696 protein-coding genes, 5 tRNA genes, 2 other RNA genes, 4 pseudogenes and 1 riboswitch (2 of these 708 running past the window's edge) are annotated in these 754,498 nt (G+C 65.2%); of the genes and pseudogenes, 351 read left to right on the top strand and 356 right to left on the bottom strand.

The features are described 5' to 3' along the window. From QGV54_RS19690 to QGV54_RS19675, 4 genes are all read left to right on the top strand, one after another. Nucleotides 1-1,248 carry the 3' portion of a peptidoglycan DD-metalloendopeptidase family protein gene (locus QGV54_RS19690; RefSeq protein ID WP_281018951.1) on the top strand. It extends 210 nt beyond the left edge of the window, so the window shows 1,248 of its 1,458 coding nt (coding positions 211-1,458); the start codon falls outside the window, past its left edge; its stop codon occupies nt 1,246-1,248. A 59-nt stretch (nt 1,249-1,307) separates the two neighbouring features. Further along, nucleotides 1,308-2,120 (top strand): phytanoyl-CoA dioxygenase family protein, encoded by an 813-nt coding sequence (locus QGV54_RS19685; RefSeq protein ID WP_281018952.1) that lies wholly within the window; start codon nt 1,308-1,310, stop codon nt 2,118-2,120. Continuing rightward, nucleotides 2,117-2,779 carry a thiaminase II gene (gene tenA / locus QGV54_RS19680; RefSeq protein ID WP_281018953.1) on the top strand — a complete coding sequence of 221 codons (663 nt, stop codon included), beginning with the start codon at nt 2,117-2,119 and terminating at the stop codon, nt 2,777-2,779. Before QGV54_RS19685 ends, tenA begins: the two co-directional genes overlap by 4 nt. Nucleotides 2,780-2,997: 218 nt before the next feature. Then, nucleotides 2,998-4,584 carry a lysine--tRNA ligase gene (locus QGV54_RS19675; protein WP_281018954.1) on the top strand — a complete coding sequence of 529 codons (1,587 nt, stop codon included), beginning with the start codon at nt 2,998-3,000 and terminating at the stop codon, nt 4,582-4,584. A 358-nt stretch (nt 4,585-4,942) separates the two neighbouring features. On the opposite strand, the gene QGV54_RS19670 is transcribed toward QGV54_RS19675, so the two are convergent. From QGV54_RS19670 to QGV54_RS19645, 6 genes are all read right to left on the bottom strand, one after another. Further along, nucleotides 4,943-5,365, bottom strand: a complete 423-nt coding sequence (locus QGV54_RS19670) for a F0F1 ATP synthase subunit epsilon (protein WP_281018955.1) — start codon at nt 5,363-5,365, stop codon at nt 4,943-4,945. A 50-nt stretch (nt 5,366-5,415) separates the two neighbouring features. Further along, nucleotides 5,416-6,840: a F0F1 ATP synthase subunit beta gene (atpD, locus tag QGV54_RS19665; protein WP_281018956.1), complete on the bottom strand. Its 1,425-nt coding sequence runs from the start codon at nt 6,838-6,840 to the stop codon at nt 5,416-5,418. Nucleotides 6,841-6,894: 54 nt separating this feature from the next. Continuing rightward, nucleotides 6,895-7,776 (bottom strand): F0F1 ATP synthase subunit gamma, encoded by an 882-nt coding sequence (locus QGV54_RS19660; RefSeq protein ID WP_281018957.1) that lies wholly within the window; start codon nt 7,774-7,776, stop codon nt 6,895-6,897. A gap of 31 nt (nt 7,777-7,807) precedes the next feature. Beyond that, nucleotides 7,808-9,337: a F0F1 ATP synthase subunit alpha gene (gene atpA, locus QGV54_RS19655; RefSeq protein WP_348637667.1), complete on the bottom strand. Its 1,530-nt coding sequence runs from the start codon at nt 9,335-9,337 to the stop codon at nt 7,808-7,810. Next, a complete protein-coding gene (locus tag QGV54_RS19650; protein WP_281018959.1) occupies nt 9,337-9,897 on the bottom strand; it encodes a F0F1 ATP synthase subunit delta in 561 nt (186 codons plus the stop codon). Before QGV54_RS19650 ends, atpA begins: the two co-directional genes overlap by 1 nt. A 260-nt stretch (nt 9,898-10,157) precedes the next feature. Then, a complete protein-coding gene (locus QGV54_RS19645) occupies nt 10,158-12,341 on the bottom strand; it encodes a primosomal protein N' (protein ID WP_281018960.1) in 2,184 nt (727 codons plus the stop codon). Between the two features lie 137 nt (nt 12,342-12,478). On the opposite strand from QGV54_RS19645, the gene fsa reads away from it, so the two are divergent. From fsa to QGV54_RS19625, 4 genes are all read left to right on the top strand, one after another. Beyond that, nucleotides 12,479-13,153, top strand: a complete 675-nt coding sequence (fsa, locus tag QGV54_RS19640; protein ID WP_281018961.1) for a fructose-6-phosphate aldolase — start codon at nt 12,479-12,481, stop codon at nt 13,151-13,153. 3 nt (nt 13,154-13,156) lie between these two features. Further along, entirely contained in the window at nt 13,157-13,882 is a 726-nt protein-coding gene (locus QGV54_RS19635) for a DUF484 family protein (RefSeq protein ID WP_281018962.1), read from the top strand. A gap of 124 nt (nt 13,883-14,006) precedes the next feature. Then, complete coding sequence (locus tag QGV54_RS19630; RefSeq protein WP_281020024.1) at nt 14,007-14,924, top strand: tyrosine recombinase XerC; 918 nt, start codon at nt 14,007-14,009, stop codon at nt 14,922-14,924. Between the two features lie 95 nt (nt 14,925-15,019). Continuing rightward, nucleotides 15,020-15,107, top strand: a tRNA-Ser gene (locus QGV54_RS19625). Nucleotides 15,108-15,284: 177 nt separating this feature from the next. Here the strand turns inward: QGV54_RS19625 and QGV54_RS19620 are convergent. From QGV54_RS19620 to QGV54_RS19875, 6 genes and pseudogenes are all read right to left on the bottom strand, one after another. Beyond that, complete coding sequence (locus tag QGV54_RS19620; RefSeq protein ID WP_281020023.1) at nt 15,285-18,458, bottom strand: type ISP restriction/modification enzyme; 3,174 nt, start codon at nt 18,456-18,458, stop codon at nt 15,285-15,287. Nucleotides 18,459-18,846: 388 nt separating this feature from the next. Continuing rightward, nucleotides 18,847-19,476 carry a hypothetical protein gene (locus QGV54_RS19615; RefSeq protein ID WP_281020022.1) on the bottom strand — a complete coding sequence of 210 codons (630 nt, stop codon included), beginning with the start codon at nt 19,474-19,476 and terminating at the stop codon, nt 18,847-18,849. Nucleotides 19,477-19,516: 40 nt separating this feature from the next. Further along, nucleotides 19,517-20,221, bottom strand: coding sequence for a hypothetical protein (locus QGV54_RS19610; protein ID WP_281020021.1), 705 nt, complete (start codon nt 20,219-20,221; stop codon nt 19,517-19,519). Nucleotides 20,222-20,501: 280 nt separating this feature from the next. After that, nucleotides 20,502-20,699: an AlpA family phage regulatory protein gene (locus QGV54_RS19605; protein ID WP_281020020.1), complete on the bottom strand. Its 198-nt coding sequence runs from the start codon at nt 20,697-20,699 to the stop codon at nt 20,502-20,504. Nucleotides 20,700-20,908: 209 nt separating this feature from the next. Continuing rightward, nucleotides 20,909-22,138 (bottom strand): site-specific integrase, encoded by a 1,230-nt coding sequence (locus QGV54_RS19600; RefSeq protein WP_281020019.1) that lies wholly within the window; start codon nt 22,136-22,138, stop codon nt 20,909-20,911. A gap of 412 nt (nt 22,139-22,550) precedes the next feature. Further along, nucleotides 22,551-22,673, bottom strand: a pseudogene (locus tag QGV54_RS19875) (3'-5' exonuclease); the annotation flags it as partial. Between the two features lie 86 nt (nt 22,674-22,759). On the opposite strand from QGV54_RS19875, the gene QGV54_RS19595 reads away from it, so the two are divergent. The 3 genes from QGV54_RS19595 to QGV54_RS19585 all read left to right on the top strand — a co-directional run bounded on the left by QGV54_RS19595 (nt 22,760) and on the right by QGV54_RS19585 (nt 24,956). Next, nucleotides 22,760-23,898 (top strand): IS3 family transposase gene (locus QGV54_RS19595; protein ID WP_281015974.1). Its coding sequence is split into 2 segments (ribosomal slippage): nt 22,760-23,024 and nt 23,024-23,898, totalling 1,140 coding nucleotides; the frame shifts between segments, so codons are not numbered across the junction. After that, a complete protein-coding gene (locus QGV54_RS19590; protein ID WP_281020151.1) occupies nt 23,825-24,661 on the top strand; it encodes an ATPase domain-containing protein in 837 nt (278 codons plus the stop codon). Before QGV54_RS19595 ends, QGV54_RS19590 begins: the two co-directional genes overlap by 74 nt. Before the next feature lie 19 nt (nt 24,662-24,680). Then, a complete protein-coding gene (locus tag QGV54_RS19585) occupies nt 24,681-24,956 on the top strand; it encodes a circadian clock KaiB family protein (protein WP_281020018.1) in 276 nt (91 codons plus the stop codon). Between the two features lie 64 nt (nt 24,957-25,020). Here the strand turns inward: QGV54_RS19585 and QGV54_RS19580 are convergent, their stop codons facing one another. Then, nucleotides 25,021-25,395: a response regulator gene (locus tag QGV54_RS19580; RefSeq protein ID WP_281020017.1), complete on the bottom strand. Its 375-nt coding sequence runs from the start codon at nt 25,393-25,395 to the stop codon at nt 25,021-25,023. After that, nucleotides 25,385-28,366, bottom strand: coding sequence for a PAS domain S-box protein (locus tag QGV54_RS19575; protein WP_281020016.1), 2,982 nt, complete (start codon nt 28,364-28,366; stop codon nt 25,385-25,387). The genes QGV54_RS19580 and QGV54_RS19575 overlap by 11 nt, the downstream gene beginning before the upstream one ends. 136 nt (nt 28,367-28,502) lie before the next feature. On the opposite strand from QGV54_RS19575, the gene QGV54_RS19570 reads away from it, so the two are divergent. The 4 genes from QGV54_RS19570 to QGV54_RS19555 are packed head-to-tail and all read left to right on the top strand — an operon-like array spanning nt 28,503 to nt 32,165. Then, nucleotides 28,503-30,128, top strand: a complete 1,626-nt coding sequence (locus QGV54_RS19570) for an ATP-binding protein (protein ID WP_281018966.1) — start codon at nt 28,503-28,505, stop codon at nt 30,126-30,128. Beyond that, the gene (locus tag QGV54_RS19565; protein ID WP_281018967.1) at nt 30,125-30,526 is read left to right on the top strand and encodes a response regulator; all 402 of its coding nucleotides are present in this window, start codon (nt 30,125-30,127) and stop codon (nt 30,524-30,526) included. The genes QGV54_RS19570 and QGV54_RS19565 overlap by 4 nt, the downstream gene beginning before the upstream one ends. Continuing rightward, nucleotides 30,523-31,458, top strand: a complete 936-nt coding sequence (locus tag QGV54_RS19560; protein ID WP_281018968.1) for an alpha/beta hydrolase — start codon at nt 30,523-30,525, stop codon at nt 31,456-31,458. Before QGV54_RS19565 ends, QGV54_RS19560 begins: the two co-directional genes overlap by 4 nt. Beyond that, a complete protein-coding gene (locus tag QGV54_RS19555; RefSeq protein WP_281018969.1) occupies nt 31,455-32,165 on the top strand; it encodes a response regulator in 711 nt (236 codons plus the stop codon). Before QGV54_RS19560 ends, QGV54_RS19555 begins: the two co-directional genes overlap by 4 nt. A 57-nt stretch (nt 32,166-32,222) precedes the next feature. On the opposite strand, the gene QGV54_RS19550 is transcribed toward QGV54_RS19555, so the two are convergent. The 4 genes from QGV54_RS19550 to QGV54_RS19535 all read right to left on the bottom strand — a co-directional run bounded on the left by QGV54_RS19550 (nt 32,223) and on the right by QGV54_RS19535 (nt 37,261). Further along, entirely contained in the window at nt 32,223-34,925 is a 2,703-nt protein-coding gene (locus QGV54_RS19550; RefSeq protein ID WP_281018970.1) for an ATP-binding protein, read from the bottom strand. Further along, complete coding sequence (locus QGV54_RS19545; protein WP_281018971.1) at nt 34,912-35,181, bottom strand: hypothetical protein; 270 nt, start codon at nt 35,179-35,181, stop codon at nt 34,912-34,914. The genes QGV54_RS19550 and QGV54_RS19545 overlap by 14 nt, the downstream gene beginning before the upstream one ends. Next, nucleotides 35,181-35,588 carry a response regulator gene (locus QGV54_RS19540; RefSeq protein ID WP_281018972.1) on the bottom strand — a complete coding sequence of 136 codons (408 nt, stop codon included), beginning with the start codon at nt 35,586-35,588 and terminating at the stop codon, nt 35,181-35,183. Before QGV54_RS19540 ends, QGV54_RS19545 begins: the two co-directional genes overlap by 1 nt. Before the next feature lie 98 nt (nt 35,589-35,686). Further along, nucleotides 35,687-37,261, bottom strand: a complete 1,575-nt coding sequence (locus QGV54_RS19535; protein WP_281018973.1) for a short-chain fatty acyl-CoA regulator family protein — start codon at nt 37,259-37,261, stop codon at nt 35,687-35,689. 203 nt (nt 37,262-37,464) lie between these two features. Between QGV54_RS19535 and QGV54_RS19530 the strand changes: the two genes are divergently transcribed. From QGV54_RS19530 to QGV54_RS19510, 5 genes are all read left to right on the top strand, one after another. Beyond that, nucleotides 37,465-38,814 carry a substrate-binding protein gene (locus QGV54_RS19530; protein WP_281018974.1) on the top strand — a complete coding sequence of 450 codons (1,350 nt, stop codon included), beginning with the start codon at nt 37,465-37,467 and terminating at the stop codon, nt 38,812-38,814. Between the two features lie 154 nt (nt 38,815-38,968). Next, a complete protein-coding gene (locus QGV54_RS19525; RefSeq protein WP_281018975.1) occupies nt 38,969-39,985 on the top strand; it encodes a branched-chain amino acid ABC transporter permease in 1,017 nt (338 codons plus the stop codon). Nucleotides 39,986-39,987: 2 nt separating this feature from the next. Further along, nucleotides 39,988-41,130 carry a branched-chain amino acid ABC transporter permease gene (locus QGV54_RS19520; RefSeq protein WP_348637668.1) on the top strand — a complete coding sequence of 381 codons (1,143 nt, stop codon included), beginning with the start codon at nt 39,988-39,990 and terminating at the stop codon, nt 41,128-41,130. 10 nt (nt 41,131-41,140) lie between these two features. Then, the gene (locus QGV54_RS19515) at nt 41,141-41,893 is read left to right on the top strand and encodes an ABC transporter ATP-binding protein (protein ID WP_281018977.1); all 753 of its coding nucleotides are present in this window, start codon (nt 41,141-41,143) and stop codon (nt 41,891-41,893) included. Next, entirely contained in the window at nt 41,890-42,645 is a 756-nt protein-coding gene (locus tag QGV54_RS19510) for an ABC transporter ATP-binding protein (protein ID WP_281018978.1), read from the top strand. Before QGV54_RS19515 ends, QGV54_RS19510 begins: the two co-directional genes overlap by 4 nt. Nucleotides 42,646-42,695: 50 nt before the next feature. Here QGV54_RS19510 and QGV54_RS19505 read toward each other — a convergent pair whose 3' ends face one another. Further along, nucleotides 42,696-43,286, bottom strand: coding sequence for a TetR/AcrR family transcriptional regulator (locus QGV54_RS19505; RefSeq protein ID WP_281018979.1), 591 nt, complete (start codon nt 43,284-43,286; stop codon nt 42,696-42,698). 90 nt (nt 43,287-43,376) lie between these two features. Between QGV54_RS19505 and QGV54_RS19500 the strand changes: the two genes are divergently transcribed. Together QGV54_RS19500 and QGV54_RS19495 are read left to right on the top strand one after the other, a co-directional pair. Further along, nucleotides 43,377-43,802, top strand: a complete 426-nt coding sequence (locus QGV54_RS19500; RefSeq protein ID WP_281018980.1) for a tautomerase family protein — start codon at nt 43,377-43,379, stop codon at nt 43,800-43,802. A 119-nt stretch (nt 43,803-43,921) separates the two neighbouring features. Continuing rightward, a complete protein-coding gene (locus tag QGV54_RS19495; RefSeq protein ID WP_281018981.1) occupies nt 43,922-45,151 on the top strand; it encodes an NADH:flavin oxidoreductase/NADH oxidase family protein in 1,230 nt (409 codons plus the stop codon). 106 nt (nt 45,152-45,257) lie between these two features. On the opposite strand, the gene QGV54_RS19490 is transcribed toward QGV54_RS19495, so the two are convergent. The 3 genes from QGV54_RS19490 to QGV54_RS19480 are packed head-to-tail and all read right to left on the bottom strand — an operon-like array spanning nt 45,258 to nt 50,167. Then, nucleotides 45,258-46,877, bottom strand: a complete 1,620-nt coding sequence (locus QGV54_RS19490) for an AMP-binding protein (RefSeq protein ID WP_281018982.1) — start codon at nt 46,875-46,877, stop codon at nt 45,258-45,260. Between the two features lie 51 nt (nt 46,878-46,928). After that, nucleotides 46,929-49,457, bottom strand: coding sequence for an FtsX-like permease family protein (locus QGV54_RS19485; RefSeq protein ID WP_281018983.1), 2,529 nt, complete (start codon nt 49,455-49,457; stop codon nt 46,929-46,931). 5 nt (nt 49,458-49,462) lie between these two features. Beyond that, nucleotides 49,463-50,167 (bottom strand): ATP-binding cassette domain-containing protein, encoded by a 705-nt coding sequence (locus QGV54_RS19480; protein ID WP_281018984.1) that lies wholly within the window; start codon nt 50,165-50,167, stop codon nt 49,463-49,465. 169 nt (nt 50,168-50,336) lie between these two features. Between QGV54_RS19480 and QGV54_RS19475 the strand changes: the two genes are divergently transcribed. Genes QGV54_RS19475 through thpR form a run of 3 tightly spaced genes read left to right on the top strand, consistent with a single transcriptional unit; the run spans nt 50,337 to nt 51,876 of the window. Next, complete coding sequence (locus QGV54_RS19475) at nt 50,337-50,882, top strand: arylesterase (RefSeq protein WP_281018985.1); 546 nt, start codon at nt 50,337-50,339, stop codon at nt 50,880-50,882. Nucleotides 50,883-50,935: 53 nt separating this feature from the next. Further along, nucleotides 50,936-51,283 carry an arsenate reductase (glutaredoxin) gene (arsC, locus tag QGV54_RS19470; protein ID WP_281018986.1) on the top strand — a complete coding sequence of 116 codons (348 nt, stop codon included), beginning with the start codon at nt 50,936-50,938 and terminating at the stop codon, nt 51,281-51,283. A 29-nt stretch (nt 51,284-51,312) separates the two neighbouring features. Further along, the gene (thpR, locus tag QGV54_RS19465) at nt 51,313-51,876 is read left to right on the top strand and encodes an RNA 2',3'-cyclic phosphodiesterase (RefSeq protein WP_281018987.1); all 564 of its coding nucleotides are present in this window, start codon (nt 51,313-51,315) and stop codon (nt 51,874-51,876) included. Here the strand turns inward: thpR and QGV54_RS19460 are convergent. Both QGV54_RS19460 and QGV54_RS19455 read right to left on the bottom strand, forming a co-directional pair. Then, the gene (locus QGV54_RS19460) at nt 51,849-52,538 is read right to left on the bottom strand and encodes a SprT family zinc-dependent metalloprotease (protein ID WP_281018988.1); all 690 of its coding nucleotides are present in this window, start codon (nt 52,536-52,538) and stop codon (nt 51,849-51,851) included. The genes thpR and QGV54_RS19460 overlap by 28 nt on opposite strands. Before the next feature lie 45 nt (nt 52,539-52,583). After that, the gene (locus QGV54_RS19455; protein ID WP_281018989.1) at nt 52,584-53,690 is read right to left on the bottom strand and encodes a TauD/TfdA family dioxygenase; all 1,107 of its coding nucleotides are present in this window, start codon (nt 53,688-53,690) and stop codon (nt 52,584-52,586) included. 366 nt (nt 53,691-54,056) lie between these two features. Here QGV54_RS19455 and QGV54_RS19450 point away from each other — a divergent pair, with 366 nt between their 5' ends. Together QGV54_RS19450 and QGV54_RS19445 are read left to right on the top strand one after the other, a co-directional pair. Next, entirely contained in the window at nt 54,057-54,548 is a 492-nt protein-coding gene (locus QGV54_RS19450) for a peptidylprolyl isomerase (protein ID WP_281018990.1), read from the top strand. A 25-nt stretch (nt 54,549-54,573) separates the two neighbouring features. Then, entirely contained in the window at nt 54,574-55,449 is an 876-nt protein-coding gene (locus QGV54_RS19445; protein ID WP_281018991.1) for a methyltransferase domain-containing protein, read from the top strand. A gap of 18 nt (nt 55,450-55,467) precedes the next feature. Here the strand turns inward: QGV54_RS19445 and ligA are convergent, their stop codons facing one another. Genes ligA through QGV54_RS19430 form a run of 3 tightly spaced genes read right to left on the bottom strand, consistent with a single transcriptional unit; the run spans nt 55,468 to nt 60,084 of the window. Then, complete coding sequence (gene ligA, locus QGV54_RS19440; protein ID WP_281018992.1) at nt 55,468-57,555, bottom strand: NAD-dependent DNA ligase LigA; 2,088 nt, start codon at nt 57,553-57,555, stop codon at nt 55,468-55,470. Continuing rightward, complete coding sequence (gene recN / locus QGV54_RS19435; RefSeq protein ID WP_281018993.1) at nt 57,552-59,225, bottom strand: DNA repair protein RecN; 1,674 nt, start codon at nt 59,223-59,225, stop codon at nt 57,552-57,554. The genes ligA and recN overlap by 4 nt, the downstream gene beginning before the upstream one ends. Nucleotides 59,226-59,235: 10 nt before the next feature. Further along, the gene (locus tag QGV54_RS19430) at nt 59,236-60,084 is read right to left on the bottom strand and encodes an outer membrane protein assembly factor BamD (RefSeq protein ID WP_281018994.1); all 849 of its coding nucleotides are present in this window, start codon (nt 60,082-60,084) and stop codon (nt 59,236-59,238) included. A 151-nt stretch (nt 60,085-60,235) separates the two neighbouring features. Between QGV54_RS19430 and QGV54_RS19425 the strand changes: the two genes are divergently transcribed. Next, nucleotides 60,236-60,682 (top strand): helix-turn-helix transcriptional regulator, encoded by a 447-nt coding sequence (locus QGV54_RS19425; protein WP_281018995.1) that lies wholly within the window; start codon nt 60,236-60,238, stop codon nt 60,680-60,682. Between the two features lie 99 nt (nt 60,683-60,781). Here QGV54_RS19425 and QGV54_RS19420 read toward each other — a convergent pair whose 3' ends face one another. The 4 genes from QGV54_RS19420 to QGV54_RS19405 form a co-directional block, all read right to left on the bottom strand. Next, nucleotides 60,782-62,551, bottom strand: coding sequence for a HAMP domain-containing sensor histidine kinase (locus QGV54_RS19420; protein ID WP_281020015.1), 1,770 nt, complete (start codon nt 62,549-62,551; stop codon nt 60,782-60,784). Nucleotides 62,552-62,564: 13 nt separating this feature from the next. After that, nucleotides 62,565-63,098, bottom strand: coding sequence for a hypothetical protein (locus QGV54_RS19415; protein ID WP_281020014.1), 534 nt, complete (start codon nt 63,096-63,098; stop codon nt 62,565-62,567). Next, nucleotides 63,095-63,856, bottom strand: a complete 762-nt coding sequence (locus QGV54_RS19410) for a response regulator (RefSeq protein ID WP_281018998.1) — start codon at nt 63,854-63,856, stop codon at nt 63,095-63,097. Before QGV54_RS19410 ends, QGV54_RS19415 begins: the two co-directional genes overlap by 4 nt. 772 nt (nt 63,857-64,628) lie before the next feature. Next, a complete protein-coding gene (locus QGV54_RS19405) occupies nt 64,629-65,030 on the bottom strand; it encodes a response regulator (RefSeq protein ID WP_281018999.1) in 402 nt (133 codons plus the stop codon). 744 nt (nt 65,031-65,774) lie between these two features. On the opposite strand from QGV54_RS19405, the gene QGV54_RS19400 reads away from it, so the two are divergent. After that, entirely contained in the window at nt 65,775-66,851 is a 1,077-nt protein-coding gene (locus tag QGV54_RS19400) for a heparan-alpha-glucosaminide N-acetyltransferase domain-containing protein (protein ID WP_281019000.1), read from the top strand. A gap of 187 nt (nt 66,852-67,038) precedes the next feature. Here QGV54_RS19400 and QGV54_RS19395 read toward each other — a convergent pair whose 3' ends face one another. From QGV54_RS19395 to QGV54_RS19365, 7 genes are all read right to left on the bottom strand, one after another. After that, the gene (locus QGV54_RS19395) at nt 67,039-67,650 is read right to left on the bottom strand and encodes a flavin reductase family protein (RefSeq protein ID WP_281019001.1); all 612 of its coding nucleotides are present in this window, start codon (nt 67,648-67,650) and stop codon (nt 67,039-67,041) included. Nucleotides 67,651-67,778: 128 nt separating this feature from the next. Next, nucleotides 67,779-68,654 (bottom strand): cytochrome c, encoded by an 876-nt coding sequence (locus QGV54_RS19390; protein ID WP_281019002.1) that lies wholly within the window; start codon nt 68,652-68,654, stop codon nt 67,779-67,781. Nucleotides 68,655-68,689: 35 nt separating this feature from the next. Next, nucleotides 68,690-69,130, bottom strand: coding sequence for a cytochrome c (locus tag QGV54_RS19385; RefSeq protein WP_281019003.1), 441 nt, complete (start codon nt 69,128-69,130; stop codon nt 68,690-68,692). Between the two features lie 213 nt (nt 69,131-69,343). Next, nucleotides 69,344-69,649 (bottom strand): AzlD domain-containing protein, encoded by a 306-nt coding sequence (locus QGV54_RS19380; RefSeq protein ID WP_281019004.1) that lies wholly within the window; start codon nt 69,647-69,649, stop codon nt 69,344-69,346. Next, nucleotides 69,642-70,343 (bottom strand): AzlC family ABC transporter permease, encoded by a 702-nt coding sequence (locus tag QGV54_RS19375; RefSeq protein WP_281019005.1) that lies wholly within the window; start codon nt 70,341-70,343, stop codon nt 69,642-69,644. The genes QGV54_RS19380 and QGV54_RS19375 overlap by 8 nt, the downstream gene beginning before the upstream one ends. Before the next feature lie 85 nt (nt 70,344-70,428). Further along, nucleotides 70,429-75,663 carry a hypothetical protein gene (locus QGV54_RS19370; protein WP_281019006.1) on the bottom strand — a complete coding sequence of 1,745 codons (5,235 nt, stop codon included), beginning with the start codon at nt 75,661-75,663 and terminating at the stop codon, nt 70,429-70,431. A 108-nt stretch (nt 75,664-75,771) separates the two neighbouring features. Further along, entirely contained in the window at nt 75,772-78,822 is a 3,051-nt protein-coding gene (locus QGV54_RS19365; protein ID WP_281019007.1) for a response regulator, read from the bottom strand. A gap of 210 nt (nt 78,823-79,032) precedes the next feature. Between QGV54_RS19365 and QGV54_RS19360 the strand changes: the two genes are divergently transcribed. Further along, complete coding sequence (locus tag QGV54_RS19360; RefSeq protein ID WP_281019008.1) at nt 79,033-80,505, top strand: sigma-54 dependent transcriptional regulator; 1,473 nt, start codon at nt 79,033-79,035, stop codon at nt 80,503-80,505. Between the two features lie 25 nt (nt 80,506-80,530). Here the strand turns inward: QGV54_RS19360 and pdeM are convergent, their stop codons facing one another. From pdeM to QGV54_RS19345, 3 genes are read right to left on the bottom strand one after another with little or no spacing between them, the layout of a single operon-like run. Then, nucleotides 80,531-81,211 (bottom strand): ligase-associated DNA damage response endonuclease PdeM, encoded by a 681-nt coding sequence (gene pdeM, locus QGV54_RS19355; protein ID WP_281019009.1) that lies wholly within the window; start codon nt 81,209-81,211, stop codon nt 80,531-80,533. Nucleotides 81,212-81,222: 11 nt separating this feature from the next. Continuing rightward, nucleotides 81,223-83,649 (bottom strand): ligase-associated DNA damage response DEXH box helicase, encoded by a 2,427-nt coding sequence (locus QGV54_RS19350; protein WP_281019010.1) that lies wholly within the window; start codon nt 83,647-83,649, stop codon nt 81,223-81,225. Between the two features lie 38 nt (nt 83,650-83,687). Beyond that, nucleotides 83,688-84,335 carry a MarR family transcriptional regulator gene (locus tag QGV54_RS19345; protein ID WP_281019011.1) on the bottom strand — a complete coding sequence of 216 codons (648 nt, stop codon included), beginning with the start codon at nt 84,333-84,335 and terminating at the stop codon, nt 83,688-83,690. Between the two features lie 165 nt (nt 84,336-84,500). Here QGV54_RS19345 and QGV54_RS19340 point away from each other — a divergent pair, with 165 nt between their 5' ends. From QGV54_RS19340 to QGV54_RS19315, 6 genes are all read left to right on the top strand, one after another. Next, nucleotides 84,501-85,421 carry an RNA polymerase factor sigma-32 gene (locus QGV54_RS19340; protein WP_281019849.1) on the top strand — a complete coding sequence of 307 codons (921 nt, stop codon included), beginning with the start codon at nt 84,501-84,503 and terminating at the stop codon, nt 85,419-85,421. A gap of 35 nt (nt 85,422-85,456) precedes the next feature. After that, nucleotides 85,457-85,966 carry a redoxin domain-containing protein gene (locus QGV54_RS19335; protein WP_281019012.1) on the top strand — a complete coding sequence of 170 codons (510 nt, stop codon included), beginning with the start codon at nt 85,457-85,459 and terminating at the stop codon, nt 85,964-85,966. A 115-nt stretch (nt 85,967-86,081) separates the two neighbouring features. After that, entirely contained in the window at nt 86,082-86,474 is a 393-nt protein-coding gene (locus QGV54_RS19330; RefSeq protein ID WP_281019013.1) for an acyl-CoA thioesterase, read from the top strand. Next, the gene (locus tag QGV54_RS19325; RefSeq protein WP_281019014.1) at nt 86,471-87,223 is read left to right on the top strand and encodes an enoyl-CoA hydratase/isomerase family protein; all 753 of its coding nucleotides are present in this window, start codon (nt 86,471-86,473) and stop codon (nt 87,221-87,223) included. Before QGV54_RS19330 ends, QGV54_RS19325 begins: the two co-directional genes overlap by 4 nt. A gap of 359 nt (nt 87,224-87,582) precedes the next feature. Continuing rightward, nucleotides 87,583-88,014, top strand: coding sequence for a CBS domain-containing protein (locus QGV54_RS19320; RefSeq protein ID WP_281019015.1), 432 nt, complete (start codon nt 87,583-87,585; stop codon nt 88,012-88,014). A gap of 152 nt (nt 88,015-88,166) precedes the next feature. Next, nucleotides 88,167-88,697 carry a hypothetical protein gene (locus tag QGV54_RS19315; protein ID WP_281019016.1) on the top strand — a complete coding sequence of 177 codons (531 nt, stop codon included), beginning with the start codon at nt 88,167-88,169 and terminating at the stop codon, nt 88,695-88,697. A 46-nt stretch (nt 88,698-88,743) separates the two neighbouring features. Here QGV54_RS19315 and QGV54_RS19310 read toward each other — a convergent pair whose 3' ends face one another. From QGV54_RS19310 to QGV54_RS19285, 6 genes are all read right to left on the bottom strand, one after another. Next, nucleotides 88,744-89,892 (bottom strand): acyl-CoA dehydrogenase family protein, encoded by a 1,149-nt coding sequence (locus QGV54_RS19310; RefSeq protein WP_281019017.1) that lies wholly within the window; start codon nt 89,890-89,892, stop codon nt 88,744-88,746. Then, the gene (locus tag QGV54_RS19305) at nt 89,889-90,938 is read right to left on the bottom strand and encodes an NADP-dependent oxidoreductase (protein WP_281019018.1); all 1,050 of its coding nucleotides are present in this window, start codon (nt 90,936-90,938) and stop codon (nt 89,889-89,891) included. Before QGV54_RS19305 ends, QGV54_RS19310 begins: the two co-directional genes overlap by 4 nt. Beyond that, nucleotides 90,935-92,437 carry a glycerol kinase GlpK gene (gene glpK / locus QGV54_RS19300; protein ID WP_281019019.1) on the bottom strand — a complete coding sequence of 501 codons (1,503 nt, stop codon included), beginning with the start codon at nt 92,435-92,437 and terminating at the stop codon, nt 90,935-90,937. The genes QGV54_RS19305 and glpK overlap by 4 nt, the downstream gene beginning before the upstream one ends. Before the next feature lie 3 nt (nt 92,438-92,440). Then, on the bottom strand, nt 92,441-93,541 hold the full coding sequence (locus QGV54_RS19295) for a carbohydrate kinase family protein (protein ID WP_281019020.1): 1,101 nt from the start codon (nt 93,539-93,541) through the stop codon (nt 92,441-92,443). A gap of 72 nt (nt 93,542-93,613) precedes the next feature. Continuing rightward, a complete protein-coding gene (locus tag QGV54_RS19290; RefSeq protein WP_281019021.1) occupies nt 93,614-96,379 on the bottom strand; it encodes a calcium-binding protein in 2,766 nt (921 codons plus the stop codon). A 203-nt stretch (nt 96,380-96,582) separates the two neighbouring features. Further along, the gene (locus tag QGV54_RS19285; RefSeq protein ID WP_281019022.1) at nt 96,583-97,560 is read right to left on the bottom strand and encodes an NADPH:quinone oxidoreductase family protein; all 978 of its coding nucleotides are present in this window, start codon (nt 97,558-97,560) and stop codon (nt 96,583-96,585) included. A gap of 147 nt (nt 97,561-97,707) precedes the next feature. On the opposite strand from QGV54_RS19285, the gene QGV54_RS19280 reads away from it, so the two are divergent. Beyond that, nucleotides 97,708-98,448, top strand: coding sequence for a cytochrome c biogenesis protein CcdA (locus QGV54_RS19280; protein ID WP_281019023.1), 741 nt, complete (start codon nt 97,708-97,710; stop codon nt 98,446-98,448). A 51-nt stretch (nt 98,449-98,499) separates the two neighbouring features. Further along, nucleotides 98,500-99,234, top strand: a complete 735-nt coding sequence (locus tag QGV54_RS19275; RefSeq protein WP_281019024.1) for a dienelactone hydrolase family protein — start codon at nt 98,500-98,502, stop codon at nt 99,232-99,234. A 9-nt stretch (nt 99,235-99,243) separates the two neighbouring features. On the opposite strand, the gene QGV54_RS19270 is transcribed toward QGV54_RS19275, so the two are convergent. The 5 genes from QGV54_RS19270 to QGV54_RS19250 form a co-directional block, all read right to left on the bottom strand. Further along, on the bottom strand, nt 99,244-99,795 hold the full coding sequence (locus QGV54_RS19270) for a carboxymuconolactone decarboxylase family protein (protein ID WP_281019025.1): 552 nt from the start codon (nt 99,793-99,795) through the stop codon (nt 99,244-99,246). A gap of 60 nt (nt 99,796-99,855) precedes the next feature. Then, complete coding sequence (locus QGV54_RS19265; RefSeq protein WP_281019026.1) at nt 99,856-100,290, bottom strand: DUF2147 domain-containing protein; 435 nt, start codon at nt 100,288-100,290, stop codon at nt 99,856-99,858. 106 nt (nt 100,291-100,396) lie between these two features. Then, entirely contained in the window at nt 100,397-101,092 is a 696-nt protein-coding gene (locus QGV54_RS19260; RefSeq protein WP_281019027.1) for a DnaA/Hda family protein, read from the bottom strand. After that, the gene (locus tag QGV54_RS19255; RefSeq protein ID WP_281019028.1) at nt 101,089-102,195 is read right to left on the bottom strand and encodes an AI-2E family transporter; all 1,107 of its coding nucleotides are present in this window, start codon (nt 102,193-102,195) and stop codon (nt 101,089-101,091) included. Before QGV54_RS19255 ends, QGV54_RS19260 begins: the two co-directional genes overlap by 4 nt. Continuing rightward, nucleotides 102,192-103,349: a DUF2066 domain-containing protein gene (locus tag QGV54_RS19250; RefSeq protein WP_281019029.1), complete on the bottom strand. Its 1,158-nt coding sequence runs from the start codon at nt 103,347-103,349 to the stop codon at nt 102,192-102,194. Before QGV54_RS19250 ends, QGV54_RS19255 begins: the two co-directional genes overlap by 4 nt. A 15-nt stretch (nt 103,350-103,364) precedes the next feature. Between QGV54_RS19250 and purM the strand changes: the two genes are divergently transcribed. After that, nucleotides 103,365-104,468, top strand: a complete 1,104-nt coding sequence (gene purM, locus QGV54_RS19245; RefSeq protein WP_281019030.1) for a phosphoribosylformylglycinamidine cyclo-ligase — start codon at nt 103,365-103,367, stop codon at nt 104,466-104,468. Further along, nucleotides 104,456-105,112 (top strand): phosphoribosylglycinamide formyltransferase, encoded by a 657-nt coding sequence (gene purN, locus QGV54_RS19240; protein ID WP_281019031.1) that lies wholly within the window; start codon nt 104,456-104,458, stop codon nt 105,110-105,112. The genes purM and purN overlap by 13 nt, the downstream gene beginning before the upstream one ends. A 38-nt stretch (nt 105,113-105,150) precedes the next feature. Here purN and QGV54_RS19235 read toward each other — a convergent pair whose 3' ends face one another. Both QGV54_RS19235 and mtnA read right to left on the bottom strand, forming a co-directional pair. Continuing rightward, the gene (locus QGV54_RS19235; protein ID WP_281019032.1) at nt 105,151-105,810 is read right to left on the bottom strand and encodes a class II aldolase/adducin family protein; all 660 of its coding nucleotides are present in this window, start codon (nt 105,808-105,810) and stop codon (nt 105,151-105,153) included. Then, entirely contained in the window at nt 105,800-106,900 is a 1,101-nt protein-coding gene (mtnA, locus tag QGV54_RS19230) for an S-methyl-5-thioribose-1-phosphate isomerase (protein WP_281019033.1), read from the bottom strand. Before mtnA ends, QGV54_RS19235 begins: the two co-directional genes overlap by 11 nt. 451 nt (nt 106,901-107,351) lie before the next feature. On the opposite strand from mtnA, the gene QGV54_RS19225 reads away from it, so the two are divergent. The 6 genes from QGV54_RS19225 to QGV54_RS19200 all read left to right on the top strand — a co-directional run bounded on the left by QGV54_RS19225 (nt 107,352) and on the right by QGV54_RS19200 (nt 111,474). Then, the gene (locus QGV54_RS19225) at nt 107,352-107,816 is read left to right on the top strand and encodes a YHS domain-containing (seleno)protein (protein ID WP_348637669.1); all 465 of its coding nucleotides are present in this window, start codon (nt 107,352-107,354) and stop codon (nt 107,814-107,816) included. 199 nt (nt 107,817-108,015) lie between these two features. After that, nucleotides 108,016-108,312 (top strand): DUF2282 domain-containing protein, encoded by a 297-nt coding sequence (locus QGV54_RS19220; protein WP_281019035.1) that lies wholly within the window; start codon nt 108,016-108,018, stop codon nt 108,310-108,312. A gap of 72 nt (nt 108,313-108,384) precedes the next feature. Further along, the gene (locus QGV54_RS19215) at nt 108,385-109,260 is read left to right on the top strand and encodes a DUF692 domain-containing protein (protein WP_281019036.1); all 876 of its coding nucleotides are present in this window, start codon (nt 108,385-108,387) and stop codon (nt 109,258-109,260) included. Continuing rightward, nucleotides 109,257-110,027 carry a DNA-binding domain-containing protein gene (locus QGV54_RS19210; RefSeq protein ID WP_281019037.1) on the top strand — a complete coding sequence of 257 codons (771 nt, stop codon included), beginning with the start codon at nt 109,257-109,259 and terminating at the stop codon, nt 110,025-110,027. The genes QGV54_RS19215 and QGV54_RS19210 overlap by 4 nt, the downstream gene beginning before the upstream one ends. A 13-nt stretch (nt 110,028-110,040) precedes the next feature. Then, nucleotides 110,041-110,514 carry a DoxX family protein gene (locus tag QGV54_RS19205; RefSeq protein ID WP_281019038.1) on the top strand — a complete coding sequence of 158 codons (474 nt, stop codon included), beginning with the start codon at nt 110,041-110,043 and terminating at the stop codon, nt 110,512-110,514. 96 nt (nt 110,515-110,610) lie between these two features. Next, nucleotides 110,611-111,474, top strand: a complete 864-nt coding sequence (locus tag QGV54_RS19200; RefSeq protein ID WP_281019039.1) for an LLM class F420-dependent oxidoreductase — start codon at nt 110,611-110,613, stop codon at nt 111,472-111,474. A gap of 16 nt (nt 111,475-111,490) precedes the next feature. Here QGV54_RS19200 and soxZ (QGV54_RS19195) read toward each other — a convergent pair whose 3' ends face one another. Genes soxZ (QGV54_RS19195) through soxX (QGV54_RS19185) form a run of 3 tightly spaced genes read right to left on the bottom strand, consistent with a single transcriptional unit; the run spans nt 111,491 to nt 112,860 of the window. After that, nucleotides 111,491-111,832 (bottom strand): thiosulfate oxidation carrier complex protein SoxZ, encoded by a 342-nt coding sequence (gene soxZ / locus QGV54_RS19195; RefSeq protein WP_281019040.1) that lies wholly within the window; start codon nt 111,830-111,832, stop codon nt 111,491-111,493. 3 nt (nt 111,833-111,835) lie between these two features. Continuing rightward, nucleotides 111,836-112,354 carry a thiosulfate oxidation carrier protein SoxY gene (locus QGV54_RS19190; RefSeq protein WP_281019041.1) on the bottom strand — a complete coding sequence of 173 codons (519 nt, stop codon included), beginning with the start codon at nt 112,352-112,354 and terminating at the stop codon, nt 111,836-111,838. Beyond that, nucleotides 112,351-112,860 (bottom strand): sulfur oxidation c-type cytochrome SoxX, encoded by a 510-nt coding sequence (gene soxX, locus QGV54_RS19185; protein WP_281019042.1) that lies wholly within the window; start codon nt 112,858-112,860, stop codon nt 112,351-112,353. Before soxX (QGV54_RS19185) ends, QGV54_RS19190 begins: the two co-directional genes overlap by 4 nt. A gap of 108 nt (nt 112,861-112,968) precedes the next feature. On the opposite strand from soxX (QGV54_RS19185), the gene QGV54_RS19180 reads away from it, so the two are divergent. The 10 genes from QGV54_RS19180 (at nt 112,969) to gshB (ending at nt 124,562) form a co-directional block, all read left to right on the top strand. Continuing rightward, complete coding sequence (locus tag QGV54_RS19180; RefSeq protein WP_281019043.1) at nt 112,969-113,424, top strand: (2Fe-2S)-binding protein; 456 nt, start codon at nt 112,969-112,971, stop codon at nt 113,422-113,424. A gap of 11 nt (nt 113,425-113,435) precedes the next feature. Further along, nucleotides 113,436-115,733 carry a molybdopterin cofactor-binding domain-containing protein gene (locus QGV54_RS19175; protein WP_281019044.1) on the top strand — a complete coding sequence of 766 codons (2,298 nt, stop codon included), beginning with the start codon at nt 113,436-113,438 and terminating at the stop codon, nt 115,731-115,733. A 135-nt stretch (nt 115,734-115,868) separates the two neighbouring features. After that, on the top strand, nt 115,869-116,645 hold the full coding sequence (locus QGV54_RS19170) for a VOC family protein (RefSeq protein ID WP_281019045.1): 777 nt from the start codon (nt 115,869-115,871) through the stop codon (nt 116,643-116,645). A gap of 131 nt (nt 116,646-116,776) precedes the next feature. After that, nucleotides 116,777-117,571 carry an enoyl-CoA hydratase gene (locus QGV54_RS19165; RefSeq protein WP_281019046.1) on the top strand — a complete coding sequence of 265 codons (795 nt, stop codon included), beginning with the start codon at nt 116,777-116,779 and terminating at the stop codon, nt 117,569-117,571. A 3-nt stretch (nt 117,572-117,574) separates the two neighbouring features. Further along, nucleotides 117,575-118,726, top strand: coding sequence for an acyl-CoA dehydrogenase family protein (locus QGV54_RS19160; protein WP_281019047.1), 1,152 nt, complete (start codon nt 117,575-117,577; stop codon nt 118,724-118,726). 150 nt (nt 118,727-118,876) lie between these two features. Next, the gene (locus QGV54_RS19155) at nt 118,877-119,944 is read left to right on the top strand and encodes a putative zinc-binding metallopeptidase (protein WP_281019048.1); all 1,068 of its coding nucleotides are present in this window, start codon (nt 118,877-118,879) and stop codon (nt 119,942-119,944) included. A gap of 35 nt (nt 119,945-119,979) precedes the next feature. Continuing rightward, on the top strand, nt 119,980-121,128 hold the full coding sequence (locus QGV54_RS19150) for an MFS transporter (RefSeq protein WP_281019049.1): 1,149 nt from the start codon (nt 119,980-119,982) through the stop codon (nt 121,126-121,128). A gap of 193 nt (nt 121,129-121,321) precedes the next feature. After that, nucleotides 121,322-123,421, top strand: coding sequence for a 3-hydroxyacyl-CoA dehydrogenase NAD-binding domain-containing protein (locus QGV54_RS19145; RefSeq protein WP_281019050.1), 2,100 nt, complete (start codon nt 121,322-121,324; stop codon nt 123,419-123,421). Nucleotides 123,422-123,447: 26 nt separating this feature from the next. Then, nucleotides 123,448-123,582 (top strand): hypothetical protein, encoded by a 135-nt coding sequence (locus tag QGV54_RS19140; protein ID WP_281019051.1) that lies wholly within the window; start codon nt 123,448-123,450, stop codon nt 123,580-123,582. Between the two features lie 38 nt (nt 123,583-123,620). Beyond that, nucleotides 123,621-124,562, top strand: a complete 942-nt coding sequence (gene gshB, locus QGV54_RS19135; protein WP_281019052.1) for a glutathione synthase — start codon at nt 123,621-123,623, stop codon at nt 124,560-124,562. 202 nt (nt 124,563-124,764) lie between these two features. Here gshB and QGV54_RS19130 read toward each other — a convergent pair whose 3' ends face one another. Beyond that, nucleotides 124,765-125,793: a hydroxyacid dehydrogenase gene (locus tag QGV54_RS19130; RefSeq protein ID WP_281019053.1), complete on the bottom strand. Its 1,029-nt coding sequence runs from the start codon at nt 125,791-125,793 to the stop codon at nt 124,765-124,767. A gap of 178 nt (nt 125,794-125,971) precedes the next feature. On the opposite strand from QGV54_RS19130, the gene QGV54_RS19125 reads away from it, so the two are divergent. Then, nucleotides 125,972-126,382, top strand: coding sequence for a hypothetical protein (locus tag QGV54_RS19125; RefSeq protein ID WP_281019054.1), 411 nt, complete (start codon nt 125,972-125,974; stop codon nt 126,380-126,382). Nucleotides 126,383-126,437: 55 nt separating this feature from the next. On the opposite strand, the gene QGV54_RS19120 is transcribed toward QGV54_RS19125, so the two are convergent. Next, nucleotides 126,438-126,977, bottom strand: a complete 540-nt coding sequence (locus tag QGV54_RS19120; protein ID WP_281020013.1) for a TlpA disulfide reductase family protein — start codon at nt 126,975-126,977, stop codon at nt 126,438-126,440. Between the two features lie 40 nt (nt 126,978-127,017). Here QGV54_RS19120 and argH point away from each other — a divergent pair, with 40 nt between their 5' ends. From argH to QGV54_RS19100, 4 genes are read left to right on the top strand one after another with little or no spacing between them, the layout of a single operon-like run. Next, on the top strand, nt 127,018-128,412 hold the full coding sequence (argH, locus tag QGV54_RS19115; RefSeq protein ID WP_281019056.1) for an argininosuccinate lyase: 1,395 nt from the start codon (nt 127,018-127,020) through the stop codon (nt 128,410-128,412). Continuing rightward, nucleotides 128,409-128,555, top strand: a complete 147-nt coding sequence (locus QGV54_RS19110; RefSeq protein WP_281019057.1) for a hypothetical protein — start codon at nt 128,409-128,411, stop codon at nt 128,553-128,555. The genes argH and QGV54_RS19110 overlap by 4 nt, the downstream gene beginning before the upstream one ends. Next, on the top strand, nt 128,552-129,835 hold the full coding sequence (gene lysA / locus QGV54_RS19105) for a diaminopimelate decarboxylase (protein WP_281020012.1): 1,284 nt from the start codon (nt 128,552-128,554) through the stop codon (nt 129,833-129,835). Before QGV54_RS19110 ends, lysA begins: the two co-directional genes overlap by 4 nt. 16 nt (nt 129,836-129,851) lie before the next feature. Further along, nucleotides 129,852-132,404, top strand: a complete 2,553-nt coding sequence (locus tag QGV54_RS19100) for a TIGR02302 family protein (RefSeq protein ID WP_281019059.1) — start codon at nt 129,852-129,854, stop codon at nt 132,402-132,404. A 17-nt stretch (nt 132,405-132,421) separates the two neighbouring features. Here the strand turns inward: QGV54_RS19100 and QGV54_RS19095 are convergent, their stop codons facing one another. Continuing rightward, nucleotides 132,422-133,057, bottom strand: a complete 636-nt coding sequence (locus tag QGV54_RS19095; protein WP_281019060.1) for a VOC family protein — start codon at nt 133,055-133,057, stop codon at nt 132,422-132,424. A gap of 201 nt (nt 133,058-133,258) precedes the next feature. Between QGV54_RS19095 and QGV54_RS19090 the strand changes: the two genes are divergently transcribed. Then, nucleotides 133,259-134,248, top strand: coding sequence for an NADPH:quinone oxidoreductase family protein (locus QGV54_RS19090; protein ID WP_281019061.1), 990 nt, complete (start codon nt 133,259-133,261; stop codon nt 134,246-134,248). Nucleotides 134,249-134,281: 33 nt separating this feature from the next. Beyond that, a complete protein-coding gene (locus QGV54_RS19085; RefSeq protein WP_281019062.1) occupies nt 134,282-135,520 on the top strand; it encodes an acyl-CoA dehydrogenase family protein in 1,239 nt (412 codons plus the stop codon). Nucleotides 135,521-135,547: 27 nt separating this feature from the next. Here the strand turns inward: QGV54_RS19085 and QGV54_RS19080 are convergent, their stop codons facing one another. From QGV54_RS19080 to QGV54_RS19070, 3 genes are all read right to left on the bottom strand, one after another. Beyond that, the gene (locus tag QGV54_RS19080; RefSeq protein ID WP_281019063.1) at nt 135,548-136,387 is read right to left on the bottom strand and encodes an ABC transporter permease; all 840 of its coding nucleotides are present in this window, start codon (nt 136,385-136,387) and stop codon (nt 135,548-135,550) included. Continuing rightward, nucleotides 136,384-137,097: an ABC transporter permease gene (locus QGV54_RS19075; protein ID WP_281019064.1), complete on the bottom strand. Its 714-nt coding sequence runs from the start codon at nt 137,095-137,097 to the stop codon at nt 136,384-136,386. Before QGV54_RS19075 ends, QGV54_RS19080 begins: the two co-directional genes overlap by 4 nt. Nucleotides 137,098-137,223: 126 nt before the next feature. Then, entirely contained in the window at nt 137,224-138,006 is a 783-nt protein-coding gene (locus QGV54_RS19070; RefSeq protein WP_281019065.1) for an ABC transporter substrate-binding protein, read from the bottom strand. Between the two features lie 209 nt (nt 138,007-138,215). Between QGV54_RS19070 and QGV54_RS19065 the strand changes: the two genes are divergently transcribed. Further along, nucleotides 138,216-139,196, top strand: coding sequence for an NADPH:quinone oxidoreductase family protein (locus QGV54_RS19065; protein WP_281020011.1), 981 nt, complete (start codon nt 138,216-138,218; stop codon nt 139,194-139,196). A 44-nt stretch (nt 139,197-139,240) separates the two neighbouring features. On the opposite strand, the gene QGV54_RS19060 is transcribed toward QGV54_RS19065, so the two are convergent. Then, on the bottom strand, nt 139,241-140,470 hold the full coding sequence (locus QGV54_RS19060) for a CoA transferase (RefSeq protein ID WP_281019067.1): 1,230 nt from the start codon (nt 140,468-140,470) through the stop codon (nt 139,241-139,243). A gap of 71 nt (nt 140,471-140,541) precedes the next feature. Here QGV54_RS19060 and lspA point away from each other — a divergent pair, with 71 nt between their 5' ends. From lspA to QGV54_RS19035, 5 genes are all read left to right on the top strand, one after another. Next, entirely contained in the window at nt 140,542-141,102 is a 561-nt protein-coding gene (lspA, locus tag QGV54_RS19055; protein ID WP_281019068.1) for a signal peptidase II, read from the top strand. Beyond that, nucleotides 141,086-141,595: a DUF3035 domain-containing protein gene (locus QGV54_RS19050; RefSeq protein ID WP_281019069.1), complete on the top strand. Its 510-nt coding sequence runs from the start codon at nt 141,086-141,088 to the stop codon at nt 141,593-141,595. The genes lspA and QGV54_RS19050 overlap by 17 nt, the downstream gene beginning before the upstream one ends. A 61-nt stretch (nt 141,596-141,656) precedes the next feature. Then, nucleotides 141,657-142,136: a TerB family tellurite resistance protein gene (locus tag QGV54_RS19045; protein ID WP_281019070.1), complete on the top strand. Its 480-nt coding sequence runs from the start codon at nt 141,657-141,659 to the stop codon at nt 142,134-142,136. Between the two features lie 67 nt (nt 142,137-142,203). Continuing rightward, a complete protein-coding gene (gene fdxA, locus QGV54_RS19040; protein WP_281019071.1) occupies nt 142,204-142,542 on the top strand; it encodes a ferredoxin FdxA in 339 nt (112 codons plus the stop codon). Between the two features lie 512 nt (nt 142,543-143,054). Next, complete coding sequence (locus QGV54_RS19035; protein ID WP_348637670.1) at nt 143,055-143,486, top strand: CarD family transcriptional regulator; 432 nt, start codon at nt 143,055-143,057, stop codon at nt 143,484-143,486. A gap of 93 nt (nt 143,487-143,579) precedes the next feature. Here the strand turns inward: QGV54_RS19035 and QGV54_RS19030 are convergent, their stop codons facing one another. Next, entirely contained in the window at nt 143,580-144,908 is a 1,329-nt protein-coding gene (locus QGV54_RS19030; RefSeq protein ID WP_281020010.1) for an MATE family efflux transporter, read from the bottom strand. Here QGV54_RS19030 and QGV54_RS19025 point away from each other — a divergent pair. Both QGV54_RS19025 and QGV54_RS19020 read left to right on the top strand, forming a co-directional pair. Next, a complete protein-coding gene (locus QGV54_RS19025; RefSeq protein WP_281020009.1) occupies nt 144,880-145,059 on the top strand; it encodes a hypothetical protein in 180 nt (59 codons plus the stop codon). The genes QGV54_RS19030 and QGV54_RS19025 overlap by 29 nt on opposite strands. Before the next feature lie 139 nt (nt 145,060-145,198). After that, nucleotides 145,199-145,663 carry a helix-turn-helix domain-containing protein gene (locus QGV54_RS19020; RefSeq protein ID WP_281019074.1) on the top strand — a complete coding sequence of 155 codons (465 nt, stop codon included), beginning with the start codon at nt 145,199-145,201 and terminating at the stop codon, nt 145,661-145,663. Nucleotides 145,664-145,701: 38 nt separating this feature from the next. On the opposite strand, the gene QGV54_RS19015 is transcribed toward QGV54_RS19020, so the two are convergent. Both QGV54_RS19015 and QGV54_RS19010 read right to left on the bottom strand, forming a co-directional pair. Then, complete coding sequence (locus QGV54_RS19015; RefSeq protein ID WP_281019075.1) at nt 145,702-147,171, bottom strand: amidase; 1,470 nt, start codon at nt 147,169-147,171, stop codon at nt 145,702-145,704. After that, entirely contained in the window at nt 147,168-148,718 is a 1,551-nt protein-coding gene (locus QGV54_RS19010; RefSeq protein WP_281019076.1) for a malonyl-CoA synthase, read from the bottom strand. Before QGV54_RS19010 ends, QGV54_RS19015 begins: the two co-directional genes overlap by 4 nt. A 164-nt stretch (nt 148,719-148,882) precedes the next feature. On the opposite strand from QGV54_RS19010, the gene QGV54_RS19005 reads away from it, so the two are divergent. Further along, nucleotides 148,883-149,995: a hypothetical protein gene (locus QGV54_RS19005; RefSeq protein ID WP_281019077.1), complete on the top strand. Its 1,113-nt coding sequence runs from the start codon at nt 148,883-148,885 to the stop codon at nt 149,993-149,995. A 106-nt stretch (nt 149,996-150,101) separates the two neighbouring features. Further along, nucleotides 150,102-150,947 carry an SDR family NAD(P)-dependent oxidoreductase gene (locus QGV54_RS19000; RefSeq protein WP_281019078.1) on the top strand — a complete coding sequence of 282 codons (846 nt, stop codon included), beginning with the start codon at nt 150,102-150,104 and terminating at the stop codon, nt 150,945-150,947. Between the two features lie 44 nt (nt 150,948-150,991). Here the strand turns inward: QGV54_RS19000 and QGV54_RS18995 are convergent, their stop codons facing one another. From QGV54_RS18995 to dctP, 5 genes are all read right to left on the bottom strand, one after another. Then, nucleotides 150,992-151,756, bottom strand: a complete 765-nt coding sequence (locus tag QGV54_RS18995; RefSeq protein ID WP_281019079.1) for an SDR family NAD(P)-dependent oxidoreductase — start codon at nt 151,754-151,756, stop codon at nt 150,992-150,994. Nucleotides 151,757-151,869: 113 nt separating this feature from the next. After that, nucleotides 151,870-153,102, bottom strand: coding sequence for an acetyl-CoA C-acetyltransferase (locus QGV54_RS18990; RefSeq protein WP_281019080.1), 1,233 nt, complete (start codon nt 153,100-153,102; stop codon nt 151,870-151,872). A 139-nt stretch (nt 153,103-153,241) separates the two neighbouring features. Then, a complete protein-coding gene (locus tag QGV54_RS18985) occupies nt 153,242-154,552 on the bottom strand; it encodes a TRAP transporter large permease subunit (protein ID WP_281019081.1) in 1,311 nt (436 codons plus the stop codon). Nucleotides 154,553-154,554: 2 nt separating this feature from the next. Continuing rightward, a complete protein-coding gene (locus QGV54_RS18980) occupies nt 154,555-155,082 on the bottom strand; it encodes a TRAP transporter small permease (protein ID WP_281019082.1) in 528 nt (175 codons plus the stop codon). A gap of 55 nt (nt 155,083-155,137) precedes the next feature. Continuing rightward, nucleotides 155,138-156,112, bottom strand: a complete 975-nt coding sequence (gene dctP, locus QGV54_RS18975; protein WP_281019083.1) for a TRAP transporter substrate-binding protein DctP — start codon at nt 156,110-156,112, stop codon at nt 155,138-155,140. A 258-nt stretch (nt 156,113-156,370) separates the two neighbouring features. Here dctP and QGV54_RS18970 point away from each other — a divergent pair, with 258 nt between their 5' ends. Then, nucleotides 156,371-157,621: an amidase gene (locus tag QGV54_RS18970; RefSeq protein ID WP_281019084.1), complete on the top strand. Its 1,251-nt coding sequence runs from the start codon at nt 156,371-156,373 to the stop codon at nt 157,619-157,621. A gap of 8 nt (nt 157,622-157,629) precedes the next feature. On the opposite strand, the gene QGV54_RS18965 is transcribed toward QGV54_RS18970, so the two are convergent. Further along, nucleotides 157,630-158,277 (bottom strand): TetR family transcriptional regulator, encoded by a 648-nt coding sequence (locus QGV54_RS18965; protein WP_281019085.1) that lies wholly within the window; start codon nt 158,275-158,277, stop codon nt 157,630-157,632. A 196-nt stretch (nt 158,278-158,473) separates the two neighbouring features. Between QGV54_RS18965 and QGV54_RS18960 the strand changes: the two genes are divergently transcribed. Next, nucleotides 158,474-159,586: a nitronate monooxygenase family protein gene (locus QGV54_RS18960; protein ID WP_281019086.1), complete on the top strand. Its 1,113-nt coding sequence runs from the start codon at nt 158,474-158,476 to the stop codon at nt 159,584-159,586. 57 nt (nt 159,587-159,643) lie between these two features. Here QGV54_RS18960 and QGV54_RS18955 read toward each other — a convergent pair whose 3' ends face one another. The 3 genes from QGV54_RS18955 to QGV54_RS18945 all read right to left on the bottom strand — a co-directional run bounded on the left by QGV54_RS18955 (nt 159,644) and on the right by QGV54_RS18945 (nt 164,825). Further along, a complete protein-coding gene (locus QGV54_RS18955; RefSeq protein ID WP_281019087.1) occupies nt 159,644-160,807 on the bottom strand; it encodes a phytanoyl-CoA dioxygenase family protein in 1,164 nt (387 codons plus the stop codon). Between the two features lie 170 nt (nt 160,808-160,977). Beyond that, complete coding sequence (locus QGV54_RS18950; RefSeq protein ID WP_281019088.1) at nt 160,978-162,426, bottom strand: M81 family metallopeptidase; 1,449 nt, start codon at nt 162,424-162,426, stop codon at nt 160,978-160,980. Between the two features lie 200 nt (nt 162,427-162,626). Further along, entirely contained in the window at nt 162,627-164,825 is a 2,199-nt protein-coding gene (locus QGV54_RS18945) for an NADP-dependent isocitrate dehydrogenase (protein WP_281023626.1), read from the bottom strand. Nucleotides 164,826-165,158: 333 nt separating this feature from the next. Here QGV54_RS18945 and QGV54_RS18940 point away from each other — a divergent pair, with 333 nt between their 5' ends. Continuing rightward, complete coding sequence (locus QGV54_RS18940; RefSeq protein WP_281019090.1) at nt 165,159-166,076, top strand: glucosaminidase domain-containing protein; 918 nt, start codon at nt 165,159-165,161, stop codon at nt 166,074-166,076. Nucleotides 166,077-166,323: 247 nt separating this feature from the next. On the opposite strand, the gene QGV54_RS18935 is transcribed toward QGV54_RS18940, so the two are convergent. After that, nucleotides 166,324-166,400, bottom strand: a tRNA-Ile gene (locus QGV54_RS18935). A gap of 256 nt (nt 166,401-166,656) precedes the next feature. Here QGV54_RS18935 and QGV54_RS18930 point away from each other — a divergent pair. The 6 genes from QGV54_RS18930 (at nt 166,657) to QGV54_RS18905 (ending at nt 173,286) form a co-directional block, all read left to right on the top strand. Continuing rightward, nucleotides 166,657-168,066: a circularly permuted type 2 ATP-grasp protein gene (locus QGV54_RS18930; protein WP_281019091.1), complete on the top strand. Its 1,410-nt coding sequence runs from the start codon at nt 166,657-166,659 to the stop codon at nt 168,064-168,066. 2 nt (nt 168,067-168,068) lie between these two features. Then, the gene (locus tag QGV54_RS18925) at nt 168,069-169,079 is read left to right on the top strand and encodes an alpha-E domain-containing protein (protein ID WP_281019092.1); all 1,011 of its coding nucleotides are present in this window, start codon (nt 168,069-168,071) and stop codon (nt 169,077-169,079) included. Between the two features lie 83 nt (nt 169,080-169,162). Beyond that, on the top strand, nt 169,163-169,909 hold the full coding sequence (locus tag QGV54_RS18920; RefSeq protein ID WP_281019093.1) for a hypothetical protein: 747 nt from the start codon (nt 169,163-169,165) through the stop codon (nt 169,907-169,909). Then, nucleotides 169,906-170,661, top strand: coding sequence for a molybdopterin-synthase adenylyltransferase MoeB (gene moeB, locus QGV54_RS18915; protein WP_281019094.1), 756 nt, complete (start codon nt 169,906-169,908; stop codon nt 170,659-170,661). Before QGV54_RS18920 ends, moeB begins: the two co-directional genes overlap by 4 nt. 45 nt (nt 170,662-170,706) lie before the next feature. Then, entirely contained in the window at nt 170,707-171,504 is a 798-nt protein-coding gene (locus QGV54_RS18910; RefSeq protein WP_281019095.1) for an enoyl-CoA hydratase, read from the top strand. Nucleotides 171,505-171,561: 57 nt separating this feature from the next. Further along, nucleotides 171,562-173,286, top strand: coding sequence for a thiamine pyrophosphate-binding protein (locus QGV54_RS18905; RefSeq protein ID WP_281019096.1), 1,725 nt, complete (start codon nt 171,562-171,564; stop codon nt 173,284-173,286). Nucleotides 173,287-173,340: 54 nt separating this feature from the next. Here the strand turns inward: QGV54_RS18905 and QGV54_RS18900 are convergent, their stop codons facing one another. Then, nucleotides 173,341-174,252 carry a transcriptional regulator GcvA gene (locus QGV54_RS18900; protein ID WP_281019097.1) on the bottom strand — a complete coding sequence of 304 codons (912 nt, stop codon included), beginning with the start codon at nt 174,250-174,252 and terminating at the stop codon, nt 173,341-173,343. A gap of 191 nt (nt 174,253-174,443) precedes the next feature. Between QGV54_RS18900 and QGV54_RS18895 the strand changes: the two genes are divergently transcribed. Continuing rightward, entirely contained in the window at nt 174,444-174,635 is a 192-nt protein-coding gene (locus tag QGV54_RS18895) for a hypothetical protein (protein WP_281019098.1), read from the top strand. A gap of 289 nt (nt 174,636-174,924) precedes the next feature. Beyond that, a complete protein-coding gene (locus QGV54_RS18890; RefSeq protein ID WP_281019099.1) occupies nt 174,925-175,116 on the top strand; it encodes a hypothetical protein in 192 nt (63 codons plus the stop codon). Between the two features lie 40 nt (nt 175,117-175,156). On the opposite strand, the gene QGV54_RS18885 is transcribed toward QGV54_RS18890, so the two are convergent. Further along, nucleotides 175,157-175,873: an N-acetylmuramoyl-L-alanine amidase gene (locus QGV54_RS18885; RefSeq protein ID WP_281019100.1), complete on the bottom strand. Its 717-nt coding sequence runs from the start codon at nt 175,871-175,873 to the stop codon at nt 175,157-175,159. A 74-nt stretch (nt 175,874-175,947) separates the two neighbouring features. Then, nucleotides 175,948-176,715 (bottom strand): TerB family tellurite resistance protein, encoded by a 768-nt coding sequence (locus QGV54_RS18880; RefSeq protein ID WP_281019101.1) that lies wholly within the window; start codon nt 176,713-176,715, stop codon nt 175,948-175,950. A 148-nt stretch (nt 176,716-176,863) separates the two neighbouring features. On the opposite strand from QGV54_RS18880, the gene QGV54_RS18875 reads away from it, so the two are divergent. Genes QGV54_RS18875 through QGV54_RS18865 form a run of 3 tightly spaced genes read left to right on the top strand, consistent with a single transcriptional unit; the run spans nt 176,864 to nt 179,341 of the window. Further along, the gene (locus QGV54_RS18875; protein WP_281019102.1) at nt 176,864-177,523 is read left to right on the top strand and encodes a carbonic anhydrase; all 660 of its coding nucleotides are present in this window, start codon (nt 176,864-176,866) and stop codon (nt 177,521-177,523) included. Next, nucleotides 177,520-178,902: an SLC13 family permease gene (locus QGV54_RS18870; RefSeq protein ID WP_281019103.1), complete on the top strand. Its 1,383-nt coding sequence runs from the start codon at nt 177,520-177,522 to the stop codon at nt 178,900-178,902. The genes QGV54_RS18875 and QGV54_RS18870 overlap by 4 nt, the downstream gene beginning before the upstream one ends. Next, nucleotides 178,895-179,341 (top strand): DUF1489 domain-containing protein, encoded by a 447-nt coding sequence (locus QGV54_RS18865; RefSeq protein WP_281019104.1) that lies wholly within the window; start codon nt 178,895-178,897, stop codon nt 179,339-179,341. The genes QGV54_RS18870 and QGV54_RS18865 overlap by 8 nt, the downstream gene beginning before the upstream one ends. A gap of 1 nt (nt 179,342) precedes the next feature. Here QGV54_RS18865 and QGV54_RS18860 read toward each other — a convergent pair whose 3' ends face one another. Next, the gene (locus QGV54_RS18860) at nt 179,343-179,927 is read right to left on the bottom strand and encodes a PAS domain-containing protein (protein ID WP_281019105.1); all 585 of its coding nucleotides are present in this window, start codon (nt 179,925-179,927) and stop codon (nt 179,343-179,345) included. Nucleotides 179,928-180,150: 223 nt separating this feature from the next. Here QGV54_RS18860 and QGV54_RS18855 point away from each other — a divergent pair, with 223 nt between their 5' ends. Together QGV54_RS18855 and QGV54_RS18850 are read left to right on the top strand one after the other, a co-directional pair. Continuing rightward, the gene (locus QGV54_RS18855) at nt 180,151-180,903 is read left to right on the top strand and encodes a VCBS repeat-containing protein (protein ID WP_281019106.1); all 753 of its coding nucleotides are present in this window, start codon (nt 180,151-180,153) and stop codon (nt 180,901-180,903) included. Between the two features lie 726 nt (nt 180,904-181,629). Next, a pseudogene (locus QGV54_RS18850) lies at nt 181,630-182,324 on the top strand (transposase). On the opposite strand, the gene QGV54_RS18845 reads toward QGV54_RS18850, so the two are convergent. The 5 genes from QGV54_RS18845 to QGV54_RS18825 form a co-directional block, all read right to left on the bottom strand. Further along, nucleotides 182,296-182,487 carry a hypothetical protein gene (locus QGV54_RS18845; protein WP_281020008.1) on the bottom strand — a complete coding sequence of 64 codons (192 nt, stop codon included), beginning with the start codon at nt 182,485-182,487 and terminating at the stop codon, nt 182,296-182,298. The pseudogene QGV54_RS18850 and the gene QGV54_RS18845 sit on opposite strands and share 29 nt — an antisense overlap. A 280-nt stretch (nt 182,488-182,767) precedes the next feature. Next, entirely contained in the window at nt 182,768-183,700 is a 933-nt protein-coding gene (locus tag QGV54_RS18840) for a sulfotransferase (RefSeq protein WP_281020007.1), read from the bottom strand. 225 nt (nt 183,701-183,925) lie between these two features. Continuing rightward, nucleotides 183,926-185,064, bottom strand: a protein-coding gene (locus tag QGV54_RS18835) for an IS3 family transposase (protein WP_281015974.1) whose coding sequence is annotated in 2 segments (ribosomal slippage) — nt 183,926-184,800 and nt 184,800-185,064 — 1,140 coding nt in all. Because the reading frame shifts where the segments join, the coding sequence is not laid out codon by codon here. A 576-nt stretch (nt 185,065-185,640) separates the two neighbouring features. Beyond that, nucleotides 185,641-186,087 carry a PaaI family thioesterase gene (locus QGV54_RS18830; RefSeq protein ID WP_281019107.1) on the bottom strand — a complete coding sequence of 149 codons (447 nt, stop codon included), beginning with the start codon at nt 186,085-186,087 and terminating at the stop codon, nt 185,641-185,643. A gap of 77 nt (nt 186,088-186,164) precedes the next feature. Continuing rightward, nucleotides 186,165-187,025, bottom strand: coding sequence for a DMT family transporter (locus tag QGV54_RS18825; protein WP_281019108.1), 861 nt, complete (start codon nt 187,023-187,025; stop codon nt 186,165-186,167). A 181-nt stretch (nt 187,026-187,206) separates the two neighbouring features. Between QGV54_RS18825 and QGV54_RS18820 the strand changes: the two genes are divergently transcribed. Beyond that, complete coding sequence (locus tag QGV54_RS18820; RefSeq protein ID WP_348637671.1) at nt 187,207-188,601, top strand: PLP-dependent aminotransferase family protein; 1,395 nt, start codon at nt 187,207-187,209, stop codon at nt 188,599-188,601. 94 nt (nt 188,602-188,695) lie between these two features. Then, a complete protein-coding gene (locus QGV54_RS18815; RefSeq protein ID WP_281019110.1) occupies nt 188,696-189,460 on the top strand; it encodes an enoyl-CoA hydratase/isomerase family protein in 765 nt (254 codons plus the stop codon). Nucleotides 189,461-189,679: 219 nt separating this feature from the next. Here QGV54_RS18815 and QGV54_RS18810 read toward each other — a convergent pair whose 3' ends face one another. Together QGV54_RS18810 and QGV54_RS18805 are read right to left on the bottom strand one after the other, a co-directional pair. Beyond that, entirely contained in the window at nt 189,680-190,051 is a 372-nt protein-coding gene (locus QGV54_RS18810) for a PaaI family thioesterase (RefSeq protein WP_281019111.1), read from the bottom strand. Nucleotides 190,052-190,123: 72 nt separating this feature from the next. Continuing rightward, the gene (locus tag QGV54_RS18805) at nt 190,124-190,747 is read right to left on the bottom strand and encodes a pyridoxamine 5'-phosphate oxidase family protein (protein WP_281019112.1); all 624 of its coding nucleotides are present in this window, start codon (nt 190,745-190,747) and stop codon (nt 190,124-190,126) included. A 147-nt stretch (nt 190,748-190,894) separates the two neighbouring features. Between QGV54_RS18805 and QGV54_RS18800 the strand changes: the two genes are divergently transcribed. Then, nucleotides 190,895-191,368 (top strand): DUF2867 domain-containing protein, encoded by a 474-nt coding sequence (locus tag QGV54_RS18800; protein WP_281019113.1) that lies wholly within the window; start codon nt 190,895-190,897, stop codon nt 191,366-191,368. Nucleotides 191,369-191,390: 22 nt separating this feature from the next. Next, nucleotides 191,391-192,125, top strand: a complete 735-nt coding sequence (locus QGV54_RS18795) for a class I SAM-dependent methyltransferase (protein ID WP_281020006.1) — start codon at nt 191,391-191,393, stop codon at nt 192,123-192,125. 159 nt (nt 192,126-192,284) lie between these two features. Here QGV54_RS18795 and QGV54_RS19870 read toward each other — a convergent pair whose 3' ends face one another. Beyond that, a complete protein-coding gene (locus QGV54_RS19870; protein ID WP_348638768.1) occupies nt 192,285-192,701 on the bottom strand; it encodes an AAA family ATPase in 417 nt (138 codons plus the stop codon). 120 nt (nt 192,702-192,821) lie between these two features. On the opposite strand from QGV54_RS19870, the gene QGV54_RS18785 reads away from it, so the two are divergent. Further along, nucleotides 192,822-193,960, top strand: a protein-coding gene (locus tag QGV54_RS18785; protein ID WP_281015974.1) for an IS3 family transposase whose coding sequence is annotated in 2 segments (ribosomal slippage) — nt 192,822-193,086 and nt 193,086-193,960 — 1,140 coding nt in all. Because the reading frame shifts where the segments join, the coding sequence is not laid out codon by codon here. A gap of 165 nt (nt 193,961-194,125) precedes the next feature. Here the strand turns inward: QGV54_RS18785 and QGV54_RS19865 are convergent. After that, nucleotides 194,126-194,350 (bottom strand): hypothetical protein, encoded by a 225-nt coding sequence (locus QGV54_RS19865; protein ID WP_348638767.1) that lies wholly within the window; start codon nt 194,348-194,350, stop codon nt 194,126-194,128. 466 nt (nt 194,351-194,816) lie between these two features. Further along, a complete protein-coding gene (locus QGV54_RS18775) occupies nt 194,817-195,440 on the bottom strand; it encodes a TetR/AcrR family transcriptional regulator (protein ID WP_281019117.1) in 624 nt (207 codons plus the stop codon). A 213-nt stretch (nt 195,441-195,653) separates the two neighbouring features. On the opposite strand from QGV54_RS18775, the gene QGV54_RS18770 reads away from it, so the two are divergent. Then, nucleotides 195,654-196,076, top strand: a complete 423-nt coding sequence (locus QGV54_RS18770) for a cupin domain-containing protein (protein ID WP_281019118.1) — start codon at nt 195,654-195,656, stop codon at nt 196,074-196,076. 101 nt (nt 196,077-196,177) lie between these two features. Here the strand turns inward: QGV54_RS18770 and QGV54_RS18765 are convergent, their stop codons facing one another. Together QGV54_RS18765 and QGV54_RS18760 are read right to left on the bottom strand one after the other, a co-directional pair. Further along, complete coding sequence (locus QGV54_RS18765) at nt 196,178-196,369, bottom strand: type II toxin-antitoxin system RelE/ParE family toxin (protein ID WP_281019119.1); 192 nt, start codon at nt 196,367-196,369, stop codon at nt 196,178-196,180. Between the two features lie 80 nt (nt 196,370-196,449). Continuing rightward, nucleotides 196,450-197,913 (bottom strand): amidase, encoded by a 1,464-nt coding sequence (locus tag QGV54_RS18760; RefSeq protein WP_281019120.1) that lies wholly within the window; start codon nt 197,911-197,913, stop codon nt 196,450-196,452. Nucleotides 197,914-198,231: 318 nt separating this feature from the next. Here QGV54_RS18760 and QGV54_RS18755 point away from each other — a divergent pair, with 318 nt between their 5' ends. Continuing rightward, nucleotides 198,232-199,434: an acetyl-CoA acetyltransferase gene (locus tag QGV54_RS18755; RefSeq protein WP_281019121.1), complete on the top strand. Its 1,203-nt coding sequence runs from the start codon at nt 198,232-198,234 to the stop codon at nt 199,432-199,434. A 304-nt stretch (nt 199,435-199,738) separates the two neighbouring features. On the opposite strand, the gene QGV54_RS18750 is transcribed toward QGV54_RS18755, so the two are convergent. From QGV54_RS18750 to QGV54_RS18735, 4 genes are all read right to left on the bottom strand, one after another. Continuing rightward, complete coding sequence (locus QGV54_RS18750; RefSeq protein WP_281019122.1) at nt 199,739-200,239, bottom strand: GNAT family N-acetyltransferase; 501 nt, start codon at nt 200,237-200,239, stop codon at nt 199,739-199,741. Nucleotides 200,240-200,280: 41 nt separating this feature from the next. After that, complete coding sequence (locus QGV54_RS18745; RefSeq protein ID WP_281019123.1) at nt 200,281-201,477, bottom strand: acyl-CoA dehydrogenase family protein; 1,197 nt, start codon at nt 201,475-201,477, stop codon at nt 200,281-200,283. 15 nt (nt 201,478-201,492) lie between these two features. Further along, nucleotides 201,493-202,317 carry an enoyl-CoA hydratase-related protein gene (locus tag QGV54_RS18740; protein ID WP_281019124.1) on the bottom strand — a complete coding sequence of 275 codons (825 nt, stop codon included), beginning with the start codon at nt 202,315-202,317 and terminating at the stop codon, nt 201,493-201,495. 285 nt (nt 202,318-202,602) lie between these two features. Further along, entirely contained in the window at nt 202,603-203,352 is a 750-nt protein-coding gene (locus tag QGV54_RS18735; protein ID WP_281019125.1) for a hypothetical protein, read from the bottom strand. 408 nt (nt 203,353-203,760) lie between these two features. Here QGV54_RS18735 and dprA point away from each other — a divergent pair, with 408 nt between their 5' ends. From dprA to QGV54_RS18700, 7 genes are all read left to right on the top strand, one after another. Further along, complete coding sequence (dprA, locus tag QGV54_RS18730) at nt 203,761-204,945, top strand: DNA-processing protein DprA (protein ID WP_281019126.1); 1,185 nt, start codon at nt 203,761-203,763, stop codon at nt 204,943-204,945. Between the two features lie 143 nt (nt 204,946-205,088). After that, entirely contained in the window at nt 205,089-207,707 is a 2,619-nt protein-coding gene (topA, locus tag QGV54_RS18725) for a type I DNA topoisomerase (RefSeq protein ID WP_281019127.1), read from the top strand. A 31-nt stretch (nt 207,708-207,738) separates the two neighbouring features. Then, complete coding sequence (rnr, locus tag QGV54_RS18720; RefSeq protein WP_281019128.1) at nt 207,739-210,045, top strand: ribonuclease R; 2,307 nt, start codon at nt 207,739-207,741, stop codon at nt 210,043-210,045. A gap of 144 nt (nt 210,046-210,189) precedes the next feature. Beyond that, nucleotides 210,190-211,776, top strand: coding sequence for an ABC transporter substrate-binding protein (locus tag QGV54_RS18715; RefSeq protein ID WP_281019129.1), 1,587 nt, complete (start codon nt 210,190-210,192; stop codon nt 211,774-211,776). Between the two features lie 16 nt (nt 211,777-211,792). Next, on the top strand, nt 211,793-212,752 hold the full coding sequence (locus tag QGV54_RS18710) for an ABC transporter permease (RefSeq protein ID WP_348637644.1): 960 nt from the start codon (nt 211,793-211,795) through the stop codon (nt 212,750-212,752). 11 nt (nt 212,753-212,763) lie between these two features. Further along, nucleotides 212,764-213,594: an ABC transporter permease gene (locus QGV54_RS18705; protein ID WP_281019131.1), complete on the top strand. Its 831-nt coding sequence runs from the start codon at nt 212,764-212,766 to the stop codon at nt 213,592-213,594. Then, nucleotides 213,587-215,236 (top strand): ABC transporter ATP-binding protein, encoded by a 1,650-nt coding sequence (locus tag QGV54_RS18700; protein ID WP_281019132.1) that lies wholly within the window; start codon nt 213,587-213,589, stop codon nt 215,234-215,236. The genes QGV54_RS18705 and QGV54_RS18700 overlap by 8 nt, the downstream gene beginning before the upstream one ends. Nucleotides 215,237-215,242: 6 nt before the next feature. Here QGV54_RS18700 and QGV54_RS18695 read toward each other — a convergent pair whose 3' ends face one another. After that, nucleotides 215,243-216,019: an SDR family oxidoreductase gene (locus QGV54_RS18695; protein ID WP_281019133.1), complete on the bottom strand. Its 777-nt coding sequence runs from the start codon at nt 216,017-216,019 to the stop codon at nt 215,243-215,245. Between the two features lie 123 nt (nt 216,020-216,142). On the opposite strand from QGV54_RS18695, the gene QGV54_RS18690 reads away from it, so the two are divergent. Further along, the gene (locus tag QGV54_RS18690; protein ID WP_281019134.1) at nt 216,143-217,048 is read left to right on the top strand and encodes a LysR family transcriptional regulator; all 906 of its coding nucleotides are present in this window, start codon (nt 216,143-216,145) and stop codon (nt 217,046-217,048) included. Here the strand turns inward: QGV54_RS18690 and QGV54_RS18685 are convergent. The 4 genes from QGV54_RS18685 to QGV54_RS18670 form a co-directional block, all read right to left on the bottom strand. After that, nucleotides 217,042-217,989 (bottom strand): D-2-hydroxyacid dehydrogenase, encoded by a 948-nt coding sequence (locus QGV54_RS18685; protein ID WP_281019135.1) that lies wholly within the window; start codon nt 217,987-217,989, stop codon nt 217,042-217,044. The genes QGV54_RS18690 and QGV54_RS18685 overlap by 7 nt on opposite strands. Then, a complete protein-coding gene (locus QGV54_RS18680) occupies nt 217,989-219,734 on the bottom strand; it encodes an amidohydrolase family protein (protein WP_281019136.1) in 1,746 nt (581 codons plus the stop codon). The genes QGV54_RS18685 and QGV54_RS18680 overlap by 1 nt, the downstream gene beginning before the upstream one ends. A 95-nt stretch (nt 219,735-219,829) precedes the next feature. Further along, nucleotides 219,830-220,333: a YbjN domain-containing protein gene (locus QGV54_RS18675; RefSeq protein WP_281019137.1), complete on the bottom strand. Its 504-nt coding sequence runs from the start codon at nt 220,331-220,333 to the stop codon at nt 219,830-219,832. A gap of 132 nt (nt 220,334-220,465) precedes the next feature. Further along, nucleotides 220,466-220,783, bottom strand: a complete 318-nt coding sequence (locus QGV54_RS18670) for an accessory factor UbiK family protein (RefSeq protein ID WP_281019138.1) — start codon at nt 220,781-220,783, stop codon at nt 220,466-220,468. Between the two features lie 218 nt (nt 220,784-221,001). Between QGV54_RS18670 and QGV54_RS18665 the strand changes: the two genes are divergently transcribed. After that, nucleotides 221,002-221,469: a DUF2306 domain-containing protein gene (locus QGV54_RS18665; RefSeq protein ID WP_281019139.1), complete on the top strand. Its 468-nt coding sequence runs from the start codon at nt 221,002-221,004 to the stop codon at nt 221,467-221,469. Here the strand turns inward: QGV54_RS18665 and QGV54_RS18660 are convergent. The 3 genes from QGV54_RS18660 to QGV54_RS18650 are packed head-to-tail and all read right to left on the bottom strand — an operon-like array spanning nt 221,456 to nt 224,100. Beyond that, on the bottom strand, nt 221,456-222,517 hold the full coding sequence (locus QGV54_RS18660) for an AbrB family transcriptional regulator (protein ID WP_281019140.1): 1,062 nt from the start codon (nt 222,515-222,517) through the stop codon (nt 221,456-221,458). The genes QGV54_RS18665 and QGV54_RS18660 overlap by 14 nt on opposite strands. 7 nt (nt 222,518-222,524) lie before the next feature. Beyond that, nucleotides 222,525-223,511, bottom strand: a complete 987-nt coding sequence (locus QGV54_RS18655) for a succinylglutamate desuccinylase/aspartoacylase family protein (RefSeq protein ID WP_281019141.1) — start codon at nt 223,509-223,511, stop codon at nt 222,525-222,527. 40 nt (nt 223,512-223,551) lie between these two features. Continuing rightward, nucleotides 223,552-224,100, bottom strand: coding sequence for a class I SAM-dependent methyltransferase (locus QGV54_RS18650; RefSeq protein WP_281019142.1), 549 nt, complete (start codon nt 224,098-224,100; stop codon nt 223,552-223,554). Nucleotides 224,101-224,185: 85 nt separating this feature from the next. On the opposite strand from QGV54_RS18650, the gene QGV54_RS18645 reads away from it, so the two are divergent. Next, complete coding sequence (locus tag QGV54_RS18645; protein WP_281019143.1) at nt 224,186-224,662, top strand: DUF1178 family protein; 477 nt, start codon at nt 224,186-224,188, stop codon at nt 224,660-224,662. 37 nt (nt 224,663-224,699) lie between these two features. Here the strand turns inward: QGV54_RS18645 and QGV54_RS18640 are convergent, their stop codons facing one another. Beyond that, nucleotides 224,700-225,089, bottom strand: a complete 390-nt coding sequence (locus tag QGV54_RS18640; RefSeq protein ID WP_281019144.1) for a DoxX family protein — start codon at nt 225,087-225,089, stop codon at nt 224,700-224,702. A 210-nt stretch (nt 225,090-225,299) separates the two neighbouring features. Continuing rightward, a complete protein-coding gene (locus tag QGV54_RS18635) occupies nt 225,300-226,325 on the bottom strand; it encodes an ABC transporter substrate-binding protein (protein WP_281019145.1) in 1,026 nt (341 codons plus the stop codon). Between the two features lie 280 nt (nt 226,326-226,605). Between QGV54_RS18635 and QGV54_RS18630 the strand changes: the two genes are divergently transcribed. From QGV54_RS18630 to QGV54_RS18615, 4 genes are read left to right on the top strand one after another with little or no spacing between them, the layout of a single operon-like run. Further along, nucleotides 226,606-227,751, top strand: coding sequence for a TAXI family TRAP transporter solute-binding subunit (locus QGV54_RS18630; RefSeq protein WP_281019146.1), 1,146 nt, complete (start codon nt 226,606-226,608; stop codon nt 227,749-227,751). Nucleotides 227,752-227,764: 13 nt separating this feature from the next. Beyond that, the gene (locus QGV54_RS18625; protein ID WP_281019147.1) at nt 227,765-229,816 is read left to right on the top strand and encodes a TRAP transporter fused permease subunit; all 2,052 of its coding nucleotides are present in this window, start codon (nt 227,765-227,767) and stop codon (nt 229,814-229,816) included. Continuing rightward, entirely contained in the window at nt 229,813-231,456 is a 1,644-nt protein-coding gene (locus QGV54_RS18620; protein ID WP_281019148.1) for a thiamine pyrophosphate-dependent enzyme, read from the top strand. Before QGV54_RS18625 ends, QGV54_RS18620 begins: the two co-directional genes overlap by 4 nt. A gap of 16 nt (nt 231,457-231,472) precedes the next feature. Beyond that, nucleotides 231,473-232,732 carry a Xaa-Pro peptidase family protein gene (locus QGV54_RS18615; RefSeq protein ID WP_281019149.1) on the top strand — a complete coding sequence of 420 codons (1,260 nt, stop codon included), beginning with the start codon at nt 231,473-231,475 and terminating at the stop codon, nt 232,730-232,732. Nucleotides 232,733-232,947: 215 nt separating this feature from the next. Here QGV54_RS18615 and QGV54_RS18610 read toward each other — a convergent pair whose 3' ends face one another. The 4 genes from QGV54_RS18610 to QGV54_RS18595 all read right to left on the bottom strand — a co-directional run bounded on the left by QGV54_RS18610 (nt 232,948) and on the right by QGV54_RS18595 (nt 236,789). Then, on the bottom strand, nt 232,948-234,030 hold the full coding sequence (locus tag QGV54_RS18610) for a site-specific DNA-methyltransferase (protein WP_281019150.1): 1,083 nt from the start codon (nt 234,028-234,030) through the stop codon (nt 232,948-232,950). Nucleotides 234,031-234,151: 121 nt separating this feature from the next. After that, nucleotides 234,152-234,778, bottom strand: coding sequence for a ribonuclease HII (locus tag QGV54_RS18605; protein ID WP_281019151.1), 627 nt, complete (start codon nt 234,776-234,778; stop codon nt 234,152-234,154). Next, entirely contained in the window at nt 234,759-236,282 is a 1,524-nt protein-coding gene (locus tag QGV54_RS18600; RefSeq protein ID WP_281019152.1) for a cation:proton antiporter, read from the bottom strand. Before QGV54_RS18600 ends, QGV54_RS18605 begins: the two co-directional genes overlap by 20 nt. A gap of 45 nt (nt 236,283-236,327) precedes the next feature. Further along, nucleotides 236,328-236,789 (bottom strand): Lrp/AsnC family transcriptional regulator, encoded by a 462-nt coding sequence (locus QGV54_RS18595; protein ID WP_281019153.1) that lies wholly within the window; start codon nt 236,787-236,789, stop codon nt 236,328-236,330. A gap of 140 nt (nt 236,790-236,929) precedes the next feature. Here QGV54_RS18595 and ald point away from each other — a divergent pair, with 140 nt between their 5' ends. From ald to QGV54_RS18575, 4 genes are all read left to right on the top strand, one after another. Then, entirely contained in the window at nt 236,930-238,048 is a 1,119-nt protein-coding gene (gene ald / locus QGV54_RS18590) for an alanine dehydrogenase (protein ID WP_281019154.1), read from the top strand. A gap of 111 nt (nt 238,049-238,159) precedes the next feature. Further along, on the top strand, nt 238,160-238,801 hold the full coding sequence (locus QGV54_RS18585; protein ID WP_281019155.1) for a hypothetical protein: 642 nt from the start codon (nt 238,160-238,162) through the stop codon (nt 238,799-238,801). Nucleotides 238,802-238,907: 106 nt separating this feature from the next. Further along, nucleotides 238,908-240,083 (top strand): hypothetical protein, encoded by a 1,176-nt coding sequence (locus tag QGV54_RS18580; protein ID WP_281019156.1) that lies wholly within the window; start codon nt 238,908-238,910, stop codon nt 240,081-240,083. Beyond that, the gene (locus QGV54_RS18575; RefSeq protein ID WP_281019157.1) at nt 240,083-240,502 is read left to right on the top strand and encodes an OB-fold domain-containing protein; all 420 of its coding nucleotides are present in this window, start codon (nt 240,083-240,085) and stop codon (nt 240,500-240,502) included. The genes QGV54_RS18580 and QGV54_RS18575 overlap by 1 nt, the downstream gene beginning before the upstream one ends. Nucleotides 240,503-240,581: 79 nt before the next feature. On the opposite strand, the gene QGV54_RS18570 is transcribed toward QGV54_RS18575, so the two are convergent. The 4 genes from QGV54_RS18570 to QGV54_RS19860 form a co-directional block, all read right to left on the bottom strand. After that, the gene (locus QGV54_RS18570; RefSeq protein ID WP_281019158.1) at nt 240,582-243,236 is read right to left on the bottom strand and encodes a TRAP transporter large permease subunit; all 2,655 of its coding nucleotides are present in this window, start codon (nt 243,234-243,236) and stop codon (nt 240,582-240,584) included. A 9-nt stretch (nt 243,237-243,245) separates the two neighbouring features. After that, a complete protein-coding gene (locus QGV54_RS18565) occupies nt 243,246-244,256 on the bottom strand; it encodes a TRAP transporter small permease subunit (protein ID WP_281019159.1) in 1,011 nt (336 codons plus the stop codon). 139 nt (nt 244,257-244,395) lie between these two features. After that, a complete protein-coding gene (locus tag QGV54_RS18560) occupies nt 244,396-245,484 on the bottom strand; it encodes a TRAP transporter substrate-binding protein (protein WP_281019160.1) in 1,089 nt (362 codons plus the stop codon). A 152-nt stretch (nt 245,485-245,636) separates the two neighbouring features. Next, on the bottom strand, nt 245,637-245,888 hold the full coding sequence (locus QGV54_RS19860; RefSeq protein WP_348637645.1) for a DUF1272 domain-containing protein: 252 nt from the start codon (nt 245,886-245,888) through the stop codon (nt 245,637-245,639). A gap of 112 nt (nt 245,889-246,000) precedes the next feature. On the opposite strand from QGV54_RS19860, the gene QGV54_RS18555 reads away from it, so the two are divergent. Continuing rightward, on the top strand, nt 246,001-247,080 hold the full coding sequence (locus QGV54_RS18555) for an SDR family oxidoreductase (RefSeq protein ID WP_281019161.1): 1,080 nt from the start codon (nt 246,001-246,003) through the stop codon (nt 247,078-247,080). Nucleotides 247,081-247,233: 153 nt separating this feature from the next. On the opposite strand, the gene QGV54_RS18550 is transcribed toward QGV54_RS18555, so the two are convergent. From QGV54_RS18550 to paaX, 4 genes are all read right to left on the bottom strand, one after another. Beyond that, complete coding sequence (locus QGV54_RS18550; RefSeq protein ID WP_281019162.1) at nt 247,234-247,992, bottom strand: SDR family oxidoreductase; 759 nt, start codon at nt 247,990-247,992, stop codon at nt 247,234-247,236. Between the two features lie 93 nt (nt 247,993-248,085). After that, entirely contained in the window at nt 248,086-248,889 is an 804-nt protein-coding gene (locus tag QGV54_RS18545) for a phosphodiesterase (protein WP_281019163.1), read from the bottom strand. A gap of 24 nt (nt 248,890-248,913) precedes the next feature. Then, a complete protein-coding gene (locus QGV54_RS18540) occupies nt 248,914-250,218 on the bottom strand; it encodes an FAD-dependent oxidoreductase (protein WP_281019164.1) in 1,305 nt (434 codons plus the stop codon). A gap of 45 nt (nt 250,219-250,263) precedes the next feature. Then, a complete protein-coding gene (paaX, locus tag QGV54_RS18535; protein ID WP_281019165.1) occupies nt 250,264-251,232 on the bottom strand; it encodes a phenylacetic acid degradation operon negative regulatory protein PaaX in 969 nt (322 codons plus the stop codon). Between the two features lie 127 nt (nt 251,233-251,359). Here paaX and QGV54_RS18530 point away from each other — a divergent pair, with 127 nt between their 5' ends. Beyond that, nucleotides 251,360-252,310 carry an MBL fold metallo-hydrolase gene (locus QGV54_RS18530; protein WP_281019166.1) on the top strand — a complete coding sequence of 317 codons (951 nt, stop codon included), beginning with the start codon at nt 251,360-251,362 and terminating at the stop codon, nt 252,308-252,310. Nucleotides 252,311-252,328: 18 nt separating this feature from the next. On the opposite strand, the gene QGV54_RS18525 is transcribed toward QGV54_RS18530, so the two are convergent. Further along, a complete protein-coding gene (locus QGV54_RS18525; RefSeq protein WP_281019167.1) occupies nt 252,329-253,423 on the bottom strand; it encodes an FIST C-terminal domain-containing protein in 1,095 nt (364 codons plus the stop codon). Nucleotides 253,424-253,516: 93 nt separating this feature from the next. Between QGV54_RS18525 and QGV54_RS18520 the strand changes: the two genes are divergently transcribed. After that, a complete protein-coding gene (locus QGV54_RS18520) occupies nt 253,517-253,648 on the top strand; it encodes a hypothetical protein (RefSeq protein WP_281019168.1) in 132 nt (43 codons plus the stop codon). Nucleotides 253,649-253,692: 44 nt separating this feature from the next. After that, a complete protein-coding gene (locus QGV54_RS18515) occupies nt 253,693-254,130 on the top strand; it encodes a BLUF domain-containing protein (RefSeq protein WP_281019169.1) in 438 nt (145 codons plus the stop codon). A gap of 32 nt (nt 254,131-254,162) precedes the next feature. Here the strand turns inward: QGV54_RS18515 and QGV54_RS18510 are convergent, their stop codons facing one another. Together QGV54_RS18510 and QGV54_RS18505 are read right to left on the bottom strand one after the other, a co-directional pair. Beyond that, nucleotides 254,163-256,169, bottom strand: coding sequence for a TRAP transporter fused permease subunit (locus QGV54_RS18510; protein WP_281019170.1), 2,007 nt, complete (start codon nt 256,167-256,169; stop codon nt 254,163-254,165). 157 nt (nt 256,170-256,326) lie between these two features. Beyond that, nucleotides 256,327-257,490 (bottom strand): TAXI family TRAP transporter solute-binding subunit, encoded by a 1,164-nt coding sequence (locus QGV54_RS18505; protein WP_281019171.1) that lies wholly within the window; start codon nt 257,488-257,490, stop codon nt 256,327-256,329. Nucleotides 257,491-257,679: 189 nt separating this feature from the next. On the opposite strand from QGV54_RS18505, the gene QGV54_RS18500 reads away from it, so the two are divergent. The 3 genes from QGV54_RS18500 (at nt 257,680) to QGV54_RS18490 (ending at nt 261,413) form a co-directional block, all read left to right on the top strand. Continuing rightward, on the top strand, nt 257,680-258,597 hold the full coding sequence (locus QGV54_RS18500; RefSeq protein ID WP_348638766.1) for an NAD(P)-dependent oxidoreductase: 918 nt from the start codon (nt 257,680-257,682) through the stop codon (nt 258,595-258,597). 90 nt (nt 258,598-258,687) lie between these two features. Then, entirely contained in the window at nt 258,688-259,998 is a 1,311-nt protein-coding gene (locus QGV54_RS18495) for an aromatic ring-hydroxylating dioxygenase subunit alpha (RefSeq protein ID WP_281019172.1), read from the top strand. A gap of 2 nt (nt 259,999-260,000) precedes the next feature. Next, nucleotides 260,001-261,413: a glutamine synthetase family protein gene (locus QGV54_RS18490; RefSeq protein WP_281019173.1), complete on the top strand. Its 1,413-nt coding sequence runs from the start codon at nt 260,001-260,003 to the stop codon at nt 261,411-261,413. A gap of 139 nt (nt 261,414-261,552) precedes the next feature. Here QGV54_RS18490 and QGV54_RS18485 read toward each other — a convergent pair whose 3' ends face one another. Further along, nucleotides 261,553-262,695 (bottom strand): iron-containing alcohol dehydrogenase, encoded by a 1,143-nt coding sequence (locus QGV54_RS18485; protein WP_281019174.1) that lies wholly within the window; start codon nt 262,693-262,695, stop codon nt 261,553-261,555. Between the two features lie 157 nt (nt 262,696-262,852). Between QGV54_RS18485 and QGV54_RS18480 the strand changes: the two genes are divergently transcribed. After that, nucleotides 262,853-264,247: a 4-hydroxyphenylacetate 3-hydroxylase N-terminal domain-containing protein gene (locus QGV54_RS18480; protein ID WP_281019175.1), complete on the top strand. Its 1,395-nt coding sequence runs from the start codon at nt 262,853-262,855 to the stop codon at nt 264,245-264,247. A 74-nt stretch (nt 264,248-264,321) separates the two neighbouring features. Next, nucleotides 264,322-264,716, top strand: an RNA gene (gene rnpB / locus QGV54_RS18475) — RNase P RNA component class A. Between the two features lie 408 nt (nt 264,717-265,124). On the opposite strand, the gene QGV54_RS18470 is transcribed toward rnpB, so the two are convergent. Continuing rightward, nucleotides 265,125-267,200, bottom strand: a complete 2,076-nt coding sequence (locus tag QGV54_RS18470) for a hydantoinase/oxoprolinase family protein (RefSeq protein WP_281019176.1) — start codon at nt 267,198-267,200, stop codon at nt 265,125-265,127. Nucleotides 267,201-267,414: 214 nt separating this feature from the next. Between QGV54_RS18470 and QGV54_RS18465 the strand changes: the two genes are divergently transcribed. From QGV54_RS18465 to QGV54_RS18455, 3 genes are all read left to right on the top strand, one after another. Continuing rightward, nucleotides 267,415-268,314, top strand: a complete 900-nt coding sequence (locus QGV54_RS18465; RefSeq protein WP_281019177.1) for a DMT family transporter — start codon at nt 267,415-267,417, stop codon at nt 268,312-268,314. A 158-nt stretch (nt 268,315-268,472) separates the two neighbouring features. Continuing rightward, nucleotides 268,473-269,675: an acyl-CoA dehydrogenase family protein gene (locus tag QGV54_RS18460; RefSeq protein ID WP_281019178.1), complete on the top strand. Its 1,203-nt coding sequence runs from the start codon at nt 268,473-268,475 to the stop codon at nt 269,673-269,675. Between the two features lie 328 nt (nt 269,676-270,003). Beyond that, nucleotides 270,004-271,449, top strand: coding sequence for a TrkH family potassium uptake protein (locus tag QGV54_RS18455; protein WP_281019179.1), 1,446 nt, complete (start codon nt 270,004-270,006; stop codon nt 271,447-271,449). A 29-nt stretch (nt 271,450-271,478) separates the two neighbouring features. Here QGV54_RS18455 and folD read toward each other — a convergent pair whose 3' ends face one another. From folD to QGV54_RS18435, 4 genes are all read right to left on the bottom strand, one after another. Next, nucleotides 271,479-272,405, bottom strand: coding sequence for a bifunctional methylenetetrahydrofolate dehydrogenase/methenyltetrahydrofolate cyclohydrolase FolD (folD, locus tag QGV54_RS18450; RefSeq protein WP_281019180.1), 927 nt, complete (start codon nt 272,403-272,405; stop codon nt 271,479-271,481). Between the two features lie 15 nt (nt 272,406-272,420). Beyond that, on the bottom strand, nt 272,421-272,666 hold the full coding sequence (locus tag QGV54_RS18445; RefSeq protein WP_348638765.1) for a DUF167 domain-containing protein: 246 nt from the start codon (nt 272,664-272,666) through the stop codon (nt 272,421-272,423). A gap of 58 nt (nt 272,667-272,724) precedes the next feature. Next, nucleotides 272,725-273,027 carry a YggT family protein gene (locus QGV54_RS18440; protein ID WP_281019181.1) on the bottom strand — a complete coding sequence of 101 codons (303 nt, stop codon included), beginning with the start codon at nt 273,025-273,027 and terminating at the stop codon, nt 272,725-272,727. A gap of 392 nt (nt 273,028-273,419) precedes the next feature. Then, on the bottom strand, nt 273,420-273,647 hold the full coding sequence (locus QGV54_RS18435; RefSeq protein ID WP_281019182.1) for a hypothetical protein: 228 nt from the start codon (nt 273,645-273,647) through the stop codon (nt 273,420-273,422). Between the two features lie 359 nt (nt 273,648-274,006). On the opposite strand from QGV54_RS18435, the gene nudC reads away from it, so the two are divergent. Further along, complete coding sequence (gene nudC / locus QGV54_RS18430) at nt 274,007-274,939, top strand: NAD(+) diphosphatase (RefSeq protein ID WP_281019183.1); 933 nt, start codon at nt 274,007-274,009, stop codon at nt 274,937-274,939. Between the two features lie 388 nt (nt 274,940-275,327). Here the strand turns inward: nudC and QGV54_RS18425 are convergent, their stop codons facing one another. From QGV54_RS18425 to QGV54_RS18390, 8 genes are all read right to left on the bottom strand, one after another. Continuing rightward, nucleotides 275,328-276,041, bottom strand: coding sequence for an ABC transporter ATP-binding protein (locus QGV54_RS18425; RefSeq protein ID WP_281019184.1), 714 nt, complete (start codon nt 276,039-276,041; stop codon nt 275,328-275,330). Next, nucleotides 276,034-276,810: an ABC transporter ATP-binding protein gene (locus QGV54_RS18420; RefSeq protein ID WP_281020005.1), complete on the bottom strand. Its 777-nt coding sequence runs from the start codon at nt 276,808-276,810 to the stop codon at nt 276,034-276,036. Before QGV54_RS18420 ends, QGV54_RS18425 begins: the two co-directional genes overlap by 8 nt. Beyond that, a complete protein-coding gene (locus tag QGV54_RS18415; protein ID WP_281019186.1) occupies nt 276,807-278,630 on the bottom strand; it encodes an ABC transporter permease in 1,824 nt (607 codons plus the stop codon). Before QGV54_RS18415 ends, QGV54_RS18420 begins: the two co-directional genes overlap by 4 nt. A 285-nt stretch (nt 278,631-278,915) precedes the next feature. Further along, the gene (rodA, locus tag QGV54_RS18410) at nt 278,916-280,049 is read right to left on the bottom strand and encodes a rod shape-determining protein RodA (RefSeq protein ID WP_281019852.1); all 1,134 of its coding nucleotides are present in this window, start codon (nt 280,047-280,049) and stop codon (nt 278,916-278,918) included. A 9-nt stretch (nt 280,050-280,058) separates the two neighbouring features. Continuing rightward, nucleotides 280,059-281,924, bottom strand: a complete 1,866-nt coding sequence (gene mrdA / locus QGV54_RS18405) for a penicillin-binding protein 2 (protein WP_281019187.1) — start codon at nt 281,922-281,924, stop codon at nt 280,059-280,061. Between the two features lie 37 nt (nt 281,925-281,961). After that, on the bottom strand, nt 281,962-282,525 hold the full coding sequence (gene mreD, locus QGV54_RS18400; protein ID WP_281019188.1) for a rod shape-determining protein MreD: 564 nt from the start codon (nt 282,523-282,525) through the stop codon (nt 281,962-281,964). Continuing rightward, complete coding sequence (gene mreC / locus QGV54_RS18395; RefSeq protein ID WP_281019189.1) at nt 282,522-283,385, bottom strand: rod shape-determining protein MreC; 864 nt, start codon at nt 283,383-283,385, stop codon at nt 282,522-282,524. The genes mreD and mreC overlap by 4 nt, the downstream gene beginning before the upstream one ends. 267 nt (nt 283,386-283,652) lie before the next feature. Beyond that, nucleotides 283,653-284,351: an alpha/beta fold hydrolase gene (locus QGV54_RS18390; RefSeq protein ID WP_281019190.1), complete on the bottom strand. Its 699-nt coding sequence runs from the start codon at nt 284,349-284,351 to the stop codon at nt 283,653-283,655. A 282-nt stretch (nt 284,352-284,633) separates the two neighbouring features. Between QGV54_RS18390 and QGV54_RS18385 the strand changes: the two genes are divergently transcribed. After that, nucleotides 284,634-286,289 (top strand): DEAD/DEAH box helicase, encoded by a 1,656-nt coding sequence (locus tag QGV54_RS18385; protein ID WP_281019191.1) that lies wholly within the window; start codon nt 284,634-284,636, stop codon nt 286,287-286,289. 76 nt (nt 286,290-286,365) lie between these two features. Here the strand turns inward: QGV54_RS18385 and QGV54_RS18380 are convergent, their stop codons facing one another. From QGV54_RS18380 to QGV54_RS18360, 5 genes are all read right to left on the bottom strand, one after another. Next, nucleotides 286,366-288,672, bottom strand: coding sequence for a xanthine dehydrogenase family protein molybdopterin-binding subunit (locus QGV54_RS18380; RefSeq protein ID WP_281019192.1), 2,307 nt, complete (start codon nt 288,670-288,672; stop codon nt 286,366-286,368). A 32-nt stretch (nt 288,673-288,704) separates the two neighbouring features. Further along, on the bottom strand, nt 288,705-289,298 hold the full coding sequence (locus QGV54_RS18375) for a TIGR04282 family arsenosugar biosynthesis glycosyltransferase (protein ID WP_281019193.1): 594 nt from the start codon (nt 289,296-289,298) through the stop codon (nt 288,705-288,707). Next, a complete protein-coding gene (locus QGV54_RS18370) occupies nt 289,295-289,969 on the bottom strand; it encodes a TIGR04283 family arsenosugar biosynthesis glycosyltransferase (protein WP_281019194.1) in 675 nt (224 codons plus the stop codon). Before QGV54_RS18370 ends, QGV54_RS18375 begins: the two co-directional genes overlap by 4 nt. 8 nt (nt 289,970-289,977) lie before the next feature. Further along, nucleotides 289,978-290,826 (bottom strand): sterol desaturase family protein, encoded by an 849-nt coding sequence (locus QGV54_RS18365; RefSeq protein ID WP_281019195.1) that lies wholly within the window; start codon nt 290,824-290,826, stop codon nt 289,978-289,980. A 69-nt stretch (nt 290,827-290,895) separates the two neighbouring features. Beyond that, nucleotides 290,896-291,849, bottom strand: a complete 954-nt coding sequence (locus tag QGV54_RS18360; protein WP_281019196.1) for a threonine/serine dehydratase — start codon at nt 291,847-291,849, stop codon at nt 290,896-290,898. A 501-nt stretch (nt 291,850-292,350) separates the two neighbouring features. Between QGV54_RS18360 and QGV54_RS18355 the strand changes: the two genes are divergently transcribed. The 5 genes from QGV54_RS18355 (at nt 292,351) to QGV54_RS18335 (ending at nt 301,061) form a co-directional block, all read left to right on the top strand. Next, the gene (locus tag QGV54_RS18355; RefSeq protein ID WP_281019197.1) at nt 292,351-293,913 is read left to right on the top strand and encodes a trimethylamine methyltransferase family protein; all 1,563 of its coding nucleotides are present in this window, start codon (nt 292,351-292,353) and stop codon (nt 293,911-293,913) included. 42 nt (nt 293,914-293,955) lie between these two features. Further along, the gene (locus QGV54_RS18350; protein WP_281019198.1) at nt 293,956-296,388 is read left to right on the top strand and encodes an FAD-dependent oxidoreductase; all 2,433 of its coding nucleotides are present in this window, start codon (nt 293,956-293,958) and stop codon (nt 296,386-296,388) included. Between the two features lie 335 nt (nt 296,389-296,723). Further along, nucleotides 296,724-297,608 carry an OmpA family protein gene (locus QGV54_RS18345; RefSeq protein WP_281019199.1) on the top strand — a complete coding sequence of 295 codons (885 nt, stop codon included), beginning with the start codon at nt 296,724-296,726 and terminating at the stop codon, nt 297,606-297,608. A gap of 269 nt (nt 297,609-297,877) precedes the next feature. Continuing rightward, on the top strand, nt 297,878-298,738 hold the full coding sequence (locus tag QGV54_RS18340; RefSeq protein WP_281019200.1) for an OmpA family protein: 861 nt from the start codon (nt 297,878-297,880) through the stop codon (nt 298,736-298,738). A 220-nt stretch (nt 298,739-298,958) separates the two neighbouring features. Continuing rightward, on the top strand, nt 298,959-301,061 hold the full coding sequence (locus tag QGV54_RS18335; RefSeq protein WP_281019201.1) for a hypothetical protein: 2,103 nt from the start codon (nt 298,959-298,961) through the stop codon (nt 301,059-301,061). 86 nt (nt 301,062-301,147) lie between these two features. On the opposite strand, the gene phbB is transcribed toward QGV54_RS18335, so the two are convergent. The 3 genes from phbB to QGV54_RS18320 form a co-directional block, all read right to left on the bottom strand. After that, nucleotides 301,148-301,870: an acetoacetyl-CoA reductase gene (phbB, locus tag QGV54_RS18330; RefSeq protein ID WP_281019202.1), complete on the bottom strand. Its 723-nt coding sequence runs from the start codon at nt 301,868-301,870 to the stop codon at nt 301,148-301,150. 112 nt (nt 301,871-301,982) lie between these two features. After that, a complete protein-coding gene (locus tag QGV54_RS18325) occupies nt 301,983-303,158 on the bottom strand; it encodes an acetyl-CoA C-acetyltransferase (protein ID WP_281019203.1) in 1,176 nt (391 codons plus the stop codon). A gap of 212 nt (nt 303,159-303,370) precedes the next feature. Continuing rightward, nucleotides 303,371-304,651: an alpha/beta fold hydrolase gene (locus QGV54_RS18320; RefSeq protein ID WP_281019204.1), complete on the bottom strand. Its 1,281-nt coding sequence runs from the start codon at nt 304,649-304,651 to the stop codon at nt 303,371-303,373. 306 nt (nt 304,652-304,957) lie between these two features. Here QGV54_RS18320 and phaR point away from each other — a divergent pair, with 306 nt between their 5' ends. The 3 genes from phaR (at nt 304,958) to QGV54_RS18305 (ending at nt 307,453) form a co-directional block, all read left to right on the top strand. After that, nucleotides 304,958-305,584, top strand: a complete 627-nt coding sequence (gene phaR / locus QGV54_RS18315) for a polyhydroxyalkanoate synthesis repressor PhaR (protein ID WP_281019205.1) — start codon at nt 304,958-304,960, stop codon at nt 305,582-305,584. A gap of 188 nt (nt 305,585-305,772) precedes the next feature. Beyond that, nucleotides 305,773-306,120: a hypothetical protein gene (locus QGV54_RS18310; protein ID WP_281019206.1), complete on the top strand. Its 348-nt coding sequence runs from the start codon at nt 305,773-305,775 to the stop codon at nt 306,118-306,120. Nucleotides 306,121-306,355: 235 nt separating this feature from the next. Continuing rightward, nucleotides 306,356-307,453 carry an LLM class flavin-dependent oxidoreductase gene (locus tag QGV54_RS18305; protein ID WP_281019207.1) on the top strand — a complete coding sequence of 366 codons (1,098 nt, stop codon included), beginning with the start codon at nt 306,356-306,358 and terminating at the stop codon, nt 307,451-307,453. A gap of 199 nt (nt 307,454-307,652) precedes the next feature. On the opposite strand, the gene QGV54_RS18300 is transcribed toward QGV54_RS18305, so the two are convergent. The 4 genes from QGV54_RS18300 to QGV54_RS18285 form a co-directional block, all read right to left on the bottom strand. Further along, entirely contained in the window at nt 307,653-308,444 is a 792-nt protein-coding gene (locus QGV54_RS18300) for an amino acid ABC transporter ATP-binding protein (protein ID WP_281019208.1), read from the bottom strand. Between the two features lie 24 nt (nt 308,445-308,468). Further along, nucleotides 308,469-309,782 carry an amino acid ABC transporter permease gene (locus tag QGV54_RS18295; protein WP_281019209.1) on the bottom strand — a complete coding sequence of 438 codons (1,314 nt, stop codon included), beginning with the start codon at nt 309,780-309,782 and terminating at the stop codon, nt 308,469-308,471. Nucleotide 309,783: 1 nt separating this feature from the next. Then, the gene (locus tag QGV54_RS18290) at nt 309,784-311,001 is read right to left on the bottom strand and encodes an ABC transporter permease subunit (protein ID WP_281019210.1); all 1,218 of its coding nucleotides are present in this window, start codon (nt 310,999-311,001) and stop codon (nt 309,784-309,786) included. Between the two features lie 114 nt (nt 311,002-311,115). After that, a complete protein-coding gene (locus QGV54_RS18285; protein ID WP_281019211.1) occupies nt 311,116-312,135 on the bottom strand; it encodes an amino acid ABC transporter substrate-binding protein in 1,020 nt (339 codons plus the stop codon). Nucleotides 312,136-312,447: 312 nt separating this feature from the next. On the opposite strand from QGV54_RS18285, the gene metC reads away from it, so the two are divergent. After that, a complete protein-coding gene (gene metC / locus QGV54_RS18280; RefSeq protein ID WP_281019212.1) occupies nt 312,448-313,620 on the top strand; it encodes a cystathionine beta-lyase in 1,173 nt (390 codons plus the stop codon). 117 nt (nt 313,621-313,737) lie between these two features. Here the strand turns inward: metC and QGV54_RS18275 are convergent, their stop codons facing one another. Further along, entirely contained in the window at nt 313,738-314,517 is a 780-nt protein-coding gene (locus QGV54_RS18275; RefSeq protein WP_281019213.1) for a phasin family protein, read from the bottom strand. Between the two features lie 136 nt (nt 314,518-314,653). Beyond that, nucleotides 314,654-315,352, bottom strand: coding sequence for an orotate phosphoribosyltransferase (locus tag QGV54_RS18270; RefSeq protein WP_348637673.1), 699 nt, complete (start codon nt 315,350-315,352; stop codon nt 314,654-314,656). Nucleotides 315,353-315,531: 179 nt separating this feature from the next. On the opposite strand from QGV54_RS18270, the gene QGV54_RS18265 reads away from it, so the two are divergent. From QGV54_RS18265 to QGV54_RS18245, 5 genes are all read left to right on the top strand, one after another. Beyond that, nucleotides 315,532-316,320: an SDR family NAD(P)-dependent oxidoreductase gene (locus QGV54_RS18265; RefSeq protein ID WP_281019215.1), complete on the top strand. Its 789-nt coding sequence runs from the start codon at nt 315,532-315,534 to the stop codon at nt 316,318-316,320. 201 nt (nt 316,321-316,521) lie between these two features. Then, nucleotides 316,522-317,082 carry a tetratricopeptide repeat protein gene (locus QGV54_RS18260; protein WP_281019216.1) on the top strand — a complete coding sequence of 187 codons (561 nt, stop codon included), beginning with the start codon at nt 316,522-316,524 and terminating at the stop codon, nt 317,080-317,082. Between the two features lie 4 nt (nt 317,083-317,086). Next, nucleotides 317,087-317,923, top strand: coding sequence for a TauD/TfdA family dioxygenase (locus tag QGV54_RS18255; protein WP_281019217.1), 837 nt, complete (start codon nt 317,087-317,089; stop codon nt 317,921-317,923). A gap of 155 nt (nt 317,924-318,078) precedes the next feature. Continuing rightward, complete coding sequence (locus QGV54_RS18250) at nt 318,079-318,984, top strand: DMT family transporter (RefSeq protein WP_281019218.1); 906 nt, start codon at nt 318,079-318,081, stop codon at nt 318,982-318,984. 63 nt (nt 318,985-319,047) lie between these two features. Next, entirely contained in the window at nt 319,048-320,238 is a 1,191-nt protein-coding gene (locus tag QGV54_RS18245) for a CoA transferase (protein ID WP_281019219.1), read from the top strand. Nucleotides 320,239-320,263: 25 nt separating this feature from the next. Here the strand turns inward: QGV54_RS18245 and QGV54_RS18240 are convergent, their stop codons facing one another. The 3 genes from QGV54_RS18240 to ndk form a co-directional block, all read right to left on the bottom strand. Continuing rightward, nucleotides 320,264-321,292 carry an LLM class flavin-dependent oxidoreductase gene (locus QGV54_RS18240; RefSeq protein WP_281019220.1) on the bottom strand — a complete coding sequence of 343 codons (1,029 nt, stop codon included), beginning with the start codon at nt 321,290-321,292 and terminating at the stop codon, nt 320,264-320,266. 248 nt (nt 321,293-321,540) lie between these two features. Continuing rightward, on the bottom strand, nt 321,541-321,930 hold the full coding sequence (locus QGV54_RS18235; RefSeq protein WP_281019221.1) for a carboxymuconolactone decarboxylase family protein: 390 nt from the start codon (nt 321,928-321,930) through the stop codon (nt 321,541-321,543). A 125-nt stretch (nt 321,931-322,055) separates the two neighbouring features. Further along, a complete protein-coding gene (gene ndk, locus QGV54_RS18230) occupies nt 322,056-322,478 on the bottom strand; it encodes a nucleoside-diphosphate kinase (RefSeq protein ID WP_281019222.1) in 423 nt (140 codons plus the stop codon). A gap of 324 nt (nt 322,479-322,802) precedes the next feature. Here ndk and QGV54_RS18225 point away from each other — a divergent pair, with 324 nt between their 5' ends. Together QGV54_RS18225 and QGV54_RS18220 are read left to right on the top strand one after the other, a co-directional pair. Next, on the top strand, nt 322,803-324,710 hold the full coding sequence (locus QGV54_RS18225) for an ABC-F family ATP-binding cassette domain-containing protein (protein WP_281019223.1): 1,908 nt from the start codon (nt 322,803-322,805) through the stop codon (nt 324,708-324,710). A gap of 14 nt (nt 324,711-324,724) precedes the next feature. Beyond that, complete coding sequence (locus tag QGV54_RS18220; protein ID WP_281019224.1) at nt 324,725-325,210, top strand: GNAT family N-acetyltransferase; 486 nt, start codon at nt 324,725-324,727, stop codon at nt 325,208-325,210. 24 nt (nt 325,211-325,234) lie between these two features. Here QGV54_RS18220 and hspQ read toward each other — a convergent pair whose 3' ends face one another. Further along, nucleotides 325,235-325,558, bottom strand: coding sequence for a heat shock protein HspQ (hspQ, locus tag QGV54_RS18215; RefSeq protein WP_348637674.1), 324 nt, complete (start codon nt 325,556-325,558; stop codon nt 325,235-325,237). 370 nt (nt 325,559-325,928) lie between these two features. After that, nucleotides 325,929-326,363 carry an NUDIX hydrolase gene (locus QGV54_RS18210; protein ID WP_281019226.1) on the bottom strand — a complete coding sequence of 145 codons (435 nt, stop codon included), beginning with the start codon at nt 326,361-326,363 and terminating at the stop codon, nt 325,929-325,931. A gap of 132 nt (nt 326,364-326,495) precedes the next feature. On the opposite strand from QGV54_RS18210, the gene QGV54_RS18205 reads away from it, so the two are divergent. The 3 genes from QGV54_RS18205 to QGV54_RS18195 all read left to right on the top strand — a co-directional run bounded on the left by QGV54_RS18205 (nt 326,496) and on the right by QGV54_RS18195 (nt 329,530). Next, nucleotides 326,496-327,722, top strand: a complete 1,227-nt coding sequence (locus tag QGV54_RS18205; RefSeq protein WP_281019227.1) for a cytochrome P450 — start codon at nt 326,496-326,498, stop codon at nt 327,720-327,722. Between the two features lie 195 nt (nt 327,723-327,917). Then, nucleotides 327,918-328,886 carry a transposase gene (locus tag QGV54_RS18200; protein ID WP_281019853.1) on the top strand — a complete coding sequence of 323 codons (969 nt, stop codon included), beginning with the start codon at nt 327,918-327,920 and terminating at the stop codon, nt 328,884-328,886. Further along, nucleotides 328,883-329,530, top strand: a complete 648-nt coding sequence (locus tag QGV54_RS18195) for an MAPEG family protein (RefSeq protein ID WP_281019228.1) — start codon at nt 328,883-328,885, stop codon at nt 329,528-329,530. The genes QGV54_RS18200 and QGV54_RS18195 overlap by 4 nt, the downstream gene beginning before the upstream one ends. 313 nt (nt 329,531-329,843) lie before the next feature. Here the strand turns inward: QGV54_RS18195 and QGV54_RS18190 are convergent, their stop codons facing one another. Further along, the gene (locus QGV54_RS18190; protein ID WP_281019229.1) at nt 329,844-330,407 is read right to left on the bottom strand and encodes a TetR/AcrR family transcriptional regulator; all 564 of its coding nucleotides are present in this window, start codon (nt 330,405-330,407) and stop codon (nt 329,844-329,846) included. A gap of 186 nt (nt 330,408-330,593) precedes the next feature. Here QGV54_RS18190 and QGV54_RS18185 point away from each other — a divergent pair, with 186 nt between their 5' ends. Continuing rightward, nucleotides 330,594-331,763 (top strand): MFS transporter, encoded by a 1,170-nt coding sequence (locus QGV54_RS18185; RefSeq protein ID WP_281019230.1) that lies wholly within the window; start codon nt 330,594-330,596, stop codon nt 331,761-331,763. A 422-nt stretch (nt 331,764-332,185) separates the two neighbouring features. Here QGV54_RS18185 and QGV54_RS18180 read toward each other — a convergent pair. Then, nucleotides 332,186-332,254 (bottom strand) — tRNA-Phe (locus tag QGV54_RS18180). A 199-nt stretch (nt 332,255-332,453) separates the two neighbouring features. On the opposite strand from QGV54_RS18180, the gene QGV54_RS19855 reads away from it, so the two are divergent. Further along, nucleotides 332,454-332,738: a glutathione S-transferase family protein gene (locus QGV54_RS19855; RefSeq protein WP_348638795.1), complete on the top strand. Its 285-nt coding sequence runs from the start codon at nt 332,454-332,456 to the stop codon at nt 332,736-332,738. Between the two features lie 187 nt (nt 332,739-332,925). Here the strand turns inward: QGV54_RS19855 and rho are convergent, their stop codons facing one another. From rho to QGV54_RS18145, 6 genes are all read right to left on the bottom strand, one after another. Beyond that, nucleotides 332,926-334,182, bottom strand: coding sequence for a transcription termination factor Rho (gene rho / locus QGV54_RS18170; protein WP_281019231.1), 1,257 nt, complete (start codon nt 334,180-334,182; stop codon nt 332,926-332,928). Nucleotides 334,183-334,427: 245 nt separating this feature from the next. After that, nucleotides 334,428-335,102, bottom strand: a complete 675-nt coding sequence (dnaQ, locus tag QGV54_RS18165; protein WP_281019232.1) for a DNA polymerase III subunit epsilon — start codon at nt 335,100-335,102, stop codon at nt 334,428-334,430. A 61-nt stretch (nt 335,103-335,163) separates the two neighbouring features. Continuing rightward, nucleotides 335,164-335,772, bottom strand: coding sequence for a dephospho-CoA kinase (gene coaE / locus QGV54_RS18160; RefSeq protein WP_281019233.1), 609 nt, complete (start codon nt 335,770-335,772; stop codon nt 335,164-335,166). Then, nucleotides 335,772-336,626: a shikimate dehydrogenase gene (locus tag QGV54_RS18155; protein ID WP_281019234.1), complete on the bottom strand. Its 855-nt coding sequence runs from the start codon at nt 336,624-336,626 to the stop codon at nt 335,772-335,774. The genes coaE and QGV54_RS18155 overlap by 1 nt, the downstream gene beginning before the upstream one ends. 3 nt (nt 336,627-336,629) lie before the next feature. After that, on the bottom strand, nt 336,630-337,217 hold the full coding sequence (locus QGV54_RS18150; protein ID WP_348638764.1) for a Maf family protein: 588 nt from the start codon (nt 337,215-337,217) through the stop codon (nt 336,630-336,632). Between the two features lie 41 nt (nt 337,218-337,258). Next, nucleotides 337,259-338,080, bottom strand: a complete 822-nt coding sequence (locus QGV54_RS18145) for a pyruvate, water dikinase regulatory protein (RefSeq protein ID WP_281019236.1) — start codon at nt 338,078-338,080, stop codon at nt 337,259-337,261. Nucleotides 338,081-338,522: 442 nt separating this feature from the next. Here QGV54_RS18145 and QGV54_RS18140 point away from each other — a divergent pair, with 442 nt between their 5' ends. The 5 genes from QGV54_RS18140 (at nt 338,523) to QGV54_RS18120 (ending at nt 343,191) form a co-directional block, all read left to right on the top strand. Then, nucleotides 338,523-339,590, top strand: a complete 1,068-nt coding sequence (locus QGV54_RS18140) for a TauD/TfdA family dioxygenase (RefSeq protein ID WP_281019237.1) — start codon at nt 338,523-338,525, stop codon at nt 339,588-339,590. Nucleotides 339,591-339,661: 71 nt separating this feature from the next. Beyond that, complete coding sequence (gene hemE / locus QGV54_RS18135; protein WP_281019238.1) at nt 339,662-340,690, top strand: uroporphyrinogen decarboxylase; 1,029 nt, start codon at nt 339,662-339,664, stop codon at nt 340,688-340,690. A 49-nt stretch (nt 340,691-340,739) separates the two neighbouring features. Then, nucleotides 340,740-341,186, top strand: a complete 447-nt coding sequence (gene hemJ, locus QGV54_RS18130; protein ID WP_281019239.1) for a protoporphyrinogen oxidase HemJ — start codon at nt 340,740-340,742, stop codon at nt 341,184-341,186. A gap of 71 nt (nt 341,187-341,257) precedes the next feature. Further along, nucleotides 341,258-342,877: an AMP-binding protein gene (locus tag QGV54_RS18125; RefSeq protein WP_281019240.1), complete on the top strand. Its 1,620-nt coding sequence runs from the start codon at nt 341,258-341,260 to the stop codon at nt 342,875-342,877. A gap of 23 nt (nt 342,878-342,900) precedes the next feature. Next, nucleotides 342,901-343,191 carry a DUF1330 domain-containing protein gene (locus QGV54_RS18120; protein ID WP_281019241.1) on the top strand — a complete coding sequence of 97 codons (291 nt, stop codon included), beginning with the start codon at nt 342,901-342,903 and terminating at the stop codon, nt 343,189-343,191. 52 nt (nt 343,192-343,243) lie between these two features. Here the strand turns inward: QGV54_RS18120 and QGV54_RS18115 are convergent, their stop codons facing one another. The 8 genes from QGV54_RS18115 to QGV54_RS18080 all read right to left on the bottom strand — a co-directional run bounded on the left by QGV54_RS18115 (nt 343,244) and on the right by QGV54_RS18080 (nt 352,213). Next, nucleotides 343,244-343,597, bottom strand: coding sequence for a VOC family protein (locus QGV54_RS18115; protein WP_281019242.1), 354 nt, complete (start codon nt 343,595-343,597; stop codon nt 343,244-343,246). Between the two features lie 20 nt (nt 343,598-343,617). Further along, complete coding sequence (locus tag QGV54_RS18110) at nt 343,618-344,622, bottom strand: sulfotransferase (protein ID WP_281019243.1); 1,005 nt, start codon at nt 344,620-344,622, stop codon at nt 343,618-343,620. Between the two features lie 141 nt (nt 344,623-344,763). Next, entirely contained in the window at nt 344,764-345,741 is a 978-nt protein-coding gene (locus QGV54_RS18105) for a quinone oxidoreductase (RefSeq protein ID WP_281019244.1), read from the bottom strand. A 638-nt stretch (nt 345,742-346,379) separates the two neighbouring features. After that, a complete protein-coding gene (locus QGV54_RS18100) occupies nt 346,380-347,078 on the bottom strand; it encodes a dienelactone hydrolase family protein (RefSeq protein WP_281019245.1) in 699 nt (232 codons plus the stop codon). 193 nt (nt 347,079-347,271) lie between these two features. Continuing rightward, nucleotides 347,272-347,976, bottom strand: coding sequence for a hypothetical protein (locus QGV54_RS18095; RefSeq protein ID WP_281019246.1), 705 nt, complete (start codon nt 347,974-347,976; stop codon nt 347,272-347,274). Further along, nucleotides 347,973-349,610, bottom strand: coding sequence for an RNA-directed DNA polymerase (locus tag QGV54_RS18090; RefSeq protein ID WP_281019247.1), 1,638 nt, complete (start codon nt 349,608-349,610; stop codon nt 347,973-347,975). The genes QGV54_RS18095 and QGV54_RS18090 overlap by 4 nt, the downstream gene beginning before the upstream one ends. Before the next feature lie 49 nt (nt 349,611-349,659). After that, entirely contained in the window at nt 349,660-350,136 is a 477-nt protein-coding gene (locus QGV54_RS18085; protein WP_281019248.1) for a methylated-DNA--[protein]-cysteine S-methyltransferase, read from the bottom strand. Between the two features lie 31 nt (nt 350,137-350,167). Beyond that, nucleotides 350,168-352,213, bottom strand: coding sequence for a thioredoxin domain-containing protein (locus QGV54_RS18080; RefSeq protein ID WP_281019249.1), 2,046 nt, complete (start codon nt 352,211-352,213; stop codon nt 350,168-350,170). Nucleotides 352,214-352,315: 102 nt separating this feature from the next. Here QGV54_RS18080 and QGV54_RS18075 point away from each other — a divergent pair, with 102 nt between their 5' ends. The 6 genes from QGV54_RS18075 (at nt 352,316) to QGV54_RS18050 (ending at nt 358,472) form a co-directional block, all read left to right on the top strand. Further along, nucleotides 352,316-352,564, top strand: a complete 249-nt coding sequence (locus QGV54_RS18075; RefSeq protein WP_281019250.1) for a DUF6489 family protein — start codon at nt 352,316-352,318, stop codon at nt 352,562-352,564. 54 nt (nt 352,565-352,618) lie between these two features. Next, a complete protein-coding gene (mnmE, locus tag QGV54_RS18070; RefSeq protein ID WP_348637675.1) occupies nt 352,619-353,974 on the top strand; it encodes a tRNA uridine-5-carboxymethylaminomethyl(34) synthesis GTPase MnmE in 1,356 nt (451 codons plus the stop codon). 97 nt (nt 353,975-354,071) lie between these two features. After that, a complete protein-coding gene (mnmG, locus tag QGV54_RS18065; protein ID WP_281019251.1) occupies nt 354,072-355,970 on the top strand; it encodes a tRNA uridine-5-carboxymethylaminomethyl(34) synthesis enzyme MnmG in 1,899 nt (632 codons plus the stop codon). A gap of 4 nt (nt 355,971-355,974) precedes the next feature. Continuing rightward, nucleotides 355,975-356,595 (top strand): 16S rRNA (guanine(527)-N(7))-methyltransferase RsmG, encoded by a 621-nt coding sequence (gene rsmG, locus QGV54_RS18060; RefSeq protein WP_281019252.1) that lies wholly within the window; start codon nt 355,975-355,977, stop codon nt 356,593-356,595. Next, nucleotides 356,576-357,379: an AAA family ATPase gene (locus QGV54_RS18055; protein ID WP_348637646.1), complete on the top strand. Its 804-nt coding sequence runs from the start codon at nt 356,576-356,578 to the stop codon at nt 357,377-357,379. Before rsmG ends, QGV54_RS18055 begins: the two co-directional genes overlap by 20 nt. A 160-nt stretch (nt 357,380-357,539) precedes the next feature. Further along, nucleotides 357,540-358,472, top strand: coding sequence for a ParB/RepB/Spo0J family partition protein (locus QGV54_RS18050; RefSeq protein ID WP_281019253.1), 933 nt, complete (start codon nt 357,540-357,542; stop codon nt 358,470-358,472). A 72-nt stretch (nt 358,473-358,544) separates the two neighbouring features. Here the strand turns inward: QGV54_RS18050 and holA are convergent, their stop codons facing one another. The 4 genes from holA to QGV54_RS18030 form a co-directional block, all read right to left on the bottom strand. Beyond that, nucleotides 358,545-359,594 carry a DNA polymerase III subunit delta gene (holA, locus tag QGV54_RS18045; RefSeq protein ID WP_281019254.1) on the bottom strand — a complete coding sequence of 350 codons (1,050 nt, stop codon included), beginning with the start codon at nt 359,592-359,594 and terminating at the stop codon, nt 358,545-358,547. Nucleotides 359,595-359,598: 4 nt separating this feature from the next. Then, nucleotides 359,599-360,162 (bottom strand): hypothetical protein, encoded by a 564-nt coding sequence (locus tag QGV54_RS18040; RefSeq protein WP_281019255.1) that lies wholly within the window; start codon nt 360,160-360,162, stop codon nt 359,599-359,601. Then, nucleotides 360,162-362,768, bottom strand: coding sequence for a leucine--tRNA ligase (leuS, locus tag QGV54_RS18035; protein WP_281019256.1), 2,607 nt, complete (start codon nt 362,766-362,768; stop codon nt 360,162-360,164). The genes QGV54_RS18040 and leuS overlap by 1 nt, the downstream gene beginning before the upstream one ends. Nucleotides 362,769-362,911: 143 nt before the next feature. Further along, nucleotides 362,912-363,394: a DUF3576 domain-containing protein gene (locus tag QGV54_RS18030; protein ID WP_281019257.1), complete on the bottom strand. Its 483-nt coding sequence runs from the start codon at nt 363,392-363,394 to the stop codon at nt 362,912-362,914. 169 nt (nt 363,395-363,563) lie between these two features. Between QGV54_RS18030 and QGV54_RS18025 the strand changes: the two genes are divergently transcribed. The 3 genes from QGV54_RS18025 to cysC all read left to right on the top strand — a co-directional run bounded on the left by QGV54_RS18025 (nt 363,564) and on the right by cysC (nt 367,225). Continuing rightward, nucleotides 363,564-364,394: a hypothetical protein gene (locus QGV54_RS18025; RefSeq protein ID WP_281019258.1), complete on the top strand. Its 831-nt coding sequence runs from the start codon at nt 363,564-363,566 to the stop codon at nt 364,392-364,394. A gap of 161 nt (nt 364,395-364,555) precedes the next feature. Next, the gene (gene cysD, locus QGV54_RS18020; protein WP_281019259.1) at nt 364,556-365,350 is read left to right on the top strand and encodes a sulfate adenylyltransferase subunit CysD; all 795 of its coding nucleotides are present in this window, start codon (nt 364,556-364,558) and stop codon (nt 365,348-365,350) included. Nucleotides 365,351-365,362: 12 nt separating this feature from the next. Then, nucleotides 365,363-367,225, top strand: coding sequence for an adenylyl-sulfate kinase (gene cysC, locus QGV54_RS18015; RefSeq protein ID WP_281019260.1), 1,863 nt, complete (start codon nt 365,363-365,365; stop codon nt 367,223-367,225). A 327-nt stretch (nt 367,226-367,552) separates the two neighbouring features. Here cysC and QGV54_RS19850 read toward each other — a convergent pair whose 3' ends face one another. The 8 genes and pseudogenes from QGV54_RS19850 to QGV54_RS17980 form a co-directional block, all read right to left on the bottom strand. Beyond that, nucleotides 367,553-367,675: a hypothetical protein gene (locus tag QGV54_RS19850; RefSeq protein WP_348638763.1), complete on the bottom strand. Its 123-nt coding sequence runs from the start codon at nt 367,673-367,675 to the stop codon at nt 367,553-367,555. Next, a pseudogene (locus QGV54_RS19845) lies at nt 367,676-367,789 on the bottom strand (GIY-YIG nuclease family protein); the annotation flags it as partial. Nucleotides 367,790-368,265: 476 nt separating this feature from the next. Then, the gene (locus QGV54_RS18005) at nt 368,266-368,736 is read right to left on the bottom strand and encodes a GNAT family N-acetyltransferase (protein WP_281019261.1); all 471 of its coding nucleotides are present in this window, start codon (nt 368,734-368,736) and stop codon (nt 368,266-368,268) included. After that, nucleotides 368,733-369,158, bottom strand: coding sequence for a GcrA family cell cycle regulator (locus tag QGV54_RS18000; protein WP_281019262.1), 426 nt, complete (start codon nt 369,156-369,158; stop codon nt 368,733-368,735). The genes QGV54_RS18005 and QGV54_RS18000 overlap by 4 nt, the downstream gene beginning before the upstream one ends. Nucleotides 369,159-369,408: 250 nt before the next feature. Beyond that, nucleotides 369,409-371,205 carry an acyl-CoA dehydrogenase C-terminal domain-containing protein gene (locus tag QGV54_RS17995; RefSeq protein ID WP_281019263.1) on the bottom strand — a complete coding sequence of 599 codons (1,797 nt, stop codon included), beginning with the start codon at nt 371,203-371,205 and terminating at the stop codon, nt 369,409-369,411. Between the two features lie 134 nt (nt 371,206-371,339). Continuing rightward, nucleotides 371,340-373,676: a 3-hydroxyacyl-CoA dehydrogenase/enoyl-CoA hydratase family protein gene (locus QGV54_RS17990; protein WP_281019264.1), complete on the bottom strand. Its 2,337-nt coding sequence runs from the start codon at nt 373,674-373,676 to the stop codon at nt 371,340-371,342. Between the two features lies 1 nt (nt 373,677). After that, a complete protein-coding gene (locus QGV54_RS17985) occupies nt 373,678-374,814 on the bottom strand; it encodes a thiolase family protein (RefSeq protein ID WP_281019265.1) in 1,137 nt (378 codons plus the stop codon). Nucleotides 374,815-374,962: 148 nt separating this feature from the next. Next, nucleotides 374,963-375,367: a MerR family DNA-binding transcriptional regulator gene (locus QGV54_RS17980; RefSeq protein WP_281019266.1), complete on the bottom strand. Its 405-nt coding sequence runs from the start codon at nt 375,365-375,367 to the stop codon at nt 374,963-374,965. Nucleotides 375,368-375,501: 134 nt separating this feature from the next. Here QGV54_RS17980 and QGV54_RS17975 point away from each other — a divergent pair, with 134 nt between their 5' ends. Beyond that, entirely contained in the window at nt 375,502-375,876 is a 375-nt protein-coding gene (locus QGV54_RS17975; RefSeq protein WP_281019267.1) for a DUF962 domain-containing protein, read from the top strand. A 242-nt stretch (nt 375,877-376,118) separates the two neighbouring features. On the opposite strand, the gene cobT is transcribed toward QGV54_RS17975, so the two are convergent. The 3 genes from cobT to QGV54_RS17960 form a co-directional block, all read right to left on the bottom strand. Then, nucleotides 376,119-377,903: a cobaltochelatase subunit CobT gene (gene cobT, locus QGV54_RS17970; RefSeq protein ID WP_348638794.1), complete on the bottom strand. Its 1,785-nt coding sequence runs from the start codon at nt 377,901-377,903 to the stop codon at nt 376,119-376,121. Nucleotides 377,904-378,087: 184 nt separating this feature from the next. Then, nucleotides 378,088-379,089: a cobaltochelatase subunit CobS gene (cobS, locus tag QGV54_RS17965; protein WP_281019269.1), complete on the bottom strand. Its 1,002-nt coding sequence runs from the start codon at nt 379,087-379,089 to the stop codon at nt 378,088-378,090. Nucleotides 379,090-379,158: 69 nt separating this feature from the next. Beyond that, nucleotides 379,159-379,749, bottom strand: coding sequence for a J domain-containing protein (locus tag QGV54_RS17960; protein ID WP_281019270.1), 591 nt, complete (start codon nt 379,747-379,749; stop codon nt 379,159-379,161). A 111-nt stretch (nt 379,750-379,860) separates the two neighbouring features. Between QGV54_RS17960 and QGV54_RS17955 the strand changes: the two genes are divergently transcribed. After that, nucleotides 379,861-380,136 (top strand): BolA family protein, encoded by a 276-nt coding sequence (locus tag QGV54_RS17955; RefSeq protein ID WP_281019271.1) that lies wholly within the window; start codon nt 379,861-379,863, stop codon nt 380,134-380,136. Between the two features lie 24 nt (nt 380,137-380,160). On the opposite strand, the gene QGV54_RS17950 is transcribed toward QGV54_RS17955, so the two are convergent. Both QGV54_RS17950 and QGV54_RS17945 read right to left on the bottom strand, forming a co-directional pair. Beyond that, nucleotides 380,161-380,742, bottom strand: a complete 582-nt coding sequence (locus QGV54_RS17950) for a nucleoside 2-deoxyribosyltransferase (RefSeq protein ID WP_281020004.1) — start codon at nt 380,740-380,742, stop codon at nt 380,161-380,163. A gap of 21 nt (nt 380,743-380,763) precedes the next feature. Continuing rightward, on the bottom strand, nt 380,764-381,186 hold the full coding sequence (locus tag QGV54_RS17945) for a DUF4399 domain-containing protein (RefSeq protein ID WP_281019273.1): 423 nt from the start codon (nt 381,184-381,186) through the stop codon (nt 380,764-380,766). A 136-nt stretch (nt 381,187-381,322) separates the two neighbouring features. Between QGV54_RS17945 and QGV54_RS17940 the strand changes: the two genes are divergently transcribed. Together QGV54_RS17940 and QGV54_RS17935 are read left to right on the top strand one after the other, a co-directional pair. Beyond that, entirely contained in the window at nt 381,323-382,120 is a 798-nt protein-coding gene (locus QGV54_RS17940; protein ID WP_281019274.1) for a phytanoyl-CoA dioxygenase family protein, read from the top strand. Then, nucleotides 382,117-383,271, top strand: coding sequence for an amidase (locus tag QGV54_RS17935; RefSeq protein ID WP_281019275.1), 1,155 nt, complete (start codon nt 382,117-382,119; stop codon nt 383,269-383,271). Before QGV54_RS17940 ends, QGV54_RS17935 begins: the two co-directional genes overlap by 4 nt. 38 nt (nt 383,272-383,309) lie before the next feature. Here QGV54_RS17935 and QGV54_RS17930 read toward each other — a convergent pair whose 3' ends face one another. The 4 genes from QGV54_RS17930 to QGV54_RS17915 all read right to left on the bottom strand — a co-directional run bounded on the left by QGV54_RS17930 (nt 383,310) and on the right by QGV54_RS17915 (nt 386,135). Then, nucleotides 383,310-385,073, bottom strand: coding sequence for a monovalent cation:proton antiporter-2 (CPA2) family protein (locus QGV54_RS17930; RefSeq protein WP_281019276.1), 1,764 nt, complete (start codon nt 385,071-385,073; stop codon nt 383,310-383,312). A 134-nt stretch (nt 385,074-385,207) separates the two neighbouring features. After that, nucleotides 385,208-385,366, bottom strand: a non-coding RNA gene (ssrS, locus tag QGV54_RS17925) — 6S RNA. A gap of 109 nt (nt 385,367-385,475) precedes the next feature. Then, nucleotides 385,476-385,823, bottom strand: a complete 348-nt coding sequence (locus QGV54_RS17920) for a cell division protein ZapA (RefSeq protein WP_281019277.1) — start codon at nt 385,821-385,823, stop codon at nt 385,476-385,478. A gap of 6 nt (nt 385,824-385,829) precedes the next feature. Next, nucleotides 385,830-386,135 carry a hypothetical protein gene (locus tag QGV54_RS17915; protein ID WP_281019278.1) on the bottom strand — a complete coding sequence of 102 codons (306 nt, stop codon included), beginning with the start codon at nt 386,133-386,135 and terminating at the stop codon, nt 385,830-385,832. Between the two features lie 259 nt (nt 386,136-386,394). Between QGV54_RS17915 and tkt the strand changes: the two genes are divergently transcribed. The 4 genes from tkt (at nt 386,395) to QGV54_RS17895 (ending at nt 391,724) form a co-directional block, all read left to right on the top strand. Next, nucleotides 386,395-388,374, top strand: a complete 1,980-nt coding sequence (gene tkt, locus QGV54_RS17910; RefSeq protein ID WP_281019279.1) for a transketolase — start codon at nt 386,395-386,397, stop codon at nt 388,372-388,374. A 14-nt stretch (nt 388,375-388,388) separates the two neighbouring features. Next, nucleotides 388,389-389,396 carry a type I glyceraldehyde-3-phosphate dehydrogenase gene (gene gap / locus QGV54_RS17905; RefSeq protein WP_281019280.1) on the top strand — a complete coding sequence of 336 codons (1,008 nt, stop codon included), beginning with the start codon at nt 388,389-388,391 and terminating at the stop codon, nt 389,394-389,396. A gap of 38 nt (nt 389,397-389,434) precedes the next feature. Continuing rightward, complete coding sequence (locus QGV54_RS17900) at nt 389,435-390,637, top strand: phosphoglycerate kinase (RefSeq protein WP_348637677.1); 1,203 nt, start codon at nt 389,435-389,437, stop codon at nt 390,635-390,637. A gap of 67 nt (nt 390,638-390,704) precedes the next feature. Next, on the top strand, nt 390,705-391,724 hold the full coding sequence (locus QGV54_RS17895; protein ID WP_281019282.1) for a class I fructose-bisphosphate aldolase: 1,020 nt from the start codon (nt 390,705-390,707) through the stop codon (nt 391,722-391,724). A 70-nt stretch (nt 391,725-391,794) separates the two neighbouring features. Here the strand turns inward: QGV54_RS17895 and QGV54_RS17890 are convergent, their stop codons facing one another. From QGV54_RS17890 to QGV54_RS17870, 5 genes are all read right to left on the bottom strand, one after another. After that, on the bottom strand, nt 391,795-392,280 hold the full coding sequence (locus tag QGV54_RS17890; RefSeq protein WP_281019283.1) for a hypothetical protein: 486 nt from the start codon (nt 392,278-392,280) through the stop codon (nt 391,795-391,797). A gap of 3 nt (nt 392,281-392,283) precedes the next feature. After that, nucleotides 392,284-393,510, bottom strand: coding sequence for an agmatinase family protein (locus QGV54_RS17885; RefSeq protein WP_348637678.1), 1,227 nt, complete (start codon nt 393,508-393,510; stop codon nt 392,284-392,286). Next, nucleotides 393,467-394,303 (bottom strand): ABC transporter ATP-binding protein, encoded by an 837-nt coding sequence (locus QGV54_RS17880; RefSeq protein WP_281019285.1) that lies wholly within the window; start codon nt 394,301-394,303, stop codon nt 393,467-393,469. The genes QGV54_RS17885 and QGV54_RS17880 overlap by 44 nt, the downstream gene beginning before the upstream one ends. Next, nucleotides 394,300-395,121: an ABC transporter permease gene (locus QGV54_RS17875; protein ID WP_281019286.1), complete on the bottom strand. Its 822-nt coding sequence runs from the start codon at nt 395,119-395,121 to the stop codon at nt 394,300-394,302. Before QGV54_RS17875 ends, QGV54_RS17880 begins: the two co-directional genes overlap by 4 nt. Nucleotides 395,122-395,212: 91 nt before the next feature. After that, the gene (locus QGV54_RS17870) at nt 395,213-396,277 is read right to left on the bottom strand and encodes a putative urea ABC transporter substrate-binding protein (RefSeq protein ID WP_281019287.1); all 1,065 of its coding nucleotides are present in this window, start codon (nt 396,275-396,277) and stop codon (nt 395,213-395,215) included. An 89-nt stretch (nt 396,278-396,366) separates the two neighbouring features. Beyond that, a riboswitch (guanidine-I (ykkC/yxkD leader) is annotated at nt 396,367-396,477 on the bottom strand. A 178-nt stretch (nt 396,478-396,655) separates the two neighbouring features. On the opposite strand from QGV54_RS17870, the gene QGV54_RS17865 reads away from it, so the two are divergent. From QGV54_RS17865 to QGV54_RS17820, 10 genes are all read left to right on the top strand, one after another. Then, entirely contained in the window at nt 396,656-397,468 is an 813-nt protein-coding gene (locus QGV54_RS17865; protein WP_348638762.1) for an arginyltransferase, read from the top strand. 73 nt (nt 397,469-397,541) lie between these two features. After that, nucleotides 397,542-398,027, top strand: a complete 486-nt coding sequence (locus tag QGV54_RS17860) for a hypothetical protein (protein ID WP_281019289.1) — start codon at nt 397,542-397,544, stop codon at nt 398,025-398,027. Between the two features lie 161 nt (nt 398,028-398,188). Continuing rightward, complete coding sequence (locus tag QGV54_RS17855; protein ID WP_281019290.1) at nt 398,189-399,700, top strand: replicative DNA helicase; 1,512 nt, start codon at nt 398,189-398,191, stop codon at nt 399,698-399,700. Nucleotides 399,701-399,895: 195 nt separating this feature from the next. Then, the gene (gene alr, locus QGV54_RS17850; protein WP_281019291.1) at nt 399,896-400,993 is read left to right on the top strand and encodes an alanine racemase; all 1,098 of its coding nucleotides are present in this window, start codon (nt 399,896-399,898) and stop codon (nt 400,991-400,993) included. Nucleotides 400,994-400,996: 3 nt separating this feature from the next. Continuing rightward, nucleotides 400,997-401,776 (top strand): ABC transporter permease, encoded by a 780-nt coding sequence (locus tag QGV54_RS17845; RefSeq protein ID WP_281019292.1) that lies wholly within the window; start codon nt 400,997-400,999, stop codon nt 401,774-401,776. After that, nucleotides 401,773-402,567, top strand: coding sequence for an ATP-binding cassette domain-containing protein (locus QGV54_RS17840; RefSeq protein WP_281019293.1), 795 nt, complete (start codon nt 401,773-401,775; stop codon nt 402,565-402,567). The genes QGV54_RS17845 and QGV54_RS17840 overlap by 4 nt, the downstream gene beginning before the upstream one ends. 104 nt (nt 402,568-402,671) lie before the next feature. After that, complete coding sequence (gene radA / locus QGV54_RS17835; RefSeq protein ID WP_281019294.1) at nt 402,672-404,039, top strand: DNA repair protein RadA; 1,368 nt, start codon at nt 402,672-402,674, stop codon at nt 404,037-404,039. Between the two features lies 1 nt (nt 404,040). After that, complete coding sequence (locus QGV54_RS17830) at nt 404,041-404,745, top strand: CvpA family protein (RefSeq protein WP_281019295.1); 705 nt, start codon at nt 404,041-404,043, stop codon at nt 404,743-404,745. After that, nucleotides 404,742-406,241, top strand: coding sequence for an amidophosphoribosyltransferase (purF, locus tag QGV54_RS17825; RefSeq protein WP_281019296.1), 1,500 nt, complete (start codon nt 404,742-404,744; stop codon nt 406,239-406,241). Before QGV54_RS17830 ends, purF begins: the two co-directional genes overlap by 4 nt. Continuing rightward, the gene (locus QGV54_RS17820) at nt 406,238-406,978 is read left to right on the top strand and encodes an SDR family NAD(P)-dependent oxidoreductase (protein WP_281019297.1); all 741 of its coding nucleotides are present in this window, start codon (nt 406,238-406,240) and stop codon (nt 406,976-406,978) included. The genes purF and QGV54_RS17820 overlap by 4 nt, the downstream gene beginning before the upstream one ends. 18 nt (nt 406,979-406,996) lie before the next feature. Here the strand turns inward: QGV54_RS17820 and QGV54_RS17815 are convergent, their stop codons facing one another. Next, the gene (locus QGV54_RS17815) at nt 406,997-407,905 is read right to left on the bottom strand and encodes an EamA family transporter (protein WP_281019298.1); all 909 of its coding nucleotides are present in this window, start codon (nt 407,903-407,905) and stop codon (nt 406,997-406,999) included. A gap of 197 nt (nt 407,906-408,102) precedes the next feature. On the opposite strand from QGV54_RS17815, the gene QGV54_RS17810 reads away from it, so the two are divergent. After that, nucleotides 408,103-409,122 carry an NADP-dependent oxidoreductase gene (locus QGV54_RS17810; protein ID WP_281019299.1) on the top strand — a complete coding sequence of 340 codons (1,020 nt, stop codon included), beginning with the start codon at nt 408,103-408,105 and terminating at the stop codon, nt 409,120-409,122. An 80-nt stretch (nt 409,123-409,202) separates the two neighbouring features. On the opposite strand, the gene QGV54_RS17805 is transcribed toward QGV54_RS17810, so the two are convergent. Further along, nucleotides 409,203-410,093, bottom strand: coding sequence for a hypothetical protein (locus QGV54_RS17805; protein WP_281019300.1), 891 nt, complete (start codon nt 410,091-410,093; stop codon nt 409,203-409,205). After that, complete coding sequence (locus tag QGV54_RS17800; RefSeq protein WP_281020003.1) at nt 410,093-410,635, bottom strand: RNA polymerase sigma factor; 543 nt, start codon at nt 410,633-410,635, stop codon at nt 410,093-410,095. Before QGV54_RS17800 ends, QGV54_RS17805 begins: the two co-directional genes overlap by 1 nt. Nucleotides 410,636-411,316: 681 nt before the next feature. On the opposite strand from QGV54_RS17800, the gene QGV54_RS17795 reads away from it, so the two are divergent. The 6 genes from QGV54_RS17795 (at nt 411,317) to QGV54_RS17770 (ending at nt 416,631) form a co-directional block, all read left to right on the top strand. Next, a complete protein-coding gene (locus tag QGV54_RS17795) occupies nt 411,317-412,213 on the top strand; it encodes a TauD/TfdA family dioxygenase (protein WP_281019302.1) in 897 nt (298 codons plus the stop codon). 69 nt (nt 412,214-412,282) lie between these two features. After that, nucleotides 412,283-413,737: an amidase gene (locus tag QGV54_RS17790; protein WP_281019303.1), complete on the top strand. Its 1,455-nt coding sequence runs from the start codon at nt 412,283-412,285 to the stop codon at nt 413,735-413,737. Between the two features lie 143 nt (nt 413,738-413,880). Continuing rightward, nucleotides 413,881-414,318: a PaaI family thioesterase gene (locus QGV54_RS17785; RefSeq protein ID WP_281019304.1), complete on the top strand. Its 438-nt coding sequence runs from the start codon at nt 413,881-413,883 to the stop codon at nt 414,316-414,318. A 100-nt stretch (nt 414,319-414,418) separates the two neighbouring features. Then, entirely contained in the window at nt 414,419-414,823 is a 405-nt protein-coding gene (locus QGV54_RS17780) for a DUF2946 family protein (RefSeq protein ID WP_281019305.1), read from the top strand. Nucleotides 414,824-414,924: 101 nt separating this feature from the next. Continuing rightward, entirely contained in the window at nt 414,925-416,100 is a 1,176-nt protein-coding gene (locus QGV54_RS17775; protein ID WP_281019306.1) for a transporter, read from the top strand. A gap of 87 nt (nt 416,101-416,187) precedes the next feature. Beyond that, a complete protein-coding gene (locus QGV54_RS17770; protein WP_281020002.1) occupies nt 416,188-416,631 on the top strand; it encodes a copper chaperone PCu(A)C in 444 nt (147 codons plus the stop codon). A gap of 24 nt (nt 416,632-416,655) precedes the next feature. On the opposite strand, the gene QGV54_RS17765 is transcribed toward QGV54_RS17770, so the two are convergent. The 3 genes from QGV54_RS17765 to QGV54_RS17755 all read right to left on the bottom strand — a co-directional run bounded on the left by QGV54_RS17765 (nt 416,656) and on the right by QGV54_RS17755 (nt 419,955). Next, on the bottom strand, nt 416,656-417,807 hold the full coding sequence (locus tag QGV54_RS17765) for an acyl-CoA dehydrogenase family protein (RefSeq protein ID WP_281019308.1): 1,152 nt from the start codon (nt 417,805-417,807) through the stop codon (nt 416,656-416,658). 112 nt (nt 417,808-417,919) lie between these two features. After that, nucleotides 417,920-418,723: a gamma-glutamyl-gamma-aminobutyrate hydrolase family protein gene (locus QGV54_RS17760; protein ID WP_281019309.1), complete on the bottom strand. Its 804-nt coding sequence runs from the start codon at nt 418,721-418,723 to the stop codon at nt 417,920-417,922. A gap of 248 nt (nt 418,724-418,971) precedes the next feature. Then, nucleotides 418,972-419,955 carry a zinc-dependent alcohol dehydrogenase family protein gene (locus QGV54_RS17755; RefSeq protein WP_281019310.1) on the bottom strand — a complete coding sequence of 328 codons (984 nt, stop codon included), beginning with the start codon at nt 419,953-419,955 and terminating at the stop codon, nt 418,972-418,974. 246 nt (nt 419,956-420,201) lie between these two features. On the opposite strand from QGV54_RS17755, the gene QGV54_RS17750 reads away from it, so the two are divergent. Next, a complete protein-coding gene (locus QGV54_RS17750; RefSeq protein ID WP_281019311.1) occupies nt 420,202-420,966 on the top strand; it encodes a class II aldolase/adducin family protein in 765 nt (254 codons plus the stop codon). A 152-nt stretch (nt 420,967-421,118) separates the two neighbouring features. Here QGV54_RS17750 and QGV54_RS17745 read toward each other — a convergent pair whose 3' ends face one another. Next, nucleotides 421,119-424,394 (bottom strand): AsmA family protein, encoded by a 3,276-nt coding sequence (locus QGV54_RS17745; protein ID WP_281019312.1) that lies wholly within the window; start codon nt 424,392-424,394, stop codon nt 421,119-421,121. A 339-nt stretch (nt 424,395-424,733) separates the two neighbouring features. On the opposite strand from QGV54_RS17745, the gene QGV54_RS17740 reads away from it, so the two are divergent. The 4 genes from QGV54_RS17740 (at nt 424,734) to infC (ending at nt 429,475) form a co-directional block, all read left to right on the top strand. After that, on the top strand, nt 424,734-424,934 hold the full coding sequence (locus tag QGV54_RS17740; protein ID WP_281019313.1) for a DUF4169 family protein: 201 nt from the start codon (nt 424,734-424,736) through the stop codon (nt 424,932-424,934). 61 nt (nt 424,935-424,995) lie between these two features. After that, nucleotides 424,996-426,660: an acetolactate synthase large subunit gene (locus tag QGV54_RS17735; protein ID WP_281019314.1), complete on the top strand. Its 1,665-nt coding sequence runs from the start codon at nt 424,996-424,998 to the stop codon at nt 426,658-426,660. Between the two features lie 242 nt (nt 426,661-426,902). Next, nucleotides 426,903-428,849 carry a threonine--tRNA ligase gene (gene thrS / locus QGV54_RS17730; RefSeq protein WP_281019315.1) on the top strand — a complete coding sequence of 649 codons (1,947 nt, stop codon included), beginning with the start codon at nt 426,903-426,905 and terminating at the stop codon, nt 428,847-428,849. Nucleotides 428,850-428,953: 104 nt separating this feature from the next. Then, nucleotides 428,954-429,475: a translation initiation factor IF-3 gene (infC, locus tag QGV54_RS17725; RefSeq protein ID WP_281019316.1), complete on the top strand. Its 522-nt coding sequence runs from the start codon at nt 428,954-428,956 to the stop codon at nt 429,473-429,475. Between the two features lie 100 nt (nt 429,476-429,575). Here infC and QGV54_RS17720 read toward each other — a convergent pair whose 3' ends face one another. From QGV54_RS17720 to sdhC, 5 genes are all read right to left on the bottom strand, one after another. Then, nucleotides 429,576-430,334 carry a LuxR C-terminal-related transcriptional regulator gene (locus QGV54_RS17720; RefSeq protein ID WP_281019317.1) on the bottom strand — a complete coding sequence of 253 codons (759 nt, stop codon included), beginning with the start codon at nt 430,332-430,334 and terminating at the stop codon, nt 429,576-429,578. 394 nt (nt 430,335-430,728) lie between these two features. Further along, the gene (locus tag QGV54_RS17715) at nt 430,729-431,514 is read right to left on the bottom strand and encodes a succinate dehydrogenase iron-sulfur subunit (protein WP_281019318.1); all 786 of its coding nucleotides are present in this window, start codon (nt 431,512-431,514) and stop codon (nt 430,729-430,731) included. 59 nt (nt 431,515-431,573) lie between these two features. Beyond that, complete coding sequence (sdhA, locus tag QGV54_RS17710) at nt 431,574-433,367, bottom strand: succinate dehydrogenase flavoprotein subunit (RefSeq protein WP_281019319.1); 1,794 nt, start codon at nt 433,365-433,367, stop codon at nt 431,574-431,576. Nucleotides 433,368-433,372: 5 nt separating this feature from the next. After that, nucleotides 433,373-433,762: a succinate dehydrogenase, hydrophobic membrane anchor protein gene (gene sdhD, locus QGV54_RS17705; protein ID WP_281019320.1), complete on the bottom strand. Its 390-nt coding sequence runs from the start codon at nt 433,760-433,762 to the stop codon at nt 433,373-433,375. A 2-nt stretch (nt 433,763-433,764) separates the two neighbouring features. Further along, entirely contained in the window at nt 433,765-434,154 is a 390-nt protein-coding gene (gene sdhC, locus QGV54_RS17700) for a succinate dehydrogenase, cytochrome b556 subunit (RefSeq protein WP_281019321.1), read from the bottom strand. A gap of 360 nt (nt 434,155-434,514) precedes the next feature. Between sdhC and coaBC the strand changes: the two genes are divergently transcribed. From coaBC to QGV54_RS17655, 9 genes are all read left to right on the top strand, one after another. Next, complete coding sequence (gene coaBC / locus QGV54_RS17695) at nt 434,515-435,741, top strand: bifunctional phosphopantothenoylcysteine decarboxylase/phosphopantothenate--cysteine ligase CoaBC (protein WP_281019322.1); 1,227 nt, start codon at nt 434,515-434,517, stop codon at nt 435,739-435,741. After that, the gene (gene dut / locus QGV54_RS17690; RefSeq protein WP_281019323.1) at nt 435,738-436,205 is read left to right on the top strand and encodes a dUTP diphosphatase; all 468 of its coding nucleotides are present in this window, start codon (nt 435,738-435,740) and stop codon (nt 436,203-436,205) included. The genes coaBC and dut overlap by 4 nt, the downstream gene beginning before the upstream one ends. Then, nucleotides 436,202-436,654, top strand: coding sequence for an Rrf2 family transcriptional regulator (locus tag QGV54_RS17685; protein WP_281019324.1), 453 nt, complete (start codon nt 436,202-436,204; stop codon nt 436,652-436,654). Before dut ends, QGV54_RS17685 begins: the two co-directional genes overlap by 4 nt. 61 nt (nt 436,655-436,715) lie before the next feature. Next, nucleotides 436,716-437,681: a cysteine synthase A gene (cysK, locus tag QGV54_RS17680; RefSeq protein WP_281019325.1), complete on the top strand. Its 966-nt coding sequence runs from the start codon at nt 436,716-436,718 to the stop codon at nt 437,679-437,681. A 25-nt stretch (nt 437,682-437,706) separates the two neighbouring features. Continuing rightward, nucleotides 437,707-438,576: a 50S ribosomal protein L11 methyltransferase gene (locus QGV54_RS17675; protein WP_281019326.1), complete on the top strand. Its 870-nt coding sequence runs from the start codon at nt 437,707-437,709 to the stop codon at nt 438,574-438,576. Between the two features lie 63 nt (nt 438,577-438,639). Continuing rightward, a complete protein-coding gene (locus QGV54_RS17670; RefSeq protein ID WP_281019327.1) occupies nt 438,640-440,415 on the top strand; it encodes an aminopeptidase P family protein in 1,776 nt (591 codons plus the stop codon). Then, on the top strand, nt 440,412-441,584 hold the full coding sequence (gene hemW / locus QGV54_RS17665; protein WP_281019328.1) for a radical SAM family heme chaperone HemW: 1,173 nt from the start codon (nt 440,412-440,414) through the stop codon (nt 441,582-441,584). Before QGV54_RS17670 ends, hemW begins: the two co-directional genes overlap by 4 nt. A gap of 88 nt (nt 441,585-441,672) precedes the next feature. Beyond that, nucleotides 441,673-441,924 carry a type II toxin-antitoxin system VapB family antitoxin gene (locus tag QGV54_RS17660; protein ID WP_281019329.1) on the top strand — a complete coding sequence of 84 codons (252 nt, stop codon included), beginning with the start codon at nt 441,673-441,675 and terminating at the stop codon, nt 441,922-441,924. Next, the gene (locus tag QGV54_RS17655; RefSeq protein ID WP_281019330.1) at nt 441,921-442,334 is read left to right on the top strand and encodes a type II toxin-antitoxin system VapC family toxin; all 414 of its coding nucleotides are present in this window, start codon (nt 441,921-441,923) and stop codon (nt 442,332-442,334) included. Before QGV54_RS17660 ends, QGV54_RS17655 begins: the two co-directional genes overlap by 4 nt. On the opposite strand, the gene QGV54_RS17650 is transcribed toward QGV54_RS17655, so the two are convergent. From QGV54_RS17650 to QGV54_RS17625, 6 genes are all read right to left on the bottom strand, one after another. Next, nucleotides 442,306-443,829 carry a long-chain fatty acid--CoA ligase gene (locus tag QGV54_RS17650; protein WP_281019331.1) on the bottom strand — a complete coding sequence of 508 codons (1,524 nt, stop codon included), beginning with the start codon at nt 443,827-443,829 and terminating at the stop codon, nt 442,306-442,308. The genes QGV54_RS17655 and QGV54_RS17650 overlap by 29 nt on opposite strands. Before the next feature lie 9 nt (nt 443,830-443,838). Continuing rightward, complete coding sequence (locus QGV54_RS17645) at nt 443,839-444,579, bottom strand: SDR family oxidoreductase (protein ID WP_281019332.1); 741 nt, start codon at nt 444,577-444,579, stop codon at nt 443,839-443,841. Nucleotides 444,580-444,621: 42 nt separating this feature from the next. Further along, nucleotides 444,622-445,638, bottom strand: coding sequence for an agmatine deiminase family protein (locus QGV54_RS17640; RefSeq protein WP_281019333.1), 1,017 nt, complete (start codon nt 445,636-445,638; stop codon nt 444,622-444,624). Nucleotides 445,639-445,792: 154 nt separating this feature from the next. Then, on the bottom strand, nt 445,793-446,713 hold the full coding sequence (locus QGV54_RS17635) for an ABC transporter permease (RefSeq protein WP_281019334.1): 921 nt from the start codon (nt 446,711-446,713) through the stop codon (nt 445,793-445,795). Continuing rightward, on the bottom strand, nt 446,713-447,786 hold the full coding sequence (locus QGV54_RS17630; RefSeq protein WP_281019335.1) for an ABC transporter permease: 1,074 nt from the start codon (nt 447,784-447,786) through the stop codon (nt 446,713-446,715). The genes QGV54_RS17635 and QGV54_RS17630 overlap by 1 nt, the downstream gene beginning before the upstream one ends. Continuing rightward, nucleotides 447,783-449,309: an ABC transporter ATP-binding protein gene (locus tag QGV54_RS17625; RefSeq protein ID WP_281019336.1), complete on the bottom strand. Its 1,527-nt coding sequence runs from the start codon at nt 449,307-449,309 to the stop codon at nt 447,783-447,785. Before QGV54_RS17625 ends, QGV54_RS17630 begins: the two co-directional genes overlap by 4 nt. A gap of 107 nt (nt 449,310-449,416) precedes the next feature. On the opposite strand from QGV54_RS17625, the gene QGV54_RS17620 reads away from it, so the two are divergent. Beyond that, nucleotides 449,417-450,442 carry an alpha/beta hydrolase gene (locus QGV54_RS17620; RefSeq protein ID WP_281019337.1) on the top strand — a complete coding sequence of 342 codons (1,026 nt, stop codon included), beginning with the start codon at nt 449,417-449,419 and terminating at the stop codon, nt 450,440-450,442. 14 nt (nt 450,443-450,456) lie between these two features. Here the strand turns inward: QGV54_RS17620 and QGV54_RS17615 are convergent, their stop codons facing one another. Together QGV54_RS17615 and QGV54_RS17610 are read right to left on the bottom strand one after the other, a co-directional pair. Then, the gene (locus tag QGV54_RS17615; protein ID WP_281019338.1) at nt 450,457-451,971 is read right to left on the bottom strand and encodes an AMP-binding protein; all 1,515 of its coding nucleotides are present in this window, start codon (nt 451,969-451,971) and stop codon (nt 450,457-450,459) included. Between the two features lie 5 nt (nt 451,972-451,976). Continuing rightward, the gene (locus tag QGV54_RS17610) at nt 451,977-453,251 is read right to left on the bottom strand and encodes a beta-ketoacyl-[acyl-carrier-protein] synthase family protein (protein WP_281019339.1); all 1,275 of its coding nucleotides are present in this window, start codon (nt 453,249-453,251) and stop codon (nt 451,977-451,979) included. Between the two features lie 95 nt (nt 453,252-453,346). On the opposite strand from QGV54_RS17610, the gene QGV54_RS17605 reads away from it, so the two are divergent. Continuing rightward, a complete protein-coding gene (locus QGV54_RS17605; protein WP_281019340.1) occupies nt 453,347-454,012 on the top strand; it encodes a glutathione S-transferase family protein in 666 nt (221 codons plus the stop codon). Nucleotides 454,013-454,062: 50 nt separating this feature from the next. Here QGV54_RS17605 and QGV54_RS17600 read toward each other — a convergent pair whose 3' ends face one another. From QGV54_RS17600 to mutM, 3 genes are read right to left on the bottom strand one after another with little or no spacing between them, the layout of a single operon-like run. Then, nucleotides 454,063-454,839: an enoyl-CoA hydratase gene (locus QGV54_RS17600; protein WP_281019341.1), complete on the bottom strand. Its 777-nt coding sequence runs from the start codon at nt 454,837-454,839 to the stop codon at nt 454,063-454,065. A gap of 45 nt (nt 454,840-454,884) precedes the next feature. After that, nucleotides 454,885-455,232, bottom strand: coding sequence for a hypothetical protein (locus tag QGV54_RS17595; protein WP_281019342.1), 348 nt, complete (start codon nt 455,230-455,232; stop codon nt 454,885-454,887). After that, nucleotides 455,229-456,059 (bottom strand): bifunctional DNA-formamidopyrimidine glycosylase/DNA-(apurinic or apyrimidinic site) lyase, encoded by an 831-nt coding sequence (gene mutM / locus QGV54_RS17590; protein ID WP_281019343.1) that lies wholly within the window; start codon nt 456,057-456,059, stop codon nt 455,229-455,231. Before mutM ends, QGV54_RS17595 begins: the two co-directional genes overlap by 4 nt. A gap of 47 nt (nt 456,060-456,106) precedes the next feature. Here mutM and ubiE point away from each other — a divergent pair, with 47 nt between their 5' ends. Next, the gene (ubiE, locus tag QGV54_RS17585; RefSeq protein ID WP_281019344.1) at nt 456,107-456,874 is read left to right on the top strand and encodes a bifunctional demethylmenaquinone methyltransferase/2-methoxy-6-polyprenyl-1,4-benzoquinol methylase UbiE; all 768 of its coding nucleotides are present in this window, start codon (nt 456,107-456,109) and stop codon (nt 456,872-456,874) included. A 3-nt stretch (nt 456,875-456,877) separates the two neighbouring features. Further along, entirely contained in the window at nt 456,878-458,428 is a 1,551-nt protein-coding gene (ubiB, locus tag QGV54_RS17580) for a 2-polyprenylphenol 6-hydroxylase (RefSeq protein WP_281019345.1), read from the top strand. On the opposite strand, the gene QGV54_RS17575 is transcribed toward ubiB, so the two are convergent. The 5 genes from QGV54_RS17575 to QGV54_RS17555 all read right to left on the bottom strand — a co-directional run bounded on the left by QGV54_RS17575 (nt 458,418) and on the right by QGV54_RS17555 (nt 462,943). Then, on the bottom strand, nt 458,418-459,665 hold the full coding sequence (locus tag QGV54_RS17575; RefSeq protein ID WP_281019346.1) for an MFS transporter: 1,248 nt from the start codon (nt 459,663-459,665) through the stop codon (nt 458,418-458,420). The genes ubiB and QGV54_RS17575 overlap by 11 nt on opposite strands. Before the next feature lie 20 nt (nt 459,666-459,685). Beyond that, the gene (locus tag QGV54_RS17570) at nt 459,686-460,540 is read right to left on the bottom strand and encodes an SDR family oxidoreductase (protein WP_281019347.1); all 855 of its coding nucleotides are present in this window, start codon (nt 460,538-460,540) and stop codon (nt 459,686-459,688) included. Nucleotides 460,541-460,646: 106 nt separating this feature from the next. Then, complete coding sequence (locus tag QGV54_RS17565) at nt 460,647-461,660, bottom strand: asparaginase (protein WP_281020001.1); 1,014 nt, start codon at nt 461,658-461,660, stop codon at nt 460,647-460,649. Between the two features lie 17 nt (nt 461,661-461,677). Then, nucleotides 461,678-462,139 (bottom strand): PAS domain-containing protein, encoded by a 462-nt coding sequence (locus tag QGV54_RS17560; protein ID WP_281019349.1) that lies wholly within the window; start codon nt 462,137-462,139, stop codon nt 461,678-461,680. Between the two features lie 141 nt (nt 462,140-462,280). Beyond that, nucleotides 462,281-462,943 (bottom strand): pyridoxamine 5'-phosphate oxidase family protein, encoded by a 663-nt coding sequence (locus tag QGV54_RS17555; RefSeq protein ID WP_281019350.1) that lies wholly within the window; start codon nt 462,941-462,943, stop codon nt 462,281-462,283. Nucleotides 462,944-463,042: 99 nt separating this feature from the next. Here QGV54_RS17555 and QGV54_RS17550 point away from each other — a divergent pair, with 99 nt between their 5' ends. The 3 genes from QGV54_RS17550 to QGV54_RS17540 all read left to right on the top strand — a co-directional run bounded on the left by QGV54_RS17550 (nt 463,043) and on the right by QGV54_RS17540 (nt 466,553). After that, nucleotides 463,043-464,503 (top strand): PLP-dependent aminotransferase family protein, encoded by a 1,461-nt coding sequence (locus tag QGV54_RS17550; protein ID WP_281019351.1) that lies wholly within the window; start codon nt 463,043-463,045, stop codon nt 464,501-464,503. A 101-nt stretch (nt 464,504-464,604) separates the two neighbouring features. Beyond that, the gene (locus tag QGV54_RS17545) at nt 464,605-465,807 is read left to right on the top strand and encodes an acyl-CoA dehydrogenase family protein (RefSeq protein WP_281019352.1); all 1,203 of its coding nucleotides are present in this window, start codon (nt 464,605-464,607) and stop codon (nt 465,805-465,807) included. After that, the gene (locus tag QGV54_RS17540; protein WP_281019353.1) at nt 465,804-466,553 is read left to right on the top strand and encodes a hypothetical protein; all 750 of its coding nucleotides are present in this window, start codon (nt 465,804-465,806) and stop codon (nt 466,551-466,553) included. Before QGV54_RS17545 ends, QGV54_RS17540 begins: the two co-directional genes overlap by 4 nt. A gap of 17 nt (nt 466,554-466,570) precedes the next feature. Here the strand turns inward: QGV54_RS17540 and QGV54_RS17535 are convergent, their stop codons facing one another. Both QGV54_RS17535 and QGV54_RS17530 read right to left on the bottom strand, forming a co-directional pair. Next, nucleotides 466,571-468,451: a sensor histidine kinase gene (locus QGV54_RS17535; RefSeq protein ID WP_281020000.1), complete on the bottom strand. Its 1,881-nt coding sequence runs from the start codon at nt 468,449-468,451 to the stop codon at nt 466,571-466,573. A 123-nt stretch (nt 468,452-468,574) separates the two neighbouring features. Continuing rightward, on the bottom strand, nt 468,575-469,138 hold the full coding sequence (locus QGV54_RS17530; protein WP_281019355.1) for a hypothetical protein: 564 nt from the start codon (nt 469,136-469,138) through the stop codon (nt 468,575-468,577). A gap of 277 nt (nt 469,139-469,415) precedes the next feature. Between QGV54_RS17530 and QGV54_RS17525 the strand changes: the two genes are divergently transcribed. Next, nucleotides 469,416-470,843 carry an aldehyde dehydrogenase family protein gene (locus QGV54_RS17525; protein ID WP_281019356.1) on the top strand — a complete coding sequence of 476 codons (1,428 nt, stop codon included), beginning with the start codon at nt 469,416-469,418 and terminating at the stop codon, nt 470,841-470,843. 540 nt (nt 470,844-471,383) lie between these two features. Here the strand turns inward: QGV54_RS17525 and denD are convergent. Both denD and araD read right to left on the bottom strand, forming a co-directional pair. Then, entirely contained in the window at nt 471,384-472,382 is a 999-nt protein-coding gene (gene denD / locus QGV54_RS17520; protein WP_281019357.1) for a D-erythronate dehydrogenase, read from the bottom strand. Between the two features lies 1 nt (nt 472,383). Continuing rightward, nucleotides 472,384-474,114 carry an L-arabinonate dehydratase gene (gene araD, locus QGV54_RS17515; RefSeq protein WP_281019358.1) on the bottom strand — a complete coding sequence of 577 codons (1,731 nt, stop codon included), beginning with the start codon at nt 474,112-474,114 and terminating at the stop codon, nt 472,384-472,386. Nucleotides 474,115-474,338: 224 nt separating this feature from the next. Here araD and QGV54_RS17510 point away from each other — a divergent pair, with 224 nt between their 5' ends. Together QGV54_RS17510 and QGV54_RS17505 are read left to right on the top strand one after the other, a co-directional pair. Further along, entirely contained in the window at nt 474,339-475,139 is an 801-nt protein-coding gene (locus QGV54_RS17510; RefSeq protein WP_281019359.1) for a crotonase/enoyl-CoA hydratase family protein, read from the top strand. A 13-nt stretch (nt 475,140-475,152) separates the two neighbouring features. Next, nucleotides 475,153-476,667, top strand: coding sequence for a putative 2OG-Fe(II) oxygenase (locus QGV54_RS17505; protein WP_281019360.1), 1,515 nt, complete (start codon nt 475,153-475,155; stop codon nt 476,665-476,667). A 328-nt stretch (nt 476,668-476,995) separates the two neighbouring features. Here QGV54_RS17505 and QGV54_RS17500 read toward each other — a convergent pair whose 3' ends face one another. Both QGV54_RS17500 and QGV54_RS17495 read right to left on the bottom strand, forming a co-directional pair. Beyond that, nucleotides 476,996-478,117: a porin gene (locus QGV54_RS17500; RefSeq protein ID WP_281019361.1), complete on the bottom strand. Its 1,122-nt coding sequence runs from the start codon at nt 478,115-478,117 to the stop codon at nt 476,996-476,998. 302 nt (nt 478,118-478,419) lie between these two features. Further along, on the bottom strand, nt 478,420-478,743 hold the full coding sequence (locus tag QGV54_RS17495; RefSeq protein ID WP_281019362.1) for a tetratricopeptide repeat protein: 324 nt from the start codon (nt 478,741-478,743) through the stop codon (nt 478,420-478,422). Nucleotides 478,744-478,959: 216 nt separating this feature from the next. Here QGV54_RS17495 and QGV54_RS17490 point away from each other — a divergent pair, with 216 nt between their 5' ends. The 8 genes from QGV54_RS17490 to QGV54_RS17455 all read left to right on the top strand — a co-directional run bounded on the left by QGV54_RS17490 (nt 478,960) and on the right by QGV54_RS17455 (nt 490,103). After that, nucleotides 478,960-479,937 carry a multiheme c-type cytochrome gene (locus QGV54_RS17490; protein ID WP_281019363.1) on the top strand — a complete coding sequence of 326 codons (978 nt, stop codon included), beginning with the start codon at nt 478,960-478,962 and terminating at the stop codon, nt 479,935-479,937. A gap of 199 nt (nt 479,938-480,136) precedes the next feature. Then, nucleotides 480,137-481,813 (top strand): cyclic nucleotide-binding domain-containing protein, encoded by a 1,677-nt coding sequence (locus tag QGV54_RS17485; RefSeq protein WP_281019364.1) that lies wholly within the window; start codon nt 480,137-480,139, stop codon nt 481,811-481,813. Further along, the gene (locus QGV54_RS17480) at nt 481,810-482,628 is read left to right on the top strand and encodes a hypothetical protein (protein WP_281019365.1); all 819 of its coding nucleotides are present in this window, start codon (nt 481,810-481,812) and stop codon (nt 482,626-482,628) included. The genes QGV54_RS17485 and QGV54_RS17480 overlap by 4 nt, the downstream gene beginning before the upstream one ends. Beyond that, nucleotides 482,625-484,649 (top strand): hypothetical protein, encoded by a 2,025-nt coding sequence (locus tag QGV54_RS17475; protein WP_281019366.1) that lies wholly within the window; start codon nt 482,625-482,627, stop codon nt 484,647-484,649. The genes QGV54_RS17480 and QGV54_RS17475 overlap by 4 nt, the downstream gene beginning before the upstream one ends. 2 nt (nt 484,650-484,651) lie before the next feature. Further along, complete coding sequence (locus QGV54_RS17470) at nt 484,652-486,427, top strand: multiheme c-type cytochrome (RefSeq protein WP_281019999.1); 1,776 nt, start codon at nt 484,652-484,654, stop codon at nt 486,425-486,427. Nucleotides 486,428-486,524: 97 nt separating this feature from the next. Further along, the gene (locus QGV54_RS17465; protein ID WP_281019368.1) at nt 486,525-488,036 is read left to right on the top strand and encodes a hypothetical protein; all 1,512 of its coding nucleotides are present in this window, start codon (nt 486,525-486,527) and stop codon (nt 488,034-488,036) included. Nucleotides 488,037-488,120: 84 nt separating this feature from the next. Further along, nucleotides 488,121-489,401 carry a 2Fe-2S iron-sulfur cluster-binding protein gene (locus QGV54_RS17460; RefSeq protein WP_281019369.1) on the top strand — a complete coding sequence of 427 codons (1,281 nt, stop codon included), beginning with the start codon at nt 488,121-488,123 and terminating at the stop codon, nt 489,399-489,401. Between the two features lie 114 nt (nt 489,402-489,515). Next, nucleotides 489,516-490,103: a uracil-DNA glycosylase family protein gene (locus QGV54_RS17455; protein WP_281019370.1), complete on the top strand. Its 588-nt coding sequence runs from the start codon at nt 489,516-489,518 to the stop codon at nt 490,101-490,103. 13 nt (nt 490,104-490,116) lie between these two features. Here the strand turns inward: QGV54_RS17455 and QGV54_RS17450 are convergent, their stop codons facing one another. After that, nucleotides 490,117-490,533, bottom strand: a complete 417-nt coding sequence (locus QGV54_RS17450) for a nuclear transport factor 2 family protein (protein ID WP_281019371.1) — start codon at nt 490,531-490,533, stop codon at nt 490,117-490,119. Between the two features lie 18 nt (nt 490,534-490,551). Between QGV54_RS17450 and QGV54_RS17445 the strand changes: the two genes are divergently transcribed. Beyond that, nucleotides 490,552-491,610, top strand: coding sequence for an alpha/beta hydrolase (locus tag QGV54_RS17445; protein ID WP_281019998.1), 1,059 nt, complete (start codon nt 490,552-490,554; stop codon nt 491,608-491,610). 45 nt (nt 491,611-491,655) lie between these two features. Here QGV54_RS17445 and QGV54_RS17440 read toward each other — a convergent pair whose 3' ends face one another. Continuing rightward, a complete protein-coding gene (locus QGV54_RS17440) occupies nt 491,656-493,293 on the bottom strand; it encodes an NAD(P)/FAD-dependent oxidoreductase (protein ID WP_281019373.1) in 1,638 nt (545 codons plus the stop codon). Between the two features lie 247 nt (nt 493,294-493,540). On the opposite strand from QGV54_RS17440, the gene rpmB reads away from it, so the two are divergent. Next, complete coding sequence (gene rpmB / locus QGV54_RS17435) at nt 493,541-493,855, top strand: 50S ribosomal protein L28 (protein ID WP_281019374.1); 315 nt, start codon at nt 493,541-493,543, stop codon at nt 493,853-493,855. Between the two features lie 99 nt (nt 493,856-493,954). On the opposite strand, the gene QGV54_RS17430 is transcribed toward rpmB, so the two are convergent. Beyond that, the gene (locus QGV54_RS17430; RefSeq protein ID WP_281019375.1) at nt 493,955-494,674 is read right to left on the bottom strand and encodes a glutathione S-transferase family protein; all 720 of its coding nucleotides are present in this window, start codon (nt 494,672-494,674) and stop codon (nt 493,955-493,957) included. Then, complete coding sequence (locus QGV54_RS17425; protein WP_281019376.1) at nt 494,671-495,432, bottom strand: dienelactone hydrolase family protein; 762 nt, start codon at nt 495,430-495,432, stop codon at nt 494,671-494,673. The genes QGV54_RS17430 and QGV54_RS17425 overlap by 4 nt, the downstream gene beginning before the upstream one ends. 217 nt (nt 495,433-495,649) lie before the next feature. Here QGV54_RS17425 and phaZ point away from each other — a divergent pair, with 217 nt between their 5' ends. From phaZ to QGV54_RS17405, 4 genes are read left to right on the top strand one after another with little or no spacing between them, the layout of a single operon-like run. Beyond that, nucleotides 495,650-496,894, top strand: coding sequence for a polyhydroxyalkanoate depolymerase (gene phaZ, locus QGV54_RS17420; RefSeq protein ID WP_281019377.1), 1,245 nt, complete (start codon nt 495,650-495,652; stop codon nt 496,892-496,894). 3 nt (nt 496,895-496,897) lie between these two features. Continuing rightward, nucleotides 496,898-498,004, top strand: a complete 1,107-nt coding sequence (locus QGV54_RS17415; RefSeq protein ID WP_281019378.1) for a hypothetical protein — start codon at nt 496,898-496,900, stop codon at nt 498,002-498,004. 59 nt (nt 498,005-498,063) lie between these two features. After that, nucleotides 498,064-499,581, top strand: a complete 1,518-nt coding sequence (locus QGV54_RS17410; protein ID WP_281019379.1) for an acyl--CoA ligase — start codon at nt 498,064-498,066, stop codon at nt 499,579-499,581. 4 nt (nt 499,582-499,585) lie between these two features. Then, entirely contained in the window at nt 499,586-500,152 is a 567-nt protein-coding gene (locus tag QGV54_RS17405) for an AAA family ATPase (protein WP_281019380.1), read from the top strand. A 2-nt stretch (nt 500,153-500,154) separates the two neighbouring features. Here the strand turns inward: QGV54_RS17405 and QGV54_RS17400 are convergent, their stop codons facing one another. Then, entirely contained in the window at nt 500,155-500,748 is a 594-nt protein-coding gene (locus tag QGV54_RS17400; RefSeq protein ID WP_281019381.1) for a TetR/AcrR family transcriptional regulator, read from the bottom strand. A gap of 43 nt (nt 500,749-500,791) precedes the next feature. Further along, on the bottom strand, nt 500,792-502,126 hold the full coding sequence (locus QGV54_RS17395; protein ID WP_281019382.1) for an AMP-binding protein: 1,335 nt from the start codon (nt 502,124-502,126) through the stop codon (nt 500,792-500,794). Nucleotides 502,127-502,264: 138 nt separating this feature from the next. Here QGV54_RS17395 and QGV54_RS17390 point away from each other — a divergent pair, with 138 nt between their 5' ends. The 3 genes from QGV54_RS17390 (at nt 502,265) to QGV54_RS17380 (ending at nt 505,015) form a co-directional block, all read left to right on the top strand. Continuing rightward, nucleotides 502,265-503,530 (top strand): aromatic ring-hydroxylating dioxygenase subunit alpha, encoded by a 1,266-nt coding sequence (locus QGV54_RS17390; RefSeq protein WP_281019383.1) that lies wholly within the window; start codon nt 502,265-502,267, stop codon nt 503,528-503,530. Further along, a complete protein-coding gene (locus QGV54_RS17385; protein ID WP_281019384.1) occupies nt 503,530-504,021 on the top strand; it encodes an aromatic-ring-hydroxylating dioxygenase subunit beta in 492 nt (163 codons plus the stop codon). Before QGV54_RS17390 ends, QGV54_RS17385 begins: the two co-directional genes overlap by 1 nt. Nucleotides 504,022-504,202: 181 nt before the next feature. Next, a complete protein-coding gene (locus QGV54_RS17380) occupies nt 504,203-505,015 on the top strand; it encodes an enoyl-CoA hydratase-related protein (RefSeq protein WP_281019385.1) in 813 nt (270 codons plus the stop codon). 3 nt (nt 505,016-505,018) lie between these two features. On the opposite strand, the pseudogene QGV54_RS17375 reads toward QGV54_RS17380, so the two are convergent. The 3 genes and pseudogenes from QGV54_RS17375 to QGV54_RS17365 form a co-directional block, all read right to left on the bottom strand. After that, nucleotides 505,019-506,776, bottom strand: a pseudogene (locus QGV54_RS17375) (glutathionylspermidine synthase family protein). Nucleotides 506,777-507,057: 281 nt separating this feature from the next. Continuing rightward, nucleotides 507,058-507,867: an enoyl-CoA hydratase-related protein gene (locus QGV54_RS17370; RefSeq protein ID WP_281019386.1), complete on the bottom strand. Its 810-nt coding sequence runs from the start codon at nt 507,865-507,867 to the stop codon at nt 507,058-507,060. A gap of 154 nt (nt 507,868-508,021) precedes the next feature. Beyond that, on the bottom strand, nt 508,022-509,185 hold the full coding sequence (locus QGV54_RS17365) for an acyl-CoA dehydrogenase family protein (RefSeq protein WP_281019387.1): 1,164 nt from the start codon (nt 509,183-509,185) through the stop codon (nt 508,022-508,024). Nucleotides 509,186-509,363: 178 nt separating this feature from the next. On the opposite strand from QGV54_RS17365, the gene rpiB reads away from it, so the two are divergent. The 3 genes from rpiB to nrdR all read left to right on the top strand — a co-directional run bounded on the left by rpiB (nt 509,364) and on the right by nrdR (nt 511,757). Beyond that, nucleotides 509,364-509,792 (top strand): ribose 5-phosphate isomerase B, encoded by a 429-nt coding sequence (gene rpiB / locus QGV54_RS17360; protein ID WP_281019388.1) that lies wholly within the window; start codon nt 509,364-509,366, stop codon nt 509,790-509,792. 107 nt (nt 509,793-509,899) lie between these two features. Further along, entirely contained in the window at nt 509,900-511,156 is a 1,257-nt protein-coding gene (gene glyA / locus QGV54_RS17355; RefSeq protein ID WP_281019857.1) for a serine hydroxymethyltransferase, read from the top strand. A 136-nt stretch (nt 511,157-511,292) separates the two neighbouring features. Beyond that, on the top strand, nt 511,293-511,757 hold the full coding sequence (gene nrdR / locus QGV54_RS17350; protein ID WP_281019389.1) for a transcriptional regulator NrdR: 465 nt from the start codon (nt 511,293-511,295) through the stop codon (nt 511,755-511,757). A gap of 259 nt (nt 511,758-512,016) precedes the next feature. Here the strand turns inward: nrdR and QGV54_RS17345 are convergent, their stop codons facing one another. Genes QGV54_RS17345 through fabA form a run of 3 tightly spaced genes read right to left on the bottom strand, consistent with a single transcriptional unit; the run spans nt 512,017 to nt 514,576 of the window. After that, nucleotides 512,017-512,820, bottom strand: a complete 804-nt coding sequence (locus QGV54_RS17345) for an SDR family oxidoreductase (protein WP_281019390.1) — start codon at nt 512,818-512,820, stop codon at nt 512,017-512,019. A gap of 4 nt (nt 512,821-512,824) precedes the next feature. Then, complete coding sequence (fabB, locus tag QGV54_RS17340; protein WP_281019391.1) at nt 512,825-514,048, bottom strand: beta-ketoacyl-ACP synthase I; 1,224 nt, start codon at nt 514,046-514,048, stop codon at nt 512,825-512,827. Between the two features lie 18 nt (nt 514,049-514,066). After that, nucleotides 514,067-514,576: a 3-hydroxyacyl-[acyl-carrier-protein] dehydratase FabA gene (gene fabA / locus QGV54_RS17335; protein WP_281019392.1), complete on the bottom strand. Its 510-nt coding sequence runs from the start codon at nt 514,574-514,576 to the stop codon at nt 514,067-514,069. A 183-nt stretch (nt 514,577-514,759) separates the two neighbouring features. Between fabA and irrA the strand changes: the two genes are divergently transcribed. The 5 genes from irrA (at nt 514,760) to QGV54_RS17310 (ending at nt 518,445) form a co-directional block, all read left to right on the top strand. Beyond that, nucleotides 514,760-515,173: an iron response transcriptional regulator IrrA gene (gene irrA / locus QGV54_RS17330; RefSeq protein WP_281019393.1), complete on the top strand. Its 414-nt coding sequence runs from the start codon at nt 514,760-514,762 to the stop codon at nt 515,171-515,173. A gap of 147 nt (nt 515,174-515,320) precedes the next feature. Further along, a complete protein-coding gene (locus QGV54_RS17325; protein ID WP_281019394.1) occupies nt 515,321-515,737 on the top strand; it encodes a rubrerythrin family protein in 417 nt (138 codons plus the stop codon). Nucleotides 515,738-515,930: 193 nt separating this feature from the next. Next, nucleotides 515,931-517,280 (top strand): heterodisulfide reductase-related iron-sulfur binding cluster, encoded by a 1,350-nt coding sequence (locus tag QGV54_RS17320; RefSeq protein ID WP_281019395.1) that lies wholly within the window; start codon nt 515,931-515,933, stop codon nt 517,278-517,280. Nucleotides 517,281-517,340: 60 nt separating this feature from the next. Then, entirely contained in the window at nt 517,341-517,934 is a 594-nt protein-coding gene (locus QGV54_RS17315; RefSeq protein ID WP_281019396.1) for a DUF3501 family protein, read from the top strand. Between the two features lie 31 nt (nt 517,935-517,965). Then, nucleotides 517,966-518,445 (top strand): MaoC family dehydratase, encoded by a 480-nt coding sequence (locus QGV54_RS17310; RefSeq protein WP_281019397.1) that lies wholly within the window; start codon nt 517,966-517,968, stop codon nt 518,443-518,445. A gap of 90 nt (nt 518,446-518,535) precedes the next feature. On the opposite strand, the gene QGV54_RS17305 is transcribed toward QGV54_RS17310, so the two are convergent. From QGV54_RS17305 to QGV54_RS17270, 8 genes are all read right to left on the bottom strand, one after another. Then, nucleotides 518,536-519,501: a biotin-dependent carboxyltransferase family protein gene (locus QGV54_RS17305; protein ID WP_281019398.1), complete on the bottom strand. Its 966-nt coding sequence runs from the start codon at nt 519,499-519,501 to the stop codon at nt 518,536-518,538. After that, on the bottom strand, nt 519,498-520,367 hold the full coding sequence (locus tag QGV54_RS17300; RefSeq protein ID WP_281019399.1) for an allophanate hydrolase subunit 1: 870 nt from the start codon (nt 520,365-520,367) through the stop codon (nt 519,498-519,500). The genes QGV54_RS17305 and QGV54_RS17300 overlap by 4 nt, the downstream gene beginning before the upstream one ends. Before the next feature lie 26 nt (nt 520,368-520,393). Beyond that, nucleotides 520,394-521,755 (bottom strand): acetyl-CoA carboxylase biotin carboxylase subunit, encoded by a 1,362-nt coding sequence (locus QGV54_RS17295; RefSeq protein WP_281019400.1) that lies wholly within the window; start codon nt 521,753-521,755, stop codon nt 520,394-520,396. A gap of 10 nt (nt 521,756-521,765) precedes the next feature. Continuing rightward, the gene (locus tag QGV54_RS17290; RefSeq protein ID WP_281019401.1) at nt 521,766-522,002 is read right to left on the bottom strand and encodes an acetyl-CoA carboxylase; all 237 of its coding nucleotides are present in this window, start codon (nt 522,000-522,002) and stop codon (nt 521,766-521,768) included. 26 nt (nt 522,003-522,028) lie between these two features. Beyond that, complete coding sequence (gene pxpA / locus QGV54_RS17285; protein ID WP_281019402.1) at nt 522,029-522,766, bottom strand: 5-oxoprolinase subunit PxpA; 738 nt, start codon at nt 522,764-522,766, stop codon at nt 522,029-522,031. A 22-nt stretch (nt 522,767-522,788) separates the two neighbouring features. After that, complete coding sequence (locus QGV54_RS17280) at nt 522,789-522,926, bottom strand: hypothetical protein (RefSeq protein ID WP_281019403.1); 138 nt, start codon at nt 522,924-522,926, stop codon at nt 522,789-522,791. A 126-nt stretch (nt 522,927-523,052) separates the two neighbouring features. Then, nucleotides 523,053-523,712: an isochorismatase family cysteine hydrolase gene (locus QGV54_RS17275; RefSeq protein WP_281019404.1), complete on the bottom strand. Its 660-nt coding sequence runs from the start codon at nt 523,710-523,712 to the stop codon at nt 523,053-523,055. Next, complete coding sequence (locus tag QGV54_RS17270) at nt 523,709-524,455, bottom strand: N-formylglutamate amidohydrolase (RefSeq protein WP_281019405.1); 747 nt, start codon at nt 524,453-524,455, stop codon at nt 523,709-523,711. Before QGV54_RS17270 ends, QGV54_RS17275 begins: the two co-directional genes overlap by 4 nt. A gap of 196 nt (nt 524,456-524,651) precedes the next feature. Here QGV54_RS17270 and QGV54_RS17265 point away from each other — a divergent pair, with 196 nt between their 5' ends. Further along, nucleotides 524,652-525,971: a glutamine synthetase family protein gene (locus tag QGV54_RS17265; RefSeq protein WP_348638761.1), complete on the top strand. Its 1,320-nt coding sequence runs from the start codon at nt 524,652-524,654 to the stop codon at nt 525,969-525,971. 30 nt (nt 525,972-526,001) lie between these two features. Here the strand turns inward: QGV54_RS17265 and QGV54_RS17260 are convergent, their stop codons facing one another. The 9 genes from QGV54_RS17260 to QGV54_RS17220 form a co-directional block, all read right to left on the bottom strand. Continuing rightward, nucleotides 526,002-526,448: a flagellar basal body-associated FliL family protein gene (locus QGV54_RS17260; RefSeq protein ID WP_281019407.1), complete on the bottom strand. Its 447-nt coding sequence runs from the start codon at nt 526,446-526,448 to the stop codon at nt 526,002-526,004. A gap of 91 nt (nt 526,449-526,539) precedes the next feature. Then, nucleotides 526,540-527,514, bottom strand: a complete 975-nt coding sequence (thiL, locus tag QGV54_RS17255; protein ID WP_281019408.1) for a thiamine-phosphate kinase — start codon at nt 527,512-527,514, stop codon at nt 526,540-526,542. Between the two features lie 283 nt (nt 527,515-527,797). Then, entirely contained in the window at nt 527,798-528,310 is a 513-nt protein-coding gene (nusB, locus tag QGV54_RS17250) for a transcription antitermination factor NusB (protein WP_281019409.1), read from the bottom strand. Continuing rightward, nucleotides 528,307-528,759, bottom strand: coding sequence for a 6,7-dimethyl-8-ribityllumazine synthase (gene ribH, locus QGV54_RS17245; RefSeq protein ID WP_281019410.1), 453 nt, complete (start codon nt 528,757-528,759; stop codon nt 528,307-528,309). The genes nusB and ribH overlap by 4 nt, the downstream gene beginning before the upstream one ends. Before the next feature lie 2 nt (nt 528,760-528,761). After that, nucleotides 528,762-529,877: a 3,4-dihydroxy-2-butanone-4-phosphate synthase gene (gene ribB / locus QGV54_RS17240; RefSeq protein ID WP_281019411.1), complete on the bottom strand. Its 1,116-nt coding sequence runs from the start codon at nt 529,875-529,877 to the stop codon at nt 528,762-528,764. 34 nt (nt 529,878-529,911) lie between these two features. After that, the gene (locus tag QGV54_RS17235; protein WP_281019412.1) at nt 529,912-530,505 is read right to left on the bottom strand and encodes a riboflavin synthase; all 594 of its coding nucleotides are present in this window, start codon (nt 530,503-530,505) and stop codon (nt 529,912-529,914) included. Nucleotides 530,506-530,579: 74 nt separating this feature from the next. After that, nucleotides 530,580-531,695, bottom strand: coding sequence for a bifunctional diaminohydroxyphosphoribosylaminopyrimidine deaminase/5-amino-6-(5-phosphoribosylamino)uracil reductase RibD (gene ribD, locus QGV54_RS17230; protein WP_281019413.1), 1,116 nt, complete (start codon nt 531,693-531,695; stop codon nt 530,580-530,582). A 125-nt stretch (nt 531,696-531,820) separates the two neighbouring features. Then, nucleotides 531,821-532,204 (bottom strand): response regulator, encoded by a 384-nt coding sequence (locus QGV54_RS17225; protein WP_281019414.1) that lies wholly within the window; start codon nt 532,202-532,204, stop codon nt 531,821-531,823. Then, a complete protein-coding gene (locus QGV54_RS17220) occupies nt 532,197-534,482 on the bottom strand; it encodes an ATP-binding protein (protein ID WP_281019415.1) in 2,286 nt (761 codons plus the stop codon). The genes QGV54_RS17225 and QGV54_RS17220 overlap by 8 nt, the downstream gene beginning before the upstream one ends. 166 nt (nt 534,483-534,648) lie before the next feature. On the opposite strand from QGV54_RS17220, the gene QGV54_RS17215 reads away from it, so the two are divergent. The 5 genes from QGV54_RS17215 (at nt 534,649) to QGV54_RS17195 (ending at nt 539,125) form a co-directional block, all read left to right on the top strand. Then, nucleotides 534,649-535,455: a TIGR03084 family metal-binding protein gene (locus tag QGV54_RS17215; RefSeq protein WP_281019416.1), complete on the top strand. Its 807-nt coding sequence runs from the start codon at nt 534,649-534,651 to the stop codon at nt 535,453-535,455. An 83-nt stretch (nt 535,456-535,538) separates the two neighbouring features. Next, nucleotides 535,539-535,901, top strand: coding sequence for a hypothetical protein (locus QGV54_RS17210; RefSeq protein WP_281019417.1), 363 nt, complete (start codon nt 535,539-535,541; stop codon nt 535,899-535,901). 59 nt (nt 535,902-535,960) lie between these two features. Further along, nucleotides 535,961-536,512: a plastocyanin/azurin family copper-binding protein gene (locus QGV54_RS17205; protein ID WP_281019418.1), complete on the top strand. Its 552-nt coding sequence runs from the start codon at nt 535,961-535,963 to the stop codon at nt 536,510-536,512. Between the two features lie 62 nt (nt 536,513-536,574). Beyond that, a complete protein-coding gene (locus QGV54_RS17200; RefSeq protein ID WP_348638793.1) occupies nt 536,575-538,419 on the top strand; it encodes a copper resistance system multicopper oxidase in 1,845 nt (614 codons plus the stop codon). 4 nt (nt 538,420-538,423) lie between these two features. Further along, nucleotides 538,424-539,125, top strand: coding sequence for a copper resistance protein B (locus tag QGV54_RS17195; RefSeq protein WP_281019420.1), 702 nt, complete (start codon nt 538,424-538,426; stop codon nt 539,123-539,125). Nucleotides 539,126-539,177: 52 nt separating this feature from the next. On the opposite strand, the gene QGV54_RS17190 is transcribed toward QGV54_RS17195, so the two are convergent. Further along, the gene (locus tag QGV54_RS17190) at nt 539,178-539,771 is read right to left on the bottom strand and encodes an exopolysaccharide biosynthesis protein (protein WP_281019421.1); all 594 of its coding nucleotides are present in this window, start codon (nt 539,769-539,771) and stop codon (nt 539,178-539,180) included. Nucleotides 539,772-539,919: 148 nt separating this feature from the next. On the opposite strand from QGV54_RS17190, the gene QGV54_RS17185 reads away from it, so the two are divergent. Then, nucleotides 539,920-541,086, top strand: coding sequence for an acyl-CoA dehydrogenase family protein (locus QGV54_RS17185; protein ID WP_281019422.1), 1,167 nt, complete (start codon nt 539,920-539,922; stop codon nt 541,084-541,086). 524 nt (nt 541,087-541,610) lie between these two features. Here QGV54_RS17185 and QGV54_RS17180 read toward each other — a convergent pair. Both QGV54_RS17180 and trxB read right to left on the bottom strand, forming a co-directional pair. Beyond that, nucleotides 541,611-542,501: a LysR family transcriptional regulator gene (locus QGV54_RS17180; RefSeq protein WP_281019996.1), complete on the bottom strand. Its 891-nt coding sequence runs from the start codon at nt 542,499-542,501 to the stop codon at nt 541,611-541,613. A gap of 75 nt (nt 542,502-542,576) precedes the next feature. Then, on the bottom strand, nt 542,577-543,539 hold the full coding sequence (gene trxB / locus QGV54_RS17175; RefSeq protein WP_281019424.1) for a thioredoxin-disulfide reductase: 963 nt from the start codon (nt 543,537-543,539) through the stop codon (nt 542,577-542,579). Nucleotides 543,540-543,641: 102 nt separating this feature from the next. On the opposite strand from trxB, the gene QGV54_RS17170 reads away from it, so the two are divergent. Then, on the top strand, nt 543,642-545,063 hold the full coding sequence (locus tag QGV54_RS17170) for a pyridoxal-dependent decarboxylase (RefSeq protein WP_281019425.1): 1,422 nt from the start codon (nt 543,642-543,644) through the stop codon (nt 545,061-545,063). 333 nt (nt 545,064-545,396) lie between these two features. Here QGV54_RS17170 and QGV54_RS17165 read toward each other — a convergent pair whose 3' ends face one another. Then, nucleotides 545,397-546,188, bottom strand: a complete 792-nt coding sequence (locus QGV54_RS17165; protein WP_281019426.1) for an SDR family oxidoreductase — start codon at nt 546,186-546,188, stop codon at nt 545,397-545,399. A 2-nt stretch (nt 546,189-546,190) separates the two neighbouring features. Further along, nucleotides 546,191-547,168, bottom strand: coding sequence for a calcium/sodium antiporter (locus tag QGV54_RS17160; RefSeq protein ID WP_281019858.1), 978 nt, complete (start codon nt 547,166-547,168; stop codon nt 546,191-546,193). A 211-nt stretch (nt 547,169-547,379) separates the two neighbouring features. Here QGV54_RS17160 and QGV54_RS17155 point away from each other — a divergent pair, with 211 nt between their 5' ends. The 3 genes from QGV54_RS17155 (at nt 547,380) to QGV54_RS17145 (ending at nt 549,530) form a co-directional block, all read left to right on the top strand. Then, nucleotides 547,380-547,655 (top strand): hypothetical protein, encoded by a 276-nt coding sequence (locus tag QGV54_RS17155; RefSeq protein ID WP_281019427.1) that lies wholly within the window; start codon nt 547,380-547,382, stop codon nt 547,653-547,655. Nucleotides 547,656-547,741: 86 nt separating this feature from the next. After that, complete coding sequence (locus QGV54_RS17150; RefSeq protein WP_281019428.1) at nt 547,742-548,221, top strand: SH3 domain-containing protein; 480 nt, start codon at nt 547,742-547,744, stop codon at nt 548,219-548,221. Between the two features lie 37 nt (nt 548,222-548,258). Then, entirely contained in the window at nt 548,259-549,530 is a 1,272-nt protein-coding gene (locus QGV54_RS17145) for a flavin-dependent oxidoreductase (RefSeq protein WP_281019429.1), read from the top strand. On the opposite strand, the gene QGV54_RS17140 is transcribed toward QGV54_RS17145, so the two are convergent. From QGV54_RS17140 to QGV54_RS17130, 3 genes are all read right to left on the bottom strand, one after another. Continuing rightward, complete coding sequence (locus QGV54_RS17140; protein ID WP_281019430.1) at nt 549,531-550,880, bottom strand: O-antigen ligase family protein; 1,350 nt, start codon at nt 550,878-550,880, stop codon at nt 549,531-549,533. Then, on the bottom strand, nt 550,877-551,602 hold the full coding sequence (locus QGV54_RS17135; RefSeq protein ID WP_281019431.1) for a hypothetical protein: 726 nt from the start codon (nt 551,600-551,602) through the stop codon (nt 550,877-550,879). Before QGV54_RS17135 ends, QGV54_RS17140 begins: the two co-directional genes overlap by 4 nt. Nucleotides 551,603-551,805: 203 nt before the next feature. Further along, complete coding sequence (locus QGV54_RS17130) at nt 551,806-552,585, bottom strand: YdcF family protein (RefSeq protein WP_281019432.1); 780 nt, start codon at nt 552,583-552,585, stop codon at nt 551,806-551,808. A 170-nt stretch (nt 552,586-552,755) separates the two neighbouring features. On the opposite strand from QGV54_RS17130, the gene QGV54_RS17125 reads away from it, so the two are divergent. Together QGV54_RS17125 and QGV54_RS17120 are read left to right on the top strand one after the other, a co-directional pair. After that, nucleotides 552,756-555,035: a polysaccharide biosynthesis tyrosine autokinase gene (locus QGV54_RS17125; protein WP_281019433.1), complete on the top strand. Its 2,280-nt coding sequence runs from the start codon at nt 552,756-552,758 to the stop codon at nt 555,033-555,035. A 48-nt stretch (nt 555,036-555,083) separates the two neighbouring features. After that, nucleotides 555,084-555,383, top strand: a complete 300-nt coding sequence (locus QGV54_RS17120) for a putative quinol monooxygenase (protein ID WP_281019434.1) — start codon at nt 555,084-555,086, stop codon at nt 555,381-555,383. Between the two features lie 90 nt (nt 555,384-555,473). Here QGV54_RS17120 and QGV54_RS17115 read toward each other — a convergent pair whose 3' ends face one another. From QGV54_RS17115 to QGV54_RS17100, 4 genes are all read right to left on the bottom strand, one after another. Further along, a complete protein-coding gene (locus QGV54_RS17115) occupies nt 555,474-555,842 on the bottom strand; it encodes a PilZ domain-containing protein (RefSeq protein WP_281019435.1) in 369 nt (122 codons plus the stop codon). Between the two features lie 277 nt (nt 555,843-556,119). Next, nucleotides 556,120-556,974, bottom strand: coding sequence for a MaoC family dehydratase (locus QGV54_RS17110; RefSeq protein WP_281019436.1), 855 nt, complete (start codon nt 556,972-556,974; stop codon nt 556,120-556,122). A gap of 82 nt (nt 556,975-557,056) precedes the next feature. Beyond that, on the bottom strand, nt 557,057-557,971 hold the full coding sequence (locus QGV54_RS17105; RefSeq protein ID WP_281019437.1) for an SDR family NAD(P)-dependent oxidoreductase: 915 nt from the start codon (nt 557,969-557,971) through the stop codon (nt 557,057-557,059). A 65-nt stretch (nt 557,972-558,036) separates the two neighbouring features. After that, nucleotides 558,037-559,089 carry an alcohol dehydrogenase gene (locus tag QGV54_RS17100; RefSeq protein WP_281019438.1) on the bottom strand — a complete coding sequence of 351 codons (1,053 nt, stop codon included), beginning with the start codon at nt 559,087-559,089 and terminating at the stop codon, nt 558,037-558,039. Nucleotides 559,090-559,371: 282 nt separating this feature from the next. Here QGV54_RS17100 and QGV54_RS17095 point away from each other — a divergent pair, with 282 nt between their 5' ends. The 6 genes from QGV54_RS17095 (at nt 559,372) to QGV54_RS17070 (ending at nt 564,974) form a co-directional block, all read left to right on the top strand. Beyond that, entirely contained in the window at nt 559,372-560,142 is a 771-nt protein-coding gene (locus QGV54_RS17095; protein ID WP_281019439.1) for an ABC transporter ATP-binding protein, read from the top strand. Then, nucleotides 560,139-560,852 (top strand): ABC transporter ATP-binding protein, encoded by a 714-nt coding sequence (locus QGV54_RS17090; protein WP_348637680.1) that lies wholly within the window; start codon nt 560,139-560,141, stop codon nt 560,850-560,852. The genes QGV54_RS17095 and QGV54_RS17090 overlap by 4 nt, the downstream gene beginning before the upstream one ends. 16 nt (nt 560,853-560,868) lie before the next feature. Continuing rightward, on the top strand, nt 560,869-561,747 hold the full coding sequence (locus QGV54_RS17085) for a branched-chain amino acid ABC transporter permease (RefSeq protein WP_281019441.1): 879 nt from the start codon (nt 560,869-560,871) through the stop codon (nt 561,745-561,747). A gap of 2 nt (nt 561,748-561,749) precedes the next feature. Beyond that, nucleotides 561,750-562,847, top strand: a complete 1,098-nt coding sequence (locus QGV54_RS17080; RefSeq protein ID WP_281019442.1) for a branched-chain amino acid ABC transporter permease — start codon at nt 561,750-561,752, stop codon at nt 562,845-562,847. Between the two features lie 87 nt (nt 562,848-562,934). Then, the gene (locus QGV54_RS17075) at nt 562,935-564,152 is read left to right on the top strand and encodes an ABC transporter substrate-binding protein (RefSeq protein ID WP_281019443.1); all 1,218 of its coding nucleotides are present in this window, start codon (nt 562,935-562,937) and stop codon (nt 564,150-564,152) included. Nucleotides 564,153-564,263: 111 nt separating this feature from the next. After that, on the top strand, nt 564,264-564,974 hold the full coding sequence (locus tag QGV54_RS17070; protein WP_281019444.1) for a class I SAM-dependent methyltransferase: 711 nt from the start codon (nt 564,264-564,266) through the stop codon (nt 564,972-564,974). 28 nt (nt 564,975-565,002) lie between these two features. Here QGV54_RS17070 and QGV54_RS17065 read toward each other — a convergent pair whose 3' ends face one another. Further along, the gene (locus tag QGV54_RS17065; protein ID WP_281019445.1) at nt 565,003-566,391 is read right to left on the bottom strand and encodes a tetratricopeptide repeat protein; all 1,389 of its coding nucleotides are present in this window, start codon (nt 566,389-566,391) and stop codon (nt 565,003-565,005) included. Between the two features lie 68 nt (nt 566,392-566,459). Continuing rightward, nucleotides 566,460-567,245: a DUF427 domain-containing protein gene (locus QGV54_RS17060; protein ID WP_281019446.1), complete on the bottom strand. Its 786-nt coding sequence runs from the start codon at nt 567,243-567,245 to the stop codon at nt 566,460-566,462. A 129-nt stretch (nt 567,246-567,374) separates the two neighbouring features. Between QGV54_RS17060 and QGV54_RS17055 the strand changes: the two genes are divergently transcribed. Then, nucleotides 567,375-568,967, top strand: coding sequence for an AMP-binding protein (locus tag QGV54_RS17055; RefSeq protein ID WP_281019447.1), 1,593 nt, complete (start codon nt 567,375-567,377; stop codon nt 568,965-568,967). 60 nt (nt 568,968-569,027) lie between these two features. Then, a complete protein-coding gene (locus QGV54_RS17050) occupies nt 569,028-569,885 on the top strand; it encodes a TIGR01459 family HAD-type hydrolase (RefSeq protein WP_281019448.1) in 858 nt (285 codons plus the stop codon). A gap of 123 nt (nt 569,886-570,008) precedes the next feature. On the opposite strand, the gene rpmG is transcribed toward QGV54_RS17050, so the two are convergent. Both rpmG and ggt (QGV54_RS17040) read right to left on the bottom strand, forming a co-directional pair. Then, a complete protein-coding gene (rpmG, locus tag QGV54_RS17045; protein ID WP_281019449.1) occupies nt 570,009-570,176 on the bottom strand; it encodes a 50S ribosomal protein L33 in 168 nt (55 codons plus the stop codon). Nucleotides 570,177-570,320: 144 nt separating this feature from the next. Further along, nucleotides 570,321-572,081: a gamma-glutamyltransferase gene (gene ggt, locus QGV54_RS17040; protein ID WP_281019450.1), complete on the bottom strand. Its 1,761-nt coding sequence runs from the start codon at nt 572,079-572,081 to the stop codon at nt 570,321-570,323. Between the two features lie 37 nt (nt 572,082-572,118). Here ggt (QGV54_RS17040) and QGV54_RS17035 point away from each other — a divergent pair, with 37 nt between their 5' ends. Both QGV54_RS17035 and QGV54_RS17030 read left to right on the top strand, forming a co-directional pair. Continuing rightward, nucleotides 572,119-573,099, top strand: a complete 981-nt coding sequence (locus QGV54_RS17035) for a P1 family peptidase (protein WP_281019451.1) — start codon at nt 572,119-572,121, stop codon at nt 573,097-573,099. Continuing rightward, nucleotides 573,096-574,361, top strand: a complete 1,266-nt coding sequence (locus tag QGV54_RS17030; protein ID WP_281019452.1) for an MFS transporter — start codon at nt 573,096-573,098, stop codon at nt 574,359-574,361. The genes QGV54_RS17035 and QGV54_RS17030 overlap by 4 nt, the downstream gene beginning before the upstream one ends. An 8-nt stretch (nt 574,362-574,369) precedes the next feature. Here the strand turns inward: QGV54_RS17030 and QGV54_RS17025 are convergent, their stop codons facing one another. Beyond that, on the bottom strand, nt 574,370-575,065 hold the full coding sequence (locus tag QGV54_RS17025) for a hypothetical protein (protein ID WP_281019453.1): 696 nt from the start codon (nt 575,063-575,065) through the stop codon (nt 574,370-574,372). A 20-nt stretch (nt 575,066-575,085) separates the two neighbouring features. Next, on the bottom strand, nt 575,086-575,937 hold the full coding sequence (locus QGV54_RS17020; protein WP_281019454.1) for an FkbM family methyltransferase: 852 nt from the start codon (nt 575,935-575,937) through the stop codon (nt 575,086-575,088). 96 nt (nt 575,938-576,033) lie between these two features. Between QGV54_RS17020 and QGV54_RS17015 the strand changes: the two genes are divergently transcribed. From QGV54_RS17015 to QGV54_RS16990, 6 genes are all read left to right on the top strand, one after another. Beyond that, nucleotides 576,034-577,254, top strand: coding sequence for a serine hydrolase domain-containing protein (locus QGV54_RS17015; RefSeq protein WP_281019455.1), 1,221 nt, complete (start codon nt 576,034-576,036; stop codon nt 577,252-577,254). 95 nt (nt 577,255-577,349) lie between these two features. Next, complete coding sequence (locus QGV54_RS17010; protein WP_281019456.1) at nt 577,350-577,985, top strand: hypothetical protein; 636 nt, start codon at nt 577,350-577,352, stop codon at nt 577,983-577,985. Between the two features lie 107 nt (nt 577,986-578,092). After that, entirely contained in the window at nt 578,093-579,094 is a 1,002-nt protein-coding gene (gene trpS / locus QGV54_RS17005; RefSeq protein ID WP_281019457.1) for a tryptophan--tRNA ligase, read from the top strand. Between the two features lie 106 nt (nt 579,095-579,200). Next, nucleotides 579,201-580,205 (top strand): DUF2333 family protein, encoded by a 1,005-nt coding sequence (locus tag QGV54_RS17000; RefSeq protein ID WP_281019458.1) that lies wholly within the window; start codon nt 579,201-579,203, stop codon nt 580,203-580,205. 291 nt (nt 580,206-580,496) lie between these two features. Beyond that, complete coding sequence (locus tag QGV54_RS16995; protein WP_281019459.1) at nt 580,497-580,985, top strand: universal stress protein; 489 nt, start codon at nt 580,497-580,499, stop codon at nt 580,983-580,985. 92 nt (nt 580,986-581,077) lie between these two features. Next, nucleotides 581,078-583,723: a hypothetical protein gene (locus QGV54_RS16990; RefSeq protein WP_281019460.1), complete on the top strand. Its 2,646-nt coding sequence runs from the start codon at nt 581,078-581,080 to the stop codon at nt 583,721-583,723. A gap of 85 nt (nt 583,724-583,808) precedes the next feature. Here QGV54_RS16990 and QGV54_RS16985 read toward each other — a convergent pair whose 3' ends face one another. Then, on the bottom strand, nt 583,809-584,120 hold the full coding sequence (locus QGV54_RS16985) for a hypothetical protein (RefSeq protein WP_281019461.1): 312 nt from the start codon (nt 584,118-584,120) through the stop codon (nt 583,809-583,811). Nucleotides 584,121-584,225: 105 nt separating this feature from the next. On the opposite strand from QGV54_RS16985, the gene QGV54_RS16980 reads away from it, so the two are divergent. The 5 genes from QGV54_RS16980 (at nt 584,226) to QGV54_RS16960 (ending at nt 586,764) form a co-directional block, all read left to right on the top strand. Next, nucleotides 584,226-584,690, top strand: coding sequence for a MaoC family dehydratase (locus QGV54_RS16980; protein WP_281019462.1), 465 nt, complete (start codon nt 584,226-584,228; stop codon nt 584,688-584,690). Further along, nucleotides 584,687-585,145, top strand: coding sequence for a MaoC family dehydratase (locus QGV54_RS16975; protein WP_281019463.1), 459 nt, complete (start codon nt 584,687-584,689; stop codon nt 585,143-585,145). Before QGV54_RS16980 ends, QGV54_RS16975 begins: the two co-directional genes overlap by 4 nt. A 46-nt stretch (nt 585,146-585,191) precedes the next feature. Continuing rightward, the gene (locus QGV54_RS16970) at nt 585,192-585,869 is read left to right on the top strand and encodes a dienelactone hydrolase family protein (protein ID WP_281019464.1); all 678 of its coding nucleotides are present in this window, start codon (nt 585,192-585,194) and stop codon (nt 585,867-585,869) included. Between the two features lie 132 nt (nt 585,870-586,001). Beyond that, complete coding sequence (locus tag QGV54_RS16965; RefSeq protein WP_281019465.1) at nt 586,002-586,226, top strand: DUF4170 domain-containing protein; 225 nt, start codon at nt 586,002-586,004, stop codon at nt 586,224-586,226. A 22-nt stretch (nt 586,227-586,248) separates the two neighbouring features. Beyond that, a complete protein-coding gene (locus tag QGV54_RS16960; protein WP_281019466.1) occupies nt 586,249-586,764 on the top strand; it encodes an O-acetyl-ADP-ribose deacetylase in 516 nt (171 codons plus the stop codon). A gap of 10 nt (nt 586,765-586,774) precedes the next feature. Here QGV54_RS16960 and glcF read toward each other — a convergent pair whose 3' ends face one another. From glcF to purE, 13 genes are all read right to left on the bottom strand, one after another. Then, nucleotides 586,775-588,091, bottom strand: coding sequence for a glycolate oxidase subunit GlcF (gene glcF / locus QGV54_RS16955; protein WP_281019467.1), 1,317 nt, complete (start codon nt 588,089-588,091; stop codon nt 586,775-586,777). 3 nt (nt 588,092-588,094) lie between these two features. Further along, on the bottom strand, nt 588,095-589,342 hold the full coding sequence (gene glcE / locus QGV54_RS16950; protein WP_281019468.1) for a glycolate oxidase subunit GlcE: 1,248 nt from the start codon (nt 589,340-589,342) through the stop codon (nt 588,095-588,097). 268 nt (nt 589,343-589,610) lie between these two features. Further along, nucleotides 589,611-591,098 carry an FAD-linked oxidase C-terminal domain-containing protein gene (locus QGV54_RS16945; RefSeq protein ID WP_281019469.1) on the bottom strand — a complete coding sequence of 496 codons (1,488 nt, stop codon included), beginning with the start codon at nt 591,096-591,098 and terminating at the stop codon, nt 589,611-589,613. An 86-nt stretch (nt 591,099-591,184) separates the two neighbouring features. Continuing rightward, complete coding sequence (locus QGV54_RS16940) at nt 591,185-591,811, bottom strand: HAD family phosphatase (RefSeq protein WP_281019470.1); 627 nt, start codon at nt 591,809-591,811, stop codon at nt 591,185-591,187. A gap of 43 nt (nt 591,812-591,854) precedes the next feature. Continuing rightward, entirely contained in the window at nt 591,855-591,980 is a 126-nt protein-coding gene (gene ykgO / locus QGV54_RS16935) for a type B 50S ribosomal protein L36 (protein WP_281019471.1), read from the bottom strand. A 183-nt stretch (nt 591,981-592,163) separates the two neighbouring features. After that, nucleotides 592,164-594,086, bottom strand: a complete 1,923-nt coding sequence (locus QGV54_RS16930; RefSeq protein WP_281019472.1) for a PBP1A family penicillin-binding protein — start codon at nt 594,084-594,086, stop codon at nt 592,164-592,166. A 45-nt stretch (nt 594,087-594,131) separates the two neighbouring features. After that, nucleotides 594,132-596,567 (bottom strand): DNA topoisomerase (ATP-hydrolyzing) subunit B, encoded by a 2,436-nt coding sequence (gene gyrB / locus QGV54_RS16925; RefSeq protein ID WP_281019473.1) that lies wholly within the window; start codon nt 596,565-596,567, stop codon nt 594,132-594,134. Nucleotides 596,568-596,591: 24 nt separating this feature from the next. After that, complete coding sequence (gene recF, locus QGV54_RS16920) at nt 596,592-597,680, bottom strand: DNA replication/repair protein RecF (protein ID WP_281019474.1); 1,089 nt, start codon at nt 597,678-597,680, stop codon at nt 596,592-596,594. A gap of 65 nt (nt 597,681-597,745) precedes the next feature. After that, nucleotides 597,746-598,858, bottom strand: a complete 1,113-nt coding sequence (gene dnaN, locus QGV54_RS16915) for a DNA polymerase III subunit beta (protein ID WP_281019475.1) — start codon at nt 598,856-598,858, stop codon at nt 597,746-597,748. Nucleotides 598,859-599,190: 332 nt separating this feature from the next. After that, nucleotides 599,191-600,606 (bottom strand): chromosomal replication initiator protein DnaA, encoded by a 1,416-nt coding sequence (gene dnaA / locus QGV54_RS16910; RefSeq protein WP_281019476.1) that lies wholly within the window; start codon nt 600,604-600,606, stop codon nt 599,191-599,193. A gap of 546 nt (nt 600,607-601,152) precedes the next feature. Next, nucleotides 601,153-601,422 (bottom strand): 30S ribosomal protein S20, encoded by a 270-nt coding sequence (gene rpsT, locus QGV54_RS16905; RefSeq protein ID WP_281019477.1) that lies wholly within the window; start codon nt 601,420-601,422, stop codon nt 601,153-601,155. Nucleotides 601,423-601,547: 125 nt separating this feature from the next. After that, nucleotides 601,548-602,675 (bottom strand): 5-(carboxyamino)imidazole ribonucleotide synthase, encoded by a 1,128-nt coding sequence (locus QGV54_RS16900; RefSeq protein WP_281019478.1) that lies wholly within the window; start codon nt 602,673-602,675, stop codon nt 601,548-601,550. Further along, complete coding sequence (gene purE / locus QGV54_RS16895; protein ID WP_348638792.1) at nt 602,672-603,130, bottom strand: 5-(carboxyamino)imidazole ribonucleotide mutase; 459 nt, start codon at nt 603,128-603,130, stop codon at nt 602,672-602,674. Before purE ends, QGV54_RS16900 begins: the two co-directional genes overlap by 4 nt. A gap of 213 nt (nt 603,131-603,343) precedes the next feature. On the opposite strand from purE, the gene QGV54_RS16890 reads away from it, so the two are divergent. The 6 genes from QGV54_RS16890 to QGV54_RS16865 all read left to right on the top strand — a co-directional run bounded on the left by QGV54_RS16890 (nt 603,344) and on the right by QGV54_RS16865 (nt 607,908). Next, nucleotides 603,344-604,120 carry a GGDEF domain-containing protein gene (locus QGV54_RS16890; RefSeq protein ID WP_281019480.1) on the top strand — a complete coding sequence of 259 codons (777 nt, stop codon included), beginning with the start codon at nt 603,344-603,346 and terminating at the stop codon, nt 604,118-604,120. A gap of 165 nt (nt 604,121-604,285) precedes the next feature. After that, a complete protein-coding gene (locus QGV54_RS16885) occupies nt 604,286-605,134 on the top strand; it encodes an alpha/beta hydrolase (RefSeq protein ID WP_281019481.1) in 849 nt (282 codons plus the stop codon). A gap of 83 nt (nt 605,135-605,217) precedes the next feature. Next, the gene (locus QGV54_RS16880) at nt 605,218-605,967 is read left to right on the top strand and encodes a molybdopterin-binding protein (RefSeq protein ID WP_281019482.1); all 750 of its coding nucleotides are present in this window, start codon (nt 605,218-605,220) and stop codon (nt 605,965-605,967) included. Between the two features lie 2 nt (nt 605,968-605,969). Next, entirely contained in the window at nt 605,970-606,602 is a 633-nt protein-coding gene (locus QGV54_RS16875) for a septation protein A (protein ID WP_281019483.1), read from the top strand. Beyond that, entirely contained in the window at nt 606,580-607,491 is a 912-nt protein-coding gene (locus QGV54_RS16870) for a DUF3445 domain-containing protein (protein WP_281019484.1), read from the top strand. The genes QGV54_RS16875 and QGV54_RS16870 overlap by 23 nt, the downstream gene beginning before the upstream one ends. A gap of 213 nt (nt 607,492-607,704) precedes the next feature. Then, a complete protein-coding gene (locus QGV54_RS16865) occupies nt 607,705-607,908 on the top strand; it encodes a cold-shock protein (protein ID WP_281019485.1) in 204 nt (67 codons plus the stop codon). Nucleotides 607,909-608,096: 188 nt separating this feature from the next. Here the strand turns inward: QGV54_RS16865 and folE are convergent, their stop codons facing one another. Then, complete coding sequence (gene folE / locus QGV54_RS16860; protein WP_281019486.1) at nt 608,097-608,735, bottom strand: GTP cyclohydrolase I FolE; 639 nt, start codon at nt 608,733-608,735, stop codon at nt 608,097-608,099. Between the two features lie 272 nt (nt 608,736-609,007). Between folE and cysS the strand changes: the two genes are divergently transcribed. Together cysS and QGV54_RS16850 are read left to right on the top strand one after the other, a co-directional pair. Continuing rightward, nucleotides 609,008-610,429, top strand: coding sequence for a cysteine--tRNA ligase (gene cysS / locus QGV54_RS16855; RefSeq protein WP_281019487.1), 1,422 nt, complete (start codon nt 609,008-609,010; stop codon nt 610,427-610,429). After that, a complete protein-coding gene (locus QGV54_RS16850) occupies nt 610,426-611,622 on the top strand; it encodes an MFS transporter (protein WP_281019488.1) in 1,197 nt (398 codons plus the stop codon). Before cysS ends, QGV54_RS16850 begins: the two co-directional genes overlap by 4 nt. A 448-nt stretch (nt 611,623-612,070) precedes the next feature. Here the strand turns inward: QGV54_RS16850 and rsmD are convergent, their stop codons facing one another. Genes rsmD through QGV54_RS16810 form a run of 8 tightly spaced genes read right to left on the bottom strand, consistent with a single transcriptional unit; the run spans nt 612,071 to nt 617,431 of the window. Beyond that, complete coding sequence (gene rsmD, locus QGV54_RS16845; RefSeq protein WP_281019489.1) at nt 612,071-612,640, bottom strand: 16S rRNA (guanine(966)-N(2))-methyltransferase RsmD; 570 nt, start codon at nt 612,638-612,640, stop codon at nt 612,071-612,073. A gap of 6 nt (nt 612,641-612,646) precedes the next feature. Then, entirely contained in the window at nt 612,647-613,402 is a 756-nt protein-coding gene (locus tag QGV54_RS16840) for a pseudouridine synthase (RefSeq protein ID WP_281019490.1), read from the bottom strand. Further along, nucleotides 613,399-613,848, bottom strand: coding sequence for a molybdenum cofactor biosynthesis protein MoaE (locus QGV54_RS16835; protein WP_281019491.1), 450 nt, complete (start codon nt 613,846-613,848; stop codon nt 613,399-613,401). Before QGV54_RS16835 ends, QGV54_RS16840 begins: the two co-directional genes overlap by 4 nt. Before the next feature lie 3 nt (nt 613,849-613,851). Continuing rightward, nucleotides 613,852-614,103, bottom strand: coding sequence for a molybdopterin converting factor subunit 1 (moaD, locus tag QGV54_RS16830; RefSeq protein WP_281019492.1), 252 nt, complete (start codon nt 614,101-614,103; stop codon nt 613,852-613,854). Further along, nucleotides 614,100-615,356: a gephyrin-like molybdotransferase Glp gene (glp, locus tag QGV54_RS16825; RefSeq protein WP_281019493.1), complete on the bottom strand. Its 1,257-nt coding sequence runs from the start codon at nt 615,354-615,356 to the stop codon at nt 614,100-614,102. Before glp ends, moaD begins: the two co-directional genes overlap by 4 nt. Then, nucleotides 615,353-615,856 carry a molybdopterin-guanine dinucleotide biosynthesis protein B gene (gene mobB, locus QGV54_RS16820; protein ID WP_281019494.1) on the bottom strand — a complete coding sequence of 168 codons (504 nt, stop codon included), beginning with the start codon at nt 615,854-615,856 and terminating at the stop codon, nt 615,353-615,355. Before mobB ends, glp begins: the two co-directional genes overlap by 4 nt. Beyond that, on the bottom strand, nt 615,853-616,431 hold the full coding sequence (gene pgsA, locus QGV54_RS16815) for a CDP-diacylglycerol--glycerol-3-phosphate 3-phosphatidyltransferase (protein WP_281019495.1): 579 nt from the start codon (nt 616,429-616,431) through the stop codon (nt 615,853-615,855). The genes mobB and pgsA overlap by 4 nt, the downstream gene beginning before the upstream one ends. A 37-nt stretch (nt 616,432-616,468) precedes the next feature. Further along, a complete protein-coding gene (locus QGV54_RS16810; RefSeq protein WP_281019995.1) occupies nt 616,469-617,431 on the bottom strand; it encodes a fatty acid desaturase family protein in 963 nt (320 codons plus the stop codon). Nucleotides 617,432-617,565: 134 nt separating this feature from the next. Here QGV54_RS16810 and QGV54_RS16805 point away from each other — a divergent pair, with 134 nt between their 5' ends. Continuing rightward, nucleotides 617,566-619,389, top strand: coding sequence for an adenylate/guanylate cyclase domain-containing protein (locus QGV54_RS16805; protein ID WP_281019497.1), 1,824 nt, complete (start codon nt 617,566-617,568; stop codon nt 619,387-619,389). Nucleotides 619,390-619,411: 22 nt separating this feature from the next. Here the strand turns inward: QGV54_RS16805 and QGV54_RS16800 are convergent, their stop codons facing one another. After that, nucleotides 619,412-620,869 carry a D-aminoacylase gene (locus QGV54_RS16800; RefSeq protein WP_281019498.1) on the bottom strand — a complete coding sequence of 486 codons (1,458 nt, stop codon included), beginning with the start codon at nt 620,867-620,869 and terminating at the stop codon, nt 619,412-619,414. Between the two features lie 142 nt (nt 620,870-621,011). Between QGV54_RS16800 and QGV54_RS16795 the strand changes: the two genes are divergently transcribed. Together QGV54_RS16795 and QGV54_RS16790 are read left to right on the top strand one after the other, a co-directional pair. Then, nucleotides 621,012-622,085 carry an adenylate/guanylate cyclase domain-containing protein gene (locus tag QGV54_RS16795; protein WP_281019499.1) on the top strand — a complete coding sequence of 358 codons (1,074 nt, stop codon included), beginning with the start codon at nt 621,012-621,014 and terminating at the stop codon, nt 622,083-622,085. 80 nt (nt 622,086-622,165) lie between these two features. Beyond that, nucleotides 622,166-622,241, top strand: a tRNA-Thr gene (locus tag QGV54_RS16790). A gap of 834 nt (nt 622,242-623,075) precedes the next feature. On the opposite strand, the gene QGV54_RS16785 is transcribed toward QGV54_RS16790, so the two are convergent. Beyond that, nucleotides 623,076-623,288 (bottom strand): hypothetical protein, encoded by a 213-nt coding sequence (locus QGV54_RS16785; protein WP_281019500.1) that lies wholly within the window; start codon nt 623,286-623,288, stop codon nt 623,076-623,078. An 801-nt stretch (nt 623,289-624,089) separates the two neighbouring features. Then, nucleotides 624,090-624,647: a polymer-forming cytoskeletal protein gene (locus QGV54_RS16780; protein ID WP_281019501.1), complete on the bottom strand. Its 558-nt coding sequence runs from the start codon at nt 624,645-624,647 to the stop codon at nt 624,090-624,092. 169 nt (nt 624,648-624,816) lie between these two features. On the opposite strand from QGV54_RS16780, the gene QGV54_RS16775 reads away from it, so the two are divergent. Then, the gene (locus QGV54_RS16775; protein ID WP_281019502.1) at nt 624,817-626,076 is read left to right on the top strand and encodes a thiolase family protein; all 1,260 of its coding nucleotides are present in this window, start codon (nt 624,817-624,819) and stop codon (nt 626,074-626,076) included. A 173-nt stretch (nt 626,077-626,249) separates the two neighbouring features. Beyond that, nucleotides 626,250-627,188 carry an LLM class flavin-dependent oxidoreductase gene (locus QGV54_RS16770; protein WP_281019503.1) on the top strand — a complete coding sequence of 313 codons (939 nt, stop codon included), beginning with the start codon at nt 626,250-626,252 and terminating at the stop codon, nt 627,186-627,188. 228 nt (nt 627,189-627,416) lie between these two features. Here the strand turns inward: QGV54_RS16770 and QGV54_RS16765 are convergent, their stop codons facing one another. Further along, the gene (locus tag QGV54_RS16765) at nt 627,417-628,781 is read right to left on the bottom strand and encodes a glutamine synthetase family protein (protein ID WP_281019504.1); all 1,365 of its coding nucleotides are present in this window, start codon (nt 628,779-628,781) and stop codon (nt 627,417-627,419) included. A 111-nt stretch (nt 628,782-628,892) separates the two neighbouring features. Here QGV54_RS16765 and QGV54_RS16760 point away from each other — a divergent pair, with 111 nt between their 5' ends. The 6 genes from QGV54_RS16760 (at nt 628,893) to QGV54_RS16735 (ending at nt 634,602) form a co-directional block, all read left to right on the top strand. Beyond that, nucleotides 628,893-629,930, top strand: a complete 1,038-nt coding sequence (locus QGV54_RS16760; RefSeq protein ID WP_281019505.1) for a hypothetical protein — start codon at nt 628,893-628,895, stop codon at nt 629,928-629,930. A 7-nt stretch (nt 629,931-629,937) separates the two neighbouring features. Next, nucleotides 629,938-630,393: a YaiI/YqxD family protein gene (locus tag QGV54_RS16755; protein WP_281019506.1), complete on the top strand. Its 456-nt coding sequence runs from the start codon at nt 629,938-629,940 to the stop codon at nt 630,391-630,393. Nucleotides 630,394-630,622: 229 nt separating this feature from the next. After that, on the top strand, nt 630,623-631,090 hold the full coding sequence (locus QGV54_RS16750) for a YtoQ family protein (protein WP_281019507.1): 468 nt from the start codon (nt 630,623-630,625) through the stop codon (nt 631,088-631,090). Nucleotides 631,091-631,204: 114 nt separating this feature from the next. Beyond that, complete coding sequence (gene thrC, locus QGV54_RS16745; RefSeq protein ID WP_281019508.1) at nt 631,205-632,614, top strand: threonine synthase; 1,410 nt, start codon at nt 631,205-631,207, stop codon at nt 632,612-632,614. Beyond that, on the top strand, nt 632,611-633,876 hold the full coding sequence (locus QGV54_RS16740; RefSeq protein WP_281019509.1) for a pitrilysin family protein: 1,266 nt from the start codon (nt 632,611-632,613) through the stop codon (nt 633,874-633,876). Before thrC ends, QGV54_RS16740 begins: the two co-directional genes overlap by 4 nt. 135 nt (nt 633,877-634,011) lie before the next feature. Next, a complete protein-coding gene (locus QGV54_RS16735; RefSeq protein WP_281019510.1) occupies nt 634,012-634,602 on the top strand; it encodes a GNAT family protein in 591 nt (196 codons plus the stop codon). A 197-nt stretch (nt 634,603-634,799) separates the two neighbouring features. On the opposite strand, the gene QGV54_RS16730 is transcribed toward QGV54_RS16735, so the two are convergent. Continuing rightward, the gene (locus QGV54_RS16730) at nt 634,800-635,312 is read right to left on the bottom strand and encodes a hypothetical protein (protein ID WP_281019511.1); all 513 of its coding nucleotides are present in this window, start codon (nt 635,310-635,312) and stop codon (nt 634,800-634,802) included. A 345-nt stretch (nt 635,313-635,657) separates the two neighbouring features. Between QGV54_RS16730 and QGV54_RS16725 the strand changes: the two genes are divergently transcribed. From QGV54_RS16725 to QGV54_RS16710, 4 genes are all read left to right on the top strand, one after another. Continuing rightward, the gene (locus QGV54_RS16725; RefSeq protein ID WP_281019512.1) at nt 635,658-635,828 is read left to right on the top strand and encodes a hypothetical protein; all 171 of its coding nucleotides are present in this window, start codon (nt 635,658-635,660) and stop codon (nt 635,826-635,828) included. 87 nt (nt 635,829-635,915) lie between these two features. Continuing rightward, entirely contained in the window at nt 635,916-637,913 is a 1,998-nt protein-coding gene (locus QGV54_RS16720) for a sensor domain-containing phosphodiesterase (protein ID WP_348638760.1), read from the top strand. A 45-nt stretch (nt 637,914-637,958) separates the two neighbouring features. After that, nucleotides 637,959-639,566: a carboxyl transferase domain-containing protein gene (locus tag QGV54_RS16715; RefSeq protein WP_281019513.1), complete on the top strand. Its 1,608-nt coding sequence runs from the start codon at nt 637,959-637,961 to the stop codon at nt 639,564-639,566. 16 nt (nt 639,567-639,582) lie between these two features. Next, on the top strand, nt 639,583-641,610 hold the full coding sequence (locus QGV54_RS16710; protein ID WP_348637681.1) for an acetyl/propionyl/methylcrotonyl-CoA carboxylase subunit alpha: 2,028 nt from the start codon (nt 639,583-639,585) through the stop codon (nt 641,608-641,610). A 48-nt stretch (nt 641,611-641,658) separates the two neighbouring features. On the opposite strand, the gene QGV54_RS16705 is transcribed toward QGV54_RS16710, so the two are convergent. The 5 genes from QGV54_RS16705 to hflK all read right to left on the bottom strand — a co-directional run bounded on the left by QGV54_RS16705 (nt 641,659) and on the right by hflK (nt 646,287). After that, nucleotides 641,659-642,801 carry an SRPBCC family protein gene (locus tag QGV54_RS16705; RefSeq protein ID WP_281019515.1) on the bottom strand — a complete coding sequence of 381 codons (1,143 nt, stop codon included), beginning with the start codon at nt 642,799-642,801 and terminating at the stop codon, nt 641,659-641,661. 10 nt (nt 642,802-642,811) lie between these two features. Continuing rightward, nucleotides 642,812-643,969, bottom strand: coding sequence for an aromatic ring-hydroxylating dioxygenase subunit alpha (locus tag QGV54_RS16700; RefSeq protein ID WP_281019516.1), 1,158 nt, complete (start codon nt 643,967-643,969; stop codon nt 642,812-642,814). 84 nt (nt 643,970-644,053) lie between these two features. Beyond that, a complete protein-coding gene (locus QGV54_RS16695; protein WP_281019517.1) occupies nt 644,054-644,239 on the bottom strand; it encodes a DUF2065 domain-containing protein in 186 nt (61 codons plus the stop codon). 21 nt (nt 644,240-644,260) lie between these two features. Next, on the bottom strand, nt 644,261-645,145 hold the full coding sequence (locus QGV54_RS16690; RefSeq protein ID WP_281019518.1) for a protease modulator HflC: 885 nt from the start codon (nt 645,143-645,145) through the stop codon (nt 644,261-644,263). After that, the gene (gene hflK, locus QGV54_RS16685) at nt 645,145-646,287 is read right to left on the bottom strand and encodes an FtsH protease activity modulator HflK (RefSeq protein WP_281019519.1); all 1,143 of its coding nucleotides are present in this window, start codon (nt 646,285-646,287) and stop codon (nt 645,145-645,147) included. Before hflK ends, QGV54_RS16690 begins: the two co-directional genes overlap by 1 nt. Before the next feature lie 169 nt (nt 646,288-646,456). On the opposite strand from hflK, the gene apbC reads away from it, so the two are divergent. Next, nucleotides 646,457-647,599: an iron-sulfur cluster carrier protein ApbC gene (gene apbC, locus QGV54_RS16680; protein ID WP_281019520.1), complete on the top strand. Its 1,143-nt coding sequence runs from the start codon at nt 646,457-646,459 to the stop codon at nt 647,597-647,599. A gap of 50 nt (nt 647,600-647,649) precedes the next feature. Here apbC and QGV54_RS16675 read toward each other — a convergent pair whose 3' ends face one another. After that, nucleotides 647,650-648,624: a UDP-glucuronic acid decarboxylase family protein gene (locus tag QGV54_RS16675; protein ID WP_281019521.1), complete on the bottom strand. Its 975-nt coding sequence runs from the start codon at nt 648,622-648,624 to the stop codon at nt 647,650-647,652. A 237-nt stretch (nt 648,625-648,861) separates the two neighbouring features. On the opposite strand from QGV54_RS16675, the gene QGV54_RS16670 reads away from it, so the two are divergent. After that, complete coding sequence (locus tag QGV54_RS16670) at nt 648,862-649,542, top strand: hypothetical protein (protein WP_281019522.1); 681 nt, start codon at nt 648,862-648,864, stop codon at nt 649,540-649,542. A 41-nt stretch (nt 649,543-649,583) separates the two neighbouring features. On the opposite strand, the gene QGV54_RS16665 is transcribed toward QGV54_RS16670, so the two are convergent. Next, nucleotides 649,584-651,233: a hydantoinase B/oxoprolinase family protein gene (locus QGV54_RS16665; protein ID WP_281019523.1), complete on the bottom strand. Its 1,650-nt coding sequence runs from the start codon at nt 651,231-651,233 to the stop codon at nt 649,584-649,586. After that, nucleotides 651,226-653,271, bottom strand: coding sequence for a hydantoinase/oxoprolinase family protein (locus tag QGV54_RS16660; RefSeq protein WP_281019524.1), 2,046 nt, complete (start codon nt 653,269-653,271; stop codon nt 651,226-651,228). The genes QGV54_RS16665 and QGV54_RS16660 overlap by 8 nt, the downstream gene beginning before the upstream one ends. A gap of 95 nt (nt 653,272-653,366) precedes the next feature. On the opposite strand from QGV54_RS16660, the gene QGV54_RS16655 reads away from it, so the two are divergent. Beyond that, on the top strand, nt 653,367-654,557 hold the full coding sequence (locus QGV54_RS16655) for an MFS transporter (protein ID WP_281019525.1): 1,191 nt from the start codon (nt 653,367-653,369) through the stop codon (nt 654,555-654,557). Nucleotides 654,558-654,593: 36 nt separating this feature from the next. On the opposite strand, the gene rocF is transcribed toward QGV54_RS16655, so the two are convergent. Then, entirely contained in the window at nt 654,594-655,535 is a 942-nt protein-coding gene (gene rocF / locus QGV54_RS16650; protein ID WP_281019526.1) for an arginase, read from the bottom strand. Nucleotides 655,536-655,611: 76 nt separating this feature from the next. After that, on the bottom strand, nt 655,612-656,574 hold the full coding sequence (locus QGV54_RS16645) for a cyclase family protein (RefSeq protein WP_281019527.1): 963 nt from the start codon (nt 656,572-656,574) through the stop codon (nt 655,612-655,614). 303 nt (nt 656,575-656,877) lie between these two features. Here QGV54_RS16645 and hemB point away from each other — a divergent pair, with 303 nt between their 5' ends. From hemB to choV, 4 genes are read left to right on the top strand one after another with little or no spacing between them, the layout of a single operon-like run. After that, nucleotides 656,878-657,846: a porphobilinogen synthase gene (gene hemB / locus QGV54_RS16640; RefSeq protein WP_348637682.1), complete on the top strand. Its 969-nt coding sequence runs from the start codon at nt 656,878-656,880 to the stop codon at nt 657,844-657,846. A gap of 3 nt (nt 657,847-657,849) precedes the next feature. Continuing rightward, a complete protein-coding gene (locus tag QGV54_RS16635) occupies nt 657,850-659,034 on the top strand; it encodes a CoA transferase (RefSeq protein ID WP_281019994.1) in 1,185 nt (394 codons plus the stop codon). A gap of 11 nt (nt 659,035-659,045) precedes the next feature. Next, nucleotides 659,046-659,897 carry a choline ABC transporter permease subunit gene (gene choW, locus QGV54_RS16630; protein WP_281019530.1) on the top strand — a complete coding sequence of 284 codons (852 nt, stop codon included), beginning with the start codon at nt 659,046-659,048 and terminating at the stop codon, nt 659,895-659,897. Continuing rightward, entirely contained in the window at nt 659,894-661,099 is a 1,206-nt protein-coding gene (gene choV, locus QGV54_RS16625) for a choline ABC transporter ATP-binding protein (protein ID WP_281019531.1), read from the top strand. The genes choW and choV overlap by 4 nt, the downstream gene beginning before the upstream one ends. Before the next feature lie 407 nt (nt 661,100-661,506). On the opposite strand, the gene QGV54_RS16620 is transcribed toward choV, so the two are convergent. Genes QGV54_RS16620 through QGV54_RS16610 form a run of 3 tightly spaced genes read right to left on the bottom strand, consistent with a single transcriptional unit; the run spans nt 661,507 to nt 663,731 of the window. Beyond that, complete coding sequence (locus QGV54_RS16620; protein WP_281019532.1) at nt 661,507-662,676, bottom strand: amidohydrolase family protein; 1,170 nt, start codon at nt 662,674-662,676, stop codon at nt 661,507-661,509. Nucleotides 662,677-662,718: 42 nt separating this feature from the next. Beyond that, entirely contained in the window at nt 662,719-663,384 is a 666-nt protein-coding gene (locus QGV54_RS16615) for an HAD-IA family hydrolase (protein WP_281019533.1), read from the bottom strand. Further along, nucleotides 663,381-663,731 (bottom strand): DUF1491 family protein, encoded by a 351-nt coding sequence (locus QGV54_RS16610; protein ID WP_281019534.1) that lies wholly within the window; start codon nt 663,729-663,731, stop codon nt 663,381-663,383. Before QGV54_RS16610 ends, QGV54_RS16615 begins: the two co-directional genes overlap by 4 nt. 180 nt (nt 663,732-663,911) lie before the next feature. Between QGV54_RS16610 and QGV54_RS16605 the strand changes: the two genes are divergently transcribed. From QGV54_RS16605 to QGV54_RS16595, 3 genes are read left to right on the top strand one after another with little or no spacing between them, the layout of a single operon-like run. Next, nucleotides 663,912-665,366 carry an amidase gene (locus QGV54_RS16605; protein ID WP_281019535.1) on the top strand — a complete coding sequence of 485 codons (1,455 nt, stop codon included), beginning with the start codon at nt 663,912-663,914 and terminating at the stop codon, nt 665,364-665,366. Continuing rightward, on the top strand, nt 665,363-666,445 hold the full coding sequence (locus QGV54_RS16600; protein WP_281019536.1) for an NAD/NADP-dependent octopine/nopaline dehydrogenase family protein: 1,083 nt from the start codon (nt 665,363-665,365) through the stop codon (nt 666,443-666,445). The genes QGV54_RS16605 and QGV54_RS16600 overlap by 4 nt, the downstream gene beginning before the upstream one ends. After that, nucleotides 666,445-667,419: a 3-hydroxybutyryl-CoA dehydrogenase gene (locus tag QGV54_RS16595; protein ID WP_281019537.1), complete on the top strand. Its 975-nt coding sequence runs from the start codon at nt 666,445-666,447 to the stop codon at nt 667,417-667,419. The genes QGV54_RS16600 and QGV54_RS16595 overlap by 1 nt, the downstream gene beginning before the upstream one ends. Before the next feature lie 368 nt (nt 667,420-667,787). On the opposite strand, the gene QGV54_RS16590 is transcribed toward QGV54_RS16595, so the two are convergent. Then, nucleotides 667,788-668,795 carry an NAD(P)-dependent alcohol dehydrogenase gene (locus QGV54_RS16590; protein ID WP_281019538.1) on the bottom strand — a complete coding sequence of 336 codons (1,008 nt, stop codon included), beginning with the start codon at nt 668,793-668,795 and terminating at the stop codon, nt 667,788-667,790. Between the two features lie 182 nt (nt 668,796-668,977). After that, complete coding sequence (locus tag QGV54_RS16585) at nt 668,978-669,415, bottom strand: MucR family transcriptional regulator (protein ID WP_281019539.1); 438 nt, start codon at nt 669,413-669,415, stop codon at nt 668,978-668,980. Between the two features lie 319 nt (nt 669,416-669,734). Between QGV54_RS16585 and QGV54_RS16580 the strand changes: the two genes are divergently transcribed. From QGV54_RS16580 to QGV54_RS16570, 3 genes are read left to right on the top strand one after another with little or no spacing between them, the layout of a single operon-like run. After that, on the top strand, nt 669,735-670,514 hold the full coding sequence (locus tag QGV54_RS16580) for a class II aldolase/adducin family protein (protein ID WP_281019540.1): 780 nt from the start codon (nt 669,735-669,737) through the stop codon (nt 670,512-670,514). 33 nt (nt 670,515-670,547) lie between these two features. Further along, nucleotides 670,548-671,879, top strand: coding sequence for an FAD-binding oxidoreductase (locus QGV54_RS16575; protein WP_281019541.1), 1,332 nt, complete (start codon nt 670,548-670,550; stop codon nt 671,877-671,879). Next, the gene (locus tag QGV54_RS16570) at nt 671,876-673,207 is read left to right on the top strand and encodes an MATE family efflux transporter (protein ID WP_281019542.1); all 1,332 of its coding nucleotides are present in this window, start codon (nt 671,876-671,878) and stop codon (nt 673,205-673,207) included. Before QGV54_RS16575 ends, QGV54_RS16570 begins: the two co-directional genes overlap by 4 nt. Nucleotides 673,208-673,361: 154 nt before the next feature. Here QGV54_RS16570 and QGV54_RS16565 read toward each other — a convergent pair whose 3' ends face one another. The 5 genes from QGV54_RS16565 to ccrA all read right to left on the bottom strand — a co-directional run bounded on the left by QGV54_RS16565 (nt 673,362) and on the right by ccrA (nt 680,094). After that, complete coding sequence (locus QGV54_RS16565; RefSeq protein ID WP_281019543.1) at nt 673,362-675,794, bottom strand: FAD-dependent oxidoreductase; 2,433 nt, start codon at nt 675,792-675,794, stop codon at nt 673,362-673,364. A 159-nt stretch (nt 675,795-675,953) separates the two neighbouring features. Beyond that, complete coding sequence (locus QGV54_RS16560; RefSeq protein WP_281019544.1) at nt 675,954-676,244, bottom strand: antibiotic biosynthesis monooxygenase; 291 nt, start codon at nt 676,242-676,244, stop codon at nt 675,954-675,956. 107 nt (nt 676,245-676,351) lie between these two features. Further along, nucleotides 676,352-676,651, bottom strand: coding sequence for a cytochrome c (locus QGV54_RS16555; protein ID WP_281019545.1), 300 nt, complete (start codon nt 676,649-676,651; stop codon nt 676,352-676,354). A gap of 234 nt (nt 676,652-676,885) precedes the next feature. Then, nucleotides 676,886-678,586 carry an acyl-CoA dehydrogenase family protein gene (locus QGV54_RS16550; protein WP_281019546.1) on the bottom strand — a complete coding sequence of 567 codons (1,701 nt, stop codon included), beginning with the start codon at nt 678,584-678,586 and terminating at the stop codon, nt 676,886-676,888. Nucleotides 678,587-678,795: 209 nt separating this feature from the next. Then, on the bottom strand, nt 678,796-680,094 hold the full coding sequence (gene ccrA, locus QGV54_RS16545; protein ID WP_281019547.1) for a crotonyl-CoA carboxylase/reductase: 1,299 nt from the start codon (nt 680,092-680,094) through the stop codon (nt 678,796-678,798). 206 nt (nt 680,095-680,300) lie between these two features. Here ccrA and QGV54_RS16540 point away from each other — a divergent pair, with 206 nt between their 5' ends. After that, nucleotides 680,301-682,307, top strand: coding sequence for a protein meaA (locus QGV54_RS16540; protein WP_281019548.1), 2,007 nt, complete (start codon nt 680,301-680,303; stop codon nt 682,305-682,307). 18 nt (nt 682,308-682,325) lie between these two features. Here the strand turns inward: QGV54_RS16540 and QGV54_RS16535 are convergent, their stop codons facing one another. From QGV54_RS16535 to QGV54_RS16525, 3 genes are all read right to left on the bottom strand, one after another. Continuing rightward, nucleotides 682,326-683,531, bottom strand: a complete 1,206-nt coding sequence (locus QGV54_RS16535) for a CoA transferase (RefSeq protein WP_281019549.1) — start codon at nt 683,529-683,531, stop codon at nt 682,326-682,328. After that, complete coding sequence (locus QGV54_RS16530; RefSeq protein ID WP_281019550.1) at nt 683,528-684,397, bottom strand: enoyl-CoA hydratase/isomerase family protein; 870 nt, start codon at nt 684,395-684,397, stop codon at nt 683,528-683,530. The genes QGV54_RS16535 and QGV54_RS16530 overlap by 4 nt, the downstream gene beginning before the upstream one ends. A gap of 110 nt (nt 684,398-684,507) precedes the next feature. Next, nucleotides 684,508-685,086: an NAD(P)H-dependent oxidoreductase gene (locus tag QGV54_RS16525; protein ID WP_281019551.1), complete on the bottom strand. Its 579-nt coding sequence runs from the start codon at nt 685,084-685,086 to the stop codon at nt 684,508-684,510. A gap of 179 nt (nt 685,087-685,265) precedes the next feature. On the opposite strand from QGV54_RS16525, the gene QGV54_RS16520 reads away from it, so the two are divergent. After that, nucleotides 685,266-685,667 carry an MAPEG family protein gene (locus QGV54_RS16520; protein ID WP_281019552.1) on the top strand — a complete coding sequence of 134 codons (402 nt, stop codon included), beginning with the start codon at nt 685,266-685,268 and terminating at the stop codon, nt 685,665-685,667. Between the two features lie 13 nt (nt 685,668-685,680). Here QGV54_RS16520 and QGV54_RS16515 read toward each other — a convergent pair whose 3' ends face one another. Both QGV54_RS16515 and cobA read right to left on the bottom strand, forming a co-directional pair. Further along, the gene (locus QGV54_RS16515) at nt 685,681-686,994 is read right to left on the bottom strand and encodes a cobyrinate a,c-diamide synthase (RefSeq protein ID WP_281019553.1); all 1,314 of its coding nucleotides are present in this window, start codon (nt 686,992-686,994) and stop codon (nt 685,681-685,683) included. Next, nucleotides 686,991-687,851, bottom strand: coding sequence for a uroporphyrinogen-III C-methyltransferase (gene cobA, locus QGV54_RS16510; RefSeq protein WP_281019554.1), 861 nt, complete (start codon nt 687,849-687,851; stop codon nt 686,991-686,993). Before cobA ends, QGV54_RS16515 begins: the two co-directional genes overlap by 4 nt. A 164-nt stretch (nt 687,852-688,015) precedes the next feature. On the opposite strand from cobA, the gene QGV54_RS16505 reads away from it, so the two are divergent. Both QGV54_RS16505 and QGV54_RS16500 read left to right on the top strand, forming a co-directional pair. Beyond that, nucleotides 688,016-688,921 (top strand): NAD(P)-binding domain-containing protein, encoded by a 906-nt coding sequence (locus tag QGV54_RS16505; protein WP_281019555.1) that lies wholly within the window; start codon nt 688,016-688,018, stop codon nt 688,919-688,921. Further along, nucleotides 688,918-690,507 carry a thiamine pyrophosphate-binding protein gene (locus QGV54_RS16500; protein ID WP_281019556.1) on the top strand — a complete coding sequence of 530 codons (1,590 nt, stop codon included), beginning with the start codon at nt 688,918-688,920 and terminating at the stop codon, nt 690,505-690,507. The genes QGV54_RS16505 and QGV54_RS16500 overlap by 4 nt, the downstream gene beginning before the upstream one ends. A 19-nt stretch (nt 690,508-690,526) precedes the next feature. On the opposite strand, the gene QGV54_RS16495 is transcribed toward QGV54_RS16500, so the two are convergent. After that, nucleotides 690,527-691,621, bottom strand: a complete 1,095-nt coding sequence (locus QGV54_RS16495; protein WP_281019557.1) for a zinc-binding alcohol dehydrogenase family protein — start codon at nt 691,619-691,621, stop codon at nt 690,527-690,529. Between the two features lie 111 nt (nt 691,622-691,732). Between QGV54_RS16495 and QGV54_RS16490 the strand changes: the two genes are divergently transcribed. The 4 genes from QGV54_RS16490 (at nt 691,733) to QGV54_RS16475 (ending at nt 695,685) form a co-directional block, all read left to right on the top strand. Then, nucleotides 691,733-692,518, top strand: a complete 786-nt coding sequence (locus QGV54_RS16490) for a helix-turn-helix transcriptional regulator (protein ID WP_281019558.1) — start codon at nt 691,733-691,735, stop codon at nt 692,516-692,518. Nucleotides 692,519-692,645: 127 nt separating this feature from the next. Continuing rightward, nucleotides 692,646-694,235, top strand: a complete 1,590-nt coding sequence (ggt, locus tag QGV54_RS16485; RefSeq protein ID WP_281019559.1) for a gamma-glutamyltransferase — start codon at nt 692,646-692,648, stop codon at nt 694,233-694,235. A 205-nt stretch (nt 694,236-694,440) separates the two neighbouring features. Continuing rightward, nucleotides 694,441-695,436: a 2-hydroxyacid dehydrogenase gene (locus QGV54_RS16480; protein ID WP_281019560.1), complete on the top strand. Its 996-nt coding sequence runs from the start codon at nt 694,441-694,443 to the stop codon at nt 695,434-695,436. A 159-nt stretch (nt 695,437-695,595) separates the two neighbouring features. After that, nucleotides 695,596-695,685: transfer RNA gene (locus tag QGV54_RS16475), tRNA-Ser, on the top strand. Between the two features lie 816 nt (nt 695,686-696,501). Here the strand turns inward: QGV54_RS16475 and QGV54_RS16470 are convergent. Next, nucleotides 696,502-696,750: a toxin-activating lysine-acyltransferase gene (locus QGV54_RS16470; protein ID WP_348638759.1), complete on the bottom strand. Its 249-nt coding sequence runs from the start codon at nt 696,748-696,750 to the stop codon at nt 696,502-696,504. A gap of 598 nt (nt 696,751-697,348) precedes the next feature. On the opposite strand from QGV54_RS16470, the gene QGV54_RS16465 reads away from it, so the two are divergent. Both QGV54_RS16465 and QGV54_RS16460 read left to right on the top strand, forming a co-directional pair. After that, nucleotides 697,349-697,807, top strand: coding sequence for an NUDIX hydrolase (locus QGV54_RS16465; protein ID WP_281019613.1), 459 nt, complete (start codon nt 697,349-697,351; stop codon nt 697,805-697,807). 78 nt (nt 697,808-697,885) lie between these two features. Next, nucleotides 697,886-699,370: an inorganic phosphate transporter gene (locus tag QGV54_RS16460; protein ID WP_281019614.1), complete on the top strand. Its 1,485-nt coding sequence runs from the start codon at nt 697,886-697,888 to the stop codon at nt 699,368-699,370. Between the two features lie 29 nt (nt 699,371-699,399). Here QGV54_RS16460 and QGV54_RS16455 read toward each other — a convergent pair whose 3' ends face one another. Continuing rightward, nucleotides 699,400-700,206: a transglutaminase family protein gene (locus tag QGV54_RS16455; RefSeq protein WP_281019615.1), complete on the bottom strand. Its 807-nt coding sequence runs from the start codon at nt 700,204-700,206 to the stop codon at nt 699,400-699,402. Between the two features lie 397 nt (nt 700,207-700,603). On the opposite strand from QGV54_RS16455, the gene QGV54_RS16450 reads away from it, so the two are divergent. Then, a complete protein-coding gene (locus QGV54_RS16450) occupies nt 700,604-701,821 on the top strand; it encodes a PLP-dependent aminotransferase family protein (protein WP_281019616.1) in 1,218 nt (405 codons plus the stop codon). 21 nt (nt 701,822-701,842) lie between these two features. Here the strand turns inward: QGV54_RS16450 and QGV54_RS16445 are convergent, their stop codons facing one another. Then, on the bottom strand, nt 701,843-702,880 hold the full coding sequence (locus QGV54_RS16445; RefSeq protein ID WP_281019617.1) for a hypothetical protein: 1,038 nt from the start codon (nt 702,878-702,880) through the stop codon (nt 701,843-701,845). Between the two features lie 278 nt (nt 702,881-703,158). Between QGV54_RS16445 and QGV54_RS16440 the strand changes: the two genes are divergently transcribed. From QGV54_RS16440 to QGV54_RS16320, 25 genes are all read left to right on the top strand, one after another. After that, nucleotides 703,159-703,611 (top strand): (2Fe-2S)-binding protein, encoded by a 453-nt coding sequence (locus tag QGV54_RS16440; RefSeq protein ID WP_281019618.1) that lies wholly within the window; start codon nt 703,159-703,161, stop codon nt 703,609-703,611. A 3-nt stretch (nt 703,612-703,614) separates the two neighbouring features. Then, entirely contained in the window at nt 703,615-705,930 is a 2,316-nt protein-coding gene (locus QGV54_RS16435; RefSeq protein ID WP_281019619.1) for a molybdopterin cofactor-binding domain-containing protein, read from the top strand. A gap of 152 nt (nt 705,931-706,082) precedes the next feature. Then, entirely contained in the window at nt 706,083-706,772 is a 690-nt protein-coding gene (locus QGV54_RS16430) for a GntR family transcriptional regulator (RefSeq protein ID WP_281019620.1), read from the top strand. After that, nucleotides 706,762-707,775: an AAA family ATPase gene (locus tag QGV54_RS16425; protein ID WP_281019621.1), complete on the top strand. Its 1,014-nt coding sequence runs from the start codon at nt 706,762-706,764 to the stop codon at nt 707,773-707,775. The genes QGV54_RS16430 and QGV54_RS16425 overlap by 11 nt, the downstream gene beginning before the upstream one ends. Beyond that, nucleotides 707,759-708,646 (top strand): DUF58 domain-containing protein, encoded by an 888-nt coding sequence (locus QGV54_RS16420; protein ID WP_281019993.1) that lies wholly within the window; start codon nt 707,759-707,761, stop codon nt 708,644-708,646. The genes QGV54_RS16425 and QGV54_RS16420 overlap by 17 nt, the downstream gene beginning before the upstream one ends. Beyond that, nucleotides 708,636-709,007, top strand: coding sequence for a hypothetical protein (locus QGV54_RS16415; RefSeq protein ID WP_281019623.1), 372 nt, complete (start codon nt 708,636-708,638; stop codon nt 709,005-709,007). The genes QGV54_RS16420 and QGV54_RS16415 overlap by 11 nt, the downstream gene beginning before the upstream one ends. After that, a complete protein-coding gene (locus tag QGV54_RS16410) occupies nt 709,004-709,924 on the top strand; it encodes a VWA domain-containing protein (protein ID WP_281019624.1) in 921 nt (306 codons plus the stop codon). Before QGV54_RS16415 ends, QGV54_RS16410 begins: the two co-directional genes overlap by 4 nt. Continuing rightward, on the top strand, nt 709,921-710,787 hold the full coding sequence (locus QGV54_RS16405; protein WP_281019625.1) for a hypothetical protein: 867 nt from the start codon (nt 709,921-709,923) through the stop codon (nt 710,785-710,787). The genes QGV54_RS16410 and QGV54_RS16405 overlap by 4 nt, the downstream gene beginning before the upstream one ends. Next, a complete protein-coding gene (locus QGV54_RS16400) occupies nt 710,784-711,599 on the top strand; it encodes a tetratricopeptide repeat protein (protein ID WP_281019626.1) in 816 nt (271 codons plus the stop codon). The genes QGV54_RS16405 and QGV54_RS16400 overlap by 4 nt, the downstream gene beginning before the upstream one ends. Next, nucleotides 711,596-712,882: a hypothetical protein gene (locus QGV54_RS16395; RefSeq protein ID WP_281019627.1), complete on the top strand. Its 1,287-nt coding sequence runs from the start codon at nt 711,596-711,598 to the stop codon at nt 712,880-712,882. Before QGV54_RS16400 ends, QGV54_RS16395 begins: the two co-directional genes overlap by 4 nt. Nucleotides 712,883-712,989: 107 nt before the next feature. Beyond that, on the top strand, nt 712,990-713,643 hold the full coding sequence (locus tag QGV54_RS16390) for a Rieske (2Fe-2S) protein (RefSeq protein ID WP_281019628.1): 654 nt from the start codon (nt 712,990-712,992) through the stop codon (nt 713,641-713,643). A 53-nt stretch (nt 713,644-713,696) separates the two neighbouring features. Then, nucleotides 713,697-715,436 carry a PQQ-dependent dehydrogenase, methanol/ethanol family gene (locus QGV54_RS16385; protein WP_281019629.1) on the top strand — a complete coding sequence of 580 codons (1,740 nt, stop codon included), beginning with the start codon at nt 713,697-713,699 and terminating at the stop codon, nt 715,434-715,436. Continuing rightward, complete coding sequence (locus tag QGV54_RS16380; RefSeq protein ID WP_281019630.1) at nt 715,417-715,947, top strand: hypothetical protein; 531 nt, start codon at nt 715,417-715,419, stop codon at nt 715,945-715,947. The genes QGV54_RS16385 and QGV54_RS16380 overlap by 20 nt, the downstream gene beginning before the upstream one ends. A 42-nt stretch (nt 715,948-715,989) precedes the next feature. Further along, on the top strand, nt 715,990-717,138 hold the full coding sequence (locus QGV54_RS16375; RefSeq protein WP_281019631.1) for a hypothetical protein: 1,149 nt from the start codon (nt 715,990-715,992) through the stop codon (nt 717,136-717,138). A 155-nt stretch (nt 717,139-717,293) separates the two neighbouring features. Continuing rightward, nucleotides 717,294-717,992, top strand: a complete 699-nt coding sequence (locus QGV54_RS16370) for a GntR family transcriptional regulator (protein WP_281019632.1) — start codon at nt 717,294-717,296, stop codon at nt 717,990-717,992. Between the two features lie 31 nt (nt 717,993-718,023). Further along, on the top strand, nt 718,024-719,589 hold the full coding sequence (locus QGV54_RS16365) for an AMP-binding protein (protein ID WP_281019633.1): 1,566 nt from the start codon (nt 718,024-718,026) through the stop codon (nt 719,587-719,589). Between the two features lie 42 nt (nt 719,590-719,631). Continuing rightward, nucleotides 719,632-721,365 (top strand): thiamine pyrophosphate-binding protein, encoded by a 1,734-nt coding sequence (locus tag QGV54_RS16360; RefSeq protein WP_281019634.1) that lies wholly within the window; start codon nt 719,632-719,634, stop codon nt 721,363-721,365. A gap of 50 nt (nt 721,366-721,415) precedes the next feature. Further along, nucleotides 721,416-722,228, top strand: a complete 813-nt coding sequence (locus QGV54_RS16355) for a class II aldolase/adducin family protein (protein ID WP_281019635.1) — start codon at nt 721,416-721,418, stop codon at nt 722,226-722,228. Nucleotides 722,229-722,616: 388 nt separating this feature from the next. Beyond that, on the top strand, nt 722,617-722,934 hold the full coding sequence (locus QGV54_RS16350; protein WP_281019636.1) for a hypothetical protein: 318 nt from the start codon (nt 722,617-722,619) through the stop codon (nt 722,932-722,934). A gap of 24 nt (nt 722,935-722,958) precedes the next feature. Then, the gene (locus tag QGV54_RS16345; protein WP_281019637.1) at nt 722,959-724,230 is read left to right on the top strand and encodes an NAD(P)/FAD-dependent oxidoreductase; all 1,272 of its coding nucleotides are present in this window, start codon (nt 722,959-722,961) and stop codon (nt 724,228-724,230) included. A gap of 75 nt (nt 724,231-724,305) precedes the next feature. Then, entirely contained in the window at nt 724,306-724,677 is a 372-nt protein-coding gene (locus QGV54_RS16340) for a YeeE/YedE thiosulfate transporter family protein (protein WP_348638791.1), read from the top strand. Then, on the top strand, nt 724,677-725,114 hold the full coding sequence (locus QGV54_RS16335) for a DUF6691 family protein (protein ID WP_348637683.1): 438 nt from the start codon (nt 724,677-724,679) through the stop codon (nt 725,112-725,114). Before QGV54_RS16340 ends, QGV54_RS16335 begins: the two co-directional genes overlap by 1 nt. Before the next feature lie 17 nt (nt 725,115-725,131). Further along, entirely contained in the window at nt 725,132-725,743 is a 612-nt protein-coding gene (locus QGV54_RS16330; RefSeq protein WP_281019640.1) for a thioredoxin family protein, read from the top strand. Between the two features lie 14 nt (nt 725,744-725,757). Beyond that, nucleotides 725,758-726,843, top strand: coding sequence for a YeeE/YedE family protein (locus tag QGV54_RS16325; RefSeq protein WP_281019641.1), 1,086 nt, complete (start codon nt 725,758-725,760; stop codon nt 726,841-726,843). Beyond that, nucleotides 726,844-727,791 carry an MBL fold metallo-hydrolase gene (locus QGV54_RS16320; protein WP_281019642.1) on the top strand — a complete coding sequence of 316 codons (948 nt, stop codon included), beginning with the start codon at nt 726,844-726,846 and terminating at the stop codon, nt 727,789-727,791. Nucleotides 727,792-727,795: 4 nt separating this feature from the next. Here the strand turns inward: QGV54_RS16320 and QGV54_RS16315 are convergent, their stop codons facing one another. From QGV54_RS16315 to QGV54_RS16275, 9 genes are all read right to left on the bottom strand, one after another. Next, nucleotides 727,796-728,692: an alpha/beta hydrolase gene (locus QGV54_RS16315; RefSeq protein WP_281019643.1), complete on the bottom strand. Its 897-nt coding sequence runs from the start codon at nt 728,690-728,692 to the stop codon at nt 727,796-727,798. Beyond that, nucleotides 728,679-729,314: a cytochrome c gene (locus tag QGV54_RS16310; protein WP_281019644.1), complete on the bottom strand. Its 636-nt coding sequence runs from the start codon at nt 729,312-729,314 to the stop codon at nt 728,679-728,681. Before QGV54_RS16310 ends, QGV54_RS16315 begins: the two co-directional genes overlap by 14 nt. Then, nucleotides 729,295-730,575 carry a sulfite dehydrogenase gene (soxC, locus tag QGV54_RS16305; RefSeq protein WP_281019645.1) on the bottom strand — a complete coding sequence of 427 codons (1,281 nt, stop codon included), beginning with the start codon at nt 730,573-730,575 and terminating at the stop codon, nt 729,295-729,297. Before soxC ends, QGV54_RS16310 begins: the two co-directional genes overlap by 20 nt. 67 nt (nt 730,576-730,642) lie before the next feature. Continuing rightward, nucleotides 730,643-732,331 (bottom strand): thiosulfohydrolase SoxB, encoded by a 1,689-nt coding sequence (soxB, locus tag QGV54_RS16300; protein ID WP_281019646.1) that lies wholly within the window; start codon nt 732,329-732,331, stop codon nt 730,643-730,645. Between the two features lie 112 nt (nt 732,332-732,443). After that, complete coding sequence (soxA, locus tag QGV54_RS16295; RefSeq protein ID WP_281019647.1) at nt 732,444-733,268, bottom strand: sulfur oxidation c-type cytochrome SoxA; 825 nt, start codon at nt 733,266-733,268, stop codon at nt 732,444-732,446. Between the two features lie 33 nt (nt 733,269-733,301). Further along, entirely contained in the window at nt 733,302-733,628 is a 327-nt protein-coding gene (gene soxZ / locus QGV54_RS16290) for a thiosulfate oxidation carrier complex protein SoxZ (RefSeq protein WP_281019648.1), read from the bottom strand. Between the two features lie 18 nt (nt 733,629-733,646). After that, the gene (soxY, locus tag QGV54_RS16285; protein ID WP_281019649.1) at nt 733,647-734,096 is read right to left on the bottom strand and encodes a thiosulfate oxidation carrier protein SoxY; all 450 of its coding nucleotides are present in this window, start codon (nt 734,094-734,096) and stop codon (nt 733,647-733,649) included. Nucleotides 734,097-734,121: 25 nt separating this feature from the next. After that, nucleotides 734,122-734,589, bottom strand: a complete 468-nt coding sequence (soxX, locus tag QGV54_RS16280) for a sulfur oxidation c-type cytochrome SoxX (protein ID WP_281019650.1) — start codon at nt 734,587-734,589, stop codon at nt 734,122-734,124. A 140-nt stretch (nt 734,590-734,729) separates the two neighbouring features. After that, complete coding sequence (locus QGV54_RS16275; RefSeq protein ID WP_281019651.1) at nt 734,730-735,464, bottom strand: cytochrome c biogenesis protein CcdA; 735 nt, start codon at nt 735,462-735,464, stop codon at nt 734,730-734,732. A 43-nt stretch (nt 735,465-735,507) separates the two neighbouring features. Here QGV54_RS16275 and QGV54_RS16270 point away from each other — a divergent pair, with 43 nt between their 5' ends. The 4 genes from QGV54_RS16270 (at nt 735,508) to QGV54_RS16255 (ending at nt 738,770) form a co-directional block, all read left to right on the top strand. After that, nucleotides 735,508-735,879, top strand: coding sequence for a hypothetical protein (locus QGV54_RS16270; RefSeq protein WP_281019652.1), 372 nt, complete (start codon nt 735,508-735,510; stop codon nt 735,877-735,879). Nucleotides 735,880-735,890: 11 nt separating this feature from the next. Then, a complete protein-coding gene (locus QGV54_RS16265) occupies nt 735,891-736,217 on the top strand; it encodes a metalloregulator ArsR/SmtB family transcription factor (RefSeq protein WP_281019653.1) in 327 nt (108 codons plus the stop codon). Between the two features lie 77 nt (nt 736,218-736,294). Beyond that, on the top strand, nt 736,295-736,723 hold the full coding sequence (locus QGV54_RS16260; RefSeq protein ID WP_281019654.1) for a VOC family protein: 429 nt from the start codon (nt 736,295-736,297) through the stop codon (nt 736,721-736,723). 148 nt (nt 736,724-736,871) lie between these two features. Continuing rightward, complete coding sequence (locus QGV54_RS16255) at nt 736,872-738,770, top strand: asparagine synthetase B family protein (RefSeq protein WP_281019655.1); 1,899 nt, start codon at nt 736,872-736,874, stop codon at nt 738,768-738,770. Nucleotides 738,771-738,782: 12 nt separating this feature from the next. Here the strand turns inward: QGV54_RS16255 and QGV54_RS16250 are convergent, their stop codons facing one another. The 3 genes from QGV54_RS16250 to QGV54_RS16240 form a co-directional block, all read right to left on the bottom strand. Next, nucleotides 738,783-739,637, bottom strand: a complete 855-nt coding sequence (locus tag QGV54_RS16250) for a sulfotransferase domain-containing protein (protein ID WP_281019656.1) — start codon at nt 739,635-739,637, stop codon at nt 738,783-738,785. A gap of 1 nt (nt 739,638) precedes the next feature. Further along, the gene (locus QGV54_RS16245) at nt 739,639-740,541 is read right to left on the bottom strand and encodes a hypothetical protein (RefSeq protein ID WP_281019657.1); all 903 of its coding nucleotides are present in this window, start codon (nt 740,539-740,541) and stop codon (nt 739,639-739,641) included. A gap of 185 nt (nt 740,542-740,726) precedes the next feature. Further along, entirely contained in the window at nt 740,727-741,971 is a 1,245-nt protein-coding gene (locus QGV54_RS16240) for a nucleotidyltransferase family protein (protein WP_281019658.1), read from the bottom strand. Between the two features lie 458 nt (nt 741,972-742,429). Between QGV54_RS16240 and QGV54_RS16235 the strand changes: the two genes are divergently transcribed. After that, nucleotides 742,430-742,582, top strand: coding sequence for a hypothetical protein (locus QGV54_RS16235; protein WP_281019659.1), 153 nt, complete (start codon nt 742,430-742,432; stop codon nt 742,580-742,582). Nucleotides 742,583-742,746: 164 nt separating this feature from the next. Here QGV54_RS16235 and QGV54_RS16230 read toward each other — a convergent pair whose 3' ends face one another. From QGV54_RS16230 to QGV54_RS16220, 3 genes are read right to left on the bottom strand one after another with little or no spacing between them, the layout of a single operon-like run. Then, nucleotides 742,747-744,447: an ABC transporter ATP-binding protein gene (locus tag QGV54_RS16230; protein ID WP_281019660.1), complete on the bottom strand. Its 1,701-nt coding sequence runs from the start codon at nt 744,445-744,447 to the stop codon at nt 742,747-742,749. Then, complete coding sequence (locus tag QGV54_RS16225) at nt 744,444-744,899, bottom strand: lasso peptide biosynthesis B2 protein (RefSeq protein ID WP_281019661.1); 456 nt, start codon at nt 744,897-744,899, stop codon at nt 744,444-744,446. The genes QGV54_RS16230 and QGV54_RS16225 overlap by 4 nt, the downstream gene beginning before the upstream one ends. Before the next feature lie 37 nt (nt 744,900-744,936). Further along, nucleotides 744,937-745,206: a PqqD family peptide modification chaperone gene (locus tag QGV54_RS16220; protein WP_281019662.1), complete on the bottom strand. Its 270-nt coding sequence runs from the start codon at nt 745,204-745,206 to the stop codon at nt 744,937-744,939. Between the two features lie 254 nt (nt 745,207-745,460). On the opposite strand from QGV54_RS16220, the gene QGV54_RS16215 reads away from it, so the two are divergent. Further along, nucleotides 745,461-746,054 carry an isoprenylcysteine carboxylmethyltransferase family protein gene (locus QGV54_RS16215; protein WP_281019663.1) on the top strand — a complete coding sequence of 198 codons (594 nt, stop codon included), beginning with the start codon at nt 745,461-745,463 and terminating at the stop codon, nt 746,052-746,054. On the opposite strand, the gene QGV54_RS16210 is transcribed toward QGV54_RS16215, so the two are convergent. Genes QGV54_RS16210 through pdxY form a run of 4 tightly spaced genes read right to left on the bottom strand, consistent with a single transcriptional unit; the run spans nt 746,026 to nt 748,623 of the window. After that, entirely contained in the window at nt 746,026-746,457 is a 432-nt protein-coding gene (locus QGV54_RS16210) for a thioredoxin family protein (protein WP_281019664.1), read from the bottom strand. The genes QGV54_RS16215 and QGV54_RS16210 overlap by 29 nt on opposite strands. 10 nt (nt 746,458-746,467) lie before the next feature. Beyond that, entirely contained in the window at nt 746,468-747,334 is an 867-nt protein-coding gene (locus tag QGV54_RS16205) for a sulfurtransferase (protein WP_281019665.1), read from the bottom strand. A gap of 48 nt (nt 747,335-747,382) precedes the next feature. Then, the gene (gene cueR / locus QGV54_RS16200) at nt 747,383-747,775 is read right to left on the bottom strand and encodes a Cu(I)-responsive transcriptional regulator (RefSeq protein WP_281019666.1); all 393 of its coding nucleotides are present in this window, start codon (nt 747,773-747,775) and stop codon (nt 747,383-747,385) included. After that, complete coding sequence (gene pdxY, locus QGV54_RS16195; RefSeq protein ID WP_281019667.1) at nt 747,772-748,623, bottom strand: pyridoxal kinase; 852 nt, start codon at nt 748,621-748,623, stop codon at nt 747,772-747,774. Before pdxY ends, cueR begins: the two co-directional genes overlap by 4 nt. 97 nt (nt 748,624-748,720) lie before the next feature. Between pdxY and QGV54_RS16190 the strand changes: the two genes are divergently transcribed. Continuing rightward, nucleotides 748,721-749,593, top strand: coding sequence for a CoA ester lyase (locus tag QGV54_RS16190; protein WP_281019668.1), 873 nt, complete (start codon nt 748,721-748,723; stop codon nt 749,591-749,593). A 153-nt stretch (nt 749,594-749,746) separates the two neighbouring features. Here QGV54_RS16190 and QGV54_RS16185 read toward each other — a convergent pair whose 3' ends face one another. Then, nucleotides 749,747-750,952: an acyl-CoA dehydrogenase family protein gene (locus QGV54_RS16185; RefSeq protein WP_281019992.1), complete on the bottom strand. Its 1,206-nt coding sequence runs from the start codon at nt 750,950-750,952 to the stop codon at nt 749,747-749,749. 205 nt (nt 750,953-751,157) lie between these two features. Here QGV54_RS16185 and QGV54_RS16180 point away from each other — a divergent pair, with 205 nt between their 5' ends. Further along, nucleotides 751,158-751,811 (top strand): LysR family transcriptional regulator, encoded by a 654-nt coding sequence (locus tag QGV54_RS16180; RefSeq protein WP_281019670.1) that lies wholly within the window; start codon nt 751,158-751,160, stop codon nt 751,809-751,811. Nucleotides 751,812-752,255: 444 nt separating this feature from the next. Here the strand turns inward: QGV54_RS16180 and parC are convergent, their stop codons facing one another. After that, nucleotides 752,256-754,498, bottom strand: partial view of a DNA topoisomerase IV subunit A gene (gene parC / locus QGV54_RS16175; protein ID WP_281019671.1) — the 3' portion only. It continues 43 nt past the right edge of the window; 2,243 of the gene's 2,286 nt are visible here — the last part of the coding sequence; its start codon lies beyond the right edge, outside the window; its stop codon occupies nt 752,256-752,258.

Raw genomic sequence — 754,498 nt, 5'->3', positions numbered from 1 at the left:
TTCGAGCGTCTGCAGCGGCAACGCGAATCCTTCGGCCTGGAGAACGACGGCGTTTCGGAGAGCGACACCCCGGCCATCGCGCGCCGGGTCGATGCCGTGATCCAGAGTGGTGACACGCTCGCCTCCGCGCTGGCCAAGGCCGGCGCCGACAATGTCAGTGCGCACAATGCCTCCCGCGCCCTGGCCAAGCTGACCGACCTCCGGCGCCTGCGGCCCGGGCAGCATCTGACCATCCTGTTCGACGGCAACAACGACCTGCTGGCGGAGGTGCGCATTCAGGAGAATGTCGAGCGCACCGTCATCGCGCATCGCGACATCGAGGGGCTGGACAGCGAGGAAGCGGCCAAGGCTGCCTTTGACGGCCGGGAGGACCTGCGGGAGTTCGAGCAGGAACTGGTCCGCGGTCGCGGCGTGATCGAGGATTCGCTGTTCCTTGCCGCAGACCGGGCCGGCCTGGAACATGAGGTGCTGATCGAGCTCATTCGCATCTTCAGCTTCGACGTCGATTTCCAGCGCGAGATCAGGACCGGCGATTCGTTCGAACTGGTCTATGAGCGTTTCGTTGACGAGAACGGCAACGTCGCCAAGACAGGTCAGGTGCTCGCTGCCTCGCTGACTCTCTCCGGCAAGCCCCTCACCTACTACCACTTCCATCCGAAGGGTGAGCCGCGCGCCGACTACTTCAACGCCAAGGGCCAGAGCGTGCGCAAGACTCTGATGCGGACGCCGATCGACGGGGCCCGGCTGTCATCGGGCTTCGGCAAGCGCAAGCATCCGATTCTCGGCTATACCCGGATGCACAAGGGTACCGACTTCGCCGCCCCGCGCGGTACGCCGATCAAGGCCGCCGGTGACGGTGTCATCGACTACATCGGGACCAAGGGCAGCTACGGCCGCTACATCCGCATCCGCCACAATGGTGAATATTCCACCGCCTACGCGCACATGCGCGGCTATCGCCGCGGGCTGAAGAAGAACAGCCGCGTCACGCAGGGCCAGATCATCGGCTACGTCGGGACCAGCGGGCGCTCCACCGGTCCGCATCTGCATTATGAAGTGCTCAAGAACGGGCAGCAGGTGAACCCGCTGTCGATCAAGCTGCCCACCGGCATCAAGCTGGCGGGCGCCAACCTGAAAGCCTTCCTGGCCTACCGGGAGGAGATGGACACCAGGGCAGCCACCCTGCCCTGGCTGGACGAGATCGCCGCGCGGGAACTGCCGGTCGGGGAAACGGTCGCTACCAAGTAGCAACCCGCCGCCGGACACCGCATTCCCGTGACGAACCGCTGATGAAGGGAACCACAGCCATGCTGGACACTGAAACCATCGAGGCGTTCCGGCGCGACGGCGTGGTGGTGCTGAAGGGGGCCGCCGACGCGCACTGGCTGGCACGGCTGCGCGAGGCGGTGGAGCAGAACATCGCCAGCCCCGGACCGTTCGGCAAGGTCTACACGCCGGAGGGAGCGGACGGCTTCTACTTCGGTGACTACTGCAACTGGGACCGGATCGACGGCTATCGCGCCTTCGTGCGGGAGAGCGGCATCGCGGAGAAGGTCGCGGCCCTGTTCGGCAGCAGGAAGGTGAACCTGTTCCACGAGCATGTGCTGGTGAAGGACCCGGGCACCCAGACCGCCACCCCCTGGCATCATGACCAGCCGTACTGGACCGTTGACGGCGACCAGGTGGGATCGACCTGGGTGGCGCTGGACCCGGTACCGGCAGACGTGACCATGACCTTCGTCGCCGGTTCGCACCTTTCAGGCGTCCACTATCGCCCGCGCTATTTCCTGAACCAGCGCGATTACGAGGATCATGACGGCCCGTCCGTGCCGGACATCGATGCCCATCCGGAAGACTATCGCATTCTCAGCTTCGCGGTGGAGCCGGGGGACGCCATCGCCTTCCACGCCCGCACCCTGCATGGCGCACCCGGCAATCGCGGACAGCATCGCCGCCGCGCCGTGGCCTTCCGCTGGACCGGCGACGATGCCCGTTTCGCCCGCCGCAAGGGCCAGATGTCACCGCCCTTTCCCGACGTGGGGCTGGAACCCGGCGACCCGATGGATTGCCCGACCTTCCCCGTGGTCTGGCCGCCCGAGCAGCAGACCATCCCCGCATGAGCCTGTTCGAACGGCTGAAGGCGGACACGGCGGCGGACTGGCAGGCCTATACCCATCACCCCTTCGTCGCCGGAATGGCGGACGGCAGCCTGCCCCAGGCGGCATTCCGGCACTATCTGGTGCAGGACTACCTGTTCCTGATCCAGTTCGCGCGTGCCTATGCACTTGCCGTCTACAAGTCCGGCAGCCTGGCCGACATGCGCGCCGCGGCGGAGACCATGAACGGCATCCTGAACACGGAGATGCAGCTCCACATCGGCTATTGCGCCGGGTACGGCATCGCGGAGCACGAGATGGAGCAGGCCGCCGAGGCCCCCGAATGCACCGCCTATACCCGCTTCGTGCTGGAGGCCGGGATGGCCGGCGACATCCTGGACCTGCATGTCGCCCTGTCCCCCTGTGTCATCGGCTATGGCGAGATCGGGGCGCGACTGGCCGCCGACCCGGCAACGAAACGGGCGGACAACCCCTATCTGAGCTGGATCGAGATGTATTCCGGCGACGACTATGCCGGTGTCATAACCGGTGCCGCCGCCCACCTGGACAGGCTGGGCAGGGAGCGGCTGACAGAGGCGCGCTATCCGAAACTGGCGCAGCTGTTCGCCACCGCCACCCGGCTGGAAGCGGACTTCTGGTCCATGGGCCTGCGCGCGGTCTGAGCGCGCTGGCGCGGGGGGATTCATCCGCTGACCGTGCCTGCCCTCTCCCCCTCCCGCCCCCCCCACGGGATCATCTTCATGGGGTGTCGGGAGGGGGAGAGGGCAGGCACGGTCCACAGACAACCCGACCACACGTGACATTCGCACGCGTGACAAGCCTGTCATGGCGCTGTAATCCCCACGTTCCAACCGATCCTACGTGCAACAAGGCCATCACCATGTCGTCGCTCAGAGAACTCGCGGAAGAATCCAACGCCTGGCCGTTCCAGGAAGCGCGGAAACTGCTGCAGCGCTACGAGAACCGCGCCAACGACAAGGGCCATATCCTGTTCGAGACCGGATACGGCCCCTCCGGCCTGCCGCACATCGGCACCTTCGGGGAGGTGGCGCGCACCACCATGGTGCGCCATGCCTTCTCCTGCCTGTCGGACGTGCCGACCCGGCTGATTGCCTTTTCCGACGACATGGACGGGCTGCGCAAGGTGCCGGGCAATGTGCCGAACCGGGAGATGATGGAACAGCACATCGGCAAGCCGCTGACCGAGGTTCCGGACCCTTTCGGCACGCACGAGAGCTTCGGTCATCACAACAATGCGCGGCTGCGGGCCTTCCTGGATGCCTTCGGGTTCGACTACGAGTTCCGGTCCGCCACCGACTGCTATCGCGCCGGTGAATTCGACGAGGTGGCGACGCTGTTCCTGCAGCATCACGAGGAGATCGTGAACGTCATCCTGCCGACACTGGGGCCGGAGCGGCGGGCGACCTACAGCCCCTTCCTGCCCATCGACCCGGACACGCGCCAGGTGCTGATGGTACCGATCCGGGAAGTGCATCCGGAGCGCGGCACCATCGTCTATGAGCGCGCCGACGGAAAGATGGTGGAGACCGGCGTCACCGGCGGCCAGGTGAAGATGCAGTGGAAGGCCGACTGGGCCATGCGCTGGCGCGCGCTGGGCGTGGACTACGAGATGGCGGGCAAGGACCTGATCGACTCCGTGCGCCTGTCAGGCCGCATCTGCCGCATCCTGGGCGGCACCCCGCCGGAGGGCTTCAATTACGAGCTGTTCCTGGACGAGGAAGGCAAGAAGATCTCCAAGACCACCGGCAATGGCCTGACCATTGACGAATGGCTGACCTACGCCAGCCCGGAGAGCCTGTCGCTGTTCATGTTCCAGCAGCCGCGCCGGGCCAAGCGGCTGCACTTCGATGTCATCCCGAAGACCGTCGACGACTATCTGACCCACAAGGCGAAGTTCCCCGAAGAGGATCCGGCGAAGCAGATCCAGAACCCGGTCTGGCACATTCACGAGGGCAAGCCACCGAGTGACGCCGCGCCGGTGGGCTTCGGCATGCTGCTGAATCTGGCCAGCGTCTGCAATACGGAGGACAAGGCGGTGCTCTGGGGCTTCATCACCCGCTACGCCCCCGATGCCACGCCGGAAACCAACCCGATGCTGGACAGCCTTGTCGGCTATGCCCTGAACTACTTCCGCGACTTCGTGAAGCCGGAGAAGCAGTTCCGCGATCCGACAGCGCAGGAACGCGCGGCGCTGCAGGACCTGGCCAACCGGTTCCGTGACCTGCCGGCCGAGAGCGATGCGACCGAGATCCAGAATCTGGTCTATACGGTCGGCAAGGACCACGGTTTCGAGAACCTGCGCGACTGGTTCGGCACCCTCTACGAGGTCCTGTTCGGCCAGAGCCAGGGTCCCCGCTTCGGCAGTTTCGTCGCCCTCTATGGCCTGCCCGAAAGCATCACCCTGATCGAGGACGCCCTGGCCCGCGAGACGGCCCAGGGGCGGTAGCGGCAGCACGTCCCGACGGGCTGCTGTATCCCTCTCGAACGCGGAAGGCTGGATGCCCGGGTCAAGCCCGGGCAAGGCCTCTGTAGGGTGGTTTGTCCGGTCGAACTCTCCCCCCACCACGCCGCTCGCGGGCTTGATCCGCGAGCCCAGGTCTCGGCAAGGCATCGAACCAGCCTGCACGATCCCCGGACTGTGGCTATGAGCCGACCCCGGAGCGACACGCTGGGTACCCGGGTCAAGCCCGGGTACGACGTCTGTGGGGTGAGGGGGTGAGTTCCAATGGCACACGGCCAAAAAACAAGGGGCGCGGCAGTTTGTGCTGCCGCGCCCCCGATATTCGATCAGTGCTGTCGCCGGATCAGACTTTGGTGAACTCCGCGAGGCTGTTCAGCATGTCTTCGAGCTGGCTGAGGCGTTCCTCGGAGGCCTGGCGGTCCTCGTCGGAGCGGGCATCCTCGATGTCCTCACGCGTGTCGGCGATTTCCTGCTCCAGGTGACTGCGGTCCAGATCGGCCATCGGGATCGCCGTCTCGGCCAGCACCGTGAAGGTGTCCAGCGCGACCTCGGCAAAACCACCGGCGACGAAGAAGCGTTCCGAGGGCTTGTCCGTATTGTCGACATAGACGTCCACCGCGCCGGGGCGCAGGGTGGAGACCACCGGCATGTGACCGGGCAGGACGGCGAAATCGCCTTCCGTCCCCGGCACCACGATCATGTCGACCTCCATGGAGGTCAGCAATCGCGCGGGCGATACCAGTTCGAACTGGATTCTGTCGGCCAAGGCTGTGGCTCCCGTTTGCTAATCTTCTACGCGGCTCGGAAAACGTCCGGTCAGGCCGCTTCCGCTGCCAGCTTCTTCGCCTTCTCGATGGCTTCGTCGATCGTGCCCACCATGTAGAAGGCATTCTCGGGCAGGTCATCGTGCTTGCCGGCCAGGATCTCGCTGAAGCCGCGAATGGTTTCCTCAAGCTGCACGAACACACCCGGGGAGCCGGTGAAGACTTCCGCGACGTGGAACGGCTGCGACAGGAACCGCTGGATCTTGCGAGCGCGGGCGACGGACAGCTTGTCCTCTTCCGACAGTTCGTCCATGCCCAGAATGGCGATGATGTCCTGCAGTGCCTTGTAGCGCTGCAGCACTTCCTGCACCTGGCGGGCGGTCTCGTAATGCTCGTCACCCACAACGCGCGGGTCGAGAATGCGCGAGGTCGAGTCGAGCGGATCCACCGCCGGGTAGATGCCCAGTTCCGCAATCTGGCGCGACAGCACCGTGGTGGCGTCCAGATGGGCGAAGGAGGTGGCAGGCGCCGGGTCGGTCAGATCGTCGGCAGGCACGTAAATGGCCTGCACGGACGTGATCGAGCCCTTGTTGGTCGAGGTGATGCGTTCCTGCAGCCCGCCCATGTCGGTGGCCAGCGTCGGCTGATAACCCACGGCGGACGGAATGCGGCCCAGCAGCGCGGACACTTCCGAACCGGCCTGGGTGAAACGGAAGATGTTGTCCACGAAGAACAGCACGTCCTGGCCTTCCTGGTCACGGAAATATTCCGCCAGCGTCAGGCCGGTCAGGGCAACCCGCGAACGCGCGCCCGGCGGCTCGTTCATCTGGCCGTACACCAGTGCCGCCTTGGAGTTGCCGCCTTCCAGGTCGATAACGCCGGACTCGATCATCTCGTGATAGAGGTCGTTACCCTCACGGGTGCGCTCGCCCACACCGGCGAAGACCGAATAGCCGCCGTGGCCCTTCGCGACGTTGTTGATCAGTTCCATGATCAGCACGGTCTTGCCCACGCCGGCACCGCCGAACAGGCCGACCTTGCCGCCCTTGGAGTAGGGAGCCAGCAGGTCGACGACCTTGATGCCCGTGACCAGCACTTCGGTTTCCGTCGCCTGGTCAGCGAAGCTCGGCGCCTCCGCATGGATCGGCGCGGTCTGCTTGGTGTTGACCTCACCGCGTTCGTCGATGGGCTCACCGACGACATTGATGATGCGGCCCAGCGTCTCCGGTCCGACAGGCACCTGGATCGCGGAGCCCGTGTCCGTGACTTCCTGGCCACGCACCATGCCCTCGGTCGCGTCCATCGCGATGGTGCGGACGGTACGCTCACCCAGATGCTGGGCAACCTCCAGCACCAGGCGCTTGCCATTCAGTTCCGTATGCAGGGCGTTCAGGATCGCGGGCAGATGCTCGCCGAACTGTACGTCCACGACAGCGCCGATAACCTGGGTCACCTTGCCGACAACATTGGTAGCCATTTTTTTCCGCTCCCGATTTCCCGAAGGGAAAGTCCTTGATTCGTTGCGTCTCGCCTAGAGCGCTTCCGCACCCGAGATGATCTCGATCAGTTCCGTGGTGATCGCCGCCTGGCGCTGCCTGTTGTAGATCAGCGTCAGCTTGTCGATCATGTCCCCCGCATTGCGGGTTGCATTGTCCATCGCCGTCATCCGCGCACCCTGTTCGGAGGCGCTGTTTTCCAGCAATGCCTTGAAGATCTGCACCGCGACGTTGCGTGGCAGCAGCGCGCGCAGGATGTCTTCCTCGTCCGGCTCGTAGGTATAGACCGCGCCGTCCAGATCAGGCTCCTCGACATCTGCCGCGACCTGGGCCGGGATCAGCTGCGCCACCGTCGGCACCTGGGCCAGAACGGATTCGAACCTGGAATAGGCGAGGTGGCAGACGTCAAAGGCGCCATCCTCGTACATGGCCAGCACCTTCTGCGCGACGGGCTGGGCATGTTCGAAGCCCAGGCTGCGCACACCGGCAAACTCGATCGTCTCGATGATCAGGCTGCCATGCTGGCGACGCAGCGCATCGCGCCCCTTGCGTCCGACGCAGAGGATCTGGACGTCCTTGCCGGCCTGCTGCAGCTCGGCGATCTTCGCCCGTGCCGCCTTGACGATGTTGGTGTTGAAACCACCACATAGGCCGCGTTCGGCGGTCGCGACAATGATCAGATGCTTCTGGTCACTGCCCGTGCCGGCCAGCAGCGCAGGCGCATCGTCACGGCCCGCCATGCCGGACGCCAGCGTGCCGATGACACGCTCCATCCGCACTGCATATGGCCTGGACGCCTCAACGGCGTCCTGCGCGCGGCGCAGCTTCGCCGCGGCGACCATGTTCATGGCCTTGGTGATCTTCTGCGTCGACTTGACCGAAGAGATCCGGCCACGCAGGGCTTTGAGATTTGCCATTGGCTATCTTCTCCGACCCGGTCCGGTTTCCTCAGGCAAACGTCTTGGCGAAATCGCCGAGAATGGTCTTCAGTTTCTCTGCCGTCTCGTCGGACAGGGCACCTGAATTCTCGATATCATCCAGCACGGCCTGATGCTTTGCATGCATCTCGTCGATCAGCGACGCCTCGAAGTCCGTCACCTTGGCGGTGTCGATGCCGTCGAGGAAGCCGTTCACACCGGCGAAGATCGAAACCACCTGCTCCGACACGCTCATCGGCGAGAACTGGGCCTGCTTCAGCAGTTCCGTCAGACGCGCGCCACGATTCAGCAGACGCTGGGTGGAGGCATCAAGGTCGGAACCGAACTGGGCGAACGCGGCCATCTCACGATACTGCGCCAGTTCCAGCTTGATCGAGCCGGAAACCTTCTTCATCGCCTTGGTCTGCGCGGCGGAACCCACACGGCTGACCGACAGGCCGACGTTGATGGCCGGACGGACGCCCTGGTAGAACAGGTCCGTCTCCAGGAAGATCTGGCCGTCGGTGATGGAAATGACGTTCGTCGGAATGAAGGCCGACACGTCACCGCCCTGGGTCTCGATGACCGGCAGTGCCGTCAGGGAGCCGTTACCGGCATCATCACCCATCTTCGCCGCACGCTCCAGCAGGCGGCTATGGAGGTAGAAGACGTCACCCGGGTAGGCTTCACGTCCCGGCGGGCGGCGAAGCAGCAGCGACATCTGGCGATAGGCAACAGCCTGCTTCGACAGATCATCATAGACGATCACGGCATGCATGCCGTTGTCGCGGAAGAACTCACCCATGGTGCAGCCGGTGTAGGGCGCCAGGAACTGCAGCGGGGCAGGCTCCGACGCCGTCGCGGCGACCACGATGGAATATTCCATGGCACCGGCTTCTTCCAGCGCCTTCACCACCTGCGCGACAGTCGAGCGCTTCTGCCCGATCGCAACGTAGATGCAGTAGAGCTTCTTCGATTCGTCGTCGCCGGCGTTGATGCCCTTCTGATTGATGAAGGTATCGATGGCAACGGCGGTCTTGCCGGTCTGGCGGTCACCAATGATCAGCTCGCGCTGGCCACGGCCGACAGGCACCAGGGCGTCCAGCGCCTTCAGGCCGGTCTGCATCGGCTCATGCACCGACTTGCGCGGGATGATGCCGGGCGCCTTCACCTCGACGCGGCTGCGCGTGACATCCTCCAGCGGGCCCTTGCCGTCGATCGGATTGCCGAGACCGTCAACCACACGACCCAGCAGACCGCGCCCGACGGGCACGTCCACGATGGTGCCGAGGCGCTTGACCGTATCGCCTTCCTTGATCTGCTGGTCGGACCCGAAGATCACGACGCCGACGTTGTCGCTTTCCAGGTTCAGGGCCATGCCCTTGATCCCGTTGGGGAACTCGACCATCTCACCGGCCTGGACGTTGTCCAGTCCATAGACGCGGGCGATACCGTCGCCGACGGCAAGCACCTGGCCGACTTCGGAAACGTCGGCCTCAGTGCCGAAGTTCGCAATCTGGCCCTTGAGAATGTCGGAAATTTCGGCGGCGCGGATGTCCATCATCCAACCCCTTTCATCGCAAGTCGGAGACCCTGGAGTTTCGTCGCCAGGCTGAAGTCGATCATGCGGGAGCCGATGCGTACGACCATCCCGCCAATCAATGCTTCATCTACCCTGGTTTCGATGTTGATATCGCGGCCCATGGCGCTCTTCAGCGTTGCCGCAATCTTGTCCTGCTGTGCGTCGGTCAGGGCTGTGGCAGCGGTGACTTCGGCCACCACCTCGCCCCGGAAATCCGCCAGCAGCGCATTGTAGGTTCGTATCATCGGCGACAGGGCAAACAGTCGCCTGTTCTGCGCCACCACACCGATGAAATTGCGCACCAGCGCACTGATGCCTGCGGCATCCAGTACCGCCAGCATCGCCTTGCCCTGTTGAGTCCGGTCAAGAACGGGAGAGAGCACGACCCTGCGCAGGTCCTCACTCTCATCCAGAAGAGCCTGCACCTGCGCGAGATCATCCCGCACCTGGTCCAATGCCTTCTGCTCGTTCGCCATTTCGAACAGGGCTTTCGCGTATCGTCCGGCTATGCCGGTTGCAACAGACGTATCGCCAGCCAAGAAACGGTCCTCGAAGGTTCAGGGGCGTCAGGCCGTACCGACCCCCTCGGTCAATACAAAAGCCCGCAGGCCCGCGGTTCCCAGACATGAGCGCACGGCCGACGGAGACCATCGACCCAACGAACGGGCGGTTCCTACCATGGTGTCTTGAAACCCGGCAACGACGAATCTTTGCGGCATTCTGTCCCAAAATCGCAACAAGGGGCCGCGCAGGGCGCAGAACCGGGCTTCCGGGGCGGTTTCCTCTCCCCGGAAATAGGTCAAAGAAAAGACTGCGGGTCCACGTCGATGGCCAGTCGGGCCTTGCCGGGCAGGCGAAAACCGTCGAGCCAGCGCGTCAGGAATCGCTGCAGGGGCTGCCCGTGCCGGCTGACGATCAGGAACCGGAACCGGTGCCGTCCGCGTACGACGGCAATCGGTGCGGGGGCCGGTCCCAGCACGCGGATGCCGCTTTCGACACTTGTGGCCGGGATACGCCGCGCCAGCGCCGTGGCCAGATCCTGCGCCTGCGGCCTTTCCGGCGCGGAGAGGATCAGCGCCGCCAGCCGCCCGAACGGCGGCATGCCCGCCGCCTGCCGCGCGGCCATCTCCGCCGCCACGAATCCCGCCGAGTCATGCGCCGCCAGCGCCTTGAAGACCGGCGCATCCGGCTGGTGGGTCTGGATCAGCGCCCGACCGGGCCGTTCCTCCCGACCGGCACGACCGGAAACCTGATGCAGCAACTGCCAGGTCCGCTCCCCCGCCCTGAGGTCGCCGCCCGCCAGCCCCAGGTCCGCGTCAACCACGCCGACCAGGGTCAGATGCGGGAAATGGTGGCCCTTGGCGACGATCTGGGTGCCGATCAGCAGATCGACCTCCCGCCGCGCCATGGCACCGATGATCTCCGCCGCCGCCGCTGGCCCGGTGACGAGGTCGCTGGTCATCAGGGCGACGCGGGCATCGGGGAAGACGGTCTTCGCCTCCTCCGCCAGGCGTTCCACGCCCGGGCCGCAGGCCTTCAGGCTGTCCGTGTCCCCGCACTTGGGACAGACCGCAGGGCGCCGCACCTCGTGGCCGCAGTGATGGCACTGCAACCGCCCGAGATAGCGATGCTCGACCAGCCAGGCCGTGCAGTGCGGGCACTGGATACGGTGCCCGCAGGTATTGCACAGCGTCAGCGGCGCGTAGCCCCGCCGGTTCAGGAACAGCAGGGCCTGCTCCCCGGCGGCCAGGGTTTCCTGCACCGCCTGTTCCAGCCTGCCCCCGATCCAGCGGCCGCTCGGCGGGCGGTCATGGCACATGTCCACGATCTCAACCGTCGGCAGTTCGGCGGCACCATAGCGTCGCGCCAGCTTCTGGTGGCCGTAACGGCCGGCCTGGACATTGGCCAGCGTCTCCAGGGAAGGCGTGGCGGACGAGAGAATGACCGGCAACGCCCCTATGGAGCCACGCAGCACCGCCATGTCGCGGGCGTGGTAGTGCAGCCCGTCCTCCTGCTTGAAGGAGCCGTCATGCTCTTCATCGACGATGATCAGACCGAGATCACGGCAGGGCAGGAACAGGGCGGAGCGGGCGCCGACGATGATCCGCGCCCGCCCCGAGACCACATCACGCATGGCGCTGCGCCGGTCCCGGTCTGACAGGCCGGAATGCCAGGCCGTGGGGGCAGCGCCGAATCGGTCGGCGAAACGGCTCAGTATCTGCTGTGTCAGCGCGATCTCCGGCAGCAGCACCAGCACCTGCCGGCCCTGTCGCAGGGCCTCCGCCACCGCCTCACAATAGACTTCGGTCTTGCCCGCGCCGGTCACACCTTCCAGCAGGGTGGCGGTGAAGCCCTGCCCCACGGCCTGCCTCAGCGCATCGGCAGCACGCGCCTGATCGGCGGCCAGTTCGGGAACGGAAAAATCCGGATCCGGCTGCGCCAGGTCAGCCGGCGCCACCTGTTCGAAGGCCTGCAGCGCCCCCTTCTCCACCAGCCCGCGCACGACGGAGATGCCGACCCCGGCAATCTCCGCCAGGTCCCTTGCGGTTCGGGGCGGCCCCTCCGCCGCCAGTTCAAGCACCCGGCGGCGCGCCGGGGTCATGCGGTCCGGTTCGGCGTCGGTCAGCCGATGCACGATGCGGGGCCGCGGCGGACGCAGCAGGCTGAAGCGGCGCAGGACAATGGACATCACATCCCCCGGCGGGCGCAGGTAGTAGCGGGCGACCCAATCGACGAAGCGGCGCATGTGGGCATCCAGCGCGGGGAGTTCGGGAACGGTTTCCAGAACCGGCTTCAGCCGCGCCGTGTCGGTGACCGCATCACCGGTCTCCGGGTCCGGGTCCCAGACCACCCCCACCATCTCCCGCGGGCCCAGCGGCACCCGGACCAGCGTGCCGGGCAGCGGTGCCTGCATGCCCGGCGGCACCAGATAGTCGTAGGGCGCACCCAGCGGCAAGGGCAGCAGGACGCGGACCCGCGGCAAGTGCGAATCCGGGGTTTCCGATGCTGTCTCCGGCTGCCGGGCGGGGGGTTTCATATTCTGCCAACTCAGGGATAATCAGCGAATCAGGGCCGAATCGCGTCGGGCCTCACGTGCGATATCGCAAGGTAGCAGGAATCATGAAGTTTTTTGTCGACAGCGCCGACATTGATGCCATTCGGGAACTGAACGACACCGGACTGGTCGATGGCGTCACCACCAATCCGTCCCTGATCGCCAAGAGCGGACGGGATTTCGTTCAGGTGGTGACGGAGATCGCGGCACTGGTCGATGGCCCCGTATCCGCCGAAGTCACCGCCACCGATGCGCCGACAATGATCGCCGAAGGCCGCAAGCTGGCGAAGATCGCGGACAATATCGCGGTCAAGGTGCCGCTGACCATGGACGGCCTGAAGACCTGCAAGGTGCTGACGGGGGAAGGCACCATGGTGAATGTCACCCTGTGCTTTTCCGCCAACCAGGCGCTGCTGGCCGCCAAGGCCGGCGCAACCTTCATCTCCCCCTTCGTCGGGCGGCTGGATGATCTGGGTCAGGATGGCATGCAGCTGATCGCGGACATCATCGAGATCTACGACAACTACACCTTCGAGACGGAAGTGCTGGTCGCCTCCGTGCGCCACCCCGTGCACGTTCTTGAATCGGCCCGCCTTGGTGCGGATGTGGTCACCCTGCCGCCGGACGTTCTGAAGAAGCTCGCCGACCATCCGCTGACCGACAAGGGACTGGCGGCGTTCCTGGCCGACTGGCAGGGCACCGGCCAGTCGATCCTGGGTCCCGAGACCAAGGCGGTCTGAGGCATGGCCCGTTCCAGCGGCAAGACCAGTGGCGAAGACACCCTGACTGACGCCACGGTCGTGGCTCACCTGCAGCAGAATCCGGATTTCCTGCTGCGCCATCCGGAGCTGGTCCGGCTGCTGACCCCGCCGTCCCGCTTCGATGCGGCAGGGGAATCCGACAGCGTCGTCGACATGCAGGGGTTCATGGTCAGCCGTCTGCAGTCCGATCTCGCGCGGGTCCGCGACAATCACGATGCGCTGATCAGTTCCGCGCGCTCCAACCTGTCCAGCCAGGATCAGGTGCACCGTTCGGTACTGGCGGTGCTGGATGCGCGCGACTTCGCGCACTTCATCAATATCGTCACCAACGAACTGCCGCTGATCCTGGATGTCGACACGGTGACACTCTGTGTCGAGAGCGATGGCCACGACGGGCCCAGCGCGACACCTGGTGTACGTGCCATGCCCCGGGGCGCGGTCGACCGCCTGCTGGGCGACGACACCCGAATCCTGCTGCGAGACCGGGTCAGTGACGCCGAGGTCGTGCATGGCCCTGCCGCCGGGCTGGTTGCCTCCGACGCGCTGGCCCGCCTGGCGGTGAGCACGAAGGCACCGCTGGCCCTGCTGGCCATCGGCTGTCGCCAGCCGGACCGGTTTCACAGCGGCCAGGGAACGGAGCTGCTCGGCTTCCTGGCCGGCGTACTGGAACGCTGCCTCGGACGCTGGCTCGACCTGCCAGCGGGGTAAGGGAGTTTTCTTGCCGACCCCCGCCTGCCCTCTCCCCCTCCCGACCACCCGTTCAGGATAATCCCGTGGGTGGTCGGGAGGGGGAGAGGGCAGGCCGGGACCCACAAACGACTCAGGACAGATCATGTTTCATGCGGCGCGACAGGACTGGATCCGGTGGCTGACCGATGAGCGGCGCGCGGCACCCAACACGATCAAGGCCTATGAGAGCGATCTGGATGACTTCGCCGACTTCATGGGAACGCACCTGGGCGAAAGGCTGGATGCGGCGGCGCTGGCCGGTCTGCGCCATTCGGACTTCCGCGCCTGGATCGCCGCCCGGCGGCGACGGGGCCTCGGTGCCGCGACCAATGCCCGTGCCATTTCGGCCATCCGCAGCTTCTTCCGGCGGCTGGACAGGCAGGGCCTGGTTCACAATGCGACCGCCCTGTCCCTGCAGGCCCCGAAGAAGCCTCACCGGACCCCCAGGGCCATCACACCCGAACAGGCACTCGACCTGGTCGCGGCACCGGTCAGCGCGGGCGGCGCCACCGACTGGCAGGCAGCGCGGGACCATGCCGTGCTCTGCCTGCTCTACGGGGCGGGCCTGCGCATTTCGGAGGTACTGGCATTGCGGGTAAGCGATGCCCCCCTGCCGCGCACCCTTCGCATCACCGGCAAGGGCAACAAGACCCGTGTCGTACCGATCCTCTCCACCCTGCGCGATGCGGTCGAGACCGCGCGTCAGGCCTGCCCCCACGCCGAAAGACCTGACCGCAGCCTGTTCGTCGGTGCACGCGGCGGCCCATTGCGGCCGGAGACCGTACAGACCGCAATCCGCCGATTGCGGGGCAGCCTCGGCCTGCCTGATTCCGTGACGCCGCATGCCCTGCGCCACAGCTTCGCCACGCACCTGCTGGGGGCGGGCGCGGACCTGCGCAGCATCCAGGAACTGCTGGGCCACGCCTCCCTCTCCACCACGCAGATCTACACGGAAGTGGATACGGAAAGCCTCTACAGCACCTACAGCCGGGCCAGGAAGGCCGCGGCAAGCAGCACCTGAACGGCAGCCATCGCCACCTGTGCCACATTTTTTGCCGCAGTCAGCCCTGCCACGCATTGCCAACCCGACCTCAATGGCTATAGTCCGCCGCCGCAGGAGGGATGGCCGAGCGGTTTAAGGCGCACGCCTGGAAAGCGTGTTGGGTGCAAGCCCTCGGGGGTTCGAATCCCCCTCCCTCCGCCATTTTGCCTATCTAAACATTTGATATTAAACAATAATTGAATTTTATTTTGGGACATAACCACAAATCTGCGCACAAATAAGCTTCCGGCATAGCTTCAGCCCGGTCCAAGACCCGACCGCCCCTTGCGTCTTGATGCCGTGCGGATGATGCGTCTGGTATAATGGCCTGTCACATAGCTATTCGGCAGGTTGCAGCTTCATGGTGATTGTCTTCATGATCCGGTCCGTTTCGGACAGGATTTTCAGGATGCGCTGGTAGTGCTTCACGTCATCGAAACTTAGGGCGTGGCCCTTGCGATCCTTCAGCCATTTCTGGGCGGGCTGGTAGCCCCCGATGTAGAAACCCCATGAGACTTCGGGCGCGGCGTCGAAATACTGGGTGGCGTTGATCCAGACGCGGCCATCCTCGAACCTGGGCCGGTCCACCACGTTGTCGCCGCTACCGGTGAAGGCGAACGGCGTCGGGCCGATGGTGGCCGGGTCCATCAGGTGCAGCTTGCGCAGCGCGGTGCCCTTGGCCGACACGGCCCAGAACTCGTCCGGGCTTGTGGGCCATGGAATGCGGGGGAAGTCGGTCTTCAGGAACTCGGCATAGGTCTCGCGGTAGGCGGGACAGTGCAGGACGCCATAGATGTAATCGAAGACGGCTATCTCGTCCGGAGTGCCCTTGTCAGGGTGTGCAGCCATCTCTTGCAGGCGTTTGTAGAGCTTGCGGTCGAAGTTCACCAAGCGTGTCTGGTCGAGGTCTTGATTGTCGGGATGGAGGTAGAGGGGAAGGAGATATCCTCTTTCCTTTGTTCTATTCGAAACGTAGCTGTCATCGACGATTCCGCAAGTGATGAACGCATGTTCCCAACTTGGGACCGCACTTTGGCGGCAGATCACCAAGCCGAGGTTTAGGCCCGTCTGCATGTGACGCATATGCTCGAACCGCCCCCAATCCACCATGTCCTGGCGGTAGAGAATCGCGCGGGTGTCGAAGGGGCGGTAGGCGGTTGATGTGATATCCGAGGCCCAGTCCGCGCTTTGAAGCGCAGTGCGAGCGGCAGGGAGCTTCCATCCGCGAGAGTCGCCGGGCGGGTATTTTCCAGCTTTCTTGTTCGGAAAAAACTCTGCACGAACCTGATCGTCGGTTTTGGCAGGATCGGCGAAGCGTGTGATCCTATCCTTGAGACCTTGCTTGGTGAAGTCGATCACAAGGCCATCCTTGGCCGTCACAATGCCGGTAACATTGGCGGGCATGAATTCGGCTATTCCGAAGCCCTTACAGTAGACTGCGTTCAGGGTGTGATCGCGTGGCACAAGAGCGTATTGGGGGGCTTTACAGTCGATCCGCTCGGTGACGGGCGTTCCAATCCGGCCAGCTTCCAGGCTGGCATATTTCCCCGCGCGTGTGCCCCAGAGATCGCCGTGCCAGACCTCGGCCAATCCCTTTTTCTTCTGACCTGTCTTGACTGCAATGATGATCGCCACGCCTTGCTGGATGTCGAAGACGTTCCTGTCGGGCTTGCCTTCGGGCGTGACCTCTTTCTTCTTGGCGTTGCCATGCAGGTCAAGGACGTGAATGCGGTCGAAGGTGTTCAGCAGATGCCAGCGCATTCCACGGAAGGTTGGATTGTCGAGGTAGCCATGGTTGGAGATGAAGCCAAGGATGCCCTCTCCGTTCCTCTCGATCAGGCTCTCTGACAGGCGGATGAACTTCACATAGTCGTCTTGCAGCCAGTGCTTGCGCTCGCCGAAGTGAACCCCATCGACGTATTTGTAGTCCTCGATCAGGCTGGTGATCCAATCGCCCATGTTTTGCGAGATGCCCGAATAAGGCGGATTCCCGATCACGCACATGATGGGCATGTCGCGCTTGATGCTGTTGGCTCCCTTGGCCTCCCGTGAGAGCCATTGTGTGAAGGGAAGCGTCTGGTTGGCCGGTTCGCCTTCCTCAAGGCTGTTGGTCAAATAGACTGAGAGGCGCGGCGGGGTGTTTGTCGGCTTGTAGCCCAGTTCGGTCAGGATCATGTCCAGCTTCATGTGGCACATGGCATAAGACGCCATCAGCAGCTCGAAACCGTGCAGGCGCGGGATCAGGTCGTTTTCAATGTAGCTGGACCACATACCGGGTGCGACACCCTGAATCTTGGGGGCGATCTGCTTGATGACCTCGGCCAGAAATGTGCCTGTTCCGGTTGCGGGATCGAGGATCTGGACGCGATGCACTTCGCGCTTTTCTATGGCCTTCTTGCCATCCTTCCTGAGCTTCCCCGCCTTTGTCATGGCCGTTTGGCCAGTATCCCAGTCAATTGTCACCTTGGACGTATCGGCCAGGCCATCCGTCAGGCCAAATTCGGTTTGCAGCACTTCATCGACCGCTCGAACGATGAAATTGACCACAGGTTCGGGGGTGTACCAGACACCGCGCGCCTTGCGTTTGGCCGGGTTGTAGGCAGCAAGGAAGGTTTCGTAGAAGTGCAGGAACGGGTCGTTCTGGCCTGTCAGTTTGCCAAAACCTTGCATGATCTTCGCGACGTCACACGCCTGAAAGACGCGGGCCAGATCGTCGATGATCCAGGCAATCCGGTCGTCGAGGTCATGACCTGCAACGTAGCCGAAGAGCGAGCGCAGGAATGGATTTGATTTCGGCAGAAGCTCCAGCGCTTCCTGACGACTGAAGGTGTCGAGCGTTTTATCGTGAAGCCGAGCCGCAAACATACCGTAGGCAATGGTCTCAGCGTAGATATCGGCGAAATCTTCAGCAGTGATGTCGTGTATCAGATTTTCCTTGAATGCCCGATACTGCGCGGCAAGCTCGGTCCGGAAGTCTGTATCTTCGCGGAGGGTGTTGCTCAGAACGTCTTTGATCAGGTTGGCCTTGCCAGCCATTCTTTCCGCAAGGTCCTTTGGAGATGTTATGGTCTGCGGCTTCTGCGCGATGAAATCGCGAAGCAAGTTTTCAAGGGCGGGAAACTGATCGGGCCTCGCTACGATGCCCGTGACGAGATCGGCAATGGTGACCGATGCCAGAAGCTCACCGTCGCGGTAGAAGTCCCAGTCTAGTCCATTCGAATAGATCAGGTTCGGAAGCGCCGCGCGATACCTTTCCTGTTGTGCCTTGTTGGCGTCTTTCATGCCCCGGATAGGGATGTGAAGGTCCTTGGCTTCCAGATGACCTATGACGATCTCGCCCTGCGAGACAATGAAATCAGGCGCGCCACATTTGACGCGTTTCGGCTCATTCAATCCCGTTGCGTCCAAGTCGGCAAACAGGCGCTCGAAGGCTGAACGATAGGAATGTTCCGTTGCCTGACCAGTCGCATGGATGGTCTCTATCCGGGTAATGAAGTCAGATACGATTGTCATCCGGCAAAGCCCCAAAGTTCGTTTTCTCAGTGTTGCAAGGCGAGGCCACGCTGCAAGTTCGTCGTGTTCGTGGCTTTGGTGGATCGCAAACAAACGACAACAGCCAAAGGATGCAAAGTAGAATCGAAGCGCGCCTGGCCGTTGTCCAGTTCATCGAGGGCTGGTGCAATCCACTCCACGCGACATTCCGCCCTCGGCTACCAGTCACCCGTCAGCTACGAAAGGAACAGCCAAACGAGGCTGGTGGCTGCAACCATAGCTAGGCATCAAGGCTCGTCGGCCCCACGACGGGCGCTTCTCAGGTTTCTTCAGGTCCGGCCATCCGTGATCCCGTAAAGGCCATGCAGTGTGTGGAGAACAAGGTGGTCCGGCCCAAGCAGGCCCACCGCTACCGATGGCGTGCGTCGTAGGCAGCCAGCCTTGCCGAGAGCCGCCTCGCCCCCACCTCGATCAGATCTTCCACTTCGCAGAAGCCATCAATGATCTGGTCCGTTATCCGGTCATACGTGCGCGTGTGCATGCCCTTGGGCCGTGTTCGGAAGGCGTGCCAACCCAACTGGTCATCAGGCACCCTGAGACGCCGCTGGAGCCGGTGTACGCGCCTCCAGGCCCTGCCGATGGCGTCATCGGACTGGCTGGCGTAGGCAAGGCCCAGACAGTCACGACAGGCGATCCTGTCCCGTGACAGGTACAGCACCGCGCAACGCCGGTTGCAGTGGCAAGTGAACCAATGGCGATGGCCACCGAAATTGCATGGCGTCGTCTCAGTGGCGACCGCAATCTGGACAGGGTGCCAATCCCCGCCATTGGGCATTTGCCAACGATACCGGAAATGCACGAACGGGCCTTGGGAACGAACTCCCATGCGCCCTGTCGCCTTGCCGTCAACCGACCAGACGATCTCGCTTGATGCACCGTCACGAAGCAGACCCCAGCGCTTCAGCTTCCGGATATCGACCGCATGCAGGTGCTCGCACTTCCGTCGCCAGCCACTGCGCCCGCTCAGTAAGCCACCCATGGTCCGCCTCCGTATTTTCCGAAATCATCAGGGAAGTTGCTCATGGCTGCGCTGGGGCGGTTACGGGCCGTCGTGCTGCAACCGCTGGCCGATTGCGCGCCTGTGGCCGCTCAGAGGCCCCCACAACGCCGTTCTCGCGCCACCGGGCTGTTGCACCCAGCGACTGCGAGAAGCCGCAACGCTTGCCCTCTATCGCCCCCTCATTGGTTCGGATGACACAGAAGTCTTTGGCTGCCTCGGCATCGCATCCTTTGAGCATGTACCGAACAATGCCCGCCCTGGCCTTGCGGGTATCAGCGACAACCTTGGTCTTCACCACGCCCTTGCCCCACCGGGTGCCGGTTCGGGCGATCCAGCCGCGTTGCAGTTCGCTGAAGCGCTTCGTCAGATCAGGGGGAAGGTGGATCAGCAAGTGCACATGCTCATCCTTGTGCGCCGGGTTCTCGATCACCCAGATACAGGCCAGTGGGACGCCATGACAGTTGAGCCAGTCCGACGCGGCTTTGAGATACAGGCCCAGCGCTTCAACGGTTCGCATCGGGCAGTTGTTGGCGGCGAAAGCGATGGTCACGAACCGATTGAGTTGCCGTCCGATACTTGCAGCATGGGCCTCAGCCAAGATCAGCGGTTCGGCCTTCGCAATCGCGATCTCTGAGGATTCGACAAGTCGGCTGGCCTGGCGGCGTTCGATCCTGCCGAACCTGCCCCGCTTTTGTCCACGGGGCATTCGGACAACGGCGCTCATGGAAACACCGCCCGGAAGGTGTCTGCGAAGGCCAACGGCAGAATGATGGTTGCCGGGTCCAGTGTGCAGAGGATGGAGCCTCTTACTATAGAGAGAGAGGTTCGCCAGCGCCGGGGCTTGGTTCCCGTGGCCCGCCGTGGCTGTGAGGCCCGGCTTTCAAGGGGTTCGCGGGCATGGCGATTGCCTGGCGCTGGTTTGGGCAATCGCAAGTTTGCAGAACGATGCGCGGGCCATGAATCCGCAACGGTTCTCGACCTGCCTTGCAGGTGAAGCACGGCGCTCATTCGGACGCCGCCTGATCGCGTTCCGCGATGCGCTGTTCAATCCATTCGTTCACTTCGTCACCGCACCAGCGCTTGCCGCGCAGTCCGATGGGAACGGGCTTGGGGAAGGTGCCGTCAGCAACCTTCGCGTAGATGGTGGAGCGAGCGAGGCCGGTTCGGACCTCGACTTCCCCTCGGCGGATCAAACTTCTCAAGACGCAGACTCCTTTGCCCGTGGGCTTTCCTCATCACCAATCCCTCCCATTGATGAAGCTGTCAGGCACGTCCTGACACCGGCGACTTTCTGCATCGCCTCTATCTTGTCGGCGATTCGCGCGTTTCGCCCCAATTGGAAATCCCCGGACTCTGGAACTGCCCTGTGGAAAACTCCCCGACAGACAAAGAGTGGTGGCGGGCATCATCGTTAACCTCGGATCGCGATGACGGTCGCGTCGGCCTTCGGTATGGCGCAATAGTCCGCCCAATCGGTCATCAGGCGCTTGCGCTTGTCGAACATGTTGCCGCGCCGGTAAGCGGCCTCCACCTTGTTCGCCACCGTGTGCGCCAGCGCCATCTCGGCAACGTCATGGGCATATGCGGTCTGTTCCGCTACCCAATCCCGGAAGGTAGAGCGGAAGCCATGTGCAGTGATATCGGCACGATTCATCCGACGCAGGATCATGGCGAAGGCCATGCCGCTCAGCGGACGCTCCGGCTTCTGTCCGGGGAAGACGAAGCCCTCTTTGCCGAAGTCTTCCCCCATCTGCTTGATGATCTGGACGGCGCGCGCCGACAGGGGAACATGGTGCTCGGTTCCGGCCTTCATACGATCAGCCGGGATCGTCCAGACGCCCTCATCCAGATCGAACTCGCTCCATGAGGCATTCAGCACTTCGCCAGACCGGGCTGCTGTGAGAATGGCGAACTCCAGCGCCCGCGCCGCAACCGCTTCCCGCGCCCTCAGATCGACCATGAAAGCCGCGATCTCCTGATAAGGCAGCGCCGCATGGTGCTTGACCTTCCGGACCTTGCTGCGCGCTGGCAGCGACTTCTCCAGATGCCCTCTCCACCGCGCCGGGTTGTCGCCCTGCCGGTAGCCGCGCACCGTCGCCCAGTCGAGAATGTTCTCGATCCGGGACCGGACACGGGTCGCGGTCTCGGTCTTGCTCTGCCAGATCGGTTCAACAATCTTCAACACCAGCCCGGTATCAATTGCGGCGATGCTGAGATTGCCGATCACCGGATAGGCGTAGGTCTCCAGCGTCGAAGTCCACTGCGCCGCATGTTTGGCATTCTTCCAGCCGGACCTGTGCGCGGCGATGTACTGCTCCGCCGCTTTCCGGAAGGTGATCGCCTTGGCTTCTGCCAGCGCCCGTTCCTGCTTCTGCGCCTGCCGTGCCTCGATAGGGTCCATGCCCTCACGGATGGTCCGTTGCGCCTCCAGCGCCTTCTCACGGGCCATGGCAAGGGGAACTACGGCCACCGGACCCAGCCCCATCGCCCGCGCCTTGCCATCGCGCATGTAGCGCACCAGCCACGACTTGCTGCCGCCCGCCGCGATCTGGAGGTAGAGGCCGTTGCCATCGGCGTACTTGCCCGGCTTGGTCATGGTCTCGACCTGCCGCACCGTCAGCTTGTTCGCCGTCCTGGCCATGTCCGCGCTCCCGTGACTCACAATTTCGCCCACAAATATGGACCGGATTGCGCCGGATTACAATAGACCTCGCTGGACTCTGTAGAGGGGAAAAACACCATATTTCAGCGCATTATGAGGACAACGCCAGACGCCGCTGGACCTTGATTTGGCGGACCCTCCCTCCGCCAATATCTTTTTCTATGATTCTGTATTTATTGCGCTTTTTTTTGATGCAATTGATCCGGTCCCACACTTGGACCCACACTTCGTGCCTGGTTGAATTGGTGTCATGATCTAGCGGTCAGGCGATTGATGCGACCTGCGCGCGGTGAAGCAGCAACGCAATCCTGTCGAAGGATGGGGGCACCCCACCCTCACGATCTGCAATGGGTCCCATCCGAGACCAATAGTGTCTTGAACTATCTCTCGCTCAGTCGGTTTCGCCGAAGTCCGCAAAGAAGTCCGAGACAGGCTCGACGCCGGAGACCATCAGGCGGTCGCGGGCGCGGGTGCAGGCGACATAGAACAGACGGCGTTCGGTGTCGAAGATCTCAGAGGTGGCCCGACAAATCTGGACAGTTGAGTTAGGTGGATTTTCTGCTCCCAATCCGGCAGCGTTGCCGGGACGAAGGAGCGAAGATGACAAGACGACCCAGGCGGAACCACAGCCCTGCCTTCAAAGCGAAAGTCGCATTGGCGGCGCTGAAGGGCGACAGGACGATGAGCGAGCTGGCGACGCAGTTCGACCTGCATCCCAATCAGATCAAGCAGTGGAAGGATCAGCTGCTTGAGGGCGTAACGGGTGTCTTCGATGACACGCCAAAGGCCGCGAAAGAGCCGCAGATCGACGTAAAGTCCCTGCACGCGAAGATTGGCCAGCTGGCGCTGGAAAACGATTTTTTAGAGGGCGCGCTCGACAAGGCCGGTCTGTTGCCGAGCGCAAGGAAATGACGGGCCCGGACCACAGGCTGAGCCTGACACGGCAAGCCCGGCTTCTCGGGATCAGCCGGGGCAGCCTGTATTACGCGCCGCGCCCGACCAGTGCGGCGGACCTCAAGCTTATGCGCAGAATTGACGAGTTGCACATGGACTACCCGTTCGCGGGCAGCCGTATGATGAAAGGGTTGCTGCGGCAGGAAGGCTTCACGGCCGGGCGGCTGCACGTGGCAACCTGCATGAAAACGATGGGCATTGAGGCGCTCTATCGCAGACCGAACACCAGCAAGCCTGCGCCCGGTCACAGGATCTATCCCTACCTGCTGCGCAAGCTGGCCGTGACGCAGCCCAATCAGGTCTGGGCCATGGATATTACCTACATTCCCATGGCCCGAGGGTTCGTCTATCTGGTCGCCGTTCTGGACTGGTTCAGCCGCAAGGTTCTGGCCTGGCGGCTGTCGGTGACGCTGGAAACAGCGCCGTGTCTGGAGGCCTTGAATGATGCCCTGCGCAGATATGGCAAGCCGGAGATCATGAACTCGGACCAAGGATCACAGTTCACGTCCATTGACTTCATCAAGGCGCTGAAGGACGCCGACATCCAGATCAGCATGGATGGCAAGGGCGCTTGGCGCGATAACGTGTTTGTCGAACGGCTCTGGCGCAGCGTCAAATACGAGGAGGTCTATCTGCACGCCTATGAAAGCGTGTCAGCCGCCCGACAGGGCATCGACCGATACCTGGCCTTCTACAACACAAGGAGACCGCATTCATCGCTGGAAGGGCAAACGCCCGATCAGGCATATCACATCAAGTTGCAACCAATCCCGGTGGCGGCATAACCAAGCGGAAAATCCACCTAAGAAACGGCTCGAAACTGTTCAAACGAACCGAACCACCTCTCTGATACTCTTTGATGAATTCCCCGAACGGGTCGTGGGTCACCTTCGATCAGTCGGGATCGACCTCCAGCCCCATGTGGACTCAGGTCTGCTGCGCATCGAATATGCGATTGGCGGCAGCCTCAGCCCCGATCATCATGGTGCCAGCATTCGCGAATGGATCATCGATCAACGGCCCGATGTCATTGCCATCGATCCATTGTCGTCGCTCATGAAGCCTTTCGGCCGGGCCGCGATCTGGCCGGCCGTCGAATTTCTGCTTCACGCCATCAGGATCAGCGGGACCACCGCCTTGCTCACCTCCGTGACAACCGGGACGGAGGAGGAAAGCAGCCTGCTTCATGTATCGACAATCGCCGACAACTGGGTCCATCTTGCCTATGGCATTCGCGGCGCAGAGCGGAATCGCGTACTGACAATTGTAAAGGCACGCGGAGTTGCGCATTCTAACGACCTGCGTGAAATGATACTGGGATCGGATGGGGTGTCGCTTACCGAAGTTTACCCGATAGACGGCGGCATGCTGACCGGCACCACCCGCGTGGCGCGCATGCGCGCGGACAAGGCAAGGCATGATCTGGAAGCAAACCCGGTCAGGAATGATGCCGGGCGGCTGACACGAACACGCATGCAGTTGCTGGACGACATGGCACAACTCAGCGATCAGCTTCGCAGGATGGATGCGAGCGATCATGCAGAATAGGCGAGCATGGAAGACTGACATGGATGCGGGAGCCAGACTTTGCCTCTTCGTCACTTCCACGAGTCCCGCGTCCGAAGCCGCGCGGAAGAATCTGGAGTGCATCCTCGGAGAAACGATGGGCGAAATTGACGATGTCAGGATCGTCGATGTGCTGGAAGATCCCGGTTCAGCACTTGAAGCCGGCGTCATGGTGACACCAACGCTGGCAATCATGCACAACGACAAGCGGTTGTTGATTGCAGGGCGCCTCGCGGACATCGGTCAGGTCGCCGCCCGCATCAACAGTTTCTGCTAGACCCGACCATCGTACCGGCACGCACCGAAAGGGAACGTGTTCCGCAACTGCGGCAGGGCAGGTCTCAGGCCAGGACGGCGCGCAGGTCGGCGAGGGAGACCGGTTTCTGCAGAACGGTCACCCCGGCGATTCCCTTCAGATCGGCCAGGGTATGGGCAGCGCGGGCATAGTTCGGATTGTAGCCGCTGACCAGCACCAGCTTTCCGCGATAGCCCGCATCTGCCAGCCAGCCGACAAGCTCCAGCCCGTCGATGTTGGGCATCACGATATCCAAGACGACAACATCCGGTGCACCGGCTTCATAGGTTCCGGCAAAGTCCTCGGGCCTGCAGACCTCGACCGGCTCCATGCCCATGCCCTTGACCACATCGACGACGATGGCGCGGAAATCAGGTTCGTCATCGCAGATCATGACGCGACGCTTGCGCTCACCGGACATTGCGACTTCCCTCCGCTGCGGAACCGAACCTGCTCAAGAGGTCACTTGTCGAGAACGGCTTTGGCATCCGCGTTGTCCAATGTCCGTCCAGGGGCGCCTTGTCTGCGCCATTGGTTTCCTGCGGGGTCAGCAGCACTGTCCTGACTTCCGGCCGGTTCAGCGCCACCCAGTCCCGCAATTCCTTGCCTGCCGCCGTTGCCGCGAGTTCGTCGGCGAGGACAAGATAGTCCACGTTCCAGGTGAGTTTCAGGAATCCGAGACCCCTTTCGGCTTCCTTGAACGACATGACCTCATGTCCCATGTCCTGCAGGGCATGTGTCAGCACCTTGCGCACATCGGGATCCGGGTCAATCACCAGAATGGTCGCCGGTTCGACACCCTCGCGCATGGTCAAGGCCGCACTGGGGCCCTCCGCGCGCTGGCCATCCACACAGGGCAGATGCATCTCGACCCGGGTTCCGGCCTTCTCCCCGTTCCTGATGGCGGCCCGTCCGCCGGATTGCTGCGCAAAGCCATAGACCATCGCCAGGCCAAGCCCGCTGCCCTTGCCGACCCCCTTCGTCGTGAAGAAGGGTTCGAAGGCTCGGGCACGCACATCATCGGGCATGCCCGCCCCGCTGTCGGTGACTGAAATCACGACCTCGCCGGCTTTCGCCGCCGGGTGCACGGCAATCCGGATATCGCCGCCCTCCGGCATGGCATCCCGGGCATTGAGGGCCAGGTTCAGGATCGCCGTCTCGAACTGTGCCGGGTCGGAGCGGACGAACAGCCCGGCCTCACCCTCCAGATGCAGACGGATTCCCTGCCCGATGGCGCGGGTGATCATGCTGAGGGCCGCGGTGGCGCAGGCGTAGGGGTCGAAGACTTCCATCGTCACGGGACGCTGGCGTGCGAAACTGAGCAGCCGTGCCGTCAGATCCCGGCCCCGGTCCGATGCACGGCGGGCGGACTGGATGAGCTGTTCCTGTCGCGCATCCAGACCGGGCGATTCCCCGAGCAGTTCCAGATTGCCCGAGATGACGGCAATCAGGTTGTTGAAATCATGGGCAATGCCGCCGGTAAGCTGGCCCACCGCCTCCATCTTCTGGGCCTGGCGCAACTGCTGTTCTGCGGCGCGCAGTTCCGAGAGGTCACGCATGGTGCCGATGTACTTTCGTGCACCGTCAACGATCGCCTCGCCCACACAGACCTCTGCGAGGAAGGAGGTGCCATCCTTGCGTACCGCCCTGAACTCGATGTTGCGGCCGAGAAAGTGGCGTTCGCCGCCGATCAAGGCATCACGCACGGCCCGTCGATGGGGCAGGGCTTCCTCCGCGTCCAGCAACATGAAGGAATCCTTGCCGATCACCTCGTCCGCCGTATAGCCGAAGGCTTCCTCCGCTGCCGGATTGAAGGATTCGATGATTCCGCGCTCGTCGGTGCGCACGATGGCCAGGCGTGCCGCATCAAGCGTTGCCGCCATCAGCTCCTGGTAGGTATGGGCCTGTGTCTGGTCCAGACCAATATTGCAGACACCGGCCAGGACACCCTGCCGCGCGAACACCGGGAACCGGATGGCCCGGATGGGCACGGTGCGTCCACCGGCAGCCTCCAGCATGATGTCCTCATCGAAGGTCCCCTGTTCCTCGAAGACGAGTTCATCGATCTGCCGTGTCCGGTCAGAAGGCCTGTAGTTGGGCAGTTCCTCCAGTTGCCTGTCCATCGCTTCCGCCTCGGAATGACCGATCCAGTCTTCCGCGATGGGGTTGAGCATCTTCACGCGACGGTCACTGTCGCGGTAGGTGATGGCAATCGGGGCATGATCGACAATCGCGCGCAGCATCTGCGCCGTTTGCCTGGCCTCCGCCTCCGCCACCTTCAGCGCTTCCTGCGCCTGCCACTCGGCGGTGATGTCGAGGGTGAAGTTCGCAACGCCGAGCAGGGATCGTGACTTGTCGCGCACGGGAAACCTGATCGACCTGATCCGACGGGCACCGGACTTCGGGTCGAAGGCAAAGGTGGCCTGGCGCTCGACCTTGCCCACACGAATGGCCTCGTCATCCATGATCTGGCACCATTGTGCCGCTTCCGGTGCCGCGAAATCCGCCGCACGACGCCCGACGATCTTCTCGACAGGCTGCTGCCACTGGGTGGCGTTCTCCCTGTTGATCAGTTCGAACCGCCCGTCCGGGTCGCGAAAGGCAAAGCCAAGCGGGGCATGTTCCATGACGGCCGTCAGCAAGGCCTCGGTCCGTTGCGACCGCGCTTCGTGCGCCAGCCTTTCGCTCTGATCGATGACTGTCGCGAAGAAGGCTTCCTTGCCCTGGAACGTCGTCTTGACGGAATAGACACTGGTCGGGATGACGACGCCATCCCATCGCCGCAGTGGAACGTCCATGCCGTTGAGCAGTCCGGTTTCGCGCATGGTGCCCAGGGCACGGGCGCGGTCGGCCGGGTCCTGATAGAGAGCGTCGGCCTTCATGCCGACGAGGTCCCGGCCTTTCGGCTGGAACAGGTCACGGGCCCGCAGGTTCGCGAACGTGTACCGCCCCCCAATGATCATCAGGATCGGCAGGGGCGCGTGCTCCAGAAACCTTTGCAGCAACTGTTCGGTCTCGTCACGCTCGGTGATGGCCTGATTGCGGTCGGACACGTCATTCACCGAGAATGCCACCGCAGGCGCACCATCCCATTCGACGGTGAAACCGACCATCTCGACATCGATCTCGCTGCCATCCCGACGGAGACCGCGAAAGCTCAGCCGCTCCGGAATGCGCTCACCCAGCAACCGGCGCTGCGCAAGCTTCTTCGCCCGTTCGCGTTCGCCAGGGACCAGCAGGTCAAAGGGATCCATGCCGATCATGGTGCCGGAGTCATGGCCATAGATACGTTCTGCAGCCACATTCGCGAACATGACCGCAGAGTTCTGGTGAACAATGATACCATCGAGGGTCTGCTCCACGATGGTACGGAAACTGATACTGTTCGGCATGGTCCACACTTCTCAAGCCACTGGCTGCACGAGCCCAACCCGCAAAGTCCATTGATGAGGATTGCACATCCATCATTAACTTTGGGTTCGTCTTTACCGTGTCATGAATTCGTGGCGGAGGATTGGTGGTACAGACATGACAGCAACTGAACCAGTTTCAGGTGATGAGGATCGGACTTCCCGGTTCCTGACCGCAGCGGATCCGTTGCGCGGACTGATCGTGCCCATGGTGCTGCTGCTCAGCATCGCGGTCGTCGTCATCATCGCGATATCCTGGTTCGCGGCGGAGCGGCTGGACCACGAAACCGAGAACAGGGACGTCGCGCTGGCCCGGACCGCATTGGCTACGGAGGCGGAAAGACTCGGGTTTCTGGCCAAGGACCTGAGTTTCTGGGACGAAGCGATCGAGCGACTGGTGATACTCGGCGACGAGGAATGGGCGGACGACAATGTGGGCAGCTATGCCTATGAGACTTCCCGCGTGGGCCTTGTGATCGTTGTGACCGCACTGGGTCAGACGCGTCTTCTCTTCAGGGACGGCAAACCATACAGGGGCAAGGCGCAGGAATTCCTGTCGCCCGACATGCTCGAGTTTCTGACACGCCGTGCGAACGCGGCACCGATGGAGGAGCCGGAACCCGTCGTGAGCTATGCCGTCATCGGCGGCCAGGTGCACACCCTCGCCGCCAGTGCCTTCACACCGGAGTCAGGTGTGGAGGTCGTGACACAACGTCGGACCCGCCCCATCCTGATCCTCGCCTCCGCCCTGGACACGGCGTTTCTGGAGCAGATATCGGACGCCTTCCTGCTGGAGGACCTGGCGGTCAGTCTCGCGCTGCCTGACGAGGCCCGGGTCTACGCCCCGATCTCGGCCCGGGACGAATGGGCGACGGCCTATCTGACCTGGGATCCGAGCAGGCCGGGGACACGGCTCCGGCAGGACCTGCTGGTCCCGGTCGTGATCAGCCTGCTCGCCATTGCCCTGCTGGGACTGCTGTACGCCCGGCGTCTGGCAAGGGCGCGTCGCGAGTCCGAGGCAATCAGCATGGCCCTGGAGCGCGAGCGCGAACTGCGCGATCTGAAATCACGCTTCATCTCCACCGTCAGCCACGAGATGCGCACCCCGCTGGCGACCATCCAGGCCGCCACCGACCTGCTGGACCATTTCGGCAACCGGATGACGGCGGAGGAACGCCAGAAGGAGATGGACACGATCCGAGGTCGGGTTGCCGCGATCGACGACCTGCTGGGCGAAGCCCTGCTGCTGGAAAAGGGCGAGACCCGGCAGTCCGTTCCGGAGGATCTGGATCTGGCCGCGCTGATCCGCGCGCAGTGGCAGAACAACCTGCCGAGCGAGGGGCGGGCGCTTGAACTGACCGACGAACGGACGAACCCAGCGACAGTGAGGTTCGACCGGCGGACACTGAACCAGATCATCGGCAACCTGCTGCAGAATGCCCTGAAGTATTCGTCAGCGGAAACGACAGTCGCCGTGCGCCTGGCAGAGACCGTTGACCGGTTGGTGATCGCGGTGACAGATCACGGCATCGGGATTCCGCAGAAGGATCTGGCGCATGTACGCGAGCCTTTCAGCCGGGGCGGCAATGTTGCCGACGTCGGCGGGGTTGGCTTTGGCCTGAGTATCGTGGATCGTGCCATCGCCCTGCTTGGTGGTTCGTTCAGTATCGAGAGCAGGGAGGGAGAGGGGACCACCGTTACCGTCCTTCTGCCCCTGTCCGCAAGGAAGGAGCCGTCACGTTGAACGTACCGCCACGAAAGGTGCTTGTGATCGAGGATGAGGCGGATATTCGCGAGCGTCTGGTCAGGGGACTCGGATTTGCAGGATATGAGGCGTCCGGCGCGAGCAACGGCGCGGAAGGCATCGCCTCCCTGATGCAGACCCCGGTGGATGTCATCATCTGTGACATGATGATGCCCTCGCTGAACGGTTTCGGCACGCTGACGGTGCTGTCCGACCACCCCGACCTGGCCGATATCCCCGTGATCGTGCTGACCGCGCTGGGTGAGAAGACCACGCGGGATTTCGCGTTCGGCAAGGGCGTCCGGGGATACCTGACCAAGCCGTTCCAGTTCAGCGAACTGGTGGAGACGATCGAAGGCGTGTTCGAAGGCACGCACAGGGGAGAAGGCGACCGATGACTGCGGCTGACTGGTGCTTTCAGTCCGACGGCACGACACTGCACGGGCTGCGCTGGGATATCGAACAGCCTGCGGCCCTGGTCTATCTGGTGCATGGACTGGCCGAACATGTCGCCCGCTATGACGGCTTTGCCACGGCTCTGAACCAGGCCGGATTCATGGTGGCAGGCCACGACCAGCGCGGCCACGGGCGCACGGCACAGGCGGGCGGCATCCTGGGTCACTTCGGCGATCAGGGGGGATGGACATCCATGGTCGGCGATGCCGCCGCGGGGGTCTCGGCCTGGCGTGCGGAACGGCCGAAGCTGCCGCTGATCCTGTTCGGTCATTCAATGGGGTCGTTCGTGGTGCAGCAGGCACTCTGGTCGTGGCCTGAGAAGTTCGATGGTGCGGTTCTGTCCGGCTCGAACGGTCCGCCGCCGCCGCTGGCCGCACTCGGGCGTGTGATCGCCCGCATCGAGAGACTCCGCCTCGGCCCACGGGGGCGCAGCAGGCTGATCCATGCGCTCGGGTTCGACGGCATGAACAAGGCCTTCCAGCCCGCGCGCACCGACATGGACTGGCTCAGCCGCGACCCGGAAATGGTCGACCGCTATATCGCCGATCCGGAATGCGGTTTCATTGCCTCGACCGCAAGCTGGATCGGGCTGCTCGACGCCCTGTCGTCGCTGGCCTCGAAACGGAATCTGCAGCGCGTTCCCGCGTCCATGCCCATTCACCTTGCAGCAGGCCAGCGCGATCCCGTCGGGGATTTCGGAAAGGGGGTCCGGCGGCTGCACGACCTCTACCGCGATGCCGGGGTGACGGACCTGACCATGACCCTCTATGACGGCGCGCGCCACGAGATCCTGAACGAGTCCAACCGCGCCGAAGTCACCGCCGACATCATTGCCCGCATGCGGCAGATGATCGGGGTTCCGGCATCACCATGACGGGCGGGTCCCTGCATATCCTGCTGGCTGACGACAATCCGGCGGCGCGGTCCCAGATTGCCCGACTGCTGGGCGAACTCGGGCACGAGACCACGGTTGTCGAGGACGGTCCGGCTGCTGTTTCGGCCCTGGCTGCCGTGGTGGTCGATCTGGCGATCCTCGACTTCGACATGCCTCCACCAACCGGACCCGAGATCGCGGCGATGCAGGGCACGGGCGGGGTGCCCATGGTCGGCCTCTCACCTGCCCATGGCGCACGTGCGGACTGGGGCGAGGCGCCGATCCGGGCATGGCTGACTAAGCCGGTCGGACTGGAGGCGCTGGCAGCCGCCATCGATACGGCTCTGGGTCCCGCCTCCGTATCGGTCAACGACGCGGTCGATCTGGCGCATCTGGCCACATATACCGCCGGTGACACCGCGCTGGAGAGGGAGCTTGCCGGACTGTTTCGCATATCGACCGACCGCTACCTGACACAGATGAGCACCGAGATGGATGGCCCGGGCTGGAAGGATGCGGCCCACGGGCTGAAAGGTGCCGCGCGCGGGATCGGCGCGAACGAGGTCGCGCGACTGGCCGCCTATGCGGAGAAGCTGCAGGGCAGCGCCGTCCATGCCAGACGGGAGTCGGTGCTGCCGGAAATCGTGCAGGCGGTAGACGAGGCACATGCCTGCCTGGCGAACCATCTGGCGCAGACAGCCGATTGATCGCTGCGCCTGTCGGGCGGGGAGCGCACCGGCAGTGCGATCCGGCGGTGGGCCAGTCTATTGCGTGACCGGCAGGGTCAGGGTGAAGCAACTGCCCTGCTCCGAGCTTTCGGTCAGGGACAGGTCGCCGCCGTGGCGGCGGGCAATCTCGGCGCTGATGGCCAGGCCGAGCCCGGTACCGGACCGGCCCTTGGCGATCTGCCGCCAGCCCCGCGCGAACTTGGAGAAGAGCTGATCCGGGGCCACATCGCCCGCACCGGGTCCATTGTCGCGCACGTCGACCCGCCAGCGCCCCGCCTCCACCCGCGACTCGATCCGGACCCAGGGTTCCGGTGAATCATTGTACTTGATGGCATTGGAAATCAGGTTGATCAGGATCTGGCTCAACCGGTCCCGGTTGCCCCGGATCGCGGCGGTCGTGTCGGCGGGGACATGATCGACCCGCACGCCGGTTTCCGCGGCCAGCCCCTCACAGGCCGCGATGGCACTGATCGCCGCCGTTTCCGGGTCAAGGCGCTCCACCTGCCAGCGCACCTCGCCGCTTTCAAGGTGGCTCAGGTCCAGGATGTCATCCAGCAGGCTGGTCAGGCGCAGGCTCTCGTCATGGATGATCCGCATGAAGCGCCGCGCCTGATCCGGCGGCATCTCGTCAGCCTTCAGCAGCGCCTCGGCGAAGGAGCGGATGGAGGTCATGGGGGTGCGCAGTTCGTGGCTGACCTGGCTGAGGAAATCATCCTTTTCCGTGTCCAGCCGCATCAGGCGCTGGTTGGCCTGGCGCAATTGTGCGGCGGTCTGTTCCAGGGTCCGGGAATTGGCCTCCAGCGCCTGGCTGTATTCGATCACCTGCTGGGTCTCGTCGACCATGCGGATGATCTCGTCGAGGCTGATCGTCTCCCCCGACACCACTTCCGAGATCATGACACGGGCGGAGGCGGCGCCGACATTGCCACCGATCTGGCGCTCCAGATGGGTGATGAAGGCCGTGTCCGCGACCGGCACGCCATCATCGCGCCCCTGCCGCAGGGCAAAGTCGCGGAACTGGCGGTCGGCGGCATCCGCGCCAAGGATACGGCGCGACAGCAGGCGCAGGTCGTCGATGGCGGCGGAACGCACCAGCGCACGGGATTCATCGCCGGGCGTGTTGCGGAAGACATCGACGAACAGGGCACTCTGCAGACGCTCCAGCGGTGCCTGCTCGCTGAACAGGGAACCCGCGATCAGCAGGGCTGTATTGGCCGTCATGCTCCAGACGATGGCATGCACCAGCGGATCGAAGCCGGTCATGCCGAACAGCGCCTCCGGCCGCAGCATCTCCCAGCCGAAGAGGCCGTTGCTGACGATCTGACCGAAGACCGTGCCCTCCTCCGCCAGGCTGGGCAGCAGCAGGGTATAGACCCACAGGACGACGCCGCCCATGAGCCCGAGCTTTGCGCCCCGTGCGGTTGCCTGACGCCAGTAGAGTCCGGCCAGCAGGCTCGGCAGGAACTGCGCCACCCCGGCAAAGGCGATCAGGCCCATGGAGGCCAGGGCCTCCGTCTGCGCGCTCAGCCGATAGTAGACCAGGCCCAGGAACAGGATCAGCAGGATGGAGAAGCGACGGCTGAACAGCACGAGGGTCTTCAGGTCGGCGCTGTCGTAGAGCCGCAGCCAGCGCAGGCGCAGCACCACCGGCATGACGATGTGGTTCGAGATCATGATCGACAGCGCGATGCAGGCGACGATCACCATCGAGGTGGCTGAAGAGAATCCGCCGATGAAGGCGAACAGGGCCAGCATCTCCTGGTTCGCGGCCATCGGCACGGTCAGCACGAACATGTCCGGGTTCGCGCCTTCCGGCAGCCGGGTCAGGCCGGCGGCGGCGATGGGCAGGATGAACAGGCAGATCAGCAGCAGATAGGCCGGAAACAGCCAGCCGGCGGTGCGCAGATGTGACTCCCGCGCGTTCTCCACCACCGTCACCTGGAACTCCCTCGGCAGGCAGATGATCGCCGTCGCCGAAAGGAAGGTCAGGACCGCCCAGCGCCCGCCGAAGACGTTTTCCCGCTCCAGCAGGCGACGGCTCATCTCCTCGGGGAACAGGTTCTCCAGGCCGCCGAAGGAAAAGACCACGAACAGGCCGACCATCAGCAGCGCCAGCAGTTTCACCAGCGCCTCGAACGCGATGGCCGCGACGACGCCCGGATGCTGCTCGTTGGCATCGAGATTGCGCGTGCCGAACAGGATCGTGAACAGGGCCATGCCCACCGCGACCAGCAGGGCGGGATCAATCCCGCTGTTGTCGCCGGAGAGGTTGCCCAGCAGGTCCCCGCTGCCGCCGCTGACGACATCGAAACTGGTGGTGACGGCCTTCAGTTGCAGCGCGATGTAGGGGGTGGTGCCGATCACCGCCATCAGCGTCACCATGACCGCGAGTGTGTTGCTCTTGCCGTAGCGTGACGAGATCAGGTCGGCGATCGAGGATATGCGGTTCACCTGTCCGATGCGCACCAGCTTCCGCAGCAGGTACCACCAGCCCAGAAACACCAGCGTCGGCCCCAGGTAGATGGTGATGAACTCCAGCCCGTTGCGCGCGGCGGACCCGACCGCACCGTAGAATGTCCAGGACGTGCAGTAGACGGAGATCGACAGCGTGTAGATCAGCGGCGAGTTGCTGATCCAGCGGCTGCCCTTGCGGCTCCAGCGATCACTCAGGAAGGCGAGCAGGAAGAGCAGTCCGACATAGCCCAGCGCGATGGCAACAACGACATCAGCCGTCAGCATCGCGCTGTTCCGGCGGCAGGGGATGCAGGGTCGGCGGACGCGGCTCCGCCGTGTCGGAATCGGTCACCAGGCGCCGCGACAGGATCCAGCCGAGGATGATCAGCCCCGTCCAGGCACAGAAGATATAGAGCAGGATGACGGGAATGCCGCCAAGCAGCCGGGCGCTGAAGAAGATGTCGACGAAGGGCGGCATGATCAGGATCAGACCGAAGAACGGCAGGATGAAGGCTGCGTCACGCAGCTTCTGCCGCGGCATCAGCGTGCAGGGGCGCCGGCCCCGGCCAGCGCCAGAACCTGGTCGACCACATCCTGGTTCGAGAAGGGTTTGGTGATGAAGGCGTTGACGCCCAGCGACTCGGCCACCTTGCGGTCCCTTTCCTGCCCTTTCGCAGTCAGCATGACCACGGGCAGTTCCGCATTGTCGGCACTGCCGCGCACGGCCTTCAGCACCGCATAGCCGTCATGTTTCGGCAGCATCAGGTCGAGCAACAGCACGTCCGGTGCCTCACGACGGATCTCGGCGATTGCCGCTTCGCCGTCGGTGACCGCACGCGTGACACAGCCTGCGCGCTCCAGAATGAAGGTCAGCAGTTCCACGATGTTCGGCTCATCCTCCGCAATGAGGATCTGTTTCGCGCTTCTGTCCGCCCCTGAGTCCGTCACGGCGGCATCCTCCCCTGATCGCCCGGGCGTCATTGGATGCGCCCGGATCGTTCCCGGCATGCAGTGTAGAACAGAACCGGGGCCTGCGGGTACATCGATCAGCGCGAATAGAGGATCGAGTCCTCTCCGCGGTGCAGGCAATCGCTGCGCGAACACAGTCGGCAGTTGGGTCCGACGGGCGTCGCCATGTGTCGCGCAGCAAAGTCCAGACCGTCGGCATAAACGGTCTGATCGGCATGCACCACGTCACAGGCAAGCATGACCGCGTGCAGGAACGGCGCCTCGTGAAACAGGGCCGGTTCGTGGCGCACGGTGCGCCCGATGAACAGGTACCGGCTGCCGTTCGGAAATTCCGCAAGCTGCCGGATCACCCGGTCCGGAGTCTGGAAGGCCCCGTACAGCGGCCACAGGGGGCAGCCATTGCCACTGCGCGGCACCGGCAGGCCGGCAATGGGAAAGCGCTTGCTGATGTGGCCCGAGGGATCGGCCCGCAGGAACCCGAAGGGTATCCCCTCCGCCCCCGGCTTGCGCAGGGAGACCAGTCGCTGGCAGATCTGCTCCACACTGGCCGAGAAGCGCTGGCGCAGCAGTTCCACATCGTAGCGGTGGCGGACAGCGTCCTCCAGAAAGGTCTCGTAGGGGAACAGCGCCGCCGCGGCGAGCCAGCTCGCCAGCGCCCCGCGGGCGCGGGTCCGTGCCTCGTCGCTGGTCAGCAGTTCATCCCGGGCCACCGCGTCGATCAGGTCCGGTGCTGTCAGCTGGCAGGCCAGTCGCGCGAGCTGGAACTGACGTGTCGAGGGCGGCGCATTGTCGAGAAACAGCAGCACCCGGTTGGCTTCGTCATAGTGGCAATGGTTACGGAACCGGCTCAGGTCCGCATCCACCGGGGAGCGGTTGAAGACCGAGATATCGAACCGCTGCACCAGAAACGCTGTCAGCGCGCCCTCGATCGTCTGGCCGAAGGACCGGATCTCGCGGCGCAGGTCGCGGGCGGCATCCTCCAGCGGCGGGAAATAGCTCTGGTTCTGGATCAGGAAGTCATCCACCTCCTCCGCCGGGGAGAGGGAGCGGTTGCGGGTGTTGCCGACACTGAACAGGGCGACCAGGCGTTCGGCGGTGCCGGAAAGCTCGCCGCTCTGTGACAGCACGATATCGACGAACCTTGCCCGCTGCTCCGTCGGCAGGTCCTCCACCGACGACAGGATCTCCATTGTGGAGCGCACGGCGGCGGCATTGTTCAGCACCTGATGCACCGCCTCCATCAGGGCCGGATCCTGGTCGAGCCGGTCGGTCAGTGCCGTGATCTGCTGATCCGCGTCGCGGACAGCGCGCGACAGGCTGAGCATGGCTGCGGCCCAGTCGGGATGGCGGCTGACCAGCGCGCTCGCGGTCCCCGGATCGATGCGGTGCTGCAGGATCGACGGGTCGGCCGCCAGTTCGCCCAGCCGCTCCACCAGCCGCCGCTCCTGATCCCCGCTCAGATCCGCCAGTTCCAGCCCGAGCTGTTCGGCGATCCGCTGCAACAGGCTGCCGCCGACCGCGCGACGGTCGGACTCGATCAGGTTCAGGTAGGACGCGGAAATGCCGACCTTCTGCGCCAGTGCCTTCTGCGTCAGCCCCCGGGCCTTGCGCCTTGTCCTGACCTTCATCCCGATGGGTGCGGCAACGGCCATCCCGGCGCTCCTGTCATTGCCAAATGGTAAAGAATTTACAGTATCGACTTAAGCTAATTACAGAATTTTACAGAATTTTCCAATTCTTTCAATGCCAGATTGCCATGATTTACAGCACCGCGTAGCCTTGGCAGCAACCAATGGCCCACCAGCCATGGGCAAAGGGATCGTTTCCAAGAAACCCGTCCGGGAGGGAAATTCAAATGACCAAGATCAATGATCGTGGCGTGTCACGCCGCAGCATCCTGAAGGCCGGCACGGCCCTGGGTGCCGGTGCGGTGATCGCACCGACCTTCTTCGTGCGCAATGCCTGGGCCGAGGAGTTCCGCAACAACCCGGGCAATGCCTCCAGCGTGAAGTTCGGCTTCAACGTACCGCAGACCGGTGCCTACGCCGACGAGGGTGCGGACGAGCTGCGCGCCTATGAACTGGCCGTGAAGCACATCAATGGCGAAGGTGACGGCGGCATGCTGAACACCATGCAGCCGCTGTCGCTGAAGGGTGATGGCGTGCTGGGCAAGAAGGTCGAGTATGTCACGGGTGACACGCAGACCAAGTCCGATGCCGCCCGCGCGTCCGCCAAGCGGATGATCGAGAAGGATGGCGTCATCATGTTCTCCGGCGGTTCGTCGTCGGGCGTGGCCGTCGCGGTGCAGAGCCTGGCGCAGGAGATGGGCGTCGTCTTCATGTGCGGCCTGACCCATTCCAACGACACCACCGGCAAGGACAAGCGGCGCTATGGCTTCCGCCATTTCTTCAACGCCTACATGTCCGGTGCCGCGCTGGGTCCGGTGCTGAAGGAAACCATGGGCACGGAGCGTCGCGCCTATCACCTGACCGCCGACTACACCTGGGGCTGGACGCAGGAAGAGTCGATCAAGAACACCACGGAAGCCCTGGGCTGGCAGACGGTCAATGCCGTGCGTACGCCGCTGGGCGCGGGTGACTTCTCGCAGTACATCACGCCGGTGCTGAATTCCGGTGCCGACGTTCTGGTCCTGAACCATTACGGCAAGGACATGATCAACTCCCTGACCCAGGCGGTGCAGTTCGGCCTGCGCGACAAGCAGGTCAACGGCAAGGACTTCCAGATCGTCGTGCCGCTGTACTCGCGCCTGATGGCACAGGGTGCCGGCGCGAACATCAAGGGGATCTACGGCACGACCAACTGGAACTGGTCGCTGCAGGATGCCGGTTCGCAGGCATTCGTGAAGTCCTTCGGCCAGGAATACGGCTTCCCGCCGTCGCAGGCCGCCCATACCTGCTATGTGCAGGCTCTCCTGTATGCCGATGCCTGCGCCCGCGCCGGCACCTTCTACCCGCCGGAGGTCATCAAGGCGCTGGAAGACTTCGAATTCGATGGCATGGGCAATGGCCCGACCCTGTATCGCGGGGCGGATCACCAGTGCTTCAAGGACGTGCTGGTGGTGCGTGGCAACGAGAACGCGACCAGCCAGTTCGACCTCCTCGAGGTCGTGAAGGAAGTCCCGGCGTCGCAGGTCACCTACGACCCGAGCATCTTCGGTGGCGAACTGGGCCCCTATAAGGTCTGAACCACGGAAGTTTCCGGGGCCGCTGCTGGCGACCCCGGAAATTCGGACTGGTCCGGTCACCCCACCTCCCCGGGATGGCCGGACCATCTTCGTTTCGGACCTGCGACTGGTTAGGGTTGTCCGAACGGTGAACTGACTCCGGACGGGTGGGATCATGGACGTTATTCTGCTTCAGCTTCTCAACGGTCTCGACAAGGGCGGTGCCTATGCGCTGATTGCCCTGGGCCTGACCATCATCTTCGGCACCCTGGGCGTCGTGAACTTCGCCCATGGCGCGCTGTTCATGCTGGGGGCGTTCTGCGCCGTGTCGGTGCAGGCCCTGCTGACCATCTCGAAGAAGGTGAAGGACGAGAGCATCAAGTTCTTCGATGCCTACAAGGAAATCCCGTACCTGGAGGCCTGGTGGGGCGATACCGGCGCAATGATCATCGACTACGCCGTGCCCATATCCATACTCATCGCCATCCCGCTGATGCTGCTGATCGGCCTCGGGATGGAACGCGGACTGATCCGCTATTTCTACAAGCGCCCGCACGCCGAACAGATCCTGGTGACCTTCGGCCTGGCCATTGTCGTGCAGGAGCTGATCAAGGCGCAGTTCGGCGCAAACCCGATTCCGACCCCTGCGCCGGAAGTGATCGCGGGCAGCGCCAATGTCGGCCTCTGGGTCGGCCTCGGGGAATCGGTGGTCTATCCTTGGTGGCGGCTGATCTATCTCGCCTTCGCCGGTGTGGTGATCGCCCTGGCCTTTGCGTTCCTGAACCTGACAACCTACGGCATGGTGGTGCGCGCAGGCATGGCCGACCGGGAGACCGTCGGCCTGCTGGGCATCAATATCCAGCGCCGTTTCACCATTGTCTTCGGCATGGCTGCCGTGATCGCCGGTCTGGCGGGTGTCATGTACACGCCGATCCTGCCGCCCGACTATCACATGGGCATGGACTTCCTGGTGCTGTCCTTCGTCGTGGTGGTCGTCGGCGGCATGGGGTCGCTTGGCGGCGCGGTGCTGGCCGGTTTCATGCTGGGCATCCTGCAGTCGTTCGCATCCATGAACGAGGTGAAGTCGATCCTGCCCGGCATCGACCAGATCATCATCTACCTGATCGCGGTCGTCATTCTGCTGGTGCGTCCCCGTGGCCTGCTGGGCCGCAAGGGTGTGATGGAGTCCTGATGATGTTTGGCGATCTGACACGCAACGACAAGCTTCTGTTCCTGGGCTTCACCATTGCCGCCCTGGCCATGCCCTTGCTGGCCTGGCCGGTCGGGGCGAACTATCCCGACCTGCTCCAGAAGTTCGCGATCTATGGCATCTTCGCCATCGGCTTCAACATCCTGTTCGGCCTGACGGGCTATCTGTCCTTCGGGCACGCCGCGTTCCTGGGCGTCGGGTCCTATGCGGCCGTCTGGATGTTCAAGGGGGTGACCATGAACGTCATCCCGGCGGTGATCTTCGGGGTCATGGTTTCAGGCCTGTTCGCGGCCCTGATCGGCTTCGTCAGCCTGCGGCGGTCCGGCATCTATTTCTCGATCCTTACGCTGGCCTTCGCGCAGATGTCCTACAATCTCGCCTACTCCGTGCTGACGCCGATCACGAATGGCGAGACGGGCCTGCAGTTGCGCCAGGACGACGCGCGCATTCTCGACCGGATGTTCGTGGAGCAGACTGAGGGACTGCCCTCCACCAACCTGTTCGGGCTGGAGATGAGCGGCTATCCCGGCTTCTATTTCTGCTGCGTGCTGCTGATCGTTGCCTTCTTCATCGCACTGCGGATCCAGCGTTCGCCGTTCGGGATGATGCTGCGGGCCATCAAGACCAACCAGGTGCGCATGAACTACACCGGCTTCAATACCCGGCCCTATGCCCTTACGGCCTTCATCATCTCCGGCATGTATGCCGGTCTCGCCGGTTCGCTGCTGGCGGTCACCGACCCGCTGGCGGGGGCGGAGCGGATGCAATGGACGGCATCGGGCGAGGTCGTGCTGATGACCATCCTCGGCGGCGCCGGAACGCTGGTTGGTCCGATCCTGGGCGCCGGGCTGATCAAGTACTTCGAGAACATCTTCTCCTCCTACAATGACAGCCTGCTGGCGGAGAGCTTCTCCTTCCTGCCGGATTTCCTGAACGACGCACTGGTGTTCGTCATTGGCCCGTTCGTGGGTGAGGGCTGGAGCCTGCTGCTGGGTATCGTCTTCATGGCGATCGTCATCTTCCTGCCTGGCGGCCTCATGGAGGGGCTGGCGCGGATCCATGGCTGGTATCGCGGACGGGGTCAGGGCGATGCCGGGCGCAATGTCGCGAAACAGGCTGCCGAGTAGGAACACGGACATGGCAATTCTCGAAGTCAAAGACGTGAACAAGGCCTTCGGTGGCCTGAAGGCACTGAATGCGGTGAACCTCTCGGTCGAGGAAGGCACGGTACATGCCATCATCGGTCCCAACGGCGCGGGCAAGTCGACCCTGTTGAACTGCTTCGTCGGCAGGCTGATTCCGGACACCGGCAGCGTCATTTTCAATGGCCGGTCGCTGCTGGGGATCAAGCCGCATGAGATCAACCAGACCGGGGTGGCCCGCGTGTTCCAGACGCCCGAGATCTTCACGGATCTCAGCATTCTGGAGAACGTGATGATCCCCGCCTTCGCCAAGGTCGACGGGTCTTTCCGCATCAATGCCTGGAAGACCGTCGGTACGCGCGGTGAGGTACGGGACATGGCGGAGAAGGTGCTGGAGGAAGTTGGCCTGCAGGAGAAGCGGGACATCATCGCCTCCAGCCTGTCACGCGGTGACAAGCGGCGGCTGGAAATGGCGATGTGCCTGGTCCAGGACCCGAAGCTGCTGCTGCTGGATGAACCGACCGCGGGCATGTCGCGGGCCGACACCAACAATACGGTCGACCTGCTGCAGCGTGTCGGTACGCACATCACCAAGATCGTGATCGAACATGACATGCACGTCGTGTTCAGCCTGGCCGATCACATCAGCGTTCTGGCCCAGGGCACCGTGATCGCCGGCGGCAAGCCGGAGGACATCAAGGGCAATCCAAAGGTGCAGGAAGCCTATCTGGGGGGGGCGCACGCATGAATGTCGCAACGGCGAAACAGGCCGGAACGGCTCCGGTGCAGTCCGGGGACGCCTATTTCTCCTGCCAGGGGCTGCAGAGCTATTACGGCGAGAGCTATATCGTTCAGGACGTCAGCTTCGATGTGAAGCAGGGCGAGATCCTGGCATTGCTGGGCCGGAACGGCGCCGGCAAGACGTCGACGCTGCGTACCATCGCGCGCATGGACGATCCGCAACTGCATGAGGGTGAGATCTGGCTGGAGGGTCAGCCGCTGCACACCATGGCAGACTGGCAGGCGGCCCAGCTGGGCGTCGGTCTGGTGCCGGAGGACCGGCGGATCATCCAGGGCCTGACCGTGGAAGAGAACCTGAAGCTGGCACAGATCGAGAAGCCGCTCGGCTGGTCGATCGAGCGCATCTACGACCACTTTCCCCGCCTGGCAGAGCGGCGCAGGCAGGAGGCCGTCACCATGTCCGGCGGCGAGCAGCAGATGCTGGCCGTGGCGCGGGCGCTGGCGCGGGATCTGAAACTGCTGCTGCTGGATGAACCCTACGAAGGGCTGGCCCCCGTGATCGTGCAGGAGATCGAGAAGATCGTGGCGGAGATCAAGGAGCTCGGCATCACCACCATCATCGTGGAGCAGAATGCCGTTGCCGCGCTGGAGCTGGCCGACCGCGCCCTGATCCTCGACATGGGGCAGATCGTGTTCCGCGGGTCCGCCCGTGAAGTGCTCGACAATGCCGATCTGCGGCACGAGTACCTGGCAATCTGACGTTCGGTCCGGGCCACCGGATGATGGGTTCTGAGCCGGGGCCGGGCCTTCTAGAGGTCCCGTTCCGACGCAGCGTCCCATGTCCGCGCGTCTGACAGCGCCGACTGCAATGCGGCCTGCAGTATCTCCTCTGCCATCGGACTGTCGTCTGGCACGGCGCGGGACAGCATCAGCGCGCCGACCATCCGGTTGACCAGATCGACAGCGCGGGTCCGCGTGATCGCGGAATCCGGCTGCGGCAGGAGTGCGGCAACGGATCGGATCATTTCCTCCAGCCCCTCGGCGAAGGTGGCCCGCACAGCGTCCGACTGACGGCCGACATCACCACCAAGTGCCGCGGCAGGGCAGTTCAGGCCAGGCGCATCCCGCGCCGCCCGGGAGAGATAGCCAGAGAGCAGTTGCTCCAGATTGCGCGCCCGGGCGCGCTGGGCCGCCATCTCCTGCCAGGCGTGGTCGAGCGCCTCCGCCGCCAGCGCGTCCTTGGAGGGGAAGTGATTGTAGAAGCCGCCATGGGTGAAGCCGGCAGCCTTCATCAGATCACCGACACCGATACCGTCAAAGCCGCGCACCCGGAACTGTGTCGACGCCGTCTCGAGTACCCGCGCCCGGTTCCGTTGCGCCTGTTCCCTGCTGATCCGCATTTCGTTCACCCAACTTGACAATCGTGTTCCGGCACTCAATTTAATAATGACGATCATCATTATTATCAAGCCCGGACATGGAGTGCACCGATGCCCCTCTGGAAAGTCTATCACCCCGCCGACGCCTTTTCCGCTGACGACAAGCAGCAGCTTTCACAGCGGATCACGGCGCTGTACCGCAATCTGCCGAAGTTCTATGTCGGCGTCGTGTTTCAGGAGGTGGCCGCGGACAGCTTCTATGTCGGTGGCGAACCGAACGGCAATTTCGTGCGCATTTGGATCGACCATATCGCCAGAACCCTGCCAACCCCGGAGATGCGCACCTGGTGGATCGGCCAGTGTGACGAGGCACTGGCCCCCTTCATCAGGGACCGCGGTCTGGACTGGGAGTTTCATATCGACGAGACGGCCTTCGACCTGTGGTCGATCCAGAGCTATCGCCCGCCCCTGCCGGACTCGGAAGACGAGAAGCGCTGGCGCCGCGAGAACCGGCCCAGTCCGCCCACCGGACAATAGGCCGACCCGGCACTTCCGGTTTCAGGCGACCCTGCCCTGACGGGAACGCAATTGACCGTTCCCGACGGGCGGGGCTGTATGGCAGAGGAAACGTCTGAAACATTCGAAGGTCGCCCGTCATGTCCGTCACACTCGCCAGCCCCCTCACCCTGCCCTGTGGTGCCATCGTCAAGAACCGCTTCGGCAAGGCGCCGCTGACGGAGGGGCTGGCTGACGGGATGAACCGGGCCACAGCGCGCCACGCCAGCCTGTATGGCCGCTGGGCCAAGGGCGGGGCCGGTGTCGTTGTCACCGGCAATGTGCAGGTTGACCGGCGCTATCTGGAACGTCCGGGCAATGTCGTGATCGATGGCCCCCAGGACGAGACGGCGCTGGCCGGACTGCGCGCCTATGCGGCGGCAGGCACCGCCAACCGGACGCACCTGTGGATGCAGATCAATCACCCGGGCCGACAGACCCCGCGCCGGGTGTGCGAGGCGCCTGTCGCCCCGTCCGCCGTGCCGCTGGCGTTGCCCGAATCGGCCTTCGCCCATCCGCGCGCCATGACCGCTGCCGAAGTCAGCGAGGTGATCGAGCGTTTCACCCATACGGCAAAGGTCGCGCAGGACACCGGTTTCACCGGGGTGCAGGTCCATGCCGCCCACGGCTACCTGCTCAGTCAGTTCCTGACGCCGCTGGTCAACAAGCGCGACGATGAATGGGGCGGCAGCCTTGAGAACCGGGCGCGCCTGCTGCTGTCGGTGGTGCGCTCGATCCGCCAGGCCTGCGGCCCCATGTTCCCGATCTCGGTCAAGCTGAACTCCTCCGATTTCCAGAACGGTGGCTTCAGCAGCGAGGACTGCCTGAAGGTCGTGCAGTGGCTGGAGGAAGCAGGCATCGACCACCTGGAGATCTCGGGCGGCAACTACGAAGAACCGAGCATGATGGGATCGAAGAATACCGAGGGCACGGCAGTTGCCGACAGCACGGTACGGCGGGAAGCCTATTTCCTGACCTATGCGGAGGAGATGCGGAAGGTCACCAGTCTGCCCCTGATGGTGACGGGCGGTTTCCGCAGCCGCAAGGGCATGGAGGAGGCGCTGGCCAGCGGCGCACTGGACATGATCGGGCTGGGCCGTCCGATGTGCGTCGAGACAGATGCCCCCAACAAGCTGCTTGCCGGTGCCGAATCCTGCGGCGCATGGGAGAAGCAGATCCGCCCCGCCAAGGCCGGCATGGGCTGGTTCGCACTGGCCCTGATCAGCCACGGCGATGGCCAGGACCCGAACACCGCGATGACCGGCGAGGAGGCGATGAAGGCCTATGTCGCCAACGAGGAAGCCACGGCAAGCGCACTTGTCGGGCGCTGAACTCGGACCCGCTGGCTGAGCGGGCACGCACCACGTCCAGTCACGTCCAACCTGGGCCTGCCCTCTGCCTTCCCCCGCAAGGGGGGAGGAGGGGCGTGCAAGGCGGCTACCGGCTGACCTTGTAGCCGACCTTCTCGCGGTCCCAGGTGCGCTCGCTCAGGCCGCGATCACGCAGCTTGTTCTTCTGGATCTTCGATGAGGGCGTCTTCGGGATCTCGTCGATGAACTCGATGAAGCGCGGCACCGCGAAATAGGGCATGCGCGGGGTACAGAAATCCAGCAGCTCCGTCGGCTCCGGCGCGGGCACGTCAGGGTTCAGCACGATGCAGGCCAGCACCTCGTCCTCGCCACCCAGTTCCGCCTTCACGGCAACGGCAGCCACTTCGGCCACGGCTTCATGCTCCAGCAGCACGGCCTCCACCTCGTAGGACGAGATGTTCTCGCCCCGGCGGCGGATCGTGTCCTTGATGCGGTCGATGTACCAGAGATAGCCACGTTCATCGAAGCGACCGGCATCACCCGTGTGGAACCAGAAGTTCCGCCAGGTCTCGACCGTCCTGTCAGGCATGCCGTTATACCCCTGCATGAAGCAGAACGGCTCCTTCGGGCGGACCAGGATCTCGCCCACCTCCCCGACCGGCATTTCCTCGTCGGTATCCGGGTGGGCCACGATGACCTCGAAATACTCGTCCCAGACCTTGCCCGAACAGCCGGCCTCGTTGGGCGCATCGAAGGGCCGCCAGACCGGCAGGTTGCATTCCGTCATGCCGAACAGTTCGGTGAACTTGTTCACGCCGAACCGTTTCGACAGGTTGTTCATGGTATCCGTGGTGACCGGCAGGGCGCACATGATGCGCAGGTCATTGTCCGCATCATCGGCGCGCGGCGGCTGACTGAGGACAAAGTCGTTCATGGCGCCCAGCAGGTTCGTCGCCGTCGCCTTGTACTTGCGCACATCATCGATCCAGGTGCGCGCACTGAATGACCGCATCAGCACGGCGCTGCCACCGGCCTGCATGGTTCCGTAGGTCTGCATCAGGATGCCCTGCGCATGAAACAGCGGCATGCAGATGTAGTACCGGTCATCCGGCCCGAGTTGCATGGATTCCTTCATCGACAGACCGATCAGGTACAGATGCCCGTTGGGCATCAGCACCCCCTTCGACGGACCCGTGGTGCCTGACGTGAACATGATCATGCCGATGTCGCTGTAGGTGACCTCGACATCGATGTCATCCTCGGGGCCGTTCAGCAGTTCATCCAGTGACCGCACATCGATCCGGCTGAACTCCGGCCACGGCACGTCGGCACCGTCGCTGGGCACATAGACGGTCTTCAGATCCGGTACCGTATCCTCGATCTCCGCCAGCCAGGGCAGGAACTCCGGCTCCACCACCGCGATACCCGCGCGACAGTTGGTCAGAACATGGGTCAGGAACCGGCCCTTGTAGGCCGTATTCACCGCGACGGCGACGGCGCCGATACGGCTCAACCCGATCCAGGACCAGAGATACTCCAGCCGGTTGTGCAGCATCAGCACGACATGGTCGCCGAACCCGACACCGATCTGCGCATAGGCATTGCCATAGCTGTTGGCGGTCCGGTGTGCCTGCGCATAGGTGTAGGGTTCATTGTCCTCGAACTGGATGAAACGTGCGTCAGGGCGCTCCTGCGCCTGACGTGCCAGTGTCTTGCCGACTACCCATTCGGACTTGTCCGTCGCCATTGTATCCTCCCCCAAGGTCAAGCGGGAGGATGCTACACCCGTTAGGCGCTGTCACTCCACCCTGAGTTCGGCGGCAGGCTTGCGTCCGAGCGCACGCCAGGCACCCGCCAGACCCAGCAGGGTCGTCAGGATGATCGCACCGAGGATGACCACCGCAAGCCGGGCGGGCAGGATGGTGAACTCGCCCTGCATGACGAAGGTGATCACCCCCCATCCGGCGGCGGACCCGGCAATGGCGGCAACGATCGCGGTGATGCTGCCCAGCACGGCGAACTCGGCGGCATTGATCCGCAGGATCTGGCCACGGGTCGCACCGATGACCTTCAGCACCACGGATTCCCGCACCCGACGCCTGTGTCCCGCCGCGATGGCCCCTGCCAGCACCAGCATCCCCGCGAACAGGGTCACGCCGGAGGCCGCGCGGATGGCCGTCGCGACCTGGCCCAGGATCTGGTCGAACAGGGTCATGGCCTCCTTCACCCGGATGGCGCTGACGTTGGCGAACCGGTCGGTCACGGCGCGGTAGAGCTGCTGTTCGGCCGCCCCCTCCGCATGGGCGGTGGCCAGATGGGTATGCGGCGCGCCGGCCAGGGTCGCGGGATCGAAGATGAACAGGTAGTTGATCGCGAAGGTGCCCCAGTCGATGTCGCGCAGGCTGGCGATGCGGGCGGTGATGTCCCGGCCCAGCACATTGATCGTGATGGTGTCACCGATCCCCACACCCAGCCCGACAGCGGCTTCCTTCTCGAAGCTGATCAGCGGTTCGCCGCGATAGTCGGCGGGCCACCATTCACCTTCCACGATCGGACTGTTCTCCGGCGGGTTGGCGGCGTAGGTCAGGCCACGGTCGCCGCGCAGCACCCAGGCCTCGCCGGGGTCGACCTTGCTCTCGTCCGGCACCGCACCGTTCAGGCGCGTGATGCGGCCCCGCAGGGTCGGCACCGTCTGCACGTTGCTGACACCGTCGATACCTTTGGCGATGGCCAGGAACGGATCAAGCTGATGCGGCTGGATGTCGATGAAGAAGAAGGCCGGGGCTTCCTCCGCCACCCGGCGATCGACCTGGCCCTTCACATTGCCCTCGATCAGGGCCACGGCGGCCAGCAGCGTGACCCCCAGACCGAGCGAGATCATCACCGAGACCGTGGGCGCACCCGGTCGGTGCAGGTTGGCCAGCGCCATGCGGAAGGTCGAACTGCGCGGACCCTTCACCCGCGCGGCGGCACGCATGACCCCCTGTGCCGCAAGCCACAGCACGGCGAAGCAACCCGCGGCCCCCAGCACGAAATATGCCGCGAACACCGGCTGGTCCGAACTGGCGAGGGTCAGCCCGGCAAGGCCCGCCAGCGACAGCACGGTGCCGATGATGAAACTGCGCGGCGGGCGTTCGCCGCCATCGCCCAGCATGGCCCGGAACAGGCTTGCGGCACTGGTCCGGCGGGCAGAACCCAGCGGCCAGAGCGCGAAGGTCAGGATGATGAGAATGCCGTAGAGCGTGGCCAGCAGCAGGGGCATCACGAACAGGTTCGCCTCCGGCGCCACGGGCAGCACCTGCGCCAGCAGGCTGCCGACGATGAAGGGCACCAGACCACCGACAATCAGACCGGCGACAATGCCGACCGTGCCAAGCACCAGGATCTGGATCATGAAGATGCGCGTGATGTCACCGCCGGTCGCCCCGAGGCACTTCAGGATGGCGATGGAGCGCCGCTTGGTATCCAGATGCGCCTTGACTGCATTGCCGACCCCGACCCCGCCAACCAGCAGGGCGGTCAGTCCGACAAGGATCAGAAACACGCGCAGCCGTTCGATGAAACTCTCGACGCCCGGGGCGCCACGACGGCTGTCACGCACCCTCCAGCCCTCATCGGGGAAGCGGTCCTGCAATGTCGAAACGAAATCGGCCAGATCCGCACCGGGGGGCAGCTTCAGCCGATAGTGGCGGAAGATCATGCTGCCCGGCTGGATCAGATCGGTGGCCGGCAGGGCATCCGCGGAGATCATCAGACGCGGGCCCAGCAGGACAGCCCCGCTGGATGCCCGATCCGGTTCATCGGCAATGATCCCGCGCAGCTCCACCTCCGCGTCACCCACGCGCAGGATCTCGCCGATGCGCACGTCCAGCCGGTCGGCGAGTTCCGGTGCGGCAACGACACCGTAGCGGCCATTGGCCAGACCCAGGGCCACGGTCGGATCGCCGCCACCTTCCAGCCTGAACTGGCCGTAGAGGGGATAGAGATCGTCCACCGCCTTGAGTTCCGAGAGGGTACGCGCGTCCGAAGAGGTGGCGCGCACGATGGTGCGCATCGTCAGGCTCTGCGATACCGCCTCACTGTTGGCGGCAAGCCAGTCCTGAGCGGGCTGCGACGGCTCCCGATGGATCAGGCGCAGGTCGACGTCGGCGCCCAGGATCTGCTGCCCGTTCGCCTGCAGCCCGGACAGGATCGATGACGTGAGCGAGCCGACACCGGCAATGGCGGCAACGCCAAGGCCCAGCGAGAACAGGAAGATCCGGAAACCGGCCACGCCACCGCGCAGGTCACGCAGCGCCATGCGCCAGGCTGTCTGGAGATTGTGCATGGGTATCAGGCCGCCGCCGTGGCGTGGCTGTTCAGTGTGTCATCGGCGATCAGCCCGTCCCGGATGCGCACGATGCGGTCGCAGCGCGTGGCCAGATCCTCGTCATGTGTCACCAGCAGCAGGGTGGTCCCCCGTTCCCGCTGCGCCTCGAACAGCAGTTCGGTGATCTTCTCGCCGGTCTCGCCATCCAGATTTCCGGTTGGTTCATCGGCCAGGATCAGCGCCGGATCAGCCGCCAGCGCGCGCGCCAGGGCAACGCGCTGCTGCTCGCCGCCGGACATCTGGCTCGGATAATGACCGGCGCGGTCCTGCAGACCGACCGCGGCGAGTTCCCTTTCCGCGCGGGTGAAGGGATCGGCTTTCCCGGCCAGTTCCAGGGGCGCTGCGACATTTTCCAGTGCCGTCATGGTCGGCAACAGGTGGAATGACTGGAACACGATCCCTACATGGTGGCGACGGAACAGGGCCAGCCCATCCTCGTCCAGCCGGGTCAGGTCACTATTCGCGACCGTCAGCTTGCCGCTGGTCACACCCTCAAGCCCGCCGACCGCGGCGAGCAGGGTGGACTTGCCGGATCCGGAGGGGCCAAGCACTGCCACGGAGGTACCGGCGGCCACGTCGAGGCTGATGCCCTTGAGTATCTTGACCGCGCCTGCAGCGCCGTCGAGAGTGATGTGAACGTCTTCCAGACGAATGAGGCTGTCGCCCATGTCAGTGTTTTCTCCTCGGCTTCAGACCCTGCGGTTCGCGCATCCCGCCGCGTGCGCACCCTCCCCCCGATATGGCCGCGCCTGCCGGGGGATCAACGGACTGTTGCTTTTCGTCACAATGGTCATGTTTGTGTCCATTGTTTGTCCGCAAGCGGTGAATGCTTCGTCAATGCGGGTGGTGATGTTCGGTGATTCGATCACCGCCGGGTACGGCCTGCCGCCCTCCGCCGCGCTGCCGCGCCTGCTGGGGGAGAAACTGCAGGCCGATGGGCTGGATGTGGTGGTGGAGAATGCGGGCGTATCCGGCGACACGACGGCAGGTGGCCTGTCACGGCTGGACTGGGCCGTGCAGGGCCAGCCCGATCTGGTGATCGTGGCTCTGGGTGGCAACGACGGCCTGCGCGGCATTGATCCGGCGGAGACCCGACGCAACCTGGTGGCGATCATCGAGAACCTGACATCGAAAGACATTCCGGTCCTGGTCGCGGGCATGCTGGCCCCGCCGAACCTCGGGAATGAATATGCCGCGAAGTTCAATCCGCTGTTCGCCGAGGTCGCGGCGGACGCTGAGGTGGCCTTCTATCCCTTCCTGCTGGACGGTGTGGCGGCTGAGCCATCGCTGAACCAGTCGGATGGCATCCACCCCAATGCGGAGGGTGCCGCCATCATCGCCGCGCGCATGTCCGGCCCGGTTGCCGAACTGCTGCGTCCCTGACCCCTGGCGCAAGCTGCCGCCTGAGTCCGCGTTTCATGTCCGGAGAGAGTCGAATGTCTGTCACCATCTATCACAACCCCCGTTGCTCCAAGTCCCGCGAGACGCTGAAACTGCTGGAGGACAAGGGCGTCACGCCGACGGTGATCGAATATCTGAAGACCCCGCCCACCGCCGCCGAACTCAGCGACATCCTGGGAAAGCTGGGTATTGCGCCCCGCGACCTGATGCGTCGGAAGGAAGCGGAATACAAGGCCGGCGGCCTGGATGAACCCGGCCTCTCGGACGGCGAACTGATTGCGGCAATGATCGCGACGCCGAAGCTGATCGAACGGCCCATCGTGCTGGCCAATGGCAAGGCCGCGCTTGGCCGCCCGCCGGAGTCGGTTCTCGCCATCCTCTGAATGTCACAATCCTTGTCCAGGGTGTCACCATGCGCCTGTTCATTGCACTTGATCTGCCCGCGCGCTTCCGCGACCGCCTGACGATGGTACAGGGCGGTCTGCCCGGGGCGCGCTGGGTTGCGCCGGAGAGCCTGCATCTGACCCTGCGCTTTGTCGGCGACGCCTCGCGCGACATGGCCGAGGATCTGGTGGCCGCCCTGTCACGGGTCCGCGCCGACGCCTTTGACCTGACACTGGCGGGCATGGGCATCTTCGGGGACCGCCGCCGCGCCCGCATGCTGTGGGTGGGGGCGGAACCGTCGGCGCCACTGCGCCATCTGCAGGCAAAGATCGAGCAGGCGGCACAGTCCGCCGGGCTGGGGGCGGAACATCGCAAGTTTCATCCCCACGTCACCATTGCCCGGCTGAAGGACGCGCCGAAGGGGCGGCTGGAAGGCTTTGTTGCCGACCATGGCGGACTGTATCTGCCGCCTTTCACCGTCGATGGTTTCACCCTGTTCCGCAGCCATCTCGGGTCGGAGGGTGCGCGTTACGAACCGCTGGTGGAGTTCGAACTGGACCCGGTTCAGGAACCCGTCGCCACCATGCCGTAGCGACGGAGCTGCTGGCCGTTGCGGCTCAGCCAGCGATCCCCCTGACGCGGATCTTCCAGCAATGTCGCCAGCAGCGCGTGAAATCGCGGGCCATGGTTCATTTCCCGCAGATGCGCGACCTCATGCGCGGCGACATGGTCCAGCACATGATCCGGGGCCAGGATCAGCCGCCAGTTGAATGACAGCACCCCCCGACCCGAACAGCTGCCCCAGCGGCTTGACTGATCGGCCACCCGGACCCGGCTGATGGTTTCACCGATCCTGTCCGCATGGACCAGGGACCGCTGTTTCAGCCGTTCCCGCGCCCGCACCTTCAGCCAGTCGGTGACCCGCCGGTTGCAATGTGTTTCATCGCCGCCCACCAGCAGGCAATCCGCCTTCAGGCGCGTGTTGCCGCGGCCGTCCGGTGTCCGCACGATCAGCAGTTCCCGATCCCCGAACGGGATGCGCGTGCCGGGCAGGAACGGGATGGGATCAGGCCGTTCCGCCCGCCGGTCGCGGATCCAGTCGAGATTTTCCTGCACGAAAGCCAGCCCTGTCCGCTCCGGCACCCCCTTCGGCAGGGTCAGCACCGGAAACCCCTCCCGCCGGTCGAGCCGCAGCCGCAGACGTCGCGCACGCGGGTTGCGGATGATCTTCAGGTCTGCGGGCAGGTCGTCCATGCGGTCGGGGTGATCGTTTCGCCAGTGTTCAGGATCTGATTCGGATCATTCCATCATGCGCGAAAGCACCCGGATTCGGCTATCCAGTTCGCCGTGATCGACATAGAAGCCCCGGAAATGGCGATCCCCGGTCGACGGATCGAAACCGGTGCGGCCATGCAGTACCCGGCGATTGTCGAAGATCACCATCTCACCGGGCTGAAGGTGGCAGGTCACCAGCCGGTCAGGGTCGGCCAGCAACTGTTTCAGGCAACGCATCCCCGCATACCACCGGTGCGCCAGCTCCGGCTCCAGGTCGATGACATCCATGATGTGGCTGTTGATCGACAGGCGGGAGGGAAATCCCATCGGATCCAGGTCAAAGACACTGCGGCGGCTGCGAATGTCCGCCTCCCCGTCATGGAACCGGAACGGTACCTGGGTGTGCAGCAGCACATCGAACGCATCCGGGTATTGGCTGCGCAGGTCCCGCAACAGGTTCAGCCCGTCGACATAGACCGAATCGCCGCCCACGGCCCCGTTGACCAGGCAGTGCAGGAACTGGATTCCCGGCTGAAGCTCCTGATTCGGCAGGTCGGTATGCAACGGCAATGGCCCGGCGGTATAGGCGAGATTGTTCGGGTTCGGCTTCGACCTGACATCGAAGGTCAGCCCGAAATTCGTCGGGCGCAGGAACCCGACCCGCTGCGCCAGCCGCACGCCGCTGTCCGGGTCGTCGGCAAGACCGGTGACGATGGTCAGGCCACGGCGTTTCAGATCCCGCAACTGAACCAGCAGCCCGGCATCGGTGTCGAATGCTGACGCGGGCACATACGTCGGCGCGAAGCCTTCCGGCCAGGGTTCGGGCGCAATCATGGCCGGGTCGTTCCGGACCTGGCCCGGCTGATATGCCCGCAGCCAGTCCAGTTGCAGCCGTCGCGGCTCCGCCACATCCGGCCACTGCAGCAGCAGGTCCGTGCCTTCAATGGCCGCCGTTGCCGGGCGGGTGTCGTCGGCGACACTCAGCAGTTCGAACATGCGCTCCTGCGTGTCGGGGTGCAGTTCGGCCGGGTCATTGTCACGCAGCCAGATATAGGGGAAACGGCTGCTTGCGCCATCGGGCCACTGCAGCACGAGATCACGCTGTTCCAGCGCGACATTGATTGTGTTCATGAGACGATTCCGGGACTTGGGACAGGACGGGCACGCCGCGCGATGCGGGCGCGATGATCAGTTCGCGAATGCGGTCGGCTGCCCCGGCGGCCACCACTGTTCCTGTTTCACGCGCTGGATGCAGGCACGTCGTGCGCCGCCCCGTCCGCAGCCCGGCATGATCACATTTGCGTTCCAGCATTTCATGGTCGAACATGTTCCCGCTGTGTCTGTGACAATGATGCCCTGTTTTCGTCGCTTCGGGGTGGGTTTTCTTCATGGTCGAGCATTGCTACAAACGGCGCCAGACGGGTCGCGATCACGACCAGACCGCCTTGGGAGCATGTGATGCGTCGAATTCTTGTAATTTTCTGGAGTCTCATACTGATGTCGGCAGCAAATGCGGCAGATGCCCGCGATCTGGAGAACACGCTCTACATCGAGCTCGAGCACGGTCGCGTCGTGGTCGAGTTGATGCCCGATGTGGCCCCCGCACATGTGGCGCGCATCAAGGAACTGGCCCGCGAGGGATATTACGACGGCATCATCTTCCACCGTGTCATTCCGGGCTTCATGGCCCAGACGGGTGACCCGACCGGCACCGGCACAAGCGGCAGCGGCAAGAAGCTGCGGGCCGAATTCTCCAACGTGCCGTTCGACCGGGGTGTGATCGGCATGGCCCGGACGTCGGATCCGAATTCCGCTGACAGCCAGTTCTTCATCACCTTCCAGCGGGCCTACCACCTCAATGGCCAGTACACGGTCTGGGGCAAGGTCGTCGATGGCATGGACTATGTCGACGCGATCGCGCCGGGTGAGCCGCCGCGCTATCCCGACAAGATGATCAGCGTGAAGGTCGCCGCGGACGTCGACGGCTGATGCACCGGCGCGGGGCCGCAGGATCATGAACTACTATCTTGCGGCCACCGCGCTGCGCGCCTTCTCCGCCACCGGTCCGACCAAGGCCCTCTACCGCTGGCTTGGCAACCGCAAGGGCGAACGCAAGCTGTCGGAAGAACGGGCTGGCTGGGTGCTGGAGCGGCTGGCCGAGGCTCCCATGACCGACCCCGCGCGGTTCCTGGAGCTTGGCACCGGCTGGATGCACGCCTACAGCCTCTATCCCGCGCTGATCTATGATGCGGAAGTCCATTGTTTCGACGTCTGGGACAACCGGTCCTACGACGCCTTCCGCAACGCCCTGCCACAGGTCCGCAATGGCCTTGCCGCGATGGACCTCGATCCGGCACGGCGGGAGAAAGCACTGGAGCGTCTGGGCAGGGTGGAGGCGGCATCGGACTTCGCGTCTGCCTATGCGCCGCTGGACCTGCACTACGCCATCGATCACAACGGTGCGCTGCCCTATCCGGACGCGCATTTCGACATGCTCTATTCCGTCGACGTGCTGGAGCATGTGGTGGCCAGCGGTTTCGATTCAAACGCCGCTGACTGGTTCCGCGTGACCAAGCCCGGCGGGCGTCTGGTGGCACAGGTCGGGCTGGACGACCATCTGGCCCACTACGACCCCAGCCGCTCCAAGAAACATTACCTGCGGCACTCGGACAGCCTGTTCCGCAACTGGCTGGAAAACGACGTGCAGTACATCAATCGTCTTCCGGCGGAGCAGATCATCGCCAAACTGGAGACGGCCGGTTTCCGCATCCTGGACGCCGAACGCTTCCGCATCGACAGCCGCCCGCCGGTGCATCCCGACTATGCCGGGCAGAGCGATGACGACATCCTCACCTGGCGCCTGCACCTGACCGCCGAACGCCCGGCGTGAGGCGCGGGGGAACGGCCATCAGGCTGTCCCGGAAATCAGATCCAGCCACTCCTGCTCCGTCAGCGTCCTGATACCCAGTTCGGCGGCCTTCTTCGCCTTTGATCCGGCACCGGGTCCGGCGACCAGGATGTCGGTCTTCTTCGAGACACTGCCGGAGACGCGGGCGCCGAGGGATTCGGCGCGGGCCTTGGCCTCGTCACGGGTCATTGTTTCCAGTGATCCGGTGAAGACCACCACCTTGCCTGCGACGGGGCTGTCCTGCGCCGGGGCCTCGAAGGGTTCGACCTCCAACAACGCGCTCCGCAGGTCATCCAGAACGGTGCGGTTGTGTTCCTCCGCCATGAACTCCAGCAGTTCACGCACCACGGTCGGGCCGATGCCGTCAATGCCTTCCAGGTCGGCATGGGCCTCGCCCTCCGGATCCGCCATCGCCGCCTTCAGGGCTTCCAGCAGGGCGTCCAGCGTCAGGTAGCTCGCGGCCAGGGTGCGCGCAGTGGTCTGGCCGACATGGCGGATGCCAAGGGCGAACAGGAACCGGTCGAGCGGGATCCTGCGGCGTTCCTCGATCGCCGCGAACAGCTTCTTCACCGAGGTTTCGCCGAAGCCGTCGCGCTCCTCCAGCTTCAGGTCGCCGTTGCGGGCCTCCAGCGTGAAGATCTCGGCAGGCGTCGTGATCTCGCCGGCGGCGAAGAACATCTCGATCTGCTTCGCGCCCAGCCCCTCGATATCGAAGGCATTGCGGGACACGAAGTGCTTCAGCCGCTCCATCGCCTGGGCGGTGCAGATCAGCCCGCCGCTGCAGCGGCGCACCACGTCCAGTTCGCCGGAGGCGCGCACGTCCCGCACCGCATGGCTGCCGCAGACGGGGCAGGTCTCGGGGAACGCATAAGGCTCTGTCCCCGCCGGCCTCCGGTCCGCCACCACACCGACGATCTGCGGGATCACGTCCCCGGCGCGCTGCAGGGTCACCGTATCGCCGATGCGCACGTCCTTGCGGCGGATCTCGTCCTCGTTGTGCAGGGTGGCATTGGAGACCACGACGCCGCCGACCGTCACCGGCTCCAGCCGCGCCACGGGGGTCAGGGCGCCGGTGCGCCCGACCTGGATGTCGATGCCGCGCAGGATGGTGCTGGCCTGTTCCGCGGGGAACTTGTGGGCGATGGCAAAACGCGGGCTGCGGCTGACGTAGCCGAGCCTGTCCTGCCAGTCGAGCCGGTCGACCTTGTAGACCACCCCGTCGATGTCATGGTCCAGCGCCCCGCGACGGGTTTCCACGTCACGGTAGAAGGCCATGATCTCGTCCAGGCGGGTGCAGGTCCGGGTCAGCGGATTGACTGTGAAACCCCAGGCTTCCAGCACCTTCAGCACACCGGACTGGGTGGAGGCAGGCAGCGACTCCACCTCCCCCCAGGAATAGGCAAAGAAGTTCAGCCGACGCCGAGCGGTGATCGCCGGATCAAGCTGGCGGAGCGACCCGGACGCCGCATTGCGCGGATTGGCGTAGGCGGGCTTTCCCGCCTCCAGCTGGCTGTCGTTCAGGGCCTGGAACGCGGGCTTGGACATGTAGACCTCCCCACGCACCTCGAACACCGCAGGCGCATCGCCCTTCAGGGTCTCGGGAATATCGTCCAGCGTCAGCAGGTTGCGGGTGATGTCCTCCCCCTCCTGCCCGTCGCCACGGGTGGCCCCCTGCACCAGCCTGCCGTTCTCGTAGCGCAGGCTGGCGGACAGGCCGTCGATCTTCGGCTCCGCGCAGATCGCGAGTTCCGTCTCGTCATCCAGACTGAGGAAGCGGCGGATACGTTTCAGGAACTCGGCCACGTCCTCCTCGGAGAAGGCATTGCCGAGCGACAGCATGGGCCGGGCGTGGCGCACCTTGGCGAACCCGGCGGCAGGTGCGGCACCAACCCGCTGGCTGGGACTGTCCGGGGTCAGCAGTTCCGGATGCTCCGCCTCCAGCGCCTGCAGTTCCCGGAACTCGGCGTCGTAGGCCGCATCGGTCATCAGCGGCTTGCTGGCCGTGTAATAGGCCTTGTTTGCAGCGTTGATCCGCGCTGCCAGCGTGCGGTGACGCGCACGGGCCTGTTCCGTGTCCACCTCGCTCATCCGTTTCTCTCTCCCAGCAGGCGATCCGCGGCGGCCCGTGCCTCCACTGTCACCTCCGCGCCGGACAGCATCCGCGCGATCTCCTCCCGGCGGGCATCCCCGCGCAATGGATCGACCCGGGTGCGGGCGGTCTCGTCGATGCTCTTGGCGATCAACCATTGCCGGTCGGCGCGGGCCGCGACCTGCGGTGAATGGGTGACGACCAGCACCTGAAAGGTTTCCGCCAGCCGCGCCAGCCGTTCGCCGACCGCGTCCGCCGTGGCCCCGCCGACACCGCGATCCACCTCGTCGAAGATCATGGTCGGCGCGTCGCCGGTGGCCGCCAGCACGACTTTCAGCGCCAGCATGAAACGCGAGAGCTCGCCCCCCGACGCGATCTTCGCGATCGGTCCGGGACGGGCGCCGGGGTTCGTGGCCACCATGAAGGAGACCCGGTCCATTCCCTCCGGCCCCCAGTGCCCCTCCGGCTGGGGTGTCACCTCCGTGATGAAGCGTGCCCCGCCCATGCGCAGCGGCTCCAGTTCCGCCTCCACGGCCCTGTTCAGCGCGGTGGCCGCCGTCTGGCGTCTGGCACTCAGGGCCTCCGCCGCCGCCTGCCAGGCCTTGGCCAGCGCCGCTGTTTCCGTTTCCAGCGCCTGCAGGTCGCGGTCACCGCGTTCCAGGGAGGCGAGTTCGTCCATCCTGGCCTGCAGCAGGGCCGGCAGGGCATCCGGATCGATCTGATACTTGCGCCCTGCGGCGCGCAGTGCGAACAGGCGCTCCTCCACCGCATCGACATCCGCCGGGTCAGCGTCCAGATCGGCACTGACGGACATGATGGCATTGACGGCCTCATCCAGTTCGACACCGGCACGGGCCAGGGCCTCCATCGCCGGGCCAAGCCGCTCCCCTGCCTGTTCCCGCACGCGGTCCAGGGCGCGCTCCGCCGTGCGCAGCTTGGCCGCCACGCCGCCGTCCTTCTCCAGCGCCGCCGTCGCGTCGCTGACCGCTTCCGCGATCTTCTCCACCTGCATCATGAAACCACGCCGTTCGGCAAGCTGGTCGGCTTCGCCCTCCATCGGCGCGAGTTCAGTCAGTTCCTCGACCGTGTGGCGCAGCAGGTCCTCTTCTGCCCGTGCCTGCTCCAGCGCCGCTTTCGCCTCCGCCAGCCGGGCCGCACTCTGCTGCCAGCTATCCCACTGACGACGCAGTGCCGCAACCTCCGCCTCATGTCCGGCAAAGGCGTCCAGGATCGGGCGATGACTGGCCGCGTCCAGCAGACCGACCTCCGCCGCCTGGCCATGAATCTCGACAAGCCGCGCCCCGATGGCGGCGAGCAGGCTGATGCTGACGGGATGATCGTTGATCCAGGCCCGGCTGCGCCCGTCCGCACCGACCGAGCGCCGCAGGAAAAGCTCCTCCCCTTCCGCATCGGGCAGATCGTTCTCCGACAGGAAGGCGCGGACGGGATGATCGGCGGGCAGTTCGAAGATGGCCGTTACGCCGCCCCGCTCCGCCCCGGTCCGCACCAGGCGTCCCTCTGACCGCGCGCCCAGGGCGAGGCCGAGCGAATCAAGCAGGATCGACTTGCCCGCACCCGTTTCACCGGTCAGCGCACACAGCCCCGGCGCGAGGCTGAGGTCCAGTCGGTCGAAGACAACGATGTCGCGTATCGCGAGCGATCTCAGCATGGTGTGACCGTCAGAAGACGGCGTTCCAGATGCTGGATATCCATGATTCGTCGTCGGCTTCCGGCGCGAGTTGCTGGCCTGACAGAAGCGCGTAGGAATCGCGGTACCAGACACTGTTGGGGAAGTTGTGGCCCAGAACCGCGGCCGTTGCCTGCGCCTCGTCCGTGACGCCCAGCAGAAGATAGGACTCGGTGAGGCGATGCAGTGCCTCCGGCGTGTGACTGGTGGTCTGGTAGTCGCGGACGACATTGCGGAACCGGTTGATGGCGGCGACATAGTGCTGCCGCTGCAGGTAGTAGCGCCCGATCTCCATTTCCTTGCCTGCCAGATGGTCCTGCGTCAGGGCCAGCTTGGCCTGCGCATCCTGGGCATAGGCCGAGGTCGGGAACCGTCGGATCACTTCCTCAAGCGATTCGAGCGCCTTCACGGTACGGCCCTGGTCCCGCCCGACATCCGTGATCTGTTCGTAGTGGCTGACGGCGATCATGTAGTGGGCATAGGCCGAATCCGCGCTGCCCGGATGCAGCCGGATGAACCGGTCGGCGGCACCGATGGCAAGGTCATAGTCGTTGGTCATGTAGTAGGAAAAGACCGCCATCAACTGCGCCTTGGTGGCCCAGACCGAATAGGGGTACTGCCGCTCCACCAGATCGAACGTCAGCGCAGCTTCCTGGTAGTCCCCGGCGGTGACCTCATCCAGGCCCTGATTGTAGATGACCTCCACCGGGGTGTCTTCGGGCGCCTCCGCAACAGGCTTCTTGTCGCCGGAGTCGTCGGAGCACGCCGCAGCAAGCACCATCACCATGCCCAACAGCATGATGCGCCCAGCAGAAAACCAGTCCTGAACCGCGTGTTTCATGAAATCTATGTCTCACGCGGTCCTGTCGAAATCAAGCTATGCGCGAAGACCGGCACGGCTTTTGATGCACATGAAGGAGATTTCGTGAAAGCGGTGCCGGTTGGTCCGGCGATTCGCAATTCGTGTCACAATGCAGGACTGAGGTCACAGAATGCACCAACTTCGCCATATCGACCGCCACGTCGGGGAACGCATCCGCAGCCGCCGGGCAGAACTGGGCATGACGCAGCATGACCTCGCCAGCCTGCTGGGGATTTCCTATCAGCAGGTCCAGAAATACGAGACCGGTGCGAACCGCGTCAGCGCAGGCCGGCTCTACGAGGTGGCGCGGCAGCTCGGCTCGCCCGTCGGTTTCTTCTTCGAAGGACTGGAAGGCGAGACCGCCCGTTCGGTCTCCGACCTGGCACATGGCGGCACCAACCGCACCACCATCGACCTGGCGCGCAATTTCGGGCGGCTGGACAATGCCTCGATCCGTGGCGCGATCTCCACGCTGGTCCGCGCACTGGCCGACGAACATGCGGATGATGGGGAGCCGGTCAATGGCGGCGGGCCGAATAGCGACCAGGTTCGCAGTCTGGCCCAGCCGGCCGAATAGTCAGCCGCAACACACCAACCGCCAAGTGAGGTAGCCGATGCAGTTGCATCAATCCGACAGCGATAAGGATGTGTGACCAGGAACCCGCCGGCAGGCTTCTCAGCCCGCCTCATGACTCCACACAGACAGAGAGGCTTGACCATCGACACGCATACTCCGCGGCAGGTCGATCGTGAAGATTGATCCATTCTTGCGCCGACGAAAGCTCAGTTCGCCGTCCGCTTGCCTTATGAACTTGCGCGCAACGGTGAGCCCAAGACCAGTCCCGCCGTGGTTATGCTTTGTGGAAACGAATGGCTCAAATATTCGCCTCTCCAACCCTTGTTGAACCCCACCTGCGTTGTCCCAAATTTCTATCCGCACATGATCACCATGCGGCGCGCAACATATCAGAACGACTGGATACGAAGGCGGGTGACGGTCCAATTGATCCAGAGCGTTGTCAACCAAATTGGAAAGTACTTCACTCAATATAATACTGTTGAAGTCGATCAAACATTCTTCCCGACAGCACCTAACGATCATTCTTACACCCTGCAGATTGCGGTGCCGATATCCATTTCGCCAATTTTCCATTATGATACGAACGTCTATTTGTTCAATATCCCGCAGTTGGCCGGATGAAAGACTCTGAAGCGCGCCAATAATCTTGCGACAACGATCAATTTGTGACTCAATTTTTTTGAGCCTCACTGACGGCGCGTCCAAATTACTCAAGCTCGCTCGCAGATTCGATGTCAGGAGACCAATATTATTTATGGGCTGGCTTATCTCATGAGCCAAACTGCCCGCCAATTCACCCATAGAGAGCAATGATTCTCTCTTCTGGTGATTCATGCGCTCGATTTCATATGTCGTGACATCAATTATCATGCAAATATATCGAAATTTTCCATAGGTCGGTTCAGAAATTTTTATCATGAAGAATTCGTCTGGTCGGGCCTCGGATGATCGAGTGATCCTCAATGTTCCGATCCAGCTCTTTTGCCTTTGGACGCTGTCACTGATTAGGGCCGGATCAACATCGAATTCATCTCCTGAGTCGATCTGGACACCCATGATATGCGGCCCCTCGAGCTCGGTGTAAGACAAAGACCTGACGAGAGATCCTTCTATATCGTCGATATACACTACTTTTACTGGTGTATTGTATATAAAACCCGAAATAAGCTCACCAATTTGACTATTTGACATTTTTTTCAGGTACTTCTCCGGCTCTGCACTGATCTCTTTCAGGATACCCTGATGAATAGAGTGAAAAACACTGAATAGAAGAATCAAAATCGATAGCCCGGATACAATAAAAACGCCCGCAAACGTCATTCCTATACTTCTCTGTTCATCTCTCAATCTCGCCTCCTGAACAGCAGAATATGAGGAAAACTGGCGACACAATCTGAGAAAATTTTCAAATGCTATGCGTCGATTGTCGATATCAGCACCGTTTGACCGGTCAATATAATAGGTATTATTATATCTCAATTCTATTTTACTCAGACTTTCCGAAATTTTGCGAATGAATTCTTCTGCTCTTGGAAATTTGCTGAACTTCTTTCGGATCAGCCCCTTGCTGGAAGCATCGAGGCGTGATCTGATCGACTGGAAATAAAATGACACCTCGCGCTCTTGTTCCGGTGTTGCTCGACTCCGGGTTCTCTGGCTCAGGTCCGCAATTTTCAGGGCATCATACTCGATTTGTGTTGCATGCCAGACTGCGCTCTCCTCGTTCGCAGAAAAAAACCCCCTTACTTCATAGATATAGAACAATATATTTACACTAATAATTCCAAAAATCACAAAAATAGACAGGTTTATGACAATTTTGCATTTCGCATAGGCATTCAAGATGAGCAAATAATAGCTTTTCACGGAGATATCTCTTTCATCTGATATGGATAGAATTCACATGCCAGACCGCAAGAGAGGTGAAAATATCCTCTCTGAGAGACCCGTTCTGAGACCAGGGAAAGATGACAACAATTGGGCCTTTGTTATGTACGGAAATGGGAGCATCATTCATGAGCCATACCAACATGGCACCTGCGTTCACGAATGTTCTGATGTCTGAATCCACTGTATAGCCATTCATCGCGCTTATGGATATTTCCGAGAATTCGCCACCTTCATATTGATCCAAAAAATTTTGAATAAGAATGCCGGTATATTTGGCAATATCATCATGCCAGGGAGTATTTGTACTGATAGATTCGACATATTTTTCATCTATATCATCAATATATAACATATATTTCTCTTGATTTTGAATTTGTAGAGAAAATTCTAATCTATTATCAGACTTTAATGAATTATTTTCGATAAAAATAGTAAATATCGCAAATATAACGAACGTAATCAGCTTGAATTTTCTGTTACTACCAATATTTTTACACACATTACTGAATATTGCATGCATCATGATACACCTCCCATTAATCTGACCGTCAATTCCGTTCCCAGTTTGGTAAGCTGGACAATCTGTCGACGGGAATCTGCCGGATCCGGCCGACGCTCTATGAGCCCAGCATCGCAAAGATCGTTGACTTTCCGCAGACCGGTAGTCAGTGACATGTTTGTTACATAGGCAGCGCTGCCGACGCTCAGTCCGAAGAAATGACCCGATATCTCGTCCTCATGAAGGGCCGCCAGGATGCGGAAGTGCGCATCACTGGCGCATTTTGGAGGAAGCACATCGTCAAGACGACTTGGTGTGCCGGGGATTCTCTCGTATTTTCTTTGGTACACTCCGTCTTGAGCCAGGTTGTTTGAGTTTTCCTCGAGTCTCCTGGACAATTTTTCGACACCGAGTGCTACAGCATCCAGCAAGTCATTTGTATCAATCGGCTTGGAGAGATAGTCCACACCACCGAACCGTAGTGCTTTTCTGACATCGCTATATTCATTTTTTGAAGAAACAATGATTGTCTCAGTCATCCTTTTATGATCATCAAATTTTTCAATAAAGGAAAGAACACCCCACCCGGAAATATTTGGCATATTTATGTCAAGAACAAGTATTATTGGAGCAGATTCCTGCGCATACCAAGCCATGAATGCCGATGGATCAGTGAATGGCAATGCGTCATATCCCGATTCCGCCAGAAGATCGCAAATTTCGCTCGTGGCTAACTCCTCATCGTCCAGTACTATTACGTGGAAATTATCGCTACTAGACATTTCCGCTCTCAAGACAACACTGTTTGCCAAAAGTCGCGCTACAAGCTACAAAATTGACCGAATATGGCTTTATGTCTTGCATGAAATGACCCATTTTGAGGCGCTATTGGTACGTATTGTTGTCATTTGCGATTGTCCATACAGTTTTAAAGCTTCATATTCAATATGGTGGGGGAAGAGAGACTTAATTTTCATTTTTTCAAATTCAGCTGCTAAATATCGGTTCAAATCATTAACCTGGGGTTAAAAGGCCATTCTCCTGACGTATCGCTTGCCAACCCAAGCCTGACTCACCCCATATCTGGCACGACGCATCAGGCACCGCATGCATCGATTGCGGCGCCGATCCACTGGTAGGGAGCCCTGATGTACCACAATCTCTCTCCGTGTGACAGTCACGAAACCTGAGTCTGGATCGCAGCTCGCTCCGGCTAACGTTCACGATCTCTAGATCTTCGTTCAGAAGTCTCCGGAAAGTGGCTCGGGACATCGGCATGGCCATTTCCCTGATGTCGTATGGAAGCCGATAGTCCAGCGAAGCGAGCGAAGATTCGAAGAGGTCAGAAAGTGCATCCCATTCCATCCGGGATGTGATTTGGTTAGTTTCCCTGGGCCAGACCACATCAACGAGCAACTTTGCGACTGTCACCCGCTGATGTCTCTTCCAGGAAAGGACAGTCGCCTGTGGGAGCCGCGATTTTCTGAGCGTTTTTCGCATCTTATGAAGGACAGATACCTGCATGATCGCGAGCCACTTAGCGGAACTGAAGCACTATGCGTACACACGTTCGTCAGGCATCATTTGCATGCCGCAAACACCTCGTTCCGCACGAGCGATGAGATTGCGCATGTCACTCAGCGTCGCGGGTTTCTGCATGTATTCCTCGAACAGGATTCCCGAATCCGGAACATCAGATTTCGAAAGGGCCGTCCATGCGACAGCCTGCGTGTTGCGATTGGGGAACCCGTTGTTCCGGACCCTTCGCATGACGTCGGAACCTGACAAGCCAGGCATCGAGATGTCCATCAGTATCAGGTCGTACTTCTTCGCAGCCAGAAGACTGAGGCCTTCATACCCATCAGATGCTTCGTCGATCTCGTGGCCCAGACGGGTTACCACGGCCCTCGCGAGAGCCCTGTTGATCTCGTTGTCGTCAACTACCAACACCCGCATCTGAGTAACTCCTCATTAAATGCCTGAACCGACTACATGTCAGTGCACCACCGAGGGGGTCGCGGGAGAAAGCTCAACTGGAACCATGAACTGGCATTTTGCGCCGGGAATGCTGGCGCAATGGTTGGAAATGGTTGGAAATGGTTGGAAATCTCCAACGGCCGCCGGGCCGAGGCCACACATGGCAGGTGATCCGGATTGCGCCCGCTCCTCTACGTGGGCCTATAGTCCTGTGATCGATCCCGTCGAGCATCATTTGGCAATGCTGGAATATCGGCTTCGGAGGCTACTGCCGAGAACCCGCAGCGCCCTGTGCGACGCCACCGCAAACACTTTCGGCAACTTCAATGCGAAGGGATGTGCTGGTCAACGCGAGCTTCCCGGACACTGCCGGGACTGACAACCTGATGAGAACCGACATCTAGTCAGGACGATCCATGGAGAAGGTCTCTTCGACGACCGGGTAGTCCACCTGGCCCTGGCGGGGCAGCGCCGCGTTCTGACGGCAGCAGCGTCAGACCAGCCTGCTCCAAAGCACTGACAGTCCGACCGACTTGCGCCGAGGAAGCGCTCATCTGAACCTTCCGTTCCGCCGGGACCATGTCGACCACAAGCGCGCCGGTATCGCGCAAGGTCGTCGTCGTATCCTTGCTATCGCCTTCCGAATGCGGCCCATTGCAGCCGAACGGCGCGGTCCACGGAAAACCCGTGATCGCGTTGAAGTAACCGAAGGGTCCGAGGTTCATGGCAACAGATCGTTCAACGACGACGCGGAAAGGCCCTGAGCACGCTCGGCTCGAGGGGCTCGACCTGGCCCGCTACTTCGCGTTCGTCGGCATGGTGATCGTCAATTTCAAGATCGCCATGGGCGCCGGAGGGGACGACGGCATCCTGAACACTCTGACCTCCGCACTGGAAGGGCGCGCCGCCGCCACCTTTGTGGTCCTGGCCGGGATCGGGCTTGGGCTGGCTGGTGGCAGGGGTCTGGACCAGACCATTGCCGTCACGCTCAAACGGGCCCTGTTTCTGCTGGTCATCGGCCTGCTCAACATGACGATCTTTGACGCCGACATACTGCACTATTACGCCATCTATTTCCTGTTCGGAGTGCTCCTGCTTTCGCTGGGCACCCGGGCACTCTTGGGGATCATCGGCGGACTGAACATCGCCTTCGTGATCATGATCCTCGCACTGGACTACGATGCGGGATGGAACTGGGATACATACACCTATTCCGATTTCTGGACCCCGACCGGATTTGTCCGCAACCTGTTCTTCAATGGCTGGCACCCGGTCATTCCATGGCTCGGGTTCCTGGTGTTCGGTATCGTCCTCAGTCGAACTTCACTGGCGAACAGGGCCACGCAGATGAAACTGATCATCTCCGGCGCAATCGCACTTGGCCTTGCCGAAGGCACCAGCGCCTTGCTCGCCAACCAACTTGCACCTGTCAGCCTGGAGCTTGGCGCACTCGTCACGACCGATCCGGTTCCCCCGATGCCGCTCTATACGCTGGCGGGCCTTGGCGCTGCGAGCCTGGTCGTCGGGGTTTGCCTCCTGCTCTCGAACCGGCTGAGAGCGATCGGTGTTGTGCGCCTGTTGGTGCCTGCCGGGCGCCAAACCCTCACGCTCTATCTCGCGCACGTGTTGATCGGGATGGGAATGCTCGAAGCGCTCGGGTTGCTTGGCGGACAGACGGTTGGTCAGGCAGTAGGCGCTGCGGCCCTGTTCTGCATCTTCGCGACTCTCTATTCGCTGATCTGGACACGGTGGTTCAAGCGAGGACCAATAGAGGCATTCATGCGAAAGGTTGTCGGCTAGCAAGCCCTCCGGCGCGCAGCTGCTGCCTTGCACTAGCTTGCGGTCCTGAGGTCAAACCCATCCAGCAACTCTGCGCGAGGCGCGCGCGAACAGCGGCATCGCAGCAGGCTCGCCGCAGATGTTTCCGAAGTTGCGGCTCAGAACCTTCCGGTCATCAACTCCGGGAATCCTGTTCTCGGGGCATGATCTAGTCGGGGCGATCCATGGAGAAGGTCTCTTCGACGATCGTGTAGTCCATGTAGCCCAGACGGGCGAGCGGGCGGTAGACCGACATGTCGATCATGCCGTCCTTGATGATCCGCTCATCGATATGGATTCCGACCACTTCGCCGATGACCATGTTGTTGACGATCTTCGGTGAGGAGGAGCGCAACTGGATGATCTGGACCAGCCTGCATTCCAGATTGACCGGCGACTCCTTGACCCGCGGGGCAGCGACGAGTTCCGACGGCAGCGGGGTCAGACCAGCCTGCTCGAATTCGCTGACAGTCCGGCCGACATGTGCCGAAGAGACATTCATCTGATCCTTCAGCTCCGCCGTCACCATGTTGACCACGAACTCGCCCGTGTCGCGCACGTTCGCCGCCGTATCCTTGATGTCACCTTCCGGATGCGGCCCATTGCAGCCGAACAGCACGGTCGGCGGAAAATCCGTGATCGCGTTGAAGTAGCTGAAGGGCGCGAGGTTCATGGTCCCGTCGCTGCCGAGGGTCGAGACCCAGCCGATGGGACGCGGCGAAACCAGCGCCTTGAAGGGGTTGTGCTTGAGGCCATGTGGCTGGTCGGCGCGATAGAACATGATTTCTGATCCCCTGTTTGCGCATTGCCGGACCGGACCGCTGCCGCCGGTGAACTGCGCAATGATCTAGCGCATCGGCGGCCAAAAGGGAATCAGCGCCTGACACCGCAGCACTGTTGGCGGGACGGTTACTTGTTGCGGACGACCTTGTTGTCGATTGCGGGCACGCTGTAGATGTAGGTCTCGATGGCCTGCAGGTCCGCGTCGGTCAGGAATTTCAGACCGTCTTCGATGGCCTCTTCCATCGACCCCTGCACATTGTCGAAGTCGGGTTTCATGCCGCTCTTCATCAGTTCGACAAGATCGCCCTTGCCCCAGTCGCCGGTGCCCGTGGCGTGCGGCGTGATGTTGGGGACAAGCTGCCCCTCCGGCCCATCCGGCGTTCCGGCCAGATAATCGCCGCGTTTCAGACCACCGAACATGTTGCGGGGCGTGTGGCATTCGCCGCAATGGGTCAGGGCCTCCACCAGATAGGCCCCGCGGTTCCAGTCCGCCGACTGCGCCGGATCCGGCTCGAAACGTCCCTCGTCGAAGAACAGCATCCGCCAGCCGCGCTGCATGAACCGCCAGGAGAAGGGAAAGCTGACGTCATGTTCCCGGTTCGGCTGTGCCACCGGGTCGAGGGAAAACAGATAGGCCTTGATGGCCAGCGCGTCTTCCCGCGTCATCTTCGTGTAGCTGCCGTAGGGAAACACCGGGAAATAGCGTCCGCCGTCCGGCCCGACACCTTCGTGCATGGCCCGGACGAAATCCTCATCCGACCAGCCACCGATGCCATGTTGCGGGTCCGGCGTGATGTTGGGGCTGTAGAAGGTGCCGAACGGCGTATCCAGCCCCAGTCCGCCCGCGAACCGGGTACCGCCATCCTTTGCCGTGTGACAGGCGATGCAGCCACCGGCATGCACCAGGTACGCACCCTTCTCCACCATTGTCTCGGCACTGACGGTCTGGACCGTCATGGAGAACAGCAGCGCAAGGCCGGACAGGAGTCCGGCCTTGCGCATGCCCGTCAGAATTCGGCCAGGAAAGGTCACGATGCTCAGCTGGGCTTCGGACCGCGATAGTCGTCGTGGCAACCGCCGCAGGTCTTGCCGGTGGCACCCAGAGCCGCACCGATCTTGCCCGCGTCCATGCTCTCGGTCGCGGTGACCAGATCGGCGGAGGCGGCGATCAGACGGTCATTGGCCGCCTTGAACCCAGCCCAGTCGCTCCAGATGCTGGCCTTGGCGCGATACTCCATGCTGCCTTCCGGGAACAGCTCGATGGTGGTCTGCGCCAGCATGTTCAGCTTCTTCGCCGCGGCAACCGTATCGGCACTCGGGGCGGCATTGCCCTTGGCGACATCGGAGATCGCCTTCATCGCGCCACCCATTTCCTTCATCGCGGCAACGCGCTTGTCGGACATGCTGCCGTGCGCGCCCGCCAGTGCGGCACCCGCGAACACGGTCGCGGCAAAGCCAGCCAGAATGATCTTCTTCATCAGCTTCCTCCTCAGGATTTCCGACCGTCCGGACAACGGCCCACCGACCTCTCGGCAGCCTTCACGACGGCGCTCCATCATCCCGCACCTGTCGTGACGTTAACAAGCAAGTGCGTGCATTTATTCGTCGCCCGGATCATCACACCCTCGTGATGAGCTGTCCATTCCCCGCCACGCGGGCGCACTGGCCGGCGATCGTGCCCCGCCTCGCGCTCAGAATCCCAGATGCGCCCCCGCGATCAGCATGCCAAGGCCGAGCAGCAGTCCGACCGCCACCTGACCCGTGAACCAGAGCGCCAGGCCGGAAAGCGCCAGAGCGGCCATCTGGAACGGACCCATCATCGCGATCTGCGGTGCGACGACGGCGGCGATGGCACAGCCGGGCAGGACGCTCAGCAGACGCCGCAGGCGCCCCTGTTCCGGCACCCGCGCCCCGAGTGCATAGCCCAGATAGCGGGAGGCGAAGACCACGACAGTCAGCATCCCGATGGCAATCCAGGGCGACCAGGGGTCAGTCATTCCTCTTCTCCGGCAGGATCATTCCCGCTGCCGCGCCAGCGCCCACACCGATCAGCAGGGTATAGTGGGGGTCCAGCCAGCGGTGGGCCGCAACCGAGGCGGCGGCGGCAATCACCCAGGGCAGGGCCGGACCGATACGGCTGCGTGTCACCATCACCAGGATCAGGAACAGGAAGATCATCCCGCCCTGGCCCAGTGCCTTCAGGGTCAGGGCGTCAAGTGCACCCGGCAGGCTGACCCCGACACTGACACCCGACATCCAGGCAACCAGCAGGACAAGGGAGCATGTCATGTAGAGCTTCGTCACGTCCGCGCGCCTGCGTTCCTGCATGGCCAGCGCCCAGCTGGCATCGACCAGCAGCCAGATGCCGGTGAAACGCTGCAGCGGCGGCATGCTGCGCAGCATCGGCGCAAGCGTGAGCCCCATCAGGATATTGCGGGATGATACCAGGCCCGCCGACAGGGCAATGGCGAGAAGGGGAAGCGGGTCGGTCCAGAAGGGCAGGACCGCGAACTGGGCCGCCCCGGCAAAGGCGGTGAGGCTGAGCACCAGCGTCTGGGCGTCCGTCATGCCCTGCACATGTGCCGCCGAGCCATAGACGGTTCCGAACGTGAAGGCCCCCAGGGCAAAGCCGAAACTCATCCGCAGGCCATCCGCCACGCTGCGGCCCACACCAAGGTGCCCGTTGTTCATGCTGTCGCCTGTTCATGAGAATGCCGGGACGCCCGGCGCGGGCAAACCTATGCCAATGCCGTTTCAGGTCAAGCGATGGCCGACACTACTGAATCTCGAAATCCGTGGCCTGCACGGTACCGGAGGTCAGTCGCGCGATCTCGAAGCTGTTGGCACTGTTGCCGCCATCCGGGTCGAAGTGCAGGCGGCTGTCGCTCTCATCGAAGAAGAAGGTGGCCTCGCTGGTGCCGAGATCGACACCACCCGGATTGTTGGTCAGGTCGAAGGCCTGGCTGACGAAATTCTGCCCGTCGGTCAGGGTCGCAGCCCCGCCACCGACATTGGCGAAGCCGCCGCTTTCGATCAGGAACTTGTCACTGCCGGTGGTGAAGTCGGTGATGATGTCGCCTGCTTCCGCCTGCGTGTCATAGCGGAAGCGGTCATTGCCGGCATTGCCGGTCAGTTCGTCCGACCCGATGCCGCCGAAGATCTCGTCGATATTGTCACCCCCCGCGACCGTGTCGTCACCTGCGCCGCCCTGCAGGGTGTTCTGCCCCGAAAGCGCGGTCACGAAGTCATTGCCGTCCCCGCCGCGCACGGTGTCGTTGCCCGCATCGCCGCTCAGGCTGTCGGCACCGAGGCCGCCATCGATCAGGTCGGCACCGGAACCGCCGGAGATGGTGTCGTCGCCATCATCGCCGGAGACGGTGTCATCATCCTGCTCGCTCTGGATGAAGTCATTGCCGTTGTCGCCGTTGATCGAATCCTGGCCAAATCCGCCGCGCAGGCTGTCCGCACCATCACCGCCCGTCAGGGTGTCATTGCCGTCCTCGCCCAGGATATCGTCAATCCCGGCGCCGCCATCAATGAAGTCATCGCCCGCGCGTCCCTCGATCCGACTGTCTGCGCCATCGCCGAAGATATTGTCCGACTGGGCCGTGCCGATCACGTTCTCGACCCCGACCAGCGTATCGTCACTGATGCCTGTCACCGTTGCCGTCCCGGCAGTCAGATCGACCGTGACACCGCCAGCCGTGATGGTCGAATAGTCGATGGTGTCGCTGCCATCCCCGGCATCGAGGGAGTCGTTGCCGGTGCTGCCGATGATGGTGTCATTGCCGCCGGCAGTGCTGATGGTGTCGTCGCCGGCCCCGCCGTTCATGCGGTTGGTGTTGCCGTCACCGGTCAGCGAATCATTGCCCGCGCCGCCGAAGATCCCTTCGATGGATGTCAGTGTGTCCGTGCCGAAGGCGGCCGTCGTCAGCGTGGCGTCCGTGACCGTGAAGGTGATGTTCTCGGCCCCGATGGCGGAGAAATCGACCACATCGATACCGTCACCGCCGTTCAGCACGTCGTTGCCGGCTTCTCCCGCCAGCGTGTCATCACCGGCACCGCCGGTCAGGCTGTCGTTGCCCGCATTGCCGACGAGGCGGTTGTTGCTCGCGTCACCGGTGATCGTGTCATTGCCCTGACCACCGATAACGGTCTCCAGACGATCCAGCGTGTCCGTGCCGGACTGGGCGCTGGTCGAGAACCGGTTGCTCAGATCGGCGAGCAGGTCAGTTGTCAGATGGTCATAGCTGACAACGTCGCCGGATCCGGACCCGCTGTTCTGATTGCCGCCGTCCAGGGTGTCATTGCCGGCACCACCACGCAGAGTGTCGTCACCTCCCAGACCGCGCACGCGCATGCCGGCAGTCGCATCACGGCCGTCGAAACTGTCGTCACCGTCCTGCAGGTCGGCACTGAGATTCCGGTTGCCGATTCCCGTCCCGGAAAGATCACCGACCGTCAACGTGTCATTGCCGGAGGATCCGGAGATGCCGAGACGCTCCACCGCGACATCGCCTGTGATCGTCTGGACCGTCGCGCCGGTCGTTGTCTGGATCGTCACGTCGGTACCGGAAGCCGCGACAGTGACCGCGGTGCCCGCCGCGTCATCGAGCAGCAGATTGATCTCGTCATCCGCGCCATCGCCACCGGCTACCACATTGGTGCCGCTGTCACTGGCATCGAAACGGAACCGGTCGTCGCCCGCGCCGCCGCTCAGGGTGTCGTCACCGGCATTGCCCGCCAGCGTGTCATTGCCGGCCCCGCCGCTCAGGCTGTCGTCACCCGCGTCGCCGCGCAGGAAGTCCGTGCCGTCACCGCCATCCAGGGTGTCATTTCCGCCGCGCCCGACGATCAGATCATTGGTCGCCTGCGCCGCAGCGGCATCGTCCGTGTCGTCCAGCAGCTGAACGGAGAACAGCACGTCATCGAAGGATGCTTCCTCGACATCCGCGAACAGGGTGTCGATTTCGCCGGAGCCCACCTGGGTGACACTGATGCCGGAGCCGTCACCAAGTGGCGAGACCTCGATCGTCCGCGCCAGGTCACCGGGATTGCTGAGCACGCTGTCGGCGATCACGGCGCGGTCGGTACCGCCGCCACCCGCCAGGCTGTCATTGCCCGTACCGCCCACCAGGGTGTCATCACCGGCATCGCCGGAAAGCAGGTCCGCACCGGCACCACCGCTCAGGCTGTCGGTCCCGGCGCCGCCGAACAGCAGGTCCGCCGCAGTGCCCCCGGTCACCGTGTCGGTTCCGCCGCCGCCGAAGAGGATGCTGCGCACATTGTTCGCCGTCAGCGCTTCATCGCCCGCGTTGCCGGTGGTGAGCACAAAGGCCTCACCGGAAAACTGTGCTTCCTCGAAAGTGCCATCGAGCTGGTCCGTGCCTTCGTCGACATCGCCGGTCACCGTGTCGGTGATCGTGATCGCGCTGCCGTCGTCATTGGCGGAGAAGGTGAAGTCGCCGACCGCCCCGGCATAGACCACCCGGTCTGCCGCACCATCGCCGCCCGACAGGACGTCATTGCCGACACCACCGGTCAGGGTGTCATTGCCGGATTCACCCAGCAGCGTGTCCTGACCTGCATTGCCGGAGACATCATCATTACCGTCGCCCGCCAGTACCGCATCCCGACCCGCGCCGGCGCTGATGGTGTCATTGCCGCCGAGTGCCGCGTGAATGTCATTGCCGTCGCCCAGTGTCTGGTTCTCGGCATTGTCAGTGGCTATGGAGAGGTCGAAGGTTTCCGCCGCGAAGGTCACCCGTTCCACATCACTGTTGATGGTGTCCGTACCCTCGGCCGCCGTCACGATTGTGAAGCCGGAACCGTCGGCGTTCGCCTGACCGACCACATCCTCGATCGCGGTCGCGAAGATCGCCAGGTCTGCCCCGCTGCCGCCGGAGAAGACATCGTCGCCGCTGCCGCCGGTCAGGGTGTCATCGCCTTCTTCGCCGAGCAGCGTGTCACCACCCGCGCCACCGGAGAGGCTGTCCTGACCCGCGCCGCCGAACTGCACATCGCTGCCGTCACCGCCGATGATGGTGTCATTGCCGTCACCACCGACCGCCACCGCACCGCCATTGTCCTGCGTCAGGGCATCATTGCCGCCGGTGCCGAATGTCGTGTTGAGGCCGGTGCCGCCGAAATCCAGGATCTCGATATCCGTCGACAGGGTGTCCGTGCCTTCCGATCCCACCGTATCCTGCAGCACGACCGTCAGGCCATCGGCGGAGACATTGGCGATGAAGCCGGGGGCAACGCCGCTGAAGATCGCCGTATCGATGCCACTGCCGCCGGTCAGGAAGTCATTGCCATCACCGCCGGAAAGCGTGTCATCACCGCCCCGTCCGGCCAGGAAATTGTTGTTGGCATCGCCGGTCAGCGCGTTGTCCGCCGCGTCACCCAGGGCAATGTCGAACAGGGTGCCGTTGAAATCGATCTCGTCAATCTCCGCGGTCAGGGTGTCGGTGCCTTCCGCGCCAACCGTGTCGGCCAGCGTGATCTCGCCGCTGGTGTCATCGACGGTCTGCCTGAACCCGCTCTGGTCGCCGACATAGACCGCGCGATCAATGCCGACGCCACCGACAATCCGGTCGTCGCCTGCACCCCCGGAAAGCGTGTTGGCACCCGTGCCCGCATCAAGCAGATCGGCAGACGTTCCGCCGGTCAGGGTGTCGTCACCGGCACCACCGAACAGCTCCAGCGCGATTCCCGCGTTCGAACCATCGACGAGGTCACCACCGTCACCGGCACGCACCACGATCGTATTGTCCAGAATGCCGGAGCCCGTCAGGTTACCAAGGACCACCTGGTCGCCGTTCAGGCCGAGATCGACCTCCAGCTCCTCGACATCCTGCAGCGTGACCTGTGTCTCCCTGCCTTCGACATTGAAATTGAGCACGGCCTGGCCGTCCACGGTTTCGCCGGTCAGGACATTCGTCTGGTCCGCGTCGGCAAGAATGGTCAACGTGTCGATGCCCGCACCACCGATCAGGGTGGCGTCACCATCTGCGATATTGAAGGTCTGGGCACCGTCGAATGCGATGACGCCATTGTCGCCGTCATCATCATTCTCGATCTGCTCGTCGTCGTCGTTGCGGTCGTCCAGATCATCATCACCGATGCTGCCGATGACCTCTTCCTCGGCGGCGGCATCACCGATCTCCTCGCCTGCGGCGACTTCGACATCATCGTCGTCCAGGCCGAGGGCGGCGCGCAACTGCGTCAGCACGCCGGTATCCTCCACTTCAGGCGCGTCCGGCAGTTCACCCAGATCGGCGTAGGCCAGGACACCCGGGGCAAAGGCTGCCAGCAGCGTGTCCACATCCACATCACTGAGCGGTGTCGGCTGGCGGAACATGGAAAGCACTTCCATGCCCTGGAGCGGCTGGTCCAGGACCAGCACGGCACCGGCAGTTGCCACCGCCACGGAACCCGCCGCAAGGCCACTGACGCTGGGCAACAGCACGAAGGTATTGGCCTGCGCCTCGGGCGCGGCCTTGCCGATGACCCGCGCGCCCCGCACCGTCAGGTTGGCCACTGGCGTGCGGACAAACAGAACCTCCGCACCGCCAGCAGTCGCGGCGGTAGTATCGATCGCGAACTGGCCCTGAATGACAAAGAACTGCGGTTCGCTGGAACCTGATTCCTCCGGTGCCTCCAGCAGGATGCGGCTGTCGCTGTCAAAGAATGCGGCGGCACCGTCTGACGTCACCAGCTCGACCGCGCCGTCTCCCCGGGTCAGGATGATGTCACCGGGACCGACGCGTTCGCCCGTCTGCAAAGGCCCCTGGCGGCCATCGACATGCACCACGAAGACATCACCGACCACGGTCCGCACCGACAGGGTGCCACCGACAGGGGAGCCGTTCAACTGCACGGTTTCCAAGGGGTTGGCGCGATCGACCGCCCCCTCCACCTGACTGGCCGGGAGCACGAAACCGGAAACATCGGTCGATTCGTCAGAGACGGTGGTCTCTGCACTGTTTCGTCCCGAGATCTGGTCCATTCTGTTCGTCCTCAACCGCACCAGCGACACCGACATGGTGTCACATTCCGTGATTCAGCAGAAATCAAGCAAGCCTGATGCCATTCCCACGATCGCGGGCGCGACGAATCATGCGGCCCGCGCGGCCAGCATCTTGCCATAGGCGGCCACGGTACGCTCGGCGATCGGGGCCAGACGCGCCACGGCGGCCCCGGCCGCCTCCAGTTCATTCTCCTCGAACAGCTCCTCGGCTTCCCGCGCGGCCTCGAACAGCAGCATGCCACCAACCGTTCCGGCACTGCCCTTCAGGCTGTGCGCCTCCCGGCCCAGTGATTCACGGTTTGACGCATCCGGAGTCTGCTGCAGGGTCTGCAGACGCTGCAGGGTATCCTCGATGAAGGCCGTGATGAGTTCCGGCAGGATGTCCTCGCCCACATCCTCCGCGAACTGATCCAGGATGGCCTGATCGATCAGGGCGGCGCCTTCCGCTTCAGGCTCTGCCGGCTCTCCCGCATGCGGCAGGCCTTCGTCCGTGGCCGGATCATCGGTGGTCGCGGAGTTCGCGACAGCCGGCGAGGAGGGCCCATCGGCCATTGCATCCGGTTCGGCAACCCGGTCCGGGCCCCCGGTGGCGCGGGCACCGATCAGCGCCCAGCGGGACACGAGCTGCAGCAGCTCGACCTTGTCGAACGGCTTGGCAATGAAATCGTCCATGCCCTTCGACAGACATTCCTCCCGATGTTCCGGCATGGCATTGGCGGTGACCGCAACGATGGGAACCGCGGCCCGGTTGCCGCCAAGGGCCCGGATCCGTGCCGTCGCCTCGAACCCGTCCATGTCCGGCATCTGCACGTCCATCAGCACCAGTTCGAAGGGCTTCTCCGCCACGGCGGCCAGGGCGGCGGCACCATCCTCGGCCGTGTCCACGACATACCCCGCCTTCTCGAGCATCACGCGGGCGACCTGCAGGTTGATGCGATTGTCATCGGTCACCAGCACGCGGCTGCCACGGGCAGCGACGTCGCCGACCTGTTCCGTTTCCGAGGCCACACTGGCGTCATGCTCCAGATCCCGCCCGGTCAGCGCCCGGGCCAGCGGCAGCAACCGGACAGGACGGGTAACGAAGCCGTCGAAGCCACGGGCCAGCAATTCGTCCACCCGACCGCGCTGTGCGGGCGTGATGGCAATCAGCATCTGGCCGCTGACCATCCGGCGCAGGGCGCGGATCGCCGACACTTCCGAAGATTCCGCCAGTTCCCCGGCAATGATCGCATGATCCACGGTCTCCACGGGCGGTTGCATGTCCGGCGCCAGATGGGCCACCGACAGCCCCAGACCGCGTGCCCGGGCGGCCAGCCCCTCGCGCAGCACCACATTTGCCGAATGGACAGCGACGGAGCGTCCGTCGGTCATGCGCAGCAGGCTGGCCAGAGGGTCGCTGGCTGGCTTCTCCGCCCGTTTCAGCGATGCCTCGAACCAGAAGGTACTGCCCTCGCCCTCGATACTCTCCAGACCGATCCGGCCGTCCATCAGGCCCACCAGACGCTTGCAGATCGCCAGCCCCAGCCCCGTCCCGCCATAGCGCCTGGCCGTCGAGGCATCCACCTGGGTGAACTCCTGGAACAGGGCGTCCTGGCGATCCTTCGGGATGCCGATGCCGGTATCGCGCACATCGAAGCGGATGGTCGGCGTTCCCTCGGTGCCACCGGAAAGGGACACATCGATCATGACGCCGCCCGTCTCCGTGAACTTGATCGCATTGCCGGCGAAGTTGAGCAGCACCTGCCGGATGCGGGTCGGATCGCCCATGAGCGTCTTCGGGATTGCCGGGTCGAGGATCACAACCGCCTCGATCCCGCCCTCGAATGCGCGGGCCGAGAGCAGGTCGGTGACGCCATCGACCAGATCGGACAGGTCGAACGCCACATCTTCCAGCTCCAGCCGGCCGGCCTCCAGCTTCGAGAAGTCGAGAATGTCGTTGATGATGGTCAGCAGCGCCTCGCCCGAAGCCCGAACGGTCTCGGCGTACTGGCGCTGCTCCCCGCTGAGCGGCGTTTCCATCAGAAGGTTGGTCATGCCGAGGACGCCGTTCATCGGCGTGCGGATCTCGTGACTCATCATTGCCAGGAACCGCGACTTGGCGACATTGGCATCTTCCGCGCGTTCCTTGGCTTCGGTCAGGGCGCTCTCGTTCTCCTTCTGCGTGGTGATGTCGGTGTGAACACTGACCCGCCCGCCTTCTTCGGTCACGAACTCGCCCACCAGCAGCCAGCGGCCATCGGCAAGTTCCGTTTCAACCGGTCCTGTCGGGTTGCGATGCCGCGCCAGACGCTCCGCCACCCAGACGTCCGGACTCTGGCCGCCGGTCATGACGCGATTCGTTACCGACTTGCGGATGATGTCCTCGAAACGCTCCCCCTCGACGATGTGATCATCATTGGTGGCGTAATATTCACGGTACTTGGCATTGAACAGGATGACCCGGTCATCCGCGTCGAACAGCGCGAAACCGTCCGTCATGGCATCGATCGCTTCCAGCAGCTGGGTGCGGGCGGCACTCTCGCGCGCCTCTGCCCGCGCGACCTTTCTGTAGAGCCGTCGTGTTCTCCTGATCTCCCGGATCAGGAAACCGACAAGGGTCCCCGCGCCCAGCAGGGTGCCGACGGCGGACAGCAGCAGTTCGAAGTAGATTGGCTCCAGCCGGTCCACCCGTGACTGAGTGACCGTCAGTTCCGAGGAGTTCGTCAGTTGCTGCAGCGACTGGAACAGCGCAACGAGATCCTTGCGAACGGCGCTGTAGTTCCGGAAGTCGCCCGTCTGCAGCGACATCAGCCGCGCGTCATTGACCTCGAACGTGCGGGCAATGCTGGCCGCGATGGAGCCCGCACCGAGTGAATCACCCTTGTCACTCTGCATCGCTGCCAGGAACGTCGGCAGCCGCTGCTTCATGTAGCCGAAGCGCTGCTGGAACTCGGCCTGGGACATGCCCGCAGTGCCGAGCACGTAATTGTCCAGCGTGCTGAGAAACAGGGAAAGCTCACTACGCGTGTGGGTTGCGCCCCAGACCACGCTGTCATAGCGGCTGGAACTGGAATTGTACTCCTGGCGGAGTGTCAGGATGGAAAAGACCGTCGTCGCCATCAGCACGGCGATGGCCAGACCGAGCAGCCCGAAACGCACTGCTCCCCATCGACCGGAAAGGCTGTCCTCTCCGGCTCCGGCAGCAGAACCATTGTTAAGAATATTGACCGAACGCATTTGACGACGCAATTTAGCAGTGTCAACGCAGTATGTCGCGTCTGTCTCGCTGCGAAAAATGGACGACAAGCCAGATACGCAATCCGGTAAGCCACTGTTCCTGCGCGGCAGACTTATGGAAAGTTGCAGAACATGAGCAGAAATGGAGCCAGCAGAATCCTGCTGGTCGAAGATACGCCCACGCTCGCCCGCAGCTACATCCAGTTTCTGCGGAATGACCCCTATGAAGTGCATCACGAGGAACTGGGCCGACCTGCGCTGGAATATATCGAACACCACCGACCGGATGCGATCCTGCTGGACCTGAAACTTCCGGACATGGACGGCATGGATATCCTGCGGCACGTGCAGGAGGTTGATCCGGACCTGCCGGTGATCGTGATTACCGCCCATGGGTCGGTACAGACCGCCGTCACTGCGATGCAGGCGGGGGCCGCCGACTTCATCGTCAAGCCGTTCAACGCCGATCGCCTGAAGGTGACGCTGAAGAACGCGCTGGAACGCACGGAACTGCTGGATATCGTCAATACCTACCGTGACGAGATCGACAAGGACGGGTTCGAGGGGTTTGTCGGCGGCGCGCTGGTAATGCAGACGGTCTACCGCATTGTCGAGGCTGCGGCCCCGTCCAAGGCAACGGTCTTCATCACGGGCGAGAGCGGTACCGGCAAGGAAGTCTGCGCGGAAGCGATCAAGAACCGCAGCCCACGCCGCAATGGTCCCTTCATCGCCATCAACTGCGCCGCCATTCCGCACGATCTGATGGAGAGCGAGATCTTCGGTCATGTGAAGGGCGCCTTCACCGGCGCACTGGGGGAGCGTGAAGGCGCGGCATCCATGGCCAACGGCGGCACCCTGTTCCTGGACGAGGTCTGCGAGATGGATCTCGACCTGCAGGCGAAGCTGCTGCGGTTCATCCAGACCGAGACCTATCGCAAGGTCGGGGCCTCGGTGACGGAAAAGGTCGATGTGCGCCTGATCTGCGCCACCAACAAGGATCCGATGGCGGAGGTCAAGGCAGGCCGGTTCCGGGAAGACCTCTACTATCGCCTGCACGTGATCCCGCTGCACCTGCCGCCGCTCCGGGATCGGGATGACGACATCGTGAAGATCGCCCGCGTCTTTCTGGCCAACTTTGCCGAGCAGGAAAAGCGGAAGTTCCGCGACTTCGACCCGGCGACAGCCGCCGTGCTGATGTCCTATGAGTGGCCCGGCAATGTGCGGGAACTGCAGAACGTCATCCACAACACGGTCGTGTTGCACGATGGTGAACTCGTCTCGCCGGACATGCTGCCGCCACCGCTGTCGCTGGTCACACCCAGTGTGCCCGTGTCGAAGGTGCCGCCAGCGGCGGAACCCGCCACCGCAACCGCCCCTGCGCCGGTCCCTTCCGGCCCGCGACCGTCGGACGTCAAGTCCCTGTCGGCGGAGATTCGCCCGCTCGCGGCGGTGGAGCGGGAATATATCGAGGGCGCGATCGCGCGCTGCGACGGCAATATCCGCACCGCGGCGGCCCTGCTCGGCATCGCGCCCCAGACGATCTACCGCAAGCGCTCGGCCTGGGAGGAAGAAGACGCGGCGGCAGCAGCAGCCGGGGCCGACTGACAGCTTCCGCCGCGCCTGAACCGTTTCAGGCGTCCATTGGCGTTCCGGCCAGCCGCGAGGAGCGCACCGGATGCACCTGGTCGCGCAGCAGCATCCAGGCATGAAAGGCGCCGGGGAACAGCGGCCGAAACGCGGCATCCATGACATCCAGACCACCGGTATAGGCCCCGAAGGCCGGCACGATCAGGCGCAAGCCATCGGTAACGAAGCAGCGGGCACGGACACTGCGGCCACGTCCGCGCACCTGCGCCTTCGGGTGCAGATGCCCGGCGACTTCCCCCGTGGCCCGTCCCGGCTGCGGCTCATGACGGAACAGCAGCGGACCACACCTGTATTCGGCCAGGACCCGCCCCCCGACATGCGCGGGCGGTTCGGGGTCATGGTTGCCGCTGATCCAGATCATTTCCTGCCGCCGGGAAAGTGCCGTCAGCCGATCCGTTTCATCGCGGCTCAGGCGGGCGAAGGCTTCACCATCGTGAAAGCTGTCGCCCAGCGCCAGCAGCCGGGCCGGACGGTATTTCGCCACCAGCCCCTCCAGCAGGGTCAGCGTCGCGGCGCTGTCATAGGGCGGCAACAGCCCGTGGCCCCGGCGCGCCATGGCCGATCCCTTCTCGAAGTGCAGGTCGGAGACAATCAGCATCCGCTCGGCGGGCCACCAGAGTGCCGCTGTCGGATCGGGGTGCAGCCGGGCACCATTCACCACCATCGCCCCATCCGTCACAGCAGCACCGAAGCTTCTGCCATCAGGTCGTCGGCGGCCTCCGCCAGGATATCCTCCATGGCCATGCCGAGCACCGGTTCCTTCCCGATCTCCAGCATGACCGGGACAGCCAGCGGGGAAATGCGCTCCAGCCTGCGGGTGACGATGCGGCCCTGCACCCGGACCAGCATGTCCCCCAGCCGCCGCACGTCCAGCAGCCCGGTCGCCGCATCCTCCCATGTCGCGCGCAGCAGGATGTGGTCGGGTTCATGGTCGCGCAGCACGTCGTAGATCAGGTCCGAGGAGATGGTCATCTGTCGCCCGGACTTCTCCTGCCCCGGAAAGCGCCGCTCGATCAGGCCGGCGATGGTGGCGACATTGCGGAAGGTCCGTTTCATCAGGATGGATTCATTCAGCCAGGCATCCAGATCGTCCCCCAGCATGTCCGGCGCCAGCAGCGCATCCACGTCCGTCACCGGGCGCAGCGACCAGACCGCCATGGCGTAGTCATTGGCGACGAAACCCATCGGGCGCAGGCCCAGCCGTTCCATCCGCCGGGTCAGCAGCATGCCCAGGGTCTGGTGCGCCAGCCGCCCCTCGAACGGGTAAGCCACCAGATAATGCTTCCTGGCGCGCGGGAACATTTCCACCAGCAGTTCGTCCGGGCGCGGCAGGATGGAGCGCCAGCTCTGCAGGCCCAGCCAGTCGCGGGTCTGCGGCGACAGGCCCGGATGCTGCCCCGGATCGGCCAGGATGGCGCGCACCTTGTCGGCCAGAAAGGTGGAGAGCGGGAACTTGCCGCCCTGGTAGCTGGGAACACTGGCCTCCTCCCCCGGCGCACGCACGACGATGGCCGTGGTTTCCTGCACCGACTGGAAGCGCACGATCTCACCCGCGAAGACGAAGGTGTCACCGGGTTTCAGTTGCTCGATGAAATATTCCTCGATCTCGCCGAGGTTCCGCCCGCCACGCAGCCGCACCTTCAGCATCGGCGCCTCGACGATGGTGCCGACATTCATGCGGTACTGCTGCGCCACGCGCGGGTTCGCCACGCGCCACAGGCCCTCCACGGTCTGCCGCAGCCGGTGATAGCGCTCGTAGCGTTTCAGCGAATAGCCGCCGGTGGCGACGAAATCGATCACCCGGTCGAAGGTCTCCCGGTCCAGCGTGCGATAGGGTTCGGTGGAGGTGACTTCGGTGAAGAGGTCATCGGCATCGAAGGGCGCGCCACAGGCGACCCCCAGCACATGCTGCGCCAGCACATCCAGCGCGCCGTCACGGGCAGGCGGCGCATCCACCTGCCCCTCCGCCAGCGCCTCCAGTGCCGCCAGACATTCCAGTTCCTCGAACCGGTTCGCCGGGGCGAACATGGCCCTGCTGGGTTCGTCGAGGCGGTGGTTCGCGCGCCCGATGCGCTGCAGGGTCCGGGCCGCCCCCTTCGGCGCACCGATCTGGACCACCAGATCCACGTCGCCCCAGTCGATGCCGAGGTCCAGCGTGGAGGTGCAGACCACGGCCCGGAGTGCCCCGCGCGCCATGGCGGTTTCCACCTTGCGCCGGCGTTCCACATCCAGACTGCCGTGATGCAGCGCGATGGGGAGCACGTAATCGTTCACCCGCCAGAGCTCCTGAAACACCAGTTCCGCCTGGCTGCGGGTATTGACGAAGACGAGAACGGTACGGTGGTCGCGGATCGCCTGATAGACCTCCGGAATGACATGCCGTGCGGTGTGACCGGACCATGGGATCCTCCCCTCGGCCCGCAGGATGGTTACCTCCGGCTTCGGCCCGGGCGAACCGCGGACGATGGTGGCCGGTTCCTGTCCCAGCCCGACGAAACGGGCCAGCCGTTCCGGTTCCGCCACCGTCGCCGAAAGCCCGACCCGCCGATGGCCGGGCGAGATCGCCCTGAGCCGCGCCAGATCCAGCGCCAGCAGATCTCCGCGCCGCGTATCGGCGAAGGCATGAAGCTCATCGATGATGACGGCGCCAAGGTGCTGAAACATCTGCTTCGCCTCCCGCGCAGCCAGCAGCAGCGCGAGCTGTTCAGGCGTGGTCAGCAGGATGTTCGGCGGCGTCTTCTTCTGCCGCTGCCGCTTGGACTGCGGCGTATCGCCGGTGCGTGTCTCAAGCGTCACCGGCAGCGCCATCTCCCGGACAGGCGCATCGAGGTTCTGCGCGATGTCGTAGGTCAGCGCCTTCAGCGGTGAAACATAGAGCGTGTGGAGTCCTGGTCGGGGGGTGGCGGCCAGGTCGATCAGGCTGGGCAGGAAACCCGCCAGGGTCTTGCCGCCGCCCGTGGGCGCGATCAGCAGCGCATCATCGCCGCGCGCCGCGATCTCCGCCAGCCGCACCTGGTGCGGCCGCGCCTGCCAGCCCCGGCGGGCAAACCAGTCGTTGAAATGTCCGGGCAGGACATGCGTGGGCAGGGACGCGTCGTTCATCCGCCGATCCTAGCGCGGTCGGTGCGGATGTTCTGCTTTTATTCGGCAGCGTCACCGAGATAGTTGACGCAGATTCGCTGGGGCGCATCACCCTTCAGCGGCTCCCCGGTCATGCCGCACTTGGGCAAGGCCTCCGACTTCTTGCAGCCTGTTTCCGGCGCCAGATGGCGACAGCAGGCGACACAGACGCCAAAGGGCTTGGAGCCCAGTTCGATCTGCAGGCTGGCCATCAGACGGCCCAGGCCATCGACCATCAGCGCGGCAGTCCTGTCGTCCATGCTGCCGACAATGGTCTCGATGCAACGGACGGGATCGCGGGCAATCATCCGCTCCCCCTCCGCCGTCAGGTCGATCAGGCAGACGCGCTTGTCCCGGTCGCTCGGGGTGCGTGCGATCAGCCCCTTTGATTCGAGCGCAGAAACAGTCTGGGAGATCGTCCCCTTCGTCGCGCCGAGGAAATCGGCAACACCACCCGGCGTGCGCGAATAGCGGTTGGCCCGGTTCAGATACCGCAAGGCCTCCCACTGCGCCGGGTTGAGGCCGTCCACGTACTGCAGTTCCCGGGTCATGCGCCCCAGCCGGTCGATCAGTTCAGCGACGCGCGCCGCGTGATCAGGCGTCTCGCCCGTCATCGGATCGTCATTCTTCGCTGTTTCGCTGGAGCTCTGGCCGTCGTTCACGGTCATTTGGTTTCGACTCGAAAATTAATGCTTGTGGCTATCGAACACGCTGCATAAAGTATCGAGGCGAAACCAATTTGCCAAGAGGCAGTTCGGTCGCAGGCATGGCCTGCCCGGGGGACCAGGTTCTGGCGGACCTGGCGGGTGGGGCCGGAAAGACGGGTGACGACGATGATCCATGACAATTCAATGCAGTCGGTTCGGCAGGAACAGCAGTTCATTTCCACGGCGATGTCCGCGCCGCTGCTGTCGTTCGAGCATGAGCAGGATCTGGCGCTGCGCTGGCGCGACGAGGGCGACGAGCGCGCCCTGCACGAGCTGGTTTCCGCCTACATGCGCCTGGTGGTCTCGGTTGCGGGCCGCTTCCGCGCCTACGGACTGCCGCGCGCCGATCTGGTGCAGGAAGGCTGCGTCGGCCTGATGCAGGCTGCCGCGCGGTTCGAGCCGGAACGGGGCGTGCGCTTCTCCACCTACTCCACCTGGTGGATCCGTTCCTCCATGCAGGAATATGTCCTGCGCAACTGGTCCATCGTGCGGTCCGGCACCAGTGCGGCCCAGAAGGCACTGTTCTTCAACCTGCGGCGGCTGCGGGCACAGATCGACGGTGCCGGCGCGGTGAACCTGACCGAGGAAGCCCGCGACCAGATCTCCGAGAAGCTGAAGGTCTCGACGCGGGAAGTCGTGGCCATGGCCAACCGCCTGTCGGCCAAGGACCAGTCCCTCAACGCCCCGGCGGGTGAGGAAGGCTCCGACGAATGGGGCGACTTCCTGGTGGACGACCGCCCCTCGCCGGAAGAGGTGACCGTGACCGTGCGGGACAATGCCACCCGTGGCGTCTGGCTGAAGGAAGCGCTCTCCGACCTGAGCGACCGGGAGCAGCTCATCGTGCGGGAGCGGAAGCTGAACGACGAGAAGGTGACACTGGAGGAACTGGGCGTACAGCTCGGCGTGACCAAGGAACGTGTGCGCCAGATCGAGCACAAGGCACTGCAGAAGCTGTCGGATGGTGTGCTGCGGCGCGCCCGTGACGCAGCGGATGCAGGGCGTGGCGGCGATCAGCTCATCACGCTTTCAGATGAAATGGCCGCCTGAGACAGCGCGGCCTGACCCGAAGACCGGAGCAGAACATGAGTGAGAAGATCAGTGCCGGCAGCGCGATGCCGGCGATCAGCGTGCCGAAACTCGGCGGCGGAGAGCTTGATCTCGGCGGCAACGGTGCATGGCGCATGGTGATCGTGTATCGCGGCAAGCATTGCCCGATCTGCAAGCGCTATCTCAGTGGTATCGAGGCCCTGCAGGGCGAGATCGACGATCTGGGCCTGGAAGTGGTCGCGGTGTCCGGCGATTCGGAGGAACAGGCCCAGGCCGTGGCTGACGAGACCGGGGTGAAGATTCCGCTCGGCTATGGCCTGACCAAGGCACAGATGCAGCAGCTCGGCCTCTATGTCTCGACCCCGCGCCCGAACGAGACCGACCACGAATTTCCCGAACCCGGCATGTTCGTGGTCAACGATCAGGGTCAGGTGCAGATCGTCGACATCTCCAACGCGCCCTTCGCGCGGCCGGAGATCGCCAGCATCCTGCGTGGGATCAGGTTCATCCAGGAAAAGGGCTATCCCATTCGCGGGACCGCCTGACACGCGTTATCAGACTCGTGGACGACCGACAGGGGGCGGACAACGCCCCCTGTTTTCGTTTGCGCGGAAAGACCCGGCCCCCGATGCTGACCCGACCGATACAGGAGACTGAAGAATGACCAGCAGAGAACCAACCCTGCGTCCAGCCCCCATGCCCTCCGACTGCAACGCCAACGGCGACATCTTCGGTGGCTGGGTGCTGTCGCAGATGGACATGGCCGGCGGCATCGCCGCCTCCCGCCATCTGAACAGCCGCTGCGTCACCCGCGCGATCGAGGCCATGACGTTCGAGGCCCCGATCCGGGTCGGCGACGTGGTCTCGCTGTTCACCGACATCAAGCGGGTGGGACGGACCTCCGTCACCGTGCATATCGAGACCATCGTGCATCGCAAGTTCGGCACGGAGACCGTCAAGGTGACCGAAGGCGATTTCGTCTTTGTCGCCATCGATGACGAGGGCCACCCGACCGAACATGGTGTCGCGCCGGAACAGGGCCCGGCCCGATGATCCGCATCGAGCATGAGGGGGCGGTCGCCAGCATCGTCCTCGACCGGGCGGAGAGCCGCAATGCCATGACCGCCGGCATGATGGCCGACATCGCCCGGGCCGTTGACGACATTTCCCGTGACACTCAGGTCCGCTGCCTCGCCGTCCGCGGGGAGGGGGAGCATTTCTGCGCCGGGCGCGACCTGACCCAGGGGGAGGACCGCAATCTCGGTCCCGCCGTGGAACGCTACGAGGCCTGGACGGAAGTCTTCCGCCGCCTCGATCGGCTCGCCATCCCCTCCGTCGCCGTGGTCCAGGGGTATGCGGTGGCCGGTGGTTTCACGCTGGCCATGGGCTGTGATTTCGTGATTGCCGAGCGCTCGGCGCAGTTCGGCGTGCTGGAGATGCGCTCCGGCTTTCCCGCCGCCGTCAACACGCCGCTGCTGGCGCAGCTTGTCGGCTCCCGCCTGGGGCTGGAGATGCTGCTGTTCGGAGAGATGATCGACGCGGCACGGCTGTATGAGATGGGTCTGGTGAACCGCCTTGCCGACGGGCCGGAAGAGCTGGAGCGGGTGGCGGCGCGCTTCATTGCCCGGGCGGCGGCGCTCAACCCGGAAGGTGTCAAGCTGACCAAGGCCCTGCATCGCGCCGCGCGGGCCATGCCCAGGGACGATGCACTGGCCATGGGCACCCAGTTGAACGCCCTGATCGCAACGTCCGGCACCTTCGACGCGGCGGCAGAGAAATTCCGCAAGCGCGAGACCGGTTGACGTAGGGGAATATGCAGCTACCGGACAGTAAGTCTGTTGCATTACATATCAACAGGAAAATGCTCCAAGGCTGTATCAAATAATGACTGGCGGATTCACCAATGAAATCCACAAGGTAACGACGCCTTTCCCTCAAGGACAACAATACTGACCCGAATTAATTGCTTGATTTGAGCACTCATGATTGTCCGCGAGGTATGCCTGAACTACAATCATCCGTGAATAGTCTTGATCAACCTGGCCCGCATGGAGGGCCGCTCTGCACGTATCCGGCCCTGGACAGGAAACCGCTGCCACGATCTCAATGGCCTGACCGACAGAACAGCGCTCCAGCGGACCCCATTGAGGAGGTTCATGGAATGCTTGTTTCAACCCTGCTGCATGCCAAGGGTGGTGATGTTGCCACCGTGCGTCCCGACGCTTCCGTCGAGAGTGTTGTCGGGCGCCTGAAGACCGAGCGCGTGGGTGCCCTGGTGGTGTCCGACGATGGTCACCGCATCAACGGCATCGTCTCCGAACGCGACGTGGTCCGCGCCCTTGCCACGCATGGCTGCGACGCGCTGGAGCGTACCGCCGCGGACATCATGACCGGTGACGTGATCACCTGCGATCAGTCCGACGCCGTGGCCGACCTGATGCGGATGATGACGGAACACCGCATCCGCCATCTGCCGGTCGTGGAGGCGAACGTGCTCTGTGGCATCATCTCCATCGGCGACATCGTCAAGAACCGGGTCGACGAGTTGCAGCATGAAGCGGACGCGATGCGGGAGTACATCCGTACCGGCTGAAGTCGCGGCCCGCGTTCCGCCGCTGAAAATGTCCGTCAGGACCGGACGGCGGGCACGGGTGACACAGCTTTGCCGCAATGCCACCTTGTGCTCGCCTGACTCGCCCGCCGATAATGAGCGCTGACATTCAACGCAGTGCAGGTGATGGTCTGATGAGAATGCTGATGAATCTTGCGGCGGCAACTGCCGTGTCGGCCATGGTGCTTGCCGGGCCGGCGGCGGCCCAGAAATCGGCAGACCCGGCGCAGGACGCTGAAGTTATCAAGGTCTATGACGCGGGCACCCTGAAGCCTGCCGACATTCGCGCCTGCCTGCGCCAGGACCAGCGCCTGGGTGACCTGGAGAAGCGCCTCACCGACTACCAGGCCAGCATGACCGCGCACCGCAGCCGCATTACCGCGCTGGAAAAGGAGCTCGACCGCCGTCGCAAGCAGATCGACGGCACCGACCCCGCCGCCGTGAAGGAATACAACGCCCGGGTGGAGCGGCACCGGACCATGATCGACACCTACAACGAAGAGATGCTGCCGACCCTGGACCGTCGCCGCGATCAGCTGAACCAGCTGGTCAAGGACTACAACGCCGCCTGCGCCGACAAGAGCTACTTCGAGGACGACTGGCAGGCCGCGCTCGCCGAACTCGGCATGAAGGACCCGCGCCCGTCAAAGAGCGGCGGCAAGTAGCCCGAACCGGCTGCGGATGGACTGAACCCCCGACCCGGAAAGCCCCTCAGATGAAGGTCGCGTCGGTCGGCAGGCCGAAGAGCACCCGACCGGTCAGTTCATAGGTCGAGCCATTGACCATCATGTGCTGCGTCATGGTGTGTGCATCCCGGAAACGACGCTGCAGCGGCGACGACAGGAAGACCGAGTCGCCACCGGCAATGTCGTACATCGATCGCGCCACATCGGCGGAGGTCCGGGTCGCGTGGGTCGCCGCCAGCCGCAGCCCGGCGCGGGTCTCCGTGCCGAGATCATTGCCTGCCTCGGCCTCGGCCCATGCCTTTCCGACCACATCCTCGACGAAGGCCAGCGCACCGCTGAGGCTTGCGGTGGCGCGTGCCAGGTCGGCCTGCGCCATGCCGCGTTCGGCCAGTGTGCGCCGTCCGCCCGTCGGCTTCTTCGTCGCGGCCAGCGCCACCAGGTCATCCACGGCTGCCGCCGCATTGCCCAGCGCCACCGCCGCGATGCCAAGCGCCAGCAGGCCGAAGGTGGGAAAGCGGTAGAGCGGGCCATCCGCCGTCGCCGTATCGTGCATCAGCGATACCGAATGGCTGGCGGGGACGAACAGATCCGTCACCTGCATGTCACCCGACCCGGTCCCCGCCAGTCCGGTGGAATGCCAGGTGTCGAGCAGTTCCGCCTCCGCCGCCGGAAAGATCACCATGCGTGAATCGGGCATGCCGTTGTCCAGCAGCATCGGCTTGCCGTCCGCCATGATCACGGCACCGCCTGCCAGCCAGGTACAGTTGGCGGAACCGGAGGCCCAGGCCCAGCGCCCGTTGACGCGATAGCCGTCACCCTCCACGACCGCGCGGCCCATGGGGGCGAAGACACCGCCGAAGATGCCGTCTCGCGCGCCATAGATGTGCTGCGCCACGGACGGTTCCAGGAACCCTGCCTTGTAGGCGGAGGTGGCGGCAATCATCGTGCACCAGCCTGCGGCAGCGTCGGCGGCCCCGACCTGGCGCATCATCGACAGTGCCGTGGCCGCATCGCATTCCAGACCACCGATGGCCCGGGGCACCATCATGTGGAACAGGCCCGCGCGGGCCATCTTCGCCGCCAGATCGGCGGGCAGACGGCGCGCCTTCTCGGTCTCCGGCGCCCGTGTGGCAATCTCCGGCAGCAGTGCCGCAACGTCGGTTTGCAGGGTCATGACGTGTCCTTCGGAAAATCATCGGGATCCGGGGCAAGCCGGACGAGCCGCCGACCGGTATTCTCCCCGCGAAACAGGCCGGCAAAGGCCTCCGGTGTCGCCTCAAGCCCGCCGGGCAGCACTTCCCAGCGGCCTGCCAGTTCGCCGCGCACCATGTGGTCGGCCATGGCCGTCTCCGCCGCGCCCCAGTTGGGCAGGTCATCGAAGACAACCAGACCCTGCATCATCAGCCGGTGGGTGATGAAGGCGCGGGTATTGCGAATGCCCGCCACCGCCGATTCGTCACTGTTGTAGGCATCCACCTGCCCGGACACGACGATGCGCCCGTTCTGCCGCATCAGCGGAATGACCTGGTCGATCATCGCATTGCCGACATTGTCGAACAGGACATCGACGCCCTTCGGTGCGGCAGCGGCGATGGCCGCAGACAGATCGCCGGTCGCCTTGTAGTCGATGGCGGCATCGAACTGCGCCACACCGGTCATCCAGTCACACTTGGCCTGTCCTCCGGCGACCCCGATCACGGTGCAGCCATGCAGGCGCGCAAGCTGCCCCGCTGCGGAACCGACGGCCCCGGCGGCCGAGGTCACCACCACGGTCTCCCCCGCCTTCAGGCTGGCGACCCGGTGCAGACCGAACCATGCGGTCATGCCGGAAACCCCCAGTACGCCAAGCCAGGTAGCCAGTGGCAGGCGGCGGTCTGTGATGCGCCGCACGAAGCCGCGCGGATCGCCGATCACATGCTCGGCCCAGCCGTCGGCGAGCGAGACGATCTCCCCCGGCGCGAAGTCCGGGTGACGGCTCTCGATGATCTCGCCGATCGAGAATGCCCCGACGGTGGCCCCGAGCTTCAGCGGCGGGATGTAGCTGGGCTTGCCCGACAGGCGGGAACGGGTGCCGGGATCGACCGAGATCAGGATATTGCGCACCAGGAACTGGCCCGCGCGCGGTTCCGGCATTGGCGCTTCCTCGATGCGGAAGTCTTCGGCGACGGGCGGCCCGTCGCAGAAGCGGGCGAGCACGATACGGCGGGTCGTGGCGGTCATGATGCTGCCCCCGTCAGAGTGCGACGCACCGCATCCTGCCAGCCGCGATAGCGGGCGTCGCGCACCGCCGCCGCCTGTTTCGGTGCAAAGCGGCGGTCCAGTTTCCAGGTCTCGGCGAACCGGTCAGGCTCCGGATAGAAACCGGCATCGAGCCCGGCCAGATAGGCGGCACCCAGTGCCGTGGTCTCCAGCACCGTCGGGCGGTCCACCTCCACCCCCAGCGTGTCGGCAAGGCACTGCATGGTCCAGTCGGAGGCCACCATGCCGCCATCGACCCGCAGCACCGTGTCCGCCTCCTCGCTGGCCGGCCAGTCCTTGCGCATTGCCTCCAGCAGATCACGGGTCTGGTAGCAGACGGATTCCAGTGCCGCGCGCGCCAGCTCCGCCGGGCCGGTATTGCGGGTCATGCCATAGAGGGCACCGCGCGCGTCCGCATCCCAGTGCGGTGCGCCGAGGCCGGTGAAGGCAGGCACCAGATAGACGGCCTGCGCCGGGTCCGCCTTCTCCGCCAGCACGCCGCTCTCCGACGCCTTGCCGATGATGCCCAGACCGTCGCGCAGCCATTGCACCGCCGCCCCGGCCACGAAGATCGAGCCTTCGAGAGCGTAGGTCCTCTGCCCCCCAAGCTGATAGGCCACCGTGGTCAGCAGCCGGTTCCTCGAAGCCACCGGCGCGTCACCGGTATTGAGCAGGGCGAAGCAGCCGGTGCCATAGGTCGATTTCATCATGCCGGGCTGAAAACATCCCTGCCCCACCGTTGCGGCCTGCTGGTCCCCCGCGATACCGCGCACGGGAATGGCGCGCCCGAACAGGTCCGGATCGGTCTCGCCGAAGAGACCCGACGAATCCTTCACATCCGGCAGCATCGCGGCAGGCACCCGGATCAGGTCGAGCAGTTCACGGGCAAAGGCCCCTTCGTGAATGTCGTAGAGCAGGGTGCGGGAGGCATTGGTGGCGTCGGTCGCATGGATCCGCCCGCCGGTCAGCCGCCAGAGGATGAAGCTGTCGACCGTCCCGAAGGCAAGCTCGCCCGCCTCCGCCCGCTGCCGCGCGCCCTCCACGTGATCCAGGATCCACGCCACCTTGGTGCCGGAGAAATAGGGGTCGAGCAGCAGGCCGGTACGGGCCGCGACCGTCGCCTCATGCCCCGCCGCCTTCAGTTCCGCACAGCGGTCTGCCGTGCGCCGGTCCTGCCAGACGATGGCCCTGTGGATCGCCCTGCCCGTCGCCCGGTCCCAGACGACGGTGGTCTCCCGCTGGTTGGTGATGCCGATCGCGGCAACATCCGCAGCCTCCACCCCCGCCAGTTTCAGAGCCTTGCGACAGGTCTCCAGGGTGGTGGACCAGAGATCCTCCGCCTCATGCTCGACCCAGCCGGAAGCCGGAAAATGCTGCGGGAACTCGGACTGCGCCAGGGCGACAACGCTCATGTCCCGGTCGAACAGGATGGCACGACTGGATGTCGTCCCCTGATCGATGGCCAGAATGTACGTCCCCATCCGCTATTCCCCCCACGCCCAGAACCGGATCGGCAGAGTGTCCTTCAGTTGCGCCACCCGGTCCAGCAGGGCATCCCGCGTCAGCAGGCCGGTCTGGGTATCGATGTGGCCGACGACGGAGGCGGCATTGATGGCGGCCGCGCGCAGGGCATCCTCCACGGGCAGGCCCTGGCAGGTAAGCGCGGCAAAAGTCGAACCGAAGGCGTCACCTGCACCTGCGGTGCCCGCCACCTCGACCTCCAGCACAGGACAGTGATGCAAACCGGCGCTGTCAGCCAGGTAGGATCCATCCCGCCCGGCGGTGACCAGCACCCTGCCAGGCCCCTTCGACAGGATGGCCTGGAAGAAGGCGCGGGCCGACATCTGGAACCCGCCCGAGGCAAAGCCGCGCCCGACCAGTGAATAGGGTGGCTCGCCCGCGTCGAGCGGCAGCGCAGGCCCCCCCTCCCCGAACTCGGCGATCAGGGACGGGACCAGCGCATCCCCTTCCGCACGGTTGATGGAGAGGATGCCGACACCGTCGAGGCAGCCGTAGAATGCGTCCTGTCGCGCCGTGAGCTGACGCAGGCCGGGATTGGTCGCCACCATGGCCCCGGCGGCACCCGCCCGGCGCACCAGATCGCCGAAACAGGCGGCAGACTCGTTAGAAAGGCCGGAGATATAGACCAGGTCCATCGCGAAGGCATCATCGCGCAGGTCCGCCGTCTGCAGCAGGGTATTGGCCCCGCGAAACGTGAAGATCGCGGCATTGCGGTCATGCGCCGCGACCATGACCGATGCGCCCGTAGGCAGGCGTCCGTCCCGCACGGCGAAGCGGGTGGAAACCCCCTCGTCCGCAAGCCGCGCCAGAATCTGGTCTGCCCTGGCATCCTTGCCCAGCTTCACCAGGGTCGCCGTATCAAGCCCCAGACGCGCCATGGAGACCGCAGCATTCACCGCGCCGCCGCCACAATGGGCGGAGATGTCCCGCGCCTCCGTCTTGCGGCCTTCCTCCAGCAGCAGGAAGCCGGTGTCGGCATTGGCAAGACCCATGCGCTCGATTCGGTCACTGTCGATCAGCGCGATGGTGTCGATCATCGCGCCGCCAACGGTCAGTGCCTTCATTGCTGCTGCCCTCCCGACCGGCGAATCCGGCAACTGTCACCTTGCCAAACGGCAGGACAGGGCGGCAAGCGATCAGACCAGACTGATATCAGCCAGAACCGGAACGGCACCGGAGAGGTCGGCAATGGCGACATAGCCCGCCTGATCCACGTCCGGATCGAAGATCAGGTGGGTCCCGTCGAAGACCAGGGTTGCGCCCGCGGCGACACCGATGGCATTGGTGCCGTCGTAGGCACCGACGGTCTGCGCCAGTCCGGGATTGCCAAATGCGGCACTGGCGAACTCGAGCAGATCGACACCGGTCCCGAAGTCACTGATGACATCCACAGCCGCACCGACGTTCGCGATCGTGTCGTTCACCGCGACCTCGGTCCCGTCGGTCAGCGCCTGAAAGACAAACCGGTCACTGCCCGTGCCACCATTCATGGTATCGACACCCGCACCGCCGATCAGGCTGTCACTGCCTGCCGCGCCTCTGAGGTCGTCATTGTCGGCATTGCCGATCAGCGTGTCGGAACCTGCCTCACCGCGCAGGCTGTCGTTGCCTGCGCCGCCCTCGACGCTGTCGTTGCCATCGCCGGTGAAGGCAAGGTCGGCGCCATCACCGCCAAACACGATATCCACCACATTGATTCCCGCCGGGGTGTCGAAGCGGTCGTCTCCCGCGCCCAGGGTGAAGGTCATGTCCACGGATCCACCACCCACCGAGTCAGCGAAATCCGAGCCGATGAAGGCCTCGATACTTGCGAAGCTGTCGCCGTTGGCGTCGCCCGCCAGCCCACCGGCTGCCGTGTTGCTGAAATCGCCCGCTATGCCCGGCCCGTCCGTGTTCGCGAAGGCGAAGGCCACACCTGCGCCAGCCCCGGCGAAGGAGGCCGTGTCGGTCCCCGCACCACCCTGAAGCTGATCGGCACCGGCACCGCCCTCCAGCACGTCGTCACCGGAATCGCCGGTAAGCTGGTCCGCTCCGGCACCTCCGCTGAGGCTGTCGCGACCGCCATCACCCGACAGTTGGTCCGCGCCGTCACCGCCGAACAGGCTGTCCGCGCCATCACCGCCGACAAGCGTGTCGGTCCCTCCGGCCCCGGTCAGCGTGTCATCCCCGTCCTCGCCGTGCAGCACGTTGGCGTTCCCGTCACCGGTGAGGGAATCATCATTGCTGGAGCCGAAGACGTTCTCGATATTGGCAAAGGTATCGCCATCGGCGTCACCTCCGGTGCCCGTGCCGGCAGTCAGATCGACGCTCACGCCGGCCGCCGAGCCCTGGAAACTGGCCGCATCCGTGCCCGCGCCGCCGTCCAGCGTATCGGAATCCTCGCCTCCGCGCAGGGTGTCGTCACCCGCGCCACCGGACAGCGCATTCTCGTCATCGTCGCCGATCAGGTCGTCATTGCCGGAGCCGCCGACGACATTCTCGATCTCGTTGAGGTCATCATTTCCGATCTCCGCGCCCGTGGCACGCCTTGCGCTCAGGTCCACCGTCACGGACTGGGTCGCACTGTCATAGCGGACCACGTCAGTACCGTCGCCGCCGTCAAGCGTGTCGTCGCCGCCGCCGGTACCGCCGACTAGCGTGTCATCACCATCGCGCCCGGCGAGGCGATTGTCGCCGTTGTCGCCCGTGATGCTGTCCCCGAAATCCGAGCCCAGCACGTTCTCGATACCGTTCAGCGCATCCGTCGCGCCATTCAGGTCGGTCGCGACACCCGTGAGCAGGCTGACCGTGACACCGACCGAATTGTCCTCGAAGGATATCGAGTCGTCGCCGGCACCCCCGATCACCTGATCATCACCATCGCCGGGTGCCAGCAGGTCGTTGCCGTTGCCACCATCCAGCGTGTCGCTGCCGTCGCGGCCATCCAGGCGGTTGCCGCCGTCATCCCCGGTCAGGGTGTCATTGAAGTCGCTGCCGATCACGTTCTCTATGCCCTGCAGCGTATCCGACGCCGCATCGCCGCCGGCCGTCGCTCCGGTTGCGAGATCAACGGACACCGCCTCACCGGAGCCGCCATAGTCGGCGACATCGATGCCGGGACCACCCTCCAGCCGGTCAGCGCCGGGACCGCCGATCAGCCGGTCATCGCCGTCACCGCCCTGAAGCAGATCCGTGCCGGGTCCGCCATCGAGCGTGTCATCGCCCGGGCCTGCCGCGATGGTGTCCTTGCCGATTCCGCCGGAAAAGTTCTCGCCGCCGTTGCCACCATTGATGAGCTCGTCATCGTCGTCAGCGGGAAACGGGTCGTCGTCATCCCCCGGCCGGTCGTCATCATCCCGCCGTGGCCGGGAACGCCGCCCCCGGGGGGAGGCACGATCCAGCAACGCGAGGACGTCACCGAAAAGGTCCTCATCATCATCGTCGCGCACCCTGTCCCGCGGTGGCGGGGGGGGATTCTCTTCAGCAGGTTCCCCCGTCTCCTCGGCAATCTCCTCCTCGACCTCTTCCGCGTCGTCGTCGTCATCATCGAGTTCGGCACGCTTCGCCGGTGTGGATTCCTCAACCGTTTCCTGTTCCGGGATCGCGCCCCTGGCGACATTGCCGATCTCTGGCACCTGCCCCCCGCGATCATCGGTATTCCTGTCCGGCGCCAGTCTGAACATCTGCTTCAGATGACCGGGATCCCCGAAACCCGACTGTTGCTGGAAGGCCAGCAGGGCCGCAAACCTTTCCGCGATGCTCGCCACGGGCTGTACCTGAGGGGCGAGGGGGTTCGCGCCCGTGGCCACGCTGGTGCCATCAAAGGCCCGTTCCAGCAGCACGGACCCCTGAGCGCCGGTCACCGCGACCTTGCCGACCCTGCCATCCTCTTCCGGCAAAAGAACAATTTCAGTATCGGCCATGGTGAGTCACATCCCGCGAGTGCATTCCGGGGCCCCACAACCTGGAAATGAACAGATCATCTGAGCCCCGACCAGTGATAATGCAGGTTCCGCGCCAGTGTTTGAAGAGGAAACCGGCGCGGGTTACGTCACGTTACATTTCGAAACCGCGGCCAGCGGCGCTCGCCCGCCCCGATCCACCGCAGGAAACGCCCGTCCCGGTCTCAGTCGACCGTCAGGATCATCTTGCCGATCACGCCGCGGCTGGAGATGACATCCAGGGCGGCAACGGCCTCTGTCAGCGGCATGGTCTGGTGAACGGTAGGGCGCAGCTTGCCCTCCGCCGCGAGGGCCAGCATGGCCTTGATCATCCGGGCGCTTGCCGCCGGATCACGGCGGGCATATTCCCCGGCACGGACACCGATCAGGGAGCAGCTCTTCAGCAGGGCATAGTTCGCCGGGACATCGGGAATGGTGCCGGAGGCAAAACCGATCACCAGCAGCCGCCCACCCCAGGCAATGCACCGCATCGACTGGAACAGCACATCACCACCGACCGGGTCATAGACGACATCGACCCCCTGCCCGTCCGTGATCTCCAGAACCCTGTCACGGAAGGTCTCATGGCGGTGGTCGATGACATGTGCCGCCCCCTTTTCCGCCACGGCGGCAGCCTTTTCGTCACTGCCGACGACGGCGATGACTTCGGCACCCAGCGCCACGCCCAGCTCGACCGCGGCCAGGCCGACCCCACCGGCGGCCCCATGGACCAGCAGGGTCTCGCCGGCCTGCAGGCCGCCGCGTTCGACCAGCGCGACCCAGGCGGTGCAGTAGGCCGACCAGAACGCTGCCCCCTCCGCGAAGTTCCATGCCTGCGGCAACCTGATCGCCCAGGCGGCGGGCAGCGTGGTTTCCTCGGCATACATGCCGTTCTTGGCGTGGATGACGACCCGGTCGCCGGGGCTGAACTGCGTCACGTCCGACCCGACCTCCAGCACCTCGCCCGCGCCTTCCATGCCCGGGATGAAGGGCAGCGGCGGCTTGTGCTGGTACTTGCCCGCGATCATCAGGATATCCGGGAAATTGAGACCGGCGGCGCGGATGCGCACGCGGATCTCCTCCGGTCCCGGCGGAACAGAGGGCTTCTCTTCCATCCGCATGATGTCCGGCGTACCCAGTTCGTTGACGACAAGTGCGCGCATTGCGGTTCCCTCCCCAGGGGGTCGGCAGCGACAGGCTGTCGCCACTGACGGTCAGTTGATTGGCCTTGTGTCCCACAGGCCCTAAACAGATGTATATCGGCTGGGTCACGGGCCCACGATAGCAACAGGTCGGGAAGCAGGCGAGATATGGCAGCAGAGATCAGCTTTGCATGGGCTGCAGTTGGCGGGTTCGTGTCGTTCCTCAGCCCCTGTGTGCTGCCCCTTGTCCCCGCCTACCTGAGCTACATGGCCGGGACCAACTTCGACGAGATGAACGAGAAGGCAGGCAAGGACCCGGCCCTGACGCGCCGCGTGGTGCTGATGGCCGTCTTCTTCGTGCTCGGCTTTACCACTGTCTTCGTGGCTCTCGGCGCCTCCGCCAGCGCGATCAACGAACTGATACGCCCCTGGATGGACGTGCTGGCCAAGGTCGCGGGCGTGGTCATCGTGCTGTTCGGCCTGCACATGATCGGTCTGCTGCGGATCGGCCTGTTCTATCGGGAAGCCCGCTTCGCCGCCGGCACGAAGAACCTGAAGGCTCCCGGCGCCTATCTGCTCGGCATGGCCTTCGGCTTCGGCTGGACCCCCTGCATCGGTCCGATCCTCGCCACCATCCTTGCCCTGGCGGCGAGTGAGCAGAATGTCGCCACCGGCGCGGCGCTGCTGGCGGTCTATGCCCTGGGGCTCGGCATCCCGTTCCTGCTGGCGGCGCTGGCGGTCCGCGCCTTCATGGGCTTCCTGGTCCGCTTTCGCCGCCATCTGCACAAGGTGGAGGTCGGCACCGGCCTGCTGCTGATCGTGACCGGTGTGCTGATCTTCACCAACCAGTTGCAGATCCTCGCGATCTGGCTGCTGGAGCTGTTTCCGGGACTGGCGACGATCGGCTGAGGCTGTAGGATGCGGCCCGGTACAGAAACCTGAAACACGAAGGCCCACGCCATGCCCAGCCCCCTCGACGGTCCCCGTCACCCGCAGGCGCGCGGTGACCGGCCGAAACAGCTTGTCGTGCTGCTGCATGGCTATGGCGCGGACGGTCAGGACCTGATCGGGCTGGCCCCCTATCTGGCGCGCAGCCTGCCCGATGCGGCCTTCGTCGCCCCCAATGCCCCGGAGCCCTGTGACATGTCCCCCATGGGCCGTCAGTGGTTCGCCATCGATCTCGATGACCCTGCCCGCGCCAGTGGCGACCCGAAGCAGATGGTCGAGCGCTATGGCGCCATGGGCAGCCGCGCCGACCAGGTCGCGCCGATGCTGCACGCATTCCTGGATCAGGAGCGGGACAGTCATGGACTGCAGGACCGGGACGTGGCCCTGATCGGTTTCAGCCAGGGCACGATGCTGTCATTGCATGTCGGCCTGCGCCGGGCGGCGCCCCTGGCGGGTATCGTCGGTTTCTCCGGTGCCCTGCTGGGCGGCGAGACGCTGGCGCAGGAGATCACCTCCGCCGCACCGGTCCAGCTGATCCACGGCGATCACGACGACATGGTTCCGGCCCTGGCGATGTTTCATGCGGCCGGCGCACTGGGCCACGCGGGCCTGCCGGTCGGGTTTCACGTCAGCGCCGGCACCGGTCACGGCATCGCCCCGGACGGGATCGAGGTCGCCACCTCGTTCCTGACCAGTGTCTTCAGTGGCAGGCTGACAGCAACCGCAGGCATCTCCACCGCGCTCTGAGGCGCGCTGTCAGTTCGCGGGCAGCGGCCAGCGGTCGATGAACTGCTGCACATCCGGCTCCAGCTCGACCTGCAGGGTCTTCAGCACCCGCACGATGGCGCAGTAAAAGGCGATGGCGGCCGTCAGCTCGATCATCTTCTCCTTGCCGAACACCGGGAACAGGGCATCCCAGGTGGCGTCGGTCATGGCACCGTCCTGCGTCACCTCCCGCGCGGCGGCGATCACCTGCTTCGCGACCGGCTCCAGATCCGTCTCCGCGCCCTCCAGCTCCGCGATCAGCCGCTCGATATCCGCGTCGGTGACACCGAACTGATAGCCCAGTTCGATGTGATGTGCCCATTCGTAGGCCGCACGCTCCACATAGCCCACCGTCAGGATCGCGAGCTCCCTGAGGCGGGTATCCAGTGCCGAATCGAAGCGCAGCCAGAGGCCCATCTGACTGAACCCCCGCGCCGCGCCCGGCACATGGCCCAGGGCATAGTAGATATTGACGTCACGCTGCAGCACATCGCGATTGCTGTCGTTTGCGTCTGCGGCGGTCAGCAGCGGGATTCGGGCCATGGTCGGGATGCTCCGTCAGTCAGGTAAAGAATATTTCGGCAGGCAGGGATGCAGGGCGGACTACTTGATGCGGGTCCAGGTCTGCTCCTGACAGAGGAACAGCACGCAGCCCTCGACTTCCAGCGTGTTGGCGTCCTTCGACAGCATGTTGGAATCATAGGTTTTGCCGCTTTCCGGATCGTAGATCTCGCCATCTTCCCAGACGCCGGGCGCCTCCTTCTCGAAGCCCCGGATCATCTGCAGGCCGATGATCGGATTGTCGTGGTTGGCCTCGTCGGGATTGTTGATGTCACGTTTCGGCGTACCGTCCTTGCGGTTCGGTTCCTTCAGCCAGATGATCGTGCCGCACATGGAATTCTCGCAGGGTGCGATCTCGATGTGGGCGCCGCCATTCTCTGTCAGCCAGACACCTTCCACAGGATCGGACGCGGCAAGGGCCGACGCCGAGTAGAGCGATAGAGCCGAAAGTGCGAAAAGCATCTTCAAGGTGCGCATCGAATTCTCCGTTGCTGGGCGAATGCCGGGGACAGGTCGCCAGACATGTCCCGCGTTCTGCTGTGCAGGGGTCAATATAGTCGTGACACCACAGCGGCTGAAAGCATCAACCTTCATCGACGCCGCCGTTGACACCATCGTCCCCGGCCAGGACCGCGATGACGAGATCACGACTGACATGACGCTTCTGCTGACCCAGCGCTGCGCGATCCAGTCGGGCAACGATTGCCTGCACGCCGGCAAAGGATCGATCCATGCGCGGCAGCAGGTAGGCATAGGCGGACGGGGTCAGATCAAGCTGGCGATCACTGGCATACTTCAGCAGCAGCGCGGAAAGCAGGCTGTCGTCAGGCTGGCGGATCTCCACTGCCGGGGCCGTGGCAAGCCGGGACGAAAGGTCCGGCAGGCCATGTGTCCAGTTTGCCGGCGGTGTGCGTGCGGCGAACAGCAGATGCGCCCCCGCCTCCCGCTGCATGTTGTAGAGATGCAGGAACGGCTCCGGCTGCACCATGGCATCGGCGCGGTCGATGGCGACCGGCGTGCCGGCCAGGTCGTGCGCCGCCTCCAGCGTCAGGTCGGGACCCTGCAGCAGCACGCCCTCGCTCGCCGCCACCCAGATGTGCAGCAGGTGCGTCTTGCCCGCCCCTGCGGGGCCATGCAGCGCAAGTGCCGGACCGGGCCAGTCAGGCCAGTTGCTGATCCATGACAGGGCATCGGCGTTGCACGGCGCGGGCATGAAGTCCTCGCGCCCGTATCGCGGGGCCAGTTCAAGGGCGAGCGGTTGCTGGGTCGGGCGCTTCATGTCTCCGGCGTCTTGCCGCCCTCTTCCGCGTTCGCAGGGTCATAGAAGTGACTGCGCAGGTACTGGTCGAGGCCGAAGCGGACGAGCACACCGATCACGGCACTGACCGGCAGCGCCAGCAGCATCCCGACGAAACCGAACAGCACCCCGCCAGCCAGCACACCGAACATGACCCAGACCGGATGCAGGCCGATGCGGTCACCAACCAGTTTCGGCGTCAGGACATAGCCTTCCGCCACCTGTCCGATGACATAGATGGCCAGCACGATGGCCACCCGCGCCATGTCATCGGGCCAGAACTGCAGGATCGCCAGACCGATGGAGGTGATGGCACCAAAGATCGCGCCGACGAAGGGAATGAACGACAGCGCACCGGAAAGCAGGCCGATCAGGAAGCCGAAGCTGAGCCCGGAAAGGCTGAGGGTGGTCGAATAATAGATCATCAGCACGAGGCAGACCGTGCCCTGGCCCCGCACGAAACCGGCCAGGGTCCGGTCGATGTCCTGCACCAGCTTGCGGATCGTGGTGGCATAGCGGCGCGGCAGCCAGCCATTGATCTTCTCGACGATATTGTCCCATTCGTACAGCAGGTAGAAGGTGACGATGGGCGTGATCACCAGCAGGGACAGGAAATTCAGCAGGGCCGCCCCGCCGCGCACCAGGTTTCCGGCGAGTTCGGTGAAGAACTTCACGGCCTGACTGGCATATTCCTTCAATGCCTGGGCGCCGTCATCGCGGCTGACATCGACGCCGCGGTCGGAGGCCGCCTCCAGCATGTTCATGACATAGGGCTGCAGCAGTTTCGTCGCCTGCTCGACATAACCGGGCAGTTGCAGCAGCAGTTCACCGGCCTGACGCACCACCAGCGGCACCAGGATCAGCAGACCCAGCAGCAGGATGATGATGAAGCCCGCCGTGATGATGATGGTGGCCTGATTGCGGCTGAGGCGCATCCGCTCCAGCCAGTCGGCCAGCGGGTCGCTCAGGTAGGCCACGGCCATGCCCACCACGAAGGGCAGCAGCATGTCGCGCAGCGCAAAGACCATGAAGCCCAGAACAGCGACGAAGATCAGCCAGAACAGTGTCTGCCGCAGCGGACTCACTGCTGCACACCCGCGACGTCGCCCGCGCGGCGGATGGTCCAGTACCCATCCTTCTCGGCCAGGATCAGGTTCTGTTGCGCCAGCGCCCGGCGCAGCAGCGCATCGTCACCCAGGTGGTGCAGCACCACGATCGCGTCCCGCACCGAGATCTGGGTCAGTTCCAGTTGCCGGACGACGGATGTCGAGCTGATCGTGCGTTCCAGATCCTGCCAGTCGGCCAGGCCCCGAATCGGTACCAGCGCGCTCAGCAGGCGCAGGTCGCCGAAGTTCTCGATGGTGCGCTGCTTCCACAGATCCTCGATCTCCACCACCATCAGGTCGACCGCGGCATTCATGAACTGGACGACATCGGCATCAGGGGTGCTCTCGAAACTGCGGATCACGGACGGGTAGGGATCGGGACCGAAGCTGTGCAGCAGGATATCGATGCGGGCCACGCCCTGTTCCGTATCCACGGTCAGGGAGGCATCGGCAACGAGCACGCTTTCGGCGCGGTACCGTTCGGCCATGGCTTCGAGCGGGCCCGGCTGTCCGGTCACCGCCTGTTCGGCAGAGATCGCGAGCACGTCATCAACGTCGCCGAAGGGGGCAATGATCGGCACCAGCCGGTCACGGCCATCGAAACGCGCCCAGGCCGCCAGCCAGGGATTCGGGTCCGCCCAGAGCGCCATGTCTCCCCCGGCGCGCAGCACCGGCAGGATGACAGCGGGCAGGGCCCGGGTTTCCGTGAACGGTATCCCGGCGCTGTTCAGCAGGCCCCGCACCACGTCCGGCTGAAAACTGAAGGTCAGATCCGCGATATAGCGGTCAGGTGCTGTCTTCTCGTTCGCCACCTGGAAGGATGCGACCATGCCGGACAGGGTTCCGTCATCGGGGACCGGCAGCCGGGACCAGTCGGCTTTCCGTGTCAGACGCTGCATCAGGGTCACCGCGGCCTGCTGCCGGGCGCTGGCGACCGCCTGCTGCTTGGCCAGATCAGCGCTTTCCGACACCACGTCCACGGGAATCGCCGACACCGTGTACAGGTCATCGACAGCCGCGCGCGCCTGCGGCGCGCCGACCGCGCAGAGCAGGATCACGAGAAACAGGGCAGGCATCATGCCCCGCCGCATCAGCGACAGGCGCGACAGATGGCGCAAGACGTGGCCAGGCATTGCAATCGGACTCCGTTGGCGGCATCGTCTGCCCTCACTTTAGCCGAGCGGGCGGAGGGCGTCATCACGAACGGGCTCACATACCGCGATGCGGGCGTCGATGTCGATGCCGGCAACGCACTGGTCGACCGGATCAAGGCCGATACAGCCTCCACCAACCGCCCCGGTTCCATCGGCGGCATTGGCGGATTCGGCGGCCTGTTCGACCCCAAGGCCGCAGGCTACACCGATCCGCTGCTGGTCGCCGCGACCGATGGTGTCGGCACCAAGCTGACCCTGGCGGGCGATGTGGGGCGTCATGACACGGTGGGGCAGGACCTGGTTGCCATGTGCGTCAACGATCTGATCGTGCAGGGCGCGGAGCCGCTTTTCTTCCTCGACTACTTCGCCACCGGGGCACTGTCCGTGGATCAGGCCGCCGATGTGGTTGCTGGCATCGCGGAAGGCTGCCGCCTCTCCGGCTGCGCCCTGATCGGCGGTGAAACAGCGGAGATGCCCGGCCTCTATCGGCCGGGCGAGTACGATCTGGCCGGATTCAGCGTCGGCGCGGTGGAGCGCGACAGCCTGCTGCCCCGTACGGACGCCATCCAGCCCGGTGACCGCATCCTGGGGCTGGCCTCGTCCGGCATTCACTCCAACGGTTTCTCGCTGGTGCGCCGGATCGTGGAGCGCAGTGGCGCCGATCTGGCTGCCCCGGCACCCTATGACCCGGACATCGCGCTGGGCCAGAGTCTGCTGACGCCGACCCGCATCTACGTGACGAATCTGCTGGCCGCGATCCGGCTGGGCGGCATCACCGCGCTGGCGCACATCACCGGTGGCGGGCTGACCGAGAATATCCCGCGCGTGCTGCCGAAGGAGCTGGGCGTCCGGCTGGACACCGCCTGCTGGGAACTGCCGCCGGTCTTTGGCTGGCTGATGCGGGAGGGCGGCGTGGCGCCGGCGGAGATGGCCCGCACCTTCAACTGCGGCATCGGCATGATCGCCGTCGTCCCGGCGGCGGAGGCCGAGAAGCTGATCGCCTTCCTGACCTACAAGGGCGAGCGGGTGCATGACATCGGCACCGTCGTATCCGGTGAAGGTGTCGAGATTGCAGGGCTTGATCGTTGGCACGTCTGAAACTCGGAGTCCTGATCTCCGGTCGCGGCAGTAACCTGCAGGCCCTGATCGACGCAGCGGCGGACCCGGCCTTCCCGGCAGAGATCACGGTCGTGATCTCCAACATCGCCGGTGTCCAGGGGCTGCAACGGGCGGCGGATGCCGGAATCGAGACCTGTGTCATCGACCACAAGGCACATGACGGCCGCGCCGCGTTCGAGAGCGCCCTGACCGAGGCGCTGGAGGCACATCAGGTGCGCCTGGTCTGCCTGGCCGGTTTCATGCGGCTGCTGACCAAGGGCTTCGTCGACCACTGGCGTGACCGGATCATCAACATCCACCCCTCCCTGCTGCCGGCATTCAAGGGTCTGAACACCCATGAACGGGTGCTGGACTACGGGGTGAAGTTCACCGGCTGCACGGTGCATTTCGTCAGGGCGGAGATGGATGAGGGGCCGATCATCGTCCAGGGGGTCGTGCCGGTCATTTCCAGCGACACTCCGGACCGTCTCGCCGCGCGGGTGCTGCAGGTGGAACACCGGATCTACCCCCTTGCGGTGCGCCTGGTGGCGGAGGGGCGTGCCCGCGTCGTCGGCGATGCCGTCAATATCGACGTGAAGGATCAAGAGGCGGAAGGCGTCATCCTGGTCAACCCACAGGCCTGACCGATTTCAGCCCTGACCGCTTTCAGGGCTGACGGCGTTCAGGTTCGGGCGGGTTGCTGGCCGTAGGTCCGGAACTTCTCCAGCACCGTTTCCATCTCCCGCGCGGAGAGGATGGCCGGGCCACCGATCTGGCGCGACAGGATAAATTGCTGCGCCAGCACCTCGACTTCCTGCGCCAGATTCAGGGCCTTCTCGACCGTCGGACCGAGCGCGATCACCCCGTGGTTGGCCAGCAGGCAGGCCCGCCGACCGTCCAGCGCGGTCAGCGCCACATCCGACAGGTCCTGCGTACCGAAGGTCCGATAGGGGGCGCAGCGAATGTCCGCGCCACCCGCGGCCGCGACCATGTAGTGGAACGCCGGGATGCCTTCCCCCCGGCAGGCCAGCGCCGTGGCATGCAGGGAATGGGTGTGGCAGATGCCACCGGCGTCAGGCCGCGCCCTGTAGACATCCAGATGAAAGCGCCACTCGCTGGACGGTTTCAGAGGGCCGGACCATTTCCCCTTCATGTCCATGTGGACCATCATCTCCGCGTCCAGCCTGTCGTAGGGCACACCGGACGGCGTGATCCAGAATCCCGCACCATCACGAATGCTCAGGTTGCCGGACGTCCCGGGCGAAAGCCGGACCGCGAACATGGCCTGCGCCGCGGCAAGCAGCTGCCCCCGCGCATCCGTCTTCTGACCGTCAGCCGCCATCCTGCATCTCCGGATAGAGCGAGAGCAGTCCCGCCTCCGTCGCCGGACACAGGCCGCGCTCCGTGATCAGGCCGGTGATCAGGCGTGCAGGCGTGACATCGAAGGCCGGATTGGCCGCGCCCGCGCCCAGCGGCAGGATCTCAACCTCCGTGACCGTGCCATCCGGCAGGCGCCCGGCGATGCGACCGACTTCCTCCGCGCCGCGTGCCTCGATCGGGATCTCGCGCACGCCGTCCCGCACCTTCCAGTCGATGGTCGGTCCCGGCAGGGCGACATGGAACGGCACACCATTGTCATGCGCCGCCAGCGCCTTCAGATAGGTCCCGATCTTGTTGCAGACATCCCCGGTCCGGGTGGTGCGGTCCGTACCGACGATGCAGAGATCCACCTGCCCATGCTGCATCAGGTGCCCGCCGGCATTGTCGACGATGACCGTCGCCGGAACCCCGTGCGCACCCAGCTCCCAGGCCGTCAGCGATGCCCCCTGGTTGCGGGGCCGGGTCTCGTCGACCCAGACATGAACGTCGATCCCCCGGTCATGCGCCTTGTAGATCGGGCTGAGCGCCGTACCCCAGTCCACCGTCCCCAGCCAGCCCGCATTGCAGTGGGTCAGCACATTGACGGGACCGGAGGGGCGGGCCTCCGCCGCCGCCTCGATCAGCTTCAGCCCATTGTCGCCGATCGCCGAGTTGATCGCGACATCCTCCTCCGCGATCTCGCCGGCAGTCTGCCAGGCCAGTCCGGCCCGGGCGGAGGGTGCCTGGTTGTGCAGCGCGACCCGCATCCGTTCCAGTGCCCAGAACAGGTTCACCGCTGTCGGTCGCGTCTCGCGCAGGGTCTCGATGGTGCGGGCCAGACCGTCGTCACTCGGATCATCGCGCATCGCCAGCGCAACGCCATAGGCCGCCGTGGCACCGATCAGCGGTGCGCCGCGCACCAGCATCGCCCGGATGGCATGTGCAACCTCCGGCAGGCGCTTCAGGGTCACGGTTTCGAACCGGTGCGGCAGCCTGGTCTGATCGATTATCAGAACCGAACTTCCGTCCTCACCCGCCTCGATGGGGCGTCGGGGTGTGCCGTCCACCTTCACGTCAGAACCTCCTGTTCACGCACTCCGCCGCACGATAGTCCCTGACAGTCACCAGACAATCGGTTTCACCGCGACAATCCGGTGCCGCATCGGGGCATCACCACGCCTGATGTACGCCCGCTAACGCATCAACTCAACGTGAGAGACATGCTATCCGAGACCGTCATGGTTCCGGCTGCAGCATTCAATTTATTGTTTTCATTATATTTTCCAGGTCTCCCCGTCCTCAAGCCGCTCACGAAGCCTGGCCCGCACACCCATCGATCACAGGATTTCACGCAATCGCGTGTAACCAAACCGCGCGCCCCATCGTCATATGGGCAACAGCGCGGAACGGGAACCGCGTTTCGGGACAGAGAGCTTCAAGGGAGCAAGAACCATGATCAGACATCTGAAGGCAGGCGCGTTCGGTGCCGTCCTGCTGACCGGCGGCCTGCTGGCCGGGACGGCGATGGCCGGGGAGCAGTTTGTCGATGGCACCGGCTTCGCAGCCAGCGGCTATGACGTCGTCGCCTACCGCAGCCTCACCCAGGCACCGGTGGGTGGCAAGCAGCCGGCCCCCGTGCCCGGCAAGGCGTCCATCACCGCCGAATACAATGGCGCGACCTGGGCCTTCGCCAGCGAGGCGAACCGGGACACCTTCCTCGCTGACCCGGCGAAATATGCACCCGCCTACGATGGTCACTGCGCCTATGGCATCGCCCAGGGCGGCAAGGTGCCGGCGAACCCGGAGCTCTGGCGCATTGTCGACGGCAAGCTCTACCTCAACATCACCCCCACCGTGGTCGGTTTCTGGGAGGCCGACATTCAGGGCAACCTCAAGCAGTCGGAAGTGAACTGGGCCAGCCTGGAGAAGAAGCATTCGCCCGACGGCCCGGTGCCCCAGTTCGACGCCAGCCACGCGCCGGTGAACTGAGCCGGCATCCGGCTCACCAGTTACTGTCGTCGGACGGCGGCAGTAGGGGGTTCCGAAGACCCGCGGTACGCGATCACATTCACGCCAGAACAGCGTCTGGGCGATTGGCCCCGGCGAAACGGCGGATAGACTGGATCGCAGCGGGTTGCAGGGGTCCCGCCAACCCAACCGAGTAGATCAGAACCTGAAGGAGAACATCATGAAGAACACATCAATCAAGAGCCTTTCCGTTGCCGCTGCCCTGATGGGTGCCGTTGGCATGGCCGCTGCCCTGGCCCCGGTCGACGCCGTCGCCGCCGACAAGGTGAAGTGCTACGGCATTTCCAAGGCTGGCCAGAACGATTGCGCCAACAAGGCAGGCACCCACTCCTGCGCCGGCCAGTCGACGGTCGACTATGACGGCGGCGAGTGGAAGCTGGCGACGGCTGCCGAATGCGAGGCGAAGGGTGGTCAGCAGACCGCCTTTGATGGCGTCAACGAGAAAGCCAAGGGCTGATCCGCGTCATCTTCGGAACCGGGGCGCTGGTCCAGCCAGCGCCCCGACCCCGAGTGCCGGGCATGCATTGCAATGAAAGGGACCAACACCAGTTTGCCGCCGACGGCCGGGTTCGGATTGCGCCATCCACATGTGCTGGATGTCATCAGCCGACCGCCCGCGATCGACTGGGTCGAGGTTCATACCGAGAACTACATGGTGCCGGGCGGGCCGCGCCTGCGCCAGCTTGACGCGATCCGGGAAAGGTTCGACCTCAGTTTCCACGGTGTCGGGCTTTCGCTGGGATCGGTTGACGAGCCGGATCGGGAACATCTCACCCGCATCCGTGACCTGGTGCGGCGCTATCGACCGGCCGCCCTGTCCGACCACATTGCCTGGGTCCGTGCCCCGGCACAGGTGGGCGGCGCCAGCCTGAACGACCTGCTGCCCCTGCCCTGCACGGAGGAGGCGGTCAATGTCCTTGCCCGCAACATCGGCATCTTCCAGGACGCGACCGGCTGTCAGGTCATGGTCGAGAATCCGTCCATGTACGCCGCATTCGCCGGGGCGGAGCTGGATCATGCGGACTTTGTCAAAGAGACCGTGCGACGCGCCGGATGCGGGCTGCTGCTGGACGTGAACAACATCCATGTCAGCGCCCACAACCTCGGCTTCGACGCCGCGGACTACCTCGCCCGGATGCCCTTCGACGCGGTGGGGGAGATCCATCTGGCCGGACATGCGGAACGGGCCGACGCCGGGGGCACCCTGCTGATCGACGATCACGGCAGCCAGGTCCGTGACAGCGTCTGGACCCTCTACGATCAGGCGATCGCGGCCACAGGTGCCGTTCCGACGCTTGTCGAATGGGATACCGAGATTCCCGAACTGGAGGTGCTGCTGGCAGAGGTCCGGACCGCACAGTCCCGGCTGGATGCGCTGCCAACGGGCGCGGGGACCGCATCATGAGCACCCTGCTGGAAATCCAGAGCCGCTTCGCCGCAGGCGTGTTCCAGGGATCGGACGGGATCCTGTCCGATCTGGAGGACGATGGCCGTCAGGCGGCGCGGTTCGAGGTCTATCGCAACAATACCCATGCATCGATCCTCGAAGTGCTGGCCGACGCGTTTCCCACCATACGGACGCTGTTGGGGGAAGGCCTGTTCACCCGCCTGGTAACGGCCTTCATCCGTCACGCGCCCTCGCGGGCCAACCACCTGCTCGACTATGGCGCGGAGCTGCCTGACTTCATCGCCCTGTCGGAGCCCCTGGCCGACCGGCCCTGGCTGGTGGACATCGCCCGGCTCGACTGGGCCCGCAATGCGGCCTATGGCGCAGGGGAAGCCGCGCCGATGGGCGCAGATGCACTGCAGGGGCTGGCGGCGGACGTGCTGCTGGCGCTGCGACCGGCGCTTGTCCCCTCCGCGACGCTGCTGCACTCCGACTGGCCGATCCACGCGATCTGGATGAATGCCGACGCGATGGCGGAGAGCAGCATCGCCCCCCGGTCGGAAGCGGTGCTGGTCGCCCGACCGGCAATGCAGGTGCAGACCAGCCTGCTGCATCCGGCAGAACACGCCCTGCTGCGAACCCTGCAGGACGGTGGAACACTCGGCGAGGCGGCTGTCGCGGCCCAGCAGACCGACCCCGGCTTCGATCTGATGACGGCCTTCGCCGGACACCTGTCTGCCGGCAACTTCACCCACCGACGCAACGAAGAAACCGAAGAAGAATAAAGGGAACCCCACCATGGCCAACACGCAAGACACCACGCCCGGCGGCATCGCCGGTCTCGTCGCCGCTGTCACCCGTCCGCTGGACACCTGGGGCGGTCCCGCCGCCGTGCTGTTCCTGCGCATCGTGATCTTCCTGACCTTCTGGCGGGCCGGCATGACCAAGCTGGACGACTGGGACAACACGCTGCTGCTGTTCGAATATGAATACATGGTGCCGATCCTGCCGGTCGCCGTTGCGGCGTTCCTCGGCACCTTCTTCGAGCTGGTGATGTCGGCACTGATCCTGGTCGGCGCCTTCACCCGGCTGGCTGCCATCCCGCTGCTGGTGATGTCGCTGGTCATCCAGTTCGTGCTCGGCGCCCGCGCCGCCGCCTATGACAATTTCGAGCATTTCTTCTGGATGGCGATCCTCTGCTACCTGATTGCCCGCGGTGCCGGTGCCCTGTCGCTGGATCACCTGGCGGCGAAGCGTTTCGGCCTGAAATAGCCACGCCCTGGACGGGAGGCCGATTACATCCGGGCAGCAAACGGTCTACCCTTCCCCGGCGCGGCGGATGCCGCATGATCCGGGGAGGGACCAGCCATGAAATTCGGACTGCGCTATTGCAACACCGGCCCCTATGTCGATCCGGACCCCGCGCTGGAGCTGCTGCAGGCCGCTGAGGAAGCCGGGTTCGACAGTGCCTGGACAGTGGAACATACGGTCGTGCCTGCGGGCTACGGTTCCGCCTATCCCTATGCGCAGAACGGCAAGATGGCCGGCGGGGTGGAGGATCTGCCCCTGCCCGATCCGCTGATCTGGATGGCCTATGTCGCCGCCGGGACCAGCCGGATCAGGCTGGGCACCGGCATCCTGATCCTGCCGCAGCACAGTCCGGTGCATGTCGCGAAACAGGTGGCCACGCTGGACCATCTCTGCGGCGGACGGACCCTGCTGGGCATCGGCGTCGGCTGGCTGGCGGAGGAGTTCGCGGCGCTGGGACAGCCGTTCGGGACACGCGGGCCGCGCACCGATGAATGCGTCGCCGCCCTGCGGGCACTCTGGGGCGAACAGCCGGCCTCTTTTCAGGGTGAGCATGTCAGCTTCGCGCCGATGTACTGCGTGCCCCGGCCTGTCGCTGGCGCGGTGCCGATCATTGTCGGCGGCCATTCGAAGGCCGCGGCGCGACGCGCAGGACGGCTGGGGGATGGTTTCTTTCCGGCACGGGAAGCCCCGCAGGACCTGATCCAGCTCGCCCGCGACACGGCGGAGCAGAACGGGCGCAACCCGGCGGCGCTGGAGATCACCGTCAGCATGCCGGAAGACCGTGCGCTGCTGGAGGACTATGCCCGGATGGGTATCGACCGGGTTCTCGTCCCCGTCTCCGACATGGCCGGCCTGGCCACTGCCATCCGCACGCCGGAGGAGACCCGGGACTGGAGCGGACTGATCAGCCAGTACGCCTGACACAGCGCCATGGCGATCAGGGGTCCGGCGCCACCACCTCGATCATCGTGCTGGCCGAGGTATGCACATTGTAGTCGGAGATCCAGACAACGCGGACCTCGCCGCTCTCGACGGCCTTCACCCGAAAGCTGAGATAGGGGTTGGAGGAAACGGAGCTGAACCACTCGGCCCGAAACACCAGGCGGTCGTTGTAGAAGGCCTTCACCTCCTGAAGGATATGGCGGGGAATGACGACGATGTTGTCGGTGGAGAAACGGACACCGGACTCCATCGGATGCCGTGCCAGCGTCCTGACCTCGAAAACCTCCCCCCGCTTTACCGAACGGGGGACATGGATACGGCGAAGCGGTGCGGCCATGGTTCAGCCGCCGCAGGCGCCGAGCAGAACCTCGACGTTCTGCCGTGCCGTTGCCGCGCGCCCGTCCACCATCTCCGCCACCAGCACCACATCAGAGGTCTGCAGCATGCGGAACCGCATCTCGGTCAGGGCGCTGCCATTCCAGGGGCCGTAGTGATAGCGCGCCACCTCCGGAAACGGATTGCCGAGCACGAAGACATGAACGGTCTTCGGCCAGTCGTTGCCTTCGAAGCTGCAGCGGATATCAAAGGTCAGCGGAATCGAATCACCATTCTCCGCCAGCACCGGCAGCTTCAGATCGATCAGGTCAGGCTCGGGCGTGCGGCCGCGCAGGACGATGTCCACCAGCACCTCCGCATCGGCCACGTCCGGCTGGACGGGGAAGGTCCGGCGGAACATCGACACGCGATTGCGGATCCCCTCCGCCCAGGCGGGCAGCACGGGCAGGCCCAGAAGGGCCAGAGCGCCCGTGACGACACCCCGTCGGGAAACGCCACGCGTGCTGGGTGAGTGTTGGTTCATTCCTGGGCCTGGTCCTGTTTCAGCGTCAGCAGGTAGGCTATCACGTCCTCCACCTCCATTGCGCTCAACAGCGGTTGACCGACCCGATCACGACGCACCCCGGTCAGGCCCGCCACCCGGTGAAACGGTGGCATCACGGTCTCTTCATTGATGCGGGTGGCGTCCACGACCTGCAGCCTCAGTTCCGCTTCGCTCAGGCGTCCCGCCACGCCATGCAGCGGCGGACCGATGTCACCGTGAAACGCCTGTTCCGGAATCGGCGCGGCGTGGCAGGCGAGGCAGTTGCCCTGCCGTCCGGCCACGATCACGCGGCCACGCGCGGCATCACCCGCCCGACCGCAAAGCGGCCTGTCGATGCCGCCTTCGCGTACGACAAACTGCGCGACCAGGTCGGAACATTGCTGCGCACGGGCCGGAACCAGGGTGCAGCAGGCCCCAATGACCGCCAGCAGAAGAGCCGCAACATGATTTGACAGGATGACGCACTCCGCACAGTATTTCCGCATCGGGGAAGGGGATGATGACGCACAAGAGGTCGTCAGGCCAACCCGCACAAATGACAAGAAGCAAGAAAGCGTCGCATCAGACGACGTTGCAACACTCTGGGAGGATACATGGCAACCCTCAAGATCAACGGGGCAACCAAGACGGTTGATGTCCCTGCGGATACCCCTCTGCTCTGGGTAATTCGCGAGCATCTTCGGATGACGGGCACCAAGTTCGGCTGCGGCAAGGGACTTTGCGGCGCCTGCACGGTGCATATTGACGGCGTTGCAACACGTACCTGCATCACGCCGGTCGATGCGGCGGAAGGCGTCGAGATCACCACGATCGAAGGACTGGGCGGCGACCATCCGGTGCAGAAGGCATGGATTGCCGAACAGGCACCGCAGTGCGGCTATTGCCAGTCCGGCCAGATCATGACCGCCGCGGCGTTCCTGTCGGAGAATCCGAATCCGTCTGACGACGAAATTGTCGGTGCGATGACCGGCAATCTCTGCCGTTGCATGGCCTACAAGCGCATCAAGGCTGCCGTCGCACGCGCAGCCAGTGACATGCAGAAAGGCTGAGGAGGCAGATCATGACAAGGATTGAAAAGATCGGCCGCACCGGGAGCAAGAGCGTGAGCGATGTTTCGCGACGCGGTTTCCTGGTCGGATCCCTGGCCGTCGGCACCCTGACCATGGGCTACGGGCTGCTGCCCGCCGTGGGTGGTCTGGCGGAGGCCAAGGCTGCAGGCAACTTCGCGCCCAACATCTGGTTCACGATGGACGAGGCCGGCAAGGTCGTCGTCAACATCACCAAGGCCGAGATGGGCCAGCATGTCGGCACCCCGCTGTCGCAGGCCCTTGCCGAGGAGTTGGAAGTGCCTTGGGAGGATGTCTCCATCGCCTATGTCTCGACCGCGCCGGAATACGGCCTGTTCGTGACCGGTGGTTCCTGGTCGGTGAACTGGACCTTCGACCAGATGTCCCGTGCCGGTGCCGCCGGCCGCATCGCGCTGATGGAAGCCGCCGTGAAGCACTGGGGCGTTGCCCTGTCGGAGCTGCAGGCGGAACAGGGCATGGTCAGCCATGCCAAGTCCGGCCGCAAGATCTCCTACGGCGATCTGGTGAAGGCCGGGGCAACCGCCCGCGCCTTCTCGGAAGACGAGCTGAAGGCGATCACGCTGAAGGATCCGTCGAAGCGGCGCTATGTCGGCAAGCCGATGCCCGCACTGGACATTCCGGCCAAGACCGACGGCACGGCGACCTTCGGCCTCGACGTCTTCGTCGATGGCATGGTCTACGCCACGCCGAAGGTGCCGCCGGTCCGCTATGGCGCCAAGGTGACGGCAGTCGATGAATCCGCCGCGAAGCAGGTGCCGGGCTATCAGGGCCACGTGGTGATCAATGATGTCACCGGCACCACCACCGGCTGGGTCTCGGTGCTGGCGGATTCCTATCCGCAGGCAATCAAGGCCCGTGACGCGCTGAAGGTGACCTATGACATCGGTCCGAACGCCAAGGTGTCCTCCGCAGATATCCTGGCCGATGCGGAGAAGCTGCAGTCCTCCGGTGAGGGCGCGCAGCTGTTCGTGAAGGACGGTGATTCGGTTACCGCCATCAAGGGGGCGAAGGCAACGCATGAGGCGGTCTACACGACGCAGCTGAACGTGCATGCCCCGCTGGAGCCGATGAACGCGGTCGTGGAAGTGAAGGACGACGTCTATCACATCCATACCGGCAACCAGTTCCAGACCCTCGCGGTGGGCCTGGTACCGGCGGCGCTGGAGCTGGACCCGAGCCAGGTGGTGGTTCACCAGTATCATCTGGGCGGCGGTTTCGGCCGCAGGCTTGAATCCGACTACATCCTGGTCGCGGCGCTGACCGCGAAGGGCGCGGGCAAGCCGGTGAAGCTGATCTACAGCCGCGAAGCCGACACCCTGATGGACTTCACCCGCACGATCACGCACCAGAAGCTGACCGGTGGCGGTGACGGATCCAAGCTGGTCGGGCTGGAGCAGCAGGTGGTCTCCGCCTGGGCGACGGCACGGCAGGCCCCGGCCTTCCTGGCCGATTCGGTGGACAAGCAGGGCAAGGTCGATCCGTTCTCGATCAATGGCTCCGACCACTGGTACTCGATCCCGAACCAGACCGTGCGCACCATCAAGTCGGAACTGGCACAGTCGGCAACGCCGTCCGGCCAGCTTCGGTCGGTGGCACCGGGCTGGACCTTCTGGGCGGTGGAATGCTTCATCGACGAGATGGCGCACAAGATGGGCGTCGATCCGCTGAAGATGCGTCTCGCCATGCTGGACGCGACCGGCAAGAACGCCGGTTCCGCCCCGATGGCCGTCGGCGGTGCGAACCGCCTGGCCAACGTGCTGCAGATGGCGGCGGACAAGGCCGGCTACGGCAAGAAGATGGCGGCCAACACCGGCATCGGCATTGCCTGCGTCTCCGCCCAGGAACGGGCAACCCCGACATGGACGGCCTGCGCCTCCCAGGTGCACGTCGATCCGAAGACCGGTGAGTTCAAGGTCGAGAAGATGACCCTGGTCATCGACGTCGGTACCGCGGTGAACCCCGATGGTGTCCGTGCGCAGGTCGAGGGCGGTGCCCTCTGGGGTCTCAGCCTCGCGACCAAGGAGTTCGCGACCATGGAGAATGGCGCGATCCAGCAGGACAACTTCGACACCTACACGCCGGTCCGCATGGAAGACATGCCGGACATCGACGTGACCGTGGTGTCGCCGGGTCACTATCCGGTGGGTGCGGGCGAACCCGGCGTGACCGTGGTCGCACCGACCATCGCCAACGGCATCTTCGCCGCCTCCGGCGCCCGCGTCCGCGACCTGCCGATCACGGCAGCCGCGGTCAAGGCCGCCATGGGCTGACGATCGAAGCACTGAACATCAGGCCCCTCTCCGGGGCCTGAACCGGAACGGCGTCGGCGGGAAACCACCGGCGCCGTTTCCGTTTGTGGCCGGCCTGTGCGAAAAGGGGAGCAGACTTCAAGGGGAGGACGATTGATGAAACTGCGCCAGATCGCGTTTGCTGCGGAAAAGCTGGAACCGGCGGAAGAGGTTCTGCTGGATGTACTGGGACTGGAGGTCGGGTTTCGCGATCCCGGTGTCGGCCACTTCGGGCTGCACAATGGTGTCATCCCGGTGGGCGACAACTTCCTGGAGATCGTGGCGCCGGAGCCCGGGCAGACCGACACGGCGGCGGGGCGCTTCATGGCCCGGCGCGGCGGCGACGCCGGTTACATGGTGCTGCTGCATGCCGCCGATGCGGCCCCGACACGGGCGCGGGCGGAGAAGCTGGGCATTCGCGCCGTCTGGAACAGTGACGACGATGGCGCGGTCGCGACCCATTTCCACCCGGTTGATCTGGGCGGGGTCATCCTGTCGGTCGATTCCTTCGCCGAGTCGCCGGACCCGTCGGAGGAATGGAGCTACTGGCGCTGGGGCGGGCCGGACTGGCTCAGCCATGTGCGCGCGGGCCTGACCGAGGCCATGGTCGGCATGGAACTGGTCAATCCCGATCCTGCACGGCAGGCATCGACCTGGTCATCGCTGCTGGACATTCCCTGCCTGGCGGTCGAGGGCGGCTTCGACATGCCGCTGCCCGACGGGGGCATCATCCGTTTCCGCGCCACGGGCGCGGACGAACTGCCCGGAATCTCGGCCATCGATTTCCGCATGGCGGACAAGGCCGAGTCCCTCAGCCGTGCAAAGGCGCGTGGCCTGCCAAACGATGCCGACGGCTTCACCATGATGCAGGTGCGCTGTAACCTGATCCAGTAATTCGGGTTTGGTCTGTTCCATCCCTCTCCCCCACCCGGCCACCCACGTGAGTATCCTTGTTGGGTGGCCGGGTGGGGGAGAGGGATGGAACAGGCAGCAAACGAGCCACACTTCCGGGGAGGAATGAGGAAATGACCGATCACCTGTTGGTCGAGGAAAGGGATGGCGTTGCCGTCCTGACAATGAACCGGCCGGACCGGCTGAACGCGCTGAGCGGGGAAATGCTTGAGGCGCTGGTGGAGAACTGCCAGCGGCTGTCCATGGACCGCTCCATCGGCTGCGTCGTGATCACGGGCGCGGGCCGCGGCTTCTGCGCCGGGGGCGACGTGAAGTCGATGGCCGAAGGGCGGGAGTTCGCCGACAACACGCTGGAGGCCAAGGTGCTGAAGCTGCGCGGCGGCATGGAGGTTTCCCGCCTGCTGCACGAGATGGCGAAGCCGACAATTGCAATGGTGCGTGGTCCGGTCGCCGGGGCGGGCATGTCCATCGCCCTGTCATGCGACATGCGGGTGGCCTCCGACACGCTGAAGTTCACCACCGCGTTCGCCAACGTGGGCTATTCGGGTGACTTCGGCGGCAGCTATTTCCTCACCCATCTGGTCGGCACTGCCAAGGCCCGGGAGCTTTACTATACCGCCGACAAGCTGAACGCTGCAGAGGCGCACGCGCTGGGCATCGTCAACCGCGTTGTCGCCGACGCCGACCTGGAGGCGGAGACCATGGCGCTGGCGCAGAAGATCGCCAACGGGCCGAAGATCGCCCTGTCCTACATGAAGCGCAACATGAACGCGGCCATGACCGAGTCCCTGGCCCGCTGCTTCGACATGGAGGCGATGCACCACACCCGCAGCGGCGAGACCGAGGACCACAAGGAGGCCGCGAAGGCCTTCGTCGAGAAACGCACACCGACATTCAGGGGGGTCTGAGCCATGATTCCACGCACGATCTTCAATGAAGACCATCAGATTTTCCGCGATTCCTGCCGCCGTTTCATGGAGACGGAGGTGGAGCCCCACCATCGCCAGTGGGAGAAGGACGGCCAGGTCTCCCGCGAGGTCTGGCTGAAGGCGGGCGAGGCCGGCCTGCTCTGCTGTGACATTCCCGAGGAAATGGGCGGCATCGGCGCCGACTTCATGTTCTCCGCCATCGTGCTGGAGGAACTGGCCAGGGTCGGTGCAACGGGGCCGAACTTCCCGCTGCATTCCGACATCATCGCCCCCTACATCCGCCACTATGGATCGGCGGAACAGCAGAAGAAGTGGCTGCCGAAGATGACCACAGGGGAAGTCATCGGCGCCATCGCCATGACGGAACCCGGTGCCGGATCGGACCTGCAGGGCATCCGCACCACCGCGAAACGCGAAGGCGACGAGTACGTCATCAACGGCTCCAAGATCTACATCTCCAACGGCCAGCTCGCCGACCTGGTGGTGGTGGCCTGCAAGACCGACCCGAACGAGGGCTGGCGCGGCATCAGCCTGATCCTGGTGGAGGGTGATCGCGCAGGCTTCGAGCGCGGGCGCAATCTCGAGAAGATCGGCATGCACGCGCAGGACACGTCGGAGCTGTTCTTCAGCGACGTGCGGGTACCGGTGTCCAACCTGCTGGGACCGGATGAGGGCAAGGGCTTCATCCAGCTGGTCAGCCAGTTGCCGCAGGAACGGCTGATCCAGGCGGTCAAGGGCGCGGAGACCGTGCAGTCGGCCATCGACTGGACCGTGACCTATACCAAGGACCGTCAGGCCTTCGGACGCAGCATCGCGCAGTTCCAGAACACCCAGTTCAAGCTGGCGGAGCTGCAGTCGCATGCAACCATGCTGCGGGTCTTCGTCGATCGCTGCCTGGAACAGCACCTGAAGGGGGAACTGAGCGAGATCGATGCCGCGATGGCAAAGATGAACGCCACCGACATGCAGTGCAGGGTGCTGGACGAATGCCTGCAACTCCACGGCGGCGCGGGCTACATGTGGGAATATCCCATCGCCAGGGCCTGGGCCGACAGCCGCATGTCACGCATCGCAGGCGGCAGCGCGGAGATCATGAAGCAGATCATTGCACGCGACATGATGGGCCGGAACTGACAGGATCGCACCGGCCTGCCCGCACCTCCGGTCCGACATTGCAGTTCGGCTTCCGAAGGGCGACATGCAGGCAGGTCGGTGCCGTTTCCCGAACGCCGGAACGGACATGGGCCACATCCAAGTTCTTGAACCATTCCGGGAATCCATGACGTGAAGATCTTTACCTGTGGCAGTTGCAGTGCGGCTGTCTACTTCGAGAACACGACATGCATGTCCTGCGGCGCGGACCTCGGGTTCGTGCCGGATACGTCACAGATGGTGGCCCTGGATGCGGACGGCAGCGCGACACTGGTCGGCGGCGGCACATCGACCCGCTACGTCAAGTGCAGCCACCACGCCCAGGACAATGGCTGCAACTGGATGATCCGGGACGGTGACGCGGATCCCTTCTGCGTGTCGTGCAGGCTCAACAACACCATCCCGGACCTGGATGTGCCCGGCCACCGCGAACTCTGGCACCGGCTGGAAGCGGAGAAGCGGCGGCTGGTCTTCACCTGCATGCGACTGGGGCTGGATGTCAGTCCGAAGTCGGTGCGCGCGGATGGGCTGGCCTTCGACTTCCTGGCTGACGAGGACCCGACCTTCAGCGAACGCGGCCGGGTACTGACCGGCCATGATGCCGGACTGATCACCATCAACATCGCGGAGGCCGATCCGGCGGCGCGGATCCGCATGCGCGAGCAGATGGCCGAGCCCTATCGCACAATCCTGGGCCACTTCCGCCACGAGTCCGGGCATTTCTACTGGGATCGCCTGATCGCGCCGACCGCATGGCTGGAGCCGTGCCGCCAGCTCTTCGGGGATGAACGGCAGGACTATGGCGAGGCGCTGGAGACGCATTACCAGAACGGCCCGCGCAGCGACTGGCGCGACCACTACATCAGCGCCTATGCCGCCAGTCACCCGTGGGAGGACTGGGCCGAGAGCTGGAGCCATTACCTGCTGATCATCGACACGCTCAACACGGCCTGGAACTTCGGGCTGCAGACCGATCCGCTGCAGGTCCGGGCCGACGGGGTGGAGATCGCTCAGCGATCCAACCCCTATGACGAGACCGATTTCGAGCGTCTGATGTCGCAATGGATGCCGCTGACCGTGGCGATGAACAGCCTCAATCGCAGTGTCGGCCAGGAGGATGCCTATCCCTTCGCGCTCGCCGCGCCGGTGGTCGAGAAGCTGGGCTTCGTGCACCGGGTGGTGCGGGGCCTGCCGCTCTGAGCGGGACGGTCGCAGAACCCCCTGCCGACAATGGCATGGGCTGGGCGATCCGGCTGTCGCTGTTCTATGCCGCGATCTTTGCCGTGGCCGGGGTGCTGATGCCCTGGTGGCCGGCCTGGCTGAGCGCGCGCGGGCTGAGTGCGGACGAGATCGGCATCGTGCTGGCCGCCGGATTCTGGATCAAGCCGCTGACCAGCCCGCTCGGCACCCGCTGGGCCGACAGTCTGGGGCTGCGGCGACGCCCGCTGGTGCTGCTGCTGGTGGGCACCACCATCGGCTATGCGCTGTTCCACTTCGCCGACGGGTTCTGGATGTTCCTGGGCTTCACGATCCTGGCGCAGGCCATCTATGCCCCGGTGCTGCCGCTGGGTGACAACCTGACCATGACCGCGGCGGCGCAGAAGGATCTGGACTACGGACGGATGCGCCTCTGGGGCTCGGTCAGCTTCATCGGCGCGGTCTATGGCGCGGGCTGGCTGCTGGAGGGGGGGAACCCGGACATCACGCACTGGCTGGTGGTGGGCGGTCTGGCGCTGACCACCATCGTGGCCCTGTTCGTGCCCGATATCCGCTTTCCGGTCGCGAAGGACCGCAAGAGAGGCGCCCTGCGCCTGCTCGCCCACCCGGTCTACCGGCTGTTCCTGCTGGCGGTCGGCCTGAATGCGGCGGCCCATGCGGTGCTCTATGGCTTCGGCACGCTCGACTGGCAGGCGCGGGGTCTCAGCGATGTGGAGATTGGTCTGCTCTGGGCCGAGGGCGTGGTGGCGGAGATCATCCTGTTCGCCTTCGCCCGGCAGGTGATTGCCCGCATCGGCCCGATGATCCTGATGATCGTCGGCTGTGCCGCCGGCATCCTGCGCTGGTCCGTGGTCGGCTTCGTCGACACCTTCACCGCGCTGGCCCTGCTGCAGGTGCTGCACGGCCTCACCTTCGGCGCGACCCACCTGGGGGCCATGCACTTCATCCAGCGCGCCGCGCCACCCGACATGTCGGCCAGCGCCCAGGGGCTGTTCGCCGCCTTCGGCATGGGCATCTTCATGGGCCTCGGCGCCCTGCTCGCGGGCCGTCTCTACGGCGACTTCGGCGCACACGCCTATGTCGCGATGGCGGGCCTGTCGGTCGGCGCGACAGTGGCGGCACTGCTGCTGAATCGCCGGTTCGACGGCAAGTATCTGGCGCTGTAGCGCGAACAGTCTTTGACGCTCCTGACAGCCTGAGCTAACTCATTGGTACGAGTTTCTTGCCGTGGCCTGTTCCATCCCTCTCCCCCTCCCGGCCACCCATTAGGGATACTCCCGTGGGTGGCCGGGAGGGGGAGAGGGATGGAACAGGCTGTCGCACGGACACACAAACATTCCGATTGGGGAGGAGAGAGCCATGTCATCACCTGTGGTGCTTGAGAAACGCGGCGCGGTTGGCGTCATTCTGGTGCAGAACCCGCCTGTGAATGCGCTCAGCCAGGCTGTGCGGCAGGGGCTGCGGGACCGGCTGGCGGAGGCGCTGGCCGACGACAGCATCACGGCGGTGGTGCTGGCCGGTGACGGGCGCACCTTCATCGCCGGTGCCGACATCCGCGAATTCGGCAAGCCCATGACGGCCCCGGGTCTGAACGAGGTCATCCAGGACTACGAGAACGCGACCAAGCCGGTTGTTGCCGCGATCCATGGCACGGCGCTGGGCGGTGGTCTGGAGACGGCTTTCGCGGCGCATTACCGCGTTGCCGTGGCCAAGGGCTTCGTCGGCCTGCCGGAAGTGAAGCTGGGCCTGCTGCCGGGTGCCGGTGGCACGCAGCGGCTGCCGCGCGTGGCCGGTGTCGAGACGGCACTGAAGATGATCACCTCCGGCGACATGCTGCCCGCGCCGCTGGCCCAGAAGGCCGGTATCGTCGATGCCATTGTCGATGAGCTGATTCCGGGGGCCTGCGCCTTCGCCGAGAAGCTGGTGGCCGACGGCGCGCCGCTGAAGGTGATCTCGCGCAGCCGCGGCAAGCTGGACGAAGCCGACAAGGGCATCTTCGACAAGTTCCGCGCCGACCTGGCGAAGAAGGCGCGCGGCGTGCTGGCACCGCAGAACTGCATCGCCGCGGTCGAGGCATCCGTCACGTCGGACAGCTTCGAGGCCGGTCTGAAGCGCGAGGGCGAGCTGTTCATGGAACTGATGCAGAGCCCGCAGCGGGCGGCCCAGATCCATGCCTTCTTCGGCGAGCGCGAAGTGGCGAAGATCCCCGACATCCCGAAGGGCACACCGACCCGCGAGATCAACAGCTGCGCCATCCTGGGCTGCGGCACCATGGGCGGCGGCATCGCCATGAACTTCCTGAATGCCGGCATTCCGGTGACCATCCTGGAACTGGAGCAGGCGGCACTGGACCGTGGCATCGGCATCATCCGCCGCAACTACGAGAACAGCGCCAAGCGTGGCCGCTTCACGATGGAAGAGGTCGAGAAGCGCATGGGTCTGCTGACACCGACCACGTCCTATGACGACATCGGCCAGGCGGACATCGTCATCGAGGCGGTGTTCGAGGACATGGAGATCAAGAAGCAGGTCTTCGCCAAGCTGGACGCGGTCATGAAGCCGGGCGCGATCCTGGCGTCGAACACCTCCACCCTGGACATCGACGAGATCGCCTCCGTCACCAAGCGGCCGGAAGACGTCATCGGCACCCATTTCTTCAGCCCGGCCAACGTCATGAAGCTGCTGGAGAACGTGCGCGGCGCCAAGTCCAGCCCGAACACGATCCAGACCGTGATGGACCTGGGCAAGCGCATCGGCAAGATCTGCGTGCTCGCGGGCAACTGCCACGGCTTCATCGGCAACCGGATGCTGCATCCCTATGGCCGACAGGCGAGCTTCCTGGTGGAAGAAGGCGCCCAGCCGGAGGATGTGGATCGCGTGCTCTATGACTTCGGTCTCGCCATGGGGCCGTTCGCCATGGGCGATCTGGCCGGTCTGGACGTCGGCTATCGCGTGCGCCAGCACCAGTTGAAGACCTGGCCGCAGGGCCGCCGCTATTCCTCGCTGGCCGACAAGGTCGTGGAACTGGGCCGTCACGGTCAGAAGACCGGCGCGGGCTGGTACCGCTACGAGGAAGGCAGCCGTGTGCCGCTGCCCGATCCCGTGGTGAAGGAGCTGATCGAGAAGAACTCGGCGGAGGCCGGGATCAAGCGGCGCGAGATCTCGGATGACGAGATCCTGGAACGCTGCATGTACGCGCTGGTGAACGAGGGCGCGAAGATCCTGGAGGAAGGCATCGCCATCCGCTCCGTCGACATCGACATCACCTACATGAACGGCTACGGCTTCCCGAAACACCGGGGCGGGCCGATGCACTACGCCGATTACGTGGGCCTCGACAAGGTGCTGGAGCGGATCCGCCACTACTACGAACAGTCGGGCGAGGATGACTGGAAGCCTGCGGCACTGATCGAGAAGCTGGTCGCCGAGGGCAAGAGCTTCGCCGACTTCCAGCGCTGATGCGCTGAACCGGGGAAAGGGCCGCCATGCCGGGTGCAGGAGTGCTCTGCATGGTGGACCATCCTGCCGCCGCGCCTGTCGCGGCACCTGACCACTGCCTGCCAGTCCGGATTACCGGCGTGCGGTTTGCCCGCGCCCGCGTCCGCCCTATCATCGGGTGACCGCTGCCGGTTCGGGCAGCCACGAACGGGAAAAGCTCATGACACTCAAGGTCGCCGTCCAGATGGACTCGATTGCCGGGATCGACATCAAGGGGGATTCCACCTTCGCGCTGATGCTGGAGGCACAGGCGCGCGGCCACGAACTGAGCTGGTACCTGCCCGACGAGCTGGCCTGGCAGGACGGCAAGGTCATGGCCCGGCTGCGCGACGTCACCGTGCAGCGGGAAGTCGGCAACCATTTCAGCCAGGGTGAGGACCGCATCATCGACCTGTCGGAGGTCGATGTGGTGCTGCTGCGCCAGGACCCGCCCTACGACATGGCCTATCTGACGACGACCTACCTGCTGGAACGCATCCATCCGAAGACACTGGTGGTGAATGACCCGATGGAGGTGCGCAACGCGCCGGAGAAGCTGTTCGTCACCAACTTCGTCGATCTGATGCCGCCGACGCTGATCACCCGCAACACGGACATGATCCGGGCCTTCCAGGCCGAGCATCAGGACATCATCATCAAGCCGCTCTACGGCAATGGCGGCGCCGGGGTGTTCCACCTACGGCCCGGCGACGACAACCTGAGTTCCCTGATGGAAACCTACGCGGTGATGTACCGCGAACCGATCATCGCGCAGAAGTTCCTGCCCGACGTGCGCAAGGGCGACAAGCGCATCATCCTGGTGGACGGGGAACCGGTGGGCGCGATCAACCGCGTCCCGGCAGAGGGCGAGAGCCGGTCCAACATGCATGTCGGCGGACAGGCCGTCCGCTCCACCCTGACCGCGCGGGAGCGGGAGATCTGCGACCGCATCGGCCCGGAGCTGAAGGCGCGCGGCATGATCTTCGTCGGCATCGACGTCATCGGCGACTGGATGACGGAGATCAACGTCACCAGCCCCACCGGCATCCAGGAAATCGACCGCTTCGACGGCTCCAACCTCTCCGGCCTGATCTGGGACGCCATCGAAGCCAAGCGCGCCTGAGTCGGGTCACGTCCCTCCAGCGCCTCAAGCTGGGCTCGCGGATCAAGTCCGCGAGCGTCGTGGGTGGGTCTTGTTGAGATGACCAACTTCCGGCTCCACCTTCCACCACGCCGTGCCCGGGCTTGACCCGGGTACCCATGGTGCCGCGCAGGCGTCGGAGACCAGGCTCGCGGCGGGTCAAGCCCGTGAACGATGACGGGGGCTACCCCTTCAGGAACCCTTGCACCCTCTTCTGCCAGACAGGCAGCACGGCTGTGTTCACCGGGCGCACCGGGGCCTTGCCGTCGAAGATGTCGATCAGTTGCGTCGCGGCGTAGCGGGCCATGCGTTCGCGGCTGTCGCGGGTGACGCCTGCGGTGTGGGGGCTGGTGATGACGTTGTCGAGGGAGAGCAGCGGGTGGTCGGCGGTGGGGGGCTCGGCATCCCAGACGTCGAGACCGGCACCGGCCAGATGACCGGACTTCAGCGCCTGATACAGCGCGTCCTCGTCATGGATGAAGCCGCGCGCGGTGGCAATCAGGCGGGCGCCGGGCTTCATCATGCCGATGGCCGCCGCGTCGAACATCCTCCGGGTCTCGGCGCTCAGCGGGCAATGGATGCTGACCACGTCGGAGCCCGACAGCACCTCCTCGAAGCCGACCTTCCGCGCGTCACGGCGGGCCATCTCATCGGCATCCAGATAGGGGTCGTATGCCAGAACCTCGCAGTCGAAGGCGTGGCGGCAGATGCTGGCCAGCCTGCGCCCGATGTGACCGAGGCCGATGATGCCGACCGTCTTGCCCAACAGGTCCGCGCCCCGGAAATCGGTACGCGCGCCATTCCAGCCCCGGCGCAGGGCGCGGTCCGCCTCCGGCACCCGCTTCATCAGCAGCAGCATCATGCCGAGCGCATGTTCCGCCACCGCCTCCGCATTGCCGCCCGCCTGATTGACCACCAGCACCCCTGCCGCCGTGCAGGCGTCGAGGTCGAAGGTATCGACACCCGAGCCGCCGGAGGACACCACCAGCAGTTCCGGCGCCCGGGCCAGGAAGGCGGCATCGACGCGCAGCGGTTCCGGCACCTCGTCCCGTGCCGGAACGCACTGGAACGCGTGCGCGGAGGCCAGCGTGGCGAAACTCTCGGCAAACGGCGCGTGGCGGTCGATGCGGATCACTTCATGTTCCGGCCGTTCAGCCAGAATGGGCAGGGCATTCTCCGCCGGAAACGCATCGAGATAGACAATCCGCGCCATGAAACGCTCTCCCCAGAATCCTCATCCATGACTGCACGGAAGGCGCGGCGTCGTCCCTGTTCCCCGCCCGGCCACCCATTCAGGATGATCCCGTGGGTGGCCGGGTGGGGGAGAGGGACGGAACAGGCAGCAAACTTCCGGCAACCAATCATCAAGCTATCGTGGCCAGAATGAACTGATGCGCAATCCCCTACCCCTGCTGCTCCTGCTGACGATACTTCCCGGACTGCTGACAGCGGCCCCGAAGACATATCCGGCAGAACCGGACCCGGAGGAGACCTGCCGTCTGGTGGAGATCCACAGACCGGACGCCGATGTGGCCTATCGGCCCGGTGTCGACGCAAATGGCAATGCGGTGGCACCCGCCGATCTTCCCGGTTCAGGCGGCATTACCCTGCCCAACGAGATCACCATCGACCTGCGGGTGCCGCTGGCCGAACTTCTCGGAGCCGACACACCGCCCTTCCTGAACGATGCCGGGATCGATGCGGGGCAGGTCACCGTCAACCGGCAGACCGGTGCACTGTTCCATAACGGCCAGCGCCTCGATGCGCCCTACGCGGTGCTCTGCGAGCCAAAGGAAGACTGAGCGGGAGGTTTACCTCTTCTGGAAGCTGCGCCGGCCCTCCTGAAGAAATATCCTCTCAGGACGCGCCGTCCGCGATCAGCGCATCGATCAGGGCCAGTGCTTCCGGGCTGTCCCATTCCGCCGGACCGACCAGTCGCGCCACTTCCTCCCCCTGCCGGTTCAGCAGGATCGTGATCGGCAGGCCATAGGCCCCCAGCGCGCGACCGATCCGGGTGGTCGGATCGACGTAGAGCGGCAGGTTGTCGGCATCCACTTCCTGCAGGAAGGTCAGCGACTTCTCGGCACCGCCCCGGTCGACCGAGATCGCGGCGACCAGGAAATCATCGCCCCCGCGCGCAGTCTGAAGGCGGCTGATCGATGGCATCTCGTGGCGACAGGGGGCACACCAGGTGGCCCAGAGATTGACCAGCACCACCTTGCCGCGGAAGGCATCGAAACCGATCTCAGCGCCGCTGCCGTCCCGGAAGCTCGCATCGGCAAGCGGCTTCGGCGTGTCATGAACCGCGAGATTCTGTAACTGACCCGTGGCATATTGCGCCAGCGGGGGTTCCGCTCCGGCGCCTGCCGGACTAAGGATCGCCATCAGCAGGGCCAACAGGCCGATCCGGTGCAACATTCCAGGCCACAGAGATTTCATGTCAGACAAACCCACCAGCAATGAGATGTGGGGCGGCCGTTTCGCCGGCGGCCCCGCGAAGGTGATGGAGAAGATCAACGCCTCCATCGATTTCGACCAGCGCTTCCATGCCCAGGACATCCGGGGATCGAAGGCGCATGCCGACATGTTGGCCGCACAGGGTATCCTGACAAGGGATGACGTTGCCGCAATCAATGACGGTCTGGACGCAATTCTGCGTGAGATCGATGAGGGCAGGTTCGAATTCTCGGCCGCGCTGGAAGACATCCACATGAATGTGGAGAACCGGCTGCGGGAACTGATCGGCCCCACGGCGGGCCGCCTGCACACGGGGCGCAGCCGCAACGACCAGGTGGCAACGGACTTCCGCCTGTGGGTGCGCGACACCATCGACCGCCTCGACCTGGCGTTCCGCGACCTGATCACGGCCCTGCTCGACCAGGCCGATGCCCATGCGGAGGCGGTGATGCCCGGCTTCACCCACATGCAGGTGGCGCAGCCGGTGACCTTCGGCCACCACATGATGGCCTATGTCGAGATGTTCGGGCGCGACCGGGACCGGCTGGCGGAGACGCGGCGGCGGCTGAATGAATCGCCGCTGGGGTCGGCGGCGCTGGCCGGCACCTCGTTTCCCATCGACCGGGATGCGACCACGGCGGCGCTCGGCTTCGACCGCCCCACCGCCAACAGCCTGGACGCGGTGTCGGACCGTGATTTCTGCCTCGATTTCCTGCACACCGCCAATGTCGCCGCGATGCATCTTTCGCGACTGGCGGAGGAACTGGTGATCTGGTCCTCGGCGCAGTTCCGCTTCGTCACCCTGTCGGATGCCTTCTCCACCGGCTCCTCGATCATGCCGCAGAAGCGCAATCCGGACGCGGCGGAGCTGATCAAGGGCAAGATCGGGCGGGTCAGCGGGGCCTATGTGGCACTGACCATGGTCATGAAGGGCCTGCCCATGGCCTATGGCAAGGACATGCAGGAAGACAAGGAAGCCCTGTTCGACGCCGCCGACACCATTGAACTCTGCGTCACCGCCATGGCGGGGATGATTGCCGACATGGTGCCGAACCGCGACGCCCTGCGCAGCGCCGCCACCTCCGGCTTCGCCACCGCGACCGATTTCGCCGACTGGCTGGTGCAGGCCCTCGACATGCCGTTCCGGGAGGCACATCACGCCACGGGTGCCGCAGTGAAGGCAGCCGAGGATCGCGGCTGTGATCTGGCCGATCTGCCGCTGGAGGTGCTGCAGCAGATCGAACCGAAGATCACCGATGCGGTCTACAGGGTGCTGGACGCGGAAAGCGCCGTGCATGCACGCAAGTCCTATGGCGGCACCGCACCGGATCAGGTGCGGGCACAGATCCGCCGCTGGCGGGAGAAGCTGGCATGATGCGGCCGCTGATCCTGGTGCTGCTGGTGCTGGCCGTCGGAGTCAGCGCCTGCGGCAAGAAGGGCGAGCCCCTGACCCCGTCCGAAAGTGCCCGGCAGCAGGCCGAGCAGGAGAAGAAGCAGCAGCGAAAGAACGCCGAATGACCGACCAGTTCCAGTACCGCGATGGCCATCTGCATGTCGAGGATGTGGCCATTGCCGAAATCGCGGACCGGGTGGGTACCCCGGTCTATGTCTATTCCTCCGCCATGCTGCGCCGCCAGTACCGCGTCTTCGCCATGGCGCTGGCCAGTGCCTGTCCTGCGGTGGAGAGCCTGATCTGCTATTCGGTGAAGGCCAACAGCAACCTGGCCATCATCCGCACGCTGGCCCGCATGGGTGCCGGTGTCGATGTGGTGTCGGAGGGGGAGCTGCGCCGTGGCCTCGCCGCCGGGGTACCGCCGGAGAAGATCGTCTTCTCCGGTGTCGGCAAGACCCGGATGGAGATGACCTTCGCGCTGCAGGCCGGTATCCGCCAGTTCAATGTCGAATCGGAGCCGGAACTGGAAGCCCTGTCGGAGACCGCCGCCGGTCTGGGGCTGACCGCCGCCATCACCATCCGCGTCAATCCGGACGTGGATGCGCTGACCCATGCCAAGATCTCCACCGGCAAGGCGGAGAACAAGTTCGGCATCCCGATCGGCCGGGCGCGCGAGGTCTATGCCCGCGCCGCGAAGCTGCCGGGCATCCGCGTCATCGGTGTCGATCTGCATATCGGATCACAGCTGACCGACCTCAGCCCCTTCGAGAAGGCCTTCGCCAGGGCCGCGGACCTGGTCGCGGCGCTGCGCGATGACGGGCACGGGATCAATACCATCGACCTGGGTGGCGGACTGGGCATTCCCTACAGCCCCGACGCCGTCCCGCCCTCCCCCGATGCCTATGCCGATATCGTCAGCCGCACGGTCGGCCATCTCGGCGCGACGCTGATCTTCGAACCGGGTCGCATGATCGTCGGCAATGCCGGGGCGCTGCTGTCACGGGTGATCTACGTGAAGGACGGTGATGGCCGGACCTTCGTCATCCTCGATTCGGCGATGAACGATCTGGTGCGCCCGGCCATGTACGATGCGGTGCACGAGGTCCGCACGGAGCGTGAGCCGCAGGGCCGGATGATCCGCGCCGACCTCGTCGGCCCGATCTGCGAGAGCACCGACACCTTCGCAAGGGATTGTGACATGCCTTCCGTCGCAGCCGGTGATACGCTGTGCTTCATGGGTGCCGGTGCCTATGGTGCGGTGATGGCGTCAACGTACAATACCCGCCTGCTGGTGCCCGAGGTTCTGGTGGACGGCGACCGTTTCGCGGTTGTCCGGGCACGCCAGACCTTCGATGATCTTCTGGGTCTCGACGCCATACCCTCGTGGCTCGAACAGGACGGTTGAGTATTCAGGGAGCCTGATGGCAGACGAACGCGACGAGACGCTGGACAGCATTCTTGACCCGCAGCAGCGCGCGGCGCTGGGGCGGAAACTGTGGGCGACGCGTCTGATCCTGGGCTGGGAACGTCTGGTTCCCCTGCTCTGGCCAGGCTTCGCCGCGGTGCTGCTGCTGGTTTCCGTCACACTGCTCGGCATCTGGCAGTTGCTCCCACCCGTGCTGCATCTGGTGGGTCTGGCGGCTGGCGTCCTCGGTTGCCTTTTCCTGCTGCTGCGCGGCCTGCTTGCCTGGCAGGCCCCCTCCGCAGAGGAAGTGGTGCAGCGGCTGGAGCGTTCCGGTGGCGCCCACAGGCCCCTCACCAGCGTGCAGGACCAGATCGCCGTTGGCCGTGACGATTCCGCCGCCCTGTCGCTCTGGCAGGCGCACCGGCGCCAGATGGCGGCACGTATCGGGGCATTGCGCCTGCCTGTCGCCGACACCCGGATGCCCGCGCGCGATCCCATGGCCCTGCGCCTGCTGGTGCTGATGATCTTCTGCCTCAGCCTGGCCGCCGCAGGTGGTCGCTCGGGGGAGCGGCTGGTCGCCGCGCTGGACACTGGCACGGCAACCGACGCCCTGGCCGACGACACGGTGCTGGAGGCCTGGGTGACGCCGCCCGCCCATACCGGCATGCCGCCGGTCTTCATCAGTGCGTTGACCCCGTCGCAGGATGATGCCGGCGCGGCGGCGCCCCTCGCGGTGCCGACCGGCAGCCGCTTTCTGGCCCGCTATCATGGCGCGGCCGAACCGGCTCTGGCCGTGGCAGACACGCTTGAGGCCTTCGAGCGCGTGGGCGAGAAGGATCTGCAGATCGAACGGCTGATCACGGCAGGTGACCGGCTGAGCATCCGCGACGGAGAGCGCGAGATCGCCGGTTGGCCGATCAGCATCATTCCCGACCACCAGCCGACTATCGAACTGACGGAGCCGCCAAAGGGCACCCTGCGCGGCGCGCTGCGGCTTGCCTACCGCGCCACCGATGACTATGGCGTTGCCGGTGTTGCCGTCCGGATCACGCGCGACGGGCATGACGGCGAGATCATTCTGGACCTGCCGCTGTCGAGCCGCCGGCCGATGGAGGCCATCGATACCGTGTTCCGCGATCTGGCCGACCATCCCTGGGCCGGCAGGCAGGTGGTTCTTGTCATGGAGGCGCGGGACGATGCGGATCAGATCGGTCGCTCCGAACCACTGACCTTCGACCTGCCGGCACGCACCTTCAGGCAGCCCGCCGCCCGCGCCGCCATCGAACTGCGGCAGCGGCTGTTCGACGATGCGGCGGGGCAGCGGGAATGGGTGGTTCGCGCGCTGCATGCCCTGATGATCAACCCGAAGCGCTATCACAGCGATTTCGCGGTGCATATCGGCCTGAGCATGCTGGCCTCCGACCTCGCGGCAAGCGGTGATGCGGAGACCATCGCCGCCAGCCAGCAGATGCTCTGGCAGACCGCGCTGAGGATCGAGGACGGGAACATTTCCGTTGCCCAGTCCCGTCTGCGCGACATTCAGGAACGGCTGTCGGAGGCCCTGGCCAATGGCGCCTCTGAGGCCGAGATCCAGGCCCTGATGGACGAACTGCAGGAAGCCATGGACGAATATCTGCGCGCCATGCAGCAGGACGCCCAGCGCCGCATGGAGGCGGGCGAGGATCTGCCGGAGATGGACGGCGCGGAGAGTGTCGAGCGTCAGAGCCTGGCCGACATGCTGGACAAGGCGCGGGAGCTTTCGCGCTCCGGCGCGCGGGACCAGGCGCGCCAGATGCTGTCCCAACTGCAGAACATGCTGGAGAACCTGCAGATGGGGAACCAGGGCGGACGGGCGCAGTCGGAGCAGCAGGCGGAACGGCTGGCGGACCAGCTCGGGCAGATGATGGAACAGCAGCAGCAGCTCATGGACCGCACCTTCGAGCGGCGTCAGCAGCAGGCCGAACCGGATTCGAAGCTGCCGTCCCAGACCAATCCCTTCAACTCCCCGGGCCGCAGCCGCTTCGGCCGCTCGCAGACATTCGATCAGAACAAGGGTGCGCGCGGCGGCACGCCGTCCCAGCAGAGCGAGCAGGATCTTGCCGACGCGCAGGGCCAGTTGCGACGCCGTCTGGGCGAACTGATGCAGCAACTGGGCGAGAGCATGGGCAGCATACCGGGGGAACTGGGAGAGGCCGAACAGGCCATGCGTTCCGCCCAGTCATCGCTGGGTGCGGGGCAATCCGACCAGGCGATGGATGAACAGGCCCAGGCACTGGACCGGCTGCGGCGTGGCGCTGAATCAGTGTTGCAGGATCTGGCTGATCAGGGCCAGGGCCAGGCACAGAACCAGGACGCCCCGGGGCAGGACGGGCGCAACGGCGAACCGACGGACCCGCTGGGCCGCTCCCCCACCGACAGCTGGGGCGAAGGCACCGGCGACATGGTGCCCGCGCAGAGCGCGCTCCAGCGCTCCCGCGAAATCCTCGACGAACTCCGCCGCCGCTCAGGCCAGCGCAGCCGTTCGGCGGACGAACTCGACTACATCATGCGGCTGCTGCGCCAGTTCTGAACCGCGAGCGGGCGACTTCAGTCCTCGCCAATCTGTTCGAGCGCAACCCGGCCAGCCGCTGTCAGCCTGCCGCGCCCGCTGGCCAGCAGTTCCTTGCGCAGGGCATAGGCGTTCCCCGTCTTCGCGGGCTTCATGTCCTCCGGCGCGGTCCGCTGCGTGACCGCCGGCCAGTGGCCCGGTTGCGGGCGCGATCCTTCATGCACGATGGCCGGGATGTCGTCGTCGACCACGGCAGGCGCTTCCGCGACTTCCATCAGGTTCCACGCGATCTCCAGCGGGATATTGTTGTTGTCGAAGAAGTACAGAGACCAGAAGACACCATGGTCGATCGGTCCGGTGACCTCGATTCCCGCCGCCTCCAGCCGGTCCTTCCACTCGAAGAACTCCTCCCGCGTTTCCACGGTGAAGGCCACATGATCGAAACCGATCGGGTCGGATGTGCGGTTGCCGTGGAATTTCTTCGTCATGGCCGACGCGCCGTCATAGGCGAAGAAGGCGATGTAATTGGCGCCCGCGCTGAAGAAGTAGTGGCGGAAACCGTCGTGACCGATACCCAGCGACAGGTCCATGCCCAGCAGGTCACGGTAGAAGCGGATGGTACCGGTCAGATCCGGCGTGATGAAGGCCAGATGGTCAATGCGGTCGAGGGCCATGTCGTTTCTCCCGGCTTGTCATTTCGTTCGGTGTCGCCTGTCCTGCAGGCCGTTGCAGGGCATCGCACGACACCAAAGTCTATACCCGAGATGAGCGCATCCCTGCCCTGCCGCAAGGTCGTGCAAGGGAAACGCTGCGTTTCCATCGGGAAGCTTCTATAGTTGCTGCAGGCGACGGCACGGGGTTCAGGGGAGGACAGGGTGCGGGCGATCATCTGCGAGAAGATCGGATCCATCGAGGATCTGAAGGTCGGCGAATTGCCGACGCCGGAACCGGGTGCGGGAGAGATTCGGGTGCGGGTGCACGCGGTGTCTCTGAACTTTCCCGACCTGCTGATGCCGCAGGGCAAGTACCAGTACAGTGGGCAACCGCCGTTTGCGCCGGGGATGGAAGCCGCTGGCACCATCGACGCGCTTGGTGAGGGAGTCACCGGGCTGGAGATTGGTCAGCGGGTTGCCGTGCATCCCTGGATCGGTTGCCTGGCCGAGTTCGTCGTCTGCCCGACGGACTGGGTCTTTCCGCTGCCTGACGCCATGGACTTCGACACTGCCGCAGCCTTCTGCCTGACCTATGGCACCATTCATCATGCGCTGAAGGATCGCGGTCGCCTGCAGGCCGGGGAAACCCTGCTGGTGCTGGGCGCATCGGGTGGCACCGGTCTGGCCGCTGTCGAGGCCGGCAAGGCATGGGGCGCGCGGGTCATTGCCGCCGCCAGCTCGGACGAGAAGCTCGCCGCCTGCCGGGCACGCGGTGCCGATGATCTGGTGAACTATGCGGAGGGCGACGAACTGCGCCACCAGATCAAGGCGCTGACCGATGGTCGCGGTGCGGACGTGATCTTCGATTCCGTCGGCGGCGACTACAGCCATCAGGCGATACGGTCGATCAACTGGGGCGGCCGGATGCTGGTCATCGGCTTCGCCGCCGGTGACATCGCGCAGCTGCCCGCCAATCACATCCTGATCAAGCAGATCGAACTGATCGGCGTTGCCTACCAGGGCTTCGCCCGCCGGTTCCCCGACCGCTGCCGGGCCAACATCGCGGCCATGATGGAACTCTGGTCGGATGGCAAGCTGCGCCCGCACATCGGCGGCACCTACAGCCTGGACAATGGCATCGACGCCTTCCGCGCCATGCGCGACCGCAAGGCAGTGGGCAAGCTGGTGGTGAGGCTGGACCAGACAGTCTGACGCAAACGAAACAGAACCCTGGGGAGGGTGACCATGGACTTCACGATCCCGCGCGAGATCAGCGACTACATCGGCGTGCTCGATGCCTTCATCGAGAAGGAGATCAAGCCGCTGGAGGAGGAGAACATCAGGTTCTTCGACCATCGGCGCGAATATGAACGCACCGACTGGGACAATGGCGGCCGCCCGAAGGAGGAGTGGGAGGAACTGCTGGCGGAGATGAAGCGCCGCGCCGACAAGGCCGGTCATCTGCGCTGGGCCCTGCCCACGGATATCGGCGGCTCGGCCGGCTCCAACCTGGGCATGGCGATCATCCGCGAACATCTGGCCCACCGGGGCCTGGGACTGCACAACGACCTGCAGAACGAAAGCTCCATCGTCGGCAACTTTCCCGTGGTCATGATCTTCCACGCCGTCGCCAGCCCGGAGCAGAAGAAGGAATTCATCGAGGACATGATCACGGGTCGCAAGCGTGTCGCCTTCGGCGTCACGGAACCCAATCATGGCTCCGACGCCACCTACATGGAAACGACGGCGGTGCAGAAGGATGGCGGCTGGCTGATCAATGGCACCAAGCGCTGGAACTCGGGCATGTCCAACGCGTCCCACGACGTGGTCTTCGCCCGCACCTCCGGCGACGTGGGCCGCCCGAAAGGCATCACCGCCTTCATCGTTCCGGTGGAGACACCGGGGGTCGACATTGCCTACATGCACTGGACCTTCAACATGCCCTCCGACCATGCGGAGGTGCATTTCCGCGATGTCTGGGTACCCGACAGCGCCATCCTGCACGAGGAAGGCCGCGGTCTGGAATGTGCCCAGGCGTTCTTCCACGAGAACCGCATCCGGCAGGCGGCATCCAGCCTCGGGGCCGGACAGTACTGCGTCGACGAGGCCGTGAAATGGGCCAACAAGCGCGTCACCTGGGGCAAGCCGCTCAGCACCAACCAGGCCATCCAGTGGCCGCTGGCCGAGCTGAATACCGAGGCCGAGATGCTGCGCAACCTGGTCTACAAGAGCGCCTGGCACCTGGACCAGGCGCACCACATGGAGGTGACGCACTGGGTCGCCATGGCCAACTACCGCGCCAACCGCTTCGTCTGCGAGGCGGCGGACCGGGCCATGCAGGTGCACGGCGGCATGGGCTACACCCGCTACAAGCCCTTCGAGCACATCTATCGCCACCACCGCCGCTATCGCATCACCGAAGGCACCGAGGAGATCCAGATCCGCAAGGTCGCCCACGACCTGTTCAAGAAGTTCAGGGACTGATCACCGGGCCGCTTACGTCAGACAGTCTCACCCGTCGCGGCGCAGGTGGCGGGTGAGGCGTTTCTCCAGCCGTTCCCAGATGTTGCGGATGGTCTCCACCATCAGTAGGTAGACGACGGCTGCCCAGAGGTAGGTCTGGAAATCGAAGCTGCGGGAATAGGCGCGCCGCGTCTCCCCCATCAGGTCCAGCACGGTGATGATGGCGACAATGGCCGATCCCTTCAGCATCAGGATGATCTCGTTGCCATAGGGGCGCAGCGCCACGATCAGGGCCTGCGGCAGGATGATCTTGCGGAACGCCTGCAGGCGGGTGAGGCCCAGCGCCTCCGCCGCCTCCCATTGGCCCTTCGCGACCGACTGGATCGCGCCGCGCAGGATCTCCGCCTGATAGGCCGCCGTGTTCAGGGCAAAGGCGAAGACGGCGCAGTTCCAGGGATCGCGGAAGAATGCCCAGAGTCCCACAGACTGCAGTTCTGGCCGGAACTCGCCGGCGCCGTAATAGACCAGGAACACCTGCGCCAGCAGTGGCGTACCGCGAAACAGGTAGACGTAGCCATAGGCCAGCGCGCCGACAGCCCGGTTCGGCGACAGGCGCCCGACGGCGACGGGCAGTGACATGGCCGCACCGAAGACCAGCGACGTGGCCACCAGCCCCAGCGTGATCTGCAGGCCCTTCCAGTACTTCGGCGCATATTTCGCGACCAGTTCGCTGTCCCAGGCCAGGATCAGATAGAGGCTCAGGCCCCCCAGCAGGCCGATCATTGCCGCCAGCGCGATCCAGCCGGTGGTGCGGGTGCCGCTCCAGCGCCGTCGCACGGGCGGTGGTGGCAGGGCGGGCTGGATATGTTCGTTGACGATGGCTGTCATCGGGGGGCATCCCCCCTGGCGGCCCAGTGATTGATCGCGCCAATGGCGATGGACGAGAGGATCGCCAGCGCCAGATAGAGCAGACAGGCGACACCGAAGAACAGGAAGGCTTCCTTGGTCACCCGTGCGGCGATGCCGGTCTGGCGGATGATGTCGGACAGGCCGATGACGCTGACCAGCGCCGTATCCTTCAGCAGGATCATCCAGAGGTTGCTCAGTCCGGGCAGCGCGATGCGGATCAGCTGCGGCAGGATGATCAGGCGCATGGTCTGGAACCGCGACAGGCCGATGGCATGACCGCCCTCGTACTGTCCGCGCGGGATGGCGCGGAAGGCGGACAGGAAGACCTCGCTGGAGAAGGAGGAAAAGACCAGCCCCAGCGCCACCATGCCGGCGAGGAAGCTGTTGATCTCTATCGTCGTCTCGCTGCCCATCGCCAGCAGCAGCTGGCGGATGCCGATCTGGGCGCCGAAATAGACCAGGAACAGGGTCAGCAGTTCCGGCAGTCCGCGAAAGACAGTCGTGTAGATATTGCCCGCCAGCCGCAGCGTCGGTTCCTCCGACTGCTTGGCCAGCGCCACGAAGAAACCGATCAGCAGGCCCAGCGGCAGGGTGGCCAGCGCCAGCGAGATGGTGACGCCCACACCGGAGGCGATCTCGTCGCCCCAGCCGGTATCGCTGAGGCTCAGCAGGGCGAGTATCTCATCCATGCTGGCACCGCCGCACGGCAGACGGACCAGGCCTCACCCGACGCCCGGTCAGGCGTGGGGCGAGGCTGGTCACAGGCGCGGTGGCCTGCATCATGCTGTGCCCGCCATCAGGCACATCCGGTCCGTTCAGCCTCCGTAGGCGTCGAACGTGAAGTACTTGTCGTTGATCGACTTGTAGACACCATTGGCGCGGATCGCCTTGATCGCGGCATTGAACTTCTGCGCCAGTTCGGTCTCGCCCTTGCGGATGGCGATACCGGCACCCTCACCATGGATGGTCGGGTCCGGCGTGATCGTGCCCAGCAGCTTGCAGCAGGCACCATCCGCACTGTCGAGCCATTCCTGCAGCACGGTGACATCATCCATCACCGCGTCCAGGCGACCGCTGTCGATGTCCAGCTTGTACTCGTCAGCCGTCGGATAGCCGCGGATCGTGCTGTCGGTGTATTTCGCCTCGGCGAAGTTGGAATGGGTGGTGGAACCCTGCACCCCGATGGCGGCATCGGCCAGATCGGCGGGGCTGGTGCCCTTCAGCGCCGAATCCTTCGGCACCGCGATGGCCGGGGGCGTGTTGTAGTACTTCTCGGTGAAATCGACCTTCTTCTTGCGCTCGTCCGTGATCGACATGGAGGCGATGATCGCGTCGTACTTGCCCGCCTGCAGGGCCGGGATGATGCCGTCCCAGTCCTGGGTGACGAAGGTGCATTCGGCCTTCATCTCGGCACAGAGCGCCTTGGCAATATCGATGTCGAAGCCCTCCAGCTTTCCGTCCGCGGTCAGATTGTTGAACGGAGGATATGCGCCCTCCGTGCCGATCTTCAGCTTCATGCCGTCGGCCTGGGCGGAGGAAAGGGCTGCAGCCGTGGCCAGCGCCGCAGCGGTGAGGGTCAGATGTTTCAGGAACCGCATTCTCTGGATCTCCCTGTTATCTCGGGTTCTGCTTCGCCCTGCATCCCAAAGCGAATTGGCCGGGTGTTCAACCGGAATCGCCCGAATCAGGGGATTTTCGGTGAAACAACGGGATTTTACGCAGGGGAACCTGCCCACCACCTTGCCGTGACCGGACGTGCGGGCTACGTCATCGGGCAGCAGATGCAAACGCAAGGGGAGAAGACGCGATGAAGGCGATGCTGTGTCACGAATGGTGCGGACCCGATGATCTGAAGCTGGAGGATGTGGCTTCGCCGGAGCCGGGTGCCGGGGAGGTCCAGATTGATGTGCATTGCGCCGGGGTGAACTTCCCCGACCTGCTGATGATTGCCGGCAAGTACCAGTTCAAGCCGGCGTTCCCCTTTTCCCCCGGCATGGAAGTCGGCGGCGTCATCTCGGCTGTCGGTGAGGGCGTGAGCGGTTTCAAGCCCGGCGACCGGGTGATGGCGATGACCAGCATGGGCGGCGGCTATGCCGAGCAGGCGATCGCGACAGCAGCGAAGACATTCCTGCTGCCCGATGGCGTGACCTTCGAACAGGCGGCCGGTTTCCCGGTCACCTATGGCACGACCTATCACGCGCTGAAGGACCGGGGCGAACTGAAGCCGGGCGAGGTGCTGCTGGTCCATGGTGCCTCCGGCGGTGTCGGTCTGAACGCCGTGGAACTGGGCAAGCGCATGGGCGCGACGGTGATCGGCACGGTCGGTTCGGACGCGAAGATGGACATCGTGAAGGAATATGGCGCCGATCACGTCTTCAACTATTCCGAACATTCGATCCGCGACAAGGTCAAGGAACTGACCGGCGGCCAGGGCGCGGACGTGATCTACGATCCGGTCGGCGGTGACGCCTTCGACGAATCACTGCGCTGCATCAACTGGGGCGGCCGTCTGCTGGTGATCGGGTTCGCATCAGGACGCATTCCGGAGGCGAAGGCGAACCTGGTGCTGCTGAAGCAGTGCCAGATCGTCGGCGTGTTCTGGGGTGCCTGGACGGAGCGGAATCCAGAGGAATGCCGCAGCCAGTTCGGCACGCTGCTGGACTGGTGCGCGGAGGGCAAGCTGCGCCCGCATGTCTCCATGACCTTCCCGCTGGAGCAGGCACCGGACGCCATGAAGGCCCTCGCCGCCCGCAAGGCCACCGGCAAGGTGATCGTCAACGTCCGCTGAACCGGAACGGGTATGCTTCCCCCCAACCCGGGGAAGCGTACCCGCTACCGCCGTTCGGCGTGCAGCACCCCGCTGGTCTGTAGCCGCGCGACATCTGCCGCCGACATGCCCAGGTCACCCTCCAGGACCGCAGCATTGTGCTCGCCCAGAAAGGGCGCCGTCAGGTCAAGGGGTTCGGGGAAGTCCGAATAGCGCAGCGGATTGCCGGTGATGGCCATCGGCCCGACGCCCCTGTCGTCGATCTGGCGTACCGTGCCGCGCTCGATCAGGTGCGGGAGGCGCATGGCGTCGGCGACGCTCAGGACCGGGGCGCAGGGCACTCTCTGCGCCTGCAGCGCCTCGATTCCGGCCTCATCGGATTCCAGGCTGCCCAGCCACCCCTCGATCACGGCGATCAGTTCAGCCTGATTCGCCATTCGCGCCGGTCCATCGACGAATCGCGGGTCCTCGATCAGGTCCTCGCGTCCCATGGCCCTGCACACCCGGCCCCACTGGTCCCCCAGCGCCACCACCACCAGATAGCCTGTCCTTGCCCGGAAGATGCCGATGGGAGCCACCATCGCGTGATGGCTGCCGGTGCGGTGCGGCTGGACCTCGCCACCGCTCAGGGAATGTACCTCCACATTGATCTCGTGGCAGTGGAAGTAGAAATCCAGCAGGGAAATATCGAGATGCTGGCCCTTGCCCGGCCCGTCACCCCGTGACCGTTCCCGATGGAACAGCGCCCCGTTGATGGCCGCCAGCGAGGTGATCGCCGTGCCCATGTCCCCGATGGCCAGCCCGACGATCGGCGGCGGCCCGTCCGGGTCCCCGATCATGGAGGTCACACCGGCATAGGCCTGGGCGATATAGTCGAAGCCGACCAGCTGATGCAGCGGCCCGCTTTGCCCGAAGGCGGAGATCGAGCACATGATGGCGGAGGGATTGATGGCGTGAACCTGCGCCCAGCCGAATCCCATCCGGTCGATCACGCCGGGCGAGAAATTCTCCACCACCACGTCTGCCCAGGCGATCAGGTCGCGGATGATCGCCTTGCCCTCGGCCGAACGCATGTCGAGGCAGACCGAACGCTTGCCCTGGTTGTGCTGCACGAAGTAGCCCGACCGGCCGTTCTTGATCACCGGCAGCACGCGGCAGAGATCGCCCCCCGGCGCATGCTCCAGCTTGACCACGTCCGCGCCCATCTCCGCCATCAGGCGGGTGCAGGCCGGGCCGGCAATGAACTGTGTGAAATCGAGTACGCGAATGCCGTCCAGCACATGGGCGTGAGCCAAGTCCGATCCTCCCCAGGGTCGTTCAATCACAGACCGCATGATGGACTCTGCCGCCACGAAGGAGAAGGGGCTTGACCGGACGCCTTGCCGGGGCCAACTGTCAGCAGCAGCTTGCCCTGTCTTCTGGATCCGCAATGATCGCTCGCGCGCTGGTATTCTCGGCCATTCTGATCGTTCTCGATCAGGCCACGAAGGCGTGGCTGATCGACGTCATGGCCGCACGGAACTTTGCCACGCTGACCCTGACCCCGTTCTTCAATCTGGTGATGGTCTGGAACCCGGGGGTCAGCTTCGGCCTGTTCGGGGGCGACCCGACGGAAACACGCTGGATCCTCGCAGGTGTGAACGTGGTGGTTTCCGTCTTCCTGTTCTTCTGGATGCGCCGGGCAGAAGGACCCTGGCAGCGCCTGGCGCTCGCAGCCGTGATCGGCGGGGCCATCGGAAATGCCATCGATCGGGTCAATTACGGACAGGTCGCGGACTTCTTCGACTTTCATGTCGCGGGCTGGCACTGGCCCGCTTTCAACGTGGCGGATATCGCAATTTCGTGCGGAGTGACTATCCTGCTGCTGGATTCCTTGTTCGGACGCCGTCTTGGCGCTAGAAACGGCAGCCATGAAAAGCAGTCTTGAGAATCGCCTGACCCGTTTGCTGCCCGTGCTGGCCCTGGTGCTGGTTGTCGGCGGCTGTGACACGGTGAAGGACACGCTGGGTCTGAGCAAGTCGTCACCGGACGAAAGCCGGGTGACCGTGTTCTCCCCCCTTGTTGTGCCGCCTGACTTCAACCTGCGCCCGCCGGGACCTGGCGGGGTGCAGCAGACCGCCGCGCCGCGCACGGGCAAGCGCGTCACGTCCGTCGCCATCGGGCAGGATGGCCGCATCGTCACATCGGTCACAGGGACCGGGCCGGAAGGCGCGACCAGCGGCGAACTGGCGCTGCTGCGGTCTGCCGGGGCCATGTCCCCGCCGGAGGGCATCCGCGATCTCGCCGCCGCGCAGGAGCAGAGCCTGGCGAAGGTCAACACCCTGCTGACCGATCTGGTGCTGTTCAACAAGCGCGACGCGGACCAGCGCCCGCTCGACCCGCGCGAACTCTCGAAGATCGACACGCTTGGCCTTTTCTGAACAGGCAATATGTCGTCCGTGCACATGACTGGCTGAACACAGGACTCAGGAACATTTCCGAATGGCCTCAACGAACCGCGTGACACGATGGCTCGAAAGCCTGCGTGGAGGAAGCGATGCCGATGCGGCCAGCACCGCGCCCGACGACCTGCAGCTTGCGGCGGCGATCCTGCTGATCGAGGCCGCGCACCTGGACGGTGAGTTCGATGCGCAGGAGCAAAGGACGGTGCGCCGCGTGCTGGCGGAGAAATTCAAGCTGACGGCCGACGAAACCACGTCGCTGATCGAAGTGGCCGAGAAGCGCCAGCAGAATGCCGTCGAGATCAGCACCTTCACCCGCGCCATCAAGGAAGGCTATCCATCCGAACGCCGCGTGGAGGTGATCGAGATGCTTTGGGAGGTCGTGCTTGCGGACGGCGAATTGCACGCCTATGAAGCCAACCTGTTGCGCCGCATCGGAGGCCTCATCTATGTTTCCGACAGGGAAAATGGTGAGGCGCGGCAGCGCGTCGCCGGACGGCTTCAGGGCGGTTCGGATTGAGTGATACCTGAGAGCCGGTGAAAGGGTCACCGGTGCATCAGGGGAAAACCAAGGGGAGTGAAGGCAGATGCCTTATGTCGTCGCGGAGAACTGCATCAAGTGCAAGTTCCAGGATTGTGTGGAAGTCTGTCCGGTGGATTGCTTCTACGAGGGCGAGAACATGCTGGTGATCCACCCCGACGAATGCATCGATTGCGGCGTCTGCGAGCCCGAGTGCCCGATCGAGGCCATCCTGCCCGATACCGATCCGGAAGCCGACAAGTGGCTGGAACTGAACCGGGAATATTCGGAGAAGTGGCCGAACATCACCCGCAAGGGCGAAAGCCCTGCTGATGCGGACGACTGGCGCGAGACGCCGGACAAGTTCGAGAAGCATTTCAGCGCCAACCCCGGCGCCGGCGACTGACACCTGCTACGAACGTCCCCTGCCGACGCGGGGGCGGACACGATCTCCCGGCCATGTGAACGCGCATGGCCGGTCATGCGGATTTGTGTTCACTGAATGCGAGTCCGCACTGTGAGATCTGTCATTTTTGTGTTATATAACTTCTCGGTCAGGGAGCTGCGGGCGCGCATCTGTGTGACCTGATACCCGGCGGGCGGCTGATGGCGGCCCGTTTTTTCGTGTCGGCACCAGTTTTGGACCGCGCGCCCGGCGGAAGACCTGGCCTTGCATGTTCCGCTTGTCTCGAAGGAACCGCCATTTCCGGGGGTTCAGGCAGGGTCTTGCCGTTTCGGGATACCGGAACAGGAACCGCTTCGAACCGTCAGGGTGTCCGAAGCGGCAGAAAGAGAAGGACTGATATGACTGAAGCAAGTTCTACCGAGGTCCGGGCCAAGGCTGCGCCGCGCAAGAAGAAGGCGAAGCTGGAATTTCAGGCCAATGACTATGTTGTCTATCCCTCCCACGGCGTCGGCATGATCACGGCTGTCGAGGATCAGGAAATTTCCGGTTTCAAGCTGCAGCTCTTTGTCATCGATTTCCCGCACGAGAAGATGACCCTGCGTGTTCCCGTGACCAAGGCGACGGCCACCGGCATGCGCGCCCTCGCCTCCACCAAGCTGATGAAGCAGGCGATGGATACGCTGAAGGGACGCGCGCGCGTCAAGCGCACCATGTGGTCGCGCCGCGCGCAGGAATACGAGGCGAAGATCAACTCGGGCGATCCGGTCTCCATCGCGGAGGTCGTGCGCGACCTGCACCGCAACGAGGACCAGCCGGACCAGTCCTATTCGGAGCGCCAGATCTACGAGGCCGCCAAGGAACGGCTGACGCGGGAACTGGCCGCCGTGGAAAAGATCGCCCACGAGAACGCCGAAGAGAAACTGAACCGCTTCCTCGCCACCTGACGCTCAGGCTGACAGCGATGTGACGGACAGGGCCGGGGCAGATATGCCCCGGCCTTTTCTTTGCGCGGATCAATGCGAGCGCCGATACCGACCTCAACGCCAGCGGGTCAGGCGTACCGACAGGGCGGTGAGGATGCCGTAGACCAGCATGCCGGCCGCGACACCGCTGAACACGCCCGCCACGCCCATCCCCATTGACCGGGTCAGGAACAGGGCCGTACCGAGCGCGGTGACGATGCGGAAGATGCTGGCGATCATGGGCCAGACCATGCGGCTTGCCCCCTGGCTGGCGAAGAACAGCGCCAGGCCCAGGGCGTAGAAGAAGTAGAACGGCGCGACGGTCCGGAAATAGCTGCGCCCCGCCTCCAGCGCCGCCGTGTCCGATGCATCCAGGAAGATGCGCAGCCAGAGATCGGGCTGGAGCGAGAGCACCGCGCCGATGCTGCCGACGATCACTGCCGCCGCGAAGGAACCGGTCCAGGCCACCCGCAGGGCACGGGGCCTGTTGCCTGCCCCGATATTGGCCCCGACCATGGCCGTCATGGCCGCGCCGATCCCGAAGACAACCGGGATCATCAGGAACTCGAGGCGCGCGCCCAGACCGTATCCGGCCAGCGCCGCCTGCCCGTGCAGACCGGCCAGGCCGACCATCAGCACGGTCGTGAGCACGGTCTGGATGGTGCTGAGGGAGGCAATCAGGCCGACGCTGAGAATGTCGCGGTACAGGTCCCGGCGCAGGCCCTGCAGCCGCCCCTTGATCAGGAATCCGACCCGTCCGGAGCCGACGAAGGTGAGCGCGACTATCGCACCGATGCCATAGGCCAGCACATGCCCGGCCGCCAGACCCTGCATCCCCAGCGCCGGGAACGGTCCCCAGCCGAGCGCCAGTGTCCCGGCGATGGGGATGGAGCCGAGGGAAGTCAGGAAGAGCACCATCGACGGGATGCCCATGTTGCCGGACCCGCGAATGACGCTGAGGGAGGAATGGCACAGCCAGATGGTGATGCAGCCGGGGAAGAAGACACCGGCATAGGCCAGCGCCGCGTCGACCGTTTCGGGGCCTCCCCCCAGCAGCTCGAAGACATCCCGGCCGAACAGGCCCATCAGGACCGCCGAGAGGACGGCAATCGACACGGCAATGCTCCAGGCAGCCCAGGTCAGGCTGCCCGCCCGTTCCGGGTCGTTGTTCCCCAGTGCCCGCGCGATGGCCCCCGAGATGGCCCCGCCCATGGCCCCGGCGGAGAGCATCTGGGTCAGCATGACCAATGGGAAGACCAGCGCCAGTCCGGCCAGCGCGGTGATTCCCAGCACTCCGGCAAAGAACCCCTCCGCGATGCTGACCGCCGCCATGACGAACATGGCGACCACATTCGGTGCCGCGAGCCGCAGCAGGGTGCGACCGATCGGGGCGGTCAGCAGCATCTGCGTCCGCGCCGTGCGGGCCATTGCCGATGCCGACGGTGCCGATGCCGACGGTGCCGATGCCGACGGTGCCGATGCCGACGGTGCCGATGCCGACGGTGCCGGTGTGGCGGCGATGGTACTGGTTTCGGTCGTCATACGCAGATCCTAGGGTCAGGGGCCGCGCGTCGCAGGTCGTGGGGCACGGATCCAGTCAGTTCCTTTTTGGAATGCATATACTGCGTTCCCTTTTGGAACCTGTCAATCTGTGCTATTCATCCAACTGCACCCTGGCGGAAAGCGAGTGACCCATGCGCTGGAATGACCTGAGAGAAGAAGCCTGCCCTGTCGCGCGGGGCCTCTCGGTCGTGGGGGACCGCTGGACCATGCTGATCCTGCGCGACTGCTTCCAGGGCATCCGGCGCTTCGAACAGATGCAGGAACGTCTGGGCATCACCCGCCATGTCCTGTCGGACCGGCTGAAGAAGCTGGAAAGCGCGGGTGTACTGCGTCGGGTGCCCTATCAGCAGCGCCCGCCCCGCCACGAGTACCGGCTGACGGAGACTGGCACGGCGCTCTATCCGGTGCTCGCCACGCTGATCGACTGGGCCAACACACACGTTCCGGCCCCGACCGGTACCGCAGTCACGCTTGTGGACCGGGAGACGGGCGTGCCTGTGTCGCCGAAGCTGCTGGACACCAATACGGGCCGGGAGATCACCCACCGCTCCGTCGGCGCACGGATGCAGGCACCGGCGGACGACACCGGAGCCTGAGGCCCGTCCGGGCCGTCGCGAAGCGGACGCCTCTCGCCCTAGACCGCCCCTTGCGGACGCATCGACAGCCAGTCGGTCGCTTCCTCGTAGCGCGCGGCCATCCGCAGCAGCTGCTGCTCACCGCGCGGGCGGCCGATGAGCTGGAAGCCCGTGGGGCGACCGGTGGCGTCGAACCCGGCGGGCAGATTGATCGCCGGGCAGCCGCTCAGGGTTCCGGCAATGACGACTTCCATCCAGCGGTGGTAGGTGTCCATGGCCCGCGCCCCGATCCGGTCGGGCCAGGAAATCTCGGCATCGAACGGGAATACCTGCGCGGTGGGCATGGCGATGGCGTCATAGCGGCTGAACAGGTCATCGATGCAGCGGTACCAGTCACTGCGCAGCACACTGGCCCGGTGCACGTCCTGCGCCGACAGCTTCAGTCCCTGCTCGATCTCCCAGACGAGCTCCGGCTTCAGCAGATCACGGGTCGCGGGATCAGCGTGATAGGGGGCATAGGTGCCGGTGACCGCCCAGTTGCGCAGCACAATCCAGGCCTGCCAGAGCTGTTCCGGAGCAAAGTCCGGGACCAGCGGCTCGACCACGGCCCCCAGTGCTGCGAACTGCTCCACTGCCGCAGTGCAGAGGTCGAGGATGCCTGCCTCGCAGGTGTAGTAGCCGTTCCAGTCGCCGATCCAGCCGATTCGCAGACCGGTGACATCACCCTCAAGTCCCGCGGCAAAGGGGGCCTCCGGGTCCGCCAGGCTGAGCGGCGCGGACGGATCGTAGCCCGACTGGATATCCAGCAGGTGCGCCAGGTCACGCACGCTGGTGGCCATGGGACCGTCGGTGGACAGCTGATGCACGAAGGATTCCGGCTTCGGCGCGTTCGGCACCCGACCGAAGGACGGGCGCAGACCCAGCACATTGTTGAAGGCACCGGGGTTGCGCAGCGAGCCCATCATGTCACTGCCGTCGGCGACCGGCTGCATGCCGAGCGCGAGGGAAACGGCGGTGCCGCCGCTGGACCCGCCCGCCGACAGGGCCGGATTCCAGGCATTGCGGGTGATTCCGTGCAATGGATTGTAGGTATGGGAACCGAGCCCGAATTCCGGCGTGTTGGTCTTGCCGATGATGATGGCCCCGGCGGCGCGCATGCGCGATACCATCAGACAATCCTGGTCCGGTACATTGTCGGCGAACAGCGGGGAGCCGAAGGTGGTCGGAATCCCGGCAGTGGCGGCCAGATCCTTCACCGCCAGCGGAAAGCCATGCATCCATCCGCGATGACGGCCCGCGGCCAGGTCGGCATCCGCATCCGCGGCTTCGGCCAGCAGCACATCCTCGTCCCGCATGGAAATGATGGCATTGTGGACCGGGTTGAAACGCCGGATGCGGTCCAGATAGGTCCGCATGACCTCGACGCAGGAGATCTGGCGTGCCGCAATGGCCCGGGACAATGCGGTCGCATCGGTGAAGATCATGTCGTCCGCGGCCGCCTGCGCACTGCCACCACTGATTCCGCTCATTGCTTCCGATCCCCTTCCGTCGCGGCCCCGTCGCTCTTGTAGAGCCCGGCGTGGGTATCGCGTAGTACGTTCTTCTGCACCTTGCCCATGACATTTCGGGGCAAGGCGTCGGTGAACAGCACACGTTTCGGCTGCTTGTAGCGCGCCAGTCCGTCGGAGATCGCCGCAATGACGGCGGCCTCATCCAGCGTTGCCCCTGCTTCAGCAACGACGACAGCCGTCACCGCCTCCCCGAAATCCGGATGCGGCAGGCCGACGACCGCCGATTCGACCACGCCCGGCACCTCGTCGATCAGTTGCTCGATCTCCTTGGGATAGACGTTGTAGCCACCGGAGATCACCAGATCCTTGTCGCGCCCGACGATGTGCAGATAGCCCTCTGCATCGAAGCGCCCGAGATCGCCGGTGATGAAGAAACCATCGTCGGTGAATTCGGACGCGGTCTTCTCCGGCAGGCGCCAGTAACCGCCGAAGACATTCGGCCCCTTCACCTGGATGGCACCGGTCTCGCCCCGTGCCAGGACTGTCCCGTCCTCCCGATCCGCGATCCGCACGTCCACGTCCTGCAGGGGAAAGCCGACTGTCCCTGCCCGGCGGTCGCCGTCATAGGGGTTGGACGTGATCATGCAGGTTTCCGTCATGCCGTAGCGTTCCAGGATGGCGTGACCCGTCGCCGCCCGGAAGGCCAGGTGAACGTCGGCAAGCAATGGTGCCGAGCCGGAGACGAACAGGCGCATGTTCGACACCCTGTCCGCCGTCAGCCGATCCGACTGCACAAGACGGCTGTAGAACGTCGGCACGCCCATCAGCACGGTCGCATCCGGCATCAGATCAAGCACCGTGTCGGCGTCGAACCTGTCCAGGAAGATCATGGTCGCGCCCGCGGTCAGGCACATGTTCGCCGCGACGAAGAGGCCATGGGTATGGAAGATCGGCAGGGCATGGATCAGCCGGTCCTGATCGGTGAAACGCCAGGCCGACAGCAGCGCGTCGCAGTTGGTGGCCAGATTGCCGTGGGACAGCATCGCCCCCTTGGGCCGCCCCGTCGTGCCGGAGGTGTACAGGATTGCCGCAAGGTCATCATGGCTCACCGCCGTTGTCCGGGTCACCGGCGGCAGGGTCGCCGCCAGATCCATCAGGGTGCCGTCCGCCAGTGCCCCCATGCTCTCGACGGCCACCGTCCCCGGCATGTCGGCGCGCAGCTTCGCCAGATCCTTCGGACGACAGACGAACAGGCGCGGTTCCGCATCCCCGACGAAATAGTCGATCTCGCTGGCCGTATACCCGGTATTGAGCGGCAGAAAGACCGCCCCGATCCGCTGGCAGGCCAGGCAGAGCAACAGCGCCTCGACACTCTTGTCGACCTGCACCGCCACCCTGTCGCCCTTGACCACCCCTCGGGCCACCAGCGCCGCCGCCAGGCTGCCGACCCCGGCCATCCCCTCCGCGAAGCTCATGTCGGCCTGTCCCGGGCGCTCCGCCAGCGTCTTGTCCGGCGCGGCCTCCACACGCTGGCAGAAGGCATCGTGAATGGTATGTATCGTCATGGTTCCCTGTCCCCCCGGCCGACGCGCCAGCGCCTCATTTTCCCCTGTACGGCACATGCACCGGTCCCGCTTCTCCATCAGACACCGTACCATGGAGCGTCCGCAGTCTCGCCCGACGGGAAAGATTCGGGTATCATTCTACCGACATGGATCAGGAGGCCAGTATGCGCCGAGGAATGATGTACCGGGGACTGATAGCCGGGGCAATGCTGCTGCTTCTCGGCGGCTGCGAGGCCCTGAAGAACTTCGAGTCGCCAACCATCAGCGATACTTCAGACCAGTGGTTCACCGGAGACCCCCGCGTCCTGACAGCCGAGGTCGATGTGCCTGCGGGTTACCAGACCGTGGCAGTCTATGCGCGCTACACCCGCCACCACTGGCCCGGCGCGGCGGCGGCGCATGAGGTCGTGGCCCAGCCGGTCGCCGGCGGCACGACCTGGCGCGCGACCCCGCCGCTGGCCCAGGCGGCGCTCCGGGCCGATCACCTGTTCTACGAATGGTTCATCGATTACCGCCTGCCGGGCGGCAGCGAGATCGCCACGGTCCGGAGCGGAAGGAAGGATTTCGTCATCGGGTGCAGCGACGCGAACGTCGAAGCCTCCATCACCACCCTCGGCGTGTTCCTGCGCGCGTTCGACGACATCGAGAACGGGTTGGGCATGGCCGGAGCCGGTTTCTTCGCCGTACCCCACGGCAACGCCAGCCTGGCGCAGATCGGCATCACCTTCGCCGGGGCGAGCAGCATCTTCTCCAACGGCGATGTGCAGATCGGGCCACCCGGCCTGCTGTTCGTTGCCCCCCGCGCGCAGCGGGCGGACGAGAGTGACAGTGCCTATCAGGCGCTGGTCGCCGACCCCAATGGCGACACCACCCCCTATCGCGTGATCGGCGGTGCCTGGGGCAAGGTGATGGACAGCGCCAAACGTCGTCCGACCATGGGCTGTATCCCGTCAAGCGAATGGTTCCTGCATGAGGCGGGCTATCACCTGAACAGCGGCGTCATGGCGCTGCGGCCCCCGACCGAGTCCGTCAGGGGCGAGACCGTGGTCGACAGCCTGTCGCCGGACCCCGCCATCGAGGCACCGACCCCGAACAACGTGCTGATGTGGCATCCGCGAATCTGGGACCTGCATGTCTGGCTGCCGGAGAGCGGCAATGGCCCGCCAACCGTCTCCATCTACACCCCGTTCGACGTGCCGGGCGCGCGCGCCTGCCGGGACATGCCTGACCCGGAATGCACCGCCGCCGTCTTCTTCAAGCCGGAGACGTTCGAATAGCCATCCCGACAGGCTGGCGTCGCCGCCGGTAAAGATGGGATGCTGTCGGGGAACGGCAGTCCCCGTCGGGGGGTCCTGCCCGCAACCCGAGGAACAGGGGAACAGCATGGATCGCGGCAGCATCTTCGAACCCGGCAAGGTGGCCGTGGTCACCGGCGCAGCACTCGGGATCGGCAAGGCACTGGCCCTGCGGCTGGCGGGAAAGGGCATGTCCGTCGTGATGGCCGATCTGCCGGGACCTGACCTGGATGCAGCCTTGGCGGAGGTACGGGCAGCGGCAACGGCGGGGCCGGAGACGGTGCTGGGCCATGCCACGGACGTATCGAAGCCGGATCAGATCGAAAGCCTGAAGAAGGCGACGCTGGCGGCCTTCGGTCAGGTGGACCTGCTGGTCAACAATGCGGTGACCCGCACCGGACGGGGCTTCGATGCCGATCCGGAAAGCTGGCGGCAGGCGATGGAGGTCAACCTCTGGGGACCTGTCACGGCGGTACAGGCCTTCCTGCCCGACCTGCTGGCGAACCCTGCGCCGACAGCCATCGTCAACACCGGCTCCAAGCAGGGGATCACCAATCCGCCCGGTCATCCGATCTACAACATGACCAAATCGGCGCTGAAGACCTATACGGAGGCGCTGGAGCATGACCTGCGCAACAGGCCCGACAACCAGGGTGCGGCGCGGCTGAGCGCGCACCTGCTGGTGCCCGGATGGACCACCACCGGCAAGGCCGAGCACAAGCCCGGCGCATGGCTGCCCGACCGTGTGGTCGACATGCTGCTGGATGGTGTGGCGGGCGCGCAGTTCTACATCATCTGCCCTGACGACGAGGTCACGGCGGAGATGGATGCAAGGCGCATCCTCTGGGCCGCGCAGGACATCACGGAGAACCGGCCACCCCTGTCCCGCTGGCACCCGGATTTCGCGGAGGTCGCGCGGAAAGCCTGCTCCTGAGAGCGGCTCTCCGCCACGACTCCTCGATCAAGCCGATGACCCGCTCAGCGCGGCGGCATGCGGATGCCACCGTCCAGGCGGATCGTCTCGCCATTCAGGATCTGGTTCTCCAGCATGTGGATGGCCATGGCGGCGAACTCGTCGGGACGACCCAGGCGCGCCGGATGTGGCACGCTGGCGCCCAGGTTCTGGCGGATCTCCTCCGGCAGGCGGCCCAGCAGCGGCGTGTCGAAGATGCCCGGCGCGATGGTGTTCACGCGGATCAGCTTCGACGCCAGGTCGCGGGCGGCAACAATGGTCATGCCGACCACACCGGCCTTTGACGCGGCATAGGGAATCTGCCCGATCTGCCCCTCGAAGGCGGCAACGGATGCCGTCATCACGCAGGCCCCCCGGTCACCGTCCAGCGGATCGTTCTTCGCCATGCTGGCAGCAGCCAGCCGCAGCACGTTGAACGAACCGATCAGGTTGGTGTTGATCACCCGGGTATAGGCTTCCAGCGATCCCGGCGTGCCGTCGCGATTGACCAGCCGCACCGCGCCACCGTGTCCGGCACAATGCAGGACGGCACGCAGCGGGCCATTGGCCTCCGCCGCGGCCACGGCGGCCTCCATTTCCTCGCCACTGGTGACATCGGCGGCGACGAAGGAGGCCCTGTCGCCCAGTTCCGCCGCGACATCGGCCCCGGCCGACGTAGGCAGATCGACGATGACGACCGATGCGCCCTTCGCGACCAGTGCCCTGGCACAGGCAAGCCCCAGACCCGACGCGCCGCCGGTGACGAGCGCGGAGGTGTTTTCGAGATTCATGATTTCACTCCGATGGATGTGTCGCGGACATCGTTGCCGCGCCTCTTCGAAATTACCGGGATGGCGGTACCGGCTTGCCTGCCGGTACCGCGCGACCCCTGGACAGCGGTTGCCTAGATCCGTTCGATGATCACGGCGGGGGCCATGCCACCCGCGGCGCACATGGTCACCAGACCACGCTGCAGGTCGCGGCGTTCCAGCTCGTCCAGCACCGTGCCGATCAGGATGGAACCGGTGGCGCCGATGGGATGACCCAGCGCGATGGAGCCGCCGTTGACGTTCACCTTCTCCCGGTCCAGGTCCAGATCACGGATGAACTTCTCCGCCACGACGGCAAAGGCCTCGTTGATCTCGATCAGGTCGATGTCGTCCATGGTCATACCGGCGCGCTGCAGTACCTTGCGGGCCGCAGGAACCGGGGCGTTGAGCATCAGCGTCGGGCAGTCGCCCATGTTCGCTGTGGCCACAATCCGCGCCCGTGGCTTCAGACCGTGCGCCTTCGCGTAGTCGGGGGACGCGAGCAGGATTGCCGCCGCGCCATCCACCACGCCCGACGAATTGCCGGCGTGATGCACGAACTTGATGTCCAGGTCCGGGAACTTCTGCAGCACCAGGCTGCGGTAGGTGGTGCCGTCATCATCCACCGGCTGATCCGCCATGGCGGCGAATGCGGGCTTCAGGTTGGCCAGGTCCGCCAGGGTCGTCTGCGGCCGCGGATATTCCTCCCGATCCAGGGCCAGGGTCCCGTCCTCCCGATGGACCGGCACCAGGCTCCTGTCGAAACGGCCTTCCGCGATGGCCTGCGCGGCGCGCTGCTGGCTGTGATAGCCGAGTTCGTCCAGTGCCTCGCGGCTGATGCCTTCCAGCGTCGCGATGGCATCGGCGCAGATGCCCTGATGGGTCTGCGGGTGATGCTCCCGGAGCCGCTTGTTGCCCCGGTCCATCGTCGCCGGTCCGTCACCGCGCCGACCCGGCATCGACATCATCTCCGTGCCGCCCGCGACCACCAGGTCCTCCATGCCGGACATGATGGTGGCTGCGGCCATGTTGACCGTGGTGATGCCGGAGCCGCAGAAACGGTCCAGGGTCACGCCGCTGGACTTCATGCTGTACCCCGCATCCAGCGCCGCCATCCGCCCCAGGTCACCGCTCTGGGTGTTGACCTGGGCGCTGGTGCCCCAGACGATATCGTCCACTTCCTCGGTATTGATCCCGGTGCGCTCGGCCAGCGCCCGCAGCACGGTCGCGCCCAGCTGCTGCGGATGAATTTCCGACAGCGCGCCCTTGCCATACTTGCCGACACCGCGCGGTGTCCGGCAGGCGTCGATGATCCATGCTTCACTCATGCTCTTGCTCCCCGGCAAATGGAATTCCGTCTGGGGCCACATTAGCGCGCGGGTGCAACCGGTACACCACGGGATTGCGCATGGGCGGTGGCCGGGGCGGAGGCAAGGGCAGGTGCTGCCCATCATCCGATGAACCGATCTAGAGCATCTCCGGCAGGAACGTGGCGATGGCGGGTATCCAGTAGACGATCACCATCGCCAGGATGAACAGGCCGACAATCGGAAAGCTTGCCCGGAAGATGTCGCGCAGATCCACGTCCGGCACCACCCCCTTGAAGGCGAACATGGCATAGCCGAACGGGGGCGTGATCCCGCCGATGACCACGTTCAGCAGCATCAGCAGCCAGAACCAGATCGGATCGAACTGCAGGGCCTCGACCACAGGCAGGTAGATCGGGATCACGACCAGCATCAGCGCGACCTGGTCGATGAACATGCAGAACACGAAGACGATGGCCATCATCAGGATCAGGATCAGGGCGGGGGACAGCTGGGAATCGAGCACCATCGACGCCAGTTGGCCTGTCGCGCCGCTGAAGGCCAGCAACTGCGAGAACATGGTCGATGTCGCCATGATGATCAGGATCATGCTGGCGATGCTCGCGGCCTGGCCGAGACTTTCCCAGATCATCCGCAAGGACAGCTTGCGGAAGATCGCCGCCGTGACGAGCGAGCCGACGACACCCGTCGCGGCCGATTCGGACGGGGTCGCGACACCGGTCAGGATGAAGCCCATGACGGATGCGATGATGATCAGGAACGGTGTGCATTTCAGGATCTGGCGCAGGGCGCTTTCCGCCGGCGCGCCGGTGCCGTCATCCCGGCTGGCACTGGGTGCCAGCGACGGGTTGAAGGCGCAGCGAATCAGGGCATAGCCAAGGCAGAGGATGGAGATCATCAGGCCCGGCAGCAGGCCCGCGACCAGCAAGCCGGCCACCGAGACATTGGCCAGCGTCGCGATGATGATGGCGAGCACGCTCGGCGGAATGATCGGTGCCAGGCTGGAACCGGCGAGGATGACCCCGATGGAGAGCTTGGAATCATAGCCCCGCGCCGCCATGACCGGATAGACGGTGCGCCCCATCATTGCCGCCACCGCCATGTTGGACCCGGACAGCGCTCCGAAGATCGTCGCCAGCGACATGGCAAGGACGTACTGCCGCCCCCGCACCCTGCCGATCAGGCTGTCGACCGCATCGAACAGCACGGCGGTCGATCCGGAGCGGAACAGGATTTCCCCCATCAGCACGAACAGCGGGATCGCCGTCAGCGTGGCGGTCGTCGTCGTGTCGAACACCGAGTTGACGATCATGCTGAAGGCGTTCGGCCCGAGGAACGCGATCACACCGCCGACGTTGATGATGAGGAAGGCCAGAAAGATCGGTACGCCGGAGAAGAAGAGGCCGAGCAGGACTGCGCCTGCGATCAGCAATGTGACCCACCATTCCATCTCTATATCTCCGCCGGAGGGACCGAGGACCGGTCGGGGGCCGCGTCCCGGCTGCATGCGAGACGCAGGTATTCCAGCGACGAGAGCCCGAAACCGATGCCGATCCAGACCGAAACCCACCATTTCGGAATCGGGTGGATGGCCAGCATCTGGATCTCGCGAACGATCTGCCGCATCGTTTCACCGCCCGCGAACCAGGCCATCGCGGCGCAGGCGAGAAACCCGAGCAGGTAGATCAGGCGCATCATGGTCTGTCTGTAGCGATCCGGCAGCGCGTCGACCATGACGGTGACAGCGACCTGGCTGCCGCTGGCGGTGACGTGCGGCATCATCGTGAAGACAACGACGCACAGCAGGTAGGAAACCAGGTCGGAAGACCAGGACGTGGGGGCGTTGAACAGGTAACGGCTGACCACTTCCAGGGCGAAGGCAACAACGATGCCCGCCAGGGCCAGCCTGGAAACATTGTAGCCGACGGCGCGCAGGAACCAGAGGCCCCAACGCGCCGCCGACCACAGATGCTGTAGCAATTGCCTCATCGCCGTGCGCAACCCCCTGGCTGCAGAAGATCACACAGGCTGGCCATCACTCCGTCAATCCGGCCTTGAGCGCGATCGCCCGCAGCTCTGACGCCGCGTCGCCGCAGCAGCCGTTGCCAAGTTCCCAGATGCTGGAGATGAAGGCGCTCTGCACCTTCTCCGCCATCGCCGGGCTCAGCTGCTCGACCTTGACGCCCAGTTCGTCGAGCTTCGCATCCTCTTCCTCCTGGATCCGGTTGCCGATCCAGGGCATCTGCAGTTCGGTCAGCTCACCGGCTTCGAGCAGTACGGACTTCTCCTCGTCCGTCAGGCTGTTCCACTTGTCCAGATTGATGAAGACCGGCTGGGTCGCCGCGCCGAAAGTCGGACGGAGACGGTAGTTCGCGACTTCATAGTGCTTCATCGAGACCATGCCGGCGGCGGGCCACCCGGCACCTTCGACGATCCCCTTCTGCAGCGCGGAGTAGATCTGGGATCCGGGCAGGACCACCGGCTCGGCACCCAGGGCGCGGATCACACCATGGTAGGTCGGGGTTCCCCGCACCTTGCGTCCGCTCAGATCACCGGCATCGGACAGCGGCTCCTTGGTGAAGAGGTGATAGCCGTACATGCTGACGGACATCATCGCCACCATCTTCAGACCGTGCTTCTTCTGGTAGAACTCATCAACGTAGCTCCACACACCCGACTCCCGCCGCGCGATGGGATCGACGTCGATGGCATCGACCGTCAGCGCCAGACCGCCTTCACCGGCGTGAAACACCGGGTGGGTATAGAGCGCGTCGAACACCCCGGACGACACCGGCTGCAGCTGTTCGAAGATCGGTACGACTTCCGGGCCACTGATCCTGAAGGTGACCGTGTCACCGCCAATCGCCCCGACATTCTTGATGTACTGTTCCAGCACGGCATATGTCGGCTTCTGCGTCGAGTTGAAGCTCGACAGGATCTTCAGTTCAGCAGCGTTCACCGGCTGCAGCGCGGCAAGACCGGTAACGGCGGCAACGGCCAGCGCGCGCACCCTGTTCGATCCCGCGAGATCCGCACATCTGCCGAGTGACGTCTCCAGTAGATTCCGTGCAACGTGAAGCATTCAACCCTCCTTGCTTGCATCATATGCCCAAATTACGGGCACTCGATTTTCCCTTGGTCATTTTTTGAGCATTATTGCCCAGAAAATGCTTGTGTCGGGCCTTTTAGTAAGTAACTTATTACTTACTCGCGAGAAGCGTGCCAGTTTCCGGCACGGCCACAATTGACCAGAGGCGTTGGATCATCGATGTCAGAAGCACCGGACGGTTTCGATCTGAGCAGGTATCTCGCCGCAGCAGCACGCTGGGAACCTGCGCTGGATGCCTGGGCGCACAGGGAAGCGCCCGCGGACCTGCAGCAGGGCGGTCATGCCGACGGCCCACTCGCGGGCGTGCCTTTCGGTGTCAAGGATGTCATCGACGTCAGGGGACAGCCAACGCGGTTCGGCAGCAATGCCTTTGCCGATGCGGAACCGGCAGTCGCCGACGCGCCCGTCGTCAGGGCCTTGCGCGCCAGCGGTGCCGTGCCGGTCGGCAAGACACGAAGCACGGAATTCGCTTTCATCGACCCGACCACGACCCGAAACCCCTTTGATCCGGAAAGGAGTCCCGGCGGGTCGAGCAGCGGCTCCGGTGCGGTGGTCGGCGCGCGTGTCGTGCCTTTCGCCCTCGGCACGCAGACGGCCGGCTCGCTCTGCCGTCCGGCAACATACTGTGGCGCGCTCTCCTACAAGCCGGGCCTGGGTGTGCTGCCGCAGACCGGTATGGCCCCGCTGTCGCACAGTTTCGATGCCATTGGTGTCATCGCCGCCACCCCCGGCTGGCTTCGCAGGGTGTTCAGCGTGCTTGCCGCGGACTTCGCCATTCCCACGGCCCCCGCGACCGACCGGCCCCTGAGCATCGGATTGCTGAATGTGCCGGAGCAGTCACCCGGCCCCGGGATGCGCCAGGTCATGTCCGACGTCGCGCGCGTGCTCGGCGAACAGGGGCATGGGGTCACGCGGGTGGAATGCCCGGTGTCCTTTCCCGACATGATCGACAGGCACCGGACCGTGATGCTGCACGAGATGGCGCGGAACCTCACGCACGTGGTGCAGGGGAAGGAAGAATTCCTGCAACCCCGTTTCAGGAACGCCCTCGCCGATGGTGCCCTGATCTGCGACAGTGTGCGCGACGAGGCCATGAACTGGATCGCGCAGGCACGGGCGGCATTCTGGCCGACACTGTCCGGCTTCGACGTCCTGCTGTCCTGTCCGGTGCCGGATGCGGCGCCGAGGGGGCTCGCCACCACCGGCGACCAATCCTACCTGACGCCCTGGACCGCACTGGGGGGACCGCTGGTCTCCCTGCCGGCCGGGCTGGATGCCGACGGCATGCCACTGGGAATCCTGCTGTCTGCTGCACCTGGCCAGGACGGATTCCTGGTCAGTGCCGCGCTCAGGATCTCGGCAGCCCTTCCCGCCATGGCTGCACCAACCTGCCTGCCCCTGCGGTCCTGACCGCAGACTCAGGATATGCCGTCACCATCCACGCCCAGCATGCGCAGCACCATCACCTCCACATGCTTGCGCCGTTCGGCGATCCAGTCGGGACTGCTCAGGTCGGTCTGGAACACGGCGGAGAGCGTATGGACGTTGCCCATATGGTGCGCGCTCAACGCCACGATCGAGATATAGAGCTGCAGGGCATCGACATCATGGCGGAACACCTTGCTCTCCCGCCCCCGGGCGATGACATCGGCGATCTGGCGGATCAGCGGAGATGACATTTCACTGATCGTCTTCGACTGGCTGATGAAGCGGCCGCCGACCAGGTTCTCGTTGCGACCGATGTCGATGAACAGCCGGTTGGTGGAGATATGGTCCCAGGTGAACCGCGTCAGCCGCCTGATGGCACTGAGGGGTGGCAGCGATTCGAGATCCAGCCCCTGTTCACGCTGCCGGATGTCGCTGTAGACCCCCTCCAGCACCTCCAGGTACAGGTTCTCCTTGCTCTGGAAGTAGTGGTACAGCATCCGCATGTTGCACCCGGCGGCCTTGACGATCCGCTCGACACGCGCGCCATCGAAGCCGTACTGCGCGAACTCGTTCGCCGCCGCCTCCAGCAACGCACTCCGCGTCTGTTCGGGATTGCGTGCCCGGGTTGCCCTTGCCACCTCTGATGTCTCCCCTGCGATCCTGTGGCCGCGATAATGCGGCGAGACCGGCGGGGCGTCCATGATGCAGCTTCACGCATGTGCCGGCCCCCTGGCGTTTGACCCGGCCGGGCACACGGGCGAATCTGGGTCACGCGCCGCAGACCGGCTGTTCCGGACTTTCGCGCGGACGTTCTGAAACCGGGGAGGGATTCGGATGAACAACAGTCTCTGTGAGATGTTCGGGATCGATGTGCCGATCTTCGCCTTTTCCCACTGCCGCGACGTCGTCGTGGAAGTGTCGAAAGCGGGGGGCATGGGCATTCTGGGTCTGGCGCGCCAGAATCCGGAACGTCTGGAGGCGGAACTCGACTGGATCGACAGCCACATCGACGGGCGCCCCTATGGCGTGGATGTCCTGATGCCCGCCCGCCTCGACGATACGGGTGGCAGCAAGCTCGATCTGGATGACCTGCTGCCGCAGGACCATGTCGAGTTCGTTCGCGACATGCTCGACAAGGCCGGGGTGCCAAGACTGCCCGAGGCCGACGAGATGGCCATCAAGCGGGAGATCCTCCAGGGCATCAATTTCACACCGCGGGAGGGACTGGAGCTTCTGGAGGTCGCCATGCGGCATCCGATCAAGGTGATCGTCAATGCCCTCGGTTCACCCCCGCCTGAGCTGGTGGCGCAGGCGAAGTCCAGGGGCATCAGGCTTGGCGCACTGGCAGGCAAGCCGCGTCATGCGCTGAAGCACAAGGACGCCGGGTGCGATTTCGTCGTCGCCGTGGGCAACGAAGCGGGCGGCCACACCGGCGACGTGACCTCCATGATCCTCTGGCCGAGCATCGTCGATGCCGTGGCGCCGCTGCCCGTGCTTGGCGCCGGGGGCGTGGGCCGGGGACGCCAGGTTGCCGCCGCGCTGGCGCTGGGCTGTGAAGGTGTCTGGACAGGCTCTGTCTGGCTCAAGACCGTACAGAGCGAGGTCACGCCCGAGATCAAGCAGAAGATGTTCGATGCGGAAGCAAGCGATTCCGTCTGGACACGGACTGTCACCGGTAAGCCCTGCCGGACCCTGAACAATGCCTTCACCCGCGCCTATGACGCGGATTCGGCACCGCCCCCCCTGCCCGCGCCGCTGCAGAACTATCTCTGGTGGCAGGAAGGCCGCACCCGTGTGGAGCGGGTCCGTGCGCACGACTTCCTGACCTACCCGGTGGGCCAGCTTGTCGGCGACATGCAGGAGGAGACGACCGTGAAACAGGTGGTCTACGAGATGATCGACGAACTGCTGGACGCCCGCGACCGCATGAACCGGATGCTGGGCTGACCGGACGAAGGGATGCCGCGGAGCGCGGCCGGTGCCGAAACCGAACAGCAGACCTTTCTAGATGTACATGTCGCGCAGATTGTAGTCCCGGACGACGGTCCTGCGGGCCTCCTCGCTCCAGCGGTTCCGGTCTTCCTGACCGATGCCGGGGCGATAGACGTAGGACGTCTCATCCGGAAAGCGCTGCCGTCGCGCATCGATGCCGACGGAGATCATGCGGCTGCGCTCCCTGACGCGTTCCTCGTCGAAGGTGACTTCCTCGCCGGACAAGAGCTCCGTTGTCACCCCCAGCACCCGCGCGCGGGCGAAGAAGCCGGCATTCACCGTCACCCGCCTGTCCGGTGACGAGTTCGCGAAGGACCCGTGCACGAGCTGGCGGTTGGTCATGATGACATCGCCGCTGTCACAGACCAGCGGCACGGCCCCGTCGATCCGCTCGGAGCCGCTTTCCGCAACCAGCCCCGCGATGTCGACCCGGCCCAGCCTGTGGCTGCCGGGCAGCACCCACACGCCATTGCCCGGCGTGCTGGGGTAGAGCTGCGCCATGAAGTTGAAGCCATGCGCATCCATGTCCCAGTCCGGCGCATCCCAGTGGGTGGTGCCATCCTGATGCCAGGCCACGGACGGACCCAGGCCCGGTTCCTTGATGAAGACGACCTCGTTGTAGGGCACGAAGTCCGCGCCCAGCACCGCCTCGCAGGCGGCGAGCAGTCCCGGATGGCCATAGAGGCGCAGGCAGGAATCCATCAGCTGCAGGTTGCCGTGCAGCAGCTCGATGGTCCATTCGGGGGCACCGTCTGCGGGGGTCGGTTCCGCCACCTTCACCGGATGTCGCCCCTTGTTGCGGCTGGTGCCGCCAAGGGGGTCGCTGAGCGGACGGGCGAAACGATAGGGCGAGCGGGCGAAGTCCTGGCCGAGCGCGGGATTGCCGTCCCTGTCCTGGTCACTGTCCGGCGCCACCGGCGCCCGGGCCAGCGTCCGCTCCATGTCGCCACGCAGATCCGCAAGCTCCTCCGGCCCGATGGCATCCTGGAAGACATAGAAGCCATGCTCCCGGTAAGCCGCCAGGATGTCCGGATGCAGCCCGCCCGAACTGTCCAGCCTGATCGGCCCGCGATTTCCCAGCGCCAGCGCCCGGCGTTCCCCTGCCGTGATATAGGCCGCCATACCCGACGCATGTTCCTCGGCCGTCAGCGGGGCAGCGGTATCGGGCGCATTCATGGTCACATCACCTTGTCCGGTTCACGGGCTCCTCGGCCCCGACCAAGGCTACCGCAAGGGCGCGGGCCGCGCATCATGCGAAGAGCAGAGGGCGGACTGATCAGGACGAAAGGAGAGCCGGGCAACCTGCAGACGTGAATTCCAGGGCGCGCAGGTCAATGTGATCGCCGTCAGGTGAACGGGTCCTCGACCTTGGGCCAGAAATTCCCGTCGCGCTTGGTGAAGGGGATGATGGTCATGTCCGGCGTCACGGTGCCGGGCGTGCGCACATGGATCACCTGTGGGCTGATACGTTCGAAGTTCTGATAGAAGTGGTTCGTGGATTTCGGGATCAGGGCACGCATCCGGGTGATGTCGATCCCGAGATCGGTGTAGACCGAGGGTGAGAAGTTCTGGGTCCGGATCGACGAGACGATCAGGTGCACGCCGTCGGCGTCCAGCCAGACGCCTGTCCCCATTGGCATGTCGGCATCGCCCAGTTTCTGGGTCATGTTCTCCCTGATGCCGCGCACGGTCACTTCAAGGTCCACCGCTTCACCGGACTCCTTGCATATCTTCCCGCCCAGCCGCACGTGCATCCGCGCGCCGACACCGGCATCCTGACACATGGTCACCAGCACCGGATCCCAGAAGATGCCATGCGCGATGTCCTTCATGCCGCGCTTGAGGATTTCCTGGAGGAAGAATGTCGCATCCGAGGGCGCGCCGCCCCCGGCATTGTCACCCATGTCGGCCAAGGCTATCGGCCCATGGTTGGCGGCGGCAACGATGTCCAGCGCCTTCTGGATATCGGGGTAGTCCATCCGCAGCCCCTCGCGGATATCCCAGAGTCTGTCGGCAAACGACTTCGCCGTGCGCGCTGCCTTGTCGGCGTCACCGTCGGCAATGACCAGTGTCCTGGTGCCGACGTCGGCGACATCGGCCCAGGGGAAGCCATGGGTCAATGACACGGACAGGATTCCGTCCTTCCCCTCGGCGTCCTTCATTTCCTGGACATAGTCCCTTGCCGCGCCCTTCATGGTCTCGATGATGGTCAGCATCCGGCAATCATGGGCCCGCATCACCGGTCGTGTCCTGCCCTCGGCGGCGTCGGCGGCCATGATGAACAGTTCGCGCGCGCGCTCGGGCGCGTCGACGTGAGGATATTCCTTGTAGCTGATGATGAGCGAGGCGTTGTCGAGCATCGCCTGGGTGAGATGGTTGTGCGGGTCGAGTTCGATCCCGATCACCCTGTCCGGCCCCATGATGGCACGAGCGCGGGCCAGCATGTCGCCTTCGCAATCGTCGTAGCCGTCGGCGACCATGGCGCCATGCATCGACAACAACAGGACGTCCGGCCGGTGCCTTTCGATATCGGCGAGGATCTCGTCACGAAAAGCCTCATAGACCGCCCGGACGGTGATGCCTGCAGGCTGTGCCGCCGCGCAGAGGCTTTCGGCCACTTCCCAGCCCTTCTCCTCACCCATGCGGCGCCATTCATGAAGCGGCGCGCTGAACAGCATCGCGGGCTCACTCGTTGCTTCCCGGCTGACCATCCCCGCCTCAAAGGCGAGTCGTCCCGTGAGCATCGGCGAGAACGTGTTCGTCTCCGTGGCGAGACAGGCGACAAGCAGTTTCATGGGCTCTTTCCTCGGTCGTCTCCTGGAATGGGGCAGGCGAGAGAGCGCGTGCGACACCTCATCCGAAGACCGGAATGGCGGGCCTGTAGCAGGAGTGGGAACCGGGTGATTGTCGCCCACAGCCCCACAGACGCCAGAATGGCCAACGGGGCCTGATCACTGGACCGTGCGCCACAGACTGGCGCACGGTCCGGGGTGGATCAGGCGGGATTGCCGATGATGGCGTTCAGCGTCTCGGAGGGGCGCATGACGGCGGCGGTTCTTGCCGCGTCGGGGTGATAGTAGCCCCCAAGCTCCGCCGGGCGTCCCTGGACAGCGGCGAGTTCGGAAAGAATCTTCGCCTCACCCGACGCAAGGGCATCCGCGATCGGGGCGAAGTGGGCCGCGAGCTCGGCATCGTCTGTCTGGCCGGCCAGGGCCTCCGCCCAGTAGCGGGCAAACCAGTAATGGCTGTCGCGGTTGTCCGGCTCGCCGACCTTGCGGGAGGGGGAGCGGTCATGGTCGAGAATGCCCTGCGTCGCCTTCTCGACTGCATTGCCAAGGACGCGCGCCTTCTCGTTGCCCTTGGCGTCGGCGAGGAAGATCAGGCTTTCGCCAAGCGCGCAGAACTCACCGAGACTGTCCCAACGCAGGTGGTTCTGCTCATTGAGCTGCTGGACATGCTTCGGCGCGGAACCGCCCGCACCGGTCTCGAACAGTCCACCGCCGTTCATCAGCTTCACGATCGACAGCATCTTGGCGGACGTTGCCAGTTCGAGAATCGGAAACAGGTCCGTCAGATAGTCGCGCAACACGTTGCCGGTCACGGCGATGGAATTCTCACCCCTGGTGATGGTTTCGAGCGATGCGCGTGTGGCTTCCCGCGGGGCCATGATCCTGAACCTGTCCGCCACGCCGCGCGCTTCAAGGATCGGCTTCACGTAGGCGATCAGTTCAGCGTCATGCGCCCGCGCCGCATCCAGCCAGAAGATCGCTTCGCAGCCTTCGGCTTTCTGACGCGAGATCGCCAGATTGACCCAATCCTCGATCGGCGCCTGCCGTACTGACGAGGAGCGCCAGATATCGCCCGCTTCGACGGCGTGCTGGTGCAGGACGGTGCCGTCATCGAGGATCATCTTGACCGTGCCGGCCTCGGCGATCTCGAACGTCGTCGGGTGAGAGCCGTATTCCTCGGCCTTCTGCGCCATCAGGCCGACATTCTGGACCGTTCCGGCAGTGGCCGGGTTCAGCTTGCCGTTCTCCTTGAAGAAGGTGATCGTCTCATCATAGACCGTCGCATAGGACTGGTCCGGGATCACGCAATTGGCGTCCGCTTCCTTGCCGTCAGGGCCCCAGCCCTTGCCGCCTGCACGAATCAGGGCAGGCATCGAGGCATCGATGATCACGTCTGACGAGACGTGCAGGTTGGTGATGCCCTTGTCGGAATCGACCATGTACATCGGCGGGCGCGCGGCCATGCAGGCGTCGATGTCGGCCATGATTTCCGCGTTGTCCCTGACCCGCGCCAACAGGTCACCAAGACCGGAATTGGGATTCACGCCCAGTGCGGCCATCGCATCCCCATGCTTGTCGAAGACCGGTGCAAGGAAGGCGCGGACCGCGTGGCCGAAAAGAATGGGGTCGGACACCTTCATCATCGTCGCCTTCAGGTGCAGCGAGAAGAGGATGCCCTGTTCCTTCGTCTTGTCGATCTCGGCGGCAAGGAAATCCTTCAGCGCGGCAACGCTCATGAAGGTCGCGTCAACGACCGTGCCTGCGGGATACTCGAGCCCCTCCTTGAGAACCGTCTCGCCCGAGGCGGTCTCCAGCACGATCCTGGCACCGGTTGCGGCACCCAGCGTTGCCGAGGTCTCGTTCGAGAAGAAGTCATTCCCCGACATGGATGACACGTGAGTCAGACTGTCGGCTGACCAGTCGCCCATGCTGTGCGGATTGGCTTTCGCGAAGTTCTTCACGGCTCTCGCAGCGCGGCGATCGGAATTGCCTTCGCGCAGAACCGGGTTGACCGCCGAGCCCTTGATCGCGTCGTACCTGGCCCGGGCGGCTTTCTCATCGTCCGTACCGGGGTTTTCCGGATAGTCGGGAATGGCATAGCCCTGCGACTGAAGCTCCTTGATCGCGCTGACAAGCTGGGGCACGGATGCGGAGATGTTCGGCAGCTTGATCACGTTCGCCTCGGCCGTCGTCACCAGACGGCCCAGTTCCGCCAGATCATCGGACTGCCGCTGGTCCTCGTTCAGATGTTCGGGAAAGGCTGCCAGAATGCGCCCGGCGAGGCTGATATCCTTCGTCCCAACGCTGACGTCGGCGGCTGCGGCAAATTTCTGAATGATCGGCAACAGTGAAGCGGAGGCCAGCTCCGGTGCTTCGTCAACCTTGGTGTAGATGATATTGGGCATGGCGTGTTCCAACTTGCAGCATTTGAAGATCTGATATCCTGAACGGTATAGAACGTCAGCGTTCGACAGTCGAATGCGGTGTGACGTCGCCGACGTGATTCCGCTCCCTGCCTCGGTCCGGGAAACCCCGGCGGAACGTGACGGCTTCAGGCGGGGCGGTTTCAGGGGAGCAGAGAACTGGAGGCGCGCAGCGTCATGTTCCTGCCAGGCTGAATATCGGCATGTCCCGTCGCGGAACCCCCGATCACCTTGAGTCCAGTCCCTGATCAATTGCGCCTGTGCGCGACGCATGCGATCAATGCGGTATCAAGATACGACAATGTGGATTGCAGAATGAAGTCTCGCTTCCTTGCTGGCCTCGCCCTCACGTTGTTGCTCTCTCCGATGAGTCTCGCCGACACACGGCCACCATGGCTGCCGATCCATCTAACTTCCCCTTTTTCGCCGGGGCAGAAATGGGCGCGGATCAAGGATGGACGGGAACTTGCCGAAACCTTCGACCAGCTTGGCTATTCGCTGACGACTGTCAGGGAACGCAAGACGCTGCCGCCGGTCTACACATTGTCCGTTCCCTCCGGGTTATCCGAACTGCTGACCCGTCAGAAGACAGACACATTTATCCGGCTGGTGCTGCCGCATGCCCAGAAGGTCAATGCGGACATACTGAAGGTTCGATATCACCTTCAGGCTCTGGGCAGATTGGGACACGCGGGCGCCATCGAACGGAACTGGCTCGACGGGCTGGGGCGGGAGTACGGGATCGGGCGGGGACCGGACGTCAACGCGCTGCTGCACCGGGTCGATGCGGTTCCGATATCGCTGATCCTGGCGCAAGCCATTGTCGAGAGTGGCTGGGGAACCTCACGCTTTGCACGTCAGGGCAATGCCCTCTTCGGCGAGCACGGTCCGTCGCCGGTTGATGGCGATTTCATGCTATCCAGGAACAACAATGTGAAGGTGGCCCGTTTCGACAACATCTACCACGCCGTCGCTGGCTATGTTCACACGATCAACGCGGGCCGGGCCTACGAACGCATCCGAAAGCTGCGCTCGGAAGCCAGAGCCACGACACGAGAGGTCGACGGGCACGAACTGGCCGGCGGTCTTGGAGACTACTCGGAAATCGGCGACCAGTACGTCAAGCGTCTGCGTAACCTGATGGCCCATTATCGCCTGGCGGACTACGATCCGGTGCGACTGGACACAACCATGCCTCCACTCCTGCTACGGGTCGGCGGCGCCACGGATTGAGTGGCCCGGTGACGGTTTGTGGAATCGATATTTCCGCGAGAACTTTCAGAGTCGTGCCCCCTGTTCCGCAGAATGATGGTCTGGACGCCGAACCCAGCCTCGGGAGATTCTTGGGCAATGAACTCTGTTCAGGTGCGTATCCACGGTCTCTGGATGACGCGCGACACTCGCCGAACACCCGCAAAGGCGAAGGACAAACGGATTCCACGCCCCACGCACTCTGGATACCGGTTCGCGTTGGAAGAAGTGGTGGGCCCGGCAGGACTCGAACCTGCAACCAGACCGTTATGAGCGGTCGGCTCTAACCAATTGAGCTACAGGCCCAGCAGGGGCGATTTATACTGGCGCGGGGTTGGCCCGCAAGTCCGTTTCGACAAGTGCGGCACTGTTCGGAACCTGCCACGGAATGCAAAGAAAAGATCAAAAACTGGTCAGATGCCCAAGAAATATTCGTGGGCGGCGGACTTCGCGAAACATCCCGAAACCCAATGCGGCCTATTTACTCATCCCTGTTGCGAGCGGCGGATGCGCGTGCTCCACTTGAGGCCAATCTTGAATGTTTGAGGGGCGCCAGGACGCAATGACACCCTATGACGAAATGACGGCCAATGACGGCTCGGTGCGCGAAGCCTATCGCGAACTGGAGCACTGGCTGACCACCACCACTGTCGAGACATTCCAGAACAAGCGCAAGGAAGCCGACCTGCTGTTCCGCAGGCTGGGCATCACCTTCGCGGTCTATGGCGAGGGCGGAGATCCGGAGCGGCTGATCCCCTATGACGTTGTCCCCCGGGTCATCACCGGCGCCGAATGGAGCGCGATGGAAAAGGGGATGGAGCAGCGGGTGAAGGCGATCAATGCCTTCCTGAACGATGTCTATGGCGACCAGCAGATCTTCCGCGCCGGACACATTCCGCGCGACATCATCGAAGCCAACGACGCCTTCGTGCCATCCATGATGGGCGTGACGCCGCCCGCCGGAATCTACGCCCATATCGCGGGTGTCGACATGGTGAAGGCCGACGGCGAGTTCTACGTGCTGGAGGACAATGTCCGCACCCCGTCCGGCGTGTCCTACATGATGGGCAACCGGGAAGCGGAAATGCGCCTGTTCCCCGGCCTGTTCCGACAGCACCGGGTGAGGCCGGTGGACCATTACGCCGACTTCCTGCGCGACACGCTGCGCTCCGTCGCGCCCTACAAGGACCGGGAACCGAAGGTGGTCGTGATGACCCCGGGCCGGTTCAATTCCGCCTATTTCGAGCATGCCTTCCTGGCCGATCGCATGGGCATCGAGCTGGTGGAGGGCGCGGACCTGTTCGTGCGCGACGAGGTGGTCTACATGCGCACCACGCGGGGGCCGCAGCGCGTCGACGTGATGTACCGCCGCCTGGATGACGAGTTCCTGGACCCGCAGGCGTTCCGCAAGGATTCGCTGCTGGGTGTGCCGGGCCTCGTCTCAGCCTATCGCGCCGGCAACATCGCCATCGCCAATGCCATCGGCAACGGCGTCGCCGACGACAAGGCGATCTATGTCTATGTGCCGGAGATGATCCGCTTCTACCTGGGTGAGGAGCCGATCCTGAACAACGTCCCCACCTACATGGGCCGCAGGGACGACGAGCTGAAATACATCCTGGAACACCTGGACGAGCTGGTCGTGAAGGAAGTTCACGGCTCCGGCGGCTACGGCATGCTGGTGGGACCGGCCTCGACCAAGGCGGAGCAGGAGGCCTATGCCGAGCGCATCAAGGCGGACCCGACGGGCTTCATCGCCCAGCCGACCCTGGCACTGTCCACCTGCCCAACCTTCGTGGGGTCCGGGGTGGCACCCCGGCATGTGGACCTGAGGCCCTTCGTGCTGAGCGGCGCGGACCGGGTGCGTATCGTGCCCGGCGGCCTGACACGTGTTGCCCTGAAGGAGGGTTCGCTGGTCGTGAACTCCAGCCAGGGCGGCGGAACCAAGGACACCTGGGTGCTGGAGGACTGATCATGCTTAGTCGTACAGCCGACGACCTTTTCTGGATGAGCCGCTATGTGGAGCGCGCGGAGAATGTCGCGCGCCTGCTGGAGGTGGCCGATCGCATGGCCCTGATGCCGCAGGATGCGGGCGGGACCGATGAATGGACCGCGGTGCTGATCGCCGGCGGCGTGGCACCGCTCTACACGGAGCTTGTCGGCAAGGTGGAGGCCGATCCGACCCTGCGCTTCATGGCGCTCAGCAAGGAGAATCCGTCCAGCATCTACAATTGCTTCTCCGTCGCCCGTGAGAACGCGCGGGCCCAACGCCACACGATCACGCGCGAACTGTGGGAAGCCATCAACGACACCTGGCACGGAATCCGGGACATGACCCCGGAAAAGGTGGAGGGCATGGGCCACACCGCCTTCTTCGAATGGGTCAAGTCGCGGTCGCATCTGGTCCGGGGGGCACTGGCCGGTACCATGATCCGCGACGATGCCTACAGCTTCACGCGCCTGGGCACCTTCATCGAACGGGCGGATTCCACGTCCCGTATCCTGGACGTGAAATACCACCTGATCCTGCCGACCGAGGAGGTCGTGGGCGGCGCACCCGACTATTACCAGTGGGCTGCGTTGCTGCAGTCCGTGTCGGCACAGGGCAGCTATCGCCGCATGTTCGGCGACCAGATCCGCTATACCAACGTGGCGGAACTGCTGGTCCTGCGGCCGGAGATGCCCCGGTCGGTGCGCAGTTGCTACGACAACATCATGGAGAATCTGCAGAACCTGACCGAGAGCTACGAGAGTCCGCCCCGCTGCCTCAGGATGGCCGGCAAGCTGCGGGCGCGGCTGGTCTACGGCGAGGTGGCGGAGTTTACCGGCCAGGAATCCGGCCTGCATGAATTCCTGACGGAAGTCGTGGATACCAACCTGCAGATCGCTGCCCAGATCGGGAAGGATTTCCTGCTGACCGCGGAAGCTGACGACAGCCCGCTGGCGATCCCGGAAAATGCTCGACAGGAACAGACGATGGGGTAAGAACGGTTCCTGCGGATGGCACCTGCCATCCCGCTTGAGGCAGTCCATCAGATGATGGAATCGCACCGGGGGGAGCCTGAGCCGTGACCTATTGCGTCGGAATGCTGACTGCCGAAGGCCTGATGATGCTGGCCGATACCCGAACCAATGCGGGCATCGACAGCATATCCACCTTTCGCAAGACCACTGTCTGGCACCGGCCTGGCGAACGGCTTGTCACGCTGCTGTCTGCGGGCAACCTGGCGGTCACCCAGGCGGTCGTCGGCCACCTGCAGGAACTGATCGCCAGTCCGAACGCTGACCCGTCCCAGACGATCCTCGGCGCACCGAGCATGTTCTCCATTGCCCGCCTGGTGGGCGATGCGGTGCGGCAGGTGCGCATGCTCGACGGTCCCTCGCTGGATCAGGGCGCCGGGGGCTTCAATGCCTCCTTCCTGCTGGGCGGCCAGATCGCGGGGCGGGAACTGCGGCTCTACCAGGTCTATGCGGAAGGCAACTTCATCGAGGCATCCGAGGACACGCCCTTCTTCCAGATCGGGGAGACCAAGTACGGCAAGCCGATTCTCGACCGGGTGATGAACTTCCAGATGCCACTGGTGGAGGCGGTGAAGGTCGGCCTGATCTCGATGGATTCGACCCTGCGGTCGAACATGTCGGTGGGCCTGCCGGTGGATCTGCTGCTCTATCGTCGCGACCATCCCGGAACCTGGCTGGAGCGTCGGTTCGAGGAGGGCGACCCCTACTTCGAGGACATCCGCAACCGCTGGTCCGATGCCTTGCGCGCCGCCTATCGCGAGATCCCCGATCTGGAACTGGATTTCTCTGCATGAGCGGTCTGACCGACAGCCAGATCGACCGCTATGCCCGCCACATCGTCCTGAAGGAAGTCGGCGGCGCCGGCCAGCAGAAGCTGCTGCGGGCGCGGGTCCTGGTGGTCGGTGCCGGCGGGCTCGGTTCCCCGCTGATCATGTATCTGGCCGCAGCCGGGGTCGGGACCATCGGCGTGGTGGATGACGATATCGTCTCCCGCTCCAACCTGCAGCGCCAGGTCCTGCATGGCGGCGACATGCTCGATCGCCCGAAGACAGACAGCGCGATCACTTCGGTCGCCCGTCTGAACGATGATGTCACCGTGGAGGCGCATCAGACCCGGATCAGCGCCGAGAACGCCGACGAACTGGTCTCCGGCTATGATCTCGTCTGCGACGGATCGGACAATTTCGCCACCCGTTTCGCCGTACATGACGCCTGTTTCAGGAACCGCAAGCCGCTCGTCTCCGCCGCGATCCTGCGCTTTGACGGTCAGTTGGCCACCTGGCGTGGCTATGAGGACGGGCTGCCCTGCTATCGCTGCCTGTACCCGGAGATCCCGCCGGAGGAGCAGACCTGCGCCCAGGACGGCGTGCTTGGCGCCATCGCCGGGGTCATGGGGTCGATGCAGGCGGTGGAGGTGATCAAGGAATTGCTCGGGCTGGGCGAAAGCATGGCCGGGCAGTTGCTGATCCATGATGCGCTGGGCGCGACGTTCCGCAAGGTACGGGTCAGGCCGGACCCGGAATGTCCACTCTGTGGCGGTGTCTGAAAGGCTCCGCTATCGTCACGAGATTCTTTTTGGGGAGAGAGAGAAATGGCTGATCTGGAAGTAGGCATCGCCGACGGTATCGCCACCGTCACCATGAACCGTCCCGAGGCACGCAACGCGCTGTCGATGGAGATGCGGGCGCTGATGCGCGAAGCCATGCACGAGCTGGAATATGACGACGCGGTGCGCTGCGTCGTGCTGACCGGCGCCGGTGATCACTTCATGGCCGGTGGCGATGTGAAGGGCATGCACGAATACCTCGGCACGGCCTCCGAGAGCGAGATCCAGGCCTATTTCGTCAACCGCATCCATGACCTGCACCCGATCATGTATTCCATGCGCCGGATGCCGAAGCCGATCATCGCCAAGGTCCGCGGTGCCGCCGCCGGTGCCGGTGTCTCCATGGCCGCGGCCTGTGACATGGTGATCTCCGCCGAGAGCGCCTTCTATACCCTGGCCTATGTCCACATCGGCACGACGCCGGATGCATCCTCCAGCTTTCACCTGCCCCGCGCCGTCGGCATCAAGAAGGCCATCGAGATGACCATGCTGGGCGACCGCCACACCGCGCAGCAGATGGCCGACGCCGGTCTGGTCAACTTCGTCGTGCCGGACGCCGATCTGGATGCGGAGACCGACAAGCTGGCCACGCGGCTGGCGAATGGTCCGACCTTCGTGCTGGGACAGGGCAAGCGGCTGATGTACCGCAGCCTGGAGAACGAATTCGAGAGCCAGCTGCAGTTCGAGGCGGAGTGCTTCGCGGAATGCGCGAAGCGCGAGGACTATCGCGAGGGCGTCAATGCCTTCGTCGAGAAGCGCAAGGCGAAGTTCACCGGGAAGTAGGCCTCTCGGCAGCAGTGACCGGCCAGAACGGGAAGTAAGAAAGAGGCGGAGAAGCCCATGTCCAGCAACGAGATGACGGGCGGCGAGGCCCTGGCACGCATGTTCCAGGCCTATGGCGTCGGACCGATGTTCGGCATGGGTGGATTCCAGCTGCTTCCCTTCTACGACGCGGTGCGCCGGCTGGGGCTTGGCCATAACCTGGTGAATGACGAGCGTTTCGGTGCGTTCGCCGCCGATGCCTACGCCAAGGTGTCGGGTCGGGTCGGCGTCATCGACGCGACGCTGGGTCCAGGGGCCACCAACCTTGTCACCGGTCTGGTGGAATCGCTGAACAGCGGTACCCCGATCGTTGCCCTGGTGGGTGACAGCCACCGCGCCCATTCCTGGAAGAACATGACCCAGGAATCGCGCCAGACCGAGATCCTGGCCCCCGCCGCCAAGGAAATGATCCGGGTGGAACGGATCGAGCGCATTCCCGAACTGATGACGCGGGCCTTCGCCGTCGCCACATCGGGCAGGCCGGGGCCGGTCGTGGTCGACGTGCCGGAGGACATTGCCCACGACACCTTCCCCTTCGACCCCGCCGAGTTCGAGGTTGATCCCGCCTACCAGTCCGCCCCGTCGATCCGCTCACGCCCCGCCCGCGCCGACGTGGAACGCGCGGCGGCACTGATCGCGAGGGCGCGGAAACCGATGATCCTGGCCGGGGGCGGGGTTCACATCTCCCGGGCCTGGGACGCGCTGCAGGCGCTGGCCACCGCCGCGGCCCTGCCGGTGGCGCACACCATGACCGGCAAGGGTGCCATTGCCTGCACCGATCCGTTGAGTGCCGGGCTGTTCGGGCGCTATGACCGGATTGCCAACAGCATGATCGAAGAGGCGGACGTGCTGCTGGTCATCGGCTGCAAGCTGGGGGAGATCGCCACCAAGCGCTATGTGCTGCCGGGCGCGGGCAAGACCATCATCCATCTGGACATCCTGGCGGAGGAGTTCGATCGGACCACTGCCGCCGATGTCCGGCTCTGGGGCGATGCACGTGAAGGCTGCCTGGATCTGGCCGAGGCCCTGTCCGATTCCCGCCCCGATGCGGACCGGCGTGCCTGGGCGGACAGCGTGCCGCAGCGGATGGCGACATGGCGGGCGTCGGTGCAGGACCGTCTCACCTCCGCCGAGGTGCCGGTCAACATGGCGCGGATGCTCAATGAACTGAACGGCATGCTGCCCGATGACGCCCTGCTGGTGGCCGATGGCGGCTTTGCGGCGCATTGGGGCGGGTTGCTCTATGACCAGCCGCGCGCCGGCCGGGGTTTCGTGCCGGATCGGGGCTTCGCCTCCATCGGCTATGGCCTGCCGGGCGCAGCGGGGGCAAAACTGGCCGCGCCGGAACGGACCACCTTCGCGATCACCGGCGACGGTGGCTTCAACATGATGATCGGTGAGCTGGAGACCGCGCGCCGCCTCGGGATCGGCTTTGCGCTGATGGTGGTGAACAATGCCGCCTCCGGCTACGTCAAGGCGCTGCAGCACCTGATGTATGGCACCGATGCCTACCAGTCATCGGACCTGAAGGAAGTGAACTACGCGAAGGTGGCGGAGGCCATGGGCTGCCGCGGCATTCGCGTCGAGCACCCCGACCAGTTGCAGGCCGCCATCGCGGCCGGGATCGAGACCACGGACGGCCCCTGTGTCATCGACGTCGTCGTGACCCGTGATCCGGCCAGGATGCTGCCTGCTGTCGACAACAGGACCGTGCAGGCCAAGAAGGGTGATCGCGTCGCCTGACCTGCCACACGGGGCCGGGGCCGGAGCTGGAGCCGGACGGGACCGTGCCGGCCTTCAGGACTGCTGCAGCCGCTCCTCCGCCTCCGCCGTGACCTCCATCAGCCAGGTCTCGAAAGCCTTCAGGCGGGGCCTGCTCTCGCGGCCTTCCGGATAGACCAGGTAATAGCCCCCCTTCACCGCCAGGTGGAAATCGAGCGGTTCGATCAGCGTGCCCGCCTCAAGCTCCGGGCGGACCAGATTCGGGTTCACGGGCACGATGCCCAGTCCCTGGATGGCGCCCTGGACTGCCAGGTTGGTGGTGTCCAGCTTCAGGCCCCGATCAGGATCGACACCGGTCTCCCCCACGGCGGTCAGCCACTGCCGCCAGGTATCGGGGCGGTTGACGTCATGCAGCAGCGGGTAATGCACCAGATCCGCCGGTGTCCTCAGCTTCGGTCGGCCTTCCAGCAGCGCCGGGCTGCAGACAGGCACGATCTCCTCCCGCAGCAGCAGCTTGGCCGTCAGTCCCTTCCAGCCGCCGACGCCATAGCGGATGGCCGCATCGGCCTCCACACGGCTGAAGTCGATGGCTTCCACGTTCGTGGTCATCCGCACCTCGATCTCCGGGTGGCGCTTCTGGAAGGCGGAGAGCTGCGGCACCAGCCAGCGCATGGCGAAGGTCGGCAGCACGTTGACCGTTAGCGAACCTGAACTGTCTTCCGCCTTCAGGGCTTCCGTCGCCTCGTTCATCTGGTCGAATGCCTGGCGCAGCGCCGGATAGTAGCGGCCGCCGGCAGCGGTCAGCAGCACCTTGCGCTGGCGACGCTCGAACAGTTTCACACCCAGCAGGTCCTCCAGTCCCTTGATCTGATGGCTGATGGCGGACGGCGTCAGATTCAACTCCTCCGCCGCGCGCGTGAAACTGAGCTGGCGCGCCGCGGCCTCGAACACGCGCAGGGCATTCAGCGGGGGCAATCTTCTGGGCACGTCGGACCCTCCAGGAAGGCGTGCGGCGCATGTTGCAACGCAACATTTGCCTGATCAATGAATTGAATTCATCAATGTGATGAGAAATGATCCTTTGTCAAGCGTCAGCACTGTTGACATATTCCAATCAGTCAGACGTTGAGCGGGGGACGCCTGACCCAACAGACCCTCGCTGAGCAAGGAGTATCGTGATGCAGTACCAGCAGATCAACCTGAATGATTTCAATGAACTGAAGCAGTCAAGCCCCGTCGATGGCGAGACTGGAGCTCTCGGTTTTCTCGACCTGGACGCGATCGAGCAGCGGGCGCATGCCGCACGCGCCGCCGCGACCCTGAAGGGCATCAACGGCATGCGCAAGGCGATGCTGCGCCTGTTTGCCTGACCTGATATCAACCTTTCGTTAAGCGTTTCGAACGCCGTCGCACCGAAATGCGGCGGCGTTCGGCATTTATGATGCAGCGCAATATAGCATTGCGCGGAATGCATGGCTCCGGGCATGCCGGCCGCGAAGCAGCAGGGCATCTACGGTACTTATTGATGAATTTGATTCATCTTCTCGGTGAGAGATGATCTTTTGTCATTCGCGCTGTCCGGCAACATATTGGTTTCAGTCAGACGTTGAGCGAGGGGCGCCTGACCCGACAGACCCTCGCTGAAGATGGAGAGTTCAAATGCAATACCAGCAACTCAACCTCAATGAATTCAATGCGATGAACCGCACTCCGGGCACAGAAGTGCACCTGCGGGAGAATGGCTCGATTGACATGGACTACTATCTGGCGCGCGCACAGAAGGCGCGGGCAGAAGAATCAGCCAAGAGCCTGCTGGCGATCAGGAAGGCCTTCACCGCACTTTTTGCCTGAAATGAAATCAACTGAGTGACGCGAAATCCGGCGCTGCCGGTCAGACGTTCATCAGACTGTCCACGACGCCGATGCGGGAAACCGTGTCGGCGTCTGCCGTTCCGGAGATCCGATCCGGCCGGAAATGCCGCTGAAACGCCGTGATGACGGAACGCGTCTCTTCGCCTGCCCGGCCATCGACCTGCACCCCGTAGCCGATCCGGGCCAGGGCCGCCTGCACCTGCCGTGTCCCCGCCACGGGCGGAGCATCTGAAGGGCCAGGCCCCGGCCAGAGCCCGATTCCGGCTTCGGCCAGCCGCGACCAGGGGAAATGCGCACCGGGATCCTGCTTGCGCATCGGGGCCACATCCGAATGCCCGAGGATGCGCCGGTCCGGAATGTCGTGGCGGCGGCGTATGTCGCGGACCAGGTGGATCAGGGCCGCGATCTGGGTGTCCGGGTAAGGCTCGGGGCCATCTGGCCCGGCGCAGGAGTGACCCCGGTTCTGCAACTCGATCCCGATGGAGCAGGCATTGATGTCCGTGACACCGCGCCATGAGGCAACGCCCGCATGCCAGGCGCGACGGTCCTCCGCCACCAGCGCATGGACGCGCCCATCGGTATCGACGAGATAGTGTGCCGAGACCTTCGTGGCAGGATCCGTCAGCAGATCCAGTGCCGTCGCCGCATCGGGCGTGTCCGTATAGTGCAGCACGAGCATGTCCACCGCCGTGCCCTTGCGGTCGTCATGATTGGGGGACGGGCGGTTCCTGCTCATCGTGTGGCCCTGATCATCGCGAGGCCCCCATCATTGCGGGGCCCTGATGCATCGGCTCGGCGGGACCGGCGTCATCAGCCGAACCCGCGTTCCTTCGAGATCCGGTCATAGGCCGCGTTGATCTTGGCCAGCTTCTCGTTGGCCACGGCGACGAATTCCTCCGGCAGGCCCTGCGCGATCACCCGGTCCGGATGGTTGGCCTTGATCAGCTTGCGGTAGGTCGCCTTCACCTCCGCATCCCCGGCGTCGGTCGCGATGCCGAGCACGGCATAGGGATCTTCCTCATCCAGCCCCAGATAGGTGGCATGCAGGCGGCTGTAGGCGGCATGGCCGATCCCGAAGATCTCGGCGACAGCCTTCAGGAACGTCACCTCGTTGGGGTGAATCACATTGTCGGCACGGGCGATGTGCATCAGGCCGGCCAGCAGATCCTCCAGCACTTCCGGGTTACCCTGGAACATCCCGGCGATCTGCTCGGCATAGGGCTCGAAGCCCGTCGCCTCCCGCTTCGCCTGATTGAAGACCCGCGCGACATTGCGCATCTCGTCCGGCGGAACCTGAAACACTTCCCGGAAGGCCAGGATCTCGTCCCTGGTCACGACGCCATCGGCCTTGGCCATCTTCGCGCCAAGCACGATGACCGCGATGGTGAAGGCGACCTTCTTGGTTGCGGCGGGGCGTCCCCCCTCCACACCATCCTGCAACAGCGCGTCTGCCGCATCCTCATCGGATTCGCGGATCCGGTCGACAGCATGGCCGGCCAGTCCGCCCACGATCGCCCCGATCGGCCCGCCGACGGCAAAGCCCAGTCCGCCACCGATCAGTTTCCCCCAAACGCTCATCTGCTCGCCAATCCCGTCACCTGCCGCAGGCCGTCCACCGTCGAAGTGCGACGCCAAATCCAGTCTGCTGAAAGCCTAGCCACCTTGCATGACAACGCAAAGCGTCCGATTGTCTCCCCGACCCTTGCCCTGACCCGGAGAATCGTTTGTGTCCCTGAACCAGCTTCTGGATGGATATCACGCCTTCATCGAGGATGGCTTCGCGGCAAATGCGGACCGCTATCGGCAGCTCGAGGCGCTGGGCCAGTCGCCCAGCACCATGATCATTGCCTGCGCCGACAGCCGCGTCGATCCGGCGACCATATTCAATGCCGGTCCGGGGGAGCTGTTCGTCATCCGCAATGTGGCGAACGTGGTGCCGAGCTATGCCCCCGACGGGCGCGCACATGGCGTCAGCGCGGCGCTGGAGTTCGCGGTCAAGGTGCTGAGGGTCAGCGATATCGTGGTGCTGGGCCATGCCCAGTGCGGCGGCGTCAAGGCGCTGCTGATGGATGAGAACAACACGGACGGGATCGGCGAGTTCGTGGCTCCCTGGATGGCCAGTTCGCGCGGCATCCTTGACCGGGTGATGGGGCATTCGGCCGGGCACGATGTCGAAACGATCCTCGGCCGGATGGAGGAGGAGAACATCCGCCTCGGCCTGTCCAACCTGATGACCTTCCCCTGGATATCGGAACCCGTGAGAGCCGGCAGGATCGCCCTGCACGGCATGCATTTCGGCATTGCCGAGGGACGGCTGGCACGCCTGGACCCGGAAACCGACACCTTCGTGACCGTCGGGACGGGTGCCGGGGCGTTGCAGGCGTGAGACTGCGGCTCGGCCCATCGGTCGCCGCCCTGTTCCTGCTGGCGGGTGCGGCGCTGCTGCTGATCCCGATCGAGGGCCTCTCGCATGAGGCCGCCCTGGGCGGGGCGCTGGCACTGGCGGCCATCGGGCTCTGGGCAACCAACGCCATTCCCGAACATCTGACGGCGCTGCTGTTCTTCCTGGTCGCCATGGTGGCCGGTGTCGCCACGGCACCGGTCGTCTTCTCGGGCTTTGCATCCTCCGCATTCTGGCTGCTGTTCGGCGGCATGATCGTCGGCGCCGCCGTGCGTGATACGGGTCTCGGCGCGCGGGTCGCCGGTGTTCTGGCCCGCCGCATGGGGGTCAGCTATCTCGGAATCCTGAGCGGCGTGATGTGCGTGGCACTGGGCCTGGCCTTCGTCATGCCGTCATCGACAGGACGTGTCGTGCTGCTGATGCCCGTGGCGTTGGGTCTGGCCGATGTCTTCGGTTTCGAGGAGGGTTCGCGTGGCCGGATCGGCATCGCGATGACCGCCGGGCTGGGCGCTTTCCTGCCCGGATTCGGCGTCATGCCCGCCAACGTGCCGAATCTGGTGATGATCGGCGCGGCTGATACGCTCTACGGGCTGAAGCCGGTCTACGGGGACTACCTGCTGCTGCATTTTCCGGTCCTGGGCCTGCTGAAGGCGATCACGGTCGTTGCCGTGATCCGGATCCTGTTTCCCGACAGTATCCGTGCCGATGCCCGAACCACCTCCACACCGGGGCCGCTGTCATCAGAGGAGCGGCGACTGGCCGTGATCCTGGTGGTGGCGCTGGCACTGTGGGCGACGGACTTCATTCACGGCGTCTCGCCGGCCTGGGTGGCGCTGGGGGCCGGTGTCGCCTGCATGCTGCCGCCGTTCCGGCTCATCGACCCGGCGAAGATGACCGATGCGGTGCAGTTCCGTCCACTGCTCTACATCTCCGGCGTGCTTTCCCTGGGCGCGGTGGTCGCGACCACAGGCATTGCCGACCACATGGCCAGCGGTTTCCTGCGGCTGGCGGAGCTGGAGCCGGGCAAGGATGCCTGGAACTTCGCTGCCGTCGTGGGCGCGTCGATCGGTGTCAGCCTGCTCGGCACCGCGCCGACCGTGCCTGCGGTGCTGACACCGCTGGCGGACCAGCTCTCCGTTGCCATGGGGCTGCCGCTGGCCACGACCCTGATGATGCAGGTGCCGGCCTATTCGACGGTCCTGTTTCCGTTCCAGGGGCCACCGATGGTGGTTGCCATGCAGCTCGGCAAGGTGCCGATGCGTGACGGCATCCGGGCCACCCTGATGGTCGCGATCATCACCATCGTGATCCTCTTGCCGCTCGACTATCTGTGGTGGCAGGTACTCGGACGGTTCGATGGCTGACCGGAAGACAGACCGCGATGCGCCGAAGGTGGTGCATCTGCTGAAGATCTGCGTCGGCGTCGATCAGGTGGAGCAGCTGGAACTCTGGCAGGGCCAGCGCGTGGCGCGCGGCGAGCCGTTGCGTCATGTCACCCGCAGCCGGCCACGGCGGGACGCGGAGGTGCTGGCCGGGGGATCACTCTACTGGATCATCGCAGGCGCGATCCGGGTGCGGCAGCGGATCGTCGGGCTGGACCGGGTGGAGACCGACACGGGCATCAAGTGCGGCCTGGTACTGGACCCGGAACTGGTCCGTACGGAACCGTGGCTGCGTCGCCCGCATCAGGGCTGGCGCTACCTGGAGGCGAAGGATGCGCCGCCGGACCTTTCCGGCCGTGCCGACGCGGAAGGGTTGCCGCCGGAGCTGCAGGTGGCCTTGCGCGACATCGGCGTCTATTGAGTCAGGGATGGTCGCCTGCGGGTGCCTGGGGCGGCAGGTGCGCCGTACGGGTGCTGGAATGGACCAGGCGCAGGCCTGTCGGAATCCCGGTGCGCCAGTGCCACCGCCAGTAACCGATCAGGAAGTCAACGCGATCACCGCTGCCCAGGAACGGCGTCAGCACCCGCTCGTAGGACTGGGGCTCGAGAGTCGTCATCCGCCCGCGACGATGCCAGTAGTGCGGCCGGCCCTGACGAATGACATCCTCGTAGACCGGTTGAATGGCCGCCATTTCCGCCTCGGGCAGGGTTTCATCCATGAATTTGCCACTGTGGGAAGCGCCATTGACATGGTCATGGTTGGTGCCCAGGAACCTGTAGCGGAAACGGTTGGCGCGGCCTTCCTTGCGGGCGACCTCGATCACCGCGATACCGCGCCACAGACGCGCGACGTCAAGCGGATCGAACTCGCTCTTGCGCGGGGTGCGACCGTGCTTCCTCTCCAGGGACATCCAGTAGTCGAGGAACGACTGCAGGCCGCTTTCGAGTGCTTCCGGATACCCATCGGAGGACCCGACCTCTGCCCATAGCAACGATTCTGTCGACATCAGTCCCTCTACCCCAAGCCCCCCGGCTCCGTTTCCCATACGACAGCTACCAAAGCTTGTGGACTCCAAAAACGGGTAGATGAAGTATGTGGACACCAAAAAGGGAACAATTTTGCTCATGTTTCGCCCGATTCCCGATTTCGTACAGAAATGCCTCTTTGTTGGGCTCATTCTCATCCTCCTGACACCCCCGGCGACGGCCGAACAAGGGGTTCAGGACCTGTTGCCCGATTCGACGGTCGCAAGGGGAACAGGACTGATCGCGGAGGCCTGGCTGGGGCAGCCGGTAGGGCGCTACGGACATGGTGTCCTCGGCGACCGGACAGAGGCTGGAACCCTCTATGCGCGCCTGGCCAATGGCCGGGTTGTCGGGCACCGGCTGGACAGTCGCTCCGTGTTCGAGGATCTGACCGTGCGCCTTGCCGACCTGAACGGCAACGGACAGGACGAACTGGTCGTGGTGCAGTCGAGCCTGGAGCAGGGTTCGGCCCTGGCGGTGCTCGGCCTGCGTGCCGGACGCCTGCAGGCCATCGCACGCACGCCCTGGATCGGCACCCGCAACCGGTGGCTCAATCCGGCGGGCATCGCCGACTACGATGGTGACGGCGTGATGGAGATCGCCCTGGTCCGGACCCCCCATATCGGCGGGACCCTGCAGTTCTGGCAGCTTGCCGGTGGTGAGCTGATCGCCAGGGGCGAACTGTACGGGTTCTCCAATCACCGGATCGGCAGCCGGATACAGGACCTGAGCGCCACGCTCGACTGGGACGGCGACGGCATCGCGGATCTGCTGCTGCCGGAGGTCGGGCGACGCTCGCTGGCCGTTGTGACGCTCTCTGGCGGGACCACGCGGGTCCTCACCACGCTGCCGCTACCGGCCGAGGTGAAAGGCCCGCTGACCCTGAATGCCGGGGGCCGATCCGTGCGGGTGCCGCTCGAGAATGGCGAGACGGTCAGCATCGGCCCGGACACCTGATCGGCGCGGCGGCGTGCCTGCCGGCCGGCGATTTCGGTATTTTTGATGATTTACCGCATACTTCCGGGCGGCAATGTCAGGGAATAGTCGCCGGGCAGCTCACAGCAGCTGTTGCACATGCGGTGATGGGCACCCAGACTCATGATTTCATTGCCACATTCCTGGTAGTTCAGGCATTTCCTGCGCGTCCGGCCCGACCGTGGGCCGAGAATGGTGCGACGGCGTTCATCGCGATAGGGACCTCGGGTGTAGGGAGACACTTGAAACTGCAGTAACCGGGACTGGGCGGGATTTGCCGGGACATAGTGGGACGGGGCCGCGGAATCCGCGGATTTGTGGTGGGGTGGCAAGCGCGAAGGATGCGGGTGGTCAAAATTGCAGTCGGGCGGGTGTGCCGGAAAATTTTGACCGATTTGTCATTTGATTCTGCAGTAACGGCGCGGCATTCGGATGGCGTTCAAACAGCGTTCAAATGAATTCTCTGCACTCTGCGATTTCCGAGCGGAATCTTCCTAGTGGATAGAATCAGACGGATAGTACCCCTTGGTGGGCAAGCCATTTTGCCGAATGACTGCCGTAATTCCGTGCGATACGGATTATCCATGCGGGACTCATCTGTTTCGCTTTAACCCGCATTCCCCAGATGGATGCCATTTCCACCGCCGTCTGAAGCGTGATAACCTCGCCTCTACAATAGGTTAAACGTGATTGGGGGCGGATTTGGCGGTGGACGCGACGGGTGAAGCGGGATCGGGGCCTCTGCGGCTGCAATTTGACCGCTCGGTGAAGGTGGGGTTTCGGGGTTCCTCTATCAGTTCCGACGGCGGGCTGCTGCTCCATCGCGAACTTGATGACGCCCTCGGTCTGACCGTCCTGGCGGCGGAGTTGGTCGCCGATCCACGCACAGGCAGAAACGGGCGGCATCGCCTCGACGGCCTCCTGCGCCAGTCCGTCTTCTCTCGACTCGCCGGGTACGAGGACGTCAACGATGCCGACCGGCTTTGCCGCGATCCAGTGATGCGCCAGCTTGTCGGTGGGCGGGCGTTCAGGAAGGCGCTGTCTGGAACGGCCACTTCCAGAAGAAGTGCCTGCACCCGCTGTTTGTGTTCAACCAGTTCGGCGATCTGGAGCGGTGCGCTCTGAGGCCGGGCAATGTCCACAGCGCCGATGGCTGGGAAGATGTGCTCAAGCCTGTGCTGGTGCGATATTCGGCGGAGGCGCGGCCGTCGATCACGCGCCGGCGGTTCCGGGCCGACGCCGCCTTCGCTATTCCGGCGCTGTTCGAGCTGCTGGAGGCCGAGGGCTGGGACACTGAACCGGCATGCCAAGTGCGCAGAGCTATTTCTGCAAGACATGCCGGTCTCCAGCGTCGGAAAGCTTGTCGCAGAACCGTCAGGCGGTGCCGCGTGCGGCGTCGGTGAAGGTGCGCCATTTCTCGACCGAGTCGCCCTCCGGCACCGGATAGTAGTAGGCGATGCGGTCCACGACCCCGGTATAGCGTTCCCGCACGATCCGGCCCGCGTCCTTCAGGTTGCCGACGACGGCGACCTGTTCGACGATGCGGTCCGGGATCTTCGCCGCCATCTGGTCCATCTGGCATCATATTCGTCCGTGACATGGAGAAGGTCACCTCCAGGGTGAATTCCGCTCCGCGCTATCGAACTATTGCCGCAGATATTTGAACAGATTCGCCAAGTTTCCGATCAATATGAAATATGCATCTTTAACCACCAGCTCGCTGATCCTCTGTTTTCGGCACCTCGAACGTGGACGCTGAGGCCTTCGATGTCAGGCTTGAATGCGTGATGCCGGTGCGGCGACATTCGCGCGGGCGCTGGATACCGAACTCAGATGCAGAATCGGCCTATCCCAGTATTTTCTTAAAGTCGGAAATGCGTCCGATCCTGGAGATGTCCACCCAATCTCCAGACCATGCGGCAGGCATTTGACCTGGCGGTATAGACACGAACTTGTCGTCCGCAGCATCGTCTTGCCCACCGGAAAAATCCGTATCCCATTGAAAATCAGGACCGAGCAACGAGATCAGTGCTGCATTGTAAGGAGCGAAAAGCTCATTCAGAGACTGTACAGTATCAGCCGAAATTCCAGGACGACGACTGGCTATGATCGGCATGAAATTCTGCTTCATGCACGGCTGAATTCCCATGAATTCACACATTCTTACATGTGTCGGAAAAAAATTCTCCTTATAGTTTTCAAAACGAATAAATAGACAATTTTTCTCACCATATATATCAAGAAATTTTTGCACAAATGGAGCATATAAGCTCATTCTTAATGCCGATTCCCCATTAAATTCCGGAAATTGTAATATTTTTTCTTTATTCACTTTGTAGAAATGGGAGTATTTTCTTATATGATCATCGAATGTCCCTTGGTAATTTCCACTCTTCCTGCCATTCATGAATCCTGAATAGGCTCTTTCTATTGGATTTCTCATGGTGAAAATTATCTTCGCATCCGGATATCTTTTTTTGAGAAGGTCGATCCCTTTTTCTGACGCAAAAAGCCCCGGAGTGGTCTCGAAAGAGATCACACGCTTGCCACTTATCTGCGCGAGGAGCCAAGCCAGTGGGCGCAGGGGAAACAGAGCCCGATAGCGAAACCAGTCCAAACCATCACCAGAAAATCCGGGGCGGTCGAACGAATTGGCTTCTTTTACAAAGCATGAAAGTATTTGAGGGTGGGCCTGCAAGTTCCAATACATCGCGCTTGTTCCGGATTTTTCCGCACCCACAATAAAAACTGTAGGATTCATTCTTGCGGGGGCAGTCACCAAGCGGCTCTTGAATTTCCAATGTCGCTTCAGATTTGTATACATATGGCCTGTTACTCTTTTTCGTCAGCCGCCGACCATGCTAGACCTGCATCCTCATTTGCTAACTCAACGCCCGAGAATGCGCAAGACTGAATCACCGCGTTAGCCGCCCGGGCCTCGACAGAGGTGGTTCGGTTCGTTTGAACAGTTTCGAGCCGTTTCTTAGGTGGATTTTCCGCTTGGTTATGCCGCCACCGGGATTGGTTGCAACTTGATGTGATATGCCTGATCGGGCGTTTGCCCTTCCAGCGATGAATGCGGTCTCCTTGTGTTGTAGAAGGCCAGGTATCGGTCGATGCCCTGTCGGGCGGCTGACACGCTTTCATAGGCGTGCAGATAGACCTCCTCGTATTTGACGCTGCGCCAGAGCCGTTCGACAAACACGTTATCGCGCCAAGCGCCCTTGCCATCCATGCTGATCTGGATGTCGGCGTCCTTCAGCGCCTTGATGAAGTCAATGGACGTGAACTGTGATCCTTGGTCCGAGTTCATGATCTCCGGCTTGCCATATCTGCGCAGGGCATCATTCAAGGCCTCCAGACACGGCGCTGTTTCCAGCGTCACCGACAGCCGCCAGGCCAGAACCTTGCGGCTGAACCAGTCCAGAACGGCGACCAGATAGACGAACCCTCGGGCCATGGGAATGTAGGTAATATCCATGGCCCAGACCTGATTGGGCTGCGTCACGGCCAGCTTGCGCAGCAGGTAGGGATAGATCCTGTGACCGGGCGCAGGCTTGCTGGTGTTCGGTCTGCGATAGAGCGCCTCAATGCCCATCGTTTTCATGCAGGTTGCCACGTGCAGCCGCCCGGCCGTGAAGCCTTCCTGCCGCAGCAACCCTTTCATCATACGGCTGCCCGCGAACGGGTAGTCCATGTGCAACTCGTCAATTCTGCGCATAAGCTTGAGGTCCGCCGCACTGGTCGGGCGCGGCGCGTAATACAGGCTGCCCCGGCTGATCCCGAGAAGCCGGGCTTGCCGTGTCAGGCTCAGCCTGTGGTCCGGGCCCGTCATTTCCTTGCGCTCGGCAACAGACCGGCCTTGTCGAGCGCGCCCTCTAAAAAATCGTTTTCCAGCGCCAGCTGGCCAATCTTCGCGTGCAGGGACTTTACGTCGATCTGCGGCTCTTTCGCGGCCTTTGGCGTGTCATCGAAGACACCCGTTACGCCCTCAAGCAGCTGATCCTTCCACTGCTTGATCTGATTGGGATGCAGGTCGAACTGCGTCGCCAGCTCGCTCATCGTCCTGTCGCCCTTCAGCGCCGCCAATGCGACTTTCGCTTTGAAGGCAGGGCTGTGGTTCCGCCTGGGTCGTCTTGTCATCTTCGCTCCTTCGTCCCGGCAACGCTGCCGGATTGGGAGCAGAAAATCCACCTAACTCAACTGTCCAGATTTGTCGGGCCACCTCTGACTGACGATGTGAAGGCTGAGATCGCCGACATCCGACAAAAGATCAAGGCAGTAGGCCGTTGGCTCGATGGTTGGCTATGGTCGGGGGTGATATCGGCATTGCTGTCAGCTGCCCTGTTCCTAAGCGGTGTGCGTCTGATGTTTGTGGCGTTGTAGGATCGGCCAGGTTGGGTGCCTCAAAGAGAGGACGACATCCTGCAGCGTTGCAAAGGGCAAATGGACCAGATCCGACGATCTGATCATATCCAACGGCTGAATGAGGTTTGGAGACCGTTCAAGCGGCTATTGGGTGGGGTTAGAACGGAACCGTTTTGACGCTCGATGGGAGTTGGTTAGCGGTAAAATTGAGTGCTGCAGTTTCATGTGGCAGCCACTGCAAATTCAATTGTCGCGCTACATCGGGGCTTGCCCATGCGTCATTCCTCCGGTTGTGATACCGGAACAATATACAGGTATTTATACCGTTACAAGGTCTTCTGCGGTATTTTTCTACTTTCGTTTCGGTATTACCGCATAGACCAGCGTCGCCTGGGCGGCCGGTTTCGCCTGCTGACCGTCCGCATAGAGGGTGCAGTCGCCGAACATCATGCTGCGCCCTTCCTTGGTGACCTGCGCCTCGCAGATCAGGTCCGTATCGGCAACGGCGCGGAAGAAGCTGGTGGATTGCTGTACGGTCGCGATGTCGGCCTCCCCCCGCAGCGCCGAGCGGACGGCGAAGACCATCGCGGTATCGGCCACCGCCATCATGGCCTGGCCCGACAGGATGCCGCCGACCCGGTTCAGCCGCCCATTGTTCGGCAGCCGGACCCGCACGAAGCCCGGCCGGATTTCCTCCACCTCGAGCCCCAGGTCCTTCACCCAGGGCGCGAACCATGTCTCCGCAGCCTCGCGCGCCTGCGCCAGCGTGAATCCCGCATCCTGCGCCTGTTCCGTCATGATCGTGCCTCCCCTCTGATCGCTGTCGCATCTTTGACCAAAGGGCCCCCCGGCGACAATCCCGTCAGCGGCGGGCCTCACGCGAAACGGCGCGCCCCGACGACACAGGCCACCACGGCCAGACAGACAAGGCCCAGGGCCGGACTGACGTCCTCGCCCAGCAGTCCCGCCGCCAGCATCAGCCCCATGAAGGGCTGCAGCAACTGCAGTTGCCCCACCGCCGCAATGCCGCCCTGCGCCAGACCGCGGTACCAGAACACGAACCCGATCAGCATGCTGAAAAGGGAGACATAGCCGAGCGCAAGCCAGGCCGGAGGCGCGATCCCGGCGTAGCTGTCCGGCTGCGCCAGCAGCGCCAGCGGCAGCATCACCGGCAGTGCCAGTACCAGCGCCCAGCTGATCACCTGCCAGCCCCCCAGGGCGCGGGAGAGCTTCGCCCCCTCCGCATAGCCGAGCCCGCAGACCAGAATCGCCGCAAGCATCAGCAGGTCACCGCTCCAGGAGGCGGAGAGATCCTCCGTCAGGGCAAATCCGGCAACCAGCACCGCCCCGATGACGGAGAACAGCCAGAATGCCGGGCGTGGCCGGTCCCCGGCCCGCACCACGGCAAAGATGGCGGTGGCCAGCGGCAGCAGTCCGATGAAGAGCATGGAATGCGCCGACGTGATCCGCTGCAGCGCCAGGGCGGTCAGCAGGGGGAACCCGATGACCACACCCAGCGTCGTGATCAGCAGGGACAGCATGTCACCGCGACCCGGACGGTCCTGCCGCAGCAACAGCAGACAGGCACCGCCGACGAGACCGGCAATCGCCGCGCGCACCAGCGTCAGGAACACCGGATCGAAATCCGCGACGGCCACCCGCGTGGCCGGCAGGCTGCCGCTGAATATGGCGACACCGGCGAACCCGTAGATCCATGCTGCTGACCGACTGTCCATCCGGGACTTCCCCCTTGTCTCGCCCGGACATTGGGTCGGGGGAGATGGTCACGCCAGATACAGTCCAGTACAATCAGGACATACTGTACTGGAACAAATGGCAATACAGATGACCTTCGAACGTGACGCTCAGGGGGCGACGGATTCCCCGGCCGGACCGATCTCCCTTGTCGGGCAGGTGATGCAGACGGTCCGACAGCAGATCGCCAGCCGCCAGATGACACCGGGCATGCGGCTGCCCTCGATCAGGGGTCAGGCCGACCGGATGGGGGTGTCCCGCTCCACCGTCGTCGATGCCTATGACCGGCTGGTGGCGGAGGGCGTGATCCGGTCCCGCCGGGGTTCGGGCTTCTATGTCGCCGGGCACCCGCCCCCCTTCTCCATCGCCGACACCGCGCCGGAGCTGGAGCGGGATGTCGATCCGCTCTGGATCGCGCGGCAATCGCTGGACGCGGACGAAGCCACACCGAAACCGGGTTGCGGCTGGCTGCCCCCATCCTGGATGCCGGAGGCGGAGATCCGCCGTGCCCTGCGCCGGGTCGCGCGCGCTGCCGATTTCCGCCTGACGGACTACAGCACTCCGCTGGGCCTTCCGGGGCTGAGGCAGGTGCTTTCGCGACGGCTGGCGGAACGGGGCGTGGCAGCGGCACCCGGCCAGATCATGCTGACCGAGTCGGGCACCCAGGCCATCGACCTGCTCTGCCGGTTCCTGCTGCAGCCAGGCGATACCGTTCTGGTGGACGACCCCTGCTACTTCAACTTCCACGCCATGCTGCGTGCGCATCAGGTGAAGGTTGCCGGTGTGCCCTATACCCCGGACGGCCCTGACCTGGTCCGGTTCGAACAGGCCCTGAAACATCATGCGCCGCGTCTCTACATCACCAACTCGGCGCTGCAGAATCCGACCGGCGCGACCCTGTCACCCGTCGTCGCCCACCGGGTTCTGAAACAGGCGGAAACCCATGATCTGATCATCATCGAGGATGACATCTTCGCCGACTTCGAGCATGAACCGGCGCCCCGGCTGGCCGCCTTCGACGGGCTGGCGCGGGTCATTCACATCGGCAGCTTCTCCAAGTCCCTGTCGGCGGCGGTGCGCACCGGTTTCATTGCCGCGCGGCAGGACTGGATCAGCGAACTGGTGGACCTGCGGATCGCGACCTCCTTCGGCGGCGCGGCCCTGTCGGCTGAACTGGTGCTGGCCGTGCTGCAGGACGGGGCCTGGCGCAGGCACACCGGCGGCCTGCGCACCCGCCTGGCGACGGCGATGGAGACGGTCAGCAGGCGGCTCCGCCCGCTGGGCCTGAAGCCATGGATCGAACCGGGGGCCGGAATGTTCCTCTGGTGCCGCCTGCCCGACGGGCTGGATGCCGCCGATGTTGCCCGCGCGGCCCTGCGGGAGCATGTCGTGCTGGCACCGGGCAATGCCTTCAGCCCCGGTGACGCGGCCAGCGGTTTCATGCGTTTCAACGTGGCGCAGACCCTGGACCCGGCCATCATTCCCATCCTCGAACGCGCGATGGAAAGGGCCGGAAACTCCGGGTCGCGGGGAAGCACTGGTCCGGGTCGGCGATGACGTTCGCGGATATCGGCTTCCACCCGGTGTCACATTGCATCCCGCCCTGTGCGGCGCAAGGATGGCGCGCGCCATGCCGAAGGGGAGAACACGCATGAACAACGCCGTCACGACCGAAATGCGGGGGGAGATCGCCCTGCTGATCCTGAACCGGCCCGACGCCCTGAATGCCATCAGCGCCGATCTGGCGCGGGGGCTTGCCGCGGCCCTGATCCGGCTGGATGCCGACCCGGCGGTGAAGGGAATCGTGCTGACCGGCGCCGGGGACCGGTCGTTCTGCGCCGGTGTCGACCTGCAGGAAGCCCGCGACGTGCAGGTGCATGAGGTGGAGGAATGGTTCGGGCGGGTCTGCAACTGCTATCGGCAGATCCTGATGACGGAGAAGCCGGTCATCGCCGCCCTGAACGGGGTTGCCACCGGCGGCGGGTTCCAGTTGAGCCTGGTCTCCGACCTGCGCGTCGCCCATCCCGGCGTCCGCCTCGGCCAGCCGGAGATCAATGCCGGGATTCCCAGTGTCATGGGTTCCTACTGGATGAGCCTGCATCTCGGCTGGTCGATGAACCAGGAGCTGTCGATGACCGGACGGCTGATGGACGCGGGGGAGGCGGAACGGCTTGGCCTGCTGAACCGTGTCGTCGCGCCGGAGGACGTCGTCCCCACCGCCTGCGACCTCGCCGGCCAGCTCGCGGCCAAGCTGCCCACCGCCTGGGCGCGCACCAAGCTGCGGTTCCGGGAAGTGGCGCTGAAGGGTTTCGACGAAGCCTTCCGCGCCGCCGTGCTGGGGCAGCAGGAAGCCTTCGCGAAGGGCGAACCGCAGGGTTTCATCGACGCCTTCTTCGCGGCCAAGGCGAAGGGCTGAGGCGCTTCGGGTGGTCTGTTCCATCCCTCTCCCTCAGCCGGGTATCCGGGAGCGCCGCGCAGATGTGGAGGACTGGGCCCGCGGATCAAGTCCGCGGGCGTCCTGATGGGGTGGATAGGGAGAGACGACTTGACCACACCCAACCACGTCGTGCCCGGGCTTGACCCGGGTACCCAGGCGTGCCGCTCAGGTGCCGATGGCCGGACCGCAATAACCGCCCTACCGGCGCTGGAAGATGGAGAACTGGCCGTGTGCGGTGGCGGCGAGCTTGCCGTCGTTCCAGATCTCGGAGTCCAGCGTGGCGACGCTGCGCCCCTTGTTGGTGACCTTCGTGGTGCAGGTCAGCGTTCCGCCGGTCACGCCCCGGAAATAGCTGATGGCGCAATTGATGGTGGCGCAGCTCTCGCCTTTCTCCAGCAAACCGTACAGCGCGGCGCCCATGCCGGTATCCGCCAGCGAATAGAGCGCCGCGCCATGCACGACGCCGTGCGGGTTCATCAGGTCCTCGCGCACCTCCAGTTCCATGGTGCTGGTGCCCTGCCCCTGCGCCGTGAAACGAAAGCCGATCAGATCTCCGTATGGATGCTGCATGTCCGTGTCTCCTCCCCCCAAGGTGCCCGTACCTTTACCTGTGCCTGGCCCGTGCACCGATTGCCCGTGCGGTCAGTCGTCGTCAAGCATGTCGCGGTGCGGATCATCGCGGGGCAGGCTGTCGCGGAATTCGGGCATCTTCTTCCAGCTCGGCACCGGCGGTGTGCCCTGCCCCGGACGCGGGACGTGCCGCGCGGGCGTGCCCTGTTCGAAATCCGGGATGTAGCGGGTGCAGTTGGGATAGATCTCGCAGTCAACGCGCACCACGAACCGCGCCCCGTGATGGCGCGACAGGCTCTCGGCATCCTGCAGGATCGTGGCGCGGCCCTTGATCCGCATCCGCAGGGTCCGCCCGTCGAACTTCACGAACAGCAGGCCTATGTTCGGGTTCTGCCGGATGTTCCCCAGGGTGCGGTACATCGAATTGCCGTCATATTCGGGATATTCGAGCACGCCCGGCCCGACGATCTTCACGAAGCCCGGGTCACCGGACTTCATGCTGCAGTCCACATGCTCCTTCCAGGCGCTGGCGATGAAGACGCAGGGGGCCTCCGTGATCAGCTTCCGGTCGGCCTCCGAGAACTCGAAATGGCGCGCCGCCGCCACGATGGCATCCGCCGTCCGCCGCCCGTCCATCTGGTCCTGCAGGGCGCGCATGCCTTCGTGAAAGAAGGGCCGCTCATCGGTTTCATCCATGCCTTGTCACTCCCCGCCCTGTCGCCGCGAACCGGATCACGTGCTCCCTGTCCCGCTGCGTTGTTATGGCGCTGAAACGGGAAATGCAATCGGCGGGCATCCGGCCCATAGTCACACGGAGTATCAGGCAATGCCGGAGTTCCGCAGATGAACCGCCGCCCTGACGTGACCGCGACACCCCTGCCGGCGCAGAGCCTGTTGCACCAACGGACCGCCCCCGCGGATTTCCTGGACTGCTATGCCGTGGCCTCCGACCTGGCGCCCCGCCAGGCGGCGGAGATCATCACCAGCTTTCCCGGCTGGGTGCAGTTCCTGATGCGCCTGCGCGGGATGCTGACCGCACCTTTCGGTCTGGCAAGCGAAGGCCCCAGGACGCGGGACAGCATCGGCATCTTCCCCGTCGAGACGGAATCGGCGGAGGAGATCATCGCCGGCTTCAACGACCGGCACCTGAACTTCCGGGTCTCCGTGCAGTCGCGGGAGGGGCGGGTGTTTCTCGCCACCTGGGTACATCCGCACAATCTGGGCGGCCGTCTCTACCTGCGCGCGATCATGCCGTTTCACATCCTGATCTCGCGCAATGCACTGGCGCGGGTGGCGACCAGATCGGCCGTGACCTGACCGGAGACGGGAGACCGGCGACATGCCTGCGGCCTATGACACCATCGGCATCAATTACGCCAACCTGCGCCAGCCGGACCCGCGGATCGGGGCGGCGATCGGCGCCGCGCTGGGTGACGCGGCCACGGTGCTGAACGTCGGCGCCGGGACGGGGTCCTACGAGCCGACACACCGCACCGTCACCGCCCTGGAACCCTCCATCGCCATGATCCGCCAGCGCCCCGCCGGCGCCGCCCCCGTGATCCGGGGCTTTGCGGAGGATCTGCCGTTCGCAGACAAGGCCTTCGACGCCGTGATGGCGGTGCTGACCGTGCACCACTGGTCCGACCAGCCGAAGGGCCTGGCGGAACTGCGCCGGGTGTCACGCGGCCCCACCGTGATCCTGACCTTCGACCCCACCCACCGGGGCTTCTGGCTGACCGACTACCTGCCGGAGCTCATCACCATCGACGCCGCCCAGATGCCGCCCATGAGCGCCTATGCCGCCGCCCTCGGCCCGGTACGGATCACCCCGGTCCCGATCCCGCACGACTGCGCCGACGGCTTCCTCGCCGCCTACTGGCGCCGCCCCACCGCCTACCTCGACCCCCGCATCCGCGCCGCCATTTCGTGTTTCTGGGCAATAGAGAGTTTGGAGGCGAAACTGGAGCGGCTGGCGCGCGACCTGGAGACGGGGGCGTGGGGGGAGAAGTACGGGCATTTGCTGGAGTTGGAGAGTTGCGATCTGGGGTATCGGTTGGTGGTGGGGAGGGGGTGAGCGCAGGAAGTGGGGTTCCGGGGAACGAAGGCTTTACGGGATGCACTCTGATCGCTGCCATTCACCTACGGCAACCAGCAATCATGACATTTTCAAGCGACAACTCAGCGGGCCACCAAGGTCTGCTGCGCGGACGAAGCGACCGGTTGGCGTTCGCGGTCAAGCCCGTGCAAGCTCATTCTGGTCAGGAGCTTCCCAGATTGTCTCGATGTAATCAAACATCGGCCGGGACACCTTCAGCGATCCGTCTCTATCTGGGCTTGCGTTACGTCGCTCGACGCGACCCCAACGAACAGCGACCGGAAAGTCGAGCACGTGAAGCTTGACCGCAAGGCCGTGTTCTCCGGCGAACGTATAGTAGCTGATTCGATGGTCCTTCCGCTGAAACCCGAGATCGAGAATCGACGGGACATTCAAGTCCGCAAGTCTGATAATCTGCGACCTGATATGCTCCTCGCAACGCTCGACTCTTGGCATGAACCACGCCGGAGTAAGCTCTTCGGGAGTATCATCGCCAAACAACGTAATCATCCACTTATCGATCGAGAAAACGAACCCATCGACTTCGTTCGCCAAAGCTTGAGCGTACGTCGTTTTGCCAGCGCCAGTGAGAGGTGGCCCGACAAATCTGGACAGTTGAGTTAGGTGGATTTTCTGCTCCCAATCCGGCAGCGTTGCCGGGACGAAGGAGCGAAGATGACAAGACGACCCAGGCGGAACCACAGCCCTGCCTTCAAAGCGAAAGTCGCATTGGCGGCGCTGAAGGGCGACAGGACGATGAGCGAGCTGGCGACGCAGTTCGACCTGCATCCCAATCAGATCAAGCAGTGGAAGGATCAGCTGCTTGAGGGCGTAACGGGTGTCTTCGATGACACGCCAAAGGCCGCGAAAGAGCCGCAGATCGACGTAAAGTCCCTGCACGCGAAGATTGGCCAGCTGGCGCTGGAAAACGATTTTTTAGAGGGCGCGCTCGACAAGGCCGGTCTGTTGCCGAGCGCAAGGAAATGACGGGCCCGGACCACAGGCTGAGCCTGACACGGCAAGCCCGGCTTCTCGGGATCAGCCGGGGCAGCCTGTATTACGCGCCGCGCCCGACCAGTGCGGCGGACCTCAAGCTTATGCGCAGAATTGACGAGTTGCACATGGACTACCCGTTCGCGGGCAGCCGTATGATGAAAGGGTTGCTGCGGCAGGAAGGCTTCACGGCCGGGCGGCTGCACGTGGCAACCTGCATGAAAACGATGGGCATTGAGGCGCTCTATCGCAGACCGAACACCAGCAAGCCTGCGCCCGGTCACAGGATCTATCCCTACCTGCTGCGCAAGCTGGCCGTGACGCAGCCCAATCAGGTCTGGGCCATGGATATTACCTACATTCCCATGGCCCGAGGGTTCGTCTATCTGGTCGCCGTTCTGGACTGGTTCAGCCGCAAGGTTCTGGCCTGGCGGCTGTCGGTGACGCTGGAAACAGCGCCGTGTCTGGAGGCCTTGAATGATGCCCTGCGCAGATATGGCAAGCCGGAGATCATGAACTCGGACCAAGGATCACAGTTCACGTCCATTGACTTCATCAAGGCGCTGAAGGACGCCGACATCCAGATCAGCATGGATGGCAAGGGCGCTTGGCGCGATAACGTGTTTGTCGAACGGCTCTGGCGCAGCGTCAAATACGAGGAGGTCTATCTGCACGCCTATGAAAGCGTGTCAGCCGCCCGACAGGGCATCGACCGATACCTGGCCTTCTACAACACAAGGAGACCGCATTCATCGCTGGAAGGGCAAACGCCCGATCAGGCATATCACATCAAGTTGCAACCAATCCCGGTGGCGGCATAACCAAGCGGAAAATCCACCTAAGAAACGGCTCGAAACTGTTCAAACGAACCGAACCACCTCTGTGGAACCGCTAATCAAGTGTATCAAGGGTATTATCCGTTCAGAGATGATGGGCTCATCGCCACCTTTGCGGTTTCGATCCTCACGATCTTCGACCGCGTATGGTCAGGTGAGATTGCTTACCGAACCTGATACGAGACGATGCAACTCGGTTGAAGACTGGTTGAGAGTAGCCTCATCCCAACGTTCGTCAAACAGGTAGCCTGCTTGCTTGGCGAAGGTCGCGCGGGCCTCGGACAGCTTCTCTCTTCCCGCATGCGTAATGACCATGAAGGCCAGTCTCGCGTCGCGTTCGTCCGTGTGGCGTTCGATCAGACCGGGCTTCTCCATCGGTGCCGCCATTCTCGTGATAGTCGAGGCGCTGATGTGCATGCGCTTGGCGAACTCGACCCCCGCATCCGCGCCGCCATCTCGTGTTTCTGGGCAATAGAGGATGTGGACGCGAAACTGGCACCGCTGGCGCACGATCTGGAGACGGGGGCGTGGGAGGCGAGATACGGGGATCTGCTGGGGATGGAGAGTTGCGATCTGGGGTATCGGTTGGTGGTGGGGAGGGGGTGAATATGAGTGGGGGGCCAAAGACGAAGGCTCCGCAGAACAAGGTGGATGGCAACCTCACTCCTGGAGAAGTGAATGCTGCAGAATCAACCAACGACTGTCTCGCGACGTGTTTCATTTAGCGTCGCGCAAGTCGCAGCATTCCGGTCAACGACGATATCGGCCTCGAACCAGCGTGGCCGAACGCCAGTGCTCAGGTAACCGAACCAGAAAGCCAGCACCGCCGTATGCTGCCGCATCAATCCGGTGTTTCGGTGGGCTGCTGCCGCAAGACCGAGAGCGCCAGTCCCAGCATGTTCCGGATGTTATCCGGATCCACGCCCGAGCCCCGCTGTGTGAATGCAAGTGCGATCTGCTCGCTCAGGTATTGTGCGCCCGCCTCTACTGATATCGGCCCGGCCCACTCACCTGCATCGCGGCGGGCCTGCAGAAAATCAGCGTAGCCTGCCAACGCAGCTGCGCCGATCTCGTCGACTCTCGCACGTGTGTCCGGCCCCAAACGGTGCTTGCCCGCGCGCATCTTGTTGAAGAGGCAGCCCGTTTCCATGCGCGGGTCAGCGCAGGCAAAGTCGACAAGCGCATCAAGCACCGTCGGCATGTCTGCACCGCTTTGCAGGATCGCGAATACGTCTGACAGCACTTGTTCTGCATATCGCGCCAGCGCTGCAGATGTCAGCCCGTCTTCGCTGCCGAAAGTCCGATAGATCGACGGTTTGGACACATCCGCCATCTGGCAGATCGCGTTCACGGACACATCGACCGGATCGTTATCCCAGTACGCATTCATCGCAACGTCGAGCACGGCGTCGCTGCTCATCTTGCGTGGGCGACCACGGGCCGGCTTCTGATCGGGGTCACTCATTTGTTACCGCATGGTATTTATTTATTGACGCAGCCCTGTCTATATTGATACCAATCGGTAACAAAAAACTCAAGCCACCGGAAGAAGGACCAGTACAGCACCAGGATCAGATGCCGCCTGACAGCGCGCCGCACTCGATCTGACGGAGCGCCATGTCGGCAAGGACGCCCGCGAAACTACCAACACACTGACCACCAGAACAGGAGAAACCCGATGATGAAACCGATCTTGTGCGCCACAGTGGTGGCCCTCATTGCGACAGCAGCCGTTGCAGACGACACCCACAGTACGAAGCACCATGTTGCGCTCGACAATGTTGAATGGTTCGAAGCCCCGATCCCCGGCGTGCAGCTTGCCCATCTCTGGGGCGACGACGAAACCGGTGCACGTTGGTTCTTCAAGATGGGCCCTGGCGTGGCGCTGCCGATGCACACGCACACCAGTGATTATCGAGGCATGACCATTCAGGGCAACTGGGTGCACATCGAGGCCGATGGCACCGAAGTCGCGACTGGGGCAGGAGATTACTCGCTCGTGAGAGGCGGAGTACCCCACGCCGACCGTTGCGACAGCGACGTCCCGTGCATCGGTCTGCTCGACTTCGCCGGACCCCGCGACGTGGCGCTGGCCAAGTAAGCCGACCCTTCAGCGTTCCGGCCTGGCGTCCCTGCTGCAAAGTCTGACCAAAAGGGGCTGCCGTGCAAACCACGGCAGCCACGCCCGAATTCCTGACAGGTTCAGCAGTGCAGGTTCGCCCGGATGGAGCCGTAGTCGGACCCGACAGTGTGGTGCTCGGCCACGAACATGATCCTTGCATTCAGCGTCTCTGAATACCGCTCCGCCATAGCCGGACCGAACTGTTCCGCGCTGTAGAGATAGATACCGATCAGGTCGCGTTCCGCGTCAGCGGTGAGGTCAACCCGCGTCACGCAGCAGGCCTTTCTGCCGCGCCTCCCGGCGTGCGGTTTCGAGCACTTCAGGAAGCGTCAGTCGGGAAGAGGCTGCCCCCTCACTCGAACCCCGGCGGTACGTGGCAGCCGCCGAAGGCTTCCTCGATCAGGCCGGCGAAGCGGATGGTGGTGAGGTCGCCCATCCAGGGGCCGATGATCTGGACGCCGACGGGCAGGCCCGTGGTGCCGCCCGGGCCCAGCGGGGCGACGGTGCCGGGCAGATAGACGGAACCCGAGATACCGGCCCAGAAGAGCTGGTCGTTATATTCGACCTCATGGCCGTTGACGGTGATCATGCGGTGCTCGCGCGGGATGCCCTCCTCCCGCGGGAAGGCGGCGGAGGCGGCGGCGGGGCAAAGCAGCAGGTCGTAGTCCCGGAAGAAGCCGTTCCACTGGTCGCGGTAGCCATAGCGGCGGCGGTCGGCAGCGGCCCATTCGTAGTAGGACTCGGTCGCCGCCTTGATGTTCATGCCGTTGTAGCTGCGGTCGTCGTCGGCGATGCCGGGACGCTGCGCCAGCCAGCCGTCGAAGACTTCCTTCGGCAGGCGGCTGTGGGTGACGGGGCGGAACAGGCGGAAATAGTCCTCGTGATACTGCAGCCAGTCGACCTCGAACGGGTCACGCTCGTCCACCGTGACGCCTGCCTTGCGCAGCTGGTCGGCCAGGGTGAGCAGCTTTGTCTTCACCTCCTCGTCCACCTCCGAGGCCGGGGAGTCGAGCATCAGCGCCACGCGGAAATCACCCAGATCGTCCTTCTTCGGCTGCGGCAGGGTCAGGTGCCAGCCCTCCCCATAGACCGGGTCGGCCCCGGCGACGGCCAGCAGTGCCGCCTCCAGATCCGCGGCGGAACGGGCCAGCGGGCCGCAGACGGCCACGTCGCTCGGCTGGTTCGACACCACCTTGCCATGGCCGCGCGGAGGCACGATGCCCCAGGTCGGCTTGTGCCCGAAGACACCGCAGTAATGCGCCGGGTTGCGGATGGAGGCCCCGATGTCGGAGCCGAATTCCAGCCCCGTCAGTCCCGCCGCCAGCGCCGCCGCCGAACCGCCCGACGATCCGCCCGGCGTGCGCTCCGGGTTCCAGGGGTTGCCGGTGCTGCCATAGACATCATTGTAGGACTGCCAGTCGGTCAGGTTCAGCGGTACGTTGGTCTTGCCGAAGACCACCGCGCCCTGGCGCTTGATCCGCTCCACCACGACCGCGTCGGCGGTGGCAACATTGCCGATGTAGCCGGTGTCGCCCCAGGTGGTCTGCAGCCCGGTCACATTGTAGCTTTCCTTCACCGTCATCGGCACGCCGTGGAAGGGGCCGAGGCGATAGCCGCGCCGGTTGAGCTGGTCCAGCCCCGCCGCCGCCTCCCGCGCCGCCGCATAGTCCGTGGCGATGACCGCGTTGATCGCCGGGTTCAGCCGCTCCGTCCGGTCGATGAAGACCTCCAGCATCTCCGCCGCGCTGGTCTCGCCATCGCGGATGGCGGCAGCAATCTGCAACGCCGATGCGTGGTGCAAGGCTCTGGTCCCCATGGTCTTCATCCCTCCCGGATTGTCGTGGTCGCTTCTTGCGGCACCGGCCCGCTCCCCCACCCGGCCACCCACGGCAGTATCCTCAATGGGTGGCCGGGTGGGGGAGCGGGCAGGCGCCGCTGTGCCGAACGGCACTCGGGACGATCATAGGACCGTTTGCGGGCGGAGGGTATGCGGGACGTACCGGTGACCGTTGCGCAAACATGACGTTTGCCTATGGCAGCCCTGCATCTGTCTTGTCTTTGGCCCGGCAGAAATCATGTTACAGTGCGCGCAAGTGTGTTCTGAACATGATGTATCGACCGGGAGGATTTGACGATGGCGTCAGGAATTCGTGACAAGGTAGCCATTCTGGGGATGGGCTGCTCCAAGTTCGGTGAGCGCTGGGACTGCGACGCCGAAGACCTGATCATGGAAGCCTATGAGGAATGCGTGAAGGACGCGGGGATCGAGACCTCGCAGATCGACGCCGCATGGTTCTCCACGGCGATCGAGGAAGTGCATGTCGGCAAGTCCGCCGTGCCGCTGTCCGTCGCGCTGCGCCTGCCCTACATCCCGGTGACCCGTGTCGAGAACATGTGCGCCTCCGGCACCGAAGCCTTCCGCGGCGCGGTCTATGCCGTGGCCTCCGGTGCCGCCGACATCGCCCTGGCGGTCGGCGTCGAGAAGCTGAAGGACACCGGCTACGGCGGCCTGCCGCAGCGTGGCCGTGGCCCCCTGAACGACATGATCAACCCGAACGCCTCCGCGCCGGGCAACTTCGCCCAGCTCGCCACCGCCTACCAGAAGAAGCATGGCGTGCAGGCGATGGACCTGAAGCGCGGCATTGCCCAGGTCTCGGTGAAGAGCCATGACAATGGTGCCAAGAACCCGAAGGCGCATCTGCAGAAGGCCGTGACCATGGACACGGTGCTGAACGCGCCGATGATCGCGGAGCCGCTGGGCCTGTTCGACTGCTGTGGCGTGTCCGACGGTTCCGCCGCCGCCATCGTCACCACGCCGGAGATCGCGCGCAAGCTTGGCAAGAAGGATCTGGTGACCGTGAAGGCCCTGCAGCTCGCCGTGTCGAATGGCACCGAGTCGGCCCACAGCTCCTGGGACGGGTCGTACTTCATGACCACCCGCCAGGCCGCCCAGCGCGCCTACAAGGAAGCCGACATCACCAACCCGCGTGAGCAGGTCTCGATGTTCGAGTGTCATGACTGCTTCTCCATCACCGAACTGGTGACGGCGGAAGACCTCTACATCTCCAAGGAAGGCGAAGCCTGGAAGGACTTCCTCGACGGCTTCTACAATGCCGACGGCAAGGTCCCGGCCCAGATCGACGGCGGCCTGAAGTGCTTCGGTCATCCGATCGGCGCCTCCGGCCTCAGGATGCTCTACGAGATGTACCTGCAGCTGCATGGCCGCGCCGGCGCCCGCCAGCTCTCGAACCCGAGCATCGGCATGACCCACAACCTGGGCGGCGCCCCGCACCAGAACGTCTCCTCCATCGCCATCGTCGGCCTCTACAACGGCTGACCCGCGACGACAGTGACGTGACGAACGAAGCCCGGCGGATGCAAGTTCGCCGGGCTTTTTCTATGGCTGACCGGTCCGGTGTCCGATGGCGACTGTTTGGTCCCTGAGCCGAACGCGGGAAGGCTGGGCACCCTGATCAAGTCAGGGTGCGGCGTGGGTCAGGCGGCTGGCTGCACTGACTTCCCTGCCGCCTGCTCTCTCAGGACGACGTACCCGCACTTGATGCGGGTACCCGGCGTGCCGCCCGAACGCCGAGCGGCGGGACACCCTGATCAGCAAATGGACGGAGACGGGCCTGCGCCCCTCACAGCACCTTCTGCATCGTCATCACATCCAGCCAGCGGTCGAACTTGAAGCCGATCTGGCGGGCGGTACCGATGGGTTCGAAGCCGAGGGCGCGGTGCAGGGCGACGGAGCCCTGGTTGGTCTGCGGGTCGCCGACGATGCCGATCATGTTGCGGCAACCCAGCCCACGGCAGGTCTCGATCAGGGCACCGAGCAGCGGGCGGCCGATGCCGGTGCCGACGGCATCGGGGGCGACGTAGATCGAATCCTCCAGCGTGAAACGATAGGCCGGGCGGGGGCGGTAGAGACCGGCGTAGGCATAGCCGACCAGCGCGCCCTCCCGCGTCGCGGCGAGCCAGGGCAGGTCCTTCTGCTTCAGGGCGGCGAAGCGCGCCTGCATCTCCGCCTCATCCGGAGCCTCAAGCTCGAACGATGACGTGCCGTTCTCGACCCAGTGGCCATAGATGGCGGTGATCGCCGGAATGTCGTCGGCGGTCGCGGGCCTGATGTCCAGTGCCATGCGCGCAGTCTCCCCGGGGCTGTTCGTTCCGCGCGGGAGTATCAGAGACCCAGAACCGCCTTGGCAAGAATGCCGCGCTGCACCTCCGACGTGCCGCCGGCGATGGTATAGCCGCGATGGTGCAACTGGCCCGACGTGATGCCGACCGCGTGGTCCGGACCCACGGGCAGCTGGTTGCCGCCCCGGAACAGGAAGTCGGAATGGTCCGGCGCGCCGTAGTAACCGATGGCCTGGTACAGCACCACGTCCAGGTCCTGCACCATGTGGCTGCCCAGCAGCTTGGTCATCGACGGCTCGGCGCCGATGCGCCCGCCTTCCGTGGCGCGGGACAGGATGCGCAGGCTGGTCATCTCCAGCGCGTTCAGCCGTGCCTCCAGGTCCGCGATCTTCATGGCGAAGTCCGGGTCACGGATCAGCGGCGCGCCATCGGCGCTTTCCGTGGCCGCGACTTCCTTGACGATACTGAGGACGCGGGCGTTCTCCGAGACGCGGGAGACGAACAGCCGCTCATCCCCCAGCAGCTTCTTGGCCACGGTCCAGCCTTCGTTCTCACGCCCCAGCACGTTCTCTACCGGCACGCGGACATCATCGAAATGCACCGTGTTCCACAGCCGCCGCCCGTTCAGCGCGATCAGCGGCCGGACCTCCAGCCCCGGCGTATCCATCTCGATCAGCAGGAAGGTGATCCCCTCCTGCTTCTTGGCGGTCGGGTCGGTACGCACCAGGCAGAAGATGTGGTTGGCCTCCTCCGCCGCGCTGGTCCAGATCTTGGAGCCGTTGACGACATAATGGTCGCCGTCGCGCACCGCCCGCGTCTGGACCCCGGCGAGGTCGGAACCTGCCCCCGGCTCCGAATAGCCCTGGCACCACCAGTGCTCGTCGGAGAGGATCTTCGGCAGGTAATGTTCCTTCTGCTCCGGTCGCCCGAAGGCAATCAGTGCCGGGCCGATCATGTTGAAGTTGAAGGCGATCAGCGGCGGCGCATGGGCCAGACGGCATTCCATGTCGAAGATATGGCGCTGCATGATGGTCCAGCCCGGACCCCCGGCGGATTTCGGCCAGCTTGCCGCCAGCCAGCCCCGCGCCCGCAGCGGTTCATGCCAGCGCAGCATGTCCTGCCGCCCCACAGGCAGGCCCCGCTTCACCCTGTCGGCAATGTCGGCAGGCAGCTCGGCCTTCAGGAAATCACGGACTTCCGTCTGGAAGGCCTGTTCATCGGCACTCAGTGCGAGTTCCATGTCCCAATCCTCCCGTCAGCGGCCCGTGAAGGCGGGTGCCCGCTTTTCCTGCCAGGCGGCGATGCCTTCCCGGAAATCCTCCGACTTCAGGGCAGCCGCCAGTTCCTCGGCGGCCTGGTCCTGCGCGGCATCCATGGACTGCTCCATCGCCCGCAGCACCAGATCCTTCATGATGCGGGTGGAGCGCGGCGAGACGTTGGCCGCAATGTCGCGCGCATAATCCTGTACGGTCTGCAGCACGTCGGCGGCGGGCACGGTCCGGTCCACCAGTCCCATGCGCTGCGCCTCGTCACCCTGGATGATCCGTGCCGAATAGAGCAGGTCGAGAGCGCGCGACGGTCCGATCAGGCGCGGCAGCAGCCAGGCCAGACCATATTCCGCCACCATGCCGCGCTTGGCGAAGGCCGTGCCCATCTTGGCCTCGGTCGCCGCGATGCGCACGTCACAGAACAGCGCCAGAACCAGCCCGACCCCGACGGCTGCGCCATTCATGGCGGCAATCAGCGGCTTCGGCACCGTGGTGAGATAGGCATATTTGGCGTGAAACCCCTCCGGCAGGTCCAGCCCGCCCGCGATCGCGCCGTGGTTGGGCAGCGGTTCCTGCTCCTTGCCGCCGCTGGCCGTGTTGGACAGCCGTGCCGCATCGGCACCGGCGCAGAAGCCGCGACCGGCGCCTGTCAGCACGATGGCCCGCACCGCAGCGTCATCGGAGGCGGCCTGCATGGCATGCCGGATCTCCCCGCCCATCTGCAGGGTCATGGCGTTCATCCGGTCCGGACGGTTCATGGTGATCGTGGCGACACCGTCCGACACCTCGTAGAGAATCTGCTCGTAGTCCACGTCCGGCCCTCCCCGACCCTGAAGCTCTGCGCATTCTTATGCCGGGGAAGTCGAATTGAGACAAGTGCATTAGGGCTGCCTGCCCATCCGACAGGCAGAATGCAGGGAAAGGGTAGGGGAAGCCCGGTTCGGTCGGGGGGACCCGGGCTTCCCCGCCAGATGGATGCCGTCTGGGAAAGGAGGGGGCGACAGCATCATCTGGTCCGTTGGCACGCCGACGGTGGGACCAGCCGGTGCGGCACAACGAACCTGTTGACGGTCAGGGGCCTCTGGGGCCTGACCGGGTCAGTGGATTATCGCAGTCGGCGGCGTCAGCCGGGACCGGTCCAGCAGGGTCAGGGCCGCGCCTTCGATGGCATAGAGCACGTCACTGGCCAGAATCCGGTCGCACGGGCCGGTATCGGACATCAGCAGGGCCAGGCGATAGCCGTCGGGCCGCTTGCTGTCATGCTGGCGCACCTGTTCCCGCCGGAATGCGGGATCCGTGACCAGGGAGTCGAGGCCGTGAATGATGTCCAGCGTCGCCTCCAGCAGGCTGTTGTGCCGCGCCCGGCTGATCCCGCCTGCGGCGCGGACCGCATCCAGACCCAGGCCATAGGGCACGGTCAGCGTCTCCGGATAGGGATTGCTCGCCCTGCCGCCCGCGAGGTCGCTGCCCCAGTCGGTCACGGCTGCGGCCAGTCCGATCAGCAGCGACGGGGGCAGATCCGACGGCACGGCGGGCGCCTCCACGCCAGCCTGTGCCCGGGCCACCGCGTCAAGCACACAGACGATCTCGTTGGCGCGCAGCACGATGGGCAGCATGATGGTCACGAAGGCCTGCTGCCGTTCGGTCATGCGGCGGCTGCGGGAAATGTCTGTCGGCAGGGCGTCCGCAAAGCGGCGCGGTATCCGCAAGCCGGCACGGGTCGCATGATAGGGGTCATAGTCGAGTTCCTGCAGCGCCCGGCGGGTGGTTACGGGGCTGTAGGTCGCACCCCCGACCGAGACACCGAACTGGCCCAGGGGATGATCCTGCAAAGCTGTGAAGTACATGTCGTGTCCTTCCAAGAGACCTGCGTCCGAACCAGTCCCGTTCGTCTGCCGGCCGGGGGGCAGATCGACTGCCCGTCGCTGTCCATTGATCTGGGGGGCCGCACGTGACCGGTCAGCGTCGCGGCTGTGGCCGATCTGTGACCGATGGTCATCGGCGGCCTTTCCACCGGATCGGCCTGCCTGATGCGGCGCACGACGGGCTTCGGCACCCGTAACCGTTGCAAGGTCCCGGGTCGCGATCATTCGCTGTTCGATCTGATGCGGCTTCTCCATGTCCCCATGGTCGCCGATTGACCGTGGCATCGGTGTGAAACAGAAGAGGCAATATCAGGGCGGAGGAGCCGGTTTCGGCACCGCAGGCCGACAGGGGGGCTGGCACCGGCCCGGGGCGTCTGGCAGGATCACAGGATGAGCACGGCACCTGACATGCAACCAGGGGACGAGGCCACCGCGTTGCCGGAGGCGGAGCGGCTGGCGCGGCTGCGGCTGATCCGCAGCGAGAACATCGGCCCCGCCACCTTCCATGGCCTGCTGGCCCGCTACGGGTCCGCGATCCGGGCGCTGGAGGCCCTGCCGGAGATCGCGGCACGGGCGGGCCGGCGAAAGCTGCGGATCGCGCCCGCAGCCGATGCGGAGCGGGAATGGCAGGCATTGCGGCGGCTGGGCGGCAGTTTCCTGATCATCGGCGATCCGGACTATCCCGCCCCCCTTGCCGCCATCAGCCAGGCGCCACCGGTGCTGGCCACGGTCGGCAGGCGGGAACTTCTGGCGCGACCGATGCTGGGCGTGGTCGGCGCCCGCAATGCCTCCGCCAACGGAAGGACAATCTGCCGCCAGATCGTCGCGGCAGTGGGGGACGCCGGGATCGCGGTCGTCTCGGGACTGGCCCGCGGCATCGACGGGGAGGCGCATCGCGCCAGTCTGGCCACCGGAACCGTCGCGGTCGTCGCGGGCGGGATCGACATCTTCTACCCGCCGGAGAATCGCGAGCTCCAGGCCGCCATCGGGCAGCAGGGTCTGGTCATCGCGGAGGCACCGCTGGGCGCGGAGCCGATGGCGCGGCATTTTCCCCGGCGCAACCGGATCATCTCCGGCCTTTCGCTCGGCGTTCTGGTGATCGAGGCGCAGGTGCGCTCCGGCACCCTGATCACGGCCCGGCTGGCGGGGGAGCAGGGTCGGGAAGTGTTCGCGGTTCCCGGATTTCCCCTCGACCCCCGCGCCCGTGGTGCCAACCGGCTGCTGCGGGAGGGGGCGACCCTGGTCGAGACGGCGGATGACATCATCGAGCCACTGCTCACTGCGCACAGCCTCTCGGGCGCACGCGCCCCGGGCATGCCGGAGGGGCCGTCCCTCCGCTTCGCCCCCCATGGCGACGCGACAGACGGGATCGCCGGGGCCGACGATGTGTCAGACGGGATGGATCATGCCCGCGACAGCCTGCTGGCCGCCCTGTCCGCGGAGCCGTCGCCTGCGGATCACCTGATGCGCGCGGCTGACATCGCGGCCCCCGTCTTCCATGCCGCCATGCTGGAGTTGGAGATCGCCGGACGGGTCACCCGGCATGCGGGAAACAGGTTCTCCCTGGTTCTGTAAGTGGTCGTCATGAGTCACGTCAGGAGCGGGACGGACCCGATCCCGTGACCGCGGCCCCGTTGACAGGCTGAAACGCTTTGCCCATGTTCCAGCCGCCCGGGGTGACAGGCATTGCGCGTCACCCGAAGCCAAGCAGAGGTTCCATGGACGTCGTCGTCGTCGAGTCGCCTGCCAAGGCGAAAACCATCGGTAAGTATCTTGGCCCGGGCTATACCGTCCTGGCTTCGTTCGGCCATGTGCGTGACCTGCCGTCGAAGGACGGGTCGGTGCTGCCGGATGAGGATTTCGCCATGACCTATCAGGCGGACCCGAAGTCCGCCAAGCACCTTAAGGCCATCGCGGATGCCATGAAGGGTGCGGATCGCCTGATCCTGGCCACGGACCCGGACCGCGAGGGCGAGGCCATTTCCTGGCACGTGCTGGAGGCCCTGCGGGCCAAGCGCGCGGTGAAGAAGGACGTGGGTGTCGAGCGGGTGGTGTTCAACGAGATCACCAAGCGCGCCATCCTGGCCGCGATGAAGCAGCCGCGCGACATCGACATGGATCTGGTGAATGCGCAGCAGGCCCGCCGCGCCCTGGACTATCTGGTGGGTTTCACGCTCAGCCCCGTGCTCTGGCGCAAGCTGCCCGGTGCCCGTTCCGCCGGTCGCGTGCAGTCGGTTGCCCTGCGCCTGATCGTCGAGCGCGAGCTGGAGATCGAGAAGTTCGTGCCGCGCGAATACTGGTCCATCCGCGCCGTGTTCCGCACTGCGGACGGCGAGGAAGTCAGTGCCCGCCTGACCCAGATCGACGGCAGGAAGCTGGACAAGTTCGATATCGCCAACGAGAGCCAGGCGACCGAACTGGCCGCGCGCGCCGCGCAGGGCAGTTTCAGTGTTGCCGGGATCGAGACGCGTCAGACCCAGCGCCGCCCGCAGCCGCCCTTCATCACCTCGACCCTGCAGCAGGAAGCCGCCCGGAAGCTGGGATTCAGCGCCAAGCAGACCATGCAGGTGGCCCAGCGCCTCTACGAAGGCGCGGACATCGGCGGCGAGACGGTTGGCCTGATCACCTACATGCGGACCGACGGCGTGCAGCTTGCGGCAGAGGCGGTGAGCGCGATCCGCGACACGGTGCAGTCGACCTTCGGCAATGCCTTCCTGCCCGGCAGGCCCCGCGAATGGTCGACCAAGGCCAAGAACGCGCAGGAAGCGCATGAGGCCATTCGCCCGACCGATATCAGCCGCACCCCCGACGAGATGAAACGCGTGCTCTCGGCGGAGCAGCACCGGCTCTACGACCTGATCTGGAAGCGCACGGTCGCCAGCCAGATGGAAAATGCCCGTCTGGCCCAGACCGGCGTGGACATCACGGCGGAGAACGGACTGACGTTCCGCGCCAATGGCACGGTGGTCGAATTCCCCGGCTTCCTGAAACTCTACGAGGAAGGCCAGGACGACCGGTCCGACGATGATGATGAGAGCCGTCTGCCGAAGATGACGGAAGGCCAGCCGCTGGACCGGGAGAAGATCGAGCCGAAGCAGCACTTCACCGAGCCACCGCCGCGATTCTCCGAGGCCAGCCTGGTGAAGAAGCTGGAGGAACTGGGCATCGGCCGCCCGTCCACCTATGCCTCCATCCTGTCGGTGCTGCAGGAACGCGACTATGTCCGGCTGGACAAGAAACGCTTCATTCCCGACGACAAGGGTCGGCTGGTGACGGCGTTCCTGATCAATTTCTTCGAGCGCTACGTGCAGTTCGACTTCACGGCGACGCTGGAGGAGGAACTGGACGACATTTCCGCCGCCAAGATCGACTGGAAGGAAGTGCTGCGCCGGTTCTGGACCAATTTCCACGCCGCGGTCGAGGAGACCAAGGACCTGCGCATCGGCGAGGTTCTGGACGCCCTGAACGAATTCCTGGCGCCGTCGCTGTTCCCGCCGAAGGAAGACGGCAGCAATCCGCGCACCTGCCCGAAATGTGCCATCGGCGAGCTCAGCCTGCGGCTGGGCAAGTTCGGCGCGTTCCTCGGCTGCTCCAACTATCCCGACTGCAAGTTCACCCGCAAGCTCGGCGGCGACCCGTCGGATGTCGAGGCGCAGGCCGGTGAGGACCGGGAGATGGGCATCGACCCGGCGACGGGGGAGATGATCTGGCTGAAGCACGGTCCCTACGGTCCCTACCTGCAACTGGGCGAGCCGGTGGAGAAGGGGCAGAAGCCGAAACGTGTTTCCCTGCCGAAGGGACTGGAGCCGGATGCGGTCGACCTGCCGCTGGCGATCCAGCTGATCTCCCTGCCCCGCGAGGTCGGCAAGCATCCGGAGACCGGCAACCCGATCAATGCCGGACTGGGACGCTATGGCCCCTATGTGGAGCACGAGAAGAAGTACGGTCGGCTCAGCGACTGGCGCGAGGCGCTGGAGGTCGGTCTGAACCGGGCGGTGACGGTGCTGGCGGAAGCGAAGAACCGGGGCGGGCGCACCGCGGCAAAGCCGCTGAAGGTGCTGGGCGAGCACCCGGACGGCGGTGGCGAGGTCCAGGTGCTGGACGGGCGCTATGGCCCCTACGTCAAGCACGGCAAGATCAATGCGACGATCACCAAGGGGATCGAACCGACCGAGATCACCATGGATCAGGCCGTGCAGCTGATCGCCGAACGCGCCGCGAAGTCCGGCAAGAAGGCCCCGGCGAAGAAGAAGCCGGCGGCGAAGAAGCCTGCCGCGAAGAAGGCACCGGCAAGGAAGAAGGCCGCGCCGAAGAAGAAGGCGGAAGGAGACTCGTGATTTCTCCTCAGGCCGCTGGCCATGGGAACCCATGGTAAAGTCCGTTCCCCCGCATCTGCCCTCGAAGCAGGAAATCCGGCGTTTCATCGACGAATCCGGCGGCAGGGCAGGCAAGCGCGAGGTCGGCAAGGCCTTCGGCATCAAGGGCCAGGACCGGATCTGGCTGAAACGGCTGCTGAAGGAGATCACCGCCGACCGCGATGCGGAGGGTCTGCCGGGCCGCAAGGACCATCCCCCGCGGGAGCGGCGGGAGTCCGGCGGCAGGCAGCAGCGACTGCCCCCGGTCGGCGTCATCGAGGTCACGGAAGTCGATGACGACGGCGACCTGCTGTGCCGCCCGCTGAAGTGGGAATCCGATGCGCCGCCGCCACGGATCGAACTGGTGGAGAAGACGGTGCGCGGACCGGCGGCAAAGCCCGGCGACCAGTTCCTCGCCAGGCTGGGTCGTGACGGTCAGATCTACCAGGCGCGGGTGCTGCATCGGCTGGAGGTCACCGCACGGAAGATCTTCGGCGTGTTCCAGCAGGCCATGCCGCCGGGACGGGGCGGGCGGGTCCAGCCGACCGACCGGAAGCTGCGCCAGGAAATGATCATCGAGCCGGGCAATGACGGCGGCGCCACCAGTGGTGATCTGGTGATGGTCGAAACGCTGCCCGGACGCGCGCTCGGTCCCCGGCTCGGAAAGGTGGTGGAGGTTGTCGGCAGCTTCGACGACCCACGCGCCATTTCGCTGCTGGCGCTGCAGACCCACGAGATCCCGCGCGAGTTCTCGCCCGAGGCGCTGGGTGCGGCGGCGGAGGCCATGCCGGTCACCGACCTTGGCAAGCGGACGGACCTGCGGGAGACCCCGCTGGTCACCATCGACCCGCCTGACGCCCGCGACCATGATGATGCGATCCACGCGGTCGCCGACGACGACCCGGACAATCCCGGCGGCTATCGCCTGACCGTCGCCATTGCCGATGTCGCCTGGTACGTGCGTCCCGAGAGTGCGATCGACCGCGATGCACAGGCGCGCGGCGTCTCCGTCTATTTCCCCGATCGGGTCGCGCCGATGCTGCCGGAGCGGCTGTCGGCCGACCTCTGCTCCCTGATGCCGGGGGAAGACCGTCCGGTGATGGCGGTGGAGATGGTGATCGACGCCACGGGCCGGAAACGCCGCCACCGCTTCTTCCGCGCCATGATGCGCTCCGCCGCCAACATCGCCTATGCCGATGCGCAGGCGGCCATCGACGGTGACCCGCGCCCGGAGCTGGACGGCCTGCTGGACCCGGTGCTGAAACCGCTGTTCGCGGCATGGGCACTGCTGGACCAGGCGCGGCGGCGTCGGGGACCGCTGGAGCTCGACCTGCCGGAGCGCAAGGTGCTGCTGGGCGACGACGGCTACATCGCCGGGATCGTGCCGCAGGAACGGCTGGATGCGCACCGGGTGGTCGAGGAGTTCATGGTGCTGGCCAATGTCTGCGCGGCGGAAACGCTGGAGCGGCGCGGCAAGCCCTGCGTCTATCGCGTCCACGAACCCCCTGATCCGGAGCGGCTGCGCGGCCTGAAGGACTTCCTCGGCACGCTGGGGCTGTCGTTCAATGCCGGCGATGTGGTGAAGCCCGCCATGTTCAACCGCGCCCTGTCGAAGGTTGCGGGCCGGGAAACCGCACCCATGGTCAGCGAGGCGGTGCTGCGCGCCCAGACCGCCGCCTATTACGACACGGACAACCAGGGCCATTTCGGCCTGGCCCTGCGCCGCTACGCCCATTTCACCTCCCCCATCCGGCGCTATGCCGACCTGCTGGTGCACCGCGCGCTGATCGATGCCATGGGCGCAGGCGCGGGCGGGCTGGGCGACACCGATCCGGATACGGTGCAGCGGCTGGCGGAGCAGACGTCCACGTTCGAGCGCCGGGCGATGCTGGCGGAACGTGATGCGCTGGACCGCTTCACCGCCATCTTCCTGCAGGACCAGGTGGGGGGACAGTTCGCGGCCCGGATCAGCGGCATCACCCGTTTCGGCATGTTCGTGGCCCTGGCCGAGACCGGAGCATCCGGCATCATCCCCATGCGCAGCCTCAGCAGTGACTTCTTCGACTTCGACGAGGCGGCGATGCAGCTCGTCGGACGCCGCACAGGCAAGGTCTGGCAGTTGGGTGAGCGCGTCACCGTGCGCCTGAAGGAGGCCTCGCCCGTCACCGGCGGTCTCGCGTTCGAGATCATCGATCCGAAGGGGGACAGCGCCAGCGGCGGTGGTGGCAAGGGCAGCCTGAAGGGGCCTGGTCGCGGCAACCTGAAGCCGCATCGGCCACCCCCGGGCCAGAAGCGCGGCAAGCCCAAGAAGCGGCGCTGAACCCCAGAACCGTCAGAAATCTGTCCAGAAGCGTCACTATGAACGGGAGGGCGGCAACAAGGTTGCCCCCTGAAACATCGCGCCGCATGATGCAGCCACAGGGAATTCGACAGCACCAACGTGCGTCAACGAGGGAGAACTGGCATGTCAGACGAACTGAAGTATCTGAGCGATCGCGTGGTGCGTGGCCTCATGGACCGTCGCGCCTTCATGGGACGCGCCGCGGCACTGGGTGCCGGCGCGACGCTCGCGGGCTCCATGCTGTCCAGCGCGGCCTTTGCCGCCGGACCGCAGAAAGGCGGCATCCTGAAGGCCGGCATGGTCGGCGGCGAGTCCACCAACAGCCTCGACCCCGCGACCTTTGCCAGCCAGGTGCCCTTCGCATTCGGTCACTCCTGGGGTGACACGCTGGTCGAGACCTCGCCCACCGGTGGTGTCGTCAATCGTCTGGCGGAGGAGATCAGCGCGACGGCAGACGCACGGGTCTGGACGTTCAAGATCCGCTCCGGCGTGACCTTCCACAACGGCAAGACCCTGACCGCCGCCGACGTGGTCGCGACCCTGCAGCGCCATTCGGGTGAGGAAACCAAGTCCGGCGCGCTGGGCATCATGCGCGGCATCGAGACCATCAGCCAGGACGGCAACAACGTCGTCGTGGCCCTGAAGAACCCGAACGCCGACCTGCCCTATCTGATGGCCGACTATCATCTGATCATCCAGCCGAACGGCGGCATGGATGCACCGGATGCCGGCATCGGCACCGGCCCCTACAAGGTCGTGGTGAACGAGCCCGGCGTGCGTTACGTCGGTGAGCGCTTCGCGGACTACTGGGATGCGCCGAACCGCGGCCATGCGGATCAGATCGAGATCATCGTCATCAATGACGCCACGGCCCGCACAGCGGCGCTGCAGGGCGGCCAGGTGCACATAATCAACCGCGTCGAACCGAAGATCGTCGATCTGGTGAAGCGGGTGCCGGGCGTCACGATCCAGAACGTCGGCGGTCGCGGCCACTATGTCTTCATCATGCATTGCAACACCGCGCCGTTCGACAACAACGACCTGCGGCTGGCGCTGAAGTACGCCATGGACCGGGGGCAGATGGTCGACAAGATCCTGCGCGGCTATGGCTCCATCGGCAACGACATGCCGATCAATGCCGCCTATCCGCTGTTCGACGAAGGGATCGAGCAGCGCACCTATGACCCGGACAAGGCGAAGTTCCACTTCAAGAAGTCCGGCCATGACGGACCGGTGCTGCTGCGCACGTCCGACGTGGCCTTCCCCGGTGCGGTGGATGCCTCCCAGCTGTTCCAGGAAAGCTGCCAGAAGGCCGGTATCACGCTGGAAATCAAGCGGGAGCCGGGTGACGGCTACTGGTCGGAAGTCTGGAACAAGCAGCCGTTCTGCACGTCCTACTGGGGCGGCCGTCCGACGCAGGACCAGATGTATTCCACCGCCTATCTGTCGAGCGCGGACTGGAACGACACCCGCTTCTTCAACGAACGCTTCGACAAGCTGCTGCTGGAAGCGCGGGCCGAGCTGGATCTGGCGAAGCGCAAGGAGCTCTATTCGGCCATGGGCACGATCGTCCGTGACGAGGGCGGCCTGATCACGCCGATGTTCAACGACTTCATCGACGCGGTTTCCGACAAGGTCGGTGGCTACAAGGTGGATCCGGGTGCGGAGCTGATGAACGGCATGGCGCTGTCCAAGACCTGGTTGGCCTGATCGGACGGGCAGTCCGGTGAGTCCCGCCATCGTGAAGTTGATTGCCCAGCGCCTGGCGCTGGGCATTCTCCTGCTTCTCGCGGTTTCGGTCCTGATCTTCGTTGGAACGGAACTGCTGCCCGGCGACGTGGCACAGGCGATCCTGGGCCAGACGGCCACACCGGAGGCCCTGGCCAACCTGCGGGCGGAACTGGGGCTGAACGATCCGTCCTATGTCCGTTACTTCGACTGGCTCGGTGGCGTTCTGACCGGCGATCTGGGTACAGCCCTGTCGAACGGCCAGAACATTTCCGAGGCACTGGGCAAGCGGCTGTCCAACACGCTGTTCCTGGCCATGTGGGCGGCCATCATCTCCGTCCCCATCGCCATCCTGCTGGGACTGGTGGCGGTGCAGCACCGCAACGGCTTCATCGACAAGCTGATCTCGGCGACGACGCTGACCTCCATCTCCCTGCCCGAATTCTTCATCGGCTACCTGCTGGTCTATTTCATCGCCGTGGAACTGCAGTGGTTCCCCAGCGTCTCCACCGTCTATGACGGCATGGGATTCGCCGACCGCATGTCGGCGATTGCCCTGCCCTGCGCGACGCTGACCCTGGTGGTGCTGGCGCACATGATGCGCATGACCCGCGCAGCGATCCTGAACGTCATGCAGTCGGCCTACATCGAGACAGCGGAACTGAAGGGGCTGAGTCCGTTCCGGATCATCCTCCGCCACGCCTTCCCCAATGCCATCGCGCCCATCGTCAACGTGGTGATGCTCAACCTCGCCTTCCTGGTGGTCGGCGTCGTGGTGGTGGAGGTGATCTTCGTCTATCCCGGCATGGGCCAGTATCTGGTGGATCACGTGTCGAAGCGTGACATCCCGGTGGTGCAGGCCTGCGGCATGATCTTCGCCGCCGTCTATATCTCGCTCAACATCGTCGCAGACATTGTCGCCATCATCGCCAATCCGCGCCTGCGACATCCGAAGTAGGGGCGGGACGCATGCTTGAACTCAGAACCATACCCTGGAGCGCCCGCATCGGACTGGTGCTGACCTTCACCTTCGTCTTCGTCGCGGTATTCGCGGACCTTGTGGCCCCCTATTCCAATACCGAGGTGGTGGGCGATGTCTGGGAGCCGGTGTTCGGCGAACACATCCTCGGCACGGACAATCTGGGGCGAGATCTGCTGTCGCGCATGATCTACGGCGCGCGCACCACCATCTTCGTGGCCGCCATGGCGACGGCACTGTCCTTCTCGCTCGGCTCCATCCTGGGATTCACCGCCGCCGTCATCGGCGGCATCGTCGATCAGGCCATGTCCCGTGCGGTGGATCTGCTGATGGCGATCCCGACGCTGATCTTCGCGCTGGTGGTGCTCTCGGTGCTGCCCGGCACCCTGATCGTGCTGATCCTGGTCATGGGTATACTGGACTCGACCCGCGTCTATCGTCTGGCGCGCGCCGTGGCTGTGGACATCACGGTCATGGACTTCGTCGAGGCCGCGCGGCTGCGTGGGGAGGGGCGGATCTGGATCATTTTCCGGGAGATCCTGCCCAATGCCCTGTCGCCGCTTGTGGCCGAACTCGGCCTGCGTTTCATCTTCGCGGTGCTGTTCCTGTCGGCCCTGTCATTCCTCGGCCTTGGCGTGCAGCCACCGGACGCGGACTGGGGCGGCATGGTGAAGGAGAACAAGGAAGGCATTGTCTTCGGCATTCCGGCAGCCCTGATCCCCGCCGCCGCCATCGCCGCACTCGCCATCTCCGTCAATCTGGTGGCCGACTGGGTGCTGAACCGCACCACGGACCTGAAGGGGGGCCGCGGCAATGGCTGATCCGGCTGACGAGACCCTGCTCGACATCCGCAACCTGCGGATCGAGGCGACAGTCTACCCGCCGGGCGAGGACCCGCATGACATCACCATCGTCGATGATGTCTCACTGACCCTGGGACGCGGTCGCGTGCTGGGCCTGATCGGGGAGTCCGGGGCCGGCAAGTCCACCATCGGCCTCTCCTCCATGGGCTATGGCCGGGGCGGCGTGCGCATCACCGGCGGTCAGGTGCTGCTGAACGGGCGAGACATTCTGAAGGGCGGCATGGCCGGACTGCGCGGCGTACGCGGGCGGGAGGTCTGCTATGTGGCCCAGTCCGCCGCCGCCGCCTTCAACCCGGCCCACAGGCTGATGGACCAGGTGACGGAGGCGGCGCTGAAACATGGCAGCGCCGACCGCCAGACTGTCCAGGCCCGCGCCATCGACCTGTTCGGACAGCTCGGCCTGCCGGACCCGGAGAACATCGGGCAGCGCTATCCGCACCAGGTCTCGGGCGGGCAGTTGCAGCGCGTGATGACGGCCATGGCGCTCGCCTCCGGACCCGACCTGATCGTGTTCGACGAACCCACCACCGCACTGGACGTGACCACCCAGATCGACGTTCTCGCCGCGATCAAGCTGGCGATCCGCAAGACCGGCGTCGCCGCGCTCTACATCTCCCATGATCTGGCCGTTGTCGCCCAGGTCTCCGACGAGATGATGGTGCTGCAGGGCGGCAAGCTGGTGGAGCATGGGGAGACCCGGCAGGTGATCGAGGCCCCGCGGGAGGAATATACCCGGGCACTGGTCTCCGTCCGCTCCATCCGGCACGAGGAAAAGCCGCCGTCGCCCGAACCGGTGCTGACCATCCGGGGCGTCACGGCGGCCTATCCGGGCACCGGTGTGGACGTGCTGCGCGACATCAATGTCGAGGTACATCCGGGCCAGACCCTGGCCGTGGTCGGCGAATCAGGTTCCGGCAAGTCAACGCTGGCGCGGGTCATCACCGGCCTGTTGCCGCCGCGGGCGGGCGAGGTGCAGTTCGCCGGACGCACCCTGTCGGCAGCGATGGAGAAGCGCAGCCGCGACGACCTGCGGGAACTGCAGATGATCTACCAGATGGCCGACGTGGCGATGAACCCGCGCCAGACCGTCCGCACCATCATCGGTCGCCCGCTGGAGTTCTACTTCGGCCTGCGCGGCAAGGAGAAGGAGCGCCGCATCGCGGAGCTGCTGGACGAGATCGAGATGGGCGAAGGCTTCATCGACCGCTATCCGGCGGAACTGTCGGGCGGCCAGAAGCAGCGCGTCTGCATCGCCCGCGCGCTGGCGGCCAAGCCCAACCTGATCATCTGCGACGAGGTGACGAGCGCCCTCGACCCACTGGTAGCCGACGGCATCCTGAAACTGCTGTTGAAGCTGCAGGCGGAAGAGCATGTGGCGTTCCTGTTCATCACCCACGATCTGGCCACCGTCCGCGCCATCGCCGATTCCATCGCCGTGATGTACCAGGGCGAGGTCGTGCGCTACGGCCCGAAGTCGGAGGTGCTCTCACCCCCCTTCGACGCCTATACCGACCTGCTGCTGTCGTCCGTGCCGGAAATGAAGCTCGGCTGGCTGGAAGAGGTCATCGAACACCGCCGCATGGAGAGCGCGGGCAACTGACCGTCCCTAGCTGCCGCCATCCAGCGGCAGGCCCAGCGCCTTGCGGGCGGCATCATCGCGCAGCCTGAAATCGGTTCCTTCCCATGCCGAGCCGCCGTCGCCACAGAGATGGACAGCGGCCCGGGCCACCCACTCGGGTGGAATGTGCACGTTCGGGTCGAGCTGGCTGACCGGATTGACACCGGAGGCCTTGATGGCGACCTGCATCTCCGTCGCCACGGTGCCGGGGCTGAGCCCGACCACGCGGATACCCTGCGGGCCAAATTCCTTCGCGGCACAGGCCGTCAGCGACAGCACCCCCGCCTTGCTGGCGCAATAGTGGCTCCAGCCCTCCAGCGCGCTGGTGGCGGCGCCGGAACTGATGTTGATCACCGTGCCCCCGCCGGCGGCGAGCATGGCGGGGATCGCCGCGCGCAGGCCGTGATAGGCACCCTTCAGATTGATATCGATGGCCTGGCCCCATGCCGCCGGATCGCTGTCGGCCAGCCGGGCGATGGGTTCGATGACCCCGGCATTGTTGATCAGCGCATCCAGCGCGCCGAATCGCGCCACGGCCTGCGAGACGGCACCCTCCACGTCCGCCCAGACGCTGACGTCACCACCGATCGCCAGCGCCTGACCGCCATCTGCCTCGATCTCCGCCGCAAGCGCCTCCAGCGACGTCGCGCTGCGCGCCAGCAGGACCACGCTCGCCCCCTCCGCCGCAAAGCCGCGGGCCATCGCGGCACCGATGCCACGGCTCGCGCCTGTGATCAGGACGGTCCTGTTCTTCATGCTGGTCATCATGGTTTCTCCGATCTGTGGGCAGGTGCAGTCTGACATGACCTGGTTCCCGAGCTTGATATTTGATGATCATCCGGGGATAAAGAGCTTGCTACACACATGAATGATGCGAATTCTGCATCAATGGACACACGACTGCTGACTGCTTTCCTGCAGGTCGTGCGCAGCGGCAGCTTCACGGCGGCTGCGCGCGAACTGGATCAGGACCCGTCTTCGGTATCGCGCTCGGTTGCCGCGCTGGAGGCAGAGATCGGGACAAGGCTGTTTCAGCGCAGCACGCGCCGCATCGCCCTGACGGATGCCGGACGCCGCTACGCCGACCGGGTCGAGCCGGTCCTCGCGGAGCTGGCCCAGGCGCGGGAGGAAGCCGCCACCGGCAACGCCGAACCGGAGGGGCCGCTGCGTCTCGGGGCCTCGGTCGCATTCGGGCAAGCCTGTATCGTTCCCCTGTTGCCGGAAATCAGGGCACGGTTTCCGGGGATCGAGCTTGACCTGAGCCTGACGGACAGCAACAGCGATCTCGTCGCCGAGCAGATCGATCTGGCGGTCCGGCTCGCCCCCGAGGTCAGGGGCGACATGGTCGTCACGCGGCTGATGCCAACCCGGTATCATGCCTGCGCCAGCCCGGACCACCTGCGCCGTCTGCCGGTCCCGGCCCGACCGGAGGGGCTGACCGAACATCCCTGCCTCTGTTTCGACCTGCCGGACTATCGCGCCACCTGGCGGTTCCGCAGCCCGGGCGGCGAGGAGGCGCAGGTGACGATCCAGCCCGCCATGACCATCTCCAGCGCGCTGGCGCTGCATGCGGCGACCCGGCTGGGGCTCGGGGTGGCGCTGCTGCCCGACTGGCTGATCGGCGACGATCTGGCGACTGGCCGGCTGACCGACCTGTGGCCGGACCGCCTGGCCACGGCCACCAGCTTCGACACGGCTGCCTGGCTGGTCTATCCCAGCCGCAGCTTCCTGCCCCGGCGCACGCGGGTCATGATCGACTTCCTGAAGGAGCGGCTGGGACGAGCGGATCAGTAGCCCCGGCCGGGATCCCTGACGTGGGTCTTCATCGGTTCCCCGGCCTCGAAGGCCCGGACGTTCTCCGCGAACAGGCGACTGATGCCGCCCATGTAGTCGGGGAAGCCGCCCGCGACATGCGGGGTGATGATCAGGTTCGGCGCGGTCCAGAGCGGGTTGTCGGACGGCAGCGGTTCCTGCTCGAACACATCCAGCGCGGCACCGGACAGGTGCCCCTCCTCCAGCAGGCGGATCAGGGCGGGTTCATCCACCAGACCGCCGCGACCGAGATTGATCAGGCTGGCACCGGGTTTCATGCGGCGCATCATCGGCTCGTCCAGCACATAGCGGGTCTCTTCGGTCAGCGGCAGGATGCAGACGACCACATCCGACTCGGCCACGATCTCCGCCGTGCGGTCCGCGCCGACCACTTTGTCGACGCCCGGTACGTCGCGCGGCTGGCGCTGCGTGCCGATCACCCGCATCCCCAGCGCCCCGGCCTTTTGCGCGAAGGATTCGCCGATCCGGCCCAGCCCCAGGATGCCGATGGTGGACCCCGCCGCCGTACCGGGCATGAACTGACGCCAGGTCGATGCGCGGTGGCCCGTGTTGGCCCAGTCCAGGCGCTTGATCAGCATCAGGGTCAGGGTCAGGGCGAATTCCCCCATTGTCCCCGCCGCCAGCCCCGCCGCGTTGCAGACAACGGTTTCCTTGCGCAACCCGTCCAGCGGCATCAGGTGGTCGATCCCGGCCCCGAAGCTCTGCAGCAGGCGCAGCTTGCCCGCCTTCGCCCAGTGGCCGCGCGGCGGTTTCAGCGCCATCAGGAACTCCGCCTCCGGCAGACCGGCGACGAAGGCGGCATCATCGTCCAGACGGATGATCTCGGCGCCGGGGAAGTTCTCCGCCAGCGGTCCGACGACCCGGTCGTTGAACTTGGAGAAGACGTGGATCCGATCCGGCATCAGGAGGCTACCTTCAGGTCGGAGGGCTTGGCCGTGCCACCGCGCAACAACCTGCCCGGAAGGGCATCCGTCGCATTGCCTTCGCGGCGGATGATCTGGCCGGAGACGATGGTGGCGTCATAGCCGCTGGCGCGCTGCATCAGCCGCCGCCCGCCCGCGGGCAGGTCGTAGAGCACTTCCGGCGCGTGCAGGGTCAGGTTGGCATAGTCGATGACGTTGAGATCGGCCTTCATGCCCGGCGCCACCAGCCCGCGGTCGAACAGGCCCACGGCCTCCGCCGTGTCGCGGCACTGGGCCTTCACCACCCATTCCAGCGGCAGCTTCGGCCCCCGCGTGCGGTCGCGGGTCCAGAGCGTCAGCATCGAGGTCGGGAAGCTGCCGTCGCAGATCAGCCCGACATGCGCGCCGCCATCCCCCAGTCCGGGAATGGTATGGGCATCGGTCAGCATCCGGTAGCTCGGGTCCAGGTCATATCCGGCATAGTTCAGGAACGGCACATAGACCATGCCCCGACCGTCCTTGGCCGAAAGGGCCTCCCAGACCAGCAACTGCGGCGGCACACCGCGCGCACGGGCGCGGGCACCCAGGCTGTCGCCCACCTCCGGTTCGTAGTTCGGCGCGTCGCCCAGCACGAACATGTTGTCGAAATCGGCCAGCACGTGGCGGGCGAAACCCTTCGCCGCCTCCGGCCCCTCCGCCAGCAGCCGGTCGCGCATCGCCGGGTCGGTGGCGGCCTTCAGCCGCTCCGCCACCGGCAGATCGGCAATCGCCTTCCAGGACGGATAGTCGGAGAAGGGGTTCATGGTCAGCTCGAAGCCCAGCAGGATCCCGACCGGGCGGCCACAGACCTGGGCGCGCATGGGCAGCCCCTCCTGCTCCGCCGCGCGACCGATCAGGTCCAGCGTGTCACGCCAGGCATTGGGCCAGCGCGGGTTCTGGGCGACGGAGATCGACATGGGGCGGCCCGATTCCCGCACCATGCGCCTGAAGATGGCGAACTCCTCCTCCTGGTGCTTCAGGTCGGAGACCATCTGCAGCACACCGCGTCCCGCCGCGCCGAGCCCGTTGGCGATGCCGACCAGCTCGTCGGCTTCGGCATTCACGGTCGGCGTCGGCTGGCCGTCACTGGTGCGGTGGTTCAGGGTACGGGAGGTGGAGAACCCCAGCGCCCCGGCCTCGACCCCCTGCCGCGCCAGTCGCGCCATCTCGGCGATATCCTCGGCCGTTGCCGGTTCCCGGTTGGCGCCGCGCTCGCCCATCACATAGACCCGCAGCGCGCCATGCGGCACCTGGGCGCCGAAATCAATGTCGTGCGGCACGGCTTCGAGGGCGTTCAGATAGTCGGGAAAGCTCTCCCAGTTCCAGTCCAGCCCCTCCGCCAGCACCGCGCCGGGAATGTCCTCGACGCCTTCCATCAGCCGGATCAGCCGGTCGTGGTCCTCCACCCGGCAGGGCGCGAAACCGACACCGCAATTGCCCATCAGCACGGTGGTGACGCCATGCAGGGAGGATGGGGTCAGATGCTGGTCCCAGCTCGCCTGACCATCATAGTGGGTGTGAATGTCGACGAAGCCCGGGGTGACGATACGGTCACGGGCGTCGATCTCTTCCCGACCGGAACCGGTGACGGTGCCGACCTGGGTAATGCGTCCGTCGCTGACGGCCACATCGGCCTGCCGTGGTTCGCTGCCGGTGCCGTCAACCAGAGTGCCGCCGCGCAGCACCAGATCATGTTCGTTCGCCATGTCGCTCGCCTCCCCGAAATGCCGGACCATTGATCCGTGCCGGGGGACGCTGCGTCAAGTGCCGAGGGTGCAGGCCAGAGACCCGATCAACCCGATCAGGCTTCGCCGACGCACTCCATCAGGGCTGCATCCACGGCCTCCTGCGCGCTCTTGCCCCCCCAGAGGACAAGCTGCACTGCCGGGTAGAAGCGTTCGCACTCGGAGAAGGCGATCTCGAACAGCATCTCCAGCGGGTCCAGCTCCAGATCGGCGTCGCGGCCCAGCAGCAGGGTATGGCGGAACAGCAGCAACTGCTCGTCCGCCCACAGGTCGAAATGGCCGACACTCATCTTCTCGTTGGCCAGCACCAGCAGGGCATGCAGCTCCGCATGCTTGCCCGCGGGGAACTTGTTGCCGAAGACGCAGGCGAAATGCAGCCCGCCGATCTCCGGCCGCCAGGAAACCCAGACGTTGAAGTCACACCACTTGCCGGTCACGACCACCGCAAGCTCGTCCTCGCCGGTGCGTTCCGATGCCCATTCGTTGGCATCGATGAACGCTTCGACGAAATCGAGCGGATTGGTGACAGTGGGGTCGGCGAGTTCGATCATCATGCCCATGGCGACCGTCCTCCGATCCGTGACCGGGATGAGCCCGTCATCCAACGGTCACATGTTGTGCGCGCAGCGAATCAACGCGCTAGATAGAGGCTACGGAGTGCCAGGAGTCCCCGTCAAGCGGGGAAAGCCGGATCAGGCTTCGGGGGCGGACTTTTTTGCGGCGGCGGGTGACTTGCGGCGCGGCGCGGGCTTTGCCTTCTTCAGGGCGGCGAGTTCCGTCTTCAGATCAGCCAGCTCTGCCGCCAGCCGCTCGTTCTCCAGCCGGGCCTCTGCCGCCATCTCGCGCACGGTCTCGAAGCTTTCCCGGTCCACCAGGTCCATGTCGGCCAGGATCCGCTCCAGCCGTGTGCGGACAAGCCCCTCCATCTCGTCGCGCGCGCCCTGGAAGGTGCCGGCGGCGGATGTCATCAGGCGGGACAGGTCGTCGAACAGCGGATTGCGGGTCTGCATCGGTGCCTCCTGTGGTTACCGAACCCCAGACATGGCATCGACCCGCGCCCTGAACCAGTGAGCGGATTGTCGCCCTTCCCCTCCGTGCACCATCCGCGTTGCGTGAAATGCACCGGCGCATTTCACGCATTCAGCAGGCCGTTCCACGCAAGGCAACTTTCCCTGACCGTCCTTCGCGCCAGGGTGTCGGCAGTTGGTTTCAGAAAAGGGAGAGACACATGGAACAACTGCATGTCACGGTCGCCATCATCGCCATCCTGATCGGCGTGATCCAGATTGTCCGGCGCAAGCGGGGCCGCGCCCACCGTCTGCTGGGCCGTGCCTGGGTGGCCGCGATGGCGGTGGCGGCGCTCAGTTCCTTCTTCCTGCGGGACATGACAGGGGGCTTCAATTATCTGCACGGGCTGGCCGTCTTCATGCTGGTCAATCTGGCGCTGGGTGTCTGGCGCGCACGCCAGGGGCGCCATACCGAACACGCGCTGTTCATGATCAACACATGGGGTGGACTGGTCACGGCCGGATGGATGGCCGCCGCACGGCACGGACTGGATCTGCCTTCCGGTGTCCATGCGTCGATCCTCGCCGCCTTCTGGACCATCCTGATCGTGGCGACCATCCCGCTGCACCGCCAGGCCGTCCGCAACCGGGGACGACGGCAGACATTGGTAAGGTCTAGCCGCGCCTGAAGATGCGGTAGAGGCTGGGGGCCAGGATCACGACAATGGCGATGCGGAAGACATGCATGGTGCTGACGAAGGCGGTGTCGATGCCCAGCGCCAGGGCGATCAGAGACATTTCCGCCAGACCGCCCGGTGACAAGACAAGTGCCATGGCTTCCGGCTGCACCCCGATCATGTCGCTGAACAGCAGCATGGCGATGATGGCGAGCCCCAGCAGCATCAGGGTCGTCACGAAGGCGGTGCGCACGGTCTGCCAGACCAGCGAGAGGGCCGTGCCGGCGAACCGGCACCCCACGGAGGCCCCCAGCACAAGCTGCCCGGCGGCAACGGCAATCGGGGGTGGTGTGACATAGGTCAGGCCCAGCAGATGCGCGACGGCGGACACCACCATCGGTCCGACCAGCGCCGCCGCGGGAATGCGGCACAGCCTTGCCAGCGGCCATCCGATCACGGCGCAGGCCACAAGGATCAGCCAGTCCTGGACCTGTGGCACCACCCCTGCCTTCGGCGGCATCATGGCCGGGACATCGACATCCATCACCAGCCGGAACCAGAAGGGAATGATCAGCACGATCAGCAGCACGCGCGTTGTGTGTACCAGCGACACCCGGCGCGGATCGCCGCCCAGTGCCTCACTGGCCAGCACCATCTCGCTCAGGCCGCCGGGGGTGGAGGCGAAATAGCTGGTGACCGGATCGAACTTCGCCACCCGGCGCAGGTAGATGTAGACGATGCCGCTGCCGATCACGATGTAGACGAACAGCACCAGCAGGGCCTGCGCCCACTGGACGGCGCGGTCGATGACTTCGGGCGAGAAGGCACTGCCCAGGAACACCCCCAGGATGGCGACCATCACGCCACGGAACCGCTTCTCCACCACGGGTGTCTGACCGGAAAGGGCCAGGATGGAGACGAACACCATCGAGCCCATCATCCAGGCCAGCGGCATGGCAAGCGCGAAGAACAGGCCGCCGCCCAGGGCACCGACCCCCAGGGCCATCGCCTGATCGCGCAGGCTGGCCTTGGGCACGGGTTCGGTTGTCGTCCCGGTCACGGAGCGGTCATTCCACGGACGGCCGTGCGTCATGACCGACAATGCGACCAAGCCGGACAGCCGTCTGTCCCGCCACCAGCCTTCGCGACGGCATGATCAGGACGCAGTTGTCATGGGGGGTGCGGATCGGCTTTCCCGCCTCCTCCGCGATCACGGTTCCGGCACGGGGAATGGTGGCAAGGCTCTCGTAGGCCTCGACGAAGCGGAAGCCGTCGCGCCCGGTCCGGGTGACCGTGATGCGCTCCGTCACCTCGATCACCTTCGACGGCGCGTGCCGGCGGAACGGCGCGATGCGCGCCGCCGTGTCCCGGTCAATGCTGCCGACGGCCAGCAGGAAGCGGGCCGCGATCTCGATCGCGTTCTCCGCCGCCGCCGGACTCTGGTGCTGGCCGCACTCTGCCAGCAGGGCGATCTCCGTCGCCGCCGGATCGGCAAAGGCGCCATGATCGCGCAGCCGCCGTCCCGACGCGTGGCCGCTGTCGGCGATGACCAGGCGGGGAAAGCCCATCCCGATGGCCAGATGCTGCCCGCGCCGGGTCATGCCGCTGAGCATCAGCGACTCGCCGCCCGACTGCATGGAATGGATGTCCAGCAGACGGGTGGCGCCTGTCACCAGTGGACGGATGGCCCGTGCGCGCGCCAGTTCCACACTGTTGCGCGGCCCGTCCAGCGTGGTGTGATCCCAGACGCGGTTCATGTCCTCGTCCACGAACCTGGCCCGTGTGGGTACCTTGGTGTCGTAGGTCGCATAGGCCGCAACATTGGCGAAACAGAACGTCAGGGATCCCTTACGCGGCCTGATCCCCAGATCGAGCAGCCGCTTCAGGGCATGGGCGCCACAAAGCTCGTTGCCATGTACCAGCCCCAGCACGACCACATCCTCACCCGCACGACCGCTTTCGAAGCGATGGGCATGACTGACACCCAGGTTGCCCCGGGCATAGGCCGAGATATCGACGGGCTGGAGCAGGTCCAGGCCCTGGGGGCTGTTCATGTGATGCGATCCGATGGTGCGCGGGCGACAGGGTTACCTATCACCCGGGCTGGTTTGCGTCCACGGGTCCCCTGCGCCGGGCAACAATTCGCTGCCGCACCGCCGGGGTTGGCTCGGCCTCCGACACATCCTCGAAAGCCACCACATCCAGTTCCGGGCGCACATGGTCGATCAGTTCGTTTCGCCGCAGCAGGAAATCCGGATTGCGGGGGCGGCCCAGCACCTCGTTCCCCCGCGCGAAGGTCTCGTAGAGCAACAGGCCGCCGGGCGCGACGCAGCGGACCAGCGCGGGAAACAGCGGTCGCCACAGGTAGTTGGTCACCACCACCCGGTCGAAGCGCCGGTCCGCCAGTGGCCAGTCCCCACCTTCCAGGTCGGCCTGCAGGACTGAAACGCCTGCCTGACCGGCCAGATCGGCAAGCGGTTCGATGTCGATATCGACCGCGGTCACGGAATAGCCCAGCGCCAGCCCCAGCCGCGCATGCCGCCCGCGTCCCGCAGCCAGATCCAGCAGGGTCTCGCCTGCCGACGCACGCGGCAGATGGCGCACGATCCAGGGGGACGGGGGCGAGGTCTCGGGACCATGCATGTCACTCAATTCCCTTGCGGCATGGCGTGTCTGCCGCCATGTAACTGCGATACAGCAAAACATCTCCGGCAGGATTTGCACGACCATGATCCGCTTTGACCTGAAATGCACGGACAACCACGTCTTCGAAGGCTGGTTCGGGTCAAGTGCGGATTACGAGTCCCAGAAGGAGCGCGGGTTGCTGGAGTGCCCGATCTGCGGCGACGGGCGGATCGGGAAGGCCCCGATGGCGCCCAACGTCGCCTCCCGCAAGGATTTCGGCAACCCTGCGCCGGTCCCGATTCCGACCGGTTCGCCGCCGGAACCGGTCACGGCAGGCGAGAGCGATGTGGAGATCACACCGGCCAGGATGGTCGCCATGCTGCGTACCCTGCGCCGCCATGTGGAACAGAATGCCGACCATGTGGGACCTAAGTTCGCCGAGGAAGCCCGCAAGATCCACTATGGCGAGGCGGAAGAACGCGGCATCTACGGCGAAGCGACGCCGGACGAGGTCGAGGAACTGCGGGACGAGGGCATAGAGATCGGCTCCATCCCCTGGCTGCCTGACAACGACCACTGATCTGCTGACCCTCCGCGCAGGCGGAGGACCGGGGACATCATCTCCGGCGCAGGCCGTCGATGGACAGCGAGCCGGCGCCATTGGCAAAGACAATGCCCAGCCCGCCGGCTATCGCCAGGTTCTTCAGGAACATGATCACCTGCATCGGGTCACCGAACTTCGCGTGGACCAGCAGTGCCGTCAGCAGGGTGAATCCCCCCAGCAGAAACGCCATAAGACGCGTCAGAAAGCCGAGCAGCAGCAGCGATCCGCAGCCCACTTCGGTAATGATCACGACAATCGCCAGCTCGCCGGGAATTCCCTCGGCCTCGATGTAGCGCGCCGCGCCCTCCATGTCGCTGAGCCCGTGAATCCCCGACAGGATGAACATGGCGGACAGCAGGATGCGACCGATCAGATCGGCCAGCGGAGAGAGAACAGTGATCACGACAGGATCCCTTCAGGCGTTTCCGCGCCAAGCCTACAGCAGACCATGGCCGGAGGGAATCAGGCCGCCCCGGGCGTCATCAGCCAGAGTCATCCACTGCCTGATCGCATCACCGGCCTGCTCCCCCACCCGGCCGCCCACGAGAGTATCCTTAGGGGTGGCCGGGTGGGGGAGTGGGCCGGTGCCGATTCCATCAATTGTTGGATCGATCTACCCGAGTGCCGCCAGCACCCGCGCCGCCACGGCCTCCGGCACCCATCCGGACCAGACCCCGACCTGTCGGCGCAGGAACCAGTCCGCTGTCCCGGCCGCTGTCAGGCCGTAGAGCCGCTGATGCGCCAGCACCTCGGATACCAGCGCGCTGCTGGTGTGATAGCGCCGGAGGAAGGCCACCAGCGAAGGTGCTTCCGCCATCAGCCCGGCCTGCACACCCACACTGACATGCGACTGCGGATAGGCCGTCGCCTGCGCCGGCCGGCGGCTCGACATCATCGCCTGCCATATCTCCGGATCGTGCGCCGGTTCCTCCAGCCGGACCAGGTCATAGGTGCCCAATACCCAGGTCGGTGCCCAGTAATAGGCGAGAAAGGGGCGCTTGCGCCGGTAGTTCTCGCCGATGGCCTCAGCCAGGGCATCCCCGTTCGCGGGCCGGAAATTGGTGAAGGCATCGGCCAGACCATAGGCGTGCAGCTTGCGGGTGTTCACCGCCTCGCAGGCCCAGCCGAGACTGCAGTTGTAGAACCGCCCCTTGTGGCGCTGCTCGGGATCGCTGAACAGATCCTTGTGGCGGGGCAGGTCCGATACGGCCTTCAGGTCCGACGCCGGGGCATCCGGCCCCTGCACCAGCCAGGCCGGCACGTACCAGCCCTGGCTCGCATCATCGAAGTTGATGCCCAGTTCCACGACCTTGCCCGTCTGCACTGCATCCGCCCACTGGTCCGGGAAGTTGGCCTTCCAGACCTCCATGGTCACATCCAGCCTGCCGGCCTTCATCGCATTGAAGAGGGGCAGCGTGGCCCCGGTGAGAACGTCGGTGGTACAGCCGAACCCGGTCTCGACGATGCGCCGGACGACCGCCACGTGAAAGGCATTCGACGCCCAGGGCAGGTCCGCCATGACCAGCGGCCGGTCCAGTTCGCAGACCGGATCGGGCTGTGCCAAGGCCTGTCGCGGCACCGTCACGAGCAGCGCAAGCACGGCAACGGCCTGCGCAAGTCGCCATATGGGGCGCACCATCGCGCCTGCTGTTCCCACAATCCGCTCCTGTCATCAGTACCGTGTGGCAGGATCCGCCACGTCGCAGCCGGAACATACCAGCCATAAAACGACATTGCACAGCCCCACGTCCTCGCCTGATCCCGAATGACGGGTGACGCGGCCTTCACAACCCCCTTCAGGTTGTACAAGCCATTGCGATCAGGGCTTTTCATTGCGGGCGGCAGTCGTCAATATGCGCCGCAGGTTGGCCGGTCCAGAAAAATGGAAATCCGGACTGGCCGTTACAGGGAGGAACTTGATGAAAACCTATGTGAAAGCAGCGGCCTTCGCCGGTGCGATGAGCCTCGCCGCTTCCGCCGCAATGGCTGACGGTCTGCCGGAGAAGATGACCTGGACCGCCTATGGCACCACCGCCTCCGGCTATGCCCAGTCGGTCGCCATCGGCAATGCGCTGAGCGAAGCCTATGGCACCAAGATGCGCGTCATTCCGGGCAAGAACGACGTGTCCCGCATGGCGCCGCTGCGTGATGGCAAGGCCGACTACTGCGCCTGTGGTATCGCCGCGTTCTTCGGCCAGGAAGGCACCTTCCTGTTCGCGTCCGGCGAATGGGGCCCGCAGCCGCTGCGTGTCGTCCTGACCGCCGTCGGTGAGAACAATCTCAGTCTGGCGACAGCAAAGGATGCCGGCATCGCGACCATGGCCGACCTGAAGGGCAAGCGCGTGTCCTATGTCGTCGGCGGTGATGCACTGAACTGGAATGCCGCGGCCAACATGGCCTTCGCCGGCCTGACCTGGGATGACGTGCAGAAGGTCGAGGTCTCGGGTTTCAAGGCGTCGATCGATGCGATCATCAATGGCCAGTCCGATGCGGCCTTCATGTCCACCATCACCCCGCATGCACAGCGGCTCGCCGCCAGCCCGCGTGGCATTCACTGGCCGCCGCTGCCGGCGGATGACAAGGCTGGCTGGGAACGTCTGAACAAGGCGCATCCGGTGGCCCTGCAGCATGTCGCGACCCGCGGTGCGGACATCTCTGCCGAGAAGCCGCATGCCGGTTACGTCTATCCGTACCCGATCCTGGTCACGAACAGCGACCGCGATGCCGATGAGGTCTATGCGCTGACCAAGGCCATCGTGGACCAGTTCGACAAGTACAAGGACGCAGCACCGGGTGGTGCCGGCTGGGCCCTGGCCAACCAGACCCTGGTCTGGGGCATGCCGTATCATGAGGGCACCATCCGTTACTTCAAGGAAGCGGGTATCTGGACCGACGAGGCACAGGCCAACAACGACATGCTGATCAAGCGCCAGCAGATCATCATGGACGCCTGGAAGTCCCTGGGCGACGTGTCCGGCATGAGCCCGGAAGACATCTCGGCCAAGTGGCTGCCGATCCGTGCCAAGGCGCTGTCCGGTGCCGGCATGCCTGTTGTCTTCGAGTGACGGCTGACGAATCGTGAACCAGACCGCTGGTGATGTACCGGCGGGACCCGGAAAGGGTCCCGCCGGCTCCGACGGTCAGACGATGCAGGTGGCCGATACCGAGTTCCGGTATCGGCCACTTTCGCCGTTCTGGCGTGCACTGCTTGTGATCATCACGGTGCTGACCGTGGCCATGTCGATCTACAAGCTCTTCAACCTCGGCCACACGTTCGGCTACGTGCCGATCGATACACAGTATTTCTTCGCACTGCTGGCGCTGCTGCTGCCGCTGTGCCTGCTTGTCTTCCCACTCCGGCCGACGCGTCCCGGCTCCGAGACCGCCACGGACCGCGCGCTGTTCGGGTTCGACATCCTGCTGATTCTCGCCTCCATCGGGGTGAACGCCTACCTGTTCTACTATGCCCGGGACATCGTGAACCTGGGCTGGGAGTATGGCGCGCCGGGCCATATCCAGATTGCCGGTGGCATTCTCTGGGTGCTGGTGCTCGAGGCCACGCGCCGGTCCGCCGGCCCCGTCGTTGCCCTCATTGTCCTGATATTCTCGCTGTACCCGACCTATGGCGAATTCCTGCCGGAACCGTTCGAGACCTTCGAGAACGAGCCCTTCGGCAACACGTTCGGCTATCACGCCATCTCGTCCGAATCGATCCTCGGCATCCCGTTCCGCGCCTTCGCGAATCTGGTCATCGGCTTCCTGATGTTCGGCGTGGCGCTGCAGCACACCGGCGGCGGCAAGTTCTTCCTGAACCTCGCCTTTGCCCTGCTCGGCCATGTGCGCGGCGGTCCTGCGAAGGTCGCGATCTTCTCGTCGGGCCTGATGGGCTCCATGAGCGGCAGCGTCATCACCAACGTGATGACCACCGGCGCCCTGTCGATCCCGGCCATGAAGCGGACCGGATTCAAGCCGCACTATGCGGCGGGTGTCGAGGCCTGTGCCTCTACCGGTGGCGTGCTGATGCCGCCGATCATGGGTGCGACCGCCTTCATCATGGCGATCTACCTGAACGTGCCCTATTCGGAGATCATCATCGCGGCGACGATTCCGTCGTTCCTGTACTTCTTCGGCCTGTTCATGCAGATCGACTCCTACGCGGCCCGTACCGGCCTGCAGGGTCTGCCCAAGGAAGAGATGCCCCGGGTCAGCGACACACTGCGGGAGGGCTGGCACTATGTCTTCGTCTTCGCGCTGCTGGTCTTCATGCTGCTGTACCTGCAGCGGGAGGCACTGGCCCCCTACTACGCCACCGCGCTGCTGATCGCGATCAACCAGATCAATGCCGGTACCCGCTGGAAGATGGCCAATGTCGGTACCTTCATCATCGGTGTCGGCCGGCTGTTTGCGGAACTGGCGGCGATCCTGGCCGGTATCGGCATGATCGTCGGTGCCCTGTCGCTCACCGGCAAGGTCTCCACCCTGGCGAGCGAATTGCTCGCCCTGGCGGACGGCAACGTGATCCTGCTGCTGGTCATGGGGGCGCTGGCCAGCTTCATCATGGGCATCGGTGTCACGGTCACGGTCGCCTACATCATCCTGGCGATCACTCTGGCTCCGGCGCTGACCCAGTCGGGCCTGAACCCGATGGCGGTGCACATGTTCATGCTCTACTGGGGCATGCTCTCCTTCATCACGCCTCCGGTGGCCCTGGGGGCCTTCGCGGCGGCCAGTCTGGCCGGGTCGAACCCGATGCGAACGGGCTTCGAGGCCATGCGCCTCGGATCGGTGATCTACTTCATCCCGTTCTTCTTCGTACTGAATCCGGGGCTGATCATGCAGGGGACCGTGACCCAGGTGCTGACCGTGACGATCACCGCGATCGTCGGCGTCATCCTGATGGCCTCGTCGCTGCAGGGGTACCTGATCGGTGTCGGGCGGCTGACCAACGGCGGCACATTGCAATGGCCGGTCCGGGCAGCAGTTGGCGTTGCGGCCATCCTGTTCCTGGCGCCCGGGGGCAAGCTGACCGGCTTCACCCATGTGGAGCTGGTGATTGCCGCCCTGGTGCTGCTGGTGCCTGCGGTGCTGATCGCGCTGATGCTGAATCGGCGCAAGGCAGCGTCGGCATGACCAGTGCGGCGGAACTGCTGGTCGCCTGCCTGGAACGGCAGGGGGCGGACCGGGTGTTCTGCGTGCCGGGGGAGAGCTATCTGGCGACCCTCGATGCGCTGGCCCGGCAGAACCGGATCGATCTGGTCCAGACCCGCCATGAATCCGGGGCCGGATTCATGGCGGTCGCCGACGCCAAGCTGACTGGCCGCCCCGGCGTGGCCTTCGTCAGCCGGGGGCCTGGTGCCACCAACGCCTCCATCGCCGTGCACACGGCGGAGCAGGATGCGGTGCCGATGGTGCTGTTCATCGGTCAGGTCGCCCGTGACGAGATCGGGCGCGGCGCGTTCCAGGAAGTCGATTACTCCCGCATGTTCGGCGGCATGGCAAAGGCCGTCTGGACCATCATGGACGGGGAGCGGATTCCGGAGATCGTGGCACGGGCCTGGCAGATCGCCAGCTCCGGCACCCCCGGCCCCGTGGTCATCGTGCTGCCGGAAGACATGCAGTTCGATCAGGTCACGAACGCACCGCTGGATCCGATGCCGGTGCCGCAGACACGGGCCGCCGAAGCCGATGTCGCACGGGTCGCGGAGATGCTGGGCAAGGCGGAGCGACCGATTGTCATCGCCGGCGGCCAGGTCGATGGCGAACGCGGGCGGGCGGCCATGCTGCGTGCCGCGAATGCCCTGCAGATCCCGGTCGTCACCAGCTTCAAGCGCCAGGATATCTTCCCCAACGACAACCCGCTCTATGCCGGCTATCTGGGCTTCAACATCCCGAAACCGCAGGTGGATCTGCTGTCGGAGGCGGATCTGATTCTCGCCATCGGCACCCGCCTCGGGGATACCACGACGCAGGGATATGTCTTCCCCTCGATTCCGCCGAAGCAGCCGCTGGTGCATGTCTACCCGGACGCCAATGTGGTGGGCCGTGTCTTCGCGGCGGATGTCGGGCTGACCGTCGATCCGGCGGCCTTCCTGGATGCCCTGGTCGACGCGGCACCGCCCGCACGCGACCGCTCCGACTGGCTCGGACGGCTGAAGGCCTATGTCGACCGCCTGATGGGCGGCGCGCCGGAACCGGCGGAGGACGGGGTCAATTTCGGCATGGTGATCGAGGCGCTGAAGCCGCACCTTGCCGACGACGCGATCCTGGTCACGGACGCGGGCAACTTCTCCAGCTGGGTGCACCGCCACCTGCGCCTGAACGGGCGGCAGATCATGGTCGGCGCGGTCTCCGGTGCCATGGGCATGGGTGTCCCGGCAGCGGCGGCGGCGGGCCTGCGGGAACCGGACCGCCAGATCGTCACCTTCCTGGGCGACGGCGGCGCGATGATGACGGGCAACGAGATCGCCACGGCCATCTCGCGGCGGGTACCGATCAAGATCTTCGTCTCCAACAATGGCGCCTATGGCACCATCCGCCTGCATCAGGAGAAGTTCTTCCCCGGCACCGTGGCGGGGACCGATCTGGTCAATCCGGACTTCGCCGCCTGGGGCGCAGCCTTCGGTGCCAAGGGGCTGAAGATCCGCGACGACAATGACGTGGAGCGCGTGGTGGCGGAAGCCATGAACCATGACGGTCCCGTGGTGGTCGAGGTCCGCTCCAGCCTGGAACGCATCTCCGCCTATGTCTCCATGGCCGATCTGAAGGGCTGAAACGCGGGAAGCCTGCATGGCGCAGCTTGACTGGCATCAGGGCCGCACGGGCCTGAACGATCTGGCCTTGCTGGATGCCGCGCCGGAATCGGACGGGATCGACCTGCACGCGGTGCGCCATTACCGGCGCGGGCGGGTTCGCGAACAGATGCGTCTGGCTGGGATCGACGCCGTGATCCTGTCGGACGCGGTGAACATCCGCTATGCCACCGGCACCCGGAACATGCAGGTGTTCAGTGCCCGCAATGCCGCCTCCCGCTACCTGCTGCTGACCCAGGACCGGTCGATCCTGTACGAGTTCACCGGCTGCATGCACCTGGCGGACGGCTTCGACACCGTTGACGAGGTGCGCCCCGCCCTGACCGCCAGCTTTGTCGCCGCCGGGCCAGACATCGCGGCGCGGGAGCGGCTGTGGGCGGCGGAGATGGCCGACACGCTGCGCCAGGAGGTCGGTGCGGGCGCGACCGTGGGTCTGGAGCGGATGAATGCAGGCTCGGCCATCGCGCTGGCAGCAGAAGGGTTCGTCATCCGGGACGCGCAGCACCCGGTGGAACTGGCCCGCGCCATCAAGTCCGCCGAGGAAGTGAAATGCGTCCGTGCCTCCCTCGCCCTGACCGGTCGTGCGGTCGGCGTGATGCGGGGCGCGATCCGGCCCGGCATCTCGGAGAATGAACTCTGGTCGGTGCTGCAGCAGGCGGTGGTGGCGGGCAATGGCGACTATTGCGAGACCCGGCTGCTGAACTCCGGTCCGCGCACCAATCCATGGTTCCAGGAGACCGGACCCCGCATCATCCAGGCCAATGAACTGATCGCCTTCGACACCGATGTGCTGGGCTGCCACGGCTACTATTCCGACTTCTCCCGCACCTTCCATTCCGGACCCGACGCACCGACCGCGACCCAGCGGGAGCTTTACCGCGTGGCGCATGAGCAGGTGCACCACAACATGGCCCTGATCCGCCCCGGCCTGAGCTTCCGCGACTATGCGGAGGGGGCCTGGGACATCCCGGAGAAGTATGCCGCCCACCGCTACTACCTCTCCGCCCATGGCTGCGGCATGACCGGGGAGTATCCGTATCTCTACCACCGCGCCGATTTCGCCGATGCGGGCTACGACGGGGAGATCCTGCCCGGCATGACCCTCTGCGTCGAAAGCTTCATCGGTGCCAATGACGGCGGCGAGGGGGTGAAGCTGGAACAGCAGATCCTGGTCACCGAAACCGGCACCGAACTGCTGTCGGATTTCCCTTTCGAGGACGCGCTGCTCGCCATCTAGCCATGGGGTGGGCGTCGAGAAGGTCGGGATCGTGGATCAGGTCTGCGAGCGCCGTGATGGGAGTTGTGCAGGCGACTCACTGGCGGCCACACCATCCCCATGCCGTACCCGGGCTCGACCCGGGTACCCAGTGTGCCGCGCAGGTGTCGGAGACTGGGCGCGCAGGACACGCCTGCGACCTCTAGGAGGGGTTACGAGGGAGAACGGTCGGGGCGCTACTCCGCCCCCAGCTCTGCCCTGATCTGGTCGCGGAAGATGTCGATGGGGCGCAGCTTGCCCTCCACCTCGATGTGCCACCAGGTCCAGCCGTTGCAGCTTGGTGCGCCCTGCACGTGGGCGCCGATCTTGTGGATCGAGCCGGTGGCGTCGGCGCAGATCAGGCTGCCGTCGGCGCGGACCCGGGCGACATGCTTGCCCGTAGGGCCGAAGACATAGGTCCCCGGTTCGATCAGGCCCCGTTCCACCACCGCGCCGAAGGGCACACGCACCGCCTGCCGCTTCGGCGGCGTGATGGCGCGATCTTCCTTCGGCAGGGTACGGATGCGACCGATGCGGTTCTGCGCCAGGCGGCAGTATTTCTCTTCCCGGTCGATGCCGATGAAGCGCCGCCCCAGCCGCTTGGCCACGGCCCCGGTGGTGCCGGTACCGAAGAAGGGGTCGAGCACGATGTCATTGTCGCGGGTGGCGGTCACCAGGATGCGGTGCAGCAGCGATTCCGGCTTCTGCGTCGAATGCGCCTTCTGCCCGTCCTCCTTGAGCCGCTCATTGCCCGAACAGATCGGCAGCAGCCAGTCGGAGCGCATCTGAACGTCGTCATTCAGCACCTTCAGCGCCTCGTAGTTGAAGGTATAGCCCTTGTTCTTCTCCCCCTTCGCGCACCAGATCATGGTCTCGTGCGCGTTGGTCAGGCGGCGGCCACGGAAGTTTGGCATCGGGTTCGACTTGCGCCAGACCACATCGTTCAGGATCCAGAACCCCAGGTCCTGCAGGATCGCCCCGATGCGGTAGATGTTGTGATAGCTGCCGATGACCCACAGCGTGCCGGTGTCCTTCAGCGCCCGGTGGGCGGCCTGCAGCCAGGCACGGGTGAAGGCGTCATAGGCTTCCAGGCTGGAGAACTGGTCCCATGCGTCATCCACGGCATCGACCAGACTCTCGTCCGGCCGCCGCAGTTCGCCCTTCAGCTGCAGATTGTACGGCGGGTCCGCGAAGATCATGTCCACCGACCCTGCCGGCAGTCCCTCCATGATCTGGACGCAGTCGCCCTGAATGATCCTGTTAACCGGCAAATCCTGCATGGCGCCGCGCTGTCCTGTCTGATGTCCCACCCTGATCGCGCTGAAAACCCCTCGAATCAACAGCGCGTTGGCATAGTCACTTGAACCAGAATCTCAGGTCAACCGCTTTTAGTGCGTTGAGTCAGTGATTTATCGTATCTTCTTGAATGATCAAATCACGAACAGGCTGGAAGGAACGGCGGTGCGCGGGGCAGGGTCCAAGGGCCGCAAGCGCTTGGCGATGCTGGCGTGTCGGGTATCCGGCGTGCCGTTCGAAGCCGTATCCGGGATAGGTTTCCGCCAGGTCCGACATCAGTGCGTCACGATGCACTTTTGCAACAATCGACGCCGCCGCAATGGCCGCGACCTTCGCGTCCCCCTTCACCACCGCCTCCCCCGGCATGGCGAGACCGGGCGGCATGCGGTTGCCGTCGATCAGAACCGCAGCGGCAGGCGTGGACAGGGCGTCAATGGCGCGCGCCATGGCCAGCATGGCGGCGTGCAGGATGTTGAGCCGGTCGATCTCCTCCACGGTGGCCTCGGCGATGGAGACCAGCGCGTCCTGATGCAGGACCGCCGCGATCTCCTGCCGACGGCGGGCGGAGAGCGCCTTTGAATCTGCCAGCCCCCCGATGATGCGGTCGTAGGGCAGGATCACCGCGGCGGCGACAACCGGACCGGCAAGCGGGCCACGCCCGACCTCGTCAACACCCGCGACCGGACCGCCGACCCGGGCGCGCCAGGCCTGTTCAAGTAGCCGGTCGGCCATTGGTTCCGGATTCTTCGGACGGGGCAGCCGGGGCCTCGCTGGCCGGGGCTCCGCTGGCCTGTGTTTCGCTGGCCGGTGTTTCGCTGGCCGGGGCTTCGCTGGCCGGGGCTTCGCTGGCAGGACGCTCTTCCTCCGGCATCGCATCATCCCGCTCATCGGCTTCGGGCGAGGCGGCGCGTTTCGGCTGGAGGCGGCTCACGATGCGGTCCAGCTCGCTGCGGCCATAGTCGCCGACGCTCAGGGTCACGCGACCGACACCGCGGGCCGCACGCCCCGACCCCTCGGTGAACGCACCGACGTTCCGGCCGTAGATCGCGCGGGTGAAGTCACTGAAGGAGTGCACGCGACGCCATTCCACATGGTCCATCCGCCGTGCCGTGAACAGGAAGAACGGACTCGCCACCAGACTGAGGGCAATCACCGCCGTCATGAGCTTGGAGCCGAAGGGATCGATCACCCCGGCGGCCAGACCCGCGGCGACGAGGACAAAGGAAAACTCGCCGATCTGCCCGATGACGGTCCCTGCCAGCCAGGCCTTCGGCCAGGGCTCCCCCAGCATGCGCAGGATGATGATGTTGGTTGCCGTCTTGGCGAAGGAGATGGCGAGCAGCAGCCCGATCACCAGCAGGATATTGTCCCAGATGAAGCCCAGGTCGAGCAGCAGGCCGATGGAGAGGAAGAAGACCATCAGCAGTACCGACTGGATCGGCTCCACCGCCGCGATCATCTTGCCACGCTCGATCGTGTTGCCCGCCACCAGCCCGCCGATGAAGGCACCATAGGCAGGCGAGAGCCCCACCAGGCCGCTGATCGCGGCGAAGACGAAACACATGGCCAGGCCGGACATGGCGGCAAGGTCGTGGTTGTCGCTGATCCAGTGGGCGAACGGCAGATGCTCCCGCTTGCGGCGGCTGAGCAGGAAGACGATGCCGGCCAGGATCGAGACGGCGATGATGACCGGAACCAGGGCGCTGGTCGGGCTTGATCCCTCGACACCCATCTCGCTGACGATCAGCAGCATCGGCACCACGGCCAGGTCCTGCGCCACCAGGATTCCGACCGCCAGCCGTCCGACCTCCGTCCGCAGCTCACCAATGTCTTCCAGAATCTTGATGGCCACGGCGGTCGAACTGAGGCCCAGGCCAAAGCCGACGATCAGCGACAGCTCCGGTCCCCAGCCGAAGGCCTTGCCGCAGACCCAGGCAAAGGCGAGACCAAGGGCGATCTGCAGCCCCGCGATGGTCATGGCCATGCGCCAGATGCGGCGGAAATTGCGCAGCGACAGTTCCATGCCGATCAGGAACAGCAGCATCAGCACGCCCAGCTCCGCCACCAGCTGCAGCTCTTCCCCGTCGCCGACAAGCTCCAGCACCGACGGACCCAGCACGACCCCGGCGATGATGTAACCGACCACCACCGGCTGCTTGATGCGGCTGAGCAGCAGCCCGCACAACAGCGCCGCACCGGCAACGATGGCCAGATTGATCAGTTCTTCTTCATGCATGCTCGACCGGTGCTCCGCCGTCAGGTGGATTTCACGAGGGTCAGGTTACGTCACATCCACCGGATACGCACCACCCTCCCGGACACTGCGCAGCACGAAGCCCGACTGCATGCTGGCGACACCGGGCAGCCGGGACAGTCGGTTGCGGTGAATCCGTTCGAAGTCCGCCACGTCGCGCGCCGCAACCCGCAGCATGTAGTCCGCACTGCCGGTCATCAGGTGGCATTCGAGGATCTCGTCCGTACGGATCACCGCTTCCTCGAAGGCTGCCAGCGATTCCTCGCTCTGCGATGTCAGGCTGATCTCCACGAATGCCTGGATGGTCAGCCCCAGCGCCATCCGGTCCAGCCTTGCCGAGTAGCCTGAGATGACACCCGATTTCTCCAGCAGCTTGACCCGCCGGTGACAGGCGGAGGGCGACAATCCGACCGCCTCGGCCAGGTCGTTCAGTGACAGGGAGGAATCCCGTTGCAGACGCTGCAGGATGCGCGCATCCGTCCGATCCATCAAATTTTCTCCGAGTTTTATAGCTAATTCTCAAATTTCTTACCATAATTCCCGGAATTCGGGCAAGGATTCGAAGCACTTTCCGGCGGCAGCGCGCGATACTGGGAGATCAGACATTTCGCACGGTTCAGGAGGCTGTCATGCGCGTCGGTACCCCCAGGGAAATCAAGAACCATGAATATCGGGTCGGCCTGACGCCGGAGAGCGTGGCCGAGCTGAAGCTGAACGGCCACGAGGTTCTGGTGGAAACCGGTGCCGGCATGGGCATCGGCGCGACGGACGAGGCCTATGTGCTGGCCGGTGCCGAGATCGCAGCCGACGCGGCGGAAGTCTTCGCCCGTTCCGACATGATCGTGAAGGTGAAGGAGCCGCAGGCGAACGAGCGCGCCATGCTGCGCCCGGACCAGATCCTCTATACCTACCTGCATCTGGCCCCCGATCCCGACCAGACCCGCGACCTGGTGAACAGCGGTGCCGTCTGCATTGCCTATGAGACCGTGACCGACCCGACCGGCGGACTGCCGCTGCTGAAGCCGATGAGCCAGGTGGCCGGGCGCATGTCGATCCAGGCCGGCGCCTCGGCGCTGGAGAAGGCCCACGGCGGGCTGGGTGTGCTGCTGGGCGGCGTGCCGGGCGTGGCGCCGGGCAAGGTCGTCATCCTGGGGGGCGGTGTCGTTGGTTTCAACGCCGCGCAGATGGCCGTGGGCCTGCATGCCGATGTGACCATCATGGACCGCAATCCGGTGGTGCTGGAGAAGCTGGAGAACCATTTCGAGGCTTCCGCCACCGTGCTCTATTCCACCCGTACAGCGGTCGAGGAACAGGTCGCGGCCGCCGATCTGGTGATCGGTGCCGTGCTGGTGCCCGGTGCCGCCGCGCCGAAGCTGGTGACGCATCACATGCTGTCGACCATGAAGGACGGCGCCGTGCTGGTCGATGTCGCCATCGATCAGGGTGGCTGTTTCGAGACCTCCCGCGCCACCACCCATGCGGAACCGACCTATGTGGTCGAGGGCGTTGTCCACTATTGCGTTGCCAACATGCCGGGCGGTGTCGCGCGCACGTCCACCTATGCCCTGAACAACGTCACCCTGCAGCATGCCATCGCCATCGCCAACAAGGGCTGGAAGGGCGCCCTGGCCGCCAACCCGCACCTGCGGAATGGCCTGAACGTCTGGAACGGCAAGGTGACCTACGAGGCCGTGGCACAGGACCTGGGGTATGACTACGTGCCGGCGGAGGAAGCCCTGAAGGGCTGATCGACCGGCGGAAACCCGCAGCGTCCCGCGACTTGCGACAAACTTCCCTGTTCATCCCTGCGCCTGAGTCCCCATCTAATGGAGACTGACAGGCGCAGGAGGACAGAGGTCATGCCCCGCAAGAAGGATCCCGTCGGCCCCATCATCGACGCCACCATGCAACTCGCCGCGCTGGGGGGCTGGCGCAATGTCACGCTCTACGACATTGCGCGGGAGTCCGGTCTGGACGTCGCCGAAGTCGTTGCGGCAGTGGGCAGCCGCACTGGCGTCATCAGTCAGATTGCCGCCCGCGCCGACGCAGCCATGCTTTCGGCGGTGGATGACGACTGGCCCGACGAGGCCATTCGCGACCGCCTGTTCACACTGCTGATCGCCCGGTTCGACAGTCTGAAACCCCATCGCGAGGGGCTGCGCGCGGTGCTCGCCAGCCTGCCGGGTGACCCCATGGGCGCGCTGGCGCTGATGGCCGGACCGGGGCAGCGCACGATGCGTCTGGCGCTGGAGTCTGCGGGTGTTGCGACCGGTGGGATTGCCGGTGCATTGCGCATGAAGGCCCTGGGGCTGGCCTATGCCCGCACCTTCCGCACCTTCCTGAACGACGACAGTGCCGACCTGTCGAAGACCATGGCGGCGCTGGACAAGTCCCTCTCCGGCCTTGACCGCCTGGCCGGGCGCTTCCGCCGCGGCCGCTCCCCCTTCTCCGACAGCGGCGACACGCATCCGGTACCGGAGGCCGAACCTGCCGCAGGCTGACCGGGCATCTTTACCGCGCCTCTGATCTGCATTCAGCACAATACTCCTGTGTGGGTAGAATATGTGATGCTGCCACTATCCAATGGAGGCAGGAGAACGGTCGGGCATGGGGACGTCAGCACGCGCGCCGCATATCGTGGGCATCGGTCAGAGCGCCTATACGCGCTGGGGTGGAATCCAGGATCGCAGCCAGTTCCAGATCACGGCGGAGGCCATTGTTGCCGCCGCCCGCGACGCAGGGCTGCCGGTCAGCGCCATTGACGGGCTGACATCCTTTTCCAACGACAGCAATGAAGGCCCGGTGATGCAGGCCGCGCTGGGCATCCCGGAACTGCGCTGGTCAGCCATGGTCTGGGGCGGCGGCGGCGGCGGGTCCTGCGGTGCGGTCTCCCTGGCCTGCGCGGCCATCGAATCCGGACAGGCGGAGGTCGTCGTCGCCTATCGTGGCCTCTGTCAGGGGCAGGGTCGCCGCTATGGCCGCGCCGCGCCCACACGCACACATGGCAATTTCATCGCCCCCTATGGCCTGTTTGCACCACCGCAGATGCTGGCATTGATGGTGCAGCGGTTCATGCACCTCTACCCGATCACCGAGGATCATCTGGCAGAGATCGCGCTGTCGTTCCGTGCCAATGCCAACCGCAATCCGCTGGCCGTGATGGGGGACCGGACCCTGACGAAGGAACAGTATCTCGCCTCCCGCTGGATCGCCGAGCCGCTGCGGCTCTACGACTGCTGCCTGGAGACCGACGGCGCCGCCGCGGTCCTGATCACCACGGCCGAGCGCGCCCGCGATCTGGTGCAGCAGCGGGTGGAAGTCCTGGCCAGCGCCCACGGCAGCGGCGCGGGCTGGAGCACCGGCCCGCTGGGCAGCCAGAACATGCCCAACGATACCTATGCCAGCACCAACAACCGCCGCCTGGCGAAGGAACTGTTCGCCCGGGCGGGCCTGACCCCGGATGACATCGACGTTGCCCAGATCTACGACCATTTCTCCGGCATGGTCCTGATGGCGCTGGAGGATTTCGGCTTCTGCGGACCGGGCGAGAGCGGCGATTTCGTGGCCGAGGGCAACATCCGCCATGACGGCGGGAAGCTGCCGCTGAACACGTCCGGCGGTCAGCTGTCCGAGGCCTATGTCCATGGTGTGAACCTGATCATCGAAGGTGTGCGCCAGTTGCGCGGTACCTCGACGGCGCAGGTCGCGGATGCGCGCACCTGCCTGGTGACCGGCGGACTTGGTGTCGCGCCGACCAGCGCCATTCTGCTGGGGAGGAACTGATGGCCCTGTTTCCCGAGACCATGCCACGTCCGGAGCCCGACATGGACGACGCGCCATTCTGGGAGGCCTGCGCGGAGAGGCAGCTACGCTTCCAGTCCTGTGCCGTGTGCGGCATGCTGCGCCACCCCCCCGCCCCGATCTGCGGTGGATGCCATTCGACCGAGACGGTCTGGACAGCGGCGCCGACGGAGGCGGAGGTCTTCTCCTTCACCGTCATCCACCATGCCAGCCATCCGGCAGTGGCGGACGACCTGCCCTATGTCGTCGGTCTGGTGACCTTCCCCGGACTGCCGGGCGTGAAGCTGGTCACCAACATCACCGATATCCCGCCATCGGAGGTCAGGATCGGCATGCCGCTCACCCTCTGGTGGGACGACATCGGCGACGGCATGCACCTGCCCCGCTTCCGTCCCGCCTGACGCTGAGGCGCCGGACGGGTCAGAGGCCGGACAGATACCGCTGCCACCGGACGCAACGCCCGGTCGATATGGGGGCGGATCAGAAGTTCAGCGAGATATCCCGATGGCTGGAGCTGCAGGCGGCGACGAACAGCGCCTGATCGCGGGAGAGCCTCGGCTGCATGCGGGCACCCAAGGTTTCCCTGATCGCGGCCAGATAGGTCTCGATCTCCTGTTTCAGCGCCGTTGCCGCCTGGCCACGCCAGGCCTGCTGCGCCTCGAACTCGGCGATCGCGTCCTCATATTCCTCCAGCGGTTTCGTCCTGTCGGTCTCGGCCTTCTTCAGGGCACGTCGGGCCTTGGCCAGTGCCTTCTGCACGTCGCCCGCACCCTCGACATCCCGGAAAGCGCGTTCGACTTCCTGAACGGTCTCGGCAGCCTGCTTGCCCGGCGCGGTCTCGATCGCCTGCCGCAAGCCACGCAGATCGCTTTCCAGCGCGGCAAAGGCGGCATTGCCATTCAGGACAGCCAGAACCTCCGCCGGACCCTCCCATGAGCCATCGGCGGCACGCTGGTAGGTCGTGCGCGCCTTCGACTCCGCCTTGGTCAGGGTGCTGAAGGTCTTGTAGGTATCAGCCCAGCTCGCCGGAATCTGGGAGCGCAGTTCCTCGGCCCTGGCCAGATGGTGCTGCATCTCCGCCTCGAGTTCCGGCTTCCGATCCAGCTCCGATTCCTGCAGGCGGCTGATCCGTGTCTTCAGCGCGTCGGCCTCCTCCTGCTCCTTGCGGATGTCCTTCTCCAGACGACGGACCACGCGCAGCTGCGGCCGGTAGTCACCGGAGGCTGCATCGACCCTGTCACCCGCCGCAGACGTGTCGGCCAGGGCGGCAATGGCGGTCTCGGCATTCTCGAAGCCCTTGCCGAGATCACGCGCCAGGTCCTTCGGCAGGGCCGACAGGTCAAGTCCCTGCGCTCGTGTGATTGCCGCCGTGATCGCGGTACCCTCCGTGGCCAGCCGATCCTCGACAAATTCCTCGAGGCAGAACTGCAGCTTCGGATTGCGCGGGGGCGGAGAGGTGTCGGACAGGAAGCTGACCCGGTTCGGCAGATAGTTCACCAGTTCCGGTACGGCACCCATGATACCAAGTGCCACCAGCTGCAGGCTGATGAAGGCGACCACGCCCCGGTACATCTGCACGGTCCGTACTGCCGCCGGGGCAACGCCACGCAGGTAGAACAGCGCGAAGCCGAATGGTGGTGTCAGGAACGAGGTCTGGATGTTCAGGCCGATCATGACACCGAGCCACACCGCCGTGATGTTGGCCGACGGATCGGCCAGCAGGATCGGCGCGACGATGGGCACGACGACAACCGCGATCTCGATGAAGTCCAGGAAGAAGCCCAGGATGAAGATGACCAGCATGACGATGATGAACTGGGTCCAGAAACCGCCGGGCAGAGAATTCAGGAACTCGCGCACCAGTTCCTCGCCGCCGAATGCGCGGAAGGCAGCGGTCAGCATCGCCGCACCGAGCAGGATGATGAACACCAGCGAGGTGGTCTTCGCGGTCTCCAGCATCACATCCTGCAGGGTGCGGTCGATCTTCAGCACCCGCCAGCCGCTCCAGCCCAGGGCAATGACCAGCAGCACGGCGGCGACCGCGCCGATGGCGATGCCGATCTCGTCCTCGGCGCTGTCGATCGACTTGATGTTCATGTCGAAGGTCGCCAGCGCGAAACCGATCATCAACAGGGCCACGATTGAAATGATGGCCGGAATGTAGGTCGTGGCACGGCCTTCCGTCAGGCGGTAACCGCCCATGATCAGGGCACCGGCGGCACCAATGGCACCTGCCTGATTCACCGTGGCAATACCCGCGATGATCGAACCCAGCACCAGGAAGATCAGCGCCAGCGGCGGCACCAGTGTCAGGACGACATTGCGCCAGAACACGGCGTCGAACTTGCCCTCGAACCGCACAGCGGGCGCGGCACTTGGCCTGATCGTGGCGTAGATCAGGATGTAGAGCATGTAGAGCCCGACCAGGACCATGCCCGGAATGAAGGCCCCGAGGAACATCTCGCCCGCACTGGTGGAGGCCACGTCGAAGATCGACGGCATGCTCAGTTCGCCGGTGGCTTCCTTGTAGAGCGCCTTGCGCGCCGTGCCGGCCTGATCGGTGGCGGAGGCGAGCTGGTCGGCCAGGATGATCAGCACGATGGAGGGCGGAATGATCTGGCCCAGCGTTCCGGACGCCGCGATGGTACCGGTGGCAAGCGAGGGCGAGTAATTGTTGCGCAGCATGGCGGGCAGCGAGATCAGGCCCATGGCCACGACCGTTGCGCCGACGATGCCTGTGGTCGCGGCGAGCAGCGCGCCCACGAAGACAACGGAAATGCCGAGGCCACCCGGCACCGGGCCGAAGAGCTGCGCCATGGTCACCAGCAGGTCCTCGGCAATCTTCGAACGCTGCAGCATGATGCCCATGAAGATGAACAGCGGGATCGCGATCAGGGTATCGCGCTCGACCTCCCAGTAGACCCCTCGAAGATTGGTGACGCCCGCAGACAGCCACTGCGACGGACCACCGGTGTGGAAATAGGCGTCAGGATTGTCCGCGAACAGGTAGCCCGAACCGGCGGCCAGCCCGATGGAGATGATCGCGGCACCAGGCAAGGCAAAGGCAACCGGATAGCCGGACCCCAGTGCAAACGCCATGATCAGGACCAGCAGTGCGAGAAAGAAAAGCTCCATGACCCGACCTCAATGCGCGACGGGCTGATGTTCGCGATGCCCGGGTTCATCCCGGATATCGGCGATAGCCTCGAAGAAGTAACTCACGAACTGGATCAGCATCGTGATGGCGAAAATACCGATGAACCCGGCCATCTGATACTTGATGAACATGCCGACGGTACCGGTCTGCGAAATCTCGAAATTGGCGATCGGGCCATTGATGATCGACTGCTGGCCGTCGAAGCCGATGTAGATGATGACCCACATGGTCGACGTGCCCAGCAGGATCGAACCGAGGGCATTGACGTAGCCGCGGGTACGCCGACCGAAGCCGGCATACAGCACATCGACGCGGACATGCCCCTCGTCGAACAACGTGAAGGCGGAAGCGAACAGGAACAGCGCTGCGTACCAGTACCGCACCAGGTCGCCCATCAGCGCCTGCTCGTAGGAGAAGATGAAGCGGGTGATGACGATCAGCAGCTCCGCCCCCACGATCAGCAGTGCCAGCCAGGTGAAGCCGAGTGTCCGGGTGAAGGCGGCGATGATGAAGGCGATCGCGATCAGCGGCATGTGAATCCAGGGGCCGACGAAATGCGCCCGGCTCAGCGCCCGGACCGAGTCCTCACCCATGAAGTCCTGCAGCAGGTTCTCGACCCGCATGAACGCGATCACGGAATCGGCGACACCGACCAGGACCACCATCCAGAAGAAGCCGCGAATGAGGAAGAGATTGAAATGATGGATACGGTGCGAGTCCCAGCGCAGCGCGCAATCCGACGTGCGCTGCACGAAGAGGACACTCGCGGCGATCGCGGCGGCATAGAGCAGCACCTGCACCCAGGCGAGACCGCCGCCATCCTCCGAGAACGCCGCCGAAAAGCCCGGGAAACCGAAACTGACGATCAGCACGTTCTCCGCAATGAACGCGACGAGCAACGACAGCATGGACCAGCCCGCTATGCGGACCAGCGGTGCGGGCCGACCGTAAGGCGGAATCTCCGCCTGCATACCTGCTGTCACGTTGCTGTCAGTCATCTGCAATCCTGTTGAATGGATGGAGCCGGGCGCGCAGATGGACGGCATGAGGGCGTCATCGCGCACCGAGTGGGCCACAATGGAAAAAAGGGCGGTGCCATTCGAGGCACCGCCCTGATTCCTGTCAGTCAGCCTTCGGTCAGGTCAGACCCAGCACACGGTTGCGCTGGTTGACGAAGGTGCCTTCGAACTTGGCCATCGTCCCGCCGATCTCGCGCAGGTTGGCCTGGAAGGAGTCGTCGACTTCGGTAGCCAGCGGGGAATGGTCACGGGTTTCCGCGAAGACTTCCGCCGCCGCGTCACCGAACGCGTCCCAGACATCGTCGTTGAACGCGCGGACCTGGACACCGTGGTCGTTGACCAGCTTGGTCATGTACTCGCCGTTCTTGGCCATGTTCTCTTCGAACGCCGCGCCATGCTCCTCGTAGCAGGCCGCCTCGATCACCGCCTTCTCCCAGTCGGTCAGGCTGCCCCAGAAGCTGGCGTTCATGCCGAAGGCCAGTCCGCCACCCGGCTCATGCATGCCACCGGTGTAGTAGTACTTCGCGGCCTCGTAGAACTTCATGAAGTAGTCATTGTAGGGACCGACCCACTCCGTTGCCTCGATAGCGCCGGAAACCAGGTTTTCATAGATCTGGCCACCCGGCAGGGACACGGTGGAGACGCCGAGCTTCGACATCACGGAACCGCCCAGGCCCGGAATACGCATCTTCAGACCCTTCAGGTCATCAGCGGATTCGATTTCCTTGTTGAACCAGCCGCCGGCCTGGGTGCCGGTCGCGCCGCACATCAGCGGCTTCAGGCCGAATTCGCCGGAGACCTTGTTCCACAGTTCCTGACCGCCCTTGAACTTGATCCAGGCGTTCCATTCCACGGTGGTCATGCCGAACGGCACGGCGGTGAAATAGGCCAGGGCCGGATGCTTGCCGGTCCAGTAGTAGTCCGCACCGATATAGGCCTGCGAGTTGCCGGAAGCCACTTCGTCAAAGACGTCGAACGCGCCCACGCGTTCACCGGCGGCGAAATATTCAACGTTCAGCGCACCATCGGACAGCTGCGCGATACGCGCGGCCAGACGCTGTGCGGAGATGCCCAGTCCCGGGAAGTCCCGCGGCCAGGTCGACACGATGGTCATGGTCTTGCCGCCCTGGGCAATGGCGGGCGCGGCCAGCGCTGCGGTACCGACGCCAGCCAGCGCGGCACCCTTCAGAAATTTACGACGTTCCATAGACTTGAAGTCCTCCGTTGTATCGATTCGTTATCGTGCAGCACGGTTCCATACGTTGTTACGTACACCACAAGAGCTGCGCTGCGCTAATTGGCGGAATTCCTGAGTGGATTGCAACCGGTTTCAGTTGATTGTGGTACAAGAACACCCCATCACGCCACTTTCGTGCATCCGGGATGATCCTTCAGAACCCTGTCGGTGGACGCGGGGAAACGCGACAGCAGACCGGCCGGCCGGATCGGGCGGGGCACCAGTCCGCCGCCGCAGTTCGGACAGGTGTGATCGAATGTCTCCGCCGCGCAGTCCCGGCAGAAGGTGCATTCGAACGAGCAGATCATGGCCCGGTCCGAGTCCGGGGGCAGGTCGGCATCACAACATTCGCAACAGGGCCTCAGGGCAAGCATGGGCGTCTCCTCATTCCGGTGGATGAACCACGCCCCGGAAAGGCTAGTATGATCAGGTTGGGCGTCAACAATGCAGTGAGACGGACAGACAGATCATGACAGCAGGCCGAACATGACGGAACAGAGGGGCACAACACTGGTGGCCGGTGCCATGGGCATCGTCGGCCGGGCGGTACTCGAGCAGCTGGCGGCGGAGGGGCGACCCGCCATCGGCCTGTCGCGGCGCTCACCGGACTTCGACAGCGACGCCCGCTTCATCGCGCTCGACCTGCTGGACCGCGATGCCTGCGCGGCCACGCTGACCGGGCTGGAGGATGTCACCCATCTGGTCTATGCCGCCGTCAACGAACAGCCGGAGATCGCGCGGGGCTGGACCGACCCGGGCCATGTCGCCACCAATCTCGCCATGCTAACCAACCTGGTCGAGGTTGTTGAGGCACGGGCGCCGAAGCTGCGCCACATCACCCTGATGCAGGGCACCAAGGCCTACGGTATCCACATGGGGCCGTTCCGGCTGCCCGCGCGCGAGGATGATCCGCGCTACATGACACCGAACTTCTACTACGACCAGCAGGATTGGCTGACCGCCCGGCAGCAGGGCAGGGACTGGCACTGGACGGTGATGCGGCCGCAACTGGTCTGCGGCTATGCGCTGGGCAGCCCGATGAACATCATCGCCGGGGTCGGGGCCTATGCCGCGATCTGCCGCGAGCTTGGCCTGCCACTGCGTTTTCCGGGCGGGGAGCCGCGCACCATCGAACTGACCGACGGGGCACTGCTGGCCCGCGCCATCAGCTGGGCCGGTGAGTCAGCCAATGCGCGGAACACCATCTTCAATGTCACCAATGGCGATGTCTTCGTCTTCGCGCATTTCTGGCGCCGGATCGCGGCCCATTTCGCCATGCCAACGGATGTGCCGCACCCGCACAGCCTCGCCCGCTCCATGGTGGACAAGGAAGCCGTCTGGCAGCGCATCGTCGAACGGCACGGGTTGAAGCCGACGACCCTGGCGGAACTGGTGCCCTCCTGGTCCTTCATCGACTATTCGATGGGGTACGGCAGCCGTCCGAACGATGTCATCCTGTCCACCATCCGCATCCGCCAGGCCGGCTTTGCCGATTGCCTGGATTCGGAGGAAATGTTCCTCGGCTGGCTCACCCGCCTGCAGTCGGAGGGTGTGTTGCCGCGATAGGGGGGAACCGCGCCGGACTTGTCTGTGGACCCCTCCCGGGTCTTGTCTGTGGACCGTTCCGCCCCTCTCCCCCTCCCGGCCACCCATTTCAGGATACTTGCGTGGGTAGCCGGGAGGGGGAGAGGGGCGGAACGGTCAGAGGTCAGACTCCGCTCAGAGGAACACCGTGCCGCCGTCGACGGCAATGGTCTGGCCCGTGACCATGGCGGAGGCGTCGGAGGCCAGCCAGATCGCCGTGCCGACCAGATCCTCGCTGTCCAGGTTGCGCTGGATCGACTGGCCGGAGGCGATGACATCCAGCGCCTTCTCGTACTTCTCGCCCATGAACTCGATCGTGCCTTCGGTCAGCACGGCGGAGGGTGCGATGGCGTTGACGCGGATGCGGTCGCGGCCCAGTTCCCGCGCCAGTCCCCGGGTCAGGCCGATCACGGCCGCCTTGGACACCGTATAGTGCAGCGCATAGGCGAGGCCGTAGGTCGCGGCCAGCGAGGAGATATTGATGATGGAGCCGCCGCCCAGCTCGCGCATCTGGGGCACGAAGGCCTTGGCCGCATTCCACAGCCCCTTCACGTTGACCGCCATGGCGGCGTCCCAGCTTTCCTCCGTCAGCTTGTCGAAGCGTCCGCCACCCAGCGTGCCGTAGAGCGCGGCATTGTTGATCAGCACGGCGGCAGGGCCGAACCGTTCCGCCGTCTTCGCCGCGAGTTCCGTCATCTGGTCCATCTTCGAGATGTCGCAGGCATGGGCCATGGCCGTCCCGCCGGAGGCCGTGATCTCCTCGACCACCGCGTCGCAGTCGGAAATGTCGGTGGCCACCACATTGGCCCCCAGCCCGGCGAATCCCTTTGCGTAGGCCTTGCCGATGCCGCGTGCGGCGCCGGTGACGACAACCGTCGTGTTGATGAAACTCATGATCTGTCCCTCCCCAGGGTTTGCAGTTGTTCGGTATCGCAGATGTGTGTCATCCGCCGACCGTGCCTGCACGGTCCGCAGACAAGACCGACCCTACTTCATGCTGACATCCGCCAGCACAGGATAGTCGTCCAGATAGACATGATGCGTCACCAGCGGCGCACCTGGCTGGCGGGTGTGCATCAGGCAGGCCGGTGGCTCGGCGACGATGCTGACACCATCCGTGCGCAGCAGGTCGAGGCCGAGCTGATGCGCGGTACTGGGGCAGGTATGCGCCGGCACACCTGCGATGGAGGTCATGATCGGGCGATGCACATGGCCCGCCGAGATGCCGAGCACCTGACGGTGCGCACCGACGATCCGCGCCAGTTCCTCCCGCCCCTCGACAAGTCCGTTGGCGTCCATGCGGTCGATGCCGCTGGGGAACGGCGGATGATGCACGAAGATCATGGTCGGCCGGTCGGGCTGTTCCTCCAGACGATCCTCCAGCCAGCCCAGCCGCTCCGCGCAGAGCCGACCCGCCGTCTCGCCGGGGATCTGGCTGTCCAGGGCGATCAGGCGCACGGAAAGATCCTCCACCGTGTACTGCACGAAGCCCCCGGTGCCGAGATAGGCATGATCGTCGAAGACCAGACGCAGGTCGTCGCGGGCGTCATGGTTGCCGACCATCAGCCAGATCGGGACCTGAAGGGGCGCGAGGGTCTGACGCAGCCGCTCGTACTCGCTGGTCCGGCATTCGTTCACCAGATCGCCGGTGACGATGACCCCGTCGGGCCGGGGCTGCATGGCATTGATCCGCGCCACCGCGATCGCCAGCCGCTCGGTCGTCCGGGCGAGCCTGTCCACCGGCTCACCGGGGTCCGTTATGTGCAGGTCACTGATCTGGATCAGGATCATGGCGCGCCGCCGCCTCCGCTTGCGTCAGGACTCGTCAACGACGGACAGCATATCCGGAATCGTGATGAATTTCCGCCTTGGCGCTTCCGGGTCGGCACGATCCTGCTCCGCCTGATCGATCACCAGCCAGTCGTTGTAGCTGACGTGGCGGACACCGCGCTGGATCAGCAGCGCATCCAGTCCCGCGCCACCCTGCTTGCCCGCGCCGTCGCTCATGTCTTCAAGCAGCAGCGTGACAACATCCTGCGCGTCCGGGCGGTTGGTGCCGATGGTACCGCTGGGGCCGCGCTTGGCCCAGCCGACGACATAGACGCCGGGCGCGACGCGCCCCCGGTCATTGACGACCTTGCCATACTCCATGGGCAGCCCGTCGATGGGGCGGCTGACATAGCCGATGCAGCTGATGACCATGCCGCAGGGAATGTCGAAGATCTCCCCGGTACCGACCGCACGGCCATCCTCCAGCTTCGTCCGCTCCACACGGATGCCCGTGACCCTGTCGTCGCCGAGCACTTCGACGGGGCGCAGGAAGAACTCGAAATGTACCGCCACCGGGGCCTGGTCGCGGGTATTGCCGCGGAACGACTGCAGCACCTCCAGCACCGCCTTGCGACCGCGCGCCTCCTTCGGATCCATGCCGTGCGGCAGCGCCTCCGGAATCTGGTCATCGTGCACCAGGGAGATGCCGCGCTGCAGCTCCCCCATCTCCCGCATCTCGGCGATGGAGAAGCTCGCCTCCACCGGACCACGGCGTCCGATCAGATGCACATCGGTCACGGCGCTGTTGAACAGCACCTCTCCGGCCTCATCGGTCAGGTCGGATGCCTTCATCTCGTCCTCGGTGCGCGCCAGCAGACGGGCGCAGTCGAGCGCTACGTTGCCGTTGCCGATGACGGCGACGTCGCTGACATCCAGGTCGATGTCCAGATCGACGAAATCCGGATGGCCATTGTACCAGCCGACGAAGGCGAAGGAGCCGAGCACCCCCTCCTTGTCCTCCCCCGGAATGCCCATGGGGCGATCCCCCTCCGCGCCGAAGGCGATGATGACCGCGTCATAGAGATCGCGCAGTTCATCCATCGTCACATCCCGGCCCAGGGTGACATTGCCGACGTAGCGCACGTTCTCCCGCGATGCGGTCTGGTCGTATTTCTTCGTGACGCGCTTGGTGGTCTGGTGATCAGGGGCGACGCCTGACCGGATCAGGCCATGGGGCGTCGGCAGCCGGTCGATCAGATCGACCATGACCCCCTCCCCCTTCGTGGCCAGGGCCTCCGCCGCATAGAATCCGGCCGGGCCCGCGCCGATGATTGCCACATGCATGGTCATTTGCTTCCTCCCCGTTTCATCACCTGTTGGCCCGACCGCATCCCCTCAGTCCAGGCCACCATACCGATCATAGTATCCCCTGCGCGGCGGGGGCAGTCCCCCATCCGCAGTTTCCAGATGGCGCATCGCATGCGCCGTCGCCTGCGCGTGAATCGCGCGATACAGACTGGCGGAAAGCTGTCGCGCTGTCTCGCCCGGCCAGTCCTTGCCGAGCACGGCCTGCGGCAGCAGCGGATCACGCAGGGTGACACGCCGGAATTCGTGAATCAGCAGCGTCCGTACCACGAAGGCGTCCCGGTCCGGCAGGGAGCCGTGCTGCGTCACATGTTCCATCACCGGTGTGAACAGCCGCAGGAAATCACTGTATCCGCCCTCCAGGGAGGCGAGGTCCCAGGCTTCCCGCGCCAGATGCCGCAGGGCCGCTGGTTCCGAACCGGCCTCGGCCCTGGCGCGCAGCACGACGACCTGGTCCTCCATGCCCTGGTCATGCAGCAGCGCGCGCACGGCCTGCTCCGACATGTCAGGGTGCAGGAAGACGCCCGGCGCAGGTGAGCCAAACCCCATCCAGGCCAGATCACGCCGGAGCTGATCCGCGCGGCGCATGGCGTCGGACGTGGCCATCAGGGTGAGCCAGCAGCCATCCCATTCGCCACGGGCGGAGCGGTAGATGGTCCGGTGGGCGGCGTCGGAGCGGCGGCGGCCGGACGCGGCGAGGTCATAGAAGCTGCGCCGTCCCGCCTGTCGGCCCCGCAGCCAGTTGTCCTTCTGCAGACGGAAGACGGCTGTCCGCACCACCCGCTCGTTGAGTCCGAAATCGGCCAGAAGACGGATCAGGCTGCCCAGCCATACCGGGCAATCATGCGCGGAGATGGTGTCGCCCCAGACGGTGACGATCAGCGATGGCGCCCGCACGGGTACCTGGTCCAGCAGGTGGCGCACGACGGGAACCAGGGCGGTTCCGCCGCGGTCGCCGGAGCCGTCCGGTGTCCGGCGATCTTGCATGGTCGTGGCCATGGGTGCCGATGTTACCGGCAAATCACGGTCATTCAATCCCGCAGGGCTTGCGGTACAGGGTTGCGTGCTCTTATCTGAACGCAACGGGACCGGTCGACAGCCGGCATGAACCAGGGGAGACGGCGGCATGGCGCGCGCATTCGCATCGACACAGGATCTGGGGCCGAAGGAAATCACGTTCGAGCAACTGACGGAGAATACCTGGGTCTATGTGGAGGAGGGTGATCCCACATCCGGCGTGATCATCGGCGACGACGGCGTCATGGTGATCGATACCCGCGCCACACCCATTGCGGCGGATGACCTGATCCGCCGGGTGCGGGAAGTGACCGACAAGCCGTTCCGCTATGTCGTGCTGACCCATTATCACGCTGTCCGGGTGCTGGGGGCCGCCGCCTATGGCGCGGAGCACATCATTGCCTCCGAGCCGACGATGGAGATGATCCGCGAGCGCGGCGACGCCGACTACAAGTCGGAGGCAGATCGCTTCCCGCGCCTGTTCCAGGGCATCGAGAGCATTCCCGGCCTGACCTGGCCGACCATGACCTTCTCCGACCGGATGACCATCATGATGGGTGATCTGGAGGTGCAGGTCATGCATCCCGGCCGCGGCCACACCCGCGGCGACACCATCGTCTGGGTGCCGTCACAGAAGGTGCTGTTCTCCGGCGATCTGGTGGAGAATGGCGCCACCCCCTACACGGGCGACGCACATCTGCGCGACTGGCCCGGCACCCTGGACAAGCTGCGCGCCCTGAAACCGGATTTCCTGATTCCCGGCCGTGGCCCCGCCATGAAGACGCCGGAAGCCTGCGAGGAAGCCATCGCCGGCACGGAAAGCTTCATCCGTGCGCTCTACGACGGTGTCGCCCGCGAGGTCGCCGCCAACCATTCGCTCAAGGAAGCCTACGACACGGTGGTTCCGGCGCTGGAAGGCAAGTACGGCCACTGGTCGATCTTCGCCCACTGCATGCCCTTCGACATCTCCCGCGCCTATGACGAGGCCAGCGGCATCGACCACCCCCGCATCTGGACCGCCGAACGCGACAAGGACATGTGGCAGCAGCTGGAGCAGTAGGGGTCCGGTCGCCCGGGCTTAGAGGAACAGCGACAGCACACCCGTGTAGGCATAGAGGCGGCTGTTTGCGATCTCGCCATTGCCGAAGAAGCCGATCAGCGGCAGGTCGGGGAAGCGTTCCCGGATCATCGCGGCCTCGGTGCGCTGGTCATCGAACAGGTTCGGGCCGCGGCCAAGGCAACTGAAGTAGAGGCCGCCGCGCGGCGTGGCCCCGCCCGTGCGCTGTTCCAGCGTGTCCAGCATCCGTTCCATGTCCGCCACGGCTGCTGCACCGTCGCGGCGGCAGAACATGAGCCGCTGCCCGACCGTGACCTCCTCCGCCACCGCCACCAGGCCGTGCTGCGGATCGACGCCCGCGATCTCCCGCACCAGATAGTCGCCGCTGTCCTGACCCGCCGGAGCAAGTCCGGCAAAGATGAAGCCGGGTATCCGGTCCAGGTTGCGCGACAGGATCTCGCCGATGTCCTGCCGGAAGAGCTCGAATGCCGGACGGCCATCCAGCTCGATGGCGATGTTGCGTTCCGCCCGCGTGATCTCCCGCGCCGGACCGATCGGGGTGCATCCCTGGGTGAGGGCCGTGACGACGGGAACCTGATCGGAGAAGACGATACCTGCCGGTCCCCCGGTCGTCAGGGTCTTCGCCATCACCGGGTTCGGACCCCGGGAGGCGGCAAGACCGCCAACCCAGTAGCCTCCCGGCTGCTGCTCCAGCACCCGCAGGCTCTCCCGCAGCTCGGGCTGGCCCGGATCCGCATGGGCCACGCCGAACCATGGCATGAAGGGGGGCGGCGAAACACCGTCCGGGCGCAGCAGATGTGAAGCCCCCTCCGCGACCGACGTCAGCATCACGGCGATGGCGGGGTGATCGAAGAACTGCTGGTCATTTGCCAGAATGCCGATCCCCGCCGTACCCACCCAGTCGCCGATGCCGGTGCGGCCCCGCAGCACGGTGAGGATACCCTGGGCGTCGCCGGAGAAATGGTCGGACAGATAGACGAAGCCGGGACCACTGTGCGCCAGGTCCGTGTCGATCATGTCGAGACACTGTCCCAGCGCAGTGCGCCAGTCGGCGTCCGCGCCCCATCCCGTCTGAAAGCGATCCGTCATGTCCATGGGTGCATTTCTGGACGTGACAGTCGCCGCACACAAGGGAAGTTCACGCTGATGCGCATTTTCTTAAGACCCGAGAAGCGATAGTTTCGCGAAATGAAGCGCACAGGTGTCATCTGCGTCCTGCTGATCGGCCTCGCCCTGCTGACAGGTTGCGAAGCCCTGCGTGTGAAGCTGGACGGCGGCAGCCAGTCCGGCGTGGACTGGGCGGTTGGCGTCAGATTCTGACGCCTTGTGCCGGATGCACTGCCAATCCGACGGTCTGGGGACAAATGAACCGGAAGACAATACGTCGTCTGATCTACTTCTCGTCAGCGACAAAGACGATGAGCACCTCCGAACTGGACAGCCTGCTTGGCCAGAGTCGCCACAACAATCTGCGCGACGGTCTGACGGGTCTGCTGCTCTATGGCGACGGTTCCTTCATGCAGATTCTGGAAGGGCCGGAGGAGGCGGTTGACTGCACCTACCAGCGTCTTCTGGATGATCCGCGCCACCGTCGGCTGATGAAGGTGGACGATGTCCAGTGCGACGCGCGTCTCTTCGGCAACTGGTCGATGGCCTTCCGGAGGCTAGATCCCGGAGAGAGCCTCGAAGGCTTCGTGCAGTTGCGGCGGTCCGTGCTGGAGGACAGCGGCTGCCGCAGCTCAGGCGGCATGCCCGAGTACATGGTGCGCAACTTCCTCGCCTCGATCCCCGAGACGCGCTGATCCCCCCGACTGATGGTTTCGTCAGGCGCTCATCACCCCATGGCGGCCGCCTTGCGCCCGCCCAGGAACGCCACGGCAACCCCGGGTGCGGCGACCACCAGCGCGATCAGGCTGAGTTCGGTGTGGCTGAACCCGATCATCTCCCCGCCCGGCGCGGCAAAGATCAGTCCGCCGACGAACAGGCTGGCGCGCCCGATGACCCCAAGCAGACCGCCGCCCAGCCGTCCGACGCCGAACAGGTAGCCCTGCAGCGCCGCCGCGACCATCAGGATACCGATCACCGCGGTGACGCAGACGACGATGACTTCCAGCGTCCCGGCATTGCCCAGCAGGGCCGGATTGAAGACGAAGAAGAACGGGATGAAATAGATGATGGAACCGATCCGCATGGCCTCGAAACCGGTCTGCATCGGTTCCGACCTGGCGACGGAGGCGGCGGCAAAGGCGGCCAGCGCCACCGGCGGCGTGATGAAGGAAAGCATGCCCCAGTAGAGCAGGAACATGTGCACGCTCATCGGATCCAGGCCCGCCGTGATCAGCGCCGGGGCCAGGATGATGGCCAGGAAGATGTACGCCGCGGTCACGGTCATGCCGATACCCAGGATGAAACTCGTCACCGCACCCATCAGCAGCAGCACAAGCGGATGTCCGCCCGCCAGGTAGACCAGATCATTGGTCAGCGTGCCGGTCATGCCGGTCGCCTGCAGCGCGCCGACGATCAGGCCGACGGCAGCCAGCAGACTGGCCAGTTCCGCCAGCAGGCAGCCGGTGGCATAGACGAACTGCTTCAGCTTCAGCCAGGTCAGGCGGTGCTTCGGGTTGAACTGGTTGATGATCAGCAGCAGCGCGGTGGCGTAGAACGGGGCCTGCGCCTCCCGCTTCATGTAGATCAGCATGAAGATCAGCAGGGCGAAGACAAACAGGTAATACCACCCCTCGATCATCACCCTGCGGACGGAGGGCAGCTCGGCGCGTGGCAGACCCTTCAGCTGCTTCTCCGCCGCATAGGCGTCGATCTGCATGAACAGGCCGAGATAGTAGAGCAGCGACGGGATGGCGGCAGCCAGCGCCACGTCGATGTAGCGGACCTGCAGGAAGTCTGCCATCACGAAGGCCGTCGCCCCCATGATCGGCGGCATCATCACGCCACCGGTGGAGGCACAGGCCTCGATCGCGCCCGCGGTCTTCGACCGGATACCGATGCGTTTCATCGCCGGAATGGTGAGCGATCCTGTCGTCAGGACATTGGTCACCGGCCCGCCGGACATGGAACCGAAGAGGCCGGAGGAGAAGATCGCCACCTTCGCCGGGCCGCCGCGCACATGGCCCAGCAGGGCAAAGGCAAAGCTGATGAAGAACTGTCCGGCACCGGTATAGATCAGCGCCACGCCGAACAGCAGGAAGCCGAAGACCAGCAGCGCGAAGGCCTTCATCGGAATACCGAGGTAACTCTCCTCGGAGAACATGTGGAACGCCGCCGTGTCCAGGAACGGGCGGCTCAGACCGGACACCACCTGCGGCACCTGGTCGGCATAGATGGGATAGAGCGAGATCACCAGAACGATGAAGAAGACGGCGGGACCGCCGGCACGGCGCCCGGCCTCCATGATCACCGCCCACATGACCACACTGACCCACATGCCGTGCAGGGGGGCCGCATATTCCCAGGCTTCCAGCAGGATCGCCTCGGCATACCAGACGTAATAGCAGGTCAGGCCGAGGGTCAGGATCATCAGGGCAATGTCGTAGAGCGGCACCTTCGACCTGGAGGACCGCTTGAAGCCCGGCAGCACGATGAAGACCATCGAGATCATGATGCCGCCGACCAGATAGAGGTAGCGGTTGTCGACCAGCGCCTTGCCGATCAGGGTCTGCAGCACCTCCAGCGCGAACATGCGGTCGATGGCGATCAGCATGGCGATGCTGGTCATGGCGGAGATGATGCCCAGCCAGACCGGACCCAGCGTGCGGTAGCGGCTGGCCTCGCGATCATCGATCTCTTCGGGCTGCGTGGACGGATTCGTGGCGCTGTCGGACATGGGAACCCCCAAAACGATCTGGCCCAAAATGATCTGGGCAGGACGGGCAGCAGGGTCAGGTAGAGGAAGGGCCGGCGCGGCGGATGCGATGCCGGCCGGCCCCTGCTGGTCTCATGCCGGCACCAGCGGTGCCGGGTCGTCGTCTCAGGCGATCAGATCACCAGGTCTCAAAGATCGTGATCATGCCCGCGGCCTCCAGCGCATCGAAACGCGCCTTCATCCAGCCGGTATTGAACGCGTCGTCATCCGACGGGGCATTCGCGGTATAGGCGGCCCAGGCATCCTGCAGCACCTTCTGCCGGGCCATGTTCTTGTCCTGGTTGGCCTGAGCGCCGTCGGTCCACTTGCCGATTTCCTTGTAGTACTTGATGGCACCGGGGTGGAACGGCAGGAACACATGCTCCAGCTTCTGACGCTCCCAGGCCCAGCCGTTCGCGCCCGGCGCGGAGGCCTTGTAGTCGTCATAATGCTCGTACATCGCCTTGGTCATGTTGTAGGCGAGATCGTCGCTGGCCTGCGTCGTGCCGACCAGGATCGGATAGGCCGTGCCGACACCTTCATAGCCTTCGGCGGGAACGGCGGCACCCTGCATGCACTTGTGCGGGAAGTACCACGGCACCACCGCATTCAGCCGCTTCCAGCCTTCGGTGTCGGCATGGGGCTGCGGCGGGTGGACCAGGCCACGCGGGCTGGCCTCCAGCTTGACCATGGAGGTGGAGAAGGTCGCACCCTCGGCGGCGTCATTGTCGCCGTTGATGATGCTGTCGATGGAAGCGCCGTAGCCGCCGACTTCCACCTTCTGCACGTCATCCCAGGTCATGCCGGCATGGGCCAGCATGGCCTCGACAGCCTTGTTCAGCGCCGGGGCACCCTGCACCCAGGAAACCCGCTTGCCCTTCAGGTCGGCCATGGTCTTGACGCCGGTATCGGCGGCCACGGCCATGGAAACGGCACAGCCGTCAGCCACATTGTGCAGCAGCAGGCGGATCGGCTGCGGTCCCCAGTTGCGGTTGCCGAAGGTATAGACGGCTTCCTGCGCGTAGACGCTGTCCGACCCGGTGGCGGAGAACTGGGCAACGCCCTTCACCAGCGGAGTCAGGCGGGACACGTCGTTCTTGCCCGGCAGCACCCGCAGGTTCACGCCGTAGGTGTTCTTCAGCACCGAGCCGATGCCCACCGCCTGATTGTAACCGGACGTACCCGTGTTGTAGGCGGTCCAGACAAGCGTCTTCGGCAGGTTGATCTCAGCCGTCGCGGCCTGTGCCGCAAGGGCCACGGCCGCAGCAGCGGCAGCAGGCGCAATTCTCTTCCAGATTGACATGATTGGTTTCTCCCCGTTCCGGTTTCTTTCCGCCCCTGCAGGAGACGGCTTTTTCTTTACCTAGGGAAAAGGTTATGCGACCTCCACAAGATTGAACAGACCAGAATTCCATCATCAATAGTTCGGACTGCCGATGGTCTCCGGTGCCGATTCCATCCGGCTACGGAACGGGTTAGGTTCGGAAACCTGTTGGGGGGGGAGAGAAACGCGATGCCGCAGACTGACATCAGCCATATCGGATTCATCGGACTCGGCGTGATGGGGGAGGCCATGTGCCGGAACCTCGTGCGCAAGGGTCCCTGGAAGGTCACCGCCTTCGACCTGGATCCCGAACCCCTGGAGCGGCTGGGCGAAGACGGTGCCGCGACCGCCCGGTCCGTGGCGGAGCTGATGGCGGCGGCCGATGTGGTCATCACCTGTCTTCCGGGCGGCGAGCAGGTCCGCAAGCTGGTGCTCGGGGCCGACGGCCTGGTCAGCCTGGTCCGTGCCGGGCAGATCCTGATCGACATGTCGACGTCCCAGCCGACGCTGATGCGGGAGATCGCGACGGCGGTGGCCGAGCAGGGTGCACGTTTCGCCGACGCCCCGATCGCCCGCACCCGTCAGGCCGCCGCCGACGGCACGCTGGCGATCATGGTCGGTGCCGCGGATGACCTGTTTCAGACGATCCGGCCGGTCCTGGCCACCATGGGCTCCGACATCGAGCATTGCGGCGAGGTCGGCTCCGGCCAGGTCATCAAGATCATGAACAACATGGTGCTGTTTCAGACCGTCCTGGCACTCGGTCAGGCCGTCGCCATCGCCGAGAAGGCGGGGGTTTCCGGCAAGGTGCTGCTGGATACGATGATGAAGGGCTCCGGCGACAGTTTCGCGCTGCGCAATCACGGGGTGAAGGCCATCCTGGCCGATACCTATCCGGAGAAATCCTTCTCCGTCCGCTATGCCGCGAAGGACCTGTCCTACGCGCTGGAAATGGCGGAGGAATTCGGCGTCCGCGCGCCGGGGGGCGAGACGGTGGCCCGGATGTTCGACGAAGCCATCGCCAATGGTGACGGCGACCGCTACTTCCCCGTGATGCGCCGCATCCTGGATGTCACCGACACCTGAAACCGGTCTGATCCGGGCAGCGTCGCCATCGACAGCGGGGCACCGATGCTGGCAGTCTGACGTCACAGAGATGTTTCATGAGTGTCCGCCATGATGAGTCAGAAGAACAATGACCTGATCACCCGCATCGGGCCGGGGACTGCGGCTGGGGCCTTGCTGCGCCAGTACTGGCAACCGGTGGCGCTGGCGGACGAACTGATGAGCGCGCGCCCCGTGGTGCCGGTGACGGTGCTGGGGGAGCGGCTGGTGCTGTTCCGCGACGCGGACGGCACCCTGGGGCTGATCGGGCGGCACTGTCCGCATCGCGGGGCCGACCTGGCCTATGGACGGCTGGAGGATGGCGGCCTGCGCTGTCCCTTCCACGGCTGGCTGTTCGACTGCACCGGCCAGTGCCTGGAACAGCCCGCCGAGCCCGACGACAGCATCATGCACCGGCATGTGCGGGCCGTGAACTACCCGGTGGTGGCGCTGAACGGAGCCATCTTCGCCTGGATGGGGGGTGGTGAACCGCCCGCCCTGCCGGCGCTGGACTGCTTCGGCGCGCCGGACAGTCATGTCTTTGCCTTCAAGGGTCTGTGGGACTGCAACTGGCTGCAGGCGCTGGAGGTCGGGATCGACCCGGCGCACGCGTCGTTCCTGCACCGGTTCCTGGAGGACGAGGACCCGGCGGAGGGCTATGGCAAGCAGTTCCGGGACTCGGTCGCGGACAGCGAGATCCCGATGACCCGGCTGCTGCGCGACTATCCGCGCCCCGAACTGAGGATCGAGGACACGGATCACGGCATGCGGCTGACGGCGCTGCGCCACATGGAGGACGGGCGGACCCATGTGCGGGTCACCAACCAGATCTTCCCGCAGGCCATCGTCATCCCGATGTCGAACGAGATGACGATCACCCAGTGGCATGTGCCGGTGGATGACGTGAGCTGTTACTGGTTCTCCATGTTCACCAGCTTCGCCCGGCCCGTGGACAAGGCGGTGATGCGGGAACAGCGCATGAAACAGCATCGCCTGCCGGACTATCGCCCGATCACCGGTGCGGGCAGCAACTATGGCTTCGATGCCGACGAACAGGTGCGGGAGACCTACACCGGCATGGGCCACGACATCAACGTGCACGACCAGTGGGCGGTGGAATCGATGGGCCGCATACAGGACCGGCGGCAGGAGCATCTGGGCAAGTCCGATGTCGGGATCGTGCGCTATCGCCGCCTGCTGCGCGATGCGATCCGCAAGGTGGAGGCCGGTGAGGAGGTGCCGTTCCGGGAAAGCCAGACCCGCCGGAGCGGCCCCGTCGCCGTCGACAGCATCTGCGCCACCGAAAGCTGGGAACGGCAATGGCGTGACTTCGACACCACCCGGCGGGCAGCCTGCCCCTGGCCCGCGACACTTGGGGCCTGAGCGTGAACGACGTGGCGCTGCCGGAAGGCGCGGAGGCCGTTCTGGCGGAGGTCCGGGAAAAGGGTGTGGAGACCGTCCGCATCAGCTTCACCGACCAGCACGGCATCCTGCGCGGCAAGGCCCTGCCCGCCAGCGCCCTGGAGAGCGCCTTTCGCAGCGGCGTCACCATGACCTCGACCCTGCTGCTGAAGGACACGTCCCACCGCACGGTCTTCCCCGTCTGGGGTGATGATGCGGGGTTTGGCGCGGGCGTCCTGACCGGCGCGGGCGATGTCATCATGCGGCCCGACCCGGAGAGCTTCCGGGCGCTGCCTTGGTCGCCGCACTCCGCCTGGATGCTGGCGGACATTCACCTGGCCGACGGTGACCCGTTCCCCTTCAGTCCCCGGCACCTGCTGCAGGCGGCCGTACAGCGGCTGGCAGACCGGAACATGCGCCTCGTCACCGGGCTGGAACTGGAGTTTCACGTCTTCCGCATCACCGGTCCCCGCCTCGCCCATACGGATACCGGGATGCCCCCGGCGGCGCCGGAGACGGAGCTTCTGGCGCACGGCTACCAGTACCTGACAGAGGACCGTTACGCCCAGCTGGAGCCGGTGATGGACATGCTGCGTCGCGCGGCGGAGGGTCTGAAGCTGCCGGTCCGGTCCATGGAGGTGGAGTTCGGGCCGGGACAGTTCGAGTTCACCTTCGATCCCGCCGACGCGCTCACCCATGCCGACAACATGATCCTGTTCCGCGCCATGGCGAAGCAGGTCTGTCGGCAGCAGGGGCTGCATGCCACCTTCATGACCCGGCCCCAGCTGGCCAACGGCATGGCCAGTGGCTGGCACCTGCACCAGTCGCTGGTGGACCGGTTGAGCGGCCAGAACCTGTTCATGACCCGCCCGGACGGATCAATGTCAGCCATCGCCAGCGCCTGGATCGCCGGGCTGCTGGATCATGCGGCGGCGACCTGCCTGCTCTCCACCCCGACCGTGAATGGCTACAAGCGCTATCAGAATGCGTTTCAGCTTGCCCCGGACCGGATCGCCTGGGGACGCGACAACAAGGGCACCATGCTGCGGACACTGATGGGCACCAATGACACCGCGAGCCGGGTGGAGAACCGCGTGGCCGAGGCGGCGGCGAACCCCTATCTGCACATGGCCTCGCAGATCCTCGCCGGACTGGACGGGGTGGAACGCGGGCTGGAAGCCGGTCCGCCCGTCACCCGTCCCTACGAGAGCGATGCCCCTGCCCTGCCCCGGAACCTGGGTGCCGCGCTGGAGACCTTTCAGGCCAGTCCCTTCATCGACGCGGCCTTCGGTGACGGTTTCAACCGCTATTTCAGCACCATCAAGCGTGCCGAATGGGACCGCTTCCTCGCCACCGTCACGGACTGGGAACAGCGCGAGTACTTCTCGATCTTCTGAGGCTTTCAGGGGCGCGAGTCCGTAGCGGCGGCGGGCTGGACGACCCGGCCAACCCCAGCCCGGTGCCCGGGTTTGCGGCACCAGCGGTGGTTACTGGAGACGGCGGGCTGGCCGACCCGGCCAACCCCAGCCTGCCTGCTCAGGAGTCCCCCATTGCATCCCGATAGAGTTCGGCGAAGCCGGCTTCGTCGACCGGGCGGGCGTTGGTGGCGCGGGTGGGGTCGTCCAGGGCGTGTTCGATCATGCCGGGCACCATCTCGTCGGTGATGCCCATCTCGCGCAGGTTGGCGGGCAGGCCGATGCGGGCGTTCAGTTCCTCGATGGCCTTGTCCAGCGGCGCGCCGTCGGGCAGGCCCATGGCCTTGCGCATCCGCTCTTCCTTGTCGCCCAGCACCGGCTGGTTGTAGCGCAGGCAGGCGGGCAGGCAGACAGCGTTCAGGGTGCCGTGATGCAGGTTCAGCTCCCGGATGCGGCCCGCTGCATGGCTCATGGCATGGACAGCACCCAGGCCCTTGGTGAAGGCCAGCGCGCCCTCCGCAGCCGCGATCATCATCTGCTTGCGGCCTTCCCGGTCCTCCCCGTTGGCAACCACGCTCTCCAGGTGTCCCTGGCCCACGGCGCGCCACAGGCCGTCGATGCCGATGGCTTCCGCCGCCGGGTTCTCCGTCGGACTCATCACCGCTTCCATCAGATGGGTGACGGCATCCATGCCGGTGGCGGCGGTCAGGCGGGGCGGCAGGCCGACCGTCAGTTCCGGATCGCACAGGGCCACCTTCGCAAGCATGTTCGGGCTGCTGAAGATCAGCTTGCGCCCGTCTTCCGTGATGATCACCGCGCCGCGGCTGACCTCCGACCCGGTGCCGGAGGTGGTGGGGATCGCGATCATCGGGGCGCAGGCACCGATCTTCGCCATCCCTCCGGTCATGACATTGTAGTCGATCAGCGGCTCCGGATGCGTCGCCAGCAGGGCGACGCCCTTCGACAGGTCCATGGATGACCCCCCGCCGAGCGCGATGATGCCGTCGCAGTCATTCTCCCGGTACAGCGCCAGCGCATCCTTCACCGCCGTCTCGGTCGGATTTTCCGGCGTGCCGTCATACAGCGTCACCTGCACATCGTTGGGGATCCGCCCCCTGATCCGGTCCGCGATACCCAGATCCACCAGACCCTTGTCGGTGCAGATCAGCGGCCGCCGGATCCCGAGGGTCGCCAGCGTCTCCGCCAGCATGTCGATGGCCCCGTGCTCGATGTGACACTGGTTGAAGAATGTGATGATGGCCAAGTGAAAATCCTCCCCTGCGGTGATGCGGGGAGTGTGCACCGCCAGTCAGCCCCCCCGCAACGGCAATCCTGCCATCGCCCAGCCCGTCTTGACGCAACGGCACCGGCTGTCACGATAGGCGCCATGCAACGCAATGATCGGGGAGGATCTCGCAGCCATGATGACGGGTGAGGAATACAAGGCATCGCTGAACGACGGTCGGGCGACCTATTTCGAGGGGCGCCGGGTCGATGACATCATGGCCGACAAGCTGATGGCGGAATCGGCGGAGGTCATCGCGAAGGGCTATGACCTGCTCTACCAGCCGGGTGCCGACGCGAAGAGTCCGCTCATGGACATCCCGCGTTCGGCGGAGGAACTGAAGGCACGGCTGCCGCTGCTGAGTTCCGTCGATATCGTGGCCAATACCACCAACCAGTCGATCATGACCCTGATGACCGCAGCCGGGCGCATCGGCGGGGAGCATCCGGAATATGCGGAGCGCATCCAGGCCTGGGTCGAGGACGCACAGGCCCGCGACATCCGCATCACCGAATGCATTACCGACGGCAAGGGCGACCGGTCGCTCAGCCCCGGAAAGCAGCCGGATCCGGACGCCTATACCCGCGTGGTGGAGCGCCGCAGTGACGGCGTGGTCATTCGTGGCGCCAAGCTGCACATCACCGGTGCCTCTCTGGGGCATGAGACCATGGTGATCCCGACCAAGGCGATGAAGCCCGGCGAGGAAGACTATGCCATCGCCTGCGCCGTGCCGGTCAACGCGCCGGGGGTGAAGATCGTCAATACCTCCTATGCGCCGCGGCACGAGGATGACCGGGTGTTTCCGGTCAGCCGCCAGAACCACATGCCGGAAGGCTTCGTCATCTTCGATGATGTCTTCGTGCCGACAGAGCGGATCTTCCTGAACGGCGAGGTCAAGCACGCCGGGCAGTTCGCCCATTCACTGGGCCTGTGGGAACGGCTGGGCGGCCTGACCTTCATGTCCAACGAGGCGGATGAGCTGGTCGGTTTCGCGCAGCTGATCGCGGAGGCCAACGGGCTGGAGAAGGTCGGGCACGTGCGCGAGAAGATCTCGGAGATGATCATCCATGCCACGCTGATCCGCGCCTCGCTGGAAGCGGCCATCGCCAACTGCACCATCGGTGACAATGGCGCGGCGTTCCCGTCGGAACTGTTCACCAATGCCGGCAAGTACCAGGCGGCGACCCAGTACAACCTGATGTGCCGTCACCTGCATGACATCTCCGGCGGCTCGGTGCTGACCGCGCCCGGGATCTCGGACCTGGAGAACAACGAGGTCGGGCCGCTGATCCGCAAGTACATGTCGGCCAGCCCCAACGTCGATGGCGAGACCCGCATCAAGCTGTTCCACGCCATCCGCGACCTGACCGCCGATGCCATGGGCGGCTGGCGCTATGTCACCAACATCCAGGCCGGTGGCGGTCTCTACGCCCAGCGCATCGTGACGCGGAAGCACTACGACATGGAGGGCGCCAAGCGGAAGGCCCTGCATGCCGCCAAGATGCTGCCGGAGGGCGAGGCGGCGGAATAGGGCGACCTCTACCTACCGTACCGGAAAGCCAGATTGATTGACCCCGCCTGCCCGGCGGGGTTAAGTCCCGCGCGTCAGGTGGCTGGATGACCGCTGTCGTGCCGCAAGGCGCGGTGGAGGAAAGTCCGGGCTCCACGGAGAATCGGTGCCGGGTAACGCCCGGCGGGGGCGACCCCAGGGAAAGTGCCACAGAGAACAGACCGCCCGTGGCGACACGGGCAAGGGTGAAACGGTGCGGTAAGAGCGCACCGCGGCGGCGGCAACGTCGCTGGCAGGGTAAACCCCACCGGGAGCAAGACCGAATAGGGATGGCTGGATGTCATGCCGCAAGGCAGAGGCAGCAGGGCGCTCCGGCCCGCCGTCCGGGTTGGTTGCACGAGGCATCCGGCGACGGGTGTCCCAGATGAATGGTCATCCAGTTCCCGGCAACGGGAACGGACAGAACCCGGCTTACAGGCCACCTGACGTTCTTCTTCCCGCGCATCTGGATCACTGTCAGACGCCGACGCGGCACAGTGGGTACCCGGGTCAGGCCCGGGCACGGCGTCTGTGGGGTGGGAGATTTCAGTTAGATCGCTCACCCCTCCCCCACGCCGCTCGCGGACTTGATCCGCGAGCCCGGTCTCCCAGGCTTGCCCAGCGCTGCTGGGTACCCGGGTCAAGCCCGGGTACGGCGTGGGGAAGATGGCATTGCCAGTGGGTCACCTGACCAACACCCATCACGGCACCCGCGGACTTGATCCGCGGGTCCAGCTCTCGGCAAGGCATTGAACCAGGTTGCGCGGAGGCAGCCGCGCCTGCTCACCAACGTCAGCGCGGTACACCGGGTACCCGGGTCGAACCCGGGTATGGCGTCAGCGGAGTGGTGGCGGCTGGATCAGTCCTGGCCGCCCGGGACGATGGCGAGGCTGCCGGAGGGGCGGCGGCTGACGGTGGCGTCGGGGCCGACGACGACCGTGGTGAAGGAATTCTCCACGATCACGGGACCCGCCACCGGCTCATCGACCTTCAGCGAATCGAAGCTGCGGATCGCCGTGTCCAGCCAGCCGCCTGCACCGAACCAGGCCTTGCGGCTGGGCTGTTCGCCGGTTCCCGCCGCCGTGTCGGACAGGCTGGCGATACCGCCTTCGCGGAGCGTGCAGCTGACACGGGCCGACCAGCCAATGACCTCGATCTCCGATTCCGCGTCCTTGATGGCGAAGACTTCCTCATGCGCGGCATGGAAGTCCTCCACCAGCTGCCGCACATCGGCCTCGGAGCCGAAGCTGTCACCGCGCAGCGGCACCTCGATCTCCCAGACCTGGTGCGGATAGCGCGCCTCCGCCATGTAGGTGATCTCCGTCCGGACGGCCCCGGCCCCCGCACCGCTGGCGAAGGCCTCGCAACGGGCCTTCAGATCCGCCAGCACCGCATTGACACCGTCGCGGTCGAAGTCGGCGGAGGTGGTGAACAGGGTGGCCCGCGCGTCCGACATCAGGTCGGACATCAGCGCGCCGCCCGCCGAAAGGGCGGCACCCACGTCCGGGATCAGCACCATGGGACAGCCGAGGCGGGCGCCGATCCGCTCCGAGTTCAGGCCCGCCGCACCACCGCCGCCGATCAGCACAGCCTTGGCGGGGTCGATGCCCTGGTTGATGGTGATGTCCATGATCGCCTGCACCATGTTCTCCGTGGCGATGCGGACGATGGCCAGCGCCGCATCCTCCACCGACAGGTTCAGCCGACCCGCGAGACGGCTTTCGATGGCGGTGCGGGCAGCGGCGGCATCCAGCTTCATGCTGCCGCCCAGGAAGAAGTCGGGATCGACGTAACCCAGCACGACACAGGCGTCGGTCAGCGTCGGTTCGGTGCCGCCATTGCCATAGGCGGCCGGACCCGGCACTGCGGAGGCCGACTGCGGCCCCACATGCAGCAGGCCGCCGTCATCGACCCAGGCGATGGAGCCGCCGCCCGCCCCGATGGAGCGCACGTCGACGGAGGGAAAGCCGGTCATGTGGCCACGATATTCGCCGCCGATCCAGGTCTCCCGCGTCCACGGAATCCGTCCACGGCGCACCAGGCTGAGGTCGTAGGTGGTGCCGCCGGTATCGGCAACGATGGCGGTCTCCGCCTGCGCATCCACGTCGGTGAAATGCCGGCCCGCGACCGGAGCCATGGACGGCCCGGAATTGATCAGATGCACCGGCGTCTCCGCCGCGTCCGCCGCGTCGATGACACCCGCGCCACTGGTCACGATCAGCACCCGGCCGTCGAACCCGGCTTCCTTCAGCCGCTGCGACAGGTTGCGCATGTAGGCCCCCATCAGGGGCTTCAGCGAGGCGTCGATGGCGGTGGAGGAGGCCCGGCGGTATTCGCGCAGCGACGGATTGAGCCGGTGCGACAGGGTGAAGGGAACGCCGGGCATGTGCTCCTCCAGCAGCTCCCCGATCCGCTTCTCGTGCGCGCCATTGACGATGGACCAGAGCAGGCAGACGGCCACGGCCTCCACACCCGCCGCCTTCATTTCCTGGATGATGGAGATGACCTGCGCCTCATCGAGGGGCGTCAGCACCTCTGCATCGGTATTGATGCGTTCATCGACTTCCCAGGTCAGGGACCGGGGCACATAGGGTTCCGGATAGGGGACGGTGAAGTTGAAGACGTCGGAACGCCCCCCTTCCCGCAGCACCAGGATGTCCGGGTGGCCGGTGGTGGTCAGGAAAGCGGTCTTCGCGGTATTGCCGGTGATGATGGCGTTGATCGCGCGGGTGGTGCCATGGATGAACAGGCTGCCCTGCGCCAGCAGTTCGCCCAGCGGCAGCCCCATGCCGTCGGCGGCAACCTGCAGGCTGTCGATGACGCCGCGAATCGGGTCATCCGGCGTCGTCGCGGCCTTGAACATGCGCAGGGTGCCGTCATCCTCCTCCACCAGCAGATCCGTGAAGGTTCCCCCCGTATCGACCGCAAATCGCATCGTTCCCGCTCTCCCGCGCTCCATCGCTTCGGGAATCGTCCCGAAACTACCGGACCAGACGGGAGCATCGGACGGCAGCGCTGACAAGATGGCACGATGGGCAATGCGCGCTGATACTGCAAAAGGTGCGCTGCCCGCACAGGTCAGCCGCCCCCGTCCCTGTCACACTGTCGAAAGGGGAAATGCATCAGGTTGCCGTGGGAGGGACCGGGAGATGAGCGAACTGAAGGTGAAGACACTTGCACCGCTGCCGATCGCCATGCTGGTCGCGGCGGCGCTGATCTACGGCCTGGTGTTTCCGTTCAACCAGCTGGCGTCGGAGGCCGGAGGGACATTCTTCGGCCATGCCTTCTGGCAGGTCTTCCTGGCGGGCATCGCCCTGTTCGTCATCGCCAATCTGCGGGGGCAGAGGGTACGTTTCGGCTGGCCCTGGTTCCGCGTCTATGTCGTCGTCGGGGCCTTCGGCTTCGGGCTGCCGATGGCACTGCTGACCTTCGTCGGCCCCAATCTGCCGACGGCCATCGTCTCGCTGGTGCTGGCGCTGTCGCCGACCTGCACCTATCTGGCCAGCATCCTGTTCCGCATCGACCGCCTGTCCGCCTTCGGCATTGTCGGCATCCTGCTCGGTTTCGCCGGGGTGGCGGTGGTGCTGGCCCCGGACAGCGCCATGCCCGGCACCGACGCGGTGACCTGGTTCCTGCTGGCGCTGATCGTGCCGGTGTTCCTGGCCATCGCCAACATCTCGGCCGCACTGCTGCGCCCGCCGGAAGCCACCTCGACGGCGATGGGTGCCGGGTTCCTGCTGGGCGCGGCGCTGTCGCTGCTGCCGCTGATGCTGCTGTTCAACCAGACCTATCTGCCGCTGAACACGGCCATCCTGCTCCCGACACTCGGTTCGGCAGCGGTGAACGCGGTCTTCATCATCCTGTTCGCGGAACTGGTACGGCGCTGGGGACCGACCTTCTTCGCCCAGTTCAACTATCTGGCCGTGGTCGCCGCCATCGGCTGGGCCGCGATCTTCTTCGGCGAACAGCCCGGCATCCACTCCCTGATTGCCCTGGCCCTGATGGCCACAGGCGTGATGATCTCGGAACTGCGCCACCGGAAGAAGTAGGCGGGAACCACACGAAGACTCCCGGCATCCCCAGCCATGCGAGACAAGCGTGGCCGGAATGGCCGTAGGGGCTGTGACATCGGAGCGAAGCCGTTTATGCTCCGCCGAACTTTGACGATGTTTCAACTTGAACAAGGGGGAGGATACCTATGGTCGCGATGTTCGAACAATCAGACCTGTCACGTGATCTGGCCGAACGCATCGAAGCGTTCATGGACGAGCACATCTATCCGAACGAGCAGCTCATGGATGACCAGCTCGCCGAGGGCGACCGCTGGCAGCCGATCCCGAAGTCGGAGGAGCTGAAGGCCATCGCCAAGGAGCAGGGCCTGTGGAACCTGTTCCTGCCGGAGAATCCCTATGGTTTCTCCATGTCCAACCTGGACTATGCGCCGCTGTGCGAGATCATGGGCCGTTCGCGTTACGCCTCGGAGATCTTCAACTGCTCCGCACCCGACACCGGCAACATGGAAGTGCTGGCCCGTTACGGCACCAAGGAGCATCAGGAGAAGTGGCTGAAGCCGCTGCTGGAAGGCGAGATCCGCTCCGCCTTCGCGATGACGGAGCCGGAGGTTGCCTCCTCCGACGCCACCAACATCGCCTGCCGCATCGAGCGTGATGGCGATGAATATGTCATCAACGGCCGCAAGTGGTGGACCTCTGGAATCGGCGATCCGCGCTGCAAGGTGCTGATCCTGATGGGCAAGACCGACCCGGACAACCCGGACCGCCACAAGCAGCAGTCCATGATCCTGGTGCCGCGCGATGCCAAGGGCGTGACCGTGAAGCGGATGCTGCCGGTGTTCGGCTATGACGACGCGCCGCACGGCCATGGCGAGGTGCTGTTCGAGAACGTGCGCGTTCCCGCCTCCGACATCCTGCTGGGTGAGGGCCGCGGCTTCGAGATCGCCCAGGGGCGGCTTGGCCCGGGACGTATCCATCACTGCATGCGCTCCATCGGCGTCGCCGAGCGTGCGCTGGAACTCACCATCAAGCGCCTGAAGTCCCGCGTGGCCTTCGGCAAGCCGGTGATCGAGCAGTCGGTCTGGCGGGAGCGGATCGCGGAGGCGCGGATCATGATCGATCAGTGCCGCCTGCATGTGCTCTACACCGCCTGGAAGATGGATACGGTCGGCAACAAGGAAGCCCGCAAGGAAATCGCGGGCATCAAGGTCTCCGTGCCGAACATGGCCTGCAAGATCACCGACTGGGCCATCCAGGCCCATGGCGCCGGTGGTGTCACCACCGACTTCGGTACGGCGAACATGTACGCCCACCAGCGCACCCTGCGTCTGGCGGACGGCCCGGATGAGGTGCATCGCGACCAGCTCGCCCGCCTCGAGATCCGTCGCTGGAACTGACCTGACGAACCCGCGCTGTCCCCGGGGGCAGCGCGGTCTTCGACAGCCGGAATGAAGAGGGCCAGGTTCCTGACGGAGCGTGGCCCTTTTCGTTGGAATGCATGCGGGTGACGCTGCCCGAAAACCCGGAAACGGAAGGGATCGCCCGCCGTCCCCTCACCGGCCATGCAATGTTTGCCTCGCCCCTGAATTGGGCGTATTGCGGGTTCAGGGGCCCCTCGTCAGGGTCCCGTTCAGAGTCAACAAGGTGGCTGAGAGATGCATAGCCCCGGTGGCGGCCAGACGTCGCATCGGTTTTCCCTGACAGGGCCTGGGCAGGAGCGGTCGGTTGCTTGACGTCCGGCCGGTCTTTCAGATCCTCGGCTGGGTGGTCTGCTGGATCGGCATCACGCTGCTGGTGCCGACCGCCACGGATCTGGCCGATGACAATGTGGACTGGCAGGCGTTCCTGCTCGCGGCCGGTATCGCCCTGTTCGCGGGTGGGCTGCTGGTGGCCGGGACCTGGCGCGAGAGCGGCGTCCGGCTGGACCTTCGCCAGTCGTTCATCGTCGTCATTCTCGGCTGGGTGTTCGTCGCCGGCTTCGGGGCGATCCCTTTTCTGGGCATCGGCATCAGTTTCACCGACGCGGTATTCGAATCCATGTCCGGTCTGACGACAACCGGCTCGACCGTGCTGACCGGCCTCGACGGGCTGCCACGGGGCGTGCTGCTGTGGCGCGCGATGCTCCAGTGGGTCGGCGGCATCGGGATCATCGCGATCGCGGCACTGATACTTCCGCTTCTCCGGGTCGGCGGCATGCAGCTCTTCAAGATCGAAAGCTCCGGGTCCGACGAGGACAAGGCGGCGGCCGACAGTCGCCTTCTGATCCTGCTGTTCAGCATCTACACGGGTCTGACCCTGCTCTGCGCGCTGGTCTTCTCCCTGCTGGGGATGGAGCCGTTCGATGCCATCACCCATGCCATGACCACGCTGTCCACCGGCGGCTATTCCACGCATGACGCCTCCTTTGGATACTTCGCTGACTGGCGGCTGCACTGGGCCGGCACGTTCTTCATGATCTGCGGCGCGATCCCGTTCTTTCTCTACGTGCGCACGACCATGGGAAACTGGCGCGTTCTGGTCTCCGACGCGCAGGTGAGGGGATTTCTCGGCTTTCTGGCCGTCAGCACCGCCCTGATGACGCTTTGGCTGCATGCGGAAAGGGACATCGGCATCTTCGAGGCCCTGACGCTGGTGTCCTTCAACATCACCTCCGTCGTCACGACGACCGGGTTCGCGACGGCGGACTATACCGCCTGGGGTCCTGGCGCCGTCGGCATGTTCCTGATGCTGATGTTCGTGGGCGGCTGCTCCGGTTCCACCTCGGGCGCGATCAAGATCTACCGCTACCAGGTGCTGTGGATCTTCGTGCGGGCCCATGTGACGCGGCTGTTCTCGCCGAACCGGGTGATCGCGCTGTCCTACAATGGCCAGAGACTGGATTCGGATGTTCCGACATCGATTCTGGCCTTCCTCGCCGTCTTCATCGCGACGATCGGCATCGTGACGGTTCTTCTTGCCCTCTGCGGACTGGATATCGTGACCGCCTATTCGGCCAGTCTCACGGCCATCACGAACGTCGGGCCGGGAATGGGCGAGATCATCGGCCCCGCCGGCAATTTCCAGCCCCTGCCGGACATCGCCAAGTGGATCCTGACAAGCGCCATGCTGGCCGGTCGTCTGGAGGTGCTGGTGCTGCTGGTCATCTTCGACCGGGACTTCTGGATCGACTGAGCGGGGTCAGCCCTGGCCGTCCGCTGCCATCACACCTCCGGTTCGTCGATCCCGGCAGCGCGGCAGGCGGCGGTGATGGTGTTGGCGAGCAGGCAGGCGATGGTCATGGGGCCGACGCCGCCGGGGACCGGGGTGATGGCACCGGCATGGCCGATGGCGGCGGCATAGTCCACGTCGCCGACCAGACGGGTCTTGCCGTCTTCCTTCGGGACGCGGTTGATGCCGACGTCGATGACGGTGGCACCCGGCGCGATCCAGTCACCCTGCACGAAGTGCGGACGACCCACGGCGGCAACCACGATATCGGCGCTGCGGCAGAGTTCGGGCAGGTTGCGGGTGCGGCTGTGGGCGATGGTGACGGTGCAGTTGGCCTGCAGCAGCAGCATGGCCATGGGCTTGCCGACGATGTTGGAGCGTCCGACGACCACGGCGTTGAGGCCCGAGAGGTCGCCCAGCCGGTCCTCCAGCATCATCATGCAGCCGCGCGGGGTGCAGGGCACCAGGGCGGGCAGACCGACCTGCAACCGCCCGGTATTGATGACATGGAAACCGTCCACGTCCTTCGCGGGGTCGATGCGGTCCAGCACGGCGGTCTCGTCGATCTGGTCCGGCAGGGGCAGCTGCACCAGGATGCCGTGGATGCCCGGATCGGCGTTCAGCCGGTCGACGATGGCCAGGACCTCTTCCTGGCTGGCGGTGTCGGGCAGGCGGATCTCGTCGGAACGCATGCCCGCCTCATTGGTCTGCTTCGCCTTGTTGCGGACGTAGACCTGGCTGGCCGGATCCTCCCCCACCAGCACCACGGCGAGACCGGGCTTCAGCCCGTGATCGCGGATCAGGATCTCCGTCTGGGCGGTGACCCGTTCCCGCACACGGGCCGCGAAGGCCTTGCCGTCGATGCGGTTGTCGGGCTGGCTGGCGGCTGTGCTGGAGGCGGACTCTGCGGCTGCGGTCATGATCCTGATCCCTGTCTACTGGGCGCCGGAGGGCGGCTGGGGTGGCAGAAGGCGGCGGAGCTCAGCTTCCGCGCCTGCAATCTGAACTGTCTTGGCGCGGCTGATCTCTCCACGCACGACCTCAATATCCCTCGGCGCGACGTTCAGCACGTCGGCGAGCAGTCTGATCACGGCGCGGTTGGCCTTGCCCTTCTCCGGCGGGGCGGCAACCCGGACCCTGAGCCGTTGCGTGCCGTCCGGGTCCGTGCGCCAGTCCTCCACGCGGGAACGGCTGGCGCCGGGCGAGACATGCAGGTGCAGCAGCAGCGCGCCGTACCGGTCAGCTTGTGTAACCGACGCAGAATCCCATCACGTCGCAGATGACGAAGGTCCGTGCGACCATCAGACCAATGATCAGTACAACCGGTGAAAGGTCGATTCCCCCCAGGTCCGGCAGGATCCGACGGATCGGCGCCAGCGCCGGTTCGGTGATGCGATAGAGGAACTGGCCGATGGTGCGCGCGATGTTGTTGTGCGGGTTCAGCACGTTGAACGCGACCAGCCAGCTCATGATCGCCGACGCGATCAGGCAGAAGATGTAGAAATCGACGACGAAGTCGATCAGTTGCGCAATGGCGGCCATGCCGATGGCTCCTGCAATCCGGTGTATGCGATTGTCGCGACGTTTAACGCAGAACGGCCCGCAAGGGAATTGCCCTCGGGCGAGTTGTTTGCGGACCGCGTCGCGGTTGTTGCGTGGACCCGGTCTTGTTTGCTGACCGCACCTCCCCTCTCCCCCTCCCGGCCACCCATTACAGGATACTTGCGTGGGTGACCGGGAGGGGGAGAGGGGAGGCACGGTCAGCGAATGAAATCCCCAAAAAAAAATGCGGGCACCAGAGAGGGGGTTCTGGTGCCCGCAGGGTGGAAACCGGTCGGGAGGGGGGTGACCGGTCTCAGGGGTCTCGCGGGGATGATCGGGGAAGGGCCCCGTCAGCTGTCATCCCGGTTGGTGCACAGGGCCCGTGTCGGCCCTCAATAGGTGCCGACAGCAATGCTTCGGCGGTAGGTGGTGAACTCTCCGGTATGGTCCTGGTAGAGCGAGATGCCACCGCGCGGCACGCCAACGGTCTGTTGCGTGGCGCTGGCCTGCTCGTTCGCGCTGTGGTGCTTGCCCGGCATCGCCGAGCTGACGCCGAGACTCGCCAGCAGGGCGGCGGTCACGATCCAGACCCCCAGGTGCTGTCGAACAATGCGGCTCATCATGGTCTTTCCTCAAGTCTGTCGGGCCACCCGTGTGGTGGCGGCTTTGGCGGTGGAGGGCTCTCCGTGCCGCCGATGACAGGGAGATGGGGTGCCCGAATAGCAAATCAACATATATCGATTCGATATATGTGCTTTTTTCGAAAGTTGTCCGGAAGGGACGCGCCCCGGCCCCTTGCGGCGGGCGGAATGTCCTGCGGGATTCCCCGCCTTGCCGAAATGGGGTAGACAGGACCCCTGTCCGATGGCGGCACCGGCCGAACTGCCGAACAGGGCCGGAAACCGCGGGGACAGTGACGACAAGGGGGAGGATTCAGGATGAGCACGACACGGACCACCTGCGCGCGGGCTGCTGCGGCATGAGCATGACCTATGACGACCCGATCACGTTTTCCGGCGCACCGCTGAACCGTGTCTCCGAACATCGCAAGGATGGCGACTGGCTGGCCGACCGGATGATGGACCGCGCCAGCCGTTTCATGCCGGTGTCACGCCTGCGGGCCTTCATCGATGTCAGCGCGGAGCCGGAGATTGCCTGGTGCTCGCCACTGGAGGTGCTCGACCTGCTGGAGGAAAACCGCCCGCTGCTGCTGGGTACCCGCGACGGCATCGCCCATTTCGCCATCGAGGCCGATCCCCGCCGCGCACCGCGTGACGCGGTCTGGCCCGACAGGGGCAAGTTCATCGATGTCCGCTCCATCGCCCCGGCCCTGCCGGTGGGGGAGGCGGCGATCCTGGCCCAGGCCCGGTCCATGCTGGACTGGCACCAGCGCCATCGCTTCTGTGCCGTCTGCGGCGCGCCGTCGGAAATGCGGGAGGCGGGTTACATGCGCGCCTGCACCGATGACGGCTGCAAGGCACAGCATTTCCCGCGCACCGACCCGGTGACGATCATGCTGGTCTTTGACGGCGACCGCTGCCTGCTGGGCCGTCAGCCCCGGTTCCCCGATGGCTCCTATTCCGCGCTGGCCGGCTTCATGGAACCGGGTGAATCCATCGAGGAATGCGTGCGCCGCGAAATCTGGGAGGAAGCGGGGCTGAAGGTCGGCACGGTCCGCTACATCGCTTCCCAGCCCTGGCCGTTCCCCTCCAGCCTGATGATCGGCTGCTTCGCGGAGGCGGAAACGACCGAGATCACCCTGGACCCGGAGGAACTGGAAGACGCCCAGTGGTTCAGCCGCGATCAGGTGATCGAGATGCTGGAACGCTCGGAGGAAGGTGAGGGCCTGCGCATGCCGCCCCGCCTCTCCCTCGCCCACCAGCTCGCCCGCCGCTGGATCGCCGGGGTCTGATTCTCTCCTTGCCGGTACGGGTGGTGACGAACAGGCCCGGAGGCCTCAGCGCGATCTGATCTGATTCAGTATCGAGAGCTGGGCTCGCGGATCAAGTCCGCGAGCGACGTGGGCGTGGTGGGACATTGCCACCCCACGGACGCCGTACCCGGGCCTGACCCGGGTACCCAGCGTGCCGCGCCGACGTCAGCGGACTGGCGCGGAGGCCTCAGTGCGAACTGATTTGATTCAGTGCCGAGAGCTGGGCTCGCGGATCAAGTCCGCGAGCGGCGTGGGGGAGGGCGGGACATTGGTGCTCACCGCCACCAACACCCCACTGACGCCGTGCCCGGGCTTGACCCGGGTACCCAGTGTGCCGCGCCGATGTTGGCGGACTGGTCCGGAGGCCTCAGACGGACAGCAACCGGTCGCGCAGGGCGCTGTCGGCGGCGAGTTCGGCCATGTCGCCGGTATGGGCGATCTGGCCGCTTTCCAGCACGACGCAGCGGCTGGCGACTTCCGCCGCGAAACCGAGACTCTGTTCGGCGATCAGCAGGGTCAGCCCCTCCGCCCGCAGCGTGGCGACCGTGTCGGCAATGCGGTCCAGCACCACCGGCGCCAGCCCCTCCGCCGGTTCGTCCAGCAACAGGATGCGCGGATTTCCGGCCAGCGTGCGGGCGATGGTCAGCATCTGCTGCTCCCCGCCTGACATGCGGCCCGCGCGGCGGTCGCGCATGGCGTGGAGTTCGGGGAAAAGGTCATAGAGCCGCTGTTCCGGCCATTCGGGCGCATCGGAACGGGTCGGACGGCGCCCGACCTCCAGATTCTCCGCCACCGTCAGTTCGGCGAAGATGCGCCGTTCCTCCGGCACATAGCCGACGCCCAGCCGCGCGATCTTCTGCGGCGGCAGGCTGCCGATGGCCTGGCCGTCGAAGCTCAATGTGGCGGCGCCGCGGCGGACCAGGCCCATGATCGCCTTGATCGTGGTGGACTTGCCCGCACCGTTACGCCCCAGCAAGGCCAGTGAATCCCCCTGCGCCAGGCTGAAGGAGATCCCGTGCAGCACGGTCGCCGGTCCGTAACCGGCACTCAGACCCTCGATCCGCAGCATGGCCTCAGACATGGGTTTCAGGCATGGCTTCGGCCTCCCCCGTCTCGGCGCGGCCGAGGTAGACCCGGCGCACTTCCGGGTCGCGGCGGATCTCATCCACCGTGCCCTCCGCGATCAGCTGCCCGCGTGCCATGACGATGACCCGGTCGGCGTGGCCGAAGACCGCCTCCATGTCATGCTCCGTGAACAGCACCGCCAGACCGGAGGCGGCGACGATGGCGCTGACCTGATCCATCAGCAGGGCACGGTCGGCGGCGGCCATGCCCGCCGTCGGCTCGTCCATGAACAGCAGGCGCGGTGACGATGACAGCGCCATGGCCAGGTCCAGCCGCTTGACGTCGCCATAGGGCAGCTCCGTCACCGGCCGGTCCGCCTGGTCCTGCAATCCCACCTGCCCCAGCAGCTCCGCGATGCGGAAACTGGCGTCAGGGGCGCGGCGGAAGGACAGCGTGTGACGGGTCGCGGCATCCAGCGCGGTCTCGACAGCCTCCGCCACCGTCATGCTGAGGAAGGAGCGGGCGATCTGGAACGTGCGCCCGATGCCCAGCCGCACGATCTGGCGCGGCTTGCGCCCGGTGATGTTCTTGCCATCCAGAACGACACTGCCCCGGTCGGCCCGCAACTGTCCGTTCAGCAGGTTGAAACAGGTGGTCTTGCCCGCACCGTTGGGGCCGATCAGGGCCAGCCGCTCCCCGGCGCCGACCTGGAAGCTGACACCATCGACAGCAGCAACACCGCCGAAGGATTTCGCCAGATCACTGACCTGCAGCACCGCGCTCATGCCGGTTTCCGCCGCCGTATCATGCTGCCGAGACCGGCCATGCCGCCGGGTGCCAGCATGGCGATCAGCAGGATCACGCCGCCCAGCATCGACCGCCAGGCCTCGAACTGGTTGAACACATCCTCCAGCACCACGAAGGTGGAGGCCCCGATCAGCGCGCCCGCCAGCACATCGACACCGCCCAGCAGCACCATGATCAGGGCATCGACCGACTGCGGGATGGCCAGCACATCGGGAAAGACGCTGCCCTTCTTGAACACGTAGAGACCACCGGCAAGACCCGCGACGGTCCCGGCCAGGGTGAAGGCCATCCATTGCTGGTTCTGCACGTTGATGCCCAGCGCCTCCGCCCGCAGCGGCGCGTCCCGTGCGGCGGTAAGCGCCCGTCCGAACGGGCTGCGGGTCGCCTGCCGCAGCACCAGAACGGCGATCACCGCGAAGGCCAGCGCCAGGTAGTAGAAGGCCAGGTCATCGCCGAAGAGCTTCGCCGGCCAGATTCCGGTCAGGCCGTCATCGCCGCCGGTGAAGTCCTGCATCTGCACCGCGGCGGCCCAGACGATCTGGGCGGCAGCCAGCGTCAGCATGGCGAGATAGACCCCGGACAGGCGGACACAGAACCAGCCGAAGAACAGCGCCGCGGCGGCGGCGGCCACCGGGGCCACGGCCAGCGCCCAGCCCATGTCCGCCTCCAGATGCCGCACCAGCAGCGCCGCGCCATAGGCGCCGACACCGAAGTAGGCGGCGTGGCCGAAGCTGACCATGCCCCCCGGCCCCATCAGGAACTGCAGCGACATGGCGAACATGCCCAGGATCATGATGTCGATGATCAGCACGGTCATGAACTGGTCCACCACCAGCGGCAGCAGCGCCATGACCAGAAACAGCCCGCCCCAGGCCATGGCCGGCAGCCGCAGGGTGCCCATGCCCGGACCGGGCGGCGTCTCCGGGGCCGACGGCGGACGGCCCAGCAGCCCGTAGGGGCGGATCACCAGCACCACCGCCATGGCGGCGAAGGCCACGATCAGGGTGATCTCCGGCAGGATCAGGATGCCGAAGGCGTTCAGTTCGGAGATCAGGATGGCAGCCAGATAGGCCCCGGGGATGGAGCCCATGCCGCCAACCACGGTGATGACGAAGACCTCCGCGATGATCTCCAGATCCATGGTCAGGGTGACGGCATCGCGGGGCACCTGCATCGCACCGCCCAGCCCCGCCAGTCCGGCCCCGAGGCAGAAGACAGCCGTGAACAGCTTGGCCTGATCCACACCCAGCGCCGCCGCCATCTCCCTGTCCTGTGTCGCGGCGCGGACCAGCACACCGAAACGGGTGCGGGCGAACAGCAGCCAGAGCAGGAACAGCGTGATCGGTCCCATGGCGATCAGGAACAGGTCGTACTCCGGTATGCGCTCACCGAATATGGTGACGACGCCGGACAGGCCCGGCGCGCGGGGGCCGAAGCGGTCGGCAACGCCCCAGATCCATTCCGCCACATCCTGCGCGATCAGCACGATGGCGAAGGTGGCGACAAGCTGGAACATCTCCGGCGCGCGATAGATGCGGCGCAGCACGGTGACCTCGATCAGCCCGCCGACGGCGGCAGAGACCAGGGCGGCGATGGGCAGTGCCAGCCAGAACCCCGGCACCTTGCCGAACAGCCCGATGACATCCATCGCGACATAGGCACCGATCATGTAGAGCGAGCCATGGGCGAAATTGACCACCCGCGTGACGCCGAAGATCAGGCTGAGCCCGGCAGCAACCAGAAACAGCGACGACGCGCTGGCGAGCCCCGTCAGGGCCTGTGCGAAGTAGAATCCCATGCCCCGGAGTTGGCGGGATCACGCCTGATCCGTCAAGTAGTTGTGATGGGATTGGCGGTGGTCAGGAGCAGTCGATCGCAGGCGCACCCTCCTTCCCCCTCGACGGGGGAAGGTCGGGATGGGGGTGAATCGGCGCAGCCGAACAGTCATGACTTCGCCACTGTGCAACAGCCTGCGGCTTCACCCCCCATCGACCGCTGCGCGGCCACTTCCCCCTCAAGGGGGGAAGACGAAGAAGCACCCACAGGGGCGCCAGGATCAGCGAACGCCCCCTGACAGATCCACCTATCCCCGGCTGCGCGGGATCTCCACGTCGCGGTGGATGGAGACCGACAGGATCAGGCCGAAGCCGATCAGCAGGGTCAGCATCGCGGTTCCGCCGTAGGAAATCAGCGGCAGCGGCACGCCGACAACGGGCAGGATGCCGGTCACCATGCCGATATTGATGAAGATGTAGAGGAAGAAGGTCGTGGCGATGCCGACCGCGACCAGCCGCCCGAACTGGTGCCGCGACCGGAAGCCGATGGCATAGGCATAGATCAGGATCAGGATGTAAAGGCCCATCAGTGCCAGTCCGCCGACCATGCCGAACTCCTCCGCCAGCATGGTGAAGATGAAGTCGGTACGCATCTCGGGCAGGAAGTTCAGGTGGCTCTGCGTCCCCTCCAGGAAGCCCTTGCCGGAGATGCCGCCCGACCCCAGCGCGATCTTCGACTGCATGATGTGATAGCCCGCGCCCAGCGGGTCGCTCTCCGGGTTCAGGAAGGTCATGATGCGACCCTTCTGGTACTCGTGCAGCTGCGACCAGGCGATGGGCATGGCCGCCAGCGCGGCACCCAGCGCCAGGGCGAACTTCCACAGCCGTACCCCGGCCAGGAACAGCACGATGGACCCGCCCGCCGCCAGCAGCAGGGCCGTGCCGAGGTCCGGCTGCTTCAGCACCAGCAAGGTCGGCATGCCGATCAGGGCCAGCGGCGGCAGCAGGTAGGTGATGCGCCCCGTATCCTCCAGCGACAGACCGTGGAAATAGCGGGCCAGCGCCAGCACCAGCGCGATCTTCATGACTTCGGACGGCTGCAGGTTGAAGAACCCGAGGCTGACCCAGCGGGTCGCCCCCATGCCGGTGGTACCGACGAACTCGACCGCCAGCAGCAGCACCAGCGCCACGGCATAGATCAAATAGGCCCAGCGCATCCAGAAGCGGATATCGATCAGCGCGATCACCAGCATCAGGAACGCGCCCCCGCCGAAGCGGATGATCTGCCGGATCGCCCAGGGCTGCACATCGCCTCCGGCGGCGGAATAGAGCATGGCGAAGCCGACAGATGCGGTCATCGCGATCAGCAGCACCAGCCCCCAGTTCAGGCTGAGCAGTTTCCTGCCGAAACGCAGGTCCGGCCCGTCATCGCGATAGCCCATGGTCACGGCTCAGCCCTCCCGTTCCGGGTTGGCGGCGACGCGCTGCTTGCGGTTGCTGGCGGGATCAAGCTCCAGCGTCGCCTCCATGATCGTCCGGGCGACGGGCGCGGCGGCGGCGGAGCCACTGCCGCCATGCTCCACGACCACGGAGAGGGCATAGCGCGGCTTGTCCACCGGGGCGTAGGCGACGAACAGGGCGTGGTCACGGCTGCGCCACTCGAGATCCTCGTTCTTCAGCACGCCGGACTCACGTTCGGCGCGGCTGATGCGGCGGACCTGGGACGTGCCGGTCTTGCCCGCCATCTCCCAGCCTTCCTGGGTGATCCGATGGGCGCGGGCGGTGCCGTGCTTGCCGTTCACCACGTCGTTCATGCCCTGGCGCACATGGCGCAGGGCATCCTTCGACAGGCCCAGCGGCGGGGCCTCCACGTCCGGTTCGTCACGAAACACCAGCCGGGGCGAGATTGCACGCTCCCCGTTCGCCAGCCGCGCCGCCATGGTCGCGAGCTGCAGCGGCGTGGCCAGCAGATAACCCTGGCCGATGCCCATGATCAGGGTCTCCCCGCCCTGCCAGGCTTCCCCGATCGCGCCTTCCTTCCAGGCCGGGTTCGGCACCAGTCCGGCACTCTCCCCCGGCAGCTCCGGCAGCAGGGTCTGGCCGAGGCCGAGGCGTTCCGCCATCACGGCGATCTTCTCCACCCCGACCCGGCGGGCGATATCGTAGAAGTAGACATCACAGCTCTGCGCCAGGGCGTCGTTCAGGTCCATCCAGCCATGGCCCCAGCGCTTCCAGCAATGGAAGGTGTGATTGCCCAGCACATGCTTGCCGTTGCAGAACACCCGGTGCGCAGCGCCGGCCACATTGGCCTCCATCGCCGCCAGCGCCACGGCCATCTTGAAGGTGGATCCCGGCGGATAGCGCCCGGCGATGGTCTTGTCGGTCAGGGGCTTGCGGCTGTTGCGCAGCAGCGTCTGCCACTCGGTGTTGCCGATGCCGACGTTGAAGGCATTGGGGTCGAACCCGGGCGTCGAGGCCATGGCGAGCACATCGCCATTGTGAATGTCCATCACCACGGCGGCCCCGCTTTCGGGCCGCAGTGCCTGGGTGGCGATGCGCTGCAGCCGCGCATCGATGGTCAGCTGAATGTCGGAACCGGGGCGGCCCTCCGTGCGGGACAGCTCCCGGATGACCCGGCCAAAGGCATTCACCTCCACCCGCTGGTTGCCCGCGGCACCGCGCAGGGTGCCCTCGAAGCTGCGTTCCAGACCCCGCCGCCCGGTGCGGAAGCCCGGCAGTTCCAGCAGGGGGTCACCGTCGCCTTCCTTCAGGTCCTTCTCGCTGACCGGGCCGACATAGCCCACCGTGTGGCCCAGATAGACCCCCAGCGGATAGTCGCGGGTCTGGCCGACATCAAGCTGGATGCCAGGCAGGTCGGGGCTGCGGACATTGATGCGGGCGAACTCCTCCCACGTCAGATTGTCGACGACGGAGATCGGCACGAACCGGCGCTTGCGGCTGACATCGCGCAGCACCCGTGCCCGTGTCTGGTCGCTGACCGGCACGATCTGGTTCAGCCGATCCAGCGTCTCCCCCACCGACTTCGTCTGTTCCGGCACGATCAGGACGCGGAAGTTCTGGCGGTTCGTCGCCACCGGCACACCGCGCCGGTCCAGGATGCGCCCGCGCGGCGGTGCCAGCAGGGCGAGATTGATACGGTTCTCGTCGGCCAGCATCTTGTACTGGTCACCCTCGATCACCTGCAGGTAGTACATGCGGGCGCCCAGCGCCGCGAACAGCGCCGCCTTCATGCCCCCCAGCATCAGCGCGCGGCGCGTGAACACAGGATAGCGGGCCTTTTCGACGCGTCCCCTCATGCGCCCGCCCGTCCGGTCATGCGCCCATCCTGTCCGGTCATGCGAAGGCCTGTCCGGTCATGCGATGGCTGAGCAGCAGCAGCGGGGCCGCGACCAGCGGGAACAGGGTGACCGTCACCGCCACCTGCAGCAGGGCTGCCACCGGATTGACGAGATCGAGGAAGTAGACGCAGGCGATCAGCCACGAAACGCCCGCGGCCGCCAGTGCCACAGCGACGAAGGCGGCCCAGCCGAGCACGAACGGGCGGCCGATCAGCACCCGGCGCTGGCTGGCCGACAGGGCCTGGACGCCGAGGAAGACCAGCGCCGTCAGGCCAAGCGGCCCGCCGGACAGCAGATCGGTGACAAGGCCGAGACCGAACGCCAGCCAGTGGGGCATCAGGTCGGGCCGCTGCAGCGCGAAGACATGCACCGCGATCAGACCGAAAGCCGGCAGCACCGGACCCAGGAACGGCACCCCGATCGGCAGGCTGCCCATCAGAACCAGAACCAGCGACACCAGACCGGGGATCGCCAGTCCAAGTCGCCAGAATCCGAGTTGTGGCAGGCCGGGGCCATCGCCGATGCGGCTGCTGGCGGACTTGCGGCGGCGCGGCTTCATGGCCCGTTCCGGTCATTCACCAGCGACGGACGGCGATAGCGCAGCACGTTCACCCGCTCCAGCCGCGCCAGATCGACGAAGGGGCGCAGGCGGACCTGGTTCTCGGTGACCGAGGCAACGACGCCAACCACCAGACCCGGGGGCAGCATGCCGCCATGGCCACTGGTGACCACCCGGTCACCGGGCTGCACCTCGGCCTCCGCCTCAAGGAAAGCAAGCAGCGGACGGCCGGAGTTGTCGCCCGACAGGATGGCGCGGCGGCGACTGCCCTCCAGCATCACCGGAATGCGGCTGTTCAGGTCGGTGATCAGCAGGATGCGCGCGGCGTTGCGCCCGGCCTCCGTGATCCGGCCCACCAGCCCGAGTTCACTGACCACGGCCTGGTCGGGCTCGACACCATCGCGTTCCCCGGCAGCAAGCAGCAGGGTCTTGACGAAAGGGCCCCCGGACTCACCCACGACACGGGCGGTGATGTAGGTGACATCGGAGCGGGCACGGACATTCAGCAGGCGGCGGTACTGTGCGTTATCGCGTTCCAGCGCCCGCGCCACCGCCTGCCAGTGCAGCAGACGGGCATTTTCCTGCCGCAGGCGGTCGTTCTCCTCATAGACGCGGGAGAGCTGCTCGATCTCCGTCGCCAGATCGTTGATCGCGGAGACCGGACGGGAAATGACATCCAGCACCGGGGCCAGCACATCCAGCAGCCCGGTACGCACCTGCTCCACCGGGCCGATGCCGGAACGGCCCGCCACCAGCAGCGTCAGGCCGAGCGCCAGCAGGAACGCGAAAGCGAACCGGTTGAACAGCAGCCCCATCGGGCTGACCATTCGCGACGCCAGTGGTTTGTTCGAACGACGCACGTCGTTACTGCTCCGGGCAGGTCCGAATCGCCGCTATCGGCGACATGTCAGTGAAGGCGGTTTTCTAGCGCCGATCAAGGCGCGATGGCCACCGGAATCTGTCTGTTCGTGGACCATGCCTCCCCTTTCGGGACTCATTTGCTGACCGCTCCACCCCTCTCCCCCTCCCGGCCACCCACGCAAGTATCCTGAAATGGGTGGCCGGGAGGGGGAGAGGGGTGGAGCGGTCAGCGCAAGGAGTCAGGTGCGGTCCACAGAAAGACCGCCTCAGCCCTGCAGCCAGTCCCGCAGTTCGCGATTGACCGCTTCCGGCTGCTCCAGCGTCGACAGGTGACCACAGTCCTCGATCACCGACAGCCGGGCGCCGGGAATCAGATCCGCCATCTCCTCATGCATCGCCAGCGGCGTCAGCGCATCCTGCCGACCGCACAGCACCAGCGCGGGCACATTGATGCTGCGGCAGACATCGTGGGCGGCGCTGCGGGCCATCAGCGCACGGGTCTGGCGCACGAAGCCATCCTTGCCGATATCCTCCGCCATCTGCCGGATGGTGTTCAGCAGCGGTTCATCCTGCAGCCGGTCGGGATGCACGAACAGGGGCATCAGCCGGTCATGCACCCCGGTGAAACGGCCCTTCTCCACCAGCGCCAGCAGTTCGCGGCGCCGGACCAGTTCGGCCTCCGAATCCGTGCTGGCGCGGGTATCCAGCAGGGCGATGCGCGTGACCCGTTCCGGGGCCTGCCGCCAGATCTCGAAGGCGATGTAGCCGCCCATCGACAGACCGGCCAGCGCAAAGGTCGGCGGCGCCCCGGCCAGAATGCGTTCCGCGATGGCGGGGATGGTCAGGTCCTGCGCATGGTCACCGACATGGATGTCGGCCAGCTCGGACAGGGCCGCCACCTGTGGCGCCCAGAGCTGTTCGGTACAGAGAAGACCGGGGATCAGAAGCAGGGCAGGTCGGGTCATGAAATACTCCACACGTGCGCAGACGCCACACCCCGAACACTGTGTTCGTGATTGACAGGGCACTCCACCTTCAGTACTTCCCCCAAAGCCGTGCGACAAGCGCCTGACCTGTCATGTTACTGTCGTCACTGCGAAGTAAACTGTTCAGGGCCGGTATCCGACAACGAAAAGGGCGGAATTTCCGGAAGGGTTGCAGACCGTATCAAGGCCGGTCGCTCATCCGACCCCTGCAGTCCATCACCTGAAAGAAACATCCCAACGGGGAGCACCCACATTAGCGCAATGACATTTCCGGACCTCGGTCTGAGTGACGAGGTCTGCAAGGCAATTTCGGAGGCGGGATACGAAACCGCCACCCCCATCCAGCAGAAGTCCATCCCGCATGTCCTGATGGGCAAGGATCTGCTTGGCACGGCGCAGACCGGCACCGGCAAGACCGCCGCCTTCCTGCTGCCGATGATCGACGTCATGGCCCAGGGCCGGTCGAAGCCGCGGATGCCGCGCGCCCTCGTCCTGGAACCGACACGCGAACTGGCCGCCCAGGTGGCGGACAGCTTCGACATGTACACCAAGTACCAGAAGCTTTCCCGCGCGCTGCTGATCGGCGGGCTGGGCATGAAGGAACAGGAAGCGGAGCTGGACGGCACCTGCGATATCATCATCGCGACGCCCGGCCGCCTGCTGGACCTGTTCGACCGTGGCCGCATGATGCTGAGCCAGATCCAGTTCTTCGTCATCGACGAGGCGGACCGGATGATGGACATGGGCTTCATGCCGGATGTGGAGCGCATCGTCTCCTGCCTGCCGCCGCGTCGCCAGACCCTGTTCTTCTCCGCCACCATGCCGCCGTCGATCCGCAAGCTGGCCGACAAGTTCCTGGTGGAACCGCGCGAGGTGGAGGTGGCTCCGCCCGCATCCCCCGCCGCGACCGTCGAACAGCACCTGACGATGCTGGACGAACGCGACAAGCGTGATGCGCTGCGTGCCCTGATCAATCAGGAAAACATCCGCAACGCGCTGATCTTCTGCAACCGCAAGTCGGACGTGAAGATGCTGCACAAGTCGATGCAGAAACATGGCTACGACGCCGTGGCGCTGCATGGCGACATGGACCAGCTCGATCGCATGGCGACGCTGGAGAAGTTCAAGACCGATCAGGCGAAGATCATGGTCTGCTCCGACGTTGCCGCCCGCGGTATCGACATCCAGGGCCTCAGCCACGTCTTCAACTTCGATGTGCCGTTCCATGCGGAGGATTACATTCACCGCATCGGTCGTACCGGTCGCGCCGGGATGAAGGGTCGCGCCTTCATGCTCGCCACCGCGAAGGAATCCAAGGCGCTGGACGCGATCCAGAAGCTGATCGGCGGCAACATCAAGCCGATGGTGATCGACGGTTTCGGCAAGAAGGGTGCTGCTGCTCCGGCGCCTGCCGCTGCGGAAGCCGCCGATGGCGATGAGGCACCGGCACCGAAGCGTGCCCGCCGTCCGCGCCGGACGAAACCGAAGGACGAGACCGTGGAGGCCGTCGCCGATTCGACTGCACCCGAGGAAACCGTGACGGAACCCGTCGAGGCCGGAGCACCTGCAGAGGACACCACAGCGTCCGAAGCCGCGCCCGCCAAGCCCGCCCGGACCCGCCGCGCCCCGCGCCGCAAGACCGCGGAAGCACCTGTCGAGGCCGCGTCGGAAGCAGCGACGGAAGAGCCCAAGGCCGAGAGTCGTGAATCAGGCCGTGAGCCGGGTCGGGTACCCCATGGTGACGGACCGGATGCCGGTCGCCAGGCAGGCCGCAGCCGCCCCTCCCCGAACCGGTCCGGCGGTCGCAACCGTCGCGACGACAACGACAACACGCCGGTGGGCCTGGGCGATCACGTCCCCGCCTTCCTGCTCCGCCCCCTGCGCATCCCCGACGAGTCGTCCAGCGACGCGGCCTGACCGCAGGATCGGATCTGCCCGTTCCCCTTCCCCTGTTGCGGGGGAAGGAGATGTCGGATTTCCCGAACCGACCCGACTATTGCTGCATCAGCCGCCAGATCTTCTCCGGCGTGTAGGGCATGTCGATGTGCTTCAGGCCCAGCGCGTTGCAGATGGCGCTGGCGATGGCCGGGGGACCGGCGATGGTGCCGGCCTCGCCGCAGCCCTTGGCCCCGATGGGTGACGTCTTGGTCGGCGCATCCTCGAAGAAGGCGATATCGGTTTCCGGCAGGTCCAGCGCGCGCGGCATGCAGTAGTCCATGAAGGAACCGCTGAGCAACTGCCCGCTTTCCGGGTCGTAGACCGTGTGTTCCAGCACCGCCTGCCCGACCCCCTGCATGATCCCGCCCATGACCTGACCCGCCACCACCATCGGATTGATGATCTGTCCGAAGTCATCCAGCGCGGTATAGCGCGCAACGGTCAGCACCCCGGTCGCCGGATCGATCTCGATCTCCGCGATGTGGCAGCCGTTGGGATAGGCGGTGCCGTCCTTGGTGTAGGTATCCTCGTCCGACAGGCCGCGTTCCGCCGCCGGGCGGCTGCTGTCGAAGGCTGCCGCCGCCAGGTCGGCCCAGTTCACCGACCGGTCGGTGCCGACAACGCGGAAGGTGCCGTCGGCGAAGTCGATATCGTCGGTCGCCGTCTCCAGCATCTCCGCCGCCTGCGCCTTCGCCTTCTCCACCAGCTTGGTTGCCGCATTCAGGATGGCGCTGCCGGCCAGTTGCAGTGACCGCGATCCGCCATGCCCGTTGCCCATGGGCGTGGCGTCCGTGTCGGACTGGCGGAACCGCACCTGCTCGAAGGGCACACCAAGCTTCTCCGCCACGATCTGCGGGAAGGTGGTCTCGTGGCTCTGGCCGTTCGACTGGGTGCCGACGGCGACGGTGACGATGCCGTCCCGGTCGAATTCCAGCCGCGCATATTCGGTCGGCACACCCAGCGTCGCCTCCAGATAGCTGGCGACGCCCAGTCCGCGCACCTTGCCCTGCGCCTCGCTCTGCGCCGCGCGGACCGCGAAGCCCGCCACGTCGGCCTGTTCCAGCGCCCGGTCGAGCAGCGCGCGGAAGTCACCGGAGTCGATGGTGTGTCCCAGCGATGCGCGGTAGGGCATGGCGGTGGGCGGGATGTAGTTCCGCCGCCGCAGCTCCATCGCGTCGATGCCAAGGTCGGCGGCGGCCACATCCACCGCGCGCTCCAGCAGGAAGCAGGCCTCCGGCCGCCCCGCGCCGCGATAGGCATCGGTGGGGACCGTGTTGGTGAAGGCGCCGTGGACGATGTTGTAGACATGGGGAATGTCATAGGGCCCGCCCATGACGGAGGTCGTGGCCCCCGTCGGCACGCCGGTGCCGTTGGTCGAGACATAGGCACCGAGATCGACCGTCGTCTCCACATGCAGCGCGGTGAAGCGGTGGTCCGCATCCAGCGCCAGCCGCACGCGGGTCTGCTGGTCGCGGCCCTGCCCGTCGGTCAGGAAGCCTTCTGTCCGGTCGGCGACCCATTTCACCGGGCGCTTCAGTTCGCGGGCGGCGAAGACGGTCAGCAGATGTTCCGGCTGCACCTGATTCTTGCCGCCGAAGCCGCCACCCACGTCATAGGCGACGACCCGCATGCGCTCGACCGGGATGCCGAAGACCTTCTCCGCCAGCATGGTGCGGTACATGAAGACGTTCTGGATCGAGCCGGAGACGGTGTAGAAATCCTGCTCTGCGTCGTAGATGCACAGGATGCCCCGGGTCTCCATCGGGTTGATGACGATGCGGTTGTTGTGCAGGCGCACCTCGGCCACATGGGCGGCGGTGGCCAGGGCGTCCTCCGCCGGGGCGCGTTCGCCCTTCTCCCAGGTGAAGCTGCGGTTGTCGGGGGCTTCCTCGTGCAGGGCGGCGGGGGCGTCCGGCGACAGGGCGGCAACGGAATCGATGACCGCCGGCAGTTCCTCCAGATCAAACGAGACCAGTTCAGCGGCGTCCCGGGCCACGGCTCGGCTGGTGGCGACAACGAAGGCAATGCCGTCACCGACATGGCGGACCCGCCCCCGCGCCAGCGGCCAGCGGGCAGGGTTGCAGATGGGGGACCCGTCCATGTTGGTGATGGCGGGGCGTGTCGGCACGGGTCCGAGTCCCGCCGCCTGCCAGTCCCGGTCGGTATAGACGGCCACGACACCGGGCAGGTCGCGCGCGGCAGTGGTGTCGATGTCGCGCACCCGCGCATGGGCGGCGGGGGACCGCACCATGATGCCGTGCAGGCAGCCGGACGGGGTGATGTCATCCAGATAGCGTCCGTTGCCGGTCAGGAACCGCTTGTCCTCGACCCGCGTGGCGGACTGTCCGATGCCATATCGCATGATGTGCTCTCCCCCCGGAACGGCCTCTCTGCTCAGGGCCGATTCATCTGCCGCCGATAGTCCCCCAGATCGTCCACGTCATTCAAGCGGCTGGCCGTGCCGATCCGCCATGCGCCGGGCAGGCCGCGCAGGCTGTCGGCCAGGGTTTCCGGGTGCGACCAGCGCACATCACGGAACAGGGCGGGGGACCGGATGCCGCGCCGCAAGCCGACGAGCCAGAAGCCGCCGTCCGTTGCCGGGCCGAACGTGACGTGGTTGCGCCGCACGACGGCCAGCGCCTGCCGCAGGTGGTGCGGTCGGATATCAGGGATGTCACAGCCGATCAGAAGGCGGTCGCGGTCCCGGAACCTGTCCAGCGCCCGCGCCATGCGTTGCCCCAGATCACCGCTGCCCTGTGGTACCCGCCGCCGCCCGGCAGGCCAGTCCCGGGCGCGCACCGCGCTGTCCGGCGTCACGCAGAGGACGACTTCGGCCTGCGGCAGTTGCCCCGCGGTGCGGAGTGTCGCCCACAGGGTGGCGCGATAGAACCGCAGCGCCTGCGCCGGGCCGATGTCGCGCGCCAGGCGGGTCTTCACCGTACCGAGGCGCGGCACCCGGCAGAACAGGATCACAACCGGCGGCCTCATCCATACAGCCGCAGCAGGATGCGGGGCGGAACCCCCAGGAAATGCAGGGTCAGCAGCGCCGCGTTGCGCAGCGGGCGCGCCCACCAGCCGTCACGCTCATAGCGGGCGGCGGAGGTGACGGCATCGGCATCGAGCATGGTCAGCCGCCCGCGCCCGATCCGGCGCGCCAGTGTCACATCCTCCATCAGCGGCATCTCCGGGTACCCGCCGATCGTGGCCAGCAGATCCGCGTGTATCAGCAGGCCCTGATCCCCCCAGGGCAGGCCAAGCGCGCGGCAGCGCCAGGCCACCAGCCGCTCCACCCGCCGGGCCGCGTGCCGGTCGCTGTCGAGGCGCAGCCGGAACGCGGCCGCGCGGGCCTGACTGGCCGGATCATCCATGAAGGCGCGGGCGGCCTGTCGCCAGGCCGGGTCCAGGCGGGTGTCCGCATGCAGGAACAGCAGCCAGGGGCCAGCCGCCGCCGCCGCGCCCTCACGCATCTGATGACCGCGCCCGCGTGCCGTCGCGATGACCCGCGCCCCATGGTCCGCCGCAACCGCCCGGCTGGCGTCGGTGGAGCCGCCATCGATCACCAGGGTCTCGCTGACCGGCGCGCCCTGCACCGTGTCGAGCACCGGCCCAAGCGTCTGCGCCGCATCGAGGCAGGGGATGATGACACTCAGACCGGGCACGGTCCGGCTCAGGACCGGCGGAAGGGCAGGGCAAGCATCCAGCCAAGCCCCTGCCGCCGGCCCTCACGATAGTCGGCGAGGCCGATTTCCATGCCGTCATGCCCGGCGCGCGGCTGCGGTGTCAGGGTGCCGAACAGCCGGTCCCAGAGCGTCAGGTTGAAGCCATAGTTGGAGTCGGTCTCCGACGGGATCACCGAATGATGCACCCGGTGGAAATCCGGCGTGACGATGATCCGGCGCATCAGCCTGTCCAGCCATCCGGGCAGACGCAGGTTGGCGTGGTTGAACATGGCAGCCCCGTTCAGCACCACCTCGAAGAGCAGCACCGCCACCGCCGCCGGACCCAGCAGGGCAATGACGGCGAACTTGAAGACCATCGACAGGATGATCTCGACCGGGTGAAACCGGAGGCCGGTGGTCACGTCGATATCCATGTCGGCATGGTGCACCCGATGCAGCCGCCAGAACAGCGGCACCTTGTGGAAGGCCACATGCTGCGCCCAGATGGCGAGGTCGAGCAGCAGCACCGCCGCCACGATCTCCAGCACCGGCGGCAGATCCACCAGGTTGAACAGGCCGATCCCCCGCTCCGCCATCAGGAAGGCGAACCCGACCGCCAGCGTCGGCAGGAAGAAGAAGCTCAGCCGCAGCACCAGGGTGTTCAGCACGACGACGGACAGGTTCCTGAACCAGCGCCCGACCAGCCCCTGGGTCAGCCGGCGACGGGGCGCCAGCCGCTCGGCCGCGATCATCGCCAGCAGCATGCCGCCGAAGACGCCAAGCCTCAGCGTCGCCTCGTTATCCAGAAGAAACTGATCCATGGCACAGAGATAGGCCGAACCGGAACGGCGCGCCATGCCCGCGTGCTGACATGTGCGCGAGGAGAAGGTGACCCGGAAGGTTCACCGCCGGGCCCCGGGCGCTGCTCAGTCCCTGGTGCCGAAGCCGTCGACGCCCGCGCCGCAGATCACGACACAGACCTTCTCGTCTGCCCGCACGGGGAAGCGGCCATTGAACAGGGCGGCCATCCCCGCGGCGGCGGCGAGTTCCGTACCGATCCCGAGCTCGTCCCAGAGCCAGGCGGCGGCGGCATACATTTCCGGGTCACTGACCAGCACGATGTCATCGACGGTGCGCTGGATGATCTCCAGATTGATCTCGGCCGACCGGCGTGGCGCCAGGGTCGGCGCCCTGGTCGAGATGCGTTCCAGCGTCACCAGTTCACCTGCATCGACCGAGCGGCGGAGCGTCGGTGCCCCCTCCGGCTCCACACCGATGATGCGGATATCGGGGCGCCGGGCCTTCAGCGCTGTCGCGACGCCGGAAATCAGGCCGCCGCCGCCGATCGCCAGCACCACGGTCTCCACATCCGGCATGTCCTCCAGGATCTCCAGACCGACGGTGCCCTGGCCCGCGATGACGCTTGGCTGTGCGAAGGGATGTACATAAACGCGGCCTTCCGCCTCGACCCGGGCCAGTGCCAACTGATTCGCATCGTCCCAGGCTTCGCCTTCCACCACGACTTCTGCGCCAAAACGACGCATCCTGGCTACCTTGTCGGGTGCTGCGGTGACCGGAACATGGATGCTGGCAGGCACCCCCGCCGCCTTCGCAGCCGCAGCAACGCCGAGCCCGTGGTTGCCGCCGGAGGCCGTGATGACACCGTGCTGCAACTGTTCCCGCGTCAGCGAAAGCGCCGTATTGGCCGCGCCCCGTGCCTTGAAGGAGCCGGCGAGTTGCAGGTTCTCCAGCTTCAGCACCAGGTCACAGGGCAGCGAAAGCCCGACCGCCGGGGCCACGCGCAGCATGGGCGTGCGCCGCACGGAGCCCTGCATGCGCGCCTGCGCTGCCTCGATATCCTGGATCGTGACCGCCGTCATGTTTCTGCCCTCCTGCTGCCGGTGCAGGCAATAATCCTCTGCGAACCGGAAAGCCACCCTTGACATTCGGGGTCATGGGGCGGATATACGTTGCAGTGCAGCAAAAACTGTTGCACTGCATCAATGAAGCCTGAACAGGCGCTCGTGGGATCTGCCCATTGTTTGTTCAGTTGTTGCTCCCCAGCAACGCCGCTTTGATGTATATGGAATTGAAGATTCGAGCCACCGGGTTGCGTCTCCTCCCCAAATAGCGCCCGGCTCGATGTACGGAAAGGGCGACCCACTCCTCCCCGGGTCGCCCTTTCTATTTCTGCCCCCTCCCGCGTGAATGCCTTTCTCTGGCCGCATCGATGTCTTTCTCTGGACGGTCGCGCCGTGCTGCCGTTTTTGGAACATGAACCGCCGGAATTGGTCCTCTTTGCTTCAACCACTCCTGTGACAGTCTCTCTCCGGGCCGGATGCCATTCAGGCGAAGTGACGGCTCGCCGGGGGAGTCCAGCCATGACAGGGACCGGAGATACGGGACGGGGGGGTGGCCGCAGGCGGCGCGGCAGGCGCGGCGGCGGCGACGAGACCCCCGTGCTGGAGCAGCAGCCCTTTCGCCAGCCGCGCATGATCTATGCGCCGATGCGCGCGGTCTCCGACGATCAGGTCGAACAGATCCATCAGGCCTCTCTGGACGTGCTGCAGGAAATCGGGATGGATTTCCTGCATCCGGAGGCGAAGGCATTGCTGAAGGACGCTGGCGCGGATGTCGATCCGGGCAGTGACCGCGTCCGCTTCGACCGGCAACTGGTCGAGAGCGTCATCGGTCTGGCGCCGTCACAGTTCACCCTGCATGCCCGCAATCCGGCCCACGACCTGACCTTCGGCGGCGACCATATCGTCTATTGCGCCGCGGCCAGCGCACCCAACTGCGCCGACCGGGCAGGCGGGCGGCGGCCCGGCAATCTGGAGGACTACCGGCGGTTCCTGAAGCTCGGCCAGATGCTGAACGCCGTCCACATGTGGGGCGGCTATACCGTGGAGCCGACCGACGTTCACGCCTCCGTCCGGCATCTGGTGGCGCTGCAGGACATGCTGACGCTGTCGGACAAGGCGATCCATGCCTACAGCCTGGGGACGGAGCGGATCCAGGACGGCATCGAGATGGCGCGGATCGCGCGCGGCATCGACGATGCGACGCTGGACCGCGAACCCTCCGTGATCTCCATCATCAACACCTCCTCCCCCCTGCGCTTCGACACGCCGATGCTGGACGGGGTGATGCAGCTTGCCCGGCGCGGGCAGGCGATCTGCCTGACCCCCTTCACGCTGGCCGGAGCCATGGCACCGGTGACCCTTGCCGGGGCGCTGGTGCAGCAGAACGCGGAGGCGCTGGCCGGGCTGGTCATCAGCCAGACCACCAGGCCCGGCGCGCCCTTCGTCTATGGCGGCTTCACCTCCAACGTGGACATGAAGTCCGGGGCGCCTGCCTTCGGCACGCCGGAGGCGATGCGCACCGCCCTGATCGGCGGCCAGCTGGCGCGGCGCTATGGCCTGCCCTATCGGTCCTCCAACGTGAACGCCGCCAATACCCTGGACGCGCAGGCAGCCTATGAGACCGTCTTCTCCCTCTGGGGCGCGGTGATGGGCGGCGTCAACATGCTGAAGCATGGCCTCGGCTGGATGGAGGGGGGACTGCATACCTCCTTCGAGAAATTCGTCATGGATGCCGACATCCTGCAGATGGTGGCGGAGTTCCTGACACCGGTGGAGGTCAACCGCGATTCCCTGGCACTGGACGCGATGCGGGAGGTCGGGCCGGGAGGCCACTTCTTCGGCTGCGCCCACACCCAGGAACGCTATCGCACCGCCTTCTACCCGCCGATGGTCTCCGACTGGCGCAACTACGAGAGCTGGGAGGAAGCGGACAGCCCCACCGCCTATGACCGGACCGAGATCCTGTACCGGCAGATCCTGGAGTCCTACGAGGCCCCGCCGATGGACCCGGCTGCGGCGGAGGAACTGCAGGCCTATGTTGACCGCCGCACCGAAGCGGGCGGCGCCCCGACGGATTTCTGAGCCCGCGGGAGAGAGTTGGAACAGTCCACGGAAAGGCAGACGATGAAGACGAATGTGAAGGTCGCGGTGATCGGTGGCGGTGTGGTCGGATGCAGTGTGCTGTATCACCTGACCCGTGCAGGCTGGACCGACGTGGTGCTGATCGAGCGCTCCGAACTGACCTCCGGCTCGACCTGGCATGCGGCGGGCGGCATGCACACGCTGAACGGTGATCCCAACGTCTCCAAGCTGCAGGCCTACACGATCAGTCTCTACAAGGAGATCCAGGAACAGTCGGGACAGGACTGCGGCATGCATGTCACCGGCGGCGTCATGCTGGCCGACACGGAAGAGCGCATGCAGTGGCTGAAGATGGCCCATGCGCGCGGCCGCTACCTCGGCATGGACACGGAACTGATCTCGGTCAGCGAGGCGAAGGAGCTGTTTCCCCTGCTGGAGGAGAAGTACTTCGTCGGCGCGATGTACGACGCGGTCGACGGCCATGTGGACCCGTCCGGTGTCACCCAGGCCTATGCCCGCGCGGCGCGGCTGAACGGGGCCGAGGTCTATCGCCACAACCGGGTCGTCGAACTGAACCAGCGCCCGGACATGACCTGGGACGTGGTGACGGAGCAGGGCACCATCAACGCCGAACATGTGGTCAATGCCGGTGGTCTCTGGGCGCGGGAAGTGGGGCGCATGGTCGGGCTGGAGCTGCCCGTCCTGGCCATGGAGCACATGTACCTGCTGACGGAGGAAATGCCGGAGGTCGTGGCCTTCAACGAGTCCAGCGGCAAGGAGATGATCCACGCCATCGACTTCGGCGGCGAGATCTACACCCGTCAGGAAGGCAAGGGCATGCTGATGGGCACCTACGAGAAGGCCTGTCGACCCTGGAGCCCGAAGAACACGCCCTGGGACTTCGGCCACGAACTGCTGCAGCCCGACATCGACCGCATCGCGCCGTCACTGGAACTGGGGTTCGAGCATTTTCCGGCCTACGGGCGGGCCGGCATCAAGCAGATCATCAACGGCCCCTTCACCTTCGCCCCGGACGGCAACCCGCTGGTCGGGCCAGTGAAGGGCCTGCCGAACTACTGGTGCGCCTGTGCGGTGATGGCCGGTTTCAGCCAGGGCGGCGGCGTCGGGCTGGCGCTGGCCAACTGGATCATCGACGGCGACCCGGGTTTCGATATCTGGGCCATGGATGTCAGCCGTTTCGGCGACTACGCCAACATGGCCTATACCAATGCGCGGGTGCGGGAGAACTATTCCCGCCGCTTCTCCATCACCTTCCCCAACGAGGAGCTGCAGGCGGCCCGCCCGGCGCGCACCACCGCCATCCATGACGCGCTGAAGGCGGAGAACGCGGTCTTCGGTGCCTCCTTCGGCCTGGAACATGCGCTCTGGTTCCAGAAACCGGGCGAGGACCCGGTGGAGGATGTGACCTTCAAGCGTTCCAACGCCCATGATGTGGTGGCCGCCGAATGCCGGGCGGTGCGCAGCGGCGTCGGCATGATCGAGATCTCGAACTTCGCCAAGTACGAGGTCACGGGCCGGGGGGCGGATGTCTGGCTCAGCCGCATCCTGGCCAACCGGCTGCCCCGGCAGGGGCGCATCGTCCTGTCGCCGATGCTGAACCGCCAGGGCGGGCTGATCGGTGACTTCACCGTCGCGCGGGCCGCCGAGGACCGCTTCTATGTCTTTGGCTCCGGCGTCGCGGAGAACTACCACATGCGCTGGTTCGGAGCGCAGTTGCCGGATGATGGCAGCGTGTCCGTGCGCCCGCTCGGCCTTGGCCTGACCGGCCTTTCGCTGGCAGGACCACAGGCCCGTGCGGTGCTGGAAAAGGTGACGGAGGAGGATGTGTCGCCGGAAGCCTTCCGCTTCATGGATTTCCGGGAGATGGACCTGGGTCTGGTACCGGCCCGGGTCGGCCGCATCACCTTCACAGGTGATCTGGGATTCGAGATCTGGGTGGCGCATGAATATCTGCTGACGCTCTATCGCATGCTGCGGCAGGCGGGTGAGGCGCATGGCCTGACCCTGTTCGGCGGGCGGGCGCTGAACGGGCTGCGGCTGGAGAAGAGCTTCGGCACCTGGGCGCGGGAGTTTCGCCCGATCTATGGCCCCTATGCGGCCGGGCTGGATCGCTTCGTGGCACCATCGAAGAACGACTTCATCGGTCGCGACGCGATGCTGCGTGAACGCGATGAGGGGCCGAAGCTGCGTCTGGTGACGCTGAAGGTCGCGGCAGGCGACGCCGATGTGATCGGGGACGAGCCGATCTGGATCGACGGTCAGGTGCAGGGCTGGGTGACCTCGGGCGGCTACGCGCACCACAGCGGTGCGTCGGTAGCGCAGGGCTATGTCCCGGCGGGCTTCGCCGACATGGCGGACGCACCGTTCGAGGTGGAGATCATCGGCGAACGCCGATCTGCCAGCCTGTGTCCGGAACCCCTGTTCGATCCCGCCGGCACCAGGATGCGCGTCTGACCGTTGCCACAATCTGACACCATTGCCGACTGCACGGGGCCGGACGGCCGTCCCCGATCGCGAGCCATACTGTCACGGGACTGCTGCAATTCGGGCTGCCGCAGCCCATATGACTGAAACTGAGGGTCGAGTGCGGCTGCGCCTATTGCACGGCAAGTGTAACCCCGCAGCAACGTCTGACACACGTTGGCCACAGGGCCGTCACTGACGTGACATGGTGATGGTCCCAGATGGCAATCAAGCCGGACAGAGCAGTCCGGCAACGCATCGGCGGCTCGGGTTTGCTGCCAACGCGTTCCAACGGGACCCACCTTTCAGAGAAAAGGCGAGACAACATGATCAACGTGACATCGAAATTCGCAGGCGGCGCTGTTGCGACCGCCATGGCCCTGTCGCTCGGCATGTCCGGCGCATTTGCGGCAACCCATTCCGCCAAGCCCGCCATGTCCGAGCACACGAACTTCACCAGCGCCCTGGCGTCCCGCTATGCCTCCATGGCTGCCGAGGAGAAGCTGGAGCTTGACGCGGCCGACGAGGCGCATTTCGCCAACAAGGCCGCCCAGGCTGCGCAGGGTCTGGTGGTCCTGCCCGACGCCCCGAACAGCCGTCCGATCGAGGATGCGGATCAGCGTGCCTTTGCCGGATCCGCGCATGGCCAGCTGATGGCCGCGCTGGGTGGCGAGGCCCCGGAGAAGCATCCGCTGGTCCTGGCCGACGCACAGACGAGCTATGACTGCTACCTGCAGGAGGCCCAGGAGGGTTATCAGCTGCTGCATATCCAGCGCTGCCGCCAGGGTTTCGAGACGGCGATGGCCACCATCAACCGTCCGATGCAGGTGAGCGCGCCGAAGCCGGAAGTGAAGGCCGAGGCGAAGGCGATCGAGAACATCAGCTTCACCGTCTACTTCGGCTTTGACAGTGCCGCACTGACGCAGGAGGCCCAGCCGGTCCTGCAGCAGGCCGTGGCCGAGTTCCGCCGCCGTTCCAATGCCCGGATCGACGTTGCCGGTCACACGGACCGTGCCGGTTCGGTCGAGTACAACCGTGCCCTGTCCAAGCGTCGCGCCGATGCGGTCCGGGATGCGCTGGCCGCGAGTGGCGTCACCGCCGGTCGGATCGATGAGGCTGCCCTGGGCGAGCTCGTCACCGACGTCGAGACCGCCGACGGTGTGCGCGAGCCGCTGAACCGTCGCGTCGAGATCGTGGTTTCCAGCCAGTAACAGGCCGGTCAATCACAGAATGTGACCTGAAGAGGGGCGTCCGGATCAATCCGGGCGCCCCTTTCTCGTTTTCGTGTCGCCTGAAGTACCAGCATGCGCGGAAACGCTGTTGTATGCAGGCCGTGTACTGGTATGTAATGTGCTATTGAACATTTCATCACGACTGTAGTGCCCGGCATGGGAATTGCGGTCTGAAAGGATGCAGTCACCGGATCCTGCAATGTGCAGGGCCGCAGCTGCTGAGGGACAGAAACGAAAGGGAGCAAGGCATGAATGCATTGCTGAAGTTGGGGGGAGTCGGTCTGGCTGCCCTGATTCTGGCCGCATGTGCGTCCGACGCACCGTCGGATCCGAATGCAGGCAAGGTCGCCACGAAGTATCCGGCGCTGAATTCGCAGTTGGCACCGATGTACGCGGTATTGTCCGCCAATGAGGCGGAAGAGGGCGACTCTGCGGATGCGGCCTATTACTCCGCCAAGTCCGCCGATGCGGCGGCAGGCTTTGAAGTGCTGCCCGACACCGTGGCTTCCCGCGCGCTGGACGCCGGCAAGGTTTCGGAGTTGAGCGAGGCCCGTGTCCGCCTGATGCAGAAGTATGCGGAAGGCTATGCCGAGTCGCAGCCTGCCGATCTGGCCATGGCCCAGACCCAGTGGGATTGCTGGATCCAGGAACAGGAAGAAGGCTGGCAGCTGCTGCACATCTTCCGTTGCCGCGATGGTTTCGAGGCCGCAATGGCCAAGATGAAGCCGGCCCCGGCACCTGCCGCGGCACCGAAGCCGGTCGCCAAGATGTCTGACCTGACACAGGTGATCTACTTCCGGTTTGATCAGGCCAATCTGACCAACCTGTCCAAGGGTCGGCTGCAGAGCGTCATCGGCAACCTTGGCAAGCGCAAGGCCGGAGCTGTTTCCGTCACCGCACACACGGATACCAGCGGTTCTGACCAGTACAATCTGGCGCTGTCCAACCAGCGTGCACGTCAGGTCGTCGAGTTCCTGGTGAGCAACGGTGTTGCAGCCTCTGCCATCACCGCATCCGGCGTCGGCGAGAGCCAGCCTGCCGTGAAGACGGGTGACGGCGTGAAGAACGCCAAGAACCGTCGTGCGGTTCTGGTGGTCAGCGGCCAGTAAGCGGCTGACCCGCTTCCGGCGCTGACCCGCAGGGGTCCGGGCGTCGGGAACGACCGAAGATCAGGGCGTCTGCCAGCGATGGCAGGCGCCCTTTTTTCGTTGCGATCCGAAGTCCGCTCCTCTCCAATGACCGTCGATAGCGGGGTCGCGTGCCACGGTCCGGGCCATGGGCCGCCGTGATGCTGCCGTGATCGTTTCGTCCCCTTGCTGGAGCTGCCCGATGAACCGCACGAAAGTCGCGATTGGCCTTTTCCTCATTGCGGTACTGGGGCTGCTTGGTGGTCGTTTCGGCCTGCCCCTGCTGGTCGAGCGACAGGTCGCCGCCGCGCTGGATGCGCATGTCGCGGGCCTGCCGGATGCCACCGGGGCCGGATATGCGGGGCTGTCGCTCGACTACTGGAACGATCAGGTGCGGCTGCAGGAACTGCGGCTGCCGGTCGATCTGACCCGGCCCGACGGTCGACCGTTCACGGCGCTGGTGACGGTGCGGGACATCCTGGTCGATGGATATGACTGGCCGGCCCTGGAGGCCGCCTTCCAGGCCGGGTCCGCCTCCGCCGGTGCGTCACCGCTGGTGCGCCAGGTGACCTGGGGCGGCGTCGCGCTGAAGGGGCAGGCGAACGGCGAGCCGCTGGGTACGGTCGGCGCCGGAACGCTGGACGGGCTGAACGCCGTCGCCTTCAGTCCGGAGGACGGCGCCGTGACCTCCCTCGGCTTCGATGCACTGAGCCTGCGGGACATGATCATGACCCCGACACCTGCCTATCTGGGTGCGGTGGAGAATACCGGGCAGGGCGCGGAGATCCGGGTGGCACTGCCTTCGGTGGTGGTCACCGGCTGGGGCGATGAGGGCGCGGACAGCATCATGCTGGCCGGGCTCGCAGCCACGGCGGTCGCCGACTCCGGCGGCGTCGTCGAACTTGGCTTCGAGGAACTCTCGCTCACCGACTGGCGGAAGGGGGAACCCGGCAAGGTGGGCAGGGTCAGTGTGACCGGCCTGTCCGAGATGCTCCAGCTTCCCGCCAGCGTGATCGCGGCACAGGACCCCGAAGTCGCCCGCATGGCGGGGCTGCAGGGTCCGGTCCGGATCTCTGTGGAACGCTATGAGTTGTCTGACCTGCGCTACGACCCGCAGTTGCTGTCCCTCTGGCAGTCGCTGATGCAGGTTCTGGAGGCGCAGGATGAGGACGGGAAGCCGGATCTCGGCATTCTTGTGGGCTTTCTTGAGGACTATCTGGTCATCTTGGAGCGGGCGCGTGACCTGGGGACAGGGATCGGCAGTGCCGAGCTGACCGGCATGCAGGTCAGTTTCGGCGACGCCTCGTCCATGACACTGGAGCGGCTGGAGATCAGCGACATGTTTGGCCTGAAGAGCGGCAGCTTCGAGGTCTCCGGCATCACCCAGAAGGTCGCGGGCAATGTCAGCGGCGGCATCGAACGCTATCGCGGGGAAATCGGCGACCTGTCGGCGCTGCCGGAGTGGCTGCGTACGGTCTTCGGCAGGCCCCTGGCGGCGGACAGTCTGGCGAAGGCCCGGGCCTGGGCGGAGGGCAAGAGCCTGGCGGAACTGGTACCCATGGTCGATCTCGGCACGTTCAGCATGGAGGGATTGAACGCCGTTGGTCCGGACGGGAAGCCGGTGCGGATGGATCTCTTCGCCATCGACAGCATGCGGATCGGGGAGGATGCATCGGTGGAGCTGGCCTTCCGCCTGGAGGGTATCTCGGCACCGCTGGACAGCGCCGCCGGCAGACAGCCCCAGGCGGCCATGCTGCTGCAGATGCTGAAGGCGAACGGAGTGGAGGACCTGGTGCTTGGCGGCGCCATTGCGCTGAGGGCCGGGCTGGCCGACAACACCGGCGCGCTGGCCGTCGGGATTTCCGGTGCCGATCTGGCCGAGTCACGGGTGGAGATCGACCTGACGGCGCTCGATTTCGAGAAGCTGCGCCAGACACCGGGGCCACAGCGCAACATGATCGCCCTGTCATCCCGGCTTGCCCGCGCGCAGCTCACGGTCGTCGATCAGGGACTGCGCATGTTGTTCCTGGAGTCACAGGCCGCCGAACGCCCCGGTGCGACCGCGGAGATGATCGGTACCCAGTTCAGCGCAATGGCGGAGCAGATGGGCGCAAGCATGGGCACGGATGCCAGCCGCGCCATCGGGCAGCAGCTTGCGGCCTTCATCACGCAGGGCGGCATGCTTGAGGTTTCGACCGACCTTCAGACCCCGCTGCCGATCATCCAGCTCATGGGCCTGCAACGCCAGCCGCCCGCCAGCATCATTGAAGCCCTGGGCATCTCGGCGCGCCATACCGCGCCCTGATCCCGGCGCCGCGAACAGAAAGGGCGGCATCCGCATCCCGGATACCGCCCCCTGCATGAAACAGTGTCTGAACGCCGGTCGGGCCGTCAGTACATGTGCTGGCCACCGTTGATGGACATTGTGGAACCGGTGACGAAGGTCGCGTCGTCGGAAACCAGGAACAGGACGCCGCGTGCGATCTCGTCGGCGTGACCCAGGCGACCGATCGGAATCTTGGCCACGATCTTCTCCAGCACGTTGGCGGGAACCGCAGCAACCATGTCGGTGTCGATGTAGCCCGGTGCGATGGCATTGACGGTGATGTTGAATCGCGCGCCTTCCTGCGCCAGCGCCTTGGTGAAGCCGTGAATGCCGGACTTGGCAGCCGCATAGTTCACCTGACCGTACTGGCCGGCCTGACCGTTGATGGAGCCGATGTTGACGATGCGGCCGAAGCTGCGGGACTTCATGCCGTCGAAGGTCGCCTTGGCCAGGTTGAAGCAACCGCCCAGATTGGTGTCGAGCACCGCCTGCCAGTCTTCCTTGCTCATGCGCGCCAGGGTGCCGTCGCGGGTGATGCCGGCATTGTTGACCACGATGTCGATGTCGCCGACTTCCGCGGTGATCTTCGCCACGGCAGCATGCACCGCATCGAAATCGGAGACGTCGAACTTGTAGGCGGGGATGCCGGTCTCGGCCGTGAAGGCCTTGGCGGCCGCGTCATTGCCGGCGTAGTTCGCGGCAACGCTGATCCCGGCATCACGCAGGGTGGTGGAAATGGCCGCGCCGATACCGCGCGTACCACCGGTGACGAGTGCAACTCGTGCCATCTGATTGGACTCCATGGTTTCTTCTTCTTGGGGGAGGTTGGTGCGACGGTCGTCCCTGACCCGCGGCGCCGGGGCCGCGTCGCGGGTCGGAACGGTTCGTCAGGCGTTCGGATCAGTCGCGCTCGACGCACATGGCGATACCCATGCCGCCGCCGATGCACAGGGTGGCCAGACCCTTCTTGGCATCACGCTTCTGCATCTCGAACAGCAGGGTATTGAGGACGCGGGTACCGGAGGCACCGATCGGATGGCCGATGGCGATCGCGCCGCCATTGACGTTCAGCTTCTCCGGGTCGATGCCCAGTTCCTTGCCGACGGCACAGGCCTGCGCGGCAAAGGCCTCATTGGCCTCGATGAGGTCCAGATCATCGACGGTCCAGCCGGCCTTCTCCAGCGCGCTGCGGGTCGCCGGGACCGGGCCGATGCCCATGATCGCAGGGTCGACACCGGCCTGGGCCCAGGAAACGATGCGGGCCATCGGGGTGATGCCGCGCTTCGCCGCCTCGTCGGCGGTCATCAGCACGACCGCACCGGCACCATCGTTGATGCCGGAAGCATTGCCGGCGGTCACGGAACCATCCTTGGTGAAGGCGGGACGCAGCTTCGTCATCATGTCCATCGTCGCGCCATGGCGGATGTACTCGTCCTCCGAAACCACCGTGTCGCCCTTGCGGCCCTTGATGGTGACGGGCACGATCTCGTCGCTGAACCGGCCGGCCTTCTGCGCCGCCTCGGCCTTGTTCTGGGAGGCGAGAGCGAACTCGTCCTGCTGCTCCCGCGTGATCTGCCACTGCTGGGCGATGTTCTCCGCCGTGTTGCCCATGTGATAGCCGTTGAAGGCATCCCAGAGTCCGTCGCGGATCATCGTGTCGATGAACTTCATGTCGCCCATGCGGGCACCGGCACGCAGATGCTGCGCGTGCGGGGCCATGGACATGCTTTCCTGGCCACCGGCGACGACGATCTTGCTGTCGCCGTTGCGGATCGCCTGCCAGCCGAGCGCGACCGTGCGCAGGCCGGAGCCGCACAGCATGTTCACGCCCCAGGCCGGGCTTTCCTGCGGCACACCCGCATTGATCGAGGCCTGGCGGGCGGGGTTCTGGCCCTGACCGGCAGTCAGGATCTGACCCATGATGACTTCCGAGACTTCGGCGGCGTCCACCCCGGCACGCTCCAGCGCGCCCTTGATGGCGACCGTGCCGAGATCATGTGCGGGAACGGACCCGAACGCGCCGTTGAAGGAGCCGACCGGCGTACGGGCGGCGGATGCGATGACGATATCGGACATTCAGGATTTCCTCCTTGGTGGTTTCTCGGACAGCGTATCATGCCTCACGTCGCGTCATACAGACGATGCTGCGACGCAGCATAAGATTGCTGCATTGCGAAAAGAGTGCCGGTTCCTCATGGTTCCGGCAACTGTGGATTGGTTAATGTGTCGGTATGTCGCGACCGCCATGGCGCATTCTTGCTGCGGCGCAACATGAAGCAGCCAGTGTCTCATGTCACCTTCCCCAGCCATGTGGCGAGCGGCTCCCAGAGGCTGCGCCGGGCGCGGGAGCCGACGACCATGCCGATGTGCCCCGCTGCCGGCTCGATCACGGTTGCATCCGGCAGGTCAGCCACCGCGCCACGGGCGGATGCGGGCGGGACGATCCTGTCCTGTGCCGGAATGGCGGCGAACACCGGCATCGGCAGATCACCGGGACGTATAGCCGTATCGCCGATCCGCCAGCGGCCCGTGCCCGGCAGGTTCTCGTTGTACCAGCCGACAAGGCAGTCATGCGCGACCCTGGGCGGCAGGGCCGGTCCGTCGTTCAGCCAGTCCTCCAGCGCGACGAACTGCCGGGCCTTCTCACTGTCCGGATCCATGCCGGCAAAGCGGGCGAACTTGCGTTGCGCCAGGTTGGGATCCAGCGCGGCGAAGAAGGCCTGGATCAGGTCTATCGGCATCTCGCCGAAGGCCGCCAGCACCGGCTGCCACATGGGCAGGGACGCGGCGAATGCTTCCGCCTGGGGGCTCAGGTCCGCATGAAAGTCCCAGGGGGAGGCGAGCAGCGCCAGGGCGGACACGGCATCGCTGCGCAACAGGCCAAGGGCGACGGAAAGGGTGCCGCCCATGCAATAGCCGACGACGGGGGCCGGCCGGCCGCCATTCAGGCTGACCGCTGCATCCAGCGCCGACGACAGGGGACCGCCAAGGTAGGCGGCAACATCATAGCGGCGTTCCGGCTTCCCCGGCGTACCCCAGTCAAGCAGCAGGGGGCGCAGCCCGGCTTCCGCCGCCAGCCAGCGCAGCATGCTGTTGCCGGGCAACAGGTCCAGCACCCAGGCGCGGTTGATCTGCGACGGCACGAACATCACCACCGGGGCGTCCGGCCGGTCGGGCAGGCCATAGTCGAGCAGCCGCACCGCACCCTGCCGCCAGACCGCGGGCGGGTCATCGGCGATCCTGTGCCAGGGATGGGTCTGGTACTGTTCGATGCCCGCCAGGGTGGCCTGCATCCTTCGGGCGCATTCGGCGGCGATCGCGCCCCCCAGCCTGGTAGCGTCCTCGGCGGCCATTGCGGCCAGCAGGTCGGTGGCCCTGTCCCTGATGTCAGGGTGCCAGGGTATCCCGCCCGCCTGCGCCAGTGGCAGTGCCGCCATCGCCCCGGTCAGCGTCGCCCCCGCTGTCGCCAGATGCAGCGCCAGCGGTCGCGGTCCGATGCGTCGGCGCGGTGTCGTTCCCGGGTCCCTGCGGGTCGGTCCCGGGTCCTTGCTGTTCGGCGTTGCGGTCATGCAGGAATCCGCTCAAGGCTTTCCAGCTCTCCCTCAGCCGGGGATCGGCGGAGGCCCGGGCAGCCTGCTCCTGCCAGAGGTCGACGAACTGTCGGGCGAGGCGGTCAAGGTCAGAGGGATCAGATGCTGGCGCTGTCATCACGTCCAATCTACAGCATTTCCCGTGAACGGGAAATCGCGGAGCCCGATCCGACTTCGCTGCAAGAGCGAATACGCCTTGCGCAATGCAGCATGAAACGGCGATAGTTCAAGGTCCACGCGTCCTGACCTGTCAGGGTGGCGCGCAAACCTGGTCGGAGTTGCTGAATGTCCCGTCGAGACAAGGCCGGAGAGGGTCCGGTAACCATCAAGAAGTATGCGAACCGGCGGCTCTACAATACCTCAACCTCTTCCTACGTGACGCTGGACCATCTGGCCGAGATGGTGCGCGACGATATCGATTTCGTGGTGTTCGATGCCAAGTCGGGGGAGGACATCACCCGTTCCGTCCTGACGCAGATCATCTTCGAGGCGGAAGGCAAGGGGCAGAACGTGCTGCCGGTGAACTTCCTCCGCCAGCTCATCAGCTTCTATGGCGACAGTCTGCAGGGCCTGCTGCCCAGCTATCTCGACATGTCGATGGATGCCTTCTCGAAGAACCAGGACGAGATGCGTACCCGCTTTGGCGGCAGTCTGGGCTCGCCCCTGCTGCATTTCGAGGAGGCCACGAAGCGCAACATGGCGCTGTTCGACCAGGCCATGAGCATGTTCAACCCCTTTGCCGTGCTGCAGGACGGGGCACCCTCCGCCGGCGAAGCACCCACGCCCAGGCCGGCAGCGGCGGAGCCCGAGAAGCCAAAGGCCGCCAGTACCCCGGGGGATATCGAGCAGATGAAGGATCAGCTCGATGCCATGCAGCGGCAACTTGAGAAGATGATGAAGCCAAAGGGCTGATGGCCGCTGTTTGAATAAAATTGTAAACAAATTCGACAGAAATTAACCAAGATTTCTGATTAACTATTTGTAAAGATTTCCCCATCGCCGTATATTTGGGGAATGCGACAGTTTTTCACGGTTCCGACATGCGTGTGAACGGGGTCAGCGCCAGTACCGGGTTGGTCCCGCGCGCGATGGCTGCGGGCGTGTCGCCGAGGGACCGTGGCAGTGCCGCCGACCGACCCGTCACCCCGACCGAACGGATCAGTGATACCCGTGGGCAGCAGGATGCACCGCCCAATCCGCTTTCGGGTCGCGATGCAACGCACTCCGTATCAGGGACCGCGGCCCACTGGCCGGTACCGACCCTTTCCGGTCTCGTCGGACATCGCCTGCTCTATGAAGTCCAGCGCCAGGCGCAGACGGACGGCGGACAGGCGGCAACGGCGGATCGCGCTTCGGACGCCGTGATCGCCTATCGCGCGGCGGGTGACCTGTCCGCCATGGTCCTGCGCCCCGACGGTGGCGGTCTGCGCCAGCCCTTCCGGGTCTGAACATCACGCGACGGCCAGTCCCCTCCGCCTGACCGGCCCGTCAGCCCGACCGGCCCGTCAGCCCCTTCAGCAGCAATTCCCCGGTCACTGCCATCCCGAACTGCCGGATAACTGGGCTCCTGCACGCCCCTGTGCCGAAAATCTCGTCATTTTCGACTGCGACCACTTGACCCAATCGGATGTTTCCGGCACAAGGATACCCGCGAGTAGCACTACGACACGAAGGAGTAGGCCAATGCATGTCGGTATGGGCGTGATCTTCCAGAACCCGGGCAAGGAACGCACGGACCGGGAGGTCTATGAGGCTGACATGGCCCTGGCGGAGGCGGCGGAGCCCCTGGGTTTCGACAGTGTCTGGACGGTCGAACATCACTTCACCGACTACACCATGTGCCCTGACCCGCTGATGTTCCTCAGCTACATGGCCGGGCGCTCGAAGACCATCCAGATCGGTTCCATGGTGGTGGTGCTGCCCTGGCATGACCCGCTGCGGGCGGCCGAACAGATCTCCATGCTCGACAACATGTCGGGCGGTCGTTTCATCCTCGGTATCGGTCGCGGTGCGGGGAAGGTCGAGTTCGACGGCTTCCGTCTGGACATGGGGGAAAGCCGGGAACGTTTCGTCGAGGCCGCGACCATGGTGCTCGACAGCCTGGAGACGGGCTACGCCGAGTTCGACGGGGAACACTACAGGCAGCCCCGCGTCGAGATCCGCCCGAACCCGCGCGGCAGTTTCCGCGGGCGCACCTATGCCGCCGCGGTCAGCCCCGAGTCTGCCCGCATCATGGCGCGGCTGGGGGTCGGCATCCTGATCATTCCGCAGAAACCCTGGGCCGCGGTGCGCAAGGAACTGGACGAATACCGCACGATCTACCGGGAAGTGAACAATGCCGAAGCCCCTGCCCCGATCGCCGGCGGCTGGGTGTTCTGTGACGAGAACCGCGACCGCGCCTACGAGATGGCGCTGAAGTACATCGGTGGCTACTGGAAGACGGTCATGGACCACTACCAGTTCGACGGCGAGCACATGCAGAACATGAAGGGCTATGAATATTACGCCCAGTTCCGTGACAACCTGCTGAAGAACGGTCCCGACGCGGCAACGGAATTCTTCATGAACCTGCAGGTCTGGGGCACGCCGGAGATGTGCCTCGAGAAGATCATGAAGACCGCTGACACCATCGGCGCCGATGGCTTCAACGGTGTCTTCTCCTACGCCGGGATGCCGCACGACGAATCGATGCGCAACGCCGAACTGTTCGCGCGCGAGGTCATGCCGGAGCTGAAGAAGGCCGCACCTGCCGCCGAGCGTCTGGCAAGGTCCGCCGCCTGACAGCAGCGAATACCAGCTTTTCCGCCGGGCCTACTGGGGAGGAGGCCGGGAAGGGGAGGATGGCGCGGCCGGAGCAATCCGGCCGCGTCATTATTTTGGGGTGATCCGTCAGACGACCGCACCGGCTACCGGACCAGGTCCGGCAACGAACACCGCGAGGGAACAGACCGCCGGCAGGGACGACCGCGCCGGATCAGTATCAGTGGCTGAGGATCTGGCTCAGGAACAGCTTGGTCCGGTCGCTCTGCGGATTGTTGAAGAACTCTTCCGGCTCGTTCTGCTCGATGATCTGGCCCTGGTCCATGAAGATGACCCGGTTCGCCACCTGACGGGCAAAGCCCATTTCATGGGTGACGCAGATCATGGTCATGCCGGTCTCCGCCAGGTCGACCATGACGTCCAGCACTTCCTTGATCATTTCCGGATCGAGGGCCGATGTCGGCTCATCGAACAGCATGATGCGCGGGTTCATGCAGAGCGAGCGTGCGATGGCCACACGCTGCTGCTGACCACCGGAAAGCTGGCCGGGGAACTTCTGCGCCTGATCGGCGATCTTCACCCGCTCCAGGTAGTGCATGGCGCGGTCTTCCGCTTCCTTGCGCGGTTCCTTGCGGACCCAGATCGGCGCCAGGGTGCAGTTGTCCAGCACGGACAGGTGCGGGAACAGGTTGAAGTGCTGAAAGCACATGCCGACTTCGGACCGGATCTTGTCGATGTTCTTCAGATCCGACGACAGCTCGATCCCGTCCACGACGATCGTGCCCTTCTGGTGTTCCTCCAGCCGGTTGATGCAGCGGATCAGGGTGGACTTGCCGGAACCGGACGGGCCGCAGACCACGATCCGCTCCCCCCGGTTCACGGTCAGGCTGATGTCACGCAGCACGTGGAAGTCACCGTACCACTTGTTCATCGCGGTGATCTCGATGGCCACTTCGTCGGACACCGAAAGCTTGGAACGATCGACTTCGCGATCAATTGCCACTTCGCTCATGGGTAAGACCTTTCCTTTACGCGATCAACGGTGCCCGGTCTGAAGCTTGCGCTCCAGATACATCGAATAGCGGGACATGCCGAAGCAGAAGATGAAGAAGAAGATGGCGATGAAGCCATACAGCTCCCAGACAATGCCGTTCCAGTTCTGGTCGGCGCGGATCGGGTTGAGGATACCCACCGGATCCAGCAGACCGATCACCGACACGAGCGTCGTGTCCTTGAACAGACCGATGAAGGTATTGACGATGCCCGGAATGGAGATCTTCAGCGCCTGAGGCAGGATGATCAGGCGCATGGACTTCCAGTAGTCCAGGCCCAGCGCATCGGCTGCCTCGTACTGTCCCTTCGGCAGGGCCGCCAGACCGCCCCGGATCACCTCCGCCATGTAGGCCGCGGCGAAGAGCGTCACCATGATCACCACCCGCAGGATGATGTCGAAGCTGGTACCCGGCGGCAGGAAGTAGTTCAGCAGGGTGGAGGCCACGAACAGCAGGGTGATGAGCGGCACGCCACGGACGAACTCGATGAACCCCGTGCTCATCGCCTTGATGAAGAGCAGGTTGGAGCGTCGTCCGAGCGCGAGCGCAATGCCCAGCGGGAACGATCCTGCAATGCCGCTGACGCCGATGATGAGCGAGAGCAGGAAGCCGCCGATCTTGCTGGATTCAACAACCGGCAGCCCGATGAAGACGACGCTGCTCAGGATACCGTCGAAGACCTCGACGCCGAACAGCCACCACAGGACGAGCACGAGACCCGCAAGCAGAATGGCGAGGATACCGGCTATCCCCTCCTCCATCGACGTGCCGCGCAGCACGGGATTCAGTATCCGGTAGGCAATGATCGCGATGACCGGGCCAAGCATGACACCGACCGGTCCCCAGATCGTGCCGCCCCAGATCAGCCAGTAGGCGACGGCCGGGTAGAGGGCAGAGACATACAGCATCTTGCGTGGCGCCCCGGCGAACAGCACCGGCCAGACGGCAACGATCATCAGCACGAAGGCCACGATCGAACGCCAGCGTTCCTCTTCCGGATAGAAGCCATAGATGAACTGCAGGTAGCGTTCCTTGATGACCGCGAGGCAGGCACCCTCGTCGATCTCCCGGCAGTTGCCCAGAGAGGTGGCGTTCCAGACAGAATCCAGGAACAGCCAAGGAATGACCGATGCCAGCAGGCTGTAGATGATGAAGGCCCCGACCAGGGTCATGATTGCATTGGGAATGCTGGAGAACAGGTTCTCCCGCATCCATGCGACAGGACCGACCACGCTGGAGGGCGGCGGAGACGGCGGAATGTCGCCCGCCGCGACGAACGGCTTGTGGCTGTCGTTCATCTTACCTCTCCCTCAGCTTGACGCGTTCATTGTACCAGTTCATCACCACCGAGATGCTGAGCGAGGTCACCAGATAGAAGCCCATCAGCAGCATCAGACACTCCATTTCGCGCCCCGTCTGGTTCAGCGTGATGCCGCCCAGCGTGCCGGTGGCGTCCATGTAGCCAACGGCAATGGCGAGGGAGGAGTTCTTGGTCAGGTTCAGGTACTGGCTGATCAGCGGCGGCACGATCACCCGCAGCGCCTGCGGCAGGATCACCAGGTTCATGGTCCGTCCGGGCCGCAGGCCGAGAGCGAACGCCGCTTCGGACTGGCCCTTGCTGACGGCCAGGATGCCGGAGCGGACAATTTCCGCCGTGAAGGCACCGGTATAGAGCGACAGCGCCAGCCAGAGGCCGATCAGACTGTCGCGCATGAAGACGCCGCCCCTGAAGTTGAAACCCTTCAGTTCCGGGTACTCGAGCGTTATCGGCATCCCGAGAAGGAAGAAGACCAGTATCGTCGGCAGGAACAGGATCGCCAGCGAGATCGGGAACATCGGCAGGATCTCGCCCGTCGCTTCCTGGCGCTTCTTCGCCCAGCGTCGGAAACCGATCATCACGCCGATGGAGAGCAGGAAGACGATGACCACGGCCATCGACATGTCGCCCATGACCGGCGCGGGAATGTAGAAACCGCGGTTGGTCAGGACCAGCATGCCACCAAGCAGTGGTGAGGCATCGGGGTCCGCGCCGCGGAACTGGTTCGGTGCCGGCAGGGTCTCGTTGATCACCGCGACGGTGATCAGGATCCAGATCAGCACCGGGATGTTGCGGAAACCTTCGACATAGATCGTCATCAGGCGGGCGATCAGCCAGTTGTTCGACAGGCGAAGCACGCCCGCGATCACGCCGACGACGGTGGCCGTGATACAGCCCAGAATGGCGACGAGCAGCGTGTTCAGAATGCCGACAACGGCCGCCCGTGCATGTGTCGAGGTCGACGAATAGTCGATGAGGCGCTGGTTGATGTCGTAGGAAGCGGTTTCGCCGAGAAAGCTGAACCCGAATGTCTTGCCCAGATCTGCCAGGTTCTGGATCACGTTGTTCAGCAGCCATGCGGCAGCCAGCATGAAAACGATCAAAGCAATAATCTGGATGGTGTAGGACCGGTAACGGGTGTCGTAGATCAACATCCCGATACGGAAATTCGTGTCTCCGGAAGTGGAGATCGTGGCCATGGCACAGAGCCCCCTCGTACTACGGCGCCGGACAGAATAACAGTCCGGCCAGTCGCCTCCCCGTCAGAAAGAAGTCGGGCGCGTCACCCTGGGATGACGCGCCCGATATTCAGATCAACGGAACGGCGGTGCGTAGAGGATGCCGCCCTTGCTCCAGAGCTGGTTCAGGCCACGGGCCAGACCAATCGCGGTGCTTTCGCCCACATTGCGCTCGAAGATCTCGCCGTAGTTGCCACCGGCGGAAATCGCATGCACGGCCCAGTCGGCAGGCAGGCCCAGCATTTCGCCGTAGCTGCCTTCCTTGCCCAGCAGGCGGTTGACTTCCGGATCAGCGGAACCATCCGCAGCCAGCTTGGCGACGTTGGCCTTGGTCACGCCCTTTTCCTCGGCGATGATCAGGGCATTCAGCACCCAGGCGCTGATGTCCGCCCACTGGTCGTCACCCTGGCGAACCAGCGGACCCAGCGGTTCCTTGGAGATGATCTCCGGCAGCAGCACATGCTCGCCCGGCTTCTCGAAGGTTGCGCGCGTCGCGGCCAGACCGGAAGCGTCCGTGGTGTACACGTCACAGGCGTTGGACAGGTACTTCTGCTGCGCCTCGGCATTGGTCTCGATCGGAACCGGCTCGTAGCTCATGCCATTGGCACGGAAGAAGTCGGCCAGGTTCAGCTCGGTCGTGGTGCCGGTCTGGATGCAGACGGTGGCGCCGTCGAGTTCCTTGGCAGACTTCACGCCCAGGCTCTTGCGGACCATGAAGCCCTGACCGTCGTAGTAGTTCACACCGGTGAAGGTGAAACCCAGGTCGACGTCGCGGCTCAGCGTCCAGGTGGTGTTGCGATACAGGATATCGACCTCACCGGAAGCCAGCGCCGTGAAACGGGTCTTGCCCGTGGTCGGCGTGAACTTGATGGCATTCGCGTCACCGAAGATGGCCGCAGCCGTCGCGCGGCAGAAGGTGACATCAAAGCCGTCCCAGACGCCATTGGCATCCGTGAAGGCAAAACCGGCAAGACCGGTCGACACACCACACTGGACGAAGCCCTTGGCTTTGACGTCGTCGAGCGTGGCCGCGTTCGCCGCTGTCGACACTGCCATCACGGCAGCGGCAGCAATGATTGCGCCTTTAACTTTCATATTGGAAAACTCCCTGTTTCATCCGATCCCCGGATATTTGCAGTGCCGTCCTGTATGTGGCCAGCAGGGTCGATGCCCCACCGGTCCGGAAGCACCACTTGTGTCCGAGGTGCGTTTAACCCGCGCAGCCTATGCCCGGGTTTCCGACAACACAACAGGGTTTCTGCATTGCAAGGTGGCGCTTGCCGCAATGCAGCACTTGGCCTGACCGTCAAAGCTCTGTCAGTATCGTTGTCAGTATTCGGTCAGCATCTTGCGCGAGACCGGCCGCATTCGGGAATGCGGACGCAATCAGGGGAAAGCCAGACAACCATGAAGCAGGACACCACCATCGTCACCGCCGGGCGCGACCCGGAAAGCAATCTCGGCGTGGTGAACCCGCCCGTCTATCACACCTCCACCATCCTCAACCCGTCGATGGCGACGATGAAGGCCAACGGCGCGCGGCGCGAGAAGGGCGAGACCGTCACCATGTACGGGCGCATCGGTCACCCGACATCGCTGGCCTTCGAGGAGGCGATGGCGCAGGTGGAGGGCGGCTACAGCGCCTTTGCCTTCCCCTCGGGCCTCGCGGCCATCGCGGCGGCGCTCACGTCCTATGTCGCCGCCGGTGACCACATCCTGGTCAGCGATTCCGCCTACCGCCCCACCCGCAGCTATTGCGACGGGGTGCTGAAGCGGTTCGGGGTGGAGACGACCTACTACGATCCCCTGATCGGCGCCGGCATCGCCGACCTGATCCGTCCGAACACGAAGATCGTCTATGTGGAGGCCCCCGGCTCCCACACCTTCGAGATGCAGGACATTCCTGCCATCGCGGCGGAGGCGAAGAAGGCCGGGGCCATGGTGCTGATGGACAATACCTGGGCCAGCCCGCTGTTCTTCCGCCCCTTCGAGCATGGCGTCGATGTCTCGATCCACGCCGCCACCAAGTACATCGTCGGCCATTCGGACGCGATGCTGGGGGTGGTCGTGACCAATGAAGCCGCCTGGCAGCCGTTGCGCCAGACCGCGCAGGCGATGGGCCAGTGCGTCGGGCCGGACGACGTCTATCTCGGCCTGCGGGGGCTGCGCACCCTGGCCGTGCGGCTGCGCCAGCACATGGTCAATGCGCTGGACGTCGCCGCCTGGCTGGAGACCCGGCCGGAGGTCGATCGCGTGCTGCACCCCGGCCTGCCAAGCCACCCGGGCCACGCCATCTGGAAGCGCGATTTCCTCGGATCGTCCGGCCTGTTCTCCATCATCCTCCGCGACGGCTACAGCGACGACGATCTGGCCCGCATGATCGACGGGCTCAAGCTCTTCGGCCTCGGCGCGTCATGGGGCGGCTACGAAAGCCTCGTCATTCACCAGAAACCGGAACAGTTCCGTACCGCCACCCCCTGGAGCGGCCCCGGCCTGCTGGTGCGGCTGCACATCGGGCTGGAGGACACGGACGACCTGAAGGCCGATCTGCAGGCGGGACTGGAGCGTCTGGCGGGCTGAGCCGGGACGCCGAAGCCTTCCGGAACACAAAAGGGGGCCACCGCGACGGTGACCCCCTTCTTGATCGGGAACGCTACATGACCCGAAGGCCTCTCCCGAGATCGGAATGTTCCGGTATCAGAACCAGCGTGCCTCGCGGACCTGCTCCGAGGCGGCATTGACGCGCTGGGTGGCCAGTTCGACACCGCGTGCCAGGACGTCCTGATAGGTCGTGCTGACCACACCGAAGTGGGTCGTCCAGGCTTCGAAGGCCGACTCGGCATATTCACGCTGCAGATCCGCAATCTCGGTCAGGCCCTCGGCGCTGCCCATGCGATCCACGACCGCGGCGCTCGCGGCCAGACGGCTCTGCACGAAGCTGGTGGTGGTCTCCTGCAGCTCCATGGCCGACTCGACGGCGGTACGGTTGGTCTCGACAACCATCTCGATGCTCTCCTGCAGCGCGGCGAACATGTCCGGCTGGAAGGTACCTGCCACGGCTTCGGCGGTCGCAGCGACCTTCTTCGCGGCCGCCTTCGGGGCGGCTGCGGGCTTGCTGGCGGTCGCTGCCTTGACCGTGGTCCTTGCAGGCGCGGCCTTCTTCGCGGCCGGCTTGGCCGCTGCCTTCGCAGGCGCAGCCTTCCGGGCCGGGGTCTTCTTCGCCGGGGCGGCCTTGGTCGTCGTTGCCTTGGTCGCTGCAGCCTTGGGGGTCGCAGCCTTTGCCGGGGCCTTGGCCGGAGCCTTCTTCGCTGCCGTCGCCCTGCGCGCTGCTGCCTTCGCAGGCGCAGCCGCTTCCGCGACCGGGGCCGCCTTGGCTTCAGTCTCTGCAGGGGCCGCAGCCTCGGTCTTCGGGGCGGCTTCCGCCTTCGGTGCCGCTTCGGCGACCTTCGGCGTTTCGTCCGTCTTGTTGTCTGTCATCTGAATTCTCCGTATTCACGCGCGTCAGCAGACGCTCTGGAACCTGAAGCACAGATAACAACTCATGTTGCATTGCACAATAGCTTGTGTGCGGTGCGGCGAAATGTTGCTGGCTGCGGCCTGCGGGCCACACGCCTCATTCCGGAATGTCGGAACGCCCGCCGTGTTCGCCGGACCAGGTCACCGGATCGTCCAGGAACTTCTCCACCTCGTCCAGGGTCGCGGATTCGAAGTACCCGCTCTCCCGCGCGGCAACCAGCACATCCCGCCATGTGGCCAGGTAATGCAGTTCGATCGCCGCCCGGGCGAAGTTCGCCGGGGCATGGGGGAAGATGTCGTAATAGAAGACGACGAAGGCATGATCGACATGGGCACCGGCGGCGCGGATGGCATCGCAGAAGTTGATCTTCGAGCCGCCGTCGGAGGTCAGGTCCTCCACCAGCAGCACGCGCTCGCCTTCCTGCAGATTGCCCTCGATCTGCGCCATGCGACCGAAGCCCTTGGGCTTCTTGCGCACGTACTGCATCGGCAGCATCAGCTTGTCAGCGATCCATGCGGCGTAGGGAATGCCCGCCGTCTCGCCGCCCGCGACACTGTCAAAGGCCTCGAACCCCACTTCGCGGCCCAGCATGTCGGCGGCCAGTTCGGTGATCTTCATGCGGACCCGCGGGAAGGCGATCAGCTTGCGGCAGTCGATATAGACCGGGCTGGCCCAGCCGGCGGTGAAGATGAACGGTGTCTCCGCATTGAAACGCACCGCCTCCGTCTCGATCAGCATCCGGCTGACAAGGCGCGCGGCCTCCTGTGATTCCGGATGGTTCCTGTTGACCGCCATGTGACCCAGCCCCTGATTTCCGTCGAACATGCGCGCCTTATATAGCAGTCCATCGCCTGATGGAATCGCACCGGATCTCCCGGGCCTCCGTGAAATCCGCGCCATGCGGTCGCAAGCCGATGCAAACCGCGCCGGAATGGGCTATCAAAACCGCCTGAAACACCCTGGGGAGGATTTCCATGACCTACAAACCCTTCGATCTGAGCGGCAAGGTTGCCCTCGTCACCGGCGGCAATGGCGGCATCGGCCTGGGCTTTGGCGAGGCCATCGCCATGGCGGGCGGCGATGTCTGCATCTGGGGCCGCAGCGCGGAGAAGAACGCCGAGGCGCTGGCGCGGCTGAAGGAAGTCGGCGACGGCGGTACCTACACGTCCTTCCTCTGCGATGTCAGCAACGAGGCAGAGGTCGACAGGCGCTTCGCCGAGACGCTGGAGGCGCATGGCCGGGTCGACGGCTGCTTCGCCAATGCCGGCATGTCGGCGCGCGGCACCTCCTTCACCGACATGACGCTGGATGAATGGCACAAGGTCATGTCGGTCAATCTCGACGGCGCCTTCCTGACCTTCCGCGCCGCCGCCCGGCACATGGTGGAGCGCGCGAAGAACGGTGACCCCTTCGGGCGTCTGGTCGGCACCGCGTCCCTGGCCGCGATCTCCGGCCCCGCCCGCAACGAGCACTATGCCGCGTCCAAGGGCGGCCTGATCTCCATGACCAACGCCATGGCCATCGAGTTCGCGCGCTATGGCATCACCGCCAACTCCATCCTGCCCGGCTGGATCGAGACCGAGATGACCGAAAGCGCCTTCGCCGATCCGCGTTTCCACGGCAATGTCATGCCGCGCATGCCGATGCGCCGCTGGGGCAAGCCGGAGGATTTCGGCGGTGTCGCGGTCTATCTGATGAGCGAGGCCTCCAGCTTCCACACCGCACAGAGCTTCCTGATCGACGGCGGATACTGGGTCTTCTAGGGCGGGAAACTGCTTGCCGACCGTGCGGCGCTGAAGTCTTTGCTTTGTGGGCCGTTCCTCCCCTCTCCCCCTCCCGACCACCCACGCGAGTATCCTGATGGGTGGTCGGGAGGGGGAGAGGGGTGGCACGGTCCACAGATGATACGGGCTTGTGAACCGACGGGTCTTCTGATCGGGGGCGGATCGTGGCAAAATATCTTCATGTTCCGAATTCAGAGCCTGCTCACCTGCCTGATCATCGCTTTCGGCCTCGCCCTGGGGGCGGGGGTGAAGGCCGATCAGCGCGATCCGGTGCTGGACAGTCTGTTTGCCGATCTTCAGGCCGCACAGGGCAAGTCGGCGATGCTGGTGCAGAACCGGATCTGGGAGGTCTGGTTCGAGTCCGGCAGCGACATGGTGGACCTGCTGCTTGTGGATTCCCGCGAAGCCATGCAGATGGGTCTCTATGGCCAGGCGGAGGAACAGCTTGATGCCGCGGTCGAACTGGCGCCGGAGTTCGCGGAGGGCTGGAACCGCCGGGCCACCCTGCGGTTCATGCGCAAGAACTACGTCGGCTCCATCGAGGATATCCAGAAGGTGCTGGATCTGGAGCCGCGCCATTTCGGTGCCCTTTCCGGCCTGGGCATGATCTATGATCGGATCGAACAGCCGGAGGCGGCGCTGCAGGCCTTCCGCGAGGCCCTGCTGATCAACCCGCACATGGCGGAGGTCCGCAAGCGTGCCGAGGAAATCGAGAAGGCACTGAAGGACAGGGAAATCTGAACCAATGAGTGAACCCCTTGTGGTCCGGCGGGTTGCCGGAGCCCTCGGCGCGGAAATTTCCGGCGTCGACCTTTCGCGCGACCTCGCCACCGACACCATCGCGGCGTTGCGACAGGCCCTGCTGGATCATCTGGTGATCTTCCTGCGGGACCAGCCGATCGAACCGGCGCGCTTTCTGGCCTTTGCCAGGGCCTTCGGCGACCCGGTCGAATATCCCTTCGTGAAGGGGCTGGACGCATTCCCGCAGATCATCGAGGTGGCGAAGCTGGAGGGGGAGACCACCAACTTCGGCGGCATCTGGCATTCCGACACGGTCTATCTGGACGAACCTCCGATGGGCAGCATGCTGCTCGCCCGCGAGATCCCGCCCCAGGGCGGCGACACCCTGTTCGCCAACCAGTATCTGGCCTACGAGGCGCTCAGTCCGACCTTCCAGGGTCTGTTGGACGGGCTGACGGCCATTCACAGCTCCGCCAAGGCAGATGTTTCAAAGACGCGGGAGGACCGCATCAGGTCCGGCGGCACGGCGGAGGCGGGCAAGGATTACCTGTCCTGCCATCCGGCAGTCCGGACCCATCCCGAAACCGGTCGCAAGGCGCTGTTCGTCAATGTCGCCCACACGGTGCGTTTCGACGGCATGACGGAGGCCGAGAGCAAGCCGATCCTGGACTATCTGTTCCAGCACCAGATCCGGCCCGAATTCACCTGCCGCTTCACCTGGTCGCCCGGGGCCATCGCCTTCTGGGACAACCGCTGCGCCCAGCACAATCCGGTCAACGACTATCACGGCTACCGCCGCATCATGCATCGCATCACCCTGGCCGGAGACCGCCCGGCCTGAGGGGTCCGAGGCGACGGTGGCGGCCGGGCCGGCGCGGGTGATCGCTGAACCGGGTGTTTCAGTGGGGGCCAGCCCTGCGCTGTTGCCCCTTCTGCCCTGCGCCGTTTCGGACTAATACATCTGTCTGAACTGCCTCCCCCTTCAGGAACATCAGCTTGAACCAGTCCAATACCCTTGCCGGTGCCGGCTTCATGTTGTTCTCGACACTGTGCTTCAGTGTCATGCACGCCATGATCCAGTACCTGGGCAACACCGGAATGCACGGGTTCGAGATCGCATTCTTCCGCAATTTCTTCGGCTTCTTCGCCCTGCTGCCGATCCTGATGCGGCACGGGCTGGCACCGTTCCGCACCACGCGGCTGCCGCTGCACGGGCTGCGCGCTGTCGTGAATTCGGTGGCGATGCTGCTGTTCTTCTATGGCATCACCACCGGGATCGCGCTGGGGCTGGTGCAGGCGCTGACCTTCACGGCACCCCTGTTCGTCTCCGTGCTGGCCGTGCTGTTCCTGGGGGAGCGGTTCCGGGTGCACCGCACCACCGCCCTGGTCATCGGCTTCGTCGGCGCCCTGATCATCCTGCGCCCGGGCGTGGCCGAAATCCCCACCGGCGCGATCTACATTCTCTGCTCCGCCATGGTCTGGGGCGTGGCCATGATCATCATCAAGCGTCTGACAGCCACGGATTCCGCCGTCACGGTGGCGCTCTACATGGTGCTGATGATGGGGCCGATCTCCGGCATCGCCGCCGCCTTCGTCTGGACCTGGCCGACGCCGGAGCAATGGCCGTGGCTTGTCGCCATCGGCATTGTCGGTACCGTCGCACAGCTCAGCTTCACCCAGGCCTTCCGGCTGGCCGATGCCACGGCCGTGCTGCCGTTCGATTTCGGCAAGCTGATCTTCTCCGCCCTGCTGGGCTATTTCCTGTTCGCACAGGTGCTGGACATCTGGGTCTGGGTCGGCGGCGCCCTGATCTTCTTCGGCGGCTTCTACATCACCTGGCGGGAGCGCAAGGTGAAGGGGGTCGTCGAGACCGTACAACCGGACCCGGCCCGGCCTGCCTGAGGGTGGGGCCGGATAGAGGCCCGAGACAGAACAAGCAATGATCCGCACGCGGGGGGAAGAACCATGAACACCGAACAGACGCCCGACTACGCCACACCGTTCCGGGGCCTGAAGGTCCTGGACCTGTCGCAGGGGGTCGCGGCCCCGCACTGCGGCATGCTGCTGGCGCTCTATGGAGCGGAGGTGGTGAAGGTGGAGCCCTTTGCCGGGGACTGGATCCGCCCCATCGGCGTGCACAGGGGGGAGCACTCGGCCCACAGCGTCTACTACAGCCGCGGCAAGCGCTCCATCGCGCTGGACCTGAAGCACGCCGACGGGCTGGCCATCGTGCACAGGCTGGCGGCGGAGGCCGATGTGATGCTGGAGAGCTTTCGCCCCGGAGTCGCCGACCGGCTGGGCGTCGGCTATGCCGCGATGCGGGACCTGAACCCCGGCCTGCTCTATGCCTCGATCTCCGGTTTCGGCCAGACCGGCCCCTTTCGGGAGCGCGCCTGCACCGACACCGTGGCGCAGGCCTTCTCCGGCCTGATGAGCCTGAACACCGCGCCGGACGGCTCCCCGGTGAAGGTCGGCGCGGTCATCATCGACACGCTGACCGGGCTGTTCGCCTATCAGGCCGTGGCCACCGCGATCTACGCCCGCCGCAACGGCGGCGCGGGACGGCATCTGGACATCAGCCTGATGGGCGGTGCCGCCGCGCTGCTGGCCCCGAAGGTGCTGGAGGCCGCGATCGCCGGGGAGACGCCGAAGGCCTTCAACCCGCCCGCCGGCAACTATCAGACGTCGGACGGCTGGATCGCCGTCACCCTGGTGCGCGATGCCGAGTTCCCGATCATCTGCGACGCCGTCGGCCTGCCGGAGATCGGCGCCGACCCGCGCCTGAAGACCTTCGCCGAACGGGGACAGCATCTGGACGTCATCCGTGACAGCTTCCTGCCCCGCTTCCGGGAGAAGACCTCCGCCGAATGGCTGGAGATCCTGAAGGCCCGCAACATCCTCTGCGATCCCGTGATGGACCTGCCCGGCTGGCTGGCCCACCCGCATGTGCAGGCCACCGATACCGCCCCGGTCGCCGACCAGCCCGGCTTCGGCCCAAGCCCCCTGGTCCGCGTCCCCGGCGCCCCGCAGTCCCCCGCCGACATCTCCGACGCCCCGGAGATCGGCGAACAGGGCGCGGAGATCCTGGCAGGGCTGGGCTACGGCGAGGCGGAGATCGCGGCGCTGGCGGAAGCGGGAGCGGTGAAGCTGCCCTGACGCCAGTCCGCCATCCTGTCACCCCTTACCGGAACGCCGGCATCACTTCCTTCGCGAACAGGCGGAGCGACTGTTCCAGGGCGTCCGTCGGGATGCCGGGGAGTTGCATGCGGAGCACGATCTCGGTGGGGGCGAGGCGGTCGATGAGTTCCTGGATGTCGCGGCGCATGACCTCCGGGTCGCCAACCATGTAGCGGGAGGCGAAGTTCTGGAACTTCACGGCGGAGGCTTCGGTCACCAGATCGCCATTGTCGTTGCGCAGGCCGCGCTCCCCCTCCGCCGACTTGCGGGCATAGAGGCTGAACATCTGCTCCAGCGCCGGACCGGCCAGCCGTTCGGCCTCGGCGACCGTCGGCGCAACGAAGGCCTCCCGGATCACGGGACGCTCCTCCGGCACATAGCCGACTTCCGCCGCCACCTGTTCATAGCGCGCGAAATGCTCCACCAGTTCCCCCAGCGCATGACGCGGGGAGGCCGTGACCGGCACCCGGCGGCGGGCGGCGCGGGCCAGCAGTTTCGGACCCGAAACGCCGTACCAGATCGGCAGTTCCCGCTGCACCGGGGTCGGCATCAGGGCCACCGGCGGGACCTGGAACAGCTTGCCGTCGAAGCCGACATCCGACGGATTGGCCCAGCCCTGCTGCAGGAAGTCGATGATCTCCTCATGCAGGCGGAACCGGTCCTCGTAGGTGACCCCATAGGCGGAGAATTCCTCCGACACATAGCCCGGCGAGGTGCCCAGCGTGACCCGCCCGCCGGAGAGATTGTCCAGCGTCAGCAGATCCTCCAGCAGGCGCAGCGGCTGGCATAGGGTGACCACCATGATGTTGGTGGCCAGCCGCATCCGTGTCGTCAGACCGGCGGCCTTGGCCAGCACCAGCAGCGGGTTGGGCGCCCAGCCGTTGTTCTGGAAATGATGCTCGGTGGTGTGGAAGGCGTGAAAGCCGAGCTGTTCCGCCAGCGGCAGCAGCCGGTCCATCTCCCGGAAGGTCTCCAGGTGACTCATCGGCCCGCCCGGCTCCACCACGAAGCTGTACATCAGCGAGAATTTCATGGCGATCCCTCCAGCGTGGCGTCTGATCAGACGATCATGGCAGAGGGAGCGGGGCGGGGTAAGACGGCAGCTTGCGCGTCAGACGCCAAAAGCGGGTGCGCAGGCGCACGGTGGGAGGGTTCAGTGGGGCACAAACAGGATTGTCTGTGGGCCGGACCTCCCCTCTCCCCCTCCCGACCACCCACGGGATTATCCTTATGGGTGGTCGGGAGGGGGAGAGGGGAGGTCCGGTCAACAAATAAGACGCCTCAACCCTCGAACTGCGGGTCCACGGGGACGCGCAGGCCGACGGCGAGGGCGTTGGTGCGGGAGGCCATGGCGACGATGCGGCGCATCTCGTTCAGCATGTCCGGTGTCGCGCCCTTGGCCGCGGCGACGGCGGAGTGGCTGGCGACGCAATAGTCGCAGCCGTTGGCGATGGAGACGGCGACGTAGATCAGCTCCTTCACCTCCGGGCTGAGCGCACCATCGGCCATCACATCGCGCAGCGTGTCCCAGACGGAGCGCAGCTCCACCGGGTCATGCGCCAGGTATTTCCAGAAGTTGTTGACGTCCTGGACGCCACGGGCGGCCATGATCTCGTCGAACACGGCGCGGACCTCAGCATTGGCGTCCGCATATTCGATGGGTTTGACCATGGTTGCCTCCCGGCTGATCTGTCGACCGTTCCGCCCCTCTCCCCCTCCCGACCACCCAATAGGATAATCCCGTGGGTGGTCGGGAGGGGGAGAGGGGCGGAACGGTCAGTCAGACAAACGCCTCATCAGCCAACGATGTCGAGGGCCGAGAAGAAGTAGGCGATCTCGATGGCGGCGTTCTCCGGGCTGTCGGAGCCGTGCGCGGAGTTGGCCTCGATGGACTCGGCGAATTCCTTGCGGATGGTACCGGCGTCGGCATTCTCCGGGTTGGTTGCGCCCATGACTTCGCGGTACTTCGCAATGGCATTCTCGCCTTCCAGAACCTGCACGACGACGGGGCCGGAGGTCATGAATTCGCACAGCGAACCGAAGAACGGACGCTCGGCATGGACGGCGTAGAAGCCTTCCGCCTGGGCGCGGGTGAGCTGCATGCGGCGCTGGGCGACGATGCGCAGGCCGGCATCCTCGATCAGGGCATTGATCTTGCCGGTCAGGTTGCGGCGGGTCGCGTCGGGCTTGATGATCGAGAAGGTGCGTTCCAGAGCCATTGTGCTGGTCCTTGCGTCTGATGGGTGAAGGCGCAGGACGCGCCGTTCCGAAGATTCGCCGCTGCATAGCTTGGCCCCGGGGATACTGCAACCATCCTGCAGGGTCCCCCTGTGACACCCATTGTCGCGGAGCGCCTTGCACAGCAGGCCTGAGCCCTTATAACGCGAGGCACTATCGGTGGAGTCCGGCTGTGGACCGTTCCACACCTCTTCCCCTCCCGGCCCCCCACGCAAGTATCCTGAAATGGGTGGCCGGGAGGGGAAGAGGGGTGGAACGGCCCGCGAGCGACTCCCACACACACACCCGATCCCGAGAGCCCCTTCATGCTGATCCTGGACGACATCACCATCCGTATTGCCGGGCGCACCCTGCTGCAGAATGCCAGCGTGCGGCTGCCCACCGGGCATCGGGTCGGGCTGGTCGGACCCAACGGCACCGGCAAGACCACCCTGCTGCGCGCGATACTGGGGGAGATCGGGCTGGAAGGTGGCGCGATCGAGGTGCCGCGCGGGTCGCGCATCGGGGCTGTGGCGCAGGAGGCACCGGGCGGCAACCTGCCGGCCATCGATGCGGTGCTGGCCGCCGATACCGAGCGCCATACCCTGCTGCAGGAAGCGGAAACGGCAACGGACGGTCACCGGATCGCGGAGATCCAGACCCGGCTGGCCGACATCGGTGCCTATGCCGCCCCGGCCAAGGCAGCAACGATCCTGGCCGGTCTCGGCATCCTGGAGGATCGCCAGAACCTGCCCTGCAATTCCTTCTCCGGCGGCTGGCGGATGCGTGTCGCGCTGGCGGCAGCCCTGTTCTCGGAGCCGGAAATCCTGCTGCTGGACGAACCGACGAACCATCTGGATCTGGAGGCGGCGCTGTGGCTGGAGGGGTTCCTGGCGAGCTATCCCCACACCATCGTCATCGTCAGCCATGACCGTGACCTGCTGAACCGCGCCGTCACCGACATCCTGCACCTGGACGATCAGAAGCTGACCCTCTATCCCGGCGGCTATGACACCTTCGAGGAACGCCGCCGCATGGCGCAGCGCCATCAGGTGGCGCTGGCCAACCGCCAGTCGGCGGAGCGCGAGCGCATCCAGGCCTTCGTCGACCGCTTCCGCTACAAGGCCTCCAAGGCGCGGCAGGCACAGAGCCGCCTGAAGATGCTGGCCAAGATGCAGCCGGTGGCCGCCATGATGGAGAACCGCGCACCGCGTTTTCCCTTCGCGGAACCGACGAAACTGTCGCCGCCGGTGGTGCATATGGACGGGGCCGCGGTCGGCTATGAGCCCGGCAAGCCCGTACTGCGCCGTCTGGGTCTCAGGATCGACGAGGATGACCGCATCGGTCTGCTGGGGGCCAATGGCAACGGCAAGTCCACCCTGTCGAAGCTGATCGCCGGACGGCTGCAGGCGGAATCGGGAGAGGTGCGCCGGTCGTCGAAACTGAAGATCGGCTTCTTCGCCCAGCATCAGATCGAGGATCTGTCGCCCGACCGCTCCGCCCTGGCGCACATGCGCGACGTGCGGCCCCACGACCCCGAGCAGCGGCTGCGCACCCGGCTGGACAGCTTCGGGCTGGACGCCAAGCGGGTGGATACCCCGGCGGGGGAACTCTCGGGCGGCGAGAAGTCCCGGCTGGCGCTTTGCCTGATGGCGCAGAGCGAACCGCACATGCTGATCCTCGACGAGCCGACCAACCATCTGGATATCGACAGCCGGGAGGCGCTGGTCCAGTCGCTGAACGACTTTCCCGGCGCGGTGATCCTGGTCAGCCATGACGCGCATCTGGTGGAGGCGGTGGCCGACCGGCTCTGGCTGGTGGATGGCGGCACCGTCACCGCGTTCGACGGCGACATGAGCGACTATCGCCGCAAGGCGCTGGGCGACGCGGCGGAGGAGCGGAAATCCCGCAAGGGGACCGAGGCCGCCCCGACCGAATCCAAGTCGGACCGCAAGGAAGCCCGCAAGGCCGCGGCGGACGCCCGCAAGCGGCTGGTGCCCTATCGCAAGGCGGTCAAGGCGGCGGAGCAGGAGATGGAGAAGATCTCCGCCATGCTGGCCCGCGTCGAGGTGCGGCTGCGCGATCCGGAAATCTATGCCGGACCGCAGGAAGAGGTCGCCCGCCTGACCCGCGCCAAGGCCGATGGCGAACGTGCCCTGGCCAATGCCGAAGCCGCCTGGATGATGGCGGAGGAAGCACTGGAACAGGCGCAGCAGGAAGCCGACGCGGCCTGAGAGAGGTGAGGCAGATGGCTGACATCAGCCTGACCCGACTTTCCGACATCGACGAAGATGCCATCATCGACCTGATGAACGACCCGGCGGTGGGGCGGCACATGCCCCTGCTGGCTGCCGGGTTCTCGGCGCCGGACTGCCGGGCCTTCCGTGCCGCGAAGCAGGCCATGTGGGATCGTCACGGGTTCGGCCCCCACGCCATCCTGATCGACGGCCGGTTCGCGGGCTGGGGCGGGTTGCAGCCGCAGGACGGGGAAGCGGACTTCGCGCTGGTGCTGCACCCGGATCACTGGGGCGCGGGCCTGCGCATCTTCCGGCTGTTTCGTGACGCGGCCTTCGGATCCATGGGTCTCGACAGCATCACCGCCCTGCTGCCCCCGGACCGGTCGAACCGGAGAGCGATCCTGCGCCTGGGCTTCGTCGAGGAAGGGTTGGTCGCGATCGACGGCGCAGCCTTCGTCCGCTTCCGGCTGCATGGCCGCAGCCCGGGAAGGCGCTGACCCGGCGGTGCTGGCCGCGTCGGTTCAGTTGGCGCGGGAGCTGAAGGGGACGTAGCGTCCGTCTTCAATGCTGTCGAAGAACTCGTTCACCTGCGGATGTTCCACCGGGTCGCCGGATTCATCCCAGAGCAGGTTCTGTTCCGAGACATAGGCGATGTAGGTGGTCTCGTCGTTCTCCGCCAGCAGATGATAGAACGGCTGGTCCTTGCGCGGCCGCACGTCGGCCGGAATGGATTCCCACCATTCCTCCGTATTGTTGAACTGGGGATCAACGTCGTAGATCACGCCCCGGAACGGAAAGAGGCGGTGACGCACGATGTCGCCAATCCTGAACTTCGCCTCGGGCAACTGGATCAAGTGAACGCTCCGCCATCTGTGCTGGTTGGTTTCGGCCATCATTGATGCGAATTTCAGGCCATCAGGTCAATGCCGGAGATGGGCGGCGCACACGAAAACGCCGCCGGGGAGGGACCGGCGGCGTCCTGTTCGTCTCAGGCGGAGGAGTGCGTCTTTCCTGTAATGCCTGTGTGTCTGATAGATGGGGTGTTGGTCCCGGAACCCAAGTGACACGGATCACAACCGGGTTCCCGGTGGGTGGCACCGGTCTGTCGATCGACCGGACCTCCCCTCTCCCCCTCCCGACCACCCATTCAGGATACTCCCGTGGGTGGTCGGGAGGGGGAGAGGGGTGGTGCGGCCCACAAACATCTCGACGCACTCAGCGCGTCAGACCTCCTCCGGCCCGCAGATCCTGCGCCATGGCAATGATTCGGCTGGTCTCCGGCCAGAGATTCAGCGTTGCCACGTCGCTCAGCGGCATGAAGCAGGCCGCCATGGCGTCACTGGCCGCGACCGCCTCGCCGGCCTGCCATTCGCCCCACATGTCGATCAGGGTGTAGTGATAGATCAGTGACCCGTCCTCATGGCGGCTGATCCCGTCCACCACGTCGATCAGTCCGGCGATGCGGCAAGTGACGCCGGTTTCCTCCAGCACCTCCCGCATGGCCCCTTCCGCCACCGTCTCGCCGAGCTCCTGACGCCCGCCCGGAATCGCCCATTCGCCCTTGCGTGGCGCCTTGCCGCGCCGGATCATCAACACCTCGTTACCGCGAAAGATCACGGCGCCGATACCGATTTCGGGTTTCTTCATCATGCCCGCCCGTTGCCTCCGTCCCGCGCCAGGCCGCGCGCCCTGCCGTTCCTGTACTGGCACAAACGGCGGAATTTCGGTAGAGCTTGGTGAGGCAGGCAGCCGGGGAGGGTTGCCAGGCCGGGGAGGACCATCATGAGCATCATCTTCGATCCAAACGCACCCGAGTCCATCGTCGATCCCTATCCGGGGCTTGCCGGCCTGCGGGCGCAGGAACCACTGCACTGGAGCCCGGTCAGCCGGGCCTGGTACATCACCCGCTACGGCGACGTCCGGGACGGGTTCCGCGACAAGCGCATGTCGGCGGACCGCATCCGCCCCTTTGTCGAGGCAATGCGCAACGGCCCGGACGGGGAGGAGATCGGCTTTCTCGGCGATCACATCGGCCATTGGGCCGTGTTCAACGATCCGCCGCGCCACGGCCATCTGCGCGGCCTGATGAACAAGGCCTTCACCAGCCGCCGGGTCGAGAGCCTGCGCGGACAGGTGGCGGAGATGGTGGAGGGGCTGATCGCCGACTGGAAGGACGGGGAGGAAATCGACTTCCACCAGGCCTTCGCCTATCCCCTGCCCGCGACCGTGATCGCGCTGTTGCTCGGCGTGCCGCAACCGGATGTGGAGCACCTGAAACGCTGGTCCGACGCCCTGGCGCAGTTCGTCCTGACGTCGAAGACCAACCCGGACAAGTACAAGGTCGCGGCGGCGGCGCTGGCGGAGATGAACAGCTATTTCGAGGGCTTCCTGGACGACCGCCGCGCCAACCCCGGTGAGCTGGTGACCGACGGCATGATCGACGCCAGCGATGAAGGCGACCGGCTGACGGCGGACGAACTGGTGGCCAGTTGCATCCTGCTGCTGTTCGCCGGGCATGAAACCACGACACAGTTGCTGGCCAACGGGCTGCATTCCCTGCTGCACCATCCCGACCAGTTGGCCGATTTCCGCGCCAATGGCGGCGATATCGGCTTCACCCGCAACGCTGTGGAGGAACTGCTGCGCTTCGACGGGCCCAGCCTGACATCCCCGCGCATCGCTGCAGAGGACGTGGAACTGCACGGCCAGACGATCCGCAAGGGACAGCGGATCTGGCTGTGGAACTGCGCCGCCAATCGCGACGAGACCGTTTTCCCTGATCCCGACCGGCTGGACCTGCGCCGCAGCAACGCCGATCGGCATGTCACCTTCGGCTTCGGCATCCACTTCTGCATCGGGGCGCCGCTGGCAAAGCTGGAAGCGGAAGTCGCCTTCCCCATCCTGCTGAACCGCTTCAGCCGGATCGAGGCGGTGAAACCGGTACAGACCTGGTCGGATTCCTACGTCTCGCGCGGCATGACCACCTTCCCCGTGCGGGTCTGGCGCTGAGGGGACTTGTTCGCTGACCGTGCCACCCCTCTCGGGAATTGTTTGCGGTCCCCGGCCACCCCTCTCCCCCTCCCGACCACCCACGGGATTATCCTTATCCCGCATTCCCCAGATGGATGCCATTTCCACCGCCGTCTGAAGCGTGATAACCTCGCCTCTACAATAGGTTAAACGTGATTGGGGGCGGATTTGGCGGTGGACGCGACGGGTGAAGCGGGATCGGGGCCTCTGCGGCTGCAATTTGACCGCTCGGTGAAGGTGGGGTTTCGGAGTTCCTCTATCAGTTCCGACGGCGGGCTGCTGCTCCATCGCGAACTTGATGACGCCCTCGGTCTGACCGTCCTGGCGGCGGAGTTGGTCGCCGATCCACGCACAGGCAGAAACGGGCGGCATCGCCTCGACGGCCTCCTGCGCCAGTCCGTCTTCTCTCGACTCGCCGGGTACGAGGACGTCAACGATGCCGACCGGCTTTGCCGCGATCCAGTGATGCGCCAGCTTGTCGGTGGGCGGGCGGTCAAGCGCGGTGCGGCGTCGGCCAGCGCCATGGGCCGGTTCGAGACGGAGATGCTGACGCGGCCGGAGAACCTCGCCAGCCTGGTCGACTTGCCGGGGCGCTGGATCGACGCGGTGCATGAACGGCGGCCACTGAAGAGCATCACCCTCGACATGGACAGTTCCGAAAGCCCTGCGCATGGCGATCAGGAAGGCGCTGTCTGGAACGGCCACTTCCAGAAGAAGTGCCTGCACCCGCTGTTTGTGTTCAACCAGTTCGGCGATCTGGAGCGGTGCGCTCTGAGGCCGGGCAATGTCCACAGCGCCGATGGCTGGGAAGATGTGCTCAAGCCTGTGCTGGTGCGATATTCGGCGGAGGCGCGGCTCTCTTGCATGCGTTTCGCGGCCAACGCCGTCAGGCTGCAGCTTCACGCGCTGGCCTACAACCTCGCCAACTTCCTGCGCACGCTGGCGACACCCGATGAGATTGGAGCTTGGTCTCTGACCTCGCTGCGCGAGAGACTGATCAAGACCGGCGCCCGTCTCGTGAGCCACGCCCGCTATGCCGTGTTCCAGTTTGCCGAGGCGGCGCTGCCTCGGGCAACTTTTGCGGGCATCCTCTGCCTGATCAACGGCCTGCGCGACCCGCCGGTCGCAACGGTGTCAGTATGATCGGCGGCGACCTCAGAACCGCAAGTCGCTTCGGTGGCGGCGGGATAGGTATGCCCGAAACCGGGCGGAACGAAGCCTCAAGCGATTGGATCGACCTGCTCAGCCGCTCTTCGCGGCCGGCACGCCGCATCCCACGAGGGCCAGAGGAGAAAATTGCTTGGAAAGTTGCATTCAGTGGCCTTACCGTAGCGGAAGGCAAACCATATGGGGAATGTCGGTTAACAATAGCAAAGACCTACCGTTTGGAGGACGAACATATGCAAGACTTTGTGCTCTATCTGGCAATTTACGGGTTGATTGTCGTTATTGTAATCTTGGCCCAAGTCTTGGTAGCGGCCCAGCAGGTCGGGCTATCGACGCTTGCCGGCAATCGAGAAAATCTCGTTCTGACAGGCCTTGCTGGGCGAATGGAACGCGCCGCGAATAACTCGCTGCTTGCGCTCGCTTTGGTAGCACCTGCAGTTTTGATGACCCACCTGTCCGATGCCGCCAACAATTTGGCTGATCAACTGATGCTGACGTTTCTGCTCGCTCGAATTGCATATGTTGCACTCTACGCGCTCGGGATCGTTTGGTTCCGAACCGCTGCTTGGGTAACGGCCTTCGTATGCACCGCTCTGCTCTATGTGGGCTTGGTTCTTTGACTTGTCGAGAAGTTGTGGCGCCTCACTCTCTTAATGAAATCCAATAATTAAACCAACAGATTATTCGCATGGAGACTGGAGCCACTCCACTTACTTAATTTGATTGATACGATGAAGTCAATGAATGTCAGTGCTACCCCTATAAAGGGGTAGTACGCATTTTTAATAAAATTCCAAATATTTTCAGACAGCCTGAGATGTAATTTCTATTTGTGAACGAAACCGTCATTCTTCGCCCGCGCACCAATGGCAAGTTCGCCAGACTGGTTCGAGAAATCAATACAGCTATGGCCGAGAATAGGGGTGCCATTTTTCAGGAAAATACTGACAGGGCAAGTTTGAAGACATGCTCTAATTCATCCTGAGCCGCGCCCTGTTTCTGTAGCTCCATCGCACTAGCGATCTGAGCATCAATATAAAGGGCTGCCGTCCTTGAGGGTATGTTTGAGGCGAACTGTCCTTTTGACTTCGCCCTTTCGATCCACTGTTCAAGGCCACACAAGGTCTGTTCCCGGAACTTGTCGGCACTTTGCCGCGCGAGCATTCCAAGATCATCTTTGCTGCGGCACATTGTAACCTGAAGGCAGCCATCCGGCAAACCGTGCGCCTTGTGGTCCAAAAGGACGAAATCAGTGAGCGCTTGCAAGGCTTGACCAAAGGGAACATCATCCGTGAGAACATCTACCAATGGCGCCAGGATGGTCGCCTGATATGCTATCAGGGCGGCCTGTTTCAGCCCATCTTCGTTACCGAACTCCCGATAAATGCCAGGCTTGGACACACCAGCGCGGCGGCTAATCTCGTTTATCGAAACGCCCGTCGGCCCATCTGCCCAATAGCTTTCCACCGCGATTTTAAGCACATGATCCCGGCTCATGGTTTTCGGGCGCCCGCGGGCGGGTTTGTTTCCTTTTGTGTTCATAAATAAATACCCGTTAGTATTTTAAGCTTGCATGGGCATTAAAATACGCTATAGTATAAAATTAGCAACAACGTGCAGCGACTTTCGGCAAGAGAAAACTAGACTTCAGCATGCGCGTAGCGATCGAAGGGATCAAAAACTATGGGACGTGCTTGGCCAATTCTCATCCTGCTCGGGTTCTGTCAGTTCTGCGCAAGCTGGGGCTCGCTTGCCATTATCGCGGTACAGGTTGAGATGCGATCCGGCCTGGGGGTATCGGCAGAGGATGTCGCCGCGCTGGTATGGGCCTTTTCATTCTCGCTTGCGGTTGGGGCCTTGGTCGCGCAGGTTCTGATCGGCCATTGGGAGCGCCGCGCAGTGCTATTTGTCTCACTTGTCTTGCTAGGTTGCGGCGGCATGGCACTTGGATTTGCGCAAAACTGGGAGCAGGCAATGGCAGCTCGGGTAGCTATGGCCCTAGGTGCCGCTTCAGTGATGCCCACGGCCTCAGTCATTGCGGCATCACTGGTGACAGAGGCGCAGCGCCCGGCCGCTATGTCTGTGGTTTTTGGCGGGCTCACAACATCATTAGTGGTGGCCCTGCCAATCTCCAGTGCTGTGGCCGAGGCAGCTGGCTGGCGCGCTGCCTGGTTCGTGGCAGGAGGTGCAGCTTTTGTTGCCGCATTTGGCGTGGTGATTGGCGTTTCTGGTGGCGTACGCGGCACTCGAGCCTCATTTACGGCTATGCTTGCGGTCCTGGCTGACCGTGCCACATCACTGACCATCGCCACCACGCTTTTGTTGATCTGCGGCGGCTTCATCACCTACGCAATGATCGCATTCTGGCTTATCGAGGTGGGGGAGGCACCACGCACAGCGCTGACAACGGCCCTATTGGCAGCCGGTATCGCTTCAGTGATTGGCAATGCCTTTTCCTCCCATTTGGTGCGTTTGCTTGGGCGCGATGGTACAATCCTTGGTGGCCTCGCTTTCACGGCAGTTTGTTTTCAGATCCTCTGGGCGGCACCCCACTTCTACTGGCTGTCATACCCGGCGTTTATTTTCTTTGGTGTCGGCTGGGCCCTTTGCTTGGCTCCGTTGCAGGCGCGGCTGATGGAGACAGCGGGCGCACGTGCCCAACTGGCCCTAGCTCTCAACGCATCTGCGTTTTTCGGAGGTCAGGGGCTGGGCGCAGCGGGCGGTGGCGCTGTTTACGAAGCTTATGGCCCGGTTGCTTTGCCAATTGCCTCGGTTGCTGTGCTTGCGTTAGCAACACTCCTGTTCTTCATATCTAAGCAGATAAATCCGCCTTCCAAGGCGAAGACTACGTGAAAGCGGGCATTTGTTCTGAATGAAGTGGAGCGCCAGGCAAGATACCAGCTATTAGCTGCATCTAGATCCGTAGAAAATTTGGGCTTTAAGCTGATCTTAGCCGCATCGGCGGCGAATACCCGCTATGTGCCAAAAGTCGTCAATCAACTTATAAATGTCCACAATCCTGTCCGCCCAAAACTCCGCCAACACAGTGTTTGAACCACAAACTGCGAACACAGTGTTGGTAACATAGCGGGCAACACAGTGTTCCAAGTTTTTGCGACAACACAGCACAGAGCAGCTTCACAGTGTCCAACAGAGCGAGTCCGCAGTCAAAATAGTCAGCAACACGGCAAAAAGTGTGTTTAACGTGTGTTTTTGAATTACACAACTTTAGCGCGCATTGCGCTCGGCTAAGCCATCGATTTTATTGTTAAAAGTGGTGCCCAGGGGCGGAATCGAACCACCGACACGAGGATTTTCAATCCGCTGGGCCGCATCCCTGCTCTGATCCTCGACGATGGCGAGACCATCGTGGAAAGCAGCACGATCATCGACTGTCTCGACGATCTCGCGGGTCCGGAGCGGGCGCTGACACCGCCTTCGGGAGCGGAACGGCGCAGGGTGCTGAACCTTCTGGCCGTTGCGTCCGGTGCCACCGACAAGCTGGTCTCATCCCTCTACGAACATCACCTGCGTCCGCCGGAAATGGTGCATCGGCCCTGGGCGAAGATGTGCGACCGGCAGACCGTGGACGGCTTCCGGTGGCTGGAGCAGCAGTTGCAGGGGGACTGGTTCATGGGGAACCGCATGACCCAGGCAGACCTGACAGTCGCCGTGTTCTGGCAGTTCGGGGTCGAGAAGCGCCCCAACTTCTTTGCCCGCATGGACTGCCCGAAACTGACCGCCCTCTCGGACCGGCTGGCCGCAACTGAACCTTTCCAGGCAACCCCGCAGGGCGAAGGTCTGCCCAAGGGTATCGCTCTGGGATAGGGCAACACGGGCCTGAACCCCTTCCCCCTGGACGGGGGAAGGCCGGGATGGGGGTGAATCAGCGAAGCCGAACCGCCATGATCTCACCGCGGTGCAACAGCCTTCGGCTCCACCCCCCATCGACCGCTACGCGGCCACTTCCCCCGCAAGGGGGGAAGCAAGAGAAGACCGGAACCGGACGTTACCGTCAGGTGTTCATGGAATCGAAGAAATCCGCGTTGTTCTTGCTGTCCTTCAGCTTCGACAGCAGGAATTCCATCGCATCGGTGGTGCCCATGGGGGCGAGGATGCGGCGCAGGACCCACATCTTTGTCAGGGCCGCCTTGTCCACCAGCAGCTCTTCCTTGCGGGTGCCGGACTTGGTGATGTCGATGGCGGGGAAGGTGCGCTTGTCGGCCAGCTTGCGGTCCAGGATCAGCTCCGAGTTGCCGGTGCCCTTGAACTCCTCGAAGATGACCTCGTCCATGCGGCTGCCGGTATCGATCAGCGCCGTGGCGACGATGGTCAGGGAGCCGCCTTCCTCGATGTTGCGGGCGGCACCGAAGAAACGCTTCGGGCGCTGCAGGGCGTTGGCATCGACACCACCGGTCAGCACCTTGCCCGAGGACGGCACCACGGTGTTGTAGGCACGGGCCAGGCGGGTGATGGAATCCAGCAGGATGACCACGTCACGCTTGTGCTCGACCAGGCGCTTGGCCTTTTCGATGACCATCTCGGCGACCTGCACATGGCGCTGCGCCGGTTCGTCGAAGGTGGAGCTGACCACCTCACCGTTCACCGACCGCTGCATGTCGGTCACTTCCTCCGGCCGCTCGTCGATCAGCAGCACGATCAGGTAGCAGTCGGGGTGATTGGCGGAGATGGCATGGGCGATGTTCTGCAGCAGCACCGTCTTGCCGGTACGCGGCGGCGCGACGATCAGACCGCGCTGGCCCTTGCCGATGGGGGCAACCAGGTCGATGACGCGGGAGGAACGATCCTTCTTGGTCGGATCATCATGCTCCATGTGCAGCCGCTCGTCCGGGTAGAGCGGGGTCAGATTGTCGAAGGCAACCTTGTGGCGGGCGGCTTCCAGATCCTCGAAATTGATCAGGGAGACCTTCATCAGCGCGAAATAGCGCTCCCCGTCCTTCGGCGCGCGGATCTCGCCCTCGACCGTGTCACCGGTGCGCAGCGAGAAACGGCGGATCTGCGTAGGGCTGACATAGATGTCGTCGGAACCGGGCAGGTAATTGGCCTCCGGCGAGCGGAGGAAGCCGAAACCGTCGGAAAGGATCTCCAGCACGCCCACACCGGTGATTTCCTCACCGTCCTCGGCAAGCTGTTTCAGGATCGCGAACAGCATGTCCTGCTTGCGCATGGTGGACGCGTTCTCGATCTCCAGCTCTTCGGCCATGGAGAGCAGTTCCGTGGGAGTCTTGGCCTTCAGTACACCTAGATTCATTGCAACCATCAAATCTGGAAGGGGTCAGGGTCCGGGACCGCATTCGGGCCCGGTATCTGTTCATCAGCGGATGTCGGAAGTCCGGGATCGCCTGGCAAAGGGCCGGCGCGTGTCGGGTTCCGGAAAGGGATGGTGTCACGGCAGGGCCGTAACTGCCTTTTCCATACACCGTTCGGGCAGGGCTGCAAACGGAAAATGACGCGGGCGAGGCCCTTGCGCGGGCCGTTCCGGCGCGGACAGCGGTCTCAGCGCTGCCAGATCGGCTCCTTGACCGCCGCATGCAGAAAGGCCCGGTGCGCTTCCTCCTCCGCCGGCGGCAGGGGCGGGTGAGGCCGCGGTTCCCGTGCAATGCGGCGCACGGTGCCGCCCTCGCTGTCGGAACCCGAAGAGCCGAAGGTCAGCCCGGCCTGGGTGGCGCTGACCAGGTGATAATAGACGTCGGCGAGCAGGCGGGAGTCGATCAGCGCCCCATGCAGGTTACGCGACGAGGTATCGACGTCGAAGCGGCGACAGAGGGCGTCGAGGCTGGCGGGGGAGCCGGGGAACTTCCTGCGCGCAATGGCCAGCGTGTCGATGGCCTGGTCCATCGGCAGCACCTTGTGCCCGGCGGCCTTCAGTTCCCAGTTCAGGAACTTCATGTCGAAGGCCGCATTGTGGATGACCAGCGGATCATCACCGATGAAGCGGATGAAACCCTCAGCAATGTCGGCAAAGACCGGCTTGTCCTGCAGCATCTCGTCGGAGATGCCGTGCACCTTGAATGCGCCCTCGTCCATCATCCGTTCGGGATTGATGTACTGGTGGTAGGTCGCGCCGCTCCAGACCCGGTCGATCAGTTCCAGACAGCCGATCTCGACGATGCGGTGACCGTCCTTCGGATCCAGTCCCGTGGTTTCCGTATCCAGAACGATCTCACGCATCAGGGGACCCCATCATCTGGTGTTCAACAGCGCGGAACCTACCATATCGGCGCGACTTCTGTCAGCCCTGCGCAGCCAGCTTCGCACGCATCTCAGCCACCAGCGCCCGGACCTGCGCCTCCGTTTCCGCCAGGCTGACGCTGGTGTCGACCACGTGGTCGGCACGGGCGCGCTTCTCCGCATCCGGTGTCTGGCGGGCCAGGATCGCCTCGAACTTGGCCACTGACATGCCCGGTCGTGCCAGCACCCGCTCGCGCTGCTGTTCGGCAGAGGCGCTGACGACCACAACCGCATCCACCTTCTTCTCGCCGCCGGTCTCGAACAGCAGCGGTACATCGACCACGACAATGTCGGCGCCATCGGCATCCGCCTGCGCCCGGAAGGCCGCCCGGTGTTCGCCCACCAGCGGGTGCACGATCTTCTCCAGGTCACGGATGGCGGCATCGTTGCCCACGACCTCCGCGCTCAGCCGCTCGCGATCAACGGCACCGTCCACGACCGCATCGGGAAAGCGCGCCCGCACCGGCTCCACCGCCGGGCCGCCCTTCGCGTAGATCTCGTGCACCGCCGCATCGGCATCCCACACGGGCACCCCGGCCGCGCGAAACATTTCCGCCGTCGCGGATTTCCCCATGCCGATGGACCCGGTCAGAGCCACAACATATGCCATCACTTCCCCCCCAGAACATGCGCCCGCAGGCTGTCCGTCACCGCGACGTCACGCCCGAAGAAGGCGCGGAACGCCGGTACGGCCTGATGCAACAGCATGCCCAGCCCGTCAACCGTTCTCAGACCCCGCTGACGCGCAGACCGCAACAAGGGGGTTTCCAGCGGCACATAGACGATATCATGCACCCAGGCTGTCTCCGCCAGACCGGCCAGATCCACATCAAGTACGCCCTTGCCCGCCATACCAAGGCTGGTGGTATTGCCGAGCAATACAATGTCATCAGGCAGTTTTTTCAGACAGTTGAAGGGCAAGACCGCAATTCGGTCATCAGCCATACTCTCGGCCAGGGCATACCCGGTGGCCTCGGTCCGGTTGGTCAGATAGATTCGCGGGCAACCGGCCACCAGCAGGGCATGGACAGCGGCACGCGCGGCCCCGCCGGCCCCGATCACCAGCCCCGGACCTACTTTCGGATCCACTCCGGCCTGCTGCAGGTTGGCCATGAAGCCATAGGCATCCGTGTTGCGTCCCAGGATCCGCCCGTCGGGCTGAAACACCAGCGTGTTCACCGCACCGATGGCCCGGGCGGCATCATCCACATCATCCGCCAGCCGCAGCGCCGCCAGCTTGTGCGGCACCGTCACATTGGCGCCCCGGAACCCCGCGGCGGCCAGCCCATGTACTGCCGTCCCGAAATTCTCGGGCGTCACAGGCAGACCGAGGTAGGTTCCCGCAATTCCCTGCTCCCGCAACCAGAACCCGTGCAGGCGCGGCGACAGGCTGTGTGCCACAGGCCAGCCAAGCACTGCCGCGACGGCTTCCGGCACGGTCGTCCGCATGTGATCGTCAGACATGTCTCATTCCGTCTCCCCGCCTCCCCCGCGCCATGCGATACCGGCCTGGCGCAGTGCCGCCAGCACGGGCAGCAGAGGCAGGCCCAGGATCGAGGACCAGTCGCCTGTCATGCGCTGAAACAGGTGTATCCCCTCCGCCTCGATCCTGTAACCGCCAACCGACGACATGACCGCATCCGGTGCGTTTGATACATAGAGGGCCTGTTCGTCCGCCGACAGGGGCCGCATTTCCATTTCGCACCGGTCGGAGTAGGACCACATGACCGAGCCCGCACGCATCAGGATGACGCCATTGATCAGAAAATGAACCCGGCCACTCAGCAGTGTAATATGGGATTTCAACCCCTCCCGCCCTACTGGTTTGTCCAGCAGGCTGTCCCCTGCCACCAGAACCTGATCCGCCGCCAGGACAAGCTGTTCCGGATGCAGAGTATTGATCACATTCGCTTTTTCGCGTGCAAGGGCCCGGGCGATCAGGTCCGGCGACTGGCCCTCCCGCTGCGCGGCCACCTTGATCGAGGCCTCGTCAACATCCGCCGGGATGACCTGGAACGCAAGCCCCGTTCCGGCGAGCAGGCGGCGCCGGGTCATACTTCCCGACGCCAGAACAAGCCCGGTAGGTCCCGTTGAAGTCATACCGCCTGTTCTTTCATGCGGCGGTGATACAGCGACAGGATCGCCGCGGCGGATTCCTCGATCGACTTGCGGGTCACATCGATCGTGGGCCAGCGATTGCGCGCAAAGACACGCTTGGCCTCCGCCAGTTCATCGGCGACGACCTCCGGGTCGGAATAGTCGCTGTCACCGGATTCCCGCAGGCTGAGCAGGCGGTTGCGCCGGATCTGGCTCAACCGTTCGGAGGATGTGGTCAGGCCCACGACCAGGGGCTTGCGCAGTTTCAGCAGCTGCTCGGGCAGGGGAACGGACGGCACGAAGGGGACATTGGCCGCCTTCAGCCCGCGATTTGCCAGGTACATGCAGGTCGGGGTCTTCGATGTGCGGGAAACGCCGACCAGGACAACGTCCGCACGATCCAGATCCTCCACATGCTGGCCGTCGTCATGGATCAGGGTGAAGTGCATCGCCTCGATCCGGTCGAAATATTCGTTGTTCATCTCGTGCTGGATGCCGGGACGGCCGCGCGTTTCCCCGCCGAGGAAGCTGCCCAGCGCCGTCATGACCGGGTCCAGCGCCGCCACACTGCGCACGCCAAGCCGACGGCAGGCCTCTTCCAGCAACAGGCGCAGGTCGGGATCGACCACGGTGAAGATCACGATGCCCGGGGATTCCTGGATGCTGCGAATCACCAGCTCCATCTGCGCCCGGTTGCGGATCATCGGCCAGAGGTGTTTCACCGCATTGGCATCGGCAAACTGCACCAGCGCGGCATTGAGGATTCCGGTCAGGGTCTCACCTGTGGAATCGGAGACCAGATGCAGGTGAAAGCTGTTCATGGTGCTGGCGTCCGTTGCTGGAATAGGGGCGGGAGGGGCGATCTGCCGTCCGCCGGATCAGATGATCCACAGGGGAATGTACAGTCGGGGGGAATCGGATGCGAGGGAAGAGAAGGGCAGTTTCGCAAACGCACCGCCTGTTTGCCCCCACAGGAAACGGGCAACGGGTCAGGGAAGCAGTGGACGGGGTGAACAACGGGTGAAACCATGAAGGTTCCCGACCGGCCTGTGGACATCTGCTGACAACGGCCGGGAATCCGGGAGCCGGCATTCCGGGCAATACGGGGATGAAACCGAAGATCCGGCAACAGCCTGTGCGCAACCGCGGGAGACAAAACAATCCCCGCTATCCAGCGACCAGCTACAACCTCCAGATTCTTATCTATAAGATAAGAGTAAGAGAGAGGACCCTGTGCGTGGATTCCATCACCGAGAGAAGACCATGAACGAGACAGCGACCCTGGCCCTGCCGGAACCGATCACGGGCGCATCCGCCTGGCGTGGCGCGGACCTGCAACCGCATCCCGAAAGCTGGATCGATCTGCTGGACAAGCCCTTCATCACGGCACTTTCGGAGAGGGTCGATGATTTTCTGGCAAGCGGAAAGCCACTGGCAGGGATGGAGCGGAGTGATCTGGACCACCCGGTGCTGACCGCCAGGACCAGTGACTGGTGCGACACCCTTTTGTCTGGAAGGGGGTTCGTGCTGGCGCGGGGACTGCCGATCCATGACTGGGACATGCAGAAGACAGCGGCGGTGTGGTACGGGCTTGGCCTGCTGATGGGCGTGCCCCGCAGTCAGAATGCGCAGGGGCACCTGCTGGGTCACGTCAGGGACCTGGGGCTGTCGACGGACGATCCGAAGGTCAGGATCTACCAGACCACGGAGCGTCAGACGTTCCATACGGATTCCTGTGACGTGGTGGGGCTGCTCTGTCTCAGGACATCCAGGACAGGCGGAGAGTCGGCGATCGTCAGCTCGATGCAGATCTACAATGAAATGCACCGGGACTGCCCGGAACTGCTTCGGGCCTTGTTCAGCAGCTTTCCGACCGACCGGCGGGGCGAGATTCCCCCGGGCAAGAAGGCCTGGTTCGACATTCCCGTGTTCAATCATCACGCAGGCTATCTGTCGGTGATCTATGCCCGGCGCTACATCACCTCCTCCGCCCGGCTGGAGGGGCCGCGCCGCCTTTTGGACCTGGAGGTCGCGGCGCTGGACCGCTTCGACGCGCTTGCCAATGATCCGGCGATGCATCTGAAGATGGAGTTCCGGCCCGGCGACATCCAGTTCGTGCACAATCACACCATCCTGCACGATCGGCTGGCCTATGAGGACTGGCCGGAGCCGGAGCGCAAGCGGCACCTGTTGCGGCTCTGGCTGGCAATTCCGGGGGCACGTCCCTTGCCAGATGTCTATGCGGAGCGCTATGGCTCCACCATGATCGGCGACCGGGGCGGAATCCTGGTTGACGGAACACGGCTGACGGTGCCTCTGGAACCTGTCTGAGCGGGTTGGCGGCTTTTTCGGCGGACCGTGCTGGCCGGGGTCAGCAACAAGCATCACCACCAGGAGATCTGATGACTGAGAAGCGGTTTCTTGCGGCACTGAACGGCAAACCCGTTGATCGGCCGCCCTTCTGGTTCATGCGCCAGGCCGGACGCTATCTGCCGGAATACCGGGCCACGCGGGCGGAGGCCGGGGACTTTCTGGACCTGTGCTATCGGCCGGATCTGGCTGAGGAAGTCACCCTGCAGCCGATCCGGCGCTTCGGCATGGATGCGGCGATCCTGTTCGCGGACATCCTGCTGCTGCCCCAGGCGCTGGGCCAGCATCTGGAGTTCAGGGTCGGTGAGGGTCCGGTGCTGGAACCGATCCGACGGACGGCGGACATTCCCGCCCTGGACATGGACCGCCTGCACGAGGGCCTGGGACCGGTCTATGAGACCGTCAGCCGTCTCAGCCGCTCCCTGCCTGCCGAGACCGCGCTGATCGGCTTTGCCGGTGCGCCCTGGACTGTCGCAACCTACATGGTGGAGGGATCGGGCAGCCGCGATCATCCGACCATCAAGCAATGGGCCTTCAGCGACCCGGAGGGGTTCGGGAAGCTGATGGATCTGCTGGTGCAGGGCACGGCGGCCTATCTGAAGGCGCAGATCGCGGCCGGGGCGGAGGCCGTGCAGCTTTTCGATACCTGGGCGGGTGCCTTGCCGCATGCATACCTGGAACCGCTGGTGTTCCAGCCGCTGCAGCAGATCGCGGCACTGATCCATGCCGACTATCCGGATATTCCGGTGATCGGCTTTCCGCGGGGTGTCGGTACCTCGCTGGCCCACGCGGCGCGGATTCCGGGGATCGCCGGACTGAGCGTGGACTGGAGCATGGACCCGCAATGGGTTGCGGCCAACGTGCAGCCGCACCGGGTGGTGCAGGGCAACCTGGACCCGCGTCTGGTGATGGTCGGCGGCGAGCCGATGCGCCAGGCCACCCGGCACATCCTGGACTGCTTCGGTCACCGCAACTTCATCTTCAACCTGGGCCACGGGTTCGTGCCGGAAACACCGCCGGAACATGTGGCCGAGCTGTCGGAGATGCTGAAGGCAGTCTGAGGGCGACCCATCGACTGACCGTTCCATTGGGATCATCGGAGCCAGACGGATGAGTGAATATTACGACCTGTTCAAGGCGCTGCACATCATCAGCGTCATCTCCTGGATGGTGGGCATGCTCTATCTGCCGCGGCTGTTCGTCTATCACGTGGATGCGGCGCCGGGTTCCGACACCTCGGAGACCTTCAAGGTCATGGAACGGCGGCTGATGAAGGCGATCATCAACCCGGCGATGATCGCCAGTTTCATCTTCGGCGGGCTGATGCTGTGGATCGGCTTCGACCTGGGGATCTTCACCATGGCGGACGGCTGGCTGCATACCAAGCTGCTGGCTGTGGTCCTGCTGGCGGGGGCGCACGGGGTGCTGAGCAAGCGACGCCGGGAGTTCGAGGCGGACCAGAATACGCGCTCGACGCGCTATTTCCGCATCCTGAACGAGGTTCCGACGCTGCTGATGATCATCATCGTCTTCATGGTGATCCTGAAACCCTTCTGACGCACTGGTGATCCCTGGCGGGAATGGGATAGGCTTCGGCAGGTTTCACGCCCTGGGGAGGGATCACGACAATGCATCAGACCGTCCATGCCCTGTTTCAGGAGGCTGCGGCGGATTCGCCGGACAATGCCTTTCTCGCCTGTCCGGCCTATCCGGGGCGCGCCTATCATCCTGACGGCGTCGAGTTCACCTATGGTCAGGTCCGGGATGCGGTCGCACGGCTGACGGCGCTCTACCGGGATGCGGGCTATGGCCTGGGTCACCGGGTGGCGCTGCTGATGGAGAACCGGCCGGAGCATTTCTTTCACCTGCTGGCGCTGAACGCGGTCGGCGCATCCTGCGTGCCGGTGAACCCGGACTATACCCACGATGAAACCCTTTATCAGATGCAGCATTCGGATGCGGATCTGGCGGTGGTGATCGCAGATCGGGTGGAACGGATGCAGGCGGTTGCCGCCGACCGGCCGGAGAAGGTGCTGCATGTGGTCAATGCCGACGACCTGCCGGCGGCCCTGCCCGGGCCCACCACCAGCGCGGCGCCGGGCGAACCGGGCCCGGAGACGGAGGTGGCGCTGTTCTATACCTCCGGCACCACGGGGCGCCCCAAGGGCTGCGTCATCACCAATTTCTACTTCCTGAACGCCGGGGAGTGGTACTGGAACATGGGTGGCCACTTCACGATGGAGCGGGGGGTGGAGCGGCTCTACAACCCGCTGCCGGTCTTCCACATGAACTGCGGCGCGGTGACCTTCGTCTGCATGATGCTGGGCCGCAACTGCCTGATGGTGCCGGACCGGTTTCATCCGACCCGCTGGTGGAAGGACCTGGTGGACCTGCGGGCCACGGCCTTCCATTACCTGGGCATCGTCGCGCCGGTGCTGCTGAAGCAGCCGGAGTGCCCGGAGGAGAAGCAGCACAATTGCCGCTTTGCCCTGGGGGCGGGGATGGAACCGGAGATGCATCCCCTGTTCGAGGAACGGTTCGGCACCAGGCTGGTGGAAGTCTGGGGCATGACCGAGACGGGCCGGATCTTCGGCGATTGCCATGATCCACGGCAGATCACCACCCGCGCCTTCGGGCGGCCCTTTGGCGGGCTGGAGGCGAAGGTCGTCGATGATGACGACAATGAAGTTCCGCGCGGCGCGGAAGGCGAACTGCTGGTGCGCTGGGGCGGGCCGGAAGGGCCACGGCACGGGTTCTTCTCCGGCTACCTGAAGAATCCGGAGGCGACGGCGGAGGCCTGGAAGGGCGGCTGGTTCCACACCGGCGATGCGGTGCGCCAGGACGAGAGCGGCATGCTGTTCTTCGTCGATCGCAAGAAGAACATCATCCGCCGCTCGGGCGAGAACATCGCCGCCGCCGAGATCGAGGCAACGATTCAGGCCATGGACAAGGTGGCCCAGGTGGCCGTCATGCCCGTGACCGACGAGATGCGTGACGAGGAGGTGATGGCCTGCGTCGTGCCCATGGCCGGGATCGCGCCAACTGCTGAATTCGCAAGGGAAATCCAGGAATGGTGCCTGGAGAAGATCGCCTATTACAAGGCGCCTGGCTGGCTGTATTTCCTCGATGCGCTGCCGGTCACCGGCACCCAGAAGGTGCAGAAGCAGGAGATCTTCCCCAAGGATACGGATCCCCGTGCGGCGGAGGGTGTGCACGACCTGCGCGACACCAAGAAGCGCCGCCGCTGAAGCTCGACGGAGACCCTGCACCCATGAGCGCCTATCTGGTTCTCGACTTCGCCATCCATGACCTGCGTGGCTTCATGGAATATGCCGACAATGTCCCCGCCTTCCTGGCGAAACACGGCGGGCGCTACATCGTGAAGGGTGTCGTGCCGAAGGTGATGGAGGGGGACTGGTCACCGGAGCGCATGGTGATCCTGGAGTTTCCCAGTAGTCGGCATGCGGAGGATTTTCTGGCCGATCCGGAGTTCCGGACCCTTAAGGACGTGCGCCTGCGCACCACCGACAGCAAGCTGGTGCTGGTGGAGGGCTGTGACTGAGGGCTTTGACTGCGCTGCCGCAGCCGTCAGAAGCGGGGCCAGCGCCGGACCCTCAACTGAAATAAGGATCTTCCGCGTCCTTGAGCTGGCACAGGTTGCCGTCCGGGTCGCGGAACCGGGCGGTGATGCCCCAGTCGTGGGTCTGGACCTCGACGGCGATGCCCTTCGCCTCCAGCTCCCGCGCGCGCTCCGGCACGTTCATGACGTTGAAGCGCAGCATGATGCCGCGCGTCTGCCCGACCTGGCCGTCGCGTTCGACCATCAGGTAGCTGTCACCGAAGCGGAAACAGGTCAGCGTCGGCTTCTCGTACCAGACCGGCAGTTCCAGCAGATCGCGGTAGAAGCGGACGCAGCCTTCATAGTCGGCGCAGAACAGCACCACGCCGTGATTGATGACATCTCTCATGCGCCCATCATGACACGGGATCAGGCGGCGGCGGTTGCGTTTTCTGTCACGGTTTCGGCCCGTTCCTCGCCATGGCCGATGATCGCCATGGTTTCCTCCAGCGAATAGAAGACGTCGGCGATGTCGGTGTTCTTCTGGTACAGCGCCGTACGCTCCACCGCCGGGTGCTTCTGGATGGAGCGGAAATAGCGTTCCGCCGTCAGGCTCTTGCCTACATATTTGGCGAAGACAGCGGATTCATGGCTGGTGTCGGGCGCCGCACCTGGCTCCATCACGCCCAGGAATTCGGCGATGGAGGCCAGGACCGGCTGGCGGTTGTCGATCAGATCCTCGAACTTCACGAACAGGGTGCGGTTGACCACGTCCGGATCATCGAAGGGATAGAGCTCGAACGGCTTGCGGTACTGGTTGATGGCGCGCGGAATATCGCCGTAGCGCTCCAGCAGGGAGGCAATGCCGGTGATCGGGTGCCGCACCATGAAGATGATCTTGGCCGCCGGGTACATCTTCAGGATCGCGTCGATGCGCATGGCGTTGTCGGGCGTCTGCTCGCCGTAGATGTGTCCCTTCGCTCCAACGGAATGCACGAACTCGGCATAGAGCGCGGTGATCGTGTTGGCCCAGGTCGGGTTCTCCGGGTCATAGCGCGCCATGTAGCGGTCGAACTGCATGTTCTGCAGGTAGGTCTTGTGTGCGAAACGGTCCTTGGTGACGTCGGAGCGGGCCGAGTTCACCATGTTCTCGTAATAGGTCGCGTGATAGATCGACTTGTGCAGGAATGGCGTCACCTTCGCCTTGGTCACGAAGTCCACCAGGGTCTCGCATTCCTCCAGCTTCAGCCCGTCCACATCGCCGTCCTGGCTGACCACATGGCGCATCAGGTCCTGGAAGTTGGCCAGCCGCGTGAGGATCGTGGTCCCCTGCATGGCACAGATCTCGGGGTACTGGTCCAGCATGGCGCAGGTCACCGTGGTGCCGCTGCGCTCCGAGCCTGCGATGAAGAAATCAATCCGTTCCGGCGCCATCGGGTGCCTCCTCTCACGACTGTTCATGCCGAGGAGAGTGAACCGGTGGGGTAAACATGGGGTTAACCATGTCTGGCAGCGCAAGGGAGAAGGGGAGACGGCGCGCCGGTGGCCGCAGACGCGCCAGTCTCCGTGCCCCTGCTACGGGAGAAGCACCGTGCTGCCGCTGGTCCGGCGTCCCTCCAGGTCCGCATGGGCCTGTGCCGCATCGGAGAGGGCGTAGCGCTGGTTGATCTCGATGCTCACCTTGCCGGATCCCACCATGTCGAACAGGCGGCTGGAGGACAGCTCCAGGTCGGCGCGGGTGGCGGTATAGGTCATCAGCGTCGGGCGGGTCATGTAGAGCGAGCCCTTGCCCGAGAGAATCCCCGGCGCGAACGGTGGCACGGGGCCGGAGGCATTGCCGAAATTGACGTAGAGACCGCGCGGTTGCAGGCAGTCCAGCGACTTCTCCCACACCGTGGCCCCCACCGAGTCATAGACCACCGGCACGCCCTTGCCGTCGGTCAGCTCCATCAGGCGGGCCTGGAAGTCCTCCGCATTGTAGTCGATGACCTCGTCATAGCCGTACTGCTTCGCCTGGGCGCATTTCTCCGGCCCGCCGGCGGTGCCGATGGCCCGGACCCCCAGCGCCTTCAGCCACTGGCCCGCGATCAGGCCGACGCCCCCGGCGGCGGCATGGAACAGCACCGTGTCGCCGGAGCGGCATTCGTAGGTGCGATGCACCAGATATTCGGTGGTCATGCCCTTCAGCATCATGGCCGCGGCCTGCTCGTCGCTGACCGTGTCCGGCACCTTCACCGCCTTGTCCGCCGGGAACAGCCGCACCTCCGCATAGGACCCGATCGGACCCCCGGCATAGGCCACCCGGTCCCCGGCGGCCAGGTGCGTCACGCCTTCGCCCACGGCCTCCACGATCCCGGCGGCCTCCATGCCGATCCCCATGGGCATCGACGGGGCCGGATAGAGCCCGGTGCGGAAGTAGACATCGATGTAGTTCAGCCCGATGACCGTATGCCGGATGCGGATCTCGCCCGGGCCGGGATCGCCGACCTCGACATCCTCGAAACGCATCTGCTCGGGACCGCCCACCTCGTGAACGCGGATTGCCTTGACCATTTTCTCTGTGTCCTTTGGTTCTTTACGTCATGAGCGCCCGGAGAGCGCAGGCATCACTCCTTCCCCCTCGATGGGGGAAGGTCGGGAAGGGGGTGAGTGGGCGCAGCCGAACGACCGTTGACCCATCGTGCCGCAGCCTAGCCGCATGGCCCGCTGCTCGCCACCGCCAACCGCACCGTGCCCGGGCTCAGTTCGGGGACGCATCAGTGCCGCGCGAACGCCGGGGAGAGGACTCGCGGATCAAGTCCGCGAGAGCCGTGGTGAGGGGGCGTTGCCGGTGGTTTACATGCCGCCCCACCCCAACCCGCCGTGCCCGGGCTTGCCCCGGATACTCTGCAATGCTGCGCGGACGCTGGAGACTGGGCTCGCGGATCAAGTCCGCGAGCATCGTGAAGGGGGGAAGTTGGGAACCACCGCTCCACCCCAACCCACGCCGTACCCGGGCTTGACCCGGATACCCAGCAGTGCCGTGCGGACGCTGGAGACTGGGCTCGCGGATCAAGTCCGCGAGCTTCGTGAAAGGGGGGAAGTTGGGAACCACCGCCCCACCCCAACCCGACGTGCCCGGGCTTGACCCGGGTACCCAGCAGTGCCGCACAAATGCCGACGAGCGGGCTGACGTACCGAACCCGCTCCCCTCAGCCGAGCGCCTTGCGGAACAGGTCCAGCGTGCGGCTGTTGGCCAGATCGGCGGAGGCCTGGTCGAAATGCTCGCCGCCCTGGCGGGCGAAGGCGTGATCCTGGCCCTCGTAGTCGTAGAGCGTCACATGGTCATGCCCGTCCAGCGCCGAGTGCATCGCCTGCTGCTGCTCCGGCGGCACGAATCCGTCCGCTGTCGGCACATGCAGGATCAGCGGCCCGGTGATGCTCTGCGCCTCGTCCAGCATGTCGGCGATGCCGACGCCGTAATAGCCCGACGCCGCGTCCGCATCCGTCCGCGTCATGGTGAGGTACGCCAGCAGCCCGCCCAGGCAGTAGCCGGTGGCGCCGACCTTGCCGGTGCAGCCGTCCACCTTGCGCAGCGCGTCGATGGTGGCCTGCACGTCCTCCATGCCCTTGGGCACGTCGAAGGCCTTGAAGCACTCGAAGGCGCGGCCCCAGTCGGCCTCCGTCTTGTCGGTCAGTTCGATCCCCGGCTCGATGCGCCAGAACAGGTCGGGGCAGAGCGCCACGAACCCTTCCGAGGCCAGCCAGTCGGCGGTTGCCCGCATGACGTCATTGACGCCAAAGATCTCCTGGATGACCACAACCCCCGGCCCGGTACCGGACGCCGGCATCGCCAGATAACCCCCGAATTCCTCACCCGCCTTCGTGGTGATCGTCGTATTGAGCCCCATGATGCTCTCCTCCCGCCTGTTTCACGTGAAACGAGGTCCACGCCTGAAATGTGTGACGGGATGGTAGGCAGGGGGCGGGGTCTGGGCAAGGGGAGGAAAGGTTGGTGATGTCAGGGTCCGATAACTATCGGTGCATGAAATCTTATTGAGCGTTGTGTACAGAATGTGATTGCCAAACGGCGCTTTGATCAAACTAACGTGACAGTTCACCGCTTGAGAAAACCTGAATAATTAGGGCAAACAGATCCTGTGCTGTGCGTCCAGAAATATCACTACAAAGCTCACCAACTGGTATCTCAAACGATACCCCTCTCCTTGGATTTACCAAGCCCATCATTGGTATTTCAACTTCACCAGCCGCAGCATTCAGCGCGGCATATGTTAAGAGTTGTCTAAGATCTGCACTTCGAAATGATCGATCGACTGTCTTAACTTCAAACAGCGTGGTCCTTGTCAAAATATCGCCTTCGGAAGCATCTACGAAACCGCAACCTTTGAACAAAGGGCGGGTTCTGACCGGTAAATTTGCTCCATTGAAAAAATCCATAAGTCTCTTTTCAATTTCAAGAACTTCATTCTTCTCGTCTTTCTGCAGGGGAAGCTCCAGGTCAACTCCGCGCCCGACGAATGGGCGAAGTCTACGAGTGGCCTCATTCCACGATTCTGCAAAAAGATGGCTCCTACCCCTTCTTCTTCCCTTACTCTGGTGTCTCTCCACCATCAAAGAGAATGCGAGTTCTGCTATGAGAGCCTTTCGACCCTCTTTATCCGAAGCCATAGGAACATCAAACCTTTCAATATACTCCAAATTGAGCCTACGCGTGAAATGCTCCAACATCGGAGCAACCTCAGCCCAAAAGGCGTTATAGGATGATGAGAAAGTTGCAGCGTCAATCACAATGGGACGCTCCATTCTTGTTGTAAACCTTTCTTTTCACTTGCCCATTGAAGAATGAATTCCTCAAATGGATCAAATTCCTTTTTCATATGATCTCGCCAATGTTTTCCCTCATCTCTCAGGATGAAGGAAGAGGCAATAAAGGCGCGCCTCTCTGGCGCGCTTAATTCTCTGTATCGGTTTTTGAGGTCAGACAGCCAATACCATTCGCCCCACCTGGCCATGACCAAAATTATGTCTCTACGAACGAGTTCTGATGGCCGTGTATCAAAAAGTTTCTGGAGAAGCAGTTGAGTTTCTGAAGTGTTCCTGTGAGATAGGACACGAATCGCAAAACTTAGATGTATGTCTACGCGAAAAACGTGCGAATCTTGGTTGATAAGCTGCTGAATCCTATCTATTACCGAAGTTTGAGTGTCAATTTCTAGATCATCAAATTGGTCATCGATCATCATCAATACGGATGAAAATATGGGATAGAGAACATCACAATTTTCCAAAACAGACAAGACTGCATCTTGCTTTGTACTTCCTTCAAGAAATTTGATTGCAGATATAATTTTGCGAGCGAGAGAAGTATGAACCCGGCTCTTGGCCAGTTCTTGCTTTAGCAAACCAATTATATCAAATTTTTTAACTTCTGCCTTTAGCGCTTCGTAGTCGTCATCGGCTGTCGGCGAGTATGGGTCGAACCTAAGTGAAAAGCGCATCAAGGTGTTGCGAGTATGGTCTGCTGGCGGATCGACGATCTGATTGCCCCCAGTTTCTTGCTCACCTTTGATTGGATTCGTAGCTTTGAATTCAGCAGAACTCATAATTCTAGTTTTTGATTTTTGTAGAGTTAGTCCTTGGTTTATAAACAATTTCTCCGATAAATAAATTAAAAACCTATATGCGTCTTCCTTGGACTGTGAAAAAAGATGGTAGTCATCCGCAAATCTTGTGAACACAATACCCTTAGAATTTAGCAACTTGTCTACTTGATTTATCGTGATTTCGGACAAGAGGCGAGCAGCAGGTCCTCCGATAGGCAAACCAAAAGAGTTGGTGTTTGAAAAATTGGAAAGAAAGCTCATAATTTTTTTCGGATATGGAGTATCGCCAGCGACTTGTCTAAGCGCATTCTCGAGCCGGTGATGACCAAGTCTAGGATAGAATTCCGATATGTCACATATAACTGTGAATGGATGAATCTCTGCAAGCTTTAGAGACCTCCTCATAAATTGTAACCAGCCGGTATCGCGATCAAAAATGTCGCCAGTTTCTTTGTTAGGATTAAAACGATATGAAAAAATTGTCTCATGATCTTGGCCAATTCTCGCTTCTTCAATTTTAGTGCCAATACTTATAACTGACGCAAGGAAATGCATGTTCCAAATAGGGTCGATCTGCGTAGCCCAACGAAAGCCAGAATAGGTTGCCGGTGTCAATGAACTGACGTTCTTGGGGGGATATTGGATCAAATATTCTTCGAAATTTTCATCATATTTCTTGATCAATGATATTAATTCTGGTTGCTTGTCGAAGAATGCGTGGTTCTCGAACGGAAAAGGGAATATGTCCGTGTCGCCATGTCGAATGACGTTCTGAACTGATAATTCGGCTGCGGATGCAAATTCTGTTTTCTTTACCATTATTTATGTTCCTCAATTGAACAGACGATCTTTGGCGATTTCGTCTTTCCTACAACAACGCCCCCTCATGCCTCAGCAGCCACACCTTGTCCTCCACCCCACCGGCTGCCGAGAAACCGCCCATCTTGCCGTTGGCGGCGACGATGCGGTGGCAGGGGATGATGATGGGGATGGGGTTGTGGCCGCAGGCGGTGCCGACGGCGCGGGCGGAGGCGCCGAGTTCCTCGGCGACGCCGCCATAGGTGCGGACGTGGCCCTTCGGGATGCGTTGCATGATGTGCCAGACCAGGCGCTGGAAGGTGGTGCCTTCCGGGCGGACGGACAGGTCGAAGGCGTCCAGCTCGCCCGCGAAATAGGCGCGGAGCTGCCGGTCGGTCTCCGCGATCAGCGGGTGTTTCAGGGCGATCTCGGTGGGAGTGACCTCATCGTCGGGCTCCTCCACCTTCCAGCGCAGTTCGGTGATGGCGTCATCATCGATGCGCAGCCGGATCGGCCCCAGCGGGCTGTCCAGGATGGTTGTCAGCATCGGCCTGTCTCCCCCGTCCCTGCGGCTCCCGTCAGCTTGCCTCCGTCAGGGCCTGCGCCAGCTGTTCCGGGTCCGTGATGGGCAGGCCGCAGACCATCTGCCGACAAAGATACGCGGTTGGCGTGCCCTGCGCCATGGTCTTGCCACTTGCGGGGTGGTGATCGGGCAGGCTGGCGTCCGGAGCAATGCGGGACAGCAGGCGGTCCGGCCCGGCGCTGGTCGCCACGGCGCGCAGCAGGGCATCGGTCTCCATGCTGTCCGGCGGGCCGACCACCACCACATCCTGCGCCGCCATGTCGAAGGCGACCGCGTTCAGGGCGGTGGCGATGGGGAAGAAGTTCCGCGTCACCTGATCGGCCACCACGTCGGTCAGGGCCTGCAGCCGCTGCCGCCAGGCGGGCTTGCCGGTCAGGCGCCAGAGCCGCGACAGGTTCCCGATCATCACGCCATTGCCGTTGGGGGTGGCATTGTCGCCCAGGCCCAGGCTGCGCACGATCAGCGCCTCCGCATCGTCGGCGGTGAAGTGATAGGCACCGCTGCCCGGCTCCAGGAAATGCCGCTCCAGGGTTTCGGTCCAGGTGGTGGCGAGATCCAGATAGCGCGCATCGCCGGAGACCTCGTGCAGCGCCAGCGCGCCGCAGATCATGCCGGCATGATCGTCCAGCATGCCGGAGATCCGCGCCTCCCCCTTGCGAAAGCTGTGGTGCAGGCGGCCCTCACCGTCGCTCATATCGCGGACCACGGCGTCGAAGGCCTGGCGCGCGGCGTCGATCCAGGTCGGCTCGGCGAAGGTGGTGCCGGCCTCCACCAGCGCCGCGATCATCATGCCGTTCCAGTCGGCCAGCACCTTGTCGTCCCAGCCCGGCCGGACCCGCCCGGCGCGGTGGGCCAGCAGTCGGGTGCGGCAGTCGGCCAGCATGGCCTCCGTCTCCGCATCCATCAGGTCCGGCTGCAGGCGGCGGTTGAGGATGTTGTGGCCTTCGAAATTGCCGTCGGGGGTGACGTCGTAATGGCTCTTGAACAGGGCCGCATCGACGCCCAGGACGGCATCCACCTCGGCCTCGTCCCAGACGTAGAACTTGCCCTCGACGCCCTCCGAATCCGCGTCCAGGGTGGCGGCGAAGGCCCCGTTCTCCGCCACCATCTCGCGCAGCACCCACTCCGCCGTCTCCCGGATGCGCTGTTCCAGCAGGGGATGGCGCTCCCGCCGCCAGACCTGGGTCATCAGCATCAGCAGGGCGGAATTGTCGTAGAGCATCTTCTCGAAATGCGGCGCCAGCCACTCCGCATCGACCGAATAGCGCGCGAACCCGCCGCCCAGATGGTCATAGATGCCGCCCTGCGCCATGCGGATCAGGGTGTTCATCACCGCGTGGCGCATCTGCGGGTTGGCGGTGCGCAGGTGGGCGCGCCAGACCATCTCCAGAATCGGCACCTGCGGGAACTTCGGGGCCTGGCCGATGCCGCCATGGGTCGGATCGAACTCCTGCAGCAGCCGCTCCGCCGCGCGATCCAGTACATCCACCGTGATCTGCGGGCGGCTTTCCGCATCCGGCAGCTTCGCGTTCTGCTGCAGGCCGTTGGTCAGGGCCTCGACATTCTTCACGATGGTGTCGCGGTCGGTCTCATAGACCTCCCGCACCCGCTCCAGCACCGCGGGGAAGCCGGGGCGGCCATAGCGTGTCTCTGGCGGGAAATAGGTGCCGCCCCAGAACGGCTTGCCCTCCGGCGTCAGGAACATGGTCAGCGGCCAGCCGCCCTGTTCCCCCAGCATGGCCAGCGCCGTCTGGTAGATGGTGTCGATGTCCGGTCGCTCCTCCCGATCCACCTTGATGTTCACGAACAGCTCGTTCATCAGCGCCGCGACCGCCGGGTTCTCGAAGCTTTCGTGCGCCATGACGTGGCACCAGTGGCAGGCCGCATAGCCGACGGAGAGCAGCACGGGCTTGCCAGTGCGCGCCGCCTCGTCCAGTGCCGCCTGGGACCAGCCCTGCCAGTGCACCGGATTGTCCGCGTGCTGCACCAGATAGGGGCTGGTTTCCCGGTCGAGGTTGTTGCGGGCGAAATCGAGGGTCATGCGCTGGCTGCTCCCGGAACCTGTTGGCGATGGCCACCATTGCCGCGAGGGGGCGGAATGGGGTCATATGGTCTGTCTCTTCCTGACCATAGGACGGCCATCATGAAAGTCACCATCGACATAGACTGCACGCCTGAGGAAGCCAGGACCTTCATGGGCCTGCCCGATGTGCAGCCGATGCAGCAGCGTCTGCTGACCGAACTGGAGGAGCGGCTGCGCCAGAACGTGCGGGACATGGAACCGGAGGCGCTGATGAACAAGTGGCTGCCGCTGGGCATGCAGGGCATGGAGAACATCCAGAAGGCCATGTGGTCCACCATGATGAACGCGGGCAAGAAGCCGACGGAATGACCGCCCGGAATTCCCGGACCCCGCCCGCAACCTGACCTTTCGGGGGATCGCGCCATCAGCTCCGCCGATACCATCCATGCGCTGTCCAGTGCGCCGGGCCCCGCCGGTGTTGCAGTCGTGCGCCTGTCCGGGCCGGCAACCCGTGCCGCGCTGATCGCGTTTGCCGGGGATCTGCCGTCTCCCCGCCGTGCCGCGCTGCGGACGCTGAATGATCCCGCGACGGGGGAGGTGCTGGACCGGGGGCTGGTGCTGTGGTTCCCGGCGCCCAACAGCTACACGGGGGAGGATCTGGCCGAGCTGCACGTGCATGGTGGACGGGCGGTGCTGGACGGCCTTTTCCGGGCGCTGGCGGCACAGCCCGGCCTGCGCACGGCGGAGGCGGGGGAGTTCACCCGCCGCGCGGTGGCAAACGGCAAGCTCGACCTGACGGCGGCGGAGGGCATCGGTGACCTGATTGCCGCCGAAACCGCGGCGCAGCGGCGGCAGGCCCTGCGGCAGGCGGATGGTCACCTGGCCGACCTCTACCAGGGCTGGAGCGCCGATCTGGTGGCCGTCCTGGCCTGGATGGAGGCCTGGCTGGATTTCCCCGACGAGGATCTGCCGGACAGTCTGGTGCCCGAAACCACGGCCCGGCTGGCGGCGCTGCGCGGCCATATTGCCGGACACCTGGCGGAGGCGCGGCAGGGGGAAAGGGTGCGGACAGGGCTTCAGGTCGCCATTGTCGGCGCGCCGAACGCGGGAAAGTCGACTCTGCTGAACGCCCTGGCACAACGGGACGTCGCCATCGTCACGGCGGAGCCGGGCACGACGCGGGACGTGCTGGAGGTGCAGCTCGACCTCGGCGGCCACGCCGTCACCCTGCTGGATACGGCGGGTCTCAGGGAAACGGAGAATGCCGTCGAGCGGGAGGGGATCCGACGGGCGCGGGAACGGGCCGGTAGTGCGGATGTGGTGGTCCATCTGGTGGCGGCCGGGACTCATTCCGCACCGCTGGAACTGGCTCGCGCTGCACCGGGTGAGCCTGCGCCGCCGGTCATTTCCGTGCGCAGCAAGGTGGACCTCCCACACGATCCGGAACCCCAAGATATGGTGTCATCATCTGTCATCGACCTCTCGGTCATGAGCGGTGAGGGCCTACCGGTCCTGCTGCGCCGACTGACGGACATGGCACGTGACCTGACTGAAACCGGGGGCTCGGTGCCCCCGACACGCTGGCGCCATCGCGAAAGCCTGGCCCACACGGTGGCGGCGCTGGACCGCGCGCAGGAGGGCCTGAGCAACGGGCTGCCGCTGGAGCTGGTGGGGGAGGATCTGCGCATGGCGATCCGCGCGCTCGGCCGGATCACGGGCAAGGTGGATGTGGAGGATCTGCTGGATGTGATCTTCCGGGATTTCTGCATCGGCAAGTGACCGGCGCACACCTGTTTCACGTGAAACAGCACATCCGCGACCCTTGTCAGGCCCGCACCGCATTGACTCGCGCGGCATCAGGAGTAGAAGCAGGCCCATGAACAGCGACAACGGCACATTCTGGGATGTCATCGTCATCGGTGGTGGCCACGCGGGCTGTGAAGCCGCAGCGGCGGCGGCCCGCACCGGCGCACGGACGCTGCTGCTGACCCACCGCCTGGACACCATTGGCGAGATGTCCTGCAACCCGGCCATCGGCGGACTGGGCAAGGGCCATCTGGTGAGGGAGATCGATGCGCTGGACGGGGTGATGGGGCGCGTCGCCGATGCGGCCGGAATCCAGTTCCGTCTGCTCAACCGGTCCCGCGGCCCTGCCGTTCGCGGGCCACGGGCGCAGTCCGACCGCAAGCTCTATCGCACTGCCATGCAGGCCATACTGGCGGAACAGGGTGGTCTGACCCTGAAGGGTGCCGCCGCCGAAGACCTGGTCATTGACCGGTCGGGGGACCACCCGCGTGTGACCGGTGTGGTCACCTCCGATGGTGAAGTCCTACCCGCCGGTCGGGTGGTCCTGACCACCGGCACCTTCCTGCGCGGCCTGATCCATATCGGTGAAAAACGCATCCCGGCCGGGCGGGCAGGGGAAGCTCCGGCGACCGGCCTGGCCCTGACCCTGGAACGTGCCGGCTTTGCTCTCGGACGTCTGAAGACGGGAACGCCGCCGCGACTGGATGGCCGCACCATCGACTGGTCGGCCCTCGACGAACAGAAGGGTGATGAACCACCCGTGCCGTTTTCCTTTCTGACGAAGGCAATCACCACGCCGCAGATCTCCTGCCACATCACGGAGACCAACCCGGCGGTGCATGACATCATCCGGGCCAATCTCTCCCGCTCGCCCATGTACTCGGGCCAGATCGAATCCACCGGGCCGCGCTATTGCCCCTCCATCGAGGACAAGGTGGTGCGGTTCGCGGACCGGACACGGCATCAGGTGTTCCTGGAACCGGAGGGGCTCGACGACGACACGGTCTATCCCAACGGGATCTCCACCAGCCTCCCGGAAGACGTGCAGCACGACCTGCTGCGCCACATGCCTGGTCTGACCAACGCCCGTATCATCCGTCCCGGCTACGCCATTGAATATGACTACGTCGATCCGCGAGAGCTGCATCACAGTCTGGAGACGCGGCGGATCGGTGGTCTCTATCTCGCGGGTCAGATCAATGGAACCACCGGATACGAGGAGGCTGCGGCCCAGGGTCTGGTCGCCGGCCTGAATGCGGCCCGCGATGCAGGGGGTCTGACACCCTGTATTCTCGATCGGGCCGAAGCCTATATCGGGGTCATGATCGATGATCTCGTCACCCGGGGTACGGCGGAGCCCTATCGCATGTTTACCTCCCGCGCAGAGTACCGCCTGTCGCTGCGGGCCGACAATGCGGACCAGCGTCTGACAGCCCGTGGTGTGGCGATGGGCTGTGTCGGACAGGCGCGGGCGCGTGACTACAATGCCAAGGCTGAGACCTTGGCGGCCGCCCGTGACATGGTGGCCGGACTGAACCTGACGCCCCAGGAAGCCCGCCGCCACGGCCTGCAGGTCAACCTGGATGGCGCCCGTCGTACAGCCGCCGACCTGTTGCGCTACCCCGGGATCGACCTGTCTGACCTGATCCGCGTCTGGCCGCAGTTGTCCGCCTATGATGCCGACGTGCGGGAACAGTTGGAGATCGACGCGGTCTACGCCGGCTATCTGGAACGGCAGCAGGCGGACATCGTCGCCTTCCGCAAGGATGAGTCGCTGGTATTGCCGGCCGACCTCGATTTCTCTGTGATCAGTGGCCTGTCCAACGAGATGGTTGAGAAGCTGCAGCGCGCGCGCCCGGCCACGCTTGGCCAGGCCGGACGGATCCCGGGTGTTACTCCGGCTGCATTGACCCTGTTGCTGGCCCATGTGCGGCGTGGCGTCGGTGTTGCCCGTACACCCGCAGGCTGACGCCATGGATGCGGAGGGGTTCAGGAAGCGGAGTGGTGTTTCACGTGAAACAGTGACCCGCCTGCAGGCTCTCGAAACCCTCCTGAACCGCTGGAACCCGCGCATCAATCTGGTCGCACGCTCCACCCTGAACCAGTTCTGGTCCCGCCATGTCCTAGATTCCTGGCAGCTCGTGCCGCTGGTTCCGGCTGCGGCCCGAAGCTGGATCGATCTGGGCAGCGGGGGCGGATTTCCCGGACTTGTGGTGGCTGCAACCCATTCCGCGCATGTGACCCTGATCGAGTCCGATGCCCGCAAGTGTGCCTTCCTGCGGGAAGCCGCGCGGACCATGGGCCTCGACATCACCGTGGTCACAAGCCGGATCGAAACGGTGACGGATCTCAGGGCCGATGTGGTCAGTGCCCGTGCCCTGGCGCCCCTGCCGAAGCTGTTCGAATGGATCGAACCCTTCATGCAGACGGACAGCGTTGGTGCCTTTCTGAAGGGTCAAGATATTGAGAGTGAGTTGACCGCGGCCACGAAATGTTGGAAATTCTCCTGGGAGCGTCATCAGAGCCTCAGTGACGGGGCTGGCTCCGTACTCCTGGTTCGGGGGCTTGAACACCATGGAAATGCCAACCGGTAGCAGACTCGCCCGCAAACTGGCCGTCGTGAACCAGAAGGGCGGCGTCGGCAAGACGACCACCGCGATCAATCTCGGAACCGCCCTGGCGGCGGTCGGACGCAAGGTGCTGCTGGTCGATCTGGACGCGCAGGGCAACGCCTCCACCGGACTGGGGATCGACCGGGCGAAACGCGACCGCACTTCCTACCATCTGTTGGTCCGGGCCTCGACGGTAGGGGCGACCATCGTACCGTCCGCCATACCCAATCTGGACATCATTCCGGCCTCGGTAGAACTGTCCGGTGCGGAGCTGGAACTGGTAGAACTGAACCCGCCGCAGCGCCAGCTTGATGAAGCCCTGCGACCGGTGATGCGCGATTATGACTTCATCCTGATCGACTGCCCGCCCTCCCTGAATCTGGTGACGGTCAACGCCATGGTCGCGGCGGATGCGGTGCTGGTGCCCCTGCAGTGCGAGTTCTTTGCGCTGGAGGGCCTGTCGCAACTGCTCTCCACCGTCGATCGGGTCCGGCGCACCCTGAATCCGAAGCTGGAAGTGCAGGGGATCGTGCTGACCATGTTCGACCGGCGCAACCGGCTGTCGGAACAGGTGGCCGATGATGTCCGCGCCCATCTGGGCGCCAAGGTCTATGACACGATCATTCCGCGCAATGTCCGGGTATCGGAAGCGCCCTCGCATGGACGCCCCGCCCTGTTGTATGATCACCGCTGTGCCGGCAGCCAGGCCTATATCCAGCTTGCCGGTGAGATGCTGCGACGGGAGCGGCAGCGGACGGCGGCCTGACGGGCGACATGTCTGGTGGCTCCGCAGGCGGTCAGGCGGGTATCGCCGGGGTGGACCCCCGCCAGGCCGATTTCCGTCCTGTTTCAAGGAGTTGTCCGCCCGGGCGCGGGCAGGACCGGTCGATAGGACCGACGATGCGGTTCAGGGAGCCAGCAGAGAAATGACCTTCAACGACGATTCCGGTGATCAGCAGCGACCCAGGCCGGATGCGGTGAACAGCGGTCGCAACCCGTCCTCCCGCGGTCTCGGTCGCGGCCTTTCCGCCCTGCTGGGGGAGGAGGTCGGCGAGAATGATCGGGTCCTCGACCGCGCCCGTGGCCTGAAACAGGTTCCCGTGGCCTACCTGCGCCCCGGCAAGTTCCAGCCCCGCCAGGCCTTCGACGAGGACGAGCTTGCGACCCTGGTGCAGTCGATCAACCGCCAGGGCATTCTGCAGCCGCTCATCGTCCGGCGTCTGCCGGGGGAAGAGGAGAACTACGAGATCGTCGCGGGTGAGCGGCGCTGGCGCGCGGCACAGATCGCACAGCTGCACGAAGTTCCGGTGATCATCCGCGAACTGAGCGACACGGAGACGCTGCAGATCGCGCTGATCGAGAACATCCAGCGCCAGGATCTGAACCCGATGGAAGAGGCGGAGGGCTACCAGCGGCTGATGCGGGAGTTCGGCCATTCCGCTGCGGACATTGCCGAAGCGGTCGGCAAGAGCCGCAGTCACGTGGCCAACGCAGTGCGTCTGCTGTCCCTACCGGATGACGTCAAGTCCTACGTCCGGTCGGGCGAACTGACGGCAGGTGCGGCGCGGGCGGTGATCACCGCCGACGACCCGGCGAGCCTTGCGCGGGAAGTGGTGGAGCGTGGTCTGAACGTTCGCGACGTCGAGGCGATCCGGCGTCAGTTCAAGCAGGGAAGCGAGAGCAGGCCGAAGCCTGAGTCCCGCAAGGACGCGGATACCGCGGCTCTTGAGCAGAGCCTGGCCGATGCCCTGGGGCTGAAGGTGGAGATCCGGCACAAGGGCACGAAGGGTGAAGTGCGCATTGCCTATCGCACACTGGAGCAGCTGGACGAGGTCTGCCAGCGGCTCACACGGACCTGACCGGTTGGAATCGAAGGCGTAGTGCCTGTCACCGGTAGGACCCTCTATCCGGGCCGGGTTCGGTATGCCTGACTAGAACCTGCGACTGCGCTTTGCCATACCCTGGGCTGCGGTACCGAGCCGGAGCAGCAGATCCCGATAGACCAGATTCTCCGAAAGCTGACCGGATCGTCCACGGATGTCCGCCTCCACGATCAGACGTCGGGCCGTGGCCCTACGGTCGGAGGGCCAGTAGTCCGCCATGCGCCGGAACGCGTCCTGGCGGGAGTGGGGAAAGATCCGCAGGCCCTTCAGGGCGGTATCGACCGGCCTGCCGGCCTGGCGTGCGGCATCGAGCGCATCGAAACGGTCGAACTGGGTCAGCAGGGATGTGATGGTGATGATCGGGTGGGTCTTCTCGGCCATGCTCTTGTCGAACAGGCGCAGGGCCTGCGCCGTGTCCCCGCCGAGGCAGGCAAAGGCAATGGTCTCGAAGCCGACGGCTGAACTGTCCCCCAGTGCCGCCTCCACATCGGCCACCGTGATTTCCTGCTTCGGGTCGCCGACGTAGAGGGTCAGCATGCGGATGGTCTCGCGATTCATGCGCCGATCCGGCCCCAGACGGGCCAGAAGAGCCTGTCTGGCGTCGCCGAGAATGCGAAAATCCTCCTCACGCAGGATTTCGTCGACGAGACGGTCCATCGTACCGGCGTCATCGGGGTAGCAACCAATGGCTACTGCGTTGATAACCTTGGCAGAAGCGACCCGACTGCGCAGTTTCTGGTTAGGGCGCACATCGCCCAGTTCGACCGTCACAAGGGAGCCCACTGGATTGTCCAGCCAGGACTCCACCGCACGGGAGGCCCCGGCCCCGCTGGCGTTGACCACGCGGATGACGCGCTCCCCGCCAAACATGCTGACCTGGGCCGCCTCGTCCGAAAGCCGTGCGGGATCCTCCGCCAGGGTATCGCCTTCGATCCGCAGGATGTCGTCGGCCCCGGCGCGCTCGCCCAGACGCATGCGCGCCACCGCCATGGCCCGTTCGGCGGCGAGACCCGTATCCGGTCCGTAGAAGAGATAGAGGCGAATGTCGGGATGGATGCGGCCCAGCTTGCTGTCGGCGTCCCGTCCCTTCCACTCCATAGGACTATCTGTCCCGCAGTGCCAGAAGCAGCCGCGTGCGGATGGCCTCGCCCACCTGTTTCCCGGCCAGCCGTTCGGCATCGCGCTGGCCGACCAGCGTTGCGAAGGTATCGGCGACGACATTGTAGGCCACGGTGCGCCGGACCTGGCCGGTCTCGTAGGTGGTCAGGCCGGCGGCATCCTGCAGCTGCCAGCTCACATTGACGATGACATTCACCCGCGCGGCTGACTCGTCAGCCTGAATGGCAACCCGTTCGGTATCGGTCCTCATCTGGGACCGCAGCCGGTACTTCGGCTGGATGCCGCTCTGTCGGTCGCCGATACCGTACAGTATCGCCAGCCGCATGGCCTGGCCGATCCGGCCCGGGGGCTGGTCCACACTGACCGTGCGCAGGCTGTCGGCGACAGATCCGCCGCCCGGGGCATAGACCGGTTCGAACCCGCAGGCGGCGCACACCAGCACCAGACCCAGGAGGCCCGTGCGCAGCAGCGCGGAGAGACCTCCGGCACCGGCACGCGCGCGGCCTGCCTGTCGTCCGATTCCCCATGTGCGTTCGCTATCCGGCATCAGACCACAATATTGACGATCCGGTTGGGCACAACGATGACCTTGCGCACGGGCTTGCCGTCAATGGCGCGCACGACGTTCGGTGCCTCCAGCGCGGCGGCGCGCACGGTCGCCTCATCGCTGTCCTTCGCGATCTCGATCACCGCCCGCTTCTTGCCGAGTACCTGGACGGCGATGCTGACCACATCCTCCGCCACCAGCGCCGGATCGGCCTCCGGCCACGGCGCATCGACCAGCAGGCCGGAACCGTCCAGCATCTCCCAGGCTTCCTCCGCCATGTGCGGGGTCAGCGGTGCCATCAGGCGGACCAGGGTCTCGACGGCGAAGCGCCGGACGGACCTGTCAGCCGCGGAATCGCCACGCAGCTTCTCGATGGCATTGGTCAGCTGATGCAGCCGCGCCACCGCCTTGTTGAAGTGGAACCGCTCCAGATCATCGGTGAACCCGGCAATGGTGCGATGGGCGGTGCGCAGAAGCTCATCCGCGGCGGAGCCTGCCTCGGGCGCGGCTGCGCCATCGGCTGCCGCACCGTCCTGCACTGTCTGGCGCACGGCGCGCCAGGCCCGCTGCAGGAACCGCCAGGCCCCGTTGACGCCCTCGTCCGACCACTCCAGATCGCGCTCCGGCGGGCTGTCGGAGAGCATGAACCAGCGCGCGGTATCCGCGCCGTACTTGCCGATGATCGCGCCGGGATCGACGGTATTGTTCTTCGACTTGCTCATCTTCTCCAGCGGCCCCTCGACCACTGCGGCACCGGTGCCGGCCTGGATCAGGCTGCCGTCGGCGGCCTTCTCGACCTCCTGTGGATAGACCCAGATGTCGCCGCCGTTGGCATCGCGGCCGGCGTGATAGGTCCGGTGGGTCACCATGCCCTGGGTGAACAGCCCGTCGAACGGTTCGTCCAGCGCGCCGTATCCGCTCTGCCTCATCGCCCGCATGAAGAAGCGGGAATAGAGCAGGTGCAGGATCGCATGCTCGATGCCGCCGATGTACTGATCGACCGGCAGCCAGTAGTCGAACTCCTCCGGCCGTACCGGCGCATCCGCCGCGTCGGCGCTGGCGAAGCGCGCGAAATACCAGGATGAATCGACGAAGGTATCCATCGTGTCGGTCTCGCGCCGGGCATCGGCACCGCATTTCGGGCATGCCACGTCGCGCCAGGTCGGATGATGGTCCAGCGCGTTGCCGGGCCTGTCGAAGGTCACGTCCATCGGCAGGGCCACCGGCAGATCGGCGGCCGGAACCGGTACCACACCGCAGCTGTCGCAATGTATGACCGGGATCGGACAGCCCCAGTAGCGCTGACGGCTGAGGCCCCAGTCGCGCAGCCGGAAGTTCACGGTGCGCTCCCCGGTCTTCGCACTCTCGATCCGGTCGATGATCTCCGCCTTCGCATCCGGCACGGTCATACCGTCGAGGAAGCGCGAGTTGATCAGCAGCCCGTCGCCCGTGTACGCGGTGTCGCCGACTGTAAACGACGCCGCATCGCTGTCCGACGGGCAGACGACAGGGGTCACGTCCAGCCCGTACTTGCGGGCGAAGTCCAGGTCGCGCTGGTCGTGCGCCGGGCAGCCGAAGATGGCACCCGTGCCGTATTCCATCAGCACGAAGTTGGCGATGTAGACGGGCAGGGTGATGCTGTCATCCAGGGGATGACGCACGCGCAGTCCGGTGTCGAAACCCTTCTTTTCCGCGCGCTCCAGCGCCTCCTCCGAGGTGCCCATCTGGCGGCACTCCTCGACGAAGGCCTGCGCGCCGGGATTGTCGGCAGCGATCTGCTGGGCCAGCGGATGCTCCGCGGAGATGGCCATGAAACTGGCACCGAACAGGGTGTCGGGCCGGGTGGTATAGATGGTCAGACCGTCCTCGTGCCCCGGCACCGTGCCGTCGAAGGCGAAGGTCATGCGCAGACCCTCGGACCGGCCGATCCACTGGGTCTGCATGGCGCGCACCCGGTCGGGCCAGCGATCCATGGTGCCGAGGGATGACAGCAGTTCGTCGGAGAAGGCCGTGATGCGGAAGAACCACTGGGTCAGCTTGCGCTTCTCCACCACCGCGCCGGAACGCCAGCCACGCCCGTCGATGACCTGTTCGTTGGCCAGCACGGTATGGTCCACCGGATCCCAGTTCACCCAGCTCTCCCGGCGGTAGACCAGGTCCTGTTCCAGCATGTCGAGGAACAGGCGCTGCTGATGCTGGTAGTAGCTGACATCGCAGGTCGCGAACTCGCGCGACCAGTCGAGGCTGAGTCCCATGGACTTCAGCTCGGCCCGCATGTTGTCGATGTTGGCCCAGGTCCATTCCGCCGGATGCACCTTCTTGTCGCGCGCCGCATTCTCCGCGGGCAGGCCGAAGGCATCCCAGCCCATCGGGTGCAGCACGTTGAAGCCGCGGGCGCGCTTGTAGCGGGCGACCACGTCCCCCAGCGTGTAGTTGCGCACGTGACCCATGTGGATGCGTCCCGACGGATAGGGGAACATCTCCAGCACATAGTATTTCTCGCGGCCGGGTTCGGCCTCGGCGCGGAAGCTCTGGCGTTCGTCCCAGACCGCCTGCCACTTCGGCTCGGTCTCGGCGGGGTTGTAGCGTTCGTTCATGTCGGTCATGGCGGCTGTCATCTGTCGGCGATGGGAAATCGGATCATGGCGGGGCCCGGTCAGCCGATTCGCGCGCGGCGGCCTGGCGTGCGGGTCAGTCCTTGGGCGGGGGGCGCGTCACGGCAGCCGGATGGCGCGTGACCCGTCCCCGATCATAGCAGGCCGGATTCCTGGCGGAGCTGCAGGGCGCGGAACAGGATCGTCTCCTCCAGGTTCGTGCGCACCTTCTCGGTGGCGGGCAGATCGATCCACTGGCCGGTGCCACGCAGCTCCTGTCGGACAAGACCAACAGAGAAGGCATCCGGTGACAGGGACCGTGAGGTAAATGTCACATTCACACGGAAACGCTCCGTCGGTGCGGCGGCGGGGACATACCATTCGGTCCGGATCCGGCCTTCGCTTTCCGAAGCCTCTGTGATGGGCAGGAAGCCGAGTGTCTCCAGCGATGCCGTCCACAGGAACGGGTTGACGACAGAGCGTGCGGATACGGCCTGCTGCTGCTCACGTGCCGCAACGCGCTGACTCTCAACGGATTCCCCATCGCTGTCGCTGAAGGGATTGAGCGACGCGCACGCGCCAAGGGTCAGCGTGGCGAGGATCAGGAGCACCCTGGCCCCGCCGAAACGTGCTTTCATGTCTGCAATTCCGATGTTCTGAACATGCTCGTTCCGGTTCTATCCGACGTTCCGCGAGACCACAACAGGCGCTGTCACCGCGCGCGGCGGGATTGATTCACGGCAGGTGAGTGTGTAGTTCACTTTTCGAGTAACCGCGTCTTCATAGTTTGCTGAAATCGTGCGCCCCATGCCCAGTGCAGTTGCATCGACAGGTCCTGATCGCGAATGGCTCCGCCGTCTGTGCGGCACCATTGCCGTGCTTGTCACGCTTGGGGGCGGCAGCGCGCTTGCCGGCCCGGATCTGAAGGCTGGCGGTACGCTTCAGCTCGTGACCCCTTCCGAACAGTCGGTTCCCTCGGTCGGGCGCATCCGCGGCTCCGTCGCGCCTGCACTGGTTGATCTGCTGACCCTGACCCCGCGGGATGGCAGGCAGATCGGCGGTGGCCTGAACCTTTCGGTCGAACCTTCGGAAACGCAGACAGGGACCCCCCGCGTGGGCGTCGACTTCACCGACAGGGCCCTTGGTGTCGATTTCACCCTGTTCGGCAGCGTCGGCGACACGGCGCAGCGCTATGGCGTCTCCTCTCTGGCCCCGGCCGAGCCGGTGGCCCGTTTCGCGCTTTCGGCCGCATCGGTCGATCCGACCTTCGACCCGGAGCGTGGCAACGCCTGGCAGGTCGGTGGCCGCATTGGCTATGACGGCTTTTCCTTCGGGGCCGACCTGGCGCAGGGCGATGACCTGAAGCTCGGTCGCCTGCTGACCGACTACCGCCTGGGCATGAGCTATGCCGGGACCAACTGGCAGGTCGGCCTGAAATATGTCCGCAGCCTGTCGGAGCGCGAACAGCAGATCCCCGATACAGCCGACGCGCTGGAGATCGGCGGCGCCTGGCAGCTCAACGGCTCCATCGGCCTGGTGGGCGGCATCCAGTTCTGGGATCAGGGCTCGTCCGCCGGTCTGGACAGCGAGGCCAACCGCGACGCGCTGATCTTCCTGGGCACCCGCATCCAGTTCTGACGCCCGGGCGTCAGGCATCACGCTGCACATGAATGGACACGCGAAACGTGACTGTTGAGACGGTTGCGCTTATCCGTCCCTTGCCCCCCGGCTTATCCTCGCATAGTTGATGACCGGATGCGCCTGCGCGCCGCAGTAACAGATTGACACGGAAGTCTGCCATGGATCATCTCGACCGGCTGGAAAGCCAGAGCGTCTATATCTTCAGGGAGGCGTTCAACCGCCTCGGTCGTGTCGGCATGCTCTGGTCGCTGGGCAAGGATTCCAACGTCATGATCTGGCTGGCGCGCAAGGCCTTCCTGGGCCATGTGCCGTTCCCCGTGATGCATGTCGATACGGAGAAGAAGTTCCCGGAGATGTACGAGTTCCGGGACCGCTACATCAAGGAATGGAACCTGAACTTCCTCAGCGGCAAATGCCCGCCGATCGAGGAGATGGATCCCAGCCTGCCGCCCGCCGCACGCTCCGCCGCCCGCAAGACCGAGGGGCTGAAGAACTTCCTGGCCGCCAATCCCTTTGACGGCATCTTCGCCGGCATCCGCCGCGACGAGCAGGCGACCCGCGCCAAGGAACGGGTGTTCAGCCCGCGCGGGGCCACCGGTGCCTGGAACTTCCGCGATCAGCCACCCGAGTTCTGGGACCAGTTCAATACCGATTTTCCCCCCGGTACCCATGTGCGCATCCACCCGCTGCTGCACTGGACCGAGATGGACATCTGGCTCTACACGAAGCGGGAGAAGATTCCCGTCATCGACCTCTATTTCGCCAAGAACGGGAAGCGGTACCGCTCCCTGGGGGACAAGGACATCACCAACCCGGTGGACTCCAACGCCGAGACACTGGACGAGATCATCGAGGAGCTGCGGACCACCAGGGTCTCCGAACGGTCCGGCCGGGCCATGGATCACGAGGCCGAGGACGCGTTCGAGCGTCTGCGTGCCGACGGCTACATGTAAGGGGTCCGGACCATGAGCAACCATCGCGAATCCCTGAAGACCGTCTTCGTCGGCCATGTGGACCACGGCAAGTCCACCCTGGTCGGGCGCCTGTTCCATGACACCGACTCGCTGCCCGACGGCCGGGTGGAGGAAATCCGCAAGATGTGCGAGCGGCGCGGCATGCCGTTCGAATATGCCTTCCTGATGGACGCGCTGCAGGCGGAGCGGGACCAGGGCATCACCATCGACACCTCGCAGATCTGGTTCAAGACGGCCAAGCGCGACTACGTCATCATCGACGCGCCGGGCCACAAGGAATTCCTGAAGAACATGATCACCGGCGCGGCGGCGGCGGACGCCGCCATCCTGGTGATCGACGCCAACGAGGGCGTGCAGGAACAGTCCCGCCGCCACGGCTATCTGCTGCATCTGATGGGCATCGGCCAGGTCACGGTCTGCGTCAACAAGATGGACCTGGTGGACTATTCCCAGAGCCGCTTCGAGGCGATCGAGCAGGAATTCCGCGCCTATCTGACCAGCATCGGTGTGGCGCCCAACCACGTCATTCCGGTTTCGGGGCGTGAGGGCGACCTGATCACCGGCCCGTCGAAGCGCATGCCCTGGTACCTGGGGCCCAGCCTCACCGAGGCGCTGGACGGGTTCCGCGTGCCGCTGCCGGCCACGGACCAGCCACTGCGGTTTCCGGTGCAGGACGTCTACAAGTTCGATGAGCGCCGCATCATTGCCGGCCGGATCGAAAGCGGCACCATCCGGGTCGGCGACACGCTGCTGTTCTCGCCCATCAACAAGACCGCGAAGGTCCGCACCATCGAGGCCTGGAACGTCGATCAGCTGCCCATGAAGGCCTCTGCCGGACAGTCGGTGGGCATCACGCTGGACGAGCAGCTGTTCATCGAGCGTGGCCATATCGCCAGTCACGAGAACCAGCCGCCGGTCGAGACCGATGTCTTTCGCGCCCATGTCTTCTGGCTGGGCGACGACGCGCTGGTCACCGGCAAGACCTACAAGATGAAGCTGGCGAATGCGGAGGCGCGGGTGACCGTGCAGTCCATCGACCGGGTCATCGATACCGGCGACCTGAGCCATGTACAGTCCGATCGGGTGGAGCGGAACGCGGTGGCGGAGGTCACCATCCGCTCCCGCCAGATGCTGGCGCTGGATGAATTCCGCAACAACCAGAAGACCGGGCGTTTCGTGCTGGTGGATGGTTTCGACATTGCGGGCGGCGGCATCATCTCCATGGAAGGCTATGCCGACCAGCGCAGCCTGATCACCGTCCGCGCCACCAACGTGACCAAGGTCGAGGCCGCCATCGGGCCGGAGGAGCGTCACAAGCGCAATGGCCACAAGGGCGGCGTGCTCTGGTTCACCGGCCTGTCCGGCGCCGGCAAGTCGACCATTGCCGTGGCGACGGAGCGGCGGCTGTTCGACAAGGGCTACCAGGTCTTCGTGCTGGACGGCGACAACGTGCGCTTTGGCCTCAACGCCGACCTGGGCTTCAGCCCGGAGGACCGGGCGGAGAACATCCGCCGTGTGGGCGAGGTCGCGGCCCTGATGGCCAAGGCCGGTTTCATTGTCGTCACCGCCTTCATCTCCCCCTACCGCTCCGACCGTGACCGGGCGCGGGCGGCGGCGGGAGAGGATTTCCACGAGATCCACATCGACGCCGACGTGGCCACCTGCGAGAGCCGCGATCCGAAGGGCCTCTACAAGAAGGCGCGGGCGGGCGAGATCAAGGACTTCACCGGCATCTCGGCCCCCTATGAGGCGCCGGAGGCTGCGGAACTGACCGTCGATACCTCGGACCTGTCCGTCGAGGAAAGCGTCGCCCGCGTCTCCGCCTACGTTGACCGCACCTTCACCCAGACCTGAGGATCGCAGCTCGGGCAAGCCGGGTACGGCGGCAGTGGGGGGTGGCGGTGAGTTCCGGTAGCCCAACCCCCATCCCCACGCCGCTCGCGGACCTGATCCGCGAGCCCAGGTCCCCACACTGCGTCACCCGGCGCGTACCGATCCACCCTGGAGTGTCATCGTAGATGTCGGCGCGGCACGCTGGGTACCCGGGTCAAGCCCGGGTACGACGTTTTTTGGGGTCCGGGCGGTGAGCAGCAATTCCTTCCCTCCCACCACGTTGCTCGCGGACTCGATCCGCGAGCCCAGGTCTCGGCACTGCGTTGATCCATCTGTCACCAACCGTCCTCAATCGAACGGGATCTCCCCTGCGAGATCGCGCCAGTCGGGGTTCCGCGCCTCGATCAGTTGAAGTTTCCAGTCCCGTTTCCAGTGCTTCAGCGTCCGTTCGCGCTGTCGGGCGATGACCACGCTCTCGTGGGTTTCGAACCAGACCAGCCGGTGGATCTGGTAGCGGTCGGTGAACTGTGACCATCCCGTCCGATGCTCACCGAGACGCCGCCGCAGGTCACGGCTGACACCAATGTAGAGAGTGCCATTGCGCCTGCTGGCGAGGATATAGACGTAGTAGCGGGAGATGGCCGGTGACCGGGCTGTTGACGATCAGGAGCTCACGGTGCGGCACGCTGGGTACCCGGGTCAAGCCCGGGCACGGCGTCGGTGGGGTGGGAGCGATGAGCACAAACCGTTTCACCCCTTCCACCGCGTTGCTCGCGGACTTGATCCGCGAGCCCAGGTCTCGGCACTGCGTCACCCGGCTCGCACCGACGCGCAACTGAAGGTCATCGCCGATGCCGGTGCGGCACGCTGGGTACCCGGGTCAAGCCCGGGTACGACGTCGGTGGGGTGGGAGCGATGAGCACCAAACGCTTCACCTCTCTCCCACGTAGCTCGCGGACTTGATCCGCGAGCCCAGGTCTCGGCACGGCATCCCCGGGATCGCCACGATGCGCGACCGAAGGTCATCGCCGATGCCGGTGCGGCACGCTGGGTACCCGGGGTCAGGTGTCCAGTGACAGTTTCATGCCGAAGTGGCTGTTGGTGAAGCCAAGCTTCTCGTAGAAGCGGACGGCGTCTTCGCGGCTCTGGTGGGTGCTGAGCTGGACGAGGCCGCAGCCGCGTTCGCGGCAGACGCCGACCGCCCAGGTGATCATCTGCTGACCCAGGCCGCTGCCGCGCATGCTGCTGTGGATGCGGACGCTCTCGATCTGGCCGCGCCAGGTGCCGATGAAGGACAGGCCGGGGATGAAACTGAGCTGCAGGCAGCCGACAACCTGGCCCTCCAGATCGGCCACGACCTGCATCTGGTTCGGATCGCGGTCGATGGCATCGAAGGCCCGGATGTAGCGTTCGTCGAGGGGCAGGGAGGCGTCTTCCCGCGCGGCACCGAGCTGGTCATCGGCCAGCAGGCCGACGATGGCGGCAACGTCAGCGGCAGTCGCGGGCCGGAAGCTGGGAACGGGCCCGCTCACGCAACCTTCTGGCGATAGGCGATGGAGCAGTGATAGTCGCAGTACGGCTTGCCGGTCAGCGTCTCGTGATCGCAGAAGTGGAAGTCGCTCTCCCCCGGATGTCCGACGGGGAACTGGCAACGGCGATGCTGCGGCAGGGCGCCCGGCGGCGGCGGCGCGACGGCGGGTGCCTGGGGAATGACTTCCTCCGGCTCCGGCTTCGGGGCCGGGCGGGTGAAACGGGGGCGCTGCTGCTGCGCTGCGGGCCGGGCCTTGGCGACACGGGGACGGCCGGGCTTCGACAGGCCAAGCCGGTTCGCCTTGCCGATCACGGCGTTGCGCGTGACATTGCCAAGCTGTTCCGCGATCTGGGCAGCGGTCATGCCCGTACCCCAGAGCTCCTTGAGTCGTGAAACCCGCTCTTCCGTCCAGCCTGCCGACATGATCCGTCTCCCGCGCTATATCTGGTTAATACCAGCTCAGGGCTAACAAGATACGGGATCAGGGAATCCAGACCAAGCAGGAATGGCCTGATTCGTCCAATATATTGTGGATAACCGGTCTGACAGCCACCAGCCGGGGCGCAAAGCGACTGATTCCTGTGGATATTCCCGAAACGAAACCGCCCGCCGGACCGGGTCCGGGCGGGCGGCTGACAGGTTTGGCGGTCGTGACCGCGCGGTCAGTTCAGGCTCAGAAGGCGTCCTCCGACAGGGCCATCAGGGTGGCCCCGCCGGACATGGCCTTGGCGGCATGGGCATGCATGTCAGGCAGCATGCGTTCCATGAAGAAACGCGCCGTGGCCAGCTTGGTCTCGTAGAAGGCACTCTCGCCCTCACCGGCGGCCAGCTTCGCCTGTGCCTTTTCTGCGATCTGCGCCCACATGAAACCGATGGCGACCAGCGCCACGCAGCGCAGGTAATCGGTAGAGGCGGCACCCGCCTCGTCCGGGTTGGCCATCATCTTCGGGCCGATGTCGGCGGTCACGGACTGCAGCCGGGCAAAGGCCTTGGCCAGCGGCATGACGAAATCCTTCATCTCCGGCTTCGTCATGTTGGCCTGAATGAAGGCATCCACCGGGTGGTAGAACCGGCGCATCAGCCGGCCCATGCCGTCGGGCAGTTTCCGTCCCACCAGGTCCAGCGCCTGGATGCCGTTCGCGCCCTCGTAGATCATGGTGATGCGGGCGTCGCGGACGTACTGCTCCATGCCCCACTCGTGGATGAACCCATGGCCGCCATAGACCTGCATGGCATCGACGGTGCATTCGAAGCCCATGTCAGTCAGATAGGCCTTCACGACCGGGGTGATGAAGGCGGCGAAGTCGTCGGCCTGCTGCCGCTCGTCCGGGTCCGGGTGCTTGGAGGCGAAGTCGATCATCAGGCCGGTCCAGAGCGCCAGCGCCCGCGCGCCCTCCACGAAGGCCTTCTGCTTCATCAGCATGCGGCGCACGTCCGGGTGCACGATGATCGGGTCGGCGGGCCTGTCCTTGGCCTTCACACCGGTCAGGGAGCGGCCCTGCACGCGGTCCTTGGCGTAGGTCACGGCGTTCTGGTAGGCGGCGGAGGCCTGGCTGAGACCCTGGATGCCGACGCCCAGGCGGGCGGCGTTCATCATGGTGAACATGGCCCGCATGCCCTTGTGCGGCGCGCCCAGCAGCCAGCCCTTCGCCCCGTCATAGTTCATGACGCAGGTGGAATTGCCGTGGATGCCCATCTTGTGCTCGATGGCACCGCACTGCAGGCTGTTGCGCTCCCCCGGTTCGCCGTTCTCGTCCAGGATGAACTTCGGCACCACGAACAGGCTGACACCCTTGATGCCCTCCGGCCCGCCGGGGATCTTGGCCAGCACCAGATGGATGATGTTCTCGGACATGTCGTGCTCACCGGCGGAGATGAAGATCTTCTGCCCGGTGACCAGATAGCTGCCGTCGTCCTGCGGCTCGGCCTTCGTGCGCATGAGGCCCAGGTCGGTACCGCAATGCGGCTCCGTCAGGTTCATGGTACCGGTCCATTCGCCGGTGACCATCTTCGGCAGGTACGCCTGCTTCTGCGCATCGTCACCCCAGTGGTGGATCGCCTCATAGGCGCCATGGGTCAGGCCCGGATACATGGCGAAGGCCATGTTGGCCGACGATGCCATCTCCGAGACCGCGAAACCCAGCACATGCGGCAGGCCCTGCCCGCCATATTCGGGGTCTGCGGTCAGACCGCCCCAGCCGCCCTCGATATAGGACTGGTAGGCTTCCTTGAAACCGGTCGGTGTGGTGACGCTGCCGTCATCATGGCGGGTGCAGCCTTCGGTGTCGCCGACGGCGTTCAGCGGCGCCAGCTCGTTCTCGAAGAACTTCGCGCCCTCCTCCAGGATCGCGTCCACCAGATCGGGGGTCGCATCGGCAAAGCCGGGCAGGTTGGAATAGCGCTGCAGGTCGATGAACTCGTGCAGCAGGAACTTGAAGTCCTGTACAGGGGCCTGATAGGTCGCGGGCATTCGCGTTTCTCCTGTGGGTTTTTCGTGGCCTGTCCCGTCCCTCTCCCCCTACCGGCCACCCCTTTCAGGATACTTGCGTGGGTGGCCGGTAGGGGGAGAGGGACGGAGCAGCCCTCAGACAATCCAGTGCAGCGTCAGTTACGCAGCGGGCGGCCCTTGGTCAGCATGTGTTCGATCCGCTGCAGCGTCTTTTCCTGTCGGATCAGATGCATGAAGCCTTCGAGTTCCAGCGCCAGCAGCTGCTTCTCCGTCACCACTTCCGTGATGTCGGTGTCGCCGCCGGAAAGCACGCGTCCCACCTGGGCCGCCACTTCCACGTCATAGGCCGTGGCCTTGCCCTGCAGGGCGAAGCCTTCCACTGCCATCCGGAACGCGGTGGCCGCGGTCGGACCCGGCAGGTTGACCTCGATCGGTTCCGGCCTGGCGTAGCCTTCCACCATCGACAGCGCCTTCTTCTTGGCATCGGCCAGCACCCGGCGGCGGTTCATGGAGATGCCGTCGCCTTCGCGCAGGATCTGCATGTCGCGCGCTTCCTGCGCACTGGTCGCCACCTTGGCCGTCGAAATCGCCTCGAACGCCGCCGACAGGGCCGGCATCGGGCCCTGCGGGCGCCGCTTGTTGGCCAGGTTGCGGATCGTCAGTTCCTTGCAGCCACCCCAGCCGGGCAGCAGGCCGACACCGACCTCCACCAGACCCATGTAGCTTTCGGCGTGGGCCTGGATGGCGTTGGAATGCAGGCAGACCTCGCAGCCGCCGCCCAGCGCCATGCCGGCGGGTGCCGCGACGACGGGGAACGGGCTGTTCTTCAGGCCCTGCATGGCCTTCTGGCCGGTCGCGACGCCATTCTCGATCACCGGCCACATGGCGGCATTGGCCCCGAACAGGGCCACGCCGACATTGGCACCGACGGAGAAATTGTCCGCGTCGGAGCCGATGATCAGCGCCTTGAAGCCCAGCTTGTCGATCTTCGACGCGGCCACGATCATGGCAATGGAATTCTCGTCCAGACTGTTCATCTTGGAATGGAATTCCAGGCAGGCGACACCGTCACCCACGTCCCACAGCGAGGCGGAGGCATTGGACCTGATCGGCTGCTTGCCGCGCTTCTTGTCGGCCAGGGTCCAGGCGTCCTCCGACACCGCGATCTCGGCATAGTCGCCCGCAGTGGTCAGGATATAGGCCTTCTCGCCCTCTTCCTTGTAGAAGGTCTTGCCCCGCGCCGTTTCCAGCAGGGCCGGGACCGGGCGGCCTTCCGCCGCCAGCCTGTCGGCCAGCCAGTCGGCACCCAGCATGTCGATCATCTCGAACGGGCCCCACTTCCAGGCGTAACCCGTCTTCATGGCCAGATCGACACCGCGGATATCGTCGGAGATCTCAGGCACCAGGTCAGCGGAATAGCTCAGCACGTGGCTCAGCACGGTCCAGGCGTACTGGCCGCCCTTGTCCTCATGCGTCACCAAGGCGCGCAGCCCCTTCTTCGCGGCGCGGGCACTGGCCAGCGTGGAACGCTGCTCGGCACGATATTGGCCGGTCTTCAGGTCGATGGCCTGCTTGACCGTCTTGCCGTCGATCTTGGTGCGGCGATAGAAGCCGCCCTTGCCCTTCCGGCCGGTGTAGCCGTCGGCGATCATCTTCTGCGTCAGCTTCGTCAGCGGGTGATCGGGATCGACGAAATCGCGCAGCGGATCGTCCGCCGGGACAAGGTCGATCATCGAGGCAATGACGTGCGGGCCGAGGTCGATACCGGTCAGGTCGCCGAGGCCGAAGATGCCGGTCTTCGGCACACCCGTGGGCTTGCCGACGATGGAATCCGCTTCCTCGACCGTCAGGCCCAGGTCATAGGCGGACCGGGTGGCGACGGTGGACCAGAAGATGCCGATGCGGTTGCCGATGAAGCCCGGCGTGTCCTTGCAGTCGACCACTTCCTTGCCCAGCTTCACGTCACCGAACTGCTTCAGCGCCTGGAAGGCATCGTCGCGGGTCTTCTGCCCCTTCACCACTTCCAGCAGCCGCATGTAGCGCGGCGGATTGAAGAAATGCGTGATGGCGAAATCGCCCGCGAAATCCTCCCCCAGCCCTTCCGTCAGCACGTTCAGCGGAATGGTGGAGGTATTGGAGGTGACGATGGAGCCGGGCTTGCGGACCTCGTTCAGGCGCTTGTAGAGGTCGCGCTTGATCTGCGGGTTCTCGATGATCGCCTCGCAGATCCAGTCGCAATCGGACAGCGCGCCCAGATCGTCTTCCAGGTTCCCGGTCTCGATCAGCTTCGCATTGCGCTTGTGCATGAACGGGGCGGGGTTGGTCTTCAGCATCTTGGCGACCGCGCCCTTTGCGATGGTGGAGCGGTCGTTCGCGCCTTTCGGCACGATGTCGAGCAGCACCACCGGGACACCGGCATTGGCGATGTGGGCGGCAATGCCGGCCCCCATCACGCCTGCGCCGATGACCGCTACCTTCCTGATCTCGGCCATATCAGCAGGCCTCCAGGACCGTGGCGATGCCCTGACCGCCACCGATGCACTGGGTGGCCAGCGCCAGACCCTTGCCCTCACGCTTCAGCAGCGCCGCGGCCTTGCCGGTGATCCGGGCGCCGGTGGCCCCCAGCGGATGACCCAGCGCCAGCGCGCCGCCGTCGATGTTGGTATTGTCGAAGCTGATGCCGGTTTCCTTCATCACCGACAGGGCCTGGGCCGCAAAGGCCTCGTTCAGCTCGATGATGTCCAGGTCGGCGACCGTGATTCCGGCCCGCGCCAGTGCCTTCTCCGTGGCCGGGACCGGGCCGATGCCCATGATCTCCGGCGCGCAGCCTGCAACGGCGGTGGAGCGGATGCGGGCCAGCTTCTCCAGCCCGTGCGCATCGGCATATTCCTCGGAGCAGACCAGCACCGCGGAGGCACCGTCGGTCAGCGGGGAGGAGGTACCGGCCGTCACCGAACCGTTCTGGTCGAAGGCCGGCTTCAGGCCGGAAAGGTCCGCGGCGGTGGTGCCGGGGCGGATGCAGCCGTCTTCCTCGACGCGGATGTTGCCGTCGACGATGGCGACGATCTCGTCGGCCAGCTTGCCCTCGGCCTGCGCCTTCGCGGCACGGGCATGGCTCTCCACGGCGACCGCTTCCTGGTCGGCGCGGGGGATGTCGTACTTCTTCGCCAGGTTCTCGGCGGTGACACCCATGCCGACATAGGCCTCCGGATAGCGCTGGTACAGCGCCGGATGCGGGGCGGGGTTGAAGCCGGCCATCGGCACGCGGCTCATGCTCTCGATACCGGCACAGATGAAGGCCTGGCCCGCACCCATGGAAATCGCACCGGCCGCCATGTGGATGGAGGTCATGGAGGACCCGCAGAAACGGTTCACCGTGGTACCGGCGATGGTCAGCGGCAGGTCGGCCAGGAAGGCGATCAGGCGGGCGACATTCAGGCCCTGCTCGCCCTCGGGAAAGGCGCAGCCGACGATCAGGTCTTCCAGATCCGCCGTCTCGACGCCGGTCTTCTCGACCAGGGCCCGGACCACCTGGGCGGTGATCTCGTCGGGGCGAACCTTCGCCAGCGCGCCCTTGTGGGCAAAGGTGAAGGGTGAGCGCTGGTATCCAGCGATTACCACGTTGGTCATGTCGGGGGTGCTCCCTCGCAGGTGTAGCGTGCTTGTTTGTGGACCGTTCCTCCCCTCTCCCCCTCCAGGCCGCCCGTTTCAGGATACTTGCGTGCGTGGCCGGGAGGGGGAGAGGGGAGGAACGGTCGGTCAGACAGTCAGACTCGGATCAGTCGGCGGCTTCGGCGGCGAGGCCCTGTGCGTCCAGCCAGCCTTCCACCTGGCGCATCTGCGCCTTCAGTTCCTCGATGGTCTCATCCAGTTCGACGCGCTGCTGCAGCAGGCTCGCCATGCGGTCCTCCGAGGCGTCGAGCAGCATGCGGGCCTGGGCAACCTGGCCGTCGCGCAGTTCGTAGAGCTCCAGCCAGTCGCGGATCTCCGCCAGGCTGAAGCCGAGACGCTTGCCGCGCAGGATCAGCGCCAGACGCCCCTTGTCGCGGCGGTCATAGATGCGCTGGGTACCCTTGCGCAGCGGGCTCAACAGGCCCTTGTCCTCGTAGAAACGCAGCGTGCGCGGGGTGATGTCGTACTCCAGCGACAGGTCACGGATCGAGTAGGTTTTCGTTTCGCTCATGATGTTGTATTCTCTGGCCGTCCGATGGATGACGCAGGTGCTGCGCCGGTTACCAGCGTAGTTAGGTTACGTTGACGTAAACGTCAAGTGGCGGGCCGTCTCTTTTCCCGCAATAGCGATAGCGGAAGCCGTGCATGTCCAGCCAGCCCACGAATTTCCGTCAGTTCTGGCCCTATTACCTGCGCGAGCATTCCCGCATCCTGACCCGGCGCATCCACTATTTCGGCACCGGCCTTGCGATCATCGGCATCATCATGGCCGTGGCCAACTGGGATGCCTGGTACCTGCTGGGTGCCGCCGTCTGCGGCTACGCCCCGGCCTGGTTCGCGCATTTCTTCGTGGAGAAGAACCGCCCCGCCACCTTCCGCTATCCCTTCTGGTCCCTGATCAGCGACTTCCGCATGTTCTTCATGTGGCTCGCCGACCGCCTGCAACCCGAACTGAAACGCGCCGGATGCCTGGCCGAGATCGACCTGGAAGAACCGGACACCCACGCCAGGGCGGGGTGAGAGCGGCGGCAGGAGCACACCTGTCCACTTGCTGAAATCGCTGCGGCACGCTGGGTACCCGGGTCAAGCCCGGGCACAGCGTCAGTGGGGTGGGGAGCGATGAGCAGCAATGCTTCCCCCTCCCACCACGCCGCTCGCGGACCTGATCCGCGAGCCCAGCTCTCGGCATTGCGTCAAACCGGATGCTGTCGAACTGGGCCTGTCGGATGGAGTCTCCCTGCCGGGATCCGCGCGACCCGTCCTCAGTGCCGCTTCGCGCCCGGATCGTCGTCGAAGAGTTCGGCGAGCTTGTCCATCATGACACCGCCGAGCTGTTCCGCGTCGACGATGGTGACGGCGCGGCGATAGTAGCGGGTGACGTCATGGCCGATGCCGATGGCGATCAGCTCCACGGGGCTGCGGGTCTCGATATGCTCGATGACTTCGCGCAGGTGGCGGTCCAGGTAGTTGCCGGTGTTCACCGACAGGGTCGAATCATCCACCGGTGCCCCGTCGGAGATGACCATCAGAATACGGCGTTGCTCGGGGCGGCCGATCACGCGGTCGTGGGCCCAGAGCAGGGCCTCGCCGTCGATGTTCTCCTTCAGCAGCCCTTCGCGCAGCATCAGGCCGAGGTTCTTGCGCGCCCGGCGCCAGGGCATGTCCGCCGGCTTGTAGACGATGTGGCGCAGGTCGTTCAGACGGCCGGGATTGAGCGGCTTGCCGGCCGCCAGCCAGCGTTCGCGCGACTGCCCGCCCTTCCAGGCGCGGGTCGTGAAGCCCAGGATCTCCACCTTCACCGCACAACGCTCCAGCGTGCGGGCCAGGATGTCGCCGCACATGGCCGCGACGGTGATGGGCCGACCGCGCATGGAGCCTGAATTGTCCACCAGCAGGGTGACGACCGTGTCGCGGAAATCGGTGTCGCGCTCCATCTTGTAGGACAGCGGCAGCGACGGATTGGCGACGACGCGGGCCAGCCGGGCGGTATCCAGATAGCCGTCTTCCAGGTCGAAGTCCCAGGACCGGTTCTGCTTCGCCATCAGGCGGCGCTGCAGCCGGTTGGCCAGCTTGCTGACGACGGACTGCATGTGATGCAGCTGCTGGTCGAGCTGTCCGCGCAGACGGGTCAGCTCCTCGTTGTCGCAGAGATCGCCGGCCTCCACGACCTCGTCGAAGTCGGTGGTGAAGGGGCGATAGGCCGGGCGCGGCGGCTCGTTGGAGAAGTCGTCCGGATAGAGCGGGCGGCGGCCCTTGCCGGCCTCGTCACCCTCCCCTTCCATCTCGTCCTCGCCGGAGGACTGGACCTGCTCGCCCTGCTGGTCGGCGGCATCCTCCCCGTCACCGGCTTCGGCCGATTGCGGTTCGGCGGCATCCTGGCTGCCGTCCTGGCCCTCTTCCTCGCCCTGCTGCTGCTGCTCGCTGCTCTCCTCGGACTCCTCGTCCTCATCCTCGTCGCCGTCGGTCTGCTCGTCTTCCATGTAGCCGAGGTCGCGGATGAGCTGCCGTGCGGCCCTGGCAAAGGCGGCCTGGTCGTCAAGGTTGGACAGCAGGCTGTCCAGATCGCCGCCCGCCTTCTCCACCAGGTCGTCGCGCCAGAGGTTCAGCAGGTTGCGCCCGTCCTCCGGCAGTTCCCGGTCGGACAGGGCCTCCCGCATCAGCATGCCCACTGCCTCCGACAGCGGGGCCTCCGACTGGTCGCGCAGGCGGCCATAGCCACGCACGCGGCAGCGTTCCTCCAGCGCCGCATGCAGATTGTCGGAAACACCCTGCATCCGGCGGGAGCCGATGGCCTCCACCCGCGCCTGCTCGATGGATTCGAAGATCGCCCGGGCGGTGCCGCCCTGGGGCATGTTGCGCAGGTGGACGCCGCGATCGTGATGCTTCAGCCGCAGCGCGAAGGCGTCGGAGGTGCCGCGTACCTGTGCCAGCTCCGCCTTGTCCATGGCACGTCCGGGCACCGGCAGGCGCGCGCGCTTGCCACGCAGGGTCGGAGTCTCGGGGCCATAGCTGACCTCCAGATCCTTCTCCCCCGACATGGCCCGCATCGCTGCCGCAACGGCGCGCTTGAACGGTTCTGTCGGTCCCTCCGCACCCTTGCTCACGTCGGCGGTATCCTCTTGTTGTGGACCGCTCCACCCCTCTCCCCCTCCCGGTCACCCACGCAAGTATCCTGAAATGGGTAGCCGGGAGGGGGAGAGGGGTGGAGCGGTCAGACGACCAATCGTGCCCCTAGTTCACCGTCACGCTGGCGGCGGACTCGGGCAGATCCATGCCCAGGCTGCGCTGGAAATACTCGGCAACGATGCTGCGTTCGGTCTCGTCACACTTGTTCAGGAAGGTGACGCGGAACGCGAAGCCGACATCGCCGAAGATCTCCGTGTTCTCCGCCCAGGTGATCACGGTACGCGGCGACATGACGGTGGAGATATCGCCGGAGACGAAACCGGCGCGGGTCAGGTCGGCGACATTGACCATGGCGCTGAGCAGCTTCTTGCCTTCCGGCGTGTCATAGGACGGGGCCTTGGCCAGCACGATCCCGGCCTCCGCATCATGGTCCAGATAGTTCAGCGTGGTGACGATGTTCCAGCGGTCCATCTGGCCCTGGTTGATCTGCTGCGTGCCGTGATAGAGGCCCGTCGTGTCACCCAGACCGATGGTGTTGGTGGTGGAGAACAGACGGAAGCACGCATGCGGATGCAGCACGCGGTTCTGGTCCAGCAGGGTCAGCTTGCCGTCATGCTCCAGCACGCGCTGGATCACGAACATCACGTCCGGGCGACCGGCGTCATATTCGTCGAACACCATGGCGACCGGGTTCTGCAGCGCCCAGGGCAGGATGCCGTCCTTGAATTCCGTCACCTGCTGGCCGTCGCGCAGGACGATGGCGTCCTTGCCGACCAGGTCGATACGGCTGATGTGGCTGTCCAGGTTGACGCGCACGCAGGGCCAGTTCAGCCGCGCGGCGATCTGTTCGACATGGGTCGACTTGCCGGTGCCGTGGAAGCCCTGGATCATGACGCGGCGGTTGTGCTTGAACCCGGCAAGGATGGCCAGCGTGGTCTCCTTGTCGAACAGGTACGCCGGATCGGTCGGCGGCACGCGGTCCGTCGATTCCGAAAAGGCGGGCACTTCCATGTCGCTGTCGATCCCGAAGACCTTGCGCACCGAAAGCATCATGTCCGGTGCGCCGGACGGCAGGCTCGGCAGATCGTCATAATCCGAGTGAGACATTCGTTTCCCCTGAATGGTGTAAGGGACCGCTGACCGCATCCGGGGAACACGCCCCGACCGCGAGGGTCGTCAGGAAAGACCGGCGTTGAGCACGCTGAAGGCCTGGTTGATGTTCTTCAGCCGGTCCTCGGCGCGGCGATCGCCGCCATTGGCATCCGGATGAAACCTTTTGACCAGTTGCTTATAGTGTCTCTTGAGCGCGTGCAAGTCATCGGTCGGGTCTATGTCCAGTGTTCGGAACGCATCCCTCTGCTCGGGCGTGTACTGACGCCTCTGGCGGCGTTTCTCGGCTTCCTTCGCGGCCTGCCGTTCCGCCCGCTCATCGGCGAAACCGAAGGGGTCGGTGAAGCTGGCATTGGCCCGCATGGTGGCGGTGCGATGGCCCATCGGCCAGGTCTGGCGGTGGCCATAGGCGGCGGAGTGCTGGAACGAGGCCGCTTCCTCCGCCGGCATGTCGGCGAAATAATTGTAGGCCTTGTTGTACTCCCGCACATGCTCCAGGCAGAACAGGTGATAGCCGTCGGCCCCGTCGCGGGATTTCGGCGCACGGAACTCCCCCAGCTCCAGACAGCCTGCCTTCTCGCAGGGCCTGGCGTTGGCTTCCTCGAAATGGATGCGGCCCCCGTAGCGGGTCCGGCGTTTCTGCTGCGTCCTTGCCATGCGCGGGATTATGGTGAGGCGGACTGGCACGGGCAAGCTTGACAGGCGCGACAATAGAGTCTCACGGTCGGGCCGCTGAAAGGCCCATCAACCAACCCTGCGGGAACCAGAATGACCTATGCCGAACGCATCCAGCAACGCCTGACGGAGGCCCTGTCACCGGAAACGCTGGAGATCGAGGACCAGTCCCACCTGCACAAGGGCCATGTCGGTGCCCGGCCGGAGGGGGAGACCCATTTCCACGTCCGTATCGTCTCGGCGGCCTTCGCCGGTCAGAGCCGCGTCAATCGCCAGCGGAACGTCTACAAGCTGCTGAGGGCGGAGATGGATGAACGTGTCCATGCCCTGGCCCTCGAAACCCTGACGCCGGAGGAAGCGGCAGGCTGAGGGCGCTGCCCCTTCGCTGACGTCTCACGGATCATCGCGGAACCGCTGCTGTTCCTGAAACAGCCGTACCGCCGCCTTCACGGCGCGGCGGAATGCGGCCATCGGGGCGTCATCGGGGGACTGCACGAAGACCTTGCCGCCGTTCTGCTCCGCCCCCGCCACCAGCATCAGGTTCACCGGCCAGCCGAAATCCTCCACCCACCAGCCATCCGCATCGACCGCGCGGCCCTGTGCATCCGTTGCCCCGGCAAGGGCGCTGCGTGCGGTCAGCGGGCGCGGGTCGCCGACATGGCCGAAGACCGGCTTGCCCGCGGCGATCATCCAGCCCAGCTCGAACGCCGTGCCGTCGTCGGCATTGGGTCCGCGAAAGGGCGACAGGTTGGCGACACAGCCGTCGGCACCGTGCATCAGCGCGATATTCGCCCGGTAGATGTGATGCGCCATTCGGGCCGGATCCAGGTCGGGCGGCGGCGGGTCATTGTCCAGCGGGAACAGGCCGACGGCCCCCAGCCCGGCACAGATCTCCCGCATCCGTGCACCGCACGCCAGCGCGTCCGGCGCGAACACATCCGGCCCGGCGAGATAGAGGCGGGGACCAGCACTCATGACTGCAGGCGGGCCGCGCGCCTATTCAACGGTGATCGTGACGACTTCGGAGGCCACGGGCGGCACATGCGGCACGTGATTGTGGTCGCCGAGCAGCATCTGCAGGGTGTGCCGGCCCTTCGGCAGCTCCAGGGTCACCTCCGTCTGGCCGCCACCGAAGTGGCGCAGGCCGTCCTCCGCGGGCAGGGAGAACTCCAGGTCCTCCCCCGTCGGCAGCGGGCGGTCGATCAGCAGGTGATGGTGACCGGTATTGGCCTTGTCGATGCCGGCGGGTGCGACACCCATGCCGGAGAGGCCGAACCGCACGGTGACCGGAGAGGTGACGGTGGCACCATCGGCAGGGCTGATGATGTAGGCCCGTGCGCCGTCCGGCGCAGGAGACTGGGCCAGGGCGGTGCCGCCCAGAAGGAACAGGGACGCGGCGAACAGGGATAGGATACGCATCGGAAACCCTCCGTTCAGGTGAAGCTGGGCGGACAGGATAGGCTGCGACGGCATTTATGTCTCCGCCGGATCGGGTCTATAGTGACCGCCGACAGAACGCAGCAAGCGTCCGGCGGACGCCAGGGGAGGACAGGCCATGAAACTGACAGCGGAACAGCTGCAACAGTTCGACGAACTGGGATACGTGATGCTGCAGGATGTCTTCGACCCTGCGGAGGTCGGCGTCCTGCAGGAGGAACTGCCGCGCATCTACGCCATGGACCGGCCGGAGGTCTGGCGGGAAAGCACGGGCGTGGTGCGGACCGCCTTCGCCGCCCACCGCTACAGCGAACCATTCCGCTGCATCGGCGCGCATCCGCGCCTGATCGGCCCGGTGCAGCAGCTGCTGGACGGGGACGTCTACATCCACCAGTACAAGATCAACGCCAAGGCCGCCTTCGACGGCGATGTCTGGCAGTGGCATCAGGACTATGGCACCTGGGCGCGCGACGACCAGATGCCGGAACCCCGGGCCATGAACATCGCCCTGTTCATCGACGACGTGACGGAATTCAACGGCCCGCTCTGGGTCATTCCGGGCAGTCACAAGCAGGGCGTGCTGGAGGCCGGGCACGATCTGGCCACCACCTCCTACCCGCTCTGGACCCTGGACAAGGCCAGCGTCGCCGAGCTGGCGAACCGGCACGGCATGTTCTCCGCCAAGGGCAAGGCCGGGTCGGTGCTGATGTTCCACTCCAACCTGGTGCACGCCAGTTCGCCCAACATCGGGCCGTGGGGGCGGACCATCGTCTATCTGTCGCTCTGCCACGTGGACAACCACATCCGCCAGTTCAAGCGGGAGGAATGGATCGCCCACCGCGACTTCACCCCCATCGAACCGCTGGATGACGACTGCCTGCGCGACCTGGCCCGGGCACGGGCGGCCGCAGAGTGAGTGCCGCGCCGGTCGAAGGGTTCATCGAGCGGCTGGACCGTGCGCCGACAGGTTCCGGTCCGCTGGACGACCTCGGCTTCGGGCTGAAGGATCTCTATGACGTGGCCGGACGCGTCGCCGGCTGCGGCAACCCGGACTGGCAACGCACCCATCCTGCGGCGGAATCCGACTGTTCGGTGCTGGCCCGCCTGCTGGACGCCGGTGCGCGGCTGACCGGCATCACCCACACCGACGAGCTGGCCTACAGCCTGAACGGGGAGAACGCGCACTACGGCACGCCGGTCAATCCGGCGGCACCGGGCCGGATTCCCGGCGGCTCCTCCTCCGGCTCCGCCAGTGTCACGGCGGCGGGTCTGGTGGATTTCGCCATCGGTTCCGACACCGGCGGCTCCGTCCGCATTCCGGCGACCTACTGTGGTCTCTACGGCATCCGCACGACCTTCGGGGCCATTCCGCTGGACCGCTGCATGCCGCTGGCCCCCAGCTTCGACACCTGCGGCTGGTTCGCGCGGGATGCGGAGACCTTCGCGAAGGTCGGCACGGTGCTGCTCGACCGGCCTGTGACACCATCGCGGCCAAAGCGGCTGGTGACCGATCCGGCGCTGTTCGCCCTGTGCGACCCGGCCACCGCCGGAACCCTGAACCGGGCGGTGGATGCCCTGGGCATGCCGGTTGAAAGCGTCGACATCGGCTTCGATGCGGAACGCTTCAAGGAGGCCTTCCGCATCCTGCAGGCGCGGGAGATCTGGGAGGTGCATGGCGACTGGGTGACAGAGGTGCAGCCCGTTTTCGGCCCCGGTGTCGTGGACCGGTTCCGCATGGCGGCGGCAATCACGGATGCGGAGGTGGCGGAGATGCAGCCGGTACGAAACGCGCTGCGCCAGCGTCTGACGGATCTGCTGGCCGACGGCACCGTGCTGGTCATGCCCACCGCGCCCGGTCCCGCGCCGGTGATGAACTGGGACCCGGCACTGCTCGACGCCTTCCGCTACCGCATCATCGCGCTGACCTGTCTGGCCGGTCACGCCGGTCTGCCACAGGTCAGCATGCCTGCGGGCCTGTCGGATGGCGCGCCGGTCGGTCTGTCACTGATGGGCGGTGCAGGCACTGACGCCGCGCTGGTCGGCGCCGCCCGGGCCTTCGCGGCCTGAGGGGTCGTCGAAGCAGGGTCGATAGAGGATCGACCGCCTCAGGCAGGATTCTGGTGGCTCGCCTTGTCGAGGCGTTCCTGCAGGTCGGCCTGTGCAAGCTGGCGGCGGGCCTCGACGGCCTGGCGGGCGGCGGTCTGGGGCATGCCGATGTCGATCAGCAGACCTTCCGCCAGATGCAGCCCGGCCTCCAGCGCCTCCGGCACCACGCGATCCGCGCCGCGGGTGGTCAGGCGCGTGGCGTGGGCATTGTCACGGGCGCGGGCATGGATGACCAGGTCCGGCCAGTTGTGTGAGGCAACCTCGACGATCCGTTCGGCATCCGTCTGCCGGTCCAGGGTCACGACCAGCGCCAGGGCCCTGCCCGCCCCCAGCCGTTTCAGCATCTCCGGATGGCTGGCATCGCCGAAGACCACGCCCCGGCCTTCCCGGCGATAGCGGGCGACGCGGGCGGCATCGATATCGATGCTGATGTGGTCGATCTCCTGCGAGGACAGGGTACCGGCGACCGAGCGCCCGACCCGGCCGTAGCCGACGACGATGACATGATCCGTCAGATCATCGGTGGATTCCATGCCCGTCACGCCGCGCTTGGCCGAGCGGTCCTCCAGCTCCAGTGCCAGCCGCATTCCCAGATTGGCCAGCAGGGGTGTGACCATCATGCTCAGGCTGGCGACGATCAGCATGAACTGCGCCGTCTCCTCGGGCATCAGGCCGACGTCCAGCGCCATGGCCACGACCAGGAAGGCGAATTCACCGCCCTGGAACAGCAGGATGCCGGTCTCCACCGCCACCGGCAGCGGCTGGCCGAAGGCGCGGGCGAGCACCAGGATGATCGGGGCCTTGATGATCACCAGCCCCAGGACGGAGGCGAGCAGCCATTCGGGCCGGTTGGCCAGGCTGGCGATGTCGATGCTCATGCCGACGGAGACGAAGAACAGGCCCAGCAACAGGCCCTTGAAGGGTTCGATATCCACCTCGATCTGATGCCTGTAGTCGGTCTCCGCCATCAGCAGCCCGGCCAGGAAGGCCCCGAGGGCCATGGAAAGCCCGGCCATTTCCGTTGCCACCGCGATGCCGATGATCAGCAGCAGCACCAGTGCCAGGAACATCTCCGGCCCGGCTTCCCGCCCCAGCACCCGGAACACGGGCCGGATGACGAACCGCCCGACGACCAGAATGACAACGACCGCAACCAGCGCCTGCCCCATGGCGAGCGCGAAGGCCAGCACGGGGGAACCGTCACCCTGCGCCGCCAGCGCCACCACCAGGAACAGGATCGGCAGCACGGCCAGGTCCTGAAACAGCAGGATCGCGAAGCCGGTACGACCGGTGGGGGACGCCATGCGCCCGCCCTCCGACAGCAACTGCATCACCACGGCGGTGGAGGAGAGCGCGAAGGCGGCACCCAGCACGATGGAGGTGGCCGGGCTGTTGCCGAACCAGGACGCGATCAGGCCGATCACCGTGCCGGTGACCAGCACCTGCGCGCCACCCAGTCCGAAGACCAGCCGCCGCATCGCCCGCAGCCGCTCCAGCGAGAGCTCCAGCCCGATCATGAACAGCAGGAAGACCACGCCCAGTTCCGCGATGGAGCGCACGGATTCCGGATCACCGATGGAGACATGGTGCAGCCAGGGCGCGGATTCGGAGAAACGGGCCAGCCCGAACGGCCCGACGATGATGCCGACGATCAGGAAGCCGAGGACGGGGCTGACGCGCAGCCGCTGCAGGATCGGCACGACCACACCGGCGGCCGCCAGGAACACCAGCACCTCACGAAGAAGGTCAGAACCTTCATGCATGGCCTTCCCTCGCCCCCGCACGCATTTGCCGACAGATCAACAGGATAGCCGATTTCCGACGCGGGTTGCCATCTGTTCGCGCGATGCGGGGGGGAGGCATTCGCCAGGCGTGACTCTTTGGGGGGGCTGGCTCGGGCGGGACCATTCAGGCCGGTGGCTTGAAAGCGCCTCTTGGACCTGGGTTACCAGGTGGGTGCCGTGTCATCGGAACCAGGGTTCCAGCGAGGGACAGCTCCCGAGAGAGCGATATTGGCCCAGGGGCTATGCGTGCCTGTCGTACCCTACAGAACCCGCCCGAGCGACGTATATAGCGATGCGCGGCCCATAAGGAAATGATGTGTCGGACATGGCTGTCCACGCGCGCCTGTCAGGGGGCAGGTCTGCGGGGGCTGGCGAGGCGTCTCAGTCGGACTCCAGCCGGTCGGCATAGGCTTCCAGCCGCTCCGCGATGCTGGCCAGACGGGCGCGGTCCACCGGCGGTGCGGCGGCCGGTGCGGTCCCGGCAGTCTCCGCCGCCGCCTGCTCGCGGGCCCGGTCGACATCATCCAGGGCATTGGCCAGGTCGTCGGCAATCATCAGCGCGGTCATCAGCAGCAGCCGGTTGTAGGACGGCTGTGCACCGCTGGCGGTCAGTTCGGCGGCGCGTGAATCCAGATATTCGGCAAGCTCGGTGACCCGCGCTTCCTCCCCCGGGCCGCAGCCGATGGTGTGGTTCTGTCCGCCGACGGAAACCGTGACTGTTGTCGCCATGACCGGTCAGCCTTTCAGGACGGTGTCGAGATTGCCGATGGCACGATCCACCCGCGCGGTGACGTCACTGATGGTCGCGCGGCGGGAGGCTTCCCGACCTTCCAGCATCTCCAGCCGCTGTTTCAGGTCGGCGTTCTCCGCCTGCAAGCCCATGGAATCACTGCCATTTGCATCAGCCTCTGCGGCTGTTCGCCGCAAGGCTTCGGCGTCCGTCAACCGGTCGAGCCGGTCCAGCGCCGCCTCGATCCGGGCGAGCAGTTTTCCGTCCTCGTCATCTTCAGAAACCGGAGTCAAAAGCTGGTTGCCTGTCATGCAGTTAGATCACGTCGTTGACGGGTAACTATAGAAACAGCGCGGGCGAAGCGTCAACAACACCGAAGGGGCCAAATTCGGTGCCCGCCCTCACCCCCTGCCCGATTTGCCGGTGAACCCGTGGGCAGTGTGGCGAATATTTGCGCCCGCGACAGGAAAGCAGTACACCACGCCGCGACACGGTCGGGCTTCGGTCCGGCGGTGTCCTAACGTCAGCCCGCCCGACGCATCCGGCATCCAGAATATCCAGAGGCCCGTCATGAAAGTTGATCACAGCGCCATGGCCAATGCCATCCGCGCCCTGTCGATGGATGCTGTCCAGCAGGCAAACTCGGGTCATCCCGGCATGCCGATGGGCATGGCCGATGTGGCGACCGTGCTGTTCTCGAAGTTCCTGCACTTCGATCCCCGCCGCCCCGACTGGGCCAACCGCGACCGCTTCGTGCTGAGCGCGGGCCACGGGTCTATGCTGCTCTATTCGCTGCTGCATCTGACGGGCTATCCCGACATGACGATGGACGAGCTGCGGAATTTCCGCCAGCTGGGCGCGAAGACGGCCGGCCATCCGGAGTTCGGCCACGCCAGCGGGATCGAGACCACCACCGGGCCGCTGGGTCAGGGCATTGCCAATGCCGTCGGTTTCGCGCTTGCGGAGCGCATCCTGTCCGCCCGCTTCGGGCAGAAGGTCATCGACCATTACACCTATTGCATCGCCGGTGACGGCTGCCTGATGGAAGGCATCAGCCACGAGGCGGCGAGCCTGGCCGGGCACCTGAAGCTGGGCAAGCTGGTGGTGCTGTTCGACGACAATCACATCTCCATCGACGGGCCGACCGACCTGTCCGTGTCCGACGACCAGCTCGCGCGCTTCGCCGCCTCCGGCTGGCATGTTCTGGACTGCGACGGTCATGACCCGAAGGCGATTGAGGAGGCCATCGGGGCCGCGCGCAATGACCCGCGCCCGTCGCTGGTCGCCTGCCGCACCACCATCGGCTACGGCTCCCCCAACAAGGAAGGCACTGCGGCCACCCATGGCGCACCGCTGGGCGCCGACGAGATCGCGGCCACCCGCACGCGCCTGGGCTGGAACGCCGAGCCCTTCGTGATTCCGGATGCGGTGCTGGACGCCTGGCGTCTGGTCGGTGCCCGTGGCGGTGCCCGTTCCGCCGCCTGGGAAGAGACCGTGGCCGGCATGGATCGCGACCGTCGCGACGAACTGATGCGCGTGCTGGCGGGCAAGCTGCCGGAAGGCTGGGACAAGGCCCTGATCACGCATCTGGAGCATCTGGTGGCGGAGAAGCCGAAGGTTGCCACGCGCAAGGCCTCCCAGGACGCGATCGCCGCGATCCAGCCGCACCTGCCGGAGATGGTCGGCGGTTCCGCCGACCTGACCGGGTCGAACCTGACCCGCACCGGCGGCATGACCCCGGTGGAGGCATCGGACTTCGGCGGATCCTATGTCTTCTATGGCGTGCGCGAGCATGGCATGGCCGCGATCATGAACGGCATGGCGCTGCATGGCGGCATCCTGCCCTTCGGCGGCACCTTCATGGTCTTCACCGACTATTGCCGCCCGTCGATCCGCCTGTCCGCCCTGATGGGGCAGCAGGTGATCTATGTCATGACCCATGATTCGATCGGTCTCGGCGAAGACGGCCCGACGCATCAGCCGGTGGAGCATCTGGCCTCGCTGCGCGCCATGCCCGGCCTGCGGGTCTTCCGCCCCGCCGACGCGGTGGAGACCTCGGAGGCCTGGAAGCTGGCGGTGGAGCATCGCGACGGTCCGTCCCTGCTGGCGCTGTCGCGTCAGGGCACGCCGACGCTGCGCACCCGGGTGAACGAGAATCTGACCGCGCGCGGCGGCTACATCATGGAAGAGGCCACCGGCGGGGCCGCGCAGGTGACCATCATCGGCACCGGCACCGAGGTGCAGACCGCGCTGGACGCCCGCAAGCTGCTGCAGGCCGAGTCCATTCCGACCCGCGTCGTGTCCATGCCCTGCACGGAGCTGTTCGACGCCCAGGGCCGCGACTATCGCGACGAGATCCTGGGCACCGACACGCTGAAGGTCGCGGTCGAGGCCGCCGCAGCCTGGGGCTGGGAGCGTTATGTCGGCACGGATGGCGTCATCATCGCCATGGACAGCTTCGGTGCCTCCGCCCCGGCACCTGAACTCTACGAACATTTCGGTATCACGGCAGCCCACGTTGCGGCCGCCGTAAAGGACAGCCTTTCCTGAGGGAGACGAGAACCATGACAGTACGTGTTGCAATCAACGGGTTTGGACGTATCGGTCGGCTGGTGCTGCGCGCCATTGCCGAGTCGGGTCGTGACGACATCGAGATCGTGGCGATCAACGACCTCGGCTCGGTCGAGGCCAATGCCCACCTGCTGCAGTACGATACCGTCCATGGCCGGTTTCCGACGAAGATCACCACCACCGCCGACAGCATGAACTATGGCGCGGGCGATGTGCGGGTGACGTCGGAGCGTGACCCGGCGAAGCTGCCCTGGGGCGAGCTGGGCGTCGATATCGCCTTCGAATGCACCGGCATCTTCGCCAGCCGCGACAAGGCCGCGATGCATCTGGACGCGGGTGCCAAGCGCGTCCTGGTTTCGGCCCCGGCCAGCAATGCCGACCTGACCGTGGTCTATGGCGTCAACCATGACCAGCTCACGGCTGACCACACCGTTGTCTCCAACGCGTCCTGCACCACCAACTGCCTGGCCCCCGTGGCGCAGGTGCTGAACGACCTGGTGGGTATCCAGCAGGGCTTCATGACCACCATCCACGCCTATACCGGCGACCAGCGCACCGTCGACACCCTGCACAGCGACATGCGTCGCGCCCGTGCCGCGGCGTCGTCGCTGATCCCGACCACCACCGGTGCCGCGAAGGCCGTCGGCCTGGTGCTGCCGGAACTGGCGGGCAAGCTGGACGGCACCTCCGTCCGCGTCCCGACCAACAATGTCTCCCTGATCGACCTGACCTTCAACGCCGGTCGCGAGACCACGGCGGAGGAGATCAACGAGGCCATGATCAAGGCCGCCGAGGGTCGCCTGAAGGGTGTGCTGGACGTGAATGACGCGCCGCTGGTCTCCATCGACTTCAACCATTGCCCGGCCAGCTCCACCTTCGACCTGACCCAGACCCAGGTCATCGACGGTACCTTCGTGCGGGTGCTGAGCTGGTACGACAATGAATGGGGCTTCTCCAACCGCATGGGCGACACCGCCCGCGCCATGGCCGCGCTGATCTGACCGGCGCAGGGTTGGGCGAAAGCATGGGCCAGAAGGCGATGTCCGCGTTCCAGACCATCGATGACCTGGAGGTCGCGGGTCGGCGCGTGCTGGTACGGGTCGATCTGAACGTACCGGTGAAGGATGGTGCCGTCGGCGACACGACGCGGATCGAGCGGGTTCTGCCCACGATCCGCGACCTGTCGGAACGGGGTGCGAAGGTTGTGCTGCTGGCCCATTTCGACCGGCCCAAGGGCAAGGTCGTGCCGGAGATGACGCTGCGCCCGGTCGCCGCCGCGCTGCAGCGGCTGCTGGGCCAGGATGTCGGATTCGGCGAGGATTGCATCGGTGCGAAGGCGGAAACCGCGATCTCCGCCATGGACAATGGCGATGTCGTGCTGCTGGAGAACACCCGCTTCCATTCGGGTGAGGAGAAGAACGACAAGGGCTTCGCCGACCGGCTGGCGGCCATGGGCGACCTGTTCGTCGCCGATGCCTTCTCCTGCGCCCATCGCGCCCATGCCTCGACGGAGGGGCTGGCGCGGCGGCTGCCGAGTGCTGCCGGGCGCTGCATGCAGGCGGAGCTGGAGGCACTGCAGGCGGCACTGAGCGATCCGGAGCGGCCCGCGGCGGCGCTGGTCGGCGGTGCCAAGGTTTCGACCAAGCTGGACGTGCTGACCAACCTGACGGCGAAGGTCGATCTGCTGATCATCGGCGGGGCCATGGCCAATACCTTCCTGCTGGCGCAGGGGAAGGATGTGGGTGCCTCGCTGGCGGAACCGGATCTGGTGGACGTCGCGGCGAAGATCCTGAAGCAGGCGCAGGCCAATGGCTGCGATGTGCTGCTGCCGGTCGATGCCGTGGTGGCAGCGAAGCTGGAGAAGGGCGCGGCGACGGAGACCGTGTCCATCGACAGTGTCAGCGCCGACCGGATGATCCTGGATGTCGGCCCGGAAAGCGCGGCGGAGGCGGTGCGGCGCATCGGCGAATGCCGCACGCTGATGTGGAACGGCCCCATGGGCGCGTTCGAGTTTCCGCCCTTCGATGCGGCGACCGTGACCGTTGCCCAGGCGGCGGCGAAGCAGACCCGCGCCGGAAAGCTGCGCTCGGTGGCAGGTGGCGGGGATACCGTTGCGGCGCTGAACCATGCCGGTGTGGCAGACGATTTTTCCTATGTATCGACAGCGGGTGGCGCATTCCTGGAATGGATCGAGGGCAAGGAACTGCCCGGCGTTGCCGTGCTGATGCACCAGGACGACTGAACCGGATTGGCGACCGGCGCGTACGGCGCGGTCGCAGGAACGTATGTGAGTGAGTGTGGAGGAACCGATGTCTGACCGTGACCTGAATGCCATTGCCCGTGGGATCGTCGAGAATGGGAAGGGTGTGCTTGCCGCCGACGAATCGACCGGCACCATCAAGAAGCGCTTCGATTCCATCGGGGTCGAGAACACTGAAGAGAACCGCCGCGACTATCGTGAGCTGATGTTCCGCACGGCGGGTCACGGCAAGCATGTCGGCGGTGTCATCCTGTATGACGAGACCCTGCGCCAGAAGGCGGCCGACGGTACCACCCTGGTGGACCTGATCCGGTCGGAGAACGTGGCACCGGGCATCAAGGTGGACATGGGCGCCAAGCCGCTGGCCGGTGCCGAGGGCGAGACCGTGACCGAGGGTCTGGACGGCCTGCGCGAACGCTTCGCCGAGTACCGCGAGCTGGGTGCCGACTTCGCCAAGTGGCGCGCGGTCATCAAGATCACGAACGACATTCCCTCCGCCTATTGCATCGACACCAATGCCCATGCGCTGGCCCGCTACGCGAAGCTGTCGCAGGAAGCCGGCATCGTGCCGATCGTGGAGCCCGAGGTGCTGATGGACGGTGACCACGACCTGGCCCGCTGCCAGAAGGTCACCGAGGATACGCTGGATGCGGTCTTCAACGAGCTCTACGCCCAGCGTGTGGAGCTGGAAGGCATCCTGCTGAAGCCGAACATGGTGATTTCCGGTCAGGACGCCGCCGATCGTGCCGATGTGCAGGCCGTCGCCGCCGCCACCGTCGCCACCCTGAAGCGCTGCGTGCCCTCCGCCGTTCCGGGCATCGTCTTCCTTTCGGGTGGCCAGACCGAGGTCGAGGCGACCGCCCATCTGGACGCGATGAACCGCATGGGGCCGCTGCCCTGGGCGCTGAGCTTTTCCTACGGCCGCGCGCTGCAGCAGTCGGCCCTGAAGGCGTGGGTCGGCCAGACCGGCAATGTCGACGCCGCCCAGGCCGCCTACCTGCACCGCGCCCGCATGAACTGGCTGGCCGCACGGGGTGAATGGGAAGCCGCGATGGAAGACGCCGCCTGAGAGACACGACCCTGAGAGACACGGCCCTGAGGGACCGGTCCCTGAGGGACAGGCCCCCGGGCGCGGCGATCTACATTGTCGACCGTTTCTGCTGCATGAATTCCCGCAGGTCGAGATCGCGGCGTTCCTGCTTCGAGACATAGACCAGGGCGCAGTTGGTGCGCTCGCGGATCATCGTGCCGGGGAACGGCAGGTAGGACAGTTCGGCGCTGCCGAAGGCAGGGGAGGCTGCGCCGACCTGCCAGGCGGTCTCCACCTTCACGTCCACCAGTTTCAGTGACGGGTCGCCGGCGGTGCCGGGCATCTCGAAGGCGACACCGGCGAGACGCAGGAAGGTGGCCTTGTCGGTGGCGTCGCGGAAGCCCTCGATGAACTGCTCGCAGAGCATGCCGATCTCGGTGGCCGCGTCCTCCTCCTCCATGTGCGAGTGCAGGTGCATGGGGGCATCCGCCGCGTGGTTGTGGCCGGTGCCGTGCGGGTGCCCGTGGGTGTGGCCGTGCCCGTGACCGGGACCATGACTGTGGCCATGCGTGTGGGAATGATGGTCATGCGGCATGGCTCAGGCTCCCTTCGGCTTGTTCGACCAGCGGTGGCCGTCGCGGGCGGCGTCATAATCGCCCATCGGCACGGTCACGGGCTTGTCGATATGGCCCTTGTGCGCGCCAAGCTTGCCCGCCGCCACCATGGAGCCAAGCACATCCACGATCACCCGCGTGCCGAACAGGGCGGTGATGTCGGAGGTGTCGTAGGGCGGTGATACCTCCACGATCTCCATGCCGCACAGTCCCTCCGCCGCGACGCGGGAGACCAGATGCAGCACCTCGCGCGGCAGGAAGCCGCCGGGCTCCGGCCAGCCGGTGCCGGGCACGAAGCCGCAGTCGACGCAGTCGATGTCGAAGGACAGGTAGACCATGTCCGCGCCATCCCAGGCCATCTCCAGCGCCATGTCGGCAACCCGGTCGAGGCCGAGCTGTTCCACGTCGGACATGGTGATGATGTTGGTATTGCGCTCCCGCGCCACGGCCACCGCCTCACGCGGGACCTGCCAGCCGCCGATGCCGATCTGCACCAGGTTCTTCGCCGGGACATTCGGCAGGTTGGTGGCATGGAACCAGGGCGTGGTGTGCATGCGCTCGTCCAGGTCCTTCTCCTGAATGTCGGCATGGCGGTCGAAATGGATGATGCCGATGGTCTTGGAGGTACATTCGGCGATGCCGCGCACGGTGGGAAAACCGATGGAATGGTCACCGCCCAGGATGATCGGCATGGAGCCGCTGGAGAAGACGTGGGAGCAGGCCCGCGAGATCTGGTCGAAGGTCTTCTCGATATTCGCCGGAATCGTGAAGATGTCGCCTGCGTCACACAGGGTCATCTGTTCGCGCAGGTCGACGCCCAGCTCGTAGTTGTAGGGGGTGTAGAGCGCGGAGATCTTGCGGATGCCCTGCGGCCCGAAGCGGGTGCCGGGGCGGTAGGTGGTGCCGCCGTCGAACGGCGCGCCCAGCACCGTGGCGTCGAAATGGCCGACGTCGGTCACGTCCTCCGCATAGGGTGCCTTCAGGAAGGTATTGATGCCGGCATAATGGGGCAGTTCGCCCCGCGCGAAGGTCGGGATGGAGCGGTCCTGCACGCTGTCGGCGGCGGTCAGGCCCATGCGCAGCGCCCACTGGCGTTCCTTGTCCCATTCGCCGGAGGGCAGTTCCGCCTCCGCCCGCGCCGCCTTCCAGCCGAGCAGCTTGGTCAGGTCAGGATGGTGGTGCCGCCGGGTTTCCGCCGGGCCTTGCCGCATCGGCATCACGGATTGCCGCTGCTGCCGTCTCTCGGTCGGAGTCATGGGTCGGGTCATTGGAAGTCTCCCCCTTCTTGTCGCCAAGTCTGAAGTCATGAGTGATGGTCGCGCCGTAGCGGCTGGGGTCCTGGGGGTCCCAGCGCGGCTTGTCGAAGACGACGACGCGGGTGCCGAGCTTGAAGGCCTCCGACAGGTCGTGGCTGACCATGAAGATGGTCATGCCGCTTTCCCGCCAGAGGTCGAGCAGGAAGTCATGCATGGACAGCCGCGTGCCGGGGTCCAGCGCGCCGAAGGGCTCGTCCAGCAGCAGCACGCGCGGGCGGCGTACCAGCGCCTGGGCAATGGCCAGCCGCTGCTGCATGCCGCCGGAGAGCTGGCTTGGCCAGGCATCGGCGACATGGGCCAGGCCGACCCGTTCCAGCGTCGCGTTCGCCTCCGCCTCGGCCTTGCGGAGGGCGGAGCCGAACAGGCGTCCCAGGATCGGCGCATCGCGGAAGGACACCGGCAGGATCAGGTTGTCGCGCACGCTGAGGTGCGGAAAGACGGAGTAACGCTGGAACACCACGCCCCGGTCGGGGCCGGGTTCACGGGCGGGCCGCGCGTCACCGATGTGGATGCGGCCCCGGGTCGGCAGTTCCTGCGCCAGCAGCATGCGCAGGAACGTGGACTTGCCGCAGCCGGATGCGCCGACGATGGCGCAGAAGTCGCCGTCCGCCACCTCCAGGTTCACCCGCTCCAGCACCGGGGCGTCACCATAGGTCTTGAAGACATCACGGACGGTCACGGTACTCACAGGCTTTCCCCCTCCACATGCGCCCAGCGGAAGGCGCGGCGCGAGGTCAGGCGCAGCGACCAGTCGATCAGGAAGGCCAGTACCGTGATCCAGAGGACGTAGGGGATGATGATGTCCATGGCGAGGTAGCGGCGGACCAGAAAGATGCGGTAGCCGAGACCGGCCTGCGCGGCGATGGCCTCCGACGCGATCAGGAACAGCCAGGCCGGACCCAGCGACAGCCGCACCGCCTGGATCAGGCGCGGGGCAAGCTGGGGCAGGGCCACACGGGTCATGATCTGCCAGGACGAGGCCCCGAGCGTCTGCGCCTTCACCAGTTGCTCAAGCGGGATCTCCAGCACCCGCTGGCCCAGGTCGCGGATCAGGAACGGGGTGATGCCGACAGCGATCAGCACGATCTTCGCCGTCTCCCCCAGTCCGAAGACCAGGAACAGGACCGGCAGCAGCGCCAGCGGCGGGATCAGCGACAGCACGGCGATGTAGGAGGCCAATGTCGATCGTGCCAGTGGGAACAGCCCGATCAGCAGCCCGAAAGCCACGCCGATGAGCGCGGCACAGGTGACCCCGATGGCCAGCCGCTGGAGGCTCGCCGCCGTGTCCTGCCACAGCAGGATCTCCCCCGACCGGCGGTCCGGCTCGGTCGCCAGGGCCTGGGCGCGGTCGATCACCTTCTCCAGCGCCGGCAGCAGCTTGTCGTTCGGGTTGGCCGCACGGCGGATGTCGGAACCGACGACATAGGCCAGCAGGGTCAGCACGAACGGCAGGGCGGCCAGCACGAACAGCAGGGGGCGTCCGGGGCGTCTGTTGATCCAGCGCATGACAGATTGTTCCGTTCAGGCCACGGCCCGGACCGCGCGCCACGCCGGATGCGGTTCACCCAGCGTGGCGGTTGCGGTCAGGCCTGCCCGGTCAGAGGGCGCCGTCGGCGGCCATCTGCATGTAGGTCGGGTCGAAGCGGAAGGTGATGTTGCCCTTGTCACCCAGGCTCTTGCCGCCGGGAAAGGCGATACCGATGTCATCCACCGACTGCGCGCCCTCGCCCAGGATGCCATGCTCGAACAGGAACTTGCGGACGAAATCCATGGTCTGGATCAGCTTCGCATCCTGCGTGAAGGCCACGGCGGCGGCAGGCTGGTAGAACATCTGCGTGGTGGCCAGCTGGGCGTCATAGCCTGCCAGATCGGTGCCCGATGCGGCGGCCATGCTCTCGCGCGCCGCGATACCGGCAGGCGTGTCGGAGGACATGACCTGCATGGCCTCGTACCAGGCACCCACCAGCGCCTTGCCGAAGGCCGGGTTGTCGGCCAGCGTTTCGGTATTCACCACCATCAGGTCGATGATCTCGCCCGGAATGTCGGCACTGTCGTAGATCTTCGAGACACCCGGCATCTCCATGATGGTGGAGACCAGCGGGTTCCAGGTCACGGCGGCCTGCACGTCCGGTGTGGCGAAGGCGGCGACCATGTCGGCGTCGGAAGTGTTCACGACGCTGATATCAGCCTCCGACATGCCCGCACTCTCCAGCCCGCGGGCCAGCAGGTAATGCGAAACGGACAGTTCCACCAGATTGATCGGCTTGCCGGCCAGCGCCTTGAAGCCGCCGTCGCCCTTCACCAGCACCGCGTCATTGCCGTTGGAGAAGTCGCCGACGATCAGCGCGGTGGTGTCGATGCCGCCACCGGACGGAATGGACAGCGTGTCCATGTTGGTGGCGGAAACGCCGTCGAAGGCCCCCGCAGTGTACTGGTTGATCGATTCGATATAGTCGTTGATCTGCACGATCTCGACGTCGATGCCGTACTTGTCGGCCCACTTCTTCATGATGCCGGAATCGGACATGTAGCCCCAGGGCATCCAGCCGACATAGATCGACCAGGCCACGCGGAAGCTGTCCTTCTTCGCGGCCTCCGCCGGGGAAAGGGAGACCGCGCCCAGCAGCGCCAGTCCCGTCATCAATGCAGCAATTCGTTTCATCACACCCTCCTCAATCGTCACTGTCTGGCTCTGGTCACCGGACTTCGGAGGTCGGGAAAGACCGCGTCCGGCATGCATCGCCGCGCAAGATCTCCCGGGATTTTGGCCCGCCGTGTGTCCCGCCGTGTCATCGGCGGGATGGCAACTCTCGGACCAGACACGTGCCCTTGCGGCCCGCCGGAACCCTAGTCGCCTGTTGTCCTGACACAGCGCAAACCATGTGCCAGTAAGTGCCTTGCGGATTCATCATTGGAATCAGCCGCTTGCCGAGGCGCCGAATCAGCGGGCACGGAAAAATGCCCGAATGTTGGGCAATGCCGCATTTTTCGCCCCTTGTTCAGGCATATCGGCAAATGGTCGAAAATCGGCTGCAAGAATATGCTGCACGGCGCGTTCGGCTGGATTACGCTTTCGGCCATGAAGCGCGTTCAGATCCCGTTGCGGCACTTCTTTGCCACGCCGCCAACCCCCTGCCCGTACCTGCCTGGTCGCATGGAGCGGAAGGTCGTGACCCTGTTGTCGGGGGAGGAACCGGACCAGCTGCACAGCGCGCTGTCGGCCGCCGGTTTCCGGCGCAGCCAGGATCTCGCCTACCGCCCGGCCTGTGACAATTGCAACGCCTGCATTCCCGTGCGCGTGCCGGTGGCGCGGTTCAGGCCGAACCGCACCCAGCGGCGCAACTGGCGGCGCAACCAGGATCTGAGTGCCCGCATCGTGCCCGCACTGGCGACGCGGGAGCATTACATGCTGTTCCGCCAGTATCTCACCACCCGCCATGCGGAGGGCGGGATGGCCGACATGCGCTTCGGTGACTATCGCGCCATGGTGGAGGATACGCCGGTCGATACCTTCCTGGTGGAGTTCCGGGATGCCGACCTGAAACTGCACGCGGTCTGTCTGACGGACCGGATGCAGGACGGATTCTCCCTCGTCTACAGCTTCTTCGATACGGAGGACGAACGGCGCAGTCTCGGCGTCTATGTCCTGCAGTGGCATGTCTGGCATGCCCTGTCGGAGGAACTGACAAACGTCTACCTCGGCTACTGGATCCCGGGCAGCCGCAAGATGGCCTACAAGTCCGCCTTCCGCCCGCTGGAACAGCTGACGCCCGACGGCTGGACGGACCTGACGGCGGAGAGCGGCGAAGACCAGGGCCTGCCGGCGGAGGCCGGCGAAGACCAGAGAACGTGACGGCTGCAGGGTTGTGGTGACCGGCCCGGCTCACCACACTTGGGGCAACGACAGTTTCCCTGGAGTACCGAGAATGCTTCGACCCGCACTTGTCACCGGCCTCGCGCTGCTTGCTTCAGCATTCGTGGCCATGTTCGCCGTCGCGACCTCTGCGCCGGCAGAGGCAAAGACCGCCGTGACGGATGAGTTCCTGCAAGGCCGCATCATCGTCGATCGCCGGGTCCGGCTGCCGCAGGGTGGCGCGGCCGCCCGCATACCGGTGAACCTCGAACTCACGAACACGGGCCCGGAGCCCCTGGAGATCAAGGCCCCCAGCATCTGCGACGTGCACAACTATCATATCGTCTATCCCAACAATGACCTGATCGCGACCCGGGGCGACACCGACTGCGAGCCGAGCGAATCCGTGCTGAAGCTGGCACCGGGGGAGACGATCTACGCCACCAACAGCCTGCTGCTGCACCGCAGCCTGCTGGAGACCGGTCGGCGCTATTACGTGATCTACGAGTTCTGGGGGGTGCGGATGCGTGCGCCCTTCGTCATCCAGGAGCATGAATAGGCCACAGGCTGACGCGACGCCAAACCGCCACGAAACAGCCGGATTTTCAGGCTATCCCCGCTTCTCGCTGCCCTGTGGATAAATATGTCCACAGGAAAGTGGGACAGGTCCGGCGTGCGACGCCTGCGGTGCCGCCCCCGGAATGATAGGTTCTGCGGATCATGGCTGACATCATAGACGCACGCTTGATCGACCGGGACGAGACCTCCGCGCAGGAGGACGCGCCAAGGGAACTGCCGCACAATCTGGAGGCGGAGCAGCAACTGCTCGGCGCCCTGCTCTACAACAATGACGCGGCGGCGCGGCTGCTGGATTTCCTGCGGGCGGAGCATTTCTTCCAGCCGCTGCACGGGCGCATCTATGACGCGATCCTGACCCTGGTCGATCGCGGCGAACTGGCCAACCCGGTGACCCTGAAGACCCGGTTCGAGCAGGATGCGGCGATGCGGGAACTGGGTGGCGCGGGCTATCTGGTGGACCTGAGCGCGCGGGCGGTGAACGCCATCCGGGCCGAGGAATATGCCCGTATCCTCTATGACCTCTATCTGCGTCGCCAGATCATCCTGCTGTCGGACGAGATGTCGGAGCGCAGCCACAGCGCCGACCTTTCCGATACGGCGGAAAAGCAGATCGAGGCGGCGGAAGCCAGCCTCTATTCACTGGCCGAGGCCGGGGAGGCGCAGAACGACCTGCGCCCGTTCCGCCAGGCGGTGACCGAAAGCCTGGAAAGCATCGAGGCCGCCTATCGCCGGGTGGGGCAGCTCGTCGGCGTCACCACCGGACTGCGCGACCTGGACAACTGGCTGGGCGGGCTGCACCGCACCGACATGCTGGTGCTGGCGGCCCGACCGGGCATGGGCAAGACCTCGCTGGCGGTCACCATCGGGCTCAATGCCGCACGCGCCTACCGCCAGATCCGCGACGATACGGGCAATGTGGTGGATACGGAGGGGGCGGTCGTCGGTTTCTTCAGCCTGGAAATGTCGCGCGAGCAGCTCGCCACGCGCGTGGTTTCCGAACAGACCCGCATCCGCTCCAACGATCTGCGCAAGGGCACCATCGACCGGGAGACCTATCTCAACACCGTGGTTCCGGCGACGCAGCAACTGGTGGACCTGCCCTTCTACATCGATGACACGCCCGCGATCTCGATCTCCCAGCTCCGTTCCCGCGCACGGCGGCTGAAGCGCCAGCATGGTCTGGGCATGATCATCGTCGACTACATCCAGCTCATGCGGCCCTCCGGTGCAAAGCGGACCGAGAACCGGGTGCAGGAGATCACGGAGATCACCCAGGGCCTGAAGGCGGTGGCCAAGGAACTGGCAGTTCCGGTGCTGGCCCTGTCGCAGCTCTCCCGCGCGGTGGAGCAGCGCGACGACAAGCGCCCGCAGCTTTCCGACCTGCGTGAATCCGGCTCCATCGAGCAGGACGCGGATGTGGTCATGTTCATCTATCGCGAGGCCTATTACGAGCAGAAGAACAAGCCCGACGAGACCGACCAGGTGGCGATGGAGGAGTGGCAGGAAAAGATGGGCCGCATCTACAACAAGACCGAGGTCATCATCGGCAAGCAGCGCCATGGCCCGACCGGCACGATCGAACTGTTCTTCGAACCCGAATACACGACCTTCAAGGACTATGACCGCATCCACGACCCCCGCGATGTGCACTGAGGCTTCCAGTTGCACCGCATCGTCCTTCCTCCCCCCTGGCGGGGGAGGATCGAGGTGGGGGGGAGGCCCGGTGTTTCAGGTCCATCACATGAACCGGCAACAACCGCCGCGCACCCCCTTCCCGACCTTCCCCCGTCGAGGGGGAAGGAGTGCAGACGGCATCGCATCGTCCCTGTCCCCGGACGTCCGGCTGGCATGACGGCGGCGGCGAGCCTTCACATTGATCTGGACGCGCTGGCGGCCAACTGGCGCACGCTGGCGGCACTGGCACCGGCGGCGGAGACGGCCGCGGTGGTGAAGGCCAATGCCTATGGTATCGGACTGGAACCGGCGGTGCGGGCCTTCGCGGCGTCCGGGTGCCGGACCTTCTTCACCGCCACCATCGACGAGGCCCTGCGGCTGCGGCGCGCGGACGGCCAGGCGCGCATCTTCGTGCTGAACGGTCTGCTGCCGGGCAGCGAGGCCAGCTTCACCGGCCATGACCTGATTCCGGTGCTGAATGATCTGGCGGACATCGAACGCTGGCAGGCCTGGGCGGCACGGCAGGAAACCGTGCTGCCCGCCGCGATCCAGCTTGATACGGGCATGACCCGGCTGGGCCTGCGCGGGCCGGATACGGAGCGGCTGGCGGCGGAGCTGACCCGGTTGCAGGGGCTGCAGGTGGTGCTCTGGCTGACCCATCCGGCCTGTGCCGACCTGCCCGATCACCCGCTGAACCGGACCCAGCTTGAGCGGTTCCGGGCGCGGCTGGCCCTGCTGCCGCCCGCACCCGCATCGTTCTGCAATTCGCCCGCCCTGCACATGGGGCCGGACCGGCATTTCGACCTGATCCGGCCCGGCGTGGCCCTCTATGGCGCCAACCCCTCACCCGTCGCGACCGTCAGAATGCGGGAAGTGGTTCATTTGAAAGCAAAAATCCTGCAAACCCATCGCGTTGACACCCCCCGGACCGTTGGCTACGGTGCGACCCATCCGGTGGCCGGGCCTGCCAGGATCGCGACCGTTGGTGTCGGCTATGCGGACGGGTATCCCCGTTCACTCAGTGGTCAGGCAGTCGGTCGGATCGGCGACCATGTGGTGCCTTTGGTGGGGCGCGTTTCGATGGATCTTTCGACATTTGATGTCTCGGGCGTGCCGGAGGAGCTTTCCTGTCCGGGTGCGGAGATTTCCCTGATTGGCGGCGGCGTCGATGTCGATGCGCTGGCCGAGGCCGGCGGCACCATCGCCTATGAGCTTCTGGCCGGACTGGGTCCGCGTTATGCCCGGATCTACAGCGGCCAGGGGGCGGTCTGAGCCATGCGCTGGAATTTCCTTGCCCTGATCGGCAGCGTCATCCTCCAGTTCTTCGGCGCGGTCGGTCGCCTGGCGATCTTCACCGGCAAGGGGCTGCTGCACTGTGTGACGCCACCGTTCTATCCGCGCATCCTGCTGCGCCAGATGCTGCAGATCGGCTATTACTCGCTGCCCGTGATCGGTCTCACGGCCTTCTTCACCGGCGCAGTGCTGGCGCTGCAGATCTACATCGGCGGCGCGCGCTTCAACGCGGAAAGCCTGGTGTCCTCCATCGTCGTGCTCGGCATCACCCGCGAACTGGGGCCGGTGATCGGCGGCCTGATGGTCGCCGGGCGGGTCTCGGCGGCCATGGCGGCGGAGATCGGCACCATGCGGGTGACCGAACAGATCGACGCCCTGACCACGCTGTCCACCAATCCCTTCAAGTATCTGGTGGCGCCGCGGCTGATCGCGGGTGCCACCATGCTGCCGCTGCTGGTGTTGGTGGCTGATGTCATCGGGGTCTTCGGCGGCTTCGTCGTCGGCACGGAGAAGCTCGGCTTCAACGTCGGCATCTACCTGCAGAACACCATCGACTTCCTGCATGTGGATGACGTCGTCTCCGGCCTGGTGAAGGCCTCCATCTTCGGGTTCCTGATCTCCCTGATGGGCTGCTACCACGGCTTCATGAGCCGGGGCGGGGCGCAGGGCGTCGGGCGCGCCACTACCAACGCCGTGGTTTCCGCCTCCATCATGATCCTGACCGCCAATTACATCATCACCGAACTGTTCTTCGCCCAATGAGCACCGCAGCCCCCAGCACCGGACATCCGAAGATCAGCCTGAAGGGCGTGACCAAGCATTTCGGGCCGAAACAGGTCCTGCGCGGCATCGATCTGGAGGTGCAGCGCGGCCAGTCGCTGGTCATCATCGGCGGGTCCGGGACCGGCAAGTCGGTGATGCTGAAATGTATCCTTGGCCTGCTGCATCCGACGGGCGGCAGCATCCATATCGACGGCCAGGACGTGACCCACCTGAAGGGGCGGGAGCAGGAACAGGTCATGGCCCGGATGGGCATGCTGTTCCAGGGCGGGGCGCTGTTCGACAGCCTGAAGGTCTGGGAGAACGTCGCCTTCGGCCTGATCCAGGGCAAGGGCATGCAGCGCGACAAGGCCCGCGACATTGCCATGGCCAAGCTGGCCCAGGTCGGCCTGAGCGCGGACGTGGGCGAGCTGTCGCCGGCCGAACTGTCCGGCGGCATGCAGAAACGTGTCGGTCTGGCCCGCGCCATCGCCACGGATCCGGAAATCATCTTCTTCGATGAACCGACCACGGGCCTGGACCCGATCATGGCCGACGTGATCAACGACCTGATCGTGAAATGCGTCAGGGAGCTGGGGGCGACGACCATGTCGATCACCCATGACATGGCTTCCGCCCGCAAGATCGCCGACCGTGTGGCGATGATATACGAGGGGCGGATCATCTGGCATGGCATGGCGGGGGATGTGGATCACTCCGGCAATGACCATGTGGACCAGTTCATCAATGGCCGCGCCGAGGGGCCGATCCAGATGCAGGTCCGGAAATTGTGATTCCGTCTGCCGCCCCGGCGTGGCATGGCTTGTAGGCAGAAACTGATTCCCGGTGCTGAGCGCACCAGACCCGCCCATCCGACACAGGGCTTGAACCGGAAACGATGGCCAAGGCGAGCATCCGATATGTCTGCCGCGATTGCGGTGCCAGCTACCCCAAGTGGCGTGGCATCTGCGACGCGTGCGGCGCGTCCTCGGTGGAGGAGGAGACGGTGACGCCCCGGCCCCGCGCCTTCGGCGTCGTCGGCGGCAGCCGCAGCCGTCCCGCCCCCCTGACCGACCTGTCCGTGCAGACGCTGGACGAACCCCGGCGCGGCACCGGGATCGGGGAGCTGGACCGGGTGCTGGGCGGCGGACTGGTTCGCGGCTCCGCCATCCTGATCGGTGGCGACCCGGGCATCGGCAAGTCGACGCTGCTGCTGCAGACCGCGACCGCCATGGCCGCGACCGGCGCCAGGATCATCTATGTCTCGGGGGAGGAGGCGACGACCCAGATCGCCATGCGCGCGCGCCGGCTGGGTGTCGATGGCGCCCCGGTGCAGGTCACGAATGCCAACGGACTGGGGGAGATCCTCGCCACCCTGCAGGAACATGCCGATACCGACCTGGTGATCATCGACTCGATCCAGACCGTGTTTTCCGAGGCACTGGAAAGCGCGCCGGGCACGGTCGCCCAGGTGCGCGCCACCGCCCACGAGCTGATCCAGCATGCCAAGAAGTCCGGCACCGCCGTGGTGCTGGTCGGCCATGTGACGAAGGACGGCCAGATCGCCGGGCCGCGGGTGCTGGAGCACATGGTGGACACGGTGCTCTATTTCGAGGGCGACCGCAGCCATCAGTTCCGCATCCTGCGCGCGGTGAAGAACCGCTTCGGGGCCGCCGACGAGATCGGGGTCTTCGAGATGGCGGAGGCCGGGCTGATCGAGACCCCGAACCCGTCCGCCCTGTTCCTGGGGGAACGGGAGGAGCCGGTGGCCGGGGCCGCTGTCTTCGCCGGGATGGAGGGCAGCCGCCCGATCCTGGTGGAGATACAGGCGCTGGTGGCGCCGTCACCGCTGGCCACGCCGCGCCGCGCCGTGGTGGGATGGGACGCCGGACGGCTGGCCATGATCCTGGCCGTGCTGGATACCCGGCTGGGCCTGTCGCTGGGCCAGAACGAGGTCTATCTGAATGTTGCCGGTGGCCTGCGCATCAACGAACCTGCCGCCGATCTGGCCGTGGCGGCGGCGCTGCTCTCCTCGCTGTCCGATGATCCGGTACGCGCTGCGACGGTCGTCTTCGGAGAGATCGGCCTGTCGGGGGAGGTCCGCCGGGTTGCCCGCGCCGAGGCGCGGATGAAGGAAGCCTCCAAGCTCGGGTTCCGTCATGCCATCGCCCCGGCGGGGTCGGAGGGGCGCGACCTGCTGCGGGTGACGGAAATCGACCGCCTCGACGCGCTGGCGGCGCTGTTCCCGCTGGATGAGGGGCGTTGAGATGGCTCTGACCTTTGCCGACCTGATCGTCCTGGGGATCATCACGCTCTCCGCCGTCTTCGGCCTGATGCGCGGGTTCACGCGCGAGGTGCTGTCGCTGGGAAGCTGGATCGGCGCCGGAGTCGCGGCCTGGTACGGCCAGCCGCTGCTGCGGCCCTTCGCGCTGGAACAGATTGGCGACCCCACCGCCGCCGACATTGTCTCCGCCCTGGTCATCTTCCTCGGCGCGCTGATCGTGCTGATCCTGATCACCCACAGGATTGCCAGCCGGGTACGCGACAGCCGCGCCATCGGCACCCTGGACCGGTCGCTGGGCATCCTGTTCGGTATCGGGCGCGGGGCGCTGGTGATCATCGCCGCCTGGCTGGTGATCGATTACCTGATGCCGGACAACCCGCCGAAGACGGTACGGGAGTCGCGGTCGCTGCCCTATGTCATCATGGCGACGGACTATGTCACCTCCGTCATTCCACGCCGGGTGCGGGAACAGACGCGCGGATCCGCGGATGATGCGCGGGGCGCGGCGGAGGATGCGAACCGGGCGGCGCGCATCCTGCGGCCGCTGCTGGACCGGCAGGACGACAGTGACGGCACGAATGACAGCCGCGACGGGGAAGCACAGGACGCGGAGCCCGAGAAGGGCTATACGAAGCAGCAGAAACGAGACCTCGAACGCCTGATGGATTCCGTGACGGAGCGCCAATGAGCACCATCTCTTCCGGGACGACCCTCCCTTTCGACGATGACCATTTCCACGAGGAATGCGCCGTCTTTGGCGTCTGGGGTGCCGACGGCGCCGCCGGACTGACGGCCCTCGGCCTGCATGCCCTGCAGCATCGCGGGCAGGAAGCCTGCGGTATCGTCGCCTTCGACAGCGGCCATTTCAACGTGCATCGCGCGCTGGGACTTGTCGGCGACGTGTTCGGCAAGGGCTCGGCGGACAGCGACAGCAACAGTCCGATCGCGCGGCTGACCGGGCGGGCCGCCATCGGCCACACCCGCTATGCCACGTCGGGGCGGACCATGATCCGCAACATCCAGCCGCTCTGGACCGATCTGGACGAATCCGGCGGCTTCGCGCTGGCCCACAACGGCAACCTGACCAATGCCCGGCAGATCAAGAAGGAACTGCGGGCGGAGGGGCGGCGGTTCCAGTCGACCACCGATACGGAGGTGATCCTGGATCTGGTGGCGCGCAGCGACGAACGCCAGCTCGTCAAGCGGCTGGTCAGCGCCATGAAGCGCATCGTCGGTGCCTATTCGCTGGTCGCCCTGTCGAAGAAGAAGCTGATTGCCGCCCGTGATCCCGCCGGGGTACGCCCGCTGGTGCTGGGGCGGCTGGACGAAGCCTGGGTGGTGTCGTCGGAGACCTGTGGTCTCGACATCATCGGTGCCGACTTCGTGCGCGACGTGAAGCCGGGGGAGATGATCGTCATCGACGAGAGCGGGATGGAAAGTCATTTCCCGCTGGCGGAGGAGCCGCGGCATTTCTGCATCTTCGAATATGTCTATTTCTCGCGCCCGGATTCCCGGGTGAACGGCAAGGACGTCTATTCCATCCGCCGCAACATCGGGCGCGAACTGGCGCGGGAGGAAGTGGTCTCCGCCGACATGGTGGTGCCGGTGCCGGACTCCGGCACGCCGTCGGCGCTGGGCTATGCGGAGGTCCTGGACATTCCCTTCGAGCTGGCGATCACCCGCAATCACTACGTCGGGCGCAGCTTCATCGAGCCGGACCAGCAGCATCGCGATCTCGCGGTGCTGCGGAAACTCAATGCCAACCGGGGCCTGCTGCGCGGCAAGCGGGTCGTGCTGGTGGATGATTCGATCGTGCGCGGCACCACCTCGAAACGCATCGTGGAGATGGTGCGCGATGCCGGCGCGACGGAGGTGCATCTGCGCATTGCCAGCCCGCCGACCGTCAGCCCCTGCTTCTATGGTGTCGATACGCCCTCCAAGTCGGAGCTGATCTACAACCAGTTCGAATCGCTGGATCAGGTCCGCCGTGCCATCAAGGTCGACAGCCTGGCCTATCTTTCCATCGACGGCCTGTACCGCGCGGTGGGCGAAGCCAGACGCAGCATGGAGGCCGGATACTGCGATGCCTGCTTCAGCGGCGACTATGCCATTCCGCTGCTGGACGAGAACGACAAGGGCGTCGAGGCCGATCAGGGCAGCCTGTTCCGCGAGGGTCAGCGATGAGCCTGAAACGTCTGGAAGGCCGCATCGCCCTGGTCACCGGGGCATCGAAGGGGATCGGGCGTGCCATCGCCATGGCCTATGCGGCAGAGGGTGCGCACATCATCGCCCTTGCCCGTGACACCGCCGGGCTGGAAAGCCTGGACGATGCGATCAACGGTCTTGGCGGCACCGCCACACTGGTGCCGATGGACCTGACCGAATGGGCTGCCATCGACGGGCTCGCCGCACCGCTGCTGGAGCGCTATGGCCACCTCGACGTGCTGGTCGGCAATGCCGCGATGCTGGGCCAGCTTTCGCCCATGGGGCACTTTCCGCCGGATGTGTGGGAAAAGACCTTCAAGCTGAATGTCCATGCCAACTGGCGGCTGATCCGGGCGCTGGACCCGCTGCTGCGGGCCTCCGACGCCGGGCGGGTGCTGTTCGTCACCAGCGGCATCACCCGTGTCGCCTCCCCCTTCTGGGGCCTCTATGGCGCGACCAAGGCGGCGCTGGAGAAGATGGCGGAGACCTACGCGACCGAGATGAAACAGACGAAGGTGCGGGTCAATGTCATCAATCCCGGCCCCACCCGCACCGCCCTGCGCGCGGGCGCCTTCCCCGGTGAGGACCCGATGACCCTGCCGGCGCCGGAGGAGATCATGGAAGGCTTCATCCAGGCCGTGATGCCCCAGTTCGACGGCAACGGCCTCTGGATCGCCGCCGACGAGATCGCCAGGGCATCCCGCACGGTGAACTGAGTCCGCTCCCCGCGCCCCTCAGGGTGTCGTGATCGGTGGCGGCTTGCGCCGCTTGCCCGACAGGGCGTTGCCGACAATCGCGCCCAGCAGGACCGCGCCGCCGATCAGCGTGTTGACGGTCGCCGTCTCCCCCAGCAGCAGCCAGACCCAGAGCGGTGCCAGCAACACCTCCGCCAGCGAGAGCAGGGCGAGTTCGGCCGCCGGCAGGCTTCTGGACCCCAGCGTGTAGAGGATCAGCCCGGCACCGACCTGGAAGACCCCCATTGCCGTCGCGATGCCGCCGGTGCGGGGGGACAGGACGAGGGGAAGCCCCTGGATCAGGCAGATCGCCGCCATGATGACGATGGCGAACAGGCCCGACATGAATACGGCCGGCAGCATCTCCCCCGACCGTCCCCAGCGCAGGGCCACGGTGAAGATCGCGAAGCCGAACGCCGAACCGAGCGCGGCAAGGCTGCCTGCCAGAGCGACGCTGCCCGTCCGGTCGGCGACCATGATGCCGATCCCGGCGATGGCGACGGCGATCGCCAGCCAGGTTGCCGACCGCACCGGTTCCCGCAGCACGATCCAGCCGAGCACGGCTGTCATGAAAGGCGCAGTGGCGAACAGCAGCATCGCGCTGGCGACCGAGGTGACCTGGATCGCATAGATGCCGCCGGCATAGGCGGCCGTCAGCGCCAGCCCGGCGATCACGGCGGGAAGACCGGCACGGCTGACCTGGTGGATCGGGCTCTCGCCGGACCGGATGCGGATCACGAGGTAGAGGAACAGCGAGAGACTGACCGAGCGGTAGAGCAGGATCTGCCAGACCGTCGCATCATCCATCAGCCGGATGCCGAGTCCGACCGTCGACCAGAGGACACCGGCCCCGAGGACCAGCAGGATACCGTTGCGGCGTCCATCCGCCGCGGCTGAAACCTGGCTCATGATTGTTTCCGGGAGATCCGTTGGAACCGTCTTTGCGCCAGACTGGCAGGACCGGGAGCGCAATGGCCGCCTGAATGCGACATCCCCGTTCGGGCGGATGCTGCGTCGCGCCCCTTCCCGGCTTCGGATTTTCCGTTCCAATCGGCGCGCGTTGCCTTATCTACAGGCCAACAGAAAATTCAGAGGGAACGACCGCCATGACCGACACCAACCGCCGCGTGATCTTTGCCAGACGGCCCGAGGGCTGGGTGACGCCGGACTGCTTCCGGATCGAGGATGCACCGATTCCGGAACTTGCCGACGGCGATGTGCTGACCCGCAACATCGTCATGTCCGTCGATCCCTACATGCGCGGCCGCATGTCGGACCGGAAGTCCTATGCCGCCGGTTTCGAGCTGGGCAAGGTGATGAATGCCGGTGCGGTGGGGGAGGTCATTGCCTCGAAGAACGACAATGTCCCCGTGGGCACGGTGGTCAACGGGATGCTCGGGTGGGAAACCCACTCCCTGGTGAAGGGCGGGGCCGGCCTGATGCCGGTGGATGCCAAGGCGGCACCGCTGTCCTACTACCTCGGCATTCTCGGCATGCCGGGCTTCACCGGTTACTACGGCCTGCTGAAGATCGGTGAGCCGAAGCCGGGCGAGACCGTCTATGTCTCGGCAGCGTCCGGTGCCGTCGGCCAGGTCGTGGGCCAGGTGGCGAAGATCAAGGGGTGTCGGGTGGTCGGTTCCGCCGGGGATGACGAGAAATGCGCCTGGGCCATGGAAGCCTGCGGCTACGACGTCTGTTTCAACTACAAGAAGGTCGATTCCTACACCGAGGCGCTGCGGGAGCACTGCCCGGACGGCATCGACATCTACTTCGAGAATGTCGGCGGTGCCATGCTGGACGCGGTGCTGGCCAACATCAATCCCTACGCGCGCATCGCGCTGTGCGGCATGATCAGCCAGTACAACCTGACCCAGCCGGAGGGGATCAACAATCTCCAGTCGCTGCTGATCAACCGCGCCATGATCCGCGGTTTCATCATCTCGGAGCATTTCGACGGGCTGCCCGGCTTCATCGCCGACATGACCGGCTGGATGCGTGCCGGCAAGCTGAAGTACCGCGAGACCATCGCGGAAGGCATCGACAATGCCCCCGCTGCCTTCATCGGTATGCTGAAGGGCGAGAATTTCGGCAAGCAGATCATCCGCCTCGGCCCCGATCCGGCCTGACACCCACCGGCGGCGGTGACCTTTCCGGTTGCCGCCACGGGCCGGGCCGTGGGGCCGCGCCCACCCGGTAGGATCAGCGATTACAGGTCGATGCTCTTGCGCAGTTCGCTGGCGATGCGGCTCAGGCGGTCCTCCGGCAGGTCGCCGATCACCATCAGGCCGTAGCCGCCGATGATCCAGTGCACGATCCCCAGCCCATTGCGGACCTCATACTGCGTATCCGCCTCCGGCTTGTTGGAGGCGATGATGCAGAAGGCAACAGGCACGCCGTCGTCGCCCAGATAGGCAAGCTGAACCAGGGGTTTGCCGTTGAAGGCGAGCAACTGCGCGCGGCGGAATTCCAGCCCGGTCGCGGCCCGGGTCGCCGGATCCAGCGGCAGTCCGACCCGTTCCGAGGCCAGCGCCAGGGCGGCATTACCACCCTGGTCCGGCGTCAGGGAGTCGGTGGTGAACAGCATCTGGTAGTCGGCCACCGCCTGGCGCCAGCCCTTCGCGGCGACGACCGGTGCCGCATCGGCTGCGGCCTCGGCTTCCTCCAGCTCCGCCTCCATCTCGTCCAGTTCCGCCAGCAGGGCGATTTCCCGCTGCCCGGCCCGGTCCGCACTGGTGCCGAAACCGACGGCAAAGCCGATACCCAGCGTCAGCAGCAACATGGCCGCGACACCGATCGAGTGCCAGTCGTTCGCCGGACGCGGCGGCGGTGCCTGGGTGGTGGAAATGACCGAGGCAGTCAATGTCGGTTCCGGCAATGCCGCCAGCAGCCGGTCCATCGGGGCCTGGTCAAGCAGTGTGTCGAATGCCGCGCGGAAGGGCCGGTCGCCCTGCCGCAACAGTTCCAGCCTCTGCCGCAGTTCGGCGGAATCCGAAAGAGCCCGGTCGATCAGCTGCCGGTCGGAAAGCGACAGCTCCCCGTCCAGGTAGGCCACCAGGTCCTCGTCTCTCGGATGATCTGCCTTGCCGGCGGATGACATCAGTTTTCCTCGACCTCACCATCGCGGGTTCTTCGCGCACAAGTTGCGCTGGGATCAAGCCCGGCCAGTTTGCCCCGCGCGGCAGACAGCCTGCTCATGATAGTACCGATTGGAACATCCAGAATGTGAGCCGCCTCACGATAGGTAAACTCTTCCACGTAAACGAGCATCACAGCCTGTCGCTGCGCTTCCGGCAGTTCCGACACCTCACTCAACACGCGTTGAAACAAATTATTCGTTTCCATGCTGGCGGATCCGTCGAACACCAGTTCCGTCTCCGGGTCGGCAAAGCCGCCACCGGTACGGACCTTCTCTGCCCGCAGATTATTCTTCCAGATTGATGAGAGAATGGTGAACAACCACGCGCGCAGGTTGGTGCCCTGACGGAATTGTGCCTGTCTTTCAAGGGCCCGCACGCAGGTGGACTGCACCAGATCCTCCGCCACGGACGGGTTGCGGCTGAGGGAAAGGCCATACCGCCAGAGGCGCGGCAGATGGGCTTCCAACCCATCTCTCACAGTTTCGTGATCGACATCCGTCATGACGATATGAATAAGCACCCGGTCCGGTGTGTTGTTCGGGCAAGTCTAGCGAAGACCGCTCAGGGGCACGAACGAAATTACCAGTTGCGCGGCATTATGATACCGCACCATCTCGGAGAGTTCGCGAATACCCCCTGACTCCGGTTGATGAAATTGCCGGCTCCGGCATCCCTTCCCGGGATTTCTGAAATCCCGGCCGGAACCGGAAAAGAGATCGCCCAGCCGCGTCCTCCTGCGCGGCGCGGCGAACGAGGCGCCGCCACCTGGTGGGGTCGGGGGCGTTCGGACACGGACATGGCAGCCCTGAGCCATGGCGTGTCCGGATTCTGCGGACGGGCCGTCAATCGGCCGGGCCAAGCCTAGTGCCCGTTCTGCGGTCGGGGGGTCACGAACACGGTTCCGCGTGACCCCCTGATTGCCGCAGGCTCTGGATTCGGTGGCTGACCGTTCCTCCCCTCTCCCCCTCCCGACCACCCACGGGATTATCCTTATGGGTGGTCGGGAGGGGGAGAGGGGAGGAACGGTCCACAAACGAACCTCCCGAGGGGTGGAACGGTCGGGGCAAGGTTTCCCCAACTCATCCCCAGACGCGCGGCAGCCCTGCGCTGGATCGCTTGGCAGGTGGTTCGGGAGACGGCACAATTGCGACAGTTGATGCGCGTGCATTTGTGGGAGGATGACATGAGCGGCATGACCTTCGAGCCCCTGGACGATGTCTGTTTCGGCGCACGGGTCTCCGGCGTGACGCTGGCGGACATGGATGCCGACAGCTTCCGGACGTTCTATGACCGGTGGCTGGAGTACGGGCTGCTGATCGTTGGCGGGCAGTTCCTCGACAGGGGACAGCAGGTGGCCTTCGCGAAGCGTTTCGGCGATCTGGAGTTCGACATTGCCGAGATCGGCAACATGCGCAAGGACGGCAGCCTGCGTCCCGACGATGGCTCCGACGACATGATGAAGATCAATCGCGGCAACATGGGCTGGCACCATGACAGCACCTACATGCCGGTGCAGGCCAAGGGTGCGGTCTTCACGGCGGATATCGTGCCGCAGGAAGGCGGGCAGACCGGCTTCGCCGACATGCGCCACGCCTACGACGCCCTCGACGCCGCCATGAAGGCCCGGCTCGAGGGGCTGCGGTGCCACCATTCACTCTATCATTCGCAGGCCAAGGTCGGGCATCAGGCGGCGCCTGTGAAGGATTCGAGCGTCAATACGGACGATGATTCCGGCAAGACCTATGGCGGTTACGGCTTTCACGAAGGTCCCGTCTCGATCCGCCCGCTGGTGAAGGTGCATCCGGAGACCGGAAGGCCGAACCTGCTGGTGGGGCGGCACGCCTATGACATCATCGGCATGGCGCCTGAGGAGTCCGAGAAGCTGCTGCAGGAACTGGTGGATTTCGCCTGCCAGCCGCCGCGGGTCTATCACCATGACTGGGAACCCGGCGACGTGGTGATCTGGGACAACCGTCGTCTGATGCATCAGGCGACGCCCTGGCCCTTCACCCAGGCGCGCCGCATGTGGCACAGCCGGATTGCCGGCAGCCCGGAAACCGAAGCCGCGCTGGCTGCCTGATCCCGACGTTGCCGCCGGGCGATTTGGCGTTATCCTCCCTGTGCAATGTCTGTTGGGGGAGGGAGTGTCATGTCTGAACTTGCCTGGAAATCGGCAACCGAGCTTGCCGGTCTGATCCGCGCGCGCCGCCTTGGCTCCCGCGAACTGCTGGATCACATGATCGAACGGATCGAGCGCTACGACAATCAGGTCAATGCCGTCGTCGTGCGCGATTTCGACCGTGCCCGGGCCGCCGCCGATGAGGCGGATGCCGCGACACGGCGCGGCGTGTCGCATGGCCCGCTGCACGGTGTGCCGATGACGGTGAAGGAAAGCTTCGACCTCGCCGGGCTGCCGACCACCTGGGGCGTGCCGGAAATGAAGGACAATATCGCGGCCCGCGACGGCGTGGTGCCGCAGCGGCTGAAGGATGCCGGTGCGGTGATCTTCGGCAAGACCAACGTGCCGCTGATGCTGGCCGACTTCCAGAGCTACAACGCCGTCTATGGCACCACGCACAATCCGCATCGTCAGGGCCATACGCCAGGCGGGTCGTCGGGCGGTGGCGCGGCGGCGCTGGCAGCCGGGTTCACGGCGCTGGAATATGGCTCCGACATCGGCGGTTCCATCCGCAACCCGGCGCATTATTCCGGTGTCTGCGGGCACAAGCCCACCTGGGGCATCGTGCCGATGCGCGGCCATGCGCTGACCGGCGCCCTGACGCCCACCGACATCTCCGTCGTGGGTCCGCTGGCACGCAGCATCGATGATCTGGAACTGGCGCTGGAACTGACCGCAGGCTCCGACCGGCTGCACGAACCGGGCTGGAAGCTGGACCTGGCGCCGTCCGAGGTGGAGGGGGCGGAGGGCCTCCGGGTCGCGCTCTGGTGCGATGACCCCATTGCGGCTGTCGATGACAGCGTGCAGGCGGTCCTGCGCAATGCCGCCGAGGCCCTGTCCGAGGCAGGTGCCATCGTCGATGACCAGGCCCGGCCCGACTTCACGCCGCAGCACTGCATGGATACCTACCGGACGCTGCTGTTCTCCGCCATGGCGGCCCGGCAGCCGCAGGCGCTGTTCGAGCAGAACATCCGGCGGCTGGAGAGTCTTTCGCCGGACGACATGTCCGACGGGGCGCAGGTCCTGCGGGCCCAGACGATCCGCCACCGGGACTGGGCCACCGCCAACGAGGCGCGGACCCGCATGCGCTATGCCTGGGCGGATTTCTTCGAGAACTATGACGTGCTGCTCTGTCCCGTGGCCTCCGTGCCGGCCTTCCCGCATGACGAATCGGAGGACATGAATGCCCGCACCCTGACGGTGAACGGCAAGACCGTGTCCTATTTCGACCAGCTGTTCTGGGCCGGCATGACCGGCGTCAGCTACCTGCCCGGCACGGTGGTGCCCGGCGGCATGACCGAGGGACGGCTGCCGATCGGCATCCAGGTCGTCGGGCCGGAAATGGGGGATCGCCGCACCCTGGCCGTGGCCCGCGTGATCGAAAGCCTGACCGGGGGCTTCCAGGCTCCGGAAGGGTTTGACTGAGGAGAGTCGATAACGGTCTTTTCCCCTCTCTCGGCCTCCCAACAAGTATGCTTCCGCGGGTGCCCGGGAGAGGGACGGAACAGGCCGGCAAATGACTCCCGTGGCAGGGCACCGGGCACCTGACGCTCTTGAAGGAGACCATCTTGGACAGGGATACCGACTATTTCGCCGCGAAGCGCAATCCCGGCGACCGCTACAAGGTCTTCGATCCGAAGGACCCGCACGAGACCAATACCGGTCCGTTCTTCTGGCGCAAGCGCGACGGTCGCCTGCGCTTTGCCTTCGAGGCGGAGGAGAAGCACTGCAATTCCGGCGGCATCGTCCACGGCGGCCTGCTGATGACCTTCGCGGATCTGATGATGTGCGCCACGGGGACCGAGGGCACGGAAGACAATGGCGTCTTCACCGTCTCCTTCAATGCCGAGTTCATGGCCAGCGGCAACCGGGGCGAGGTCATCAAGGCAAGGGCCGAGGTAGTGCGGCGCACCGGCCAGATGGTCTTCGTCCGTGGCGAGATCTACACCGACGAGCGCGTCATCCTGACCTGTTCCTCCGTCCTGCGGCGCATGCGCAAGTCCTGATCTGCAGGCGCGCGGCCCGCGATGCCATTCCGCCGCATCCCGTTCCGATGGCGGGGCGGTCTATCCTGCCCCACCCGTTGACGGAACCGAATGCCGCCCGATGCATGCCCGAATGTACATGATCCAGCCTGTCGTCTGCGCCATCGCCGTGGTGGCGCTGGCGTTTCACGCCTGGTTCTGGGTGGCCTGTGCCGTGCAGACGACGCACCAGGCGACGGGCTCATCGACGGCGGATCTCAGCATCCTGATCTGTACGCCGCAGGGGCTGCAGCCGACGGTGCTGCCTGACGGCACGACAAAGGCACCTTCCACCGAGACCTGCCCGGATTGCAGCCAGATGTGCGGCGGCGGTCTGGCCGCCCCTTCCGCGCAGTCGCTGCATCCGACCACTGTCGCGGAACTTGTGCTGGCAGAGCGGCTCGCCGCCGAACCGGCCCGCCCGTCCTTCATCCTCGCCCGGTCGCGCCCGCGCGCGCCACCGGTTTCCGGCATCGACATCACCTGATTTCGACAGTTGGAAACTGTCAGCAGCGGCACGTCTGACGTTCGCCGACCCCGCCGGGGCCGGAAACGCAGTGCGTGATCGCGCTGAACGCGAGGATATTCATGCGAACAACACTATTCGCGGCGAGCCACATGCTCGCTGCCCTGGGGGTGGCCATGCTGGCGCTCTCCAGTCCCACGGAAGCCCACGAGAAGAAGGCAGGGCAACCGCCTGCAGCTTCTCCGGCAAACCACGACACCGATCATGCAACGGTCAGCATCAGCGGCGCGCCGCACAGTGCAATCCGCGCGGATTCCCACGCCCCCATCGGGGTCATGGGCGATCACATGCATCACGCGGGGGAGTGGATGGTCTCCTACCGCTACATGGCGATGCTGATGCGGGGCAATCTGGATGGTGACAGCCAGATCTCGGCCGAAACCATCGCCACCACCGTGCCCAACCGCTTCTTCGGCCAGCCGGGCCAGCCGCCGACCCTGCGCGTGGTGCCGACCGACATGGAAATGCAGATGCACATGTTCGGTGCCATGTATGCGCCGACCGATGACCTGACCCTGATGGTCATGGGCAACTACGTCGAGAAGAGCATGGGCCATATCACCTTCGCCGGTGGGGCGGGGGCAACCCGACTGGCCAAGTTCGACGTGAACACCAGCGGCCTGGGTGACACCAGCGTCGCCGGTCTGGTGCGCCTGTTCGACGACGACATGCATCACCTGCATCTCAATCTCGGCCTCAGCATCCCGACCGGTTCCATCGAGGAGGAAGCGGCCATCGTGGCGCCGAACAATGCCCGACCGGTGCTGCGGGTGCCCTATGCCATGCAGCTTGGCACCGGCACCTTCGACCTGATGCCGGGCATCACCTATACCGGTACGGATGGCGATCTGGGCTGGGGCGGACAGCTCGCTGCCCGTATCCATCCCTACCGCAACAGCCAGGGTTACGCCTATGGTGACCGGCTGCGGCTGGATGTCTGGGCCTCCAGGCAGTGGGCACCCTGGGCCAGCACATCGCTGCGGATCGGGGCCCAGTCGGAGGGGCAGATCGAGGGGATCGACAACCGCATCGCGGTGCCGAACCAGACTGCCGACCCGGACAATTACGGGGGCGAGCGGCTGGATGTCTCCCTCGGCGTCAACCTGGTGGCGCAGCGCGGTGACCTGCGCGGGCTGCGGCTCGCCATGGAAGCGACCGTGCCCGTCTACCAGAACCTCAACGGTCCGCAGATGGACACGGACCTGATCCTGACACTGGGCCTGCAATACGCCTGGTGAACCTGCAACCCGCCACGCCCGGAGATCGAGACATCGGCACGGGCGTGGCAAATCCGGAAACAAAGGAAAGACACGATGTACAGACACATGACACGCATCATTCCCATGCTGGCGATCCTGCTCGGCCTGGGACTGCAGAACGCATCGGCACATGAATACCAGAAGGGTGATCTGAGCATCCTTCACCCCTACGCCTACGCCACCATCGGTGCGGCGCGCGCCGGGGCGGTCTTCGTCACCCTGCGCAATGACGGTGCGAAGGATGACGCGCTGCTGGGTGTTGAATCAGGGGACGCCGCACGGGCGGAACTGCATACCCACATCCACGAGAACGGGCGCATGATGATGCGCCCGGTGGAACAGATTGCGATCCCCGCGGGCGGCGAGGCAAAGCTGCAGCCGGGCGGCGACCACATCATGCTGATGGGCCTGAAGGCAGGGCTGCAGGCAGACTATTCCCATGATCTGGTGCTGATCTTCCGCGATGCCGGGCGTGTGCCGATCGAGTTCGTGGTCGAAACGCGCGACTGACGCCCGGTCGACCGCACGGACCGGCTAGAGCCGCTTCGCCACTTCCTCCAGCATGACCTCTGTCGCGCCGCCCCCGATCGACATGACGCGGGCGTCGCGATAGAGGCGTTCCACCGGGTTCTCCCGCATGAAACCCATGCCGCCGAAGAACTGGGTGCAGTCGTAGAGCACCTTGTTCACCATTTCCCCGGTCAGGGCCTTGACCATGGAGACCTCGCGCACGCAGTCCTGACCCTGTGAATCCAGCCAGGCGGCATGCCAGAGCAACTGGCGCGATGCCTCAACCTCCGCCGCCGCCATGGACAGGCGCTGGCGGATCGCGCCGATGTCCCAGAGGGTCTTGCTGAAGGCCTGACGCTGTTTCACCCAGTCCAGCGTCAGCTCGATCCCGGCCATGGCCATGCCGACGGCCATGGCGCCTAGGGTCAGCCGCTCGTTCTGGAAATTGTCCATGATGGCGTAGAAACCGCGGTTCTCCTCCCCCAGCAGGGCGTCAGCGGGCAGATACGCGTCCTCGAATACCAGTTCCGCCGTGTCTGACGACCGCCAGCCGGTCTTGTCCAGGGTGCGGGCCACGCTGAAACCCGGCGTGTCGCGCGGCACGATGAATATGGAGATGCCGCGGCTGCCCTTGACGTCGGTATCGGTCTTGGCCCCGACGAACAGCACATCCGCCGTGGCCCCGTTGGTGATGAACACCTTCGATCCGTTCAGCCGCCAACCGTTGCCGTCGCGCACCGCCTTTGTCGTGATGCCGGCCACGTCCGATCCGGCGCCGGGCTCGGTCACGGCAACCGCCGTCAGGATGTCACCGGAAACGATACCGGGCATCAGCCGGTCCTTCTGCTCATCGGTGCCATAGCGGGCCAGGTGCGGGGAGGCCATGTCGGTATGCACCGCCACCATGGCGTTGAAGCCGCCGAAGGTGGCGCGGCCCAGTTCCTCATGCAGGGTCACCGTGGCCCGCGTGTCCAGGGCGGAGCCCCCGTAGCTTTCCGGGTAGCGCACGCCCAGCAGGCCGAGATCGCCCATCTGTTTCAGCACCGATTTCGGGCTGCGGCCCTCCGCCTCCCACGCGTCACCATGCGGTGTCACGGCCTCCGCCACGAAGCGCTGCACGGTATCGCGCAGCATCCCCAGTTCCTCGGTCATCTGTGAAGGATCACGAAAGATCATCTGCTGGGGCCCTCCCCGACCCGCAAGATTCGCGGGCCCGCGAATCGATTCGTTTTCAGTGTCCGGATTATCCGACTTTGTTCGCGTCTGTTCCGGTAAACAGAGTCAAGTTTCAGGCACCTGCGGCCGCTGTTGCATCGCCTGCGATCCCGTTCCGTTCATGGTCATGCCCCGAAAGCTGATCCGGGTCGCGCCGGTCCAGGGCGAGCCAGCCGCGCAGGAATCCATCCACCCAGCCATCCACATGCGGATCGTGCTGGCGGCGGCCTGCCATGTGCTCGTCCGGCTGCTGCGCACCGGGACAGACCAGCCGGGCGGCGCCGCCGATCAGCCAGCGCCGGTTCATCTGCTCCGTCACCTCCGGATGAAACTGGATCGCCAGGGCGTTGCCGTTCATGGCGAAGGCCTGCTCCGGAAAGCAGTCGCCGGTGGCCAGCAGGGTGCCGCTTTCCGGGGTCGTGAAACCTTCGCGATGCCACTGGAAGATCCGCATCTCGTCGGGAAAGAACGCCTTTCCCGCCTCGGTCGCGCGCACGGGGTAATAGCCGATCTCCACCCGTCCCTCCGGATGCTCGGCGACCGTGCCGCCCGCCGCGCGGGCCAGCAACTGGGCACCCAGGCAGATGCCGAGGAACGGCGTGCCGCTCTCCACCACCTTTGGAATCCAGTCGATCTCGTTGCGGATGTAGTCCTCGTGCACGTCGTTGGCACTCATCGGCCCGCCGAAGACCGCGACCCCGGCGTAACGGTCGAGGTTCTCCGGCAGCGGCTCGCCGCAGGCATGACGGCAGATGTCGACGCGATAGCCCATGGTGCGCAGGCGCAGGCCGACCCGACCGGGGTCGGAATGGCGCTGATGCACGACCAGCAGGACCGTGTCGGGTGACGAAGCGGGAGGCTGTTCCTTGTCAGGCATGCGCAATGTTCGCGCGTGCAGCAATCAAGCGCAAGATGCTTCGGTGCGGTAGCGATTCATTCGTGGTCCCCGGCCTGCCCTCTCGGGAATTGTTTGCGGTCCCCGGCCAGCCCACTCCCCCTCCCGACCACCCACGGGATTATCCTTATGGGTGGTCGGGAGGGGGAGTGGGCTGGCACGGTCCACGGAGAATCCGGGACAGGGCTGGCCGGGGTCAGCAAACGATTCAGACGCGGGGTCGGCGCAACCTATTCCATCGTGATGATGATCTTGCCGTCGCGGCCTTCCTTCGCGGCGTGGCGCAGGGCGTCGGCGACCTTGCTGAGGTCGTAGGTGGCTTCCACCGGCACGAACAGGTCGCCGCTTGCGACCTTCTCCGACAGGAAGCGGTAGGTTTCGCCGATCTCCTGCGGGGTCGCCTCTGCGAACCAGGGGGCCAGCCAGAAGCCGCGCACGGTGATGTCGCGGAACACGGTCTCCCGCGCGTCGATCATCAGCGGATCGCCCGACAGCAGGCCATAGTTGACCACGGTACCCTTGTCGGCGGTGGCCTGTGCCAGCCGCTGCACCGCGCTGCCGCCGATGGCATCGATGGCCAGCTTCGGCAGGTTGCCGCCGGTTGCCTCTGCCACCCGGTCAGCCAGATCCGGGCCGTCCACCAGCACCACGTCGGCACCCAGTTCGGTCAGTTCCGCCACCAGCTCGGGCCGCCGCACGACATTGACCGACTTCCAGCCGGACGCCCGCGCCAGCCGGATCAGATGGCGGCCCACGGCGGAGTTGGCGGCGTTCTGGATCACGTAGTCCCCGGCCTCCAGCGTCACGTATTTCGTCAGCATCAGCCAGGCGGTGGCCGGGTTGGCGCGCAGCATGGCGAGCTGCAGCATGTCGGCCTCCGCCGGCAGCGGCACCAGCCCCCGCGCCGGACCCTGCACCTGCTCCCGCCAGAGTCCGCGCGCCGGTGGCGTCACCAGATCACCGACCTTCACATTGTCGACGCCTTCGCCCACTGCCGTGACACGACCGACACCCTCCGCCCCCTGCGTCATCGGCAGGGTCGGCAGCTCGGCGCCATAGCGGCCTTCCATGTTCAGCAGGTCGGCCGGATTGATCGGGCTGGCCAGCACCTGGACATTGACCCGGCCCGGTCCCGGCGCACCCGGCGCATCGACCTCGACAAGCTCGACAACCTCGTGCGGCACGCCAAAGCGCGAGAACTGCATGACCTTCATGATGAAACCCCTCCCCGGATTGATCGGGTGACGATACAGCAGGGCGGCGCCGGAGGGAATCGCGCCGGTGCATGTGTTCTCCGGGCCCGGGATTGCGGCAGGCGAAGGGTCACCGTGCAGCATCTGTACTTGTGTGTGGGCTTTCCTTGCGTCAGTTTGCAGGAAATGGCCCCGGTCCAGGGGGCAAACGACCGTCGGCGATGATCGGCGGAACATCAGGAAACTCAGCGAAACCGGGAGGAAATGATGCCGGATACCGCACCAATCGTGAAGTCAGTCCGCAACAAGGTCTCAGAAGAGGAATGGGCGGTCCGTGTCGACCTGGCCGCATTCTATCGCCTGGTGGCCCTGAACGGCTGGGATGACCTGACCGCCACCCACATCTCCGCCCGCGTGCCGGGAGAAGATGCCTTCCTGCTGAACCCGCATGGCCTTTTCTTCGACGAGATCACCGCCTCCAGCCTGATCAAGCTGGACTATGACGGCAATGTGCTGATGCAGGGTGACTTCGGGGCCAACCCGGCCGGTTACACCATTCATTCCGCCGTGCTGTCCGGTCGTCCCGACGTGTTCTCCGTCGCCCATACCCACACCCGTGCCGGCATGGCGATCTCGGCGCAGAAGGACGGCCTGCTGCCGCTGAACCAGACGGCCCTGCGCTTCTACAAGCGTCTGTCGTATCACCCCTACGAGGGCGTGGCGCTGGACCATTCGGAGCGGGACCGCCTGATCAGCCACCTGGGTACCAACAAGGCCATGATCCTGCGCAACCACGGTCTGCTGTCCGTGGGCGAGACGGTGCCGGAGGCGTTCAACGTGCTGGCCTATCTGGAGAAGGCCTGCCAGTCGCAGATCGATGCCCTGTCCGGTGGTGTCGAACTGGAACTGCCGAGCGAGGAAGTCTGCGAGCACACCGCAAAGCAGTTCGAGAAGTTTTCACCCCTTGGCCATCGCGACTGGCCCGGCCTGCTGCGCAAGCTGGACCGCATCGACCCGAGCTTCCGCGACTGATGTAGTCGTTCGGGGACCGTTCCGCCCCTCTCCCCCTCCCGGCCACCCATTTCAGGATACTTGCGTGGGTGGCCGGGAGGGGGAGAGGGGCGGAACGGTCAACCGATAGACCGGGAGCGGTCAGCAAACCACTCCGACGCCAGACGGATGCATCACGGCTGCGGCGCAATCCGCAGCCGTGGCTGATTCAGCGGACCCGTGAATGACAGGACCGTCCCCCGGTCGCTGGCCTCGGGCGTCTCCAGCAGGGCCTCCAGATCCAGCGTCCAGTCGGCGATGTCGGCATTGCCGCGCCAGGTGGTGCGTGCCGCGCCTGCCGCGATGCTGATCGGCGCGACGGGTGAGATGATGCCTGCCCGTATGTTCAGGCCGGAGCGGAACCCGGCGAGTTCGGTCCGGCCGCCGCGCAGGGCCGCCTCGGAAGCGTCGGCGCTCGTGACCTGCAGCCACGCCGGAACATCGATGCCCTGAACCACGGTCGGCTGCATCGCAAGGTGCACGTCTCCCTCCGCCGCCCGGACCATGTCGAAGGGCGCGACACCACGGGCACGCAGGTCGAGATCCAGGTCCCCGCGCCCGGCAATCACGCTGGTCGCCGTGGCCAGGGTGATCAGCGCACCGACATCGGCATCCCGCCAGGTGAGGTCCAGGTCCAGTTCCGGTCGGGTGCCGCCGGTCAGGCGCAGCGTGCCCCGCACATCGCCATCCGCCATCCGCGCCCTCAGATCGGAGAGCGCCAGCGACCCGGCCTCCAGGCTGGCCGATGCGGCGAGATCGTGCAGGATCAGGCCACGTACTTCCAGCCGGTCCAGCCGCAGGTCCATCGCGCCCTGCATGCGTGTCATCCAGAGCAGGTCGAGCGGCGCCCGCGACCAGCGCCTTGCCGTATCGGACTGCAGCGCGGCCAGGGCGGCGCCACTGTCGGCCGCCGGCAACAGGGGGTCGAGTGCGATGCTGCCCGCCGCCACTGCGCCGGTCAGCCGCTGCGCCCCGCTGTCCCAGCGCAGGTCGCCCCGCAGGTTGAGCGGTGCGGACCCGAGGTCCATGCCGCTGATCTCCAGCCCTCCCGGCGTGATCGTCAGGGTGCCCAGTACTTCCACCGGCCCGGTGTTGGCCACGGTCGGTGACAGGTCAGGAAACAGGGCCACGGCCAGTGCCGAGAGATTCTGGTGCCGCAGCGCCACGCCCCCCCGGAAGCGCCGCTGTTCCGGCGGCCCGCTGATGCTGCCGTCCAGTTCCATCCGGGCCGACAGGGCATCGACATGACCCAGCAGGCGATAGTCGGCGACCGTACCGTCGAGCCGCAGGTCGGCGACCATCGTGTCGTCCAGATGGTCGGGCCAGCGCAGGTCGGGGAACAGCAGATCCAGCCCCGACAGCAGCCGCGCGTTGTCCACCGCCACCGTCAGGTCGAAGCGCGGATCGGTCAGCCAGCCGGTCGCGCCGCCCTCTACCGACAGCCGGGCAGCGGAAAGCTCGATCCGGCTGGTCAGTTGCACGGCGTCAAGGGAACCCTCCAGGCTGAACCCGGTCTCGAATGCCCCGAACCGCGCGGCGACACTGTCCAGCGGCAGGCCGAAGGCCAGCAGCACCGCGCGCAGGTCATCGCCCGAGCCCGTCCCGTTGAGGGCAAACCGGGGGTCCTCCGGATTGTCCAGCGACCCGTCCAGCGTCAGGCGTGCCCCGCCGGGCAGGTAGAGCTGCAGGCCGTTGAGGGAAAGCTGGCCGCCGATCAGGCTGGCGTCCAGCGTGAGGTCGCTGTAGGTGCGCCCGTTCAGCCAGAGCTGATCCACGGCAAGCCTGCTGTTGGTATCCAGGCCGCTGAGGAAGCTCACATCCGGCGGCCCATCGACGCCGCTGATGCGGCGCACATGCCCGTCCAGTCCCAGCGCCTGCAGGTAGGCATCGGCGTTGAGCTGGTCGACGCGCAGGTCGAGACTGAAGGAGGGGCGATCGCGCACCGCCACGGCGAATCCGCCACTGACCCGCGACCGGTCCAGCCGCATGTCCAGCCCATAGGCCTGTATCACGTCGTCGGTGGCGCTGATGGTGGCGGTGATGCTGGCGTTGCGCAGCCGGTCCGCCGCCCGGTCCGTGACCGTCAGCCCGCTCCAGTCCAGCAGCGCGCGCAGGTTGTCGGTCGCGGCTTCCAGGGTGCCGTCCAGGCGCGGGTGCCCGGTCGGGGTCCGCAGCTTGCCGGTGAAGGCGAGATCGGACCCGCCCGGCAGCAGCGTGCTGAGCCGGCCGATCGTCAGGTCCCCCCGTGACAGGGCCGCGTCAAAGGCGAGCTGGCGCAGCTGGCTGCCGCCGAGCGAGACCACGCCCACATCCAGGCGCAGCGCCGCCGTGATCCCGGTCGGCAGGGTCGGCCCGGGGGGGCCGTCACCGGACAGCAGGGGCCTGGCGCGGCGCAGCAGGTCATCGCCGTTCAGTTGCTCGAACCCGATGCTGATATCCAGGACCGGCGCATCCCCTGCGCCCGGCCCGGTGGGCAGGGTGGCGGTGACCCGGCCCCGGCCCTCGATCCCCGCGATGTCGAAGGTCATCTTCTCCATCACCGCGCCTTCGTCGGTGAAGGTCATGTCGCCAATGATGTTGCCCGGCACGGGATCGGGAATCCGGTCATCGGTCAGGTCGATGCCGAGCAGGCGCAGGCTGGCGAGCAGGTCCGGTGTTTCTGCCGTCAGGGATCCGCGCATCCGCCCCGGTGCCTCGGGCGTGACCTTCCCCCGGAATGTCGCCGTGCCGCCGGTTTCATCGTTCAGCACCACCGACAGGCGGGTGCCGCTGGCCGGGGCGGTCGCATTGACCTCCACCGCCAGCGGCAGCCCGACCATGCGCCCGGCCATGCGCAGGGTTGGCGGTCTGCCCTCCCGTTCCGCCTCCAGCGTCCCGGCCATTTCCGTCAGGGTGACATCGACACCGGTCCTGGCGTTCTTCAGGTCGATCAGCCCATCGACGAAATCCACGTGCCGGATCGGTGCATCGGCGGCGGCACCAACGGCGCCTTCGCCCCCCGGCTGGCCCAGCATGTCGGTCAGATGCCCGATCCCCGCATGATTGCGCCGCCCGTTCGCCAGGGTCACCAGATTGAGCTGCGGACGGATCAGGGTGACCCGGTTCGCCACCACATCGCCCAGCAGCAGGCTGGAGATCGACAGGCGGATATCGACGGCGCGGGCCAGCAGCACCGGCGGCAGGTCGGACTCCACCGCCTGCACGGCCACAGCCTCAGCCCGCAACCGCGGGGTGGGCAGCAGGCGGAACCCGATGGGGCCGTCCAGCGTCACGGGCTGTCCCAGCAGGGCGCGGGCCTGCCGGGCAATCGTGTCGCGATGGCTTTCCGCATCGATCAGGAAGGGCGCGGCGAAAAGGCCGGCAACAACCAGCACGGCAAGCCCGGCAAGCGCGGCGATCAGACCTCTCATGCCCGGTGACTCATGACCGGTGCCTCATGCCTGTTTCACCCTGTTGCCGACCACCCGGTCGCTTCCGTACGCCATTCAGCCAGTCCGCTCCTGTTCCTCTCGGCACCGGAGACCTTGTCTCCCCGACGCGCCATTGATGGTGATGACCGACACCATGCCGGTTGCAGACCTTGCGTCAACGGGACTTTCAGCTAAGCTTTTTTCTGAATGACAGGGGGTTGGCATTCAGACTGCGCGTAACGTGTGTTTCAACGCATCGATGCCCGGACCACGGGTCTGGTCCGGTGCCGAGTGGATCTGCATCGAACCCAGGCCGGAACGGTCACAGGGAGTGGAGCCATGGCAGAGCTGATCAATCTCCGTCGAGAGAGAAAGAACCGTGACCGCAAGGCCAAGGCCGTGCGGGCTGCGGAGAACAGGGTACTTTTCGGACGAACGGATGCCGAGCGGCGGCGTCAGGAAACCGAAAGCAACAGGCGTCAGGACTTGCTGGACGGCAAGCAACTGGCGAAAGGGGAAACGGAACAGGACGGGGGATGACCTTGCCCGTTCCGGGTCTTGGGGTTTCGCGGTACGGGATGCCGCATTGGAGGGTTGAACAATGAAAGCTTCGGATCTTTTTGTACGCTGTCTGGAAGAAGAGGGTGTCGAGCGCATCTTCGGTGTGCCGGGTGAGGAAAACGCGGACACCATGATCTCGCTGCTCGACAGCAAGATCGATTTCATCCTGTGTCGGCATGAGCAGGCCGCGGCCTTCATGGCCGACGTCTATGGCCGCCTGACGGGCAAGGCGGGTGTCTGCCTTGCCACGCTGGGCCCGGGCGCGACCAACCTGGTCACCGGTATTGCCGATGCCAACATGGACCGTGCGCCGCTGGTTGGCATCATTGGCCAGGCCGGTACCTACCGCCTGCACAAGGAAAGCCACCAGAACATGGACTCCATCGCCATGTTCCGTCCGATCACCAAGTGGGCGCAGACCGTGTCCAACGCCGGTGCGATCCCCGAGATCGTGCGCAAGGCGTTCAAGGTCGCCGAGCAGGAGAAGCCGGGTGCGGTGCTGATCGAGCTGCCCGAGGATCTGGCCAAGAACGATGTGCCGGAAGCCGCCGCCAAGCCGATGAAGCCGGTGCGGACCCGCCGTCCGGGTGCCGACCACAAGGCGATCAAGGAAGCCGTCGACGTCATCCTGGCGGCGAAGAACCCGATGATCCTGGCCGGCAACGGCGCCATCCGGAAGCGCGCCGCGGCGCAGCTCGCCATCATGGCGGAGAAGCTGGGCATCGGTGTGATCAATACCTTCATGGGCAAGGGCGCGGTGCCGCGTTCGTCCGAGTACTGCCTGTTCACCATGGGCCTGCAGGGCAAGGACCATGCGAACGTCGCCATTGATGCCTGCGACACCATCATCTCGGTCGGCTATGACCTGGTCGAATACAGCCCGAGCCACTGGAACAAGACCAAGGGCAAGAAGATCGTGCATATCGACTTCTGGCCGGCGGAGGTCGACACCGACTATGACGCCACCGTCGACGTGCAGGGCGACATCGCCGATGCCCTCTGGCAGGTGAACAAGGAACTGGATGACCGGGGCGTTTCCAAGCCGCCGTTCGACATTGCCAAGGTGCAGCCGCTGCGCCAGCGCATCCTGGACGACTTCGCCATGGAGAAGGACTCCGACGCCTTCCCGATGAAGCCGCAGAAGGTTCTCTGGGACGTGCGTGAGGTGATGGGCGAGGAAGACATCCTGCTGTCCGACGTGGGTGCCCACAAGATGTGGATCAGCCGCTACTACCAGTGCGATACGCCGAACACCTGCCTGATCTCCAACGGCTTCTGCACCATGGGCTTTGCCATGCCGGGCTCCATCGGCGCCAAGTTCGCCAAGCCCGAAAGCCGGGTGCTGGCGATCAACGGCGATGCCGGCTTCATGATGAACGTGCAGGACATCGAAACCGCGGCCCGGCTGAAGCTGAACGTGGTCTGGATGGTCTGGTGCGACAGCGAGTACGGCCTGATCAAGTGGAAGCAGCAGAACCAGTTCGACGGCAAGCATTCGGAGCTGAAGTTCACCAATCCGGACTTCGCCATGATGGCGAAGAGCTTCGGCATCTGGGGCCGTAACCTGACGTCGGCCGCCGAACTCAAGCCTGCCCTGGAAGAAGCCTTCCAGCAGGATGGTCCGGCGCTGATCGCCCTGCCGATCGACTACGCCGAGAACGTGAAGATGACCAAGCGTCTGGGCGAGATCGACGCCGTCATCTGATCCGGCACGTGTCGGGGCGGTGCCGCTGGCATTGCCCCCTGCACGACAGGAATGAAGAGCCGGTCGCGACCTCTGTCGCGGCCGGTTTTTTCTGCTTCTTTCCTGGCGCGCCATGTGTGTCCGGGCAGCGGCGATTGACGCAATTCACCTGCGTCTTCCCGCTGTTCGCTTGACCTTTCACGGCTCCACTCTAAAAGAGCGCAGGTAACTCCGAACCGCTCTTTGACTGAAGGAGAGAGCCGATGACCACCCAGGCCCAGGCCGCGATCAACGTCACCTTGCCCGACGGCAATGCCCTGACGTTCGAGCGGACGCCGACCGGTCTGGATGTGGCGGCAGCCATCGGTCCGGGCCTGGCCAAGGCCGCGCTGGCGGTGAAGATCGACGGTGAGCTGCGCGACCTGAAGCGACCCATCGAGCAGGATGCGCAGATCGAGATCGTGACCGCGAAGTCGCCCGACGACGTGGTGCTGCCCCTGCTGCGCCACGACGCGGCGCATGTGCTGGCGCAGGCGGCGCAGGAACTGTTCCCCGACACCCAGGTCACCATCGGTCCGTCGATCGAGAACGGCTTCTACTACGACTTTGCCCGCGACGAGCCCTTCACGCCGGAAGACGTCGAGGCGATGGAGCAGCGGATGCACGAGATCGTGGACCGCGACCTGCCCATCGAGCGCTCGGTCTGGGCGCGCGACGACGCCATTCGCCACTTCCGCGACCAGGGCGAGCACTACAAGGCGGAGATCATCGAGGATCTGCCGGAGGACGAGCCGATCTCCATCTATGCCCAGGGCGACTGGATGGACCTCTGCATCGGCCCGCATCTGGCCTCCACCGCGCGGCTGGGTCATGCCTTCAAGCTGACCAAGCTGGCCGGGGCCTACTGGCGCGGCGATTCCCGCAACCCGATGCTGCAGCGGGTCTATGGCACCTGCTGGCGCACGGACAAGGAGCTGAAGGCCTACCTCACCATGCTGGAGGAGGCGGAGAAGCGCGATCACCGCCGCCTGGGACGCGAGATGTCGCTGTTCCACATGCAGGAGGAAGCGCCGGGCATGGCCTTCTGGCACCCGAAGGGCTGGACCTTCTATCTGGCGCTGGAACGCTACATGCGTCAGCGGCTGGATGCGGCCGGCTATCGGGAAGTGAAGACTCCGCAGCTTGTCGACAGGAAACTCTGGGAGGCCTCCGGCCACTGGGAGAAGTTCCGCGAGCACATGTTCACCTCCGACGCGGACGAGCGGAACTATGCGCTGAAGCCCATGAACTGCCCGGGCCACGTGCAGATCTTCCGCCAGGGGCTGAAGAGCTATCGCGACCTGCCGATGCGCATGGCGGAATTCGGCTGCTGCCACCGCTATGAGCCGTCGGGGGCTCTGCATGGCCTGATGCGGGTGCGCAACTTCACCCAGGATGACGCCCACATCTTCTGCGCCGAGGACCAGATCAACAGCGAGAGCGCGATCTTCTGCGACCTGCTGACCACGATCTACAGGGACTTCGGGTTCGAGGACGTGCGGGTGAAATTCTCCGACCGGCCACCGGTGCGTGCCGGGTCCGACGAGACCTGGGACAAGGCGGAGGCGGCGCTGCGCGAAGCCATCGAGGAAGTGGGCCTGCCCTACGAGATGAACCCCGGCGAAGGCGCCTTCTATGGTCCGAAGCTGGAGTTCGTGCTGCGGGATGCCATCGGTCGCGACTGGCAGTGCGGCACGCTGCAGGTGGATTTCGTGCTGCCGGAGCGGCTGGATGCCAGTTACATCGGGGAGGATGGCGAGCGCCATCGCCCGGTCATGCTGCACCGGGCCATCCTGGGCTCGTTCGAGCGCTTTGCCGGAATCCTGATCGAGAATTTCGCCGGCAAGTTCCCGCTCTGGCTCTCACCGGTGCAGGCCATGGTCGCGACGATCACCCAGGACGCGGACGTCTATGCGGCCGAAGTCGTGGCCGCCGCGAAGAAGGCCGGTCTCAGGGTTGAAAGCGATCTGCGGAACGAGAAGATCAACTACAAGGTCCGGGAGCACAGTCTCGCCAAGGTGCCGGTCATGCTGGTGGTGGGCAAGAACGAGGCGGAGCAGGGCACCGTGTCCGTCCGCCGACTTGGCGACAAGCGCCAACAAGTTCTTGCCCTTGAAGACGCGCTTGCTATCCTTAAGGAGGAGGCGGTAATGCCCGGCAGTATGGTATAACTGCCGCGTTGCCTCGGGCCGTGCTCTATTCGGCCCGAAGCCACCTTCCGACCTGTAACCTGTTGATCACTGACTGAAAGGGGAAACCCATAGCCCGTCCGCCAATGAATGCCGCGCCCGTCCGGGACGGACCGCGCGCCAACGAACGTATCGAAGTCCGGGAAATCCGCCTGATCGATCACGAGGGGAACAATCACGGGGTCGTCGCGACGGTCGACGCGCTGAAGGCTGCGCGCACCATCGGACTGGACCTTGTCGAGGTTTCCCCGAACATGCGCCCGCCGGTCTGCAAGCTGATGGACCTCGGCAAGTTCAAGTATGAAGCGCAGAAGAAAGCCAACGCCGCCCGCAAGAAGCAGAAGACGCAGGAGGTGAAGGAAATCAAGATGCGCCCGAACATCGATGACCACGACTACGAGACCAAGATGAAGAAGGTCGTGGAATTCATTGAAGAAGGCGACAAGGTCAAGGTGACCATGCGGTTCCGTGGCCGCGAGATGGCGCATCAGAATCTCGGCCTGGACGTGATGATCCGCGTGCAGGAAGAGATGAAGGAAACCGCCAAGGTCGAGCAGCACCCCAAGACCGAAGGCCGCCAGATGGTCATGGTGATCGCACCCCGCTGATCCCCCCGGCCCTGCCGAAAACCACCACCAACTCCTGTCCTCCCCCTGATGGGGGAGGAGCAGAAGCGTGCGGGGTGGTCCTTTGTCCGTTCCCGCAGGGTCAGTTCGTCAGCCAGCCGGAGCGGGCGGCGATGGCGATGGCTTCGGTGCGGTTGGCGGCGTTGAGTTTCTTCATCAGGTTGGCGACGTGAAACTTCACCGTGCGCTCGCTGATCCCCAGGATCTCGCCGATCTCCGCATTGCTGCGGCCCTTCGACATCCAGAGCAGGCATTCCTGTTCCCGGCGGGAGAAGACCATGTCCGCCAGTTCGTTCTCCCCGCCCAGCACCAGATAGTCGGCGATGCTGACCGTGAAGCGCAGCGCCAGCCGGTGCAACTCGTCGGTGGTCGCCTCAATGGTCTCCGCCGCCCCCGCCGGATCGCCCAGCATGAACAGATAGAGCGCCTGGGTCCTGAGCGGCGTGTTCATGGGGATGAACAGATCGTACTTGATGCCGAACCGCTTCTCCAGTGCCCAGATCCAGCGCTGCCGCCGGGTCAGCGCCATCTGTGAGCGCTCGGCCAGGGTGGTGAAGGGGGCATGCCGTTCCGACACCAGTTGCAGCATCGGATCGAAACGGAACATGCGGCGGCTGTAGTAGATCGCCTCGAACGCCTTCAGGAACGCCGGGCCGCGGGACAGGACGAAGGCCTCCCCCGCCGCGACCTCGTCCAGTGGCATGCGCCTGTGGGTGTAATAGACGAATCCCGCGTAGCCCATGGCCCGCACGCGATATTCCAGCGCGTCGCCCAGGTCATCCAGCGAGATGGCATCGGCCATCTGGCGCTCGAACTCCAGATCCGGTCCCTGTCCTGTCATCCGGTTCCCTCCGTCAGTCCCATCCTGATGCAGCCGGAGCCGGAACTGTACCTGTCCGAACGGTCAGGTGTCAGCGTTTCGGTGGGGTGGCGGGGCTGGTGGGCCGCCGGATCAAGTCCGGCGGCGGCGTCAGTGGGGGGATGGCGCAGATGCTACGATACCTCCACAACACCACGTCGCTCTCGGGCTTGACCCGAGAGCCCGGTCTCAGAGGTCTGTGCGGCACTGCCGGGTACCCGGGTCAAGCCCGGGTACGGCGTGAGTCTTGGGGTGGCTGGTGACACATGCAGCCAAGAGAGGGCCGGAACGAGGAACGGCGCATCCGGGAGGATCCGGATGCGCCGTTCAGCGTGGATATCGAAACGCGGGGCGGCCCGTCAGGGGGCCACAGCGCTCAGAGCTTGCGCTCCACCATCATCTTCTTCAGTTCCGCGATGGCCCGGCCGGGATTCAGGCCCTTCGGACAGGTCCTGGCGCAGTTCATGATGGTGTGGCAGCGATAGAGCTTGAACGGATCTTCCAGCTTGTCCAGCCGGTCGCCCGTTGCCTCGTCGCGGCTGTCGATGACCCAGCGATAGGCCTGCAACAGCACGGCGGGGCCGAGATAGCGGTCGCCGTTCCACCAGTAGCTGGGGCAGGACGTGGCGCAGCAGGCGCACAGGATGCACTCGTACAGGCCGTCGATCTTCACGCGGTCATCGCGATCCTGCAGCCGCTCCCGATCCGGCGGGGCCGGCGTCTTGGTCTGCATCCAGGGCTCGATGGAGGCATACTGGGCGTAGAAATGGGTCAGGTCGCCGACCAGATCCTTGATCACCTCCAGATGCGGCAGGGGATAGATCTTCACATCTCCCTTCACCTCCTGGATGCCCTTGGTGCAGGCCAGGGTGTTGGTGCCGTCGATGTTCATGGCACAGGAACCGCAGATCCCCTCCCGGCAGGAGCGGCGGAAGGTCAGGGTCGGATCGACCTCGTCCTTGATGCGGATCAGTGCGTCCAGGATCATCGGGCCGCAGTCGTCGAGATCGACCTCATAGGTATCGACCCGGGGATTCTCGCCCGAGTCCGGGTCATAGCGGTAGATCTTGAACTTCTTCGTGTTGCTGCCGTCCCCGACCTTCGGCCAGGTCTTGCCGTTGGACTTGATCCGGGAATTAGCCGGTAGATTGAATTCGACCATGTCGTGTCCCCCAATCCGGGGCCGGAGAAACTATCCGGCCCGGGAATTCCGGTGCTCGATCAGTAAACGCGCGCCTTCGGCTTCACATACTCCATCTCGTTGGAGAGGGTGTAGGTGTGCACCGGGCGGTAGTCGATGGTGACCTTGCCGTCCTCATCGAACCAGCTCAGCGTATGCTTCATCCAGTTCTCGTCGTCGCGGTCGGAGAAGTCCTCGTGCGCGTGGGCGCCGCGGCTCTCCTTGCGGTTCTCGGCGGAATGCATGGTCACGACCGCCTGACGGATCAGGTTGTCGAGTTCCAGCGCCTCCACCAGGTCGGAGTTCCAGACCAGGCTGCGGTCCTGAACGCCGATCGACGGCATCTGGGTATAGACCTCGTCGATCAGCCCCTTGCCCTCCGCCAGCACCTCGGAGGTGCGGAAGACGGCGCAGTTGTTCTGCATCACGCGCTGCATGTTGTTGCGGATGCGGGACGTCGGCATGTCGCCCTTGGCGTGGCGCATCCTGTCGAAGCGGTCCAGCGCCTTGTTGAGCGATTCCTTGTTGGTGTCCTTGTGCTGGGCACCAGGTTCCAGGATCTCCGAGCAGCGCTTGGCACAGGCCCGCCCGAACACCACCAGATCGATCAGGGAGTTGGAGCCGAGCCGGTTGGCACCATGGACTGAGACGCAGGCAGCCTCGCCGGCGGCCATCAGGCCCGGCACCACCGCGTCCGGATCACCGTCACGCAGCGTCAGCACCTCGCCTTTGTAGTTCGTCTGGATACCGCCCATGTTGTAGTGCACGGTCGGCAGCACGGGGATCGGTTCCTTGTTCACATCGACACCGGCGAAGATGTGCGCCGATTCCGAGATGCCCGGCAGGCGCTCGGCGATGATGTCCTTGTCCAGGTGATCCAGGTGCAGGAAGATGTGGTCGCCGTCCTTGCCGACGCCACGGCCCTCCCGGATCTCCATGGTCATGGCGCGGGAGACGACGTCACGGCTGGCCAAGTCCTTGGCGGAGGGGGCATAGCGCTCCATGAAGCGCTCACCCTCCGAATTGACCAGATAGCCGCCCTCGCCACGGACGCCCTCGGTGATCAGGCAGCCCGCACCGTAGATGCCGGTGGGATGGAACTGCACGAACTCCAGATCCTGCAGCGGCAGGCCCGCGCGCAGCACCATGCCGCCACCGTCGCCGGTGCAGGTATGGGCCGAGGTGCAGGAGAAGTAGGCGCGGCCATAGCCGCCGGTGGCCAGGATGACCATCTGCGCCCGGAACAGGTGCAGGGAGCCGTCGGACAGGTCCCAGCAGAGCACGCCGGTGCAGGCGCCTTCCTCGTCCATGATCAGGTCGATGGCGAAATACTCGATGAAGAAATGCGTGTCGTTCTTCAGCGACTGGCCATAGAGCGTGTGCAGCATGGCGTGACCGGTACGGTCGGCGGCGGCACAGGTCCGCTGCGCGGCCGGGCCCTCACCGAACTCCGTGGTCATGCCGCCGAAGGCGCGCTGGTATATCCGCCCCTCGTCGGTACGGCTGAAGGGCACACCGAAGTGCTCCAGTTCCAGCACCGCGTTGACGGCATCGCGCACCATGTACTCGATGGCGTCCTGGTCACCCAGCCAGTCCGACCCCTTGACGGTGTCGTACATGTGCCAGCGCCAGTTGTCGGGGCCCATGTTGCCCAGCGAGGCGGAGATGCCGCCCTGCGCTGCAACCGTGTGCGACCGCGTCGGGAACACCTTGGTGACGCAGGCCGTGTTCAGCCCGGCCTCCGCACAGCCCATGGCGGCGCGTAGTCCGGCACCGCCGGCACCAACCACCACCACATCGAACTTGTGCTCTGTAATCTCGTAAGCATCTGACATCGTGCTCAACCCCCGAAGGCAATCTTGAGGACGGCAAGCGCGCAGATCAGGGCACCGATCCAGCAGCCGAACGTATTGACGAACATGAGGAACAGCTTCGGCGCATGGCCGTGCACGTAATCCTCGATCACCACCTGCAAGCCCAGCTTCAGGTGCCAGAAGACGGCGACGATCAGCAGCAGCAGCACACCGGCAACCACCGGGTGGCCGACGACGCCATCGGCAGTCAGATAGTCAGCCTTGGTCAGGCGGATCGCCAGCACGACGAAGGCAAAGACCAGCGGCAACAGCGCGATAGCCGTTACCCGCTGCATCCACCAGTGCTCGGTCCCGTCGCGGGCCGAGCCCAGGCCACGGACGTTCTTCAGCGGTGTATTCAGACGCGACTTCTGCATGATCAGCCTCCCCATCCGTAAGCGGCAATCCATGCAAGTACGGTCAGGACCGTTGCCCCGATCACCACCATGTAGCCACTGCGATATACGGACGCGATCTCGAAGCCCCAGCCCGCATCCCAGTAGAGATGGCGCAGGCCGTTGCAGAGGTGGAAGAACAGCGCCCAGGTGAAGCCCAGCATGACCAGCCGGCCGATGATGCTGCCCGCGATCCCCATGACATAATCGTAATATTCCGGTCCGCTCGCCAATGCGACCAGCCACCAGAGCATCAGGATGAGGCCACCGGCCAGCGCAACACCCGTACCGCGATGCAGGATCGACAGCATGGACGTGAGCTGGGGACGATAGACCTGTAGATGCGGTGACAACGGGCGATTCGTGTTCGCCATGTCTGACCCCCTGCTTGCCTGCCACGGGCTCCGGACAGTGCATGTCCAAGGAAGACCACGTGGGAAAATGATGGCGCGCCGTCCGACCCTCGAACGTGCCGTGCCATCCCCCAATCCTCAGCGTGATCGGCGGGAATCAGATTGATGTTTCCGGCCCCCCGACCGCGCAGGAGATCAGTTTGCGGTTACAGGGGCAGTCCTGTCAAACGAAGCTTCGGCCAACCAAGCACTTGTTGATGGTCATCAATCCTTGATCTTTGACGTCGGGGCGGCGGTACGGGACGGCTTCCGGTTGCCGGTGCGGCGCATTCGGGTTTATATGCGATCCACACGCGCATTTCGTGAATTGGACATTTGCCCATGACGGTCCCGATTGGTGCCTCGCCGCTTGCCGGTCGCCGCGTCCTGCTGATCGTCGGCGGTGGCATTGCCGCCGTGAAGGCGCCGGATCTGATCCGGCGGCTGCGCGAAAGGGGGGCCGCCGTGCGCTGCGTGCTGACCCGGGCAGGCCACGAGTTCACGACCCCGCTGGCGCTGTCGTCGCTGTCGGAGGACCGGGTCTTCACGGACCTGTTCGACCTGACCGATGAATCGGAGATGGGGCATATCCAGCTCTCGCGCCAGGCCGACATCGTTCTCGTCGCCCCGGCGACCGCCAATCTGATGGGCCGCATGGCTGCCGGAATGGCGCCCGATCTGGCGGCGACGCTGCTGCTGGCCACCGACAAGCCGGTCATGCTGGCCCCGGCCATGAACGTGCGCATGTGGCTGCATCCGGCAACGCAGCGCAATCTGGCGGTCCTGCAGGGGGATGGGGTGATGGTGGTCGGCCCGAACGAGGGCAACATGGCCTGCGGCGAGTTCGGACCGGGCCGCATGGCGGAACCGCTGGAGATCGTCGCGGCGCTGGAGGCGCATTTCGGACCGCGCCCGCTTCAGGGCCTGCGTGCCCTGGTCACCTCCGGCCCGACGCATGAACCCATCGATCCCGTCCGCTATATCGCCAACCGATCCTCCGGCAAGCAGGGCCATGCCATTGCCGCGGCCCTGGCAGCGGCGGGGGCGGAGACGGTGCTGGTCAGCGGCCCGACGCACCAGCCTGATCCGGCCGGTGTGGAGATCCGCAGGGTCGAGACCGCGCGGCAGATGCTGGACGCCTGCGAGGCGGCCCTGCCTGCGGACATTGCTGTCTGCGCCGCCGCCGTGGCCGACTGGCGGGTCGCGACGGAGGCGGGGGAGAAACTGAAGAAGGAGAAGGGCAGCGGCCCGCCCAGCCTGGCCTTCGCGGAGAATCCGGACATTCTCGCCACGCTGTCGGGACGGGCGAAGGACCGGCCCGGTCTTGTCATCGGCTTTGCCGCCGAGACCGAGAAGGTCATCGAACATGCGGTCGCCAAGCGGCAGCGCAAGGGCTGTGACTGGATCCTGGCCAATGACGTCAGTCCCGCCACCGGCACCTTCGGCGGTGACAACAACAGCGTCACCCTGATCTCGGGTGGGGAGCCGGATGTCTGGCCGCCCCTCAGCAAGCAGCAGGTGGCGGAACGGCTGGCCCGGCGCATCGCCCGGCATCTGGGGCGCGCATGATCCAGGATGTCTCCATCGAGATCCGGCGGCTGGCGCATGGTGCCGACCTGCCCCTGCCGGCCTATGAAACCGATGGCGCGGCGGGCATGGACCTGCGGGCGGCGCTGACGGACGGCAGTCTGACCCTGGACGCACGGGGCGGGCGGGCGCTGGTGCCGACCGGGATCGCCATCGCGCTGCCTGCGGGGTACGAGGCGCAGGTCCGGCCCCGTTCCGGCATGGCACTGAAGCACGGCGTGACGGTGCTGAACACGCCCGGCACGGTGGATGCGGACTATCGGGGCGAGGTGGGTGTCATCCTGATCAATCACGGGGACGCGCCGTTTCGGATCAGCCATGGCGACAGGATCGCGCAGATGGTGGTGGCCAAGGTCGCGCGCGGCAACTGGCAGGAACGCGACGCGCTGGCGGACACGCAACGCGGTGCGGGCGGCTTTGGTTCGACGGGGGGACGATCCGCATGAGGGATGCACTGCGGCTGCCGAAGAAGACCCTCTATGCCCTGGATGCGGTGGTGGACATTGCCTACAACGCCCGGCCCGACCCGGTGCAGTCGAAGGACATCACCGACCGGCAGGGCATCCCGCCCCGCTATCTGGAGCAGGCGATGCAGCAACTGGTGCGCGCCGGTATCCTGAAGGGGGTGCGCGGGCCGCGCGGCGGCTATACCCTGGCGCGGGAACGGCGGCGCATCAGCGTGGCGGAGATCATCCGCATCATCGCCGCAGAGGATGAGGAACAGGACCAGGGCGGTTCGCCGCTGGGTCAGGAGATCATCCGTCCGTTCTGGAGCGAGATTCAGGACGAGATCATGGAGCGTCTGGAGACCGTGACGCTGGAGGATCTCTGCCGTCGCGCCCAGGACGCGGGCGTTGCGCGCGCCAGCCGTGCATCACGGGACTTCACGATCTGACGGTCAGCCTTATCTGATCAACTGAACAGAAGAGCAATCAACTCCGGGGGAGCAGTACATCATGAGTACGGACCAACGTTTCACCGCCCCGCGCGGTCGCATCTACGAATCCATCACCGACACCATCGGCTCGACCCCGCTGGTCCGCCTGAACCGGATCACCGCTGGCGTCGCCGAGGGCGCGCAGGTGCTCGCCAAGCTGGAGTTCTTCAATCCGCTGTCGTCTGTGAAGGACCGGATCGGCGTCGCCATGATCGAGGCGATGGAGGCCGATGGCACCCTGAAGCCGGGCGGTCAGATCATCGAGCCGACGTCGGGCAATACCGGTATCGCGCTGGCCTTCGTCGCCGCCGCCAAGGGCTATCCGCTGACCCTGGTGATGCCGGAGAGCATGTCGGTCGAGCGTCGGCGGATGCTGAAGCTGCTGGGCGCGACCCTGGAACTCACCCCGCCGGAGAAGGGCATGCCCGGAGCCATTGCCAAGGCCAAGGAGATGGTGGAGGCAACGCCCGGCGCGGTGATGCCGCAGCAGTTCGCCAACCCGGCCAATCCCGCGATCCATGTCGCCACGACGGCGGAGGAGATCTGGGCCGACACAGCGGGCAATGTGGACGTGGTGATTTCCGGCGTCGGGACCGGCGGCACGGCCACCGGCATCGGTCGCGTGCTGAAGCAGCGCAATCCGGCCATGAAGCTGGTGGTGGTGGAGCCGGAGGACAGCCCGGTACTGTCCGGCGGCAATCCCGGCCCGCACAAGATCCAGGGTATCGGCGCCGGTTTCGTGCCGGAGAACCTCGATACCGCGCTGGTGGACGAGGTGCTGACCATCGGCAATGAAACCGCGTTCGAGACCGCCCGCCGTCTGGCGCGGGAGGAAGGCATTCCCGTCGGCATCTCCTCCGGTGCCGCCGTCGCGGCGGCGCTGGAAGTGGCGCAGCGGGCCGACATGGCGGGCAAGGTGATTGTCGTGATCCTGCCGTCCTTCGCCGAGCGCTATCTCTCGACAGCACTGTTCGACGGGCTGTGAGATTGCGCAACCGGACGGCAACGGCATGAACGCCACGAACGACAGCGCGGAAGATGCCTACTGGCAGGTCATCACCCTGACCGACCTGCCGACGATGCAGGCGGTGGAGGCGGCGCTGGGCGACCTGCCGCTCTCCACTTCCGTCTTCAAGTCAGAGGACGGACGCTGGCGGGTGACCGCGATCGTCGATCATGAACCCGACCTCGCCCACTGGCCCGTGCCGGGGGAGAGCGAGGTCGCACCGCTGGAGATGCGCGACTGGGTGGCCGAGTCGCAGGCGGCGCTGCCCGCGCTCGACATCGGTCGGTTCCGGGTCCGTGGCGGCTGGGACACCCCGGCCATCACCGGGCGCATCGATCTGGTGATCGAGGCCGGACAGGCCTTTGGCACCGGACGGCACGAGAGCACCGAAGGCTGCATGATCCTGCTGCAGCAGCTCGCCCGGCAACGGCGCATCCGCCGCGTCCTGGATGTGGGCACGGGGGCCGGAATCCTGGCCATCGCCGCGGCCCGGCTGACCGGGGCGCAGGGCGTCGGCACCGACATTGATGCGGTCTCGGTGACCGTTGCCATCGAGAATGCGGAGCTGAATGATGCGAAGCATCTGACGCGGTTCGCCGTTGCCGACGGCACCCGTCACCGGCTGGTGCGTGACGGCGGTCCCTACGATCTGGTCTTCGCCAATATCCTCGCCCGGCCCCTGGCCAGCATGTCGCGCATGATCGCGGGCCATGTGGCACCGGGGGGTGATCTGATCCTGGCGGGTATCCTGACCCGGCAGGTGCCGATGGTGCTGACGCGCTATTGTCGGCTCGGCCTGAAACTGGTGACGCATCACAGGCAGAACGAATGGTCGGTGCTGCGGTTGCGGCGGCCCTCGGGTCGGGTAGGGTAGCAGGCAGATTTCCGATGTGACGGCTGCACCGGCCGACGCCCTTGCCATAGCTGGAGTACAGACGTGTCTGATCGCGTGAACCGCCTGCGGGCGGAGATGCAGGCCACCGGGATCCATGGGTTCCTGGTCCCGCGCAATGACGAGCATTTTGGCGAGTGGGTGCCCGCGAATGCGGAGCGGCTGGCCTGGCTGACCGGCTTCACCGGGTCCGCCGGCCTGGCCATCGTGCTGGCAGAACGCGCCGCCATGTTCGTGGACGGCCGGTACACGCTGGCTGTTCGCGACCAGGTGGATCTGGACATCTTCGATATCCGCCATGTCACCGAGGAGCCGGCAAGCGACTGGCTGCGGGACGTGCTGAAGCCCGGGCAGCGACTGGGTTTCGACCCCTGGCTGCATACGGCGGCGGGCCTGGCGGCAATCGGCAAGGCCGTGGATGCGGCGGGCGCGGAGCTGGTGCCGGTCGCCCGCAATCCCGTCGATCTGATCTGGCAGGACCGGCCCGCGCCGCCGATGGCACCGGTCGTGCCGCATGATCTGGAACGCGCAGGCGAGACGGCGGAGGCCAAGCGCCAGCGCATCGCGGAGATCGTGAAGCAGCAGGGCGCGGACGCCGCCGTGCTCACCCTGCCGGAGTCCATTGCCTGGCTGCTGAACATCCGGGGTGGCGACGTACCCCGCACGCCGCTGCCGCTGGGCTTTGCGGTGCTGCATGGCGATGCGCGCGTCAACCTGTTCATGGACCCGCAGAAGATCACCGACGCGGCCCGCACGCACATGGGCAATGCCGTTTCCATCGCCCCGAAGGCCGCCTTTGCCGATGGTCTGACGGCGTTGGCGGGCAAGCATGTGCTGGTGGACCGGCCCAGCGCCGTGAAGGCGGTGACGGAGCGATTGCGCGACGTGGGCGCGGAGGTGGTGCTGGGCGAGGACCCGACCATGCTGCCCAAGGCCTGCAAGAATCCGGTGGAGGTGCAGGGCAGCCGCGACGCCCATGTCCGTGACGGGGCGGCGGTCGTGCGTTTCCTCGCCTGGCTGGACGCCCATGCAGGCGACGGGTCGGTGGACGAGATCACGGCAGCGGAAACGCTGGAGGGCTTTCGCCGCCGGAATGACCTGATCCGCGACCTGTCCTTCGACACCATTTCCGGCTCCGGACCCAACGGGGCTATCGTGCATTACCGCGTGACACCGGAGACCAACCGGCAGCTTCAGCCGGGGGAGCTGTTCCTGGTGGATTCCGGGGCGCAGTATCTCGACGGCACCACCGACATCACCCGCACCATCGCCATCGGCGATCCCAGCCCGGAGATGCGGGACCGTTTCACCCGCGTGCTGCAGGGCCATGTGGCGCTGGCCATGGCACGGTTTCCGGCGGGCACGACGGGCAGCCAGCTTGATCCCATGGCCCGCGCGCCGCTGTGGCAGGCGGGGCTGGACTTCGACCATGGTACCGGCCACGGCGTCGGCAGCTACCTGAGTGTGCATGAGGGGCCGCATCGGATTTCCAAGGTCCACAGTGCGGTGGCCCTGCAGCCCGGCATGATCGTCTCCAACGAGCCCGGCTACTACAAGGCCGGGGCCTATGGCATCCGCATCGAGAATCTGGTGACCGTCGTGGCGACGGTGATCGAGGGCGGGGAGCGGCCGACACTGGAATTCGAGACCCTGACACTGGCCCCCATCGACCGCCGTCTGATCGTCACCGGGATGCTGACGGCGGCGGAACGGGGCTGGATCGACCGCTATCACGCCCGTGTGGCAGAAACCCTGACGCCGCTGCTGGATGCGGAGACGGCGGGCTGGCTGGCGGCGGCGACGCAGCCCCTGCCGGGATGAAACATGTCGCTGCACCGGCCTTCGGGGTCTATGTCCACTGGCCGTTCTGTGTCTCCAAATGCCCCTATTGCGACTTCAACAGCCATGTCCGTGAAACCGTCGATCAGGACCGCTGGCGTGCGGCGCTGCTGGCGGAGATCCGGGCCTGGGCGGAGCGTGTCCCGAAACAGGCCGTGGACACGGTCTTCCTGGGGGGCGGCACCCCGTCGCTGATGCCGCCTGCCACCGTCGCCGCCGTGCTGGCGCAGATCGATGACAGCTTCGGCCTCGCGGCGGATGTCGAGATCACGCTGGAGGCCAATCCGTCCTCCATCGAGGTCGGGCGGTTCCGGGATTTCCGCAGCGCGGGCGTCAACCGGGTCAGCCTGGGGGTGCAGAGCCTTGACGACAGGGCGCTTCGGTTTCTGGGGCGCGCGCATGATGCGGAGGCCGCGAAACGCGGTATCGCCGTGGCGGCTTCCGCCTTCGACCGTTTCTCCTTCGACCTGATCTATGCCCTGCCCGACCAGACGGAGGCCGAGTGGCGGGCGATGCTGGCCGCGGCGCTGGATCTGGCCGGGGATCACCTGTCGCTCTACCAGTTGACCATCGAGCCCAATACCGGCTTCGCGGGGCAGGTGAAGCGCGGTGTCTTCGATCCGATGGACGACGACCGGGCGGCGGACCTGTTCGAGCTGACGGCCGGGATCACGGCGGATGCCGGTCTGCCCGCCTACGAAACATCGAACCACGCCCGCCCCGGCGGGGAATGCCGCCACAATCTGCTCTACTGGCAATATGGCTCCTGGATCGGTGTCGGCCCCGGCGCGCACGGGCGACCGGTGTCTCAGGATGGCCAGCGCCATGCGACCGCCAACCACCGCAAGCCGGAGGCCTGGCTGGAAGCGGTGGAGGCAGGTGGCACCGCCCTCGCGGAGGCGCGCGCCCTCCCGACGGAGGAACAGGCCGAGGAAGCCCTGATGATGGGCCTGCGGCTGGCGGACGGCATTGCCGGCGACATGTTTCAGGCCCGCACCGGCGGCCAGTCCCTCGACCGCCTGCTGGACCCGACCGCCGCGCACCGGCTGACCGAGGACGGCCTGATCGAAACCATCAATGGCACGCTGCGCGTCCACCCCCGGGGCCGCCTGCTGCTGAACAGCATCACCGGCGCCCTGCTGGGCGGGTGATGTTCCGGAAGCCGCCTACATTGCAATTGCCTTGCCAGGGACCAGATTGGTAGAATTCTGTTCTGGATGGTAGAAACGGGCCTGGACCATGCTGAATATCAAGAACGAGGAAGTCTTCCGACTGGCAACGGAACTGTCCGCACTTACAGGTGACAGCAAGACCCGCGTCGTGCTTGACGCCTTGCGTCAAAGGCTTCGCGAGGTTCGAAGAACACAGGACAGGCAGGCCCTGTCCAACGCTCTGATGCAGATCGGAGCGGAGTGCGCCGGACACGTCCGCGGGCATGCCGTATCCGGCGATCACGACGAGCTTTATGGCGAGGACGGCCTGCCGGAATGATCGTCGATGCCTCCGCCATTCTTGCGATCCTGTTCCAGGAACCGGAAGCACAACTGTTTGCCGATGCAATAGCCGGAACGGCTGAAGTCGGCATATCGGCCGTGAACCACGTCGAGGCAGCGGTGCGGATCGACAATGTCGGCGATGAGTTGGCGGTGCGAAGCTTCGACCGTTTCATTGAACTGGCCCAGATCGACATCATGCCAGTGACTGCGGTCCAGGCACAGATGGCACGCGAAGCCTATCGCCGTTTCGGTCGCGGCAACCATCGGGCCAGCCTCAATTTCGGCGACTGTCTTGCCTATGCCCTGGCGGTCGATACGGGCCGGGCTCTGCTGTTCAAGGGCAATGACTTCATCCACACCGACGTGGAGTCAGCTGTCACCCTGCCTTCGCCAACATCGCCCTGAGTTCGTATTTCAGCACCTTGCCCAGCGCGTTGCGGGGCAGGGCGTCGATGGGGATGACGTCCTTCGGGTGCTTGTAGCGGGCGAGGCGGTTGTGGAACAGGGCGAGCAGGGCCGGGGCATCAAGGGTCTGCCCCTCCCGCGGGACGGCGAAGATCACGGGGACTTCGCCCCAGCGCGGATCGGGGCGGCCCACGACGGCGAACTCGGCCAGGTCGGCGTGTGCCGCCAGCACCTGTTCCAGTTCGGCGGGGTAGATATTCTCCCCACCCGAAATCACCACGTCCTTGGCCCGGTCCTCGATGCGGTAGAAGCCGTCCGTATCGCGGCGGCCGATGTCGCCCATGCGGAACCAGCCGCCCTCGACGAAGGCCTCCGCCGTCGCGTCCGGGTTCTGCCAGTAGCCGGAGAAGACGCTGGGGCCGCGCACCAGGATCTCCCCGGCATCTCCCTCCGCCACGTCGCGCCCGTCATTGTCCACGACGCGCACCTGCACATGCACTGCCGGTCGCCCGCAGGAGCCGACATGGTCCAGCGCATCCTGTCCGCGCAGCACGATGGCCAGCGGTGAGGTCTCGGTGGAGCCGTAGATCTGGCCAATCGGCACCCCGCGCGCGTGAAACCGCTCGATCAGTGCCGTGGGCACCGTGGTCGATCCGGCCATCACCAGTCGCAGCGATGACAGGTCGGTGGTGGCCCAGCCCGGGTGATCGGTCAGGGCCTGCATCATCGCGGGCACGGCCAGCGCCAGTGTCGGGCGCAGCCGGTCGATGGCGCCCAGCGTCATCGCAGGGTCGAAACGCGGCTGCAGATAGACCGTCGCCCCGGCATGAAACGCGGGCGTGGTCTGGTTGTTCAGCCCGCCGACGTGGAACAGCGGCAGGTTGGTCAGGACCAGATCGCTGCTGACCATGTCATGCGCATGGGTCGCGTTGACCGCGTTCCAGAAGACATTGCCCTGGGTCAGCACCGCGCCCTTCGGGCGGCCCGTGGTGCCGGAGGTATAGACCAGCAGCACCGGTGTTTCATGGCTGGCCTCCGGCGCGATGGCGGCACCCGATGCGGCCGCCGCCAGATGGTCACTCCAGGCACTCCACCGCCCCTCCGCCGGGCCGAGGGAAACATGTTTCAGGCCGGGCAATGTGTCGGGAATGGCGTCGGCGTGGGGAATGAAACCGGGATCGGCGAACAGCACGCCGGCACCGCTGTCGGCAAGCTGAAACCCGTGTTCGGGCGGGGCCAGCCGCCAGTTCAGCGTGACCAGGCTGACACCCGCCCGGGCGCAGGCGAAGAACAGCACCAGTTCCGCGACGGAGTTCTCGCCCAGATGCGCCACACGGTCCCCGGCCCTGACCCCCAGTTCGTGCCGCAACGCCCGCGCCGCCCGGTCGATGGCCGCGGCGAAGCCGGCATAGGTCAGTGTCTCATCGTCGGTGATGATGGCGGGCTTGTCCGGTGCCTGTCCGGCCCAGCCCTCGATCCAGTGCGCCAGATCCATTTGATCGCCCTACAGGTGCATACCGCCGTCGATCACCATGGCCTGTCCGGTGACGTACTGGCTCTCGTCGGCGGCCAGATAGGTGGCCAGTGACGCGATCTCGTCGGCGCGGGCGAGGCGACCCATCTTCTGGCGCGACACGAAGTCCTTGCGCGCCTGGACGGGGTCATCGAACGCATTGATGCGGTCATCCAGCGACGGGGTCTGCACGGTGGCCGGGCAGATGGCGTTGCAGCGGATGCCGTCACCGATGTAGTCCGCCGCCACCGACTTGGTGAAACCGATCACCGCGCCCTTGGTGGCGCCATAGGCGCAGCGGTTGACCACCCCCATCTCCGAACTGACGACGGAGGCCATGTTGATGATGGAGCCGCCGCCGTTCGCCAGCATCGCCGGCATGAAGGCCTGGGTCACCACGAACAGCGACCGGCAGTTCAGCTCGAAACTGAAGTCCCAACCCTTCATCGTGGTGTCCAGCAGGGATCCGTGATCGACATAGCCGGCGCAGTTGAACAGCACGTCCACCGCCCCGACCTTCGCCGCCATAGCCGCCACGGCGGCCTGGTCGGTGACGTCCAGCGGGTGGGTCTCGACCCCGGGCAGGCCATCGAGTTCCGCCAGCTTCTCCGCGTTCAGATCCGTCGCGATGATGGTCGCGCCCTCGGCCGACCAGGCCTCCACCGTTGCCCGGCCGATACCCTGTGCCGCTGCGGTGACGAAGCACTTCTTGCCCTGCAGACGTCCAGCCATTCCGTTTCCCCCGTTTCGTTTCGCTTGTTCTTCCCTGGCCGTTCAGGTGGCCAGGTGGTCTCCCACCGGCTCACCCAGAGCCAGATGATGTATCGCACCGCCCACCACTTCGCCATCGACCGGCACGGCTTTCCGGTCGGGGAAACAGCCTGCGATCAGGTCAAAGGCCTCCGCATCGCGCGGGTCATCGAAGCGGGGGATCAGCACCGCCCCATTGGCGAGATAGAAGCCGCAATAGGTCATGGACGCGGGGCCGATGGCCTCCGGCACCGGCACTTCCAGCATCTCGATGGGCCGGTCGAAGGGATCCGTGGCCGCGCGCAGCCGCTGCACATTGTCCTGCATGGCGCGGAAATCGGGATGCTCCGGGTCGGCGGGCGAATGCAGCAGGACCTTGCCGGGCGCAATGAAGCGGCAGAAGCGGCCGACGTGGCCGCCGCCGCCGACCAGGCCGCTGATGCCTTCGCCGAGCCAGATCACGCGGACGATGCCGAAGAAGTTCATCAGGATCTCTTCGATGTCGCGCCGCCCCACCAGCGGATTGCGGTTCGGGCTCATCAGGGTCTGCTCGCTGACCAGCGCCGTTCCCAGACCGTCGGTCTGCACGGCACCGCCCTCCAGAACGATGGGGCCGCGGTAATAGGGTACCTGCATCAGACGCACCAGTTCCTCGGCAAAGCCGTGGTCTTCCTCATGCACGATGTGGCGCCCGCCCCAGCCATTGAACTTCCACGCCACGCCCTTGGTCCGCGCCTGCTCGTTCACCAGGAACGTCGGTGCCAGATCCCTTATCCAGCCGTGGGCGACGTCATGCGGCACCAGTTCGACCTTCGGGCCGAGGGTCAGGGCGGTTTCCTTCATGTCCGGCTCCGGCACGATCATCCGCACCGGCTCGAAGGCGGCAATCGTGCGGGCGATCTGGGCGAAGGCGACGCGGCTTTCCAGCAGCCCGGCCGGCATCTCCGTCGGGTCTGTCGGCCAGGCCATCCAGGTACGCGTATGTGCCGCCCAGTCGGGGACCGGGAAGTAGCCTTCGAAGGAGGGGTTTTCTTCATCCATGGCCGAAGCCTATTGCATTTTCACCGGAAGGAAAGCCGGGAGTCCGGAGTCTGTTCTCCCCGTTCCTCTCCCCTACCCGGTCCCCCACGGTAGTATCCTTGATGGGTGGCCGGGTGGGGGAGAGGGACGGAAAAGGCAGCAAACAGACTCCTCCTCAGCCCTGGGCGTGGAAGGTCCTGCCCAGGCTGCCCGGCGCGCGCAGCATGGCCCGTGTCGGGCTGGCGGAGATGGCGACCAGTACCGCGATGGTCACCAGATAGGGCAGCATCGACAGGTACTGCGACGGGATCGCGATCCCCAGACCCTGCACGTGCAGCTGCAGGATGGTGACGCCGCCGAACAGGTAGGCCCCCAGCAGTGCCCGGTTCGTCCGCCAGCCCGCGAAGACCACGATGGCCAGCGCGATCCAGCCGCGGCCCGCCGTCATCTCCTCCGACCACAGCGGTGTCCGCGCGATGGAGAGATAGGCACCGCCCAGTCCGGCCAGCGCACCCCCCCAGGCCAGCGCAAGCAGCCGGATCAGCACCACCGGATGCCCGATGGCGTGGGCGGCGTCATGGTTCTCCCCCACCGCCTTCAGGATCAGTCCGGCGCGTGTGCGGGTCAGGAACCAGCCGGTCAGCACCAGCAGCAGGATGGACAGGTAGAACATGGGCTCATGACGGAACAGCAATGGTCCGAAGAAGGGAATGTCGGTCAGCACCGGGATCTCGATGCGGGCCAGCGCGGGTATGGAGAGTCCCGAATAGCCACTGCCGAGCAATGCCGACAGGCCCAGCCCGAAGATGGTCAGCGCCAGGCCGGAGGCGACCTGATTTGCCAGCAGGACCTGCGTCATCAGCCCGAACAGCAGCGCCATGGCCGCGCCGGCAATCGCCGCACCCACGATACCGGCCAGATGCGATCCGCTCTCCGCGGTGACGATGAATCCGGCGACGGCGCCGATCACCATCATCCCCTCCACACCGAGGTTCAGCACCCCCGCACGCTCCACCACCAGTTCCCCCGTGGCGGCGAACAGCAGCGGTGTCGCGGCGAGCATCATGCCGAGGATGATGTTGATGGCCAGTTCCATCAGGCGACCTCCCGCACCCGCCTGCGCAGGCGAAAGCGATAGGTGGACAGGACATCCATGCCGAGCAGGAAGAACAGCAGTAGTCCCTGGAACACGGCGGTGACGGCGTTGGGCAGTTGCATGGTGATCTCTGCGGCCTCGCCCCCCAGATAGGTCACCGCCATGACGAATCCGGCGATGATGATACCCAGCGGATTGAGACGCCCCAGGAAGGCAACGATGATCGCGGTGAAGCCATAGCCGACCGGCAGGCTGGGAACCAGTTGTCCCACCGGCCCCGTTGCCTCGAACAGTCCGGCCAGTCCGGCCAGCCCGCCGGAGACCAGCAGGCAGAACCAGATCACCCGCGCCTCGACAAATCCGGCGAAGCGGGCGGCGCGCGGGGCCTCCCCCAGCAGCCGGATCTGGAAGCCGACGACATGGCGACCCAGCAGCAGCCAGGCCACGAACGCGGCCACCAGCGCCGCGAAGAAGCCGATGTGCGCCCGCGTGCCCTCCATCAGCAGCGGCATGGCGGCGGAGCCTTCGAACAGGCGGCTTTCGGGGAAGTTGAAACCGTCCGGATCCCTCAGCGGTCCGGTGACCAGCGCCGAGAGCAGCAGGGTCGCGACATAGACCAGCATCAGGCTGACCAGGATCTCGTTGGCCCCGAAGCGGGTGCGCAGGAAGGCCGGAATGGCGGCCCAGGCCATGCCGGCGGCACAGCCGGTGATCCACATCAGCGGCATCAGCCAGAGGCCGTCGGTGCCGTGAAAGGCCAGACCGACCGCGCCCCCCGCCAGCGCGCCGATGGTGAACTGCCCCTCCGCGCCGATGTTCCAGATTCCGGCACGGAACCCGAGCGAGAGACCGATGGCGATCAGGATCAGCGGCGTCGCCTTCACCAGCAGTTCGGAAAGGTTGTAGAGGTCGGAGAAGGGGCTGACGAAGATCACTGCCACGGTCTGCAGCGGGTCCTTGCCGAGCATCGCGAACAGCACCATGCCGACCAGGATCGTCAGGACCAGGGCCAGCACCGGCGTCAGCCAGAGCATGATGCGGGACGTCTCGGGCCGCCGCTCCAGCCGGATCATGCGGCGTCGTCCTGCTGTTCGCGCGCCGCGCCGCCCATCAGGATGCCGATCTCTGCCACTGTCACGTCGGCGCTGGCGCGGGGGGCGGAAAGGGTGCCGCCGGCCAGGACGGCAAAGCGGTCACAGATCGACAGCAACTCGTCCAGGTCCTGGCTGATGATCAGGATGGCGGCTCCGGCGCGGGCAAGCTGGTCCAGGGCCGTGTGGATCTCGGCCGCCGATTTCGCATCGACACCCCAGGTCGGTTGCGCGGCGATCAGCACGGTCGGTCCCTGCAGGATCTCCCGTCCGATGACGAACTTCTGCAGGTTGCCGCCGGACAGGCTGCCGGCCTGGCGGGTCACTGCCGTGGTGGCAACGTTGAAGGCACTCACGATCTCCGCCGCGAAACGCTTCGCGGCACCGAAGTCCAGGACGCCCCGGCGCTCCAGGTTGCGTCGTCCCCGGGCCGAAATCAGGGTGTTCTCGGTCAGGCTCATGGCGGCGGCGGCCCCGTGACCCAGCCGTTCCTCCGGCACGAAGGCCATGCCCATGGCGCGGCGACGTGTCGGGCCCAGGGTGCCGACCGGCGCGCCATCCAGGCTGACCGCATCCGGGGTCGCGCTGCGCCGTTCCCCGATCAGCGCGGCCATCAGTTCGTCCTGGCCGTTGCCCGCCACCCCGGCGATGCCGATGATCTCCCCCGCCCGCACGTCCAGCGAGATGTCCTTCAGGTCCACACCGAACTCTGTCGCTGCCGGCAGGGTCAGGTGATCGATCGACAGCCGTACCGCCCCCGGTTCCTGCACCTTGCGGATATGGCGGCGGACCGCGTTGCCGATCATCATCTCGGCCAGCGATTCAGGTGTCTCCGCCCCCGGGTCGCAGGTGCCGACCACCCTGCCGCGCCGCAGGATCGTGGCGTGGCTGCAGAGATTCCGGATCTCCCGCAGCTTGTGGGAGATGTAGAGGATGGAACGGCCCTCGTCGCGCAGCTTGCGCAGGACCGTGAACAGCCGCCCGACCTCCCCCGGGGTCAGGACCGACGTCGGCTCGTCCATGATGATCAGCCGCGGCGACTGCAGCAGGCAGCGCACGATCTCCACCCGCTGGCGTTCCCCGACCGACAGCTGGTCCACCCGGCTGAAGGGGTCGAGCACCAGACCGTAGGAGGCCGAGACATCGCGGATCCGGTCCGGCAGATCCGACCCGGCCAGATCGGCAGGCAGGGCGACGGCGATGTTCTCCGCCACCGTCATCGCTTCGAACAGGGAGAAATGCTGGAACACCATGCCGACACCGGTGGCCCGCGCCGCAGCCGGGTTGGCGGGGGCATAGGGTCGACCGTCGAACCGCATGCGCCCGCTGTCGGGGCGCAGCGCGCCATAGATCATCTTCACCAGCGTCGACTTGCCCGCACCATTCTCCCCCAGCAGGGCGTGAATCGTGCCCGGCCCGACGGTCAGGTCGATCCTGTTGTTGGCCACGATCCCGGGAAATGAACGGGTCAGGCTGTCGAGTTGCAGAAGCGGGGTCGTGGTCATGGGTTCCAAGCAATACACGCGGATCGGAACCGATGCCATACCGGTGCTGCCAAACCGGATCGAATGCCGGTATGCTCCCGCCCGGTTTGCACATGGGGAGCACTGACATGACCGACACACCCGCCTTCGAACTGCAGCACTGCCTGATGCCGGCTGAACAGATCCTGCCGATGCTGGAGGGCAAGCGGGAACGCAGCAAGGGCCGTGTCATGGACCCCAAGGCGCAGGTGGTGGCGGAATTCTCCCGCTCCGTCCGCGTGCCCGGCTATTTCCCGCCGCTGCCGGAACTGCGCCAGCAGATCCGCACGCTGGTGCAGCTGCTCGACACGCCCGCGCCGGAACTGAAGCGGATCGAGGACATTCAGGTGCCGGGGGCCGAGGGGCCGGTGAATGCGCGCGTCTATGCCGACAGGGACGGGCCGCTGCCGGTGCTGGCCTTCTTCCATGGCGGCGGCTGGGTCCAGGGTGACCTGGAATCGCACCATGGTCTCTGTGCCCATTTCGCCAGATGGTCCGGGGCGATGGTGGTGGCCATCGACTACCGGCTGGCGCCGGAGACGAAGTTTCCCGGTGGCCTGAACGACTGCATCGCCGCATATGGCTGGCTGCGCGAGCATGCGGCGGAGATCGGTGGCGATCCGGCACGGGTGGCTGTCGGCGGTGACTCGGCGGGGGGCAATCTCTCGATTGCGGTCAGCCAGCAGGCCGCAGCCGCGGGACAGCCGGTGCCGGACTTCCAGTGGCTGATCTATCCGGCCACCGATTTTGCCATGACCGCCGCCTCCCATGATGAATTCGTCGAGGGCGCGATCATCCCGCGCGACCGGGTGATCTGGTACCGCGACCAGTATCTGACGCAGGAATCGGACGGGAAGGACGTGCGCGCCTCCCCCCTGCTGGCCGACAGTCTGGAAGGCCAGCCGCCGGCACTGATCCAGACCGCCGGGTTCGATCCGCTGCGCGACGAGGCGCTGGACTACGCCAACCGCCTGCGCGATGCCGGGGTCCATACCACGCACCACGAATATCCGGGCCAGATCCATGGCTTCATGATGCTGACCAAGGCGATCCCGGAGGGGCTGGAAGCCATCCGCGAAGGTGCGGACTACGCCCGGCGTCACTGGGGCCTCTGAACAGGCGACCGGTCTCAGGTGCCCGTGAGTGCCTCGATGATGCGGAACTTCTGCACCTTGCCCATGGGGTTGCGGGGCAGTTCAGCCGTCACGATGACCCGGCGCGGCACCTTGTAGCCCGCCAGCCGTTCGCGGCAGAACTTCTCCACCGCGTCCGGCTGCAGCTCCGGGTCGCGGCTGACGATCATGGCGGTGACCAGTTCGCCCCAGCGGTCATCGGGCAGGCCGACCACCGCCGCCTCGATGATGTCGGGGTGTTCGTGCAGGATGCGCTCCACCTCCGCGGTATAGATGTTCTCCCCGCCGGAGATGATCATGTCCTTCTTCCGGTCCACGATGCAGAGCCGCCCGTCCGGCTGCCAGATGCCGACATCGCCGGACATGACATAGCCCTGCGCGTGGCCCTCCGGGCGGTGCCATGCGGCCTCCGTCGCGTCGTCGCGTCCGAGGTAGCCGGAGAAATGGGTCAGCGCCTTGACGCCGACTTCCCCCGGTTCGCCCACCGGGCAGGGTTGTCCCGCCTCGTCGAATACCGCGACCTCGTTGCCGAAGGTGGGCCAGCCGACCGAATGGGCCAGCAGGGTCTCCCGGTCCTTGACCTCGAAGGTGACCCAGCCCCCCTCCGTCCAGCCATAGGCCTCCGCGATCTGGGCGTTGGGGAACATCTCCAGGCACTGCTTTGTCAGGGACAGCGGTCCCGGCGCGCCGGAGGAGATCATGAAGCGGAAGGCACTGATCGGCGGACAGTCCTGCCTGCGCCATTCCTCCGCGATCATCGTGGTCATGGAGGGGACGAGGAAGGCGAAGGTGCTCCGCTTCGCCAGCTCTTCCATGGCCAGCGGCGCCTCGAAGCTCTGCATGATGCGGATGCGGGCACCGATGGCCAGCGCCGCGAAGGACAGCCCGGCATAGGACAGGTGAAACAGCGGCCCCGGCACCAGCATCACGTCGCGGGCGGTCAGGCCGAACTCCCAGCCCCAGCGCATGCAGGATGTCAGGTAGTGGTCGTTGGAATAGAGCGCACCCTTCGGGAAACCCGTGGTGCCGGAGGTATAGCCGACCACCGCATGTTCCGCGCCGCGCCCTGATTCGCCGAACACCAGCGGACCGGACCGGTCCGGCGTATCGATGCTGTCGGCATCGATCACGGTGGCACCGGTGGCAGCCGCGAGGGTCCGCGCCGCCTCCATGTAGGGTTCGGCGGCAAGGATCAGCTTGGCGTCCGAATCCTCGATCACGAACTGCATCTCCGGCGGGGCCATGCGGCTGTTCACCGGCACCGCCCCGGCCTCGGCCCACTGACAGGCCATGTAGGCCAGCACGTGATCCGACGCGTTGGGCAGCAGGATGCCGACCATCCGGCCGTGCCGTCCGGCGCCCACCCCGGCGATCGCGTCGGCCAGCGCCAGGATGCGGTCCCGGACCTGGCCGTAGGTGAGCGTCGGGCCGCCCTGCAGCACCTCGATGGCGATGCGGTCGGGGTGATTGATGCAGCGGTTGAGGATGGTCTCGGCAAGGGTCAGGCGCATGGCGATCAGCTCCGTGTCACGATCATGGAGGCATTCTGCCCCCCGAAGCCGAAGGAATTGACCTGCACCACATCGAAATCCAGGTCCTTCGGACGGCCCGTGACGATCTCGAACTCGGCGGCAGGATCGGGGTCCGTGGTATTGGCGGTATGGGCGAAGCGGCCATCGGCCATGCCCAGCAGCCCCTCGATCAGGGCCATGCCGCCCGATGAGGCCCCGGAATGGCCGGTGTGGCCCTTCAGCCCGGTGACCGGCAGCGGTGCCGCCCGACCGGAGGCCTTGCCGTGCACCAGGTTGATCGCATTGATCTCCGCCGTGTCGCCCTTCGGTGTGGCCGTCGCATGGGCGAACAGGCCACCGACATCGGTCGGGCCGATTCCGGCGCTGCGCAGGGCCTTCTGCATGGCGCGGGCCTCCCATTCCCCGCTCGGGTCGGGGGAGGAGGGGTGATAGCTGTCGGCCAGCGAGCCATAGCCGCGCAGGTAGCCAAGTATCCTGGCACCTCGGGCCTTCGCATGGCTTTCCCGTTCCAGCACGATCATTGCCGAGCCTTCGCCGACCACGATGCCGGAGCGGTTGACGTCGAAGGGCAGCATGGCACGCTTCGGGTCCTCGATCGGTCCCTCCATGCCATAGGCGCCGCCGGCGTAGTACATGGCCGGCACGAAATCGCCGTCCTGGGTGCCGTCGGACAGGGCCAGCCCGCCCTCCGTGCCGCCCGCGACGATCACATCGGCCTCGCCTGCGCGGATCAGGTTCGCCGCCGTGCCGATGGCATCCAGCGAACTGGCGCAGGCGGTGGTCACGGTCAGATTGGGGCCGTGCAGCCTGTAATGCAGCGCCACCTGCGCCGCCGCCATGTTGGCCCAGACCTGAAGCTGGGTCTTGCGCGGCACCGCCGTCGGTCCCTGGGTATCCAGCATGTACTGCGCCTTCTGGAACGCACGGACGCCACCGCCGGAGGTGCCATGGACGACACCCGTCCGTTCCGCGTCGAAGCCGCCGCCATCCAGTCCCGCCTGCTGCATTGCCTGGCGTGCGGCGGCTATGGCGAACTGGGCGAACATGTCGGAGCCTTCGGCGACCTTCGGCGACATCCAGTCGTCCGGGTCGAAGTCGGTGACCACGCCCCAGAAGATCTTGCGCGGATCCCGCGCCGGATCATACCAGGGGGCCACGCCGATACCCGTAGCCCCGGCCATGACGTTGGTGTGGAACTTCGGCACATTGCTGCCGAGGGACGAGACGACACCGGTGCCGGTGATCGCGATTGCTTCCATGGTAGTCCTCCCCTTGAGCCAATGCTAAACCGCAACCGGACGCGCGTGAACCGGCAGATGGAGACGCGCATGGCTCATGTGCAGGAGAGTTCGGGATGGCCACCCTGGTGCTTGGCAATCGGATCTATTCGTCCTGGTCATTGCGCGGCTGGCTGCTGGTCCGCCAGGCGGGACTGGCTGTGGAGGAGATCGTCATCCCCCTGCGCACACCTGACACGGCTGCCGCGATCGGGAAGCATTCACCCTCCGGCAAGGTGCCGACGCTGGTGGTGGACGGTCTGACCGTCTGGGACAGTCTGGCGATTGCGGAATATTGCGCGGAGCAGGCACCGGATGCCGGTCTCTGGCCCGCCGATGCGGCGGCCCGCGCGGTGGCGCGGTCGGTTTCGGCGGAAATGCATGCCGGATTCCAGGCCCTGCGCGGGGCCTGGCCGATGAACCTGAAACGCAAGGGGCCGGCACTGGCGCCTGACGCCGCCGTCGCCGCGGACATCGCCCGGATCAGCGCCATCTGGGCCGACTGCCGGGCGCGTTTCGGCGCGAAAGGGTCCGGGGACGACGGACCGTTCCTGTTCGGTGACTGGTGCGCTGCGGACGCCATGTATGCGCCCGTGGTCAGCCGCTTCGTCAGCTATGGCGCACCGCTGGATCCGCAGGCGACAGCCTATTGCGCCGCCGTGATGAACCATCCGCTGATGCGTGAATGGTCCGAACGCGCGGCCAGCGAGACCTGGGCGATCAGCGACATCGACGCGCTCTGACGCGAGTGGGGTGGGGTGCCGCACATCCGGCGGCACCCGTTCCCTGCAGCCTACTTGTGGGTGAACTTCGGCTTCCGCTTCTCGGCGAAGGCGGCCATGCCCTCGCTCTGGTCGTCGGTGGCGAAGAGGGAGTGGAACAGGCGACGTTCGAACATCACGCCTTCGCGCATCATGCTCTCGTAGGCCTTGTTCACCGCTTCCTTGGCCATCATGACGGACGGGCGGGACAGTTCGGCGATGCGGGTGGCGACCTTCAGCGCCTCCTCCACCAGATCGTCGGAGGGGATGATGCGGCTCACCAGGCCGGAACGCTCGGCCTCCTCGGCGTCCATCATGCGCGCGGTCAGCACCATCTCCATGGCCTTCGACTTGCCGACGAAGCGGGTCAGGCGCTGGGTGCCGCCGGAGCCGGGGATGACACCCAGGTTGATCTCCGGCTGGCCGAACTTGGCACCGTCGCCGGCCAGGATGAAGTCGCACATCATCGCCAGTTCGCAGCCGCCGCCGAGTGCGTAGCCGTTCACTGCCGCGATGACCGGCTTGCGGCAGCGGGTGACACGCTCCCAGTTCGCGGTGATGAAGTCTTCCTTGTAGGCATCCATGTAGGACTTGGGCTGCATCTCCTTGATGTCGGCGCCCGCGGCGAAGGCCTTGACCGAGCCGGTGATGACCACGCAGCCGATGGCGTCATCCGCCTCGTAGCCGTCCAGCGCCTGGGACAGTTCGTCCATCAGCTGCTTGTTCAGCGCATTCAGCGCGTCCGGCCGGTTCAGCGTGATCAGGCCGACGGGACCGCGCGTGTCGGTCAGGATGCATCCATAGCTCATCTTCAGGTCTCCCCATGGTCGTGTCAGTTGACTGTTCGGTCTGGCTCAGCCCTCGGGCGAAAGCCGGAAAATCACAAGTGTCTCCCCGTCGCTGGCCGTGACGGCAAGGGTCAGCGCCTCGCCATCGCGCAGGAACCGGTTTGCCCCGATGGCGCGCCAGCCAAGCTCCGGCAGCACCCGCACGTAGTACTGCTCCACTGTCGCCGCCGCAACATCGCCGCGCGCCTCCACCACCACGACGCGGCCCGTGGCGGTCTCGAAGACCGTACCCGCCGCGTCATCCTCCACCAGCCCTTCCGCCAGCGGAATCTCGAGCTGGTCCAGCCAGGGTTCGCCAAGGGCGCTGCCCGCGAACAGGATCAGGGACAGAAGGATCAGCGGGACCTGTTTCATCGCTGGCACACCGGACAGTGGAAGGTCGAACGCCCCGACTGGACGATCCGGGCAATGGTGCCACGGCACTTCGGCTTGCGACAGGGCTTCCCCTCCTGCCCGTAGGCGCGGAAGTCATGCTGGAAGTATCCAAGCTCGCCGGAGGCCTGAACATAGTCGCGCAGCGTCGATCCGCCGGCCGCGATGGCCTCCGTCAGCACATCCTTGATCTCCGGCACCAGGCGCGCGGCGCGGCGGCCGGACACGGTCATGGCCAGCCGGGTGGGGGAGATACCGGCGCGGAACAGCGCCTCGCAGACATAGATGTTGCCCAGCCCGGCGACCACGCGCTGGTCCAGCAGGGCCGACTTGATGGGGGTGCGCTTCGTGGCGATGGCGGCGGACAGGCTGGCGCCGGAGAAGGCGTCGCCCAGCGGTTCCGGTCCCAGATCGCGGAAGAAGCGGTGATCGTCCAGCGCGGCGGTCGGGCAGAGATCGAAATAGCCGAAGCGGCGATGGTCCTGGAAGATCACCACCGTGCCGTCATCGACGGTGAAGACGATATGCTCGTGCGGCTGCTGACTGTTGGGGCGGGCATCATGGATATGCATCCGCCCCGACATGCCCAGGTGGCCGATCAGGGTCTCGCCATTGTCCAGATCATACAGCAGGTACTTGGCGCGGCGGCGCATGGCCTCCACCCGGCGGCCCGTCAGGCGTACGCCCAGATCGGGGGGCAGCGGGAAGCGCAGGTCCGGCCGGTTCACGGCCACATGGGTCAGGCGCCGCCCTGTCAGGCGACGGTCCAGCCCGCGACGAACGGTCTCTACTTCGGGAAGCTCCGGCATGGGGGGCACTGTAGCGTGGCCCCGGCGGCTCCGCTATGGTGCGCCGCATGGTCGAGACACGAAACAGCGATGGTGAATCCATGGCCTCCTTCGGCTTCCGGGAGGTGCCGGAGGCGGAGAAGGCCGGGCTCGTGGGGCAGGTCTTTCATTCCGTAGCGGCACGCTACGACGTGATGAACGATGTCCTGTCGCTGGGGGTGCATCGCATCTGGAAGGACCGGTTCGTCACCGCTCTGCGTCCCAGGGCGGGGGAGAAGGTGCTGGACCTGGCAGGCGGCACCGGCGACATCGCGCGGCTGATCCACCGCCGCACCGATGGCGCGGCCCATGTGACGCTGTGCGACATCAACCCTTCCATGGTGCAGGTCGGGCGCGACCGGCTGCTGGATCAGGGCCTGTTCCGGGGCATCGACTGGACCGTGGGTGACGCCGAGGCGCTGCCGTTCGGCGATGCGCAGTTCGACGCGGTCACCATCGCCTTCGGTATCCGCAACGTGACCCGCATCGACCTGGCGCTGCGGGAGATCCGCCGCGTGCTGCGGCCCGGCGGGCGTTTCTTCTGCCTCGAATTCTCCACCGTCTCGGCGGCGGCGCTGAAGCCATTCTATGACGCATGGTCGTTCCAGGCCATGCCGCGCATCGGCAAGATGATCGCCGACGACCCGGACGCCTATCAGTATCTGGCGGAGAGCATCCGCCGCTTTCCGGCACCGGATGACTTTGCGGCCATGATCAGCGACGCGGGACTGCGACGGGTCGGTTTCGATGCCCTGACGGGGGGAATCGCCGCCATCCATCGCGGCTGGCGAATCTAGCGGATGATCAGACGCCTGACCTATGTCGCGCGGCTGGTCTTCATTGCGCGGACCCTGCAGAAGCATGACGCCCTGTTCCCGCTGGAGCGGCTGGACGCCCCCCCGCTGGTGCTGCGTCTGGCGCGGCTGTTCGCGGGACGGTCGCGGCGCAATCGCGACCGGCGACCGGGGGAGCGGCTGGCCGCGGCGCTGGAGGATCTGGGGCCATCCTTCATCAAGCTGGGGCAGGCGCTCTCCGTCCGCGCCGATCTTCTGGGCGAAGGCATTGCCGATGACCTGGGGCGGCTGCGGGACCGGCTGCCCGAATTCAGCTTCGATGAGGCCCGCCAGACCATCGAAAGCGAACTGGAACACCCGCTGGAGGATCTTTTCGTCGATTTCGGGCGCAAGCCCGTCGCCGCCGCCTCCATCGCCCAGGTCCACTTCGCGACCGTCGCCACCCCGGAAGGCCCCGCGAAGGTCGCCGTCAAGGTGCTGCGCCCCGGCATCGAGGAGAAGCTGCAGCAGGACATGGACCTGTTCTTCTGGCTCGCCCGGATCGCGGAGCGCGCCGACCCGAAACTGAAACGGCTGCGTCCCGTGGACATTGTCCGCACCCTGCAGCAGTCCGTGGCGCTGGAGATGGATCTGAGGCTGGAGGCCGCCGCCGCCGACGAGATGGGGGAGGTCTTCCAGCAGGACCCGGACTTCCGCACGCCGCTGATCGACTGGGAACGCACGGCAGGCCGTGTCATGACCATGGAACGGATCGAGTCCGTGCCCATCGGCGACAATGCGGCGCTGGATGCCGCCGGGATTGACCGTCCGGCGCTGGCGGAACGCGTCATTCGCATCTTCCTGCGCCAGAGCCTGGCGCATGGCTTCTTTCACGCCGACATGCACCAGGGGAACCTGTTCGTCGATCCGGACGGCACGGTGGTGGCCGTCGATTACGGCATCATGGGGCGTCTGGACCACCGTACCCGACTGTTCATGGCGGAGATGCTGGGGTCCTTCATCGCCGGGGACTATCGCCGTGCGGCTGAGGTGCATATCGCCGCCGGTTACGTGCCGCCGGAGACTTCCGTCGATCTTTTCGCGCAGGCCTGCCGCTCCATCGGTGCGCCGATCCGTGGCAAGCCGGTCAGCGAGATCTCCATCGGGCGGCTGATGGCGCAGCTGTTCCGGGTGACCGAGACCTTCGCCATGGAGACGCGCACCGAGCTGCTGCTGCTGCAGAAGACCATGGTGACGGTGGAGGGCGTGTCGCGCGGCATCGATCCGGACATCAACTTCTGGAGCGCCTCGCAGCCGGTGATCGAGGGCTGGGCACGGGACAACCTGGGACCGGAGGCGCGGATCGCCGGGTTCATCACCGACACCCTGGACATCGTGGAGAAGGTGCCGCGCCTGCTGGAGCGGGCGGAGCGGGCCTTCGACCGGATGGAGGCGGTCGAGGTGAAACCGGCGGAAACGCCGGGTTCGGTGACGGCTGGCTGGGCGGTGGCTGCCGGAATTGCCGGTGTTGCCGGGGGACTTCTCGTGGCGCTGCTGCTCGGTGACGCTATCTGGTGAGGGCGTCGCGCCGTGCGCGCAGGGCAGGCTGCAGCAGGCTGAGGATCACCACACCGACGGCGACATAGCCCACACAGCCCGCCGCCAGCATGTCGAAGCTGATCCCGGCATCCAGCAGCAGGCCGAAACAGATCGGGGACGCGGCGGTGGCCATCACCATCGTGGCCTGGATCAGGCTGCGGATCGCGCCAAGGTGGCCGGTGCCGTGCATCTCGGCGAATACCGCGCCCATCAGGGTGAATCCGGCACCGGCGGTGGTGCCGACCAGAACCATGTAGACCAGCGCCCCCAGGGCATGGTCGGTGACGATCAGGCTCAGCGCCGAGAGACCCAGCGCCGGCAGGTAGAAGGGCAGCAGGCGGATGCCGCCGACACGGTCGACGAGGTTGCCCGTGATCAGGCTGGACAGGGCCTGGGCAATGGCGAAACCGACGAAGCAGCTCGCCAGCCATTCCAGGCTCCATCCCTTCACCTCAGCCAGATGCACCTGATGGAAGAACAGGCCGGTGGAGATGAAGGCCGGGGCCATCATGGCGAGGACCTGCGGGTAGAAGACGGGGTCGCGCACGACCTCCGACAGGGTGCGGGACCGGGCAGGGCGGGCGCCTGCCTGCATCGCGTCGGTCAGACCGGCCTGTCGCGCCGTCTCCCGTTCCGCCTGTCCGCGCAGCAGCCAGATCATCAGCGGTGCCACCCCGACCAGCAGCACGATGCCGAAGCCGCCCCAGGTCCAGCGCCAGCCAATCAGACCCAGCAGGATGACCGCCATGGGGGGAAAGATGGCCTCCCCCAGCGGATGCCCCAGGGCCGCCAGGCTGACCGCCTTGCCCCGTGCGCGGTCGAAGTAGCGCGCCATGGCAATGATGGAGACATGGCTCATCAGCCCCTGTCCGGTCAGGCGCAGCAGATAGAAGACAAGGCCGAGGAAGATGGCGGAGGGAACGATCGCGGTCAGTAGGCAGGCCGCCGCCAGTCCGGCGGAGACCATCAGTGTGTAGCGGGTCAGATCGACATGATCGATCTTCCGTCCCAGCCAGATCAGCGTCAGTCCGGCGCAGAGCGTGCCCAGCGAATAGAGCGTCCCGAAGTCACCGTGGCTGAGCCCGAACTCCGCCCGCCATGCCCCGCCGAACAGGGCGATGAAGAAGGTCTGGCCAAAGCTGGACAGGAACGCCGCCGTGACGCCGAACGACAGGAAGCGCCGGTTGGCGGCGATGAAGGAGAGATAGGAGTTCAAGCAAGGGTATCCGGTTCGTCTCAGCGTTCGAAGTAGGCCGGGCGTCCCGCACCCCAGTGGTCGCCCCACATGCGGGAACCGCCATCCACATGCACGATCTCGCCGTTCATGAACTTGCCTGTCGGGCCGCCGACGAAGACCGCCGTCTCCGCCACGTCCCAGAGATCCCCGACCTTCTTCATGGGATTTGAATCCTTGAAGGTCTCGCGTCCTGCGTCGGTGTAGTTCTCGAAGCCGCTGCTGGCGATCGTGCCGATGCCGAGGCAGTTCACCCGGATGTTGTAAGGGGCCCATTCGGTTGCCACGGTCTTCGACAGCGTGTTGACCGCGGAGCGGGACGCCGCCGTATGGGCCATCTGCGGGATGCCGCGATCAACGCTGGCGGTGATGTTGACGATGCTGCCCGGCTGGCCCCGGTCGCGCCAGCGTTTCGCCGCCGCCTGCATCATGTACCAGGTGCCGTTCAGGTTGGTGTCGATCACCGCGTTCCAGCCCTTGACGGAGAAGTCGATGGCGTCCTGCGCGAACTGGCCGCCGGCATTGTTGATCTGCAGGTCCAGGCCGCCGAACCGCTCGAAGGCTGCGCCCACCATGTCGTCGACGGCTTCCGCGTCGCGGATGGTCAGCGCACGGGTCTCCACGTCCCGGCCCAGCCCGGCGATCAGCTCCGCCGTGCGGTCCAGTTTCTCCTGCTTGCGGCCGCAGAGGTAGAGGCTGGCCCCCAGCCGGGCGAAGACGATGGCCATGGCCTTGCCGAACCCGCTGCCGGCACCGGAGACCAGAACGGTCTTGCCCGCGAACAGTCCGTCGCGGAACGACAGCGGCGTTTCCAGCATGTCGGCTTCGGTGAATCCGTATTTTGCCTCTGTGGCCATGGCGTGCCCTCCCCTTCAGCAGTCCTGGTTGCGAACCTACCTTCTGCGCGGGGACTCGTCTGCACGCATGAATGCGGGCCGGATATGCCGGTGCGATGGCAGGGGGTCAGAGTTCCCGCGCGTCCAGCAATTGCCCGGTGACCAGCCCGTCCCAGTTGCGCAGCGGCGGGCGGCAATGGCCGGTCATGGCCGTGCGGATTCCGTCATCCAGCAGCCCGAGGGTATCGAGCACCGACCAGAGGGCCGCAGCCGAGGCACGGGACGCCCCGTCCTCCGCCTTCAGCGCGATGCCGAGCTTCCGTTCCGGCAGATAGACGACGTAGACGCCTTCCGCCCCGGTCTTCGACAGGATGCGCCCGCCGGAGGCACGGATCAGGTCGGTATCCACGCGTTCCGTCCCGCCGATCATCTCCGGGTGGGCCTGCATGGCATGACAGAGGGTGCGGCACGCCTCTGCCCGAGTCGCGCCAAGCCGCCCCGTATCGCCTTCAGCCAGTCGTGCTGCAGCCACCGCGACCGCCGACAGCGGCAGGTTCGGGTTGGGCGCGGAACAGCCGTCGATGCCGAACGGCGTGTCGGACAGGTCGACGTCCGCCATCTCGCCGATGGCAGCGAAGATCCGTTGCTGGACCGGATGCCGCCGGTCCTGATAGTGGCGCACCGGATCGCCCAGGTGCAGCGCGGTGGTCAGCATGCCCGAATGCTTGCCGGAGCAGTTGTTGTGGCGGCGCACCGGCTGCTGGCCCTCGCGGATCAGCGTCGCCTGGTCATCGAGGCGGCGCGGCCATTGCGGCCCGCAGACAAGCGCCTCCTCCGTCAGGCCCAGGCGTGTCAGCCACGCGCCCACCGCACCGACATGGAATTCCTCGCCTTCGTGGGAGGCGCAGGAAAGTGCCAGTTCTGCAGGCGACAGGCCATATGCCCGCGCCGCACCGCTCTCGACCAGCGGCAGCGCCTGCATGGCCTTGATCGCCGAACGGGGGAAGGTCGGCCTGTCGGCCTGGCCGAAGACATGCGTCGCGACGCCGTCCGGGCCGGCGATGACGGCATGGACCTGATGCGTACTCTCGACCACGCCGCCACGCGTGGCCACGATCTCGATTGGCGCGGAATTGCTCATCACTGGTCGTCCCGGGGTCAGTTAAGCTCGATGAAATGCAGGCCGGAGATCAGCTTGTTGACCACCCCGCCATCGTCGGAGAACGGCAGGATCAGCCGCTCCATGCGATAGACGACATCCCTGACATTGCGGAAGTTGCGCTCCCCCAGCACCGGTATGCCTTCCCGCGCGCAGGTGCCATAGTCTTCCAGCACACTGGTGGTATTGTCGCCGAAATAGACCTCGTCCAGATAGTGACCGGTATAGTCCTTGCCATAGACGGTTGCGACGCGCGTGCCCAGGACCCGCACGGCCAGCCGCCCGGTGTCCGGTTCCACGTCCAGCAGGATCAGATTGGGCAGAATACGGGGAACCTGTACCGGATCGAAGGCTGAACGGGACGGAATTCGCCTGTCCCCTCGCATCTTCTGCCAGTAGGTGTACAGATCTCTCAGCTGCTGATCTCGGATATCCAGTTCATCCGCAGCATGCCCGGCCATGATTGCTACCCCGCGCGGTTCCACGCCCGTGGTATCATGATCATCAATGGCTGTCGAACGCTGCCTGCGTGATGGGTGTCATGGGGTAAGCATGCAGATGAGCCGGTACAGTGGAGGTTTTCGTACCGGCCCATCCCGGCGTCAAAACAGGTTCTTGCCGAAATTCAGCACGTGATCCGGTACTTCAACCCCGTCGAGCACACGCCCGTCGTCGTATGGTGTGCCGACCGCGGTGTGCAGCGGGATGACCCCCGCCCAGATCGGCAGGGCATAGTCCTCCTCATCATCGACCGGGTTGCCGGTACGTACCTTCGCCGATGCCTCGCTGATCGGCAGCGACAGCACCGAAGTCGCCTTGATCTCCTGCGCATTGTTGGGGCGCAGGGTCTCGACACGACCGGGAAACAGCCCTTCGATGAAGTTGTTCACCAGCGTGCTCTTGAGCTCCGGGTCCTCGATCAGCGTGGGTCGGCCCAGGATCATGACCGAACGGTAGTTGGCGGAGTGGTGCATGCCGGAACGCGCCAGCACCAGACCGTCGAAGCAGGAAACCGTGAGGCAGACGTCGGCATCCCTTGCGTTGCGCAGCGCCTGACTGGCGGAGGAGCCGTGGAAGTAGACATGATCCCCTTCGCGCCACTGAAACGTCGGTGTCACGAACGGCTGGCCGTCGCGCACATATCCGACGTGGCACAGCGGCTGCGCATCCAGAATGGCGTCGATGCCCTGCCGGTCATAGACCGCACGCTCGTTGAGGCGCTTCACACGGGTCCGTTCACTGGGGGCCTTGGTCTCGCGTGCCATGTCATCTCTCCATCGGTTGGGTGGCCGTTCCGTTGCTGGATAGCGTTCGATTGGCATGGTAGAAAGTGCCAATTCACAGTAAATCTGCCAGTCCAATTCATGCCCGACCTCCCGCCCGCGTCCCTGCTGACCACCCCGGCCGCCCTGCTGACCATCAGTGTGGAGCGGTCCCGCGCCCGGCCTGTCTTCATGCAACTCTACGATCAGGTGCGGGATCTCATCCTGGATGCGCGCCTGCGCTCCGGGACGCGATTGCCCTCCAGCCGTGACCTTGCCGCGGAACTGGGCCTGTCCCGCACGACCGTCGTCGCCGCCTATGACCAGTTGCAGAGCGAGGGCTATGTCGAGCAGCGCCGCGGGGCGGGCACCTTCGTGGCGGAACTGGTACCGGAACTGCTGACGGGCGCGACGGTCGCGCGCGGCGCCGGCACGCCCGGAAGGGGGCCGCTGCCCGCCCCGGAACCCCCCCGTCCGCTGGCCCACATGGTGCCGGACCTCGGCGCCGTGGAACGCAGGGAGTGGGGCCGGTTGCTGCAGCGGGGCTTTCAAAGTCTGGATCCCGCACATCTGGAGCGTGGCGATCCCTTCGGCCTGCCGGTGCTGCGCGAAGCCATCGCCGATCATCTGAAGGTCTGGCGCGGGCTGGATGTGATGCCGGACCAGATCATCATCACCTCCAGCTCGGCGGAGTCGCTGCGGCTGGTGCTGGCTGCCCTGTTTCCCGGCCAGGCCACGGTGGTGATGGAGGATCCCGGCTATCAGGACATGCGCGCGGTGCTGGCCGAGGCGGGGCAGACGGTGGAGCATGTCGCGGTGGATGCGGAGGGGCTGTGCACCGACCTGCTGCCGGAGGGCGATCAGGTCAGGGGGATCGTCGTCACCCCGTCGCGGCAGTTTCCGCTGGGGGTCACCATGACGCTGCCCCGCCGACTGGCGCTGCTGCAGTGGGCGGGGGCCGCGGACCGGTTCGTGATCGAGGATGATTTCGACAGCGAGTACCGTTACCGCGGCAGCCCGCTGGAGGCCCTGGCCAACCTGGATCGTGAGGGGCGCGTGGTCTATCTCGGCAGCTTTTCCAAGGTCCTGTTCCGGTCCCTGCGCATCAGTTACCTGGTGGTGCCGCTGCGGACACTCGACCGGTTTCACGCGACCCTGCGGGTCCGCGCACCGGCCACATCCATCATTGCGCAGCCGGCCCTGGCGGAGTTCATCACCAGTGGCGGTTTCGCGACCCATCTGCGGCGCATGCGACGGCTCTACGGTCAGCGCTATCGGGCGCTGGCCGTGGCAATGGAACGTATGGCCGACCTGCTGACCCTGCAGGAGGTGGACAGCGGCATGCACGCCATTGCCTGGTCCACACCGGCACTCGACGCGCGCATGACGGATGTGGCGGCGGCCCGGCGGGCGGCGGCTGCCGGTGTGACCGTGCGCCCGCTCAGCCCCTTCTATGTCGCCGAGCCGCCCCGCCAGGGACTGATCCTGGGCTTTGCCGGGTTCGATGCGGCCCGGATCGCGCAGGCCGTCGCGTGCCTTGATGCGGCGCTGCGCGACCCGTGAGGGCTTTTCGCCCGGCCCGGGCTTGCGCTATGAATGTTTCCCGCCCGCGCACGGTCTGTCTGCGCCCGGCGACATACAGATGATCGGGGAGGATCGGGAACATGGATCTGTCTTTCACTTCGGAAGAGATCGCCTTTCGCGAGGAAGTGCGGACGTTCCTGCGGGAAAAGGTGCCGAGCGACATTCGGGAGCGTGCCCGCATCGGCTGGTCCTACCTGCCGAAGGACGATTACCTGCGCTGGCAGAAGATCCTGTACGAGCGTGGCTGGATCGCGCCCGGCTGGCCCGTGGAATATGGCGGCACCGGCTGGAACGCCGCACAGCGGTTCATCTTCGACGAGGAATGCGCCCGCGCCGACTGTCCGCGCATCATCCCCTTCGGCATCACCATGGTCGGACCGGTCATCTATACCTTCGGCACACCGGCGCAGAAGGAACGGTTCCTGCCGCGCATCCTCTCGACGGAGGACTGGTGGTGCCAGGGCTATTCGGAGCGCGGGGCCGGGTCGGATCTGGCGCGACTGGCGACGAAGGCCCGGCGGGAGGGGGATCACTATGTGGTCGATGGCCACAAGATCTGGACGTCCGGCGCGCACCGGGCGAACTGGATGTTCACGCTGGTCCGCACCGATCCAACCGCGGAGAAGCCGCAGCAAGGCATTTCCTTCCTGCTGATCGACATGCGCACGCCGGGGGTCACGGTGAAGCCCATCGTCTCCATGGACGGCTACCACTATCTGAACGAGGTCTTCCTGGACGATGTGAAGGTGCCGCTGGATTGCCTGATCGGGGAGGAGGGCAAGGGCTGGACCTGCGCCAAGTTCCTGCTGGGCAACGAGCGGACGGGTATTGCCGGGGTCGGTCGCTCCAAGGGGCGGCTGGAACAGCTGAAGGAGATGGCGGGCGCTGAGGCCGATGGTGGCGGACGCCTGATCGAGAACCCGGCGTTCCGCCGCAAGGTGGCGGAGATCGAGACCGAGCTTGCGGCGCTGGAGGTCACCAACCTGCGCAATCTCGCGGACGCCGCCGCGGGTCGCCCGCCGGGGGCCGAATCCTCCATGCTGAAGATCCGGGGCACGGAGATCGAGCAGTCGATCAACGAGACCATGGTGGAAGCCATCGGCTACTACAGTGCGCCCTATGTCCACACGGCGCTGAACTGGCAGGGCAATGTGTCCCCGGTCGGCCCGGCCCATGCGGACGGGGTGATGCCGGAGCATCTGCTGAAGCGCGCATCGACCATCTATGGCGGCACCAACGAGGTGCAGAAGAACGTCATCGCCAAGGCGGTGCTGGGCCTGTGAGGGGCGTCATTGCAGGTTTCGTGCTGGCGTCCCTGGCCGTGCTTTCACTGGGCGCGGCGGCTGATGCGGAGGAGCGTTCCTGGCGCGAGACCTGTCTGGCCCAGGAACATCCGGCGTTTGCCTTCGGTGACGAACGGCTGCCCGGCGATGCCCGGCCCCTGTTCGGCTGTGCCGAGCGCAGCGGCGCGCGGGAGGATGCGGACGCGCAGTTCGTCGAGAAGCTGCAGCACGACGGGGACACCGATCTGGACACGGCGCGGGAACTGATCCGGCTGGGCTGGAAATGGATCGGACTGCGGCAGCCGGGATCCGCCATCAACCGCTTCAACCTGGCCTGGCGCTTTGCGCCGGAGGATGGCGATGTCTATCACGGCATCGCGGTCGCCATGGCCGAACTGGGCCAGCCTGCGGAGGTCATCGACTACTGGTTCGCGCAGGCCGTCAGCAAGCCGCAGGGTCGCCCGGGCCGGTTTGCCGACTACGGGCGCTACATGGTGGCCGGCCGACGGCATGAGGAGGCCCGCCCCGTGCTGATCCGGGCGCTGGAGCTCGAGCCGGAAAATGCCTGGGCCATGATGTATCTGGCCGATGTGCATTTCTGGCTGGAGGAACGCCGGGAAGGCTGCGCCATGATCCTGAGAATCCTCGATGCCCGCCCGCCGCAGGGCTTTCCGCAGGTCGACTTCGACAAGCTGCTGGAACACTGGCGCAATCGCGCGGCGGTCGCGCAGTGCCCGACCGGCTGAGCGCACCTGCGGGCCGCTCAGGCCTTGATGTCGGGTAGCCGGATGGTCACGGTCGTGCCCTCGCCGAGAGTCGATTCCAGGCTGACCTGACCCTTGAGCAGATCCACCAGTTCCTGCGTCAGGGCCAGTCCGAGACCGGTGCCGTCATGATTGCGGGTCAGCGCATCCGCGACCTGGCCGAAGGGGGTCATGACCTTGGCAAGGTCGGTCTCAGAGATCCCGATGCCGTCATCGATGACCCGGATGACGACCGGCCAGTCAGGGTCGCGTGACAGCCGGACCTGTATGGTCCCGCCGGGGTCGGTGAACTTCACCGCGTTGGACAGCAGGTTGACGACGATCTGCTGGATCTTGCTGACGTCGCTGTTGATCACCGGCAGGTCGGATTCCGCCTCCGTGCCGAGGGTGATGTTGCGCGCGTTGGCGTCCTGGCGCACCAGCGAGACGGCGAAGCCGACAGCCTCCCGCACATCGACGGGGGCCAGTTCGAGGTGCAGATGACCACCCTCCGCCCGTGTCAGATCCAGGATGTTCTCGACCATGTTCAGCATGTGCCGCCCGGCGCGCAGGATATCGTTCGAGAACTCCTGGGTCATGGCGTGATCATCGGGGTTCATCTTCGGGTCACGCAGAATCTCGGCGAACCCCAGGATGGCATTCAGGGGGGTCCGGAATTCGTGGCTCATGTTGGCCAGGAACCGTCCCTTGGCCTGATTGGCTGCCTCCGCCCGCGCGGCCTCGGTCCGCAACCGGCGACTGGCGTTCGAAAGGTCGGTCAGCATCTGGTTGATTGCCTCCGCCATCGCCACGATTTCCATCGGCGTCCGGGGGGGCAGGTTGCTCACCCTGGCGCTGCTGTCGCCGGCACTGACCGCCCTCGCCACATCCGCCACCTGCTCGATCGGCCGCGCAAGATAGCGGGCGATGACCCAGGCAATGACGATCGCGACCAGCAGGCCGAGCCCGCCGATCAGGATCGAGACCAGTTGCACGCTTCGGGCATGGGCCGAAAGTTCCGCCAGCGGCTGCGGCACCATCACACCCCAGCCGGTATGCGGTGCACTGGTGAACCCGGCGATCATCTCCGCGTCCATGGCGGGGGAGTAGAAGGTGGTAACGCCGGTTTCCCCCTTCATCATCCGGGCAACTGCCGACACGCGCGAGATGTCCTTGGTCTGCTGCTCCCAGGACTTGTTCGGATGGGCAATGACGTGACCGAACTGGTCGACGATCGCGGAATGGCCGCGCTGGCCGAATGCGACCCGCTGCTGCACGTCCACGACATAGTCCGTCCCCAGGGTGCCGATGGCGAGGTGCCCTTCGGGGAGCTGCTGCACGATATGCAGGGTCGGCTTGCCGTTCCGGTCGAGTTGCACGCCTGAGAACGTGGCCTCACCCCCCGGCGCCGCCTCGGCCAATCGGCGCAGAACGCTCATGTCGCCGACCTGTCGGTCGATGGGTTCCCCCGGCGCGGTGCCATCCAGGCTGGCGGTGACGCGACCGGCACTGTCGACAATGCAGGTATGGCGAAACCCCATCCTGGCGAGCAGGGACGCGACGGCGGATACATCTGTACTGGCAGTCTTCATTTCCGATACGGCCAGACCGAAGACGGCCTCGACATCCTCGGAGTAGCGGTCGAGGGCGTGAGAGAGATTCCGGGCGATCAGCAAATGCCGCTCACTTACCTCTGCCAGTTCCTTCTGGTAGGCCGACTGCTGCTGCCAGGCGGCAAGCAGCCCGACCGGAATCGTGGCGATCAGGGTAAAGGCGACGAACAGCAAGGTGCGCAGACGGGCCGGGCGCCGGCCGCGGCGCAGTCTCTCTGACACGCGCGCAGCGATGGATCGGGTTTCACCCCGGCCCGCCGTGGTCACTCTGTCGTCATGTGCTGTCATCTCACCATACTTGGCATGCCAGACGTCATCGTAGCACAGTTCCGGCAAAGGCCATCATGTGCGCGCCGGATTCGACAGCGCCCTGTGATGCCGGACGGTTGCGCCGGCTGGCTACCGGATCAACTACAGCGACAGGGGCGGAAGCCTGATCCGTGCACAGGAATTGGGCGTGCGTCCGCAATAGAACAGCTCCAGTTCCGGGGATCCCTTCAGGGCGAACCGCAGCGCGTCCAGTGCGTCCGACTTCGATCTGTAGGGGGGTGGCGGTATGCCCTCGTCTGGCCAGATCCCGTAGACACCTTCGACATAGAGCGATGAATGCTCGCAATGCATCGAGGGCGATCCGCCGGCCAGCGAATCCCTGCGCTGGCATTTCTGCGTGCTGCCCGCCCTGAACTCCTTGGGCAGCCGGTACCATTCGAACGTCCTCTCACCACGGTAGAGCGCGGGCAGGGCACGCATGACGGCTTGAACCGCCGAATTGGCGACATCCTGCCTGATGTTGACCCGCAATGTCAGGTCCATGCGCCCCGCTTCATCAGGGCGGACAACCTCGGAAATGAAGACTGCCGGGACGTCGTGGAAGTCTGCCGCCAGAGCGGCATCGGAAACCGGGTCGTCGCAGGCGGCCAGCAGCAGAAGGCATGCCAGTGGAACGGTCGCCAGCCACGAACGCAATACAGTCATCGAGCGGTTCTCCACGTCACAGCCAGGTCGAGTAGACAGGATGTGTTTTGCAACCTCAACTGGCGTCTGCGATGTCACCACGCGCGAGCGGGCTTCTTGCTTGCCCCGCTCGATCTGCAGGCGCCCGGTCCGGCGCGGGACGTTGTGTCTCTTGTTAACCGTGCCCGATCTCGTGTTTATTGCAGGCAAGCGCCCCATATGGCGTTCAGACAGATTCTTTCGGGGCCTTCAGGGGAGGAAGCCCTGCCCCCGAATCCTGCATGAGGAGAAGCAGACAATGTCCAACAGCATGAAGTTCTATATTGACGGTGCCTGGGTCGATCCGGTCGATCCGAAGCCCTTCGACGTCATCAATCCGGCAACCGAGGAAGCCTTCGCGCAGATCTCGCTCGGCAACGCGGAAGACGTGGACCGCGCCGTGCAGGCCGCCAAGCGCGCCTTCCCGAGCTGGTCGCAGACCACCAAGCAGGAACGGCTGGAGCTGTTCGACGCCATCATGGCCGCCTACAAGAACCATTACGCCGAGATGGCCGACGCGATCTCGAAGGAAATGGGCGCGCCCGCCACCTTCGCGCAGAAGGTCCAGGCCGCCACCGGCATCGGCCACTTCAAGACCATGTCGAAGCTGCTGGCCAAGTTCGAATTCGACGAGGACCGTGGCACCACGCGTCTCAGCAAGGAACCGATCGGTGTCTGTGGCATGATCACGCCGTGGAACTGGCCGGTGAACCAGATCGCCGCCAAGGTCGCCCCGGCGCTGGCCGCAGGCTGCACCATGGTGCTGAAGCCGTCCGAGATCGCGCCGATGAGCGGCATCGTCTTCGCCGAGATCCTGCATGAGGCCGGCGTGCCGAAGGGCGTGTTCAACATGGTGAATGGTGACGGCCCGGGTGTCGGCTCCGCCATCAGTTCCCATCCGGACGTGGACATGGTGTCCTTCACCGGCTCCACCCGCGCCGGTGTCGCGGTGGCGCAGAACGCCGCCCCGACGGTGAAGCGCGTGTCGCAGGAACTGGGTGGCAAGTCCGCCAACATCATCCTGGACGACGCCGATTTCCAGAAGGCCGTGTTCGGCGGTGTGCTGCAGTGCTTCGGCAATACCGGCCAGTCCTGCAACGCGCCGACCCGCATGCTGGTGCCGATGGACCGGATGGAGGAAGCCGGCGAGATCGCCAAGGCCGCCGCCGCCAAGGTGCGCGTCGGTGATCCGGCGGACGAGAACACCACCATGGGTCCGCTGGTCTCCAAGGCGCAGTGGGACAAGGTGCAGGGCCTGATCCAGAAGGGCATCGACGAGGGCGCGACCCCGGTCGTCGGCGGTACCGGCCTGCCGGAAGGCGTCAACAAGGGCTATTTCGCCCGCCCGACGGTCTTCACCAATGTCACCAACGACATGACCATCGCGCGTGAGGAAATCTTCGGCCCGGTGCTCTCGATCCTTGGCTACAAGGACGACGCGGACGCGGTCAGCATCGCCAATGACACGCCCTATGGCCTGTCCGGCTATGTCTCCGGCGCACCGGAACACGCCCAGGCCATCGCCAAGCAGCTGCGCACCGGCAACGTGCATGTGAACGGCGCCATGGCCGACGTCTTCGCCCCCTTCGGCGGCTACAAGCAGTCCGGCAACGGGCGCGAGTGGGGCGAGTACGGCCTGGAGGAATACCTCGAGGTCAAGGCCATCATGGGCCACAACGCGGCATAGTAAGAGCAGGCGGGCTGGGGTTGGCCGGGTCGGCCAGCCCGCCGTCTCCAGTGAACGCCGCCGGTGCCGCAAGCCGGGGCACTGGGCTGGGGTTGGCCGGGTCGGCCAGCCCGCCGTCTCCAGTGAACGCCGCCGGTGCCGCAAGCCGGGGCACTGGGCTGGGGTTGGCCGGGTCGGCCAGCCCGCCGTCTCCGGTGAACGCCGCCGGTGCCGCAAGCCGTGGCACTGGGCTGGGGTTGGCCGGGTCGGCCAGCCCGCCGCGTCCGGAACGTTGAAGAATCAGGGTCTGTCGGAAGCGGCAGGCCCTTTTTCGTGAGTCGCCGGGTCTGCAAGCCTCACCACCCCACAGACGCCGTGCCCGGGCTTGACCCGGGTACCCAGCAGTGCCGCGCAGACGTCGGAGACTGGGCTCGCGGATCAGGTCCGCGAGCGGCGTGGGGGAGGGGTGAAGCATTGATGCCCGCCGCCACTACCCCACAGACGTCCGACCGGTGTCACCTTCGGCAACTCGCCCGTGCGGAGCGGCATTGCCGTGGTGTCTCAGAAGTTGCCCCTGATCTGATTGTCCAGGTCGTCCTCGATGAAGTGGCGGACGATCTCGTCGATGGAGGCGTCGGTATGGATGCCGAGGGCCTCCGCGCGTGCGCCCTTCGTGCCGGAGGGCCAGCCATTGACGATGGCCTGGGTCTTCGGATCGGGGTTGAAGCGGATCTCGCCGAGCTTCCGGTTGCCGCGATTGCGGACCACCGCTTCCTGCATCTCGGCGGCAGTAGCCGTGAACCCCGACAGCAGCAGGGTGCGCCAGTCGCCCAGTTCGGATGCCGCGACTTCGTGCGCGGTGATGAAGGCATCAACGACACGGCGCGGGCTCATCAGGGCCATGCCGCTTTCCGGGGAAACCGGCACCTCCATGTCGATGCCGCAGAGAGGCTCCCGGATCATCGAACTGGCCCAGGTGGAGGCGGCACGGTTGGGCTTGCCGGTGCGGACGCAGATGGTCGGCAGCCTGAGCGAGCGCGCATCCAGGAAGCCCTTCCGCGAGGCATCGTTCAGCAGTTGCTCACCGCAGGCCTTGGCCACGCCATAGCTGGTCTGTGGCGTGATCGGGGTCTCGTCGGTCACGGTACGGGGCAGGTTCGTGCCGCCATAGACCGCAACCGAACTGGCGAACACCACCTTCGGCGGTGACGGCATGGCCCGCGCCGCCGCGATGACATTGCGGGTGCCGTCGAGGTTGATCCGCATGCCGAGGTCATAGTCCTCCTCCGCATGCGCCGAGACGATGGCGGCGAGGTGGAAGATGCTCTCCGCATCCGCACCGATGACCGCCGCGACCTCGGCCGCGTCGGCAATGTCACCGGCCACCGTATTCACCATCTCCGCGTCTTCAAAACCTGTGGCCTCGACGACATCGAACAGGGTGATGGCGGTGACGGGTTTCTCCTCCCCCGCCGCGTTGGTCAGGCTGCCGCGCTGCAGGATCTGACGCGCCAGCCGCTTGCCGATGAAACCGGCACCGCCGGTGATGACCACCCGCATGTCAGTGGCTTTCGCGCGGGATCGGTGCGCCGGAGCCGCCCACCAGGAAGTCCAGGTCACAGCCCTCATGCGCCTGCATGACATGATCGTGGTACAGGCGCACATAGCCCCGTTCCATCGGTGTCGGCGGCGGTGTCCAGGCGGCCTTGCGCCTGGCCAGCTCGGCGTCGCTGACATCCAGATGCAGGCGGCGGTTCGGCACATCCAGCTCGATCATGTCCCCGGTCTGCACCAGCGCCAGCGGTCCGCCGGCGGCGGATTCGGGGCTGACATGCAGCACCACCGCGCCATAGGCCGTGCCGGACATGCGGGCATCGGAGATGCGCACCATGTCGGTGATGCCCTTGCGCAGGATCTTGGCCGGCAGCGGGAAGTTGCCCACCTCGGGCATGCCGGGATAGCCCTTCGGGCCGGCGCCCTTCAGCACCATGACGCAGGTCTCGTCGATGTCGAGGTCGTCATCCTCCACCTTGGTGCGCAGCTCCTCGATGCTCTCGAACACCACGGCGCGCCCGCGATGGGTCAGCAGGGCCGGGGTTGCGGCGGATGGCTTGATCACGGCACCGTCGGGGGCGAGGTTGCCGCGCAGCACGGCAAGGCCCACATCCTTGTTCAGCGGATTGTCGAAGGGGCGGATGACGTCATCGTTCCAGTTCCGCGCTTCCGCCGCATTGGCGGTCAGGGAGGCACCGTTGACGGTGACCACATCGTCGTTGAGCAGCCCGTTCTCCGCCAGCGCCCGCACCACCACAGGCAGGCCCCCGGCATAGTAGTAGTCCTCCATGAGGTACTTGCCGTTGGGCATCAGGTTGACCAGCAGCGGCACGCCGCGCGCCAGACGGTCGAAATCGTCGATGGTCAGTTCGACCCCCAGCCGCCCGGCCAGGGCGATCAGATGGATGATGGCGTTGGTGGAGCCGCCGATGGCGGCATTGACGCGCACGGCATTCTCGAATGCCTTGCGGGTCACGACCTTCGAGAACCGCAGATCCTCATGCACCATCTCGACGATCCGCCGCCCGACCAGATGCGCGATGCGATAGCGGTTGGCATCGACGGCCGGCACGGCGGAGGCGCCGGGCAGGGTCAGGCCCAGTGATTCGGTCATGGAGGCCATGGTGGAGGCTGTGCCCATGGTCATGCAGTGACCGTTGGAGCGGGACATGCAGTTCTCCGCCTCCATGAAGTCGGCCAGGGTCATCTTGCCGGCCCGCAGATCCTCCGAGAAGCGCCAGACATCGGTGCCGGAGCCGATGTCCTGGCCCTGGAACTTGCCGTTCAGCATCGGTCCGCCGGTGATCACCACGGTGGGCAGGTCACAGCTGGCGGCACCCATCATCATGGCGGGCTGGGTCTTGTCGCAGCCGGAAAGCAGCACGACACCGTCCAGCGGATTGGCGCGGATCGATTCCTCCACATCCATCGCCATCAGGTTGCGGAACAGCATGGTGGTGGGGCGCATCAGGGTCTCGCCCAGTGACATGACGGGGAACTCCAGCGGGAAGCCGCCCGCCTCCCACACGCCGCGCTTCACACGCTCCGCCACATCGCGCAGATGCGCGTTGCAGGGGGTCAGTTCCGACCAGGAATTGCAGATGCCGATGACGGGACGGCCATCGAAGGCGTCATGCGGCGTGCCCTGGTTCTTCATCCAGGCGCGATGGTTGAAACCGTCCTTGGCCCCGGCCCCGAACCAGTTCGCACTGCGGTATTTCCTGCTGTCTTCGCTCACCTGAAACCCTCCCCATGATCCTTGTCGCGGAGGTCGTTGTGCGCCTCCTGCCGATTTGCGGATGCAACAGTAGATCGTTGCATCAGATGATGGAAGCGGCACCGGCCCACTCCGGGTCGTGTCAGCGCCGGCGGCGATCCCCAGCGTCAGCGTGCGCGCTTTTCAACTCATGAGCCGACCGATAGTGTCTGGCAAGCGCGAGCCAGTTGGGGAGGAAAAACGGGATGAGCGAAGAACTGCTGTACGAACAGGACGGTCACGTGGTGACACTGACCATGAACCGGCCGGAGCAGATGAATGCCCTGTCCTATCAGGAAACCTTCGAGGCCTTCGTCGCGGCGGCGGATCGCATCCAGAACGACCTGAGTGTCCGCTGCGTGATCCTGACCGGCAAGGGGCGGGCCTTCTCGGCGGGCGGCAACGTCAAGCAGATGCGCGAACGCTCCGGTATCTTCGGCTCCGGCGGCATGAAGACCCGCGACAGCTATCGCAACGGCATCCAGAAGATCCCGCTGGCCATGTACGAACTGGAGGTGCCGACCATCGCCGCCGTCAATGGTCCGGCGGTGGGCGCGGGCTGTGACCTGGCCTGCATGTGCGACATCCGGCTGGTGGCGGAAAAGGCATTCTTCGCCGAATCCTTCCTGAAGCTGGGCATCATTCCCGGCGACGGCGGTGCCTTCCTGCTGCCGCGCGCCGTCGGCATGAGCCGGGCGGCGGAGATGACCTTCACCGGTGACCGGGTCTATGGCCCGCAGGCGGCGGAATGGGGCCTGGCCAGCAAGTGCGTGCCGGAAGATGAACTGCTGGCCGAGGCGCAGGCGCTGGCCGCCCGCATCGCCAGCAACCCGCCTGAGGTGCTGCGCATGTCGAAGCGGCTGCTGCGCGAAGGGCAGAAGACGGACCTGAAGGGTGTGCTGGAACTTTCCGCCGCCTATCAGGCGCTGGCGCATCAGACCGCCGACCACGCGGAGGCCGTGGAAGCCTTCTTCGAGAAGCGCACACCAACCTTCAAGGGCGAATAGGGAGACACAGGCCATGGCTTCCGGTGCCGCCACCCCCGTTTCGGCTTCCGACCTGCTGGCACTTGTGCAGCAGGGCAAGGCCGGCGAGGCGGCGCGCCGGGCGTCAAGGGCACTGAAGAAGACACCGCGTGACCCGTCGCTGCTGTTCGTGGCGGGACTGGCGGAGCATGCCAGTGGTCAGACCCGGCGCGGGATCACGCATCTGAAGCGCGCCGCGAAGCTGGAGCCGGGCGCACTGGCCATTGCGCTGAACCTCGGCACCATGCTGCGGTCGGTTGGCGACTTCGCGGCGGCCATTGCGGAGCTCGAACGCGCGAAAGCGATGCAGCCGGGCAATATGGAGGTGCTGGGCCAGCTCGGGATGGCGCTGGTGCAGGCTGACCAGCCCGCGCCGGCAATCGATAATCTGCAGGCGGCAATGGCGGGCAGCCCCGAGAATGCGGAACTTGCGTTCTGGCTGGGGACGGCCTGTTCGAAGGTCGGGGACCACGTGGCCGCCGAGCGGGCCTACCAGTCGGCGATCAGGCTCAATCCGGCGCATGTCTCCGCGCACCGCCAGTTAGGCAACATGCTGACGAAGATTGGCCGGTTCGCCGACGCGGCGGTGGTCAATCGGGCCGCCCTCCGACTGTCACCCGGCGACGGCGCGGTGATCTACGACCTGGCGCATGCGCTCGCCAGTTCCGATGCGCCGGAGGAGGCACTGGCCTGTCTGGAACCGGTCATTGCCACGGGCAAGGCACCACCTGACTTTTCCGAGCTTGCCGCCTTTGCGGCCTTTCGCGCAGGCGATCCGGAAGACTGCATCCGGCGCTGTGATGCCATCCTGGAACGGTTTCCCGGCAGGACCACCGCCATCGCCTACAAGGGCATGGCCCTGAACGAGATCGGCCAGAGGGACGCTGCGGCGGAACTGATGGCCATGGAGCGACTGGTCAGCAGTGCGATCGCCGAGCCACCGGACGGGTATGATTCGCTGGAGGGCTTCAACGCCGCGCTGGTGGCGGAGATCGAAGGCCATCCGTCGCTGCAGTATTCACCGCTCAATCGCTCCCTGACCCGGGGGCGGAGCACCGACGAACTCTTCGAGAATCCGGAAGGCGCGATCGCGGCCTTCCGCAAGGTGATCGAGAGTGCCGTGGCACGCTGGTCACAGGATCATCCGATCGATCCGGCGCATCCCTGGCTGGCGCAGCGTCCGCACCGGACGCGGATCGGCTGCTGGGCAAACATCATGGACCGCGGCGGTTTCCACGATGTCCACTTCCACCCACCGGGCTGGCTCAGCGGTGTCTACTATCCGCAGGTACCGCCGGGTGTCGGGGATGGTGTCTCGGGGCATGAGGGCTGGATCGAGTTCGGTCGGGCCTATTACATGCTGCGGAGCAGGGACGAACCGCCGGTGCGTCGGCTGAAGCCGCAGCCGGGTCTGATCGTGCTGTTTCCGTCATATCTCGGACACAGGACAATTCCGTTCGCGGAACAGGATTACCGCATCAGTGTCGCCTTCGACATCATGCCGGTCTGAGCGGGCCGGTCTGCCGCGACCGACCGTCGGAACGGCCGTTTCCTGCCCGTGCCGGTCTTGCCGGCCCGCAATCCCGGGAATGCCGCAAACGAAAAAGGGCGGCTCGTGAGAGCCGCCCTTTGACGAACCGAATGTGACTTCGGTCAGTAACGCTTTCTCTTCTTCGAATCGCCGACGATCGTGAAGGAGCCGTCTGCACCGGAGAAAACACCCGGACCGGGTGCGATCTCACCATGCTGAGGCGGTTCCTCCTGAAGCGGCGTGTGCGAGCAACCGGCCAGAAGGCCGACTGCTGCACTCGCGAAAGCGATGCGAAGAAGATGACGCATCAGAACTTGACGCGCATACCAACCATGCTGGCGACGGCGTCGCCGACGGCGCCTTCGTTACCACCGTGGAAGGTCAGCTGGGCATAGGCCTCGGCACCAGCCGCGACACCCTGCACCAGACCGAAGCCAACGCTGTACACGTTGCCCTGGCCGTCAAAGCCACCGTTGTTGGACATGTACTGCACGCCCAGCGAGGTCGGGCCCATGTCCACATACGAACCCTTATGGGCGAGGCCCAGGGCGTAGTAGAAACGGTCGTTGTTGTCGTCATCCAGCTCGGTACCGAAGGAGCCGTTCAGCGCGACAACACCGAAGTTGATGCCCATGGAACCGGCGACCAGCGGATCGTTACCGGCACCCGGGTTGGCTTCGTAGCCAAGGGCAGCGAGAACGCCCAGACCGGCAACCTGACCGGCATAACGGATGGCAGCGGTCACTTCACCGTTGTCACGGGTCGAGATGGATGCCTTGGCACCACCGAAGCTCGGGGTGTCATAGCGGATCGCATCCTGACGGCCACCGTCACCGAACGACAGGAAGTTCACGCCGGCGTTGGCGATACCGGTGGTGTCTTCCGGGTTGATCGCGGCCAGGGACGCGTAGTTGAAGGAGCTGTGCAGCAGGCCTTCAGTCGCCTCACCCTGCTGACCGGTGGTCAGCGTGCCGAAGCCGCCCTGGATGTAGACATACGCATGGCGGGCAACGAAAGCGTTACCACCGGCGTTGCCGTTCAGGACCGCACCAGCGGACGTGTTGGATTCCATTTCCATCTCGAGACGGGTACCGACCTTGGTGGAATCGGAAACGTTGGCCGAGGCATCCCAGCGAACGCGGGTCGAAGAGGCGTCGTTGTCAACATAGTTGAACGCGGACTTGTCATTGCCGTCGCTGACGAACATCACGGCGCGGTTGACCTGGCCGGACACCTTCAGGCTGACGCCCTTGACACCCTTGGCAACGCCGTCCTGGTTGGCACTCAGCTGTTCCACCTTCTTCGACAGAGCGTCGATCATGGCGGCCTGAGCCTGGAGCTGGTCGCCACTATGCGACGCAGCAAACGCGGAGCCGGCGGTCAGCAGCGCAGTAGCTGCAACACCAGCGAGCAGGTGCTTATGGTTCACTTAATTGCCCTCCTAAAGGAAATACGCACTTCCTCCGTCGCATTCGTCGGGGCCCTTCCCCACCGATTTGCGACTTGATTGTCTGTTACGCCAGCAGGACGGCCGGTGCAAGCGTCTCGGCAAATAGTCGTCGGGTTCCCATGAGAGTGCGACTGACCGCCTGAATTTCATTTAAACTATTGATGTTAATGATAAATAAATCGGTAACGCGGCCGTGATGTCCGGGTTTCTGCCTCTTGGGTGCCCCAATTCCGGGCATCATGTTGCGCAAAGGACACACAAACAGGGGCGGCCGGATGGGGTCAGGGACGGCGGTCCGACAGGTCCCGCAGTGCAGCATTGATTTCCCGGTCATCCGGCGTGAGGCGGGCGGCGCGGACCAGGGCCGAGATTGCGGCGGGCCGGTCGCCCGCACGGCGATGGGCCTGTGCCAGTTGTTTCCAGAGCGCGGCATTGCCCGGATCACGTTCGGTCGCGCTCGCCAGCTCGGCGATGCTTGCCGAGGCCGGCAATGCCCCGCGGTCAGCCTGACCGGCGGTGGTTGCGCTGTATCCATAGGCCGCCGCGCCAAGGGTCGCCGCCACGGCCACCACGATCAGCCAGCCTCCACCGGATCTCCGGTTCAATGTGTTGCGCATCCTGCTCCGCCAATCTGTTGAATAGTGCGACAGCGGTCATATCGGCGACAGATCGTGACGAATCAATACTTTCATCAGGCGTGGGGACTGTTACACTGCCGCAGCGTCATGAAACGTTCCGTCCAGATAAATTCAACAACAGGGCGGGCAGGCGCAGCAGTGAACTGTGGTGGTAAACAGATTCAAGGGGTGGCAGACGTGCTCATGTCTGGACTACGCAAATTCGGCCTGGCGCTGTTCGCGGCGGCAGGCTTCATGGTGGCAGGTGCTGCGGTCAACGCGCAGCCGACCAATGTCGGACCCGATGCCTGCAAGGATTGTCATTCGCCGGAATACAAGGTGTGGGAAAACACGCCGCACGCCGAGTCGTACAAGGATATCCACAAGCGGGATCTTGCCGACAAGGTCACGGATGCGCTGGGCGAGCGGAGCATGAAGCGCTCCGACACCTGCGGCCAGTGTCACTATACGCAGGCGCCGAAGAAGCCCGGCGGACGTGTCGGCAACAACTTCGGCCCGTCGTGCGAGAGCTGTCACGGCCCGGGTTCCGAGTTCATCGAGATTCACAATGTCTATGGGCCGAAGGGCACCAAGAAGGCTGACGAATCCGATGCCCACAAGAACGAGCGGTATCAGAAGTCCCGTGACGCGGGCATGCGCTGGCCGCGCTGGCGCCAGGACATCCCCGCGATGCCTGCCGACATCAACTTCGACGTGGCCGCGAACTGCTTCAACTGCCACGGCATGGCGCGGGACAGCCTGGATGGCGACACTGCCGGCAAGATGCTCGACGCGGGTCATCCGCTGAAGGCGTCCTTCGAGCTGGTGCAGTACAGCCAGGGTCAGGTGCGTCACCGCTTCTACAACAGCGCGACCGACAATGAGGAAATGAGCGAGGCCGAGAAGTCCCGCTGGTTCGTCACCGGTCAGGCTGCCTCGCTTGTTCAGGCCAGCAACGCCATGGGCAAGACCGATCATGCCAAGTATGTCGGTGTGCAGCAGGAGCGTGCGGAGAAGGCCAAGGCGGCGCTGAAGGCAACCGGTCTGCCGGAGGCCGAGGCGCTGATCGCGGACCCGAGCGAGGCCAATGCCCGCGCTCTGGTGGCGAAGATCTACAGCGAGCAGATGGATCTGACCGGCCAGGTCGGTTCGATGCTGCCGGCGCCCTCTACCTACAAGTAGGCGTCCGCTCACGATCGGAACGGACGGGCGGGGTGGTGTAGCCATATGGCACCACCTCGCCCACGTTTCACCCGGTACCGGCATGCGGGGGCTTGCCATCCAGGCCGGTATTGTTGACGCTGGGAAAAGGGGTTGATGTTCCGGGTGCACACACGTGAACGATGTGTGGCGATGGGCATCAGTGGAGGGTTGAGATCAGATGGTGACAGCCGTCGAGACGATGGCCCGTCCGCAACGGTGGTCCACACCGTTCGGGCCGGACATGACCGATGAGACCATTGATGAACTGATGAAATATCCCATCTTCGGGGATATTGACGAAGATCGGTTCCCGGGAAACACGCCGCTGCGCGGCATCCTGGGCAATGATACCAGGGTCATCAATTTCCAGCCCGGCGACATCGTCGTCCGCGAAGGGGATTACGGCAATTCGGCCTTTCTGATTCTCGACGGCAACCTGCGCGTCGTCATCAGTCCGGATCTGCCCCAGAACCTGCTCGGTCGCGCCAGCGCCTCCAAGAAGGGCTTCTTCGAGGCGCTGAGTCAGCTGTGGCGCAATTCGTGGCGCCCCGAAGTGCGCGACCCGGACCGCTACAACAATGCGGCGCAGCAGGTGCATGCTTCGTCGGCCGGCGGGGCGACATCGTTCCTGCAGGACATTCCGGTCATTCTCGACAAGCATCAGACGGCGCAGCTCGGCCCGGAGATGATCTTCGGTGAGCTTGCCGCGCTCGGCCGTATTCCGCGGACCGCAACCGTCTTTGCCGAGACCGAGGCACGGGTGCTGGAGATTCGCTGGCAGGGACTGCGCGAACTGCGCCGGTTCGACCCCACCTGGAAGACCAAGATCGACACCGCCTATCGCAACAACGCGCTGGGCAATGCCCTCTCCGAATCACCGATGTTCAAGCATCTGTCACCTGAGCAGTTGAAGAAGGTGGCGGACAGGACCCTGTTCGAGACCCACGGCGCCTTCGACTGGCACACCAGCTACAAGCGCATGCTGGCTCAGGGCCGGGAGATGGAGCATGGCACCCCGATCGCGAACGAGGGCGATTATCCCGACGGTATCCTGATGGTGCGGGCCGGGTTCGCGCGGGTCTCGACCCATCTCGGCAATGGCGAGCGCACGCTTACCTATCTGGGCGCGGGGGACTTCTTCGGGCTGGAGGAGCTCTATCACGCCTGGAAGAATCAGGACCCGGATATCGTCTTCGGCAGTTCCCTCACGGCCCTCGGCTATGTCGATCTGCTGCGCATTCCGCGCCAGGTGCTGGAGGAGTTCGTCTTCCCCGACATGGCGCCGCCAAGGACCAGCCTGAAGGATCAGGCCGGTGAGGAGATCAGCGCCGACGCGCTCAAGGAATGGGCCGTCGGGCGACGCTACATCAATGGCACCCGGTCGATGCTGATCGACCTGAACCGCTGCACCCGCTGCGATGACTGTGTCCGGGCCTGCGCCTCGACGCATGGCGGCAACCCGCGGTTCATCCGGCACGGCCAGACATTCGACAACTGGATGGTCGCCAATTCATGCATGCACTGCGCTGATCCGGTCTGCATGATCGGCTGTCCGACAGGGGCGATCCATCGCTCCATGCACGACGGCTCGGTCGTCATCAATGATGACACCTGCATCGGCTGCGGCACCTGTGCGGCGTCCTGCCCCTACGACAATATCCGTCTGGTGCAGGTGGCGAACCTTTCGGGCGAGCCGCTGGTCGATGACGAGCACAAGCCGATCATGAAGGCGACCAAGTGCGATTTCTGCTCAACAAATCCGGGTGGCCCGGCCTGCCAGAGGGCCTGTCCGCATGACGCCCTGCGCCGTGTCGACTTCCGCGGCCCGGATCCGTTCAGGAGTCCCTATCAATGAGGTCCCTGCACCGCGCTCTCATCATCTTCTGGCTCGCGGCGATCGCGGGCTTCATCCTCGTTGCCTGGAATGCGTGGCAGACCTGGCTGCACAATGGCGAGCCCGCCATTGTCACCGGTTACACGCTTGCCGGCATCTTCGTCTTTCTGACCCTGTTCAACATGCGCAAGCGCCTGTCGATGATACCGCTCGGGCGCGGCGCCTACTGGACGGCGGCACATGGCGTCGCGGGCATTTTCGCGATCGCCGTGTTCTTCGTGCATACCAATGGCGTGTTCTGGCCCGATGGTGCCTACGAGCAGCTGTTCGCGGCGCTGTTCTATCTGGTCAGCCTGTCAGGCATCCTCGGTTACTGGCTGCAGCGAATCATGCCGAAGCGTCTGACCGACAACGGCATGGAGATCATCTGGGAGCGCATTCCGAACGAGCTCTCTGACATCCGCGACAAGGCCGAATCGATTGTCGAGGAGGCCGCCGACAAGGCCGCCTCGGACACGCTGGCGCAGTACTACATCGAAACCCTTGCCTGGTTCTTCCGGCGTCCGCGGTTCATGTTCAGCCATTTCTTCGGCGCGCAGTCGGGCCGGGCCTGGATCAGGCGCGAATTCACCGCCATGCGGCGCTATGTCGACGAAACGGAAGAAACCTATCTGCGCCAGCTCGAGGATCTGGCGCAGATCAAGAACCGCATTGATTTCGCCTATGCGGTGAACGGGTTTCTCAAGATCTGGCTTCTTTTCCACGTGCCTCTCGCCGTCGGTATATTTCTGGTGATGATCTGGCACATCATTCTGGTGCATGTGTATCTGCTATGATTACAGACTCCGATCGCTTCAGTTACCAGAAGAGCGCCTACGAGCGTCCGACGTTTCCCTATGTCTGCGGGCGGGCCTGCGCGTTCGGCAAACCCTGCAGCCGCGGGCCGAATTTCGATGGCTCGTGCGGCGGTACGACCGAGTGCCGGCCGTTCCGGAACGGTGACCGCTGGGAATGCCGTCGGCCGCCGAGTGCCGGCGGGCCGTGCAAGGATGGACCGCTGCCCGACGGCTCCTGCTGTCAGTCGCATCCGCCGTGCAAGCCGCGCCCGTCGCTGCGCCGCCGCCGCCAGCAGATCTCCTGGCTGGTAGCGACCTTCGTCATCGCGATCATCGGCGCATTCCTGCACTTTTCGCCGGATTCCTTCGTCGGTGAGAAGGCAGTCCTGTCCTCGATCAGCCCGGGCACGCTATCGGGTGCGCATTCCAACTTCGCGCTGGAGGAAAAGGGCTGCGCGGCCTGTCACGAGAACCATGGCAAGGGCGTCGTCGCCTGGGCCAATGCCTTCGTGACCAACCAGTCGGTCGGCGAGAGCTGTGTCGACTGCCACAGTTTCGGTGGCTCACCGACGTCGCCGCACAATGCGACCTTCACTGCCGCGGCCGGGGCAACCTTCGCGGCTGATTCGCCGAGTGCCAACGTGAAGACCGACTGCGTGATGTGCCACACGGAGCACAAGGGTCAGGAAGCCAATATCGCACCGATGCGCGATGCCCAGTGCAACAGTTGCCACGTGCAGTCGATCAAGTCCTTCGGCAAGGACCATCCCGCGTTCGGCGACCGTTTTCCGCACGACATGCGTCCGGCAATTGCCTTCGATCACACAAGCCACTTCAGCAAGCATTTTCCGGAGAAGCTTCCGGCTGGCGAGACGCGTGGCTGTGTGGACTGCCATCAGATCGAGAAGGCCGGCCTGACCGTGCCGCCGGGCAGTTTCGACCAGAACTGCGCTTCCTGCCATCTGAGTGGAATCGTCGACCGTCGGCTTGCGATCATCAATGTGCCCTACATGGAGGAAGACCCGTTCGATCCTGACGCGGTGGCGGAACTCTGTGCCCCGACGCCCGAGGAAGTGGAACTGCTGCGGGAAGCCGCGGAGTCCGGGGAACTGGAAGAGCTGGAGCCCGACGAGTATTTCTACGAGGACAATGGCGACAATGTTCCGGCGGCGCTCGCGCTGACCCTGGGGGTCGCGAACGATGATCCGGACGGCTACCTGGATGCCATCGGCGCGCTCTATCCCGAACTGGCTGAATCCGGTGTCGATGCAATCTTCGACCGGATCGATGCACTGCCCGGCGATCACCGCACAGGCATGATGCTCGCCGGTCTGGATGGTGAACTCCTGCGTCAGGCAGCCTGTGCCTGGATGCAGAAGATCGAGCATGAATCGCCGAGCGAGGTCCGCGGCGGCGGCTGGTCATCGAATGGCCTGGCCGTCACCTATCAGCCGAGTGGTCACGCCGATCCGGTCGCCCGCGCCTGGTTCGACTTCGCGATGAATGCCGAACAGGCCGCGAAGGCAGCCGAAGCGGACGATGTGGTGATCGAGCAGGCGGCGGCACTGAGCGACCTGCTGACCTCCGAATTCGGTCTCGGTAACTGCACGAAATGCCACGCTGTGACCCAAGTCACCGACGGCGGGTCGGAAGCAGCCGAGAATATCACTGGCCTGAAAGTGGAATGGGGGTATCAATCTGTGACTGATCGCCCGTACGTCGAATACGACCACAGGCCGCATGTTAACCTGCTTGGGCCGGGCACCCTGTGCACGACGTGCCACAAGCAGGATCTGCAGGCGGAGTTCGCTGCGTCATACAAGCAACACGACGCAACGAAATTCGCTCCGGGCTTCCTGCCGGTCTCGCAGGAAACGTGCACGCAGTGTCATACTGCGGGCAAGGTCCGGCAGGACTGTCAGCTTTGTCATGAGTACCACCTGGAGCCAGGTTTCAATCGGACGATGGGTTTTCAGCATCAAGCCCAGGGAAAATCTGAAACCGGCAGGGAAGGAGGTTGAGGATGTTAGACGCGTTTGAGGGCCATCGTGTAGCCACGAAGTCGGCCCGTCTGTTTCTTTCGCTGTTCGCAGCTGTGCTGTTCTTCAGCGTGTCAACGCAGGTTGACGCGCAGGAGACCAGTGCCGCCGACGCAGCCCATACGGAACTCTTCTCTGAGGAAGTGTTCCCGAGTGCTTCGAAATGTGCGGCATGTCATGAGGAAATCTACAAGGAATGGTCGTCTTCGAACCATGCCTATGCATCGATTTCCCCGATGTTCCACAAGTTCGAGCAGGCAATCACCAACCTGACCCAGGGCACGATCGGCACCTTCTGCGTGCGCTGTCACCAGAGTGTCGGCACGACGATCGGTGAAAGCCGTGCGGCCCCGCTCTGGGAACGCAGCCAGGTTTCCCGCGAGGGCATCACCTGCATCACCTGCCACCGCGTGAAGGATACCTACGCCAAGGCAAACGGTGAGCGCCGCATCGAGCCGGGCAAGATCTATTCGCCGGTCTACACCAATTCCGACGGCGAAGGCCTGAAGAAGGTTCTGGACGACAAGAGCTTCTATCGCGTCGCAACCAGCGACGAGGAGCGTGGCAACCAGATCCATACGGAAGTGGTGAAGTTCACGCAGATCTCCGAGTCGGAATTCTGTGTCAGCTGCCATCAGGTGGCGGTCAATCTCGGCATCAAGCTGGAGGTTGTCTGGGACCAGTATCGTGACAGCCCGGCCAATGCGGCTGGCGTCACCTGCCAGGAATGCCACATGGGCAAGGACCCGGGCCTGCCGAACGGCTATGCCCGCGGCCCGGCTGCTGTCGTGAATGGTGAGGAGATCAATCCTGACCGTGTCCGTCACAACCATGCCTTCTACGGCCCTGGTTATCCGATCGCGCACCCGGGCATCTTCCCGCACAACCCTGCGGCAGAGAACTGGACCATTGATGAATGGCTGCAGTTCGACTACCGCGCCGGGTGGGGCACCGAGGAGTTCGAGGAAAAGGTCTACAATGGCGAGATCGAGGTCAAGTTCCCTGAAGTCTGGGATTCGGAAGACGACCGCTTCGAGGCCCGTGAGATCATCGAGGAGAACATCGAAGGTCTCGAGTACAAGCGGGAACTGCGCCGCGCGGTGATGGAGAACGGCAGCCATCTGGATGGTCCGTTCTTCGATGGCAGCCCGCGGGTCGGTCAGGACTTCGACTTCAACTATCTGGTCACCAACATCAACTCCGGGCACAACCTGCCTTCGGGCAGCCTTGGCGCCCAGCCGGAAATCTGGCTGAACGTCGCGCTGACCGATCCGGATGGCAACCGCATCTGGGAGTCGGGTTATGTCGACAGTGCCGGTGACATGGCGGACCAGCACTCGGCGGATGTCCAGGCAGGTCTGATCGAGTACGATGAACAGCTGTTCAACCTGCAGACCAAGTTCCTGACGACGAACCTGAAGGGTACGGATCGGGAAATGTTCCTGCCGGTGAACTTCGATATCGACCAGCGCCCGTTCCTGCGCCAGGCCAACGTGCCGACCACAGTGCTGAACCATCCGCAGTTCATCCGGATGGAGGGTCGCTCGATCCCGCCCCTGGGCGATCGGGAAGCCCAGTATTCGGTGCCGGGTGAACTGTTGACCAAGCCGGGAACCTATCGTCTGTCGGCCCGCATGCGCAGCCGTGCCGAGCCCATCTACTTCATGCGCTTTGTCGGCGCGACGAAGGAAATGGAGCAGGCGATGAACGAATGGATGCTGGACATGCATCCCTACACTGTGGAGATCGAGGTCAAGTAAGAAGGGACCTCACGCGATTGGTGCCGGGGCGGTCGGCGGGCCGCCCCGAAGCATCAACCGGATATAACAGGTGCTCTGTCAGGAGCAGGAGGGGAAGTTGGGTATTCTGGATCTCCGTCTCGTACGACGGTCAGTCGCGAGCCTCACGGCAGTCGCGGCGCTAGCCGTATTCACCGGGCCGTCATGGGCCGCTGAAGACTACAATCCGAAGATGTCATCCGGCGCGAAGCGTGTCGAACTGCAGGATGACGCCTTCAAGCCTGATCCGGCCTATGAGGAACAGGCATATGATATCGATGCGCAGCTCGCCATCTATGGTGGCAAGTCGGAGGTCGAGGCCCCGCGCCCGCTCTTCGAACTGGGCCGCAAGCAGTATGTCCCCGGACAGCTTCCGGAGCCGAGTGAGGTCTTCGGTGAGCTGAATCCGACCAATTTCGCGGTTCAGGCCTTTGGTGACTGGCGTACGGCCGTCGCCTTCAACGATTTCGGCAATAATGAACTGGCCCAGATCGCGACCCGCCTCAACATCGACATCGACATGAAGATCACGTCGACGGAGCGGTTGCATGCCTTCATTCGTCCGCTGGACAGCGGCGCGGATTTCACCCGCTGCGAGCTTGCCGGCAACGACAAGGATCAGGGGTGCAAGCTTCAGGCTGACCTGAATCTGGAGACGCTCTTCTTCGAAGGTGATTTCTCGAACATCCTGTCGGGTATCACGGGTGACTATTACAAGACGGACCGTCCGTTCACGTTCGGCTTCGTGCCGCTGTTCTTCCAGAACGGCCTGTGGATGGATGATGCGATCTTCGGCGGTGCCTTCTCCTTCCCGGCACTGAATTCGCCGGTGCTCGACATCTCCAACATGGATTTCACGCTGTTCTACGGCTTCAACGACGTGAACAACCCGGCGATCCGCAATCTCGGCGGCGGCGTGGCTGACCACAGCGTCCAGGCCTATGGCGCGCATGCCTTCATCGAGGCACGTGAGGGGTATCTGGAAATCGGCTACGGCATCCTCGATGCCGACCGCAGCAAGATCGGTGACCAGGACCTGCACAGCCTCGGCATTTCATGGTCCGCCCGCTACAAGAACATCTTCGGCTACTCGCTGCGGACGTTCATCAGCCGCCAGAAGCGTGACGACGGCGGTAGGGACCTGGGCAACGGCATGGCCTTCCTGCTGGAAACCAGCTGGATGACCCACAAGCCCTATACGCTCATTCCCTACGCCAACTTCTTTCTCGGCATCAACCGGCCGCAGCCGCTCGCCAACGCGGAGGGCCTGCTGGTCAACACCGGTATCAACTTCGAGACGGACGGTCTGACCGGCTTCCCGTTCCTGGACGATACCGCGGCTGACACCTTCGGTGGTGCCATCGGTCTGCAGTATCTGTTCAACCTCGACCAGCAGCTGGTTGTCGAGGCCGCGACGGTGCAGCAGTATGGGGAGCAGGCAAACATCGCCGGTGACCAGTACGCCCTGGGCGTGCGCTGGCAGTTGCCGATTTCGAAGGCATGGATTCTTCGTGCCGACGCCATGTACGGTGTTCGCTTCAACGACGACGACATCGGTGGTGTCCGGTTCGAAGTTCGCCGGAAGTTCTGACCGGATACGGCAACGGGCGGGTGGCATGATCCACCCGCCCGACCGCCGGACGGGGCTGACCTGCGATATCCAAAGGGGGACGGGATGGAATTCGGACTGGTCAATGCCGCAGCATTCGCCGTACTGGCTTTGCTCGGGTTTTATGTACTCAGCCTGATCTACAACAACTTCCGCACGGCGGGCATCGTTGATCGCGGCGTGCAGGAGGAGATCGGTTTCCTTCGCCAGAAGGTCGAACAGATCAAGGCGGTTCGCGAGTTCGACAAGCAGAAGAACGAGCTCTCCTGGAACGGTATCCGCAAGTTCAGGGTGGAGCGGAAGAACCCCGAGAACAAGGACATCTGCTCCTTCTACCTGCGCCCGCACGACGAACGTCCGCTGCCTCCCTTCAATCCCGGCCAGTACCTGACGTTCAAGCTCGACCTGCCGTCGGGCAAGAAGGTGACGACACGCTGCTATTCCCTCTCCGACAGCCCGAAGAGCGAATATTACCGGGTCTCGATCAAGCGCAATCCGCCGCCGAAGGATCCGGCCAAGGCGGATGTGGGCAAGTCATCCTCCAACTTCTTCCACGACAACATCGAAGAGGGCGATATCCTCGACGTGCTGGCGCCGAACGGGGACTTCTTCCTCGATATGCATCGCCAGACGCCGGTGGTCCTGATCGGCGGCGGAATCGGCATCACGCCGGTCCTGTCCATGCTGAACGCGATCGTGGAATCCGGCTCGAAGCGGGAGACCTGGTTCTTCCTGGGCGTCCGCAACGGCAAGGAGCATGTCTTCCGCGAGCATCTGGAAGCCATCGACCGTGCGCACGAGAACGTGCACGTCCGCATCTGCTACTCGGGGCCCGATGATACGGATGTCGAGGGCAAGGACTATCATCACAAGGCCCGCGTCGGCGCTCCGCTGTTCCAGGAAGTCCTGCCGTCCAACAACTACGATTACTACTTCTGTGGACCGCCCCCGATGATGGAGAGCCTGTTCCACGGCCTGCGCGACTGGGATGTTCCCGAAGCCAATATCCATTTCGAGGCCTTCGGCCCCGCGACGGTGAAGTCCAAGAAGTCCACCGACGCCCCCGCCGATGCGGGCGCGGCTCCGGCAACGGGCTTCAAGCTGAAGTTCGTCCGCTCCGAGAAGGAGATTGTCTGGGACGGTTCGGCGGACTCGATCCTCGAATTCGCGGAAGCCAACGATATCGACATGGACTCCGGCTGTCGCGCGGGGGCCTGCGGCACCTGTGTCACCGCCGTGCTGAAGGGGGATGTCAACTATGCGACCGAACCCAGTGCCGAGGTGAACAAGGGCTCCTGCCTTACCTGTATCTCGACACCGAAGTCCGATATGGAGCTTGATGCCTGATCAGCAGGCCATGAAAGCATTCAGTCACGAACACGGGGCGTGCCGGTCATCTGACAGGTGCGCCCCGTTTCCGTTCCGGCGCCTGCTTGCCCGTCAACGGGCGCGGCGGGACAGATGACCGGCACGCTCGACCGGCTGCTGGCGGAGATCCGCAATTGCCGAATCTGCGCGGACCACCTGCCGCACGCACCCCGCCCCGTGCTGGCCGCGACCACCCGGGCCCGGATCCTGATCGCGGGCCATGCCCCCGGAATCCGTGTCCACCGCTCCGGCGTGCCCTGGGATGATCCTTCCGGGGACCGGCTTCGCGCCTGGCTGGGGGTCCGGCGGGAGACTTTCTATGATCCGACCCGGTTCGCTATCATCCCGATGGGTTTCTGCTATCCGGGCACGGTCAAGGGCTCAGGCGATCTGCCGCCAAGGCCCGAATGTGCCGCCGCCTGGCATGCGCGGCTGATGCAGGCCCTGCCCAGGGTCGAGTTCACCCTCGTCCTCGGGCGATATGCCCAGGACTGGCATCTCGGTGACCGGCGACGGAAAACCCTCACCGAAACGGTGGCTGGCTGGACCGACTACATGCCGCGCTATCTGCCCTTGCCGCATCCGTCGGGCCGCAACAACGGCTGGCTGGCGCGCAATCCATGGTTCGAGGCGGAGGTGATTCCCGCCCTGCGCCGGCGCGTCACAAGTCTGCTTGCGTGAGGCCTGCCCGGATTCAGTGAATATTGCCCGAACCGGTCGGGCCTGACTCCGTATCGGCAGGGGGCGCATGTATGGCGCTGGCCTGATGGTGCACCATGCGCCAACGCCCGCCTTCCCGTGCGAACACGTTGGTCGCTGCCAGTTCGTGCGGTCCGATCCGTTCGGTGCAGAGCACGATCCCGGTATCACCATGCAGGTAGGCCACCGCTTTGCCGAAGCTGATGCCCGGCGGCCGCTGCAGGATGTCGAACCAGCCGGACAGCACTTCCGTGCGTCCCTGCCCGGCCCGGTGGCCGGGATGAATGCAGGTGATCTCCCGCCGACCGGACCAGATATCCGTCATCCAGCCCAGGTCTCCGCTGGCAAAGGCGGCATAGAACGCTTCGTTAATCGCCAGCAGGTGATCTTTGGGGTCGATTTCATCCGTCATCCGGGCATCATAGCGTCCATGATCATGAATTGTATCAATACGCTGCGGCTGAACCGCGATGCCATGCGCCTCAACAGCCTGCTCTGCGCCGGAATGGCACTGGGCATGTTGAGCGCCTGCACCGCCATGCAACAGCCCGCCGGCCCCAGCGTCGTGACACCGGAGGCGACCGGCAGCCACTTCGTGATGGCGGATGGCTATCGGTTGCCCTACATGCGCTCGGTCCCGTCGGAACCACGGGCGGTCGTGATCGCCCTGCATGGTTTCAATGACTATCGCCGCGCCTGGTCGGAGCCGGCGGAACGCTGGTCACGTCAGGGCATAGCCGTCTATGCCTATGACCAGCGCGGCTTCGGTGAAACAGAGAACCGCGGCATCTGGCCCGGTGTGCCGACCCTGACGCAGGACCTATCCAGTGTCGTGGAACTGGTCCACGCGCGCCATCCGGGCCTGCCGGTCCATCTGGTGGGCGAAAGCATGGGGGGCGCGGTGGTGATGGCGGCGCTGGGCGCGGCCGAGCCACCCCGGGTGGCCAGTGCAGTGCTGTCGGCGCCTGCGGTCTGGAGCCGAAAGACCATGACCGGCTTTGCCCGCTGGGCGCTGGACTTCTTCTCGTCCACCATGCCGGGATACAAGGCCACAGGCGGCGGTCTGGGTGTGCGCGCGTCGGACAACGACATGGTGCTCCGGGCGATGGGGGCAGACCCGCTGTTCATCAAGGCAACGCGGTTCGATACGGTTTCCGGCCTGGTTGACCTGATGGATGCCGCCTACAATGCCGTCCCGGCAATCAGGACGCCCTTGCTGGTGCTGTATGGCCGACGGGACCAGATCGTCCCCTGCCAGGCCGTCCAGAAGACCCTGGAACGCTTCCACGCCGAGCCGGACCTGGCCCTCTACGACGATGGCTGGCACCTGCTGTTCCGCGATCTGCAGGGGCCTGTTGTCCAGCATGATGTGGGCCGCTGGCTGCTGCAGCCGGACAGCGTGCTGCCCAGTGGCTCAGGCGGTGGAACGGTGACCGATCTCTGTGTGCCGGCGGAAGCGACGTCCCGTCTGGCCAGCGCCAGCGGGTAGCGCGGACTGTCCGTCACCGGATGGAACCGGCACGGGCCGCACCCGTCAGCTCAGGCGAAAGCCCTCATAGCCGTTCGCGACCACTTCGGCACACTTGTCCAGATAGGCGGGAAAGCCCCCGATATAGGGCATGAAGACCCGTGGCTTGCCCGGAATGTTCGCCCCGACGTACCAGGAACTGCAGGTCGACCGCAGCGTCAGGCCCGCGACCTGGTCGCCGTGCGCCACCCATGCCTCTTCCGCCTCGGGCTCGGCCTCTATGCGTTTCAGACCGTTCCCTGCGATATGCGCGATACAGTCGGCGATGAACTCGGCGTGCTGCTCCACGGATGGCAGCATGTTGGTCAGCACCGACGGGCTGCCCGGGCCGGTCACCATGAACATGTTCGGGAAACCGGCGGTCATCAGGCCGAGATAGGTCTTCGGTCCTTCCTGCCACTTTTCCGCCAGCGGGCGCCCTTCCGATCCCCGGATATCCACCCGCAGCAGCGACCCCGTCATCGCATCAAAGCCGGTCGCGAAGACGATGCAGTCGAATGCGTACTCCTCTCCGCCCGTGCGCAGCCCGCTCTCCGTCAGCGCCTCGATGGGGCTGCCGCTGATATCCACCAGATGCACGTTCTGGCGATTGAAGGTCTCGTAGTACCCGGAATCGACGCACAGCCGCTTGCAGCCGATGATGTTGGTCGGGCAGAGCAGTTCCGCCACCTTCGGGTCCTTCACGGTCTTGCGGATCTTGTTGCGGACGAAATCGGCGGCGTAGCGATTGGATTTCTCGTCGAGCAACAGGTCGTTGAAGGCGCCGAGAAACGTCAGTCCGCCCTTCTGCCAGCGGTGTTCGAAGCGGGCCTGCCGTTCCGCGTCATCCACCGCCCTGGCCGACACATCATTGGCCTGGAAGAGTATCCCGGCGGGCATCTTCTTGGCCTGCGCCCGCATCTCCCCATAGTGCGCCTTGATCCGTGCAACGTCTTCCGGATCCAGGGGGCGATTGCGGGCCGGGATGGCGTAGTTGGCGGTCCGCTGGAAGACCGTCAGGGACGCGGCCTGTTCCGCGATGATCGGGATCGACTGGATGGCCGACGACCCGGTACCGATCACCGCCACCCGCTTGCCGGTGAAATCCACATCCTCATGCGGCCACTGCCCGGTGTGGAAGATCGCGCCGCGGAAACTCTCGACGCCGGGAATGTCGGGCATGTTGGCCGAGGAGAGACAGCCCGTGGCCATCACGAACCATCGGGTGGTCAGGGTGTCACCCCCCTCCGTCGTGACCCGCCAGACATCCTGTGTCTCATCCAGGTGGGCCGCCGCGACACGGCAGTCGAAGCGGATATCGCGCCGCAGGTCGAAGCGGTCGGCGACGTGCCGGGCATAGCGGATGATCTCCGGCTGCGTGGCGTAGCGTTCGCTCCACTCCCACTCCTGCTGCAGGTCGTCATCGAACTGATAGGAATACTGCATGCTCTCGACATCACAGCGTGCGCCGGGATAGCGGTTCCAGTACCAGGTGCCGCCGACGTCGCTGCCGGCCTCCATCACCTGCACCCGGAACCCGAGACCGCGCAGGCGGTGCAGCAGATACATTCCGGCGAAACCCGCGCCGACAACGATGACATCCATGTCGGTGGCTGGCTGGCTTGCCGCCGGCGTGTGGTCGCTTGCTGCTTCTGTCTGTGTCATGCGTGCTGTCCGGCGCGGCCGGCTCCCTCCCCAGGGTGTCTGATGGGGGTCATTGTGGTGGCTATGGCGCGCGGGATCAAATGCTGACAGCCATGCAGTTCGCGGCTTCCGGTCCGCACAGGGTGTCCGCAGCGCTTGACCACCGCGCGGGAACCCGCTAAACACCCGCGCTCCGGCCTCCAGTCAGGCGGCCGATCCAATTTTCACGACTTGCGGCCATATGGGCCGAACATGCGGGAGAACAACCATGGCGCGACGCTGTGAGCTTACCGGCAAGGGTGTGCAGACCGGACACAATGTCAGCCACTCCAACATCAAGAGCAATCGTCGGTTCCTGCCGAACGTGCGCCACACCAAGCTGATGTCGGATGCGCTGGGCCGTTCCGTCTCGCTGCGGATTTCCGCCGCTGCGCTGCGTTCCATCGATCACAACAGCGGTCTGGACAACTTCATCCTGAAGCAGTCCGACGCAAAGCTGTCCGACAACGCCCGCAAGCTGAAGCGCGAGATCGCCAAGGCCCGTGCCGAGGCGGCAGCACCGGCGGCCTCCGCCGAAGCCTGATTTCAGCGACAGACGGATCTGACGAAGCCGGGCCATGTGCCCGGCTTTTTCGTTGGGGCCAAGGTCGGTGCTATCAGGCCCCTTGGACAGGTCCCGTGATCAGGCCCAGCTCGGGTAATCCGGATACCACCGCGCCCTGCCGCGCTCCACGTAGGCGACCAGGTTCGGGTGCTGGCGCACGGCCGTTCTCAGCGGGCTTTCGATATCCGGCACAAGGACATTGGCGAGAAAGGCGACACCGGTCGCGTCCACGCCGGTCGGTTCCGCACCCATGAACCAGTCCTGATCCCCCAGCAGACCCGCGCAGGCATCGATATCCGCCGCGCCGAAGGCCATGATGTCCTGAACCTCATGCAGGCCCAGCCCGTGTCCGGCCAGGTTGGACCGCACCTTCCGCTGTGCGACCACCTTGATGATCGACCGGATCACCGGCGGCATGGTGGCGAACAGCTCCCGGGCGATCCGGTCATAGGTGGGCGGATCCATCCAGCGTGTGTGGACGATGGCCCAGTAGAGCCGTTCCTCCAGCATGCGCGCGATCGCATGGGCTGTCGCCTTCTGGCCGGCGTCCAGCGCCGCGTCAGGGTCGAAACCGAGGCGCCGCGCCATCTCGCGGCGGATCAGTTCCGAATCCCCGACCATCGGTCCACCGTCGAAGCTGGCGGCGGGCAGCTTGCCCTTCGGTCCCTTGCGGGGATCGTTCACCGTTTCCACGGTGAAGGGTGCCCCGGACATCTTCAGCAGGATCTCCGCCTTCATGCAGAACGGGCTCGGGTTCGGCAGGCCCAGCGCCGCCGGGTATTGCCGAAGGGTGATCACCCGAGCGTTTCCTTCAGGAATGCCTGGGTGCGCTGCCAGGACAGGGCGGCATCGGCCTCGTCATAGCGGGCGCTGGTCGGGTTGGCGAAGGCGTGGTTGGCATCATACCAGTGGGTGGTGAGCTGCTTCCCGGCCTGCTTCATCTCAGCCTCGAAGCCGCTGACCATGGCCCGGTTGATCCACTGGTCCTCGGTTGCGAAATGACCCAGTACCGGACCCTTCAGCGCCTCCAGGTCCGCCGCCTTCCGGCTGACATTGCCATAATAGATGATCGTGCCGTCCACCGGCGCGGCGATGGAGGCGTTCAGCGACCAGCCGCCACCGAAGCACCAGCCGACCGTTGCCACCTTGCCGTTGGTCCTGTCGTGATCCTTCAGCCAGCCGATCCAGCTCGCCAGCGTATCGGTGGCCTCGTCCCCCTTGACCTGGCCCATGTAGCTGCGGGCATCACCGGCCTCGGTGGCGACCTTGCCGTCATAGAGGTCCACGGCCAGGGCCACGTACCCTTCCTCCGCCAGCTTCGCGGCCACGGACTTGATCTGGTCGTTCAGGCCCCACCATTCGTGGATCAGCAGCACTGCCGCCGCGGGTGTCTTCGCGGGCAGGGCGAGTGCGCCACTGACCGCCTTCCCGCCTGCGGTGGTGATGGCAACATCCTGAAGGCCGTGGGCCGCAGCCCGTGCCAGCATCGGATCGGCCAGAATGGCGGCGAGGGGCAGGCTTGCGGCCCCCTTCAGAACTGTCCTGCGCGCATACATGTCGGTCACTCCTGCCAGATTGGTTGGTGATACAGAGATGGTATTCGACACGCCGCATGCCGCCAATCACGCTCGCGTTAACCATTCCGACAGGGCGTGCATGACACCATGGTGACAGCCGCGCTTGACAAGTCCGTGACATTATTGTGCGCTGCACAATACAAATGAGAGGGATGTCCGCTATCCTTCGATTCGCGACGCAATCGGGAGATCCAGTTTGCTGTACCAGATGTACGAACTGAACCACGCGGCGATCAAGCCGTGGCGCGCTGCCGCGCACATGACCCAGATGATGCTGCGTCACCCCATGAACCCGGCTGCGCATACAGCGCCAGGCCGCGCCGTTGCGGCGGCGGCCGATGTGTTCGAGGGTATTACCCGCCGTTACGGCAAGCCGTCCTTCGGGCTGGACGAAATCACCATCGACGGCGCACCGGTGCCGGTGACGGAGCAGGTAATCTATCGCAAGCCCTTTGGGCAGCTCAAGTATTTCTCCCGCGATACCAGCAGCCTGAACCGGCGTCGCGCCGATCCGCGCGTGCTGATCGTGGCCCCGCTGTCCGGCCACTATGCCACGCTGCTGCGCGGCACGGTTGCCGCGATGCTGCCGGAGCATGAGGTCTTCATCACCGACTGGCGTGACGCGCGCAACGTGCCGGTGTCGGAAGGCAACTTCGATCTGGAAGATTACATCGACTACGTCATCGACTTCCTGCGGGTGCTCGGACCGAATACCCATGTCGTCGCTGTCTGCCAGCCCGGTCCGGCGGTTCTTGCCGCCACAGCGCTGATGTCGGAAGACAATGATGCGGCGACCCCGGCGACCCTGACCATCATGGGCAGCCCGATCGATCCGCGGAAAAGCCCGACTGTGCCCAACGACCTGGCGACGTCCCGTCCGATCGAATGGTTCAAGACCAACGTCATTACCCGGGTGCCCCTGCCGCATGCCGGTTTCATGCGTCCGGTCTATCCCGGCTTCCTGCAGCTCACCGGTTTCATGACCATGAACCTGGATCGCCATATCGATGCGCACAAGAAGCTCTATGAAGGGCTGATCGCGGGCGACGGCGATTCCACCGACGGCCACCGCAAGTTCTATGACGAGTATCTCTCGGTACTGGACCTGACGGCCGAATATTACCTGCAGACGCTGGAGGTGGTGTTCCAGCGCTTCGATCTGCCGAACGGCACGATGATGCACCGGGGCCGCCGCGTTGATCTGACCAAGATCAGGAAGACCGCCCTGTTCACCGTGGAGGGCGAGAAGGACGATATCTCCGGTATCGGCCAGACCCAGGCGGCGCATGATCTCTGCATCAACATCCCGGCGAAGAAGCAGATGGACTACATTCAGGATGGCGTCGGTCATTACGGTGTGTTCAACGGCGGCCGCTGGCGCACCGAGATCCAGCCCCGCATCCGCGACTTCATCCGCTCCTTCCCGGTACTCGGCGCCTGATGCATGGCGGGGGCCGGGGGCAGCGATCCGCTGGGAGGCCCCGGCGTCGTCAATGCATTCCGGGCCTGGCAGGCTGCGGCGGGCGGACAGCCACGTGACTGGCACTTCCGCGCGGGCCTGACCGACCGACCGGCCATTCCGCTGCCGTGCGATCTGCTGTTTCCGGGGGAATCGCCTGCCGAGAAGACGCTGGCGGACTGGCTCATGGCCGCGGCGCCCCATCTGGTTCAACCCATCCGCATGTTGCGCCCCGCACCCAGGGCACGCGGCCTGCGCCGCCTGTTCGGTGGGGGCAGGTTGGGCGCGGGTGAGATCCTCGACGCATCGGACAGGCTGATCAGCGGCATGCTGGCGGCACCGGAGGGGACATTTCAGGTCGCGAAGGCCACCCTGACCGACGTCACCCGGCTGACGGTTGCCCTGGCGCGGGATGCCGTGCGGCTGGGCGGCCAGGTCACGCCGGGCGACAGCGGCGACGTTGTGGAAGCCAGCGCGGCGACGGGTCTCTATGCCGTGCTTGCCCGGCCCTGGCCGGAAATGGCGGGACTGCATGAACTGCCGACGGTGGCCGGGCCGCTGAGTCTCATCCCGATGCCCAATGACCTGATGCTGGCGCATGTCCCGACAGGCGGGGAGGTCACTTCCGGCAGGGATCTGGAGGGGCTGCTGGCGGCAATCCTCACCCGGCGCGCGACCCTGCGCACGGTCTTGGCAGGCGACGTCGGCGCGACGGCTTGCCTGCGCGACCTGCTGCCCTGCGCGGAGGGACTCTCCGCCAGCTCCGGTCCGCTGCATGACGGTGGCATGGATGGCGGCTATGGCCTGTTCGCCAACCGGGTCGCAGCGACATGGGCGCATCTGGATGCTGCCTATATCCGCACCCTGATCTCCCGCCATGGTGCCTCCGTGCCGGAGATGCTGGACGGGGTCCACAGGGATGCCGATCTGGGGGAGGACCTGGGCGGTGGGCTGTTCGGTCGGGAGGTCGACTGGATGATGCGCCATGAGTGGGCGGAGGATGCCGCCACGGTGCTGCACCGGCGGGGCCCCTTTGCCTTCCTCGGCACTGACCCGGAACGTTTGCGCCGCTGGATGGAACAGAACGGCTGACTGGTGTAAAGCATCCCCCGGACAGAATTGCATCGAACGACCGGATCGGGGGAACTTCCATGGCCACTAGCTTGCGGGAACTGCTGGACACGGGCGCGGACGATGCGCCGGCCATTGGCGCGGAAGGTCGCGCCGATCTGACCCACGGCGGGCTGCGGGACTTTGCGGTGAAGGTGGTGGCCGACCTGAACGGTTTCGGCGTCGGGCGCAACGACCGGGTCGCCATCGTGCTGCCGAACGGACCGGAGATGGCGACCGCTTTCCTGACGGTGGCCTGTGGCGCTACCACGGCCCCGCTCAATCCGGCCTACCGCGCCGATGAGTTCGACTTCTACCTGGATGACCTGAACGCCAGGGCCCTGATCGTGGCCGACGACTATGAGGGTGATGCCGTCCCGGCGGCGGAGAAGCGGGGCATCGCGATCCTGCGCCTGACGCCGCGCACTGACGATGCCGCCGGCCTGTTCGACCTTGCCGGACCCGCGGCAGCCTCGGCGCCGCAGGCGGGCGGCATGGCGGGGGCGGATGATGTGGCTCTGGTGCTGCATACTTCCGGCACCACCTCGCGGCCGAAGATCGTGCCGCTGTCGCAGGCCAATGTCGCGGCCAGCGCCCGGCACATCCGTGCCGCCCTTGATCTGACGGCGGCGGATCGCTGTCTCAACATCATGCCGCTGTTTCACATCCACGGCCTGATCGCGGCGGTGTTGAGTTCCGTGGCGGCGGGTGCCAGTGTCTGGTGCAGCCCGGGCTTCAACGCCCTGCGCTTCTTCACGTGGATGGAGGTGGCGAAACCCAACTGGTACACGGCGGTGCCGACCATGCATCAGGCGATCCTGAGCCGGGCCGGGCGCAATGCCGAGCTGATCGCTGCCCAGCCGCTGCGGCTGATCCGCTCCTCCTCCTCCTCCCTGCCGCCGCAGGTGATGGCGGAACTGGAGGAGACCTTCGGCTGCCCGGTGATCGAGAGCTATGGCATGACCGAGGCGGCGCACCAGATGGCCTCCAACCCCCTGCCGCCCGCCGCGCGCAAGCCGGGTTCCGTCGGCATCGCCGCCGGGCCGGAGGTCGCGATCATGGACCCGGACGGCAATCTGATGGATCAGGGCGCGACGGGGGAAGTCGTCATCCGTGGCCCCAATGTCACCGCCGGATACGAGGCCAATCCCAAGGCCAATGCCGAGAACTTCACCAATGGCTGGTTCCGCACCGGGGACCAGGGCGTGCTGGACGCGGAAGGCTATCTCAGCATCACCGGGCGCCTGAAGGAGATCATCAACCGGGGCGGCGAGAAGATCTCCCCGCGTGAGGTGGACGAGGTGCTGATGGACCATGAAGCCGTGGCCCAGGTCGTCACCTTCGCCATGCCGCATCCGAAGCTGGGGGAGGAAGTCGCCGCCGCCGTGGTGCTGCGTGAGGGGGCGAGCGCCACGGATCGCGAGATCCGCGACTTCGTCGCCACCCGGCTGGCCGACTTCAAGGTGCCGCGCAAGCTGCTGATCCTCGACGAGATTCCGAAGGGCGCCACCGGCAAGCTGCAGCGCATCGGTCTGGCCGAGAAACTCGGCCTCGCCTGAGGCGATGCCTGCGGCGGAGGCGGTCCTGACCATCCCCGACTTCTGCCTCGTCCTGCTGGTCGGGGCCTCGGGGGCGGGCAAGTCGACCTTCGCCGCCCGGCATTTCCGGCCGACAGAGGTGGTGTCGTCCGATGCCTGCCGGGGGCTGGTCTCGGATGATGAAGCCGACCAGTCGGCCAGCGCGGCGGCCTTCGAACTGCTGCATCTGATCACGGAGAAGCGCCTCGCCGCCCGCCGTCTGACTGTCATCGATGCCACCAACCTGAAGGTGAGGGGCCGGCGGCCGCTGCTCGACCTCGCCAGGCGATTTCATGCGCCGGTGGTGGCGCTGGTCCTGCTGCTGGACCCGGCGACCTGCATCGCCCGCAACCGCCACAGGGCCGCCGGGGGCGGTCGCCATGTGGGGCGGGAGGTGATTGCCGCACAGTCGAAGTCATTGCGCGATGGCCTGCCCGCGCTGCGGGACGCGGGTCTCGCGGCGGTCCATGTCCTCGATACGCCCGGGTTCATCGATGCGATCAAGGCGATTCGCCGTGTCAGCCCCCCTCCCTTACACCCCACGCGGTCCTGATCCTAGCGCCGCTCCAGCCCTGCCAGATAGGTGTCGGCGACCATGGTGGCATATTCGTCAGGCCCCACCGGCCCCGCTGGGTCGTACCAGAGGTAGGTGTAATTAATCATGCCGACGCACATCATGGTCTGGGCCATGAGGGTGCGGCTGGTGATGTGGCCGCTCTGGTCACAGTCGCGGATCAGGTCGCGCAGCACGGCGATGATGCGCCGCTGCTTGCCGACGATCTCTGCCCGCTCCGCCGTGCCGAGGTTCTGCAGGTCGTGCAGCAGCACCACCTGCAGGTCGCGGGACCCGGCGTTGATGCCGACGATGGTGCGGATGGTGGAACGGAAGCGGTCCTGTGCCGTCACGCCGTCCGTCGCAGCAGTGCTGGCGGCGTCCAGCATCATGTCGAGATGGCTGCTCAGCATCTCCTGCAGCAATGCCTCCTTGGAGGCGAAATAGTGGTACAGCAGGCCGCGCGAGACGCCATTTGCCTTTGCCAGATCCGCGATGCTGGTCGCGGCATAGCCCTGACGCGCGAACTCGGTCGCGGCGCAGGCCATGATGCGGCGGCGGATCTCCTCGTAGTTCTCGGCCTGCTTCCGCGCCATCGTCTGTTTCCATCCTGATTCGGCAGGGGGAGCGTACCACCCCTCAGTCGCGCACCAGAACCCGCTGTGCCTTGGCCTCGTAGCGGGGCAGGGTGCCTTCCTCATGGCATTCCACCGGCACCTTCAGGCCGAGGCGGCTGGTCAGGCTGCGGCCGACGGCGTCGGCCAGTTCATCGGGGGAGCCGTTGTGGCTGCGCTCCTTCTCGATGGCCACGACGATCTGCTTCGGCGCGCTGCCCGGCGTGTCGACATAGATCTGCCAGGCTTCCTTCACTGTCCCCGGGGTGGTGGCGATGACATCCTCCACCTGGGACGGGTAGACGATGACCCCGCGCACCTTCAGCATGTCGTCGGAGCGGCCGATGATCCGCCCGATGTTGCGCATCCCGCGGCGCCCGCAGGGGCAGTCATAGGGATGCTCCGACAGGCGCACTAGATCGCGGGTGCGCCAGCGCACCACCGGTGACGCCTGCTTGTCCAGCGTGGTGACGACGATCTCGCCGACCTCACCCGGCCCGACCGGCCTGAAGGTCTCCGGGTCGAGGATCTCGGTCAGGACCGTATCCTCGTTGAACAGATGCATCTCGTCGCGGGCATGGCTCCAGGGGCAGGAGGCGGCGACGATGGGGCCACCGGCCTCTGTCGTGCCATAGGTGTTGAAGGTCATGAAGTCGGACGGCAGTCCGGCCTCCAGCTCATCACGGAAGGCGCGGGAGACGGATTGGCCGCCGATGACGGCGCGCTTCAGCTTCCAGTCGGTCTTCAGATCGATGCCCTTCTCCTGGCTGGTGCGGATCAGGGTGGCGAGGAAGACCGGCGAGACCGTGGCCAGCGACCATTCCATGTCGCGCATCCATTCCACCACCAGGTCGCTGCGCCCCGGCCCGACGGGGAAGTTGGTCATGCCCAGTTCCGCCATGCCCAGGTCATAGGCCAGCCCGCCAACCCAGAGGCCGAAGCCGAAACCGTTGTAGCCCCGGTCGCCGGGCCGGCAGCCGTGAGCGTGGAGCTGTCGCGCCACCTGCCGGGCCAGCAGCACCTGCATGTCCTCGCGGGTATAGCCGAACAGGACCGGCAGGCCGGTGGTGCCGGAAGTGGCGCAGAACCGTTCCACCTTCTCCGTCGTGGTGCCCAGCATGGGGAAGGGGTAGCGGTCGCGGAGCTGCGACTTCTGCAGGAACCCCAGGCTGTCCAGCGCCTGCCGGTCCGACAGGTCGTGCGGATGCAGCCCGGACTCCCGGAAATGATCCACCCATTCGGGGGACTGGGCCAGTCGCTGCCCCAGGGCCCCGAGCTTGCGGTTCTGGATGGCAAGCAGGTCATCGTGGTCCAGCGCCTCGATCTCGGGATGCAGCATGTCTGCCTCTGTTCCGGCCATTCGTCGTCTCCCCGTTCCGTATCCCCTGCCGGCGTGCGCCGAAGGTTGGGCATTGCAGAGTTTCAATCCTTCTATTATAAACCGGACAGCCGTTCAATGAATAAACCACCGCCTGCCAACCGACAGGGAGCGCGCCCGATGAATGTCATGACCCGCCCGTACGTGCCGGACTTTGCCACCCTGATCGAACAGGATCGGGTGCATGGATCGCTCTATACCGATGCGGACATCTTCCGCATGGAACTGGACCGCATCTGGTATCGCACCTGGGTCTATGTCGGGCATGAGAGCGAGGTGCCGGAACCGTTCGATTTCGTCACCAAGTCCATCGGGCCGCAGCCGATCATCATGACCCGTGGCGCGGACGGGCAGATCAACCTGTTGCAGAACCGCTGCCCGCATCGCGGCAACGAGGTCTGCACGGAGCCACGGGGCAACGCGCGCAAGTTCACCTGTCCGTTCCACAACTGGACCTTCGCCAATGACGGCAGGCTGGAGGCGACGGCCTTTGCCGATGGCTACAAGGGGCAGGACATGGCGGCCCTGTCGCTGGGCAAGGTCGCGCGTGTCGCCAGCTATCGCGGCTTTGTCTTCGGCTCCTTCGCCACCGAAGGCCCGACGCTGGAGGAACATCTGGGCGGCGCGGCGGAGACGCTGGACCGGCTCTGCGATTCATCGCCCACCGGTGAGGTGGAGATCACTGCCGGATTCCTGCAGCACCGTGTGAAGGCAAACTGGAAGTTCGTGCTGGAGAACGAGACCGATGGCTATCACCCCGCCTTCGTCCATGCCTCCGTCTTCAAGGTGACGGACAGCGGCATCGGCGGCCTCTATGGCTCGAAGTCCACTGCCGTTACCCGTGACTTCGGCAATGGGCACACCGAACTGGACCTGCGCCCGGAGTTCCGCCTCCGCGACCAGCCTCTGAACTGGTTCGGCACCACGCCGGAACGGCTGCCGGACTATGTCGCGGCCATGGAACAGGCGCATGGGCCGGAGAAGGCGCGGGAGGTGATGATCGACGGCACTCCGCACGTGATGATCTTCCCCAACCTGTTCATCGCGGAGATCCAGATCTTCGTGCTGCAGCCCCGCGCGGTGGACGACACCGTGCAGCATGTCACGGCGCTGCAGTTCAAGGGCGCGCCTGACATCAACCGTCGCCTGCGCCAGCAGACCATGGGCTCCGTCGGCCCCGCCGGATTCCTGCTGGCGGATGATTCGGAGATGTACGAGCGCACGCACCGTGGCGTGCTCTCCCGCGATCCGGAGTGGCTGTATCTGGCGCGCGGGGAGCATCGGGAGCGCACGGACGAGGACGGTTTCCGCGTCGGCCATGCCACCGACGAGGTGCCCTCGCGCGGGATATGGCGTCACTACCGCCAGATGATGGAGGCCGAGTGATGGGGATGATCACCGTGGAACAGGACATCACGCGCCGGGTCGAACAGTTCATCTACGCGGAGGCCCGCCTGCAGGACGAGCACGAATATGCGGCGTGGGAGGCGCTCTGGACCGACGACGCGATCTACTGGCTGCCCGCCAATGGCGACGCCATCGACCCCGAACAGCAGATGTCGATCATCTACGACAACCGTTCCCGCATCGGGGTGCGGGTGCGGCAGCTTCTCAGCGGCAAGCGCTATACCCAGGACCCGAAGTCCGCGATCCGGCACCTGATCACCAATGTCGAGGTGCTGGACCGGTCGGGTGACGAGGTCAGCGTCGGCTGCAATGTCATGGTCTATGAATCCAGCCTGCGGGGCGAAACCCTCTGGGCCGCACGCACTGAATATCTGCTGCGCGACACGCCTGACGGCTTTCGCATGGCCCGCAAGAAGGTGGCGCTGGTCAATAACGACAAGCCGCTCTTCACGCTGTCGTTTCTCATCTGATGTGGTCCCCGGCCCGCCCTTTCCCGGTTTGTCGTTGGACTGTTCCATTCCTCTCCCCCACCCGGCCACCCAATAAGGATACTCCCGTGGGTGGCCGGGTGGGGGAGAGGGATGGAACAGGCCGCAAACAGACTCCCGAGAGGGCAGGCCGGGGCCTGAAAACAACCTCCGGAGATCCATCATGAACCTGCTAACCGAACCCGTAGGCGACGGCAATGTGCTTCTGAGCCACACCGACGGCATCGCCCATATCCGCCTGAACCGTCCCAATGACGCCAACGGCATGAACAACGGCCTGCTGCGCGACCTCTATCAGGCGATCATGGTCTGCCATGGCTCGGAGGATGTGCGCGCCGTGCTGCTGACCGGGGCGGGGAAGAACTTCTGCGCCGGGGGCGACATCAAGGAATTCGCGTCGAAGGGCGAGAAACTGCCCGCCCATATCCGCACCGCCACGGCACTGCTGCAGGATGCGGCACAGGCGCTGATGCGGCTGGATGCGCCGGTGATCGCCGCCATCCAGGGCTATGCCACCGGCGGCGGTGGTTTCGGCATGGCCTGCGCGGTGGACCTGGTGGTGGCGGCGGAGAGCGCGAAGTTCCTCGCGGGCGCGACCAAGGTCGGCATGTCACCGGACGCCGGTACCACCACGACGCTGCCCGCGCTGGTCGGTCACCGCAAGGCGATGGAGATCCTGCTGACCAACCCGACCATGACGGCTGAGGAGGCGAAGGATCTGGGCATCGTCAACCGCGTGGTACCGGACGCGGATCTGCTGGACGCCGCCATGGATCTGGCGCGTGAACTGGCGAGCGGCCCGCCGCTGGCACAGGCCGCGGTGAAACGGCTGCTGCGTCAGGGCAAGGCCCTGCCGGTGGAGGCCTGCTTCACGGAGGAAGCCCGCAACGTCGCCGAACTCTCCGGCACCGCAGACGCGCGGGAAGGCCTCGCCTCCATGATCGAACGCCGCCCGGCCACCTTCACGGGTCGGTAGACCTCAGTCCGACACCCGCGCCAGAAACTCCGCATCCGGCAGCACGCGCAGCGGCAGCAGGTCGCTGTCGGTGGTGATGATCAGGGCGGGGTCCACGCGGATGCCGACGCCGGCGAAGGAACCGGCGACGGAGAAGGCCTGGAGCTGCGCGTTGCGACCGGCGACGCGGGGCAGTTTCCAGAGTTCCTGATAGATCGTGTCCCGGCTCTCGAACTGGCCTTCCGTCGCCGCCACCAGATCCGCGTCCTGGCTGTAGAGCGCGATATTGGCCCCGCAGCGCCCGACGATGGGCTTGGCGGCATAGCCCGCCGCGCGCAACGCGTCGGTCAGTTCGTAGCCGGTGTCGAGCAGGAAGCGACTGCTCGGGAACATCTCCCGCACCACGGGCAGGATCGCCTTGTTGCTGGTGACCAGGGTCCAGAGCGGTTCGAAGACCATCACGCCCTCCCGCAGCAGCACATCGACGATGCGCGGCGGCTGGGTGGCACGGTCGATGGTGCGGTGCAGGCGCAGGTTCTCCTCGTCCTCCGCCAGATCCTCGCGGATCTCGTCCAGCGCGGTCTCCCACGCCTAGGTCTTCCAGACCCAGCGGATCGGTACGCCGTCTGCGTCCAGCACCTCGCCGCCGTCGCCCCAGCGCAGCCCCTCGACACCCGTCACGATGCGGCAGGTCAGACCGGCCTGCTCCATCGCGCGCTTCATGAACAGGGCGTGGTAGGTTTCCTCGATATCGTCGTCGCGCATGATGTGCAGCACGCCGTCAATGGCCGTTTCCCGCCAGGCATCCACCAGCAGATCGTACAGCCGCCCGCCGGGGTCACGCCCGTCGGTGCAGCCAAAGGCCTCCGCCCAGCGTCCCAGCAGCGACCCGGCCTCCATGTAACAGGATGCCGAGTCGGCATTGTATTCGTACGCCTTCAGCCCCTCCGGCCGCATGGCGAAATCAAAGCGCCCGGTGATCATCTCGTTGCGGCGGTTGTTCCAGGACTGGCGAATGCGCGACCAGAGCGCGGGCGGCAGGTTGAACCGCGCCAGCAGCGTGTCATCGGACAGCACCTGATTGGTCGCGTGCAGGAACATGCGGTGCAGCTCGTTGGTGGCGCGCTGCAGTTCCCGCATCGCGGTCTCGCTGATGCAGTACCAGGCACGCAGGTCCGCCGGGTCCTTCGACAGCACCTGGCCGCCCATCAGGTCGATGTAGTTGGCATCGATCGGGTCTGATGGATCCAGCCAGGCGACCGCCTCCGCCGCCCCCGGCGCGGTCTCCAGTGTCTGGCGCTTGATGCCAAAGAGCGCCGGATCATCCTCCAGCTCCGTCTCGGCCCCTGTCGTGTCGTCGGTCTGGATCACCCAGCCCAGGATGCTGCCGTCGTGATAGGTGCAGTCCAGCCAGCAGCCGCCATCACCGGTCAGGCGTCGCGGCAGTTCGCGTGACCAGTTCTGACCGGCCGGCCAGACGGAATCATGCACGTTCTGTTCGATGCAGCGCACGCGGTCGGCCAGAACCTCCGTCACCACCGCGACATGGCCCGTGACCTCGAACTCACCGCCCTCGTTCCAGATCAGCAGGCAGCCGGGCTCCGGCGGGCGGGTGGAACCGTTGCGGAAGGAATGCAGCGGCAGGGTGCTGCCGTCGGCGATCACCTTCACCTGGCGCAGACGGAAGATGTCATAGGCCATGGCGATGTCCTCGAAGACATAGCCCCGGTTCTGGTAAATCCAGCGCCGCGCCAGCTCCACGCACTGCCACTTGAAACCCATGTAGACACCGTCGACGGTGCTGTGGAACGCCTGCCGCGTCGGCATCGCCTCCCGGTCCACCGAATCATAGTCGGAGGAATAGACCTCGGTTCCGCCGGGACCATGCCCCAGAACGGTTCCGAAGGGGGCGGGGGTGATGGCGTGATGGTGTTTCATGGCTGTTCCAGGGACGGGCGAAGGGCGGACAGGTGTCGCGCCGCGCGAGCCTCTATACCCATGCCGGAACCTTGGCGAGCGGATTCAGCGCTGCCCCGAACGATTTTCCCTGGCCGTTGCGCAGCCTACCCAGCGGCCCAGTTCGGCGGGCGCTTGTCGATGAAGGCCTGGACGCCTTCGGTGGCTTCGGCGGAGCGCTGGGCGGCGGCGAACTGGGTGGCGGCGATGTCTAGGGCGGTCTCCACGTCCTGGTCGCGGACGGCGCGGATGACGGTCTTGGCGCGGGCGATGGCTCCGGGGGCGCCCTTCAGGATCTCGGCCAGGACTTCCGTCACCTTCTGCTCCGCCGCGTCGGCGTCCTCGCACAGCCAGTCGATGATGCCGATCTCCACGGCTTCCGCGCCGGAGAGCATGTTGCTCATCACCGCCAGACGCCGGGTCAGCCGTTCCCCGATGCGCCCGATGACGACGGGCAGGATCGCGGCGGGCAGCACGCCCAGCCGTGCCTCGGTCAGGCCGAAGCGGGCGCGGGGCGTGGCAATGACGATGTCGGCGGCGCAGACCAGTCCGAAGCCGCCGCCCAGCGCCGCGCCGTCGGCCACCACGATCAGCGGCTGCGGCGTGCGGTCCATGCGCTGGAAGAAGGCCCCGCCCTGGCGGTTCCGCTCCGCGATCGGGTCGGCGCCGCCGGTGCCATCCGCCGCGCCGGTCTGCTGGCTGGCCTTGAAGCCGCGCACGTCGCCGCCCGCTGAAAAGCTCTTGCCCGCGCCGCGCAGCACGATGGCGCGGCAGGTCCGGTCCTCGGCGACAGAGGCGATGGCCGCGTCGATGCCGTCCAGCAGTTCCTGCGACATGGCATTGCGGGCATCGGGTCGGTTCATGGTGATGTGCAGGACACCGCCTTCACGGCGGGTGAGGACGATTTCTTCGGTCATGGTGGGTTCCCTTTTTGGTCGACCGTGCCTCCCCTCTCCCCCTCCCGGCCACCCATTTCAGGATACTTGCGTGGGTGGCCGGGAGGGGGAGAGGGATGGAACAGTCCATCAACAGAATCTTCGGGCGAGAGGGCGGTCTCTCAGCGAACGGGTCCTATCCGCGCTTGCCGGGCAGGATGTTCATGCTCTTGCAGATGATCGACAGCATCACCTCGTCGGCGCCACCGCCGATGGAGGCGAGACGGCCGTCACGGTACATGCGGCTGATCGGGGTCTCGTTCATGTAGCCCATGCCGCCCCAGTACTGCAGGCAGCTGTCGTAGACCTCCCGCTTCAGCCGTCCGATCTTCAGCTTGCCCATGGAGGCGAGGCGGGTGACGTCCCTGCCTGCGGTATATTCCTCGATGCAGCGGTCCATCAGGCTGCGCAGCAGCTCGACCTCCGTCTGCAGTTCGGCCATACGGAAGTGGATCACCTGGTTGTCCAGCAGCGGCTTGCCGAAGACCATGCGCTGGCCGGTATATTCGATGGTCTGGTCGATGGCCTTCTGCAGCCCGGTGATGCCGGAGGCGATGGCCCACATCCGCTCCTCCTGAAACTGCTGCATCTGGTAGGTGAAGCCCTTGTTCTCGTCGCCGATGCGGTGGCGCTGCGGCACGCGCACATCCTCGAAGAAGATCAGGCCGGTGTCGGAGGAATGCATGCCCATCTTGTCGAGCTTCTTCGCCCGCGTGACCCCCGGCGTATCCATCGGCACGACCACCAGCGACTTGTTGCGGTGCACGGCCCCGTCCGGGTCGGTGTTCACCAGCATGACCATGTAGTCGGCCTGGAAGGAATTGGTGATCCACATCTTCTGGCCGTTGATGATGTAGTCGTCGCCATCCTTGCGCGCCCAGCTCTTCAGCGATGCCACGTCCGACCCGGCACCGGGTTCGGAGACACCGATGCAGGCCACCATCTCGCCGGCGATGGCCGGGGCCAGGAACTCCCGGCGCAGCTCATCGGAGCCATGGTTCGACAGCGCCGGGGTGGCCATGTCGGTCTGCACGCCCAGCGCCATGGGAACACCGCCGCAATTGATGCTGCCCAGCGCCTCCGCGAAGGCCAGGTTGTAGGAATAGTCGAGGCCGAGGCCGCCATATTCCTCCGGCTTGTGGATGCCGAGGAAGCCCATGTCGCCGAACTTCCTGAAGACCTCGTGGGCGGGAAAGGCACCCTCCGCTTCCCATGCATCCACGTGCGGATTGATCTCTTCCTCGATCAGCTTCCGTGCGGATCGCTGGATCTCCAGATGTTCATGTGTGTAGACGCCCATGGTTTCCTCCCCCGGCAGTGGTGCCTGGCAACAGGCGCGCCGATGATAGACCCGAACAGCGGCGTCTGTGCACCCGCAGATGCGGCATGGTGGGAATCGATCTTGCCAGTGCTTGGCGACCGACCACCAGATGTGGTAACAGCGCGGCTTCCGATCCCAGTCGCCGCGAGAACTGCTCATGTCCAGGATTGCCCTTGCGTCAGACCATGCCGGGTTCGAGCTGAAAGAGGCTCTGCGCGATGAACTGAAGGGGTTGGGCCATGACGTGCTCGACCTCGGCACCAGCAGTCTCGATTCGGTCGATTATCCGGATTTCGGCCGCAAGGCCGCGGAGGCCGTGGCCGCGGGCGAGGCGGAGGCGGGTGTGATCGTCTGCGGCACCGGCATCGGCATTTCCATCGCCGCGAACCGTGTGCCCGGCGCGCGCACCGCCCTATGTCACGACATCACCACCGCGCGCCTGTCGCGCGAACACAATGACGCCAACATCCTGGCCCTGGGCGCGCGGGTGATCGGCACCGAGACCGCGCGCGACTGCGTGCGGGCCTTTCTGGAGACGCCGTTTGCCGGGGGGCGGCACCAGCGTCGCGTGGACAAGCTGGGCTGAGGCCCGGAACTGATTCGATCGTTCGAACGATCAAGAGCTTCAAGGGAGCATCGCACATGAACATGGTCGCCACCGCAGCAGCGGGTGAAGCCATCTGGTCCGCCGACATGGAACGGGATGACAAGGCGGTCTTCGACGCCATCAACGCCGAGTTCGGTCGCCAGCAGAGCGAGATCGAGCTGATCGCGTCGGAGAACATCGCCAGCCCGGCCGTGATCCGGGCCATGGGCAGTGTGCTGACCAACAAGTACGCGGAGGGATATCCGGGCCGTCGCTACTATGGGGGCTGCGAGCACGTCGATGTGGTCGAGGCGCTGGCCATCGAGCGGGCGTGCAAGCTGTTCGACTGTTCCTTTGCCAACGTGCAGCCGCATTCCGGCGCACAGGCCAACCAGGCCGTCTTCCAGGCCCTGCTGAAGCCCGGTGACACCTTCATGGGCATGTCGCTGGCTGCCGGTGGGCATCTGACCCATGGCGCTCCGCCGAACCAGTCGGGCAAGTGGTTCAATGCGGTGCAGTACGGCGTGCGTCGGGAGGATGCCCGCATCGACTTCGACGAGGTCGAGCGGCTGGCGAAGGAACACAGGCCGAAGCTGATCGTGGCCGGCGGCTCAGCCTATCCGCGCTTCATCGACTTCGCCCGCTTTCGTGCGATTGCCGATGAAGTGGGCGCGCTGTTCATGGTCGACATGGCGCATTTCGCCGGTCTGGTCGCCGGTGGTGTGCATCCGAACCCGCTGGACCATGCCCATGTGGCGACGACCACCACCCACAAGACCCTGCGTGGCCCGCGTGGTGGCATGGTCCTCACCCGCGACGACGATCTGGGCAAGAAGATCAACTCCGCCGTCTTCCCCGGTCTGCAGGGCGGCCCGCTGATGCATGTCATCGCGGCCAAGGCGGTGGCATTCGGGGAGGCACTGCGTCCCGACTTCAAGGCCTACTCGCAGCAGGTGGTGGACAATGCGCAGGCGCTGGCGGCATCGCTGATGGACCGGGGCTTCGACATCGTCTCCGGCGGCACCGACACGCATCTGATGCTGGTCGATCTCAGGTCAAAGGGTGTGACCGGCCGTGACGCGGAGCGCACGCTGGAGAACGCGCACATGACCTGCAACAAGAACGGCGTGCCGTTCGACCCGGAGAAGCCGATGGTGACCTCCGGTGTCCGCCTCGGCACCCCGGCAGCGACCACCCGCGGCTTCGGTACCGATGAATTCCGCCAGGTCGGCGCGCTGATCGCCGATGTGCTGGAAGGCTATGCCGCTTCGAACGGCGACAATGGCGCCGCCGAGGCCAAAGCCCGTGAATCGGTGCTGGAGCTTTGTGCGCGCCATCCGATCTATACGAAGGGTATCATCTGAGGGCTTCGCCAGAGGCGGAGTCTGCGCCAGCCCTCTCCCCCTCCCGACCACCCATAAGGATAATCCAGTGGGTGGTCGGGAGGGGGAGAGGGCTGGCCGGGGACCACAAGCAAGAAGCAACCGAGGAATCACCGTCATGCGCTGCCCCTATTGCCAGAATGCCGATACCCAGGTGAAGGACTCGCGCCCGACGGAGGACAATACCGCGATCCGGCGCCGACGCTCCTGTTCCGGCTGTGGCGGGCGCTTCACGACGTTCGAACGCATTCAGCTGCGCGATCTGACGGTGGTGAAGAAGAACGGGCAGCGCACACCCTTCGACCGCGACAAGCTCGCCCGCTCCATCGACATCGCCATCCGCAAGCGCCCGGTGGATCCGGAGCGGGTGGAGCGGATGATCAATGCCATCGTCCGCCAGCTGGAAAGTTCCGGCGAGTCGGAGATCGATTCGGTCAGGATCGGGGAACTGGTGATGCAGGCGCTCGCCAGCATCGACCAGGTCGCCTACGTGCGCTTCGCCTCCGTCTACCGCAACTTCCGCGAGGCTGCCGACTTCGAGGATTTCATCGGCCGCGAGATCGCGGGTCGCGACGACGACTGATCGTTGGCGACGGCTTTCAGACGTCTGTTTCTGCCAGGCTTCCGCGCCGTGCCGTGATGCTGTCCGGCATGGCATGGTTCACCTTTCGAGTCCGAAATCCGACCTGCCGATGCGCAGTGACGTCAACAGGGCACTTGCGGGACCACCGGCTGTCACTCCGGACCGGGGATGCATTGCCTCACTGGAAGAATTTTGACCCGGCAGCAGTGCCATCGCGGCGTCGAACCCGCCAGGCGCGGGCCCGCCGGGAAGGCGGCTGTCAGTCCTTGTCGTGGATGCGGTGCGGGTTGACCATGCCCATGACGTTGAAGCCGCTGTCCACATGGTGGATTTCGCCGGTCACGCCTGCGGAAAGGTCGGAGAGGAAATAGACGCCGGCGCCGCCAACATCTTCCTGCGTGATGGCCCGCTGCAGCGGGGCGTGGTCGCGGGTCCAGCCGTAGACATAGCGGGCATCGCCGACGGCGGAGCCGGAAATCGTCCGCATCGGCCCGGCGGAAATCGCGTTGGCGCGGATCTGCTGCGGGCCCAGGTCCACGGCGATATAGCGCACGCTGGCCTCCAGCGCCGCCTTGGCGACACCCATGACGTTGTAGCTCGGCATCCAGCGTTCGGATCCGGCAAACGACAGGGTCAGCAGGCTGCCGCCGTTGGTCATCAGCGGCGCGGCCAGGCGTGCCGTCTCCGTGAAGGAGTAGCAACTGATTGCCATGGTATTGCTGAAATTGGCAGCCGTCGTGTCGATGTAACGGCCTGAAAGTTCGCTCTTGTCGGAATAGGCCACGGCGTGGAGCACGAAATCCAGCCGGTCCCAGGTGTTCGCCACCCGGTCGAAGACCCGTTCCAGATCGCCGTCGCGGGTGACGTCACAGTTCTCCAGAAATGCCCCGTCCACCTGGTCGACCAGCGGCTTCGCGCGCTTCAGGAAGGCATCGCCCTGATAGGTGAATCCCAGCTCTGCGCCCTGTTCGTGCGCTGCCCGGGCAATGGCCCAGGCAATGGAGTGGTCGTTCGCCACGCCCATGATCAGACCGCGGCGACCCTGCATCAGTTTGTCTGCCATGCGTTCAGTCCTCGAACCGCTTGAAGATCAGGCTGGCGTTGGTGCCGCCGAATCCGAAGCTGTTCGACATGACGCAGTTCAGGTTGGCATCGTCGATACGTTGCCGCACCAGCGGAAAGTCGCCGGCCCCGTCGTCAACGTTCTCGATATTCGCTGACTCCGCCAGGAAGTCGTTGTTCAGCATCAGCAGGGAATAGATCGCTTCCTGCACGCCTGCCGCGCCCTGGCTGTGGCCGGTCAGGCTCTTTGTGGAGCTGACCCAGGGCAGGTCCCGGCCCTCGAAGGCGGCGCGGATCGCGTTCAGTTCGATGATGTCCCCGACAGGCGTCGAGGTGCCATGGGCATTGATGTAGTCGATCCTGGTGTCGCCGATGGTGGACATCGCCAGCTTCATGCAGCGCTCCGCCCCTTCGCCGGACGGCGCGACCATGTCGGCGCCGTCGGAGGTCGCCGCATAGCCGACGATCTCCGCATAGATCTTCGCGCCGCGCGCCTTCGCGTGCTCCAGTTCCTCCATCACCAGGATGCCGCCGCCGCCGGAGATGACGAAGCCGTCCCGGTCCCTGTCATAGGCCCGGCTCGCCTCCGCCGGGCGGTCGTTGTACTTGCTGGACATGGCCCCCATGGCGTCGAACAGCATCGACAGGGTCCAGTGCAGTTCCTCACCGCCGCCGGCAAAGATGATGTCCTGCTTGCCCAGCTGGATCGTCTCCATGGCATTGCCGATGCAATGCGCGCTGGTGGAACAGGCGGAGGAGATGGAATAGCTCATCCCCTTGATCTTCATGGCCGTCGAGAGGTTCGCGGAGTTGGTGGAGGACATGCAGCGCGGCACCATGTAGGGGCCGATGCGCTTGACGCCCTTCTCCCGCGCGATGTCGGCGGCCTGGACCTGATTGGAGGTCGACGGGCCGCCGGAACCGGCGATCAGTCCCGTGCGCGGGTTGGAAACCTCGTCCTCCTCCAGTCCCGCGTCGGCAATCGCCTGCTTCAAGGCGATGTAGTTGTAGGCCGCACCGCCACCCATGAAGCGCAGCACGCGGCGATCGATATGGTCAGCCGGATCCAGCTTCAGGGAACCCTGGATCTGGCTGCGCATGCCGACTTCGGCATACTCCGGCGCGAATTCAATGCCGGAACGTGCGCTCTTGAGGGACTCGATGACTTCCGCAGCATCGTTGCCGATCGACGAAACGATACCCAGCCCTGTAACAACAACCCGTTTCAAGAATAGCCCTCAATTGTCTCAGGTGGTGGTGAACAGCCCGACGCGCATGTCCTTGGCCGTATAGATTTCCTCGCCGTCAGCCTTCACGATACCGTCCGCGATGCCCAGAACCAGCCGCCGCGCGATCGTGCGCTTGATGGACAGATGATAGGTAACCAGCTTCACGGTTTCCAGAACCTGCCCGCCGAATTTGACCTCGCCGACGCCCAGCGCCCGACCGCGTCCGGGCAGCCCGAGCCAGCCGAGATAGAACCCGACGGCCTGCCACATGGCGTCCAGCCCGAGGCATCCCGGCATCACGGGATCGGTCTCGAAGTGGCACTTGAAGAACCAGTGGTCCGGCGTCACGTCCAGCTCCGCCAGGATCTCGCCCTTGCCGTAGCTGCCGCCCTCGTCACTGATCTTCGTGATCCGGTCGAACATGAGCATCGGAGGCAGGGGCAGCCGGGCGTTCCCGGGACCGAACAGTTCCCCGTGGCCGCATTGCAGGAGTTCTTCGTAGGAAAAGCTGCTCTTCCGATCCGTCAAGGTGTCGCCTCGCTTCAAAGTTCGCCTGTCGGAATCGCCGCCGTGGCCGCAGGCCGTCCATGATGATTTGTGTGGTGGACTATAGCCATATGACACTGGCGACAAAACCCGCAAAACAGGCGTGTACTGCCAGTTGCCCGGTGGGGGCTTCTATTGCGACCCGCTCGTAACTATATTGCAGGCATGACTGAGACGGTTGACATGACGATTGCGGACCGGCTTCGCGGCTCGGGCCTGCGTCCGACACGGCAGCGCGTGGCGCTGGCGGAGCTGTTGCTGTCCGCCGGACCCCGGCACCTGACGGCGGAGATGCTGTTCGACGAGGCACGCCAGGCCGGCGTCCCGGTTTCGATGGCGACGGTCTACAACTGCCTGCATCAGTTCACCCAGGCCGGGATGGTGCGCGAGGTCGTGGTCGACCCCGGCAGGTCCTACTTCGACACCAATGTCGCGGAGCATCACCATTTCTATCACGAGGGTTCGGGCAAGCTGACCGACATTCCCGGTGAGACCATCGCGCTGGGGCATCTGCCGGCGGCGCCGGATGGCATGGTGATCGAACGCGCCGAAGTCATCATCAGGCTGCGCGACGCCTGAGAAGGGCGGCTCATGCCGGGTTCCATCCGGAAATCGTCTTTGGAATAATTCCAAACTATTGACCTTGTCTCGCCAGACCCCATAATTGGTATGTCGGCTGTTCAGGATGAACATCCGGCACGTCATCATGAGGAGGAGGACAAGGTCATGTCGCTCAAGGGTTCGAAGACTGAACAGAGCCTGAAGGAAGCCTTTGCGGGCGAATCCCAGGCAAACCGCCGCTACCTGTATTTCGCGCAGAAGGCTGACGTCGAAGGTTACAACGATGTCTCCAGCGTCTTCCGCTCGACCGCCGAGGGCGAGACGGGCCATGCGCACGGCCATCTGAAGTTCCTGGAGGAAGTGGGCGACCCGGCGACGGGTGAGCCGATCGGCTCCACGGAAGCCAATCTGAAGGCCGCCATCGCGGGCGAGACGCATGAGTACACGGACATGTATCCGGGTATGGCGAAGACCGCGCGCGACGAAGGCTTCGACGAGATTGCCGACTGGTTCGAGACCCTGGCGAAGGCAGAGAAGAGCCACGCCGGTCGTTTCCAGAAGGCTCTCGACTCGATGGGCTGACCGGATTTTCGGGGGCGGCATCCGTCGCCCCCGATCATTCCTGTGGCGGGCTGCACTGGTCCGTAGCCCGTCAGCAGGTCAGCGGACGACCGATATCGTGTATGCGGGTACGGAGATACCTGCATGCTCGACACGCCGACGCGGCTGTCGTGATGATCAGCCCCGGCAATCTGAATCACGGTGGAGATGACAGATGGAAGGCGGCCTTGGCGCGCCGGAGCGGCATCCGCTCGACTGGCAGAGTGCTGATTTCTACAACAAGGAGGCAATCGACGCGGAACTGCGGCGGGTGTTCGACATCTGTCACGGCTGTCGCCTGTGCTTCAATCTCTGCGACAGTTTTCCGCGCCTGTTCGACCTGATCGACGAGAGCGAGTCGGGGGAACTCGACACCGTCGATTCCGCCGATTTCAAGCCGGTGGTCGATGCCTGCACGCTGTGTGACATGTGCTTCATGTCCACCTGCCCCTATACGCCGCCGCATGAGTTCCAGCTCGATTTTCCGCATCTGATGCTGCGCTATCGCGCAACGGAACACCGGGACGGCAAGACGCCGTTCTGGGACCGCCAGATGACGAAGACCGACCGCAACGGCAAGCTGGCGGGCATGACATCCGGGATCGCCAACTGGGCGACGGACCGGGGCAACCGGATCACCCGCCCGATCCTGGAAGACATCGCCGACGTGGACCGGAACGCGGAACTGCCGAAGTTCCATGCGAAGAGCTTCACGGCCCATGCCGCCCATCCGCCTGCCCGCAATACGGACGCACCGGCGGCGGCGCGCAAGGCGGTGCTCTATGCCACCTGCTTCGTGAACTACAACAATCCGGGCATCGGCATTGCCACCCAGGCCATCCTGGCCGCGAACGGCGTCGAGACCGAAGTGGTCTACCCCGAATGCTGTGGCATGCCCCAACTGGAACAGGGCGACCTGGACGATGTGGCGCGGCGTGCGAAGAACGTGGCGCTGGCCATGAAGCCCTGGATCGAGGATGGCTATGACGTCATCGGTCTGGTGCCGTCCTGCGCGCTGATGCTGAAGTTCGAATGGCCGCTGCTGCTGCCCGATGATCCGGACGTCGCGCGCCTGTCGAAGGCGACGAAGGATGTTGCCGAATATGTCGTCGACATTGCCCGCAACGAAGGGCTGGCGGCGGAACCGAAACCCCTGGACGGCGGCGTCAGCCTGCATCTGGCCTGCCATGCCCGCGCCCAGAACATGGGCCAGAAGGCGGCGGACATGCTGCGGCTGATCCCGGACATGGAACTGAAGATCATCGAGCGCTGTTCCGGTCACGGCGGCAGCTGGGGCATCAAGAAGGACAATTTCGAGACCGCGCTGAAGGTCGGCAAGAACGCGGCCCGTGCTGCGGGACGTGAGGACAAGGCCCATGTGGCCTCCGAATGTCCGCTGGCCGGTGTGCACATGCTGCAGGGCATGGAGCGGCTGAACGCCGAGAACCCGGATACCTTCAAGGCACCGCCTTCGGTCGCCAGCCATCCGGTGGAGCTGTTCGCGAAGGCCTGCGGCCTGCTGTGACCAGCGCGCCGGTTCGACTGCCCGACCGGAAAGAGTGCCAGACAAGCAAGAGTGAGTGAAATGATCGAACGCCATACATCGCTGCTCGCCGAGCACATCCTGCCCCCCGCCCGCTTCGACGCGGAGCGCACGGCGCTGCAGGCCGAACTGCGGACGCACAAGCAGCACCGCCGTGTCGACGTCGGCCCCTTCGCCTCCGTCTTCTTCGAGAGCTACTTCACCATGTGGTGGCAGGTTCAGGAGATGCTGCGGGTCGAGGGCGGTGGTGCCGAGCAGCTGGTGGAGGAGCTGGAGGCCTATGCGCCGCTGGTCCCCTCCGGCCGCACGCTGACCGCCACCATGATGCTGCAGATCGAGGATCCGGTGCGTCGCCACCGGGAACTTTCGCGGCTGGGCGGGATCGAGCATGAGGTCGCCCTGGTGATCAATGGCGAGGCGGTGAAGGGGGAGGCCGATGACGACCTGGACCGCACCAACGCCGACGGCAAGGCCTCGTCGGTGCACTTCTTCGTCTTCAGCCTGTCCGATGCGCAGGCCGCCAGCCTGAAGGACGGCTCCGCCGAAGTGCAGTTGAGGATCAGCCACCCGAACTACAATCACATGGCCGGGCTGACCGCCGATCAGATTGCGTCGCTGGCCGAGGATCTGACCTGAGTGCCTGACGCGGCCCGCGCGAGGAACATCCATGACGGACTTGAGGGCGCGCGCGGCTGACGGCATTCGCGAAGGCGACCGGTTCGAGGTAACGCGCCGTTTCAGCGGCCCGGAAATCGCGGCCTTCGCCAGCCTTTCGCGGGACTACAATCCCGTGCATTGCGACAGCGACTATGCGGCGCTGAAGGGCATGCGGGGGCCCATCGCCCATGGCCTGCTGACAGGCAGTCTGGTCACGGAGATCGGCGGCCAGATCGGCTGGCTGGCCAGGGACATGTCGTTCCGGTTCCGGCGTCCCGTCTATCCGGAAGAGACCCTGACCTGCACCTGGATCATACGCGAGGTCGACGGAAGCGGGCATGCCAGGGCCGAGGTCACCATCGTCAACGAAGCGGGTGTCACGGTCCTGGAGGCGGAGACGACCGGCGTGCTGCCGGACGCGAACCAGCGACAGCGGCTGAAGGAGATGCTCGCCGCGGGCGATCCCACCAACGGTGTCACGACCCCCTGAAACCTGCCGACGCCCGGGTCTCACAGCCGCATCTGCCTGCCCCTTCCGGTGGAACAGGCAGATGCGGTCGCGTCAATCAGGGGTGCTGGCTTACGCCAGTGCCTCGTGAATGCGTCCGATCAGGGCAGTGCGGTCGGCGCGGGCTTGCAGGGCCTCGTCCATCGTGACCTTGACGAACTGCGTCGGCGTATGCGGCTGCATCTGGCCGATCAGGTCCATGTCGGCGGAGATCACCGTGCCGAGCATGAAGTAGCCGCCGCCCGACACCGCATCGCGATGCAGGATGATCGGTTCCGTGCCGCCGGGGACCTGGATGGAGCCATAGGGATAGCAGCCATCGACGATGTTCGACGGATCGGAGCCCGCACCGAACGGACGTTCCCGCTCCGTGAACTCGATCGGCCTGCCGCCGCGGAAGCGGTAGCCGATGCGATCAGCCTCCGGCGCCACCTTCCAGGTGTCCTCGTAGAACTGCGCCCCCGACTTGTCGGTGACCCAGTGCCAGTAGATACCCGGCAGGACGCGGATCTCCGCAGGCGAGCCCGGTGCGCGGCGCAGCGAAGCGTCGAGCGAACGGCCTGCCGTGCCCTTGCCCTGACCGACGGGCACTTCGTCGCCTGCTGCCAGCGGGCGGCCCTGAAAGCCGCCGAGTGCCCCCAGCGTGTAGGTGGAACGGCTGCCCAGAACGACGGGCACGTCGATACCGCCGGAGATGGCGATATAGGCGCGGGCACCCCCCTTCAGATAGTCAAAGCTGAGGACCTGTCCGGCCTTGACCGCGAAGGACTCCCAGTTGGCCTGTTCCGCGCCATCGACCTTCGGCGTCATGGCGGCACCGGTGACGGCGACCACCGCGTCGGCGGTGAACTCCAGTTCCGGACCCATGAAGGTGGCTTCCAGAACGGCGGCGTCGGACGCATTGCCGACCAGCAGGTTGGCGGCCTGCAGTGCAAGCTGGTCCATGCCGCCCGACTGCGGGATGCCCAGGTGGTAATAGCCGTGACGTCCCATGTCCTGGACGCTGGTGGCGAGGCCGGGATTGAGAACCTTGATCATTTCAGTGCTCCCTCCAGCTTGGCGTTGCAAGCATTGATGTCGGCGTTGAACTCGTCGAGGGAGAAGCGCACGTCGCGGATCTTCGGCTCGAATTCGTTGGCTTCCACCGCCTCGACCGCCGCGTCATAGGTGTCGCGGTCGATGGGGGAGAATTTCACCAGGTCGCCCGGCTTGAAGAAGATCATGAAGTCCTGCAGGTACTTGATCCGCTGCTGCGGGTCGAAGATCGGCATCGGCGTCACGCCGAACATCTGGTACCCGCCCGCGCCGCGCACGGAATAGATGCAGCTGAAACAGCCGCCGTAGCCAACCGTCAGCTTCGGCGTGTCGGTGCGGGGACGGAGATACTTCGGCACCTCGATCTGTTTCTCGCGTTCCACCGTCTGATACAGGAACGGCAGACCTGCCACGAAACCCACCATGGACACGAACCAGGGCGAACCGGAATGGGCGGCGATGAAGTCGTCCACCGTGTCATAGCCGTTGATCCTGGCCGAATAGTCCAGATCGGTGCCGCTCGGGTCCTGGTGCCGTTCCCGGAACCGCATCAGTGTCTCGTGCGTCCAGGGATCGTTGTAGAGCACCGGCACCTCGACGATGCGGGTGTCCATGGACGATTCAGCGCTCTCCGCCTGGACTTCCAGCTTCTTGATCTCTGCCAGCATGTCGTCGGGCTTGATGATGTCCGGGTCGAACTTGATCTGGAACGAGGCATTGGCGGGACAGATCTCGGTGACACCACGGATCTGGCTTTCGCGCACCGCATTGGTCATGGAGAGGCTCTTGAAGAACGCCTCCAGCGACATTTCGGTATCGACCTCGCAGAAGACGTGCTCGTCACCGCCGAAGGTGTATCTGGATTCCATTGAGAGAGAACCTCCTCTGGATTGCGTCAGGACGGAATGGGATGGGCCTCGAGCCAGGGCTCGAGATATTGCGTGTGGATGGCGTTCGCGCGGACGTCCGCCGACCGGGCCAGCGCCTTGTGCAGGGCGACTGTGGTCTTGAAGCCGTCGATGGTCAGCCCGTCGAGTGCCGCCGCCATGCGGTCGATCGCCGTCGCACGGTCCGGGCCGTGCACGATCAGCTTGCCCAGCAGGGAGTCGTAGAAGGGCGGAATCGTATAGCCCTCGTACAGCAGGGTGTCGAAACGGACATGATCCGCCGCAGGCACCACCAGCCGCTCCACCGTTCCCGGCGCGGGCATGAAGCCGTTCGACGGATCCTCCGCATTGATCCGGCATTCGATGGCGTGGCCGTTCAGGCGGATGTCGTCCTGCTTCAGGCGCAGTTTCTCGCCCCCGGCGATACGGATCATCTCCTGCACCAGGTCGATGCCGGTGATCATCTCCGTCACCGGGTGCTCCACCTGGATGCGGGTGTTCATCTCGATGAAGTAGAATTCGCCGCTGGCATCGTCGTAGAGATACTCCAGCGTCCCGGCACCGCGATAGCCGACGGAGCGTGCCAGATCCACCGCAGAGGTGCAGATGGCCTGGCGCTTGGCGTCGTCCAGCGCGGCGGAGGGCGCTTCCTCCCAGACCTTCTGGCGGCGGCGCTGCATGGAGCATTCACGCTCGAAGCAGTGCACCGCGTCCGTGCCGTCGCCCAGCACCTGAACCTCGATATGGCGTGCGTTGCGTACCAGCTTTTCCATGTAGAGGCTGCCGTCGCCGAAGGCGGCCTGCGCCTCCGACCGGGCCTGGGAGACCAGCTTGGCCAGCTCGTCCGCGTTCTCCGCGATCTTGATGCCCCGTCCGCCGCCGCCGGCTGACGCCTTGATCATCACCGGGTAGCCGATGCGCTCCGCCGCATCCCGCGCCGCATCGACGGAATCGATCAGTCCCTCGCTGCCCGGAACAGTGGGCACGCCCGCCGCCTCCGCCGCCGCGCGGGCCGCCGCCTTGTCGCCCAGCCGGGAAATGGTTTCCGGCTTCGGGCCGACGAAGATCAGGCCCGCATCCTCCACCGCCCTTGCGAAAGCCGCATTCTCGGACAGGAAGCCATAGCCCGGATGGACGGCATCGGCGCCGCTGGACTTCGCCGCCTCCAGCACCGCATCCACCTTCAGGTAGGATTTGGCGGCATGTGGCGGGCCGATGTTCACGGCCTCATCCGCCAGCTGCACGGCCAGCGAATCGGCGTCCGCCATGCTGTGCGCCTGCACGGTCCGTATGCCCAGCGCCTGCGCCGCCCGGATGATCCGGACGGCGATTTCGCCACGGTTCGCGATCAGAAGCTTGCTGATGGCCATGAGATCGCGATCAGCCCAGTTCGACCAGAGGCTGACCGGCCATGACGGCCTCCTCATTGTCGGCAACGAAGCTGGCGATGGTGCCGGCCTTGTCGGCCTTCACCTCGTTGAAGGTCTTCATGACCTCCACCAGCCCGATCACGTCGCCGACGGCCACCGTGTCGCCCTCGTTCTTGAAGTTCGGCTCATCGGGTGAGGGCTTGCGGTAGAAGGTGCCGGGAAGCGGGGAAACGATCTGTTCGGCCATGGAATGGATTCCTCTGGTTGGGACTGTTACTCGGCCGCCTGGGCCATGTAGGGGCGGATCGCGGCATTCACTGCTTCCGCCACTGCCTGGGCGTTGGGTGTGTCGGAATGGACGCAGATGCTGTCGGCGCGCACGGCGACATCGACACCGCCGGTGGAAAGCGTCTTGCCTTCCGTCACCGCGCGGATGGCGCGGGCGGCGGAGTCTTCCGGGTCCACAGGGTCATGCACGCGGGTGACTAGCAGGTTGCCGGCATCGCCATAGAACAGGTCGGCGTAATACTCCGCGACCAGCTCATGACCGCGCGCGGGATAGATCTCCTCATGCAGCGTGCCGATCATGCCGAACAGCGGCACCTTGAACACGTCCGCCGCGTCGGCGACGGCATGGGCGATATGTCCCTGCTTCGCCGCCATGCCGTAGAGCGAGCCATGCGGCTTGATGTGATTGAGGCTCATGCCCTCGGCTTCCAGGAAGCCCTTCAGCGCGCCGATCTGGTAGATCAGGCAGTTGGCCATTTCCTCGCGTTCCATCTTCATCTCGCGACGGCCGAAGCCCTGCAGGTCGGGCAGGGACGGATGCGCGCCGACCCGGACGCCGTGGCGCTTGGCCAGGCGCACCGTCTCGCGCATGTGGTTGAAGTCGGAGCCATGGAAGCCGCAGGCAACGTTTGCCACGGTGATGAAGGGCATCAGCCCCTCGTCGTCACCCATCTTGTAGAGCCCGAAGCTCTCGCCCATGTCGCAGTTGATCTCGACGGCCATGATGCCCTCCTTCTGCTGGCGTTCAGTCGTTGCGTTTCAGGATATAGCTGCCGCTCTCGTGAAGCGAGGCCTGCCAGACCGGCGCGAACGGCGTCTGCTTGCCGGCGCACGTGAAGCGCTGTCCGTGCCCGGCGGGGGAGGTGTCGCGCAGGCGGTCCACGGTGATCGCATCAACGGCAAGAATGACGGCGTGCCCTCCTGAACGGCATGACCTTCTCAGCCTGAAACGATAGCAGCCGTGCCTGCCCCCGCAATGGGCAATGCCCGCACCCCACGTACAGTCCCGTCAAAGTTCGTTTCTGTCCAATTCCGCCAGCAGTGCGTCAGTGGTGATCTGTCGGCAGTAGCCCCGGTTCAGCCCGAGCGAGCTTTCGTGGCGTTCCATGCTGTGGGTGGCGCAGGCATCCGTCACCACCGTCACGAGGTAGCCCAGATCGCAGGCGTCCCGGACGGCGGAATCGACGCACTGGTCGGTCAGCAGGCCGCTGATCACAAGCTGCCGGACGCCGAGGTTGCGCAGCACATAGTCGATGTTGGTGGAGATGAAGACACTCGACGAGGTCTTGGGGATGACGATCTCGTCCTCCCCCGGTGCCAGGGCATCGATCACCTGCCCGTCCCGTGACCCCCGGGGGACGTTGAAACCGGTGATCTTGTAATCCAGGCTGCGGTCGCGCCCGTCGCGGGTCAGGCTTTCGATCACCGTGTACATGACCTCGATCCCGTGCCGCCGGAAGGCGCCCTGCAGCCGCTGCATGTTCGGCAGGGTCTCGGCGGCGAAATGACGGAAGTACCAGCCGTACTTCTCCTCGAAATGCGCCGGGTCCATGCCTTCATATTCGCCGCCCTCCGGATCGGCGCTGAAGTTCTGCACGTCGATGAACAGCAAGGCCGATTGCGCCGGCACCAGCGGCAGGTCACGGCTTGTCGGGTGGTCCTGTGTCATGGCTCTGCTGCCTCCACATCCCTGATCGCGATGGCCAGCAGGTTGGCCCAGCGACGGATGCCGGCCGGGTCCTGCAACTGGTCGTTCCGCACCTCCACCAGCACATGCGGCAGGCGATTGCCCTCCCCATGCACCGGCACGGTGTAATCCGATATGTCATCAACCGTATAGGGTTCGTTCATCGACAGCACCAGTTCCGGTGCCGCCGCCCCGATCGTGGCCATGAAACGCTCCGCCACCTCCGGCATCCGGTTGGCCAGGAACCCGGCATGCATGTGTCGGCGCTGCTGCCCCATCACCGGCGTGAAGCTGTGGATGGAGACCAGCAGGCGAGGCCGGTCGCGCGCGATCTCTGCCGCGATACGGTCATGGAACGGCGCATGGATCGCGGCTGTCCGCGCGCCGACCTCGGTCGGGGACAGGTCGCGATTGCCCGGAACATGTGTTTCGTCGCTGACGGTGGGGATCAGGTCGGGGGAGGCCGGACCCCGGTTGCAGTCGATCACCAGGCGGCTGAAACGCTGGCTGACCAGACGCGCTGAAACGTTCTCCAGCAGGGCCTGCGACAGGGCCAGCGCGCCAATGTCCCAGGCGATGTGGCGCTGCATGTCCGCCGCGCTGACGCCCAGATCACCCAGCGCGCGAGGCACAAGCTGTCCGCCATGCTCGCAGGTCAGCAGGATACCGCCCCCGCCCGCGGAGCCCTGAAACAGGACAGGATCTGGATCGTCGGCAGTCAGCATCGGTCTTCCTCTGGTTCTGGCTGCCTGTTCCATCCCTCTCCCCCTCCCGGCCACCCACGGCACTATCCTGATTGGATGGCCGGGAGGGGGAGAGGGATGGAACAGACCACAAGTCAACAGTCCTCCCGATTTGACAGGACTATGCGCCGCCCGGATGATTTCCCGCAACCGGATGAAAGTGTTGGAGCAGGTGGGAATGGCGAGCAGTGAACAGATCATCATGGCCTGCTGTGCCGACATAGCCGGCCAGGTGCGGGGCAAGGGCTTCCCGGAGATCGATCTGCCGCTGCGCCTGCAGCGCGGTGTCGGCTGGACCCCGACGAACGTGCAGATCACCTGCTTCGACGTGATTGCCGACAGTCCCTTCGGGGCGCTGGGCGATCTGGCCCTGGTCCCCGACCCGACTGCCACCTGGGTGATCCATGACCAGATTGGCGACCCGGTGGAACATGTGATGCTGGGCGATATCCGCACGCTGGCGGGGGAGCCGTGGGAATGCTGCACACGGTCGATCCTGAAGTCAGCGCTGCAGCGGCTGCAGGACGTGGCGCAACTGACCACCACGGTGGCGTTCGAGCATGAGTTTCAGGTCAGCGGCGGGACGGCTGGGGACAGTGGCAGTTCCTATTCCCTGGCCGGGGCGCGGTCCGGTGCGGCGATGGGACGGCGCATCTTCCAGCTGATGGCGCGCAACGGCCTGCGCCCGGATACCTTCATGAAGGAATTCGGTGCGGACCAGTTCGAGGTGACGATGAAACCGGCGGACGGGCTTGCCGCCGCCGACCGGGCCGTGATCCTGCGCGAACTGGTGCGGGTGGCGGCGCGGGAGCGGGACCAGCGTGCCAGCTTCACCCCGATCCGTGACCCGGCAGGTGTCGGCAACGGGGTCCATGTCCATGTCAGCCTGAACGATGCCGACGGTCAGCCCGTGACCCACGACCCGGACAGCGCGACCGGACTGTCCGACGTTGCCGCATCCTTCGCCGCAGGAATCACCACCTTCCTGCCCGGCATCCTGGCGCTGCTGGCCCCCAGCGCGATCTCCTACCTGCGCCTGACACCGCACCGCTGGAGCGCCGCGTTCAACAATCTGGGACTGCGGGACCGGGAGGCATCGGTGCGCATCTGCCCGGTAACCTCGCTCGATCCCCTGGCCATCGCGCGGCAGTTCAATCTGGAGGTCCGGGCCTGCGACGCCGCCGCCAGCCCCTACCTGCAACTGGCGGCCATCATCCACGCCGGAACGGAGGGTATCGCCCGCAACCTGCCCGCGCCGACCGTGACGGAGTCGGACCTGAGCACGATGGACACGTGGGAACTCACCGAAATGGGGATCACGCGACTGCCGACGTCGCTCGAGGCGGCGCTGGAGGCCTTCGCCGCGGAAGACTGCATCCGTGAATGGTTCGGCCAGACCTTCCGCGATGTCTACCTGGCGCACAAGCGCGGCGAACTGGCCGTGCTGGAAGGGCTGACCCCGGAGGAAATGTGCGCGCGGTATCTGGCGGTCTATTGAAGCACGGGCCTTGCCTGCCGATGGGTCACCTCAGCCCGCGCCGCGCATGGCGCGGGTGATCAGGACGGTGACCACCTGGTCCTCGCCCAGCACCTTCCGGGCCTGCTTGGTCAGGCGTTTGGAGACATTGGCGAAATCGATGGTGCCGTCGCCGCGGGCGATGGTCTTGCTGTAGAATTCGCGCAGGAAGGCGTCGTGCAGGCGCGGCTTCAGCGGGCTGGCATCATCGCGGGCGCTGTCGTCCACCATCTCGATGCTGATGTTCAGGAAGATGTAGTGGCGGACGTGGCTGCCCTTCATGATCGGGGCGGTCAGGCCGTCAAGGCGCAGGTAGACCGGATCCTTGCTCATGACGATCTCCGGCATCGCCGTCTCGCCATGTGCGGCCTTGTCCTCGCCGCCCATCATCATGAACGCACCCGCGCCGCCGCCGCCAAGCAGCAGGACCGCGGCACCGATGAGGACGATCTTCTTCATTGGACCAGCTCTCCGCATCCACCATGAAAGGGCAGAGGCAGAGGGTAGGGATGAAATCTCTCCAAAGGTTTAAGGCCGTTGCCGCGCCGCCTCAGAAATGCTGCCAGCCCTGGCCCTTGACCGGCAGCGGGCGACCGGCGGCGAAGGGGCTGACGCCGCTGCCTTCGACTACGCGGCCGATGCGGGTGACCGGTGTGCCGGTTGCCGCAGCCGTCTCCGTGATCCGCTCCCGCGCGGCGGGCGGCGCGGTGAAGACCAGTTCATAGTCATCACCGCCGTTCAGCGGCAGTTGCGCCAGGTCGGGGCGTTCGACCAGGCTCTCGCGGGCGGCGACGGAGAGGGGCAGCAGTTCAAGATGCACCTCCATGCCGACATCGGAGTGATGCGCGATATGGCCGAGGTCGGCCAGCAGCCCGTCGGACACATCCTGCGCGGCGCTGGCCAGGCCGACGAGTGCGGGCCCGAGTGTCGTGCGCGGTTGCGGCAGCCGGTAGCGCTGGGCCAGGGCGGCGGCATGTTCCGGCGCGGCGTCCAGCGTGCCCTGCAATACCCTCAGTCCCAGCGCGGCGTCGCCGAGTGTGCCGGAGACCATCACGTCGTCCCCGGCCCGCGCGCCATTGCGGCGCAGCAGGGACTGGCGTGGCGCGGTCCCGAAGGCGGTGAGGGACAGGGTGAGCGGTCCCGGTGTGGAAACGGTGTCGCCGCCATAGAGACCGATAACGAACTCTGCCTGATCCGCTGCCAGCCCTGCCACGAAACCCTCGATCCAGCCGTGAGTGGTCTCGGGCGTCCAGGCACAGGCCAGCAGGTAGCCGCAGGGCACCGCGCCCATGGCGGCCAGGTCCGACAGGTTCACCCGCAGCAGCTTGCGCGCGATCAGGTCCGGCGGATCATCGGGCAGGAAGTGGACACCCGCGACCATGGCGTCCTTGGTCATGACCCAGCCCTGCCCCGCAGGCAGCTCCGGCAGCAGCGCGGCGTCGTCGGTCAGGCCAAAGGCGCCCTCCGCCGCGAGGGGCGCCAGCAGGTCCGCGATCAGCCCGAACTCTCCGCCCTCGATGGTCAATGTGCCGTCTCCTGCGCCAGGTTTCCGCTTCCGGTTTCAGCAGTTCGTCTGCTGCATCGATCTGCCGCCCACCTCCTTCCCCCTTGATGGGGGAAGGTCGGGAAGGGGGTGAATCGGCGCAGCCGAATGGCAATTGGTCCACACCCCCATGGCCTGCGGCCTCACCCCCCATCGACCGCTGCGCGGCCACTTCCCCCTCAAGGGGGGAAGCAGGGTGCCGGGGGCCAGCCTCTACAGACAGGCAACTCGTTCAGGATATGGGCAAGAAAAACCGCTCCGCAATCTACCGCCGCGCCCGGTCCCCGATCTCGCCGGGACGGATCTCGCGGGCCATGCGGTCCAGAACGCCGTTCACCAGTCCGGTCTCGCCCCCGGCGAAGAAGGCGACGCCCAGATCGACATATTCGTTGATCACGACCTTGGCCGGCACGTCGATCCGCGCCAGCATCTCGTAGGCGGCGACCCGCAACAGGGCGCGCAGCAGGGTCTCCAGCCGGTCCATGGTGTAGTCGAGGCTGAGGGAGCGTTCGACGATGGTGTCCAGCTCCAGCCTGCGGTCGGCGGTTCCCAGCACCAGGTCCTGGAAGAAGTCCCGGTCGGCGGGCAGCAGTTCCTCCCCGTCGATGTCCTGACCCAGGCGATGATCCAAATATTCGGCCACCACATCGGCGACGCGGCCTTCGTTCAGTTCCAGCTGATAGACCGCCTGCACCGCATGCATGCGCGCGGTGCTGCGTTTCCGGCGGTCTTCGGCACTGGTCCTGCCGCCGGTCCTGCCACTGCGGGGGTTGCTCATGATTCGGCTTCGAGCTCGCGCCGGATCTCCACCATGCGCAGGGCCGCGCGTGCCGCATCCCCACCCTTGTCCTTCTGCGCCGGGTCGGAACGGACCAGGGCCTGTTCCTCGTTCTCCACGGTGATGATGCCATTGCCGACCGCGACACCGTCATAGATCGTCAGGTCCATCAGGCCGCGCGCGGACTCATTGGACACGATCTCGTAGTGCAGGGTCTCGCCGCGGATGACGCAGCCCAGCGCGACATAGCCGTCATAGCTGCGGTCGCCACGGTCCACCGCCGCCTCCGCCATCGCGATGGCGCCGGGCACCTCCAGCGCGCCGGGGACGGACAGGCGGTCATAGGTGCCGCCCGCCTTCTCGATTGCCGCGATGGCGCCCTGGGCCAGCCCGTTGGCGATATGCTCGTAATAGGGGGATTCGACGATCAGCAGGTGCGGTCCGGCCATGGTCAGTCTTCCTTCAGGGGGCGGGTGCCGACGATCTCCAGATCATAGCCCTCCAGCCCGACAACGTTCTTCGGTGAGTTGGTCAGCAGGACCATGCGGGAGATCCCGAGGTCGGTGAGGATCTGCGCGCCGATGCCATAGTCGCGCAGTTCGCGCAACTGCTCGACATTGCCTTCCTCCTGCAACTGCAGGAATTCCGACATGCGCAGTTCCCGGGTTTCCCGCAGGAAGACCAGCACGCCCCGGCCTTCCTGGCCAATGATGCGCATGGCCTGTTCCAGTTGCTTCGCCTTGCCGCCGGATTCGCCGAACAGGTCGTTGCGCGGGTCATAGGCATGCATCCGCACCAGCGGCGGCTCGTCGCCCGTTATATCGCCCTTCACCAGCGCCAGGGGCTCCGCGTAGGCAACTTCCGAATCGAACACCACCAGCCTGAATTCCCCGCCGAAGTCGCTGGTCAGCGTGGTCTCGTAGCTGCGTTTCACCAACCTGTCGGAGCGGCGGCGATAGGCGATCAGATCGGCAATGGTGGCGATCTTCATGTTGTGGTACTGCGCGAACTTGATCAGGTCCGGCATGCGCGCCATCGTCCCGTCGTCGTTCATGATCTCGCAGATCACACCGGCCTGGTGCAGTCCGGCCATGCGGGCGATGTCCACCGCAGCCTCCGTATGACCGGCGCGGCGCAGCACACCGCCATCCTTCGCCACCAGCGGGAAGACATGCCCGGGAGTGACGATGTCGTCGGCGGTGCGGGCGGGATCGATGGCCACCTGGATCGTCAGGGCCCGGTCATGCGCCGAGATGCCGGTGGAGATGCCGTCCTTGGCCTCGATCGACACGGTAAAGGCGGTCTGGTGCCGGGCCTTGTTGTTCTGGGACATCAGCGACAGGCCCAGCTCATCCACCCGGCCCTGCGTCATCGACAGGCAGATCAGGCCACGCCCGTGCTTGGCCATGAAGTTGACCGCTTCCGGCGTGGCGAACTGTGCCGGGATGTAGAGATCGCCCTCGTTCTCCCGGTCCTCGTCATCGACCAGAATGACCATCTTGCCGTTGCGGGCATCCTCGACGACGTCCTCGATGGAGGAAAGGTAGCGGGTATATTCCGATGACATGCGTTGATCCTGAAACGTGAGAATTGAGTGGCCGTCAGCTTGCGACCGTGTCCTGCAGACGGGCCACATACCGCGCCAGCACGTCGATTTCCATATTGACCCGGTCCCCGGTCTTCGCGTCGCCGAACGTGGTGCGCGACTGGGTGTGCGGGATGATGTTGATCTCGAACGTGGCGTCTTCGACCGAATTCACGGTCAGGGACGCCCCGTTCAGCGCCACGGAGCCCTTCTCCGCCACGAAGCGGGCGAGCTGGGGCGGGGCACGGAAGACGAAGCGGCGGCTGTCGCCCACGGTCTCCAGAGCCTCGATGGTGGCGACGCCGTCCACATGCCCGGTCACGATATGGCCCCCCAGCTCGTCACCGACGCGCAGCGAGCGTTCGAGGTTCAGCCGCGACCCGACGTCCAGCTGGCCCAGCGCGGTGCGGTCCAGGGTTTCCTGGCTGACGTCGACCGCGAACCAGCCTGGTCCCTTGTCGACCACCGTCAGGCAGATGCCGTGACAGGCGATGGACGCGCCCATGTCCACCGTCGCCATGTCGAAGGCGGTTTCGATGACCAGGCGCATGTCGCCACGGGGTTCGATGGCGCGGATGCGGCCGATGTCGGTAACGATGCCGGTGAACATGCGATCTCCTCCCAAGCCCGGACGCTTGTTCGTGTGCGCCGGGCGCGGACGCCCGACTGAAGCTGCTGGGGGTTTTACGCCTGCCTGCGCCACGTTTCCAGCAGATCATCACCCAGGGGTATTGCCGCCATGCGCTGGAAGCGCGGCGCGTCGGCCAGCCGGTCCAGTTCCAGCGGTGCCAGCGCCGGTCGCCCGTCGCCGCCGATGGTCAGTCCGGCGCGATACCAGAAGACCCGGTCCACAAGCCCGGCGGCAAGGAAGGACGCCGCGATGCCGCCGCCGCCCTCCAGCAGCAGTCGGGTGACGCCATCGCGGGCCAGATCCTCCGCCACCGCCCTGGCATCGGGGCGGCCGTGCGGGTCGGTCGCGACATGGCGAACGTCGGCCCCGGCATCGGCCAGCGCGGCCTTGCGGTCCGGATCGACGCCCGGATCGGCATAGACGATCAGGGGAATCCCGGCGGCGGAGCGGACAAGCCGACCGCTGAGCGACAGGCGCAGGTGGCGATCCAGCACGACGCGGATCGGCGACCTGTCGGCCAGGCCGGGCAGGCGGCAGGTCAGTTCCGGATCATCGGCCTGGGCCGTTCCGGCGCCGATCAGGATGGCGTCGTGGGTCGCGCGCAGCATGTGACCGTCGGCGCGGGCCCCGGGTCCGGTGATCCACTTGCTTTCACCGGACGCGGTCGCGATGCGCCCGTCCAGACTGCTGGCGACCTTCAGGCTGACGAGGGGGCGACCCATGGTGCGGTTGAGCACGAAACCATGCTGCAGGTCCCGCGCCTCCGTCTCGCAGACACCTGTCAGCACCTGAATCCCGGCATCGCGCAGCATGGCGATGCCCCGCCCGTCGACGCGACTGTCGGGATCGGTCATGGCGATGACGACACGGGCAACGCGGGCATCGATCAGGCTTCGGGCACAGGGCGGGGTCTGTCCGTGGTGGCTGCAGGGTTCCAGCGTGACAAAGGCCGTGGCGCCTTCCGCCCGGTCACCGGCCTGGGCCAGCGCACCGGTCTCGGCATGCGGCCGCCCGCCGGGGGCGGTCCACCCGCGCCCGACCGTCAGGCCATCGCGGACGATGACGCAGCCGACCGCAGGATTGGGGGCGGTGCGCCCGAGGCCGCGGCGTGCCAGCCGCAGTGCATGGCGCATGTGCCGGAGATCATCCCGGCTGTCAGCGGTCTTCATGCGTGCGCCCTCTTGGAACAGTTCCCGACTGTTCCGATGCAATCATGTCCGGGGGTCAATAGCCAGAGAGCATGGGCCAGAGGACATCGGCCACGGATCCCTGACCGGAGAACCCTGGACGGAAGTCAGGCGGCGGAGACGGCGCGCCCGTCCAGGCAGGCTTCGATCTTCCGCAGCAGGCGCGGCATGTCGATGGGCTTGGTGTCGAAATCGATGCAGCCGACCTGTGCGCTGCGCTCCCGGTCACTGGAAAGCGCGTGGGCGGTCAGGGCGATGACCGGGATCGACATCGTGTCCGGATCCGACTTGATCAGCCGCGTCGCCTCCCAGCCATCCATCTGGCCGAGCGCGATGTCCATCAGGATCAGATCGGGGCGCCTGTCCTTTGCGGCTGCGACACCGCCGGGGCCGTCAACCGCGAAGATCACGGAATATCCCCGACGTTCAAGACGTCGGCCCAGCATGTCCCGGTTCATCTCATTGTCCTCGACGAGGAGTATCTCAGCCATGGGCGGCCTCCTTCCTGTACGACTGCCTGGGCAGGTCGTCGGTGCGTTTCAGCATGGCGAGAGCGGTGGCGCGGACGTCATCGCGGTCGCTGGCGTTGAAGATGGACCTTGCAGGTCGCGGAATGGTCAGCGTACTTGTCGGCGCGGCCTCGCTGTCGATCAGGACAAGGATGGAGATGCCATCCAGATCCTTCAGCCCGTCAACGAAGGCAACCAGGCCTGCGCTGATGCTGTCGCTGTCCACGATCACGAGATCGGGCTGCACCTGGTGCGCGCGGGTCAGGCCGATGCCGAAATCCGGCACGACGGTCACATGCCAGCCTGCTTCCCGCGCAGCGGTCACGGTGGACCGGGATGCGGTCCCGTCATCGTCGATCACCAGGACTTCATTCCCGGGAAAACCGGCCTCGTCGCAGACCTGGCTGATGGTTTCCAGCAGCGGTTCGCGTTCGACGGGTTTCACCAGGAAAGCGGCGGCACCGAGCTGGTAGCCCCTGCGCGGATCGTCGATGATGGACTGCACGATGACCGGAATCCCGGCCGTGTCGTCCTGCGAACCCAGCGCACCGAGCGCTTCCCAGCCATCCATGTCGCTGACGGCAACGTCCAGGATGATCGCATCGGGTCGCAGGGTCTGGGCAATCTCCAGCCCTTCCTTCGCGCGCTCGGTCGTCACGACGCGATAGTTTTCCTTCTGCAGCGACCGCTCCATGATCTCCAGCGCCGACGGGTCCGGGTCGATCACAAGGATGGTCTGCTTCGGCCCGTCCTGGCCAAGGCGTGCGACCGCCGGTTCCAGCGGTGTGACCTTCGCGGACGCTTCGGACGGCATCTGGGACACGGTCTCCTCGCTCGGCGTCGAGACGGCTGCGAGGGCGCGGGTCGTGGCGGGCAGGACGATGGTGAAGGTGGTTCCGACACCCATCGTGCTCTCGACGGTGATGTCCCCCCCCATGAAGCGGCAGAGCTTCTGGCTGAGTGACAGGCCGAGGCCGGTGCCGCCGAATTTCGAGGAGATCGACGGGGTGGCCTGCGAGAAATTGTGGAACAGGTTGCCGATCTGGTCCGGCGCGATGCCGATGCCGGTATCCTGCACCTCGATCTTGACCCAGTCGCGATTGTCGATCCGCTCCCGCCGGGCCGAAAGGATGACGCGGCCATTCTCGGTGAACTTCGCGGCATTGCTCAGCAGGTTCAGCAGGGCCTGGCGCAGCTTCGTGGCATCGCATTCCAGCCGTCCGAGGTCGCTGGAGCGGCGGATCACCAGTTCGTTGGCGTTCTTGGCGATGATCTGGCGACAGGTGGAGGCGACCTCGCTGACAAAGCCGTCGAGGTCGACTTCCTCCGTATAGAGTTCCATCTTGCCGGCTTCGATCTTCGACAGGTCGAGCACTTCACTGACCAGTGCAAGCAGATGCTTGCCGGCGGAATTGATCTTCTTCAGGTCCGCGGAATCCTCGCCGCGTCCGTCGATCTCCGCGTCCTCCAGCAGCATCTCGCTGTAGCCGATGACGGCATTCAGCGGGGTGCGCAGCTCATGGCTCATCTTGGCCAGGAAGTCGGACTTAGCGCCATTGGCGCGCTCCGCCTCTTCCTTGGCTTCCAGCAACTGGCTGGTGGTGGACTGATGCCGCTCGATCTCCGCCAGCAGCTCCGACTGGGAATCGACCACGTTGGCGTAGTAGACCGCCATCATGGTGACATAGGCCATGGCGCAGATGATGGAGATGATGCCGATGGGCACCAGGGCGCTGCTCTCGACATGCTCCGGGAAGCCGCCGCCGAACTGGTAGAGCAGATAGAACGCCACAAGACCGGAACCGGTCATGCCGAACACGAAGTTCCGTGCCACGGGGTTGGAGCCCAGATAGAAGAAGGCCAGCAGCGGCACCACCAGCAGCCAGACCAGGAACGGCGAACTGATTCCGGCGTAGTGATACGACCCCCACAGCACCGCGAAGATCAGGTTCATCACCGACAGCAGGGCGAGCACGCTGTAGCAGAGATGGGCGTCGAAATAGCGACTGCTGATCTTCAGCGCGGGCGGGAAGATGCAGAACAGTGTTATCGAACCGGCCAGGACATAGACATGGGGTGTCGGTTGAGGATCGAGCAGCAGCAGCGCCAGCGTGATGGTATGGCCGAGAAACGGCCCCAGCGTGTGACTGATCACGAACATCCGGACGCGTTGCGCCGAATTGCGATCGTTCATCAGCGTGGCGGGGACCCAGCTGTCGATGAAGCCATTGAAGGCTCGATTCAGTTTCTGCGCTTGCATGGTCGGCACCTGGCCCTGTTCCTAGCGATTGGAGAAGGCTGGCACAGCACGCCTTAAAGGCGAGTTAATCCGGCTGCCGGACCGGCCTGCACCCTGACGGCTTGCACAAATGGCTGATCGCGGCATGCTGTCTGCCGCAAGGCAATCGTGATGGGGGAGGAACGAAATGCTGGAACAGGCCGAGGATTTTCGCGCGGAGAGTGATGCGCTGTACCAGCTGGTCAGCGATCTGCCCGACAGTGCCTTCGATGAACCGACGGCGTTCAAGGACTGGACCATCAACCGCGTGCTGGGACATCTGCACATGTGGAACTGGGCCGCCGACCTGTCGCTGACGGATGCGGAGGGCTTCCAGAGCTTCATGCAGGACGTCATCAGGCACAGGGATGGCGGCGGCAGTGTCGGCGATCTGGAACGTGACTGGCGCAAGGGCATCGGCGGCCAGGCGCTGGCGACGGCCTGGCGCGACTATTATCACGGCATGGCCGACCGCTTTGCCGCCGCCGATCCGTCAGCCCGGGTCCCCTGGGCCGGACCGTCGATGAGCGTGCGGTCTTCCATCTCCGCGCGCCTGATGGAGACCTGGGCGCACGGGCAGGAAGTCTACGACATGCTGGGTGTGGTGCGGCAGAACGCGGACCGGATCAAGTCGATCGCCGTGCTGGGGGTGAACACCCATGGCTGGACCTACAAGGTCCGCGGCCTGGAAGCGCCGAGCCCTGCGCCACACCTCCGCCTGACCGCCCCGTCCGGCGCGGTCTGGACGTGGAACGACCCGTCGGAGACGGAACTGATCGAAGGCCCGGCGGAGGACTTCTGCCAGGTCGTGACCCAGGTCCGCAACATTGCCGACACGCGGCTGAAGGTCACCGGACCGAACGCCACCGACTGGATGTCCATTGCCCAGTGCTTTGCCGGCGCGCCGGAGCAACCCCCCGCACCCGGCGCACGGCGGACCATGACGCGGGATTGATCGGTTCGCGCGGCGGGCGCTTGACAGGGGTGCCCTGCGGGCCGACATGATAGGTGATGCTTCCGCTGCGGACATTCCGACTGATGCTGACGGTGCTCACCGTGCTCGCCATGATGCTGAGTACCGGTACGGGTGCCTCGGCGATGTGTGGTCTGGGCGGAAAGGCAGGTTCCGTCGCGGATGCTTCCGCGGCCCATGCCGGGCATTCGGCGACGGACGACGTGCGGATGGTCATGGTGGCGGACGCAATGCCGGATGCCGGTGCCGGTTACGACATGTGCGCCGGTGACGGGGGGTGCGATCATGGTGTCTGCACGCCGGGCCTGGCCGTGCCTGCCGGTGCGACCGCAACCCGTGTCGCCGTTCTGCACGACGATGCAGGGCCGATGCGGCTGACTTCCCATGCCATGGCGCATCAGCCGCCTCCGCCACGAAACCACTCCTGAGTCCAGTTCTGTCGGTCCCGGTCGCCGGGGCCGGAATTGTACCTTTCAGGAGAGTTTCCATGTCGACAATGACGCGACTGCGCGCCTGCGCGCTTGCCCTCTCGCTCCTGCCGGCGGCCCCGGTCGCGTTTGCCGCCGGTGGCCATGGTGACGGCCACGGCCACGGCCACGGCAAGGGACCGGACATCGGGAAACCCGGTGTAGCCACGGATGTCACCCGGACCATCGGCATCATCATGCGCGACAACCTCTACGAGCCCGAAACGCTCGAGATCCGCGAGGGCGAGACGGTGCGCTTCACTGTCAGGAACGAAGGTGAGTTCGTTCACGAGTTCAACATCGGTACCGCGACCATGCATGCGGCCCATCAGGAGGAAATGATGGGCATGATGGAGAGCGGCATGCTGGAGCCGGACCGGATCAACCATGCGATGATGAACCATGGCAGCCATGGCATGAAGCATGACGATCCGAACAGTGTCCTGCTGGAACCGGGGCAGAGCGCGGAGATCATCTGGACCTTCCCTGACCACGCCAGGCTGGAGTTCGCCTGCAATGTGCCGGGCCACTACCAGACCGGCATGGTCGGAAGCATCCGGCTGAAGCACTGAACCCGCGCAGCACACAGATCAGGAAACACATCATGTCACGCATCACCATGCTCCGGGCCGCAATGCTCGGAACCGGTTTGGCACTTGCCCTCGGGGGCGGTGCCATGGCCGGCGAATACAATCTGACCGTTGATCCGGTAAGGATCGACACCGGTACCTTCACGCGCTCGGGTGTCGGCTTCAACGGCGCCAGCCCCGGGCCCGTGCTGCGGTTCCGGGAGGGCGAGGAGGTCACGATCAACGTGACCAACAACCTCGACGAGGACACCTCGATCCACTGGCACGGGCTGATCCTGCCCTATCAGCAGGATGGCGTTCCCAAGATCAGCTATCCCGGCATCGCACCTGGCGAGACCTTCACCTACCGGTTTCCCATAGTGCAGAGCGGAACCTACTGGTTCCACAGCCACTCCGGGTTCCAGGAGCCGGACGGGGCCTACGGGGCCATCATCATCGAGCCGGAGGGCCGGGAGCCGTACCGCTATGACCGCGAATACGTGATCCAGCTTGCCGATGCGCATCCGCACTCCGGCGACCGGATCATGCGCAATCTGAAGATGATGCCGGACTACTACAACCGCAGGCAGCGCACCCTGTTCGACTTCCTTGATGATGCGAAGGAGAAGGGCGTCCGCGCGGCGCTGGACGACCGCGGCGACTGGGGTGACATGCGCATGATGCCGACCGATGTCGAGGACCTGCAGGGTTTCACTCCGCTGATCAACGGCAAGGGCCCGGAGCAGAACTGGACCGGCCTCTTCCGGCCCGGCGAGAGGGTAAGGCTGCGCTTCATCAACTCCTCGGCGATGACCTATTTCGACATCCGGATTCCGGGGCTGAAGCTGACCGTCGTGCAGGCCGACGGCAATGACGTGCAGCCGGTCGTGGTTGACGAGTTCCGCATTGCCGTCGCGGAGACCTATGACGTCATCGTGCAGCCGACGGAGGATCGCGCCTACACGATATATGGTGAATCGATGGGGCGGACGGCCTTTGCGCGCGGCACGCTGGCGCCACGTGAGGGCATGGCCGCCGAAGTTCCTGATCTCCGTGAACCGCCCTTGCTGACCATGGGCGACATGGCCGGTCATGGCGGCATGGACCATGGTTCCATGGATCACGCCGCGATGGGTCACGGTTCGATGCCGAAGGGCGAGGTGGATCACGCCGCGATGGGTCACGGTTCGATGCCGAAGGGCGAGGTGGATCACGCCGCGATGGGTCACGGTTCGATGCCGAAGGGCGAGGTGGATCACGCCGCGATGGGTCATGGTTCGATGCCGAAGGGCGAGGTGGATCACGCCGCGATGGGTCATGGTTCGATGCCGAAGGGCGAGATGGACCATGCCGCGATGGGCCACGGCGCCATGCCGAAGGGCGAAACGGGTCGTCCTGACCCGTTCTACGCACCGGGCAGTGGCTTGCGTCCCGAAGCCGCCAACGGGGGCAGGTTCCTGTCCTATGCCGATCTGAAGGCGCAGAAGCCGCTCTACGAGCACCGGCCCGCAACGCGCGAGATCGAACTGGAGCTGACCGGCAACATGGAACGCTACATCTGGTCGATCAACGGTGTGAAGTATGCCGATGCCGACCCGATACGCCTGACCTACGGGGAGCGGGTGCGTTTCAAGTTCGTCAACACCACCATGATGACCCACCCCATGCACCTGCATGGCATGTGGTCGATCCTGGACAATGGCAGCGGCAAGTGGAATCCGGTGAAACACGTGATCAGCGTCGCGCCGGCCACCACGGTCTACATGGAGACAGAGGTGGATGCGCCGGGCGAATGGGCGTTTCACTGCCACCTGTCCTATCACGCCGATTCCGGCATGTTCCGGAAGATCGTGGTGGAGGGCGGACCCGATAGCGCCGCAGCGGCACCCAGCATGAAACAGGGGGGCTGAGGTCATGCGACGACTGTTCCTCGTTGCCGGACTTCTGTGTCCGGCGTTGCTTCTCGCCGTACCTGCCGCCGCTGAGTCCAACGTCTGGGGTATCCAGGCGGAACAGCTGGAATACCGGTTCGGTGGGGACACCGATGTGGCCGCCTGGGATCTGGATGCCTTCTACGGCAATGACGAAGTGCGCTTCGTCTACCGCAGTGAAGGGGAATATGCGCTGGAGGAGGAGGCCTTCGAGACGCTGGAGAACCAGTTCCGCCTTTCCACGCCAATCTCCGATTTCTTCGACGGGGTAGCGGGTGTGCGGTTCGATACGGCCAGCGGTCCGGACAGGGTACATGGTGTGATCGGCCTTCACGGGCTGACCCGTCAATGGTTCGAGATCGATGCCGACCTGTTTGTCTCCGATCATCCTTCCGTGCGGTTCGAGGTCGAGTACGAAGGCCTGATCACCAATCGGATCATCGTCGTGCCGAGCATCGAGCTGGATGTTCCGCTGACGGATGACACTGCCCTGAACCGGGTGGCCTTCGGGCCACGACTGGAGATCGGTGCGCGGGTGAGCTACGACCTCGTTGACCGGCTGCTGTCACCTTATGTGGGGTTCCATTACGAGCGCACGTTCGGGGGCAGCGCTGATCTTGTCCGGGCCGGTGGGGAGGATGCGAGTGCGGCCTTTCTGGTTGTCGGCGCGCGCATGATCTTCTGATCCTGCTGCCTTGGCCCCCGCTTCGACCGAGGGCGGGGGCCCTGGCGACCTCTTACCCGAGGTCGGACAGCCAGCCGTGGGCCAGGGTGCCGGTCAGGACGGTCATGGCGATGGCGATCACCATGAACAGCCCGTCGCGGGCGGTCAGGGCCATGCCGAAAATGAGGATGGTGGTCGCGGGCAGCAGCACCGCGAACGGCACGAGCTCCAGCGGGATCATCAGTCCCGCGAGACCGACACAGAGCAGCGCGGCAAGCCGTCTGGCAAGGGTGCTGGTTGCCCAGGTCAGACGGGTGCGGACCAGCCAGTCGGCGCGCCGCAGCCAGTCCTGGCCCCTCTTTCCGGCGCTCTCGATCTTCCGCACGGAAAAGCCCTGGCGGCGCAGTCGTCCGGGCAGCCAGGGATGATTGCGGCCAATGACAAGCTGGCCCGATACCAGGATGACGACCAGGCCGAGCATGCTCGGGACCGTCGGAATGGCGCCGAGCGGAGACGCCGCCAGCAGGCCGAGCGCGATGAGCATGGGGCCGAAGCCCCGGTCCTGGAAGATCTCCAGCAGTTCGGCCACCGTGACCTTCTCGCCATCGGCTTCGTCGGCTGCCATCTCGACAACGGACTGGAGCGGTCGCTTTTCCAGATCGGCCATTGCGGTGCGCCTCTTCCATGATGGCAGGTGCCGGGACCCGGACACATAGGTGCCGCGCACCCCGGTACCAATCAAGCCCGGAGACCAACTGTCTTGCTGCGCGCTGCCAACCGCATCAGGATCAGCAGCTTGCAGGGGAGGACACGTGATGGATTTCGAACTGAGTGAAGAGCACCGGATGCTGCGCGACCTGGTGCAGCGGTTCGTGCAGGACGAACTCATGCCGCTGGAGCCGGAGGTGCTGGCGCGGGAGGCACGGGGCGAGGGTGCGGCCCTGTCGTCGGAGGAGCGCGCGCGCATCGATGCCCGCTCGCGGGAACTCGGGCTCTGGGGTCTGGACGCGCCGGAGGATGTCGGCGGCGTCGACCTGCCCACCGTGGCGATGATCGGGGTCAACATCGAACTCGGGCGCACCGTCACCCCCTACATGCTGCCGCCGGACTCGCCGAACCTGCGGATGCTGATGGCCACGGTGAACGAGGACCAGCGCAAGCGCTATCTGGAACCCTATGTGAAGGGCGGCACGGTCTCCGCCATCGGCATCTCGGAACCCGGTGCCGGGGCGGATCCGGCCGGCATGCGGACGCGCGCGGTGCGGGACGGGGATGACTGGGTCATCAACGGCTCCAAGATCTGGATCAGCCGGGCCGAGGAAGCGGATTTCACCATCCTGATGGCCGTGACGGACCGGGAGAAGGGCGCGCGCGGCGGCATCTCCGCCTTTCTGGTTGACCGGGGCACGCCGGGTTTCAACATCGCGCGGCGTATCCCGATGATCGGCGGGGCCTTCACCTACGAGATCGCGCTGGAGGATTGCCGGGTGCCGCACGCCAATCTGCTGGGGAAGGAGGGACAGGGGTTCGCGCCGATGCAGGTCCGCCTGTCCACCCGCAGGCTGGAGATGGCGTCATGGTGCATCGGCATGGCGGAGCGCGCACTGGAGATGATCTGCGAATTCGCCCCCCAGCGGCAGACTTTCGGCGCCCCGCTGGCCGAGCGCCAGGCGATCCAGTGGTGGGTTGCCGACGCCGCCGCGAAGATCCGGGCCAGTCGCCTGATGGCCTATGAGACCGCCTGGAAGCTGGATGAGGGACAGGATGTCCGCACCGATGTCTCCATGATCAAGGTCTATGCCACGGAGATGGCCTGGGAAGTCTTGGACAATGCCATGCAGACCTTTGGTGCCATGGGAATGACCCGAGAACTGCCGCTGCACCAGATGGCTGCCCAGATCCGGCTGATGCGCATCTACGACGGACCGTCCGAAGTTCATCGCTGGGTCGTCGCGCGGAAACTGCTGGGCCTGAAGCGCTAGACTGCAGTCGTCTGATGGCCCCGGCCTGCCCTCTCCCCCTCCCGACCACCCACGGGGCTATCCTAATGGGTGGTCGGGAGGGGGAGAGGGCAGGCCGGGGTCCACATATGAATCGCGAGAGGGCAGGCCGGGGTCCGCACATGAATCGCGCGGGGGACACGATCGCCGTCCTGTTTCCGGTCATTGCACCGGTTTCGCCACCAGTTCCTGAGCCGCTGTTCATTTTTGGCTGACGCAAAAAAAAGGCGGGTCGCGAACGACCCGCCGAGTCAAACAGGGAGGCTTCACGTCTGGGAGACGTCGGACATTGCTGAACAGGGAGGCGCCAGGAATGCCCGGTGATATTGCGCTGCAACATCGACAGGAGGAGATTTAGGGTTTCCGTCTGCGGAAATAAAGGGCAGCGCCTGCACGCGGGCCATGCAGTTTGCGAATGGCTTGGGAGGCGCAGTATTCCGCGGGTTTCTCGTCACACGTGAATACTACTTGCGGGTTGTTGCAAATAGGCCATGCCGCCAAAATGGTCAGAAACGGGTTTCTGCGACCTTCTGGATCAGGAAATCGCGGAAAACGGTGATGCGTTTGGAGTTCCGCAACTCTTCCGGATAGACGAAGTAGGTGTCGAACTTCGGCCCGGCCACGTCATCCAGCACGCGAACCGGCTGGGTGTGGCCCTGAACGATGTAGTCCGGCAGGGCACCGATACCGAGCCCGCTCTGAACCGCCAGCAGCAGGCCGTAGATATTGTTGACCTTCAGCACCGGATTGCGCGGCTTGTCCGGATTGGCGCCAAGCTCCATCAGCCATTCGCTGGCGCGGACCGGATTCGGTGTGTCATCGCCGTAGACGATCAGCGAATGACGGTCGAGATCCTCCGGTGACTTCGGCATGCCCCGACGCTTCACATAGTCCGGCGACGCATAGAGGTGGAAATTCACCGTCATCAGCTTCCGCTGCACCAGGTCGGGCTGGGTCGGCGGCCAGAGCCGGATGGCGATGTCCGCCTCCCGCATCGTCAGGTCGACCTCGCCATCGGTCAGCACCATGTTGACGTTGATATCGGGATAGGCCTCGATGAATTCGCGGATGCGCGGGGTCAGCCAGGTCGAACCAAGCCCGATGGTCGTCGAGACCTTCAGTTCGCCGCGCGGCTTTTCCTTGGCATCGGTCAGCATCGCCTCCGCCATCGCCAGCTTGGCGAACACGTCCCGGGCGGTCTGATAGAGCAGTTCGCCCTGCTCCGTCAGGATCAGGCCGCGGGCATGGCGGCGGAACAGGGTGGTGCGCAGGCTTTCCTCCAGGGCACTGACCTGACGGCTGACAGCCGACTGGCTGAGATTCAGCAGGTCACCTGCGTGAGTGAAGCTTCCGGCCTCGGCGACCGTGTGAAATATGCGCAGCTTGTCCCAATCCATGGTGGGGAAAATATCCTTCCCGACGGAATCGACAAGCAAAATCAGGAAGATTCGCCGTCGGGCTGCTATGCGGTGCTATTCGGCGGCCTCCGCCAACTCGTTCGCGGCGATGAACTTCTCCGCTTCCAGCGCTGCCATGCATCCCGTACCGGCGGCCGTGACGGCCTGGCGATAGGTCTTGTCCTGAACGTCGCCGGCGGCGAAGACTCCGGCAATGCTGGTCGCCGTCGAATCCGGCGCGGTGATCAGATAACCTTCGGAATCCATTGCCAGCTGATCCCGGAACAGTCCGGTATTGGGGTCGTGGCCAATGGCGATGAAGACGCCATGCATGGGAATCTCGCGCATTTCTCCGGTCGCGACGTGGCGCAGTCGCACGGCGCTGACGCCCGGCGGGTCCTGCTCACCCAGCACTTCCTCCAGCACATGGTCCCAGACGCACTCGATCTTCGGGTGTTTCAGGACACGGTCCTGCAGGATCTTCTCCGCCTTGAGCTGATCACGACGATGCACCAGCCAGACCTTGGTGGCGAAATTGGTCAGGAACAGGGCTTCCTCGGCTGCCGTGTTGCCGCCCCCGACGACGCAGACTTCCTTGCCGCGATAGAAGAAACCGTCGCAGGTGGCACAGGCGGAAACGCCGAACCCCTGGTACTTCTGCTCGCTTTCCAGCCCCAGCCAGCGGGCCGAGGCGCCGGTGGAGATGATCAGCGTCTCGCCGATGTAGGTGTCGCCATTGTCGCCCCGGGCAACGAAGGGACGGCTGTTCAGGTCCACTTCCGCGATGATGTCATGGATGATCCGGGTGCCGACATGGGCTGCCTGCTGCTCCATCTGCTGCATCAGCCAGGGACCCTGGATGACTTCCGCAAAGCCGGGATAGTTCTCCACATCCGTGGTGATGGTCAGCTGGCCCCCCGGCTGGATGCCATGCACCATGACCGGTTCCAGCCCGGCACGGGCGGCATAGACGGCCGCAGTACAGCCTGCCGGGCCGGAGCCGATGATCAGAACCTTCGTGTGAATTGTCTCGGCCATGATCCCGCTCCCTTGCATCCGGTTGGCACACGCTATTTCGCATCGTCCGCGCGCATGTCAAGTTGAGTCCCCGACGATCACAGCACGGTACCGGACATTGCCATGGATATAGACGAATTCCGCAGCCACGCCCATCAGATGGTGGACTGGATGGCCGACTACATGGACCGGGTGGAGAATCTGCCGGTTCGCGCGCAGACGGCCCCGGGTGATGTCGATGCGACCCTGCCCCGCGCAGCGCCGGAACATGGTGAGCCCATCAGCGAGATCATGGCGGATTTCAACCGGGACATCATGCCTGGCATCACCCATTGGCAGCACCCCAGCTTCTTCGCCTACTTTCCGGCAAATTCCAGCCCGCCCTCTGTGCTTGCGGAGATGCTGACGGCGACCATCGGTGCCCAGTGCATGCTGTGGCAGACCTCCCCCGCCGCGACGGAGATGGAAACCCGGGTGCTGGACTGGCTGCGTCAGATGATCGGGCTGGAAGAGGGGTTTCACGGGGTTATCCAGGATTCGGCCTCCGGCGCGATTCTCTGCGCCCTGCTGACCGCGCGGGAGCGGGTGACCGGTGACGATGCCAACGAGAACGGGCTGGCAGGTACTACGCCGCTGGCTGTCTATTGCTCCGACCAGACCCATACGGCGACGGAGAAGGGTGCCAAGATCGCGGGCTATGGCCGGCGCTTCGTGCGCAAGATCGCCACCGACGCGCGGTTCGCGATGCGTCCCGAGGCGCTGGAGGCCGCGATCCGGGCCGACATCGCGGCAGGGATCCGTCCCGCCTGTGTCGTCGCCTCCCTGGGGGCGACGGGTGTCGGCGCCGTGGACCCGCTGGCGACCATTGGCGAGATCTGTGCCCGCCATGACATCTTCTTCCACGTGGATGCCGCCTGGGCGGGCTCGGCCCTGATCCTGCCGGAGCATCGCTGGATGCTGGAGGGGCAGGGCCAGGTCGACAGTCTGGTCTTCAATCCGCACAAGTGGCTGCTGACCAACTTCGATTGCGCCGCACACTATGTCCGTGACCCGGAAGCCCTGATCCGCACCTTCGCCATTGATGCGGCCTTCCTGCAGAGCCGGGAAGGGCGGCAGGTGATCGATTACCGGGACTGGGGCGTGCCACTGGGGCGACGGTTCCGGGCACTGAAACTCTGGTTCGTGCTGCGCAGCTATGGTGTCGAGCGGTTGCAGCAGATCCTGCGCAGCCATATCTCGATGGCGGAAGGGCTGGAGCGGACGATTGATGCCACCCCGGATTTCGAACTGGTGGCACCGCGGGTGCTCTCGCTGCTGAACTTCCGCTTCCACCCGGAGGGGGCCGGTGATGATGCCTGCGATGTCCTGAACGAGCGTCTGCTGCACGCCCTCAACGATTCCGGCGATGCCTATTTCACGCCCAACCGGGTCAATGGGCGCTATGCCATCCGCATCTCGATCGGTCAGACCCGGACCGAACAGCGCCACGTCGATGCCGCCTGGGACCTGATCTGCACAACGGCGCGGTCTTTGCCCAGGAATTGACCGCCTCCGTTTCGGGCAGACATAAAGGTCAGGGCCATTGACGGGAAAAATGCTCCACGAGTCCTGTGGATAACCTTGTTGGCCAATTCGAGAGAGAAGGTCTAGTCGCCCGTAATCATTACGGTTTCGTTACGCTGCCTAATTTTTGTGCAATATAATTAACATATTGATTTAATTGATATTTTTTTGCATTTCAGCAAATACGAAGGGAAATTCCTTGTGTTTCCGGGGGTTGTGCGCACCTGCCCCGATCCCTGTGCAAATCGAATTGAGGGAGTCAACCCGCCAAAACAGCATTGGATCAATTTGTCTGTGACTTTCCTGTGGCCTCGGTCACCCGTCCAGGTCGGCCACTTCACCGGTCAGCGGCGGCCATGGCAGGAACTGGCCACCATCCAGCGCGAGCATCTGACCGGTCATCGCCGGCGCGTCGAGCAGAAAGGTCACGGCAGCCGCGATCTCGTCCGGCTCGGCACCGCGTTGCAGCAGTGTTGACTGCCACTGCCTTTCGAACTGTTCCGCCGTCTGCCGCTCGTTCGCCAGCACCGGCCCGGGGCCGATCCCGTTGACGCGGATCCTTGGGGCCAGTGCCATCGCCAGGGTCTGCGTCAGGGACAGCAGCCCGGCCTTGGAGACGGTATAGGACGTGAACCAGGGCGTCGGTTTCCAGACCCTCTGGTCGATGATGTTGATGATGTTGCCACCACGATCCTCCGGCAGCGCCCTGGCAAACGCCTGGGCGAGCAGCAGGGGCGCCTTCAGATTGACGGAGAGGTGGGCGTCCAGGCTGTCCGGTGTCAGGGACCGGATCGAATCGTTCTCGAACAGGGATGCGTTGTTGACCAGCAGATCAATGGGCCGGTCGAGCGCCGTTGCGGCCCTGGGCAGCAGGTCGGCTGTTGCGGCACTGTCCGTCAGGTCTGCCGCCACCGTCACGGTATGCACACCGTGCGCCCGGATCTCCGCCGCCGTCTGTTCGGCCTCTTCCGCCGAATTCCGGTAGTGAATGGCCACATCCGTGCCATTGGCGGCAAGCTGCAGGGCAATTGCCCGCCCGATCCGCACTGCGCCGCCCGTGATCAGGGCCGCGGATGCACCAACGGTCGAGGGGACCTTGCTGCGCATGGTCAGAGCCCGGCGAGCTTGCTGACCGGCATGCCGGAGACGCCGTGGAACTGGGCCAGCACGTAGCCGGCGTAGGCCAGCAGGAAAATGACCCCGGCGACCCGTCCGACCGGTATGCGTGCGAACGCGAACGGGAACAGCACCAGTGCTGCGCCCAGCATCACCCAGAGGTCGAACTCCAGCATCTGCGGCGGCACCGGAATGTGACTGACCATGGCGGTGATGCCCAGGATGCCGAGAATGTTGAAGAGGTTGGAGCCGAGCACATTGCCGATGGCGACATCACCGTGGCGCCGGAATGCGGCAACGGTTGTCGTCGCCAGCTCCGGCAGCGAGGTGCCCAGCGCCACGAGCGTCACACCGATGACTTCCTCGGACACGCCAGCGGAGCGGGCAATGTCGCGCGCGCCTTCCACCAGCAGGTGCGAGCCGGCGACCAGACCAGCGACACCGACGACCATCAGCGCGATGATGATCATGGGATTGCCCGGCACGCCTTCACCAAGTTCCTCGACCTCATCGGACAGGCTCTGGTTTCCGTCACGACGGGCCTGACGATAGGCGTTGAACAGGAAACCGATCAGCAGCAGCAACAGCAGCAGGCCCGGCCAGAACCGGATGCCGTCGAACCAGGCGATCAGGATGACCAGCGCAGACGCGGCCACCATGGCCACACCTTCCCGCCGCATCACGCCGCGCTCGCAGAGGAACGGCGCGATCAGGGCCGGCAATCCGACCACCAGCAGCACATTGGCGATGTTCGATCCGACAACGTTGCCGATGGCGATACCCGGCGCGTCCTCCAGCGCCGCCTGAACACAGACCAGAAGTTCCGGCGCGGATGTTCCGAAGGCAACGACTGTCAGGCCGATCACCAGCCGCGAGACACCCAGGCGGTCGGCCAGCGCGACGGCGGCACGCACCAGCGCCTCACCACCGACAAGAAGCAGCACAAGGCCGAGTGCCACCATTCCATACATCAGCAACAGACGATTCCCCCTGGGCGTTTGGCGTTCACTCTCGTTCTTCTCCGGCACCGGGCATCAGCATCATATGGCGATGGTCTCGCCGGATTGAACCGCCATCACGCAGGTCTCTCTGGCATGCGGACCGGCGAGGTGCAATCTTCCAAGATTGCAATCCGTCACCATATGATGATTCATGCCCTGACCGTATTGCAGGAAGGTCACAATGCCGATCGTGCGAACTATCCTGATGGAGGCTGCGCGGCGTATCGCCAGCAATCCCGAGCTGCGTGCCCGTGCGGTCAATGTCGCACAGCAGGAAGTGCTGCCGCGGGCGAAGACCGTCGCGCGCAAGGCGGGGGAGGAAACCCTGCGGCAACGCGAGCTGCTGCGTGCCGACATCAACGCCGCGCGCGAACGTGCCGGGGAACAGGCCTCCAATGCCGAAGTGGCCGGGCGGCTGCTGCGTCGTGTCGCGAAGCGGGTACGCGACGGGGAGTGATCCGGCTGGCAGTATCTGCGGGTTGATTCGTCGCCCCGGTTGCCTGTTGCCTGTTGATTGTTTCGGTCATGTACCTGCCTAGACTGTTGTGCCTCGCACTTCTGCTGCTGCTGCCGCCGCCCGCCGCCGTCCAGGCGGTCGAAGGCCCCGCCGCGACCGAAGGCAGCGTGACGGGACTGCCCCTGCCGCGATTCGTCTCCATCAAGGCCGGAAAGGCCAACCTGCGCGCCGGGCCGGGCCAGAAGTATCCGGTGCGCTGGACCTATCTGCGCCGCAACCTGCCGGTCCAGATCGTGGGCGAGCACGAGAACTGGCGCGAGATTCGCGATCCCTGGGGAGAGGAGGGCTGGCTGCATGCCAGTCTTCTCTCCGGTCGGCGCACGGCCGTGGTCCGCGGTGACCTGGTGGCGTTGCGTGACGGATCGGATGAAGCAGCCCCTGTGCTGATGTATCTTGAACGGCGGGTGATCGTGACGGTGGAGGCCTGCCGGGCGTCCTGGTGCAGGATCAGCGTCGATGGTCGCGCGGGATGGCTTCCCGCCGATGCGGTCTATGGTGCCGACTGACAATGGTCGAGTGGGTCGGCAGTACGGGGAGGGCGTGATGAAGGTGATCATCGTCGGCGGAGGCATTTGCGGCCTGACCACGGCGCTCAGTCTGCACAGGGCGGGGATCGACTGCATGATATACGAGGCGGCGGCGGAACTGCGTGCGCTGGGGGTCGGCATCAACCTGCTGCCCCATGCGGTGCGGGAACTGGTGGAGCTGGGGCTGGGCGACGAACTCGCCAGGGTGGCGATCCCGACCGCTGAACTGATCTATGCGAACCGGCACGGGCAACGGATCTGGCAGGAGCCGCGCGGCCTGGATGCAGGCTACAACTGGCCACAGTATTCGGTGGCCAGGGGCGACCTGCAGATGATCCTGTTGCAGGCCGTGCGGGACCGGCTGGGGGCTGATGCGATCCGCACGGATCATGCGTTTGTCGATCTGGATCAGGATGATTCAGGGGTCACGGCCCGTTTCGTCCACCGCAGTGACGGCAGCGCGGCGGATCCGGTCAGGGGGGATGTCCTGATTGGTGCGGACGGGATCCACTCCGCCGTGCGGGGACAGTTCTACCCGGATGAAGGCGATCCGATCTGGAACGGCTGCGTCCTCTGGCGCGCGACAACGGTGGGGGAACCGTTCCTGACGGGCCGGTCCATGGTGATGGCCGGACACGCCGACCAGAAGTTCGTCTGCTATCCGGTCAGCCGTGAACTGCATGATCAGGGCAGGTCGCTGATCAACTGGATCGCGGAGATCAGATATCCGACCGATACACCCTGGCCGAGGGAGGACTGGAACCGGCCCGGCAGCATCGACACCTTCCTGCCCGCCTTCCTGGACTGGGATTTCGGCTGGCTGAAGGTGCCCGACATCATCCGCCGCGCGCAGGCGATCTATGAATTCCCGATGGTCGATCGTGATCCGGTCGCATCCTGGTGCTTCGGACGGGTGGTGCTGGCCGGTGATGCGGCGCATCCGATGTATCCCATCGGCTCCAACGGTGCGTCTCAGTCGATCATCGATGCCCGTGTGCTGGCGCGGCATCTGGCGTTGAGCGAGACGCCCGGGCAGGCGCTGCAGCTGTTCGATGCCGAACGACGGCCCCCGACCTCCGCCATCGTGCTGGCCAACCGTGGCAACGGACCGGAGCAGGTGATGCAGATGGTCGAGGAGCGTGCGCCTGACGGATTCGGCGATGTGCACGATGTCATCAGCCCGGTGGAGCTTGAGGAAGTCTCAGCCCGCTACAAGATGACTGCCGGTTTCGTGCCGGAGGCGCTGAACAGCCGCGCCTCGCTGGATGCCCATGTGTCGGGGCGATGATCAGGCCGCCGAGCGTCTGGGTGCCGTGGACCAGCTCTGCGCCCAGCTGATGCCGGTCAGCAGGACAAACAGGTAGACGACCGCTGGCCGGTGCAGCGGATAGTCGATGGTGTCGTGCAGTGCCGCCATCACGAACAGCACAAGGCCCAGGGCCGCATAGTGATTGTCGCGCCGCCGTTCGATGAATCCGGCTGACAGCCGCCAGCCGAGCAGGGCCAGCGCGATCCAGAACATCAGCGCCACCACCGGCCCCATCTCCACCATGTGTTCGATGAAGATGTTGTGGGCTGCATCCCAGCGATAGAAGTACAGCTCCTCGAACTTCCAGGGCTCCGCCGCGATCTCGAAGGTGCCGAGACCGGTACCGGCGAGGGGGCCTGACAGGATCATGTCGATGCCGGTGCTGAACATCATCGCCCGCTCCAGCAGCCCGGCGGTTCCGACGGTGGTGCCGCTCAACTGGGCAATGGCGAGGGTCAGCACCAGCGGTACCGCGACCGCGATCACCAGCAGGATGCGGGCCGTTGCCTTCCTCAAAAGGGGGGGCAGGAACGCCAGGAGCAGCAGGGCGGCCATGCCTGCGAGACTGTTTGCCAGGCCTGCGCGGGAACCCGCGAACCAGATGCTGACCAGGGCAACGGGAATCGAGAGCAGCAGAATGATGCGAAGTGTCCGCTCGACCGGCTTGCTGAAGGTTGCGGTCTTGCCATCGGCGGCCAGATAGGACCGGAACAGCCATGAGGTGCCACAGATCAGGAACATGCCGGCGTAGAAGGCGTAGGAATTCGGGCTTTCGATCGTGGCTGCGGCGACAGGTTCGAGGGTTCGCCGCGCCACCCCGAATATCTCGTTGCTGCCGGCCGCGAACTCCATCAGCCCATAGGCGTTGTAGGCCAGACCGAACAGGGCGACGGCCAGCAGGACCGTGTTCGCCAGGGTCTGGTACCGTCCCAGCCTGCACCCGATCCAGAAGATCATGGCATAGGAGATCAGTCGCATGGCGAACTGGCTGCTCCGGTCCTGATCCAGCGTGATGCGGCCCGCGGCGTCGACCCGGTCATAGGCCGGATGCCAGAGCATCGACGGCAGCCCGTCCATGGACTGCACGAGGCCCCAGAGGACGACAGCCAGAAACAGCAGGATCGGCCAGCGCAGGCGCTGCATCGTCTCAATGGCCGACCGGCGGTCCGTCAGGTCGCACACCGCGGAGAACAGGAAGATCAGTGCGGCCGCGAGCGAGAGCGGGATCCAGAACCAGGGTCTGTAGCCACCGAGTGGAACAACGGAGAGCAGTACGAAGGCAAGTGTCGCGACCAGCAGCGCGACATCAACGCCGCGTGGACCCCTCACTGGGCCTCGGAAACGAGATCGGCCCAGACCCAGATTTCCTGCCCGGCGTCAGCCACCGGTTCCAGGATCTGGTAGTGTCCCCAACCCTCGTCCAGCTCCAGCCGCAGCAGGCGGTGTTCCTGACCCAGCCGCGCGACGATCGGGAACGACGTTCCGGGACCTGCCCTGCCGTTCACGGTCGCGCCGGTCACCCGCCAGATCGTGGCCGGTTCGGCCGGGGCCGGGGGGGCTGTCTCGGATTCGATCGTGGGCTCCGGATCACGCCGCGGTACGGTCTCGGTGCGCAGGCTGCCGGCCTCTGGTGCCGCCGCCGCGCGGGCATCAGCCGCAGGGGCGGCCGACGGCAGTGCGGTGACATCGTCCCGCCCGATCACCGACCGTCCGTCCCGATCCAGCCGGACCAGACGCCAGCAATCCGCCCTTGTCTGGATACGGTCACAGACAAGCTGCGCCACGCCGTAGAAGGGTTCGGTGCGTCCGTCCGCGGCTGCATTGCCACGGAAGTCCCATTCGTTGGCAGCCACCTGGATACCGGGCACCAGCGTGATGACCTGCAGACTCGACAGATCATCAAGCATGGCCCGAATGCCGGTCGCGATCGTCGACTGCCGCTCGGCCACCTTCGCCTGTTCGGGGCTCCGACCGGATGTCAGGTAAAGAACCCCGACAACTGCTAGCGCCAGAATGACGATGCCGGTAACGAACCATTCCAGCTGCTTCATCTGTACATCCCGAAAAGAAACCCTCAGACACGCGGCGCGCCCGTTCCGGCAGACCGCTTCCAGCCGCTTTCAGGCGGGTTGTGAAACCCGCGTTCAACGGTTGGTTTGTCTATAGATGAGGCCTGCCCCGCGTCAAGCTTGCGTCATGCAGTGATGCCGGTATTCGCGGCAGCCGTCACGATGCCCCTGAATGCAGGCGGCTTTCATTCGGCGCGATCAAGCAACCGGTAGACAAGCAGCCCCAGGTGTTCCTTGAATGCCAGTGTGGTCTGGCCCAGGGCGCCTGCGTTGGGAATGAGGTCGAGCACCGTGAAGCGCCCGCCTTCGGTGAGGCTGATCTCTGCCGTCGCGGGAATCACGTTCAGGCCTGCCCTGGTGAAGGTCGCAAGCGCCCGGCGCATGTGCGTTCCCGAAGTGACCAGCAGCACGGGCCCCGATATGTCGGCCCCGATCACGCGGCGCGCGCCCAGGGCGTTCTCCCAGGTATTCTGGCTGCCGGTCTCGATATCGATGTCCCCGGCAGGTACGCCCCATGCCACCAGCAGATCCTTGATGGATCTGGCTTCCGAGGGTGCTTCCGGGGTCCATGGCGTATTCCCGCCGACCACCAGCAGGCGAGGCACCCTGCCCTGCCGGTGCAGCTGTGCCGCGAACCATACCCTGTCCACGCCGCCGCCCAGATCGGGAGCAACCCGTGGCGGTGCCGCGCCGCCGAGCGCGCCGCCGAGCACGATCGCCAGGTCCGACCGCGGTGTGTCCGCAACGGATCTGGGCGGGTAGTCCTGTTCCAGCAGGCGCGTCAGCCAGGCGGCCGTCGGCGAAATCGAGGCGACCCAGAGCACGATCAGACCGCCGACAATCGTGGTGGTGCCGATACGGGTGCGCCGGAACAGCAGAAACAGCAGTCCCAGGACCATCAGGGCAATCGACATGCCGAGTGGAAAGACCAGCGTCTGCAGGACTTTGGATAGAAAAACCGTCACGGTGTCCGCATCCTCGACCCATGCCCGTTCGCCGCCGGATTGCCGGCGACCTTCTTGATGGCGATCACGCCTGTATTCCCACCATCACGCATGACGTTGTGAAACCGTCTGCCCAAGGGTATGGTCCGCGCAAAATTCGGCGGTTCCATCTCCTTAGCATCTGGTTGGGCATGAGCAACACGACATTCGGTACAGATATTCCCTCCGTCCGGTCCGAGCCTTCGGCGGCATCACGGATCAGCGACAGCATCGACGTGCGTCGGATCCTGTCGATCATCTGGCGACGGAAATTTCTCATTGCCGGCGTGACATTGCTGTTCGTTCTGGCCGGGCTGTATCAGCTGTCCCGCATAACGCCGATCTATTCCACCAGCGCGACGATCATGCTCAACAACAGGCAGACCAATGTGGTCGATATCGACAGTGTCGTATCGGGTCTGTCGACCAACAACACGGCGGTCGGCAGCGAGATACAGCTGCTGCGTTCGACACAGCTGCTGGAGCGTGTGGTCGAGAAGCTGCGGCTGGACGCGGATCCGGAGTTCAACTATCGGCTTCGCCCGCAGCAGAGCGGCAACCGCCTGATGGGGCTGGAGGCCTATCTGCCGCAGACGCTGGTCAACCGCTTGCTGGGTCCGCCCCGGGAACAGGAACCGGTGGCCGAACGCGCCGACCTGTCAGAGGCGGAGAGGCGCGCATTGATGCGGTCGATTGTCGGCGCCTTGCGCGGTGGCATGTCGGCGGGCCCGATCCCGAGTACGCTCGCTCTCCAGGTCGGTTTTTCGTCTCCTGATCCCCGGAAGGCCCAGTTGATCGCCAACACGATCGCCGAGCAGTACATCATCGATCAGCTTGAGGCCAAGTACGAGGCGACGCGACGGGCCTCTTCCTGGCTCAACGAGCGGCTGGAAGACCTGCGAAGCCAGGTCGAGCAGAAGGAAGCGGCAGTCGAGGCCTTCAAGGCCCAGCAGAGCAACAGGACCGGCCAGGGTGCCGCGCTGACATCGCAGCAGCTGACGCAGCTCAATTCGGAACTCGTGCTTGCGCGCGCCAACCGGGCGGAAGCCGAAGCGCGCTACAATCAGGTGGCGGGTCAGATCAGTGGCGGCGGCACCTCGGTGGCGGCCGAATCACTTTCGTCGCCTCTGATCGAGAATCTCAACCAGAAGCTGGCCGATCTGCGACGTCAGGAGGCCGAGCTGTCGACCCGCTATGCCGAGAAGCATCCGCGAATCCTGAACGTGCGCGCCGAGATCGCCGATACAAGTGCTGCGGTCGAACGGGAGGTCGAGAAGGCTGTCCGGTCGCTGCGTACCGAACTGAATGTGGCAACGGCGCGGGAGCAGACCCTGCAGCGCAGTGTGCGCCAGCTCGAGCAGCGGGCGTTCACCCAGGACCAGTCCTCGGTCGAGCTGAGGCAGCTTGAACGGGAAGCGGAAGCCACGCGCGTGCTCTATACGAATTTCCTTTCGCGCTTCAAGGAAACCAGCGAGCAGCAGGAAATCCAGCAGGCTGATGCGCGGATCATCTCGGCGGCAGACCTGCCGGGACGCCCGACCAGCCCGAATCGGTCGCGCTCCATGATGCTGGTGATTGCGCTCGGGTTGCTGGTCAGCGCCGGTCTCGTGATGCTGCTGGAGCAACTGGACAATGCCTTCCGTTCACCGGAGCAGATGGAAAGTGCCCTTGGCCTCGTGACCTTTGGCACCATTCCGCTGGTGAAGGGGTTCCGGAAGAACCGCTCGGACGTGCTGCAGTACGTGAGCGACAAGCCGACCTCCGGTCTGGCGGAGGCCTGTCGCAGCATGCGTGTGTCGCTGAACCTGTCGAACGTGGACAACCCGCCCGAGGTGGTTCTGGTCACGTCCTCGCTGCCTTCCGAAGGCAAGAGCACGACCGCTGTCCTGCTGGCGCACGCCATTGCCAATCAGGGCAAGAAGGTCGTGATCGTCGACTGCGATCTGCGGCGCCCGTCGCTGCATCACACGCTGAAACTCGACAATACCGTCAGTGTGCTCGAGGTTCTGACCGGTCGCAGCGAACTGGCCGAGGCCATTCAGACCGGCCACCCGTCAGGACTGCATGCCCTGCCGGCGCGCGAGACAGCGGCCCAGGCCATTGATCTGCTTTCCTCGAAGGCGTTCGAGCGCATGGTCAGCCAGTTGCGGGAGACGTACGACATGGTCGTGCTCGACGCCGCACCGACACTCGCGGTATCCGATGCGCTCGTCATCAGCCAGCTCAGCGATGCCCTGCTGTATGTCGTCAAATGGGATGACACGCCGCGGGAAATCGTTTCCTCCGGCATCGATCGGCTGAAGGAGAACGGCGTGCGGGTGACCGGCGCGGTTCTGGCCCAGGTCAACATGTCGAAGCAGGCCCGCTACGGCTACTATTACTCCGGCGCGAGCTACTACTACGGGAAGTACAAGAACTACTACAAGAACTGACCCTCGCGATCCGTCGGGATTGGGGGCATCGGCAACGGGGAGAGCGGCATGATCGTCGTCAGTGGTGTCATCCGGGTCGCAGCCGCCAGCGAGGGGGCCGCCCGCGCGGCAGCCCTGGAGGTGGCGCAGGCCACCCGCAGGGAAGACGGCTGCATCTCCTATGCCTTCTACGCCGACCTGGAGCAGGAAGGCACCTTCCGGGTCTTCGAGGAATGGAAGGACGATGCGGCGCTGGCGGCGCATTTCAGGACGCCACACATGGCCGCGTTCCGGGAAAAGCTGTCGAAGCTGGAATTCATCAGCCGCGAAGTGCACCGCTACGTCGTCACGGAATCAAGCCAGCTCTAGACGCAGTCGGACGGTGGAATGATCCGTATCGTTCCGGGGCTTCACCGGAGCCCTGGCGATCTGCCGCGGACGGGAACCCGACCGGCGATCTCAGCAGTGAATCGCCGAACCCTGCCAGGCGCGTGCGGAAGGCGCGTGACTGCGATATTCGCAGAGGATGACACTCTCGAAGAAGGTGACGGCTGACTGCGTGTCAGTCGCCGTTTCACGGAACCTGAGACCGATCTCGCCGGCGCGGCACCAGACCACATCCGCGATCGTCCGCAGACCGTTGAAGGTCACCTCGATCTGCTGAAGCGAGAAGTCGGCGAGATCGCCGATCTCCAGGCGGGCGCCCCCGAGGCTGATGTCCAGCAGGGTGGCGGAAAGCCGGAGGGCCTTGTCACCCAGTTCCACCATCGTGCGTCCCGTCAGATTGATGCGGGTGTGGTTGCGGCGGTTCTGCGGTCCTGATGTCATTCTCCTGCCCCTTTCCTGCTGAACCGCGGCACCTGGCTGCGCCTGCGGTCAGTCAGGGGAGGAGCAATCGCTGTGCCAGAATCAGCCCTGTGCCGGATCGGGACTCGGAGGCTGAAAGGCGCTCCTGTTTGAGGCAGGTCCCGGGAATCGTGTGCCAGTTCATGACGGGGAGAGGGATCTGCCCCGCGAATCGTGCCGACCGACAGCATCGTGCCTCCCCGGAGTCACGAAATGCTGCCTGCCGATCACAATCTGCACCACCCGTGAGGGCATGCGGTCATTCGATGGTCGCGTACCCGTTGTTCAGCACGACCACATCGCGCTCCAGCACCGTGGTGCGGAAGGAAATGTCATTGCCGTCCTGCCAGTATTCGGTACGCAGGGTCTCGCCCGGATAGACGGGGGAGGTGAAGCGCAGCCCCATCTTCTTCAGCCGGTCGCCATCATAGTCGCAGAGCGCCTTGACCAGGGCATGGCAGGCGATGCCGAAGCTGCACAGGCCGTGCAGGATGGGCGCCTTGAAGCCGGCGGCGGTGGCCACATCGGGATCCGCGTGCAGCGGATTGTAGTCGCCCGAGAGGCGGTAGATCAGGGCGGCCTCGGGACGTGTCGACAGGTCGACAAAGCCATCCGGTGCCCGGTCCGGCAGCGCATGGGGCTTCGGCGCAGGCTTCTCCGGCCCGCCGAAGCCGCCGTCGCCGCGGCCGAAGGTGGTGGAGGTCAGGGTGCAGACCTTGTCGCCTGACTCGTCATAGACCACACGCTCCGAATACATCAGCGCGCCCTTGCCGGCGCCCTTGTCGATGATCTCCGTCATCGTGGACTTGCCGGTCAGCTTGCCGTTGACGGGAATCGGCTTGTGGATCTCCATGCCCTGCTCCCCGTGCAGGACCTTGACCCAGTCGACACCGGTGTCTTCGTTCTTCACCCAGAAACCCGGCCCGGCGAGCACCACGGCCATCGAGGGAAAGACCTTCTGGTTGTCCTCGTAGGTATAGCGAAGCTGACGCTTGTCGAGCTGGTCCTGGCTGAGGCCGATGCCGAGCGCATAGATGATGGCGTCCCGGAAGTTCATGTCCTGGACACCGTCCGGAATCGGATAGTTCATCAGGTGATCGTAGTTGATGGCCATTGGTTGCTGTCCTCCCCTTGAGATCGAATGCCCGGGCCGGGAGGAGCCGGCCCCGTCCGGCCCGGGCAGCGCGTGAATTCGGTCAGACCGGATCCCAGCTGAAGATGTCGGCGGAGCGGTCGAGGTCGAAGAACGACTTCTCCAGCGACGGCATGCCGTGGTCGGCGATCGATTCCGGTGTCCAGCCCTCGCTGTTGTGGGTGGAGCGGATCGGACGCGGCTGGCTGAACAGGAAGATCTCGTTGCCCCGCACGCCGAAGATCTGGCCCGTGACATGGCTGGACTGGTCGGAACCGAGATAGACGGCCAGTGGCGCCTGCTGGGCCGGTGTCATGCGCTTGATCTTCTCCAGGCGCGCCTGCTGTTCCGGCGTGTCTGAAGGGATCGTGCCGATCATGCGCGACCAGGCGAAGGGCGAGATGCAGTTGGAACGGACACCGAAGCGGTTCATGTCCAGTGCGATCGACTTCGACAGTCCGGCAATGCCGAGCTTGGCGGCCGCATAGTTCGCCTGCCCGAAGTTGCCGATCAGGCCAGAGGTCGAGGTGAAGTGGATGTAGGAGCCCGAGCTCTGCTCACGGAAGTAGGGGGCCGCGGAACGGGCGACATTGAAGCTGCCCTTCAGATGCACCGCGATCACCATGTCCCAGTCGGGTTCGTTCATCTTGTGGAAGATGACGTCGCGCAGGATGCCCGCATTGTTGACGATGACATCGACCTTGCCGAAGGCATCGACGGCGGTCTTGATCATGTCCTCGGCATCCTTGCGCTCGGCAACGGAACCGAAATGCGGCATGGCCTTGCCACCCGCGTCGTTGATCGCCGCGACCACATCGCGTGCCGGCTTCTCGTCATTGCCGTCACCGGACACCGCGCCGCCGAGATCATTCACGATCACGGATGCGCCATGCGCTGCCATCAGCTTCGCGATCTCACCGCCGATGGCCCCGCCACCGCCAGTCACGACGGCAACCTTGCCGTCCATCAGTTTTGCCATCTCTTCTGTCTCCCCATGGCCGTTTCGTTGAACAGGTTGTTGTGCAGGTCAGCAGGCGGAGCGGATCAGGGCTCCAGCACCACACGACCGACGATCTTGCCCGCACGCAGGTCCTCCAGCGTCTCCCAGGCCGCATCCAGCGGGCGGGTGGCGACGGGCAGCGGCGGAACCTTGCCCTGCTTGACCAGTTCCATCAGCGCCTTCATCTCCGCCGGGCTGCCGACCATGGAGCCGCGCACGGTGATGTTCTTGAAGGCAAACAGCGGCACCGGCACCGTCAGCGCGCCGCCGAACAGGCCGACAATCGCCAGCACGCCGCTTGGGCCCAGCGAGGTGACGCCAAAGGTGGCTGTCTTGTCGGAGCCGACGAAATCGACAGCACCGGGCAGGCCGCCACCGGTCAGCTTGGCGACTTCCTTGCGGGTCGCCGGATCGGCGGGGTTGAACACATAGTCGGCACCGGCCGCCGTGGCGGCATCCAGCTTTGCCTGGTCGATGTCGAAGACGATGGTCTTGGCCTTGATCGCGGCCATCGCAATCATCAGGCCGGCCATGCCGACACCACCGGCGCCGATGATGCCGACGAAACCGCCAGCCTCCGCCGCATCCTTGACCTTCATCAGCGCGCCATAGGCGGTGATGCCGGAGCATGCATAGGTCGCGGCCAGCCCGGTCGGGACGCCGTCATAGTCGAACAGGAACTGCGCGTCCGGCACCATCACATGGGTGGAATAGCCACCGTCCACCTGGACGCCGAGGTTCCGGGGGGAGGCACAGAGCTGCGTGTTGCCGCCCTTGCAGGTGGCGCATTCCATGCAGCCGATCCAGGGATAGACGATACGCTTGTCGCCGACGGACACGCCCTTGGCATCCGGACCGACCGCGGCGACCTCGCCAACGATCTCGTGACCAAGCGTGAAGGGAAGCTTGCGCCCACGGGTCACGTCGGCCTTGTTGCCGCCGCCCATGTCGAAATAGCCCTCGTGCAGATGAATGTCGGAATGGCAGACACCGCATGCTTCGATCTTCACCAGAACCTCCGCACCCTGTGGTGTCGGCACGTCGTAGGTGAATTCCTTCAGTTCCGCCCCGTATTCGTCAAACTGCATGCTGCGCATGTGATCCCTCCCGGTATGATCAGATATGGCGGCACAATAGGCACGCCTGCGCGAGCGGACAACATGCACTATCCGCAATCGCCCCACCGGGACAATGCTTGACGACCGGTCTTTCCTTGCTATTAAAGCGAGCCAGTGCAGTGTACCGGAAAGTATCGACGGATACCGAATTCGGGAGCATCTGGTTCGGACCGGCATCAAGACCGGACGTGGTGGGATCAAGGGAGGCAAGCGATTGCGCCGAAATGCGACGCGATCGTGCACCGTCACAGGAGTGTGGCGATGAGCACGGAAATTCTCGAAGTCGAAGGTGTTGAGGTGCGGTTCGGGGGCATTGTTGCCCTGGACGGTGTTTCGTTCACCATGCCGGAAGGCAAGATCGTCGGCCTGATCGGCCCGAACGGAGCGGGCAAGACAACGCTCTTCAATTGCCTGAGCCGACTCTATGTCCCCAACGGTGGCGACATCCGGTTCAAGGGCAAGACGATCCTGCAGAGCCCGCCGCATCATATTGCGGATATCGGAATCGGCCGGACGTTCCAGAACCTGGCGCTGTTCAGCACCATGTCGGTTCTCGAGAACGTCATGGTCGGTGCCCATTCGGCGTCCAGCAGCGATTTCATGTCCAACGCGCTGCGCCTGCCCTGGCGCGGCCGCGAGGAACGCAGGCTGCGTGAGCGCAGCGCGGAGCTGATCGACTATCTGGGTCTGGGCGACGTCGCCCACACCGTGGTTGGCGGTCTGCCCTTCGGCACGCAGAAGCGGGTCGAGCTGGCCCGCGCGCTGGCTTCCGAGCCGGAACTGCTGCTGATGGATGAACCGGCCGGTGGCCTGAACCATGACGAGCTGGGGGAACTGGGCAGCGTCATCCAGCAGATCCGCGACGATCGTGGCATGACCGTGCTGCTGGTCGAGCATCACATGGGACTGGTGATGAGCATCTCCGACAAGGTGGTGGCCATCGATTTCGGCAAGAAGATTTCCGAGGGCACGCCCGAGGAAGTGCAGAACGACCCGGAAGTGATCCGGGCCTATCTGGGGACTGGTCACTGATGGCATTGCTGGAGATCAAGGGGCTCAAGGCCTATTACGGCCAGATCGAGGCGCTTCACGGCTTCGATATGGAACTGGAAGAAGGCGAGATCACCGCCGTCCTCGGCGCCAATGGCGCGGGCAAGACCACCACGCTGCGGTCAATCTGCGGCATGGTGAAGGCCGCGGGCACGATCACGGTCGAGGGCGAGAACGTCGTCGGCATGTCCACGGAGGCCATCGTCGCGCGCCACAAGATCGCGCATGTGCCGGAGGGGCGTGGCACGTTCGTCCGGGTCTCGACGGAGGAAAATCTCCGGCTGGGCGCATTCACCCGGCGGGACAGGGAGATCGAGAAGGATTACGAGCGCGTCTATCATTACTTCCCGCGCCTGAAGGAGCGTCGCAACCAGCAGGCGGGCACGCTGTCGGGTGGCGAACAGCAGATGCTGGCGGTGGGCAGGGCGCTGATGCTGCGGCCGAAGATCATGCTGCTGGACGAGCCGTCATTTGGCCTGGCACCGATCATCACCGAGGAACTGTTCAAGATCCTCGGCCAGATCAACCGGGAAGAAGGCGTCTCGATGCTGGTCGTCGAACAGAACGCCAACCTGGCGCTGGATATCTCCAAGAACGCGTATCTTCTCGAAACCGGCAACGTCGCCATGACTGGTCCTGCGGACAAGATCATGGATGACGAGCAGGTTCGCAAATCCTATCTCGGCTACTGACGGGGCATGAACTGACATGGATCTCTTTATCGAACAGACGGTCAGTGGGCTTGCATCAGGTGCGATCTATGCCTGCCTCGCCCTTGCCGTCGTCATGATTTACCAGGCCATCGACCACTTCAATTTCGCCCAGGGCGAGATGGCCATGTTCTCCACTTACATCGCCTGGTACCTGATGGATGATGCGGGCCTCGGCCTGCCGTTCTGGGTGGCGTTCTTCGTTTGCATCATCGTTTCCTTCATCGGCGGTGCAGCGATCGAGCGGATCGTCTTCGCGCCGATCAGCGACGCGCCGGTGCTCAGCCACATCATCGTCTTCATCGCGCTGTTCTCTATGTTCAACAGCCTTGCAGGCTTCATGTTCGACTTCACGCCGAAGCAATTCACGACCCCGTTCGGGCACGAGGCACTGATCGAGGGCGTGATCAGCTGGCATCGAGCGGGAATGGTCGGGGTAACGCTGATAATGCTGCTGCTGATCTATGCCTTCTTCCGTTACACGCCAATCGGCCTGGCGATGCGGGCGGCTGCGGCGGCGCCCGAGTCGGCGCGGCTTGTGGGTATCCGTGTGGGCTTCATGCTGGCTCTCGGCTGGGGCCTTGCCGCTGCAGTCGGGTCGGTGGCCGGCATGCTGATCGCACCGATCACGTTCCTGACACCTGACATGATGCTCGGCACCCTGCTCTACGGTTTCGCCGGTGCCGTGGTCGGTGGCCTTACCAGCCCGCTGGGCGCGGTCATCGGTGGCTTCATGGTCGGCATTCTCGAGAACTGGATGGGCACCTTCGTTGTCGGCAGTCAGCTGAAGCTGACCGTCGCGCTGGTGCTGATCATCGTTGTCCTGTTGGTCAAACCCGCCGGCCTGCTCGGCCGCGTGGTCGTTAAGAGGGTCTGATCATGGCAAGCACAGACATGGCCGGAAAAAGCGTCCCGGCATTCCTGAACCAGAATCCGAAGGACCGTATCCTCGTCCTGGGTGTGCCACTGCCGCTGCTGGAAAGAGTGTGTCTCTACGTCCTTCTCGCCGCAGTCGTCGTGTTGCCGATGGTCTATGACGGTTACGACATCTACGAGTTCGGCAAGATACTGATGTACATGCTGGCGGTGCTGGGCCTGAACCTGCTGACCGGCTTCAACGGGCAGTTCTCGCTGGGTCACAGCGCCTTCTTCGCGGTGGGTGCCTACGCAACGGCGATCATGATGGACCAGTTGGGCATGCCCTACTGGGCCACCATCATCCCGGCGGCCGCGGTCTGCTTTGTTGCGGGGTTCCTGTTCGGTCTGCCCGCGCTGCGGCTGGACGGCCTGTTCCTGGCGCTGGCCACCTTCGCGCTCGCCATCGCGACGCCACAGTTGCTGAAATATGACGGCATCGCCCATCTGACCGGTGGTGTGCAGGGTATCGTGCTCGATACGCCCTATCCGCCGGGCTGGGTCGACAGCATCGTCATGTCGATCACCGGTGAGGAACTGTCGCTTGACCGATGGAAGTACATGTTCACCGCGTTCGTTGCGGTGATCATGTTCGCGGGCGCCTGGAACCTGGTGCATTCGCGCACCGGTCGCGCCCTGATCGCGATCCGCGACAATCCGCTGTCGGCGAAGACCATGGGCATCAATACCTCGATGTTCAAATCGGCGGCGTTCGGTGTCAGCGCGATGTACACCGGTGTTGCCGGTTCGCTGTTCGCCATCATGGACGAGTATCTGGCGCCGGAAAGCTTCACCTTCGCGGAGGCGATCAAGTTCCTGGTCGGTGGCGTGATCGGCGGCATCGCCAGCCTGTTCGGCGCCATCTTCGGTGGCTGGTTCGTGCTGGAGATTCCGAACATCGCCGACCTCGCGGCCTCAAGCCTGGAGAACTACATCAACAATCCGCAGGGTCTGACCGGTCTGATCTATGGCCTGTTCCTGATCTTCACGGTCTATGTGATGCCGATGGGGGCCGCCGGCCTCGCGCAAATTTTGGTGCATAAGATCAGTACCAGGCGCTAGGATCACCGCATTCAGCCAACCGATTGTCCGGTACGGGCCGGGACCATCGGAGACGTACAAGCCCGACGTGCAACAGAGGAGACAGATATGAAACTGCTCACGACAACCATGGTATCCGCGGCTGCGCTGGCCGTTGCCATGGGTGCCGCCGAAGCGCGCAACGCGCCCGGAGTCACCGACAAGGAAATCAAGATCGGCAATACCAACCCCTATTCGGGTCCGGCCGCCGCCTACAGTTCGATCGGCAAGTCGATCGGTGCCTGCATGGACAAGTTCAACGCCGAGGGCGGTGTGCACGGTCGCCAGATCAACTTCATCTCGGTCGATGACGGCTACAGCCCGCCGCGCACCGTGGAACAGACCCGCAAGCTGGTCGAGCGCGAGAAGGTCGCCTTCGTCTTCCAGGGTCTGGGAACGCCGACCAACTCCGCCGTTCACACCTACATGAACAAGAAGAAGGTTCCGCAGCTCTTCGTTGCGACCGGCGCCACCAAGTGGGGTGACCCGAAGAACTTCCCGTGGACCATGGGCTGGCAGCCGAACTACCAGTCCGAGGGTGTCGTGTATGCGCGCTATGTCATGGCCCAGAACCCGAATGCCAAGATCGGTATCCTCTACCAGAACGACGACTACGGTAAGGATTACGTGCATGGCATGGAGAACGGGCTGGGCGACAAGGCCGGTTCGATGATCGTGGCCAGCGAGTCCTACGAGGTTACCGATCCGACCATCGAGTCGCAGATCGTGAACATCAAGAACTCCGGTGCCGACGTGTTCTACAACGTCACCACGCCGAAGTTCGCCGCGCAGGCGATCTCCAAGAATTTCGAACTGGGTTGGGCCCCGCTGCATCTGCTGAATTCCGTGTCGAACTCCATCGGCTCGGTGGTTTCCAAGGCCGGCTTCGAAAAAGGCCAGGGCATGATCTCCGCCGCCTACCTGATGGATCCGACCGATACGGAGTGGCATTCGCACGACGAGTTCAAGGCCTGGAACGCCTGGATGGACGAGTACTATCCGGACGGTGACAAGACCGACGCCTTCACCGCCTTTGGCTGGGCCGTCTGCCACACCATGATCAAGGTCCTCGACCAGGCCGGTGACGACCTGAGCCGGGAGAACATCATGGCGCAGGCCGCGAACCTGAAGAACTACCGCGCGCCGATGCTGCTGCCGGGTATTGCCGTCAACACCAGCCCGACGGATTTCTATCCGATCGAGCAGTGGCAGCTGCAGCGCCTGAAGGACAAGAGCTGGGAGCGTTTCGGTGACATCATCGATGGCGCCGTCGGCTCCGGTTCCTGACCGGAACGGCTGAACCAGACCTCAGGGATCGGGGGTCGTCGGCATGTCCGACGGCCCCCTTTCTTTGTCTGCGCGACAGGGATTGAACGCGAACCGGAGGAAGTTCTGGATATGGAAGGCGATCTTCTGGCGCATGCCCGCCGCATCATGGTCCCTGACCTGAGCGGAATCCTGGACGCCGTCCTGCAGGAAGTTCGTTTCGACAGTGCTGCGGAGCCGACCGTCTGCGTCCTGGGGGACGTTGCGGGCCGGTTCACGGCCAGGCTGGCGCACCGCCTGCCGAACGCGGTGATCACGCTTGTCGAGCCTTCAGAAGATGCGCTGACCCCTGCGCAGGAGCATCTGACCGGGCAGCCGCATCTGACGTTCCGTACCGGGGATCCTTTGCGGGTGCGCCTGCCCAAGCCGGCCGATCTCGTCGTCTGCCTGTTTGTGGCGCACCACATGACCGATGCGCAGAAGATCGACCTCTATTCCCGTACCTACCAGAGCCTGCGGCCGGGCGGGGTGCTGATCCATGCCACGCGTATCGCGGGAGAGGACGAGGTCCTGCACCAGAGGCAGCACTGGACCTGGCTGGCCGCCCTGCGGGCCATCGGGGTTGATGAGGCCGGGATCGCCAGGGCCCTCGCGACGAGCCGCGACGCGCGCCTGTCCCCCCTGTCCACCCACATCGACTGGATGCGACAGATCGGGCTGGGGCATGTGGACTGCGGTTACCGGCGGGGCGCCTTCGCGGTCCTGTCCGGGGAGATGCCGACGGACCCGCAGGCACGACCGTGCAACCTGTTCGGCGTGGCGCGCATGCTGAAGCGCGGTTGACCCGGTCGCCACCCGCGATGCAGTGCCGTCAGGCCGCCAGCGTCGTCGCCTTGTCCCGTGCGGCTGCCGCGGCTGACTGTTCACCCGCGAGTTCCATCGCGCGCGCATGGACATTCCAGTTATAGGGGCTGCTCGGCTTCTGATCGACGCGTTCCGCCGACAGCGCGCGGGCCAGTGACGCGCGTCCGGCGGCAATGGCGCTTTCCAGCAGCACCCGCTCGAAGATGTCGCGCTGCGCGTGACTGCCGCCCACCAGCGCGAACTGTTCCCGCAACGGCAGCAGGATATCCACCACCTGGTCATGCCGTCCCTGACGGGCATCGATGATGGCTTCGGTCAGGGCGATGCCGACCTGGCGGTAGACGGCGCCCTGACTGCTGGTCTCATCGACATTGGCGTTGCGCATGCGTTCCAGCAGGTCGCTGGCTTCCGTCGGCCGGTCGGTGGCCCCCAGCGCCATGGCATAGTGCACATCGGCGAAGCAGAGCAGATGGTCGCTCACGCGCTCAGCCGAGCGGCTGGCCAGTTCCTCCCAGCGATTGCCGACATCGCCACCTTCCTGCTCCAGCCGCCAGAGCAGCGCCGTGCCATTGGTGATGTCGAGGTATTCCTCCGTCGATTCCGCACGGATTTCCCGATCATAGAGATCCAGGACTGTCGCGTGATCACCCAGTTCCAGATGATAAAGCGCGCGGTGCCACCAGACATGGAAGCGGAAATTGTTGGTGCCGGAAGCCCAGTGCTGCTCGTGCGCGGTGATCCAGCCGATGCCTTCCCGGTGCCGTCCCTGCATCTCCATGATGTGCGCCCCGGCATGAATGCCCCACAGGTCTGCCGGATTGATCTCCACCGCCCGGCGGGCATGGGCCTCGGCGGCGGCATACTCTCCGTTCTCTTCCAGTCCGAAGGCATGGATGGCTTGGATGTAGCCCGCGCCCGGCTGGTCCATGGTCCAGAACGGCAGCACCCGGGCCGAAGACAGGCGCATCGCCCTGCCGCCGCTGGTGTAGAAATGCAGGTAATGGCTCAGGCGCAGGGCCATGGGGTCAAGCGGATGGTCCAGCAGGATGGCCTCGAACGCGGAGGTCGCCCGGCCCCAGTCCCCGTCCGCCCAGGAATCGAGCGCGGTCATATAGTGTCTTTCCCGCATGCTGACCGTACCGCCCGCGACCACTGTCCGGGCCGTGTCGCGCGCGGCCAGGCCGCGCACATGCATCTTCGGCTGGCAGAACAGCAGAAAGAAGAAACCGCTGAAGATCAGCCCCAGCGGCATCTCGGGATCGGCCGTCATGGCGGCCTTCAGGTGAGCGCCGGTATCCAGGCGGAACCCGAGATAGGACATGACCGTCCGATCCAGGGCATCGACCGCCGCACTGTTGGCTGCCGTGACCGGATTGCCCCACTGGTCCTGAAACATCTGTGATCCCCTGTTGTCGTCTCCACCGGCAGACAGGTTACGGCAGGCGGCGCGCCAGGCAAGCCGAACTATTTCGGCGACCACTTCGTCCGGGGGCGATCCTGCAGCCGGCCATCGACGCGAATGTCCACCCGCTCGTTGAAGAAGCAGTGATAGTCCCGGATCGGCGCCGCCTCCCGGACCGGGTTGGCATAGTGCCAGACCAGGTTCTCGTGCCGTGTCCCGTCCAGGTCCACATGGTGGTAGTCGGCAACACCCTTGTAGGGGCAGGCGGTTTCCAGTTCGGAAACGACCAGCAGATCGGAACGCAGGTCCTCCGCCGGGATGTAGTAGCGCACGGGCAGGCCCGTCTCGAACAGGAACAGCGCGCGCATGCTGTCCGCCAGCACGGTGCCCTCCAGGCTGATCTCGACCCGTCGGCTGGAGGGCAGGATGTCGACCCGGACATGCGGGTCACGGGCGTGGACGAAGATCTCCTCGTCCTCCTCCAGCCAGCGGTCCATCCGGTTCCAGTAGAACGCGGCATGGCCCTTCAGTTCGGGAACCGCGCTGATCGGATCGGGATAGGACCAGAGCGCGTTCTCCGCGACCCGGTCGCCGACCGTGATGTTCCAGTAGCTGGCGTCGCCCTTGAAGGGACAATGGGTCGAATGATCCGTCGGTACCCGGAACCGTTCGGGAATGTCCTTCAGCGGGATGTAGTAGACCGGCGGGATCGGCGGCTCGAACAGCAGCAACGCCTCGGTGGTGTCAGCCACTGTCTCCCCGTTGAACCGGACGCGGATGCGTTTCGCACAGGGTTCCGTGGTGACGCGGTGCGCCTGTCTGGCATCCGTCCTGGCGGCATCGGGCATGGCGGGTTCTCCTGCGGCGGCGGGCGACGGGGGCAGGGTGGGGCATGCGGCTGCGACAGGCAAGGATTGCATGGCCTGCCCCGCGCGTTGCATTTCCATTCCGGGATGAAGCGCCATAGAATTTCCGGCATGACAAACCTGACTGAGTTTCTCGGGATCGCGGCCGAACGGGCCGGGGACCGTCCGGCACTGATCTACCGTGATGCACCCGTCAGCCATGCGGAGCTCGCCGCCGCGTCCCGGCGGGTGGCCCGTGGCCTGGCCGACCTGGGTGTCGGACGGGGGGATCGGGTGGCGCTGTGGATGCCGAATGCGCCGGCCTATCTGGCCGCCTTCTTCGCCTGCGCCCGGCTGGGGGCCATTGCGACGGCGGTCAATACCCGCTACCGCGCGATCGAGGTCGGGGACATCGTCGGGCGCTCCGGGGCGAAGGTGCTGTTCTGCTGGCCGGGCTTCAAGGGGATCGATTTCGCCGGAATCCTGGCCGATGTGGACCCGGCGCAGCTTTCAGGTCTGGAGCATCTGGTGGTCTATGGCGAGGATGATGCCGCCACCACCGACCTGCCGGACATACCCGGTGTGAAATCGGTCGCCTATGCCGACCTGGATGCCGCGGCGGAGATGATGGAGGACCAGGCGGACGCTGGCCTCGGCTGTGCCATCTTCACCACCTCCGGCACCACCAAGGCACCGAAGTTCGTGCTGCACCCGCAGTCCAGCATTGCCGATCATGCGCTGGAGATCGCCGATACCTTCGGCTGGCGTGACGACGGCGTGACGATCCTGCAGCCGATGCCGTTCTGCGGTGTCTTCGGCCTCACCCTGGTCACCGGCGCCCTCGCGTCGGGGCGGACTTCCGTGGTGATGCCCTTCTTCGACACGGCGGAGGCGGTGCGGCTGATGCACGATTATGCCATCACCCATACCGCTGGCTCCGACGACATGTACAACATGATGCTGGGTGCGACCGACGATCCGGTACCGTTCCCGAAGTTCCGCTATGGCATCTTCGGCAGCTTCAATGCCGCGCTGGACGATATTGCTGAGCGGGCCGACTCGCGAGGCATGACGCTGGTGGGTGTCTACGGCATGTCGGAGGTGCAGGCGCTCTATTCCCACTGGGATCCGGAGGCTCCGCTGAGCCAGCGTCGCATGGGCGGCGGGCTGCTGACCTCACCGAAGGCCGCGATCCGTGTCCGCGACCCGGAGAGCGGCAAGCTGCTGGGCGTGGGGGAACCGGGGGAACTGGAAGCCCGTGGTCCGTCGCAGATGATGGAATATTTCCTGAACCCGGAAGCAACGGCCGAGACGATCACGGAAGATGGCTTCATCCGTACCGGCGATCTGGCTGAACTGACGCCGGAGGGCGGTTTCATCTTCCTTTCCCGCATGGGCGACGTGCTGCGGCTTGGCGGCTTTCTCGTCGCCCCGGCGGAGATCGAGGCGCGGGTGCTGGATCATCCGTCGGTGAGCGACGTGCAGGTGGTCGGTGCCACGGTCGGGGGCCGGAACCGCGCGGTCGCCTTCGTGCTGTCGGATGACGCGGCAGCATTCGACGAGGATGCGGTCATCGCCTTCTGTGCGGAGGGGCTGGCACGCTACAAGGTTCCGGCGCGGGTTGTCGTTCTGGATGCCTTTCCGACCACGCAATCGGCCAATGGCATCAAGATCCAGAAGGCGAAGCTGCGGGCCATGGCTGATGGGCTGGACGGCAAGGGCTGAGACCTGTATCGCAGGCGCACGATCCACAGGACCACTGCCCTATCCACAGGATAGCCGACCATGACCGTGCCAGCCATTGACCATCTGGAACCCCTTGCGCGGGAACACGACGCGTTCCTGTTCGATCTCTGGGGTGTCGTCCACAATGGCATGCGCGTGTTCCCCGGATCGTTGCGGACCCTGCAGGGGCTGGCGGCCCAGGACCGTCCGGTGATCCTGCTGTCGAACGCGCCGCGCCTGGGCCAGGACGTGGACCGGCGGCTGCAGGAAATGGGCATTGCCCGTGACCTCTATCGCCGCGTTGTCGCCTCCGGCGATCTGGTCCGGCATGCCATGGTCACGCAGGACGCGCCATACGGGCGCAGGTACCTGTTCTGGGGCAAGGGGGCGGACCGCTCCATCCTGGCGGGCCTGGACTTCGAGGAAGTGACCGATCCGGCCGCCGCCGATTTCCTGCTCTGTGCCGGCCTGGACGATGTGACCACCGAAACCGTTGCCGACTACCAGCCGCGCCTGCAGTCGGTGCTGGATGCCGGTCTGCCGCTGGTCTGCGCCAATCCGGACTATGTGGTGCAGCATGGCGACACGCTGGAACCCTGCGCCGGGGCGCTGGCGCTGGCCTATCAGGAGATGGGCGGCACCAGCCACTGGTTCGGCAAGCCGTTCGCCAATGCCTACGACTATTGCCGCACCGAACTCGCCGGTCTGGATTTCGGCCGCAGCCTGATGATCGGCGACACCATCCGCACCGACATCCGGGGTGCCACCGATGCCGGGATCAGCGCCGTCCTCGTCGCCTCCGGTGTCCATGCGGCAGATTTCGTGAAGGACGGGACCGTGGATACGGATGCCGTCTCCGCCGCCTGTGCGGAGGCAGGCGTCGCGCCGCGCGCCGTCATGGCGATGCTCGACTGGTAGGGCGTCGCGGCGGAGGCCGGGGGCAGCCCGGGCCGCGTTCCGCCACACGCAAAAAGGCCGCGGTGCAGCACCACGGCCCTGGCAGATCGGCAAACCCGGATGAGAACGCCCGCGAAAGGGTCGTTACTTGATCTTGGCTTCCTTGAACTCGACGTGCTTGCGCGCGACCGGATCGTACTTCTTCAGCGCCATCTTCTCGGTCAGCGTGCGCGGGTTCTTCTTGGTGACATAGTAGTAGCCCGTGCCAGCCGTGCTGACGAGCTTGATCTTGACGACGGTTGGCTTGGCCATTGGTCACTTCCTGCTCTGAAGCGGTGAATTCAGGTGGCGGAAAATAGCCCCGATGCCGGTATTGTCAAGCACTGTGGCCGGACAGGACGGGGGGCGGCGGGATTCAGGCGGCTGCCGGACAGCGCCAGCCTCCGCCCGACGCCGTCAGCCCCCACCGGACAGCACCACCCCTTCCCGGCGGGGGTCCGCCCCGCCCCGCAGGACACCGTCCACCTGCTCGATCCCGTGCAGGCCGCTGTTCAGGGTGCGTAGCCGGACGCTGTGGCCCATGGCGGTCAGTTCCTCCATCCGCTCGGCGATCGGCGTGCCCAGTTCCAGATCCGTGTCGCCATTGCGGTTGGTGTGGTGCGGCAGGTCGATGGCGGCCTGCACATCCAGACCCCAGTCCAGCACCGCAACGATGGTCTTCGCGACATAGCCGATGATGCGGCTGCCGCCCGGAGAGCCGATGGCGAGGCGCAGGCTGCCGTCACCGTTGAGGACAATCGTCGGCGACATGGAACTGCGCGGACGCTTGCCTGGCTCCACCCGGTTCGCCACCGGCCGACCGTCACCGTCGGAGGGACGGAAGGAGAAGTCGGTGAGCTGGTTGTTGAGCATGAAGCCGCCCACCATCAGCCGCGACCCGAAGGCATTCTCCACGGACGAGGTCATGGAAACCACATCACCGGCCCGGTCGATGACGGTGAAATGGGTCGTGGAGGGCTGGCTGAGGTCGGCCCCGCGCTGGAAATTCCAGGTGTGGTCCAGCGGGTCGCCCGGCTCCACCGGGCCACTGCTGCGATCCAGGTCAATGGTTGCGGCGCGCCGCTTCAGATAGGCCGGGCGCAGCAGCGCCTCGACAGGCACATCGACGAAGTCGCTGTCGGCGAGGAACAGGCCCCGGTCCGCATAGGCGCGGCGCTCCGCCTCTGAAATCAGATGGATGGCGCGAGCGGATCCGGGCGCGGCGTCGGCGATGGGCAGGTGATAGAGCTGCCCCAGGATCTGGGCGACGGTCACGCCGCCGGACGTCGGCGGCGGCATGCCGCAGACCCGGTAGCTGCGGTAGGGGGTGCAGATCGCCGTCCGCTGCTTCGCCTCATAGCGGAACAGGTCGCCCTGGGTCATCACACCGGGGTTCGTGGCATGTCCCTGAACGGCGGCAACGATGGCTGCGGCCAGGGGGCCGCGATACATGGCCTCGGCCCCGTTCCAGGCAATATCGGCCAGCGACCGGGCGAGCGCGCTGTTACGCAACTGGTATCCCACCGGCAGCGGCTCGCCGTCCCGGTAGAAGAACCGGCCCGCCGCGTCCGACTGCTTGAGGAACGTGTCGCGGGCCAGCAGGTAGTGCAGGCGCGGGGTGATGGCGAAGCCATGCGTCGCGGCCTCGATGGCTGGCGTGAACAGGTCCGCCCATTTCAGCAGACCGTGTTTCTGATGCGCCAGTTCCAGCATGCGCAGCACGCCGGGCACGCCCACTGCCCGGCCCCCCACCACCGCCTCGAAGAAACCGAGCGGCTTGCCCTCCGCATCAAGGAACAGGTCCTCCGTCACCGCCTTCGGTGCCGTTTCCCGCCCGTCGAAGGCCGTGACCTCGCCGGTGGCAGAGTCCATGTGCAGCATGAAGGCACCGCCGCCGATGCCGGATGACTGCGGTTCGACAAGTGTCAGCATGGCCTGGATGGCGATGGCGGCATCCACCGCCGAGCCGCCAAGCGCTAGCATCTTCATGCCCGCCTCGGCGGCCAGCGGATGGGCTGCGGCGACCATCTCGCGGCGCAACTCGGCCTGCGCGGGTGCCGCGAACAGGCTGCCCAGCATCAGCAATGCGAGCAGCAGCCGGGCCGTCAGGGGTGCGGATGCCGACCATCTGCACTGCGTCGCGCCCGTCTTGCCACCCGTGCCTGAAAGGAGTCTCATCACGTCGACCTTTCTCGTTCGCCGCAGGAATCTGTTCATGCCCCAGACCGGCCCCCGCAATCTGATCACGGATGTTCCCGGCCTGAAAGTCGGCAATGCGGAAGATAGCGCGGCGATAACCGGTGTCACGGTGATCCTGCCCGACCAGCCCTGTGTGGCTGCCGCCGATGTTCGCGGTGGCGGCCCCGGCACGCGGGAGATCGACGTGATGCAGCCGGAGAACCTGGTGGACCGGATCGACGCCGTTGTGCTCTCCGGTGGCTCCGCCTTCGGTCTGGATGCGGCGGGTGCGGTGATGAACCGGCTGGCGCACAGGGGGCGCGGCTTTGCCGTCGGCCCGCATCACATTCCCATCGTGCCCGCCGCGATCCTGTTCGATCTGATGAACGGTGGTGCGAAGGACTGGGGCGAGGACCCGCCCTACCGGCACCTGGGCCGCGCGGCGCTGGACGCGGTGACGGAGGATTTTGCGCTGGGCAATGTCGGGGCCGGGATGGGCGCGACCGCCGGGCCGCTGAAGGGGGGGCTGGGCTCTGCCTCGCTGGTGCTGGACGACGGCACCAGCGTCGGTGCGCTCGTGGCCGCCAATCCGACCGGTTCCGTGGTGATGGATGACGGCCGCACCTTCTGGGCCTGGGCGCTGGAACGCGACGGGGAGTTCGGCGGCAATCCGCCACCGGGCAGGGTCTCGCCCGACGACAGCGGCATCGCGACGGCCCTGCCGGGGGCAAACACGACCATCGCCGTGGTGGCGACAGACGCGTCCCTGAACAAGGGGCAGGCGAAGCGTGTCGCGATGATGGCGCAGGACGGTCTGGCGCGGGCCATTCGCCCGATCCACACCCCCTTTGACGGGGATACGGTCTTTGCCCTTGCCACGGCCCGGCGCAGCGGTGAGCCCGACCCGGCTGCACTCAGTCAGATCGGCGGTGCCGCTGCGGATTGCCTCGCGCGCGCTGTCGCCCGCGCTGTCTGGTGCGCCGAACCTGTCGCCGGCATCCCGGCCTACCGGTCATGAGCGGCGATGCAGCAGGCGGCGCGCCGCCGGCCGTCGCGGAGCAGAATCCCTATGCCTGGGTCATGGTCGCGGTGGCCTTTGGTCTCCAGACCCTGGCGTTCGGCGGTGTGGGCTCGGTCGGAGTCTTCCTGAAACCGCTGACGGCGGAGTTCGGCTGGTCACGCGGAGAGGCGTCAGCCGGATATACCGCGCTGGCGCTGTCGGCGGCGCTGTTCGGCATCCTCTGGGGCTGGCTGGCCGACCGGAAGGGCGCGCGCAACATTGCCCTGTTCGGCGTACTGATGATGGGGATCTCCTTCTTCGCCCTCAGCATGACCGGTGCGCTCTGGTACTATTACCTGATGTATTTCGCGTTCGGCGCGCTGGGCAACAGCGCCGTGGGCACCCCGATCTATGCCACGGTCGGATACTGGTTCAGCCGCAATCAGGGGCTTGCCATCGGCGTGATGGCCGCCGGGGGCGCGTTCGGTCAGGCGGTGGTACCGTTCGCCGCGCGGCTGCTGATCTCTGCCTGGGACTGGCAGACCGCCTATGCCACCATCGGCATCGGCTTTCTGGTGCTGGGCATTCCGCTCGCCCTGCTGGTGCGTGACCCGCCGACCCGTGTCGTCACCGTCGGTGCGGGCGGTACGCCGTCTCCAGCGGCCGAACCGGATCCGCCCGCGCCGCCGCGTGTCGTCATTCCGTTTCTCAGCTCTGCCGCCTTCTTCTGCTGCATCTGCATGGCGGTGCCGATTGTCCATACGGTCGCCCTGGTGTCCGACCGGGGTATCGCGCCGGAGGCGGCGGCCAGCGTGCTGCTGGTGCTGATGATCGCCGGGATCGGGGGCCGCATACTTGGCGGACGGCTCGCGGACATGGTGGGGCCGGTCAACGGCTGGATGCTGATGTCCTTCGGCCAGACCGTGCTGGTCTTCGCCTTTCCCTTTGTCGAGGGACTCTGGGCCACCTGGATTCTGGCCGCTGTCTTCGGCCTGTTCTATTCCGGTGACATGTCGTCGATCCTGGTCACCGCACGCATGATGATTCCTGCGCGCATTGCCGCGCGATCCATGGGCATCATCATCTTCTTCGGCTGGCTCGGCATGGGGATCGGTGCCTGGGTGGGCGGCTTCATCTTCGACCTGGCGGGCAGCTACGTCTGGTCCTATGCGGTCGCTGCCGGTGGCGGCATCGTCAACCTGCTGATCCTGTGCGGCTTCCGCTTCGTCCTCTCGAACGGTGGCTACAGCCGCTCCCCCAGCCTGCTGGTGCGCCAGTAGGGCGCGGCTCAGAGCTGGCCGGTCAGGAACCGCGCCGCCCAGCGACCGAAGCGGGCGTTCTCCGGCGATTCTGCAAGCGACCGGCGGGCCTGGGTGACGATCTCGGCCGGCAGGGTCTCGACGGCCCGGAAGTCCAGCAGGTCCCGGGTGAAGGGCACCTTGAATTCCGGGTGAAACTGGGCGGTGGCGACCGGTTCGGCATAGCGCACCACCCCGATGGGGCAGAAGTCATTGCCGCCGAGCACCTGTGCGCTGTCCGGCAGGCTGAGCACCTGATCCTGATGAAAGACGATCATGCCGATCTCCGGCACGCCGTCGCCCAACTCAATGCGATAGCTCTGTCGCCCGACCCCCCAGCCGCGGGCTGACTTCTCCGCATGTCCGCCGAGCGCCTCCGCCGCGATCTGGTGACCGAAACAGATGCCCACCTGCGGTACGTCCGCTGCCGCCGCCTGTCGGATGAACTGCTTCAGCGGTCCGATCCAGGGCAGATCGTCATAGACGCCATGCTTCGAGCCGGTGATGACATAGCCGTCGAACTCCGACGGTCTGTAGGGCAGCTCACCGTCGACCACCGGGATGCCGGTGAAGGAGGCGCCCGGCATTGCCGGGTGCAGCCATTCGGCCATCAGGGCCGGGTAGTCGCCATAGGTCGCCTCGATCGGTTCCGGCAGGCGACCGGTTTCCAGGATACCAATGCGCATGGCCCAGATTCCCGTGCTGGTCAGTGGCGTTGCATGATTGCGTTCAGGCGGGTGCGCCCGACGGTGGTGTAGCCGTTCGCCGCGCACAGGCGGACGACAGGCGGACTGTCCTCTCCCTTGCCCGCCTCGACGATCAGGGTCCGGGGCCAGAGGGATTCGGGTGCTGTTTCGAACATGCCGCGCAGCGCCGCCTCGTCATGCCCCTCCAGATCAACCTTCATGGCGTCGATGCGGCTGACGCCATAGCGGTCGCAGATCCGGTCCAGCGGCAGGATCTCGAAACCACCGTCCCCGGCGGCATCGCTCGCCGCCACCTGGTTCTCGCCCCGGTTGTTGCCATGCTCGACAATCGTGCCGCGTCCGGCCTCGGCCCCGACCGCGACCGGGGCGACCGTCACATTGTCCGCGCCCGAGGCGGCCAGGTTGGCCAGCAGTCGCGCCCGGGTCACCGGGTCCGGCTCGACGGCAAGCACCTGCAGCTTCCGGCCCGCAGTCCGGGCGCTGGCCACCATCCAGAGACTGTAGAGCCCGACATTGGCCCCCAGGTCGGCAAAGACGAACGGTTCGCTGTCCGATTCTCGCAGGGCGGCGGCAAGGGCCGCACGTTCCCGATGGTCATAGAACTGCGCGCCGGTCAGCACCCGCTTCTCGCAGCGGTTGGTGCCGGGCCGCAGCCGCGCCCGGATGCCGGGGAAGATCTCCGCGTCGATCGGATCTTCCGGGCCGCGACTGACGATGCGGCGGATCAGGGAACTGAGGGCGCGGCCGGCGCGATTGGCCGGCAGATGCGCCGTGGCGCCCCTCAGGCGCTCCATCGGGGCGGACAGGCGATAGGTGCCGAACGGGGGCTCCATTTCGTGAATGTCGGCCATGTCTCGAACCCCGCAGGCTTGAAGGTGCGCGCACGCGCTTTTCCGTTTACATACGATGAATGCAGCCGGTTGGCGAGATCAGGGGAGACAGAGCACATGGAAGCAATCAGAAGCCCGGAACAGGTCGGTTTCAGCAGCCAGCGACTGGCGCGGATCCGGCCCTGGATGGATGGATACGTGAACGCGGGCAAGCTGCCCGGTGCCATGACCGTCATCGCCCGTCATGGCCAGATCGCCTATGCCGACTGGACCGGCAAGCGGGATGTGGAGGCGGACAGGCCCTGGGAGGCGGACACGCTGCTGCGCATCTATTCCATGTCGAAGCCGATCTGCTCCGTCGCGCTCATGATGCTGTTCGAGGAGGGGCGGTTCCATCTGGATGACCCGGTGGCGCGCTTCCTGCCCGAATTCGCCGACGTGAAGGTGCTGGTGAAGGGCGCGACCGCACTGGATCAGGTGGAGGACTGCCGGGAGCCGCTGACGGTCCATCACCTGCTGACCCATACCTCCGGCTTCACCTACGGGTTCAACGGCGGTGTGCTGGGCGACGCCTACACGGCGGGCAAGATCGACTTCGGCCCGAAGCGGGGCGGTGGTCTGGCCCCGATGGTGAAGGAACTGGCGAAGTACCCGCTGGCGTTCCAACCCGGCAGCCGCTGGAACTACGGCGTTTCGACGGATGTGGTCGGCCGCCTGGTGGAGGTCATCTCCGGCCAGAGCCTGGACGCGTTCCTGACCAGTCGCATCTTCGAGCCGCTGGGCATGTCGGAAACCGGCTTCGGTGTGCCGGAGGACAAGGTGGACCGTTTCGCCGCGCTCTACACACCGAACGAGGACAACTCCATGAAGCTGCTGGAGAAGCCCGACCAGAGCGTGTTCCTGCGCCGCGACGGCATGACCTTCTCCGGCGGTGGCGGACTGATCTCCACCGCCGTGGATTACCTGAAGTTCGTCGAGATGCTGCGCTGCAAGGGCCGCTTCGGGGAGGAACGGCTTCTGGGCCCGCGCACGGTCGATTTCATGGCATCGAACCATCTGCCGGGTGACCTGGCCAGCATGGGCCAGCCGGTGTTCTCCGAAGTCTCCTTCGCCGGTGTCGGTTTCGGCCTCGGGTTCTCGGTGACCCTGAATCCGGCGATCAGCCAGAACATGGGCAGCGTCGGCGACCACGGCTGGGGCGGCATGGCCTCCACGGCGTTCTGGGTCGATCCGGTGGAGGACATGGTGGTGATGTACATGACCCAGCTTGTGCCCTCCAGCCACTACCCGATCCGCAAGGAGCTGCGTGCGCTGGTGCATCAGGCGCTGATCGATTGAGGATGGGGGCAGACTTACTGCCCTTAAGGCCGCGTTAAGCATGTCGGGGTGAAGATGCCGCCGGTTCCCACCACCGGACGGATCATCACCCCGCCATGTCTGACGCACTCGAACAGTTCCGCACCCCCGCGCTGAAGAACAGCCTGCTGGCCGTTGCCTGGTTCGAGGCCAAGGGGACGGAGGCGGGCCGGCGCATTCCGCCGCGCAAGATGCAGATGCTGCTTTATATCGCGCAGGCGCTCTATGCCGCCGTGAACGGCTGCCGCCTGCTGATGCCGAGCGTGTTCGTCGCCAGCACCATGGGGCCGCAGGACCCGAACCTCTACGACATTCTGGAGAATGCGAAGGACCTGCCGATGCCGAAGGAACTGGAGCCGCGCGCGGAAGCCTGCCTGACGCTGGTCTGGCGGCGCTTCGGCGGCATGGGTGTCGACGAACTGGACAATTTCATTGCCCACGACGGGGTGATGGAGGAGGCGCTGCAGACCGCCACCGGCGCCATCCTGCCGCTGCCGGCCCTGGCGGACGCCTATCGCCGGTCGATGATCGAACCTGCCCAGGCCGAGCAGGCGTCGCGCGCAAGGACCGGTCAGGTGATCGAGAACACACCGATCTCTGCGCCGATCCCGGAGCCGATCCCTGAACAGGAAGGCCTGCCCGACAACGTGCCGCGCATGACCATGGGCGGCAAACCGGTCAGGCGCTGGGCCCCGAAACGCCGGGTCTACTGAGGCAATCCGCAGGCGTGCCCCGCCGTATCAACCTCTCGCTGTTGCCATGTCCGCTTGAAACGGTCTAAAGCACCCGCTCCGCAACCGTTTCTGAACGAGACCTGATCATGAGCAAGGGCCGCATCTTTTCCGGCGTGCAGCCGACCGGCAATCTTCATCTGGGCAACTACCTGGGGGCGATCCGCAACTTCGTCCCGCTGCAGGACGATTACGACTGCATCTATTGCGTCGTCGACATGCATGCGATCACGCTCTGGCAGGATCCGGCGGAGCTGAAGGCCCAGACGCGGGAAGTCGCCTCGGCCTACCTGGCCGCGGGCATTGATCCGGCGCGCTCCATCGTCTTCAACCAGAGCCAGGTCAGCACCCACGCCGAACTGGCCTGGATCTTCAACTGTGTCGCCCGCATGGGCTGGCTCAACCGCATGACCCAGTTCAAGGAGAAGGCGGGCAAGCACAAGGAAAATGCCTCCGTCGGCCTGTTCGTCTATCCGAACCTGATGGCGGCGGACATCCTGACCTACCGCGCGACGCATGTGCCGGTAGGCGATGACCAGCGGCAGCATCTGGAGCTGTGCCGCGACATCGCGCAGAAGTTCAATCACGACTTCGGGCAGGAGTTCTTCCCGATCACGGAGCCGCTGATCCTGGGTGCCGCGACCCGCGTGATGAGCCTGCGCGACGGCAAGGCGAAGATGTCGAAGTCCGACCCGTCGGACAATTCGCGCATCAATGTCACCGATGATGCCGACACAATCGCGCGCAAGATCCGCAAGGCCAAGACCGACCCGGAACCGCTGCCGGAAAGCAAGGACGGGCTGGCCGAGCGGCCGGAAGCCGACAACCTGATGGGCATCTACGCCGCCCTGTCCGACACCAGCAAGGAAGCGGTGGTGGCGGAGTTCGCCGGGCAGCAGTTCAGCACCTTCAAGCAGCAGCTCGCCGATCTGGCGGTCGCCCGCATGGGGCCGATCGGGGCGGAGATGCAGCGCCTGATGGCTGCGCCGGATCATGTGGACGCCATCCTGCGGGACGGCGCGGAACGGGCGGAGGCGCTGGCCCGACCGATCCTGAATCAGGTGAAGGATATTGTCGGCTTCTTGCGGTAGCGCGCGCTGACCCCATCTGCAACGATGACAGGCACGCCGCGAGGCGGCGGCGATTTGCCCGTGGTTTGCAGCCCGGCAATGTTCCGGACGAGAGAGGCAGGATTTCATGCGAGAGCTTGGTGACGACCCCGCAGACCGTATTGTCGGTGAGGACCGTCCGAAGCTGAAGGGCGGTACCGGGCGCAGCATCGTGCGCCGCACCTGGAAGCCGCTGGGCGTCGCCATCCTGCTGTTTGCCGCGCTCTACTATCCGGTCGGCAGCCTGATGATCCAGAACGTCTCCGACGATGTGGACTACAGGGTCGAGCCGGTGGATGTGCCCTCGGGTGGCTCGCGTGTGGTTGGCACCATCGCCGCGCTGCTGGATCGGGAAGTGAACCAGAACTGGTGGACGCCGAACGATCCCTGGTTCCTGCCCTCCGCCGCGCTGGACAACATGCCCAACTTCCAGCTTGGCGTGCTGGAGGCGAGCAACCGCCTGACCATCGAACTGGTGGACCAGCTCGGACGGGTGCGCGGCTCCTCTGCCGCGGACGAGGATCTGAAGGAAGCGCGCAGCAAGCTCAGCATCTCAGGCACCAAGTGGACCTGGAATCCTTCCGTGTCGCTGATGCCGACGACGCCGGCTGAGTCGGAATATCGCGCCGCGATCCGCCATCTGCGCAACTACAACACCCGCCTGGCGGCCGGCAGCGCCGTGTTCGACCGCCGGGTGGACAACCTGCAGGTCACGATCGAACGGTTTGCCACTGACCTGGGGGCGGCCAGCCAGGCCATCGATGACCATGTGCGGGAGAACAGCGGCGGCTTCCTGCCCGACTTTCAGGTCGATGACGAGTTCTACCGCATCAAGGGCAAGAGCTACGCCTATTACCTGTTCCTGCGCGACCTCGGCTACGACTTCGATGGTGTCCTGGCAGAACGGAACCTGACCCGTCCATGGGCGGAGATGCTGGGCGTGATGCGCCGCCTCGCGGACCTGAACCCGCTGATTGTCCAGAACGGGTCGCCGGACGGCATGGTGGTGCCCAACCACCTGCTGAACCAGGGTTTCTATCTGCTGCGGGCCCGGACCAAGCTGAAGGAAATCTCCAATATCCTTCTGAAGTGATACGTCTGCGGACCCGATAGCCATCTATGGTCCCCGGCCATCCCTCTCCCCCTCCCGACCACCCAACAGGATAATCCCGTGGGTGGTCGGGAGGGGGAGAGGGATGGCCGAGGTCAACAAACGCCTCCCGAGAGGGATGGCCGGGACCGCCAACAACTCCCGAGAGGGCAGGCCGGGGACCGCAAACGACTTCCGCAAATTCCGCCGGGCTGGCGCTGGTCCCTGAATTCTGAAAGACTCACCTGATCGTTCACAATCGTGCAGCATTTACATGCATCCGAGTCGCCGCCGATGAGCAGTGAGAATACCGAGCACAAGCCACGCCACTTCCTGGTGGTCGTCGATGACACGCCGGAGTGCCGCAAGGCCCTGCGTTTCGCCGCCCGTCGGGCGCATTCGGTGGACAATGGCGGCGTCATGCTGCTGCGCGTGACCGAGCCGCCGGACTTCCAGCACTGGATGGGGGTCGGTGAACTGATGCGGGAGGAAGCGCGTCAGGAAGCCGAGTCGCTGATGACCGATCTTGCCGCCCAAGTGCAGCGTGACACCGGCATGATGCCCCAGTTCATCATTCGGGAGGGCAGCCTGCGGGAGGAAGTCTCCCGTGTGATCACCGAGGACGAGTCCGTGCGTATCCTGGTGCTCGGCGCTTCCGCCGAATCATCCGACCCGGGTCCCCTGGTACGTGCCTTTGCCGGTGAGATGTCGGGATCGCTGCGTATTCCGGTGACCATCGTGCCGGGAACCCTGACCACGGAACAGATCGACCAGCTGAGCTGACCCGGGCACCGAACTTAAGGTTCTGTTAATCCGCGGCTGCTTGAATGACCGGTGGAAGTCTGTCTTCACAACGGATTCAACGGGCGCGCCCCATGGTCGGCATATTCAACAACAACGACAATACCCGGACGTTCACGCCGATCAGCATCGGCAATGATCTGTTGCTGGGGTCGATGAATGCCCGGCTCAGCCAGCAGCAGATCGCCAACTTCACCGCTCCCCGCCAGTCCACCGGCAGCGCATTCGGCCCTGATGTGATCGCCCCCTGGGACCGTCCCGAATCGTCGCTGACGCTGCCGGAAGGGCTGGGGGAGCAACTGGCGCGTTCGCCGCTGTTCAGCCGCAATGACCCCGATGTGCTGACGAGCGGCGGCAACGAGACCAGCGAGAACCTGTTCAGGCTCTGGAAGGGCCTGAAGAAGATGCAGGAGCTGGCGAACTTCGCCCTCAGCGACAGCCGTGCGGAGCGTCTGCTGCCGCAGCTCGACACGCAGTTCGGTCGCTACGAAGCGGAAGTGAAGTCGTTCCTGGAGGCGAGCAGCTTCGACAAGGTGAATGTGCTGCACGGCCCCCTGAACACCAAGGTCGAGACCGACGCGCGCATCCCCCGCGACAAGTCGGTCTACGAGGGACGGCTGCAGTTCTCCTCCACCGACCAGGTGGTTGAGGGGCTGGAGAGTGGCGCGCGGTTCAACATCAATATCGTCAAGAGCGACGATACCAGCATCGATATCGCCATCGACCTGGCCGACATGGGCACGACGGAGAAGACGGTCGCGAACATCGTCAACCACGTCAACGAACAGCTTGAGGCGGCCGAGGTCACTACCCGGTTCCGGACCAACCGCGACGACGATGGCCGCATCGGGATGAAGATCGAACGCTCCATTCTGGAGACCGTCAATCTCAGCCCGGTGGACGCGGAAGCCGCAGTCTACGTCAGCGGAATCTCCGGCGACGGTGAATTTGCCAAGGCGTCGCTGCGCAAGTTCACGGATATTGCCGCCACGCCGATGCAGAACTTCGACGTGAAACAGGAAGTGACCGACGGTGTGTCGGCGGCCCGCGCCACGGCGCTGGGCCCCAATGGCGAGGTCTATACCCTGGGCACGACCACCGGCGACGTCGGCGGGCAGGTCGTGGGTGGGGAGCAGGACGTGTTCCTGACCCGTCATGATGCGGCGGGCAACGAGGTCTGGCGCCGTCTGGTGGGGGCGTCGAGCTCGGCCGACGGGCTGGGTCTGGCGGTTGCGGCGGATGGCTCCATCGCCATTTCCGGCAAGGTCGATTCGCCGCTGACCGAAGGTTCCCCCGACAACGGCATCAACAGTTTCGTCACGCTCTATGATGCGGACGGCGAGGCGCAGTGGACCCGCAACACCGGTCCCGCCGCCGTGGACTCCGCCTTCGCGGTCGAATTCGACGATGTGACCGGTGACGTGATCGTCGTTGGCGCCACCGCAGGCCCGATCAGCGGGCAGACCCACAATGGCGGTCAGGACGCCTATGTCTCCCGCCTTTCGGCCAGCACCGGCAACCTGGTGGAACAGATCCAGTTCGGTGACGCAGGCGACGAGATCGCGACCGCGGTGACCGTGAAGGACGGCGTCATCCATGTTACCGGACAGGACAATTCGCAGGGCTTCCTGAAGACGTTCGATGTCGATGATCTCGCATCCGGTCCGATCCTGGACGTGGCGATCGGCGATGCGGGCGAGACCACGCGTGCGGCGGCGATCGAGGTCAATGACTCCGGCCAGATCTTCATCGCCGGGAACACGACCGACGCGACCTTCACGGGCGCGGGCGTCGACGGGCGGCTGACCCACTCGGGCAGCAGCGATGCCTTCGTCGCGCGCTTCGACGGGACCACCGGGGCCATGGACTTCGGTGCCTATGTCGGCAGCACCGGCGCCGACAAGGCGCAGGGCCTGGCCCTGTCCGGTGGGGAGATCTACCTGGTGGGCCAGACGCAGGGTGACCTGCAGGGCAACACGCTGATCGGATCACAGGACGGCTTTCTGGCCCGCCTGGACGCCAACGGTGCGCCGCTGTCGGTCACGACCACCAGCGGCATCAACGGCCATGCGGAACTGAATGGCATCACGGTCGATGACAGTGGTGACTCCGTCCTGACCAAGCTTGGTCTCGGTCACGGCGACATCGGTGACCTGGGCTCCCTGACCGTGACATCGAACAGCGCCGTGCGGCCCGGCATGTCCTTTACCCTGGCCATCGGTGACGGCCCGGAACGCAGCATCGAGATCGAGGCGGATGATTCCATTCGCTGGGTCGCGTTCCAGATGAACCGCATTCTGGGAAATGACGGTATCGCCGAGGTCAAGAAGGACGGTGATTCCGAGTTCCTGCGCATCACGGCCAAGGGCGACAAGGAAGTGAGGATCGGCGGCGGGCCGGAAGGTTTCGACGCGCTGCCCGGACTCGGCCTGCGTGAAGGCTCGATCTTCGGCAAGGAAGTGAAGGACGACAAGAGCTTCTTCGCGCTGGGTTTCGGCTTCGTCGACCTGTCCAGTCGCGAACGCGCCGAGGAAGCCCGCGACCACCTGGGCTTCACCCTGCAGCAGGTGGAGAAGGCCTTCGAGTTCCTGCAGGAGGAGGAAAAGGATCCGCTGGCCAAGCGCCGCCTGGAAGCCGCCCTCTCCCAGCCCCCGGCACACCTGCAGAAACAGATCGCATCCTATCAGGCGGCCCTGTTCCGCCTCACCGGACAGGGTTAAGGGCCGGATTGGTCTTCTGATTGTCGCCGACCCCGGCCAGCCCTCCGAGAGGGGAGGTGCGGTCCAAGAACGTTCTCCCCCGCCGCTACAGCTTCCTGAACAGCTTGTGATGCCGCTCGAACGTGTGCGGGCGCACTTCGCCGGGCCAGCGGCCCTGCTCCACCGCTTTACCCCAGGCATCGCTTGCCAGCACGTCGGGTGAGTCGATCTCGTACAGGGCGGTCCAGGTCGGGGCCTCGACGGCCACGTCCTTCAGTTCGCCGCCGATACTGACCTTGAAGTCCTGCGCCTTCATGCGGGTCACCTTGCGCACGCCCGGCACCTTCAGCAGCAGGGGCACATGCTCCGTGTCATAGACCTCGTTGAACAGGTCTTCCTTGTCTGGTGCCACATCCATGCTCACCTGAAATACGTACCCACCGCTCATCGCCGGTCCCCCTGTTGTGGAATTCGTGTAACTGTGACCGCGCTGGACAGGCAACGCAATGATGGTGGGGAGCTGATGCGATACTGGGAAGACATGGTGGTGGGGGAGAGCTTCGTTGCGGGACCGCATGAAGTGACGGAGGAAGCGGTGCTGCGTTTCGCCGGCAAGTTCGATCCGCAATATTTCCATCTGGATGCCGAGGCGGCGAAGGATGGCCCCTTCGGCACGCTGACCGCCTCCGGCTGGCACTCGGCCTCCATCGCCATGCGGCTGATGGTGAAGGGCATGCTGTCGGAGCTGGACAGCCAGGGCGCGCCGGGGGTGAAGCTCTGCCGCTGGCTGCGGCCCGTGACCCCGGGCATGCGGCTTTCCCTGCACACCGAACTGCTGGACAAGTATCTGCCGAAGAGCCGCAACGACATCGGCTTCTGCAGCGTGCGTCATTTCCTGCGCACGGAGGACGGTACCGACGTGTTGCGCATGGAGAACGTGTTCATGGTCGGTCGGCGTGGTGACGGGCAGGAAGGAGCATCGGCATGAGCCGCTGGTTCGAGGATATCGAGGTTGGTCAGGTGTCGGAAACCGACAGCTACACCATGACGAAGCAGGAGATCATCGAGTTCGCCACCGAGTTCGATCCTCAGCCCTTCCACATGGACGAGGAAGCCGCGAAGCAGAGCGTGTTCCGCGATCTCTGCGCCTCCGGCTGGCACACGGCAGGCATCCTGATGCGGTTGCAGGTGCTGTCGCGCGGCGGCGATGACGGCGGCTCCATGGGGTCGCCCGGCTTCGACGACCTGCGCTGGCTGAAACCGGTGCGCCCCGGCGATACCCTGCGGGTGCGCAGTACCTGCGTGGAGAAGACGCCCTCGCGGTCCCGGCCGGATCGTGGCTCCGCCGTCTTCCTGGCTGAAGTGATCAACCAGAAGGATGAGGTGGTGATGGATGCGCGTCTGATCGGTATCATCCGCAAACGCGAAGCCGGTCCTGCGTGAAGCCGGCACGAACGAGAGCCAGGAATGAAACCCGGGGGGAACGAGCATGGGCGACTGGATCAGACTGACGGCTGAGGATGGCCATTCCTTCGACGTCTATCGCGCGGCACCGGAAGGCAAGCCGAGAGGCGCGGTCGTTGTGGTGCAGGAGATATTCGGGGTCAATCCGCACATCCGGAATGTCACCGATGGCTATGCGGAGGCGGGCTATCTGGCGCTGGCCCCGGCGATCTATGACCGGGTCGAGCCGGGGCTGGAGTGCGGCTATACCCCCGAGGACATCGCCAGGGGGCGGGACTGGCGCGCGGCCTGCGATCTGGACAAGGTCATGCTGGACCTGTCCGCGACGGTCGATGAGGCGGGCAAGTCGGGCAAGGTCGGCATGGTCGGATACTGCTGGGGCGGGACGCTGACCTTCGTTTCCGCCTGCCGTCTGGCCCCGCGCCTGAGCGCCGCCAGCGGCTATTACGGTGGCCAGATCATGCCGCATATCGCGGAGCAGCCGGGGGCGGCGACCATGCTGCACTTCGGCGAACTCGACAAGTCGATCCCGCTGGACGATGTGGAGGCGATCCGCGCCGCCCATCCGGAGGTGGAGGTCTTCGTCTACAAGGGTGCCGGCCACGGCTTCAATTGTGACCATCGGGCCGATCACCACCCGACCCACGCCGCCACGGCGCTGAAGCGGACACTGGACCTGTTCGCGAAGCACCTTGGCAGTTGAACCGCCTGAAAGTCGCCCCGGCCCGTTCCCCGGTTTCGGTTGCATGGCGCGCCTGTCGCGCCTAACCATGGGGCAGGGAAGAACACGCGCAACGGGCTGACGGAACCAGGCCAGCCTCGGAGGACAAGGCCAATGAGCCGACAGGATCTCTATCTCGTATTCGGCGGCACCCTGCTGGACCCGCGTGAGAATGTGCTCGCGGACCCGGACAATGTCGAAGTTGCCGGAATCTACTCGACCTACGACAAGGCACTGAATGCATGGCGCAGCCGCAGCCAGGCGAACGTCGATGATGCCTATGTCCGCTATTTCATCGCGCCGCTGCACCGGTTGATGCACCCCGACGAAGGCGCCTGACCGGCACGGAGGCAACCGGACCATGCGGCTGGAGGTAGTGGACAGCGACATTACCCGGCTGCATGTCGATGCCGTGGTGAATGCCGCCAACGAGACCCTGCTGGGTGGTGGTGGTGTCGATGGCGCGATCCATGCTGCTGCCGGGCCGGAACTGCTGGAGGCCTGCCGTCTGATCGGTGGCTGCCCCACCGGCCAGGTGCGCCTGACGGACGGATTCCGGCTGCCCGCGCGCCACATCATGCATACGGTCGGCCCTGTCTGGCAGGGCGGTGAGGCGGGGGAGCCGGAACTGCTGGGCCAGTGCTATCAGCGCTGCATGGAACTGGCGGTATCGCGCCGCTTTCGCTCCATCGCCTTTCCGGCGATTTCCACCGGCGTCTATGGCTATCCCCTGCGCAAGGCGGCCCAGATCGCCGTCGGGACCGTGCTGGATTTCCGCAAGGTGAAACACGCGCCGACGCGCATCACCTTCTGCTGCTTCGGCAGGGAAGCCACGGATGTCTACAGCCTGACCCTGGCCGAAATGGGCTCCGCCTGACGCCGCGGCTTCAGACCGAGACAGCCTTCTCCAGCGCCGCAGGCTTCGGCCCGCCAGTGGCCCAGTCCAGCAGTTCCGCCGTATGGACCACCGGCACGTCGGTGCCACCGCCAAGCTGGGTCATGCAGCCGATGTTGCCGGCGGCGATCACGTCGGGCCTGGTGCGGGCGATGTTGGCCAGCTTGCGGTCCTTCAGCTTCTCCGCGATCTCCGGCTGCATGATGTTGTAGGTGCCGGCGGAGCCGCAGCAGAGATGTGGCTCGGCGGGTTCGCTGACCCGGAACCCGGCGGCGCGCAGCAGTGTCTTCGGCGGATCCAGCACCCGCTGGCCATGCCGCAGTGAACAGGCGGAATGGTAGGTCACATTCAGGTCCTCGGGCGCAACCAGACCCTCCGGCAGACCGATCTGGTCCAGCAGTTCCGTGATATCGACGGTCAGGTCTGAAACCGCCTTTGCCTCGGCCGCGCAATCCGGCTCGTTGCGCAGCATGAAGCCATAGTCCTTCACGGTGGTGCCGCAGCCGGAGGCGTTGATGACAATGGCATCCAGGCCGTCGCCCTCGATCTCCCGCGTCCAGGCACGGATGTTGGCGCGGGCCGAGGCGAAGGCCGATTCCTCATGCCCCATGTGATGCGTCAGCGCCCCGCAGCACCCGGCGCCGCGCGCCACCACGACTTCGCAGCCCAGCCGGGTCAGCAGTCGGATGGAGGCTTCGTTGATCGCCGGGTTCAGCACCTGCTGGGCACAGCCGGTCATCAGGGCCACCCGCCGCTTGCGCTCCCCCTCCGCCGGGAAGGTCTGTGGCCGGTCCATCGGGGAGGGGCTGTGCAGGTCAGCGGGGGCCAACCGCAGCATCGCCCCCATTCGGCCGCCGAACATGCCGCCCAGCAGCCCGGCCAGCGGACGGGACAGCCAGGCGCCGATCAGGGCCAGCCGGAACCGCCCCGGATGCGGCAGGATCTCCGCCAGCACGGCGCGCAGGAAGCGGTCGGACCTGGGGCGTTCGTGATTTTCCTCGATATGGGCGCGGGCATGATCGACCAGATGCATGTAGTGCACGCCGGAGGGGCAGGTGGTCATACAGGACAGGCAGGACAGGCAGCGGTCCACGTGATGCACCACCTCCGGTGCCGGTGCCCCGCCGGTCTCCAGCATCTCCCGGATCAGCCAGATGCGCCCGCGCGGGCTGTCGCGTTCGTCGCCCAGAGTGACGTAGGTCGGACAGGTCGCAGTGCAGAAGCCGCAATGCACGCAATTGCGCAGGATCTCGTTGGACCGGGCGATACCCGGATCGGCAAGCTGAGCCTCGGTGAAGCGTGTCTGCATCGTTCAGACCCCCTCCACCATGCGGCCCGGATTCAGAACGCCGCGCGGATCGAAACCGTCCTTGATGCGCTTCGTCAGGGCGGCGAGCGGTGCAGGCTGCGGCTGAAACACCGGAATGCGCGCGCGCAGGTCCGCCGCACCCCGGATCAGCGTGGCATGGCCGCCATCCATGGTGCTGCGGATGCAGTCGACGCCGCCATCCTCCGCCCCCGGCTCCAGCGCCAGCCAGAGCTGTCCCCCGGCCCAGTCCATCAGGCCCCGGCCCGGCACCTGGTCGAGGATGCCGGTCATCGTGCGCGCGCCGTCCGTAGGCGTCACCGACAGCCGCCAGAGCGGATTGCCGGCGACGGTCTCTCCATCCAGCAGGGGGGAGACATCGCGCACTTCCCGCCAGAAGGTGATGGAGCGATGGGTATGCAGTTCCTCGATGCCCTGAGGTCTGGCGCCCTCAACGGCGGCAAGCATGGTCTTCAGCGCGGTGGCCCGATGGGTGACGGACGGTGCCGGTCCCTCCAGGCGGATGGCGGTGACGCTGGCTCCGGCCCCGGAGATGAAATCGACGGCGCTGCGTGCCGCAACCTCTGTCGGCAGGTGACAGAGACCGGATACGTCATGGGGCGACCCGGCGGCGTCCGCCATCGCCTGCACGGCCTGTTCCGCCGACAGGCCAAAGGCCAGCACGGTCCAGATCTTCTCGGCCCGTGGCAGGACCTTGAAGGTGACTTCGGTCATGGCGGCCAGGGTGCCGAAGCTGCCGCACATCAGCTTGCAGAGGTCATACCCGGTGACGTTCTTCACCACCCGCCCGCCGGACTTGAAGATCTCGCCACGCCCGGAAACCCCCCGGAATCCCAGCAGGTGATCGCGTGCCGACCCGGCCCTGAAACGACGCGGCCCGGCCAGGTTGCAGGCAAAGACGCCGCCGATGCTGCCATCCGTCACCGCGTTGGCCTGCAGATGCCCCATGTGCGGTGGCTCGAACGCCAGTTCCTGGTTCTCCGCCGCCAGCGCCGCCTCGATCTCCGCCAGCGGGGTCGCGGGTCCGGCGCTCATCACCAGTTCATCGGGCTCATACATGCGGATGCCGCTGAAACCGGAAAGGTCCAGCAGTCCGGCGGTCTGCATCGCCCGCCCGAACCCGCGTTTCGATCCGCGCCCGATCAGCTCCAGCGGCTGTTCGGCAGCAATCGCATGGGCCAGCACCTCCGCCAGATGCTCCTCCGACCCCGGCTTGAAATCCTGTCCGCTCATCTGGTGGAAATCCCTGGCAGGTATCGCGAACCTGCCCCACGCTGATTCTGTCCCGCGAGAGAGAATGCGGAAGTGCTCGGATGACGCCGTCCGCGCCCCTTCCCCCTTGACGGGGGAAGGTCGGGAAGGGGGTGCGGGGCCGTTGTCGCGGGCTTGGAGGCCAATCCTGGAACGCCGGGCTTCCCCCCCACCTCGATCCTCCCCCGCCAGGGGGGAGGAGGAAGGGCGGCAACGGAGCCACCGGTGTGCTTCATACCGGACCTGTTCATCAGAAGCGCGGCAGGTCGGGGAAGGGCATCTGGCCCCGGTGAATGTGCATCCGGCCCAGCTCCGCGCAGCGGTGCAGGGTGGGGAAGACCTTGCCCGGGTTCAGCAGGCCGTCGGGGTCGAAGGCGCATTTCAGGCGCTGCTGCTGGTTCAGGTCCACCTCCGTGAACATCTCCGGCATCAGGTCGCGCTTCTCCACGCCGACGCCATGCTCGCCGGTCAATACTCCGCCCACCTCGACGCAGAGCCTCAGGATATCGGAGCCGAACTCCTCCGCCCGCTCCAGCTCTCCCGGTGCGTTGGCATCATAGAGGATCAGGGGATGCAGGTTGCCGTCGCCGGCATGAAACACGTTCGCGACTCCGAGACCGTACTTCTCCGACATTTCCGACATGCGCTTCAGCACCAGGGGCAACTGGCGGCGCGGGATGGTGCCGTCCATGCAGTAATAGTCGGGGGAGATGCGACCGACAGCGGGGAAGGCGGCCTTGCGCCCGGCCCAGAAGTTCATCCGCTCCGCCTCGGTCTCGCTGACCCGGACAGAGACCGCGCCGCACGCCGTGCAGATGCCGCTGACGACCTCCGTCAGATGATCGACCTCCGCCTCCGGGCCGTCCAGTTCGATGATCAGGATGGATTCCACATCCAGCGGATAGCCTGCATGGCAGAAGGCCTCCGCCGCGTGGATGGCGGGCCGGTCCATCATCTCCATGCCCGCCGGAATGATCCCGGCGCCGATGATGCGCCCGACGCAGTCGCCGCCCTGCTCCACGGTCGGAAAGCCGACCAGCAGCGCCCGCACGGTCTCCGGCTTGCGCAGGATGCGCACGGTGACTTCCGTCACCACGCCCAGTAGCCCCTCCGACCCCGTCATGATGCCCAGCAGGTCATAGCCCTCCGCATCCAGGTGCTTGCCGCCGATGCGCAGGATCTCGCCGTCGATGGTCACCATCTCGATGCCGAGGATGTTGTTGGTGGTCAGGCCGTACTTCAGGCAGTGCACGCCGCCGGAATTCTCCGCCACATTGCCGCCGATGGAACAGGCGATCTGGCTGGAGGGATCGGGGGCGTAGTAGAAACCCTCCCCCTCGACCGCCTGGGTGATGGCCAGGTTGGTGACGCCGGGCTGCACCGTGGCGGTGCGGTTGTCGTAATCGATCTCCAGCACCCGGTTGAACTTCCCCAGTCCCAGCAGCACCCCGTCCGCCAGCGGCAGCGCGCCGCCGGACAGCGAGGTGCCGGAACCGCGCGGCACCACCTTGACGCCCCAGTCCCTGCAGAGCTTCAGGATGCGGCTGACCTCCTCCGTGGTCTCGGGCAGCACGGCGATCATCGGCGGCTGGCGATAGGCGGTCAGCCCGTCACTCTCGAAGGCCTTCAGGGTTGCCTCGTCCACGATGACATGAGCGTCGGGCAGGAAATCACGGAATGCGGCGACCAGGTCGCTCCGGCGCGCAATCGTCGCCTCGTCCGGTTTCGGCATCTGCATGGAACTGCCCCCCGTTCTTCATTGCTGCGCCGGATTCATTCCGGTCCGCTTGCGCGGGGACCGCAACGCCAGTCGCTTTCGGAGCGTTATAGCAGACCGTGCTGGCGCAGGCAGTCATTCAGTGCATCAGGTGCCGTGAAGGTATGGACGTGATAGCCCAGCGCCGCCGCCGTGGTGGTGTTGCGCGGACTGTCATCGACGAACAGTGTCCGTGCGGGGTCCAGCCCATGGGTCTGCTGGCAGATCTCGAAGATCCGGGGATCGGGCTTTGCCACCTTCACGCGACCGGAGACGGTGATGCCGCGGAACCGTGACAGGAACGGCAGCCGTTCCTCCGCGTGGTGGAAGGTCTCCGCAGACCAGTTCGTCAGGGAATAGAGGGGAACGTCGCGGGCGTGAAGCGCCTCCAGCAAGGCGACGGAGCCATCGATCGGGCCCTTCATGGTCTCCGGCCAGCGGTGCCAGAAGGCCTCGATCTCTTTCCTGTACCAGGGATGCTGGTCGGCGAGCGCGGCGACATTGTCGGGGAAGGATTCGCCTGCGTCGTGGCGTACGTTCCAGGCCCCGTTGCAGACATGCGTCAGGAACCAGTCCATCTCATGTGGCCGGTTCCGGAAAAGCTTGCTGTAGAGGTAGCGCGGGCTCCAGTCGACCAGCACATTGCCCAGATCGAACAGGACGGTGTCAGGCCGGGTGGTTGCCTGGTCAGTCATGGCCTGCAATCACATCCGGTCCGGTCGGCCCACGCGTGGGCAATCAGCCCTGGCGCGCCTTCATGCGCGGATTGCGCTTGTTGATGACGTAGAGCCGACCCTTGCGACGGATCAGGCGATTGTTGCGGTCGCGCGAACGCAGCGACTTCAGCGAATTGACAACTTTCATCGTACTCTCTCAATGCTTGGCGTGCTGGTTCCACAGCGGCCTTCCTGTCGCGGCCATGCCCGTTCTTCCGGCTGGCCAACAGGACGGGAACCTGCCCCCGAAACCCGAGCGCCGGTTGATAAGGGCTGGGGGGGTGGCTGTCAAGCCAGTGGCCGAAATGTTCGTTTCCCTGCATTCCTCGCGTCAGGGGGATTCAATCTTGTAGTCCTCCGCTGCGGGGCCTTCCTGCCGCTGGCGGCGCGCACCGGCTTCGAACAGCCGTTCCAGCCGCCCCCAGAGGCCGCCGCCATCACCGTCCTGCCCGGCGGGTTTCGTCCGGTCGTCACCGAGGCTCAGGAAGCCGCGTTCCGGTGCGGCGGGCAGGAGCTTGACGGGCAGCCCGCGGTGGGCGGACAGCATGGTGCTGCGCCAGATCTCCGCCGGTATTCCCGAACCGAAGACATTGCGGGTCGGGCTGTCATTGTCATTGCCGACCCAGACCGCGCCGACGAGGTCCGCGGTATAGCCGACGAACCAGGCGTCACGGTTGTCCTGGCTGGTGCCGGTCTTGCCCCCTGCAGGCCGGTCGATGCCCGCCTTCCGCCCGCTGCCGCGCGTGATGACGGCCTGCATCATCTGGTTCATCTCCCCCACCACGCGGGCGCCAAGTGCAACGCCCAGGCCATCGCCTTGCCTTTGCCAGACGCGGTTTCCGCTGCCATCGTCGATCCGGGTGATCAGATGTGGCACCACCGCTCGACCCCCGTTCGCCAGCGGTGCGAAGGCACCGGCCATGGCCAGCGGCGTCACCTCGGAGGTGCCGAGAACGATGGAGGGATTGTCGGGCAGATCCTCGTTGATCCCGAGCCGGCGCGCCATCTCGATGGCCCTGTCCCAGCCGACTTCGCGCGCCAGCCAGACCGTGCCCGCATTCACCGAGCGCACCAGCGCCTCCGTCAGGGTGATGCGGCCCAGGTAGACATCGCGGGTATTGGCCGGTCGCCAGCCATCGATCTCGATGGGTTCGTCCAGCACCGTGTCCTCGGGGTCGAAGCCGGCTTCCAGCGCTGCGAGATAGAGGAACGGCTTGAAGGCGGAACCCGGCTGGCGGCGGGCCAGGACGGCCCGGTTGAACTGGCTCTCGCCATAGTCGCGACCCCCTACCAGCGCGCGGATCGCGCCGTCCTTCGACAGCACCACGACCGCGCCCTGTTCGACGCGCAGCCGCTTGCCGTTGCGCCGCAGGCTCTCGGTCAGTGCACCGGACGCGGCATCCTGTATCCGCCGGTCGATGGTGGTGTGCACGATGACATCGCCGTCCGGCACGCCGATGAGTTCGCGCACCTCGTCACGGGCGCGGTCGGTGGCATAGCGGATGCCGGTGCCCCGTGGCCGCCCGACCGGAATTGCCGGGGCCGCCAGCACGGCCTTGGCGCGTGCGGCCTCCAGCAGGCCCGCATCCACCATGTTGTTGACCACGATACGCATGCGCTCCGCCGCACCCTGCGGATTGCGCGTCGGGTCATAGCGACTGGGTGCCTTCAGCAGTCCGGCGATCAGTGCCGCCTCCCGCAGGGTCAGATCGGTGGCTGACTTGGCGAAGTAGCGTTCCGCCGCGGCCTCGATGCCATAGGTGCCGGCACCGAAATAGACCCGGTTCAGATACAGCTCCAGAATCTCGTCCTTGCTGAAGCGGCTCTCCAGTCCGATGGCGAGCACGGCCTCCTGCAGCTTGCGCTTCAGGGTCTGTTGCGGGCCGAGATAGAGGTTCTTGGCGAGCTGCTGCGTCAGGGTGCTGCCACCCTGCACCACCCGGCCCGAGGTCAGGTTGATGAAGGCGGCGCGGGCAATGCCCAGCGGATCGATGCCGAAATGGCTGTAGAAGCGCCGGTCCTCCGTCGCGATGACCGCATCCAGGACATGCTGCGGCAGGCGCTCGATCGGCACGGCGCGCGATCCCGGACCGCCATAGATCGCGAGTTCCCTGCCCGTATGGTCAAGGATCGTGACGGTGCCGCCGTTCACGGGGGTGCGCGGTTCCGGCAGGTCGTGCAGCAGGATCACCAGCACGACCACCGCACCGGCCACACCGAGCAGCAGTCCCCATTTCAGAACGCGGCGGATCATGCTGTGGCCCCGAAAGGCGTCATTGCCAACCGCCCTCTGTCCGGATCAGGTGTCCAGGTTCGCCACGGTCAGCGCGTTCTCGCGAATGAAGTCACGGCGGGGTTCGACCACGTCGCCCATCAGGGTGGAGAAGACCTGGTCCGCATCCTCCAGATGCTCGACACGCACCTGCAGCAGGGTGCGGGCCGCCGGATCCAGGGTGGTTTCCCAGAGCTGGTCCGGGTTCATCTCGCCCAGGCCCTTGTAGCGCTGCACGGAGAGGCCGCGACGGCCCGCATCCAGCACGCCCTCGAACAGGCTGGTGGGACCGTGGATCGCGATCTCCTTCTCCTTGATCAGCAGACGGCCAGGCCTGTCGTAGAGGGTCTTCAGCTCGGTGCTGGCATGGGTCAGGTTGCGGGCCTCGCCCGATCCGATCAGGCGGTCATCGATCAGATAGGCTTCCCGAACGCCGCGCAGTTCCCGCTCGAACACCACCGAACCGTCACTGGCGCGTGTGCCGCTCCAGCCCCGTTCATAGTCCGGCGCAAGTGCGTCCAGGCGCGCGGCCACGGTGGCCGCGGCCTCCGTGGCCCTGTCCGGTTCGCCGAAGGAATCCTGGGACAGCGCCCCGGCGATGGCCATCTGTTCGACGATCCAGTCCGGGTATTTCTGGCCCACGGAATCCAGCAGGCGGCGCACCCGCCGTGCCTCCAGCAGCAGTTCCCTGAGTTCCGCACCGCCGTGCTGCACGCCGGCGTGATCGATGAAGACGGCGTCCGTCAGGCCGTTGTCCAGCAGGTAATCCTCGTACTGGCGCTCGTCCTTGCGATAGACGAAGGACCGGCCCTTGGTGATCTTGAACAGCGGCGGCTGGGCGATATACAGGTGCCCGTTCTCGATCAGCTCCGGCATCTGGCGGAAGAAGAAGGTCAGCAGCAGGGTGCGGATATGCGCCCCGTCCACGTCCGCGTCCGTCATGATGATGATCTTGTGGTAGCGCAGCTTGGCGATGTCGAAGTCTTCCCGCCCGATGCCGGTGCCGAGCGCGGTGATCAGCGCCGTGATCTCCGTCGAGCCGAGCATCTTGTCGAAGCGGGCACGTTCCACGTTCAGGATCTTGCCACGCAGCGGCAGCACCGCCTGGTTGCGGCGATGGCGCGCCTGCTTGGCGGAGCCACCGGCGGAGTCACCCTCCACCAGATACAGTTCCGACTCGGTCGGATCCTTCGACTGGCAGTCGGCCAGCTTGCCCGGCAGACCGCCGAGGTCGAGGCCCGTGGGCTTGCGGATGGTTTCCCGCGCCTTGCGTGCCGCCTCACGTGCCGCCGCCGCCTGAACGACCTTCTGGATGATGATCTTCGCTTCGCCCGGGTTCTCCTCGAACCACTGGCCCAGCCCGTCGCCGACCAGCTTCTCGACCGGCGGGCGCACCTCGCTGGAGACCAGCTTCTCCTTGGTCTGGGAGGAGAACTTGGGGTCCGGCACCTTCACCGACAGGACGCAGGACAGCCCCTCGCGCGCGTCGTCACCGATGATGGAGACCTTCTCCTTCTTGGCGATGCCGCTGTTGGCGGCATAGGCGTTCACATGGCGGGTCATGGCGGCGCGAAAGCCGGCCAGATGGGTGCCGCCATCCTTCTGCGGGATATTGTTGGTGAAGCAGAGCACATTCTCGTGGAAGCCGTCGTTCCACTGCAGCGCCGCCTCGACGACAATGCCGTCCCGCTCCGCGCTGACCTTGATCGGGGTGTTGATCAGGGGCGTGCGGTTGCGGTCGATGTACTTCACGAACTCCTCGATACCGCCCTCGTAGTAAAGCTCCACCTTCTTGGTATCGACGTGGCGCTGATCCTCCAGCGTGATCCGCACGCCGGAATTCAGGAAGGCCAGTTCGCGCAGCCTGTGCTCCAGCACGGCGAACTCGAACTCGATGATCTTGAAGGTCTCGGGGCTGGGCAGGAAGCGCACTGTCGTGCCGCTGCGCCCTGCCGCATCACCGCGGATTTCCAGGTCACCCTGCGGCTCGCCGTGATTGAAGCGCAGGAAATGCTCCTTGCCGTTGCGGCGGATGATCAGGTCGAGCTCGGTCGACAGCGCGTTCACCACCGAGACACCGACACCGTGCAGGCCGCCCGAGACCTTGTAGGAGTTCTGGTCGAACTTTCCGCCTGCATGCAGCTGGGTCATGATGACCTGTGCGGCGGAGACGCCCTCCTCCGTGTGGATATCGACCGGAATGCCGCGGCCATTGTCGGCAACGGTGCAGGAACCATCACCGTTCAGCACGACCGACACCGTATCCGCGTGTCCGGCCAGCGCCTCGTCGATGGCATTGTCCACCACCTCGAAGACCATGTGGTGCAGACCCGAACCGTCCTCCGTGTCGCCGATGTACATGCCGGGACGCTTGCGTACCGCATCCAGGCCCTTCAGGACCTTGATGGAATCCGCGTCATAGGCATTCGGCTCGTCGCCGGTCTCGTTCAGTTCGTCACTCATGATCCAACTTTCCTGTCATCCGGCTCAGGCGGGGGTAACCGCTGAGCCATCGATACCGAAATATTGCGCCCGGGTTTCCAGACCGGCGAACAAGGTCCGGTCGGTTCCCGTCAGCCAGGCCTGTCCGCCCAGCACCGCAATCTCGTCGAACAGCGCATTGCGCCTGTCCGCATCCAGATGTGCCGCGACCTCGTCCAGCAACAGCACCGGCACCACGCCACGTTCCGCCTGCTGCATCCGCGCGTCCGCGAGGATGAGCGAGATCAGGAGAGCCTTCTGCTCCCCTGTCGAGCATTGTTCCGCCGCCATGTCCCTGGCGACGTGCCGCACCCGCAGATCGGTGCGGTGCGGGCCGTCCGCTGTCCGGCCAGCGTGGCGGTCCAGCCCGCGACCATCCCGCCAGCGCCGCGTCAGCTCTTCCTCCACCTCGACCGCCGGCCGGGTGGCAAGGGCGTTCTCCGCCAGCCCCTCCAGCGCAATCTCCGCTGCCGGAAAGGCCCCCCGTGTCTGCCGCAGCGCGCCGGAAATGCGCAGCGACCAAGCCCGGCGGGCAGCGGCGATGGCCACGCCATGTTCCGCCATCTGTGCCTCCAGCGCGGTCAGCCAGGCATCATCCGACCGCCCGTCCTTCAGCAGCCGCAGCCGGTCCCGCATGGCCTTCTCGTAGGCATTGGCCCGGGTCGCGTGACCCGGGTCGAAGCCGAAGATCAGCCGATCGACGAACCGCCGCCGTGCCGAGGCACCGTCAAGGAACAGCCGGTCCATCTGCGGTGTCAGCCATGACACCGGGATCAACCCGCCAAGCGCCGCCGGACCTACTGTCTGGCCGTCGATCCGCGCCACCCTGCGTTCCACCCCGTTCTCCACACTCAGCCCCGTACCGATGGCACAGGGGCCAGACGTGGTCTCCGCCTGCGCTGCAATGGCCCAGCGTTCCGCGCCGTTGCGCACCATCTCCGACAGCTTCGCCCGGCGCAGTCCGCGCCCCGGTGACAGCATCGAAACAGCCTCCAGCAGGTTGGTCTTCCCGGCCCCGTTCGGGCCGGTCAGCACCACGGGTCCGATGGCCGGTTCCAGGACGGCGGCGTGATAGGATCGGAAGTCCGTCACCATGAGGCGACACACACCTGCACCGGCGGTGACACGGTCGTCCTCTGCCGTTGCCACCACTGCCGGCGTCAGACCCGCATGGGCATCAGCACATAGAGCGCCGACGCGTCATCCGCGTCCCGGATCAGGGTCGGCGAGTTGGAATCCGCCAGTTCGAAGATGGCGGTCTCGCCGTCGATCTGGCTCGCCACATCCATCAGGTACCTGGAGTTGAAACCGATCTCCATGTCCTCCGACGCATAGTTCACCGCCAGTTCCTCGGTGGCGCTGCCAGCGTCGGGGCTGTTTGCCGAAAGGGTCATGCGCTCGTTCTGAAGGCTGAGCTTCACCGCCCGCGACTTCTCCGTGGAGATGGTGGAGACGCGGTCGACTGCCGACAGGAAGACCTTGGCATCCACGTCCATCTTCCGGTCATTGCCGGACGGGATCACCCGCTCGTAATCCGGGAAGGATCCGTCGATCAGCTTCGATGTCAGAACGGTGTCACCGACACTGAACCGGATCCGGCTTTCACTGACGGAAACGGCCATGTCGCCGCCGGCATCGCCCAGCAGCTTGTGAATCTCGGTCACCGCCTTGCGCGGGATGATGACGCCGGGCAGGGCTTCAGCGCCCTCCGGTGCTTCCATCTCGAAGCGGGCGAGACGATGGCCGTCGGTCGCCACGGCGCGGATATGCTTGCCGTCATCCGTCGCGTGGACATAGATGCCGTTCAGGTAATAGCGGGTCTCTTCGGTCGAGATCGCGAACCGGGTCCGTTCCAGCAGCGTGCGGGCGGTTGCCACCGGCAGCCGGAACTGGTGCGGCAGCTCGTCATCCTCGATGGTCGGGAAATCGTCGTTGGGCAGACAGGCGAGCGCGAAGCGCGACCGGCCGGCCTGCAGGTTCAGCCGCCGCCGCTCCGTATCCAGGCTGAGCTGGATGTCGGCGCCGTCAGGCAGCTTCCGCACGATGTCGTACAGCGTATGGGCAGGCGCCGTGGCCATGCCTGGCGTCTCCACCATCGCGGCACAGCTTTCCACCACCGCAAGTTCCAGATCGGTGGCGCGGAACCGGACGCCGTCGGCTGTTGCCTCGATCTGGACATGGCTGAGAATGGGGATCGTGTTGCGCCGCTCCACCACGCTCTGGACGTGATTGAGGGAGACCAGCAGCGCTGTGCGTTCAATGGTAAGTTTCATCGCAGAATCGAGCCAGATGTCGTTGCCAGGAACCTTGCCTGACAGGACAGCCAGGCAAGAGACTCCGTATAGCATGGGCACTTCCGGATTCGCCAGTGAAACCGCCCCGATTCGGCAGGGTACGATGGTGGCGTCGGGAGTCGTCTGTGGCCTGTGTCATCAGGATCCGATTGCTGGCTGTGCCATCCCTCTCCCCCACCCGGCCACCCAATAAGGATACTCCCGTGGGTGGCCGGGTGGGGGAGAGGGATGGCACAGGCCACGACAAACCGGGAGAGGGATGGCACAGGCCACGACAAACCGGGAGAGGGATGGCACAGGCCGCAATCGGGTCAGTTCGACAGGGCGGCCTCCAGCATCCTGACATCCTCCGCCAGGCTGACATCGGACTGGATCAGTTCCTCGATCCGGCGGACACCGTGCAGCACTGTCGTATGGTCACGGTTGCCGAACTTGCGACCGATCTCCGGCAGGCTGCGGCTGGTCAGGCGCTTGGCCAGGAACATCGCGACCTGGCGGGGCCGGGCGACCGCGCGGGCGCGGCGGGCGGACGACATTTCCGCCATCCGGATGTTGTAATGCTCCGCCACCTTGCGCTGGATGTCGTCGATGGAGACCTTGCGGGCATTGGCACGCAGCACGTCGGCCAGCACCTCCTGCACCATTTCCAGCGAGATCGCGCGGCCCATCAGGGCGTGGTAGGCGATGATGCGCTTCATGGCCCCCTCCAGCTCCCGCACGTTCGAGGTGATGCGGTGTGCCAGGAACTCGATGACTTCCCGCGGGACGGTCACTTCCGGTTCCAGGGCCAGCTTCTGTTCCAGGATGCCGACACGCAGTTCGAAGTCGGTCGGGTGGATGTCGGCGACCAGGCCCCAGGCCAGGCGGGACCGGACGCGTTCCTCCATCCCCTCCAGATCGGACGGGGAGCGGTCAGCGGAGACCACGATCTGGTGGTTGCGGTCGATCAGCTCGTTGAAGGTGTGGAAGAATTCCTCCTGCGTCGACTCCTTGCCTGAAATGAACTGCAGGTCATCGACCATCAGCACGTCGACGGACCGGAACTTCTCCTTGAAGGAGACGGTATCGCGGAACCGCACGGCCTTGATGAAATGATACATGAACATCTCGGCGGTGAGGTAGAGCACCTTCCGGTCCGGACGACGCTGGCGGATATGCCAGGCGATCGCATGCATCAGATGCGTCTTGCCGAGGCCGACCCCGGCGTAGAGGAACAGCGGATTGAAGGCGACCCCGTCGGCATCAGCCACCCGGCGGGCGGCGGCATAGGCCAGTTCGTTGGGCTTGCCGACGACGAACTTGTCGAAGGTCAGGTTCTGGTCCAGGACGCTGACCAGACCCTTTTCCGGCTCGGCCTCCCGCGGACGAATGATCGACGGTGCGTCCGGTGCAGGTCTGGAACCGTTGCCGTTGGTCGTGCCGGCTGGCTTGCCGGTGCGTTTCATCGGGGCACCGTCGTCGGCAATGCCATCCTTGCGGCTGGCCATGGCCTCCAGGCGGGCATCCATACCGACATCGATCACCACTTCACGCAGATGTGGAATGTCGACGCGGAACTCACGTTCCAGCAGGGGGCGGTAATTGTTGGAAATCCAGTCGCGCAGGAAACCGGTCGGGGCCAGCAGGACAACCTGGTCGTCATGCAACGCGACCGGGCGCAGCGGACGCAACCAGCTGTTGTAGGACGCCTCGCCTACCGTCTGCATGGCGCGCTGCGAGACGGCCATCCAGAGCAGATCCAGTGCGCGTTGATTGTCATCGCTGCCTTGAAGCACAGGACTCGGCGCATCTGACAAATCATCGTCCCTCAAACCCGCCTCCCTCGCATGGTCCGCAGCACCAGAAGGAAAGAACAAATCTTTCCCGTTCCCCGCAATCAGAAAAATTGCGCGTGTCCACTTAACAGCATAAAGCTACAATTAGCGTCGATACTTGAGATGCTGCCCAAAAAACTGCACATTTTTCTTGCTTTTTTGTGCACTTTTTCAGTGGCAAGCCCCATCCGCCTGACGCCCCAGAACATAGATCGTTCAGGGGGGGCTGCGCAAGCACAACGAATCAGTTTCCGGACCGTTTTGTTGGTCCCCTGTGCGAGGCCCGTGACGCAAGGCGCAGGAATCCAACGGGGATTCCCCGGATTCAAGAATGACACTTTTTTTTCGATGCCGAGCGGGTATGTGACAGACGCAACAGGGGCGCCGCGACCGGTCAGTCGCAACGCCCCTGTTGGTTGTATTCGTTGGTCTCAATCGCGCCTCTCGGCGCATGCAGGATCAGGCTGCGGCGATCGCCCTGACACGTGCATTCAGTCGCGAAACCTTGCGTGATGCATTGTTGCGCTTGATCAGGCCCTTGCCCGCAGCGCGGTCGAGTTCCTTCTGCGCCAGCACCAGGGCCGCGCGGGCATCTTCGCCCTTGCCCTCGGCAATCGCGACTTCAACCTGCTTCACAAAGGTCCGGACCCGGCTGCGCCGTGCCTTGTTGCGCTCCGTGCGCTTCGCGTCCTGACGGATCCGCTTCATCGCGGACTTGATGTTGGCCATGCCTGTGAATTCCGTGCACTGCTGTTGGGTGTTGTAGAGGGCGGGCTTATAGACAAGGCCCTGTCAGTCGTCAAGCGTGGTCCGGTGCAGGCGTGGTCGGCGCGGTGACCGGAACGCGCGGCATTCTACGGCAGGTCTTCCGTCGCGGGCGGCCAGACCGGGGTGTCATGCGGATAGAGGCGGGTCACATGACCCATCTTCCGGCCCCTGCGGCTTTCCGCCTTGCCATAGAGGTGCAGCGACCCTTCACCCTGCAGCAGCTCTGCCCAGGCGGAGCTGTCGTCACCGATCAGGTTGCGCATCACCGCACGGTGGTGCGGGGCGGTCGATCCCAATGGCAGCCCCATGGTGGCGCGAACCTGCTGCTCGAACTGGCTGACCCGACAGGCCTCCATGGTCCAGTGGCCGGAATTGTGCGGGCGGGGTGCCATCTCGTTGAACAGGATGGCACCGCTGTCGGTCACGAAGAACTCCACCGCCAGCAGGCCGACGACCTCCAGGCCGGTTGCCAGCGCCCGCGCTGCCGCTGTCGCGGCCTCCGTCACTGCGGCGGGCAGGGCCGCAGGCGCTATGGTCAGATCAAGGATGTGATCGCGATGGCGGTTCTCCACCGCCGGCCAGGTCAGCAGGGTCCCGTCCACCCCCCGCGCGGCAATGACCGAGATCTCCGCCGTGAAGGGCACGAAGGTTTCCAGGATCGCCGCCCGGTGCCCCAGCTCGGCATGGGCCGCTGCGGCCTGTCCGGTTTCGCGGATGATGCGCTGGCCCTTGCCGTCATAGCCCTCCCGCCGGGTCTTGAGCACGGCAGGCACGCCGATGCGGGCAACGGCGGCCTCGAGATCCGCTTCCGACGAGACCTCGGCAAAGGGCGCGACCGGCACACCGAGTTCCAGCGCCGCATTCTTCTCCGCCAGCCGGTCCTGGGCCACGGCCAGCACATGCGCGCCGGGGCGCACGGGCACCTTGCGCGCCAGATGCTCGACTGCCGCGACGGGCACATTCTCGAATTCCAGGGTGACGGCATCAACGCTGTCGGCAAAGCGGTCCAGCGCGGCCAGATCGTCCCACCCGGCAACCGTGGCCCTGTCGGCGACCTGTTCCGTGGGCGAGTCCGCTTCCGGGCCGTAGACATGCACCCGGTAGCCCAGTCGCGCGGCGGAGAGCGCCATCATGCGACCGAGTTGCCCACCCCCCAGCACGCCGATGACCGATCCCGGCGGCAGGGCGGGCCCGGCTTTGGCGGCCGGGCTCACCGCTGGGGCTCTTCCGCCACCGATGCGGACTGTGCCGCGCGCCAGGCGGTCAGGCGCTGCATCAGTTCCGGGTCACCCAGGCCGACGATGGATGCGGCCATCAGGCCTGCGTTCTTCGCGCCCGCCTTGCCGATCGCCAGGGTGCCGACCGGCACACCGCCCGGCATCTGGACAATGGAGAGCAGGCTGTCCATGCCGCTCAGCGCCTTGCTCTCGACCGGCACACCCAGCACCGGCAGTGCCGTCATGGCCGCGACCATGCCCGGCAGATGCGCCGCGCCCCCCGCTCCGGCGATGATGACCTGCAGACCCCGGTCGCGGGCTGTCCGGGCATAGTCCGCCATGCGATCCGGTGTCCGGTGCGCGGACACGATCCGGACCTCGTGCGGGACGCCAAGTGCCTCCAGCACCGCAACGGCTTCCCGCATGGTTTCCCAGTCCGACTGGCTGCCCATGATCACGCCGACGCGTGCGTCTGCCGTTCCGCCTGACTCAACTGCTGATTCTGAACCGGTCACTGGACCTCACCCTCGAAAAACAGGCGGCGGATTATAGGGATGCGGTTCCCGACCACAAGCGGGAGAAGGCTTTCTTAACCAGTGCAGGGCATTCTGCGAGGAACGGCGAACCGAATTTGCCTGAACTGGACTTTGCCTGAGAGGATTCACATGAAGATCGGTGCCTATTCATCCCTGCCGGGTGCCCGCGCAGTGGACCGCCCGCGTGGAGCTGCCAGGTCAGGTGCGGGTGCTGCCACCCGCGAGACATCGGTCAACAGCCCTCCGGACGTGGAAGTGGGCAACTTCTTCGGGGTCCCCGACGGCGAGCTGACACCGAAGGTGCGCGAGGCGCTGCTGGGGCTGATGGACGAGGTCGACTCGCTCCGCCGCGAGCTTCAGGCCGCGCGCGGCAAGATCAGCGACCTGGAGGCACTGGCCGACAGGGACCCGCTGATGCCGGTGGCCAACCGCCGTGCCTTCGTCCGCGAGATGTCGCGGATGATGTCCTACACCGAACGCTATGGTGTGCCCTCCAGCCTGGTCTTCTTCGACGTCAACGGGCTGAAGCAGATCAACGATACCATGGGGCACGCGGCCGGCGACAAGGCCCTGCTGGCGGTTGCGACGACCCTGGGCGAGAAGGTGCGCGACACGGATATCGTCGGCCGTATCGGCGGTGACGAGTTCGGTGTCATCCTGGCTCAGGCGGACGAGGATGTGGCGCGGGACAAGGCCCAGCAACTGGTCGATGCGATCCGTGAGAAGCCGATCGATATCGACGGTACCATCGTGCATCTTGAAGTGGCGCACGGCGTCTTTCCCTTCGGGCGCGGTGACGATGCCTCGACCGCGCTGGCGGAGGCGGACCGGCGCATGTATCGCCGCAAGCAGGAGATGAAGGCCGATGGCCCACCTGTTCCCGTACCCAGGGCCGTGAACGAATAGCCCGTCACGGGACTCCCTCTGATCCGCGCCTGACGCCTGTCTCGTCTGTTCGGCCAACTGTGGTTTCATCGGGGCCAGTCCGGTTATGGTCGGGGGCAAGGCTGCAGAAACTGACCAGGCGGATCCCCCACGATGACATCCAGGACCCAACCCGAGCCAGAACTGGTGCGACTTCAGACACGCGACGGGCTGACGCTTGTCGCCGACCGTTACGGCCCGGCCGACGGGCAACCCGTCATTTTCATGCATGGGGGCGGCCAGACACGACACAGCTGGGGCGGTACCGCCATGGAAATGGCGCGGCGCGGCTGCTCCGCCTTCACCTGCGACCATCGCGGGCACGGGGACAGCGACTGGTCGCCTGAAGGTGCCTATGCGTTCGAGGACAATGCCAACGACCTGCGCGACTGGGCAGCGCAGATGCAGCGCCCGCCCGTCGTTATCGGCGCGTCCCTGGGGGGCATCGCCGCCATGCTGGCGCTGGGCCATGCGCCGGCGGTGCAGGCCCGCGCGCTGGTTCTGGTCGACATTGCACCGCTGATGGAGCGGTCCGGCACGGATCGCATCATCTCCTTCATGCGCGAGAACATGGAAAGTGGCTTTGCCCGGCTGGAGGATGCGGCGGCTGCCGTCCAGGCCTACACACCGGAGCGCAAGCGGGCGGTCGACCTCAACTCCATCCGCAAGAACCTTCGGCAGAGAGGGGATCGCTGGTACTGGCACTGGGATCCGAAGTGCCTGAAGGACGGTCGTGACGAGGACTCGGAGCAGCTTCATCAGCGGCTCTGCGACGGGGTCCGCCAGACCACATGCCCTATCCTGCTGGTACGTGGACGGCATTCGGACGTGGCGAGCGAGGAATCCGCTGCGCACCTGCTTACGCTGCGTCCCGATGCAGCCTGCGTTGACGTTTCCGGTGCCGGTCATATGGTGGCGGGCGACCGCAACGACATCTTCACCGATGCGGTGCTTGAATTCCTTGAACGGAACGTGCCGCTGAACCAGGTGGCCTGATCCGGCGAATACTGGAAACGGTGACAGGCGGTCAGGCTGTCCTGCGCCTGATCACAACCAGCAAGCGGGAGCGCGCGCAGCACATGGCCGAGCCAAAGATCGTCACGGCGGCACTGATCATCATCGGCAACGAGATCCTGTCGGGCCGTACCAAGGACCGCAACATGGGGTTTCTTGCGGAGGAACTGACGGACCGCGGTGTCCGGCTGATGGAGGTCCGCGTGGTTGCCGACATCCAGAAGGAAATCGTCGATGCGGTGAACAGCCTACGTGCCCGCTATGACTATGTCTTCACGACGGGCGGCATCGGCCCGACCCATGACGACATCACGGCGGACGCGATCGCCGTGGCCTTCGGGGTGGGGATTTCCGAGAATCCGGAAGCGGTCGCGATGATGGAGCGCCGCTACAAGACCGGCGAGTTCACGGAAGCGCGGCGGCGCATGACCCGCATCCCGCATGGCGGCGTGCTGGTGCGCAATCCGATCAGCACCGCGCCGGGCTTCAGGGTGGAGAATGTCTATACCTTCGCCGGCATCCCCGCGATCATGCAGGCGATGTTCAAGGAGATCGTGCACGAGCTGGCAGGCGGCGATCCGGTCCTGTCCCGCACCGTGACCTCCATGTTGCCCGAAGGGGTGATCGCCACACCGCTGGAGAAGGTGGAGAAGGATCATCCGGGCCTGGAGGCCGGGTCCTATCCCTTCGTGCGCGACGGGCGTTTCGGATCGTCGCTGGTATTGCGGTCCACGGACGCCGAACTGCTGGACCGCGCCAAGGAACAGCTGAAGGCAGCGATCATCGAACTGGGCGGCACGCCGGTGGAGGAATGAGCGTGGCTGAACGGGCGCGCATCAGTCCCTTCACCAAGTTCCTGATCGAGGTCGGGCCGCTCGGTGTCTTCTTCTTCGCCAACAACCGCTTCGACATCTTCACCGCGACCGCCGCCTTCATGGTTGCGGTCGCGATCTCGCTGGCGGCCAACTATGCGCTGGAGCGCCGCCTGCCGGCGATGCCGCTGGTGACGGGTGTGTTCGTGATGGTGATGGGCGGCCTGACGCTCTACCTGCAGGACGACCTGTTCATCAAGATCAAGCCGACGATCACCAACCTGCTGTTCGCCGGCATCCTGCTCGGCGGCCTGGCCTGGGGGAAGCTGTTCCTGCGCTATGTCTTCGGTGCCGCCTTCCGGCTGGAGAATGCGGGATGGCGTATCCTGACGATCCGCTGGTCGCTGTTCTTCGTCTTCCTGGCCATCGTGAACGAGATCGTCTGGCGCAACTTCGACACCGACACCTGGGTGAACTTCAAGGTCTTCGGGATCATGCCGCTGACCTTCGTCTTCGCGCTGGCGCAATTGCCGGTGGTGAAGCGCCATGGTTCGATCATCGGTGCCGAAGAGGATGAGGGCGGCGACAGCAGCGGGGCAACCGGAGCCGAGACCCGTGACAGCGACCGCCCGGCCTGAGGTTCCCTACTTCCCGCCGGAAGGTGGCCGGTTCCGCATGGTGCTGGGCCTGAAGGTCCTGGCCGACGCCGACTGGATCGAGATCGATGCCGCCTTCGCCGATGACCTGGCGGAAAAGCAGCGGCTGATCGCGGCGGATCGCGCGGCCGTGTTCCAGGCCCTGCCGGACAGCGTGCCCGCGCAACGGGAATTCTTCGACCATCTGACCGACCACCTCGGCCGCTACCACAGCCAATCCTTCCGGCGGCAGGGCGACGGGGTCCGGGTCGTGCCGACCGGCCGTCTTGTGGTGCCTGATCCGGCTGCCCCGCTGCTGGCCGCCGCCGCGCTGGTTCAGGAGGACGTGTTGCTGCTGCAACCCGGCCCGGACGGGGCCTTCCGGCTGGTGGCCGGTCTGCTGGCCTTTCCCACCCGCTGGTCGCTGGCGGAGAAGATGGGCCGACCGCTGGCCGCGATCCACGCGCCCGTGCCGGGATATGGTGCGCATCTGGAACGGCCGATGGACCGCCTGTTCGCGGGACTGAGGCCCGGTCGCCTGCTCTGGCGCAGCAACTGGTCGCTGCTGGATGACCCGGCCCTGCATCAGCCGGGCGGGCACGGTTCGGGGACGGCGGGCAGGGCGCTGGATGCGGCGACGGTGGGGGAGAGGCTCTGGTTCCGGGTGGAGCGCCAGACCCTCAGCCTGCTGCCCGATACGGGGACAGCGGTCTTCACGGTGCGCATTCATCAGGCCCGGCTGCAGGATCGGGTACGCACGGCGGCGGAAGCCCGCGACATGCGCGATGCGATCCTGGAGATGCCGGAAGAGATGCGCCGCTACAAGTCCATGCCGGGTTTTCTGGCTGCTTTGCTGCAATGGCTGGAAGAACACGCCGAACAGGTGAAATGAATCCATTCGACCGGTTTCCCGGACTGTGGTATTGATGAAGCCGCGACCAACGCGTTCTGTAGCAGTGTTGTCGTTCCGACGGCAACTGTTCAGACCGCGCCGCAAGCGTCTGTAGTTTCGTCATGCTTGCCATATGAAACATCAGGACATGGTTGCAGTGAATGGGGCCGCGCTTGCGGCTGCTCCGAGCTTGTTGCGCCTGGGAGAATCTTGATGGCGACCGGTACGGTTAAGTGGTTCAACACCACCAAGGGTTATGGCTTCATTCAGCCGGATGATGGGGGCAAGGATGTCTTTGTCCACATCACGGCGGTGGAGCGCGCAGGTCTGCGTGGCCTGAACGATGGACAGAAGATCCAGTTCGATATCATTCCTGATCGCGGCAAGAGCGCGGCAGGCAACCTCGAACTGCTCTGACCTTACAGACGGATCGGTCGATCCATCTGAAAGCCCCGGCCTCACCGCCGGGGCTTTTTCGTTGGGGGGTGTTTGTGGACCGTTCCTCCCCTCTCCCCCTCCCGGCCACCCACGGGAGTATCCTCAATGGGTGGCCGGGAGGGGGAGAGGGGAGGAACGGTCATCAGCCATGCTGGCCGTCACGCCCCTCAGATACCCCGCGCCAGCTCCAGGAAGCGGCGTTCCATGTCGCGGTCCTCGCGGAAGACGCCGGTGAAGCGGGTGGTGATGCAGGACACGCCGGGCTTGCGGATGCCGCGGGTGGTCATGCACTGGTGTGCGGCATCGATCATGATGGCGACGCCACGCGGCTTCAGCACCTTCTCGAAGGTGTGGGCGATCTGCGCGGTCATGGTCTCCTGCGTCTGCAGGCGCTTGGCGTAGATCTCGACGACGCGGGCCAGCTTGCTGATGCCGACGACCTTGCCGTTCGGGAAATAGGCCACGTGGGCCTTGCCGATGATCGGCACCATGTGGTGTTCGCAATGGGTCTCGATGCGGATGTCGCGCAGCATGACGATGTCGTCATAACCCTCCACATCCTCGAAGGTGCGGCCCAGTACCTCTTCCGGATCCTCGTCATAACCGGCGAAGAATTCCTCATAGGCGCGGGCGACGCGCTTCGGCGTGTCCAGCAGCCCCTCGCGGTCGGGGTTGTCCCCGGCCCATTCGATCAGGGTGCGAACGGCGGCCTCGGCCTGTTCGCGGCTTGGACGGGACTTGCCGGTGGCGGGGTCATATTCCCGTCCTTCGGTTCCCTTGCCGGGTTCCGTAACCAGAGCATCCATGGCTCGCTGTCCTTCCTCGTCCAGACCGTGGCCCAGCCACGGGCCTCCTCGATAAGCTACAGGTACGTTGCCGCCCCGGGTGCGGATCATTCCGGCACCGGATTGCTCAGGTAAGGCGTTGAGCAGGTTTCACAAGCGTCCTGCGACGATTATTGCGCAGGTGCACGGGGATGTCATCCACAGCGGCGCACATGACTTGCGTTGCCCTTTGGTAGGGTCGATAAGAACGCTGATCGTGACGCCTGGCCAATAGAGGATGCAGGAAAAGACCAATGACCCTGACGATTTACAATTCGTTCGCACGGAAACGGGAAGCCTTCGTACCGGCCGATCCGAACTGCGTGACGATGTATGTCTGCGGGCCGACGGTCTACAATGATCCGCATATCGGCAATGCACGTCCCGCAGTGGTCTTCGACATTCTCTTCCGCCTGTTGCAGCGGCTCTATCCGGTCGTGCGCTATGCCCGCAACATCACGGACGTCGAGGACAAGATCAACGACAAGGCCCGCGCGGAAGGGGTGCCGATCGACACGATCACCAATCGCTACATCGAGGTCTATCGCGCCGACATGGCGGCACTCGGCGTGCTGCCGCCGACCATCGAACCGCGCGTGACAGAGACCATGCCGGAGCTGATCGCGATGATCGGCAGGCTGGTGGAGAGCGGCAATGCCTATGAGGTGGACGGCCATGTGCTGTTCCACGTCGGCTCCTTCGCCGATTACGGCAGCCTGTCCAACCGCAGCCGTGACGAGATGATCGCCGGCGCCCGGGTGGAGGTCGCGCCCTACAAGAAGGACCCGGCCGACTTCGTGCTGTGGAAGCCGTCCACCGACGACATGCCGGGCTGGGACAGCCCCTGGGGGCGGGGACGGCCCGGCTGGCACATCGAGTGCTCCGCGATGGCCGAGACGCACCTGGGCCGGACCATCGACATTCACGCCGGCGGGCAGGACCTGATCTTCCCGCACCACGAGAACGAGATCGCCCAGAGCACCTGCGCGCACGGTGGGGAGACCTTCGCGCGCTACTGGATGCACAATGCGATGCTGCGGGTGGATGGCACCAAGATGTCGAAATCCATCGGCAATGTGCTGCTGATCTCCGCGCTTCGGGCGGAATGGCCGGGGGAGGTCATTCGCTGGCTGCTGATCTCCGGTCACTACCGGCACCCGCTGGATTTCGCGGCCGCCGGGCTGGAACAGGCGCAGAAGACACTCGACCGGCTCTATGGCCTGCTGCGCGACACGGCCGATGCTGCGGGGGGTGTGCCGGCAGACGATGACCCGGATGTCGCCGCCGTCGTGCAGGCCCTGTCGGAGGATCTGAACACGCCCAAGGCGCTGGCGGAGGTCTTCCGCATCGCCAAGGCGCTGGAGGCGGCGGAGGGCGCGGAACGCCAGCGGCTGCGCGCGGCACTGCTGGACGGTGCGGGCCTGCTCGGCCTGCTGCAGCGGGAACCGGCGGACTGGTTCGCGGCCAAGCAGGCGGCGAGCGGGATCGACGCGGCGGAAGTCGAGGCGCTGATCGCGGAGCGGCAGGCGGCACGCAAGGGACGGGATTTCGCCCGTGCCGATGCCATCCGTGATGATCTGGCCGCGCGGGGCGTGGTGCTGGAGGACAGTGCGGCCGGCACCACCTGGCGGATCGAGACACCGAGTACCGAGGCCGCCGGGGCCGGGGGCGCGTGACCGCGGCCCTGCCATGGCGCAGGGCGATCCTGCCGCTGGCCATCGCCCAGACCGTTGTCTGGGCCGGGGTTTTCTACAGCTTCGCCGGTCTGCTGGCGCGCTGGGAGGCGGATCTGGGCTGGTCCAAGTCGGACCTGTCCGCCGGGCTGACCCTGGCGCTGATCGCCTCCGCGGCCTTCGCGCCCTTCGTCGGGCGGCTGATCGACCGGGGCAAGGGACGCTATCTGCTGACGTTGGGTCCGGTCGTGGCGGCACTGCTGCTGCTGGTGCTCTCCCAGGTGCAGACCCAGACGCAGTTCCTTGTGGTCTGGATCCTGCTCGGCTGCACCATGGCGGCCTCCCTGTACGAGCCCTGCTTTGCCTTCATCACCCATCACTACGGCGCGGAGGCGAAGCGCCCGATCACCCTGATCTCCCTCGTCGCGGGCTTCGCGGGCACCGTCTCCTTCCCCACCGCCTTCGCGATCGCGGAAGTCGGCGGCTGGCGGCTGAGCATCACGGTCTTTGCCGTGCTGATCCTGCTGATCACCGTGCCCTTGACCTGGATCGCGACAGGACGGATCGAGCGGGCGCTGCCATTCATTCCGCCGGTGGCTGCAAAGCCTGGTGCCACGCCACCGGTGCGGCTGATCGCGCGGCCTGCCTTCTGGTTCATCGCGCTGGCCTTCGCCTGCATCACCATGAACCACGGCATGCTGATCAACCATCTGATGCCCTTGCTGCAGGAACAGCAGCTGGAGCCTGAAACAGTGGTGCTGGCCGCGTCGATGGTCGGCCCGATGCAGGTGGCGGGACGGCTGGCGATGATGGCGGCGGAGCGTCATATCTCCATGGTCCGCATCACCTCCTTCGCCTTCGGGGCCATGGCCGTGGCGGCGCTGGCGTTGCTTGGAACAGCGGCGGCGCCCGCCCTCATCGTCGTCTTCGTCGTGCTGCAGGGGGCAGGGGTCGGCGTCAATTCCATCACCCGCCCCGTGGTCACCGCGGAACTGCTGGGGCGGGAAGGCTTCGGCGCGATCTCCGGCACCATCGCCGCCATCACCATGACCAGCTATGCCATCGCCCCGCTGGCCGCCGCCTGGCTGTGGGGGCTTGGCGGCTATGACGTGATGATCTGGATCTGCCTCGTGCTGGCGCTGGTTGCCACCTTCTCCATCCCGCTCGCCGCCATGCAGCGGACCCGGAAGGTCTAGGCTCGAGCCCGCGAGCAACGTGGTGAGGGGGAAAGGGTGAACCGCCTCTCCACCTCAAACCACGCCTTGCCCGGGCTTGACCCGGGTACCCAGAGTGCCGCTCCGGCGTGGGCGACTGGGCTCGCGGATCAAGTCCGCGAGCATCGGGAGGGGGGAAGGGAGGGAACTGCCTCTCCACCTCAAACCACGCCGTACCCGGGCTTGACCCGGGTACCCATGGTGCCGCTCTGGCGTGGGAGACTGGGCTCGCGGATCAAGTCCGCGAGCATCGGGAGGGGGGAAGGGAGGGAACTGCCTCTCCACCTCAAACCACGCCGTACCCGGGCTTGACCCGGGTACCCATGGTGCCGCTCTGGCGTGGGAGACTGGGCTCGCGGATCAGGTCCGCGAGCATCGTGAGGGGGGTGAGGCGAGAGCTGTCGTGCTTTGCCCGCGTTCCCGGGAACGGTCAGTCCGCCTGCCCGAAATGCAGGGTGGCGCGGCCATGCTTGCGACGGTCGATGGCGGTGAAACCTTCCGGCCATGCGAACGGATCGGTGCCGTCCGTTTCCACGATGACGAATGCCCCGGCGGTGAGCCAGCCGTCGTCGAGCGCCGCGCCCAGCGCGGTCGCCGCCAGGTCCTGGCCGTAGGGCGGATCCATCAGGACCAGGTCATGGGCGACAGGCGGGCGTCCGGGCTTCAGGGCATCGCGACGGACGATCCGGGTGCTGTCGGTCGCCCGGGCGCGCGCGATGTTTTGTTTCAGCACTGTCAGTGACGTCTCGGCCTTCTCGACGAATGTCACCTGTCCGGCCCCTCGGGACAGGGCCTCCAGCCCCAGCGCGCCGGACCCGGCAAACAGGTCGAGTACGGTACAGCCGGTCGGGCAGGGCCCGTCGTGACCTGTCCGGAAACGGCTGTTGTGGGCCAGGACGTTGAACAGTCCCTCCCGCGTGCGGTCAGCGGTGGGGCGGATGGTGCGGTCGTCACCGCCCTCCAGCTTCAGGCCACGCAGGGTTCCGGCGATGATGCGCATGGCGGTTCAGCCCCGGCTGCCGTCGCGCTGTATGTCGAAGAAGCCGCGAACGGCCTTGCGCAGCTCGAAGCCCGGCACTTCCGTGACCTCGCCCCGCTGCAGCTTGTCCAGCGCAAAGGGGCCGTAGCGGGTGCGGATCAGGCGGTTTACGGTCAGGCCCGCCGCTTCCAGCGCACGCCGGACCTCCCGGTTCCGCCCCTCCGCCAGTTCGACCAGCAGCCAGCAGTTGCGGCCCGCCTGCCGCTCGATCGTGGCCTGGATCGGGCCGAACTGTTCGCCATCGACGCGGATGCCGTCGGCCAGGCGTGCCAGCCGTTCCGGCTCCGGCGTGCCAAAGGCACGGGCGCGATACTGTCGTACCCAGCCGGTCGAGGGCAGTTCCAGCGCCCGTTTCAGGCCGCCGTCATTCGTCAGCAACAGCAGGCCTTCGGAATTCAGGTCCAGCCGCCCGACACTCATCACGCGGGGCAGCCGCTTGGGCAGGTGATCGAAGATCGTCGACCGGCCCTGCTCGTCACTCGCGCTGGTGACCAGCCCGGCAGGCTTGTAGTAGCGCCAGATGCGGGTGGGTTCGGCGGCGGCGACCGGTTTGCCGTCCACCAGGATCGTGTCGTCCGGCGTGACGTTCAGGGCGGGGGAGGTGAGGCGCTTGCCGTTCACCGCAACCCGACCGGCGCCGATCATCCGCTCGATCTCCCGTCGGCTGGCGACACCGGCGCGGGCCAGCCGCTTGGCGATCCGCTCGCCCTCATGTTCGGTCATGACCAGCGTTCCGTCGCGGCATCATCCACCGCGCGCGCTTCCACCCATTGCGGCCCCTCGGGCGTGTCCTCCGACTTCCAGAACGGGGCGCGGGTCTTCAGCCAGTCGATCAGGAATTCGCTGGCCCGGAAGGCTTCCCCCCGGTGGGCGGAGGCGGTGATCACCAGCACGATCCTTTCGCCGGGTTCCATCCGGCCATGGCGATGCACGATCAGGCTGGCCTGGATGTCGAAGCGCGACAGCGCCTCTGCCTCGATGGCCGCCAGCGCCTTCTCGGTCATGCCCGGATAGTGCTCCAGTGTCAGGGCGCCGACATTGCGGTCGTCGCTGAAATCGCGCACCAGACCGACAAAGCTGACCACGCCGCCGATGTCCTTGCGACCGGCCAGCAGGGCATCCAGCTCCGCGCCCGGATCGAAGTCGTCGCGCTGCACACGCACTGTCATGGTTCAGCCGCCCGTCATGGGGGGGAAGAAGGCAACCTCGTCCGCATCGCTGACGGGATCGTCGAGTTTCGCGGTCTCCTGGTTCACGGCTGCCCGGATCTGCTTCAGATCGGCGAAGGCATGGGCGAAGCCGGGGCTGCGCTCCGACAGTGCGCCGATCAGGCCGCGCACGGTGGTCACGCCCTCCGGCAGGCTCCAGGTTTCCTCATGGACCCCGGTGCGTTCCCGCACCCAGGCAAAATAGAGCAGTTTCAAGAGATCGCCTCCCGGAACGAGATGAAGCCCAACCTATCGCCGGGCGCGACCGCCGTCACCTCTTCCGCGATCTCGATCAGGCCGTCGCTGTCGGTCAGCGAATGTATCACGCCGGACCCCTGTTTCGGATAGCGGCTGGCAACCAGTTCGCCGCTGTCGTCCGGGGCCAGTGTCCCGCGCAGCCACTCCCGCCGGTCGGGCTTGGACTTCATGGCGAAACCCGACCTGACCGGCCAGCGGCGCAATGGCTTCGGCGATGCGCCCTCCAGCCTATCCAGCAGCGGGCGCACGAACATCAGGAAACAGGCCATCACCGCCACCGGATTGCCCGGCAGGCCGACGAAGGCCCTCCCCGCGACATGTCCGAAGGCCAGCGGACGCCCCGGCTTGACCGCCAGCCGCCACAGATGCACCGCACCAAGTGCGCTGACGACGTTGCGGACATGATCCGCGTCCCCGGTCGAGACGCCGCCGGAGGTCAGGATCAGGTCGGACGATTGCGCGGCCTTTGCCAGCGCCTGTCGCACCGCCTCCGCATCATCGGGCAGGACGCCGCCGTCCTCGGCCATGATCCCGATCCGCTGCAGCAGGCCGGTCAGCATGGGGCCATTGGCATCATGCACCTGACCGGGAACCTGCGCCCCGCCCCGCCGGTGGATCTCGTCCCCGGTGGAGAAGACGGTCACGCGGGGACGCTCATGCACGTCGACCGATGTCAGACCGCCCGCGGCCAGCAGCGCGACCTGCGCCGGACCCAGCCGCGCCCCCGCCCGCAGCAGGGTTTCGCCCGCTGCAATGTCCTCGCCCGCGCGCCTGCGGTTGGCCCCGCCCTTCAGTCCCGCCGGAATCCGCACCTGTGCGCCGTCCAGGCTGACGTCTTCCTGCATCACCACGGTGTCGGCACCGTCCGGCATCACGGCCCCGGTGAAGATGCGCACCGCGGTTCCGGGCGCGATGGCCCGCCCCAGCGGATGCCCCGCCGCGGACTGGCCGGAGACGGTCAGCACCGCCGCCCCATCCGCCGCGCAGTCGCTGAAGCGGAAGGCATAGCCATCGACGGCGGCATTGTCGGCCGGCGGCGATGCGCTCAGCGCCGTTGTGTCGGTGGCAAGCACGTGGTCTGTCGCCTGCTTCAGGTCCAGGTGCTTCACGGCTGTCAGTGCGGGCACATTGGCCGCAATCCGCGCCGTGGCTTCGTCCGCGGTCATCAGGGCGCCGCCGAAGGCAAAGCAGTCGTCGCTGATCTGGCTCATGCCGGCACCCGGGCAGCCACAAAGGCGGCGATCTCGTCGATGGCATCCAGGGCGAAGACCGGTCGTCCATCCGCCTGCGTAACCGCGTCGCTGACGACAGCCAGCACGGTCGGGTCATCGGGAAACAGCGGTGGCTTGCCGGTGGCGGCGCGATGTACCTCGATCTTCGGGTGACCTGCCGACTTGTAGCCTTCGACCAGCACCAGATCGACCGGGGCCAGGCGCTGCAGCAGGTCGTCCAGCTCCGGCTCCGGCGCGTCGCGCATTTCCCGCATCAGCGCCAGCCGGGCGCGGGAGGAGATCAGGACCTCGCTCGCCCCGGCCTCCCGGTGGCGCCAGGTATCCTTGCCCGGCGTGTCGATATCGAAGCTGTGGTGTGCATGCTTGATGGTGGAGACACTGAGGCCCCTGGCCACCAGCGCCGGGATCAGGCGCGTGATCAGCGTCGTCTTGCCCGATCCGCTCCATCCCGCGATGCCCAGCACATTGTGCGTGATCATGGACCGTCGTCCCGGAACTGCGGTCCGGCAGCGCTCAGATAGGCAAAGCCGGTCTGAAGCGCCAGGAAACCGGCGATCCAGAACAGCACCAGGCCGGGCAGCAGCGCCGCCTGAAACGGCAGCAGCAGCACGGTCAGTGCGACCATCTGGGTGGCGGTCTTCCACTTGGCCAGGCGGCTGACCGGGACCTCGATCTGGCGGAAGGCGAGGAATTCCCGCAGGCCGGAGACGAACATCTCCCGGCACAGGATCGCGATCGCCGGGACCACGTGCCAGCCGCCAATGGTGCCGAAGCTGACCAGCATGACGATGACCGCGACCACCAGCAGCTTGTCGGCCATGGGGTCCATGAACTGGCCCAGCTTGCTGCCCGCGTTCCAGCGCCGGGCCAGGTTGCCGTCCAGCCAGTCGGTGACACTGGCCACCACGAACAGCACCAGCGGCAGCCAGGCCCGCCAGGGATCGGGCAGGAAGAAGGCGATCACCAGCGGCGGGATGACTGCCACGCGCAACCCGGTCAGCAGGTTGGGCAGGCTGCGCTGGAATGGTGTCGGGCTGTGTGAATGATCCGTCATTGCGGCGGACCTTAGATGATTTCCGGCCCGTAAGAAATCAGGCTTGCACAGACTTTCGCGCCGGGTCGGCCATGACACGCCGAAGGGTATCGCCGAGCGCGCGCACCTCTGCCTCCGCCGCCAGCCCATGGGCGCGCATGGCGCGGTGCGCGGCGGGCAGATTGTAGAAGGGGATGGCCGGATACATGTGGTGTTCGACGTGAAAATGGACGTTGCAGGGAAAGAACAGCCACATCAGCACGGGATGGCCGATGTTGGTTCGCGCCGCCCGCAGCGGAGAGGTGGTGTCCGGGACCGCGCCATGTTCGCAGATCGCCCGCACGCGCAGCAGTGGCTGCAGGAAGGTGACCAGCGGCAACGCCCACAGCAGCAGGTATTCCGTGAAGACACCGCCTGCCAGCGCCAGCGCCGGGGCGGTCACATGGAACCCCAGTACCCACCAGCGGTCGGCCCGCGCGGCGGCCCGCAGGCGTGGCGAGGTATCGTCGAGCGGTCGGCTGCCCTTTTCGGTCCCCTGATCGGTATTGATCGCCGGATTGCCGAAGAAATAGCGATAGGTCTTGAAGGCCGTCAGGCCGAGCAGGTCGCGCGTCAGCTTGCGGAACAGGTAGTCGCGCCCGCGCGGATACCCGGCATGGATCGGGATGTCGGGATCCTGCGGTTCATAGAGGTGATTGTGGTGCAGCCGGTGAACCACGCGGTAGGCGGGCATGGATATGCCGACGATCATGCCGAAGAAGCGCCCGACCAGGTCGTTCAGGGCGCGGTCGCTGAACAGCCGGTAGTGCGCCGCATCATGGGCAATGACGAAACAGGCCTGCTGGCGGGTCGCGATCAGGATCATGCAGGCGAAGATCACCAGCGGATGCCAGACCAGCAGGGCAATGGCCATGAAGCCGGCAATGGAGAGCGCGAGTTCCGCAACCCCGCGCCAGGCCCGTGGATCGTCCTGCCGGGTCAGTTCCTTCACGACAGCCGGGGGCAGCGACCGGCGCGTCATGCCACGCCTGAAGGCCTCCCCCGAATCTGCAGTTGCCGTCTGCTCGCGCATTTCTGACTACCCATTTGTGATCCATTGCGGGTCTCAGTCTATATCCTTGGCTCTGCATGGTCCCCGTCAACTAGAATGGTCACATGAGCCAGGTCTACACCCGCACCTTCACCTACACCTTTGCCGAGCCGGTGGAGGCCGTCTGGCCCGCGCTGGCCGATACCGCCCGCTACAACGAAGCAGCCGGTTTCCCCAAGCACAGGATCGAGGAGCGCCGGCAGTCCGACGGCACGGTCCGCCTGTTTGCCGCGGGGCGCATGGGCCGGGTCGAACTGGCGTGGGAGGAGTTTCCCGTCGAGTGGGTGCTCTACAGGTGGTTCTGGCACTGGCGGGAGTTCTCGAAGGGACCGGTCTCCACCCTGGGTGCCCTGGCGAGGTTCGAGCCGACGCCCGAGGGCGGGTGCATCTGTCACTACGAGATCCGGGTGACCGCGGCGAACCTCCTCGGCTGGCTGATCCTGAACACCGGGTTCTTCAAGAGCGCGAAAGCCACGTTCCATTCACTCTGTGAGCAGGCGGAGGACTGGGCGCGCAGCATCAGTCCGCTGCCGTTCGAGCTGACGCCGCACCAGCTCGACGCCCCGGCCCGCCGTCGCGTCGATGACATGCTGCTGGCGCTGGAGCGTTCGCCCTATGGTCACGGGCTGGGCGACCGGCTGGTCGACTGGGTGCTGCGCGCCTCGGAGGTCGATCTGGTCCGGATGCGCCCGATCGCGCTGGCGCGCCAGTTCGGGGTGACCGTCCGCCCGATGGTGGAGGCCTGCCTGCAGGCGGTCCGGGTCGGATTGCTGCAGCAGCGCTGGGATCTGCTCTGCCCGCGCTGCCGGGGGGCCAAGCTGACGGTGGACGGGCTGGACCAGTTGCCGGACTCGGCGCATTGCGATGCCTGCAATATCGACTACGACCGCGACTTCGCCCGCAATGTGGAGATCACCTTCACGCCCTCGGCGGCACTGCGTCCGGTCTATGACGGCGAATTCTGCCTCGGTGGCCCGATGACCACGCCGCACGTCTGTGCCCAGTTGAAGGTGGATGGCGACGGGTCCCGGTCGGAGGCCGGTACATTGCCCCTGGGCAGTTACCGGATGCGCACCCTGGATGTGGGACCCTATGCGGAGGTCGAGCATCAGGGCGGCCCGTTTCCGGCTCTGCTGATCACGGACAACGAGATCCTGGCGGACGGGAACCCGGACGCGGCGTCGCTGGTGGTCCGCAACCGCACCCACCGGTCCCGCATTGCGGTGATCGAGCGGCGGGACTGGGCGGAGGACGCGCTGACGGCGGAACGGGTGACAACCTATCAGGCGTTCCGTGACATCTGCGCGGCGGAGCGGCTGCGCCCCGGTGACGGCGCCGGTGTCAGTCAGGTGGCGCTGATGTTCACCGACCTGAAGGGGTCGTCCGACCTCTATCGCCGGGTCGGTGACGCCCTGGCCTACGGGCAGGTGCGGGGGCACTTCGCCTATCTGGCCGATCAGGTCCGCCGCCATGACGGGGCCATCGTGAAGACCATGGGCGATGCCGTGCTCGCCGCCTTCGCCGAACCGGCGGACGCCCTGCGCGCCGCCATCGACATCCAGCGCGGGATCGACGGCTTCAACCGGCGGAATCAGGCCGACCTGGCCATGAAGATCGGCGTGCATGCCGGTTCATGTCTGGCCGTGACCCTGAATGACCGTCTGGACTACTTCGGCCAGACCGTGAACCTCGCCGCGCGGCTGCAGGGGGAGGCGCGCGGCGGAGAGGTGGTGATCTCCGGCCGCCTGCATGATGATCCGACCGTCCGCCCGCTGCTGGAACCGTTCGATGCGCAGGAGGAACGGGCGACCCTGCGCGGCTTCGCCCTGCCCGAACGTCTCTGGCGGATCAGGCCGGATCAGCAATCCGACCCGGACACGGGCCGTTGATGCTGCTCCGGAACAGGACCCTCTAGCTTTCCCGCCGCAGCACCCGGCCCCGGCGTTCTGCGCTGACGGCGCCGTCCGAGAAGCTCAACTGCCCGTTGACGAAGACATGCTCGATCCCGGCGGAGGGATTGAGCGGGGCGTCGAAGGTGGCCCGGTCGCCGACGGTCTGCGGGTCGAAGATGACGATGTCGGCAAAGGCCCCGGCCCGCAGGTGACCCCTGTCGCGCAGTCCGAAGTTGGTGGCCGACAGGCCGGTCATGCGATGCACCGCGTGCTCCAGCGGGATCAGCCCCAGTTCCCGCACGTAATGGCCCAGAACGCGCGGAAAGGTGCCCCACAGGCGCGGATGCGGGTGCGGGTCGCCCGGCAGCCCGTCGGAGCCGATCATGGCATGCTCGAAGCGCAGGATCTCCCGCAGGTCATCCTCCGACATGGAGAAATAGATCGCCGCCGCCGGTTGCAGCCGCTCGACGGCCTCCTGCTCCGTGCAGCCCCATTCGCGTGCGATGGCGTCCAGGTCGCGACCCGCGCATTCCGGATGCGGCTTCGATCCGGTGATCATCACCCGTTCGGCCCGTGCGATCATGTGCGGCAGCAGGATGGTGGACCCGGCGATGTAGGGATAGACGTCCAGACTGATCGGCTGGTGCTTCATCGCCTCCCGGAACTTCGGCAGGGTCTCCGCCGTGCGTCCGAAATTCGCCCGTCCGTTGCACTTGTGATGCGAGATCACCACCGGCGCCCCGGCGTGCCGCCCGATCAGGAAGGCCTCGTCCATTGCGGCCAGGATATCGTCGCCCTCGTCGCGCATGTGGGCGGTATAGACGCCCCCGGCAGCCCCCAGCGGTTCGGCCACGTGACAGACCTCCTCAGTGGTCGCGTTCGCCGCAGGTGGATAGTAGAGGCCCGAGGACATGCCGATGGCCCCGTCGGCCAGCGCCTCCGACAGGCGGCGCTGCATCCGGTCGATCTCCGCCGTGGTGGCCTCCCGCTCCACGTCCAGCCCCATGGCGTCGTAGCGCAGCGTCGAATGGCCGGTCAGGAAGGCGGCATTGATGGAAGGTTTCGCCGCCTCCACCCGCTGCATGTAGTCGCCCAGCCGCTGCTCCATCAGCCCCTCGCCGCGGATGATCGGTTCCAGCCGGAAGTCGGGCACCCGCGCGGTATCGAACGGCGCGGTGGAGAAGCCGCAGTTGCCGACGACGACGGAGGTCACGCCCTGGCTGATCTTCATCTCCATGTCCGGGGTCTCGATCAGCGCCGCGTCGTCGTGGGTGTGCACGTCGATGAAGCCGGGCGCGACCACCTTCCCCACCGCGTCGATGCGCCTCTGCGCCGACCGGTCCCCCAGGTCGCCCACGGCGACGATGCGGTCACCGCTGACGGCAATGTCCTTCTGCTCCGGACGGTCCCCGGTGCCGTCGATCACCATGCCTCCGGCGATGATCAGGTCGATGCGGCCCTCGCTCTGCGTGCTCATCTGTTCTGCTCCAGCCTGAATGTTGCGCCGACAGCCTAACGGCATTCGCGGCGTGGCGCATCGTCCGGTGCGACCATGACGGACGGATTTCACCGTGCACATGTGACTTCTCTTGGCCCCCGTGGTGGTATAGGCAGTCGCGATGAACAGACGCCTGAAACGTGACATCCGCGCCTGCGCCATCATCGCGGGCAGCGCCGCCCTTCTCGGCGCGATCTTCGGCATCGCGATAGCGGTCAGCGGCGACGATGAAACACGTGTCGCGACGGTTGCTGCTGCGGCGTTCCGCGGGGTCTGGACGGGAGGCTTCATTGCCTCCCTGCTGGTGGCGATCGAATCCTTCTACATCAATGGTGCCAACGGCGCCTGGATGCGGCGGCTGTCGTTCAGCGCGCAACTGCTGCTGCGGTCCCTGCTGTATCTCGTGATCATTCTGGCAGGCATCCAGTCCGGCGCCGCCCTGTTCCCGATCACGGCCTCCACCCCCTTCGGCTGGAACAGCGAGACCGCGATCCAGCTCGGCTTCTCGCTGGTTATCAGCCTGGCGGTCAATTTCGCCATGTCGGTCAACCGGCTGCTGGGGCAGGCGGTGTTCCTGAACTTCCTGACCGGGCGCTATCACCGGCCGGTGGTCGAGCCGCGCGTGCTGCTGTTCGTCGACCTGGTGGGATCCACCGCCGCCGCCCAGGCCATCGGCGACCTGGCGTTTCACGGGCTGCTGCGCGACGTCTATCGCGACCTCACCGGCCCGGTGATCGAGCGGCGCGGCGTGATCGAGAAATACGTCGGTGACGAGATGATCGTCTCCTGGCCCGACCGGCCGGACGCGCGCCTCGCCGCCCTCCTGTGCGGTCTGGATTTCCAGCAGGTGCTCGACCAGGCGGCAGACCGCTACCGCCGCGACTACGGCCTCGCCCCGCGCCTGCGCGGCGCGGTGCATGCGGGACCGGTGGTGATGGGGGAGATGGGGGAGCTGCGGCAGGAGATCGTGATGCTGGGCGACGCCATGAACACGACCGCGCGGATGGTGGAGCTCTGCCGCAGCCATGACTGCGCCCTGCTGGCCAGCGACGCCGTGCTGGACGAAAGCCTCCGCAGCCCGGATGGCGCCGGGGCGGCTGGCCTGCACATCACCGACATCGGCAGCACCGACATCCGGGGCCGCAACCAGCCCCTGCGCCTCCACGCCGTCTCCCGCGCGGCCCCGTCACCCTGACCAGGTCAGATGCGACCGACAGGGAGTTGCACCCCCGAAACTTTCCCGCTATAGACCGCGCCTCGGCAGAGGCCCGGTGCGCCGCTGTAGCTCAGCTGGTAGAGCAACTGATTCGTAATTAGTAGGTCGGTGGTTCGAGTCCACTCAGCGGCACCATTCCTTTCAACGGGTTAGATCACGGGCAGTGTTTTTGATTTACGCCCAGCAATCACATGGTAGGCACCGGGGGCATTCTTCGCTGGTGCCAGCAGCGGCTGATTGGATCGCCTACGCTGCCTCTGCGCTTCCGCGATGCGCGCGCGCCCTTCAAGGCTCTTCGGCCCGGTAGACAGTCCACCGCGCATCCGGCTCCGGCGCATCCCGATGACACCCGCGCGCGCGTTAGGGGGCGGGGAAACTCAACGTCGCCAATCAGCCGTATCGCGTCTGCCGGTCCGATGATGCGTGCAGGCTGTCCCTGATTTCCTACCGCTCCGCCTCTGCCAGACTTTGCCTTCCCTTTCACGGTCCCGGTAATCGGACCAAATGCGGTCAGGAACAGCCTGCAACGGTCCGACAGGTCGTACACATACATTCTGCCAGGGCAGGGGGTGAGGCGGGGCTGGTCAGGAGTGGGCGGAGGCGATTGGCGTCAACACACGCGACAGTGTATCGGACCTGATACCACCGAATATCTTCTGCCCAACCAACGCTAGAGCGTCAGAAAGTAACCGGAAAGACCATCCTCGCCGTCGGTACCCGGCACTCCCCTGGACGGTCCCCCGATACCTGCGCGACCACCATCGACAAGGAACGTCCAGCCCGGAGTTCTGCTATCGGGCGTTTGCACCCAGACAACTCCCCCTTCGCCTCCTGGAGCGCCACCGCCACCGCCGCCCGTCCCAACGTTCCTCGGTATGCCTCCAGCACCAGCTTTGCCGTCCTCGCCTGACACTCCTCGCACATCAATCACGCCTGATCCGATGGCTTTTCCGCCAACTCCTATGAACATCAAGCCGCCGTTGGTGTTTCCTCGTCGTCCTCCGTCGCCACCAGCGCCAAAGGTCCCCCGCTCTGCCCCGATTCTGCCGACAGCCGGTTGTCCTGGTCGCCTCCGGTGTGCGTCGTGCACTGCGCCGCTGCCTCCACCACCGCCGTGTTCCGTGGTTCCGGCAGCACCGGCACCACCAACAAGAGGTCCGCCTTGGCTTCCACCGTCGCCACCGTTTCCTCCAATATTCGACATGGAGAACTGATGGCTGAGTCGAAGGCCTGAAGGGGTTGTGGCCTCAAATATTCGGCGGTCGGAACTGAAGCTTCCGAAATCGATACGGCCATCCAAATGAACGTCACCGGCCACGTCCAGAATCAACCAGTCTTGGCTATTGGCGACGATGAGCAGCGTACCTCCTTTCTCGATATGCACGGAGTCAAACCGCCATAGCCTTGCAGGAAGTCGTTTCGTCTGTCCCGATTGAACGTGGAGAACGCGGCCAGAGCTTTGGCCAATCTTGCTGCAGCCCATCAGAAGAGCTGCGCTTCCCATCGCGGTGAGAATTTTTCGACGATCTCCACACCAGCTCATTTCTCCGGTAACTCCTCGTACGATTGCCGTATCTGCAGGCTATCACTGCCGGAATTGAACTGGCCAGCCGAGTTCATCGCTCATGCGTGTTGGCGGAATCATCAACTGGGTCCCCCACGCAAGGGTTTCGGCGAAGCAAGGTTGTTGGCCGCCCGGCCGACGAACGTTGTGGCGTGCCGTGTGACGAAATTACCAAAGGGAAGGAGAGCCTTAGAAACCGAACTCGCTCGCTCAGGTAAAAGAACGGCTTACTTTGCGCCGCTGGCCACGACGCCCCCTCTGCCATGCGGCTTCAACAGGAGGCCGCTTGGCGCATGAAATCCTTCGTCCCTGGTTCGCCGGCATATTCGTAGTTGGTAGGTCGGTGGTTCGGGTCCACTCAGCGCACCATTTTTCCTTCCGGCGTCAGAAGGTGGGCACGGCAGTTGCCGTGTTCCCCCTCACTCGCTGTTCGCGGCCTTCCTCGGTGCGGCTTCCGTCGGCGTCGCTTCCGTCTCCTGCCCCTCGCCGAACATCTGGATCTCGCCGGCGATGCGGCCGCCCGCCTCGATCTCGACTTCGCCGTAGCGCAGGATGCCTTTCAGCTTGCCGGTGGAGCGGACGATCAGGCGTTCGCGGCAGTTCAGGGTGCCTTCGAAGTCGCCGGCGATGTCGGCGGTATCGACGTGGCATTCACCGGCGTAACTTCCCCCGGGGCTGACGCGGAAGCTGGTGGCCTCGACACGGGCGTCGACCGCGCCCTCGATCACCAGTTCGGCGCAGTTGCTGACCTCCCCCTTCAGGGAGATGCCGCTGCCGACCAGCAGGCGCGATTCCTCTTCCTTCGCGCTGCTGCCGGGGATGCGCATCGGCGCCTCCTGCCGGGGGCGGGGAATGTCGGGTCGGGGGCGGCGCGCGATCAGGTCCTCCGTCGGCATCGGCGTGCTCGTCTTCGGTGCCGGGCGCTGTGCCTCGCTGCTGCCTTCGCCATCCTGTCCGTTCGGTTTGCGGGTGAACATGGTCGGTTTCCGCCTTCCTCGCTGGTCTGATCCCTCAATTGACGTTATCCATAGTCCTGTTCGATCACGGCGACAATTGGGCGAAGCGCAGGTTTTTTGCCGGTCACCGCTTTGACATCCGGCGGTCACGGCCATCCGCACCGCGCCGCCGCAGCCTGGGGAGGCAGAAATGACTGACGCATACATCATCGGCTCCTTTTCCACCCGGTTCCAGAAATGGCCCGACAAGTCGTTCAAGGACCTGACGCGGGAGGCCTATCTGGGCGCGCTCGCCGATGCGGGGATGGAGAACGGCGACGACATCGAGTTCGGCTGGTTCGGCAATTGCGGCATGTGGCTGCACAACGACCAGGGTTCCATCCGCGGCCAGGTCTGCTTCACGCCCCTGGTGAACGAGGGGCTGTTCCCCGCCCGCGTACCGATGGTGAACGTGGAGGGCGCCTGCGCCACTGCCTCGATGGCGCTGCACGGGGCGTGGAAGGACATCCTGTCCGGCCAGACCGATGTCAGCCTGGCCATTGGTGTGGAGAAGATCTGGATCCCCGACGAGCCGGAGAAGATCCAGCGCAGCTTCTACGCCGGTATCGACAATTTCGATCCGGAGGAATGGCAGGAATATTATCGGAATGCGGGCGAGGAAGCGGGCAAGTCCTTCGAGACCGGGCCGGACCGCACCGTCTTCATGGACACCTATGCCATGCAGGCCTGCTATCACATGAAGAAGCATGGCACGACGCAGCGCCAGATCGCCGCCGGAGCCGCCAAGAACCACAATTACGGCGCCCTGAACCCCAACGCCCAGTACCAGTTCCCGATGACCGTCGATCAGGTGGTGGAGGACCGGCCGGTCAGTTTCCCGCTCACCCGCTCCATGTGCTCCCCTATCGGGGACGGCGCGGCGGCGGCGGTCGTGGTGTCGGAGGATTACTACAAGGGCCTGCCGCAGGCGGTGAAGGACCGGGCCGTGAAGATCCGCGCCAACGCCCTGTCGGGCGGCAAGTACAAGCGGCTGGACGAGCCGTCGCTGTCGATGACCGCGGCGCAGAAGGCCTATGCCCATGCCGGGCTGAAGCCGGAGGATGTGCAGGTGGCGGAGGTGCATGACGCCACCAGCTTCTGCGAGGTGCTGCAGGTGGAGATGATGGGCTTCTGCGACGTGGGCGAGGGCGGTCGCTTCGTGGAGGCGGGTGAGACCGGACCGGGTGGCAAGGTGCCGGTGAACACCTCCGGCGGTCTGGTGTCGAAGGGGCATCCGGTGGGCGCCACCGGCCTGTCGATGATCTACGAACTGACGACGCAGCTGCGCGGGGAGGCAGGCGAACGGCAGGTGCCGGACGCCCGCATCGCACTGGCAGAGAACGGCGGCGGCGTCATCGGCTTCGAGGAAGCGGCCTGTTCGGTTACCATCCTGGAACGCGCCCGGGATTAGGTTGTCTGTGGGCCGTTCCGCCCCTCTCCCCCTCCCGGCCACCCACGCAAGTATCCTGAAACGGGTGGCCGGGAGGGGGAGAGGGGCGGAACGGTCAGCATAGAGACTCCGAAGAGGGGCGGAACGGTCAACAACCGCTCAGAGGCACCAACGTAGAACCGAGGAGACGCAACATGCCTGTCAGGGTCGGAATGGGTTTCGGGGAACTGCCCTTCTCGGGGGCGGCCCCGTTCTGGGACTGGATCGACATGCTGGAGGACGGCGGCGTCAACAGCTACTGGCAGTCGGACCGTATCGCCTCTGCCCGGCCGCATCTGGAACCGATGGCGGCGCTGGGGGCCGTTGCCGGGCGCACGCGGCGGCTGAAGTTCGGCATGAATGTCGCCTCTCTGGCGCTCCGGGAACCGGTGCTGCTGGCCAAGCAGTGCGCCACCATTGATTACCTCAGCGCCGGGCGGCTGCTGCCGGCCTTCGGGATCGGTGCGAAACTGGCCCCGGACTGGGCCGCGACGGGCATGCCGACGGCAGGGCGCGGTGCGCGGGCCGATGAGGCGCTGGAGATCATCATCCGCCTCTGGAAGGGGGAGACGCTGGACTATGACGGCAAGTATTTCCAGCTGAAGGGCGCGCGGATCTCACCGACACCCGTGAACCCGAACATCCCCATGTGGATCGGCGGTGCCACCAAGGCGGCGGTGGAGCGGACGGCGAAATATGGCACCGGCTGGCAGGCTGCCTTCGAAAGCCCGGCCCAGCTGGCGCCCGTTGTGCGGGCCATCCGCGAGACCGCGGTGGCGCAGGGCCGTCCGGTGGCCGATGACCATTTCGGCGCGGCCTTCCCGTTCCGCTTCGGCAGCATGGACGAGGAAGTGGTGGCGACGGAGGCCGGCCGCTTCGAGAAGCGGCTGCGCAAGGACCCGACCGGGTACTTCGTGGTGGGGGACGAGGCGACGATCCTCGACCGCATCCGCGCCTATGTCGATGCCGGGGCGTCGAAATTCATCCTGCGCCCCATCGCGGGCAGCGACGCCGACCTGATGGACCAGACCCGGAAGTTCATCGATCTGGTGCAGCCGGAACTGGACGCCATTCCGCTGCCGAAGGCGGCCTGACCGTCGCCAGGTGAGCCATCTGACGTCGGAGCTCGCCTGACGAGTACACCGCACTGCATGTCTTCCCCCCTTGAGGGGGAAGTGGCCGCGAAGCGGTCGATGGGGGGTGAAGCCGCAGGCTGCCGAACTGTGGTGAAATCCCGGCTGTTCGGCTTCGCCGATTCACCCCCATCCCGACCTTCCCCCGTCGAGGGGGAAGGGGAAGTACAACAATTGCCGCCGTCGCTGTCAGGCGCGCTCGAAGCCGCGGGCGACTTCCCAGTCGGTGACCACCCGCTCGTGCTCCTGCTGTTCCCAGATGGCGACATGGACGTAGTGGTCCACCACATTGTCACCCAGCGCCGCGCGCAGCATCTTCGACCGCTTCAGGGCCAGCGTGGCATCGCGCAGGTTGGCGGGGATGCGGCGGATGCGGCGTCCCTGATAGGCATCGCCCTCGAACCCCGGTTCCAGTTCCAGCTTGCGCTCGATCCCGTCGATCCCGGCGGCCAGCAGCGCGGCCATGGCGAGATAGGGGTTCAGGTCGGCGCCGCCGACGCGGCATTCGACGCGGATCGCCCTGGTACCCTCACCGCACAGGCGATACCCCGCGGTGCGGTTGTCGCGTGACCAGATGGCGGCGGTGGGCGCGAAGGTGCCAGCCTGGAACCGCTTGTAGCTGTTCACATAGGGGGCAAGGAACCAGGTGATGGCGCTGGCATGTTCCAGTTGCCCGGCCAGGAAATGGCGCATCAGGTCGGACATGCCCAGCGGGTCCTGCGGATCATGGAACAGCGGAGTGCCGTCCATGTCCTGCAGCGACTGGTGGATGTGGCTGGAATTGCCCGCCGCGTCCGTGTCCCACTTGGCCAGGAACGTCAGGGCACGGCCCTTTGCCCAGGCGATCTCCTTGGCGGCGTTCTTGATCACCGCGTGGCTGTCGGCCATGTCGAGCGCATCCGAATAGCGGACGTTGATCTCCCCCTGGCCGGCGTCTGCCTCCCCCTTCGAATTCTCCACCGGGATGCCTGCGGCCTGCAGGCCCCGGCGCAGCGCCCGCATCACCGGTTCCTCCTTGGTGGTCTGGAAGATGTTGTAGTCCTCGTTGTAGCGGCTGAAGGTCGAAAGATCGCGGTACCCGGACGCGGCCGCCTGTTCGTAGGATTCCTCGAACAGGAAGAACTCCAGCTCCGACGCCATCATGGCGCGATAGCCCATGCCCTCCAGCCGCGCGATCTGGCGCTTCAGGACGGCGCGGGGGGAATGGGGCACCGGCTGGTGGTGGTGATCCAGCACGTCACAGAGCACCAGCGCCGTACCCTCCAGCCAGGGCACCTGCCGCAGGGTGGCAAGGTCGGGCTGCATCACGTAGTCCCCGTAGCCGCTGGCCCAGCTTGCGGCGGCAAAGCCCTCCACGGTGATCATCTCCAGATCGGTGGCCAGCAGGTAGTTGCAGGCGTGGGTTTCCTCCCAGCCGCTGTCGAGGAAGAATTCGGCCTGGAACCGCTTGCCCATCAGCCGCCCCTGCATGTCCACCATGCAGACCAGCACGGTATCGATCTCCCCCGCGCCGACCGCTGCCGTCAGTTCGTCCATCGTCAGATTGCCGGGCATGGCTGTCCCCTCTTGTCTCCGGGCCGGGAATTCTTGACTTCCCCTGCTGCAGCCAAAGCATACTGCACTCGCGCCCGCAACGGGGCGTTTGGGGAACGGGGAGATCGCAGAATGGCACTTCAGGCAATTCCGACCATGCTGGTGGGCAGCTATCCGCAGCCCGGTTGGCTGGTGAACCGCGATGTCCTGATGGGCAGTTCGCCGCCACGGGTCCGGATGAAGGATGTCTGGCTGCCACGCGCCGAGGAACTGGAGGAGGCGCAGGATGATGCCTGCCTGCTGGCGCTCCGGGACCAGGAAAAGGTGGGCATCGACATCGTCTCCGACGGGGAGTGCCGCCGGGAGAGCTACTTCAACCATTTCGCCAATGCGCTGGGCGGCATCGACATCGACAATCCCGGCGAGATGCCGGGGCGCACGGGCAAGCCGACCCTGGTGCCGCGGGTTGTCGGGCCGATCACCCGCAGCGGCGGGGTGCAGGTCCGCGATGTGGCCTTCATGCGCCGCCACACCGATCGCGCGGTCAAGGTCACGATCCCCGGCGCCTTCACCATGGCACGCATGGCCAAGGACGAATATTACGGTGACCAGGGCAAGCTGATCAGCGCCTATGCCGCCGTGCTGAATGCGGAGATCAGGGAGATGAAGGCCGCAGGTGCCGACATCATCCAGATCGACGAACCGCATATGCAGGCCCACCCGGAGGAGGCGCGGAAGTACGGCATCGACGCCATCAACCAGGCGCTGGACGGGGTCGAGGGCATGACCATTGTCCATGTCTGCTTCGGCTATGCCTATGTCGTGAAGGACAAGCCATCGGGCTATTCCTTCCTGGCCGAGCTGGATGCCTGTGACGCCAGCGCGATTTCCATCGAGGCGGCGCAGCCGAAGCTGGACCCCTCGATCATCGACCGGCTGCCGTCGAAGCAGATCGTCTATGGCGTCCTCGACCTGGGCACCAATGATGTCGAGACGCCGGATCAGGTGGCTGACCGGCTGCGCGGGGCCGTGGGGCATGCGGGCGCGGCGCGGGTCATCGCTGCGCCGGACTGTGGCATGAAGTACCTGCCGCGTGACGTGGCCTTCGGCAAGCTGTCGTCGCTGGCCGAGGGGGCAGCGATCGTCCGGCGCGAGGTTGCGGGGGACTGACTGCGGCATGACAAGCATCTACATCGACGCCGACGCCTGCCCGGTGAAGGACGAGATCCTGCGGGTCGCCAGCCGCCACCGGCTGCAGGTCTACATGGTTTCCAACGGCGGGATCCGCCCCAGCCCCGACCCGCTGGTCCAGACCGTGGTGGCGCCGGAGGGACCGGACGCCGCCGACATGTGGATCGCCGACCGGATCGGCCCCGGCGACATCTGCGTCACCGGTGACATTCCGCTGGCCGCACGCTGTCTGGAGCATGGCGGGGCCGCCATCCGCCACAATGGCGATCCCTTCACACCGGACAACATCGGCCACCAGCTTGCCATGCGCGACCTGATGGCGGACATGCGCGCTGCCAATCCGCTGGGCGCGGGCGGCGGCGGTCGCCCCTTCAGCAAGGCGGACAGATCGAACTTCCTGAACCGGCTGGAAACCATGGTGCAGGCCGCGAAGCGGGTCTGAGTGGGTGATCCTGGTGGTTTGTTGGTGGACCGTGCCACCCCTCTCCCCCTCCCGGCCACCCATTTCAGGATACTTGCGTGGGTGGCCGGGAGGGGGAGAGGGGTGGTGCGGTCAGCGAACAAGGCCAGGAGAGGGGAGGCACGGTCGACAAACGAATCCTGCCAAGGATGACAGCGCGTGGCCGATATGGCATTGGGTGGACCACCAGCGAAACCGGGAGTGCAGAACCATGAGCGACCTTTCCGTCTATCTGTCGGGCGAAATCCACACGGACTGGCGTGAGCGTATCGAGGCGGGTGCCGCCGCCGCCGGTCTGGACATCGAATTCACCGCGCCGGTGACCGACCACGGGTCCAGCGACGATTGCGGCGTGGCGATCCTGGGGCAGGAGAACAATGGCTTCTGGAAGGATCACAAGGGCGCCAAGATCAACGCCATCCGCACCCGCACCCTGATCGAGCGCGCGGACGTGGTCGTGGTCCGTTTCGGCGACAAGTACAAGCAGTGGAATGCCGCCTTCGACGCGGGTTATGCGGCGGCGATGAACACGCCGCTGATCGTGCAGCATGATCCCTCCCTGACGCACCCGCTGAAGGAAGTGGACGCCGCCGCACTGGCCGTGGCCGAAACGCCGGAACAGGTGGTCGAGATCCTGGCCTATGTCATCAAGGGCGAACTGAAGCAGCTCTCCGCCTGAGCGGATTGCACCGCTGTTCCAACCCTCTCCTCTGCCCGGCCACCCGCGCAGGTAGCCTGAAATGGCTGGCCCGGGAGGGGACGGGACAGACAGCAAACAACAGAAAGGTCGAGCGTGCGCTATGTGAGCACCCGGGGCGTTGCCCCGGTCCTGGAATTCGATGATGTTCTGCTGACCGGCCTGGCGCGGGATGGTGGCCTGTATGTGCCGGAGTCCCTGCCGCAGCTTGATCTGGCCGGGTTGCAGGGCCTGTCCTATGCCGACCTTGCCGCACGGGTGCTGGGACCGCTGACCGGTGACAGTATCGGGCAGGATGAATTCCGGCAGATGATGGCGGATACCTATGCCGCCTTCGACCATACCGCCGTTGCGCCGCTGAAGCAGATCGGCGCCAACGACTGGGTGATGGAGCTGTTTCATGGCCCCACCCTGGCGTTCAAGGACTTCGCGTTGCAGGCGCTGGGGCGGTTCTTCGACCGGGTGCTGTCGGATCGCGGCGAGCGGGTGACGATCCTGGGGGCCACGTCCGGCGATACCGGGTCGGCGGCCATCGAAGGCTGCCGGGGGCGTGAGGCGGTGGACATCTTCATCCTGTATCCGCTGGGCCGGGTCTCGGACGTGCAACGGCGACAGATGACGACCGTCGAGGACGCGAACGTCCACGCCATCGCCATCGAGGGCGATTTCGATGACTGTCAGGCACTGGTCAAGGCGGCCTTCAACGATCTGCGGTTCAGGGATTCCATGCGGCTGTCGGCGGTCAATTCGATCAACTGGGCGCGGGTCGCGGCGCAGGTGGTCTATTACGTCCATGCCGGGATCGCGCTGGGCGGACGGCCGCTTGCCTTCTCCGTCCCGTCCGGCAATTTCGGCAACATCTTTGCGGGCGAGATCGCACGCCGCATGGGGCTGCCGGTGGATACGCTGCTGATTGCCACCAACGTCAACGACATCCTGACCCGGTTCTTCGATACCGGCGAATATCGCACCCGGGGTGTCAGCGCGACCATGAGCCCGTCGATGGATATTCAGGTTTCATCCAACTTCGAGCGGCTGCTGTTCGACATGGTGGATCGCGACGGCCCCCGTGTTCAGGGCCTGATGGACAACCTGAAACAGTCGGGTGGTTTCACGGCCCCTGCCGCCGCCTTCGAGGCGGCGCAGAAGGTCTTCACCGCCCGGCGGGTGGACGAGGATGAAACACTGGAAGAGATGCGCAGGGTCTGGCGCGACACGGGCGAGATCCTGGACCCGCACAGTGCCATCGGCACCGCTGCCGCGCGGCGCGCGCGGGCGGAGGGCCGGATTGCCGACGCGGTGCCGACGGTCAGCCTGGCCACAGCCCATCCGGCCAAGTTCCCGGATGCGGTCCAGCAGGCCATTGGCGTTCACCCGGCACTGCCCGAACGGCTGGCCGATCTGCATGAGCGGAAGGAGCGCAGCATCACCCTGCCCAACGACCTCGGCGCGCTGCAGCGCCATCTGGAATCCTATGCCCGCATCGCGGGCGGAGGGGCGAATTGAGCGCGGGGGTGCTGCACACCCTGCCCAGCGGTCTGCGGGTCGCGGTTGCCCCGATGCCCGGCGTGGAGACGGTCTCCGTCGGTGTCTGGGTCGATGTCGGCGGTCGGCATGAGCGCGTCCACGAGAACGGTCTGGCGCACATGCTGGAGCATATGGCCTTCAAGGGTACCGCGCGCCGCTCCGCCCTGCGCATTGCGGAGGAGATCGAGGATGTGGGGGGGTACCTGAACGCCTACACCAGTCGCGAACAGACCGCCTATTACGCCCGTGTGATGCGCGACGACACCGATCTGGCCATCGAACTGATTGCCGACATCCTGCTGCAGTCGACCTTCCCGGAGGAAGAGCTGGCGCGGGAGCGGGAGGTGGTGCGCCAGGAGATTGCGCAGGTCAATGACACCCCCGACGACCTGATCTTCGACCATCTGCAGGCGGCGGCCTATCCGGACCAGCCCGTCGGCCGGTCGATCCTGGGCCTGCCCGAGCGGGTCTCGACCTTTGCCCGCAGCGACCTGCAGGGGTTCCTAGGGCGTGGCTACGGGGCCGAACGTATGGTGGTTGCCGCTGCCGGTGCGGTCGATCCGGACGCGTTCCTGAAAGCCATCGAGAAGCTGTTCGCCGATGTCGGCACCGTTACCGATGACACGCCGGAGCCGGCGGTCTGGCAGGGCGGCGCCATCATCGACCGGCGGACGCTGGAGCAGACCCATCTGGCACTGGGATTCGACGGGGTGACGATCCACGACCCGGATTTCATCGCCGCGCAGGTGGTGTCGAACGTACTGGGCGGCGGCATGTCCTCGCGCCTGTTTCAGGAGGTGCGGGAGAAGCGTGGCCTGGCCTATTCCGTGTTCAGCTTTGCCGGGGCCATGGCCGATGGCGGCATGGTCGGTGTCTATGCCGCTTCCTCCCCCGACAGCGTCGCGGAACTGGGGCCGGTGCTGGCCGGGGAGATACTCAGGCTGGCGGAAGACACGAACGAGGTGGAAACCGCCCGTGCCCGGGCGCAGATGAAGGCGGGACTGGTGATGTCGCTGGAAAGCTCCTCCGCCCGGCTGGAGCAGATTGCGCGCCAGGTGCTGGTGCATGGCCGACCGCTGGAGACTGCCGACCTGCTGGCCCGGGTGGACGAGGTGGATGTCGCCACCTGCCGTCGGGTGGCGGAGAAACTGTTCGGGGCGGGCAAGCCGATGGCCATCGCGGCGGTGGGCGATACGGAACAGCTTGCGTCACCGGAGGCCTTCGCCGCACACTTTGCCTAGGAGGACCGCAGTCCTGGTGGCGGCATCGGCCCGCGCCCTCATCCGGCCACCCGTTGCAGGGCTTTCCCTCGGGTAGCCTGGTGGAGGAGCGGGCCGGTATGGACTTCGCGGGAACTGGTTTCAACCGGAGGGCACATGTTCGCGAACATGGCGTCAGATGATACCCGGCCCCTGTTGCGGGGCCGTCGTATCTACCTGCGTCCGCCGCAGGCGCATGACTGGCGGGCGTGGGCGGAATTGCGCGCGGGCAGTCGCGCGTTCCTGGAGCCGTGGGAGCCGACCTGGCCAGCCGACGCCCTGTCGCGCTTTTCCTACCGCCGCCGCCTGCGCCTCTATCAGCGTGACGCCCGCGCCGACCTGGCCTATTCCTTCCTGGTCTTCCGCAATGGCGATGATGCGCTGCTGGGCGGGATCACCCTGTCGAACGTGCGCCGCGGCGTGACCCAGGCGGCCTCCGCCGGCTACTGGATGGGCCAGCCCCATGCCCGGCAGGGCTACATGGCCGCCGCGATCACGCTGGTCTGCGACTGGTCGTTCGGTGAACTGGGTCTGCACCGGGTGGAGGCGGCCTGCCTGCCGGAGAACCTTCCCTCCGCCAGCCTGCTGCGCAAGTGCGGCTTCACGGAGGAAGGTTATGCGCGCAAGTATCTGCGCATCGCCGGATACTGGCGCGATCATCTGTTGTTCGCCGTGCTGGAGGCGGATGCGAGACCACGCTTTGATTGAAGTGTGATGAATCTCAACCAATAGTTACTCCCCTTATTAGATTTTCGGCTAGAGTCTCACCCGGTACGGGCGGGCGCTGAGTATTATTTCGCGTGCGTGAATGCTGAATAATCGGGAATGCAGAGAGTCCGGGTTTCAGTCTCCTTCAGGTGCCGAAATGAGAAAGACGCATGCGATCCGAGATCCGAACGTCATATTCAGAGATTCACTATTCCCTTCATGAACTGGAGAGAATAGATGCCCTGGACGGCATAGGATTGGCGCGTGTGCCGGACGATGCTGACCTTGATCTGATCCTGTCCACGCTGGTTGCGGTACTTGATTTTCCCATCGGCTTCATTGCCCTGGTCGATGACGACGCGCTGCGTTTCATCTCCAGGGTCGGGCTTGATCTCACCGAAGTTCCGCGCGCGGCCTCGTTCTGCACCCACACGATCCGGAATGACGGTCCGCTGGTCGTGGAAGACGCCCGGCTGGACAGCCGCTACAGAAGTCTGCCCCTGGTCGCCGGTGCACCGTATCTGGTGGCCTATGCCGGTGTTCCAATCCGCCCCAGCGCCGGATATCGCATCGCCACATTGTGTGTCGCCGATATGCAGCCACGGCATGTCGGCGAGGCCCAGAAGGCCACCCTGTGCCGGTTCGCCGGTCTGGTGGAACGCCTGATCGCAGGTATCGAACAGTCCGCAAGATCGACCGCAGACCAGCACGGTCTCCGAAGGTATCGAGACTGCGGAACAGCTTGCCTTCGTCCGCGACAACGGATCGACGCATGGTCAGGGCTATCTGCTGGGGCATCCCATGTCCGCTGCGGATGCGACGGCGCTGGTCAGGGTCGGCAGGATCGATATCGACAGCCTGATGATGTCGCGGCAGGTCTCGCGACCGGCCTAATGGCCTACCCACCCAATGAGTGCATAGTTGCGGTTTTTATGCATCTGTCAGTTAAACGTGCACGTGTGCATGGAGAGAAAATGTGCTTAATATGTAGCATGTGAGTACCTAAGTCCCCGGGTTGTGGCTCCTGGCTGCGCCTTGTGTCGTCTGGAGTTGAGTTGGAATCGCGTCTGGTCAAGAACGAGGATCATCGTGTCGCGGCCCTGCATGGGCTGGGTCTTCCGAACAGTGATGCCGACGCGGACCTGGATTTCATCATTGCGTGTCTCTGCCAGAAGCTCGGGTTTCCGGTGGGATTCGTCTCCCTCATCGACCGGGATACGCAGTGACTGAAATCTATCCATGGTCTGAGTGCCAGACAGGTACCCCGCAGCAATACCTTTTGTGACTACACGATCCGTGATGATGTCCCCCTGGTGGTGGAGAACGCGCCTCAGGATCCGCGGTTCGACACCAATCCGTTCGTCACCGGTCCCCCGCATCTGCGCGCCTATGCCGGTGCACCGATCCGTACGGTCGACGGCTACTGTATCGGTACGGTCTGCGTGGCTGACTTCGAGCCAAGGACGATCAGCGATGCGGAGACCGCGACGCTTTGCCGGTTCGCCAGCATTGTCGAACGGCTGATCACCCTTGGAGGCGCGTCATCCCCGTCAGCCACTCCCCTGATGACCCCGGACCCGTCGTCCCCGCCGCGCAACAAGATTGCCGAGCACTACCAGAGACTTGAAGAGACCCTGGCCGCTGGTCACTGGGAACTGGATCTGGCCAGGAACACATTCAAGCTGAGCCCCGGCGCATTTGACCTGCACCGCTTGCCCGGGGCCCAGGCCCGGACCTTCCGGTCGGTCGCGGCGCGCTATCCGGAGAGCGAACGCAGACGCATTGCCGACGCATTGCGTCTTGCCCGCGATGTCGGGCGCCCCTTCGACATGAAGTCCTTCTTCGTCGATGCGGTGGGCCTGCCCCGTCAGGTCCGCGTGCGCGGCGAGAGAGTCTCCGGAGAGGGCAGGTCGGCGCGCATCGCAGGCGTGGTCCATGATGTCTCGGGGGTGCACGAGACGGAGATCCGGCTGACCAGTGCCATCAATGCCGACCCGATCACGCGGGTGAGCAACAGCCAGGCGTTCGAGCGGAACCTGGCCGACCGGATTGCGGGTGCTCCGGATGAACCATTCGCCCTGATTTCCGTCGGTATCCCGGATATCGTGACCGTCCGTCAGTCCCATGGGCTGTCACAGATGGATGCGATGCTGCGGGATATTGCAACCGTGCTGCGTACCGATCTGCAGGAGGGTGAAACGCGGGGGCGGACGTCCTACGAGGCCTTCTCGATCATGACGGCGGAAGGTGTCTCGGCGGACAGTATCCGGGAGCGCTGCCGGCATCTGCTGACCCGGCTGAACGTGGAAGTCGCGGTGCTGCAGCGACGTCTGGACATCAACCCGGAGTCTTCCATCGCGATCTATCCAAAGGATGGGGCGACGGTCGACCGGCTGCTCCGGTCGGCCGATCTGGCGCTGCGGGTGTCCTATGATGACCCGCATTCCGATGTGGTGTTCTTTGATCCGCTGATGCGGGACCGCTTCGAGATCAGGGAGAATGCCACCGACTTCCTGCAGGCGGCGGTCGATGAGCACCGGATCCTGCCATTCTACCAGCCGATCGTGCGGCTTTCCGACGGATCGGTCTCCGGGTTCGAGGCCCTGGTCAGGGTGAGGCTGCCGGACGGTTCCCTGTCTGATCCGCCGCAGTTCTGGCCTGCCCTGATGGATGCGAGCATGTCGCGCAAGGTCGGCTTCATCATGCGCGATGCGGTGATCAGCCAGATGCAGCAATGGCGTGAATTGTATGGGCTGACACCATCCATATCCCTGAACGCGGCCTGGTCGGATCTGTCGAATGGTGGCATGCACGCCGATCTGATCAAGATGCTGGCTGCCCGGAATCTGGAACCGGGACAATTGAAGATCGAGGTCACGGAGACCGTGATGCTCTCCGAACCTGCGACCAGTGTCGACGCCAACCTGAAGTCACTGCGCGCCCAGGGCGTGCGGATATCGCTCGATGATTTCGGCACCGGCTACGGCTCCCTGATCAGTCTGCTCTCCCTGCCGACCGATGAGGTCAAGATCGACCGGAACTTTGTCGGGACCGTGATGGAGCGGGCCGCAAGCCGCGCGATCACCAGTTCGATCATCGAGCTCGCGGCAAAGATGGGTATCACGACGGTTTCTGAAGGCATCGAGACCCCCGCGCAGCTTGCCTTCGTCCGGGAACGCGGCTCGACGCATGGCCAGGGTTATCTGCTTGGACCACCGATGCCTGATGACGCAGCCGCGGCGCTGCTGCGGAGGGGCTATGTCGATCTCGACGCCCATAGCGATCTTTCCCCTGCGGCCAAAGGCATCTAGAAGAGGCATCAGGACAGGAAACACTCCGGGGGGAGATCGCTGCAGATGCCGGTGCTCAAATCCGAGATCAATACGCGCTCCGACGCGTTCAAGGCCAATACGGCCCATTGGCGCGCCGAGATCGCGCGCCTGAAGGACCGGGTAGCGGAGATCAAGCAGGGCGGCGGGGAACGGTCGCGCAAGCGCCATCTGGAACGGGGCAAGATGCTGCCGCGGGAACGCATCCGGGCGCTGGTTGATCCCGGCGCGCCTTTCCTGGAGCTGAACCAGCTTGCTGCCTGGGGCCAGTATGACGGGGAGGTGCCGTCCGGCGGCATCATCACTGGCATCGGCCGGGTGTCGGGCCGCGAATGCATCATCATCTGCAACGATGCCACGGTGAAGGGTGGCACCTATTACCGCGAGACCGTGAAGAAGCATCTCCGGGCGCAGGAAGTGGCGCTGGAAAACAACCTGCCCTGCATTTCCCTGGTCGACAGCGGCGGCGCGAACCTGCCGCAGTGGCCGGATGTATTTCCGGACCGGGAGCATTTCGGTCGCATCTTCTACAATCAGGCCAACATGTCGGCGCGCGGCATCCCGCAGATCGCCGTGGTCATGGGCAGTTGCACCGCGGGCGGGGCCTATGTGCCAGCCATGTCCGATGACGCCATCATCGTGCGCCAGCAGGGCACGATCTTCCTGGGCGGCCCGCCGCTGGTGAAGGCCGCGACGGGGGAGATCGTCTCGGCCGAGGACCTGGGGGGCGCGGATGTGCATTCCCGCACCTCCGGCGTCACCGACCATTACGCCATGAATGATGCCCACGCACTGGCCATGGCGCGCAACATCGTCGCCAACCTGAACCGGGTGAAGCCGGTCACCCTGCAGACCCGCGCACCCGTCGCCCCGGCATTCGATCCGGAGGAGCTCTATGGCGTGCTGCCGCAGGACGTGCGTCAGCCCTATGACGTGCGCGAACTGATCGCGCGCATGGTCGACGGCTCCGAATTCGACGAGTTCAAGAAGCTCTACGGCCCGACGCTGGTCTGCGGCTTTGCCCACATCATGGGCTATCCGGTAGGCATCGTGGCCAACAACGGCATCCTGTTTTCCGAATCCTCGAAGAAGGGCGCGCACTTCATCGAGCTTTGCAGCCAGCGTCACGTGCCGCTGCTGTTCCTGCAGAACATCTCCGGCTTCATGGTAGGACGGAAGTATGAATCGGGCGGCATCGCCAAGGATGGGGCCAAGCTGGTCACCGCCGTTGCCACCACGAAGGTGCCGAAGTTCACCATGGTCGTCGGCGGATCCTATGGTGCGGGCAACTACGGCATGTGTGGCCGGGCCTACAGCCCCCGCTTCCTGTGGATGTGGCCCTCCGCCCGGCTGGCGCTGATGGGCTCGGAACAGGCCGCAGGCGTGCTCGCCACCGTCACGCGCGCCAACTACGAACGGCGCGGGGAGGAATGGTCGGCAGAGGATGAGGCTGCCTTCAGGAAGCCGATCTTCGACCAGTTCGAGGAACAGTCGGACCCCTATTTCGCCACTTCGCACCTCTGGGACGACGGTCTGGTGGACCCGGTAGACAGCCGCATGACCATGGGTCTGGCCCTGTCCGCCGCAATCAACAAGCCGCTGGAGGATACTTCCTTCGGCGTGTTCCGGATGTAGGGGCAGCACCATGGCATTGTTCGACAAGATCCTGATCGCGAACCGGGGCGAGATCGCCTGCCGCGTCATCCGCACCGCCCGCCACATGGGCATCCGCACTGTCGCTGTGCATTCCGACGCCGACGCCGGCGCCATGCATGTCGCCATGGCCGACGAGGCCGTGCGCATCGGTGAATCCGAGGTGACGAAGAGCTATCTGCTGGCCGACCGGGTGCTGGAGGCGGCGCAACGTACCGGCGCGCAGGCGATCCATCCCGGCTATGGCTTCCTGTCGGAGAACGCGGCCTTTGCGGATGCGATTGCCGCTGCCGGTCTGACCTTCATCGGCCCTAGCGCGGATTCGATCCGCCGCATGGGTCTGAAGGATGCAGCCAAGGCGATCATGGAGAAGGCCGGCGTGCCGGTCGTCCCCGGATACCACGGTGAGGGCCAGGACCCGGAGATGCTGGCAGCGGAGGCGGAGCGCATCGGCTATCCGGTGCTGATCAAGGCCGTCGCCGGTGGCGGTGGCAAGGGCATGCGCCAGGTGCACAAGGCGGAGGACTTCACCAAGGCCCTGGAAGGCGCGATGCGGGAGGGCAAGAATGCCTTCGGTGACGCGCGGGTGCTGATCGAGAAGTATCTGGTCAAGCCGCGCCATATCGAGGTGCAGGTCTTCGGTGACACCCACGGCAACGCGGTTCACCTGTTCGAGCGTGACTGCTCCATCCAGCGCCGCCACCAGAAGGTGATCGAGGAAGCCCCCGCCCCCGACATGCCGGCGGAGATGCGCCAGGCGATGGGGGAGGCGGCGGTGGCTGCCGCCCGTGCCATCGACTATCACGGTGCCGGCACGATCGAGTTCATTGCCGATGTGTCGGAGGGGCTGAGCCCCGACCGCTTCTACTTCATGGAGATGAACACCCGCCTGCAGGTGGAGCATCCGGTGACGGAACTGATCACCGGACAGGACCTGGTGGAGTGGCAGATCCGCGTCGCGGCCGGGGAACCCCTGCCGCTGGCGCAGGATGAACTGACCATCAAGGGTCACGCGCTGGAGGCACGGCTCTATGCGGAGAATCCGAACCGCATGTTCCTGCCCGCCACCGGCAAGCTGACCCGGCTGCGGTTCCCCGAAGGTGACACCGGACCGGGCGGCAATGGCCTGCGCGTCGATACCGGCGTGCGCGAAGGCGACAGCGTCACACCGTTTTATGATCCGATGATCGCCAAGCTGATCGTGCACGGGAAGGACCGGTCGGAGGCGATCCGGCGCATGGCCGGGCTGCTGGAGCGGACGCGCGTCGCCGGGCTGGTGACCAACATCTTCTTCCTGAAGCATCTCGTCACCCATGCGGCCTTCGACGCCGCCGACCTGGATACGGGCTTCATCGAGCGGTTCAGCGATGAGCTGCTGCCCCCTGTTGCGCCGGTTGACGACACGGTGCTGGCCCTGGCCACCCTGTCCGTGATTGCCGAACGCCGGAAGGCGGCGACCCGCGCCCACGCCAATGACCCCTTCAGTCCCTGGGACTCGGTCGATGGCTGGCGCCTGAACGATGACGGTCGGGAGGTGATGACCTACGCGGGCAACGATGCCCCGACGGAAGTCACGGTGCATTACCGGCGCGGCGGCGGCATGGTGCTGGATCTGCCGTGCGGTTCGGTCATGGCGGATGCCACTCTGGATGAAACGGGCGAACTGCTGGCGCGGCTCGACGGCCACCGGATCAGTGCGCTGGTTGCCCGCGACGGCAACGACCTGACCGTGCTGCGCGAGACCGGGCAGTGGAAACTGGAACTGATCGACCCGATGGATGCGGATCTGGAGGATGCGCTGGCCGGGGGCGCGATCACCGCACCGCTGCCCGGCAAGCTGATCCGCATCATGGCGGCGGAGGGGCAGAAGGTCCGCAAGGGCGATGCCCTGCTGATCCTGGAAGCCATGAAGATGGAACACACCATCACCGCCCCCCACAACGGCACCATCGGCCCCGTCAGCTTCGCCGAAGGCGATCAGGTGGAAGAAGGCACCGTCCTGCTGGCGGTCGAGACGGAGGAATAGCCGACAGCGCCTGAGCCGCCGCGCGGCCTGCGCTGAGAGACTGGTCCCTTATGCCGACAGGCTGGCGTTCAGGCTGGCGTGGTAGTGGGTCAGGGCGGGTTCGTTCAGGCCGTAGACCAGGGCTTCGTGGGCGCGGGCGGTGTGGCCGGACTGGATGGCCTCGCTGAGGGGGAAGTCCTCGCCATCGACGGTGCGGATCGCCAGGTCGATGTTCTTCTCGTAGTACTTCCTGGCCTTCTCGGTCTCGACGGCTTCCGGCGTGAAGACCGAGACTTCCACCTTGCAGCGGTCGGTGGCGTCACCCTTTGGATAGCTGCGCCACATCTCCACGTGACCGGCCTGCACCACCATCGTCACATTGGGGAAGAAGGTGTAGATGATCGCCGTCTCCGGGATCAGCCGCCAGTCCTCCTCCGGCTTCTCGCGCAGTTCCATGATGCGCCGGCGCGGCAGGGTCAGGCGGGAATGCGGGCCGAAGGAATCGAAGACCATCAGGTTGGAGAAGAAGATCGGTCCGACCGAGTCCCTGTGCAGGTACTGCAGGTGATAGCCCTCCATGAAGGTCTCCGGGCAGAGCTTCCAGTTCATCTGCCGTTCGATGGTCAGGCTGCGGTAGTGATGGAACCCGTCGAAGCCATAGGCGGCCATGTCCCGCTCCAGCCCCGCCAGGTGCCGGTCCACGTCGATCGGATCGCCGCCGCCGGGACGGATGAAGATCAGGCCGTGCTTCTCCGCTGACGGGACCTCGCTCAGGCCATGCGCCGACTTGCACATGCCCTCGAAGCTGCGCCCGTCAGGGATCGTCTGCAGTGCACCGTCCAGGCCGTAGGTCCAGGCATGATAGGGGCAGACGAAGCGCCGGGCATTGCCGGACCCCTGCGCCACCGGGGCGGCGCGGTGGCTGCAGACGTTGTGGAAGGCGCGCACGGCCCCTTCCTTGTCGCGCGTGATCAGGATGGAGCGTCCGTCGATCTCCTCGACGAAATAGTCACCGGCCTTCGCCACCCGTGCGCCAAATCCCACCAGCAGCGGCGCGTCGCGGAAGAGGGTGTGGCGTTCCCGGCCCAGCCGGTCCGCCGAGGTATAGCTGGTGACGGGATTGGCACCCAGTCGGTCGGCATAGCTGGTCGTTCCGGCATCGATATGCCCGAACAGGCGATGGATCATCGCAACCTGATCGTCATGGCGCATGGTATCTGACTCAGACGGTTGAATTGAGGCCGAGATGGGCCCGGATGCGGCTGTGATAGTGGCTCATGGCCGGTTCGTTGCGGCCATAGACGACATGCTCCGGCGCGCCGTTCTCGGCATTCTGCTGGATGATCCGGCCGAGCTCGAAATCCTCCGCCTCGACCGTGTCGATGGCGAGCTGCATGTTCTTCTGCCAGAAGTTCCGGGCCTTCTCGGACGTCGGCTTCTCGGGCACATAGGCGGAAAGCTCGATCACCGACCAGCCGGGGCCCCGCTTGTCGGGCCAGACCCGCCAGAGCTCGATGTTCGCCGCCCCCTGGACCACCCCGATCATCGTCGGAAACAGGCCATAGACGACGGCGGCATGGGTAATCAGGTCCCGCTCATCCTCCGGCACGTCGTTCAGGGTCGAGAACGTGTTGCGCGGGGCCACCATGCGGTGATGGTCGTCGAAGACATCGAAGGTCGTGCGGTTGGACTGCAGATAGGGGGCAATGGTCTTCTTGTGCAGGACATCGATGTGATAGGTCTCCAGGAAGGTGTCGATCACCAGCTTCCAGTTCATCGGCTGCACCATGCGGTAGCTGCCGAAGAAGTGGTAGCTGCCGAAGTTCCACTCCGCGAATTCCTCCGACAGGGATCCCATCGGGTTCTCCGGCATCGGCGTGGTGCGGTCCAGCGGGCCGATCCAGATCATGCCGTCCTTCTCCAGCGCCGGGACCTCGGTCAGGCCCAGTTCGGACTTGTCCACACCGTCGAAGCTGCGGGCGTCGGGAATGCCCTTCAGGCTGCCGTCCAGATTGTAGGTCCAGGCATGGTAGGGGCAGGCGAACATCTTCGCCTTGCCGCAGCCCTCCGCCACCGGCGCACCGCGGTGGCGGCAGACGTTCAGGAAGGCGTGGACGACACCGTCGCCGTCGCGCGTGATCAGCAGCGGATTGCCGTCGATGTTGTCGGTCACATAGTCGCCGGGTTCGGCCAGGCGGCCGCTCAGACCGAAGGGCAGGGGGCGCTGGCGGAAGAATATCTCCCGCTCCCGCTCCGCCCGGGCCGGATCGGTATAGGCGCTGAGTTCATTGCGCCAGGTCTCCGGCGCATAGGCGGTGCTGCCCTCTTCCTGATGTTTCAGAAGACGCCTGATCAGTTCCAGCTGCCTGTCGCGCCGCATGTTGACCTCCCCCGAGCCTCACCGGACGGCCCCAGGGGGGATCGTCCAATTGATAAGCTAGCGTACTAAATCGGGAGATGATCGTCAACCGCGCAGCAGCCAGACCATGCCGACCCCAAGGGTCGCCGCCACCAGGCCGATCATGCGAATGCGTTCAGTGGGCTGTGACAGGACCAGGGCGAGTGACCGGCGCATGGCGTCGGGAAAGAGGGCATAGAGCGCGCCCTCGATCACCGCCACCAGCGCCAGTGCAACCAGGAAATCCTGCATCGGACCCGTGGGGTATCCGGATCAGCGCCCGGCACCCCCCTGGACGCTGCCGATGTCACCGAAGAACCTGAAGAAGTCCGACTTCGGGTTCAGCACCATCGTCGTGTCGTCACCCTTGAGCGAGGCACGGTAGGCCTGCAGCGAGCGGTAGAAGGAGTAGAACTCCGGATCCCGGTTGGCGACATTGTTGAAGATGGCGGCACGGGCGCCGTCACCCTCACCACGCAGGATCTCCGACTGCTTCTCAGCCTCGGCCAGCAGCACCGTACGGTCACGTTCGGCACGGGCGGTGATGCGCCGCGCCTCCTCGTCACCCAGTGCCCGTTCCTCGCGCGCCTCACGCTGACGTTCGGTCTGCATGCGGTTGAAGATGGCGTTCTTGTTGGCTTCCGGCAGATCGGCACGCTTGATGCGGACATCGACGATCTCGACACCGAAACCACCCGCCTTCAGGTTCATCTGATCGGCGATCTTGGCCATCAGGGTGGAGCGTTCACCGGACAGCAGCGTCACGAACTCCTCATCACCCAGCACGGCACGCATGCTGGAAATCAGGATCGGCTGCAGCCGCGACCGGGCCTGACCGGTGGTGCGCACGGCCTGGTAGAACTGCAGCGGGTCGGTGATCTTGAACCGGCTGAAGGCATCCACCACCATCCGCTTCGTGTCCTTGGTGATGATCTCTTCCGGCTCGATGTCCAGCGACAGGATCCGCTTCTCGATGGGCACCACATCCTGAACGAACGGGATCTTGAAGTGGATGCCCGGCTCGGTATCGATCCGCTGCGGCGCACCGAACTCAAGCAGCAGGGCCTGCTGGGTCTGGTGCACGGTATAGACGGAACTGAACAGTGCGAACCCGGCAAGCGCAACCAGGACGGCAAGTGCAATAAGACCCTTGCTCATCAGTTTGTCCCCCGGCTCTTGTTGTTGAGTTCGTTGAGCGGCAGGTAGGGCACGACGCCCGAGCCTTCCTCGCCCTGCTCGATGATGATCTTGTTCATGTCACGCATGACCTCTTCCATCGTCTCCAGATAGAGACGGCGGCTGGTGACTTCCTTCGACGTGCGCCATTCGTTGACGATGGCGCTGTAGCGGGATGCCTCACCCTCGGCTTCGGCGATCTTCTGTTCCTTGTAGGCCTGGGCCTCTTCAAGAACCTTGGCCGCCTGACCACGGGCTTCCGGAATGATGGAATTGGCGAAGCCCTGCGCCTCGTTGATCTTCCGCGCGCGGTCGGCCTTTGCCGCCTGCACGTCGCGGAAGGAGTCGATGACCTCCGCCGGCGGGTCAACCGTCTGCAGCTTCACTTCGCTGATCTGGATACCTGCACCATACTCGTCCAGCGTCTGCTGGATCGTCTCCTGGACCGTCTGCTCGATCTCCAGCTTCTGTGCCGTCAGCACATCCTGGATCGGGCGGCGACCGATGACTTCACGCATCACGCTCTCGGCCACGGCCTTCAGCGTCGCCTCCGGCGCTTCGATGTTGAACAGGAACTTGCCCGCATCACCGATCAGCCAGATCACCGTGAAGTCGATGTCGACGATGTTCTCGTCGCCGGTGAGCATCAGGCTTTCGTCCTTCAGATCGCGACGGCGGTCGGTGCCGAGGCGCTGAAAGCCGACATCAAGCTGCTGCACCCGGGTGACTTCGGGCAGCAGCACCGTCTCGATGGGCGCTGGCAGATGATAGTTCAGGCCCGGGTCAGTGGTATCGACCCACTCGCCGAAGCGCAGCACGACACCCTGCTGGGAGGTATCGACTCGATAGAAGCCGCTGCCGAGCCAGATCACGAGAATGAGCAGCAGAACCACGATGACGCCGAGACGGCCGCCGCTGCCACCACCGGGGGTGAACCGTTTCAGGCGGTCCTGACCCTGCTTGATCAGATCCTCGATATTCGGTCCGGGGCCACCGGCCCCGCCGCCGCCGCCGCCCTGGCCACCGCCAGACGGCCCCTGTCCCCAGGGGCCGCGGTTTCCACCGCCGCCTTGCCATCCGCCGCCGCCGTTGCCGCTTCCGCCGCCTTGATTATTCCAGGGCATCTGCCGTCCCTTGCTTCTCGTGTCACAGGATCGAGGAAAACTGTCTGCGGCCCGCCCCTTTCGGGGGCACCGCAGGCGCGTTATATGACGTTGGCCCGGCGGGAGCAAACCCGACAGGACAACAGTGTTCACTGGTGCCATATCGGTGACAAGGCGGAGTTTTTCAACGATGGCGGATATTTCCGAGGCGCAGGTACGTCAGGCACTGGCCGGTGTGGTCGATCCGGACGTCGGTCAGGACGTGGTTTCGGCGGGCATGATCAGCGGTCTGGTGGTGAAGGGCAGCAATGTCGGTTTCGCTGTCGAGGTCGATCCCGCCATGGGCGCGGCCAAGGAGCCGCTGCGTGCAGCCTGCGAGAAGGCGGTGATGGCTCTGCCCGGCGTCACGTCCGTCACGGCGGTCCTCACCGCCCACAATCCGCAGGGCAGGGGGGCGCCGGCGGGTGGTCCGGTGCAGGGCGGGGCCAGGCCGCAGCAGGCCTCCGGTCCGAAGCCGCCGCAGAAGCAGGGCGTGCCCGGCGTGAAGTCCATCGTGGCCGTGGCATCGGCGAAGGGCGGGGTCGGCAAGTCGACGACCGCCGTCAATCTGGCCGTGGCCCTGTCGAAACAGGGCAAGAAGGTCGGGTTGCTGGACGCCGACATCTATGGCCCGTCCGTGCCGCGCCTGATGGGTCTGGCGGGCAAGCCGCATTCGCCGGACGGAAAATCCATCGACCCGATGGGCAATCACGGCATCGTCTGCATGTCCATCGGCTTCCTGATCGAAGGCGACACACCGATGATCTGGCGTGGTCCGATGGTGATGAGCGCGCTGGAACAGTTGCTGCGGGACGTGAACTGGGGGGAACTGGACGTGCTGATCGTCGACATGCCCCCGGGTACCGGTGACGCGCAGCTGACCATGGCGCAGCGGGTGCCGCTGACCGGCGCGGTGGTGGTCTCCACACCGCAGGACATTGCCCTGATCGACGCGCGCAAGGGCCTGGCGATGTTCCGCAAGGTGGATGTGCCGGTGCTCGGCATCATCGAGAACATGAGCTACTTCCTCTGCCCGAGCTGCGGCGAGCGGTCGGAGATCTTCGGCCACGGCGGTGCGCGGGAAACGGCGGCGGAACTCGGTACCGACTTCCTCGGCGAGATCCCGCTGCACATGTCGATCCGTGAGACCTCGGACGACGGTCTCCCGATCGTGTCGGTTGACCCCGACGGCGCGCACGCGATGATCTATCGCGGCATCGCCGACAGGGTCGCGGAGAAGATCGAGGAACAGCTTTCCGGGGGCCGGAAGGGCCCGCGAATCGTCATCCAGTAGCGGTCGCATTGCCCGGCCGGTGCCGCCTTCGGCCCTCCGGTACCCGGGATCTAACCGGCCATCGCCTCATGCTCCGCCAGAAGTTCGCGGAAATAGGCGATTGTCGGCACCAGCCCGTCGGCGAGCGGGATCGTCGGTTCCCAGTTCAGCAGGTTGCGGGCGCGGGTAATGTCGGGGCAGCGCTGCAGGGGGTCATCTGACGGCAGGGGCTCGCGCACGAGGCGCGATTCGCCGCCGATCTGTCCCATCACCTTTTCCGCCAGCTCCAGGATCGAGAACTCGCCCGGGTTGCCGATGTTGATTGGTCCGGTGACGCTGTCGTCGGTCTCCATCAGGCTGATCAGCCCCCGCACCAGGTCATCGACGTAGCAGAACGACCGGGTCTGGCTGCCGTCGCCATAGATGGTGATGGGCTTGCCGTTCAGGGCCTGCCAGATGAAGTTCGACACCACGCGCCCGTCCTTCGGGTGCATGCGCGGGCCATAGGTGTTGAAGATCCGCGCCACCTTGATCGCCAGTCCGTTCTGGCGGTGATAGTCGAAGAACAGGGTTTCCGCGCAGCGCTTGCCCTCGTCATAGCAGGACCGGACACCGATCGGATTGACATGCCCCCAGTAGTCTTCCGTCTGCGGATGCTGCTGCGGGTCGCCATAGACCTCGCTGGTGGAGGCCTGCAGGATCCTGCAGTTCAGCCGCTTGGCCAGGCCGAGCATGTTGATTGCACCATGGACTGAGGTCTTGGTCGTCTGGACCGGATCATGCTGGTAGTGAACCGGTGAGGCCGGGCAGGCGAGATTGTAGATCTCGTCGACCTCGACATAGAGCGGGAAGGTCACGTCATGGCGCATGAACTCGAAGCGCGGATGATTGTGCAGATGTTCGATATTGCGCTTCGTGCCGGTGAACAGGTTGTCCGCACACAGCACCTCGTGGCCCTGTTCCAGCAGGCGATCGCACAGATGCGAGCCGACAAATCCGGCGCCGCCGGTGACAAGAATGCGCTTGCGGCTGTCATAGAGCCTCATTGATCGGATTCCCCGAGGGTTGTTGCAGATGGTGCCGGAGGGCCCGGCCCGCTTCTGATGCCAGTTTCGGGCGCGCGCCACAATGGTGCAGATTTTTCACGCTCCGCCGTGCTGCCTTCGCGTTTCATGTGTGCTAGGTCGTTCCATCGAATGACGGCTTGTGCCGTGATCAGACAGCGGAACGATCTGCGGGGACCTGGTGTCGGGACCGGATCACGACGGGGATTGAGGAACATCATGGCCGGGGCATCACGATCAGCGACGGGGAAGGGCGCGCGGCAGGCGAGACGTATCGCCCTGCCGCTGTTCCTGCTCGGGTTCGTGTTTCTGTTCGGCCTGTTTGCCGCCCGCGCGATACCGGCCCTGCCGGTGCTGACGGAGCCGGATATCTCCGATGTCCCCATGTCGCGCCTGTTCACGCGCGCGGATCTTCTGACGCACAGGGCCGGAACCGCCATCGAGACCGGCAGCGCGGAATGGCGGTTCATGGTTCGGATGCGGGCGCTGCGCGACGCCGAACTGGCCGCCCGGAAGTCCCTCGCCCTGCGTCCTATCGGCAGTGAGGCCTGGAACGCCCGGGCCTACGCAGCGCTCAAGTCGGGGCGGGTGAGTGATGCCGGACGCTACACCCTGAACGCGCTGAACGATGGACCGTTCAGCAGCCGCTTCGCCCCAACGCGCTTCAGTCTCGGTCTCAGGTTCTGGGACAGCCTGTCGGAACAGCAGAAGCAGCGCCATTATGCGCTGATCCGCAACGCCATCTACTACGAACCGGAGGCCTTCCTGGGCGGCATTCTCCCCGCCGAGGAACTCGTCGCACATGCGCGCAAGGCCATCGGTGATGACAGTCAGCTGACAGGCAAGCTTGACCGCCGTCTCTTCCACATGGGTCTCACGCCGACCGGTGCGAAGAAGTGACCGGGGGCTGACGCGATACCATCAATGGATGGACCGGCCTGTCATTCCGCAATGTAGCCGTCGGTCAGGTCCCGCGCGATGTGCCTGGCGCTGCGGTCCTCCGCCGGTCCGTAGCCCGCGCCACCGCCGGTTCTGACCACCAGCAGGTCCCCGCGCAGCAGCGGCATGCTGGTCTTGGACGGCAGTTCGACCTTCTCGCCGTCACGCTCGATCCAGGCTTCCGCCTTGCCGCCCGGCCCGCCGCCGAACAGGCCCTCCGGCGCGATGTCGAACCGGTCACCGTAGGCGGCGAAGGTCACGTCGTCGGCGGTGATCTCGTAGATGCGCTGGAACCCCAGGCCGCCGCGATGGCGCCCTGCGCCGCCTGATCCGGCAACCAGGCTGTAGTCGCGGACCCGGAAGAAGGGATAGGCCATGTCCTGGGCCTCGATCGGGATGTTGCCGCAGTTCGACAGCGGGCTGTCGACCGCGTTGCAGCCATCATTGGCCGGTCCGGCGCCATAGCCGCCGCCGAAGATCTCCAGGTAGATGTTGTAGCCCTTCGGTCCCAGATGGCTGAGGCAGCAGGCATAGGTGGTGTCGTAGCCACTGGCGATGACCCGGTCCGGCACTGCCTGGGCCAGCGCCTTCATCACCGCGTTGAAGACGCGATAGGTGGGCAGCAGTCTGGCCCGCACCGGCGCCGGGTAGATTGGATTCAGGATCGACCCGTGCGGGGCGGTGATCGTGACCGCGCGGGCGCAGCCGCTGTTGAAGGGCAGGTCAGCGGAGGTCAGGGCCGACTTGATCACCGACAGGGCCGCGCCGACGGTGGAGGCGAAGGGACTGTTGATGTTGGTCTTCACCTGCGGGCTGCTGCCGTCGAAGTCCACGGCAATGTCCGAACCCTTCACGGTCACGGTGGCCGCGATGCGCAGCGGCCCGCTGCCCTGTCCGTCGTCGTCCAGGAAGTCTTCGCCGTGGTAGGTGCCGTCCGGCACGGCCTCCAGTGCCGCGCGCATCCGCCGTTCGGCATAGTCGAGCATGCCGGTCATGGCACTCTCCACCCGGTCGGTACCGTGCCTGGCACAGAGGTCGCGCACCCGTTCGATGCCGATCTGGTTGGCGGCGAACTGCGCCTCGAAATCGCCGATGGTGTGGTCCGGCATGCGGATATTGGCCCGCACCATGCGCTGCAGCGCGCCGTCGTTGCGCCAGTCGCGGTCCAGGTTCCAGCGCGATGGCGGAAAGATGATGCCTTCCTGGTGCACGTCGGTGGCGTCGGGGTTCAGCCCCGGTGCGCCGCCCCCCAGATCGATGTGGTGGGCGACGGTGGCGGAGAACCCGATCAGCCGCCCCGCGACGAAGATCGGGGAGAACAGGAACACGTCCGGCAGGTGCTGTCCGCCGTTGTAGGGGTCGTTGGTGATGTAGAAGTCGCCTTCCTGCAGCGTCTCCGGCGGCGTGATCTTCGCGCAGGGGCCAAAGGTGTGGGCAATGGAGCCAAGCTGCAGCGGAATCAGTTCCGACTGCGCCACGACATTGCCCCTGGCATCCAGGATCGCCGAGGAGCAGTCCTCCGCCTCCCGCACGATGGTCGAGTGGGCGGAGCGGATCAGCTTCACCCCCATTTCGTGGGCGGCGGCAATCAGGGCCTGGGTAATGATGGCCTGATCGACCGCCGAGACAGTGTTGAGCGCAGTATCAGGCATCCGTCGTCTCCTCTTCCAGCCGCAGGATCAGATTATGGGCGGAATCCACCGCGCCGCGCCAGCCGTCGGCTACCAGAATCGTGGATGTGCCATCTTCCACCAGCGCGGGACCGGTGATCCCGACACCCTCCCCCGGTCGGGTGGTGCAGGGGGCGTCGGCGTGCTGCCGGTCCCGTTCGAAGAAGGAGGTCCGGTCGGCGATGCGGGCTGCCGCGGCATCGCCCGAAAGGTCCGGCTGGACACCCGGCGAAACAGCGGCCCCGGCCCGGAAGGCCACGATCTCGATGGCCGAGCCGCCGGCCTTGTCGAACTCGAAGACGCGGTGGTGTGCCGCCTCGAACAGGGCGCGGATGGTGTCCGTATCCAGTTCGTCCGGTCCGCGATCGCCCAGGTCCACCGGTATCTCGAAGGCCTGTCCGACATAGCGCATGTCCAGGCTGCGCTTCAGCCCGACATCGCCTTCCAGACCCAGATCGCGCAGGTGCGCCGCCGCCGCTGCACCAACCTCGGCGATCACCTCCCCGATCTCCGCTTCGTTCACGGCCTCCAGCCGCACCTGATGGGTACGGCTCTCGAAGTGCACGAAGTCGGAGGCCAGCAGGCCATAGGCCGACAGCACGCCTGCTGCGGGGGGGACCAGCACGGTGTGGATGCCCAGATCCTCCGCGACCCGGCAGGCCAGCATGGGTCCGGCACCACCGAAGGGCAGCAGGGCGAAGTCGCGCGGATCGTGGCCGCGTTCGGTGGAGATGCGCTGGATCGCGCGGACGATGTTCGCCTCCGCCACCCGGATTGCCGCATCCGCTGCCTGCACTGCAGTGAGGCCGAGCTGCGTCGCGATGGGGCCGATCACGGCCTCCGCCGCAGCCCGGTCGAGCTGCATGGTGCCGCCCAGAAAGGTCTCGGCGCGGATGGTACCGCGGATCAGGTGACAGTCCGTGATCGTCGGACGCTGGCCGTCGCGGCCATAGCAGGCAGGGCCCGGATCGGCGCCCGCCGACTCAGGCCCGACCCGCAGCAGCCCGCCGTCATCGATCCAGACGATGGAGCCGCCGCCTGCGCCCACCGTGGCGATATCGATGACCGGTGTCTTCACGGGCAGGCCATCGATCTCCGTGGCTGCCGCCAGATCGGGCTGGCCGTCCCGGACCAGGCAGACATCCGTGGAGGTGCCGCCCATGTCGAAGGTGATGATGTTGCCGAACCCGGACCGCAGTGCCTGGCGGGTGGCGCCGACGACCCCCGCCGCCGGTCCCGAGAACAGCGCGGTTATGGCGGACCGGGCCATGCCTGCGGCGGGCAGGCGACCACCGTTGGACTGCATGACGGAGAACCGGCCCCGATGGCCGCGCGCATTCAGGGCTTCGCCGAAGCGGCCGAGATAGGCGTCGATCACGGGCTGCACATAGGCGGCGAGCGCGGTCGTCGATGCGCGCTCGTACTCCCGGAACTCGCGGCAGACATCGGCGGAGATCGTGACCTTCTGGTTCTGGAACCGCTTGCGCACGGCATCGGCCACGGCCTGCTCATGCGTCGGCTCGACATAGGCGTTCAGCAGGCAGATCGCGACGGCTCCATAGGGGTCGCCATCGGCTTCAGCGGTTTCCAGGCGTTCCGCGATCCGGGACATGGTGGTCTCCAGGTCCAGCGCGTCGACGATCGCGCCCGTGGCGTCGATCCGTTCCGGCGCCTCGATCACGTCGCGGCGTTGCACCACCGGTTCGGGCTTGGCATAGAACAGGTCATAGATGCGGCGGCGGTTGTGGCGCTGGATGAACAGGATATCGCGTGTCCCCTGCGTCACCACCATCAGCACCCGCGCGCCCTTGCGCTCCAGGATCGCATTGGTGGCAACGGTGGAGCCATGCACCAGATCATCGACCTGCGACAGGTCCAGCCCGGCGCTGTCGATGGCGTTCAGCGCGCCTTCGTCCGGTCGCGCGGGGGTGGAGGGGACCTTGGTCACCTGCAGGCGGCCGTCATCGCCGATGGCCACCAGATCCGTGAATGTTCCTCCGACCTCGACCCCGACCCGCATCGACAGTTCCTCCCCCTGTGCACAGCGAGGGTAGGCCAGCAGTTGCCACCATGGGAAGATGCCGACTGGGGATTCGCTGTCGGCAAGGGGCTGCCATGCATCGCGCGTGGGTGATCGTCGTTCTGTGTGCGCTGGTCGTGGGCTGCTGTCTGGGGCTGGCGCGCTTCGCGTTCGGCATGCTGCTGCCCGGGATCAGCGCCGATGTCGGGCTGGACTACGCCCAGGGCGGGCTGCTCGGTACCAGCTATTTCGTCGGCTACCTGCTGATGGTGCTGGGGGTGCCGCGCATCGTGCGCGTGGTCGGCCAGCGGGTGATGATCCTGTCAGGCCTGCTGATCCTGACCATCGGCATGGTCGGCATGGCCATGGTCACCCGGTTCGAACCCCTGCTGGTGCTCTACACGCTGACCGGAATGGGCGCGGGCGGTGCCTATGTCCCGGCGATGAGCCTGGCGTCGAGCTGGTTCGAGGCATCGCATCGCGGGCGCGCGGCGGGTACCATGCTGGCCGGGGCAGGCATCGGGATCGTGCTTTCCGGGCTGCTGGTGCCGGCGCTTTTCCCCGTCGCCGGGTTTGCGGGCTGGCAGGTGGGCTGGCTGCTGTTCGCGCTGATCGCCGTCGTGACCCTGCTGGCCTGCCTCATCGGCCTGCGTGACCGTCCGGCCCTGATCGGCCTGAAACCCTATGGCACACCCGCCCCGCCACCGGTTGCCGGATCGCCGCCGCCCCGGCGCGGCTGGCTGGTGCTGCTGCATCTGGGCATCATCTACGCCTGCTATGGCATCACCTACATGGTCTACACGACCTTCATCGTCACCACGATGATCGACGAGCGTGGAATGGATGCCGCCCAGGCCGGGCAGGTCTGGAGCATCGTCGGCTTCTGTTCGATCTTCTCGGGCGCCCTGTTCGGTGGCCTGTCGGACCGCATCGGGCGGCGCGGCGGGCTGATGGCCTCGTCGCTGGCCCAGGCGCTGGCCTTCGCGCTGGTGGCGGGCAGCTTCGGCGAGGTGGCACTCTTTGCCTCCGTCGTCTGTTTCGGCATCTCGGCCTGGAGCGTACCCACCATCATGGCCGCCGCTGCCGGAGACCAGGTCGGTCCGGAACGTGCGGCGGGCGCACTGGCGGTCATCACCCTGATCTTTGCCGCAGGTCAGGCTGTCGGCCCCGTGGGCGCCGGGGCGCTGGCCGAGCTGACCGGCCGTTTCGGGCCCGGTTTCGCTGCCTCGGCCGCCATCGCGATCCTGGCCGTCGCGCTTTCGGCGCTGTTGCCGACGCGGCGCTGAGGTCCCGGCCGCGATCCGGCTGTCGGAACGGTTGCGTCAGCGCCGACGCGGCGGGCGACCCATGACGCGGCGGCCGAACAGGCTGGCGGTCAGGTCGCGCATCAGGCGGGCGGTCTTGCCCCGGTCGTCCAGGTAGGGGTTGATCTCGGCCAGGTCGACGGAGGTGACGAGGCCGCTGTCGTGCAGCAGTTCCATGATCAGGTGCGCCTCCCGAACCGTCGCGCCGCCGGGCACCGTGGTGCCGACCCCCGGCGCCACGTCCGGGTCCAGGAAATCCACGTCCAGGCTGACATGCAGCAGGCCGTTCGCGGCCCTGACCCGGTCGATGAAGGCGCGGGTCAGGCCGGCAAAACCGATCTCGTCCACCGCGCGCATGTCGTGGATATCGATGTTGTTGTCCAGCACCAGATCATGCTCGGTCTCGTCGACGGAGCGGATGCCCATCATGGTGACATTGCGTGGATTGACCGGACTCTCCAGCGGCGCGCCATAGACTTCCGCGCCGTCGATGCCGCAGAACATGGCGACGGGCATGCCGTGGGTGTGGCCTGATTCCGAGCTTTCCAGCGTGTTGAAGTCGGCGTGGGCGTCGAGCCAGAGCACGAACAGCTCCCGACCCTGCGTTGCGGCGTGGCGGGCGATGCCTGCAACGGTGCCGATGGCCAGGCTGTGGTCGCCACCGACGAAGACCGGGGTCCAGCCCGCATCGGCGATCCGGGTCGCGTGATCCATCAGGCTCTCGGTCCAGGCGGCGGTCATGGCGATGTTGCGGGCCCGGCCCCGTTCCGGCACTTCCCGCGCCAGCGGCGCAGGCTCCGCATTGCCGAAATCCCGCACCTCGTGCCCCAGTTCCTGCAGTGCCTCCCCCAGCCCGGCAATGCGCATGGCATCCGGTCCCATCTGGCAGCCACGCAGGCTGGCCCCGGAATCGACGGGCGCGCCGAGGATGGCGATCTTGCGGGTCTGGCTTTCCTGCATGGTCAGGGCGTCCGATCCTGAAATGAAAAAGGGGAGCCGCCGGCTCCCCTTTCCCGTAACCCGAAAGTGGCTGCTGTTACCAGAGGGCCACCGGATTGATGATCATCTGGACCGTGCCCTTGATCCGGGCCTGACCCAGGACAAACATGAACTCGGTCACGCCTTCCTCGGCGAGACGACCGGTGTTCATGGTCTCCAGAATGTAGATCCCGTTTTCCTTCAGCAGGGTGACGTGGCCATAGAACAGCTTGTCTCCCTTTGCGGGCGGTACGGAGTCGAGGCCCCAGGTGTCGGCACCCACGGCCATGACGTCCTGGGCGGCGAGATAGACCGCAGCCTCGTTGTTCATGCCCGGTTCACCGCTGACCCACGCGGTCGGATCTGATGCAAGCTTGCCGTCGGTCCAGCCCGTGTGGAACAGAACCACGTCACCGGTGCGGATCTCGACGCCCTGCGCCTGGGCTGCCGCACGGATATCGGCGGAACCGAATGACTGGCCGGCCTCCATGACCTCAACGCCGAAGTGCTTCGCCATGTTGATCAGCACTCCACGACCCACCAGAGGCGGGATGTTGTGGACACCAAGCTTCGTCAGGCCGGTAACCTGCGCGATCTCCTTGTCGGAGTTGCAGTTGTAGTACATGCCCTTCTCGCCCAGGTGGCCCAGGCCGTCGATCTGCGGGCCGATGCCGAACCAGAGCTGGGCGATGTCGTCATTGTAGATGGCTTCATAGCCGAACTGGGTCAGACGGTTGCCACCTGCCTGGCCGGGAGAGACCACCTGCAGCATCAGGCCACGCGGCGGGAAGGCCGGGGTCGAACTGTCGATGACGATGCCGAGCGGGTGCGAATTGCCCTTCTTGATCAGCTTGGAAGCCATCAGGACCTGATCGGGCGTCACATGGTTCGCGGAACCGATCTGGTCGTCGGCGCCCCATTTCGAGGGCTTGCATTCGGAGGCGGCATGGCTGCCCGCCATTACGCTGCCAGCAGCGAACAGGGCAAGGCCCAGGCTGGCACCAAAGAGGGATTTCTTCATTGGATGTTTCCTTGTGTTTTCCCCAACGGACGGTCGTCATTTGTCGCGACCATTCCTCCCCGCCCGGATTCATCCCGGCAGGCCGAATTATTCTCAGGGGCAATTGCTTTTGATTGCAAGGGTGAATTGCCGTTGCGGAAAGAGTGCCGGTGATTCCGTCGGGGCGGGAAATGGTCTATCGTCGCGCCATCCTGCGGGCTGACGGAAGGCAGAGCCATGAATGACGAGACCCCGACGCTTGGACGTGCACACCAGAGGGCGCGGCCTGACACACCGGCGCTCGGTGCCTACCCGCGCGTCAGGATGCGGCGCACCCGGGCGCAGGACTGGACCCGGCGGATGGTGTCGGAGAAGGTGCTGACCCCGGCGGATTTCATCTGGCCCCTGTTCGTGCATGAGGGTTCGGGCGTCGAGGATGTGGCGGCCATGCCCGGTGTCCGGCGTTATGACGTGGCCAGCCTGCCTGCTGCGGTGGCGGAGGCAGCAGCGCTCGGCATCCCCGCGATTGCTCTGTTCCCGGCGCTGGACCCGGCGAAGAAGGACGCGGAGGGGTCGGAGGCAACCAATCCGGACAATGTCGTCTGCCGGGCGATCCGCGCCGTGAAGGCGGAGGTGCCGGAAATCGGCATCCTGTGTGACGCGGCGCTGGATCCCTTCACTTCCCACGGGCATGACGGGGTGATCCGCGACGACTATGTCACCAATGACGAAACGGTGGAGATCCTTGTTCGACAGTCGCTCAATCAGGTGGAGGCGGGGGCGGACATCATCTCCCCCTCCGACATGATGGACGGGCGCGTCGGCGCGATCCGGGAGGCGCTGGAGCGTGAAGGTCACGTCAACAGCATGATCATGTCCTACGCCGCCAAGTATGCCTCCGCCTTCTATGGCCCGTTCCGGGACGCCATCGGCTCCCAGGCCAATCTGGGCAAGGCCAGCAAGGCGACCTACCAGATGAACCCGGCCAATGGCGACGAGGCGATGCGGGAGGTGGCGCTGGACATCGCCGAGGGCGCCGACATGGTGATGGTGAAGCCCGGCATGCCCTATCTCGACCTCTGCCACCGGGTGAAGACGACATTCGGCGTGCCGACCTTCGCCTATCAGGTGTCCGGTGAATACGCGATGCTGCAGGCCGCGGCGGGCAACGGCTGGCTGGACCTGGAGCGGGTGATGCTGGAAAGCCTGCTGGGCTTCAAGCGGGCCGGATGTGACGGTGTGCTGACCTATTTCGCCGTCGAGGCGGCGCGCAAACTGAAGGAACTTGGCTGACCCATGACGCTTGCAGCATCGGAACGTGGTGGCCCGCTGGCCGGGATCACCGTCATCGACCTGACCCGGGTTCTGGCCGGTCCCTACTGCACCCTGATGCTGGCCGAGCTCGGTGCCCGCGTGATCAAGGTGGAGGAACCGGGCGTCGGCGACATCAGCCGCTCCATCGGTCCCTTCGTGAAGGGCAAGTCGGCCTATTTCATGAGCCTGAACCGCGACAAGGAAAGCATCGCGCTGAACCTGAAGGATGATGCCGACCGGGCGGTGTTCGAGCAGCTGCTGGAGCAGGCTGACGTGCTGGTGGAGAACTATCGTCCCGGCACGATGGAGAAGCTCGGCTATGGCTGGGACACGCTGCAGGCCCGCTGGCCATCGCTGATCTTCGCCGCGGCCAGCGGCTTCGGCCAGACCGGCCCCTACGCCAAGCGTCCGGCCTACGACATGGTGGTGCAGGGCATGGGCGGGGTGATGAGCCTGACCGGGCACCCCGGCGGCCCGCCGACCCGCGTCGGCTCCTCCATCGGCGACCTCGCGGCGGGCATGTTCGCCGCCGCCGGGATCAATGCGGCCCTGTTCGAGCGGACGCGCACCGGCAAGGGCGCCATGATCGATATCGGCATGCTGGACTGCCAGGTGGCGCTGCTGGAAAACGCCATCGTGCGCTATACGACGACCGGTGACATTCCCGGCCCCCTGGGGGCGCGGCATCCGCCCTTCGCGGCCTTCACCAGTGCGGATGGCCACATCATCGTTGCCTGCGGCACGGACAAGGCATTCCAGGACCTGGCCGAAGCGCTTGGTGCGCCGGAAATGGCGCAGGACGACAGGTTTGCCACGCCCACCAGCCGGGTGGAGAACGTGGAGCAGCTGCAGGTGGTGCTGGACAGCCTGTTCGTGACCAGGACCACCGACGACTGGCTCGCCATTCTGGAGGCCAAGGGCCTGCCCTGCGGTCCGATCAACAATGTCGCGCAGGTGCTCGCCGATCCGCACGTGATTTCCCGCAACATGATCGTCCACACGGATGATCCGGTGGCCGGGCATGTGCAGATGGGCGGCAATCCGATCAAGATCTCCGGCCATCCGGACGGCACCCTGCGCCGCCATGCGCCGGACCTGGACGAGAACCGCGCGGCGCTGCTGGCGGAACTGGCCGCCGCCCGGGACAGCGCCCGCTCAACCGGATAGGGGACCGACGCATGGAATGGCTGACCGAGCAGAAGCTTCCCATCGGCAAGGCCGCCAAGTCCGTCGTCGAGTGGATCACCGACAATTTCGCCTGGTGGTTCGACGCCTTCTCCATCGGCATGGAAACCGCCATCGACGGGCTGCTGTGGCTGTTGCAGGCACCGCATCCGCTGATCATCGTCGCGCTGGTCGCGGCACTTGCCTGGCTGCTGAAGCGCTCCATCGGTTTCACGGTCTTCGTTGCCCTGTCGCTGCTGCTGATCATCAACCAGGGCTACTGGGAGGAAACCACCGAGACCCTGGCGCTGGTGCTTTCGGCAGCCGTCGTCTGCATGGTCGTCGGCGTGCCCATCGGGGTCGCGGCGGCGCACCGCCCGTGGCTGTTCCGCCTGCTGCGGCCGATCCTGGACCTGATGCAGACGATCCCGACCTTCGTCTATCTGATCCCGGCGCTGATCCTGTTCGGTCTCGGCATGGTGCCGGGCCTGATCGCCACGGTCATCTTCGCCATTCCGGCACCGATCCGGCTGACCCATCTCGGCGTCTCCTCGACACCGAAACCGCTGATCGAGGCGGGGCAGGCCTTCGGTGCCACCGGCTGGCAACTGCTGTGGAAGGTGGAACTGCCCTATGCGCTGCCCTCCATCCTCGCCGGGCTGACCCAGACCATCATGCTCTCGCTGTCGATGGTGGTGATCGCGGCGCTGGTGGGGGCGGACGGGCTGGGGGTGCCGACCCTGCGCGCGCTCAACACGGTGAATATCGCGAAGGGGTTCGAGGTCGGCGTGGCCATCGTCCTGATCGCCATCATCCTCGACCGGCTCTGCCGCCGGGATGAAGGTTCGAAGGGGCCGGGCAAGTGAGCGAGACCGCATCCACTCCCGCCGCCACCCCGGCAGTCGTCCGTTTCCGCGATGTGGACATCCTGTTCGGCGACCGGCCCGCCAGCGCCCTGCCGCTGGTTGATGCCGGAAAGTCGCGCGCGGAGATTCAGGAGGAAACCGGGCAGGTCGTCGGCGTCAAGGGCGCCAGCCTGGACATTCACGAGGGCGAGATCGTCGTCCTGATGGGCCTCTCCGGCTCCGGCAAATCGACCCTGCTGCGCGCGGTCAACGGCCTGAACCCGGTGACGCGCGGGCAGGTGCTGGTGCACGACGGTGCGGCGGAGGTCGATGTGGCCCGCTGCAGTGCCACCGACCTGCGCCGCCTGCGCATGCACCGCATCGCCATGGTGTTCCAGCAGTTCGCGCTACTGCCCTGGCGCACGGTGGCGGAGAACGTCGGTCTCGGGCTGGAGCTTGCCGGGGTTCCGGTGGCGGAGCGGCGGGAACGGGTGGCGCGGCAGCTTGATCTGGTGGATCTGGGGGTCTGGGCCGACCGGCGGGTGCATGAGCTTTCCGGCGGCATGCAGCAACGGGTGGGGCTGGCCCGTGCCTTTGCCACCGATGCGCCGATCCTGCTGATGGACGAGCCCTTCTCGGCGCTGGATCCGCTGATCCGGGCGCATCTGCAGAACGAGCTGCTGGACCTGCAGACACGACTGAAGAAGACCATCATCTTTGTCAGCCACGATCTGGACGAGGCCATCAAGCTGGGCAACCGCATCGCGATCATGGAGGGCGGGCAGATCATCCAGACCGGCCAGCCGGAAGACATCGTGCTCAACCCGGCGAACGACTATGTGGCCGAATTCGTTGCCCACATGAACCCGCTGCAGGTGATGCGCGCCGCCACCATGATGCGGCCCGTCGACGATCTGCCGCGCGACGGGGCCGGACGGCTGTGCCTGGACCGTCATGGCTGGTTCAAGCTGGCGCTGGACCCGTCCGGCGCGCCGCTGGAGGCAGCCTGCAATGGCGAAAGCTGGCCCATCCTCGCCGCCGATCCCGCCACCAGCCCGGAAACCGGTCAGATGCTGACGGCCGCACCCGACGTGGTGATGCAGCAGGTCATCGACTGGCGCGAACGCTCCGGCGGCCCGGTGCTGATCGTGCAGGATGGCCGGATGCTGGGCGCCATCGGCGACGACCAGATCTTCCGGGGGCTGCTCCGCCGGAAGGTGTGAGGGGGCGCTGTGACCACACTGAACCACCGGGCTTCACCCCCTCCTCGATCCTCCCCCGTCAAGGGGGAGGAAGTGCCTCAGCGCTGACGCCTTCGCCCCTTCCCCCTCGATGGGGGAAGGCCGGGAAGGGGGTGGGGGTGCCGTGAGGGCTTGGACGAATTCGACCTCAACACCGACGCCGTACCCGGACTTGATCCGGGTACCCAGCGGTGCCGCACCGGCGTGGGAGACTGGGCTCGCGGATCAAGTCCGCGAGCACCGTGGTGATGGGGAGGTGCCGAAACATCTCCGCAATCACACCCAAATTCACGCCGTGCCCGGGCTTGACCCGGGTACCCAGGAGTGTCGCACTGGCGTGGGAGACTGGGCTCGCGGATCAAGTCCGCGAGCGCCGTGGTGGTGGGGGATCAGCCCCGTACCCGCTCCGGCAGGACCGTTGCGGGCGGGGTGTTGCGGCTGCGTTCGCTGGTGATGGCGCCGTCGATGATGGTCATGCCGACGCCGGGCAGGTTCCCCTGCTCGATGGATTCCAGCATGTTCTTCCCCGGCGCGTGCTGAGCCTGGTCCAGCAGCACGAAGTCGGCGGCCATGCCGACCTCGACCAGGCCGGTATCCAGGTCGCGCATCCGCGCCGTATTGCCGGTGGCGAAGCAGAAGGCCGTCTCCGCCTTCACGTCACCGAACGACGACAGCAGCGCGATCATGCGCAGGATGCCGAGCGGCTGCACCCCGGACCCGGCGGGGGCGTCGGTGCCCAGGATCACGCGATCCATCTGGCCGAGTTCCCGCGCCGTGTTCATGGCCAGCAGGGCCGCGCGCTCGTTGCCGTTGTGCACCAGTTCGATGCCGCGGCCGCACTGCTCGCACAGGCAGACGATCTGGTCGTCGGGCAGGGCGGTGTGGCCGCCATTGATGTGGCCGATGATGTCGGCATCCGCCTCCAGCACCACATCCTTGTCGATCAGGCCCGACCCCGGAATCGACGGGCCGCCGGTATGGATGGTGGACTGGATGCCGTACTTCCGGGCCCAGCCGACCATCTCCTTGGCGGTCTCCCCTGCCTTGACCGAGCCGAGACCGACCTCCCCCAGCAGTTTGACGCCCGCGTCGGCCAGGTCCTTGAAGTCGTTCTCGTCCATGCCCTGTTCGATCACCGGCGCACCGCCGTGCACCTTCACGCCGGAGGGGCGGAAATTCTCGTACCAGCGCTGTGACGCGATCGCGAGCGCCTTCAGCCCGACGATGTCCTTCGGGCGGCCGGGCAGATGCACCTCCCCGGCGGAGATCATGGTGGTGACGCCGCCATGCAGGCAGGAATCGATCCAGCTGAGCTGCGATTGCCGGGGGGTATAGTCGCCGATCACCGGATGCACATGGCTGTCGATCAGGCCCGGCGACACGGCGGTCCCCTTCGCATCGACCTCCACATCCGCCTGATCGGTGTCCAGATCCTTCGCCTTGCCGATGGCCGCGATCCGGCCATCCAGCGCCACGATGCAGTCGGCATCCAGGATCGGGTTTGCCAGATCACCGGACAACAGCAGCCCGATGTTCCTGATGACGAGTTTCTTGGCCATGTCCTGTCCCCCTGTCTGAATCCGTCTATCCGGAATCCTACCTCACAACAGGTCCATGTCGAGGATTGCGCCGAGTTCGGTCAGGGCCTGCCTGGCACCCGTGACCTTGATGGTCTGCATGCCCAGCGCCTTCGCGGGTTTCAGGTTGATGCCCAGGTCGTCCAGGTAGACCGCCTCCGACGGGTCGATGCCGATCTCGCGGCAGGCGAGGCGGTAGATTTCCGGGTCGGGCTTGCGCAGGTTGACCTTCGATGATTCCACGACGATCTGGAACCGGGCCATGACGTCGGCGACGGCGGCGGCCTTCTCGCTGTCGCTGGCGATGCCGGGGCCATGACCGGCGCGGACATTGTTGGTGATGCAGGCGCAGATGCGGTCCTGGCGGATCATGTCCAGCGCGCGGACCATTTCCGGCCTCAACGTGCCGGAGAGCAGCGCGATCACGTCCTTGCCGGGAATGGGATGGCCGATGGCGGTGCTTTCGGCCAGGAACAGCCCATCGAAGGTGTCGAGATCGACGTCATTGCGCTCGAACTGGGCCCAGGCGTTCGTGTCCGGGTTGGTGGCATTGATGCCCCGGATGGTGCCGACGGGCATGCCCTTCTCGGTCTCGTACTCGGCGAAACGCTCGAACGGGCTGGAGGTGAAGACACCGCCGAAGTCCCAGATGACGGCTTTGACGTTCGCGGTGGGTACTGCATTGCTCATGGATTGGTCTCCTCCCCCTCCACCGGCTCGGTGAGGAAATGCCGGCCTGCCCGGTCCTCCACCTCGACCACCCAGAGGTCCGGGTCGGTCGCCAGTCGGCGCTGAATATAGCTGTCGGCCTCCGTGGCCGGAACCGGCTCCGTGCCCGACGAGCGGAGCCACGTCCGCACGCCGTTCATGTAGCCGGGTGAATAGACGGTGGCGGTGCCGCCCGGCGCCTCCACCTTCAGCAGGATGCTGCCTGCTTCCTCCGCGCCGCGCCGTACCAGATAGGCGAAAGCGCCCTGCGCACGGACGCTGCGCAGATAGGCGGCGACCCAGATCTCCGCCTTCAGGCGCGCACTCATGCGGGTTCCAGAGGTTGCCTGCGCCATCCCTCTCCCCCACCCGGCGACCCATCAGGGATGCTCGCACGGGGGACCGGGCGGGGGAGAGGGATGGCGCAGCCAGCAAACGACATGGTTGAACCATTCCCCGACTGCGCGTCAGAATGCGTCAAACAGACAACAATCGGGGAGGCAGGGAACATGGGCGATCCGTCATACATGTCGGCGCGGGAACTGGTGGCCGCCATTGGCCAGCAGACGCTGCGGTCGGAAGAGGTGCTGGATCATTACCTTGATCGGCTGGAACGGTTCAACGGGCAGATCAACGCGGTGGTGGCAACGGATGTGGATGCCGCCCGCGCCCGCGCCCGCGCGGCGGACGCTGCGGCGGCCCGGGGGGAGAGCTGGGGGCCGCTGCACGGGCTGCCGATGACGGTGAAGGACACGTTCGAGGTTGTCGGCATGGCCTGCACCGCGGGCGCGCCGGAACTGAAGGATCATCAGCCGAATCGCCATGCCACGGCGGTCGAGCGCCTGATCGAGGCCGGGGCGATCATCTATGGCAAGACCAACACGCCGCTCTACGCCGGGGACCTGCAGACCTACAACGCGGTCTTCGGCACGACCAACAATCCCTGGGACGTGAGCCGCGCGCCGGGGGGGTCGTCGGGCGGTTCCGCCGCCGCGCTGGCGTCCGGCTTCACCGCGCTGGAACTGGGATCGGACATTGGCGGCTCGATCCGCAATCCGGCGCATTTCTGTGGCGTCACCGGGCACAAGCCGAGCTTTGGCGCGGTGCCGATCCGTGGCCATATTCCGGGGCCGCCGGGTGCGCTGACCGGGGCCGATATCGGGGTCGCGGGGCCGCTGGCGCGCAGTGTCGATGACCTGGAACTGGCGCTGGATGTCATGGCCGGGTCCGACATGCTGGATCAGGCGGGCTGGAAGCTGAAGCTCGCCAATGCGCGGCATGAGGCCATCCGCGACTACAGGATTGCCGTCTGGTCCGACGACCCGTTCTGTGCCGTTGACCCGGAGTTCCGTGACCTGATCGAGGGGGCGGGCACGGCGCTGGAGGAAATGGGCGCCAGGGTGGATCGTTCGGCCCGCCCCGCTGTCGACATGCGGGAATCGCACGAGATCTACTACAGCCTGCTGGCGGCCGCGCTTGGTGCCGGTCTGCCGGAGAGCATGCGGCGGAAACTGCGCGAGAACCCGCCGGACGCCGACGACCACAGCCATCAGGCGATCTTCGCCCGTGGCGCGGTCATGGACCATGCGGAATGGCTGGACTGGGATGAGCGCCGGGCGGTGCTGCGGGAGATGTGGAACCGCTTTTTCGGCGATGTGGATGTGCTGCTCTGCCCGGTCATGCCGCGCGCGGCCATTCCGCACGACCAGTCCGCCAGCTTCGGCACCCGAACCGTGGAGATCGCCGGCCAGAGCCGCAACTATGTCGACATGATCGTCTGGTGCGGCCTGACCTGCGGGGTCTATCTGCCTGCCACCGTGGTGCCAGTCGGGCGCACCGATGCTGGGCTGCCGGTCGGGGTACAGGTGGTCGCCAACTTCATGGAGGATCGCTCCGCGCTGCATGTGGCACGGCATCTGGAGAAGGCGCTTGGCGGCGTCGTTCCGCCCCCCGGCTTCGCATGAGGATTGCCGTTCTGGGCGGCGGTCATGGTGCCCATGCCGCCGCCGCCGACCTGTCGGAACAGGGACACGAGGTCCGTTTCTGGCGGCGTGATGCGGTGGCACTGCAGGGCCTGATGGCCAGGGGCGCACTGCGGCTGACGGATGCGGCGGGCAGTCGCGACGTGCCGATCCAGACGGTGACACCGGATATCGGCGAGGCGGTCGCAGGCGCGGAACTGATCCTGATGCCCGGCCCTGCCATGGCCCAGGTGGATATTGCCCGCGCCATGGCCCCGCACCTGTCGGACGGTCAGGGCATCCTGATGCCGCCGGGCAGCTTCGGCACCTGGGTGGTCATGGATACCCTGCGGGCGGAGGGCTGCAGCGCCGATCTGCTGCTGGGTGAGTCCGGCACCCTGCCGTGGCTGGCCCGGATGCAGGGACCGGAGGAGGTCGCTATCGTCACCCGCGCGACGCGTCTGCCGACCGGCGTGTTTCCGCTGGCCCGCGCCGATGCGGCCTTCGACCTGTTCGGCAGGGCCTTTCCGGCCATCGAGCGGCTGACGGACGGGCTGGACGGGGCGCTGATGAACGCGGGGCCGATCATCCATCCGCCGCTGATCCTGATGAACGCCGGACCCATCGAGCATTTCGAGCACTGGGACATTCACAACGAGGGCACGCAGCCCGCGATCCGGCGTGTCACCGATGCGCTGGATGCGGAGCGCGTGGCGGTGCGGGAGGCGCTGGGATACGGCCCGCCGCATTTTCCCCTGGCCGACCACTATGACGACAGCCGCCCGGAATGGATGTACGGGCAGGCGGCGCACGACCGGCTGGTGGTCTCCAGCCGCTGGCGGGAGAGGCTGGATCTGACCCGCCACCGCTACATGCGCGAAGATGTGGCGATCGGACTGGCGTTCCTGGTCTCGGTCGCGCGCTGGGTCGATGTCCCCGCGCCGGTGGCGAGCGGTCTGCTGGCGCTGGCCGGTGCGGTCAACGGGGAGGATTTCTCGGCCACCGGGCGCACACTCGGCAATCTCGGCCTGGCTGATCTGGCTCCGGCCGCCCTGCAGACCCGGCTGAGAGAGGGCTTCTGATGCCGCGCGTTGCACTGGTTGGTGCCGGACGCATGGGACGCGGGCTGGCGCATGTCTTTGCCTGGGGCGGCTGGCAGGTCGATCTGCTGGATGCGAAACCGCGGGACAGTGCTGCTGCGACCACCCTGCTTTCGGCGGCCCGTGACGAGGTGGCGCGCACCCTGAACCTGATGGCGGAGTTCGGGCAATGCGAGCCGGGCGCGGTTGCGGGCCTTCGGGAACGCATCAGCTTTCGCGGGCCCGATGACCTCCCCGACGCGCTTGCCCGCGCTGATCTGGTGATGGAGGGCGTGCCTGAGACGCGGGAAGCGAAGGCGGAGGCGCTGTCGCTGATCTCCGCCCATGCGGGGGCGGAGACAATCATTGCCTCCACCACATCGACCATGCTCTCGACGGAGCTTGCGGCGCATGTGACGCCCCCGGAGCGATTTCTGAACGCCCACTGGCTCAACCCGGCATATCTGATTCCGCTGGTGGAGGTCAGTCCACACGACGGTACGGCACCTGAGGTGCGTGACCGGCTGCTCGGCTGGCTGCGCGACATCGGCAAGGTGCCGGTGGTCTGCAAGGCCAGTCCCGGTTTCATCGTGCCGCGCATCCAGGCGCTGGCGATGAACGAGGCGGCGCGGATGGTGGAGGAAGGCGTGGCCAGTGCGGAGGACATGGATACGGCGATCCGGGCCGGGTTCGGCCCGCGCTTCGCCGTGCTCGGCCTGGTGGAATTCATCGACTGGGGCGGGGTGGACATCCTGCACCACGCCAGCCGCTACCTGACGGAAACAACCGGTCAGGACCGGTTCCGTGCACCGGAGATCGTGGGGGAGAAGATGGCGCAGGGGGCCACCGGATTGCATGCCGGTCGCGGCTTCCACGACTATGCCGACGTGGACCGGGAGGCCTATCAGCGCGACCGCATCCGCGACTTCGTCGATGTTCTGGGCCAGCGCGGCCTGCTCGCCCCGCCCCGGATCTGAGCGGCAGCAGTGCCGCTCCGGCGTGGGAGACCGGGCTCGCGGATCGAGTCCGCGAGCATCGTGAGGGTGGGAAGGGAGGGAACTGCCTCTCCACCACAAACCACGCCGTACCCGGGCTTGACCCGGGTACCCATGGTGCCGTTCCGGCGTGAGAGACTGGGCTCGCGGATCAGGTCCGCCAGCATCGTGAGAGGGAAAGGGAGGGAACTGTCTCACCACCTCAAACCACACCGTACCCGGGCTTGACCCGGGTACCCAGGAGTGCCGCTCCGGCGTGGGAGACTGGGCTCGCGGATCAGGTCCGCGAGCATCGTGAGGGTGGGGGCAGTCCCGCTGAACGCTCCCGCCCCCGCTGACGCAACGTCGGCTCAGACCTCGATCACCAGCTTTCCGAAATGGCTTGCGGCGCGCATGGTGTGGTAGGCGGCGCGGGCGTCCGCGAACGCGAAGGACTGGTCGATCACGGGCTTCAGGCCGTGGGTGGTGATGGCGCGGTTCATGTCGGCGAACATCGACCGGGGACCGACATAGATGCCGCGTATCGTCACCGACTTGCGCATGATCGCTGTCGGGCTCGCCTGTCCGGCGGCGCCGGTCAGAATGCCGATCAGGCCGATGATGCCACCGACACGCACCGCGTTCACCGACCGGTCGAAGGTGCCGGGGCCGCCGACCTCCACCACCCGGTCAACGCCCGTGCCACCGGTGAGGTCCAGCACCGCCGCATCCCAGTCCGGCGTGGTGCGGTAGTTGATGGTTTCATCCGCGCCCAGCGCCTTCATGCGCGCCAGCTTCTCGTCGGAGGAAGAGGTGACGATGGTCCGCACCCCCATCATCGCGCAGAACTGTTGTGCGAAGACCGAGACACCACCGGTGCCCAGCAGCAGCACCGTCTCCCCCGCCAGCACCGGTCGCGGCTGGGTCAGCGCGTGCCACGCGGTCAGCGCGGCGCAGGGCAGGGTGGCCGCCTCCGCATCCGTCAGGTGTGCCGGGGTCGGGATGACACCGCGTTCGGGCAGGATGACTTCCTCCGCCAGCACCCCCTGACGCGCGCCACCAAGTGCGGATGCCATTGCGGCGGCGCTGATCTCCCCGGCGGTCCAGTCCTCGAAGAAGCAGGAGGTGACGCGGTCGCCTTCCTTCAGGCTGACGCCGGGACCGACAGCGGTCACGACCCCGGCCCCGTCCGAGTTCGGTACGGTGGGGAATGGCAGTTTGCGGGTAATCGGATCCTCGATGGTGCTGAGGTCGCGATAGTTGATCGAATTGGCACTGATCTTCAGCCGGACCTCGCCGGGGCCGGGCGTCGGCGTTGGCCGTTCCGCCAGGTTCAGCGCATCGACGCCGTCACCGCAAATGATTTCCCAGGCTCGCATGATGACTGTCCGATCTGCATGAGGTGTTGATCTGTTGTGGCCGGGAAGTCTGCCGCCTGTGAAACAGGCGATCAAGCCGTGCCCGGTTTCGTCCGGAGCCGGCGAGACGCAGAACGGGCCGCACCATCACTGCGATCACAGTGCGGGACGGCCCGTCCGGCAGATCAGGTTGCCTGAAGCGATCAGGCGCGGCGACGACGGCCCCCGCGGCCCAGGCCGATGGCCTTTGCCATCTCGGCCCGCTTCTCGGCGTAGCTGGGTGCGACCATCGGGTAATCCGACGGCAGGTTCCACTTCGCGCGGTAGTCTTCCGGCGACATGTTGAAGTTGGTGCGCAGATAGCGCTTCAGCATCTTCAGCTTCTTGCCGTCTTCCAGACAGATCAGATAGTCCGGGGTGATGGAGCGACGCACGGAGACAGCCGGCTTCTGCTTCTCGGCCTCCGGCTCCGGCTCGGAGGTGCCTGCACCGGCCAGGGCGGTGTGGATGCGGTTGATCAGTTCCGGCAGTTCATCGGAAGCGACAACATTGTTGGAAACATACGCGGCGGTGACCTCTGCGGTCATTTCGAGCAGATCATGCTGCGTGGTGGCACCATTCTCAGCCGTAATCGATGCCATGGCGGCAACTCCTGTTTGCAATTCTCAGAACTTGAATCGTCTCGATGATCGCTCCGGACCAAGGATTCGAGCCGCAATCTAGTCATTTACGAGAGAAATGAAAGTATTTCCTGAAGGAATCATGAATTTATTGAACAAGTAAATCAGAATACAGCCCGCGATGGTTGGTCGCATCACGTTCGATTACACTGTCAGAATGTCGCACATCAGAGAGAACGATGGTCAGGCGGACATTGCCAAATGGCGGCAGATAAATTGCCAATCGTCCACCGTCACATGGTAAGTTGCCGCAACGGTATTTCAGACGGAGGCAAGTATCATGGCTGATGGTTCAAGGCCAGTTTCTTCAGTTCGGGCCAACTGCAGTGATGCGGAATGGCAGGCGCGACAGTCGCTTGCGGCCACCTATCGCATCTTCGACCATTTCGGCTGGTACGAGCTGATCTTCAATCACATCACCCTGCGGGTGCCCGGTCCGGAGCATCATTTCCTGATCAATCCCTACGGACTCTGGTACCGGGAGGTCACGGCCTCCAACCTGGTCAAGGTCGATCTGGACGGGAACATCATTGGGGACAGTGAGTGGGGCATCAACCCGGCGGGCTACGTGATCCACTCCGCCATCCATGCAGCACGCGAAGATGCGCATTGCGTCATGCACACGCATTCCACCACGGGTGTGGCGGTGGCCTGTCAGGCTGCGGGGCTGTCCCGTGACAATTTCTATGGCGCGATCATCGGCGACCGGGTCGCCTATCACGACTTCGAAGGTGTAACCTGCGACGCGGATGAGAAGACAAGGCTTGTCGCCAACCTGGGTGAGAAGAACTACATGATCCTGCGCAGTCACGGGCTGCTGACCTGTGGCCATACCGCGGCGGCGGCGTTCCAGCGCATCTGGACCCTGCAGAGGGCCTGCGATGTCCAGATGATGGCCCAGCAGAGCGGGCAGCCGATCATTCCCGTGACACAGGCAATCGTCGACCGTTCCCAGGGCGTCATGGACAATTTCGAAGGTGAGGGCGCGACGGCGGCTGACCGGATCTTCGAAGCGCTGGTGCGGGAGATCGATCGGAAGGATACTTCCTGGCGCGACTGATTCTGCAGATCTGCCCGGGAACTTCGAACCGAAATGACGACATCCGCCCGCCTGAAGCTGGCCGACGACCTGGTCTTCCGACCCTGGTGGTGGGATGCCCGCAAGCGCCATGCGCCGCCTGAACCGGAGATGCCCGCCCGTGCCGATGTTGCCATTGTCGGTGGCGGCTACACCGGTCTTTCCGCCGCACTGACCGCGGCGCGCGGTGGCGCGAAGGTGGTTGTCTTCGATGCTGAGGATCCCGGCGACGGCGCCAGCACCCGCAACGGCGGCATGGTGGGCGACCGGCTGAAGCCATCCTTTCCGAAGCTGGAAAAGACCTTCGGCAGCGAACGCGCAAAGGCCCTGATGGCGGAGCCCGCGAACGCGGTCGACTATGTCGAGCGGCTGATCCTCGACCTGGGCATCGACTGCGACTTCGGGCGGATGGGGCGGTATTACCCGGCGGTCAATCCGGCACATTTCCGGGCGATGGAGACCGCGCTGGCGGCGGAGCAGGCGGCGCGCGGGGACATTGGTGCGACAATGGTCAGTGCGGAGGAGCAGGCGCAGTTCCTGGCCAGCCCGCTCTATGCCGGGGGGCGGGTGCAGTCCCGAACCGGCGGCCTGCACCCGGCGAAGTTCCACGACGGCCTGATGGATGCGGCCCGCAACGCCGGGGTGACCGTGCTGGCGCGGACCGCCGTGCTGGGACTGGAGGAGGAGGATGACTTCATCCGCCTCGACACGGGTCTCGGCTATATCAATGCCGACCGGGTGCTGATCTGCACCAACGGCTATACCGGCAACCTGCAACCCGACCTGCAGCGCCGCGTCATTCCCGTCACCAGCGCCATCGCGGCGACGGAGGAACTGGACCCGGCCCTGGTGGAGCGGCTGATTCCCAGCGGGCGGATGATCACCGACAGTTTCAACCTGCTGAACTATTTCCGGCCCAGCCCTGACGGGCGGCGCATCCTGCTGGGCACGCGCCCCGGCCTGTTCGCCGCGAAGCAGGGGCCGCGGCTGGCGCAGTACATCGGCAATCGCATCGGCCAGATCTTTCCTGAGCTGGATGGCACGCGGATCACCCACTGCTGGTGGGGCAAGGTGGCCTTCAGCTTCGACCATTTCCCGAAGATCGGGATGGATGAACGGATCGGCCATGCGCTCTGCTACGGCGGCTCGGGCGTGGCCATGTCGGTCTGGCTCGGCCACAAGCTGGGGCAGAAGGCACTGGGTGACCTGGCCGGGCGGACAGCCTTCGACGACATGGCGTTTCCGGGGCGGTTCTACTATCGCGGGTGGCCCTGGTTCCTGGGGCCGGCGATGGCCTGGTACGGCCTGCAGGACCGCATGGCGGGCCGCTACCGGCGGGCGGCGTGAGCGGCACGGACCGGGCGACACTGATCCGCGTCTGGCACCTGGCCTGGCCCGTGATCCTGTCGAACGTCACCACGCCCCTGCTGGGCCTTGTCGATACGGCGGTCGTCGGCCGTCTGCCCGGACCGGAATATATCGGCGCGGTCGCCATCGGTGCCGCCGCCTTCACCGGCATCTTCTGGATGTTCGGGTTCCTGCGCATGGGCACCACGGGGTTCGTGGCGCAGGCCATGGGCGCGGGCGACTTCACCGAGGTGCGGGCGATCCTGGGCCGCGCCATCCTGATTGCGGTGCTGTTCGGTGCCCTGCTGGTGACGCTGCAGCAACCGCTCTGGTCCGGGGCGATCCACCTGCTCGACCCCAGCGCGACCGTGCAGGGTCTGGCGGAGCAATATTTCTCCATCCGTGTCTGGACCGGGCCGGCGGCGCTGGTGAACTACGCCCTGCTGGGGTTCTTCATCGGCATGCAGCGGCCCCGGCTGGCGCTGGCGATCCAGATCTGGCTGAACGGGGTGAACATCGCGCTGGACCTGCTGTTCGTCGTGGGGCTGGACATGGGGGTTCCGGGCGTCGCCTGGGCAACCCTGATCGGTGAATATTCAGCGGCGATCCTGGGTATCGTTGTCGCCCTGCGGGTGCTGCGCCCGCACGGGGGGCGGTTCAACTGGCCTGCCATTCTCGATCCCGTGCAGGGCAGGCGGCTGCTCAGCGCCAACTTCGACATCTTCGTGCGCACGGCCTGCCTGATCATCGCCTTCTCCTGGGCCACCCGTGTGGGCGCCCGGCTGGGGGATCTGGCGCTGGCCGCCAATGCGATCCTGATGCAGATGGTGCACCTGCTGGCCTACGGTCTGGACGGCTTCGCCTTCGCGGCGGAGGCGCTGGTCGGCGGGGCGCTGGGCGCGCGCAGCCTTGGCGCATTGCGGGAGGCTGTGGTTGCCAGCACGATCTGGGCCCTGATCGTCGCTGTCGGCGTCGCGATCATCTATCTGGTTGGCGGCCCCCTGCTGATCGCCGTCATGACGGACCAGCCGGATGTCCAGGCGACCGCAGAGGCGTACCTGTTCTGGATCGTGCTCTATCCGCTGCTCGCGATCTGGTGCTACCAGCTGGACGGCATCTTCATCGGTGCGACCCAGACAGCGGAGATGCGCAATGCGATGATCCTGTCGCTCGGGGTCTTCGTCGTGGCGATCCTGACCCTGCCGGACATGTTCGGGAACCATGGCCTCTGGGCTAGCCTGAGCATCTTCAATGTCGCGCGGACGGTGACCCTGGGGGCGTACTACCGCCGGATCGAGGTACGGGCCGCCAGATCGCAGCCAGCCTGACGCGAAACCGGTCAACTGCCTGTTTATTGTTCATTTCGGACCCTGATGCCGTCCGTCGGAGGGGAGGTCGGCCGCAAAGGAAAACCCCGCCGCCCCGGGGAGGTGGGGCGACGGGGCTGTTCGCGCCGACGTCATTCTGGGGAGGAGAGAGCGGTCAGGCGCGAAGGTGCGTATTCTCCGGATCAAACGGGCTTTCATCGAGAACTGTAATTCGGTGCATCCGATCCAGAATTCTCATTTCAAGTTCCGTACCAGTTTTTGCCAGGTCGGGGCGCACCATGACCATGGCGAGTGATTTTCCGGTGCGTGGTCCATAGTTACCCGATGTTGCCCGCCCCACCAGTGCCCCGTCCAGATAGACCGGATTGTTGCCGAGTGCGTCGGCATCGGTCACATCATGGACCTCGACTGTTGCAAAGGCGTTGCTGAAACCGCGCTGCTGCCACTCCACCAGGGCGTCACGTCCGATGAACTCGCCCTTGTTGGGATGCACGAAACGGTCGAGACCGGATTCGTAGGCCGCATACTCGATGGACAGTTCCGTGCCGACCATGCGGTAGGACTTCTCGATCCGCAGCATGTCCATGGCGCGGATGCCGAAGGGCTTCAGCCCCAGGTCCTGCCCGGCGTTCCACAGCGCGTCGAAGATGTGGTTCTGGTACTCGATCGGGTGATGCAGTTCCCAGCCCAGCTCGCCGACGAAGTTGACGCGGCAGGCCAGCGCCGGGGCCAGCCCGACGTCGATCTGCTGGGCGGTCAGCCAGGGGAAGGCCTCGTTGGAGAAATCGGCATCGGAGACCCGCTGCATCAGATCGCGCGCCTTCGGCCCGGCGATCACCAGCACACCGTTCTGGTTGGTCATCTGGTCGTAACGGACGGAACCGTCGGCCGGCATGTGCTGCTTCAGCCAGTCGTGATCCAGGCGCTGGTAGGCACCGGCGGAGACCAGGTAGAAGCTGTCGGATGCCTCGCGGACCACCGTGAACTCGGAGTGCACGCCGCCACGGGTGTTCAGGGCATGGCAGAGGCCGATGCGCCCGACACGCGGCAGGCGGTTGGCCAGCAGGTTGCGCAGGAAATCCAGTGCGCCGGGGCCGGAGATGCGGCACTTGGCGAAGGCGGTCATGTCGAGAATGCCGACATTCTCCGCGACATTCAGCGCCTCGTTCTTCACATGCTCGAACCATTTGGAGCGTCGGAAGGACCAGTCGTCTTCCTGCGGGACACCTTCCGGTGCGAACCAGTTGGCGCGCTCCCAGCCGAACTTCTGGCCGAACACGGCGCCCAGATCCTTCAGGCGGTCGTAGCAGGGGGCAGTGCGCAGCGGGCGACCGGCCTCCCGCTCCTCATCCGGGAAGTGGGTGACGAAGACGTTGGCGTAGGCTTCCTCGTTCTTCACCTTCAGATACGACTTCGTGGCGTAATCGCCATAGCGCCGGGGGTCGACGCCCAGCATGTCGATGGTCGGCTCCCCGTCGACGATCCATTCGGCGAGCTGCCAGCCTGCGCCGCCTGCCGCGGTGATGCCGAAGCTGTGGCCCTCGTTCAGCCAGAGGTTGGGCATGTCCCACGCCGGGCCGATGATCGGGCTGCCGTCCGGAGTGTAGCAGATCGCACCGTTGTAGACCTGCTTCACGCCGACCTCGCCAAAGGCGGGGACGCGGTAGATGGCGCTCTCGATATGGGGTTCCAGCCGCTCCAGATCCTCCTGGAACAGTTCGAACTCGGCGTCCGGCTTCGGGCCGTTGATGTAGCAGGCGGGGGCACCCTTCTCGTAGGGGCCGAGCAGCAGGCCACCGCGTTCCTCGCGCATGTACCAGGACGCGTTGGAATCGCGCAGCACGCCCATCTCCGGCAGGCCCTGTTCCTTGCGGGCCAGGATGTCGGGATGCGCCTCCGTGACGATGTACTGGTGCTCCACGGGGATCACGGGGATCTTCAGGCCCAGCATCTGCCCGGTCTGCTGCACGAAGTTGCCGGTGGCGGAGATCAGGTGCTCGCAGGTGATCTCGCCCTTGTCGGTGGTGACCTTCCACTCCCCGGACGCAGTGCGGTCGATGGCGGTGACGCGGGTCTGGCGATAGATCGTGGCACCACGCTGGCGTGCGCCCGTGGCAAAGGCCTGGGTCAGGTCGGCAGGCTGGACGTACCCGTCATCCGGATGCTGGATCGCGCCGATCAGATCGTCGGTGTTGCAAAGCGGCCAGATCTCCTTCACCTGCTTCGGGGTCAGCTGGCGCACATCGACGCCGATAGTCTCCGCCACGCCGGCATACTGCAGGTATTCGTCCATCCGCTCCTTCGAGGAGGCGAGGCGGATGTTGGAGACGCGGCGCAGGCCGACGTCCTGGCCGGTCTCTGCCTCCAGTTCGCCGTACTGGCGCACCGAGTACTTGTGGATCTGGCCGACGGAGTAGGACAGGTTGAACAGCGGCAGCAGCCCGGCCGCGTGCCAGGTTGACCCGGATGTCAGCTCGTTGCGCTCCAGCAACACGACATCGGACCAGCCCTTCTTCGCCAGGTGATACAGCGTCGAAACACCGACGACACCGCCACCGATCACCACCGCCCGTGCATGGGTCTTCATTGCACCCGTCCTCCGCCAGAAGAAGTCATGGCACGTTCATGCTCCTTCACCGTCACTGGCGCTACGCCGCCACCGACCCGCACTGACGCGCGCGCGACATGGCGGGTTCGACAGCGGCCTGTCAGCCGGACGATGGACGTCCGGCTGACGCGGGCCCGATCAGATGTCCATCATGCCCATGGTGCGCAGGATCGGCGGTTCCCGCAGGGCCTTGCCCATCTGGTCCAGGTCACCCCGTTCCTGCCGCCAGGCCATGTACTTCTTGTGATCGGCGGCGTCACGCCATTGCTCGTAGAGGAAGATGGTCTTGTTTTCCTCATCGATGGCGCCCTTCAGCGCCTCGCAGCCTTCGAACGCCTTCGTGTCGGGCAGGATCTTCGGAAACTCGGTGCGGAACGTCTCCCAGGCTTCGTCCTTGATCCTCAGTTCCAGTGTTACAACGGCTGACATGGTTCCCTCCCAGGTTGGCGCAAGACCGTGCCGGATCGGGCCGCGGTCCGCGCTGAAGCGACAAGCCTGCTGCCGTCACCGGATCGGTTCAAGCGAAACATTGTCGTTCAGCGGATGCCGTTGGCGCGCTGCAGGGTCCGGACATAGGCGATGATCTGACTCACCTCGGCTTCGGAAACGCCGGGTATCGGGGGCATGCTGCCAAACGACCAGTGATGCTGCCGCACGCCGTTCTTCACGGCCAGCACGAAGCTGGTGTCGGCATGGTGACCGGGTTCGTAGATCTTGTGGACCAGTGGCGGGCCACCCAGTCCGCCCCCGGCGTTGGCGCCGTGGCAGGCAACGCAGTTCCTGTCAAAGACGACCTTCCCGGATGCCGCCGCACCGGAAAGCTGGGGCACGGACACGTCAACCAGATGCGTCAGCGATTGTTAAGACGTACCGCCGCGAACCAGCAGCCAGATGACGGCACCGCCAGTCAGACCGGCCAGCACCATCACGATTATCAGACGTATCGGTGACATGGGAATCCTCCTTGACCTGCACAGGCGTGCAGTGTCGGGGTTCCTGTCACTGGAAGGTCAAGCGATCGGAAGCCGCTCGGCGTGGCGGTCTGGTTGGACTGCCACGCCGGCCGGTTGTCAGTTCGCGCCTTCGAGCAGTCGGCGGGCGATGACCTGGGCCTGGATCTCGCCGGCCCCTTCGAAGATGTTCAGGATGCGGGCGTCGCAGAGGATGCGGCTGATGTCATACTCCAGCGCGAAGCCGTTGCCGCCATGGCTCTGCAACGCATTGTCGGCATTGGCCCAGGCGACGCGGGCGCCCAGCAGCTTGGCCATCCCGGCCTCCAGGTCGCAACGGCGGCCCTCGTCCTTGGTGCGGGCGGAGAAATAGGTCAGCTGCCGCGCGATCATGGTCTCGACAGCCGCCCAGGCGACCTTGCCGTGGACACGCGGGAACTCATAGATCGGGCGATTGAACTGCACCCGGTCCTTGGCATAGCGCATGCCGGTCTCCAGCGCATTCTGGGCCACGCCGATGGCGCGGGCCGCGGTCTGGATCCGGGCGGATTCGAAGGTGGCCATTAACTGCTTGAAGCCATTGCCTTCCTCTCCACCCAGCAGGTTCTCGGCTCCGACCTCGAAACCATCGAAGCCCAGTTCGTACTCGCGCATGCCGCGATAGCCCAACACCTCGATCTCGCCACCGCTCATGCCCTCGGCGGGGAACAGGTTGCCGTCCTCGCCGCGCGGCTTCGGCGCGAAGAACATGGAGAGGCCGCGATAGCCGGGCTCATCCGGGTTGGTGCGGGCCAGCACCGTCATCACGTCGGCGCGGGCCGCATGGGTGATCCAGGTCTTGTTGCCGGTGATACGGTAGGTATCGCCGTCCTTCACCGCGCGGGTGCGCAGGGAGGCGAGGTCGGAGCCGATGTTGGGTTCCGTGAACACTGCGGTCGGCAGGATCTCGCCGGAGCAGATGCCGGGCAGCCAGCGCTGCTTCTGCTCTTCGGTACCGCCGGTCAGCAGCAGCTCGGCCGCGATCTCGGAGCGGGTGCCGAGGGAGCCGACCCCGATATAGCCGCGCGACAGCTCTTCCGAGACCACGCACATGGCCATCTTGCCCATGGCATGTCCGCCATATTCCTCCGGCACCGTCAGGCCGAAGACGCCCAGCTCGCCCATCTCCTTCACGACCTCGATGGGGATCAGTTCGTTGTCCAGGTGCCACTTGTGGGCGTGCGGGGCCACCTTGTCGTCGGCGAACTTGCGGAACTGGTCGCGGACCATGCCATAGGTCTCGTCCAGCCCCGGATCACCGAAATTGCCGGTCTCCAGTGCGTTGTCCAGCAGCGCGGCGATGCGCGCGCGGACGGCGGCGGTATTGCCGTTGAAGATCAGGCGGCGCACTTCCGGCGTGCCCAGGCGCTGCACCTGGGTCATGTCGATGTTCAGGTCCTGCGGACGCACGACCTCGCCCTGGTTCATCGGGATGCCGTTGCCGAGCTGTGCCAGATATTCGCCGTAACCGGCCTGCAGGATCAGGCGTTCCAGCTCGTTCAGCTTGCCTTCCTGGTCCAGCCGCTCGGCCCAGTTCAGCAGCTCGCGCAGGCTCTCGACATAGGTTGCGACCCAGGCGAGGCCGTGGCTGGCGTACTGGTTGACCTCCAGCAGCTTCGCATCGATCCGGCCCTCCTCGTTGCGGACCAGCCCGGCAACCGAGTTGATCGCGACCTGCTTGTAGCGGTCGGCGGCGTCCAGTGCGCCACGGCACAGGCGCAGCAGATCGGACAGGACGGGGGATTCGTCAGTGGCACTCAGGACAGGTGCGGAATCGGGCATGGTGGCCTCCCGTAATATATGCGGAATGAAGTGATGGCGGCGTTATAGGCCAGAGCCTGCGCTGAAGATACAGGCTGCAATGCCGCGCAACGCGACCGGCCTGACGGACATGCCCCTGCGGGGATGCCTGCCAGGCCGGACAGGTTCAGCCGCGTGCCGGTCGCATTGCCGGTCGGCAATGCCTGTCAGCACGTGGCGGACGCGGGGTCTCAGCCGTTGCCGGCCTCGATCGCGTCCTCGATGGTGCGCAGGCCGGGCAGCTTCGACGAGACCAGCACGGCCATGTTGCCGGGCTTGTGCTCGTTCGCCAGCATCTTCATGTGGGCACGCGGAATGTCGTCCCAGGAGAAGACTTCCGACATGCAGGGATCGACGCGGCGTTCGATCACCATCTGGTTGGCCTGGGTGGCCTGCTTCAGATTGGCGAAGTGGCTGCCCTGGATCCGCTTCTGCCGCATCCAGACGAAGCGCGCATCCATGGTCAGGTTGTAGCCGGTGGTCCCGGCGCAGAACACCACCATGCCGCCCCGCTTCACCACGATGCAGGACACGGGGAAGGTGCTCTCGCCCGGATGCTCGAAGACGAAGTCCACGTCATTGCCCTTGCCGGTGATGTCCCAGATCGCCTTGCCGAACTTCCGCATCTCCTTGGTCCAGGCGTGATATTCATCGGAGTTCACGGTCGGCATCTGTCCCCAGCAGTTGAAGTCCTTGCGGTTCAGCACCGCCTTGGCCCCCAGCGACATGACGAACTCGCGCTTGGTCTCGTCGGAGATGACGCCGATGGCGTTGGCACCGGCGGCGGCGCAGAGCTGCACCGCCATGGAGCCGATACCGCCGGAGGCACCCCAGATCAGCACGTTGTCACCGGGACGCAGGATGTGCGGGCGATGGCCGAACAGCATGCGGTAGGACGTGGCGAGCGTCAGCGTGTAGCAGGCGCTCTCCTCCCACGTCAGGTGGCGCGGGCGCGGCATCAGCTGCCGGTCCTGCACGCGGGCGAACTGGGCGAAGGACCCGTCCGGTGTCTCGTAGCCCCAGATGCGCTGCGACGTGGAGAACATCGGGTCGCCGCCATTGCATTCCTCGTCGTCGCCGTCGTCCTGATTGCAATGGACCACGACCTCGTCACCCACCTTCCAGCGCTTCACGCGCGAGCCGACGGCATAGACCACGCCGGAGGCATCGGAACCGGCGATGTGATAGGGCTGCTTGTGGATGTCGAAGGGGGACAGCGGCGTGCCGAGGGAGGCCCAGACGCCGTTGTAGTTGACGCCGGCGGCCATCACCAGGATCAGCACGTCGTGGCTGTCCAGTTCCGGCGTGTCCACGACCTCGCACTGCATGGCGGTGTCGGGATTGCCATGGCGCTCCTTGCGGATCGCCCAGGCGTACATCTTCGGCGGCACATGACCCAGCGGCGGAATCTCGCCCACTTCATAGAGGTCACGGCGATCGCCGTTGTTGGGGTCGATGGGGGTGTTCTCGACTGCCTGCATCTCGGCCATGCTCATTACTCCAATTCTGCGCGACCATGCTCTAACGCGCCCGTTGCCGCGCATCCAGTCAATACGCTGGACCGTTCCGGGGCAACGGGTTTATGTTGCACAGCCGCAAAACGCGTTTTGCAGCGCGGCAAGTGATATGATATTTCCATTGCTGCACGCAAGACGTAATTTTCGTGCGTAGATGATCAATGTGACGGAATAATCTGATGAATGCTGAAACTGGCGCCAACCCTGCGGAAACTGCTGGAGTCAAACGGGACCGGCCCTGGCTGATCCGCACCTATTCCGGTCACAGCTCCGCCCGGGCCTCCAACGAACTCTACCGCACCAACCTCTCGCGCGGTCAGACCGGCCTCTCCGTCGCCTTCGATCTGCCGACCCAGACCGGCCACGACAGCGATCATGCGCTGGCCAAGGGGGAAGTGGGCAAGGTGGGCGTGCCGATCTCGCACATCGGTGACATGCGGGCGCTGTTCGACCAGATCCCGCTGGAGCAGATGAACACCTCCATGACCATCAACGCCACCGCGCCCTGGCTGCTCGCGCTCTATGTCGCCACCGCCGAGGAGCAGGGGGCCGACCGCACGAAGCTGATGGGCACGGTGCAGAACGACATCGTGAAGGAATATCTCTCGCGCGGGACCTACATCTTCCCGCCGGCGCCGAGCCTGAAACTGATCTCCGACGTCATCGGCTTCACGGTGACGGAGATGCCGAAGTGGAACCCGACCAACATCTGCTCCTACCACCTGCAGGAAGCGGGCGCGACGCCGCAGCAGGAACTGGCCTTCGCGCTGGCCACCGCCATTGCCGTGCTGGATACGGTGCGGGATCGCGGCGAGGTCCCGGCGGAGATGTTCGGTGCCGTTGCCGGGCGCATCAGCTTCTTCGTCAATGCCGGCATCCGCTTCATCGAGGAAATGTGCAAGATGCGCGCGTTCGTCGACCTGTGGGACGAACTGCTGGCCGACCGCTACCGGGTGGAGGAGGAGAAGTTCCGTCGTTTCCGCTATGGCGTGCAGGTCAACAGCCTGGGCCTGACGGAGCCGCAGCCGGAGAACAACGTCTACCGCATCCTGATCGAGATGCTGGCCGTGGTGCTGTCGAAGAACGCCCGCGCCCGCGCAGTGCAGTTGCCCGCCTGGAACGAGGCGCTGGGCCTGCCGCGCCCCTGGGACCAGCAGTGGAGCCTGCGCCTGCAGCAGATCGTGGCCTATGAGACCGACCTGCTGGAATATGGCGATATCTTCGACGGCTCCCCCGTGATCGACGCCAAGGTGGAGGCCCTGAAGGCCACGGCGCGGGAGGAACTGGCCACCATCGACAGGCTCGGCGGTGCCCTGGCGGCGGTCGAGAGCGGCTACATGAAGGAAGCCCTGGTGGAGAGCAATGCCCGGCGGGTGCAGGCGATCATGCGCGGCGACATTCCGGTCATCGGCGTCAACCGCTTCACGGAGAGCGCGCCCTCGCCGCTGGCCGATTCGGCGGATGCCATCATGACCGTCGATGATGCGGCGGAGACCGATCAGGTGGCTGCCCTGCAGGCCTGGCGCGAAGGCCGCGACAGCAAGGCGGTGGAGGCCGCGCTGGCGGAGCTGGACCGGGCCGCGCGGGAAGACCGCAACATCATGGAGGCGTCGATTGCCGCCGCGAAGGCGGGCGCCACCACCGGCGAATGGGCCGATACGCTGCGCAAGATCTATGGTGAATACCGCGCACCGACCGGTGTCGGCGGGGCCATCGGCGTTGCCGCCGCCAGCCTGGTGGACGTGCGCAAGCGGGTGGATGAAGTCTCGGCACGGCTGGGGCGCCGGATCAAGATCCTGGTGGGCAAGCCCGGGCTGGACGGCCATTCGAACGGGGCCGAACAGATCGCCGTCGCCGCCCGCGATGCCGGCATGGAAGTGGTCTATGAAGGCATCCGCCTGACCCCGCAGCAGATCATCGATGCGGCGCTGGAGGAGGCAGTGCACCTGGTCGGCCTGTCGATCCTGTCCGGCAGCCACGCCGCCCTCGCCCGCGACGTGCTGGAGGGGCTGCGCGCCGAAGGCCTGGGCGACATCCCTGTCGTCGTCGGCGGCATCATCCCCGAAGCCGACGCCACCACCCTGAAGGCCGCCGGTATCGCCGGTATCTACACCCCGAAGGACTTCGACCTCGCCGCCATCATGGCCGACATCGTCGAGATCGTGGACACGAAGACGGCGGCCTGAGCGGCCACCTGATTCACCCTATCCCACCCAGGGGGAGCGTCCCGCATCCAGGGCTTCGCGGATGGCGTCGCCGTGCTCGTCCGGGGTGGGGGCGCGGCGGGGGGCGACCTTGTTCTGGCCGGAGACCCAGATCGGGGTATCGATGAGGTGGGGCAGCAGCGCGCCTTCATCCGTGTCGCGGATCGCGCCGACGGCCCGCGCCTGCGGGTCTGCGGCTGACTCGTCCGGCGTCAGCACGGGACCGACGGCCAGCCGGGTCTCGCCCAGACGGACCTGCCATTCGGCCCAGTCACGCTGGCGGAAGGCGACGTCGAAGACCGCCGTCAGGGCCACCGCATTCTCGGACCGCGCCTCGACGGTGGCGAAGCGCGGGTCGGTCAGCAGGCCGGGCTGTTCGATGACTTCGGTCAGACGCCGGAAGTCCCGGTCCGGATCCAGCGCGGACATGATGAACCAGCGCCCGTCGCGGGTCTCGTAGTAGTTCACCATCGCGGTCCAGGGGTCGTGGCGCGGGCGCTTGTTCTTCATCTCTGCCCCGGCGAGGGAGGCGGTGGTCAGCACGGCATTGGACCAGAGCCCGTTGGCGATCAGGGAGGTATGGACCTCCCGGCCCCTGCCGGTCATCGTTCGTTCGTACAGGGCCAGCATGACCGCCGCGAACAGGGAGATGCCGGTCGGGTGGTCGCCCTGCCCGGCAACCGAGGTGGCGGGCGGCCCCGCCATGTCGGGGCGCACAAGATGCATCAGCCCGGACCGCGCCCAGTAGGTCGTCAGGTCAAAGCCCGATCCGTCCGCTTCCGGTCCCACCTCCCCCTTGGCGGTCAGGGAGGCATAGATCAGGCGCGGGTTCAGGGCCGACAGGTCATCATAGGTCAGGCGGAACTTGCGCCGCACCGGCAGCGGGTGATTGGTGACGAAGACGTCGGCACTGGCCACCAGCGCGTGCAACCGCTGCTGATCCCGGTCCTGACCCAGGTCCATGGTGATGCCGCGCTTGCTGCGGTTGTCGAGCTGCCAGGCATAGTCGGTATCGGCAACGGGGAAGCCGGGCGTGTCGTTCAGGCGGCGATAGCCGTCACCGGCGGGCGGCTCCACCTTGATCACATCCGCGCCGAAATCGGCCATGACGGTGGCCGCGGTCGGCCCTGCAATCCAGGTCGCGGCGTCGATCACGCGAATGCCGGACAGGATCAGCCTGTCTTCGCCGGGGGCCGTGCCGGTCATCCGGCGTCCCGCGCCTTGTCATCCAGCCAGGCATTGAAGGCGGGGCTGCGGCGTTCCTTGAAGGAGGCGACACCTTCCTGCGCGTCGGGGTGGTGATCCACCACCGCTGTCTTGCCCGCGATGTCGTCCAGCGCCTGCGGCCAGGTCATCTCGGCGGCATTGTAGACGGAGCGTTTCAGCAGCCGCATGGCGACCTGCGGTCCCTCCGCCATCTCCCGCGCCAGCGCCTCGGCCTCCGCCTTCAGGTCCTCCGGCGCGACGGCGCTGCTGACCAGCCCCATCTCCGCCGCCTCCGCCCCGGTGACGATGCGCTTGCGCATCAGGAAGTCCATCGTGCGGCTGAGGCCCAGATGCTGCACCAGCAGGGCCTGCCCGCCCTCGTCCGGCAACAGGGCAAAGCGCAGGGTGGCGCTGCCCATGCGCGCGGTCGTGGCGGCAATGCGGAAGTCGCAGGACAGGGCCAGCGAGAACCCGGTCTGGATCGCGACCCCGTTGATCGCGGCGATGGTGATCTTGTCGATCTGGCGAATGGTGGTGTTCAGCTGCTGCGAGATCCAGCGCAGCCCGTCATAGGTGCCGATGCCGGTGTCGTGGCCCGGCGGGATCAGCGGCACCTCCCCCGCTTCCTCCCGCATGCCGGTGGCATAGCCCTTCAGGTCGTCCCCGGCGGAGAAGGAATCGCCGCTGCCGATGAAGACGATGACGCGCACTGAATCGTCCATCTGCGCATGGGTCAGCGCCTCGATCAGGTCCCGCTTCATGGCCGACGTCATGCCGTTCTTCCGCTCCGGCCGGTTCAGGGTCACCCAGAGGATGCCCGGATCGCTGAGCGAAAGTTCGAAACCCTTGTATGCACCCATCCGCATGGTCGTTCCTCCCCAGGACGTGTTTCCCGGGATGGTAGTCCGATTTGCGTCAGGCGGGAAAGACTCCCCGCGCGCGGGATGGCAGGCGCACGCCGGATTACCGGTCTGACTCAGGCCTGCTTCAGCGCCGCCGCGACGGTCGCGACGCGACTGCCGACCAGTTCGATGGACTTCCGCGCGGCTTCGTCCAGCACGGCGCCGTCGGCGTCGAAGGTCTCCGCGCTGCAGCTCAGCGCCCGCTGCTGCGGCACCACCAGCACACCGATGTTGCCCAGGATCGCGCGCACATGCACCAGCCCGCGCAGGCCGCCCAGCGCGCCGCCGGACCCGGCCACCAGACCGGCGACCTTGCCCTGGAAGGCATGCAGCGGCGGCCGACCCTCGATCGGGCGGGAAATCCAGTCGATGGTGTTCTTCAGCAGCGGCGTGATGGAACTGTTGTATTCCGGGCAGCCGATCAGCAGGCCGTCGTGCGCGTCGAACATGTCCTTCAGCGCGATGACATTCTCGGGGAAGCCGCTGTCCGCCTCCAGATCGCCGTCGTAGATCGGCAGTGGCCAGTCGGCCAGTTCCAGCCAGGTGACCTCCGCGCCGGCGGCCTCCGCACCACGTGCGGCGGCCTGTGCCAGCCTGCGGTTGATGGAATCACGGCGGATGCTTCCGGCGAAGGCGAGGATACGTGCAGTCATGTTCTGTTACCTGTTCCCTGGATCAGATTGCTGGCGGCAAAGGTAGGTCGGTTCACCGGATTTCTCCAGACGCCCGCGCGGGTCGGCTCGCGCCGGTGAAACGCAAGCCTGTTGCGCGCCGCCGCCTTATCGGGGACGGTTGCGCAGGCTGTAGCGGTATTCGCCCAAGGAGAGATGCCATGATCCCGACAATTACCATGCTCTATGCGGGCCTGCTGGGCCTGTTGCTCATCGTGCTGTCGTTCCGCGTCATCGGGTTTCGGCGCAAGACCGGCGTCGGCATCGGTGACGGAGACAGCGAGACCGGTGCGCGCCTGATCCGGGCGCATGGCAACTTCACCGAATATGTTCCGTTCGGCCTGCTGATCCTGCTGCTGCTGGAACTGGCGGGGGAGAACCCGATTGCCCTGCATGTCTTCGGGGCGCTGCTGTTCCTGTCGCGAATCGCGCATGCCAGCGGCCTGTCGAAGGCCTCCGGCACCACGCCCGGACGGTTCGGCGGTGCGCTGGTCACCTTCCTGCTGCTGATCATCGGCTCCGTCTGGCTGATCCTGCGCAGCGTCATGTGGCAGATGGGCTGAGGCCGGACGGTCTTCAGCCTGCCCCTGCCGGTCCGATGAGGTGGGCGAAGCTGCCGCTCACCGAACCGGACGTCCGACCCATGTCGTCGAGCCGTTGCCCCAGGGCGTCGCGGGCCTGAAACAAGGGTGCGCCCGCGCCCTGCTGCAGGACCGTGGCATAGTGGAATTCATGCCCGACCAGATCCTGCGGCCAGGGCAGGTGCCCCGCCTGGGTCAGGCGGCGATAGCCCAGGTGCAGGCGGCGCGCGGCGAAGCTGGTCGAAACGGGCAGCAGTCCGGCCATGCAGTGGGCGTGCCCGTCGCTGTCGGTCAGGCTCTCCCCCAGGACCATGTAGCCACCGCATTCGCCATAAATGGCTTTCCCCGCCCTGGCGGCGCGGCGTAGCCCGTCCATGAAACGGGTGCTCGCGGCCAGACGGCCCGCATGCAGTTCCGGGTACCCGCCGGGCAGCAGGATGAAATCGGCCCCCGTGTCAGGGGACTGATCGGCGAGGGGGGAGAAGGGCAGGATCTCCGCCCCCGCGTCGCGCCAGTGCTGCAGCAGATGCGGATACATGAAACAGAAGGCCGTATCCTGCGCCAGTGCGATCCGCTGGCCCGGCGGCGGCAGCATCTGCGCCGGTGCATCGGGGGGCGGCAGGGGTGTCGCCAGCGCCAGCAGGTCCGCCGACGGCACCGCCGCGTACACGGTCCCGGCCAGCAATGACAGTCGTGTTTCGAGGTCCGGCAGTTCCGCCGCCGGCACCAGTCCCAGATGGCGTGACGGCAGTTCGATACCATTCTGGCGCGGCACCGTTCCCAGCACCGGGATGTCCAGATGTTTCAGGGCCGTCGTCAGGATGTCGGCGTGTCGCGCGCTGCCCACGCGGTTCAGGATCAGGCCGGCGATGCGGGTGTCGCTGCGATGGCGGCTGAAACCCTCCACCAGTGCCGCCACAGACTGCGCCTGACGCGCCACATCGACCACCAGCACCACCGGCAGATCCAGCGCCGCCGCCAGGTCGGCGGTGGAGCCGGTGCCATCCGCACCGCCGTCGAACAGGCCCATCACGCCCTCCACCAGCAGCAGGTCGTGGCCCGCCGCCTGCCGTGCCGCGAGCGCCCGCAGGGTTGCGGCGTCCATGGCCCAGGGATCGAGATTGACGGAGTCCTGTCCCAGGACCGCCGCATGCAATGTCGGGTCGATGTAGTCGGGGCCGCACTTGGCTGCGGCAACCTTCACGCCTGCCTGTTTCAGCGCGCCGAGCAGTCCGGCGGTGAGGCTGGTCTTGCCCGCGCCGGAATGCGGTGCCGCCAGTATCAGCCCGCGCGCCAGGTCCCGGCTCACCCGGACTGCCGGTCGCGCCGACCCAGCCTGTCGGTGATCACGGAGGGGTCGGCGAACTGTCCGTCGATCCAGTTCAGGGCGGATCGCATGCCGACCACCCCGCCGACGACGACCAGCGCCGGGGGCTTCAGCCCCTCCCGCTCCACCGTCGCCGCCGCCTCTGCCAGCGTGGTCTCGACGACCCGCTGTCCGGGCAGTGTCGCGTCGGTGACGATGGCGACCTGTTCACGGTGATCCCGGCCCCCGGCGATCAGGCTGTCGGCGATCTGCGCCAGATGTTTCACCGCCATGTACATGACGATGACGGGGGAGCCCTTCGCGATGGCATGCCAGTCGACCTTCGACGGGGTCAGCCCGTTCTGGTCGTGCCCGGTCAGAAAGGTGACCGACTGGTTCACGTCGCGGTGGGTGACGGGAATGCCGGCATAGGCCAGCCCGCCGACACCTGCCGTCACGCCGGGAATGATGCGGAACGGGATGCCCGCCTCCACCAGTGCCAGCGCCTCTTCACCGCCGCGCCCGAAGACGAAGGGGTCACCCCCCTTCAGCCGCAGCACCCGCTTGCCGGCCTGCGCCAGCGCGATGAGGCGGAGCGTGATGTCACGCTGCTTCGGGGACGGCTTGCCGCCGCGCTTGCCCGCGAACTCGATCAGGGTGCCGGTGCGCGCCCAGCCGAGGATGCGCGAATCGACCAGCGCGTCATAGACGATCACATCCGCCTGCTGCAGCGCCGACAGGGCGTGCAGGGTCAGCAGGCCGGGGTCGCCCGGCCCGGCACCGGCCAGCCAGACCCAGCCGGGCTGAAACACCGGCCAGTCGCCACCGGGTGGCAGGGTGATGTCGTTCGATCGGTCCATGCATTCTTCTAGCACGATGGTCGCGGCAGGGAAGTCTGTCCTGGCGTCACGGACTGCTTTCCCGGCGACCTCGTGTCATGCCCGGAGAAATGCGTGTGGGTGATGACAGGTGCGCCGCTGCGTGCTTCCCTTTCCGTATCTGGATTCGGGGGAGGGTGTCGCGCATGGCGGATCGTATCGGTTTCATCGGACTGGGGGCCATGGGTGGCCCCATGGCGGCCAATCTGGCCCGCAAGGGACACGACATGACCGTCTATGACACGGATATCGCGAAGACCGTGCCACTGGCCGAACTCGGCGCCTCGGTCGCAGGATCGGTGGCGGAACTGACCGCGGCGGTCGATCTGGTGATCACCATGCTGCCCGATTCACCGGATGTGGAGGCGGTGCTGCTCGGCCCCGGCGGCGTGCGGGACAGCGGGCGTCCGGACATGGCCGTGATCGACATGTCGACCATCGCACCCGCCACCACGGATCGGCTGTTCAGCGCCCTGACGGAGGCTGGGATCGGCTTTGCCGACGCGCCGGTGGGGCGGCTGGTGGCACACGCGATCCGGGGTGAATCGCTGTTCATGGTCGGCGCCTCCGGCAATGACTTCGGGCGCGTGAAGCCGGTGCTGGAGGGGATGGGAACCACCATTCACCACTGCGGCGGCCCGGGCAGCGGCATCCGCACCAAGCTGGTCAACAACCTGATCGCCATCTCCGTCTGTCAGGTGAATGCGGAGGCGGTGACGCTGGCGCAGGCCTTCGGGCTGGATATCCGTTCGACCCTGGATGTAATCAACGGCACCACTGCCACCAATGGCCATCTGGTGGGCGCCTGGCCGAACAAGGTGCTGGTGGATGACACCCATCCCGGCTTCCGCATCCGGCTGGCCCACAAGGACGTGGCGCTGGCACTGGACGCGGCGAAGGAGGCGGGAATTCCGATGATCGCCGGTTCCGCCGTGGCGCAGGCGCTGACGGCGGCGAAGGGCACCGCAGGCTTCGGGGAGCGGGACTTCTCGGCGCTGCTGGATTTCGTCTCCGGCATGGCCGGGATCAAGCCGCCCCGGTTCGACACATGACGGCACTGGCGGAGCGGCTGGTCGCGGCGCTGCGGCAGCGCGGCACCCGCCACATCTTCGGCGTGCCCGGCGGTGGCTCCAGCCTCGACCTGATCGAGGCCTGCGGACGTCTGGGTGTCGAATTCGTGCTGACCCGAAGCGAGACCTCCGCCGTGCTGATGGCTGCGGCCTCGGGCGAGCTTTCCGGTGCGCCCGGTGCCGCCCTGACCGGTGTCGGGCCGGGGGCGGCGGCGGCGATGAACGGCATGGCCTATGCCTCGCTGGAGCGGTCGCCGCTGGTGCTGCTGACCGACAGGATCGAGCCGACAGCCGCGCGTCCGACCTGGCATCAGATCTATGACCAGCCTGCCGGGTTCACCCCGGTGTCCAAGGCCGCGCGCTGGATCCGGCCTGACACGGCCCCGGATGAAATCGCCGCGTTGCTGGACCTGCCGACGCAGGAGCCGCAGGGTCCGGTGCATCTGGACATGGTCGCGGCGGAGGCCGGGATCGATGCCCCCGCTGTTCCCCCTGCCGCGACCGTACCTGTTTCAGGCACGGTGCCTGAAAGCCTGAGACAGCGTATCGCCGGGGCCAGGAAGCCGGTGATGATCGTCGGCCTGCAGGTCCGGCACCTGGGCGATGAAACACGTGCCCTTGCCCATGCGCTCCGGGCGGCCTGCCTGACGACCTACAAGGCCAAGGGCGTGATTTCCGATCATGATCCCCTGCTGGTGGCGCAGTTCACCGGCGGCACGGCGGAGGCCGCGGCCCTGTCCGCCGCCGACCTGATCATCATGGTCGGACACGATCCGATCGAGATGATTCCCGGCGTCTGGAGTTACGCGGCACCTGTCGTCGCGCTGTCGACCTGGGACTGGGCGGCGGCGGGGGGCTATCCGAAACCCGAACAGATCGCCGTTGGCGACCTGCGGCAGATGCTGGCCGAAACGACCCCGGCATCGCCCGGCCCCGGATGGGACCATGACGAACTGGCCCGGTTGCGCGCCGCCTATCGCAGCCGCATCGCCTACCCGGATGTCGAGGGAATCTCCCCCGATTTCGTCATTGATGACGTACAGCGCGCCGCTGCCGCGGGCACCCGGCTGACCGTCGATGCCGGGGCGCACATGTTCCCGACCCTGGCGCGCTGGATGGCGGACGAACCATGCGGCGTACTGAAATCGAACGGCCTGTCCACCATGGGCTATGCGCTGCCCGTGGCCATTGCCAGCGCCCTGCACGAACCCGACCGGCCGGTCGTCGCGGTCACCGGTGACGGCGGCATGATGATGTGCCTGCCGGAGCTGGCCACGGCGGCGGAGCACGGGCTGGATATCACCGTCATTGTCCTGAATGACGCCATGCTGAGCCTGATCGACGTCAAGCAGCGCAAGCAGCAGCGCCCGCAGGCCGGTGTCGCATCCCGCCCCGTCGATTTCGCCATGATGGCACAGGCGCTGGGTTGCCACGGGGCCACCGTGCGCAGGTCGGAGGAACTGGCGCGGGTGCTGGAGAGCGCTTCCCGGATCTCCGGCCCGCGACTGATCGACGTGCATATCGATCCCGGCGGCTATGATGCCCAGCTTGATGCCATGCGCGGATGAGGTCGGGCCCGTTGCCCGGTCATCCTGCGCCGGGCTTGAGGATGGTCGTCCTGAACGCCCCGGATTCGCGGCGTTCGGCGGCGTTGGCGACGGCTTCGTTGACCTGGTCCAGTCCGAAGACATCCATTTCCTGACCGCCGATCTGCAACTGACCCGACCGGATCATGCTGGCCAGTGCCTGCGGCGCGTCGCGCGGATACATCCAGACGCCATGGATCGTGATGCAGTTCCGCATGATCCAGTTGTAGCGCAGTTGCAGGGGGGCACCCCCCATCATGTTGATCCCGCCCATCAGAACGACACGGCCGTAGGGCCTGACGGTCATGATGGCCGCGCGTGCCTGTTCGCTGCTCGCCATGGGCGGCAGGATGTCGAAGACGAGATCGATCGGTCCCGGCGCTGCGCGCAACATGGCGGCATGGTCGTCTTCCTCTGTCCCGCTCAGCGCGACGCAGCGCACCCGCGATCCGAACTGCTCCTCCAGGGTCTGCAGGACCTGCCGGTTCCGGCCGGTCGCGATGACACAGCCCGCCCCCATCGCCAGGGCGACCGCCACCGCGGCCCTCCCGAAATTACCTGTAGCGCCACTCACCAGCACGGTCTCGCCAGCTTTCAGCCCGCCCTGCGCCAGACCGCCGTAGGGAACCAGACAGGTGCCGAGCCAGCACCAGGCCGCGGCTTCGGCTTCGGCTATGGGACCGATCGGCACGGCGTTCTCGGTCGGGACCCGGACCTGTTCGGCCCAGGCGCCGTTGCCGTAGTATTCCTGCAGCCGCGAACCGCCCTCGTCTCTCGCACTCAGCCCCTGCAGGGTGATGTCCGGGCTCAGCGCATCATCCCGTGACCGCACGGTCGGATCACAGTAGACCCAGTCCCCGACTGCCAGACGCGTGGCGTCAGGACCCGTCCTCCGCACACGACCGATGGCGCCCGGGCCGGGTATCACCGGCAGTTTCAGGACATACCCCCGCTCACCGCTCAGCACATCCTTCGCATAGGCCAGGACCCGTGTTGCAACCACATCGACGATGACCTCGCCGGTGCCGAGTTCCGGTGTGGGTACCTGTTTGACGACAAGGGGCTGGCCGAATGCTTCCAGGACTGCTGCACGCATGATCGTTCTCCATGTTGCGGTTTCGGGAGCGATCATTTCAGGTGCGGACAGCATTGTTCAGGGATGGTATTATCATAGGACAGACAATGCCATGCAGCGCGGGGAAACCACATGCCGGGAGACAGCAAGACCATCGGCGCGTTCCTGCGGTCCCGCCGCGAGCGCCTGTCGCCGCGGGTGGTCGGCCTGCCGGTGGGGGCGCGACGGCGGACACCGGGGCTGCGGCGGGAGGAAGTGGCCGAACTGGCCGGCATCAGCGTTGACTGGTACGTGCGCCTGGAACAGGGCCGCAGTGTCACCCCGTCGCTGCAGACGGTGAATGCGATCGCCCGGGCCCTGAAGCTGGATCCGATGGAATGCGCGCACTTTCAGGAACTTGCACTGCAGGGCCAGCGGCGACAGTTCGAGCGCGAACAGGTTCCGGCGGAAATCCAGCGCATGATCGACAGGATGAACCTACCCGCATACGTCACCGGGCGCCGGTGGGACCTGCTGGCCTGGAATGACGCTGCGGACGCGTTGCTCGGTCCGTTTGACGCCATCCCGGAGGCGGATCGCAATATCCTGCTGATGATGCTGACGCGGCCCGGGGCGCGCACGCTCTTCGGTGAGGGTTGGGAGGGGGAGGCACGGCGCATGATCGCCCGCTTCCGGGTCACACATGATTTCTGGTCATGGGATCCGGCCTTCGTCGATCTGCTTTCCCGGCTGCGCGAGGGGTGTGCCGAGTTCCCCGGCTGGTGGGAGTCCCATGAACTTCACGACCAGGCCGGGGGCGTCAAGACGCTCAGCCATCCAGGGGCCGGCGCCGTAACCTACGAATTCAACGCGTTCCAGGTGAGCAATGATCCCTCGCTTCGCCTTGCGATCTACACCGCGCTCGAAACGGGGCGCTGACCCCCGGGTCCGTGACCGTCGGACCGGGTGAGTGCCATGCGTGATCGCGGCCATGGCTGGCAAGGCGGCGGAAATTGTGTAGACAGTTCCGGGAACCACAATCGCGGCCCCGAGGGAGTCCCAAGCCATGCGTGATCTGCAACAGCCCGGCCGTTCGGTCGTTCATGCCACCAACGGTGCGGCGGCGACGTCACACCCACTCTCCACCCTGGCGGCGATGGAGATCCTGCAGGCGGGGGGCAATGCCATTGATGCGGCGGTCGCGGCCTGCGCCGTGCAATGTGTGGTGGAGCCCATGTCCACGGGTATCGGCGGCGATTGCTTCGTGCTGCTGCAGAAGGGGGCGCAGGGGCCGGTGATCGGCCTGAACGGTTCCGGCCATGCACCGGAGGGACTGACCGCCGACCATCTGCTGGGGCAGGGGATCAGCCAGATCGGGCTGGAGAGCCCGCATTCGGTGACCGTCCCCGGTGCCGTTGATGCCTGGTGCCGCCTGCTGGACGATCACGGCAGCATGGGCATCGACCGGGTGCTGCAGCGCGCCATCCACTATGCCGCGGAGGGCTTCGCCATCACCCCGCGCGTCTCCGTCGACTGGTCGCGCAACGTCAAACGCCTCAGCGGTGACGCCAATTCCACGGCCCAGTACCTGCGGAACGGCGCAAGCCCGAAGGCCGGCGAGACCTGGAAGTCCCCGGAACTGGCGGAGACGCTGAAGCGCATCGCCGCGCAGGGGCGTGACGGGTTCTATACCGGTCCCGTCGCCGACGATATCGTCAGCTATCTCAACAGCATCGACGCCACCCACACGCTGGATGATTTCATCGCCCAGCGCTGCGAATACGTCGATCCGATCTCCAGCGAATATGCCGGGCGCCAGATCACCGAGATCCCGCCCAACGGCCAGGGCATCACGGCGCTGCTGATGCTCAACATCCTGAAGGGCTATGACCTGTCGGCCTATGGCCCGGTCAGTGTCGAGCGGCTGCATATCGAGGCGGAAGCGACACGTCTGGCCTTTGCCGCCCGCGACCAGCACGTGGCCGATCCGCGCCAGGCCGATGTGCCGGTGGAGATGCTGCTGTCCGGTGAGTTCGCCGATGAACTGAGGAACCGGATCTCGCTCAGCCGTGCCATGCCCGACGACGACCAGGCGACCGGGCCGCAGTATCGCGACACGGTCTATCTGACGGTGGTGGACCGGGACCTGAACTGCGTCTCATTCATCAACTCGATCTATTTCGCCTTCGGATCCTGCAAGACCGCTCCGAAATCGGGCGTGCTGCTGCAGAACCGGGGCGCGGGCTTTGTCGTGAAACCCGGCCACCCCAACTGTGTCGCCCCGCGCAAGCGCCCGATGCACACGATCATCCCCGGCATGGCATTGAAGGACGGGCGCTGCGAGCTTTCCTTCGGCGTCATGGGCGGCGGCTATCAACCGGTCGGCCATGCGCACGTGCTGACCAATATCTTCGACTATGGCATGGACGTGCAGGAAGCCATCGACTGCCCCCGCGCCTTCCATGTCGGCGGCAAGCTGGATGTGGAACGCAGCCTGCCGCGGGACGTGGTGGAGGGCCTGGCCTCCCTCGGCCATGAAACCAACGTGCCGGAGATGCCGTGGGGCGGCGGTCAGGCGATCATGATCGACTATGCCAACGGCACCCTTGCCGCCGGTTCCGATCCCCGCAAGGACGGCATGGCCATGGGGTACTGATGGCGAAGTCGTCCTGATACTCTGACCGTTCCGCTGCCTGACTTGTCTGCTGACCGGGCCTCCCCTCTCCCCCTCCCGGCCACCCACGCAAGTATCCTGAAATGGGTGGCCGGGAGGGGGAGAGGGGAGGCCCGGTCAACGCAAGAGACCCGAGAGGGGTGGCACGGTCCACGGAAAACCTCCTCCCACCACGGAGTCACATCACATGACGAAGACAGTACTGCTTGCCGGCTGGGTCTCGAAGGGCAGGGGCCCGGCGCTGAAGGCCGCGCTGACCACCGACTGGATCATCGAGGCCTGTGACCCGGCGGAGGAGCTGGAGCGGTTCCGGGAACTGGCACCGAAGGCGGATGCCATCGTCGGCGGGCACATCAATACGCCCTGGCCCGCGACGCCGGACCTGAAGCTGTTCCAGATCCCCTTCACCGGCTTCGATTTCCTGTCACCGGAGAAGCTGCCGAAGGGCACCTATTGCTGCAACACCTACGAGCATGAAACCGCCATCGCCGAATATATCCTGCTGTCCATGCTGGAGTGGGAGATCGGCCTGCGCCACACCGACCGCAAGTTCCGGCAGGTCGGCTGGGACGGCAAGGGCGCGGCGCAGGGGCCGGTGCATGGCGAAGTGCGCGGCAAGACCGTCGGCATCATCGGCTATGGCCACATCGGGCGGGAGGTCGCGATCCGCGCCCGCGCCTTTGGCATGAAAGTGACCGGGGTCGGGCGACGGGAGATGGAAACCCCGGCGGAGATCGACCGCTACGAGACCGTCGGCAGCGGCCTCGAACGGCTGCTGGCGGAAAGCGACTACGTGGTTGTCTGCTGCCCGCTGAATGACGACACGCGTGGCATGATGAACGCCGAACGCTTCGGCCAGATGAAGCCGACCGGCCTGATCATCAATGTGGCGCGCGGCCCGGTGCTGGAGGAGGAGGCGCTCTACAACGCGCTGGCCACGAAGCAGATCGGCGGCGCCGTGATCGACGTCTGGTACCAGTATCCGAACGCGAAGGAGAAGGATCCGTCGCCCACGCGCTTCCCCGTCCAGGATCTCGACAACCTGATCATGACGCCGCACAACTCCGGCTGGACCCAGGAACAGATCGACCGCCGCTGGACCTTCGTCGCTGCCAACCTGGACCGGCTGGCCCGTGGCGAGCCGCTGCAGAACGTGGTGTTTCAGGGCACGCGGGAAGACTGATCCGGCGCTGTTCGGGCCGCGATCAGCCCCGGCGCGCGGAGCAGTTGCGCCGCGCCCGGCCTTCGGCTAGGTTCCGCCGTCCGCGGGCGGCACCAGACCGTCCGAGACCAGCGCCGACCGGCCCGCCGCCCCCAGGGTGACAGCCGCCGGCGCATCCGCGGAGAGGTGCCGGAGTGGTCGAACGGGGCGGTCTCGAAAACCGTTGTACTGGTGACAGTACCGAGGGTTCGAATCCCTCCCTCTCCGCCATTAAATCAATGATTTTATTTTCATAAATGAGGTCCGGCATTCGCCTAGATTGCCATTTCATTTTGCATTGGACTTCCATTTTATGGCCGGAAGTGCCCGACGTGGCGCATGATGTTTCCATGCACGCCGAATCCAGCAGACATTTTCAGAAAACAATTGTTGGTCTGCAGCGTTAGATAGGAGATAAGACCCGGAAAATAGGTGTCTTATGCGTGAAAATTTCGCAAATAAGTAAGAAGTATTTTAGGTTAAACGTGCGTTGAGCAGAGAATTTGTGACATAATGTGGCGAAATCCATGAAAATTTGACTAACAACGTAAATTTGAGACAGAACTAGGTGTTTCTTAAAATAATGCGGGTACGCATATAGCAAATATGGTTGAAATTAGCATGACGGGCATGTGAGGTTTGTAAATAATTAACCCAGTACGCCAAAATGTACCAGGATACATGGTCATTCTCTTGTATGCATCCCCTCTATTTCCGACAGGTGTTCCGTCAATAGAAGCGATTTTATCCAAACACCTACTATCCGCATATCCAAAAAATACAACATTGACCATAATAACAAAAAGAGTGAAGAAAATAAAAGGATAAATAGGTGGCAAAATTAATCCTATCAGCAGAATTGCAAATAGAAAATAATTCTCACGAAAAAATGTTCGAAAATAGGGGGTGGAGAAAAAATGTTCTCTGCATTCATACTTTTTTCGGCGCGTATCGAAAGAACTTGTCACCATTCCACCACTCCCACACCACTCCGCCCGGGAGCTGCCTGCAATGATTTCACTGTCCGCTCACCAAAAATCTCGTCCCTCAGTGTCGCCAGACCCTCGTCGCGGCCGCCGAAGGGAGCGACGGCGTCGATGAGCCAGAGGTTGGGGCCGCTGGCCCAGGCTTCGGCGGGCGCACGCGGCGGACGCCTGCCTTCAGGGCGGTTTCCGCATCGTCGGAGAGGTGCGCCCAGCAGGCTTCGTCGACGGACACGCCGGAGTGGACCCGGACGCGGTACTGCTTCAGCGCCATGGGTGGCAGCAGTATCCATTCCAGCTCGCTGATGAACATGTGCTTTTGGATCGGGGAGTGGACAAGCACCCAGATGGCCTTGCCGACCGCCACGCTCCGGGCGTTCGGGGCGGGAGGCTGCGCGGCGACCGGGACTGGTCCTCACTTCCATGATCTGACCCTCGACGAGGCGCTTGATCCCGTCGGCGGCTGTGGCCTGGACGAAGGCGTCCGACTGGTCGATGGCGGGACCATCACCTGCGGTGTTACCGACCCCTTTGCCTCCCGAATCCACGATACCGCCCCCTGTCGACCCTATGCGAACATGAAAGCGCTAGTTGCAGGCTGATCCAACCCCTGATCTCTGGATGAGCCCTTGGTTGTCTCTTGCCATTGAACGTGGCGCCGAGCGGGCTTCGGGTGCCTGGTGTGCATTCTGCCGGCAAAAATGGGTCCGAAGCGGTTCCATCGGAACCATGCGGTCTCATGGCTGATGTCGATGCCCCTTTCATGCCGCAGGTCTTCGATCTGGCGCAGCGACAGCGGGAACCGGATGTAGAGCAGCACTGCAGTGAGCGCTGAGCGGCAATTACTTGATTTGCTTCCCGAATCCTCAACGCATATGGTGCGCAGCCCAAGAAAATGAGCTGCAAACAAATTGAAGCAACAGGTCAAGTCATTCTGGAACGGCTTTGTGCAGCCGATGCTGCGGCGTCCGGAGTATGTTCAGTTCGCCGCACTCTGCTACGACGTGGAGGGACCGGAGAAGAAAATTCTTCTGATAACGAGTCGTGGAACGAGGCGCTGGATCCTGCCGAAAGGCTGGCCAATCGATGGATTGGACTCTCATCAGGTGGCGCTCCAGGAGGCATGGGAAGAAGCGGGTGTTCTTCGCGGAGAGGCGTGGCTCAAGCCGCTGGGCAGCTATCATTACAGGAAGGGGATGCGCAGAGGTTGGAGTGTGCCGGTAAACACGATCGTCTACCCGGTTCGGACACTCGAGCTTTCAGACCAGTATCCTGAAGTCGGGCAGCGGACGCGAAAGTGGGTTTCTCCCACTGAGGCTGCAGAACTGGTTGGCGAACCCGAGCTGAAGGAGCTTCTGGCGACGTTCTGACATCGGTTTGGTTTGTGACGCCGATTGATTGCGTCTGGTCATGACGGTAGACACCCCAAACGCGAAATGGGGTAACGCATGTACGACAGAGATTTTGAAGCGCGCCATCTCGAGACCCTCGACAGGGATCTCGGTCGGTTGACGACCCTCGAGCAGGCGACCGCTTTCGTCGGGCGCCCGCTGATCGGAAAGGGGATCGCTTTCCTCTTTCTTCTGGCAGCCGCACTGTTCGCTGCAATTGCCTTCGGTGGTGCAGACAATCCAGCCCTGATTGTTCTGGCGGCGACGTTCGGTGCCTACATGGCCCTCAATATTGGCGCCAACGATGTGGCCAATAACATGGGCCCGGCAGTCGGAGCGAATGCCGTAACACTGGGCGGTGCAATCGCGATTGCGGCCATCTGTGAAACTGCAGGCGCGTTGATCGCCGGTGGAGACGTTGTCTCGACCATTGCGAAGGGCATCATTGCTCCGGAAAGTCTCGGATCGGTCGATGTGTTCATCTGGGCGATGATGGCGGCACTTCTGTCTTCGGCATTGTGGGTGAACCTCGCGACCTGGGTCGGCGCGCCGGTTTCGACGACGCATTCCGTTGTTGGCGGCGTGATGGGGGCAGGTATTGCCGCCGCAGGTTTCGCAGCTGTCAGCTGGGACCAGATGGGCATGATTGCCGCAAGCTGGGTCATCTCGCCGTTGGTCGGAGGCGGGATCGCGGCTGGTTTCCTGTGGTTCATCAAGGAACGGATCATATACCGCGAAGACAAGATCGCAGCGGCCCGGACATGGGTCCCCGTGCTGGTAGGTGTCATGGCCGGCGCGTTCGCCGCCTATCTCGCGATGAAGGGACTGAAGAACCTGATCAAGATCGACCTGGCCACGGCCCTGGCGATTGGCGCAGCCATCGGGGTATTGACCTGGTGGGCCATGATTCCGGTGATCCGGAGGCAATCCCAGGGTCTGGAGAACCGCAACAAGTCGCTCAAGGTCCTGTTCGGCATCCCACTGATCGTTTCAGCCGCACTGCTCAGCTTTGCCCACGGCGCAAACGACGTCGCGAACGCGGTTGGTCCGCTTGCAGCCATCGTGCAGGCGTCACAGAGCGGTCAATTCGTTGATGCTTTCTCGATCCCGCTCTGGGTAATGCTGATCGGTGCTTTCGGAATATCCTTCGGGCTGTTCATCTTCGGTCCTCGTCTGATCCGGATCGTTGGAAACGAGATCACGAAGTTGAATCCGATGCGCGCCTATTGCGTGGCATTGTCTGCGGCGATCACGGTCATCTTTGCGAGTTGGCTCGGACTTCCGGTCAGTTCCACCCACATCGCCGTCGGCGGTGTTTTCGGGGTTGGATTCTTCCGGGAATGGTATTCACAACGGCGTTTGGCAATGGCGCCTCGAACAGTGCCCGAACCAGCCGTGATCGCACCGGAGGAACGGCGCCGGAGAAAGCTGGTCAGACGGTCTCACGTCATGACCATTGCGGCTGCCTGGGTCATCACTGTGCCGGCTGCGGCCTTGCTCTCGGCAGTCATATTCAAGGTGATTGCCGCACTGGCTGCCTGACGGGTACGACAGGCACGCGTCGGGAGGCTTCAGCCAGCCTCCTCCGTCCGGACAATGAACTCCGTCAGTGTGTTGGGGCCGAAGGTCTGGATCAGGGGGACGTCGGCGGCGTCGCGGCCCTGGGCCATGAGGATGCGGGCGATCCGGGGGGTGTTGTTGCGCGGGTCGAAGACCCACCACTGGCCGGACAGATAGACCTCCATCCAGGCCGCGAAATCGCCTGAAGGATGCGGCAGGGGCTCGCCGATGTCGCTCAGATAGCCGGTGCAGTACCGCGCCGGGATGTTCATGCAGCGGCAGAAGGCGATGGCCAGGTGGGTGAAGTCGCGGCAGACCCCGCGCCGCTCCGCCTGGGTCTGGGAGGCTGTGCGGGTGGCGCGCGCATGGGCGTAGCCGAAGGTCACGTTCCGGTGGACGTAATCGCAGATCGCCTGTACCCGCGCCCATCCGGGCCCGGTTGTCCCGAACAGCCGCCAGGCCTCCTCGGAGAGCAGGTCCGTGTCGCAATAGCGGCTGCCCAGCAGGTAGACGAGGGTTTCGAACGGCAGGTCCTGCACCGCGTGCTGCGCGGCCCAGGGGGCGACCGGGTCCAGCGCGCCGCTGTCGCGGCAGACGCCATCCGTGGACAGGACGAAGTCCCCGGCCGGGGCCAGCAGCCGCGTGCACCAGTTGCCGAAACCATCGCGATAGCTTTCCAGCGGCACGCCCGGGTTCGTCGTCAGGTGGTCCGGACGCTCCAGGTCGCCAAAGCGCGAGAAATGCACGTTGAGCAACGCGATCATCGGCGTCGGCTGCGGCAGGCTGTAGCGAAAGCGGCATCCGAGACTGACCCGCATCAGGCTGCACCGGATTCAGCGGTGGTCGCATGGACCCGTGACAGGTCATGCATCGGTGGGTCCTCCCGGACAGCGGCCTTCGTCCCCTGGGGAATGTTCATGTGGGATCCTGCAACGGAGGAAGCGCCGCTTCGCTGTTCCACGCCCCGACCGAAGGCAAACGGTCGCGATCAATGGCCGCCTCGGGGTCTGCCCCGGAAATCTGCCGCACGTCGATGCGACCGGCACCCCCACCTGTAGCACGCGCCGGCCCCTGCGGCGACTTCGATCTGCATCCGGCAGCGCGCTGAAGCCGGATGACGCCCGGACCGGTCCGGTTGGAGAGGACCTTGTGATCGGCCCGTCGCCGTGCAGGATTGTCTGTCGCTGACGCCAGCGTGATGACAGGAGGCATCTGATGACGTTCGACTTCACCCCCTTGCTGCCGGCCCATGTTCCGGACCCGGCGCCCCGCTGGACGGGGTTTCCGGAGTATAATTTCATTGGCGGGCACATCGATGATGCGACCGTGCCGGTGGATGACCTCCGGGCGGCGGTGGATCGGGCGCTGGCGCGGGAGGGGGCGGATCTGGCGACCTACGGGTTGCAGAGCGGGCCGCAGGGATACCGGCCCTGCCGGGAGTTCGTGGCGCGGAAGCTGAAGACCTACTGCGGGATCGAGACGAGCGCCGATGACATCCTGCTGACCTCCGGCTCCCTGCAGGGCATGGACCTGGTCAACCGGCTGCTGCTGCAGGAAGGCGACACGGTCATTGTCGAGGAATCGAACTATGGCGGTGCCTTCACGAAGCTGCGGGCGCTGGGGGTCAACATGGTGGCCGTGCCGCTGGACGAACATGGCATGCGCATGGACGCGCTGGCGGCGGCGCTGGACGATCTGGCGGCCCGGGGCGTCCGGCCAAAGTACATCTACGCCATCATCACGGTGCACAATCCGACCGGAACGATCCTGCCGCTGGACCGGCGGCACCGGATGCTGGAGCTGGCCAGGCAGCACGGCGTGCCGATCTTCGAGGATGAATGCTATTCCGACATCGTCTGGTCGAACGAACGCCCGCCCGCGCTGCGGGCGCTGGATGACAGCGGCATGGTCATTCACATCGGCACCTTCTCCAAGACCGTCGGCCCGGCGCTGCGGGTGGGCTACATCAATGCCGTCTGGCCGGTGCTGGGCCGTCTGGTGGCGATGAAGTCGGATGCGGGGTCAGGCGCGCTGGAGCAGATGATGCTGGCCGAATACTGCCCGGACCACTTCGACGCCCATGTGCGCAGGTGCAACGCCGTGCTGGAGGGCAAGCTGGACACGCTGATCGAGGCGCTGGACGAGCACTTCGGCACCACCATCGACTACCGCAAGCCGCCGGGCGGCATCTTCCTGTGGGTGAGACTGCCGGAAGGGGTCGGCACCGCCCGCCTCGCCGCCGTCGCGGGCGCGCAGGGCGTGGCCGTGAACCCCGGCCCGGAGTGGTCACTGGGCGCGGATGCCGACACCTGGATCCGGATCTGCTTCGCCAACCCGCCGCTGGAGACCATCCGTGCCGGTGTCGCGAAGCTGGCCACCATCTGTCACGAGGAATTCGGCGTGCCGGAGATCAGCGGCAACGTGAAACGCTGATCCCGGCGGCCCCGGCGGCCCTCACGGCTGCCGGGTGATCGTCCATGCGATGCTGTCGGCACTGACGGCGGTCTCCACCGCCATGAAGGCGCGGTGGGAATTCACCACGCCGCGCCAGAGTTCGATCCAGCAGGCCAGCAGGTCATCGCGTTCCGCCGGCGTCAGCCCGCGCACGATCCGCAGTCCGTCCTGCCTGACCGTGACGGCATCGGCAGGATCCGGTCGATCGATCCGGGTCCCATCGCCCATGCCGCCGAACAGGGCGGACAGCAGACCGGCGACCTCGCCCGGGCCGCCGTCTTCGGTTCCCAGGGCTTCCGCCATCCTGCGTCCGTTCTGCAAGCCGGTCAGCCGCGCGGCGGCTTTCGCCAGTTCCAGGGCGCGGTCACGACCGATGCTGCCGACCAGTTCGCGGATGCCGTTGCGGATATATTCGACGGCGTAGTTCCGGTTCGCCTTCGCCAGTCGCAGGTCGTTCCACTGGTCATCGGGCGGGGCGGGCTGGGCGGCGGCGTCGAAGGCCGGGGGGCGTTCGTCCGGCGCGAAGCGCAGCCGCTCCTCCGCACTCAGGTCGTGATCATGTTCCATGAAATAGCCGCAGAGACCGAACTGCCCGGTCATGTCCTCCGAGACGCAGACAAAGCCCAGCCGCGGGTTCTTCAGCGAGACGCCGTTCTGCGCATACCATCCCTTCAGGAAGCCGCGGCTTGCCTCCACCGGCACACCGCAGAGCGTCGGGCCGTCGTACATCCAGCGCGGATAGCGGAACCGGACCCAGGCCTTGCGGTCCGATTCCTCCATATATTCAACAGGCACGCCGCCCATGCTGTTCGACAGGACGTGATAGCGGGCGCAGGCAACGGCATCGGGCAGTCCCTCCAGACCCAGCTTGGCGAAACTGGAGAGGAACTTCTCCTCGTGCTGGCGCCGGAACAGGCGAAACATCCACTCGCCGATGACCTCCGGCCCCTCGCGTACGGCAACCATCAATTGCAGCCCCAGCAGGTACTGGTGGTGAATGGTCGCCTGAGCCTCGATGGCGCGCAGGTTCTCGCTCATTGTGCTGATCTGCCCCCCGGTTTCCTTGCGGCCTGCGGCAGGCCGGGGCGCAGGATAGCCCATTTCCGATGATGTTCCAGACGCCGGATCGGCAGGTCCGGTCCGTGGCCTGCGCAGGCCGTACCCGGCGCATTGTACGTCCAGAGAGTCAGAGCGTTCGTTGACGCAGGGTAAACGGGGACCTCAAAATCTTCCACAATGAGCTGGCTTCGCGCGTTCTGATTGTCGGCTCGGTTGACGGCCACCCCGGGGGAAGGCCGCAATATGGGAGGATTGAAATGGCGACAGTGCGGATTAACGGTCAGTCACGGACCATCGATGGACCGGATGACACGACCCTGTTGTGGGCCATCCGGGACATGGCGGGCCTGACGGGAACCAAGTACGGATGTGGCGCGGGGCTGTGCGGTGCCTGCACGGTTCATGTCGATGGCGAGGCGGTGCGTTCGTGCCAGTCGACCGTGGGCGACGTCGCGGGCAAGGATGTGACCACCATCGAAGGGCTGTCGCCGGATGGCAACCATCCGGTCCAGGTGGCCTGGCGGGAATACAATGTTCCGCAGTGTGGATTCTGCCAGGCGGGCCAGATCATGCAGGCCGCCGCGATCCTGAAGCAGAAGCCGGATCTCACCGACGATGAAATCCTGGAAGGCATGTCCGGGAACATCTGCCGTTGTGGCTGCTACGAGCGCATCGTCGCTGCAGTCCGTCACGTCTCAACGGGGAGCTGATCCATGTTGCATTACCTTGAACAGGCCATGTCCGATGCGCCGAAGCAGCGCGCGCCGGAACTCGAGTTCGCCAATGTCTCGCGGCGCGGCTTCCTGACGATTGCCGCCACGGGATTCGCGGTTGCCGCCTTCACCACCCAGGCCGGTGCCTTCGCCCGCTACAAGACCGGCGGCGATTTCATGCCGCACGGCATTCGCTACGATCCGAAGATCTTCGTCTCCATCGATGCGGACGGCACGGTCACGATTGTCGCCCATCGCTCCGAGATGGGCACGGGCAGCCGTACCTCCCTGCCGATGGTGCTGGCCGACGAGATGGGCGCGGACTGGAGCCGGGTAAAGATCGTCCAGGCCGAGGGTGACGAGCCCAAGTACGGCAACCAGGACACGGATGGCTCACGCTCCATGCGTCACCACATCCAGTCCATGCGCCAGATGGGCGCTTCGGTCCGTCACATGCTTGCACAGGCCGCCGCGAAGAAGTGGGGCGTCGATGCCAAGTCGGTGACCGTCGGCGTGCACGAGGTTACCTCGGGCGGTCGCAAGGCCGGCTTCGGTGATCTGGCCGCCGATGCGATGGCGCTGGACGTTCCGGCGTTCGAGGACCTGACCTTCAGGACGGAGGATCAGTTCCGCTATATCGGCAAGGGCAACATCCCCATCACGGATCTGCATGACATCACCACCGGCAAGGCCATCTATGGTGCGGACGTCAGCCTTCCGGGCATGAAGTTCGCCGCCATCGCCCGCCCGCCCGCCGTGGGCAGCAAGCCGATCCGCTACGACGCGACCGCCACCTTCAAGGTGCCGGGGGTCGAGAAGGTTCTGGGGCTGCAGATCTCCAACTTCCCGGCCAAGTTCGCGCCGCTTGGCGGTATTGCCGTCATTGCCTCCAACACCGATGCGGCGATCAAGGGCCGCGACGCGCTGGAGATCGAGTGGGCGGAGGGGCCGCACAGCGGCTACAACTCCGCGGCCTTCACCGAGGAGATGCGGGCCACGGCGAAGAAGCCCGGTGCGGTGCTGCGCGCGGAAGGCGATGCCAAGGCGGCCTTCGAAGGTGCGGCGAAGGTCTTCGCCCGCGACTACAGCCAGGCCCACATGGCCCACGCCATGATGGAGCCGCCGGTTGCCGTCGCCAATGTCGCGAACGGCAAGGCGGAGATCTGGGCCCCCGTGCAATCGCCTTTTGGCACCCGGGGCGATCTCGCCGGGGCGCTGAACATGCCGATCGAGGATGTGACGGTGAATGTCACGCTGCTCGGTGGTGGTTTCGGCCGCAAGTCCAAGTGCGACTTCGCGATCGAGGCGGCGCAACTCAGCCAGCGGATCGGTGCGCCGGTGAAGGTGCAGTGGACGCGTGAGGACGACATCCGCCACAGCTTCTACCACACGACATCCGTGGAGCGGATCGAGGTGGCGCTGGATGCGGACAACAAGGTCACCGGCTGGCGGCACAATTCCGTCGCACCGTCGATCCTGTCGACCTTCGCGCCGGACAGCGGCCACCAGTTCTTCATCGAGAGCGGGATGGGACACATCGACATGCCGTTCGACATTCCGAACATCTCGGTCGAGAACGGTGCCGCCATGGCCCATACGAGGATCGGCTGGTTCCGTTCGGTCTCCAACATTCCGCGTGCCTGGGCGGTCCAGTCCTTCGTTGCCGAACTGGCCAACGAGATCGGGCGGGACCACAAGGACCTGCTGATGGAGATGATTGGCCCCGACCGGCTGCTTGATCCGCCGAAGCAGGGCTTCCCCGAGAACTTCTGGGACTATGGTGAGGTCTATGACGAGTATCCGATCGATACGGCACGCCTGAAGAACGTGCTGGCGATTGCCGCCGACAAGGCGGGCTGGGGGCTTGATCTGCCTGCCGGGGAAGGTATCGGGCTGGCGGTGCACCGGTCGTTCGTGACCTATGTCGCGACGGCGGCTCGGGTGAAGATCGTCGACGGGAAGATCACGGTGCCGGAAATGCACATGGCGCTGGATTGCGGCTTCGCCGCCAATCCGGAGCGGATCCGGTCCCAGATGGAAGGGGCCGCCGTCATGGGCATGACGACGGCAATGCACAGCGGCATCACCTACGAGAACGGCGCTGTCACCCAGTCGAACTTCCACGACTATCCGATGGTCCGGTCGGACAACTATCCGCAGAAGGTGCATACGCATGTCGTGCCGCACGGCTTCGAGGTGCATGCGTCCGGCGTGGGTGAGCCCGGCGTGCCGCCGGTACCGCCTGCCATTGCCAATGCGGTGTTCGCCGCAACAGGCAAGCGACTGCGGGATCTGCCCTTCGGCGACACGGTCTGAAACACCCGAAATCGGGTATGGCAACCACCCCTTTGAAAGGGGTGGTTGCCGATGTTTCCATCGAATTCAATCGAGGCTCATGTCCGTTGCAATTGTCACCTGACGCAAAGTTGATCAAGCTGGACACAGATTGTGCATCTGGGGACGGGCGAATGTCTGAAGCGGGGACTCTGGCTGAGCAGGTTTACAACGAAATTCTGGACGAGATCTGCGCCGGAACCTTTCCGGCGGAGGCCCGGCTGAAACAGGAGTCGCTGGCCCTGCAACTGGGGGTTTCCCGCCAGCCAGTGCAGCAGGCACTCAGTCAGCTGAAGGCGGATGGCATCGTGCAGGATGCACCGGGGCGCGGTCTTGCCGTGGCAACACCGGACCTGATCATGGTGCGCCATCGCTATCAGGTCAGACTGATCCTGGACTGCCTCGCCTCCGAGATGGCGGCCAAGCGGTGTGCGGAAGACTCCGCACTGGCGCGCAATACCCGTCAGGCAGGCGCGCGCATCCTCGACCAGGCGATGGCCGCCCTGGACGCGAATGACCTGAAGGCGCTGTTCAATGCCGACGTGGCGTTTCACGCCCTGGTCTATGACACCACCGGCAACCCCGCACTGAAGGACAGTGCCACGGTCCACTGGCGTTATCTGCAACGGATCATGAGCTGCACCCTGCGGGAGGTCGAGGACATCCCGGACAAGTTCTGGAACCAGCACAAGAACATCCTGGACGCCATCGTCGATGGCCGCGTCAGACGGGCGAACCGCTGGGCGCGCATTCACATCCGCTATTTCCTGGCGATTGCGGAGCGGGTCTACGGCGATACCTCTGAGAGACAACTTGAGCATTGAGAGCCGCAAGGACCGGCAGGAAGACGATGATGACCTGCGGCAGCTCTTCCAGGATCTGAGGCAGCGGCTGCAGTCCACCGTGGTGGGCCAGCCGCTGATGATCGACCGACTGGTCCTTGCCCTGCTTTCGGACGGTCATGTGCTTCTGGAGGGTGCGCCGGGGCTGGCCAAGACCCGGGTGGCACGGGCGCTGGCAGACTCGTTCGAGGGCCGTTTCAACCGGGTTCAGTTCACCCCGGATCTGATGCCGCAGGATCTGACCGGCAGCGCCATCTTCGATCCCAAGTCATTGCAGTTCGAGTTCCGCCAGGGACCGATCTTCACCAATTTCCTGCTGGCGGACGAGATCAACCGCGCGCCGGCAAAGGTTCAGTCCGCGCTGCTGGAGGCCATGGAGGAGCGCCAGGTCACGAGCGGTGACACGACCTATCCGCTCGCGCAGCCGTTCTTTGTCATCGCAACGCAGAACCCCATCGAGCATGAGGGGACCTGGGATCTGCCGGAGGCACAGCTCGACCGCTTTCTGATGCATGTGCGTGTCGGTTATCCCGATGCCGAGACCGAGAGTGCGCTGCTGGACATGGCTCTCGCGGAGGCGGAAGGCCAGATCAGCGGACGGGATGCCGGTCAGCCCGTCGACCGGATTGCACCGGCCGAACTGGCTGCGGCCCGCCATGCGGTGCTGCGCACCTTCCTTTCGGCGCCGGTGCAGGACTACATCGTCCGTCTGGTCGATTTCTCGCGACGGGCCGATGATCTGCCCGATGACCTGAAGGGGCTGATGTCGCATCCGCTCAGTCCGCGCGGTTCCATCGCGCTGGCCCGGGTCGCCAAGGCCGCGGCCTGGCTGGCAGGGCGTGAGCATGTCCTGCCCGACGATGTGCTGGCCCATGCGCCGAACGTGCTGCGCCACAGGATCGGCCTTTCCCATGTGGCGGAGGCCGAGGGCATTCAGGCAGACGTGATTGTCGCGCGTCTGATCCGCCATGTTCCGCCCATCTGAGACCCTGCGACCGGAGACCGTGGAGCAGCTGACGCTGTCGCGTCTGATTGCCATGGACCCCTTCCGCGCCCGTCGTCCGGGGGAGCCGGGCAACCGGACCCCGATGGGCGTTCGGCCGGGCCTGCGCGGGCTCAGGACCGGTGACATGGACGGGCTGGCCCCCTATGCGCCCGGTGGCGATATCCGGATGATCGACTGGCGCGGCTTCGCGCGTACCGGCCAGCTCCGGCAGAAGGAGCGGGAGCGGGAGGCGCACAGCGCCGTCATGCTGGTGGCCGACCTGGGGCCGCACATGCGGTTCGGCACCCGTGACGGAACGCTGGCGCTGCGGGCGGCGCTGGCGCTGGCGCGGGAAGCCTGGATCGCGCTGCGGCGGGACGAGCCGGTCGGTATCGCGACCTCTCCACACGGGGTGTTGATGGCCCCGGCGCGGGGCAGGCGTCGGCTGCTGCACGGTCTGGACCGGCTGGCGGCGACCTTCGCCCGGCGGGTGGCACCGGCACCGCTTTCGGTCGCGGTCGAGAGCGCCGCCGGGCACCTTCGCTCAGCCGATGACCTGCGGGTCTTCTCCGATTTTCATTTCTGGCTGGCAGAGGGGCAGCTTCCGACCGCCGGGCACCGGCGTTCCGGGCGCTGGTTCGCCGTGCAGGTGGATGATGCCGTGCACCAGTCCGTGCCGCCGCCCGGACATTATCCCGCGCGCAGCATGGCCACGGCGCGGATGGACGAGGATATCCGGATCGGGCGGGACACGACGGGTCATGCCGCCGTCGCCGCAGCGACCGAACTGAACCGGAGACTTCAGGCCGAGGGCTGGCGCATCGCCGACCCGATGGCCGGCAGCAGGCACCATTGGTCCGATGACGCCTGAGGAGATTCTCCAGGGGCTGCGCGATATCCAGTTGCCTGCTGTGGAAGCCGCTGCGTTTGCCGAATCCCGGTTCAGTCCCTGGCCGCTTGTGGTCACGGTGGCCATTCTGTCCGGCATCTTCCTGCTCAGGTTCCGCAACAGGCGGGCCTGGCGACGATCCCTGGGCCGGGATCTGGAGGCCTTCATCGCGCATCCGGAGCCGACAGGCATCCAGGGACTGATTGACCTGCGCCGCCGCTTCGCCGCGCACGGCCTTACGGTCCCGAACCTGCCTGCGGAGTGCTTCCGCCCCACGGAGGGGGCCGACGCGGCGGTTCTGCGCGGCGCGGCGGAAGATCTCAGACGGCTGCTGCCGTCATGATCGAACTGTTGCAACCCTGGGCCCTGCTTGCCCTGCCGCTGCCCCTGATCGCCTGGTGGCTGTTGCCGCATGCGGCCCCGGCCGCGCGCATGCTGGCCACCGAATCGGCGCTGGTTCTGCTGCGTGCCATGCGGCCCGGCGGATCGGAGGGGGCGGACCGGTTCCGGCGTCTCCTGCTCCCGGCGGTCGGCTGGCTGGCGCTGGTCCTGGCGCTCTGCGGGCCGGTAACCCCGATCGGGACGCTCGTCAGATCCAGCGGCCATGATGTCGTCATCGCCATCGATCTCTCCGCCAGCATGGGGCGAAAGGAACCGGGACAGCGAACAACGGCCTTCGACCGTTACCGGACCGCTGTGGCGGCATTCCTCGACCGGTTGCCTGCGGGGGATCGCGTGGCTCTGATCGCGTTTGGCGAACAGGCCTATCTGATCGCGCCGCTGACCCATGATTTCGGCGCGCTGAACGGCTATCTGGACGAGCTTGTCGTGGGCATGCCCGGACGCAAGACCTCCGTCGGCGTGGCCATCGGTCTGGCGCTGAAGACATTCGAGACGGAGGAGCAGCAGCGCCGCTCCCTGCTGATCCTCTCGGACGGGGAGGACAACGCGGGCGCGCTGCCCGCGCCGGACGCGGCGCTGCTGGCCAGCGACCGTAACGTGCGGATCCACGCGGTCGGTCTGGCCGATGCCGAGGCCGGTGGCGGCAGCGACATCCTGCGCACGGTCGCGGAGATCACGGGCGGCAGCTTCTCGACGCTTGCCGGGACGTCCGACCTGCCGGATCTGGCGGGGCCTGACGCCGCCGGGACAATCGATGAAGCGGCCTCGCCCCTGCGCCGCAACTGGTCTTCCGAACTGCTGATGATCGCTGCTGTCCTGCTGGCCGGGCATCTGCTGGTGCTGCGGAGGGCGCGATGACCCTGCTGCACCCCTGGTTTCTGCTGGTCTGCCTGCTTGCCGCCTGGCCCGTTCTGGCGGACAGGCTCCGTTCCGGAGGTGCCCGTCTGCATCTGCCCGGTTCCTGGCAGCGTCTGGTCAGCCCGGAGATGCGGACCATCGTTGCCGGTCAGGTCCGGGTCACACATGACCGTCTGGCGACCCTGACGACAGCAGCACTGTGGCTGGTGCTTGGACTGGCGCTGGCCGGGCCGGTGCTGCAGGCCGAACCTTCGGCGGCGGTGTCCAACCTGGCCGGGCGTGTGGTTGTCGTCGATCTTTCCGACGCTGACGGTGCCGCCGCGGTGCGCAGCATGGCGACCACTGTCGCCGCCGGGCAGACCGGCATCCCCGTGGCGCTGGTCGCGGCGACCGGCGATGCCTTCGATGTGGTGCCCTTCACCACCGACCTGCAGCATTTCGAGCGCTATCTCGCCGTGCTTGAACCCGCCCTGATGCCTGTCGGCGGGCACGAACCGCATCGCGCCTTTGCCCATGCGGAGGCCATGCTGGTGCGGGCAGGGATGATCGCGGGGCAGGTGGTGCTGGTCACGTCCGCGACGGCGGTGCCTTCGCGCAAGCTGGCGCGGGACCGCTGGCTGCGGGCGATCGTGCATGTCACCCCCGGCAGCCAGCCGCCACCGGCAATCCGCGCCCTGGCGGACGAGACCAACGCGACCCTGGTCATGGCGACGGACTCCGCGACCCTGGACCGGCAACTGGCGCAGACGGTGTCGAGTCTGGTCGATGGTTCTCCGGAGTTCTCCGGTCAGACGCCGCTGCGGCCGTGGCTCGTTGGCCTGGCCGGTCTTCTCTGGCTGTTGCTGTTCCGGAGGCCGGCATGACCCTGCGCAGCCTGATCGTCACCGTCGTCCTGCTGGTCGCATCTGTTGGGGCCGGCTGGCTGATCCCGGCGCTTGACCGACCGCTGGAGCCGCACCTTGTCGCCCAGGACCTGATGCAGCGGGGACGGGCCAGGGAGGCGGCCTATCTGTTCGATGATCCGGTATGGCAGGGCGTGGCCGAGTATCGCGCCGGGCGGATGTATCGGGCGGCGGGATCCTTCGTCCAGACCAAGAGTGCCCTCTCGCTCTACAACCTCGGCACGGCCTATGCGCAGGTGCGGCAGTGGACGGGGGCCGTTGCCGCCTATGAGGCGGTGCTGCGGCTTGAGCCGGAACATGCCGACGCGCGGCACAATCTGGCACTGGTCCGGCGTGCCCGGGCGGCAGAGGAACGTCTGATCGAGGAAAGCCGGAACAAGAAGCGGATGGGCATCTGGCAGGACGGCATGCTGAAGCAGCGTGACGGCGGCGATCCGGCCAGCGATGCCCCCGTGCGGGAGGATGGCAACAGTGCGGGTGGGGGGGAATCGACCCCGTCGAAGAAGCCCGGCACTGAATCCGCTGCCGGCAGTGGCCGCAGCACGCCTGGCGATGTCGCGCCGGACGGCAAGGCCCGTGCGGGCGCGGCGGAAGCAGGCGAGCGGCCTCGGGAGGCGCCGGAGGGACTGACCGGCGCATCGGCGGCAAAGATCCGGCGCGCGGAATCGGTACAGCATGCGGAACAACTGTTGCGGCGCATCGTCGATCACCCGGAGCAGGTGCTGGCGGCGCGATTGCGCAACGCCCAGAAACTGCGGGAGCGGGCGCAATGAAGTGGCTCCTCGGCGTGATCTGCATTCTGCTCTGCCCTCCGCTTGCCGTGGCCCAGAACGAAAGGGCGCCCGACGTTCCGGAACTGCAGGTCGAGATCGTGACGGCCGGGGAACCGGGCGGTGCCATATTCGTACAACAGCAGGTGTTGCTGCGGATCACGCTGGTCTCCCGGTTTCCGTTCTGGTCCCTGCGCATCGACGTGCCCGAGATCGCGGATGCGGAACGGCATGTCGCCTCCCGTCCGCGCACCAGCGAATTCTCCACATATGGCGGGTCGGGCTGGCGGCACCAGCGCGTCATCGCCCTGTTCCCGACGCGCAGCGGCGTGCTCGAGATCCCGGCGATCCGGGCTGCAGGGGCGGTGGAGCGTGCCGACGGCACCAGTGTCGGGTTCCGGGACGAATCCGAGGCGCGGGTTCTGCAGGTGCAGCCCGCGCACCGTTACCTCAACGGGTTCTGGTGGGTGGCGGCGGACAGGATCGAACTGACGGACGACTGGTCGAAGGACGTGGCCTCGCTGAGGATCGGCGACACGGTCCGCCGCACGGTCACGATGCTGGCCGACGGGGTGACGGCGGAGCGTCTGCCGGAGCTGGTGCAGAGAGACACGCCGGGGGCCAGGATCGTTGCCGTGGCCGGGGAGCGCAGGACCCGTTTCACACCCGGCGGTGCCACGGCGGAAGTCACCCGGTCCTGGGACATAACGGTGGAGACGGAAAGCGCGGTGAACATTCCGCCGGTGTCCGTCACCTGGTGGAACACCTCCGAGTCCCGGCCGGCCGGCAGCGGTGTTCCCGCCGCACGCATAGAGCCGCTGGCCGTCGACGCCGACAGGCTGCGGGCGGAACTGATGGCTGAGGCCGCGGCCCGCCGGGATCAGGACGCATTCTACCTGATCCTGCTTGCCGCAATCCTCGTCATCCCGATGGCGATCCTTGCCGGGGCCTTCCTGCGCGCTGCTGTGCCGTCGATGGCGGACATGCGGCTGCGTTGGCAGTTGCGCACCGTTTCGGGGCTCGGCACGGCCCGCGCGCTGGTCACATGGGCCCGGTCCACGGTGGCGCCCGATGCCCTGACGCTGGGTGACATTGCGGCCACCGCACCACCGGCTGTAACCAGGGCGCTGGGGAAGATCGAGGCCGCGGCCTTCGGGCAGGAAGCTGAACAGGTGCTGGAACCGGCGGTCTTCTCGCGGTGGTCCAGGCACGTCCGGCTGCAGCGGCTGCGGAGGCAAATTGCAACGATGGTTCAAATAGTTGTGGGCCGATCCGGTCACTCCTGAGTGTCGGCGGGAGGGCTGCGGCAGACCACTGTATTTCAAGACATACACAACAGAAGTTTCCGTAGGGTCATCCGAATCCTAATATTTCAACAGGGGGAGAGAGACGCATGAGTAATGTCAGAGGAAAGGCCACAGAGGCCGAGAACATTTCCGACGGGAATGAACCGTGTTGTTGCGCGGAATGCGATGACGAGGGGCTGAGCAGGCGCGCAGTCATGGGGTACGGCGCGGCGATTGCCGCAGTTGGCGGCCTTGGGCTGGCGGGCGGTGCACATGCTGCGGAAGGTCCGCTCAACATGCCCGTGCAGCCCGGTGACCGGTTCATGATCACCAAGGGAAAACTGAAGCAGACGCTGCTTACCGCAGACCTGCTGGAATCCGGTGCCAGACCGGTCGAGGGGTTTCCGGTGACGCCCGACAAGCACGAGCCGCGTGACGTCTACCGCAACAACCGGTTGCTGATGCTGAAGCTGGACGAAGCGGCGATGGATGCCGAGACACGCGCACGCAGCGCCGGGGGCGTCCTGGTCTATTCGGCGGTCTGCACCCACAAGGGCTGCACCATCAAGTCCTGGATGGCGAAGCAGCAGCAGCTTCGTTGCCATTGTCACCTGTCGATCTTTGATCCGCTCTCCGGCGGTACGGTGAAGGGCGGCCCGGCGCGGCGGCAGCTTCCCGCGGTGCCGCTCGAAGTCGATGCGGAAGGCTATGTCGTGGCCGCGGCGGGTTGGACTGCCACGCCCGGCGGCGCGAAGAAATAGGAATCAACAAACCAAACAACCGGATCAACCGGTGGTCAAAAAAGGAGGATGCGATGCGAAGAACACTGGCCGCGGCGGCGGCGCTCATGATCCTGGGGGCGGGAAGTGTCGTTGCCCAGAATCTGAATCCCGTGACGGATGCGAGACTGCAGAATCCGGAACCCCAGAACTGGCTGCAGTGGCGCGGCAACTACGAGGGTTGGGGGTACAGCCCGCTCGACGAGATCACGACCGAGAACGTGAAGGGCCTGCGTCCCGTATGGAGCTTCGCGACCGGCGTGACGGAAGGCCATCAGGCACCGCCGATGGTCAATGACGGGGTGATGTATGTCTCGACCCCGCAGAACCAGGTGTTCGCACTGGATGCGGCAACCGGGAACGAGCTGTGGCGCTATCTGCACGAGATCCCGGAGGACCTGTTCCAGCTGCATCCGACAAACCGTGGCGTCGGTCTCTATGGCGACAAGGTCTACATGGCCACCGTCGATGCGCGCATGGTCGCGCTGAACGCCAAGACCGGCGAAGTGGTCTGGAACTCGACCATCGGTGACTACAAGGCGGGCTACTATTCCACGCTTTCGCCGCTGGTGGCCGAAGGCAAGATCGTGGTCGGCGTGTCGGGCGGTGAGTTCGGCATTCGCGGCTATGTCGTTGCCTTCGACAGCGAGACCGGTGCGGAAGCCTGGCGGACCTACACGGTTCCCGGGCCGGGCGAGCCTGGTCATGACACCTGGAAGGGTGACAGCTGGAAGACCGGTGGCGGTTCCGTCTGGATGCAGGGCAACTACGACGCGGATACCAAGCTTGCCTATTTCGGAACGGGCAACGGCGGCCCATGGCTGCCGGAGGCACGTCCGGGCGACAACCTCTACACGACGTCCGTGATCGCGTTAGACATCAATTCCGGCGAGATCAAGGGGCATCACCAGTATCACTGGAACGATGCCTGGGACTGGGACGAGGTCTCCGCACCCGTGCTGATGGACATCGAGCGTGATGGCCGCAAGGTCAAGGGACTGGTCCATGCCGGCCGCAACGGCTTCATCTGGTCGATGGAGCGCACTGCGGATGGTCCGATCAACTTCGTGGCTGCGGACAAGTATGTCCGCCAGACCGCGTTCACGGCCATCGATCCGGAAACGGGGCGTCCGTCCTACAGCGAGTCGGCGACGCCTGGCCTCAACCGCACGGCGACCTTCTGCCCGAGTCTCTGGGGTGGCAAGGACTGGCCCATGGAGGCCTACAGCCCGAGGACCGGCCTGCTCTACATCCCGAGCCATGAGAACCTGTGCACGGAGATGGGCGGCAGCGGCGAGATCGAGGATTACGAGCCCGGTCAGCTCTACATCGGCATCCCGATCGACGTGATCCTGTCGAGCATGCGCATTCATGAAAGCCAGGACACGTCGAAGCCTGTCACCATCGGCAAGTTGCAGGCCTGGGACATGAACACGGGCAAGATGGTCTGGGCCACGGACTTCAAGGACACGCCTTTCTGGGCGCCCTTGCTGGCCACGGGCGGTGACCTGATCTTCACCGGCGGTACCGTGGACCGGAAGTTCCGGGCCATGGATGCCAGGAATGGCGAGATCCTGTGGGAGCACCCGATGCCTTCGGGTGTGACGGCCACGCCGGCATCCTTCGCCGTGAACGGCAAGCAGTACATCGCGGTCCAGTCGGGCTGGGGTGTCGATGCGGAACGCATGCGCGGTCTGCTGGCTGGTCTGCTGCCGGAAGGCCGTGTGCCGACGGTGCCGCAGGGCGGTTCGATCCATGTCTTCGCGGTCGACTGACCTGAAGGCTGTGCTGACGGGGCTCCGGTTTCTTGCCGGAGTCCCCGGGGGCCGGGCGCTGCTGGCGCCCGGTCTCTTCGTTTTTCTGCTGTTCGTTGCCGTCGATGCCCGGGCGCAGGAGTATCCCCAGACACCGGAAGCGATGCTGGAGAAGGTCGCGACCGCCATTATCGAACGGGACTTCGACAAGTACGAGAAACTGGTGCACTGGGAACGCGCGGGGCGGATCAAGTTCAATATCGTCCGCTATCAGGTCCTGCGTTCCATGGGCCGCAAGATCGAATCGATCACGATCGAGAAGGTGCCGCCCACCACGTTCGACAAGCTGAAGCAGACACCGCAGATCGCCTTCAATCTGGAGCCGACCCATCGTGTCCGGGTGGTCTATGATGAACCCCCGAACGTAAAGGGAAGCGACAGGAAACCTGTCGTCTTTCACCTGGTGGGCAAGACCGATGAAGGCTATCGGATCGCACTCGTCGTGCGGAACGTCAAGGATGACGACGACTGATCGGGTCTGGTCGTGAGGGCAGGATCACTCCTGACCGTCGCGATGCTCCTGCTGGTTGCCCCTGCCGCCACCGCCCTGACGCTCACGGAAGATTCCGTGTGGCCCGACACCACGATCCCGGTCTGCTGGGAGCGACCGCTCGACCGGCACATGCAGGAACGCCGACTGGCAATGAAGGCCATTCGCGCGTCCTGGGAAAAGGAAAGCGCGCTGGTCTTCACCGGCTGGGGACGCTGCCGGTCGGACAGTCAGGGCATTCGCATCTTCATTGGCCGGGCGCATCCGCATGCCAAGGCGCGCGGACGCCATGTGAACGGTATGGCCAATGGTGTCGTACTGCCGGAACTGTGGACGCTGGCCGCCCTGTCGATCAACGTCAAGGCACCGGTCCACGAGTTCGGGCATGCCCTGGGCTTCGGGCACGAGTTCGCCCGCCCCGATGATGCGGTGCCGGAGGAATGCCAGGTGATCCGCAATCCCGCCGGTCGATATACCGAAGGGGACATGCCGCTGACCGCCTATGATCCCGACTCGATCATGGTTGGCTGCGCCGGAACGGCCCTGCACGACCTCTCCCTCGGCGTACCCCTGCTGAGTGCCGCCGACATCTACGGGCTGGTGTCGGTCTACGGGTCGGCGCCTGAGAATATCCTGGATGAGGACGAGGACGGCGACCGCTTTGGTGCTGCACTGGCCCTTGGTGATGTCGATGGCGACGGCATTGATGATCTGGCCGTTGGCGCACCGGGGGAGGATGGCGGAAGGGGCGCGGTCTACATCTATCGCGGTGACCCGTTCCAGGGGTTCCGCCCGCTGGCCCGGATCGCCCCCGAGCTGCCGGTGCCGGGTGCGGTGAGCGGTTGGGGCGGGGGGCTATCCTTCGGGCAGCCTGCCGCAGATGCCCGCCGCCCGCTGCATGTGGTGGCCGCAAACGGGATACGGACGAACGTCCTGTTCCATCCGGCGGAGGGCGGTGTGCGTGCCGAGATGCGTGCATCGCATGGCCCGGCGGACCGGGGCACGACCGTGGCCATCGTCGATGCCGACCTGGACGGTGATGGCGTCCCGGACCGTATTACCGGCATGCCGGACGCCCTGATCGGGGCGGTCCGCTCAGGTGCCGTTCTGGTTGAGCGCGGCGGGGCGGGTGATGCCCTGCGGTTCTGGTACCGGATGGGCCAGTCGTTCTGAAGGCGGTCACCTTCAGCACCTTCCCGCAGGCACGCGCCAGCATCTGCTCCCCGAAAGGCCGCTTGAGGCGAATACGACTCTCGCCTGTCGGAGCGCTTGACGAAGCGGCAGTTCATGATATTGTATTCTGAATTCAGAGTTCAGGATGCGAAGACATGAAGCCGCTTGTCACCCAACCCAATCTGGCCCAGCAGGTCTATGAGGCCATCGTCGACGAGATCTGTGACGGCCACCTGCTGGCGGGTGCCCATCTGGTGCAGGAGGATCTGGCGGAGCGGCTTGGCGTTTCACGGCAGCCGATCCAGCAGGCCATGGCGCTGCTGAAGGCCGACGGGCTGGTGGTGGAGATCGGCCGGCGCGGCTTGCAGGTGACGCCGCTGGACCTGGATATGATGCGCCACCACTACGACATCCGCGCCGTCCTTGATGGGCTGGCCGTTCGCATGTCCGCCACCCGTGCATCGGGTGATCCGGTGATTGGCCGGGCCATCGCGGCGCAGGGGCAGGAAATCCTGCAGCGCGGCGCGGCGGCGGTGGCGAAGGGCGCGGTGGGGGAGCAGGTCCGCGAGGACGAAGCCTTCCACACCATGCTCTACGAGCATTCCGGCAACCCCCTGCTGGCCCGGGCTGCAGAGCCGCACTGGCGCTATCTGCGCCGGGCGATGGGCGAGGTGCTGCGCCATGCCGAGCCGCCGCGCGAGATCTGGCGTCAGCATGGCGAGATCCTCGATGCGGTCGCGGCAGGTGACGCTGATCGCGCGGAAGAACTGGCCGTCGCACACGACCTGCGCGCCGCGAAAACGCTGGACGCGGCCCTGGCCAACCGCAACGCCGCCGCAGCGGCCGGCGGCTGAGCCCCCCCCATTCAAACCAGGGAGCACTGCCTTGACCTCTCAGATGCAGACCATTGGTGAACTGCTGGCCACCCAGGCGCGACTGCAGCCCGAGCGCCTGGGCGCACGTGACCTGGAACGGGAACTGACGTTCGGGCAGTGGAACGCGCGTGCCTGCCGGCTGGCCAACGGATTGCTCGGCCTTGGTCTCCGGCCCGGAGACCGCGTCGCCGTGCTGGCCTACAACCGTGTGGAATGGGCGGAGATCTATGTGGCGGTGGCCAAGGCGGGACTGATCGCCGTGCCCGTGAACTTCCGGCTCGTCGGCCCCGAGGTACGATTCATCTGCGCGAACTGCGGCGTCTCGGCAGTGATCGCCGAAGCCAGCCTGGCTCATGTCATCGACGGGATCCGCGCCGGGCTTCCCGTCCGTGATGATCGCTTCATCCTCATAGGAGATCAGCACCAGGCTCCCGGATGGTCGGACTACGAGGCACTGATCGAAAGCGCCGGGTCCGCTGATCCGGAGGTGCAGGTGTCGCCGGATGATCCCTGGTGCCTGATGTATACCTCCGGTACCACGGGCAACCCCAAGGGCGCGATCCGCAGCCATCGTGGCATGTTCATGCTGGCGCTCATGACCCAGGTGGAGCTTGGTCTCGACCGCAACGACGATGCCTTGCTGGTCATGCCCATGTGCCACGCCAACTCCCTCAATTTCTTCACCGCCTTCCTGTCCATCGGGGCGACGGTCACGATCTTCTCCCGCGCCAACTTCGATCCGCGCCTGTGCCTGCAGACCATCGGCAGCATGGGCATCACCTTCTCGTCGCTGGTGCCGACGCACTTCACCATGATGCTGGAGGTGCCGGAGCAGCAGCGGGACGCAGCGGACTTCGCGCAGGTGAAGAAGCTGATGGTTTCCTCCGCCCCTGCACGGGCGGAGACCAAGCGCGCGGTCATGGAGATGTTCCCGAACTCCGGCCTGTTCGAACTCTACGGTTCGACGGAGGCCGGTTGGGTTACCATGCTGCATCCGGATGAACAGTTCGATCACCTGGGCACCGTCGGACGCGAAGTGGTCGGCTCCGCGCCCATCCGCCTGCTCGACGATGATGGCGACGAGGTTCCCGACGGGCAGCCGGGGGAGCTCTATTCCTGCGGTCCCTATGCCTTCGACGGCTACTGGAACCTGCCGGAAAAGACGGCAGAGGCATTCCGGGGCGACTATCTGTCGGTCGGTGACATGGCCCTGCGGGATCCTGACGGCTTCATTCGCCTGATCGATCGCAAGAAGAACATGATCATTTCAGGCGGGGAGAACGTCTACCCGTCCGAGGTCGAGACGGCGCTCGCTGCGCATCCCGATGTCCGGGACGTGGCGGTGGTCGGGTGCCCGGATGCCAAGTGGGGCGAAAGGGTGGAGGCGGCGGTCGTCCTGCGGGATGGCGCGGCGCTCACAGCCGAGGACCTGATTGCCTGGTCGCGGAAGAGCCTTGCCGGATACAAGCGCCCCCGTGCCGTGACCTTCCTGGATGCGGACGCCATGCCGCGCAATGCCACCGGCAAGATCCTGCATCGCGTCCTCAAGGACATGCTGATCGCCCGCGCATCCTGACGCCCGCGATCCCGAAAGACAGAACACCGAGGAGGAAACCCCATGACCGAGAGTCAGGATCTGAATGACGACCCGTTGAGTGTCGCTGCATGGATCGCCCGGGCCCTTGTGGCGCGCGGCGTGGAACGGGTCTTTGGCCTGCAGGGCGGGCACATCCAGCCGATCTGGGACCATATCGCCCGGCAGGGTATCCAGATCATCGATGTGCGAGACGAGGGCGCGGCGGTCCACATGGCCCATGCGCATGCCGAACTGACCGGTGGTCTGGGCGTGGCGATGGCCACTGCCGGTCCGGGCGTGACCAACTGCGTGACCGGGATTGCCAACGCCGCGCTGGCGCGTGCGCCGGTGCTGCTGATCGGCGGCTGTACCTCGACGCGGCAGGCCAACATGGGACCGCTGCAGGACATCCCGCATGTGGATATCATGCGCCCCGTGACGCGCTATGCCCGTACCGCGCGGGTCGCCGACCAGGTGCTACGGGAGCTTGACGAGGCCATTGCCCGTGCCACCGGCGACATGGGGGAACCGGGGCCGTCATATCTGGAGGTGCCGACCGATGTGCTGCGCACCCATGTGCCGGAGAATCTCGTCACTTCGGACTGGCTCGCGCGGAAACCGGCCCGACGCCCGGCACCGGACCCTGCGCTGATCGACGCGGCGGTGGAGACCATCCGTGGCGCGCGCCGCCCGCTGGTGGTCAGCGGACGCGGTGCGCGGGGCGCGGGGGCGGCGCTGGAACGCTTCCTCGATGCCACCGACGCGCTCTACCTCGATACCCAGGAGAGTCGGGGGCTGGTGTCGTCCGACCACCGGGCCGTGGTCGGGGCGGTGCGCGCCGCTGCCATGGCGCAGGCGGACCTGGTCATCACCGTGGGGCGGAAGCTGGACTACCAGCTCGGCTTCGGTTCGCCCGCCGTTTTCCCTGATGCGCGGTTCCTGCGCATCGCGGATACCACGGGCGAACTGGTCGACAACCGCCGGGGCACGCCGGAGATCCTGGCCGGGGTGGATCTGGCGCTCGAGGCGCTGGCCGTCGCCCTGGGCAATGATGCCGGGGCGCGGGACGCGGACTGGGCGGACGGGTTGCGCGCGAAACATCGCGACCGTCTGCAGAAGGGCGCATCCGGTCCGGTGCCGCAGACCGGCGCGGATGGTGCCGTCCATCCCATGGCGATCTTCGACGCACTGGATCAGGTGGTGGACCCGGACTACATCGGGGTGGCGGACGGGGGGGACCTGCTCAGCTTCGCCCGTGTCGGGCTGACGACGCGCACCTATCTGGACGCCGGCACCTTCGGCTGCCTCGGCGTCGGCGTGCCCTTCGCCATTGCGGCGGCCCTGGCCTGTCCCGACCGCCAGGTCATCTCCGTCAATGGTGACGGTGCCTACGGCATCAACGCCATGGAGATCGATACGGCGGTCCGGCATGGAGCGAAGGCTGTCTTCATCGTCTCCAACAACGCCGCCTGGAACATCGAGCGCCATGACCAGCACGTGAACTATGGCGGGCGCATCACCGGCACCATCCTGCGCCACTCGGACTATGCGGGCATGGCCCGTGCGCTGGGGGCTCACGGGGAACGTGTCGAGGACTCGGCCGACCTGGTGGAGGCGATCCGCCGGGGCATCGCCAACGCGCCCGCCGTCATCGATGTCGTGACCTCCCGCGAGGCGGTCTCGTCGGACGCCCAGAAGGGGCTGGGCTTCGTGCCTGACTATCAGCCCCTGTTCGCCTGGGACGATGCGGAGCGCAAGCGCCGCAATCTGGGCTGATGCTCAGCCCGTGCTAGAGTTCGCAATCATCACGTCGTCAAGGATCCGAAATGCTCGATCTCCAGAACCGCACCTCCATCTATCAGCCCAGCCAGCCGGGGCTGAAGTTCCCTGAGGAACCCAAGTTCAATTCGAACGAGGAACTGCGCCTCGACCGCAAGAAGCGGCTGGTTGCGGCCTGCCACGCGTTCTCCCAGCTGCAGTACAACTTCGGCTTTGCCGGGCACCTGACGATCAGGGACCCGGAGCACCCCGAACTCTACTGGACCAATCCGATGGCGGTGCACTTCGACCGGGTTTCGCTGTCAAACCTGATCCTGGTGGACCACTCGGGCAAGGTGATCGAAGGCGATTACGCCGTGAACCGGGCGGGCTTCGTCCTGCACGGCGCGGTGCATGAGGAACATCCGGACATCCTGGCCATGTGCCATGCCCATACGATCCATGGAACGGCCTTTGCCGCACTCGGGCGACCGCTGGACCCGATCACCCAGGATGCCTGCGCCTTCTTCGAGGACCATGTGGTGATCAAAGACGAGGCCGGTCATGTTGCGGTCGATGAAGACGCGGGTCCGAAGGTCTCGCGGGCCTTCAAGGGCGTGAAGGCGGCGATCCATCAGAATCACGGCCTGATCACGGCGAGCCGCCACAGCATTGATTCCGCCGCCTTCTGGTTCATTGCGCTGGAGCGGTGCTGCCAGCAGCAGCTCCTGGTGGAAGCGACCGGCCACAAGCCGGTGCATGTTCCGGTGGAAAGCGCCCGCTACAGCCGGGAGCACGTGGGCAGCGAATATATCGGCTGGCTGCACTTCCAGCCGATATACGAGCAGTTGGTCGAGAGCCGGCCGGACATGTTCAGCTAGATCGGTCCGTCGGGTGGCGGACGCGATGCGGGTCGCCTGCGCGCCCTAGATATTCAATTTACTGAATTTTCTGCTGTGTTGTGAACTCTCTCTGTCATTTGATTGGCAGGGAAGGTTTGCGCATGCGCCGGTCATCCGGCCAACGGTCCGGCAAGCCTTCCTCGCCTTTGCCGCGATGGTACAGGATGGACGGGCCTTTTTCAGCCGGTATCCCGCTATCGGCCATTGCTGCGCCGGTCTTCCGGTTCGGCGCACATCATCACCCGCCCCAAGGGCCTGACCCGCTTGACCCAGCGAAAGGCGACGGTCGAGAATCCGGATTTTCCATTGACACGGTGTGAAATACGACCGCAAATATTCGAAAATATGAATTTATGGGAGGATGTCCATGCTTGCCTTGCGGCGGACCGCCAATGCAGGCGTTTCCGCGCTTTGTCTGATGGCTTCCGGCGCAGTCGCGGGTGATGCCGCCTATGGCGAATATCTGTCAGGCGAATGCGTTGCCTGCCACCAGAAGTCCGGTGCCGATGACGGTATTCCCTCCATCGTCGGTTGGGACGCGGTCAGTTTTGTCGCTGTCATGCTGTCCTACAAGCAGGGCGGGCGCGACAGCGAGGTGATGGTGAATGTCGCACAGTCACTGGACCTCGAGCAGATCGAAGCGCTGGCCGCCCATTTCGCGACAATCGAACACCAGGAAGAGTGAAGCAATCGGACAGGGAGAAGACAGATGGGCATGACGCGCAGGCAGTTTACCAGGATGGCAGGCGCCGTGGCGCTGGCTTCCGCCGCTCCGCTGGGTTTCGTTCATGGCGCGGCGCGGCCGAAGGTCGTCGTGATCGGTGGCGGTGCCGGCGGCGCGACGGCAGCGCGCTACATCGCCAAGGACTCGAAGGGAGCCGTCGACGTCACGCTGATCGAGCCGACGCGGATGTACTACACCTGCTTCTTCTCCAACCTCTACATCGGCGGCTTCCGGGATCTGGCCTCCATCGGCCACACCTACGGGAAACTCGCCAGCGACTATGGCATCAACGTCGTGCACGACTGGGCAACCGGCGTGGACCGCGCCGGCAAGACGGTGTCCCTGTCCAGCGGCGTCAGCGTTCCCTACGACGCGCTGGTGGTTTCCCCGGGCATCGACTTCAAGTACGAGACCCTGCCCGGCTATTCGGTGGAGGCTGCCGGCCGCATGCCCCATGCCTACAAGGCCGGCACGCAGACGGCCCTGCTGAAGAGTCAGATCAACGCCATGCCCGCAGGCGGCACCTTCATGATGGTGGCTCCGCCGAACCCCTACCGGTGCCCCCCCGGACCCTACGAGCGGGTCTCCATGGTGGCCCACGTGCTGAAGCAGACGAACCCGACGGCCAAGATCCTGATCATTGACCCGAAGACCAAGTTCTCCAAGGGTGGCCTGTTCTCCGAGGGCTGGGAGAAACATTACCCCGGCATGGTCGAGTGGATCGGCGGTGACGTCCATGGCGGCATCAGGTCGGTGAACGCCGCGGAGATGTCGGTGGAGACCGACTTCGATACCTTCAGGGGTGACGTGGTGAACGTGATCCCGGCGCAGAAGGCCGGTCATATCGCCGAGGTCGCAGGTCTGACCGACGCCAGTGGCTGGTGTCCGATCGTCCCCGCAACCATGCAGTCGCGCATGGACCCGAGCATCTATGTGCTGGGCGACGCGACCGTGAACGGGGACATGCCGAAGTCCGGCTTCTCCGCCAACAGCCAGGCCAAGGTCTGTGCCATGGCCGTGCGCCATGCCCTGACGGGTTCGAAGATGTTCCCGGCGCGGTTCCGCAACACCTGCTGGTCGCTCATCGAGACCAATGATGGTGTCAAGGTTGGCGCGAACTACGAGGCGACGGACGAGAAGATTGCCGGCACGGGCGGTTTCATCTCCCAGACGGGTGAGTCCGCCGACCTGCGCAAGAAGACGTATGAGGAGTCGGTTGGCTGGTACCAGGGTATCACCACCGACATGTTTGGCTGACAGGAGGTTCAACTGACCGAGTTCACACCTTTGTCTGCATTGGCAGGCGGTGCCCTGATCGGCGCCGCCGCCGTCATGCTGCTGGCGCTGAATGGCCGTATTGCGGGCATCAGCGGCATCGTCAAGGGACTGCTGCCGCCGGAGGGCGCGACGGACGCGGCGTGGCGCATCTGCTTTGTCGTCGGCATGGTCGTCGCGCCCTGGCTGGTCGGGTCCGTGACGGGTGAAATCGCGGTTCCCGCAGTTCCCGGCAACGGACTCTGGATGGCTGTGGCGGGGGTGGTCGTGGGTGTCGGTACTGCGCTCGGCGGCGGCTGCACGAGTGGTCACGGAGTATGCGGCATGGCGCGCCTTTCGGGCCGCTCCATCGTCGCCACCCTGACCTTCATGGCGACAGGCGTGATCACGGTCTTCGTTGTGCGCCACCTGTTGGGGTGGGGGTCATGATGCGGGCACTGGCAGGACTTCTCGCAGGACTGGTCTTCGGACTTGGTCTGGTCATTTCCGGCATGTCGAACCCGGCGAAGGTGCTCAACTTCCTCGATATCACAGGCACCTGGGACCCGAGCCTGATCTTCGTCATGGGGGGTGCGCTGGTTGTGACCTTCATCGGATTCAGGTTGGTGCTCGGCATGTCCGGACCGGTTCTGGACACGCAGTTCCATCTGCCCACCCGTTCGGACCTCGACATGCCGCTGGTCGCCGGCGCGGCGCTGTTCGGCATCGGCTGGGGGATCGGCGGCTATTGTCCCGGGCCTGCCGTCACCTCCGCGACCCTGGGCGGATGGCCCACGCTCGCATTCCTGGGCGGCATGATCGCTGGCATGATCGCGGTGCGGATCCTGCAGCCACGGTCGCTGTCACCCGCCACCATCGTCAGATAGACAACAGGGGTATCATCATGATCAGCCGACGCAGTTTCACGACCGGTGCCCTGGCGCTCGGCACCCTGCCGCTGCTCTCGTCTGCGGCTCCGGCAGCCGTGGAAATCGGTGACAATGGCCTGCACCTTCAGGACTGGTTCCTGGACAGCTTTCTGGACCTGAACGAAGACCTCGTCACTGCCGCCGGTGAAGGGCGCCATCTGGCCGTGATCTTCGAACAGCGCGGCTGTCCCTACTGCAGGCAGATGCACGAGGTGAACCTGGAGGATGCGCGGGTCACCAGCTACCTGAGACAGCACTTCGACATCCTGCAACTGGACCTGCGGGGCAGTCGTGCCGTCACGGATTTCGACGGTGAGGAGATGGAGGAGCGGGAGCTGGCGCGGCGCTGGCGGGTCAATTTCACGCCGACGATCGTCTTCTTCCCGGCCGATCCTGCCGCAGTCGCCGGGATGAACGGGCGGGAAGCGGAGATCGCGCGCATGCCGGGCTATTTCCGTCCGCTGCCATTCCTGTCGATGTTCGAATACATCGCCGAAGGCCATTACGCCGAACAGGACTTCCAGCGCTATCTGCGTGACCGCTTCGCGCAACTGCGTGAGGCCGGCACGGACCCCGAGAACTGGTAGGCGTGAAAGGTGCGATGGAGATCGAACCCCATATCCTGATGGCACTGTGCGGCTTTGGTCTCGGAACCATTGCCGGACTTGCCGCACGCGGGGCCGACTTCTGCACCTATCGCGCCATCGAGGACTGGTGGGTCACCGGCAGCAACACGCGGCTGCGCACCTGGGCGCTGTCCATCGTCGTGGCGATGGTCGTGGTGCAGGCACTGTTCGCCGCCGACATGGCCCGTATCGGTGACAGCTTCTATCTCGCGCCCTCGCTTGGCTGGGGCGGTGCCATCGCGGGTGGCCTGCTGTTCGGCTGGGGCATGGCGATGGTCGGTACCTGCGGCTTCGGCATTCTGGTGCGGCTGGGCAGCGGCGACATGCGGGCGGTGCTGATGTTCCTGACCCTGGGCCTGTCGGCCTACATGGCCGCGCGCGGGCTGACGGCGCTCGGGCGTGTCTACGCGCTGGAGCCGCTGCGCCTGGACATGGAAGCCAGCGGCGGGCAGGGGCTGGGTCATCTGCTGGGGGCGGCAACAGGCACGGCGCCCGGCAGTGCCGGAATCGTTATCGCCCTGGTCCTGGCTGCGGTCGTCCTGTTCTGGTGTTTCAGGGACGCGGCATTCCGTGGCTCCGGCTACAGCATCCTGTCGGGCGTGGCTGTCGGCCTGGCGGTTGCGGGCGGCTTCGCGGCGACAGGCATCCTCGGAAACGATGATTTCGACCCGCAGCGCGTCGAGTCCCTGACCTATGTGCTGCCGCCGGGGGAGACGATCCAGTACCTGCTGACCTTCACCGGCGCGGAGATCAACTTCGGCATCGGCGTGACGCTCGGAACCATCTTCGGGGCCGTCATCACGACCGCCACGCGCATGGGATTCCACTTTGAGGTCTATGACGACGCCAGAGAGATGCGGCGCCACCTGCTCGGCGCGTTCCTGATGGGCTTCGGGGGTGTGGCTGCGATGGGCTGCACCGTCGGACAGGGCGTTTCCGGCATGTCGACACTGGCTGTCAGCGCACCGCTCGCGCTCGCCTCGATATTCGCGGGTGCCGTGCTTGGCATCCGCTATCTGATGACCGGCAGTCTGCTGGGCAGGGGAGATCAGGAGGTCTGAATGAGACTATTGGCAATGGCGGCCGGACTGGCGCTGCTGGGTGGCACCGCACTGGCGAACGAGAATATTCCCGACCAGTACCCCCAGTCGCTGCTCTACAGCCCGCCGGTGGAGGTCATTCCGCATGTCTGGTCGGCCATCGGGGCGACAGCACCGCCGACATACGAGAACGCGGGTCACAACAACAACCTCTCCTTCATCGTGACCGGTGACGGTGTCGTCGTCGTGAACGGCAGTGGCAGCTACCTGCTGGCGAAGGCCCTGCATGACGAGATCCGCCGGATCACCGACCAGCCCGTGAAACTGGTGATCGACGAGAACGGTCAGGGCCACGCCATGCTCGGCAACTGCTACTGGTCGGAGCAGGGCGTCCCGATCCTGGCGCATGAGGACGCGGCGGCGGAGTTCGAGGAATTTGGCGCGCAGATCATCGAAGGCGCCCGCACCCGCCTGAAGGAACGGGCTGAAGGCACGTGCCTGCGCGGCCCCGACGAGACCTTCAGTGACCGGAAGGTCATCGAGATGGGGGATTTCACCATCGAGGTGCTGTATCTTGGCCCGGCCCATTCACCGGGCGACACCCAGGTCTGGCTGCCGAAGCAGAAACTGGTGATCGCGGGCGACATGGCCTTCCACGAGCGCCTGTTGCCGATCTTCGACCACACTGACACGGCCGGCTGGGTCGAGACCTGGCCCCTGTTCGAGGCGCTGGGCGCGACCTACGTCATCCCCGGCCACGGTCATCCCACCAACTACGCCCAGGTGCGCCGCTACACCCACGACTATCTGGTCTACCTGCGCGGCAAGATCGGTGAGGTCATTGACGCCGGCAAGGGGCTGGAGGACAGCTACTACGTCGACCAGTCCCCCTACGCCCACCTCCACACCTACGACCAGCTCGCCACCCGCAACGCGGGCCGGGTGTTCGAGGCGATGGAGTTCGAGTGAGGGGCTATTCCGCGATGAACTCGGCGATCAGGTCGGCGGTGTCCTCGGCATAGAAGTCGAGGAAGAAGTGGTCGGCGTCCTCGATCAGTTCGAAGCGGACCCGGTCGCCGTCGGTGATGGCGGTCATGCGTTCCGGGACTTCGGGGACCGTGGTGTCGACCGACCCGGCAATGACCATGACGGGCATCGGCAGGGTAGCGACGATGGACGGGGTGTCGTGGTCGGCAAAACTGCCACCGAGGTAGGAGCGGATTGCCGCCGGAGTGGCCTTCGTGTCGCGGCAATAGACGATACCGGGCACATCGATCAGGTCTGCGTCCCGGTCAGCGAGAGCCAGGACAGCGGCGCGGTCGGCGCGATAGCGTGCGCGATAGCGCCGGTCGCGTTCGGCGTCGTCATGGCCGACGGCGGGGGCGATGGGGATCAGTTTCCCGACCATGTCAGGGTGGGCGCGGGCGAACAGGGCGACCTGGTTGCCGCCCCGGCTGTGACCGGCGACCATGATGTGCTGATGCCCCTCTGCCCTGAGCCACCGGGCCCAGGCGGCCAGTTCATCCACCGCTTCCTCGTGGGTATGGCGGAAGGGGACGGTGCAGTCATAGGGACCTTCGCGGCGATCGATGCCGAGGGTCAGGCTGGGGGCGAGGCTGGAGATTCCGCGCTCCGCCAGCAGTTCCTGCAGCGTGTCGATCAGTTCCTGGTCCTTGTCGGCCAGGGTGCCATGCAGCAGCAGGATGACCGGGGCATCCGCCGTTGCCTCGTCCGCTTCGACCCAGTCGGCCAGCGCGGTGAGGGGGCCGATCTTCTGCGCGACGGTGACCGGTTCCGCCGCCTGGGCGGTCCAGCCGAGCAGCAGTGCTGCCGCGGCGCCGGTCAGGACACGGCGGTCAATCCTCTTCATGGTCGGGCGTCACGTCGAGCACGCGGGCGCGCATGGTCACGGTCACGTCGGTCTTGCAGTTCGACATGCAGGGCGCGCCGTCGGCCAGCGACGGCGTGTCGGGACGCGAGTCCTCGATGAAACCGTTCTCGTTCGGCAGGCGCACGTCGGTGAAGTTCTCCTGCGACAGCACGAATTCGTCGTCCACCAGGTCGTTGGCATAGAGCAGGAACGCGGTGACGGCATAGACCTCGTCCGGCGTCATGGACTGCGCGTCACCGAAGGGCATGGCCCGGTTCACATAGTCCCAGACGGTCGACAGATAGGGCCAGTAGGAGCCGATGGTCTTCACCGGGCGATCCGAGCGCAGGGTCTCGAACCCGCCTGAGAGCACCGGCCAGCGATCCACCCCCTCCGCGAAATCGCCATGGCAGGCCGCACAGCGTTCGGAAAAGATGGTCTCCCCATCCTCCACCGATCCCTGTCCGGGGGGCAGGCCCATGCCGTCGGGGCGCACGTCGATGTCCCAGGCCGCAATTTCCTCTGCGGTGGCCGGGCGTCCGAGGTCGTCGGCCAGTACGACCGCCGGAGAAGCGGCAAGCAGGCCTGCGGTCAGCACCGACCTAAGAAGAAACTTCGACATTCTCTGCCTCCCCGTTGGAGCGCACCAGCCAGGTCTGGATACCATTGTTGTGGTAGATCGAATTCTCGCCGCGCACGGCCCGAAGCTGGTTCTTGGTGGGCTGCACGTAGCCGGTGGAATCGATGGCGCGGCTCTGCAGCAGCAACTCGCGCCCGTCCCAGTCGAAGTCGACGTAGAAGCGGTGTGCCGACTTGTCGAAGCTTGGACCGTCCAGGCGCGCGGTCTGCCAGTTGGCGCCGCCATCCATGGAGACGTCCACCCGCTGGATGGTGCCGCGCCCCGACCAGGCGAGGCCGGTGATGACATTGCGGCCCTTCGCGGTCAGCGGGGCCTGCGGGCTGGGGTTGGTGATGACCGACTTGCAGTCCATCTGCCAGGTGAAGCGCCGCGCCTTGCCGTTGGCCAGCAGGTCCGTGTACTTGGAGGTCTCTTCCCGGTGGTGCCAGGGCATGTCGCCGACCTCGATCCGGCGCAGCCACTTGATCCACATATTGCCTTCCCAACCCGGCACGACCAGACGCATCGGATAGCCCTGTTCGGGGCGCAGCGCCTCACCATTCATCTTCCAGGCGATCATGCAGTCGTCCAGCGCCTTTTCCATGGGGATGGAGCGGGTCATGGCAGAGGCATCCGCCCCCTCCGGCAGCAGCCACTTCGCATTCGGCTTCAGGCCGCAGTGTGCCAGCACATCCTTCAGCATGACGCCGGTGTACATGACGTTGTGGATCATGCCGTGGGTGAACTGGCAGCCGTTCAGCTGTGCGCCGCGCCACTCCATGCCGGAATTGGCGGCGCACTCCAGGAAGTAGACCCGGTTGGTGCGCGGGAAGCGCTTGATCTCGTCGACGGTGAAGATCAGGTCCTTTTCCACCAGCCCGTGGATGATCAGGCGGTGATCCGCCGGGTCGATCTCGGCGATGCCGCCATGGTGCCGTTCGAACGCCAGGCCGTTGGGCGTGATGATGCCGTCAAGTTCATGCAGCGGCGTGAAGTTGACGGAGCTGACGGGATCGGCGGTCAGCCAGGGCACACTGCGGCGCACCACATGCGCCTCGTACTCGGACGGCATGCCATAGGGGCGTGCATCGACACCGTCCCCCAGATAGCGCGACCAGTCCGGGATATTGGGTGGCAGATTCTCCGGATTTGATGCCCGGGCGGCGGTGCCGCCGACGACCGCGCCTGCACCCAGCGCAGCCGCTCCGGTCAGGAACCTGCGTCGGGACGGGACCGCGACGGATTTGCTGTCATTCTGGCTCATCATCAGACCTCGTGACTTCCCGTATTCTCGTGATTTATCATATTCGTATTATTGAATATGTCGAGTATCAACCGCCCACCAGGCGCACATTGTCGTGGGGCTCCGCAGTGACCGTGCCATGAGCCTGGATGTGGGCGCCCACGATGTCCCAGATCGGTGGTCCCTCCGTGCCCTCATTGACGCTGGCCCAGCCCGCGACCGCATATTCACGCTTCGGATCGATCGGCGCGCCGGTCCGCAACAGGGTCATGTCACCGATGCGGCTGCCGATCTCCTGCGCCGGGTCGATGGTGAAGCCCATGCCACCGACGCGAACCATGTCGCCACCCTGCTGATAGTAGGGGTCGGGGTTGAACAGGTTGTCGGCCACGTCTTCCAGGATCGTCTTCAGCAACTCACCGCTCATCGGTGTGCGGTAGGTCGCCGGATAGGTGATCGAGGTCATGTTGTGCACGTCCTCGACCGTGATGTCCTGGCCGGGCAGCAGCGACGCGCCCCAGCGGAATCCCGGCGAGAGCGCGATCTCCGCATCCCGCTGCTCCATCAGCGCATCACAGATCACGTCGTCGAAGGTGCCGTTCAGGTTGCCGCGCCGATAGAGGGTGGAACCGGTCTGGCCGAGAACGGTTTCCAGTTCCGCCTTGTAGGGCGCGCGGATCTCCGTGATCAGGTCCGTCATCTCGGGATCCGGCGTGATGACGTCGGAGAAGACGGGGATCAGCTTGTAGCGATAGCCCTTCATTTCCCCGTCCCGGACGTCGAGGTCGAGGCGGGAAAGGAACTTGCCGTGACTGCCGCTGGCGATCAGCAGTGTCCGGTTCACCTTCACGGCTGCGGGCAGGGCGTCATGGGTATGGCCGGTGAGCACGATGTCGATGCCATTGACCCGGCTGGCCAGTTTGCGATCAACGTCGAAGCCGTTGTGCGACAGCAGCACGACCAGATCGGCACCGTCGGCGCGGGCCGCATCGACACGTTCCTGCACCAGCGCTTCGCGAATGCCGAAGGACCAGTCCGGGATCATGTAGCGGGGGTTGGCGACCGGCGTGTAGGGGAAAGCCTGGCCAATGACGGCGATCTTCGCGCCGCCGCGCTCGAACGTGGTGGTGGCCTCGAAGACGGGTTCCTCCCACTCCGTATCCACCACATTGCCGGCGATGAAACCGAAGTCGAGCTGGGACACCAGTTCCTCGACCCGGTCTGTGCCGTAGGTGAATTCCCAGTGCGCGGTCATCGCATCGGTGCCCAGCGCATTCATGACGCGCACCATGTCCTCGCCCCGGGTGCGGTAGCTGGTCAGCGAGCCCTGCCAGGTATCGCCGCCGTCGAAGAACAGGGTCTTCCCGGGCCGCTCGGCGCGGATCGCCTTGATCAGGGTAGCCAGCCGGTCCATGCCGCCGACACGGCCATAGGTGCGGGCAAGCGCGGAGAAATCCTGGTCGGTCAGCGCGTAGGCACCGGATGTACCCGGATCGATGCCGTACTTCTGCAGAAAGGCCTTGCCGGTGACGTGCGGCGGCAGTCCGGCGAAATCTCCGACCCCGATGTTGACCGTCGGCTCACGGAAATAGACGGGCATCAGCTGGGCGTGGCAGTCGGTGATGTGCAGCAGCGTGACGTTGCCCAGCGGATCGAACTGCAGCAGGTCGTCCTGGGTCAGCGCCTGCTGTGCGGCAAGGCGTGTCCAGCTTGAACCCGCGCCGATCAGGGTGCCGGCGGCGATGCCCATCTGGATGAATTCGCGACGTGAGATCATGGCAATACCTGGATGTCGAGAGGGCTGAGACAGGAAGGGCTCCGAATCGCATTCGATCCGGAGCCCTCAAGAGGTGGTCGGCGCAGCTTTGTGCCGACCGCGGGGAAGAAGGCTACTGACGGACCGCGGGTGACTCGACCGGCAGGTTCTGACCGCGCCACGCCACATAGAGCTCCAGCGCCACGAACTCGTCCGATCCGACATCAAAGGGCTTGGCACGGATGTTCTTCATGCAGCCCTTGAAGCGGCGATGCACGGAGCCGAGCTTCTGCCATTTCAGGCGATAGGTCGGAAAGCCGTTGATCTGGCCCTGGCTGAGCATGTCGGCGCGGATGTTCTTGCCGTAATTGTCCTCGTGACAGTTGGCGCAGGACATGTCGAGCTGACCGACACGGGTGTAATAGATGTCCTTGCCCTTCTCGAACCAGGGGGTCATCTGACCGTCGGTCTTCACCGCAACCGGCATGCCGCGGGACTGGCTGGCAACATAGGCGGCCATGCCAAGCATCTCGTCCGACTCCCAGCCCCATTCATCGGCCTGCATCCGCTCGGTGCGGCAGTCATTGACCTGCTGCTGCAGCGTCATCGGCTTGCCCTTGGCCTCGTTCCACTTCGGGTAGGAAGCCTTGACGCCCTTCATGCTCGTGGTCGCATCGCCATGGCAGTCCGCACACGACTTGCCCGCCGCGCCATCGGCGGTCGACCAGAGTTCCTCACCCGCATCGACCCAGATGTATGCCGGATTGTCGAAATCATCGTCCTGCAGCATCTGGGTTTCCTTGTTGCGGAACTCATAGCCGGAGATGATCTTCTCGAGCGGATGGTTTTCGGCCGTGGGCTTCACGCCTTTCAGCTTGTCGGTATCCAGTTCGGCGTGCGCCGGCATCGCCAGCGTCGCCATCAGAATCACCGCGCCTGCGGTCAGGATCTTCTTCATGTTGTTTCCTCCCTGAACAGTCCGGACCGGTCTTCAGCCGATCTTGAGCTTGGACTTCGTGGTGTAGACGGAGCCGTCATCATCCACCCAGGTGAAGGTGAACTCCCCCGGACCCGGCACTTTCATGGTGAACTCCAGGAACGGATTGGCGGAGATCGCCGGATCGATATCGACAGCGAAGATCTGCTGGCCCTCGAACTCGGCGGTGAACTTGTTGATGATCTGCCGCGGGATCAGGTTGCCGTCCTTGCCCTTGCGCAGGCCGGATTCCATCTTGTGCGAGATCAGGGTCTTGATGGTGATGACCTCGCCCACCGTGGCGGTCTTCGGAACCTTCACGCGGGGTTTTGACTTTGCCATTTCCTGGTTCTCCCCTGATCAGCCGCCGCAGCCGCCGATGGTGACCTTCACGGCAGCCTTGGCCATGTGATAGGTCCCGTCGGACAGCTCGGCGATTGCGATGATGTTCTGTGTCTTTGCCAGGCGCATGCGGGTGTTGGCCTCGGCGGAGCCGCTCAACGGGCTGAAGTGCATGGTGGCAACGGCGGGACGCGGATTGCCGTCAGCCAGAATGCGTACCCGCTTGACGTAGTTGTCGGCAGTCATCGGGCTGTCGATGCTGACGCCGATCGGCACGGTATTGCCGTTCTCCGCGATCTCCGGTGCCGTCAGTGAAACGACATCGTCTTCCATGACTGTCGCACCGCCGGTGAAGGCCTTGATTTCCTCATCAGTGGTGTTGGCGAGCGCGCCGCCCCTGAAGGGCGTGAGGGTGACAAACAGGGCACCTGCGCCCAATGCCAGCGCTTCTCTGCGATTGAGTTTCATGGCTGAAACCTCCTTCGGGCTGTGGCTATTCCTTGAGGGTCGAGACATAGGCGATGATGTCCTCGACCTGCTGTGCAGTCAGGATCGTCGTGCCCGCGAACTTCTTGGCCGTACGGGTGCCGGTCCTGTCGCTGTAGAAGGCAGGCATGATCGTCTGGTCACCGAAAATCTTCTTCGGGTTGGAGATGATCGCGCGCAGCTGGGCCGGTTCCCAGCGGTCGCCGGCACCATCCAGGGTGGGGCCGACTTCACCGTGAAACGGTTCCGAGGCCTGATCCGCGTTCTGGTGACAGGCCAGGCAGTTGCCCAGCTTGCGGTTGGCAAACCAGTCACGGCCCGCGGCAACATCGCCGGGTGTGCCGGTCAGTGATTTCTCGACCGCGAACTCATCGTTCACCATCACCTGCGATGGCGCCGTGACCTCACCGGCCACGGCCGAAACCGTGAACGCGCCGGCTGCAAGCGCCGAAATGACATAGACGGATGCTTTCACTTGTCCCTCCCTGATCCCGGGTAACCGTATGGATCGGTCACTCCGCTTCTTGTTGCTTATGTCTTCAGGAATACGCGAACGGCGGAATGAAATCAAAATAAATATTGCAATATTTGAATGTGCAATCCGTAACCGTCGGATCAGCCTGCGCCCCCGAGTGCGGGAAACATTTCCTGCATCCAGAAACCAAGCTCGTTCATCGATCCGGTCATGATCAGGAATCCGGTGACGATCAGCAGACCGCCCATCATCTTCTCCACCAGTCCGAGGTTCTTTCGGAACCGGGCCATGAAGCCGAGGAACGCGGAGGAGAATATCGCCGCCAGCAGGAAGGGGATGCCGATACCTGCCGCATAGGCGGCGAGCAGAAGCGCGCCGCGTGACATCGAGTCCTCGGCCCCGGCCATGAACAGGATTCCGGCCAGCACCGGACCGACGCAGGGCGTCCACCCGAAGGCGAACGCCAGGCCTACGAAATAGGCGCCCAGCCAACCTGCCCTGGTGCCGCCGGCATGGTAGCGGACTTCCCGGAACAACAGGCCGATGCGGAAGATTCCCATGAAGTGCGCCCCCATGAGGATCAGCACGACGCCAGCCACGATCGCAAGAATGCCGAAATATTCGGATACGGCGCTGCCGATGGTGCTGGCTGTCGCACCCAGGGCGACGAACACGGTGGAAAAGCCGAGCACGAAGAGGATTGCCTTGGCGATGATCTGGCGGCGGTCGACCGTGTCGGTGCCGCTGCTGAGCTGTTCGAAGCTTATTCCAGCAAGATAGCAGAGGTATGGTGGTACCAGCGGCAGAACGCAGGGTGAGAGGAAGGAAAGCAGCCCTGCCAGCAGCGCGCCGCTGATCGTGATATCGAATTCCATCACACCATTTGCCCAAATATTCCAGTTATCCTATGTATGGCGCATGAAAGCACTGCTTGCGTCAATTGTGTTGTTTGCCGGTCTGCTGGTCGCCCCCCTGTCCCACGCGGGTGAACCACGGACTGCGCTCGTGATGTTCGAGCAGCAGAACTGCGAATGGTGCGCGGCCTGGTTCAGTGAGATCGGGCCCATCTACCCCCTGACAGCAGAGGGCAAACGCGCGCCGATCCGCCGCGTGGACATTCACGATCCCATGCCCGATGACTTGGCTCATATTGAAGGATCGCGATTCACCCCTACCTTCGTGCTGATACACAACGGGCAGGAGGTCGGACGCATTCGCGGCTACCCGGGCGAGGATTTCTTCTGGGGACTGCTGGACCAGTTGATGCAGAGACTGCCGCCACAAGGCTGAAGGGATTGTCAATGTCGATTGTCAGCCTGCTGAAGCAGGAAGATGACACGGATGCTCTGATGGAGAATGCCCGCCGGGCCGCTGCCTTCCTGAAGGCCATCGGGCACGAGAGCCGCCTGGTGATTCTGTGCACACTCGCCGAAGGCGAGAAGTCCGTCGGCGAGTTGGAGAAGCTGCTGAAACAGCGCCAGGCCGGTGTCTCCCAGCAACTTGCCCGGCTGCGGTCGGAAGGTCTCGTCAAGGCCCGGCGCGACGGCAAGATGGTCTATTATTCGCTGTCCAGTGACGAGGCCCGTGCGGTTGTCGGAATCGTCTACCAGATGTTCTGCGCCAGGTAGGTATCACGCAGTACGGCTTCCGCTGAACCGCCCGCATGCTGTAGCCTGCCGGACCGCCGCAAAGATGGAGACCGTCCGTGACCGAAGCGCCCCTCAGCCCGTTCCATCTCGCCTTCCCGGTTCATGACCTGGCGGCAGCCCGCAGCTTCTACGGTGACCTGCTCGGCTGTCCGGAGGGGCGCAGTTCCGATGACTGGATCGACTTCAACTTCTACGGCCACCAGATCGTGGCGCATCTGGCGCCGGACGAGACCGGGGAAGCGGCGACCAATGCCGTTGACGGGCACGGCGTGCCGGTGCGGCACTTCGGCGTTGTCCTGCCGATGGACCAGTGGAAGGCCGTGGCGGAGAAGCTGCAGGGCGCGGGCGTCGACTTCGTCATCGATCCCTACATTCGCTTCAGGGGCGAACCGGGCGAGCAGGCAACCATGTTCTTCAAGGATCCCAGCGGCAACGCCGTCGAGATGAAGGCTTTCGCCGATATCGGCAAGCTGTTTGCGAAGTAGTCCGCGATCCTGGCGCGTGCGCCGGGCTTGAGAAGCATACCCGCAAGCGCCATAAGAGCCTGAGCCGTCCGGGAGCGTCTCTGGCGTTCCCGGTCGGCCGCGGGACGTGATGCTGCCGTCCCGGCGAAAGGTAGCGACGGAGACATTGATGATCGGCCTTTATGCGCTGTGGCACGACCCGGATGCGGTGCAATCCCGCGCCGCCGCGTTCGCGCCCGCTTTCAGGGTCGGTGAGGTTCTGCCGCGTGCGACGGTGCACAATGGTGCACTGGTCTGTGACGGCTACGCCGGGCCGGGTCGGGAACCGGCCAGGACGCCCGATGGTTCGGTGGTGCTGCTCTACGGCTTCATCGAGAACCGGGCCCGTTGCCGCGCGGAACTTGGTGTGGAGGCGCCCGGCGATGACGCGATCTATGCCGCCGGCTATGCCCGCTGGGGGGAGGATGTGGATCAGCGTCTGACCGGCGAATACGCGACCATCCTGGTCGAGGCGCATGGCAAGCGTGTACGGATCGCCCGCAGTCCGATCAAGTCGCCCGCCCTCTATTTCAGGCGGGACAGGGATCGGCTGATCGCGACAACCGCCGTGCAGGCAATCTTCAGTACCGGCGAGATCGCGCGGGAACTGGACGAGCAGAAGATCGCCGACACGCTCTATCTGAACTACAGGGAGGAACGGCGGGCCTGGTTCAGGGGGGTGACAAGGTTGCCCCGCGGCACCCGGGCGTGGTTCACGCCGGACGGCGTCACCGAGACCTGCTTCTTTCGGATCGAGGACATTCCGCCGGTTCGCCTGAAACGCGACAGTGACTATGTCGAAGCCGCCGATGCCCTCTTTCGGGAGGCGACGGAAGCAGCGCTGGAGGGTTTCGAGCGCCCGGCTGTCAGTCTCTCGGGGGGACTGGATTCTCAGGCTGTCGCGGCATACACGATGCTCGGGCGACCGGGGCAGCCCCTGTTGTCATTCACATCGGTGCCAGAGCCAGGTTGGGTTCCGCCGAACCCGGACGCCATGGTGAACGAACGCCCGCATGTCGAGGCGCTGGCAGCGATGTACCCCGAACTTCGTCCGGCCTGGATCACCTCCGGGGACCGCGACCTTTCCCATTTTCAGCGCGAGCTGTTCGAAACGGCAATGACCGCGCCGCGCAACGGCGCGAACCTGCACTGGGTGCACGACGTGCGGGCGGCGGCCAGGGAAGCCGGTGCCGATGTTCACCTGACCGGCAACATGGGCAACCTCACCTTCAGCTATCATGGCCGCGGCATGCTGCAGGACCTGCTCCGGCAGGCGCGGCTGGTGCGTCTGGCCAGGGAACTCTGGCACGGCGGCCCGGTCGGCAAGCTGCCGCTGCGCGTTGCACGGGAATCGGTCCTGCCATTCCTGCCGGCAGGCCTGCAGCGGCGAATTCGGCGCCGGTTCGGCAAGCTGGAGGAATCGCCGTTCGATACCTGGTCACCGCTCAATGCAGAGTTCGCGAGGGACATGGCTGTCGAAAGCCGTGCGCGGCAGCTTGGGTTCGATCCGGATTTTTCTCCCGTGACTTCGGTACTTGATTTCCGCACGAGGTCTTCGGGAAATGCGGCAAACGAAACCGGGGACATGTCCTATGCGCTTGATCGGCTGCACGGTATTCCCAGTCGTGATCCGACACGCTACCGCGCGCTGCTGGAGTACTGTTTCGCCATCCCCACGGAGCAGTACCTGAACCTGGGTCGCAGCCGCTGGCTCGCCCGTCGGATGCTGCGGGGCAAGGTGCCCGCGATGGTGCTCGACGAACGGCGGAAGGGCCGTCAGGCCGCTGACTGGGCAAGCCGGGTGCGTCCTCGGCGGGACGCCATCCTCTCGGAGCTGGAGTGGCTTTCCACGGATCCACTGGTCTCCAGGTACCTGGATTTCGACCGGCTCCAGGAAGCCGTGCGAAACATGCCGGCCGATGATCGCGACATCAGTGAAGCTGACGACAGGACTCTCAACCTTGCCCTCAGCCGGGGCCTGACCACCGCCCGCTTTGTCCGGTTCATCAACGGACGCAACGATATCTGATCCGCAATGTGTTCAGACCGGCTTTCCCGTTTGATCGAGATAGCCGAACCGCTGCATCACCGTGCCATGATCCCTGATGATGCGTGACACCTGGCCTTCGTTCAGGCTCGTGCGCCAGTCACCGGCCTGTCCCTTGCGGAAGAACCGCTCGGCACGCGCGGGACGTTCGCGAAACCCTGACTGGGCCTCCTGGGCCGCCACAACCTCGAACTGGCTGAAGGCGATGGCCCGCCCAAGCCGCTCCTCATCCTGCTCCATATCCAGAAACCTCACGACCTTGCCAAAGGTCCCGACGGGGTCTGCATGCATGTCCTCGTAACGCAGGGTCAGGAGATTCAGGTCCGGTGCATCGACCCAGCTGGTCACATGGTGCGACCAGGTCCCCATGAACTGCAGCAACTGATCCGACAGCGCCCGGTCGGACCGGGCCAGCGCATAGTCAGGGTTGGCCATATGGCTGATCGCATCGTCGATGCTGCAACCACGGTGATTGGCGTAGGAGGGGGCGACATCCAGTGGGTTGCGGATAACGTAGATCGCCCCGCGGGTTGCCACATCATCGACAAGCGGGCGACCGGACACCGTGATGCGATAGGCATCATGAATCTTGTGGAAGCCTGTCTCGGCCTCGGTGCTGGTCCAGCGATAGACCTCCGGCCGAAGGTTCTCGATCTCATCCTGCCTCAGATCCGCCGTATCGAAGCCGCAGACATCATCGACCCATATGCGGCTCGAAGCGATCATGCCGGTATTCAGTTCGTTGATGTCGCACGGCTGTCCTTCGTCCCTCCTGTAGTTCATCAGGAACGTCCGCAGCCAGGTGTTTCCTGACTTGGGATAGGATGCCAGCCAGAAAATCCCGCTCATCTCAGCCGTGTTCCCGGGCGTCTGCAAGCAGATGGTCCATCAGGCTCTCGATATCGAAACCGGCCTTGGGCCGGATGATCTTTGCCATGTGCACCTTGCCGGCCAGTTCTCCACAGCGTTGCAGATGTTCCGGCCGCAGGGCCATGCCTTCCATGAACCGGCGCCGGTACGTGTTGTCCCGCAGGGGCCGGAAGCGGTTCATTCCGGTGATCGGCTCGATCTCGATCCCGCTTCTGTTCGAACTCCCGAGCATGTAGATCCAGCGCACTGGCAGAGGGGTGTCCTGGAACCTCTCTGTGATCGGAAGACTGAACTTGTTCAGGTCCGGTCGCACACGGACCTTTCCCGTGACATCAATGCCAAGTTTCTGCGTCGTGTCCTGCCAGATCTTCAGGCGGGGGAATCCCGGCACGGCTGCACAATTGGCATCGATCGGTACGACGTCATCCGCCAGGATCCGGTGGCCACGTTGCATCAGCGCCGTGGCAAGGGTCGATTTGCCCGAACCGGAAGGACCGACACAGACAAGGCACTTGCCATCTACCTCTATCGCATTGCCATGCAGCAGCAGATATCCGCGCTGGAAGAGCAGGGCGCCGAGCGCCGAGCCCAGCAGGAAGACGCGCACCGAGGCCTCGTCGATACCGGGCTCGGGCGCGATCCGGATCTCCCGCCCCAGCCGGACCGAGTAGCGTGCGATGCCGGGAACCATCAGCCAGAAACAGTCGTCGTTCACCCAGACGAAAGGCGAGATCTGCCTGCCGCTGTTCAACTCGCTGTCCGGTATCGGGGCATGGGAGACATGGACATCCGCATTGCCGTCACCGACGGCTGCGGACTGGAGTTCCGGCAGCGGGAATTCCGAAGAAATGGTCAGCCCGTAGGCCCGGTAGTCATGATGCATGGCTCATCCACTGCATTCCTGTGCTGCACCGTCACGGCTCGGTGCCGGACGTCGGCTCTGGTTCCCTGTGGGCCGGTCGTGTCAGATGCCTGACTGCCGTTGTCGCCTGCGCCCGGTAGCTGTCCTAGCCTGTCAGGCCCTGCCGGTACAGTCCCCCCGGGACATTCGATCGACCGGTCGTCGCTTCAGCCTCGAAGCCAGCTGGTGAGTGTGCCCAGTCGGGCGGCGTCCTGTCGTGCACGCCGGTCGCGACGGCTGCGCATGAAATCGGCGAGCCGCAGCCGCAGCCGCCACCATTTCAGCGGATACCAGAAGATTATCCAGGGCGAGGCTGCTGATACCGGCACCTCGGTCGCGAGGTCGGCACGGCGCGGAAAGGCCCGTCGGAGAAGGATGCGGAGCCGCGCGGCAGTGGACAATTGTCCGGCCAGCTCCGCCTGCAGGGCAACGTCGCCGCGCGCTTCGAAGCTCCGCAGCAGGCTGCGCGCAGCAACGGTGATGATCGGGTCCTGAGGTGCCAGGATGCTTGCGGTCTCAGCGTCCCACTCGATGCTGGCATCTGGCCACTCCCGCTCAACCAGCCGCAGTACCAGTGCCAGGCCACGCGTTGCTCCCTGGGCACTCGCGAGCTGCCAGAGGCGGGGCCAGCTGATCGCGTGGGTTTCGAGCAGCCAGCCGATATCGCTCACGATCAGAGGCCCGTTGTTGAACTGGTGATCGATGGCGGCGTGGACCGCGAGATGCAGCAACAGGTCCTCCGTTCCTTCGAACGGGATCGAGCAACCGGCCACATCGCGTCGTATCTGGCGCGAGGCCATTGTCTCGTGGTTGCCGTGCGCAGAGTCGGTCCTCAGCAACTGGCTTGGCGAGATGGTTCTGGTGTGCACCTCCACAGTCGCGCCTCCCGGAATTCTCAGGGGCGGAAGATGCTTCCTGTCCTCCAGGTGCGCGGCAGGATCGCCGGGGTGCCCCGGCTTTCGCCCCAGACCGTTCGCCTGCAGGGCCTCGAACCCTGCAATCGCCTGTGCATGCGGAACCAGAACATCGATGTCGCGCAGCGGACGCAGGCCGAGTTCCGGATAGGCGAACTGCGCCACATAGGCTCCCTTCATGAACAGGTGCGCGATACCTGCCTGCTCCAGGATCCGGCTTGTCCGGATCATGTCCCGTTGCATTGAAAGACCGCGAAGGGTTGCCCGCTGATAGGCAATGGCGAGGCGATCCCTCATCTCCGCCGGCAGGCGCGGCAGCAGTCCGGCCTTGCCCATGTTGTAGTGCAGGCAAGGGGCGAACCGATGTTCCATCGCCCATTCGAGAACCTGTGACAGATCCTCGCCCGACATCGCCTCAATGACATGCTTCGGGATCGATTCCGGTCGACACATCAGTCGGAGGGCCAGTTCCTCCAGTGATGCTACCCGTTCGGTCATGCCGGTTTCCTGATCTCGCGTTGGGACTCGGCAACATGCCTGAATTGAAGTCCGGAGTCGTGACTACCTTCAACCAAGGCCCGGCACCGTGGTCAAGCACTCCCGAATGCCTGGGGGAAGTCGGGAGAGCGCTGTCCCGGCCAGCGGTTGAAGAAGGCAAGACCATACAGGACCCGGCGCCGTGAAGCGCTGAATGATGGTATGCGGTCTGCCAGCGGCACCATTCGATACAGGGTAAGTGGATGTTCCCGGTCTTCCGGCAAAGCCGCTCCTGGGTGGGGAAGCCGATCAGAAGAGGCTCGAATCCGAGCGAAGGGTTGCTGCAGAGGGGGCTTGACACATTCGGGGCTGCCGGTGATAAGCATAGGAACAGGAACGCTTCAGTTTTTCCGACTGGCTGGTGTTCCGTGGCCCGTTGCAAGAGTTCGAATCCAGATTTACCGTAGTGGAAACACCTGATGACAAAGCATGAAATCTCAACCGATGGCGTCGTTGGCGAAGACCACATGAAGAAGATGGTCTACGAGGCTCCAGTACTGCGGGTTCTGGACACGGGTGACACCGCGAACGATATCGCCCCCTCCAACGACGGTGCCACCACGTCGAGCTGACGCCCGGCTTCCTGTTCGGTTCTGACGCATTGATCGGGTCAGGCTATTGCAGTGCTGCAATGGCCTTTCCCTCGTTTTCGGTGCCGGTGAAGTCCCGTTCCTGAGAAGCTTTGCCAGAGCCTGAAGCGTCTGGTTTCCGTGCGGCCCGGCCTGACTGCCGCGCGCTACGGGCTGGCGATTCTTCCTTCTCTCAATTCGATGACCTGATCTGCATTCCGCAAGGTTTCTGTGCGGTGCCCGATCAGCAGAACTGTCATCTGCCCGTGCAGCGTTTCCAGCGCTTCACTGATCGCAGCCTCGTTCTCCGCATCCAGCGCACTCGTTGCCTCGTCCAGGATCAGCAGGCTGGGGCACCGCAGCAAGGCGCGTGCGAGCGCGATGCGCTGGCGTTCACCGCCTGAGAGCCTGACACCATTGTCGCCGACCACGGTGTCCAGGCCGTCATGCAATTTCATGACGAAATCCGCCGCGGCCTGGGCAAGTGCCGCCAGCAGTTCCGATTCGGTTGCCGCGGGATTTCCGAACAGCAGGTTTGCCCGGATCGTGTCGTGAAACAGGAACGTATCCTGTGGCACGTAGGCAACATTTCGCCGCCAATTCACCCGACTGGTGCCGTCCAGAGGTACATCATCGATCGTCATGGTGCCTTCGTCGGGGACGATCAGGCCCATCAGTATGTCCGCGAGAGTACTCTTCCCCGCGCCGGAAGGGCCGGTGATCGCGGTGGTGGTTCGCGCGGCCAGTCTGAGGTTGATTTCATGCAGGGCCGGACGGTCCCGCCGGGCGTAGGTCAGGGACACATCCTTCAGGTCGATAGCGTTGACGACAGGCCATTCTCCATGGGCGTCATCGGCAACCGCTTCCGCATGCTCGCCACTCTCGGCAACGAAACGGTCGATGGCCTCCAGCGCCGGCTCGGCGTTCAGCCAGCGGTGCAGGAACTGCTGCGCGGAGAGCAGCAGGGGCATCAGGCGGGCAAACAGGAATGTCAGGGCCAGCAACTCGGCCAGCGGCAGTTCCAGCCAGGTCAGGCCGACAAGAACATAGAGCGCAAGCAGGGCTGCCCCTATCACCTGCTGCAGGTTCCGCATCAGGCTGGTCTCGATCCCGAACCGGAGCTGGTTGCGCCGGACGCGGGCCACCGTCCGGACCAGAAGATCGATGTGTCGTGACTCGCTGCCCAGGATCTTGGTCAGCTTCAGGCCGCCGAAGGACTGCTGGACATTGGCCATCAGATCGCGGTTCGCATCGACCTGCTGCGATCCAAGCCGCAACGCGCTCGCCCGGATGCGTCGCATCGCGACATAGCCGATGGCCGCCGCGAACAGCACCAGTCCGGCCATCGCGGGGGAGAAGACGAAGGCGGCGGCGAAGTAGGCAAGGGCCGTGGCAAGGGTGGTGAGCAAGGTCAGGCCGGCGCTGAGTCCGTTTCCGACCCGATTCACTTCCCCCAGCACCAGGGTCATGTGGTCGGTGCGTGTCTGTTCGGTGATCCAGCGCCAGTCGGCCCGGAGCAAGCGGCTGATACAGACCTCCCGCAGGTGATCGACGACCTGGTGCTGCAACATCAGCCCTGCGCGGTCCTTGGCGAACTGAAGCGCACTGCGCACGGCGATGAGCGCGACGAAGACAGAGAGGAAACCGACAGGTGTCGGGGGAATCCCGAATGCCGCGAGCAGATCCAGCAGGTGCCGGACGATGGCATTTTCTGCCTCTCCCCCGGTCAGGGACGAAAGCAGCGGCACCAGCAGTATGAAACCAATGCCTTCCGTGAGACTTCCCGCCAGCAGCAGAAGCGCCAGCACGATGACCTGTCCCCGTGGTGCGCGCTGCAGCAATCGCAGCAGCCGTTGCAGGTGAATCATTGGTGGATGTCCCCTGCCGGCATCCGCCCGACGAACATGCGCACCACACGATAACGCCCGAAGCCGGTGCCACCACTCACCGGAACCGGCCCGGCCATCACCCAGGCATGCGCGTCCATGCCCTGCGGTCCCTCCGACGGCGCGAGGCCGAAGTAGATCGCATGCGGTATGCGATAGAGGCGCAGGAGAGTACGTGCCGCAAGCGCTTTCGGATAGCAGTTGGCGGTCCAGGGGCAGTATTTCGCGGCAATGCTGATGGTGCTGCGAATATCGCGGGCGCGTCTGATCTGGTCCGGGTTCGCCAGGGGTATCCAGTTCTCGACCCCCAGATCCTCCCCATAGAAAGGCGCCATGCGTTTCAGCGGCAGGGTCAGGATCAGTGCCCGATAGAGTCCCAGCAGCAGCCAGGTCGGAAAGAGCCAGAACAGGGTGAAGCCCGACTGGTCACGCATCGAACGGAATTTGCGCGCCAGCAACCTCGACATGGGCCTACTTCGCTTCCGCCAGTCCGTTCTCGATCAGTGTCGCCAGGAAGGCGGCGACATCGCGGCGACAATCCTCTTCGCTCACGTCATAGGCGACGCGAACGGCCTCGACGAGCGCATACTCGGTCTGCGGTTGCTCCAGCCGTTCCCAGATCAGCGAGCCTGTTCCGCCGATGCCGAAATAGGACCCATGCTCGATACTCATCAGCACGGTTTCGCCGTCCATGTCGGTCGAGACAAATCCTTCAAGCCGGCGATAGGTCGGTGCAGTCATTCGTGGAGGTCCTCGGCAATTCCGTGCAGAAGAGCGCTGTTCGCGCCTGTCATTCTGGTGCGACTTATGACGGTATTCGCTGGCGCTGTCGACATTGACAGCCAACCGGTGTGACAATCGCCGCCCGTTTCACAACCCGAACAGGCTTGCACCATGAACCATCGGCGTACGCCCCTGAAGGCCATGAATGCCGCCGCTGACCGGCAGATCCATGTGTCCGGTCCGGGGCAGCGTGCGGGGACGGGCGCCGGGCGATGACACTTTCCGAGCAGCTGATCTATGCGGTGCTCTGGCTTCTCTTCGGCGCGGCCCATTCGGTGCTGGCGTCGGAGACCGCCAAGCGGCTGACCCGCGCCCTGTTCGGGCGGCTGGAGCGTCTGGCCTACAACCTGATCGCGGTGTTTCACTTCGTGGCCACTGTGGCGGCGGGACGATACCTGCTGGGTGGGGCGGAGGCGGAACCGTTCGTTCTGCCGCCGCTGATCCAGGCGGGCATGGGCGCGGCACTGGTGGCCGGCGCGGGTCTCATCCTGCTGGCACTGCGCCATTACGACCTTCGGCGCTTTGCCGGAACGGCGCTGGTCCCTGAAGGTGCGGTGCCGGAGCCGCTGCATACGGACGGGCTGCACCGCTATGTCCGGCACCCGCTCTACAGCGGTGCTTTCCTGCTGCTGATCGGCGGTGCCACGGATCCCTTCGGGCTGGCCACCTGCCTGTGGGCCAGCCTGTATCTGGTGATCGGGACGTGGTTCGAGGAGCGGCGGCTGATCAGCCTGTATGGCGATGCCTATCGGCGTTATCGCGCGGCCGTGCCGGCGTTCATTCCGTGGCGCGGGCGGGCACGTTGAGGGATGTGTCCTCCAGGCGCCCCGGCACCTGCCACATCAGGGCCTGCAACTGCCGCCAGAAATTCGGGCCGTCGACATAGCCGAGGATGCGCCCGACCTCCTGCTCGCCGTGCAGCAGCACGAAGGTCGGTGTCATGCGCACCCCGGTGACATGCCGCAGGTCGTCGGGCCGCCGGTGGCGCAGGTCCACCCGGCGCAACGGCGCACGCTGGCCCAGGGTCGTCTCGGCATAGCCGCGCCCGACGGCATCGTTCCAGACAGCGCAATAGATGCAGGTACCCAGTTCGAACATCACCAGTTCGGTCCGGGCCCCGTCAGCCTGCGCCGCCAGGGGAAGCAACAGCCAGAGCAGGGCGATCAGCAGCGCGCGGCGTACCGAAGCCGGGATGTTGGAAGGGGTCACGGCTGCACCCTCAGGTTCTGTCGCTTTCCATGGGCAGGTCCGGGAGTGCCGACCACTCCAGCAGCGAATTGTCATAGAGCTGCAGATTGTCGTGCCCCGCGACATGCAGGGCAAACAGCGTTGCCGCCGCCGCGATGCCGCCACCGCAATAGGTGATCACCGGCTTCGAGGGATCGACCGCTGCGAGCTGTTGCGCCATCTGTTCCGGCGTCGCGAAATCGCCTGTCAGCGGGTGCAGCAGATCGGTGGCCGGAACGCTGAGGCTGTTCGGGATCCGACCGGGGCGGCCATAGTGGGTGCCGCCCGTCCCCCGAAACTGATCCAGCGACAGCGCATTGACGATCTGGGTGTCACCGTCGGCAATGGCCTGCCGTATCGTTTCCCGGTCGGCGATGGCAGCCTGGGTGCGCGTGCCCCGGAACGTGGAGGGGGTGAACTGTTCCTCCCCCGTGGCGACGGCCCGCCCTTCCGCGACCCAGCGCTGCCAGCCGCCATCCATGATCCGCACATCGCGGAGGCCGGAGACGGTCAGCACCCACCAGGCGCGGGTCACCGCCACCGCCGTGCCGGAACCGTAGAGCACCACCGTGTCGTCAGGGCTGATCCCGATCTCCGACAGCACCCGGTCGATCTGCGCCTGCGGCGCGATGGTGAAGGGGTAGGCCCCCTCCGGGTCGGAGAGGTCGTCTACCATGTGCAGGAAGGCTGCGCCCGGAATGTGCCCCGCCAGCCAGCCCTCCCGCCCGCTGTGGATCGTGGAGGCTCCAACCGGCTTCGTCTCGAAGGTGACGGTGCAGTCGATCACCCGGATCGTGCCCGCATCAAGGCCGGCCTCGACAAAGGCCGGATCGACGATCAGTTCAGGTCGCTTGGTCATTTTCCGGTTCCTCCCCCTGAAGACACTATCCGATGCCTTCCGGCCTACCTACCCCTTGACCGCCAGCCCCTCCAGGATCGGGCAGTCGGGCCGATGGTCGCCGTGGCAGTTGCTGGCCAGATTGGTCAGTTCGTCGTGCAGGGACTGCAGTTCCGTCATCTTGCGCTCGATCTCGGCCAGATGATCCAGGGCGATGGCCTTCACGTCCGCGCTGGCGCGATTCCGGTCGGCATAGAGCGCCAGCAGCTCGCGGCAGGCGTCGATGCTGAAGCCGAAGCTGCGGGTGCGCTGCACGAAGCGCAGTTGCTGCACCTCCTGCTGGCCATAGTCGCGATAGCCGTTGCTGCGCCGCCCCGACGGGGTGACCAGCCCGATCTCCGCGTAATAGCGCACGGTCTTGGTGGGCAGGCCCGACGCCCGCGCTGCTTCGCCGATATTCATGCCGCGGCCTCCGGTTCTGCCTGCAGTACCGTGATTTCCGCCTCCAGCGGCGGATCCAGCAGGGATGACTGTGCGGCGACCAGCGCCAGATCGCTGTCTCCCAGCGCGCGGGACCAGCCGATCACCGCGTGCACGGCGGCGGCGGCCAGCGCGGCGGCGTTCTGCAGGGGCATGCCATCCAGCATCCGGGCCATGAACAGGCCTGCGAACAGGTCGCCGGTGCCGTGCGGTGCGTCGGGGATCGCGGGCATGGAGATGCGGTAGCGCGAGTCCCGCTGCACGATCAGGACATGCACCTGGTCCGCCGCACCGGGGGACGAGGTGCAGACGACCGCATCGGGACCAAGGGAGAGCAGGTGCCGCGCAGCCTCCGTCACCTCCGTCTCCGTCGTGGTCGGCATGCCCGCCAGCACGCCAAGCTCGAAGCTGTTCGGCAGCACGATGTCGGCGCGGGGCATCAGCGAGTCCCGGATCGTCGACGCCACTTCCCGCGAGACATAGCGGCCCGTGTGGGTGTCACCGATCACCGGGTCCAGCACATAGCGGCAGTCCCCGTCGTTCCGCAGGCGGTCCAGATGCCGGGCCAGCATCTCGCCGTTGGTGGGATCGCCGAGATAGCCGGAGAACACCAGGTCCGGTCGGGCGCGGGTGATGACGGCGCGGATGATCGCGGAAACCGATCCGCACTCCAGCGCCTTGCCCTCCGGGCGGCCGTGACCGGGGTGAAAGCTGAGCACGGTGGTCGGCACGTCCCAGACCACATGCCCCAGTCGGCGCAGCGCGAAGGCGGTCGCCGAGTTGCCCACATGGCCCATCGCCACCTGGCTGGACAGGGAAAGTACCGCCATGTCTCCACCTTTCGTTGCGCAGGCCCCGGGGGAAATTATAGTGTCCCGCGACAGTTACTGAATTGCCAATCGAGCAGGCAAGAGGGAGAGATACCACATGGCCGCATCCGTCCGCCCCCGCCGCAGTGTCCTTTACATGCCGGGGTCCAACACCCGCGCGATGGAGAAGGCCAAGACCATCGCCGCCGATGCCATCATCCTGGATCTGGAGGATGCGGTGTCGCCGGACGCCAAGGCGACGGCACGGCAGCAGATCGTCGATGCGCTGGCCGCCGGCGGCTATGGCAAGCGGGAGATGATCGTCCGCATCAACGGCCTCGACACTCCCTGGGGCGCCGACGACATGGCGGCCATCGCGAAATCCGGTGCCGACGCCATCCTGGTGCCGAAGATCAATGACGCCGAGACCGTGCAGGGTCTGGTCGCCGCCATGGACAAGGCCGGTGCCCCGGCCAGCATGGCGCTCTGGTGCATGATGGAAACCCCCATCGGCATCCTCAACGCCCAGTCCATCGGCGCGGCCTCCGACCGTGTCGCCGTCTGGGTCATGGGCACCAACGACATCGCCAAGGACACCGGCGCGCACCACACCCCGATGCGCCTGCCCATGGTCACCGCGCTGGGCATCTGCATGCTCGCCGCCCGCGCCTACGGCATCCAGATCCTCGACGGCGTCTACAACGACATCAAGGACGAGGACGGGTTCCGTGACATCTGCCAGCAGGGTCTGGAAATGGGCTTCGACGGCAAGACCCTGATCCACCCCAGCCAGGTTGTCCCCTGCAATGAGGTCTTCTCCCCCACCGAAGCCCAGCTCGAAATGGCCGCCCGCATCGTCGCCGGCTTCGAGGAAGCCCAGCGCGAAGGCAAGGGCGTCGTCACAGTCGACGGCCGCATGATCGAGAACCTGCACGTCGAACAGGCCAAGAAGCAGCTCGCCCTGGCGGCGGCTGTGGCGGAGATGGGGTGAGGGGCGAGACGATCTTTCTCTAGGGATCAGGATGATTTCGTCCGAGCGTACCGCAGTCATCCTCTACCGCATCACGGATGACGCGGTAGAGGTTGTGACGGTTGCCTGTGGTGGACGCGACTATGACGCCCTGATCAGGGACTAGTTCACCCTTCACGCATACTTCTTCAACTCGATGCGGCCGATCTGGTTGCGGTGGACCTCGTCGGGGCCTTCGAAGATGCGCATGGCGCGGGCGTTGGCGGCGGCGAAGCCGTGGCCGAAATCGTCGGTCATGCCGGCACCGCCGTGGGCCTGGATGGAGAAGTCGATCACGCGTTGCAGCATGTTGGGGGCCGCGACCTTGATCATGGCGATCTCCGCCGCCGCTTCCTTGTTGCCCACCTTGTCCATGCGGTCGGCGGCCTTCAGCACCAGCAGGCGGGCCTGATCGATGGCGATGCGGGCCTCCGCGATCCGTTCCAGGGTCACGGTCTGCTCCGCCAGAGGCTTGCCGAAGGCAGTGCGCTGCTTCACCCGGCGACACATGCTTTCCAGTGCCACCTCGGCCTGACCGATGGCGCGCATGGCGTGGTGGATGCGGCCCGGGCCAAGCCGCCCCTGCGCGATCTCGAAGCCCCGGCCCTCGCCCAGCAGGATGTTCTCCGCCGGTACCTCGACATTGTCGAATGCGACCTCCGCATGGCCGTGCGGCGCGTCGTCATAGCCGAAGGTCGGCAGCCAGCGGACGATACGGATGCCGGGGGTGTCGCGGGGCACCAGGATCATCGACTGCTGGCGGTGGCGCTGCGGGTTGTCCGGGTCGGTCTTGCCCATGACGATGAACAGCTCGCACTTCGGATGCAGCGCGCCGGTCGACCACCACTTGCGCCCGTTGATGAGGTATTTCTCGCCCTGCCGTTCGATCCGGCATTCGATGTTGGTGGCGTCAGAGGATGCGACCGCAGGCTCCGTCATGGCGAAGCAGGAGCGGATCTCGCCCGCCAGCAGCGGGTCCATCCAGCGGCGCTGCTGCGCCTCCGTGCCATAACGCTCCAGCGTCTCCATGTTGCCGGTGTCGGGGGCGGCGCAGTTGAAGACTTCCGGTGCCCAGTGGATGCGGCCCATGATCTCGCAGAGCGGCGCATACTCCAGGTTGGTCAGGCCCGCGCCATGGCCGGATTCAGGCAGGAACAGGTTCCACAGGCCCGCCTGCTGCGCGGCCTGCTTCAGTTCCTCCATCACCGGAATGACCTTCCAGCGCTCCCCTTCCGCGACCTCGTCAGCGTAGCGCGCCTCGTTCGGCTCCACCTGCGTTGCCATGAAGTCCAGCAGCCGGGCCTGCAGGTCCTGCACCTTCTGCGAATGTTCGAAGTTCATCACTGTCGCTCCTCTTCGGCTTTTCGGTTGCTACCCCGGCCCACTCCCCCAACCGGCCACCCGTTCAGAATGATCCCGTGGGTGGCCGGGCGGAGGAGTGGGTCGGGGCAGCGCCATCCCTTGATGGCCTCACCAGTTGCGCGGAGGGTGCGCCTGTTCGTATCATCTGTGAAATGCATTGTTTGCATTCTGAAAGATGCACCAGATGAATTTGTCCCGAGTCGATCTCAACCTCTTCGTGGTCATGGAAGCGATCTATGCGGAGGGCGGCATCACCGCTGCCAGCCGTCGGCTGAACCTGTCCCAGCCTGCCGTGAGCCATGCCCTGGGCAGGCTGCGGGAGATGTTCGATGATCCGCTGTTCCAACGCAGTGGCCGTACGATGGCCCCCACCCCGCTGGCGCGGCGGATCATCGAACAGGTCCGGTCCTCCCTGCAGGGGCTGGAGGAAACGCTGGGCCGCGCGGACGGCTTTGACCCGGCAACGGCCACGAAACGTTTCACCATCGCGATGCGGGAGGCGATGCAGGCCGCGATCCTGCCGCCGCTGATGGTGGAGCTCGGGGCCTCCGCACCCGGTATCGACCTGCTGGTGGTCCGCGTTGACCGGCGGGACATCGAACGCGAGCTGGCTTCCGGCCGCATCGACCTCGGCATGGATGTGCCGCTGCCGCTGACGGACAGCATTCACCGGACCCGGCTGGGGCGCGAATGGCTCTCGGTGGTGGTACGGCAGGGGCATCCGCTGACGCGCGAACCCCTGACCTTGCCGCGCTATCTGGCGCAGCAGCATGTCGAAAGAAATTACAGTTTCAGCGCAACCAGTTGTGCTGAAATCTATTGCAAAATTGACATATGATTTAAATTTTAGTAATCGACGTCCTGAAAACGCGGAGGAATTGTTCGACAGATTAATGAATTCTGTCGAAAGAATCGACTTTTCGCATCAGAATCCTGTCTGGCGATTCTATGATTTGGATCAACATGAGATCGAGACATACAAACTCCAGGAGTTGTCAGATTGGCTGCCTATTGATGATGGGAGTGCCAACCGAGATATCGGATCGTATCAAAACGGATTCATCAGATTTGGTGCGAAGCACAACGACATATTCCCGATTATCGGGGATATGGTTCGGTGGCAGGCCGGGTTGCCAAGTCGCCACCAGTAAGAGCGAACCATCATGATTCACGATACGGCCACGGTGCATTGAGAAGTGCGCCGTGGCTGCTCTTCTCCAAAAAAATTTAGTCAGCCATAAAGAATGTGCGTTGGTGCTCCTTGTTCAAGAGCTCGCTCCGTTTACCCGAACAAGCCCGTCTTGTTGAAACCGCGCGGGGCCATGCGGCCGGCGCTGGCGCGTTTGGCGAGCCAGTCGGAGAAGTCATCTTCCCGGCCTGTGCGGCCTGACGGGCCGGTCCAGGTGAGACCGTCCGCGGCGGTGAAGGTCTTCACGTCGGCCATGCCGCCGTCCTTGTAGCGCTGCAGCATGACGCCCTTGCCGCGCCCCATCTCCGGCATTTCCGTCAGGGGAAAGACCAGCAGCTTCCGGTTCCTGCCGATGACCGCGACATGGTCGCCTGTGACCGGAACGAAGGCCTGTGCGGTCTCGCCCTTGCCGAGGTTCAGCACCTGGCGGCCGTTGCGGGTGGAGGCCAGCACGTCATCCTCCGCCACCACGAAGCCGCGCCCGGCGGAGGAGGCGATGAGCCGCTTCGCGCCTGGTGTGTGGACCAGCAGATCCACGATCTCCTGGTCGTTCGGCAGGTCGATGATCAGGCGGACAGGCTCCCCGTGACCGCGCCCGCCCGGCAGCTTGTCGCAACCCAGTGTGAAGATGCGCCCGTCGGTGGCAAAGACCAGCAGCTTGTCGGTGGTCTGGGCATGGAAGCTGAAGCGGCCCTGGTCGCCGTCCTTGTATTTCAGCTCCGTCGTCAGGTCGATGTGGCCCTTGGCGGCGCGGATCCAGCCCTTCTCCGAGCAGATGACGGTGATCGGCTCCCGCTCGATCAGGACTTCTGCCGCCGCCTGCGCCAGTTCCTCCGACGGCTCGTCGCCGAAGCCTGTGCGGCGCTGTGCCAGCTCCGGCAGCTTCTTCAGTTCGGCGCGCAGCGTCCTTACCTGATCGCCGATCTGCGCCCAGCGCTTCATCTCGTCGCCCAGCAGGTCTTCCAGTTCCGCCTTCTCCAGCGTCAGCGCGTCATGCTCGCTGCGGATCTCCATCTCCTCCAGCTTGCGCAACTGGCGCAGCCGCATGTCCAGGATCGCCTGCGCCTGACGCTCGGTCAGGGTAAAGCGTTTCATCAGGATTTCCTTCGGGCGGTCGTTCTCCCGAATGATGCGGATGACCTCATCCAGGTTCAGGAAGGCGACGAGATAGCCGCCCAGCACCTCCAGCCGGTCGGCGATCTTCGCCAGCCGGTGCCGGGTGCGGCGCTGCAGCACCACGTGGCGGTGGTCCAGCCAGCCCTGCAGCATGTCGTGCAGCGGCATGACGCGCGGGGTGCGGCTGGCGTCGAGGGCGTTCATGTTCAGGTTGAAACGCACTTCCAGATCCGTCTGGCGGAACAGCTGCTCCATCAGGGCGTCGGCGTCGATGGTGCGGGACCGGGGTTCCAGGATCAGGCGGATATCGTCGGCGGATTCATCGCGCACATCGGCCAGCGCCATCAGCTTCTTGTCGTTGATCAGCTGGGCGATCTTCTCCACCAGCTTGCCCTTCTGCACCTGGTAGGGCAGTTCGAACACCCTGATCTGATAGGTGCCGTGACCGGCGGACTCCTTCTCCCAGCGCGCCCGCAGGCGGATCCCGCCACGCCCGGACAGATAGGCGTCGGAGATCGTGGCCGGGTCGGTGACGATGATGCCGCCGGTGGGGAAGTCGGGACCGGGCATCCGCGACATCAGGCTGCGGTGCCAGCGGTTTACACGCTTCTGGCGGTCTTCCTCGCTCTCGTCGGCGGGGATGTCGGCGCGGCGCTCCAGCATCCACAGCAGGGCCTCGCAGATCTCCGTGGCGTTGTGCGGCGGAATGTTGGTGGCCATGCCCACCGCGATCCCCGCCGCCCCATTGGCCAGCAGGTTGGGGAACGCCGCCGGCAGCACCAGCGGCTCGTTCTCCTCCCCGTCATAGGTGGTCTGGAAATCGACCGCATCCTCGTCGATGCCTTCCAGCAGGCGCTCGGCAATGCGGGTCAGCCGCGCCTCCGTGTACCGCATGGCGGCGGCGTTATCGCCGTCCACATTGCCGAAGTTGCCCTGTCCCTCCACCAGCGGGTAACGCACCGCGAAGTCCTGCGCCAGCCGCACCAGCGCGTCATAGATCGCCTGGTCGCCGTGGGGGTGAAACTTGCCCATCACGTCGCCGACGATGCGGGCGCATTTCTTGAAACCGGCATCGGGGTCGAGGCGCAGCAGGCGCATGGCGTAGAGCAGCCGCCGGTGAACGGGTTTCAGCCCGTCGCGCACGTCCGGCAGGGATCGCGAAACGATGGTCGAGAGCGCATAGGCCAGATAACGCTCGCTCAATGCATCGCTGAGCGGGA

The sequence above is a fragment of the Minwuia sp. IMCC3060 genome, assembly GCF_029909435.1.
In the GTDB taxonomy this organism is placed as follows: domain Bacteria; phylum Pseudomonadota; class Alphaproteobacteria; order Minwuiales; family Minwuiaceae; genus Minwuia.
The sequence above is the reverse complement of the archived record's forward strand: the minus strand, read 5'-3'. Positions and strand labels throughout refer to the sequence as shown.

What these genes read in the sequence shown, in the direction of transcription:
- QGV54_RS18150 (WP_348638764.1), bottom strand. Translation starts at nt 337,217, where the DNA reads ATGACCCGGCGCCGCCTGCTCGCCGGAACGGGGCTTGCGTTCCAGGTC.
- QGV54_RS17930 (WP_281019276.1), bottom strand. Translation starts at nt 385,073, where the DNA reads ATGCATGAAGGTTCTGACCTTCTTCGTGAGGTGCTGGTGTTCCTGGCG.
- QGV54_RS17075 (WP_281019443.1), top strand. Translation starts at nt 562,935, where the DNA reads ATGAAACTGCTCACGACAACCATGGTATCCGCGGCTGCGCTGGCCGTT.
- QGV54_RS19050 (WP_281019069.1), top strand. Translation starts at nt 141,086, where the DNA reads ATGAAAAGCAGTCTTGAGAATCGCCTGACCCGTTTGCTGCCCGTGCTG.
- QGV54_RS17980 (WP_281019266.1), bottom strand. Translation starts at nt 375,367, where the DNA reads ATGAGCGAAACGAAAACCTACTCGATCCGTGACCTGTCGCTGGAGTAC.
- QGV54_RS18880 (WP_281019101.1), bottom strand. Translation starts at nt 176,715, where the DNA reads ATGAGCGTTTGGGGGAAACTGATCGGTGGCGGACTGGGCTTTGCCGTC.
- rodA (WP_281019852.1), bottom strand. Translation starts at nt 280,049, where the DNA reads ATGGGCTATCGCGATGACGGGCCGGACCTGCGTTTCGGCAGGAAACTG.
- QGV54_RS19555 (WP_281018969.1), top strand. Translation starts at nt 31,455, where the DNA reads ATGACGGGCGGGTCCCTGCATATCCTGCTGGCTGACGACAATCCGGCG.
- QGV54_RS17915 (WP_281019278.1), bottom strand. Translation starts at nt 386,135, where the DNA reads ATGACAGGCAACCAGCTTTTGACTCCGGTTTCTGAAGATGACGAGGAC.
- QGV54_RS18885 (WP_281019100.1), bottom strand. Translation starts at nt 175,873, where the DNA reads ATGAGCAGGAACCGCCCGTCCCCCAATCATGACGACCGCAAGGGCACG.
- QGV54_RS18585 (WP_281019155.1), top strand. Translation starts at nt 238,160, where the DNA reads ATGCCCCGCAAGAAGGATCCCGTCGGCCCCATCATCGACGCCACCATG.
- QGV54_RS18345 (WP_281019199.1), top strand. Translation starts at nt 296,724, where the DNA reads ATGATCAACGTGACATCGAAATTCGCAGGCGGCGCTGTTGCGACCGCC.
- QGV54_RS17715 (WP_281019318.1), bottom strand. Translation starts at nt 431,514, where the DNA reads ATGGTCGAATTCAATCTACCGGCTAATTCCCGGATCAAGTCCAACGGC.
- QGV54_RS17940 (WP_281019274.1), top strand. Translation starts at nt 381,323, where the DNA reads ATGAAACTGACAGCGGAACAGCTGCAACAGTTCGACGAACTGGGATAC.
- topA (WP_281019127.1), top strand. Translation starts at nt 205,089, where the DNA reads ATGGACGTCGTCGTCGTCGAGTCGCCTGCCAAGGCGAAAACCATCGGT.
- QGV54_RS18665 (WP_281019139.1), top strand. Translation starts at nt 221,002, where the DNA reads ATGGAACAACTGCATGTCACGGTCGCCATCATCGCCATCCTGATCGGC.
- QGV54_RS18610 (WP_281019150.1), bottom strand. Translation starts at nt 234,030, where the DNA reads ATGCAGGATTTGCCGGTTAACAGGATCATTCAGGGCGACTGCGTCCAG.
- QGV54_RS18080 (WP_281019249.1), bottom strand. Translation starts at nt 352,213, where the DNA reads ATGACCCTCGATTTCGCCCGCAACAACCTCGACCGGGAAACCAGCCCC.
- sdhC (WP_281019321.1), bottom strand. Translation starts at nt 434,154, where the DNA reads ATGGCGAACACGAATCGCCCGTTGTCACCGCATCTACAGGTCTATCGT.
- QGV54_RS17305 (WP_281019398.1), bottom strand. Translation starts at nt 519,501, where the DNA reads ATGATCAAGGTTCTCAATCCCGGCCTCGCCACCAGCGTCCAGGACATG.
- QGV54_RS18950 (WP_281019088.1), bottom strand. Translation starts at nt 162,426, where the DNA reads ATGAAACTGCTTGTCGCCTGTCTCGCCACGGAGACGAACACGTTCTCG.
- QGV54_RS19575 (WP_281020016.1), bottom strand. Translation starts at nt 28,366, where the DNA reads ATGCCGAACAGTATCAGTTTCCGTACCATCGTGGAGCAGACCCTCGAT.
- QGV54_RS17720 (WP_281019317.1), bottom strand. Translation starts at nt 430,334, where the DNA reads ATGACAGGACAGGGACCGGATCTGGAGTTCGAGCGCCAGATGGCCGAT.
- QGV54_RS17770 (WP_281020002.1), top strand. Translation starts at nt 416,188, where the DNA reads ATGACACGCATCATTCCCATGCTGGCGATCCTGCTCGGCCTGGGACTG.
- QGV54_RS17395 (WP_281019382.1), bottom strand. Translation starts at nt 502,126, where the DNA reads ATGGCCGGAACAGAGGCAGACATGCTGCATCCCGAGATCGAGGCGCTG.
- QGV54_RS19550 (WP_281018970.1), bottom strand. Translation starts at nt 34,925, where the DNA reads ATGCTGACGGCTGATGTCGTTGTTGCCATCGCGCTGGGCTATGTCGGA.
- QGV54_RS19210 (WP_281019037.1), top strand. Translation starts at nt 109,257, where the DNA reads ATGAGCACCCTGCTGGAAATCCAGAGCCGCTTCGCCGCAGGCGTGTTC.
- QGV54_RS16665 (WP_281019523.1), bottom strand. Translation starts at nt 651,233, where the DNA reads ATGCCTGATACTGCGCTCAACACTGTCTCGGCGGTCGATCAGGCCATC.
- QGV54_RS17655 (WP_281019330.1), top strand. Translation starts at nt 441,921, where the DNA reads ATGATCGTCGATGCCTCCGCCATTCTTGCGATCCTGTTCCAGGAACCG.
- QGV54_RS18865 (WP_281019104.1), top strand. Translation starts at nt 178,895, where the DNA reads ATGGCTGACCGGAAGACAGACCGCGATGCGCCGAAGGTGGTGCATCTG.
- QGV54_RS17180 (WP_281019996.1), bottom strand. Translation starts at nt 542,501, where the DNA reads ATGGATTGGGACAAGCTGCGCATATTTCACACGGTCGCCGAGGCCGGA.
- QGV54_RS19085 (WP_281019062.1), top strand. Translation starts at nt 134,282, where the DNA reads ATGGACTTCACGATCCCGCGCGAGATCAGCGACTACATCGGCGTGCTC.
- QGV54_RS19330 (WP_281019013.1), top strand. Translation starts at nt 86,082, where the DNA reads ATGACCAGCAGAGAACCAACCCTGCGTCCAGCCCCCATGCCCTCCGAC.
- QGV54_RS18380 (WP_281019192.1), bottom strand. Translation starts at nt 288,672, where the DNA reads ATGCGATATGGCATCGGACAGTCCGCCACGCGGGTCGAGGACAAGCGG.
- ggt (WP_281019559.1), top strand. Translation starts at nt 692,646, where the DNA reads ATGCGTGATCTGCAACAGCCCGGCCGTTCGGTCGTTCATGCCACCAAC.
- QGV54_RS16185 (WP_281019992.1), bottom strand. Translation starts at nt 750,952, where the DNA reads ATGAACTTCGAACATTCGCAGAAGGTGCAGGACCTGCAGGCCCGGCTG.
- QGV54_RS17750 (WP_281019311.1), top strand. Translation starts at nt 420,202, where the DNA reads ATGCCGGATACCGCACCAATCGTGAAGTCAGTCCGCAACAAGGTCTCA.
- soxC (WP_281019645.1), bottom strand. Translation starts at nt 730,575, where the DNA reads ATGAGCCAGAATGACAGCAAATCCGTCGCGGTCCCGTCCCGACGCAGG.
- QGV54_RS19180 (WP_281019043.1), top strand. Translation starts at nt 112,969, where the DNA reads ATGGCAACCCTCAAGATCAACGGGGCAACCAAGACGGTTGATGTCCCT.
- QGV54_RS18350 (WP_281019198.1), top strand. Translation starts at nt 293,956, where the DNA reads ATGAAGACGAATGTGAAGGTCGCGGTGATCGGTGGCGGTGTGGTCGGA.
- fsa (WP_281018961.1), top strand. Translation starts at nt 12,479, where the DNA reads ATGAAGTTTTTTGTCGACAGCGCCGACATTGATGCCATTCGGGAACTG.
- QGV54_RS18235 (WP_281019221.1), bottom strand. Translation starts at nt 321,930, where the DNA reads ATGGTCAAACCCATCGAATATGCGGACGCCAATGCTGAGGTCCGCGCC.
- QGV54_RS19485 (WP_281018983.1), bottom strand. Translation starts at nt 49,457, where the DNA reads ATGCACAATCTCCAGACAGCCTGGCGCATGGCGCTGCGTGACCTGCGC.
- QGV54_RS18645 (WP_281019143.1), top strand. Translation starts at nt 224,186, where the DNA reads ATGATCCGCTTTGACCTGAAATGCACGGACAACCACGTCTTCGAAGGC.
- QGV54_RS17485 (WP_281019364.1), top strand. Translation starts at nt 480,137, where the DNA reads ATGGTGACAGCCGTCGAGACGATGGCCCGTCCGCAACGGTGGTCCACA.
- QGV54_RS18300 (WP_281019208.1), bottom strand. Translation starts at nt 308,444, where the DNA reads ATGAGCGAAGTGGCAATTGATCGCGAAGTCGATCGTTCCAAGCTTTCG.
- QGV54_RS17060 (WP_281019446.1), bottom strand. Translation starts at nt 567,245, where the DNA reads ATGCCCGATGCCGCCAGGACGGATGCCAGACAGGCGCACCGCGTCACC.
- QGV54_RS16520 (WP_281019552.1), top strand. Translation starts at nt 685,266, where the DNA reads ATGATCCCGACAATTACCATGCTCTATGCGGGCCTGCTGGGCCTGTTG.
- ald (WP_281019154.1), top strand. Translation starts at nt 236,930, where the DNA reads ATGCGCGTCGGTACCCCCAGGGAAATCAAGAACCATGAATATCGGGTC.
- QGV54_RS17810 (WP_281019299.1), top strand. Translation starts at nt 408,103, where the DNA reads ATGACCGACACCAACCGCCGCGTGATCTTTGCCAGACGGCCCGAGGGC.
- QGV54_RS17845 (WP_281019292.1), top strand. Translation starts at nt 400,997, where the DNA reads ATGCGCTGGAATTTCCTTGCCCTGATCGGCAGCGTCATCCTCCAGTTC.
- QGV54_RS16495 (WP_281019557.1), bottom strand. Translation starts at nt 691,621, where the DNA reads ATGCGTGCAGCAGTCCTGGAAGCATTCGGCCAGCCCCTTGTCGTCAAA.
- QGV54_RS16205 (WP_281019665.1), bottom strand. Translation starts at nt 747,334, where the DNA reads ATGACCAAGCGACCTGAACTGATCGTCGATCCGGCCTTTGTCGAGGCC.
- QGV54_RS16400 (WP_281019626.1), top strand. Translation starts at nt 710,784, where the DNA reads ATGACCCTGCGCAGCCTGATCGTCACCGTCGTCCTGCTGGTCGCATCT.
- QGV54_RS18570 (WP_281019158.1), bottom strand. Translation starts at nt 243,236, where the DNA reads ATGGAGCTTTTCTTTCTCGCACTGCTGGTCCTGATCATGGCGTTTGCA.
- QGV54_RS18355 (WP_281019197.1), top strand. Translation starts at nt 292,351, where the DNA reads ATGACAGGGACCGGAGATACGGGACGGGGGGGTGGCCGCAGGCGGCGC.
- QGV54_RS16975 (WP_281019463.1), top strand. Translation starts at nt 584,687, where the DNA reads ATGAGCCGCTGGTTCGAGGATATCGAGGTTGGTCAGGTGTCGGAAACC.
- glp (WP_281019493.1), bottom strand. Translation starts at nt 615,356, where the DNA reads ATGAGCCAGATCAGCGACGACTGCTTTGCCTTCGGCGGCGCCCTGATG.
- QGV54_RS17065 (WP_281019445.1), bottom strand. Translation starts at nt 566,391, where the DNA reads ATGTTTCAGGACCAGTGGGGCAATCCGGTCACGGCAGCCAACAGTGCG.
- QGV54_RS18290 (WP_281019210.1), bottom strand. Translation starts at nt 311,001, where the DNA reads ATGGCCACGATCTCCACTTCCGGAGACACGAATTTCCGTATCGGGATG.
- pdeM (WP_281019009.1), bottom strand. Translation starts at nt 81,211, where the DNA reads ATGGTGGTGAATGGTGCCCGGCTGCACCCCGATCCGACAGCGGCACTC.
- QGV54_RS16605 (WP_281019535.1), top strand. Translation starts at nt 663,912, where the DNA reads ATGGGCGATCCGTCATACATGTCGGCGCGGGAACTGGTGGCCGCCATT.
- QGV54_RS19360 (WP_281019008.1), top strand. Translation starts at nt 79,033, where the DNA reads ATGAGCAGAAATGGAGCCAGCAGAATCCTGCTGGTCGAAGATACGCCC.
- QGV54_RS18000 (WP_281019262.1), bottom strand. Translation starts at nt 369,158, where the DNA reads ATGTCGGCAGGCTGGACGGAAGAGCGGGTTTCACGACTCAAGGAGCTC.
- glyA (WP_281019857.1), top strand. Translation starts at nt 509,900, where the DNA reads ATGGAACGGGATGACAAGGCGGTCTTCGACGCCATCAACGCCGAGTTC.
- QGV54_RS16415 (WP_281019623.1), top strand. Translation starts at nt 708,636, where the DNA reads ATGACGCCTGAGGAGATTCTCCAGGGGCTGCGCGATATCCAGTTGCCT.
- QGV54_RS18960 (WP_281019086.1), top strand. Translation starts at nt 158,474, where the DNA reads ATGAACAACAGTCTCTGTGAGATGTTCGGGATCGATGTGCCGATCTTC.
- QGV54_RS16315 (WP_281019643.1), bottom strand. Translation starts at nt 728,692, where the DNA reads ATGAAGAGGATTGACCGCCGTGTCCTGACCGGCGCCGCGGCAGCACTG.
- QGV54_RS17400 (WP_281019381.1), bottom strand. Translation starts at nt 500,748, where the DNA reads ATGGCGCGGAAGCAGGCCGAGAACTACGAGGAGATCCGCCGCCGCATC.
- QGV54_RS17290 (WP_281019401.1), bottom strand. Translation starts at nt 522,002, where the DNA reads ATGGCCGAACAGATCGTTTCCCCGCTTCCCGGCACCTTCTACCGCAAG.
- dprA (WP_281019126.1), top strand. Translation starts at nt 203,761, where the DNA reads ATGAGCACGGCACCTGACATGCAACCAGGGGACGAGGCCACCGCGTTG.
- QGV54_RS18265 (WP_281019215.1), top strand. Translation starts at nt 315,532, where the DNA reads ATGACCTACAAACCCTTCGATCTGAGCGGCAAGGTTGCCCTCGTCACC.
- QGV54_RS18435 (WP_281019182.1), bottom strand. Translation starts at nt 273,647, where the DNA reads ATGAGCCGCATTGTTCGACAGCACCTGGGGGTCTGGATCGTGACCGCC.
- QGV54_RS18415 (WP_281019186.1), bottom strand. Translation starts at nt 278,630, where the DNA reads ATGGGATTCTACTTCGCACAGGCCCTGACGGGGCTCGCCAGCGCGTCG.
- QGV54_RS18425 (WP_281019184.1), bottom strand. Translation starts at nt 276,041, where the DNA reads ATGTCTGAGGCCATGCTGCGGATCGAGGGTCTGAGTGCCGGTTACGGA.
- QGV54_RS16600 (WP_281019536.1), top strand. Translation starts at nt 665,363, where the DNA reads ATGAGGATTGCCGTTCTGGGCGGCGGTCATGGTGCCCATGCCGCCGCC.
- coaE (WP_281019233.1), bottom strand. Translation starts at nt 335,772, where the DNA reads ATGGCATATGTTGTGGCTCTGACCGGGTCCATCGGCATGGGGAAATCC.
- QGV54_RS17820 (WP_281019297.1), top strand. Translation starts at nt 406,238, where the DNA reads ATGAGCCTGAAACGTCTGGAAGGCCGCATCGCCCTGGTCACCGGGGCA.
- recN (WP_281018993.1), bottom strand. Translation starts at nt 59,225, where the DNA reads ATGCTGAGATCGCTCGCGATACGCGACATCGTTGTCTTCGACCGACTG.
- leuS (WP_281019256.1), bottom strand. Translation starts at nt 362,768, where the DNA reads ATGACCGACATGAACGAACGCTACAACCCCGCCGAGACCGAGCCGAAG.
- QGV54_RS17155 (WP_281019427.1), top strand. Translation starts at nt 547,380, where the DNA reads ATGCCGATCGTGCGAACTATCCTGATGGAGGCTGCGCGGCGTATCGCC.
- QGV54_RS18620 (WP_281019148.1), top strand. Translation starts at nt 229,813, where the DNA reads ATGACCAGTGCGGCGGAACTGCTGGTCGCCTGCCTGGAACGGCAGGGG.
- QGV54_RS18810 (WP_281019111.1), bottom strand. Translation starts at nt 190,051, where the DNA reads ATGCAGCATCCATACGGAGATCTGATCGGCTTTCGTTTCACGGCGCAG.
- QGV54_RS18420 (WP_281020005.1), bottom strand. Translation starts at nt 276,810, where the DNA reads ATGAGCGCGGTGCTGCAGGTCAGTGATCTGGCGAAATCCTTCGGCGGT.
- QGV54_RS19865 (WP_348638767.1), bottom strand. Translation starts at nt 194,350, where the DNA reads ATGGAGAAGCCCGGTCTGATCGAACGCCACACGGACGAACGCGACGCG.
- QGV54_RS17050 (WP_281019448.1), top strand. Translation starts at nt 569,028, where the DNA reads ATGACCGTGCCAGCCATTGACCATCTGGAACCCCTTGCGCGGGAACAC.
- QGV54_RS16355 (WP_281019635.1), top strand. Translation starts at nt 721,416, where the DNA reads ATGCTCGATCTCCAGAACCGCACCTCCATCTATCAGCCCAGCCAGCCG.
- argH (WP_281019056.1), top strand. Translation starts at nt 127,018, where the DNA reads ATGTCAGACAAACCCACCAGCAATGAGATGTGGGGCGGCCGTTTCGCC.
- QGV54_RS18755 (WP_281019121.1), top strand. Translation starts at nt 198,232, where the DNA reads ATGGCGTCAGGAATTCGTGACAAGGTAGCCATTCTGGGGATGGGCTGC.
- QGV54_RS18690 (WP_281019134.1), top strand. Translation starts at nt 216,143, where the DNA reads ATGGACACACGACTGCTGACTGCTTTCCTGCAGGTCGTGCGCAGCGGC.
- QGV54_RS18520 (WP_281019168.1), top strand. Translation starts at nt 253,517, where the DNA reads ATGAAGCGCACAGGTGTCATCTGCGTCCTGCTGATCGGCCTCGCCCTG.
- QGV54_RS18385 (WP_281019191.1), top strand. Translation starts at nt 284,634, where the DNA reads ATGACATTTCCGGACCTCGGTCTGAGTGACGAGGTCTGCAAGGCAATT.
- QGV54_RS16755 (WP_281019506.1), top strand. Translation starts at nt 629,938, where the DNA reads ATGACAAGCATCTACATCGACGCCGACGCCTGCCCGGTGAAGGACGAG.
- QGV54_RS16390 (WP_281019628.1), top strand. Translation starts at nt 712,990, where the DNA reads ATGAGTAATGTCAGAGGAAAGGCCACAGAGGCCGAGAACATTTCCGAC.
- QGV54_RS16760 (WP_281019505.1), top strand. Translation starts at nt 628,893, where the DNA reads ATGGCACTTCAGGCAATTCCGACCATGCTGGTGGGCAGCTATCCGCAG.
- QGV54_RS18945 (WP_281023626.1), bottom strand. Translation starts at nt 164,825, where the DNA reads ATGCCCAATATCATCTACACCAAGGTTGACGAAGCACCGGAGCTGGCC.
- QGV54_RS19530 (WP_281018974.1), top strand. Translation starts at nt 37,465, where the DNA reads ATGACCAAGATCAATGATCGTGGCGTGTCACGCCGCAGCATCCTGAAG.
- moeB (WP_281019094.1), top strand. Translation starts at nt 169,906, where the DNA reads ATGAGCGGTCTGACCGACAGCCAGATCGACCGCTATGCCCGCCACATC.
- choW (WP_281019530.1), top strand. Translation starts at nt 659,046, where the DNA reads ATGGAATGGCTGACCGAGCAGAAGCTTCCCATCGGCAAGGCCGCCAAG.
- QGV54_RS18510 (WP_281019170.1), bottom strand. Translation starts at nt 256,169, where the DNA reads ATGTCCGACAGCGCCACGAATCCGTCCACGCAGCCCGAAGAGATCGAT.
- QGV54_RS19130 (WP_281019053.1), bottom strand. Translation starts at nt 125,793, where the DNA reads ATGGCGCGGATTGTCTATCTCGATGCGTTTCCGGCGGAGAATGCCCTG.
- QGV54_RS17405 (WP_281019380.1), top strand. Translation starts at nt 499,586, where the DNA reads ATGCCTGCGGCGGAGGCGGTCCTGACCATCCCCGACTTCTGCCTCGTC.
- QGV54_RS19045 (WP_281019070.1), top strand. Translation starts at nt 141,657, where the DNA reads ATGGCCTCAACGAACCGCGTGACACGATGGCTCGAAAGCCTGCGTGGA.
- QGV54_RS18905 (WP_281019096.1), top strand. Translation starts at nt 171,562, where the DNA reads ATGTCCAGCAACGAGATGACGGGCGGCGAGGCCCTGGCACGCATGTTC.
- QGV54_RS16645 (WP_281019527.1), bottom strand. Translation starts at nt 656,574, where the DNA reads ATGAAGAAATCCCTCTTTGGTGCCAGCCTGGGCCTTGCCCTGTTCGCT.
- QGV54_RS17410 (WP_281019379.1), top strand. Translation starts at nt 498,064, where the DNA reads ATGGCCACTAGCTTGCGGGAACTGCTGGACACGGGCGCGGACGATGCG.
- hemB (WP_348637682.1), top strand. Translation starts at nt 656,878, where the DNA reads ATGCGGCGCACCCGGGCGCAGGACTGGACCCGGCGGATGGTGTCGGAG.
- ligA (WP_281018992.1), bottom strand. Translation starts at nt 57,555, where the DNA reads ATGAGCGAGGTGGACACGGAACAGGCCCGTGCGCGTCACCGCACGCTG.
- QGV54_RS16335 (WP_348637683.1), top strand. Translation starts at nt 724,677, where the DNA reads ATGCGGGCACTGGCAGGACTTCTCGCAGGACTGGTCTTCGGACTTGGT.
- QGV54_RS17780 (WP_281019305.1), top strand. Translation starts at nt 414,419, where the DNA reads ATGCATGCCCGAATGTACATGATCCAGCCTGTCGTCTGCGCCATCGCC.
- QGV54_RS17885 (WP_348637678.1), bottom strand. Translation starts at nt 393,510, where the DNA reads ATGCGGCAAGGCCCGGCGGAAACCCGGCGGCACCACCATCCTGACCTG.
- QGV54_RS18985 (WP_281019081.1), bottom strand. Translation starts at nt 154,552, where the DNA reads ATGGAATGGTGGGTCACATTGCTGATCGCAGGCGCAGTCCTGCTCGGC.
- QGV54_RS19160 (WP_281019047.1), top strand. Translation starts at nt 117,575, where the DNA reads ATGATTCCACGCACGATCTTCAATGAAGACCATCAGATTTTCCGCGAT.
- dnaA (WP_281019476.1), bottom strand. Translation starts at nt 600,606, where the DNA reads ATGGCCGTCTCGCAGCGCGCCATGCAGACGGTAGGCGAGGCGTCCTAC.
- QGV54_RS18705 (WP_281019131.1), top strand. Translation starts at nt 212,764, where the DNA reads ATGCTTGAACTCAGAACCATACCCTGGAGCGCCCGCATCGGACTGGTG.
- QGV54_RS17895 (WP_281019282.1), top strand. Translation starts at nt 390,705, where the DNA reads ATGTCTGACCGTGACCTGAATGCCATTGCCCGTGGGATCGTCGAGAAT.
- QGV54_RS17080 (WP_281019442.1), top strand. Translation starts at nt 561,750, where the DNA reads ATGGCAAGCACAGACATGGCCGGAAAAAGCGTCCCGGCATTCCTGAAC.
- QGV54_RS19235 (WP_281019032.1), bottom strand. Translation starts at nt 105,810, where the DNA reads ATGGCGGCTGACGGTCAGAAGACGGATGCGCGGGGGCAGCTGCTTGCC.
- QGV54_RS19545 (WP_281018971.1), bottom strand. Translation starts at nt 35,181, where the DNA reads ATGCCGCGGCAGAAGCTGCGTGACGCAGCCTTCATCCTGCCGTTCTTC.
- QGV54_RS19415 (WP_281020014.1), bottom strand. Translation starts at nt 63,098, where the DNA reads ATGATGCATGCAATATTCAGTAATGTGTGTAAAAATATTGGTAGTAAC.
- QGV54_RS18255 (WP_281019217.1), top strand. Translation starts at nt 317,087, where the DNA reads ATGAGTGAACCCCTTGTGGTCCGGCGGGTTGCCGGAGCCCTCGGCGCG.
- QGV54_RS18940 (WP_281019090.1), top strand. Translation starts at nt 165,159, where the DNA reads ATGAAGTCTCGCTTCCTTGCTGGCCTCGCCCTCACGTTGTTGCTCTCT.
- rnr (WP_281019128.1), top strand. Translation starts at nt 207,739, where the DNA reads ATGGTAAAGTCCGTTCCCCCGCATCTGCCCTCGAAGCAGGAAATCCGG.
- QGV54_RS17600 (WP_281019341.1), bottom strand. Translation starts at nt 454,839, where the DNA reads ATGAGCTATGGATGCATCCTGACCGACACGCGCGGTCCCGTCGGCCTG.
- folD (WP_281019180.1), bottom strand. Translation starts at nt 272,405, where the DNA reads ATGACCGCAGCCGCAGAGTCCGCCTCCAGCACAGCCGCCAGCCAGCCC.
- QGV54_RS19200 (WP_281019039.1), top strand. Translation starts at nt 110,611, where the DNA reads ATGAAATTCGGACTGCGCTATTGCAACACCGGCCCCTATGTCGATCCG.
- QGV54_RS18360 (WP_281019196.1), bottom strand. Translation starts at nt 291,849, where the DNA reads ATGACGGCGGTCACGATCCAGGATATCGAGGCAGCGCAGGCGCGCATG.
- QGV54_RS17470 (WP_281019999.1), top strand. Translation starts at nt 484,652, where the DNA reads ATGTTAGACGCGTTTGAGGGCCATCGTGTAGCCACGAAGTCGGCCCGT.
- QGV54_RS17795 (WP_281019302.1), top strand. Translation starts at nt 411,317, where the DNA reads ATGAGCGGCATGACCTTCGAGCCCCTGGACGATGTCTGTTTCGGCGCA.
- QGV54_RS16500 (WP_281019556.1), top strand. Translation starts at nt 688,918, where the DNA reads ATGACGGCACTGGCGGAGCGGCTGGTCGCGGCGCTGCGGCAGCGCGGC.
- QGV54_RS17635 (WP_281019334.1), bottom strand. Translation starts at nt 446,713, where the DNA reads ATGGAACTGGCCATCAACATCATCCTCGGCATGATGCTCGCCGCGACA.
- QGV54_RS18575 (WP_281019157.1), top strand. Translation starts at nt 240,083, where the DNA reads ATGGCCCTGTTTCCCGAGACCATGCCACGTCCGGAGCCCGACATGGAC.
- QGV54_RS18800 (WP_281019113.1), top strand. Translation starts at nt 190,895, where the DNA reads ATGAACCGCCGCCCTGACGTGACCGCGACACCCCTGCCGGCGCAGAGC.
- QGV54_RS16240 (WP_281019658.1), bottom strand. Translation starts at nt 741,971, where the DNA reads ATGACCGAACGGGTAGCATCACTGGAGGAACTGGCCCTCCGACTGATG.
- QGV54_RS16750 (WP_281019507.1), top strand. Translation starts at nt 630,623, where the DNA reads ATGAGCGACCTTTCCGTCTATCTGTCGGGCGAAATCCACACGGACTGG.
- QGV54_RS17875 (WP_281019286.1), bottom strand. Translation starts at nt 395,121, where the DNA reads ATGCGCTGGATCAACAGACGCCCCGGACGCCCCCTGCTGTTCGTGCTG.
- tkt (WP_281019279.1), top strand. Translation starts at nt 386,395, where the DNA reads ATGAAAGTTGATCACAGCGCCATGGCCAATGCCATCCGCGCCCTGTCG.
- QGV54_RS18460 (WP_281019178.1), top strand. Translation starts at nt 268,473, where the DNA reads ATGTTCGAACAATCAGACCTGTCACGTGATCTGGCCGAACGCATCGAA.
- QGV54_RS17530 (WP_281019355.1), bottom strand. Translation starts at nt 469,138, where the DNA reads ATGACTGTATTGCGTTCGTGGCTGGCGACCGTTCCACTGGCATGCCTT.
- QGV54_RS19425 (WP_281018995.1), top strand. Translation starts at nt 60,236, where the DNA reads ATGCACCAACTTCGCCATATCGACCGCCACGTCGGGGAACGCATCCGC.
- QGV54_RS17310 (WP_281019397.1), top strand. Translation starts at nt 517,966, where the DNA reads ATGACGGACTTGAGGGCGCGCGCGGCTGACGGCATTCGCGAAGGCGAC.
- QGV54_RS16375 (WP_281019631.1), top strand. Translation starts at nt 715,990, where the DNA reads ATGCTCCTGCTGGTTGCCCCTGCCGCCACCGCCCTGACGCTCACGGAA.
- QGV54_RS19390 (WP_281019002.1), bottom strand. Translation starts at nt 68,654, where the DNA reads ATGCGCAAGGCCGGACTCCTGTCCGGCCTTGCGCTGCTGTTCTCCATG.
- QGV54_RS18085 (WP_281019248.1), bottom strand. Translation starts at nt 350,136, where the DNA reads ATGCTGACAACCATCCTGGACAGCCCGCTGGGGCCGATCCGGCTGCGC.
- lysA (WP_281020012.1), top strand. Translation starts at nt 128,552, where the DNA reads ATGACCGACCAGTTCCAGTACCGCGATGGCCATCTGCATGTCGAGGAT.
- dnaN (WP_281019475.1), bottom strand. Translation starts at nt 598,858, where the DNA reads ATGAAACTTACCATTGAACGCACAGCGCTGCTGGTCTCCCTCAATCAC.
- QGV54_RS19100 (WP_281019059.1), top strand. Translation starts at nt 129,852, where the DNA reads ATGGCAGACGAACGCGACGAGACGCTGGACAGCATTCTTGACCCGCAG.
- QGV54_RS18555 (WP_281019161.1), top strand. Translation starts at nt 246,001, where the DNA reads ATGACGGAACAGAGGGGCACAACACTGGTGGCCGGTGCCATGGGCATC.
- QGV54_RS19395 (WP_281019001.1), bottom strand. Translation starts at nt 67,650, where the DNA reads ATGTTCTATCGCGCCGACCAGCCACATGGCCTCAAGCACAACCCCTTC.
- QGV54_RS17755 (WP_281019310.1), bottom strand. Translation starts at nt 419,955, where the DNA reads ATGAAGGTCATGCAGTTCTCGCGCTTTGGCGTGCCGCACGAGGTTGTC.
- QGV54_RS16765 (WP_281019504.1), bottom strand. Translation starts at nt 628,781, where the DNA reads ATGCCCGGCAATCTGACGATGGACGAACTGACGGCAGCGGTCGGCGCG.
- QGV54_RS17660 (WP_281019329.1), top strand. Translation starts at nt 441,673, where the DNA reads ATGCTGAATATCAAGAACGAGGAAGTCTTCCGACTGGCAACGGAACTG.
- QGV54_RS18675 (WP_281019137.1), bottom strand. Translation starts at nt 220,333, where the DNA reads ATGGGCATGATGATCGAACTCGCCGACCCCACTGTCACCAATCCGCTC.
- ggt (WP_281019450.1), bottom strand. Translation starts at nt 572,081, where the DNA reads ATGAGACTCCTTTCAGGCACGGGTGGCAAGACGGGCGCGACGCAGTGC.
- QGV54_RS17215 (WP_281019416.1), top strand. Translation starts at nt 534,649, where the DNA reads ATGCTGGAACAGGCCGAGGATTTTCGCGCGGAGAGTGATGCGCTGTAC.
- glpK (WP_281019019.1), bottom strand. Translation starts at nt 92,437, where the DNA reads ATGGGGACGTACATTCTGGCCATCGATCAGGGGACGACATCCAGTCGT.
- QGV54_RS18295 (WP_281019209.1), bottom strand. Translation starts at nt 309,782, where the DNA reads ATGAACGACAGCCACAAGCCGTTCGTCGCGGCGGGCGACATTCCGCCG.
- nusB (WP_281019409.1), bottom strand. Translation starts at nt 528,310, where the DNA reads ATGAGCAACCCCCGCAGTGGCAGGACCGGCGGCAGGACCAGTGCCGAA.
- soxY (WP_281019649.1), bottom strand. Translation starts at nt 734,096, where the DNA reads ATGAAACTCAATCGCAGAGAAGCGCTGGCATTGGGCGCAGGTGCCCTG.
- QGV54_RS16610 (WP_281019534.1), bottom strand. Translation starts at nt 663,731, where the DNA reads ATGAGTGCGCGCCTGAAGGCGGAGATCTGGGTCGCCGCCTATCTGCGC.
- QGV54_RS18055 (WP_348637646.1), top strand. Translation starts at nt 356,576, where the DNA reads ATGGAAATGCCAACCGGTAGCAGACTCGCCCGCAAACTGGCCGTCGTG.
- QGV54_RS16715 (WP_281019513.1), top strand. Translation starts at nt 637,959, where the DNA reads ATGCCGGTGCTCAAATCCGAGATCAATACGCGCTCCGACGCGTTCAAG.
- cobA (WP_281019554.1), bottom strand. Translation starts at nt 687,851, where the DNA reads ATGGACCGATCGAACGACATCACCCTGCCACCCGGTGGCGACTGGCCG.
- QGV54_RS18050 (WP_281019253.1), top strand. Translation starts at nt 357,540, where the DNA reads ATGACCTTCAACGACGATTCCGGTGATCAGCAGCGACCCAGGCCGGAT.
- QGV54_RS19535 (WP_281018973.1), bottom strand. Translation starts at nt 37,261, where the DNA reads ATGGCCGTTGCCGCACCCATCGGGATGAAGGTCAGGACAAGGCGCAAG.
- QGV54_RS18260 (WP_281019216.1), top strand. Translation starts at nt 316,522, where the DNA reads ATGTTCCGAATTCAGAGCCTGCTCACCTGCCTGATCATCGCTTTCGGC.
- QGV54_RS16780 (WP_281019501.1), bottom strand. Translation starts at nt 624,647, where the DNA reads ATGTTCACCCGCAAACCGAACGGACAGGATGGCGAAGGCAGCAGCGAG.
- metC (WP_281019212.1), top strand. Translation starts at nt 312,448, where the DNA reads ATGAAGCAGGACACCACCATCGTCACCGCCGGGCGCGACCCGGAAAGC.
- QGV54_RS18245 (WP_281019219.1), top strand. Translation starts at nt 319,048, where the DNA reads ATGAACACCGAACAGACGCCCGACTACGCCACACCGTTCCGGGGCCTG.
- rpmG (WP_281019449.1), bottom strand. Translation starts at nt 570,176, where the DNA reads ATGGCCAAGCCAACCGTCGTCAAGATCAAGCTCGTCAGCACGGCTGGC.
- QGV54_RS16985 (WP_281019461.1), bottom strand. Translation starts at nt 584,120, where the DNA reads ATGGATGTGGCACCAGACAAGGAAGACCTGTTCAACGAGGTCTATGAC.
- gshB (WP_281019052.1), top strand. Translation starts at nt 123,621, where the DNA reads ATGACACTCAAGGTCGCCGTCCAGATGGACTCGATTGCCGGGATCGAC.
- QGV54_RS19215 (WP_281019036.1), top strand. Translation starts at nt 108,385, where the DNA reads ATGAAAGGGACCAACACCAGTTTGCCGCCGACGGCCGGGTTCGGATTG.
- QGV54_RS17745 (WP_281019312.1), bottom strand. Translation starts at nt 424,394, where the DNA reads ATGAGAGGTCTGATCGCCGCGCTTGCCGGGCTTGCCGTGCTGGTTGTT.
- QGV54_RS18270 (WP_348637673.1), bottom strand. Translation starts at nt 315,352, where the DNA reads ATGGCGGTCAACAGGAACCATCCGGAATCACAGGAGGCCGCGCGCCTT.
- QGV54_RS17010 (WP_281019456.1), top strand. Translation starts at nt 577,350, where the DNA reads ATGTCTGACGCACTCGAACAGTTCCGCACCCCCGCGCTGAAGAACAGC.
- QGV54_RS17900 (WP_348637677.1), top strand. Translation starts at nt 389,435, where the DNA reads ATGTCCGCGTTCCAGACCATCGATGACCTGGAGGTCGCGGGTCGGCGC.
- QGV54_RS19405 (WP_281018999.1), bottom strand. Translation starts at nt 65,030, where the DNA reads ATGCGGGTGTTGGTAGTTGACGACAACGAGATCAACAGGGCTCTCGCG.
- QGV54_RS16250 (WP_281019656.1), bottom strand. Translation starts at nt 739,637, where the DNA reads ATGAGCGGGATTTTCTGGCTGGCATCCTATCCCAAGTCAGGAAACACC.
- QGV54_RS17955 (WP_281019271.1), top strand. Translation starts at nt 379,861, where the DNA reads ATGACCTATGCCGAACGCATCCAGCAACGCCTGACGGAGGCCCTGTCA.
- QGV54_RS17035 (WP_281019451.1), top strand. Translation starts at nt 572,119, where the DNA reads ATGCCCCAGACCGGCCCCCGCAATCTGATCACGGATGTTCCCGGCCTG.
- QGV54_RS17830 (WP_281019295.1), top strand. Translation starts at nt 404,041, where the DNA reads ATGGCTCTGACCTTTGCCGACCTGATCGTCCTGGGGATCATCACGCTC.
- nrdR (WP_281019389.1), top strand. Translation starts at nt 511,293, where the DNA reads ATGCGCTGCCCCTATTGCCAGAATGCCGATACCCAGGTGAAGGACTCG.
- QGV54_RS16840 (WP_281019490.1), bottom strand. Translation starts at nt 613,402, where the DNA reads ATGACCGAACATGAGGGCGAGCGGATCGCCAAGCGGCTGGCCCGCGCC.
- QGV54_RS16220 (WP_281019662.1), bottom strand. Translation starts at nt 745,206, where the DNA reads ATGACTGCACCGACCTATCGCCGGCTTGAAGGATTTGTCTCGACCGAC.
- QGV54_RS17860 (WP_281019289.1), top strand. Translation starts at nt 397,542, where the DNA reads ATGCTTCGACCCGCACTTGTCACCGGCCTCGCGCTGCTTGCTTCAGCA.
- QGV54_RS17640 (WP_281019333.1), bottom strand. Translation starts at nt 445,638, where the DNA reads ATGGATGAAGAAAACCCCTCCTTCGAAGGCTACTTCCCGGTCCCCGAC.
- QGV54_RS18305 (WP_281019207.1), top strand. Translation starts at nt 306,356, where the DNA reads ATGCATGTCGGTATGGGCGTGATCTTCCAGAACCCGGGCAAGGAACGC.
- denD (WP_281019357.1), bottom strand. Translation starts at nt 472,382, where the DNA reads ATGCGGGTGGTCATCACCGGCGGTGCCGGTTTCATCGGCAAGCGGCTG.
- QGV54_RS18760 (WP_281019120.1), bottom strand. Translation starts at nt 197,913, where the DNA reads ATGGGGACCAGAGCCTTGCACCACGCATCGGCGTTGCAGATTGCTGCC.
- QGV54_RS18615 (WP_281019149.1), top strand. Translation starts at nt 231,473, where the DNA reads ATGGCGCAGCTTGACTGGCATCAGGGCCGCACGGGCCTGAACGATCTG.
- QGV54_RS17535 (WP_281020000.1), bottom strand. Translation starts at nt 468,451, where the DNA reads ATGACAGCACATGACGACAGAGTGACCACGGCGGGCCGGGGTGAAACC.
- ndk (WP_281019222.1), bottom strand. Translation starts at nt 322,478, where the DNA reads ATGGCTCTGGAACGCACCTTCTCGATCATCAAGCCCGACGCGACCCGC.
- QGV54_RS19275 (WP_281019024.1), top strand. Translation starts at nt 98,500, where the DNA reads ATGCCCAGCCCCCTCGACGGTCCCCGTCACCCGCAGGCGCGCGGTGAC.
- QGV54_RS19280 (WP_281019023.1), top strand. Translation starts at nt 97,708, where the DNA reads ATGGCAGCAGAGATCAGCTTTGCATGGGCTGCAGTTGGCGGGTTCGTG.
- radA (WP_281019294.1), top strand. Translation starts at nt 402,672, where the DNA reads ATGGCCAAGGCGAGCATCCGATATGTCTGCCGCGATTGCGGTGCCAGC.
- QGV54_RS16245 (WP_281019657.1), bottom strand. Translation starts at nt 740,541, where the DNA reads ATGCATCATGACTACCGGGCCTACGGGCTGACCATTTCTTCGGAATTC.
- QGV54_RS16560 (WP_281019544.1), bottom strand. Translation starts at nt 676,244, where the DNA reads ATGTCAGCCGTTGTAACACTGGAACTGAGGATCAAGGACGAAGCCTGG.
- QGV54_RS18715 (WP_281019129.1), top strand. Translation starts at nt 210,190, where the DNA reads ATGTCAGACGAACTGAAGTATCTGAGCGATCGCGTGGTGCGTGGCCTC.
- QGV54_RS16395 (WP_281019627.1), top strand. Translation starts at nt 711,596, where the DNA reads ATGAAGTGGCTCCTCGGCGTGATCTGCATTCTGCTCTGCCCTCCGCTT.
- QGV54_RS17460 (WP_281019369.1), top strand. Translation starts at nt 488,121, where the DNA reads ATGGAATTCGGACTGGTCAATGCCGCAGCATTCGCCGTACTGGCTTTG.
- QGV54_RS19455 (WP_281018989.1), bottom strand. Translation starts at nt 53,690, where the DNA reads ATGAACACAATCAATGTCGCGCTGGAACAGCGTGATCTCGTGCTGCAG.
- QGV54_RS17735 (WP_281019314.1), top strand. Translation starts at nt 424,996, where the DNA reads ATGAAAGCTTCGGATCTTTTTGTACGCTGTCTGGAAGAAGAGGGTGTC.
- QGV54_RS19165 (WP_281019046.1), top strand. Translation starts at nt 116,777, where the DNA reads ATGACCGATCACCTGTTGGTCGAGGAAAGGGATGGCGTTGCCGTCCTG.
- soxX (WP_281019042.1), bottom strand. Translation starts at nt 112,860, where the DNA reads ATGCGGAAATACTGTGCGGAGTGCGTCATCCTGTCAAATCATGTTGCG.
- QGV54_RS17015 (WP_281019455.1), top strand. Translation starts at nt 576,034, where the DNA reads ATGGAAGCAATCAGAAGCCCGGAACAGGTCGGTTTCAGCAGCCAGCGA.
- QGV54_RS17370 (WP_281019386.1), bottom strand. Translation starts at nt 507,867, where the DNA reads ATGACCGAAGAAATCGTCCTCACCCGCCGTGAAGGCGGTGTCCTGCAC.
- QGV54_RS16320 (WP_281019642.1), top strand. Translation starts at nt 726,844, where the DNA reads ATGAGACTATTGGCAATGGCGGCCGGACTGGCGCTGCTGGGTGGCACC.
- QGV54_RS18925 (WP_281019092.1), top strand. Translation starts at nt 168,069, where the DNA reads ATGCTTAGTCGTACAGCCGACGACCTTTTCTGGATGAGCCGCTATGTG.
- QGV54_RS17560 (WP_281019349.1), bottom strand. Translation starts at nt 462,139, where the DNA reads ATGGCCGGGCATGCTGCGGATGAACTGGATATCCGAGATCAGCAGCTG.
- QGV54_RS17225 (WP_281019414.1), bottom strand. Translation starts at nt 532,204, where the DNA reads ATGGCTGAGATACTCCTCGTCGAGGACAATGAGATGAACCGGGACATG.
- QGV54_RS18105 (WP_281019244.1), bottom strand. Translation starts at nt 345,741, where the DNA reads ATGGTCAAGGCAATCCGCGTTCACGAGGTGGGCGGTCCCGAGCAGATG.
- QGV54_RS18210 (WP_281019226.1), bottom strand. Translation starts at nt 326,363, where the DNA reads ATGATGAAGAAACCCGAAATCGGTATCGGCGCCGTGATCTTTCGCGGT.
- QGV54_RS18890 (WP_281019099.1), top strand. Translation starts at nt 174,925, where the DNA reads ATGCAATACCAGCAACTCAACCTCAATGAATTCAATGCGATGAACCGC.
- QGV54_RS18545 (WP_281019163.1), bottom strand. Translation starts at nt 248,889, where the DNA reads ATGATCCTGATCCAGATCAGTGACCTGCACATAACGGACCCCGGTGAG.
- QGV54_RS19430 (WP_281018994.1), bottom strand. Translation starts at nt 60,084, where the DNA reads ATGAAACACGCGGTTCAGGACTGGTTTTCTGCTGGGCGCATCATGCTG.
- QGV54_RS19560 (WP_281018968.1), top strand. Translation starts at nt 30,523, where the DNA reads ATGACTGCGGCTGACTGGTGCTTTCAGTCCGACGGCACGACACTGCAC.
- QGV54_RS19205 (WP_281019038.1), top strand. Translation starts at nt 110,041, where the DNA reads ATGGCCAACACGCAAGACACCACGCCCGGCGGCATCGCCGGTCTCGTC.
- atpA (WP_348637667.1), bottom strand. Translation starts at nt 9,337, where the DNA reads ATGGACATCCGCGCCGCCGAAATTTCCGACATTCTCAAGGGCCAGATT.
- QGV54_RS18090 (WP_281019247.1), bottom strand. Translation starts at nt 349,610, where the DNA reads ATGGTAAAGAAAACAGAATTTGCATCCGCAGCCGAATTATCAGTTCAG.
- QGV54_RS17320 (WP_281019395.1), top strand. Translation starts at nt 515,931, where the DNA reads ATGGAAGGCGGCCTTGGCGCGCCGGAGCGGCATCCGCTCGACTGGCAG.
- QGV54_RS18030 (WP_281019257.1), bottom strand. Translation starts at nt 363,394, where the DNA reads ATGAAAGCACGTTTCGGCGGGGCCAGGGTGCTCCTGATCCTCGCCACG.
- QGV54_RS18025 (WP_281019258.1), top strand. Translation starts at nt 363,564, where the DNA reads ATGCCCAGTGCAGTTGCATCGACAGGTCCTGATCGCGAATGGCTCCGC.
- QGV54_RS19250 (WP_281019029.1), bottom strand. Translation starts at nt 103,349, where the DNA reads ATGCCTGGCCACGTCTTGCGCCATCTGTCGCGCCTGTCGCTGATGCGG.
- QGV54_RS16225 (WP_281019661.1), bottom strand. Translation starts at nt 744,899, where the DNA reads ATGCGTGACCAGTCGGGCTTCACCCTGTTCTGGCTCTTTCCGACCTGG.
- QGV54_RS17870 (WP_281019287.1), bottom strand. Translation starts at nt 396,277, where the DNA reads ATGAAACGAATTGCTGCATTGATGACGGGACTGGCGCTGCTGGGCGCG.
- QGV54_RS18775 (WP_281019117.1), bottom strand. Translation starts at nt 195,440, where the DNA reads ATGAGTGACCCCGATCAGAAGCCGGCCCGTGGTCGCCCACGCAAGATG.
- QGV54_RS18110 (WP_281019243.1), bottom strand. Translation starts at nt 344,622, where the DNA reads ATGGCGCCGGAACGGATTGATTTCTTCATCGCAGGCTCGGAGCGCAGC.
- QGV54_RS18190 (WP_281019229.1), bottom strand. Translation starts at nt 330,407, where the DNA reads ATGAGCCGGGATCATGTGCTTAAAATCGCGGTGGAAAGCTATTGGGCA.
- QGV54_RS16800 (WP_281019498.1), bottom strand. Translation starts at nt 620,869, where the DNA reads ATGAGCACGCAGAGCGAGGGCCGCATCGACCTGATCATCGCCGGAGGC.
- QGV54_RS19570 (WP_281018966.1), top strand. Translation starts at nt 28,503, where the DNA reads ATGACAGCAACTGAACCAGTTTCAGGTGATGAGGATCGGACTTCCCGG.
- QGV54_RS17685 (WP_281019324.1), top strand. Translation starts at nt 436,202, where the DNA reads ATGAGGGATGCACTGCGGCTGCCGAAGAAGACCCTCTATGCCCTGGAT.
- QGV54_RS18910 (WP_281019095.1), top strand. Translation starts at nt 170,707, where the DNA reads ATGGCTGATCTGGAAGTAGGCATCGCCGACGGTATCGCCACCGTCACC.
- QGV54_RS16255 (WP_281019655.1), top strand. Translation starts at nt 736,872, where the DNA reads ATGATCGGCCTTTATGCGCTGTGGCACGACCCGGATGCGGTGCAATCC.
- QGV54_RS19030 (WP_281020010.1), bottom strand. Translation starts at nt 144,908, where the DNA reads ATGCTGCTGACCGCCCCGATCGGTCGCACCCTGCTGCGGCTCGCGGCA.
- QGV54_RS19175 (WP_281019044.1), top strand. Translation starts at nt 113,436, where the DNA reads ATGACAAGGATTGAAAAGATCGGCCGCACCGGGAGCAAGAGCGTGAGC.
- QGV54_RS16275 (WP_281019651.1), bottom strand. Translation starts at nt 735,464, where the DNA reads ATGGAATTCGATATCACGATCAGCGGCGCGCTGCTGGCAGGGCTGCTT.
- QGV54_RS19480 (WP_281018984.1), bottom strand. Translation starts at nt 50,167, where the DNA reads ATGGGCGACAGCCTCATTCGTCTGGAAGACGTTCACATCACTCTCGAC.
- QGV54_RS16360 (WP_281019634.1), top strand. Translation starts at nt 719,632, where the DNA reads ATGACCGAGAGTCAGGATCTGAATGACGACCCGTTGAGTGTCGCTGCA.
- folE (WP_281019486.1), bottom strand. Translation starts at nt 608,735, where the DNA reads ATGGATGCTCTGGTTACGGAACCCGGCAAGGGAACCGAAGGACGGGAA.
- QGV54_RS17235 (WP_281019412.1), bottom strand. Translation starts at nt 530,505, where the DNA reads ATGTTCACCGGCATCGTTACCGACATCGGCCGCATCCGCGCCATCGAA.
- cueR (WP_281019666.1), bottom strand. Translation starts at nt 747,775, where the DNA reads ATGAATATCGGCGAAGCAGCGCGGGCGTCGGGCCTGCCCACCAAGACC.
- QGV54_RS19345 (WP_281019011.1), bottom strand. Translation starts at nt 84,335, where the DNA reads ATGACCGTGAACGACGGCCAGAGCTCCAGCGAAACAGCGAAGAATGAC.
- QGV54_RS18495 (WP_281019172.1), top strand. Translation starts at nt 258,688, where the DNA reads ATGATGAGTCAGAAGAACAATGACCTGATCACCCGCATCGGGCCGGGG.
- QGV54_RS17030 (WP_281019452.1), top strand. Translation starts at nt 573,096, where the DNA reads ATGAGCGGCGATGCAGCAGGCGGCGCGCCGCCGGCCGTCGCGGAGCAG.
- QGV54_RS16770 (WP_281019503.1), top strand. Translation starts at nt 626,250, where the DNA reads ATGCCTGTCAGGGTCGGAATGGGTTTCGGGGAACTGCCCTTCTCGGGG.
- QGV54_RS19520 (WP_348637668.1), top strand. Translation starts at nt 39,988, where the DNA reads ATGTTTGGCGATCTGACACGCAACGACAAGCTTCTGTTCCTGGGCTTC.
- sdhA (WP_281019319.1), bottom strand. Translation starts at nt 433,367, where the DNA reads ATGTCAGATGCTTACGAGATTACAGAGCACAAGTTCGATGTGGTGGTG.
- rpsT (WP_281019477.1), bottom strand. Translation starts at nt 601,422, where the DNA reads ATGGCCAACATCAAGTCCGCGATGAAGCGGATCCGTCAGGACGCGAAG.
- QGV54_RS18530 (WP_281019166.1), top strand. Translation starts at nt 251,360, where the DNA reads ATGGCGCGCGCATTCGCATCGACACAGGATCTGGGGCCGAAGGAAATC.
- QGV54_RS17265 (WP_348638761.1), top strand. Translation starts at nt 524,652, where the DNA reads ATGGCGAGCAGTGAACAGATCATCATGGCCTGCTGTGCCGACATAGCC.
- QGV54_RS19635 (WP_281018962.1), top strand. Translation starts at nt 13,157, where the DNA reads ATGGCCCGTTCCAGCGGCAAGACCAGTGGCGAAGACACCCTGACTGAC.
- QGV54_RS18225 (WP_281019223.1), top strand. Translation starts at nt 322,803, where the DNA reads ATGCTGATCCTGGACGACATCACCATCCGTATTGCCGGGCGCACCCTG.
- QGV54_RS18240 (WP_281019220.1), bottom strand. Translation starts at nt 321,292, where the DNA reads ATGAAATTCTCGCTGATGTACAGCTTCGTGGTGGAGCCGGGCGGGCCG.
- glcF (WP_281019467.1), bottom strand. Translation starts at nt 588,091, where the DNA reads ATGCAGACACGCTTCACCGAGGCTCAGCTTGCCGATCCGGGTATCGCC.
- QGV54_RS18285 (WP_281019211.1), bottom strand. Translation starts at nt 312,135, where the DNA reads ATGAAAGTTAAAGGCGCAATCATTGCTGCCGCTGCCGTGATGGCAGTG.
- QGV54_RS19075 (WP_281019064.1), bottom strand. Translation starts at nt 137,097, where the DNA reads ATGGATGAGATACTCGCCCTGCTGAGCCTCAGCGATACCGGCTGGGGC.
- QGV54_RS16945 (WP_281019469.1), bottom strand. Translation starts at nt 591,098, where the DNA reads ATGCAGATGCCGAAACCGGACGAGGCGACGATTGCGCGCCGGAGCGAC.
- QGV54_RS17145 (WP_281019429.1), top strand. Translation starts at nt 548,259, where the DNA reads ATGAAGGTGATCATCGTCGGCGGAGGCATTTGCGGCCTGACCACGGCG.
- QGV54_RS19380 (WP_281019004.1), bottom strand. Translation starts at nt 69,649, where the DNA reads ATGACTGACCCCTGGTCGCCCTGGATTGCCATCGGGATGCTGACTGTC.
- QGV54_RS17070 (WP_281019444.1), top strand. Translation starts at nt 564,264, where the DNA reads ATGGAAGGCGATCTTCTGGCGCATGCCCGCCGCATCATGGTCCCTGAC.
- QGV54_RS16505 (WP_281019555.1), top strand. Translation starts at nt 688,016, where the DNA reads ATGGCGGATCGTATCGGTTTCATCGGACTGGGGGCCATGGGTGGCCCC.
- sdhD (WP_281019320.1), bottom strand. Translation starts at nt 433,762, where the DNA reads ATGCAGAAGTCGCGTCTGAATACACCGCTGAAGAACGTCCGTGGCCTG.
- QGV54_RS17170 (WP_281019425.1), top strand. Translation starts at nt 543,642, where the DNA reads ATGGATATAGACGAATTCCGCAGCCACGCCCATCAGATGGTGGACTGG.
- QGV54_RS16385 (WP_281019629.1), top strand. Translation starts at nt 713,697, where the DNA reads ATGCGAAGAACACTGGCCGCGGCGGCGGCGCTCATGATCCTGGGGGCG.
- QGV54_RS17510 (WP_281019359.1), top strand. Translation starts at nt 474,339, where the DNA reads ATGAGCGAAGAACTGCTGTACGAACAGGACGGTCACGTGGTGACACTG.
- pxpA (WP_281019402.1), bottom strand. Translation starts at nt 522,766, where the DNA reads ATGGCCGTCGAGATCAACTGCGACATGGGCGAGAGCTTCGGGCTCTAC.
- rocF (WP_281019526.1), bottom strand. Translation starts at nt 655,535, where the DNA reads ATGCAGGAAAGCCAGACCCGCAAGATCGCCATCCTCGGCGCGCCCGTC.
- QGV54_RS16930 (WP_281019472.1), bottom strand. Translation starts at nt 594,086, where the DNA reads ATGATCCGCCGCGTTCTGAAATGGGGACTGCTGCTCGGTGTGGCCGGT.
- QGV54_RS16235 (WP_281019659.1), top strand. Translation starts at nt 742,430, where the DNA reads ATGACAAAGCATGAAATCTCAACCGATGGCGTCGTTGGCGAAGACCAC.
- QGV54_RS17260 (WP_281019407.1), bottom strand. Translation starts at nt 526,448, where the DNA reads ATGAAGAAGATCGTCCTCATCGGTGCCGCGGTCCTGCTGCTTGGCGGC.
- QGV54_RS16435 (WP_281019619.1), top strand. Translation starts at nt 703,615, where the DNA reads ATGTTGCATTACCTTGAACAGGCCATGTCCGATGCGCCGAAGCAGCGC.
- QGV54_RS16330 (WP_281019640.1), top strand. Translation starts at nt 725,132, where the DNA reads ATGATCAGCCGACGCAGTTTCACGACCGGTGCCCTGGCGCTCGGCACC.
- QGV54_RS19290 (WP_281019021.1), bottom strand. Translation starts at nt 96,379, where the DNA reads ATGGCCGATACTGAAATTGTTCTTTTGCCGGAAGAGGATGGCAGGGTC.
- QGV54_RS16445 (WP_281019617.1), bottom strand. Translation starts at nt 702,880, where the DNA reads ATGAGCGAGAACCTGCGCGCCATCGAGGCTCAGGCGACCATTCACCAC.
- cysS (WP_281019487.1), top strand. Translation starts at nt 609,008, where the DNA reads ATGACCCTGACGATTTACAATTCGTTCGCACGGAAACGGGAAGCCTTC.
- recF (WP_281019474.1), bottom strand. Translation starts at nt 597,680, where the DNA reads ATGGTGACGGACTTCCGATCCTATCACGCCGCCGTCCTGGAACCGGCC.
- QGV54_RS19285 (WP_281019022.1), bottom strand. Translation starts at nt 97,560, where the DNA reads ATGCGCGCACTTGTCGTCAACGAACTGGGTACGCCGGACATCATGCGG.
- QGV54_RS17950 (WP_281020004.1), bottom strand. Translation starts at nt 380,742, where the DNA reads ATGAGTGCTGGTCCCCGCCTCTATCTCGCCGGGCCGGATGTGTTCGCG.
- arsC (WP_281018986.1), top strand. Translation starts at nt 50,936, where the DNA reads ATGTCTGTCACCATCTATCACAACCCCCGTTGCTCCAAGTCCCGCGAG.
- QGV54_RS18440 (WP_281019181.1), bottom strand. Translation starts at nt 273,027, where the DNA reads ATGGCCGCCATTGCGCAACTGATCGACTTCGTCGTCGATTTCTACATC.
- QGV54_RS19010 (WP_281019076.1), bottom strand. Translation starts at nt 148,718, where the DNA reads ATGACGATACATACCATTCACGATGCCTTCTGCCAGCGTGTGGAGGCC.
- QGV54_RS18275 (WP_281019213.1), bottom strand. Translation starts at nt 314,517, where the DNA reads ATGACAGACAACAAGACGGACGAAACGCCGAAGGTCGCCGAAGCGGCA.
- thpR (WP_281018987.1), top strand. Translation starts at nt 51,313, where the DNA reads ATGCGCCTGTTCATTGCACTTGATCTGCCCGCGCGCTTCCGCGACCGC.
- QGV54_RS18155 (WP_281019234.1), bottom strand. Translation starts at nt 336,626, where the DNA reads ATGTCTGACGATCACATGCGGACGACCGTGCCGGAAGCCGTCGCGGCA.
- QGV54_RS16865 (WP_281019485.1), top strand. Translation starts at nt 607,705, where the DNA reads ATGGCGACCGGTACGGTTAAGTGGTTCAACACCACCAAGGGTTATGGC.
- QGV54_RS19580 (WP_281020017.1), bottom strand. Translation starts at nt 25,395, where the DNA reads ATGTCCGGTGAGCGCAAGCGTCGCGTCATGATCTGCGATGACGAACCT.
- QGV54_RS19170 (WP_281019045.1), top strand. Translation starts at nt 115,869, where the DNA reads ATGAAACTGCGCCAGATCGCGTTTGCTGCGGAAAAGCTGGAACCGGCG.
- QGV54_RS17425 (WP_281019376.1), bottom strand. Translation starts at nt 495,432, where the DNA reads ATGTATGCGCGCAGGACAGTTCTGAAGGGGGCCGCAAGCCTGCCCCTC.
- QGV54_RS19260 (WP_281019027.1), bottom strand. Translation starts at nt 101,092, where the DNA reads ATGAAGCGCCCGACCCAGCAACCGCTCGCCCTTGAACTGGCCCCGCGA.
- dut (WP_281019323.1), top strand. Translation starts at nt 435,738, where the DNA reads ATGATCCAGGATGTCTCCATCGAGATCCGGCGGCTGGCGCATGGTGCC.
- gyrB (WP_281019473.1), bottom strand. Translation starts at nt 596,567, where the DNA reads ATGAGTGACGAACTGAACGAGACCGGCGACGAGCCGAATGCCTATGAC.
- QGV54_RS19035 (WP_348637670.1), top strand. Translation starts at nt 143,055, where the DNA reads ATGATCACGGCTGTCGAGGATCAGGAAATTTCCGGTTTCAAGCTGCAG.
- QGV54_RS16835 (WP_281019491.1), bottom strand. Translation starts at nt 613,848, where the DNA reads ATGACAGTGCGTGTGCAGCGCGACGACTTCGATCCGGGCGCGGAGCTG.
- hemW (WP_281019328.1), top strand. Translation starts at nt 440,412, where the DNA reads ATGAAACATGTCGCTGCACCGGCCTTCGGGGTCTATGTCCACTGGCCG.
- rho (WP_281019231.1), bottom strand. Translation starts at nt 334,182, where the DNA reads ATGAATCTAGGTGTACTGAAGGCCAAGACTCCCACGGAACTGCTCTCC.
- apbC (WP_281019520.1), top strand. Translation starts at nt 646,457, where the DNA reads ATGGCGGATATTTCCGAGGCGCAGGTACGTCAGGCACTGGCCGGTGTG.
- QGV54_RS17545 (WP_281019352.1), top strand. Translation starts at nt 464,605, where the DNA reads ATGGATCTGTCTTTCACTTCGGAAGAGATCGCCTTTCGCGAGGAAGTG.
- pgsA (WP_281019495.1), bottom strand. Translation starts at nt 616,431, where the DNA reads ATGACGGATCATTCACACAGCCCGACACCATTCCAGCGCAGCCTGCCC.
- hemE (WP_281019238.1), top strand. Translation starts at nt 339,662, where the DNA reads ATGACTGAGAAGCGGTTTCTTGCGGCACTGAACGGCAAACCCGTTGAT.
- QGV54_RS17095 (WP_281019439.1), top strand. Translation starts at nt 559,372, where the DNA reads ATGAGCACGGAAATTCTCGAAGTCGAAGGTGTTGAGGTGCGGTTCGGG.
- QGV54_RS18325 (WP_281019203.1), bottom strand. Translation starts at nt 303,158, where the DNA reads ATGTCCGATATCGTCATCGCATCCGCCGCCCGTACGCCGGTCGGCTCC.
- QGV54_RS16455 (WP_281019615.1), bottom strand. Translation starts at nt 700,206, where the DNA reads ATGCGGGTCAGTCTCGGATGCCGCTTTCGCTACAGCCTGCCGCAGCCG.
- QGV54_RS18670 (WP_281019138.1), bottom strand. Translation starts at nt 220,783, where the DNA reads ATGCAGACCCGCAATCCGCTGTTCGACGACCTGTCCCGCCTGATGACA.
- phbB (WP_281019202.1), bottom strand. Translation starts at nt 301,870, where the DNA reads ATGGCACGAGTTGCACTCGTCACCGGTGGTACGCGCGGTATCGGCGCG.
- thrS (WP_281019315.1), top strand. Translation starts at nt 426,903, where the DNA reads ATGACCACCCAGGCCCAGGCCGCGATCAACGTCACCTTGCCCGACGGC.
- QGV54_RS19190 (WP_281019041.1), bottom strand. Translation starts at nt 112,354, where the DNA reads ATGAACCAACACTCACCCAGCACGCGTGGCGTTTCCCGACGGGGTGTC.
- QGV54_RS16490 (WP_281019558.1), top strand. Translation starts at nt 691,733, where the DNA reads ATGCCGGGAGACAGCAAGACCATCGGCGCGTTCCTGCGGTCCCGCCGC.
- QGV54_RS16620 (WP_281019532.1), bottom strand. Translation starts at nt 662,676, where the DNA reads ATGGCCAAGAAACTCGTCATCAGGAACATCGGGCTGCTGTTGTCCGGT.
- QGV54_RS18930 (WP_281019091.1), top strand. Translation starts at nt 166,657, where the DNA reads ATGACACCCTATGACGAAATGACGGCCAATGACGGCTCGGTGCGCGAA.
- QGV54_RS19525 (WP_281018975.1), top strand. Translation starts at nt 38,969, where the DNA reads ATGGACGTTATTCTGCTTCAGCTTCTCAACGGTCTCGACAAGGGCGGT.
- QGV54_RS18515 (WP_281019169.1), top strand. Translation starts at nt 253,693, where the DNA reads ATGAACCGGAAGACAATACGTCGTCTGATCTACTTCTCGTCAGCGACA.
- QGV54_RS18075 (WP_281019250.1), top strand. Translation starts at nt 352,316, where the DNA reads ATGAAAGTCACCATCGACATAGACTGCACGCCTGAGGAAGCCAGGACC.
- QGV54_RS19475 (WP_281018985.1), top strand. Translation starts at nt 50,337, where the DNA reads ATGCGGGTGGTGATGTTCGGTGATTCGATCACCGCCGGGTACGGCCTG.
- QGV54_RS16705 (WP_281019515.1), bottom strand. Translation starts at nt 642,801, where the DNA reads ATGCGCCATGACGATCAGGTTGCGATGATCCATCGCCTGTTCGGGCAT.
- QGV54_RS16670 (WP_281019522.1), top strand. Translation starts at nt 648,862, where the DNA reads ATGGCCGGGGCATCACGATCAGCGACGGGGAAGGGCGCGCGGCAGGCG.
- QGV54_RS17490 (WP_281019363.1), top strand. Translation starts at nt 478,960, where the DNA reads ATGTCTGGACTACGCAAATTCGGCCTGGCGCTGTTCGCGGCGGCAGGC.
- QGV54_RS17615 (WP_281019338.1), bottom strand. Translation starts at nt 451,971, where the DNA reads ATGCGCCTGACCCTTGCCGAGACCATCCTCAACCGCTGCATCAATCAC.
- QGV54_RS18195 (WP_281019228.1), top strand. Translation starts at nt 328,883, where the DNA reads ATGATCGGCGGCGACCTCAGAACCGCAAGTCGCTTCGGTGGCGGCGGG.
- QGV54_RS19000 (WP_281019078.1), top strand. Translation starts at nt 150,102, where the DNA reads ATGGATCGCGGCAGCATCTTCGAACCCGGCAAGGTGGCCGTGGTCACC.
- QGV54_RS18335 (WP_281019201.1), top strand. Translation starts at nt 298,959, where the DNA reads ATGAACCGCACGAAAGTCGCGATTGGCCTTTTCCTCATTGCGGTACTG.
- QGV54_RS18630 (WP_281019146.1), top strand. Translation starts at nt 226,606, where the DNA reads ATGAAAACCTATGTGAAAGCAGCGGCCTTCGCCGGTGCGATGAGCCTC.
- QGV54_RS17920 (WP_281019277.1), bottom strand. Translation starts at nt 385,823, where the DNA reads ATGGCGACAACAGTCACGGTTTCCGTCGGCGGACAGAACCACACCATC.
- QGV54_RS19305 (WP_281019018.1), bottom strand. Translation starts at nt 90,938, where the DNA reads ATGACCGCCACGACCCGCCGTATCGTGCTCGCCCGCTTCTGCGACGGG.
- QGV54_RS17855 (WP_281019290.1), top strand. Translation starts at nt 398,189, where the DNA reads ATGGCTGACATCATAGACGCACGCTTGATCGACCGGGACGAGACCTCC.
- QGV54_RS16380 (WP_281019630.1), top strand. Translation starts at nt 715,417, where the DNA reads ATGTCTTCGCGGTCGACTGACCTGAAGGCTGTGCTGACGGGGCTCCGG.
- QGV54_RS16735 (WP_281019510.1), top strand. Translation starts at nt 634,012, where the DNA reads ATGTTCGCGAACATGGCGTCAGATGATACCCGGCCCCTGTTGCGGGGC.
- QGV54_RS18805 (WP_281019112.1), bottom strand. Translation starts at nt 190,747, where the DNA reads ATGGATGAAACCGATGAGCGGCCCTTCTTTCACGAAGGCATGCGCGCC.
- irrA (WP_281019393.1), top strand. Translation starts at nt 514,760, where the DNA reads ATGACTGAGACGGTTGACATGACGATTGCGGACCGGCTTCGCGGCTCG.
- QGV54_RS18970 (WP_281019084.1), top strand. Translation starts at nt 156,371, where the DNA reads ATGTCAGAAGCACCGGACGGTTTCGATCTGAGCAGGTATCTCGCCGCA.
- QGV54_RS16190 (WP_281019668.1), top strand. Translation starts at nt 748,721, where the DNA reads ATGGCCGCATCCGTCCGCCCCCGCCGCAGTGTCCTTTACATGCCGGGG.
- QGV54_RS18955 (WP_281019087.1), bottom strand. Translation starts at nt 160,807, where the DNA reads ATGAATGCGCCCGATACCGCTGCCCCGCTGACGGCCGAGGAACATGCG.
- QGV54_RS16995 (WP_281019459.1), top strand. Translation starts at nt 580,497, where the DNA reads ATGAGCAGTGAGAATACCGAGCACAAGCCACGCCACTTCCTGGTGGTC.
- trxB (WP_281019424.1), bottom strand. Translation starts at nt 543,539, where the DNA reads ATGGCCGAGACAATTCACACGAAGGTTCTGATCATCGGCTCCGGCCCG.
- rpmB (WP_281019374.1), top strand. Translation starts at nt 493,541, where the DNA reads ATGGCGCGACGCTGTGAGCTTACCGGCAAGGGTGTGCAGACCGGACAC.
- QGV54_RS19340 (WP_281019849.1), top strand. Translation starts at nt 84,501, where the DNA reads ATGATCCATGACAATTCAATGCAGTCGGTTCGGCAGGAACAGCAGTTC.
- nudC (WP_281019183.1), top strand. Translation starts at nt 274,007, where the DNA reads ATGAGCATGACCTATGACGACCCGATCACGTTTTCCGGCGCACCGCTG.
- QGV54_RS19225 (WP_348637669.1), top strand. Translation starts at nt 107,352, where the DNA reads ATGGCCGGGGAGCAGTTTGTCGATGGCACCGGCTTCGCAGCCAGCGGC.
- QGV54_RS18560 (WP_281019160.1), bottom strand. Translation starts at nt 245,484, where the DNA reads ATGGAACGTCGTAAATTTCTGAAGGGTGCCGCGCTGGCTGGCGTCGGT.
- QGV54_RS19615 (WP_281020022.1), bottom strand. Translation starts at nt 19,476, where the DNA reads ATGGGTGGCTTACTGAGCGGGCGCAGTGGCTGGCGACGGAAGTGCGAG.
- QGV54_RS16350 (WP_281019636.1), top strand. Translation starts at nt 722,617, where the DNA reads ATGCTTGCCTTGCGGCGGACCGCCAATGCAGGCGTTTCCGCGCTTTGT.
- QGV54_RS17995 (WP_281019263.1), bottom strand. Translation starts at nt 371,205, where the DNA reads ATGCCCGCGACCTATCAGGCCCCTGTACAGGACTTCAAGTTCCTGCTG.
- glcE (WP_281019468.1), bottom strand. Translation starts at nt 589,342, where the DNA reads ATGAGCGGACAGGATTTCAAGCCGGGGTCGGAGGAGCATCTGGCGGAG.
- QGV54_RS18375 (WP_281019193.1), bottom strand. Translation starts at nt 289,298, where the DNA reads ATGAGGCCGCCGGTTGTGATCCTGTTCTGCCGGGTGCCGCGCCTCGGT.
- QGV54_RS16695 (WP_281019517.1), bottom strand. Translation starts at nt 644,239, where the DNA reads ATGCAGGATTTCCTGGTTGCACTGGCGCTGGTGGCGGTGATCGAGGGC.
- QGV54_RS17275 (WP_281019404.1), bottom strand. Translation starts at nt 523,712, where the DNA reads ATGACACAGGACCACCCGACAAGCCGTGACCTGCCGCTGGTGCCGGCG.
- QGV54_RS18990 (WP_281019080.1), bottom strand. Translation starts at nt 153,102, where the DNA reads ATGAGTGAAGCATGGATCATCGACGCCTGCCGGACACCGCGCGGTGTC.
- QGV54_RS19860 (WP_348637645.1), bottom strand. Translation starts at nt 245,888, where the DNA reads ATGCTTGCCCTGAGGCCCTGTTGCGAATGTTGTGATGCCGACCTGCCC.
- QGV54_RS16480 (WP_281019560.1), top strand. Translation starts at nt 694,441, where the DNA reads ATGACGAAGACAGTACTGCTTGCCGGCTGGGTCTCGAAGGGCAGGGGC.
- QGV54_RS17610 (WP_281019339.1), bottom strand. Translation starts at nt 453,251, where the DNA reads ATGGAAGCAATCGCGATCACCGGCACCGGTGTCGTCTCGTCCCTCGGC.
- hemJ (WP_281019239.1), top strand. Translation starts at nt 340,740, where the DNA reads ATGAGTGAATATTACGACCTGTTCAAGGCGCTGCACATCATCAGCGTC.
- QGV54_RS19630 (WP_281020024.1), top strand. Translation starts at nt 14,007, where the DNA reads ATGTTTCATGCGGCGCGACAGGACTGGATCCGGTGGCTGACCGATGAG.
- QGV54_RS19675 (WP_281018954.1), top strand. Translation starts at nt 2,998, where the DNA reads ATGTCGTCGCTCAGAGAACTCGCGGAAGAATCCAACGCCTGGCCGTTC.
- QGV54_RS17110 (WP_281019436.1), bottom strand. Translation starts at nt 556,974, where the DNA reads ATGGCCATCAACTACGATCACCTGATGAACTATCCGATTCCGGACGGT.
- QGV54_RS17555 (WP_281019350.1), bottom strand. Translation starts at nt 462,943, where the DNA reads ATGGCACGCGAGACCAAGGCCCCCAGTGAACGGACCCGTGTGAAGCGC.
- QGV54_RS17210 (WP_281019417.1), top strand. Translation starts at nt 535,539, where the DNA reads ATGCTGACGGTGCTCACCGTGCTCGCCATGATGCTGAGTACCGGTACG.
- QGV54_RS16230 (WP_281019660.1), bottom strand. Translation starts at nt 744,447, where the DNA reads ATGATTCACCTGCAACGGCTGCTGCGATTGCTGCAGCGCGCACCACGG.
- QGV54_RS16880 (WP_281019482.1), top strand. Translation starts at nt 605,218, where the DNA reads ATGGCCGAGCCAAAGATCGTCACGGCGGCACTGATCATCATCGGCAAC.
- QGV54_RS17115 (WP_281019435.1), bottom strand. Translation starts at nt 555,842, where the DNA reads ATGACATCAGGACCGCAGAACCGCCGCAACCACACCCGCATCAATCTG.
- QGV54_RS17550 (WP_281019351.1), top strand. Translation starts at nt 463,043, where the DNA reads ATGCCCGACCTCCCGCCCGCGTCCCTGCTGACCACCCCGGCCGCCCTG.
- QGV54_RS19500 (WP_281018980.1), top strand. Translation starts at nt 43,377, where the DNA reads ATGCCCCTCTGGAAAGTCTATCACCCCGCCGACGCCTTTTCCGCTGAC.
- QGV54_RS18815 (WP_281019110.1), top strand. Translation starts at nt 188,696, where the DNA reads ATGAACAACGCCGTCACGACCGAAATGCGGGGGGAGATCGCCCTGCTG.
- QGV54_RS16460 (WP_281019614.1), top strand. Translation starts at nt 697,886, where the DNA reads ATGTACGACAGAGATTTTGAAGCGCGCCATCTCGAGACCCTCGACAGG.
- QGV54_RS18220 (WP_281019224.1), top strand. Translation starts at nt 324,725, where the DNA reads ATGGCTGACATCAGCCTGACCCGACTTTCCGACATCGACGAAGATGCC.
- QGV54_RS19600 (WP_281020019.1), bottom strand. Translation starts at nt 22,138, where the DNA reads ATGGCCAGGACGGCGAACAAGCTGACGGTGCGGCAGGTCGAGACCATG.
- QGV54_RS17675 (WP_281019326.1), top strand. Translation starts at nt 437,707, where the DNA reads ATGAACGCCACGAACGACAGCGCGGAAGATGCCTACTGGCAGGTCATC.
- QGV54_RS17185 (WP_281019422.1), top strand. Translation starts at nt 539,920, where the DNA reads ATGGATTTCGAACTGAGTGAAGAGCACCGGATGCTGCGCGACCTGGTG.
- QGV54_RS16980 (WP_281019462.1), top strand. Translation starts at nt 584,226, where the DNA reads ATGCGATACTGGGAAGACATGGTGGTGGGGGAGAGCTTCGTTGCGGGA.
- QGV54_RS16805 (WP_281019497.1), top strand. Translation starts at nt 617,566, where the DNA reads ATGAGCCAGGTCTACACCCGCACCTTCACCTACACCTTTGCCGAGCCG.
- QGV54_RS17385 (WP_281019384.1), top strand. Translation starts at nt 503,530, where the DNA reads ATGGGGATGATCACCGTGGAACAGGACATCACGCGCCGGGTCGAACAG.
- QGV54_RS18820 (WP_348637671.1), top strand. Translation starts at nt 187,207, where the DNA reads ATGCAGACGGTCCGACAGCAGATCGCCAGCCGCCAGATGACACCGGGC.
- QGV54_RS18695 (WP_281019133.1), bottom strand. Translation starts at nt 216,019, where the DNA reads ATGACCAGCATGAAGAACAGGACCGTCCTGATCACAGGCGCGAGCCGT.
- QGV54_RS16590 (WP_281019538.1), bottom strand. Translation starts at nt 668,795, where the DNA reads ATGCGAGCCTGGGAAATCATTTGCGGTGACGGCGTCGATGCGCTGAAC.
- QGV54_RS17300 (WP_281019399.1), bottom strand. Translation starts at nt 520,367, where the DNA reads ATGGAATCCAGATACACCTTCGGCGGTGACGAGCACGTCTTCTGCGAG.
- QGV54_RS17625 (WP_281019336.1), bottom strand. Translation starts at nt 449,309, where the DNA reads ATGACCACGACCCCGCTTCTGCAACTCGACAGCCTGACCCGTTCATTT.
- QGV54_RS17025 (WP_281019453.1), bottom strand. Translation starts at nt 575,065, where the DNA reads ATGCGCATTGGTATCCTGGAAACCGGTCGCCTGCCGGAACCGATCGAG.
- QGV54_RS16575 (WP_281019541.1), top strand. Translation starts at nt 670,548, where the DNA reads ATGACGACATCCGCCCGCCTGAAGCTGGCCGACGACCTGGTCTTCCGA.
- pdxY (WP_281019667.1), bottom strand. Translation starts at nt 748,623, where the DNA reads ATGGCGGTACTTTCCCTGTCCAGCCAGGTGGCGATGGGCCATGTGGGC.
- QGV54_RS19450 (WP_281018990.1), top strand. Translation starts at nt 54,057, where the DNA reads ATGTCGGCAGCAAATGCGGCAGATGCCCGCGATCTGGAGAACACGCTC.
- QGV54_RS17325 (WP_281019394.1), top strand. Translation starts at nt 515,321, where the DNA reads ATGTCGCTCAAGGGTTCGAAGACTGAACAGAGCCTGAAGGAAGCCTTT.
- QGV54_RS19660 (WP_281018957.1), bottom strand. Translation starts at nt 7,776, where the DNA reads ATGGCAAATCTCAAAGCCCTGCGTGGCCGGATCTCTTCGGTCAAGTCG.
- hflK (WP_281019519.1), bottom strand. Translation starts at nt 646,287, where the DNA reads ATGCCCTGGAATAATCAAGGCGGCGGAAGCGGCAACGGCGGCGGCGGA.
- QGV54_RS18550 (WP_281019162.1), bottom strand. Translation starts at nt 247,992, where the DNA reads ATGAGTTTCATCAACACGACGGTTGTCGTCACCGGCGCCGCACGCGGC.
- QGV54_RS18140 (WP_281019237.1), top strand. Translation starts at nt 338,523, where the DNA reads ATGAACGAGACAGCGACCCTGGCCCTGCCGGAACCGATCACGGGCGCA.
- cobT (WP_348638794.1), bottom strand. Translation starts at nt 377,903, where the DNA reads ATGCGGGCCATGTCGGGGGAGAAGGATCTGGAGGTCAGCTATGGCCCC.
- rpiB (WP_281019388.1), top strand. Translation starts at nt 509,364, where the DNA reads ATGTCCAGGATTGCCCTTGCGTCAGACCATGCCGGGTTCGAGCTGAAA.
- QGV54_RS16450 (WP_281019616.1), top strand. Translation starts at nt 700,604, where the DNA reads ATGACGTTCGACTTCACCCCCTTGCTGCCGGCCCATGTTCCGGACCCG.
- QGV54_RS17800 (WP_281020003.1), bottom strand. Translation starts at nt 410,635, where the DNA reads ATGACGGATGTCGATCACGAAACTGTGAGAGATGGGTTGGAAGCCCAT.
- rsmG (WP_281019252.1), top strand. Translation starts at nt 355,975, where the DNA reads ATGGATGCGGAGGGGTTCAGGAAGCGGAGTGGTGTTTCACGTGAAACA.
- gap (WP_281019280.1), top strand. Translation starts at nt 388,389, where the DNA reads ATGACAGTACGTGTTGCAATCAACGGGTTTGGACGTATCGGTCGGCTG.
- QGV54_RS18700 (WP_281019132.1), top strand. Translation starts at nt 213,587, where the DNA reads ATGGCTGATCCGGCTGACGAGACCCTGCTCGACATCCGCAACCTGCGG.
- QGV54_RS17480 (WP_281019365.1), top strand. Translation starts at nt 481,810, where the DNA reads ATGAGGTCCCTGCACCGCGCTCTCATCATCTTCTGGCTCGCGGCGATC.
- QGV54_RS17220 (WP_281019415.1), bottom strand. Translation starts at nt 534,482, where the DNA reads ATGCAAGCGCAGAAACTGAATCGAGCCTTCAATGGCTTCATCGACAGC.
- infC (WP_281019316.1), top strand. Translation starts at nt 428,954, where the DNA reads ATGAATGCCGCGCCCGTCCGGGACGGACCGCGCGCCAACGAACGTATC.
- QGV54_RS17125 (WP_281019433.1), top strand. Translation starts at nt 552,756, where the DNA reads ATGAGCAACACGACATTCGGTACAGATATTCCCTCCGTCCGGTCCGAG.
- QGV54_RS17365 (WP_281019387.1), bottom strand. Translation starts at nt 509,185, where the DNA reads ATGGGCGTCTACACACATGAACATCTGGAGATCCAGCGATCCGCACGG.
- QGV54_RS16940 (WP_281019470.1), bottom strand. Translation starts at nt 591,811, where the DNA reads ATGACTGACCAGGCAACCACCCGGCCTGACACCGTCCTGTTCGATCTG.
- QGV54_RS19490 (WP_281018982.1), bottom strand. Translation starts at nt 46,877, where the DNA reads ATGGCGACGGACAAGTCCGAATGGGTAGTCGGCAAGACACTGGCACGT.
- QGV54_RS19410 (WP_281018998.1), bottom strand. Translation starts at nt 63,856, where the DNA reads ATGTCTAGTAGCGATAATTTCCACGTAATAGTACTGGACGATGAGGAG.
- QGV54_RS17315 (WP_281019396.1), top strand. Translation starts at nt 517,341, where the DNA reads ATGATCGAACGCCATACATCGCTGCTCGCCGAGCACATCCTGCCCCCC.
- QGV54_RS19620 (WP_281020023.1), bottom strand. Translation starts at nt 18,458, where the DNA reads ATGACAATCGTATCTGACTTCATTACCCGGATAGAGACCATCCATGCG.
- QGV54_RS19855 (WP_348638795.1), top strand. Translation starts at nt 332,454, where the DNA reads ATGGTGCATCGGCCCTGGGCGAAGATGTGCGACCGGCAGACCGTGGAC.
- QGV54_RS16440 (WP_281019618.1), top strand. Translation starts at nt 703,159, where the DNA reads ATGGCGACAGTGCGGATTAACGGTCAGTCACGGACCATCGATGGACCG.
- QGV54_RS19350 (WP_281019010.1), bottom strand. Translation starts at nt 83,649, where the DNA reads ATGAACGACGCGTCCCTGCCCACGCATGTCCTGCCCGGACATTTCAAC.
- QGV54_RS19065 (WP_281020011.1), top strand. Translation starts at nt 138,216, where the DNA reads ATGAAGGCGATGCTGTGTCACGAATGGTGCGGACCCGATGATCTGAAG.
- QGV54_RS17165 (WP_281019426.1), bottom strand. Translation starts at nt 546,188, where the DNA reads ATGCGCAGCAAGGTCCCCTCGACCGTTGGTGCATCCGCGGCCCTGATC.
- QGV54_RS19515 (WP_281018977.1), top strand. Translation starts at nt 41,141, where the DNA reads ATGGCAATTCTCGAAGTCAAAGACGTGAACAAGGCCTTCGGTGGCCTG.
- holA (WP_281019254.1), bottom strand. Translation starts at nt 359,594, where the DNA reads ATGGAGTGGAAGGGACGGGACGCCGACAGCAAGCTGGGCCGCATCCAT.
- QGV54_RS19320 (WP_281019015.1), top strand. Translation starts at nt 87,583, where the DNA reads ATGCTTGTTTCAACCCTGCTGCATGCCAAGGGTGGTGATGTTGCCACC.
- QGV54_RS17650 (WP_281019331.1), bottom strand. Translation starts at nt 443,829, where the DNA reads ATGGATCTGGCGCACTGGATCGAGGGCTGGGCCGGACAGGCACCGGAC.
- QGV54_RS18470 (WP_281019176.1), bottom strand. Translation starts at nt 267,200, where the DNA reads ATGCGATTTGCGGTCGATACGGGGGGAACCTTCACGGATCTGCTGGTG.
- QGV54_RS18480 (WP_281019175.1), top strand. Translation starts at nt 262,853, where the DNA reads ATGATGACGGGTGAGGAATACAAGGCATCGCTGAACGACGGTCGGGCG.
- QGV54_RS17270 (WP_281019405.1), bottom strand. Translation starts at nt 524,455, where the DNA reads ATGCTGACTGCCGACGATCCAGATCCTGTCCTGTTTCAGGGCTCCGCG.
- QGV54_RS19220 (WP_281019035.1), top strand. Translation starts at nt 108,016, where the DNA reads ATGAAGAACACATCAATCAAGAGCCTTTCCGTTGCCGCTGCCCTGATG.
- mrdA (WP_281019187.1), bottom strand. Translation starts at nt 281,924, where the DNA reads ATGAGGGGACGCGTCGAAAAGGCCCGCTATCCTGTGTTCACGCGCCGC.
- QGV54_RS17135 (WP_281019431.1), bottom strand. Translation starts at nt 551,602, where the DNA reads ATGAAGCAGCTGGAATGGTTCGTTACCGGCATCGTCATTCTGGCGCTA.
- QGV54_RS17160 (WP_281019858.1), bottom strand. Translation starts at nt 547,168, where the DNA reads ATGTATGGAATGGTGGCACTCGGCCTTGTGCTGCTTCTTGTCGGTGGT.
- soxZ (WP_281019648.1), bottom strand. Translation starts at nt 733,628, where the DNA reads ATGGCAAAGTCAAAACCCCGCGTGAAGGTTCCGAAGACCGCCACGGTG.
- QGV54_RS16890 (WP_281019480.1), top strand. Translation starts at nt 603,344, where the DNA reads ATGAAGATCGGTGCCTATTCATCCCTGCCGGGTGCCCGCGCAGTGGAC.
- QGV54_RS16530 (WP_281019550.1), bottom strand. Translation starts at nt 684,397, where the DNA reads ATGCGGATGGGTGCATACAAGGGTTTCGAACTTTCGCTCAGCGATCCG.
- QGV54_RS17620 (WP_281019337.1), top strand. Translation starts at nt 449,417, where the DNA reads ATGACCGACACACCCGCCTTCGAACTGCAGCACTGCCTGATGCCGGCT.
- QGV54_RS18365 (WP_281019195.1), bottom strand. Translation starts at nt 290,826, where the DNA reads ATGGCGCGCCGTTCCGGTTCGGCCTATCTCTGTGCCATGGATCAGTTT.
- QGV54_RS17455 (WP_281019370.1), top strand. Translation starts at nt 489,516, where the DNA reads ATGACCGGCACGCTCGACCGGCTGCTGGCGGAGATCCGCAATTGCCGA.
- QGV54_RS16775 (WP_281019502.1), top strand. Translation starts at nt 624,817, where the DNA reads ATGACTGACGCATACATCATCGGCTCCTTTTCCACCCGGTTCCAGAAA.
- dnaQ (WP_281019232.1), bottom strand. Translation starts at nt 335,102, where the DNA reads ATGCGTGAGATCGTTCTGGATACGGAAACCACGGGACTGGATCCGAAG.
- QGV54_RS16660 (WP_281019524.1), bottom strand. Translation starts at nt 653,271, where the DNA reads ATGCGGGTCGGGGTCGAGGTCGGAGGAACATTCACGGATCTGGTGGCC.
- QGV54_RS16525 (WP_281019551.1), bottom strand. Translation starts at nt 685,086, where the DNA reads ATGACTGCACGTATCCTCGCCTTCGCCGGAAGCATCCGCCGTGATTCC.
- QGV54_RS17985 (WP_281019265.1), bottom strand. Translation starts at nt 374,814, where the DNA reads ATGACCAACGTGGTAATCGCTGGATACCAGCGCTCACCCTTCACCTTT.
- mnmG (WP_281019251.1), top strand. Translation starts at nt 354,072, where the DNA reads ATGAACAGCGACAACGGCACATTCTGGGATGTCATCGTCATCGGTGGT.
- QGV54_RS16810 (WP_281019995.1), bottom strand. Translation starts at nt 617,431, where the DNA reads ATGACGCGCCGGTCGCTGCCCCCGGCTGTCGTGAAGGAACTGACCCGG.
- cysD (WP_281019259.1), top strand. Translation starts at nt 364,556, where the DNA reads ATGGATCATCTCGACCGGCTGGAAAGCCAGAGCGTCTATATCTTCAGG.
- QGV54_RS17630 (WP_281019335.1), bottom strand. Translation starts at nt 447,786, where the DNA reads ATGATCCGGCTGGAGCGGCGGCCCGAGACGTCCCGCATCATGCTCTGG.
- QGV54_RS16430 (WP_281019620.1), top strand. Translation starts at nt 706,083, where the DNA reads ATGTCTGAAGCGGGGACTCTGGCTGAGCAGGTTTACAACGAAATTCTG.
- QGV54_RS18565 (WP_281019159.1), bottom strand. Translation starts at nt 244,256, where the DNA reads ATGACTGACAGCAACGTGACAGCAGGTATGCAGGCGGAGATTCCGCCT.
- QGV54_RS16215 (WP_281019663.1), top strand. Translation starts at nt 745,461, where the DNA reads ATGACACTTTCCGAGCAGCTGATCTATGCGGTGCTCTGGCTTCTCTTC.
- QGV54_RS17805 (WP_281019300.1), bottom strand. Translation starts at nt 410,093, where the DNA reads ATGTCATCCGCCGGCAAGGCAGATCATCCGAGAGACGAGGACCTGGTG.
- QGV54_RS17960 (WP_281019270.1), bottom strand. Translation starts at nt 379,749, where the DNA reads ATGGCAAGGACGCAGCAGAAACGCCGGACCCGCTACGGGGGCCGCATC.
- QGV54_RS18860 (WP_281019105.1), bottom strand. Translation starts at nt 179,927, where the DNA reads ATGTCGACAGAATCGTTGCTATGGGCAGAGGTCGGGTCCTCCGATGGG.
- QGV54_RS17295 (WP_281019400.1), bottom strand. Translation starts at nt 521,755, where the DNA reads ATGGCCATCAGCAAGCTTCTGATCGCGAACCGTGGCGAAATCGCCGTC.
- trpS (WP_281019457.1), top strand. Translation starts at nt 578,093, where the DNA reads ATGAGCAAGGGCCGCATCTTTTCCGGCGTGCAGCCGACCGGCAATCTT.
- QGV54_RS17760 (WP_281019309.1), bottom strand. Translation starts at nt 418,723, where the DNA reads ATGCCTGACAAGGAACAGCCTCCCGCTTCGTCACCCGACACGGTCCTG.
- QGV54_RS19685 (WP_281018952.1), top strand. Translation starts at nt 1,308, where the DNA reads ATGCTGGACACTGAAACCATCGAGGCGTTCCGGCGCGACGGCGTGGTG.
- QGV54_RS17020 (WP_281019454.1), bottom strand. Translation starts at nt 575,937, where the DNA reads ATGGCCGACATTCACGAAATGGAGCCCCCGTTCGGCACCTATCGCCTG.
- QGV54_RS18830 (WP_281019107.1), bottom strand. Translation starts at nt 186,087, where the DNA reads ATGACGGAACAGGCGCAGGATGCGGGATTCACGCTGGCGCAGGCGCGC.
- QGV54_RS18685 (WP_281019135.1), bottom strand. Translation starts at nt 217,989, where the DNA reads ATGCCGGATCGGATCCACGTCTTCTCCAAGTTCAACGACCGGGTCGTC.
- QGV54_RS16990 (WP_281019460.1), top strand. Translation starts at nt 581,078, where the DNA reads ATGGTCGGCATATTCAACAACAACGACAATACCCGGACGTTCACGCCG.
- QGV54_RS17975 (WP_281019267.1), top strand. Translation starts at nt 375,502, where the DNA reads ATGTCCAGCCAGCCCACGAATTTCCGTCAGTTCTGGCCCTATTACCTG.
- QGV54_RS17100 (WP_281019438.1), bottom strand. Translation starts at nt 559,089, where the DNA reads ATGCGCAGCATGCAGTTTGACGAATACGGGGCGGAACTGAAGGAATTC.
- alr (WP_281019291.1), top strand. Translation starts at nt 399,896, where the DNA reads ATGACGGCGGCGGCGAGCCTTCACATTGATCTGGACGCGCTGGCGGCC.
- QGV54_RS18340 (WP_281019200.1), top strand. Translation starts at nt 297,878, where the DNA reads ATGAATGCATTGCTGAAGTTGGGGGGAGTCGGTCTGGCTGCCCTGATT.
- QGV54_RS17055 (WP_281019447.1), top strand. Translation starts at nt 567,375, where the DNA reads ATGACAAACCTGACTGAGTTTCTCGGGATCGCGGCCGAACGGGCCGGG.
- QGV54_RS18595 (WP_281019153.1), bottom strand. Translation starts at nt 236,789, where the DNA reads ATGGATCGGACGGATGCGCGCATCCTGCAGCGTCTGCAACGGGATTCC.
- QGV54_RS18540 (WP_281019164.1), bottom strand. Translation starts at nt 250,218, where the DNA reads ATGACCATGCATGTGGCAATCATCGGCGCGGGCCCGGCCGGATTCTAT.
- QGV54_RS18600 (WP_281019152.1), bottom strand. Translation starts at nt 236,282, where the DNA reads ATGCATGAAGAAGAACTGATCAATCTGGCCATCGTTGCCGGTGCGGCG.
- QGV54_RS16675 (WP_281019521.1), bottom strand. Translation starts at nt 648,624, where the DNA reads ATGAGGCTCTATGACAGCCGCAAGCGCATTCTTGTCACCGGCGGCGCC.
- QGV54_RS17865 (WP_348638762.1), top strand. Translation starts at nt 396,656, where the DNA reads ATGCTGCACGGCGCGTTCGGCTGGATTACGCTTTCGGCCATGAAGCGC.
- QGV54_RS18125 (WP_281019240.1), top strand. Translation starts at nt 341,258, where the DNA reads ATGCATCAGACCGTCCATGCCCTGTTTCAGGAGGCTGCGGCGGATTCG.
- QGV54_RS19070 (WP_281019065.1), bottom strand. Translation starts at nt 138,006, where the DNA reads ATGCGGTTCCTGAAACATCTGACCCTCACCGCTGCGGCGCTGGCCACG.
- QGV54_RS19015 (WP_281019075.1), bottom strand. Translation starts at nt 147,171, where the DNA reads ATGAGCGGAATCAGTGGTGGCAGTGCGCAGGCGGCCGCGGACGACATG.
- QGV54_RS17765 (WP_281019308.1), bottom strand. Translation starts at nt 417,807, where the DNA reads ATGATCTTTCGTGATCCTTCACAGATGACCGAGGAACTGGGGATGCTG.
- QGV54_RS16580 (WP_281019540.1), top strand. Translation starts at nt 669,735, where the DNA reads ATGGCTGATGGTTCAAGGCCAGTTTCTTCAGTTCGGGCCAACTGCAGT.
- purF (WP_281019296.1), top strand. Translation starts at nt 404,742, where the DNA reads ATGAGCACCATCTCTTCCGGGACGACCCTCCCTTTCGACGATGACCAT.
- QGV54_RS19445 (WP_281018991.1), top strand. Translation starts at nt 54,574, where the DNA reads ATGAACTACTATCTTGCGGCCACCGCGCTGCGCGCCTTCTCCGCCACC.
- QGV54_RS18750 (WP_281019122.1), bottom strand. Translation starts at nt 200,239, where the DNA reads ATGGCACTGGACATCAGGCCCGCGACCGCCGACGACATTCCGGCGATC.
- QGV54_RS17815 (WP_281019298.1), bottom strand. Translation starts at nt 407,905, where the DNA reads ATGAGCCAGGTTTCAGCCGCGGCGGATGGACGCCGCAACGGTATCCTG.
- QGV54_RS18320 (WP_281019204.1), bottom strand. Translation starts at nt 304,651, where the DNA reads ATGACCGCAACGCCGAACAGCAAGGACCCGGGACCGACCCGCAGGGAC.
- QGV54_RS18735 (WP_281019125.1), bottom strand. Translation starts at nt 203,352, where the DNA reads ATGTACTTCACAGCTTTGCAGGATCATCCCCTGGGCCAGTTCGGTGTC.
- QGV54_RS19145 (WP_281019050.1), top strand. Translation starts at nt 121,322, where the DNA reads ATGTCATCACCTGTGGTGCTTGAGAAACGCGGCGCGGTTGGCGTCATT.
- purE (WP_348638792.1), bottom strand. Translation starts at nt 603,130, where the DNA reads ATGGGCAGCCAGTCGGACTGGGAAACCATGCGGGAAGCCGTTGCGGTG.
- QGV54_RS19375 (WP_281019005.1), bottom strand. Translation starts at nt 70,343, where the DNA reads ATGAACAACGGGCACCTTGGTGTGGGCCGCAGCGTGGCGGATGGCCTG.
- soxB (WP_281019646.1), bottom strand. Translation starts at nt 732,331, where the DNA reads ATGATCTCACGTCGCGAATTCATCCAGATGGGCATCGCCGCCGGCACC.
- QGV54_RS18390 (WP_281019190.1), bottom strand. Translation starts at nt 284,351, where the DNA reads ATGACCCGACCTGCCCTGCTTCTGATCCCCGGTCTTCTCTGTACCGAA.
- QGV54_RS17525 (WP_281019356.1), top strand. Translation starts at nt 469,416, where the DNA reads ATGTCCAACAGCATGAAGTTCTATATTGACGGTGCCTGGGTCGATCCG.
- QGV54_RS17475 (WP_281019366.1), top strand. Translation starts at nt 482,625, where the DNA reads ATGATTACAGACTCCGATCGCTTCAGTTACCAGAAGAGCGCCTACGAG.
- QGV54_RS19080 (WP_281019063.1), bottom strand. Translation starts at nt 136,387, where the DNA reads ATGACAGCCATCGTCAACGAACATATCCAGCCCGCCCTGCCACCACCG.
- QGV54_RS17085 (WP_281019441.1), top strand. Translation starts at nt 560,869, where the DNA reads ATGGATCTCTTTATCGAACAGACGGTCAGTGGGCTTGCATCAGGTGCG.
- coaBC (WP_281019322.1), top strand. Translation starts at nt 434,515, where the DNA reads ATGACGGTCCCGATTGGTGCCTCGCCGCTTGCCGGTCGCCGCGTCCTG.
- QGV54_RS18605 (WP_281019151.1), bottom strand. Translation starts at nt 234,778, where the DNA reads ATGGCCGACCGGCTACTTGAACAGGCCTGGCGCGCCCGGGTCGGCGGT.
- phaR (WP_281019205.1), top strand. Translation starts at nt 304,958, where the DNA reads ATGTCCCGTCGAGACAAGGCCGGAGAGGGTCCGGTAACCATCAAGAAG.
- ribH (WP_281019410.1), bottom strand. Translation starts at nt 528,759, where the DNA reads ATGGCCGGACCGCACCTGCTGATCGTCGAATCCCCCTATTACGAGCAT.
- QGV54_RS17000 (WP_281019458.1), top strand. Translation starts at nt 579,201, where the DNA reads ATGCGAGAGCTTGGTGACGACCCCGCAGACCGTATTGTCGGTGAGGAC.
- QGV54_RS19495 (WP_281018981.1), top strand. Translation starts at nt 43,922, where the DNA reads ATGTCCGTCACACTCGCCAGCCCCCTCACCCTGCCCTGTGGTGCCATC.
- QGV54_RS16345 (WP_281019637.1), top strand. Translation starts at nt 722,959, where the DNA reads ATGGGCATGACGCGCAGGCAGTTTACCAGGATGGCAGGCGCCGTGGCG.
- ccrA (WP_281019547.1), bottom strand. Translation starts at nt 680,094, where the DNA reads ATGGCCGAGATGCAGGCAGTCGAGAACACCCCCATCGACCCCAACAAC.
- QGV54_RS17390 (WP_281019383.1), top strand. Translation starts at nt 502,265, where the DNA reads ATGAATGTCATGACCCGCCCGTACGTGCCGGACTTTGCCACCCTGATC.
- QGV54_RS19460 (WP_281018988.1), bottom strand. Translation starts at nt 52,538, where the DNA reads ATGGACGACCTGCCCGCAGACCTGAAGATCATCCGCAACCCGCGTGCG.
- QGV54_RS17450 (WP_281019371.1), bottom strand. Translation starts at nt 490,533, where the DNA reads ATGACGGATGAAATCGACCCCAAAGATCACCTGCTGGCGATTAACGAA.
- QGV54_RS17195 (WP_281019420.1), top strand. Translation starts at nt 538,424, where the DNA reads ATGCGACGACTGTTCCTCGTTGCCGGACTTCTGTGTCCGGCGTTGCTT.
- QGV54_RS18995 (WP_281019079.1), bottom strand. Translation starts at nt 151,756, where the DNA reads ATGAATCTCGAAAACACCTCCGCGCTCGTCACCGGCGGCGCGTCGGGT.
- QGV54_RS17840 (WP_281019293.1), top strand. Translation starts at nt 401,773, where the DNA reads ATGAGCACCGCAGCCCCCAGCACCGGACATCCGAAGATCAGCCTGAAG.
- QGV54_RS16965 (WP_281019465.1), top strand. Translation starts at nt 586,002, where the DNA reads ATGAGCCGACAGGATCTCTATCTCGTATTCGGCGGCACCCTGCTGGAC.
- QGV54_RS17645 (WP_281019332.1), bottom strand. Translation starts at nt 444,579, where the DNA reads ATGGCTGGACGTCTGCAGGGCAAGAAGTGCTTCGTCACCGCAGCGGCA.
- QGV54_RS16470 (WP_348638759.1), bottom strand. Translation starts at nt 696,750, where the DNA reads ATGTTCATCAGCGAGCTGGAATGGATACTGCTGCCACCCATGGCGCTG.
- QGV54_RS16585 (WP_281019539.1), bottom strand. Translation starts at nt 669,415, where the DNA reads ATGGCATCGATTACGGCTGAGAATGGTGCCACCACGCAGCATGATCTG.
- QGV54_RS17105 (WP_281019437.1), bottom strand. Translation starts at nt 557,971, where the DNA reads ATGGCAAAACTGATGGACGGCAAGGTTGCCGTCGTGACTGGCGGTGGC.
- QGV54_RS19325 (WP_281019014.1), top strand. Translation starts at nt 86,471, where the DNA reads ATGATCCGCATCGAGCATGAGGGGGCGGTCGCCAGCATCGTCCTCGAC.
- QGV54_RS19005 (WP_281019077.1), top strand. Translation starts at nt 148,883, where the DNA reads ATGCGCCGAGGAATGATGTACCGGGGACTGATAGCCGGGGCAATGCTG.
- QGV54_RS19505 (WP_281018979.1), bottom strand. Translation starts at nt 43,286, where the DNA reads ATGCGGATCAGCAGGGAACAGGCGCAACGGAACCGGGCGCGGGTACTC.
- tenA (WP_281018953.1), top strand. Translation starts at nt 2,117, where the DNA reads ATGAGCCTGTTCGAACGGCTGAAGGCGGACACGGCGGCGGACTGGCAG.
- QGV54_RS16370 (WP_281019632.1), top strand. Translation starts at nt 717,294, where the DNA reads ATGAAGCCGCTTGTCACCCAACCCAATCTGGCCCAGCAGGTCTATGAG.
- QGV54_RS18145 (WP_281019236.1), bottom strand. Translation starts at nt 338,080, where the DNA reads ATGAACAGCTTTCACCTGCATCTGGTCTCCGATTCCACAGGTGAGACC.
- QGV54_RS16180 (WP_281019670.1), top strand. Translation starts at nt 751,158, where the DNA reads ATGAATTTGTCCCGAGTCGATCTCAACCTCTTCGTGGTCATGGAAGCG.
- QGV54_RS16410 (WP_281019624.1), top strand. Translation starts at nt 709,004, where the DNA reads ATGATCGAACTGTTGCAACCCTGGGCCCTGCTTGCCCTGCCGCTGCCC.
- ribD (WP_281019413.1), bottom strand. Translation starts at nt 531,695, where the DNA reads ATGAAGACCGCTGACAGCCGGGATGATCTCCGGCACATGCGCCATGCA.
- QGV54_RS18635 (WP_281019145.1), bottom strand. Translation starts at nt 226,325, where the DNA reads ATGGTGCGCCCCATATGGCGACTTGCGCAGGCCGTTGCCGTGCTTGCG.
- QGV54_RS17605 (WP_281019340.1), top strand. Translation starts at nt 453,347, where the DNA reads ATGGCCACCCTGGTGCTTGGCAATCGGATCTATTCGTCCTGGTCATTG.
- QGV54_RS17890 (WP_281019283.1), bottom strand. Translation starts at nt 392,280, where the DNA reads ATGCCGCATGACCATCATTCCCACACGCATGGCCACAGTCATGGTCCC.
- QGV54_RS18895 (WP_281019098.1), top strand. Translation starts at nt 174,444, where the DNA reads ATGCAGTACCAGCAGATCAACCTGAATGATTTCAATGAACTGAAGCAG.
- QGV54_RS18745 (WP_281019123.1), bottom strand. Translation starts at nt 201,477, where the DNA reads ATGGAACTCGCACTGAGTGCCGATGAACAGGCCTTCCAGACGGAAGTC.
- QGV54_RS17505 (WP_281019360.1), top strand. Translation starts at nt 475,153, where the DNA reads ATGGCTTCCGGTGCCGCCACCCCCGTTTCGGCTTCCGACCTGCTGGCA.
- QGV54_RS16635 (WP_281019994.1), top strand. Translation starts at nt 657,850, where the DNA reads ATGACGCTTGCAGCATCGGAACGTGGTGGCCCGCTGGCCGGGATCACC.
- QGV54_RS18770 (WP_281019118.1), top strand. Translation starts at nt 195,654, where the DNA reads ATGATGAAACCGATCTTGTGCGCCACAGTGGTGGCCCTCATTGCGACA.
- QGV54_RS16970 (WP_281019464.1), top strand. Translation starts at nt 585,192, where the DNA reads ATGGGCGACTGGATCAGACTGACGGCTGAGGATGGCCATTCCTTCGAC.
- QGV54_RS19150 (WP_281019049.1), top strand. Translation starts at nt 119,980, where the DNA reads ATGGGCTGGGCGATCCGGCTGTCGCTGTTCTATGCCGCGATCTTTGCC.
- QGV54_RS17190 (WP_281019421.1), bottom strand. Translation starts at nt 539,771, where the DNA reads ATGGCCGATCTGGAAAAGCGACCGCTCCAGTCCGTTGTCGAGATGGCA.
- QGV54_RS16595 (WP_281019537.1), top strand. Translation starts at nt 666,445, where the DNA reads ATGCCGCGCGTTGCACTGGTTGGTGCCGGACGCATGGGACGCGGGCTG.
- mreD (WP_281019188.1), bottom strand. Translation starts at nt 282,525, where the DNA reads ATGAAGCCGCGCCGCCGCAAGTCCGCCAGCAGCCGCATCGGCGATGGC.
- QGV54_RS18655 (WP_281019141.1), bottom strand. Translation starts at nt 223,511, where the DNA reads ATGAACAGCCCCCAGGGCCTGGACCTGCTCCAGCCCGTCGATATCTCG.
- QGV54_RS19095 (WP_281019060.1), bottom strand. Translation starts at nt 133,057, where the DNA reads ATGGCCCTCGACCGCATTGACCATCTGGCCTTCATCACGCCGGATCTG.
- rsmD (WP_281019489.1), bottom strand. Translation starts at nt 612,640, where the DNA reads ATGCGCATCATCGCCGGAACCCTGCGTGGCCTGAAGCTGGAGGGCGGT.
- QGV54_RS18680 (WP_281019136.1), bottom strand. Translation starts at nt 219,734, where the DNA reads ATGGCGAACGAACATGATCTGGTGCTGCGCGGCGGCACTCTGGTTGAC.
- QGV54_RS16420 (WP_281019993.1), top strand. Translation starts at nt 707,759, where the DNA reads ATGTTCCGCCCATCTGAGACCCTGCGACCGGAGACCGTGGAGCAGCTG.
- QGV54_RS19335 (WP_281019012.1), top strand. Translation starts at nt 85,457, where the DNA reads ATGAGTGAGAAGATCAGTGCCGGCAGCGCGATGCCGGCGATCAGCGTG.
- QGV54_RS18465 (WP_281019177.1), top strand. Translation starts at nt 267,415, where the DNA reads ATGAGCGAACTGAAGGTGAAGACACTTGCACCGCTGCCGATCGCCATG.
- QGV54_RS18505 (WP_281019171.1), bottom strand. Translation starts at nt 257,490, where the DNA reads ATGTCAATCTGGAAGAGAATTGCGCCTGCTGCCGCTGCTGCGGCCGTG.
- QGV54_RS18825 (WP_281019108.1), bottom strand. Translation starts at nt 187,025, where the DNA reads ATGGACAGTCGGTCAGCAGCATGGATCTACGGGTTCGCCGGTGTCGCC.
- QGV54_RS19020 (WP_281019074.1), top strand. Translation starts at nt 145,199, where the DNA reads ATGCGCTGGAATGACCTGAGAGAAGAAGCCTGCCCTGTCGCGCGGGGC.
- QGV54_RS16615 (WP_281019533.1), bottom strand. Translation starts at nt 663,384, where the DNA reads ATGAGCAATGCAGTACCCACCGCGAACGTCAAAGCCGTCATCTGGGAC.
- QGV54_RS16340 (WP_348638791.1), top strand. Translation starts at nt 724,306, where the DNA reads ATGCTGCTGGCGCTGAATGGCCGTATTGCGGGCATCAGCGGCATCGTC.
- mobB (WP_281019494.1), bottom strand. Translation starts at nt 615,856, where the DNA reads ATGATCACGCACAATGTGCTGGGCATCGCGGGATGGAGCGGATCGGGC.
- QGV54_RS17775 (WP_281019306.1), top strand. Translation starts at nt 414,925, where the DNA reads ATGCGAACAACACTATTCGCGGCGAGCCACATGCTCGCTGCCCTGGGG.
- QGV54_RS18580 (WP_281019156.1), top strand. Translation starts at nt 238,908, where the DNA reads ATGGGGACGTCAGCACGCGCGCCGCATATCGTGGGCATCGGTCAGAGC.
- QGV54_RS17740 (WP_281019313.1), top strand. Translation starts at nt 424,734, where the DNA reads ATGGCAGAGCTGATCAATCTCCGTCGAGAGAGAAAGAACCGTGACCGC.
- QGV54_RS16540 (WP_281019548.1), top strand. Translation starts at nt 680,301, where the DNA reads ATGAATGCTGAAACTGGCGCCAACCCTGCGGAAACTGCTGGAGTCAAA.
- atpD (WP_281018956.1), bottom strand. Translation starts at nt 6,840, where the DNA reads ATGGCTACCAATGTTGTCGGCAAGGTGACCCAGGTTATCGGCGCTGTC.
- QGV54_RS19140 (WP_281019051.1), top strand. Translation starts at nt 123,448, where the DNA reads ATGCCGGGTGCAGGAGTGCTCTGCATGGTGGACCATCCTGCCGCCGCG.
- QGV54_RS19370 (WP_281019006.1), bottom strand. Translation starts at nt 75,663, where the DNA reads ATGGACCAGATCTCGGGACGAAACAGTGCAGAGACCACCGTCTCTGAC.
- soxZ (WP_281019040.1), bottom strand. Translation starts at nt 111,832, where the DNA reads ATGGCCGCACCGCTTCGCCGTATCCATGTCCCCCGTTCGGTAAAGCGG.
- QGV54_RS16960 (WP_281019466.1), top strand. Translation starts at nt 586,249, where the DNA reads ATGCGGCTGGAGGTAGTGGACAGCGACATTACCCGGCTGCATGTCGAT.
- QGV54_RS16535 (WP_281019549.1), bottom strand. Translation starts at nt 683,531, where the DNA reads ATGACCGGCACGGCCCCCGGCGAAGACAGGCTGATCCTGTCCGGCATT.
- QGV54_RS19110 (WP_281019057.1), top strand. Translation starts at nt 128,409, where the DNA reads ATGATGCGGCCGCTGATCCTGGTGCTGCTGGTGCTGGCCGTCGGAGTC.
- QGV54_RS17440 (WP_281019373.1), bottom strand. Translation starts at nt 493,293, where the DNA reads ATGACACAGACAGAAGCAGCAAGCGACCACACGCCGGCGGCAAGCCAG.
- QGV54_RS17570 (WP_281019347.1), bottom strand. Translation starts at nt 460,540, where the DNA reads ATGGCCACAGAGGCAAAATACGGATTCACCGAAGCCGACATGCTGGAA.
- QGV54_RS19400 (WP_281019000.1), top strand. Translation starts at nt 65,775, where the DNA reads ATGGCAACAGATCGTTCAACGACGACGCGGAAAGGCCCTGAGCACGCT.
- QGV54_RS17445 (WP_281019998.1), top strand. Translation starts at nt 490,552, where the DNA reads ATGATCATGAATTGTATCAATACGCTGCGGCTGAACCGCGATGCCATG.
- QGV54_RS18650 (WP_281019142.1), bottom strand. Translation starts at nt 224,100, where the DNA reads ATGCATGGTCCCGAGACCTCGCCCCCGTCCCCCTGGATCGTGCGCCAT.
- QGV54_RS16405 (WP_281019625.1), top strand. Translation starts at nt 709,921, where the DNA reads ATGACCCTGCTGCACCCCTGGTTTCTGCTGGTCTGCCTGCTTGCCGCC.
- QGV54_RS19270 (WP_281019025.1), bottom strand. Translation starts at nt 99,795, where the DNA reads ATGGCCCGAATCCCGCTGCTGACCGCCGCAGACGCAAACGACAGCAAT.
- QGV54_RS19295 (WP_281019020.1), bottom strand. Translation starts at nt 93,541, where the DNA reads ATGAAGGCACTGACCGTTGGCGGCGCGATGATCGACACCATCGCGCTG.
- QGV54_RS18185 (WP_281019230.1), top strand. Translation starts at nt 330,594, where the DNA reads ATGGGACGTGCTTGGCCAATTCTCATCCTGCTCGGGTTCTGTCAGTTC.
- QGV54_RS18040 (WP_281019255.1), bottom strand. Translation starts at nt 360,162, where the DNA reads ATGCCGGATAGCGAACGCACATGGGGAATCGGACGACAGGCAGGCCGC.
- QGV54_RS16325 (WP_281019641.1), top strand. Translation starts at nt 725,758, where the DNA reads ATGGAGATCGAACCCCATATCCTGATGGCACTGTGCGGCTTTGGTCTC.
- QGV54_RS16700 (WP_281019516.1), bottom strand. Translation starts at nt 643,969, where the DNA reads ATGCGGCGCGACAGGCAGCTGGAACTGATCAGGCGTCTTCTGAAACAT.
- fdxA (WP_281019071.1), top strand. Translation starts at nt 142,204, where the DNA reads ATGCCTTATGTCGTCGCGGAGAACTGCATCAAGTGCAAGTTCCAGGAT.
- QGV54_RS17380 (WP_281019385.1), top strand. Translation starts at nt 504,203, where the DNA reads ATGAACCTGCTAACCGAACCCGTAGGCGACGGCAATGTGCTTCTGAGC.
- QGV54_RS18205 (WP_281019227.1), top strand. Translation starts at nt 326,496, where the DNA reads ATGAGCATCATCTTCGATCCAAACGCACCCGAGTCCATCGTCGATCCC.
- QGV54_RS16795 (WP_281019499.1), top strand. Translation starts at nt 621,012, where the DNA reads ATGAACAGACGCCTGAAACGTGACATCCGCGCCTGCGCCATCATCGCG.
- ubiE (WP_281019344.1), top strand. Translation starts at nt 456,107, where the DNA reads ATGGTCGAGACACGAAACAGCGATGGTGAATCCATGGCCTCCTTCGGC.
- mutM (WP_281019343.1), bottom strand. Translation starts at nt 456,059, where the DNA reads ATGCCGGAGCTTCCCGAAGTAGAGACCGTTCGTCGCGGGCTGGACCGT.
- QGV54_RS19315 (WP_281019016.1), top strand. Translation starts at nt 88,167, where the DNA reads ATGAGAATGCTGATGAATCTTGCGGCGGCAACTGCCGTGTCGGCCATG.
- QGV54_RS17200 (WP_348638793.1), top strand. Translation starts at nt 536,575, where the DNA reads ATGCTCGGAACCGGTTTGGCACTTGCCCTCGGGGGCGGTGCCATGGCC.
- QGV54_RS18100 (WP_281019245.1), bottom strand. Translation starts at nt 347,078, where the DNA reads ATGGGGCTCAATACGACGATCACCACGAAGGCGGGTGAGGAATTCGGG.
- QGV54_RS17345 (WP_281019390.1), bottom strand. Translation starts at nt 512,820, where the DNA reads ATGGCAGACAAACTGATGCAGGGTCGCCGCGGTCTGATCATGGGCGTG.
- soxA (WP_281019647.1), bottom strand. Translation starts at nt 733,268, where the DNA reads ATGAAGAAGATCCTGACCGCAGGCGCGGTGATTCTGATGGCGACGCTG.
- cobS (WP_281019269.1), bottom strand. Translation starts at nt 379,089, where the DNA reads ATGTCTCACTCGGATTATGACGATCTGCCGAGCCTGCCGTCCGGCGCA.
- QGV54_RS16550 (WP_281019546.1), bottom strand. Translation starts at nt 678,586, where the DNA reads ATGCCCGATTCCGCACCTGTCCTGAGTGCCACTGACGAATCCCCCGTC.
- QGV54_RS17205 (WP_281019418.1), top strand. Translation starts at nt 535,961, where the DNA reads ATGTCGACAATGACGCGACTGCGCGCCTGCGCGCTTGCCCTCTCGCTC.
- QGV54_RS18795 (WP_281020006.1), top strand. Translation starts at nt 191,391, where the DNA reads ATGCCTGCGGCCTATGACACCATCGGCATCAATTACGCCAACCTGCGC.
- ribB (WP_281019411.1), bottom strand. Translation starts at nt 529,877, where the DNA reads ATGTCATCGGAATATACCCGCTACCTTTCCTCCATCGAGGACGTCGTC.
- QGV54_RS17565 (WP_281020001.1), bottom strand. Translation starts at nt 461,660, where the DNA reads ATGAGCAATTCCGCGCCAATCGAGATCGTGGCCACGCGTGGCGGCGTG.
- QGV54_RS19265 (WP_281019026.1), bottom strand. Translation starts at nt 100,290, where the DNA reads ATGCGCACCTTGAAGATGCTTTTCGCACTTTCGGCTCTATCGCTCTAC.
- QGV54_RS18845 (WP_281020008.1), bottom strand. Translation starts at nt 182,487, where the DNA reads ATGGCGGCGAAGATCCCGGACCGCATCGTCGAACAGGTCGCCGTCGTC.
- QGV54_RS17120 (WP_281019434.1), top strand. Translation starts at nt 555,084, where the DNA reads ATGATCGTCGTCAGTGGTGTCATCCGGGTCGCAGCCGCCAGCGAGGGG.
- QGV54_RS19610 (WP_281020021.1), bottom strand. Translation starts at nt 20,221, where the DNA reads ATGAGCGCCGTTGTCCGAATGCCCCGTGGACAAAAGCGGGGCAGGTTC.
- QGV54_RS16270 (WP_281019652.1), top strand. Translation starts at nt 735,508, where the DNA reads ATGAAAGCACTGCTTGCGTCAATTGTGTTGTTTGCCGGTCTGCTGGTC.
- ubiB (WP_281019345.1), top strand. Translation starts at nt 456,878, where the DNA reads ATGATCAGACGCCTGACCTATGTCGCGCGGCTGGTCTTCATTGCGCGG.
- QGV54_RS18115 (WP_281019242.1), bottom strand. Translation starts at nt 343,597, where the DNA reads ATGAGAGATGTCATCAATCACGGCGTGGTGCTGTTCTGCGCCGACTAT.
- QGV54_RS17990 (WP_281019264.1), bottom strand. Translation starts at nt 373,676, where the DNA reads ATGGCCGAGATCAGGAAGGTAGCGGTCATCGGCGCAGGCGTGATGGGG.
- QGV54_RS16655 (WP_281019525.1), top strand. Translation starts at nt 653,367, where the DNA reads ATGCATCGCGCGTGGGTGATCGTCGTTCTGTGTGCGCTGGTCGTGGGC.
- QGV54_RS16265 (WP_281019653.1), top strand. Translation starts at nt 735,891, where the DNA reads ATGTCGATTGTCAGCCTGCTGAAGCAGGAAGATGACACGGATGCTCTG.
- QGV54_RS19510 (WP_281018978.1), top strand. Translation starts at nt 41,890, where the DNA reads ATGAATGTCGCAACGGCGAAACAGGCCGGAACGGCTCCGGTGCAGTCC.
- cysC (WP_281019260.1), top strand. Translation starts at nt 365,363, where the DNA reads ATGAGCAACCATCGCGAATCCCTGAAGACCGTCTTCGTCGGCCATGTG.
- QGV54_RS18120 (WP_281019241.1), top strand. Translation starts at nt 342,901, where the DNA reads ATGAGCGCCTATCTGGTTCTCGACTTCGCCATCCATGACCTGCGTGGC.
- QGV54_RS17415 (WP_281019378.1), top strand. Translation starts at nt 496,898, where the DNA reads ATGGCGGGGGCCGGGGGCAGCGATCCGCTGGGAGGCCCCGGCGTCGTC.
- QGV54_RS18525 (WP_281019167.1), bottom strand. Translation starts at nt 253,423, where the DNA reads ATGGACATGACGGATCGCTTTCAGACGGGATGGGGCGCGGACGCCGAC.
- QGV54_RS16310 (WP_281019644.1), bottom strand. Translation starts at nt 729,314, where the DNA reads ATGTCGAAGTTTCTTCTTAGGTCGGTGCTGACCGCAGGCCTGCTTGCC.
- cysK (WP_281019325.1), top strand. Translation starts at nt 436,716, where the DNA reads ATGAGTACGGACCAACGTTTCACCGCCCCGCGCGGTCGCATCTACGAA.
- QGV54_RS17790 (WP_281019303.1), top strand. Translation starts at nt 412,283, where the DNA reads ATGTCTGAACTTGCCTGGAAATCGGCAACCGAGCTTGCCGGTCTGATC.
- QGV54_RS17595 (WP_281019342.1), bottom strand. Translation starts at nt 455,232, where the DNA reads ATGAAACAGGTCCCGCTGATCCTTCTGTCCCTGATCCTGTTCGCGGGC.
- QGV54_RS19385 (WP_281019003.1), bottom strand. Translation starts at nt 69,130, where the DNA reads ATGAAGAAGATCATTCTGGCTGGCTTTGCCGCGACCGTGTTCGCGGGT.
- QGV54_RS19310 (WP_281019017.1), bottom strand. Translation starts at nt 89,892, where the DNA reads ATGACCCTGCAAACCGACGTTGCGGCACTGCTGCCGGAGATTGCCACA.
- paaX (WP_281019165.1), bottom strand. Translation starts at nt 251,232, where the DNA reads ATGGCCACGACCATGCAAGATCGCCGGACACCGGACGGCTCCGGCGAC.
- QGV54_RS16690 (WP_281019518.1), bottom strand. Translation starts at nt 645,145, where the DNA reads ATGAGCAAGGGTCTTATTGCACTTGCCGTCCTGGTTGCGCTTGCCGGG.
- QGV54_RS19585 (WP_281020018.1), top strand. Translation starts at nt 24,681, where the DNA reads ATGGATGCGGGAGCCAGACTTTGCCTCTTCGTCACTTCCACGAGTCCC.
- ykgO (WP_281019471.1), bottom strand. Translation starts at nt 591,980, where the DNA reads ATGAAAGTTGTCAATTCGCTGAAGTCGCTGCGTTCGCGCGACCGCAAC.
- QGV54_RS19125 (WP_281019054.1), top strand. Translation starts at nt 125,972, where the DNA reads ATGCGCAATCCCCTACCCCTGCTGCTCCTGCTGACGATACTTCCCGGA.
- QGV54_RS16565 (WP_281019543.1), bottom strand. Translation starts at nt 675,794, where the DNA reads ATGAAGACCCATGCACGGGCGGTGGTGATCGGTGGCGGTGTCGTCGGT.
- QGV54_RS17945 (WP_281019273.1), bottom strand. Translation starts at nt 381,186, where the DNA reads ATGCGTATCCTATCCCTGTTCGCCGCGTCCCTGTTCCTTCTGGGCGGC.